This window comes from Paenibacillus sp. FSL M7-1046 (genome assembly GCF_038007405.1).
Classification (GTDB): domain Bacteria; phylum Bacillota; class Bacilli; order Paenibacillales; family Paenibacillaceae; genus Paenibacillus_AQ.
In genome coordinates, this window is the sequence record NZ_JBBOXB010000001.1 from 5,707,103 (window position 1) to 6,629,848 (window position 922,746).

General features: G+C 47.6%; 824 protein-coding genes, 20 pseudogenes, 5 riboswitches and 1 other annotated feature (1 of these 850 running past the window's edge). Of the genes and pseudogenes, 275 read left to right on the forward strand and 569 right to left on the reverse strand.

Annotation, left to right across the window (positions count from 1 at the left end):
• The first annotated feature begins 14 nt into the window (after nt 1-14).
• The 4 genes from NYE29_RS25430 to NYE29_RS25445 are packed head-to-tail and all read left to right on the forward strand — an operon-like array spanning nt 15 to nt 4,183.
• Nucleotides 15-740, forward strand: a complete 726-nt coding sequence (locus NYE29_RS25430; RefSeq protein ID WP_076109556.1) for a phosphonate ABC transporter ATP-binding protein — start codon at nt 15-17, stop codon at nt 738-740.
• A gap of 35 nt (nt 741-775) precedes the next feature.
• Nucleotides 776-2,059 (forward strand): hypothetical protein, encoded by a 1,284-nt coding sequence (locus NYE29_RS25435; protein ID WP_144024253.1) that lies wholly within the window; start codon nt 776-778, stop codon nt 2,057-2,059.
• Nucleotides 2,052-2,750, forward strand: a complete 699-nt coding sequence (locus NYE29_RS25440) for a response regulator transcription factor (RefSeq protein ID WP_038592865.1) — start codon at nt 2,052-2,054, stop codon at nt 2,748-2,750. Before NYE29_RS25435 ends, NYE29_RS25440 begins: the two co-directional genes overlap by 8 nt.
• Nucleotides 2,747-4,183, forward strand: a complete 1,437-nt coding sequence (locus tag NYE29_RS25445) for a sensor histidine kinase (RefSeq protein WP_076109558.1) — start codon at nt 2,747-2,749, stop codon at nt 4,181-4,183. The genes NYE29_RS25440 and NYE29_RS25445 overlap by 4 nt, the downstream gene beginning before the upstream one ends.
• A 121-nt stretch (nt 4,184-4,304) precedes the next feature.
• Here NYE29_RS25445 and NYE29_RS25450 read toward each other — a convergent pair whose 3' ends face one another.
• A complete protein-coding gene (locus NYE29_RS25450; protein ID WP_076109559.1) occupies nt 4,305-5,534 on the reverse strand; it encodes a glucose-1-phosphate adenylyltransferase in 1,230 nt (409 codons plus the stop codon).
• A 216-nt stretch (nt 5,535-5,750) separates the two neighbouring features.
• On the opposite strand from NYE29_RS25450, the gene glgB reads away from it, so the two are divergent.
• A complete protein-coding gene (glgB, locus tag NYE29_RS25455) occupies nt 5,751-7,676 on the forward strand; it encodes a 1,4-alpha-glucan branching protein GlgB (RefSeq protein WP_340897959.1) in 1,926 nt (641 codons plus the stop codon).
• 35 nt (nt 7,677-7,711) lie between these two features.
• Nucleotides 7,712-9,139: a glycogen synthase GlgA gene (gene glgA / locus NYE29_RS25460; RefSeq protein ID WP_076109561.1), complete on the forward strand. Its 1,428-nt coding sequence runs from the start codon at nt 7,712-7,714 to the stop codon at nt 9,137-9,139.
• A 146-nt stretch (nt 9,140-9,285) separates the two neighbouring features.
• Here the strand turns inward: glgA and NYE29_RS25465 are convergent, their stop codons facing one another.
• A complete protein-coding gene (locus tag NYE29_RS25465; protein ID WP_076109586.1) occupies nt 9,286-11,031 on the reverse strand; it encodes an alpha-glycosidase in 1,746 nt (581 codons plus the stop codon).
• Nucleotides 11,032-11,446: 415 nt separating this feature from the next.
• Between NYE29_RS25465 and NYE29_RS25470 the strand changes: the two genes are divergently transcribed.
• The 4 genes from NYE29_RS25470 to NYE29_RS25485 all read left to right on the forward strand — a co-directional run bounded on the left by NYE29_RS25470 (nt 11,447) and on the right by NYE29_RS25485 (nt 15,420).
• On the forward strand, nt 11,447-12,268 hold the full coding sequence (locus NYE29_RS25470; protein WP_076109562.1) for a transporter substrate-binding domain-containing protein: 822 nt from the start codon (nt 11,447-11,449) through the stop codon (nt 12,266-12,268).
• A 136-nt stretch (nt 12,269-12,404) separates the two neighbouring features.
• Entirely contained in the window at nt 12,405-13,064 is a 660-nt protein-coding gene (locus NYE29_RS25475) for an amino acid ABC transporter permease (protein ID WP_038592845.1), read from the forward strand.
• Nucleotides 13,051-13,773: an amino acid ABC transporter ATP-binding protein gene (locus NYE29_RS25480; protein WP_340897963.1), complete on the forward strand. Its 723-nt coding sequence runs from the start codon at nt 13,051-13,053 to the stop codon at nt 13,771-13,773. The genes NYE29_RS25475 and NYE29_RS25480 overlap by 14 nt, the downstream gene beginning before the upstream one ends.
• 117 nt (nt 13,774-13,890) lie before the next feature.
• The gene (locus NYE29_RS25485) at nt 13,891-15,420 is read left to right on the forward strand and encodes a Ppx/GppA phosphatase family protein (protein ID WP_340897964.1); all 1,530 of its coding nucleotides are present in this window, start codon (nt 13,891-13,893) and stop codon (nt 15,418-15,420) included.
• On the opposite strand, the gene ppk1 is transcribed toward NYE29_RS25485, so the two are convergent.
• Complete coding sequence (gene ppk1, locus NYE29_RS25490; RefSeq protein ID WP_340897966.1) at nt 15,368-17,482, reverse strand: polyphosphate kinase 1; 2,115 nt, start codon at nt 17,480-17,482, stop codon at nt 15,368-15,370. The two genes, NYE29_RS25485 and ppk1, sit on opposite strands and share 53 nt — an antisense overlap.
• Before the next feature lie 385 nt (nt 17,483-17,867).
• Here ppk1 and NYE29_RS25495 point away from each other — a divergent pair, with 385 nt between their 5' ends.
• Complete coding sequence (locus tag NYE29_RS25495; protein ID WP_038592833.1) at nt 17,868-18,530, forward strand: 3D domain-containing protein; 663 nt, start codon at nt 17,868-17,870, stop codon at nt 18,528-18,530.
• Nucleotides 18,531-18,676: 146 nt separating this feature from the next.
• Here NYE29_RS25495 and NYE29_RS25500 read toward each other — a convergent pair whose 3' ends face one another.
• Entirely contained in the window at nt 18,677-19,564 is an 888-nt protein-coding gene (locus NYE29_RS25500; protein WP_076109565.1) for a polysaccharide deacetylase family protein, read from the reverse strand.
• A gap of 189 nt (nt 19,565-19,753) precedes the next feature.
• On the opposite strand from NYE29_RS25500, the gene NYE29_RS25505 reads away from it, so the two are divergent.
• The 9 genes from NYE29_RS25505 to mobB all read left to right on the forward strand — a co-directional run bounded on the left by NYE29_RS25505 (nt 19,754) and on the right by mobB (nt 27,026).
• Nucleotides 19,754-20,794, forward strand: coding sequence for an NADH:flavin oxidoreductase/NADH oxidase (locus NYE29_RS25505; protein WP_340897969.1), 1,041 nt, complete (start codon nt 19,754-19,756; stop codon nt 20,792-20,794).
• An 86-nt stretch (nt 20,795-20,880) separates the two neighbouring features.
• The gene (locus NYE29_RS25510; protein ID WP_076109567.1) at nt 20,881-21,585 is read left to right on the forward strand and encodes a dihydroorotate dehydrogenase electron transfer subunit; all 705 of its coding nucleotides are present in this window, start codon (nt 20,881-20,883) and stop codon (nt 21,583-21,585) included.
• A complete protein-coding gene (locus tag NYE29_RS25515) occupies nt 21,578-22,510 on the forward strand; it encodes a dihydroorotate dehydrogenase (protein WP_038592824.1) in 933 nt (310 codons plus the stop codon). Before NYE29_RS25510 ends, NYE29_RS25515 begins: the two co-directional genes overlap by 8 nt.
• 88 nt (nt 22,511-22,598) lie before the next feature.
• Nucleotides 22,599-22,931: a prenylated flavin chaperone LpdD gene (gene lpdD, locus NYE29_RS25520; protein ID WP_340897972.1), complete on the forward strand. Its 333-nt coding sequence runs from the start codon at nt 22,599-22,601 to the stop codon at nt 22,929-22,931.
• A gap of 76 nt (nt 22,932-23,007) precedes the next feature.
• Nucleotides 23,008-23,676 carry a PspA/IM30 family protein gene (locus NYE29_RS25525; protein WP_038592818.1) on the forward strand — a complete coding sequence of 223 codons (669 nt, stop codon included), beginning with the start codon at nt 23,008-23,010 and terminating at the stop codon, nt 23,674-23,676.
• 126 nt (nt 23,677-23,802) lie between these two features.
• Nucleotides 23,803-24,213 carry a DUF350 domain-containing protein gene (locus NYE29_RS25530; protein ID WP_340897975.1) on the forward strand — a complete coding sequence of 137 codons (411 nt, stop codon included), beginning with the start codon at nt 23,803-23,805 and terminating at the stop codon, nt 24,211-24,213.
• A gap of 24 nt (nt 24,214-24,237) precedes the next feature.
• Nucleotides 24,238-24,744 carry a DUF4178 domain-containing protein gene (locus NYE29_RS25535; protein WP_076109570.1) on the forward strand — a complete coding sequence of 169 codons (507 nt, stop codon included), beginning with the start codon at nt 24,238-24,240 and terminating at the stop codon, nt 24,742-24,744.
• Between the two features lie 223 nt (nt 24,745-24,967).
• Nucleotides 24,968-26,248 (forward strand): molybdopterin molybdotransferase MoeA, encoded by a 1,281-nt coding sequence (locus NYE29_RS25540; protein WP_340897978.1) that lies wholly within the window; start codon nt 24,968-24,970, stop codon nt 26,246-26,248.
• A 64-nt stretch (nt 26,249-26,312) separates the two neighbouring features.
• Entirely contained in the window at nt 26,313-27,026 is a 714-nt protein-coding gene (gene mobB / locus NYE29_RS25545; protein WP_340899801.1) for a molybdopterin-guanine dinucleotide biosynthesis protein B, read from the forward strand.
• A 141-nt stretch (nt 27,027-27,167) separates the two neighbouring features.
• Here mobB and NYE29_RS25550 read toward each other — a convergent pair whose 3' ends face one another.
• Together NYE29_RS25550 and xerS are read right to left on the reverse strand one after the other, a co-directional pair.
• Entirely contained in the window at nt 27,168-28,040 is an 873-nt protein-coding gene (locus NYE29_RS25550; protein ID WP_340897979.1) for a pentapeptide repeat-containing protein, read from the reverse strand.
• Nucleotides 28,041-28,142: 102 nt separating this feature from the next.
• The gene (gene xerS / locus NYE29_RS25555; protein WP_340899802.1) at nt 28,143-29,225 is read right to left on the reverse strand and encodes a tyrosine recombinase XerS; all 1,083 of its coding nucleotides are present in this window, start codon (nt 29,223-29,225) and stop codon (nt 28,143-28,145) included.
• A gap of 167 nt (nt 29,226-29,392) precedes the next feature.
• Here xerS and NYE29_RS25560 point away from each other — a divergent pair, with 167 nt between their 5' ends.
• Complete coding sequence (locus NYE29_RS25560; RefSeq protein ID WP_340897980.1) at nt 29,393-29,674, forward strand: hypothetical protein; 282 nt, start codon at nt 29,393-29,395, stop codon at nt 29,672-29,674.
• Complete coding sequence (locus tag NYE29_RS25565; RefSeq protein ID WP_076114647.1) at nt 29,656-29,883, forward strand: hypothetical protein; 228 nt, start codon at nt 29,656-29,658, stop codon at nt 29,881-29,883. Before NYE29_RS25560 ends, NYE29_RS25565 begins: the two co-directional genes overlap by 19 nt.
• A 71-nt stretch (nt 29,884-29,954) precedes the next feature.
• On the opposite strand, the gene NYE29_RS25570 is transcribed toward NYE29_RS25565, so the two are convergent.
• Nucleotides 29,955-30,104, reverse strand: a complete 150-nt coding sequence (locus tag NYE29_RS25570) for a hypothetical protein (protein ID WP_179091899.1) — start codon at nt 30,102-30,104, stop codon at nt 29,955-29,957.
• 368 nt (nt 30,105-30,472) lie between these two features.
• Here NYE29_RS25570 and NYE29_RS25575 point away from each other — a divergent pair, with 368 nt between their 5' ends.
• The 3 genes from NYE29_RS25575 to NYE29_RS25585 are packed head-to-tail and all read left to right on the forward strand — an operon-like array spanning nt 30,473 to nt 32,569.
• The gene (locus NYE29_RS25575; RefSeq protein WP_076114648.1) at nt 30,473-31,177 is read left to right on the forward strand and encodes a TetR/AcrR family transcriptional regulator; all 705 of its coding nucleotides are present in this window, start codon (nt 30,473-30,475) and stop codon (nt 31,175-31,177) included.
• Complete coding sequence (locus NYE29_RS25580) at nt 31,167-32,045, forward strand: hypothetical protein (protein ID WP_083675979.1); 879 nt, start codon at nt 31,167-31,169, stop codon at nt 32,043-32,045. Before NYE29_RS25575 ends, NYE29_RS25580 begins: the two co-directional genes overlap by 11 nt.
• A 38-nt stretch (nt 32,046-32,083) precedes the next feature.
• The gene (locus NYE29_RS25585; protein WP_083675980.1) at nt 32,084-32,569 is read left to right on the forward strand and encodes a flavodoxin domain-containing protein; all 486 of its coding nucleotides are present in this window, start codon (nt 32,084-32,086) and stop codon (nt 32,567-32,569) included.
• A gap of 699 nt (nt 32,570-33,268) precedes the next feature.
• On the opposite strand, the pseudogene NYE29_RS25590 reads toward NYE29_RS25585, so the two are convergent.
• Nucleotides 33,269-33,388 (reverse strand): annotated as a pseudogene (locus NYE29_RS25590) (tyrosine recombinase XerS); the annotation flags it as partial.
• A gap of 142 nt (nt 33,389-33,530) precedes the next feature.
• Between NYE29_RS25590 and NYE29_RS25595 the strand changes: the two are divergent.
• The 12 genes from NYE29_RS25595 (at nt 33,531) to NYE29_RS25650 (ending at nt 41,931) form a co-directional block, all read left to right on the forward strand.
• Nucleotides 33,531-34,058 carry a GNAT family N-acetyltransferase gene (locus NYE29_RS25595; protein WP_340897982.1) on the forward strand — a complete coding sequence of 176 codons (528 nt, stop codon included), beginning with the start codon at nt 33,531-33,533 and terminating at the stop codon, nt 34,056-34,058.
• A 111-nt stretch (nt 34,059-34,169) separates the two neighbouring features.
• Nucleotides 34,170-34,460 carry a hypothetical protein gene (locus NYE29_RS25600; protein ID WP_144024487.1) on the forward strand — a complete coding sequence of 97 codons (291 nt, stop codon included), beginning with the start codon at nt 34,170-34,172 and terminating at the stop codon, nt 34,458-34,460.
• Nucleotides 34,461-34,520: 60 nt separating this feature from the next.
• Nucleotides 34,521-35,183 (forward strand): hypothetical protein, encoded by a 663-nt coding sequence (locus tag NYE29_RS25605; RefSeq protein ID WP_340897984.1) that lies wholly within the window; start codon nt 34,521-34,523, stop codon nt 35,181-35,183.
• Nucleotides 35,184-35,338: 155 nt separating this feature from the next.
• Nucleotides 35,339-36,451: an AbrB family transcriptional regulator gene (locus NYE29_RS25610; protein ID WP_076114100.1), complete on the forward strand. Its 1,113-nt coding sequence runs from the start codon at nt 35,339-35,341 to the stop codon at nt 36,449-36,451.
• Between the two features lie 58 nt (nt 36,452-36,509).
• Entirely contained in the window at nt 36,510-36,968 is a 459-nt protein-coding gene (locus tag NYE29_RS25615; protein WP_076114125.1) for a putative immunity protein, read from the forward strand.
• Nucleotides 36,965-37,468 carry a hypothetical protein gene (locus tag NYE29_RS25620; RefSeq protein ID WP_076114101.1) on the forward strand — a complete coding sequence of 168 codons (504 nt, stop codon included), beginning with the start codon at nt 36,965-36,967 and terminating at the stop codon, nt 37,466-37,468. Before NYE29_RS25615 ends, NYE29_RS25620 begins: the two co-directional genes overlap by 4 nt.
• Before the next feature lie 181 nt (nt 37,469-37,649).
• Complete coding sequence (locus NYE29_RS25625; protein ID WP_076114102.1) at nt 37,650-38,270, forward strand: TetR/AcrR family transcriptional regulator; 621 nt, start codon at nt 37,650-37,652, stop codon at nt 38,268-38,270.
• Nucleotides 38,271-38,304: 34 nt separating this feature from the next.
• Entirely contained in the window at nt 38,305-38,778 is a 474-nt protein-coding gene (locus NYE29_RS25630; RefSeq protein ID WP_076114103.1) for a flavodoxin domain-containing protein, read from the forward strand.
• Nucleotides 38,779-39,000: 222 nt separating this feature from the next.
• Complete coding sequence (locus NYE29_RS25635) at nt 39,001-39,804, forward strand: undecaprenyl-diphosphate phosphatase (RefSeq protein ID WP_076114104.1); 804 nt, start codon at nt 39,001-39,003, stop codon at nt 39,802-39,804.
• A gap of 79 nt (nt 39,805-39,883) precedes the next feature.
• Nucleotides 39,884-40,450 carry a MarR family winged helix-turn-helix transcriptional regulator gene (locus NYE29_RS25640; protein WP_340897987.1) on the forward strand — a complete coding sequence of 189 codons (567 nt, stop codon included), beginning with the start codon at nt 39,884-39,886 and terminating at the stop codon, nt 40,448-40,450.
• A 108-nt stretch (nt 40,451-40,558) separates the two neighbouring features.
• On the forward strand, nt 40,559-41,068 hold the full coding sequence (locus NYE29_RS25645; protein ID WP_340897990.1) for a hypothetical protein: 510 nt from the start codon (nt 40,559-40,561) through the stop codon (nt 41,066-41,068).
• Nucleotides 41,065-41,931, forward strand: a complete 867-nt coding sequence (locus NYE29_RS25650; RefSeq protein WP_340897992.1) for an SDR family oxidoreductase — start codon at nt 41,065-41,067, stop codon at nt 41,929-41,931. Before NYE29_RS25645 ends, NYE29_RS25650 begins: the two co-directional genes overlap by 4 nt.
• Nucleotides 41,932-42,274: 343 nt before the next feature.
• Here the strand turns inward: NYE29_RS25650 and NYE29_RS25655 are convergent, their stop codons facing one another.
• Nucleotides 42,275-43,222, reverse strand: coding sequence for a Gfo/Idh/MocA family protein (locus NYE29_RS25655; protein ID WP_340899804.1), 948 nt, complete (start codon nt 43,220-43,222; stop codon nt 42,275-42,277).
• Nucleotides 43,223-43,344: 122 nt separating this feature from the next.
• Here NYE29_RS25655 and NYE29_RS25660 point away from each other — a divergent pair, with 122 nt between their 5' ends.
• Nucleotides 43,345-44,301: a helix-turn-helix transcriptional regulator gene (locus NYE29_RS25660; RefSeq protein ID WP_340897994.1), complete on the forward strand. Its 957-nt coding sequence runs from the start codon at nt 43,345-43,347 to the stop codon at nt 44,299-44,301.
• 272 nt (nt 44,302-44,573) lie between these two features.
• Complete coding sequence (locus NYE29_RS25665) at nt 44,574-44,966, forward strand: hypothetical protein (protein WP_340897995.1); 393 nt, start codon at nt 44,574-44,576, stop codon at nt 44,964-44,966.
• 87 nt (nt 44,967-45,053) lie between these two features.
• On the opposite strand, the gene NYE29_RS25670 is transcribed toward NYE29_RS25665, so the two are convergent.
• Nucleotides 45,054-46,283, reverse strand: coding sequence for an MDR family MFS transporter (locus tag NYE29_RS25670; protein WP_340897996.1), 1,230 nt, complete (start codon nt 46,281-46,283; stop codon nt 45,054-45,056).
• A gap of 141 nt (nt 46,284-46,424) precedes the next feature.
• Here NYE29_RS25670 and NYE29_RS25675 point away from each other — a divergent pair, with 141 nt between their 5' ends.
• Both NYE29_RS25675 and NYE29_RS25680 read left to right on the forward strand, forming a co-directional pair.
• A complete protein-coding gene (locus tag NYE29_RS25675) occupies nt 46,425-48,212 on the forward strand; it encodes an ABC transporter substrate-binding protein (protein WP_340897997.1) in 1,788 nt (595 codons plus the stop codon).
• Nucleotides 48,213-48,350: 138 nt separating this feature from the next.
• Nucleotides 48,351-48,899, forward strand: coding sequence for a hypothetical protein (locus tag NYE29_RS25680; protein ID WP_340897998.1), 549 nt, complete (start codon nt 48,351-48,353; stop codon nt 48,897-48,899).
• 242 nt (nt 48,900-49,141) lie between these two features.
• Here NYE29_RS25680 and NYE29_RS25685 read toward each other — a convergent pair whose 3' ends face one another.
• Nucleotides 49,142-49,309, reverse strand: a complete 168-nt coding sequence (locus NYE29_RS25685; RefSeq protein ID WP_179091874.1) for a hypothetical protein — start codon at nt 49,307-49,309, stop codon at nt 49,142-49,144.
• Nucleotides 49,310-49,600: 291 nt separating this feature from the next.
• Between NYE29_RS25685 and NYE29_RS25690 the strand changes: the two genes are divergently transcribed.
• The 3 genes from NYE29_RS25690 to NYE29_RS25700 all read left to right on the forward strand — a co-directional run bounded on the left by NYE29_RS25690 (nt 49,601) and on the right by NYE29_RS25700 (nt 56,776).
• On the forward strand, nt 49,601-50,230 hold the full coding sequence (locus tag NYE29_RS25690; protein WP_340897999.1) for a hypothetical protein: 630 nt from the start codon (nt 49,601-49,603) through the stop codon (nt 50,228-50,230).
• Between the two features lie 161 nt (nt 50,231-50,391).
• Nucleotides 50,392-55,161, forward strand: coding sequence for an S-layer homology domain-containing protein (locus NYE29_RS25695; RefSeq protein WP_340898000.1), 4,770 nt, complete (start codon nt 50,392-50,394; stop codon nt 55,159-55,161).
• A 394-nt stretch (nt 55,162-55,555) separates the two neighbouring features.
• Nucleotides 55,556-56,776, forward strand: coding sequence for an aminotransferase class I/II-fold pyridoxal phosphate-dependent enzyme (locus NYE29_RS25700; RefSeq protein WP_340898002.1), 1,221 nt, complete (start codon nt 55,556-55,558; stop codon nt 56,774-56,776).
• Nucleotides 56,777-56,789: 13 nt separating this feature from the next.
• Here the strand turns inward: NYE29_RS25700 and NYE29_RS25705 are convergent, their stop codons facing one another.
• Nucleotides 56,790-58,109 (reverse strand): outer membrane protein assembly factor BamB family protein, encoded by a 1,320-nt coding sequence (locus NYE29_RS25705; RefSeq protein WP_340898003.1) that lies wholly within the window; start codon nt 58,107-58,109, stop codon nt 56,790-56,792.
• 175 nt (nt 58,110-58,284) lie between these two features.
• Between NYE29_RS25705 and NYE29_RS25710 the strand changes: the two genes are divergently transcribed.
• On the forward strand, nt 58,285-58,641 hold the full coding sequence (locus tag NYE29_RS25710) for a hypothetical protein (RefSeq protein WP_340898005.1): 357 nt from the start codon (nt 58,285-58,287) through the stop codon (nt 58,639-58,641).
• Between the two features lie 195 nt (nt 58,642-58,836).
• Here NYE29_RS25710 and NYE29_RS25715 read toward each other — a convergent pair whose 3' ends face one another.
• Nucleotides 58,837-59,787 carry an alpha/beta hydrolase gene (locus NYE29_RS25715; protein WP_340898006.1) on the reverse strand — a complete coding sequence of 317 codons (951 nt, stop codon included), beginning with the start codon at nt 59,785-59,787 and terminating at the stop codon, nt 58,837-58,839.
• Nucleotides 59,788-60,099: 312 nt separating this feature from the next.
• Nucleotides 60,100-61,395: an APC family permease gene (locus NYE29_RS25720; RefSeq protein WP_340898007.1), complete on the reverse strand. Its 1,296-nt coding sequence runs from the start codon at nt 61,393-61,395 to the stop codon at nt 60,100-60,102.
• A 142-nt stretch (nt 61,396-61,537) separates the two neighbouring features.
• Here NYE29_RS25720 and NYE29_RS25725 point away from each other — a divergent pair, with 142 nt between their 5' ends.
• The 6 genes and pseudogenes from NYE29_RS25725 to NYE29_RS25760 all read left to right on the forward strand — a co-directional run bounded on the left by NYE29_RS25725 (nt 61,538) and on the right by NYE29_RS25760 (nt 66,666).
• Nucleotides 61,538-62,473: a LysR family transcriptional regulator gene (locus NYE29_RS25725; protein WP_340898008.1), complete on the forward strand. Its 936-nt coding sequence runs from the start codon at nt 61,538-61,540 to the stop codon at nt 62,471-62,473.
• A gap of 31 nt (nt 62,474-62,504) precedes the next feature.
• A complete protein-coding gene (locus NYE29_RS25730) occupies nt 62,505-63,434 on the forward strand; it encodes a tyrosine-type recombinase/integrase (protein ID WP_340898009.1) in 930 nt (309 codons plus the stop codon).
• Nucleotides 63,419-63,808, forward strand: a pseudogene (locus tag NYE29_RS25735) (VOC family protein); the annotation flags it as partial. The gene NYE29_RS25730 and the pseudogene NYE29_RS25735, both read left to right, overlap by 16 nt.
• Before the next feature lie 408 nt (nt 63,809-64,216).
• Nucleotides 64,217-64,630 carry a hypothetical protein gene (locus NYE29_RS25740; protein WP_340898010.1) on the forward strand — a complete coding sequence of 138 codons (414 nt, stop codon included), beginning with the start codon at nt 64,217-64,219 and terminating at the stop codon, nt 64,628-64,630.
• Nucleotides 64,631-64,714: 84 nt separating this feature from the next.
• Nucleotides 64,715-65,827, forward strand: a pseudogene (locus tag NYE29_RS34645) (IS630 family transposase).
• 146 nt (nt 65,828-65,973) lie between these two features.
• Nucleotides 65,974-66,666, forward strand: coding sequence for an alpha/beta hydrolase (locus tag NYE29_RS25760; RefSeq protein ID WP_038592726.1), 693 nt, complete (start codon nt 65,974-65,976; stop codon nt 66,664-66,666).
• Nucleotides 66,667-66,746: 80 nt separating this feature from the next.
• On the opposite strand, the gene NYE29_RS25765 is transcribed toward NYE29_RS25760, so the two are convergent.
• Together NYE29_RS25765 and tnpA (NYE29_RS25770) are read right to left on the reverse strand one after the other, a co-directional pair.
• Complete coding sequence (locus NYE29_RS25765) at nt 66,747-67,109, reverse strand: DUF3852 domain-containing protein (protein ID WP_340898013.1); 363 nt, start codon at nt 67,107-67,109, stop codon at nt 66,747-66,749.
• A gap of 118 nt (nt 67,110-67,227) precedes the next feature.
• Nucleotides 67,228-67,646 (reverse strand): annotated as a pseudogene (gene tnpA, locus NYE29_RS25770) (IS200/IS605 family transposase).
• 263 nt (nt 67,647-67,909) lie between these two features.
• On the opposite strand from tnpA (NYE29_RS25770), the gene NYE29_RS25775 reads away from it, so the two are divergent.
• Together NYE29_RS25775 and NYE29_RS25780 are read left to right on the forward strand one after the other, a co-directional pair.
• Entirely contained in the window at nt 67,910-68,614 is a 705-nt protein-coding gene (locus NYE29_RS25775; RefSeq protein ID WP_340898014.1) for an IS630 family transposase, read from the forward strand.
• 648 nt (nt 68,615-69,262) lie between these two features.
• Entirely contained in the window at nt 69,263-70,234 is a 972-nt protein-coding gene (locus NYE29_RS25780; RefSeq protein ID WP_340898015.1) for a glycoside hydrolase family 113, read from the forward strand.
• Between the two features lie 231 nt (nt 70,235-70,465).
• Here the strand turns inward: NYE29_RS25780 and NYE29_RS25785 are convergent, their stop codons facing one another.
• The gene (locus tag NYE29_RS25785) at nt 70,466-71,392 is read right to left on the reverse strand and encodes an L-lactate dehydrogenase (RefSeq protein ID WP_038592719.1); all 927 of its coding nucleotides are present in this window, start codon (nt 71,390-71,392) and stop codon (nt 70,466-70,468) included.
• 147 nt (nt 71,393-71,539) lie between these two features.
• Here NYE29_RS25785 and NYE29_RS25790 point away from each other — a divergent pair, with 147 nt between their 5' ends.
• The 20 genes from NYE29_RS25790 to murB all read left to right on the forward strand — a co-directional run bounded on the left by NYE29_RS25790 (nt 71,540) and on the right by murB (nt 92,068).
• The gene (locus tag NYE29_RS25790; RefSeq protein WP_340898016.1) at nt 71,540-71,665 is read left to right on the forward strand and encodes a hypothetical protein; all 126 of its coding nucleotides are present in this window, start codon (nt 71,540-71,542) and stop codon (nt 71,663-71,665) included.
• A 112-nt stretch (nt 71,666-71,777) separates the two neighbouring features.
• On the forward strand, nt 71,778-73,160 hold the full coding sequence (locus NYE29_RS25795) for an amino acid permease (RefSeq protein WP_340898017.1): 1,383 nt from the start codon (nt 71,778-71,780) through the stop codon (nt 73,158-73,160).
• Between the two features lie 26 nt (nt 73,161-73,186).
• Nucleotides 73,187-74,479: a WD40/YVTN/BNR-like repeat-containing protein gene (locus NYE29_RS25800; RefSeq protein WP_340898018.1), complete on the forward strand. Its 1,293-nt coding sequence runs from the start codon at nt 73,187-73,189 to the stop codon at nt 74,477-74,479.
• Between the two features lie 290 nt (nt 74,480-74,769).
• Nucleotides 74,770-75,990, forward strand: a complete 1,221-nt coding sequence (locus tag NYE29_RS25805) for an IS110 family transposase (protein WP_340898019.1) — start codon at nt 74,770-74,772, stop codon at nt 75,988-75,990.
• 246 nt (nt 75,991-76,236) lie between these two features.
• Nucleotides 76,237-76,863, forward strand: coding sequence for a pyridoxamine 5'-phosphate oxidase family protein (locus NYE29_RS25810; protein ID WP_340898020.1), 627 nt, complete (start codon nt 76,237-76,239; stop codon nt 76,861-76,863).
• Nucleotides 76,864-77,020: 157 nt separating this feature from the next.
• Nucleotides 77,021-77,197, forward strand: coding sequence for a hypothetical protein (locus tag NYE29_RS25815; protein WP_179091757.1), 177 nt, complete (start codon nt 77,021-77,023; stop codon nt 77,195-77,197).
• Nucleotides 77,198-77,418: 221 nt separating this feature from the next.
• Nucleotides 77,419-77,811 carry a DUF2500 domain-containing protein gene (locus NYE29_RS25820; RefSeq protein WP_076111174.1) on the forward strand — a complete coding sequence of 131 codons (393 nt, stop codon included), beginning with the start codon at nt 77,419-77,421 and terminating at the stop codon, nt 77,809-77,811.
• Between the two features lie 147 nt (nt 77,812-77,958).
• Nucleotides 77,959-78,714, forward strand: a complete 756-nt coding sequence (locus NYE29_RS25825) for an SDR family NAD(P)-dependent oxidoreductase (protein ID WP_340899805.1) — start codon at nt 77,959-77,961, stop codon at nt 78,712-78,714.
• A 176-nt stretch (nt 78,715-78,890) separates the two neighbouring features.
• Entirely contained in the window at nt 78,891-79,313 is a 423-nt protein-coding gene (locus NYE29_RS25830; protein WP_340898021.1) for a cell wall hydrolase, read from the forward strand.
• 217 nt (nt 79,314-79,530) lie between these two features.
• Nucleotides 79,531-79,923 (forward strand): spore coat protein GerQ, encoded by a 393-nt coding sequence (gene gerQ, locus NYE29_RS25835; protein ID WP_439823169.1) that lies wholly within the window; start codon nt 79,531-79,533, stop codon nt 79,921-79,923.
• Between the two features lie 545 nt (nt 79,924-80,468).
• Nucleotides 80,469-81,785, forward strand: a complete 1,317-nt coding sequence (locus NYE29_RS25840; protein WP_076111159.1) for a hemolysin family protein — start codon at nt 80,469-80,471, stop codon at nt 81,783-81,785.
• A 385-nt stretch (nt 81,786-82,170) separates the two neighbouring features.
• Nucleotides 82,171-82,899, forward strand: coding sequence for a DsbA family protein (locus NYE29_RS25845; RefSeq protein ID WP_340898022.1), 729 nt, complete (start codon nt 82,171-82,173; stop codon nt 82,897-82,899).
• Entirely contained in the window at nt 82,899-83,330 is a 432-nt protein-coding gene (locus tag NYE29_RS25850) for a disulfide oxidoreductase (RefSeq protein WP_340899807.1), read from the forward strand. The genes NYE29_RS25845 and NYE29_RS25850 overlap by 1 nt, the downstream gene beginning before the upstream one ends.
• A 227-nt stretch (nt 83,331-83,557) precedes the next feature.
• Nucleotides 83,558-83,717: riboswitch (cyclic di-AMP (ydaO/yuaA leader) on the forward strand.
• 125 nt (nt 83,718-83,842) lie between these two features.
• Nucleotides 83,843-85,660, forward strand: a complete 1,818-nt coding sequence (locus tag NYE29_RS25855) for an APC family permease (RefSeq protein WP_038599932.1) — start codon at nt 83,843-83,845, stop codon at nt 85,658-85,660.
• Between the two features lie 174 nt (nt 85,661-85,834).
• A complete protein-coding gene (locus tag NYE29_RS25860) occupies nt 85,835-86,875 on the forward strand; it encodes an iron-hydroxamate ABC transporter substrate-binding protein (RefSeq protein WP_340898023.1) in 1,041 nt (346 codons plus the stop codon).
• A 225-nt stretch (nt 86,876-87,100) separates the two neighbouring features.
• Nucleotides 87,101-88,162 carry a FecCD family ABC transporter permease gene (locus tag NYE29_RS25865; RefSeq protein ID WP_340898024.1) on the forward strand — a complete coding sequence of 354 codons (1,062 nt, stop codon included), beginning with the start codon at nt 87,101-87,103 and terminating at the stop codon, nt 88,160-88,162.
• On the forward strand, nt 88,159-89,193 hold the full coding sequence (locus tag NYE29_RS25870) for a FecCD family ABC transporter permease (protein WP_038592692.1): 1,035 nt from the start codon (nt 88,159-88,161) through the stop codon (nt 89,191-89,193). Before NYE29_RS25865 ends, NYE29_RS25870 begins: the two co-directional genes overlap by 4 nt.
• A gap of 117 nt (nt 89,194-89,310) precedes the next feature.
• Nucleotides 89,311-90,117: an ABC transporter ATP-binding protein gene (locus NYE29_RS25875; protein WP_038592689.1), complete on the forward strand. Its 807-nt coding sequence runs from the start codon at nt 89,311-89,313 to the stop codon at nt 90,115-90,117.
• A gap of 44 nt (nt 90,118-90,161) precedes the next feature.
• Entirely contained in the window at nt 90,162-90,971 is an 810-nt protein-coding gene (locus NYE29_RS25880) for a (2Fe-2S)-binding protein (protein WP_340898025.1), read from the forward strand.
• Nucleotides 90,972-91,156: 185 nt separating this feature from the next.
• Nucleotides 91,157-92,068 (forward strand): UDP-N-acetylmuramate dehydrogenase, encoded by a 912-nt coding sequence (gene murB, locus NYE29_RS25885; RefSeq protein WP_340898026.1) that lies wholly within the window; start codon nt 91,157-91,159, stop codon nt 92,066-92,068.
• Between the two features lie 81 nt (nt 92,069-92,149).
• On the opposite strand, the gene NYE29_RS25890 is transcribed toward murB, so the two are convergent.
• The gene (locus NYE29_RS25890; protein ID WP_340898027.1) at nt 92,150-92,485 is read right to left on the reverse strand and encodes a hypothetical protein; all 336 of its coding nucleotides are present in this window, start codon (nt 92,483-92,485) and stop codon (nt 92,150-92,152) included.
• A gap of 155 nt (nt 92,486-92,640) precedes the next feature.
• Between NYE29_RS25890 and NYE29_RS25895 the strand changes: the two genes are divergently transcribed.
• From NYE29_RS25895 to NYE29_RS25945, 11 genes are all read left to right on the forward strand, one after another.
• Complete coding sequence (locus tag NYE29_RS25895; protein WP_340898028.1) at nt 92,641-93,489, forward strand: ABC transporter ATP-binding protein; 849 nt, start codon at nt 92,641-92,643, stop codon at nt 93,487-93,489.
• Between the two features lie 5 nt (nt 93,490-93,494).
• Nucleotides 93,495-94,169 (forward strand): ABC transporter permease, encoded by a 675-nt coding sequence (locus NYE29_RS25900; RefSeq protein WP_340899809.1) that lies wholly within the window; start codon nt 93,495-93,497, stop codon nt 94,167-94,169.
• Between the two features lie 114 nt (nt 94,170-94,283).
• Nucleotides 94,284-94,327, forward strand: a riboswitch (PreQ1 riboswitch).
• Nucleotides 94,328-94,499: 172 nt separating this feature from the next.
• On the forward strand, nt 94,500-95,000 hold the full coding sequence (gene queF / locus NYE29_RS25905; protein WP_038592676.1) for a preQ(1) synthase: 501 nt from the start codon (nt 94,500-94,502) through the stop codon (nt 94,998-95,000).
• A gap of 30 nt (nt 95,001-95,030) precedes the next feature.
• On the forward strand, nt 95,031-95,693 hold the full coding sequence (queC, locus tag NYE29_RS25910; RefSeq protein ID WP_340898030.1) for a 7-cyano-7-deazaguanine synthase QueC: 663 nt from the start codon (nt 95,031-95,033) through the stop codon (nt 95,691-95,693).
• A complete protein-coding gene (locus NYE29_RS25915; RefSeq protein ID WP_340898031.1) occupies nt 95,693-96,175 on the forward strand; it encodes a 6-pyruvoyl trahydropterin synthase family protein in 483 nt (160 codons plus the stop codon). Before queC ends, NYE29_RS25915 begins: the two co-directional genes overlap by 1 nt.
• The gene (gene queE / locus NYE29_RS25920) at nt 96,168-96,890 is read left to right on the forward strand and encodes a 7-carboxy-7-deazaguanine synthase QueE (RefSeq protein WP_340898032.1); all 723 of its coding nucleotides are present in this window, start codon (nt 96,168-96,170) and stop codon (nt 96,888-96,890) included. The genes NYE29_RS25915 and queE overlap by 8 nt, the downstream gene beginning before the upstream one ends.
• Before the next feature lie 179 nt (nt 96,891-97,069).
• Complete coding sequence (locus NYE29_RS25925) at nt 97,070-97,588, forward strand: cysteine hydrolase family protein (protein ID WP_340898033.1); 519 nt, start codon at nt 97,070-97,072, stop codon at nt 97,586-97,588.
• The gene (locus NYE29_RS25930; protein WP_340898035.1) at nt 97,585-98,424 is read left to right on the forward strand and encodes a VanW family protein; all 840 of its coding nucleotides are present in this window, start codon (nt 97,585-97,587) and stop codon (nt 98,422-98,424) included. Before NYE29_RS25925 ends, NYE29_RS25930 begins: the two co-directional genes overlap by 4 nt.
• Before the next feature lie 7 nt (nt 98,425-98,431).
• Nucleotides 98,432-98,617: a hypothetical protein gene (locus NYE29_RS25935; protein WP_076111145.1), complete on the forward strand. Its 186-nt coding sequence runs from the start codon at nt 98,432-98,434 to the stop codon at nt 98,615-98,617.
• Nucleotides 98,618-98,959: 342 nt separating this feature from the next.
• Nucleotides 98,960-99,874, forward strand: coding sequence for a DMT family transporter (locus NYE29_RS25940; RefSeq protein ID WP_445322183.1), 915 nt, complete (start codon nt 98,960-98,962; stop codon nt 99,872-99,874).
• 50 nt (nt 99,875-99,924) lie between these two features.
• Complete coding sequence (locus NYE29_RS25945; RefSeq protein ID WP_340898038.1) at nt 99,925-100,758, forward strand: class I SAM-dependent methyltransferase; 834 nt, start codon at nt 99,925-99,927, stop codon at nt 100,756-100,758.
• A 226-nt stretch (nt 100,759-100,984) separates the two neighbouring features.
• Here the strand turns inward: NYE29_RS25945 and NYE29_RS25950 are convergent, their stop codons facing one another.
• Nucleotides 100,985-101,881 (reverse strand): LysR family transcriptional regulator, encoded by an 897-nt coding sequence (locus NYE29_RS25950; RefSeq protein WP_340898040.1) that lies wholly within the window; start codon nt 101,879-101,881, stop codon nt 100,985-100,987.
• Between the two features lie 254 nt (nt 101,882-102,135).
• On the opposite strand from NYE29_RS25950, the gene NYE29_RS25955 reads away from it, so the two are divergent.
• The 10 genes from NYE29_RS25955 (at nt 102,136) to NYE29_RS26000 (ending at nt 109,663) form a co-directional block, all read left to right on the forward strand.
• Entirely contained in the window at nt 102,136-103,089 is a 954-nt protein-coding gene (locus tag NYE29_RS25955) for a phosphate ABC transporter substrate-binding protein PstS family protein (protein ID WP_340898041.1), read from the forward strand.
• A 101-nt stretch (nt 103,090-103,190) separates the two neighbouring features.
• The gene (gene pstC, locus NYE29_RS25960; RefSeq protein ID WP_076111141.1) at nt 103,191-104,093 is read left to right on the forward strand and encodes a phosphate ABC transporter permease subunit PstC; all 903 of its coding nucleotides are present in this window, start codon (nt 103,191-103,193) and stop codon (nt 104,091-104,093) included.
• Nucleotides 104,090-104,986 carry a phosphate ABC transporter permease PstA gene (gene pstA / locus NYE29_RS25965; protein WP_038592653.1) on the forward strand — a complete coding sequence of 299 codons (897 nt, stop codon included), beginning with the start codon at nt 104,090-104,092 and terminating at the stop codon, nt 104,984-104,986. The genes pstC and pstA overlap by 4 nt, the downstream gene beginning before the upstream one ends.
• A gap of 37 nt (nt 104,987-105,023) precedes the next feature.
• A complete protein-coding gene (gene pstB / locus NYE29_RS25970; protein ID WP_038592650.1) occupies nt 105,024-105,800 on the forward strand; it encodes a phosphate ABC transporter ATP-binding protein PstB in 777 nt (258 codons plus the stop codon).
• Nucleotides 105,801-106,091: 291 nt separating this feature from the next.
• Nucleotides 106,092-106,694, forward strand: a complete 603-nt coding sequence (locus NYE29_RS25975; RefSeq protein WP_340898043.1) for a nitroreductase family protein — start codon at nt 106,092-106,094, stop codon at nt 106,692-106,694.
• A 167-nt stretch (nt 106,695-106,861) separates the two neighbouring features.
• Entirely contained in the window at nt 106,862-107,062 is a 201-nt protein-coding gene (locus NYE29_RS25980; protein ID WP_340898044.1) for a helix-turn-helix transcriptional regulator, read from the forward strand.
• A 2-nt stretch (nt 107,063-107,064) separates the two neighbouring features.
• Nucleotides 107,065-107,529, forward strand: coding sequence for a DUF6773 family protein (locus NYE29_RS25985; protein WP_340898045.1), 465 nt, complete (start codon nt 107,065-107,067; stop codon nt 107,527-107,529).
• A gap of 92 nt (nt 107,530-107,621) precedes the next feature.
• Nucleotides 107,622-108,341, forward strand: coding sequence for an MBL fold metallo-hydrolase (locus tag NYE29_RS25990; protein WP_340898047.1), 720 nt, complete (start codon nt 107,622-107,624; stop codon nt 108,339-108,341).
• A 1-nt stretch (nt 108,342) separates the two neighbouring features.
• A complete protein-coding gene (locus NYE29_RS25995; RefSeq protein ID WP_076111136.1) occupies nt 108,343-108,915 on the forward strand; it encodes a TetR/AcrR family transcriptional regulator in 573 nt (190 codons plus the stop codon).
• Nucleotides 108,916-108,973: 58 nt separating this feature from the next.
• On the forward strand, nt 108,974-109,663 hold the full coding sequence (locus NYE29_RS26000; protein ID WP_340898048.1) for an AlkZ-related protein: 690 nt from the start codon (nt 108,974-108,976) through the stop codon (nt 109,661-109,663).
• 225 nt (nt 109,664-109,888) lie between these two features.
• Here NYE29_RS26000 and NYE29_RS26005 read toward each other — a convergent pair whose 3' ends face one another.
• The 3 genes from NYE29_RS26005 to NYE29_RS26015 all read right to left on the reverse strand — a co-directional run bounded on the left by NYE29_RS26005 (nt 109,889) and on the right by NYE29_RS26015 (nt 112,843).
• Nucleotides 109,889-110,062, reverse strand: a complete 174-nt coding sequence (locus NYE29_RS26005) for a hypothetical protein (RefSeq protein WP_179091755.1) — start codon at nt 110,060-110,062, stop codon at nt 109,889-109,891.
• Nucleotides 110,063-110,348: 286 nt separating this feature from the next.
• Nucleotides 110,349-111,578 (reverse strand): aminopeptidase, encoded by a 1,230-nt coding sequence (locus NYE29_RS26010; protein WP_340898049.1) that lies wholly within the window; start codon nt 111,576-111,578, stop codon nt 110,349-110,351.
• A 32-nt stretch (nt 111,579-111,610) separates the two neighbouring features.
• Nucleotides 111,611-112,843: an aminopeptidase gene (locus NYE29_RS26015; protein WP_076111133.1), complete on the reverse strand. Its 1,233-nt coding sequence runs from the start codon at nt 112,841-112,843 to the stop codon at nt 111,611-111,613.
• Between the two features lie 163 nt (nt 112,844-113,006).
• Between NYE29_RS26015 and NYE29_RS26020 the strand changes: the two genes are divergently transcribed.
• The gene (locus NYE29_RS26020) at nt 113,007-113,285 is read left to right on the forward strand and encodes a hypothetical protein (RefSeq protein ID WP_038592629.1); all 279 of its coding nucleotides are present in this window, start codon (nt 113,007-113,009) and stop codon (nt 113,283-113,285) included.
• A 78-nt stretch (nt 113,286-113,363) separates the two neighbouring features.
• Here NYE29_RS26020 and NYE29_RS26025 read toward each other — a convergent pair whose 3' ends face one another.
• The gene (locus NYE29_RS26025; protein ID WP_445322184.1) at nt 113,364-114,710 is read right to left on the reverse strand and encodes a TrkH family potassium uptake protein; all 1,347 of its coding nucleotides are present in this window, start codon (nt 114,708-114,710) and stop codon (nt 113,364-113,366) included.
• 151 nt (nt 114,711-114,861) lie between these two features.
• On the opposite strand from NYE29_RS26025, the gene NYE29_RS26030 reads away from it, so the two are divergent.
• Genes NYE29_RS26030 through NYE29_RS26040 form a run of 3 tightly spaced genes read left to right on the forward strand, consistent with a single transcriptional unit; the run spans nt 114,862 to nt 116,240 of the window.
• Nucleotides 114,862-115,215 (forward strand): VOC family protein, encoded by a 354-nt coding sequence (locus NYE29_RS26030; RefSeq protein WP_076111130.1) that lies wholly within the window; start codon nt 114,862-114,864, stop codon nt 115,213-115,215.
• A gap of 46 nt (nt 115,216-115,261) precedes the next feature.
• A complete protein-coding gene (locus NYE29_RS26035) occupies nt 115,262-115,696 on the forward strand; it encodes a GNAT family N-acetyltransferase (RefSeq protein WP_340898051.1) in 435 nt (144 codons plus the stop codon).
• Between the two features lie 4 nt (nt 115,697-115,700).
• Complete coding sequence (locus NYE29_RS26040) at nt 115,701-116,240, forward strand: GNAT family N-acetyltransferase (RefSeq protein WP_340898052.1); 540 nt, start codon at nt 115,701-115,703, stop codon at nt 116,238-116,240.
• Between the two features lie 60 nt (nt 116,241-116,300).
• Here the strand turns inward: NYE29_RS26040 and NYE29_RS26045 are convergent, their stop codons facing one another.
• Nucleotides 116,301-117,623, reverse strand: a complete 1,323-nt coding sequence (locus NYE29_RS26045; RefSeq protein ID WP_076111129.1) for a hemolysin family protein — start codon at nt 117,621-117,623, stop codon at nt 116,301-116,303.
• A 115-nt stretch (nt 117,624-117,738) separates the two neighbouring features.
• Here NYE29_RS26045 and NYE29_RS26050 point away from each other — a divergent pair, with 115 nt between their 5' ends.
• The 10 genes from NYE29_RS26050 to NYE29_RS26095 all read left to right on the forward strand — a co-directional run bounded on the left by NYE29_RS26050 (nt 117,739) and on the right by NYE29_RS26095 (nt 131,639).
• Nucleotides 117,739-118,506: a DUF1836 domain-containing protein gene (locus NYE29_RS26050; protein WP_076111128.1), complete on the forward strand. Its 768-nt coding sequence runs from the start codon at nt 117,739-117,741 to the stop codon at nt 118,504-118,506.
• 90 nt (nt 118,507-118,596) lie between these two features.
• Complete coding sequence (locus NYE29_RS26055) at nt 118,597-119,799, forward strand: MFS transporter (protein WP_445322220.1); 1,203 nt, start codon at nt 118,597-118,599, stop codon at nt 119,797-119,799.
• Nucleotides 119,800-119,993: 194 nt separating this feature from the next.
• Entirely contained in the window at nt 119,994-121,583 is a 1,590-nt protein-coding gene (locus NYE29_RS26060; RefSeq protein ID WP_340898054.1) for a TerB N-terminal domain-containing protein, read from the forward strand.
• Nucleotides 121,584-121,591: 8 nt separating this feature from the next.
• A complete protein-coding gene (locus tag NYE29_RS26065) occupies nt 121,592-122,911 on the forward strand; it encodes an ATP-binding protein (RefSeq protein ID WP_340898055.1) in 1,320 nt (439 codons plus the stop codon).
• Nucleotides 122,908-125,106 (forward strand): DEAD/DEAH box helicase, encoded by a 2,199-nt coding sequence (locus tag NYE29_RS26070; RefSeq protein ID WP_340898056.1) that lies wholly within the window; start codon nt 122,908-122,910, stop codon nt 125,104-125,106. The genes NYE29_RS26065 and NYE29_RS26070 overlap by 4 nt, the downstream gene beginning before the upstream one ends.
• 264 nt (nt 125,107-125,370) lie before the next feature.
• Entirely contained in the window at nt 125,371-126,741 is a 1,371-nt protein-coding gene (locus NYE29_RS26075) for an extracellular solute-binding protein (RefSeq protein WP_076111124.1), read from the forward strand.
• Between the two features lie 116 nt (nt 126,742-126,857).
• Entirely contained in the window at nt 126,858-127,748 is an 891-nt protein-coding gene (locus NYE29_RS26080) for a carbohydrate ABC transporter permease (RefSeq protein ID WP_038592609.1), read from the forward strand.
• Nucleotides 127,749-127,765: 17 nt separating this feature from the next.
• Nucleotides 127,766-128,590, forward strand: a complete 825-nt coding sequence (locus NYE29_RS26085; RefSeq protein ID WP_340898057.1) for a carbohydrate ABC transporter permease — start codon at nt 127,766-127,768, stop codon at nt 128,588-128,590.
• Nucleotides 128,591-128,667: 77 nt separating this feature from the next.
• On the forward strand, nt 128,668-130,434 hold the full coding sequence (locus tag NYE29_RS26090; protein ID WP_038592604.1) for a cache domain-containing sensor histidine kinase: 1,767 nt from the start codon (nt 128,668-128,670) through the stop codon (nt 130,432-130,434).
• Nucleotides 130,431-131,639 carry a response regulator gene (locus NYE29_RS26095; RefSeq protein WP_340898058.1) on the forward strand — a complete coding sequence of 403 codons (1,209 nt, stop codon included), beginning with the start codon at nt 130,431-130,433 and terminating at the stop codon, nt 131,637-131,639. The genes NYE29_RS26090 and NYE29_RS26095 overlap by 4 nt, the downstream gene beginning before the upstream one ends.
• A gap of 86 nt (nt 131,640-131,725) precedes the next feature.
• Here NYE29_RS26095 and NYE29_RS26100 read toward each other — a convergent pair whose 3' ends face one another.
• The 5 genes from NYE29_RS26100 to NYE29_RS26120 all read right to left on the reverse strand — a co-directional run bounded on the left by NYE29_RS26100 (nt 131,726) and on the right by NYE29_RS26120 (nt 135,546).
• On the reverse strand, nt 131,726-132,070 hold the full coding sequence (locus NYE29_RS26100) for a DUF4190 domain-containing protein (RefSeq protein WP_076111121.1): 345 nt from the start codon (nt 132,068-132,070) through the stop codon (nt 131,726-131,728).
• Nucleotides 132,071-132,157: 87 nt separating this feature from the next.
• Nucleotides 132,158-132,943: a GNAT family N-acetyltransferase gene (locus NYE29_RS26105; protein ID WP_076111120.1), complete on the reverse strand. Its 786-nt coding sequence runs from the start codon at nt 132,941-132,943 to the stop codon at nt 132,158-132,160.
• An 18-nt stretch (nt 132,944-132,961) separates the two neighbouring features.
• On the reverse strand, nt 132,962-134,224 hold the full coding sequence (locus NYE29_RS26110; RefSeq protein ID WP_340898059.1) for an MFS transporter: 1,263 nt from the start codon (nt 134,222-134,224) through the stop codon (nt 132,962-132,964).
• A gap of 55 nt (nt 134,225-134,279) precedes the next feature.
• A complete protein-coding gene (locus NYE29_RS26115) occupies nt 134,280-135,215 on the reverse strand; it encodes a LacI family DNA-binding transcriptional regulator (protein WP_340898060.1) in 936 nt (311 codons plus the stop codon).
• Between the two features lie 160 nt (nt 135,216-135,375).
• Nucleotides 135,376-135,546 carry a hypothetical protein gene (locus NYE29_RS26120; protein WP_179091754.1) on the reverse strand — a complete coding sequence of 57 codons (171 nt, stop codon included), beginning with the start codon at nt 135,544-135,546 and terminating at the stop codon, nt 135,376-135,378.
• 203 nt (nt 135,547-135,749) lie between these two features.
• Between NYE29_RS26120 and NYE29_RS26125 the strand changes: the two genes are divergently transcribed.
• On the forward strand, nt 135,750-136,241 hold the full coding sequence (locus NYE29_RS26125; protein ID WP_340898061.1) for a GrpB family protein: 492 nt from the start codon (nt 135,750-135,752) through the stop codon (nt 136,239-136,241).
• A gap of 87 nt (nt 136,242-136,328) precedes the next feature.
• Here NYE29_RS26125 and NYE29_RS26130 read toward each other — a convergent pair whose 3' ends face one another.
• A complete protein-coding gene (locus NYE29_RS26130; protein ID WP_076111118.1) occupies nt 136,329-137,459 on the reverse strand; it encodes a C45 family autoproteolytic acyltransferase/hydolase in 1,131 nt (376 codons plus the stop codon).
• 312 nt (nt 137,460-137,771) lie between these two features.
• Nucleotides 137,772-137,963 carry a hypothetical protein gene (locus NYE29_RS26135; protein ID WP_076111117.1) on the reverse strand — a complete coding sequence of 64 codons (192 nt, stop codon included), beginning with the start codon at nt 137,961-137,963 and terminating at the stop codon, nt 137,772-137,774.
• Between the two features lie 233 nt (nt 137,964-138,196).
• Between NYE29_RS26135 and NYE29_RS26140 the strand changes: the two genes are divergently transcribed.
• Together NYE29_RS26140 and NYE29_RS26145 are read left to right on the forward strand one after the other, a co-directional pair.
• Nucleotides 138,197-138,595 (forward strand): hypothetical protein, encoded by a 399-nt coding sequence (locus NYE29_RS26140; protein ID WP_144024334.1) that lies wholly within the window; start codon nt 138,197-138,199, stop codon nt 138,593-138,595.
• Between the two features lie 188 nt (nt 138,596-138,783).
• The gene (locus tag NYE29_RS26145) at nt 138,784-139,107 is read left to right on the forward strand and encodes a YolD-like family protein (RefSeq protein ID WP_340898062.1); all 324 of its coding nucleotides are present in this window, start codon (nt 138,784-138,786) and stop codon (nt 139,105-139,107) included.
• A gap of 78 nt (nt 139,108-139,185) precedes the next feature.
• On the opposite strand, the gene NYE29_RS26150 is transcribed toward NYE29_RS26145, so the two are convergent.
• Nucleotides 139,186-139,407, reverse strand: a complete 222-nt coding sequence (locus tag NYE29_RS26150; RefSeq protein ID WP_076111114.1) for a hypothetical protein — start codon at nt 139,405-139,407, stop codon at nt 139,186-139,188.
• 368 nt (nt 139,408-139,775) lie between these two features.
• On the opposite strand from NYE29_RS26150, the gene NYE29_RS26155 reads away from it, so the two are divergent.
• A complete protein-coding gene (locus tag NYE29_RS26155; protein ID WP_340898063.1) occupies nt 139,776-140,036 on the forward strand; it encodes a hypothetical protein in 261 nt (86 codons plus the stop codon).
• A 113-nt stretch (nt 140,037-140,149) separates the two neighbouring features.
• Here the strand turns inward: NYE29_RS26155 and NYE29_RS26160 are convergent, their stop codons facing one another.
• On the reverse strand, nt 140,150-141,010 hold the full coding sequence (locus NYE29_RS26160; RefSeq protein ID WP_340898064.1) for an AraC family transcriptional regulator: 861 nt from the start codon (nt 141,008-141,010) through the stop codon (nt 140,150-140,152).
• 273 nt (nt 141,011-141,283) lie between these two features.
• Here NYE29_RS26160 and NYE29_RS26165 point away from each other — a divergent pair, with 273 nt between their 5' ends.
• From NYE29_RS26165 to NYE29_RS26185, 5 genes are all read left to right on the forward strand, one after another.
• Complete coding sequence (locus NYE29_RS26165; protein ID WP_340898065.1) at nt 141,284-142,582, forward strand: alpha-glucosidase/alpha-galactosidase; 1,299 nt, start codon at nt 141,284-141,286, stop codon at nt 142,580-142,582.
• 172 nt (nt 142,583-142,754) lie between these two features.
• A complete protein-coding gene (locus NYE29_RS26170) occupies nt 142,755-143,441 on the forward strand; it encodes a succinylglutamate desuccinylase/aspartoacylase domain-containing protein (protein WP_340898066.1) in 687 nt (228 codons plus the stop codon).
• 159 nt (nt 143,442-143,600) lie between these two features.
• Nucleotides 143,601-143,981, forward strand: coding sequence for a GntR family transcriptional regulator (locus tag NYE29_RS26175; protein WP_340898067.1), 381 nt, complete (start codon nt 143,601-143,603; stop codon nt 143,979-143,981).
• The gene (locus tag NYE29_RS26180) at nt 143,978-144,847 is read left to right on the forward strand and encodes an ABC transporter ATP-binding protein (protein ID WP_340898068.1); all 870 of its coding nucleotides are present in this window, start codon (nt 143,978-143,980) and stop codon (nt 144,845-144,847) included. Before NYE29_RS26175 ends, NYE29_RS26180 begins: the two co-directional genes overlap by 4 nt.
• Entirely contained in the window at nt 144,840-145,478 is a 639-nt protein-coding gene (locus tag NYE29_RS26185) for an ABC-2 transporter permease (protein ID WP_340898069.1), read from the forward strand. Before NYE29_RS26180 ends, NYE29_RS26185 begins: the two co-directional genes overlap by 8 nt.
• Nucleotides 145,479-145,563: 85 nt before the next feature.
• On the opposite strand, the gene NYE29_RS26190 is transcribed toward NYE29_RS26185, so the two are convergent.
• A complete protein-coding gene (locus tag NYE29_RS26190; protein ID WP_340898070.1) occupies nt 145,564-145,905 on the reverse strand; it encodes a ribosomal protein L7/L12 in 342 nt (113 codons plus the stop codon).
• A gap of 183 nt (nt 145,906-146,088) precedes the next feature.
• Here NYE29_RS26190 and NYE29_RS26195 point away from each other — a divergent pair, with 183 nt between their 5' ends.
• The gene (locus NYE29_RS26195) at nt 146,089-146,433 is read left to right on the forward strand and encodes a hypothetical protein (RefSeq protein ID WP_076111106.1); all 345 of its coding nucleotides are present in this window, start codon (nt 146,089-146,091) and stop codon (nt 146,431-146,433) included.
• Nucleotides 146,434-146,452: 19 nt separating this feature from the next.
• Here NYE29_RS26195 and NYE29_RS26200 read toward each other — a convergent pair.
• Nucleotides 146,453-146,646, reverse strand: a pseudogene (locus NYE29_RS26200) (AraC family transcriptional regulator); the annotation flags it as partial.
• Nucleotides 146,647-146,762: 116 nt separating this feature from the next.
• Nucleotides 146,763-146,978, reverse strand: a complete 216-nt coding sequence (locus NYE29_RS26205) for a hypothetical protein (protein ID WP_340898071.1) — start codon at nt 146,976-146,978, stop codon at nt 146,763-146,765.
• Between the two features lie 329 nt (nt 146,979-147,307).
• On the opposite strand from NYE29_RS26205, the gene NYE29_RS26210 reads away from it, so the two are divergent.
• The 4 genes from NYE29_RS26210 (at nt 147,308) to NYE29_RS26225 (ending at nt 151,874) form a co-directional block, all read left to right on the forward strand.
• The gene (locus NYE29_RS26210) at nt 147,308-148,048 is read left to right on the forward strand and encodes a response regulator transcription factor (protein WP_340898073.1); all 741 of its coding nucleotides are present in this window, start codon (nt 147,308-147,310) and stop codon (nt 148,046-148,048) included.
• Nucleotides 148,038-149,081 carry a sensor histidine kinase gene (locus NYE29_RS26215; RefSeq protein ID WP_340898074.1) on the forward strand — a complete coding sequence of 348 codons (1,044 nt, stop codon included), beginning with the start codon at nt 148,038-148,040 and terminating at the stop codon, nt 149,079-149,081. The genes NYE29_RS26210 and NYE29_RS26215 overlap by 11 nt, the downstream gene beginning before the upstream one ends.
• An 80-nt stretch (nt 149,082-149,161) precedes the next feature.
• On the forward strand, nt 149,162-149,926 hold the full coding sequence (locus NYE29_RS26220) for an ABC transporter ATP-binding protein (protein WP_076111103.1): 765 nt from the start codon (nt 149,162-149,164) through the stop codon (nt 149,924-149,926).
• Nucleotides 149,916-151,874, forward strand: coding sequence for an ABC transporter permease (locus NYE29_RS26225; RefSeq protein WP_340898076.1), 1,959 nt, complete (start codon nt 149,916-149,918; stop codon nt 151,872-151,874). Before NYE29_RS26220 ends, NYE29_RS26225 begins: the two co-directional genes overlap by 11 nt.
• Before the next feature lie 154 nt (nt 151,875-152,028).
• Here NYE29_RS26225 and NYE29_RS26230 read toward each other — a convergent pair whose 3' ends face one another.
• Together NYE29_RS26230 and NYE29_RS26235 are read right to left on the reverse strand one after the other, a co-directional pair.
• On the reverse strand, nt 152,029-152,781 hold the full coding sequence (locus tag NYE29_RS26230; RefSeq protein ID WP_340898077.1) for an SDR family NAD(P)-dependent oxidoreductase: 753 nt from the start codon (nt 152,779-152,781) through the stop codon (nt 152,029-152,031).
• 3 nt (nt 152,782-152,784) lie between these two features.
• Nucleotides 152,785-153,198: a MarR family winged helix-turn-helix transcriptional regulator gene (locus tag NYE29_RS26235; protein WP_076111100.1), complete on the reverse strand. Its 414-nt coding sequence runs from the start codon at nt 153,196-153,198 to the stop codon at nt 152,785-152,787.
• A gap of 630 nt (nt 153,199-153,828) precedes the next feature.
• Between NYE29_RS26235 and NYE29_RS26240 the strand changes: the two genes are divergently transcribed.
• The 3 genes from NYE29_RS26240 to NYE29_RS26250 all read left to right on the forward strand — a co-directional run bounded on the left by NYE29_RS26240 (nt 153,829) and on the right by NYE29_RS26250 (nt 155,724).
• Nucleotides 153,829-154,476: a FusB/FusC family EF-G-binding protein gene (locus NYE29_RS26240; protein WP_076111098.1), complete on the forward strand. Its 648-nt coding sequence runs from the start codon at nt 153,829-153,831 to the stop codon at nt 154,474-154,476.
• Between the two features lie 254 nt (nt 154,477-154,730).
• Nucleotides 154,731-155,222 carry a DinB family protein gene (locus NYE29_RS26245; RefSeq protein ID WP_083675667.1) on the forward strand — a complete coding sequence of 164 codons (492 nt, stop codon included), beginning with the start codon at nt 154,731-154,733 and terminating at the stop codon, nt 155,220-155,222.
• A 52-nt stretch (nt 155,223-155,274) separates the two neighbouring features.
• A complete protein-coding gene (locus NYE29_RS26250) occupies nt 155,275-155,724 on the forward strand; it encodes a YdeI/OmpD-associated family protein (RefSeq protein WP_340898078.1) in 450 nt (149 codons plus the stop codon).
• A gap of 967 nt (nt 155,725-156,691) precedes the next feature.
• On the opposite strand, the gene NYE29_RS26255 is transcribed toward NYE29_RS26250, so the two are convergent.
• On the reverse strand, nt 156,692-156,994 hold the full coding sequence (locus NYE29_RS26255) for a MazG-like family protein (protein WP_340898080.1): 303 nt from the start codon (nt 156,992-156,994) through the stop codon (nt 156,692-156,694).
• A gap of 252 nt (nt 156,995-157,246) precedes the next feature.
• On the opposite strand from NYE29_RS26255, the gene NYE29_RS26260 reads away from it, so the two are divergent.
• Nucleotides 157,247-157,396 (forward strand): hypothetical protein, encoded by a 150-nt coding sequence (locus tag NYE29_RS26260; protein WP_439823166.1) that lies wholly within the window; start codon nt 157,247-157,249, stop codon nt 157,394-157,396.
• A gap of 861 nt (nt 157,397-158,257) precedes the next feature.
• On the opposite strand, the gene NYE29_RS26265 is transcribed toward NYE29_RS26260, so the two are convergent.
• Complete coding sequence (locus NYE29_RS26265) at nt 158,258-159,244, reverse strand: zinc-binding dehydrogenase (protein ID WP_340898081.1); 987 nt, start codon at nt 159,242-159,244, stop codon at nt 158,258-158,260.
• Between the two features lie 135 nt (nt 159,245-159,379).
• On the opposite strand from NYE29_RS26265, the gene NYE29_RS26270 reads away from it, so the two are divergent.
• The gene (locus NYE29_RS26270) at nt 159,380-159,955 is read left to right on the forward strand and encodes a TetR/AcrR family transcriptional regulator (protein ID WP_340898082.1); all 576 of its coding nucleotides are present in this window, start codon (nt 159,380-159,382) and stop codon (nt 159,953-159,955) included.
• A 113-nt stretch (nt 159,956-160,068) separates the two neighbouring features.
• Nucleotides 160,069-160,626: a sugar O-acetyltransferase gene (locus NYE29_RS26275; protein ID WP_340898084.1), complete on the forward strand. Its 558-nt coding sequence runs from the start codon at nt 160,069-160,071 to the stop codon at nt 160,624-160,626.
• Between the two features lie 230 nt (nt 160,627-160,856).
• On the opposite strand, the gene NYE29_RS26280 is transcribed toward NYE29_RS26275, so the two are convergent.
• The 7 genes from NYE29_RS26280 to NYE29_RS26310 all read right to left on the reverse strand — a co-directional run bounded on the left by NYE29_RS26280 (nt 160,857) and on the right by NYE29_RS26310 (nt 167,213).
• Complete coding sequence (locus NYE29_RS26280) at nt 160,857-161,849, reverse strand: alpha/beta fold hydrolase (RefSeq protein ID WP_340898085.1); 993 nt, start codon at nt 161,847-161,849, stop codon at nt 160,857-160,859.
• A gap of 22 nt (nt 161,850-161,871) precedes the next feature.
• Complete coding sequence (locus tag NYE29_RS26285; protein ID WP_340898086.1) at nt 161,872-162,855, reverse strand: alpha/beta fold hydrolase; 984 nt, start codon at nt 162,853-162,855, stop codon at nt 161,872-161,874.
• 369 nt (nt 162,856-163,224) lie between these two features.
• Nucleotides 163,225-163,983, reverse strand: coding sequence for an ABC transporter permease (locus tag NYE29_RS26290; protein WP_340898087.1), 759 nt, complete (start codon nt 163,981-163,983; stop codon nt 163,225-163,227).
• On the reverse strand, nt 163,980-164,729 hold the full coding sequence (locus tag NYE29_RS26295) for an ABC transporter permease (protein ID WP_076110827.1): 750 nt from the start codon (nt 164,727-164,729) through the stop codon (nt 163,980-163,982). The genes NYE29_RS26290 and NYE29_RS26295 overlap by 4 nt, the downstream gene beginning before the upstream one ends.
• On the reverse strand, nt 164,726-165,439 hold the full coding sequence (locus NYE29_RS26300) for an ABC transporter ATP-binding protein (protein WP_076110828.1): 714 nt from the start codon (nt 165,437-165,439) through the stop codon (nt 164,726-164,728). The genes NYE29_RS26295 and NYE29_RS26300 overlap by 4 nt, the downstream gene beginning before the upstream one ends.
• A gap of 92 nt (nt 165,440-165,531) precedes the next feature.
• On the reverse strand, nt 165,532-166,539 hold the full coding sequence (locus NYE29_RS26305; protein WP_340898090.1) for a sensor histidine kinase: 1,008 nt from the start codon (nt 166,537-166,539) through the stop codon (nt 165,532-165,534).
• Complete coding sequence (locus NYE29_RS26310; RefSeq protein ID WP_340898091.1) at nt 166,536-167,213, reverse strand: response regulator transcription factor; 678 nt, start codon at nt 167,211-167,213, stop codon at nt 166,536-166,538. Before NYE29_RS26310 ends, NYE29_RS26305 begins: the two co-directional genes overlap by 4 nt.
• 253 nt (nt 167,214-167,466) lie before the next feature.
• Here NYE29_RS26310 and NYE29_RS26315 point away from each other — a divergent pair, with 253 nt between their 5' ends.
• Nucleotides 167,467-168,432 (forward strand): NAD(P)H-dependent flavin oxidoreductase, encoded by a 966-nt coding sequence (locus NYE29_RS26315; RefSeq protein ID WP_076110831.1) that lies wholly within the window; start codon nt 167,467-167,469, stop codon nt 168,430-168,432.
• Nucleotides 168,433-168,776: 344 nt separating this feature from the next.
• Here NYE29_RS26315 and NYE29_RS26320 read toward each other — a convergent pair whose 3' ends face one another.
• From NYE29_RS26320 to NYE29_RS26360, 9 genes are all read right to left on the reverse strand, one after another.
• Nucleotides 168,777-169,208, reverse strand: coding sequence for a hypothetical protein (locus NYE29_RS26320; RefSeq protein WP_076110832.1), 432 nt, complete (start codon nt 169,206-169,208; stop codon nt 168,777-168,779).
• 391 nt (nt 169,209-169,599) lie between these two features.
• Complete coding sequence (locus NYE29_RS26325) at nt 169,600-170,127, reverse strand: hypothetical protein (protein ID WP_340898093.1); 528 nt, start codon at nt 170,125-170,127, stop codon at nt 169,600-169,602.
• Nucleotide 170,128: 1 nt separating this feature from the next.
• Nucleotides 170,129-170,464 carry a CdiA C-terminal domain-containing protein gene (locus NYE29_RS26330; protein WP_340898094.1) on the reverse strand — a complete coding sequence of 112 codons (336 nt, stop codon included), beginning with the start codon at nt 170,462-170,464 and terminating at the stop codon, nt 170,129-170,131.
• 1,209 nt (nt 170,465-171,673) lie between these two features.
• Nucleotides 171,674-172,021, reverse strand: coding sequence for a hypothetical protein (locus tag NYE29_RS26335; protein WP_340898095.1), 348 nt, complete (start codon nt 172,019-172,021; stop codon nt 171,674-171,676).
• A 17-nt stretch (nt 172,022-172,038) separates the two neighbouring features.
• Nucleotides 172,039-175,398, reverse strand: coding sequence for a deaminase domain-containing protein (locus tag NYE29_RS26340; RefSeq protein ID WP_340898096.1), 3,360 nt, complete (start codon nt 175,396-175,398; stop codon nt 172,039-172,041).
• Between the two features lie 23 nt (nt 175,399-175,421).
• Nucleotides 175,422-176,114 (reverse strand): PAAR-like protein, encoded by a 693-nt coding sequence (locus NYE29_RS26345; protein WP_340898097.1) that lies wholly within the window; start codon nt 176,112-176,114, stop codon nt 175,422-175,424.
• Between the two features lies 1 nt (nt 176,115).
• Nucleotides 176,116-176,643: a hypothetical protein gene (locus tag NYE29_RS26350; protein WP_340898098.1), complete on the reverse strand. Its 528-nt coding sequence runs from the start codon at nt 176,641-176,643 to the stop codon at nt 176,116-176,118.
• Nucleotides 176,636-177,787 carry a pentapeptide repeat-containing protein gene (locus tag NYE29_RS26355; RefSeq protein WP_340898099.1) on the reverse strand — a complete coding sequence of 384 codons (1,152 nt, stop codon included), beginning with the start codon at nt 177,785-177,787 and terminating at the stop codon, nt 176,636-176,638. Before NYE29_RS26355 ends, NYE29_RS26350 begins: the two co-directional genes overlap by 8 nt.
• 27 nt (nt 177,788-177,814) lie before the next feature.
• Nucleotides 177,815-179,371, reverse strand: a complete 1,557-nt coding sequence (locus tag NYE29_RS26360) for a contractile injection system protein, VgrG/Pvc8 family (protein ID WP_076110845.1) — start codon at nt 179,369-179,371, stop codon at nt 177,815-177,817.
• A gap of 577 nt (nt 179,372-179,948) precedes the next feature.
• Between NYE29_RS26360 and NYE29_RS26365 the strand changes: the two genes are divergently transcribed.
• Both NYE29_RS26365 and NYE29_RS26370 read left to right on the forward strand, forming a co-directional pair.
• Nucleotides 179,949-180,608: a TetR family transcriptional regulator gene (locus NYE29_RS26365; RefSeq protein WP_076110846.1), complete on the forward strand. Its 660-nt coding sequence runs from the start codon at nt 179,949-179,951 to the stop codon at nt 180,606-180,608.
• A complete protein-coding gene (locus tag NYE29_RS26370) occupies nt 180,608-181,888 on the forward strand; it encodes an MFS transporter (RefSeq protein ID WP_340898100.1) in 1,281 nt (426 codons plus the stop codon). The genes NYE29_RS26365 and NYE29_RS26370 overlap by 1 nt, the downstream gene beginning before the upstream one ends.
• 177 nt (nt 181,889-182,065) lie before the next feature.
• On the opposite strand, the gene NYE29_RS26375 is transcribed toward NYE29_RS26370, so the two are convergent.
• The 19 genes from NYE29_RS26375 to NYE29_RS26465 all read right to left on the reverse strand — a co-directional run bounded on the left by NYE29_RS26375 (nt 182,066) and on the right by NYE29_RS26465 (nt 234,885).
• Nucleotides 182,066-183,538, reverse strand: a complete 1,473-nt coding sequence (locus tag NYE29_RS26375; protein WP_340898101.1) for an amidase family protein — start codon at nt 183,536-183,538, stop codon at nt 182,066-182,068.
• 23 nt (nt 183,539-183,561) lie between these two features.
• Nucleotides 183,562-184,317 (reverse strand): GNAT family N-acetyltransferase, encoded by a 756-nt coding sequence (locus NYE29_RS26380; RefSeq protein ID WP_340898102.1) that lies wholly within the window; start codon nt 184,315-184,317, stop codon nt 183,562-183,564.
• Between the two features lie 81 nt (nt 184,318-184,398).
• Nucleotides 184,399-185,157 carry a VOC family protein gene (locus tag NYE29_RS26385; protein ID WP_340898103.1) on the reverse strand — a complete coding sequence of 253 codons (759 nt, stop codon included), beginning with the start codon at nt 185,155-185,157 and terminating at the stop codon, nt 184,399-184,401.
• Nucleotides 185,154-186,038 (reverse strand): stalk domain-containing protein, encoded by an 885-nt coding sequence (locus NYE29_RS26390; RefSeq protein ID WP_076110851.1) that lies wholly within the window; start codon nt 186,036-186,038, stop codon nt 185,154-185,156. Before NYE29_RS26390 ends, NYE29_RS26385 begins: the two co-directional genes overlap by 4 nt.
• Nucleotides 186,039-186,066: 28 nt before the next feature.
• Nucleotides 186,067-192,687, reverse strand: coding sequence for an amino acid adenylation domain-containing protein (locus NYE29_RS26395; protein WP_340898104.1), 6,621 nt, complete (start codon nt 192,685-192,687; stop codon nt 186,067-186,069).
• Between the two features lie 25 nt (nt 192,688-192,712).
• Entirely contained in the window at nt 192,713-199,288 is a 6,576-nt protein-coding gene (locus NYE29_RS26400) for an amino acid adenylation domain-containing protein (RefSeq protein ID WP_340898106.1), read from the reverse strand.
• On the reverse strand, nt 199,288-202,443 hold the full coding sequence (locus NYE29_RS26405) for a type I polyketide synthase (RefSeq protein WP_340898108.1): 3,156 nt from the start codon (nt 202,441-202,443) through the stop codon (nt 199,288-199,290). Before NYE29_RS26405 ends, NYE29_RS26400 begins: the two co-directional genes overlap by 1 nt.
• A gap of 5 nt (nt 202,444-202,448) precedes the next feature.
• Nucleotides 202,449-205,784, reverse strand: coding sequence for a non-ribosomal peptide synthetase (locus NYE29_RS26410; protein ID WP_340898109.1), 3,336 nt, complete (start codon nt 205,782-205,784; stop codon nt 202,449-202,451).
• 16 nt (nt 205,785-205,800) lie between these two features.
• Nucleotides 205,801-207,432, reverse strand: coding sequence for a non-ribosomal peptide synthetase (locus tag NYE29_RS26415; protein WP_340898110.1), 1,632 nt, complete (start codon nt 207,430-207,432; stop codon nt 205,801-205,803).
• Nucleotides 207,429-208,751: an ACP S-malonyltransferase gene (locus tag NYE29_RS26420; protein ID WP_340898111.1), complete on the reverse strand. Its 1,323-nt coding sequence runs from the start codon at nt 208,749-208,751 to the stop codon at nt 207,429-207,431. Before NYE29_RS26420 ends, NYE29_RS26415 begins: the two co-directional genes overlap by 4 nt.
• Before the next feature lie 37 nt (nt 208,752-208,788).
• Nucleotides 208,789-209,916, reverse strand: coding sequence for an acyl-CoA dehydrogenase family protein (locus NYE29_RS26425; protein ID WP_340898112.1), 1,128 nt, complete (start codon nt 209,914-209,916; stop codon nt 208,789-208,791).
• Nucleotides 209,916-210,173, reverse strand: a complete 258-nt coding sequence (locus NYE29_RS26430; protein WP_340898113.1) for an acyl carrier protein — start codon at nt 210,171-210,173, stop codon at nt 209,916-209,918. The genes NYE29_RS26425 and NYE29_RS26430 overlap by 1 nt, the downstream gene beginning before the upstream one ends.
• 19 nt (nt 210,174-210,192) lie before the next feature.
• Complete coding sequence (locus NYE29_RS26435; protein WP_340898114.1) at nt 210,193-211,044, reverse strand: 3-hydroxyacyl-CoA dehydrogenase family protein; 852 nt, start codon at nt 211,042-211,044, stop codon at nt 210,193-210,195.
• A gap of 26 nt (nt 211,045-211,070) precedes the next feature.
• Nucleotides 211,071-215,522, reverse strand: a complete 4,452-nt coding sequence (locus NYE29_RS26440; protein WP_340898115.1) for a type I polyketide synthase — start codon at nt 215,520-215,522, stop codon at nt 211,071-211,073.
• A 4-nt stretch (nt 215,523-215,526) separates the two neighbouring features.
• Nucleotides 215,527-225,444 carry a non-ribosomal peptide synthetase/type I polyketide synthase gene (locus tag NYE29_RS26445; RefSeq protein ID WP_340898116.1) on the reverse strand — a complete coding sequence of 3,306 codons (9,918 nt, stop codon included), beginning with the start codon at nt 225,442-225,444 and terminating at the stop codon, nt 215,527-215,529.
• Nucleotides 225,445-225,455: 11 nt separating this feature from the next.
• Nucleotides 225,456-226,163 carry a thioesterase II family protein gene (locus NYE29_RS26450; protein WP_340898117.1) on the reverse strand — a complete coding sequence of 236 codons (708 nt, stop codon included), beginning with the start codon at nt 226,161-226,163 and terminating at the stop codon, nt 225,456-225,458.
• Nucleotides 226,160-227,725 carry a serine hydrolase domain-containing protein gene (locus tag NYE29_RS26455; protein WP_340898118.1) on the reverse strand — a complete coding sequence of 522 codons (1,566 nt, stop codon included), beginning with the start codon at nt 227,723-227,725 and terminating at the stop codon, nt 226,160-226,162. The genes NYE29_RS26450 and NYE29_RS26455 overlap by 4 nt, the downstream gene beginning before the upstream one ends.
• A 13-nt stretch (nt 227,726-227,738) precedes the next feature.
• Complete coding sequence (locus tag NYE29_RS26460; RefSeq protein ID WP_340898119.1) at nt 227,739-232,211, reverse strand: amino acid adenylation domain-containing protein; 4,473 nt, start codon at nt 232,209-232,211, stop codon at nt 227,739-227,741.
• Between the two features lies 1 nt (nt 232,212).
• The gene (locus tag NYE29_RS26465) at nt 232,213-234,885 is read right to left on the reverse strand and encodes a type I polyketide synthase (RefSeq protein ID WP_340898120.1); all 2,673 of its coding nucleotides are present in this window, start codon (nt 234,883-234,885) and stop codon (nt 232,213-232,215) included.
• 397 nt (nt 234,886-235,282) lie between these two features.
• Here NYE29_RS26465 and NYE29_RS26470 point away from each other — a divergent pair, with 397 nt between their 5' ends.
• Nucleotides 235,283-235,966, forward strand: coding sequence for a 4'-phosphopantetheinyl transferase family protein (locus NYE29_RS26470; RefSeq protein ID WP_340898121.1), 684 nt, complete (start codon nt 235,283-235,285; stop codon nt 235,964-235,966).
• A gap of 533 nt (nt 235,967-236,499) precedes the next feature.
• On the opposite strand, the gene NYE29_RS26475 is transcribed toward NYE29_RS26470, so the two are convergent.
• The 17 genes from NYE29_RS26475 to NYE29_RS26555 form a co-directional block, all read right to left on the reverse strand.
• A complete protein-coding gene (locus tag NYE29_RS26475) occupies nt 236,500-236,844 on the reverse strand; it encodes a hypothetical protein (RefSeq protein ID WP_340898122.1) in 345 nt (114 codons plus the stop codon).
• 140 nt (nt 236,845-236,984) lie between these two features.
• Nucleotides 236,985-237,602, reverse strand: coding sequence for a GerAB/ArcD/ProY family transporter (locus NYE29_RS26480; RefSeq protein ID WP_340898123.1), 618 nt, complete (start codon nt 237,600-237,602; stop codon nt 236,985-236,987).
• Nucleotides 237,599-237,916 carry a GerAB/ArcD/ProY family transporter gene (locus tag NYE29_RS26485; protein WP_340898124.1) on the reverse strand — a complete coding sequence of 106 codons (318 nt, stop codon included), beginning with the start codon at nt 237,914-237,916 and terminating at the stop codon, nt 237,599-237,601. The genes NYE29_RS26480 and NYE29_RS26485 overlap by 4 nt, the downstream gene beginning before the upstream one ends.
• Nucleotides 237,913-239,109 carry a Ger(x)C family spore germination protein gene (locus NYE29_RS26490; RefSeq protein WP_340898125.1) on the reverse strand — a complete coding sequence of 399 codons (1,197 nt, stop codon included), beginning with the start codon at nt 239,107-239,109 and terminating at the stop codon, nt 237,913-237,915. The genes NYE29_RS26485 and NYE29_RS26490 overlap by 4 nt, the downstream gene beginning before the upstream one ends.
• A 38-nt stretch (nt 239,110-239,147) precedes the next feature.
• Nucleotides 239,148-240,623 carry a spore germination protein gene (locus NYE29_RS26495; protein ID WP_076110869.1) on the reverse strand — a complete coding sequence of 492 codons (1,476 nt, stop codon included), beginning with the start codon at nt 240,621-240,623 and terminating at the stop codon, nt 239,148-239,150.
• Between the two features lie 224 nt (nt 240,624-240,847).
• A complete protein-coding gene (locus tag NYE29_RS26500; RefSeq protein ID WP_076110870.1) occupies nt 240,848-241,567 on the reverse strand; it encodes a hypothetical protein in 720 nt (239 codons plus the stop codon).
• A 284-nt stretch (nt 241,568-241,851) separates the two neighbouring features.
• Nucleotides 241,852-242,661, reverse strand: coding sequence for an AAA family ATPase (locus NYE29_RS26505; RefSeq protein WP_076110871.1), 810 nt, complete (start codon nt 242,659-242,661; stop codon nt 241,852-241,854).
• Between the two features lie 542 nt (nt 242,662-243,203).
• On the reverse strand, nt 243,204-243,452 hold the full coding sequence (locus NYE29_RS26510) for a cysteine-rich KTR domain-containing protein (RefSeq protein ID WP_439823165.1): 249 nt from the start codon (nt 243,450-243,452) through the stop codon (nt 243,204-243,206).
• Nucleotides 243,452-244,222, reverse strand: coding sequence for an ABC transporter permease (locus tag NYE29_RS26515; RefSeq protein ID WP_076110872.1), 771 nt, complete (start codon nt 244,220-244,222; stop codon nt 243,452-243,454). Before NYE29_RS26515 ends, NYE29_RS26510 begins: the two co-directional genes overlap by 1 nt.
• A complete protein-coding gene (locus tag NYE29_RS26520; protein WP_076110873.1) occupies nt 244,223-244,984 on the reverse strand; it encodes an ABC transporter ATP-binding protein in 762 nt (253 codons plus the stop codon).
• Nucleotides 244,981-245,334: a DUF1048 domain-containing protein gene (locus tag NYE29_RS26525; protein WP_076110874.1), complete on the reverse strand. Its 354-nt coding sequence runs from the start codon at nt 245,332-245,334 to the stop codon at nt 244,981-244,983. Before NYE29_RS26525 ends, NYE29_RS26520 begins: the two co-directional genes overlap by 4 nt.
• A 2-nt stretch (nt 245,335-245,336) precedes the next feature.
• On the reverse strand, nt 245,337-245,708 hold the full coding sequence (locus NYE29_RS26530) for a DUF1048 domain-containing protein (protein WP_076110875.1): 372 nt from the start codon (nt 245,706-245,708) through the stop codon (nt 245,337-245,339).
• Nucleotides 245,709-245,713: 5 nt separating this feature from the next.
• On the reverse strand, nt 245,714-246,016 hold the full coding sequence (locus NYE29_RS26535; RefSeq protein ID WP_269322569.1) for a PadR family transcriptional regulator: 303 nt from the start codon (nt 246,014-246,016) through the stop codon (nt 245,714-245,716).
• Nucleotides 246,017-246,521: 505 nt separating this feature from the next.
• Nucleotides 246,522-248,105, reverse strand: coding sequence for an alkaline phosphatase family protein (locus tag NYE29_RS26540; RefSeq protein ID WP_076110876.1), 1,584 nt, complete (start codon nt 248,103-248,105; stop codon nt 246,522-246,524).
• A 283-nt stretch (nt 248,106-248,388) separates the two neighbouring features.
• Nucleotides 248,389-248,577 carry a hypothetical protein gene (locus NYE29_RS26545; RefSeq protein WP_076110877.1) on the reverse strand — a complete coding sequence of 63 codons (189 nt, stop codon included), beginning with the start codon at nt 248,575-248,577 and terminating at the stop codon, nt 248,389-248,391.
• Nucleotides 248,578-248,706: 129 nt separating this feature from the next.
• Nucleotides 248,707-250,128: a flotillin family protein gene (locus NYE29_RS26550; RefSeq protein WP_340898126.1), complete on the reverse strand. Its 1,422-nt coding sequence runs from the start codon at nt 250,126-250,128 to the stop codon at nt 248,707-248,709.
• Nucleotides 250,129-250,150: 22 nt separating this feature from the next.
• Complete coding sequence (locus NYE29_RS26555; protein WP_340898127.1) at nt 250,151-250,669, reverse strand: hypothetical protein; 519 nt, start codon at nt 250,667-250,669, stop codon at nt 250,151-250,153.
• 185 nt (nt 250,670-250,854) lie between these two features.
• Nucleotides 250,855-251,042: riboswitch (cyclic di-AMP (ydaO/yuaA leader) on the reverse strand.
• Nucleotides 251,043-251,360: 318 nt separating this feature from the next.
• On the opposite strand from NYE29_RS26555, the gene NYE29_RS26560 reads away from it, so the two are divergent.
• The 3 genes from NYE29_RS26560 to NYE29_RS26570 are packed head-to-tail and all read left to right on the forward strand — an operon-like array spanning nt 251,361 to nt 255,038.
• Nucleotides 251,361-252,785 carry a spore germination protein gene (locus NYE29_RS26560; protein ID WP_340898128.1) on the forward strand — a complete coding sequence of 475 codons (1,425 nt, stop codon included), beginning with the start codon at nt 251,361-251,363 and terminating at the stop codon, nt 252,783-252,785.
• Nucleotides 252,786-252,807: 22 nt separating this feature from the next.
• Nucleotides 252,808-253,902, forward strand: a complete 1,095-nt coding sequence (locus NYE29_RS26565) for a GerAB/ArcD/ProY family transporter (RefSeq protein ID WP_340898129.1) — start codon at nt 252,808-252,810, stop codon at nt 253,900-253,902.
• On the forward strand, nt 253,899-255,038 hold the full coding sequence (locus NYE29_RS26570; protein ID WP_340898130.1) for a Ger(x)C family spore germination protein: 1,140 nt from the start codon (nt 253,899-253,901) through the stop codon (nt 255,036-255,038). Before NYE29_RS26565 ends, NYE29_RS26570 begins: the two co-directional genes overlap by 4 nt.
• Nucleotides 255,039-255,083: 45 nt before the next feature.
• Here the strand turns inward: NYE29_RS26570 and NYE29_RS26575 are convergent, their stop codons facing one another.
• The 6 genes from NYE29_RS26575 to NYE29_RS26600 form a co-directional block, all read right to left on the reverse strand.
• Nucleotides 255,084-255,848: an ABC transporter permease gene (locus NYE29_RS26575; protein WP_340898131.1), complete on the reverse strand. Its 765-nt coding sequence runs from the start codon at nt 255,846-255,848 to the stop codon at nt 255,084-255,086.
• Nucleotides 255,845-256,594: an ABC transporter ATP-binding protein gene (locus NYE29_RS26580; RefSeq protein ID WP_340898132.1), complete on the reverse strand. Its 750-nt coding sequence runs from the start codon at nt 256,592-256,594 to the stop codon at nt 255,845-255,847. The genes NYE29_RS26575 and NYE29_RS26580 overlap by 4 nt, the downstream gene beginning before the upstream one ends.
• 58 nt (nt 256,595-256,652) lie before the next feature.
• Nucleotides 256,653-257,390 carry a hypothetical protein gene (locus NYE29_RS26585; protein ID WP_340898133.1) on the reverse strand — a complete coding sequence of 246 codons (738 nt, stop codon included), beginning with the start codon at nt 257,388-257,390 and terminating at the stop codon, nt 256,653-256,655.
• 11 nt (nt 257,391-257,401) lie between these two features.
• Complete coding sequence (locus NYE29_RS26590) at nt 257,402-258,193, reverse strand: SPL family radical SAM protein (protein ID WP_076110884.1); 792 nt, start codon at nt 258,191-258,193, stop codon at nt 257,402-257,404.
• A 190-nt stretch (nt 258,194-258,383) separates the two neighbouring features.
• A complete protein-coding gene (locus tag NYE29_RS26595) occupies nt 258,384-258,839 on the reverse strand; it encodes an oxidoreductase (RefSeq protein ID WP_340898136.1) in 456 nt (151 codons plus the stop codon).
• Between the two features lie 182 nt (nt 258,840-259,021).
• Nucleotides 259,022-259,933 carry a helix-turn-helix transcriptional regulator gene (locus tag NYE29_RS26600; protein WP_340898137.1) on the reverse strand — a complete coding sequence of 304 codons (912 nt, stop codon included), beginning with the start codon at nt 259,931-259,933 and terminating at the stop codon, nt 259,022-259,024.
• Between the two features lie 121 nt (nt 259,934-260,054).
• Here NYE29_RS26600 and NYE29_RS26605 point away from each other — a divergent pair, with 121 nt between their 5' ends.
• Nucleotides 260,055-260,510 carry a VOC family protein gene (locus NYE29_RS26605; protein WP_340898139.1) on the forward strand — a complete coding sequence of 152 codons (456 nt, stop codon included), beginning with the start codon at nt 260,055-260,057 and terminating at the stop codon, nt 260,508-260,510.
• Here NYE29_RS26605 and NYE29_RS26610 read toward each other — a convergent pair.
• Nucleotides 260,467-260,757 carry a hypothetical protein gene (locus NYE29_RS26610; RefSeq protein ID WP_340898141.1) on the reverse strand — a complete coding sequence of 97 codons (291 nt, stop codon included), beginning with the start codon at nt 260,755-260,757 and terminating at the stop codon, nt 260,467-260,469. The genes NYE29_RS26605 and NYE29_RS26610 overlap by 44 nt on opposite strands.
• Nucleotides 260,758-260,813: 56 nt before the next feature.
• On the reverse strand, nt 260,814-262,607 hold the full coding sequence (locus NYE29_RS26615) for a hypothetical protein (protein WP_340898144.1): 1,794 nt from the start codon (nt 262,605-262,607) through the stop codon (nt 260,814-260,816).
• A 331-nt stretch (nt 262,608-262,938) separates the two neighbouring features.
• Between NYE29_RS26615 and NYE29_RS26620 the strand changes: the two genes are divergently transcribed.
• Nucleotides 262,939-263,796, forward strand: a complete 858-nt coding sequence (locus NYE29_RS26620; RefSeq protein WP_076110889.1) for a helix-turn-helix domain-containing protein — start codon at nt 262,939-262,941, stop codon at nt 263,794-263,796.
• A 93-nt stretch (nt 263,797-263,889) separates the two neighbouring features.
• Here the strand turns inward: NYE29_RS26620 and NYE29_RS26625 are convergent, their stop codons facing one another.
• The 6 genes from NYE29_RS26625 to NYE29_RS26650 all read right to left on the reverse strand — a co-directional run bounded on the left by NYE29_RS26625 (nt 263,890) and on the right by NYE29_RS26650 (nt 273,058).
• On the reverse strand, nt 263,890-265,509 hold the full coding sequence (locus NYE29_RS26625) for a response regulator transcription factor (RefSeq protein WP_340898147.1): 1,620 nt from the start codon (nt 265,507-265,509) through the stop codon (nt 263,890-263,892).
• 118 nt (nt 265,510-265,627) lie between these two features.
• Nucleotides 265,628-267,364 (reverse strand): sensor histidine kinase, encoded by a 1,737-nt coding sequence (locus NYE29_RS26630; protein WP_340898148.1) that lies wholly within the window; start codon nt 267,362-267,364, stop codon nt 265,628-265,630.
• Between the two features lie 200 nt (nt 267,365-267,564).
• Entirely contained in the window at nt 267,565-268,410 is an 846-nt protein-coding gene (locus tag NYE29_RS26635) for a carbohydrate ABC transporter permease (protein ID WP_340898149.1), read from the reverse strand.
• Nucleotides 268,407-269,369, reverse strand: coding sequence for a carbohydrate ABC transporter permease (locus tag NYE29_RS26640; RefSeq protein ID WP_340898150.1), 963 nt, complete (start codon nt 269,367-269,369; stop codon nt 268,407-268,409). Before NYE29_RS26640 ends, NYE29_RS26635 begins: the two co-directional genes overlap by 4 nt.
• A gap of 145 nt (nt 269,370-269,514) precedes the next feature.
• Nucleotides 269,515-271,587: an alpha-glucuronidase family glycosyl hydrolase gene (locus tag NYE29_RS26645; RefSeq protein ID WP_340898152.1), complete on the reverse strand. Its 2,073-nt coding sequence runs from the start codon at nt 271,585-271,587 to the stop codon at nt 269,515-269,517.
• 145 nt (nt 271,588-271,732) lie between these two features.
• The gene (locus NYE29_RS26650) at nt 271,733-273,058 is read right to left on the reverse strand and encodes an ABC transporter substrate-binding protein (RefSeq protein ID WP_340898155.1); all 1,326 of its coding nucleotides are present in this window, start codon (nt 273,056-273,058) and stop codon (nt 271,733-271,735) included.
• A 465-nt stretch (nt 273,059-273,523) separates the two neighbouring features.
• Between NYE29_RS26650 and NYE29_RS26655 the strand changes: the two genes are divergently transcribed.
• Both NYE29_RS26655 and NYE29_RS26660 read left to right on the forward strand, forming a co-directional pair.
• Nucleotides 273,524-274,375 (forward strand): aldo/keto reductase, encoded by an 852-nt coding sequence (locus NYE29_RS26655; protein WP_340898157.1) that lies wholly within the window; start codon nt 273,524-273,526, stop codon nt 274,373-274,375.
• Nucleotides 274,376-274,472: 97 nt separating this feature from the next.
• Nucleotides 274,473-275,405, forward strand: a complete 933-nt coding sequence (locus tag NYE29_RS26660; protein ID WP_340898158.1) for an AraC family transcriptional regulator — start codon at nt 274,473-274,475, stop codon at nt 275,403-275,405.
• Between the two features lie 13 nt (nt 275,406-275,418).
• Here NYE29_RS26660 and NYE29_RS26665 read toward each other — a convergent pair whose 3' ends face one another.
• The 3 genes from NYE29_RS26665 to NYE29_RS26675 form a co-directional block, all read right to left on the reverse strand.
• The gene (locus NYE29_RS26665; protein ID WP_340898159.1) at nt 275,419-276,489 is read right to left on the reverse strand and encodes an SGNH/GDSL hydrolase family protein; all 1,071 of its coding nucleotides are present in this window, start codon (nt 276,487-276,489) and stop codon (nt 275,419-275,421) included.
• A 159-nt stretch (nt 276,490-276,648) separates the two neighbouring features.
• Nucleotides 276,649-277,467 (reverse strand): alpha/beta fold hydrolase, encoded by an 819-nt coding sequence (locus NYE29_RS26670; RefSeq protein WP_340898161.1) that lies wholly within the window; start codon nt 277,465-277,467, stop codon nt 276,649-276,651.
• A gap of 51 nt (nt 277,468-277,518) precedes the next feature.
• A complete protein-coding gene (locus NYE29_RS26675; RefSeq protein WP_340898163.1) occupies nt 277,519-278,277 on the reverse strand; it encodes an AIR synthase related protein in 759 nt (252 codons plus the stop codon).
• Nucleotides 278,278-278,531: 254 nt separating this feature from the next.
• Here NYE29_RS26675 and NYE29_RS26680 point away from each other — a divergent pair, with 254 nt between their 5' ends.
• On the forward strand, nt 278,532-279,284 hold the full coding sequence (locus tag NYE29_RS26680; protein WP_340898165.1) for an EcsC family protein: 753 nt from the start codon (nt 278,532-278,534) through the stop codon (nt 279,282-279,284).
• 32 nt (nt 279,285-279,316) lie between these two features.
• Here NYE29_RS26680 and ppsA read toward each other — a convergent pair whose 3' ends face one another.
• The 5 genes from ppsA to NYE29_RS26705 form a co-directional block, all read right to left on the reverse strand.
• Nucleotides 279,317-281,932, reverse strand: a complete 2,616-nt coding sequence (gene ppsA, locus NYE29_RS26685; protein WP_340898166.1) for a phosphoenolpyruvate synthase — start codon at nt 281,930-281,932, stop codon at nt 279,317-279,319.
• 311 nt (nt 281,933-282,243) lie between these two features.
• Nucleotides 282,244-288,639: a rhamnogalacturonan lyase family protein gene (locus NYE29_RS26690; RefSeq protein WP_340898168.1), complete on the reverse strand. Its 6,396-nt coding sequence runs from the start codon at nt 288,637-288,639 to the stop codon at nt 282,244-282,246.
• 416 nt (nt 288,640-289,055) lie between these two features.
• Nucleotides 289,056-290,060: a phosphotransferase enzyme family protein gene (locus NYE29_RS26695; protein WP_445322185.1), complete on the reverse strand. Its 1,005-nt coding sequence runs from the start codon at nt 290,058-290,060 to the stop codon at nt 289,056-289,058.
• A 268-nt stretch (nt 290,061-290,328) separates the two neighbouring features.
• Nucleotides 290,329-290,793, reverse strand: coding sequence for a phage tail protein (locus tag NYE29_RS26700; RefSeq protein WP_340898170.1), 465 nt, complete (start codon nt 290,791-290,793; stop codon nt 290,329-290,331).
• Between the two features lie 23 nt (nt 290,794-290,816).
• Complete coding sequence (locus NYE29_RS26705) at nt 290,817-291,296, reverse strand: GyrI-like domain-containing protein (RefSeq protein WP_340899811.1); 480 nt, start codon at nt 291,294-291,296, stop codon at nt 290,817-290,819.
• Between the two features lie 109 nt (nt 291,297-291,405).
• On the opposite strand from NYE29_RS26705, the gene NYE29_RS26710 reads away from it, so the two are divergent.
• Nucleotides 291,406-292,368, forward strand: coding sequence for a helix-turn-helix transcriptional regulator (locus NYE29_RS26710; RefSeq protein WP_340898173.1), 963 nt, complete (start codon nt 291,406-291,408; stop codon nt 292,366-292,368).
• A gap of 62 nt (nt 292,369-292,430) precedes the next feature.
• Here NYE29_RS26710 and arsC read toward each other — a convergent pair whose 3' ends face one another.
• The gene (gene arsC / locus NYE29_RS26715) at nt 292,431-292,850 is read right to left on the reverse strand and encodes an arsenate reductase (thioredoxin) (RefSeq protein ID WP_340898175.1); all 420 of its coding nucleotides are present in this window, start codon (nt 292,848-292,850) and stop codon (nt 292,431-292,433) included.
• Between the two features lie 21 nt (nt 292,851-292,871).
• Complete coding sequence (locus NYE29_RS26720) at nt 292,872-294,161, reverse strand: arsenic transporter (RefSeq protein WP_340898176.1); 1,290 nt, start codon at nt 294,159-294,161, stop codon at nt 292,872-292,874.
• Nucleotides 294,162-294,422: 261 nt separating this feature from the next.
• On the opposite strand from NYE29_RS26720, the gene NYE29_RS26725 reads away from it, so the two are divergent.
• The 3 genes from NYE29_RS26725 to NYE29_RS26735 all read left to right on the forward strand — a co-directional run bounded on the left by NYE29_RS26725 (nt 294,423) and on the right by NYE29_RS26735 (nt 296,015).
• Nucleotides 294,423-294,872 carry a MarR family winged helix-turn-helix transcriptional regulator gene (locus NYE29_RS26725; RefSeq protein ID WP_076110909.1) on the forward strand — a complete coding sequence of 150 codons (450 nt, stop codon included), beginning with the start codon at nt 294,423-294,425 and terminating at the stop codon, nt 294,870-294,872.
• 86 nt (nt 294,873-294,958) lie between these two features.
• Nucleotides 294,959-295,765 (forward strand): arsenite methyltransferase, encoded by an 807-nt coding sequence (locus NYE29_RS26730; protein ID WP_340898179.1) that lies wholly within the window; start codon nt 294,959-294,961, stop codon nt 295,763-295,765.
• Nucleotides 295,766-295,787: 22 nt separating this feature from the next.
• Nucleotides 295,788-296,015, forward strand: coding sequence for a GNAT family N-acetyltransferase (locus NYE29_RS26735; protein ID WP_340898181.1), 228 nt, complete (start codon nt 295,788-295,790; stop codon nt 296,013-296,015).
• A gap of 123 nt (nt 296,016-296,138) precedes the next feature.
• On the opposite strand, the gene NYE29_RS26740 is transcribed toward NYE29_RS26735, so the two are convergent.
• From NYE29_RS26740 to NYE29_RS26755, 4 genes are all read right to left on the reverse strand, one after another.
• Entirely contained in the window at nt 296,139-296,570 is a 432-nt protein-coding gene (locus NYE29_RS26740; RefSeq protein WP_340898182.1) for an N-acetyltransferase, read from the reverse strand.
• A 98-nt stretch (nt 296,571-296,668) separates the two neighbouring features.
• Nucleotides 296,669-297,667: an NADP-dependent oxidoreductase gene (locus tag NYE29_RS26745; RefSeq protein WP_340898184.1), complete on the reverse strand. Its 999-nt coding sequence runs from the start codon at nt 297,665-297,667 to the stop codon at nt 296,669-296,671.
• Nucleotides 297,668-297,781: 114 nt separating this feature from the next.
• Complete coding sequence (locus tag NYE29_RS26750; RefSeq protein WP_076110914.1) at nt 297,782-298,534, reverse strand: SDR family NAD(P)-dependent oxidoreductase; 753 nt, start codon at nt 298,532-298,534, stop codon at nt 297,782-297,784.
• Nucleotides 298,535-299,012: 478 nt separating this feature from the next.
• Nucleotides 299,013-299,591: a hypothetical protein gene (locus NYE29_RS26755; RefSeq protein WP_144024475.1), complete on the reverse strand. Its 579-nt coding sequence runs from the start codon at nt 299,589-299,591 to the stop codon at nt 299,013-299,015.
• A 373-nt stretch (nt 299,592-299,964) separates the two neighbouring features.
• Between NYE29_RS26755 and NYE29_RS34650 the strand changes: the two genes are divergently transcribed.
• Nucleotides 299,965-300,276: an IS3 family transposase gene (locus NYE29_RS34650; RefSeq protein ID WP_445322221.1), complete on the forward strand. Its 312-nt coding sequence runs from the start codon at nt 299,965-299,967 to the stop codon at nt 300,274-300,276.
• Nucleotides 300,277-300,580: 304 nt separating this feature from the next.
• Here NYE29_RS34650 and NYE29_RS26760 read toward each other — a convergent pair whose 3' ends face one another.
• Together NYE29_RS26760 and NYE29_RS26765 are read right to left on the reverse strand one after the other, a co-directional pair.
• A complete protein-coding gene (locus NYE29_RS26760; protein WP_340898189.1) occupies nt 300,581-301,168 on the reverse strand; it encodes a sugar O-acetyltransferase in 588 nt (195 codons plus the stop codon).
• 79 nt (nt 301,169-301,247) lie between these two features.
• Nucleotides 301,248-301,790 carry a TetR/AcrR family transcriptional regulator gene (locus tag NYE29_RS26765; RefSeq protein WP_340898190.1) on the reverse strand — a complete coding sequence of 181 codons (543 nt, stop codon included), beginning with the start codon at nt 301,788-301,790 and terminating at the stop codon, nt 301,248-301,250.
• A gap of 159 nt (nt 301,791-301,949) precedes the next feature.
• Between NYE29_RS26765 and NYE29_RS26770 the strand changes: the two genes are divergently transcribed.
• Complete coding sequence (locus NYE29_RS26770) at nt 301,950-303,056, forward strand: hypothetical protein (RefSeq protein WP_076113916.1); 1,107 nt, start codon at nt 301,950-301,952, stop codon at nt 303,054-303,056.
• A gap of 164 nt (nt 303,057-303,220) precedes the next feature.
• On the opposite strand, the gene NYE29_RS26775 is transcribed toward NYE29_RS26770, so the two are convergent.
• The 3 genes from NYE29_RS26775 to NYE29_RS26785 all read right to left on the reverse strand — a co-directional run bounded on the left by NYE29_RS26775 (nt 303,221) and on the right by NYE29_RS26785 (nt 304,718).
• Nucleotides 303,221-303,571, reverse strand: coding sequence for a VOC family protein (locus NYE29_RS26775; RefSeq protein ID WP_340898191.1), 351 nt, complete (start codon nt 303,569-303,571; stop codon nt 303,221-303,223).
• A gap of 73 nt (nt 303,572-303,644) precedes the next feature.
• Nucleotides 303,645-304,166, reverse strand: coding sequence for an SMI1/KNR4 family protein (locus tag NYE29_RS26780; RefSeq protein ID WP_340898192.1), 522 nt, complete (start codon nt 304,164-304,166; stop codon nt 303,645-303,647).
• A gap of 15 nt (nt 304,167-304,181) precedes the next feature.
• Nucleotides 304,182-304,718, reverse strand: coding sequence for a DUF2262 domain-containing protein (locus tag NYE29_RS26785; RefSeq protein ID WP_340898194.1), 537 nt, complete (start codon nt 304,716-304,718; stop codon nt 304,182-304,184).
• Nucleotides 304,719-304,962: 244 nt separating this feature from the next.
• On the opposite strand from NYE29_RS26785, the gene NYE29_RS26790 reads away from it, so the two are divergent.
• Nucleotides 304,963-306,138, forward strand: a complete 1,176-nt coding sequence (locus NYE29_RS26790; RefSeq protein WP_340898195.1) for a serine hydrolase domain-containing protein — start codon at nt 304,963-304,965, stop codon at nt 306,136-306,138.
• 39 nt (nt 306,139-306,177) lie between these two features.
• On the opposite strand, the gene NYE29_RS26795 is transcribed toward NYE29_RS26790, so the two are convergent.
• The 6 genes from NYE29_RS26795 to zwf all read right to left on the reverse strand — a co-directional run bounded on the left by NYE29_RS26795 (nt 306,178) and on the right by zwf (nt 312,768).
• A complete protein-coding gene (locus NYE29_RS26795; protein ID WP_076113921.1) occupies nt 306,178-306,696 on the reverse strand; it encodes a GNAT family N-acetyltransferase in 519 nt (172 codons plus the stop codon).
• Between the two features lie 23 nt (nt 306,697-306,719).
• The gene (locus NYE29_RS26800; protein ID WP_076113922.1) at nt 306,720-307,172 is read right to left on the reverse strand and encodes a MarR family winged helix-turn-helix transcriptional regulator; all 453 of its coding nucleotides are present in this window, start codon (nt 307,170-307,172) and stop codon (nt 306,720-306,722) included.
• Between the two features lie 160 nt (nt 307,173-307,332).
• Entirely contained in the window at nt 307,333-308,928 is a 1,596-nt protein-coding gene (locus NYE29_RS26805) for a peptide ABC transporter substrate-binding protein (protein WP_340898196.1), read from the reverse strand.
• Nucleotides 308,929-309,094: 166 nt separating this feature from the next.
• Nucleotides 309,095-310,513: an NADP-dependent phosphogluconate dehydrogenase gene (gndA, locus tag NYE29_RS26810; protein ID WP_340898197.1), complete on the reverse strand. Its 1,419-nt coding sequence runs from the start codon at nt 310,511-310,513 to the stop codon at nt 309,095-309,097.
• Between the two features lie 35 nt (nt 310,514-310,548).
• The gene (fsa, locus tag NYE29_RS26815; RefSeq protein ID WP_020428805.1) at nt 310,549-311,217 is read right to left on the reverse strand and encodes a fructose-6-phosphate aldolase; all 669 of its coding nucleotides are present in this window, start codon (nt 311,215-311,217) and stop codon (nt 310,549-310,551) included.
• Nucleotides 311,218-311,256: 39 nt separating this feature from the next.
• On the reverse strand, nt 311,257-312,768 hold the full coding sequence (zwf, locus tag NYE29_RS26820; protein WP_340898198.1) for a glucose-6-phosphate dehydrogenase: 1,512 nt from the start codon (nt 312,766-312,768) through the stop codon (nt 311,257-311,259).
• 99 nt (nt 312,769-312,867) lie between these two features.
• On the opposite strand from zwf, the gene NYE29_RS26825 reads away from it, so the two are divergent.
• The gene (locus NYE29_RS26825) at nt 312,868-313,755 is read left to right on the forward strand and encodes a LysR family transcriptional regulator (protein ID WP_076113926.1); all 888 of its coding nucleotides are present in this window, start codon (nt 312,868-312,870) and stop codon (nt 313,753-313,755) included.
• A 142-nt stretch (nt 313,756-313,897) separates the two neighbouring features.
• On the forward strand, nt 313,898-314,263 hold the full coding sequence (locus NYE29_RS26830; RefSeq protein WP_076113927.1) for a winged helix-turn-helix transcriptional regulator: 366 nt from the start codon (nt 313,898-313,900) through the stop codon (nt 314,261-314,263).
• 119 nt (nt 314,264-314,382) lie between these two features.
• Here the strand turns inward: NYE29_RS26830 and NYE29_RS26835 are convergent, their stop codons facing one another.
• From NYE29_RS26835 to NYE29_RS26860, 6 genes are all read right to left on the reverse strand, one after another.
• Nucleotides 314,383-315,348, reverse strand: a complete 966-nt coding sequence (locus tag NYE29_RS26835; RefSeq protein WP_340898199.1) for a zinc-binding alcohol dehydrogenase family protein — start codon at nt 315,346-315,348, stop codon at nt 314,383-314,385.
• A gap of 14 nt (nt 315,349-315,362) precedes the next feature.
• Entirely contained in the window at nt 315,363-315,971 is a 609-nt protein-coding gene (locus NYE29_RS26840) for an ABC transporter permease (RefSeq protein ID WP_340898200.1), read from the reverse strand.
• Nucleotides 315,968-316,738 (reverse strand): ABC transporter ATP-binding protein, encoded by a 771-nt coding sequence (locus tag NYE29_RS26845; RefSeq protein ID WP_340898201.1) that lies wholly within the window; start codon nt 316,736-316,738, stop codon nt 315,968-315,970. Before NYE29_RS26845 ends, NYE29_RS26840 begins: the two co-directional genes overlap by 4 nt.
• Before the next feature lie 21 nt (nt 316,739-316,759).
• Entirely contained in the window at nt 316,760-317,665 is a 906-nt protein-coding gene (locus NYE29_RS26850; RefSeq protein WP_340898202.1) for a glycine betaine ABC transporter substrate-binding protein, read from the reverse strand.
• 9 nt (nt 317,666-317,674) lie between these two features.
• Complete coding sequence (locus NYE29_RS26855) at nt 317,675-318,358, reverse strand: ABC transporter permease subunit (protein ID WP_144024476.1); 684 nt, start codon at nt 318,356-318,358, stop codon at nt 317,675-317,677.
• Between the two features lie 279 nt (nt 318,359-318,637).
• On the reverse strand, nt 318,638-319,810 hold the full coding sequence (locus tag NYE29_RS26860; RefSeq protein ID WP_340898203.1) for an MFS transporter: 1,173 nt from the start codon (nt 319,808-319,810) through the stop codon (nt 318,638-318,640).
• Nucleotides 319,811-320,247: 437 nt separating this feature from the next.
• Here NYE29_RS26860 and nrdI point away from each other — a divergent pair, with 437 nt between their 5' ends.
• From nrdI to nrdF, 3 genes are read left to right on the forward strand one after another with little or no spacing between them, the layout of a single operon-like run.
• Nucleotides 320,248-320,607: a class Ib ribonucleoside-diphosphate reductase assembly flavoprotein NrdI gene (nrdI, locus tag NYE29_RS26865; protein ID WP_038592234.1), complete on the forward strand. Its 360-nt coding sequence runs from the start codon at nt 320,248-320,250 to the stop codon at nt 320,605-320,607.
• Nucleotides 320,594-322,678: a class 1b ribonucleoside-diphosphate reductase subunit alpha gene (gene nrdE / locus NYE29_RS26870; protein ID WP_340898204.1), complete on the forward strand. Its 2,085-nt coding sequence runs from the start codon at nt 320,594-320,596 to the stop codon at nt 322,676-322,678. Before nrdI ends, nrdE begins: the two co-directional genes overlap by 14 nt.
• A 40-nt stretch (nt 322,679-322,718) precedes the next feature.
• The gene (nrdF, locus tag NYE29_RS26875) at nt 322,719-323,678 is read left to right on the forward strand and encodes a class 1b ribonucleoside-diphosphate reductase subunit beta (RefSeq protein ID WP_076113935.1); all 960 of its coding nucleotides are present in this window, start codon (nt 322,719-322,721) and stop codon (nt 323,676-323,678) included.
• Between the two features lie 93 nt (nt 323,679-323,771).
• On the opposite strand, the gene NYE29_RS26880 is transcribed toward nrdF, so the two are convergent.
• The 6 genes from NYE29_RS26880 to NYE29_RS26905 form a co-directional block, all read right to left on the reverse strand.
• Nucleotides 323,772-326,027: an excinuclease ABC subunit UvrA gene (locus NYE29_RS26880; protein ID WP_340898205.1), complete on the reverse strand. Its 2,256-nt coding sequence runs from the start codon at nt 326,025-326,027 to the stop codon at nt 323,772-323,774.
• 215 nt (nt 326,028-326,242) lie between these two features.
• On the reverse strand, nt 326,243-327,283 hold the full coding sequence (locus NYE29_RS26885; RefSeq protein WP_340898206.1) for an NADH:flavin oxidoreductase: 1,041 nt from the start codon (nt 327,281-327,283) through the stop codon (nt 326,243-326,245).
• Between the two features lie 57 nt (nt 327,284-327,340).
• Entirely contained in the window at nt 327,341-328,363 is a 1,023-nt protein-coding gene (locus NYE29_RS26890) for an NADH:flavin oxidoreductase/NADH oxidase (protein WP_340898207.1), read from the reverse strand.
• 120 nt (nt 328,364-328,483) lie between these two features.
• The gene (locus NYE29_RS26895; RefSeq protein ID WP_340898208.1) at nt 328,484-329,128 is read right to left on the reverse strand and encodes an SDR family oxidoreductase; all 645 of its coding nucleotides are present in this window, start codon (nt 329,126-329,128) and stop codon (nt 328,484-328,486) included.
• 149 nt (nt 329,129-329,277) lie between these two features.
• Nucleotides 329,278-329,706, reverse strand: coding sequence for a MarR family winged helix-turn-helix transcriptional regulator (locus NYE29_RS26900; protein ID WP_340898210.1), 429 nt, complete (start codon nt 329,704-329,706; stop codon nt 329,278-329,280).
• Between the two features lie 158 nt (nt 329,707-329,864).
• Nucleotides 329,865-331,361 (reverse strand): glycoside hydrolase family 43 protein, encoded by a 1,497-nt coding sequence (locus NYE29_RS26905; protein ID WP_340898211.1) that lies wholly within the window; start codon nt 331,359-331,361, stop codon nt 329,865-329,867.
• A 395-nt stretch (nt 331,362-331,756) separates the two neighbouring features.
• Between NYE29_RS26905 and NYE29_RS26910 the strand changes: the two genes are divergently transcribed.
• Nucleotides 331,757-332,530 carry a helix-turn-helix transcriptional regulator gene (locus tag NYE29_RS26910; RefSeq protein ID WP_340898212.1) on the forward strand — a complete coding sequence of 258 codons (774 nt, stop codon included), beginning with the start codon at nt 331,757-331,759 and terminating at the stop codon, nt 332,528-332,530.
• Between the two features lie 56 nt (nt 332,531-332,586).
• Here the strand turns inward: NYE29_RS26910 and NYE29_RS26915 are convergent, their stop codons facing one another.
• The 15 genes from NYE29_RS26915 to NYE29_RS26985 all read right to left on the reverse strand — a co-directional run bounded on the left by NYE29_RS26915 (nt 332,587) and on the right by NYE29_RS26985 (nt 354,555).
• Nucleotides 332,587-333,732, reverse strand: coding sequence for a hypothetical protein (locus NYE29_RS26915; RefSeq protein WP_340898214.1), 1,146 nt, complete (start codon nt 333,730-333,732; stop codon nt 332,587-332,589).
• Nucleotides 333,733-333,750: 18 nt separating this feature from the next.
• Nucleotides 333,751-334,959: an ABC transporter permease gene (locus NYE29_RS26920; RefSeq protein WP_076113943.1), complete on the reverse strand. Its 1,209-nt coding sequence runs from the start codon at nt 334,957-334,959 to the stop codon at nt 333,751-333,753.
• Nucleotides 334,952-335,815 carry an ABC transporter ATP-binding protein gene (locus NYE29_RS26925; protein ID WP_340898215.1) on the reverse strand — a complete coding sequence of 288 codons (864 nt, stop codon included), beginning with the start codon at nt 335,813-335,815 and terminating at the stop codon, nt 334,952-334,954. The genes NYE29_RS26920 and NYE29_RS26925 overlap by 8 nt, the downstream gene beginning before the upstream one ends.
• On the reverse strand, nt 335,805-336,485 hold the full coding sequence (locus NYE29_RS26930; RefSeq protein ID WP_340898216.1) for a hypothetical protein: 681 nt from the start codon (nt 336,483-336,485) through the stop codon (nt 335,805-335,807). The genes NYE29_RS26925 and NYE29_RS26930 overlap by 11 nt, the downstream gene beginning before the upstream one ends.
• A 16-nt stretch (nt 336,486-336,501) precedes the next feature.
• The gene (locus NYE29_RS26935) at nt 336,502-336,639 is read right to left on the reverse strand and encodes a hypothetical protein (RefSeq protein ID WP_340898217.1); all 138 of its coding nucleotides are present in this window, start codon (nt 336,637-336,639) and stop codon (nt 336,502-336,504) included.
• Nucleotides 336,640-336,925: 286 nt separating this feature from the next.
• On the reverse strand, nt 336,926-339,292 hold the full coding sequence (locus tag NYE29_RS26940) for an ABC transporter permease (RefSeq protein WP_340898218.1): 2,367 nt from the start codon (nt 339,290-339,292) through the stop codon (nt 336,926-336,928).
• A gap of 2 nt (nt 339,293-339,294) precedes the next feature.
• A complete protein-coding gene (locus NYE29_RS26945; RefSeq protein WP_340898220.1) occupies nt 339,295-340,053 on the reverse strand; it encodes an ABC transporter ATP-binding protein in 759 nt (252 codons plus the stop codon).
• Between the two features lie 135 nt (nt 340,054-340,188).
• A complete protein-coding gene (locus NYE29_RS26950; protein WP_340898221.1) occupies nt 340,189-341,454 on the reverse strand; it encodes a HAMP domain-containing sensor histidine kinase in 1,266 nt (421 codons plus the stop codon).
• A gap of 9 nt (nt 341,455-341,463) precedes the next feature.
• A complete protein-coding gene (locus NYE29_RS26955; RefSeq protein WP_340898222.1) occupies nt 341,464-342,138 on the reverse strand; it encodes a response regulator transcription factor in 675 nt (224 codons plus the stop codon).
• A gap of 327 nt (nt 342,139-342,465) precedes the next feature.
• Complete coding sequence (locus NYE29_RS26960; protein WP_340898223.1) at nt 342,466-343,341, reverse strand: DMT family transporter; 876 nt, start codon at nt 343,339-343,341, stop codon at nt 342,466-342,468.
• A gap of 305 nt (nt 343,342-343,646) precedes the next feature.
• Nucleotides 343,647-344,879, reverse strand: a complete 1,233-nt coding sequence (locus NYE29_RS26965) for a hypothetical protein (RefSeq protein WP_340898224.1) — start codon at nt 344,877-344,879, stop codon at nt 343,647-343,649.
• Between the two features lie 374 nt (nt 344,880-345,253).
• Nucleotides 345,254-350,962 carry a HAMP domain-containing protein gene (locus NYE29_RS26970; RefSeq protein ID WP_340898225.1) on the reverse strand — a complete coding sequence of 1,903 codons (5,709 nt, stop codon included), beginning with the start codon at nt 350,960-350,962 and terminating at the stop codon, nt 345,254-345,256.
• Nucleotides 350,963-350,966: 4 nt separating this feature from the next.
• The gene (locus NYE29_RS26975; RefSeq protein WP_340898226.1) at nt 350,967-352,610 is read right to left on the reverse strand and encodes a response regulator; all 1,644 of its coding nucleotides are present in this window, start codon (nt 352,608-352,610) and stop codon (nt 350,967-350,969) included.
• A gap of 208 nt (nt 352,611-352,818) precedes the next feature.
• Nucleotides 352,819-354,129 carry a YheC/YheD family endospore coat-associated protein gene (locus NYE29_RS26980; protein WP_340898227.1) on the reverse strand — a complete coding sequence of 437 codons (1,311 nt, stop codon included), beginning with the start codon at nt 354,127-354,129 and terminating at the stop codon, nt 352,819-352,821.
• 159 nt (nt 354,130-354,288) lie between these two features.
• Nucleotides 354,289-354,555 (reverse strand): hypothetical protein, encoded by a 267-nt coding sequence (locus tag NYE29_RS26985; protein WP_340898229.1) that lies wholly within the window; start codon nt 354,553-354,555, stop codon nt 354,289-354,291.
• A gap of 194 nt (nt 354,556-354,749) precedes the next feature.
• On the opposite strand from NYE29_RS26985, the gene NYE29_RS26990 reads away from it, so the two are divergent.
• The 4 genes from NYE29_RS26990 (at nt 354,750) to NYE29_RS27005 (ending at nt 359,646) form a co-directional block, all read left to right on the forward strand.
• Nucleotides 354,750-355,169 (forward strand): hypothetical protein, encoded by a 420-nt coding sequence (locus NYE29_RS26990; RefSeq protein WP_340898230.1) that lies wholly within the window; start codon nt 354,750-354,752, stop codon nt 355,167-355,169.
• A 249-nt stretch (nt 355,170-355,418) separates the two neighbouring features.
• The gene (locus NYE29_RS26995) at nt 355,419-356,159 is read left to right on the forward strand and encodes a LytR/AlgR family response regulator transcription factor (protein ID WP_340898232.1); all 741 of its coding nucleotides are present in this window, start codon (nt 355,419-355,421) and stop codon (nt 356,157-356,159) included.
• 1 nt (nt 356,160) lies between these two features.
• Entirely contained in the window at nt 356,161-357,444 is a 1,284-nt protein-coding gene (locus NYE29_RS27000; protein ID WP_076112868.1) for an ATP-binding protein, read from the forward strand.
• Nucleotides 357,445-357,594: 150 nt separating this feature from the next.
• On the forward strand, nt 357,595-359,646 hold the full coding sequence (locus tag NYE29_RS27005) for a serine hydrolase domain-containing protein (RefSeq protein WP_340898233.1): 2,052 nt from the start codon (nt 357,595-357,597) through the stop codon (nt 359,644-359,646).
• Nucleotides 359,647-359,796: 150 nt separating this feature from the next.
• Here the strand turns inward: NYE29_RS27005 and NYE29_RS27010 are convergent, their stop codons facing one another.
• Together NYE29_RS27010 and NYE29_RS27015 are read right to left on the reverse strand one after the other, a co-directional pair.
• On the reverse strand, nt 359,797-361,047 hold the full coding sequence (locus NYE29_RS27010) for an MFS transporter (RefSeq protein ID WP_076112870.1): 1,251 nt from the start codon (nt 361,045-361,047) through the stop codon (nt 359,797-359,799).
• A 146-nt stretch (nt 361,048-361,193) separates the two neighbouring features.
• The gene (locus tag NYE29_RS27015; protein ID WP_340898234.1) at nt 361,194-362,585 is read right to left on the reverse strand and encodes a DHA2 family efflux MFS transporter permease subunit; all 1,392 of its coding nucleotides are present in this window, start codon (nt 362,583-362,585) and stop codon (nt 361,194-361,196) included.
• Nucleotides 362,586-363,118: 533 nt separating this feature from the next.
• Here NYE29_RS27015 and NYE29_RS27020 point away from each other — a divergent pair.
• Nucleotides 363,119-363,391, forward strand: a complete 273-nt coding sequence (locus NYE29_RS27020; protein WP_340898236.1) for a hypothetical protein — start codon at nt 363,119-363,121, stop codon at nt 363,389-363,391.
• Between the two features lie 44 nt (nt 363,392-363,435).
• On the opposite strand, the gene NYE29_RS27025 is transcribed toward NYE29_RS27020, so the two are convergent.
• The 4 genes from NYE29_RS27025 to NYE29_RS27040 all read right to left on the reverse strand — a co-directional run bounded on the left by NYE29_RS27025 (nt 363,436) and on the right by NYE29_RS27040 (nt 367,771).
• A complete protein-coding gene (locus NYE29_RS27025) occupies nt 363,436-365,091 on the reverse strand; it encodes a DUF6138 family protein (protein WP_340898238.1) in 1,656 nt (551 codons plus the stop codon).
• 265 nt (nt 365,092-365,356) lie between these two features.
• Nucleotides 365,357-365,779, reverse strand: coding sequence for a chemotaxis protein CheW (locus NYE29_RS27030; RefSeq protein ID WP_076112872.1), 423 nt, complete (start codon nt 365,777-365,779; stop codon nt 365,357-365,359).
• A 225-nt stretch (nt 365,780-366,004) separates the two neighbouring features.
• Entirely contained in the window at nt 366,005-366,547 is a 543-nt protein-coding gene (locus NYE29_RS27035; RefSeq protein ID WP_340898241.1) for a GNAT family N-acetyltransferase, read from the reverse strand.
• 135 nt (nt 366,548-366,682) lie between these two features.
• Complete coding sequence (locus tag NYE29_RS27040; RefSeq protein ID WP_340898243.1) at nt 366,683-367,771, reverse strand: hypothetical protein; 1,089 nt, start codon at nt 367,769-367,771, stop codon at nt 366,683-366,685.
• Nucleotides 367,772-367,914: 143 nt separating this feature from the next.
• On the opposite strand from NYE29_RS27040, the gene NYE29_RS27045 reads away from it, so the two are divergent.
• Nucleotides 367,915-368,736, forward strand: coding sequence for a DUF2785 domain-containing protein (locus NYE29_RS27045; RefSeq protein WP_340898245.1), 822 nt, complete (start codon nt 367,915-367,917; stop codon nt 368,734-368,736).
• Nucleotides 368,737-369,295: 559 nt separating this feature from the next.
• Here NYE29_RS27045 and NYE29_RS27050 read toward each other — a convergent pair.
• From NYE29_RS27050 to NYE29_RS27075, 6 genes are all read right to left on the reverse strand, one after another.
• On the reverse strand, nt 369,296-371,887 hold the full coding sequence (locus NYE29_RS27050) for an endo-beta-N-acetylglucosaminidase (protein ID WP_340898246.1): 2,592 nt from the start codon (nt 371,885-371,887) through the stop codon (nt 369,296-369,298).
• Nucleotides 371,888-371,942: 55 nt separating this feature from the next.
• Nucleotides 371,943-373,475 carry an ABC transporter substrate-binding protein gene (locus tag NYE29_RS27055; protein ID WP_340898247.1) on the reverse strand — a complete coding sequence of 511 codons (1,533 nt, stop codon included), beginning with the start codon at nt 373,473-373,475 and terminating at the stop codon, nt 371,943-371,945.
• 70 nt (nt 373,476-373,545) lie between these two features.
• Entirely contained in the window at nt 373,546-374,496 is a 951-nt protein-coding gene (locus NYE29_RS27060; RefSeq protein ID WP_038592089.1) for a carbohydrate ABC transporter permease, read from the reverse strand.
• A gap of 25 nt (nt 374,497-374,521) precedes the next feature.
• Nucleotides 374,522-375,451 carry an ABC transporter permease gene (locus NYE29_RS27065; protein WP_038592086.1) on the reverse strand — a complete coding sequence of 310 codons (930 nt, stop codon included), beginning with the start codon at nt 375,449-375,451 and terminating at the stop codon, nt 374,522-374,524.
• Between the two features lie 253 nt (nt 375,452-375,704).
• A complete protein-coding gene (locus tag NYE29_RS27070; RefSeq protein ID WP_076112879.1) occupies nt 375,705-377,267 on the reverse strand; it encodes a response regulator transcription factor in 1,563 nt (520 codons plus the stop codon).
• 4 nt (nt 377,268-377,271) lie between these two features.
• Entirely contained in the window at nt 377,272-379,098 is a 1,827-nt protein-coding gene (locus NYE29_RS27075; RefSeq protein ID WP_340898251.1) for a cache domain-containing sensor histidine kinase, read from the reverse strand.
• A 231-nt stretch (nt 379,099-379,329) separates the two neighbouring features.
• On the opposite strand from NYE29_RS27075, the gene NYE29_RS27080 reads away from it, so the two are divergent.
• Nucleotides 379,330-382,473: an alpha-mannosidase gene (locus NYE29_RS27080; RefSeq protein ID WP_340898254.1), complete on the forward strand. Its 3,144-nt coding sequence runs from the start codon at nt 379,330-379,332 to the stop codon at nt 382,471-382,473.
• Nucleotides 382,474-382,547: 74 nt separating this feature from the next.
• On the opposite strand, the gene NYE29_RS27085 is transcribed toward NYE29_RS27080, so the two are convergent.
• The 7 genes from NYE29_RS27085 to NYE29_RS27115 all read right to left on the reverse strand — a co-directional run bounded on the left by NYE29_RS27085 (nt 382,548) and on the right by NYE29_RS27115 (nt 390,531).
• The gene (locus NYE29_RS27085; RefSeq protein WP_340898256.1) at nt 382,548-384,017 is read right to left on the reverse strand and encodes a glycoside hydrolase family 32 protein; all 1,470 of its coding nucleotides are present in this window, start codon (nt 384,015-384,017) and stop codon (nt 382,548-382,550) included.
• Between the two features lie 110 nt (nt 384,018-384,127).
• Entirely contained in the window at nt 384,128-385,873 is a 1,746-nt protein-coding gene (locus NYE29_RS27090; RefSeq protein ID WP_179091817.1) for an extracellular solute-binding protein, read from the reverse strand.
• Nucleotides 385,874-385,943: 70 nt separating this feature from the next.
• Complete coding sequence (locus tag NYE29_RS27095) at nt 385,944-386,837, reverse strand: carbohydrate ABC transporter permease (RefSeq protein ID WP_340898258.1); 894 nt, start codon at nt 386,835-386,837, stop codon at nt 385,944-385,946.
• A 16-nt stretch (nt 386,838-386,853) separates the two neighbouring features.
• Nucleotides 386,854-387,756 carry an ABC transporter permease gene (locus tag NYE29_RS27100; RefSeq protein WP_340899813.1) on the reverse strand — a complete coding sequence of 301 codons (903 nt, stop codon included), beginning with the start codon at nt 387,754-387,756 and terminating at the stop codon, nt 386,854-386,856.
• A gap of 120 nt (nt 387,757-387,876) precedes the next feature.
• A complete protein-coding gene (locus NYE29_RS27105; RefSeq protein WP_340898259.1) occupies nt 387,877-388,857 on the reverse strand; it encodes a LacI family DNA-binding transcriptional regulator in 981 nt (326 codons plus the stop codon).
• A 291-nt stretch (nt 388,858-389,148) separates the two neighbouring features.
• Complete coding sequence (locus NYE29_RS27110; protein WP_340898260.1) at nt 389,149-390,126, reverse strand: alpha/beta hydrolase; 978 nt, start codon at nt 390,124-390,126, stop codon at nt 389,149-389,151.
• Between the two features lie 57 nt (nt 390,127-390,183).
• Nucleotides 390,184-390,531, reverse strand: a complete 348-nt coding sequence (locus tag NYE29_RS27115; protein ID WP_340898261.1) for a hypothetical protein — start codon at nt 390,529-390,531, stop codon at nt 390,184-390,186.
• 158 nt (nt 390,532-390,689) lie between these two features.
• Between NYE29_RS27115 and NYE29_RS27120 the strand changes: the two genes are divergently transcribed.
• On the forward strand, nt 390,690-391,031 hold the full coding sequence (locus NYE29_RS27120) for a nitrous oxide-stimulated promoter family protein (RefSeq protein WP_340898262.1): 342 nt from the start codon (nt 390,690-390,692) through the stop codon (nt 391,029-391,031).
• Between the two features lie 98 nt (nt 391,032-391,129).
• On the opposite strand, the gene NYE29_RS27125 is transcribed toward NYE29_RS27120, so the two are convergent.
• From NYE29_RS27125 to NYE29_RS27145, 5 genes are all read right to left on the reverse strand, one after another.
• A complete protein-coding gene (locus NYE29_RS27125) occupies nt 391,130-391,258 on the reverse strand; it encodes a DUF6254 family protein (RefSeq protein ID WP_231578275.1) in 129 nt (42 codons plus the stop codon).
• A gap of 106 nt (nt 391,259-391,364) precedes the next feature.
• Nucleotides 391,365-392,108, reverse strand: coding sequence for an amino acid ABC transporter ATP-binding protein (locus tag NYE29_RS27130; protein ID WP_038592061.1), 744 nt, complete (start codon nt 392,106-392,108; stop codon nt 391,365-391,367).
• A gap of 15 nt (nt 392,109-392,123) precedes the next feature.
• The gene (locus tag NYE29_RS27135) at nt 392,124-392,783 is read right to left on the reverse strand and encodes an amino acid ABC transporter permease (protein ID WP_038592058.1); all 660 of its coding nucleotides are present in this window, start codon (nt 392,781-392,783) and stop codon (nt 392,124-392,126) included.
• Between the two features lie 29 nt (nt 392,784-392,812).
• Nucleotides 392,813-393,583 carry an amino acid ABC transporter substrate-binding protein gene (locus tag NYE29_RS27140; protein ID WP_340898263.1) on the reverse strand — a complete coding sequence of 257 codons (771 nt, stop codon included), beginning with the start codon at nt 393,581-393,583 and terminating at the stop codon, nt 392,813-392,815.
• Between the two features lie 250 nt (nt 393,584-393,833).
• Entirely contained in the window at nt 393,834-394,709 is an 876-nt protein-coding gene (locus NYE29_RS27145) for a LysR family transcriptional regulator (protein WP_340898264.1), read from the reverse strand.
• A gap of 108 nt (nt 394,710-394,817) precedes the next feature.
• On the opposite strand from NYE29_RS27145, the gene NYE29_RS27150 reads away from it, so the two are divergent.
• Nucleotides 394,818-396,203: an MFS transporter gene (locus NYE29_RS27150; RefSeq protein ID WP_340898266.1), complete on the forward strand. Its 1,386-nt coding sequence runs from the start codon at nt 394,818-394,820 to the stop codon at nt 396,201-396,203.
• A 79-nt stretch (nt 396,204-396,282) separates the two neighbouring features.
• Here the strand turns inward: NYE29_RS27150 and NYE29_RS27155 are convergent, their stop codons facing one another.
• On the reverse strand, nt 396,283-397,635 hold the full coding sequence (locus tag NYE29_RS27155) for a sodium-dependent transporter (RefSeq protein ID WP_340898267.1): 1,353 nt from the start codon (nt 397,633-397,635) through the stop codon (nt 396,283-396,285).
• 203 nt (nt 397,636-397,838) lie between these two features.
• On the opposite strand from NYE29_RS27155, the gene NYE29_RS27160 reads away from it, so the two are divergent.
• Together NYE29_RS27160 and NYE29_RS27165 are read left to right on the forward strand one after the other, a co-directional pair.
• On the forward strand, nt 397,839-399,041 hold the full coding sequence (locus NYE29_RS27160) for an MFS transporter (RefSeq protein WP_340898268.1): 1,203 nt from the start codon (nt 397,839-397,841) through the stop codon (nt 399,039-399,041).
• The gene (locus tag NYE29_RS27165) at nt 399,034-399,672 is read left to right on the forward strand and encodes a TetR/AcrR family transcriptional regulator (protein WP_340898269.1); all 639 of its coding nucleotides are present in this window, start codon (nt 399,034-399,036) and stop codon (nt 399,670-399,672) included. Before NYE29_RS27160 ends, NYE29_RS27165 begins: the two co-directional genes overlap by 8 nt.
• A gap of 51 nt (nt 399,673-399,723) precedes the next feature.
• On the opposite strand, the gene bshB2 is transcribed toward NYE29_RS27165, so the two are convergent.
• Genes bshB2 through NYE29_RS27180 form a run of 3 tightly spaced genes read right to left on the reverse strand, consistent with a single transcriptional unit; the run spans nt 399,724 to nt 401,106 of the window.
• Nucleotides 399,724-400,407: a bacillithiol biosynthesis deacetylase BshB2 gene (gene bshB2 / locus NYE29_RS27170; protein ID WP_340898270.1), complete on the reverse strand. Its 684-nt coding sequence runs from the start codon at nt 400,405-400,407 to the stop codon at nt 399,724-399,726.
• 23 nt (nt 400,408-400,430) lie between these two features.
• Nucleotides 400,431-400,775 carry a YojF family protein gene (locus tag NYE29_RS27175; RefSeq protein ID WP_076112895.1) on the reverse strand — a complete coding sequence of 115 codons (345 nt, stop codon included), beginning with the start codon at nt 400,773-400,775 and terminating at the stop codon, nt 400,431-400,433.
• 22 nt (nt 400,776-400,797) lie between these two features.
• A complete protein-coding gene (locus tag NYE29_RS27180) occupies nt 400,798-401,106 on the reverse strand; it encodes a hypothetical protein (RefSeq protein WP_340898272.1) in 309 nt (102 codons plus the stop codon).
• 159 nt (nt 401,107-401,265) lie between these two features.
• On the opposite strand from NYE29_RS27180, the gene NYE29_RS27185 reads away from it, so the two are divergent.
• Both NYE29_RS27185 and NYE29_RS27190 read left to right on the forward strand, forming a co-directional pair.
• The gene (locus NYE29_RS27185; RefSeq protein ID WP_340898273.1) at nt 401,266-401,787 is read left to right on the forward strand and encodes an RNA polymerase sigma factor; all 522 of its coding nucleotides are present in this window, start codon (nt 401,266-401,268) and stop codon (nt 401,785-401,787) included.
• Nucleotides 401,771-403,384, forward strand: a complete 1,614-nt coding sequence (locus NYE29_RS27190; protein WP_340898274.1) for a DUF4179 domain-containing protein — start codon at nt 401,771-401,773, stop codon at nt 403,382-403,384. Before NYE29_RS27185 ends, NYE29_RS27190 begins: the two co-directional genes overlap by 17 nt.
• A gap of 172 nt (nt 403,385-403,556) precedes the next feature.
• Here the strand turns inward: NYE29_RS27190 and NYE29_RS27195 are convergent, their stop codons facing one another.
• The 17 genes from NYE29_RS27195 to NYE29_RS27275 form a co-directional block, all read right to left on the reverse strand.
• The gene (locus NYE29_RS27195; RefSeq protein WP_340898275.1) at nt 403,557-404,627 is read right to left on the reverse strand and encodes a glycoside hydrolase family 76 protein; all 1,071 of its coding nucleotides are present in this window, start codon (nt 404,625-404,627) and stop codon (nt 403,557-403,559) included.
• Between the two features lie 24 nt (nt 404,628-404,651).
• Nucleotides 404,652-405,716 (reverse strand): glycoside hydrolase family 76 protein, encoded by a 1,065-nt coding sequence (locus tag NYE29_RS27200; protein WP_340898277.1) that lies wholly within the window; start codon nt 405,714-405,716, stop codon nt 404,652-404,654.
• A gap of 42 nt (nt 405,717-405,758) precedes the next feature.
• Nucleotides 405,759-406,646 carry a carbohydrate ABC transporter permease gene (locus NYE29_RS27205; RefSeq protein ID WP_038592017.1) on the reverse strand — a complete coding sequence of 296 codons (888 nt, stop codon included), beginning with the start codon at nt 406,644-406,646 and terminating at the stop codon, nt 405,759-405,761.
• Nucleotides 406,647-406,681: 35 nt separating this feature from the next.
• Nucleotides 406,682-407,569, reverse strand: coding sequence for a carbohydrate ABC transporter permease (locus NYE29_RS27210; RefSeq protein WP_038592014.1), 888 nt, complete (start codon nt 407,567-407,569; stop codon nt 406,682-406,684).
• Between the two features lie 73 nt (nt 407,570-407,642).
• The gene (locus NYE29_RS27215; protein WP_340898279.1) at nt 407,643-408,953 is read right to left on the reverse strand and encodes an ABC transporter substrate-binding protein; all 1,311 of its coding nucleotides are present in this window, start codon (nt 408,951-408,953) and stop codon (nt 407,643-407,645) included.
• A 55-nt stretch (nt 408,954-409,008) separates the two neighbouring features.
• A complete protein-coding gene (locus NYE29_RS27220; RefSeq protein ID WP_340898280.1) occupies nt 409,009-410,346 on the reverse strand; it encodes a glycoside hydrolase family 125 protein in 1,338 nt (445 codons plus the stop codon).
• Between the two features lie 125 nt (nt 410,347-410,471).
• Nucleotides 410,472-411,632 carry a GntR family transcriptional regulator gene (locus tag NYE29_RS27225; protein ID WP_038592008.1) on the reverse strand — a complete coding sequence of 387 codons (1,161 nt, stop codon included), beginning with the start codon at nt 411,630-411,632 and terminating at the stop codon, nt 410,472-410,474.
• 201 nt (nt 411,633-411,833) lie between these two features.
• Nucleotides 411,834-413,924, reverse strand: coding sequence for a beta-galactosidase (locus NYE29_RS27230; RefSeq protein WP_340898283.1), 2,091 nt, complete (start codon nt 413,922-413,924; stop codon nt 411,834-411,836).
• Between the two features lie 59 nt (nt 413,925-413,983).
• Nucleotides 413,984-414,862: a carbohydrate ABC transporter permease gene (locus NYE29_RS27235; protein WP_340898284.1), complete on the reverse strand. Its 879-nt coding sequence runs from the start codon at nt 414,860-414,862 to the stop codon at nt 413,984-413,986.
• Nucleotides 414,863-414,877: 15 nt separating this feature from the next.
• A complete protein-coding gene (locus NYE29_RS27240; protein WP_076112903.1) occupies nt 414,878-415,759 on the reverse strand; it encodes a carbohydrate ABC transporter permease in 882 nt (293 codons plus the stop codon).
• A 33-nt stretch (nt 415,760-415,792) separates the two neighbouring features.
• Nucleotides 415,793-417,127, reverse strand: coding sequence for an ABC transporter substrate-binding protein (locus NYE29_RS27245; RefSeq protein ID WP_340898285.1), 1,335 nt, complete (start codon nt 417,125-417,127; stop codon nt 415,793-415,795).
• Between the two features lie 133 nt (nt 417,128-417,260).
• Nucleotides 417,261-418,544 carry a response regulator transcription factor gene (locus NYE29_RS27250; RefSeq protein WP_340898286.1) on the reverse strand — a complete coding sequence of 428 codons (1,284 nt, stop codon included), beginning with the start codon at nt 418,542-418,544 and terminating at the stop codon, nt 417,261-417,263.
• Nucleotides 418,511-420,232, reverse strand: a complete 1,722-nt coding sequence (locus NYE29_RS27255; RefSeq protein ID WP_076112906.1) for a cache domain-containing sensor histidine kinase — start codon at nt 420,230-420,232, stop codon at nt 418,511-418,513. The genes NYE29_RS27250 and NYE29_RS27255 overlap by 34 nt, the downstream gene beginning before the upstream one ends.
• A 109-nt stretch (nt 420,233-420,341) precedes the next feature.
• The gene (locus tag NYE29_RS27260; protein ID WP_076112907.1) at nt 420,342-423,344 is read right to left on the reverse strand and encodes a glycoside hydrolase family 2; all 3,003 of its coding nucleotides are present in this window, start codon (nt 423,342-423,344) and stop codon (nt 420,342-420,344) included.
• A gap of 29 nt (nt 423,345-423,373) precedes the next feature.
• The gene (gene dgoD / locus NYE29_RS27265; RefSeq protein WP_076112908.1) at nt 423,374-424,522 is read right to left on the reverse strand and encodes a galactonate dehydratase; all 1,149 of its coding nucleotides are present in this window, start codon (nt 424,520-424,522) and stop codon (nt 423,374-423,376) included.
• Nucleotides 424,523-424,525: 3 nt separating this feature from the next.
• The gene (locus tag NYE29_RS27270) at nt 424,526-425,191 is read right to left on the reverse strand and encodes a bifunctional 4-hydroxy-2-oxoglutarate aldolase/2-dehydro-3-deoxy-phosphogluconate aldolase (RefSeq protein WP_076112909.1); all 666 of its coding nucleotides are present in this window, start codon (nt 425,189-425,191) and stop codon (nt 424,526-424,528) included.
• A gap of 31 nt (nt 425,192-425,222) precedes the next feature.
• Nucleotides 425,223-426,179: a sugar kinase gene (locus NYE29_RS27275; protein WP_340898287.1), complete on the reverse strand. Its 957-nt coding sequence runs from the start codon at nt 426,177-426,179 to the stop codon at nt 425,223-425,225.
• Nucleotides 426,180-426,478: 299 nt separating this feature from the next.
• On the opposite strand from NYE29_RS27275, the gene NYE29_RS27280 reads away from it, so the two are divergent.
• Nucleotides 426,479-427,153, forward strand: a complete 675-nt coding sequence (locus tag NYE29_RS27280; RefSeq protein ID WP_038591987.1) for a FadR/GntR family transcriptional regulator — start codon at nt 426,479-426,481, stop codon at nt 427,151-427,153.
• A 186-nt stretch (nt 427,154-427,339) separates the two neighbouring features.
• On the opposite strand, the gene NYE29_RS27285 is transcribed toward NYE29_RS27280, so the two are convergent.
• The 4 genes from NYE29_RS27285 to NYE29_RS27300 are packed head-to-tail and all read right to left on the reverse strand — an operon-like array spanning nt 427,340 to nt 430,779.
• Entirely contained in the window at nt 427,340-428,050 is a 711-nt protein-coding gene (locus NYE29_RS27285) for a Crp/Fnr family transcriptional regulator (protein ID WP_340898289.1), read from the reverse strand.
• A gap of 48 nt (nt 428,051-428,098) precedes the next feature.
• Nucleotides 428,099-428,281, reverse strand: coding sequence for a rubredoxin (rd, locus tag NYE29_RS27290; protein WP_038591984.1), 183 nt, complete (start codon nt 428,279-428,281; stop codon nt 428,099-428,101).
• A 28-nt stretch (nt 428,282-428,309) separates the two neighbouring features.
• Nucleotides 428,310-429,524 carry an NAD(P)/FAD-dependent oxidoreductase gene (locus tag NYE29_RS27295; protein WP_340898290.1) on the reverse strand — a complete coding sequence of 405 codons (1,215 nt, stop codon included), beginning with the start codon at nt 429,522-429,524 and terminating at the stop codon, nt 428,310-428,312.
• Between the two features lie 16 nt (nt 429,525-429,540).
• Nucleotides 429,541-430,779 carry an FprA family A-type flavoprotein gene (locus NYE29_RS27300; RefSeq protein WP_038591980.1) on the reverse strand — a complete coding sequence of 413 codons (1,239 nt, stop codon included), beginning with the start codon at nt 430,777-430,779 and terminating at the stop codon, nt 429,541-429,543.
• Between the two features lie 305 nt (nt 430,780-431,084).
• Between NYE29_RS27300 and NYE29_RS27305 the strand changes: the two genes are divergently transcribed.
• On the forward strand, nt 431,085-432,101 hold the full coding sequence (locus tag NYE29_RS27305; RefSeq protein ID WP_340898292.1) for a CapA family protein: 1,017 nt from the start codon (nt 431,085-431,087) through the stop codon (nt 432,099-432,101).
• Between the two features lie 263 nt (nt 432,102-432,364).
• On the forward strand, nt 432,365-433,558 hold the full coding sequence (locus NYE29_RS27310) for a transposase (protein WP_076114670.1): 1,194 nt from the start codon (nt 432,365-432,367) through the stop codon (nt 433,556-433,558).
• Nucleotides 433,559-433,699: 141 nt separating this feature from the next.
• On the opposite strand, the gene NYE29_RS27315 is transcribed toward NYE29_RS27310, so the two are convergent.
• The gene (locus NYE29_RS27315; protein ID WP_340898293.1) at nt 433,700-434,239 is read right to left on the reverse strand and encodes a GNAT family N-acetyltransferase; all 540 of its coding nucleotides are present in this window, start codon (nt 434,237-434,239) and stop codon (nt 433,700-433,702) included.
• A gap of 181 nt (nt 434,240-434,420) precedes the next feature.
• Between NYE29_RS27315 and NYE29_RS27320 the strand changes: the two genes are divergently transcribed.
• The 5 genes from NYE29_RS27320 (at nt 434,421) to NYE29_RS27340 (ending at nt 441,134) form a co-directional block, all read left to right on the forward strand.
• Nucleotides 434,421-436,310 carry a PAS domain S-box protein gene (locus NYE29_RS27320; protein ID WP_340898294.1) on the forward strand — a complete coding sequence of 630 codons (1,890 nt, stop codon included), beginning with the start codon at nt 434,421-434,423 and terminating at the stop codon, nt 436,308-436,310.
• Nucleotides 436,311-436,478: 168 nt separating this feature from the next.
• Nucleotides 436,479-437,150, forward strand: coding sequence for a response regulator transcription factor (locus NYE29_RS27325; RefSeq protein ID WP_076112916.1), 672 nt, complete (start codon nt 436,479-436,481; stop codon nt 437,148-437,150).
• Nucleotides 437,147-438,214 (forward strand): HAMP domain-containing sensor histidine kinase, encoded by a 1,068-nt coding sequence (locus NYE29_RS27330; RefSeq protein ID WP_340898297.1) that lies wholly within the window; start codon nt 437,147-437,149, stop codon nt 438,212-438,214. The genes NYE29_RS27325 and NYE29_RS27330 overlap by 4 nt, the downstream gene beginning before the upstream one ends.
• Nucleotides 438,215-438,450: 236 nt before the next feature.
• The gene (locus tag NYE29_RS27335) at nt 438,451-438,984 is read left to right on the forward strand and encodes a hypothetical protein (RefSeq protein WP_340898298.1); all 534 of its coding nucleotides are present in this window, start codon (nt 438,451-438,453) and stop codon (nt 438,982-438,984) included.
• A gap of 713 nt (nt 438,985-439,697) precedes the next feature.
• Nucleotides 439,698-441,134, forward strand: a complete 1,437-nt coding sequence (locus tag NYE29_RS27340) for a DHA2 family efflux MFS transporter permease subunit (protein WP_340899814.1) — start codon at nt 439,698-439,700, stop codon at nt 441,132-441,134.
• Nucleotides 441,135-441,248: 114 nt separating this feature from the next.
• On the opposite strand, the gene NYE29_RS27345 is transcribed toward NYE29_RS27340, so the two are convergent.
• The 13 genes from NYE29_RS27345 to NYE29_RS27405 all read right to left on the reverse strand — a co-directional run bounded on the left by NYE29_RS27345 (nt 441,249) and on the right by NYE29_RS27405 (nt 460,775).
• Nucleotides 441,249-442,142 (reverse strand): hypothetical protein, encoded by an 894-nt coding sequence (locus tag NYE29_RS27345; protein ID WP_340898299.1) that lies wholly within the window; start codon nt 442,140-442,142, stop codon nt 441,249-441,251.
• A gap of 187 nt (nt 442,143-442,329) precedes the next feature.
• Entirely contained in the window at nt 442,330-443,526 is a 1,197-nt protein-coding gene (locus NYE29_RS27350; RefSeq protein ID WP_340898300.1) for an MFS transporter, read from the reverse strand.
• Nucleotides 443,527-443,596: 70 nt separating this feature from the next.
• The gene (locus NYE29_RS27355; protein WP_038591955.1) at nt 443,597-444,811 is read right to left on the reverse strand and encodes a M24 family metallopeptidase; all 1,215 of its coding nucleotides are present in this window, start codon (nt 444,809-444,811) and stop codon (nt 443,597-443,599) included.
• 5 nt (nt 444,812-444,816) lie between these two features.
• A complete protein-coding gene (locus NYE29_RS27360) occupies nt 444,817-445,650 on the reverse strand; it encodes an ABC transporter permease (RefSeq protein ID WP_340898303.1) in 834 nt (277 codons plus the stop codon).
• Nucleotides 445,643-446,560 (reverse strand): ABC transporter permease, encoded by a 918-nt coding sequence (locus NYE29_RS27365; protein ID WP_340898305.1) that lies wholly within the window; start codon nt 446,558-446,560, stop codon nt 445,643-445,645. The genes NYE29_RS27360 and NYE29_RS27365 overlap by 8 nt, the downstream gene beginning before the upstream one ends.
• Complete coding sequence (locus NYE29_RS27370) at nt 446,557-447,684, reverse strand: ABC transporter ATP-binding protein (RefSeq protein ID WP_340898307.1); 1,128 nt, start codon at nt 447,682-447,684, stop codon at nt 446,557-446,559. The genes NYE29_RS27365 and NYE29_RS27370 overlap by 4 nt, the downstream gene beginning before the upstream one ends.
• A gap of 42 nt (nt 447,685-447,726) precedes the next feature.
• Nucleotides 447,727-448,896 (reverse strand): ABC transporter substrate-binding protein, encoded by a 1,170-nt coding sequence (locus NYE29_RS27375; protein ID WP_340898309.1) that lies wholly within the window; start codon nt 448,894-448,896, stop codon nt 447,727-447,729.
• 72 nt (nt 448,897-448,968) lie between these two features.
• The gene (locus NYE29_RS27380) at nt 448,969-450,948 is read right to left on the reverse strand and encodes a hydantoinase B/oxoprolinase family protein (RefSeq protein ID WP_340898311.1); all 1,980 of its coding nucleotides are present in this window, start codon (nt 450,946-450,948) and stop codon (nt 448,969-448,971) included.
• Nucleotides 450,945-453,011, reverse strand: a complete 2,067-nt coding sequence (locus tag NYE29_RS27385; RefSeq protein WP_340898312.1) for a hydantoinase/oxoprolinase family protein — start codon at nt 453,009-453,011, stop codon at nt 450,945-450,947. The genes NYE29_RS27380 and NYE29_RS27385 overlap by 4 nt, the downstream gene beginning before the upstream one ends.
• Before the next feature lie 5 nt (nt 453,012-453,016).
• Entirely contained in the window at nt 453,017-453,760 is a 744-nt protein-coding gene (locus tag NYE29_RS27390) for an FCD domain-containing protein (protein WP_340898315.1), read from the reverse strand.
• A gap of 364 nt (nt 453,761-454,124) precedes the next feature.
• Nucleotides 454,125-455,447, reverse strand: coding sequence for a group II intron reverse transcriptase/maturase (gene ltrA / locus NYE29_RS27395; protein WP_076108941.1), 1,323 nt, complete (start codon nt 455,445-455,447; stop codon nt 454,125-454,127).
• Between the two features lie 608 nt (nt 455,448-456,055).
• On the reverse strand, nt 456,056-457,348 hold the full coding sequence (gene ltrA, locus NYE29_RS27400; protein ID WP_076108940.1) for a group II intron reverse transcriptase/maturase: 1,293 nt from the start codon (nt 457,346-457,348) through the stop codon (nt 456,056-456,058).
• A 616-nt stretch (nt 457,349-457,964) separates the two neighbouring features.
• Nucleotides 457,965-460,775: a sugar-binding domain-containing protein gene (locus NYE29_RS27405; protein ID WP_445322186.1), complete on the reverse strand. Its 2,811-nt coding sequence runs from the start codon at nt 460,773-460,775 to the stop codon at nt 457,965-457,967.
• Nucleotides 460,776-461,293: 518 nt separating this feature from the next.
• Between NYE29_RS27405 and NYE29_RS27410 the strand changes: the two genes are divergently transcribed.
• The 7 genes from NYE29_RS27410 (at nt 461,294) to NYE29_RS27440 (ending at nt 469,202) form a co-directional block, all read left to right on the forward strand.
• Complete coding sequence (locus NYE29_RS27410; RefSeq protein WP_340898318.1) at nt 461,294-463,063, forward strand: cache domain-containing sensor histidine kinase; 1,770 nt, start codon at nt 461,294-461,296, stop codon at nt 463,061-463,063.
• The gene (locus tag NYE29_RS27415; protein ID WP_340898319.1) at nt 463,056-464,615 is read left to right on the forward strand and encodes a response regulator transcription factor; all 1,560 of its coding nucleotides are present in this window, start codon (nt 463,056-463,058) and stop codon (nt 464,613-464,615) included. Before NYE29_RS27410 ends, NYE29_RS27415 begins: the two co-directional genes overlap by 8 nt.
• Nucleotides 464,616-464,739: 124 nt before the next feature.
• Nucleotides 464,740-465,696, forward strand: a complete 957-nt coding sequence (locus NYE29_RS27420; protein WP_340898320.1) for an ABC transporter permease — start codon at nt 464,740-464,742, stop codon at nt 465,694-465,696.
• Between the two features lie 10 nt (nt 465,697-465,706).
• Nucleotides 465,707-466,609, forward strand: coding sequence for a carbohydrate ABC transporter permease (locus tag NYE29_RS27425; RefSeq protein WP_076111892.1), 903 nt, complete (start codon nt 465,707-465,709; stop codon nt 466,607-466,609).
• A 75-nt stretch (nt 466,610-466,684) separates the two neighbouring features.
• Nucleotides 466,685-468,430 carry an ABC transporter substrate-binding protein gene (locus NYE29_RS27430; protein ID WP_076111894.1) on the forward strand — a complete coding sequence of 582 codons (1,746 nt, stop codon included), beginning with the start codon at nt 466,685-466,687 and terminating at the stop codon, nt 468,428-468,430.
• A 182-nt stretch (nt 468,431-468,612) separates the two neighbouring features.
• Nucleotides 468,613-468,828 (forward strand): hypothetical protein, encoded by a 216-nt coding sequence (locus tag NYE29_RS27435; RefSeq protein WP_340898321.1) that lies wholly within the window; start codon nt 468,613-468,615, stop codon nt 468,826-468,828.
• Between the two features lie 23 nt (nt 468,829-468,851).
• Nucleotides 468,852-469,202 carry a hypothetical protein gene (locus NYE29_RS27440; RefSeq protein WP_340898323.1) on the forward strand — a complete coding sequence of 117 codons (351 nt, stop codon included), beginning with the start codon at nt 468,852-468,854 and terminating at the stop codon, nt 469,200-469,202.
• 45 nt (nt 469,203-469,247) lie between these two features.
• Here NYE29_RS27440 and NYE29_RS27445 read toward each other — a convergent pair whose 3' ends face one another.
• Together NYE29_RS27445 and NYE29_RS27450 are read right to left on the reverse strand one after the other, a co-directional pair.
• Nucleotides 469,248-470,243 (reverse strand): Gfo/Idh/MocA family protein, encoded by a 996-nt coding sequence (locus tag NYE29_RS27445; protein ID WP_340898324.1) that lies wholly within the window; start codon nt 470,241-470,243, stop codon nt 469,248-469,250.
• 1 nt (nt 470,244) lies between these two features.
• A complete protein-coding gene (locus NYE29_RS27450) occupies nt 470,245-471,264 on the reverse strand; it encodes a Gfo/Idh/MocA family oxidoreductase (protein ID WP_340898325.1) in 1,020 nt (339 codons plus the stop codon).
• A 144-nt stretch (nt 471,265-471,408) separates the two neighbouring features.
• Between NYE29_RS27450 and NYE29_RS27455 the strand changes: the two genes are divergently transcribed.
• Nucleotides 471,409-472,275, forward strand: a complete 867-nt coding sequence (locus NYE29_RS27455; RefSeq protein ID WP_340899815.1) for a MurR/RpiR family transcriptional regulator — start codon at nt 471,409-471,411, stop codon at nt 472,273-472,275.
• On the opposite strand, the gene NYE29_RS27460 is transcribed toward NYE29_RS27455, so the two are convergent.
• Entirely contained in the window at nt 472,270-472,677 is a 408-nt protein-coding gene (locus tag NYE29_RS27460) for a MerR family transcriptional regulator (protein WP_076111903.1), read from the reverse strand. The genes NYE29_RS27455 and NYE29_RS27460 overlap by 6 nt on opposite strands.
• 130 nt (nt 472,678-472,807) lie before the next feature.
• Between NYE29_RS27460 and NYE29_RS27465 the strand changes: the two genes are divergently transcribed.
• Nucleotides 472,808-473,659: an aldo/keto reductase gene (locus NYE29_RS27465; RefSeq protein WP_076111904.1), complete on the forward strand. Its 852-nt coding sequence runs from the start codon at nt 472,808-472,810 to the stop codon at nt 473,657-473,659.
• A gap of 103 nt (nt 473,660-473,762) precedes the next feature.
• On the opposite strand, the gene NYE29_RS27470 is transcribed toward NYE29_RS27465, so the two are convergent.
• The 3 genes and pseudogenes from NYE29_RS27470 to NYE29_RS34660 all read right to left on the reverse strand — a co-directional run.
• On the reverse strand, nt 473,763-474,179 hold the full coding sequence (locus NYE29_RS27470; RefSeq protein WP_218642528.1) for a MerR family transcriptional regulator: 417 nt from the start codon (nt 474,177-474,179) through the stop codon (nt 473,763-473,765).
• Nucleotides 474,180-474,284: 105 nt separating this feature from the next.
• A pseudogene (locus tag NYE29_RS34655) lies at nt 474,285-474,443 on the reverse strand (alcohol dehydrogenase); the annotation flags it as partial.
• Between the two features lie 39 nt (nt 474,444-474,482).
• Nucleotides 474,483-474,689: pseudogene (locus NYE29_RS34660) on the reverse strand (alcohol dehydrogenase catalytic domain-containing protein); the annotation flags it as partial.
• A gap of 468 nt (nt 474,690-475,157) precedes the next feature.
• On the opposite strand from NYE29_RS34660, the gene NYE29_RS27480 reads away from it, so the two are divergent.
• Entirely contained in the window at nt 475,158-475,706 is a 549-nt protein-coding gene (locus tag NYE29_RS27480; protein WP_340898326.1) for a TetR/AcrR family transcriptional regulator, read from the forward strand.
• Nucleotides 475,707-475,907: 201 nt separating this feature from the next.
• Complete coding sequence (locus NYE29_RS27485) at nt 475,908-476,114, forward strand: hypothetical protein (protein WP_340898327.1); 207 nt, start codon at nt 475,908-475,910, stop codon at nt 476,112-476,114.
• 146 nt (nt 476,115-476,260) lie between these two features.
• On the opposite strand, the gene NYE29_RS27490 is transcribed toward NYE29_RS27485, so the two are convergent.
• Genes NYE29_RS27490 through NYE29_RS27500 form a run of 3 tightly spaced genes read right to left on the reverse strand, consistent with a single transcriptional unit; the run spans nt 476,261 to nt 479,122 of the window.
• Nucleotides 476,261-477,136: a sugar phosphate isomerase/epimerase family protein gene (locus NYE29_RS27490; RefSeq protein WP_076111909.1), complete on the reverse strand. Its 876-nt coding sequence runs from the start codon at nt 477,134-477,136 to the stop codon at nt 476,261-476,263.
• A gap of 41 nt (nt 477,137-477,177) precedes the next feature.
• Nucleotides 477,178-478,035 carry a sugar phosphate isomerase/epimerase family protein gene (locus NYE29_RS27495; RefSeq protein WP_340899816.1) on the reverse strand — a complete coding sequence of 286 codons (858 nt, stop codon included), beginning with the start codon at nt 478,033-478,035 and terminating at the stop codon, nt 477,178-477,180.
• Nucleotides 478,036-478,063: 28 nt separating this feature from the next.
• Entirely contained in the window at nt 478,064-479,122 is a 1,059-nt protein-coding gene (locus NYE29_RS27500; protein WP_340898329.1) for a Gfo/Idh/MocA family protein, read from the reverse strand.
• An 83-nt stretch (nt 479,123-479,205) separates the two neighbouring features.
• On the opposite strand from NYE29_RS27500, the gene NYE29_RS27505 reads away from it, so the two are divergent.
• A complete protein-coding gene (locus tag NYE29_RS27505) occupies nt 479,206-480,054 on the forward strand; it encodes an AraC family transcriptional regulator (RefSeq protein WP_038591894.1) in 849 nt (282 codons plus the stop codon).
• Between the two features lie 19 nt (nt 480,055-480,073).
• Here the strand turns inward: NYE29_RS27505 and NYE29_RS27510 are convergent, their stop codons facing one another.
• Nucleotides 480,074-480,706, reverse strand: coding sequence for a type 1 glutamine amidotransferase family protein (locus NYE29_RS27510; protein ID WP_340898330.1), 633 nt, complete (start codon nt 480,704-480,706; stop codon nt 480,074-480,076).
• Between the two features lie 127 nt (nt 480,707-480,833).
• Nucleotides 480,834-481,046 (reverse strand): hypothetical protein, encoded by a 213-nt coding sequence (locus NYE29_RS27515; protein WP_256718158.1) that lies wholly within the window; start codon nt 481,044-481,046, stop codon nt 480,834-480,836.
• Nucleotides 481,047-481,213: 167 nt separating this feature from the next.
• Here NYE29_RS27515 and NYE29_RS27520 point away from each other — a divergent pair, with 167 nt between their 5' ends.
• Nucleotides 481,214-481,927 (forward strand): YwiC-like family protein, encoded by a 714-nt coding sequence (locus NYE29_RS27520; protein WP_340898331.1) that lies wholly within the window; start codon nt 481,214-481,216, stop codon nt 481,925-481,927.
• Between the two features lie 75 nt (nt 481,928-482,002).
• Here NYE29_RS27520 and ilvB read toward each other — a convergent pair whose 3' ends face one another.
• The 12 genes from ilvB to NYE29_RS27580 form a co-directional block, all read right to left on the reverse strand.
• Nucleotides 482,003-483,679: a biosynthetic-type acetolactate synthase large subunit gene (gene ilvB / locus NYE29_RS27525; RefSeq protein ID WP_340898332.1), complete on the reverse strand. Its 1,677-nt coding sequence runs from the start codon at nt 483,677-483,679 to the stop codon at nt 482,003-482,005.
• Between the two features lie 33 nt (nt 483,680-483,712).
• Nucleotides 483,713-484,729 carry a GTP 3',8-cyclase MoaA gene (gene moaA / locus NYE29_RS27530; protein ID WP_340898333.1) on the reverse strand — a complete coding sequence of 339 codons (1,017 nt, stop codon included), beginning with the start codon at nt 484,727-484,729 and terminating at the stop codon, nt 483,713-483,715.
• A gap of 24 nt (nt 484,730-484,753) precedes the next feature.
• Nucleotides 484,754-485,998 carry a molybdopterin molybdotransferase MoeA gene (locus NYE29_RS27535; protein WP_340898334.1) on the reverse strand — a complete coding sequence of 415 codons (1,245 nt, stop codon included), beginning with the start codon at nt 485,996-485,998 and terminating at the stop codon, nt 484,754-484,756.
• 47 nt (nt 485,999-486,045) lie between these two features.
• Nucleotides 486,046-487,536, reverse strand: coding sequence for an MFS transporter (locus tag NYE29_RS27540; protein WP_076111922.1), 1,491 nt, complete (start codon nt 487,534-487,536; stop codon nt 486,046-486,048).
• Between the two features lie 453 nt (nt 487,537-487,989).
• Nucleotides 487,990-488,517 (reverse strand): hemerythrin domain-containing protein, encoded by a 528-nt coding sequence (locus tag NYE29_RS27545; RefSeq protein ID WP_340898336.1) that lies wholly within the window; start codon nt 488,515-488,517, stop codon nt 487,990-487,992.
• Nucleotides 488,518-488,541: 24 nt separating this feature from the next.
• Complete coding sequence (locus NYE29_RS27550) at nt 488,542-489,189, reverse strand: response regulator (RefSeq protein WP_038591872.1); 648 nt, start codon at nt 489,187-489,189, stop codon at nt 488,542-488,544.
• A 7-nt stretch (nt 489,190-489,196) separates the two neighbouring features.
• Nucleotides 489,197-490,249, reverse strand: a complete 1,053-nt coding sequence (locus tag NYE29_RS27555; RefSeq protein WP_340898338.1) for a sensor histidine kinase — start codon at nt 490,247-490,249, stop codon at nt 489,197-489,199.
• Between the two features lie 11 nt (nt 490,250-490,260).
• The gene (locus tag NYE29_RS27560) at nt 490,261-490,719 is read right to left on the reverse strand and encodes a GAF domain-containing protein (protein ID WP_076111926.1); all 459 of its coding nucleotides are present in this window, start codon (nt 490,717-490,719) and stop codon (nt 490,261-490,263) included.
• A 48-nt stretch (nt 490,720-490,767) separates the two neighbouring features.
• A complete protein-coding gene (gene narI / locus NYE29_RS27565) occupies nt 490,768-491,454 on the reverse strand; it encodes a respiratory nitrate reductase subunit gamma (protein ID WP_038591863.1) in 687 nt (228 codons plus the stop codon).
• Nucleotides 491,451-492,017 carry a nitrate reductase molybdenum cofactor assembly chaperone gene (gene narJ / locus NYE29_RS27570; RefSeq protein WP_340898339.1) on the reverse strand — a complete coding sequence of 189 codons (567 nt, stop codon included), beginning with the start codon at nt 492,015-492,017 and terminating at the stop codon, nt 491,451-491,453. The genes narI and narJ overlap by 4 nt, the downstream gene beginning before the upstream one ends.
• Nucleotides 492,010-493,581, reverse strand: a complete 1,572-nt coding sequence (gene narH / locus NYE29_RS27575; RefSeq protein ID WP_340898340.1) for a nitrate reductase subunit beta — start codon at nt 493,579-493,581, stop codon at nt 492,010-492,012. Before narH ends, narJ begins: the two co-directional genes overlap by 8 nt.
• Nucleotides 493,571-497,245: a nitrate reductase subunit alpha gene (locus NYE29_RS27580; RefSeq protein WP_340898341.1), complete on the reverse strand. Its 3,675-nt coding sequence runs from the start codon at nt 497,243-497,245 to the stop codon at nt 493,571-493,573. The genes narH and NYE29_RS27580 overlap by 11 nt, the downstream gene beginning before the upstream one ends.
• 315 nt (nt 497,246-497,560) lie before the next feature.
• On the opposite strand from NYE29_RS27580, the gene NYE29_RS27585 reads away from it, so the two are divergent.
• A complete protein-coding gene (locus NYE29_RS27585) occupies nt 497,561-497,980 on the forward strand; it encodes a hypothetical protein (protein ID WP_076111933.1) in 420 nt (139 codons plus the stop codon).
• 16 nt (nt 497,981-497,996) lie between these two features.
• Here NYE29_RS27585 and NYE29_RS27590 read toward each other — a convergent pair.
• Nucleotides 497,997-498,422: pseudogene (locus NYE29_RS27590) on the reverse strand (RrF2 family transcriptional regulator); the annotation flags it as partial.
• Between the two features lie 151 nt (nt 498,423-498,573).
• Between NYE29_RS27590 and hmpA the strand changes: the two are divergent.
• A complete protein-coding gene (gene hmpA / locus NYE29_RS27595; protein ID WP_340899817.1) occupies nt 498,574-499,755 on the forward strand; it encodes an NO-inducible flavohemoprotein in 1,182 nt (393 codons plus the stop codon).
• A gap of 100 nt (nt 499,756-499,855) precedes the next feature.
• Nucleotides 499,856-500,392: a flavin reductase family protein gene (locus tag NYE29_RS27600; protein ID WP_076111936.1), complete on the forward strand. Its 537-nt coding sequence runs from the start codon at nt 499,856-499,858 to the stop codon at nt 500,390-500,392.
• Nucleotides 500,393-500,479: 87 nt separating this feature from the next.
• Here the strand turns inward: NYE29_RS27600 and NYE29_RS27605 are convergent, their stop codons facing one another.
• The 9 genes and pseudogenes from NYE29_RS27605 to ltrA (NYE29_RS27645) form a co-directional block, all read right to left on the reverse strand.
• Complete coding sequence (locus NYE29_RS27605; RefSeq protein ID WP_076111937.1) at nt 500,480-500,860, reverse strand: DUF488 domain-containing protein; 381 nt, start codon at nt 500,858-500,860, stop codon at nt 500,480-500,482.
• A gap of 189 nt (nt 500,861-501,049) precedes the next feature.
• Nucleotides 501,050-501,184, reverse strand: a pseudogene (locus tag NYE29_RS27610) (alpha-amylase family glycosyl hydrolase); the annotation flags it as partial.
• A gap of 55 nt (nt 501,185-501,239) precedes the next feature.
• A complete protein-coding gene (locus NYE29_RS27615; RefSeq protein WP_076111939.1) occupies nt 501,240-502,868 on the reverse strand; it encodes a glycoside hydrolase family 13 protein in 1,629 nt (542 codons plus the stop codon).
• A gap of 62 nt (nt 502,869-502,930) precedes the next feature.
• Complete coding sequence (locus NYE29_RS27620; RefSeq protein WP_038591843.1) at nt 502,931-503,824, reverse strand: carbohydrate ABC transporter permease; 894 nt, start codon at nt 503,822-503,824, stop codon at nt 502,931-502,933.
• Between the two features lie 13 nt (nt 503,825-503,837).
• Nucleotides 503,838-504,752: an ABC transporter permease gene (locus NYE29_RS27625; RefSeq protein ID WP_076111940.1), complete on the reverse strand. Its 915-nt coding sequence runs from the start codon at nt 504,750-504,752 to the stop codon at nt 503,838-503,840.
• A gap of 59 nt (nt 504,753-504,811) precedes the next feature.
• The gene (locus NYE29_RS27630; protein ID WP_340898342.1) at nt 504,812-506,548 is read right to left on the reverse strand and encodes a sugar ABC transporter substrate-binding protein; all 1,737 of its coding nucleotides are present in this window, start codon (nt 506,546-506,548) and stop codon (nt 504,812-504,814) included.
• A 371-nt stretch (nt 506,549-506,919) separates the two neighbouring features.
• Nucleotides 506,920-508,326 (reverse strand): response regulator transcription factor, encoded by a 1,407-nt coding sequence (locus NYE29_RS27635; RefSeq protein ID WP_076111944.1) that lies wholly within the window; start codon nt 508,324-508,326, stop codon nt 506,920-506,922.
• A complete protein-coding gene (locus NYE29_RS27640; RefSeq protein WP_076111945.1) occupies nt 508,323-510,035 on the reverse strand; it encodes a sensor histidine kinase in 1,713 nt (570 codons plus the stop codon). The genes NYE29_RS27635 and NYE29_RS27640 overlap by 4 nt, the downstream gene beginning before the upstream one ends.
• A gap of 919 nt (nt 510,036-510,954) precedes the next feature.
• Nucleotides 510,955-512,787 carry a group II intron reverse transcriptase/maturase gene (gene ltrA, locus NYE29_RS27645; RefSeq protein ID WP_340893965.1) on the reverse strand — a complete coding sequence of 611 codons (1,833 nt, stop codon included), beginning with the start codon at nt 512,785-512,787 and terminating at the stop codon, nt 510,955-510,957.
• Between the two features lie 1,179 nt (nt 512,788-513,966).
• Here ltrA (NYE29_RS27645) and fabV point away from each other — a divergent pair.
• A complete protein-coding gene (fabV, locus tag NYE29_RS27650; protein ID WP_076111949.1) occupies nt 513,967-515,160 on the forward strand; it encodes an enoyl-ACP reductase FabV in 1,194 nt (397 codons plus the stop codon).
• Between the two features lie 191 nt (nt 515,161-515,351).
• Nucleotides 515,352-515,711, forward strand: coding sequence for a substrate-binding domain-containing protein (locus NYE29_RS27655; protein WP_256718164.1), 360 nt, complete (start codon nt 515,352-515,354; stop codon nt 515,709-515,711).
• An 8-nt stretch (nt 515,712-515,719) separates the two neighbouring features.
• Here NYE29_RS27655 and NYE29_RS27660 read toward each other — a convergent pair whose 3' ends face one another.
• Complete coding sequence (locus tag NYE29_RS27660; protein ID WP_076111953.1) at nt 515,720-516,445, reverse strand: SDR family oxidoreductase; 726 nt, start codon at nt 516,443-516,445, stop codon at nt 515,720-515,722.
• 195 nt (nt 516,446-516,640) lie between these two features.
• Between NYE29_RS27660 and NYE29_RS27665 the strand changes: the two genes are divergently transcribed.
• The gene (locus NYE29_RS27665) at nt 516,641-517,000 is read left to right on the forward strand and encodes a winged helix-turn-helix transcriptional regulator (protein ID WP_076111954.1); all 360 of its coding nucleotides are present in this window, start codon (nt 516,641-516,643) and stop codon (nt 516,998-517,000) included.
• Nucleotides 517,001-517,240: 240 nt separating this feature from the next.
• Here NYE29_RS27665 and NYE29_RS27670 read toward each other — a convergent pair whose 3' ends face one another.
• The 12 genes and pseudogenes from NYE29_RS27670 to NYE29_RS27720 all read right to left on the reverse strand — a co-directional run bounded on the left by NYE29_RS27670 (nt 517,241) and on the right by NYE29_RS27720 (nt 534,021).
• On the reverse strand, nt 517,241-518,257 hold the full coding sequence (locus NYE29_RS27670; protein WP_076111956.1) for a LacI family DNA-binding transcriptional regulator: 1,017 nt from the start codon (nt 518,255-518,257) through the stop codon (nt 517,241-517,243).
• A 75-nt stretch (nt 518,258-518,332) separates the two neighbouring features.
• Nucleotides 518,333-519,115, reverse strand: coding sequence for an MgtC/SapB family protein (locus NYE29_RS27675; RefSeq protein ID WP_076111957.1), 783 nt, complete (start codon nt 519,113-519,115; stop codon nt 518,333-518,335).
• Between the two features lie 22 nt (nt 519,116-519,137).
• On the reverse strand, nt 519,138-521,219 hold the full coding sequence (locus NYE29_RS27680) for a methyl-accepting chemotaxis protein (protein ID WP_083675726.1): 2,082 nt from the start codon (nt 521,217-521,219) through the stop codon (nt 519,138-519,140).
• A 16-nt stretch (nt 521,220-521,235) separates the two neighbouring features.
• The gene (locus NYE29_RS27685; protein ID WP_076111959.1) at nt 521,236-522,045 is read right to left on the reverse strand and encodes a histidinol-phosphatase; all 810 of its coding nucleotides are present in this window, start codon (nt 522,043-522,045) and stop codon (nt 521,236-521,238) included.
• 37 nt (nt 522,046-522,082) lie between these two features.
• The gene (locus NYE29_RS27690; protein WP_083675727.1) at nt 522,083-522,922 is read right to left on the reverse strand and encodes a sugar ABC transporter permease; all 840 of its coding nucleotides are present in this window, start codon (nt 522,920-522,922) and stop codon (nt 522,083-522,085) included.
• The gene (locus tag NYE29_RS27695; RefSeq protein ID WP_340898343.1) at nt 522,922-524,187 is read right to left on the reverse strand and encodes a carbohydrate ABC transporter permease; all 1,266 of its coding nucleotides are present in this window, start codon (nt 524,185-524,187) and stop codon (nt 522,922-522,924) included. The genes NYE29_RS27690 and NYE29_RS27695 overlap by 1 nt, the downstream gene beginning before the upstream one ends.
• Before the next feature lie 229 nt (nt 524,188-524,416).
• Entirely contained in the window at nt 524,417-525,736 is a 1,320-nt protein-coding gene (locus NYE29_RS27700; protein WP_340898344.1) for a sugar ABC transporter substrate-binding protein, read from the reverse strand.
• Between the two features lie 43 nt (nt 525,737-525,779).
• Nucleotides 525,780-526,367: a histidine phosphatase family protein gene (locus tag NYE29_RS27705; RefSeq protein WP_340898345.1), complete on the reverse strand. Its 588-nt coding sequence runs from the start codon at nt 526,365-526,367 to the stop codon at nt 525,780-525,782.
• Nucleotides 526,368-526,900: 533 nt separating this feature from the next.
• Nucleotides 526,901-527,263, reverse strand: coding sequence for a hypothetical protein (locus NYE29_RS27710; RefSeq protein WP_340898346.1), 363 nt, complete (start codon nt 527,261-527,263; stop codon nt 526,901-526,903).
• The gene (locus NYE29_RS27715; RefSeq protein WP_445322222.1) at nt 527,229-531,485 is read right to left on the reverse strand and encodes a carbohydrate binding domain-containing protein; all 4,257 of its coding nucleotides are present in this window, start codon (nt 531,483-531,485) and stop codon (nt 527,229-527,231) included. Before NYE29_RS27715 ends, NYE29_RS27710 begins: the two co-directional genes overlap by 35 nt.
• Nucleotides 531,486-533,054, reverse strand: a pseudogene (locus NYE29_RS34665) (alpha-amylase); the annotation flags it as partial.
• A gap of 244 nt (nt 533,055-533,298) precedes the next feature.
• The gene (locus tag NYE29_RS27720) at nt 533,299-534,021 is read right to left on the reverse strand and encodes a response regulator transcription factor (RefSeq protein ID WP_340898348.1); all 723 of its coding nucleotides are present in this window, start codon (nt 534,019-534,021) and stop codon (nt 533,299-533,301) included.
• A gap of 446 nt (nt 534,022-534,467) precedes the next feature.
• Between NYE29_RS27720 and NYE29_RS27725 the strand changes: the two genes are divergently transcribed.
• The gene (locus NYE29_RS27725) at nt 534,468-535,268 is read left to right on the forward strand and encodes a CPBP family intramembrane glutamic endopeptidase (RefSeq protein WP_340898349.1); all 801 of its coding nucleotides are present in this window, start codon (nt 534,468-534,470) and stop codon (nt 535,266-535,268) included.
• Between the two features lie 139 nt (nt 535,269-535,407).
• Here the strand turns inward: NYE29_RS27725 and NYE29_RS27730 are convergent, their stop codons facing one another.
• Nucleotides 535,408-535,893 (reverse strand): GNAT family N-acetyltransferase, encoded by a 486-nt coding sequence (locus NYE29_RS27730; protein WP_340898350.1) that lies wholly within the window; start codon nt 535,891-535,893, stop codon nt 535,408-535,410.
• Between the two features lie 172 nt (nt 535,894-536,065).
• On the opposite strand from NYE29_RS27730, the gene NYE29_RS27735 reads away from it, so the two are divergent.
• Nucleotides 536,066-536,425 (forward strand): MarR family winged helix-turn-helix transcriptional regulator, encoded by a 360-nt coding sequence (locus tag NYE29_RS27735; protein ID WP_340898351.1) that lies wholly within the window; start codon nt 536,066-536,068, stop codon nt 536,423-536,425.
• Nucleotides 536,426-536,473: 48 nt separating this feature from the next.
• Nucleotides 536,474-537,697, forward strand: coding sequence for an epoxide hydrolase family protein (locus NYE29_RS27740; RefSeq protein WP_340898352.1), 1,224 nt, complete (start codon nt 536,474-536,476; stop codon nt 537,695-537,697).
• On the opposite strand, the gene NYE29_RS27745 is transcribed toward NYE29_RS27740, so the two are convergent.
• From NYE29_RS27745 to NYE29_RS27870, 27 genes and pseudogenes are all read right to left on the reverse strand, one after another.
• A complete protein-coding gene (locus tag NYE29_RS27745; protein ID WP_340898353.1) occupies nt 537,694-538,653 on the reverse strand; it encodes an NAD(P)H-dependent flavin oxidoreductase in 960 nt (319 codons plus the stop codon). The genes NYE29_RS27740 and NYE29_RS27745 overlap by 4 nt on opposite strands.
• A 22-nt stretch (nt 538,654-538,675) precedes the next feature.
• Nucleotides 538,676-539,479, reverse strand: a complete 804-nt coding sequence (locus tag NYE29_RS27750) for an energy-coupling factor transporter transmembrane component T family protein (RefSeq protein WP_076111974.1) — start codon at nt 539,477-539,479, stop codon at nt 538,676-538,678.
• Nucleotides 539,480-540,352 carry an ATP-binding cassette domain-containing protein gene (locus NYE29_RS27755; protein WP_340898354.1) on the reverse strand — a complete coding sequence of 291 codons (873 nt, stop codon included), beginning with the start codon at nt 540,350-540,352 and terminating at the stop codon, nt 539,480-539,482.
• Nucleotides 540,313-541,113 (reverse strand): energy-coupling factor transporter ATPase, encoded by an 801-nt coding sequence (locus NYE29_RS27760; protein ID WP_340898355.1) that lies wholly within the window; start codon nt 541,111-541,113, stop codon nt 540,313-540,315. Before NYE29_RS27760 ends, NYE29_RS27755 begins: the two co-directional genes overlap by 40 nt.
• Nucleotides 541,114-541,935, reverse strand: a complete 822-nt coding sequence (locus NYE29_RS27765) for an SDR family NAD(P)-dependent oxidoreductase (protein WP_076111978.1) — start codon at nt 541,933-541,935, stop codon at nt 541,114-541,116.
• The gene (locus NYE29_RS27770; RefSeq protein WP_340898356.1) at nt 541,935-542,285 is read right to left on the reverse strand and encodes a MaoC family dehydratase; all 351 of its coding nucleotides are present in this window, start codon (nt 542,283-542,285) and stop codon (nt 541,935-541,937) included. The genes NYE29_RS27765 and NYE29_RS27770 overlap by 1 nt, the downstream gene beginning before the upstream one ends.
• On the reverse strand, nt 542,278-542,652 hold the full coding sequence (locus NYE29_RS27775) for an FAS1-like dehydratase domain-containing protein (RefSeq protein ID WP_340898357.1): 375 nt from the start codon (nt 542,650-542,652) through the stop codon (nt 542,278-542,280). The genes NYE29_RS27770 and NYE29_RS27775 overlap by 8 nt, the downstream gene beginning before the upstream one ends.
• Complete coding sequence (locus tag NYE29_RS27780; protein ID WP_340899819.1) at nt 542,649-543,800, reverse strand: thiolase family protein; 1,152 nt, start codon at nt 543,798-543,800, stop codon at nt 542,649-542,651. Before NYE29_RS27780 ends, NYE29_RS27775 begins: the two co-directional genes overlap by 4 nt.
• Nucleotides 543,797-545,287, reverse strand: coding sequence for an AMP-binding protein (locus tag NYE29_RS27785; protein WP_340898358.1), 1,491 nt, complete (start codon nt 545,285-545,287; stop codon nt 543,797-543,799). Before NYE29_RS27785 ends, NYE29_RS27780 begins: the two co-directional genes overlap by 4 nt.
• A gap of 6 nt (nt 545,288-545,293) precedes the next feature.
• Nucleotides 545,294-545,836 (reverse strand): biotin transporter BioY, encoded by a 543-nt coding sequence (locus NYE29_RS27790; RefSeq protein WP_340898359.1) that lies wholly within the window; start codon nt 545,834-545,836, stop codon nt 545,294-545,296.
• Nucleotides 545,837-546,072: 236 nt separating this feature from the next.
• Nucleotides 546,073-546,675 (reverse strand): ABC transporter ATP-binding protein, encoded by a 603-nt coding sequence (locus NYE29_RS27795; protein WP_340898360.1) that lies wholly within the window; start codon nt 546,673-546,675, stop codon nt 546,073-546,075.
• The gene (locus NYE29_RS27800; protein ID WP_340898361.1) at nt 546,666-547,493 is read right to left on the reverse strand and encodes an ABC transporter ATP-binding protein; all 828 of its coding nucleotides are present in this window, start codon (nt 547,491-547,493) and stop codon (nt 546,666-546,668) included. The genes NYE29_RS27795 and NYE29_RS27800 overlap by 10 nt, the downstream gene beginning before the upstream one ends.
• A gap of 11 nt (nt 547,494-547,504) precedes the next feature.
• Entirely contained in the window at nt 547,505-548,341 is an 837-nt protein-coding gene (locus NYE29_RS27805; protein ID WP_340898362.1) for an ABC transporter permease, read from the reverse strand.
• A 1-nt stretch (nt 548,342) separates the two neighbouring features.
• Entirely contained in the window at nt 548,343-549,311 is a 969-nt protein-coding gene (locus NYE29_RS27810) for an ABC transporter permease (protein WP_076111995.1), read from the reverse strand.
• A gap of 14 nt (nt 549,312-549,325) precedes the next feature.
• The gene (locus tag NYE29_RS27815) at nt 549,326-550,978 is read right to left on the reverse strand and encodes an ABC transporter substrate-binding protein (RefSeq protein WP_340898363.1); all 1,653 of its coding nucleotides are present in this window, start codon (nt 550,976-550,978) and stop codon (nt 549,326-549,328) included.
• Between the two features lie 567 nt (nt 550,979-551,545).
• Nucleotides 551,546-552,001 carry a transposase gene (locus NYE29_RS27820; protein WP_340898365.1) on the reverse strand — a complete coding sequence of 152 codons (456 nt, stop codon included), beginning with the start codon at nt 551,999-552,001 and terminating at the stop codon, nt 551,546-551,548.
• A 69-nt stretch (nt 552,002-552,070) separates the two neighbouring features.
• Nucleotides 552,071-554,459, reverse strand: a pseudogene (locus NYE29_RS27825) (polyprenyl synthetase family protein).
• A gap of 161 nt (nt 554,460-554,620) precedes the next feature.
• On the reverse strand, nt 554,621-556,099 hold the full coding sequence (locus NYE29_RS27830) for an Lsa family ABC-F type ribosomal protection protein (protein ID WP_340898366.1): 1,479 nt from the start codon (nt 556,097-556,099) through the stop codon (nt 554,621-554,623).
• Between the two features lie 313 nt (nt 556,100-556,412).
• Nucleotides 556,413-557,750, reverse strand: a complete 1,338-nt coding sequence (locus NYE29_RS27835) for a voltage-gated chloride channel family protein (protein ID WP_340899820.1) — start codon at nt 557,748-557,750, stop codon at nt 556,413-556,415.
• A 39-nt stretch (nt 557,751-557,789) separates the two neighbouring features.
• Nucleotides 557,790-558,656 (reverse strand): DegV family protein, encoded by an 867-nt coding sequence (locus NYE29_RS27840; RefSeq protein WP_076112004.1) that lies wholly within the window; start codon nt 558,654-558,656, stop codon nt 557,790-557,792.
• Nucleotides 558,657-558,682: 26 nt separating this feature from the next.
• Complete coding sequence (locus tag NYE29_RS27845) at nt 558,683-559,225, reverse strand: TetR/AcrR family transcriptional regulator (RefSeq protein ID WP_076112006.1); 543 nt, start codon at nt 559,223-559,225, stop codon at nt 558,683-558,685.
• A 182-nt stretch (nt 559,226-559,407) separates the two neighbouring features.
• The gene (locus NYE29_RS27850; protein ID WP_340898367.1) at nt 559,408-561,714 is read right to left on the reverse strand and encodes a histidine kinase; all 2,307 of its coding nucleotides are present in this window, start codon (nt 561,712-561,714) and stop codon (nt 559,408-559,410) included.
• 70 nt (nt 561,715-561,784) lie between these two features.
• Nucleotides 561,785-562,405, reverse strand: coding sequence for a potassium-transporting ATPase subunit KdpC (kdpC, locus tag NYE29_RS27855; RefSeq protein ID WP_076112010.1), 621 nt, complete (start codon nt 562,403-562,405; stop codon nt 561,785-561,787).
• Between the two features lie 38 nt (nt 562,406-562,443).
• The gene (kdpB, locus tag NYE29_RS27860; RefSeq protein WP_038591721.1) at nt 562,444-564,477 is read right to left on the reverse strand and encodes a potassium-transporting ATPase subunit KdpB; all 2,034 of its coding nucleotides are present in this window, start codon (nt 564,475-564,477) and stop codon (nt 562,444-562,446) included.
• Nucleotides 564,478-564,496: 19 nt separating this feature from the next.
• Nucleotides 564,497-566,173, reverse strand: coding sequence for a potassium-transporting ATPase subunit KdpA (gene kdpA / locus NYE29_RS27865; protein WP_340898368.1), 1,677 nt, complete (start codon nt 566,171-566,173; stop codon nt 564,497-564,499).
• Nucleotides 566,174-566,244: 71 nt separating this feature from the next.
• Nucleotides 566,245-566,322, reverse strand: a complete 78-nt coding sequence (gene kdpF, locus NYE29_RS34670; protein ID WP_076112028.1) for a K(+)-transporting ATPase subunit F — start codon at nt 566,320-566,322, stop codon at nt 566,245-566,247.
• A 230-nt stretch (nt 566,323-566,552) separates the two neighbouring features.
• On the reverse strand, nt 566,553-566,678 hold the full coding sequence (locus NYE29_RS27870) for a hypothetical protein (RefSeq protein ID WP_340898369.1): 126 nt from the start codon (nt 566,676-566,678) through the stop codon (nt 566,553-566,555).
• 455 nt (nt 566,679-567,133) lie between these two features.
• Between NYE29_RS27870 and NYE29_RS27875 the strand changes: the two genes are divergently transcribed.
• A complete protein-coding gene (locus NYE29_RS27875; RefSeq protein ID WP_340899821.1) occupies nt 567,134-567,892 on the forward strand; it encodes a hypothetical protein in 759 nt (252 codons plus the stop codon).
• Between the two features lie 494 nt (nt 567,893-568,386).
• On the opposite strand, the gene NYE29_RS27880 is transcribed toward NYE29_RS27875, so the two are convergent.
• The 7 genes from NYE29_RS27880 to NYE29_RS27910 form a co-directional block, all read right to left on the reverse strand.
• Nucleotides 568,387-569,007 carry a hypothetical protein gene (locus NYE29_RS27880; protein WP_340898370.1) on the reverse strand — a complete coding sequence of 207 codons (621 nt, stop codon included), beginning with the start codon at nt 569,005-569,007 and terminating at the stop codon, nt 568,387-568,389.
• Between the two features lie 418 nt (nt 569,008-569,425).
• Nucleotides 569,426-570,136, reverse strand: coding sequence for a response regulator (locus NYE29_RS27885; RefSeq protein WP_038591707.1), 711 nt, complete (start codon nt 570,134-570,136; stop codon nt 569,426-569,428).
• A complete protein-coding gene (locus NYE29_RS27890; RefSeq protein ID WP_340898371.1) occupies nt 570,129-572,828 on the reverse strand; it encodes a sensor histidine kinase KdpD in 2,700 nt (899 codons plus the stop codon). The genes NYE29_RS27885 and NYE29_RS27890 overlap by 8 nt, the downstream gene beginning before the upstream one ends.
• A gap of 113 nt (nt 572,829-572,941) precedes the next feature.
• On the reverse strand, nt 572,942-573,499 hold the full coding sequence (locus tag NYE29_RS27895) for a 5' nucleotidase, NT5C type (RefSeq protein WP_340898372.1): 558 nt from the start codon (nt 573,497-573,499) through the stop codon (nt 572,942-572,944).
• 181 nt (nt 573,500-573,680) lie between these two features.
• A complete protein-coding gene (locus tag NYE29_RS27900; RefSeq protein ID WP_340898373.1) occupies nt 573,681-574,667 on the reverse strand; it encodes an alpha/beta fold hydrolase in 987 nt (328 codons plus the stop codon).
• Nucleotides 574,668-574,818: 151 nt separating this feature from the next.
• Complete coding sequence (locus NYE29_RS27905) at nt 574,819-576,261, reverse strand: hypothetical protein (RefSeq protein WP_340898374.1); 1,443 nt, start codon at nt 576,259-576,261, stop codon at nt 574,819-574,821.
• A 21-nt stretch (nt 576,262-576,282) separates the two neighbouring features.
• The gene (locus NYE29_RS27910; protein ID WP_340898375.1) at nt 576,283-576,792 is read right to left on the reverse strand and encodes a sigma-70 family RNA polymerase sigma factor; all 510 of its coding nucleotides are present in this window, start codon (nt 576,790-576,792) and stop codon (nt 576,283-576,285) included.
• Between the two features lie 198 nt (nt 576,793-576,990).
• Here NYE29_RS27910 and NYE29_RS27915 point away from each other — a divergent pair, with 198 nt between their 5' ends.
• Entirely contained in the window at nt 576,991-577,176 is a 186-nt protein-coding gene (locus NYE29_RS27915; protein ID WP_340898376.1) for a hypothetical protein, read from the forward strand.
• 49 nt (nt 577,177-577,225) lie between these two features.
• Here the strand turns inward: NYE29_RS27915 and NYE29_RS27920 are convergent, their stop codons facing one another.
• Nucleotides 577,226-577,816 (reverse strand): TetR/AcrR family transcriptional regulator, encoded by a 591-nt coding sequence (locus NYE29_RS27920; protein ID WP_340898377.1) that lies wholly within the window; start codon nt 577,814-577,816, stop codon nt 577,226-577,228.
• Between the two features lie 206 nt (nt 577,817-578,022).
• Here NYE29_RS27920 and NYE29_RS27925 point away from each other — a divergent pair, with 206 nt between their 5' ends.
• Both NYE29_RS27925 and NYE29_RS27930 read left to right on the forward strand, forming a co-directional pair.
• Nucleotides 578,023-579,228, forward strand: coding sequence for an MFS transporter (locus tag NYE29_RS27925; protein WP_340898379.1), 1,206 nt, complete (start codon nt 578,023-578,025; stop codon nt 579,226-579,228).
• A gap of 194 nt (nt 579,229-579,422) precedes the next feature.
• Complete coding sequence (locus NYE29_RS27930; RefSeq protein WP_340898381.1) at nt 579,423-580,226, forward strand: polysaccharide deacetylase family protein; 804 nt, start codon at nt 579,423-579,425, stop codon at nt 580,224-580,226.
• A 57-nt stretch (nt 580,227-580,283) separates the two neighbouring features.
• Here NYE29_RS27930 and NYE29_RS27935 read toward each other — a convergent pair whose 3' ends face one another.
• The 5 genes from NYE29_RS27935 to NYE29_RS27955 all read right to left on the reverse strand — a co-directional run bounded on the left by NYE29_RS27935 (nt 580,284) and on the right by NYE29_RS27955 (nt 589,124).
• On the reverse strand, nt 580,284-580,877 hold the full coding sequence (locus tag NYE29_RS27935; RefSeq protein WP_076109389.1) for a TetR/AcrR family transcriptional regulator: 594 nt from the start codon (nt 580,875-580,877) through the stop codon (nt 580,284-580,286).
• 39 nt (nt 580,878-580,916) lie between these two features.
• Complete coding sequence (locus NYE29_RS27940) at nt 580,917-581,687, reverse strand: flavodoxin family protein (RefSeq protein ID WP_340898384.1); 771 nt, start codon at nt 581,685-581,687, stop codon at nt 580,917-580,919.
• Nucleotides 581,688-581,871: 184 nt separating this feature from the next.
• The gene (locus NYE29_RS27945; RefSeq protein ID WP_340898385.1) at nt 581,872-585,330 is read right to left on the reverse strand and encodes a discoidin domain-containing protein; all 3,459 of its coding nucleotides are present in this window, start codon (nt 585,328-585,330) and stop codon (nt 581,872-581,874) included.
• Between the two features lie 165 nt (nt 585,331-585,495).
• On the reverse strand, nt 585,496-586,173 hold the full coding sequence (locus NYE29_RS27950) for a DUF6273 domain-containing protein (RefSeq protein WP_340898386.1): 678 nt from the start codon (nt 586,171-586,173) through the stop codon (nt 585,496-585,498).
• Between the two features lie 278 nt (nt 586,174-586,451).
• A complete protein-coding gene (locus tag NYE29_RS27955; protein WP_340898388.1) occupies nt 586,452-589,124 on the reverse strand; it encodes a family 78 glycoside hydrolase catalytic domain in 2,673 nt (890 codons plus the stop codon).
• A 134-nt stretch (nt 589,125-589,258) separates the two neighbouring features.
• On the opposite strand from NYE29_RS27955, the gene NYE29_RS27960 reads away from it, so the two are divergent.
• Complete coding sequence (locus tag NYE29_RS27960; protein WP_076109384.1) at nt 589,259-590,131, forward strand: AraC family transcriptional regulator; 873 nt, start codon at nt 589,259-589,261, stop codon at nt 590,129-590,131.
• A 653-nt stretch (nt 590,132-590,784) separates the two neighbouring features.
• On the opposite strand, the gene NYE29_RS27965 is transcribed toward NYE29_RS27960, so the two are convergent.
• From NYE29_RS27965 to NYE29_RS27990, 6 genes are all read right to left on the reverse strand, one after another.
• A complete protein-coding gene (locus tag NYE29_RS27965) occupies nt 590,785-593,046 on the reverse strand; it encodes an amylo-alpha-1,6-glucosidase (protein WP_340898389.1) in 2,262 nt (753 codons plus the stop codon).
• 33 nt (nt 593,047-593,079) lie between these two features.
• Nucleotides 593,080-594,927, reverse strand: coding sequence for a glycoside hydrolase family 13 protein (locus tag NYE29_RS27970; RefSeq protein ID WP_340898391.1), 1,848 nt, complete (start codon nt 594,925-594,927; stop codon nt 593,080-593,082).
• 83 nt (nt 594,928-595,010) lie between these two features.
• Nucleotides 595,011-596,165: an MFS transporter gene (locus NYE29_RS27975; protein WP_340898393.1), complete on the reverse strand. Its 1,155-nt coding sequence runs from the start codon at nt 596,163-596,165 to the stop codon at nt 595,011-595,013.
• A 150-nt stretch (nt 596,166-596,315) separates the two neighbouring features.
• On the reverse strand, nt 596,316-596,618 hold the full coding sequence (locus NYE29_RS27980) for an ArsR/SmtB family transcription factor (RefSeq protein WP_038591660.1): 303 nt from the start codon (nt 596,616-596,618) through the stop codon (nt 596,316-596,318).
• Between the two features lie 31 nt (nt 596,619-596,649).
• Nucleotides 596,650-597,720 carry a PdaC/SigV domain-containing protein gene (locus NYE29_RS27985; RefSeq protein ID WP_340898396.1) on the reverse strand — a complete coding sequence of 357 codons (1,071 nt, stop codon included), beginning with the start codon at nt 597,718-597,720 and terminating at the stop codon, nt 596,650-596,652.
• Between the two features lie 209 nt (nt 597,721-597,929).
• Nucleotides 597,930-598,832, reverse strand: a complete 903-nt coding sequence (locus NYE29_RS27990; RefSeq protein ID WP_340898398.1) for an NAD(P)/FAD-dependent oxidoreductase — start codon at nt 598,830-598,832, stop codon at nt 597,930-597,932.
• Between the two features lie 236 nt (nt 598,833-599,068).
• Here NYE29_RS27990 and NYE29_RS27995 point away from each other — a divergent pair, with 236 nt between their 5' ends.
• A complete protein-coding gene (locus NYE29_RS27995) occupies nt 599,069-600,118 on the forward strand; it encodes an ArsR/SmtB family transcription factor (protein WP_340898400.1) in 1,050 nt (349 codons plus the stop codon).
• A 149-nt stretch (nt 600,119-600,267) separates the two neighbouring features.
• Nucleotides 600,268-601,980 (forward strand): ABC transporter ATP-binding protein, encoded by a 1,713-nt coding sequence (locus NYE29_RS28000; protein ID WP_340898401.1) that lies wholly within the window; start codon nt 600,268-600,270, stop codon nt 601,978-601,980.
• A 136-nt stretch (nt 601,981-602,116) separates the two neighbouring features.
• Here NYE29_RS28000 and NYE29_RS28005 read toward each other — a convergent pair whose 3' ends face one another.
• Nucleotides 602,117-602,932, reverse strand: coding sequence for a GNAT family N-acetyltransferase (locus NYE29_RS28005; RefSeq protein ID WP_340898402.1), 816 nt, complete (start codon nt 602,930-602,932; stop codon nt 602,117-602,119).
• Nucleotides 602,933-603,279: 347 nt separating this feature from the next.
• On the opposite strand from NYE29_RS28005, the gene NYE29_RS28010 reads away from it, so the two are divergent.
• Complete coding sequence (locus tag NYE29_RS28010) at nt 603,280-604,077, forward strand: YheC/YheD family protein (protein ID WP_340898403.1); 798 nt, start codon at nt 603,280-603,282, stop codon at nt 604,075-604,077.
• A 139-nt stretch (nt 604,078-604,216) separates the two neighbouring features.
• Nucleotides 604,217-604,807, forward strand: a complete 591-nt coding sequence (locus NYE29_RS28015) for an AAA family ATPase (protein WP_076109372.1) — start codon at nt 604,217-604,219, stop codon at nt 604,805-604,807.
• Between the two features lie 83 nt (nt 604,808-604,890).
• Here the strand turns inward: NYE29_RS28015 and NYE29_RS28020 are convergent, their stop codons facing one another.
• Nucleotides 604,891-605,712 (reverse strand): AraC family transcriptional regulator, encoded by an 822-nt coding sequence (locus tag NYE29_RS28020; RefSeq protein ID WP_340898405.1) that lies wholly within the window; start codon nt 605,710-605,712, stop codon nt 604,891-604,893.
• A 165-nt stretch (nt 605,713-605,877) separates the two neighbouring features.
• On the opposite strand from NYE29_RS28020, the gene NYE29_RS28025 reads away from it, so the two are divergent.
• Complete coding sequence (locus tag NYE29_RS28025; RefSeq protein ID WP_340898406.1) at nt 605,878-608,991, forward strand: glycoside hydrolase family 2 TIM barrel-domain containing protein; 3,114 nt, start codon at nt 605,878-605,880, stop codon at nt 608,989-608,991.
• Between the two features lie 218 nt (nt 608,992-609,209).
• Entirely contained in the window at nt 609,210-609,785 is a 576-nt protein-coding gene (locus tag NYE29_RS28030) for an acetylglutamate kinase (RefSeq protein WP_340899823.1), read from the forward strand.
• Between the two features lie 76 nt (nt 609,786-609,861).
• On the opposite strand, the gene NYE29_RS28035 is transcribed toward NYE29_RS28030, so the two are convergent.
• The 7 genes from NYE29_RS28035 to NYE29_RS28065 form a co-directional block, all read right to left on the reverse strand.
• Nucleotides 609,862-610,023: a hypothetical protein gene (locus NYE29_RS28035; RefSeq protein ID WP_179091682.1), complete on the reverse strand. Its 162-nt coding sequence runs from the start codon at nt 610,021-610,023 to the stop codon at nt 609,862-609,864.
• A gap of 241 nt (nt 610,024-610,264) precedes the next feature.
• Nucleotides 610,265-611,143, reverse strand: coding sequence for a metal ABC transporter permease (locus NYE29_RS28040; RefSeq protein WP_340898408.1), 879 nt, complete (start codon nt 611,141-611,143; stop codon nt 610,265-610,267).
• Nucleotides 611,140-612,063 carry a metal ABC transporter permease gene (locus tag NYE29_RS28045; protein ID WP_340898410.1) on the reverse strand — a complete coding sequence of 308 codons (924 nt, stop codon included), beginning with the start codon at nt 612,061-612,063 and terminating at the stop codon, nt 611,140-611,142. The genes NYE29_RS28040 and NYE29_RS28045 overlap by 4 nt, the downstream gene beginning before the upstream one ends.
• A complete protein-coding gene (locus tag NYE29_RS28050; protein ID WP_340898412.1) occupies nt 612,063-612,791 on the reverse strand; it encodes a metal ABC transporter ATP-binding protein in 729 nt (242 codons plus the stop codon). The genes NYE29_RS28045 and NYE29_RS28050 overlap by 1 nt, the downstream gene beginning before the upstream one ends.
• Before the next feature lies 1 nt (nt 612,792).
• Entirely contained in the window at nt 612,793-613,758 is a 966-nt protein-coding gene (locus NYE29_RS28055) for a metal ABC transporter solute-binding protein, Zn/Mn family (protein ID WP_340898414.1), read from the reverse strand.
• A 289-nt stretch (nt 613,759-614,047) separates the two neighbouring features.
• Nucleotides 614,048-614,821, reverse strand: coding sequence for a DUF817 domain-containing protein (locus NYE29_RS28060; RefSeq protein ID WP_340898415.1), 774 nt, complete (start codon nt 614,819-614,821; stop codon nt 614,048-614,050).
• 146 nt (nt 614,822-614,967) lie between these two features.
• Nucleotides 614,968-616,752, reverse strand: coding sequence for an SgrR family transcriptional regulator (locus tag NYE29_RS28065; protein ID WP_340898416.1), 1,785 nt, complete (start codon nt 616,750-616,752; stop codon nt 614,968-614,970).
• 115 nt (nt 616,753-616,867) lie between these two features.
• On the opposite strand from NYE29_RS28065, the gene NYE29_RS28070 reads away from it, so the two are divergent.
• Nucleotides 616,868-618,112 carry an MFS transporter gene (locus tag NYE29_RS28070; protein WP_340898417.1) on the forward strand — a complete coding sequence of 415 codons (1,245 nt, stop codon included), beginning with the start codon at nt 616,868-616,870 and terminating at the stop codon, nt 618,110-618,112.
• A 7-nt stretch (nt 618,113-618,119) separates the two neighbouring features.
• On the opposite strand, the gene NYE29_RS28075 is transcribed toward NYE29_RS28070, so the two are convergent.
• Together NYE29_RS28075 and NYE29_RS28080 are read right to left on the reverse strand one after the other, a co-directional pair.
• Nucleotides 618,120-618,728 (reverse strand): hypothetical protein, encoded by a 609-nt coding sequence (locus tag NYE29_RS28075; protein ID WP_340898418.1) that lies wholly within the window; start codon nt 618,726-618,728, stop codon nt 618,120-618,122.
• Nucleotides 618,709-620,721 (reverse strand): sedoheptulokinase, encoded by a 2,013-nt coding sequence (locus NYE29_RS28080; protein ID WP_340898419.1) that lies wholly within the window; start codon nt 620,719-620,721, stop codon nt 618,709-618,711. The genes NYE29_RS28075 and NYE29_RS28080 overlap by 20 nt, the downstream gene beginning before the upstream one ends.
• Nucleotides 620,722-620,900: 179 nt before the next feature.
• Here NYE29_RS28080 and NYE29_RS28085 point away from each other — a divergent pair, with 179 nt between their 5' ends.
• Nucleotides 620,901-621,659 (forward strand): SDR family oxidoreductase, encoded by a 759-nt coding sequence (locus NYE29_RS28085; protein WP_340898420.1) that lies wholly within the window; start codon nt 620,901-620,903, stop codon nt 621,657-621,659.
• 134 nt (nt 621,660-621,793) lie between these two features.
• On the opposite strand, the pseudogene NYE29_RS28090 reads toward NYE29_RS28085, so the two are convergent.
• Nucleotides 621,794-621,982: pseudogene (locus tag NYE29_RS28090) on the reverse strand (antibiotic biosynthesis monooxygenase family protein); the annotation flags it as partial.
• 28 nt (nt 621,983-622,010) lie between these two features.
• Entirely contained in the window at nt 622,011-622,793 is a 783-nt protein-coding gene (locus NYE29_RS28095) for a SagB/ThcOx family dehydrogenase (RefSeq protein WP_340898422.1), read from the reverse strand.
• 128 nt (nt 622,794-622,921) lie between these two features.
• Between NYE29_RS28095 and NYE29_RS28100 the strand changes: the two genes are divergently transcribed.
• Nucleotides 622,922-623,797, forward strand: coding sequence for a LysR family transcriptional regulator (locus tag NYE29_RS28100; protein WP_340898424.1), 876 nt, complete (start codon nt 622,922-622,924; stop codon nt 623,795-623,797).
• A 98-nt stretch (nt 623,798-623,895) separates the two neighbouring features.
• Here the strand turns inward: NYE29_RS28100 and NYE29_RS28105 are convergent, their stop codons facing one another.
• The 5 genes from NYE29_RS28105 to nirB form a co-directional block, all read right to left on the reverse strand.
• On the reverse strand, nt 623,896-624,216 hold the full coding sequence (locus NYE29_RS28105; protein WP_340898426.1) for an iron-sulfur cluster biosynthesis family protein: 321 nt from the start codon (nt 624,214-624,216) through the stop codon (nt 623,896-623,898).
• A gap of 132 nt (nt 624,217-624,348) precedes the next feature.
• Nucleotides 624,349-625,116: a uroporphyrinogen-III C-methyltransferase gene (gene cobA / locus NYE29_RS28110; RefSeq protein WP_076109356.1), complete on the reverse strand. Its 768-nt coding sequence runs from the start codon at nt 625,114-625,116 to the stop codon at nt 624,349-624,351.
• Nucleotides 625,113-625,985 carry a formate/nitrite transporter family protein gene (locus NYE29_RS28115; RefSeq protein ID WP_076109355.1) on the reverse strand — a complete coding sequence of 291 codons (873 nt, stop codon included), beginning with the start codon at nt 625,983-625,985 and terminating at the stop codon, nt 625,113-625,115. The genes cobA and NYE29_RS28115 overlap by 4 nt, the downstream gene beginning before the upstream one ends.
• 29 nt (nt 625,986-626,014) lie before the next feature.
• Nucleotides 626,015-626,326, reverse strand: coding sequence for a nitrite reductase small subunit NirD (nirD, locus tag NYE29_RS28120; protein ID WP_076109413.1), 312 nt, complete (start codon nt 626,324-626,326; stop codon nt 626,015-626,017).
• A gap of 19 nt (nt 626,327-626,345) precedes the next feature.
• Nucleotides 626,346-628,775 (reverse strand): nitrite reductase large subunit NirB, encoded by a 2,430-nt coding sequence (nirB, locus tag NYE29_RS28125; RefSeq protein ID WP_076109354.1) that lies wholly within the window; start codon nt 628,773-628,775, stop codon nt 626,346-626,348.
• A 332-nt stretch (nt 628,776-629,107) separates the two neighbouring features.
• On the opposite strand from nirB, the gene NYE29_RS28130 reads away from it, so the two are divergent.
• Both NYE29_RS28130 and NYE29_RS28135 read left to right on the forward strand, forming a co-directional pair.
• Nucleotides 629,108-629,704 carry an ANTAR domain-containing response regulator gene (locus tag NYE29_RS28130; RefSeq protein WP_076109353.1) on the forward strand — a complete coding sequence of 199 codons (597 nt, stop codon included), beginning with the start codon at nt 629,108-629,110 and terminating at the stop codon, nt 629,702-629,704.
• A gap of 12 nt (nt 629,705-629,716) precedes the next feature.
• Nucleotides 629,717-630,751, forward strand: coding sequence for an anthranilate phosphoribosyltransferase (locus NYE29_RS28135; protein ID WP_340898428.1), 1,035 nt, complete (start codon nt 629,717-629,719; stop codon nt 630,749-630,751).
• An 87-nt stretch (nt 630,752-630,838) separates the two neighbouring features.
• Here NYE29_RS28135 and NYE29_RS28140 read toward each other — a convergent pair whose 3' ends face one another.
• The 13 genes from NYE29_RS28140 to NYE29_RS28200 form a co-directional block, all read right to left on the reverse strand.
• Nucleotides 630,839-631,333, reverse strand: a complete 495-nt coding sequence (locus NYE29_RS28140; protein ID WP_340898429.1) for a DMT family transporter — start codon at nt 631,331-631,333, stop codon at nt 630,839-630,841.
• A gap of 50 nt (nt 631,334-631,383) precedes the next feature.
• Nucleotides 631,384-632,082: a Crp/Fnr family transcriptional regulator gene (locus NYE29_RS28145; RefSeq protein WP_340898431.1), complete on the reverse strand. Its 699-nt coding sequence runs from the start codon at nt 632,080-632,082 to the stop codon at nt 631,384-631,386.
• Between the two features lie 20 nt (nt 632,083-632,102).
• Nucleotides 632,103-632,528 carry a DMT family transporter gene (locus NYE29_RS28150; RefSeq protein ID WP_340898432.1) on the reverse strand — a complete coding sequence of 142 codons (426 nt, stop codon included), beginning with the start codon at nt 632,526-632,528 and terminating at the stop codon, nt 632,103-632,105.
• Nucleotides 632,529-632,700: 172 nt separating this feature from the next.
• Nucleotides 632,701-633,102 (reverse strand): NUDIX hydrolase, encoded by a 402-nt coding sequence (locus NYE29_RS28155; RefSeq protein ID WP_340898433.1) that lies wholly within the window; start codon nt 633,100-633,102, stop codon nt 632,701-632,703.
• A 102-nt stretch (nt 633,103-633,204) separates the two neighbouring features.
• The gene (locus NYE29_RS28160; RefSeq protein ID WP_340898434.1) at nt 633,205-635,169 is read right to left on the reverse strand and encodes a translation factor GTPase family protein; all 1,965 of its coding nucleotides are present in this window, start codon (nt 635,167-635,169) and stop codon (nt 633,205-633,207) included.
• Nucleotides 635,170-635,178: 9 nt separating this feature from the next.
• Nucleotides 635,179-636,162 carry an aldo/keto reductase gene (locus NYE29_RS28165; RefSeq protein ID WP_340898435.1) on the reverse strand — a complete coding sequence of 328 codons (984 nt, stop codon included), beginning with the start codon at nt 636,160-636,162 and terminating at the stop codon, nt 635,179-635,181.
• Nucleotides 636,163-636,271: 109 nt separating this feature from the next.
• A complete protein-coding gene (locus NYE29_RS28170; protein ID WP_340898436.1) occupies nt 636,272-637,090 on the reverse strand; it encodes a GNAT family N-acetyltransferase in 819 nt (272 codons plus the stop codon).
• Nucleotides 637,091-637,335: 245 nt separating this feature from the next.
• Nucleotides 637,336-638,511, reverse strand: a complete 1,176-nt coding sequence (locus NYE29_RS28175) for an alanyl-tRNA editing protein (RefSeq protein WP_340898437.1) — start codon at nt 638,509-638,511, stop codon at nt 637,336-637,338.
• Nucleotides 638,512-638,576: 65 nt separating this feature from the next.
• A complete protein-coding gene (locus NYE29_RS28180) occupies nt 638,577-639,341 on the reverse strand; it encodes a TSUP family transporter (protein WP_076109344.1) in 765 nt (254 codons plus the stop codon).
• Nucleotides 639,342-639,425: 84 nt separating this feature from the next.
• Complete coding sequence (locus NYE29_RS28185; protein ID WP_340898438.1) at nt 639,426-639,608, reverse strand: hypothetical protein; 183 nt, start codon at nt 639,606-639,608, stop codon at nt 639,426-639,428.
• Nucleotides 639,609-639,625: 17 nt separating this feature from the next.
• Entirely contained in the window at nt 639,626-640,591 is a 966-nt protein-coding gene (locus tag NYE29_RS28190) for a metallophosphoesterase family protein (protein WP_340898439.1), read from the reverse strand.
• Between the two features lie 21 nt (nt 640,592-640,612).
• The gene (locus NYE29_RS28195) at nt 640,613-641,047 is read right to left on the reverse strand and encodes an NUDIX hydrolase (RefSeq protein ID WP_340898440.1); all 435 of its coding nucleotides are present in this window, start codon (nt 641,045-641,047) and stop codon (nt 640,613-640,615) included.
• A 219-nt stretch (nt 641,048-641,266) separates the two neighbouring features.
• The gene (locus NYE29_RS28200) at nt 641,267-641,818 is read right to left on the reverse strand and encodes an FMN-binding protein (RefSeq protein WP_076109341.1); all 552 of its coding nucleotides are present in this window, start codon (nt 641,816-641,818) and stop codon (nt 641,267-641,269) included.
• Between the two features lie 312 nt (nt 641,819-642,130).
• Here NYE29_RS28200 and NYE29_RS28205 point away from each other — a divergent pair, with 312 nt between their 5' ends.
• Nucleotides 642,131-642,700 (forward strand): YdeI/OmpD-associated family protein, encoded by a 570-nt coding sequence (locus NYE29_RS28205; protein WP_340899824.1) that lies wholly within the window; start codon nt 642,131-642,133, stop codon nt 642,698-642,700.
• 88 nt (nt 642,701-642,788) lie between these two features.
• Here the strand turns inward: NYE29_RS28205 and NYE29_RS28210 are convergent, their stop codons facing one another.
• From NYE29_RS28210 to lysS, 3 genes are all read right to left on the reverse strand, one after another.
• Nucleotides 642,789-642,968, reverse strand: coding sequence for a hypothetical protein (locus NYE29_RS28210; RefSeq protein ID WP_340898442.1), 180 nt, complete (start codon nt 642,966-642,968; stop codon nt 642,789-642,791).
• 185 nt (nt 642,969-643,153) lie between these two features.
• Nucleotides 643,154-643,873, reverse strand: a complete 720-nt coding sequence (locus tag NYE29_RS28215; RefSeq protein WP_076109339.1) for a YebC/PmpR family DNA-binding transcriptional regulator — start codon at nt 643,871-643,873, stop codon at nt 643,154-643,156.
• A gap of 91 nt (nt 643,874-643,964) precedes the next feature.
• Complete coding sequence (gene lysS / locus NYE29_RS28220; RefSeq protein ID WP_340898443.1) at nt 643,965-645,521, reverse strand: lysine--tRNA ligase; 1,557 nt, start codon at nt 645,519-645,521, stop codon at nt 643,965-643,967.
• Nucleotides 645,522-645,585: 64 nt separating this feature from the next.
• Nucleotides 645,586-645,849: a binding site (T-box leader), on the reverse strand.
• Nucleotides 645,850-646,033: 184 nt separating this feature from the next.
• Between lysS and NYE29_RS28225 the strand changes: the two genes are divergently transcribed.
• Complete coding sequence (locus NYE29_RS28225; RefSeq protein ID WP_144024240.1) at nt 646,034-646,603, forward strand: ABC transporter permease; 570 nt, start codon at nt 646,034-646,036, stop codon at nt 646,601-646,603.
• A gap of 71 nt (nt 646,604-646,674) precedes the next feature.
• Here the strand turns inward: NYE29_RS28225 and NYE29_RS28230 are convergent, their stop codons facing one another.
• The 10 genes from NYE29_RS28230 to NYE29_RS28275 all read right to left on the reverse strand — a co-directional run bounded on the left by NYE29_RS28230 (nt 646,675) and on the right by NYE29_RS28275 (nt 662,533).
• Nucleotides 646,675-647,790, reverse strand: a complete 1,116-nt coding sequence (locus tag NYE29_RS28230) for a 5-methyltetrahydropteroyltriglutamate--homocysteine S-methyltransferase (RefSeq protein WP_340898444.1) — start codon at nt 647,788-647,790, stop codon at nt 646,675-646,677.
• A 15-nt stretch (nt 647,791-647,805) separates the two neighbouring features.
• A complete protein-coding gene (locus tag NYE29_RS28235; RefSeq protein WP_038591530.1) occupies nt 647,806-648,738 on the reverse strand; it encodes a LysR family transcriptional regulator in 933 nt (310 codons plus the stop codon).
• Nucleotides 648,739-648,843: 105 nt separating this feature from the next.
• Entirely contained in the window at nt 648,844-649,962 is a 1,119-nt protein-coding gene (locus NYE29_RS28240) for a phosphodiester glycosidase family protein (protein ID WP_076109334.1), read from the reverse strand.
• A gap of 464 nt (nt 649,963-650,426) precedes the next feature.
• Nucleotides 650,427-651,581: a TPM domain-containing protein gene (locus NYE29_RS28245; protein WP_340898445.1), complete on the reverse strand. Its 1,155-nt coding sequence runs from the start codon at nt 651,579-651,581 to the stop codon at nt 650,427-650,429.
• A 140-nt stretch (nt 651,582-651,721) separates the two neighbouring features.
• Nucleotides 651,722-656,206, reverse strand: a complete 4,485-nt coding sequence (locus NYE29_RS28250) for a hypothetical protein (protein WP_340898446.1) — start codon at nt 656,204-656,206, stop codon at nt 651,722-651,724.
• Nucleotides 656,193-656,951 carry a DUF6063 family protein gene (locus NYE29_RS28255; protein WP_340898447.1) on the reverse strand — a complete coding sequence of 253 codons (759 nt, stop codon included), beginning with the start codon at nt 656,949-656,951 and terminating at the stop codon, nt 656,193-656,195. Before NYE29_RS28255 ends, NYE29_RS28250 begins: the two co-directional genes overlap by 14 nt.
• Before the next feature lie 11 nt (nt 656,952-656,962).
• Entirely contained in the window at nt 656,963-658,471 is a 1,509-nt protein-coding gene (locus tag NYE29_RS28260) for a hypothetical protein (protein WP_340898449.1), read from the reverse strand.
• Between the two features lie 176 nt (nt 658,472-658,647).
• The gene (locus NYE29_RS28265) at nt 658,648-659,244 is read right to left on the reverse strand and encodes a GNAT family N-acetyltransferase (protein WP_231578440.1); all 597 of its coding nucleotides are present in this window, start codon (nt 659,242-659,244) and stop codon (nt 658,648-658,650) included.
• Between the two features lie 147 nt (nt 659,245-659,391).
• Complete coding sequence (gene thrS / locus NYE29_RS28270) at nt 659,392-661,305, reverse strand: threonine--tRNA ligase (protein WP_340898451.1); 1,914 nt, start codon at nt 661,303-661,305, stop codon at nt 659,392-659,394.
• A 472-nt stretch (nt 661,306-661,777) separates the two neighbouring features.
• The gene (locus tag NYE29_RS28275) at nt 661,778-662,533 is read right to left on the reverse strand and encodes an HAD family hydrolase (protein WP_340898453.1); all 756 of its coding nucleotides are present in this window, start codon (nt 662,531-662,533) and stop codon (nt 661,778-661,780) included.
• Between the two features lie 80 nt (nt 662,534-662,613).
• Between NYE29_RS28275 and NYE29_RS28280 the strand changes: the two genes are divergently transcribed.
• Nucleotides 662,614-663,099, forward strand: coding sequence for a DUF6803 family protein (locus NYE29_RS28280; RefSeq protein ID WP_340898454.1), 486 nt, complete (start codon nt 662,614-662,616; stop codon nt 663,097-663,099).
• Nucleotides 663,100-663,138: 39 nt separating this feature from the next.
• Here NYE29_RS28280 and NYE29_RS28285 read toward each other — a convergent pair whose 3' ends face one another.
• Entirely contained in the window at nt 663,139-663,735 is a 597-nt protein-coding gene (locus NYE29_RS28285) for a TetR/AcrR family transcriptional regulator (RefSeq protein ID WP_340898455.1), read from the reverse strand.
• Nucleotides 663,736-663,836: 101 nt separating this feature from the next.
• Here NYE29_RS28285 and NYE29_RS28290 point away from each other — a divergent pair, with 101 nt between their 5' ends.
• Entirely contained in the window at nt 663,837-664,874 is a 1,038-nt protein-coding gene (locus NYE29_RS28290; protein ID WP_340898456.1) for an alpha/beta fold hydrolase, read from the forward strand.
• 90 nt (nt 664,875-664,964) lie between these two features.
• Here NYE29_RS28290 and NYE29_RS28295 read toward each other — a convergent pair whose 3' ends face one another.
• From NYE29_RS28295 to NYE29_RS28330, 8 genes are all read right to left on the reverse strand, one after another.
• A complete protein-coding gene (locus NYE29_RS28295; protein ID WP_340898458.1) occupies nt 664,965-666,347 on the reverse strand; it encodes a sensor histidine kinase in 1,383 nt (460 codons plus the stop codon).
• Nucleotides 666,344-667,051, reverse strand: a complete 708-nt coding sequence (locus tag NYE29_RS28300) for a response regulator transcription factor (protein ID WP_340898460.1) — start codon at nt 667,049-667,051, stop codon at nt 666,344-666,346. Before NYE29_RS28300 ends, NYE29_RS28295 begins: the two co-directional genes overlap by 4 nt.
• Nucleotides 667,052-667,284: 233 nt before the next feature.
• On the reverse strand, nt 667,285-668,475 hold the full coding sequence (locus NYE29_RS28305; RefSeq protein WP_340898462.1) for a cell wall-binding repeat-containing protein: 1,191 nt from the start codon (nt 668,473-668,475) through the stop codon (nt 667,285-667,287).
• Between the two features lie 190 nt (nt 668,476-668,665).
• Nucleotides 668,666-669,178: a peptide-methionine (S)-S-oxide reductase MsrA gene (msrA, locus tag NYE29_RS28310; RefSeq protein ID WP_076109321.1), complete on the reverse strand. Its 513-nt coding sequence runs from the start codon at nt 669,176-669,178 to the stop codon at nt 668,666-668,668.
• A gap of 89 nt (nt 669,179-669,267) precedes the next feature.
• On the reverse strand, nt 669,268-670,302 hold the full coding sequence (locus NYE29_RS28315; RefSeq protein WP_340898464.1) for a Gfo/Idh/MocA family protein: 1,035 nt from the start codon (nt 670,300-670,302) through the stop codon (nt 669,268-669,270).
• A gap of 33 nt (nt 670,303-670,335) precedes the next feature.
• On the reverse strand, nt 670,336-671,430 hold the full coding sequence (locus NYE29_RS28320) for a Gfo/Idh/MocA family protein (protein ID WP_340898465.1): 1,095 nt from the start codon (nt 671,428-671,430) through the stop codon (nt 670,336-670,338).
• A gap of 15 nt (nt 671,431-671,445) precedes the next feature.
• The gene (locus NYE29_RS28325) at nt 671,446-672,210 is read right to left on the reverse strand and encodes a sugar phosphate isomerase/epimerase family protein (protein WP_340898467.1); all 765 of its coding nucleotides are present in this window, start codon (nt 672,208-672,210) and stop codon (nt 671,446-671,448) included.
• A 45-nt stretch (nt 672,211-672,255) separates the two neighbouring features.
• Nucleotides 672,256-673,419 carry a Gfo/Idh/MocA family protein gene (locus tag NYE29_RS28330; protein ID WP_340898469.1) on the reverse strand — a complete coding sequence of 388 codons (1,164 nt, stop codon included), beginning with the start codon at nt 673,417-673,419 and terminating at the stop codon, nt 672,256-672,258.
• 156 nt (nt 673,420-673,575) lie between these two features.
• On the opposite strand from NYE29_RS28330, the gene NYE29_RS28335 reads away from it, so the two are divergent.
• Nucleotides 673,576-674,403: a helix-turn-helix domain-containing protein gene (locus tag NYE29_RS28335; RefSeq protein WP_076109316.1), complete on the forward strand. Its 828-nt coding sequence runs from the start codon at nt 673,576-673,578 to the stop codon at nt 674,401-674,403.
• A gap of 14 nt (nt 674,404-674,417) precedes the next feature.
• On the opposite strand, the gene NYE29_RS28340 is transcribed toward NYE29_RS28335, so the two are convergent.
• Nucleotides 674,418-675,491: a YeiH family protein gene (locus tag NYE29_RS28340; RefSeq protein WP_340898470.1), complete on the reverse strand. Its 1,074-nt coding sequence runs from the start codon at nt 675,489-675,491 to the stop codon at nt 674,418-674,420.
• A gap of 197 nt (nt 675,492-675,688) precedes the next feature.
• Between NYE29_RS28340 and NYE29_RS28345 the strand changes: the two genes are divergently transcribed.
• Nucleotides 675,689-676,594: a LysR family transcriptional regulator gene (locus tag NYE29_RS28345; RefSeq protein WP_340898471.1), complete on the forward strand. Its 906-nt coding sequence runs from the start codon at nt 675,689-675,691 to the stop codon at nt 676,592-676,594.
• 163 nt (nt 676,595-676,757) lie between these two features.
• On the opposite strand, the gene NYE29_RS28350 is transcribed toward NYE29_RS28345, so the two are convergent.
• The 5 genes from NYE29_RS28350 to NYE29_RS28370 all read right to left on the reverse strand — a co-directional run bounded on the left by NYE29_RS28350 (nt 676,758) and on the right by NYE29_RS28370 (nt 681,671).
• Entirely contained in the window at nt 676,758-677,333 is a 576-nt protein-coding gene (locus tag NYE29_RS28350; RefSeq protein ID WP_340898472.1) for a hypothetical protein, read from the reverse strand.
• Between the two features lie 425 nt (nt 677,334-677,758).
• Nucleotides 677,759-678,436: an ABC transporter ATP-binding protein gene (locus NYE29_RS28355; RefSeq protein ID WP_340898473.1), complete on the reverse strand. Its 678-nt coding sequence runs from the start codon at nt 678,434-678,436 to the stop codon at nt 677,759-677,761.
• Nucleotides 678,433-679,497: an ABC transporter permease gene (locus NYE29_RS28360; protein ID WP_340898474.1), complete on the reverse strand. Its 1,065-nt coding sequence runs from the start codon at nt 679,495-679,497 to the stop codon at nt 678,433-678,435. The genes NYE29_RS28355 and NYE29_RS28360 overlap by 4 nt, the downstream gene beginning before the upstream one ends.
• Before the next feature lie 123 nt (nt 679,498-679,620).
• Nucleotides 679,621-680,997 (reverse strand): sensor histidine kinase, encoded by a 1,377-nt coding sequence (locus NYE29_RS28365; RefSeq protein ID WP_076109311.1) that lies wholly within the window; start codon nt 680,995-680,997, stop codon nt 679,621-679,623.
• A complete protein-coding gene (locus tag NYE29_RS28370; protein ID WP_076109310.1) occupies nt 680,994-681,671 on the reverse strand; it encodes a response regulator transcription factor in 678 nt (225 codons plus the stop codon). Before NYE29_RS28370 ends, NYE29_RS28365 begins: the two co-directional genes overlap by 4 nt.
• A gap of 202 nt (nt 681,672-681,873) precedes the next feature.
• Here NYE29_RS28370 and NYE29_RS28375 point away from each other — a divergent pair, with 202 nt between their 5' ends.
• Nucleotides 681,874-682,305, forward strand: a complete 432-nt coding sequence (locus tag NYE29_RS28375; protein WP_340898476.1) for a hypothetical protein — start codon at nt 681,874-681,876, stop codon at nt 682,303-682,305.
• 6 nt (nt 682,306-682,311) lie between these two features.
• Here NYE29_RS28375 and NYE29_RS28380 read toward each other — a convergent pair whose 3' ends face one another.
• The 5 genes from NYE29_RS28380 to NYE29_RS28400 form a co-directional block, all read right to left on the reverse strand.
• Nucleotides 682,312-683,121 (reverse strand): NAD(P)H-binding protein, encoded by an 810-nt coding sequence (locus tag NYE29_RS28380; RefSeq protein ID WP_076109308.1) that lies wholly within the window; start codon nt 683,119-683,121, stop codon nt 682,312-682,314.
• A 133-nt stretch (nt 683,122-683,254) separates the two neighbouring features.
• A complete protein-coding gene (locus NYE29_RS28385; RefSeq protein WP_076109307.1) occupies nt 683,255-683,707 on the reverse strand; it encodes a MarR family winged helix-turn-helix transcriptional regulator in 453 nt (150 codons plus the stop codon).
• Nucleotides 683,708-683,791: 84 nt separating this feature from the next.
• Complete coding sequence (locus tag NYE29_RS28390; protein ID WP_340898481.1) at nt 683,792-684,028, reverse strand: DUF3977 family protein; 237 nt, start codon at nt 684,026-684,028, stop codon at nt 683,792-683,794.
• Nucleotides 684,029-684,174: 146 nt separating this feature from the next.
• Nucleotides 684,175-685,368: a metallophosphoesterase gene (locus NYE29_RS28395; RefSeq protein WP_076109305.1), complete on the reverse strand. Its 1,194-nt coding sequence runs from the start codon at nt 685,366-685,368 to the stop codon at nt 684,175-684,177.
• 182 nt (nt 685,369-685,550) lie between these two features.
• A complete protein-coding gene (locus NYE29_RS28400; protein WP_083675487.1) occupies nt 685,551-685,964 on the reverse strand; it encodes a bacteriohemerythrin in 414 nt (137 codons plus the stop codon).
• 496 nt (nt 685,965-686,460) lie between these two features.
• Between NYE29_RS28400 and NYE29_RS28405 the strand changes: the two genes are divergently transcribed.
• Nucleotides 686,461-686,604 carry a DUF5808 domain-containing protein gene (locus NYE29_RS28405; RefSeq protein WP_179091680.1) on the forward strand — a complete coding sequence of 48 codons (144 nt, stop codon included), beginning with the start codon at nt 686,461-686,463 and terminating at the stop codon, nt 686,602-686,604.
• Here NYE29_RS28405 and NYE29_RS28410 read toward each other — a convergent pair.
• From NYE29_RS28410 to NYE29_RS28425, 4 genes are all read right to left on the reverse strand, one after another.
• Nucleotides 686,597-687,079, reverse strand: a complete 483-nt coding sequence (locus NYE29_RS28410; protein WP_340898485.1) for an NADAR family protein — start codon at nt 687,077-687,079, stop codon at nt 686,597-686,599. The genes NYE29_RS28405 and NYE29_RS28410 overlap by 8 nt on opposite strands.
• A gap of 17 nt (nt 687,080-687,096) precedes the next feature.
• Nucleotides 687,097-688,005 carry an NUDIX hydrolase gene (locus NYE29_RS28415; RefSeq protein WP_340898486.1) on the reverse strand — a complete coding sequence of 303 codons (909 nt, stop codon included), beginning with the start codon at nt 688,003-688,005 and terminating at the stop codon, nt 687,097-687,099.
• A gap of 221 nt (nt 688,006-688,226) precedes the next feature.
• Complete coding sequence (locus NYE29_RS28420; RefSeq protein WP_038591441.1) at nt 688,227-689,090, reverse strand: cation diffusion facilitator family transporter; 864 nt, start codon at nt 689,088-689,090, stop codon at nt 688,227-688,229.
• 327 nt (nt 689,091-689,417) lie between these two features.
• The gene (locus NYE29_RS28425) at nt 689,418-689,921 is read right to left on the reverse strand and encodes a ferritin (protein WP_038591439.1); all 504 of its coding nucleotides are present in this window, start codon (nt 689,919-689,921) and stop codon (nt 689,418-689,420) included.
• A 115-nt stretch (nt 689,922-690,036) separates the two neighbouring features.
• Between NYE29_RS28425 and nagZ the strand changes: the two genes are divergently transcribed.
• The gene (nagZ, locus tag NYE29_RS28430; protein WP_340898488.1) at nt 690,037-691,368 is read left to right on the forward strand and encodes a beta-N-acetylhexosaminidase; all 1,332 of its coding nucleotides are present in this window, start codon (nt 690,037-690,039) and stop codon (nt 691,366-691,368) included.
• Between the two features lie 89 nt (nt 691,369-691,457).
• On the opposite strand, the gene NYE29_RS28435 is transcribed toward nagZ, so the two are convergent.
• From NYE29_RS28435 to NYE29_RS28455, 5 genes are all read right to left on the reverse strand, one after another.
• On the reverse strand, nt 691,458-692,558 hold the full coding sequence (locus NYE29_RS28435; RefSeq protein WP_340898489.1) for an efflux RND transporter periplasmic adaptor subunit: 1,101 nt from the start codon (nt 692,556-692,558) through the stop codon (nt 691,458-691,460).
• 29 nt (nt 692,559-692,587) lie between these two features.
• Entirely contained in the window at nt 692,588-693,970 is a 1,383-nt protein-coding gene (locus NYE29_RS28440; RefSeq protein ID WP_076109301.1) for an ABC transporter permease, read from the reverse strand.
• Nucleotides 693,967-694,680: an ABC transporter ATP-binding protein gene (locus NYE29_RS28445; RefSeq protein ID WP_076109300.1), complete on the reverse strand. Its 714-nt coding sequence runs from the start codon at nt 694,678-694,680 to the stop codon at nt 693,967-693,969. Before NYE29_RS28445 ends, NYE29_RS28440 begins: the two co-directional genes overlap by 4 nt.
• Nucleotides 694,681-694,703: 23 nt before the next feature.
• Nucleotides 694,704-697,283: a hypothetical protein gene (locus NYE29_RS28450; protein ID WP_340898490.1), complete on the reverse strand. Its 2,580-nt coding sequence runs from the start codon at nt 697,281-697,283 to the stop codon at nt 694,704-694,706.
• A gap of 185 nt (nt 697,284-697,468) precedes the next feature.
• Nucleotides 697,469-698,302: a helix-turn-helix transcriptional regulator gene (locus NYE29_RS28455; RefSeq protein ID WP_340898491.1), complete on the reverse strand. Its 834-nt coding sequence runs from the start codon at nt 698,300-698,302 to the stop codon at nt 697,469-697,471.
• A gap of 146 nt (nt 698,303-698,448) precedes the next feature.
• Between NYE29_RS28455 and NYE29_RS28460 the strand changes: the two genes are divergently transcribed.
• From NYE29_RS28460 to NYE29_RS28470, 3 genes are all read left to right on the forward strand, one after another.
• Entirely contained in the window at nt 698,449-700,503 is a 2,055-nt protein-coding gene (locus NYE29_RS28460) for a beta-galactosidase (protein WP_340898492.1), read from the forward strand.
• A 285-nt stretch (nt 700,504-700,788) separates the two neighbouring features.
• Nucleotides 700,789-701,526, forward strand: coding sequence for an AzlC family ABC transporter permease (locus tag NYE29_RS28465; RefSeq protein WP_038591428.1), 738 nt, complete (start codon nt 700,789-700,791; stop codon nt 701,524-701,526).
• Nucleotides 701,517-701,843 (forward strand): AzlD domain-containing protein, encoded by a 327-nt coding sequence (locus tag NYE29_RS28470; RefSeq protein ID WP_076109297.1) that lies wholly within the window; start codon nt 701,517-701,519, stop codon nt 701,841-701,843. Before NYE29_RS28465 ends, NYE29_RS28470 begins: the two co-directional genes overlap by 10 nt.
• Here the strand turns inward: NYE29_RS28470 and NYE29_RS28475 are convergent.
• The 13 genes and pseudogenes from NYE29_RS28475 to NYE29_RS28530 all read right to left on the reverse strand — a co-directional run bounded on the left by NYE29_RS28475 (nt 701,818) and on the right by NYE29_RS28530 (nt 717,099).
• Nucleotides 701,818-702,795: an alpha/beta hydrolase gene (locus NYE29_RS28475; protein ID WP_340898493.1), complete on the reverse strand. Its 978-nt coding sequence runs from the start codon at nt 702,793-702,795 to the stop codon at nt 701,818-701,820. The genes NYE29_RS28470 and NYE29_RS28475 overlap by 26 nt on opposite strands.
• An 88-nt stretch (nt 702,796-702,883) precedes the next feature.
• Nucleotides 702,884-703,291, reverse strand: a complete 408-nt coding sequence (locus tag NYE29_RS28480; RefSeq protein WP_340898494.1) for a MerR family transcriptional regulator — start codon at nt 703,289-703,291, stop codon at nt 702,884-702,886.
• 25 nt (nt 703,292-703,316) lie between these two features.
• Nucleotides 703,317-704,651, reverse strand: coding sequence for a hypothetical protein (locus NYE29_RS28485; RefSeq protein ID WP_340898495.1), 1,335 nt, complete (start codon nt 704,649-704,651; stop codon nt 703,317-703,319).
• A complete protein-coding gene (locus tag NYE29_RS28490) occupies nt 704,648-705,736 on the reverse strand; it encodes a DUF58 domain-containing protein (protein WP_076109293.1) in 1,089 nt (362 codons plus the stop codon). Before NYE29_RS28490 ends, NYE29_RS28485 begins: the two co-directional genes overlap by 4 nt.
• Nucleotides 705,737-705,739: 3 nt before the next feature.
• The gene (locus tag NYE29_RS28495; protein ID WP_076109292.1) at nt 705,740-706,717 is read right to left on the reverse strand and encodes an AAA family ATPase; all 978 of its coding nucleotides are present in this window, start codon (nt 706,715-706,717) and stop codon (nt 705,740-705,742) included.
• Between the two features lie 94 nt (nt 706,718-706,811).
• Nucleotides 706,812-707,924, reverse strand: coding sequence for a GerAB/ArcD/ProY family transporter (locus NYE29_RS28500; RefSeq protein WP_083675470.1), 1,113 nt, complete (start codon nt 707,922-707,924; stop codon nt 706,812-706,814).
• On the reverse strand, nt 707,925-709,088 hold the full coding sequence (locus NYE29_RS28505) for a Ger(x)C family spore germination protein (RefSeq protein WP_076109291.1): 1,164 nt from the start codon (nt 709,086-709,088) through the stop codon (nt 707,925-707,927).
• Nucleotides 709,085-710,533, reverse strand: a complete 1,449-nt coding sequence (locus NYE29_RS28510) for a spore germination protein (protein ID WP_340898496.1) — start codon at nt 710,531-710,533, stop codon at nt 709,085-709,087. The genes NYE29_RS28505 and NYE29_RS28510 overlap by 4 nt, the downstream gene beginning before the upstream one ends.
• A gap of 144 nt (nt 710,534-710,677) precedes the next feature.
• Entirely contained in the window at nt 710,678-711,661 is a 984-nt protein-coding gene (locus NYE29_RS28515) for an aldo/keto reductase (protein WP_340898497.1), read from the reverse strand.
• Between the two features lie 100 nt (nt 711,662-711,761).
• Nucleotides 711,762-713,261, reverse strand: coding sequence for a pectate lyase family protein (locus NYE29_RS28520; protein ID WP_445322223.1), 1,500 nt, complete (start codon nt 713,259-713,261; stop codon nt 711,762-711,764).
• Nucleotides 713,259-713,858, reverse strand: a pseudogene (locus NYE29_RS34675) (family 16 glycoside hydrolase); the annotation flags it as partial. The pseudogene NYE29_RS34675 and the gene NYE29_RS28520, both read right to left, overlap by 3 nt.
• 49 nt (nt 713,859-713,907) lie before the next feature.
• Nucleotides 713,908-715,107, reverse strand: coding sequence for a right-handed parallel beta-helix repeat-containing protein (locus NYE29_RS28525; RefSeq protein WP_083675483.1), 1,200 nt, complete (start codon nt 715,105-715,107; stop codon nt 713,908-713,910).
• A 1,131-nt stretch (nt 715,108-716,238) separates the two neighbouring features.
• Nucleotides 716,239-717,099, reverse strand: coding sequence for a DUF421 domain-containing protein (locus NYE29_RS28530; protein ID WP_340898499.1), 861 nt, complete (start codon nt 717,097-717,099; stop codon nt 716,239-716,241).
• Nucleotides 717,100-717,306: 207 nt separating this feature from the next.
• On the opposite strand from NYE29_RS28530, the gene NYE29_RS28535 reads away from it, so the two are divergent.
• Nucleotides 717,307-717,513: a DUF1657 domain-containing protein gene (locus NYE29_RS28535; RefSeq protein ID WP_038591399.1), complete on the forward strand. Its 207-nt coding sequence runs from the start codon at nt 717,307-717,309 to the stop codon at nt 717,511-717,513.
• A 134-nt stretch (nt 717,514-717,647) separates the two neighbouring features.
• Here NYE29_RS28535 and NYE29_RS28540 read toward each other — a convergent pair whose 3' ends face one another.
• On the reverse strand, nt 717,648-718,712 hold the full coding sequence (locus tag NYE29_RS28540; RefSeq protein ID WP_340898501.1) for a Gfo/Idh/MocA family protein: 1,065 nt from the start codon (nt 718,710-718,712) through the stop codon (nt 717,648-717,650).
• A 21-nt stretch (nt 718,713-718,733) separates the two neighbouring features.
• Nucleotides 718,734-719,621 carry a sugar phosphate isomerase/epimerase family protein gene (locus tag NYE29_RS28545; protein WP_340898502.1) on the reverse strand — a complete coding sequence of 296 codons (888 nt, stop codon included), beginning with the start codon at nt 719,619-719,621 and terminating at the stop codon, nt 718,734-718,736.
• A gap of 125 nt (nt 719,622-719,746) precedes the next feature.
• Between NYE29_RS28545 and NYE29_RS28550 the strand changes: the two genes are divergently transcribed.
• On the forward strand, nt 719,747-720,634 hold the full coding sequence (locus NYE29_RS28550) for a helix-turn-helix transcriptional regulator (RefSeq protein WP_340898503.1): 888 nt from the start codon (nt 719,747-719,749) through the stop codon (nt 720,632-720,634).
• A gap of 119 nt (nt 720,635-720,753) precedes the next feature.
• On the opposite strand, the gene NYE29_RS28555 is transcribed toward NYE29_RS28550, so the two are convergent.
• The 3 genes from NYE29_RS28555 to NYE29_RS28565 form a co-directional block, all read right to left on the reverse strand.
• The gene (locus tag NYE29_RS28555; protein ID WP_340898504.1) at nt 720,754-721,914 is read right to left on the reverse strand and encodes a Gfo/Idh/MocA family protein; all 1,161 of its coding nucleotides are present in this window, start codon (nt 721,912-721,914) and stop codon (nt 720,754-720,756) included.
• Between the two features lie 140 nt (nt 721,915-722,054).
• Nucleotides 722,055-723,605: a YcdB/YcdC domain-containing protein gene (locus NYE29_RS28560; protein WP_340898505.1), complete on the reverse strand. Its 1,551-nt coding sequence runs from the start codon at nt 723,603-723,605 to the stop codon at nt 722,055-722,057.
• Nucleotides 723,606-723,626: 21 nt separating this feature from the next.
• Nucleotides 723,627-724,505: a LysR family transcriptional regulator gene (locus NYE29_RS28565; protein WP_340898506.1), complete on the reverse strand. Its 879-nt coding sequence runs from the start codon at nt 724,503-724,505 to the stop codon at nt 723,627-723,629.
• Nucleotides 724,506-724,631: 126 nt separating this feature from the next.
• Between NYE29_RS28565 and NYE29_RS28570 the strand changes: the two genes are divergently transcribed.
• A complete protein-coding gene (locus NYE29_RS28570) occupies nt 724,632-725,534 on the forward strand; it encodes a DMT family transporter (RefSeq protein ID WP_340898507.1) in 903 nt (300 codons plus the stop codon).
• 290 nt (nt 725,535-725,824) lie between these two features.
• Here the strand turns inward: NYE29_RS28570 and NYE29_RS28575 are convergent, their stop codons facing one another.
• The 16 genes from NYE29_RS28575 to NYE29_RS28645 all read right to left on the reverse strand — a co-directional run bounded on the left by NYE29_RS28575 (nt 725,825) and on the right by NYE29_RS28645 (nt 738,999).
• Nucleotides 725,825-726,595 (reverse strand): M15 family metallopeptidase, encoded by a 771-nt coding sequence (locus tag NYE29_RS28575; protein WP_340898508.1) that lies wholly within the window; start codon nt 726,593-726,595, stop codon nt 725,825-725,827.
• Between the two features lie 26 nt (nt 726,596-726,621).
• Nucleotides 726,622-727,563 (reverse strand): hypothetical protein, encoded by a 942-nt coding sequence (locus NYE29_RS28580; RefSeq protein ID WP_340898510.1) that lies wholly within the window; start codon nt 727,561-727,563, stop codon nt 726,622-726,624.
• Nucleotides 727,560-728,894 carry an FtsW/RodA/SpoVE family cell cycle protein gene (locus NYE29_RS28585; protein ID WP_340898511.1) on the reverse strand — a complete coding sequence of 445 codons (1,335 nt, stop codon included), beginning with the start codon at nt 728,892-728,894 and terminating at the stop codon, nt 727,560-727,562. Before NYE29_RS28585 ends, NYE29_RS28580 begins: the two co-directional genes overlap by 4 nt.
• A complete protein-coding gene (locus NYE29_RS28590; protein ID WP_076109277.1) occupies nt 728,894-729,226 on the reverse strand; it encodes a PadR family transcriptional regulator in 333 nt (110 codons plus the stop codon). The genes NYE29_RS28585 and NYE29_RS28590 overlap by 1 nt, the downstream gene beginning before the upstream one ends.
• 165 nt (nt 729,227-729,391) lie before the next feature.
• Nucleotides 729,392-730,846 carry a DHA2 family efflux MFS transporter permease subunit gene (locus tag NYE29_RS28595; RefSeq protein ID WP_038599661.1) on the reverse strand — a complete coding sequence of 485 codons (1,455 nt, stop codon included), beginning with the start codon at nt 730,844-730,846 and terminating at the stop codon, nt 729,392-729,394.
• A 61-nt stretch (nt 730,847-730,907) separates the two neighbouring features.
• Nucleotides 730,908-731,477, reverse strand: coding sequence for a TetR/AcrR family transcriptional regulator (locus NYE29_RS28600; protein WP_340898513.1), 570 nt, complete (start codon nt 731,475-731,477; stop codon nt 730,908-730,910).
• Nucleotides 731,478-731,738: 261 nt separating this feature from the next.
• On the reverse strand, nt 731,739-732,158 hold the full coding sequence (locus tag NYE29_RS28605) for a response regulator transcription factor (RefSeq protein ID WP_340898514.1): 420 nt from the start codon (nt 732,156-732,158) through the stop codon (nt 731,739-731,741).
• The gene (locus NYE29_RS34680) at nt 732,158-732,367 is read right to left on the reverse strand and encodes an ATP-binding protein (RefSeq protein ID WP_445322224.1); all 210 of its coding nucleotides are present in this window, start codon (nt 732,365-732,367) and stop codon (nt 732,158-732,160) included. The genes NYE29_RS28605 and NYE29_RS34680 overlap by 1 nt, the downstream gene beginning before the upstream one ends.
• Before the next feature lie 98 nt (nt 732,368-732,465).
• Entirely contained in the window at nt 732,466-733,110 is a 645-nt protein-coding gene (locus NYE29_RS28610) for a uridine kinase family protein (protein WP_340898515.1), read from the reverse strand.
• Between the two features lie 324 nt (nt 733,111-733,434).
• On the reverse strand, nt 733,435-733,890 hold the full coding sequence (locus NYE29_RS28615) for a GNAT family N-acetyltransferase (protein WP_076109275.1): 456 nt from the start codon (nt 733,888-733,890) through the stop codon (nt 733,435-733,437).
• Between the two features lie 138 nt (nt 733,891-734,028).
• Nucleotides 734,029-734,853, reverse strand: coding sequence for a nucleotidyltransferase domain-containing protein (locus tag NYE29_RS28620; RefSeq protein WP_340898516.1), 825 nt, complete (start codon nt 734,851-734,853; stop codon nt 734,029-734,031).
• Nucleotides 734,854-735,088: 235 nt separating this feature from the next.
• On the reverse strand, nt 735,089-735,241 hold the full coding sequence (locus tag NYE29_RS28625) for a hypothetical protein (protein WP_340898517.1): 153 nt from the start codon (nt 735,239-735,241) through the stop codon (nt 735,089-735,091).
• Between the two features lie 93 nt (nt 735,242-735,334).
• Nucleotides 735,335-735,607 (reverse strand): hypothetical protein, encoded by a 273-nt coding sequence (locus NYE29_RS28630; RefSeq protein WP_340898519.1) that lies wholly within the window; start codon nt 735,605-735,607, stop codon nt 735,335-735,337.
• A 216-nt stretch (nt 735,608-735,823) separates the two neighbouring features.
• The gene (locus NYE29_RS28635; RefSeq protein WP_340898520.1) at nt 735,824-736,906 is read right to left on the reverse strand and encodes a hypothetical protein; all 1,083 of its coding nucleotides are present in this window, start codon (nt 736,904-736,906) and stop codon (nt 735,824-735,826) included.
• 60 nt (nt 736,907-736,966) lie between these two features.
• The gene (locus NYE29_RS28640; RefSeq protein WP_340898522.1) at nt 736,967-738,337 is read right to left on the reverse strand and encodes a HAMP domain-containing sensor histidine kinase; all 1,371 of its coding nucleotides are present in this window, start codon (nt 738,335-738,337) and stop codon (nt 736,967-736,969) included.
• Between the two features lie 2 nt (nt 738,338-738,339).
• Nucleotides 738,340-738,999, reverse strand: a complete 660-nt coding sequence (locus NYE29_RS28645; protein ID WP_340898524.1) for a response regulator transcription factor — start codon at nt 738,997-738,999, stop codon at nt 738,340-738,342.
• Between the two features lie 503 nt (nt 739,000-739,502).
• On the opposite strand from NYE29_RS28645, the gene NYE29_RS28650 reads away from it, so the two are divergent.
• Entirely contained in the window at nt 739,503-739,943 is a 441-nt protein-coding gene (locus tag NYE29_RS28650; RefSeq protein WP_340898525.1) for a DUF4395 domain-containing protein, read from the forward strand.
• A gap of 135 nt (nt 739,944-740,078) precedes the next feature.
• Here the strand turns inward: NYE29_RS28650 and NYE29_RS28655 are convergent, their stop codons facing one another.
• The 10 genes from NYE29_RS28655 to NYE29_RS28700 all read right to left on the reverse strand — a co-directional run bounded on the left by NYE29_RS28655 (nt 740,079) and on the right by NYE29_RS28700 (nt 748,776).
• On the reverse strand, nt 740,079-740,615 hold the full coding sequence (locus NYE29_RS28655) for a hypothetical protein (protein WP_340898526.1): 537 nt from the start codon (nt 740,613-740,615) through the stop codon (nt 740,079-740,081).
• A 71-nt stretch (nt 740,616-740,686) separates the two neighbouring features.
• Complete coding sequence (locus tag NYE29_RS28660) at nt 740,687-741,124, reverse strand: GNAT family N-acetyltransferase (RefSeq protein ID WP_340899825.1); 438 nt, start codon at nt 741,122-741,124, stop codon at nt 740,687-740,689.
• A gap of 103 nt (nt 741,125-741,227) precedes the next feature.
• On the reverse strand, nt 741,228-742,232 hold the full coding sequence (locus NYE29_RS28665; RefSeq protein WP_340898527.1) for an ROK family protein: 1,005 nt from the start codon (nt 742,230-742,232) through the stop codon (nt 741,228-741,230).
• Between the two features lie 79 nt (nt 742,233-742,311).
• Complete coding sequence (pdxR, locus tag NYE29_RS28670; protein WP_340898528.1) at nt 742,312-743,841, reverse strand: MocR-like pyridoxine biosynthesis transcription factor PdxR; 1,530 nt, start codon at nt 743,839-743,841, stop codon at nt 742,312-742,314.
• A 28-nt stretch (nt 743,842-743,869) separates the two neighbouring features.
• Nucleotides 743,870-744,184 carry an AzlD domain-containing protein gene (locus NYE29_RS28675; protein WP_340898529.1) on the reverse strand — a complete coding sequence of 105 codons (315 nt, stop codon included), beginning with the start codon at nt 744,182-744,184 and terminating at the stop codon, nt 743,870-743,872.
• Nucleotides 744,181-744,924 (reverse strand): AzlC family ABC transporter permease, encoded by a 744-nt coding sequence (locus tag NYE29_RS28680; RefSeq protein ID WP_340898531.1) that lies wholly within the window; start codon nt 744,922-744,924, stop codon nt 744,181-744,183. Before NYE29_RS28680 ends, NYE29_RS28675 begins: the two co-directional genes overlap by 4 nt.
• 181 nt (nt 744,925-745,105) lie before the next feature.
• Complete coding sequence (locus tag NYE29_RS28685) at nt 745,106-745,849, reverse strand: ABC transporter permease (protein ID WP_179091683.1); 744 nt, start codon at nt 745,847-745,849, stop codon at nt 745,106-745,108.
• 49 nt (nt 745,850-745,898) lie between these two features.
• Nucleotides 745,899-746,693 carry an ABC transporter permease gene (locus NYE29_RS28690; RefSeq protein WP_340899828.1) on the reverse strand — a complete coding sequence of 265 codons (795 nt, stop codon included), beginning with the start codon at nt 746,691-746,693 and terminating at the stop codon, nt 745,899-745,901.
• A gap of 70 nt (nt 746,694-746,763) precedes the next feature.
• Nucleotides 746,764-747,828 (reverse strand): ABC transporter ATP-binding protein, encoded by a 1,065-nt coding sequence (locus NYE29_RS28695; RefSeq protein WP_340898532.1) that lies wholly within the window; start codon nt 747,826-747,828, stop codon nt 746,764-746,766.
• Between the two features lie 165 nt (nt 747,829-747,993).
• A complete protein-coding gene (locus tag NYE29_RS28700; protein WP_076109261.1) occupies nt 747,994-748,776 on the reverse strand; it encodes a GTP cyclohydrolase II in 783 nt (260 codons plus the stop codon).
• Nucleotides 748,777-748,942: 166 nt separating this feature from the next.
• On the opposite strand from NYE29_RS28700, the gene NYE29_RS28705 reads away from it, so the two are divergent.
• On the forward strand, nt 748,943-749,269 hold the full coding sequence (locus NYE29_RS28705; RefSeq protein ID WP_038591312.1) for a winged helix-turn-helix transcriptional regulator: 327 nt from the start codon (nt 748,943-748,945) through the stop codon (nt 749,267-749,269).
• Between the two features lie 95 nt (nt 749,270-749,364).
• On the opposite strand, the gene NYE29_RS28710 is transcribed toward NYE29_RS28705, so the two are convergent.
• The 4 genes from NYE29_RS28710 to NYE29_RS28725 are packed head-to-tail and all read right to left on the reverse strand — an operon-like array spanning nt 749,365 to nt 752,932.
• Complete coding sequence (locus NYE29_RS28710) at nt 749,365-750,252, reverse strand: ABC transporter permease (RefSeq protein ID WP_038591310.1); 888 nt, start codon at nt 750,250-750,252, stop codon at nt 749,365-749,367.
• The gene (locus tag NYE29_RS28715; protein WP_340898533.1) at nt 750,249-751,238 is read right to left on the reverse strand and encodes an ABC transporter ATP-binding protein; all 990 of its coding nucleotides are present in this window, start codon (nt 751,236-751,238) and stop codon (nt 750,249-750,251) included. Before NYE29_RS28715 ends, NYE29_RS28710 begins: the two co-directional genes overlap by 4 nt.
• Complete coding sequence (locus NYE29_RS28720) at nt 751,235-752,353, reverse strand: hypothetical protein (RefSeq protein WP_340898534.1); 1,119 nt, start codon at nt 752,351-752,353, stop codon at nt 751,235-751,237. Before NYE29_RS28720 ends, NYE29_RS28715 begins: the two co-directional genes overlap by 4 nt.
• Nucleotides 752,354-752,407: 54 nt before the next feature.
• Entirely contained in the window at nt 752,408-752,932 is a 525-nt protein-coding gene (locus tag NYE29_RS28725) for a sigma-70 family RNA polymerase sigma factor (RefSeq protein ID WP_076109256.1), read from the reverse strand.
• Nucleotides 752,933-753,414: 482 nt separating this feature from the next.
• On the opposite strand from NYE29_RS28725, the pseudogene NYE29_RS28730 reads away from it, so the two are divergent.
• Nucleotides 753,415-754,597: pseudogene (locus tag NYE29_RS28730) on the forward strand (IS256 family transposase).
• Between the two features lie 605 nt (nt 754,598-755,202).
• Here the strand turns inward: NYE29_RS28730 and NYE29_RS28735 are convergent.
• From NYE29_RS28735 to NYE29_RS28885, 28 genes and pseudogenes are all read right to left on the reverse strand, one after another.
• The gene (locus NYE29_RS28735; RefSeq protein WP_340898537.1) at nt 755,203-755,694 is read right to left on the reverse strand and encodes a transcriptional regulator; all 492 of its coding nucleotides are present in this window, start codon (nt 755,692-755,694) and stop codon (nt 755,203-755,205) included.
• A gap of 181 nt (nt 755,695-755,875) precedes the next feature.
• On the reverse strand, nt 755,876-756,598 hold the full coding sequence (gene mauJ / locus NYE29_RS28740; protein WP_340898538.1) for a methylamine utilization protein MauJ: 723 nt from the start codon (nt 756,596-756,598) through the stop codon (nt 755,876-755,878).
• 47 nt (nt 756,599-756,645) lie between these two features.
• A complete protein-coding gene (locus tag NYE29_RS28745; RefSeq protein WP_340898539.1) occupies nt 756,646-756,816 on the reverse strand; it encodes a hypothetical protein in 171 nt (56 codons plus the stop codon).
• A gap of 159 nt (nt 756,817-756,975) precedes the next feature.
• Nucleotides 756,976-757,332, reverse strand: a complete 357-nt coding sequence (locus NYE29_RS28750; protein ID WP_340898540.1) for a hypothetical protein — start codon at nt 757,330-757,332, stop codon at nt 756,976-756,978.
• A gap of 308 nt (nt 757,333-757,640) precedes the next feature.
• Nucleotides 757,641-757,925: a restriction endonuclease gene (locus NYE29_RS28755; protein ID WP_340899830.1), complete on the reverse strand. Its 285-nt coding sequence runs from the start codon at nt 757,923-757,925 to the stop codon at nt 757,641-757,643.
• Nucleotides 757,856-758,251 carry a hypothetical protein gene (locus tag NYE29_RS28760; protein ID WP_340898541.1) on the reverse strand — a complete coding sequence of 132 codons (396 nt, stop codon included), beginning with the start codon at nt 758,249-758,251 and terminating at the stop codon, nt 757,856-757,858. Before NYE29_RS28760 ends, NYE29_RS28755 begins: the two co-directional genes overlap by 70 nt.
• A gap of 12 nt (nt 758,252-758,263) precedes the next feature.
• Nucleotides 758,264-759,007: an NPCBM/NEW2 domain-containing protein gene (locus tag NYE29_RS28765; protein ID WP_340898542.1), complete on the reverse strand. Its 744-nt coding sequence runs from the start codon at nt 759,005-759,007 to the stop codon at nt 758,264-758,266.
• A gap of 266 nt (nt 759,008-759,273) precedes the next feature.
• Nucleotides 759,274-760,281, reverse strand: coding sequence for an AlbA family DNA-binding domain-containing protein (locus NYE29_RS28770; RefSeq protein ID WP_340898543.1), 1,008 nt, complete (start codon nt 760,279-760,281; stop codon nt 759,274-759,276).
• Between the two features lie 186 nt (nt 760,282-760,467).
• Nucleotides 760,468-760,818, reverse strand: a pseudogene (gene tnpA / locus NYE29_RS28775) (IS200/IS605 family transposase); the annotation flags it as partial.
• Nucleotides 760,819-760,925: 107 nt separating this feature from the next.
• Nucleotides 760,926-762,119, reverse strand: a complete 1,194-nt coding sequence (locus NYE29_RS28780; RefSeq protein WP_076114670.1) for a transposase — start codon at nt 762,117-762,119, stop codon at nt 760,926-760,928.
• A 130-nt stretch (nt 762,120-762,249) separates the two neighbouring features.
• Nucleotides 762,250-762,385: pseudogene (locus tag NYE29_RS28785) on the reverse strand (transposase); the annotation flags it as partial.
• Nucleotides 762,386-762,577: 192 nt separating this feature from the next.
• Nucleotides 762,578-763,060: a hypothetical protein gene (locus NYE29_RS28790; protein ID WP_340898545.1), complete on the reverse strand. Its 483-nt coding sequence runs from the start codon at nt 763,058-763,060 to the stop codon at nt 762,578-762,580.
• Nucleotides 763,061-763,180: 120 nt separating this feature from the next.
• Nucleotides 763,181-763,384 (reverse strand): hypothetical protein, encoded by a 204-nt coding sequence (locus NYE29_RS28795; RefSeq protein ID WP_340899833.1) that lies wholly within the window; start codon nt 763,382-763,384, stop codon nt 763,181-763,183.
• A 188-nt stretch (nt 763,385-763,572) separates the two neighbouring features.
• Complete coding sequence (locus NYE29_RS28800; RefSeq protein WP_340898548.1) at nt 763,573-764,436, reverse strand: DUF5677 domain-containing protein; 864 nt, start codon at nt 764,434-764,436, stop codon at nt 763,573-763,575.
• A gap of 78 nt (nt 764,437-764,514) precedes the next feature.
• Nucleotides 764,515-765,752 (reverse strand): annotated as a pseudogene (locus NYE29_RS34685) (site-specific DNA-methyltransferase).
• Between the two features lie 69 nt (nt 765,753-765,821).
• Nucleotides 765,822-766,401: pseudogene (locus NYE29_RS28825) on the reverse strand (superinfection exclusion B family protein).
• Between the two features lie 208 nt (nt 766,402-766,609).
• On the reverse strand, nt 766,610-766,981 hold the full coding sequence (locus NYE29_RS28830) for a hypothetical protein (protein ID WP_340898556.1): 372 nt from the start codon (nt 766,979-766,981) through the stop codon (nt 766,610-766,612).
• Nucleotides 766,982-767,057: 76 nt separating this feature from the next.
• On the reverse strand, nt 767,058-767,690 hold the full coding sequence (locus NYE29_RS28835) for a hypothetical protein (protein WP_340898558.1): 633 nt from the start codon (nt 767,688-767,690) through the stop codon (nt 767,058-767,060).
• 186 nt (nt 767,691-767,876) lie between these two features.
• Entirely contained in the window at nt 767,877-768,092 is a 216-nt protein-coding gene (locus NYE29_RS28840) for a hypothetical protein (protein ID WP_340898560.1), read from the reverse strand.
• A 759-nt stretch (nt 768,093-768,851) separates the two neighbouring features.
• A complete protein-coding gene (locus tag NYE29_RS28845) occupies nt 768,852-769,301 on the reverse strand; it encodes a hypothetical protein (protein ID WP_340898562.1) in 450 nt (149 codons plus the stop codon).
• A 352-nt stretch (nt 769,302-769,653) separates the two neighbouring features.
• A complete protein-coding gene (locus NYE29_RS28850) occupies nt 769,654-770,016 on the reverse strand; it encodes a hypothetical protein (protein WP_340898564.1) in 363 nt (120 codons plus the stop codon).
• A gap of 205 nt (nt 770,017-770,221) precedes the next feature.
• Nucleotides 770,222-770,662, reverse strand: coding sequence for an ArpU family phage packaging/lysis transcriptional regulator (locus NYE29_RS28855; RefSeq protein WP_340898566.1), 441 nt, complete (start codon nt 770,660-770,662; stop codon nt 770,222-770,224).
• 79 nt (nt 770,663-770,741) lie between these two features.
• On the reverse strand, nt 770,742-771,074 hold the full coding sequence (locus NYE29_RS28860) for a LexA family protein (protein WP_340898568.1): 333 nt from the start codon (nt 771,072-771,074) through the stop codon (nt 770,742-770,744).
• Entirely contained in the window at nt 771,074-771,439 is a 366-nt protein-coding gene (locus tag NYE29_RS28865; protein ID WP_340898570.1) for a hypothetical protein, read from the reverse strand. Before NYE29_RS28865 ends, NYE29_RS28860 begins: the two co-directional genes overlap by 1 nt.
• Nucleotides 771,440-771,476: 37 nt before the next feature.
• Complete coding sequence (locus NYE29_RS28870; protein WP_340898572.1) at nt 771,477-771,704, reverse strand: hypothetical protein; 228 nt, start codon at nt 771,702-771,704, stop codon at nt 771,477-771,479.
• Nucleotides 771,705-772,183: 479 nt separating this feature from the next.
• The gene (locus tag NYE29_RS28875) at nt 772,184-772,348 is read right to left on the reverse strand and encodes a hypothetical protein (RefSeq protein ID WP_340898574.1); all 165 of its coding nucleotides are present in this window, start codon (nt 772,346-772,348) and stop codon (nt 772,184-772,186) included.
• Between the two features lie 335 nt (nt 772,349-772,683).
• Complete coding sequence (locus NYE29_RS28880; RefSeq protein WP_340898576.1) at nt 772,684-772,815, reverse strand: hypothetical protein; 132 nt, start codon at nt 772,813-772,815, stop codon at nt 772,684-772,686.
• On the reverse strand, nt 772,812-773,042 hold the full coding sequence (locus NYE29_RS28885; protein ID WP_340898577.1) for a helix-turn-helix transcriptional regulator: 231 nt from the start codon (nt 773,040-773,042) through the stop codon (nt 772,812-772,814). The genes NYE29_RS28880 and NYE29_RS28885 overlap by 4 nt, the downstream gene beginning before the upstream one ends.
• A gap of 163 nt (nt 773,043-773,205) precedes the next feature.
• Between NYE29_RS28885 and NYE29_RS28890 the strand changes: the two genes are divergently transcribed.
• From NYE29_RS28890 to NYE29_RS28910, 5 genes are all read left to right on the forward strand, one after another.
• Nucleotides 773,206-773,562, forward strand: a complete 357-nt coding sequence (locus tag NYE29_RS28890; protein WP_340898579.1) for a helix-turn-helix domain-containing protein — start codon at nt 773,206-773,208, stop codon at nt 773,560-773,562.
• A 46-nt stretch (nt 773,563-773,608) separates the two neighbouring features.
• On the forward strand, nt 773,609-774,241 hold the full coding sequence (locus NYE29_RS28895; RefSeq protein ID WP_340898580.1) for a hypothetical protein: 633 nt from the start codon (nt 773,609-773,611) through the stop codon (nt 774,239-774,241).
• A gap of 21 nt (nt 774,242-774,262) precedes the next feature.
• A complete protein-coding gene (locus NYE29_RS28900; RefSeq protein WP_340898581.1) occupies nt 774,263-774,877 on the forward strand; it encodes an ImmA/IrrE family metallo-endopeptidase in 615 nt (204 codons plus the stop codon).
• 341 nt (nt 774,878-775,218) lie between these two features.
• Nucleotides 775,219-775,539 (forward strand): hypothetical protein, encoded by a 321-nt coding sequence (locus NYE29_RS28905; RefSeq protein ID WP_340898582.1) that lies wholly within the window; start codon nt 775,219-775,221, stop codon nt 775,537-775,539.
• A 40-nt stretch (nt 775,540-775,579) separates the two neighbouring features.
• A complete protein-coding gene (locus NYE29_RS28910) occupies nt 775,580-776,377 on the forward strand; it encodes a tyrosine-type recombinase/integrase (protein WP_340898583.1) in 798 nt (265 codons plus the stop codon).
• Here NYE29_RS28910 and NYE29_RS28915 read toward each other — a convergent pair.
• The 6 genes from NYE29_RS28915 to NYE29_RS28940 all read right to left on the reverse strand — a co-directional run bounded on the left by NYE29_RS28915 (nt 776,370) and on the right by NYE29_RS28940 (nt 783,162).
• Nucleotides 776,370-776,684, reverse strand: coding sequence for a hypothetical protein (locus NYE29_RS28915; protein WP_076109255.1), 315 nt, complete (start codon nt 776,682-776,684; stop codon nt 776,370-776,372). The two genes, NYE29_RS28910 and NYE29_RS28915, sit on opposite strands and share 8 nt — an antisense overlap.
• 114 nt (nt 776,685-776,798) lie before the next feature.
• Entirely contained in the window at nt 776,799-778,253 is a 1,455-nt protein-coding gene (gene nagE, locus NYE29_RS28920; protein WP_340898584.1) for an N-acetylglucosamine-specific PTS transporter subunit IIBC, read from the reverse strand.
• A gap of 43 nt (nt 778,254-778,296) precedes the next feature.
• Entirely contained in the window at nt 778,297-778,806 is a 510-nt protein-coding gene (locus NYE29_RS28925) for a PTS sugar transporter subunit IIA (RefSeq protein WP_076109253.1), read from the reverse strand.
• 22 nt (nt 778,807-778,828) lie between these two features.
• Complete coding sequence (locus tag NYE29_RS28930) at nt 778,829-779,695, reverse strand: PRD domain-containing protein (protein ID WP_038591286.1); 867 nt, start codon at nt 779,693-779,695, stop codon at nt 778,829-778,831.
• Between the two features lie 211 nt (nt 779,696-779,906).
• The gene (locus NYE29_RS28935; protein ID WP_340898585.1) at nt 779,907-782,654 is read right to left on the reverse strand and encodes a CHASE3 domain-containing protein; all 2,748 of its coding nucleotides are present in this window, start codon (nt 782,652-782,654) and stop codon (nt 779,907-779,909) included.
• A 124-nt stretch (nt 782,655-782,778) separates the two neighbouring features.
• On the reverse strand, nt 782,779-783,162 hold the full coding sequence (locus NYE29_RS28940) for a DivIVA domain-containing protein (RefSeq protein WP_076109250.1): 384 nt from the start codon (nt 783,160-783,162) through the stop codon (nt 782,779-782,781).
• Nucleotides 783,163-783,271: 109 nt separating this feature from the next.
• On the opposite strand from NYE29_RS28940, the gene NYE29_RS28945 reads away from it, so the two are divergent.
• Nucleotides 783,272-783,709: a conjugal transfer protein TraR gene (locus NYE29_RS28945; RefSeq protein ID WP_340899836.1), complete on the forward strand. Its 438-nt coding sequence runs from the start codon at nt 783,272-783,274 to the stop codon at nt 783,707-783,709.
• A gap of 2 nt (nt 783,710-783,711) precedes the next feature.
• On the opposite strand, the gene NYE29_RS28950 is transcribed toward NYE29_RS28945, so the two are convergent.
• The 13 genes from NYE29_RS28950 to smc form a co-directional block, all read right to left on the reverse strand.
• Nucleotides 783,712-784,071, reverse strand: coding sequence for a helix-turn-helix transcriptional regulator (locus NYE29_RS28950; protein WP_020432045.1), 360 nt, complete (start codon nt 784,069-784,071; stop codon nt 783,712-783,714).
• Between the two features lie 734 nt (nt 784,072-784,805).
• Nucleotides 784,806-785,381 carry a general stress protein gene (locus tag NYE29_RS28955; RefSeq protein ID WP_340898587.1) on the reverse strand — a complete coding sequence of 192 codons (576 nt, stop codon included), beginning with the start codon at nt 785,379-785,381 and terminating at the stop codon, nt 784,806-784,808.
• Between the two features lie 175 nt (nt 785,382-785,556).
• A complete protein-coding gene (hrpB, locus tag NYE29_RS28960; protein WP_340898588.1) occupies nt 785,557-788,046 on the reverse strand; it encodes an ATP-dependent helicase HrpB in 2,490 nt (829 codons plus the stop codon).
• A gap of 189 nt (nt 788,047-788,235) precedes the next feature.
• Nucleotides 788,236-788,628, reverse strand: a complete 393-nt coding sequence (locus NYE29_RS28965; RefSeq protein ID WP_445322225.1) for a DnaJ family domain-containing protein — start codon at nt 788,626-788,628, stop codon at nt 788,236-788,238.
• A 71-nt stretch (nt 788,629-788,699) separates the two neighbouring features.
• Nucleotides 788,700-789,083: a GIY-YIG nuclease family protein gene (locus NYE29_RS28970; protein ID WP_038591260.1), complete on the reverse strand. Its 384-nt coding sequence runs from the start codon at nt 789,081-789,083 to the stop codon at nt 788,700-788,702.
• Nucleotides 789,084-789,132: 49 nt separating this feature from the next.
• Nucleotides 789,133-789,957 carry a DUF2087 domain-containing protein gene (locus tag NYE29_RS28975; protein ID WP_340898591.1) on the reverse strand — a complete coding sequence of 275 codons (825 nt, stop codon included), beginning with the start codon at nt 789,955-789,957 and terminating at the stop codon, nt 789,133-789,135.
• Nucleotides 789,958-790,095: 138 nt separating this feature from the next.
• Nucleotides 790,096-790,440: a DUF1801 domain-containing protein gene (locus NYE29_RS28980; RefSeq protein WP_340898592.1), complete on the reverse strand. Its 345-nt coding sequence runs from the start codon at nt 790,438-790,440 to the stop codon at nt 790,096-790,098.
• 290 nt (nt 790,441-790,730) lie between these two features.
• Complete coding sequence (locus NYE29_RS28985; RefSeq protein ID WP_340898593.1) at nt 790,731-791,540, reverse strand: SDR family oxidoreductase; 810 nt, start codon at nt 791,538-791,540, stop codon at nt 790,731-790,733.
• A gap of 207 nt (nt 791,541-791,747) precedes the next feature.
• Nucleotides 791,748-792,614, reverse strand: a complete 867-nt coding sequence (locus NYE29_RS28990; RefSeq protein WP_340898595.1) for a transglutaminase family protein — start codon at nt 792,612-792,614, stop codon at nt 791,748-791,750.
• The gene (locus tag NYE29_RS28995) at nt 792,611-793,564 is read right to left on the reverse strand and encodes an alpha-E domain-containing protein (protein WP_076109245.1); all 954 of its coding nucleotides are present in this window, start codon (nt 793,562-793,564) and stop codon (nt 792,611-792,613) included. The genes NYE29_RS28990 and NYE29_RS28995 overlap by 4 nt, the downstream gene beginning before the upstream one ends.
• A gap of 67 nt (nt 793,565-793,631) precedes the next feature.
• Nucleotides 793,632-795,095, reverse strand: a complete 1,464-nt coding sequence (locus tag NYE29_RS29000) for a circularly permuted type 2 ATP-grasp protein (RefSeq protein ID WP_340898597.1) — start codon at nt 795,093-795,095, stop codon at nt 793,632-793,634.
• Nucleotides 795,096-795,580: 485 nt separating this feature from the next.
• Entirely contained in the window at nt 795,581-796,579 is a 999-nt protein-coding gene (ftsY, locus tag NYE29_RS29005) for a signal recognition particle-docking protein FtsY (RefSeq protein ID WP_076109243.1), read from the reverse strand.
• A gap of 67 nt (nt 796,580-796,646) precedes the next feature.
• Nucleotides 796,647-800,216 carry a chromosome segregation protein SMC gene (smc, locus tag NYE29_RS29010; RefSeq protein ID WP_340898599.1) on the reverse strand — a complete coding sequence of 1,190 codons (3,570 nt, stop codon included), beginning with the start codon at nt 800,214-800,216 and terminating at the stop codon, nt 796,647-796,649.
• A gap of 269 nt (nt 800,217-800,485) precedes the next feature.
• On the opposite strand from smc, the gene fdhD reads away from it, so the two are divergent.
• The 3 genes from fdhD (at nt 800,486) to hydG (ending at nt 803,955) form a co-directional block, all read left to right on the forward strand.
• Complete coding sequence (fdhD, locus tag NYE29_RS29015) at nt 800,486-801,241, forward strand: formate dehydrogenase accessory sulfurtransferase FdhD (protein ID WP_340899838.1); 756 nt, start codon at nt 800,486-800,488, stop codon at nt 801,239-801,241.
• A gap of 121 nt (nt 801,242-801,362) precedes the next feature.
• A complete protein-coding gene (gene hydE, locus NYE29_RS29020) occupies nt 801,363-802,439 on the forward strand; it encodes a [FeFe] hydrogenase H-cluster radical SAM maturase HydE (protein WP_340898601.1) in 1,077 nt (358 codons plus the stop codon).
• 100 nt (nt 802,440-802,539) lie between these two features.
• Complete coding sequence (gene hydG / locus NYE29_RS29025) at nt 802,540-803,955, forward strand: [FeFe] hydrogenase H-cluster radical SAM maturase HydG (protein ID WP_445322187.1); 1,416 nt, start codon at nt 802,540-802,542, stop codon at nt 803,953-803,955.
• Between the two features lie 88 nt (nt 803,956-804,043).
• Here hydG and hydF read toward each other — a convergent pair whose 3' ends face one another.
• The 18 genes from hydF to NYE29_RS29115 form a co-directional block, all read right to left on the reverse strand.
• On the reverse strand, nt 804,044-805,306 hold the full coding sequence (gene hydF / locus NYE29_RS29030; protein WP_340898604.1) for a [FeFe] hydrogenase H-cluster maturation GTPase HydF: 1,263 nt from the start codon (nt 805,304-805,306) through the stop codon (nt 804,044-804,046).
• 29 nt (nt 805,307-805,335) lie between these two features.
• Nucleotides 805,336-806,742, reverse strand: a complete 1,407-nt coding sequence (locus NYE29_RS29035) for an aspartate ammonia-lyase (protein ID WP_340899840.1) — start codon at nt 806,740-806,742, stop codon at nt 805,336-805,338.
• A gap of 22 nt (nt 806,743-806,764) precedes the next feature.
• Nucleotides 806,765-807,796, reverse strand: a complete 1,032-nt coding sequence (gene moaA, locus NYE29_RS29040) for a GTP 3',8-cyclase MoaA (RefSeq protein WP_340898605.1) — start codon at nt 807,794-807,796, stop codon at nt 806,765-806,767.
• 36 nt (nt 807,797-807,832) lie between these two features.
• Nucleotides 807,833-808,417, reverse strand: a complete 585-nt coding sequence (locus NYE29_RS29045) for a 4Fe-4S dicluster domain-containing protein (RefSeq protein ID WP_340898606.1) — start codon at nt 808,415-808,417, stop codon at nt 807,833-807,835.
• Nucleotides 808,414-809,811: a [FeFe] hydrogenase, group A gene (locus NYE29_RS29050; protein WP_340898607.1), complete on the reverse strand. Its 1,398-nt coding sequence runs from the start codon at nt 809,809-809,811 to the stop codon at nt 808,414-808,416. Before NYE29_RS29050 ends, NYE29_RS29045 begins: the two co-directional genes overlap by 4 nt.
• 32 nt (nt 809,812-809,843) lie before the next feature.
• A complete protein-coding gene (locus NYE29_RS29055; protein WP_340898609.1) occupies nt 809,844-810,434 on the reverse strand; it encodes a 4Fe-4S dicluster domain-containing protein in 591 nt (196 codons plus the stop codon).
• Complete coding sequence (fdhF, locus tag NYE29_RS29060) at nt 810,431-812,575, reverse strand: formate dehydrogenase subunit alpha (RefSeq protein WP_076109233.1); 2,145 nt, start codon at nt 812,573-812,575, stop codon at nt 810,431-810,433. Before fdhF ends, NYE29_RS29055 begins: the two co-directional genes overlap by 4 nt.
• A gap of 133 nt (nt 812,576-812,708) precedes the next feature.
• Nucleotides 812,709-813,059, reverse strand: coding sequence for a Na-translocating system protein MpsC family protein (locus NYE29_RS29065; protein WP_076109232.1), 351 nt, complete (start codon nt 813,057-813,059; stop codon nt 812,709-812,711).
• A 278-nt stretch (nt 813,060-813,337) separates the two neighbouring features.
• On the reverse strand, nt 813,338-814,042 hold the full coding sequence (gene rnc / locus NYE29_RS29070; protein WP_038591210.1) for a ribonuclease III: 705 nt from the start codon (nt 814,040-814,042) through the stop codon (nt 813,338-813,340).
• A 12-nt stretch (nt 814,043-814,054) separates the two neighbouring features.
• Nucleotides 814,055-815,293, reverse strand: coding sequence for a beta-ketoacyl-ACP synthase II (gene fabF, locus NYE29_RS29075; protein WP_076109231.1), 1,239 nt, complete (start codon nt 815,291-815,293; stop codon nt 814,055-814,057).
• Between the two features lie 221 nt (nt 815,294-815,514).
• The gene (locus NYE29_RS29080; RefSeq protein WP_019911228.1) at nt 815,515-815,748 is read right to left on the reverse strand and encodes an acyl carrier protein; all 234 of its coding nucleotides are present in this window, start codon (nt 815,746-815,748) and stop codon (nt 815,515-815,517) included.
• A gap of 121 nt (nt 815,749-815,869) precedes the next feature.
• Complete coding sequence (gene fabG, locus NYE29_RS29085; protein WP_076109230.1) at nt 815,870-816,619, reverse strand: 3-oxoacyl-ACP reductase FabG; 750 nt, start codon at nt 816,617-816,619, stop codon at nt 815,870-815,872.
• Between the two features lie 33 nt (nt 816,620-816,652).
• The gene (gene fabD / locus NYE29_RS29090; RefSeq protein ID WP_340898613.1) at nt 816,653-817,585 is read right to left on the reverse strand and encodes an ACP S-malonyltransferase; all 933 of its coding nucleotides are present in this window, start codon (nt 817,583-817,585) and stop codon (nt 816,653-816,655) included.
• Between the two features lie 97 nt (nt 817,586-817,682).
• Entirely contained in the window at nt 817,683-818,672 is a 990-nt protein-coding gene (locus NYE29_RS29095; protein ID WP_144024237.1) for a beta-ketoacyl-ACP synthase III, read from the reverse strand.
• Nucleotides 818,673-818,680: 8 nt separating this feature from the next.
• Nucleotides 818,681-819,670 (reverse strand): phosphate acyltransferase PlsX, encoded by a 990-nt coding sequence (plsX, locus tag NYE29_RS29100; protein ID WP_038591196.1) that lies wholly within the window; start codon nt 819,668-819,670, stop codon nt 818,681-818,683.
• On the reverse strand, nt 819,654-820,250 hold the full coding sequence (gene fapR / locus NYE29_RS29105; RefSeq protein WP_340898615.1) for a transcription factor FapR: 597 nt from the start codon (nt 820,248-820,250) through the stop codon (nt 819,654-819,656). The genes plsX and fapR overlap by 17 nt, the downstream gene beginning before the upstream one ends.
• Before the next feature lie 269 nt (nt 820,251-820,519).
• Nucleotides 820,520-820,693 (reverse strand): 50S ribosomal protein L32, encoded by a 174-nt coding sequence (gene rpmF / locus NYE29_RS29110; RefSeq protein WP_019911234.1) that lies wholly within the window; start codon nt 820,691-820,693, stop codon nt 820,520-820,522.
• Nucleotides 820,694-820,755: 62 nt separating this feature from the next.
• Nucleotides 820,756-821,265 carry a YceD family protein gene (locus NYE29_RS29115; protein ID WP_038591190.1) on the reverse strand — a complete coding sequence of 170 codons (510 nt, stop codon included), beginning with the start codon at nt 821,263-821,265 and terminating at the stop codon, nt 820,756-820,758.
• Nucleotides 821,266-821,414: 149 nt separating this feature from the next.
• Here NYE29_RS29115 and NYE29_RS29120 point away from each other — a divergent pair, with 149 nt between their 5' ends.
• The gene (locus tag NYE29_RS29120; RefSeq protein WP_076109227.1) at nt 821,415-822,653 is read left to right on the forward strand and encodes a nucleotidyltransferase; all 1,239 of its coding nucleotides are present in this window, start codon (nt 821,415-821,417) and stop codon (nt 822,651-822,653) included.
• Here NYE29_RS29120 and NYE29_RS29125 read toward each other — a convergent pair.
• Nucleotides 822,643-823,680: a SepM family pheromone-processing serine protease gene (locus NYE29_RS29125; RefSeq protein ID WP_340898616.1), complete on the reverse strand. Its 1,038-nt coding sequence runs from the start codon at nt 823,678-823,680 to the stop codon at nt 822,643-822,645. The two genes, NYE29_RS29120 and NYE29_RS29125, sit on opposite strands and share 11 nt — an antisense overlap.
• A gap of 154 nt (nt 823,681-823,834) precedes the next feature.
• Here NYE29_RS29125 and NYE29_RS29130 point away from each other — a divergent pair, with 154 nt between their 5' ends.
• On the forward strand, nt 823,835-825,064 hold the full coding sequence (locus NYE29_RS29130) for a nucleoside recognition domain-containing protein (protein ID WP_340898617.1): 1,230 nt from the start codon (nt 823,835-823,837) through the stop codon (nt 825,062-825,064).
• On the opposite strand, the gene coaD is transcribed toward NYE29_RS29130, so the two are convergent.
• The 12 genes from coaD to NYE29_RS29190 all read right to left on the reverse strand — a co-directional run bounded on the left by coaD (nt 825,036) and on the right by NYE29_RS29190 (nt 834,741).
• Nucleotides 825,036-825,554, reverse strand: a complete 519-nt coding sequence (gene coaD / locus NYE29_RS29135) for a pantetheine-phosphate adenylyltransferase (RefSeq protein WP_144024236.1) — start codon at nt 825,552-825,554, stop codon at nt 825,036-825,038. The genes NYE29_RS29130 and coaD overlap by 29 nt on opposite strands.
• Nucleotides 825,538-826,146, reverse strand: coding sequence for a 16S rRNA (guanine(966)-N(2))-methyltransferase RsmD (gene rsmD / locus NYE29_RS29140; protein WP_038599635.1), 609 nt, complete (start codon nt 826,144-826,146; stop codon nt 825,538-825,540). Before rsmD ends, coaD begins: the two co-directional genes overlap by 17 nt.
• 839 nt (nt 826,147-826,985) lie before the next feature.
• Complete coding sequence (locus NYE29_RS29145) at nt 826,986-827,324, reverse strand: hypothetical protein (protein ID WP_340898619.1); 339 nt, start codon at nt 827,322-827,324, stop codon at nt 826,986-826,988.
• A 345-nt stretch (nt 827,325-827,669) separates the two neighbouring features.
• The gene (locus tag NYE29_RS29150; RefSeq protein ID WP_340898620.1) at nt 827,670-827,966 is read right to left on the reverse strand and encodes a hypothetical protein; all 297 of its coding nucleotides are present in this window, start codon (nt 827,964-827,966) and stop codon (nt 827,670-827,672) included.
• A gap of 363 nt (nt 827,967-828,329) precedes the next feature.
• Complete coding sequence (cysK, locus tag NYE29_RS29155; RefSeq protein WP_340898621.1) at nt 828,330-829,268, reverse strand: cysteine synthase A; 939 nt, start codon at nt 829,266-829,268, stop codon at nt 828,330-828,332.
• Nucleotides 829,269-829,302: 34 nt separating this feature from the next.
• Nucleotides 829,303-829,755, reverse strand: coding sequence for a GNAT family N-acetyltransferase (locus NYE29_RS29160; protein ID WP_340898622.1), 453 nt, complete (start codon nt 829,753-829,755; stop codon nt 829,303-829,305).
• Nucleotides 829,756-829,883: 128 nt separating this feature from the next.
• Entirely contained in the window at nt 829,884-830,018 is a 135-nt protein-coding gene (locus NYE29_RS29165; protein ID WP_218642515.1) for a YjcZ family sporulation protein, read from the reverse strand.
• A gap of 159 nt (nt 830,019-830,177) precedes the next feature.
• Nucleotides 830,178-830,600, reverse strand: coding sequence for a hypothetical protein (locus NYE29_RS29170; RefSeq protein WP_038591168.1), 423 nt, complete (start codon nt 830,598-830,600; stop codon nt 830,178-830,180).
• 137 nt (nt 830,601-830,737) lie between these two features.
• Entirely contained in the window at nt 830,738-831,016 is a 279-nt protein-coding gene (locus tag NYE29_RS29175; protein ID WP_038591166.1) for a holin, read from the reverse strand.
• Nucleotides 831,017-831,021: 5 nt separating this feature from the next.
• Nucleotides 831,022-831,825: a glycoside hydrolase family 73 protein gene (locus NYE29_RS29180; protein ID WP_340898624.1), complete on the reverse strand. Its 804-nt coding sequence runs from the start codon at nt 831,823-831,825 to the stop codon at nt 831,022-831,024.
• 521 nt (nt 831,826-832,346) lie between these two features.
• Complete coding sequence (locus tag NYE29_RS29185) at nt 832,347-833,978, reverse strand: sensor domain-containing diguanylate cyclase (protein ID WP_340898625.1); 1,632 nt, start codon at nt 833,976-833,978, stop codon at nt 832,347-832,349.
• 157 nt (nt 833,979-834,135) lie between these two features.
• Complete coding sequence (locus NYE29_RS29190) at nt 834,136-834,741, reverse strand: pentapeptide repeat-containing protein (RefSeq protein ID WP_218642514.1); 606 nt, start codon at nt 834,739-834,741, stop codon at nt 834,136-834,138.
• A 127-nt stretch (nt 834,742-834,868) separates the two neighbouring features.
• On the opposite strand from NYE29_RS29190, the gene NYE29_RS29195 reads away from it, so the two are divergent.
• A complete protein-coding gene (locus NYE29_RS29195) occupies nt 834,869-835,243 on the forward strand; it encodes a PilZ domain-containing protein (protein ID WP_038591155.1) in 375 nt (124 codons plus the stop codon).
• Between the two features lie 154 nt (nt 835,244-835,397).
• Here the strand turns inward: NYE29_RS29195 and NYE29_RS29200 are convergent, their stop codons facing one another.
• The 5 genes from NYE29_RS29200 to NYE29_RS29220 are packed head-to-tail and all read right to left on the reverse strand — an operon-like array spanning nt 835,398 to nt 838,922.
• On the reverse strand, nt 835,398-836,129 hold the full coding sequence (locus NYE29_RS29200; protein ID WP_076109218.1) for a hypothetical protein: 732 nt from the start codon (nt 836,127-836,129) through the stop codon (nt 835,398-835,400).
• A complete protein-coding gene (locus tag NYE29_RS29205) occupies nt 836,123-836,824 on the reverse strand; it encodes an ABC transporter ATP-binding protein (RefSeq protein ID WP_076109217.1) in 702 nt (233 codons plus the stop codon). The genes NYE29_RS29200 and NYE29_RS29205 overlap by 7 nt, the downstream gene beginning before the upstream one ends.
• Before the next feature lie 13 nt (nt 836,825-836,837).
• Nucleotides 836,838-837,212, reverse strand: coding sequence for a GntR family transcriptional regulator (locus tag NYE29_RS29210; RefSeq protein WP_038591147.1), 375 nt, complete (start codon nt 837,210-837,212; stop codon nt 836,838-836,840).
• Nucleotides 837,212-837,958 (reverse strand): ABC transporter permease, encoded by a 747-nt coding sequence (locus NYE29_RS29215; RefSeq protein WP_340898626.1) that lies wholly within the window; start codon nt 837,956-837,958, stop codon nt 837,212-837,214. Before NYE29_RS29215 ends, NYE29_RS29210 begins: the two co-directional genes overlap by 1 nt.
• A complete protein-coding gene (locus NYE29_RS29220) occupies nt 837,951-838,922 on the reverse strand; it encodes an ABC transporter ATP-binding protein (protein ID WP_340898627.1) in 972 nt (323 codons plus the stop codon). The genes NYE29_RS29215 and NYE29_RS29220 overlap by 8 nt, the downstream gene beginning before the upstream one ends.
• Nucleotides 838,923-839,284: 362 nt before the next feature.
• On the opposite strand from NYE29_RS29220, the gene NYE29_RS29225 reads away from it, so the two are divergent.
• Nucleotides 839,285-839,656: a hypothetical protein gene (locus tag NYE29_RS29225; protein WP_076109215.1), complete on the forward strand. Its 372-nt coding sequence runs from the start codon at nt 839,285-839,287 to the stop codon at nt 839,654-839,656.
• A gap of 76 nt (nt 839,657-839,732) precedes the next feature.
• Here NYE29_RS29225 and NYE29_RS29230 read toward each other — a convergent pair whose 3' ends face one another.
• The 3 genes from NYE29_RS29230 to NYE29_RS29240 all read right to left on the reverse strand — a co-directional run bounded on the left by NYE29_RS29230 (nt 839,733) and on the right by NYE29_RS29240 (nt 842,649).
• Nucleotides 839,733-840,704, reverse strand: coding sequence for an alpha/beta fold hydrolase (locus NYE29_RS29230; RefSeq protein WP_340898628.1), 972 nt, complete (start codon nt 840,702-840,704; stop codon nt 839,733-839,735).
• Between the two features lie 68 nt (nt 840,705-840,772).
• Nucleotides 840,773-841,333, reverse strand: a complete 561-nt coding sequence (locus NYE29_RS29235) for an AAA family ATPase (protein WP_340898629.1) — start codon at nt 841,331-841,333, stop codon at nt 840,773-840,775.
• Nucleotides 841,334-841,689: 356 nt separating this feature from the next.
• Entirely contained in the window at nt 841,690-842,649 is a 960-nt protein-coding gene (locus tag NYE29_RS29240; protein WP_340898630.1) for a phosphotransferase, read from the reverse strand.
• Between the two features lie 120 nt (nt 842,650-842,769).
• Here NYE29_RS29240 and NYE29_RS29245 point away from each other — a divergent pair, with 120 nt between their 5' ends.
• The 3 genes from NYE29_RS29245 (at nt 842,770) to NYE29_RS29255 (ending at nt 844,925) form a co-directional block, all read left to right on the forward strand.
• Nucleotides 842,770-843,258, forward strand: a complete 489-nt coding sequence (locus NYE29_RS29245) for an RNA polymerase sigma factor (RefSeq protein WP_076109212.1) — start codon at nt 842,770-842,772, stop codon at nt 843,256-843,258.
• Nucleotides 843,258-843,959 carry a zf-HC2 domain-containing protein gene (locus tag NYE29_RS29250; RefSeq protein ID WP_076109211.1) on the forward strand — a complete coding sequence of 234 codons (702 nt, stop codon included), beginning with the start codon at nt 843,258-843,260 and terminating at the stop codon, nt 843,957-843,959. The genes NYE29_RS29245 and NYE29_RS29250 overlap by 1 nt, the downstream gene beginning before the upstream one ends.
• 84 nt (nt 843,960-844,043) lie before the next feature.
• A complete protein-coding gene (locus NYE29_RS29255; protein WP_340898631.1) occupies nt 844,044-844,925 on the forward strand; it encodes a sulfurtransferase in 882 nt (293 codons plus the stop codon).
• 278 nt (nt 844,926-845,203) lie between these two features.
• Here the strand turns inward: NYE29_RS29255 and NYE29_RS29260 are convergent, their stop codons facing one another.
• Nucleotides 845,204-845,407: a hypothetical protein gene (locus NYE29_RS29260; protein ID WP_340898632.1), complete on the reverse strand. Its 204-nt coding sequence runs from the start codon at nt 845,405-845,407 to the stop codon at nt 845,204-845,206.
• Between the two features lie 141 nt (nt 845,408-845,548).
• On the opposite strand from NYE29_RS29260, the pseudogene NYE29_RS29265 reads away from it, so the two are divergent.
• Nucleotides 845,549-845,730: pseudogene (locus tag NYE29_RS29265) on the forward strand (helix-turn-helix transcriptional regulator); the annotation flags it as partial.
• Between the two features lie 120 nt (nt 845,731-845,850).
• Entirely contained in the window at nt 845,851-848,127 is a 2,277-nt protein-coding gene (locus NYE29_RS29270) for a preprotein translocase subunit SecA (RefSeq protein ID WP_340899841.1), read from the forward strand.
• A 58-nt stretch (nt 848,128-848,185) separates the two neighbouring features.
• Here NYE29_RS29270 and NYE29_RS29275 read toward each other — a convergent pair whose 3' ends face one another.
• From NYE29_RS29275 to NYE29_RS29305, 7 genes are all read right to left on the reverse strand, one after another.
• The gene (locus tag NYE29_RS29275) at nt 848,186-849,046 is read right to left on the reverse strand and encodes a metallophosphoesterase family protein (RefSeq protein WP_340898633.1); all 861 of its coding nucleotides are present in this window, start codon (nt 849,044-849,046) and stop codon (nt 848,186-848,188) included.
• Nucleotides 849,043-849,705: a DUF2625 family protein gene (locus tag NYE29_RS29280; RefSeq protein WP_340898634.1), complete on the reverse strand. Its 663-nt coding sequence runs from the start codon at nt 849,703-849,705 to the stop codon at nt 849,043-849,045. The genes NYE29_RS29275 and NYE29_RS29280 overlap by 4 nt, the downstream gene beginning before the upstream one ends.
• Before the next feature lie 131 nt (nt 849,706-849,836).
• Entirely contained in the window at nt 849,837-850,889 is a 1,053-nt protein-coding gene (locus NYE29_RS29285; RefSeq protein ID WP_340898635.1) for a hypothetical protein, read from the reverse strand.
• Between the two features lie 219 nt (nt 850,890-851,108).
• Complete coding sequence (locus tag NYE29_RS29290) at nt 851,109-852,080, reverse strand: copper amine oxidase N-terminal domain-containing protein (protein ID WP_340898636.1); 972 nt, start codon at nt 852,078-852,080, stop codon at nt 851,109-851,111.
• Between the two features lie 32 nt (nt 852,081-852,112).
• Complete coding sequence (locus tag NYE29_RS29295; RefSeq protein ID WP_340898637.1) at nt 852,113-852,868, reverse strand: N-acetylmuramoyl-L-alanine amidase; 756 nt, start codon at nt 852,866-852,868, stop codon at nt 852,113-852,115.
• A gap of 275 nt (nt 852,869-853,143) precedes the next feature.
• Nucleotides 853,144-854,742: an AraC family transcriptional regulator gene (locus NYE29_RS29300; protein ID WP_340898638.1), complete on the reverse strand. Its 1,599-nt coding sequence runs from the start codon at nt 854,740-854,742 to the stop codon at nt 853,144-853,146.
• Complete coding sequence (locus NYE29_RS29305) at nt 854,730-855,119, reverse strand: hypothetical protein (protein WP_340898639.1); 390 nt, start codon at nt 855,117-855,119, stop codon at nt 854,730-854,732. The genes NYE29_RS29300 and NYE29_RS29305 overlap by 13 nt, the downstream gene beginning before the upstream one ends.
• Before the next feature lie 394 nt (nt 855,120-855,513).
• Between NYE29_RS29305 and NYE29_RS29310 the strand changes: the two genes are divergently transcribed.
• Together NYE29_RS29310 and NYE29_RS29315 are read left to right on the forward strand one after the other, a co-directional pair.
• Nucleotides 855,514-856,530, forward strand: coding sequence for a YiiG family protein (locus tag NYE29_RS29310; protein ID WP_340898640.1), 1,017 nt, complete (start codon nt 855,514-855,516; stop codon nt 856,528-856,530).
• 234 nt (nt 856,531-856,764) lie between these two features.
• Complete coding sequence (locus NYE29_RS29315) at nt 856,765-857,229, forward strand: hypothetical protein (protein ID WP_340898641.1); 465 nt, start codon at nt 856,765-856,767, stop codon at nt 857,227-857,229.
• A gap of 336 nt (nt 857,230-857,565) precedes the next feature.
• On the opposite strand, the gene NYE29_RS29320 is transcribed toward NYE29_RS29315, so the two are convergent.
• Entirely contained in the window at nt 857,566-857,925 is a 360-nt protein-coding gene (locus NYE29_RS29320; protein ID WP_340898642.1) for a hypothetical protein, read from the reverse strand.
• Nucleotides 857,926-858,182: 257 nt separating this feature from the next.
• On the opposite strand from NYE29_RS29320, the gene NYE29_RS29325 reads away from it, so the two are divergent.
• Genes NYE29_RS29325 through NYE29_RS29335 form a run of 3 tightly spaced genes read left to right on the forward strand, consistent with a single transcriptional unit; the run spans nt 858,183 to nt 860,065 of the window.
• On the forward strand, nt 858,183-858,569 hold the full coding sequence (locus tag NYE29_RS29325; RefSeq protein WP_340898643.1) for a GntR family transcriptional regulator: 387 nt from the start codon (nt 858,183-858,185) through the stop codon (nt 858,567-858,569).
• Nucleotides 858,559-859,422, forward strand: coding sequence for an ABC transporter ATP-binding protein (locus tag NYE29_RS29330; RefSeq protein ID WP_076109203.1), 864 nt, complete (start codon nt 858,559-858,561; stop codon nt 859,420-859,422). Before NYE29_RS29325 ends, NYE29_RS29330 begins: the two co-directional genes overlap by 11 nt.
• Nucleotide 859,423: 1 nt before the next feature.
• Complete coding sequence (locus tag NYE29_RS29335) at nt 859,424-860,065, forward strand: ABC-2 transporter permease (protein ID WP_340898644.1); 642 nt, start codon at nt 859,424-859,426, stop codon at nt 860,063-860,065.
• 152 nt (nt 860,066-860,217) lie between these two features.
• On the opposite strand, the gene NYE29_RS29340 is transcribed toward NYE29_RS29335, so the two are convergent.
• The 7 genes from NYE29_RS29340 to NYE29_RS29370 all read right to left on the reverse strand — a co-directional run bounded on the left by NYE29_RS29340 (nt 860,218) and on the right by NYE29_RS29370 (nt 865,716).
• The gene (locus tag NYE29_RS29340) at nt 860,218-860,799 is read right to left on the reverse strand and encodes a hypothetical protein (RefSeq protein WP_340898645.1); all 582 of its coding nucleotides are present in this window, start codon (nt 860,797-860,799) and stop codon (nt 860,218-860,220) included.
• 98 nt (nt 860,800-860,897) lie between these two features.
• Nucleotides 860,898-861,479: a hypothetical protein gene (locus NYE29_RS29345; protein WP_340898646.1), complete on the reverse strand. Its 582-nt coding sequence runs from the start codon at nt 861,477-861,479 to the stop codon at nt 860,898-860,900.
• Nucleotides 861,480-861,573: 94 nt separating this feature from the next.
• Entirely contained in the window at nt 861,574-862,155 is a 582-nt protein-coding gene (locus tag NYE29_RS29350; RefSeq protein WP_340898647.1) for a hypothetical protein, read from the reverse strand.
• A 92-nt stretch (nt 862,156-862,247) separates the two neighbouring features.
• Complete coding sequence (locus NYE29_RS29355; RefSeq protein WP_076112771.1) at nt 862,248-862,829, reverse strand: hypothetical protein; 582 nt, start codon at nt 862,827-862,829, stop codon at nt 862,248-862,250.
• 93 nt (nt 862,830-862,922) lie between these two features.
• Complete coding sequence (locus NYE29_RS29360; protein WP_076112770.1) at nt 862,923-863,558, reverse strand: hypothetical protein; 636 nt, start codon at nt 863,556-863,558, stop codon at nt 862,923-862,925.
• The gene (locus NYE29_RS29365; protein ID WP_340898648.1) at nt 863,551-864,921 is read right to left on the reverse strand and encodes a hypothetical protein; all 1,371 of its coding nucleotides are present in this window, start codon (nt 864,919-864,921) and stop codon (nt 863,551-863,553) included. The genes NYE29_RS29360 and NYE29_RS29365 overlap by 8 nt, the downstream gene beginning before the upstream one ends.
• Before the next feature lie 291 nt (nt 864,922-865,212).
• Entirely contained in the window at nt 865,213-865,716 is a 504-nt protein-coding gene (locus tag NYE29_RS29370) for a hypothetical protein (protein ID WP_340898649.1), read from the reverse strand.
• A gap of 111 nt (nt 865,717-865,827) precedes the next feature.
• On the opposite strand from NYE29_RS29370, the gene NYE29_RS29375 reads away from it, so the two are divergent.
• Nucleotides 865,828-866,295, forward strand: a complete 468-nt coding sequence (locus NYE29_RS29375) for a hypothetical protein (protein WP_340898650.1) — start codon at nt 865,828-865,830, stop codon at nt 866,293-866,295.
• A gap of 1 nt (nt 866,296) precedes the next feature.
• Here the strand turns inward: NYE29_RS29375 and NYE29_RS29380 are convergent, their stop codons facing one another.
• The 6 genes from NYE29_RS29380 to NYE29_RS29405 form a co-directional block, all read right to left on the reverse strand.
• The gene (locus NYE29_RS29380) at nt 866,297-867,223 is read right to left on the reverse strand and encodes a hypothetical protein (protein ID WP_340898652.1); all 927 of its coding nucleotides are present in this window, start codon (nt 867,221-867,223) and stop codon (nt 866,297-866,299) included.
• A 52-nt stretch (nt 867,224-867,275) separates the two neighbouring features.
• A complete protein-coding gene (locus NYE29_RS29385) occupies nt 867,276-868,538 on the reverse strand; it encodes an AAA family ATPase (protein WP_340898653.1) in 1,263 nt (420 codons plus the stop codon).
• 24 nt (nt 868,539-868,562) lie between these two features.
• Nucleotides 868,563-870,107 (reverse strand): hypothetical protein, encoded by a 1,545-nt coding sequence (locus NYE29_RS29390; RefSeq protein WP_340898654.1) that lies wholly within the window; start codon nt 870,105-870,107, stop codon nt 868,563-868,565.
• A gap of 5 nt (nt 870,108-870,112) precedes the next feature.
• On the reverse strand, nt 870,113-871,342 hold the full coding sequence (locus NYE29_RS29395; protein WP_340898655.1) for a tetratricopeptide repeat protein: 1,230 nt from the start codon (nt 871,340-871,342) through the stop codon (nt 870,113-870,115).
• A gap of 216 nt (nt 871,343-871,558) precedes the next feature.
• Complete coding sequence (locus NYE29_RS29400; RefSeq protein WP_340898656.1) at nt 871,559-872,203, reverse strand: hypothetical protein; 645 nt, start codon at nt 872,201-872,203, stop codon at nt 871,559-871,561.
• Nucleotides 872,204-872,295: 92 nt separating this feature from the next.
• Nucleotides 872,296-873,030, reverse strand: a complete 735-nt coding sequence (locus tag NYE29_RS29405; protein ID WP_340898657.1) for a LuxR C-terminal-related transcriptional regulator — start codon at nt 873,028-873,030, stop codon at nt 872,296-872,298.
• A 345-nt stretch (nt 873,031-873,375) separates the two neighbouring features.
• Between NYE29_RS29405 and NYE29_RS29410 the strand changes: the two genes are divergently transcribed.
• Nucleotides 873,376-873,573 carry a hypothetical protein gene (locus NYE29_RS29410; RefSeq protein WP_340898658.1) on the forward strand — a complete coding sequence of 66 codons (198 nt, stop codon included), beginning with the start codon at nt 873,376-873,378 and terminating at the stop codon, nt 873,571-873,573.
• A gap of 12 nt (nt 873,574-873,585) precedes the next feature.
• Here the strand turns inward: NYE29_RS29410 and NYE29_RS29415 are convergent, their stop codons facing one another.
• Nucleotides 873,586-875,850 carry a M56 family metallopeptidase gene (locus NYE29_RS29415; RefSeq protein ID WP_340898659.1) on the reverse strand — a complete coding sequence of 755 codons (2,265 nt, stop codon included), beginning with the start codon at nt 875,848-875,850 and terminating at the stop codon, nt 873,586-873,588.
• A gap of 5 nt (nt 875,851-875,855) precedes the next feature.
• Complete coding sequence (locus NYE29_RS29420; RefSeq protein WP_379141909.1) at nt 875,856-876,233, reverse strand: BlaI/MecI/CopY family transcriptional regulator; 378 nt, start codon at nt 876,231-876,233, stop codon at nt 875,856-875,858.
• A 223-nt stretch (nt 876,234-876,456) separates the two neighbouring features.
• On the opposite strand from NYE29_RS29420, the gene NYE29_RS29425 reads away from it, so the two are divergent.
• The 3 genes from NYE29_RS29425 (at nt 876,457) to NYE29_RS29435 (ending at nt 880,284) form a co-directional block, all read left to right on the forward strand.
• Complete coding sequence (locus NYE29_RS29425; RefSeq protein WP_038591068.1) at nt 876,457-877,029, forward strand: PadR family transcriptional regulator; 573 nt, start codon at nt 876,457-876,459, stop codon at nt 877,027-877,029.
• Complete coding sequence (locus NYE29_RS29430; protein ID WP_340898660.1) at nt 877,019-877,999, forward strand: BtrH N-terminal domain-containing protein; 981 nt, start codon at nt 877,019-877,021, stop codon at nt 877,997-877,999. The genes NYE29_RS29425 and NYE29_RS29430 overlap by 11 nt, the downstream gene beginning before the upstream one ends.
• Before the next feature lie 221 nt (nt 878,000-878,220).
• Nucleotides 878,221-880,284 carry a methyl-accepting chemotaxis protein gene (locus tag NYE29_RS29435; RefSeq protein WP_340898661.1) on the forward strand — a complete coding sequence of 688 codons (2,064 nt, stop codon included), beginning with the start codon at nt 878,221-878,223 and terminating at the stop codon, nt 880,282-880,284.
• Nucleotides 880,285-880,406: 122 nt separating this feature from the next.
• Here NYE29_RS29435 and NYE29_RS29440 read toward each other — a convergent pair whose 3' ends face one another.
• The 3 genes from NYE29_RS29440 to NYE29_RS29450 all read right to left on the reverse strand — a co-directional run bounded on the left by NYE29_RS29440 (nt 880,407) and on the right by NYE29_RS29450 (nt 883,962).
• The gene (locus NYE29_RS29440; protein WP_340898663.1) at nt 880,407-882,605 is read right to left on the reverse strand and encodes an FtsX-like permease family protein; all 2,199 of its coding nucleotides are present in this window, start codon (nt 882,603-882,605) and stop codon (nt 880,407-880,409) included.
• Nucleotides 882,606-882,674: 69 nt separating this feature from the next.
• Nucleotides 882,675-883,373: an ABC transporter ATP-binding protein gene (locus NYE29_RS29445; RefSeq protein WP_340898664.1), complete on the reverse strand. Its 699-nt coding sequence runs from the start codon at nt 883,371-883,373 to the stop codon at nt 882,675-882,677.
• Complete coding sequence (locus tag NYE29_RS29450; RefSeq protein ID WP_340898665.1) at nt 883,351-883,962, reverse strand: TetR/AcrR family transcriptional regulator; 612 nt, start codon at nt 883,960-883,962, stop codon at nt 883,351-883,353. The genes NYE29_RS29445 and NYE29_RS29450 overlap by 23 nt, the downstream gene beginning before the upstream one ends.
• Nucleotides 883,963-884,647: 685 nt before the next feature.
• Here NYE29_RS29450 and NYE29_RS29455 point away from each other — a divergent pair.
• Nucleotides 884,648-885,160: a MepB family protein gene (locus tag NYE29_RS29455; protein ID WP_340898666.1), complete on the forward strand. Its 513-nt coding sequence runs from the start codon at nt 884,648-884,650 to the stop codon at nt 885,158-885,160.
• Here the strand turns inward: NYE29_RS29455 and NYE29_RS29460 are convergent.
• Both NYE29_RS29460 and NYE29_RS29465 read right to left on the reverse strand, forming a co-directional pair.
• On the reverse strand, nt 885,146-885,958 hold the full coding sequence (locus tag NYE29_RS29460; RefSeq protein WP_076112751.1) for a hypothetical protein: 813 nt from the start codon (nt 885,956-885,958) through the stop codon (nt 885,146-885,148). The genes NYE29_RS29455 and NYE29_RS29460 overlap by 15 nt on opposite strands.
• A gap of 108 nt (nt 885,959-886,066) precedes the next feature.
• A complete protein-coding gene (locus NYE29_RS29465) occupies nt 886,067-886,693 on the reverse strand; it encodes a nitroreductase family protein (protein ID WP_340898667.1) in 627 nt (208 codons plus the stop codon).
• 123 nt (nt 886,694-886,816) lie between these two features.
• Between NYE29_RS29465 and NYE29_RS29470 the strand changes: the two genes are divergently transcribed.
• Nucleotides 886,817-887,179 carry a winged helix-turn-helix transcriptional regulator gene (locus NYE29_RS29470; protein WP_076112749.1) on the forward strand — a complete coding sequence of 121 codons (363 nt, stop codon included), beginning with the start codon at nt 886,817-886,819 and terminating at the stop codon, nt 887,177-887,179.
• 97 nt (nt 887,180-887,276) lie between these two features.
• On the opposite strand, the gene NYE29_RS29475 is transcribed toward NYE29_RS29470, so the two are convergent.
• On the reverse strand, nt 887,277-887,831 hold the full coding sequence (locus NYE29_RS29475; RefSeq protein ID WP_076112748.1) for a CueP family metal-binding protein: 555 nt from the start codon (nt 887,829-887,831) through the stop codon (nt 887,277-887,279).
• 160 nt (nt 887,832-887,991) lie between these two features.
• Complete coding sequence (locus tag NYE29_RS29480; protein ID WP_340898668.1) at nt 887,992-888,948, reverse strand: EamA family transporter; 957 nt, start codon at nt 888,946-888,948, stop codon at nt 887,992-887,994.
• Between the two features lie 75 nt (nt 888,949-889,023).
• Nucleotides 889,024-889,134, reverse strand: a riboswitch (purine riboswitch).
• A 185-nt stretch (nt 889,135-889,319) separates the two neighbouring features.
• Between NYE29_RS29480 and NYE29_RS29485 the strand changes: the two genes are divergently transcribed.
• Nucleotides 889,320-889,697, forward strand: a complete 378-nt coding sequence (locus tag NYE29_RS29485) for a PilZ domain-containing protein (RefSeq protein ID WP_076112747.1) — start codon at nt 889,320-889,322, stop codon at nt 889,695-889,697.
• Nucleotides 889,698-889,709: 12 nt separating this feature from the next.
• Here the strand turns inward: NYE29_RS29485 and NYE29_RS29490 are convergent, their stop codons facing one another.
• On the reverse strand, nt 889,710-890,636 hold the full coding sequence (locus NYE29_RS29490) for an AraC family transcriptional regulator (RefSeq protein ID WP_076112746.1): 927 nt from the start codon (nt 890,634-890,636) through the stop codon (nt 889,710-889,712).
• Between the two features lie 142 nt (nt 890,637-890,778).
• Between NYE29_RS29490 and NYE29_RS29495 the strand changes: the two genes are divergently transcribed.
• Complete coding sequence (locus NYE29_RS29495; protein WP_340898669.1) at nt 890,779-891,507, forward strand: SDR family oxidoreductase; 729 nt, start codon at nt 890,779-890,781, stop codon at nt 891,505-891,507.
• A gap of 189 nt (nt 891,508-891,696) precedes the next feature.
• Here NYE29_RS29495 and NYE29_RS29500 read toward each other — a convergent pair whose 3' ends face one another.
• Complete coding sequence (locus NYE29_RS29500) at nt 891,697-892,650, reverse strand: NADP-dependent oxidoreductase (RefSeq protein WP_340898670.1); 954 nt, start codon at nt 892,648-892,650, stop codon at nt 891,697-891,699.
• Between the two features lie 228 nt (nt 892,651-892,878).
• Here NYE29_RS29500 and NYE29_RS29505 point away from each other — a divergent pair, with 228 nt between their 5' ends.
• From NYE29_RS29505 to gdhA, 3 genes are all read left to right on the forward strand, one after another.
• Nucleotides 892,879-893,799, forward strand: a complete 921-nt coding sequence (locus NYE29_RS29505) for a phosphotransferase (RefSeq protein ID WP_340898671.1) — start codon at nt 892,879-892,881, stop codon at nt 893,797-893,799.
• Nucleotides 893,800-893,818: 19 nt separating this feature from the next.
• Nucleotides 893,819-894,871 (forward strand): suppressor of fused domain protein, encoded by a 1,053-nt coding sequence (locus NYE29_RS29510; RefSeq protein WP_076112743.1) that lies wholly within the window; start codon nt 893,819-893,821, stop codon nt 894,869-894,871.
• Between the two features lie 414 nt (nt 894,872-895,285).
• Entirely contained in the window at nt 895,286-896,659 is a 1,374-nt protein-coding gene (gdhA, locus tag NYE29_RS29515) for an NADP-specific glutamate dehydrogenase (RefSeq protein ID WP_256718200.1), read from the forward strand.
• 145 nt (nt 896,660-896,804) lie between these two features.
• Here the strand turns inward: gdhA and NYE29_RS29520 are convergent, their stop codons facing one another.
• Nucleotides 896,805-897,788, reverse strand: coding sequence for a diaminopimelate dehydrogenase (locus tag NYE29_RS29520; protein ID WP_076112741.1), 984 nt, complete (start codon nt 897,786-897,788; stop codon nt 896,805-896,807).
• Between the two features lie 195 nt (nt 897,789-897,983).
• On the opposite strand from NYE29_RS29520, the gene NYE29_RS29525 reads away from it, so the two are divergent.
• Nucleotides 897,984-899,228, forward strand: a complete 1,245-nt coding sequence (locus NYE29_RS29525) for an MFS transporter (protein ID WP_076112740.1) — start codon at nt 897,984-897,986, stop codon at nt 899,226-899,228.
• Between the two features lie 116 nt (nt 899,229-899,344).
• Here the strand turns inward: NYE29_RS29525 and NYE29_RS29530 are convergent, their stop codons facing one another.
• The 6 genes from NYE29_RS29530 to NYE29_RS29555 form a co-directional block, all read right to left on the reverse strand.
• Nucleotides 899,345-900,412, reverse strand: coding sequence for a GNAT family N-acetyltransferase (locus NYE29_RS29530; protein WP_076112739.1), 1,068 nt, complete (start codon nt 900,410-900,412; stop codon nt 899,345-899,347).
• A gap of 125 nt (nt 900,413-900,537) precedes the next feature.
• On the reverse strand, nt 900,538-901,551 hold the full coding sequence (locus tag NYE29_RS29535) for an alpha/beta hydrolase family protein (protein ID WP_076112738.1): 1,014 nt from the start codon (nt 901,549-901,551) through the stop codon (nt 900,538-900,540).
• A gap of 7 nt (nt 901,552-901,558) precedes the next feature.
• Nucleotides 901,559-902,203 carry a GNAT family N-acetyltransferase gene (locus NYE29_RS29540; protein ID WP_076112737.1) on the reverse strand — a complete coding sequence of 215 codons (645 nt, stop codon included), beginning with the start codon at nt 902,201-902,203 and terminating at the stop codon, nt 901,559-901,561.
• Nucleotides 902,178-902,981 carry a MerR family transcriptional regulator gene (locus NYE29_RS29545; protein ID WP_076112736.1) on the reverse strand — a complete coding sequence of 268 codons (804 nt, stop codon included), beginning with the start codon at nt 902,979-902,981 and terminating at the stop codon, nt 902,178-902,180. The genes NYE29_RS29540 and NYE29_RS29545 overlap by 26 nt, the downstream gene beginning before the upstream one ends.
• Before the next feature lie 181 nt (nt 902,982-903,162).
• Nucleotides 903,163-905,229, reverse strand: a complete 2,067-nt coding sequence (locus NYE29_RS29550) for a M56 family metallopeptidase (protein ID WP_076112735.1) — start codon at nt 905,227-905,229, stop codon at nt 903,163-903,165.
• Nucleotides 905,230-905,231: 2 nt separating this feature from the next.
• Complete coding sequence (locus NYE29_RS29555; RefSeq protein ID WP_076112734.1) at nt 905,232-905,594, reverse strand: BlaI/MecI/CopY family transcriptional regulator; 363 nt, start codon at nt 905,592-905,594, stop codon at nt 905,232-905,234.
• 213 nt (nt 905,595-905,807) lie between these two features.
• Here NYE29_RS29555 and NYE29_RS29560 point away from each other — a divergent pair, with 213 nt between their 5' ends.
• Together NYE29_RS29560 and NYE29_RS29565 are read left to right on the forward strand one after the other, a co-directional pair.
• Nucleotides 905,808-906,776: a phosphotransferase gene (locus NYE29_RS29560; RefSeq protein ID WP_340899844.1), complete on the forward strand. Its 969-nt coding sequence runs from the start codon at nt 905,808-905,810 to the stop codon at nt 906,774-906,776.
• An 88-nt stretch (nt 906,777-906,864) separates the two neighbouring features.
• On the forward strand, nt 906,865-907,725 hold the full coding sequence (locus NYE29_RS29565; protein ID WP_340898676.1) for an alpha/beta fold hydrolase: 861 nt from the start codon (nt 906,865-906,867) through the stop codon (nt 907,723-907,725).
• 130 nt (nt 907,726-907,855) lie between these two features.
• On the opposite strand, the gene NYE29_RS29570 is transcribed toward NYE29_RS29565, so the two are convergent.
• Complete coding sequence (locus tag NYE29_RS29570; RefSeq protein ID WP_340898677.1) at nt 907,856-908,704, reverse strand: alpha/beta fold hydrolase; 849 nt, start codon at nt 908,702-908,704, stop codon at nt 907,856-907,858.
• A gap of 238 nt (nt 908,705-908,942) precedes the next feature.
• On the opposite strand from NYE29_RS29570, the gene NYE29_RS29575 reads away from it, so the two are divergent.
• From NYE29_RS29575 to NYE29_RS29585, 3 genes are all read left to right on the forward strand, one after another.
• Complete coding sequence (locus NYE29_RS29575) at nt 908,943-909,830, forward strand: alpha/beta fold hydrolase (RefSeq protein WP_340898679.1); 888 nt, start codon at nt 908,943-908,945, stop codon at nt 909,828-909,830.
• Between the two features lie 490 nt (nt 909,831-910,320).
• Nucleotides 910,321-910,866 (forward strand): PadR family transcriptional regulator, encoded by a 546-nt coding sequence (locus NYE29_RS29580; RefSeq protein ID WP_076112730.1) that lies wholly within the window; start codon nt 910,321-910,323, stop codon nt 910,864-910,866.
• A gap of 16 nt (nt 910,867-910,882) precedes the next feature.
• Complete coding sequence (locus NYE29_RS29585) at nt 910,883-911,680, forward strand: alpha/beta fold hydrolase (protein ID WP_179091813.1); 798 nt, start codon at nt 910,883-910,885, stop codon at nt 911,678-911,680.
• A gap of 94 nt (nt 911,681-911,774) precedes the next feature.
• On the opposite strand, the gene NYE29_RS29590 is transcribed toward NYE29_RS29585, so the two are convergent.
• The 4 genes from NYE29_RS29590 to NYE29_RS29605 form a co-directional block, all read right to left on the reverse strand.
• Nucleotides 911,775-912,773: a ketoacyl-ACP synthase III gene (locus tag NYE29_RS29590; RefSeq protein ID WP_076112729.1), complete on the reverse strand. Its 999-nt coding sequence runs from the start codon at nt 912,771-912,773 to the stop codon at nt 911,775-911,777.
• Between the two features lie 52 nt (nt 912,774-912,825).
• Nucleotides 912,826-913,185, reverse strand: coding sequence for a hypothetical protein (locus NYE29_RS29595; RefSeq protein ID WP_038590982.1), 360 nt, complete (start codon nt 913,183-913,185; stop codon nt 912,826-912,828).
• Between the two features lie 139 nt (nt 913,186-913,324).
• Nucleotides 913,325-914,356, reverse strand: coding sequence for a hypothetical protein (locus NYE29_RS29600; protein WP_340898681.1), 1,032 nt, complete (start codon nt 914,354-914,356; stop codon nt 913,325-913,327).
• A 75-nt stretch (nt 914,357-914,431) separates the two neighbouring features.
• A riboswitch (cyclic di-GMP riboswitch) is annotated at nt 914,432-914,523 on the reverse strand.
• A gap of 126 nt (nt 914,524-914,649) precedes the next feature.
• Nucleotides 914,650-915,417, reverse strand: coding sequence for a nucleotidyltransferase domain-containing protein (locus NYE29_RS29605; protein WP_076112727.1), 768 nt, complete (start codon nt 915,415-915,417; stop codon nt 914,650-914,652).
• Nucleotides 915,418-915,537: 120 nt separating this feature from the next.
• Between NYE29_RS29605 and NYE29_RS29610 the strand changes: the two genes are divergently transcribed.
• Together NYE29_RS29610 and NYE29_RS29615 are read left to right on the forward strand one after the other, a co-directional pair.
• The gene (locus tag NYE29_RS29610; protein ID WP_076112726.1) at nt 915,538-916,119 is read left to right on the forward strand and encodes an RNA polymerase sigma factor; all 582 of its coding nucleotides are present in this window, start codon (nt 915,538-915,540) and stop codon (nt 916,117-916,119) included.
• A complete protein-coding gene (locus tag NYE29_RS29615) occupies nt 916,088-917,689 on the forward strand; it encodes a DUF4179 domain-containing protein (RefSeq protein WP_076112725.1) in 1,602 nt (533 codons plus the stop codon). Before NYE29_RS29610 ends, NYE29_RS29615 begins: the two co-directional genes overlap by 32 nt.
• A 13-nt stretch (nt 917,690-917,702) precedes the next feature.
• Here the strand turns inward: NYE29_RS29615 and NYE29_RS29620 are convergent.
• Together NYE29_RS29620 and tnpB are read right to left on the reverse strand one after the other, a co-directional pair.
• Nucleotides 917,703-918,080, reverse strand: a pseudogene (locus tag NYE29_RS29620) (GNAT family N-acetyltransferase); the annotation flags it as partial.
• Between the two features lie 171 nt (nt 918,081-918,251).
• Nucleotides 918,252-919,340, reverse strand: coding sequence for an IS200/IS605 family element RNA-guided endonuclease TnpB (tnpB, locus tag NYE29_RS29625; protein ID WP_340898682.1), 1,089 nt, complete (start codon nt 919,338-919,340; stop codon nt 918,252-918,254).
• 302 nt (nt 919,341-919,642) lie between these two features.
• Here tnpB and NYE29_RS29630 point away from each other — a divergent pair, with 302 nt between their 5' ends.
• Both NYE29_RS29630 and trpS read left to right on the forward strand, forming a co-directional pair.
• Nucleotides 919,643-919,819 (forward strand): hypothetical protein, encoded by a 177-nt coding sequence (locus NYE29_RS29630; protein ID WP_179091812.1) that lies wholly within the window; start codon nt 919,643-919,645, stop codon nt 919,817-919,819.
• Between the two features lie 137 nt (nt 919,820-919,956).
• On the forward strand, nt 919,957-920,946 hold the full coding sequence (gene trpS, locus NYE29_RS29635) for a tryptophan--tRNA ligase (protein ID WP_340898683.1): 990 nt from the start codon (nt 919,957-919,959) through the stop codon (nt 920,944-920,946).
• A gap of 100 nt (nt 920,947-921,046) precedes the next feature.
• Here the strand turns inward: trpS and NYE29_RS29640 are convergent, their stop codons facing one another.
• Nucleotides 921,047-922,746 carry the 3' portion of a GH36-type glycosyl hydrolase domain-containing protein gene (locus NYE29_RS29640; protein ID WP_340898685.1) on the reverse strand. The gene runs 1,690 nt beyond the window's last position, so 1,700 of the gene's 3,390 nt are visible here — the last part of the coding sequence; its start codon lies beyond the right edge, outside the window; its stop codon occupies nt 921,047-921,049.

The window sequence follows — 922,746 nt, forward strand, 5'->3', positions numbered from 1 at the left end:
GGAGAGGCTGAACTATGATCACAGTTGAACATTTAGCCAAAGCAGTCGGGGAAGAAAAGATGCCTGTTCTGCAGGACATTGGCTTTCAATTAGAACCAGGTGAGCTTGTTGTACTGCTGGGAGCCAGCGGGAGCGGTAAGTCAACGCTGCTGCGCTGCCTTGCGCTGAAAGAGAAATGGGACAGAGGGAACTTCAGGGTGGATGGAGTCAATATTCTCGGAAATGTATTTACCGGCAAACGGAAGATCCGCCGGGAGTGGGCTTATCTGGAACAAAATGCAGAGCTCAATCCGAACCGGACTGCGCTTAAGAATGTGCTGATAGGCCAGTCCTCGCAAACACCGCTCTGGCGGATGGTGACAGGAATGGTCCGTTCAGACGACTACATGGGCGCGATGGACGAGCTGGATTTATTGGGTCTGCTGGATAAGGCCAAGATGAAGACAAACCAGCTAAGCGGCGGAGAACGTCAGCGGGTGGCGATTGCCCGGGCACTGGTTCACGGAGCCAAGGTGATTCTGGCGGATGAACCGGTTACCGGTCTTGATCCGCGTACAGCGGAGGGAGTGCTGGAAACCCTGCGCAAGCTCTGCAAAGAGACAGGGCTGACGGTAGTGACGGTGTTGCCCCTAGAACTGGCGGAACGTTATGCTACACGGCTGTGGGTGCTTGAAGACGGCCGGATCAAACATGATGTAAAGGGCCGCCGTCTGACATCACAAGAACGCCTGCATCTGTAATCATTACACCACGAAACAAGGAAAGAGTGATGAAGTTGAATAATCGAGTTCTGAGACGTCTGGCGGCGGTATCTCTTTCTCTGTCCATACTGTCGGGCTGCACCTTCATCAGCGATCCTGTTTTGCGGATGAAGGCGCCGGAGCTGTCTGCCGACAAGGCTTCGCTGATGACGGCAATCACGTCCCACATGCCAGCCGGAGCTTCGCTGATCCGTCCGGTTAGTGATGATGACAGCTCTATTTTCACTGAGGATCTGGACAAGGACGGAACGATGGAGACACTCGTCTTCTATTCGACGAAGAACGAGGCCGTACTGATTCACGGCATGATCCTGGAGAAGCGGGACGATGTCTGGGAGAAGAAGCTGGTATTTGACGGTGGCGGAACGGAATTGGATTCCGTTGATTTAAGGGATGTAACCGGTGAGGGGAAGCTGAATATCATTGCCGGTTATTCACGAGGTGTAGAGAAAGGGATGGTGGTCTACTCCTATTCCGGCGGGGAACTGGAGGAAGTGCTCTCCCAGCCCTACACGAAATATATGGTCGATGATCTCAATGAGGATGGGATTGAAGACATCACGGTTGTGTATTTTAAACGCAATGAGTTTGCGACAATTACTACCTATCAGTACAACGACGGCTTTAAGGTTTTGGATGAGCTTGACGATCTGGATCCTTATTTCAGTAATTATTACAATATTGTCTCAGGAAAAGTGGCAGAGAATAAAGAAGGTATAATTCTGGATTCAGCAGTGGATTCACGCTCAGCATACACGACGGTGGTAGTGATGGAGAATAATAAGCTGCGTGTGGTGATCCCCGGAGATGCCCGGACCTTTAAGGACAGAAAGATTGTCAGCGAGGATATCGACGGCGACGGCGTTATCGAAATCGGATTGCTGGAGCCGCCGAAGGGCTGGGAATATTTTGATCCTGAGACGATTCCCTATTTCAATTCTTATTACAAATGGGACGGCAAAAACGGCTTAACCTTTTCCGCGCTGCAATACCGTGATCCTTCGGACCGCTTCAGGATTGATCTTTTACCGGAATGGCATGAGAATGTTACAGTGGATACCAAGTCGGTCCAGGACAAATCACTTAAGTTTATTTTATCGAATACCGGTGAGACGGTAGCAGAAATCTCATTCTTTTCTCCGGCAGAATGGGAGCGCGTAAAGAGTAGCGGATGGAAAATATTAGGGTTTGATCTTGATAAGTTTATCGGCTATCGGGGAGAAGTTGAGCAGAACACAAGCGGGGGCGACAACAATAAAATTACCTCGCCTATAGAAAGGAAGGGAATCGATGAGTAAGGTATTAATCCTGGAGGATGAAGAATCCATCCGCAGTTTTATAGTTATTAATCTCAAGCGCAACGGATTTGAGGTACTGGAAGCCGCTGACGGCAATGAAGCACTGCACAAGCTGACTACGGTTCCTGATATTGATATTGCACTCCTGGACGTAATGGTTCCCGGCATCGACGGATTTGAGGTATGCAGACGCATCCGGGAAACGAATGAACGGCTCGGGATTATCTTTCTTACCGCAAAAGTCCAGGAGCAGGATAAGGTATACGCCCTTTCGGTCGGTGCGGATGACCATGTCAGCAAACCATTCAGTCCTACGGAGCTGATCGCCCGTATACAATCACTGCTGCGCCGTGTCAATGTTCACCGGGAGCAGTCTGCAAAGGTCTCATTTCATTCGGGGCCGTTTACGCTCGATCTGATTTCCAAACAGTTTAAGCGCAGCGGGGAAGGCATCGAACTGACGCCAACCGAGTTTTCATTGGTACAATTTTTCCTGGAAAAAGAAAACACACCGCTCAGCCGCGACTCGCTCTTGGATCATGTCTGGGGCAAGGAGTACATGGGCGACCCGAAAATTGTTGATGTGAATATCCGCCGGCTGCGCCAAAAGATTGAGAATAATCCCTCAGAACCCGAATACCTACAGACCGTATGGGGACACGGCTATAAATGGAAGGGTCAAGGACAATGATCAAGAAGGGGATGCGCAGACAGATTGTACTGCACTATATTCTTGTAGTCTTCGTGGCGCTCCTCCTCGTTGAGGTTATTTTTCTGCTGGCCATCCGGACGTATTATTACGATAGTGTTTATAATAAAATTACGACCCAGATCGGAATATCGGAAAACTTCTATAAATTTACATTTTCCAACGAGGGTTCGCCCGTTCATTTTCAGAAGCTGCTTGAATACTTCGATATGGATAATACAGAATTGGAAATACTGACCCTTAACGGTGATATCCTTACCGGATCTACGCCATTTCAGCCTGACCGTACGATTACTACCAGCGATGTTTCAGAAGCGGTTGGCGGAAGTATCGGACGCTGGGTAGGCAGACAAGCAGGGACGAATGAGAGCGTTATGGCTGTATCCAAAATGCTGCACATTAACGGCCGCGATTCTTTTATTGTAAGATACCTTACGTCCATGGAGAGAATCAACTCAGATTTGCTGAACCTTACCTTGGTATCCATCGGTATCGGTGCAGCAGTAATGGCTATTGTTATGCTCTTCAGCTTCGGTCTCGCCAATTCCATTGTAAAGCCGCTCAATAATATTACGGCAGTGTCCGCGCAGATGGCCAAAGGCAGATTTACGACCCGGATCAAAGGTGACTACAAATATGAGATTGGTGATTTGGCAACCACACTCAACTATATGGCAGATGAAATTATCCGCAGCAATCAGATTAAGGATGATTTCATTTCCTCGATTTCCCATGAGTTGCGGACGCCGCTGACCAGCATCAAGGGCTGGAGCGAAACACTGATTTCAGGTGGCTACGATCCGGAGGAAACCAAGCTGGGTATGGGGATTATATCCAAGGAAAGCGACCGGCTGATCGGGCTGGTGGAGGAAATCCTCGACTTCTCCAAGCTGCAGCAGAATGAGATGAAGCTATCCATCGCTCTTATCGATATCAAAGTGGTGCTTCAGGAGACGATACTGAATGTATGGGCCAAAGCGGAGAAGAAACGTATACATCTGCTGCTGGAATGTGAAGGGACGATCTATATCAAGGGAGACGCCAACCGGCTGAAACAGGTATTCCTGAATTTGGTGGACAACGCCGTGAAGTTCTCCCCTGAAGATTCCAGCATTGTCTTGTCCACCCACCGTCTCTCCAAGGAGGAGATGGCTGTCATTGTCAGGGACAGCGGAATTGGCATCAGCGAAGCCCACCTCTCCAGAGTCCGCGATCGTTTCTTCCAGGTCGACGCGCTGAACGGAGGAACCGGACTGGGGCTTGCCATTTCCCAGCAAATTGTGGAGCTTCATCACGGAAAGCTGGAATTGGATAGTGAGCTGGGCAAAGGAACGCAGGTTACTGTTATTTTGCCGCTGACCGAGGAACAGCCTCCGGTTGCAGCAGAGGGTGGAAACGGACCCGAATTACTGTAACAGGCTCTTTATGAGAGTAAAGCGACAGAAAGTAAATATACAAGAAAAAGCAGCAGCTCCGGTTATCAGAGACTGCTGCTTTTTTCTTGTATAGATTGGAGACTGACGGGAAGCTGATATCTTAAGAAGGAAGTCCTTCGGCCCGCAGACGTCCGGTTTTTTCGTACACTTCCTGCAGTAGGCGGGAAGGCTGAGTACGAATGACAGGTTTGGCGGCCACAATTTCATTAGGACCGACAACGACAATGTTGTCAACACTGCCCTTAATTACAGCACCGTCTTTGATAACAGCTCCTTCACCGATAATTGCATTTTCAATTACTACGCCCCGGCCGATACGTGCACCCGGCATAATAACGCTTTGCTTAATCATGGTCATTTTGCCGATTTCCACACCGCCGAACACTACAGAGCGCTGCAGGCTGCCTTCCAGCAGGCAAGTTTCATTTACGAGGCAATCTGCTGTTTTGATCTGCAACTGCATACGTGGTTTAACTGCAGCGGGTTTGGTCCGGCGGGCCCGGCTATACATTGGCCACTTCGAGTTGTCGAGCTTGAAGCCGTTATCGGCTTGCAGAAGATCCATATGCGCTTCCCAGAGGCTGCCCACTGTACCTACATCTCTCCAGTAGCCTTCAAAACGGAAGGCAAACAATTCATCATTAGCCTCCAGCATCGTCGGGATCACATCTTTGCCGAAGTCATGGCTGGAAGCCTGATTTGCGGCATCACGGAGAAGATGTTCTTTCAGGTATTTCCACTCGAATAGATAAATCCCCATCGAAGCGAGGTTGCTTTTAGGTACTTTTGGTTTTTCGGCAAATTCTGAAATTTGGAGTTCCTCATTTACGTTCATCACACCGAAGCGGCTTGCTTCATCCCAAGGCACTTCCATTACCGAGATGGTGGCTTTGGCGGATTTGCCGATATGGTAATCCAGCATTTTTCGATAGTCCATATGGTAAATATGATCTGCCGAGAGGATCAGTACATGCTCAGGATTTTGACTGTCAATAAACTCAATGTTCTTATAAATGGCATCGGCTGTTCCAGAATAACTTTCACGGCCTTCAACTCCCGAAGGTAGCAGTCTGACACCCTGATCAGTTGTGCTGTGAAGCCCCCAGGGCTCCCCTTCACCAATGTGTTGATGCAAGGAATTAGCTTCGTACTGCGTCAGTACGCCTACAGTGTCGATATTGGAATTCACACAATTGCTGAGGGGAAAGTCAATGATTCTATACTGTCCTCCGAAAGGGACTGCAGGCTTTGCCATTGTGCTGGTCAGGGGGGCCAATCTGCGGCCTTCACCACCCGCCAGGAGCATGGCGATACATTCTTTTTTACTCATTTGTTATCCCTCCCATTTTTTTGTCAATGCTTGTAATATAAACTCCCCACAAGCGCTTGAAACGACATAGGTGAAATATATTGCGTTACCGCAAGAAAAATTACATGAATATTTTCTTTATTCTGTGAAAGCTTATTTTGCTTGTAAAATCATTTTCAAACGCCCAACATTCGGGTAATGTTATAGGTGCATCCTATATAATAAGGTGGTGATGATTTGCCTGACATACAAGAAGCAGAAAACCTCCCGTCATTTGAAGATATTTACCTGTTCCATGAGGGCACGAATTATCGCAGCTATACGATGCTGGGCGCGCACATTGCCGCTGAAGAAGGAATGACCGGCGTACGCTTTACCGTGTGGGCTCCTCATGCGACATATGTAGGACTGGCTGGTAATCATAACGGCTGGGATGGAACGCAGGACGTGGACTCGTTATATAAGATACCCGATTCAGGATTTTGGAGTCGTTTTTTTCCGGGCATAGAGCCGGGAACTTTTTACAAATACAGGATTGCCGCAGCGAATGGCGACAGCTTCCTTAAAGCTGATCCCTATGCATTCAAGGCTGAAGTGCGTCCGGCGACGGCATCAGTGGTGGCGGATCTTAGCGGCTACAGCTGGGGAGACGCTTCCTGGAGGCGGCGGAATAAAGCACCGTACAACGCGCCGATGAACATTTATGAAATGCATTTCGGCACATGGCGTCAGAAGGAAGACGGAGAATTCTACACGTACCGGGAAATAAGCGATCTGCTGATCCCTTATCTGCTGGAGATGAGTTATACCCATGTCGAGTTTATGCCGCTGGCTGAACATCCTTATGATTTATCCTGGGGTTATCAGGGAACCGGATATTTTGCCGCAACGAGCCGTTACGGAGAGCCGCATGAGCTGATGTATTTAATTGACCAGCTGCATCAGGCAGGCATTGGGGTCATTCTTGACTGGGTTCCGGCCCATTTTGCCAAAGATGCGCATGGCCTGAGAATGTTTGACGGTTCACCGCTGTATGAGTATGCGGATCCCATGCTGGCCGAGAAGCCGGGCTGGGGCACGCTTTCCTTTGATTTCAGCAAGCCGGAAATATCCTCCTTTCTGATTTCAAATGCCTTGTTCTGGTTCGAGCAGTATCATATAGATGGCATGAGAGTTGATGCGGTTACAAGCATGCTGCGGCTCGATTTTGAGAAGCAAGGCCATCAGTTCAGACGCAATCAAAACGGCGGTCTTGAGAATCTTGAAGCCATCCGTTTCATACAGCAGCTGAATAAAGCAATCTTCCAGTATTATCCGAAAGCACTGATGATGGCGGAGGAATCCAGCGCCTGGCCTGGCGTTACGTCTCCAGCTCATCAAGGGGGACTCGGTTTCAACTACAAATGGAATATGGGCTGGATGAATGACACACTGGGCTACATAGAACATGATTTCGGGGCACGGCCCTATCATCATAATTTGTTGACCTTCCCAATTTGTTATGCCTATGCCGAGAACTACACACTGCCGCTCTCTCATGATGAAGTGGTGCACGGCAAGAAATCACTGCTGGACAAGATGCCAGGCTCTTATGAACAGAAATTTGCCGGTCTCCGGTTGCTGCTGGGCTACCAGATTACCCATCCCGGCAAAAAGCTGCTGTTCATGGGTGGAGAATTTGGACAATTTATCGAGTGGAAGGACCAGGAGCAGCTCGATTGGCTGCTGCTGGATTATGAAAGCCACCGCGGAATACTGGCCTATACCGCTGCGCTGAACAAGCTGTATTTGGCGGAAAAAGCATTGTGGGAGCTTGATCATGAAATGGAAGGCTATCAGTGGATTGATGCCGACGATAATGGCCAAAGTATTGTGTCCTATATCCGCAGAGGCAAGAGGCCCGTAGATACCTTGCTTGTAATTATCAATTTTCAGCCGGTGGAACGGCGTCAGTACCGGATTGGCGTACCCCGCCCGGGAACTTATGAAGAGATATTCAGCTCTGAGGACATTCGGTTTGGCGGCTCGGGTGCCAGCAATGAGCCTATGAAGAGCAGCAAGAAAGAATGGCATAACCAGTTGAACAGCATAGAGCTGACCATTCCTGCACTTGGATTTCTGGTGCTCAAGAAATCCGGCCGCAAGGTGGTCAAACAAGCTTGAAATAGAGGAATTCGTACATTTAAGGGGGAATCTGAATGAAAGTTTTATTTGCTGCAGCCGAAGCCCATCCTTTTGTTAAGACAGGTGGTTTGGCTGATGTCATTGGAGCTCTACCCAAGGCGCTAAAGGGCGCAGGAGTGGATGTACGGGTGATTTTGCCCAAATACCGGGGAATTCCGGAGAAGTTCACTTCGCAAATGGAGCATGTAGCCGTAGTGGATGTTCCTGTTGGCTGGCGCAATCAGTATTGCGGCATAGAACAGATTATTTACGATGGTATTCCGGTCTATTTTATCGACAATGAATATTATTTTGGCCGTGACGGCATTTATGGATATCTGGATGATGGTGAACGGTTTGCGTTCTATAACCGGGCGGTTCTGGAATGCCTGCCGGCCATTAACTTTCAGCCGGATGTGCTGCATTGCCATGATTGGCATGCTGCTGTCATTCCGATGCTGCTTCAGGGCCATTACCGGCATGATCCGTTCTACAGCGACATGCGCACTGTCCTTACCATTCACAATCTGCTATATCAAGGCGTGTTTCCTTATTCCGTGCTGGGTGAGCTGCTTGGCCTGGATAACAGCTACTTCAGCGGTGTAGAGTATTACGGCAACGTGAACTATATGAAGGGCGGGATCGTCCATAGTGATCATGTGACTACGGTCAGTCCTACTTATGCGGAAGAAATTCGTACGGCCTATTATGGATATGGTCTGGATGGCTTGCTCTCTTCCCGGGCGGACAGTCTCAGCGGGATTGTTAACGGCATTGATACCAAGAGCTACAATCCCAACAGCGATCCGCAAATCTTTACACGTTACCGTTCAAATCTGGCGAAGAAGGCTGAGAATAAGCTGGGCCTGCAGCAGGAGTTAGGGTTGCCCGTAGCCCCGTATATTCCGATGGTCGCAATGGTTACGCGGCTGGTTGATTCCAAGGGTCTTGATCTCCTGACACGCGTGCTGGATGAGCTGCTGTATTACGATGATATTCAATTTGTACTGCTTGGCACAGGGGACGAATCCTATGAACGCTGGTTCCGTGAAGCGGCATGGCGGTACCCGACCAAGCTGTCTTCGCAGATTCTGTTCAATGACGCTTTGTCGCGCAAAATTTATGCGGCCAGCGATCTGTTCCTGATGCCATCAAAGTTCGAGCCTTGCGGAATCAGCCAACTGCTGGCGCTGCGTTATGGAAGTATTCCTGTAGTCCGTGAGACAGGCGGGCTTAATGATACCGTTCATGCCTATAACGAGGAAACTGGCGAAGGCAACGGCTTCACATTTAAGGATTACAACGCGCATGACATGATGCATACTCTGCGCCGGGCTGTATCGTTCTACCGCAAGCCGGAACACTGGAAAAAAATCACGAAAAACGCTTTTGCCGGTGACTACAGCTGGAACGTTTCCGCGCAGCAGTATATCGACATCTACAACAAAATCACACATAAATAAAGCACAAAGAGGCATTCCTACAAGTCTTTAAGACTTTAGGAGTGCCTTTTTTTGATATAAGGATATTCGAGAGGGTATAGCATTATAAACCAGTCAGACACTTTATCGTGTTTGACTGGTTTCAATAGGTCACAAACTTGTTGCCTTCAGCTTAAATTACGGCACAGAATCCGGTAACCATAAGGATCAAGCGAAATATGCATAATCCCCTCTTTCGGGGCAACCGGTTCGCCGGTAAGCGCATCCTGCCAGTCATCGGTTTCCATCGGATGTCTAAGCGTGCGAGGCTCCGGGGAATTGTTCATCCAGACAGTGAAATGAATGATTTCATCCGCACGTTCGTACACGATGCAGGGGTCATTTTCACAGGCCACCAGAATGCGGAATCTGCCTTCTCGAAGGGCTTTGTGCCCTTTGCGCAGGAAGATCATCATCTGGTAAAAATCATACAGCTCGCGGTCCTGCTTCTTTTCATCCCACTCCATGCATTTACGGCAGTCGGGATCTTCTGTGCCGGTCAGGCCGATCTCATCCCCGTAATAAATACAGGGTGTCCCCATAAAGGTGAAGAGGAAAACAACCGCCAGCTTGAGGCGCCGTTTATCTTCTCCGACCACCGTCAGCAAACGGGGAGTGTCATGGCTGCCGAGCAAATTGAAGACCACCTCGTTTGTCTGCTGCGGATATCTCATTAACAGAGCGCCGATCCGTTGTCCGAAGGTGATGCCATCCATACCGCCATTAAAGAATTCCAGCACCGTACCTGAGAACGGGTAGTTCATCACCGAGTCGAACTGATCGCCCAGCAGCCATGTAAGGGAGTCACTCCACACCTCACCAACGATATAGGCCTCCGGGTTGGCGGATTTCACCACTTTGCGGAAGTCGCGCCAGAAATGATGATCCACCTCATTGGCAACGTCCAGCCGCCATCCGTCTACTTTGATCTCCTTGATCCAATATTCGGCGACTTCCAGCAGGTAGGCTCTGACCTCGTAGTTTGCTGTGTTGAATTTGGGCATATTGCCAAAAAAGCCGAAAGTGTCATACGTAGGAATACCGTCGGCCACCTCAGCCGGGAAGGAGTTGATATGGAACCAATCTTTATAAACCGAATATTCACCCTTCTCCAGCACGTCCTGAAAAGGCGGGAACTTGTCGCTGCAATGATTGAAGACGGCGTCCAGCATCACCCGTATTCCTCTTAGGTGGCATTCCTCGACTACATGTTTCAGCAGCTCATTATCTCCAAAATGGGGGTCGATTTTTTTATAGTCCACGATGTCATATTTATTGTTGGAAGGGGAGAGGAATAGCGGAGTGAAATATACAGCATTGATACCCAGTTCATGCAGATCATCAAGATGATCCAGCACTCCCTGCAAGTCTCCGCCGAAAAAATTGTCCAGCTTCGGAGTTCCGCCCCAGGCTTCGGTTCCTTCCGGGTCATTGGCGGGATCGCCATTAGCGAAACGTTCGGTCATAATTTGATAAAACACCGCATCCTTGGCCCAGTTGGGAACCTTGAACAGATCAATTTGATGTATATAGGGAAACTCGTAGAAGTGGTTAGGCGGCTGAGGGCATTCCGAACGGATGCCGTTATCAAGCAAATATACATTTTCCTGTCCTTTGCTGACGCGAAAAGTATAGCTGAGCCGTTTATATTTAGGCCGGACCGCAGCCTCCCAATAATCGAATCTGTCGTCGGAGGCGGCTTTTTCCATTATGATTTCATAAAAGGTATGCTTCCAATCATATTTATCACCTGTAAGGGCTGCTACACAGTCCACATCGTCACGTTTGGTGCGAACACGCAGATGTATAGTTTTTGTATCGTAGGCATAAGCCCACTTGTCACGGGGAACATGGTACATCGCTTCCAGCAGCATGGCCTGCACCTCCTTAATGTTTGTGAGCATTCTCATCACTGAAACCACTTCGAACAAACTGACTTCGAAAGCATAGCCTATGTTTGTGAGCATTCTCATCATTGCAACCACTTCGAACAACTGACCTCGCAGGCATCCTTTTCATACAGTTTGCATGTTATTACCACTCTAGAGGTCATTGTGAACCAATTCCGTTTATTCCAGGAAGCAGCTGGAGATAGTAAATAGTATATACTTCAAGTCAGGGCGTGTGCAAAATGAGGGAACGTAATGCAAGCTTACACCATATTTTTCTAACGTTGATTTAACGGGCTTTGTCACAAATTTGTCTTTGCATATTCATGCGGAGTGATTTATAATAAATCGGTCAAAGGCACAACTTAGAGTACTAAAACAGGATAGGGGAGATATACAGATGAAAAAATGGGGTAAACTTTCTTTAGGCATGCTGATAGCGGTAGGACTTATGACCGGCTGTGGTACCAATAACAATGATGATAATAAAAATGCAGCATCGAATGGCAACGCGGGCAGCGAAACTGCAGCCAAAACACTGACGCTGGGAACCAGCGCAGAATTTCCGCCCTACGAATTCCATAAAATGATAGATGGCAAGGATACGATCGTAGGCTTTGACATCGAGATTGCCAAGGATATCGCTGCTGATATGGGTGCTGAGCTGGTTATCAGGGATCTTCCTTTTGATTCCCTGCTGAACGAGCTATCGAGCGGAAGAGTGGATATTGTTATCTCCGGACTGAGCTATACACCGAAACGTGCAGAAGCAGTCGGCCTCTCCGATGTTTACTTTAAAGCAGAGCAAGCGGTTGTCGTTCGTGAAGCTGATAAAGATAAATTTGCTACTATGGATGCCCTGAAGAACACCAAGATCGGCATTCAGACAGGTTCGATTCAGGAAGAAATCGCCAAAGAAATTGAAGGGGCGAAGCTGACCTCGCTGACCAAAATGACTGAGATTGTTATGCAGCTGCAATCTAACCGTGTAGATGCTTCTATTATGGAAGGGCCTGTTGCCGAATCGTTCGTGAAGAATGTGAAGGGCCTCGTCATTACTGACGCCAAACCTGTGGTAGAGGATGACGGATACGTTATCGGAGTGAAGAAAGGCAATAAAGAATTGCTGGATCAAGTGAATACAACCTTGAAACGTTTGACGGCAGACGGCAAGATTGAAGAGTACGTATCGGCTGCAAGCGACCTTTCCATAAGCAAATAAAGGAAGCCCAGATTCCGGCACTTTCAGAAGTAAGGACAGTTATGCAGAGTACAGTTACACTATTCAGAAAATGGCGGTGATCCGCTGTTTTCTATTTTTTTGAAATCCTACAAGAAGACAGGAGGTTAGGCCTGCAATGAATCTATTCGATATGGCATATGAATACCGCAATCTTTTTTTCTCCGGCTTAAAATACACCTTGCTGCTGGCATTGATTGGGGTACTCTGCGGCTTTGTACTGGGAATTATAGTTTCTCTGCTGCGCATGTCCAAGTGGAGCGTACTGCGGTTTATCGCTACCGCGTGGGTTGAATTTCTGCGCGGTACGCCAATGCTGGTACAGCTCTTTCTCATCCATTACGGCTTAGTAGAATTAGGTCTGGAATTTTCGGCGATTCAGTCGGGTGCGATTACACTCACGATTAACAGTTCGGCTTATCTGGCCGAGATCTTCCGTGCCGGTATTCAAGGCGTGGACCGCGGCCAAATGGAAGCAGCCCGTTCTCTCGGGATGAAGCAAGGGATGACCATGCGCTACATCGTGCTTCCCCAGGCGCTGAAGAATGTGCTGCCGGCTATCGGCAATGAGTTCATTACGATCATTAAGGAGTCGTCCATTGTGTCGATGATCGGGGTGGCGGATCTTCTTTTCCAGGCCAGAAATATTACAGCCATTACTTATGAGGGGCTTACACCGCTGATCATCATTTCCATTATGTATTTTATCCTTACATTCACTTTATCTAAGCTGCTTGGCATTCTCGAAAGGAGGCTGAATACGGATGATCGCCGTTAACAACCTGCAAAAATATTTTGGCAAGCTGGAAATCCTGAAGGGCATTGACCTCGAAATTCAAAAAGGCGAAGTTGTGGTGGTCATCGGACCCAGCGGCTCCGGCAAAAGTACCTTTTTGCGCTGTCTGAATCTGCTGGAGCAGCCCACTGGGGGAGAAATCACCTTTGAAGGCGAATCCATCACAGCGAAGAAACATGATATTAATGTGACCCGTGAAAAAATGGGCATGGTGTTCCAGCAGTTTAACCTGTTCCCGCATAAATCGGTGCTGCAGAATATCATGCTGGCTCCGCTCAAAGTAAAAAAGCAGCAGCCGGCGGAAGCTGAAAAAATTGCTATGGAGCTGCTGCGGACGGTAGGGCTAGAAGATAAACGCGATGCTTACCCGGCTCAACTCTCCGGCGGGCAGAAACAACGGATCGCCATCGCCCGTGCATTGGCCATGCAGCCGCATGTGATGCTCTTCGATGAGCCGACATCGGCGCTTGACCCTGAGATGGTCGGCGAGGTGCTGGAAGTGATGAAGAAGCTGGCCGAAGACGGGATGACGATGGTTATTGTCACTCATGAAATGGGTTTTGCCCGTGAAGTGGGCGACCGGATTCTTTTTATGGACGGCGGCTATATCGTAGAGCAGGGGACACCCGCGGAAGTCTTCGGCCATCCGAAGCATGACCGGACCCGCGATTTCCTCAGCAAAGTCTTATAGAAACGCACTAAACGGCCCTTGGAAATAACTCCGGCGGCCGTTTTGTTTTTGGTTAAGACCTAAATGGGTGATATAGTATATAAATATGCTCGATCAACTTGAAGGGGGTACATACAGATGAGCGATGATCTATGCCGGATAGGCATCATTGATATTGGTTCCAACTCCATTCGTCTTGTGATTTATGATACAACGCGGCAAGGAGGTTACAAAATCATCAAGGAGTGCAAATACTCTGCCCGGCTAAGTGAGAAGATTACAAAAGAGGGCAGGCTTGAGCGGAAAGATATGGACACCATTATTCCTGTCTTGCGCCAGTTCAAGGAGATTTGCAGTGCCTTTGAGGTGGAGAGGATCCGTGCAGGAGCGACAGCGGCCATCCGCAACGCCGCAAATTCTTTCGAGATTATTACATATCTTTCAGAGACTTCCTCTATTCCAATTGAGGTGATCAGCGGTTATCAGGAAGCTTACTTTGGATTTCTTGGTGTCATTAATGCCTTTGATGTGCAGGACGGATTCGTGATTGATATCGGCGGCGGCAGTACGGAGGTTACCCTGTTCCGCGGACGGCGCTATCAGCACAGCATCTCCTTTCCATTCGGTGCGGTCAACACCAACCTCATGTTCAGCCACCACGGCAACTGGAACGGCGAACAAGTGAAGAAGCTCCAGGCTTATGTGACCGGCAGGCTGGTCGAGCATGAGTGGCTAAGCACCGGTGCGGGTCTTCCATTATACGGCCTCGGGGGAACGCTCCGTTCATTAGGCAAGCTGGACCAGAAGATGCGGGAGTATTCCTTGCCGAATTCTCATGGTTATGTACTCTCCAGTGAAACGATAGACCGGTTTATGGAGATACTGCCTGATACGCCTTATGAGAAACGGAAAGATATGGAAGGGTTGTCCAAGAGCCGGGCGGACATCATTGTGTCGGGGCTGGTCATTTTCCATACAGTTTACAACTATATCCGAGCCAGTCAGGCACTCATCAGCGGGGAAGGTTTGCGGGAAGGCATGCTGCATGACCTCTTAAATCCTGAGCAGCCGGTGTGTGACAGTGCGCTGGAGTTCAGTCTGGATACGATTATCCGCTTCGATATCCGCACTTCTAAAGGGCATCTGGAACATATCTGCAAGCTTGCGATGAGTCTGTTTGGCGCTTTGGGACATGAAGGTGACCGCGAAGAGCAGAAGATGCTGATCTATGTCTCCATCATGCTGCACCGTACAGGGTCGAATATTAACTACTACCAGTCGAAACGGCATACACGCTACTGGCTGATGAATTCACCGATCCGCGGTCTTACTCACCGGCAATTGATTCTCAGTGCGCTTATTGCTTCCTACAGCACAAAAAGCCGGAAGCAGAAATTGTCCCAGACCCATAAGGACATTTTACTGGCTTCCGACGAGGAGTGGATTCATAAGCTGGGTACGCTCGTACAGCTTAGCATTGCTCTGGACAGCACCGAGATCGGTGTAATCCGTGGATTGAATGCTGAGCTGCACGGCAATACTCTTCATCTGGAGCTTGAGGGTGTAGGTGAGGTGCATATCGGACAGGAAGACATTGAGAACGCCCTAAAAGCATTTAAGAATGCTTGGTCGGTGAAGGTAAAGCTCGGCTCCCTTTCCAATGACTGACCTCCAAAGCGGCTAATTGGCTCCGGAAGGGAGCCTTTTTGTCGTCCGGCCGTTCGTAATATCCATTCGGCTGAAGGAAGCTGGCTTTCACATTATCCTTCAGCGACAGATCAAGGATCTTGACGATCTGCTTGCGGATGCCGCTGTCCAGCACCGGACACATCAGTTCTATCCGCCGGGTCAAATTGCGTGTCATCCAGTCGGCGCTGGATAAATACACTTCCGGCTTGCCGCCATTCTCGAAATAATAAATGCGTGAATGCTCAAGAAAACGGTCAACGATGCTGCGGACTGTGATCCGCTCACTCAGGCCTTCAATGCCCGGGCGCAGGCAGCAGACGCCGCGTACAATCAAATCGATGGATACACCGGCCTGGGCTGCGCTGTACAGGCTGTCGATGACCTCCTGATTGGATAAAGAGTTCATCTTGGCTATAATTCGTGCCGGTCTGCCGGCTGCTGCGTGCTCGGCTTCGCGGAGAATCAGCTTTTGCAGCGACAGGCTCATGTTAGTCGGAGCGACGATGAAGGCATTCCAGTCATAATTGGCGGAATAACCGGTCATTTGGTTGAACAGCTCTGAGGCATCCAGCCCAATTTCATTATTGGCAGTGAACAGGCTGAGGTCGGTGTAGGCTTTGGCTGTGCTGTCATTGTAGTTCCCGGTACCGACATGTACATAGCGGCGCAGCTCGTTCCCTTCCTGGCGGACGATCAGTGTTACTTTAGCATGCGTTTTGAGCCCGACCAGGCCATAGACGACATGGCAGCCGGATTGTTCCAGCTTGCGTGCCCAGGCAATGTTCCGCTCTTCGTCAAACCGGGCTTTCAGCTCTACTACCACGGTAACCTGTTTGCCCGATTCTGCGGCATTGGCCAGGGCGGTAATCAACGGCGAGTTGCCGCTGACCCGGTACAGGGTCATCTTGATGGCCATGACATGCTCATCCTCGGAAGCCTGAATAATAAAGTCGCTCATCGCATCAAAGGATTCGTATGGATGGTACACTAGCACATCTCGCTCGCGAAGCACTTCGAAGAAATCCTCATTCTCCTCAAATTCCGCCGGATATTGCGGCACTATCGGAGCATCAAACAGGTAACTGAAGCCCTTCAGGCTGCCTGCGAATCCCCGCAGGAACCCTAGGTCAAGGGGTCCGTCAATTTCAAAGACAAAATCCTCAAGCTCGAATTCGGCCTGCAGCTGTTCAAGGGCATACGGATGAATCCCTTTTTGCACCTCAAGCCGGGCGGGAACACCCCGGCGGCGTTTGCGCAGCTCCTTTTCAATCTCCTCGAGCAAATCCTCTGCGCCTTCCTCATCAATCGTCAGATCAGAGTTGCGGGTTAGACGGAACTCGCTGACTGCTACCGGCTCATAGCCGCTGAATAACGTTTGAATATGATGGCGGATAACATCCTCAATAAAGACGAACTGCCGTTTTTTGCTGTTGGAACGGTGAGGGAGCGGAATGCATCGCGGCAGGTTGGAAGGGATCTGCAGGATGGCGAAATAAGGCTCTTCTTCCTGGCTGTTCTTACGGGTCAGCACCACGGCCAGATAGATGAACTGGCTATGCACAAGCGGAAACGGACGGCTCTGGTCAACGGCCATCGGAGTCAGAACAGGGAAAATAATGTCGCGGTAATACTGCTCAATTGACAACTCCTGAGCCTGGGTCAGATCCTCATAGTTAACAAAGACAATCCCTTCTTTATGCAAATGCCGGGAAATATCGCGGAAGGTGCGGTATTGGTCGGCAATAATTTTGGTGACCCGCTTGATCAGACGTTTATACAATCCGGAGGGGGTATAGCCGGTGAAATCCTTTTTCGTATAGCCGGCTCTAATCTGATCCTGAATTCCGGCTACACGCACACTGATGAACTCATCCAGGTTGCTGGATACGATCGCTAGAAATTTAGCCCGTTCCATCAGCGGATTATCCAGATCCTGCGCTTCAAGCAGTACGCGGCGGTTAAATTCGATCCAGCTTAAGTCCCGGTTGAGGTAAGCAGTAGCTGGACTGCTATGGTTGTTTTTTTTCTCTTCTGCGTTCATAGACCCTCCAAGTGTGCTTCAATGTCTTAATAACTTTATCGTATTCTACCATTCTACTATTTGCCGAAGGGGGAATTGTTAAATCTGTGTAAAATTTTCGCGGATAATATCCGAATATCTTAAAAAATCTCTTAATATATTGGGAATATATAATTACTATGTAATAGTATTCCTTTCGTGGTGTGGAGAAAAAGTAAATTCTATCAGAATGGTAACAATTTCTTAGGCATTGGTTACAAAATTGTGATATATTCAATACTGTTAGTTTACAAACTACTGCACTGGATATGCCGGTAAAGAAGAAGGTACATACGTCCAGAGTTATCTTGGCGCGAGATATTCCCTCACGGGAATCCTCTTGCACCCACTAATGAAGGAGGCAAATATGAAGATCAGATTCAGAGCCATTACAGCCCTTGCTGCTGCCGTTGGCATCAGTACACTGCTGCATGCAGTCCCCGCCAAGGCGGACAGCGTACACATTGCAGGAGAAACTACCACCTATTATACACTATCGAACTATTACGGTATCGGTGTCGATGAACTCATGAATGCCAACAAGTCGGTTGCGAGCGTGAATATTTATCCGGGGCTTAAGCTCACCATACCACGTGAGAATAAACTTATTGCCGCTGCAGACACCTCGTCCCCAGCTTCCGTCATTTCGACCAGCCTGAACGTGGAGAAGGAATCCAATACAGTTCAAGCCTGGGGTAAAGAATTCAACTATGCCAAAATTATTCAGGCCAAAGCTACAGCCTACTCCTCGGCAGCCAGTGAGAACGGCAAATGGGGGGCGGTCGATTATTTCGGCGATGCGCTTAAGCTGGGCACGATTGCTGTAGATCCGAATGTGATTCCGCTCGGCACGAAGGTGCTGGTGACCGGACATTCGCATCCCGGGCTCCCGAAGCAGGCATTTCTGGCCACGGCCACGGATATGGGAAGTGCGATCAAAGGCAACCGTATAGATATTTTTATTCCCGGAAGCCAAAGCTTCGTATCGGATTTTGGATTTCAGTACGTGAATTTGTACATTATTGAATAGTCAGCTTTAACGGCTCCATGCCGCTATTAAGCCACACTCAAAAGGAAACGATGAATGCCGGAGATCATGGCAGCTCGTTTCCTTTTTTAATTTCAATAAACGGACACCGGTTCTAGAGGGAAGGCGAAGCTGGTTTGCGCTATAAGTCATTTATTTTTATCAACCTGAAGCATTTGGGGGACAGTTACAAAAGTATAGCCCCGCTTGCGCAAGATATTGATAACTTCCGGGAGCGCCTGGATTGTCCCCCGAAGATTGCTTCCCTGGCCGCCGCCGCCGTGCTGCAGCACAATCGCCCCCTTGCCCGCATGGGACAAAATGTTGTTTCTTACCTGCGATTTAGACAACCCCCGCCAGTCCAAAGAATCAACATTCCAATTGATCAGCTTGTAGCCGTGACTTTTTGCCCATTTGAGCTGTTGCTCACTGACATCCCCATACGGCGGGCGAATTAATCGTGGCTTGTACCCGGCAAGGGCAGCAATAATATTTTCGGTGCGCATAATTTGTGTCCGGAATTCATTTACACTTAGCTTCCCGAATTCCGGATGATTATAAGAGTGGTTGCCGACAACATGGCCTTCCCTGATCATCCGCTGCACCAGCGCAGGATGTTTCTCCGCCCGGCTTCCGACGACAAAAAAGGTCGCTTTCACATGATATTTGCGGAGAACATCCAGCAGCTGCGGTGTGAAACGCGGATCAGGAACATCATCAAACGTCAGGGCGATCATCCTGTTCCGGGGGCCCTGGGTCATGATCGTCTCCGGATATTTGCGCATCAGCTGGCTTAGAGACAGAGTTCTGCTGCGTTTTTGCCGCCGGGCAGCCGCTGCGGAAGAAGAAGAACCGGGTGCGATAGCCTCTACTTCGTCTTCGGCAGCATTCTGTGGCGGAGGGGTTCCGTTCTCTTCCGGTTGCTGCAGAAGGGGAGGAGAGGCTGAAACAAGCTCTGCAGAGGTCACGGGGCTAAACAGAACCATTGTAATCGCTAAGAGAATGAGCAGTTTCCGCCCTTTTAGCAGCTTATCCATTCATCCACACCTCCTATATAACTTCGCTCACTGCGGTTTCTCCCTTGTTATCCCCAAGTGAAGGCTAATTTATGCTGAACTTCCATCCTCGCAGGTTGAGATTTATTGCCGTGAAATTTACGTGTATACTAATGAAATGGGAGAATCGCTTCCACTATAAATCGGATAACCGGAAAGGTTGGAATCGAAATGACTGATTTATTCAAGCCTTATGAATTGAAGGCCTTGGTTCTAAAGAATCGGATAGTTATGCCCCCGATGTGCCAGTATGCGGTGCACAAGCAGGACGGAATCCCAAATGATTGGCATTTCGTGCATTATGTCAGCCGCGCCGTTGGCGGAACCGGCTTTATTATTGTAGAGATGAGCGGTGTGCATCTGGACGGGCGCATCACTAACCACGACACCGGGATCTGGAGCGATGACCAGATAGCGGCCTACCGCAAGATTACGGATGGGGTCCATACGTACGGCGCAAAAATTGCTATTCAGTTAGGTCATGCAGGCCGCAAGGCGCTGGATGCGGAGCCGCCGGTTGCTCCCTCGGCAATTCCGTTCGATGAGAAGTCCAAAATACCTCAGGCACTCTCCAAAGAAGAGATCGCAGAGCTTGTCTTGGCTTACCGTGAGGGCGCGCGCAGAGCAGTGGAAGCCGGTTTTGACACGGTAGAGATTCACGGTGCCCATGGATACCTGATTCATCAGTTCCATTCCCCGCTCACTAACGTCAGAGAGGATGAGTACGGAGCTGATTTGGCACTGTTCGGTGAACAAGTGGTCCAAGCAGTTAGAGAAGTATTGCCCGCAGAGATGCCGCTGCTGATGAGAGTATCGGCCAAAGAATATGTCGAAGGCGGCTATGATGAAGCCTACGCTCTGGACATTTGCCGCCGGTATAAAGACGCTGGCGTAGATATGTTCCATGTATCTTCTGGCGGAGAAGGACCGGTCGGCTCTAATGGCGGACCTAACGCAGGTCCGGCGTATCAGGTGGATCTCGCTGAATATATCAGAAGCGGCCTGCAGGTTCCGGTTATAGCGGTAGGACGTCTCGAGAACTACGCAGAAGCCCAGTCCGTAGTTGCCGAAGAGAAGGCGGAACTCGTGGCTATTGGCCGGGCAATGCTCAGTGACCCTTACTGGGCGCTGCATGCTGAGGAAGCACTTGGCGGGGTAGACCAAGCGAATGTGCCGAAACCCTATGAGCGCGGGGTATGGAACAGAAAATAGCATTCTACAAATGTGAAATATGTCACAGATTTTAAACTCCTTCTAGGGCATGGTTAATAAGATTAAATTTGAAGGAGCTTGATAACGTGGCGACAGTTATAACTAACGAGCGGCTGGCTGATGGAGTGTACCACCTTCGGGTTGAAGGGAATTACGGCGGTGAAATGGGTCAATTCTACATGTTGCGGGCATGGGGAGCCTATCCGCTGTTGTCCAGACCGCTTAGCATACATCAAGTAAACGATGACGGTGTCGAATTTCTCTATCATGTGGTCGGGGAAGGAACTGAAATCTTTGCCGGTCTGACACCCGGAGATAACATTGATCTTGAAGGGCCGTTTGGCAATGGCTTTCCCGAAGTTAAGGGGAAGGTTGCTCTGGTAGGCGGGGGGATTGGCATTGCTCCGCTTTATTACTGTGCCCAGAAGCTTCCGGGCAGTGACATTTATTTGGGATTCAGCCGGGAAGCCTTCCGTACGGAAGCATTTCGTCCCTTGGCGGCGGAGCTGACGGTCAATGTCGGCGGCCTGATTCTCGACAGTGTTGATTTTACCAGCTATGATCATATTTTTGTCTGTGGACCGCATCCCATGCTGAAAGCAGCGCAATTAAAAGGCTTCGCAGCCGACACAGCAGGCAAAAAAACCGGCGTGTATCTTTCACTGGAGAACCGGATGGCCTGCGGGATAGGCGCATGTCTCGTATGCAGTGTGTCCTGCCGTGACGGGCAGCGCAAGGCATGTGCGGACGGGCCGGTCTTTTTGGCGGAGGAGGTGCTCTTCCATGATTAATTTAACTGCAAATATAGCAGGCGTACATTTCAAGAATCCAATCGTCATGGCCTCCGGCACTTTCGGCTTCGGCCGCGAGTATGGCAAGCTTTATGATGTATCCATGCTGGGAGGAATCTCCGGCAAAGGTCTTACTCTTAACGCCAAGGCCGGAAACCCCGGTGTTCGCGTCTATGAGACGGCTTCCGGCATGCTGAACAGTGTCGGTCTGGAGAACCCTGGAGTGGAAGGGTTTCTGGCCAAGGAACTTCCATATTGGGAGACACTGGACACTGCACGGATCGTGAATCTTGGCGGCAATACATTGCATGATTATGTGCTTGGCGCCGAGCTGATCCAGCGGGATGCCGAAGCCCGGAGTCTAGCCGGCACAACTGCGGTGGACATGATAGAGCTTAATATTTCCTGCCCCAACGTAAAAGAAGGAGGCATCGCATTCGGTGTCAAGACTCCTGCTGCACAGGAGGTCGTGCGTGCGGTCAGAGCAGCAACGAAACTTCCGCTCGCCGTGAAGCTGTCACCGAACGCCGAGGATATCGCCGAAATGGCTGAGATGTGCCAGGAAGAGGGGGCAGATGCGGTTTCGCTGATTAACACGATCTCAGGGATGAAGATCGATGTCCGCCGCCGCCGCAGCGTGTTCAATAATCTGTATGCCGGACTATCCGGTCCGGCGATCAAGCCGGTGGCGCTGCGTATGGTGCATCAGGTAGCCAAACGGGTGTCTATTCCGGTAATCGGTATGGGCGGGATTACCTCGGCAACGGATATTATAGAATTCATTATGGCCGGAGCAACGGTTATCCAGGTTGGAACCTATAATTTCATGAACCTGCGGGCAGGCAGTACGCTAGTGGAGGAACTGCAGCAGTTCATGCTAGCAGAGAACATCTCTTCCCTGGACGAGATCCGCGGTATTGTGTGAGCTCTCCCAAGTTTTGCACGTACTGTTTTTCGCTGACCTGAGATATCTTCATGCTTCAAGGTTAATATAATGGGAAGGGGAGATCGGGTTGGTTGCTTATGAGTTCCATCCAGAGGACATTGAACTGTCTGCAATAGCTGTAGGCCGTGATTTACTGCTGCTCATTACCGGAGGGGTCCGCCATATCGGTGCGGCAAGCACCGCATATGTTGATGGTGATAACATCAGCGTCTCCACCTCTGCCGTCCCCCATCACAAAGAGCATACAATCAGTGAAGCCATCGCGCTCAAGGTATCGGCTGCACTGGGCAAGACGGTCACGGTGGTTATGGGCATTCATTATGATGATTTGAGCAAAGAGGGCATCACTAAAGTTGTAGAAATCGTAAACAGCAAGGTGGATCAATATTTAACGCAATAAATTTGAAACGATTCTCGACACTCTGCGTAAAAGATACCAAATGAGCAATTAACTTTTATTTTGGAGGAATGAACCGATGTCTATATTTAAAAGATTGCGTGATTTGACCATGTCCAATGTGAATGCGATTATTGACAAGGCGGAAGACCCGGTCAAAATGACGGACCAATATATCCGTGACATGACCGAGGATTTGGAGGATGCCGAGAAAGCGGTAGCTGCCCAGATCGCCATCGAGAAGAAATTCAAACAGCTGTATGAAGAGCAGGAAGCACTTGTAGCCAAGCGCAACCAGCAGGCGCATACGGCAGCCCAAGCCGGCAATGCCGATCTGGCCCGCCGCGCGCTGGAAGAGAAGAAATCTGCTGAAGTCAAGCTGGTGGAGTACAAAACAAGCTTCGATCAGAATAAAGCTTCGGCCGACAACCTGCGTGCCAAACTGGAGGAAATGCGCAAACAGCTCACCGAGATGAAGAACAAACGTGAGACTTTGGTAGCCCGCTTCAATGCCGCCAAGGCGCAAACTGAAATCAATAAGGCAATGAGCGGTTTCAGCTCTGACTCGGCTTCCGCCGGACTGAAGCGCATGGAAGAAAAGATGCTGCAAGCTGAAGCTCAGGCAGAAGCCAGCAATGAGATGAGCTCGGGCAATAAATCACTTGACGATGAATTCGAGAAGCTGGGCAAGGACCAAGCTGTAGAAGATGAGCTGGCTGCGCTGATGAAGCAATACGACAAACAATAGGATATGGACTTACCGGTCCTAAAGCCGGTGTTCACAGGCGAAGGGGAGACGGAACTAGCGGTTTCTCCTTCGCCTTCTCTATGTGGTCGGATAGAGCAGCAATCTGAATAAGCGGGGGCTAAAGCAATGGATTTCCAAACTCTGGTGTCCATGGTTGTATGGACGGTGAGCGGCGCAGTGCTTCTATGTGTACTGATGTTCGTGGATTCGCTGTTTACCCGTTATAATGATTTGGAGGAACTGAAGGCAGGCAATATGGCGGTCACAACGCGTTTCGTACTGAAACTGCTGGCACAAGCCTACATATTATCGGCTTCCATTTCCACTTCAAAGGGTCTGGGAGATGCGCTTATTGTCTCCGTAGTTTCCTTTGTTCTTTTGTTTTTCCTTGAAAAGGCAGTCCGTCTGCTGCTGAGCCGCTGGGGTAAGCTTAATCTTGATTATGGCACCCAGCTGGGCAAAATCGGTTATGGATTATTAGCTGGTTCGCTGCATGTAACAGGGGCATTAATTATTGCGGCTTTCATAAGAGGTTAAATATAACAGGAGGAATGATGGAGTTTGAGTATATGGAAACGTATTGGTAATCTTTTTTCCAAAACAGAAGCACCGGCTGCCCCAAAAAGTATGCTGAATCTCTCCCCGGGGGATATTTGCGAAGTGTCACTGGTTACTTATGAAGTAACGGGACGGACGAAAACCAGCGGCCGCAATGCAGTTGTCTTGACACTCCGTGACGGAAGCAAGATCTCCTATCTGTATATCGAAGAGCGTGAACAGCTGCAATACAGTCTGTATCAACCGATTGACGGGCGGCTGGATGATCCTGCCGAGGTACCTTCTACGCTGGAGCTGGATGGTTACACGTTCCACCTGGAGGAAGAATACGAAGGGTTCGCAGCGGTAACAGGACAGACGCCGTATACCAATGGCGGAGAGCAGCATGTCTGGCAGTACCAGTCTGATGATTACCGGCTGCTGCGTGTGGAATGGCAGAATGGGCGGTTTATGCTTTATGAAGGCGAAAAAGTCATTCCGGGAGATGTCAAAGTGATCCGGGCTTCGTAATTCAACACCTGTTTTCTGCATCCCAAATGGGGATTAGAGGATACCTGCGCTTCTATAGCGGGTATCCTTTTTGCTTTGTCTCACAAAGCTATGCGGAACGTACCGTGAGCAGACACTCATATCCAAATATCACTTTCCCGGGTCTCATGTTAAAATAGTTCTGTGCCGGAGCAGCAAACAGTAGGCACATGATGCCACATGAGACAATGGACGGAGGGTTCTTATGAATAGCAGACAGGATACGCCGGATCATAAATTTCATCGAAAAGCACTCCAGGTTAAAGAAGCGCAAGCCCGGGTGATTGAATATGCAAAATTGCTGGATGGTGAGGAAGTGCCGCTGAATCAGAGCTGCGGGCGTTTTTTGGCCGAGCCGGTGATTGCGCCGCATCCTTTTCCGGCATTTAACCGGTCAGGGATGGACGGGTATGCGCTGATCGCCGGGGATACCAAGGATTGCGGGCAGGACCGCGTGGTCTGGCTGGAAGTCGTGGATGATATTCCTTGCGGAGCTGTACCCGCTGTAAGTATAACGTCCGGAACAGCCGCGCGAATTATGACAGGGGCGCAGGTGCCCGAAGGTGCGGATACGGTTGTGATGCTGGAGATCACGGAAACCCGGGAAGAGGGTGGCAAAAGTTTTGTCGGACTCCGCAAGCCGCAGCAGGCTGGCCGCAATATCACTCAGGAGGGTTTTGAACTGAAGGAAGGAGAGCTTGTACTTTCTGCAGGAGGGAAGATTGCTGCAGGTGAGATCGCTGCGCTGGCAGCGCTTGGAGTTCATACCGTCAAAGTACTTAGACGGCCTAAGATCGGGATTTTTGCTACGGGTACTGAGCTTTTGGAGGTAGATGAGCCACTTCAACCCGGCAAAATCCGCAATAGCAACTCACCGATGCTGGAAGCGCTGGTGCGGGAGACCGGGGGGGAGCCTGTCATGCTGGGTGCGATCATAGATGATTTGGAGCTGGCCCGGAGCAAAGTGCAAATGGCTCTGGATAGTTATGACATGGTAATCACTACGGGCGGGGTATCGGTGGGGGATTACGATATTATGGGTGATCTGGTCCGGGAGAACAGCGGCGACATGCTTTTTAATAAAGTTACGATGCGCCCGGGCAGCGTCACAACAGCCGCTGTTCGCGGAGGCAAGCTGCTGCTGGCACTATCCGGCAATCCCGGAGCCTGCTTCGTGGGTTTTCAGCTGTTTGCGAGGCCGGTCATTTCTCTGATGCAGGGGGCTACGCTGCCTTTTTTGCCGGAATGGACGGCTGTGCTTGGCGCAGATTATTCGAAGGTGAACAATTATACACGTTATGTGCGTGCAAGGCTGGAATTCCGTGACGGCTGCTTGTATGCCTATCCGGCAGCAATCGACGAATCTTCGGTCATGGTAACGATCAAGGACAGCGACTGTCTGATTGTCGTTCCGCCGGAAGAGCGCAGCTTAAGCACCGGCGCCAAGGTAAGAGTGCTAAAGCTGCCGGGAGAACTTCAGGGCTGAATGGACTCTGACAGCAATGCGGGAGCGTGCGGGAATTAGAGATCAGGGGTGAAGCAGAAACGTGATGAAACGGGGCAAGAAAAGAAGTCAAACGGATCTTGACTTTGCACGGCTGAATATTGGCAACTCATGGCTAGAACGAGGCAGGAATGGAAAGGGCAAGAACAGCCATACCTGCAGCAGAAATTCAGGCAGGACAAGCCGTTATCGCGCGGGAAGTCCTCAAACGGAAGAGGAATCGACTGGTGGAGGCAGCAAGAGTCAACCTGCCGTATGCCAGATTGTCGGCTATAAAAACAGCGGCAAAACTACGCTGATCTGTGACTTGATTCCGCTGCTGCAGCGGCACGGCTGCACAGTGGCGGTGATTAAACATGATGCCCATGACTATGATATGGATCATCCGGGGACAGATACCTGGCAGCAACGGCAGGCCGGAGCATCCGCAATTGCCATCACCAGCGGCAGAAAGACATCGGTGATCGAAGAACGCAGCAGCAGTTTGGCAGAGCTGATTTTAGCTTTTTCCAGCTATGATTATGTGCTCGTTGAGGGCTTCAAACATGAAGCTTATCCTAAAATAGTACTGGTTCATAACGAAGAAGACCTGAGCCTGCTGAAAAATGCGCAGAATAAGGTCGCTGCCGCATTATGGGAGGAAATGAAGGACAAAATGCGGATTGAGCCGGGAATCCGGCAATTCAGCATCAACGACAGTGCGGCAATTGCTGATTTTTTGTGGCAGCAACGAACTTATTTTCAAAATTTCAACATATGAAAAATTCACAATAGAAAACCCAAAAAATTCAGTCCGCGCTTCATTGAACCGTCTCTTCAAAATCAGGTCACAAGGAGCAGCAGCCCCAGTTCTCCATGGTAATGGAAGACTGGGGCTGCTGCATTGCTTATGCTGTTGATTCTATGTCCAGTGACCAGGTCGGACAAGCGCTGGAGGCAGCTTGGTTAAGGTATTGCCCTTGGCTGCATTAAGCTGTGCCTGTGTAAGAAACAAGCTGCCGGTCAGATCAGCTCCGCTTAGGTTAGTATCCCGGAAATCTGCGCCAATGAGGTCAGCAGCCTGCAGATTTGCACCGCTGAGATCAGCAGCAATGAGATAGGCCCCCCGCAGGCTTACGCACCGCAGATCCGCACCCCTCAGTTTGGCGCCGATCAGATCCGCGCCGCGGCCATATTTTGCTTGTCGTTTGGGAACCGACTTCAGCTCCCGGCGGGCCGCATCACGCACAATTTCACTGGTACGCAGGAGCAGCTCGTTGACTTCCCCACGGTGTGCAGCAACATCCAACTCCAGCAGCGCCTCGGCCTTCAGGTTCGTGAGCTGTTCGGTCTTCTCCAGAGCGGTTGACAGTGCACTATGAAGCGGGGCGGCCGACTGGAAATGGAGTGCTTCGGTGAGATACCACAGCAGTTCATGTAGCTGACGCATTACCGGGAATACCTCGAACATCTGTGATGATGTTTTGGGTGCCTGCCGCCAGTCCTTGCCGCCATAGGTGATTTGGGATACCTTTTGGCCTGCTCCAAAGCAGTCATACACCGTGCAGCCCCGAAAACCCTTGTCTCTCAGAGCGGTATGAATACCGCAACGGAAGTCCGTCTGCAGATTGGGACAGGGCTGTCCAGCGTTCTTGTTCATCGCGAAGTCTACCGAAACTGCAAAGGGCAGCGCCGCACAGCATAAGCCAAAACAATTCTCGCAGTCTGATTGCAAAACGAGAGAAGCTCCGGCCGGGCCGGATGGTGAATAATTGTAATTGTAATTCTCTGACATGGGTATGCTCCTTACAGTACTAAAAATTAAATTCTCATCAACATTAGATCAAAACTCTGCTGAATGCAGCTTAACTGGTTCCTTCCGACCACAGTGATGCCATCAGCTTTCCACACGCCGCTCAATCGCTTCGGACATGGTTTTGTCGGTAAGATGGGCATAGACTTCGGTAGTTTCGGTCGAAGCGTGTCCAAGCTGCTCCTTGGTTTTGTAGATATCATTTTGCAGATAATAGTCCGTGGCGAAAGAGTGCCTCAACTTGTGCACAGTCAAATACGGCTTTCCGAAACGTTTGGCGTATTTGATAATCATCTCTTGAATCGCCCGTTTTGTCATCCGTTTCCCTTCCTGGCTGCCATTGGGCAATGCAATGAACAACGCCTTTTCCCTCTTTGGCGTCTTGTAGCGGGCCTGGCGGAGACTTAGATACAGCGAGAGATCATCCTTGGCCTGCTCGCGGAAATACACAGGTGTCTTGAAGGTCTCGTCATTGTTGCCCTTGCGGTATACATAGAGCAGCTTGTTGTTCACATCCAGATCATCCACGTTGAGATTAACCACCTCGGATACACGCAGGCCGGAGTTCAAGATCAGACTGGCGATGCAGGCATCCCGTTCCCGGTTCAACTGAAAGGAGTAATATGCCTGCTTGTTAGCCTCAACATCTCTGCCATAACCTTCATAAATGTAACCTACGAATTCCAGCAGTTCCTCGTCTTCGAGAATTTTCCCCTTTAGCTTGGCTGCGGTATCTTTCGGTTTATGAATACGTTTGATTTCCACCTTGGCCATAATATTACGCTTCAGCAGCGGGTAGAAATTCTCATCTTCGGCAATCTGGCTCAGGTAATGGAAGAGGGAGCGCAGAGCGGACAGCTTGCGGGATACCGTCACCCGGGTGTTCGTTCCTTCGGCGCGGGTAGTTAAATGCAGCCGGTAGCCGACAATACTGTCCATATGGAGTGTTTCCAGATCAAGCAGAGTGATTTCAGCATTACTGCCGGCCGTAGACAGTCCTTCCACACGCAGCCACCCAAAAAAAGATTCATAATCGCGGATATACTCCAGTAGGGTTGAAGGCGACAGATCCGGCCGTTTATAGTCAATGAATTGCTGTACAAACCATGGCATAAGATGCAGCCTCTGGTCGAGATTTTTCCGGTCGCTGTTTTTTTGAATGCTGATAACAATCACCTTTTTCATAGTTTGCTTAGGTTTGGAGTGTTGCGGTCTAATCTATCTTATCATGTTTTGTGCTGCACCGGGAATGACAGGCAGGCGGCTTGCTCCAGAAGTGACAAAGTTATATGATGTGAAGTAAACGTGAATGGCAGAGGTGAGGGCAGTACTACATGACTGAATTTTTTGTGATGCAGAAATACCGCCGCAGCGGTGTAGGCACATGGGCAGCCCACCGGTTGTTTGATATGTTTCCGGGTGACTGGAAGGTGTCGCAGATCCGCGCCAATACACCTGCCCGTAACTTCTGGCACCGGGTGATCGGGTCCTATACAGGAGGCGAGTTCCAGGAGCGCTTCAACTCCTGGCAAGGTAATCCCAGTCAATATTTCAGCAAGCCTGGGCGGCAGGGGATAAGGAGAAGTTCGCCACAACTATGTATTCACCGCTGCTAAATGAAGATCTCCAGTTTGTCCTGGATGAGAAGAATGTTTATCATTTCTATGAATTGACTCTGACAGCCATCCCCGTGGAAGGGACCAAGCGGGCCAGCTTCTGGGTCAGCTATTATCGGATGACCTCCGAGGGCTACATTGTTGACGAAGGGAATGTTATTTCTCTGCTCAAGAAGCAGGGTGAGTGGAAAATTGCCAGTATTGATTAGCCGGACCCGATGTGCTTAGGGTGCCTGTTGTTTGAAAAGAAGCAACTCAAATGAGCTGCTTCTCAGTACCGTTATTGTTTATATTTTTCTAATACACTTTTCTTCAGTTCATTATATTGATCATTTGTAGCTTGCATTGTTTTTTCTGCTATATCCGTTCCGGATACCTCATGCTTACCTTGTTCCAGAGCATTAACCCAATATCCGCCAAGCTTCTTCATGTTTTCCACCCCCATTTTGGCCGTATGATGCAACAGATGAATCAACCCAACAGGATTGCTTGCCCCACCTGATGTACTATGATTAGACGTTTCGAATGAGCAAAATTTTTCCAAATTTTATTCAATAATTATGTTAACTTAATTCGGCAACTGAATGATAAATCTAAAGCTTGGGATGCCCGCCGGGGCTATCTCAGGCTTTATTTCTGTTAGGAAATTATACAGTTTGGAAATGAGATTCCTTAAGAATGTCAAAATAATCACATCCCGCAGCAGTATAGTGCCATATAATGTATATTGAACACTGTTTAAAAACATTGCAGTGTTAAATTCGCTGATCTAAACGCAAATGGAGGAATTTTGAAATCATGAGCAAAGAACAAAGGCAAGAGCAGGAACGCGAAGCGATGCGTCATTTGATTCTGACAACAGCCGGTGAGCTGGTGGCCGAGAAGGGGATCAAGCAGTTATCTATCCGCAAGATTGCTAAACGGATGGACTATTCCGCCGGAATCATTTATCACTATTTTCAGGGAAAGGAGGCTATTGTGGAGCAGCTTCTACAGCAGGGGTACAGGGAGTTGATTGATGGACTAACAGCCCGATTACACACTTCGCAGAATGAAGAATCGGCTGAGGAAAAGCTAAGCCAGTCGCTGTCGCAGTTCATTCGGGTGACAACAGCGGAGGAATCCCAGTACCGGAATGTGATGCTGAATGATTCACCAGCTGTGCTTAACCACACGGCAGTGCTGCATAAAGGGGCTGCACTGGAGCACAATGCGATCAGCATGCTCTGTAGTATTCTTCGCCAATTCAAAGGGATGGATGCCTGTAAAGAGGAGGAAATGGAGCTTACCGCCCAGGTGATCTGGAGCGCGGCATTTGGACTGATCATGAGGCTGACCGTCGAGAAAGAGCTGCCGGAGGAGCAGAAGGAGACCCTGATCGCGCGGCATGTTGAGGCCATGCTTCTAATTGCGGGGGGGCTGGAACGGTTCCGTCCTTTAAAAGGACGGCAAAGCCGTTTCTGCTTGACTATTCGACCAGGGGGAGACGCCGATGGAATATAGACGGTCAGTTGGCATTTTAACGGGTTTAATTATTCTCCTTGCGATAATTGCGTCGGGGTACGGATTGCTGTCAGGTCACGGCCCGGAGGCGGCAAGAAGGTCTGAATCTTTTACCTCTATCTGGGGTGACAAGGTCGAATTATATGGTAGTGGGATATATAAACACGATTCAGTTTCCGCTGCTGCTCAGGCTATAGCCCAGGATGGAGTTACGCTGGTATTGGGGGTTCCTTTGCTGGTTGTGTCACTGGTTATGAGCTTCAAAGGGAGGGTCAGAGGACGTTTGCTGTTAGCTGGAGCTTTGGGATATTTTACATATACTTATGCGTCTTACAGCTTCCTGTCTATGTACAATCATCTGTTTCTAATCTATGTCATGTTGTTCTCAGCCAGCTTATTTGCTTTTATTCTGACACTGTTGTCCCTAGAGCGGGAGAAGGTAGAACGTTATTTTAAACACAGTTTACCGGCCACAAGCATAGGCGTTTTCCTGCTGTTTACCGCGTTTATGATTATGATGTTATGGCTGGGCAGGCTTGCTAGTTCTTTACGGCAAGGGACAGCCCCTGTAGGGTTGGAGCATTACAGCACATTAGTGATTCAGGCACTCGATTTAGCTATTGTTGTTCCGCTCACGGCAATTACCGGGGTACTGCTCATTCGCAGGCGGCCTTATGGTTATCTGCTTGCTTCTGTAGTCATAGTGAAAGCCGCTGCTCTCCTAACCTCCATCACAGCCATGATCATTGGGATGCTGAGGGCGGGAGTAAGTGTATCTACAGTAGAGTTGGTAGCGTTCCCTGCGTTTCATTTGGGTGTTATTGTTTGTTTGTACCTTGTATTGAGCAATGTACAGGAACCGGGATAGTCTTCAAACTCATTACCCATAGAATAGGGGCGGATATTATGAGGAATAGGACATTGATTATGTATGCCAGTAAATATGGATGTACAGAGAAGGCCGCAATGCTTTTGAAATCCAGGCTTGGAGAGGCTGAGGTTATGAATCTAAAATATGCCGAAGTGCCGGCTCTGGCTTCATATGACACGGTAATTCTGGGCAGCTCCATCTACTTTGGCAAAATCCGCAAGGAAATGGCGTTGTTTACGTCCAAATATCAGCAGGAGCTGTTAAACAAGAGGCTGGGGTTGTTCGTCTGTGCAGGAATGACAGGGGAGAAGGCGGAGGAGGAACTGAAGCAAGCTTATTCTGAGGTTTTGTACAACAAGGCACTCGCCAAGGAGATCCTGGGTGATGAGATTGATCCGGAGAAAATATCAACATTGGACAGATGGATTCTGCGCATGGTCAAGGGGAAGGGGCACGAAGCTGGAGCTGGATTATCGGTGGATAAGCTAGACAAATTCGTGCTTACAATGTCCCGGAGTTGAGGGGAAGCAAGCCAATGGCAAGGAGTATCATACGGATGCGATGAAAGAGCAAAAGAGCGGCAGCAAGAACAGATGATTCTGTTCAAATATAAGGATGTATAGGTTTCTGCTTGAAGTGCTGACGCTGTATTGATTTTGGGAAGGTAACGAATTCCATTCTTCTAAATAGCCCTCATAAGTCAACATAATAATAATTATGGTAACAACCTTCCGGTTTTGTCTAAAAGAAATAAATCACGAGCCGTCGGCATCAACGAATAAGTCCTCTTTCTCCACCTAACTATAAAAATTCATTATATGAAAAATGCATAATAGAAAAATCAAAACCTAATGCTCCATCTAGCCCATTCGCCCACCTACAACACATATCTTTACCTAATCACAATCACCAGGAAAAAGGATGAAATCACATAACGGGCGGCAAAAGTCAACGGATTCAATCGCGATGTACTTCCATTCAAGTATGCATGAGAGCTGTAAGCTGATCCGTCAGCATGGACGCCATCTCCAAGGATTTCAGCGCATGTTGTAAGGAAAGAGTTGAATCTGTTCCATTCTGCAGACACTGGAGAGCATGACGCAAGCTTTTTTCATAGGGATTGTTCGGGATTAGCGGAATATCCACTTGGCCCTCGGAAGTATAGCTGGTTAGGCTGGCCTCGATATTACCATCCGCAGTTCATAATCACGGATATACTACAGTAGCGTAGAAGGGGACAGGTCCGGACGCTTATAGTCAATGAATTGCTGTACAAACCATGGCATAAGATGCAGCCTCTGGTCGAGATTTTTCCGGTCGCTGTTTTTTTGGATGCTGATAACAATCACCTTTTTCATAGTTTGCTTAGGTTTGAAGTGTTGCGGTCTAATCTTTCTTATCATGTTTTGTGCTGCACCGGGAATGACAGGCAGGCGGCTTGCTCCAGAAGTGACAAAGTTATATGATGTGAAGTAAACGTGAATGGCAGAGGTGAACCTAATGGAGCTTGGAATCGAACTGGTTCCCAAGGAGCAAAAGCAGACAATCAGCAGACTCATGCAATTCTATCTGTATGACTTTACCCGTTACCTGGATCTTGAGGTAGACCGTGATGGCGGCTTTCCGGAGTATCCCGGACTTGAAGCCTACTGGAACAGCGGCAACAATAAGTTCGCTTATTTGTTTACGGTGGATGGGCATATTGCCGGATTCGCACTGGTGGACCGTCTGCTTCGCAACCCGGAAGGGCAGTACTACATGACTGAATTTTTTGTGATGCAGAAATACCGCCGCAGCGGTGTAGGCACATGGGCAGCCCACCGGTTGTTTGATATGTTTCAGGGTGACTGGAAGGTGTCGCAGATCCGCGCCAATACACCTGCCCGTAACTTCTGGCATCGTGTGATCGGCAGCTATACGCATGGGGAATTTAAAGAGCGCTTTAATCCAAAGCAAGGCAATCCCAGTCAGTATTTCAGTACATTAAGTATTAATGGGATTAAAAAATAAATTGTGCTTCACTCTAAGTGGCTTTCATTCACAACGTTTCTCTCATACTGTTTGAAACCGCAACTTTCGCTGTTTTCCAGCGTCTGGTAATTGAGGTGGATTTAGATGGCCATGACGAAACAAAAATTGTGGATCGCCTGTATTGCGCTATCGTCCGCGTTATTTACGGGTTGTAACAATGATGATGACAAGCTTGCGAATGTGCCTCCTGATGCAGCACAAGGAGCGGTTCAGACCGGTGTATCCTCAACTTCTGAACCCTTGCCAACTGCATCTGCGAAGGGCAGAAGGGCTATTGTACAAGCCACAGATCAGCCTGCTGACAGGTCCATCGCGCTAATGCAGGCTGACGTTCCGGAATATAGTGGCGGTGGAAGGTCTTACATCATTGAAGGGGAATAAGTTTCTGCTGATTTTTCCGCCCATCGGACCTTGCCGCTTGGAGTGTTGATGCCGGAAACGATGAAACGTTTTGAAGCCGGTGGGGTAACGGCCTGGGGGACTGCGGATGAGCAGAACTTTATATCTCTCTTTGCCGAAGAAGCCAAGCTGAGTCTAACAAACAGTGACGCGGGGTTGCTTAGGTACAAGGAATATATGGGCAATTACAGGACTGGGAATGCGACGGTTGATGTATTTTCCGTTGAGGCGAAGGGGAAGCGCTACATCGCTGAGATCCATACTATGGCAGAACAGCGTGAGCATCTGCTTCCGGTATTTGTTAACATGCTTAAAGATCTGCAGCATATGGAGAAAAAAGCTCCAATTGTACCCGGCGTCTTTGTACAGATACCGGATGTAGGCAATAGTGCTGAACATAAGCAGGTTCTTCAGGAGGTAATGGACTGTCTGGAGGCGATAGCAAGTAAGAATAAGGAACAGTTCAGCGCTACCATGTCTTCGTCGACAACTGCCGAGCGTCTGCTATCCTTTGTTGAAAACTCTTCAACATACCATTTTTATGAATTGACTTTGATGGGGATTCCCTTTAAAGACGAGAAATGGGCCGGCTTTCAAGTGGATTATTACCTGATGGATGATGAAGGATATATTGCCGACCGGGGGTTCACGATTGTTTTGCTGCCTAACAAGCAGGGAGAATGGAAGATCGAAGACATCGACTAGCACAGGAAGCAAAAGGGGTAAACCTAACTGACTCATGCCAGCATAAGATGACGGCTCCATGATAGAGTATATGTAGACGTGCCGTCAGCATCCGGCGCGTCTTTTTTCTCGGAATATAATGTGGATTTGATAGAATTATGAAATGAGGATTCAAAATGGAACTAAGTAATCTAAGTAATAGTACACGCAGAACAGCCCATTTTCTCATTACGCTGCTGACTGCCTTAGCCGGCGGAGAATTGTTTATGCTGTTAAATCTGCCGATCCCCTGGCTGCTTGGGCCGATGCTTGCCACATTAATCGGAGCAAATCTAGCAAAACAGTACTACCAGTGGCCTGGACAAGTAAGGAATACCGGGATGATCATTGTCGGCTATACTATCGGGTTGTCTTTGACCGGTTCAGCGATGGGGGAGATGGCCCGTCAGCTCCCTTCCATGCTGCTGATGACGGTTCTGCTGCTGTTGTTCTGTGCCGGTATTGCCTTAATTGTCTCCAAAGTATCGGGTAATAACTATAAAACCATTCTGTTGGGCAGCATTCCCGGCGGGTTGACGCAAATGCTGGTGCTGGCGGAAGAATCAGAGGATATTAATCTCACTGTAGTGACCGTTATCCAGGTTATTCGTCTCATGATGATCATCCTATGTGTGCCTTTGCTGATCTTTAGTCCGCTGTTTGGCAACAGCTCCACTGCTGGTGATGCCATTTCCCTGACTACAGCTAACCCAGCTACGTGGAATGGTCTGTTTCCGAACATCCTATACTTTGCTGTTGCCTGCACATTCTGCGGAATTCTGGGTCAAAAGATCAAGTTCCCCACTGCCTATCTGCTCGGACCGGCAATCATTACCTCGATGTTGCAAATCAGCGGGCTGCACGGTCCCCGGCTTCCTTCCCTTTTGCTGAATGCCGCTCAGCTGATGATCGGAGTTTATGTCGGGCTGCTGCTCGACCCGCGAAAACTTAATAATAAGGTGTTGACCTTAACGCTGGCTGTAGGAAGCAGCATCGTGCTTATCGGGGGCTCATACGGACTCAGTTCTATTTTTGCTTATCTGGAGTCGGTGTCAGGTGCTACAGCAATGTTGAGCTTGGCGCCCGGCGGAATGGACCAGATGAGTCTGATTGCCCATGAAGTGGGAGCAGACTTGCCGACCGTAGCGGGTTACCAATTATTCAGGACGTTTTTTATGTTTTTCGCTATACCGCCATTATTTAAACTTATCTTTAGGGAGAGGAAAACACAGTCCTCAACTGCTGGTTGACATAAACCATATTATGTTAACCTAATATCCATTCAGGGAGGTTCCATAATTGAGGAACGTGAAATTTATTGATACCGACAAGGGGAAAACGATTGGTGAACTTCAAAGTGTATTTGAGCACAAAACACTTGTCTTATGGGCTGTTGATTGCGCTGAGCGGGTACTCCCGTTTTTTGAAGAGAGGCACCCGGATGATAAACGTCTTCGGGAAGCTATTGAGGCCGGGCGTGCCTGGGTGCGCGGTGAGTTAACGATGAGTGAAGCACGTAAAGCCGCTTTTGCCACCCATGCAGCGGCCCGTGAGGCCGAGGGGGATGCTGCATGCGCCGCAGCCCGTTCTGCAGGCCAGGCCGCAGCCTCCGCTCATGTAGCCGGACATGCCATTCACGCAGCTACCTATGCTGCCAAAGCTATAACCTACGGATCTTACCCCGCAGATAGAAATAGCAACACGGCCAAAGAACGTGAGTGGCAACTCCAGCACCTGCTTGATCTGAAGAATGGAGGGGAGAAATGAGAACACGCAGATATTTTGGCATATGGATCGGCTTTATGGTACTGATTCTAGTGGGCTGCAGTAAAGAACTTGCAAGGGATGAACAAACTGCACATGACTATGTTAAGGCGCAAGGCTATAAGATCATCTCTACAGAAGACGAGACTTTTGAATATACGTTGACCAAAAAGCTGCTGTATGGAAGTCCGGAATCGACCCCTTATCAGCAGATGTGGGGTGTTCAAGCCGTTTCCCCGGATGATTATCTAGGCAAAAAAATAACCATTTATAAGTTCACCGTATCTAATCATCCGCTTGAAAAAATATATCTGACGGATACCACCAATGTTAACATTCTGATGGCCGATGGAGAAGTGATTGGCGGGACTTCGTTCCCGCTTAAAGAAGGCGAGTTGCTGATGGGCAGCGCCTATTCGTTGGACGGAAGGACGCTTGAAGAAGTGACAGGTCTAACCTTTAAGGAATGGTCTGAGGATTGGAAAAAGAGATACGGTAATTAAACATCTATTTCATAGATAGCCTATTTCATTATATGCACCGCTGCTGATCCATTCAAAAGCTTCATACATGTTGACAATACGAGTTGTACAGATATATAGTTGAGTTACATGTTGAACATCGTTCAATAACATTACATTGTTTAATGAATTGGATTATTGTAGTAGTTTGAAGGGAGTCACTATGAGCAAAGAAAGCCGGCAAGAGCGTGAGCGGGAAGCCATGCGGACACTGATTCTGGAAACGGCAGGCCAATTAGTGGCCGAGAATGGAATACAGAAGCTGTCGATCCGCAAAATAGCTGAACGTATGGAGTATTCACCGGGGATCATTTATCACTATTTTGAGGGGAAAGAGGATATCGTCGGGCAATTGCTGGAGCAAGGGTACCGCAATCTGCTTCAGAACCTGAACGCTGCCACGGCACATAACAGTGAAGAATTATTACCGGAGCAGGCGTTGAGCCGCTCGTTGTCGCAATTTATTCGCATGGCTATAAAGGAGGGGACACAATACCGCAATGTAATGTTTAATGATTCTGCGGCAGTCCTCAGGCATACTGCGGTGCTGCATATGGGGGCTTCACAGGAACGGAAAGCAATCGGCATGTTGTGTGCAACACTCCGCAGGTTCAAAGGCTTGGAGTCACAAAGTGAGCGCGAACTGGAGCTGACTGCCCAAGTTATCTGGAGCGCAGCCTTCGGGTTGATTATCAGACTGACTGTAGAGAATCCCCCGGAGGAACAGAAGGCAGCCCTCATTTCACGTCATTTGCAGGCGATGCTAACGATAGCATCAGGATAATTCCCATTCTGAAAGCTGACAAGGAGCGGGTATAATGAAGACATTGATTTTGTATGCCACTAAATACGGGTGTACAGAGAAGGCAGCCTATCTCTTGAAATCCAAGCTGCGGGGCGAAGTGGAAGCGATCAATCTTAAGTACGTCAAAGTTCCACCGCTTACTGCGTATGACAATATCATTTTAGGCGGCTCCGTCTATTATGGGAAAATCCGCAAGGAAATGGCCCAATTCTCCCAAGATAATAAGGAGATGTTAAAGAGCAAACGTCTCGGGCTGTTCATTTGCGCAGGCTTGAAGGGAGAGCAGGCGGAGAAAGAGCTCCGACTTGCTTTTCCTGAAGAATTGTACAGCAAAGCCCTTGTGAAGGAAGTATTCGGAGATGAGATTTATACCGATAAAATGTCTGCAACGGACAAATTAATCCTCCGGATCGCCAAAGGAAAGGAAAAAGGCAATACAGGGTTGGCTTTGGACAGGATAACGAGCTTTGCTCATTCGATGAATTAACTAATAAAAGAAGAGGAAGACGACTAGTTAACATAATAATTACTATGTTAACTAGTCGTCTTTGTTTAATGATCACTTATTCAATAGAGAATATGAGCAATGTGACAATTATGTCATACTAAATTGAATATTGTTATGTTAAGCGATGGGAATATAGATATGCTCCCCCTTATACTGGAAATTGTTATATGAGCTTATTTTCGAAAGGGGGGCTATCCACTGATGAGTGATGTAATTAAAGCAATCATACTCGGCATAATTGAGGGCTTAACTGAATTTTTACCGGTATCGTCTACTGGACATCTTATTTTAGCAGGCAATTTGCTTAGCTTTGAGGGAGACGCGGCAATCACATTTAAAATTGTTATACAGTTGGGTGCAGTGATGGCAGTTCTAATTCTTTATTGGAGGAGGTATTTGAAGATTGGGGCTAATATGATTAGAATGGATTTTTCCAAAAGTAAAGGATTAAATGTCATTCATATGATTTTGGCTATGTTACCAGCATTAATCCTATATCTTCTCTTCAAGGACACAATAAAAAGCAAATTATTCGGCCCAACCCCTGTCTTGATCGGTCTAGTTGTGGGTGGAGTGTTGATGATCATTGCAGCAAGGAGTAGGAGAACTGAAACCGCTGATACGATTGATGGGATTAATTATAAACAGGCTTTCGGTATTGGCCTGTTCCAGTGTTTGGCTTTGTGGCCGGGATTTTCGAGATCAGGTTCGACGATTTCAGGTGGTCTTTTGCTTGGCACTAGCCAAAAAGCCGCTGCAGATTTCACGTTCCTTATTTCCGTGCCTGTTATGTTTGGTGCAAGCTTGTTGGATTTGTACGATAGTCGTGATTTGCTGAATTCTGACGATTTTTTTCTAATGTTAATTGGCTTTACGACATCCTTTATTGTGGCAATGATTGCAGTAGTGACGTTTATCAAACTGATTAAACGACTTCGCTTGGAATGGTTTGCGCTATACCGTTTTGTCTTAGCAGCTCTTTTCTATTTTATCGTTATATTGTAAACAGTGTTGTATTGGATTAACGGTTGATGTGTTATTAAAATGTGTTGACACAAAAGTAATTAGGGACCATACTACATATATGAACAACAATAATAAAATAACAAATGACATTGACGCTATTCCCTCGCTTGTACAATCCAAGCGTCAGATTGACCGCTATAACCTAGACATAGACGCACAGGCTATACTCGTCGCGTCTAGGCTAATGGCAGCGGGAGCCAAGCTTGGGCATGCCTCGGAGATTCATTTCTCTAGATTCGGTTTATCAACAGGACGATATCGTTTATTGGCAGATCTTGAAGACAACGAAGGAGAAGAGTTGCCTTCGCAATTAGCGGAGCATCTAGGCGTTACACGTGCTACAGTGACTGGTCTTATCGACATTCTTGAACGGGATGGCCTAGTAACTCGGCGATTAAGCTCAGACGATGGCCGTCAGAGATCGGTCATTTTGACGGAAGAAGGAGCGAAGAAGCTCCGCGAAATGGCTCCTGAGCATTTCGCGTGGCTGGAAGCAATGGTGGGCTTACTCAATATCGATGAGCGCAGCGTTTTTCTCGACTTGCTAGGCCGAGTTACACAAGGGATCTCAGCACTTACGGGTGAACTAGGCTCGAAACCAAAAGGAAACATCAGTAATGAGTAGAATGGGCTAGTGATACTAGCCCATTTTCACTCTTATATAGTTAGGCACCTAATTATATCTCACTGAAAGCAAACGTTGAACTATTTCAAAGAAGAAAGGAGCAACTAAATGAACCAGATGAAATACCCGACTCAGACAGATGATGTTTACGGTATCAAGGCTGTTGGTTCCAAGAAAAAGACTTTTGTACTATGGCGTGAAGTTGTAATGGCCTATGCTGCTCCTGCCATCATGGCAGGTATCGGGGGATTGGTTACTGCCGATAGGGGACTTCAAATAGGGGCATTGACCACAATCGGCGGTGCATCGGCCTTGATGGCCTTGATGATTGGCCTTTTGTTGCACAGCCGGGTGGGGCATATGCGATGGGTTATCGCTGCACCTCACTTGGTTGTGGTAGGAGTGTTCGCATTGGCCGGGTCCTCGTTTGGCCTATACGCCGCATGGGTGACATCTGTTTCACTAGAAATTATGATTCCAAACAATCACTTGGCCTGGGCCGATCGTGTCTGGATCGATTTCCCGTTGTCTGGATTCATAGCAAGCACGATAGTGACATGGCGGTGGCGTCTCGCCGTCACAACTAATTTTTCATCCAAAAGGAGAAGAAAAAAATGATAGTTATTATGGGAGCAACAGGTACAATTGGCAGTGCGCTTTTGGAACGTTTGGTTGATCTTGGCGTACCTGTCAGGGCGCTGAGCAGAGAGCCAGAGAAGTTGCGTGATCAGATCGGAGAAAAAGGCCGATCGACTATCGAGGTCGCATTGGTGGATGCTTCTGACCCCGAATCGCTGCGCCGCGCGTTTACAGGTGCTAGCCAGCTCTTCCTTGCCATGTCCAACAGTCCAAAACAAATCGAATTGGAAACTTCAATCATTCAGATTGCCGCCGAATCTGGAATCAAACACATCGTAAAAATATCCAGCCCTGCCTTTGAGCAGAGCTCTCCAGTCGCAGTGGCGGGCTGGCATCAAGAAATCGAGAAAACGCTGAGTGAATCGGGTCTTTCCCACACCGTGTTGCGCCCTTATGCTTTCATGCAAAACTTATTGCGCCTTGCACCAACGATCACAACCCAAAATGTATTTTTCGGCTCCATGGGTGATTCACCGTGTAACTTTATTGACTGTCGCGATATCGCAGATGTTGCCGCAGAAGTTCTAACCAACCGCGAGGTAACAGGCCGAATATATACGCTTACTGGTTCGGAGATTTTCAGTTATCCCCAGATCGCGAGTCAACTATCCACCCTGCTTAATCGGCCGATAAGTTACATCAACATGGAACCCCAAGTATTACTCCGTAATCTTATCGAGCACGGGCATATGCCTCCTTGGCTTGCGAACCACGTTGTGGAAATTCAAACTATGTCTACGGTGGTGCCAGAAAGTCCAAATGACACTGTGAAGTGCTTGCTTGGCAGAGAACCACGCACGCTTGACGCCTTTCTGCATGAGCGTGTAGAAAATTTCCGGTAGAGGCGGAGTCCACCTATTTTGAAATTTGTGTCGTTGGCAGCATTTTATTCCGATCTCAGACAGGTCATTAAGCTAAAGGGATTCGTTAGCGCAAAAAAACTGCGGCAGACTAGGACTTTATTTCGTCCATGGCTGCCGCAGTTTCTTTTATTTAGCCCAGTCTGATACTTGAATTTATAGATAATATTTCAACATATGAAAAATTCACAATAGAAAACCCTTAACTACACCATTCCCTTGATACTCCAGAGCAAACCTTACACACAGCGAACTTGCATACTAAACCCAGGAAAAAGACCGGGGCACAGCCCCGATCATAAAAATTAATTCACTGATTTCGTGCTTAGTCTGTAGAGCCGGTTAACCGCTGCTTCAGATTAAGCGCTATTTCCATGGACTGGAGCGCTTGATTCAGCGAAAGGACGGACTCCGAGCAGTCTTGTAAACAGTGAATCGCATGCTGGAGACTTTGCTTGTATGGATCTTGTTTCTCCAGAACGATCTCTTGCTTGCCGGCCTTGCTGTATTCATACAATGCAGTATCGATGTTTCCCTGCATGTCATCACTTTCATGAAAGACCAGCTTCGCCTGCTCAAAGTAAGCCTCATATCCAACTGTAAAAGGGTAAGAATCAGGCATAAGCGAAGAAACGGTAACTTCCGCTGAGACCCCGGATTCCTCAAAGGATACACGGACCAGCGCTTGTTCCTCCTTGCCGCCATTTGTTCCCCATGCGGAGGAGGGAGCAGTTGAACCCAGCAGCCAGGTGATGAAATCCAGCTCATGGATCATCAGATTTGTAGGGAGGGTGCCAAGCCCCAGATTCCCCCAAAGTGGTGGGGTTTCTCTTTTGACAGACACATGCAGCAGCTTGCCATACTTCTCCAGTCGTGCGGATTCATACAGATATTGATAGGCCGGATCAAATTTGATGAACTGATTGACGAGAATTCGTTTCCCATATTGAAGCTCAGCCTCTCTCATTGCCGTCGCATCTTCTAAGCTTAGCACAACCGGAGTTTCACAAAATACATGTTTGCCGGCTTTCAGTGCCTCAAGAGTGTATTTCTTATGTAGTGGAGAAGGTAGACAGATATCAATAATATCCAGTCCGGAATCTTGCATAATGTCTTCTATAGACGATGTGATCTCAACCCCAAGCTCTTCCTTCAGCTTATGCAGCTTGTCTTCGTTCCTCCCGAAGATGACAACCCGGTCAACGCTATCCAGTTTCTTTAATATGGCGGCATGATATGCTCCGAAACCTGTTCCTAATATGCCAATATTCATTTGCAGCAGCTCCTTCTCTCTGATATATTTCATAGTACACTGCTATTGTTGACAACAGAGTGGCAAGAATTCGAGAAGCTTCAAAACCCTATTAATTTCGTGGGTAGGATAGGAGGGAATATATGCGATTGCATCGCTTGATTGGGATATTGTTACTGGTAGAATCCAGGGGGAAAATGAAAGCAAGTGACTTGGCGGCCGCACTAGAAACCTCGGTACGATCCATTTATAGAGACATAGACGTTCTGGCGGAGGCTGGAATTCCCATGATATCTGCACCTGGACCGAATGGCGGGATTTCGTTAATGGAGGGCTACACGGTCAACCTGCGGCAGCTGCACGGGGACGAGATGGTTCAGCTCTATTTAACGGGAATGGGCTTTCAATCAGGAAGGAACAGCGAATCGGGCCTCAAGTTGAGGAACGCGTTATTAAAGCTGGAAAAGTCCTTGCCAGCCGCTTATCAGGAGGATATCCGCAAAGCCCAAAATGTCTTTTATTTCGATGATACCCCTTGGTGGACGGAACAGAATGCGGTGCCGTGTCTGGAGACTCTGCGTGCTGCACTGTGGAAATCACAAAAGATTAGCGTTCAATACCGAAAGGTCAATAACGAAATTTCTTCCCGGTTATTGCTGCCCTACGGCCTCGTAGTCAAACAAGGGGCTTGGTATCTGGTCGCTTATTGCGAGGAGGCAGAGGGGATGCGCACCTTTAAATGCGAGCGGTTCGAAGCGGTACAATTACTGGAAGAAGTATATGGAATCCCGGCGGAGTTTTCTTTGGAGAAGTATTGGAGCAGCGGGGAGGAGAGCTTTAAACAAAGCCGGAGGACTGAAGAACACTATCCGGTAGTCCTTCGCATAGAAAAGGGTAAGCAGGAACTTGTGAACAGGCTTGAAGTCATACACAGGGGTGAAGAGGAGGGATTTCTTGTGTTGACTGTAAATATGTACAGCTATGAAAATGCCTGTCTGAAGGCGCTGGCGCTGCTCACCGATACCGAAATTCTTGAGCCGCCCTTACTTAGAGAGTACATTAAGGAGAAAGTAACTGCTTTGCAGCATAAGTATCTATGATGAAGCTTAGCAATCAATGAAAGTGATGCAGGTATATGGTTGATCAACTGGTTGTACGGAACATTGTCAGATACTTCATTCAGAATCATGTACTTATGGCTGAACTGTCTATCCAGATTGCCCCCGGAATGTTCATTGGAAATGTGTTGATAAGATATGCTTACGTGAACGGAACTCTTGAACCGGCTGACATTAGATACCAGAAAGAAAGTTTATAAGAGTAAGATTACATAAATAATATTATGTAAACTACAACTAAATGGGGTGAGATTTTGTTCAGAGATATTCAACATGCGTGGAACCCGACTCAAGAGGAAATTAAGATATGGGCATATAGTGATGAGCAGATTCCAAGCCAAGACTGGGAGTTAGCGGTTAATAATGTTGAAAATATACCCATGATATGTAGTTTTATTGATGATGATAAATGCCAGAAAAAAACCTTTTTTCTAAGTAGTCTTTACGTTTTTACAGGTGACATTGCTGCATCAGAGATAGAAAGTGATATAGCTGATCTAACTTCATTATTGGACAAAGTTGAAAAAGGTGCAAAAACAGAGGAGCTTAAAACTTGGATTTATCGTTCAAAACATTTGATAAGCTATCCGCAAGAATATGATTACGATTACTGGGGGCTATTTTCAAAGTATGTCTTTAATGTGTGATTAAACGAACAAATTCCACTCTGCGTGTGCAATGTTCACCATTAGTAAACCCGGACAAGCTTCTAAGCTTATCCGGGTTTTTGGTTTCTACACGTTTACATCACCAGCACCCGTTTCTCTGATCTTAAGTCGTTTGTGGGCGGTAATGAGGAAAGGCAGCCCCAAGGCGGTGGTTAAGGCCAAGGGCACAAAGACAGCCGGTCCATTCGCGGCGCCGAATTGATCCAGCAACAGTCCACCTAGAATAGGAGCCATTACATTGCCGAGATTATTAAAGCCTATGGTTCCGAAATACGTACCTTTCCATTCCGGTTTGGCAATCCGGTCAATGAGCATGTCCATCATCGTAAAGAGCAGTACCTCGCCAATGGTGAACAATACGACACTGAACATCAGCAATGCTACTCCACCGGCAATTCCGAACAGCAGCAGGCTCAGCGCTACGCAAAGATTCCCGAGAATCAAAGGGACAATCGGTGAGAATCGGCTTGCCGTGCGGACAATCGGGTACTGGACCACCAGTACAGTTATGGCATTTAGGGACAGCATATAGGAGAATACCTGTCCTCCGTTGGTGAAATGGGCATTCATTGCTAAATACTGGGCCAGTGTGGAGCTGAAATGCCCATATCCCAGCACACAGAAGATTGTACCCAGCAGTACGGGCAGGAATACCCGATCCCGGGTGGTCGTTGCCAGCGCTTCGCGCAGCTTCGGAGCACGGACTTCGGAACGCTGCGGAAGAGTGGAATGATGGATGCGGAACTGCATAAACAGCACAAGCCCATAAGCGATATACACAATTCCGGCGATCAGAAACGGGAAGGTAGATTTTGCAGAGCCCAGCTGCAGGCCAATAATCGGACCAAAAACAACACCCAGATTGACGGCGGCGTATCTTAAATTGAACACGAGCAGTTTATGGTCCGGTGGGGTAATATCCGACAGCAAGGCGCGAGAAGTAGGTTCAAATACGGCACGACATAGGCCGTTTAGCGTATTAACCAGGAAGAATACCCATAAATGCTGGGCGGCAGAGAAGCCGAAGAATACACAGGCCCAGCCGAAGACCGAGACCAGCATTACGATTTTACGCCCGATAACATCAGAGATATAACCTCCATAGAAACTGACCAGGACGCCAGCCAGTGAGCTGACAGCTACCGTAAAACCAGTCTGTGTCGCGGAAGCGCCAAGCACCTGGGTGAGGTAGATGGATAAGAAGGGGATGCTCATGGAGGTAACCAGGCGTCCAAACATTGTCCCGATAATAATGGTCCAGGCTAAGGGATGGATGTGCTGCAAATGTTGTTTCATATAATGTGAATCTCCTACTCTGGTTGCTGAATTTTTAAACCTGCTAATCGAAGCTGCTTTATGTATAATTGTAATGATAAAAGGGGGAAGTGAAAGTGTAAGGTTTGCGTTCCCCGTTTCACCTTTAAAGGAGCATGGATCATGGACAATAACGTCACACATTATTTACGGGTTGCCTCGGAGATTAATAATCCCTTTAATATTCATATGCCTATTCCGGTGACAATTGAGCTGCTGGCATCTGTGCTGTGCTGCACGCCACGCAACGTGAAATTTATTTTGCGCAAGCTCGAGGAGAAGGGGTTCATTCAGTGGCAGGCAGGACGGGGGAGAGGCCACACCTCGGTGATGACTTTTTTACGCACTGTGGAAGAGATATTGGAGAATTACCTTTTGGAGCTGATTAGCAGCGGGGAAATAAAGCAGGCCATCGAGTTAATTGGGCTGCCTGAGGTCAAAGGTCCGTTAAAGGAAAGGTTATTAACCTTGTTAAATAAAGAGATGGGCTATCAGAGTGAGACAGAATCGACCACAGGACTTGATATCCTGCGGATTACCCGCAACCGCAGCATGGAGAAGCTTGACCCCGCTTTTGTGTACACAGCTTTTGAAGCCTATCTGATCGGACAAATCTGCAGTACTTTAGTTACATATGATGCCGTCAGCGATTCCTTTCATCCGGCTCTGGCCCATATGTGGGAAGCGAATGAGGACCATACCAGTTATATCTTCTATTTGCGCAAAGGTGTTCGTTTCCATCACGGCAGAGTGATGACCTCGCGGGATGTGAAAAGTACACTGCAGCGGCTGGTGGAGCTGGACAGTTCGGCATTATGGCATTTTCGGGGGATTGAAGAAGTAGAGCTTGAGGGGGATCACCGGATCCGCTTCAAGCTGTCATCGCCCAATCTCTTTTTTCTTCATCTCTTAAGCTCTATTCACATGTCGATTCTGCCCTTTGATGCTGATAATGACCAAGAACCCCTTGGAACAGGTCCCTACCGGCTGATGAATTTGAATGAAGATGTGCTTGTGCTTGCAGCCTTTGATGATTACTACAGCATTCGTCCGCTCTTGGACCGGGTCGAGATCTGGTATTTGCCGGATCAGGGCTCTGGTGCACGCCAATACCAGCTACCGGATGCTGCAGTTTCAGGCTCTTATTCGGATGGTTGCTCTGGCAACAGTATTGATTACCCGGCACTGGGTTGCAGATATATTATCGTGAATTTTCGCAAAGAGGGCATTCAGCACAATCCGCTTTTTCGCCAGGCGATGCGTCTTCTTTATGATCCATCTGCGCTGATCAAGGAACTGGGCGGTAACCGGATTACACCGGCAGACAGCTTCCTGCCTTGGTACAGCCGCCGCATTATCTGGAAAGAGCATTCGCTTGAAGAGGCGGCGAAGCTGCTGGAATCCAGCGGGTACAGCGGAGAAGAGATTACGCTTGCTTATGTTCCCAGAAAGGATGAGCTTGAAGAAGCTGGGTGGCTGCAGCAGCGTGCGGAGCAAATCGGCCTGCATATTTGCCTGATGTCCTACAAGGAATACAACATGGAGGAAGTCAAGCAGCAGGCGGATTTCCTGTTTGCGGAAGAGGTGCTCGAAGATGATTGGCAGTGGGGAATGATTAATTACTTTGTGAACAAGTCCAACCATCTGCACGCGTTGCTTCAGGACAGTCAGCGGGACCAATTACAGCGGGAACTGGAGCATTTTGCAGAACAACCTGCAGAAGGCAGAGGCGAACTTCTGGAGCGGACGGAAGCGATTCTGCGCGAGAATTGTTGGGTCCTCTATGGCTGTCATATGAACAAAAGAGCCCAGCTGAATCAGAGTCTGTTCGGCTTGCATACGGGATCCTTTGGTTTTCTGGACATCTCCAGGCTGTGGATCAAACCGGGTTTCCCGGAGACCCGTATGTGAAGCATGACTAACCTGGCAATTAAACCTGCCTGATTCACAATAAAACAGGAAAGAAAAACCTGGTAATTTCTCTTTATTCTATGTGCTCCCGCTTATATCATTAGGCATATGTCTGATTGGAAAAGGGAGGGCCTTATGTTGTCCAAGCTGACTGCCCGCAAAAAAATAGCATTTCTTTTACTTGGAATCTTACTTTCTTCCGATGTACTACTTGTCCTACTTGGGCTGTTGGATTATTCGCCTGGACCGCGGCTTCACCCATCGGGGGGATATATTGTCCTCTATCATGTAATCCTGCTAAGTGTGTCACTGGTTCTGCTCCAAAAACAGCTGCTCCTGATCCTGACGGTTTCCTTAATCCTGTTGCTGTTCGGGGTGAAATACTTTTGTTCGTCGTTTATGGGCTGGCAATATGAATATTTGCAATCCCCCCGGAATCAAGAGCTGCTGGTTGTGAAATACCGGATCGCTACACTAGGGGAAAGCCAATATTTCGCTGAATTTTACCGGAGCCGGTATTTTGGATTATTCATGCATAAGCTGGAAAATCAGGACTACTGGTTTATGATTCGCGGTGAGGATCGGGATCCGGATAAGGTGCTTGGGCTGAGCAGTCCTACCTGGAAGCATGAGCGGGAAGTGATTCTGGATACGGCAAGCGGGGAGCATACCATCAGATTGTATTGAAATGAGCATGTAGCAGAAGAGAGCTGGTTAATTCAATGCCTCCCCTGCCAGTGATAGAATTTGGCCGCATCTCGGATGTTACTCTGGGAATTCTTGAAGATAACGGTGTCCGCAATTGGGTGCCGCAGCATGAATTGAATTAATTAGAAGAACAAAGGGGAGTGCCGCATCACCGGCACTCCCCTTTGTTCTTCCTGTCTTGTGGATTCAGAGAGAAGATTACTTTCCCCGGCTTAATCTTCTCAACCTGCTTGTTTGCCCTCGCATTTCTTGCAGACTTCAAGCTTCTCGCCGGCAACACCTTTGCCGATATAGAGCAGCTTGATTCGCGTGCTGCCACAGATCGGGCAGGTTCCTCTGCCGCGGGACGGCATCCGCCAGAGCGCTTTGCCGCGTTTATTCTTGGACATGAATTTCGCCCACCTTCGCCATTGATATCCTATCTTATGCCTAGAGTGAACTAACGGTTCTGCCTGAACAGGATTCATTTTTAAACCTGTTGAGCACAATCCTATATTATGTTTTAGTTTGATTTAGAAAATTATTTACTAGAGTGTAACAAATATTACGTTATATATAGATATAAATAGATATAATCAGACATAATTAGATTTGACATAGCAAATATCCATAGTGATTCAAGAAGAGGCTGCGCAGCGGAATTTTCCGTCTGTACAAATATAATCTAGGAGGAGTGGAAGATGATTAGTTTATCACGCACCCACATATTCGGCAGAAGATTAGGTCTCATGATTCTTGGTCTCTTATTTACGGTGTCGGTCTCTGCGGCAAGTTTACTCGTGCCGGAAGAGGTCTTCGCAGCACCTACCAGCTCTATTGATCTGTATTTAGACAACACTTTTGTAGGGACAATAACTTCTACAGATATTAATGCCAATGCAGATTATTTTGACTATACAGGCAATCGCAACAATCTCACGAATGCAGCGTATACTGCCTACGGCAGTCCGGTTCTCGAACTGTTCCAGAGTCTAATAGACAACGAAGCGTTAAGTGTCGATGTAGACTCCGATGTAATTAGTGTAACGTTCTCCTCGCTGGTTGGACCTAACTACACCAGAACCTTCAACAATCCGGGGACTCAGCTGTTCTCCAGCCGTTATACCTTCCCGAATCCGGACATTGCTACCTCCGGAACATTGGTGCCGGCAATTTTGGCTACTGATATCAACGGCAGTGGTGAGGATGTTATTCGATTGCTGTTTGGAACTTTAGCAGCGCAAGAGACGAATATTCCTTATTTTCTCTCTAACATTAACCGCATTGACTTGTATACCTCTGGTACCTTTACCGGCGGATATGCTTACTGAGTTGTCATGATCTAGGGAATTGCCGCTGTTGCAGCCTGCATTAGTGAGCGTTCCAAGGAACGGCCTTCTTTGCTTAATACTGCAGGGAAGGCCGATTTTTTATAGGTGCAAGCAATTCAATGTAACGTATACAAAAAACAAGGGGAGATGGAAAAGTGAGAGTGAAGGGAAATAGATGGTGCAGGAGCCTGCTGATAGTTCTGCTCTCTGCGGCAATGCTGGTGCAGGGCTTCGGGAGGAGCCAGAGCAGCGCGGCAGGATTGGAAGCGGAGGGAACCTGGGTATATGAAGGCGATAGGGAAATTGCTGCAAAAGCTGCCCTTCCGGAAATAGCCTATAACAGCAAGGGTGAACTGTACATTAAATATCTCGCTGCTTATAAAAGCGGAAACGGCATTCCTTCCATTCAAAAGTATGACGGAGTGAAATGGATGACGCTTCCTACTCCGCCGGAGGCAATCCCGATGCCGGCGGCTTCGGTGACCACCTCCTTCGTAATCGACAATGATATACTTTATTTGGCATATAGGGGAGATAAGAATGAACTGCATGTGAGCAAGTTGGAGGAAGAGGGATGGGAGAGTCTCGGAGGGCCTGTCTTTGTCAGTGAAAGCACCACGCTTGACCATATTTCCTTAACGATAGTAGATGGAACCCCATATGTGGCGTATTCGGGAGTCGTTAAGGGTGAAAAAGTGTGGCAGATCAAAAAATACATTGCAGGAGCATGGACGTTGATACCCAGTCCTGAGGGAAGTCATCCGAGCGGTGATGCCCCTTTTGCAATAGACGACGACGGTATTTTATATGTAGGCTATATTTCAAGCAACAGTGCACAGAGAGCAACTGTGAAGAAATACAATCCGGACCGCAAGGAATGGGAACGGATCGGCAACCAGAATTTCACTGGTGGAGCGCTTAGCCTGCCTAAGTTAATCGTTGAAGGCGGGATATTATATTTCGGATATGTAGACAGTTCCGCCAACGGCAACAGGCTGACAGTTATGGAGCATTCAGCGGGTGAAATATTGGGAGATTGGACGAAGGCTGGAAATGAGGTTTCCGAGAATAGAGTAAGCTCATATACCTTATCTGCGGATGCCGGAAAGGTGTATGCCGTGTATCGGGATTATACTGAACCCTACACCGTATCTGCCAAAAGCTTAAGCAAGCTCCTAGATGGGAGCTACACCTGGGATAAGCTTGGAGAATCATTATCCGTAACAGTTCAGAGTCTATCCGATATGACAGTCAGGGATGGAGTACCATATGTCAGCTATGTAGAAGACGGCAAGACCGGGTCCATATCCATCATCAAATACAGCGATGCCGATTTCAAACTCTGGGGTCAAGTGCGGGATTCGGCAGTTCAACTGGAGTGGGACGCAGCAGAAAAGGCTACCGGATACATTATTTTTAAAGACGGGGTACAATTCAGCTCTGTCGGCAGAGAAGGACGAAGTGATGTGATTCCGAAGCTTGAAAATAATACATCCTACCGGTTTATGATCCGTACAGTGGATGGACGTTATTCCAATGAAATCAAGATAACACCGTTGGCATTGCCGCCAACTGCTCCACTGCATGTGCAGGTTACTTCGGTCAATAATGCACAAGTGAACATTAGCTGGGATCCGGTTACTGCCGCTACTGGAGCAGATGCAACGGGTTACTACATTTACCAGCGTGATGCGGAAGTCAGCAGTTATCCGGATACACCGGCTGCTGTAGTTACCGGGAATAGCTCCACCGCCTATACATTGACCGAAGGATTGAGCAGTGGCAAGACAGTCTACTTCAAGGTGAGAGCTTTTAATGAGAATGGGGTTAGCGATGAAGCCGAATCTGCAGAGGTCAACGCTACGCCGGGTCTCAACGTATGGGAATCTCTGGGGACCGTTTCCAGCTCTGCCACTATGGACAACTCTTTGATCGTAAATGACGGCACACCTTTTTTGGCCATCGTAGAGAATGGAAAAGTGTCCGTCAAAAAACATACACCCACCGGATGGGAGTATGTTGGAAGCCCAGGATTTCTGGAAGGCGGCGTTGGATATACTTCGCTGGCTTTCTTTAATAACGTGCCGTATGTCGCATCTACGGATATCCATAACAGTGTTACGGTCATGAAGTATACAGGGAAGGGTGCAACCAAATGGGAGTCTGTCGGAGGGAGAAGCATCATCGACAAGCTGGTTGATAATGTAGCTTTGGCTATTGATAAGAACGGTATACCTTTTGTTGCTTTTAACGTCCAGCCTGCCAGTGGCCAAGAGCCGGGTGCAATGGTAATGAGATATAGCGGTAAAGGCAACACTGGCTGGGAGCTTGTCGGGGACGGAATCATATCCGTAGGTGCGGCAGGGACCTATGTATCATTATTTGTAGACGGAATCACGCCCTATGTCGCTTTCCGTGATAATAACGCCAACCGGGGAACTGTCATGATGTATGATGGCGGCCAGTGGGTAGCTTTAGGCGGACGCGGGTTTACCAAGAACATGACAACTGCGAAAGCCGTCAAGTGGACATCGGTATTTGTGTACGAGGGAACGCCTTATCTGGCTTTTCGGGATGTGGGGCCGAATCTGGTCAAATTTAACGGGCAGAACTGGGATTATGTCGGCAGCAAAAATTTTGAAGGGAATCCTGATAACGACCTGAATTATACCCGTCTTTTTATAGATCAGGGCATACCCTATATCTTGTTCAGGTCAGCGGAAAATGGCGGAAAAGCCATTGTAATGAAATATACCGGCAAAGGAGATACCGGCTGGGAATTTGTCGGGAACAAAAGTTTTTCCAAAGGAGCGGTGGATCATACCTCACTATACGTGGAGAATGGCATTATCTATGCTGCATTCACGGATATGGCACAGTCAGGAGGAGATTACAGGACGGTTGTGATGCGGTTTGATGACAGGGGTTCGGCTCCGGCAGTACCGCTGAATGTTACAGCAAGCGCGCGGGATCGCGGGGTTGAACTGAACTGGTCTGCCTCTCCCAAGGCGGATCATTATAATGTTTATTTGCGTACCGCAGGGGAGGGCTACGGTGCACCGGTAGGCGTTGCAAGAAGCAACTATTTATCAGTGAAGGAGCTTGCCAACGACACCACTTATTATTTAACAGTGACCTCGGCTAGCGAAACGGCTGGAGAGAGCGGGAAATCAATGGAGGTTGCGGTGACACCGTTTGACACTGCGGCTCCTCCACTTACGGCTCCGATTGAAGTTAGTCCGGGAAGTGCACCCGGCAGAGCTCTGGTCAAAACTGCAGTTTATGATGAAGTCTATCATGAGTTAAAGCGAATCGTTTCTGTGAAGCCTTTGGATACCCCGGACATTGTGCTTGACCGTGTACCTGCTGAAGCGGTTCCGGTTTCCGCCCTGCCTTTCGAGCTAGCCGATGTGGAAGCTGGAATGTATATCACAATTTATGAGACGGACGAAAAGGGGACAATCTTCCGTTTCAGCTCAAAACTGCTGCAGCGGGGAGAGGTAGCACCATATCCCGTCAGGATGCTCGAAATAGATATTGTACCCGGCAAAACGCAGGGCACGGCCACGGTACAAACGGCGACCTATGATCCGCTCAACAGTATAGCTGTGCAAGTATCAGCCGATGCTATAGCAGTTCCGGTTAAAGGAGATTTCCTACCTGCCGGAGTACTCAGCTACAAGCCGGGGGAAGATATCGCTGTTACAGCGGGTTCGTATATTGCAGTCTATGAAATCAATAAAAGCCGGCAAATTAACGGTTTTGCCCAGGCTAAGGTTTCGGCTGGGCAGATTTATACAGCCCCACTTGCTGGTAACAATCCCGAGTTCCAGAGTGCTGTTGTCCCGCCAGCCGCAAAGCCGGATCTGCTTAAAGTAGATGAGGCATGGGCACTCAAGGAATTGAACAATGCTGAAGCCGCTGTATTAAGTATAAATCTTAAAGATTTTGATAGTTCTGCAACTGGTGCTAAATCTGTATGGTTTCCGCAATCTGTCATCCGCTTGGCGGTTCAGCTCGGTAAACCACTGCAAATTCTTGACCGGGGTTCGAAATGGACGATAGCCGCGCAGCGGTTATTGTCGGCCGAAACGGAAGAGGTCACGCTGACATTTACCCAAAAGACAGCGGTAGATCAGCCTGCAAATACAGAAGGGCGTATTTTGTATACTATTACTTCGTCGGTTAAAAATCTTGATCCGTTGGATAAGAATTCCTTTGCTCTGAACGCACAAATACCGGTTTCTGGTGGAGAAAGTGATCCGGACAAGCTCGTGATTTACGTGCAGGATGAACAGGGGAACTGGCGGTATCTTAACAGCAAGATTACGGGTGGAAGCATAGAATTCGAGCCGGCTCAATGGGGAGCTTATCTGCTGGCGAAATCCACCAAGACCTTTGGAGATCTGAACTCTCACTGGGCCCGGCATGCCATTGAAGTGATGGCTGCCCGAAATATCGCGACTGGAACAGACGAAGGTTTATTTGCTCCGAATCAAACGCTGACCCGTGCAGAGTTCGCGGTGATGCTGGCCCGACTGCTGAATCTTAAAATGGAAGCAGCCGTGTTCACAGATGTCCCTGAAGACGCATGGTACGCGGTGGGAGTAAACGCCGCCGCCGCAGCTGGAATTTTAGGAGGAGCCGGCGGGGAGTACCGGCCGCAGAATTCCCTTTCGCGGCAGGAAATGGCTGTGATGATTATGCGCGCATATCATTTGAGCAACGCAGGCGCGGCAGTAACTGGCGCGACCCCGGCATTTCATGACGCCGGGCGAATGGGAGCCTGGGCACAGCAAGCCGTGAATGAAGCGGCAGCACTCGGCATCATTGAAGGCCAACCCGGGGGGATGTTTAAACCGGATGGGAAGACAACACGTGCCGAAGGGATGACGGTATTATACCGGTTATTGAAACTGCCAGCGAAGTAAAGCTGATTTTCAATAAACAGGAGAGTACAAGTTAAATACGTAATCACACGCAGCCGCCAATCTTTCTGGCGGCTGTTTATCCCATTAGCCAAGATTCTAAGCTATGGAGAAAGAGCTTATTGACTGGATAGTGAAAATCACAGTAGAATGGCCCAATTTCGCCCTAAAAAAACAGCGTATAACATAAATTATACGCTGTTTAATCTGAGATCCATTTTAATAGGTTCATCTAACCATGTGGTTGTGCCGATTTGAGGGCTTATATTGGATTAATAAGGTAATAAAACTATAATATGGTTTTAATTATTTACGCCCTTCTGATGTGAGCTTTGTGTAAAACCGGGTGAAAGAAATCATGCTATACTAATTGGAAAAACAGCTGGGGGTTTTGATTTTGACATACAGCAGTTCCAAACGGGGATGGCGATCGGATAAACTATCGCATTTGGGTTCTTCCATATTCTCGGAAGTATCCGTATGGAAAGCAGAATCACGGAGGTCGGGCATCGAGGTCATCGACCTTGGGATCGGCAGTCCGGATCAGGCACCTGCTCTTGAGATTCGCCAAGCGTTAAGTGATGCAGTTCTCAGGGAGAACAGTTATTCCTATCCCGCTTCCAAGGGAAGCGGCTTGTTCCGCAAGCAAGCGGCAGCCTGGATGAAATGGCGGTTTGATGTTGAAGTGGATGATGAGGAAGAGCTGGTGGCGCTGATGGGTTCACAGGACGGGCTGGCCCATCTTGCTTTGTCCATTTGCAATCCCGGAGATTTGGCGATTGTCCCTGATCCGGGTTATCCGATTTATTCCGGTTCACTGGCGATTGCAGGGGTCAAGGCCTGGCATCTCCCTTTGCTGGAGCAAAATGAGTTTCTGCCTGATCTGGACAGCATTCCTGATGAGATATGGCAGCAGGCGGTTTTTATCCTGCTCAGCTTTCCCGGCAATCCGATTGCGGTTACGGCCGATTTGGCTTACATGGAGAAACTGATTGCTTTAGCCGGGAAATGGGAGGTGCTGGTTATTCATGATTTGGCATATTCGGAGATGGGGTTTGACGGCTACCGTCCGTTAAGTATCCTGCAAGTACCAGGAGCACTAGAGACGGCGGTTGAATTTCATTCGTTCTCCAAGAGCTTTAATATGGCCGGATGCCGCGTTGGTTTTATGACCGGCAACCGCCAAGCTGTCGGCGCACTCCGTGAACTGAAGAGCAATGTAGACTATGGGGTATTTAATCCGGTACAGGAGGCTGCGGCATTTGCGCTGGAGCTGGCGATGGCTGGAGGGGATAAACTGGAGGTGGCCCCGCTTTATGAGCATCGGCGCGATGTGTTTATTGAAGCTTTGTCCTTGGAAGGCTGGTCTGTTGCTAAGCCTAAAGCGACAATGTTTGTTTGGGCACGGCTTCCGGAGGCTTGGGGAACTCCAGGTGAAGTTGGCCGATCACGCAGGTTCGCTCAAGAGCTGCTGCTAAAGACTGGTGTTGCTGTAATCCCGGGGGATGCTTTTGGTTCACAGGGAGAAGGGTTCGTCAGAATCGCGCTGGTTGAAGAAGAAAAGCGGCTCCTGGAAGCTGCCCGGAGAATCGGGGAGTTTCTTCGCAGGAACCGCTAAACGTAAAGATCATTTACTGCAATTCTTTAGGCAGGGCTACGGCCAGCAATTTATGTTCTGTCGGGATCAACGCGATTCCCTTTTCGATCGTAACATTGCCAAAATAATGGTAGCCGGCTCCGGTTTTGATAATCCCGAACAAGGCTCCGGTATCTGCATGATTAATGGAGAGGTACCCGTTCTCGTAAATAGTGAATACAGCCTTGCCAACCCGCTGCAGCAGTTCAACCTTGCTTGCCGGATTGTCGAACGTCACAACACGGTCATTCTCAAGATTGACTCCGGTGATTTGGGTTCCTTTTTGAAAGAATGCCATTCCGTTTGTAGGACCGGCCAGCCATCTGCCATAACTTTCGTAGCTTTTTGTTGCTGTTTCTTTGCTCTGGCCGCGTGTAAACCGTGTTAGCGTATATTCATCCTTATCAAGATTCCCAGCCGCCGTATAGATATAAGAATTCTGAATGGAAGTGTAGTAATTGCTCATTCTGTCGATGTCATTCAGAGGCTGGTAGTCTTCTTGGCCTGATATTTTGCCTGTTGCCGGGTCCAATTGGACCAGTGTTAATAGATGACCCGGAACGGGAGTGGCTTCAGTATCATATTGTTCTTTGACTTGTTTCTGCAGAACCAAATGTCCCTCCTGAACACCTACATAACCATATAAGCCCTCAGTTCTCCATAACTTCTTGCCAGTTGCAAGATCTAGTCCGTAAAATTGTGTGCGTGTATTATCGACGGTGCTGGAGACGACGAGTACGCCTTTATATTCTCCGTAAATGGTGCCTACATACATGGGGATATTCGTATTCTCCCATATTTTCTTGCCTGTCACCGGATGATAGGCAGCTACGCCGCCGCTTTCATTGGAGAAATATACTTTTCCGTTAATCAGGCGAGCCTGTGCTCCGACTTCTATCGGTCGCTTTGACACTTTAACCTTCCACAGCAGCTTCCCCGTGTCAGCGGATACTTTTACGAGCTGTTCGTGATTATCGATAAAGAAGATGGAACTGTTCGTAAGGATCTGCGGCTCCCCGCCGTTTTTGTAGGACCATTTCACTTGGCCGGTAGCTATATTTTTGGCGTACAGTGTATTATTGGCGGTATAAAAGAGGATTCCATTTAAGATGGGCAGCTTGTCATACATGCCAATGCCATCTGTTGCGACAGACCACTTCAAAGGGAGAGAGGTGTCCTTGGCGGCTTTCACAGAAGTGGCGCTGGATGCTGCATAGGCGGTGTCTGTAGCCATTCCTTGCAACGTTAGGGTGGTACCGGATGATAATAGGGAAACAGCGAGAAGTGATGTGAGAATTGTTTTTACTTGTGGCAAAAGAGTCATCTCCTTGTGAATGTTCATATTAGTTAGACGTATAAATGCTTAATAAGTTTCTAAAATAAGGAAGTTGATTATTAGTTAACATAATAATTAATATGTAAACTAATATTTCAACCGGTCCAGATTGGGGTAATAAGGAGCAACTAAAGATTTAATAGGAGGGCTCGTTATGGGATTCAATTTCGGAGGGTTGGGTGGGAAAATACAAGGTCTGATGGATACGGTTAAAGAAGGCGGAGTGGGCGAACTGCTGCAAAAGCTGCCACTAGATCAGCTGCCGCTGGATCAATTGATGGAGAAACTCCCTTTGGATCAGTTGTTATCGGGATCGTTTCTGCAACAGTTTACGCCATTTGAGTCACTGCAGGAGCTGCTGCAAAGCGGAGGTTTCTCTGCATCTTCGGCGGAGGATTTGAAATCCCTGCCACAGGATCAGTTGAATGAGCATGTCAGTCATACGACTTCCTTCAGTTCGTTGAAGGACATGCTGGTCAAAGCGGCGGAATTTTACAGTCAGCGTAAATAACAAGCGGAACTAACCCAGGCTACAGCTTCAGCGGATTTGTGCGGGAAGGCGGTTAAATATTTTATGTGTAAAAATAACTGCTGAGCAGCTGCACACTTTACTGTAATTAAGCCGTTTTTAAGGCATCAGGCCAGCTTCGGAATACACCCGAAGCTGGCCTGATTTCACGTTACATATATCTTGTTTCTTTCAGTATTATTGCCGCAGCCACGCTGTTGCCAAGAGCAGTGCTCCCTTGTTGGCATTCGTGTCTGCGAGCGCATTCAGCATGACAAAGTCATGGATGATGCCTTGAAACCGGGCCGCTGTTACCGTGACACCCGCTTCACGCAGTTTGGCGGCATAGGCTTCGCCTTCGTCCCGCAGCACATCGGCTTCTCCCGTAATAATTAGGGCTTCCGGCAAACCGCTGAGCTGCTCCAGGCTGGCCCGCAGCGGGGAAGCGGTAATCTGAGCCCGTTCCTGCGGATCTGTTGTATATTGATCCCAGAACCATTTCATCCCTTCACGCTGAAGGAAATAACCTTCGGCGAACTGGTGATACGATTCCGTATCGAATGAAGCATCGGTTACCGGATAGAACAGCAGCTGCTTGCTGATTGCCGGGCCTTTGCGTTCTTTGGCCATCAGCGTTATGGCCGCAGTCATATTGCCTCCGACACTGTCACCGGCTACAGTCAATCGCCCCCCGTCAAGACCATGTTCAGATCCATGCTTGGAGATCCATTCCAGCACCGTATAAATTTCCTCAATCGCTGTAGGATACTTGGCTTCCGGGGACAGGTTGTATTCCGGGAAAACAACGGCCGCATCCGCGCCGGCCGCCAGTTCACGAATGAGCCGGTCATGAGTATGGCTGTTACCGAATACCCAGCCGGCCCCGTGAATGTATAAGATAACAGGAAGTGTTGAAGCAGAAGTGTTAACCGGACGAACAATTCGGATCGGAACCTCACCTTTGGGTCCGCCGGGAACAGAGAGATCCTGGATATCGGCCTCCGGTTTTTTTATTTCACCGGACTGAACGGTATCCACCGTTTCTCGGCCCTTTTCAGGACCGAGGTCTGGAAGGAAAGGGGGCTTTGCATTGTCATCGGCAAATTTCTGCGCTGCCGGTTCGAGAACGATCTTTTTATTTTCGGGCATGTTTATCGTCTCCTTTAATGAAATATGGGTTCTATCTCTCTTCAATCCATAACCGTATGCGACCTTCCTGAAACGAAACGCGTTGCAGCCCCCGTTAACCTCCCTAAAAACTTTTAACCACCCTTCATTATTATGCCTCACTACCACTGCCGGAAACCGCCTCAGTATTAGGCTTACAATTGAGAATAAAGAAGGGGAAAGTAGCTCTTCCAGAAGGCAGTAAAAAATGTTCCTTCAAAAGAAAACAGGCCGCATCCTCCTTGCCCGGCAAAGAGGGTGCGGCCTGCTCTATTCAAGGGCCTTGCGCGCCGACTAACGATGTTCCAGTGTCTGAGAGTAACCGCTGCCGGAGCTGCGTTTATTGCGCAAAACGGTGACGACGATAAAGACGATCGTAATCAGCAGCGGATACAGTATTGCCCACCCGGTAAACGGAAACACCGCCAGTGTAGCGATAAAAGATATCCAGCTGATCGTTACTCCAAGCCTGTTGCCTTTGAGCAGCCGGATTCCGGCAGCACAGCCTCCAATGTACGTCAGGATGAAAGTGGCATTGGGGAACTGGATCAGCGTGGTGATGGAGAGCAGGCCACTGCCGTAAAGGAGCAGTACTGCAGCAAAACAAAGCAACAAGAAACCAATAGCCCCAGTGGGCGTCTTGTACCGGCTGGACAGGCGTCCCATCCACTTGGGAGCATAGCCCTGACGGGACAAGGCAAAGGCCACCCGTGATGCAGCACTGGAATAGGCGATAATCGTCGCGGTGCAGATGAACAGGCCGGTAAGTCCAGCGATGAAGCCGCCCCATGCGCCAAGCGGCTGGCTGATGATCCAGACGAGCGAGGAATCAGCGCCTCCACGGAGGTAGCTTTGGGTTCCAACCGTAGCCAGCGCGGATAAGAAATAGAGCACACCTACGATAATAGCGGCGATGGTGACCCCTTTAACAGCTGCACGCTGCGGGTCCTTGAACTCTTCTGAAAGATGGGAGACTGCCTCCCAGCCGATGAAACACCAGAAGAGAATAGCTGCCGCTTGCCCGATGCTCATCCAGCCATGGGGAACAAATGGCGAGAAATGCGTTCTTTCCATGCGGGGGAGTGCGGTGGCAAACGAGAACACCAGCACAGCAATGATTGCAATAACCACGGCAATTTGTACTTTGCCTGCGACCTGCATGCCCATCCAGTTCGTGATCAGGCCAATGGCCAGCATCACGGCGGCGATAACAATTCGGGCTCCGTCCCCCCAGCCCATGGCGGCCGTCATATACCCGGCTCCCGTCAGCGCAGCCACAGGTCCGCCAATGGGCACTGACATCAGGAAGAACCAGCCTACCAATGCTCCAGCCTTGGGGCCGAAGGCCAAAGTGACGAAATGGGACACACCTCCGGCGTTTGGGAATTTAGCGGAGAGGAGCCCCATCGACAAAGCCAGAGGCAGAATCAGCAGGGTCATGAATCCCCAGGCCAGCAGGGAAGCCGGACCGGCCATTTCAGCGGCCAGTCCGGGTACGATTAAAATACCTGAACCAAGCACGGCTCCGATGTATAGAGCAATGGCTTGCGGCATACCGATGTTTCGTTGCAATGTATGAGTGTCCTTCATAAATAAGATCCCGCTTTCCTTTTACCTTGTATTTAGTTATAGAGTATCAGATAATGTATCCATAGGAAAAACGGAAAGTTTGAATGTTATCCATTCGAAAAACCGATGATACATTCCTCCTGGGAAGGTTGGTGAGAGTCATATGGAATCGCGGCATTTATTTACGTTTCTAGTAGTCGTGGAGGTAGGCAGTTTTACCCGTGCTGCTCAAAAGCTGGACTATGCCCAGTCCAGTATTACTGCGCAGATTCAAGCGCTGGAGGCAGAGCTTGGCCAGCCTTTGTTTGACCGCATCAGCAAAAAAATTATTCTGACCGATGCCGGCCGCCGCCTGCTGCCTTATGCGCAGGAAATTCACAGGATGCACTCTTTGGCCCAGAATGCCCTGCGTGCAGAGAATGAGGTATCGGGAGTCCTGCGGATTGGTGCGCCAGAATCGCTGGCCGCCTTCCGTCTGCCTGGCATCATTAAGGAATTTCGCGGACAATATCCGCAGGTTCAAATCACACTGAAACCAGGCGTCTGCTGGGAGCTGGCAGAGTCCGTCCGCTCCGGTGAGCTGGATTTGGCTTTTCTGCTGCAGCCGGAGGCGGAATATAAAGACTTGTGCAGTGAAACATTGATTCATGAAGAGATGACGCTCATTGCACCGCCGGATCATCCTTTGCTGCAGCAGGAGAGTGTCGAACCGCAGCACCTTAAGAATGAAACTATCCTGTTTACAGAAACTGGCTGTACCTACCGGATCTTATTTGAGCGTCATTTGAACAGCCAAGGGGTGTTTCCCGATCCCAAGCTGGAATTCTGGAGTATCGAGGCGATCAAGCAGTGTGTCATGTCCGGCCTCGGCATCTCATTCCTGCCGCTGATTTCGGTAAGAAGCGAGCTGGCCGCCGGTAAGCTGGCCCGGCTCAACTGGAATGATGAATCGCAGCGGGTTGCTACACAAACTGTTTACCATCAAAAGAAATGGAAATCGCCGGCACTTCAGGAATTTTTGCTGACGGTAGAGAAACATGCGGCAATGTGGAGAAGTACAAATACAAATGAAGGTGTATTAAATTCTGTGGTACAATAGGTTGTTGAAATCATGGGGGAGGAGGACATACATGAACGAATTGGGGCCTGACTATGAAGAAGAGCTTGAGGCTTTTCTGATCTGGATGAAGGATGCCGGATTTACGGCGTACACACAGAAATCCTATCTTGCCGATGTGCGGGAGTTTCTTGGGAGCCTGAATGGCAGAAGTCTGGAATCCGTTAAAAAGCTTCAAGTAGTGTCCTATCTGACCTCGGTCCGTGAACGCGGGGTAAGCGATGCGACGCGTAACCGCAAGCATGCCTCGGTAAATTGCTTGTTTAAGGCACTCATTGAGCTGGAATTACTGACATCCAATCCGGCGGCCGGGATCAAGAAATCCAAAACCGAAAAAAACCGTGAGCCGGTCTATCTGGATGAAGTGGATCTGCAGCGGTTTTTGTCTGCTGTAGAAGGCAAATACCGGAGCCGCAATTTGGCTGTTTTCTTACTGATGTCCTATATGGGGCTGCGGGTGGGGGAAGTCCATACGTTGAATTTGAGTGATTATAATGCAGAACGGCGTACACTGCGTGTATTTGGCAAAGGACGCAAATGGCGCAATGTGCCGGTGCCGGAGGATGTCGCCCCTTTTCTGCAGCAAGCCTTGAACGAACGTCTCACCCCTTGGCTTAGCAAAGAGGAGGCGATGTTTATCTCTCAGAAAGGACGCAGACTCTCAATACGGGGAATACAGGGCATAGCTGCAGACACCTTTAGCCGTTTTCAGCAGGAAGTGCCGATGGTTCACCGCCGGCCGTACTCCAGCCACAAGCTGCGTCACTCCTTTGCCACGATGCTGCTGCGCAAGGGGGCCGATTTGCGTACCGTGCAGGAGCTGCTGGGCCATTCGTCCATCCAGACTACAACGGTGTATACGCATATTACAAGCCGGGAGAAGGAAGAAGCCATGTCCAGACTGCAGGTTCAGCTTGAGCCGTATTACATACAGAAAAACTGAATTTTACAGTCAATGAGGATACCTATAAGCCTGAACAAGACAAACGGTGGGTTGTTATTTCTCCGCCTGGTTCAACCGGGACAACGATATTGCTCGCGAGAGCATCCAAATCTGAACAAGAACCGTTTATCGGCAACCAGGCTGGAGGCAGGGTGTTTCTGTTTTTGAACACGGATGATTTTTGGAGAGATTATCAGGAAATGAATGCAAAGGGGATTGAATTTGTAAGGGAGCCGCAAGAACAATCGTACGGGACAGTTGCTGTCTTTAAGGATTTATACGGGAATCTTTGGGATCTGTTGGAGCTGAAGGAGGACCATCCGATTTCTAAAAGAATGATTGTTAGGGAGAGCGCATGCAAGTACGGTACATAGCTGGAATTTTAGTCGAATGCAATCGGCATCGCTTATCTGCTTGAAAAAATCAACACTGATCTTTAGATTGTGCCGAAACTATATACCTATAATTGGTGTAATATGGAATCATTACATAGAATGAGGTGTTTTTAACTTGAAGAAAATTGCAACTGTATTTTTGGCGACCTCTCTACTATGCTCTTCTGTGGTGTTTGCTGAGCCAACCTCTAGTTCTAAAAAAGACAGAGGTTACAACAACTCAAAGGTTGTCTAGCAAAACAATAAAAGGGAATATTTTCAACCTATCCGACCAACAGATGAAAAATGCAATAAAAATTGGATTAGGGGGTAAAGAGACATACTTTAAGTATTCTAAGAGTCAATCCTTCCCTATTCTATGATGATAAAATGAAATTCTTGCAACCAGTGACAACACTTGTCACTCCGTATTCTTTGATTGCGAGTGAGGCCTATTTTGCTGCTGATGAATACAAAGAATTTACTTTAGCAGATGCAAAAGATATTACAAAGATGTTTGCACAGATTGATGTGCTATCATTTAGAGTTATAGCATTTGGTGATGACATTGATTTTGCAAACTCCCTCAACATTGTTTTAAAACAGGGTTCAAAAATTTATCAGCCTCTAGAAATTGTTGGATTAAACGAATCGGCAGATCATACCTCTTCTTGGCCTGATTCACCAGCTTATAAAAAATTATTAATTGCAGATTTTGATATCAACAAAATTGATTTCAGTAAGCCAGCAGAATTAATTTATCTTTATACTGGTAAAGAGTTTTCAGTAACTTATAAAGTTGATTTTTCGAAAATCAAATAAATATACTAGTGCTCCATCCGGCGGAAAAATGTAGTGAGAGTTCTGCGTGTTGGTGGTATAATTATCCAAACATAAGCGGAGGTTATACCGATGCCGCGATATATCGTTACACTGACAGAGGAAGAGCGCGATGACTTGCAGAAACTCGTACAGAAAGGTGGAAAAGGCTACCGCATCAAGCATGCACAAATTTTGCTGAAGCTGGACCAACGCCCGGAAAACACAGAGTGGACGTATAATCGCATTCAAAGTGCATACAGCGAGACACATACCACGTATAGCGAAACGCTTTGTATTTGAGGGACTGGAAGCTGAGTTAGGCAGAAAGAAACAAGAAAACCATCATCGCAAGGTAACGGGTGAGATCGAAGCGAGAATTTGTGCCATCGCCTGCTCCGCGCCACCGGATGGGCGTTCGCGCTGGACGATACAAGCCATCGCGGATGAACTCATTCGGCTGGAGGTGGTCGAATATATAACCGACAGCACCGTTTGCGAATTTATGAAAAAAACGAGATTAAACCGTGGCTCGTCAAGGAATGGTGCATTCCAGAAGCCAGTGCAGAATTTGTAGCCAAAATGGAGGATGTACTGGACGTCTATCAGCGTCCCTATGATCCCAAGCGTCCGGTTGTTTGCATCGATGAAACCAATAAGCAACTGATCAAAGAAACCCGAATTTCCTGTGCGTCGGGTCAGCCTGAAAAGTGGATTCGGAGTATGAGCGTAACGGCGTTGCCGATGTCTTTATGATCTTTGAACCGCTTGCGGGCAAACGTGAAACCATCGTCACCACAACCCGGACAGCTGTAGATTTCGCCCAGGTGCTCAAGTATACATCGGATGTCCTATACCCGCATGCCAAGAAAGTGGTCCTGATCACCGACAATCTCAATACGCATTCGACTGCCTCGCTCTATAAGGCATTTTCACCGGAGGAAGCTCACCGTATTGCGAATCGGTTTGAATGGCATCATACGCCAAAACATGGGAGCTGGCTGGATATGGCGGAAATTGAAATTGGCAATTATGTCGCGGCAGGCCCTGGAAAAACCACTTCCTGATATGGAAAGTTTCAAAAAACAAGTAAGTACTTGGACACAGCAACGCAACGCAGCAGGCTCGAAAGTAAACTGGCAGTTCACCACTCAAGACGCGAGAATCAAGTTGAAACGCTTATATCCAACTATTCTTTAATTACTAGCCGGATAGAGCACTAGTCTGTTTATATTTTGCGGCTTATTTCTTTTAAATAAAAGGTCGAGAAAGGAGAATTAAAAAGATCATGCAACTTAACAATCAGAAATCTATGGAGGGTAATGCCTCAACAGTCGGAGGTATCTATGAAAATTCAAAATATAAAAATTGGCAACATCCCATCCATTATTTGGGGTGATAGATCAGACAAGGTATATGTCCATGTTCATGGCAAAATGTCATGCAAAGAACATGCTAGAGATTTTGCTGAAATCGCTGTGAAAAAAGGATATCAAACGCTAAGTTTCGATTTGCCTGAACACGGGGAACGAAAGGACAGTAGTTATCGTTGTGACATTTGGAATGGCATTAATGACCTTACTCTAATTGGAGACTATGCCTTTTCAAATTGGGATCATGTTTCTTTGTTTGGGTGCAGTTTGGGAGCGTATTTCAGTTTGAATGCTTACACAAATAGTAATTTTGTCAATTGTCTGTTCCAATCACCTGTATTAAACATGGAATATCTAATTAAACAGATGTTTAATTGGTTTGATGTGACAGAAGAACAACTACGCATACAAAAAGAGATTGTAACCTCTGTTGATTTGCTGCGTTGGGATTATTATAAGTTTGTAAAGGAACATCCGGTTAAAAAATGGAATATTCCAACTTCAATCCTTTACGGCAGAAAAGACAGTATGCAATCTCTGGAAATTGTTAAGGACTTTGCGAAATCACATGATTGCAAGTTGGAAATCTCTCAAAATAGTGATCATCCTTTTATGCAAAAAGAGGATGTAAAGATAGTTCATGCATGGCTTGAAGAAAACATATGAGACTATGAGCATAATACGGATTTGAAATCCTAATTAAAACAGACCGAATCCTTGACTATAAGAATTCGATCTATTTTTTGCTACATCCCCAAAATCCCCCAAATGTACAGAGGCGCCGTCAGCATAAACACGAGGCAGGCGAACAGGATAGCGGGCGCCGCCCACTCAAACTGTCCGTGCTTCCGGTAATCAAAATAGTCCGTCCCCAGCTTGACGAAGAAAAACACCGCCAGGATCAGGTCGATGGCCGGAAACTCCACTTTATTGACGACGGATTTGATCTGGGCCGAGGCATCGTTCCAGGTGCTTTCAATGGCTCCGGACACATCTCCGGACGGAGCAGCATACGCTGCCACGCAGAAGCACAGCAAACCCAGCAGCACCAGCGTTCCAGCAATACCAGCCATTTTCGTTTTGCTTTCATCGGGATTTCCTCCCTCCAAGTCACAGAACCACCCGTTCAACGGGTGGCTTGATATCGCCCCTATAAGGGGCATTGTACTGGCTGCGCCTAAAGGCGCGGTTTCGCCAGCCATGATTACGGGCTACCCCTGGAAGGGGTTACTTTCGTGCTTTGTCTTCGATGATATCTGCTTCTTCCTGCTTTTGGATATACTCTCGAATCACATCTTTATTAATGCCGACGGTACTCACAAAATATCCTCTTGCCCACAGGTGTCTGCCGCTCCCTTGCTTCATTTCTGGAAAGCGATCAAACACCATCAGTGCGCTTTGCCTTTGAGATATCCCATAAATTCGGATACGCTCAATTTCGGTGGTATCTTCACGTACATATGCACATGATCCGCACTGATGCTCCCTTTTACCAGTTCTACGTTCTTGTACTCACATAACGTCCTTAGAATTTCCCCAACTTCTTTCCTGATCTCCTTGAAGAAGACTTTTCGACGAAATTTTGGGATGAATATGATAGGACAACTACAATCCCACCGGGTGTGGGCTAGACTGCTACCACCCATGGGTAGCGTCCCCCTTTGCTTGAGAATTTGGCTGGCGAAACCATTTCTCAGTATAGCAAACGGGGACTTTCTTTCATCATGCCTCACGGTACTTCCTGTTCAGTTCTCCCAGGCATAGCCTGGGGCTTAATATTTGAGTTAGGCAGAAAGAAACAAGAAAACCATCATCGTAAGGTAACGGGTGAGATCGAAGCGAGAATTTGTGCCATCGCGGATGAACTCATTCGGCTGGAGGTGGTCGAATATATAACCGACAGCACCGTTTGCGAAATTATGAAAAAAACGAGATTAAACCGTGGCTCGTCAAGGAATGGTGCATTCCAGAAGCCAGTGCAGAATTTGTAGCCAAAATGGAGGATGTACTGGATGTCTATCAGCGTCCCTATGATCCCAAGCGTCCGGTTGTTTGCATCGATGAAACCAATAAGCAACTGATCAAAGAAACCCGAATTTCCTGTGCGTCGGGTCAGCCTGAAAAAGTGGATTCGGAGTATGAGCGTAACGGCGTTGCCGATGTCTTTAAGATCTTTGAACCGCTTGCGGGCAAACGTGAAACCATCGTCACCACAACCCGGACAGCTGTAGATTTCGCCCAGGTGCTCAAGTATACATCGGATGTCCTATACCCGCATGCCAAGAAAGTGGTCCTGATCACCGACAATCTCAATACACATTCGACTGCCTCGCTCTATAAGGCATTTTCACCGGAGGAAGCTCACCGTATTGCGAATCGGTTTGAATGGCATCATACGCCAAAACATGAGAGCTGGCTGGACATGGCGGAAATTGAAATTGGCATTATGTCGCGGCAGGCCCTGGAAAAACCACTTCCTGATATGGAAAGTTTCAAAAAACAAGTAAGTACTTGGACACAGCAACGCAACGCAGCAGGCTCGAAAGTAAACTGGCAGTTCACCACTCAAGACGCGAGAATCAAATTGAAACGCTTATATCCAACTATTCTTTAATTACTAGCCGGATAGAGCACTAGCTTATTTTAAAGCGCCTGAGTTTGGGTGCTTTTTCCATGTTACTTGCAAAGCCTGCACTCTTCTCTCCTCCTTTCTCCTGTTAAACCACATGAAAGTCATGTTGTATCAACATCTTAAACCCTTATAAATAAAGGGTTTCTATTATGCAATTTATTAGAAGGTGAGTAAAATAACAAACGTCGCAACAAGTGGATCAAAGATATCCGAATCAATAAAGTACAACCCAGGACTTTATCGTCCACAGCTGCCGCTGTTTTTAGTGGGGGCTTGTCTAATGCTTAATTTTCTTTCTACATCAGAAGCACTGGTAAAAGGCATAAATCCAGAATAATAGTTAACATAACTAATGTTAAGTTAACTATGTCTCTTTTTGCACAATTGCTAACTTGAAAAGGGGGGCAGCCCGTAAAGTTCAGTGTACAATTCTTTTCCTCTGCTGTTATCCAGATGCCGCTAAATGACTCATGTGGTTAAGGCTTCTCTTCAATAACAAAAACAACTTGTTATTATTTTGTTTTTGATTTATTCTAACTGTTATTGAGGCTTTAATATAGCTGGTAATTATTTAAGGTTATCGGTACACGAAATAACATGTTATTACTAAATTAGTAGGAGGACGTGGGGATGAAGGAAGTTTTTTATAAAGGAATGACTTATGGCTGGGAAACAAAAAGAGGAGAGTACCGGAAAGATTATGCGGCGGATTCGATGAAAAAGCTGGCTGATACCGGAAGTGAGTGGATCGCTTTGTCCTTCTGGACCTGGCAGGATACAGTGTTCTCAACAGATATTCATTTTGATTACGGTTACACACCGACAGATCGGGATATCGAACATGCGGTGCGGAATGCGAAGGATCTGGGCCTGAAAGTCTGCCTGAAGCCTGTAGTCAACTCCAGAGACGGGATTTGGAGAGCTCGGATCGGATTTCCTGAGGATGGAGACGCCTATTGGGCAGCCTGGTTCGAGTCCTACACGAATTTCTTGAAGCATTATGCGGAGCTTGCAGAGGAGCTGGGCTGCGAAATGTTCTGTATCGGCTGTGAAATGGTAGCTACAGAATATAGGGAAGCAGAATGGCGGGAAGTTATCCGTGAGGTGAAGAGCCTGTATACCGGCCCCATCGTTTACAATGCCAATCATGGCAAAGAAGAAGGGATTCAGTGGCTGGATGCGGTCGATCTCATCGGAACCAGCGCATATTATCCTGTAGCCTCTGTGCCAGGGGATTCCTATGAGAATATGCTCACCGCCTGGGAGAAGCAGAAACCCCGGCTTAAGGCTTTAGCCGAAAGATTCAACAAGCCGCTTGTTTTTATCGAAATTGGCTGCCGCAGCGCACTCGGCTGTGCCACTATGCCGTGGGACTTTACGCATAAGGATCTGCCTCATTCGGAAAGTGAGCAGGCTAACTTTTATCGTTCGGCACTTGAAACCTTTTGGAATGAGCCTTGGTTCGCCGGTTTCTTCTGGTGGGATTGGAGCACAAAGCTCTACGCTCTGGAAGAGGCTTCGTCCAACAATGGTTTTGATATTTATGGTAAGGAAGCGGAGCAAGTGCTGAAAGAGTATTACAAATTGCCAGTCACAAAATAACTCTGTCTCAAGGGTCCAGAACGCTCTTGGAAATTTTAAGCATTAAATTAATGTCATTGTCAGGCAAAAAAGATTCATGTTATAGTACTTAAGGAAAATCCGTCCTTCTATTCGCGGGGTTAATATTCCATCCGCTTGAAGGGCGGTTTCTTTTGCGTGCCGGAAGCATAAAATAAGGCTGTCCCGGTCATCGAAATGACCAGGACAGCCCCGTGCTAACCAGTAAAATGGTTACAATTCAAGCTTGGAAATTTCCGCTTTGAGCTTCTCTGCAGATTTCTGGAACATTGCCTTTTCGTCTTCACTCAGCGGCAGATCCAGCACTTCGCGAACGCCGGAGCGGTCAACGACACATGGAGCACCGAGGAACACATCCGAAACTCCGTTATAGTTGTTCAACAGCGTGGAGACATTCAGCACAGCGCCTTCATTGTGCAGAATCGAAACCACGATTCGGTCCAGGGCAAGAGCAATCGCATATGAGGTAGAACCTTTGGCGTCGATAATTTCATAGGCGGCGTTCTTGGTGTCTTCAAAGATCTCCTTGCGTTCCGCTTCATCAAAGCCCAAATCGATGCCGGCCACGTTGGCAAGGCTCCATACCGGAAGCTCGGAGTCACCGTGTTCACCGATAATTTGACCATGAATGCTGCGGGGATCTATTTCTTTATGAAGACCGATCAAATAGCGGAACCGCGCACTGTCGAGCACTGTACCGGAACCGATGACCCGTCTGCGGTCGAAGCCGCTGATCTTAAGAGTGGCATAAGCCAGGATATCTACCGGATTCGTAGCAATCAGCAGAATGGCATGCTGATTGTATTTCGTAATCTTTTGGATGATATCTTTAAAAATCGCGATGTTCTTTCGCAGAAGATCAATCCGGGTCTCACCCGGCTTCTGGGAGGCGCCGGCGGTTACGATAATAATATCCGCTTCCCGGCAATCTTCATAGGTTCCTGCCCACAGCTTTACACCGCCGACAAACGGCATGCCGTGGTTCATGTCCAGCGCTTCACCCAGCGCTTTCTGATGATTAACATCGATTAGTACCAATTCAGGCATCCGTCTGCGCAGAAGCAGCGTATATGCGGTTGTTGTACCGACTGCACCGGTACCGATAACTACGACACGATTGGGCTTAAATGGGGGGGCCATTGTTCCATCTCCTCCGAATTTCGATTTTTTTGTGTCCAATCTTATCCATCATAAGCTCTGGAGTTAGTGTTTTCAAGCAGCTTGTTTTTAATCCATTACCCGAAAACGGGCAAGCTAACAACGCGCTTTCGCAGAGAGGAGGTAGCTATGTTTAGTATTGCTGCACTATTTATGTATCTTGGGGCTGCCATTCTGCTGAAAACTTATTCCGGGTCCGGCACTGGGATTGTCAATCATTGTGAAGACATCATCGTAGCTGTTCACCCTGTTTAAGATTGCCGGTGCACTCCCAAAGTGGCCAATTTTTATCGGACTGGCATGAAGCTGCTAACCACGGCACCATAGGAGTTCTACACTCATTTCATCGACAGGAGCGAATTTAAGAATGGATTTATTCCGCAAAAAACCGCTGACCGCGCCTCAAAGCGCCGATGGCGCTAAACTAAGCAAGACACTGGGTGCGCTGGATCTTACAACACTTGGTGTAGGGGCCATTATCGGCACCGGGATATTTGTTATGACAGGAGTCGCAGCCGCGGAGCATGCCGGGCCGGGCCTTGTGCTCTCCTTCATTCTCGCCGGGTTTGCCTGTGTGCTGTCCGCACTGTGTTATTCAGAATTTGCTTCAACGCTCCCGGTGTCCGGCAGCGCTTATGCCTATAGCTATGTCGCTTTCGGCGAATTGCTGGCCTGGATTCTGGGCTGGGATCTGGTGCTGGAATATGGGGTTGCGGCAGCGGCAGTAAGCAGTGGATGGTCCGGTTACTTCCAGGGCCTGCTGGATGGTTTCGGCCTGCATTTGCCCACAGCACTCTCCGGGGCTTATAATGCGGACAAAGGCACTTATGTAAATCTGCCCGCCATGATCATTATTTTGCTGATCTCCTATTTGTTGACCCGCGGAGTCAAGGAAACGGCCCGCTTTAATGCAATTATGGTTGTGATTAAGCTGTCTGTAGTGCTTCTCTTCATAGTTACGGGATTTTTCTATGTGAAACCGGAGAACTGGACGCCATTTTTGCCGTTTGGCTTCCATGGGGTGGTGAATGGGGCGGCTACCGTCTTTTTCGCCTATATCGGCTTTGATGCCATATCGACTGCAGCGGAAGAGGTGAAGCGCCCGCAGCGTGATTTGCCTATCGGAATCATTTCATCCCTTGCAATCTGTACCGTGCTGTACATTACTGTCTCACTGGTTCTGACAGGGATCGTGCCTTATCAAAGCCTGAATGTCAGTGATCCCGTTTCCTACGCCCTGCGATTCGTGGACCAGAATATGATTGCCGGTCTAATCTCTGTAGGCGCTATCGCCGGGATGACCACAGTTCTGCTTGTTATGCTCTTCGGCCAGACCCGTCTCTTGTTCGCGATCTCACGGGACGGGCTGCTGCCGAAAAGCTGGTCCAAGGTAAGCGCCAAGACGCATACCCCCGTGCGCAGCACCTGGATGGTCGGCGGATTGATCGCTGTGCTCACCGGGTTTGTTCCACTGGACCGGCTGGCTAACCTGACCAGCATTGGGACACTGTTCGCTTTTCTCGTGGTATCCTTGGGTGTAATTGTCCTGCGCCGTACCCATCCGAATCTGAAGAGAGGGTTCACGGTGCCTTGGGTGCCATACATCCCGCTGCTTAGTGCGGCAACCTGTGCTTATTTAATGTATAATCTGGGGAGAGAGACTTGGATCGGCTTTGTCATCTGGCTGGCTGTCGGACTACTGATCTATTTTCTATACGGATACAAAAACAGCAAACTGAATCAAAAATAAACGATAACAGAAGAGGAGAGAGAGCTTTGTCATCCCAAACAGCAGATTTCAAGGTTCTGAGAACGCTACTGGCGGTTCTCCTGAGCCTACTCATACTCTCGGCTTGCTCTTCTTCTCCTGCTCCTGAGCCCACTCAGCCACCTCAGCCGACGGAAGCGCCGGAAGAAGGGCAGACGATTACCCTGATTACACCCGATGCCAAAAACTTAGTCAATAAAGATACTCCCAAATATCAAATACAGACCCGGCTTACGGATTTCAGATTGTTAACCGCTTCTGCAGGACTGGCCTGGGGTGTTACCAAAAATGAGCTTCGGATCTATATGACCAAAGATAACGGGGAAACCTGGGCGAATATTTCACCTTCTGCGAATGTGCAGTTTCTGTCTAATCCGGTGTACAGCCAAGAGATTTTCTTTACCGATCTTGAGAACGGCTGGATTATAAGAAGTGCTTTTGGAACAACGGAAACCGTTGTGCTGCGTACAACCGATGGCGGACTGAGCTGGAAAATCTCTTCTTTTCCGGATGCGAATACGATCTCTTCCATCTATTTCAGCTCTCCGAGCCATGGATGGCTGATGACCTCCTGGGATATCAATGCCACTAAAGCAAGCAAAGCGCTGTATGCAACGGCAGACGGGGGGGCCACATGGAATATGGTTATGCAGAACGAGCAATATAATCCGAAGCTGCCAAATCATGCAATTCCGATGGCGGGCGTGACGACCGGGATGATCTTTAAGGATACAGACCGTGGATTCGTGACCCTCCAGACCGGAGCGCTGCCCAAGATTTACACGACTAAGGACGGTGGAGCAACCTGGAGTCAGGGACCGGAGTTTCTAGTGAATGAACAGTGGAGAGGCTGCGACAAAGTGATCACCGGAGAACCGGAATTCTTCGGCAATAACAGCACATCCGGGTGGTTGCCGGTGGCCTGCCAGAAAGATAAGGAAGCTTCCATCACATATAATGGATATTTTACCGCCAATAGCGGAGAAAGCTGGACATTCACTTCGTTCGGTCTGGGTATCCAGACAGGGATCAACCGCCACCTGGCTCCTGCCTTTTTAAATTCTCAACTCGGCTGGGCCTTGAAAGGAAATCTGATGTATAAGACGATTAATGCGGGAGCAACCTGGACAACACTTCCGGCCAGCAGCGTTTTGCAATCCAAGCTTTTGGAATATCCGGAGATTGTAAAGCTGCAGTTTATTTCAAAGGATGTCGGCTGGCTCTTAATTGAGAAAAAAGAAAATCGACGATCTATCCTGCTGCAGACGACAAATGGGGGCGTAAGCTGGCGGGTAATGTGAGTTGATTTAGCGGGGAGGCTGCAGATGGCAGTCTCTTTTTTTTCAAAATATAAGACCCCCATGCCGCTGCGCGGCACCACTGAGGAATGAAAATATGGGCGATACTGGGTAGTGGGCTGGCGAAGGTAGGTCGGAAATTCTTGGTGATACGAACCCGCATATAAGACGGACCCCAACGACCCGGTGCATCACAGATTGTTGCTCCCATTGGGAAGCACGCAGGGCAGAATAACCTTAGCATTGGTCTTTGCACCAGCCTTAATCACGGCCAGCAGGTAGGAGAAGCAAAGATGGAAGTACTCATTGAACGTTGCTGTGGACTGGATGTACACAAGAAAAGCATCACAGCATGTATCATTACGCCGAAAGGAAAGGAGATTCGAAGTTTTGAAACACTGACTCGTCGGCTGGTCGATCTGGTGGATTGGATCAAAAGCGAGCGGTGCAGCCATGTCGCGATGGAGAGCACGGGGGATTACTGGAAACCGATTTATAACCTGCTTGAACTGGAAGACGTCAAGCCGGTCGTGGTAAACGCGCAGCATATCAAAGCAGTACCCGGGCGGAAAACGGATGTGAAGGATGCGGAGTGGATTGCAAAGTTGCTCCGGCATGGACTGGTGCAGGGGAGCTATATTCCGGGTCGGGAGCAACGTGAGCTTCGGGAAATCATTCGCTACCGGCGAAGTATAATTGAAGAACGGAGCCGGGAAGTGAATCGTCTGCAGAAGGTGCTGGAGGGTGGGAATATCAAGCTCTCATCGGTGGCGTCCAATGTGCTGGGGGTGTCTGGACGGAGCATGCTGGAAGCCATGATTCAGGGCGAAACGGATCCATCGACTTTGGCGAATTTTGCACAAAAGAAGCTGAAGGCGAAAAAAGAGCAATTGAAGCTTGCCCTTGAGGGTAGCCTGGGTCCACATCAACTGCTCATGCTGGAAAAACAGTTGTCGCATATCGACCACCTGAATGAGCTCATCACAGAACTGGATGAAGAAGTGGAACGCCGGATGTCTCCTTTTGCGGAGGACCTGAAGTTATTGGATACCATTCCCGGTGTTGGTAAACGAACTGCGGAGCAGATTCTGGCAGAAATCGGAACGGACATGACACGGTTTCCAAGCGCGGGGCACTTGTGCTCATGGGCAGGAATGACTCCAGGTCACGATGAAAGTGCGGGAAAGAAGCGATCGGCGAGGACGCGAAAAGGAAATAAAAAGCTGCGAAGCGCACTCGTAGAATCCGCGCGCGCGGCAGGACGAAAAAAGAATACCTACCTGTCGGCCCAATATCACCGGATCGCAGGCAGGCGAGGGAAAAACAGAGCGGCCGTAGCCGTCGGTCACAGCATTTTAGCGATAGTCTATGTCTTGTTAACGCGAAGACAGGCATATAAAGAATTAGGGTTTGACTACTTCGACCAACGAAACCACGAGATGGTGATGAACCGATCCATAAAACGCTTGGAATCGTTGGGATATCAAGTAAACCTGAGTGAACAATTGGCCTGACAGCCGATTTCAAAAAAATAAAAAACATGGGGTTTGTTTTGGTATGTGTACTTTTGGTGTTCTGAAGAAACTTTATTTTCAGGGCAGAATTTATATGCTTCACGGTATAAATTATCCTTCTATTTCTCGCTGAAACGGATACCGTCCTTTTGAGGACGGCGAAGCCGTTTCCACTTGTCAATTCATCCCTGTGTTACAATAAGTAGCAGGTGAATCTATGAAATTCATACATATGGAGTGAAGAAGATGCAAGATTTTAATACAATCAAGTCAGTAGAGGAATTGCGTGCTATACTCGGCTATCCAAGCGAACTGGTGAAGAACAAAGCGATTGATGCTCTGGATGAGCATTGCCGCCAGTTTATCTCTAAGTCACCATTGTTGATCATGGCCACTTCCGATGCGGAGGGGTTATGTGATGTCTCACCCAGAGGGGATTTGCCGGGTTTTGTACTTGTTCTGGATGACAACCATCTTGTCATACCTGAACGGCCCGGTAACCGACGAATGGATTCGTTAAGGAATATTCTGTCCAATCCAAACGCGGGCCTTATCTTCCTCATTCCGGGTCTGGAAGAAACGCTCAGAGTGAATGGTCATGCTTATATTGTCCGTGATGAAGAGCTGCTTGTCCGAATGGAATCTCATGGGCGGATTCCGCTGGTAGGCATAGTCATTGAAGTGGAAGAATGTTATATGCATTGTGCAAAATCGTTAAAGCGCTCCAGTTTGTGGAATCCTGACTCTTGGATTGCAAAGGCTGAATTGCCGAATGTTGCTCAAATGATATCCGACCATGCCAAACTTCCTGGTATGAACGCAGAAAAAGTAAAAGCTTCACTGCAAGACAGCTATACCAACCGAATGTATTGATGTTCTGGACGTAGAATGAAGCAAAAAAACGTATTTAAAATTTTCTTTAAAAATGTGAAAAAAATCACATGACAAAGCGCTGAGCGTGTGATATATTTAACACATAGAAAGCAAGTTCATTTTTTCACAAACTTTCATCCGAATAGGAGAGATTACATTGACAACTTTTGAAACGGATTATATGACTAGAAACCTTCTGCAATTATGCTATAACTGTGATGATGCACACCTCTGTGAAACTGAAGAACAATGCAGAGCCTGCTGGGCGGACAACGGAATGCTTCCGGAAGAAGAGAACGAAACCAAGCAACTCTTAGATCTTGTACATGCTTAATATTGATAGGCAGAATGAACGTTTTTAAAGACCACTTGAGTTCTCAAAGCTGAGAGCCGGGTGGTCTTTTTGGTAGGCAGCCAGTCGTCTGCTGACGGCGAATATGGTTTTCATCTTTTTGTGATGCTGTATGAACCGGAACAGGCATATACATGTACAGAAGCGACTGCAGTCATGCGGATAGCTGAAAAATGGGGATTAAGGAGGAATAAGTCATGGGGATAGGCCCGGATTCTTCTTGGATGTTTGATCTTACCGGGACGGTAATACCGATTTTTCTCGCCCTGATGATTGGCATTGTCGCTGTATCTGCTGGCAGGGGGCTGCTTCAATGGAGCCGGAATAACAGCTCACCCCTGTTGACCGTTCCTGCCCGGATCGTCAGCAAGCGCAGTGAAGTCCGCCAGCAGCAGCTTCAGGATGAGAATCAGAGCAGCCGCACCAGTACAACCTACTATTTGACCTATGAGACGGACGAAGGCGCCAGGATGGAATTTAAAGTGGATGGAAATGAGTTCGGCATGAGCGCAGAAGGAGACAGAGGTGTGTTGACTTACCAAGGTACAAGATATCACGGGTTTCAGCGCAGCCTGCATTACTCCACAGCTGATTGATTTAACTGTCTGTGATACGAATTTGGTTCGGTTTACAATAGAGCTAAGATTACTGTACAATCCCCTTGTTTCCGGTCTGTGGAGCAAGGGGATATTTATATTGTCTGGATCTATACCTAATAATAACTAACAAGGAGCTATGAAATGATGAATTATTTGCATAAAACTGTAATTGTCACTGGAGCCGGCCACGGTATTGGCAGAGCGATCGCCGAAGCTTATGCATCCAAGGGAGCCAGCGTAATTATCGCAGAGCTCGATGAAAGCACAGGAGGCATGGCGGCAGCCGAAATCTGCAATCAAGGCGGAACTGCTGAATTTGTCGCTTGCGACGTAAGCAAGGAGGAGGACATTACTGCACTGGTTGCCCACACAGCAGCTAAGTACGGGACCATTGATATTCTGATCAATAATGCAGGCATTGCGAATCCGCATACCTCTACGCTGTACGAGCTGTCTGTGGAGGAATGGGATAAAGTACTCAATACGAATGCACGCAGTGTATTTCTGGCAACCCGGGAAGCGGCCAAAGTTATGCGCAATAATCCGCAAGGCGGAGCCGTCGTAAATCTGTCATCAACCCGTTCATTGATGTCAGAACCGAATACGGAAGCCTATGCGGCGTCCAAGGGAGCCATCGCTGCTCTGACCCATGCCATGGCAGTTACGCTGGGGAAAGATGGCATCACGGTAAACTGTATCAGTCCGGGCTGGATTGAGACGGGAGATTATGCGGAGCTGCGTGAGATTGACCATAGCCAGCATCCTTCGGGACGGGTAGGCAGACCGGAGGACATCGCCAGAGCCTGTCTCTATTTAACGGCACCGGATAATAATTTCGTTACAGGAGCACAGCTTATCATTGACGGTGGCATGACCCGCAAAATGATTTATGAGCCATAACTATGCAATCCAAGTAGCGGGAAGAAAATAGGCGTGAACTGTCACCTCTTAGGCGAATGCACATACAATACAGCGAGCAGTCAAGAGATGTGGAAGCTTGCGAAGCAGGTTTTGCAAGAAGTCCGGCAAGAAGCGGATGCCTTCAGAACTGCTACGAAGCAAAAGGAGGAGAATGTGTGGCCGTCATCAAAGCGAACTCGGAAGATGTGAAGGTGCTTGCGCGGCTGATGCGGGCGGAAGCCGAAGAGGACGGAGAAGCTGGCATGCTTATGGTCGGGAATGTCGGGGTCAACCGGATTCTCGGCAATTGCCTGGACTTCAACAATATCCGCAATATGAACGATATGGTGTTTCAAAGTCCAGGTGGCTTTGAAGCGCCCCAGAAGGGGTACTTCTATCAGCGTGCCCGGGAATCCGACATTCGCCTGGCCAAAAGAGTCATCGCCGGAGAACGACGCTGGCCGGCCTCTAATGCCTTATGGTTCTTCCGTCCTGTAGGCGAATGTCCCGCCACCTGGTATAACCAGCAGAACACCGGCCGCTTCAAAGCTCATTGCTTCTTTACTCCAACCAGCGCGGATTGCCCGGCTGTATATTAGTACATCCGGCCCAGCGGGGAGAGACAGTATGCTTCCGTAGTCTGTCTCCCCCCGCTGAAACTGGTAAGCGAAAATTGTGATGTCGCAACATGTTCTAAACGAAGTGTATTCAAGGAAGCAAATGCTGACAAAACTTTTAGGAGGTTTTACACAAATGATAGGTCAACCTTACCGTCCCGTTACTTATATGATTGGCAGTACTTCTTCTTCCACTGGCATGAACGGAGGCGGAATGCCTGCCAGCGGCTACATGGGCAGCATGCCGCCTCAAGTCACCAGCGGGAGCCCCATGACGCCTACAGGAAGCGTGATGCCGACCACAGCCCCGGCCTTTGAACAATCCTACATTGAGAACATTTTCCGCCTCAACCTGGGCAAGATCGGGACCTTTTATTTCACATATGAGAACAACAAGGATTGGAATGCCAAGGTTTACAAAGGCGTGCTGGAAGCAGCCGGACGGGATCATATCATTATCAGTGATCCAGCTACCGGACAGAGAACTGTGCTGCTGATGATTTATTTCGATTATGCCACCTTCGATGAGCCGCTTGCTTACCAGTATCCGGGAGTCATCGGAAATCCGCCGGTCGCCCGCAACTTCCGTTAATCCCCTGAACAACTATCCATAGAAGACATTTTGTAAACGGCAGTCCGCCTGTAAATGGGGGCTGCCGTTTTTTTGAGTGAAATTGGAGGATTGGATAATCGCGCTGAACCGATTGTAAATAGGCCGCAAAAGCAAAAAAACCTGATAGCGCTCCTACCGCAGTTATATAGTCAGTTCACCTCTTTTGGAGGCAAAGCTAAACGCGTCAAGTTTGACGGAGGGGGTGCAGAAGATTTAACATATATAAAAGCGCATCGACAATGTTTTTTTGCATTCGTTAACCTTGTTTTATACCTTTTATACGGAGTATGTCCATAAGAAGGAAAACTAGATCATATTTTTACTCCGGTTTACACCTGTTTTTATGGAGTGAGTAATAATATAATAATGTATATATTTATAATCCGTGATTCTAGTCAGGAGTTGAAGGCATTGGGAAATTGATACTGAAAGGAACGTTTGGCGTTTCACTAGCTAACATTTTGAAAAATCGAAGGAGGTGGGCCTATCCACCCGATACGAAGAACGGTGGATAGGAGTATAAATTGAGCGACCCTTTACCCGGTATATTACATGTAGGTCTTATTCTTTTGCTTGTGCTGTTTAATGGCTTTTTTGTTTCGGTTGAATATGCGATGGTCAAGGTACGAAGCGGCCGCATTGAAGCACTGATTGAGGAGGGCAGTAAAAGAGCACCCGCAGCAAGAAATATTGTCCACAATCTAGATGCTTATCTGTCCGCCTGCCAGCTTGGCATCACGCTTGCCTCGCTCGCACTCGGCTGGCTGGGTGAACCGGCCATAGCTACGATTGTGGGACCGCTTGTAACAAGCCTAGGCTTCGGTGAAACAACCGTATACGTGATCTCCCTAATTATTGCCTTTATGTTCATCACGGTGCTGCATATTGTACTAGGCGAACTGGCACCCAAGACAATTGCCGTGAACAAAGCGGAGAAGGTGCTTCTGCTAACGGCAGGTGCGATGAACGTCTTCTACCGGATCATGTATCCATTTATCTGGATCGTCAATGGGTTAGCAGGCGGACTGCTGCGTTTCTTCCGCCTGGCACCGGCTTCAGAGCTGGCCACGGCACATACAGAGGAAGAAATCCGCATCCTCATGCAGGAGAGCAACAAGAGCGGGCTGATCGACAATACAGAAATGACTCTGGTGGACAATATCTTTGAATTTGCCGATACGATGGCCAGAGAGATTATGATCCCCCGAACCGAAATGATCTGTCTTAACAGTCATCTGACGGCAGAAGAGAACCTTGAGATTGCCTTTGACGGAATGAGAACGCGTTATCCGGTTTGTGATGGCGATAAGGACCATATTCTTGGCTTTATCCATATTAAGGATCTAATCCGGGATCAGGCGCCGAAGTACAACGAATTGATTCGTCCGATTCTTACCGTTCCAGAGTCCATTCAGATCAGTGCACTCCTGAAGGTGATGCAGCGGGCGAAGACTCAAATCGCCATTCTGATTGACGAATACGGCGGTACGTCAGGCATGGTTACGCTTGAGGATATTATGGAGGAGATTGTCGGAGAAATTCAGGATGAGTTCGATGAGGAGCGTCCCGGTGTTGAGCAACTAGGTGAGGATGAGTTTTCCATAGACGGCCTCATGCTGATCGAAGAGATCAACGACACGCTGGGGCTTCATATGGAGACGGAAGACTATGATACTATAGGCGGCTGGCTATACTCCAAGTTAGAAGTCAATCCGCCGCAAAAAGGGCAAACCGTTGAATTCGACGGCCATCTGTTCGTGGTAGAGGAAACTGAGAACAAGCGGATTTCCCGGATTAAGCTATTGAAGCTGCAGTTTTTGACGGAGGAAGCTGGAGCATAAACTTATTTAGCATTACACAAAAAAGGCACTAGCGCAGAATTAGCGCATTGCCTTTTTTGTGTGTGATCCAATACCACAATTTAGCATTGGGAGACCGATTCGAGTCGTTTCTTGTCGGGTAAGAAAGTGTAATTAGCATCTTTGTACTCAGAATCATTTGATGATTGTCTCGCTGCTCATTCCAAACGTGGCTTCCTTTGTGCTGTTTCAACTGTTTAATAACCCGCGTACACACAGCAGAGTCTATCTTGGCTTAGTTGAAAACAAAGGCGGTGTGAGCTGAAGTTTGCTATGGAAGTTTGCCAAAGAGAGAACTTTAATTATATAATTTTAAATTATATGACTTTCATTACCCGGGTCCTGAGTGGACGGAAAGGAACTCTCTTTGAGCAAAAACAAACGAAACAGTGCCGCGGCTCCCCAACAGAGCAAGCAGGAAAAGCGCAGGGCAGAACAGGAAAAGCAGAAGCAAAAAACGAGAATTCTGATCTTCAGCACGGTAGCAGCAGTTATCATTATCTTTGTCGCTCTAATCATGCTGATTCCAAAAGGGAACTCTGACTTTAATTACAGCGAGATGCACAGACTTGGAAAAGAGGATGCTCCAGTCAAAATTGTTGAATTCGGGGATTATAAATGTCCGGCGTGTTCAGACTTTACCGGTACCATCAAACCTCAGCTTGTTGAAAAATACGTAACTCCGGGCAAAGCGGCCTTTTACTTCGTAAATATGGCCTTTATCGGACCGGATTCCGAAACAGCGTCATTAGCAGCTTTATCTGTCTATCATCAGAACAGTGAAGCTTTCTGGACCTATTATGACGCAATCTATGCTAATCAGGGCGATGAGAGCGAAGAGTGGGCGACCGCTGATTACCTGGTAAGCCTGGCGCAGAAAGAGAACCTGCCGATAGATTTTGACCTCTTGCGTAAAGACATTGAGGAACGCACCTATGAAAGTGAACTGCAGAGAGATATGAAGCTGGCCGAAGACAGCAAAGTGACCTCTACTCCTACTGTATTTGTTAATGGAGTCAAGGTAGACAAGGCCTTTGATATTGAAGCCATCGACTCGCAGGTGCAAATCGCCCTTGATTCGGCGGATGCCAAATGATGAAATTCTCTACCTTCTGCAGACGCCACTGCCTGTATCTGGCCTGGTTTGTTTCCGTAATTGCAGTAGCAGGAAGCTTGTATCTTAGTGAAGTGCTGCATTATGAACCCTGCAGGCTATGCTGGTTCCAGCGTATCTTTATGTATCCTCAGCTGATTCTGCTCGGAATTGCCACGTACCGGGGAGATAAACGCATCATTCCTTATGTGCTGCCTTTATGTCTGATAGGCGGGAGCATCTCCCTGTACCATTACGCAGAGCAGAAAATTCCTGCACTCAGTAAAATTTTGCCATGCAAAATTGGTGTACCCTGCAATGAGGATTATTTGAACTTTTTAGGGTTCATTACGGTACCTCTGCTTGCGTTGATTGCTTTTGCTCTAATCGCAATTTTGCTCTGGACCGGGCGCCAAGAAGAGCCAGCAGAATAAGAAAAGGCTAAGCAGAATTTAGAGCAAAAATATTTCCTTAATTTCTGTCACAATTAACATCCAAAACACTCAAAAATCACGGAACGCTGGGATAATGAAAGAGAATGAAAGATCCACTTATCCCCGATCTTGGATTTGAGCTTTTTGGATGTTTTTTCATTCTTTTTTCATTTTTTTCACCGCTTTACTGAAAAGCTATTGTAGACTATTATTAGTCCTTGTGAGAAGTTGAATATGCGCTGAATTTTCCGCAAGGAAAAACGGGGGAACCAAACTTGACGGCAACGTCAATGGGGTGAATCGGAGGCAGGTCAGTATGACCGGAACCGTAGGGCTACCACAGCCCGAATCCGCCAGCTAACCTCGTAAGCAAGGGTGGGATAATGAGCATGCGTAAGCATGCGGATCATTTCCGTATGCTTATTTTTGTGCCTGCATTTATGAAACCTGCCAATGAAAACGGCGCGCGGTATTACCGTTTCAACTCAACAAAGAGAGGAACTGTTACTACAATGGTAAGCAAGGTAAAACGACTATTGATCGGGCGTCCGATGAAGTCGAACGAACTCGATCATGAAAAGTTATCCAAGGTGAAAGCACTGGCTGTTCTGTCTTCCGATGCACTCTCGTCTGTGGCCTACGGAACGGAGCAAATTCTGATTGTACTGGTGGCCGCGGGCTTCACCGCCATCTGGTATTCATTGCCGATTGCATTAGCCGTATTGGGCCTGCTGGCCATCCTTATTTTTTCCTATCGCCAGACCATCTTTGCCTATCCGCAAGGCGGCGGAGCGTATATCGTGGCAAAAAGCAATCTGGGCGTTCCTACCGGCCTCTTGGCTGGCGGCTCTTTATTGGTAGATTACATTCTTACGGTTGCAGTTAGTGCTTCAGCGGGAACGGATGCGATCACATCGGCCTTTCCGAGTCTTCATAATCATACTGTCCTTATTGCAGTCTCCGTCATTCTGATCTTGACGATTATCAATCTCCGCGGGGTGACGGAGTCCGCTTCATTTATTGCCATCCCGGTGTATCTGTTCGTGGTCTCTATCTTTGTACTCATCATTGCCGGGGTGTACAAATATATTACAGGCGGCGCTCATGCCGAAATCCCGGAAATCGGTTCCGCCGTTTCCAATGTCAGCCTGTTCCTATTACTCAAAGCCTTCAGTTCCGGTTGTTCGGCACTGACCGGGGTAGAAGCGGTATCGAATGCCATTCCGAACTTCAAAGCTCCAGCGGAAAAAAACGCCGCCAAAACCTTGATGCTGATGGGAGGCATCCTCGGATTGATGTTCACCGGCATTACGCTGCTGGCATACTGGTATGGTATTACTCCTAATGAGAAATCCACCGTCGTGTCGCAAATTGCCGAATCTACGTTTGGCCGGGGCGGTTTGTACTTTTTCATCCAAGGGATAACGGCTGTCATCTTGTTCCTGGCGGCGAATACAGCTTACTCGGCGTTTCCGCTGCTCGCGTTCATGTTCGCCAAAGATAAATATTTGCCTCATGCCTTCATGGTCCGGGGAGACCGTCTGGGCTTCTCTAATGGTATTATCTTTCTCGGAGTATTATCGGCTGTGCTTGTAGCTGCTTTCCACGGAAATACAGAAGGGCTGATTCCGCTGTATGCAGTCGGGGTATTTATCCCTTTTACGCTGTCGCAGCTTGGCATGATGGTGCACTGGTTCAAAACGAAGCCGAAAGGCTGGCAGAATAAATTTGTAGTCAATACAATCGGTATGCTGACTACCCTGACGATTACGCTTATCTTTATCATTACCAAGTTTTCCAGCGTGTGGATGGCCTTCATCTTCCTGCCGGTTGTCATGTTCGTATTCCACCGCATTCACCGTCATTATATGAATATAGCTGATCAGCTTCGCATATGTCCTGCTACGGATAAACCGTTGATTAAAGGAAGTACCGTTGTTGTTCCTGTTGCGGGTGTGACACGCGCTGTGCTGCATTCGATCAGTTATGCGAAGTCGTTAACAGATAATGTGGTGGCAGTCTACGTTGGTTTTGATGAAGAGGAAATTCACAAGATGGAGCAGAAATGGGAGGAATGGAACCCGGGTGTACGCCTGATCGTGCTTCGTTCCCGTTACCGCAGCATTATCCGCCCACTGGTGAAATTTATCGATACCGTAGAGTGGAAGACCGCTACTACAGATCATATTACCGTATTGATTCCACAGTTCATTACCAAACATTGGTGGCAGGCGATCCTGCATAATCAGACCAGCCTGTTCATTCGTTCTTATCTAATGAATCAAAAAGATATAGTTGTAGCAACAGTGCCCTATCATTTGCACAAATAGGCAGATAAATATGGTTAGCAGAGGTTGTTTCCGTAGCTTGCGGAGGCAACCTTTTTTTATAGAACGAATAATTTTGTTGACAGAGATAATGAGAATCAATATCATTTAAAAAGTAAGGCGAAGGCCTCGGACACCTTTGACCATTAATGCTTGTAAATACAGGAGGGGTATTTAATGTTTTCGAACAATAAGAGATCAGGCAGCATGAAGCTGGCATTGATCGGATGTATGGCTATGACTTTGTTCTTGTCCGCTTGCGGCAATGGCAATAATGAGAATGCTGCAAATTCTGGAGCGGAAGCTACCGCTGCACCTGCACCTACGGCTACGGCTACTGCTGAAGCAACGGCAGCGCCAACGGAAACAACTGCGCCGGCTACAGAGAAAACGGTGACAGACGCCATGGGACATGAAGTCACGGTACCGGCTAATCCGCAGCGCGTACTTGCTTCTTATATGGAAGACTACCTGGTAACACTGGGCGTTACCCCGGTAGCGCAGTGGTCCGTGACAAACGGAACCCAGGAATATCTGATTGCTGATCTTAAAGATGTGCCAACCATCAGCTATGATCTTCCGCTGGAGGCTGTGACCAGCTTTGCCCCGGATTTCCACATTGTGCAGTCTGAGTCTAGTGTGCAGAACGGTCTGTATGACCAGTTGAACAAAATTGCACCTACTTATGTCCTTGGTGACAAGATTAGCAAAGACTGGCGCAAATCGCTGCTCAAAATCGGTGAGCTCCTGAACAAGAGCACTGAAGCTGAACAAGCCATTGCGGATTACGATCAAAAAGCAGCAGATGCAAAAGCCAAAATCAGCAGCTCCATTGGTGATGATTCGGTCGCCATTCTGTGGCTGGTGTCGAAGAACTTCTTTATAGTAGATGAAACACGCAGCAGTGGTGCTGTATTGTACGGGGATCTGGGTTTGAAGCAACCAAACCTGGTTACAGAAATCCCTGCGGCATCCAGAGCAACCTGGAATCCGATCACGCTGGAGAAATTGGCTGAACTGACCGCAGATCATATCTTCCTGGTGAACAGTGACAAGACCGAAGCCTCTGACATTCTTAACGGAGCAATCTGGAAGGGTATCCCTGCGGTTAAGGCTGGAAATGTTCATGAACTTAGCGAGGCAAGCAGCTGGCTGTACAGCGGAGCCATTGCCAACTCCAAAACCATTGATGATGTCTTGAGTTTTCTCGTGAAATAATCAGCCTTAACTGTGTGTAGAGAGAACTCTTCAGCGGTGGAGGGATGTGCAGGTTCTTGTATCTTGAGATACAAAGACCTGCACCTTTTTTTAGGACATTGACTTAATCGTTCACAGTGAAAGTGCGAGCTGTGAAAGCTTGTACATAATTCAGATATTTGCGATAATGAGAATGATAGTTGTTCTCATTACAACATTGAACTCATCCTATTAAGGGGAAGACTTATGGTGTCATCCACACGTTCTATAGCTAACAATACAAATCCGTCAGGAGATCAACCGCTGAAGACAAGGCCGGTTGCTGCGGTAGTTATTTTGATTTTCGGCCTTGCCGCTGTCGTCTTTGGTCTGGCACTTTCCGTTTCGGTGGGTGCCGCGGATATTAGACTGGTGACGGTATGGGAGGCAGTCTTCCGGTTTAATCCGGATCTGCAGCAGCATCAGATTATTCGGGAACTGCGGATTCCCCGTGCTTTGGCGGGAGCGCTGGTTGGTACTTGTTTCGCCGTCGCAGGAGCAATTATGCAGGGCATGACCCGCAATCCGCTGGCAGATTCCGGCTTGCTGGGTCTGAATGCCGGTGCCGGCGCAGGATTGGCGTTAGCTTTTGCTTTTGCGTCATCTGCTTCTTTTCTCTACATCATGCTGTACTGCTTCATCGGCGCTGCAGCGGCGGCCATTCTTGTGTTCGGGATTGGCTCGCTCTCCCATAGCGGCTTAACCCCGCTGCGTCTGACCCTTGCCGGCGCCGCTGTAAGTGCTATGCTGCTGGCGGTAAGCCAGGGAATCGCGATTCTGTTTCATCTGTCCCAGGATATTGCCTTCTGGATGGCAGGCGGGATCGGCGGGACGAATTGGACACAGCTTCGTATTTTGTTTCCCTGGATTGCGGCAGCTCTGATAGGATCTCTGCTGATCTCCCGATCCATTACACTCCTTAGTCTCGGACGCGATGTAGCGGCGGGGCTTGGACAGCGGACCAGGCTAGTGCAAACAGCCGGGATTATTATTGTAGTGATTCTCGCCGGCTCCGCGGTTTCGACGGTTGGACCGATTGCTTTTGTGGGGCTGATTATCCCCCATATTACCCGTTATCTGGTTGGTGTCGATTACCGCTGGATTATTCCCTGCTCTGCAGTACTCGGCAGCTTACTAATTGTATTTGCTGATATTGCGGCTAGAATGATTAACGCGCCTTATGAAACACCGCTAGGCGCTTTAATCGCAGTGATCGGCGTGCCGTTCTTTATTTACTTGGCGAGTAAACGGAAGGGGGAGCTGTCATGAGCAAAGCTCTGCGCTCACCCACCGGGAAACAACGCCGTACCCGGGAAGCAGCTATATTGACTTCACTTGCGGTTCTTATCGTGGTCATCTTTATTGTCAGTATGAACACCGGGTTAATGCGATTATCACCGCTGGATGTTTTACACACAGTCCTTGGAGAGGGAACGCAGCAGCAAAAGCTGATTCTTTTTGATTTCCGGCTACCGCGCATAGTGATCTCGCTGCTTGTCGGCGCAGGGTTTGCGGTTTCCGGCTGCATTCTGCAAAGCTTATCGCGCAATGCGCTGGCAGAGCCTTCTACACTGGGGATTAATGCCGGTGCCGGGTTTGCGGTGATTATCTTTATCTCATTTGTTCCGGCAACCTCGGCAGCTCCAATCTTTGTTCTTCCGCTGCTGGCGCTGGCCGGAGCAAGTCTTACAGCTGCACTTATTTATTTCCTGTCTTTCCGGCGTGAGGATGGCCTCTCGCCGACAAGAATGATACTTATCGGGATCGCTGTAGGTGCAGGCATCTATGCTTTCCAATTGATCCTGTCGTTAAGGCTGGATCCGCAGAATTATCAGTTTGTGGCGATCTGGATGGCAGGTAAAATCTGGGGCGGCGACTGGAGATTTGTGCTTGCGCTGACACCTTGGATAGCTATTTTGCTGCCATTTGCGTTCTACAAAGCCCGGGTGCTGAATGTACTTAACCTCGGGGACCAAACATCGGCCGGGCTGGGCATGCCGGTGGAGAAGGAACGCATTCTGCTGCTGGCCGCCGCAGTCGCGCTGTCCGGCTCCTGTGTCGCCGTAAGCGGCGGCATAGGCTTTGTGGGGCTGATTGCGCCCCATCTCGCCCGCAGGCTCGTTGGACCGAAGCATCAGGTGCTGCTGCCTGCCTGTGCCTTAATCGGCGCGCTGCTGCTGCTTACTGCGGATACTATCGGCCGCTGGATTCTGCAGCCGGCTGAAATACCGACAGGTATTGTAGTTGCGCTGATCGGCGCTCCCTATTTCCTATATTTACTGGCCAAATCAAAGGCCTGATTAACTAAAGGAGCAAAATGCTCCATAAAACTAAGCGAATGCTTACGAAGTCAGTTTTATTGCGTCGTTAATCTTAAAGGAGCGCATGCTCCATAAAACTTTCAAGGAGTGAAGATCATGTCGGAACGTTTGAATACAGAACAGCTGAGTATTGGTTATGCGGAGGCTACGATTGTTAAAGGGTTGAACCTGTCTCTCCCAACAGGGAAGATCACAGCGCTGGTAGGAGCGAACGGCTCCGGGAAATCCACGATTCTCAAGACGATGGCGCGGATTATGAAACCTAAGAGCGGCAATGTCATGCTCGACGGCAAATCAATTCATACCCTATCTACTAAAGAAGTGGCTCGCCAACTGGCCATCCTGCCGCAAAACCCGACGGCTCCGGACGGACTGACTGTATCCGAACTGGTTGGATACGGGCGTTACCCGCATCAGAAGGGCTTCGGCACCATGACTCCTGAAGACCGTGCGATTATCGCCAATGCGATTTCCGTTACCGGGATGGAAGAGTTCCATGATCGTCCAATCGACCGCCTCTCCGGTGGACAGCGCCAGCGTGCCTGGATTGCCATGGCTCTAGCACAACAGACAGATATCCTGTTCCTTGACGAGCCGACCACGTTCCTTGACATGGCTCACCAGCTGGAAGTACTGCAGCTGCTGCAGAAGCTGAACCAGGAAGAGGGCCGCACGATCATTATGGTGGTGCATGATTTGAACCATGCCTCCCGCTACGCGCAGCATATGGTAGCGATCAAGTCAGGCACCGTCATCAGCGAAGGGAACCCGATGGAGGTTATGACACCAGATGTGCTTCGCAAAGTATTCGGAATCGAATGTGATATCGTTCCCGATCCACGCACAGGTGTACCTTTATGCCTTCCTTACGAGCTTGCTGCTTATAAAGCTGTCGGCATGTAATTGACAAGTGAAGGATTAGCTAGGGGAATTAAGGAGGAAACGGAATGAATGAGGCACAGATAAAAGACATAGGCAGCAAATTTGATCTTTATCCATCTCCCCCAGAGGAGGCGAGGTATTCATTTACAGCGCAGGATCTGATTAATGTAGAGGGTATGAGAGCATTTGTGGACTGCTACAGACCGCTGATGAAGGCACTGGACGATAAGGCTGTGGCTGCATACTTTGGCGGCTGGTTCTCCAGCTTGGCGCTAGCAGTACAATATTCGGTCTCGTTATATTCCAATGTGCCGGTGATCAGCTTATCTAATTTGCGCATTCATCTCATTCCGGCGAGCGGGTATTGCCGCGTTGCCTTCTCTTTGAATTCCTGGGTGATAGAGCCAGCGCCTGCTGACGAACAGGGTCGGGTTACTTGGCGTAATAAAGTGTTCACTGAGTTCTACAGGAACACAGCAAGCCCGCTGCTGTGTACAATGTCTGCCGCCAGCGGATTGAGACTGGGGGAGATCTGGGGACAGCTCCCGTCTAAGTTCAACTACTACATTGAAATGCTTGCAGCAGGCGACAGCAATAAGGAATTTCTGATTCACGTGCAGGACGACTACAGTTATCTGAGGAAAGGCCTGGCTGCGGAAGTGTTCCAGCTTCCCAGAAATCCATTTGATGTTGAGGTGCGCAAGATCGAATCGCTTGCTGATCCAGAGCAGAGGGTACACATGCGTAACCGCTGCTGTCTGTATTATCGGACTGAAGGCGGAAGTGTCTGCTATACCTGCCCCCGTCTGAAAGAAGAGGAACGGGCCACACGTAGAGCCGAATACCGCATTCAAGCTGCATCGCCGCAGGTTTAGGGTATAACTGTAAAAATTGTTTCATACTAAAAATAGCAGGCATACCGCAGCAGGCTCCCGTCATTGACAAGGGAGCCTGTTCGTTGTTAAAGTTGTGGTTGCCATAGTTCAAAGTAAAGCTGGATCAACATAACAGTATAGAAGGTAAGATTTATTATTTTCATAGCGTAAAAGGAGCATGAAGGATGAATATCAGCAAAATTCAAGAGGATCTGCAGCAACTGGCTCCAGCCGGTACGGTAAAAAGCCATGAAGTGCTTAAGGATTATGTATTCACCCAAATGGGCGGCCGTGCAGATATACTGGCTGAACCTGCCACTTATGAGGAAATTCAAAATATTGTTACATATGCCCGGAAGAATGATATTCCTCTCACAGTACTGGGAAATGGTTCAAATGTAATTATCCGTGACGGTGGGATCCGCGGGATCGTCCTGCAGACCTCAGGCCTTAACAGTATGGGGATTCAAGGAGATCTTCTGTACGCCCAGTGCGGTGCTAAGATCATTGATGTATCCAGGTATGCCCTGGAGCAGGAACTGGCAGGTCTTGAGTTTGCCTGCGGTATCCCCGGAACAGTTGGCGGTGCTCTCTACATGAATGCTGGCGCTTATGGAGGCGAAGTTAAGGATGTGCTGCAAAGTGCACTTGCGATCAATAAGGCGGGGCAGCTGGTCACCCTGCAAGGGGATGAGTTTCAATGGGGATATAGACAAAGTGTTTTTGCTAGCGGTGAATATATCGTGCTGGAAGCCAGATTCGCGCTAAATCCGGGAAATCCTGCTTTAATTAAAGCTTCCATGGATGAATTGACCTATCTGCGTGAATCCAAGCAACCGTTGGAATACCCGTCATGCGGCAGTGTCTTTAAGCGGCCGCCGGGCCGTTATGCCGGACAGCTGATTCAGGAAAGCGGGCTTCAAGGGACCCGGATTGGCGGTGCGGAAGTCTCGCGTAAACATGCCGGATTTATTGTCAACGCAGATAATGCCACTGCGAGCGATTATATCGGACTTATTCAGCATGTGCGGGCTGCAGTGAAGGATAAATTCGGAGTCGAGCTGGAGACTGAAGTGGAAATTATCGGAGAAGAATAACTTTATATCGTTGGCCGCGGGAGTAAATACCGCGGCCTTTCTTTGCATAGAGACATGTGCAGTGGGCTCTTAGTATTCCGATTAGCTTATGGAGAGAGCATACTTGGCTCTATCTGTCTGGAGTTCCGCGTTATCTTCACCAAGATTATCCAAACGTAGTCCGCTGACGGCAATTTCATAACTATGCTGTGGAAGCGGCACAAGTTCACCATCCGCATTCAGGGTATTGCCTGAACCTCTTAAGATAAGCGCATCATCCAGATAATCATCGACCGTATCCTCAGCTGTGCGGTACTCTACGGTTTCCAATTGAAAGTGGACTGTATCGAGATCTTCAAGCTCCTGCTTTTTGATTACAATGGTTGTGGTTGCGTGAGCATCGAGCCAATCTATAAGCTTCTGTACCGTTTGATCCATAAGTTGATCCCATCCTTATTTAAGAGATTATAAATTCTAAGTTACCCCTTTCGTTGAAATTGAATCCATATTTCTGAAACAGTTCCTTGGGATATTCTCAATTTCTACGAATAAGCTTGAAGGAAAGCAAACTTTAGGCAAAGGCGGGTAGGCCATTGATTCAGCTTACGGAGGTATCGAAATCGTTTCAGGAGAAGCGGGCGGTAGACAGGCTGTCTTTTTCAGTGGGGGAAGGGGAAGTGTTTGGCTTTCTAGGTCCCAACGGGGCGGGGAAAACAACAACTATTCGCATGATGACCGGCCTGCTTCAGCCCAGTGAAGGACAAATAATGATTAATGGCATGAATGTTTCACAACATAAAAAGAAGGTTCACGCTCAGATCGGGGTTGTCTTTGAGCTGCCAAATCTATATGTACGCAGTTCGATCCGCGATAACCTTGAACTTTTTGCCGATTTGTACGGTGTGGCCAAGGGGCGGGTGGATGAAGTGATTGGCAGCCTGCAACTGGAGGAACGACAGAAATCCAAGGTTGGCAGCTTGTCCAAAGGCTGGAAGCAGCGAGTGTTAATCGCCAGAAGCCTGCTGCACAGGCCCAAAGTACTGTTTATGGATGAACCGACAAGCGGATTGGATCCCAACTCGGCGGCGCTTATCAGGAAATACATAATGAGGATTAAGGCTGAAGGAACTACGATTGTCATCACCACCCATGATATGCATGAGGCGGAGGAGTTAAGCGACCGTGTAGGCATTATGCATGCTGGACGATTGGTCGCACTGGATAACCCGCTGAGCTTGAAAAAGGCTTATGGAAAGGCAGAGATTGAAACCGAATACTGGCAAGAGAATCAAGTGATGAGCACATCCTGGCCATTGGCGGACGAGATGACGAAAGACCACATTTATCAGCTTATGGCGAGCGGGAAGCTTATCAGCCTGCATAGCAAAGAAGCTTCTTTGGCAGACGTATTCGCCGCCCTGACGGGAAGTGAGCTGAGTTGAGTCAAGTGACGAAGCTGATCCGTCATGAATGCAAGGATTTGCTAAGCAACCCTTCTATAATTATTCTCGTGATGCTGCCGATTTTTATGTCCAAAATCATCATCTCGGTCATGGACAAAAACGGGATTAACTTTATGCTGCTGTCAACGTGGATTTTGTTCGCCCAGGTTATGATAGGGATTATGATGACCGGTCCGGGTCTCATTGAAGAACGGGAAAGTAAAACCTTTGATGCGCTGCTTATATCACCGCTTGGCAGAGGACAGATTCTCGTGGCCAAAGGTTTAACAGTTCTGCTGTTTTCTGTCTTCTCACAAACGGTAGTATTTCTGCTCAATCAGGGGTTTGCCTCAGAATTGCTGTCGGTCTTTCCGTATATGCTGGCTGGAGGGATCCTTTTTGTGGAGATTGGAATGATCATCGGATTGAAGCTTGACTCTTCTAAGAATGGTTCTGCTGTCAGCTCTGCGGTCATGGTTGTCTTTTTCCTGCTTGCTTCCGTATATCAGGCACTGCCGGACTGGACTTATCCGTTCTTCGCCGCTTTGCCAAGCATTGAAATCGTGGAAAATTTAAATCGTATTCTAAATGGCGACGGCCCGCTACTTTTCGAGAGTCTGCTGCTCCCGCTGTGGATGACCGTTCTGGCACTGTGGATCTGGAGAACCGGCAAAGAGTAGTGATGGCAATAAGTCTGTTAGCAGGCAAATTCTTTATGGTTGTCAATCTTCTGCCAATCATGTTATAGTTCAAGACGTTAATAATAAGTTTAAGAAGAAGTCTGCGTGTACATCGCAGGAGAGGTTCGCAAACTCCCTCTATAAAAAACTAAGACATCTTGATGCATAGGTAAAGTCTCCGGTTGAAGGGGGCTTAAGGGAGTATAGGGAGATGCCTATACTTATTTCCTGCTATGCTGCGTAATTTCTTAGTAGGGCCATGTTTTCGAAATCTCGTTCTTCTTTCCAGTTCCGGCAGTAAGCCGCGGGAAAAGAGAGGGGTTTTTTGTCATGTCAGAAGGCAGATTGAAAGAGGAAATGCAAGAGGTCACCCTGCTGGGCAATCAAGGGACGCAGTACAAATTCGGCTATGATCCGGAAATTCTCGAGGTGTTTGACAACAAACATCCCGGCCGCGATTATTTTGTGAAGTTTAATTGCCCCGAGTTCACCAGCCTGTGCCCCGTAACCGGACAGCCGGATTTCGGCGTGATGTACATTTCGTACGTTCCGGAGCAAAAGATGGTCGAGTCCAAGTCCCTGAAGCTCTATCTGTTCAGCTTCCGCAATCACGGTGACTTTCATGAAGACTGTGTCAACATTATTATGAATGACTTGATCTCGCTCATGGAGCCGCGTTACATCGAAGTATGGGGCAAATTCACCCCGCGCGGCGGAATATCCATTGATCCTTACTGCAACTGGGGGCGTCCGGGAACCAAGTATGAGGCGATGGCCGAACACCGGCTGATTAATCATGACCTATATCCAGAAAAAGTGGATAACCGATGATCCCAGATCGTGGAGAGGAGAGAGTGTGAAATGAATAAAAAAGCGCTCGTCGTATTCAGCGGCGGACAAGACAGTACAACCTGCCTCGTGTGGGCTATTCAGCACTTTGAGGAAGTTCAGGTCGTTACTTTTAACTATAACCAGCGCCATGCCGCTGAAATTGAGGTTGCCAAGGAAATTGCCGCCAAGTTCAATGTGAAGCAGCATATTCTTGATTTGGGATTGCTGAATCAGCTGGCACCCAATGCTTTGACCCGTGATGATATAGAAATTGTATCCGGTGAAGGGGATGAATTGCCCAGCACCTTTGTAGATGGCCGGAACCTGCTGTTCCTGTCCTTTGCGGCAATTCTGGCGAAGCAGCTAGGATATGCCAATATCGTCACCGGCGTATGCCAGACCGATTTCAGCGGGTATCCAGACTGCCGCGATGTGTTTGTGAAATCATTGAATGTAACCCTCAATCTGTCCATGGATTATGAGTTTGTCATTCATACACCACTAATGTGGCTGGATAAAAAAGAAACCTGGAAGATGGCCGACGAGCTGGACCAGTTTGATTACATCCGTCAGCACACTCTGACTTGCTACAACGGTATCATTGGCAGCGGCTGCGGCACCTGCCCGGCATGTTTGCTTCGCAAGCGTGGCCTTGAGCAATATGTGGCTGAGAGAAAGAAGGTCGGCTTATAATGCTAGGCGAAGTATCGGTTTGTAAAATATTCACTTTTGACGCTGCACATCAGCTGATTGGACATAAGGGAAAATGCAGCAATCTCCACGGCCACACCTACAAGCTTGAAGTGGTCCTGAAGGGCAAACCTTCCGTGGAGGAGGGGCATTCGGACGAAGGCTTCGTGATTGATTTCAGCGATATTAAAAACACGGTACAGCAGAGTCTGGTCGACCGGCTGGATCACGCTTTTCTGGCGATGGGCAACGAGCCTGTGCTGGATACATTGATAAATACGGGATCGAAGGTAGCGCTGCTCTCCTTCCGCACGACGGTGGAGAACATGGCGTGTTATATAGCCTACAAGCTGAAGCAAGCGGCGTTGCCGCTATATTCCGTTAAGCTGTGGGAGACGCCCACTTCCTGGGCGGAGGTGCTGGCTGAGGACATTCCGGAGGATGGACCCTCCTACCGTATGCATGGAGGTTGTGACTGTGAGTAAGATTCCGGTCATAGAAATGTTCGGCCCAACCATCCAGGGGGAAGGCGCAGTTATCGGAGTGAAAACCATGTTCGTCCGTACCTATGGCTGTGACTATCGCTGCAGCTGGTGCGATTCCGCATTCACATGGGATGGTTCGGCCAAGGAGAAGGTGCGGATGCTTACACCAGAGGAGATTATGGCCGAGCTGCTCTCACTAGCCGGAAATAATTTTGACTGTGTAACCATCTCCGGTGGCAACCCTGCACTAATTGGCGAGGCGATGGGCACCTTCATCATGGGGTTGCACGAGCGGGGCATTCAAGCAGCAATCGAAACGCAGGGCAGCCGCTGGCAGGAATGGTTCAACGATGTGGATGTGCTGACAATCAGCCCCAAACCGCCAAGCTCAGGTATGACGACGGATTGGGAGATCCTTGATGGCATTATGGGGAAGCTGCATGATAAAGGCAAAGCTGCCCATAGTCTGAAGGTTGTTGTCTTTAACGAAAGCGATTATGAATATGCCAAAGCAGTGCATAAACGATACCCTGGGGTGCCACTGTTCCTGCAGCCGGGCAATGAGGATGTCACGGAGGAAGGTGACATTTCCGTACGTCTGCTGGGTAGACTGGAATGGCTGTTTAATCAGGTGATCGTCGATCCGGAGATGAACCGGGCACGGGTGCTCCCTCAGCTTCATGCACTCATCTGGCATAATAAACGAGGGAAATAACCAAGATTCGAACCGGACTTCTGCCATGCAGAGGCCCGGTTTTTTGGTGTACAAGAAATTATCTAAAGGGATGACAATTTTATAATGTTTGCAGATGAATTTGTAAAATACCAAGGGTATTCTTCACGTATTCTTCTGGTATAATTATTGAAAAACCAGGGAATAGCGAGGGATCATACATGACAACGGCCTTATTAATTATCGATGTCCAAGAAGCCATGTTCTCTTATGATGTGAAGCTGCATGATGAAGGAGGCGTGATGGACCGGATTATATCGCTATTGAATAAAGCCCGCTCCGCAGGGGCTCCGGTTGTTTATATCCAGCATACCGAGGATGAGGAATATACGAAGGGTTTGCCCACCTGGCAGATCAGCAGCCGAATTACGCCGAAGGAGGAAGACTCCATCGTGGAGAAGCCGACTTGGGATGCTTTTCACCGTACCCGGCTGCATGAGGAGCTGCAGCGTTTGGGTGTGACCGATCTTGTCATCTGCGGGATGCAAAGCGAATTCTGTGTCGATACAACCACTAGACGGGCCTACAGCATGGGGTATTCCAGCGTACTGGTCCAGGATGCGCATAGCACTTTCGGCAACGCCGATTTTAGCGGTGAAGAGATTGTCAGGCATCATAATTCAGTGCTGGGCGGGAGATTCGCTGTGCTTCGGCCGGAGCGTGAGGTAGAATTCCAATGAATGCAGGGAAATCTGCGATGAAGCCAGTGCGCCGGTCCAGATTGAGATTGTTCGCCGGCAAGCGATATTTCACTTGGAAAAGATACTGGACATGGTTTATTCAGCGCCGGAACAAGGCAACAAAACATCGGTCTGAGGCACTGCCCTATAAGGCAGCTGGGCATTCAACCCCGCTCCTGCGCAGACTGCGAAATGTGGACATGCAGCTACAGTACAATAAGATTGCAAATCTGCGTCTGGCCGTCGCCAGGCTGGATGGTCTGGTGATCTCGCCGGGAGAGACCTTCTCGTATTGGCAAACGATCGGCAAGCCAACCCGGCGCAAAGGTTACTTGGACGGAATGGTTCTATATTACGGTGGTTTTCGTTCCGGCACAGGAGGCGGATTATGCCAGCTGTCCAATCTGATCTACTGGATGACGCTGCACACCCCGCTGACCGTGACCGAGCGGCACCGCCACAGCTATGATGTATTTCCCGACGAACAGCGGACACAACCTTTCGGCAGCGGGGCTACTTGTGCATATAATTATTTGGATCTGCAGCTTCAGAACAATACAGACCGGACTTATCAGTTGAAGCTGCACCTGGATGATACTCATCTGTACGGCGAATGGCGATGCGATGACAAGCAGCTTTATCATTATGAGGTATATGAGGCTGATCATGTTATCCGTCTGGAACCATGGGGCGGTTATGTCCGCAGCAACAGCATCCGCCGCAGAGTATTTACGCGGAGCGGCGAGCTTGCAGGGGATGAAGCGGTAGCCGAAAATCATGCCTTGATGATGTACTCTCCGCTGCTGCATCCGCCCACTGAATTAGCGGAAGGGTGATGAACTGATGAATCTTGACGGTGATTGGTACTGGAAGTCAGATGATGAAGTGGGAATGGGACGCTCAAGCAGACTGAAACGCAATATTAGGGTATGGGCTGTGTTACTTGCTGCTCTATTGGCAGCGGCTGCGCTTGCAGGCTGGCTGGTACTACAAGGAATATTCGATTTCTTTGAATATTTAGGCATCTAGGAAAGAGACTTCGGGGGATAACGGATAAACACCGCGACTTTGGGGTTATAACATAGTATGTTGCTAGCCGATCAGCAGAGCGGAGCATGGCTATAAGGTGTTCGGAGACAAGGAAGAGGATTGTATCTAAGGTTGTGCTTAAGCCTTAATGTTACGGGAGTTCATCGGTTACCGGATCAACGAAGGCATGGGTTTCCGCCGCAGGCCGGGAGGCCATGCCTTTGATGTTTTTCAGGAAGCTGCAGCCTTTGTTGCGAATTTTCATGAAAAAAGCTGCATTTTTCCGGATTCTGCGGTAAATTTACATAAGTGACTTTTATCTGAGCCGAAAGGATGCCTGCTGTGACTTCAAAAAAACCGCCTGTTCCCATTCCGCTATTGATGCTGATTGGAATTGTGGCTATTTCTTTTTCTTCTATTTTTATAAAATGGTCATCCGCTCCGGTATCGGTTCAGGGGATGTACCGGCTGCTGTTCACCTCGCTATTGATGCTGCCCTTTGCCCGGCCTTACAGCGGAGCCGCTTTTGCCCTGCGCCGCAAAGACTGGCTGCTGCTGCTTGTGTCCGGGGCGATGCTGGCCCTGCATTTTTTACTGTGGATGGGTTCACTGAAATTCACCTCTGTAGCCAGCTCGACGATGATTATGGCACTGGAGCCGGTGTTTATTATGCTGGGAGCCTATTTGCTGTATAAAGAAAAAAGCAGCAAGTCCGCCATAGCGGGGCTTGCCATTGCGATCTTTGGTGTTGTATTTATTGGCTGGGGAGATATCGGCCTGTCCTCCGACAATTTAAAAGGTGATTTGCTGTCCATTGGCGGAACAGCAGCAGTTGCCGCTCATTTGCTGATCGGACAGAAGCTGGTTGCCCGCATGCCATCGTATTTGTATAGCCTGATTGTATTTATCGCAGCGGCTATTGTTTTTGCGGTATATAATCTGCTGGCGGGCATTCCGTTCTTTGATTATCCGCCAAGGGAGTGGGGAATCTTCGTATTGCTGGCAATTGTCCCGACCGTATTTGGTCACATTTTGTTTAACTGGCTGCTGCAGTACGCTTCGGCGACTACCGTTTCGATGAATATTCTGGGAGAGCCGGTTGGTGCAAGTATTCTGGCCTTCCTGCTGCTTGGCGAACAGTTGACAATCCTCCAATGGGCCGGCGGTGTATTGGTAATGGGAGGGCTTGCAGTCTATTTGTATGCAGGACGCAGGAAAGCTGCAAAGAGAAGTGAGGCTCTGCCCAGCATCTCCTAAAGCACACATTCTAACAGACAACTTATCAACATAAAGGGGTATTTCACAGTATGAATGATCAAGACTTAGAACAAGAACCGCAAGACAATCCGGGAGCTGTGCCTTCCAGTGAAGAACTGTGGAATGAGGATACCTATGCTGCATGGACAAGCAGATTCGGCACTCCGTCAGAGGCAGCAGCAAAGTTGTCTAAAGATCCAGTGTCCCGGCTGTTCCCGTTAAACGCTTATTTCGGAGAGGTCCGCGGGAAGAAGATGATGAATCTGATGGGCTCGAACGGCATGAAGGCGGTAGCCCTTGGGCTGCTGGGAGCCGAAGTGACTGTTGCCGATTTCTCGGAAGCCAACGCCCGGTACGCGGCGGAATTGGCGCAGGAAGCCGGAGTCGGGCTGTCCTATATCGTTTCGGATGTGCTGAAGCTGCCGGACGAAGTGCTGGACAGCACGTATGATATTGTTTTCGCTGAAATGGGGATTGTCCATTATTTCACCGACCTGACCCCGTTTATGGATACTGTCTGCCGTCTGCTGGCTCCGGGGGGAACCTTCGTGCTGCGCGACTTTCATCCGGTAACGACCAAGCTGATTTCTTCCAAAGGATCAACCGCTAAAGTACGGAAGCACAAGGTAAGCGGCGATTATTTCGATACGGCTATGGAAGAGAAAAAGGTGTCTTACTCGAAGTATTTGCCTGCTTCAGGCGGTCAGACAGGTGAGAAGCATAGTGTTGTTTATTGGCGGCGCTGGACTTTGGGGGAGATCGTTACGGCAGCCGCTGGTAGTGGTCTACTCATCCGAGAACTGGTGGAGGAGCCCAACCTGTCTTCTGAGGTTTACGACAAAGGAATTCCCAAGACGTTTACGCTGGTAGCAGAGAAACGTTGACTTTACGATGGAGTAGCTTTGGTGTCCTTTTAAGGACGGTGGGCGTTTCTGCGGAAAATCGAAAGATAGTTAATGGCATGAATAAATGAGAAAATGTACCTCACATAGAACCGGTGGTCTGCTTTGAGCTGAATCAATCAGCTTGAGTGGAGCACCGGTTTATTTAATTCACATCATTAATTAATTCACATAGTTAATGACATTAAATAAATACAATTAACTGTTATCATACCAACACGCTCTCAGCAGCAGCCATTTCCACAAACGCCTGCTGCAAGGGAGTTAAGGTATAATCCTTTCGCCAAGCCAGTACATAAGTCGCAAGTCCGGGCGAAATCCCCGGGAGCGGAGCATAACTTAAACGGCCCAAGGCCGCCTCGTCTGCAACCCCTGCTTTGGAGAATAGTCCCACATTTCCGCCTTCACTAATCATCCTTTTAAAGGCCTCCGGCGAATTAACAACAGTATTATTCCATATCCGCACATTGTTCAGCTGTGCCCATTGGTCGGCTGTTCCTCTCAGGCTGGAAGCGGGATCATGCTGAATCCATGGCTCTTGCGCCAACAGCTCCGGGGACAGCACTTTAATTTGAGCAAACGAATGACCGGGTGCAAATATAAGAACAACCTCATCCCGGGCAACCACCTGTGTATGAAAGGAGTCATCTCCGCCATCACTGTCTTGCAGTATCCCCAGTTGGATCTCCCGCCCCCTCAGCCGTTCGCGCACAAGGTGGTCCGATTGTATCGTAAGCGACACATCTATCCCCGGATGAAGATTGATAAATTGCGACATTATATTAGGAACAAAGTAAGTACCAGGCATATACCCGGCCTCAAGTGTAAGGCTTCCTGATGTGAGGGAGGAGAACTGTTTGACGCTCCGCTCCGCTTCTGCAGCGAGTGAAACTATACGAACTGCGTATTGAAAAAGCGCCCGTCCGGCATCGGTTAACAGCACACGCCCGCTGCGGTATTGAAAGAGGGAGGCTCCAAGCTCATTCTCAAGGCTTTTCATATGAAAGGAAACGGTAGGCTGCTTTAGGCCCATTTCGGCAGCGACATCCGTTACTTTTTTATATTTTTCAATCAGGACTACAATTTGCAGCTTCACAATATTCATGGATTTCCTCCGGTCTGGATGGCAATAAGTTAATAAAACATCTTCTTAATATAGATTATATCTATACTGTTATACATTTTCTATTAGAATTTTTATCTTTCGTTTTACAAACATAAGCTTTTTCTCTAACGAACGAGCTCTAGAATAGGAAGAGTCATAAGAGATACACACAGAGGAATGCTTCCAAAGTGAGTTTTGTAAGAAGCAGATTCAATGGGTCACACACACAAAACCTTTAGGAGGAACAAACAACAATGCAATTCAGAAAATCGTGGATCATGGCTTTGGCTTTAACCAGCGTAGTAGCACTTTCGGCATGCGGTAACGGAGGAAATAATGCGGCAACTAATAATGGGGGAACTAATGCAGCTGCGACAAATACACCTACAGAAAGCAGCGGCGCAGAATTAAGCGGATCGATTCTGGCTTCGGGCTCCACAGCACTTCAGCCACTTGTTGAAATGGCAGCTGAAGGCTTTATGGATGCAAACGCAGGCGTTGATATTCAAGTACAAGGCGGAGGAAGCGGCACGGGCTTGACTCAGGTTGCTGAGAAGCAAGTAGATATCGGTAACTCCGATGTGTTCGCAGAAGAGAAGCTGAAGGATGCAGATGCAGAAAAAGCAAAATCACTCGTTGACCATCAAGTTGCGGTTGTAGCGATTGCAGCAGTAAGCAACCCGAAAGCTGGAGTAGACAGCCTGACTAAACAGCAGCTGGTTGACATTTTCACAGGAAAAATTAAGAACTGGAGTGAAGTTGGCGGAGCGGATCAAGCGATTCAAATTATCAACCGTCCAGCAAGCTCGGGTACACGCGCAACCTTTGAAAGCTTCGCACTTGGAACTAAAACAGAAGACCAAGAAGGATCGATTCAAGAAGACTCTTCCGGTACTGTTAAGAAAATGATCGGCGAAACTCCAGGGGCTATCGGATATCTGGCATTGTCTTACCTTGATGAAACTGTAAAAACGCTGAACTATGAAGGTGTTGAGCCTTCTGTAGACAATGTTATCTCCGGTAAATATCCGGTGTGGGCTTACGAGCACATGTACACAAATGGTGAGCCTGCTGAACATGTCAAAGCATTCCTTGACTACATCATGACAGATGAAGTGCAGAACGGCGATGTAGTAGAGCTTGGATATATCCCGGCTTCGAAAATGCAGGTTTCCCGTGATGTAGAAGGCAAAGTATCAACCAAGTAATTCCTGGCTGACAAGCTTTACAGACTTCATCCATTAGAACTTCATGTGATTAGAGGCGGAATCCTTCTGCCTCTCTTTTCACTTTAGAAAGAGGGAGCAGCTTGAGTGTAAAACCTAAGAAATCCAAAATTGAAAAACATCATATCGAAGATTTTATCGGGCGTTCTTATATGTCCTTCTGTGTACTCCTATTGATAGTAATCATTGTATCGATGGTGTATTTTGTGGCGTCCAAAGGGATTGCTAACTTTACCAGCGGTGAAATTAAGCTTTCTGATTTCTTGTTCGGCAAAAAATGGTCCCCGGAAGGCGACAATCCCTCTTACGGAGCATTGCCTTTTATTACCGGCTCATTTCTGGTTACGCTGCTTGCGGCGCTTATCGCAAGTCCGCTCAGTATCTGCGCAGCCCTGTTCATGACTGAAATTGTGCCAGGCTGGGGGAAAAGGCTGCTGCAGCCGGTTATCGAACTGCTGTCAGGTATCCCATCAGTCGTTTATGGCTTTGTGGGTTTGAGCGTCATTGTGCCGTTTCTGCGTAATACCTTGCCAGGTCAGGGCATCGGGGTTGCTGCAGGCGCGCTTGTCCTATCGGTAATGATTTTGCCGACGATTACAAGCGTGGCTGCAGACGCGCTGGCTTCTTTGCCGCAAAACTTAAAAGAATCCTCCTTTGCGCTCGGTGCTACACGGTGGCAAACGATCTCCCGGGTGATTCTTCCGACTACATTCCCTGCAATTATGACGGGGGTAGTGCTGGGGATGGCCCGTGCTTTCGGTGAAGCCCTTGCTGTACAGATGGTAATCGGGAATGCACCTTTCGTGCCGCGGTCGCTTTTCGAATCGGCTTCAACCTTGACCAGCGTAATTACGCTTGGCATGGGGAACACAACGATGGGTTCAACGCACAATAATGCGCTGTGGAGTATGGCGCTGGTTCTTATGCTGATGACTTTTGCTTTTGTCCTCATCGTAAGAATGCTTGAAAGGAGAAATAAAATTTGAAGCCGAGAACAGCAGACAAGGTTGCCACTACCGTTATCGTCTTTTTCGCATTACTTATTGTAGCCATTCTGGTTGGATTGCTTGGATATATTCTGATCCGTGGCTTAAACCATATCAGTTGGGATTTCCTGACTTCCGCACCGCAAAAAATCCGCGCAGGCGGAGGTGTGGGTCCACAGTTGTTCAACTCACTGTTCCTGCTGGTGCTGACGCTGATCATAACTGTACCGCTGGGTCTTGGAGCGGGGATCTTTATGGCAGAGTATGCACGTCCAGGTAAACTTACGAACTTTATCCGCCTGATCGTAGAAGTCCTGTCTTCCTTCCCTTCCATTGTCGTAGGTTTGTTCGGTCTGTTATTGATCGTAAACACCTTCAATCTGGGGTTCTCCTTAATATCCGGTGCTCTCGCACTTACCGTATTTAATCTGCCGCTGATGGTGCGTATTACGGAGCAGGCGTTCCGTACAGTGCCCAAGCAGCAGAAAGAGGCAGGATTTGCCCTTGGATTATCCAAGTGGAAGATTGTTACCTCTGTACTGTTACCCGTGGCGCTGCCGACGATTATCACCGGTACGATCCTCTCCGCTGGCCGTGTCTTCGGTGAAGCGGCCGCTCTGATGTTCACGGCGGGCATGAGCAGCCCGCGTCTGGATTTCACCAACTGGAATCCGCTTAGTCAAACTTCACCGCTTAATCCTTTCCGTCCGGCTGAAACCCTGGCCGTTCACATCTGGAAAGTCAACAGCGAAGGGCTGGCGCCTGATGCCGTACAAATCGCAGCCGGAGCTTCGGCCGTGCTCGTTATTACAGTATTGATCTTCAATCTGGCCGCAAGATATTTCGGCAGATATATTTACCGCAAGCTGACTGCTTCCAAAAGAATGAACTAAAACTTTGATTATAGAAACATTTTAGGAGGAGTAAGAGATGGGAATAGCGGAACCTGTGGTGCGTGAATCATTTCAAACAGAGGACCTGAGCATATTTTACGGCACATATGAAGCAGTAAAGGGAATCAGTCTTCCATTTGGCCAGAATACTGTTACTGCACTTATTGGCCCGTCGGGCTGTGGTAAATCAACTTTCCTTCGTTCACTTAACCGTATGAATGATGACATCTCCGGTTCGACAACGAAAGGGAGCATCTGGATTGACGGCGTGGACATCAACGCTCACGGTACGGATGTGATCAAGCTGCGGCAAAAGATCGGCATGGTCTGGCAGAAACCGAATCCGTTCTATAAGTCGATTTATGACAATATTGCTTTTGGTCCAAAATACCACGGCATTAAAGGTAAGCAGGCACTGGACGAAATTGTGGAAAGCAGTCTGCGGCGTGCTGCATTATGGGACGAGGTTAAGGACCGCCTGAAGGATTCAGCGTTGGCGTTGTCCGGCGGACAGCAGCAGCGGTTATGTATCGCCCGTGCATTGTCGGTTAATCCGCAGATCCTGCTGCTGGATGAACCGGCATCGGCACTCGACCCTGTATCGACCGGTAAAGTGGAAGAGCTGATCAAGGAACTCAAGGAAGAGCTTCGCATCGTTATTGTTACGCATAATATGCAGCAAGCGGCGCGGATTTCGGATTTTACCGCATACTTTTACCTCGGTTCACTTGTGGAATACGACAAGACAGAGAAAGTCTTCAGCAATCCGGAGAATCAAATGACCCAGGAATATATCATGGGCCGTTTCGGCTGATCGAAAAGAGCTACAGGCACTGCCCGTTCGGGCGGTGCTTTTTTTGAAATATAAGGGTTATATGCTTCACGCTATAAATTATCCTTCTATTTCTCGCTGAAACGGATACCGTCCTTTTTAGGACGGCGAGGCCGTTTCCACTTGGCTGTACAGCAAACAAGCGCATTCACTCCAAGATACAGGATAGGCTTGACGAGTATGATCAGGACATTCCCCAGTTTGAAAAAGCATTTGGAATCATGTACAATCACTGAGAATGGTTATCATAACTTACTGCTGGAGGGAATCCTTATGAATCAGAACCAGTCTGCAGCTTACGGCAGCATTGCCGAAGTGATCAAGGAGCGCCGCTCCATTAAACAGTTTAAGCCTGAACCCCTGCCTGAAGGCCTGCTCGAGGAACTGCTGGATATCGCGGTGTGGGCGCCCAATCACGGACTGCGGCAGCCGTGGAGATTTATTGCTTTTCAGGGGGAAGGGGCGGAATTCCTTGGGGATGCTGCTTATTCATTCTTGAAGCGCGGGGCAGCTGATCCGGAATTTGCAGCCAAACGCAAAGGATATCTTTCATCGATTCCTTTAACCGTAATCGTCGTGATCCCTGAGGACCCGCGTCAAAGAGAGTGGGATGAGGATTTTGCCGCTGCATCCGCACTTGTGCAGAACTTCCAGCTGGCGGCATGGGAACGGGGAGTAGGTACGATTTGGAAGACGGATCCTTATATTTACGCTCCGGAGTTCCGCAGCAAGATTGGCGTGAAGCCGGGGGAGAAAGTGATTGCGATGATCCATGCCGGTTATCCGGAGATCATTCCCGCCAGCCGTCCACGCAAGGAAGCTGCTCAGCTGCTTACAGTTGTAGACAGCTATCCGGAGAGTGGAATTGTGGAATAAACAACCAAGCCGCTGTTAGGAACAAAAACTGGGCCAACTCTTATTGAAGCATCCTGTGGGATGCTTTTTTTCATGGGATTGAAAGGAATATGCAATATATATTGTACATAATGACGGTTATAGATTACAATTGAGCGGTAAGTGAATTTATTCCCGGGAGGGCTCTGGTGAGTGAGAAGAACATCAAGCTGAAACTGGCGCGGATTCAGAAGGACCTGTCCCAGGAACAGCTGGCGGAAGCGGTGGGCGTGACGAGACAGACGATAGGACTGATTGAAGCGGGAAATTACAACCCGACGATCCGGTTATGCATTGCCATCTGCAAGGAACTGGGAACAACTTTAAACGATATATTTTGGGAGGAGTAGTAATGAAAGGTAAGGGTATCAAGGATGAGCGGATTCAAGGTGAAGTACATAAGTTGATGTCGCACGGCTTTACGATTGTGTTTGTGGGCATAGCGGCCAGTGTTTTTGTTAAAGTATTTGTTCTGCACTTGGATCTGAAGTATTGGCTGGACAGCTTCCTCATCCTGATGGCAGCTTGTTTCTATGTTACGCTCCGGAGCATGCGTGGTGGGCTATTCCTCCTGCCGAGCAAGGCCGGGGAAGTGAAGCGGCTCAAAAAAACCAATCTGATCAGTGGAGCTGCAGGTGCTCTGATATGGGCAATATTAATGATCAGCTATGACCTGCTGGGTAAGGACGAAGTTGATGTAGTTGCGAGTGTAATGAGCACATTGGTTGGCTCCGTGGTCTTTTTCTTCGGGATTACCTGGATACAATGGTTCATGATTAAACGCTCCAATCAAAATGCAGATAAATATCTGGAATAGACGGATGTAGTGCTTTGGAAAGGGCCTCTTGCAAAACTAATGTCATTAGTTTATATTATAACTAATATCATTAGTTTTTAAGGGGTGTATCTATGAGAATTACTCAAGAAGGAAAATTGCTGCAGCTTACGTGGATGCCCGGATGGTTTCCGGTCAATTGCTATCTTGTTGTAGAAGATCAGGAATTAACTTTGGTTGATGCGGCAATGTCTTTTAGTGTCCAAGGGATCCTCCGTACAGCGGCTAAAATGAACCTGCCTATTACCCGAATCGTGCTGACCCATGCTCATGGAGATCATGTTGGAGCACTGGATGAACTGAAGAAACGGTTTCCTGAGGCTGTTGTATATATCTCTGAGCGTGATGCAGCTTTGCTGCGCGGAGACCGTTCGCTTAGACAAGGTGAACCGCAGACTCCGATTAAAGGGAGCGTACCTACCAAAATTTCCACCAAACCGGACATTCTGCTCCATGACGGAGATACTGTCGGTTCTTTAAGCGCAATCAGTACTCCCGGCCATACCCCGGGCTCGATGTCTTTTCTGGATCAACGAAGCGGAGCTTTGATAGCGGGGGATGCTTTTCAGACATTTAGGAGAACTGCGGTGGCCGGGACGGTCGTACCATGGTTTCCATTTCCGGCACTGGCTACCTGGAATAAGGAGCAGGCTGTGGCCAGCGCAATTAAGCTTGCAGGAACGTCTGCAGCGGTGCTTGCTGTTGGACACGGCAACCTGCTGAAGGCACCTGGAGAAACCATGAAACAGGCTGTGAGCAAAGCTCAAATGCAGCTAGGAAAGGAAGGAAGATAAGATGTCACCTAGGGTTGGACTGGATACACGTACGCTGGTATTGGCTGCAGCAGAATTAGCGGATGAGCAGGGAATGGGAGAAGTCACGCTGGCTTCACTCGCGGCCAAGCTGGGCGTACGCTCTCCGTCGTTGTATAATCATGTTAACGGACTAGCCGGGCTGCGGACTCTGCTGGCTGTACACGGCCTGGAACAGCTCCACACTGCGATGACAAAGGCTTCTGAGGGGATAGCTGGTGATGCAGCCGTTCATGCTATGGGGCAGGCTTACGTGAACTTTGCAAGGCAGCATCCGGGTCTATACGAAACAACACTGCAAGCACCTGATCAAGGGAACACAGCGCTGGAAGAGGCAGGTGAGCAGATTTTATCCTTTATCCTGCATGTGCTGTCAGGCTACGGGCTTGGAGAAGAAGGAGAACTGCATGCTGTTCGGGGACTGCGGAGTATTCTGCACGGATTTGCTGCACTGGAGAACAAGGGAGGCTTCGGCCTGCCGCTCGATTTGGGAATCTCCTTATCCCGGCTGATTGATACATTTATTGCAGGAATCAGCTGCATGAAGACAGTGTAAGCAGTCCAGAACAACCATCATTAAGTAATTTTACCATTCCGTTAAGGGGGAAAGTGAGATGGAAAACGTGGAAGTGCAGGGCGGTGTAACAACTTATAAGGAGATGGCTGAGGTCATTGCCAAGCTGGGGATTGTACCCCTTGCTTCACTGATTCCGGAGCATCCGTCATTAAATGGGCTGACCAAAGCCGAGAACTGGCATACCGGTTCAGAGCTGGATCCATGGGGATGGCGTGCACAGTTTCCCGGTGAGGGACTGGCCGGGTACGGTAAGTTTATTAAGAAAAAGGCAATTCTCGTCTCGCGGGACTGGTTTCCGGCATTTGTAAAAGCCGTGGGCAGCTCTAAGGAACTGGAAGAACGGTACAATAACGGCCTTGCCAGCAGAGAAGCATTGACATTGCTGCAGGTGATCCGTGCCAACGAGGGCATTGATACCCGCCAGCTGCGTTCTTTGGGTGATATGAAAGCAAAGGAAAAGAAAACTGCCTTTGACAATGCCGTCACAGAGCTGCAAGGCACCCTTGATACTGTAATCTCCGGAGTTCAGGCACGCCAAAATGACTTGGGAGAAGTAAATGGTTGGAGCAGCACTTCGTTTGAGACAGTAGGGCATTGGATGGGGATTCATGGCCTTACACCTTATGAAGGTTCCCGGGAGGAAGCTATAGCTTGGCTGCGCTCCAGAATGGATGCTACCTGGTCGCCTGCTGCCATAGCCTGGATCAGCAAGGCATTGTCCTGGTAATCACTAAATAACGGTTTCAAAGTTCTGGCAAGTACGGTGAAGCTGTTATTTGCAGAAAGAAAGGTTCTGCCGTCCGTTGAGGAAGGCAAAACCTTTTTTTGCGTGCTCCCATTTGTGGATAACCCTAAGAAGGAACAATGCAAGAAAATAAAAACGGCTATTGGACTCCATCAGGAGCTCAATAGCCGTAAGCGCTTTCTATTAAAGCTATATAATGAAGCAACCTCATAGCATAGGAGCCAGGTATGCAATCAGAAAGTATAAGAAACCGAATAGTAGCATGATGTAAGCTGTGTATTTGATTGCATTGGATGCGATAATGCTTGAGTCTGTAGGGGCTTGAACACTTGGACGTTCATGCTCCGGCCGTTCCAGCTCTGGGGATATCGACTCTTTCATCAGGATGACCTCCTAAAAGTTTTGTGAGTATCGTTCAGCACTGATTGGCTTCATCCAACACCTAAACTGGATTGGAAATACAATCCTTAATTGTATTGTGACATATTTGTGAATTAATTTCAACAATATTGTGAATATTCTTTGAACATAATTTTAAATTTGGGTTAATCATGCCTTTAACTATCTTCTGGCAAACCAAAAACACCCCGTTACCCTCTATTCAGAGAGCAACGGGGTGCGGCTATAAGGGATTAATCGAACGGACACAACAGCTCAGAAACTTTGCTTAAGCCCAGTTCCCTGCTCGGAAGATGGGTTCAGCAGTTCCATCGTCGGTAATTCCGTCGATATTCATTTCCGGGGAACCCATCATGAAGTCCACATGGGTCAGACTTTGATTCATCCCTTTGTCAGCAAGCTGCTCCTTGGTCATAGAGATGCCCTCCTGCAAGGTAAATGCATAAGCGGCACCAAGTGCCAGATGGCATGAAGCATTCTCATCATACAGTGTAGTGTAATAGAGAATACCGCTTTCCGAGATTGGAGAGTGGTAAGGGACCAGCGCTACTTCACCGAAGTAAGCGGCTCCTTCATCCATAGCCAGCAGGGAAGCCAATGCTTCCTGGCCGACTTCTGCCGTAAAGTCTGTGACCTTGCCATTCTCCAGGGTAAGCGTAAACCGGTCGATGATGTTGCCCCCATAGCTGAGCGGCTTCGTGCTGCTGACTTTGCCGTTAGCGCCAGTCTTCAGCGGGGCAGTGAATACTTCTTCTGTCGGAATATTGGCGAGGAAAGAGACTCCGCGTCCATTCACGGCTCCGGCCTGACACCAGATATGCCCTTCGGGCAATTCGATGGTCAAATCCGTTCCGGGAGCGGTATAATGCAGCTTGCGGTATTTTCTGGCGTTCAGAAGGTCACAGCGCTGCTTTAAGCCGCCCAGATGCAGGCTCCAAGCTTCAACGGGGTTCTCTTGGTCTGCACGTACCGCCTTGAAGATAGCATCCCAGAGCAGGCCAACCTGTTCTTCCGGCGGTGCATCGGGAAATACCTTGGCCGCCCAGGATGGCGACGGAAAAGCGATACCGCTCCAGCTGATGTAATTGTTCATCATCATTTCACGGTACGGGGCCATAGCCTGGCCTGCGGTGCGCTGATGATCGGATATCCGGCTGGCTTCTACACCGTTCAGGAGATCCGGGTTGGCGGAGATCACCGTCAGGATGGCCGCACCGTTGCGTGCCAGATCCTCCAGCTCATCCGCCTGCCATTTCGGCGGTTCAAGGAAGCTGGCCGACGGGGCCAGATCGTAGCGGGTCCGTGTGACGAACTCGTCGGTATAATTGACCTTGACCAGCTTAGCACCGGCCTCATAAGCTTTCCGCACAATCAGGCGGACAAGCTCTGCAGCAACGATGTCTGCATTGAGTACGAGCGTCTGTCCGGGCTGTATATTGACTCCGATCTTTACAGCCAGCAGTGCGTAATTCTCCAGCTTTTGCTTGAAACTCAACATGATTTTGCTCCTCCGCTATCTGTAGTCTGTGTTTAAAACGCCCAGTTTCCGCTTTTGAATACCGGTTCCCGTGTACCATCAGCTGTAATTCCGTAAATATCCATGTCAGGTGAGCCGATCATAAAATCGACATGGGTGACACTGGTATTCAGGCCATGGGCAATCAGCTCATCCTGGGTCATCTCTTTACCGCCCTCAAGGCAGAAGGCATAAGCTGTGCCGATGGCCAGGTGGTTGGAAGCATTTTCGTCAAACAAGGTATTGAAATACAATATATTCGATTCGGAGATCGGGGACTGGTGAGGCACAAGCGCAACCTCGCCGAGATATTTGGCGCCTTCATCCAGACTGATCAGATACTCCAGTGAATCCTGTCCTTTACCGGCGCTTACACTGATGATGCGGCCGTTCTCGAAGGTGATGGAGAAATCATCAATAATGTTGCCGCCGTAGCTGAGCGGCTTGGTGCTTCTGACCGTGCCGTTTACACCAGTCTTAAGCGGTGCAGTGAATACTTCCTCTGTTGGCATATTGGCGACAAAGGTGTGACCTTTGGAATTGATGCTGTCTCCTTGCGCCCAAATGTGACCCTCTGGCAGTTCGATAGTCAGGTCTGTGCCGGGTGCTATGTAATGCAGGCTTTTATACTTCTTGGCATTAAGCACATCAGCCTTCTGTTCTAGTGTATCAAGATGCTCCTGCCAGGCGGCAACCGGATCTTCGCGGTCAAGACGGACAGTGTGGAAGATAGCTTCCCATAGTTTATCCACACGTTCTTCGGCCGGAACATCAGGGAACACTTTGTCGGCCCAAGCTTGTGTAGGGATGGCGACAATACTCCAGCTGATTTTATCGGACATTTGGAAATCACGGTATTTCGTAAGCGCAGCACCGCGTGTCTTTTGATAATTGGCGATACGTTCCGGATCAATACCTTTCAGTGCGTCGGGATCTTCGGCGATTACAGTCAGAATAGCGGCTCCATTCTCGGCGAATTCGGTCATTTCTCCCGCGTACCACGTTGGAGCCTTCGTGAAGACTTCCGGTGCGGCATGTTCAAACTGCTGGCGGGTAATGCTCTCGTCACTCCAGTTTACTTTGACCAGACTTGCCCCTATGGCATAAGCTTTGGCTGTAATAAGCCGTACGAATTCTACTGCTGAAACGGGGGCGTTCACGACCAGTATTTGACCCGGTTGAACGTTAACGCCGATTTCGACTGCCAGATCTGCATATTTGCTAAGCTTCGCTTCTAAATTGAGCATTGGGTTTCCTCCATTTACTATATTTTAGTGCTGTATGAGCATTGTATTAAATTATTAACCGCCGGATGAAAAAAGTCAATTGCAGCGGAAAGAGAGGGATTTGCTTTCATTTCAATGCTATACTGGGAGAGTGTGGACGATCAGATGAAAGGAAGGAAAGCGCATGAACGTACAAATTATAAAGGCGGAATTGAAACGCGAAGAAGATAAGAGCTATGTCGGGAGGACGGTGTTCACGCTCGACAATCATAAGTCTCCGTATGAAATTACGTTCTTCAGCAAACGGGGAAGCGAATGGGATTACAGTTTCAGCTTTGCCGGCGAACCGGGGAGCGAAGAGCAGTTCCTTGAGATTGACACGCTGCTGGAGAATGATGACGATCTGTTTAATCAGCTGCTGGATGCCGCACTGGATACCCAGGACATTCAGGAAGAAGAATAGCATCGCAAAAATGCGACCGATGAAGGCATTCACTGCCGGCGAACGGTCGCATTTTATATAGGTATAGGTTCGAAAGCTCTACCCGATCGTAATATTGCCTTCAGGATAACGGTAGAGCTCCTTGCTGTTCTTCGGTTTAAGCGCATATGCAAGTGTCAGCGGTCCGGTACGTCCGACAAACATCAGAATGATCACCATAACCTTCCCGATGGTCGTCAGCTCCGTAGTCAGCCCCATTGTAATGCCCGAGGTCCCAAAAGCGGACACCGCCTCAAACAATACGGTCAGGAAATCTGCACTCTCCGTCACGGACAACAGCATGGTGGCAATGACTACAAGCATCAGTGAGAGTAGTGTCATCGTGATGGCCCGGTAGACGTTTTCTTTGGAGATCCGGTGGCGGAACATGACGATGTCTTCCTTTCCGCGCAGTTTGGCATATGCTGTACTTACCAGTATGGCAAAGGTAGTAATCTTAATCCCACCGCCGGTAGATCCAGGCGCCGCACCAATGAACATCAGCAGAATCATCAGAAATTGAGTGGATTCTCGCAAGAGCGGAATCTCAATGGTTGTCACCCCTCCGGAGCGGGGGGTAATCGCCTGCAGGAAGGAGGCCATTATTTTGCCGCCGGCATGCAGCGGTTTCAGCGTGGTATTCAGTTCAAGCCAGAAAAAAATTGCCGCCCCGACCAGAATCAAGATGGCTGAAGTGGAGAGTACCACCTTGGAATGCAAGGTCAGACGTTTGCGTTTGGGGAAGTCGATTACGTCGGACAACACGATAAACCCAATTCCGCCAAGGAAAATGAGCAGCATGGAAGTGATGTTTATAATTGGATCTTCCACGTAGCGGGTAAGAGCGCTGAATGGCCCGTGCACATCTCCAAAGAGATCAAATCCGGCGTTGTTAAAGATAGAAATGCTATGAAACAAACCGTAATATATCGCTTTTCCGAAAGGCATGTCCAGCATGAATCTTACGGCAAGCAGGGCTGCTCCGCTAAGCTGTATGACCAGGGAATAGATCAGTACCCGGCGGATCAGCTTGACGATGCCCTGCATGGAGTTCTGATTCATGGATTCCTGCAGCAGCAGCCTTTCTTTGAGTGATATCCGTTTGTTAAGTACAAGTGTAATCAGCGTGGCCATGGTCACAAATCCGAGACCGCCGAACTGGAACAGCACCAGTAGGACAATTTGTCCAAACACCGTCAGTTGTGTTCCGGTGTCGATGACAGCGAGCCCGGTGACACAGGTCGCTGAAGTCGCCATAAAGAGGGCGTCGATAAAGGAGATTCGGTCTCCTGTCGAGGCTGCCGGGAGGCATAAGAGTACTGTTCCTGCCGCAATCAGCAGCATGAATCCGAGCGATAGTATTTTGGGTGGCGTCAGCCTTAGGTGCCCGAGGGATAGATTAGCCAAATTCATTCTCCTGACGTCTTGATATCATCTGTCCAGATTATATCATAAGTTCCAATCGATCAACTTGCGGGGGAAGGAAATTGGCATATTTTATCGAATTACTAAAAAGTAATACCTATTCTGAGAAAGCATAGAGGAGGCTGTACTTGCTGTGACAAGTCCGATTCTGAATCAGATTGGCGCCGTATTCATTCCGGTCAGTGATATTGAAAGATCAAAGAACTGGTATTGCAGCTTGCTGGGGCTTCCGCTTGACGGTGAGGTATTGTTCGGCCATCTGTATGTGGTGCCGATGCAAGGGCCGGGTATTGTGCTGGACAGCAGAATTTTCACAGCCGAGTCGGTTCTGAATGTGCCGTCCTTTCATTTAAATACGGAGGACATCGATGCTGCTTATGATTTTGTCAAAGCCAGCGGTGCGGAGATCCTGACTGACATTGAGAATGATCACTGGTTTAACTTCAAGGATCCTGACGGAAATGTATTGATGATTTGCCGTTGTTAAAGGAGATTAACATCTATATAAGATGGATGATAAGGAGAACTCCGACATGATTAGAGAGGCATTGCCCCAGGATGCTGCCGCGCTAGATACGCTATACCGCATTCTTTTGCCGGAGCATCCGGGTGTTAATGTATCCCCGCGGAGGATAGAACAGATTGGCGGCAATCCGGACAGTTATCTGTATGTGTATGAAGATAATGGGCAGGTTGTTGGTACAGTCCATCTGCATTTTTGCATGGATGCACTTAGTGGTGACCTTCCATTTGCAGTCATCGAGCGGGTGATCATCGCCCCCCAGTTGAGAGGTAAGGGTTACGGCGCCGCGCTTATGAGATTTGCCGAAGAAGCTGCGGCTGCCAGAGGTGCACTTAAAGTGATGCTCTCCAGCAATTCAAGCAGAGAAGCCGCGCACCGATTCTATGAGGCGCTTGGGTATGACGGGAGCGGGAGTATGCTGTTCAAGAAGTACATCGGCAATTAGTGATATGCCGAGCAAGATCAAGCAGGGGGAAATGATGAATATAACGCTGAAAGAGCTGGTACCCGGGGATGCTGCTGAACTCCTGAGTCTGCAGCACCGGCTGGATGAGGAATCTTCATTTATGCTGCTGGAGCCGGATGAGAGGCAGACCGGACTGCAGCAAGTAACAGAGATGATTGAGAGCTTTGCTAAGGCCGAAACTTCGATTCTGATCGGCGCTGTGGCAGATGGCAGGCTGGCGGGTTACTTATCCGTCAGTGGAGGAAGCCTAAGACGAAATAAACATAGCGCGTATATTGTCATAGGCATCTTGGCGGATTATCAGGGAATGGGTATCGGCAGCGGCTTATTCCGGGAGATGGAGAGCTGGGCAACCGGCGTCGGCATTGTGCGCCTGGAGCTGACCGTTATGACGCATAATGATCGAGCGGTGTCATTATACACTAAGCGCGGTTTTGAAATTGAAGGCATCAAGAAGAAATCGCTGAAGGTCAGCGGGAATTGGGTGGACGAATATTATATGAGCAAGATTTTGTCTAACTAAGTTCCGCTACAACAAAAGGCGCTCCGTCAAGGAGCGCCTTTATTCATATATATTCAGCTATTATTCCGTTTGTTGCCCAGATTCCAGGGAGTCCTTTTCCCCAATAAGCACCTCAACCTTGCGGATGCGGTTTTTGTTCATCTCACGGACTGTAAGCGTAACATGTTCGTAATTCATGCTTTTGCCGATAGTGGGCTCGCTCAGGTGACTGTATAACCAGCCGCCAATGGTCGTTACTTCATCATCGTGGAAGTCAAGACCTGTCAGCTGCTTGATCTCCAGGAGAGAAACCTTGCCGTCGAACAAGTAATTGACGTCGCTGAGCTTCTCGATGTTTTTGCGTTCATCCCCGTCAAATTCGTCACGGATCTCCCCGACAATCTCCTCGAGAATATCTTCAATCGTAATCAGACCGGAAGTTCCGCCGTATTCATCAAGCAGAAGGGCGATATGCACACGTTCTACCTGCATACGGGTTAACAAGTTCTTCACCGGGGTTACCTCAGACACAGTCAGAAGCGGCAATATCAGGCTTTTAAAATCGAAATCCGGGTTGTTGTCATACTGCAGGTACAACTGTTTGGTATTGATCATCCCGATAATATTATCTTTGCTGCCGTCAGCTACAGGGAATCGGGTGTACTGCTCTTTACGGATGATGTTGAAATTCTCCGCCAGCGAGTGGTCGGTGAATAAGCACACCATATCTGTCCGCGGCACCATGATTTCTTTGGCCAGCATCTCGTCAAAATTGAAGATCCGGTTCACGTAGCCATATTCGGCTTTGTTGATTTTGCCGCTTTCATAGCTTTCGGATAGAATCAGACGAATCTCATCTTCACTGTGCGCATCGCCGTGCTCGCTGGCCGGCTTCATACCGAACAAGCTGACAAGCAAATTGGCGGAACCGTTCATGAGCCAGATCAGAGGGTACAATATTTTGTAGAACCAAATAATCAGCGGGGCTGTAATTTGACCGATTTTCTCCGGAATGTTGATAGCGGCCGTCTTCGGTGCAAGTTCTCCGACTACGACATGCAGGAATGTGGCAATAATAAATGCCAATGCAAAAGCAATAGGTTCGCTCACACTGTGACTGATATCAGCCAAATCGAATAAAGGAATCAGCAACTGCTCAAATGCAGGTTCTGCCAACGCCCCGATACCGAGGGCAGTGATTGTGATCCCAAGTTGACAAGCAGACAAGTAACCGTCAAGGTTCGCTGCAACTCTTTGTACAGCTAAAGCGTTTTTCTTTCCCTCGAGAACCATTTGACTTACTTGGCTGCCTCTCAATCTCACTACTGCAAATTCCGTGGCTACAAAAAAAGCGGTTAAAATAATCAAAATGGCCACCAACGTCAAACTAAGTCCTATACCCATAAAATCTTTACCATCCCTCTCGTTATTAAAATAGGTTATACTCATATTATGAGTTCACTTGAACCTATTGTACGAACTTTTCATTAAAATATCAAATGGCGAAGGGGTGCCATCTATGGAAGCTTTTACTTTAAGCCGAAAAGAAATGTCTGGATTGCTGCTCTCGCTGACCGGAAACTCAGAGCAAAAACCGCTGCATATTCTTCAGGAGGTCTGGACGAAATTTCATCACGAAGAGGTGAAACAGGGGATGTCCCTGCCTGCGTTCCTCTCTACGGAAATCCCGCCCATCCTGCAAAAGATCATAAAAAGAGGGAACGTCAAAGGGTTCTCGCTCTCGGACATTGCTGCTCTTGGACATCTCATAGAGTATTCCACACTGAGTGCCACCGCTATGCAAAATTGGGTGAAGCGCGACTTCAAGGAATATCTCGGCTCACCGAGGGAAGGAAAAAAGTATTCGGTTAATCAGGCTGCGCTGCTATTTATCATTGATGACCTTAAAGCAGCGCTTGATTTCGAAAGTATACGTCAGCTCTTCCGCCTGCTTTTCCTGAAACCGGAACGGGATGATGATGATTTGGTTGAACCGGCGCAGCTGTATCACGGGTATGCGGAACTGTTCGAAGAGATTAAGCGCAGCCCTGCGCTGCAGGCGCAAGGGATGGCTGAACGAAGCGCAAACAGAGATTATTCCTGGAAAACAGACAGCTCACTCAGAAGTGCAATGGATAAATTGATGAACCGGCTGAACCATCTGACAAGACCGCAAAGGGATGCTGTGCAAAATATGCTGATGATCTCGGCGATTTCTGTACAAACCTGTTATTTTCAAGCGCTGGCCCGGCAATACTTTAATGCTGCTTTATTCCTTGATTTTTAGAAGCGGCACTCTTAGAATGTGTAAGAGAAACTAGCAATATCAGGGTAGAATAGTCGGAGTAAGGGAAGAGGGTGCTTGAACTTGAATCAAATGACGCTGCTGCGAAATCCGAAGCAAAGGAAACTGCTGTTCAGTGCAGGATTAAGCTGGATGTTTGACGCGATGGATGTCGGAATGATTTCTTTTGTGGTTGCAGCGCTCGCCAAGGAGTGGTCGCTTGAACCGGAGCAGATTGGGTTTTTGACCAGTATTAATTCGGTGGGCATGGCAGCAGGGGCGGCAGCGGCGGGGATTTTGGCCGACCGTTTCGGACGCAAGTCAGTATTGCTGTGGACTTTGTTGATTTTCTCTGCGGCGAGCGGGTTGTCGGCTTTTGCTACAGGCTTCGGGATATTATGTGTGCTGCGTTTTGTAGCAGGGTTCGGGCTGGGCGGAGAGCTGCCTGTTGCTTCAACACTGGTGTCGGAGAGCATGCCTGCAAAAGAGAGAGGCCGGGCGGTTGTGCTGCTGGAGAGCTTTTGGGCGGTAGGCTGGATCTTGTCCGCTTTGATTGCCTATTTTGTTATTCCGGATTACGGCTGGCGTATCGCCTTCGGCATAGGTGCCGTACCGGCACTTTATGCGCTGTATTTGCGGCGTGCCATCGATGATTCCCCGCGGTTTGCGGAAATTAAGAAGGCCCCGGTTTCGCTGAGTAAACGCGTTGCTATCGTCTGGTCGCCGGAGTACCGCAAATCGACGATCATGCTGTGGATTCTATGGTTCACGGTGGTGTTCTCCTATTACGGCATGTTCCTGTGGCTGCCTACGGTAATGGTGATTAAGGGCTTCAGCCTTGTTAAGAGTTTTGAGTATGTACTGATTATGACGCTGGCCCAACTGCCCGGGTACTTCACCGCTGCTTATTTCATTGAAAAGTTCGGGCGCAAGTTTGTACTGGTAATCTACCTGCTGCTCACAGCAGTCAGCGCTGCCTGGTTCGGAAATGCGACAACGGAGGGCATGCTGATGGCTGCCGGAATCTGCCTCTCGTTCTTTAATCTTGGCGCATGGGGCGGTATGTATGCTTATACCCCTGAATTGTATCCGACTGCAATCCGCTCGACGGGAGCAGGGCTGGCCACCTCCTTTGGCCGGATTGGCGGTGTGATCGCACCGCTGCTGGTAGGCTTTCTGGTAGGCGATAAGGTCGGCATCAGCTCAATCTTTATGCTGTTCTTCGTAACCATTATTATCGGTGCGCTGGCGGTCTTGTTTCTGGGGAAGGAAACGAAAGGAACTGAGCTGCTCTAAGAGAGTATTCCTTGCGGATCTACTTGATGTTAATCCTGCAACAATGCTAATATTAGATGTGAAATGTACAGCGGGTTCGGATAATTCGAGAAGAACAAAACGGTTCCTTCACACCATGTGAACAGGACCGTTTTTTCATAAGAGCAGGAGCAGGGTCTTCTCGGATTACGTTTCAGGATTGGAGCGATGGAAGAATGAATAATGAAGGGAAGCTGCCGCACTTTACAGAGCTGGTCTGGGAAAGCACGGAGAGTAATGTGCCGATTCCGCCAAGGGAAGCTGCCGGGAATGTGCAGCCGAAGTCAGCCGCCGCCAAGGTGAAGAAGAAAGAGCCTTCGAAGGAGACGGTACAGCTTCAGCTCTGGGATATGGAAGAGAAGCAGGAACCGGTAACTACTACGGAAAGCCAATTTGTGCACCGGGCACGTGAGCTGGTGGAACAAAGGGAAGCCGCAACACTGTTTGTTCCATTCAAGAGTTATTGGCCTACATACGGGCATATGACGGGAGCGCAATACAGATGGTATTTCTTCTGGCGGGATGAAGTCAGACATGGCAGATATCCGAAGACTGATCTCTCCTATATCTTTCTGCATGTCTATGAGCTGATTAACGGAGTAGGCTGGGAAGAGCCGCAGGAAGGGTACAGACAGCTGTCCTTGCTATGGGAAGCTTACCGGGATCAATACAAGCGGCTCGATCAATATCTTGGCGGCTGGATTGCCGATTTTGCCTTCGTGCATAAACTGGACGTACCGCTGTCAGGCATCGTTGCCCGTTCACGCGGACTTGCCGGAGATCTGGCGGAGCTGGAGCTGATGAGGTGCCTGACTGCTGCGCCGGAACAGCTGACTTTTGCCGTGCTGACGGTCATGTCGGATTACGACATCAGCAAATCCAAGTTCTACACCGGTGAAGGCAAAGCGGCGGCTGAGCGTTATATTCCTCAAGTGGTTGCATTAATAGACGCCTATGTAGCCCGCAAACAGGGCTCCAAGCTGGTGGAGATGTTCCCGCCCGGCCCGCCGGTACTGCGGGAGCGTTACCTGTTCCGCAGCGCAGTTTATGATATATCGCTCTACGGCTACTCCGTACTGGTGCCTGTCGTAAGGATCAGTAAATCTCCGCCTCTGCGCAGCCTGATTACGCGGCTTTTCCGGCTCACCGAGAACAAGCTGCGGGAGCTGATGGGCTTCCGCGGACGGCTGAAAGACGTTAAGGTTGATGCGGATATGGACGACCTGGTGACCCGTTTTCTGAAACGGGAATTCCGCAAGGCAGAGCAAGCCGGGAAAGGTCCGGCGGTTGTTATTGACAAGAGGAAGCTTGAACGGCTGGAGAGCGATTCTGAGATTGTCCGTACGCTGCTCACCATAGAGGAATCTGAGGATTCAGTGGAGTTGGAGGGTTCAGAGAATTCCGGGGGTTCGGAGCCTGATTGCGCTGTCCCTTCCTTTATGGAAGAGAATCCTATAGAAGAAGTTTATGCTGTTCCCGAGACCATAAGTGTTCCAGCATCGCCCGCTGCTGCGGGCAGCGCAGACAATGAGTGGGAGGCATTCGCTTCCGTACTGTCACCTCTGCAGCGGCAAGCAGTGTCCGCACTCGCTGATGAGGATGGAATGAAGGCTGTGCAGAAGCTGGCCGCTGCCGGGGGGACGATGCCGGAGCTGCTGTTTGACGAAATTAACGAACTTGCCATGGACATGCTCGGCGATCTGCTGATCGACGGTGAGGAATTGACTGAGGAATTTATGCCCGTGCTGCAATATTTGAAGAGGTGAATCCCTAGATGAATGAACTGAAAATACCGAAACGGATGACAACCGCACTCGTAAACTCGCTCACGGCGGGTGTAGTGCCGCGAATCGGACTGGAACATATTGCTGTCGGCCGGCGGCCGGAGGTGGAAGCCATCCTCAGGGATATGGACAATATTGCTGAGGGCGGAGCGGCTTTCAAGCTGATTACCGGTAAATTCGGCAGCGGCAAAAGCTTTCTGCTGCAAATTATCCGCAACTACGCCATGGACCGGGACTTTGTGGTCGCGGATGCCGATCTTTCGCCGGAACGGCGGCTGGTAGGAACGAAGGGACAAGGCCTGGCAACCTACCGGGAGCTGATGAGCCACCTCTCGACCCGGACCCGTCCAGACGGTGGAGCACTCGAAATCATGCTGCAGAAGTGGATTATGACGCTTCAGCAGGCGGTGATGCAGGAGAAGGGGTGTGGACCTGACTCCCTGCAGCTTGGCGAAGAGGTGGAGCAGCGAATTTATACAGTAGCCTCTGAGATGCGCGGTCTTGTGCATGGCTTTGACTTTGCCAAGGTGCTGGCTGCTTACTGGAACGGTCATAAGCTTGCCGATGATGAGCTGAAGCAAGATGCGCTGCGCTGGCTCCGCGGTGAATTCGCCACCCGCACCGAAGCGCGCAAAGCACTTGGCGTAGGCGTCATAATTGATGATGACAACTGGTACGATTATATGAAGCTATGGGCGGAATTCACAGGGGCTATCGGCTATAAAGGTCTGCTGCTCTTTATAGATGAGGGAGTTAACCTCTACAAGATTACCAACAGCATCTCCCGCCAGAGCAACTACGAGAAGCTGCTGACAATGTTCAACGATACGATGCAAGGCAAAGCGGAACGGCTGGGCATCTTTATTGGAGGTACCCCGCAGTTCGTTGAAGACGGGCGGCGCGGATTGTTCAGCTACGAGGCTTTGCGTTCACGGCTGGTGGCGGGCCGCTACGGTTCAGCCGAGCTGAATAATTTCACCGGACCGATTATTGCGCTGGACATGCTGTCCCATGAGGAAATTCTGGTGCTGCTACAGAAGCTGCGGGATATCCACGCTCTGCATTACGGCTATGATGCGAGACTTACCCAAGAGCAGCTGGTGCATGTCATGGAAGAAGCCGTGGGCAGACTGGGTGCTGATGAACTGCTGACCCCGCGCGAGGTCGTGCGTGATTTCATGGATCTGCTACACACTCTTCACCAGCATCCGGAGATTTCCTTCGAGAAGCTGGTGGGCGAGCGCACCGTAAAACCGGCGGAGACTGAGCAAAACGAACTGGACGGTTTTCTTGCGGAGTTTGACCTATGAGCGACAATCCGTTCTACAGGCTGGCCCCTTTCATCAAGGAGTTTATTTACAAAAACCGGTGGGAGACGCTTCGCGAGGCTCAGGTAGATGCTTGCCGCGTGTTGTTTGATACCCCGCATCACCTGCTGATTGCCTCCGGTACGGCCTCGGGCAAGACGGAGGCAGCATTCTTTCCCGCATTAACTGAGCTCTATGAGCGCCCGTCCGATTCGGTGGGGATTCTCTATATTGCGCCGCTCAAAGCGCTGATCAATGATCAATTCACACGGTTAAATGATTTGCTGCGGGAAGGCAATATCCCGGTCTGGCATTGGCATGGCGATGTGCCGCAAGCGGATAAGACGAAGCTGATGGAGAATCCTTCCGGAGTGCTGCAGATTACCCCTGAATCGCTGGAGGGGCTGCTCATGAACCGCCCGAATGCGATCCCCGCCTTGTTCCATGATCTGCGCTTCATTATTGTTGATGAAGTGCATGCCTTTATGGGGGCAGACCGCGGCATCCAGGTGCTCAGCCAATTGGCCCGGATCTCGCGGATGGCCGGCTGCCATCCCCGGCGGATCGGCCTTTCGGCCACACTGAGCGATTATGCTTCCGTGACCGAGTGGCTGGCCGCCGGTACGCGGGAGAGCGTGGAGGTATCCGCTCCGCAAGGGGGGCGCAAGCTCCGGCTGAGTGTGGAGCATTTCTCCTTCCCGGATGCGCGGGATGAGGTGCAGGCTGAACACCTGGAGCGGGCCCGCCAGGCCTATTACGGGTTCATTTACGATCACACGCATCTGAAGAAGGCGTTGATCTTCACCAACAGCCGTACGGACGCCGAGGAGGCGATTCTGGAGATGCGGCGCATGGCAGCCAAACGCGGCGAGCGGGATGTGTTCCATGTGCATCATGGAAGCATCTCCGCGATGCTGCGCGAAGAGACGGAAGCCGCGCTCCGGCAAGGTCCCGGCGCCGCGGTAGCCGCAGCTACGCTTACCCTGGAGCTGGGGATAGATCTTGGCGAGCTGGAGCGGGTGCTGCAGCTCGGCGCACCATACAGCTGCGCCAGCTTCGTCCAGCGGCTGGGACGCTCCGGCAGACGCGGTGACTCCGCTTCGGAGATGATCTTCGTCACCCCGGAGGAAGAGGACGAGGAGGCGCAGCTGCCCGCGCGGATGCCATGGACGCTGCTGCGGGCGATTGCAGTCATTGAGCTGTATGTGCGGGAGAAATGGGTAGAGCCGCTGAATGTGCGCCAGCTGCCGGTTGGGCTCCTGTACCATCAGACGATGAGCATTCTTAAGAGCATGGGGGAAGCCGAACCGGAGGATTTGAAGGCAGCTGTTCTGAGCCTGCCTTCCTTCCGGGGAATTGACCCGGCAGATTACGATACCTTCATGGAGTACATGGTAGGTATGGGCCATATTGAGACACTGGAGGAAGGCGGACTGCTGATCGGGCTGGCCGGTGAGAAGATCGTCAACAATTTCCGTTTTCTTGCTGTATTCAAAGACGATGAGGAGCATGTCGTCTACAATGGCACCGAGGAAATTGGCTCCATTACTACCGTACCCCCACCGGGCTACTGCTTTACGCTGGCGGGCAAGCTGTGGAAGGTGGAGGAGGTAGACAACCGCCATAAGGCCGTCTATGTCAAAGGCTCGCGTGGTAAGGTTGATACCCTCTGGCTTGGTGCTGGCGGTGATGTGCATACCCGGATCATGGCCAAAATCCGTGAGGTATTGGGAGCGACGGTGCTGTATCCGTATCTGGCGCCAAGCGCAGCGGCCCGGTTGGAACGGGCCCGCCGCCTGGCCAAGGAGAGCGGTCTGCTCACGCGCTCGGTCCTGCCGGCAGGCGGCGATTCCATGTTCATTCTGCCGTGGGCGGGAAGCCGGCAGTTCCGGACTTTGGAACGGCTGCTGAAGAATAACCTGAAGGGCCGGCTGGGACTTCGTTCCATCACACCAATGGAGCCTTATTATATGGTAGTCGCCGGCAGTGTGGATGCGGATACGCTGGAGGAAGAGATCATGGCTGAAACAACCGCTGCGACGGACCCGCTTTCCTTGCTCAGCAAGGATGAAGCGCCATATCTCGGAAAGTATGATGAATTCATCCCCCATGACCTGCTGCGCAAAGCCTTTTCACTGGATGGGCTGGATGTGCCAGGGCTGCTGAATGTGATTAAGCAATGGCGGCTGGAGAACTAGGCGTCAACTACAATCTGTAATACGGAAACACTATGAAATCTAAACTTCATAGCCTTAATGATGCGGCAGCAGCCACGGATGAGCATATCCCTGGCTGCTGCTATTTTTCTTAAGGGCAAGCAAATATCGGAAAGAGATATCGCAATATGCTTGCTTTATTTTATATATAGAAAAAACAAACCTTTATTCTGCAGTTCCCACCTTGTTGGAAGCGCTTAATCGAAAGATAATGAACATATCACGAAGACAGGGGGCAACAAACAAATGGTCAACAGAAAAATGCAAAAGACATTCTCCATCGGTCTGACTGCAGCTATGGCATTAACCTTGGCGGCATGCGGCAACTCCAACAACAACAGTAACAATAACAGCGGGGGGGACAACGCAGCTCCGAAGAGCACCAACAGCGCTGCGGAAGCTACCAAAGACAGCGGCAAAAAAGTAACGATTACTTTTCAGAACATCTATCCTGACCCTGCAACACCCGCCTACAAAATGATCCGCGAATTGGTGGGGGAATATGAAAAAGAAAATCCAAACATTCATATTGAACTGGATACTTTGAACACTGACCAGCAAAAAGTAAAGCTCAAAACACAAGCGGCCTCCAAAGAAGTGCCAGACATCACCATCGTTAACCCTGCTGCACAAATGAAGCCGTTTGTAGATGCCGGACTATTCGCTCCACTGAACGACATGCTGGAGCAGAACGGATTGAAGGATACGTATCAAACCGGACTGCTCGATTACTACAGCTTCAATAATAATGTGTACGCACTGCCTGACGGCAACAATATCGAGGTTGTGTACTACAATAAGGAGCTGTTTGAGCAAGCCGGCATTGCGAACCCGCCAACCACATTCGAAGAAATGCTTAAGGATGTAAAGATCCTCAAAGAGAAAGGCATCACACCCCTTGCGATCGGTGAAAAGGACTCCTGGACAGGCTCATTCCTGTTCATGAACATTCTGCTCCGTACCAACGGTGGCCCGGGTTTCCTGCAAGAGGTGCTTGACGGCAAGAAAACGTTCGAAGATCCAGCATTCGTAGAAGCAGTAGACGCCTTCCAGCAGCTGGTCCAAGCCGGCGCATTCCCTGATGGTGCAACATCCATTGATGCCAATGCAGGCGGCAATATCTTCAAAACCGGTAAAGCGGCAATGTGGTCTATCGGTTCATGGGAAACCGGAGCCATTGATGCTTCATCTGTAGCCGGCAAAGTAGGAGCTTTCCAATTCCCTACAGTTAACGGCAAGGGCGACCCTAACGAATTCATGCTTGCTCCAGGCAGTGCATTTGCTATTTCCGCGAACAGCGAGCATTTGCAGGAAACCAAGGATTTCCTCAACTTCTTCGCATCCAACTATCCTAAGAAGCAATTTGAACTGAAAAATGCCGTAGGTCTGGGACAAAAAGTGGATGGCGATTTGAAAGCTGCCGGTTACTCCGATCTTGCGATTAACATTGCAGGCCTGTTCAATGAAGTCAAAGGCGGCGACCTGGCGTTTGACAATACGATGAACCCGGCAACGGCGCAAGTTCACTTGAGCAGCATTCAAAACCTGTTTGTACAAAAAGTGGATTCCGCCGCAGTGGGCAAGGAACATCAAACCGCATTCGAAGCTAATAAATAAGAAGCAATAGAAACATTCCCATTATCTATCGATGCGAAGCGAGCTTACCAGAGCTTCTTCGCATCGATCTATGATGGACATAGAAAAAGAATCTGCTTGTTTAGGAGGCGGGAAAGATGAAAGTACTAAAGGTGCCAGGACGAACAATAGCCGTCTTCGTATTGCCAGGTCTGCTCTTGTATGTGTGCCTTGTGTTTGTTCCCATACTGGTTTCATTGTATACAGGCTTATTGAAGTGGGACGGTCTCACTTCTGCAGAGTTTATCGGTTTCGGCAATTTCAAAGATATGTTTTTTAATGATCCTGTCTTTTGGCCATCAGTAAGAAGAACACTGCTGTATGCGGTGGCTTCCATGCTGGAAATTCCACTGTGCCTGTTTATGGCTATTCTACTTAACCGTTATTTGAAAAGAGCTAATACTCTGGTTTCGATCTATTTCACACCGGTTATTCTCTCCGTCGTCATTATCGGCCAATTGTGGAAAACGGTCTACAATCCGGCTTCCGCAGGAGGGATGCTGAACGGGGTTCTGATCTCCCTGGGACTGGACAGCTGGACACATAACTGGCTCACTGAACCCAAGATTGCCATGTTCGCACTCTATTTCGTATCGCTTTGGCAGTTCTTCGGCTACCATCTGCTGATTCAGTATACCGGGGTGTCCAATATTCCGGATGAGCTTTATGAAGCGGCTAAAATTGACGGAGCAGATGGATTTAAGGCGGACCGCTACATCACCCTGCCGCTGATCGTTCCGATCTTTAAAATATCAATTGTACTGGCGTTTATTGGTTCACTGCAGGCCTTCGATCTGGTCATGGTCATGACAGCGGGGGGCCCGGCACATGCTACCGATGTAATCTCTACCCATATGTATAACAGTTCCTTTATGTCCTTCAAGTATGGATACGGCAGTGCGATTGCCACCTTCCTGGTTGTGGTCTGTCTGGTCTTTACCGGATTCATCAATACCGTATTCAATAAAATCGAGCGGAAATTCAATTAGAAAAGGAGTGCGCGATCATGCGAAAATTCAAAAAAGGAATCGTGTATCTTCTTTTCGCAATTCCTGTAGTGACCCAGCTGTATCCCTTGTTATGGCTGTTGCTGTATTCCCTGAAGACCAACGAAGAAATTATGGATGGCAGCTTCTTTTCCTTCCCTAAATCGTTTCAATGGCATAACTACAGCGAAGCCTATACTTCAGGAAGTTATCTGAAATACTTATCCAACAGTGTGTTTGTTACGGCTGTTACGATGATTTTCGTCATTGTGCTGGCCTCCATGGTTGCCTATGCGATTTCTCGGTTCCGCTGGAAATATGGAAACATTGTAATGATGGTCTTTCTGATGGGAATGATGATCCCTATGCAGGCGACTCTGCTGCCGCTGATGATCATTTTCAAAAATATGCATATCCTGAACACACATTTATCACTGATTCTGCCTTACATTGCATTCTCCACGCCAATTGCCGTATTTATCCTCTCCGGGTTCATGAGAGACATTCCGCATGAAATTGAGGAATCTGCATTTATTGATGGAGCCAGTGTATACCGCATCTTCCGCAGCATTATTCTTCCGGTTTCGATTCCGCCGGTAATGACGGTGTGTATCCTGACCTTCATCAACATTTGGAACGAATATATTCTGGCGGCAACCTTCATTTCTTCCGAGAAACTGAAGACCTTGCCATTCGGGGTCTACACTTTTGTCAGCCAGTATTCAGTCAACTATGGAAATATCGGCGCATTCCTCGTCATGGGCGCGCTGCCGGTCATCCTGATCTACTTCTTCCTGTCCAACCGGATTACAAAAGGCATGGTGGCAGGAGCCGTTAAGGGTTAATGGGCGTTGCAATTAAATTTGCATTGGATTTATAATAGGGAACGGCAGACACAGGATGTTGAAAGGAGGAGAGTCCTATGCGAAATGGCTTTCATTCCATCCACCATCGGTTGTTTCTGCTGTTTCTTTTTTGCATGTCCAGTATTCTGCTGATTGTCAGCCTGCTGTACTATAACCGGACTACTGTTCAGCTGCATGAAAAGATAAGTGATCTGTCGCAGAAGAACGTCGCTCAAACGGCCGGGCTGTTTACCCTGCTCTATAAGGGGTATGATTCCCTGTCCAAATCACTCAGCAATAACTTTGAGATGGTTCGCCTGCTCAATGAAACAACCGATGAACCGGCAGTGGCTTTTATCAATGAACAGACCATCACGAATATCATTGGCTCGATTTTTTATTCGCGGGATGATCTGGTAGGCATCCATGTCATCATGGACAAAGGCAAAATTTATAATTACGGCAACTACATGAACGTGGTAGATCCGGAGTATCACACCGAGGACTGGTACCATGAGCTTAAGGCTTCTACGGGGAAAATGGTCTGGCTCGGCGTGTACGAACATTCGCTCATTGATGAGGTCGAGGACAGTCCTGTATTCGCTTTCGGGCGGCAAATTTATGATCTCAATGAACACAAACCGATAGGCATCGTTCTGTACGAAACAAACCCGCAGCCTGTTCTTGATGCGCTGGATAATCTGAAGCTGGGAGCGCACAGCCAGGTTTATCTGATGTCTCAGGATGGGCGTTTTGTATCCTCGGCTACGGACCCGTCACCAGTCGTGGAGAACTTGCCGTCCCTGCAGGGGGATAAGGATGTCATTGTGCAGCAGGAAAGCGACCGCTTAATAGTGGCCTCCAAGCTGTCTTTCTCCGGCTGGTGGGTAATGAGCATCACGCCGGACGAAGATCTCAATGTGGAATTGAACGAAATGAAGCGATACCTGCTGATTGTAATTTCCATTTTGATTTTCGTATCCACCCTGATTGCTTCCATTGTGTCGCAGACCATATCCTCACCGCTCAAGAAAGTGATCCGGGAGATGAAGCAGGTGGAAATCGGAAACTTCCGGGGCGTGGTTAATGTGTCTTCCTATCAGGAAATCAATATTCTCGTCGCTTCTTTCAACCGGATGGTCCGGCGGATTGAGGAATTGATCGAACGGGTCAAGCTCTCTTCCGTCAGTGAGAAGAACGCCGAGCTGCATGCGCTGCAGTCCCAGGTGAACCCGCATTTTCTCTACAACACCCTGGATATGATTTACTGGATGCTTGATGAGGAAGGGAATGAGCAGCTGGGCGAGCTTGTACTCTCGTTATCATCCATGTTCCGTTACAGCAGCCAGTGGGAAGACGGCGCGGAAGTTACCCTTGAGGAAGAGATGGAGCAGATCGGCCATTATCTAAAGATCATTTCCATCCGTCTTGAAGGCAGGCTGCATATTGTCGCCGAAGTCGATGAGCGCTGGCTGAACATCCGCGTTCCGAAGATGACGGTGCAGCCGGTGATCGAGAATGCTGTCAAGCATGGATTGGAATCGCTCAACCGTCAGGGCATCCTGAAGGTATACACCCGTGAAGAAGGGAATGTTCTGAAATTATTCGTTGAAGATAACGGTAATGGCATGAATGCGGAACAGCTGGAGCGGCTGCAGGATTCGCTAAACGGCGACAGTCCGAAAGAAGGCGGCAAAGGCGGCATCGGCTTGCAGAATCTCCACCGCAGGCTGCAATATATGTTCGGGGATGGTTACGGTCTGCAGATTCAAAGTTTACCCGGAGAAGGGACACAGGTTGCCATCATGCTTCCGATTAGAGTGGAGGGAGACACATACAAGTGAACATTCTCATAGCCGATGATGAACGGGTTATCCGCGAAGGCATCAAACGCACGATTAAGCATCTGTACCCGGAGTATCAGGTTTTTGTGGCTACAAGGGCCGAGGAAGCCGTCAAGGTGCTGGAAGAACAGCGTATCCACATCGTGTTGACTGACATCCTAATGCCGGGTATGAATGGCCTTGAGTTTATGAAAATTTCCAAACGCAGATATCCCTATGTGAAATGGGTCGTGATCTCCGCTCATAGTGAGTTCTCCTACGCACAGGAGGCGATCCGTCTTGGAGCGAGGGATTATCTGCTCAAGCCGATCGGCAAAAACAAGCTGGAGGAGATCATCAATAATCTGACGCTGGAGATCCAGAAGGACAACGACATTTCACGGCAGGGGGAAAGGCTGAAGGCAAGCCTCAGATTTCTGCGTGAAGGTGTATTCCAGCGGCTGGCCTCTGGCCTTGATATCGGCAATTTGGATATTGGTCCATTCATCGAAGATTATCACAACTTTTACTTGGTGATGGTACAGCTGGACCCGGGGGAAAAAAGCGCGCGCCTGGAGCATTTTATCGTGGAGAATGTACTTTCCGAGCTGATCGAGCTGCATGGGAACGGTTTTGTCGTTAATTTCGACCGGCAGAGTTTACTCGGCCTGGTTACCTTGAGGGAGAACGAGCGGATTGAACCGTTTCAGGAGGAGCTCCGTGCCCATCTCAACCATTATCTGAAGATGCCTTTTCAAATCCTGCATTCCGGCTTGAGTTACGATTTCAATACCGTGCCGCAGGTCGTGAAACGGATGAGGGAAGCATCCGCTTCACAAGCGTTTGAGGCGGAACCGCTGAAGGGAAGCGGAGAGAAGGCCATTGACGTCGCACTGCATTTTATCAGGGAGCATTACAACGAGGATCTATCGCTGGAGAAGATGGCCTCTGTCGTGTTCCTGAACCCGGCGTACTTCAGCCAGTTGTTCAAGCAAAAGACAGGGCAGGGGTACAAAGAATACGTCACCTCACTGCGGCTGGAGCAATCAAAGCTGCTGCTGCTGAACCCCAAGCTGAAGCTGGCTGAAATCGCAGAACGTGTGGGGTATCAGGACATGCGCCATTTCACTCAGATGTTCCGCAAAAAGTTCCAACTGACTCCGACTGAATACCGCCAGCAGCAGAACATCAACATTCTTCTGACCAAAGGCAGCCCGCCGCAATAAAAAAGGAAGCTGACGCCGATTATCGAAACCGGTTCAGCTTCCTTTTTTGTCCATTTACTCGAAAATCCTGCATTTCTTATAGCCTATCAGATGTTGCTGGTGCCGTAAAAAGTGTTAACCGTGTCCATTTCATTGAAAGCAAAAATAAACAATATAAAAAGCAGAATAAGTATGGTGTAAATAATCGTCCCGACAATCCCGCAGACGAGACCGGCGATGGCAAGACCTCTACCCTCTTCATAACGGGTACGAATCTCTTTCAGGGAAATCGCGGAAAGTATAATCGCAATAATCCCGAACACCAGCCCGATATAAGGTGCCACAATGGACAGAATCCCAAGCACCAATGAGGCAATGGATTTGCCGTTTGTCTGTGCCGGCGGGCGTGGCGGCGTATAATACTCCTGATGCCCAAACGGTTGATAGCTCATGAACGAACTCCTTCATATAACAAATTGTTATTGCTGCTCCTTGCATTATATAACAATTTCCAGAATATTACGGTGAGAGATTTTTGATCATTTCGGCTGCTCTATATAATTTAGCCAATGCTCCAGCTTCACCGCTAGCGTAAGGCCGACGGATTCGGCCAGACGAATGGAGGCGATATTAGTATCCTCCACCTGGTATCTTGGAATATAACCTCTCTGCAGCGTATGGAATACCGCAGTGCGGACGACCCGCTGTGCAAGTCCGCTTCTTCTGCCGGCTTCGGCCGTACGCACGGCCCCGATTTCCCAGATTTGTTCCTCGTTGCGGAAGACGAGGCAGGTGCTGAGTGGCGCGTCTCCCCGGAATATGGAAATGGAAAAAGCGCCGTCTGCAAAATAATGCTCAATTTCTTCCTTGCTGTAATCATTCGCCCGCCATAATGGAAGCAGCCGGTCATCCATCTGTTCGTTCAGCACGGCTTCGGCGTCCGGAGCGAAACGTTGTCCTGCTGTAGAACTATAGGAATAAAAGCATCGTACTTTGTGCAGCGGAAATTGACCGGCAATTGAAATCCGTGTCTGCTCCTGAATTTTGAATACCAGATTGATTTCTCCGGGTAATCGCTTTAGCAGCTCGGGCAGCACCTCAGGGCTGCTGTAATCCATCAGCACTATTTTCTCGGCATTTGGGTATATCCTTTGATCAAAGGAATAAGCGTCCGCAGGCAGAAGCAACAGAATGCCCCAGTGTTCTTGCTGGTGGACCAGATAGCTGTCAATAACTTGATGATAAGCGGTCATCATCTTTAACGGGGTTACATTTTTCAGCGGATTCTCACGCAAATACTTCATAATCAATTCAGTCTGGCCCAATGAACTTCACTCCTGTTCTTATTTATATTCACGAATTACTTTAAGTCCGACTGCAGCTCCGGTGCCAAACAGAAAAAGGATAAGACCGGCAGCAAGCATCGTTCCAGAGGCTCCAAAATGGTCGGCGGACGCAGAAAAGACAGCAAGTCCCAACGGGGGCCCCACACTCATTAAGGACCCCAGTACACCGAACATCCGCCCTTGCAGGTCCTCAGGAACCTCGAGTCTCAGGATGATATTAATCAGTAAAGTGCTGAACGAGAAGGTGAAGCCGATTAGCAGAATGAGCGGGATGGCCAGCATCATTGAGGTAGTAACCGACAGCAGGGCGTACAGCGGACCCAACAGCAGGAGACTGACAGCGACCAGCAGACCACGGTGCCTGATCCTGTTCCCGGCAGTCAATATCAAGCCCGATCCAAGCATGTACCCGAGCGGGATGCAGCTCTCCATCAGACCGAACTGAAACGGACTTGCCTTCCATACCTGCACGGCCATGACTTGTGTCAGCATGAGGCAGGAGAGGAAAAATAGTGTGAGTACGGGAAGCAGTAAGGTAACAGCTCTAGCAAATGGATTACTCCAAATATAACGGAAACCGCTGAAAATATCTTGCTTGAACGTTTTTTTTGATCCACGTACGGCTTTAACACCAGTGAATGAGCCTGAGGCTAGCACCAGCACGAAGGCCAACAGAAAGGTCATCCCATCTACAAAGATTGCCCAAGCGCCACCGAAGGCAGCGACAAAGATTCCGCCGAGAGCGTAACCAACAGTACGGGAGATGTTCTCTGACAAGGTCATCCAGCCTGCTGCCTGCTGGATATGCTCTTTGCCGACGACAGTCAGCAGGGAAGCCTGGAAGGCAGGAGACTGAAATTGTCCGGCAGAGGTTACAATTCCGGTAAGACAAACAATCAGGACGAAGGAGAGATTAGGGCTGGTAAGGGCGTAAGCGATTCCCAGTACGGTGATGCTCTGTACCAGATAGGCACATACAATCAGCGTTCTGCGGTTGACGCGATCGGCGAGTGTACCCGCTATGCTGCCTAGCAATGAACAGATGACAAGGTTGCTGACAGTCATGATGCTCATCATTTTAGCACTGCCAGTCTCTTGCAGCACCCATAGACTAAGAGCGAGACTGTGAAAGGCATTTCCCAGTATCGTAAGCGTACTGGCTGTGAACAACAGCAGGAAAACTTTGTTTTTGCGTAAAACCGGATAGTTCACTTGGGATACAGGTGGGGCATTCACCATCTCAACGCTGGGAATATTCATCAATAAAACCTCCTCATCATTACTTAACTTAAACGTTTAAGTTATTATAGAGAATTTATTGGAGAACTTCAACCAAAAATTGATTGCTGCCTGTCAGGCTGGTATCGTACTGTTCGCGGAAAACAGATGTCATTAATTCATAGGCGGTCAGTGCTCTATCGTTCTGAAACTGTATGATTGTCGTGCTGTCCAGCAGGATTTCCGGTACCCCGCAGGTGCAAATCGCTGTAACAGAAGAGGCCAAGGCAGTTTTTTCAACAGCTTTTGCCAAAAATTCATTGATGACGATAACATGCTTATCCCGGTTGAAGGTCAAAAAGCTCACGAGTTCACTTTGTACCTCTTGCGAATTGTTGACGATATGAATATGCTCCTGCGGCAAGCCGGATTCAGCAATGACCCACTCCGATAACGCATTGTTATGATAGCTCTCCATGACCAGACAGGAGGGAGCTGCGGAGGAGGATACAGCGGCCTGCAGCGCTTGCGGATAGTTATAATTAACCTGGTTAAATAGACGGTCATCAATGATGCTGTCGATCAGAATCAGCGGCACGCCTTCCACAAAATTGGCGGATATCCGGTAGAACATCTCATCCATAACATCCAGCACAAAGACAGCATCCAGTTTACGTTCACGGATTACATCCATCGCAGGATTAAGGGGATTCAAACGGACAAGCAGTGTATGATAGCCGGCTTCTGTTAGCATCGCTTCCAGACTTTCCACCAGCGACATGTAATTTTGGCGTTTCCAATAGGGCAATGCAGATGTCCGGTTAATCAGAATGCCGACCAGTCCGGTCCGCTGTTTGACCAGGGAACGCGCTGCGAGATTGGGGACATAGTTCAGTTCCCGGGCAATTTGCAGTATACTCTGCCGGGTCGGGTCAGGGATCGTCTGGTTCTTGACATTGTTCAGCACATAGCTGACCGTGGCTACTGAAACGTTTGCCTGGCGGGCAATATCCTTCATTGTCGCTTTTTTCATCGGGCATTCTCCTTAACAAGGCTTAGAAGAAAAGCCTATCATTCAGCCACGGGACAAGTCAACTGAAGGGAAAACTAAATTATTTACTTGGAGACAAGAATAGGCTGCTCCCCGTCATTCAGCGACGGGGAGCAGCCTGTTTGCTGTACAATTTTACAGCTTAAGTTTCATTTTTGGTGACGCCATTCAAACTGGGAACATAATCTTCAGCCTTATTGGCGTTCAACATCTGGGGTTCTTCAGTAAGATGTGCATGGTTTTGCTGGTTGTTTTTCTTATCTGCTTTATTATTTGCACGGTCGTGTTTGGGATCGGCACTATTTTTGGGCATGATTTCACCTCCATCTGTTAACAGATAGTATGAGAAACTGGTTTGCATTTTATCCCAGCCATCTGAAATCGGGGGCGTGCAGCCACTTTGGAGTGTGTACCGGATCATTTACAAAGAGCGAAGGCTTAGAGTAAGCTGACTTTAAAATAACTAACCCAGCAAAGAAGGTGACGGACATCGCTGTAAGGCCTGTTCCTATTGAAGTGGTTCCTTATAATCCCGCCTGGAAGGCCGAATTCAGCAGAATCAAAGAGCGGATGCTTGAGATCCTCGGAGATCTTGTCATTGCTGTCGAGCATGTGGGCAGCACCTCTATTGAAGGTTTGGCGGCCAAGCCGATTATAGACCTGGATGTTGTGATGGAGAGCTATGAGGCACTGCCTGATATTATCGAGAGGTTCCGGGAATTCGGTTATGTGCATCTTGGAAATCTCGGGATCGAGGGCAGAGAGGTATTCGAGTGCGAGAAGGATGACGGTTTGATGCATTATCATCTTTATGTATGTCCTAAGGACGGTAAAGGTTATCTGGAGCATATCGCTTTCCGGGACTATCTGCGGAGTCATCCCGCTGCGGTTCAGGCGTACGAGGAAGTAAAGCTGGCCCTGGCAGAACAATACCGCAATGACAGAGAAGCCTATACGGAGGGCAAGACAGCTTTTGTGCATTCCATCCTAAACAAAGCCATGCAGTGAGCGGAGAAAAGAGCATGAATAGAGCGGCAACCGGACCCTGAATGAACAGGTCAGCCGGTTGCCGCTCTTTTTCAACATGAAAGGTTCTTAAAGTATATTGCTCCAAAACTGTGCGTCGGACTGTTCGTTAGGCAAAGTAGCGGTATATTCGTTTATGCCCGGCGGATCACTGAACCCAAAGCTTCTCCAAGGGTTACTCATGGGTGAACCGAAGCATATATGCGCCTCCCGTAAGGCATTGTCACAAACGATTGACCATAACGTCCCGAAGCCTTCATCGTAGTGATGGCAGCAGACGCCTTCCGGCAGGTGCTGACCTGCCAGTTGTTTCATTGCATCCAGCGGATTGTAGTCCGTTCCTGTGTTCCAGAGAGTCGAGTACATCGCCTCTTGCCTCGCTTGCGAGTTATGCATCAGCTGTAGGTTATGTTGCTGCATGGCTGGCAGCGTATAGTGATTGGTGGAAACGATAAGCTGGGGAAGACTTACCGCGCTGGCATCATAAACCTCAATTTCCTTATGGGCTCCAGCTGCTTCGATCAATGCCATTGAACCGTGCCTGTCGGACACCAGAAAGTTCCGGTAATCGGAGATCGGCATGCTGCGCAGCAGGGTAACAGCTTCTTTGGTTGTTGTGCAGCCATCGAGCAGGGCCCGAACCACTCCCGGGAACACAAAGCCCTCACCTGTCATTTCTGGCCGGATTCTGCCGGAGGTCGTGGTCACGCTGAGACCTTCGTCATTCATGCCGTCATACCGGCCGAAGAGCTGAAGTGAAAATCCGATGTGGGCAGGCTTGCCCGTCACACGGGTGGTGCTCAGCAAAAGCTGATTATAGGGAGCATCCTCCCAGCCAAAATCATACGTCCGCATGTGATATGTACGGCTTTTGTCTGTAGGACCGGTTCGCAAGGCTGCCTGGCTGCAATGGCCGGCTGACTGGAAATAAGAGAAGTAAAAAACGACCGCTTCTTCCCGGATGCCGGTTTCATCGGCGAAACCTTTGATTTCCTGATTGACCCCGGGACAATATTTCTCGAACATATTCATTGCCTTATCAGCGGCAGCCGGATGGAGCGGCGGACTGCCCATAAACGGCGAGGACATAAAGGACATAAAAGCAGTGTCGTGTTTATAAAATGCCCCTAGTGCGCGCCCGACTTCATAATGTGTTCCTTCCGTAACAATATGCTGGTAAATGGATGATTTGAGGTCCATGTGAAGCTCCTTCTACGTTTACTCTCTGCGCAGAGTAGCTCTATTATAAAACTGTTACCGCTACGGCGGCAAAGCCGTGACAATACTGAATCGAACGCTGTGATTCCAAGGTGAAGTTATTTCCCGGCCTTTATGTGCTATATGCTTGGCTACAGTTGAATTTTCTTGTATTCATGGCATTTCGATGGTAAATTATAGATATAAGTTTGGGATTCAAATTTAGCTGAAATTGTATGAAATGCGTACATTAATCAACCCGCCAGTCCGTATGTTGGCGGGTTGATTTTTTTGAAAAAATCCAGGCTGGTTTGTCTATGTTCTGCTGTGAACAAAACGTTTTATGGTCCAAAAAGGTACCGTATGGATACCATTATTTGTTGAAATGCTTAAGGAATCCGAAGGATGATCAATTTCACAAAGGCCGGTAAAAGTTTCACCGCTCACAAGATGAACACGCTGCTTCATACTTTGCTCCAAGGCCGACTGGATTTCTATTTTTCTCATTCATTTCACTTCCTTTGAAACTGTGGCATTATGATCTCTACTTATCATTAAACAGGATTAGAACAATTTAACAGACTTATTGGTTACAATATTGTATTATTATTATATACATTGGCTTGAAACGGGGTTATTCTTTAAGTAACTGTTTACAGTGAATCTAGACCCAAGCACCCTCCAGGTTAGGACGGCAGGTTGATTTTCTCAGAAAAATGGAGTTGGAGAGGTGAATGGTTGTGGATACAAGGAAAGTTATCAAAGGAATTTATCAGGAGATCCTTGAACGGATCGAATTGCTGTTATTGAACTCAAGTCTTGAGTATGTGGAGCACTCTTCTGAAGTAATAGAGGGGGGCGTGTATGCTTGGGGACAAGTTGACGTATTGAAAGATGCGTACCGGATGGCTTTGATTGAAGAATATTTAATTCTTGTTACCCGAATGCGCTTGGATTTGGAAGAGAAAGACAGCAAAGCTCTGGCCAGTTTTGACCATAGCTGCAATATTGTATTAACGTATTTAAAGCAGGAAACGTTTGTGTACGAGAATACGACAGACGATGTATTGAAGACGATTGAAAAAGAATTGGCTATTCAGTACTTCCTAATGAACATGCCGGTGGAGAATTTGAAGTAATTGTCCCCATAACCTGGTCGTCGCGGTGAATCGGGCATATCTTTATTGGTGAAATATTCAATCTAATAGCGTTTAGCTCTCAGTCCGCCAGTGTTCAACTGGCGGATTTTTCCGTTGCTTTAAATTCTCATAGATGGTTATAATACAAACAAGTGTTCTTATTTGTGGGGCTGAGGAGGTCAGACAACATGAAGAAATTTGACAGCATATTTGACTGCAGCCGGATGATGACTCCGGAGCACAAACGCCGAATCATCCAGGATGAAGAAAAACAGTGTCTGCGAAGCAAACCCGTGCTCGATGCTCAGGAATGGGAGCTGATAGATCAAGTACTTGCTTATTCCAAGCGTTATAACGAACAGATCACAATTACGCTGTTCGATCCAGAACAAGACCATAAGATCAGGGGCGTTGTCATGTCGGTGGACCTGCAACTGAGACAGGTCAAATTACAGATTGAGTATGAATATGATTGCATTAAGATTGACGATGTTATTCAAGCGACTACATAAATAAGGGTCCCAATCCTGGGACCCTTTCTTTAAAATTTATATGTTCATGTCATAAAAGATTTTGCATTCTGCTTGTTACTACAATGTTGATGCGTATGGTTTGAACTCGTCCGGTATAGCCGTTACCCCTATTATAGCCTCGACAGCTTTCCAGGCCGCTTCAAAACTTGTTCCGCTGTAGCTTGTTCTATCCCGCGCGGGGCCAGACAATGACATGTCAAACACTATAAATTCTCCGGACTCTTCAATGAGTCTGAAGCTTACGGCGCGGTCTTTTGATTGCATTCGAATCTCCTTCAATTTGACAACCTCCTTAATCATTTCTGCACTAGTATAAAGTCTACACAGCAGTATACCGCATCACCCCAATTGCATCAATTAACTAATACGCTGCAAGGAGTAACATTGACGGGAAGGTATTGAAACACTACAATTAGCACGAGTAGTCTTTGGAATAATTTAGGATTTCATTTCTTCCATCGGATAAATAAGAAACCCATTAGGCGGGCTAACAGGAGGTGAAGCAAACAATGAAAAGGTCGGTTAACCTGTTTAAAGTTTTGCTTGTGATGATCATTGTCTACTTGCTGGTTAGTCTTGTCGCAGGTGTAATCGGAATGAATTTCAACAAACTATAATGTGTCTGTTCTGCAGATAGGAGGAAGTCAATGAAAGGCGAACATTTAAAATATTTAGGCGGCGGTATAATTGTTCTTGGACTGATTGCTTCGATTCCTGTAGCCATGAACATGGGCACATTATCTGCCGGTATCTATCTGTTCATCTGGTCCTGCCTGATTGGTGTGTTTTTTATCGGTTTCGGGGAGCTGCTGTATTCGGTGCAACGGATTGAGCTTAAGATCGCCGGAGAACGTCCTCACTATGATCCATTGACAGGACAATATGTTGACAAGGCGGACAGGAAATAAAGCTGCGCTTAGACGGGCCTTTTAGATTAAAGGTACGCAAGAACATATATAGTGACTAATAGGTTTAAAACAACCCTGCCGGTGAACTCCGGCAGGGTTGTTCAGCATTCCCCCTAGCCTTCCCGGAGAACGGCGCGATACTCGCTCGGCGGCATGCCGGTGTATTTGCGGAACTGCTTGGAGAAGTAGAGGGCATCGTTGAATCCGACGGATGAGGCCACCTGATCAATGGTGAGTGTTCCCCCCAATAGTTCCCTGGCTTTGTCCATCCGCATCTTCAGCAGATACTGCTTGGGAGACAAACCGGTCTTCTGTTTGAATGCCTTGGACAGATGCACCCGGTGATAGCCCAACGTCGCCGCCATGTGGTCGATGCTGATCTGCTGGTGGAACTGTAGCGAGATCCAACGGATCGCCTGGTCGATCTGGCGGTCAATGACCTCGGGCATTTCTTTGGGACGGGCTGGAAGGACACTGAGGTTGGCCAGCCCGAACTGGTGGAGCAGCAGCCGGGTCCAGCCGGAGGCCTCCAGGCTTTCCAGCCGGGGATAGGGGGATTGCTGGAAGGCCAAGCGAATATGTTCGTATAGGCTGTGCAGCTCGCTGGTGTTCCCGGAATGCAGCAACGGACGTTCCTTGGTAATCCCGGCATCGGAGAGCAGTGCTGTAACAGCTTCACCCTGTAAGGCTACCCATACGTAGTGCCAGGGGCTGTCCTTGTCAGCCTGGTAACTGAATAGGGACCCCGGATAAATAACAAACGTGTCTCCGGTCCGGCAGTGCCGCGAGACATTCCCGCTTTGAAAGAAGCCCTCACCATCCAGCACGGTATGGATCAAAAAGTAATCATGCACGGAGGGGCCGATCTTGTGTCCGGGTACGGGTCTGCCTTCACCACTGAATAATACGGCCATGTCCTGCTCTTCTGGTACGAGATTAAAGCTGGCAGTGAAGTACGAATGTTCGAGATTCATTGAAGGGCCTCCCATACATGAATGACTGAGTCATATTGATATTGTATTTAATCTCAGGCTACTACATCATGATTCCAAATGCAACAAAGATCCATATCTCACTTGTATTTCTCCATACTCATTTCCGGCATTCTATTTTATAGTGAATATAGCAAAAAAACAGCGGATAATGACTGTCGTTACTGCAATCATCTGCCCTATTCATCCTTGCTTAAACTCCTTATTTGCTTAAGGCAGGCATTCTTACCGCGACCAACGGGAGGCGTATTGTTCATGTCTAAAATTACATTTATCGGTGCGGGAAGCACTGTTTTTGCCAAAAACGTTCTGGGTGACTGCATAGCGACAGCGGCGCTGCAGGGTTTCGAGCTTGCCTTGTTCGACATTGATCATCAGCGGCTAAAGGACTCAGAGAACATGCTTAACTCCATTAAGAATAGCAGCGGCAGCACATGCAGGGTTAACGCTTACTCCGACCGCAAAGAAGCGCTGCGCGGCGCTAAGTATGTCATTAACGCGATTCAAGTCGGGGGTTACGATCCCTGCACCATAACCGATTTTGAAATTCCGAAGAAATACGGTTTGCGGCAGACGATTGCGGATACGGTGGGCATCGGCGGCATTTTCCGCAATCTGCGCACCATCCCGGTGATGTTGGATTTTGCTGCGGATGTGCGCGAGGTCTGCCCGGATGCGCTGTTCCTGAACTATACCAATCCAATGGCCGTTCTGACGAATGTAATGAACACCTATGGCGGTGTGCAGACAGTAGGACTGTGTCATAGTGTGCAGCAGTGTATCCCCGGATTATTTGACCACCTTGGAATCGACCAGACGGGAGTGCAGGCGAAGATCGCCGGAATCAACCATATGGCCTGGCTGCTGGAGGTCACGAAGGACGGGAAGGATCTTTATCCGGAGATTAAGCGCCGGGCGGCAGAGAAACAGCTGGAGCCTCACACAGATATGGTACGCTATGAAATGATGCTGAAGTTCGGCTACTACATTACAGAATCGTCTGAGCATAACGCGGAGTACCATCCTTATTTTATAAAAAGGAACTACCCGGAGCTGATCGAACGCTTCCAGATTCCGCTTGACGAATATCCGCGCCGCTGTGTGGAGCAGATTGGCCGCTGGCAGCAGCTGCGCGAGGAACTCGTCGGCAACCACGAGCTTCAGCATGAACGCTCGCATGAATATGCCTCTTATATTCTGGAAGCGATCGAGACGAATGTCCCGTTCAAGATCGGCGGCAACGTGATGAATACAGGGCTGATCACCAACTTGCCACGGGAGGCCTGTGTCGAAGTTCCGTGTCTCGTGGACAGCAGCGGGGTTACACCTACCTTTGTGGGGGATCTGCCTCCGCAATGTGCCGCTCTGAACCGCTCGAACATAGGCACACAGCTGCTGACCATCGAGGCGGCAATCACGGGCAAAAAAGAGCATATCTATCATGCGGCCCTGCTAGACCCGCATACGGCGGCAGAGCTGTCGATGGATGATATTGTGAACATGTGTGATGAATTGATAGCTGCCCACGGCGACTGGCTGCCGCAGTATCAATAGCATATAAGTATGACTAACAGAGCCCGGGAAACCGGGCTTTTTGTCTGTCTAAACAGGGAGCCTGCTGAGGCTAATGGACGATGTTTTTCCCGGAGTGTCCAAACCGTAAGCAGCAGTACGAATACTTATATATAGATATTCCTTTACGGAACCGCTCCGGAGGTGAGATTCGGTGTTCGTCGAGAAAAGTATGCTTGCGCCAGATACGTCTTACGCAACTCCCTATTATGTCGTTAGCAGCCCACGTCCCGGCCCGGTCTTTATGGTGGTATCCGGAATACACGGGAATGAACCGGCCAGCATCCGTGCAGCGCAAAATCTGGCTGGAATGTTCACCCGCAGAGAGCTGATCCTCCTAAAAGGCAGACTTATTATAGTCCCTCTGGTGAATAAAAAGGCTTATCGTAAGAAGATCAGAGGCAAGCCGGATTTAAACCGGACCTTTCCTTACCGTGGTAAATCGAAGGCCAGCCATTCACTGGCTGGAGCCTTATTTCAGCTGGCGCAGCACCATAGCCCTTCGTGGTATCTGGATCTGCATGAAGCGAACGGACTTTCACAAAAAAATTCCAAACGGGTTGGCCAGACTTTAATTATTAGTCCAGGAAGCCGTACAGCTAGAGTGGCCAAGCAAATCGTTAAACGAATGAACCGGTCCATAACTCAGTCCTCCTATCATTTCAATATCCGGCGGCGTGAGCGAAAGGGAACCTCGCGGAAGGCGGTTCAGGAAATTCTCGGTACGAAGGCGGTCACCGTTGAGACCTGCTGGAGCCTGGACTTCTCTTTACGGGTACAGTACCAGCTGGACATCGTGCACCATTTCTTAAGAACAACCGGATTTATTGGTTTAAGATGATGAGAAGAGACAGTTCACTTCAGGCTGCGCTCGCAAGCAATTGAGGGTTCAGCCTGTTTTGCGTTCTATAAAAGGATATTATTGACATGCCTATATATAATGTATATATTACATATATACACTAACTACATTGTTACAAAAGGATGATGGTGCAGCAACATGAACATTTTGATTTCGAGTACCTCGGGTGAGCCGATATACGCCCAAATTGTGGGGCAGATCCGCCAACTGATTCTACAGGGTGAATTGGTATCCGGGACACCGCTGCCGTCTATCCGCCTGCTGGCCAAAGAGCTGCAGATCAGTGTCATCACGACGAAGCGGGCATACGAGGAACTGGAGAGAGAAGGGTTGATCAATTCCATTGTCGGTAAGGGTTCCTTTGTATCCGGGGCTGATCAGGAATTTATCAAGGAGCAGCGGCTGCGGATTATGGAGCTTAAGCTGAAGGATGTCATTGATGAGAGCAGGGCGCTTGGACTCCAATACACTGAGATTGTGGACATGCTGAAACTGCTATATGAGGAGGAGAAGGGATGAGTAACTGTATAGAGCTGAATCACCTGCACAAGCGTTATGACCGTTTTGCGCTGCAGGATATTTCACTGGCGATGAAGGAAGGGTATATTACCGGTCTGATCGGCCCGAACGGAGCAGGCAAAACAACGCTGATTAAAATGATCATGGGCATGGTTCATCCGGATCAGGGAGAGATCAGCCTATTCGGACTTGATAACCAGGAGCATCAACCGGCCATCAAGAGCAGAATCGGTTATGTGTCGGATGAGAATATTTACTACGAGCAGCTTACCGTCAAGCAGATGAAGAAGATTATTGCTCCTTTCTACAGCCGCTGGGATGAGAATACATACTTGAAATACCAGGAGCTGTTCAAGCTTCCGCCAGGCAAGAAGATTAAGGATTTGTCTAAGGGGATGAAGATTAAATTCTCGCTGGCGATTGCCTTGTCACATGGAGCTGATTTACTCATTATGGATGAACCTACATCGGGTCTAGATCCTGTGTTCCGCAGAGAAATGCTGGATCTGCTCACTGAACATATTCAGGATGAGAAGAAGTCGATTCTGTTCTCCACGCATAACACAACAGATCTTGACCGGATTGCCGATTATATCGTCTTTATCAATGACGGGAAGATGGTCTTTAATGAGATGAAGGAAGCGCTGACGGAGAAATATCTGCTGGTCAAAGGCGGCAAGGAGCTGCTTGACCGCGATGTCCGCCGCTTGTTCCTTGGGATTCGGGAAAGTGCGCTTGGCTTCGAGGGTCTGGTCGGTAACCGGGCAGAGGGGGAACGCTTCTTCAAGGACAATGCAATTTGCGAGACGCCAACGCTGGAGGAGATCATGTATTTTACTGTAAAAGGATGTGATGTGCATGTATAACTCGCTGTATCTAATCCGTAAAGACTTCGTGCTGGTGCAAAAGTTCGTGCTGCTGCTTGTTCCGTACTACATCATTATGGGCTACACCAACTTTGATGGCTACACCATGTTCGCCTTGTTTCCGGCCATGCTGCTCCTGATCAATTCCTGTACACTGGATGTGCAGCAGCACAATCAGAAATTCCTGATCAGTCTCCCTTTGCCGAGGCAGCAGATTGTAATGGCCAAATATTTGGCGCTGATTCCTTCTTGCCTGCTCAGTTTGGTTTGCACCCTGCTGCTGTATGGAATTGCCTTCCTTACCGGGCGGGCCACAGAGCCCATTGCCTGGAGAGAGCTTGCCCTGTGCATTGCGAGCTTCCCATTGCTAGCCGCAGTGTACCTGCCGCTGCATTACTGGCTGGGCCAAAAAGGGACTCAGGTGGTCAATTTTATTTTTATCATGTTAATTATGCTTAATTTCGCCGCTTTGACCAAGCTCATGACATGGTTACCTGATCTGGCGAACTGGGTCAGCACGGGCAAGACCGAGAGCATTCTGATCCCGGTTATCAGCGGTCTGGCCTATATTATAATCCTATTTGGCTCTTATCTGATTTCGTTGCGTATCTTCACGAGTAAGGATATATAGGATTATCAATACTCGCAAAGAAACGGCTGCGCCATTCCTTTAAGGAGGGCGCAGCCGTTTCTGATTCAAGCGGGTACAGCTTTCCTTATTTCCCCCGCTCCATATCATCAATATAATTTTTGGCATCCTTCAGGGATAAGTCCCGCGCTTCACGCAGTACTTTTATGGCTTGGATTTTCTTGCCTTCGGCCAGCAGCAGGCGCAGCCTGTTCTCCAAATCCGGCATTAAATCCATATTCTGCACAAATTGCGGCGTCGGGGCAGCAATTCCCGTCTTGATAAAACCTCCATCCATCGCTGACCGGCTGTCGATCCGTTCCAGCTGTGACTGCAAATCGTTGACTCGCTTATTGAGACTGATTACCCTGAGCATAAGCAGCAACGTGAGTACCAGTGCCGCGAGTGAGATCCAATCCGTATTTTCCAAAGATATAGCCTCCCTATTATAAATGGTGTGGTGTATTCTCTACATCTCAATACCCGTCATGTACAGTCGTGAACAATCAGCCGGTAATTGTTGTTGCCAGAGAATGAAGAATATCATATCCCTCCGCTGAAGAACATGATATTTTTGGAAAAAGTTTTTAGTGAAGCATAAGGGGGCTTTGATATGATTACTCCACAAACGCTTGATGAATATTATGTAAGGATCGGCAGGCTGAAGCAACGTTATTTGTCGGAGCGGTTTGAACAGGATCTCCCTGTATTCAGCTCACATACGGAAGCGGTTGAGTGGTTCAAGGCACTTTTTCAAGGCAGCTTCATCTTTGTGGAAGAGATGGAAGGTGCTCATTCCGAGAGCTACTATTTATATGACATTATTCATGACAGAGAAATCTGGGAACGCAGAGAGAGGGACTTAAGAGAAAAAGGTCAAGCTAATGGGCTGGGCATGCTGCTCTGCGCGCAAAGAGTAGATATTTACAAAGACGGTGCAGTACATTTGGCGGTTTAGCGGTGTTCACTCCATGATTTTTAATCAAGTAGTCATATGGGGTCATGTGAATTGTTTTCTTGAAACTACGGTTGCACTCCGAAACACTTAAATGTGCTACATCAGAAATTTCTTGCAGCGTTATATTAGTGGAGTAGATATCAAGATTAACCATAGTTGTACGGTTCTGATAGAAACCTCATATTCCCATCCCCATTTTTTTGTCATCTCAAATCAACATCTCCCTTGATTACTAGAGACACATTGGATGATCAATCGTTAGTTTATTTTCTTGAACAGCAGTGTAAAAGTGGCCTCCCGGGAGGCCACTTTGCTATGTGGCTGGACAATTAGAGACTGGGCAACGTATTGATCTGCTCAATGTCATCCCTTCTCCGTACAGATTTCTCCGCCATTTTGGGGAGAGGGACATCCGACGGTGTGAGCACGATTCTCTCATCGGCCAGTTCAAGCTTCACCTTATTGGCGTCCTTGGCGCCGATCGACTCCAGGTAAGCTGCCGGAACCTGCAGCCGTCCCGCTTTATCGAGGATGGCATACTCCACATGAGAGTTCTGCCCGCTGCAGCGGTGGCTTCCATACCGCGTTCCAGTTCTTCATGCTCTTCTGTGTAAGAAACGCGGCGGAGCATTTCCGAGGAGGTTTTGCCGTCACGGATGGAGACTACACGATCGACCTTGCGGACCAGCTCCTCTCTGGTGCTGACTATATGGGTGAGATTAAGCTTCGCAGATTCAATCCCTTGATATAACTCCACAGTCGGAGTATCCGGATTCAGCTTCAGCCAGACCTCATAAGGCTCTAGAGCAAGATTGCTGTTTCAACGGTGATGCATATTATCATATCTATTTCGAAGGAAATATGAGATTTTTTGATGACAGAGGTAGATGAAAGAGGTGGCGCTTTGTTCAAGATCATGATTGTTGAAGATGATACCCGGATCCGGACGTTACTTACGGATATCCTGCGTAAATATGGTTATGAAGTAGTGGCAGTTGAAGATTTTCTGCACGTAGAGGCTCTGTTTGAGCAGGAGGCACCGCAGCTGGTGCTGCTCGACCTAAATCTCCCGTACTATGACGGGTTTTATTATTGCCGTGTCTTCAGAAGGAAGACAACTGTACCGATCCTGATCATATCCGCCAGAGATGAAGAAGCCAGCCAGGTGCTCTGTATGGAGCTCGGTGCGGATGATTATATCGTAAAGCCGCTGAATGTTCAGGTGCTGCTGGCCAAGATCATGGCAATTCTGCGCAGAGGGTATGGAGAGTATGCGCATAAGCCGGAAGCGGTGCAAGCTGCACTGCCCTTTCTTTTGGATGACCGCAATTTCAGTATTTCCCGGAGTGGTAAAGTGGAGGAGCTGAGCAAGAACGAATACAAGCTGCTGAAGAAGCTGCTGGAGAAACGGGATACGATTGTTACCCGCGAAGAACTGCTGGAGGAGCTGTGGGATGATGTTCACTTTGTGGTGGACAACACTTTGACCGTCAACGTAACAAGGGTCAAGAACAAGCTGCTCAGCCTCGGGTTCCAGGATGTGATCAAGGTGAAGCGAGGGGTGGGCTACATCTTTGATTCCTCTTCGATGGGAGGCTCGTCTGATGAACGTTAGATTGTTCAAGGATTTTATGCGGGATCATCTAGGGATTACTTTGTTCTACTTTATCAGCCACCTCCTGGTAAGCCTTTACTGCAAGCATTACATTAACGGAAGCATCCAGCTTATGTATATGTTCAGCATTTATCTGTATCTCTATCTCGTATTTATGATCTTCCGGTTTATTAAATACAGCTCAACCCGCAAAGAAATCATGATGCTGACTGAGAATGTTGATATTGAAGATAAAAGCTACTCCTGCGAGCAGTTGGCCATTATCACATTAATCCAGCGCATTCATCATACCTATCAGGAACAACTCCACGAGGTGCAGACGCAGGCAGCGAACACGCATGCCTTTCTATCCCAATGGATACATAATATGAAGACGCCCCTGTCAGTCATAGATTTGATCCTGCAGAATCATAAGCTGAACGGAACCGGTGAAGAGGTAGCCCTAAAGCACATTGAAGAAGAAAAAGAACGTATGTTCTCTATGCTGAATCAGATGCTGAAGTTCTTCCGGCTGGAGCAGTTTACCCGTGATTATAACCCGGAGAATATCAATCTGCTAGAGTCGCTGAGAAGTATCATTAACAGCAAGCGCAATCAATACATCTACAACAACGTATATCCTGTGGTGGAATGCCCGTACGAGAATATAATGGTCACGACAGACAGCAAATGGAACAGTGCTATGCTGGAGCAGATTATTTCTAACAGCATTAAATATTCGGATGCCAAGGAAAGGTCCAAGCCAATTGTTTTCCATATTGAACAGGCTGGTGCGCTTACGGTGCTTTCCATCCGTGATGAAGGCATCGGTATAGACAAGATGGATCTGCAGCGGGTCTTTCAGCCGTTCTTCACCGGTAAAAATGGGCGGTCACAGCATCAGGCGACTGGCATCGGCCTATACGTCTGCTCTGAAATTGCCAGGAAGCTGGGACATCCGCTGGAGATTGAGTCAAAGGTAGGGCGGGGTACTGAGGTGAGGATTACCTACCTTTCAAAAATGAAAGACAACGTAACGCAAATGAATGGATAACCCTTATACGCTTCAATACAATGGAGATAACAACTGAGATGAATGGCAGAGTCTATTCCGGTCAAGGGGGGGAACGCAGCATGAGTGTATTGGAGGTAAGAAGCGTTAGGAAAGTGTATGGTGTTCAAAATGGGGAGAATGCTACAGTCGCGCTGGATTCCGTCAGTTTTAATATGGAAGCAGGGGAATTTATCGGCATTATGGGGCCTTCCGGCAGCGGCAAGACGACACTGCTGAATATACTAAGTGGAATCGGCAAACCAAGCCACGGAGAGGTATATATCGGCGGAAAGAACATCACTGCTTTTGATAAAAATGAAATGGCGCTGTTTCGCCGCAATCATCTCGGCTTTGTGTTTCAGGAATTCAATTTAATGGACAGTCTCACCTTGAAGGAAAATGTCATGCTGCCGATGATCCTCGACAAACAGGATAAGGCGCATATGGAGGCAAAAAGCGAAGAAATTATGCGGCTGTTCGGCATTGACGGCATTGCCGGGAAGTACCCGTACAACATCTCCGGAGGCCAGCAGCAGCGGGTTGCGGTCAGCCGGGCGCTCGTCAATGATCCGGACATTATTTTCGCCGATGAGCCTACAGGCAATCTCGATTCCAAGTCTTCGAACGCTGTCATGAAATGTATGGAGACCATGAACCGGGAACGCAGCAGCACCATTCTGATGGTTACCCATGATGCCTTCGCCGCGAGCTTCTGCCAAAAGATTATCTTCATCAAGGATGGAGCTATCTGCATGGAGATTGTCAGTAATGGTGTCCGCAAAGAGTTCTTTGATCAGATTCTTGATTGCCTGGCAATTATCGGAGGGGAACGAAATGACGTTTAGAGATATCGCGATCAAAAATTTTAAACGGAACTTCAGGAATTTCTTCTCTTATTTCATCTGCAGCGCTTTTGCGATTATGATTTTTTTCCTGTATGCAGCGCTATTCTTTAACGAAAGCATCCGTAAGGAGTCCGCAGATGATTTGATCTGGATTGTGTTTCTAATGAGCCTGGCCGCGCTGACGTTGTTCTCGGTATTTTTCATCCATTACGCCCATTCCTCATTCATCAAGGCCAGGAGCAAGGAGTTTGCCATCCTCATGTCACTAGGTATGCATAAGAACGATCTGAAGAAAATCACCGCACTGGAAAATCTGATGATCAACCTGTTCTCACTGTTACTAGGCATTATTACCGGCACGATCTTCTCCAGACTGTTTCAGAATTCGGCGATTGACCTGCTTGAACTGAAAGGGGTTGCGTATTCCCTGAGCCCGGCAAGCTTTATTACAACTGTAGGGGTCTTTACCTGCATATTCGCCGTGTCGCAGACACTGTCGAGTGTGAAGCTCAGCCGGCTGGAGCTTTCTGACCTGATGAAGAATTCTCGTATGCTTGATAATTCCATGAACCGTAATGCCGTTAAGCTCGGAATCGCAGGAGTCCTGCTGGTTCTTTTGTCCACAATATTTCTCGTCATTGTTGCCAATCAGGAGAATCTCAATTCGAACCCTTTCCTAATTCTTGCTTATATCCTTATGTGTTTTACAGGGATATACATGGTGATCGCGCATTTGGGAAATACACTGATCGGCCTCTTAAAGAACAAAAGCTTTTATTACCATCATATTCTGCCTATCACGGAGATTCATCATAAATTCAACCAGAACAAACGGATCATGTTCATTCTCAGCATTCTCAGCGGCATGAGCATCTTTCTGGTAGCGTCCCCCTTTTCACTGCTTCAGCTGTCGGGAAGTATCGCCGAGAGGAATCCCTACGATATTGAGTTTGTGTCGGTAGGCGGTATTCACGCTATAGGGAAAGAACAGCTGCAAGAGCTGCTGAATGGGTCTTCGGAACCGTTCAAGACGATGGAGACGACCACCTTTTTAAGTCTCGCTATGAACCGGGAGGGCAGCAAATACGATGTTCTGCATAGCAAGCCGGTGATCTCGCAACAAATGTATAATCTGTTGACTGGGGAAAGCGTAGAAGTTCCAGTTGGGGAAGCTGTAAACATTATTACGGCCTGGGAGCCCGGGATGCATGGTGTAGAGCCAGGAACAGCGTTAGTGCTGAGTGACGGCAGTCAAGCGTTCAGCTATACAGTGAAGGCTTCCTATCATGGCGGCTGGTTCGCTACAGCAAGTACGTATCCGTCCAGCTCGGGGATTATCGTCAATGACCATGATTACAAAGAAATGCTGTCTAAGGTCGGTTCTGGAGCAATCGGCACACATTACGGAGTGGATTTTGCTTCGTGGAGAGGAACAGAGAAGTTTCTGCAGCAGCTTAAGCATACGCTGGATGCAGGAGACCTGGATGGAAGCGGGACACTGTTCCCTGTCGCTTCGAAGCTGGATGCTTACAAAGAATTGAAAAAGAACTATTCGCTGTTTGTGTTCGTAACCTCGCTGATCGGCATTCTGTTCTTTACGGCCGGCGGGATGGTGCTGTATTTCAAGCAATACACGGAGATGGGCAATGCTATAGTCTTTTTTAGAAAGTTATATAAAATCGGAATCAGCGAAAAGGAGGTTAGAAGTGTTGTATCTGCCGAACTGCTGATTACTTTCTTTGTACCGCTGGTGCTTGGTAGTATCTTCGGATACTCATTTATCTATCTGATTACACATGTGATGAGCGGATCGGATATTTTACCGGAGTTTATGAAGAATACAACGCTTGTAGTGGCAGTTTACTTTGTCTTTCAGCTCAGCTTCTATACCATGACCAAGAGAAAGTACAGCCAGGAGGTTGTGCGCAAGCTTAGCAGTGCAGCATGAGGGTGAGGCGGATGAACGAACAAAGGTAATAAAGGATAGAGGTAAACAGATTTCAAACGAGAAAAGACCCGGGAAGCGGAGGATAGTCCGTCAACCTGGGTCTTTGGTATGCAATGCAGCTTGCTGTAAATGCAGAATCGCGCCCTATAATTATTTATTTGGCGTAGTATCCGCCGTCAATTGGCAGCTCAACGCCTGTAATGTAGGAGGAATCATCCGAAGCCAGGAACAGGACGCCTTTGGCGATGTCCTGAGCTGTGCCCAGGCGCATAAGCGGGGTCTGTGCGAAGAACCACTGCTTCATTTTTTCATCCTTGAGCAGATCCTCGGTCATTGGGGTTTCAATATAGCCTGGATGTATGGAGTTGGCGCGGATGTTATGCTTGGCATAATCTACAGCAGTGGCCTTGGTCAGCATACGTACGGCACCTTTACTGGCAGTGTATGGACCTGCGCCGCTTCCGCCGGTCAACCCGGCGATCGAAGAGATGTTGACAATTGAGCCGCCGCCGGCTGCGATCATGTGCGGAATGACTGCTTTTTGTCCGAGGAAAATACTGGTTACATTGATGCCCATCGTTCTCTCCCAGCGTTCCACGGTTTGTTCCATAAATGGAGTCGGATCAGAAACACCGGCGTTGTTGACCAGAATGTCGATGTGGCCGTACGCCTTCAAGGTTTCATCAACGACCCGTGCCCAATCTTCTTCGGAGACAACGTTTTGCTTTATTCCTATGGCTTCGCCGCCGTTTTCCCGGATCTCTTGGACAACCTCCTGCAGCTTCTCTTCCTGTAAGTCAGTAATTACAACTTTGGCACCTTCTTTGGCGAACAGCAGGGCGTCTGCTTTACCCATCCCGCCGGCTGCTCCAGTAATTACCGCTACTTTATGATCTAATCTTCCCATGTGTTATTCCTCCTGTGACTTTGTATTGGTTATGTTCATATTCAGCTCTAAATGATCGATCATTTTCTGATAAGAATGGATGAGAAGGTCCAGCTCTGTGCCGGAAAATTCACTCCATAATCCGTCTGTCAGTTGTTTGTACCGTTCCAGCATCCGTTGTTCGACTTCACGCCCTTGGTCTGTGATCTTCAAGTGCACCTGGCGCCTGTCAGTTTCAGATACCACGCGTTCAATATATCCCTTCTGAACGAGCTTACTGCTTAAATTGGTGATGGCAGAGAGCGTTACACCCAGCACATTGGCAAAATAGGAGCTGGTCTGCTTGTCATGCTTCGCCAGGGTCTGCAAAATAAAATATTGGGGCGCCGTTAAATTGTTGTCCAGTAATTTGGTGTAGCTCGCTACCAGTGTCAACATATGGCGGCTGATTAAATAAGATAGCTGATCCTGCTTGTCCAGTAGTCATCACCTCAAAAATATACTTTAAATATTTAAATAGTTAATATGGTTTAACTATTTAAATGTAAACCTTTTTAGGATGTCAGTCAACTGACCTGGAGCATGGAGGGGATGGTAAAATTTAGCTTGATTGATGCACTCATTGACTACTACTGATACCATGCCTAAAAAACCACATAATTTATGCGGTCCCTTTATTGTAAAGAGCTTATATCCATTTGAGTTGAAGTATGAGCATGCAGAGCGGAGCGGAATTGAGCTTACAGGTACATTTTCAAGAGCGGGGAGTTTTTTTGTCTTAATATCGCTTACATGTATTGGTAATAAAATAGATGAGAGGGAAACAGAAAAATTGCACCTCCTGGGATATCTTGATATACTTTTCACATGTGAATTTGATTGGGGGTTGTACTGATGGCAAAGCAGAATTGCTCATTAGCTAGGAAGTCCTCATGCAAAGCCTAATCTGGGGCGATACTTTGCGTGGGGGCGGTAGGATGGATACGATCGCCCAACCTTGACTTTATCGTTTCTAATAATAGGCTTTGCACCTTATGTTTTATATAAAAAATAAGGGGCTGAAGAGCTATGAATACACCATTTATTAGAAACCATCAGTATAACGTCATTAAGAAACAAACGGATTTTCTGCAGAAAACGCTGCGAACCGTCGCGGATCGAAACGTCTTGAAGACTGTAAGATATCGTGCAGCTGCGAATATTATTGAAGCCATTCCTAACCTTACAAATGATCAGCAGCAAATGCTGGAACAAATATCGGCCTTCGAAAGTGCATATGATTTCCAGAGATTTCTGGGCGCATTAGAACCCTATCTGGAGCCATTTCCACCAATTACGTTGAAGCAGATTCAGAAACTATTCCCTAAGAATAAGAAGCTGAAGGTGCCTGACTTAGGATCTATCGACTTCCGATATGTAACGTATCTGAGTTGGGTAGACATAGCTACGAACAAATTATTCATTGTCTATCCGTTCGAAGGACAATTCATTGGTATCGAGGGAAGAATCACGCCCACTAACAAGAAAGGGTACTGCTTGTTCTGTAATCGCCATCAAGAGCTTGCATTCCTCACGGTTAAGACCAAGCCAGCGAACGCCTCGCCGGATAATATTTCTTCTATTGGCCAGTACGTATGTCTGGAGAGCGATGCTTGTAATCAGAGCATTACCGATATAGGATCATTGGAGAAGTTCATTTTTTCGGTTCGAAAATAACATTAACTACGACAGGCTGCCCTAGAGGCAGTCTGTTTTACTTTATTCTATGTATAAGAGTGCTTATTAGATCGCGTAAACTGAATGTTGAAAGGCGATACAGCCTGAGCGACGAACGCCGAAGTGATCAGGAAACTATTTGAAATACGTATCGGGTGGAACTAGCTTGGGGGTTCACAAATTTGCCAATAGCACTGCTGAGAATGAGAAGGTTTTGTTTGTTGAAATCAAGAATATAGTCACAATACTAAATTATGAGAATTGAGTTGATGAGCATGAGTGACCAGATGGTAGCTGTCTTAAGAAGACAGTTTGAACCGACGTTAGAAATGTTGAAGCAACTTATCGAAGTATGTCCTGATGATTTTTGGATGGATGCCAAGCAAAAATACTGGAAGCAGATATTTCATGCTACAACCAGTATGAAATTTTGGTTTAGGCAGCAGAAGGATGAAGAATTCAAAATACCTGACTTCGGCAAGGATATAACAGAAGCCCTAGATAAGGAGTGCGCTGACTACCCTACTAAACAGGAAATGACGGAGTATGTTGAGGAGATATTGAGCGTGGCCCGTAGGTTTTTGGATGAACTTACTGACGACAAATTATTGGAACCATGTGTACTATTCGAAGAAATAACTAAAACTGATGTAATCCTAATGCAGATCCGACATGTTCAACATCATATAGGTTATTGCAACAACATACTGAATTCAAATCACCTAGAAGCAGTAAAGTGGTTATGATAACGTGAGTGATAGAAATCAGCTTCTTTCACAATGAGGAGTGTTATTCAATATGGTTTATGAATTTGATAGTGAGATAAAGATGCTGGAAGGTAAAATGAAATGGAAAGTGGTTTATTTTCCATATTCAGTAAGGGAAGTATTCAATACTAATGGTAAAGTATCTGTTCAAATCACCGTTGACGGGCACGAGTTTGACCATACGTTGTTGCCGTCAAAAAATGGGCATTATTTTGTTTATAATGAATTTATTCGAAGAGCAGTACATAAAGAGCTCGGTGACAAACTCCATGTAGTTCTTAAAAAATGTGAGGAAAACCGTAATATTGTTTTGCCGGATTACATTTCAAAAAGCCTTGAAGATCACCACATACTGAATACATTCCTAACTCAGCCTGATTACATTAAACGAGAGCAGATAAATTATATTGAAATTGCTAAAAAGGAAGAAACAAAAACTAACCGAGTAATAGCTTTAATTAATAAACTTCAAGATAAATAAATCCTGTAGTATAAAAATTACACAAAAGTCCCACAATCTATGAAAGAAAGTTGATTGCGGGACTTTTGTGTCTGAAAAATCAAATGAGGGTTATAATTGCTTCAACATTACAAATGTTATAGAAGTTCAGATTTAGATGTTACTGGACATTCTGCGCGTGTAGTTCCTTGTAAACTGACTATATAAGTGAAGGACTTCATGATGAAATCAAAATGATTCAGGAATGGATCATGTTTTAAAATGTTATTATATGGTAAATATTTGATGATAAAATAGGGAGGTGACATGAGTTAAAAAATAGGATCAACTTATCTGAGGAAATGTAATATATAAACCTAATAATGAGGCAGTTAACAGTGTAAATGAAATTTTATTGCCAAATTAATTTACAGGACTAATTGGATCCATAAGTAAAGGAATAAATGAATTAACGGCAAATCCTGCAGTTGGGACTGCAGGATCAGAATTAAGTAAGATCCGGAGAAATTCATTTGATAATTCAGACGATTCGAGTTACATAACCAAGTACAGTCTAATTACAGAATATCGTATTGAATGAACGCATTAAATAAATGAAAAGTATCATGCAGGAAAAAGAAATTAATATTCTAAAAAAATGATAAAGAGTAGTAAAATTTCATTTATATTATTACAAGCATAATAAGCCGGATCAGATGCAAAAACGGCTTGAATTAGGCTGGTCCGGTTTATTTACTCAATACTTATTCACAAAACCCGTATTTTGTACATATGTCTATGAGATGCCTTATACTTAGGATATCCATTAACAAGCCAATTATAAACAAACACAACTCCAGTGAGTTGTGTTCAATAAACTACTACTCTCATCATTTTGTCCATTAAGCGTAAAACTTCTTTGGTTGGAATGATGTAGTCCCCTGCTTCAATTGGATCTGTCCCTATCTTTACATGAGGTGTCATACCGTGTGCCGAGTGAGGAATAGTTTTATTCTTTTACTTTTGTAAGTACACCATTTTTATTTTCGTATATTCTTTTTTCATTTTTTTCCATTTTACACACTATCTCTTCTTCCAAGTTAATTCCTAGAAGTTCCGAAAGCCCTATTAAGTAGAGTGCAACATCAGCCAATTCTTCACCCAAATCGTCTTTTTTTTTCAGATAAGCTTCGCAAGCTTCTGATAATTCGCCATATATAAAACAAAATTCTTTATAAATATCAGTAACATTAAATCCTTTCGCAATTTTATTCTGATAAACTCTTTTTTGTAACTGTAATAAATCAATCATTTTATTCACCTATCCTATATATAATTTTTATTTGCAATAGATAAGTCTTGGTAGAAAGCTTTTTTATATGTCGGGATTATGATTGATATTTCCGGCAATTCATATTCTCCTTTCATAAAATGAAATATAATACTTTTTATTGCAAATTAAATTCTTTGATGTAATTATATGGCTTTTATGAAAAACATTATATACTATAAAATCTCTGTTATATATGGCTCGAATTTCGGATAGGGGTTCAATATTTCGGAGATATCGGTTTATAATGCTGAGAGAACCTATGACTATTATCTCCAGCATTTTGGCAGCAACAGTCTGGACAACAACGGGCTACAGATCCGTTCCACGGTCCATTACTACACTTCATATAACATCGCCTTCTGGAATGGAGCTTTTAGATAATCATCAAATCGGCAATAGTGCCATGTTCTTGTACATTTGCCGAATACCCCCTTTCTAATGCATCTAATGCAAAAAAACAACCGATTATTTAGGGTTGTTTACAGTCGTTTAATTATGTTATTTACTGCAATTTGATTGGCGTTTAGTCATGTTTTTTACAAATGAATCTACGTAATCCTTTAAGGCATTGTTTTCTGGCCAATTCAATGCGATTCGCATTGGTGTATACGGTCTCATTTTTGATACTTATGTTCAGCTAAACCGAGCAATTAGAATAATACCAGCACCTCGAATTGCTAAAGCTACACTAAAGAACCCACGCCTAGTGTGGGTTCTTTAAGGACACCATATTTGTGGTCTAGAAAACTTACACATTATTACATTATAAAGCGTTGGTTTCACCCATAGCTGTACTAGTACAATGACCAAGACAAATGTAAGGTTACTAGCGAGCATGTTGCTTAAAGTGATGCTGTCCGGTCTATTGAACTGTACATAAAATTTGATACGGTCAGGGTACTAGTATCATGATTCTTTATTACTGATGATCATATTGAATAATTCTTCTGCTACTGCATTTGGACCTTGTTGTCCATCAGGATTTTGCTCTGACCGTACATATCCAGGATCGAACAATTCCACTGTTATATCATGTTCTTTTTCCTCAACAGCTAAAGTTTTCTCCCGAAACGGCTTAACACTTGATCGCGCAGTTTATTCATATCTTCTAGTCATGTAACAGCTGCTGGTATTATACAGGGTTGGCCGTTTGATTGATATTATCGCCGAAACTCCCTCCAGTTTCCCCTTCCGTCCACCTACCAGAACGACCATTGATCCCTCTTTTGCAAACAGTCGCTCCTAAATGACTCTGGCTGCAACCTTGCCGGTGACCTTGCCTTCTTTTAATTTTTTCAAATAGGATGGAATTTCTTCCATGGTTATCGTTGTGATTTGTGGAGGTACAATCTTTCCTTCTGCAAGCAATTTACCAAAATGATCGCCAATCCTTGCCAGATTGGATTGTGCATTAAAATCACCTTGTGTATGAGCAGCACCAAGTGCTATCTCGTGTAAAGACATCCCTTTGTCATAAAAACGGATTCGGCTAAAATCAGGGAATCCAGCCGTTACAACCATTTCGCCGCCGAAGGCAAGAATCTCAAGGTCTTTAGTCGCACTATCGGGACTTATCGTATTTAAAACGTAATCAACACCCCGGCCATTAGTCAGATTCAAGATTTCTTCATTTACACTTCCTTTAGTAAAATCAATTGCCTCATCCGCCCCTAGAACGCGTACATAGTCGATATCCTTTCCTAAGCAAGTAGTAATCACTTTCAATCCACACATTTTTGCTAATTGAATCGCATATCCCCCTACACCCCCTGCACCGCCATGAATCAATATGGTGCCACCGGATTGCGGTTTAAGTTTCTGCATTATCGCTTGATACGCCGTATATCCTGCTGCCGGAACTACCGCTGCCAGTTCGAAAGGTACTTCATCCGGCAGTTTGCTTGCAGTGTGAGCTGTAGTCACAGAGTATTCCGCAAATCCGCCATCGAGATTATTAATGCTGCGAAGATAGTACACGCGGTCTCCAATTTTAAAATTGTTCACGCTGCTGCCAACGGCATCTACAATTCCTGCAATTTCTAATCCCAGAACGCGTTTCTTCTCGGACTCCAGACCATCGTACTCAGCCACTTGGTAATCCGAAGGGTTCAATCCTGCTGCATAGACCTTCACTCTGATCTCATTATCTTTGGGTTCTGGTATTTCCCTATTTGTAACAACAGTAAGGCTGTCCAGTTCCCCTGGTTTTTCAAGAATTAGTGCTTTCATAAGATTTCCCCTCTCAAATTCAATTGACAAAATTCATTAAATAACATACATTCGAACTGACATTACAATTGTAACATCATATCAAACAGGGTCAATGCATGATAGAACGGGCTTAACAAAGAAGGGGGGATTGTAATGTCTGAGAAAGAAGTTACGGAGTTACAACGTATGGAAGGCCTCAGGTTATCAAATGAGGAATCTAATCGAATCACTAGATCAAGTATTGAAGCTGCTTTGGTACTGCTTATGAAGGATCAGGCTTTTGAGGATATAACGATTACAGGTATCGTTAAACGGGCCGGGGTGTCCCGCACTGCTTACTACCGGAATTACAACTCCAAAGAAGATATTCTACAGAGTACGATGAAGGAAATTGTAGATAAAATCGTTGCTGCGATGAATCTGCATCATCCAATTAGAAACTCTTATGATTATTGGCTTGCTTTATTTCAAACTTTAGAACAACATATCGACTGCTTACAAATTATCCTGAAAGTTAACATGGCAGATACTATACTTAGCGAAATGCAAGACGCACAATTGATTAGATCAAAAGAAGTATCCTTACTTACGAACTACGCTGCTTACTTTTGGAGCGGTGCCATTTACAGTGTAGCTGCAAGTTGGATTAGAAGCGGTGCGAAGCAATCCGCTGAAGAAATGGCAATGCTCTGCTATAAAATAATAGAAGCGGTAAATGGTGATTGTTGACAACGTAAATCTTATTACAGATTGTAATTTCAATCCAAGATCATATCAGAATAGTTTTTATGTGAACGCCCTATCGTATATACTTAGTAAAACGTTGGAATAAGGGGATATTTATGAGCGAACCTAAGAAAGGAAAGTTCTACTACGAACGTGGAACGGATGAACTACGGGAGAAAGGCTTGCGTGTCCAGAAGCTTATTAAGGCTTTCAATGACTGCGACCCTGAGGATGGGAAAGAGAAAGAAAGATTGATTCGAGAGTTGTTTGGAAGCGCTGGTGAAGGAATAAGCATCGAGCATAATTTTCATTGTGACATAGGTTATAACATTCATGTGGGACGCAACTTCTATGCTGGCTATAACTGCACCATATTGGATATGGCTGAAGTTCACATTGGCGACGATTGCATGTTTGCACCGAACGTCGGAATCTATACAGCTGGTCATTCAATTGAACCGAAGGACCGAAATAAAAGTGGGTACGGCATACCGATTACGATTGGCAACAATGTCTGGATTGGTGGGCACTGCGCCATTTTGCCAGGAGTGAAAATTGGTGACAATTCTATTGTTGCGGCGGGCTCAGTAGTAACAAAAGATGTACCTGCAAATACGATTGTTGCAGGTAATCCAGCCAAGTTATTGAAGCATATTGCAGAGGAAGAAAATTAGTTCACTTCCACGTGGCTTTGAACTAACAGAAACGTTATTTCAACAAACAGCGGCAGTCTATAACTTTATTTTCTAGTTCAAGGCTGCCGCCGTTGGAAATATTGGGGGCGAGATCCGTTCCGCAGATTCCTGTCATTTCAAATTTTTTCGTCTCCTTTTGTTCGTAAAAGAGTGTAACTGCAACGCAAAAAAAAATCGCGCAGCGCGCGATTTATGATGGTATCAGACTGTTAATCTGTTGAGTTTATTCCTCCAGTAAAATCCCTTATTTTTTCAGAGATTTCTTTTGGATGGGAACGATACAGATAATGTCCCGCGTCCAATAAGACCATTTCTCCATGTACAGAGTTCTGGATCTGCTTCTCATGTTCCGGAATCCATCGGTCCGTCGCAGGGTGATTCGCCTGAAGAAAGAAAAGGACAGGTAAATTGGCAGGAAAAGTAAGCTTTTCTGCTGCTTTAAAGTTGGAATACATGCTCACTGCCTCATTTAATTGAGTTGTATTATACATGTTTTTGCGTATCAAGATGTCCAATTGTTCTTTAGCCGCTTTATCATAAGGCAGTCCTTCATAAGGGTCAGCACTCAGTTTCAATTGTAACCGGGCAAAGCCCAGGTTGCGGAACCATTTAACCGGTTCTGTATCAGACGAATCAATTTTCTGTTCGCTTAGTGATGGAACACTGCTGTCCAGCCCGATAAAGGCTTTCACTTCATTTGGATATTGGTTCACATAATCCAGACTATAGAGCCCGGAAATGGAGTGAGCAATAAGGGTGTAACGATCGATCCGGAGACTTTGTAACGCTTCATGAATTTCACTTACTATGTTGGCTGAACTGCGCTCCTTCCGGGATTGATCGCTCAATCCGTAACCAAAAGGTTCGATCACGACGACTTTATAATAAGGGCTTAACTCCGATAGGAGTGGCTTAAAATCAAGTGCAGGCGCCGCTGTTCCATAACCGGGAAGAAGCACTACGGTTTCTTCGCCTTCGCCTTGGATGAAAACATTCATATGCTTACCATCTACAGACACAAGCTGACCATACTGTTCCATTCTTTTTTGTTCTGAATGACTGCTGATTTTGTTTACGGTAAACACGATGGCGATAAAAAGTAGTATAGCTATAACCACTGCGGCGATTACTTTTAATGAAATATGCAGCACTCTTTTTACTATTGAACGCTTCCTTACTTCCTCTCCTGCTGGTTGTGTCAAACTCTCTCTCTCCCTACTCTTATTATTTGAAAGGTTGTATTTGCTTCATGTAAGCTTTGAATGCCCCGGCGATTTCTTTGAATTTCGTATGATGCAGGTAATGTGAGCCTTCCATCGGGATCATTTTTCCCTGTGCCGATTGTTTGACTTGTGCCTCATGCAGCGGAACCCACTGCTCATTGTTCTCGTTATTCGACTGGACGAAGAGAAGCACCGGCAAATCGTTAGGGTAGGTAAGTTGTTCTCCATTTTTGAAATTGGTACCGAGATGTCTGAGCTCATTCATCATTGTTGGATTGGTCGCGACTTGATTCGAAATGAGACGCATTTGTTCTTTAGTATACTCATCGAAGGCAAGTGACTCATATGGATCTTCGCTCACCTTTTGGAGCAATCTCATCAGACCTGATTTTTGCAGAAACTGCATGGATTTCAGAGGCAATTTGACATCCATGCCGGTCTGATTCGGAACACTGCTGTCGATGCCGACAAAAGCAAGAACCTCATCCGGGTAGCTGTTCACGTAGGACACTCCGTATAGTCCAGTGATGGAATGTCCCATAAGAACGTAACGGTCAATACCCAACTGCTGCACAGCTTCGTGAACTTCACTGACGATATTCTCTGTTGTTCTTACCTTCTCAGTTTCGTCGCTCAACCCGTATCCGAACGGCTCAATCGCTACGACTTTGTATTCGGGAGACAATTCATCGATCAGCAATTTGAAATCAAGCACTGGCGACGGAGTTCCTTGTCCAGGAAGAAGGACGATTGTCTGTTCGCCGCTGCCTTGAATAAACACATTCATTTTTTTACCATCCACATTGACATACTGGCCGTACGGTTCGATTTTCTTTTTCTCGACCCCGTTACTGATCACATTAACGATAAACAAGATGCCCATGAACAGCACAAGCGCCCCGAGAAGACCTCCTATTATTTTCAACCATAGTTTCTGTTTTTTGCGGATTCTGTTCCCTGTCTTGATTTCCACCATTCCTGTCACGTTCATCTTCTCCTGTCTTTATATCTGTAGAGCCGCGCTAGCGACATATTCAAAGTGTAATCAACCAAGATGTCCCCTTCGTGACGGCAATATGAACGGAGTATGAACAGGCACAGAAAGAACGTTATCATGACAGCCAAAACTGTGAAACCCTTCTCATGTCCTGCATAGCAATGAACCGAAATATATAACTAATACTAGCTTTGGAATTACAAATTAAATACTTCGAGTACTACTTTACTCACCCAATATAATAAATACTCTCTTCTATTTGCTATACAAGCAGTTAAAAGAGAGTATTTTTGTTCCTAAGCTATTCCCACTCAATTTTCTCAAGAACATCCCGTGGGATTCATCGATGGAATAAACTTACGCATCTCGTTTACGGTAAAATACAATAGCTGCTGCAAAAAAGATCAGTGTCCATAACATTGAAATACCTGTCCCTTGCATGGGTGTAAGGACATTTATCTCATCAGAGGAAGGCGGCATATACATATAATATCCTGCCGTATCCGGAAAATAATTTTTAATACTAGGTAGAAAATCTCTCGACAATGGACTGACAATGAAATAATAACCAAGCAATACCACTAAGGCAGGAGTAGTTCGTCTTAATAAAGCACCTATAGCTGCACTGAGAAGTGTGGTTAATGTTAGATAGCCTGTTGCACCTGCTAATGTTTGTATCATTGTGTCTATTTCTATCACTACTGCTATGTCTCTCATCATAATAAAAGTATATAGTACACCTGATGCAGCAATAATAAACGCAGCAGGAATAGTTATAATTGCCAATGCCAAATGCTTCGTGGATAATTGGAACTCACGCCAAGGTATCGTAGTTAAAGTAGTTCGAATTTGTCCACCCGTATACTCCGAACAAGTAGCGAAGATACCAAGAATAATGAAGCCTGCTTGAAGATATCCCATAGAAGAAAGTCCTATATTCAGTATACTCTGCGTTCCTGCAGCTCCTTGTAGACCAGCAGAAGTAAAAGCTGCGGCTAAACCTAAATTAAGAATGAAGGTACCCATAAGAGTGCGCCATATCAATGGTAATGTAACTAATTTATCCAGTTCAGCACCAAGGATTTGTGTTATCTTTCTACTAGATGAGACACTCATGATGCAACGTCCCTCCTATGGAATACAATAGCTGCAACAATGAAAATAACGGCTACCCAGGCAAACATGACTACACCGCCTGTGAACGGGGTGTGAAATCTGTCGCTCATAAATATAAACATTTCAGCGCCGGCCCTATCTGGTAAGTAAAACGCCAACTTTGTAACCTTAGAAAGCAGGACACTAAATGATACAACGGATGAATTTATCATGAGCACAGCAAGCGGGATAATACCATTCTTTGTTAGAACAGTAATCCCAAAGGCTAAAAGAGCAGTGAATGTCCAGTAACAAACTGCACCGATAAGTTTAGACCATTCAAATGCAGGAGCATATTCACCAAGAATAAGATGCGTTGCTGATACAGTTGTCATAATAGCAACAATACATAACAGTATGCTGATCACTGTCACAGCGCCTGCTTTTGCCAGCAAAAAAAGAAATCGGGATGAAACAACAGTTAAACTTGTTGTAATCTGTTGTCCTCCACCAGATTCACTGCTCTCTGTCAAATACTCACTGCTGACAGCAAGCACACCAAGAATAATGACACCTTGCACACCAAGAGCTAAGCCAATATATCCAACTTCCGATAGCCGTGTGCTAACTCCAGCTATAATCGCATCTTTTTCTGCTATACTGTCCAAGGCAGCAATGACCGCTGGGGCAAATGCTCCAAGAAGAAAGGCAAGCCAAATGCCCGGCAGGGAGAACAATTTAGATAGTTCCGCGTTGAATGCTCTCATACAACCTCACCTGCATTTTCAGATGTCAGGGCAAAAAAGGCTTCCTCCAGCGTGGAATGGTTACCTATTACTTCTTCCAATGTTCCATCTGCAACGATTTTTCCATGCTTAATAATCACCACATCATCAACAGTCTCTGCAAGTTCTCCCATTAGATGACTGGACAGTAACACCGTGTTTCCAGACTCAGCACGTTCACGTAAAAATGTCCGAATCCAACGAATTCCTTCTGGGTCGAGCCCGTTTACGGGTTCATCTAAAATCAATATTTGTGGATCACCAAGTAATGCAGCAGCCATTCCAAGTCTTCTTCCCATACCAAGGGAATAACTTCCAACTCTTTTGCCAGCCGCATTAGTAAGACCCACTATTTCCAGAACTTCCTCGACACGTGAGCGGGACAATCCTGCGGCACGGGCAATCCAACGCAAATGTGCCCGTCCTGTTCGCATACGATGAGCTCCAAATCCATCAAGTGCGGCACCTACGGTTGCTAGAGGATTATGTAATTCTGCGAATGGCTTTCCATTAATTAGCGCACTCCCTGAGGTGGCACGGTCTAATCCAAGCAGGATGCGAAGTGTAGAGCTTTTACCTGCCCCATTTGGACCTAAAAAACCAGTTACTCTGCCTGGTCTAGCTTTAAAACTAATACCTGATAAGATTTCCCCAGTTCCGCGATGTTTGACTAAGTTATCAACTGTAAGCAACCATAACACTTCCTTTCTGTTATGGTTCTAATTATAAAGAAGCAAAGTTACATCCCGGTGATCATGCTGTTTAATTCTGGGTTACCTTTAGGTTAAGCTCTACCTATAACCACTCTTGTGCCATTTTCATTTGATGTAAAGTCAGCTTTCAGCTTCATTTTTTTCAACATATAATTTGAAGCCGATAAACCAATTCCCGCCCCACGCCCATAGGAAGAGTTATCCATACCTGGACCTCTGTCTGCAACAAGGATCTGTTCTTTTTCTACATCTACCATAATGTGTACATATTTCCCCTCTGCTGCGTGGCGAAGAATATTCTGAAATAAATTGTCCAGAACCCGTGTCATCCATTTAGGATCTGCTTTCCAATAAAAAGTCTCCTCTGCCGGTAAATCAACATCAACCTGAATTTCTTTTTCTTCAAATACAGGATACCACGCAGCAACAGATGCTCTTACTAAACGTCCAATATCTGTTGAAATGGGCCCAAAAGGATGTTTCCCTGATGTAAGCAATGTATAGGAAAGTAAATCATCCATTAGATCTCCGACTCTTGTAATCGTATAGTTCATCTCTGTTAATGAGTTTTGTCCTTCTAAACTTATTGCTTCTTTATTTAATCTGGTGATATGTCCTCTCAAAATAGTAAGTGGCGTTCGTAAGTCGTGAGATAAATTCGCAATGAGCCGATGTCGTAATAATTCCTCTTCATATTCTCGCTTGCGGCTGTCTTCAAGCTGCTGAATCATCCAATTAAAAGAACTTCCTAACTGGTCTATTTCATCCATACGATCTCTTTGAACAGATATTGGTTTAGGAAATGAATTATTATTAGCTGAAAATGACATGACTTCCTGTAAGCGGGTGAGACGTTTACGAAGCCTCAAGAAGAAAATCCAAGATATTACAACAAATGCTACAATAATAAAACCAAACAATAGCAGTACAACGTAAAAATAATTTAACTTATTCAGCTCTTCTTCATTAAAAGGAGACTCAATAAACGCAGATAAGAAAATAAGTACAATCGGAGGAAAAAAGATAAATAGAAAATGTCCTTTTAGAAAACGACGAAATAATGATTTAGTCTGTTTCATAGTTTCACCCGATAACCTATTCCCTTCAACGTTTCAATAATCTCTGGGGAATCCGGATGACGTTCCAACTTTTGGCGCAGTCGATGGATATGTACCATTAATGTTTTATCACCTGTTATAAAAGCTTCTTCCCAAACGGCTTCATAGATTTGTTCTTTTGGTAAAACTTGATTAGGGTGGCGTAAGAAGTACATTAAAATTTGATGTTGTTTCCCTGTCAATATAATTTCTTCTCCTGTGTGTTTGTCAAATACCATTTGAACTTCTGGATCTAATTCAATATCATTTCCTAATGAAATACGTTCGGAATGTGTTACGCCACTTCGACGGATTAATACTTCTAATCTTGCAACTAATTCCTCCGTATGGAATGGTTTCGTTAAATAGTCATCAGCAAATTGTAAACCTTCTACCTTATCATCTATCGATGTTCGGGCAGTTAACAGCAAAATAGGAACAGCAGGAGCTGCCTTTTTTAATCGTTTTCCCACTGTAAATCCGTCTAAACCGGGTAACATGATATCCAAAATAACGATTTCATGCTGATTTACTTCTTTTTCGGCTCCATCACCAGAAAGCAGCCACTGAACTGAAAATCCTCGCTGCTCCAATTCTTCTTTTACCCAACTGCCTATTTTCTCATTATCTTCAATATATAATATGTTTTTTTTCAAGTAACATCCCGCTCTCTAAATTGAGTTCACTATTAGACAGAATAACACAATCTAAAAAATGGTTTCCAGTTAAGACAATTTTATCGTTCGTTAATAGAGTGTCATAAAAAGAGGCATACTTGAAAGACATGATATTTAACATAGTTTGAGCATGCTCACAGTCACATCGGGAAAGACTTAACTGTGTTAAGTTATAGCTAATTACTCCAGAGGAGTTTTTATAATGTTTACAACTTGTGAAAGAGGTGTGTAATTGAAACTTCCAACAATCCAATTCGGACATATTAAATCCAGAGTTCCTGTTATTCAAGGTGGAATGGGCGTAGGCATATCCTTAAGTGGACTAGCCGCTGCTGTAGCCAATGCAGGCGGGATCGGCACCATCTCTGGTACAGGGATCACTACTGAAGAGCTGAGAATGCATATTCGCAAAACAAGAGAACTCTCTAAAGGGATTGGCTATATCGGTGTGAATGTACTATTCGCAGTAAAGGATTTTGCCGAAAAAATGAAGGTTGCTTTGGAAGAAAAGGTTGACTTTATTATTTCTGGAGCCGGAATTTCTAGAGATATTTATGCTTGGGGTAAAGAATATGGTACTCCTGTGGTAACTATTGTTTCATCCGCCAAATTAGCCAGAATTTCCGAAAGACTTGGTGCCTCCGCAGTCGTTGTGGAAGGGTTCGAAGCTGGGGGCCATTTAGGTACAGACAGATCCATGTTTGATATCCTTCCTGAAGTCTTAGAGGCCGTTTCGATTCCGGTTATTGCTGCGGGTGGGATTCTGACAGGCGATGATATCGCAAAAGCCCTTCGGATTGGCGCATCTGGTGTTCAAATGGGTACCCGCTTTGTGGCTAGCCATGAGTGTGATGCTCCCTTAGCCTTCAAGCAAAAGTATGTAGATGCTCAGCAAGGAGATACTGTCCTCATCAAGTCTACAGTGGGTCTAGAAGGTAGAGCAATTCGGAATGAATTTACAGACCGGATCAGTGATAATGCCAAAATAAAGATAGTCAAATGCTATGATTGTCTAAAGGTTTGTTCACATCGCTTCTGTACAATGGAATCTCTGCTTACTTCCCTTAGAGGAGATGTTAAGAACGGTTTGGTTTTTGCTGGGTCCAGAGTCCATGAGATTAAAGAGATTTTGTCCGTCCAGCAGATTATCGACAATTTAATGAATGAGTATCAAGGGGCATTGAATCCGACAACTTAAAGTTGTTATAAGATATAAAAGCACGATTAACCACTTAAGCTTGGGATTTCCGAGCCTAAGTGGTTTTTTATTTCGCTTGATAACCGTGCCTGGCTCTAATGGGACTATGTTCATGTCTTCTGACATCGGAGGATAAGAACTTAGTTCCTTAGCCGATACCTGCTAATTTTCTGCCATAAAAAAGCCCTTTTCAGAAATCGTTCTAATTACGTATATGCCCATGAAAAAAAGGACAGTTAAACCAGATCGGTTCAACTGTCCAATGCTTTTCACAGGGGCGTGGTTAACTACTTCAGCGAATGTTGCTTTTGTTACCTGGTTGGACGCAAATCTTAGTGCAGAACTTAAATTACGCCATCTCCTCCAATAGCTGTCGCAGTAAATACTACTGGTCCAACTATAGTGATGAAGGTAGTGCCCGGATTCGAATTTTCAATACCCAATTGATAGTTTATAACGCCCAAAGGGGCACCATCAACCCATAGAACATTTATTTGCTTAATTTCAGGATTTGCTGTACCCACAAGTCGAATATGAGAGCGATATATTACTGTCCCAGCTCTGAGAATTACAACATTGAAATTATCAGGAGTTACAATCTGGTCAATGTTAATACTTCCTTTTAACTCAACTCTATTTGAGAAAGAAGCAGGATTTTCCGGAGGAATAACTACTGAGGTATCAAGTATCCCAATATTTTGCCCCGGTGGAATTGTTAATGCAACAGCTCCTAATGGATTTAACGCCTTTGAACCATAACTTATAATTGTTGCCATCTATCATTTCCCCTTCCAAGTTTTATACGTTATTATACGTAGAACCGAAATGAACGCTTGGACTTCATTCCTGGTAGTTATACACATTTTCAATGATAAAGATAGAGATCTGAAGAATGTGGGGTTCTTTTCATTAAGGACAGCTCTTGAAAGTTTTCAGTTATCGGCTGACAAAAATATTACATGGGTTATGTCTAATTGGAATCAGCTGCTCGATTCATTCGGCACTGGGTGGGGTATTTTTGAATAGCCGCCACTTGTATGACTATATTTTTTAGCATGAAGCGGCAGATAAAAAAGAAACCACAACACGGACGGCAAGCTCGCATTGTGGCGTGGTTAATATGGTTACACAGAATTATTGATAGACACCAAAAATCTGGACAAACCTCTACTCTTCTACTTCACTTGTTTTTAAGAAATCTACTTCTTCATAAGGATAATTCAGTAGTTCTAGATTTTCTTTAGTCATATACCAGATTCGGTGTTCATCTAAATTATTATTGATGAACAAACTCCCTTTAATTCTTTTCAATAGTGGATTTGAGGAATCATCTTCAACAACCAAATCCTGTTCGTTCAATCGCAATAATTTTCCAATAAATTCAAGGAATTTTAACCATCCGATATCAAATGTACGCGATATAAATTGAATACTAATATTAACGTTTGTGTTCACACCATACGTTTCGAGATTCAGCTTGCGATAACGTTCTGTATATTCTTCCTCGTCATCTAAATTAATGCTTATAGAAAAATAAGTGCAACCAATACTCAAATGTTGAGTATCAGACCAATCCTTTACTTCTGCTTCATAAATATTTAATTCCAAAACTAATACCTCACATATCATATTGTAAAGCAATTTTCTAAAAACTTCTCTAGGTAAATCAGAACCAATAGATAGCCAAAAATCCATTTTACTCAAACCTCCAATACGCTCTAGTTACTTGACGGCCTTCAATGATTAGTAGTTCATCTAAATGTTTTAAATCTTTTTGTGTTTGACTTTTTATAAATTCAATAAGTTCAGCCCTTTTTCCAACAGGGTAATCATTTAAATTTAAAACTATTCTTCTTGCTTGTTTTGTAGTTTTCTCTCTGAGAGTTCTAAGAACGTTGTCTAGCTTCGTACCTAAATCAGGAGCGTAACAATCAAAAACTTGCCTATCAATTATGAAGTCTGGACTTTTAGAGGGATCAATACCATAGCCGTTTCCATCAAATGCATTTCCACTGGGGACTTCGTCAAGCATTGTCGTACGATATCCATTTTCCGCTAACACATTCGCGGCTTCATTTTATCTATCTATTCCTCGAGTATCTTTACCCGTAGCTTCAGCGTAATTTCCTTCTGGTTTCCCACTCTTAAGTGATGAAGGTTTAGTAATTATAGCATTTGGTCTGATTTTAGGTGTAGGACTATACTTGTCACCATATCCTTTTCAATTTTGTCAGAAGCGTTGCTCCTTCAATTTTTCTATACAATAGGGTAATGTGACAGTTAAGCCCTGTACAAAAGAAGAAAATCCCTCGCAAACGGCGGGGGATAGGTTAGCCAAACAACGGCAAGTATTTACGATAGTAATCTATGTGATCGTCGGATAGCCGCCAATCATACTGATTTAGGAATCGAGCAGCTTTGGCTAAGACTTGATTTCGAAGAACGAGATCATTGTGTTTAGACTTAGTAAGGTAATGTGCAAAGCTTAGCTCGACTTGCTCCTGTGACATCAGTTCTTTGACATTCTTGACGAAGATGCCATTCAGTTCATCAAGATCAAAGCCATGTCCGAGCCCGTTCTCCCATCGCATCAGGGTTAAGGCGTATCTAACGGTAGTCGTTTCATGAATTCGCCCTCCCTGCTGTGGTGGCGGGGGTGTGAAGCTCTTGCTCAACTTTCCATTTCCTACACATTAGATACTGCCGCTGTGCTTCTTGCTCATCATAGCCATTTTGTACCATGACATTCAGGATGGCGCGCGGGGGATGGAATCGGTATAGCCATACAGGCAACTACGGAACCTCTCCTATGAGATGTCATTCAGGACAACAAACGCCCGATGTGTCAACCCTAGTTTCTGAATGCATTCTTTAACTGGATAATTTATGTATGATTTCTCCCTTCAAGTTGTCTTCCCTAATAGGTTAGACACTCTACAGGCAAAATCACGCCAGACATACAGAACATAAGGTGTTTCATCTTGAATTTGTCACATTCGAATAATCCATGAATAACAAGACAGTCTAGATAGTAACGGTAAGCCCCAAGTGTATTCAATTAGATTCCGCATCTCGTCACATTATTTGGATGATTCTCAGGTTCAGTTTAATCTTCGCGCGGGCATGAAAAGCTAAATTTGCTTGGCTTCATTATCTCCCGCTCGCTTAATGGGCGGTGTATGGTGCGCATGGCTAATGATCCATTTCTTTTACTTATAACCAGTTAATTCATAGAAGTGTCTTAGACTGTTGTTAATAAATCCTTTATCCCTTCTACAAATAAAACCCTTTCTTCAAGTTCTTTATTATCAAGCCCCTCCTGTCTCCAATACTTCACCAATTTATTCGAATGTATGATATCCATTGCTTGGGATTTAATGTCGTCTCTTAAGTCGCCATGTTCAATACCTAACTTTGCTAAGACAAGGTACAAAATCCATTCAACATCTTGAAAATCGTCAGTTTGAATTTCGAATTCTACGATTGACCTTGAAGTTGCTTGATTAACAGTGAATCCCTCACTTAAATATTTTTCAAAGCCTTGTGTACCATATTTTATTACTTTATCGTATGACAACTTATTTACCATGGTAATCGCCTCCAAAACTATCTCTTTTTTAAATTACGGTTAAAGTAAATAACCAATTCTACATTAGGAAACATTTCTTTAAATTCCTGGATGATAGGTGTACAACTGGCACATGGTTCTCTATCAGTATAGAAATCAATTTTTCCAGTTACATCTTTATTCACAGCCCCTTTGCTGCCACCGAGTTGTTTTGCAACATCTTCGAGAATTTTATACTCGGTATCCCATTTCCTACTATAAGCCCCCTCTCTATCTACCTCATTCCACGGATTAACATCTTTAGGCTCGAATATTCGTTCTTCGATCTTTTCGGGTGGTAAAGGAGAGTAACCTTCTGACCATTTCTGATCTGCATCCTGAATTTGACTATGCGCTTTAAATTCTTTCTTTAATCCAGGAATCTCAACACGGGCTAGTCCATAGTTACCTAAATCTCTTATTTCTTCAGGCAACAAATCTCGAAGTTCTTGACTACGTCGATAGAGTTCTCCTCCAATTCCTGGTGTATTTTTCTTTACTTTATTAAGACTAAGTTCATCCGTCCCCTTGTTCAACTTCTCAAGAAGTTTCTTTTCTTCTTGTAAATACTTATCGAAATTGGAGGCTTCACGAGCTTTTTTACTTTCTTCAATGTTTCTTAATATTCTCTCTCTATCATAAGGTGGTGGATCAATCTTTTCCTTTTTTGTTTTCGTTACTTTAGCCGTCCCCTCAACTGACCGCGACGAACCCTCCGCTTTTGGTTTTCCCACTGTCCTGGCATCATCTGCCCCTGCAAGACTCTTGCTCCTTGCTAGGTCATCCATCAAACCGCCATCTTTAACCACCATTTCATGGGGCAGGTTTGTTTTAAGTTTAGCAGCGGTGTCCGCTTCGTTCGTCAACGCCTTCAAAGCATCATCCAGCGCCGCAATATTCTTGCGGTTCGCTATTTTATCCGCTGCCTTATACAAGCCGTGCTTGAGCAGACTGGCCAGGCTCACAAAGGCGATGCCAATCCCCAGTCCATCCAGCAGTGACTGGTCCATGCCGAGGAAGGTCGGATTCGTATAGGCGTTTCCGTTCTTGAGATCGTTCAATTTCTCCACGTTGACCACGATCACACCTACGCTAAAGGCGATGTCTGCAGCCGCCAAGAGATATAACGATCCTCCGGCTGTCGGAATCGCCGAGATGATCGCCACCACGCCGAATAAGAGGTTGAACTCCGCGATCAGCATTTGGGGGTCTAGGATTAATACCTGGAACGTATATCGAGATAAGTATACTGTTTTCTCCATTTTTTTGCTCAGATAATCCGGTTTCTGCGGCACGACATTCTGCAGCAGCCAGTCATCCAGCGCGGGCTCCAGGACAGGCGTCATCTGGTCCACCAGATGACGGATTCCCGTTGCAGCCAGTAGTCGCTCCATAACTCCCGGCTGCTTGCTTTGCTGAGGTGCGCTTGCGGCCAGTTCTGGCTGTGCTGGTATCATCGCCTCGATCTCCGCTTGCGATTTACCTTCCTTTCTGCCTTGCTCTATGATCCTCTCCGCACTTTGATTCCAGGCATGAACCGCTGTCCGGTTCCGGTCCTCCACCTCATAGAGCTGCTGGTTCTTCTCCAGCTCCGCTTGTTTTTCTTCCTCGCCCTGCTTCTCCGGCTCGCTGGCGGGCGGCTGGCCATACCTCTTCTTATAGGCGCTCTGCTGCTCTTCCGCCGACTTCCCGCCCATCCAGCTTCGTGCCGCTTCTTGGGTACCCGGATTGCCGCTCGCTTCAGCCGCCACTTTGGAGCGGATATCCGCTCTTTGCCCTTCTGTTAATTGCGTGGCCGCACCTAATTTAAGGCTTAAATCTATTTCTTGCATCATGATTTCACCTTTGGCCAGTTCGTCAATATACAGCTCCTTCAGCTCGGCATCCGTCAGCAGCTCCATGTAATCTACTTCGACTTTCTGGAAGTCGATCTTGCTGCTATGGATCCCCACCCGCTTCTCGCTGACGACCATATAATGGGCGGCGTTCGTTTGCAGCGTAATCTGCTGCGAAGCCCGCATCCGGATGGATTCCAGTATTCCCTTTCCGCCCCCGCTTCCCAGCTCCATCCGGTTGCTCGCCACCAGCAATAGATCCTCGCTGGCCTTAACGGTAATGTTCCCGCCATCCAGATGCAGGCTGACCGTCCCTTTCTGGAACAGGACGCCGTCGTCTCCCAGCTGCATTTTCGCTTCGCCCGGCATCTCGAACACCTTCGTCGTCGGCTTCTGGAACACTGTCCGGCTCTTCATCTCCTCGCTTCCGCCGCGAACTGAGTTAATCGCCATCGCCTTCTTCTCTACCCCGCTTGGAAAATACACCTTGATCCGCGCACCTTCCTCCGGCAGACAGTGAAAGATATTGTTCCCTTCCCCAGAGTACGGAAACCACCAGTTCCCTTGTGCGTCATGCCCGGCATCGATGTCCAGGTGCACCTTCACCATATTGTTAGCCCGTTTCACGACCCGGCCTTCAAGGGATGCCCCTTGAATCGCCTCATTGCGCCGCGACTTCCTTCGCAGTGTCTGGCGTTTCACCAGCACATATTCATACTGCAGCAGCCCGGATTCAAAGCTGATCACCGATTCGGAGACGACCCACATCTGATTCTTAAAAAGAACATCGTCTCCGACCTGGAAATATTGACCGCTGACAACCCGATAACGGACAAAATCCCCCTCATGGAGCTGATCCGCTTCCGTTCCTTCCGCATGCGCCTTCAGCTCTTCATAGGCGGCCCGGTCCTTTAAGACCGTATAATGCTTGGACTTCAGCTCCTCTCCCCAGGACAGGTCCGGCACGCCGAAATAGACGCGCGGTGCATCCAGTGTGACATCCGGCAAGATCACTGTCCCTACCCGGGAAGCCAGCCGTTTCATAAACTGCCAGTCAGTTTCACCGTATTGAACCATTAAGGTGCCCAGGGCGTCCTGCTTGCCCGTCGCCATATTGTGCGCATCCCCTCCGGGATAGTTCGCAGTAAGCTTCGCGATGGCTTCCGAATAAGTCAGATGTTTATTCTGGTACGACCGGTTCTTCGGCTCCATATCCATCGCATAGCTGCGTGAGAGCGCCTCGATTTGCACATGAGGAATCCCGTCTTCCATTTGGATATCTACATTCGTAATACCGCCGGCGAACCAGCTCTCCACCCGCGGCTTGGCCGGTTTGCGGAAGACAAGGCTGTCTTCGAAGCTGCTTCTCAGCAAGCAGGCTTCCGCTTCTTCTTCAGTCATGACCGCCGTAAACGTGCACCGCGCATGTGTATTAAATTTCCGTTCAATCCGGAAACTGCGGATCGCTTTTAGCTCATAAGGCCACTGCAGCTCGTAGCCATCCCCTTGATACTCTGCTCCCATGCCCTCACCATCACCTCTCTTCTTTATCTCGCGGAGAACTCAGGCGGCGCCGGGTCCATTCCATTCGTGAGCAACCGGATCTGACCTCCATACTGGCAAAATAAGCAGGACTTGCTGGTCAGCGCCTGTACCCCTTGAATAGAAACATTCGGACTGCCGTTGGTCCACTCTGTCTGAGCGCCTGCTAAGCGCTCCAGCAATGTGGTCAGCGCAGATACTGCACCTGACAGCTTGAATTGCGGCTCAGTGGATGGGCCTCCTGCAGATGAAGGTCCCAGCACCGTTGGCATCAGCTTTGGCGCACAAGGATAAATAAACTGGCCTGCGGTGGGTTCCTCCGGATCGGGGTCGACCATATACGAAGGATCTGTAAAACCCAAGGTTTTCTCAGCCGCCTTCAGCGGATTCATATCACTCCGGCAATAGCCGAACGAATAGAAGTTTCCATCGAGCTCCTGTCCCATTCGGTCAAAGGGAATAGCGCCCTGAATCGTTCCCGGTTCCGAGGTGGATGTCACACAATCCTTCACCGTCAACATCGGCCTGCCATTTATGTACATACCGTTCGGGTCCTGCTTGTTCAGCACTTCCTCATGTGTGCCTCGCGAGCAATGCATATAAGCCCCGGCTGTCACATACGTATCCTCGCTTCGCCACGGGGATTCCAGGAGCTTGTTAAGCGTGCTTTTCGTCAAGAGGGTATCCATAATTCCCATTTCAAGTTTTTTCTCCTCTCGCCAACCGGATAGGTCTGACACTTAAGCCATACAGACTTTTTCTTAGCAAGCTCTCAGCGATGTCCACACGTGCAACCAGTACACGACTCCGGTAATATGGTATTTGAAAAATTGCCGTTTCCTTTAATGCTTCTGTGTCTACCCAAAGGGTGTGAATCCGTCCGTTTTCCGTCTCTGTGCGGTTAGGTGCAAGACAAGGAATTTCCGGAAAGTCCATCCAGGCATAATAAAATTGCCCCTGCTGTTCCAAGTCCATTACGACCACACTTTTATAAGGAATGTCCGGTAACTGCTTGGTTACAGTTGCCTGCAGCTCCTCGCTGACCAGCAGTATCGGATGTTCGATCAGACTGCTGGCAGAGAGGAGATTTCCCGGCTTGGTATAGACGATTTCCTGCGGCCCGGCACACCCATAACCTTTCAGCATACGTTCCGGGAACGCCAGATTCACTCCATTTGCCGGCAAGCGCCGGTCATGCTCCAGCACGAAGTATTTCATGCTACTCATGCTGGGCCTCCCCCACCCAGATCATCGTGTCACGCTGTTCCTTGGTCAGTGTTACTGAAGCAGCATCCCGCTCCAGCATTCGGCTTCCTGTCAAGTCTGCGCCTGTGAAATCCGTCCCTTCCAGCTGCGCACCTGTGAAATCTCCGGCAATTCTCGCGCCCTGAAAGCTGGCTAGTGTCAGATTGGCCTGTTGAAACAACACGCCATTCATGCCGAATACCAAGCCATGTGCTTCTGCCGCCATGTCCCGAATTCCCAGCATATGGTCGAACCTTGCAGAAGTCAGGTCACAATCGCGAAAGTCCGCATCCACCAGAAGACTCTTGCGAAAATCGGCCTGATCGCACACACAGCGCTCGAAGCGGGTACCGAGCATTCGGCTGCCCCCGAAATGACTTCCTGTCAGCGTCACCTCTTCAAACCTTGCATAACTCAGATCAACACCTTCGTAATGGCCACGGGACAAGTTGACCTTGGCAATATGTTCATAGATGTATTCCTGATCCGACCTATTTTCCAGCCACCCTTTGCAAGTAATGGAGGAACGTTGCCTTTCATTGATGCGATACACAGATTCACTGACCTCAGGGTCCCGAAATTGACCGACACGCACTTCAAAAGCACTGTCTTTCTCCAGGCTTTGAAAAGAAACAAGCTGCCGGACGGTATCCATGGCATAACGAACAGCATGTACCATATAGATGTGGAACGGATACAGCTGTCTGGCCTTCCAGACTTCGAACGAATGGCGGTGAATACGGCTTAAATAACGTCTGCGCTTCTCCTCACATGCTTGATCCCAAGCGTCCGCGAATCTATAGATCCAGCTTGCATCATAATGAAAAGGTGTCAGCTGCACCTTGCTTTCCGTGTCCCTGTCGCTGGCCTCCAGCATATAGACGGGTTTCCCTTCGTTCAGGCTCGTCCGCAGCAGGGAGAGATGAAGGTAGGCGCATTTCATTAATTGCCCCTCTTGCTGCTGGAGTCGTACCTTTTCGCAGAACTGGTCAAACAACGGGACGAGTTGGGCAATGATCTGTTTTTTATGCTGAACGTAATAGGTATGTAAGGATTTAATCTGCTCATTTCGCTGAGGCAGGACATCTTCTGCTATAAAATGGTTCCATATCTCCAGATCGTGCATCCCGTGCGCTCCTCTCTTCGGTGTGTTCTATTGATTCATCAGCACTTCGATGCCTTTAATCACTACCTGCCCCTGATCCATCGTAAAGCCGCCGTTTCCGTCCTTGGTGGACATTTCAATCTGGTTGGCAACCATCATAATGGATTCCGAGACCATTTCAATTTGCTTGCTGGCCTGCAGTGTAATCTTATTCTCACAATTCAGAATAATCGTGCCCGCACTCGTTAAAGTAAGAGTTGCGCCCCCGGTCGCACCGGTAATGACGATTTTATCTTCCTCGAACGTGATCTTCTGGCCGGTTGGTGTCAACAAGAACTTCGTGTTCGGGTTGGCCATTAAATCTTCCTTTACATCCTTGTCGTAATGAATAACAGGCTGCAGCTGTTCTTGCTGGATTACGGTCGTCGTCACATTTTGGCTGTGTCTGCCTGCAGCAGCAGATGTACTGCCCGGCTTGGATGCGGGAGCCATTGCTTCTTCCGGCACCTTTTTCCGCACAGAACTGAGTGCAATGCCTTCTGCTTCCTTCGCATTGGGGAAATAGATCCGGACAGCGTCGCCTTTTTCCGGCATACAGTACCATCCCGTCTGATCGTCCGAGGCATACATCGTGGAGTACGGAAAGGGGCTAGCGATCGCGAGGCTCCAGTCCTGATCGTAATCGAGCTGCACCTTGACCTCATCCCGGACCACTTCCATGACTTTTCCTGAGAGGGAAGAGCCTATCAGCTTGGAATTAGACCTCATGCGCCGGTAAGCTGCCCGTTTCAGACAGAGGGTGTAGTGATGTGTAAGCAGACCCTGCTTCATTTCGGTCCGTACCTCGAACACGTGAAGCTGCTGGCCTTTGAAGGTGACCTGATCTCCAAGTTCAAGCACCTGATTGTTCAGCATCACTTCATAACAAATATAATCCCGTTCACTAAGCCCGCTCTCTCCGTTTCCCGCCTCTTTTTTGAAGGCTAATATATCCTTGTACATCCGGTAATGTGTAGCTTCGATCCTGCCTGCGTCCCGATGATCTGGAATGCCCAAATACACGCGAACGCTGTCTTCCGTGGATACAGGAACCAGCACCGTGTGATAACGGGAGGCCAGCCGCTTCAGAAACTGCCAGTCTGTCTCCTGGTATTGAAGGGTATACGCATCCAGTCTTTTATCTTCCTCAAACGTATTAAAGCTTTGCCCATTGGGGTAGTACCCGCTGATCTTCTGCATTAAATCGGGAATGAGCGTAGAATTGTTCTGGTAGGAACGCGTCTGCGGTTTGAGATCCATTGCGTGGGTATGAGAGATGGCTTCCGCTTCCAGCCAGTAGGCTTCCTTATCGACCTTGACACGGAGTTTGAGGATCGTGCCATGAAACAATCGCTTGCTATTTCCATTCTCGTCGGTATACAGAAGCTCTACCGGGGTATTCTCATCCGCCATCCGTACATAATGCTCTTCCCTATCTTCCGAGATCATGCCCGTAAACGTTAATTTGGCGTGGTCATTGATTTTCTTGACCAACGTCACATGATGCAGTCTCATCTCAAAAGGAAGTATATGCAAATGTTCATAGCTAACCGCTGACATTGCCATTGTGTCATCTCCTTCATGCAATTCCTTTAATTTACTGTATATCGACTTTTTCCCATGGAATTTTAATATATCACCCTTAATTTCTAAATTAAGTATGTGAAAGAATTTTTTATCAGCCAATAGTTTAGACTCAACTCAATTGGAAGTAGAAATAAATAATGTGGCGGATGATGCCCCCAAAGAATGAATCCGTGAGTCAGTTTCAAAGGACAGTGGACTGGGGGAAAGCACGTTATAAAAGTGGCAAAAGGAAGCGCGAGCAAAGGGATACGTATCTGGAGCTTTCATTACTCAGCGGACATTAATGGGCTGTGAAAGGCGGCACCGGCCGGAATTAATGCTGCTCTGGCTCCAATTGCGTGTATCCTTTCCCTGAACCGTTCCAGCTCCGCTTTTATGCCGGAAATAACAGTCTGACCCTTGGAATTCAGATTCGATACTACGACATGGCCACGGTAGGACGGCTGACTGCCTTCCTCTTCCAGCCTCCTATTTATTTGTTGCAAAATGAACCGCGTGTCATTAAAATAATAATGACACGCGGTTCATTTTGGGTAATTAGAAAGGTGGCGGGTAAATGTCTCCCCGATTAACGGATCACCGTAAAGAACAGCGAAGCCGGCAGATATTGGATGCTGCTAAAAGCGTATTTATTAGAAAAGGCTACGGCGCGGTCTCATTGAAGGATATTATCGAGGAAGCAGGCATGAGCCGGGGCTGGATTTACCTCTATTATCAAACGAAGGAGGAAATTTTTGAAGCATTGCTGGATCGTCAGGATCTTGAGTATGAACAGTATCTTGAATACTTGAAGGCTGCTTCATCATCTATGTGGCAAGTCATTATCACACTCTATACCCAGCAGCTTCATGATTTGGAGCAAATGGAGGGCGGTGGAATGATGTCTGCTTTTTACGAGTATTTTCTAGTCGGCTGGCGTGATTCTCCACGCAGAGAGCTGCTTGAAAGACGGTACGAAAGAGGCATCGAACGCTTTGCAGATTTGCTTCGGACGGGGGTAAGCCGCGGCGAATTTACTCCAGTCATGGATCTTAGTGAGATATCCAGGGTGGTCTCCTCCTTTCAGGAAGGTATTGTTACACATTCCATCACGGTTGGCACCAGGCAAGCGGATACCGGTATGCAATTCAATGCACTACTTCACTATCTGTACAGTCTGCTTCAACCGTCAGCCGGCCAAGCAATGGATTTCTTGGGTTTAAGGGAGGAGATTTAATGAAGTCACTTTTTCGCAATCCTGTGTTCTGCAAGCTGTTTATTGCGGCTTTTTCTTCCCAACTGGGTACGGTGGTCGGCAACATGGCATTTGCCTATTATCTGGTAGACCGGTTCAGCGAGCGCCCCTCCCTGGCAACGACCGCTGAGTTGATGTATTCCTTGCCTACACTGGCTGTATTCTGGATCGTCGGTGTTGTGGCCGACCGGTTCGACCGAAAGCATATCGCCGCATACAGCGATTGGATCCGTGCCGGATTGACCCTGCTGCTGCTGGTATTCGTGCATTACGATCTAATCGTGCTATGTTTTCTGGTCCTGTTTCTGCGCAGCTCGATCTCCAAATTTTTTGGTCCGGCTGAGATGGGGCTGCTGCAGGGAAGCATCGGTCATGACCAGTATGTTCAGGCATCAGGGTTGAACCAGATCGTTATGGGAATGTTCATGTTATTCGGGATGAGTCTGGGAGCGACCGCTTATCATTTTGTTGGAATTGAAGGCGCTATCATCGTCGACGGTGCCAGTTTTCTAATCTCGGGTCTGCTGCTGGCCTGGGGGGATTTTCCCGAGAATGCCCGGATGCCTAACGGCAAGAGCCATATTCGCGAGCTTCGCTTTTCGCACCTCATTACAGATTTCTGGCAGGGTCTTCGTTATATCACCGGAAATCGGCTGCTGCTCGTACTTATCAGCGGATTTATGTTCTTTGGGATCGTAAATGGTGTGTTTGCTGTGCTTCCGATTTTTGCAATGAAATATAAGCTGAGTCCGGATAATTATGTCGTCTATTCCTCGATGATTACCGTTTTTCTGGGTATCGGCTTCCTGCTGGGCAGCATTCTCGGTCCTCGTCTTATTGCCCGCTTCACCCGGACTCCGGTGCTTATAACGGGGTTATTCGTAGCCAGCCTGCTTATTGGGGGCCTGGGTTTTGCCCGTCGGGTCGAGGTATACTTAGTCATTATTCTGCTCGCGGGTATTGCAATTGCGCCAATCAATATCGTTCTTGGCAGCTGGATGCCCGAACTGGTTCCCGCCCGTAATATGGGCCGGGTTAATGCTTTGATTGATCCGGTCATGATGCTGGGCCACTCCATGGCACTGGGCATTGTCGCCCTGGCCTTTCCCGTCTGGCTTTCGGTGACTTGGCTGCACTATATACTCGCGCTAGCTACAGTAGCCGTCAGCTTCTTCTACCTTTTTTCACTTCCCTCCCTTGTCCGTAAGCTTGAGGTACAATCGGCCGCAGAACGCGAGGCATCGCAAAGTGAAACGGCTTGAGCCGTTTACATAACAGAGCAGGCGGGGGCTATACATGCGCTGCCCGGCATAAGCGTCCGCCAAATAAAAAGCACATAGCCGCGGCCCTGTGCTTTTATTACTCATTTCTATCCGTAAACTATTGAAGATGAAAATAATATTTATCGTGATTTTGAAAATGTAAGGTGAGTAGTGCAGTTATGAATAGCCAGGAGGAATTTGAAATCCCTCTGTCAATGACTCGCATATTTCGGCAAAGTCAATGGTGATATGATCCTTGAAATGCCCACTGATAATCTGGATTCCACAAGGTAATTCATCGCTAGAGCGGTTCAGCGGCAAAATTGTGGCAGGCAGCCCAAAGACAGTCGCGAGGATATTCCAGATTAAATGCTCGTTATATCCAGCTGCCCGTCCATTCACTTCCAGAATCCTTCTAGTTACCGCCTGCTGCATGTGGGGAATTGCCAATACCGGACTGATGGGAAGCAGCAGAACATCATATTCCTGAAGTAAGGAAGTGATCACACGGTTATATTCCTGACGCAGGCGGTCCGTTTCCTCTTGTTCCCCCTCACTCTGATTCATTGCCCGGTAATAGTCCTCTAGCCCTTCAGGAAAAGCCTTCGTCACCAAACGGGATGCCCGCAGGCCAAGGGAGGCCAGACTTGCAGTCAGGCGTTGCCTTGAATTGAATGAGGTGCCGACAAGCCGTCCTGACAGCTTCATAGCCAGGTCGAACAACTTGTCCATTTGGATCTCAGGAGGCATTCCGTGGTGAACCTCCACCCCCTCCATCCTTGATAAACCTGCGGTAAAATCAGCATATCTGCGTTTAATACGTTCATCTATTTCATGCTCAGGAGCTTCAAACCAGGTCAGGACTTTAATCTTCGCTTGCTCCTTTAATGTGTTAGTGCGGAAATCAGGAGGGACAGGCACATCTACCCAGGGATCATACAGCACATCCATCATCAGCCGCAGATCCTTGGCGCTTCGGGCCAGCGGGCCAGCCGCCGACAAATCGGGTTCGCTTGGATCACCGGGAGGATTGCCGGGAACATGTCCTCTAAGCGACAGCATTCCAAGACTGCAGCGATGGGCATATACACCGGTATAATGCGCAGGAATCCGCAGGCAGCCGATCAGATCGCTACCGAATTCCACAGGCGTGCAATCAGACGCCAAAGCGGCCGCACTGCCGCCAGATGAACCCCCTGGTGTCAAGTTTGTGTTCCATGGGTTGTTGGTCGTGCCGTATAGATCATTATAAGTCTGCCAGTCTGCAGTCATCACCGGTACGTTGGTTTTCCCCATAACGATCGCTCCGGCCTGAATCAATCGTTGCACCGTGGCCGCATGCTCTGTAGCAATGTTATGTTTTAAATGCGGGGCTCCAGAGGTTGTAAGCATCCCGCTGACATTAAATGACTCCTTGACCGTAAGCGGCAGACCATGCAGTGGCCCGTACCTACGGCCTTCTTTTCTGTCCCGGTCGGCCTGATCCGCCTGGGCGTAGGCAGTTTCCCGCTGCTGCTGCACCACGGCATTGAGCCCTTCATTCACAAGGTCCATCCGGCCATAATAGTGATCCAGCAGTTGCCTGGAATTCACCTCACCCTGTTCAAGCAGCCGGATCACATCGGAAGCGGTAAGATAAGTTAAATTCAAGTTTCTTCCTCCCTGTATCCTTACTATTTGGCGCTGTCGAGCAGTTTCGCGAACTTGCCCGGACTCATAATCTCGTGAGTGATGAACGTACCATTAAGAAACAGACTGAAGGTTGTCCAGACCGAAGGGGCGGCCTGGGCTTCCTCCCGGGTAGTCAGGAGATGAGCCGTAAACGGTACACCCCTCTCCTTCGCCACTGACCGCAAATCCTCCAAAACGCCAACGGCAAAAGGACATTGTGCTGTGTAATAAATACAAATCCCGTCGCCCGTGGCTGGCGCAGACTTCACGGAATGTGCAAAAGACGGGTGCTTCCCCTCATCGTTCCATTTGAGTACTGCCAACTCGAAATAAGGATCTGCTTCATCGGTGATTTGAAATCCCATATACTCAAAAAAACGTTTATCGCTCAAATAAGGCATTTTCTTCTTGCTGACAATATGTACAATGCCATCCATGCCCAAGGCTTGGGCATCTGCCTTGCACTTATCCAGAAGCTGTTTGGAATGACCATTGTCCTTGTGTCTTCCAGATACCCACAGGCAGTTAATGTACATATAGTTAGGGGCATTAAGCGGGATCCAAGCCTTCTCGGCAGGCAAATATTCAATAAAAACCTTGGCCCGGTCATTCAGCCGGTACAAAACCAGCCCTTCCTCCATCCGTTCGCTCAGCCATTGCTTTTTGTCCCGGACCGCCTGCTCATATTGCTTCGCGCCCAGGGCGCAGCAGATATGTTCTTGTTTGATGTTTTCTTTGGTAATTTGCAAGTAGGTCATTGTGTCACTACCTCACTATTCTTTTTGAAATATCCGGGATAACCAAACGGTTGTTTAGGACTATCCCGGTAGAATTTGTGTCTAGAACCTGTGCTGGATCGAAAAGAAAGCTCCCTGCGGGTCTTGCAAAGTGGAACATGTCCCGCCACCCGGCACAGGCATTGAGGAGATTACCACAGCAGCTCCCAAGGCTACCGCTTGCTGAGAGACCTTCTCGCATCCGGAAACCTTGAAATATAATCCCCAGCCACTGCTCATGTTCGCCATGTCCTGGGGAATTGCCTTCATGCCGGCTACATAGTCTGCTCCAACTTTGAACTGGAGATAACGGCCTGACGGAGTAGGCACTTCTTCCATTGACCACCCCAGTAGTTCAGTATAAAAATGAGCGGCGGCGTTCAGATCAGTTGTATACAGCTCATGCCAGTCGATAGAGTACGGTTCGTGCTGAACGCCCGATCCCAGATGCTCTGCCGCTTCCCATAAGGCCACCATCGCTCCGGTAGGATCACGGAATGCACACATAGCGCCCTTGTCCGCTATGCGTCTTGGAGCAATGAGCATTTCCGCTCCCAGTGACTGGGCCCGTTCAGCTGAGAACTCCACGTCCTGAACAGCAATGTAACAGCCCCAGAAAGAGGCCAGCTTAGGATCACCTAAGGAATACATGGCAGCCACATCTCGTTCGTCCGATTGGAATACCGTGTAGCTTCGCCCATCTTCCATAGTTGTCGTTTGCGTACTCCAAGGAAATAATGCGGTATAAAATGCAGCAGATGCTGCCGGATCACCGCTGCCCAGCTCGGCCCAGCAAAACGTACCTTCGTTATAATGCTTCATAGGTCTTTGAACCGGAGCTGAATTTCGGTAACCTGTTTACGGTAATCCTTCAGATCCTCATGCACATATACTTCCCGCGACGGTGATGTAAGCTGGACTCCTGTATTTTTAGCATATAAGTCCATTTGCGCCCAGACGTCACCCAGCGTATCCGGCGTTCCCTGGTGAACCACAGACAGGAAATAACCGCCTTCCAGCGTTTTGGTAACTATTGGAATCTTCTGGCCCTTGTATTCTATAGACTCGCCTTCCACAGCCTTGCTGACCGGAATGCAAATCTCTGTGTCATGTCCTAGTTCATAATTCTGCTCATAATACAAACTCATGCCTTGACCATTGATTACATCTTTCACTTTGCTGTCAAGCAGGGTAAAGACCTTGGTAATTTCCTCATATTGGCCGCGGTAACGGATGCTTGCAACCTGAATTGGGAAAATGTACTTTTTAACAACGGTGAACTCTGGTTTCAGATCCACTGCGGTTTTCGCCGGATTCCAGGCTGTTACAAGCCCAATCGCCTCCAGCGCCTCCAGTGGAACGAGGATGGCGGACTGGTGCTGTCTAGGGGCTGTATGAAGAGTAATGGTCTGCTCGTTGACCTTCATTTGCTTGCTGCCGATAACCAGTATTGCCGTCCGGGCAAATGTTGACAGGGTAAGCTTCTTTTCTTTGGCAGCCCATTGCAAATCTGCGCCCAGTTCTTCGGAGACAGGCCGGATCGGTACGAGCCAGGACTTGCCCTCCTGAACCGGTGAGGCCCCTGTAAAGGTAATCGGTGTTCCATTCCACGAGATCTTGACCGCTGGAGCGGCTGCCGATAAGGCAGTGCCACTCGGACAGGCCAGCAGCGCAATAAATAATAGCAGCATAAATTTCTTCATGTTCTGTTCCCTCCTGAATTTTGGTTGTTTATCGGCCTTGCCGCTGTTTGCCGGCTAACTGGGCCAGGGAACTGCGCCGGGAATCAGCCCGTTCACGCTCCAGGGGCAAGCCATTCTGCGGCGGTAAATCTGCCGCATCTTCCAGCAGAAATTCACAGAGATCTTTAATCGTCGGATACCTGAATAGTTCGATCATGGTCAGCCTGCTTCCATAATCCTCCTGTAATTCGCGGAAGAGCGCAACCATACTGATCGAATCACCACCAAGATCGAAGAAGTTATCTTGCAGGCCAATATCCTGGCGGTTCAGAACTTTGCGCCAGGCATCCGCAATCTGCTGCAGCAACGGAGCGGATCCAGAGGGGAGTTCGCCTGTCGTCATAGCGGCCGCTTCATCGGTTTCCGGGAGCTGCGGTGCCAGAAGCGCAAGCGCTTTGCGGTCTACTTTGCCATTGGCTGTCAGCGGGAAATTCTCCAGCTCCAGTATAGCGGACGGCACCATGTATGAAGGCAATTTCTCTTTTAAATAAACGGTCAGGGCTTTGCCGATGTCCGGTTTGCTCTCCTTGGTTGTGGTTTTATTGGAAGAATAGAGGTTCATCTCTTCCACCTGTCCAGACAGAGTCATCTGCTCAGGCGTAATCCCGCCTCCAAGCAGGCAATGCAGATATACATCGTTACTACGCAGCCGGAACATTGGGCGGATGTGTTCGAAGCCCAGAGTACCCATTTGAATTAAGCCAATTCCGTGTTCAGGACCTTTATCTTCCAGGAGCTGCGAGATGATCCCGGCTTCCATCATCGAATAGCCCAGGCCATCCTTCTGTCCATACATAGGGACGATTGCATCCATGCAGCCGATCAGGAAAATCTGGAAGGCCGAAGCTTCAAAAACTTCACGGTTCCCCGGTGCATGAATAGCAGCATCCATCCTTGGATGTTCTTCGAGCAGTACAAGCTGATGCTCCTTGCGGTTGTAATAATACAGCCCGCCAGGCAGATCCTCTACCGCTCCAGGCTTCAGATGGAAGTAGACCTGGACTGGATACAGCCCGCCTGCAGAACCATATTGGAACTTGGGAAAAGGAAGACCATCGAAAGTCCTTTGTGACAAAGCGGACGTAAATGCCCCGAATTGCTGCTGGGAAATCGGTTCCTTCACAAAGCTGCGGTAGCTGCGCCGCCGCAAGAATGGATCGTTGCCTTCCGCTGCATCGCCCAGACTGTAGCTTTTACCGGATAAATTATTTCGCAATGCGGGTTCATTCAGCTTGAACAACATCCGGTCCACAGCCCCCGTAATCAATTCCTGCCCGGCCATCCCCGCGACACCGTAAGCCTGTTCACGGTCCACGGTCACATAGGCGGACAGCCGTTTGCGTTCGCCTTCCCCTTGGCTGATTACGGTAGCCTCCTTGATATACGGATGGGATTTCAGGGCAGCTTCGATCTCGCCTAGCTCAATGCGATGCCCGCGTACCTTAATCTGCAAATCCTCCCGGCCCAGGAATTCTATATTTCCGTCCTCCGCATATCTCCCGAGATCGCCGGTGCGGTAGAGCCGCTGGCCGGTCAGAGGATGACGGATGAATCGTTCCAGGGTTCGCAGTTCATCCTGCCAGTAGCCCATAGCGAGGCCTTCCCCCCCAATATACAATTCCCCGCATACGCCTATAGGGCACTCCTCCATCCGTTCATTCAGCACGTATACCCGTTGATTGGCGAGTGAACGTCCGTAAGGAATGCTGGTCCAGCCAGGCAACACCTCCTGAACCGGGTAAGCAATCGACCAGATGGCTGCTTCGGTGGCACCGCCTAATGAGACCACCTCAAGCCCTGGCTTCAACCGGCTGATTGCTTGAGGCAAGCCCAACGGTATCCAGTCACCGCTAAGCAGAGCCAGACGCAGCGAGCTGCAGACTGGCGAATTCGTATCTTTGACCAGTTCCGTAAGCATGCTGAGGAGTGCAGGAACTGTATTCCAGAGGGTTACGCCTGTCCGGTTCATCAGCTCCAGCCAATGTGCAGGGTCCCGGAGATGATCCTTGTCTGGCAGAACGAGTGTGCCTCCTGCAGAGAGCATGCCGAAGATATCAAACACGGACAGGTCAAAGTTCAGCGCAGACAAGCCGAACATGACATCATGCGGTCCAACTTTATAAGTGTGAAGAATATCTTCAGTGGTATTGAGAACAGAGCGGTGATTGACCATGACACCTTTGGGAACGCCCGTGCTCCCTGAAGTGAACATAATATACGCCAGGCGGTCCGCTGCCTCCGGGTCCTCTGCTCCGTATTTGCCGTCCGCCTTGCACTGTCCGTTAAGAACAACGGGCATAAGCTGCGGCCAATCGGAGTGATCCAAATCGGGCTGAATGACGGCATTTGCGACTTGTCCAAGCCGCAGAAGCTCAGCTATCCGGGCTTGGGGAAGCGAGGCATCCACGGGCAGATACGCGCAGCCAGCCTTGAGAATCCCAAGAACGGCAGCAATCTGCTCCCAGCCCTTGTGCATCACAACGGCCACCGGTTCGCCCGGACGGGTTCCATTTAGGATAAGCTGACCGGCAACGTAATCAGCGTAGTCATTCAATTCGGAATAACTAAGCTGCCCTCCAGAGGCGATAAGTGCCACTGCGGACGGTCGTTGCCGTACATTGTTGTGGTAACGCTCCAGCAGTGATCCAGGTGACGGATTAGGCAGTAGTGGCCGGGTATGGAATGTTGCAACCTCATGAAGACGTTCGCGGTGCGGCATCCTGCGCGAAAGCTCCATACTCAGGGGCAGTGGTTCATCCCAGACTTGTGCATCCTTAGCCAGCATGTCCAGCAGCTCGCAATACGCAACGAACATCTCGTCCAGCATGCCGGCCGGGAACAGTTCATCTACAGAGTCCCAATTGAAATGCAGTTCCCCATCCCGTTCCAGCACCTGGTGATCCAGCCACACCTGAGGAGTCTGCGAGACACTGTAGCGATCCTCCTGCAAGGCCTGTGCGGGCTGGCCTTCGGGCGCAGCTTGTTCCGTCTGATTCAGAATGCTCGTGAAGATTACGGGTACAATCGCCTTCGATGGCTCTTTGTATTTGGCCAGCAGCTCCCTTGTCACCCGCACACCGCTGAAATAGCGGTGATCCATATCCTCAAGCAGCCTGCGCTGATGGCGCTGGGCCCGGTTGATGAAGGCACCCGGTTCGCGGTTGTCAATTTCCAGCAGAGTCAGGGAGGTGAAGTCCCCAATGACTTCGCCCACTTCGGGATGGATCGGCAGACGGTTGAATAAGGTCAGATTAAGGGCGAAATGCGCCTTACGGCTCCATAACGTCAGCACCTCCGAAAAAGCAGACAGTAAAGCCACCGTTGAGGTAATGCCATAACCTTCTGCTCTCTTTTTGAGCTGCTTCCAGTGTGAGGCGGAAATGACATGCTGCCGCCGTCTGAATTCCGGCTTCAGCACTTGGGACGGTTCCTTCACCAGTTCAAACTGCGGTCCCATTGGCAGGGAGTCCAGCCGGCCCTTCCAGTACGTTTCGGAGCGGCGGAATAATTCGCTTTTTTCAATCTCTGCAGTAGCCAGCACATAATCGCGGAAGGACAAGGTCAGCGGCTCAAAGACATGGGCTGGATTCAGATAAAGTACAGAGAGCTCGCGCAGCAGCAGCTCCAGGCTCCAGGCATCAGCGATTAGCAGATCGACGCTGATATGCAGCCGGACCCGGCCTTCTGGCAGCCGCGTCGCGCGGACATCAAACAACGGCCACTGGCAGCAATCCAGCACCTGGTGCGACATCTCTTCACGAATGGACCGTACATGGGCGCTTCGCTCCTCTTCCCCAAAAGAGGTGATGTCATAGGAACGGATCACATAGCTGGGAACTTGAGGCAGAATCTGCTGCTGCCCATCCGGAAGAATCACTGAGCGAAGCATGTCATGACGGTCAATCAGCGCTTGGAACGCCTGCTGGAACGTGCTTAGATTAAGGTCAGCGACATCATTTTCAAAATACATATGGGTCGATACATTTCCAAGCTCTAGGCCCTCCGAACGGCCGATCCAGTAGGCCTTTTGCACATCGGTCAGTGGAAAGGGATCATACCGCTCCGCCAAGGCAATCTGCACCTCGGGAAGATCAGTATACGCACTGATGCCTTGCCCGGCTTGCTCCGCTGCCAATGCAGCCAGATCGTCCACAGTAGGATGATCGAAAAATTGCTGGAGCGTAATTTCCGTTCGGAAGGTCTTGTTCATCACAAACAAAATTTGGGTCGCCAGCAGGGAATGCCCGCCCAGCTCGAAGAAGGTCTCCTGTCCATCCGCGATCTCGAGCCCAAGGCTCTGCTCCCAGATTTCTTCGACTTTCTGATGATAATAGTTATTGTCTGCCGTTCTGTTCCCTTGGCGGCTGTCACTCTCAACAGCTGCTGTGACACGTCCGCTGGAAGGGCCAATCCAGAATACATCTCGTTCAAAAGGATAGGTTGGGAGCTCCAGCTTGCGTCTGCGTTCTCCTTCGTAATACAGCGCCCAATCCAGTTCAGCGCCTGCCAGCCATAATCGGGCGATTTCACTTTGCAGCCAATATAGTCCGGGTGCTTGGCCTGCCGCTGCAATCTGCCCGTCGGATTGGCTGGGCTTGCCCAGGTTCAGGACATAGACCTGCTCTACCTGCACAGGCGCATGACCTGAATTATGATCCTTGTCGTCGCTGTAGAGCTGTTGTAAAGCATCCTCCAAGGCGCATTCGCCCTTCAACACCAGTCTGACCCAGTTGCCTATACCTGTACCAACGATGGAAGAGGCTTGGATGCCCCAGCCAAGGAACAGGCGGCTAAGCGCCAATTGCAACGCAAACGACAGCATTCTCCCGGTAGCGGAAGAAGCTTCAGGTGCAAGGGCGGACCGAACATAATGTCTCAGGTCGAGTGGATACGAGCGGCGGATTTGGTCGGACAGCTCACTAATCAACTGCTGAAATGACGTATTTGATTCGTATAAATCGCGAGCCTCATCTGCAGAGAGCACACAGCTTTGGGAGAAGCTTAAACAAACTGCCAGCTTGCCCTCCGCTGCAGAGCCCTGACGTGTAGTACCCGTTACACTCGCAGCCCTTAGCTGCTCCAGCAGATCGGTGCGCCCGCGAAAAACAATAGCTTTTGAAACGGCAAATACCGCCCGTCCTGTCTTAAGGGTATAAGCCACGTCGCTTAGATTAAGCTGCGGGTGTATTTCTATATGGGCCGCCATATTGGCGCACATCCGCTCCAGCGCACTTGCTGTCTTGGCCGACAGGACCAGAAGCTCGCAGCGGTTCTCCGCATCCCCTTCCGCCTGAACCGGTGCTTCCGTAAGCACCAAATGGGCATTGATTCCACCTAGTCCAAAGGAGCTGACTCCGGCATACCGCCCATGTGCCCCGGCATCCCAGTCAGCAAGCATATCATTCACGTAGAAGGGGCTACTATACTCTTCAAGCTTGGGATTCGGTGTCTCAAAATGAAGGCTTGCCGGAATTTTCCGGTGCTTGAGCGCCAAGGCTGTTTTGATCAGACCGGCTGCCCCAGAAGCCATCTCGACATGGCCGATGTTGGTTTTGGCTGAACCAATTGCACAAAAACGGTTGGAGTGCGCCGCTGCAAACGCTCTGCTTAGCGCCTCAAGCTCAATATCATCTCCAAGCGGCGTGCCGCTGCCGTGAGCTTCAACGTAGCTGATTGCATCCGGCTGGACTTGGGCGATGCTCATGGCTTCAGCAATGACCGCCGCCTGGCCATCTACACCGGGAGCAGCGTAGCCGATCCGGTTAGCGCCGTCGCTGTTAATTGCCGAACCTTTGATTACGGCCTGGATCATATCTCCGTCCCGGAGTGCATCTTCAAGCCTTTTCAAGACGACGATTCCCAGGCCATTGCTGTATACAGTCCCAGTAGCCACTGCGTCAAAAGCGCGAATCATCCCATCTGCTGCGGTCAGCCCTCCTTGGCGATGCAGATAGCCCGGAACTTGCGGAAATTTGAGCGTCACGCCCCCTGCCAGTGCAAGGTCGCATTGTCCGCTGAGCAGACTTTCACAGGCCAGATGCGTTGCTACGAGAGAAGTCGAACAAGAAGTTTGTACGGCAACGACAGGTCCGCAAATATTTAGGCGATAAGCAATTTGGGCGGTCATATGGTCCTTGTCATTGGCGATCATAAGCTGCAAATCACTGACGGATTCGTTCCGGTCCCTGTCCGCAAGCAAGTGGTTAATCAGGTAAGTACTGGTGCTGACTCCCGCGAACAAACCAATCAGTCCGGGATAATTCAGCGGGTTATACCCTGCCTTCTCCAGTACCTCCCAGGCGCTCTCCATAAAAAGCCGATGCTGCGGATCGGTGATTTCGGCTTCCCTGCTGGTCAGCTTGAAGAAGGCAGCATCAAATTTCTCAGTTTCCTTCAATGAAGTATTCACCGGAATCAGACCTTCGCTCCCCAAGCGGTTCAGGGGTTCTATGCCTGGTCCTGCCGGTGCGGGGCTTAGCTGAAGCGCATCCGTCCCACTAGCTAGAAGCTCCCAATACTGCTCCACGGTATCCACCCCGGGGAACCGGCACACCATGCTGACGATGGCGATATCATTGCTTATATCCTGCTCCGACTGTTCCTTGCTCACTGTGTTTCCTCCCTTATGTTCAAAATCATCTGCGGCGCGTCTGTCTTGCTTGAAACCGTCTGTCCGCGCGGTCCACCGCTTTTTGCTCCATACCTGTAGGGGACTTGTCCACTGAAGCACTTCCGAAAAATTCAACCAGCGCTGCGACGGAGGTATGCCTGAACAGCTCGATGATAGGAATCTCGCGGTTCAGCATCTCCTGCAGCTTCAATTGCATTTGAACCAGCTTGAGCGAATTGCCGCCAAGGTCGAAAAAATGCTCATCCCTGCCGATATGCAGACGGTTCAGCAGTTCCTTCCAAATGGAGATAATACCTTCTTCCAGTACGGATTGCGTCGGTCCCGCTGCGGGTTCAATCGTCTCAGGCAGAATGGCCAGGAGTGCTTTGCGGTCAGTTTTGCCGTTGGGAGTCAAAGGGAAATCTTCGAGAATGCTTATGCTGTAAGGAACCATGTAGCCTGGAAGCCGGGAGCGCAGATGGGAACGCAGTGCAGCCGGGTCCGGCAAGGGTTGCCGTTCCGAACCGAGAACCACAAAGGCGCGCAGACGTCTCGCGTCCTCCTCTCCTTCAGCAAGCACAGTAGCCTCTTGAACGCCGGGACAGGTCTTCAGGGTGCTTTCGATTTCGCTTAACTCAATGCGGTAGCCGCTGATTTTGACCTGGAGGTCGTCGCGTCCAAGGAATTCAATGACCCCGTCTGATCCATAGCGGCCCCAATCCCCCGTCCGGTAGAGGCGTTCTCCGGTGATAGGCGACATGACAAAGCGTTCAGCAGAGCGGATCTCATCCCGCCAGTAGCCGCTGGCAACACCCAGACCGCCAATATATAACTCTCCCGGCACCGATACTGGACATTCTTCCATCCGTGCATTCAGCACATATACACGCTGGCCGGACATGGATAGACCATAGGGAATGTTGGTCCAAGCCGGATCGACAATGTGAACCGGGAACTGAATCGACCAGATCGCTGCTTCGGTTGCCCCGCCAAGCGCAATAATCTCGGCCTGAGCACTCAGGCGGCGAATAGCTCCCGGAAGAGTGGAAGGAATCCAATCTCCGCTCAGCAGGCACAGTCTGAGGGAATTCAGCCGTACTTCAAATGCGGCATACATCAATAGCATGTTCATGAAGGCGGGAACGCTGTTCCAGACCGTAACCCGGTGCTTCTGCATCAGCTCCAGCCAGTGTGCTGGATCGCGCAGCCGATGCGGCTCTGGCAGCACAAGTGTGCCTCCTGCCGCCAAGCAGCCGAAGATGTCGAATACGGACAAATCGAAGCTCAGCGAAGAAAGGCCAAGCACGACATCCTGCGGGTTCAGCCCCTGGCTGCGGTTAATATCGGTCAACGTATTAACCGCGGCTATATGGCTGATCATCACCCCTTTAGGCGTTCCTGTACTGCCGGAAGTGAATAAAACGTAGGCCAGTTGCTCGCCTATTCCGTCCGCATTGCCTCCATATTCCGGCGTCTCTTCGTTTCCGGTATTTTCGCTGACCTCTATGGTCTTAATACCGGTAGTGGCCCAATCACCTACAGGGACAGAGGACTGAACCAGTACTATTTGAACCTGTCCGAGCTCCAGCAGCTCTCCAATGCGGTAGGCAGGCAGACCTGCATCTACCGGCATGTAGGCCGCTCCAGCCTTTAAGATTCCTAGGACCGCCGCCACCTGCTCCCAGCCTTTTTCCATCACTACGGCAACCAATGTCTCCGGCTGTATGCCATACGCCACCAACTGATGCGCTATAGCATTGGCTTTGCGGTTCAACTCTCCGTAAGAGAACGTATATCCGCCTACAATCAGGGCCGGAGCATTGGGCTGAGTGCGGGCCATCCGCTGAAATCCATGATGCAGGGCAATGTCATGCGTCTCCTGTTTGTGTTGGTGCCGTGTGTCAATTTCCGCCAGTCTAAGGCGGTGTGCGAATCCGGCTGAACCCGAATCGGCCAGCGGCAGGGCCTGCTCCCAGGCCTCTTCTTCTTCTGCCAAACGGCGCAGCAAGCTTCCATAGATGGCAAACATCTCATCCAGCACTCCCGGCGGGAACTTGCTCAGGGCCGCGTCCCAGTTGTAATGAAGCTCGCCGTCCCGTTCAGCTACCTGGTGATCCAGCCATACCTGAGGTGTCTCCGAAAGACTGCGTGCTTCCGTCTCGGATTCATTCCTCCGCTGGAAGATCTGATCAAATCCGGCTGTCGTCCTCTCCCTGTCAGACAAATCCAGAAGGCTTGTGAACACCACCGGAACCGGTTCACTCAGAATGCTGTGGGCCATAAGCTGTTCTGTCACACGGATGCCACTGTAAAGGCGGTGATCGAGATCGGTCCACAGACGTTTCTGGAGCTGTTCAGCCCTGCTGCCAAAAGGAAGAGGGTCACGGTAATCGACCTCCAACAGGCTGATGGTTGTGAAATCGCCAACCAAATGTTCCATTTGCGGATGCAGCGGGAGACGGTTAAACAGCGTTAGATTCAATAAGAAATGCGGCTGCTTGGCATACAGCGCAAGTACTTCCGCATAACAGGTGAGCAGCAATGCGGAGGAAGTTAACCCCCGTCTGCGTGCCGCCGCTGACAGCTTCGACCAGAGACTGGCCGGCAGAACGGCCTTCCAGCGCTTAAATTCCTGCCGCTTCAAGCCTTGAGAAACCGCAACAGGCAACTGCGGACCGGCCGGGAGGCGGGGAAGTCGCTCTTGCCAATAGGTCTGCGCTATACTATAACGGTCTACAGAGGTTACGGACAGCAAGGACAGCACATAATCACGGAAAGTTGCTTCCAGTGGTGGCAATTGGGCTGTTCCGGCATACAGCGCAGCCAGTTCCTCCAGAATAATCCGAAAACTCAGCGCATCGGCGATCATAAGGTCAAAGCTAATATGCAGCCGGGTCAGTCCTTCGGGCAGCCGGGTCGCTTTAATGGCGAACATCGGCCAGCTGCCGGTATGAATGGTCTGCGACATCACTTGACGTATGTCGTCCAGCCGTGAGACTCTCTCCGCTTCGGAGCAGCCGCTTGCGTCTGCCATTCTCACTGGGTAAGGCGGGACCTCTTCCAGAATCTGCTGCATGCCGTCCGGCATGACCATTGCCCGCAGCATAGGATGCCGCTTAATGAGCGTCTGGAAGCACTGTTCGAAACGTTCAATATCAAGACCCGCAAACTCCATCTCCTGATAGACATGAGTGGCGGCACTGCCTGTTCGTCTTCCGCTCCAATAGGCCATCTGTACTTCGGTCAAAGGAAAAGGTTCAAAGGCTTCTTGCGGCGACACTGTAAATTCGGGTAAGTCCACTCTGGCTGAGCTTCCCGTCTCTGACAAAGGTGCCACCGCAGCGTCATCCAGTTCAGTTGCCATGTTGGCAATGGTGGAGGCGATAAGCAGTTGGCGGAGCGTCAGCTCCACCTGCAACCTGGAGCGGATTTCAGTCAGCAGCTTGACAGCCAACAAAGAATTACCGCCCAAATCAAAAAAATGATCATGTATTCCGACGCTGGTCAGGTTCAGCACCTCTCCCCATACCTCGGCGAGCCGGATCTCAGTTGTGCTTCGCGGCGCTGTGTAACTGCGGGTTAATACCGCCTTGTCCAGCGGCAGCCGTGAAAGGAATTGCCGGTCTACCTTGCGGTTTGGTGTCAAAGGCAGCTCAGCAAGCTTAACAAAACGTGCCGGGATCATATAACTGGGAAGTACCTCGCGGAGTGTTTCCTTCCAGTCTGCCTCGTCAGGAATGGTCTCCTTGCCAGAGGCTAAAGGGGACGGCACCCAATACGCAGCCAAAAGTTGTTCTCCCTGTCCGGCGTCGCAAGCGACCACGGCGCTTGCCGCAATCTCTGGCTGAAGGTTCAACTGCTGTTCAATCTCAGAAGGCTCGATACGGAAGCCCCGCAGCTTGAGCTGCTGGTCTTTACGGCCGAGATAGACCATTTCTCCTCCAGGCAGCAGCCGGACCCGGTCCCCCGTATTGAATAGCCGCCCTCCCGCCTGGTCCAGCGGGTTCATGATGAACTTCTGCGCGGTCAGCTCCGGCTGACGGTGATAGCCGTCCGTTACGCCGTCACCTCCGATGTACAGTGTGCCTTCGGCTCCGAATGGCACAAGAGCCAGCGCTTCATCCAGGACCAAGCAGGTTGTACGTCCGATCGGTCTGCCAATCGGGACTTTGTGCAGGAGGTCATCGGGCGTAAGCTTGTGGGCCAGAGACCATACCGCCGTTTCGGTGGGACCGTACAGGTTCCATACCGCTTTACCCCGGTGCAACAATTGTGCAGCAAGCTCCGGCTTCAGTTCCTCACCACCGCAGAGTACAGTCATGTGTTCCGAACCCTTCCAGCCCTCTGCCAGCAGCAGCCGCCACAATACCGGTGTTGCCTGCATAAAGGTCGGCTTATAACGATTCATATTCTCCATAAGCAGTCCTGGATCGCTGCTGCTTCCCTCCTGTGGGAAGATCATCGTTGCCCCTGCGGATAATGGCAAAAACAGTTCGAGCAAGAAAATATCAAATGAGCATGTCGTCACAGACAACAGCGAATCCTCGGATGTCACATGCAGCAGATCCTGCATGGCATAGAGGAAATGGACCGCATTCCGGTGAGTCACGGCTACCCCTTTGGGCTGGCCTGTACTCCCGGAGGTATAAATCATATAAGCGTGATGAGGTCTTTCAGATGCCTTGGAGTCAGACAGAGCACGATTAGTCTGCCAACATGGGCTGCCTGGGCTGATGTCGCAGCAGCGATGGTCGCCGAACCGCTCGGCTTCCGCAGGATGATCTACCAGAATGCAGTCCAGTTCAGCGTGGCCCGCGATGTATTGCAGCCGCTGCTCTGGAAAGGCCGGGTCGAGCGGAACATAAGCGCTGCCGCTGATCAGAATGCCCAGGATGCCTGCCGCCAGCTCGAACGAAGGACGGGCACAGATGCCAACGCGGTGGCCCGGCCCTGCGCCGACTGAGAACTGCAAATAGGCTGCTAACCGCTCTGCCGCCCCATATAATTCGGCATAAGTATAGGAACAAGGGCCGCATACAATAGCCACGGCCGACGGATTGGCTGCGGCTTGCCGCTCCACCAGTGAATACAGTGTCGATCGCTCCGGGTAAACAACACCCGGGCCGATGCCTGCCTTATGCAGCTCAGCTTCTTCAAACGGAGAAATCAATGGAAGCTCCGGGAGCGTCTGCTGCGCTTTCGCCGGCAAATGCCCAAGCATCCAGACATAGTTGGCGAGCAGTCCTTCTGCTATTCTTTTGTCATAGAGATCGGTGTTGTATTCCAGCATTACATCCAAATGATGGAGATGCTCGATAACTTCCAGTGTGATATCGAATTTAGCAGACGGCTGAGTCCACTTCTGCGGCGTGCAGACAGCACCGTCCAGTTGATCCAATGACATGCCGCCTTGCTGGAAGATAAAAAAGAGCTGGAATAAAGGCGAATAAGCCATGTCCCGGGGCGGATTCAATGCATCCAGTACATGCTCGAACGGGATTTCCTGAGCTTTCAGGGCTCCAAGCACTGTCTGCATGGTCAGTTGTAGGACCTCTATGAAGCTGCCTGCATCGCGGATATCCGTTCTTAACACCACATTGTTCACGAAGCAGCCCAGCATCTCTTCGGTTTCTTCCCGGCATCTTCCCGCCGTCGGAGTGCCGACCACAACATCTCCCCTGCCGGTATATCTGTACAGCAGCACGTTGAAGGCAGCCAGTACAGTCATGAAGAGCGAGGCGCCAGCAGACCTTGCGAGAACTCTGAGCGCTTCAAGCTCCTCCGCTTCGATCCGCAGCGTGCAGCTATCTCCGCCCGAGGTCAGCAAGCGCGGGCGCGGGCGTTGGGAAGGAATTGTATAGAAAGGATCTGCGCCCCGCAGCTGCTCCTTCCAGTAATGCAGACCTTCCGTCAGCATCTCTGCCTGCATCCATTCTCTCTGCCAGCAGGCATAATCGGCATAGTCGTATTCACGCTGATTATCCGGTGGGCTTTGACCTTTGCATAATACGTTATAGAGCTGCACCCATTCTTCTGTAAGCAATCTAAGCGACCAGCCATCGGCAACAATATGATGAATGACGAACACAAGCATGTGGTCATCCTCTGCCAGCTCGTACAATCCGGCGCGCAGCAATGGCGGCTTGCCGAGATCAAACGGCTGCGTAAGCAGCGGCTGAGCCGCTTGTTCGACCTGGCGCAGCCGCTCCGCTTCTGATGCCCCTGTGACCTTGACCTGCAGCAGCGGAATGGCGCTGTCAGCGGCGATGTGCTGCTGCGGCTTCCCCTCTGTGGCGGTGAATGAGGTCCGGAAGCTCTCGTGACCGGCCGCCAGCAGGCGCAGGCTGGCTTCCAAATCACCCTTCTTAAGAACACCGGTAATTCGGATTGCCTGATGCAGATGATAACTGGAGGCGGTGCCGCCGAGCTGTTCCATCAGCCATAAACGCTCCTGGCTGTAGGACAACGGTAATCCATTGCCATCGCGTGTTTGTTTTTCCAAGGGAATTTGCAGCACGGGAATGCCGCGTTCACGCATTTGCAGCCGGAACCATTGTTTTTGCTCTGGCGACAATGAGGATAAGGCTACTTGTTCGGCCATTACCCCTTCCCTCCGCTCGGTTTGAGTTTGTCCTCTGCAAGGCTGCTGGCGATCTCGCCACTGCCCATAGCAGCCATTTCCCGGAACAAACTTGCAATAGATTGCTCCTTGCGGGTCTCTCCGGAGGTGTTCTCCAGCACTTGAGCCATTCCGCTTACGGTCGGGTGCAGAAAGATGTTCTCGATGGACAGTTGCACGCCCAAAGCTTGCCGAATCCGGTCAAGTACCTGGGTGGCCAGCAGCGAATGACCTCCCAGTTCGAAAAAGTTATCATCTGCACCCACCGGTTGAATATGAAGCTCCCGTTCCAAAATCTCCACAAGCTGTTGCTCAATGCTCCCCTCCGGCGCACGGTACGCTGCCGTTACCTTTGGTCGGGCATGGCGTGATCCGGTTTGACGTTGCTCGGGAATGGAACTGAACGGTACGGATATCCCGGATGCTTGTGTCCCTGACGTAACCGTAACCGAGGCATTTGAGCCGGACGGGGCAGCTTCGGGATATACCCAGTAGCTCTGCCGGGAGAACGCATACGTTGGCAGCGGAACCCGTCGGCGCGTTTCATTTCCGAAATAAAGCCCCCAGTCCAGATCTGTACCACATACCCATAGGTTGGCTATAGCCTGTGCCAGCACCCGCGTGTCCTCGTCCTGTCCGTGGACAGAACGCAAGGCGGGCACCCACACACTGTCTTCAGCCGCCTCCGGGTTCTGCCGCCCCAGCCCACATAATGTGGAGCCTGGTCCTAATTCCACAAACAACCGGTTTCCTTCGCGCAGCAGGGCCCCAAGTCCATCCATAAAGACAACCGGTTCGAGAATATGCCGGGTCCAGTAGCCGGGATCGATAGCTTCCTCAGCCTTCAGCCAGGTACCGGTAAGACAGGACATTATTGGAACAGAGGGTTCCTTTAACTCCACCTGCATCAATAACTCACGGTAAGCGGCGGCCATCGGCTGCATCAGCGGCGAATGGAAGGCGTGAGAGGTGGATAGTTTTTTATTAAAAACCCCTTCTTCCGTCAGCCGCTGCTCCAGTCCGGCAATGGCGGCTTCTTCTCCCGACAACACGCATAGACTTGGGCTGTTGACCGCTGCCAGCGTAATTCTCTCTTGTAGATATCCGTTTACTGCCTCACGGCTGAGCCCAACTGCCAGCATCGCTCCTCTTTCGGTCCGGGACATCCACTCTGCCCTGCGGCAGACCAGCATAACGGCATCTTCGAGACGGAACACACCTGCGATTGCGGCTGCGGCGTATTCTCCCAGACTATGGCCGATCATGGCCTGTGGGCGAAGTCCCCGGCTGATCAGGAGCTGGGTCATAGCATACTCAACAGCAAATAACAGCGGCTGGGTGAGCGCGGTCTCGTTCACGTCCAGTGTTAGCGGGTGATTCTTAACGGATTGCATCAATAGCTTGATATCCATCCCCGTCAGGCTTTGGATCTGCACTGCGCAGCGGTCGTAATACTCGCGAAATACCGGTTCAGCAGCATATAGGCCTGCCGCCATCCCCATATATTGCGAGCCTTGCCCCGTGAACATAAACACCAGAGGACGGTTCCTGGAAGGACTTTCTCCCTGGTATACCGCTTGCGGGTCGGCCGCTTCCATTGCCAGGACAGCTTCTTCCTGCGTGGAGCAGACCACAGCCGCCCTGATCCCAAAAGCCTGCCGGCCAACCGACAGTGTATATGCTACATCCGCTAATTTCGTCTGCGTCTCTTCACGTAAATAGTGCTGTAGCCGGGACAGATTACCAGCCAGGGAGGTCTCGGATTTCGCTGATACTGGAAGAATATGCCACCCCGGCGCGGCTGGTGTACTGTACATACGTGGACTCTCTTCAAGGACCACGTGGGCATTGGTGCCGCCCATACCGAGCGAGTTCACTCCGGCGCGGCGCGGGTAGGCTTGCTCTGGCCAATCCGTAAGCCCTGTATTTACGTAAAAAGGACTGCCGTCAAAGTCAATCGCCGGATTAGGGCGCTCATAATTCAGCGTCGGCGGAATTTGCTTGTGGTGCAGCATGAGCGTCGCTTTGATGAATCCGGCAATGCCGGCGGCAGAATCGAGATGCCCTATGTTCGTCTTGACCGAACCGATCGGGCAATACCCGCGCTGATTCGTGCCAAGGCGGAACGCTTGGGTCAACGCCTCTATTTCAATCGGATCTCCCATTCGGGTGCCGGTGCCATGCGCTTCAACGTAACCGATCGTCTGCGGGTGAACCTCTGCCAGCGCCTGGGCCGAAGCGATGACTTCGGATTGTGCGCCTACGCTTGGCGCGGTATAGCTGATTTTATCCGCTCCGTCATTGTTGACGGCAAACCCCTTGATGACAGACCAGATATGATCCTTGTCGCGGATCGCTTCATCCAGCCGTTTCAGTACGACAAGACCGTAACCATTGCCCGGAACAAATCCGCTGCTGTTCTCGTCAAAAGCGCGGCAGTGTCCATCCGCCGACATAATTCCTCCAGGCTCAAACAGGTAGCCTGCACGTTCAGGCGGGCCAACCGTGATGCCACCAGCCAGCGCCATGTCACATTGATAGGTCAACAGGCTCTGTGCTGCCATGCAGACGGAGACCAGAGAGGTGGACGACGAGGACTGCACCGCCATAGACGGGCCTTTGAGGTTCAGGCGATAGGAGATCGTTGTAGCCATACTGTCCTTGTCATTGCCGATGGCTGCCTGCAAATTGCCGGTGGCCAGCATTTTTTGAATATGAGGATAGAGGTTCAGGAACAGATATGAGCTCATGCTTTTTCCGGCAAAAACGCCTACGGAGCCTCCGCATTCCGAGGATTGGTAGCCAGCATGCTCCAACGCTTCCCACGCACATTCGAGCATCATCCGATGTTGGGGGTCCATAAGCTCCGCATCCTTGGGATTGATCCCGAAAAAAGCGGCATCGAATGCATCGAGCTGGCCGATTTCCCCTTTGGCCCGGACATAATTTGGCTGACTCAGTATTCCGGGGTCAATGCCTGCCTCCTCCAGTTCCCGGCTGGAGTAATGGGAAATACACTCTTTTCCCTCGGTCAGATTCCGCCAGAAGGCCTCCAGGTTTTCGGACTGAGGGAACCTTCCCGCCATGCCGATGACCGCAATTTCATTTCCGTTATAAGGATACTCAGGATGACTCATAGCATCTATTCCTCCTTCTCTGTGGTGCTGCGAACCGCTACGGAAGAAGCTGTTTTCCGGTAACGGAGAAATGCGTTTTTTTGCTTCGCGGCCGTCTCGTAAATGTCAGTCCCCAGAGCATCGCGCGAGCCTTCGCTGAGATATCCGGCAAGTGAACGGACCGTCGGGTATTTGAACAAATCCACCAGCGTCAGCGGAACGGGAAATTCCCGGCTGAGCCGGTCATGCACTTTGGCGAGCAGCAGCGAATGTCCGCCTAGATCAAAAAAGTTGTCTTCCACGCCAAAGTGCCGGAGCTGAAGAATCTCCTCCCAGACCTTTGCGATGGTTTTCTCTGTGGCGGTCTGGGGCTGTTCATAGGCGGCCCCGTTACGGGCAAGGCTCTCGCCAGGCTGCGGAAGGGCAGAAACCTCCAGCTTGCCATTGGCATTGTAGGGAATACGCTCCAGTTGAATATAAGCAGCGGGCTTCATATATGAAGGAATCCGCGACTCCAGCCAATGCGCCAATTGCTGGCCGATAATGCTCGCTTGGCTGCGGACCGTATAGTACGCGATCAGCCGCAGGTTGCCTTCAAAATCGGGCTGAGGATACACGGCTGCCTCTTCGACTTCCGGAAAAGTGCACAAATGCCGCTCTACTTCACTTAGTTCAATCCGGTACCCGCGGATTTGGACCTGCCGGTCGCTGCGTCCGATAAAGGCAAGCTCGCCGCCGGGGAGCAAATATCCGGTATCCCCTGTCAGAAGCAGCCGCTCGCCTTGGCGGAATGGATGGGGTACAAATGCCGCTTCGGTCAAGTCACGGCGATTCAAATATCCACGGGCCAATCCGTGTCCAGAGATGCAGATTTGTCCCTTGACCCCAATCGGAACCGGCCGTAGATGAGAGTCCAGCACATAGACTTGCTGATTGGCTACCGGTCTGCCCAGTGAGGCGGAAACAGCTTGCTCCCCACCCTGGCCGGGCTTCAGTAACTTATACGTACTGCACACGCCGGATTCTGATAGTCCATACCCGTTGGCAATGTCCATTCCGCGCAGCCTGTCCACATGTGTGGGCAGCAGAGTCTCTCCACCACTCAGAATGAGGCGAAGCAGGGAAGAGGTTCCGCCGTCGCTATTCAAGCGCCGCACCATAGAGGGTACGGTGCTGAGGATCGTAATGTGATGCTGCTCCATGTAGGCCCGCAGCTTGCCCGGGTGCAGCACTGTTTCGGTATCCGGCAAGACGAGAGTCCCTCCGGCAGCCAGAATCGGCAGCGACTCTCCGATGAAACTGGCTGAAGCAACCGATGTAATGGGCAGCAGACGATCCAAGTCCGTCGCCTGGTACGATGAAAGAAAGGAATGGACCAGATTGTCGATGCTGCACCGCTCCAGAAGGACTCCTTTAGGAACCCCTGTCGAACCGGAAGTAAAGATGATAAAAGCGAGCGCCTGCGGCGATAATCCAGTGTCCGGTCCCTGCTCGTCCTGCTCACCGAACACGGGGATCTGTTCCTCCAGCAAGATTACTCGCTCGGGCGGGAGCGGCAGCAACGTGGAAAGGACGGCATCACTAATTGCATACACGTCGCCAAGCTCCTCCACCATCTGCCGGATACGTTCCCGGGGCATCGCAGGATCAACGGGCACCACGGCTCCTCCTGCTTTGGATATGGCAAGTGCAGCCGCTACAAAACGTCCCGAGGAGGGAAGGCAGACGATCACCGGCGTCTCCGCGTACAGACTCTTGTCCATAAGCTGTGCCGCAAGACGGTTCGCCCACTGGTTCAGGCCGCGGTAACTAAGTGCATGTTCTCCCTCAAGCACCGCGCATTTCTCTGGAGATTGGACAGCTCTGCGCTCGATCCACCTTACAAATCCATGTTCCGGTACTGGCTGCTCGGTTTCGTTCCATGTCCGTAAAATCATGTTCTCTTCTGAGGCCTCCAGCAGTTTGAGCCGTCCAAGTGTCTCCTGCGGATCGTCCAGAGCTGCCACCGCCAGCCGGATAAAATGCCCGATCATGCGTCTCATCGTTGCTCTTGTGAACAGATCGGAGCTGAATTCAAAAGTCCCCCGCAGTGCTCCGTCCTCCTCCCAGCAGGATACGGACAGATCATTCTGGGCAATCCCGATGTCCAGCGGGACGGCTGACAAGCGGAGACCTTGCGCTTCCATAACCGGCATCTCCAGATTATCGAACTGGAACATGGTCTGGAAGACGGGCTGTACACTTCGCTCGCGGTCCGGGTTCAGTCTCTCGACAAGCAGATCGAACGGCAGGTCCTGATGGTCAAAAGCCAGCAAAGCCTCTTCCTGAACGCTCCTTGCATAGTCTATAAAAGACAGGTCGTCCCGCGGCTGCGTACGGACTACCACAGTATTCACGAACATCCCTATCAGCGGCTCCAGCTCGGTTCTTGTCCGTCCGGCTACCGGCGTGCCGACAAGCAAATCATCTTCTGCACAGTACCGGAAGAGCAGCGTCTTGAAGACGGTCAGCAGGAAGTGAAACACCGATAAGCGTTCCTTCCGGCAAAAGCTGCCAATGCGCTCATACACGTCAGGCTCTATCCGAAACGACTCCATCCCTCCCAAGCCCGACATGGAGCTTGGCCGTTTAAAATCGGCGGGTATGTCCAGCATAGGAGGCGCGCCTTCCAGCTTATCCAGCCAGAATGCCAGATCCCGTACATAGGCCGTCTCTTCGCTCCGGCTCTCGAGCCACCGTACATAGTCCCGGTACTGGATCGCAAGCGGCTGCAAGTCTGGAGCTGTCCGGTCCAACTCTGCTTCATACAGACGTGTGAAGTCACGAAGGAGAATCCCCTTGGACCAGCCGTCCGCTACAATATGGTGCATGCGGATGATCCAGATATGCTCCTGCTCACCCACATGCAGCAGTGTAAAAGAAATTAGCGGATCATGCTCCAGGTCTATCGGACTGCCTGCAATGCGTGTGATTTCGGCATGCAGCCATTCGGAAGAAGTGGCTTTGCCACCGCCCTCCGCTCCCACTACTTCAAAAGCTAAGTCTCCTGCGTGAGGACAGGCGCATGGTTCGCCCTGGTGCAGTCTGTAATTTACGTTCAGCGGTTCGTGGCGCTCCAGCAGGGAGCGCAGTGCTGCCCGCATGCAGTCTGTGTCGAGGTTCCCTTCGATCTTCAGCACCGCGCTGTTATTGAAGGCGGCGCTGCCCGGATGCAGCTGCTGGAGGAACCAGATCCCGCGCTGCGCGGGGGACAAACCGAAGGAACCAGCCTCTCCTGTACGGGGAATCGCCGTGTGCTTGTGCCCCGGAACTGAAATGCCTTTGTTGCGCAATAATCTGTCATACAGCTCATTGTTTATCATCTTCCATTCCGCCCCCTTAGCTTTGTGCGGCCTTACCTCCGTGGATGGCAAGCAGGAGGCTCCGGTCTGCCTTGCCGTTTGGTTTCAGTGGAATTTCATCCATCCAGATGATCTCTGTCGGAATCGCATACGCAGGCAAATACAAAGCAAGCTCGGCGCGCAGCGCCCGCAGCTTGTCCTGTTCCGGAATGGGCTCCGCGTCTGCAGCCGCAACCACAAAGGCGGTTAGGAATTGTTCCCCGGCATCACCTATGCGCACCCCGGCAACGGCGGCTTTTACCTGGGCTGCACGGAGCAAACAGCTCTCCACTTCACCCAGCTCAATGCGTAGTCCCCGAAGTTTGATCTGATCGTCCTCCCGTCCGGCGTACATGACCTCCCCCTCCATAGTCCATGAGGCGAGATCGCCTGTACGGTACATGCGCTGTCCGGGTTCATAGGGGTTGGGCACGAATCTCTCCAGCGTTAGCTGTGGCTGGTTCAGATATCCGCGTGCCAGACCCACTCCTGAGATATATAGCTGCCCCGTCTCTCCAATGGATGCAAGCGTCAAATCATCTCTCAGAATATACAAGCGGATGTTGTCAATGGGGCGTCCGATGGGAACTGGCTGGTCCAGAGCATCCCGCTCGCAGACATGATAGGTGACATCAATCGCCGCTTCCGTAGGACCATAGAGATTGATCAACTTCACTCCTTGTCCGGGCGGGAAGGTATGATAGAACTGACTGACCAGCGGGACGGTCAACGCTTCTCCGCTGCAAAAGACATACCGCAGGCTGCGCAAGCGTTCCATTGCAAAATCGTTGCCGATATATTCAAGGAACAAACGCAATACGGAGGGAACAAAATGAATGACAGTGATCCCTGTTTTCTCGATCAGTCTCACGAACATGCGCGGGTCATTCTCTTTGCGCGGCTGCAGAAGACAGACCGCAGCACCTGTGGTTGACCACCAGACCAGTTCCCAGACCGAGACATCAAATGTATATACTGTTTTTTGGAACAGGATATCTTTGTGGGTAATGGGGAAGGTGTTTTGCATCCATTCGATCCGGTTGGTCAAGGCATCATGTTCCACAAGCACACCCTTGGGGTTGCCGGTGGAACCGGAAGTATAGATTACATAAGCCAGGTCACCTGGCTCTGGTCCGTCCGGCAGATTCGTCTCGGGCAGATCACGGTCTGCCAGACTATCTAGCGGGACCCATTCTACTGTTGCAGGCAGCACAGACGGACGGGAAACGCCTCCCTCCGTAATGACCCAGCCCGGGGCGCTGTCTGACAGCATGGTCAGCAGCCTCATAGGCGGACTCTCCAGATCCAGCGGCAAATACGCGGCTCCGGCTTTGAGTACACCGTATATGGCAACCAGCATGTCAAAAGAACGCTCGAGCATTAAGGCGACAATCGACCCGTTTCCGGCACCGCTTGACCGCAGCGCATGAGCCAGCCGGTTCGCCGCACGGTTCAATTCCCCGTAAGTGTAGATTGCCTCCTTCACGTATACAGCAGGTGCGAGCGGCTGCTCCGCCACGCGTGCTTCAAACTGCTGGACAATGGTGGTGTCCTGTGAATAAGACGCAGCGGTATCGTTAAAGCCGCGCAGCGTATGCAGCAATTCGTTCTCTACAGTAGGCAGACTCATTCCGGTTCCCTCCTTGCAATGGCAGTAATCTCTGCTTGCCGCTCCACACCGGTCTTTTCCTTGATCTGCAGCCATCGAAGCTCCCGTTCACTGTCCGGGGTACGCTTATCTTCAAACACAGCCTGCAGCATGGATATTGCCAGGGCAACATGCTCTTCTCCAAGTGCTATTTCCCCTTGATCAAGCTCATGCTTCATCCGTTTGACTTGCGTATACAGCTCCAAGGACGGCATAACCGGAACATCAGCCTGGTTGTTATTGCGGGTGGTCATGGCATGTGTGAGACACATGCTTATTGCTTTAAGCCGCAAATCTGCGGCAGGCGGGCTTGTCTCAGCCTTGTGCCTGGGCACAGGAGTGGCTGAAGAAGCGGCTATGTGATCTCTAATGGTCATCCGGTCCACCTTTTCATCATGGGCATATACACGGGTCTGCTCAGAAATTTCGGGCATCAGTGTTTTGAGGATGTTTTGCGGACCCATTTCAATGAATGTCTGAACACCGTTCCCCAGCAGATATATGATGGAGTTCTGCCACAGCACCGGTTTGTATAGCTGCTGCGCCAGCAGCCCCTGCATCTCATGGATAGATGTATAAGGCCGTCCGGTTACATTGGACAGAAGCTGACATGCCGGAAGGCTCCAGTTATACTTGAGCAGTTCCTCCGTCATTTCAGCCGCTCTCGGCTGCATTAGAGCACAATGATAAGGGGCGCTTCCGATCAAGTGGCTGATCTGTGCATAATCTGACGCTTCTGTTACCCGCTGCTCCAGCTCTGCCAGTGCAGCGTCTTGACCGGAAACTGCGATCTGGCTGCGGGAGTTCTGACAGGCAATGCTGACCTCCCGCCCTTCGGCTTGCAGTTTCAGGCACAGCAATGCGACTTGTGCAGGATCAACCGATTTCATAATACTCATGGCGCCGCCCGTGGCCTCCATAACCTCTTCCGCCAGTCGGGCACGGAAGCGGACCAGCATCAGCCCGTCCCTGAAGGACAAGGCACCGCTGCAAATTAGTGCGGAATATTCGCCCAGACTGTGTCCCGCCATGTAGGCTGGAAGCGGTCCGCCTTGCTCCCGGTATAGGCGGTAATGGGCAACACTCGCCGCACAGATAGCCGGCAGCATATGCCCGATCCGGTTCAGCTTGACCGTACTGCCCTCCATCATCAGCCGGGATAATTCAAAACCGAGAATGTCATCTGCCTCATACAAGGTGTCCTGCACCCTGCGCGAGGATTCATAGAGGCTTCGCATCATTCCTTTATATTGGGCCCCTGATCCAGGGAATAATAAAGCCAGGTCTGCTTGATTGTTCATCCGATCCTCACCCTTCTGCTAAAGATGCGGCATAGTGTCACAAACGGAAGGTGCGTGCTATTTGCAGCTCATGCATCTGTGAAGTCCCCTCAATAATCTCCATAATCTTGGCATCCCGGTAGAACCGTTCTACCGGATTGCCGCTCATACAGCCTGAAGCGCCGTGTATTTGCAGGGCATGATCTGCTGCATGGACAGCCGTTTTGGAAGCATGGTACTTGGCGACCAAGGTCTCTGTGATGGCCGCCGGATCACCTTGCTCCCGCAGTCTCCCGGCGGCGGTACACAGCTCGCGGGCGGCTTTGGACTCGGTAATCATTTCGCTGAGCATCTTCTGCACAAGCTGATGCTTGCGCAGGGGTTCACCGAACTGGAACCGCTCACCGGCATACTGGATGCTCTGCTCCAGACAGGCCTGTGCCAACCCGACGCTGCCGCAGGCGGTGGTGTAACGGCCTTCGTCCAGCGCATAGTTCGCTACATGGGTGAAGCCGAAGCCGATTTTGCCAACCAGATTTTCCACAGGCACACAGCAATGCTCGAAAGTCAGCTCGGCAACCATATTGGCCCTAAGCCCCATCAACCCCCGCAGCGGATCAATCTGCAAACCGGGAGTTCCCCGTTCCACCAGTACAGCGACCCCGCGCCCGTTCAAGCGGGCGAACACCAGGAACAAATCGGCGATTTGCCCGAGCGTGATGTACTTTTTGCGGCCATTCAGGATGATTTGGCCATCTTCCTGCACCGCTTCCGTCTCCAGCTTGGCAATATCGCTGCCCACCATCGGTTCGGTGATTGCAATCGCCGGAATTACCCCGCCAGCCGCGATGGCGGGCAGCCATTTAAGCTTCTGGGCTTCCGACCCAAACCGCGCCAGCGGTTTGCAGACCATGCCGAACACAGTACAGGCATTCTGCACCGAGGCATATCCGCGGCCCAACTCCTCATGAATGGCTCCAAGTGTGGCGTAGTCGACGGCAGTGCCCCCATATTTTTCTGGAATCGCAAGGCCTGTAAGTCCTTCGGCTGCCATCTCAGTGAACAATGCGCGCGGAATCTCCTGCTCCTGATCCATCTGCGCGGCCTGCGGCAGGATGTGCGTGTCAACAAACTGGCGGATGGCAAGGGCGGTAGGGACGGAGGTCGCTTTTAGTGGCGTAGTCATTAGATTTCAGCTCCCGTAGGTTGATGGCGTTCAATCAGGACTACCAGATCGCGGACTGTCTTGATATTGTCCATATCCAAATCCTCTTCTTCCAGCTCCAGATGAAAGGTCCTCTCGATGAACATAATCAACTGGATCATGAACAGGGAATGCACAAGGCCCAGCTCCAGGATGTTATCGTCCTCCTTAAGTTCCTTGGTACGCAGCGAGCGGGTAAGAAATGTAGTCACCTGTGCTTTGATTTCCTCATGATTCATAGGGATCAGCCTCCTGTAATCAATTGTAAGAATAAAAACCCTGACCGGATTTCATGCCGTGAAGCCCGGCATCGACCATTTTTTTGAGCAAGGGACAAGGGCGGTATTTACTGTCGTTATAACCTTCGTAAAGTACATCAAGTGACTTGAGAATGGTGTCCAGACCAATGAGGTCGGCTGTCTGCAAGGGGCCCATCTTGTGCCCGAAACACTGTTTGAACAAAATATCAATGTCCTCCGAGGAAGCCACCTGCTCCTGCACCATGAAGATGGCCTCATTGACAAAAATCATCATCGCCCGGTTCGTCACAAACCCGACCGAGTCTTCAACAACTACACTTTGCTTGCCGAGGGTTCCCAGCATTTCCTGCGTCATCTGCAGTGTCTCCGGGGTGGTATGGTATCCTTTGATGACCTCAACCATAGGTTTGAGCGGCACCGGATTCATGAAATGAATCCCGACAACCCGTTCGGGGCGTTCCACCAATGCAGCAACTCGGGTGATTGAAATCGCTGACGTGTTGACCCCCAGAATACAATCCTTCGCGCAGACCTTGTTAAGCTGTTCGTATACCGCCTGCTTGATTTCCCAGCTCTCGGTCACATTCTCAACCACGAACGAACACGCAGCGAGGTCTTCGATCTCCTGGGTGAAGTGGATGCGGTCCAGCACCACCTCGGCACGTTCCCGCGGGGCCACGCCTGTCATCATTTTCTGAAAACGAAGGCTCTCCCGGATCTTCTCCCGGGTTCGGCGCATCTGCGCTTCGGATACATCTACAACTACCGTGTCGTACCCTCCTTGAGCGAAGACCTGGGCTACGCCGCTTCCCATCACACCTGAGCCTACAACGCCAATCCTCTGTTCCATCGTTCTTCCTCCGTCCTGAATTCTGCTCACTGTACACCTTCATAGGTCAGCCGTTGATATTCCCGGTAGGCATCTGCAATGTCCGCTACGGTTCCGGCATTTCCCCACTCGATCACCAAGCTGTGGATCATCCCTTCCACTGTTGGATTCTCCATCACGGTACGAAGCGGCAGTTCGGCGCGAAACACATCCTTGATTCGTGACAGGAGTCGTGTCAGCAGCAGCGAATGTCCACCCAAATCGTAAAAATGGTCGTCCACACCCACCGGATGTACTCCAAGCAGTTCGGCAATAATCTCACAGATGATAGCCTCCTGCTCCGTCACTGGAGGTTTATATGCCCCAAGAAAAGCCGGGCGCTCACGACTGCCCGCAGCATCGTAAGGATGGGCGGAGGGATGGGATTCCGCCGGAAGTGGCTGTCCCTCTGAGGCGATCTTCAACCGGAATGTTGGAGGCTGAGCAGAGATGATAGCCCGGCTGATCTGTCCCCGGATCGGCCATAGTTGCTCATATAAGGCATATTCCTGTTCCCGGGTAATGCCCGGACCCGGGGCTGCCGTGCTGCGGATGAAATCCCGGCTCAGCGACAGCCAGGGGATATTCCCGCTGCCCGCATCTTCCGCAGCGGCATCAAGCACGCCTGCTGCCGCTGCCAGTTCGGTGAGGCCCAGTCCGCCAACTACGGAAGACAAGGAAGATAATAGCCAGCCAAAACCGATCTCAGCACCGCAGCTCTGCAACAGCTTGTTCAGTTCCTGGAAGGTGCGGGGCGCCGGAACCTTGGGGTTCGCCGCCGCAGACAACGCCGCAAGTGTCCGCCATTCCAAGGCTTGCAGCTCCGGTTCGTATACCACCCCGTCAATCCGGCCGCAGATTCCAGCCGCTGCCGCAATGGCCTGGCGAAGCTGATCTGATCCGAGACCTTCGGATGCTATGACCTCCACACCAGGCCGGGCTGCCAAAAAGCTGCGGATCAACTCCGCGCCACCAGCGGGAGAGACAACCAGATAAACCTCCCCGGGTGTTGCTGCCGCTGTTTCGGAGAAGATAGCAGGCTCGCCCAGTTGAATTGGAGCTGTAAATGGTTCAAAAGCCTGCACCAGCCGCGTCCCGCCCCGGTAAGCGGCTACTATCGAAGTACCGGGGGCCGACATGAGCTCCAGCCAAAGCTTGTCTGTCAGACGTCTTTCGCGCTCCTCAGGCTGGAAGTCAACCAGCCGGCCATTCCAGCCGGGCTGCTCCTGGCCCAAGGTCAGGATCGGCCCAAGGATGGCCCGTCGTTCCGCCTCACCTCCTCCTGCTCCGAAGATCGTAAAGATCCGGCTGGCCGCCACCGTTAGCTGGACTTGCGCTCCGCATAGTTCCTTATCCAGGGCAGGGACTAGATGAATGAGCGACAGGTATCCGCGCTCGGCTGCGGCTGCTCCCGTCATCTCTGCAACGGACGGGATTCCGGGCTGCGGCTGCTCTTCCAGCATCCAGGCATGGAGAATACGGTCGATGACAATGCCGTCCCTTCGCAGGTCACCGGCGAGCCGCTGGTAATCCCCGGCAAGGACCGGATTCAGCTCGATCAGATCCGGTGCGAGCCGTCGATACTGCGCGGCAGCCAGCACCTCGATACAGCGGTCTCCCTGTTCAACAAGCCGTTTTTTACATCGCTCGACTGCCCGGCTTTCTTCCCGCAGAATGAGCCAGGTTAGAGGATGCGAACGGGTATTACTTGGTGCGTCCGGGAGCGGCTCCTGCTTCCATGCCGGCAGATAGAGAAAGGAAATGTCCGGCTCCGCCGTTGCCGCCCGGAGCGGCCCTGGAAGCGTTGGCCGAGGCAGGTAGGTCTGCCGGTCAAAACTGTACATAGGCAGGGGCAGCCGCCGGCGGGACTGCGGCGGATAGAACTGCTCCCACTGAACGGGTACCCCGGCCAGCCATAGCTGGGACAAGGTCTGCACGAAAACGACTGCTTCACTTGTTGCTGCCGTGGTCCCCAGGCTGGACAGCACCAGCCGGTCACTTCCGGTCTGAGCTTTTGCCAGACGGCATAACGTCTGGCCTGGGCCTATTTCAAGGAAGACATTGTCCTCATTGGCTAGACAGCCGCTGATCATCGCCGAGAAGTTCACCGTCCCGCGAAGCTGCGCGGTCCAATACTCGGGATTCACTGCCATCTCGCTAGTGACAGGTTCCCCGGTCAGACAGGAATAGAACGGCAGCTCGGGTGGATTCAGGTGTTTGGAGCGGAGCACTTCGCCGAACGGCTCCAGAATGGCATCCATCCGTGCAGAGTGGAACGCGTGAGAGGTGTTCAGCCTTGCCGTGAAAATCCCCGCTTGGCTCCACTCCTCCTGTCGCTGGCGCAGCTTTTCTTCGTCGCCTGAGAATACGCATAAACCCGGCTGGTTAATAGCTGCGAGCGATACGTCTGCACTGACATACCGGCCTGCTTCAGATGCAGAAATCGCTGCGGCTAACATCATTCCACCAGGGGCGGACTGCATCAGTCGTCCGCGGGCCACAACAATATCGAGAGCATCCTCAAGGGTGAAGACCCCGGCGAGTGTTGCCGCAACATATTCCCCGATGCTGTGTCCCACCATGTGGGAAGGGCGGACACCAAGCTTCATCCAGGCACGGGCAAGCGCATATTCCAAAACGAACAATGCGGGCTGAGCGAGCCAGGTCTGGTGCAGCTCCGAATCGGAGGAAGTGCCGGCAAGATTCAGAGCTTCTGCCTCCGCCACGCCGATATAGCGGCGGATATCAAGGCCAAGCTTCGGCCGCAGCTGCTCCGACAGCCGGTCCACTTCCTGGCGATAGGACAGATGGCGCTGGTACAGCTCTGCGCCCATCCCCATGACTTGCGAGCCTTGGCCTGTGAACATGAATACCACCGGACGGTTGATACGCTCCTGAGAAGATCGAATCATTCCAACACCTTCAGAACCTCTTAGAAGGCGGACAGCCTCTTCCGTCTGCGCTGCAGTACAGGCTAGCCGGTATTTGAATTGCCCCCGTCCCATTTGCAGCGTGAACGCAACATCGGCCAGCGGTACGCTGCTTGACTTGTTCTCCAAATGATCTGCCAATTCGCCTTGCATCCGCTCCAGGGCAGCAGGGCTTTTGGCCGAGAGAAGCAGAACAGCCGGAAGCTCCGCCTGCTCACTGCGCGCCCGGATTGGCGGCTCCTCGAGAACCAGATGGACATTGGTGCCGCCAACGCCAAACGAACTGATGCCTGCGCGGCGCGGCAGCTTCCCTCTAGGCCACGCCACGGGTTCCCGGCTGAGGTAAAAGGACGACTTCTCCATCTCCAGCAGCGGATTGGGTTCAGCATAATTGGCTGTCGGCGGAATCATCTCCCGTTCCAGAGACAAAGCGGTCTTGATCAAGCCGGCAATCCCGGCTGCGGCATGAAGATGTCCGATGTTGCCCTTGACCGAGCCGATGGGCCGGTGCTGGCTTTCCTGCCCGAACACTTGCTGTAAGGCGGTAAATTCAATCGGGTCACCGACTTTGGTGCCGGTACCGTGGGTTTCGATGTAACCGACGGTATCCGGTTCAATATCTGCGAGGTTCCAGGCCGAGCGGATGACCTCCTTCTGGCCCTCCAGGCTGGGGGCAGCAAAGCCTACTTTTCGACGCCCGTCATTGTTGCTCGACGAGCCTTTAATCACAGCATAGATATGGTCGCCGTCATCTATAGCTTCCGAGAGGCGTTTGAGCACCACCGCGCCTGCGCCTTCTCCGAAGATGGTGCCATCGGCCCGGCTGTCGAAAGGGCGGCAAACACCACTTTTGGAATAAATAGTGCCCTCCTGGTAGAGATAACCCGACTTGCCCGGCTGCTCCAGCGTCACCCCTCCGGCAACGGCCAGATTGCAGTCTCCAAGCAGGAGACCCTGGCAAGCCAGATGGACTGCTGCGAGTGAGGTTGAACAGGCGGTGTACAGGGTGTAGCTGGGTCCCGTCAGATTGAGCTTGTAGGAAATCAGTTGGCTTAAGAAATCCTTGCTCGACACGATGCCCGACTCCAGCACATCTTCTCCGTCTCCGTGACGGGACAGATGATCACTCGTCCATTTCAGGTCGAGCGGGGCTCCGGCATACATGCCAATTTGGCCGTCATAGCGGTCGGGGTGATAGCCCGAATTCTCTAGCGCATGATAGACAATTTCGTGGAACAGACGGATCTGGGGGTCCATGTTCTCGGCTTCCCAGGGGGCATATCCGAATAAAGAAGCATCAAAATCGTATACGTTGCCCAGGTAAGGCTTCGCATAGACGTAATCGGGATGGCTCAAACGTTCTGGAGAAATCCCTTGTTCCCGAAGCTCTTCGAAGCTGAATTGGGTTACGGAGGATGCACCCTGCATCAGCAGATTCCAATACTCCTCGATATTATCCGCGCCCGGAAATTTACCGCTCATGCCAATGATGGCAATCTCAAGTCCGGTCTCTGCGGTCTCTTCACTCATCACGTCACCTTCTTCCCTTGATGGACTCCAGCGTTTTCAAGCGGCTTGCCTTTCTTTTGCGGTCTTCGGAATCTTTGAGAACCTCGCTCTTGTCCGCCTGGTCTTCCCTGTCCGCGAACAAATAGGCATCCAGCAGATGAATCGTCGGGTAGGAGTACATTTTGACAATCGAGGTATCTTTGACAGACAAAGCATTGATTTGGGCATTAATCTGAATCAGGTCAAGTGAGCTTGCTCCCGCTTCGAAAAAATTGTCATGCAGCCCGATCGCCTCCAGCTCCAGATAGTCCATGAACAGTTCTGCCAGCTTCTTCTGCTTCTGAGTAAGCGGTGGTGCATATTCGGTGCTGTTAGCCATCCGTTTCCGCTTGCGTCCCGCAGGAAGAGGCTTATTAGCAGGTCTTATCCCCTCCGGCGTGTTGGCCTCAAGTAAGGAATACCGGGTGTTCAGATCGGTCGTTGACAACAGCCACTGAACGGGAGACAACTCTGCACTCATGACTTTGGTTAAAATATGCTCAAGCACTTCCATTCCTTCAGCATTGGTCATTCCACTCTGGAGCTGCACCGTCTCCGGCTTTTGAGCTGCAGCATGTTCCTGGGTAATGACGATTTTGCCGATATGCTTGGCCGATGCCATATACCGGAAAGCCTCTTCCGTATCTGCGAACCGGTAGGGGATCACTGGCAGCGGTGTAAAAGTGCCGTCTTCCACATGCCGGGCAATCTCGCGGAAAAGCCTTGTGTAGCCTGGCAGTCCGCTGTCCATGCTGATGGCTGACACAGAAATACCTTTCTCGAAAATCCGCATCCCCAGATTGCTGTTCTCCATAATGTCCTTTACGCCCATTTCCAGAAATCTGCCATGCGGGGCCAATAAGGAAAGGCCTTTTTCGACAGCCTCTCCCGTCAGGGAATTCAGAACCACATCTACCGTTCCGGCAGACTCACGGATTTGGTCGGCAAAATCAAGATCCCGAGAGGAGTACACATGGGAGATACCCAGTGAACGCAGGTAGTCTCGTTTCTCTTCGGTGCCGGCCGTTGCATAAATCTCCGCTCCAGCCCACTGGGCGATTTGCACGGCTGCCAGACCCACACCGCCTGTTGCCGTATGAATCAGCACTTTCTCGCCCAAGGAGAGCTGTCCACGGATAATCAGCGCGTAGTATGCTGTCATAAAGGCAATTGGCAGGGTTGCCGCTTCAGCAAACGATATCCGGGAAGGCTTGCGCACCACCGAGCTTGCCGGCACTCGCGCGTATTTGCCCAAACTTGCTCCGGCTATCGCCATCACTTCATCTCCAGGCAGCCAACCGGTTACGCCTGCCCCCACCCTCGTTACTGTCCCGGCGCATTCCAGGCCGAAGCTGAAACCATAGGTATCCGGCAGCTTAAGCACACCGAGTGCATACAGCACTTCCTTAAAGTTCAGGCCGTTAGCCGCCACTCTTATCTCTACCTCATCCGGTCCCGGAGGCAGCCGGTATTCAGACAGGATATGCAGGCTGTTCAGTTCACCTGGTACGGCTAATCCCAGCCGATAATTGCCGACCGCAGGCAACGTTCCTTCGCGTTCCAAAGGCAACTTGTCTGACAGCGACTGGTCACGGACTTTTCTCATGACATATTCTTCAATCTCCATGAGTACACTGCCTTCCAGATCAGTAATGAGGCAGGTATACGTCCGAGCTTCTTCACTTTGTTCCCCCTCTTGCACAATGGTGCAGAGTTTAGCAGGAAACGGCCGGAGAATTCGGAGGTTCTTATACGCAAAAGGCAGATAAGCACGGCTGTCCTCCGTTTGTTCGTTGAGCAGGCTCGTTGCCCGGTCCATGAGAGCGGGATGAACTCCGTAATCAGCCGAGTCCCTTGCCAGATCCTCTGGCAGTGACAATTCGGCAACAGCTTCATTCTCGTTTCGGAAGAACCGGCGCATATTGTTCCAGTGAGGGCCATATTGCATGCGTACCTTCGTGCCCTCCTCGGATCGTTCTGCTTCTACAGGAACCGTTGCTGCCAGTAGGCAGTTATGGAGCTTATTGAGCTCTGTGTCGCTGAGTGTCCGATCAGTCTGCTCTTCCAGGCGCTCCGCGCAGCCTTTGGCATGTTGTACCCATTCTCCTGCCGCTCCTATGGAGGACATGGTGAATTCCCAGCCGCTGCTATTTTTGGACCATACGGTTCTTAGCTCACACATCTCTTCAACCACAAGCGGCTGTACAAAAAACAGTTCTACAATGTTCAGGCCCATATCGCCGGTTAACTCTTCAAACGATGCCCTCAGAATCTCTACATAACCCGTTCCCGGTAAAATGGAGGAACCGAGCATCCGGTGGCCGTCCAGTACCCAATGATGCTCTGCCGACAATCTGGACACATAAACAGTCTGCGTCTTCCCTGCCGTCTCACTTTTGGAGGTCAGCAGCGGGTGGGTAATGCGCAGCGGAAGGTCCGTACGCCCTTCTTTGTAGACTGGGGTATCCAAATTGTCTTTGCCGGAGCTGTTATATCGGTTCACAGCCTCAATAGCCATCCCCGTCTCCTTCCAAGCATCCCAATCCATGCTGACTACGCGCATTCCAGACGATTCCCCGGCATGTGCACGGGCGAATCCGTCCATAAAGGCATTAGCCGCTGCGTACCCGCTCTGCCCAAAAGCACCGAACGTGCCGCTGATCGAAGAGAACAGCAGGAGAAATTCCGGCTGCTGCTGCATATCTGCAAGCACCTCATATAAAGCTGTGGTACCTGCGATTTTGGGCCGCAGCACCGCTGCGATTTGTTCTCTTGTTGCGATGTGGATCATGCTTCCATCCGGCACTCCTGCGGCATGGAATACTCCGTCCAGCGGGCCGAAGCGCTCCACCGCTGCACAAATGACGCGTTCCATCGAAGCTCGGTCAGCGACATCGGCATATTCCACATGCACCTGCGCTCCCTTGGCACATAGCTGTTCCAGCCGATCCTGTACTAGATGCGGCTTGCGGCTAACCAGCACAAGCTTGGCCTGATATTGACTAGCCAGATAATCGGCGAGCGCAAGGCCGATTCCGCCAAGGCCGCCAGTGATCAGGTACACCGCTCCCTTGCGCAAAGCGCCGGACGGAAGGGTTCTACGGGGAAGGGGCACCCGGATGAAGCCATGTTCATATCGGTGTGAGGACCGCAGCGCCTGCCGAGTGGGAAACGGGCAAGCCTTACCCTCTGATCCTTCGAAAGGCAGTGTCAGCAGAAGTCCGGGATTCGCGGCGGCGGACTCCTTGTCGAGATCCAGCGTATGCACCCGGATATGCGGATACTCCAGCGGGATAACGCTGGCTACTCCAAGCAGGGTTGCTTTTAGCGGATCTACAATGTCGTTCGAATGGACCCGTTCCATTTGATTTGTGACCAGCGTAAGATCCAGCGTCTTCCCTTGCGCGGCTACAGCGGCCGCACGAACCAGTTCCAGTACACTGTACAGGCAGCGGTTAAGCACCTCAATGCCGGCAAGATTTTCCCCGTTTCGACCGGACGCTACTTGGGCCTGAACCAAGGTTTCGTCTTGTTCCAACCCGAGACTCCACAGATGAATGATCCGTTCGGGCGGCTGTATCCCGGCTTTGGCAAGCACATCAAACAATTGAGCATAATGGGCCGGGTTGCCGGGATCAAGGGTGTACTCAGCATCAGACTCCCTCTGAAAGCTCCCTTCGGGGTAGACCTTGATCCAGCGGTCTCCTTGCTCCTCCAGTAACTCTGCAAGCTGGTCAGCGAAAAGGCTCCGCTCAGTGAACAACAGCACCGTCTGTCCGTTGCAGGCAGGACGTTTGTCTTCCATACTGCCCTCTTGCTCACTCCAGTCCGGGGCATAAGCCCATTCTGAAACCGGACGTTTGCGGGAAAGCGAGCTGTCCGGTTGGATATTCTCTGCCTTCCCCTGCTGATATTTCCAGTAATATTGCTTCTCGAACGGGTACACCGGCAGGGAAACCCGCCGTCCTTTGCGGTTCTCAAATACTTTCTCCCAGTTGATAGCCACTCCGCTCATCCATAGGTCGCCCAAGGCCTGAAGCAGATGAACACCTGCGGCCTGTACCTCGGAAGCTTTGGGTACTATGCTAAGAATTTTACTGTTACTGCTGATACCCGGATTTCGGCGGATCAGTTGACCCAGCGTCCGGCCCGGGCCGACTTCCAGAATTACAGGCTCAAGCTGTTCCGCCAGCGTTGCCACACCTTCCGAGAACCTGACGGTTTGCCGGACATGATTCACATAGTATTCAGGATCCACCGCTTGTTCGGCTGTGATGAACTCACCCGTAACATTGGAGATATACGGAATTGCCGGAGCCGCCAATTTGATTTCTTGGAGCACTTTGCTGTAGGGGCCGAGCATCGGCTTCATCATCGCGGAATGAAAGGCATGCGATACCTGCAGACGGAACGGCTCATGGCCGTTTTGCCGCAGCTCGGCTGACAGGGCACGAATGGATGCGGGCGGTCCCGAGACCACTGTGAGTTCCGGGCTGTTGGTCGCAGCCACGGACAGATCGGGCCATTCGCCCAGCATTGGAAGCAAACATTCATGCCCCAGGCTAATACTAATCATCTCACCGTGTTCCATCTGCTGCATTAGCGAGGATCGGCGGATCACCAGCCGGATAGCCTCCTCCAGTGTCAACACGCCTGCGATGCAGGCCGCTGTGTATTCACCGAGGCTATGCCCGATCATAGCCGCCTGTGAGATGCCCCAATGCTGCAAAAGCCGGGCCAGCGCATACTCCACCATGAACAGCAGCGGCTGGGCAATTTCGGTCTGGTCGATAGCATTTAAAGTCGTTGCAGGCAGTGTTGACCCTCCCGAGTCCGGCCCCTGCTGCGGCAGCCAGATGGACCGCAAATTGGTCGCCAAGATCGGTGAGGCCAGCTCCAGACAGCGATCCATTTCACGCCGGAATAGCGGCTGCGTATCATACAGGTAACGTGCCATTCCTGCATGCTGGGTTCCTTGGCCCGGGAATGCGAATACTACATGCACAGCCTCCCGGATACGGGCAATGTTGCGTGTTCCGCTCTGGAAAGCACGCAGGGCGGCAGTAAACTCAGCTGCATCCGCGGCAATCCACGCCACCCGGCAGTTCAATTCTTGACGGCCTGTATTCAGCGTATAGGCGATATCAGCAAGCTGTTGCTCTTGACCTTCTGCCGAACTGAGATAACAGAGCAAGTCTTCTGTTTTTTGCAGCAAGGCTTCTTCTGTCGCAGCGGATAATAGGAACAATTCGGGTGATCCCTCACTCCGGTTCTGTCTGTTCCAATGATCTGCGGCGACGGAAAGCGGGGCCTCCTCCAGGACGACATGCGCGTTGGTTCCGCCGATTCCAAAGGAGCTTACGCCGGCACGGCGCGGCGAACCTTCCGGCGGCAGCCAATCCTGAAGCGTGGCATTGACATACAGTGAACTTTTGTCGAAGCCGATGGCTGGATTTGCCTGCTTATAATGCAAGCTGGGAGGCAACTGCTTGTGATGCAGTGCCAGCACTGTTTTGATGAATCCGGCAATTCCCGCAGCAGCATCGAGATGTCCGATATTGGTTTTGACAGACCCGATGGCTGTTCCAGTTCCATTGGAGGCGGGGAACAACCCGGACAAGGCCTCGATCTCGATGGGATCACCCAGTGGGGTGCCCGTACCATGCGTCTCAATGTAACTGATGGATTCCGCAGGGACAGCTGCGGCTTCCAATGCAGCCGTCACAACCTCTAGTTGTCCCTGAACGCTAGGTGCCGTGAATCCAGCTTTGCGCGTTCCATCGTTGTTAATCGCAGATCCTTTAATAACAGCGTAGATATGATCGCCATCCCGAACAGCCTGATCCAGCCTTTTTAACACCACAAGACCCGCACCGTCGCCGCTGACTGTCCCTTTGGCATCTGCATCGAAGGCTTTGCAGTGCCCGTCCGGCGATTTAATCATGCCATCCTGGTAGGTGTAGCCCGATTTCTTGGGTACTGAGATCGACACCCCTCCTGCCAGCGCCAGATCCGACTCTCCTCGCATCAGGGAATTACAGGCTAGATGTACCGCTACTAGTGACGAAGAACAGGCGGTTTCTACGGTTAACGACGGACCTTTCAGATTGAGCTTATAAGAGATGGGCATGCTCAAGGAATGTACATTTAGATTTGCCGCCCGCCAGCGTTCTGTATCGTCCTCCAGCGAATCGAACAGGCGGTTTACCCAGTTCAAATGGACCGTTGCGCCCACAAATAAGCCAATGGCATCCTGGTACCTCATGGGATCATATCCGGCATCCTCCAGGCTCGCCCAGGCGAGTTCATGCAGAATGCGAAGCTGCGGGTCCATAAGTTCGGCCTCTTGCGGACTGTAATGGAACAATTCCGCATCGAAGTATTCGATATCCTCAAGCATCCCCTTGGCCTTCACATACCTGGAGTCTCGCAGCAGTGTCTCGGCAATTCCGGCAGCGCGTAATTCTTCATCGGAAAAGAACGAAATGCTCTCCTTCCCATCCCGCAGATTGCGCCAAAAACTCGTCGGATCGGCAGCACCTGGGAACCTTCCGGCAAGTCCGATGACAGCAATATCACTGGTTGTTGCGGAAGCACCTTCCATCGGCTGTTGCTCTACTTGGGAGGGAACAGCCACATGATCAGTGTCGTTCTTCGGGCTCCCTTTGGTTTGCTTCGCGGCCATGTACGCGGCGAGCTCTCTGACCGTTGGATATCGGAATAAATCGGTTACCGACAGCTCAATACCGGTGGAGGCATTCAGTTTATCGCTGATACGGATCGTCAGGAGCGAATTCCCGCCGATATCAAAAAAGGGGTCATCAAGTCCAATCTGTTCCACCCCTAGTGCTTCCTTCCAGGCTTCCAGCACCGTGATTTCCATAAAGGCTAATGATTTTGCAGGTGTACCTCCAATGATTGAGGAAGGGAACGGCAGGTTGCGCAGCGCCTTCTTATCAATTTTTCCGTTGATCGTCAGCGGCAGCGCAGCAAGCTGCATATAACGCGTAGGCACCGCATAGGATGGCAGCCGTTCCAGCAACGCTTTTCTTAGCGAACCTGCTTGCAGTGTGTCGCCCGCTACAAAATATGCAGCCAGCTCCTTCTCCCGGTCAGATGACTGAATAATAATAACCGTACAGTCTTCTATTCCGGACAGCCGGCTTAATTCATGTTCGATTTCTTGCAGCTCAATCCGGTATCCCCGAACCTTCACCTGATTGTCGGCTCTCCCGAGAAAATCAATATTCCCATCAGGAAGCCATCGGGCCAAATCCCCTGTTCTGTACATCCTGTACTCTGGATAAAGCGGATCGGGAATAAATTTGGCTTCGGTCAGCTCAGGGTTGTTTAGATACCCTCTTGCCACGCCTTCCAGCCCGACGCATAGTTCACCAATTGCTCCCACAGGCAAAAACTGTTGATTCCGGTCCAGAATATATGCAGTGGAGTTCGAGACAGGTCTGCCGATCGGGATTCTGGTCTCATATTCCCGTTCAATCGCAAATGTGGTGGACAGCACCGAATTCTCGGAAGGACCATAGCCATTGACGAGTGCCAAAGCCGGGCAGGCCTGTCTCACTTTGTTAATCTGCGTTGGCGACAACGTATCACCACCGATAATCAGATAACGCAGGGAATGGAACAGCGAAGCATCCACACTGGCTAATTGATTGAACAGCGGTGTAGTCATCCACATCAAGCTTATTTTCTGCTGGAGCAGCGTTTCTTTTAATACCTGAGGCATCAGCAGCTTGTCCTGAGCCATCAGGTACAGTGACGCTCCATTCAGCAGTGCCCCCCAGATCTCGAAGTTGGAGACATCGAATTCAAACGGACATGTCGGCAAAATCACATCGCTGGTGCTGAAATTCACAAACTCTGTATGCTTGACCAGCCGCACGATCCCTCTATGCTCGATCATTACACCTTTGGGCCTTCCGGTAGATCCGGAAGTATAAACAATGCAGGCTAGACGGTGTCCGCCATCATGCGGAGAAGGGAAGCTGTCCAGCGGTGCTGGGTCTTCTTTCACAAGGATATCTTGGTAACACAGGGTATCTACATTCATGGAATTCATAAAAGAAAGCCGGCTATCTGTGTCTGACAGCATAAGCCGCATTCCTGAATCTTCGATCATGAACCTGATCCGCTCTTCGGGATAATCCGGGTGCAGAGGCACATAAGCCGCCCCGGATTTCAGAATCGCGAGCAGTCCCATGATCGTCTCCGGGCTCCGCCGAGACTCGATTCCAATGTATTGCTCCGGCCCGGCTCCAAGACGAATCAGTGCAGCGGCTACCCGGTCAGACATCCGATCAAGCTCAGCATAGGTCCACTTGACTTGCTCATGAATTATGGCAATGTTCTGGGGATGGCTCCGTGCCATCGTGGTGAACCACTGCGGAATAGATTGTTCACGGAACTGCTTCAAGGGTTCGGCAGAGGACAGCAGTCCGTTCATTTTTAGTGCGTCAGGTTCCGCGATCCTAATGTCTGACACCAGTACCTCTGGCTGCGCGACAAGATTGTGCAGCAGTTGCACAAAACACTGTGACATCTGATTTACCACAAAATACTCATAGCTTTCCTGATCATAGATGAAGTCCATTTCGAAACCGCTGCTCTCCCGAATGAGCAGAGTAAGCGGATAATGAGTGTGCTCCACCATTTCAAAGGAGCTGATCGACAAGGGAGCTTGCCCGGTTAGACCTTCCGGTGCGGAGCCTGCCATTGGCTGCTCCAGCAGCACCTTATCCAGCGGATAGTTCTCCATGACCAGTAAGGTATCAAATAACTCCTCCGTACCTTGAATCCCAGCGTATTCCCGGATCTCGGACAGACCAGCCATTTCATATGGACGCCTGGCCGCGATTGCTGAATGAACGCCTGCAAAATACTCCTGAACACTTTCCCTCTTTCGGCTGAAAAGACGCAGCGGCACCGTATTGATCAACAGCCCGACTATACACTCGATGCCGGTAAGACTAACGCCTCTGCCGGATAACGTCGAGCCAAATACAATATCATCGACGTGTTTGAAGCGCTGGAGCAATATGCCCCACGCACCATTCATCAAGGTGGCTACCGAGATGCTATTGTTTTGGCAAAATAGCCGCATTCCCGCCGCTGCCGTTTCCGGTATGTTCAGGGATACCTGTTTGAATCCCGAGCGCCGGGGTTTGTAGAACGGCTGTATCGTTTGCTTTATTTCATAATCCCGCAGGCAATCGGCCCAATACACCGCTTCCCGTTCCGGTTCGCGTGAGCTTTTGACAGCAGCCAGATAAGCCTTCATTCCCGGCTTTGCCGAAGGGGACACTTCCTGGTCTTCAGTGAGTGCCCGGTAGGCATGAAGCCATTCTTCCAGCACAATGCCGAGACTCCAGCCATCCAGCACAATGTGATGGTACGTAAGGAACAATCTGCATTCCCCGTCGAACTTACATAATACGATTCTTAGGGTTTCACGGGTCAAGTCGAAACGCAGCGTACGGTTCCGTTTGCCAATGATTTCTGCAGTTAGCTGTATCCGTTCTTCTTTGCTCTTCGTCTGCTTCAGAGCCTCTTGATCATCACTGGAAAAGACGGCCTTAAATTCATCAGGGATAATTCCGCCCGTGAAATCATAGATTTCCGGCAACGGTTCACGGCTCCGAAGCACCACCTGCACAGGTGACCGGAGTCCCTCCCATTTGAAAACGGACCGCAATGCGTCATTCGCACGGTAGACAGCGAGCCAGGCCTCATTGAACAGCCGGTTATCGACTTGCCCCTGCAGGCTAAGGACAAGGTGCTCCATGTATTCACTTTTGGATTCCCCCTGCAAATAATGAAACAGCATCCCTTGCTGCAGCGGCCGCAGCGGCCAAATATCTTGGACGTTGTTTTTCTCAACCTTCATCATGGGCCTCCTCACTTATGAACGGCAAGTGCATCCTGAATGGCGGCGATCACATCATCCTGCCGGTCATGAATGAAAAAGTGGCCGCCAGGCAGATTTTTGATCACCATGCTCCCGCTGATATACTGCTCCCACTCTATCCCGTTCTCCGCAGGCATCAAGGGGTCATCTGTGCCGAGCATGACCGTGCAATCCACCGGAAGCTTCACGCACCGGCCATTACCGGCATATAACTCGTAGATTCTATAGTCCGCTTTGATGATCGGCAAAAAAACTCTCATTAGCTCCGAGTGATTAACCAGTTCCTGAGCGGTACCGCCCAGCTTGATGATTTCTTGAAGGAATAGCTCGTCCGGCAGTTTATGCAGTTGGTCCTCTCCATAACGCAGGTGCGGGGGATTACAGCCAGAGAGGAAGATATGTACCGGAAGCGCCTGTCCGCACTCCAGGAGCCGCACACTCAGTTCATAAGCCGCCAGTCCTCCCAGGCTGTGTCCGTACAGCGCATATGGACTCCCCTGGAGCTGGCTGCCAATATGCTGTACAAGATCGTCAATCAATTCCTCCATACTGCCGCATAGCTTGGACCCGAACCGTTTGCCTCTGCCTGGAAATTCAAGGGGTACCACTTCGATATTTTCCGGCAGCAGGGTCCTCCATTTCAGGTAAATGGCCGCTGAGCTGCCGGAATACGGAATTGTAAAAAGCTTGATAGTCATAAGGAAGCCTCCTCTTGAATCACTTGCGGCTGTGTCCGGCGGTCCGTTTGCACCTCCGGGTGTAGCGGGAACCACATTTTTAACAGTCTTAAGGCTGAGAACATCGTTCCTGTGATTGCGATCAAAATCATAGCCGGGACTATCGTAAACGGTGCCCAGACGACAATAAATCTCCAAGGATAGCCCCAAAAAAGAATTTTGGGTATATACCAGGCTACGCCCACGATAAAAGCGGCTAGGATAACAAAACCGGATGTCTTGAGGTATAGAGCGAAAGAAGATCCCCTGCGCATCCGTCTGCCATTGCGGATCAAGCGCAGATCCTTGACCCATACGTAGATCATCCAGAGGCAAAGAGCCGCACAAATGATGATAATGATCCGTCCTGCGAGATTCGCCGTGTCCATAGTATCCATTGGTGCAGCGGCAGGTTTCAGATCTTGCTGCAAGGCATACAGTCCCTCACAGATGGCGTAAGTCGCCGTCGTATTCCGATTCCCCAGGACAGCAACTCCGAGTTGTTTTACTGGATCAAACAAGACGTAAGAAGAGAAATTGGGATTATTGCCCCCGTGTGAAAAGAGGGTATGATCTCCTTTGTTAAATACAAGCCAGCCACCGCCATAACGAAAAGGTGTCGTGTACGGAGGGGTTTCTGTTGCCCTGACCGTTTCATCGGGAATCTGCGCACGGGCAATGGCTCCCCTAAGCTCTGAAGGCGCTGCTGCAGGGTTCATCTGTAGATTCAGCCAGCGGGCCATATCCTTAGCGCTTGACAAAATGTAGCCTGCGGGTGTATTCCCGCGGTAGACGGGGGCTTGATACTCTCTGTTGCCGATAAGTCCAGGCTTGTAGCCTTGGGAGATCTCCTTGCCACCTTGCAAGATCGCTCTTCCTGCGGATGTATGCTCTAAACCCAAAGGCTGCAAGACTTCAGCGGACATATAGGATTCATAGGACATCCCGCTCACAGCTTCAATAATCGCACCAAGCACATCATAATTTCCGGTGGAGTACAGAAATTGGGACCCCGGTTTATACCAGAGCGGGTTCTCGCTTAGTCCGCGCACCGTATTATGGAGTGCAGTGTCTTCGGTAGACGGATCAATCAGCGCAACGGAATCACTGCCCAGTCCACTGGTCTGGTGGAGGAAATGCCCGACCGTTGGTTCGGCAGACTCCCCCTTCGCCTGCAGTGCTAACCATGGCAGATAGCGGGTTACTGGCGCTTCCAGGTCTACAAGCCCTCTTTCGACAAGCAGCAGCAGACCTATGCCGGTGAAGGCTTTACTGTTGGAGCCAAGTTCGAACAAGGTGTCCGGGGTTACCGGTATATTCCGGCTGGCGTCAGCTTTGCCATACCCCTTAACATAAGTCTTGTCACCGCGAAGCACAGCTACTGAGACACCGGGAAGATCCATCTGATCCATCAGCCTAAGCACATATTCGTCGACGGACTCAGCCGAAATCCCGCTGCCAGCAGTATTTGCCGAAGCTGGCGGCAGCGCAGCTATACCAAGCAGAATACAGGCACAGAGCATTTTGATTAGCAAGCGGTTCATGCCATCCCCCCTGTTACTTGAATAACGAATCCAATTCCTCCTGCGTTATATCCACCGCATCAAAATCGGCGGGTGTCCAGTTTGGCTCCCTCTGAAGCGGCGGTAGAGTGAGAAGTTCCACAAAGAGGGCTTCATACCGCACCATCCACTGCTCCATGACCTTGTCCGGCATACTGGAGGGATAACGTAACTCCAGATACAGTCTGCGCTTCAGAATATAAGCGTTGATCTCCAGTACGAATGGTGTTGCATTGTCTTCGGCCATATCCGGTCCTGTTGGCTCATTCAGAACACGCAACAGCCCGTTCCCGTATTCCTCCTGAAATTCCCCGAGATAATTGAACAAAATCCGGGGAACAGCCGCTGTAATCTGCCCCAATCCATAAGCTAAAATGCCATATCCCAGACCTTTACGGGGCACCGCCCTGAACTGTTGGAGGATGTTATCCCTCCTCTCGATTACACCTGTACCTGCCTCAACCGTAATTCTGACCGGATACAGACTGGTGAACCAGCCAGTGGTACGCGAGAGATCAATTTCAGGGAACAAGGGCTCCCGGCCATGTCCTTCCAGCCAAATGACCTGCGTCTGCCAGTCCCAGGTATCATGAAGTGCCAGGGCAAGTGCAGTCTGCAGCAGCTCATGGGGCTGCAGACCGTTAATCTGCTGGCACTGTACAAGCAATAGCCCCGTTTCAGCAGGGCCGAACGTCAGCGTACGAAGCGTCGTGCGTCCACTACCCGGTTGCCCTAAACAAAGCCAATGATCATCTGGGAGGTTGTAATTTCCGTTCCAATATTCCCGCTCCCGCTGGACCAGCGGTTCAGCGCGTTCGCTCAGCGCCAGCGCCCAGCGCTTGAACGATGATGTTTTGGGCAGCCACTGGCGTTCTCCCCGAAGCAATCGTCCCAAATCCTCCATAATAATCCGCCATGAGACACCATCTATGCAGACATGGTGAGCTGCCAGCAGCAGACGATTAGCACGTCCCGGCTCCATAATCAGACAGGCGCGGAAGGGGAAATGATCCTGCTCAGTAAGGCGTATGCCTGCCTTCAGTGCGGAGGTATATGACAGGAACTCTTGAGCCCGTTGTTTAGGATCGAATTCGGTCAAATCAAGTACATTTAGCTGGAACTCATACACAGAAAGGTCGTTGTTATAGGATAGCTGCTGCTGTACAGAATCATAATGCAAGCGCAAGGAGTCATGCTGCTGGATCAACTGCCTTAAACTGTCTTCAAGGGTATGCGTGGCAATATCTTCTCTGATCTCCAGCAGCATTGATTGCAGATAGTAGTCTTCATTCTTAAGCTCCCGGGAGAAAAACCACGAAAGGATCGGTGTCAACGGGACGATTCCCTCCGGCGGACCCTGCGGCTGAACCTCCTTATCTTCCGAGAGATGCAGCAGCATTTCGCTAATGTGGGGATGATCCAGAATGTCTGCCGCGCTGAGTTGAAGTCCTTGGTTTTTGAGCAGGCTTGAAATCTGAATCGCTTTGATGGAATCCCCGCCCAGATTGAAAAACCGGTCCTCCAGGCTGATTTCCCTACGGTCTAGAACGGTCCCTAGTGCGGATAAAAGGCGTTCAGTCTGAGTTCCTCCTTCGTACTCCTGGACCTGTGCTGCGGCGGCATTTAAATCTTGTGCAAGCTGCCTCCGATTGGTCTTCCCATTAGCAGTAAGCGGAATCTCTGTCCTAAAAATGATGCGTCCCGGAACCATGTATCCAGGCAGGATTCCTGCCAGACGGCTGCGGATATCCAATGCTGTAAGCGAGCCTCCGACAATACAGGCGACCAGTTCCATGCCGGGGCCTTCACCCTCCGTCAAGACAACTGCATTACGGATGCCCTCCATCTCCAGCAGGAAATGTTCAATCTCTTCCGTCTCGATTCGGTAGCCTCTAACCTTAAGCTGGGTATCGCAGCGGCCGATATATTCCATCACTCCGCCTTCACCCCACCGGACCAGATCCCCCGTACGATACATCCGGTTGCCCTTGTTCACTGAATCCGGCAAGAATCGTTCTGCCGTCAGCTCGGGTTGATGGACGTATCCAGCCGCAACACCGGGGCCGGAGATGTAGAGTTCTCCCCTCGCGCCTGGAGGCAGCGGCCGCAAATCCCTATCCAATATATATAGCTTCGCATTTGCAGCAGGTACTCCTATGGGAACCACCGCTCCCTTGTCTCTTATAGGATCATAACGGTAAATCATACAGCCTACGGTCGCTTCCGTTGGCCCGTATTCGTTATAAATAGCCAGATTGGGCCCGAAGGCTTGCTGAACGGCTGCTGCAAGGTTGGTCTTGAGACTCTCCCCGCCCACAATCAGTGTGCGCAAGGCAGCATCCGGCCTCCGTTCTTCCCCCATAAGCGCAAGATGGGAAGGGGTAAGCTTGATTACTGTAGCTCTGTTCTCGCTCAGAATCCGGCTCAAGGTATAGTCCTCGCCGCTGGAGGGGTATATCCTCAACTGGGTGCCGCTGACCAGCGGTACGAACAAAGATGTCAGCGTCAGATCAAAGGCGATTGAGGAATAAAAGGCGAACACTTCGTGTTCCGAGGTCAAGTATTCTTCTGCTGCCCAAGTGATATAGTTGGCCAGGTTAGAATGAAGAACTTTAACCCCTTTGGGCGCTCCTGTAGATCCCGAGGTATATAGGATATAAGCCGTTTTTTCAGGCCTCGACCTCTGCTGTTCCCCCGCAGACAACGGCCTATGCCGGAGCAGATGCCGGGGATTGCGCGTTGGAATAGGCCAGCCGAATGCCGGTTCCTCTGGCAGATCGGTCAACAGGCAGATTGCTCCCGAGTCTCGGAGTATATATTCCGCTCTGGCGGCCGGAACTCCGGGGTCCAGCGGGAGAAAAGCCGCACCGCACTGAAGAATCGCTAGAATTGCAATGACCAGTTCGGGAGAATGATGCATCCGTACGCCTATAACGCCTGACACTTGCGGAAATTCTGCGGTCAGGGCTGCCGCAAGGCAATTGACCTGCTGCGCCAATTCTGCAAAGGTCAGCTTCTCATCTGCACAGCTCACGGCAATCCGATTCGGATGGAGCCGAACCTGATCTGCGCATAGATCCATAACCGTCTTTTCAAGTGGATAGTTATGGATTGAATGCTGGTTGTAATGAATCAAAGTTTGTTCCAATTGTCTTTCGGTAGACAGCGTCAGTTCCTTCAATGGGAGGTCTGGAGTATGCGCCATCTGGTTCAACACATGCAGGAGACATTCCACCAGCGACTCTGCCTCTTCCTTGCCAATTATCTGAGTCTGGTAGTCCAGAGTGAACAATAACGTGCCATCCTCGGACCAGTCCTTGATCATCAACTGTACGGGATAAGCCTGCTCGCCGGAGTAGAACTCCTCATTGCTAATCATCATGTTGTCCACGGTTGTCAATAGGTGGGTATTATAATAATTCACAGCGGCCTGGTATAAGCTGCCATGCCCTTTTTTTCGCAACTGAAGATGCTTTGCAAGGAGATCGAACGGATACTTGTGATTGGCGAGATTACGTGAATATTCACGGCGTACCCGCTGTAAAAATGTCCGTATGGACAGGCCTTCCTTAAGATGCAGCGACAGCGGCAGATTGCCAGTGAACATGCCAACCGTTGCCTTGGTGTGTGCAGAGCGGTTGGACACGGGTATGGACAGGATTAGATCTTCTCTCTGGTAATACCTGCCTAGTACCAACCCGAATGCGGCAGATAAAAATAGGGGTAATGACACATTAAGCTCTGGCAGAATACGGGTAACCTGCTCTGTGGCCTGCTTGTCGAGCAGGCGGGTATAGCGCCTGCCGGCCGGAGTAGTGGCAGTTTTGTCGAACAGCGGTTCGGGGAGAACGTCAAATTTGTTCTCCCAGAATTGTTTGTTGCTCTGACAGCGCTGAGAGCTCAGGTATTGACTTTCGAGATCAAGATAAGTCAAATAGGAGGGTTCGGACACGGCACGGTCAGAGATGTCTTCCCTGCCCAGTGATTCATAATGTCCGAGAATTTGTCTGGTCAGCAGGTCCATTGACCAGCCGTCGCAGATGATATGATGGGCTTTCAGGAGAAAACCATTATCCTGCTCCCCCACCTTGAAGGTAGCGATGTGGTATAAAGGAGAATCGAAAAGTTCAAATCGTTTTGCCGCCTCTGCCTTCACCCACCTCTCATAAGCCGTTTGGGGATTGGCATATGAGCTGAAGTCGTAGCGGGGCAACGGCTGTAGCGAAGTAGTATCCGCTACATATTGTTGCGGTTCACCGTCTTGTGCCCGCAAACGCAGTCGCAGGCCATCATGAGACTGAATCACATTCTGGATCGAAGTTTCCAAACGGGGGAAGTCGAGCGTTCCGTGAATACGGACACAGCCACCAATATGATGTACGGCTGTCTGGGGATGAAGGCATTCGGTATACCAAATTCTCTTTTGGGGATGGCTTAAACGATGCAATGCCTTATTCACAAGATCCATGTCAGTGTCCGCCTTTCGCAGATATAGAATTCAATCTCCAGGATTCAATGGATTCGGCTAATCGGGCTATCGTCTGCTGCTCCAAAAAAACTTCAAGTTTAAGTGTCACGCAAAACTGTTCACATATATGTGCATGCAAGGAAGCTGCCAGCAGCGAGTTGCCTCCCAGTTCATAATAATTGTCGTTGATTCCGATCGGGGCCACCCCCAGATACAGCTCCCAAGCTGCAACCAGGTCACGTTCAACCTCTGTTCTTGGTGCGATGTATCCATCCAACTGCTCTGGCCGCAAGTTGACGGGTTCCGAAATGGGCTGAAGCGGCCCGGTAGTATCAAGTGCAGAATCATCACGCTCCACCCAGCAGCGTGTTCTTTCAAAAGGATAGGCAGGCAATTCAATGCGGCGGCGGCGTTCCCCTTGATAATAAGCCTTCCAATTGACGGGGCAGCCTTCCATCCAGACTTTGCCGAGAAGAAGGTAAACGCTCTTCCATTCTGTTGTTCCATGACGTTCCGAAGGTTCACCGAGATTCATATCAAGCACCAGCCGATCTATTTCATTCTTGCTGCTGGTCTGTAATGAGGCTCCGTCTTCCAGGGCATCCGTCAGATACGCTGTCCAAAAATCGCTGCTTCTCCACTCCGTAGGAGTCATCGGGTCCCTTCCCGGCGATGCTGCAAGTGGAACCTTCATCGCCCCCGTTTTCAGACTCGAGACATGTTGCCGGTACCTTCGGACAAAAGTACCCCGCGCCTCACCCGAAGTTGCGAGTGCGGCTGTAAAGGAGCTGCCAAGATACATAGCATCCGCATGAGTCAGGAGGCCACAGGCATAAGCGGCGGCAAATAAGCCGCTGCCCGTACCTTGGCAGCCCGAGGGATGGATTCCCCAGCTCTCCCAGAGTTTGAACAAGGAGATCTGCACGGTTAATGCGTATGTGGCTTGTTCCCGCAATGCCGAATCTCCCTTGCCGAACCATTCCTCTGCCAGTTTCTTACCCTGCACGATGTTGTTGTAGAATACCGTTTCCTCAGTGATCCAATCCCCAAGCTCAGGAGCCTCGAAATTGGATAGGTCCGGAAAGTGGAACAAGGGCATGCCCGCAAGATCGGGGTTATCCTTCTTTCCAGTCTCCCGTTCCATCCATTCCGTCTCACCTCCGCAGCCGTATAGCCAAATTGCCCGGTGCTCAAACAGCTTCCGTCCGGTTTGCAGTGTATAGGCTGCATCCGCTAACAGTTCTTCTGAAGCAGAGCTTAGAAATTGCTGCAAGGATTGCTTTTGCCTCTTGAGCGCCTCTGCACTTTTGGCGGAGAGGACGAACAATTTGCTGCGCCGTAAGGAAGGTTCCTTCGGCAACACCGGCGCTTCTTGCAGGATAACATGTGCATTGGTGCCTCCAAGCCCAAAGGAGCTGACCCCAGCCAGACGCCGCTGATTGGGGCTGCTCCACTCCAGCGGAACAGGATTCAGATAAAACGGGCTCTGGCCCGTCATTAACCTGTCATGTGGTGTATCTGAGTGAATAGCGGGTGGCAGTATCCTCTCTCGCAGGGCCATGACTGTCTTGATTAACCCAACAATACCTGCGGATGGCCCCGTATGACCGACGTTAGATTTAACCGAACCCAAAGCACAAAAAGCGTTTTTTTCAGTATGTCTGGCAAATACCTCATGCAGTGCCTCAAGCTCAATCGCATCTCCTAGAGGAGTGCCGGTACCATGAGCTTCTATGTAACAGATGTCCTCGGCGCTTACGTCTGCGTTCATCTGTGCGCGTTCTATAACCTGAATCTGGCCTTTGACTGCGGGAGCTGTATATCCGGCTTTGAGGGCTCCGTCATTATTGACGGCAGAACCTTTAATAACAGCATGAATGGTGTCGCCATCCTCAAGGGCATCACTATATCTTTTCAGTACGACGCAACCTGCCCCGTCGCTGTACAAGGTTCCAGTAGCCTGCTTATCGAACGCCCGGAGATGCCCATCAGCGGACAACAACCCGTTGTCTTGATAGTAATAGCCGTTGGCTTGGGGAATGCCGAGTGTTGCACCTCCACATACCATCATGTCACTGGAGTAAGTGAGCAGACTCTCGCAAGCCAGATGTACGGCAACCAGCGAGCTGGAACAAGCAGACTGGACATTCAGCACTGGCCCGGTAAGGCCTAGCTTGTAAGCGGCCATCGTCGCCGCATGGTCTTTCTCGCTTGCGATCTGCATTTGGAGTTCGGAGGCTGCTCTGTTGCCATTGAGAAGCGGCATAAGGTTGAACATTTGATAATAGTTCGCGTACACGCCCGCATACATCCCGATAAGACCGTCATAGGTTCCCGGATCATATCCCGCTGCCTCCAGCGCTTCCCAAGCCATCTCCAGAAGCAGACGATGCTGCGGGTCCATCAAGGACGCCTCTCTTATGTTGAAATTAAAGAAAGCAGCATCAAAATTCTCAATGTTCCGAATGTTGGTGTTTGTGCGAATAAAGTTTGGCCTTCCCTCCGCAGAAGCAACTTCTGCTTTATCCTGCGGGGATGTGTTAGCAACCACCTCTTCTCCACCCAGGATTGCTTCCCAAAACTGTGAAACGGTATCAATGCCAGGCAGACGGATGGAGAGGCCAATAATGGCAATATCCGCCTTATTATCTTCACATTCATTCTCCAATGACATGATATCACTCCCGTAATATTGCTTTCATTCAATATTATTGTAGTATTAAAACTGATTTTGACGATGTCTTGATAATACCAACTATACTATGAAAATATTTAAATAAATACCATTCTTTAGGACTATATAACAATAAAGATAATTAATATAATTTTAAGTAAGTTAATGGAATGGTGTATATATCTGCAGCATTCGACGTCCTATTATGTCGTAAAATGCCAGTAGTTCAATAATGTGCAAATTTCGGAAAGAGCTATTAGTACCAATTTAGATATGGAGTGAGTTCAGATAAATATGCTAGAATCGTATAGCTGTCCTGTTTAGAGAACGGACTTCATATTTCACAATATTCACAATAACGAAAACAAAATAAAATCTCCTAAGACAGGTGTTGTTTATGTCCAAAATTCTTGCTTTTAAGCTCACGGAGCAGCTAAGTCTGGAGAGCTATGCTTATTTTGCAGCACAGGTATCGGAAGCCCGGCGCGCACGTCTCGCCCGATTTTTCCATAAGGAAGATGCATATCGGTCTTTATTTGGCGAGATACTGGTGCGGTACATCCTCTGCAGCCAGCTCGGTCAACGGAATGGCAATATTCAGTTCGAGGAGAATCCATTCGGCAAACCGGGGGTGTCTGGGCTGCCTGATTTTGAGTATAATGTGTCTCATTCAGGAGATTGGGTGCTGATGATCTGGGGAACGAATGAGGGTTCACTCGGAGTAGATATTGAGCAGATACGGCCCATAGATATTCAAATAGCAGAGCGTTTTTTTTCTGTGGAGGAGCGAGTGGCGTTACAAGGCAAGTCTGCCGGGGAGCGGCAGGATTTTTTTTATGACTTGTGGACATTAAAGGAAAGCTATATCAAGGCGATTGGCACCGGGCTGTCCCGGCCGCTTGATTCATTTACGATACAACAGCGTGAAGATGGCAGCTTTAGTCTGATCACACAAGCGGAATCAATGTACTTACAGACCTATACTATCGCCCCAGACTACAAAGCCGCCGCTTGTTCAAGCTGCTGCACACTGCCGGAAGCTGCCACTTTTATTAAGCTCAGTGAGCTCTATATGTGGTGAATGTTTCATATTTCCATCACCTGTCCGGTCATTCGGTACCTCAATTCACAATTGGTTGTACGCAGGCATGGCCGGGTATCCCGGTTGTTAAGGCGACGAGTCTGCGCATCCCTGCTAAAGCACAACCTACCAGGATGCCCGTTGCCTATTCCGATTGGTCTGCACTGCAAGGTAAGCTGTCCGGACAATCTGTGAAGATTGCAGCTCAACTAGCCCCTCCCCGGAAGTAGCGGCCGCTACAGCGGACAAACTTCGTAAGCTGGCAGAGGAATCAGGCAAGGATTATGCCATGCTCCCGGTGGAGCGTCAGACCGTCTGCTTAACTTGACGAGTATCAAATGGACGAGATGAGCGGACATTATTTTAGTAAAGAAGAAATGATCCGGATGGCTGAGCCATTTTTGAAATGAATCCTAACGATGCCACCAATGAATAATTAGACTGACCCCAGAAGCCGAAACAGCGACAGTAAAAGGACGAGAAAACCTGTCCTAGACTGCCGCTGTTTTATTTAACTAACGTTTCCCGTTATCTTATCGATCCTTCATTTTAGTATTAGATAGGTTTCCGATAGGTTTCCGATTATTTTTCACAATGACAATGACAATGACAAGGACTAGCAAGAATGAGCCGGCGGTACACCATACAACTTTTCCCCAATCAAATATGGAACCGGCATATTCACCCTCATAATTAGCTTTAATGAATGACCCATCATTTATCTTTATCGCAATTGCCTCATTTTTGTCCACGTCTTTGATATTGTAATATTCAGTGCCCTTCGGATAGTGATTCGAAAAATTACCTGAGTATGTGCCTTCCTTGTCTGAAAATGATGTAACTTTGCCTATTATTGAACCGATTTGTTCCTTTTCCACTCGATTGTCAGAAATGATATAGGATTTACCGTCGTTTACAACAAAATTAATTATATGCCCAATCCGCATGAATTGGCCAAATTGCAAAAAAAGTACTTGCCAGCCAGAGCGGAATCATCAAAAACAGAAATTTTCTCAAACTATCCCCCCTTTCGTCGTTTACGAACAGTGCCAACTATCCACAGCAGGAACGGGATTCCGATCAGCTCAAACGGCATTACGTAACGAACGCCCAGATAAAGCTGAATTTGGGAATCGTACAGAACAGCTTGGGGACTCTTCCATGCTATAAGATACACTGCCGGTGCAATCAACCAGATTGAATTGGTCCAACGTTTTAATCCTAACCATTGGGACATTCCATAGCATGTTATAAATAAATATAAGCTCAGTTTGATAAACACACTGAAGAACCATAAAACCGATGAAAAAATTTCGATATTCTGTATGAACTCCATAAGGGAGACGAATCGCATCAACTCAAATGTTGGAATCAGCATCTTTGCCGCTAACGCTGAACCGAAAATTGATAGAGCAGTCAAGGTCATTATAGAGGATATGATTGAAACGGCCGCGACGCCCCAAACAGCAAATTTCGTTCCCTGACGGGGGTTCTTCATGAATTTTGTCACCATCAACAGGAAAACGGTGTCTCCCAGCACCGAGGCGGGCGCTAGACTTCCTCGCATAATCGTTCTAACGCCTGATTCCGAGAAAATAGGAAGAATTTGCTCGAATTCATAATTGTTAAAGCTCAAGAAAGTTGGCGAAGAAGCGTTCCCGAAGTGATTATCCACACTATAAAAAAGGGAATAACTATTATTTTCCCAAGCCAGCGGCCTAAAATTTTCTCACTGAATTCGCCGAGTGTCTGCTCGGGGTACATAAGGGACAAGGCCCTGGACAGGAGAGTGATCCCGCATGCGATAACACCCCCGATTAGGAAAGAAATCCAAGCATCCTGCTTCGTCATCTGAATGACAAGCGATTGGGTCAAGAATAATGTTATTGCACTCTCCATCGAAAACGTTATCCAAAACACTTGAATGTTAGAAATTTTAGTCGTGTTCATGGTAGCGTTTCCTCCTCCTGTAAATGCAGGGCAGGTCCCGTCAGCCCTATTTGGGTTACCGTCAAATCAGCTTTCACATCGAATTCTGCCTCTGTAAAATAAAAATTCCAGTTATTTTTTAATTTCCTCCAATACGACGGACTTCTTTGGTGAAGTACCTCACCAAACCCGAAGATATCCTCATGGAAAGTCTTCTGAATTTTAAAGATGGTTTCTTTAACTCTCTTTGCTGCTTCAATTTCTAGAGCTTGCTTGACCAATTTGACATTGGCAGGATTACGAAGATCCAACCGGCCTTGGTTCTCCCTAATTAATCCTTTGCCGATCAACTTGACATGAATGACAAGCTTATCTCTTTCGTATTCTGACCAAATTTTTCGACTCATCCGGGATAGGTGTAGGCTGACTCTCCCTTGATTTTTAGGCACGAGCGTTGTTACTGTTGTGCTGTTTAGCACACCTGTAATCCAATTCACATTCAATGCTTCCATTTGGCTGATATAACCTTTTAATTTCAACTTTTCTTTATCAAAAATGGCTATGCCATTCATCCGAAAAATTTGTTGCTGTGTCACTTCCTGATTCTCGTCACCATTCCGATCTAAAGAAATTACGGGTAATGTCGGGCTAACACCATCACTGCTAGCTGCTCTTAAGAATCTCATTAATGTCGCCTGTTTCAGGCCACTTGTATATTCGAGTTCTTTGTAAGCGCCAATCGCGGGTATCTTCTCTAAGGGGTACGAAGATTTGAGCAGTTCAAGGGCGGTACCACCTTTCACGATAAAGATATCGGACCGCAACCTGACCTTCGGATTCCGGGAATGTTCATCCAGGATGTCGGCGATCCCGTCCTTCGCGAAGTGTTCTCCTACAAAAACTACCCTGCGGTGGCTGGGAAATACTTCTCGGGAAAGACTTCCTTGTAAATCGGCTGCTGCCTGACTGACACTCTCCCCCTTTCCCGAAACAACGAAATTACCTATGCCCTTGCCAGAGGAACCTCCTTTTCCTCCGGTTTCACCCTGTTGACCCGGTATCAAAACTTGGCCACTCAAGACGATATCCCCTCTCTCGTTCCTGTCGAACCCAGAGGCGATCCAGAGGGACCGGTTGCTAAGCTCCTTCTGGTCCCAGCATGCAGTTGTGAGCGATAGAATCAGTACCAGGATAATCCCCGATTTTAGGTACATGAGCTGTCACCTTCCTTTGAAATAAAGACAGGAGCTTATCATGAAATTCGTTTACCGTTACTCCCTGTCGTGTTTTTAGGACGATAACGTAAGCTCCATCTAGGAGCGCGAAAGATGAGGTCTTTAACATAGCCTGCCGTTTCGGATGATACGGGTGTGAGGTAAGGAACACCGAATGAACGCAAGCATGACAGATGGATAAGGATCGCCGTAATGCCGATCAAGATACCGTAAATTCCTATAAATCCAGCTAGCAACAACATGGGGAAACGTAGAACACGCAAAGCAGTGCCGAGATTGTAGCGGGGTATTCCGAAGGAAGCGACCCCCGTCGTTGCCACGACGATGACCATGGGAGCTGAGATGATGCCAGCTTCTACAGCTGATTGTCCGATAACCAGTGCTCCCACAATACTAACGGCTGAACCGATTGTCTTCGGGAGCCGGACGCCCGCTTCGCGAAGTGCCTCGAACATAAATTCCATCAGGAAGGCTTCCATGACGGCAGGAAAGGGGACACCTTCTCTTGCTGCTGCGATGCTGATTAGAAGGACTGTCGGAAGAATCTGCGGATGAAAAGTAGTTAAAGCCACATAAACTGACGGAAGCAGCAGGGCAATCAGGAACATGAAGTACCTAACCCACCTTACAAGTGTTGTGAAAATGGCTCTTTCGTAATAATCTTCTGATGCTTGAAGGCCGGACCAGAATGTCATGGGAACGATAAGCACAAAAGGAGTATTTGCCGTGACAATTGCCACTTTGCCTTCCAACAATGCAGCACAAACAACATCAGGACGCTCTGTATTCTGAATTTGAGGAAAGGGTGAGTATGGAGCATCTTCGATCATTTCCTCAATATATCCCGATTCTAATATTCCGTCTATTCGGATTTCACCGATGCGTCGAGTTACTTCTTCCACGATGGAAGCTTTAGCGACCCCTTCTAAGTAGAGCATTTCTACTTTTGTTCCGGTTTTTTCTCCGAGCTGGAACGATTTGTTGACCAATTCGTGGGTGCAGAGCCGCCTACGGATCAAACTCGTATTTACTCGAAGAGACTCAGTAAAGCCATCTCTAGGACCCCTAACGACGGGTTCGGTCGAGGGCTCTTCAACATTACGCTGCTGATAGTGCTGGAAGTCCGCTATCTGGGCCTCGGATTCTCCTTCGGCAAGGAGAGCCACGTATCCTGCCAAAACGCCCTCGACAACTTCTCCAGCTTTCGTTGCCGAGGATTTATTCAGCACCGGAAGCATCAGTTGTCTAAGCGTGTGTGTAAACGGAGGCCCTTCACAGTTATCACCCGGAAGTCCTCGGTACAAAAATGGTTTAAGAATGATTTGTTCCACTAAATTAGTATCACATAATCCTTCCACGTAAATGAACAGAAGGGTTTGACCATCTGTATGCAGCTTCCGAAACATTACATCAGATGAATTATGGAGAAGCTCCCGCAGAATTGCCTCACTATCCTCAAGATCCGTTGTAAGAACCTTCTCCATCAATGTCATGAGCACCCCTCCTAAGTTCATCTTTTATTTTGCCTTTGGAAGGTTTTTTTATTCAATACTTAGAGAGTAACAAGGTTCCTGAAATATAATAAAACCCTGATATTATCAAGGTTTATCGTACGGTGTATCTTGTTGTTTAGATATTGATCAAATTCCATACTTACAAATATGGGAATGACAACATGGTATTCAGCACCATAACCGTTCAAAAGGAAAAATTGCAGCTATTTGTGTACGGTCAGTGCATTCACGTTGACCTGCTGCCATAGCTTGTGCAGACCTTCTGCAATCGGCGTTATGACTTTGCTGCTTGTGAGGTAGCGATTGTGGCATAAGGGATTCCAGCTGTCGATCAGCGTTCCGACGTTGACGTCACGGTCTTCACTAACAGCCTTGTCGTATTCAGGGTGAACGCTTTTCAGCGGATAGCCCAGAACATCGTCTTTATCATAAAAGTTGATCCATTCGCCTGGGATATCGGGATATTTGGCGGAGAAGCCCTCGCTAGGCACTTGAATTGGCTTGTCAAACGTGGTGTAGCGCAGACTATGCGAAATAACGCAGAGCGGAGCATCCGTTCCGGCTTCAGTACATAACTGGTTCAATTGCTTGCTAATCGTCCGATGAACCGCTTCATAGTTCTGGTCGCCGCCTTCCACGGGCTGGTATGCGACAGCATCCGTCAGATAGTGAATCATGAATTCTCTTAGTTCTGTATATCGCAGATTGTACGGAGCGCCTACCAGCTTCTGTTTCAATTTTTCTTCCCGATCAGCGAAGACAGAGGCCCACCACACCGGCTTGATCACTATTCGCGCCTCCGGGTTTTTCTCACCGCTGAGCCGGGAGAAGGTCTTGTGCAGATCCTTAATGAAAGCTGATGCAAAGTCCTTATGCTGCTTGCCTAATCCGTGAATAACGATGACCGCCAGTTTTTGTGTCATGTGATCTCCTCGCCTTCTTAATTTGTTATATCAAAAAAGGAGCCAACCCATAAAGTTGGCTCCTTTTAGTTTGCCTTAATGAACAGGCGTTAATTCGGCCACGAGTTGAACCGCCCGATTGGCATCAATGCGGCCAAAGCCGTAGCGATCAAGTATGCGGCCCGAGTCCGTCGGCGGCCGTTGTCTCCGATGACAAAGAGGCCGCCCGCTGCGCCGCCGGCGCCGCTTGCCGTTGTGCCCACCCCTGCTCAGATGAAAAGCTGCAATTTTCGCCTGTCCTACTCTCATTCAAACAATTGCTTATGCTTATTGAAAAATCGATAAAAAAATTGTACATTGTCTAGTTCAAACCATTCAGCTGTTTGAAGAGGCTTGGCATCCAGATTATAAATTTTTGTATGTAACGTGCCTAAAACAAAGGGAGAATGCGTGGCAATAATAAATTGACAATCAAAATATCGTGCCAGCTCATTTATTTGTTCGGCCATCCGTATTTGATTGGCAGGAGAAAGTGACGTTTCCGGTTCATCCAATAAATACAATTGCCCAGGTAGCAGATATTCCTCAAAAAACTGCATGGACGTTTCTCCATTAGAATATTTTTCTTGAGAGAATTGAATGTTCTCCAGCTTCTTCTTAAACGCATACGTAGCTTCATATTGTGATGCCTGAGCCTTGCTCATCCCATTGTTAATCTGCTCATTTATTATTCCCTCACGCAGCACGGAAGATTGCTGTATCTTCTTGATCTCATATAAAATATCCTCTGATTTCAGATATCGGCTTTCTTTTGGAAGTTGCCTGATTTCATGCTCGTGCTCATCATGCCCAAGCTGATAGCTACTCAAATCAAGGAATCTCTGAGCATAAATACTATGCCCATAGCTTGTCATTCTTTCAGCCCCCGAGATTCCTAGCTTGTTGGAAATTACATTGAGTAAACTGGATTTTCCGCTACCGTTATTGCCATACAACACAGTAATTCGATCAAACAAAAGCACCTCTCCAGCCAAGTGCTTAAATACATTATCAGGATATATGTTGGGATTTCGATCCGTATAATCAGAAAGCTTAAAGCTTCTTAAATAAATCATTGCCGCACTCCTTCTACCTGGCTTAAAAATATATATTCTATATTACCAGAAAAAAGATAATGTATTCTTAGGGTTGCAGCCGATTTCTCCCACCGTCCCACTACTAATAATCTATTCCGTTCCCCCTGCCTGTTTACATTCATCGGGAAGAGGGTCTTCTCACCACGCAGCCTGGATAGCTGATGCAGCTGCCTTCCCTGGTTCTAGAGTCAAGTCAACATTTAATTCAACAAAAAAGAGGAGTTCGCCGCTCCTCTTTGCTATTTCCGTCAACAACTCAGATTTATTTATCCTTCCTTACTAACAGTGAACAGCACCGCGGCTTGGGCGTGATGGAAATGTAGCCTGTTTCGGGATAATTCATGCCCACGGAAATCTCCCGAGCTAATACCCACTCTGTACACGAAAGTACTGATCACATCGGAGTATTCCCTCCTGCATATCATTGTCCATGGGTCACTTAATGGAAATAAATAAACGTCAATCATATAGCTTGGGAGTTATCATAAATAAAGAGCCGACAACTGTGATTTCACTCACGGTTATCGGCTCTGCGTCTTAGCGTCGGGCTCTTTGATAACTGACATATTCAGTTCCTTTACATTGATTATCGTTTCCTGTTTACACTTGGGGCAAAATAGCGGAAAGTTTTCAAGTACCGTATCATTACGTACCTTGACCCGTGTTTTGTTGGCACAGACCGGGCATAATATCCATTCGTCTTTACACACTCTACCATCCCTTTTACTTGAAGTTTTGTTAACCACTCTCATTTTAATGTCTGCAAACATTAAGCTGCTTTCCGTTTGTATACGCGCATTGCAAAAAGATATGCGACGATCAATATCCCTAAGCACCACGCGAGTGCAACCCAAATGTCATTCCCGACAGGTTGCCCCGACAGGAGCGCGCGGATGGCTTCCACTATTGAAGTTACTGGCTGGTTTTCGGCAAAAGCGCGGACAGCTGACGGCATCGTTTCGGTAGGCACAAACGCCGAACTAATAAACGGAAGGAAGATAAGCGGGTAGGAAAAGGCGCCTGCGCCGTCCACCGATTTTGCGGACAGTCCGGCAATCGCCGCGATCCATGTCAAGGCCAGCGTAAACAGCGCAAGTATACCGGCCACGGCAAGCCATGACAATACTCCTGCCGGCGAGCGGAAGCCCATAATGAGCGCTACGAGAATGATGACAGCAACCGAAATCGCATTGGACACCAATGAGGTCAGCACATGCCCCCACAGCGCGGCCGAACGCGCAATCGGCATGGAGTGGAACCTTTCGAAGATGCCGCTTTGCATATCTATAAACAGACGGTAAGCCGTATAGGCAATGCCGCTTGCAATCGCAATCAGCAGGATGCCGGGCAACAGGTAATTCACATAGTTATCCGTGCCGGTTTGAATCGCGCCGCCGAACACATAAACGAACAGCAGCAGCATCGCGATCGGAGTGATGGTGACAGTAATGATAGTATCCATGCTGCGGAAAATATGGCGCATGGAACGCCCAAGCATAACGCCCATATCGCTGAAAAAGTGTTTCTTAATCGTTTCCATTTACTTTTCCTCCTTTTTGCCGATGATTGCGAGGAATATTTCCTCCAATGTGGGTTGTTTTTCAACATACTCCACCTTTTCGGGCGGAAACAGCTTTTTCAGCTCCGCGACTGTGCCGCTCGCGATAATCCTGCCCTCATGCAGAATGGCAATTTGATCTGCAAGCTGCTCGGCTTCTTCCAAATACTGCGTGGTCAGGAATACCGTCGTGCCATTATTCGCAAGCTCTTTGACTGTCTTCCAAACCTCGTTGCGTCCTTCGGGGTCAAGCCCGGTGGTCGGCTCATCGAGAAAAATAAGCTGCGGTTTTCCCACAAGGCTCATGGCAATGTCGAGCCTGCGGCGCATACCACCCGAGTAAGTAGACACCTTGCGGTTGGCGGCTTCGGTCAGGCCGAAGCGGTTCAGTAAATCATCCGCGATCTGAATCGGATTTGTCAGGTGCCGGAGCCTGGCGATCATGATCAGGTTTTCCCGCCCGGTCAATATCTCGTCCACGGCAGCAAACTGTCCTGTCAAGCTAATCGACTGACGTACATGGTCGGGCTTTGACGCGACGTCAAAGCCGTTTACGAAGGCGGTGCCTCCATCCTGTTTAAGCAGCGTGGTGAGGGTTTTAACAATCGTCGTCTTGCCCGCGCCGTTGGAGCCGAGCAGGGCAAAAATTTCACCGCGCCGCGCCTCGAAATTCACTCCCTTTAGGACTTCCGTGGTCTTGTAGGATTTTTTTAAATCCTTTACTTGAATTGCGATGTCATTCATTTAGATTCGTCCCCCCTTCCGAGTTTGTTCATCATGTCGCGGTTTAATTTTTTGCGAAAGTTATCGGTCCACATTTTCGTGCCGCGCAGAAGCTCGTCGCAAAACCCGACAACATCTTCGCCCGTCACGTCGAGAACGTGTTTGCTGTCAGCCGCGCTCGCTTCAAACAACTCGATCAATTCGTGCTGAATTTTCAACATATCAGAGCCGTCTCCTACTGCGAAACTCCACATGTATCCATGAATTTTTTCAAATACGAACCGATAGTCTTCAGGTAGCGCTTCTACCCTTGCCATTTGCTGCTTATACTCTTTTTTATCCCCGATCATTTTTTTGATAAGCTCCAGCATAGTTATTGCTCCTCCTTATTAAATTTTTCCATAATCTCTTTGTTTAGTTTTTCCCGCACTGTTTCGGTATTGGTAACCGACGCGCGCATAAACTCATCAGAAAACTTGCCGACGTCACTGCCTATGACATCAAGAACCTGCCTGCCCTCTGCCGCACTTGCTTCAAATAAATCCACTAAGTCCTTAAACATCGTCAAGTCCGTAAATATCGTCATGTCACCGCCAAGGGGGCCAACACTAAACATATAATGTTGAATTTTGCGAAATGCAAACCGATAATCTTTCGGCAAGACGTCAACCCTCTTCATCATTTGTTTATAGGCCCGTTTTTCTTCCATGTCACCTATTATCAATTTTATGATTGAATCAAGCATTGTTACTACTCCTCCTTTAATTGGTTGATTTTCGACGCAACAAACCCCCATTTTTCCCAGAACCTCCGCAGCTCCTCACGCCCCGCATCGTTGAGCGCAAAAAACTTTCGCGGAGGACCCATGTCGGAGGGCTTTTTGGTGGTATCCACCAGCTTGCTTTTTTCAAGCCGGATCAGGATGGTGTACACCGTTCCCTCCACAACATCTGTGAAGCCGAGGGCGTTTAGCCGCCGCGTGATTTCGTAGCCATAGGTTTCTTTGCGGCTTATTATTTCAAGGACACAGCCCTCAAGCACGCCTTTGAGCATTTCCGTCAGATTTTCCAGCACAATCACCCCTTGCTATTCTGTATGACTGGTATTAAGTATTACTTACTACCACTATATAGTAACACAAAGTAGTGGTTTGTCAATAGCGGTTGTTCTGATAATGCCGCTTTATATTTATAGTTGAATCTATAACCTTGGTCCCTTAAAACAAAAAAAACCGCGTGGGGCGCGGGTTCTCAAAGGATTATGTTCTTGTCCTGTGACATCCATTGAGCTGCCGCGGCAAGCTGCTCCATGAAATAGTTTTGTTTTTACTCCATGCGTTATTTAACAAAAACTAGGGTTTTATTTGCCCCTGCCCCATTCATCCGTTACAAAAGTAACAAAGTATCCAACGTCAATTGAGATTCCGTCAACCGTTTCAAACATTTCAGCATAGTCAGCAGCAGCAGTCTTATAGTTTGAATTCTATTTTATCTTCGCCGCCCTCTTTGCTATTGCCGCCAATACATCTCCGATTTAATAAAATGGAAAGCATTAATCGCTACTTTGTTAGAAGCTTAAGCAGGAATGATTTTAAATCTATGATCCGCAAGTATTGCGGCTTTTGATCTGTTCCACTAAGGATAAGGGGAACCAGCGATTCCGCTTGTCCAAAAGAGCCGTGACCTCCACCTCCTTTGTGCGTCGGTGAGCTTATGTCTGCCAATTCATAACCTGGCTTTGCGGTGACAATCAAAAATTCTCCAGGGTGAGAATGTAAAGCTCCAGATAACCTCCTGAGCACATCAGGATACTCACCATATTGTAATGAATGATGTTGAGTATCTATTTTCAAATCTAACACCTCTACATCTTGCTCGACCGCCCATTTTTGTTGATAATCATCGATCAGTTTGCCATTGGCTTTAAATCTGAGCTTTTTGGAGGTTGCACCTTGAATTGCGTAGATCCACTCCTTTTCTTTCCATGAAATTACATCAATGCGAGGATCAGCTTTTAATAAATAGGCAATGTCTTTTAGCTTGTCCGCTTTAAGAGTATAGACATAGGCCATAGTTTCATTGACAGCGAGAATGATTTCAGTATCATCCGTTACTGACTCTTCCTGACGCAACACTTTATAGTCGTTGAAAAAGGTAGCCAAATCGATAACCGGGTTATCTTGGACAGGCAAGATTTTGGTCATCCCACTATCTCCAACAATAATAAAAACCGCCTTGTCCAAAGCTTCCTCCGGCGAACCAAAGCTTTGCAATAATGATTCGAGCTGTCTATCTACTTCCTTGACTCCTTTTAACTCTGAAGGACCCTTTTTATGAATTTTTTGATCCAAATCAGGTAGATAAACATACAAAAAATCCGGTAATTTATTTGCCTTTATTAGATATTGGGCGGTTTCAACGGAATGTTGATTGTTAAAACCGATGCGACGGGTTAAACCGTCAGGCAGTTTTTGAATGCCTTCAAGCGGATCTGACAATGAACCCAGCGTTAAAAAATCGGGGCCCTTTACAGGAATTGTTTTAGGTAATGAAGTAGGACCTTGAATCCAGAGAGGAATGGATAAAGTATGATCAACGGTGCCCCGGTATATCAAACCGTTAATACTGCCGGATTTCATCCCGCTTCGGGCCAAGTCTTCGTAAATGGTGGGCATGTTTCGGTTTAAGTGACGGTCGTTCAAGTTGACTAACGCATCAACCAATACACTGTCAGCACCAAGTTTGATGATCTCCATCGGTCCGGTACCATAATTGATAAGTTTTTTTTCCTTCGCCGAATACCATGTCAAACCAGGCACATGATGTACATCCGGATATGTTCCTGTAATCAGAGAACTGTCAATCGTCACTGACATGGTAGGAAAAGAACTGACAAGGTTTTTAAAATATTGGCCGTGTTTGATCAGAAATTGTATAGTGGGTAGTTGCTCTATGCCTTTATCAATTGCTTGAGCCATTAATGAATCGATCACCAGTAAAACGACTTTCTTTGTGTTTTCACCGTTTATGGATTTCACTCGGACTAAATCTTGTTCTTTATGTCTCAATTCCTGACTTTTGCATCCCGAAGTTACAATTAATATAAAGATCATCAGCAGAAATAGACTCTTTTTTTGTCGCATGAATGAAGATCACCAACCTATCCATAATGTGCGTATTATGTGTATGTTGTTCCATAAACAATCTTTTATACATAAGAAATTCCAGTTATATAGAATAAGAATGATTTATGATTAGACATCCATTAATGCGGAATAGTACCAAGTTTTGTCCTTTGCTCGGGACAAGAACTTGATACCTTAAAAAAACAAAAAAAGCCGCCAAGTTAGCGACTTTGAATGGTACTATGTTCTTGTCCTTCGACACGGACATTTTTACATTTCTCGGAGAAGATTTTTCTTCAGATCAATCACGTTTGTTCTCAACAGATTTCATACGGTTCTGATCGTCAGGCACCCGGTCAATACTGAATTCCTGGCCTGCTTCTAACTCACCATGGCCGCAAACACTTCGGGAGAAATTTGTGAACTGCCTTTTTTGCTCATCCATCTCGTGTTTTCGCTTAAGCAGCTCCTGCGGATCCTGATTTGTCATAATCTTAACCTCCTAGGAAATCAAAATAAGTCTCCAAACATGGAATCATGCTGTTTATTCGCACTACAGAAGTTTTCCATAATAGAGCGTTGCTTATGCAAGGAATTCAATATCCCAGCTTGTATAGAACTATTGCTCTTTATCCCGGCCGAGCAGCCCGCTGAGAGCCTCTGTCACGTTCATACCGGTAAGCGACTGCGTCAATTCAGGAATCTGGGCCATGATTTTGGCGATATCGCCGGTAATTTTGTTCACGCCGGAGGATGCTCCATCCTGGGAAATCACTGTAATCTTATCGACCTTGGCCAGCGGGGAAGCGATTTTGTCAGCCAGCTCTGGCAGAACCTTCAAGAATTCCACTATAAGTGCGGCTTGCGTGAACTGTTTGTACGCTTCAGCTTTCTTCTCCAGTGCCCCCGCTTCCGCCGCTCCGGCCAGTTGAACAATTTCTGCGTTGGCTTTCCCCTTCGCCAGCTCTGCTTCCGCTGTTGCCAGCCCCCGTTTGGTCATTGTGGCCGCCTCTGCTTCCGCCTCAAGAATTTTCCGCTGCTTGGCTGCTTCCGCTCTCATGATCGTAGCCTGGTTCTCCGCCTCAGCAGGCTTAATCACCGTTGCCTCCAGCTCCTTCTGTTTCAGCTCAACTTCGATTTCCCGGACGGTCCGGTTGGCCTCCGCTTCCATCTGCGTGATCTTGACCTGTTCGGTAACCAGCGACTGCTTGATTTTGTTCTGCTGCAACTCGTACGCAAGATCCGCTTGTGCTTTTTTCACTTCAGTCTCCAGTTTAAAGTCCGCCTGCTTAATGTTCAAATCCTTCTCGAACAGAGATTCCTTGGCGCGGGCGGCGGTTCCCGCTTCAATGGTGGCCTGATGCGCATTGGCTTTGGCAATGGAGGATTCTTTCTCTGCTTCGGCTTGCTTGATCTGAATGTCGCGTTCCGCTTCCGCCTTGGCGATGCTGGCATCGCGGCGGATGCGCTCAATTTCCGGAACTCCCATGTTGTCGATATACCCTTTGTCGTCAGTAATTTTCTTAATGGTGAAGCTGACCACCTCAAGCCCCATCTTGTCGAGGTCTTCCGAGCAGGTTTCCCGCATCTTGCTGTTGATTTCGTCAGGTGTCTTTAGAATGGATTCCACCGTTAATTGTCCGATCAAGCCGCGCAGATGGCCTTCCACCGAATGCAGGATAATCGTCTCGCGGTCTTCTTCCGGCCTGTCGATAAACTGCTCACTGGCAGTCAGAATAGCGGTAGGATCGCTTTTAATCTTAATTTGGGCAACCGCCTCTAGGTTGAGCTTGATGCCCTGCCGGGAGAACATCGCCTGCGCCGGGATGACATCGAAGCTCATCAGCATCATGGAGATGGTCTTATTGTTTTGGAAGCCGGGAATGACGAACGTCCCGCCACCCTGAACCACTCTTTTTCCGCCGAGGCCGAATACAATCATCGCCTGATTGGGCGGTACCTTTTTATAAGCGTTCACGATACTGAACAAAGCCAGCAGGATAACAACAACAATTGCCGAGATTAAATAAAGAATAACCATTCGGTTCGACACTCCCCGTTATTTATAATTGTTCGTTTTCCCTCTCGAAGAGGGTGACTACCGCCATTCCTTTATCCACCTTCAAAATAATCACCCTGTCACCCTTGACGAGCTGCTGGCCGGTTTCTGCCCGCACACCAATAGAACGCATCGTTCCATGCAGCACATATTTCATTTCTCCAACTGCTCCATCCACAGCTGAAATACTGATGTACCCGAGTTGTCCCGCCTGCTCATAATCCATTTTATTCATGCTACTGTCATACCGAGTCATCACCCGGGCCAACACCGCATACATCAGACAGCCCAGCAGCAAGGCAAGCACGGTGCAGATCAGCACCACTGCTAGCATATTCATTCCGCTGAACCGGGTAAGCACATAACCACTGCCGCCCCAAACCGTGACAAACACCATCAGAGGGAGTATGGGCATAAAGCCCGGACCACCAGCTTCGCCACCTCCCACATGAAGATGACCGGCCAGGCCATGCCCATGAAATCCGCCGCTGAGGAGAAGCAGCAATCCAACCCAGAAGCACACGATAAATACAGTAACGATAACAATCCCCCCTTGAAAGCAATTTAGATAGTGCCCAATGACTCTTATTATCGTTGTTATAGGATTTCTAAACACTTATACAGATCATCTTTCCTTTCTGCATGCGCAGCAAAAAGACCACAGAAGCGTCAGGGCTCTCCGTGGTCGGTTAATCGATCATGGCGCTCATCCTCTCTCTTCGAGGCTTACGGGGTTAGCTGACGGATTCGGGCAGCGAGATTGCCCTACCTTGTAAGAAGCGGCTTTTCAGCACGCAGCAAGGATTCACCCCAAGTGAGCGGCAGCTATCTGAGCAAAAGCCGCATTCACCATTGGTTCCCCCGTTCCCATTATCGGAATTCAGCCATTTGAGAACAGTTAAAATATATTCGGTTGTTGATTTGAATCTTACGCCTGTGACCATTTAATGTAAAACGTTGCGGATGGCAAAAGAAGCTTAAAATGCCACCACTTCACGAATGAAGGCGCATTCTTTGGTGTTGCTCTTAAGCGGTCGATGATTTGCTCATTTTTGCTCCGCTTCATGTCCTAGGAAAACAAAACAGAAACGTATGCTGCTCAACATCATCTGCCGTACTCATCTGTATCACACATTAAAGTTCCTGTCAGGAATATTCTGCAAATCATTCGGGAACGTTAAAAGCAAAATTAATCGAAAGTTGAGCGCCTTATTATGACTAACCAAACTCAGACCTCATTTCCTTCTGTAAATCAAAATTCCGATTACATCGAAGCCGCACTGTTCCATACAAGTGACCTCAAAAAAAGAAGCTTATCCTTTCAGGGAAAGGAAGGAATGGTCTTTTATCTGGACTCTCTCACTGATACGGAATTGATTGAACGAAACGTGATTGTTCCTTTTAGCCGTAATCAGGACAAAGACCTCTCTGAGCTTTTCACGACCCTTAGTTTCAATTTGGAAACACAACTAAACCAAGGCATTCAGGGACTTCTTGAAGGAAGCTGTCTTTATTTTTTAGAAGGAATGTCTGAATTTTATGTCCTCTTCACTCCTGCCAAATACGAACGAAGCATTAGCGAGCCTGAGAATGAAGGGGTTATTCGGGGAGCTCATAACGGTTTTATTGAACAAATGAAGGTTAACTTATACCTGATCCGGAAACAAATAGCATCCCCAAACCTTATTGTCCGCTACTTCACACTTGGGAAATTCGCCCCCAAACAGGTAGGCTTAGTATATATGGAGAACATCGCCAACCCAGAATTGATAAAAATTGTAGAATCAAGAATAAAGAAGATTTCGATCGATTGGGTAATCTCCACTGGCTTTATTCAGGAATTAACGGAGGATAACTCCTTCTCCATATTTCCACAACTAATAAATACGGAGCGTCCGGACCATACCTCATCCTATTTACTGGACGGATATGTCGCCATACTGCTGGATGGGGACCCTACAGCTCTGATTTTGCCGGCGAGCTTTTTCAGCTTTTATCAGACACCGGATGACTATAACAATCGATGGATGATCGCTTCTTTTGTCCGGTTTATCCGTCTGATCGGCTTTGTAACAGCATTTCAGTTGCCTGCGCTCTACATTGCCACCGTTTCTTTCCACTCCAATGTCCTTCCCTTGCAATTGTTCTTTTCGATTCAAGGTTTATTGACCCGGGTCCCTTTTCCTCCGCTAATTGAAGCGATGCTGCTTGAACTTATATTCGAATTGCTGCGGGAAGCAGGACTTCGTCTGCCCAGCCGTGTAGGTCAAACTATTGGGATTGTTGGGGGGTTGGTTATCGGGGATGCAATTGTTAAGGCAGGATTGGTTTCTTATTCGATGATCATTGTTGTAGCGTTGACTGCCATTGCATCTTTTCTTATCCCTTCCAACGAAATGAGCTCTGCTATCCGGTTTATGCGGTTTCCATTGATGATTGCTGCCTCATTATTCGGATATATTGGGATATCATTTGGGTTAACACTCATTTTCATACATTTATGCAAGCTAGAATCTTTTGGGCAACCCTACCTTAGACCCTTAAGTCCGTTAAATTTTCAAGGCCTGAAAGATACCTTCGTACGCTTTCCAATTTGGTCCATCCGAAAGAGTACAAGCAACCCAAAAACGGATAAATGATATACTTACAGGAGTTGATACGGTGGCTCAAAAAGAAAAAATGATAACGAGGGGACAACTCTTCCTTTTTATTATTCAAGCCCAAATTGGTGTTGGTATTCTGTCTCTTCCTAACAAACTTAACGAAACTGCCAAAGGTGGAGGTGGACTTTCTGTTTTAGTTGCAGGGGTTATTACCCAGCTTGTCATCATTCTTCTGTGGGTCCTGCTGAAGAAATTCCCCGGACTTAACCTATTCGGGATTTGCATAAAACTTGCAGGCCCGATTATTGGCAGTCTATTGATTATTCTGTACATCGGTTACTTTATTCTGCTGGGCTCCAATATTATGCTTAGTGCCGTTGAGGTGCTCCGGAGATGGATGCTGCAAACTACGCCAAGATGGGCTGTACTAGCTCTTTTTTCTATCATGACTATCTACCTCGCAAGAGAAAAGCTGACAGTATTGGCAAGATTCTATACGCTGGCTTCCGTGCTTTTTATTCCACTATTTTTATTTATCATCTATGGATTAACTCAAGCCCATCTGGATAATATGTTACCACTATTGGAAAAAGGCTTATGGAATATCGTAAAAGGAGCAAAGGAAACAACCATATCTATGTATGGTTTCGAATTAATGCTGATCATCTATCCGCTGTCTGAAGGTACAGATAAACAAAAATTGATATCGGTCAGTCTCTCCAACTTGTTTGTGACCCTGTTCTATTTCTTCGTGGTTTCTACCTGTCTGATGTTCTTTAACTCCGAGCAAATTAAAATGATTCCCGAACCGGTCATTTACTTAATGAAATCTCTAAGCTTTTTCATTGTAGACCGTGCAGATATCTTGTTTTTGCCGATCTGGACCATAACCCTTGTATGTTCTATCGTAAGCTATTGCTATGCAGCGTCCATTGGGCTCAGTGTTTTATTTAGACGAAAAAGCCATCGGAAATTCACTCCGTTTGTGAAGATCATTACATTTATGATCGCGCTTGCGCCAGTAACTTCTGTTGGTATTCATCTACTGGATACAGCCTCTACATATGCTGCCTATCTCTTTATTGGTGGGCTCCCGCTGGTAATGTTAATCATTTCTCTATTTGTAAAGAGAAAAGGAAGTGGCCTTGCGTGAGATGGCGCGTGAAATTAGGAACGGTTGCCCTGTCGGTACTGCTTATTCTTTTCCCCCTCAGCCTCACCGGATGCTGGGACCGGGAATATTTGAAAGACTTGCATCTGGCCTACAGTGTGGGGTTTGATCTAAGTGAAAATGGAATGATAAAAGAAACTGTGGAATTAATCATTCCACCTGATATTGAGCAAAAAGCCACTACGAACGAAATTCATACGAGTTATGGACATAACCTACGTAGTGCCAGCAATGAGATGCGTAATCGAGTGAGGGGAAACATAAGATTTCTTAAAAATGGTTTTCAATTACTCGGAAAGTCAGTGGCAGAGCAAGGCCTGTATTCTAAATTGGATGTGAACTTCAGGGACCCAACCAACCCGACATCCAACGTTAGGGTAATTATTGCGGAAGGAAATGCCTCTGACATTCTTGAACAAAAAATGGTTGGGGAATTAAAGATTGGCGATTTCGTTACACAAAAGATTGAAAGTCTTGAGGAAATGAGTGTATTCCCAAAAGAAACGTTAGATACCGTGTTCCGATTCCTGAAGGATCCTGGGCAGGACTTTGCACTTCCCTATATAGCTATAGAAGGCAATGAGATTATTACGAAAGGATTGGCCCTTTTTAATGATCAGTATTATAGTGGGATGCTGAACCCGGATCAGTCAATATTACTAGTCCTACTGAAGGGCCAAAAGGGGAAAAATGCGCGATTCACAAAGAAAATTGTTCTGGACTATCCGGATAATATACAAGAGTACATTACCATTAATGTAGGTTTAAAAAAAGTGAAACGGAAATTCAAGGTATCGGTTTCTGCCGACGAAAGTGTTGTTGTCAATTTGGAGTTAAAACTTCAAGCCATCGTAGAAGAGTTTCCCGGAGAGCATTCGCTAAAAGAGAAAGATCTTCAAAAAATAAATCAAGCGCTTTCGGAAATTCTCACAAAGGAAGCCGAATCGGTTGTGGAAGAAGTCCAAAAGGCTAACTGTGATATCTTTGGTGTGGGGAGAAAGCTTATTGCTTATCATCACAATGTCTGGAAGGAGAAAAATTGGTCTGAGGATTATCGCAAAGTGCAATTCCACCCTAAAGTGGAGGTTAAAATTGTAGATACCGGGATACTTGAGTAGAGATGTTCCCAACCTTCTAAGGTGAATATCCGCTAAGCTCATGAGCTAATATTTGCCGGCCCCCGGCAGCTGCAGACGTAGTCCGGCAGTGAAGAACAGCCGGTAAATAAGTACGCTAAGCAGTATGCTCGTAATGGCAGCAGATGATGTGAAAGAGAAGACGATGAGTATCTGATATCGCACGGCTATGACCGGATTGGCTCCAGCAATAATCATCCCGGTCATCATCCCGGGCAGTTGTACAAGCCCTACAGTCTTCATGCCGTCAATCGTAGGAATCATACTGAATTTCACTGCCCTGGCTCTGACGGTCTGCATTGCCTGCTGAGCGGTTGCACCCAGGGACAGCAGTGTTTCAATTTCCCCTTTATTCTGTTGAACCTCATGCTTAAACTGGTTAATGAATAGGCCGGAGACGACCATAGCACTTCCGATTGTCATTCCACTGATCGGAATAATATATTGCGGTGTAGCATCAATAATATTCAATCCGAGCAGTATTCCCATCATCATCAGCTCCGAGGCGGAAATAGCCACCGCAATCCTCCATACCAGCCCCGGCAGCCCTTTGCCTCGCTTGGCGGCATTAAATGAAGCAACACCAATCATAAAAAAAATGATTAAAATGACAAAGGCCATATGCTCCGCCTGAAAAATAAACTGCAGCACATAGCCTACAGCCAGTAGCTGAACGGCAGAACGGATCGTGCCTATGGCTATGTCCTTTTCCAACCCAAGCTTCTGCCAGATGGAGATCAGCATCGTTCCGATGACAAACAGCAGTGTAAAGCTAAGCGCGGTCAAGCTCATGAGTGCACTCCCCCTTCCGTACTCTGGATATATTTCCGGGCCAGTTCCGCTACCGGTTCCTTAAATAAGCAATCACTGCTATGATCCTGCAGGCTACCTTGACTCAAAATCCATGTTCTGCTGCTGATTCTGCGGGCCTGTTCCAGATCATGCGTTACCCATACGAAGGAGGTTCCTTCCTCCTGATGCCAATTTAGCAGCAGTGCTTCAACCTTCTGGGAGCTGTTCATATCCAGTGAAGCTGTGATTTCATCCAACAACAGTATCCGGGGACGGAGCAGCAATGAACGGAGCAGCGATATCCGCTGCTTCTCTCCGCCTGAGCAGTCTGCCGCTTTCTTCCCGAGATCCAGATAATCGAGACCGAGCTGCTCTATGAGCTGTGCGGCAAGAATCGAATCATAAGGAGTACCATGCAGCCGGCTGACCAGCCGTAAATTGTCCTCCACACTGCCTGGCAGCATTACCGCTTGCTGCGCTACATAAGTTACTGCCATGCGCCATTGCCGGGGATTTATATCCTTGAACGAGACACCTTCCACGATCAAATCGCCTTCATCGGGAGAGTCCAGCAGCGCCAGAATCCGCAGCAGCGTGCTTTTCCCTTGGCCTGAAGCACCTATGAGGGCAATCCGGTCCGGCTCCGGGAGTTGAGCAGAGATGTGTGAGAACAGATATCTAGATGCATGATTTCCAGTGTCCCAATGGTATTTGGACAGATTAGATATTTCGAATAATCCACTCAACGCGAATCCTCCCTTCCGCCAAAAAGCTTGGCCATAAGCAATTCATCTATTCTGTCATTTACATGTTCTCAATATTGAAATCTTTGAGTTTTATTAATTGTTTCTTCCCTCTATTTCCCCGCTCCGTCGTCATCTTCCCATCTTCATTTGTTTTCTTGATAATATAATCTCCAGTTAGTAAGTTATAATCTTGTTCATCTGCTTCTTCTTGAGTTGCATTTCCAGAAAAGTATTCTCCCATCGTCGCCCCGATCAAATACCATTCATTATCTTGAAATCTAAATCTATATTTGTTGTACCATCTCCAGTTACTTCCTCCATAATCACTAACGACAACAGATCCTCTATCAATTGAAAGAGATTCAAAAGGGTCTCCCCAAATGCCTCCTTCATCCGATTTTAAAATGACTTTGTCTGCAATTATTGATAACAAGTAGGAATCATTTGTTCCAAACGCTATTAGTAAGGACCGTTCAGGAGCCTCTTCTGTATTAGGTTGTAGTTGCTCAATTATCATTGCAACATCCGTAATTCCATCTTTATTTAAATCACCTTCTGTTGTAACAGGTTCATCATCTTGAATTAGTACTCTCCATCCAGATGGTATTAATGTATTAATATCCTTCGATGGTTTTTCTTCTACCTTCACTTCTTCTGAAAGTGGCTCATTGGTGTGGTTTGCTACCACATCGGATTTGGAAGAAGGAGGGTCACTGGAATTAACATTGCTACTATTACAAGCAGATAAAAGGGAAATATAAAAAAGTATTATTAGTACATAACCAATCGTTCTCATAAAGACTCCCCTTAGTCGGTTGAATTACTTGACTCGAATACAAACTTTACTCTCTCAGTTTTACCCCACTTTTCTTTAATATCTTCATAGTAAACATCCTTATTATTATAGATTATATCTTTGTAAGTCTTAATTAAATGAGGGTAATGATTGCCGATGAAACTTTCCAACCTTAGTGCTGGTCTAGTGTTTCGTTTTAATCTAACCTTATCTAAAAATACAGGAATGTCTTGATCTATTGCGCTAATCATTGAATCTATATCTGTAATACCAGGTAAAATCGGAGTAATAAATACCCATACAGTAATTCCCATTCGGTGTAACTGATTTGCTGTCTGTATATTACTCATAAGAGTATAATCATCGATTTCACTCAACTGTTGCAGGTTAGATAATCCTAAAAGTAAAGTGAATTTGTTCCCCATAGGTTTTATTACATCAATATCTCTAAAGATAAGTTTTGATCCGGCTTTAGTTGTAACCATACATTTCAAGTTTAACTTACTTAATTCAAGTAAACATTTTCTTGTTAATTGGTATTTCCGTTCTATCTCCATATAAGGATCACACTTACTACCCAAGTACACAGTATCTTCTTTGTTCCATTGAATAAGTTCTTTTTGCAAAACATCTGAAATATTAACTTTAACATTCAAGTCAGTATTCCAAGTCTCATCTTCTAATTGGAAACAATAGGGACATCCAATTGTACATCCATCATACGGGTCTATAATCGGTACTGTCCCCCCATCCGGGGGATATTCATAAGTCATTGCACTCTTAACAAATATTTCTTTAAGCATTTTTACCATCTCCATTCATCATCTTATAACAAGATGGTAAAGTAATTCCCAAAAAAAATATAGACTTATAATTGCTGATTTGCTATGATGTTGAATAAGGTCTTGAAAAAAAATGACATACGAATCCATGGGTCATATCTGATCTATGGTTTTTTTATGTTTTCGTTGATTTCAGCTATCGTACCTGCGTTCACGAATCCTTTTGAACCCCTGCAGTTCCGTATGTATTATTTATTGCACTTTCGTATTCAACCCACTTAAAATAAAAAGGTCCTATATGGATAGGTTTATTGTCAGGTTCCAGTTTGAAGTCCTGCCATATAACAAGATCTCCTTCTCTCTCGATAAAAACTGAAATAAAACCACACTCTTCATCACCGCACCAAGGACATACTAGAATTGGATATCTGTAGTATAAATATGGATGTGTTTGTTTTAGCAAAAAATAATCGATCATTTGTCTTTGATAACCTTCACTGCCCCAACCAAGAGACGGAACCATATCATACTTTTTAAGCATTTGATAAAGCGAACTACCATCAATTATTAGATCAGCAAATTTTGTGTTTTTATTTCCATCTTGTTCCGGATCAGAGTCATTGTATCGGCTTGAAGGATTTGTTTGTAAGTGGTTGATGTTTTTCATTTCTCCTCCTATAGTTCTTATAGAGATTTCACTCCCCCGAACTATCTTCTGGCAGACCAAGGGCCGTTGGCTATCGCTTCTTCGAGTCTTCTCCCCGACATGTCCTAAAACCATTTCTCCGCGTCTTGTTCACCCAAGTTATAATTGAGCACTACGGCCAGCTGATATGCAATGGGGATTCTTTAGGCATATTTCTTTATCATGGCACTTAGAAACTCTCGAAAATCTTCAACATATGTTTGAGGCTCTATGATTTCCAATTCAGATCCAAAACTAGCTAAAAACCGGAATCCGATATGGTTTTGCGGCACATCTATTGTGGCTTTTAAAAATTCAGAATTATAGGCTTCAATCCTTTTCTGCCCGTATCTTTCAATAAAGTGATGTTTTATGCTATGCGAGATCAATACTTTAATTGTAATTAATTCCGGTTGATAATGTTGTTCGGTTTTTTGCTCAGTCAAAAAATCTCTAGGAACAAATGTTTTGATATCGATATTAAGATTATCTGTTCTGGACAATTTAAAAGTCCGATACTCCATTCGATTTAAACAAAACCCCTTCAAATACCAACTCATTTCACTAAAATGAAGCTGGTATGGCTCGATCATTCTATTCGTCTTCCCTCCACTTCCATCTATATAGTCGAAGCTAAGTAATCTTCCTTGTACTATTGCTTCTTGACAAGTCTTTAGTATTTGAAGAATTTCAGAACGACCGTCCCAGTCATAAAATGACAGTTGAATTGAACCTTTCCAGGTTGCTGAGCCAATCATTGATTCGATTTTTTTAAGAGTTAGCTCAACTTCGTCACTAAATAGAATTTGTCCCAATCCGCCTAATGCGGTTAGGATATTCTCTAAGTCTTTACTGCTTAAAAGTCGTTTGTCTAATTTGTATTCATCCATAATCCCGTATCCGCCCTTAACTCCATTTATAGAATAAATAGGTATATTAGACAAACTGAGAGTTTCCATATCACGTAGAATTGTTCTTTTGGACACGTTAAATAATTGTGCAAATCCGGTTGCGGAAACAACATTCTTTTGCAGCAAGATCATTACTATAGATATTAGTCTTTCAATTTTATTCATATTGTCCCTCCCTGATAATCCTTTTAAGGTAAAAAAATTATCTCAAAGCTATAATAGGTGACAAAATAGCTGTCACCTATTATAGCTTATACTTCATGTATTACAAGGAGGAGGTTTTTTCATGTCAGTTATTGCATATTTAAACTTTGATGGGAATACAGAGCAAGTCATTGAGTTTTATTCAGAAGCTCTGAATTCAAGTAAAGTAAAAAAAGTGAAATTCAAGGATTTTCCACAAGATCCAAACTACCCTATGCCAGAAAATGAGTTGAACATGATTATGGAGTCATCGTTAGAATTCGCTGGTGGAAAAATAATGATGTCGGATATTCTGCCTTCGATGAAGAAAGTAACAGGCGAGTTGGTTAAAGGCAACAATATACTGATTAGTATCGTTATTGATGATAAACAAACACTGGAAAATCACTTTTCCAATTTGTCTGTAGGAGGCTATATTATTATGCCGTTATCAGAAATGCCTTGGTCTTCCTGCTTCGGAATGTTGGTTGATAAATTTGGTGTTGTTTGGAAGTTTAATAGTGACGCTTATAAGTTCCTTGATCGTTTAGCTGTGTAGCTTTCGCTTGCCCGCAATCTGCTGAAAAAGCACAAAGTGGATGAAAAAAATAACCGGACCGGATAGGGATAATCCCCTGCCCGGTCCGGTTTTCACTTTTTTTACGCAAAAGATTGTCTAATGGTCGAAGAAAATCTACTTTAAGGACATCCTGCTCCTTTTGAGTCTTGCAAAAGGCTATTAATTCAGTTTCATATTGTTGTTGCTTTTCCAATTGAACTTCGTTTTCTTCCCACCATGCTTTCATGGCTTTTGGGTCTTTTCCATCCTCATTGTGCGCGTGTCACTTATAATCACCAACGGCTACTTGATGTTCGCTTCCCAGTAGTCGCCGACCAAGCCTTCTATAACACTTCCGCTGGCCCAAGGCATCAAACAGAACCAGGTACTTGCCGGAGAACCGTCGCTGTAGCTCTCCGTTACCAGCCCTTCAGAATGACAAAATCTCTCGGACATCCAGCCCGTTTTGCCATGGTCGAATTCCTTATCAAAGCGGTTGTAGGTCTGGCACCCCCAGCCGACCGTATCCAGCATCCGCTGCCGGACGTATGAATCATCTCGCTGCTGTACGAAGTAGTACAACTCATCCACAATATTACTGGACATCGGATGAATATGCGGATTGGCGACAGAGGTAACACTTCCCCCGCAGCTGGACCAGCCGATCTTGCTTAGCGGAGGTACCTTAACCGGTGAGTTGTAAGCAAATTTAAAGGTGAATTCGTAATCAATTGAATCCCTCATATGATCGAGATACAGATCATCGCCAGTGAGGGCGTGCAGATATCTGACAGCCTTGATGTATGCCAGAATTCCTTCGGAATCTACTGCCTTATCCGCATCTAGCGGAGCCCCATAACATTCCATCCGTTTCACATAGGTTTCATAATAATGTTTTTCGCTGCGCTTCAGGCTGTCCAGATGCGTTCTGTCCCCGGTTAGCCAGCTGTAGTATGCCATAGCCGCCATGCACCATGTTCCGCTGAAGGAATCATATTCCAGTCCGGCACCGGTTCTCTCGGATAGAATGGTCGGGTATTCTTCATCCGAATTTTTGCTTTTCTCCAATACGAGGAGAACCTCTCGTACAAAGATCATCCAGTCCTCATGAAGGCAATCTTTAATCCTTTTTTCAAATTCATACGCCTTCATAATATGATACATAGCCTGCGCGCACAGATAGGCAGAATGCCCTGGAGTACGCATCCCGTCAAACCACCAGCCGCTTATACTCCATTTCCCATCCTGATATGCCTCATAAGGGAGCCCGGAAGCAGGATTTAAGGAATTCTCGATGATATTCTCGATACAGGAAAGCGCCTGCTCGCGCATGGACTCATCCCCAAGCCTCAGCGCGGCTATCAGAACCGGGGTGGCTACAGACAAACCGTCTGTCCAACTGATCGAGATTATTTTATTGTAGTGGTAACCACCTGTTTCCTTGTCTTCATAAACAAATGTGGAATAACTCCGGTCCTCAGGCAACCACGCATATTGATAAATAGCCTTTGACAGGTCAGCAGCAGCCGTCCGGATATCACTGCCCTGTCTTGGATGCTGATGATAGCGGTAATAGATGTCTTCTAGCGCAGCATTGATGCCCAGCTCAGACTCGGTTTCGTACTCATACAAATCCATTGTGAACTCCACCGACTCAGCAGCAGCCAGTTCAAAGCAATTCTTATCAAGAGGAGCCCGTTCCTTGACCAGACGAGATTTAATGAATAAAAGCGGTGCATTCTCATAACCAAGCGTATACCCGACTGTTCCTTTGGCAAGCGAGCACGTATAGCCTCCATACTGGTAGAACTCACCCGGCAGGTCCGGTTTCCACTGGGTTTTGACCCCATTCTTGTTTATAAAATAAGGGCTGGCACAAAGTCCATATATTTTGCCCGTGTCATATACAAGAGCCGCTGGATGTGACAATCGGTCGCTTCGCACCATCCACCAAGGAGAAGAAGGTCGTGAAGGATTTCCTTCTCTCAACCTGGGGAACTCATTCGGAACATTCTGCGGAGCTTCACCGCGGTTTCGGCCGTACATAAATGCCGGCAGGAAGAACCGCGGATTTACTTTTGCAAACGGCAGCTCCATATGAATGACTCCTGACCACGTTGAACTGCTTAGATTTCTTATCCGTACCACTGCCTGAAATGGCTGTTTGGCGCTACCGCTACCGCCTGTTATCTCTACAGATGAACTTAGTCCGTGCCTGTCTAATCCGGAATATTCAGTATCTTCTTGAAATTTACTTCTTGCAGTTATAATAAGTTCCATGATAATACCCTCCAGTCTGTTGTATACAAAAAAACGCTTGTCATATTCACCCTAACGTGCTAGGATAATGACATTTTAAAGTAGTTCCAGAGAATAATCATTGCAAATTCCGCTATAATTATTGCGCGAATAGATCAGGAGGTAGCAGATGAACGAGCCTTTTGAGCTTCGTTATGATCCCATCCAGAAAGATTTCCTCTACCTGCACAGGATTACTACTTATAACCTGGGGACCTTCTATCACCGACACGAAGCCTACGAGCTGTACTTGTTTCTGCGCGGTAACGTCAACTTTTACATTGAGAACAGCTGTTACCATTTGGAACCTGGTGATTTGCTTGTAATAAATCCGGAGGAAATGCACCGTTCCTTTAGCCTCGATGAATCTGAATATGAACGGATTACGATTAACCTCCAGAAATCTTATTTGCATCGCCTCTCTACTCCGGCAACCCATTTATCCGGGTGCTTCGACTACCGCCCTAAGGGGAAAGGAAATATTGTGCATTTAGAGGAAGCGCAGTTGAAGCGATTTTTGCAATTAACAGGCGATCTGGAGGAAGCACTAGCTTCTGATGCGTATGGAACAGATATTCAGGCCAATTGCTGTATCGCTCAATTATTAGTCCTGACCAATACTGTTTTTCACAATGCAAGCTTTATTCCTACCGATATCATGCCGGAGCTAGTTCGTAAAACTATGGATTATATTGAAGTACATCTTGCGCAGGACATCACACTTGAACAGCTTGCCGGCATTTTTCATTTGAATAGCACTTATATCAGCCGCCAGTTCAAAAAACATACGGGGTTAACGCTCCGTTCGTATATCGTAGACCGCCGCATCGCACTCGCCAAATCCTATCTCTATGAGGGGCTCAGCATTACCGAAGCATGCTATCAATCCGGTTTCAGCGACTACGCGAACTTTATCCGCAGTTTTACCAAGATCGTAGGAATATCACCCGGCAGGTTCGCCAAAAAAAACGCAAGCCTTCCAGAGTAGAAGGCTTGCGTTATAAAAGATGGGAATCACCCTGTATCCATCGGACCAGCACCGTTCCATTCCTCGTATAGAGGATGCTGTCCTTCGGGAGCGTTAGCTTTTTATAAGTTCTGTAGGGTTCATACCGGTTATTTTTTTGAACAATGTGCTGAAGTAGGGAATGTTCTTATAACCGACCCTTTCTGCCACTTCATACACCAGCATATTCCGCTCCATGAGCAACTCCCGAGCTTTCTCGATCCGAACCCGGGTCAGGTAGTTATTGAAGGTTTCTCCAGTAATATTTTTAAAAATAATAGACAAGTGGTTCCGCGAAATGAATACCTTATCCGAAAGCTCGGCGAGTGTCAGCTCTTCCGCATAGTGCTCATGAATGTAACTGGTCATGAAATCGACAACCTGCCGATGCTTGCTGCTTCCTTTCCATTGCCTGTTGCTGCAGATCTTGGTGATTTTGTCTATAAGCCAGCTTGCCAGCTGGTCCGGTACGATCAGGCTGCTGATCTCCTTGGCAATCTGGTCATTAGTGAACAGTTCATCCAGTACAAAGCCGGATTCATACAACGAATAGGTTATAATTCCCCATAGCTCGCTTCCAAGCATTTGTACGTATCCCTGTGATATCCCCTCTTGCTTTTTCATTTCAGTTATATATTCCAGCACAAGCTGATGGGCTTCCGCTTCCTGAGATGCCTTCATTGCTGTTGCCAGCTTATACGAGAACTTGACCGGAAAAAGGGCGACACTTCCCGGTTCGCTGCTGCTGTTCTCCCGGTACATATACACTTCATGTGCGGAAGCGACCCGTAATGCTCTTTGATCCATCGCGCGGAAAGCTTCCTCGGTCGAGTCGGAAAGCTTGGTCCATGTATCCTTCACTCCCCCGATTCCTATACGTGTAACCAGCTTGAGATAGCTGCCGATGCTGTCAATCAGCCTGATTCCCAGCTCTTCAAGCTTGTCTTCTAACTGTTCGAGCTGTCCTGCATCCGGATGAATAATCAGTAATGTTCTGGTACTGTGCAGCTCTGTGTATTCCAGATCCGGGAACAGCTTACGCGCTACTTCACAAGCAATATTGCTGACCGCAAACCGGAAAAGGTTCCAATCGGAGACGGATAGACATCTGGCTCGTTCATCACGGATCAGCTCGATGCCGACAGTGACATGCTTGCGCTCCTGCCAAAAAAGATATGACGGGGGAAGAGGTGTGCTGTCTCTGTATGCATGGCCCAGGGTACCAACAGCTGCGGAGCGAACCCACTCCAGTTCAACAAAAGGCTCATACATCGTCATTTTAAACTCAAGCTCCCACTGCCTGATTCGCTTCTCTTCCGCTTCCTCAAGTTCCTGTACGACATTGCTTAGAATCGATTTTAACGTCGGCAGACTGATTGGCTTAGAGACATAGTCGGTCACATGAAACCTTAGAGCCTGTCTCGCATGCTCAAAATCTGAATATCCGCTCAGAATAATGATTTTACCTTGGAATCCTTCCTTTCTAAGCTGCTCCATCATATCCAGACCGCTCATCACGGGCATATAAAGATCAGTGATCACAATGTCCGGTAGGGTACGGCGGATTACCTCCAGTCCGTCCTCTCCGTTCATAGCCTCTCCAACCCACTCAGCTCCCAGCTCATCCCAGGGAATCGCCCGTTTCATCCCCTTTAGGACTTGGCGCTCATCATCAATGATTGCGATTTTCCACATTACGTTTACCTCCTTAACTCCTTAAGTACGAAAGCACGGCTGCTTCTCATGTCAACGGAAGCGCTTACCGAAATAATATGTGCTTTTGTATATTGACCATGGAGCTATCTATTAGGGATCAGTCCTTTTTGGTTAGAGGATCTGTCAGCAGCGGGAGCGTTATTTCCACTCTTGTTCCACCTTCTTCACGTTCTCCAAGTGCAATTCCATAACTCTCCCCGAAGTAACCGGAAATTCTCTCTCTCACATTGCGTATACCGTAGCCTCCTGTATGACGGTTATGGGACCTGTCTTCAGGCTGCTTGAGTCCGGCACCATTATCCTCGATTACAATATGCAGAGTATCTCCCATTTTCTCCATTACGATAGACACATAGCCGCTTTTCTGTTTGTTGAATCCATGAACGATAGAATTCTCCACGAACGGCTGTAGTGTAAGCTTCGGAATGTATAACTCCTGTAGCTCAGACGCTGCCTCAATCCTGTATTCAAGCCCTTCTCCCCAGCGTAGCTGCTGGATTTCCAGATAACACTTTATATGCAGCAGTTCATCTGCTATTGTGATAAAGCTGTTGCCGTTGGACAGGCCGATCCGAAACATACGGCCCATCAGCTCCAAAATGCGGCTAAGTTCGTTTTGTCCGGCCTCAATCGCCATCCAGTTGAGTTGATCCAGCATATTATATAGGAAGTGTGGATTGATATTAGCCTGAAGCGCCTCAATTTCAGCTTTCCGTTGCTGATCATAACGGCGCTCCAGAGAGAGATACAGTTCTTCAATCCGTTCGTTCTGCTTCCGGTAACCGGAAAATAAATAACCGAATTCATTCTCATAATCCACCGGAAGTTCTACATTGTCGCCTCCTACGGAATACAGTCGCATCGCAGTTACGAGCTTTTTGATCGGCTTGGTAAATTGCTTGCTTAAAAAGTGGGTCAAGAGCAGTACCAACAGCACTGCAGCAATACCAATTAAACCGATCCATTCTGCCAGCTTCAGGCTGCTTGCCGTGATCTGTTTCCAAGACGTAAATTCAATTAGTGTCCAGATGGAATTATCCATTCTGGAGTAGACGAGCAGTGTATCACGCGATTCATCATTTGCCGGAATATGGACATACCCGGATTTGTTACTTTTCAGATCAATCCACTGGGACCAGTCGTTCTGGTCCAGCGCATCGCCTATTTTCATAATTTGCTGGCCTTCGCTGCTTGCCATGATCCGGTTTGATCCGTCGGAATTGCCTTTTAATAGTTTTCGTATTTCGTTGGCTTTGATGTGGACCTTAAGGACTCCGAGATAGTCATTCTCGTAGACTATTTTTCTGAAAAAGCTAAGAACAGGGATATCGCCTTGCGCACTGGGGTAATTATACTCTTTGGACCAGCAGAAATCGCTCTTCGCCAGACATTCGGCCCCTTCCTGCTTGTTAAGATCCGCAAGGTTCCGGAACTGAATGTAGTTTTGCCGCTCACTCAGGATAGGATTATCCATATACAGGTCAATTCCTTGAATCAAAGGAATGGCATAGGTCAAATTCGCGAGTGCGCTTTCAACACCCGCACGCCTGCGATACCTCTCAAATTCATCCTGCCTGTTCAGAAGAAAGTTGATCAGCTCGCTGTCACGGGAGCTGGACAGTGAAATCTGTTCGATCATGACCAACCTGGTCGTAATTTCATTATTCAGCTCATCAAGCAGCTGTTGCTGGTAATGCGAGGTGGTCTGTACCAATGCCTTTGAAGAATTGCTGTAGCTTGTCCATGCGGTAACACCAATTACCACAATAAGCACTATGGCAAAGCTATGAAAGAACAGACGGTCAATTCTATATTTTTTATAAGGATTGATCAAACGCTCTACCTTCCTTCAACTCCGGTTCAGACACAATAAACGGTAAAGCTGCGAAGGGTATTCGAAGCTTTACCGTTAACGGACTGATGTTTTTTAAAAAGATAAGAATTTATATGTTTCACGCTATAAATTATCCTTCTATTTCTCGCTGAAACAGATACCGTCCTTTTGAGGACGGCAAAGCCGTTTCCACTTGCATCTTATCCTTTTATTCCCGTTGTTGCAATCCCTTCAATGAAATACTTCTGAAGGAACATGAAGACAATAGTTGCTGGAAGAATTGACACTAGTGACATGGCAAGCAGTTGACCCCACTCCGCCGCTGATTGCGAGTCATTGATCATACGCAGTGCGAGTCCAACAGTATACTTGTCCACGCTGTTGATGTACAGGAGATGACCCAGGAAATCGTCCCAATTCCACAGGAAGCAGAAAATTGTCACCGTAACAATTGCAGGAAAGGCGAGAGGCATAACAACCCTCCAAAAGATACCGAACCAGGAACACCCGTCAATTTTGGCCGATTCATCAAGTTCTCTTGGAACACCGCGTATAAATTGAATCAGAAGGAAGACGAAGAAACTTCCGCCTGCCCCACCGGCAAGCAAATGGGGGACAATAAACGGGAGATACGTATTCACCCAGCCAAGCTGGTAGAACAATGCGTATTGAGGGATGATCAGCACTTGTCCAGGCATCATTAAGGTCAGCATCAGGATGGAGAACCAGAAATTCTTCAACGGAAAATCCAATCTCGCAAAACCGAAGGCAACCAGTGTGCAGGATAACAGCGTTGCGACGATTACGGCAAATTCAAGTCCGAAGGTATTAAGATAGAAATCCGTAAACGTGTGTCCGGGAACCGAACTCCAGCCTTTTGTGAAGTTGCTCCATTGCGGGACAGCTGGGAAAATCGACGGCGAGCCAAGCTCTGTACTGTGTTTCAGTGAAGCACCGATCCACCAGAGAACCGGGTAAACCATAATGAAACTGAAGAGTATCATGAACAGATGGCGAAACGCAGGCTTCAATTTTAGTGTTGTCATTTACGTTTTTTCCCTCCAGTGTCTGTTTCATAGAATACCCAATACTTCGAGGTGTAAGAGATCAGTACAGTGGCTGCAATAATTCCGACCAGCATAATCCAGGCAAGTGCTGAAGCATACCCCAGCTCGTAACGGCTGAATGCCCGTTCATACAAGTACATCGCATACACATAAGTGGAGTTCATCGGCCCGCCGTTCGTAATCACAAATGCGGAAGTGAACATTTGGAAGGCTCCAATAACTGCCATAATCAGGTTGAAGTAAAGAATCGGTGAAAGCATCGGCAGTGTGATTTTGAAGAATTGAGTTACTTTATTGGCCCCATCCACAGAAGACGCCTCGTACAGATCATTAGGAATTTGCTTCAGGCCGGCCAGAAAAATAACCATGGTGGAGCCGAATTGCCAGACCGTCAGCAGAATCAGCGTGCCAAGTGCCGTATCGGGACTTGTAATCCAGCCCTTTCCTTCAAAACCGAAGACGCCAATCAGTTTGTTAAAGACCCCGTCTACACCAAAAATGTTGCGCCAGAGCAGCGATACCCCGATACTCCCTCCGATAAGTGACGGGAAATAGATCGCCGTGCGGTAGAAGCTTATTCCTTTTACCGCCTTGCTGAGTATCATAGCGACAAAGAGAGCCGCTATAAGCTTCAAAGGTACGGAAGCCAGCACATAAGTGAAGGTTACCTTAGCGGATTGAATGAATTTGGGATCCGCTGTAAAGATACGCTCATAATTGCGGGTACCGATCCACTTCATCGGCTGCATCAAAGTGTAGTCGGTGAACGAATAGTACAGTGACAAGAATAACGGATACGCCGTAAGCGTTAGAAACCCAATCAGCCAGGGCGAAATAAACAAATAGCCTGCAAGCGGGGCGTTCCATCTGCTTCGAAAGTATGAGCTTTTTTTCGTCTTCGCAGCAGAGTGGGCTATAGTGGCTGTGGAACGGTTCATCTGTGGTCACCTCTTGTGGTTAATTTTTATACTTTAAGTATATAATCCGCTTATCATCCGCTAAAGGAGGGGAATGCTCGAATTCTTTCAAAATATAACGATAAAAAAAGAAGCGGTATTCACCGCTCCCCATTTACATGAATCATTAATATATGGTTCTTCCCCATTGGTCAGCAATGCCGCTCTTCCGGAGGAAGTACGTATTGATTCTATCCCGCCACTCCTTAGCATGCTCAGCCTGCTCCGCAAGACGGTCTGCTACATGCTGGTACGCCTGTTCATCCACTTGTCCCTTCACTAGCTTCCAGGCATTTAACAATCCAGCTGCCCGCTCCGCGCCTTCAAAATGTGTGTCATAAATATGCTGAATCACAGTTTTGCCAGAATGAAGCACATGGGTATATGGGACATGGTGGAAGAAAAGCAGCAGTTCATCCGGGCAGCTCTCGGGCGACTCGTACAGTTCCATGTTAATACGGGCATATTGGGAGGTATACCCGGTTCCTGTTGCTGTAGTGCGGTCCACACCCATACCATAACAGTCTGCGAAGTGATAAGTACCCCACATTGAATATTCATATCCATCCACATTAGGGCCGTAGTGATGGTCAGGATTGACCATAAACCCAACGCCCAGCGGCGCTGTATACGATTCATAAATCTCCCAGGAGTTCATAAGGATGTCTAGTATAGTCTGAACCAGCAGCTCATTGGTGCCAAAGGTGAGCGTAATCCATTCCATAGCAATTTCCTCGGCAGACATCTCCGGATTCCAGGCCAGACGGCCGTAACCATACAAATTAGCCTGTGCCAGCAGATGGCCCGTCCAATTGGTGTCATTACCAATGTTGGAGACGGCTGCAAAGCCGCTGTAAGGATTGCCGTGAACATCTCCTTCCACAATGCGCTGGATAGTAGTTCCTTCTCCTTGGAGCTGCGTATCGAAGTCCATTATCTTTTTCCACTGGGGTATCAGGTAGCATACATGACGCTGCTGGCCGGTATACTCCTGGGCAATCTGAAATTCAATTACCTGATTCGTCTTCGGCATAGCACCTAGCAGCGGTGAGACTGGCTCTCTCACCTGAAAGTCAATCGGTCCATTCTTCACCTGCAAAATGACATTGTCCATGAATCGTCCATCCAGCAGCTGGAAATGATCATAGGCTGCCCGCGCCCGATCCGTGGTACGGTCGCGCCAATCCTGCTTGCAGTTATATACAAAGCATCGCCAGATTACAATTCCGCCATGCGGCTTCAGCGCTTCAGCCAGCATATTGGCCCCGTCGGCGTGATCTCTTCCATAGGTGAACGGTCCCGGCCGGTTCTCCGAATCAGCCTTTACCAGAAATCCTCCAAAATCAGGAATTTCTTCATATATTTCCGACGCTGCGGTCCTCCACCATTCTCGGACGTCTGAATCCAGCGGATCTGCCGATGAGAGACCGCCGTTCTCTATGGTACTAGCATAATTGATACTCAGAAACAGCTTGATGGCATAACTGCGGAAAATAGCTGCCAGCTTCGCCACATCCGGCAGGAATTCTGTTAGCAGTCTGCTCTCCACCCGGTGGACATTCACATTATTGATGGCGATCGCATTGATTCCGCTGGAGGCTAGCAGGCGGGCATAATCCTGGATACGCTGAAGATTGCTTGTTACCCGGTTAGCTTCATAAAAAATTGATTCCCCGGCATACCCCCGTTCCACACTCCCGTCCATATTATCCCACTGGTTGATCATGCGCAGCTGATTGACAGGGTTCTCTAGAATATTCAAATTCTGCACAGAGCCCCCTGTACCCATGATTCGCAGCAGATGGAACACTCCATATAATACACCTGCGGGAGTAGCTGCTCCGATGGCAATATTACCGGTAATGCTGTCCGTTTGAAGCGCATAACCCTCTGCTTTAACTGCATCGCTTACACCGGTGCTGAATGATTTATCTATCGCTAAGCCAGTTCCGAAGGTTCCTATAATGATACTGGGAGTTGTCTCTGTTATCCCGGAGATGGAAACTTTTCTCCCTGTGATTCCCTCCATGCCTTGAGTCAGCTCGTTCACTGCAGAACGAATAACAACATCATCCTGCTCAGTCACAACAAGATGATTGTATGCCGCATATTGATCAATATTTGCCCCCGCAGTGATCCGGCGGTACTGCAGCCAGGCCAGATACCCGTCTCCGGGGTGATACAACACAGAATTACTCATGTATACTCCTCCCTATGCCTCAAACTCCACTTGATCTTTTTGAATGTTCAACCACCAGTATAGTCGTAAATGTTCGGGGTAGCCGTCTGCAGCGAAATTAAAATCAAGGCCCGGAACAAGGCTTGTTCCGGGCTTCGCCCTTGAATTATTTCTCGTAAGATTGTGCTGCTTCTTTCAACTGTTCAAAGGCTTTCTCCGGTGTGACTTTTCCAAAACTAAGCTGATCCCGGACAAGCACCCAGTCTTTGTCAATAAAATTCGTCCAGCCTCCTGCTCCAGCCGACCAGGTCTGACCATCCTTTTCAGTAGCACGGAGGAGCTCTAGTCCAACCTTATCCAGATCGCTCATGTTTGCTTCCAGGGAAGTGGAAATATCCTTGTTAGCCGGCAGACCGCGGAATGTTTGCAGAATCTTACCTGCCTCCTGATCATTCACAAACCAATTGATGAATTTTTTAGCTTCTTCAGCATGCTTGGAGTTTTTGGAGACGGACAGGTACATGGATGGTTTCAGCCATCCGCCTGCTTCTTCTGCACGCGGCATGGTTACAAGTGCGTAAGCACCTGGTTTGATGCTGTCCCAAGTCCCCAGGTTATTAGAAAAGCTATACCGGAATAAAACTTTGCCAGCTGCCATCAAGTCCATTTGCGGATCATTTTCCTTGTCGGATGCGTTTACATCCGCCGGAGGAACCAATCCTTCCTTCCGCAGCTCTTCAAATTTCTTGGTCCATTCCAAGTAGGCAGCTTGATCTACGTTGAAGTGACCATCATCAGTGATAACCTGACCTTTACCTTTGGCGTATTGGTAGGCCGAATACATAAAGTAGTTACCGGCATAGTCCAAGGTAAAATATTGTCCGCTTGGCAGTTTGGATTTGGATTCCTTGGCTAAAGCGAAGAAATCATCCCAAGTCCAGCCATTAGTCGGATTCGCAATCCCGAGCTTATCTATAGCGGCTTTGTCATAAACCATACCGAACGCTACCGAACCCAGAGGAACAGCATATTGCTTACCGTCAAGTTGACCTCCGGCCAGCAATTTCTCATCAAATTTACTTACATCGACCTCAGGAGCCAGCTCAGCCAATTGGTTACGTGACATCCAGTCCGGCGTCCAGCCCGGATCAAGCTGAATGATATCTGGTGCGTTACTAGCCGCAGCTTGAGTCGATAATTTGTCCAAATATCCATCCATACCGGAATACTCCGGCTCAAACGTAACATTGGGGTTGTTCTTTGTGTACAAGTCCAGCGCAGCCAGGGTTGCCTCGTGGCGTGGCTGGGAACCCCACCACATAATTCGTAGCTTAACAGGTTCATTGCTTGGTGCACCCTTTTCGGCAGTATTTGTGCTAGCAGGCTCTGCAGAAGTTTCTGCATTGTTTTTTGCCCCGCCGCCGCATGCCGCCATCGTTCCCAGCAAGGCTGCCATGGCCAAGACTGTAAGAGAACGCTTCCATTTCAACATCTTTAACCCTCCTAATTTAATCTGTATTGTCTTGCTACACCGTTATAGTAACAATTATGAATGGAAGTTCATATGAGGGTGATGCACGATTTATTTTAAAATCTCACGGAAATACCACATCTATTGATATGTTATAACGGAAGTCCCTCTATATTAAATTGCAAAAATCGGGATGGAATTTCTCCATCCCGATTTATATAATACAATATTAGATCACCGGAATCACAAGTATACAAAGGGTTCCCTTGTATCAACGAACGAAACCGGCAGGCCGCTCACCAGCGGCTTCCTCATAGACTATTGCTTGGCTGTACGGAGCTATTAAATGAGATGATTAAGAGGATTAGGCAATGATATGGCATGAATGATATAACGATTTCTTTATCATCTGGAGCATAATAAGTATGTAACGGATAAGCGTTGCCGATTGAGAAACTACAATTCTAAACTTCTGGAGGATATTTTATGCAAAAAGTAATTTTGAACAATGGGGTAGAAATGCCAGTGCTCGGTTTCGGTGTGTATCAGATTGCTGATCAAAGCCAGTGTGAACAAAGCGTTTATGACGCTATCACAAGTGGTTACCGGCTGATTGATACCGCTGCCTCCTATCTGAATGAAGAAGCCGTTGGCAGAGCGATCAAACGGAGCGGCATTGCAAGAGATGAGTTATTTATCACTACGAAGCTTTGGGTCCAGGATACTGGTTATGAGCGCACGAAGAAAGCGTTTGAGAATTCACTGAATAGATTACAACTGGATTATTTGGATTTGTATTTGATTCATCAGCCGTTTGGTGATGTGTATGGCTCCTGGCGCGCGATGGAGGAATTGTACCGTGAAGGAAAGGTCCGTGCAATTGGCGTAAGTAACTTTCATATGGACCGCCTAATTGATCTAATTATTCATAATGAAGTCGTTCCTGCCGTTAATCAGGTTGAAACGCATCCTTTCAATCAGCAAATCGAAAGTGAAGAATTTATGAAGGAGAACAAGGTACAAATCGAGTCATGGGCGCCTTTTGCTGAAGGAAGGAATAACCTGTTCCAGAATGAGCTATTGGTATCCATCGCTGAAAAGTATAATAAATCTGTTGCTCAGGTCGTTTTACGCTGGTTAACCCAAAGAGAGGTTGTAGTCATTCCGAAATCGGTTCGCAAAGAAAGAATGGTCGAAAATTTCAGTATCTTTGACTTCCAATTAAGCGAAGAAGATATGAATGCGATTATGGCGTTAGACACGAAAGAGAGCTTATTCTTCTCCCACCGCGATCCTGAAATGGTCAAATGGATTGGTAACCGTAAATTAGATATCTGACAATCTAAAGATACTAAAACAAGAGCTGATTGCGTAATTGCATCTGCTCTTGTTTCGTTTGGTTTATAATCGAGAAAAGAAAATTGGAGGAATCATCATGTCGGACGAAATCCTTAATCAACAAAAAAAACTGGCAAAGCTCATCGAGCAATTTTCACCGAAAGATGGAGTGTTTGAGACAGCTATACCCAATCTGTCTATAATCCGATACTCCGAAGTATCTGAACCTGCATACAGGGTGTATAAACCTTCTTATTGCGTTATTGCTCAAGGGTTAAAAGAGGTGCTCTTGGCTCAAGAACGATTTGAATACGGATCAGCAGATTATTTGATTGCTTCCATGAATTTGCCTGTAGTCGGCCAGATCATTAGAGCTTCCTCTGAAACACCTTATCTGAGCATTAAATTAGAATTTACACATGACCAGATTTTAGAGGTTATCAACGAGGCTAACGTTCGCACGGTGCCAAATGACAATGCAAAGCGTGCCCTGTTTGTAGGTCAGATGGAGCATTCCTTAATGGATGCGACGCTAAGACTCATTGAATTGCTGAACCGGCCAGAGGACATCCCGTACCTAGCTCCACTATTTACAAAGGAAATTCTTTATACCCTTCTGAAGGGGCCTTACGGTGTTACACTAGGTCAAATAGCAATGGAAGGCAGCAATACCTATCGAATCAGAGAAGTAATTGATCACATCACTACAAATTTCAATCAATCTATGACTGTTGAAGAGCTTGCCGAAACGGCGAGTATGAGCCTCTCTTCTTTCCATCGTAACTTTAAGGAAGTGACAGGTATGAGTCCCATTCAATTTCAGAAGCAATTAAGATTACAGGAGGCGCGGCGAGTATTGCTCTCTGAATCTGCAGAAGCTGCTGAAGTTGCTTTCCGGGTCGGTTATGAGAGTTCTTCCCAATTCAGCCGTGAATATTCCCGTATGTTTGGTTCACCTCCAAGATCCGACGTAAAACAATTAAAGGAAATATACGACCCCGCTAAAAGTATCGTTTTCTTAGGGGACTAATGTTTTACATATTTCACCACTTCATAAGCTCTTTGATTTGAGCAGTCAGTTTATTCGCCGCTTTACTATGAGTAGCTTGAGACGGATGGAAGTCGGCGGCGTAACCGTCAGCTGCCAGCTGCTCGTCAAATTTCATTGCGGTAATATTATTGTCGCCAGTTTCCCTGCTATACCCGCTAACAGCTTGTTCGACATAGGGATATAGTCTATCCCCCATAATCCCCAGCGTACACAGAATTTGGGCATAAGGATTGTTTCGTCTGACCATTTTTAGAAATTCAATATACTCCCGGGCGTATTCAGCTTGCTTACTGGCTTCCTCTTTGGTAAAGGAATCATCGTTTGTTCCGAGGTTAATGACAATCAGATCAGGCACAAACTTGTTGAAATCCCAGAATACCTCTTGCGGCAACAGTGTACCATTAAATTCCCCTTCAGATTTGCCCACTTTTTCATAGTAATCCGGGATAAGATGAGAGGTAAGTTTTTGATCATTTTCCGTGTAGCCTGTAATGATGCCGTATCCGCTGTATGAAACCATGCTGTAGTCAGCCTGAAGCTGCTGAGCTGTCAGGTAGGCATAGGTTTTTGTGACATCTTCCGTAGCCGTGGAAAAAGAATGCAGCTCGTGTTCATCATCAACGCCGTAGCCGCAGGTAATGGAATCGCCGATGAATTCAATTGTATGTAATTTTGGCGGGGTTGGCTTAATGCCATCCGCAGCATCGACAGCGATCTCTTGAATCCCAACTGTTGACATCGCAGCCTCTGATAGTTTAATAATCGTTACCGTTATATCCTGCACAGTGTCGCTTTCAAATACAGTATACGTTTTAATCGGTGTGTCCAGTTGATCGTCAATTACCCGTTTCCCGTTTACGCTAATGCCAATTCGAGCTAAGTTATTACCGGTTGAGGCGACAGCATCACCTTTTAAAGTAATCTCCGCTTTTCTGCCATGGAATGAAAATTCCACACCGACGCCTGAGAGAGCCAGCCACAGTACTTCGTTATAGTAGTGGGTCCGCCCGATGATCTTCACATGAGGCTCTGTTGCTTTAAACACTTGAGTTGTTGATGACATAATGTACCTTCCTTCCCAGCTTGTATATCAGTAACAGTAACAAAGCTACTTTCTGTTTTCAATAAGCCGCTCTAATTTAGATGGGGAGTAATCGCAGGGGAAAGGAGATTTATTTCTTCCATTGACAAGCTAATGTTAGTTCAGCGGATTAATATACAACTAAAATCCAAACTCTGTTACTCTTTCAAGCCATTCACGCATAAGCGACTCAAATAATAGAGCCTGTTCAATCTGAAGATTATGGCCTGCTCGGTCTAGAACGGCAAAGGTTGCTCTAGGATAATTGTCTAAAATTCTAAAGGCATCTATGTAACCAACGACTGCATCTTGCCGCCCAAGAGTAAATACTGTTGGTTTATCGAAAACTAATTCATCGATATTGGTGGAAAATCCATAGTTTCTTTGAATCTTGCTAAGAAAATCGTAGTCAGCGATTCTACAACCTGCCACTATCTCTTCAGAATACCTTTTCCAATTATATTCATTGAGAACGACTTGATTTGCGCTAAAATCACTTATTTGCTCTTCACTTAAGGTGTCCATAAACTCGCGATCAGAATGAACAACAAAATGCTCGGGAAGTATTCTTCTTTTGTGTTCAGGAATAATTAATGGACAAATCAGTGCAGCTCCACCAATACGATCTTTATGTCTATTAATTATTCCTCTTGTAATATATCCACCGTATGATTCGCCTGCTATGAGATAATCTTGGTTTGGGACAAGAGTTTCAATAAAATTTATAACTGCTTCCAGCATATCATCTGAATTACATATTTGATCGTAATCCTTCGTTTGTCCCATTCCGGGCAGGTCAAGATAGATACGACGCCAATCGGAATTATCTTGAAATATCGGTTCCATGCACCCACTCATTAAACGGTGGTCTGGTGTAAAACCATGGATCATTATAATCGGTTTGCCTTTACCAATTTCCTCGTAATATATATGGGCATTCTTGACTTTACAATATGGCATACAGACTCCTCCAATTGAGCTATTTATAATGTGCTTGTACTAAAGAAAAATCTACATTGCTTTATCGAGCAAACGACCGATAATATCCATCTCGCCGCCAATTTCGGATTGGAGGTGTTCAAGCTTTTCCTCTGCCGCTGAAAAAATCACCGCCGTCGACGGGCCTCCTGAGGCATTCAGCTTTTCTGTGATCCCTGGAACTGCCTGAAAAATGCAGCCGTTCAGCTCTGCCAGAAGTCCTGCTTCATACCCGGCCCCCTTAGAGCCGACCGGATGAATCTCATGCACCTCAGGCGAGGCTACAAGTGACTGCAGCTGCCGGATACTGCATACTCTTGCCTCTTGTTCCAATACTGCGCTCCCGATCAGCGGTTCTCCCAGCATAACCACACAGTCTCCGGCAACCGACCTCATCAGCTTCAGCCGTTCCTCATCGGTTTCCCCGATTACGGTAATCCCTACGCCGGTCTGGCACGATTTGAAATTTTCTTCCGTGCTGCCGTTCAAATGAGCCTCCGTGAGTCCAGCTTCGTCCAGCAGCCTTTGTACCCCGCGGATAATTTCGCTCCCTGTCGGATACTTTTCCACAGCTAGGGTATCCACTACGGTAAGAATGTCCGCGCCCACTGACAGAACTTCCATAACCGCAACTCTGGCTGTATAATAGCCGACTACATCCGGTGGAGTCTGCACAGCATCCATTGGCTTGTTCCCGATACTTGCGCTGGAGTCACAGCCTATGACCAATAAGCGGCTCCCCGCTCTTCGTACTAAAGTTAAATCGCGAATTTTTTGTATTGATGGTTTCATTTATTGTAATCCCCCTGACAACTTTGTAAGCATTGAAGTTCGGATTTTTCAATCCAGCTGTATTTGTGATTATGAAAATGTTCGATACTATGGCCAAAGAAACCTTTAATGGCCTTTGAGTTGAACAGTTCCTTCTTATCTATCCTGTATGTGATGCTGGACTTTAGTCGAGGTCTGCTACCTACCGCGGTCTGTTCCGAATCACGGAGATATTCGTTACAATATGGCTATGTCTTTTGGAGGAGCGATTGATCATGAATTACGAACATAAAGTACAAAGGGAAGTTGCCAACTGGGAACAAAAAATGTTCAAACCGCCGGGATGGCTGGAGAAAACATCGAAAACAATCGGCAATCGAATAAATCATTTAATTCCCCCGAAGGTGCATAACATCATTACGACCACCATACGATCAATCGTGCGTACGGCATTGTTCGGTGCGGAATATACGCCCCGCCGTCCGGTGCAGAGCACTCTGGGTCTGGAGTCTGCCGATAAGGAAGCGAAAGAGTTGTTTGCCTTATACCAAAAAATAGCGGTTGCCGAAGGCGCTGGAACGGGAGCTGGCGGCATTATGCTTAGTATGGTAGACTTTCCAGCTTTAATTGCGATCAAAATGAAATTTTTGTTCGAGCTAGCGCATGTTTACGGTTATGACACCAATCACTTCTCCGAGCGGGTATTCATTCTCAAGGTATTTCAAATGACGTTTTCGGGGCCGGAAAACCGCGCCAGGTTGCTCTATTCCATCATGCATTGGCATATTGAAAAGGAACAGTGGGTCTCCGATGCCGAATACTCCCGGAATATGAACTGGGAGACATTTCAGATCGAGTATCGTGACGCCATTGACTTCCGGAAAATGCTGCAGATGGTGCCTGGAATCGGTGCTGTCGCAGGCGCATGGGCGAATTACACCATTCTTGAGGAGCTGCGTGAATTCGCCATGAACGCTTACCGCCTGCGCAGATTGCACGATGATTTCGATTTCGAGGTTCTGGGTTGATCCTCTCTCTGTCGCCATATACATTCAAGCCATTACAATATTTCGATATACCCTTCTGTTCCATGCACGCGAATTTGTTGCCCATCTTTTATCAGTTTGGTAGCCTTCTCCACTCCGACAACTGCCGGCAAGCCATATTCACGTGCAATAACAGCTCCATGGGTCATCAGTCCGCCTACTTCGGTGACTAGACCTTTTATGGATACAAATAATGGTGTCCAGCTAGGGTCAGTAAATGCGGTGACTAATATATCTCCATCTTCCAGATCAGCTTCTTCCATGTTTAAGATGACACGTGCCCGCCCCTCTATAACTCCGGAAGAAACAGCTAAACCTGCAATAGCTTCGGCTGGCAGATTTTCTCGTTTGTACTCACCCGAAATGATTTCCCCGTCCGACGTGATCACACGTGGTGGAGTTAGTTTTTCATAAAATTTGTATTCGTCTTTTCGTTTGCTAATGATCTGATATTCCAGTTTGTTTGTGCGTACGACTTCGCGAAGTTCTTCAAAAGTGAGATAGAATATATCTTCCTTTTCATGAATGACGCCCGCTTGTACGAGTTGTCCCGCTTCTTTCAGTAAAGCCTGCTTATAAACAAGGTAGCGGTTAACCATGCCGTATTTTGGATATTCCCGGTATCCAATGAAATTTCGGATCAGGTCGATCATTCGTTTGGTTTCTTTGGCTTTTTGTTCACCATCCGGTAATTGCTTCAATCTTTCTAATAACTCTTGTTCTTTAGCCCGAGCTTCCTGTTGCCCTTGCTCAAATTTTCGATGGCTAGCATTAAGCTCAAAGTTTTTGATATTACCAAGAATCATGGGGACGAGTGTAATTGGTTTTTCACTCCAACGAGTTCTCGAAATATCGATTTCACCGGCACATCGCATTCCGTATTTGCCCAGATAAGTATAGATAGCGTTTTGAGTTTCCTGTCCACCATCAAACTTAACCAGTTCATCCAAAAAATTATCATCTTTTACATGTTGTAAATAATCAATGACTTCCGGGTAAGGACGAATCACATCTGCGACATCCAATAGCGCTAGACCCATTTCCGAAGTAATGTTGTTTGGTACAGATTGGGAAAGCGTATCTGCTGCGTTTTTTTCACCTAACCACTCGTACATTTTTTCATTGATCCATGCTGAAGCATCCATAGCAGTCATAAACACAGCCGTACTTTGTGGGTCAAATAAGATCTTCTTTAATTGCGGGATATCTTCCAGGATAAAATCAAACAAATCCGATCCTGATTTTGTTCGGATGTTTTGTTTCAACTCTTCTATCGATGTCTGACTACGCTTAATCAAATCTGAAACGATGGTCGGGTCGTTTTCGATTGGTGCTTGAAACCCCGCAGACGACATACCTTTATTGCTTTTACCAATACTCTGTTCTTTTTTATCATTTGGTAACGATTTTATAAAATCTCCTCGCTCTACTATGGTCATAACTGCGTCTTTTATGAGCGGATCGTGTTGTCCCATGGCATTTAATAAATTTTCTCTGCTATCAGGTGAAGCCAGATTAGGTGTGATATCAACAAACAACCTTCCACCAGCTTTTCGCATAGGTGCAGGAGTAATTAACAGATGAAAAGACAGTCCCAATGGTTTCATGGGATCAGTCATCATTTGTTGATGGCCGACAGATACGTAAACGTGATTCTCTTGATCATTTGCTTCAGGAATCGGGAATAAAGTAGTGATTGGCCGGCTCTGGACGATATAAAAGGTATCATGGTCCAGACACCATTCGATGTCTTGTGGACAGCCAAAATAAGCTTCGATTTGTCTTCCGATCCGTGCCAGCTGTAAAATTTGTTGTTCAGTAAGTGTTTGAGCCTTTTGCTGATCGGGATCGAGCTGCCGGGTTTCAGTGCCGCCTTCTGGTAGTCCATAGATAGCCAATTGTTTGGTTGATATGATCTTATCGACGATTTCCTCTTCCTGTACTTTATAACAATCGGGAGAGACCAGACCAGAAACCAGTGCTTCTCCGAGTCCAAAACTGGCATCGATGGATAGCAGCTTCCTGTTATTGCTAATCGGATCAGCGGTGAACAATATCCCTGAAGCCTGCGGGAATACCATCCTTTGAACGATCACGGATAAATAAACTTGACTGTGATCAAATCCATTCTGCATACGGTAGATTACCGCGCGTTCAGTAAATAGCGAAGCCCAACATTTGCTGATATGCTGCAGGATGGCTTTTTTGCCGATTATATTTAAATAGGTGTCTTGTTGACCCGCAAAAGAGGCATGCGGCAAATCTTCGGCAGTCGCGCTAGAACGCACTGCATAGCCAAGCTTATCACCAAGCTGGGAGAGATATTGAGTTACTGCTTTCACAACATCGGAAGGAATTTCTGCTTCCATAATGAGTTGTCGAATCTTCCGGCTGATTTCACCAATTTGATCCCGATCTTCTACTTTTAGCATAGTTAACTGATTGAGCAAAGCATGATACGTTTCATTTTGTGCGATGGTTTTTTGATATCCCGCTGTTGTAACACAAAATCCTTCAGGCACTTGTATTCCTTCTATTTTTGATAATTCCCCTAAATGGAGCCCTTTTCCGCCAACGAGCAAAAGCTGCGTATTGTCCACTTCCTGAAATCCGAGAACCAAAGAACTCATTTAACATCTCTCCTAACCATTAAATTGAGAAAAAAACATTTGACAAGAGTTCACCGGCATGGTACATTTAAAATGTAAGATACGATATTTATGTCTATACATTTTAAAAAAAGACGCAGACTGATTATATCATCGTGTCTGTTTATATGCAATATAGAAGAACCTGATAAATTACTCAGGTTCTTTTTTGATTTCCCGCTACCATTAGTCTCATCATTAAGTGATCACTCTTTTACTTATATCAACACAAAAAAACGGCTGCCGATCATTTAGCAGCCGTTTTTTGTGTGCATTTGTCGAGCCTGATCCAGTTACTTTTGGACCGTTACGATCATCTTCGCCGTTCTGGTTTCACCCGCCATGTTGCGTAACACAGCCTCGTATTCATAGGTTCCCGGAACCTTTCCGGAGATTACTGTTACTGCTGATTGGGCGCCGGGGGTATGAGCCTGCAGAGTTTGCGTGTCTACCAGACCTCCATTCTCATAGAGCTCATATTCGGTAGCATTTGTCCCCCACCACAGATTCATACTGACGTTAAAACTACCGTCTCCATCCCAGTTGTCGTTCGATAATACCGCTTGCCCCGGGGATGCATCGGTGACGGTCACAGTCAGCGGCGAACCTTTCGTCGTACCCAGTGAATTGATTAGTTCACCGGTATAGACATACGTACCGTTCCGCTTGCCGGTAACATCAATCTGCACGGACTGGGCGGATGGAGAGTGGTCAGCCAGAGGCACTTCTTTGATCAGCTTGCCATCCTCGTACAGCTTGAAAAGGGTCCCGTTATTGCCCCACCAGAGATTCATCGTAATAATGTAATCTCCGTCTCTCAGACCCGTATCGTGCCCGTTATTATCGGACAACACTGGAGTACCTGGAGCGCTGCTCGCCAGCGGCGTCGCCTGGCTGAGCCATGCGGCCCACTTACGCAGCGCGTCTGCCTGTTCAGCCGTAAATACCGTATCTCTGCTGGCATCAACCTCATTGCCGTATGCCGCGAGCAGCTGGCGCGCCTTCTTACCATCACGAGCATTCGCCGATTGTTCAGCCTGCTGCAGCTTACCGGCGAGCTGTTCAACAACCGCTCCTGCACCCTGGTCTTCCGATTCGGCTGCAAAGGTGCGTGTCAGCTCTGCCAGGCTTACGAAGGTAGCAGTAACTCCGAAGTTGAAGTCAACGCTGCTCTCCCGGCCCGCACGGTCATAGACCGCTGCAGTTACTGAATTCAAGCCTGGCTCCAGCGTATAAGCCGGGGCATTCAACATTACGCCATTCGGCTCGGCCACGCCGGAGGCCGTATCGGCGGACGTGTAAGTGATGTCTACGTGTTGATCAATAGTGTATTCCGTTTGACCCTGAATCGCGATGGACGGAGGTGCGAGATCAATCGGCACCGAAAGCGACTGTTTGGTCTCCTTGTTGCCGTCCAGATCAACGCTCCAGTAGGTCACAGTGTGATTGCCCTCATCGCTCAGAATTAGATGCGTGCCGCTCTCAATTTCGCCGCCATCGACTTGGTAATAGGTCGTGTCAACTCCCGGGTCTTCATCCGTCGCGGTAAAAGTTACTTTTACCGCTGAAGTATACCACCCGTTCTGCGACTCTCCTTCTACTGCCGCGGTCGTATGCGGTGCTGTCGTATCCGATGGTTCCTCTTCCAGTATGACAAGGTCAGACAGCGGAATATCCAGCTCTTGCACAAGCCGTGCCACCATCTCGGATACCTTGACCGCACCGTTCATCTGAAGATGGGTATTATCTTCAGTTGTACCTACCCACATGAAAATAGATTTGGTGCCCTCAGGACCAAGCTCCTGGAAATATTTCCAGCTGGCCTGATTCAGATCGATCAGTAATGCTCCGGTTTCTTGCGCCGTCTCTTTCATTGCCTGCACATATTCCGGAAAGCTCTTGTTCAATACTTCTCCGGTAAAATCGCGTCGGTTGACCGGCGTAACCAGAACCGGAATTCCGCCTCTCTGTACAGTGCCGTTAATGTAATCTTTCAGATACACCTTGAACTGCTCAGGTGTAAGGTAACGCTCAGGGCGGGATGGTGTGGAATCATTATGGGACCACTGCATGAACAGATAATCCCCTTCGTGAATGCCCAGCAGAATGTTGTTGAGATATCCGCCTACGAGGAAGGTTTTACTGCTTAGGCCGCTTACAGCCCGGTTATCGATACTGATCTGATCCAGATCGAAGTACCCTTTAAGCGTTTCGCCCCATCCGGCCTGCGGACGATAGCTTTCCGCATAATTGGCCACCGTGGAATCACTTGCCAGATAAATAACCGGCTGATCACCCGCACTGTTGCCCGGCAGACGCTCAATCTTCAGCGCGTTGATCTTTGGTGTGCTGCCTGAGAACTCAAAGTTAAAGACGCCGTCAATCAGGGCGATGTCATATGAAATTTCCTTGAATTCACCCTTCGGTACAGTTGTAACCGGCAATTTTGGCATTTGTTCTACAATAACCCCTGCGTTGGTGGATTCTTGCGAATCGCCAATAGTCATTGTTACCCGGTAATTGGCCGGTTCCATTTCTACCAGGAAAGAGGTGCCGTTCACGCGGGTGAAATCCTCCTTCAGGTCATCCCCGGTTTCCCGGTTCTCGTCCTGGACTAGCGCGGTATTGGCAAAGCCATAGCCGTTTCCTTCCAGGTAAGCTCTTTTGGCGTCTACCTTCGTGTATCCTTCAGCAGCGATTCCAGAGCCAAAATCAAACTTGTACTCGCTTATCTCGCCTGCCAGTTCACTTGTCAACGAATCCCTTGCGACCGTCAGCATGTTCATTGCATGGTCGACCTGGGCCTGCGTCGCTTCCGTACCGATGATCGCTTCCACAGCCGCCAAAGCTTTATTCAGCACCGCTTTGGATGCTTCTGTATAAGCCGACAGATCCAATGCTTTCACCTTGTCATGAAGCGCAATCAATGCCTTCTGATCGCCGGCAACCGGCGGCAGCTTCGTCCCTTCAATCTTCACGTTATCGATCTGAGTGGTCCAGTTCAGTGTGCCTCCCCCGCCCTTTCTCGTTCCCAGGAAGCGGAGAGCCCTTGCGTTATTGGCGTAGACGCCGGGATTCATCGGAATATCCTCGATCGTCTGTGTGACACTGGGGTCCGCCAGGCTAGTCAACGTCAAATCTATCGTCTTCTTGGCAAAATTTATATTGACATCCACATTGACCCACTGGTTTTTCAGGATGTTTGTGGCTGTGCCGCCTTCCGGTACAGCTGAGGTGCCGGTACCATAGTCTGCTGTATATGGGCCTGCAAAATAATGGATTTTTGTATCTGGACTTGTGAAGCCGGTCTTTGTTAACAGAGTGAAAATAATGTTCTCGTTCGTATCCTGGAGCGACAGATGTCCTTCCGACGGGGATGCGCCCACATTGCCGGAATGCCAGTCAAAATTGACATTGACGATGTCGCCATTCACTGCATCGAACAGGCGGAACACTTTCGCCCGGTGTCCGGAGCCGGAACCGCTAAGGGACAACAGCTTGTTCCCGTTCTGCTCTGCGACCGTTCCCGTCATCTGCCCTCCGATACCTGTGGCATTGACCAGCGCATATTTGGAGGCGGCAGGATCGCCCTCAAAGTTTTCCTTATAGACCTGGATCTCCGGTTCCGGCTCGGGTTCCAAAATGTCCGGGTCAATGACATACGGCGAAATGCTTAAATCCATGTCTTTCACCGCTCCCGCAACTAATGCGGCAATGACCTGCGCACCGTAGCTGCTGAAATGCGTATTATCGCCCACGCCGTTCGGATACTTCGGATATTCGCCCGGATTGGCGTACAGGAAGATTTTCTCCGTAGCATTCAGGCCGATCTTATCGTAATACGTAACGCTTAACTGGCTCAAATCAACCAGCGGCGCGCCCAGCTCTTCCGCTACTTCTTTGGCAGCGTTAACGTATTCCGGGAAGCTTACGTTAAATTCTTGAGTAACTGTATTAAAATCTCTACGCCCTACCGGAGTAAGCAGCACCGGTGTTGCACCGCGCTGTCTGGCGCCGTTCACATAACGGGCCAAATATGTTTTGTAATCCGCCGGAGATGCATACCGGTCCGGAATGCCTGCGCTGGCGTCGTTATGGCCGAAGGAAATAAAGAAGAAATCTCCCGGCTTGATCCGCTCTAATATCGTATCCAGACGGCCGTCAACCATAAACGATTTGCTGCTTCTGCCGCCGATCGCATCATTCTGGACCACTACTCCATTTGCAAAATAGCGTCCGAATTGCTGACCCCAGCCTTCCTGCGGAGCCTGCATGCTACTATAAGATTGCATCGTCGAATCACCGGCCAAATAGATCGTCGTCGCGGCTCCCGGTGATTTCTCCGGGTATTTCTCGATGATGATTTCCTGCACGTCAATGGCCGTGCCGGAGAAGATGAACTCCAGCTGGCCGTCTACCAGCGCAACGTCATAAGAATAGACCCGGGGTTCTCCCGTATTCACGCTGGTCACGGCCAGCTTCTGAACGAATTCGGATTTGACGCCTACGTTCGAGTCGCGTGCATCATCCCCCAGTTTGAGCGTTACCTTGTAATTGGCATTGGGCAGGTCTACGGCGAATTTGGTGTTCTCCGGTAGAGATACATGGTTTGCATCTACCGTAATTCCGCTTGTCTTCTCGAATCCGTAACCCGTAGCTTGTGCATAGAGTGTATCCTGCACGGCGGTTGTACCAGCGGCAGGGTCTGTACCGAAATCAAAGTGATAGACCTGCTCCGGCACTTCTTTTTCGCCGGTAAGAGCCAAATTCGCTTTAGGGAATTCCGTCGCTTCCGCCCCGAGATAAAATCCCGTGTGAGGCGGCTGGTTGTAACTTACATTCTGCCAGGCTACACCCAGCCGGTATACCGGATCTTGCATCAGCGCGGGAATCCGGTAGCCCGTCGGAATTGTCGTCGTATAAAGTCTATATTCCGTGCTGTCTTCACTGCGCAGCAGAAGCTCCTCGCGCCAATCGCCCAATATATCCGCCTGAAGGGCCGGATTTCCTTTGGTGTGGTTATTGGTCAAGCTCCCTGCTGCCCGGAAGATTTCCTTCAGCTGCTTATTTCCGTAATCCCACTTGTAAATGAGCGGAATACCTTTCGCTGTACTGTTGTTCCATTCGTGGTCGAACAGCTCCCGCTGGAGATCGCCATCCCACCAGATCGCAAAGTTTGCACTTCGCGGCACTTCATTCTGTTCATAAATGACTTCTCCGTTCGCCGCATATCCGCGGGATAAGGGGTCCATCTGTCCGTTGACAATTGTGGATGCCCAGGATTCGTAACCAGGATAATTCGGATCAATATCCGCCGACATTCCGCGGCCGGTATCTTTCCCTGTATACTGGCCCCAGATAATTTCTCCTGTAGCAGCATCACGCATCTCCAGCCCGTATTCGGCATTCGTATGTTCATGCACGCTGACGATCTGGTAGCCGTCCCGGTTCGGATCGAGCTTGCCGGCATGCATCGCATCGCCATGGCCGAGTCCGGTGCTGTACAGCAAGCTTCCATCGTCGTCAATCGCAAGCGCGCCGTACATGATTTCATCTTTGCCGTCAGCGTCGGCATCCAGCACACTTAAATTGTGATTGCCTTGTCCCTGATATTGAGCCCCGGCCTCGTTGGTGTCAAAGGTCCAACGCTGCACCAATTTGCCGCCAACATAGTCATAAGCCGCCAGCACGGTGCGCGTATAGTAGCCGCGGGCCATGACTACGCTTGGCTTCACGCCGTCCAAGTAGGCAATACCGGCCAGGAACCGGTCTACACGGTTGCCGTATCCGTCTCCCCATGCGCTTACATCGCCTCTTGGAGGCTCATATTCTACGGTGGACACGGCTGCTCCGGTCTGTCCGTCGAACAGCGTAAGATATTCCGGGCCCGTCAGGATATACCCGCCGTCGTTACGGTAATCCTTCGTTCCGTCTCCGATCACGGTGCCTTGACCGTCCTTCGTTCCATCCGCTGTTTTGACGACGACCTCGGCTTTGCCGTTGCCGTCCAGATCATATACCATCAGTTGGGTATAATGAGCTCCGGCACGGATATTGACACCCAGGTCGATCCGCCAGAGCTTGGTGCCATCAAGTTTAACGGCATCAATATAGACATTGCCGGTATAGCCTGCCTGGGAATTGTCCTTCGAGTTGCTTGGACTCCACAGGAAAACGATTTCAAATTCGCCGTCGCCATCCAAATCCGCCACGGAAGCATCACCGGCATAATAGGAATACGTGCCCCCGTCTTTGGTTCGGCCGTCGGCCGGTTTATCCAGCGGAATGGGTAAATAATCATTATGCCACACCGATACCGTCTCCGGCTGCATTTCTTCCTTGCCGGCAATGACGGCGGAAATCTGATACTGTGAGCTGTCTGCGCCTGTTGTGTCCACATAATTCGTGGCATCGCTGATGGGCGCCGTATTGACTTTATATCCGTTTTTATACACATTGAAAGCGATTGCATTTGGATCCGTATTTAAATACCGCCAGCTCAAGAACACGCCGTTGTCGGCCAGAAGCGCAACCAGACCGCGGTCAAGATACTCCGCCTGACGGGCGGTCTGACTGCCCGCTGACTCTGCATATCCCGGAGAAGGGGGAATCGCAAGCGAATATACCATTAGAAATGACATGAAAAATGCAAGCACCGGTTTCTTGATGGAAATAGCTTTTATACTCATGTACTTAACTCCTCCTATTTATCTAAAATTCATTTTAGAAATCAGGGGAAAATCCGAACATGAAACCGCCATAACAGCGAATCTTCAATCTTCTTATCTTCAATATGTTCTCATTGCTCAGTCTTGTGATGATCCCCCCTTTCTTGACCGTATCTGAATTGTGCAACTTTGACTTCATCCTGACACTGCATCTCCGGTCATGTCTTTCATATTGAGCGGGTCAAACCCCGCATCCAAATATGCACAAAGTGTATCAAATAATGGAATGATGTTCTTCGCAATAAAACGCATTTTAGACCTACATTCGACTTTTTTGCATTTATCTTGGTTCTGAACTATAGGTATTTTGGAAAAGAACTTATAACATAAAAACAAAAAAAAGCCGTCAATATGGCGGCTTCTGATGCACAAAATGACTAAATATCTCGCTCCTCATACTGAAAAGGTTCTTCACACGAATAAATCTCATGGAAAAATCCGAAATACGGGATATCGTCTTCCATGCATTTTATACGATACGACAGTTCCTCATCACACTCCGGCTCTTCGCCGTTGTTTCGCATTACCTCGAACGCATCTATAATATTCTCCAAGAAGTTTGCTTGAATAAACAGGGGCAATGTATCCAACATCGAATTTTCGATCTTGGTCTCAGATCTGTATCCTGCGAGGACTGTTTCAAAATAATCCTTCATAAACTTTTTACGTTTACCGGCGTCTGGTTCAGATTGTATCCAGCCCATTCCGTTTCCCCAGATACTGGCCAAGTCAAACATATACCAACAGTAACAAGAATTATCAAAATCATATACGGTTATTTGCCCGGTATCAAAATCTATCGAATAATTCCCATCGTTGTAATCAAAATGGTTCAACCCAAAAGACTCTTTGTTCCTGTCTACCCCTTCTAAGGTATTAAGGAGCTCTACCAACTTCTCCTTAAGCGGAGATAAGGAATCCGGTATCAGTTTATCAATATATTCGGCATTGTATTTGTCAAAAAAACTATAACGGCGATGGATAGGAGTATACTCTTTCGATATTTGATGCAGTTTCCCCAGGACTTTACCGCAATTATAATAATATTCGGTAATTGGAGCGCCTTCCCGGTACTGATAATTATTTTCTACAAGCATTTTCCCCTTGGCCTTTTTAAACAGGCTGATAAAAAAGATATGATGATTGTGGGTGATCTCTTCCAGCAGATTCCCCTTCCTGGAGCTGACTACATCCGAGACACTTCCTCCATGCTCGAATAAATACCTGATATACTCAAGTTCTCCCAGAAAATCTTCCTTGCTCCTGTCCGGTAAGAAAGCGATTCTGAGTATTTTTGCGTCGGCGCCCTCTTTCTCACAGGTGTATACGACATTCCGCCCTCCGTCATGTGCCTTAACCAGACCGGTTTCATAGCCTTCCAACCCGTATAACTCTGATATTAATGGTAGTAAATATGCATCAACGCTTTTAACAACCTCGTTATAAGTGATAACATCTCTCCTTTGGCTATAACGTATTTATAATAACTTTTGTCCAAACTCCTTCAATATATGTACAGTTTACCAGTTCCTGCCGATAACAGGATGGTGAAAAACAACTATAATTGAAATATCCTTCTTCCGTAGTAGGCCGATAAAACAACTTTTTTTAAAATACAAAACCCGCGCGGGGCGCGGGTTATTAATTACTTTAATATTCTCCTTTAATTACAAAAAACGAACCCCGAATTGTTCCAGCTAGTTTAGACTTCTGCCTGGCAAACTTAAACTTTGCTTCTAACTCCTTTGGGACCTCCATCCCCTCAGAAAGCTTAAAACCAACTGCCCGTTTCTTAGGGTCATCCACCGTATACATGACATTGACCGCAAGACCATCCTCATAAAAGACATAGGCAAATTGGATATTTTCCACTTGAAAACGCGATGTTTCTAAAGGTTTGGCCGCAAACTCAATATCACGTTCTTCTTTCAAAATCCGGTTCACATAAGCAAGGGTTTCCTGGCTTTCGCTGGCTGGGACAACCGTAAATTCATGCTTGTACTTATTCATAAAGTAACGGGCTTCATTCGCACGTAAGCCGGCAAGCGTTTCTACTACAGGTGAAGATTCTAAACCAATCGTAGACACATTTTTAAAATCAACGATATAGGACATGCCTATGCCTCCTTCTATACTCTTTATTTCCTTATAACAGGAATCCACATTTCACCAAAAACTAATCCGTTTCGCTGCCCCATCTCAACCGTTGTATTTGGCCCGCCAACATAGGCTACATTCTTTGCTTCCGGCAAGGCTTGACCAAAGGCAAGGCCGGCAAGGTTATTATTCAGTTCAGCAGCCGTCTTCGCTTCCCCTTTAACAACCAGGTACTCCCCCTTAGGGAATTGAATAACTCTGGCTTCTTCTGGTGCAGCGGCCTCTGTCATGACGCCAGCATAATGCATCATCTTGCTATTCACCGCTTCGTTCACGGCAAAAATGTAGTCATTTATGGCTATACCTCTTAAATAATCAAGCCTTCCATCTTGGGTGACGGCCTGCCAAAAATCAGACTTTTCCTTGTTTATGCCAGCATAGTCTGTGTAATCACTTGTAAGCTCCGTTCCTAAACCTATAACGGTAAAGCTGTCTTTTTCTTCTAAGGTATACTGTGCCATATTCAAAACCTTCCTTCTTGTTAAATTAATCAAATGATTTGTCTTCTTCACTTGATAAGTATATGATAGCCTTAAATCATGTCAAAAAATGATACTGTTTAGGAGTCTGATGAAAAAAGTTGAACGGATTAATATCATCATGCGGTATATCAACAACCGTGCCCACTTTACAATTTCAGAAATCATGCAGGAATTTAACATCTCCCGTTCGACAGCTATTAGAGACATCAGAGAAATTGAGGCCTTGGGGATGCCGCTTGTCGCTGAAGTTGGACGGGATGGGGGTTATTTTGTCATGCGAAACTCAGTACTTCCCGTCGTTCGCTTTACCAATAATGAGGTCAAAGCCCTTTTTATTGCCTTTATGGCCACTAGAAATCAACAACTTCCCTATCTAAAGAGTCGTCAGTCTTTATCTGAAAAATTACTGGGCCTCATCTCAGAAAACCAGCAAGAAGAGCTTTTTCTTCTAAATCAAAGCTTGCTTTTTGAAGGGACCAACCCCAACAATCCCGACCTGCTTGATCTTTCAGACCTCCCCCATCCGATGTTAGATAAACTGATCCAAATCCTTCTTTCGGACAGCTATTTATTGATTACTATCAAAGTAGAGAAGGTAATAAAGTCTTATCCAATTTATCTCTTGCACCTTTATCGTGAAAAAAGCCTTTGGCTGATCGAAGGTTTTGACTTGAAAGAAGAAAAAAAGCAGATTTTTCCTGTCGACCATCTCACTAGTGTCATACCCTACCCGACGAAAAAAAGATTAAGTAAGAAAAAGATTTTAGAAAAGCTAAGTAAGCAGGAAGAAGTAATCAACCTGGTCCTTGAGCTTGGTCCAAAAGCGATTGCCCAGTTCAAAAAATACCATCCTTTAAAGGTTTCAATCTCCTATACGAATCCTTACCAGACCACAGCCGTTCTAAAGACTTTTATCAATGTTAACAAGCCCGAAGAATTGAACGAAATAACAAATTGGCTACTTTTTCTCGGTGGGGATATAAAGGTTAGGGAATTGCCGGAAGAAGTCTTACAAGGTTTGCAAGAGAGATTATACTTATTCTGCCCATAATTAGTATCCAGTTATCCCCTTTTCTGCACACCCGCGCCTGGCGCGGGTTTTTAAAGGAATGATTATTTACCAGTTTCAGCAAACTGTTTGATTCGCTCGCCCACCTGGTCACGCACCCGCTGGAAGACAGCCCATTTTTCTTCATCTGTTCCTTGCGCTTTCGCTGGATCATCAAATCCCCAGTGCTCACGTTTCACTTTGGGAGGGGTAATTGGACATTTATCTGCGGCATCTCCACATAAAGTAATCACGAGATCGGAGTTGTTCAGCAGCTGCGGATCAATAATATCCGAGGTTTGACTCGAAATATTAATACCCACTTCGTTCATGGCTTGTACAGCCTTTGGATTTAAACCGTGAGCTTCAATGCCAGCACTGTATACATTCCACTCGTCACTCAGGTATTTTTTTGCCCAACCTTCGGCCATCTGGCTCCGGCAGGAATTTCCTGTACACAAAAAGTAAATGGTTTTCTTATCCATGATTGATAATCTCCTTTAGTTTTAAAATAGGATCAATGTTATATATAAGCCCAGCAGTGTGATGAAAAGCGTGGGAAGCGTCAGAATTATACCTGTTTTGAAATACGTTCCCCAGGATATCTTCACACCTTTGGTCGAAAGCACATGAAGCCACAGCAAGGTAGCCAGTGAACCAATCGGTGTAATCTTCGGTCCTAAGTCAGAACCGATGACATTCGCATAAATCAGGGCTTCCTTTATTAGTCCCGAGGTATGCGTGGCCTCAATGGCCAGGGCATCAATCATAACGGTAGGCATGTTATTCATTACTGAGGAGATGATTGCGGCAATAAAGCCCATCCCCATCGTAGCTGCAAACAACCCTTGTTCCGATACAGCCTGAATGGTATTAGCCAATACATCCGTAAGGCCCGCATTTCGCAGCCCATACACGACGACATACATGCCGATGGAAAAGAATACGATCGCCCAAGGTGCGCCCTTCACCACTTCCATTGTCGGTACAGCTGGACTTCTTCTTGCCATGATCAGGAAAAATATGGCGACGATCCCGGCCACCGCAGAAACAGGAATGTTCAGGAATTCACTAACAAAGTATCCCGCCAGCAGAACAGCAAGAACGACCCAGGACAGCTTGAACATCTGTTTGTCCTTAATGGCCTCTTCAGGGCTTTTCAGCTGTGAGCTGTCAAAGTTCCTTGGAATACTTTTACGGAAAAAGAGATAGAGCACGATAATGCTTGCCCCTAAGGAAAATAAGGTTGGCATTAACATCCGCCCGGCATACTCCATAAAGGTTAGTCCAAAAAAATCAGCCGATACGATATTCACCAAATTGCTAACAACCAGCGGCAATGATGTAGTATCGGCAATGAACCCGCTGGCAATGATGAACGGAAATACTTTTTTCTCGTCAAAATGGAGTGCACGGACCATCGCCAGCACAATTGGAGTTAAGATGAGCGCCGCACCATCATTGGCAAAAAATGCGGCTACTATTGCTCCAAGAATGGTGACATAGATGAACATCCGGGTTCCGTTCCCACGGGCGGCTCTTGCCATATGTAAGGCAGCCCATTCAAAAAAACCAATTTTATCGAGAATTAACGAGATCAGAATGATCGCCACAAATGCTAAGGTAGCATTCCAGACAATCAGAGTAACATCAAGAACATCGTTAAAGCTGACTACCCCGAAAAGCAAAGCGAGTATCGCCCCGCTGCAGGCAGACCATCCTATCGAGAGATTTTTAGGCTGCCAAATGACAAAAATCAATGTGACTATAAAGATAAGGCTTGCAAGAGCTACCAAGTCTTTACCCTCCAGTAGTGTCTATACCGCACGCATCTCAGCTCTCCCTTCAAACAAATTTGATCGGCCTCGAACATCATTATATAATTATAAGCTTATATAATCAATAACCTAAATGTCGTTCGCAGCAAACAACAGTTGGCACCTTTTTCATAGTAGAGAGGACTGTTTGGAATCAGGAGTAAATTGTATACCCCGAATTCACATACACTTGCATTTTACAAGTAATTACGATATAACTAAAGTCAAGAGGTGATAACAATGGAAACCCCACGAGAATTATTCCAAATCATGACCCGGCGTTTAGGATTACTGAATAAAGATTGCTGCAGCGTAGGCGGATGTAATCTCTCCGCAGCCCAAAGCCATCTGCTGTATGAAATTGATCGGAGCCATAGTCCCTCCATGCAACAGGTTGCTGAAACACTCGGGACCGATATTACAACCTTTAGCAGACAAGTCCAATCTTTGGTGAAAATGAAACTGGTTACAAAAACAGCTGACAAGGCAGATCGAAGAGTCTATACCCTGGCGCTTACTCCCGAAGGGAAAATGGTGGCAACAACGATTGATCATCAAATGAACGCCTACCTGGATGAAGCTTTTTCGAATATGAGTGAGTTTGAAGTAGAAACTTTACTGCGTTCGATTAAGCTGTTCAACGAAGCTATGGGGAAATCCAGCAATTGCTGTGCACCAGTAAAAGGGTGATTTCTCTTGACTTATACTTGCATTTTGCAAGTTGATTCAACATATAACGTGTAAACTAATCCAAACCTTTAAAGGAGTGTTCAATCATGACCCAAATGACAAACGACCAGATCCGCCAGAATGTACGGGGCCGCTACCAAAAAATCGCCGTAAAAAAGGTCGAAGCTGCCTCTTCCTGCTGCACCCCAGCCGAAAGCTGCTGTGACTCCCCTTCTGATTTTGATGCCATTTCCGCTAAAATGGGCTACTCCAGTGAAGAGCTGGCTGCAGCCCCCGAAGGTGCCAATTTAGGCCTTGGATGCGGCAATCCTCAAGCTATTGCTGAACTGCAGGCTGGTGAACATGTTCTGGACCTCGGGAGCGGTGGCGGATTCGATTGTTTCCTGGCCTCCCGGCAGGTAGGTGACCAAGGCCATGTAATCGGTGTGGATATGACACCTGAGATGATCAGCCGCGCAAGGGAGAACTCTATTAATGGAAAATTTATGAACACTGAGTTTCGTTTGGGTGAGATTGAGCATCTTCCCGTCTCCGACAATTCGGTAAATGTGATTATCTCCAATTGCGTTATTAATCTTTCGCCAGATAAACAACAGGTGTTCCGTGAAGCCTACCGTGTCCTTCAGCCGGGCGGTCGTCTGGCCATCTCGGACATCGTAACTACGGCGGAGCTTCCACCTGAAATTAAAAATGATCTTGATGAACTCTACTCCGGTTGCATCTCCGGTGCTTCTTCCATTGCAGTTGTTGAAGGGATGCTTCGGGAAAGCGGCTTTACCGAGATCAGGATTGAGCCTAAAGACGAGTCCAGAACATTTATTAAAGACTGGGTTCCCGGTGCCAATGTTGATCAATACATTGTTTCAGCCGTTATCAAAGCAGTAAAATCTTAAACTGATTTGGAGGTTATGGGATATGCGGAACAGTACCGTTCGGAGGGCAACGTATGCAGATGTAGAGGATATTCTTCACATTTACAATCAAGGCATCGAAGATCGAATTGCTGCTCTTGAAGAAGAAACGAAAGATCGTCCCTTCATAAATAACTGGTTTGATGAACATCAAGGAAGATTTGCGATTCTGGTCGCTGAAAATGATGGAAAGCCGACTGACGTGATGATTATGGAGAAGCTGCTTGTTTGACTTGATACGCCAAGAAGAATGAGTCCGAATTCTGGATGAGTTCAATCCATGGTACTAGACATTGATCTATTCGCCAATGAGACCAAGTTCTTGTCCTGCGCAAAGGACAAGAACTTGTATCCTTTATGACTCCTTCCATTCCATTAGGTATTCCTCCTGATTGGTGTTTTCATCTAAAAGAGTTTCTTTAATAGTAAAGCCGTTCTTCTCATAGAAGCGTGTTGCTGAAGTATTTTCTTTATATACTTTTAATGTAATTTTTGATTTTTGAATTTTGATGAAATTAATTAGTTCTTTTCCATAACCATTTTTTTGATAAGATGTATCAATAAAAAGTGCCGCTAAATAGTCCTCAACCATAGAAACGAACCCGACAATTTCTGCTTGATTGTAAATTACATAGGTGTCCGACATTGGAATGTATTTATCTCTCATCTCCGTTTTTTGAGAAAGCCAATATTCTTGATCGATAAAATCATGTGCTTGAATTGAGCCTTTATACCAAATATCTGTTAAAGTATCAATATCACTTTGCTTATGTAACTCTATTTTCATATTTGTTTCCTCTTTTCGAATTCTTTGCTTCTGGCCGATGGATACAATTTGTTTTTAACTCAGTATACGTGAGCAACGTCGCTTAGTTTGCTTGTTGTTTAGAAGGTCACAATCACTTTGCCCTGGGAATGGCCCGTCGACACTTTAAGCAACGCCTTGTTAATGTCACCAAACGTATAAGTTGAATCTATAGAGGGCTTGATATTTTCTTTTTCAACAAGTTTGGTGATTTCTTGTAATTGACTTCCGTTGTCTTGCACAAATAAAAAACGATATTCATTTTGTTTCTTACGCGCTAAAGAATCTAAACGAGCACCCACTAGGCCAAACAATGCTTTTTTCCACAATGGAAAATGATTGTCAACCGCAAAGCGATAATTAGGTCCTGCTTTCAATGATACCAGTTTCCCTTGTGGTTTTAAAATGCCCAGTTCAGCTTTGATCTCTTTAGTACCCAAGGTGTCGATCACATAATCGATATCTGATAGTATGTTAGCATAATTCTCTGCCTTGTAATTTATAAATTGATCAGCCCCGATCGACAGTATACGTGATTTGCCTCTTTCACTGCCACTTGTAATAACATTTAATCCCATTGATTTGGCAATGGGGATTGCCATAGCTCCAAATCCTCCGGTTCCTCCAGGAATGAATAGCTTTTTATTCGGCTGGGCACGGAGTACATCATGCAATGCTTGATAAGCAGTCAAGGCAGTAAGGGGTACTGCAGCAGCTTCAATAAAAGATAGATTTTCAGGCATGATGGATAAAGCATCTTCATTTACGGCTGCATATTCAGCAAAAGCACCGATTTTATTAAGCGGCAACCTCGTATAAACAGGGTCACCAACCTTAAAATTCAAAACATCATCACCGACGGCTTCAATCATTCCAGATAGTTCATTCCCTAAAGTTAATGGTAACTTATAGTCGGCAATCATGCGAACACTGCCATTCAGATTAAGGATGTCCAGTGGATTTACACCTGCAGCTTTTACTTTGACAAGTACCTCATGACTATTGATCTGTGGTATGTTAACATCATTAATTTCCACTTGTATTACTTTTGAATATTTCTGTATTTGTGCTGCTCTCATATTCATCCTCTTCCTTTGCTAATTTGGGGATAGCGTCGAACAGCTTTAGACTAAAACCATGGCGCACAATCTTCAGTTGTACGCCATGGTTCACCTTTATTCGGTTCACTGAACTTAAAATTCTGAAATTATTGGATAGATTCGGCCCCTCAGATTGAAATCATAGTTCTGGTCTACAATCCCTACCCCTTCGTTGTTATCATAAAGATCCACCATGAAGCCCGCCATTTGTTTGGCAGTGTGGTACTTAGGCATGTTTGCTTTGTAATCAAATTTTTCAGCATCTAATGATTTCTTTACGAATTCTGTTTCCGTTATAGCTGGTGCTAAAACTTTTGCTGTTAGTTTTGCGCCTTTCATTTCTAGTTCTTTTGCAAGCCCTTCTGTGAAGGCACTAACGTAATATTTAGATGCAGAATAAGCAACACTCCCAACAGCAATGGTATATCCGAGTGCGGATGAGACGTTAATTAACTGAGCTCCTTCTACATCAGCATAATCTCGAACATATAGTGTAGAAAGGATCGTCAAGGATTCGATGTTAACACGTAACATAGTTTCAACTTTATCTAAATTCTGCTCTACTACAAAAGAAGCTTCACCGAGCCCCGCATTGTTAATCCAAGTCTCAATTTGGTATTCCTTTAGATTGCTATACAGTGTGTAGGCCTGATCTGTAACAGACAGGTCACTTGTATGAACAATAACATTTACAGTAGGATCAATATCCTGAATTGCTGATTTGAGTTCTTCTAATTTGTCCAATCTTCTAGCTACCAAAATTAAGTTTTTGCCACGTGCAGCAAACGCCAATGCCGTCTCATATCCAATCCCTGAACTTGCTCCTGTAATAACTGTATACTTCATAATATTTTCTCCTCCATAACATGCAGATTAGTGTAAATGAGTTTTAAGTACATTTTAGAACGATCGTTCTTATTTAGGCAAAAAAAACAGTATGTCTAGACGGCCATATTTATTTTCAATGAAACGTGGCTTTTTATCTGTGTATTCCTCCCATGCCAATAATATAACATATCTAGAATGATCGGTAAAGAATGATTTTATGACCGTAATTAAGATTAGGTCTTTTTCGGAGTGAAATCCGACCTGTCCTCGGACACCTCTTTACTCGCCCAGACAAATATCCCATGCCTAGGGGATATCTTTTTTTAGAATCAGAAACTAAGGTTAAGAAGCTGAAATTAATTTCCCAAGAGATCGATAAATAGCCCTGCGTAGCTAATAAAAAAAAGACCCTTTATCCCTAAAAATGGGGTTACGGGTCTTTTTTTTATACGTGTTCATAGAGAGTGATCCGAAAACAACAAGCTCTTCAGTTAGTTCAACGCGCTCTAATATGGTGATGGAAAATTTCAGAAACGCCCCACCCAACAAGACCACCAAGCACAAGAGCCCCTACCAATACCCATGCTCTAGAAGAAGGATTTGAATTATCGTAACCATTGATTTTTTCTATAATGCGTTTTCCTTCTTCAGAATTGAGTATTTTGGGAATAATCTCATTTAGAGTCGAAGCGTAAGACGATACTATTTCATTTTGTCCATCAGGTATAGACCGACCTTCCATTTCCTTTTCAATCATAGAAAAAATTTGATCTACTTCTTCTGGATATTGAGTAAATAAGTAATCAAGATACGGCCAAGTCAAAGAATAATTTCTAGGTATCCGCGGTTCATTCGGTGAAAAAGGTGGAGGTGTACCCCATGGCGGAGTCCAAGGAACTAGAAGCGATCCCATTAACGGAATAGCGACTGGCCAGATATAATGGCTAGGTGGCTGAGCCGGCTGAGTTCCCCCACTTTTAGGTGAACACCACGGTGGAGTCCCCCACGGGCTTGATTTCGCCCAAGGTGGTGGACATGATAAACGCATACCTTCCGTGTTTGGCTGAATGTACATCGTTATTAACTCCTCCTTTTGTTTTATGAGCATCACTATTCTGTGTTATTAATTTTTTTTTATGTAGAAAAAAAATTCCAAAGAGGAATTGTTGGGCCTCGTTCGCTCTGTCAAAAATAAGTGCCGAAGCTACGCTTCGGTCAGTGTTATCTCTCCGCGGTTTTGTATGGTTACGTTACTGACAGATGGTTATCGAGGAGGCGAACTGTATCGTCTAGAGCAGCCAGTGGGCAAGCAATCCAGCTATGGGAGAGGCTTGGAACACGCTTCGGAACTTTGAAAAGGTCAAGGACGAGAACCGATTCTTGAAGCAGCAAATGGAACTACTATTAAAGAACAAGGTGTTGGAAAGGAGGAGGACCAATCATATGACCTGGATCGAGTCCATTCGAAAAGAAGTAAGTATTATGAGGCCTGTGTATGGCTCGGGGTTGCAAGAGCTTCCTATTACCATTGGAAGTCTGCTGCTGACAAAAGGCGTTCAGATCCGACAGCGGAAAAGACAAGGCAGCTTTGCATGCAGCATGAATTTTCGTATAGATACCGAAAATTCACCGCACTCCTTCGCGCAGAAGAGTTCATAAACCACAAACGGGTTCAGCGAATTATGCAGCGTGAGGGACCACAACCGCGTGAGGAGGAAGAAACGAAAGATCACGGGACAACCTGCCCATCCCGCAGATAACGTACTCAAGTGTCATTCCAAGCGGAAGGACCTCTTCAAAAGCTGGTTACGGATATTTCCTATTTACCATTTTGGAAGCAAAATATTGTAACTCTCAAGCATTCTGAATCATAAAAAGGAGAAATTGTCGCTTACAAAACAACGAAGGATGGAGGGATATAACGTCAGGCTTCGCGGCAATTGGACAAGAACAGGGTTCCTTAGCCGCTTCCCTCCATCTCGGACAAAAAAAAATCAACCCATTTAAATGAGTTGATCAATAACCATGTCTTCAAGATCGTCTGGAAAATCAATGGCTAATTATTTATCTTCTCCAAGGACGATCGGAAAATTTAATCGGTCTAATAACCTTGCACGGATTTCCTGCAGCAATGACATTAGGAGGGATATCTTTGGTCACTACGCTTCCAGCACCAACAATGCTATTTTCGCCTATAGTTACACCTTGAGTAACTTTAACATCTCCCCCCAGCCATACCCGATCCCCTATAGTAATTGGTTTCGAATAGACTCCTTTATCCGCCCGTTCAAAGGGATCTTCCGCATGATTTGCTGCATATAACCCCACTCGTGGCCCAATAAAGACATCATTTCCGATTTTCACTTCGTTACAATCAAGAATAATCATGTCGTGATTAATATACACATCGTGGCCCATAGAGATATTGAATCCAAACTCACAACGAAAGTTAGATTCAATATATACATTCTCACCCACGTCTGAAAACAATTCTTTCAATATAGACATATCGTAGCCTTCATTTGTATTTACTTTTTGATTATATTCCCGGCACATGGTTAAAGCGCGTGACCTAACTGCTGCTACATCATCACCTGCGTCATCATACATCTCTCCAGAATTTATAATCTGTTTGATTTTTTCGATGTCCATAACCTACTCCCTTTCGAGTTGTTTTTTGTGAATTCTGCATCCGGTATCCCGATCTCACTATTTTTATGCTTCCCAACTGTCAAATATCCATCTTCATTAATACCTCATGAAGACACTTGGATATCAACTGACGCGGCTTGTTCATACCTTCACTGATCCACACCTCCAATACACCTACTACCCCAGCGACAAGGAAAATAGCCTCCGTCTGTTTGTATTCATCAAACGGGCGCCTGTCCTCCAGGATCAACTTTTTCACAAAAAACTGTTTGATCTTCTGAAATGTCGCTGCTTCTTGTTCCCTGCGTGCCAGCAGAATAAACACCTCACGGTTAGACTCCATGTATTCCGTCAGCGTTTCCGTAAGCTTTATTAAATTCTCCATCGTATCGCAGGGAAGAGAAGCATCATATAGTTCTTCGAGTTCACGCAATAATTCATTTTCTAATTGATCCGATAAATCGCGGATATCCTTATAATGTAAGTAGAATGTGCCTCTGCCCAAATCAGCTTCCCTCGATATTTCTGCCACTGTAATCTGATTTAAGGGTTTATGTTCTAACAGCTGTAAAAAAGCTGAACGAATAGCCCGCTTCGTTTTGCTTGTCCTTCTATCCTTCATTCAATATCTCCTCAACAATTTTTTATAATATGTTCATATTTGAACACTTTCTGCGATATTGAAGATTGAAATGTTACAACTCCATCTTTACAATAAACACATGTTCAAATAAATACAAGTGTTTATTATTATTTAGCGAAAATAAATGAGGTGCATCAGATGACAACAGATGTTCAGGAAAACACATTAAGTAAGCATATTTTCAAGAAAAGTAATACATCTATTCTTATCGTTGGTGGATATGGCACGGTAGGAACAGTATTAAGCGAGTTGATTTCGATTCATTATCCCGAGGTACATATTATTATTGGGGGACGACGGCTTCATAAAGCACAGTCAGCAGCACGTCTTCTACCCAAAGCTGATGGAGTACGGATCGACATCCTTGATGCCGATCCGCTGGCAGGTATGACATATATGCCCGATGCCATGATCGTGTCAGTCAATGATCAGGAAGATCGATTGCTGCGAGCAGCCGTGAAACGGGGGATTCCACTCATTGATATTACCCGCTGGATCGAACGAATTGATGATGCCCACGCTGTGGTATCCGAAGAAAAAGGCCATTCTCCCGTTGTACTTGCATCTGGCTGGATGGCAAGTGCCGCAACGATTGCCGCTTCATCCATACTTATGGGTAAGGAACCGGCGGAGAACATCGATATCGATATTCTCCTTTCTTTAAAAGACAAAAGCGGCCTAGATTCTTTCACTCATTTCGTTGACGCTCATTTGCCTTTTGAAATATGGGAGCAAAGCAATGCACGCACCGTTCCCGGCTTCTCTGATCCCAAGACTGTCTCCTTCAGCAGAGAACAAGTCTTCCAGTGCCGACGTATAAGCAGTCCTGAGAGTATGACCTTGGTCAGTAACGGACTTGCCAAAGGGGTGTCCATACGTCTGGCCTTCGACAGCCGTTTCACAAACCGTGCATTCGCTGCATTGGTGAGATGTGGTATTTGGGCGCGCCTGTCCCTAAAGAGACGTACGTCCATACTTCATAGTAGCTTCAATACTTCAACCGCACCGCAGGAATTTATTCTGTCTATAAAAACTAATTCAAAGATACATAGAATCCGTGTTACGGACCCTCTAGGTCAAGCACATCTTACGGCAGCCAGTACATTGACTCAACTTGAGCGAATTTTCGAATTAAATGGAAGAACCTCACCTAAACCGGGAGTCAGCTTCCCAGAAGAAGCAACTGACACCGCGTTAGATATTGCCACCATGACACTAATGGGTGTTCAATTTACAGAAATTTAAGTGTCTGTTAAATGGCCCGGCACAAAAACCGGGTAGTTCCCAAGGAAGAGCTGTTCGCCAAGGTATGTGGCGACTCGTTCACTGGGGACTGAGCCCAATAATAGAAACAGCGCCAGTCTTGGACGAGAAAATAAAGTTTTAGACTGCCGCTACTTTAACGACTCTTAATCGAACGATTCAGCGATTTCATGCACGTTACCAAACAGATCAACGAAAGCAGCATATCGCCCTTGAGTAGGTTTATCATGCAAAAATCGAATACCCTTTTCCTTCATTTCCTTATAAGTTTGCTCAACGGACACGACCTCAAACACCAAAACTGTTCTAGCCTCGTTTGAATAATCTCCAATTTCTTTGGTCTTTTCACACTTAAAAGCTATAAGCTGACAGCCGTCAAGGTCAAAAACAAGCTTATTTTCTTGCTCTAACAGTGTTTGCAAACCCAGTAATTCAGAATAAAACCATCTCGCCTTTGTCATGTCATTGACGAAAATCATTATATGTCCTAGTTTCATAAGGCTATGCTGCCCCTTCACTTTTTTGAGGATACCATTTTTTATGGTTCATGCAGAATATACCTCTATCTTTTCAAGCCTCTTCATTCAAGCATTGTTCAATAAAGTCAAACAAGCCTGCCGCCTCAACAGACCGGTTTCCCCAGTCATGATAAAAATAGAGCAATTGCCCAAAGGTCCCTTCTTCTGAAGGGTCTGTGTCTACACAGAGATGATCGCCACCCCCGTTGCTGGCAATAGGGATCCACCGTGGATTCCACAGGAACGGCTTGATCTGTGAGGCAATCTCCGGTTCCATGTCATCCGGATCAAACTCTTCATTTAGAAATTCCCAATCCTCGATAATCTGTTCAAGCGGCGACAGCGTTAGATTTCGGACAAAACACTCCGAGCCTGCTTCCCAATCCTGACCATTATATATGCTGTAGAAGTCCCTCATCTCTTGGGGAAGTATAACCCCCAGCGTACTGGCAAGCCCATCAAGTTCTTCCCCGCTAGCGCCAGGCTGTAAATTCAAACTCGCTTCGTACCCCGGAGTATTCCGGTTGCCTTTTGAAATAATGCGCTGCCACAGTGTCTCTGCCTTCTCTGTCATATGCCCTCATCCTCCTTATAAACCTTGGCTTACAAAATTTTTCTGTTTATCTATGTCCATATGTATCCGATGTCCGGCAAAATAATCCGGTTTGTTCCCAAGCTCAATTGACATCTTAAACGAACCGGCACCATCTACCTGCTCAAAAACAACACTCCATAGAAACAAGCTGTTTAAAAAAGCTTCATCCGAAATAGGGACGCACACAGTTTCCCCATCCAGCTCCACATAGCCTTCATTGTCCGATAGCTCAACAAAATCCGGGTCATCACAAATCCATTCCTCGGCCCGCTCTTTAGCCCACTCCATCGCCTTACTGAGTTCTCCCTTGTTCATCTGAAGCCAGGCAAGCTCCTCCTCCAGCAAAGGAACGGCACTTATAGCTGCATCTTTTGCCATTTCCTTTGTTCCGATTGCCGTGGGCAGGAATATTTCAACCTCAACATCGTCTCCCCAAATCTGTACAGGCTGGAAACAGCAGCAATATGTCTCCTTCGTCAATTCCGTTATTGACCACGATTCAACGGGTATCCGGACCACTACATCTGACATTTGTTTTTCTCCTCCATAATTTACTCCTTCCAATATACCCCAAATAATGCCGTGGAGACACCATATCTTATACAAACTATTCGGTGGCATAAGAGTTATATTGTATTCGTTTTGCAGGTTAACCGGATTGCGTTCCGCCGTGGCACTATACAATCTGTCCGAAAGCGCTTAATATTTTCTATGACGAATGGTTAACATCTGCTTTAGTTAAAGTGAAGTTATTCGAGAAGGAGACATAAGTGACATGCTGGAGTCAAACATAACCAACCAATTGAAAAAAATGCTGAAAGCAAGTATCGACAACAAGGAAATCGCAGGAGCGAACTTTATGCTGATCAAAAACGGCAACGAAGTTTTTTACCATGAAGACGGCTTGGCTGACCTCGAGTCGGGACGTCCTATTACAAGGGATTCGATTTTTCGTTTATATTCGATGACGAAGCCGATTACCGCCACTTCCGTCATGATGCTGCTCGAGCGTGGGGATATCGATTTATTCGATCCTGTCAGCCGCTATATTCCGGGCTTCCAAAACCAACAGGTCGAGATAAACGGCGAACTGGTGCCTGTCAGCCGCGAAGTCAACATTCACGATTTGCTGAACATGACATCGGGATTGGTATACGGCGGAACGGACAAAGCCGGACAGCAAACAGATGCTTTGTTCCAAGAACTGGGCAGCCGTTTGTACAGTGAAAACGCGATGAGCACAATGGAATTTGCAAATTGCCTAGGTAAAGGCCCCCTTTCGTTCGAGCCGGGAACGTACTGGCAATACGGAACATCGGCAGACGTCCTTGGCGCGATTGTGGAAGCGGTTAGCGGCATGCGGTATGGGCAATTTTTGAAAAAGGAAATCTTTGAGCCGCTGGAAATGAAAGATACCGGTTTCTGGCTGCCTGAAGGAAAAAGAGAACGCCTTGTGAAAACCTATCAGGATGATGGTGAAGGCGGTTTGAAGCTGTATGCGGAAAGCCACCTGGGCATTGGCCATCAGATGGACCTTGATCCGGCATTTGAGTCGGGCGGAGCGGGACTTGTCTCTACGATTGACGATTCCGCCAAATTCACAACAATGCTAATGAATCAAGGCAGCTTAAAAGGTGTTCAACTATTGAAGCCTAGAACAGTTAAATATTTAACCTCTGCAGCTTTAACCGATTGGCAGCAAAAAGGCTTCGATACGTGGCATACATTGCGTGGACATAGCTACGGCAATCAGATGCGCATCATGACCGACAGCGGAAAAGCCGGATTCATCGGCGGCCAAGGTGAATACGGCTGGGACGGCTGGCTGGGGGCGTACTTCAGCAACAGTCCTCAAGAAGGTCTGACTATACTATTTATGATCCAAAAAAAAGATGCCGGCACGATGACAATTACGCGCAAGCTGCGTAATATCGTGTTCAGCACCTTGTAAGGGGCAAAATGAAGGGAATCGCACAGTTAGGAATAACTTTCAGGCGAGTGTTTTGGTCATTATAAAATCAATTTGTTCTTCATCACCCATGAAAAAAGAGTGAGCTCCCGTTTGAACAAAACCGATTTTCTTATAAAAATCAATGGCCTTCTCATTCTTTTCCCAAACTCCTAACCAGATCATCTTTTTGTTTTGTATCATGGCTACGTCCGTTGCTTTGTCTATTAGATACTTTCCAAGCCCTTTTCTTTGAAATTTGATTCTTATATAGATCCTCTCAATTTCGAGTGAATCATCACCTGTTTTTTCGGATTGGGAATCATTGATGTTTACCTTTAAATATCCGGCAAGTTCTTCATTAAAAGAGATGAAAAAGAATTCTGAATAAATATTGCTCAATTCCTTTTCCAACTGTTTATAGTTAAATGCTTTTTCTAAATAGGTTTTCATATTTTCAGGTGAATTCTGATATTTAAAAGTATCATTGAATGTTTCAACGCTAATTTGCTGTAGTATTTGTAAATCTTCACGGCTGCACTTCTTTATTATTACTGACATTCTAGGAGCTCCTTTATTTAAGTTTAATATATTCTTTTGTTGCCCTTTTTTACAAATTCCCAGTCTACTTCAATATTTTTTCTAACTCTTTGAAGAAGTTCAAAAATGGTTTCTGCTTCTCTTTCGGAAAATCCCGCTAACGCTACACTATTTGAATGGTCATTTTCTCTTTTTATAAAAGGCAGAACATTTTCCCCTTTTTCGGTTGGAAAGAGTCTATTTATCTTTTTGTTAATTTGATCGTCTCTCTTTTCAACAAAACCATGGATTTCAAGTTTTTTTATTGCCCGAGCTGCGGTTGTTCTGTCTACTTTAATCATTTCGGCTAATTTTTCTTGAATTATTCCTGGGTTTTCACAGATTCGGACAAGGTATAAATACTGCCCTTTGGTAAGTTCATATTCTTTAAATTCAATATTGCTTATAGAATCTAATGCTCTTGCAATCATTCCAATTTCACGTAGGATTTCTTTCATCAAAACAACTCCATAAATTTTTTTACTTGCCGATACGTTTAATAGTTTATAATAATATTGTTGCATTTGCAACATGTTGCTAAATGAGAGTGTAGTTCTTCATAAATACAGCCAGCAATCACCAACTCATTAAAAGTGGTGGATTTGCTGGCTGTTTACTTTATTTTATATATCCCCTCGTGAAGGCAATGTTTCCATCATAGTCTAGGTATACATTATGAATATTGGGTTTTTGCAGAACATCTGCAACATAATAATACAGCGGAATGATAGCCATCTGGTCGATAAGCAGCTTTTCGGCTTTGGCATAAAGCTTGATGCGTTCTTTCGGATCAAAAGTATGTTTTGCTTGAGTTACATAGCTGTCATACAACGGATCACTCCAGCCTGAATCGTTGTTCTCATTCGTGGAAGACAGTATCTCCATCATAGCCGCAGGATCATTATAGTCTGCTCCCCAGCCAGCTCTTACCACGGCAAAATTCCGGCTGACCTTGTTGCTGATCAGCTCTTCCCAGGACTGGACCTCGAGACTTGCTTTGATACCCAGATTGTTGTACCAGTCGTTAATGACGGATTCTGCGATAGTATAATGTCCAGGTCCTTCGTTAACGATGACCGAAAAGCTTGGAAACTCGTTAAGCCCTTCTTCGTTTAAGCCTTTCTGCAGCAATTCCCTGGCCAGCTTCACATTTTCTTTAAAATAAGACGTATCTGCAACTGCGGTACGAAAATTGAGATCAGTGCTACGGATAGCCGGAGGTATAAATCCGAATGCAGGTGATCCATACCGGAGAGCTTCCCGGTCGATTGCCATAGCTAAGGCTTTTCGTATATTCACGTTATTAAAGGGAGCTTGCTGCAGATTGAACTGATAATAATAAGTTGAGCCAAGAGGCATCTCTACGGTACGGATAGAAGATGCCTTAGCACGAGTAGAATTATCCAGCATATCGAATTCCGCAACAGCCCAGTCTACTTCATTATTTATGTAAGCAGCAGTAGTGTTAGCTGTTCCCGGCTTTGGCAGAAGAAATTGGACTTCTGAGAAATGAATATCAGCAGCTGCATGATATTTCGGGTTGCTAACGAGTGTCATTTTATTTTTTTCCCAGGACTGTAGTGTGAAGGGACCGTTCGTGATTATAGTATTTGCAGAGTAAGCCCATTTTTTGTTCGCCTTCACATTCCCCGCATTTACCGGCATATAAACATTCTCTGCCAGCGACTGAATGAAATAGGCTGTTTTTTCGTTCAGCGTCACCTGTAGAGTATTGCTGTTCAGTGCTTTCACTCCCACTTTTGAAGAGTCCTTTAGCCTGCCTTGATTGTAATCCTTCGCATTGGAAATTGTATACATATTGAATGCTGAGTTGCTGCCGGTTTCAGGCGCTAACGCCCTTTTCCATGCGTACTCAAAATCCGCGGCTGTAATCCGCTCCTTATTGCTCCACTTCGCGTCGGACCGTAGTGTAAACGTATAGGTTTTACCGTCAGAAGAGATTTTCCATGCTTTAGCGATGCCCGGTACAGCCTGACCTGTTTTATCCAGCCGAACCAATCCTTCGAACAATCCATTGACGATTGTCGATGTAATGACGTCTGAGGATATGGCAGGATCGAGTGATGCCGGTAATTTCTCGAGACCGATCCGGAGGATCTGCTTTGTTCCTGCTGGTGATGCGGCAGTCCACGAAGCCGTATTTAATCCTATAAGTAAGCTGAAAATCAATAATACACCTATTAATCTTTTCAACCATGCCCCTCCTCTTATTGCCCAAATATTTACATCGGTTATAGAATATCATAATCATTGAAATCGAGCTACTAAATGAAGAACTCCGCAATCACTCAGATGCTAAAAAAGCCCGGGCTTATCCACCCGGACTTCTGCAAAGAAATTTATATCTAATAATAGCTTATTATTCGTTGTTGTTCATCCATTGAAAATGGAAGCTTCCCGGCTGATCCACCCGTTCAAAGGTATGCGCTCCAAAGTAGTCTCTTTGTGCCTGCAGCAGGTTGGCCGGGAGACGTTCGGAACGGTAGCTGTCATAGTAGGCCAGTCCGGAAGCGAAGGCCGGAACCGGAATTCCTCTTTTGACGGCAATCGCAACTACATCTCTCCACGCTTCCTGGTAGTTATGAACCACACTGCTGAAATACCCATCCAGGAACAGGTTTTTGAGCTCAGGGTCGCGGGCGTAGGCGTCCTTGATATTTTGCAGGAAGCCTGCGCGGATAATGCAGCCTCCGCGGAAAATCATCGCAATGCTTCCGTAGTTCAGGTTCCAGTTATATTCATCCGAAGCCACTCTCATCTGGGCAAAGCCTTGGGCGTACGAGGCGATTTTGCTGGCATAGAGCGCTTTGCGGACCGCTTCGATGAATGCCTTGGCGTCTCCGTCATAGCTCTTGACCTCAGGTCCCTTCAGGCGCTTGCTTGCAGCCACACGCTCTTCCTTCATGGCCGAGATGAAACGTGCAAAGACGGATTCAGTAATGATGGACAACGGAACGCCCAGATCGAGTGCATTTTGACTCGTCCATTTGCCCGTCCCCTTTTGTCCGGCGGAATCCAGGATCACATCGACCATCGGCTTGCCTGTGTCCGGGTCTGCTTTGGCGAAGATGTCGGCTGTAATCTCAATGAGATAGCTGCTTAGCTCGCCGCGGTTCCATTCCGAGAAAATCTGATGCAGCTCATCAGTATCCAGTCCCAGAACATCCTTCAACAACTGATACGCTTCTCCAATAAGCTGCATATCGCCGTATTCGATGCCGTTATGGACCATTTTGACATAGTGCCCGGCACCATCTTCTCCGATGTAAGTGGAGCACGGATCGCCGTCTACTTTGGCTGAAATGGCGGTCAGGATTGGCTCCACCAGCTCGTAAGCATCCTTTTGTCCGCCCGGCATAATGGCGGGTCCCTTCAGCGCCCCTTCTTCACCGCCCGATACCCCTGCACCGATGAAGCGGAAGCCTTGAGCCTGAAGCTCTTTGTTCCGTCTTTGCGTATCCGGGAAAAAGGCGTTCCCGCCGTCAATCAGGATATCCCCTGGTGACAAATGCGGTACCAGCTGCTGAATCGTATCATCGGTCGGCTTGCCGGCCTTGACCATAATCATGATTTTACGCGGCAGCTCCAGAGACTGAACGAACTCTTCAATGCTGTAGGCACCTGCGAAATTTTTGCCCGCTGCTTCTGCAAGCAGCTCATCGGTTTTCTCCCGGGAACGGTTGTACAAGGCCACCGAGAACCCTTTGCTCTCCATATTCAAGGCCAGATTCTTACCCATGACGGCTAAGCCGACCACACCAATTTGCTGTTTACCCATCGTCAATAAACCTCCCTATGATATGTGCTGGACAATTAGACCTGTGGCGCTTTCTTCCAGTCGGCAGCGAACTTCTCCAGCCCCTGATCGGTGAGCGGATGTTTGGAGATCTGCTCAATCACGCTGAACGGAATGGTGGCAATATGCGCACCGGCCATGGCAACGCGGGTCACATGGTCCGGATGACGGACCGAAGCGGCGATTATCTGCGCATCCAGGTTATGAATGCGGAATAGCTCGGCGACTTTTACGATCAATTGCACTCCATCCTCCGAAATATCATCCAGACGGCCCAGGAATGGCGATACATAAGTAGCTCCTGCACGGGCAGCGAGCAGCGCTTGGTTCACGGTGAAGATCAGCGTCACATTTGTTTTCACGCCTTTTTGAGTCAGATACCGGCAGGCTTCCAGACCTGCGAGTGTCATCGGGAGCTTGATCGTAATGTTTTTATCATAGTTATTGATCTTAATCAGCTCGTTCGCCTGTGCGATCATTTCTTCCGCAGTAACGGCATCCGGTGTTACTTCAGCGGATACGGACTCTACCTCAGGCACAGTGCGCAGAATTTCTGCAATGCGGTCTTCAAATTTCACGCCTTCTTTGGCTACCAGAGATGGATTCGTTGTGACTCCGGACAGTACACCGATTTGGTATGCTTTTTTGATATCTTCCACATTTGCAGTATCGATAAAAAATTTCATATTCGTAAACCTCCATTTTTAGTTGAACTAATATTAGAATTAAAAATTTGAAGCATCACGTAAAGAAAGCTCGCTTACTTCTTCAATGGCAGAGTCGAGCCACCAGTGATTTCCATCCTTCGCCAGCAGCTGATTCGATTCTGCAGGTCCGAACGTACCCGCAGCGTAGGAATGAAGGGGAACCGTATTCTTGTCAAAAGCATTCAGGATTGGCTGCACCCACTTCCAGGACAGCTCCACCTCATTCCAATGCGCAAAGAATGACGGATCTCCGTGCAAAGCATCATAGATCAGGTTCTCATAAGCCTCCGGGACCTCAATAGATCTGGTATGGAAGTCAATATGGATAGCCTTGAACTTCCCCTTGTGCTGGGGATCTCTTGCCTTGAGCTGTAGCGTAATCCCCTCGTTCGGGCTGATTTCGAACACCAGAAGATTGGGGATATCATCCTCGGCGGCTGACGAATTCTGTTTGAGCGGCTCTTTGAATTCAATCACAATCCGTGTCGATTTCTCTTTCATTCTCTTCCCGGTTCGGATATAGAACGGCACACCTTTCCAGAATGGATCATCGATCGTAAGTCTGGCCGCAATAAATGTATCGTTCATCGAACCTGCCGGAATTCCCGGTTCGGAGAGATAGCCTGGAACCGGCTTGCCCTTGATGGTGCCTGCAGTGTACTGCCCACGGATTACTTTAAACTGGATATCCGCTTCTTCCAACGGTTCCAGGGCCTCCATAACTTCTTTTTTCTTGTAGCGCACCTCGTCTGCAGAGCTGTCTTTCGGCAAGCGGATCGCAAGCATCATCAGCAGCTGCAGCATATGATTCTGGAACATGTCTCTCAGTGCACCCACATGATCATAATAACCCGCTCTTTCTTCCACACCCACCGTTTCCCCCGCAGTAATCTGCACGTTGGCAATGTAGCGGTTGTTCCAGAGTGCGTGAAGCACCGGATTCGTCTGCTGGAATACATCCAGCTCCTGCACCATTGGCTTGCCCAGATAATGGTCGATCCGGAAAATTTCATCCTCACTAAACGCTTCGCTCAGCTTCAGATTCAGCGCCTGCGCAGACTGCAGATCATGTCCGAAGGGCTTCTCAATCACCAGACGTTTCCAGCCTTTGGCGGCACCCAGACCACTTTCCTTAATGTTCAAGGCAATCGGCTCAAAAAACTCAGGACCGACAGATAAATAGAACATCCGGTTCGGGGAACTGCCCATGCTCTCTTCCTGCTGCTCAACCCGCTGCAGCAGTTTTAGGTAATCCTCTGTATGCCCTACATCCAGCACATTATATCGGAAGGACTTCAGGAAGCGGCGCACGGACGCAGAATCGTTCACTTCCCGCCGGGAGAAATCCCGGATGGACCGCTCCACCATAGCCTGAAAGGCTTCATCAGCAAGTTCTCTTCTGCCAAGACCAATCACAGAGAATGAATGGTGCAGCTTGTGGTCGAGAAACAGATTATACAGCGCGGGGTAGATTTTTCTTCGGGCCAAATCCCCTGTCGCTCCAAATAAAACAAATGTGGTTGCCTCCATCTCCATTCTCCTTCTGCTCTGGTTTATCTTTCCTGGTTACACTATAATACAAATACGAACCATACAAGTAATTAATATATTTCACAGGAGCTATAGGCCATGTCTATGAACAATTTCGAGCTATACAAGGTTTTTTACTGGGCAGCCAAGACAGGAAGCCTGACCCAAGCCGCCAAATCCCTGTACATTACCCAGCCAAGCGTCAGTCATGCGATTAAGCAACTGGAAGACAGCTTCGGCCTTACCCTCTTCACCCGGAATTCCAAGGGCGTCATGCTGACACCTGAGGGAGCCACTTTGTACTCCTATATTGAACAATCCCATATCCTTATCACCCAAGCCGAGAAGAAAATGGCCGAGCTCAAAAACCTTGACAACGGCGAACTGCGGATTGGCGGCAGTGATTCACTGTTCAAGCATTATCTGCTGCCTTTTATCGAAATCTTTCACCAGCGCTACCCTGGCATTCGGCTTCATCTGATCCACGGAACGACGCCGGAGGTCATTTCATATTTAAAAGAAGGCCTCGTAGATCTGGGCGTAGTGCGCATGCCGATCACCGATCCCCAGCTTGAGGTGCGGCAGGGACTTCAACTGCAGGACTGCTTCATCGCGGGCAGCCACTATGCTGAGCTGAACCAGAAGGTGCTCTCTATTGAGGAGCTGCTACAGTACCCCATTATCCTCTTCTCCCGCAGCAGCCGCGCACGTATGGCGATTACGGACTTGTTCCAAGGCTACGGATATGAGCTGAAGCCTGAATTCGAGGTTGGCAGCGTTGGCCTGCTGATCGAGTTTGCCCGCAAAGGACTCGGCATCTCGTTCGTGACCCGGGAATTTGTGTCCAAGGAGCTGGAGGAAGGTTCTCTCTTCGAGATTCAACTGGATGTTCAGCTTCCCCCTGCCCGGGTGGGCATGATGACTATGCGCAACATGCCGCTAACGACAGCGGCCAGCAAGTTCATTGAGATTACTAAGGGAGACTGAAATATATAAACTGAGGGGGCTGTGAGGCTGCAGCTTGCTTTATTTAGCTTCCAACACTATGATAATGATGCAATATCACTTTTTGAACTAGCATTCCTTTGATGCTATAACATTCTTTTTGAAACTATTGGAGGATCAGAACATGCTGACTAAAGATGAACTTCCCTTTTGCCCGGTTGCCGTTACTGTGGGATTGATAGGTAATAAGTGGAAGCTGCTCATTATGAGAAACCTTTTGGCTAGACCGAATCGTTTTACTGAACTGCGAAATACAATCCCCGGAATCAGCCAGAAAGTGCTGACGGACAATCTTCGTTCTATGGAACAAGACGGGATTATCGTGAGAAAGGTATTCGCCGAAGTTCCGCCACGGGTGGAATATTCCTTAAGCGATATAGGGCACACGATGCGTCCGATCATCTCCGCTATGGAGCAATGGGGTAATGGTTATCAAGAGACATACAAGGACAATCAGACAGCAGTTGAAAGTAGAGTGTCGGCCGATTAATCCAGTCTACTCATCTATCGCAATCAAGCGCTTCTAAGAGTCGAACATTATTGAATCCTCAATAAATGTGTCCGGCTCTTTCAAGCGCTTTTTTTGTCTGTACCAAACGTTTCTTGTAACTATTTATTTACGATTACAATTTTACCGTTAGCTGAGTTGCTCTCCATTAAGAGATGTGCCTCATGGATGTGTTCGAGCGGCAGCACTTTGGCGATAGGTACTTTGATCTCATGCCGTTCGATATGCTGGAACAGCTCTACGAGCAAGTGTCTCTTGACATGCGTGCTTGTGAACGATGTCAGATACACGTTAGTCGGAACGTCAACCATCGGTTCGAACCCGTCCAATACCCACTCGCCGGCCAAAATCCCCGTGACACACACGATGCCATATTCGGCGGCAAGTCCAAGTGAATGCTTAAGCGTAACGGTTCCTACAAGCTCCAATACTTTATTTACGCCGCCTGGGGCAATAGCAAAAAGCTTCTCGGACAAGCTGTTGTCATCAAGCAAGATATGATCTGCGCCAAACTGCTTAAGAAGCTCCATCTTGTCCGGATTTCTTGTTGTTGAGATCACCGTTGCTCCAATACTTTTGGCAAGCTGTAAAGCTGCGAGTCCTACGGAACTGGTGCCTCCGCGAATCAGTAGTGCCTCTCCCCCAGTCAGCTTCAGGGTGTCAAATAACGAAGCATAAGCCGTGTAGTACATTTCCGGAATCGCAGCCAGCTCAGCCCAGTCCAGCTGAATATCAATAGGGTACACCTGGTCTGACGGAATTAGTGTATACTCCGCATAGCTGCCGTCAAAATCGCGTCCAAGCCCGCCCATTAACGACACAATCCGTTGTCCTTTGACTAGACCGCTATCCGACGGATCTTCAACTTTACCCACACATTCAATCCCGATAATACGCGGAAGTTGAACGGAAGGCGAATGCCCCTGTCTGGTGAAAATCTCCGAACGATTAATGCCAAAAGCCTGAATTTTAACCAGGACCCAGCCTGGCTTCACTTCAGGTAATGGTACCTCCCTCACCTGCAGCTCCTGCGGCTCACACGGATGCTCCAATACTACTGCTTTCATTTTGCAGCTCTCCTTTATATGCTTTTTTCTATCCTAACGAGCAGCGCATTGACACCAACCGCCATTCCGGCGGATAGTACACTGCCCCAGACGATTTTATATACGTTCATTGTCCGAAGTCCGTCAAACAAGATATCACCCAATCCTCCTGCGTTGATGAACGCAGCGATCGTAGCCATGCCTATCGTAGATACTACCGCAAGCCGTATTCCGGTAAAAAAGGCTCTTATGGATAACGGCAGTCTGATCTTGTACAGCACCTGCAGGTTACTCATGCCAATGCCTGTAGCCGCTTCGATGATGGCGGGATCAACCCCATTCAGACCTGCAAAGAAATTTCGCAGGAGCAGATATTGATTGTACACTACAAGCACTGTAATAGCCGTGGTCTTGCCCAGTCCCGTTACAGGAATCATCATCGCGAACAGAGCCACACTGGGTATCGAATAGATGATTGAGAACAAATGAACCAAGAACCTGGACAGCATTTTAGATGTCATGGAGATTAGGGTCAGAATCGAGGCGAGTAAAAGCGATGCCAGTAGTGTCATGCCCACAATCTCCAAATGTTCCACCAGCGCCTTTGCCCATTTATCGGGGTGGTTCATGATATAATCGATCAAGTTAACCCCTCCCAGAACTTCTCCTGCCCGCGGGATGAAGCGATTAAGGAGGATACGAAGCCATCTGCAGGGAAGGACGCAATATTCTTTGGCGTATCGAATTGACAGACCCGTCCTTTGTCCATAACAATAACCCGGTGCCCTAATTTAAATGCTTCATTGATATCATGGGTCACGAACAGAAAGGTTTTCTTCAGTCCTCCGTGAATGCGCAGTAGTTCATCCTGCAAATTCATCCGGGTGATGGCATCTAGTGCACCAAAAGGTTCGTCAATCAGCATGATCTTGGGGTCTGACGCCAGCGCTCTTGCCAATCCGATCCGTTGTTGTTGGCCGCCTGACAGCTGGGAAGGATAGCGGTTCTTAAACTCACCCGGCTCTAGACCAACGAGTGTTAATAATTCATCTACTCTAGCTTCAATCTTTGCTTTGCTCCACTTTAAGAGCTTAGGTACGGCGGCGACATTCTGTCTGATGGTCATATGCGGGAATAAACCTACCTGTTGAATGACATAACCGATGCGTCTTCTTACTGTAACCGGATCCAGGGCTATGATATCTTCTCCAAAGAGCGTAATGCTCCCTTCGTCCGGCTCGTACAGACGGTTAATCATTTTCATCAATGTAGTTTTGCCGGAACCCGAGGAGCCCAGAATGGTAATGAACTCCCCTTCTTCAATGGACAGACTTACATGATCCACCGCGAAATAGCCGGCCTGATTATATTTCTTGCTCACATTGCTGAGTTCGATCGCAGTCTGTGCCATATTCTCCTCCAGAAATCCCGTTTATTTAATGGAGTCGTAAAACTCCTTGGCCACATCTTCATATTCTTCTTTGTCCACATCCACCTTTGCGTTCAAGGCTGTAATGGATGCGGTGTCCAGCGCAGCGCTTACCTTATTAATCATCTCTGAAATGTCCGGGTTGGCATTCAATACCTCGTTACGGACAACCGGAGCCAAATTATAAGGCGGCCATACCTGTTTGTCATCTTCTAGCAGTGTGAATTCATCCGTATTTACCAGCATGCCTTCCGTTGTATAACCCGGTGCGACATCCGCTTCGTCATTAGAGAGAACCTCATACTTCAAACTGTTATCATAGACCTTTGACGACTTCCATTTCAGCGGACCATAGGCCTTCTCAAGCGCCGGGATGCCGTCTTCACGCTGATCCACTTCACCTTGCGATGCAAACCGCAGCCTACTTGCATGTTTCTGCAGATCGGAAATCGTTGTAATCCCCAGCTCCTTAGATACAGCTGTGCGGACAACCAGCCCTGCTCCATCATTGGCTTTGGAGTAATCCAGCCAAGTGACTTGGAACTGTTGTTCATATTCATTTTTCACCGTATTGTAAACTTCCTCAGGGTCGGTCATCAGCGGCTTCTTGAGGATGGTTAACAAGCCTGTCCCTGTGTATTCCGGATATAGATCAATCTCATCATTAATAAGCGAGGTATGAATGACGGACCCTGCAATGTTGAAGACTCTCTCGACCTTGTATCCTGCATCCTCCAGCGCCAGAGCATACAATTCACCTACGAGCAAATTTTCTGTAAAATCTTTGCTCCCGACACGTACTGTCGGTTGGCCGCTTCCTTCCTCGTTCTTGCTGCCGCAAGCGGCCAGTGTAAACATCAATAGTAGTACAATTGCAATTGCTGTGAATGACTTTGTTGTATTCTTCATATCCAATCCCTACTTTCCGGTGAATTTATATTTAAACAAATATCTTTCTGCCCCATCAAGGATGAGCGTGGAGGCGATGGACAGCACCGCAACCGATATACCTCCAATCAGGAGCAAGTCGATCCGGTTTAGACCAAGGCCTGTGAAAATAATGCTCCCGAGACCTCCGGCGCCGATCTTTGCGGCTAATGTCGCGCTTGCCACGATCTCAATGGCAGCCGTCTTGATTCCGGTTAGAATGAGCGGCGCGGCTAACGGAAGCTTCACCTTCCATAGCACCTGCCAGTCCGACATTCCCATCGCGTAAGCCGTTTCCAGCATAAACGCAGGCACTTCTTCAAGTCCGGCAACAGTGTTCATCAGAATCGGCGGAATGGCTAGTAATATCAGTGCTGTCATAGCCGGCTGGAACCCTGTCCCCATCAGCGGGATCAACAGAAAGAGGATCGCCAGGCTTGGGATGATCCGTAAAACCTGAAAGATGGTGACGATCCATTTTTCGTATTTCTTGCGTTCCGCGCACAAATATCCCAGGATGATTCCAAACAAAGCTGAGCCCCCTAAAGCCAAGACGCTGATGGCGATGTGCTCTTTTACGGAGAACAAGTAAGCACCTATGTCGGTTGTGAAATAATTCGTAATCTGCTCCCATAAGCTGCTGCCCAAGCTGAATCCCGCCTTTACTGATTGCATTTTCTAGCGCTAAAATAATCATAAGTTATATAGTTACTTACCGGAAGTAGGCACCTTTTTATAATAGAGTTACCTTTAGGTGACTATTGGAGATATGTGCGGAAAATCCCTATAGCATAATGCTCTTCTATGTGCCAAACTGTGCACATTCCCTAAAACGAATGAATAATAGTAAACATTCTCCCAATCAAGTTCACAAAACAAAAAAGCCGCCATCTTGGCGACTTTCTATTGATCTTCATAAAAGGATCGCTCCTGCAGTTCCAAAATGCTCTTGTCCTATCGAACCTTACGTTTGTAAGCTATGTTAACCATTTCAGAAGATACCAGCATGATGCTAAAAAGAATGAGCAGTATTACAGGAACCATAATCATTCCCAATTGACTTGCAAATATCCCCATCAATGATGGTATTAGTGTTGAACCCGTATAAGCACTAGCCATTGCAAGTCCAATGACACTTGGGGAAGCTATTTTGCCAAAACGTTCCGGTGTTGAATGAACAATGCTTGGATAGATTGGTGCTCCGCCCAACCCCACAATAAATAGGGCACCTGCAGAAATCCAATAATGGACTGGCATAACAAGAATCAAAAGTCCAAAACAGCCCACGATCCCACCATATCTTATCAGGTTTTTACTGGATACGTTAGTAGACAGAAATCCTGATATGATTCGTCCAATGATGATTCCAATATAGAATAAGGAAGATAAAGCTGCTGCTGTGCCAGGAGAAACCCCTTTATTCCCTATAAAAAAAGATGCCATCCATAGACCTGCAGCAGCTTCCGATCCATTGTAACAGAGCATGGTAACCATGGATATTTTCACCCCTGGGATTCGTAAAGCCTCTCTGTTGCTGATCAGTTTCTCTTCGTCGCTTCCTTCTTCTATACTCTCCTTCTCAAAAATCTTCCATAAAGACAAAGACGCCAGTAATATCATCGCTATAGTAAGCAGAAGTAAGCCTACTGTAACGTATCCTGCACGCCAGTTGTTATCACGGTTCAGCCAAAACGACATTATAATTGGACCCGTAAATGCTCCAATTCCCCAAAAACAATGCAACCAGTTCATATGCTTGGCTTTGAAATGCACTGCTACATAGTTGCTCAATGCAGCGTCCACGGAACCTGCTCCTAAGCCCAAAGGAATAGCAAGTAGAATTAGAAATATGAAATCTGATGAAATAGAGAATCCAAGCAAAGCGATTGCCGTAGAGAGTATACTGACCAAGGTTACCTTACCCGTACCGTATCTGTGCAACAATCTGCTGGCAAATAAACTCGATATTACCGTACAGAATGAGACTATTAACGATATATAACCTGCCATTTCCGTTGTGGCACCAATATCGTGTTGCATAATGGGCCAAGCGCTGCCTAGTAAAGCATCTGGCAATCCCAGACCCATAAATGCGAGATAAATAATTATTAGTAATAACGTAACCATCTTAGGGTTCTCCTCTATTTGGGTATTTGTCATCTGATTCAACTTCGAATCGAAACACAAATATAATAATATTGATATTCTTTCATCGGATCTTGCTATATTTTGACTGATTATAGCAATATTCAGTCAACTGACCGTATAAAGACAGATAATAAGGTAATGGGTAGCCCCCCTACAAATGTGTCAGCTTCTTCAGAAGTGGAAAAGTGCTTGCACCGCCTGAAGTTATGGGATTCCGATACTCTAGCAAAGCGCTTACTAGACAGATTTATAACGAATAAGGTGGTTTGTCAATATTGACTTTCCAACATATAGTGATTAAAATAAACAACGCACACTAAATATAGTGTTAATATGATTTTTCAGTATTTAAAACTAAGCAATTCAATCTTTACAATTTTAAGAGGAGTTTCAATATTTACAGGGGGACTGACACCATGCTAGTCGCGTATGATTCAAAAACAGGAAACGTCAAACGCTTCATCGGCAAGCTGAAGCTGCCGGCTGTGCAGATTGAGGAGCATATGACGATTGACGAGCCCTATGTGCTAATTACATATACCACCGGCTTTGGACAGATTCCAGAGAAGGTGTCAGCTTTCTTGGGGAACAATTATGCCAATCTGAAAGGCATCGCTGCCAGCGGCAACAAGAACTGGGGCAAGCTGTTTGCAAACAGTGCAGACTTGATTGCAGACCAGTACAATGTGCCAGTTATCGGTAAATTTGAGTTATCGGGTACATTTGGCGATGTGGAACGAATTAAACAGGAGGTGAGCCGGGTTGCGGCATATTGAACTGAACAACATGTTAATGAAGCGGGACGAGAGCGGCTTCTTTCAACTGGACAAAGACCTTGAGGCAGTAGCCGAATTTATGCGGGATGTAGAGCGGCGGAGCCTGGTTTTTGCAAATACAAAAGCTAAGGTCGATTACATGATTGAACAGGATTTCTACGAGAACTTTTACGGGCAGTACAGCGTAGAGGAAATTGAGCAAGTCTACCAGATTGCCCATAGCTACAACTTCAGCTTCCCATCCTATATGGCAGCTTCGAAATTCTACATGGACTACGCTGTAAAAAGTAATGACCGCAAGCAATATCTGGAGCACTACCCGGACCGTGTGGCGGCAGTCGCCCTCCACCTGGGACGCGGCAACGCCGATACTGCCGGAGTGCTTGCCCGTTCAATGATGGAGCAGCGTCTGCAGCCTGCGACTCCAACCTTCCTGAATGCCGGTAAAAGCCGGCGCGGTGAGCTCGTCTCCTGTTTCCTTATCGAAATGGACGACTCGCTCAATTCCATCAACTACGTGCTTAATACCTGCATGCAGCTGTCGAAGATCGGCGGCGGTGTGGCAGTTAACCTGTCCAAGCTGCGCTCGCGCGGGGAGACGATCAAGGGTGTCGAGGATGCAGCCAAAGGCATTATGCCTGTGCTCAAGCTTATGGAGGACGGCTTCTCCTATGCTGATCAGATGGGCCAACGCAAAGGCTCCGGAGCAGCCTACTACAACATTTTTGGCTGGGATGTTCTGGAATTCCTCGACAGCAAGAAGATTAACGCCGACGAGAAAACAAGGCTCAAAACCCTGTCCATTGGGCTGATCATTCCGAACCGCTTCTATAAGCTGGCGAAGGACAATGAACCGCTGCATGTATTTGCCCCATACACTGTGTACAAGGCCTATGGCACGCATCTCGACGATATGGATCTGGATGACATGTACGATAAGCTGCTGGCCGATCCGCGTGTCAAGAAGAAGAAGGCCATGAGCGCACGGGATATGCTGACCAAAATTGCCATGATCCAGCTGGAATCCGGCTACCCTTATATCATGAACAAGAGCAACGCCAATGCGGCCCATGCCCTGAAAAATGTCGGACAGATCAAAATGTCCAACCTCTGTACCGAAATCTTCCAGCTCCAGGAGACCACCGAGATTGCTGACTACGGGCAGGAGGATACCATCCGCCGCGATGTAAGCTGTAATCTGGCTTCCCTGAATATTGTCAACGTGATGGAGCACGGCAAGATCCGTGAATCCGTGCATGAAGGCATGATCGCCCTGACTGCTGTCAGCGATATGACCAGTATCTCCAATGCACCTGGCGTAGCTAAAGCGAACAAAGAGATGCACTCTGTCGGTCTAGGCGTCATGAATCTTCACGGCTATCTCGCGAAGAACAACATCGCTTATGAAAGCGAGCAAGCCCGCGACTTTGCCCGGACCTTCTTCATGACAATGAACTTCCACTCCCTGGAGAAGAGCATGGAGATCGCTGCTGCAACCGGCCGCTCTTTCCATGGCTTCGAGGCATCAGACTATGCCACCGGAGTTTATTTTGAGCGTTACCTGACAACGGATTACCGTCCGGCTACACCAAGAGTGCAGGAGCTGTTCGGGGATATGTATATCCCGTCACCTGCAGACTGGGAACAATTGCGGGATGCAGTAATGGCCAACGGTCTGTACCATGCTTACCGCCTGGCGATTGCGCCAACAGCCAGTATCTCCTATATCCAGAATGCCACTTCGAGCGTTATGCCGATTGTGGAGCAGATTGAGACCCGGACTTATGCCAATTCAACCACATACTATCCGATGCCGTACCTGCGGCCGGACAATGTGTTCTTCTATAAATCGGCTTACCAGATGGATCAGTTCAAGGTCATTGATCTGATCGCAGAAATTCAGCCTCATATCGACCAGGGCATCTCGACCGTGCTGCATGTCAACAGCGATGTATCCACCAGGGAACTGGCCCGCTCCTACCTGTATGCAGCGCATAAAGGACTGAAGTCGCTGTATTACACCCGGACCAAAAAGCTGTCCGTCGAGGAATGCCTCACCTGCTCGATCTAAATGGAAGGCTATTGCCGCAAAAAAAGGAGATTGCACGATTATGAGCGCTATTCAAGCCGTGAACTGGAACCGTCCCGACGACGATTTCTCATTGATGTTCTGGAATCAGAACATTATGCAATTCTGGACAGATGATGAAATTCCATTGTCCGATGATAAAATGTCCTGGCTCACGCTCAGTGAGCAGGAAAAGGACTCTTATATGAAGGTGCTGGGCGGCCTGACACTGCTGGATACGATTCAAGGCGGAGTCGGTATGCCCCAGATTATGGAGCATGTTGAAGGCCTTCAGCGCAAGGCGGTGCTGGGCTTCATGGGCATGATGGAACAGATCCACGCCAAGTCGTACAGCAGCATCTTTACTACATTAGCCTCCACAGAGGAGATAGACAGTGTATTCCGCTGGGTGGAAGAGAACCCGTACCTGCAGTTCAAGGCGGAGACCATATCACAATATTACAAAAATATAGACTCGCCTAAAGACCTGTATCTCGCTATGGCGGCCTCCGTGCTGCTGGAGAGCTACTTGTTCTACAGCGGCTTCTTCTACCCGCTGTATCTGGCCGGCCAGGGTAAAATGACCTGCAGTGGTGAGATTATCGACCTTATTTTGCGGGATGAGAGCATTCACGGGGTATATGTCGGGGTGCTGGCGCAGGAGATCTTTGACGGTCTCGCGGAAGACGAGCAACGCGACCTGCACCAGACGCTGGTGGGACTGCTCCGCCTGCTGCATGAGAATGAAGAACGTTATACGGAGCAGATCTATGCTCCCATCGGACTGGTGGACGAGGTCAAGACCTTCCTCAGATACAACGCTAACAAAGCGATGATGAATCTGGGCCATGATCCTCTGTTCGACGAGGAAGAGATTAATCCGATTGTCCAGAACGGCATTAGTACCCACACCAAGCAGCATGACTTCTTCTCGAAGAAAGGCAACGGATATATCCGGGCGCTTAACGTGGAACCGCTGAAGGATGAAGACTTTCAATTCTAACCTTATATGGTTCTAAAAATACCGCCCTTTTCGAGGGCGGTATTTTTAGTTACCATCATCTTAAATTAATTGGTTAACACTTCCGGCCATTAATTACATCAGGTATCTTCCCGTAATCGACTGCTCAGCATGGATGATCTGCGGAGGTGTACCTTCGAACACAACCTGGCCGCCTTTGCTGCCTCCGTCCGGTCCCATATCAATGATCCAGTCCGCTTGGCTGATCACATCGAGATTGTGCTCGATAACAATCACCGTATTGCCGGTATCCACGAGACGGTTTATGATCTCCAGAAGGTGGCCGATATCTGACATGTGGAGGCCGGTCGTCGGCTCGTCCATCACATAGATGCTGCCCTTCTTATGCAGCTCGCTGGCCAGCTTGATGCGCTGGCATTCCCCGCCTGAAAGCGTGCTGAGCGGCTGGCCGAGTGTAATATAATTCAGCCCCACATCACTCATCGCCTGGAGCTTGCGCACAACCTCTTTTAGCTGAAAAAACGCCAATGCCTGCTCCACATTCATCTCCAGCACTTCTGCTATTGACTTGCCGTTCAGCTTGTACGCGAGCACCTCTTCTTTGAATCGTCTGCCTCCGCATACTTCGCAGGGCAGCTTCACGCTGTCGAGGAAGGCAAGGTCTGTGTACACAACACCCAGTCCCTGGCAGTTCTCACAAGCTCCCTTGGAGTTGAAGCTGAACAAGCCTTGACTCACCTTGTTCGCAGATGCAAACGCCTTGCGCACATCATCCATAATGCCTGTGTAAGTTGCGGGATTCGAACGTGTTGACACTCCTATTGCCGATTGGTCGATGACGATGGCGTCCGGATGCTGACTGAGGAATACTTCGTTAATCATCGTGCTCTTACCGGAGCCGGCGACACCCGTAACTACCGTCAGTACTCCGGTTGGAATATCTGTACTCACGTTCCGCAGGTTGTGAAGTGTGGCCTCCTTGATGGACAGCTTACCGGACGGCTGCCTGCACTCTTGCTTCAACTGGAGCGGACGTTTCAGATGTGTGCCTGTCAGCGTACCGGCTTCCAGCAGGCCTTGGAAGCTTCCTTCATACACAATGCTGCCGCCGTGGCTCCCGGCGTGAGGCCCGACATCGACGATATGATCCGCCACCTTGATCACATCGGGATCATGCTCGACGACAATCACAGTATTGCCCTTGTCACGCAGCTTCTGCAGAAGTTCATTTAACAGGTGAACATCACGGGGGTGCAGACCCACGCTGGGTTCATCGAAGATGTAGGTGACATCCACCAGACTGCCGCTCAGGTGCTTAACCATCTTGACACGCTGCGACTCGCCGCCGGACAAAGTATCTGTTTCACGGTCCAGGGTTAAGTAATCAAGTCCGATATCCACCAGATGCTGCAACCGCTCCGTCAGTGATTTGACGACCGGCACGGTGACAGGATCATTAATCTCACGAATGACGCGGATGAGCTGTCCGGCCTCCATGGAGGATAGCTCCGCAATGTTGAGACCATTGATCCTGCAGCTGAGCGTGGCCTGGCTGAGTCTCGCACCGTGGCAGCTGGAGCAAGGCCCCTCGGAAATATACGGCGCAACAGCTTTCTGTGTGCGCTCGGACTTCATCTTCACATCCTGCTTGATGTATTTATTGGTGAACTTCTCAATGACGCCTTCCACTGTAATATTTGTTGCCTTGCCGGCGAAATCCATCTTAACTTTTCTTGCCTTGGCGTACAGCAGCTGCTCCAGTTCCTCTTCCGAATAATCGCTCAGCTTCTTGTCGAGATCGAAGTCTCCTGACTGCACGATCATGTTCCATTCCCAGCCGTTCACTGAATAGTCCGGCAGCATAATAGCCCCTTCATGGAGCGACTTTGACTTGTCCAGCGCCTTGCTCATGTCGACGCCAAGCCGCCGGCCAAGCCCGTTACACTCGGGACACATGCCTTGCGGATCGTTAAACGAAAACATGTGCGCTTGTCCAACATAGGGCTGGCCTACCCGGGAGAAAAGAAGACGGAGAATGGGAGAAATATCAGTAATCGTGCCTAACGTGGAATGGGATCCCCCACCCAGCCGCTTCTGATCCACAATAACAGCCATGCTCAGGTTCTCAATCGCATCCGTATCCGGCTGCGGAACACGGGGCAGAAAATTTCGCACGAACATGCTGAAGTTCTCGTTCAGCAATCGCGTGGATTCTGCGGCGATCGTATCGAAGACGATCGATGACTTGCCGGATCCGGATACCCCGGTGAAGATCGTGATCTTCCGCTTCGGAATGCGCAAGGATACGTTCTTGAGATTGTTTTCCCTCGCACCCGAAATTACGATATACTCCTGATTTGATTCGCTCATGCCAAACATCCCTCCGGGTAGTGTTAATTTCTGTGTATATTCACATTGTACCATTCAACGTGTATAGATAGTCGGGCAGCCCGAACTTCCACTCGTGTACCTGTTAATATATCATTGGGGGGCTGCATATTCTGTTACATGGATTGACGTACAAAAAAATAAACAAAAGACCGGTATAATACCAGTCTTTTGTTTTCTAGAGGTTTATTTACCGATCAATAAAGTGTTTTGAGTGCTTCAGGAGTAAATGGAATCAATTCATCCAATTTCCCATCCCGAATTTTACTGACCCATGCAGGGTCTACAAGCAATGCTCTACCGATAGCAACCAGATCGAATTCTTGATTTTCGAGCTTTTGAACCAATCTCTCGATACTTGCATTCTCTGCACCTTTTCCTTCAGTGAAAAGAGTCATGAAATCACCATCAAGGCCAATCGAACCCACAGTAATGGTTGGTTTGCCTGTAAGCTTCTTAACCCAACCAGCAAGATTCAAGTCAGAGCCTTCAAATTCCGGTTCCCAGAAACGCCGTGTCGAGCAATGGAAAATATCCACTCCAGCGTTAACCAAAGGTTGCAGAAATTGTTGAAGCTCGTCGGGTGTTTTCGCTAATTTGGCTGTATATTCCGTTCCTTTCCACTGTGAGATGCGCAGCACGATGGTAAAGTCAGGACCTACGGCTTGGCGGCAAGCTTGGATGACTTCTTCCGCAAAGCGGGTGCGTGCAATCATGCTGCCTCCGTAACGATCAGTACGCTCATTAGTTTTCTCCCAAAAGAACTGGTCAATCAAATAGCCGTGAGCTCCATGGATTTCAATTCCATCAAATCCAATGCGCTTGGCTTCAGCTGCCGATTGTGCAAAAGCATCAACGATGCCACTGATTTCGGACTCGGAATAATCATTGACGTTGCCCCGTGCACCCATGTGCCAGATTTGAGGAATAATTTTGCCGCCGGCTTCATGAACCTCAGACACAACATTTGCCCAGCCATTCAATGCTTCTTCACCATAAAAGTAAGGGACATTCTCCTGATTGGATGCATCTGCATGATCAACAACCGTGCCTTCCGTTACGATCAGACCCACATTATTTTCGGCTCTCCGGCGATAGTATGCAGCTACATCTGCTCCAGGAACCCCATTGGGAGACAGATTCCGGGTCATTGGCGCCATTACTGTCCGATTAGACAGATTAAGATTTCCTAAGGTAAAAGGATGGAGTAATGGTTGTACTGATTCGGTATTAAACATCGTAAACCTCCTAAGTTTTTTTCGTATTATACTCATTAATTTCTCGACAAATCGAGCTTAGAATCCACTAGTATACTGTTTAGGAACTGCTGTTTCTTTTCTCAGCTTTGATGCAGCTTCTAAGGCCCAATATGGATTTCTCAGCATTTCTCTTCCGACAGCAATCAAATCTGCCTCTTCATTTCCTATGACTGCATTCGCCAAAATTGGATCATCCAATCTTCCAACAGCGATCACTGGAATATCGAGTGCTTGTTTGATATCTCTAGCGAGCGGTACCTGATAAGCTGCGTGAGTTCCTGGTCTGCCCCATGCAGCAATAGCTCCCTCGCCACCTGATGAAATATCAAACATGTCTACTCCAGCAACTTGATATTCCTTGGCAAAAGCAATGCTTTCCTGAATCCCATAACCACCTTCAACGTATTCTTTAGCTGAAATACGCATGATTAGTGGCATGTCCTCCGGCATCTCGGCCTTTGCAGCCTGAATGATCTCCCGACCAAATAACGTAAGATCTTTCCCATATTCATCATCCCGTTTGTTCGTTAGTGGAGAATGAAATTGATGGATCAAATAGCCATGCGCACCATGAAGTTCAATAGTATCGAATCCAGCCTGGACAGCGCGAGCTACAGCAGTGCGGAATTTCTCAACCATTTCTTTTACTTCTGCGGTGGTAAGTGCCCGGGGCTGTTTAGAATTTTCATCAAAAGCGATTGCTGACGGGGCTACCGGAACTTCAGCATCTTCCGCCTTGCGTCCAGCGTGCGCGATTTGGATTCCCACTTTGGCACCGTGACTATGACAAGCATCTACAATCCGTTTCAGAGCCGGAATCTGATCATCTGACCAAAGACCAAGATCGAAATCGGAAATACGCCCATCGGGCTCTACATCAGTCATTTCAATTATGATTAAACCAGTTCCGCCTACAGCACGGCTAACATAGTGCATGTAATGCCAATCTGTGGCAATACCATCTTTATTGTCGACGGAGTATTGACACATTGGAGGCATCACAACACGGTTTTTCAATTTTAAACTTTTAAAAGAATATGGGCTAAACAAATCTTTCATGGATAAACGCTCCCCTTTTGCTCTTATAAGATACAGTTATCATGCATGCGCAAGCATGTATGTACTTTTAGTTTATTCTAATCTTTACTTTGCAGCGCCTAAGTTTATATACTGGTTTTTTCAGAACTTTTGCAATGCATCAGAAATCGGGTCGTAACCGGCAATCAGATCAAAGGCCCGCTTATAGGTGTGCTTCTCTTCCAAAGCAGCCACAATGGTACGCGCTACATCTTCACGAGGGATACTGCCAACAGTGATATTCTCCGCAGCGGACACTTTTCCCGTTCCTGGTTCATTCGACAAAATTCCTGGACGTATAATCGTGTATGTCAGACTGCTGCTTTCGAGCACTCTGTCTGCATAATGCTTTGCTGCGTAATACGGTAGAATATTATGGTGCCAGTTGTCCCGGTTATTCGCCTGAATTGCACTGACCATGATGAATCTGTCAATGCCTGCTTTTTCGGCAGCTTCAATAGTTTTTCCTGCACCATCCAAATCAATCAAAAGTGTTTTATCATCACCCGTTTTTCCACCTGAACCAGCCGTAAACACAATAGCGTCACAACCCTTGGCGGCCGTTGCAATGGAGTCTACTGTCCCTTCCAAATCCGCGAGAACAGTTTCGACTCCCTGTTGTACAAATGTATCGGCTTGTTCTTTATTCCGTACCATCGCCCGGACGGTGTGATCGTTGCTTGCTTTCAACAGTTGAATAAGGTGCTGTCCGATTTGTCCATTCGATCCGACTACTAACACCTTCATAGCTATCCACTCCTTATCAGCTGAATTGAATTACAGTAACAATAAAAGCATGCGCATGCATTTAATTTACCGGAGAAAATTAATTATGTCAAGTCGTAATCCTAAACTTAACAATCCTCTCAACTCTACTCACAGGATCTCTACACTGGTCACAAAAACAATTTTTTCGTGAGATTCTCTACTTCTGAATTAAATCCCTCTTTTTTTAGTTCTGTTTGTAAGACCTCATTAAAGGTCTGAAGTGCCCGCTGGTATTTATTCTCGCCTAACTCTGTAATTCGAGTATAAATACCACGCCGGTCATCCTCGCATATATGTCTTTCTAAAGCACCACAGTTTTTAGCTTCCATTCTAACGACGAGTCTCGATGTAGCACTTTGACTTAGTCCCACAAGTTCTTGAAGTTGCTGTAGCCGTAATTTCTTTTCCCCGGAATTGGATATGAAATTTAAAACATAGAACTCCTTCAAAGATAAATTATAATTGTTCAGCAGAGCTTGTTCTAACTTTTCACTTAAATTTGAATTGATGCGAGACCAAGACAACCATACATCCAAAAGTTTGTATTCATGTTGCAAGCTTAGATCACCACCTGATTATAAAGTCATTCGACATAGTTTGCCTTATTGTATCAATCCAAATTGAAATGGTCAAAACCCATACATTATTCTTCCCACACAACATTGAAAAAACCCTCGTCAGCAATAATGAGGGTTTTTCGCCAAAATGCATGTTGTTAATTAAAATACGTACATTTAAAGTCGCTAAAGTCATTGAATTCCGAACAGCTTCCATCTTGGGAATATAACCCGATTACAATGCCGGTAAAACCTCCGGCAACCTCTGAGGAGAGGTATCTGGTTTGCGCAGAGCCCAAATCAATTGTTATGCCATCGCTTATTACCTGAAAAGAGTAAGTGTCATGATTTGAAATAATTTTTAAAATGGCTACATTTGAATTTAGGTCTGATTGATCGTGTATGGTCTTAATGTCTCCGATGTTCAGACGCTTAACGGCTTCAATTCGCTCCCCTATTCTTCTCAAAGCGAAATCATAATGATGATGCTCATCCATATATAACGTTATTCCCGCTTCACCATCATTCACTCTAATCTCACAGGAGATTTCCACATGGAAATCCTTTTGACGCAAACCGATAAAGGTCGGAGAATCCGCCATATCTAATGAAATCTGTGAACCTCTTAACTTCAATTCCCCATCGCCCAGCAAATAATTCTGTTTATCGGGATAACGCAAGTAACACCAATCTATATCCCAGCTTGTGTTATGAAAAGTATACTGCGTCTGTTCTATCTGTTTAGCCGAAATGGGAATGTAGTTTGTTTCAACTTCCCCCTGAGTCGTACCATCGTCTCCCACCGTAAACCAATGATCTTCATGGAAAGTAACTGGCATCAAAAACACTTCCCGCCCCAGATGGTGATGCATAACCCATCTGCCGATTTGCCGAAATCCCAAATGAACGATCCACCATTTTCCATCGTGATCTTGAATTAAATCTCCGTGACCTACACCCTGTATCTCATATCCCCCCAGATTCCTGTTTGTTAAAACGGGGTTATTGGGATACGCTTCAAAAGGTCCGTAAGGGGAATTGCCTCTTGCATATACAATCATGTGTCCATATTCGGTTCCGCCTTCTGCTGCCATTAAGTAGTAGAGATCATTGATTTTATACAGGTGAGGGCTTTCCAGATAACGTCCCCCTGCTCCATGCCAAATCACGCGGCTTGGTGTAAGCTTTTCACCAGTTTCGATATCTATCTCACATTGAAAGATGCTGTTCCTTCCAGTGTCATCAGTGCCGTTGCTCATAAAGTAGGTTAAATTACCTTCAAAGTAAAAGGAGGGATCTATCCCCCCTTGGTCCACAAAGATGGGCTCGGACCATTCGCCGTAGATATCATCAGTCCAAACGTAGAAATTTTGCCCGGTAGAATTATTAGTGGTGGTCATGTAAAAACGACCGTTATGATATCTGATAGTGCATGCGAAAACTCCTCCAGAACTGTCTATCTTCTCAAGATGAACTTGTGATTGTCTTGTTAAGCAATGTCCAATTTGTCTCCAGTTCACTAAATCATCGCTTTCGAACAAAGGTACACCAGGATAATATTGAAAGGAACTGCTGACGAGATAATACTTATTATTTACTTTACAAACACTTGGATCGGGATAGAAACCTTTAATTACGGGATTGCTGTACTTCATGATTTCACCTCATAATTGAATGTTATTGATTGATTGATTGATTATTTCTCATATGGATAGAAACAGATTGAACTTGAGAATTACATTTAGGGAAAAGTGGCGGAGGGGAATTTTGGAATTGGAGGAGCGATAGCGTCCGCCTGAAAGCTTTCCGTAGGAAAGCTCTCTTCGGAAGCATGGGCAAGGTTTGGATTTCTACCGCGATTCGCGGTTAAATTCAGGAAATCCAAACCTAACAGCGGCCGGAAGTCCAAACATTCTCTGTAGTCACGGCCAATCCCGAAATAGAAGAATTTCAGTTCAATTATCTACATGAAATTATAAGTCAATGACACGGCTCTATTGAATGATGTATACTGTCGTATATTTGATCTATTCTAAGAAAGGCTAATGATATGATAACAATATACTATGCCGGATATGATGCCATCCATACCGCAGATTTTGTTTATGACGTCCCTGAAGGACATAATACATGGTTGCTCCTTCTCACCAGAACACCCGCCCAATTCTGGGTTGAGGGCGAGATGAAGGAATATCCTGCTAACTGCGCGGTAGTCTTCCAACCACATCAAAAGATACTCTACCGGGCCTGTGCAGATAGCTATGGGAATGACTGGATTCATTTCGATTCAGACGAAATTCATTTGAAGGAATCAAAGCTATTACATGGAGTTCCCTTTCCCATGCCCGACCCGGAATATTTCCACCAATTGTTTCAGTTGCTTACGGCTGAACATTTCTTTTCCTGCGCTTACCGGGAGCTTTCTATGGATTACTTATTCCGAATTATCATCAATAAGCTTATTGAAGCTTCGCACAGCACGAATAATACTCCTCACTATCAAAATCTGTTGAATCTGCGCAAAGCGATATACAACAACCCGGGTCATTCTTGGGCCGTTCCGGCTATGGCCGAACATGTGCATCTCAGTTCTGGCTATTTACAGGCCATCTATAAGCCAACCTTTGGCATTTCGTGCATGGACGACGTCATTCAATGCCGAATCCGTCTTGCCAAGGAAAAGCTGCTTCATAGTCCGCATCGGATCTCCGAAATAGCCGCAATTTGCGGATACATGAATATTGAGCATTTTAGTCGGCAGTTCCGCCAAATCACAGGCTATGCACCTCGTGAATACCAAAAATTGATGGCATCAGATTCATGAAATCTTCTCGGATGGAATCGATCAAGTTGTTTTTAACTTTATGTATAATGCTCAATTTAAGAAGTAAACCTCATTTTATTAATCCATCTTGGAAAAAATAGTAAGAGCACAAATAAAACTGCAACAGTAATGGAAGGAACGGCAATGATTGTAGAAATACCTCCATAGGGTTCAAAACTTGTGTAATAGCTGTTGAACTCGGCTATCTGCATGGGCAGAAAATTGCCCACGTAATGTTTCACAAAGAATACCTCGCTCATCTGAATGGCGTAAGATATGGCTATGGTGAATAATAACAGGGCGTAGCCAGTATAAACCTGTGTGACTAATACGCTGATCAATAAGGTAATCCCTGTCATCAGTGAGATTGCCACATATCCAATGACCAGGTTGATCAAAAACTGCTCGAAATAATTCACCTCAACCATTGATAAAAAAAATTGTGGACTACTTTGTATAGGCAAATCCGCTCCTTGTAAACCGTACATAAAGAATATAGGCGTAATGTAAATCGCCACCGCCGCCAGATAAAGCAGTGAAGAGAGTTGGAAGGCGTTGATGATCCGTACCCTACTCAGCTTACGTTTCCCAAACCTCGTGGATTTCACCAGTCCGTCCACACCCAAGGTCTCATCTTCGTTAAAAATGGGGATCAGCAGAATGGAAATGAGAATCAGGACAATAAAAACACACTGGTTCATCCCTGAGTTAACGTTCTTCCAGCCTTCGGCATAACCCATCCGGATAGGTTCGGAGAGAGAAGCCGCTGCAAAAGTCCCGTTGCTGTTTCCTTTCCTAGAACTCCCCGCTTCCTCCTGTGCACTTCTGATGATGTCTGCCCTGTCCTGATAGAATTGTTCTGCTGAAACATCCCGTATTCCAGTCCAGTCCGAGCCATACACTTGGACGATCATATCCAAGGCTGGCAAATCTGCAACATCCGCTGTATTCCTGTCTTCTGGCAGGCTAAGTTCTCTGTATTTTTCCAAAATTTTATTAATCTCAACTTCATCCAATACCTCCGGCTGATAGAAATACCGGTATTCCGTCCCATCTGTTACCTCATATCTTGCCTGATTTAAATAACCTGTTTTGATGGTGTCTAAGTTGTAAAAGGTAAGTATCAGAAACAATGCCAACAAAAAACCGAATACGTTTATGTTTAGGATTTTACTTCTGTTTAATTTTGATAAATAGCACATGATTTCACCTACCTTCCTCTACTGTAAATAATATCTTCTCATCCATATAGAGATACCGATTCGAGATAAGAGAATGTACACAGTACCCAGAAACAGGGCGACAAAAACATAGGGAAACACGGTATTACCCACAAAATATAATTTCTCTATGCCTATAAGATTATTGATAAAGTTCTGGGGCATGAAGACCATCACTTTTTCAATCAGCGCCCCCCTCCCCATCTGATAAGTATTGACGAGATAAAAATAAATCAGTGAAATTGCTAATACCAGTTTCCCTCTTTTAAAAATCACGGACAAAAACAGGATAAGATGAGTCACGACGAGGGTGGAAAAGTATCCCATGGCAATATAGAGTAACGCTTCTTGAAGCTGATTCATCGAATAAAATGTAGTCGTTCCGATTTGAACCGAAGAGTCCCAGCCGTGCAGCGTATAGACTACAGCAACAAACAGCAGTACGATCGTAATATACGCAAAATAGGCTATTGTAGAAAACACACTGGCGGCGCCAAGCTTATAGCTGATCAGCTTCCTCCGGCTCTCTTTGGTGGATAAGGTCACCTTGTCAATTCCTTTGCTGCCGTTTCTGGAGAATCCCTCGCATAGGATGAAGGCCAAGAACATAAAGAAAAGGTAGATTGTATCTAATAAACTTATTTTCAGGTACTCCCAGCCGCTATCGTATTTGAATACAAATGGGGTGGATACTTTTTGCATTTTCTCTGATATGATTTCTATTTGTTCCTCTGTATAAGGAAATAGATTTTGTTCATTGGATAAATATTCGGTAAAGCTGCCCTTCCAATCCTCATAAAAACTGGCGAGCTGCTCATTGGTTAAATTCAAGCTGTTATCGAGCACACGGTACTTTTCATATGGAAAATTCAGTTCCCAGTTCAGCATATCGTGAGGAAACATCAATTTTTTGCCCAGCTTGCGGTCTGTATCCACTTCCCCCTCAATATAAGGTTTGTCCACACTGTTTTCGTAGTTCTGTTTCATTTGTAATAAATAATCTGTAGTCATCGTGCCCTCAACCGTTCGCTCCCTTAAAATATCCCAGCCCCCAATGCCGCTATGTATGGTTCCCTCATCATCCAAAACATCGATACTCCGGGCGGTTTGAAACAAAGGGATCAGAATAATTGTGAGAAAGAGTAGGCCGATAATCGCCGTACTTTTATTTCGTATTTTTTTCAGTTCCAGTGAAATGAAATTACGCATGGCTCCCACTCCCCAAGTAGATGTAGTAATCTTCCAGCGTGGGCTCGCATACGATTGCGCCTGATTCCTTTTCTCCCAAGTAACGTACATTGACAGCGTTTTCTTCCTGCCGGACCCGTACGATCAGGTGCTCTTTTTTAAAGGAGGCAAGTCGCTCTCTGTCCATCTCCTCGGTGAACACTTTTCCTTTAATCCCGGATAACATCTTTTGCACATTACCTTGCTCTTTAATTTTGCCCTGATTTAGGATGATCACATTAGTGGTGATTGCTTCAATATCCGAAATAATGTGGGTAGAAAACAAGATGATCTTATCCTGTCCCATTTCGCTTATGATGTTTGAAAAACGGATTCGCTCATGGGGGTCAAGCCCAGCGGTGGGCTCGTCAAAAATTAATATCTTCGGGTCGTTGATGATGGCTTGGGCAATGCCCACCCGCCTTTTCATCCCACCGGAAAAGGTTTTGACCTTTTTATTAGCAACTTTCTCCAGGTTGACAAACTGTAATACCTCTGGGACTTTGTGCTTTAGTTCCTTTTTTGACAAACCCTTCAGTGCTCCCATATATTCCAGATATTCCGTTGCCGTAAACGCGGGATACACCTCGAAATCCTGGGGAATATATCCCACAAGATTCCGGTAGTCGTCGTTCATATGGAAGATATCCTTGCCGTTAAAGGTAACCTTGCCACTAGTTTGATGGTCGATTGCCACAAGAATTCGCATCAAGGTGCTTTTCCCTGCCCCATTATCTCCCAAAAGCCCGTACACACCTTCAGGCAAAATAAAATTCAGTTCATCAATGGCCCGTTTCGTTCCAAATGTTCTTGTTACATTTTCCGCTTTAATTTCCATCGCTAATTTCCTTTCTCAACTGATATACGTCTCCTTCTGAGAGAACTTGCCAGTCCTCTCCCGCAGACGTTCTCCCTAGCAAGAGGTTGGTATATGCTCCGTCCAGCTTTTTCACTGCCCATGCCACCAGGTTTTCATCTTCAAATCCTGCTATGATACCTGATTTTTCTTCTGCATATAGAATATTTTGGATTCTCGGATCAGAAGTGCTTCCTCTGGTGCCATTGTCTGCCGGCTCGGGAAACCGATCCGAATTTTCTCTCATGTATGCATCAACAGTTTTGTAGATACCTATATAATCATCGATAGACAAAGTCGGAATTTCTATCGTTGGCCTAATTGATGACCCTGTCCTTCCTTCCTCCCGATAAGTTCTTTCATTACTTTTTCTATCTGCATCAAGTCGTTTGTCCAAGGCGATATCCTCAGGAGTTCTCTCAACATCTGGCGTAACATCCAAAGAAATCTCCTCTGGGGGCTCCTCATTGCCCAGCTTCTCATTCTCTGTCTTGACATTCTTCGGATTGTTATCTACGGCATTTAATTCCTCTGAGATGGTTTTGTCAGCCTGCATGCTTACATATTCTGAGTAGCTACTTTGATTTTGGAAGTAGAGGCTTCCTCCAATTAAAATGGTTATAGTTAATGCAATCATGAAGATTTTTTTCACTAAGACACCTCCGTTTTTAATATGTAACCTCCTCATCTTCGCGAAATCCGGCCATAGAAGAGTTGCTTGCAAGAAGCTCGCCGAACGTTCTCCGGTCTACCGGAGCGATTGCAGATAAGTCATCAACATGCTCAAGGGTGACAAATGCGGTCATAATTTTTGTCAGTGAAGCAGGATAAACCTTGGCTTCCTCACTGTCTTCGTAAATGGCTGGATGTTCCTCCTATTTCTTCTTGGTACAAAGTATAGACTGAACAACTTAAAATCCAGGTGTGTAGATCTTAAATTTTTCTTAAATAAATGGTTTGTGGACTTCAAATGTGGTCTGTAGGATATTATATTTTCACAATAGTATCGCACCGAGCGCTATATATAAAATATTTCAAATAAATTAAAGCTAAAAAAGGGACGTGATTATCCACGTCCCCACCCTATCGAATTTACTCACTTACTAAAGCATATGCGGATATTTTACGGATGCGATATGTGATCAGCATCGAAGTAAAGTAAGAAACAATGACAAGTGCCACACCAAACAAAGTAATCCACGACGTCATGATAATAAAATTCGCCTTCATAATCCCCATAGCACTCATAGCCACTGACATGAATGGATTGGTTAGGGTAATTCCAGCTGCGCTTCCGAGCAATACGCCTATCATGATAGGCGGCAGAAATCCAAGCGAGAGCTGATTCATTAGCTGGAAGGTTGTAAAACCAATTGCTTTTTGTATACCCAGTTCACGTTTCTTACGAATAACCGATGAATTAATTACAAAATACAGAACCAGAATCACGACAACTAAGGTTATAACCATCATGCCAATCCCAAGCTTCGAGACAATTGATAAGTAGGTGCCCATACCCTGTTCCAGGGTTTTATCCATGTCTACTGTTGCCGAGATTGAATCTCCATAGTCGCTTTTAAGCTTGTTTATAAATACATCAGATTTACTATTTTTGTTCAAATAGATTTGCAGATTCTGCTGTTTAAAGTCCGGGTTAAGCTTAAGGAAGCCGTCCCGTCGTATCGACGCATTCATTCCGCCCATATTTGAACCTTGAGATAAGCCAGTGATCAGATACTCAGCCTGCTTAGCGCCGACTTTTATCGTGACACGGTCTCCGACCTTTTTATCCAGTTTGTCGGCTAAGATACCGGCAAGGACAACTTCGTTGCTATGCAGCGGATATCTGCCCTTATAGACAATATCTGTTTCTTTTGCAGAATAATCCTCCATCACATAAGCAGTTACATCATAGCTCTCTATCTTTATCTTAGCCTCATCAAGATACAGCACTTTTCTTACATTCTTCAAGTTTTTAATGTTTTCAACAAGCTTTGGTTGATCCTTATCCGAATTCAAAACAGCCATCGCATTTGAAAGTTCGACTCCGGGAGTCTCTGCAAATGCCTTAGTATCAATAACGGTGTTATAAAACATCACAAAGCCAAAGGTACTGGCAAAAGATACAGCGGCAAGGATCACTGCCATCATGAAGGTGTGCTTCCTGCTTTGCAGCATGGATTTGAACCCGAGAACGACCGGCAGACTGCCTATTGACTTATGAAGCGGTAAATGGTTTTTTCTGAAGTTATGGGTTGTGATTCCGCCTCTTAAGGCTACAATCGGATTAAGCTTACGAATTCGTCCCGAGGAAATGAAAGAAACAATGATAACAATGAATAAAATTGTACATAGAATAACACTGCTGATTGCTCCATCGAAGCCTTGCACCCACATAAGTCCGGATTGATGGGCAAACATATTAGAAAGTACTGGCGTAGCTAAATAGGACAACGATATGCCTGCTATACTGCCAACCAAGGCAATAAGCATGTACTCCATTACAATAGACCCTATAATTTGTCTGCTGGTATACCCGATCGCCTTTAAAGACCCGATTTTGGTCATGTCTTCTTCAATACTGTTACCAATTCTAAACCGCACTACGATAAAGCATACAACTGCGATAATAATAGCGAAAGCCATGGACATTACCGATACTATATTTGCCATAGTAACACGGGTTGATTTCAACGTATCTAAATCAATGGTGGATAATGTATCCGTACTGGTTTCCGCAGCTAAAGCAGAAACAGCAAATTTTTGATTCTTTTGTATTAATTGTCCTATCCCTGTTTCAACTTCATTATTTATTTTATCAAGATCAGCAAAAACAAGTGTTGAACTATATTTGTTACCCAGCTTCTGTACAAGCTTTTCATAGGTTTCATGAGGAAGATAAGCCCCTAAAGTTCCGGTATCAAAAGAACTGAAAAAGGCATCTTCTGTAAACCCTTTTACTGTAAATGTAAGAACTTCATCTTCCAAGGTAACTTCAATTTTGTCATTCAGCTTGTAACCACCGTCAATATTCAATATATACGGCACATATATCGACATGGAATCAGGCGGTAAATGCTTTTCAACAAATCTCCATTTAGAGAAATCACGTTTTTTATCCATATCATTGAGAATAAAACTGGTCTTACGTGTTTCACCAATATAGGGGATGGATGCCGAAGCCCATAACACATCCTCTTTGTGCATGTTTGATACATTTTTATTATTTCTGATGTACTCATCTACCTCTCCGGTATATAACTGATTTGGCAAGAGGTAGTACACATCGTTTGTCTTAAGCTCTTTGGTGACTTTTTCAAAATAACTGCCAAAATTCACAAACACTAGCGAGCCCGCATTTAGCAGCAATCCGGCAATGAGGAACAATAGCAACAGTGAAACCGTGTGTCCTTTGGTTTTTCGTATATTTGCAAAGCTGAGCATAGCTAATTTCCGCAACTTTACCACCCCATTTCAGTGAGGAAGGCCTGGAGCTTGCCGTGCCGCTCCTTGTCGCCGCTTACGTATTTGCCTAAGTTGCATATGCCATGAATAACACCGTCACGCATATATAAAATCCGGTTTCCTCTTCTTGCAGATTTCAGATCATGGGTAACCATGATGATGCTTTGCCCCTTGCTGTTAAGATCGGTCAACACATCAAGTACCACTTTACCTGCCGCGGAGTTAAGAGCGCCTGTGGGTTCGTCGGCAAAAACAACCTTTGGCTGGTTTATTAATGCACGCACAATTGCAGCACGCTGAGCTTCCCCACCGGACAATTGGGAAGGGAATTTCCGCCAAATCATTTCAGTTAATCCTACCTGCGCAAACAGATCTTTTGCTCGTGCAGCGATGGCTTTTCTGTCATTACTGACAAGCAGGCCTGCGGCAATAACATTATCCAATATACTCATATTATCGAGCAGGAACATTTGCTGAAATACAAATCCGCAATTTAATCTGCGAAAAACCGCCAGCTTATCATTGGACAGCTTTGCGATTTCCTGATCAAAGTATGTAACGGAGCCTAGCGTCGGCTTATCCATACCTGATAGGGCATACATGAGCGTAGATTTTCCCGCACCGGAAGAACCCATGATTACAGTGAAATCCCCGGATAATATCTCCAGATCAAGATTTTTAAGAATGTGCTGCTGCACGCCCCCAGTAGAAAACGATTTACTAAGCTTATCGGTTGTGATAATTACTTGACTCATTACGTGGCCCCCTATTAAAAAAGACTGTTAAAACTTACTGCCTGGAAAGCAGTTAAAGTTTTATTTACAGTCTTATCTTAGCTTATTAATTCTTAGCGGGTCTTTAGACAGTTCTTAACCAATCCTAAAATCTTTTTACGCGATATGTAATCTTAAGATCACCACAAAACCGCCATCTATATTCCTGCAATTGATATCACCGGACATTTTGTCCATCAGATATTGGGAAATATACAATCCCAGTCCTGTTCCGCTTTTGCCGGCTGAATTTCGGGCACGATAGAATTTATTGAATAAAAGTGGGATTTCCTCCGGAGAGACCCCGCGTCCATAGTCTTTGAATTCGATCTCCAGATATTGTCCTTTGATGTTTGCTAATACACCAATGGATGTACCCGCGTATTTATAAGAGTTGCTTATGATATTGTCAATTACCTGCAGAAGCCGAAGCATATCTACTAGCACAATGCATTCGGGGATAGGCGATATAGTAGCTCTATTATTATAGTCAACATTTTTGATTAGATCCCCCAGTAATACACTCGACTCTTCCGTTACTGTGACAGTTAGCTCCTGTAACTCTTCTAATGTTGCACTAAACATATTCGTGATCAATGTATTTATCTGGTCAGCTTTTGCATTAATTACTTCCAGCTGGCTTATGTCCTCCTCAATAACAGAATTCAAAATCATAACTTCGGAGACAGCCTTAATGGAGGCGACAGGCGTTTTTATATCATGGCTAAGTGAGGCTACCAGCTCCTTTTTGCTCTGATTTGCCAATCTTTCGTTCTCGCGCGCTTTCGCGAGTTCCTCTCTCATTAAGTCAAAGCTTTCTGCAAATGCACCGAACCCGTTGCCCTTTTCCATTTCGAGCGGCATATCCAGCTTGCCCTCTGCCACATGACGGGCAAATGCCTGCAGCTTACGAAAAGGGCGAAAAATAGATCTGTCGATATATACTGCATAGATTAAACAAAACAAAATGATAAAAATGATATTAACTCCAAAAATAACAAGCAGCTTATCCCTGTGATGCTTCCATCGTTCAGTTGTATTATTATAAAAAATTACTTTCCCCAATACCGTGTCATTGCGCGTAATATCCACAATCGTATCCCGATTATAGATAGCAGAGTCTATATTCTCACTTAATCCACGTCTTGTGGCCCCAACCAGCTCCCCGTGGCTATCCAGTACAGTATATTCCAAGCTGTATTGACGACCCGGCATGGCAGACTGATCCAGAGTGTCCCAATGTTCAACAATCGTTTGTGTAATATCATTTACAGCAACAACATCCGTTCCTGTTTCAGTTAAGCTTCGAAAAACAAAAAGAATTACACTAATGCCAAAGAATAGAATGGCTGCCGCCAAGAATGTTACCTTCTTGATGCTCATCTTCCACCCCTAATCGGTCTCAAATACATAACCGGTCCCCCAAATCGTCTTAATATAACGCGGCTCATTAGGGTTTTCTTCAATTTTTTCACGCAGTTTGCGGATATGGACATTTAAGGTTCCGTCACTGGTGATTGCGTCATTCCAGACGTTAGAGAACAACTCCTCTTTAGCGAGAGGGCGATTTTTGTTCTGGATTAAGTAGGACAGCAGCTTATATTCCATAGCCTTCAATTTAATCTCGCAGCCATCATTCATCAACTTTTCTGAGATCAGATCCATTGTAAAGCTGCCAAAGCTTAAAACATCAACATCGCCTCCATATCTTTTCAATACCGTTTTTACTTTAGCCAAAATAATACTGAGTGCATACGGTTTTTGGATATAGTCGTCTCCACCGATATTTAGTGCAAGCAGTACATCATCATCACTGGTCCGTGCACTTATAAACAATATAGGGATGTTGGTGGTTTTTCTCAGTTTTTTGCATATTTCAAATCCGGAGGATTGCTGCCCTAAATTAATATCCAGCAGGATCAAATCGGCCTTGTTTTGAGAGAAAAAATCAAAGCATGCCTGTTCATCAGCTACCCAATAGGTCTTCACGCCAAGCATATTAAAGTATTTACAGGTGCTTGTTGACAGCGCTTCTTCATCATCAACAATTAAACAATCGTATTTCATGATCCATTTTCCTCCATAAATATAACTTGAATAACAGAAACTATTATACTGTTGAATGTAGCATCTTTCTATGAAAAAACCGAGCAATTTCAGGAATATCTCCTGAATTCACTCGGCGATGGGATAAGTGTATTCAACTTCCACAAAATGATGAAGCAGGAATTAAAACTTGAGGGCATACCGGCAATTGTATGGGGAGAGAAATCAACAGTGGCTGCGAGTACATATCAGCGAATAATCTTCTCACTTCATTGGTTAACCAGGGGGTTATTCCAATGTCTATTCTCAAGAGTGCACTTCATACATTCGAATGGAGTTTCCTAAATACTATTTTTTCTCGTTGATAACGAAAAGAACACCTGTGAGAATTAGGATAGAGCCGATCCAAAACGCTACACCTATGTTCTCTCCTAGAACAAGCCATCCAAGTAATGTTCCAACCAGGGGTTGAAAGAAGAAAAATATTCCTCCACTTGAGGCGTTAAGCATTTGTAATCCGCGATTCCAAAGTAGAAATCCGCCCGCTGTTGAAACAATACCCAAATATAAAAGTCCTCCCCAAATAGTCGGGTGAGTCAGTTGAGAGATATTTATTTCGTGTAACCGTGGCAAAACGAAAGGAGTCAACACGATTAGGGCTACTAAGATGGAATAGGTGGTTACCACAATTTGTGAATAATCACTTGGCAAACGTTTTACAAGTACAGACATGAGGGCCCATGTTAATGCGGCAATAAGCAGTGCAATACCTCCAAGTGTACTGGATAAATTCATATCCCCAATTCCAACAATGAAAAGCACCCCAATTGTCGCTAATAAAACAGAGATTCCCTTTTTTAAGGTCAACTGTTCTTTAAGGATAAGACGAGCAAAAACAACCATGAATGCTGGTGTTGAAGAAGTTATAATGGCTCCCATTTGTGCTGTGGATAACATGGTGCCAGTTTCCTGAGCGACAATTGAAATGGTATTACCGATGAGCCCAATAGCAACGATTAAGAAAAAATAACGTTTCTCAATTCGCCAGTTTTGTCGTGTGAAGAAGCCGATTACGAGAAGTGCAACAATGGCTACTAAATATCTCATCCATACAAGTTCTAATGGAGGTATGACCGATACTACAATTTTAACAACAACGTACATACCGCCCCAGATCATGGAAGCTAAAGTTAAATATAAAGAACCTAATAAGGTGTTTTTCATCTTTTATACCCTCCGTTTATTAATTAGGTCGAAAATGCCCCTAACGGAGAGATGTAATCACACTCACTCCACTAAGAGCAGAAGTGTGCTACTGGTACGTCGTTTTCAAATAATGGAGTCCAAAACATCAAATTCACCCCTAGTCCAATTCTTTTTTAACTTCAATTATGTGTATTTCATTATAGCAAAGAATATTAAGCTGTGTGATAAGGCTTAATAGAAATTTATGCGATCCACTCATTCGTCTGGTTGATCCAGATTTTATTTTGATTTCACTCAATATTTAAATCGTTTACTGAAGATATTTAATCTCTTCGAAATATATCTTCAAGTGCACAATCTGAGTTCGGATCTTCTGACCATATTTGAGTGCCTAAATATTTTCTAATAGTAGTGCCTAACCTAGGGAAATATGTGTCGGTCATATGGGCTTCCAAAACACAAAGAGTTACATCATGATTAATATAATGTGCATATTGATCAATCATATGTGCACCAGTCTGTCCCATAGCGAAATGATCGTTTGCGATGAAATACAGAGTTGATAACAAAGAGTCTGATGCGGAAAACCAGACTGTAGTGCCAGGTTTCTCTAATGGATAATTCATTGCAATCCTTGGGGCTGATGGGTATAATCCCGTGTTCGAGAAAGCATCGGAGGGTAATGCAGCAGCCATGCACCACCATCTGATGAAGGCAGGTTCGAGATCCGGATCATTTTCTATTAGTCGATGACCTGCATTTGCCATAACCTCGCAACCTAATGAATGGGTAACAGCTAAACCTCTATAATTGTGAGGTAAATATTTCATTTTGTTCAAAAAGGGCATGATTTTATCACTTGTTAATCGAGCGCGACGTACCCATTCTTTCCACATGACAGCTGCGAACATACCAGGAGCGTCACCATCTACGATGACCCCTGCAGATTCAAATGCTGACTTAATAATTTGTTGATTTTCGTTTGAAATTTTGGCATCGTAACTCACAATGTATATATCAACAGATGAGTAATCAACTCCCGGAACATTATGGTTATACATCCAAACTGACTTCTCGAATTTCTTATAAAATTCAAAAGCATCCGTCTCCCCTTGATTTTCTACTCCATGGATGAAGACAAACGGAACCCGATCCTGAGGTAAAGAAATTGTATCTGGATCAATTACTTGCATGTCACGTGGTTGACTTTCCCAAACGGCCGGCCCAGGATTAATTAGATGGTATAACCGTATTTCAACTTCTGAGTCGGGAATCTTAAGTAAATCAGCAATACTATTGTAAATTCGCTCGATAAGTTCAACTGGATACACTTCTGTTTCTTTTAATATTCTAGCCACCGAAGTATGATACTGAATAGCCCTATGTGTTGCCCGAAGTCTAATATTATCTATTGCAGAGGCACAATCACCGAGGTTTGAAAGAATATTTCGGATATCACTAACAGTATTATTTATTATTGTATTAGTAGCATTACCTAGATCAGATCCTGCTTTTTTTACTGTTTGTTCCATTTTCTTAATACTCAAATTTCCCATACTTTTGCTCCTCTTTATTACTAATATAGTTTGCGCGGAACTACACGCTATGATATATACGAGCGAGTGGTTTGTGCTATTTGTCGGTCCTTCTCAAAAAACGCATTAAGGGGTAGTATCGACATTAATCTCAAGAATTAATCTTCCCTGTAACTGAACGGTATTCTTCATTTTTATTGAACTATAAATCCCCGAAAGACGGCGATATAGCCTCTGATCGTCTGATGCGTATACATATTATCCCTGCTTCCTGTCATGTGCGGCACAGATCGGGCCGTAGGTGATCTGCTGCGATAAAAAGACTGTTTGATACTATTTTGGCAGTCTAAAAGCCCCCGTCTTTAGGACGAGGGCTTTCTTATCGAACGTATGGGTTATTGGTCTAGCCATGTGCGCATCATAGATAATAACTGCGCGCTGTTAACCGGTTTGGTGATGTAATCCGAGCAGCCGGCTTCGAGGCACAGCTCCCGGTCTCCCTTCATGGCTTTCGCTGTGAGTGCAAGAATGGGCAGGTTCTTGAATTGCTCTTTCTGCCGGATAGCGCGGGTTGTTTCGTAACCGTCCATTCCCGGCATCATGATATCCATCAGCACGATTTCGATGTCCGGACTCTGTTCCAGAAGGTTAATGGCATCCTGGCCGTTCTCCGCAGGAATGACTTTCATTTGATGACGTTCCAAAATTGACGTGAGTGCAAAAATGTTACGGATATCATCATCCACAACAAGCACTTTCTTATACTCGATCATTTCATCCGAATTATGCAGCTTGACCAGCTTTTCCCTTGAGCCGGACGGAAGGTTCTCCGCCTTACTGTGCAGGAAGAGAGTCGTTTCATCGATCAATTGGAGATTCGACTTCACCTCTTTGAGAACCACCATTTTGACTAACTCATCCCACTCGTTCTCCTCCGCCGGTGTCAACTTCTTGCTTAGGCGGGCTACGACGGGAACTCTTTTGTTTTTGGCATTTTTGTACATATCTCGGGCGAACCGGATAAGATTCATATCCGGCAAGCTGTTGTCCAGCACGACACAATCATAATCTTTTGTGTTGATCTGGTTCAACGCTTTGCGCCCCGTATCCACTGCCGTGATCTTGAGATCCTGATTGCTTAGCAGGTCGACAATTTGCTTGCGCTCCTGCTCATCATGGACGATCACCAACAGATTTTGAGTCTTCTTGTCCGCAAATTGGTTCAGACGATCCAAAGCATTCTCCAGCTCTTCGTTAGTCACCGGTTTCCGGAAATAATCGTGAGCACCCTTCTGCAGCAGAAGCACCTCGTCCTCGTCAACGGTCATGACGCAAATCGGAATATGCCGCACATGGATGTCGTTTTTCAGCTGATCGAGCACCAGCCAACCGTTTGTATCCCCACCAAGATGCAGATCCAACGTTATGGCGATCGGATGGTACCTTTGAACGAGTTCCAGGACATCCCAACCGCTGGCCGTAATGACGGCTTTGATTCCTTTTTTATGGAGGAGATCGAGAATAATTCCATTGAACTTCTGATCATCCTCCACAATCAGGAATACACGGTCACCCGGCTCAATGTTATCCCGGTCGTCAATCAAAGTGTCTTCCGCCGCTCTGCCTAGGTTGCTTCTGCGTTTGGGCGGGGTGATATCAATCACCTCTGGTACATGTGTCCTCTTGATCTCCGGTTCCGTGAATTCCGCTTCAGTTGGCAGGTACAAATTAAATACGCTTCCCTTGGTCACTTCACTGTACAGAGTGATTTCTCCACCCAGCATCTCGGCAATTTCCCGGGATATTGCAAGTCCCAAGCCCGTTCCGCCATATTCCCGGTTCGTGCTGCCGTCCGCCTGCTGGAAGGCTTCGAAAATGATCTGCTGTTTCTCATGAGGAATGCCGATTCCCGTGTCGCTGACGGAGAAGCAAATGACCGTTTTAGCACGATTCAGTGATTCATTTTCTTGGTGCCAGCCCTCGCTCGCTTTCCGTATCTGAAGCATAATCTGCCCTTGTTCTGTGAACTTAAAGGCGTTCGAAAGCAAGTTTTTTAAAATTTGTTGAAGCCGCTTGAAGTCCGTCACTAAGCTTGCCGGAACACCGGGATCAATTTTGATACGGTAGTCAAGTTTTTTAGCGTCCACCATGTGGCGGAAAGTACGGTCGAGCCCGTCTGTCAGTTCGGCCAAAGATACATCGCTGTAATCTGGCGTGATTGTGCCTGATTCGATTTTGGACAGATCGAGAATATCGTTAATAAGATTAAGTAATTCGAGTCCAGAGTCCTGAATGGTTTTCGCGAACTTCACCTGAATCTCATGAAGATTGTCCTCCGGGTTCTCGGCAAGCTGTTCAGCCAAGAGCAGCAAGGAGTTCAGCGGGGTACGAAGTTCATGCGACATGTTGGCTAGAAATTCGGATTTGTACTTGGACGTGAGGGCAAGCTGCTCCGCTTTCTCTTCCAGATATCGTTTGGCGACCTCTACCTCATGATTCTTGCTTTCCACTTCCGCCTTTTGCAGCACAAGCAACTTTGCTTTATCCTCGAGTTCGTCGTTCGTATTCCGCAGCTCCATCTGCTGTTTTTGGAGCTCTTCAGTGAGTGACTGCGATTGAATCAGCAGCTCCTCCGTACGTTGGTTCGCCTGCATTGTATTAATCACGATTCCGATGGATTCCGTAAGCTGATCCAAGAAGGCGATGTCGATATCACTATATGGGCGGAAAGAAGCAAGTTCCAGAATCGCGAGCACTTGATCTTCGAATATGATCGGGAGCAAAATGATGTTGAGAGGTGCAGCTTCTCCCAAAGCGGACGATATCACGACATAGTCACCTGGCACGTTAGTGAGCAGGATCCGCTGTTTCTCGATCAGGCACTGGCCGACCAACCCTTGCCCGGCCCGGAATTCGTTCGCCAAATGTTTGCGGCTTTGGTAAGCATAGCTGGCAAACAGCTTCAGCACCGGCTCGCCGTTAAACGGTTCATTAATGTAGAAGACACCATGCTGCATGGACACGAGCGGAGCCAGCTCAGACAGGATCATACGGCTGACCGCATACAAGTCTCTTTGTCCTTGAAGCAGCCGTGAGAATTTGGCGAGGTTGGTTTTGAGCCAGTCCTGCTCCGTATTGATCCGGGTTGTTTCCTTCAGGTTCCGTATCATTTCGTTAATGTTGTCTTTCAGCGTTGCGACTTCTCCGGATGCGGATACGTCGATGGCACGTGACAGATCACCGTTCGTCACCGCTGTTGCGACATTGGTGATCGCACGTACCTGAGTGGTAAGCGTACTCGCCATGTAGTTAACATTGTCGGTGAGATCGCGCCAAGTACCGGCGGCGCCAGGCACGTTCGCTTGTCCGCCCAGTTTCCCTTCGGCACCTACCTCCCGCGCCACGGTAGTCACCTGGTCGGCGAAGGTAGCCAGCGTCTCGATCATATTGTTGATGGTATCCGTGAGTTCGGCAATTTCGCCTTTGGCTTCAACAGTCAGTTTCTGCTTCAGGTTGCCGTTTGCAACTGCGGTCACGACCTTGGCAATCCCGCGCACCTGATCCGTCAGATTGGTCGCCATGATGTTAACGTTGTCGGTGAGGTCTTTCCAGATCCCGCCGACGCCGCGCACTTGGGCTTGTCCGCCCAGCTTGCCGTCCGTACCGACCTCCCGCGCCACCCGCGTAACCTCGGATGCGAACGAATTTAGTTGATCCACCATCGTGTTTATCGTGTTCTTCAGTTCCAATAGTTCGCCTTTTACGTCGACGGTGATCTTCTTGGATAGGTCCCCGTTCGCAACTGCCGTCGTAACGCCGGCAATATTGCGCATCTGAATGGTCAAGTTACTGGCCATGTAGTTAACCGTATCGGTCAAATCTTTCCACGTACCGGAAACATCTTTTACTTCCGCTTGCGCGCCAAGTTTTCCATCTGTGCCAACCTCGCGCGCTACGCGTGTAACCTCGGAGGCGAAGGTCGAGAGCTGGTCCACCATTGTGTTAATCGTATTTTTGAGTTCAAGGATTTCGCCTTTGACATCTACGGTGATTTTCTTGGACAAGTCACCCTTTGCTACCGCCGTCGTAACGTCCGCGATATTCCGCACCTGGTCCGTCAGATTCCGGGCCATGTTATTAACGCTTTCGGTCAAATCCTTCCAGGTCCCTCCAACCCCTTTAACCTGTGCTTGTCCGCCCAGTTTCCCGTCCGTACCTACCTCACGTGCCACCCGCGTAACCTCGGAGGAGAACATCGAGAGTTGGTCCACCATCGTATTGATGGTATTTTTGAGCTCGAGGATTTCACCTTGGACATCCGCCGTGATTTTCTTAGACAGGTCTCCGTTTGCGACGGCCGTCGTCACGACGGCGATGTTGCGCACTTGGTTGGTCAAATTCGAAGCCATATAGTTTACACTCTCGGTCAAATCTCGCCATGTCCCTGCAACACCTTTAACTTGGGCTTGTCCTCCCAGCATGCCCTCGGTACCAACCTCGCGCGCCACACGGGTAACCTCGGAAGCGAAGGTGGAAAGCTGCTCCACCATAGTGTTAATTGTGTTCTTAAGCTCAAGGATTTCGCCTTTCGCATTAACCGTGATCTGTTTGGATAGATCCCCTTTCGCAACCGCAGTCGTCACTTCAGCGATATTGCGCACCTGATCGGTCAGCGTACCAGCCATAAAGTTAACGCTGTCAGTTAAATCCTTCCAAGTGCCGGATACCCCTTTAACATCCGCTTGCCCGCCGAGGATTCCTTCTGTTGAAACCTCCCGCGCCACACGGGTAACCTCGGAGGCAAAGTTGCTGAGCTGGTCCACCATGATGTTGATTGTGCTTTTCAATTCGAGGATTTCGCCTTTCGCATCAACGGTAATTGTCTTCGACAAATCGCCCTTGGCAACGGCGGTGGTCACTTCCGCAATGTTACGCACCTGGTTGGTTAAGTTAGACGCCATGTAGTTAACGCTTTCCGTTAAATCCCGCCAAGTGCCGGATACGCCTTTAACATCCGCCTGCCCGCCGAGTATCCCTTCCGTACCGACCTCGCGCGCCATCCGGGTAACCTCGGAAGCAAAGGTGGACAATTGATCCACCATCGTGTTGATGGTGTTCTTAAGCTCCAGAATTTCGCCTTGCACATCAGCGGTAATCTTCTTCGACAGGTCGCCATTTGCGACCGCAGTCGTAACAACTGCGATGTTGCGCACTTGGTTGGTCAGATTGGACGCCATGTAGTTAACGCTTTCGGTTAGATCTCTCCAAGTACCGGATACGCCTTTAACGTCTGCCTGCCCGCCGAGTTTGCCCTCTGTGCCAACCTCCCGCGCCACACGAGTAACCTCGGAGGAGAACATGGACAACTGGTCCACCATCGTGTTAATCGTATTCTTGAGTTCGAGAATCTCTCCGCGGGCATTAACCGTGATTTGCTTCGACAGATCACCGTTGGCGACGGCAGTGGTTACCGCCGCGATATTACGCACTTGATCCGTGAGGTTTGTCGCCATATAATTCACGCTGTCCGTAAGATCTTTCCAGGTGCCCGACACCCCTTTGACGTCTGCCTGGCCGCCCAAGATCCCTTCCGTACCAACCTCGCGCGCCACACGAGTAACCTCGGAGGCAAAGGTGCTGAGCTGATTCACCATCATATTAATGTTGCTTGCCGTTCTCTGGAATTCACCGGTAAGAGCTCGTCCTTCGATTTCAAGTTCCACCTTCTGGGACAGATCGCCTTTGGCTACGGCGTTAATAACCCGGACCATCTCACTCGTCGGTTGAATCAAGTCGATGACCAGACCATTTAACGAATCAGTAATTGTTTCCCATGATCCACCCAGATTCTTCTGCACAAACCTTCTCGAAAGATTCCCTTCTTTTCCGACAACCTTGGCTACTGTCTGGACTTCAGACACCAGAGCTTCCTGAATATCCATGATCTCGTTAAACGTATCCGCTACCTTTCCAGCCATACCCGTACGGTCATAGGGCATCCTGTAGGAGAAGTTGCCTTTCTTCATCGCCATTAAGGCGTTGAGCAGTTCGCCGACGCCAATTTGATCGTCGCTCGTTTCGTTGATTTGGTCTTGATTGCTCATAAACTCAACACTGCTCCTTTTTCATCACATATTTTTGAATGACCTGTTTTATATCTTCTGATCGAACAGGCTTGGCGATAAAATCGTCCATGCCCGAGGACAAACACCGCTGCATCGTTTCCTTAGAAACGTTAGCCGTCATGGCAATGATCACAGTTTGCTTGTCTATAACTTTCGTTTTGATTTCTTGTACAGTCTCCCAGCCCTCTTTAAAGGGAATTCGGAGATCGAGGAAAAGCAGATCGTAAGGCGTTTGTTCCAAAGCTGCCAGTACCTCTGTGCCGTTCTCCGCCAAATCGGCAAAGAAGCCGAGTGCTTCCAGTATTTGTTTCATTAGCCTCCGGCTTACGTTGTCGTCTTCTCCCACCAAGACACGAATCGGAGCCGGCGTATGGCTGTGGGTTGTAGCATCCGTATGCAGCAGCTTCCGATCTGACTCGTCTGGAGGTTGAACTGGGCTCATGAGCGTCTTGACTGCAATTGTAAAAATGAACGTTGCGCCGGGTTCATTCGACGGTTCTACCCGGATCGTGCCGCCCATTAGTTCAACCAAGGATTTGCTGATCGATAATCCGAGCCCCGTGCCTCCGAACTTACGTGTAGTTGAGGCATCCAACTGGGAGAAGGGCTGAAACAGTTCGTTTATCTTATCTGAAGGGATTCCGATCCCGGAATCTTTAATCATAAACTCAAGCGTTAGCGAATTCTCCGTCTCCGCGAGCTTGTTTACCATTATGTATACACTGCCTTCATGCGTAAACTTTACGGCATTACCCACCAGATTATTCAACACCTGACGGAGGCGATGCATGTCCCCTTTTATACATGGCGGCAGCGAAGGGTCAACCAGCACCACCACTTCCAGATTTCGTTCCCTGATTTTGGCTGTAAACAAATCAATCGTTTCAATCAGGCAGTGTTGAAGAGAGAACGGTTCCTCCTCCAATTCCATTTTTCCGGATTCGATTTTTGAAAAGTCGAGGACATGGTTAATGACAGAAAGCAGAGCATTGCTGCTTGTATGAATGATCCCTGCCATCTCTGAATATTCTTCCGGCAAATCGGAGGCAAAAAGCAGATCAGACATGCCTATGATCCCATTTAGCGGAGTCCGGATTTCATGGCTCATCATGGCCAGAAATTCTGATTTCACACGGGAAGCGATCTCCGCCGTTTCCTTGGCTTGGACCAGCTCCTGATTGGTTTTCTCTAACTGCCTCGTTTGTTTCTTCAACATTTCACTTTGGATCTGAAGGGTTTTGTTAGCTTCATACATACTGACGTAACCCTCGATTTTGGATTTTAAAATTTGCGGAACGAAGGGTTTCGTCATATAATCCATAGCACCAACGGAATAGCCTGCGAAGATATGCTCCATTTTATTGCTGGTGGCTGTCATAAAGATGATGGGGACGAATTTGGTCTTCTCCCGGGTCCGGATGATGCTGGCTGTCTCTAACCCGTCCATTTCCGGCATTTGCACATCCATGACAATGACGGCAAACTCCTCTTCCAATAAACAGCGCAAAGCCTCAATACCGGAATATGCCCGAACCAGACGATAAGGTTCTCCGCTGAGAACGGCCTCAATGGCAACCAAGTTTTCCGGGTGATCGTCTACGAGCAGGATGTTGACTGCTGAATCCATGACGCCTCTCACTTCCCAACTTGTGGCTTGCTTGCGGTTATATTTCGAAAATATAGCTTATATACCCATATCTTTAAAGAATGAAACTCAAACTCGGGTATCATCGTTAGTTCTTACTGTACGTAAAAAAACCGGTTAGAATAAACCGGTAAACTAAAGATAGATTAAGTTGATAAAGCTAAAAAACGTTGTCCGAAATAAACTGTGTTTATGGAGTGCTGTATCCAGCAAATGCTTTTGCAAATTCTAACGGGCGTGTTATTACCTTACTATACATACTACTCTGTTGGCCAACTAGTGCAGCAATGTTATGCATATGCCTAAAATTGATCTCAAGTAACCACACCTTATAATTAGTGTCAATTGCCACATCTAAACCTAAATCCGCATAGGGTCCATGTAACTCATCAAGGTTCTCGCAAACCAAAGTACATAAAGACAGAATTTCCTGAGTCTTGAGTTTAGTCTGTAGATCATTTAAATGTAATGCATTTTTTAAACCATCCACTCCTAATTTCAGCGCACTTACATCATTGGTGTAATGCTTTCCTTTCATACCATATCTAGCAATAATGCCAGTACAGTTCCAGGTTTGTGTATTGTTTTTCTGCATTATCACTCGAAAGTCGACGTGTTTATTATGGACTTTCAAACTTACTGACTGCTGAAATAAGTAAGCCCGCCGCCTCTTTTGGTAACACAATAACTTTATTAATTTTTTTTGACTCAACTTTTTTTTTGTATTCTTATGCTTCCAAAGGTAACCCTTGTTGGTTAATTCGATCTTTACTATACCTCTTCCGAAGGAACCACTCACCGGTTTAAGGTAAACTGAACCATAATCTTTTAACATGCAAATAACTTCTTTTGCATTTCTCAATAGTGCCGTTTTAGGTAAATGGGGATTTATCTTAGGATTATCCTGAAGAGCCTTCCACACTGCCCATTTATCTAAAAAGCTTGGATTAAAGATCTTATGGCCAACAGTAATCAGCAAGTGGTCGTATTTATCATTTCTGTTTACTACAATCCTGCGATAGACAACATCAGGGTATGGAAATATCCCTTTCTTCCAAATTCCTGCGCTTCCTAATTTATCTGGTTGGTAGTAGTAACCTTCTATTCCTGTTTTCGCAGGATTAACCCCCTCTAGGGGACAAAGGTAAATTAATCCTTTTAAATTCTTATAATCCCACAGGTATTCAAGGTACTTAGTTCTAATGCCTGGGGAAACATTTACTCTCGAAGTTAAAATAGCAATTACCGGGCCAAGATGCAGACCATTCTCATCTATTCTTAAATCATAAGGAAGTGTATCAGGAATCATAAAATTGAGTTTAATTGATACAGGTAAAACGATTGTATCCTTTGTTAATAAGGTACTTAGTGTCAATTCTCTTTCTGTTTCAAACGAACCAAAGTGAAATTTTATTTTTGGAGGAATCTGCGCACCAAATTGTAAACTATATTTATTAGATAAAACAATATGTTCTGAATCATAAGACCATTTTATCCACATCAGAATGCCCCCAATTAAGGTGATATCCCACAATATGATTAATTACGGTAAATAAACCTCACATTTATAAAATCAGTTATTAGCCCAATTATAAATATGCCCAGACAAATGAACTTCTGGGTATATATACTAACGGCATATCGATCAGAGAGGATGATATTATGGGTGTGAAAAACCGAATAGCAGGTCCTCAAGGTCCACAAGGACCTCAGGGACCCCAAGGACCTCAAGGATTACCGGGACCCCAAGGAGTACCAGGGCCTCAGGGTCCCGAGGGACTTCAAGGATTATCAGGAGCTCATGGGCCAGCGGGACCTCAAGGACCAGCGGGACCTCAAGGACCAACGGGACCTCAAGGACCAGCGGGACCTCAAGGACCAGCGGGATCTCAAGGATCAACGGGACCTCAAGGACCAACAGGACCAACAGGATTATCAGGCTCAGCCGGACCTAAAGGACTACTAGGCTCAACAGGGCCTCAGGGAGTACCAGGCCCAGTAGGACCTCAAGGATTACCTGGCCCGGCAGGCCCAACAGGGCCTCAAGGATTACCTGGCTCAACAGGCCCAACAGGATCTACTGGTCCTCAAGGAACCTTATCCAGCGCTTTTGCAGATCTGGTGTTACTATCTACAGCTCCAACAGTTATACCTCCAAATGTTTCCATACCATTATCCTCACTAATATCAGATCCGAAAAGAGGATTTACTTTCGATGCTGGTGCAAGAGCGGCAATAGCAGAGCAATCAGGCTTTTATTATGTTAACTACATTTTGTACATTCAAGGGGATGCTGTACTACCAGGTGCTGCTTTTGTAGTCACAGTGAATAATTTTGAACAATCCATAACCATTTCTGGAAATAACACAAGCACGGCAAATGATGTACATCTGGTTGGGCAAGGGATTATTCCAGTTAATGTCGGTGATGCAATACGTCTCACAAATACAGGTACTACGAATGCAGTATTATTACCATTTGCCGGAAATCAACAGGTAAATATGAGTAGCTTTGTCATATTCAAAATAGCCGATTTGTAAACTATGCAAAGACACAAATCACTTTTCGTTAAATTCTGTTGAAATATTTAAAGCGTTCTGCAATTGCTGGCAGTGCGCTTTTTAAACTGCAGTTTTGCTACATAGGAAATTGAGAGGTTTCGTTTCGCATGCACTTGAGGGATTTAAATCTGCAGTTCATCCAAAAGTGATTTATTCAAGCCTAAAAGCTTGTATGATAGTTAGATCAAGCTCTAGAGTAACGGCATTAGAAAAGAGAGGTGATCCACTATGTATCGAGTGGCTATTTGCGATGATGAGGACAAACAAAGAGAGATTGTCAAAGGCTTGCTGATTGCGTTGTCGATCAAGGTGAATATTGATTTTGAAATTGAGGGATTCAGCTCAGGGGAGCAGCTTGTCTCTCATTATGAGCGTAATGCCCCCCCCTTTCACATTTTAATATTGGATGTTGAAATGGGTGGTATAAACGGGATTCAGACTGCCCGCCAAATACGGAATTTAAAACACCTGGATGAACAAATTGTGTTTCTGACAAGCTACCCGGAATATATGGTGGAAAGCTTTGACGTAATGACCTTCCAGTATTTAATCAAACCCATTACTCCCCAGGTGTTAGAGGAGAAAATGATCAAGCTATGCCAATACTTCCAAGCCCTTGATAAAAAGTTTATGATCATCAAGTCAGCCTTTGAAGAAGTTGTGCTGAAGCATGATGATATCATTGCGATCGAAGCGGCTAAAAGCCTAACCATAAAAAGTAAGCTGAATTTTATAACCCTCAATCAAACCTATGAAGGTAAAGGCATCCTTGCCGATTATGCTCTGGCACTCAAGGACAACAACTTCCTGCAAATCCACCGTTCCGTCATTATTAATCTGCTTCATGTGCGGAAGTTCGCCAGCGGAGTTGTGCTTATGTCAGGTGGGATTGAGCTGCCGATCGGCCGCTCTAAACTGAAAGAGGTTAAAGATTGCTACACCAAATTTATGATAATGAAGGTCCATTGAGATGATTACAAACAACTGGATGTTTGGGTTGTGTGTTGAGGTTGTGATGTGCCTTCAGATCATTTATTTCTTTAACTCAGTGTTCGACAAATCTGCCCAAAAGCAAAAGCGGTGGATTTACTTTATTATTTTCGGGGTGCTTGGTTACGTTTATATTTCCGTCCCGGTATCCTTTGTGATTTCTTCGATCCTGGCCTTAGTGGTCATATTTAGTTTGGCGCTAGCCTATACTGTGGAACTGAAAACAAAGATCATTTTTACTGTGCTGTATGGTGTGTTAATGTCTATTGTTAATTTTATTTCGATCTATTTTTTTTATCTGTTGGATTCGGTTGACCTTACCAGTCTTGATCCAGTAAATGAACAGAATCAGATCTTATTATTCAAGGCCACCCTGCTCAGCTTCACGATTATGTTTGCAGTTATTCAGATTATCCGGCTGATTGCCAAACGCAGAAGCTTCTCTTTGCATTATCGTTACTATATATTATTTATACTTGTCCCTATCATCAGCATCTACCAGCTGAATGTGCTCACGAATTACAATGAGATGAACATCCATTATTTCCTTTCTGCTATTGGATTTCTTTTTATAAACGTGATGATCATCTACATTTTTGATACGATTATTGATAAATTCCAGTTCAAGCATGAGAATGCCCAGTTACAGCATCAGATGGACTACCAGGATGCAAATTATGAAAAGACTGTACACAGCTTTAAATCGATCAAAAGAATAATTCACGACACGAACCAGCAGTTTCTCTATATCGAGGAGTGTATTAAACGAAATGAGCCAGCGGCAGCATTAGAGCATATCCGAACGACGTTAAATAAAGTCGAAGGCGCTTATCAGCGGGTAAATACAGGCCATTTGGTGATAGACGCCCTCGTTACTAACACGCTTAACATTGGACAAGCGAATGGCATTCGGATAGATACGAAGCTGAACTTGTATTCTCCTGAGATATTGATAGATCGCTATGACTTATGTGTCGTACTCGGAAATATGCTGGATAATGCAATTGAAGCTTCCAAGCATGTGAAAATCGCAGAGGACCGGTACGTGGTGATTAAGATATTTTCCCATGAGTCCGCTCTGTTCATACACATTCTTAACCAAATGGATAATGAAGTCGTTCCTTTGCGCAGCCAAAAGCCTAACCCGGAGAATCATGGCATCGGGCTCACGAATATCGCCAGACTTTGCGATAAATACGGCGGACATATGACAATTGAAACCAAGCAAAAAACCTTTCACAATATGGTCATGCTGCCCTTTTGAACGAACAATCCCTAAACAAGCTGTTGTTTAGGGATTGTTTTTTGGCGTTTCGGGGTGTTTTTGCATATACCAGCCTCCTCTCTTGTATGCTGAATACAGACCATTAAATCCCGGTAAATTCCGGTAAAGGAACCTAAGGAGGAAGTTAGCATGAAGAGAATCATTGCTGCAGTAATGACAGCTATGCTTGTGGTCATACCCATGAGTTCGGCATCAGCACAAATCAGCAAGGAAACCGTACAGGAGAAGGCTCAAAAGCTGGCTGCAAAAATCGTGTCCGACTATGGAGTAACCGGCTTGCAGTACGCCATTATGGATTCGGGCTCGATTGTATTATCGGACAGCGCGGGTGTCCATAATAAAGCCACCAACGCTCCAATTACGAAGGAAACGATGTTCGGGATCGGCTCCGTCAGCAAAATGCATGTAACAGCTGCAGCGATGATGCTGGCTGATGTGGGCAAACTCGATATCGATCAACCGCTTGTCACGTATATCAAGGATTTTACCATGGCCGATGAAAGATATAAAAAAATTACACCACGCATGCTTATGAATCATTCGTCAGGGCTTTACGGAACTCATTATGCAAATAGCATGCTGTTCGATGACAATGATACCCGCAGTCATGATGAGTTATTGCTGAGGCTTCAATCTGAGCGCTTAAAATCCAACCCGGGCGAATATTCGGTGTATTGTAACGATGGATTTCAGCTGCTGGAAATCCTCGTGGAACGAGTAAGCGGCTTAAGCTATACCGAATTTCTGGATCAAAAGGTTATCCAGCCGCTGAAATTAATCTCCACCAAAACGCCGCTTAGTGCTTTTGACAGAGAGAAACTGGCGAAAACCTATTACCCTACAATGGAACAGGCTTTGCCAGTTGAGAATGCCAATGTCATTGGTGCAGGCGGGCTCTACTCCACTGCTGAAGAGCTTACAGTTTTCGGAGATTTATTGATTGGTAATCGGACGAATATTTTATCAGAGAAGTCATCCACCGCGATGCAAAATCCTGAATATAAAAATGGCGTGTGGGTACCTGAGGAGACAAACATCTATAACTATGGTTTAGGCTGGGATGCAGTCAGCTTGGCTCCGTTTGATGATTACGGTATCAAGGCCTTATCCAAAGGCGGGGATACCATTATGTATCACGCTGCCTTGACTTCATTGCCTGAGCATAATATTTCAATCGCTGTCCTGTCATCGGGAGGGAGTTCGATCTACAATAGTATTTTTGCAACTAACGTTCTACTCGAATATTTGCAGGACAAAGGCAAGATCAAAGAAGTTTTGCCGGATCGAACCTTTGAATCATCCGTGAAGGTCAACATGCCGGAAGAGCAGCTCGCTTATTCTGGATTATACGGCGCAGTTGGCACAACGATCGATGTGGAGATTAAAAACGGAGAGATGAAGCTGCCCGCTCTGGTCGGGGGGATTATCCCGCCACAAACCTATGTGTATACGGGCAAAGGACAATTCAAAAACAACGATGGCAATGTGACGATAAGCTTTGACAAACAATCGAATGGAAATACTTATATTAAGCTTAATTCTTATGTGGATATCCCTGGAATCGGGCAAACGATTATGGTTACCTATGAATATCAGAAGCTTGATGCCAATCCTCTGCAGCCGGCAACCAAAGCCGCATGGGAAAAAAGAAACGGTAAAAATTACTATGAGTTGGGAGAAAAGATCAATTCTCTGTTCTATCTCTCCCCTGCCATCTTAGTCAAAAATATAGCTGTGGATAGTGAAAACGGCTATGCATCAGGCACTAAAATTGTGGATGAGCATACTGCTGTAAATGCCGTTGAAATTCCGGTTATGAGCGGAAGGGATGCCTTCAATTTGAGCTTCCATACCGTGAACAACAAAGAGTATTTGACAATAGATGGGCAGTCTTATCTAAGTGAGGATGCTGTAAATCCGATCTACGGCGGAAAAACGTCGGTCTGCACGATTGAGGATAACGGTCATGCCGTATGGTTCAAAATCGGTGACAATTCGGCTGCTAAAATGATGAGCGTTAATGCTCCGGCAACCGGAGGATTCGTCGTTTACGATGAGAAAGGAATGCTTGTGTACTCCTCTATCTTTAATAAAGATAAGCCAGTCGCCCTCCCAAAAGGCGGGATGATTGTTTTCGGCGGCGAGGCAGGAGATGTTTTTCAGATTAGTATGAAGAAATAGAGGTTATCAATAAGAAGCCGCAATTCTTTGATTTTGAAACGCTATTCCCGTAAGATTCCCCTGCTTCTTAGGTCCATCCATAATGAAGAAGAACCGGCCACTTTTTGATGGCCGGTTCTTCTTCATTTAAACCTTATAGAGGTTTCGATATTATGTCTCTTGTGCAGTATGTGCGTGATCCGGTGCTTTTTGGTTCATGATCGGCAACATGACCAGTGCGCCCAGAAGAAATAATAATCCTGCTCCGCTATAGATCGTACCCAGCGAGAAGGCATCTTTTAACACACCAGCGAAAGACATGGAAACGACCATCATGCCAACGAACATCGGATTCAGAACCCCATTCACCCGGCCGACAATGGAAGCATGTGACCATTTCAGAATCATTGTGCTGATCCCAATATGAATACAAGGGAAAACAAGCCCATTCAGAAATTGAACAGTCAGCGTGACCGGAACGCTCGTCGAATACCCGACAATCACTGTACAAACCGCGCCTGCCAGCATCCCTATCGCAAGAAGAAGCTGCGGCGGAACCCGCTTCGCGAATACGGCTACGATCCCGCCCCCGATCAGCATGGCTGCACCATTCACCATCAGCAGATATTGCAGGAATTCCTCACTTTTGCCTAGCCGCTCCGTTACAATAAACAGGTTGAGAGCTTGGGCTATGCCAACAGCGAGTCCCGCGAGAATAAACGCAAGTCCAAGCATACGCAGCACTTGGCTTTGCCAGACATAACGAAAGCCTTCTATGAAATCTTTACGGAACTGCCCTTTTACAGCAGCTGTCTGAGGTTCCATATTATCCTCGGGCAGCCGAATAAGGACGAGTGCAGAAAGCAGAAATACCACGCCCATTACAGCGATCGAAGTTTCAAGGCCAAACTTGCTGTAAACGAAGGTGCCAAGCATAGGGCCAAGCACCATGAAGATAGCCATCAGCGATTGGAACAAAGCCATCCCTTGCTGCAGCTGTTCTTCCCGCACATGATACTTAAACAATCTCATGCTTGAAGGCTGCGAGAACTGCGAAAGAATAGCTGAGATGAAGGCGACAAGGTAGACGGAGTGCCAGGAACCGTAATGGATGGTCAGAAGTACTACGAATACCGATACCGCGGATAATAAATCGCACCAAATCATCGTTCGCTTCGGCCTCCAACGGTCGGCAAAAGTACCTCCGATGAAAGAAAAAACAAAAATAGGCGCGAATTCAGCTACGCTGATTAGCGAAATGGCATAGGGGTCATTGTTTGTTCTATCCGCAACGTATAGGAGAATAGCGAAATTACGTACCCAGATGCCGATCTGCAGGAGCACACTTGATAATAAAATCGTCTGCAGGAACCGATTGCGAAACAGGCTTGGTGCATTGGAGCTATTTTCGTGCCTACTCAATCTTTTCAACCCCCAATTTGTCTAAAATACTTATCTTAATGCATCGAATGACTCTCCTTTCAATTCCTAATTATACTGACCTCATCATCGTGCACATCCTTCTAAAGTCTGAAATTATAGAATGCATATCCTAATAGATTAAGAAATCAAATATTAGCAGGTTTGAGCTTTCTCGCTTCTTGCAGATGAAAAGACAAGTATAATCCTAATCCGGCAAAAGCCGTCAATGTCCAGAATGCAATGTGGACGCCTTGGAGCATATCCAGCGGAAAGGCTAAGGAACTGGCACTCGCAGTTGAAGTCATTATCGTTACAAGCAAGGCACCTCCTATTGAACTGCTGAGCGAACGCAGCGTAATCGTCATTGGAGAAGCATGAGCAACCATAGTGTTTGGGATACTTGCCATGGCATAGGCCGTAATTGGAGACATTACTGCCCCTACTCCAAACATAAGCAGGGCATACATTATAACCAGTAGATTAAAGGACGTCTCTGTTGATAACGTGAGGGCAAGAGCCAATGCCATGATCAGAATGAGCAGAAATCCTCCCTGGGTTACGCGGCTAACCCCAAACCGGTCATATAGCCTGCCTGAGATCAGACCGGAGACACCAATCAGCAATGCACCCGGCAACAGCATAAGCCCGGACTCCCGAGGTGTTAAGCCTCTTATCGTCTGTGCATACAGAGGAAGAAGGAGTTCAACCCCCACCATCACCGCAAACAAGATCACTCCCACAATGGAAGATCGGGTAAAGGAGCGGTGCCGAAACAGCTTGAGATCAAGCAAAGGTGCCGTGAGCTTGAGCTGTCTTTTAATAAACACCGCCACGATCAGGAATCCGGCCAGAAGGATGCTCCCAGCGACAACGGGATTTCCCTTTTCTACCCCGACAATGCTAAATCCATACAATATACCAGCGAATCCGAGTGAAGAATAGATAATGGACCTGGTGTCGAGCTTGGTCTGATGAGTCTCTCCTACATTCCGCAGCGTGAAATGCGCTAAGAATAAATTGGCGGCTGCAAGCGGCGCCACAGCGTAAAACAACAGTCTCCATGAATGGTTCTGAACCATGAACCCAGACAGAGTGGGCCCAAGCGCAGGAGCCAGCCCCAGGACCAAACCGACTACCCCCATCGCTGCACCGATTTTCTCCTTCGGAAAGACTCTGAGTATTGTCGTCTGAAACAGCGGAAACAGCAGGCCCGCACCGATGCCTTGAACCAAACGCCCCGTCAGGACTAGCGGGAAACTCCAGGCGATCCCGGCAATCAGTGTTCCTGCTGTGAACGCTCCGACAGAGGCCATGAACAAGGCCCTCGTAGTAAACTTTCCAATCAAAAATCCGGCAACAGGAACAGTTATACCTATCATTAAGTAATACACTGTAATCAGCCACTGCGCTTGATTCTCATGAATTGCAAGATCCTGCATGACACGCGGCAACGCCGTATTTAACATCGTTTGCATCAATTGGGCTAGAAAATTGGCAACCACCAGTGAGGCAACAATAATGCTGGGTTTATTAGACAAGCTATCTTCACCGCTTTCAGAGGTACTATTCGGATGCAGCGAGCTGCTGCAATGCATGTATGGATAGCATCCCCACCTCTTGTTGCCGAGGTTGTCCATCCTTGACTATAAGGGTGGCCGGAATGCTCATCACGCGGTATTTCCCAGCCGTCTTCGGGCTGTCATCCACATTGAATGAGAGTTGTGCAAAAGTAGCATCTTCTGTATGGAGAACTGCGATTATAAATCATCCTTTCTCGATTAATAAAATACATTATAGATACAATATATCTATAATTGAGATAAATAATAGACTTCACATATCCACAATATATCTAATCAATTATTTTGTCAACCTGATTTTCACTTATTCCTGTGCTTGTACTTATAAAACAAAATGATCCGTTAACTCTTCAAGAGCAGTTAACGGATCTTTGATTGCAAATGATGCGGTCGAGAGGACTCTGACCTCTACGATATTGCTACGATCCTCACCCACTTTAATGTAGAATATAGTTAAAGCTTCAAATTAATCGTTTGCGGAGGTAGGAATGATGAAATTACGTATCAAGTATATAGGTTTGAGTGCCCTACTATTTTCTACTGTCTTCGTCTTTGGAAAGTCGGATACGCTCAATGAACAATTTGTAGAATCACCAATAGTAGACAACGTTAGCTCGGAACTAGTTTCAGATTCCCACCTTCCAACTTCAGATCGGAATCTGAATGTAGTTCCGGTGGTTGACGAAGACAAAGGTCTCGTTCAGCTCATTCCGATTTATAAGAATGAAGATGCTCCCCAAATTAAACTTTTGCCATCCAGATAAGCTAACGCTCAATTAGAAAACACTTCGCAGGATGATCGCCAAGGCTAACTGCGGCCGGTGGCTTGTGCCAGCTCAGAAAGCCATTTTCCCCGATCCCCTTCGGCTTTGGCGGCTATCTTCTTCAGTTTGTCCGTTCCGCCCCAGATCAAATAAACGATATGCTCCACCTCATAGTTCTGCAGACCGCGTACTTGATCGAGCAGCAGCCGGAGATGAGCCTCATCTTCCATATCGGTTTGGATCTTCAGCTTCATCGAATCCGTGCTATGCAGCATACATTTCACCAGCGTAGGAATTGTCTCCAAGTGAATGCCCTGCCGCTCGGCCAACGCGACAGTGAAGTGATTCTGAACGGACTGGTGTTCTTCGTCAACCATCCCCATGTATTGTTCTACTAATGGAAAATAAACCTGATCTGTGAGTCCAAGGCCGAAGACCGCATAACTGCCCGGCATGCAATTTTTTTCGCCTTCTGTATCCGCATACCATTCGAATGGTTCCATCGCCACCCGGGCGTACTCCTCCAGCAAGGAGTGCAAATTCGGATATTCCAGGGCGTTGGCAAAGAATCGGTGCGTGCTCGACTTGGCCAATCCTTTCATCGGCAGCCATTGCTTGACGCTTGATTTCAGTTTGATTTGATAGCTTTTCGGGAAGCCCAGGCTTAGCAAGTGAGTCAGAAACCGGAGTGCCCGCGCGTAGCTCTCCTCCGTTTCTTGCTTAATGGCTATGGTCACCTCGGCAAACACATCGTTGGCCGTGCACTCCGCCAGTTCATCGCGCAAGCTGATGTCCTCCTTGGAGAACGTTCCACTGCCTTCCTTTGTCAGACGTTTTGCCTGGGCGCTTCCCAATTCGATAGCGCAATTCAAAATGGCCAGCCCCACACTTCTACTATAGGAAGGTTCGTATTTAAGAATCAGGATTGCAGCATAGAGGGCCAGCTCGATCGGACCTTGCTCCGTATTTTCCAGCCGGGCATCGCTTCTTTTCTTATATTCTTTCTGCCATTGTGTCCCTATATTATCGAAATAACAGGGCAACCAATGACTCTCTACCCAATTCCTCAAAGCCCCGGTAACATTATTCCGATGCTCGGCAAGATGCTTGTTCCCTTTATTCACTTGTTGAATGTTCTCGAAAACAGAAATGATTACACCAGGATCTGTGTCAGGGAACAGCCCCTCGTCCAACAGGTGCCTGGAGAGGAAAAACGTCTCCAAGGGCTTGGTCGGATATTTTCCCGCTTCGAGCTTATCCGCAATATAGATGGAGATTCGTTCCAGCAATTGTTGCTTCTTCGTCTCGTCAACGAATTCGAGAATACGAATGTTGACTCCGCCCTCCCGCGTCCGGAACTTGCCGTCAAAAGTAAATTGATAATCGAGTAACGCCGGAGGCAGCGCATTCAATTTATGCTGCATATATGAAGCAAGCTCAGGAACGAACTTCTCTCGCACTTGTTCCTCGCTCAGCAACTCGCCGGGGATGGCTGTAGCTCCAGGCAAAGTGAGATTGAGCTCATCATCCGTCACGTCAACCCTACCCTTGGCATATTCGAGCAGAGCATGACCGTGAATTCCCACCTGCAGCTTGGTACGTTTCACAATTTTTTCTGCGTCCTTATTGCTAATATAGGCTATCCAATTGTCAATCTCCTGTTTCATTTCGTCCAGAATCGTTTCTAACGTGTGATCCATATCCATAAAGTGCTCCTTAATATAGTGCTGTATGAGTTACTTTCTATCATATCTTGTCCTCCAAGGCAGAACAATTAGGCGCGAGACCCAGTTATATGGTGGGTTCCTATAAATTGACCGGCAACAGGTTTTGAAGCCATCGTGGTTGGAGGTCCCGTATACGAAGAAAAGACGTCCCTTAACTGCTTAGGACGTCCAAAATGAAATAAATAGTCTACTTAATTTGATCTTTCCCTTACTTCAGCAGAAAATTGTATGAATATCGTTACTCACTTGCCTTAAGAAGTGTTGAATCAATGAGTGCTTGGACATTCAAGACAGAAATCATACGATTCTTGGATTCATACCTGCACTCGATCACTTGTTTATTGGGATTATCAGGTGGTTCATGAACGACAGAATCAGCAGCGGAGGCAATGTCTTCAACAGAATCAACAACAAAAGCTAATTTATGTGTATGCAAGATGATGAACTTGTCTTGTTCACGGCGTTCCTGACGAGAAATATTCAGTTTTATTCTCAGGTTAATGACAGTGTAGAGTTCTCCGTAAATAGTTGCGAATCCTTCATGCCAAGGTTCGGCAAATAGAAGCGGTGTGGATTTTTTAGAATCTTGGATTTCCCCGATAGTATTGATATCGAGTCCAAAGTCTTCATTTCCGAGTTTGAATACAATGATTTGATCCATAAATTAGCCAGCTCCTTCTGATGTCAAATAAGCTCTTTGTTGTTTATAATAGTCAAACAAATGTATCACACTTTGAATAAAGTCTATCTATTTACTTTCGGAAGGAAGTGACGAAGATATGATACGATAATTTTTTTATTTATAATGGATTGTTGAAAAAAACCTCGAAAGGCACAAAGCCAATCAAGGTCGATTATATAATCGTTCAAGTTAGCTGCGTAATGTCTAACTGCGCTCTGAGGGATTGATAATGGCCAGAACCTGATGATCCTCCCATACCCCATTGATCTTTACATTGCTTTGAGAGATGCCTTCTTTGTGGAACCCGGCATTCTCAAGCACGCGCATGGATCCGGGATTCCGGGGAGAGGCTTCCCCTGTGATCCGGTGAAACTTCAGCTCCTCGAAGGCATAGCGCACCACCTGCTTCACAGCCTCCGTCATATAGCCCTTGCCATTATAATCCTGGTCCAGGCAGTATCCGATCATGCAGCACTGAAGCGGGCCCCGCACTACAAAGGACAACCCTACGTTACCAATAATCCGGTCGTCCTGCTTGTGGCACACTATGAAGTCATATTTCCGGTCCTCCGCTCTGTCGGCCTTGCTCTTTTTAATTATTTGGAGCTGCTGCTCCTCTGTATAGAACTCATCCGGGTTGGTTGGTGAGAACTTCTCAAAAAACTCCCGATTGCGCTTGAACATTGCTGTCAATTGTTCGGCGTCCGCTTCCTCCGGGAACCGGACGTACACTCGCTGATCTAACATTTGCACCATCCCCTACTAACAAATATATTTAAATAATCATATCACAGGAAGAAAGGTTGGGATATTAGCATTTTGCCACTTTCGGCTTATATCGTTACTACAAAAAAGTCGCCAATATGGCGACTTCTAATGAAATCATAATTCCTTCATAATCGTAAATGTGCCGTCGTTACGGTTCTTGAACACAAGATTCCGCTTAATGCTTCCTAAGTAGTCGGATAGTAAAAATTCATTGTTACCGATTTGACGCAGTCCTGAACCGTCCAGCCGAATGGCGAAAGTCCCTCCCGCTTCCAAGTTTTCAGCCTTTGCGGTGAAATACGCCCATCCGTGCAAGATGTCCAAAGGCTCAAGTTCCCAACCGATTATTTTACGAACAATTTGATTACCTTTTTTAAACAGATGAAGGTAAGTCGTGTCTGCCTCCTCATCATGCTCTACAAAAACGAACGAATCGGAATCTGCATCACCCTTGTAATCTGTCATATAGAAAAAATAAGTAGAGAGTTGCTCCTCATTGTTCTTCGCGGTTTTCCAGTTATATTCGATTTCATCGTCTTTCTGCACGATATACTTCTCGCCAGTAGACGGCAAGGGCTGTCGCATAAGCGGAAAATAGACGTCCAACCCATCAGTTTGTATTCCTGAGCCAATGTAATAGCGATACCTTTTATCCTGCGCATCCAATAGGGTTGAACTAACTCTGACCTTCGACTTTCCATCCAGCGCCATCCGGTACACGCCAGGTTCGATAGTCATGCTATTGGTGACATAATAGATGCTCTTGTTCTTGAGGAAAAATTGATCGATTCCCCCTAAGCTGGTCAGGCGCGTCAATCTTTTGGAGGACACTTCTAGCTTGTAGATATCGCTTGTCTGGTTAACCCCATGCTTCAGAAAATATAATGTCTCGTAATCTTCATACAAGATATTGCTGTAAATACCGGTCATGACCATAGTAGTTTTCGTCTTGCCCGGACCGAAAATCGTCTTATACAGCCCCTCATTATCTTTTGCCCAAAAGAATGTCAACGGTTCCAAGGGTTTAGGGTAATCGATTTTTTGGACTCTAATTTTTAATTCGGGTGCTTGTTCAAGATTTGGAGCGATTCTAGTTGCCCCGGTTAGCATTATGGATGTCAATACGGCAACAATTAGAACAGTCCTCTTACGTTTAATCATGTCTGTCCACTTCTCCCCAGAAAATAATTCAAGCTCTCTCATCATACATATATTCGACAAAAGGGATTATTTCCCTCTGCCTTTCTATACCTTATAGTAAGGGAAGCAGGGGGACGTAAGAAACTGAATAGTCAGTAGAAACCCTTAAAAAGTAGTTCGGAAAATTTCTAGTAGGAGCGTGTAAAATGAATTTAAAAGAAAAGTTGATATTAATAAAAGAAAATGGCTACCAAGCATCTCCCGATACATTCCAATTGATACAAGAAATGATAAATAACATCGGTTCTTTGGATGCTGAACTACGTGATGAGCTAATTTATACAACCTTATCACATTGGATCCCTGGTAATTCTCTAACTGCAAACGAATTAGAACAACTTCTACCAGTTATTTTGGATAAAAACCATTTGCTTTTTAAGCTTGGTGAAACAAATACAGACTCTGTCTTCACTCGATCTTTCTCTATGCTAGTCATACCGCTCCTCTTAATGAGGCATAGAGAATCAGCATTTCTCTCAAGAGAGAAAATTCATCAGATAAAAGAGAGAGTATTTTTACACGTACAAGAAGAGCGAGATTACCGTGGATATGACGAAGAAAAAGGCTGGGCTCATGCCATAGCCCATGCAGCAGATGCTTTAGATGACTTGGCTCAATGCTCCGAATTAGATAAAAATGACCTCTTAACCATCCTCAATTTGGTTTACAAAAAGTTGACCATAACAGATCGAATTTACTCCGACGGGGAAGATGAGAGAATGGTAAATTCCATAATTAGTGTCTTAAATAGAAAAATACTTAGTCAGACTTATGTAGAGCAATGGATTCAAAGTTTTGGTAATGTGGAGAAAAATTCAGAATTTCTTCCTGCCTTTAAGCAAAAAAATAATATAAAGAACTTTTTGAAAAGTTTGTACTTCCGAGTTAAATTTTACAAAGTAGATGCCGATCTCTGCCCAACTATTGAGCATACATTATATAAAGTAGAAAAAGTATACTACTCCTAATTAAGAAAAAAGTGAGGGAATAAGCACCTCTCTTGTCGGCGTCGTTCATGAATTCTTTTAGTAGTTCACGTTTAGGGTTGCATGCTTTTGCAGTTTCGTAGTCAAATACATAATCCAGTCAGGGTCGTTTGGGTTACATAATTTGTTTATCAACAGGCCTAATAAAAGAGCAAGGAATGCGGTCCTCCCCGTCTCTCCTTGCTCTTGTTCGTTGCAGGCTCAAGCGTCTAGCAAAAATAATGAAATTTAGAAAATCGTCGGCACCATTCCCCCATTCATTCGAATTAGACCCCTTAAATGTGGAGGCATCAGGACTGCATACAAATGCGGCTAGTCTTCTTGTGCAGGAAGGCATTGATATAAATCAGGGCGATTATATGGGGAGAACGCCGCTTCTCTTCGGAATGAAGTGATCCAATAGACAAAGCAAATAAACCGTACGCCTTATGAAGGGCTGCGGTTTATTTGCTTCATTATAAGGATGATATTTTAAGTAATATTACAGTCCCTTAGCTTCAAACTCATAGATTCGCGCGGCTGTATCGGCACCCTGCGAGGGTTAAGTAATGATTAATTTTACATAGCGGGCTTTAACTAGCGCAATCGCGTCAGTCGTCTCGGCTGCTGTGTTCCCTTGGATTTTGACGGCATCGGCCCAGTTCGTACCGTCGCTGCTCACCTGAATAGTATAATCGCTGGTATTAAACCCGGACCACTCTCCTCCGCTCTCAGCATGCTTGATGACAAAGGTGCTGATTTGATGCTCAGCGCCCAGATCGACTTGAAGCCAGTGAGGCAGATTGCCAAGTGCGCACCATTTGCTGTTGTCCGTCACTTTACCGTCTACGGCATTAGGCGCTCCTTCCTTTTCCCCACAGGCATGATCGGCTGTTGCAGTTTTGCCAAGTGCCAGATTCTTCACCGCACCGGCTTCCTTGCTCACTGTGATGAGCGCCTTTTTCGTCATTGTGTCTTGGCCCGAGCTGTTGGTTGCAGTCAGTGTCACGCTGTACACGCCTTCCTGCTTGAACGTTACCACCGGGTTCTTCGAGGTACTGACAGCCGGACTTCCACTTTCGAAGGTCCATGTCCATCCTTCTGTCACTTCGGTCGACAGGTCTGTGAAGTTTACGCTCTCACCTGGCGCAACCAGCGTCCGATCTGCCTTGAACTCCGCAGCCGGCTTCGGGTAAGCCGGCCAGCTGATCTGCACGCTGGAGGCCTGACCTTGCTCGTATCTTCCATTGACCGCAACGACCTTCAATACCGTGACTGCTTCTTTGTCTATTCGTCTCATCTCAGGGACGTAAAACACATGATTCGGCGTTGCACCCATTAGCACCTCATTGCCATCCGGCAGTACACGATAGATTTCGTACTGCTTCACCTGCTGATCAAGCGGTTTCCACTGCAATCTGGCATCTCCATAGATTCCATTGCGGAAATCGGATTGAGTGTCTTTAAGCTCGCGAACCGCCGGGAGCTGCTGAATCGGGTCGTTGGCATTTTGGATGGAGAGCTGGCCAATTTGTATGGCATAATCACTTATCGTATCCTTGGTGTCAAAATACAGCGACAACGCCACGATCCGTTTTCCTTTATAAGGGGTCAAGTTCAATGTTTCTGTAGTCCAGCCTGGTGATGTCTTATCCTTCACGTTAAGGAAGACAAATTGGTCGGGATGGTCTGCGAAAGCAAGGCCAACCTTCAGGCTCGGCTTGCTCTGCGTTTTGTAAGTAACCGACAGCTTCGTACTTGCTTCGATCTTCAGATCTGTCTTGTAGAGCTTCAGATGTGTCGCATTGTCATGGCTCAGCACTCCTGATACCTTCAGCGAGCTGCCGCCGTAATACGCATCGGACCAATCGAGTACCGGTGTAAGCGGTGTTCCTTTGCTGTCTGCGATCCAGCGCCATGTCGGCAGGACATCCTGCAGGCTCCGGTTGTTCCATCCCTTATCCCGCACCTGCTTCCCTCGAACATAATATTTCTGTCCGCTTCCAGTGTTGAAGCTGGTGATGAAGGGCAGCTCATTTAGCGGGGATGCTTCGACCACATTGTTCGCGATTCCTTTCCAGGCCTGGCTGCTCGCGGTATTACCCGGATTTCCGTTTGGACCCACCCAGAATTTGTTCTCGCGGATGAAGAAATCCTCCATACTCTCTGCGCTGTTAAAAGCCCAGTCAGGGCGGTAAATACCCAGAGAAGTGACTGCAGGCACTCCTTCCGGGAATAGCAGATTCCAGTTCACCTTTGTATCGTAACCCTTGGCTTCAACATCAATGCCTGCATACAGGTCAAACGGACTTCTGCCCAAGCTTTTGGCCTTCTCTGCCGAGCTTTTAAGATCCTTCCACCAGAAGTTCAGGAACATGCTGTCTGTTATTTGCTTCCCATTGTCCTGCAGGAACATCGCATTCTTGTCATTTAGTGCATTCTGCCAACTGATACTGCCTTCTTTGGTCATGGAATCGTACCATACGATGTGCATAGATGTAGACTTGTGCGATTCAAAATAACTCAGGAAAGCTTTCATTAGCTGTGCGTCAGCCGGCGTTCCACCCTCAGTCTCCTGGTTAATGAACCAGCCGTCAAATCCGTAATGCTTCGCAACCTGGATCAGCTTGTCAGCGGCAGGAAAGGAGCCGTCGCTGTTCTGCTGAAGCATCTGCTTTACCCATTCATATTTCCCGCCATACACCGTTGGCGGGAAAAACACCGTTCCGATGATCGGCACGCCATTCTTATGAGCTGCGTCGATCGTATCGGCGCTTGGAGGCACGATGATCCCTTCGCCGGCCGAGCCGCCCCAATAGACCAGTTTGTCAACATATTGCCAATAGGTAAACGTGTTTGCCCCGAATTTGTCCGAGCCCTGTGAGGGTACTCCACTTGTTCCCGAATTGAGTGCCGATAAAGCCATAACCTTCGGCGCTTTAGTCGCATGCGAGTTGACTCCTGCTCCCACAAAGCGGTCCTGCAGCGGGACAGTACTGCGGTTGAATGCTGCATCCAGGTCGGATGCCGGACTCCACTGAAGCAATTGCTCTGGAAACCAATAGGATGAATAAGGCTGTTTTGCTAACGCAGAAGTGGATAATGCAGCGCACATCATAACTAAGAAGATAAAACCTGCACCTATCTTTTTCATGCCATCCTCCTCCAATTGATCAATCTGTGTTGTACATAGTAGATTAATGCCAGATTTATTTATTGGCTGCTTTCCACTCGTCGTATTGCTTCTGTGCTTCTGCTATGACTTTATCCAGACCGGCAGCCTTCATCTTGGAGATTGCCTTCGGCAGGTGTTCATCCGGGTCGACCGCACCTGTCATGATAGGTGGATAGAATTCTTTTACGATCGCCGAGATGGATGCTACTTCTGTCTTTACTGGATCAGGGTTGAAGTTGAAGCCAAAGCTTGGAGCAACCTTGGCGGAATTGTTGAACTCCTTGAACGCTTCCCATTTATCCGCAGGGTCTTCCTTGTGGCTGTAGGTCAGGAAAAGATTGCCTAGTGCGAATCCCGGCATCTGGTACCCGTCTTTCATGGCCGGCAGATCTTCAATGACGTCTTCAGAGATCTTCTTATAGTGCGTACCTTCGATACCATAGTTGATCAGATTGCGCAAATATTTGTCCGTATTGAGCAGGTTCAAGAACATCATCGCACGCTCCGGATTTTTGGAATTCGCCGAGATTGCGTGCATAGAACCGGTAGCGGAGCCCGTGAAGATAACCGGGTCCTGCATCGGTGAGCTGACGATGTCATAGCCCGCACTTCTCGACCAGCCCAATTCTGCATAAGGCTGTGTTTGCTCGCGGTCAGCGAACCATTTACCTGTCTTGATGTTATCAATGCCTTCCAGAGTTGCAACATCTTTGCGCAGATATCCGGCTTGATAGTATTTGCGAATGGTGTTGAGCGAGCTTTTCAGTTCGTCGGATTCAAGAATATTTACGTATTTGCCATCCGTTGAATTCATATTCATACCCACCGGGAACTCGTCGCCCAGGAGGAAGTCGAACGGCATATAAGGCTTGAAGCCTTTCGGTACGGCCAGTGGTGTAATGTCAGCCGGCTCGCCTTCCTTGATTTGTTTCAAATAAGGTTCGAGATCCTCTAGGGTGCGGATTTTTGTAATATCCATCTTGTACTTGTCGACATACTGTTTGTTAAAACGCCATACCCATTGCGAAGCCAGTTCCTTGTTCACCGGCACGGCATAATTTTTGCCATTCACCTGCGATCCAGTCAGGAAACGCGGGTCGAGCTCTTTTATGATATCCTGACCGTATTTTTCCAGTAAATCATTGATTGGCAAAAATGCACCCCGAGTCGCGTTGGGCAGGTAGTCAAAAGCCCAGGATGAGGTGAAAGCGATATCGTAATTCTCCCCGGAAGCTGTGATAACCGGTAACCGTTTCGAGTAGTCGCCCCAGTCAATCATTGTGATGTCGACGGTTGCGTTGATTTTGTCCGTCAAATATTTATTCATTTCCTCTTGAATCTTTGGCAGGTCACGCTGTGGACCACCGATCAGGTATACCTTGAGCTTTACAGGGTCCAGCTTATCCCCGGTCTGGTCGCCAGATTCCGTTGGACTAGCCGCTTGGGTCTCGGACGGCGTATTCCCATTACTGTTCTCCTTCGTGTTGTTGCCGCCACAGCCAGCCAACGTGGAAGCAAGTGCAAACAGAAACACAACCATCAGCAATACAATTTTCTTGGACTTCATATGTCTCCCCCTAATCAATATAAATATCTATTGTTACTGCCCTGGATCGGGCAGCTACAACTTATCCAACTTATTCTTTAACCGAACCAATCGTAAGTCCTTGGATAAAATACTTTTGGAAAAACGGATACGCCAGCGCGATTGGCAGCGTAGCCAGCACAACCATCGCCATACGGACCGTTTCTGTCGGCAAGGTCGCAGCAATGTCGTAAGATACTACCTGGCTGCTGTTCTGTACGATGAAGTCCATATTGTTCTGAATCCGGATTAACAGTGTTTGCAGTGGAATTAAATTTGGATTATCAATATACAGAAGCGCATTGAACCAGTCATTCCAGAAGCCAAGTGTACTGAAAAGCCCGATAGTCGCAATACCCGGCAGCGAGATGGGCAGCACAATACGTGTGTAGATGCCAAATTCGGTTGCTCCGTCGATCTTGGCCGATTCGATGATCGCATCCGGTACAGTCGTCGTAAAGAAGGTGCGCATGACGATAATATAGAATGCGTTCAGAATGGATGGGAATATCAGCGCCCAGATGGAATCCCGCAAATGAAGTACTTGCGTAACGACGATATATCCCGGGACCAGTCCCCCGGAGAACAGCATGGTGAAGAAGGCGAGAAAGCTGAAGAACCGGCGCTGGTCAAAGTTCTTGCGTGAAATTGCGTACGCATATGTAGAAACGAGATACAGCGTCAGAACTGTTCCAATGACCGTTACGGCCAGAGTCACGCCCAAGGATTGGACCATTTGCTCACCGGACCGCATCAGAAACCGGTAGGCGTCCAAACTGAGCACTTTGGGCAGGATACTGAATCCGTCGATGGCCAACGTCTTCTCGTCCGTAAAGGAAATGATAATGATAAAAATAAACGGGAAGATACAGGATAGGGCGAATAAGCACACCCCCACATTAAATATAAAATTCCATAATGGACTAATCGCATTGATGTCCCTGGTCTTCTTCCTGGGAGCATAGAGCAACGTTCTCTCCATAGATTCGCTTAAGTCATTCATTGCAGGCCCCCCCTTGCCGATTTTTTTAGAATACGGCATAATCCTTTTCAATTTTGCGTACAGCGTAATTCGCGAGCAGAACGAGAATCAAACCGACAACGGATTGATAAAGGCCTGTAGCCGTACTCATACCTGTATCGCCCATGATCGTCAGCCCCCGATACACGAATGTGTCGATAACGTTGGTGACCGGATACAGTGCGCCGGAATCCCGCGGAACCTGGTAGAATAAGCCGAAATCCGAGCGGAAGATGCCGCCGAGTGCCAGAACTGTCAAAATGATCATAAGCGGCCTCAGCATCGGCAGTGTAATAAATTTGATCTGATTCCATTTGGTAGCGCCGTCGATCATTGCTGCCTCATAATAAGAGCGGTCGATGCCGGCAATTGCTGCAAGATAGACGACGCTCCCGTATCCGGCATTTTTCCAGAGACCCAGAAAGATAAGAAAATACGGCCAAAATTTCGTCTCGCTGTACCAACTGACCGGATCTTCGCCAAAGAAGACAAGAAGCTGATTGAACACGCCCTTTTCGACATTGAGGAACGAGAATACAAAATAGCTAATAATAACCCATGAGAGGAAATACGGCATAAACATTGCGGTTTGGTAAAATTTCGCCAGCCGTTTATTCAACAGCTCATTCATAATGATGGCAAGCGTAACCGCGAGAACCAGTCCAAGCATGATCAAACCGACGTTATAAAGAATCGTATTGCGCGTTATGATATAAGCGTCATCTGTCGAGAACAGAAACTCGAAGTTTTTGAAGCCGACCCACTCGCTTTTTAAAACGCTTTCAAGAAAACCTCCCGGATGAATCCGGAAATCCTTAAAGGCAATAATCGTCCCAAACATCGGCAAATAAGCAAAAATAATAAACCACGCTGCTCCCGGCAATACCAGCAGAAGAAACGCCCTATTCTTCATCAGTTTCTTCAAGATGCCTAGCACGGCTGTCCCTCCTTTGATTCACTTGTAGCTGAGTTCATCCACTGTTCATCCCCTATAATCAACAATGGTAAACTTCAGCTCACTTGGTGTTTTGGAATTTCCCGTTCACCCCTGTCTTTATTATGAAAGCCGGGCAGCCGCCGAGATAGTTGAAAAATACAATAAAATGATGGATTAATTAAAGATAGCGCATTCATTTCACTAAAAAACACACCTCTGCAAGGTGTGTTTTTTAGAACCGGCAGGTCACGGACTACTTTTTCATATACATCGAACGCAGTTCTGTCGGGGAAACGCCGGCATATTTTTTGAACTGCCTGTAAAAGTAAGATGTATCCCAATAGCCTACCTCCGTTGCCACCTCCGCCGTCTTTTTGTCCGAGTACAGCAGCAGATGGGTGGCACGTTCGATCCGGTACTGGTTCACATAATCGGAAAAGCTGGTGCCTGCCTCCTGTTGAAACAACTGCCCCAGATAGTTGGGATGAAGGTCCAGTTTCTGGCTGAGCGTCTTCAGCGAAAGCTCCTCTTTGTAAGTGTTTTTCACGAAATCCAGTACAGCCATCACATGCGGGCTATAGTCCCTTTCAGTCGCATGGTATGTATCAAGTGTTTGTTGGATCACCCTTTTCACCAGCCGCTTCAGCCCGCTGCGAGTATGAATTCTGGATAAGGGAGCGAATACGCCTCCGTAATCCGGAGTCTTTTCCAAAGTCTTGGCCGCCAGCATTAGCTGAATTGCGGAGTTGAAGAACGGCGTTCTTGCCGAGTGCCCATCCTCTGCCTGAACATCAAAGAAGTCGTCGATAAACCGGTCAACCTCAAGACTTTTCCCGTCCCGGAGCAACTTATGGAATTGATCCATAGCGGGCTCCCTTTGCTCATATGCAGGATCGGCTTCTCTTTCGTAGTCCGATGTCACTATGAAAGTCTCTGACTCGCCCAACAAATGATTCTCAAGCCACAGCTTCACTTGTTTGCAGCTTTGCGGAAACCCCAGATAGGATTGCTCGGACTGCCCTTTCACGCTCCATACACAGGCGCCTGTATCAGACGTGATCCACTGCTTCATCCCGCGAAGCGCATGAAATTTCCATTCTTCTTCTTCCATGCCGGTTGAAGCGAACAGCACGATGATATCCCCTTCCTGATCAGGGAAGCAGATGATCTCACAGCCGTGTGGTAATTGGTTTCTACCTATGATTTCACACTGCTCGGCAATTACGGGTCTGTATAACTGCGGATCATCCATCTCGTGATCATGATCAGTTACGATTCGCAGCGCAGCAGCGCTGTAATTTGACTTGGTCAAGGGGATTTCCAGCAGCTGCGCGCGCTCCCGGAACTCTTTGGCATCAATGGTTTCATTAGCCCACCGCTGCAATATATTATTCCTCAGAATCCTCCAGCTCTGATCCATTTGGATTTGTCTGATTTCCTCGCACTCCCAATCATGCTGCATATGCTTAATCGTCGCTTCCAATTCGTCGATATTGACCGGCTTGAGCAAATAGTTCTCGACACCCAGCGTAATGCCTTCCCGCACGTAATTGAATTCCTCGTAACCGCTCAGAATGATGAACTTAGTGAGGGGACTACGTACTTTGATCTCACGGATCAGCTCAAGTCCTGTCATCTGAGGCATCATGATGTCCGTGATAACCAGATCTACGGATAAGCCGTCCAGTTTTGCTAGCGCTTCCACACCATTGCGCGCTGTATCTGCAATTTGCATATGATTCGCATTCCAATCGATGATGGACTGCATTCCTTCGACAATGAGTGGCTCGTCATCCACCAGCAATACGTTCCTCATTCGGTTAGTCCTCCCTTGTGAATGGAATTTCGATGATAACCTCACAGCCTTTATCCTGCTCACTGATCACACGTATTCCAAACTCGCTGCCATAATTCAAACGAATGCGTTCATGTACATTTTTTAGACCCAGGGAATCACTTGATCGCGAAGGTGCTTCCCCCTCACTTTGCAGCGCCTTGCGTAGCTCTATTAATTTCTCTTGCGCAATGCCTTTCCCGTTATCTTTCACTCGAATAATGATGTGTCTCTCCTGTTTTGCAGCCATTATGGAAATCCGGTTATCGTCGTCATTCGCCCGAAAGCCGTGAACGATGTAATTTTCAATAATCGGCTGAATCAGCAGTTTAACCACGATACTTCCGGCGACCGGCATCTCGATGTTCGTTTCCACCTGTAGCTTGTTCTCATACCGGTATTGGATTAAGGCCAAATACATCCCGCACAGCTCGATTTCTTCGGCCAGAGTGACATGTGTTTGTTTTTTGATCAAATGCCTGAACATTGTTGCGAGAATATAAATCATTTGACCGACATCCCTGGCCCCTGAACTGATAGCCTTCATGCGTATACTCTCGAGCGTATTGTACAGGAAATGCGGATTGATCTGCGCCTGCAGAGCCACGAGCTGTGCGTTCTTCTGCTTGATCTCCGAGATATAGACGGTCTGGATATAGGACTCCAGCCGGTCACACATATAGTTAAAGCTTTGCGAGATCTGCTGCAGTTCATCCTCCCCTTCCATTTTGATCCGCTTGCTCAAATCGCCATCCTGCCAGCGCCGCATGTAGACGATAATTCTGTGGATTTTTTTGGAGTAGCGGCGGATAACAGTGAACGTCACTGAGATGCTGATAATGATGCATAAGATCACGATCCCTGTGAGACTAAAACGTAAGGTTTGAAGGCTCTGTACGATTTGAGACTCCGGAATGATGGCAGCAGCGACCATCCCTGTATTCCCGATATTCAGCAGTTGTACTTTGGAGCGTTCCTCCAGATTCACCCAATCCCCCGGCTTAGTCATCTGCTTCCAATACGGATAGACGGTATTATCGTAACGCCCCTGCGAGTCAAAAATCACTTGCCCCTGCGACGTGATCAGCATTATCCGACTGCTCGTATTGTTTAATTTTTCCCGCAGCAGCTCTTTAATCCGGCTTGTATTGAGTTCGAACAGGATGGCACCATATTTCTTCAGCGTCACAGGGTCCTTGAGCACATTCACGTAGCTGTAAGGTGTGGATTCCCCGGCGGCTTTCCCCTCGAACAGCGGCTCGTTGCCCATATACTGCCAAGGCTGATTGCGGAACCCTTCATACCAGTCCTGATGTGCAGCGGATAACGTAGGTTGATCGTAAAAATGCTGCGTTTCCCGGTTTAGAAGGTAATAAAAGTCCTGGTCTGAGCTGTACAGCACAATGTTCGAGATGGATGCTTCCTCCTTCAGCAGCAGGCGTAAATGATAATCAAAGCTGTTGCGCTCCGTCCGGTAGCTGTTTGCATATTGATTCAGACGCCACTTGAGGAAGTTCTCATATTCATGAGTCAAGAAATACTTCAAATCATCTCCAATCATCGCATCCGTATAAATCTGCTGCACCGCGCCATACATCCGTTCGTTCTGCTGATTCAGACTGATGCTGATGATGTCTAGTTCCTGAAGACTCGCATCCATCTGCTCCCGTACGAGCCGCTGCTCATAATAGCGGTAAGCGAGAATAGAGACACTAATAAACAAGAGAACCATGACCATGGAGTAGAACAGGAGGATCTTGTTAAACATTTTTTTCTTCAGATGATTTTGATAAAAGGTCCGGATCTTGGACATTCGCGCCTGACCGCCTCCTTCGGAGCCAATTTTCAACTCAGTGTATCACCGTTCGTTAAATTTGCGCAATAAATAGAACATGCAGTGCCTTCCCCTCAACTTTCAATTGTCAAAAGAAAAAGAAAGCGCTATAATGAGCGCATTCCCCTATGCTATTCACTTTTTATCCCAATTTGGATCTTTCCCTATAAATCATTCACCCTCCGATAATATGAACTGGGGGTCCACACGATGTTTCTTACCGAAAACAAATTACAGGCACGTATTCATGAATTATCCGCACTCCGTTACCGGGACCGGAAGACCCTGAGCGTATTTCTTGCTTGTGAAGACCGCCGGGAAGATATTAATCCTACGGTTCCAGGTGCCGAAGCCAATTGGCAACCAATGCATATTAACGAGACCTGGACTGGCCGGGATCTCTATTTGTGGCTGCGTACAGATGCTGAAATCCCTTTATCCTGGGAAAATAAACGAATCGTCGGCTTGTTTGATTTCGGCGATACCGGGGGCGGCAATAACTCCGGCTTTGAATCCCTTTTCTACTGGGAAGGCAAGCCTTTTCAAGGCGTCGATTCCAATCATAAGGAAGTATTCCTTCCTGCTTCGGCGGCAGGCAATTCAGCTGAGCTGCTCTTCCGCTTATGGTCCGGTCTTGAAGGAGGCGGACAACCGCGTAATCAGACGCATACCTTCAAACAGGCGGAGCTGTGCTGGCTGGATGAGAAAATGGACGATCTTGTGTTCACCGGGACGGCCATTCTCGAAACCGTAAAAATCCTGGATCCAAATGCACCGGAGCGGACGAAGCTGCTGCAGGCGCTTCAGCAATCCTTACGTATGATCGACTGGGCAGACTCCGAATCAGAGGCGTTTTTCATCTCTGTCTACGAAGCCAGAGACAATCTTAGCGCCTGCCTGGAAGCCATGGACAAACTATCCGATGTGACCATCACCTGTATTGGCCATACCCATATTGACGTTGCCTGGTTGTGGCGGCTTAAGCATACACGCGAGAAATGTGCGCGGTCCTTCTCTACGGTGATGCGGCTGATGGAGATGTTCCCGGAGTATGTTTTCCTGCAGACACAGCCCCAGCTATACGAATATGTGAAAGAAGACTACCCGGAGCTGTATGAATCCATCAAGGAGCGCATTGCAGAAGGACGCTGGGAAGCCGGCGGTGGCATGTGGCTTGAAGCGGACTGCAATCTGACCTCAGGCGAATCGCTGGTTCGGCAATTGCTGATCGGTACACGCTTCCTGAAGGAGGAGTTCGGATCGGAGTGCAGGTACTTATGGTTGCCGGATGTGTTCGGGTACAGCTGGTCCCTGCCGCAAATTTTGAAAAAATCGGGCATTCATACGTTCATGACCACGAAAATAAGCTGGAACCAGTATAACCGGATGCCATTCGATACGTTCCATTGGCGCGGCATTGACGGCTCCGAGGTATTGACCCATTTCATCACCACTCCTGAACCGTGGTCTGAGCCGGGTTCATGGTTCTACACCTATAACGGGAAGATCATCCCCAAGACGGTCAAAGGAATATGGGATGCCTACCGCGACAAGGAGATGAATCAGGATCTGTTGCTGTCCTATGGTTATGGTGACGGCGGTGGCGGCGTGAACCGCGAAATGCTCGAGATGCGGCGGCGGCTGGATCTGTTGCCCGGGCTACCCAAGGTAACTACCGGACGTGCAGATGCCTATTTCGAAAAGCTGCAGCAGACGGTAGCGGATACCGGTTCATACATCCATACCTGGGACGGCGAATTGTATCTGGAGTATCACCGCGGGACGTATACCAGCCAAGCTTACAACAAACAGATGAACCGCAAACTCGAACTGGCCTATCGTGAAGCCGAGTGGCTGAATGCCCTGCAGAGCATTTTGCAGGAGGACTGGAATCTGTATCAAGCCAAACCGCTGACCTCAGGATGGAAAATCATTCTGCGCAACCAGTTCCATGACATCATTCCAGGCTCCTCCATCCGTGAGGTGTACGAAGACAGTACAGTTGAATACGAGGAAGCGTGGCAGATCGGCAGTCAAGTCGACACACAAGCCCGGACTGCGATCGCAGCAGGGAAAACGGCAGGCAGTTTCTCGGTGTGGAATTCCTCACCATGGAGTATTACGGAGATAGTCGCTATTCCCGCTTCTGCGGGGATGGAGCAGGGATATTGGTTAAGCGATGCAGGGCTACGCTTGAATGCACAGCTGGATACAGGCATTTGGTATATTGAGGTGCAAGATATTCCTTCGCTCGGGTATACAACCATACATTTCCATGGCGAAGCTGAATCTATCAATTCGGAGTTGTCTCCATTCAGCCATACAGAACTTGGAATCGAAACCCCTTTTTATCAATTGGCATGGAACGAAGCCGGGCAGTTGACCCGCATTTACGATAAAGCAGCACGACGGGAAGTACTGGCCAAGGGTGCTAACGGCAATCTATTGCAGGTGTTTGAGGATAAACCTCTGGCACATGAAGCTTGGGATATTGATATCTTCTATCAGGAAAAAATGACTGAGATTCGAGATTGCACAGCAATCGAAGTGATTGAGACCGGTCCGCTTCGGGCCGTCATCCGCTTCAATTGGCAGTACCGTAATTCTACAATTACGCAGAACCTGATCGTCTATGCCGGGAAACGGCGCATCGACTATGTGACCGAAGTGGATTGGCACGAGAAGCAGCAATTGCTGAAGGTGGCTTTCCCCGTCGGTATTCGCTCAACTGAGGCAACCTATGACATTCAGTTCGGCAACGTCAAACGGCCGACACATTGGAATACGAGCTGGGATTGGGCGCGCTTCGAGTCTGTCGGGCATCAATGGGCAGATTTGTCCGACAAGGGTTATGGTGTCAGCCTGTTGAACGACTCCAAATACGGTTATGATATTAAAAACAATGTCCTGCGGCTCACGTTGATCAAAAGCGCTACACATCCTGATCCGCATGCCGATCAGGGGCTGCATCGCTTCACCTATGCCCTTCTACCGCATCAAGGGGATTGGCTGACCGGTCAGACCGTGAAGCAAGCCTGGTTCCTGAATGCCCCGATTCGCTATACGAAGGGACATGCAGAGCAGCCAAGCCGCTCGATGTTCGCCTTGTCCGGCGATACGGCTATGATCTCTGCTGTCAAAAAAGCAGAGGATTCGGACTGCCTCATCGTGCGTATTCACGATTACTCCGGAAGCTCCAACATGCTGGAGCTGACGAGCAGCCTGCAGATTCATGGATGGAGAGAAACGAACTTGATGGAACAACCATATGGCGAAATGCATAACAATGCTGGCATCTGCTTCGTCCTTGAACCTTATGAGATTAAAACCTTTGAAATCGACCTGCGATGCTAACTGTCATGTAACGATGGCTTTCCTCTAGGATATAGAACAAGGCGAACTCCTGTGAGTTCGCCTTGTTCTAATTTTCAGCCTAATTTATGGATTGCAATTTTATAGGACAGTAACTCCCCGCCATCACAAAAGAACGATAAACCCAATGAGCCGGAGGAAGGATAGATCAGATCCGTCATCGCCAGGATTCCATCGTTGGCAAAGACTTCGACGGATGACCGGTCCACTATAAGTTGAAATTTCACGCACTGCTGGCTGGACTGTAGTTTTGCTTGATGTCTACCCGAAAAATCATCATGAAAATCAATATTTCCGGAACGGGTACGATCGATAAATAAGCTTTCATCTTTAACGGAGTAACCGACGAGCGTTGCCTCCTGGTCCGAGGCTCTGATCTTGAAGCCTATAGAATCCACGGTCTCTGTCCATTTGAATTCGGCAACAAGCTCATACGTTTCTAATTCCATACCTTCGCAAATTGAATCGAGCTTAGCAGAGGAATTCCCCTCCGCTTCAATCTGAGGCACTCGGATGGATTCCAATTCATTGACGGGATGCTGAATCAAAGCAATGTCGCCGTTTCTCGTTTCCAAAGTCAGTACCCTTGGAAATGTCATGGCCCCCCTCCATCCTTCAGTTGGAGTTTCGCCTGCATATTTCCAATTGTTCATCCAGCCGATATAAATCCGGCGTCCATCTTTAGCAGAGACGTCAGACCAGCTCACGCCAGCGTAATTGTCCTTTCCATAATCGATCCAACGAGTCGTTTGAGAGGATTGATCCGGTATGAAAGCTAAACCGTCAAAGTGTCCGGTGAAATACTGGGTTCTAGACCCTTCCGGAACATGTGGCTCATTTCCAATACTCACGAACATGACCCATTTCAATGCCGTCTCCTCTCCGTCAACAGGTAATGCAAATAAATCCGGGCACTCCCAAACGCCGTCATGCGACCCCATCCCTTGCCCAAACTCGCTGCTGAAGCTCCATTCTTTCAGGTTCGGAGAACGGTATAAACAAACGGTTTGACCACTGGCAACAATCATCACCCACTGCTCAGTTTCTTTGTGCCAGAACACCTTAGGATCCCGGAAATCAGTATGCTTATCCGAAGTAAGGACGGGATTCCCTTCATACTTAATCCAAGTTCTTCCCTCATCTCTACTGAAGGCAATACTTTGTTTCTCTATTGAAATCTCTCCAGGAGAATGGGCGTGATGCGTGAAAATAGCGACAAGACCGGGTTCCCCGTCGAAAAAACCGGTTGAATCGTTCCAGTCCACCACTGCACTACCCGAAAAAATCATTCCCAGCCCGTCGGAAGCAAGTGCAATAGGGAGATGCTCCCAAGTGACCAGGTCTTTACTCACTGCATGTCCCCAGTGCATCGGTCCCCAGCTGGTTCCATGAGGGTGATGCTGATAGAAGAGGTGGTATTCCCCCTTAAAATAAACCAAGCCATTCGGATCATTCATCCAATTCGCTGGCGGACTAAAATGGAATTTGGGTCTGTATTTCTCTGCTTGTATAACTTCAGATGACATCTCTTCTCTCCTCACAACTTAGTTTTATCTCTATAGTGTATTGGGTCTTATCGAAACAATGAGTTCTGTTTTTGACAGAACTCATTGTTGTTCAATATTCTCTTAATGTGTTACTTATCTAACGATTGTTGGATCTCTTTCGTGACTTGATCGCCGCCTTGAGATTTCCACTTGCTTACGAACTCATCAAATGCGCTGATTGGAGCTTGGCCTACGATAATTTTGGAAAAGGTTTCATACTCCAGCTTGCTTAGATTCGACCAACGTTTTTCCATTGTTTTGGTTTGCTCATAGGTCAAGGTGTTTACGAACTGGAATTTACCTTCCACGTACGGCTTCAAGCCTACGCCAAATGCCCAAACCGTACCGAAATCGTCCGCTTTTGTTCCGGAGAAATCCCAGCCCAAGATACTCATATTATCAAAAGGTTCCGTTTTGGAAGCGATGATCTTACTGAATGCATCATCTGTGTAAGCATCGAAGTCTTGGAAATACGTATGAATCTCATCCGCCGTCTTTTTGCCTTCGAGATAATTGGTTGTCTCTTTCAAGACCATGGCAGGACCATCAGCCATAGAGAAGGTTTGGTACATCGGGAATGAAGCATCTCCTAGTACCTTTTGCTCTGCCGGATCAACATGTTTGTAGAGACCATCTTTATAAATGTTAAGCATTTTGATGACGGCTTCAGGGTTTTTGTTATCCTTGCTGATGACCGTGAAGGTTCGGGCTGCGTTGCCTCCCTTCGCCAAGTAGATCCCATCAGTGCCGGAAGCCAGTGAATAAGGCTGCCAGTTCGCGGTTTTGTCATTCTTCCAGCTGTTTCCAAGATCCCCAAACGGGAACCACCAAGGACCAAAGAACAGCCCTGCCTTATTGTTCGACACCAATTCTTCCGTCTTCGAAGTGAGCATGCCTTGTGAAATCAACCCTGCCTTGTACATATCGGCTAATTTCTGCAGCGCTGTTTTAGTTTCAGGCACGATGGATCCATAGACGGCCTTACCTTCACTGTCTTTGACCCAGATGCCTGGGAAGGAATTGAACGCAGCGAAAATTTGATCAAAGTGATAAGCGAAGTTGGAATTCGTCATGTCTTGATATAATTTACCGTCAATCGAAGGTCCTGCAAGTCCAACCGAATCTGCCTTTCCGTTTCCGTCTGGATCTTGCTCAACGAAAGCTTTTGCAACGGCTTCGAGCTCTTGCAAATTCGTAGGCGCTTTCAATTTCAATTTATCCAACCAGTCTTGGCGAACCCACATCACGGACAGGAAATCCGGCATTGGATTCGAGGAAGGAATGGCATACATTTTACCATCTTCTTTTACTAAGCTATCAAAGAGTTCTTGGTTAGACTTGTACACTTCTTTTGTTTTCGTGCTCGCATATTTTTCCCAGACTTCGGAAATGTCCATTGCCAAGCCTGCTTTAACAATCGCTTTGTATTCTGTATAAGTCAGCTCAGTCAAGTAATCCGGAATTTCTCCGGTAGCGATCCCAAGATCAACCTTTTGGTGATAATCCGTGCCTGAATTGGATGCGGTAAAAGCATTTTTAATTTCAATGTTGAATTTTGTCTTCAGCATTCTTGTATACGCATTGTCATCTACGTCTTGGCCATCAGGGTACTTCTGGTTCGGATCGAGCGGGACTCCTCTTGTAAGCGTGGTTAACTGAGGTTGTTTTCCAAGCGGATCTGCCGGTACTTCTGCAGCGCTATTGTTGGAAGCAGGATTAGAACTGTTTTCCGAAGAAGACTTGCCATTGTCAGCATTTCCAGTACACGCCGTGAGTGACCCCATGAGTAGCAAAGCGAACGACAAAGTTGCAGCATAAACCTTTTTGTTTTTCATCTGCATATAACTCCCCTTTTGTTTTTTATGTTCAAGGATTCCTCCTCGGACAACATCCTTAGACTACAAGTTAACCTTTTACGGAACCAAGCGTGATACCTTTCACGAAATATCTCTGCAAGAACGGGTAGATAATCAGTACCGGAATCATCGCTACGAAAATTTTGGCTGCATTCAACGAGTCGTTATTCAATTTGGACAAACGATTCATTTGCTCAAGAGACATGGAAGCCATTTGCTGCAGATTAGTGGAAACTACGAGTTGCTGGATATAGGTTTGTAACGGATAACTTTCCTCACGGGTGGAGAGAACCATGCCCTGGAAGAAGTCATTCCAGTATCCCACTATGGTAAACAAAACAACGGTAGCCAGTACGGGTTTTAAGAGAGGTAATAATATGCTGAACAGGTATCTCCAAGGACCAGCCCCGTCTATCTTAGCTGCTTCTTCCAGCTCCTCCGGCAAATTCTTAACGAAGTTCATAATCAAGATCAAGTTGAATATCGGGACTCCCCCACATAACACTAATCCCCAGATGTTATCGATCAGATTATATGTTTTCAGAGTAATGAACCAAGGAATCAACCCGCCGTTAAAGAGCATGCAGAATACGAATAGCCACATTAGTAGATTGCGTCCCGGAAAAAGCTTGCCCGGCTTTGATAAAGGATAGGCAGCAAGTACTAATGCCAGCATCGTGAAAGCGGAACCCAAAATAACGCGTTCAAACGATACAAATATCGCTCTAAAAAACTTAGCTTCGGACAGAATCACTTGAAATGAATACAAGTTGAATCCGATAGGATAAAAAAACACATTGCTCACCTGGACCGCCGCCTTGTCACTTAGAGCGATCATTAAGCAATACCATATGGGAACCAGGCAAAGCAGTGTCATTAACAAAAGGAATACTAGATTGAAAATGTCGAACGCCCTCGACCCCAGTGATCTGTTCTCTACCAACTTTCTCCCTCCTAAATTAGAATATTCGATACCCTAAAAGCTTCTTGGCTAACAAGTAACCGTTAACAATAAGAATAAAGCTGACGACCGATTTCAATAATCCGACCGCTGTACCCAAGCTGAAGTCCAAATCTTGTAAACCAGCGCGATATACATAAGTGTCGATAATGTCACCCGTACTGTATACTAGCGGATTATATAAGTTGAACACTTGGTCGAAACCAGCATCGAGAACGCTGCCGAGTGACAAAATGGCTAATAGAACAACGGTTGTGCGGATTCCCGGCAAAGTAATATGCCATAATTTTCTCCAGCGGCTTGCCCCATCAATACCTGCCGCTTCATAGAGAGTACCGTCAATGCCCGCTAAGGCAGCCAAATAAATGATGGAGTTGTAGCCGAAGTTTTTCCACACATCCGAACCGATAATAAATCCTCTGAACAAACCAGCCTGTTGGAAAAATTGAACCGGTTCAAATCCGAACATTTCCAATACCCGGTTGAACGGGCCGTTGAAGCCAAAGATTTGAATCATAATCCCTGACAAAATAACCCATGATAAGAAGTGCGGCAAATAGACGCTAGTTTGAACGAACTTAACCATGTATTTTTGGCGAAGTTCATTAAGCATAAGAGCGAAAATGAGAGGAATGAGCAAATTCCCTGAAATTTTCCCCAGTGCTATGATAAGCGTATTGATTAGGGCCTGACGCACATCGTCTAACTCAAGCATGTACCGAAAATTCTCTAATCCAACAAATTCTGAATGAAGAAAGCCGGCACCCGGATTATAATCCTGGAAAGCCATTACAACACCGAACATAGGAACGATTTGAAACATGATCAACCAAACCAAAGCCGGAATGAGCATGAACCAATAATGCTTGATTTCTGAATTTTTCTTTAGCCTTAATGGCATATTTTTCAGTTTAGACCCCACCACTAAGTTTCCTCCTTTATGCATATTTAACATATAAAGCACTTACAAATATTGTTACATCCGCTATAAGAACAAAGTTCTATAGCGAATGTTGTAACCTTAAGTGGTCCCGCCTTGTCTGAATGTTACCGGTAGGCGGTAGAGATCTTTATGAAGCTCCACGCCCTCTACTTTTTGGATTAGCAGACGTACTGCCGTCCGGGCCATTTCTTCAACAGGTTGTACAATAGTGGATAAGAAAGGATAAAACAAATCATCTTTCTGAATTCCGTCATAACCTACTACCTTCACGTCTTCCGGAACCTGGATTCCATGTTCTCGTGCCCGCTTAATATATCGAGCTGCCAGCATGTCACCATTCACAAACACCCCGTCAACTTCTTTATACTGTGCAGCCGTTAAGATCTGATCAAGATGGGGGTTCAATAAATCCTCGTCGAGATCAGGAATTTCATAATCGGCTTGGGGCAGTCCCAACTCCTTGGCAGCATCCATAAAACCGACTTTTCTCAAGTCCACTTCGCCCCGGATCGATGTCGCGATATAACCTAGGTAGGCCGGATACCGTACCCCTGCCTTGTGCAACTCTTGTAACGCGATACGCCCGCCGTTATAGTTATCCGAGGTGACGCAGGAAATCTCATCTTTGAAATGGCGGTCTATTGAAACCAGCGGGATGTCTTTCACAACACTATGTTCGATATCGTTGTAAGTAATGGCTATGATCCCTGCGACCTTATTCTGGTTCAGGATATCAAAATAATATAGTTCTTTTTCGGGTTTGCCCTTGCTGTTACACAAGATCAATTTGTAGTCATGACGATCCAATTCATCTTCAATATAGTAGGCAAGCTCGGAAAAGAAGGGATGCCTTATTGTAGGAAGCAAAAGTGCAATCATCATAGACTTCTGCATCTTAAAATTTCTTGCCACCTCATTCGGTACATAATTTATTTCTTTGATCGCAGCTAGTACTTTCTCGCGAGTCTCCTGTTTGACTGAAGGGTGGTTGTTAATGACTCTGGAAACGGTCCCAACTGCAACGCCGGCAATATCAGCAACCTCCTTAATACTAGCCATGTTGCACCTGCCTTTCTATTTGGAAACGTTTCATTTATTGAATGAAACGTTTCATTCACTTGTTGGATTTATTCTATCACCATTTTGGAAACGTTTCAATAGGATATTTTATTTTTTTTATACACCAAATATCTGCTCATTTGCCCAGGAAGTTTTATCGGGATTACCTAGGTTAGCTGATGGGCAAATTAAAAAGCTTCCCGTCTTGCGGCGGGAAGCTTTACTTAAGACCGCTATTATTTTGTGATCTAGGTTTGCAGCTACGCTAAATGTCCGCTCCCCCTACTTGTCTCAGCTTGCTTGCTCCATGAACTCCCTGAAGTCTTCAACGATTTCTTTGGATTTGGTGTGGTGTAAATAATGATCTGCTTCAAGTTTTATGACTTTTCCACGTACAGAGTCTTTGGCCTGCGCTTCATGCAGTGGTATCCAGCCTTCAACAGATTTATTATCCGCTTGGATAAACAATAGAACAGGAAGATTTTTTGGGAATTTCAACTGTTGAGCCGCTTTGAAATTAGAAGAAATATTCTTCATTTCATTTAAGGTAGTGTCATTATTATTATTTTTATTTGCAATCATTTTCGATTGCTCTACGGTGTGAGCATCAAATGCTAACGAAGCATAGGGGTCCTCCCCTACTTTTTTGATCAATCTTAAGAGACCTGATTTATTGAGGAATTTAAACGTTTTTAATGGGAATCCAGCATCCATTCCGCCTTGGGTTGGCACACTGCTGTCGATTCCGATAAATGCATTTACTTCGTTTGGATATTTGTTAACATAATTCAATCCGTAAATACCTGCAATGGAATGGCCCATTAGCGTGAAGCGGTCAATATTGAGCTGCTGCAAAGCTTCATGGACTTCAGTTACCATATTGTCAGCGGTCCGCTCCTTATCGGTTTCATCACTTAATCCATAGCCGAACGGCTCAACCACGACAACTTTGTAGAACGGAGATAGTTCATCTACCAGCATCTTAAAATCAAGTGCTGGGGATGCAGTTCCAAAACCCGGCAGGAGCACGACTGTTTCTTTGCCTTCCCCTTGGATCAGCACATTCATATGTTTTCCGTCTACAGATACTAACTGGCCATAGGGTTCTATTTTACCCTGCTCCACCTTGTTGCAAACCAGATTAACAATAAAAACAATGGCTAGAAAAAGTACCATTAATCCTGCTAAAGCTCCTATAGATTTAAGGATTATGCGAAGTGGTTTGCGCATCCTTTTTTTTGTACCCTCTTCTTGTCGTTTCACACTCATCTTCTCCTGTCCTTATCTGTGTATTGGACTGCCTTAAGCGGGCCGTTATTGCAAAGTTTACATGACAAACATGTACTCCTTGTAACGGCAATATGAACGGAGTATGAACAAACAAAATAAATGCAATTGGAGCTCTGGATTTAAATGCTCGATAACGGTGCTGTCTTGCGTCGTTCCCGGCTTTACCGGCACATAAAGGCTCAAATACTTGCTGATTTTATCATCCTTTTCATAAATACGGAACCCCCTTACCTGTTCCTTGCTGGTGAAAGGCGTTTTCCAGGTTAATCTAGCCTTGGTCCCTTGAAGTTTCACCTTGAACTCCTCTGCGGGAGCCGGTTTGGTGTCCGTTAGTTTGATGCCGTAATGATCATATACCTTTAGCCCGTTTTTTCCATAGCCCACTCACGTTCTCTCTAACTTCCTGCTTGAGCACCTGTCCTGAGTAAGACAAATGCATGTTGGCCTTCGCAAAATGCCTTGAAAATGTAAAGAGTAATACCCATTTTCTTTATTAAATAGAGTTAATGTATTCTTATAACACTGAAAGGAACCTTTCGCACATGACAAGAGAAGTGAAAAGGCAATTAAATGAGGGGCCTAGAATTCGAAGAGAACAAGAATTGGTATCAAAAATGATTCGTATCTATTGCAGGAAAAAACATCATCAAACAGCCTTCTGCGACGAATGTCAGGAGTTAAATGTATACGCGAGGAACAAACTATCGCTCTGTCGATTCGGTGAGGAGAAAACGGCTTGCGCAAAATGCCCTATTCATTGTTACAAACAGGATTACCGTCAAAAAATCAAGGACGTAATGCGTTACTCAAGTCCATGGATGCTGCTGTACCACCCCATTGAGTCCATTAGGCATATTCCAATCCCAAGCAAAGGAAGAAAATAACCCAGTCTGGAACTATGTATTCTGGCAAATGTTCCAGATCAGCGGGCGGTCCGAATAGGCTGCCGAAGGGAATCAGCAGCCTACCGCCTAGTGCTAGGTTATGACGTAGTATGTTCCGCATCATACTCGCTGGAAAGCTCTTTCAGCGACTTGATTTTACCATGGGGGTGCTGGTCCTGCTTTCGGGATTTCCACCCAGCTTCTTTTCTTTGCTTCTGCTGGCTCATCTCGGGTAGCCTCCTCTGGAAATGCATCATGTATACTACAGTAATAGGATGCTGAATATTGCGTTTATTCATACGTGTTAGTTTGCTTTCATGTTTGATACTCTTGTTAATCCTGATTCAAAAACGTCCGGGTCCGCTCCAGCTGCGGGCTGCCAAAGATCTGCTCCGGTGTTCCCGATTCGGCAATTTCCCCGTTATCCATGAAGAATACACGATCCGCCACATCGCGGGCAAAGTTCATCTCATGCGTGACGATAATCATCGTCATGTTCTCGTCCGCAAGCTGGCGGATGACACGCAGCACCTCGCCGGTCAGCTCGGGATCAAGTGCCGAAGTCGGCTCGTCAAACAACAGGATGTCCGGGTTCAGCATCAGCGCTCTGGCGATAGCTACCCGCTGCTTCTGTCCACCTGACAGCATGGAAGGGTACACCTCCGCTTTATCGGCAAGACCCACTTTGGAGAGTAATTCCTTACTTTTGGCGGCAATATCCTGAGTGCCCTCCCGCTTCAGCGTTCGTGGAGCAAGCTCCAGATTCCCCCGTACGCTAAGGTGAGGGAACAGATTAAAGTGCTGAAACACCATGCCCATGGTCGCGGTAATTTCCCTTATATCTGCATTGCTGGCGTATTTGCCGTTCTCTACCAACGGTTTGCCATGGATAAGGATACTTCCGCCGGTAACCTCCTCCAGATGAACAAGACTGCGCAGCATCGTACTTTTTCCGGAACCGGAAGGACCGATCACTGCCACGACTTCTCCCGGTTTCACATCAAAGGTAATCTTCTTCAGCACATCGAGGCTGCCGAAAGATTTCTGCAATTGCTTAACTTCAATCATACTACTCATAATTGGACAGCCCTTCTACTCAAATTTGAAACGTTTCTCCAGTGCCTTGAAGAACAGCGTTAGTATTAATGTCATCAGCAAATAAATAACGCCGGCAACTACAAATGGGGTCACTGTAAAATCGCGGTTCACCGCCGTCTTCGCGTAATTCAGCAGCTCTGGTACAGCTACGGCATAGAGCAACGCAGTGTCCTTGACCAGAGTAATGGACTCATTGGCTACCGCAGGCAATGCAACCCGGAACATCTGGGCAAGAATTACCTTGCGCAGGGTTTGCCATTTGCTGAGCCCGAGAACCTTAGCCGCCTCATGTTGTCCTTTATCAATCGAGAGCATCCCGCCACGGAAGATCTCGGCAAAATAAGCACCATAATTAAGGATGAAGCCAAGACTGGCCGCAACGAAGCGGTCCATGACCAGATATTCCCCAATGACCGGAATCTGCGGCAAGCCGAAGCAGAAGAATAGCAGCTGCAGCAGTAGCGGAGTTCCGCGCATGACGTAAATATAAGTGTGCGCAAGCCAAGCCAGCGGCTTGATTGAGCTCTTGGCCATCAGTGTGACCAGCATCCCTAGCGGAATGGACAGCACGATAACAATCAGAAACAGCAAGGCGGTCGTCCGTGCACCTTCAAGCATCGGCCCGGCAATTTTTATAATGTAATCTATATTCATATCTTCAACCGACTCCTAAAGGAAACAATCTAGTTCAGTACTTTGTTCTCGCCAAACCACTTCGTTGAAATTTCGGCAGCCGTTCCATCACTGCTTAGTTCATCCAGAGCCTTTTGCAGCTCAGTAAGCAGTGCTTCATTGCCTTTCTTAATCCCGATACCGTATTGCTCAGGAGCCAGTGATTCATCCAGAAGCTTGTAAGTACCGGTCTCCTTAGACATGTAATATCTTGCCACCACTTCGTCAATAACCACTCCATCCAGGCGTTTCGACTTCAGGTCCGTCAGGGCAAGCACATTGTCCGGAAATTCGGATACCTTGTCAATCTCTGCTTTGATTGGACTGGCATTCAAGGCATCGGCAGCCGACGAAAGACTTTGCAGTCCGACTTCTTTTCCAGCCAGATCATTCAGCTTCGACAGCGCCGAATCCGCCAGCACGACTACAACCTGGCTGTTCTCCAGATAAGGCTTGGTAAACAACACCTTCTCTTTACGCTCGTCTGTTATGGTGTACCCGTTCCATATCATATCAATGCGTCCGCTGTTCAGCTCCGATTCCTTGGCCGACCAGTCAATTGGCTGGAAGGTGATCTCTTTGCCCATTTTCTCGGCTGCTGCTTTCGCATAGTCAATATCAAAACCGACAATTTCATTGTTGTCATCTCTGAAGCCCATCGGAGCAAACTTATCATCTATACCGATCACCAGTTTGCCGTCATCACCTTTTGAACCGGAGCAGCCTGCGATCACTGCAATTGCCATAGCTACAAATAAAATTAATAATCCTTTTCTCTTCATCTCTCTAATCCCCCTAGTAAATGACACACTGTATGCTACGCTTTAGCTCATTAACACGTTATCAGTTTATCATGATAACATATCATCTGAGCGGCGTCGATAGAGAAGAGAAACACTTCTGTGTCAAACAAGTGAAACGGCTTCGCCGTCCTTAAAAGGATGGTAGCCGTTTCAGCGAGAAATAGAAGGATAATTTATACCGTGAAGCATATGAATTCTTAACATTTAAAAAAAGCCATCGCCTGTATGTTCAGGTCAATGGCTTAAAATAGTTTACTACGACCTCACGGAATTCCAGAGCAGCCGGCGAAATGTAGCGGCTTTTGTGCCACAATAATGCGATCTCACGCGCCAAGTCATGATTTTCCACTTGGAGATAGTGAATCTGTTCCCTAGAATTCCTTGCCGTGCTTGGTATAAAAGCGATGCCGATTTCTGCCTCCACAAGGGCACTTAGCCTTGCTGGTTCATCCCCCTCATACACATATCTAGGTTCAAAGCCAACAGATTTGCATACATTGTCCACTAAATCGCGGGTACCATAACCTCTCTTTACACCGATAAACTCTTCATCCTTCAATTCTGTCAAGGAAATGCTGCTTCGGTCTGCCAGCCGATGCCTTTTGGGAACCGCTACAAGAATGGGGTCAATGAAGACTATTTGGCATTCAATATCCTCCTCCTCTATGGCAGGTGAGGACAAGCAGAAATCGACTTCTCCGCTGTGAAGAAGCTTAACCATTTCATGCGTGGTCAGCATTTGCACATGAAATTGGACATTTGGCCGCTTTTTCCGAAACTCCCGAAGGATATTTGGCAACGTGCTCGCGGCAGTCACCGCAAGTTCAAGTGTGCCTTGTTCCGGGGAAGATAAATCACGCAGCTCCTGCTTTCCCTGTTCCAGTTCAAACAAAGCCCTTTCCGCCCTGCGGAGGAATTGGCTTCCGAACTCATTCAAGCGTAGCTTCCTTCCTATCCGGTCGAATAACGGGACTCCCAGATCTTCTTCCAGACGTTGAATCGTTTTGCTTAATGAGGATTGGGTAACGTGCAGGGTCCGTGCTGCTTCGGTCACATGCTCCAGCCGGGCTACTACGAGAAAATACTGCAGTTGAAGAAGTTCCATTTCACACCACTCATTCCTTCTAGTCCATGAAATCATAACATAAAAGGCGTTGGAATAAATAATAAATCTCAAGTACGATAATATCAATACACTTGGGGAGGACCAAAAATGAATGCTCGCAGCAGGTGGCTGATGATCTCCGTGGGTCTGGGGATCCTTTTGAACCCATTAAATTCTTCGATGATTTCCGTGGCTATAGCAAGGCTGCAAAAGGTGTATCAGCTTGATTTTACAGAGGTATCCTGGATCATTTTCTCATTCTATATTGCGAGTGCTATCGCTCAACCTGTCATGGGGAAGGCCAGTGATCTATTCGGGCGCAGAAAGATCTTTCTAACCGGTCTTGTTGTAGCCTTCGTTGCATCATTATTAGCTCCGCTATCCCCTACCTTTGGGTGGCTCATTGTGTTCCGCATTGTGCAATCCATCGGAACAAGCATGATGGTTGCAGTTGGAATGGCCATTGTGCGAATTCATATTACGGAGAAACAGGCGGCTGCGCTGTCCGTGATGTCCATTTTCCTATCCGGTGCGGCAGCTATCGGGCCCTTTATCGGAGGGGTCTTGATTCAATGGTGGGATTGGTCTGCGATCTTTCTCGTCAATATTCCGTTCGTGGTTACGAGCTTTGTGTTAGCCTGGAGGATGATTCCTAAGGACGAACCGCCAACATCCGTTACATCCCAGATGTCGTTCCGTAAATGGTGTGATTTGATTGATGCGACAGGGATTCTGCTCTTTATCGTGGGTCTGGTCGCCTTGCTGTTGGGATTACTGTCAGCAAAATCATCTGGCCATGTCTCGTTGGGTCCTGTCATTATCGGACTGATTGGCCTTTTTGCACTGGGGGTTTTCGTACGCCATGAGTTAAAAGCGGCATCACCCTTTATTCCTTTGCGCACATTCGCCAAATATCCTGAGATGACTTGGGTTAATATCGAATTCATGCTCGTTAACGTACTTTATTACTCACTCTTTTTCGGGCTTCCGTCCTACTTGCAAATGGTACGTCATGTCAGCGAATCCCATACAGGGATTCTGATGTTAAGCTTAGGCTTGTGCTCGCTCATTGTTTCTCCACTAGCCGGACGATGGATAGATAAATCAGGACCAGGGCCGGCGTTGCTGACATCCGGAATACTAATGACACTAGGAGCGGTATGGATGGTGACCATGAATCCAACTTCACCGGTTATCAGTGTATGTGTGTCGTTGGCTGCATTCGGTGTTGGGAACGGGTTAAATAATGTCGGTATGCAAGTGGCCTTGTTCAAAAGCTCACCAAAAGAAATGATCGGTGTAGCGTCCGGCGTATTTATGACATCGAGATATCTGGGAACCATTCTCTCTTCTTTATTGCTGGGCATCATAATGGGAGGTAAGTTCAGCGCTGGGGGATTTCGACTGCTTGGTGTGATCCTCTCGGTCATTGCATTGTCCCTGGTATGCTTGAGTTGGCGGCATAGAAACTCGCGACAACTGGAAGAGTCTTAGGTGATGCTCTAAACAAACAAACTCTACAACCACATGGGTTGTAGAGATCTTTTGTTCATTCTGCAATGAGGTTGTTGAATTAGAATTTAAGGATTCCCGAGGTATGCAGCAACACCAGGAATACCAGAATAGGCGCAATATACCGGAGCATGAACAACCAGATGCGGAACCAGCGCGCCTGTAGTCCAGCCGCTTCTGCTGCCCCCTTCCAGAAATAACCGGCAAAAATGGTGATCAGCAGACCGCCAAGCGGCAGCATAATGTTGGAGGTGATGAAATCCATCCAGTCGAACAGGGCTTTGCCGCCAAACGTAAGTTCAGGGAACATTCCCAGCGACATTGCTGAAGGAATACCGAGCAGAAAACAGACCAGAGACAATACCCAAACCGAACGTTGACGGCTCCAGTTCCAGCGCTCCATCGCGAAGGATACAGGCACTTCAAGCAGGGATACAGCTGAGGTCAAGGCGGCAATCGCCAGCAGGATGAAGAACAGACCGCCGAAGAACGAACCTAACGGCATAGCCGAGAAAGCCGCCGGCAGAGCGATGAATATCAGCGAAGGTCCTTGGTCAGGCGCAATGCCAAACGAGAACGTAGTCGGGAAAATAATCAATCCGGCGATAAACGCATAGATCAAATCTCCGGCTCCTATCGCAAGTGTAGCGGTGCCCAGCGACTGATTTTTATCCACATATGAACCGTAAGTTAAAAGAATCCCCATTCCGAGTGATAACGAGAAGAAGGCATGTCCCAAGGCGACCAGTGCGGATTCTGCCGTTAGTACCGAGAAGTCCGGTTTGAGGAAGAAAGAAACCCCTTTATCTGCACCCGGCAGGGTTAGCGCACGAATCATCAATACAATAAGGAGTACAACCAGGCCGGGAATCAATACTTTATTAAATTTCTCAATCCCGCCCGATACCCCCAGGATAACTACTCCCGCAGTAATCAGGATGGCTACACCCTGCCAGACAATCGGCAAGTACCCTGAGATAAATGAACCAAATTCACCTGTATAATCAGTCGTGCTGAACAGTTGTCCATTGAAGGCAATCATTGCATAGTGCAGCGTCCAACCTGCAACAATAATATAAAAGGAGAGGATTAGAAAAGGCGCAATCACTTGCAGTATTCCAGCTGCCTTCCACCCTTTTCCGCCTCCGGCACGGATGAACGACGTTGCCGCGCTTCCGCGGCCACTGCGTCCGATGGCGAGTTCGGCCAATAGCACAGGCAAGCCGATCAGCACCAGACAGACGATGAAGAGCAGGAAGAAAGCCGCTCCGCCATTTTCTCCTGTAATATAAGGAAATTTCCACATATTTCCCAGACCCACCGAGCTGCCGATAGCCGCGAAAATAAAGCCGCTGGAGGAGAAACGTTCCTTTTTCTCCGAGAGCAGGCTTTTTTCACCTTTAAACTGATTCATTTCATAACGCCCCATTTTCTATTTTTTAAGAACTCATTATAGCTTAAGTACCCATCAGAGTCATATGGTAATTTCTAATTTCTTAATATTCAATCCGTTAAAAGAGTTGTATTTATCATTTACAAGGATCTCTTTTTCAATTAGAATGATTTACATTGTGTTAATTTTTACTTTGTGTAAACCATTCGCAGGAGGGCTTTGATATGAGCAGCTTACCTAAGTCTGCCAGATTTCCACTTTTCATTCTGATGCTGAATCTGTTTATCGCTTTATTGGGACAAGGTATGGTCATCCCCATTCTTCCTGAATATTTAAAACAATTTAATGCCTCAGGGGCTGCAGCCGGGTATCTTATTGCTGCTTTTGGAGCCGCACAGTTTATTTTTTCACCTATAGGCGGGCAGCTTTCGGATCGGTGGGGCCGAAAATCAATGATCATATCCGGTCTGTTTTTAACGGTCATTGCGGATCTGCTGTTTGCAGTATCTGCGACTTTGCCGCTTCTGTATATTGCCCGATTTATCGGGGGAATAGGTATTGGATTAATGGTTCCTTCCAATATGGCCTATGTCGCTGATATTACCACTCAGGAAACCCGCGCTAAAGGAATGGGATTATTGGGGGCTTCCATGAATTTGGGTATGGTACTTGGTCCAGGGTTAGGGGGCATTATCGCTGAATTCGGCATACGTGTCCCCTATTTTTTCGCGGGTGGGCTTGGACTTGCAGCTACGCTGCTTAGTATATTTATGCCAGAGACACTTCCCAAGGAAAGACGGAAATCCGTTAGTAAACGGGTACGCCGGGAGCCCCTTCGCAACCTGATCCTAAATTCATTCCGGACTTCGTATTTCCGCTATCTCCTACTCATTCTGATCATGACATTTGGTTTGATGAATTATGAAACGGTGTATGCCTTATTTGTGGAACAAAAGTACGGTTTTGATGCCGCTAAAATCTCAATTATCATTACGGTAGGTGCAGTTATAGGCATCATTGTGCAGATCTGGCTGCTCGATTATCTTATTAAGCAGCTAGGCGAGATGAAACTTATACGTCTATCTTTGGTGATCACGGCAATAAGCTTGCTCTTGATGATCATCAAGTTTAATTTAGGTTATCTGATCGTAGTATCTGCCCTGTTTTTTGCCTTTAATGCATTCTTAAGACCAACGGTAAGTACGCTGATTGCCAACTCAGCTGGTGATCGGCAAGGATATGCTGCCGGATTGAATACAACGTATACCAGCATAGGAAATATACTTGGGCCGATTTTAGCGGGGCAGTTGTTTGACAAACACATGAATATACCCTATATTTTTGGTGCACTTATCCTTACATCTGCTCTTTTCTTAACCTTGCGAAAGCCAAAAAATGATAAAGAACGGGTTGCTGCCTATGACTGAGAACTGGCATCAGAATTTGAGAAACAAAAACCGGGAAGAACTAATTGCTGCGGCTAAGGAACTTTTTATGAAGCAAAGCTTTCTCAAAGTTAATATTAAAGATGTATGCCTCGTGGCAGGTGTAAGCCGGGTTACATTCTATAAGCATTTTCAATCCATGGACGAACTGATCTTTGAGGTTCAGATGGAAATCCTCCAGAGTATGACCCAATTTGTTGGAGGAGCAGCTTCAGCCGAAATGAATGGTAAGCAGATGCTTACTTCGATGCTGGAGGCTTGGATTGATTATGCTTCGCAACATCCAGAGTACATCAAGTTTATTCTTCTCTTCGACCTGCATTATGAAGCCTATGACTCAATTGTTGAACTCAAAGAACAGTACAATAATTTTGTTAACCGGGAAAAAGAACGCCATTTCCTATTGGATGCACTGGACATTGGATTTAAAGATGGATCGTTAAAGTCAGATACTGAGCCTTTGAAGACCGCTCATTTTATCTTCATGTCTATGATGGGTTTACTTCAGAAAATGAGCTTGATTCCCAAGGGCGGTTGGAGCAGCGAACTTCAGGATAAACAAATGGCTAACCGGTTTGTTGGCATGTTGGTTCAGCATTTAAGTGGAAAATGACAAATCCCCCTGCCTAAAGGCAGGGGGATTTGTCCATAAACTGTTCCTCTATCATAGAGATGAATCGAACCGGTAGGTCCAGAACTGTTCTGTGCCGAACCGGTCGCGGATTTCTTCATCACTCAGCTCCCGGTTCCCGACGAGTTCCGCCGCTTGGAATTGCGAACGGTGCGCCGTAATCGAGGCCATTTTCTTAACAAGGAATGGTGTCACGTCTACGGTCACATCTGCTTTCCCGATTACCATCTCATGATTGCTGGCGAAGGCGCTGCAGTACACAAGCGGCCGTTCTGCCGCGGGGAGCCGGCTGATGGTTCGGATGACGGCGGCCCCGGTGGCATCATGATCGGGATGCACACTGTACCCTGGATAGAAGGTGATGACCAGCGACGGGGTCAATTCCTGGAGCAGTGACAGGATGCGGGAGTCCAGCAGCTGCTGGTCTTCGAACTCAATCATTTTATCATGGAAGCCGAGCATCCTTAAGTCTTGGATGCCAATCGCATGGCAAGACGCTGTCAGTTCCTCCTTGCGGATTGCTGGCAAGCTGACACGGCTCGCGAACGGCGGGATGCCCATATTGCGGCCCATCTCCCCGAGTGTCAGACAAGCATAGGTGACTTGAGCGCCGCCTTCTATGTACATAGCCAATGTCCCTGATGCAACGAATGCTTCGTCATCGGGATGGGGAAATACCACTAAGATGCGCTCATGTTTGGCTTGTTTAGTATTCATGGCTGCTTGATCCTCCGCTTTCATTAGAACTTTTCCCGGCTTAATTGCAATGACACAATTAGCTTTCCTTGACTGTCGTGCCCGGCCATGATAAGGCGTTCATGCTCATTCTCATCAACATGCGTAAGGCCCTCAGCATAGATCCAGCCGTTTGCTGTCTTTAATCCGACCCGGTAAGGACCTGTGCCGGAGATGGAGCCGTGCGTATATGAGACGGCCGCATTGGTGATGAACGCCGAAGCGGTTGGCCGGCTGCTGTCCAAATGACTGGCATAGGCGCCTGTCGTGAGTTCAAGGTGCAGGTAAAGTTCCTGACCGGTGAGGCGGTCGATCACGGTTTGGATGTCTTGAGGATGTATCGGCTGCATAATGGCCTCCTTGATTGGTGTTTTACCCTTCAACTATATCAGCTTGCAGTTCCGTTGCAATTTCAATCATTTTGGGAACTACAGCTTCGTTGGAAATAGCTACATACAAATCACCCATGTAAAGCCGGAAAGGAATTTCCACATCCCCCTGCTTCCACATAAAAAAGTCTCCATCAATGGACATGTTGCTTTCCGGGCCTTTTATGGTAAAAACCTGTGAGTACGCAAAGTCGGGTTTGGCCGCAAAGTAATCTTTGCATTCATCCAAAGAGATGGATGGCTCCGCATTGTTTTCCTGCATTGATCGTGTGATACGAAAACGCTGATTCATTGATAGGCCTCCAAAATTTTTTTGAAATCTATAGCTTCTACAAAACTATATTCTCTCATTCTCGGAGTCTACTGTCAAAACTATAGTGTACATAAAATGAACGATTGCCAGCCTCTATCTGTCTTATTGATGAGAACAAGAAAAAGGGGGTGCTGCAGAATGACTGACCGGGAAATTTTCGAGCTCTATAAAGAAGATGTTTATTATTTTTGCTACTATTTGATGAAAAATCAGGCAGATGCTGAGGATATTAGCCAAGAGGTATTTGTCAAAGTGATTTTGGCAGATAGATCAAAGGTAAGGAACTTAAAATCGTGGATTTTGCGAATTGCTTCGAATGAGTGTAACAGCCTGATCAGAAGGCGTAAAACAGGAGTGATGAAAGAATTACGTAATTATTTACTATCCAGGTCTCAGGATTCCAACCCTGTCGAAGAGCATTTAAATCGCCGGGAAACTAGAAAAGAAATTCAAGGCTTATATAGTAAGCTTCCCGACAAAATCAGAATGGTAGTAGTCCTACGTTTTATTAACGAATTGACTGTACCCGAGATCTCTAAAGTGATGGACATACCCGAAGGAACTGCAAAATCCAGACTAAATAAGGGGCTTAAGCTGTTAAAGGGCAAGATGGTTGGAACTCAACTAAAGGAGATGAGCAGCAATGAATCAGTATATTGAAAAGGATAAGAACATTCCCCTGCCGGATTATGATTTAATGTGGACAGCCATAGAAAAAGAAGCATATCAACGCCAACTAAATCTGCAGCCTTCGCAGAATATTCCTAGACATCGTGCGAAGGTTGTTCCCATCAGTATCGTTTTCTCATGTATCTTGCTTGTCGCCATTCCTGTATACGCTAGTGTGACGATGAATTGGGATGAAATTGGCGGCCGTAGTGTGACCAATGCATTAAAAAACGGTATCGGCCAGCAGTATGATCTCCAAGCTTCCAGTTCTGGAGTTACAATGAACTTGAACGGTGTGGTAACGGATGGAGAAAAAATGAAAATGCTCATATCTCTGGATACTAAAACCGACCTAAGCCAATATATTGGAATTGCTACAGAGAAAAATACCATGACAAGTGAATCCGGTAGTGAGGCAAAAGTATACGGCAATTTAGAATACGACCCGGTAAGCAAGAAACTCCTTGGTGTATACGAAACCCCTGATACCTTAAAGGATGATAAAAAAGACTACAAATTTGAAGCGCAAAATCTTGTTTTTCTCCGTAATAGGGATATTCCCTTAAATTCTAACCCTCAAGCTGGAGATACGATTGTTACCGGATCTGTACAGTATCCAACCCTCCATATTGAATCCGTTCGACAAGCTTCAAATCAAACCATTATCCGCTATAGGGTCGCTGCTTCACCATCTGACTTGGGACGCGGCACCCCGCAACTGGTAGTTAATGCTGGTGGTCAAGTGAAAGAAGCAGTTCCCACCATCATGCCTAGCGAAGGTTCGGATTTGTTTATTGAACAGGTATTCGATATGACTGAACCCGATTGGAAAGATGCCAGTCTTCATTTTAGTTACATTGAAGAAGCAAAACGGATTTCGGGCAGTTGGAAGTTTGATTTTAAAGCAGATGGAAAAAAGGCAAGTGAAGCTATGTACACTAAGAAATTGAACACCAGTCCTGAAGTCCAAAAAAAGACAGGCATAACGTTCGATCAGCTGGTGATCACCCCTTTAGTTATCCAGATCCTAATCAATGAAGAAGAATCGCTTAAAAAAGGAATTGTCCACTACAAAACTGCTCAACTGGTTATAGGGGATAAAACAATCGCCGGGGATCGGGTTTTAAAAGGTGATCATCCCGGAAGCTATCAGCATTTATTTGAATTTGAATCTTCGGAGTGGTATAAGGACTGGTCTGATGTTCCAATGAAACTTAAATTAAAAGATGCTGTCATTGAAAAACGGGATACCTCTAAGAATTGGATCACGCTAAATAAACCTAAGAAAGAAAAGCAGTTCGCCAAACTTAATGTGGATGGATTTGATATTCAATTCACGTATTATATTGAGGGCGAAAATTTGATAGTCGAGTCCCATTCCGAATCCCCTGGCTTCAAGGGTGTTAACCAGACTACGGTACGGATTAATGGCAAAGAAATAGTACCTAGAATTACACCTAAGGGTATGGTATCTACAGGGGTTAATATCGATAGCTACAAAGGTATTCCCTTTGATGAAAAGATTGAACTGAACCCTGGTATCTATAAATACAGCGATCCAAGCCGGAACGAAGAAGTTAAACTCTAACTGAATTCAATAATAAACCAGCGGCAGTCTTGGATTGGAAAATATAGTCCTAGACTGCCGCTGGTTTATTGAACTAACGTTCTCCGTTAATGCTGTTCCCGATCTGAATTTTCAGTCTTTAGAGCAGATGTTAGATTAGAAATATATCTTAGATAACCTGAGATTCTCTGCCTCACTCATTCCGCTGATTCTCCAAAGCGGCAATACCTTCAAGCAGCATCAATCCGCTAAGTTGCACGCTGAGCTGAACCGGCAGTACAGGCTTATGCTCCCAAGAAGGGCCGCAGAGTCCCAGCTCGTGGTCCAGTCCTTTCGTACATAAAGCATGGGCATTCGCCAGGATAACTTTACGGATGGGAAGTGTTCCAGGAAACTGCTTCTCCAGCTGAACCCAGTAGCGGATCAGAATTCCTTTGAACAATCCGGTGTCATCAATACCTTCATCAGGCAGCATGAGTGTAACCGGGTGGCTCAGGCGGCGTATGCTTGTGTCGGCTGTCCGCAGGGCATCGTCTGCATATTGCTGCTCTCCCATAACACGGTACAGTTCCAGCGCCGCTCCAAGAAACACTCCCTGGCAGTAAGTGAATTCCCAGTCATAATCAATCTGGCCGTCTCCCAGCCTGTTAATTCCGTCCCATACAAAGCCGGAGCCGGGATCCACCAGATAGGCTTTGTTCCATTCGTAAATGCGGACCGCCCATTCCAGATCCTCCGGATCCCGGAACAATCCGTACAAACGGGCAGCCAGAATGGCGGCGGGTGCATTAGCCGGGGTGTTCTTATAATCCAGCTGATCCTTCTTCCAGGCCATTCCTCCCCCGAAATGGCTGTTCCACGCGGTTTGAATATCAGACCACAGCTCCAGCACAGCATTCTTGTATTCTTCTTCCCCGGTAGCCTGGTACGCCCGCAGCAGCGCAAGTGCCGTCCACTCCATATCATCATAATAATTATGGGAAAAGGTACCGCCATTATAAGCACGCAGACAGCGGCTGAATTCGCGGATACGCAGGGGAGCTGCGGGATCTCCCGTACGTTCATAAGCATCGACAAGCACATCCATCACATGGGCCTGCCACCAATAATAGAAGTTGTCGTCCGGACGGATATGCGCTTTGGGAAACCACTGATTCATAATACCGGTCTCTTCATTGTAATAATGCTGCTGAAGGCAGCGCTGGAACCAGTCCGCACGTGTCTTCCAATCAGCCTGTGCTGAAGCTTCAGCAAAAATGTCCATAGGATCATCCCCATCTGGCGTTAATTATTCACCGATAATAGTGCCAAGCTCAGCCATCCGCTCCAGCAGCTTTATGCCGCTGAGCTGGGAGCTTAGCTGTACAATGCCGCCGGGCGGGTGGCACCAGTCCGTTCCAAACAACGCACTTTCCGCCGCCTTCCCTCTCTCCCAAAGCAGTTCCGCATTTCTTTGAAGAAAGGATGCAGCTTCTCTGGCCTCAGGATCGGACTTTACAAGTTCGGCTGTATAGCGGACCAGTATGCCCTTGAACAGACCGCCATCTCCGCCTCCTTCATCCGACAACACCCTGAGCTGCGGACCGGTTAGCTCTTCAACGGCTGCGGCGAAGGTCTGCCGGGCATCTTCAAGGTAGCCGGCTTGATCCGTAATCCGGTACAGTTCAATTGCGGCGCCTATATACACTCCTTGATTGTAGGTGTATTTCCAGTCTTTATCGACTGTACCATCCCCCTCACGGTTCAACCCATCCCAGACAAAACCGGTCTCCGGGTCGACGAGATGTTTCTTTTGCCAGCTTAAAATCCGTTCTGCCCATTCTAGATCCTGCGGATCACCAAAGGCCTGATACAGCCGGGCAGCCAGGATGGCGGCAGGCGCGTTGGCCGGGGTGTTTTTATAATCAAGCTGCGATTTCTGCCAGGCGATGCCGCCGCCCATATGCTCGTTCCAGCCCGTCTTGATGTCCTGCCACAGAATTAATGAGGTCTGCTTGTAGCTCTCCTTCCCCGTTGCCTGATGCGCACGCAGCCATGATATTGCCATCCATTCCATATCATCATAGAGCTCATTCGGCCAACTCCCGCCATTGCGGCGGAGAAGACCTTCATGCAGCGAGACGAGACGTTCTTCGTACCGTCTGTCTCTTGTCCGCAGCAGACCGTCCACCAGCGTATCCACCGCATGAGCCATCCACCAATAGTGAAATATAGTGTTGCATTCCCCATTCGGGCAAGGCGTCTCAATGTTGTACATGCCCAAGTCTTCGTTCCAGAAATAATGATCCAGCGCTTCCTGCGCCTTGTCCGCCCGTTCCTCCCACAGTCGTGGCTCAATTTTCAATTGCTTCATAAGGCTCTCTCTCCTCATATCTGATCTGGTTTCAGTAGCTGCTTACCCTTTAATACCGCTGAACGCAATGCCCTGAACAAAATAACGCTGCAGGGCCAAAAAGAGCACCAATATCGGCAGAATCGCGACCAGCGCACCCGCCATCATCGGCCCGTAATCGGTCTGAAAGTTATAGGAAAAGGCCTGCAGCCCCATTTGAATGGTCGCTTTATCCGGATCATTTAAGACGATCATCGGCCAAAGAAAACTGTTCCACCCTGCCTGAAAGGTAAAGATGCTTAAGGTAGCCAGTGCAGGTTTGGTGAGCGGCAGATAAATGCGCCAAAAGATCTTAAATTCACCGCAGCCCTCAATCCGGGCCATTTCCAGCATATCGCTGGGCAGGGTGAGGAAAAATTGCCGCATGAAGAACACCGCGAACGTCCCGGATGCGCCCGGCAGAATAATGCCCCAGAAGGAGTTCATCAGTCCGTTGCCGCCACTGCCGAAAAGATCATTGCCTCCGGCGAATGGAATATGGCGCATCACATAAACGGTCGGAATCATGGTTACGATGCCGGGGATCATCATCGCAGCCAGGAGCACCCGGAATACCGGCTTATTGAGCCTGAATTTCAGCTTCGCAAAAGCGTAGCCGCTGAGTGAGCCAAAGAATAAATTGGCCAGTACACCGGATACGGCAAGAACAAGCGAATTCCAGAAAAATAAAGCAAATGGCACGGTCGAGAATGCTTTGCGGTAATGATCAAAGGTCAAATGCTTCGGAAACCATTGGATCGGCATCGCAAAGATCTCCTCATCCGGTTTCAGGGACGTTAGTACGCTCCAATAGAATGGCAGGAACATGGCAACAGCAATAACGATACATACGATATAATAAATGGATTTGTTAATGCCCCGCTTCAGGGCGGAGCCGCCGGTAACACCCATAGCTGTAAGCCTCCTTTTTTCCTGGGCAGCCCTGTTTAAATGACTGACTCTTCCGCTTTGGATATCCGCATATTGATCAGTGAAAAGACCAGGATGGCCATCGCCAGCACAAATGCCTGCGCAGAAGCATAGCCCATTTGCAGCTGGTTAAAGCCTTGCTGGTAGATCAGATAGACCGGTGTCTTCGTGACATTGGCCGGCCCTCCCTGCGTCAGAACAAAAGCCTGGTCAAACAGCTGCAGTGCACCGATGATCGCCATGGTACTGACCAGGAAAGTTGTCGGCCGTAACTGCGGCCAAGTGATATACCGGAAGCAATCCATTTTGTTGGCACCATCCAGGCGGGCCGATTCATACAGATAATCCGGAACGCCTTGCAGACCTGCCAGATAAATAATCATATTAGAGCCGACGGACTGCCAGAGTGTCAGCAGGACTATTGAGAGCATGGCCGTTCTTGTCTCGGACAGCCAGGCCGGACCTGTAATCCCAACGTAGGAGAGCAAACCGTTAATCAGCCCAAATTCCGGGTGCAGCAGCCAGATCCATACCGTTGCTGCCGCGACAGCTGAAGTCAGCGTAGGCAGATAATAAAAGGTGCGGAACAGCTTCACCCCGCGCCACGCCCGGCTGAGCAGCAGTCCCAATAGCAGTGAAATTAGAATATTGAGCGGCACAAAAATCAGCGAATACAGAAACACATTGCGGAAGGTTTTCCACAGCAGATCATCATGAGCCAGCCGCCGGTAGTTATCAAGCCCGATCCAGTCATTTCGGCTAAGCACATCATAATTGGTAAAGCTGAGATATAAGGCCATTACTACTGGAATAATTGTAAAGACCACGAACAGCAGCACTGTAGGCGTGATGAACAAATAAGCAGTCCGCGCCTGATGTCTTTCCACTTTTCTCATGGAAGCCATACAACTCCCCCCTTCATTATGCGGCAAGGTTCCATAGTGGCAGGGAGGCACCGCCTCCCTGCTGCTACAACTGCTACTTCACAACTTCGTTATCCTTAAGCATTTGGTCTCCCTGCTCCTGAGACTTCTTAAGTGTGTCCTCAATACTCAGTTTGTTCTGCTGGTTAAGCTGAAGATTCGGCGCCAAGGCATCCGTCTCCATTACGGAATAGCCGGGATGTGACGGGCGGACCTTAGCAAATTCCAGGGTTTCCATAAAAGGTTTCCACAGTGGATCATCCTTGAAGAACGGGTCCTCCATCGAAGGCTTGAAGCCAGGCAGGTTCAAGCTGGTCTTAGCCCACAGCAGAGCGTTGTCTTTGTTAGCCGTCCACCATTTGATAAATTCCCAGGCCTCATCGTGATGCTTGGAGCCCTCAGGAATAACCAGGCCGAAGCCGCCCATCACACTGCCTTTGTCACCGTTAGGGCCTGCTGGCGGAGGAACAACGCCGTATTCCAGGTCTTTGCCGTATTTATTGTAAGTGCTGAGCATCCATGGGCCTGAATAGAGCATAGCGACTTTTCCGGTAACAAAAGCATCCTGGCCTTCTCCGAGCCCCAGCTCAAAGCCCACTTTGTACACTTTATCTTTGTTCATCATCCGGTCCCAGAATTCGAGCACCTGCTTACCCTGCTCATTGTTGAAGTTGGTCTTCCCGTCTTCGGTCAGCATGGTGCCGCCCGCCTGCTGGAGATACATGTTGAACAATCCCAGGTCTGCCATGGAGAAGCCTGCTACTTCAAGCTTGTCTCCGTTCCATTTCGTCAGCTTCGCAGCCGCCGCTTCAAGCTCATCCCAAGTCGTCGGCGGCTGAAGCCCGGCTTCGGCCAGCAGCTTCTTATTGTAGAATAGTGCACGAGCGTCTACTGTAAGCGGCAGACCGTATAATTTATTGTCGTAAGAAAGTTCGTTCAGCGATTCGCTGTAAAAATCATCTTTGGAGATCCCATCACGAGTTAAATAGTCATCCACCGGATGCAGCACATTTTTGGGCGCATAAAGTGAAGTCCGCCAGCGGTCCCAGAAAAGTACGTCAGGAGCACCGCCGTTCGTGGCCGCAGTAAGAAATTTAGTGATCATATCCTGCTGCAGCACGTATTTCACGTGAATCTTATCCTGCGATTTGTTAAAAGCATCGACCATCGTTTCGAACTGCTTCTGGCCTTCTCCGCCCCAGTCCCCCCAGAAAGTAAGCTCTGTCTTCTTTGCACTCTTGCCGCCTTGCTCTGTTCCGCTGTTCCCTGCATTGGCATCCCCGGAATTGCCTGAATTACCGCCACACCCGGCGGCCAGGCCAGAGACCGTCACCAGAGTAAGTGCTGTAATCAACCATTTCTTCATTGTTTTCATCCCCCTCAGACTATTTGGTATGTCATTGTTGCCGTTCATTTAGCTGCTAGCTGCGCTTTACTTCGATTCCGCAGCGCATGAGCACCAGCTCGCAGAACATCATATTGGCCCAAGAGAACCAGGGACGGGTGTACGCGCCGGGATCATCTGCATGAAAAGCTTCATGCATAAACCCGGTACCGTTATCACACTGCGCCAGCCGGTCAAGAATGGATTGCTGTTCCTCTGTATCTCCTGAAGTCATTCCTTGTACCGCTAAGGCGATTGGCCAGATATAACGGTTTGGGGTATGGGGACTGCCTATGCCTGCTGCGGCTATGCCTGAATAGAAATAGGGATTACTCTTGCTCAAAATGAAGCTGCGGGTATTCATATATACAGGATCATCAACTGGAGAGTAGCCGAGATAAGGAATGGAGAGCAGGCTGGGAACATTGGCATCATCCATCAAATTCACACTACCAAGCCCATCTGTCTCATAGGCATACACAGTCCCAAACTCAGGGTGGTCCACAGTACCGTGTTGCCGGATACCTCTTTCGATCTGCTCCAGCAGGTGTTGCGCGGAAGCTGCAAGCTCAGAGCTTTTCAGCACCTCAGCGGCAATTTCACACACATACCGGAGAACAACGACAGCGAACATATTGGCCGGGATGAGATAGCCATATTCGCAGGCATCGTCGCTTGGTCGAAACCCGGACCAGGTCATTCCTGTATAGGCCGTCAGGCTGCCTTTGCCTTCACGGACCAATGTATCCGTTGGCGCTCCATGTAGGCGTTGAAACGTATAGAGGGAATCGCGCTCATGGTTCTGTTCGGTGGTCCACAGTTCAATAATCCGCCGGACCCCTTTTTCAAAAGCAGCATCAAATTGGCTGGTCCGTCCGGTATTCTTCCACAGTAAATAGCTGAGCTGGATCGGATAACATAAGGAATCTACTTCGTATTTCCTCTCCCAGATCCAGGGGTTCATTGCCGTGAGATCATCCTGATGCCCCCGTCCATCCGCCTCTTGATTAAAAGCGTTTGCATAAGGATCAATCTCGATAAAAGCAAATTGCTGCTTAATCAATCCTTCGATCATGTCTGCTATTTCCTCATCTTCAGCAGCAAGGATCAGAAAAGGCCTGACCTGTGCGGCAGAATCCCTCAGCCACATGGCAGGAATATCACCAGTAATGATAAAGGTCTTTCCGTCTTTATTGCGTTTTATTGTTGTATTCCAGGTGTTCGATAAACATTGTTCGAACATGTCCGCCAGTTTTGGGCGGTCCTGCAATATTGTCCGAACCTGTGCAGCCAGCCGTTGTATGGATTGGGGTAGTTCATTTGAAGAGTACAGTTGAAATAACCTCCCTTTTGTATTTTTATTAAGCGCTTTCATTAAATAGTATATTGGTATACAAATAATATGTCAATCAATATTTTAGACTTAATGATATATCATTTCAAGAATCTGGATATAAAAAAACCCATCCGATTGAATGGGTTCGTCGCTATCTGTTGCCGTTACTTTCGAACTGCAGGTCCGGTCGAGCTGCCGGGGATCAGCTTCGCCTCCAGCATTACCTTATTCGGTACAGAATGCCCGTTCATAATTGTCAGCACATTCTCTACCGCAAGCCGCCCCATCTCTTCTTCATTCTGGCGCATATGGGTGAAGGCATAACCTCCTCCAAGTTGTGTCGGCGGACTGTCGAAGCAAATAATGGAGATATCCTCGGGGATGCGCAGTCCCAGGCGTTCCACCGCTGTCTTTGCGAGCAAGGCAATATTGTACTCAATGGCAAACAGCGCAGTAATGTCTGGGTGACTCTTCAGATGGGATTCCAGGCGCGCGAGATCATGTTCAATATTATCCGGGTTAAAAAACTTCGGCAATGTCGAGGTTAAGTCACTGACCCACAGCTCCTTATCCACCATGATTCCCCGCTGGGCGTGTGCCTGTATGAAGCCTTCAATCCGGTCTTCGACGGCAGTGGTATCGACCGGCGGAGGCGAAAGAAATGATATATGGGTATGTCCCAAATCAAACAAATACTCTGTAGCTTCAAGCGCTGCCTGAAGATTATCCGTGCTGATCGATGCGGCGGCTACCCCTTTTAAATGTCTGTCCACCAGCACCAGAGGGAAACGGCCAATGACCAGCTTGAGGATTTCCGCGTTGAAATATTCGCCCTGCGCCGGGAAGATAATCAGCCCATCCACACCCAGGTTGAGCAGCTTCTGGATGGATTGCTCTTCATTCTCGGGAATACCGAAGGTTCTCCGCAAGACCAGAAAACAGTCATTATCGCGTGAAGCCTGCTCCATGCCATAGATCAGCCCCGTACCGTAGCTGTTTCCAAAATCGGTGATGATCAGCCCGATGGTCTTCTCTTCTACATTGATTGCAGGGATTCCGGTACTTGTTCCTGGAGGCAGCTCCTGAAGTTCAGCGACCGGATCGGCCACAAACGAGCCCCTGCCCGGCTTACGGACGATCAAATGCTCGGCGGCCAGCAGCTCAAGCGCTTTTTTACTGGTAATACGGCTTACATTATAGCTATCAGCCAGTTCTTTCTCGGAAGGAACACGCTCTCCAAGCTTATAGGCTTGAGTCAATATGCTCTCCTTCACTTCATCAAAGATCTTCTCATACATCGGCTTAGAAGACGTCGGTTCGTTCATGACCTTCACTATCTCCTGACTCTTATTATTCATGATTTACATAATAATATATCATGATATATTATGATTGTCGATGTATACCTAGTCTTTCTGTCTTCATTATAGATCTGACTGCAAAAAAACCTAACTGACGGACGCAGAATAGCTGTGTCCGTCAGTTAGGTAGATTTTATGAACTGCCGCTGATGTAGTTCAAGTTAATCAGGTGATCTCAAGAAACAATGCACAGTCAAAAGGCTGAAGCAGGATGGGATTGGATTCATGCCATTCCTTGGAGGATTCAGACTTCAATTTCGGGTTGCAACGCTTGTTCATTCCACTTACTTCCGAAACCAGACTCCATCCCTTTGGAACATCCAATTCGCATACCGTCCGGTTATGATTCATGACAAAGAAATAAGTACCGTCCTTTCCCCGTCTCCGGGTAATCTCGACGCCTTCCGGTGCGGCTGCGATTCCACAGACCCCAGCGTCGCCAATCATCTCCATGACCAGCTTTTCCATCGTCTCCGGCCCCAATTCCGTGCCGGCATAATAGGCTCGTCCCCTGCCGTATGCATGGCGGGTAACCGCCGGTGTCCCGGCATAAAAATCTCTGGTGTATACAGCTAGTACCTCTGCGCCTTCCACTGTGATCACATCGCACCACAGCTCCGCTTCCTCTTCTGACTTCCCGCCTTCATCTTCCGTTTGGGCTGCCCTGGAAATCCCCTCATCATTCAGCCATCTCACACTTTGCCCGAATTGGCGCAGACAGTCATAATCGTAGATGCTTAGACCCAGCAGCTGTGAATATTGTCCCGGCAGCGTCAGTGAAATAACGGCATTATTCCGGTCCTTGACTGCGGTCCGCATATCGAGCAGGACATGCCCGCCCGATTCTGTATATTCATATAGTCTTCGGCATAGCTCTGAATCGGTGACGAACAGAAGCGGAAAAATCAGCACTTTGTACTTTGAGAAATCGTCATTTTCGGAAATCAGATCTACAGGGATATTGTGATCAAATAATGCTTTATAATAACGGTGCAGATGTGCGACGTAGTTCAGGCCGGGATGATGCGGCTGGATTTGCAGCGCCCATTCCTGGTCGTAGCTGAACACAATCCCAACCTCGGCTTCGGGAAGTCCCCCGCGGAAAGCCTCCATATGAGGAGCCAGTTCGGCTATGCTGTCGCGGATTTCATCGTATCGGCGACCCGGAATACGGCTGTGCGGCAGAATGCCGTGCCAGTACTGCTCGCTGCCGAACAGGCAGGTATCCCACCGGAAATAGACAATGGTATCCGCACCATGGGCAACGGATTGAAAGGTCCAGAGCCGTATCTGCCCCGGCCGTGGCGTTGAGCCGAGAATTTCCGTACCTGTCGGTCCGGCGAGCTGCTCCATCACCCAGAACGGCTTCCCTTTGGTTCCCCTCATAAGATCGAGCGCCATGCCGAGGTGGGAGGGCGAGCTGCGCTTGATCCGCTCCTCCAGAAACAGCATCGGGTATTGATCGTGGGAGATGAAATCCAGATCCTTCGCCAGCTCGAAATAATCAGTCTTGTCAAAGAAGCCCATAAAGTTATGCGTAATACGATGGCCGGGACATACCTCCCGCAGTATATCCGCCTGCCACTTTTGGAACTCGACGACCAGACTGGAGCAGAATCGTTTCCAATCTAGCAGAAGCGATGGATTATGGCTGTTAGGTGTAGCAAGTGGAACGGGAATCTGCGAGAAAGAGGTATAGGTCTGGCTCCAGAACACCGTTCCCCACGCCTCGTTCAGGCCTTCGATCGTCCCATGCCGTTCCTCCAGCCATCGGTGGAACCTTGCCCGGCAGTGATCGCAATAGCACAAATTACGGTGACTGTTACCCAGCTCATTGTCAATTTGCCAGCCGGCAACATAGGGGTTGTCCCGGTAGCGCAGAGCCATGGTCCGCACAAATTCTTTAATATGCTTCCGGTAGTGTGGATGCGACTGGCAGTCATGATGCCGGCCGCCAAAGCCAACCCTCTGTCCCTCCGCATTCAGGGGGTACAGATCTGGATGAAGCTCCATCATCCACACCGGCGGAGCCGCTGTCGGCGTGCCCAGCATGGTTGTAATCCCCTGCTCTCCCAGCAGTTCAATGGCTTCGTCCAGCCAGCCGAAATCATAGATGCCGGGACTCGGCTCCATCTTCGCCCATGAGAACTCCGCCATCCGTACAACCTCGATGCCCATCTCCTTCATCATTACTGCATCCCGCTGCCACAAGTCGGGCGGACAATGCTCGGGATAATAATCAACACCAAATTTCATGGCTTGCGTAACTCCTTCCCATTCACGAGGTAATGTCCAGCTCTTTAATCTATTCGTGTTTATCCTTTAATCGCGCCGTCAATCATGCCGGAAATAAGCTGTCTCTGAAAAATCAGAACGATAATAAGCAGCGGCAGCACGCTTACAACCGAGCCGGCCATGATGAGATGATAAGGTGTATTGTTGCTGTCCTCCAGCGCCTTGAGCGCCACGGACAACGTCATATGCTCCTGCGAGCGCAGAATAACGGACGGCCACAGAAAGTTGTTCCACTGCTTGACGAACAGGATAATCCCCAGGGCGGCGAACGCCGATTTCAGGTTGGGAAGAATGATCCGGCGGAACATGCCAATCTCGCTGCAACCGTCGATTCGTGCCGCTTCCATCATTTCATCGGGAATGGAACTGCAGTACTGCCGCATGAAGAAGATGCCAAAAGCATTGGCCAGATCGGGTAAGATCACTCCCCAGATGTTGTCGATGAGATGCAGGTTCTTATAAATGACAAACAGTGGAACCATCGTTGCTTCATGGGGGATCATTAGCGAAGCGAGCACGAAGACGAACAAAATGTCCTTGCCGCGAAACCGATATTTGGCAAAGGCGAACCCGGCCAGGCTGCAGAACAGCAGCGCAGTAATCGTCATGGTCGTGGACAGCAGCAGACTGTTCCAGGTGATAATGCCAAATTTACGGTTCACGAACAATTCAGTGAAGTTCTCCCAATGCAGCGTTGTCGGCAGCCAGATCGGCGGATTAACGAAGATTTGGCTGATATCTTTCAGCGATGAGCTGAATAACCAGAACAGCGGAAACAACGTGATGAGGGAGACCACGGCCATCAGGACAAATGCTGCACCAGCGGTCAGACCCTTCTCACCTGAACGGCTGGCCCTTTTCGCCGCAGACTTCTTTTTCGTTTGAGTCAAAAGCGTCATTCGGTTCTCCCCCCCTTATTTCTCATCGAATAGACGCATCTGGATCAGCGATATGCTCATCATCAAGATGAAGAAGCAGACAGCGATTGACGAGGCGTAGCCGAAGTTGAAATTCTGAAAGCTTTCGTTATACAGCATCAGCACCGGCGTCAGCGTCGAATTTAGCGGACCGCCTTTGGTGAGAATGTACGGCTCGGTAAAGAGCGAGAAGGTGCCGATTGTGGACAGCACAGTGCAGAATAGCAGCATTTTTTTGACCAAAGGAATGGTAATGAAGAAGAAGCTTTTTACTTTCGTCGCTCCGTCGACATAAGCAGCTTCGTACAAATCCTTTGGAATACTTTGCAAACCGGTCAGCAACAGCAGCATATTGTAGCCGAGCCAACGATACAGTACCATTAACGCCACAGAAAAGCGCGCCCACCACGGGGAATCAAGCCAAGGAAGCGGAGACTTGATCCAACTGAGGTTAAGCAGGAACGTGTTGATCAGCCCGTCTTGGGTATTGAATAGCAGCACGAATACGAATGATACGGCGACCACCGACACAAAATTCGGTACAAACAGAGCCATCCGGAAAAATCCTTTGCCCACCATCCATTTGGAGTTGAGCATACTGGCAAAGATTAAGCCAAGAAAGAGCATTAGCGGCACATACATCAGGAAGATGACTAAGCTGTTCCACAGCGACAGCCAAAAGTAATGATCCTTCAGCAGCGCCGTATAGTTGTCCAGCCCGATGAATAGCTTGTCACTTGCACCGTTCCATTCCGTGAGACTGAGATAAAACGAATAAATAATCGGATACAGTGAAAAGATGCCAAATAAAATAAAGTATGGGGAAATGTACAGATACGGAGCGTAACGGATCTGTCTGTTCCATCTTGTCTTGCCCATAGATATTCTCACCTCCTTGATCCTTGCTGCTGTCTACTCTCTTTTGGTCTTCTGCCGGAGTTCATCGGCCATTGTCTTTAACGCATCTCCAGAGGAGGCGTCATTCAGGAACACCTTTGCCCACACATCCGTCATCAGCTTGTTGGCCATCGGGAAATCGGAGGTGTAAGCAAGCGGATAGGTGCTCTCCAGTGATTGGGCATACACTTTTAAGATAGGCTGGCCCTTGAAGTAATCAAATTGCTTGTCCATTGCCGAGTCGGAATATACCGTCTTCAACGAGGGGAATAGCCCCGCTTCCAGCATCATTTTGGTCTGAGACTCCTTATCGCCGAGCATGAATTCGATGAATTTCCAGGCTTCTTCCGGGTGTTTCGAGTTTTTATTTATCGCCATGTTGGACCCGCCTTGGTTAGCCCCGCCATATTTATCGTCTGCTGACCATTTCGGCATCGTCGTAACTGACCATTTGCCCGAATCCTGCGGCGAGTACTGCTTTTCGATGATCGCGTCATGCCAGGAACCGCCGACTACGCTGGCTATTTTACCCTCACCGATGGCATTGCCCCAAGGGTCGGAGTTGGCGCGGGCGTCATAGACAAGCTCTTCCTGCTGCATCTTGATCAAGTAATCTGTGATCTCCTTCACTTCCGGGCTATCGACCGTGACCTTGCCGTTCTCGTCAAAATACCAGTATCCGCGCTGCCACATCATAGATTCGAACACGCGGTTGCTGGAATTGGTCTTCGAATCGCCGTACATGAACGCTCCTGTCTTCTCCTTCACCAGCTTGGCGGCTTGATAATAATCGTCCCAAGTCTTAAGTTTGGCAGCGACCTCATCGGGATCGGTCGGCAGACCGGCCTTAGCAAACAGGTCATTCCTGTAGAACATCACCACCGGGCCGCTGTCCCATGGCATGGCATAGATTTTGTCGTCCATGGTGGCGTCCTTCCATTTGTAGGGCACGATATTATCTTTATATGGAGCCACACGTTCGGTAATGTCGAGCAGCGAATTGATCTCCACCATCTGTGATAGATTCGTCGATTCCAGCGCCAGCACATCCGGCACTGTGTCGTCTGTATTGGAGGACACCAAATACTTCTGATAGAGGTCGGTGGATTTCATGGTTTGGAACTCAACTTCGATATTGGGATAAGCTTCCTTGAACCGGTCCATATTTAGATCAATCCCGGCTTTGGCCTGCTCCCAAATCCAGACGACAAGCTTCACCTTCTCCTCTCCCCCTTGATCCGTTCCAGCCGATCCGGAATTACTCTGTGTGTTGGAACCAGAACAGGCGCTTAACAGCATGGAAGCTGTAAAAAGCATGGAAAGCAGCATTTTCCCTCTTTTGTTATGCATTGTTTGACCTCCTTGAGTGGGTTGATACCATCATAAGAGAAATGTAAGGGTTTTCAAATCCGACTGCCGTTCGAAAAAGGTTCACTTTTATTGGAATGTAATAAAAAAGCCCGTTTTCTACACGGGCGAAAGGTCAATTCATTGGATTTTGGTGTCTTTTTGTTTGTTGGCGGTATTGTCCCGGAGCGAATCCGACACTTTTCTTAAACCATTTGGCGAAGTATTTGACGTCTCCAATCCCGATCTTCTCCGCAACTTCCTCCATACGGTAGTCTGTCATTGCCAGCAGATTCTGTGCCCGTTCCAGCTTTTTCTGGGAAAGAAAATCAATCAGGCTGCTGCCTGTTGCTTCTTTGAATACGGTGCTGAAGTAACTGCGGCTTATACCGATCCGGTCGGCGATTTCGCCGACTCGGGGATCGAGATGCAGATGGTGGTTGATATAGTCAATGGCGCTGAGAATATCCTCCTTATGCTGGCGGCTAACCAGACGGGTCTCGCGCTCGATTGCCCGCAGGCGCAACAGACGCAGCACGCCCTCTATCCATCGTACCCCGCCCTCAACCGGCCCCTCCAGTCTCCATCCCAATCCGGGATTACGTGAACTCTTCAGATGCAGCAGTTCATGCTCCGCCGTATCCCGTTCCGCCCAGTGGCAGGCCAGTAACACAGTACCGTCTGGACACGGTAAGAACGCACGTCCTGGTGACCCGGATGCAAATGCCTCACCAATCTTTAGAAAAGCTTTTGGCTCCGGTTCCGGGCCAATTGGGGAGGGGACTTCATTGCGGTATTCCTTCCGTTTGTCATCAGACATCGAAAAACTGGAATTGTTAGCGCTTCCATTTTCATACAAATGAAAGATGCAGCCGCCTCGGGTCATCCAGCTCCAATCTCCATTCAGCTTGGCTACCAGCCTCTCGTCTGCAGAGATATCCTGTACCCGAAGCCACTCCATCACAATTTGCATCTCGTCCTCAGATGCTGCCATGGAGGACTGATTCTGCAGATGAAGCTCGCATTCACGCCGGATTTTATCGAGGCATCGCTCCATTTCCTCGTCGCCCATGCTGGTTTTTACAATATAGTCGGAGATACCGAGCTGGATCCCCTGCTGTGCGTAAGCAAAGTCGCGGTGACAGCTCAGAAACAGGATTTTGACATGGGGATATCTGTGTCTAATTTTATGAGCCAGCTCGATTCCGTCCATCTCGGGCATCACGATATCAGTAATGACAATGTCGGGTTCATGATTGACCACCTTCTCCCAGCCAAGGATGCCGTTAGGTGCATCGCCGACGACTGCCATGCCATGTCTGCCCCAGTCCACTGTCATCCTCAGCCCTTTTCTCACAAGCTGTTCATCATCAACGATAAGCACCTTCAGGGGTAAATCTCTCCGTAAGTCTTTGGCCATCGTATGATCACCTTACTTCCGTGGTTTCGTTCGGACTCTATCGTAAAATCGCAGTTTTCGCCAAAATGCATGTTAAAGCGCTCTCTGACATTCCGCATGCCAAGTCCTCCTTTCTTGCCCGGAATGACTTGGCCGTTCCTCACATAGAGCAAATGCTCCGGCTTGATACCGATCCCGTTGTCAGTTAACTCCGCCTTAATTTCGCCTGATCCGGAGACGAGTGACAGCCTAATTTCACCTGCTCCGTCTGTAAAGCCGTGAAAAAAGATGTTCTCCAGTAGCGGCTGGAACACCATCCGCGGCACCAGGCAGGACATCAGCTCCGGCTCGGCCTCCAGCTTGAAACTAAAGGCATCATCGTACCGGAGCCGCTGGATTTCGATAAAATGAAGCACTAAAGCCAGTTCCTCCTCAAGCGGTACCAGTGTTTTAGTCACTGCAAAAGTGCTCTCCAGGACGGCAACCAGATGCTCAATCATTTTCTGAATATCGCGGCGCCCGGCCAGCCTCGCCTTCCACTGAATGCTGTTCAGAGTGTTAAATAGCAGGTGGGGGTTGATCTGGTAGTGAAGCGCCCGCAGTTCTGCTTCGCTCTTCAGCTTTTCGCTCCGGCTGATCTCACGCACCAGATCCTGGATTTGTCCGGTCATCCGGTTGAAGGATTGGCTTAAATAGCCCAGCTCATCGCTGGTGAGCACCGGGGTCTGGATGAACAGCTCCCCTTGTCCGAATCTTCGCATCGAATGGGTCAGCTTTTGAATGGGCCGCGTAAGCCGAAGCGAGAAGAAATGGGCCATCGCGATGGCGAAGAGCAGCGTGCAGCCCGCAACGATCAGCGTATAGTTCAGGATCACGCCCGAGGAGCGATAGAACTCAGCATGCGGCATTCTGGCCTCGACAGTCCAGCCCTCCCGCTCCATAACGCCGGACCAGACAATATCGTCCTCCGGACTACTGTATTTCTCTGAGCTTTGCAGCAGCACGCTTCCGTCCGCTGCCCGTATTTGCAGGTGAGCATTCATATTATGCTGAAACGCCCGAAGCAGATTCACCACGGAATCCGCCTTCGTATCGATTAGAATCCGGCTGCCTGGCGGGAGTCCGAAGTGATCCTTGACCGGCACAACCAGGCTGATGACCATGTTGTCATTTACAAAGCTGTAATAGTAATCCGGCCGGTGGATGATAACTTGTCTTCTGCCATTCCCGGAAACTTGGCGCCAGAAGGAGGAGTCCGTAAGCCTTGCCTGATCAAGTCCGCCGCTTCCGATAAATTTGCCCGAAGGCATCACAACCGAAACACTTACAATATTGACCGTTTCAAAAGATATAAGATAGCGCTGGAGCGCCTGTTCCTCCTTATACCGGCTATAGTTCAGCGTTCCGCCATCTTCGATGACCATGGGTGTAGAGATCAAATAATTCAGTAGATTGCCCGTAATATTGTCCATCTGCGCGATGCTGGTATCCAAATGGAGCTTAAGCTCCTCAATGGCGTTCATTCCGTAGCTCCCGAACTGTGAATTCACGATCTGCGACGATTTATGATTGGAGAAATAACCCATTACGGCCAACGGAAGCAGCGCAATGACTGTGAAGAACATCAGCAGCTTGGCGTACATGCTTCGGCCTATTGATAATGCCTGCGGTTTGCCTTTGTTCCGGGGGTGTGAAGCTTTCGTTTTCATTCCGTTCCCTCCACAGCATCGACTGGCCTTACCAAAGCGTAAAAAGGGCAACCGGATCTACGTGATCCGGTCCCCCTTGCCTATTTCCGCAAATCCGGTTAATCCCGGTTTATTCGTCTTCTTTGAACACCGGTGCAATATTCAGCTCAAACTGGAACTCCTTCTCATCCAGCCTGTAGGGAGCCAGCAGCGCGGGACCGCAGGAATTGGAGCCTACGCCGCTCATCTGATAATCCAGATGAACAATTGTCTCCGGCCTGCGGGTCAGATCGTATTGATGCAAGGTTTGGGTCAGATCCTCCGGCGTATAATGCGAAGCATTGAAGGAGAATGGACGGTCACTCCGGAATCTCAGTCCCATGCCGAGCTCATTCGAGACAATAACCCATTCCGTTTCATTGTGGGAACCGTTCTCCTGCGGCATGATATAATCCACAAACTGCTCATCGACGGTAGTCAGGTATTTTCCTATTTTAGTGCTATGTCCCTTGTCGATGTAGCTTTCATGGGGACCCCTGCCGAAATATTCGATCTCCTCATTCCCTTCCGGCATCACGGCGCACAGCCCGAACCGGGGCAAGAATGGAATACCGTCTCTGGTCGTTACGTTAGTACGGAGATAAAGCTCTCCTGTTGCGTCCACCTTCCAGCGGAACGTTCCCCGTAAGAACGGCGGACGTAAATAGCCTCCCATCGAGAAGAACGCTTCCAGCTCTACGGCTTCACCGTCCTGCCGGATCGTGTCCACGCGGTAAATATGGGTTACAGCCCGTTCGTACCCCTCCTGCATCCATTCGTGCTTCACGAACCGGTCATTATCCGCCGGGGCGCGCCATACCGCAAAAGAAAGCGGCGCAAGCAGCATCTCCACTCCGTTCTTGACCAGGCTGTCAAACATACCGGCGCCAAGATTAAAGCCATATTCAAAATCGAAGCCCGTGATGACAAGCCGGTCGTCCCGGCGCTCCACCTGGAGAGGTGACCGGGCCTCGGGTTGGAACAGCTCAAGCTGCGGAGCCGGCAGTTCAAACTGGCCGAAGGAAATTTCATGGCCGGGTGATGCCCACCAGGTTTCTTTCGCAATCCTGCACGACAGAGTAACAAAATACCTTCCTGGCTCCTCCGGAATCCCGAAACCAGCTTCGACTGTCTGCGAGCCGTGAGGGCCGGCCGACAAACCGCTGATTTCACCTTGACTTACCGTTTCACCGTCCTTTTCCAATTTCCACAGAACTCTCACATGAGATAGATCCCTGAAATCATAGCGGTTGTGAATTTCTATAAGCCCCGATCCGATTTCTTTGGCTTCAAATACAACGGGTGCAATCACCTGCTTGAGTTCCAGCAGTCCGGAATGCGGCTTCCGGTCGGGGGCAACCAGACCGTCAATGCAGAAGTTGCCGTCATTAGGCTGATCGCCGAAATCTCCCCCATAAGCATAATAAGGCCGTCCGTGTTTCATAATCTTGATGCCATGATCCACCCATTCCCAGACACATCCACCCATCAGCTTCGGATACCGGTTGATCACATCCCAGTAATCCTGCAAATCACCGGGCCCGTTGCCCATGGCATGGCTGTATTCACACAGAAACATCGGTTTGGTCGTATCCGGATCGGATGCGTACGCTGCAATCGCCCCGCTGGAGGCATACATCCGGCTCTCCATGTCGAGCACCTCCGTATCCGGGCTGCCGCCGTGACGGGGATCCGAACCCTCGTAGTGAATAGGACGCGAAGCGTCCCTTGCTTTGGTCCAGCGGGCCATTGCCATATGGTTCTCTCCATAACCGGATTCGTTGCCCATGGACCAAATGATGATACATGGGTGGTTCTTATCCCGCTCCACCATCCGGGTTGCCCGCTCGACAAAAGTTTTCTCCCACTCGGGGTTGCGCGTGAACCAGTTGAAGTCTCCTGCAGGAAGCGCGCCATGACATTCCAGATCGGCTTCTCCGATCACATAGAAGCCGTATTCGTCGCAGAGCTCCAGAAAACGGGAGTCGTTCGGGTAATGCGAGGTTCGAATGGTATTGATATTATGCTGTTTCATCAGCCGCAAATCTTTGATCATATGATTGACCGGAATCGTTTGTCCAAGCTCCGGGTGGGAGTCATGACGATTGACACCCTTAAGCTTTACCGCTTGACCGTTGATCGTGAACACGCCATCCTGAATGGATATTTCGCGTAAGCCTACGGGAAAATGCAGCACTTCATCACCTGCGAACAAGTATAAATGGTATAAATGCGGGTTCTCTGCATTCCACAGCACGGGATTCTGCACATGCAGCTTCAACGTACCTTGGCCTTCGATCATGGCCTGCGCCCGTTCTATCTCCGCACCGTCTGCATCCTGCAGAACAGCTTCAACTTCAAGCCTGCCTGTTGTCTCCACCTCGCAGTTTAGCTCCGCACTATCGAAGCTTGCGGACAGAGACGTGCGGTTGAATACATCGGAGATATGAGCGGACTCCCTGGCAAGCAGGTAGACGTCCCGGAAAATACCAGAGAATCTCCAAAGATCCTGATCCTCCACATAACTTCCGTCACACCATTTCAGCACCATGACAGCCATCCGGTTCACACCAGGACGGATATAAGGCGATACATCAAATTCGGCCGGCATCCGGCTTCCTTGGCTGTAGCCAACAAATTGTCCGTTCACCCACAGGTAGAAGCAAGAATTGACTCCTTCAAATACCGCAACCTTCTCCTTGCCGTTCCAATTATCCGGCAGTGTGAACTCCCTGACATAAAGTCCAGCAGGATTATCATTGGGCACGAAGGGCGGGTCAAACGGAAAGGGATAGTTGATGTTCGTGTAATGCAGTTGATCATAACCGTTTACTTGCCAGCAGGACGGAACCACCAGATCATCCCATCGGCTAATGTCATGGTCAGGGGCTACACAATCTTCCTTGACCGCTCTGACGCTGGTGTGATATTTGAACTTCCAGCGGCCGTTCAGCGTCTGATAATACGGGGAACGCCCCCGCTTTCTGCGGCGCGCGTCTGCAGCTGACGCGTATGGGATATAGTAAGCTCTAGCTGCTTTCCTGTTAATCTGCAGCGTCTCGGTATCTTCCCAGTAATTCGGAATAAATGACATGACCATCCTCCTGATTATTGTAATAGGGCTTACCACTCAGCAATGCTGCCGTCCCGATGCCGCCATACCGGATTTCTCCAACGGTGGCCCGACTCCGCCATCTTCCGCACATACTCCTCGTTCACCGTAATGCCAAGACCCGGTCCGGAAGGAATATTGACATGACCGTCACTGTAGGCAAAAACTGTAGGATCGGTGATATAATCCAGCAGGTCATTTCCTTGATTATAATGGATGCCGAGGCTTTGTTCCTGAATGACCGCATTATAAGACGTCGCATCTACCTGAAGACAGGCGGCAAGAGCAATCGGCCCAAGCGGACAGTGCGGAGCGACCGCGACATCGAACGCTTCGGCCATGGCGAATATTTTCTTGCATTCCGTGATGCCTCCCGCATGGGACAGGTCGGGCTGAATAATATCGACCACCCCATCCTTCAGCAGATTTTTAAAATCCCAGCGTGAGAACATGCGCTCACCCGTCGCGATCGGAGTGCTGGTATGATGTGCGATTTCCCGCAGTACTTCGTTGTTTTCCGGCAGCACCGGCTCTTCAATGAACATCAGACGGTACGGATCCAGCTCTCTAGCCAGTCCCCTTGCCATCGGTTTGTGAAGCCGCCCGTGAAAATCGACAGCGATCCCGAATTCCGGTCCACAGGACTCCCGAATGGCGGCGACCCGCTCAACGATTGCATACACCTTGTCATGTGTATCAATGAACTGCATCTCTTCCGAGGCGTTCATCTTAATCGCCGTGAAACCGGCGGCCTTCTTCTCCAGAGCAGATTTGACGACATCGATGGGGCGGTCTCCGCCTATCCAGGAGTAAACCCGCATTGAATTGCGGCAAGCTCCGCCGAGCAGCTGGTACACGGGCGCATTGTAGATTTTCCCTTTAATATCCCACAACGCCTGATCGATCCCGGCTATCGCGCTCATTAAAATAGCCCCGCCACGATAAAATCCTCCCCGGTACATCAACTGCCATAGGTCTTCAATCCGTTGAGGATCCTGTCCGATCAAAAGATCCATCATCTCTTCCACTGCGGTCTGAACAGTATGAGCCTTGCCTTCGACCACCGGCTCTCCCCAGCCGGATATGCCCTCATCGGTTTCAATCTTCAGAAACAGCCAGCGGGGAGGAACGATAAAGGTCTCAAATCCGGTTATTTTCATCGATTATTTAGCTCCTTTTGTGTTGTTCAATCTGGCCTTGCTGACTTCTTTCGCAAATTGGCGGGCTGTCTCTGTTATCTTCCCATAGTCGCCCTTCTCCACCGCTTTCCGGTCTACGAGAGCGCTTCCTAAACCGACGGCAACAGATCCGGCGGCAATGAAGGATCCGACATTCGCAAGTGTCACGCCTCCTGTCGGCATCATCCGAATGTGACCAAGGGGCCCCTGCAGTTCCTTTATGTAGGAGGCGCCCAGCGAACCGCCGGGGAACACCTTTAGCAGGTCAGCACCAGCTTCGTGCCCTCTGACAGCTTCGGTTGGCGTCATTACGCCTGGGATGGAGATTCGCCCGTACTTTAAGGTCAGATCCACAATTGCCTCATTCAAATTTGGCGAAAAAATAAAATCGGCTCCCGCCGCGATAGCCTGCTCGGCCTGCGTCAACTTCAGCACCGTACCTGCTCCCACCAGCAGGCGATCTCCATATTTCGCCTTCATGTCCGCGATCAACCTGTTCACTTCCGGCGTATCGGCTGTAATCTCCAGCGCCCCGACACCGCCATCTGCCAGTGCCGCGGCAATTTTATCCACCCTTTCAGGCTCTGGTCTGCGAATAACGGCGACCAGTCCGGAAGTTATCAACCGCTCAATCTGAAGATTTTTGTCCATTTCTTTCCTCCTCCTTTGGAATGCCCCTCATTTACCGGATAATATCCTCCAAGTCGGATCCCCCTGCCAGGAGAAGATCTACATCCTGCCGTGTCGGAAGACCTTCCACATCGCCGCTTACCCTGACAACAATGGAACCTACCGCGTTGCCGCGTCGCACCGCTGAGGGCAGGTCCTCCCCTTGCAGCAATCCGCTTATAAATCCGGCGGCAAAACCGTCTCCGGCACCCATCGGATCAATGAGCCATTTCACCGGAAACCCTGGCTCATTTCCCGCGATTCGTCCGTTACTGTAATAAGCCCCGTTGGCGCCGAGCTTGATTACGACAGCACCGGCGCCGGATTTCAGCAGACGATCTGCGATGTCTGCAGGCGTACAGCATCCTGTCAGAAACTGTCCCTCCTCAATACCGGGCAGCACGTAGTCGGCAAGTGCCGCTATTTCGTTAAGCACAACGCAGGCTTCTTCTCTGTTCCAAAGCTTCCAGCGGATATTGGGATCAAACACAATGGCCGCACCGTGTTTTTTTGCCGCTTCGAGGGCTCGAAAGGTTAATTTCCTGCACTCCGGGCTAAGCGCCGGAGTAATGCCGGTAACATGCAGGATGCGGGCTTTTCCAACATAAGCCTCATTAAGCTCATCCTCGTGCATCAGGCTGGCAGCCGATTGTTTGCGGTAGTAGTACACCTGTATTTTGTCCGGGGATATTTGTTCTTTGAAAAACACTCCCGTCGGCGCTTCGTCTGTAATCCTGACTTCGGAAGTATCAACGCCATGTCCTCTTACGACCTGCCTAATATATCGTCCAAATGGATCATTTCCGAGCTTGCTGAACCAGCCCACGGTATGCCCCATACGGGCAAGCCCAACTGCCACATTGGTCTCGGCTCCTGCAACATGCTTGTGAAAGCCGTTCACATACTCCAGGGGAACCATCCGGTCCGGTGCCAGAAGTACCATAGTTTCCCCAAAGGTTACTACCTCCATTGCCCCTCCTCCTTCTGCTTCATCACTGATAGAGTTTCTGCATAAAGATCATATCTTTATTCTTGAATAAAATTAAATCTCTTACTTTTTTGCCTTATTACACAAAAAAACCGTGCGATCCATTGTTTTTTAACGTTAAATGTAATTACCTTTACGATATTGATACGATCTTTATGCTACAATCATATTATCTTGTTGTTTACTAGTCAATACTAAATCAATACTTAGACATATCTACTTATCCTCAAGAAGCTCCTATGCTAAAATGAATTCATTCCAAGTGATAAGGACGGCTAAACATGAAACAGATCAAACAGACCGCGTTTCAGGCTACAATAGAGCTTATGAAACAGAAAATCCTCGATGGGGAATGGGCTCCGGGGGATCGGCTTCCTACTCTGCAGCAGCTTGCTGCTGATTTTTCCGTTAGCGTCACTACAGTACGCGAGGCGCTGCGGATATTAGAGAGTCAGGGGAATGTCAGCATTGAGCACGGACGTGGGATGTATGTACGAAACGATCCGCTGCTGTTGGATGATCCGGCGGTAGCCTTAGAGGAATTGGAAAACATTTCGATAGTGGATCTGCTGGAAGCAAGACTGCTCATTGAGCCTGAACTTGCCGCTCTGGCCGCGCAGCGGGCCGATGACGATCAGATCCGCAGGCTGCGGGTACTGGCAGAGCGAATGGTGCGGCAAATGGAGGAAGGTGGCCCATTCTTCGAGACAGACCTTGCCTTTCATCAGTTAATCGCCGAAGGGGCAGCAAATCCGGTAGTGGCGCGGATGCTGAATTCGATTCTTCCATTGCTGGCCGAAGGGCGCAAGCAGACTAATACGCTGCCCAATATGCGGACGAAAGCTTCCAATTATCATGTTCTGATCGCCATTGCCATCGAGGAACGACAAAGCGAAACAGCACGGCAGCTAATGGAGAGTCATATCCAGAGTATGCTGACAACCCTGAAGAAGTAGATTCACCCTGTGACGCTGCAAAAAAAGCTGCCGAGAATAATCTCGACAGCTTGTTTAACACGCCTATAAGCTCCCTGTAGTAATGGATACTCCATGCGGAGACAAGTATCGGAGTTTGCTCCCCGCAATAACCCAAGGGCAGAAATGCAGCTTAATCATATTGAATTTTTTTGATCCGTTACTATCTTAATACCCCATATAATTCTCCAAACCGGCCGAATCAATAATCACCATCTGCTTGTTTCCAATCAGCTCAATAAGACCCGAATCTTCGAACCTTGAGAATTTTCTGCTAATAGTTTCGCGGGTGACCCCGACATAACTGGCCAGTTCTTCACGAGACAGCGGAAGGTCAATATGAATATGATCACCACGTTGCTTGCCATATTTGTCGCTGAGTTCCATGATCATGTAAGCAATCCGTATTTCCGGATCTTTGGTTGCCAGGCTTTGCGCCAGATTTTCTGTATGGGCTAGTCTTTTGGTAACACTCTTCAACAGCCTAAGCGAAATATCCGGATTATCAGTCATCAGCTGCTCCATATCGGTTCGGGTCAGCATGCAAATGTTGGTGTCTTTCAGCGCATAAGCACTGAAGTTGCTCAGCTCATCGCTGTTAAAAATGCTCAGTTCACCGAAAAAATCCCCGTTCGTCAGGATGTGCAAAATTTGTTCCTTGCCTTCAGGAGTTGTTTTGGATAATTTCACATGCCCCCGCTGAATGATGTACAGCGTATCCGACGGCGCTCCTTCCAGAATTAACGGTTGACCTTTAGAGAACTTACGGTGCTTGATCATGGCGCTGATCCGGGAGAGATCGTCATCGCTCAACGCAGCGAAAATAGGCACCTTGCGGGTACAAGGTTCTGCAGCGTGTTGGCAAGAATGCTCATTCATAGCTGTCCCCCCTTTTGTTCGTTTTTTTTGTACAACTCCTGCTTCTCTTTAGGAAGCAGAAGACTTTTTGTCCTCAACCGGCGCAAAGTGACTTGTATCCTCACCACATACCGGACAAACCCAATCTTCAGGCAAGTCTTCAAACGCTGTACCTGCAGCCACATCCTCATCGGGATCGCCTATTGCCGGATCATAGATATAGCCGCAGGGTTGGCAGATGTATTTTTTCATCATTATCATCTCCTAAAAAGTTGGTGGTTTAGTTCAATCTGGTTTGTACTTCAGCCATAATTTCCACGATATTGCTCCCGTTGAGATCAATCCCCGTAAGCGTGATGCCTTGCTCGACAGCGGCTTTATATACCAGGGAAGCAGCTGCACCTTGCCAGGATATCGCCCCGGTAATTGTGTTATCTTTCACATAGATGAGCGTATATGCTCCATTTTCTTCTCCGCACACCGCCATGTCGCATTGCCGTTCATCAACGTTGCCTATTGAAAATAGTGAGAGGCCAAAGGCATTAAACAAGGTCACTGGAACAGCTCTACGATAAACAGTGAGATTGGCGGCCATATTATTGCCGGCAATCCGGCCCTGCTCGATCGCTCCGCCCCACAATCCTTCCACATGCCCGTTAATTTCAGCAACATCTCCGGCTGCGTACACATGCGGATCACTTGTTTGCATTTGTTCATTTACGAGAATGCCCTGCCGGACTAGAATATTCGAGCCATTTACCAGCGCCGTATTCGGCACGATTCCAATAGAGTAAACTACATGGTCACAGGAGAAGTGAGACTGATCGTCCAGCGTGATTCCGGTAACAAACTCTGTCCCTGTAATAGACGCCACCCCTGATTGCAGAATAACCTTAACACCTGATCGTTCGAGGGTGTCCTTAAGCAGCTGTGAGGATTTCTCATCAAGCTGTCTGCCCATCAGGCGGTGAAATGCTTCGATCACCGTTACCTGATATCCTGCTTCATGCAGCGCCCAAGCGGTTTCGATTCCCTGTACTCCCCCGCCGATTACGGCTACACGGCTGCCATCCTGCAGGCTGTCTTTCAGCCGGTCCGCGTCGTTCATATCCCGGAGGGTATGAACATTGTTCAGGCCTGCCCCCTCAATCGGTAGCGCGCGGTTCCTTGCTCCCATACACAACAGGAGCTTATGATACGATACACTTTGCCCGTCTTCTGTCTCCACCAGCTGCCGGTCCGGGTGGACAGAACTGATTCGGGTAGAGGTCTTTACGGATATCCGATTATCGCGATACCATTTTTCCTTCTTGATCAGCACCTTCTCACTGTGCAGGTCGGTAAACAGGCCTTTTGTCAGCTTAATCCGGTTGTAGGGCAGTTGGTCTTCCTCTCCGAGGATCGAGATTTCCGATTCTGCGTCTTGATCACGGATCGCTTTGGCGGCATGGACGGCGGCTACTCCGCCGCCGACAATAACGTAATGTTTTGTCATCCTATAATCCTCCTCCCTAAAATGAACTCAGCAGCAAATCCGATACAAATTCAGCCGCATTTTTAATTTTTTGTACTTTCTCAGGCTCTTTAGGGGAAAATCTGATTCTTAAAGGGAACTCCACATGTGTCATCCCTGTGGATTTAATAACATCAGAAGTACTTTGCACCGTCATGTTGGTTCCGTTCAGATAATCCTGAATGACTTCAATGGCTTCACCGCTCCAGCCGTATGAGCCAAAGGCTGCAGCAAGCTTGCCTTCCAGATTCATGTTTTGCATTTCTTTCAGAATGTTCTCCAGGTTCCCGATCATGTCCGCGTATTTAGTGGAGCTGCCGATAAAGACTGCGTCGGCTGACGCAATGCTGTTCAGAATATCGGCGGCGCTGCTTTTGTCCGCATCCCAGACCTCTGTCGCAATATTATTTTCCTGCAAGCAGTCTTGTATAATTTTGGCCATCTTCTTGGTACTGTTTTTGATGGTGGTATATACAATGACTGCCTTTTTTCCTTGAGTGGTTTCGCGGCTCAACGTGGCGTACATTTCGATATATTTGCGGATGTCCTCCCGGATCACAAATCCGTGGGAAGGAGCGATCATCCGGATTTCAAGATCCTTGACTGCCTCCAGCAGTGTTCTTACATATCTTCTGTGAGGATGAATAATGGCGGCGTAATAACCCTGGAAATCTTCCGTGATATCAAAACCGGCTTCATCGCTGAACAGATTCTCCACCGCAACATGCGTGCTGAAGATATCGCAAGGAAATAAGATTTGATCTTCGATACAATAGGTTATCATCGTTTCAGCGGTATGAAGGTAAGGTGTTTCTTTAAACAGAAGTGTTTTTCCTCCGATATCCAGCTTATCTCCGTCTTTAACCACCAGGAAGTTCCGGCTATGAAGCTTGTACATTTCCTGCAATTCCGGTACGGCAATCTCGGTGCATACGATTGTAGCATTTGCAGCCTTGCCAGCAAGAGCTGCCAGTCCACCGGAGTGATCAGGTTCTGTATGGTTAATCACGATGTAATGAATATCCAGAAGATCAATCATTTCACCCAGACACTCGGCATATTCACGTCCGAATTCCATATCTACGGTATCAATGACAGTCGGCTTTCCTGTTTTTAACAGGTATGAGTTATAGGTTGTTCCTTTTGCCAGAACCAGGCGGTGAAAGGGAACCTGACGGTTATCGATTTTGCCTATCCAGAAAGTGTCCTCGGCGATTTTTTTGAACTGTGTACTCATTTTGTTAACCTCCAATGTTTGGTTGATAATGTTTATCAATAACCATATTCTAATATGGCCGCCAAACAAAAAAGAGGATTTGAATCAAATTATGAAAGTTTGAGATAAAATTCGTATACCTTAAATTTAGACGATTTAAACGATGTGATTATGCGTAGGGTCACATTTCGTATAAAAAAGAAAAAATAAAGCCTCTTTCCGAGCTTTCGATGTCCCGGAAACTGCCCTTGTTCTGATGTGAATATTAATAACCCATATCCCCCTTCCGCCATATCCTAATCAAAACAATAAAAAGGTGGATAACGATGACGGAAATACAAATAAATGCTGTAGGAGACCTTATGGTCAAACGTCATATTATTTCAGATGCTAAACAAGCTGACGGTACCTATTCGTTCGGCCCCCTGTTCGCAAAAGTAGCTCCTTATCTGAAACAGGCTGATTTGACGATTGGCAATCTCGAAACCACCTTTGCCGGAAACGGGCGGGATAGCCGGAAAAGTCTGCGTTCAAGCGGTCCGATATTCAAGTGCCCAGACGAATTGGCCCCGGCACTTAAGGAAGCCGGATTCGATGTATTAGTAACTGCGAACAATCACTGCATGGATTATGGTACCCAGGGTCTGATTCGCACGTTAAAAGTTCTGGACCATACTGGAATTGACCATACCGGAACGTCTAAGTCATTAGAAGAATCCAAGAAAACTCTTATCAAAAACGTAAAAGGGATTACGATCGGAATTCTCTCTTACACGGCAGGAACCAACAGGATTCCTGTACCGGCGAGTCAGCCATGGCTGGTCAATCGGATAGAAACCGATAAAATCATCCGAGAAATTCGAAATTTAAAAAAGAAAGCCGACCTGGTCTTGCTTTATCTGCATTTCGGAAACGAATATAAGTACACTCCAAACAAGCGGCAAAAGCAGCTGGTCAACCTCTTCTTTAAAAATGGCGCTGACATCATCCTGGGGTCTCACCCACATGTTCTTCAACCGTTAGCGGTTCGGGGAAAGAAACAATTCGTTATCTATTCGCTGGGTAATTTTGTTTCGACTAAGCTCATGAATATTCCTTATACCCAAAGCAGTATCATTCTTACTCTTAAAATCAAAAAGGATCAAAAAGGAAACACAAGTATCACTAACGTCGATTACATCCCGACCTGCGTAGTTCGTAAAGTGAAAAGCGGCAGAAAAATGACAGAGGTCATCCCCATCCGCGATGCGTTAAAGCGGAATGCCTCTGATTTAAACACGGGGAAGCGAAATGCCTTAACTGGTATGTTGAAGCATACGGAGACTATCTTAAAGCGGGGGTAGAGCCGTTTTTATAATGAACAGTTTCGTCTGTAACCTTCCGGATATGCTGATAGCCATCGTTATAATCTAAACAGCGGTAGTCCAGGACTGTATCTCTCGTCCATGGCTGCCGCTGTTTCAATTGGTCATTTGTATATGAGCATTTTGCATTAATCTAAGCCCTTGGTACACAAAGAGATTTTGAGCATAAAAAAGGACTTCACCCCAACTTGGAGAAGTTTTTTGGTAACGACACCAAAACACTCAAGAGGAGGAAGTCCCCTTTGTATATTCTCCAAGAAAGTCTATTTTCCTTTGAGGAGCTTCAAAAAATCGAATCAAAAGAGCGATTGCCCATCTTTTTCAGCGCACTGGACCTGCGACCTTACGCGAGACAATTGAGAAATCCTTCACCCCGAGGAGCGGACGGGCACTGCCGTCAAGGCATTCTTCGCGCATTACTCGCGGCTCCCTTAGAGAACATCGATACGTTCACCGGCCTAGCGCGCAGACTGGAGTTTGACCTTCGTTTCCGTTACCAATGTGGACTTCGGCTGGACATCCCCGCCCCTTCAATTTCCACGTTAAGCCGGGTTTTTGCCGAGTTGACTCGCAAAAGCCTTGCCAAGCAGTTGTTTGAGGATCTTGTGGCTCAGTGCCAAGAAGCTGGAATCATCGACGGCACTCATGTCGCCATCGACAGCGCAGCCATTCACGCCTACGAGAAAAAAGAACCCAAGCGAAAAAGCGAGCTCACTGGCCATGCCAACTGGGGTGCAAAGTTCGACACCTTCGGCAACAAAGTCAAGTGGTTTGGCTATAAGCTGCATCTGGCCGTCGATGCCAAGAGTGAACTTCCTATGGTGCTCCAGGTGACTCCTGCCCATGTGAACGACGGAGACGAAGGGCCTGCACTCATGACGATTGTCGCTGCAAAATCCAAAGTGAAATTCTTCATGCTGGATGCGGGCTACGACCAAATGAAAAACTACGAGGCGGCCCGGAACGTCAAGGCGCAAGCCATTATTCCGCTGAATCCACGAAATGAAAAGGAACCGCCAGCGGGGATCACCCGCAAAGGCACGCCTTGTTGTTCGATGGGATTTCCTATGACGTATTGGGGACAGGAAAAGGTACATTTGAAATTTCGTTGTCCACATGCGACAGGTCAAGTGGATTGTCCTTTGGGTATGGTCACTTGTTCGTCGTCCAATTATGGAATGGTGGTTAAAATCAACAGTCAAACGGATCTCCGGCGTTACGCGTTGCCGCATCGGGAAAGCCGAGGCTGGAAGGAACTTTACAATAAACGAACCAGTGTAGAACGCTGCAACTCTCGAATGAAGACCTATTTAACTGCAGACCAGCTTCACGTCTGGGGGATTCAAAAAGTGACAACACACCAATATTTGAATGCGATTGTGTTACTTGCCTCTGCACTTGCCATCGTCAAGCAACGAGTCCAAAACGCCGCTTGAAATTTCAAATTCATTGAAATTCTGCCCGTCTGTCCATTTATCGCTCCGCTCTCACAACACTGAGATTTCGCTGTGGCCTAACCATGGACTCTCAATCGAAATATGAATTATGCAAAATGCTCATATAAAAAAAGCTCACCCTCAAGTGTCAATAATTCCATAATGAATAAGGTCTACAAACTTATTTTCTTTATAGACATGCTGCAATAAAACACCTTCCTTCACCATGCCCGATTTCTGCATAACCCGTCCAGAGCCTGGATTTGAAGCAAAAAATCTCGCGTACACTTTATGGTAATGCTTTTCTGTGAAGGCAAACTCAAGGATAGCTTTTGTTGCTTCTGTCGCATATCCTTTACCCCAGTACTCCTCACCTATCCAATACCCGAGTTCGCCATTTTTGTGTGTTTGGTTATTGGACAGTCCGATAGCTCCATAGAGCTCATATGTATTTTTATCAGTAATGGCGAACTCATAGGATTTATTATTGTTAAAATTAACCTCTTGTGTTTGAATCCATGATAATGCACAATCAACGGAGTATGGATAAGGCAGAGTTAATGTACTTTTATAGATATTGTAATTATTGCAGTACTCACTGACACGTTGTGCATCAGATTCTTTAAAGGGTCTTAGAATCAATCGTCCGGTAGTAAGCGTTCTTTGGGCTTGATTGTACATTGTTCTAATCATCTCCTAGCTTGAAATTATATGACTGGTATTTTCATTTTTCTTCCTGTTTCAATAAAAAATCAATCGGGTAATTCAATTTCGGAGTTATATTCATTTCATTAGATTCAGGCCTTCCAAATAGGAGGTCTATTTTTGACGCACACATTAACCTAACCCTATGGAGGCTGCCATGCATCGCGTAAACCTGAACCAGGAACGATACAACCAACAGGTCATTGATCACGCTTCCTTTGGCATCGCCCTTGTTGGGCCAGAAGGTGTGATTTTAACCGTTAACCCCGCCTTTGAACAAATATTTGGCTATTCCAAAGCAGAATTGGACGGCATGAGGTTGGAAAACCTTTCCCATCCAGATGATGATTTTAGAACTATACACGAACTAAAGACGCTCATGGGTGACCAAACCAAAGTGCAACTCGAAAAGCGGTTTGTTTCAAAAAATGGGGATAACATGTGGGGGTTGCTTTCTCTTAAGCTTTTCAGCGATGAGGCGGACCAGGCATTGTATTACATTTGCCAAATCATTGACATCACCAAGCAAAAAGAATCCGAGCAGCGCCTTCAGGAATCAGTTGAGCGGTATACGTCACTCAAAAAATACAACCATGACACCGTGATTTCCTTTGGCCTAGACGGCCGAATTATTAACGCCAACAGTATGGCGGAAAAGATCACAGGCTACTCCATAGAGGCCGATCTGATCGGGATGGAGCTTTCGAGTCTAATTGGCCACGAGAATGTCCAGAAGATTCTGAAAAGAGCGCTCTACGATGATTCGGTTGAACAGCACATTAATGCGCTTAGAACCAAGAGTGGTCAGATTGTTGAAGTGCTTACCAGTATTGCACCGATTTATGTGAGTAATCAAAATATCGGATTCTACCTCATCTGTAAGGACATCTCTGAACAGCGACAGTTGTTGCTTGCAAAGGAGGCTGCCGAGTCTACGAACAGAGCGAAAAGTGAGTTTCTTGCGATGATGAGCCACGAAATCCGCACCCCTATGAATGGGGTAGTCGGCATGACGGATATTCTGCTTGAGACTACTAACCTTGATGAAGAGCAACGGGGCTATGTAGAGATCATCCGCAAAAGCGGGGAAACGCTGCTCAATATCATCAATGATATTCTTGATCTTTCAAAAATCGAGGCAGGCCGGACAGAACTGCAAGAGGATTCGTTCGATCTTCGCAAATGCATCAAGGACAGCTTCGCCGTCATTTCCATGAAAGCCGATCAAAAGCAAATTGAGCTCTCCAGTACTATAAATCATGATGTTCCGGACTATATCTACGGAGATCGCGACCGTTTGAAACAGGTTCTCCTGAACCTGCTCGGCAATTCCGTGAAGTTCACCTCCAAGGGCAGCATATCGGTAAAAGTGAAGCTGCTAAAGGAAGATCCGACAAAGTTGGCCTTTACGGTAACCGATACGGGCATTGGGATTGATCCTATGCGGCTGAATGACATTTTTGAACCGTTTGCGCAGATTGACAGCTTTATGACGCGCAATCACGAAGGCACTGGTCTGGGCCTTGCGATCAGCCGCAGAATCATCGATATGATGGGCGGCGAGATATACGCGGAGAGTGACGGCAAGAGTGGCTCGTCTTTCTCCTTCACCATCAAGCCCAAGAAAACAGCGGCAGTACCCGCTCAAGAGTCTTCCTTGTACAAGCACCCTAATACACGGGAAATTAACATTTTGCTTGCTGAAGACAATTACATCAACCAACTGGTGTTAACCAAAACACTTGAAAAAATAGGTCATAGAATTACACCTGTCACAAACGGAATAGATGCAGTTGAAGCAGCACGCAAAGAAAAGTTTGATCTTATTTTAATGGATCTGCACATGCCGATTATGAACGGCTTCGATGCGGTGAAGTTGATAAGAGAAGAACACAAGGAGAACTGTCCCCCGATTATCGCAGTCACAGCCAATGCTTTGAAAGGTGATCGTGAAAAATGTCTTGCTGCCGGGATGGACGAGTATGTCAGCAAGCCTATTAAGCGGGAAGTCATCCTGAAGCTAATTAACCAGCTTGTGAACAGATAATGATAAGCATTATTTCTGAGTGATATTATCCCCTTTAGGTAGACAGTAAAAAGCATCACATTACTGTTATACTTGGAGGGGATTTTTCGTTCATCCCTCCATCCAAACATTTTTTTAACATTTGACTCTTATACTAATTTTAGTTTCCTTAGAAAGGATGGTTTTTTCATGGTCAATATCCTTGTTGTGGAGGATGATATAAAGCTCAATCAAATTATTTGCACCTATCTGTGTGATAACGGATACGATGCTAAAGGGTGTTTAAACCCACGCGAGGCATATGATTTGATGTATAACAGTCTGTACGACCTTATCATCTCAGACGTAATGATGCCGGAGATTGATGGCTTTGAATTTGTGGAAACGGTCAGGGCTATTAACAAGACTATCCCTATTCTCTTTGTTACCGCCCGTGACGATATTTCCTCGAAACAAAAAGGGTTTCGTGCAGGGATTGACGATTACATGGTCAAACCGGTCAATATGGACGAACTGGTAATGCGTGTGGGTGCTCTGCTTCGACGGGCGAATATTGCTCATGAAAAGAAACTGGCTGTAGGAAGTCTTATGATGGACGCAGATGAGATGACCGCAACGGTAAACGGTGAGGAAATTTCGGTGACGGTACGGGAATTCAACATACTCTACAAGATGCTTTCCTATCCCAAACATACCTTTTCCCGTGCCCAGCTTATGGACGAATTTTGGGGCATTGGCAGCGAAACAAGCCTGCGTGCCGTGGATGTATATATTGTTAAACTTCGGGACAAGTTCTCCTGCTGTGAGGATTTCAAGATCATGACGGTTCATGGACTTGGTTACAAGGCAGTGCTGCAATGAGGAAGATAAAGAAAGAGAAGCTCCGGCTCAAATCGCAGCATTTTTCATGGAAAGAGTTTTTCTGGACCTTTATTGTGCTGTCCACGCTGACCGCAGGGCAAGCGCTGATCTACGATGCCTATCTTTCCGTAGAAAACGTTCCACCGCAATACATCTTCGGGATCACGGGATATTGGATCATCGTTGCCTTCATCTTCTGTCTTTTCACCGCAAGGCAGAAGTACAAAACCTTTGATAAGCCCATGAGAAAACTCAGCGAGGCGGCAAAACAGGTAGCGGAAGGCGATTTTTCCGTCTATCTGGAACCACTCCATATAGCGGACAAGAAGGATTATGTGGACGTAATGTTCGGGGATTTTAACAAGATGGTTGAAGAACTCGGCAGCATCGAAACGCTCAAAAATGATTTCATATCCAATGTGTCCCATGAAATTAAAACCCCCCTATCCGTCATTCATAGTTACGCTATGGCGCTGCAAAAGGTTGATCTGTCGCCGACACTTCGTACAGAATATACTGATACTATTATTTCGGCCTCCCAAAAACTAACGACGCTGGTGATCAATATTCTGAAGCTGAACAAATTGGATAATCAGGAGATTAATCACGTTCCCGAACCCTATGATCTGTGCAGACAGCTATGCGATTGCGCCCTTACTTTTGAAAATTCCTGGGAAGAGAAGAATATCGAATTTGTGGCGGATATAGAGGACCGTGCCATTATTCGCGCAGATGAAAGTATGCTTGAGATCGTATGGCTTAATCTTCTCTCCAATGCACTGAAATTCACAGCCCCCGGCGGAACGATCACCCTATCGCAGACTTCGGATAAAGATACGATTACGGTCACGGTAGCAGACACTGGCTGCGGCATGGACGAGGAAACGATGAAGCATATTTTCGATAAATTCTATCAGGGAGATACTTCCCACTCCGGGGAGGGAAACGGCCTTGGACTTGCTCTTTCGCTGCGGGTCATTGAACTGGTGGGCGGTGCCATAACGGTTAGGAGTGAGCCCGACCAGGGTACAACATTCACAGTCAAATTGAAAGTGGAGAAGTAAGCTCTTCCCCATGCGATTGAATAAGATCGAATAAAGCAGCCTGAATTCGGAACACGAATTCAGGCTGCTTTTTATATTAGACAACATATCTCCCAATTCCGGTTCATAACGATTGTTCAATTAATATTTTTTAAACATTTTATAAGCAATTCATAAATATCTCGGCAGTAAGATGATCAAGTCAAGTGAAACAGGAAAGCTTCAACATCAACTTAATTAATAAAGGAGAAATTATTATGAGTGAGATCACAAGAAACGAATCTAATTTCGTCGGTTATGAGTACAAGGACGTTACGGTAAAACGTAAAATGGAGTCGGTGTATGTAGACGGGTATAACAACTTCGGCTGGGCGCTGGAGGGTACTTCAACCTCAGTTCAGAATGTGGGTTCTGTAACCATGAAGTTCAAGCGGGACCGGAAGATCCGTAATAAAGCCGAGCTGACCCGGCTGCAACGCCAGTTCGATGCCTCCGTTAACGAAATTGAAACGCTGGAAAGTTCCAAGATCATCGGTGCTTCTGTCGTCGCCTATGTTATCGGTGTTATCGGAACAGCGTTCATGGCTGGCTCTGTGTTTGCTAATCAAGCTGACATGCTGCCTCTTACAATAATACTGGCAGTCCCCGGTTTCGTAGGCTGGATCATCCCGTATTTTCTCTTCAGCGGTATCAGCAAGAAAAAAACGAACAAGGTAACGCCTCTGATCGATCAGAAGTATGACGAGATTTACGAGGTGTGCGAAAAGGCTAATACCCTGCTTGGGAAGTGATTAAGGGTTTACTTGACCGCTACCCGGTCGATTATCAAGACCGAACCGCCCTAACAAACGTTGCATCACTTACAATCAATGCTTTAATCGGCATCGGCAAGTTGATCCTCGGTGTGTATCTCCTATCTGGATGGTTCATGATTAACGCGGTGTATTACATAATCCTTTTTGCCGCAAGAGGTCAGGCACTTTATAAATATAGAGTGGCCAAGAGTATCGAAGACCCTGTACAAAGATATAATATGGAATTTATTGTTTATCAACGAAGTGGCACTTTCCTTTGTCTTCTAGGGGTCTCCTATCTGTTGGTCTGCCTGCGGATGTATGTTGCCGGAGATGCCATCATGTTCAGAGGTTACATTGTTTATCTGGTAGCAGCAGTTGCTTTCACCAAGCTTGGTATTGCCATTTACGGTACCTTGGCTAACCGGCATCTGAAGGGCCCTATTGTTTCTTCACTGAAAATGATTAGCTTTGTAGACGCAATGGTCTCCATTGTGGTGACTCAATACACTCTGCTTATGATGGAGAAATCCCCCAATGCCATCAGCTCCAGCGCTTTATTTGGAATGGGGTGCAGTGTTTTATTTTTTCTATTAGGGATATGCATGCTGTTCAAAAAGAAAAAGGTACCATTGAAAGGATGGAGTGAAGTGAGTAAACAGAGAGAAGTAAACATCAGTGTCCTAAAAAGAGGCCCCATTTTGTTCATTATGATTTTTGGAGCCTTTCTTGCGACGTTGAATCAGACGGTGATGGGCGTTGCCATGCCGGAATTAATGAATGATTTCAACATCTCAGCGGCAACCGCCCAGTGGCTGACAACAGGCTATATGCTGGTGAACGGTGTACTGATTCCGATTACGGCTTATTTAATGCAGCGTTTTACTACCCGGCAGCTTTTCCAGACTTCCATGTTTATTTTCCTGGCTGGAACGGTCGTAGCAGCCATCGCGGCAAGCTTCCCCGTTCTGCTTACCGGACGTTTGATTCAGGCAACTGGCGCAGGAATTATCATGCCGCTGCTCATCAATGTTATTTTAACGCTTTTCCCTCCGGAAAAAAGAGGCGCTGCCATGGGCATGGTCGGATTGGCGATTATATTTGCCCCTGCGATTGGACCTACTTTGGCAGGATATATCCTGGAACATTACAGTTGGGAAACCATGTTCTATGGGATCATTCCCCCCACTGTCCTGGTTATTGTCTGCGGATTTATTTATTTGAAGAATGTATCGAAACGCTCCTATCCCAAGATTGATATGATAAGTGTGGCCCTATCCACCCTCGGCTTTGGCGCTTTGCTGTATGGCTTCAGCCGGGCCGGCAGCGCAGGCTGGTCGAGTGCGGAGGTGCTCTTGTCTCTTGGTGCGGGTATCCTTTCCCTTGCCCTGTTTACTTGGCGGCAGCTGGCTTCCATAAATCCGCTTCTCGATCTCCGGGCCTTCAAATATAAGATGTTCTCCTTAACCACCGTCATCAGTATCGCAGTTACAATCGTGATGTATGCGGATATGATTCTGCTTCCCCTGTACCTGCAGAGCGCCCGCGGCTATACGGCCATGGAGTCCGGCCTACTGCTGCTTCCCGGCTCGCTTGTGATGGGACTGCTTATGCCGGTCACCGGAAAGCTGTTCGACCGGTTCGGAGCAAAATGGCTTGCCATCATCGGTCTGCTTATAACGATCACCACGACCCTAAGTTTTGTTAATTTAACGGACTCTACCAGTTACATCTATCTGGTGTTCATGTCGACAGGCCGGCAGATCGGAATGGCGATGTTCCTGATGCCTATACAAACCGCAGGATTAAATCAATTGCCGGCGAAGCTTCATGCGCATGGCACCGCAATCTCCAATACCGTTAAACAAGTCGCGGGTGCCATAGGTACTTCTTTGCTGGTAACCATCATGACGAGCCGTACCACAACTCATTTGCAGAATCTTATGGGTGCAAGTGGCGCAAAAAGCGCAACCCAGGAACACATGATGATGGAAGCGTCCATCCAGGGCATAAATGATGCCTACCTCGTTATTGTAGGTATCGGTATTCTCGCCTTGCTGCTTTCCTTCTTCATCCAACAAGTGGGACAGTCAACCGGGAAAGAGTCCGAAATCAAATTAAAAAAGATGATTGCCGAAAAATCTTGAATTTAAATTGTGGAGAACTCTATAAAAGTAAAATAAATAACAGGCGCCCTCCTCTATGAGAGACGCCTGTTATTTATTTTTGCTTCGTTTAACGGGTCATGTCCTGGAAATTCTCTATAAACTCAACTTCTGCTGGAGTAGTACTGCCAGCTCCTCGGCTGTATCCCAAACCATCGGACGGATATCTTGTATTTGTACAAAAAGGTTATCGGCATCGCTGCCGTTTACGGTCCAGATCACCGGGATGTTTAAACCGAGCGCATATCCCGCTGCAAAATACACCTCGGGGGATTGACCGGATAAGTCCGCAATCATCAGTTTACTGTCCGCGATAAGCTCCAAGGAATACTGTTCACGGCTCTGCGTTTTTGTATGTGTAAGCAATCGTGGCAGATAACCGCATTGCTCGATTTTCGGCAACAGTAGTTCCAGCCACTCCGTGCGTAAATCCCCCTCATCCGAAATGAGAACGACGCAAGGCTTTAGTTTTTTTCCTCCTGCGTTCGCAGCGGCTTCGCTCCATCCTTTGCCGGTAAGCTTAAAAGACATACCTTCCCTGATGAGCAGCTGCTCATTGATCAGCTTATCAATGATATAGACCAGCTCTTGCAGATTGGGTGAATAGGTCAAATTATAGCTGCTGGAGAGTGGTTGAATGACCACGGGTTCCTCCGGCCCTTCGGAATGTCTGTACAAATATTGCAGTAGACGGTTTCCTTTATCTTCAATAGTAACAGGTATTTTCGGAGAATTTGCAATCGGCTCTAAGTCGTTGGCCGCTAGTGTGACCTTTTCATCGCAATCGGTCAGCTCCCGGATATAAGCTGATATTAAATGAAGCATATCGCGTTTTTTGGGGTGCGGCAACGAATTAATAGGTTCGTAGCTGTCTCTCCGCAGGCTATAGAAACCGCCGGGAGAACAGGCACAGCCAATATATCTATCGTAATCACCTTCCGGTTTAATGGGAACTATCTCATCGCAGAACAAACAGTGTTTCTTATTCATGACAACTTTTCACCTCTTATTAATTGCTAACCTCTACCTTACCAAGTTTTTTAAGGAAAGTAGACAAGCAGATATTTCCTTCACTGCTGAAAACGGACGTCAATTGATGAACTTATAGTCTATCTACAGCTGGCGATCATACAAAAAAGACAGCCGTTCGGCGGCTGCCTCTTCATTGTTTATGGAATTATAGTTTCTGAGTCCCTCCCCCGCTCTTGTGCACTAGGAAGCCGCATAACATCAGGCTAATTGCCACATAGGCTGCGATCATGCCGATGATGCCGAACCAGCCAAAATGGCTGTACAGCACCCCGCCGCCTGTACCGCTCACACTAGAGCCTATGTAGTAGAAAAAGAGGTACAGTGCATTGGCCTGCGACTTATGTTCATCGGCCACCAGGCCCACCCAGCTGCTGGCAATGGAATGGCCACCGAAGAAACCAAAGGCGAACAGCGCAAGGCCGATGATTTTGACCCATAAGAAGGGATGCAGCGTGCAAAGTGCTCCCGTTAAAATGATGGCAAGGGCTAACCTAATAACACCGGTACGGCCATACCGGTCAGCCAGCCGTCCCATCCAGGTGGAACTGAAGGTTCCCATCAGATACACGACGAAAATGCTGCCGGCCAGTGACTGGCTAAGATTGTACGGTTCACCGGTCAACTCGAAGCCAATATAATTAAACAAGGTGACAAAGCTGCCCATTAGCAGGAAGCCTAACCCATACAGACAAAGGAGCCGCGGATTACGGCATTGCGACCAGAGCAGAGGAATCACCTGGCCCAGCTTGCCTGTCTGCTTCACGAAATGGCGTGAAGGCGGAATCACCATCCAGAATATCATAGCCGCAGCCAGACCCAACACGCCAATGACACCGACAGCTGCGCGCCAGTCAAACCAGTCGGTCAACAACCCGCTGATGATCCGGCCCCCCATCCCTCCAATGGAGTTGCCGCTAATATAAAGTCCCATTGCATAGCCCAGACTGAGGGGGTCGATTTCTTCCACAAGATAAGTCATTGCTATAGCGGGCAATCCGGCGAGCGCAATACCTTGCAATATACGCAACAGCAGCAATACGGGGAAAAGCGGGCTAAAAGCGGAAATGACGGCGATCACGGAAGTTGCAACCAGAGAGGCCGTCATGATGGCTCTGCGGCCAACCGCATCGGATATGGAACCGATGAACAGCATGGTCAATGCCATGGATAGAGTGGTGACCGACAAGGTTAAACTGGCTTCCGTCGGCGTGATTCCAAACGCTTCGGTAATTTCCGGCATCAAAGGCTGCAGGGTATAAAGAAGCGCAAATGTGACAAAACCTCCGGCAAACAGTGCAAGACTAATATTTCGGAACGATTTTGAACCCTGCTGAATTTTCATTGCTCCCTACTTTCTTTTCTGGAGAAACTCCGATTGTCAGAACAGGACAGGGTGACCGGAACCCTCCTTGTTATTTGCGGAACAGCTTTCGTTCCATCTGTGTTAAGAACTCGTAGCCGTCTGCTGTCACCACGATCGTATCTTCAATCTGAAATCCGCCTGCGCCCAGTTCATAATAAGGAACTTCCACACACAGCACCATCCCCTGTTCCAGAATGCGGTGATCTCCGGGCGACAGAGTTATATCATCGTACAATTCCAGGCCGATGGCATGCCCCACATGCTGGCGCCGGTAATGCGGAATGCCTTCCTTCTGAACTCTGGCTACGGCTGCCTGGAAAACATCAGATGCTTTTACGCCGGGGCGGATCATTTCAAGCGCCTGCTCCCAGCCGCTGCGCACCGCATGAAAGTGCTGTTCCATCCAAGGTGTGGCTTCTCCAAGCACTACAGTCCGTCCTGTATCTCCCCAGTATCCGTCCAACTGAAGACAGAGATCAAAACGGATCTGATCCCCCTGCTCGATGACGCGGAAATAATTCTCAATCAGCGGCAGTGCGCTGCGCGGACCCGCACCCACTGCCGTCATCGCGGGGGTGCCCCCTGCTTTCATCACGGCAAGCCGGTAATGGTCGGCCAAATCCTTCTCGTGCACACCCGCGGCGATCAGATCGATTAGTTGCTGCTCAATCGTCTCGTTCAGAGCTGCAGACTTCCGCAGACGTTCGATTTCAAATGGGGTCTTAATCTGCCGGATCTGGCGGAACAGCTGGTAGGCTGCTACAGCCTGTCCGCCGGGAAGTCCTGCGGCAAATTTGGCAAGCAGATCCGGAGCGATCCTCATTTCGTCCACTCCTACTGCTTGTCCTTTAAGCCCAAGATCTTCAAGAGCCGCCTCCAACGCCTCAATCGGACCCACATAGGTTGTCGTATTCTGCAGCAAAGCGTAAAAAAGATCGATATCCGGAGTGGATGGCTTGCCTTCGACAGACCCCTCCACAAAAAAATCACTATACACATATAAATCCGCTCCGGTAATCCCCAGCTGCGCGATTACACCCAGCCGGTTGGTAGGGATAATGACACAGGGACGGGTTTCCGGTTCACGCGGCAGTACAGCATAAATTTGCATCGTCCAGTTGCTGGCCCGCAGCTGCGAGCCAAGAATATAGTTGATGTTTTCCGGCGTGGTCGCCACAAGAGCGGCCAGACCTCTGGTTGCCATAAGTTCAGCGGCACGCGGCCGGTTGGCTCCGGAAACAGGATTCGAGATTTGCTTGTCCATCAGGTTCAAGACCTCCTTTTCTTCGTTCGGCTGCCGAGCAGTTTTTCCAGACCCGGTGCGGAGCGGATGAGCAGTTTGATTGCAAAAAACAGAACAAGTGCAAAAACGATAAGCACCATGGACACGACAGCGACCGTAGGATCCTGCCATTTTTCCATGTACAAGAAGAGCTGTATAGGCAAGGTGTAACTTCCCTGACGTAAGATAAGCAGTGCTGTCTCGACCTGATCAAAGGTAAAGACAAAGGCAATCGAGCCGGCTAAAACAAGCGAAAGCCGCAGCTGCGGCAATGTGATCGTAAAGAAAATGCGAAACGGTCCGGCCCCCAAATCGGCGGCAGCTTCGCGGTGTGCCGGATTGAGATTGGCGAGAGCGCTGCCAACAATGGACAGGACAAATGGCAGGACGATGACCGCCTCTCCCAGAATCAGGGCAAATAATCCGCCTGCGATGTGCATTTTTGAGAACAGGATCAGATACGCCACACCTAATGTTATCTTGGGCATTACCATTGGCGACATGAAAAAGGCGCGCAAAAGTCCCCTGCCCGGAAAAGGATAATGGACAATCGCCAGCGCAGCCATTGTGCCAGTAACCAGCGCCAGCAGAACTGCGCCCGCAGAAGACAGCATACTATTCCGGAAGGCTTCCAGAAACTGCTTCTGATCACCCAGACGGCTATACCATTCCAGCGTCAGCCCGTCAGGCGGAAACTTGCTGGAGGCTCCGCTGCTCACTGAGGTCACCAGGATCATCAACAACGGCAGCAGCAGATATAAGCCAACCGCGCCGGCACATACGTAGAGAATCCATTTGTAATCCCGCGGTTTTTTAATCATGGGCCTGCCCTCCCGTCCGTGTACGCCGGAACATCAGCCGGTCAGCTCCCTTGTTAACAATCAATGATACAAGGATTGATGAAGCAAACAAAAAGAGGCTCGCCACAGCCGCCATCGGCCAGTTCGTATCCAATGTCCGCTGATAGATCAGCACCGGAAGCGTCATGACGCGCCCGCCTCCGATCAGCTGAGGCGTTGTAAATGCGGTCAGGCAGAGTGTGAAGACAATCTGCACCCCGCTCGCAATGCCCCTCGCGGACAAGGGCAGTGTAATGGTTAGAAACGTGCGCCATTTGCCTGCGCCCAGATCATGGGCTGCCGCTTTCAGTGAATCATCGGTTTGGGTAAGCACATTCAAGATCGGGAACACCATAAACGGCAGAAAGATATGTACAAGCGCAACGGTAACCCCGGTCTCGTTATACATCATCTCAAATCCGCTATCCGTCAGTCCCATCTTTATGAACAGCCAGTTCATAAAGCCCTGCTTAGACAATAGCAGCTGCCATCCATACGATCTGACAACAGCACTGACGAGAAGCGGAAGAAACGTTAGCAGCAAGAAGAACTGTTGTATGCCTGGCCGTTTCAGGCCGGCAATACAATAGGCTAGCGGATAGGCAAGCAGCAGACTCCAAAAAGTTACCTTGGCTGCGACTCGAAAGGTGGTGCCTATCAAGGTCCAATAATAGGGGTCTCCCAGGAAGGAACGGTAGGAATCGAGATTCCAGTCCCGGATCAGCCTCCCGTTCTCGTAGAGATCAAAACTGTACCGGCCGAAGATCAGCAGTCCACCGAGATACACGATGCCCATCAAGGCAAGCACCGGCAACAGCAGCAGCAGCTGTGCCGCCCAGGTTCGGTTCCCCGGAGAGAACAGCCCTATGAGCTTGCCGGTGGCCTTCATCATAAGGAACCCACTCTTAGAGGAGGTCCATCAACGGGCAGGAGCAGACCGTCTTCGGGATTGAACCCGATTAGCAGCGAGTCGCCCGGAGCATACCGGGCATCTCCCCGCTGATACAGTGTGCTGGCATGCAGCTGGACATGGCCACCCATATCCAGCGTGTACCGGATGCTTGCACCGCCATATGCACATTCGGTCACTCTTCCTTCCAGCCGGTTGTCGCAGCCACTTGCTGCTTCTCCGATCCGGAGATACTCGTAACGGACGGAGAGTGAACCCGTACTCCCCGCAGCGAGCGGGGGCTGCCCTTCCTGCGGGCGCACGGCAAGCTTCAAGCCGCCGGCTTGCACCCAGACCCGGCCTTCTTCCGCACCAAGTACCTTCACCCGAAGCAGGTTGGTGTCACCGATAAATTTGGCAACAAAGCTGTCCACGGGCCGTTCGTAGATTTCATCAGGTGTTGCATATTGAAGCAGCTTGCCGCCCCGCATGACACCGATGCGGTCAGACATGTTCATCGCCTCATGCTGATCATGGGTAACGAAGATAAACGTGCCCCCAAATTCACGTTGTATCCTTTTCAGTTCACGCTGCATATCCAGCCGCAGCTGCAAATCCAGTGCTGACAGCGGTTCGTCCAGCAGCAGCACCTCCGGCTTGTTGATTAAGGCGCGGGCAATGGCAACGCGCTGCGCCTGTCCGCCGGATAGCTGGGAGACGGCGCGTTGGCTGTAGTCGCCAAGCTGCACCAGTTCCAGCATCTCCTGTACTCGCTGTTTGATTTCGTGCTTCGGGGTATTTCTGACTTTCAAGCCGTAAGCGATGTTATTGTAGACATCCATATGGGGGAACAGCGCCAGTTGCTGAAAAATCATGTTCGTATTCCGTCCATAGGCCGGGATCCCCGAGACATCTTGTCCCGACAGCAGCACAGTCCCCTCATCAGGCTGCTCCAGGCCGCCGAGAAGCCGGAGCAGCGTGGTTTTCCCACAGCCGCTGGGCCCGAGCAGAGAGACGAATTCTCCCCGTTTCACCTGTAGCGACACCTGATTAACGGCCGTATTTCCCGCATAAGACTTGCTCACATTTCGCGTCTCGATTGCAATCGGCCCCACTCCGTCACTCATTGTCCCCAACTCCCATCTCTTCGGTTGCTGCCAGCAGCCGGTTTATAATTTTGTTTTGACCAGACGGTCCCACAGTTCCTTCCAGGCCGAGCTGTTCTTGGCCAGCGTATCCCAGTCGGGATTCATTCCCTTACTCTGCTCCTCAACGGTGAAGGATGGATCATCCTTATATTTATCAGGGATGACTGCTGCCGTGCTCGTCACTGGAGTTCCGGTCGCCTCAGCATAACGGGACAGCGCATCTGCGCTAAGCAGCTCGTTAATGATCTCGTTGGCCACTTTTGCCTGCTCCGGCGTAGAACCTTTGACAACCTGCAGCGAATAAGGGAAGGAAATCGCACCTTCCTTAGGATAAGCTACGGCCAGCGGCGAGCCGCCGTCGATCCAAGTCTGTGCTACTTGTGAGCTGAACGGAGCAATCAGGGCGTCGCCCGAATCGAGCAGACCCTTTAGCTGGTCGTTTGAGGTAACCAGTGTGCCGATCTGATCGCTGTTATCCGCCCAGAACTGGAAGGCCGGCTCTGGATTCTCGTAGGATGCGCCGAGTTCTTCCCCTTTTACAGCCAGAAGCGGGGACAGATAAGAATAGAACATGTAATCCCACAATGCGGTTTTTCCTTTGAACTCCTCGCTTCCCCACAGGTCGTTCCAGCTTGTTGGCGGTGTTTTTACCAGATCTTTGTTGTAAACCAGCGCAAAGCTCGACACGCCCCAGACGATGCCCTTGTTGTCAGCGGTATGGAAAGCTTCGGGAATGTCCTTCATATGGGTGACAATGGCCGGATCAAGCGGCTCCCACATATCGTCATTGAGGCCTTTGGCTGAAGCATCTGCGTTGAAATAACCGAAGTTTACAATTGGATTGTTCGGGTCAGCCTGCTTGCCTGCCAGCATTTTCGGATACATTACAGCATTGGAGGATTCTTCGAAGGTCACCTCAACGTTGGGATGGTTCTTCACATACTCTGCTACGACTTCCTTAGGAACCACATCCTGATTGGAGCCGGCCCAGATAAACATCGTCAGCTTGACCTTTTCACCACTGCCGGCTGCTGGCGAATCTTCCGATTTCCCGGCAGCATTGTTTTCAGCAGCATTGTTTCCGGTAGCGTTATTCGCGTCGTTTCCCCCTCCACAAGCTGATAGTGCCACAATCATGGCAAGCGACATTGCCGGTAAGATATAAGAGCGTTTAGGTTTTTGAGTACTCATTCGGTTCTCTCCTTCAGGTTATTTAATATAATTCCTAATTTTGTCGCCTTCCGGTCATAGCCGCTGTTGTCATTAGCGCAGCCCTATTCCCCTGCGCAATTCTTCCATGATCTCTGGTACTGCTGAAGCCGAAACTGGATGGCCCGCAGCAACTCTGGACTCAGCTTCTGCCATCGTCTGTCTCTTCAAATAATCCCGGAGTGCCAGCGGATAGCTGCTTAGGGCAGCATTCACGGCGAGCTGCATTTTATCCGTCCACACCGTTTCAAACGCAGTCCGGGCTTCCCCGAAGCTGAAAGCTTCCCCATTCTTACTGCGGCCATTACGCAGCAGCTTAGTGGATGCTTCATCAATGGTTTTGCCATTTGAATTTAGCACTACGCCGTATTGTTCACGCGCCTGATCTTCCGACAAAAGTCCTTTCTGCACATCATTCCGTACGAATGCAGGGTCCCGTTCATAAGGATCTCCATATCCGCCGCCGCCCTGGGACAGAAAAGTCACGGTATCTCCCGGTTGTAGCAAAAGCTCATCAATCCGGCCAAGGTTACGTTCATCTGGCCGGCCTTCATTAAATATCGCTTCTCCATGATTACCTACACCACCTCCCAAGCGGCCCCAGGGCTGGAATTCCATCCGTTCCATATTTCTTGCGGTCATCACGGTATCCGGACTGAGAATCCTGACGCGCAGGTCAATGCCGCTGCCGCCTCTGAATTTGCCGGCTCCGGCTGAATCCGCCCTTAAGCCGTAACGTTCAATCAGTACAGGCATCTCCGCCTCAACCGTTTCAGCCGGGATATTCCGCAAATGGCCTACGGCGAAATCCATCCCGTCAATCCCGTCCTTCATCGGTCTTGCCCCCGATCCGCCGCAGATCGGCTGAATTACACCGACTTTGCTCTTGCCGTCGGAAGCATCGGTCATTGCCATCATCACAATACAGGCTTGACCTGCTCCAGCAGCCGGCACCTTGCTGCTCTGCGCCTGGCTGAGCGCCCCCGTAATGACATCCATCACCCGGATAAAGGTCGCCGCTCTCGCTCCTACCGCCGCCATCGGCTCCGGATTGAGCACCGATGCCGGAGGCGCGTAGTTGCGCACCATCCGCACCATCCCGGAATTCCATGGAATGGCCGGATCAAGTGTCCGGAAGTAGCGGATCAACGCCGGCACAAGCATATAGTGCCCTTGCTGGTTATGCGTCGGAATATTAAACGAAGCTCTAACCTGCGGGTCGGTTCCGCTAAAATCCAGATAGATATCCGTACCGGTAATTGTCATGCGGCAGCGTAGCCGGATCGGATAGCCGCCGGGACCCTTCTCCAGATAGTCCCAGAAGTCATAGGAGCCGTCGGGAATATCCTGAATGATCGTCCGGGCTTTAAGCTCCGCATACTCCAGCAGATTCTCAATGCCTTGCTCCACCTGCTCCGCACCATATCTGCCGATGAGTTCCTTCAGCCGCTGCTCCCCTCTGTTCAGCGCAGCCATAAGCGCCTTGAGATCGCCAAGATTCTGCTCAGGGATCCGGCTGTTGTCCAGCAGCAGCCGGAGCACCTGCTCATTCATACAGCCTGCCTCATACAGCTTGACCGGCGCAATCCGGATGCCTTCCATATGTATGTCATAAGCGCTTGGCGATACGCTGCCCGGAACCTTTCCGCCGACATCCGAAGAATGTACGAAGCAAAGCCCAAAAGCAATGATCCTGCCGTCATGGAAATAAGGCTTAATCAGGTGAATATCCGGCAGATGGGTAACCATCCCCCCAGTTGTATAGGGGTCGTTGCAGATGACTATGTCACCTTCCTTCCAATGGTGTATTGCCTGGATGGCGGTAGCCGCAGGAATTCCCAGGGAGAGGTTGTATCCCGTATCCAGCGGAGAGCCGAACGTCTCGCCTTCCGGCGATAACAGGTAGGTTCCGAAATCACCCGTCTCTTTGACAAAAGCGGTAAAACCGGTGCGCAGCACGACATTGGCCATTTCCTCTACTGCAGCCTGAATCCGGTTGTTGAAAATTTCGAGGAAGACTTTATCCGTAATCATAGATCTGCCTCCCCGATAATATTTCCGTTAGCATCTCCGTGTATCGTGTAGCCGGGAGGTATAAAGACCGTCGTATCATATTCCTCAAGGATAGCCGGACCGGAGATTCGTGTAGCTGTGTTCAGATGCTCCCGGTTAAGCACCTTAGCCTGGTAATCCAATCCGTCAAACGTGATTCCCCGGGTCTCCACAGGTTTTCCACTGCTTGCTACCTGCGGAGAAGCTGCCCTAATCTTGCTCGGCAGAAGCCCTACGATGCTTGCCCGCAGATTGACGAACATGACTTCCGCCTCCGGCTGGCTGATTCCGAACACGGATTCATACTTGCGGTGGAATCTAATCTCCGCTTCTTTCGGGTCAGAAATATCAGAATCTGAGAGGGTAACCTCCAGATCAAATGCCTGTCCTTCATATCGCATATCCGCGCTGTATATGACGTATGTACCTCCCAGGTTTACTCCACCCTTGGCCTCATCCTCGATCCAGCGGCGTCCTTGCTGCTCAAGCGAAAAGAAATGTGTCTGAAGTTCTCCGGCATCCAGTCCACGGCTGTGCTTGTGGAGTGTGAAGACAAAGTCGTTGCGCAAATTGGCAACCGTGCAGCCCAGAGCACAAAGCGTTCCAGGAGAAGGTGGAATCAGCACCCGGCGGATGCCAACTTCACGCGCCATCAGAAAAGCATGCATCGGGCCCGCCCCGCCATAGGCAAGCAGAGTGAAGTCACGGGGATCGACTCCTTTTCGCGCCATCAGCGGTGAGAATTGGGCATACATATTCGCGGTGGCTACATCCAGAATGGCCTGCGCCGTCTGCTTGGCAGTCAGCCCGAGCTGGTCACCCAAAATCGTAAGCGCCTGTTCAGCCAGTTCAGGGAACAGCTGCATCTGGCCGCCGAGAAAGCGGTCAGCCTGCAGAATACCCAAATGCAAATAGGCATCAGTGGTTGTTGCCTGCCCGCCGCCACGGTTGTAGCACGCCGGTCCCGGCTTGGCGCCTGCACTGCGCGGCCCTACCTTCAATACCCCGACCGAATCAACCCAGGCGATCGAGCCTCCGCCCGCTCCAATGGCGGTCACATCTACCGCCGGAATAATGACCGGGAAATCCCCCACACGGTTCTCTGTGGAGTAGGCGGGCTCCTTGTCGATTAAGGCGACATCTACGCTTGTCCCGCCCATGTCGAAGGTTACCACCTGGCTAATCCCTGCCTGCTCCGCGATAAAGGTTGCGCCAATCACACCCGAAGCAGGACCGGACAGGAGCGTCCTTACTGGCTCGGCTGCAGCGCGGGCAGCGGTCATCATACCACCGTTTGACATGGTGGACAGCAGCGTCGCCGATACGCCGTAGGGTCCGATTCCATCTTGCAGACGCTTGAAATAAGACCCCATCCGTTCGCCTACATAAGCATTCATCACTGTGGCCAGCGTCCGCTCGAACTCTCGCTGCTGCGGCCAGATTGCACTGCTTCTACAGATGAACAGCTGCGGATAACGCTCACGGATCAACTGTTCGGCCAGCTGCTCATGACCGGCATTGGCATAAGAATGCAGGAAGCTGATGGCCAGCGCCGTAACCCCTTCCAGCACCAATTCATCCACTGCCTGGAGCAGTTGTTGCGGGTCCAGTGGGGTGAGCACTCTGCTGTCTGCGAGCTGACGTTCATCGATTTCTTTTACAAGCTGGCGCGGGACAAGCGGCAGCGTTTTATCCCCATAGAGGTTGGTTGTATTCTCAAGCCGCAAGCGGCGTATTTCGAGTACATCCCGGAAACCTTTGGTCACGAGCAGCCCGGTAACTGCACCACTGCGTTCGATCAGCGTGTTTACGCCAAGCGTAGTACCATGCACGAAGAGTTCAATTTTACGGGTGTCCACTCCCTTCGACTGCAGCTGGTCTAATGCCTGGAATATCGCCTGTTCGGGAGCATCGGCTATCGAGGGTATTTTGAGCGCCGCGACAATCTGACCCTGCCCGTCTGTAACAATGGCATCCGTAAAGGTTCCGCCGATATCTATGCCTAAGCGGTAATGGATCTCCACAATTTCCACTCCTTTATTCAAAGCATTTACGAATTGCGCTGTTCCTGATTTTGGATAGCGTAATAACGTTTGACATCCTCTATCATTTGATTGATATGCATAACCATTGCCGCTTCCGCCTGCTCAGGTGATCCCGCAGCAACGGCATCCAGAATTTTACGGTGATCAACCACAAGCTCGCTGCCCACCGTGCGGCGAATATAGGCGGTCTCCAGGAAGTCCCTGCCGGTTTGCCATACCAGCTGAGCCGCATGGAGCAATACCTGATTACGCGCCGTAAGCGCTAGTAAAGTATGAAATTCACGGTCTTCTTCATAGGGAATGATATTTTGTGATAACAGCTCGTTCTGACTGGCAATAGAAGCCTCTAGCAGACTAATTTCTTCCTTTGTAGCCCGCTGTGCAGCCAGTGCGGCAATTTCCCGCTCAAGCGCCCGTCTGGCCACAAGCACATCCACGAGTGCAGACTCTCCTGAATTATTCAATAGCTGCAGAAATTGGTGATTTACATTTTTCTGGTGCAGCTCTTTCTCCAAATATGCAATGCGCCTTGTTCCTTTTTCCGTCAGAATACGCCCTTTGCGGCCTTCCAGAACGGTATAGCCCTCGAAATCAAATTCCATCAGCTTGCGTCCGATGGTTGCCTGGCTGAGTTCATATTTCTTCCCAAGCGTATGAACCAGAGTGCTGGCTCCAAGCGGAACTTCAGCATTCCTCAGAGCCTTTAAGAATTCATACTCGAGCTGCAGATGATGCGATTCCAGTGCCACTCTGTTCATCCTTTCATGTTGCTAGATTGACGTCGTTACTCATTGATGATTAATAGAATTATAACTAAATAATGACAAATCTACAACAAAATACTCCCAAATAAAGCATGATTTTGACAATTTATTTTTATGAGCACTAACAGGCAAGAAAAGCCTGCTCTGCGAGGTTGTTATTCGACATCTATTTTTCAATATGCTTGAGTAATCTCCCTATCAAAGTCTCTCCTTTTTCTATTTCTGTTCTAGAGTAAAGGGCTGGGTTCAAAACCAGCCCCTCCGGGTAGAAGGGCCACCCAACTGGTGACCCGAACCCCCACAGAACCCGGCGTGCGGATTTCCCGCACCGGGCTCTTCAGAACTGGTTTTACAGCATCGCGTATGTCTTCAACCGTTGATATGGGATGAAGATTTTCGGTCGCATCAGTGGAAACAATGAACGTAGTCGCTGGTATTCCTTCCAAGTCACGTAGCTCTTCCGGCTTCGTCTACTGAGTACCTTCCGCCAATAGGTGACGGCTGTGGCGTACACTTTACTCAGACACCTCATGTTGCCTGCCATTCCATAGTAAGCGTAATGTCCTTGCAACATTTGGTTAATCTTCTTTGCCTGTACCTCCAGCGGTTCATGCTGCATTCTTCTCATGGTTTCCTGCACGTTTCCCATACTTCGCTTCAGTCGCTTCTTCTCTGTCTTTCTGCCCACCATGAAATTCCCTTGCCGGTTTCGCGTACAGTAATGCGTAAACCCTAGAAAGTAGAGCGTATCCGGCTTCTTCTTCCCTTTTCTTTGGCTATGTTTGCTCGCAAATCTCCCAAACTCGATTAATCTGGTTTTGCTCGGTTCCAACTCCAGCTTGAACTTATGAAGCCGATTTACCAGCGCTTCCTGAAAACGGATGGCGTCGCTTCGGTATTGAAAACATACGATAAAGTCGTCGATATACCGAATTAGATAGGCTTCGCCTCTAAGCCGCGGCTTAACTGCCTTCTCAAACCATAAGTCCAGCACATAGTGCAGGTACACATTGCTTAAAAGCACACTAATGGAGCCGCCCTGCGGCGTACCTTCTTCACTGGCGTGGACTTTCCCGTCTTCCAATACGCCAACTTTGAGCCAGCGCTGGATCAGCCGGAGGATTCGCGGATCACCCATGCGATGTTCCACAAATTTCATCATCCACTCATGATCCAGGCTGCCGAAGAAATTCTTTAAATCGGCTTCGAATACCCAACCCACCTTTTCTCCGGCTATGATCTCATTCAGTGTTGCTAACGCGTTGTGCTGCCCTCTGCCCGGTCTGCCTCCAAATGAACAATTTAGAAAATCTTGCTCATAGATAGCGGTTAGTATCTCTGCTGTGCACCGTTGTAAAGCTCGGTCTGCCACGGCCGGGACACCTAACGGACGTTTCTCCTTCTTTCCAGGCTTCGGTATCCAGACTCTTCTTACGGCTGGCGGTTGGTAGCCTTTCCGGTGTATGGACGTGAGCATTTCTTCTGCCCACACCTCGAAGCTTTTCACAGCCTCGTCTCGGGTAACCCCATCCACACCGGGAGCCGTTCGTCTGGGAATATGCTGCAGACAGTCTTGTAGCCGTTCTTTAGAGATGTGGTGGGTAAGCGAAGTGAACTGAAGTTTCGTATCTTCTCGTGCTTTTGCTGCTATTCTTTCCAATCCTGTTGTCATGGCTAGGTTCTTCCTTCCGTTGTATGAAGGCCTGTGTCCTCCCGTTGTATGGAGCCCATGTTGCCTTAGAAAGATTCCATTTCTGCTGACCGCTTCCCCATGTAGCAGGCTCTCCCTGCCTCGGAGTACTATCCGTCAGTAAGACTTCCGGCAAGTCTTTGAGCCTCCCTTGCTTTGTAGGCTTGTTCGGCTCTACCAAAAAAAAAAAAAATTGGAACTGCCGGATCTCCCTTGTTCCCAAGAAACCCTTGGACAGCATGCTGTAGGTACGAACCCCGGAAGCCCCGGTCACCCTCTTGCCCTATCGATGATGCCGGTTCTGCCTTCTCCACAGAGAAATAGGATCGGCTGCTTCAACCACGTTTGATTTCGGGGCTAATTATCCTCTTCACTTGATTCCGGCCTACTGTCTCCCTGTCTACGCTTCGCCGTACATGTTACCATGCACCACGCAAGACTCGGTACAGGACTGCTGGCTAGGCTTTGTCCTGATCACCATTTCAGGCGATACGTGTTTCTTGAACTTGCAAGGCGCAATCCTCATCAAACCGTACGTGAGGTTTTCCCTCATACGGCTTTCCGATGTTCGTCATTCATGGGCATGCAGGTTACAACAGCGTTTTTAGTCCATATTGCATGGCTAAGTATTTGACCTCCGACCGTGATCCCCTCCATCTTCTGCGTTGTCTTTTCTTGGCGTACCACCGGTTTAATCGCTGCAAAGTATACCAATCCAACTTGGCTAACCTCTTTTGACTGTAGTTCGTGTAGTAATAGTTTCTCCATCCTTGAATCTTTGGATTGAGCCATTCTACATGTTCCGCGAACGATCTCGAACGCATGCTGGGTGGTGACAGTCTTTCCTTGACTACCCCTCGAATACGCTCCTCCGCCTTTTTCGTTAGCCACTGCTGCGTGGTGGTGTACACCTTGCCTTGGGAGGTTTCTGCTTTGGTTTTCCGGTGATGCATCCCTAAGAAGTCGAATCCTTCGTCTCCTGTCCACAGTCCTACAATGCGGGTTTTGGTCGGGTGTAGGGTCAACTCCAGACGCTCCATAATTTTACGTATAAGTTCATACGCATGGTCGGCGTCCTTCTTGGTTTTGCAGACCACCACAAGATCATCTGCATACCTCGTGAGTTCACCTATTCCGCTCCCGTGTTTCTCCCACAGTCGGTCGAAATAGTTCAGATAGATATTCGCCAAAAGCGGTGAAATGACTCCACCCTGCGGTGTTCCTAAATCGGAACGCCTTACGGTTCCTTCTTCCATGACTCCCGCCTGAAGCCACTTCCGTATTAACTTCAGGGTCCGCCTGTCATTGATACGCATCTGTACTAATTTCATAAGCTTCTCTTGATTAATATTGTCGAAATAGCCTTGGATATCCACATCGACTACCCAATTTCCTTTGCGGTTGCAGGCTTTCCGGATTCGTTCCAGCGCTCCTTTTGCACTTCGCTTCGGGCGAAATCCGAAGGATACTTCCTCAAAATCCGCTTCAAAGATGGGTTCAATCACGAGTTTCGTTGCCATCTGTAGGACTCGGTCGCGCACGGTGGGTATGCCCAGCGGCCTTGGCTTCCCATCCTTCTTCGGGATATAGTGTCGCCGTACGGGCTGCGGGTGGTAGGTGCCTTCTTTCAATTCTCGCTCACAGTCCTTGAGGAATCTCGTTTCTCCTTGTTCCTCGATATCTGCTAGCGTCACGGCATCTACTCCTGCGGCTCCCTTGTTGGCTTTTACTCGTTTCCACGCTTCACACAGGATGTCCCACCGGTAGACTTTGTCATATAGTGCATGGAATTTACGCTTGTTGTTCTCCTTGGCCGCATGACCTAGCTTTTCTTGGAGTTCTTGAACTTTTTCCTTGGGTGTCGTTAGCCGTTTGGCATTCACTCACTCGTACCTCCTCCAAAAGCATAAACAAAGCAGGGCTCCTTCCCTCCCTAAGGTTATGTTGTCCTTAGGTTCTTCGGTACTATGAGCCCCTCGGACTCCCTTCCTGCAGACGATTCACTTCGTCTTTTGGACTTATAGAATGCCTCTTTACGGTTTCCTAAAAAAAAATCCCGTGCAGGGGAGGGTCTCCCCAGTTCACTGCACGATCTTTCAGCCCATGCCGTTCCCTATACGCCGGAGGGTTCTTCGCTGCTGCTCCAAGTTCTGTACAGCTTCCTTGGCCTTCGTCCAAAGACACGAGACTCGGCTCCCTCTCTTCCCCTTTGCAGGGCCTTTTTGACGACGCGGCAGGATTCACTTGATGTTGCGGCCTGGGGTGTTGCTCGCCCTGCCTCTGACCGGACTTTTGTCGATGCGCTTTTACACACAGATTTCGCCATATGCAAGCATCCTAGCTACCAAGGTGGCTTGGTCCCTCCTTGGGTTGGACTTTCACCAACTAGATCATGCGTGCTTCTGGGCACGCTATCTAAAAAAAACAGGAAGCCGATATTACTTCGGCTCCCTGCAAAATTGAACTTAAGATCTATTTAAATCAAACTGGCCCTGATGCTTATTGAATAAGCTTGTGCAGCTCTGAAACGCTAGCTGTGTACTGCGGTTTGAATTCGCTGGATGCCATATAACCGGCTACGCTGGACAGGAATTGTCTTCCTTCCGGCGTTTCCCCTGCTTTACTGGCGTCGAGGGCGCAGACCAACAGATTGCCCGCCCCCACTCGGCACTCAAAGAGGAACCCCAGCTTATGATTACGCTCAAAGTTGTCGATTGTCTGCACAATTGGGCTCCACTCCCGGTCGGTTCCATCCAGGATAATTGATTTTGAGTTCTCGATGATACTCCACCAAGGGTACGTGGAATATTGTTCGCACGGGAAATCAAGGAACACAGGATGGCTGTTGTCGATCAGAAGCCCCATGGTACCAACAGGTACCGGGCGGTTCATGCTCTCAGAGATGGAGCGGAACATAGGGTAACACCAGAAATCCGTACAATAGAAGCCTTCAACAGCGTTATGAAGAGACTCAGGTTTCGGTATAAGCAGCACGTTGTCACCTTGCTCCAGCAGCGCAAGCGCCTCATCGGAAAGCTCTTCGAAAATGCGGATGTTATCCAGCCCGGAACCGCTTTTCTCTGGATATACCCACAGGTCGTAGGATTTACGGATATCTGATCCTGTGATTCTCAGAGTAAGTACAGCTTTGGTCATCTTCTGGACGGCAGGAAGATCAATGGCCAGCTGGCAAATATCGATGTAATTCGAACCCGCCGGGATGTTAACTTCACTTGAGCCTTCGGCCAGCGTTCCGCCGTCTGCGGTCAACTCCCATTTCAGTACAAGAGATTCTGGTGTTCCGGACCGGAACCAGCTCAGCTCGACGCTGGCACTAAAGACTTCTCCGGAGACGTAATTGTATTTCGGGAATCTTGCCAACAGGACTGCATCGCTGCAGAAGGTGCGCCATTCCTCTGGTGTAATCATTCCTTTGGAGTCCATAAATGCATCGAGGATACCGACCAAGGCGGTTCCCTGTCCGCTGAAATCCTGCAGATCCAGCAGCTGGAATCCGGCAAGTCTCCGGGTGCGGAAAGCGGCCTCAAGCTCTTCTTTGTAACAAGCAGCCGCCAGCTGCCCAGAAGCCTCGAAAAATTTGCCCGCGAGATGCCCCAGACCATTGCTTTCCAGCCGTTCTTGGAATATTTTGAAATTTCCAGCTTTGAGCGGTCCTGTATATTTGCCGATTTCTTCATAATTTGGATAGGTCGCGTATTGCCCGATCTCATGCGAGATAACAGGAAAATGCGGAATCCATTCCCCGGACGTGTCTCCGACCTGCACCGTTTTGGCTTCGGTACCATACTGAATTTGGACAGTACCTCCCGCTTTTGCTACCTCCCCGCTCTGCAGGGACGGAGGAACGAACTGGTCGTCATAATCCTTCATCGTACCCGGCAGCGCGGTCTGGACATGACCGAGTGGTGCGTCGCACATCGCATAAGAGCCTCTGAACAGACGATCCTTCGAGAAACGCACTCCGCAGAAGAAATCTTCATGCTCCAGAATTTCCGGTACCCATTGGTGGTTGTTCGAGCCTTGAGTATACAGGGGTCTGTCGTCGAATGCTTTATAGTCTTTGAGAATGGAATCGATCTTGGTTCTGCTGCCCCACAGCTCGTTGCCGAGCGACATCATCACGAAGGACGGATGATTGCCGAACGCTTTCAGAATTTCATATCCTTCGCTGACCAGATAGTCTTGTTCCGCCTGGTTATGACCCTCGTCGGTTGGTTCCGTAATCGTTCCCCAGAACGGCAGCTCCGGCTCCATATAGATCCCGAGCATATCGGCAGCGGTAAAAGCCGCTTCCGGCGGACAACAGGTGTGGAACCGGTAATGGTTGATACCATAAGATTTGGAAATTCCCAGAATTCTAAGCCATTCCTCTACGTCAGTCGGGGCATATCCGGTCAATGGGAAGATCAGCCCGTCATGTTTGCCGCGGAGAAAGGTCTTCTCCCCGTTAATCGTGAATTTATCGCCGTCCGCCTTGAACTCCCTCAAGCCGAAGAACGACTCATGCAATTCGTCGGTTTTGCCTTCTCCATCCTTCAGGAGGATGTTAAGGTTATAGAGATTAGGTGCGTTTTCACTCCAAGGAAGCGCATCCAAACCTAACATGTAGTCGATCGTAAAGTTCCCCGGTGAGATTGTGAATTCCTGCTCAGCCACCGAATGGGCTGTCTGGCTATTAAAACTGGAAGCTGATACGGCAATCGTTATTACAGCCGTTCCTTCCAGTGTTCCTGTGATTCGGACAGAACGTTCGGACAGATTCGGATCGAGCCGAATTCCGCTCAAATAGGACTTGCCGTAGAACTGAAGCTCGATGCGTCCGGTGATCCCGTTCCAGTTGGTCTGAGTGTCCGGTGAAGTCATATGTCCGCCTTTGGTCGGATATCCAGTATTGTCGACCCGGACGGTGAGTGTCTGACTGCCAGACTGAAGCTTCCCTGTCAAATCATATACATGCGAGGTGTTCAGGCTATCACGGCTGCCAATCTCTTGACCGTTCAGCCAGAGCGTTGTAAGCCGGGTGCGTTCCAAATATAGGAAACAAGTCTTTCCTGCGAGTTCTTCCGGAATGACTACTTCCTTCGAATACCAAGCCGACCCTTCGAACAAATATTCATCTGTCAGGGCGCTGACCAGAACCTCTTCGTTCTTCGGTCCCTTGCGGGCATGTGATGTCGTTCCCGGCAATGTAATGACATCGGAAAAAGGCAGCTGTAGTCCCTGTTTCTCCTTATCTAACTGCAATTTCCACTCGCCTTCAAGGCTAATCTTTGTCTGCAAATCTTTCACTCCTAATCATGGTAATCTATGCAACCCTATGTTGTTGCTCCTGATCTTTGGTTCTCCATTACTTTCTCTTTGAACATAGCTGTTTCCTGCTTCACCCACCTTACTTCTCAGCTTCTTCTTTAGCTATTTATATTGAACTTATAATTCTTCTGTTTTGGGATTTGCCGTGACTACAGAGAATGTTTGGACTTCCGGCCGCTGTTAGGTTTGGATTTCCTGAATTTAGCCGCGAATCGCGGTAGAAATCCAAACCTTGCCCATGCTTCCGAAGCTAGCTTTCCTGCGGAAAGCTTTCAGGCGGACGCTATCGCTCCTACAGTTCCAAAATTCCCCTCCGCACTTTTCCCTAAATGTATATTCTAAAGTTCAATCTATCTAGTGGTTCTTTCACGAGACAATAAATGCATATTATATTGCATTTAATGGATGGTAGTTTAACGATACTCTTAATAATTGTAAGCGTTATTACTATTTCTATGGAGGTGTTTGTTTCTGTGTATGCCCGAATCATCACCCTAATGAACAATCTGCGGCTCAGGACGAAGCTGTTCTTGTCTTTTGGCTGTGTTGCCTTAATTCCGGTGTTGATTGTTGGGGTATTTCTGACGAGTGAACTGCGGAATATGGCGATGGACAATGCTCTGGAGCAAATTACTGCCAATGTGGACCGGGTGAAAAAACGGACCGGCGAATTGCTGGGTGTCCCGCTCGACATTGCTTACCGGCTGTCCAATGACAGCCGGCTGGAGGAAGCTGCCAACCACCGGTACGAGTCGGTCTATGATGTTGTGAAGGCTTATTGGGACTATCCTGACTTTCGTGATTTTATCCGTCTATACAAAGAGATCTCCAGCATCCGCCTGTATATCAATAACCCCACGATTCTTGACAACTGGGAGTTTCTGCAGGCGGATGAGACGGTCACACAAGAGCAGTGGTATCAAACCGCTATCGCCAAGAAAGGCCTGGTCTGCTGGAATTATATCCGTGACAACCGCAACGGCCAGTATTATCTCAGTCTGATCCGCAAAGTAGATTTTCTGAAGCAGCGTACCGCCGGAGTTTTAGTTGTAAATGTGAATACAGACGAACTTAATGCCATCCTGAATCAGGAGACTTTTGAAACCATAATAGTAGATGAGAACGGCAATATAGTAGCCTCCAACCGTGCAGATACGATGGGCAAATCGCTGGATGATATTAACTTCAGCCCTGTATCTGCCGCCACCGCTGGACAAGGTCCCTATGATATAACGATTGATGGCAACCCTTTTAAAATGCTGATTGATGATTGGCATCCAGGGGGAAGTCTGAACAGTCTGCGCATCATCTCCATCTTTTCCGTTGAAAGTATCGTGAGCGAACCCAACCGGATTATCTCACTGGCTTCCTCTGTCATTATTTCTGCATTACTGATGGCTATTCTGCTTATCTATTATTTCTCCCGGCTGCTCACCGGACGGATGCTGCACTTAAGCAAGCATATTTCCAAGGTCGCTTCCGGTAATCTGGGTGCTACGCTGGTAATTGACGGTAAAGATGAAATCGGCCAGCTGGCGAGACAGTTCAATCATATGGTGCGGAATATTAACGACCTCATGAGCGAGGTACAGGAATCCAACCGGCAAAAAAATGCAATCGAGCTGAAGCAGAATGAGATTAAATTCAAAATGATGGCCAGCCAGATCAACCCCCATTTTCTGTTCAATGCTCTGGAATCTATCCGCATGAAAGCTCTAGTCAGAGGCCAGTCTGATATATCCCAGGTCGTGCGGTTGCTCGGTAAAATGATGCGCAAAAACCTGGAGGTCGGCAATGGGATGATCAGTCTGCACAGTGAGCTGGAGACCGTAAACTGCTACCTGGTCATTCAGAAATTCCGCTATGATGATAGGCTAGCCTATGAGCTTCAAGTAGACCCCAAGGCTCACAGTATTCAGATTCCGCCGCTGATCATTCAGCCCCTGGTGGAGAATTGTGTGATCCACGGGCTGGAGAACCGGATTGACGGCGGTATGGTCCGGGTGGATATCCGCATAGAAGACAAACAGCTCAAGGTGCAGGTATCCGACAATGGCATAGGTATTTCCAAAGAACGGATGCAAGAAATCCGGCAGATGCTGGAGAACAAGGATGACTATGAAACCAATAATATCGGGATGCGCAATATTCATTTGCGGCTTCAGTTAACCTACGGTCCGGAATGCGGACTTACCCTGTCCAGTCAAACCGGATTCGGAACGCAGATCAGCTTTGCCATCCCCCTGAGGAGCGATTCTTATGTATAGTGTGTTGATTGTGGATGATGAGCTGGCAATCCGTGAGGGACTTACTGCTCTGCTGGACTGGGAGAGCTGTGGATATCAGATTATAGATACAGCGGCGAACGCCATAGAAGCCAAGTATAAATATGAACTCTATAGTCCTGATCTAATGATTGTAGATATCCGGATGCCCGGTAGAGACGGTCTGGAGCTTATTAAAGAGCTGCGGGAAAACGATCCGGAGATGCACATCATTATCCTCAGCGGTTATGCCGATTTCGACTATGCTAAGCGTGCGCTGGCTTTTGGCATTGATAACTATTTACTTAAGCCGGTAGATGAATTGGAATTGCAGTTATATCTGGCAAAACTGTCCGCAGAGCTGGATGCGCGGAGCGCCCATCGCAAGAATCATGCCGCCGCAAAGGTGTGGAGCCGCGAAATGCTTGTTCAGTCCCTGCTGATGGAGAACAGCCCGCAGATGCTGCCTTCAATGGAGGAATCCATCCATGAAGCAGGACTGCTATGGGATTCCTATCAGGTAGTCCTGATCCGGCTGCTGCTCCAGGATAATGCGGACAACGGGCCTTCAACGGCCGTTAAAGCCAAACTTGCAGCAAGCTTTGATGAACGGGCGTGGGGGATTGTCTTCTCGCTGGACTCCTATTTGGGGGTTCTGCTGCAGCCCTCTTATCAGAAGGAGCTTGTACGCAAATTAATGGTCCAGAATATACTGCAAGCCGTAACTGCTCATGGGCTTGAATGCATCATCACCGCGGGTGATATGGTGGATACCCTGGAGGAGCTTCCCGTCTCCCGCCAATCCGCACTGGTACGGATGAAGGAGCATTTTTTCTACGACGAGTCAGGTATGATTGGACCGGATTCCCTGAAGCTGAAGAAAGTACTCAAGGTCAGATCAGAGGAAGTGGAATGCAGGCTTGATTCTGTGGTGGAGCGCCTGTATTTCGCCATGGAAATCGGCAGCTTCGATGCACTCCCTTCCTTAATCCAGGAAACCGGTGAACTGATGATCGCCGCCAGTTACTCCGAGATGGCTGTGAAATCACGCTATGTACGAATGGTCACGCATTTGATCAACAAACTCTCGCTCCAATACAGTGAGCTGGCTTTGCAGCACAACCGGATGGATGAGCTAATCCAGCAAATCTATAAACATACCTCCCTGCCCCAGCTGTATCGCTACATCACTACTATGCTGGAGCAGCATGCAGGCGGAATTACCCGAGACGATATGGACGTCTTAATGAAGCGAATGCTAGACCTTATTCACCGCCATTACAATGAGAACTTAAAACTCGAAACGCTGGCGGATGTGTTTACTTACAGCAGCGCGTACCTGGGCAAGCTTTTCAAAAACAGTACAGGCCTTTCCTTCAATAGCTACCTGGACAAGGTCCGCATTGAGAAAGCCAAGGAGCTGCTGGATCAGGGCTGGAAAATCCATCAGGCCGCAAGCGAAGTCGGCTTCAGCGATGTGGATTATTTTCGGGAAAAGTTCAAAAAAGTTGAAGGCATTTCCCCTTCCGTTTACCGAAGAGGAAGCTCTGTGTGAGCACGCAGTTTCAGAAAACGCTTACGAAAAGAGCTGATTTCTCCCTGTTTTTTATAGAAAATGTTCGGGTGTTTCCCTGATTTCCTGTAGTTTATGATAATGCCATATCGAAGGAGGGACATAAATGAAAGCGATTACCACCAAAGTGAAGCCGGAGCCGAAGAAGCCTGCCTCACGCTTTTGGCTAACGTTCCTACAGCAGAAATATCTCTATATGATGGCCATCCCGTTTGTGCTCTGGGCATTTGTATTTAACTATCTGCCGTTATGGGGATGGACTATGGCCTTTCAAAAATACAAACCCGGCAAATCCTTTTTCGAGCAAAAATGGGTGGGTCTGCAGTACTTTAGAGAGCTTTTCCAGGATGAGCAATTCTTCAATGCGCTGCGCAATACGCTCGCTATGAGTGTCATGGGCCTGCTTGCCGGATTCATCATTCCCATCATATTCGCCATCCTTCTGAATGAGTTGCGGCTGCAAATTCTGAAACGCTTCGTACAGACGGTCTCTTATCTTCCCCACTTCGTATCCTGGGTAGTTGCCGCCGGGATTATCACCAAGATGCTCTCTACCGACAACGGTGCGGTGAACGATCTGCTGATGGGCCTTCATCTTATCAGTGAACCTATTCAATTTATGGCCAAAGGCCATTTCTTCTGGGGGATTGTCACGGCTTCGGATGTCTGGAAGGAAACGGGCTGGAACACGATTATCTATCTAGCAGCCATTTCAGGCATAGGCCCGGAGCTGTATGAAGCTGCAAGGGTAGATGGTGCGAGCCGGTTGCAGCAGGTGCGAAACATTACACTGCCCGGCATCCGGACTACAATCGTTATACTGCTTATTATTTCAATCGGGCATCTAATCAGTATAGGCTTCGAGAAGCAGTTCCTGCTAGGAAATAATCTGGTGCGCGACTTCTCGCAGACATTGGATCTATATGCACTGAACTATGGGCTGGGCATGGGACGTTTCTCCTTCGGCACTTCTATTAACATCTTCAACTCTGTGGTGAGTGTGATTCTGCTATTTGTCGCCAATGGAATTTTCAAAAAAATAACGAAGGAAAGCATCATATAGGAGGCCCTTTATGCTGATTAAAAAACTGGCCGCCGCTTCTTGGTCGGACCGCATCTTTGATTTGGTAGTCTATGTTGCGATTACTGTGGTGACTATAGCCACGTTATATCCTTTTTTGAATGTGCTGGCGATTTCCTTCAATGACTCCACAGACAGCATCAAAGGCGGGATTACGGTTTTCCCCCGTGTGTTCACCTTCAAGAACTATGAGACGATCTTTGCATATTCCGGGCTGATGACCGGACTCAAAATTTCTATCCTGCGCACGGTCATCGGCACGATCCTCGGGCTGGTCAGTGCCTCCATGCTGGCCTTCACCCTGAGCCGGGTGGACTTTCAGGCCCGCAAATTCGTCTCCACATTTCTGGCGCTTACTATGTACGTCTCGGGCGGACTGATCCCCGTCTACATCCTGATCAAAAATCTGCATATGATGGGCACCTTCGGTGTTTATGTCCTCCCCAGTCTCGTAAGTGCATTTAATGTCTTCGTCATCCGTTCCTTCATCGATGGCCTCCCTTACGCCCTGCAGGAATCCGCTAAGCTGGACGGGGCCAACGACTTCACGATTTACTGGCGGGTTATTCTCCCGCTAACCAAACCGGCGCTGGCAACCATCGCCCTGTTCCTGGCTGTCGGCCAGTGGAATTCCTGGTTAGATACCTACCTCTATAACGGTTCCAAGGATGAGCTGACCACCCTGCAGTTTGAGCTGATGAAGGTCATCCAGAGCACGACGACCAATGCGGATAATTTCCGCGGCCGCAATATGACAGAGGTTATGGCGCAAATCTCCCCGGAATCGGTCAAAATGGCGATCACGATCGTCGTCACTGTACCTATTCTGGTCGTCTATCCGTTTCTGCAGCGCTATTTCGTCAAAGGCATGACTTTGGGTTCGGTAAAAAGCTAGTCCGTCTCGGTATCGGCAGGCTTAGCCTGTGTATACAATACATTTTGTGACCAGAAAAAGGGAGGGTTTCTATTCATGACAAGAAAGACAGCGAAACCGTACGTCGTTCTGATGGTCTTGACCTTGCTCCTCAGTGTGCTGGCAGGCTGCGGCGGCTCGAACAATACCAAGAATACGGCAGAGAATGCCGGAGGCACTAAGGCTACAAATGGCGGCAGCGAAACCGCAGAGGCTACGGCAAAGGCTGAAGATTTAAGTCCGCTTACCCTCTCCTTCTTCGCGGAGGACCCGAATCCGAACTGGAACAATATGAAAGACGAAGTCAGTAAAGTACTTACAGAGAAAACAGGCGTCACCCTCGATGCGGAATTTGCTGTCGGTGACCCGCAGCAAAAAATCGCATTGATCGCAGCCGGCGGCGAATATCCGGATATTATTTCCGCCAAAGCGGATATCGGCAAGCTTGTCGATGCCGGAGCGGTGATCGATCTGACCGAATTAATTGATAAATATGCGCCTAACATCAAACGTGTGCTCGGCGACAACCTCGCCCGGGCCAAGTATACCAATGAAGACCAGTCCATCTATGCCATTCCGACCTGGGCAGCAGTAGATGAGAAGAAATTCGTGGCCGGGGGCGGGTTCGAACTGCAGCACCGTGTGGTGAAGGAAGCCGGATATCCGGAAATCAGAACGGTTGCCGATTATGAAAATGTGATCAAAGCCTATCTGGAGAAGCATCCCACCGATGAGAACGGCAACAAAAACATTGGGGTTTCCCTGAACGCAGATGACTGGCATATGTACATTTCCGTCACCAACCCTGCGGTTGCCACGACAGGCGGCTCGGATGACGGGGAATATTACGTCGATCAGGAGACACATGAGGCCATCTACCACTTCCGCCGTCCAGAGGAGAAAGAATATTTCCGCTGGCTGAACCATATGAATGATATCGGCCTGCTCGATAAGGAAAGCTTCGTCCAGAAGTATGACCAATACAAAGCTAAAGTAGCCACCGGACGGGTGCTCGGCCTGATTGACCAGGATTGGGACTACAACGACGCCCAGCAGGCACTCAAGACGGCAGGCAAATTCGATCAGACCTATGGCCATTATCCGGTAACGCTGACGAAAGAATATAAGGAAACCAGCTTCTGGCCTACCGGCTTTATGGGTGGTTACGGCATCTCGATCTCCAGCACGAATCCAGATCCGGTCCGTACGATTAAATTCCTGGATTACCTCGCTTCCGACGAAGGGCAAATCCTGAACAACTGGGGAATTGAAGGCAAGCATTATGTAGTGGAAAACGGCAAACGTGTCATTCCTGCAGAAGTTCAGGACCGGATTAACAACGACAATACGGCGTTCACTAAAGAATCCGGACTTGGCTTCTACTGGAATATGATGGTCCACTACGGTGATGGCGCCAAGGACTCAACCGGCAACTATTACACTAGAAATTTCCCGGAACAGCTTGTATTGGGTTACAGCGATGTTGAAAAAGAAACCTTGGCCGCTTACAAGGCTGCCACCTGGAAGGATTTGTTCCCGAAAGAAGAAGAATTCACGGAAAAAGCTTATGGAGCGGCATGGAATATCGCGATTCCGGGCGAAGATGAAGTCTCCATTCTGGGTAACAAAATGAGGGATATTACGTGGAAACGCATTCCCCAGGCCATCCTGGCGAAACCGGCCGAATTCGATAAAATCTGGGATGCCTACATGGCTGAACTGGATAAAGCCGGCGTTGAGAAAATGGAAAAAGGCTATACCAAATACGTTCAGGACCGTGTAGCCTTATGGAGCAGTAAATAAGGGTATTATGTGTAGATAACGACAGGGGTGTCCCAAGCAGTCATTTATGGCTGAGGGTCACCCCTATTCGATTAAAGAAGGTGAATGGGTTCCTCACTTCGTTTACATCCACCAAAATAATATTAATAATATTAAGTCGTGTGCATCAAAGTGTGTTTTAGTACGAGATTAAGGAGATATTTATGGAAACGAAATGGCGGAAGTTCATCTCTGCAGGAACCATTCTATACACCATTTTAATTTTGTATTTTATATTCTTTGCTTTTAACAGATTAGAGAATGCAACGGGTCAATCTGGATACACATTTATACTTGTTCCAGAAACCATTCCGCTTCGTTTTCCAAAACTGACTTTTTCATGGGTATATGAGGCCCTATCCGAGCTCTACATGAACTGAAGGAAGTTACAGGTAATATTCCTATGACCGGGAACCTTCCAACTTTCACTGTAGCAGGCAAGAGAATTGAACCTGAATTTAACTTGTATAGCAGTGATGGCGACAAAGATAAAAAGTACACCTATATCCTGGGGAACAAAATAGATGTAAAGTTCTATTCCTATTATGGCATTCAGGACAATGGGGATTCCAAAGGTGAGGTCACTGTAATGGCAGACGGGAACAGGGTGGCTCAATACAATGATGAATATAGTAAAGAAGCCGAACCTCTGGAGATACCCTTTGATAAAATCAACGAAATTACGATTATAGTTTCCGGCAATGCTAAACTGTGGGATGTTGGAATTACAGAAATGAAGCATTGGTGGGAGTGAACATAGAGAAGGACCACTGAATATGTCAGTGGCCCTTTTTTATATTTATTGCTTCGATCTGTCCGGACCAAACACAAGATTGGCAGACAGCTTGGCAAGCTCAATCACACGCATGACTCTCTCGCTATGTTCGAGCCTATCCGTAACCTTTTCCATATCCATTTCATTTATCATACGGTCAAAGGCGATGAATTCATCATACATCCGGTGGGGATGATCTTTACGATCTACCCGGATGGGTTGCTCCTTATTGGGAACATAATCAAAGCAATCTATACTGTTAGTCGAGCCTGTCAGGCGGATATATCCTTTATTGCCTTGTATGTTAACCGCACTAGGGGCTGTGCTGTCTTTTGAACCTATGCAGACACATTTGAATTTACCGTAATCAAGCATCAGAATGCCTGAAGTATCAATCCCACGCTCCATGTTCGCAAAGTACTCCACCTTCTCCGGGCTTCCGAAGAGGCCTATCGCCAAATGAATATTATAAATATTGATATCCATCAACGCTCCACCGGACAGTTCCGGGTTAAAGGCAGGCAGCACCTCTCCTGCTTTGAAGGCATCATAGCGGGAGGAATATTGGGAATAGTTGCATTCCACGATTTTGAGCTCTCCAAGCTTGGGCAGAAATTCCTTCATGCTTAGATAGTTTTTTAAATATTGATTCGTGATAGCTTCTACCAGTATTAATCCACTCTGAAGTGCAATCTCTTTCAACTCCAGAAATTCACCCAAATTGGATGTGAACGGCTTCTCACAAATGACATGCTTGCCTCTCAGTAAAGCTTCTTTCGCATAGGAATAATGCAGATGATTGGGCAGCCCGATATAGACCGTATCCACTTCATCACTCTCAAGCATCTCAGCATAATTGTAGAAGATCTGAGAGATTCCATATTGGCTTTGCAGGGTCAGCAATTTTTCCTGATGGTCAGGTTTTGAAGAGATGGCCTGTAATGAGATAGTAGGAATATCACGAACAAAACTTAATAACTCCATTACTATGTTGCCGGCTCCCACGATTCCTAATTTCATTCTAGCTGCACCCCTCTATCCCATTCTCGATGATCTCCATAACGGCAATCGTTTCTTCATCCTTTATTGTCTTATCTTTGCCCTGCATGATAGCTTGATATATATCGTCATATACCCGGGCATAGTCGCCCTTCTCAGAGACGACTTTTTCTTCATGATATTGGCCTGCATCATCCAGATAAGTCAGGGTACCATAATGCTCCGGCAAATCAATGCCAAAATCAGCATGTCCCTTGGGCAAATAAAATAATTTCAGGTGCTCCTCCTGGCGGTCCTGCGTTTGTTTGACGAATACGCCCTTTTTTCCGTATACAACAAAACTGGGCCGCGCCTTCAAGCGGAAGAAACTCGATTTAACCGATACCTTGAGTGTAGAATAATAGAAATCCAGATCAAAGTAATCATTCATCCTGCCGGTTCCCAGCAGTTGACGAACATCGTAATGTATATATTCCGGTTCCCCAAAGTAGGCTAAGACCTGATCAATGGTGTGAACTCCATGTCCGTATAAGTAACTGTTATTTTTGGAGTAATGCGTAACTGAATTCGGGGTCTCCGGGCGATAATAATCGTAATGCATCTCCACCTCCAGCAAATCACCCAGTTTGCCTGATTCGATAACCTTCTTGGTCGTGAGGAAGTCCGAGTCGTAACGTCTATTCTGATAACATTGGAGTACCAGATTTTTCTCTTTAGCGTATTGGAAGATGGACACTGCTTCTTCTTTGGTTGGCATAAATGGTTTTTCGACAAGCACATTCTTCCCGTGGTCAAGCGCCATTTTGGCATAAGCATAATGCGAATCAATATGTGTACAGATCACAATCAACTGAATCTCTTCATCGTTCATTAACATTTCAAGTTCATCGGTGTAAAGGATGCCATGCGCCTTCTCCCAATCTCCTTTATCCGGGTTACGGGCGTAGATCGTCTTCACCTTCAAATTTTCCCGGTTTAATGAAAAAGGCAGATGATAACGGTTCGTGCTTTTGCCATTCCCGATATATCCGATCGTAAGCATATAAATTCCCCCTCAGGTCTTTTTCATTTATTATAGAAGAACTCAGTCTAGCGTAAAGGATCAGCCGGCAAAACGGTACATTCCACCAATTCCTTGGTTAGATCCCGGTTTTTTTTGAACAAAATGTTTATAGGAGTGAATCTGTTGAAAATATTGACCCAATTATCGGAAATGCATAACTTTACACCAAACGAAAAAAGTATCGCTGCCTATATTCTGATGCATAAAGAAAGCATACTGCATTTAAATATTCAGGAGCTTGCAAAGGCTACCTATACGTCGCATTCAGCGGTCAATCGCTTAACCCATAAACTTGGGCTGTCCGGATTTAAAGAGTTCATCATTAAACTTGCCCGGGAATTCCAGCAATATACCCAGAACATTTCCAGCGTCGACCCTAATTATCCGTTTAGTGATGAGGAATCTCCACTTCAAGTGGCGAAAGAAATCGCTGAATTGATGAAGGAAACGATCGACAAAACCTTTGCCTACATGGATGATGATTTGCTGTCCCAAACAGCCATGATGCTGGACCAAGCCAAAAGGATCTTTATCTATGCCTTGGGCGATTCTCAAATCCGCGCGAAGAGTTTTCAGAATAAAATGATTAAAATCAACAAATATGTAGTGATCGCTACTGAGCTGTACGAATGGGCGTATCATACTGTTAATTTGACGGAAGCGGATTGCGCGATTTTCTTGACTTACCACGGAAAGTCACCGATTTATGTAAGGGCTGCTCAGCACTTCAGACGTGAACAGATCCCTTTTATCACCATCACAGCTACCACTCAAAGTGAACTGGCAAAACTCAGTACGCTCTGTATTCAAGTGCCTAATGACGAAGTAAAACATGCCAAGATCGGAACCTTTTCCTCGCAAATAGCATTTGAATACGTCCTTAACGTGATATACTCCTGTATCTATAAAATTTCTTATTCAATAAACAGGGAATCCACAGTCCAATCGTTGAAAAGCACCTACGTTAATGAAATGATGAATGACTTATAATGCCACCGTCTTCCATTTCCCGGGATTCGTGTCATCCGGTATCAAATGCTTAATAATGTCATGATAGTGGTTTGCTTTGTCTTCCATATATTTGGCTCTTCGTTTCGCTTCTTCCAGCTGTTCCATTGCAGCGGCTTTATATTTCACAATGATCTGATAACGTTCTTGAATGGTAGAATCCCCTACCAGGCACAGATCTACATAGGTCTTGATGTCTCCTAATGACATCCCGGATTGTTTAAGATATTTTATACCAGTTAACCAATTTAAGGACTCTTCATCAAAAAGACGGTTGTTGTTTTTATCACGCTGCACATTTGGAACTAATCCCTTATCTGAATAGTAACGGACGGTATGTTCGGTCAGATCCAGCAGCACCGCTACTTCTTTCACTGTATACATTTATAATCTCTCCCCGGAAAAAATAGTTTAAATCTTCGAAAACGATTGACTTCGTGTTACTCGAAGGGGGTAGGCTTATATTAGCCAGTCGTCGTGCTGGAGTTATAAATTGATAATTTGGAGGACTCATATGCAAACAGTAATGTTGAACAATGGTGTGGAGATGCCGATACTCGGCTTTGGCGTGTATCAAATCCAGGATGCTAATGAATGTGAACAAAGTGTTTATGACGCGCTTATGGCAGGCTATCGCCTGATAGATACCGCTGCCGCCTATCAGAATGAGCAAGCTGTTGGCAAAGCCATCAAACGCAGCGGAGTGCCTAGAGAAGAAATCTTTATTACAACAAAACTCTGGATTCAGGATGCCGGTTACGAAAGCACTAAGAAGGCATTTGCTAAATCACTGGAAAGATTGCAGTTAGATGTTCTGGATCTTTATTTAATCCATCAGCCGTTTGGTGACGTATATGGTTCTTGGCGTGCTATGGAAGAATTGTATCGTGAAGGTAAGATCAAAGCAATCGGAGTCAGCAACTTCCAAATGGACCGCCTGACTGATTTGATGGTTCATCATGAAGTAACTCCTGCCGTAAACCAGATTGAAACGCATCCCTTCTGCCAGCAAATCGAAAGCGGCAGCTTTATGAAAGATAACAATGTTCAGATCGAATCCTGGGGGCCTTTCGCTGAAGGCAGAAATAACATGTTCCAGAATGAAGTATTAGTATCACTGGCTGAAAAGTATAATAAATCCGTTGCTCAGGTAATTTTACGCTGGTTGACACAAAGAGACGTTGTTGTGATTCCAAAGTCTGTCCATAAAGAAAGAATCGTCGAAAACTTCAACATCTTTGACTTTGAAATAAGTCCAGAAGATATGGAGTCCATTGCTTCGTTAGATACGAAGAAGAGCGTGTTCTTTTCTCATAACGACCCTGAAATCGTGAAAGGTCTCGCTAACGTTAAACTTGATATATAATGCTCATTGCAGCAGCGAAAAGTTAATCAACAAAAGCGAACCAGCAGCTCTGTAGCTGCCGGTTCGCTTTTTATTACGCCTTAAAGGGATCGTACATAGGTGTTTAATCCGAGATTTCGTTATCAGACTGCTCAGCAGATCTTCTTAGTGTTTTTTCTCTTTTTCCTATAGTTTGCTCATACCTTGAAATCTTAGAATCCAGGCGTTCCAGCGTTTTTTTCATGACTTCCATTCTTATGGCGAGCTGCTTGCGTTCCTCGATTAATAGATCTTTTCTGGCTTCGGCGGATTCATCACCCCGGTTAAACAAATCGACATATTCAATCAATACTTCAATCGAGAGACCGGCATGTCGCATACAGATGATAAACTCAACCCATTTGCAGTCTTCTTCCGTATAATCTCTGTTACCGCTTTTGTTACGATTCACATGAGGAATCAGCCCAATCCGTTCATAATAACGGAGTGTATCCTGAGAAACATCAAATTTCTCTGCAACCTGTTTAATGGCCAACGCCATATTCCCTTCACCTCCCGTTTCGCATCAACTATTGAATTGCATGAAACTTCGTCCATTTCCCACTTATATAGCGTCGCAAGGATGCCGGTACGCCATCCTAAGCAGTTACAGGGTAGACATGTCGATGACAAAACGATAACGCACATCACTGCGGACAACACGTTCAAAGGCTTCGTCTACTTGGTCAGCAGAAATGATCTCGATTTTTGGAGCAATGCCATGCTCTGCAGAGAAATCGAGCATTTCTTGCGACCTCCCATACCCACAATAGCAACCTTTTTGCCTAGGCCGGCGTTCCACTTGTACGACTCCAGCCATTTCATGACCAGGAACCATCGGGAAGATTCCGCCGCCCCATTCATCGAAAGCATTGTGAATATCGGAATGGCAAATGCCGCAAAATTGAATATCGATTAAGATGTCATTGGCCTGCAATTCTCTTCGCTCAATCGTTGTTTTTTCAAAAGGTGCTTTTGCACTTGGACACTTAGTACATTGGGTTCTACACATGTTTTCTTCACTCCTTAGTATCTGATATATGCTCTATAAAGAATGAATTTCAACACAATAATGTATCGCCGTTTATTATTATACAAGGCGTTATGTTACTTACAATTGTTAATTGAACGCAATTTGTATATTAGTAGACATACGGATCAAAATTGTTAATTAATCCGGCATAGAGCGCAACTGCGGTGAATGTTTGGACTTCCGGCCGCTGCTTTTGCCTCTAGGTAGTTCTTGTGTTCAACTTTTATAGTTAAATGCCCGCTCCGGTATACCTATACTGGTCGATAATGCCTCCTCTATGTAGCTATAGCTACATGGAGGAGTTTACCCTCTGGAGTTAACTCCAAGTCAACACCCATTTTTCACGAGTATAATAACCCTGGATATATTAATGTACAATTGTCTATAATTATACTAGGTTCAAGTGTTGTGTTAGTTATTACCTTAAGAAAGTCTGGTGACCATAAGATGCCTAAAATAGATAGGAGAATACTCAAGACACAAGAAGCTTTAAAGAAAGCCATTATTGAACTAATGTCTGAAAAAAATTTTGATGACATCACCTTACAGGATTTATCCGACAGAGCAGATATCAGCCGGGGAACGTTCTATCTTCATTACATGGATAAATACGATTTACTGGACAAACTCATAGAGACCCATATTAACGAGCTGCGGGAGCGGTGTAAAGCAGCCGCTGATCTGGATTTTGTAAGCGGTTCGTTGATCTGGACGGAATACCTAGAAGACAATTACTCCTTTTTTTCAATGATGCTGGCAAGTAAAGGAGCCCCATATTTTCGCAACCGGTTCGTAGACTTTCTGGTTGAAGAGTTTCGTAATGAGGTGGATGTGACGAAAGGTAAAAACCAGGGGTTAAATGCAGACCTTACCGTTACATTTGTGGCCTCGGCTTATGTAGGCGTAGTGGAATGGTGGTTTTCGAATGAAATGCCGATCTCACATCAAGCATTAGCTGAACAATTGGGAGCATTGCTGGAGCGAATCTGCGAATAGTTCCTATTGCTATATAGATTGAACTTATAATTTTTCTGTTTTGGGATTGGCCGTGACTACAGAGAATGTTTGGACTTCCGCGAATCGCGGTAGAAATCCAAACCAAAAGGCGGACGCTATCGCTCCTACAGTTCCAAACTTCCCCTCCGTCACTTTTCCCTAAATGTATATTCTCAAGTTCAATCAAAGGGGATTTTGTTAATGAAAAAGCTTGTCACAATATTGGTTGCCTCCATGGTCTACTTTTGTTCTATCAGTATCACTGTAGATGCTCAAGGTCAAGGACCCAAAGAAATATTTGCAAAGAAATATCCAAACGAAACCATCAGAATCATCAAAACAGCAGATCTTAATAATGAAAAAAAAATGAAAGCTTCATCATCACAAAATCAGGAAATTTCTTTCTAATCAACTCCAAGGGTGTTATATACTCAGTTGTATGAGCGATTCATTTACTAGGTTGCCTAAGCTAAACGCGGAACAACCAAAAAAGGCAAGTCTCCACTATTCAGAGACTCGCCTTTTTTGGTTGTATTCATCACTGCCCTATTTCTTTAACGATATCGCCGGATAAAATCAATCGCTTTGGCAATATCAGCTTCCGGCTGATCGCCCACTTCACGTTCAATGGTCAAATACCCGGTGTAGCCAATATCCTGGAGCGCTTTGAAATAGTTATCAAAATCCACATGGCCTTCCCCTAAAGCCAGTTCCCGATAGCTTGCGCCAGATGCAGCATCTTCGGCAATACGGTCGTGACTCATCGGCTCATAACCTAACGCTCCATAGACTTCACGGGGATCTACCTCCCGCAGGCGGATGCCATCCTTCACATGCGTATGAACAATGTAATCTTTCAGATTGTGCACTCCTTGAACTGGATCGTCACCCGTTACCATGACCATGTTGGCAGGGTCAAAATTGACAGAAACGCCATTCGTGCTCAGCGAATTGAGAAATTGCTTTAAATGTGCAGATTTTTCCGGTCCAGTCTCAATTGCAAAATAGGCATCCAAGCTCTTGGCATAGACACCAAGCTCTTCACACGCACGCTGCATCGTATCATAGACTGGATCATTCACCTGATTCGGAACAATACCAATATGTGTGGTAACAATCTGTGTTCCCAGATCAACGGCTAAATCAAGAATGCGCTTCGATTTCTCAATTTTCGCCGAATTTACCTTCGCATCTTGAAAGCCATGGCCTGCCAGATCACCACACAATGCTGAAATTCGCAGACCTAGGGATTCGATATAACTCTTCAATTCCTTTCGGTCTCGCGGGGACAGATTCTCAGGGTCCATCTCACCTTCAACTGCATAAATTTGTACACCATCTGCCCCCAGCTCTTTAGCTTTCGCCAGTCCATCCCGCAAGTTAAGACGCAGACTATCGACCATTATACCAATCGGGTTTGCCAAATTCATTATTAAGCCTCCTCTTTATTGGGTTCTGATCTCATCGCAGATTAACTTTCGTTCCAAAGCCTTCTCACATTATCAAGACCTATCCGGGTTCCCCGTTTACATTCCTCAAGCCCTTCAAATTCCAGTGAAATATATCCGTCATATCCTGACGCTTTAACCACACGAAGCACTTCACGCATATCAATATCTCCATGGCCTGCGATTGCACCTCTTAAAAAATTACCGCTTGCCGTTTGGAACCAGCCCTCCCCGGGATTCTGATACGAAGGTCTCCAATAGAAATCCTTTACATGCACCACAGAAGCATATGCAATATTGTTCTTCACGGCAACCACAGAGTTCTCGTCCACGCACATGAAATTGCCCACATCCAGCGTTGTACGGAAATTTGTCCGATTCACCCGCTGAATTAATGCTTGTACCCGGTCACTGGCTTGTATAAAATAGCCATGATTCTCCACGCTGGTTACTATACCGTACTGTGCTGCATAATCGGCAATACGCCCGCAGGCTTCTGCCAGGCGGTCCAATTGACGATGAAAGTTGCCGATCGAAGTATCGCTGCTGCTGGCAACATCATGGCGCATACGAGTTACACCCAGTCTTGCGGCAACGTCGACTTCACCCATTACCCGCTTAATTTCCAGCTCAAAGGCTTCTTGGGAATCCGTTTCAAAATTGGCGCTGATGGCATAGTTGGACACATCTATGTTCCGCGACTTTGCCTTTTCTCGAATAGCGTCCGCTAAGTCAGGATTACCAGTCAATTCGAATCCAATGGGTACAATCTCAATATGCTCGCCGCCTTGGTCGGCAATCCAATCAATTACACCCAAAATATCCATTTCACCCGATTCCAATTCATTTACCAAGCTGTATGAACTGATTCCCAGCTTCATGGTTTCACCCTCTTTTCCTGCAATTGTATTAGAGTTGAACTTCTTGTCCGTTGTTCGCAGACTCATAGATACCGCACAATATCTTCATGATTTGCAAGCCATCTTCTACCGGACTGATCGGTGTTTCTCCAGATTGCAGGCAGTCCAGAAAGTGATTCACTTCATTACAAAATGCTTCCGGCACATTTATGGATTTGCTGTCTGTTTGCGGAGCTACATTCAGAATGGTGTCATATTTTTCAGTAATCATGGTCAATTCAGGTTCAATTTCCACTCCGCCCTTATCACCGTATAAACGAATAGCAAGCTCATCCGACTTCGCATGAAGGGTAAAGCTGACATCAACCATAAGCGATGCCCCATTCTCGAAACGGATTAATGCATTTGCCATATCTTCCACTCCATTGGTGCTTGGATCATAATCGGCCGCCTGATAAAAGGATAAGTTCTTCACATTCGCGCGGTTGCCTAATTTGTGATACGTGTTGCCGCTAACCGAAACGGGCTTTGGACGCCCCATCATATACCAGCACAAATCGATAACATGGACTCCGAGATCAATTAATGGGCCGCCCCCGGAACGTTCAACATCTGCAAACCAGCCACCCGGATTACCAAGTCTACGGATACAAGTAGCTTTAGCATAATAGATTTCACCCAGTTCATCTTTCTCAATGAAGTTCTTTACAAGCTGCGCATTGGCGTCGTAACGGCGTACAAATCCGACCTGCAACAACTTGCCAGTCTCACGTACAGCATCCTGGATGGCATTCGCTTCTTCAACGCTGCGGCATAAAGGTTTCTCCACTAACACATGCTTACCGGCACGCAGGGCTGCAATACTGATCTCCGCATGACTGTTGTTCCACGTACAAATGCTGACCGCTTCCACTTCGGGATTAGCTAATAAATCATGATAATCTTTATACACGTTCGGAATATTGTACTGCTTCGCTTTATCTTCTGCCCGTTGCTGATTCAAGTCACATATAGCATATAGTTCTGCATGTTCATTCCCCTGATAGGCTTGCAAGTGCAAGCCGGAGATGGACCCCGCTCCGATCAGTCCAATTTTCTTTTTACTCATGCCGCATGAACCCTCCTATATATTGGTCATATTTTATTATACAATTAAGATAACATGACTCTTCTGGAGGTAGAATAACCATCATGACCACCTACATGGACTATACAATCAGTTCTAAGCCTATTCGCATTATTGATCGCACGACAGATGAAAGTAAGCTGCAGCTAAAATCATTATCGATCGTCAATGTCGGGCACCTCCCCAACCGGTCGCTGTATCGAACCCAAGCCCAATTCCAATATTATGCTTTCGTTTACATTGCAGGCGGTAAGGGCACATATCAGGTTAACAACAAGGAGAAGCAGCCTGTTCATAAAGGTTCTTTTTTTGTCTTTTTTCCAGACGCCACCTTTGACTATGGACCCGACCCGCAAGAGACTTGGGATGAATTCTATTTCACAGTAGAAGGATCACGAACTGCGGAGTGGCTCTCTACCTGGTTAACCGAACCTTACCGTGTTCGCCAGACAGGACTCGATGATGCACAGCAGAGCAAAATTGATCGAATCTTCATGTTGATGGAAAGCGGCATTCCAAGCAATCTGGACCGGGCTTCCTTACTCCTTGAATCCCTTTTGTACGAATTTGTACAAAGCAGCCAGCCTAATACCGATTCGACAGACTACATCACCAAGCTCATGGATGATATTGCGGCATCCCTGCATCAAAGTTTTGATGCTGATGCATTTTGCGAACGCTACCACATTTCGATATCCACGCTCCGGCGTATCATTCAGAAACATACCGGGTACTCACTTAATAAGTACATTCACCGTCTCAAAATTTCCGAAGCCAAAAATATACTGCTGAATACAGATCGATCGATTAAAGATACTGCCGTTTCCCTTGGATACAATGATGTTTTTTACTTTTCGCGGCTATTCAAAAAATATGTAGGTGTTTCCCCCCAACATTTTCGCAATAATGTATAATCACATGTTGATTGCACGCTTACAAGGATATTGAATTCATTAACTGGAAAAAGTATTCAGGTTGTTGCGTCTTATTGAGGTTGTACCATGAATGCAACGTATCTGGTGTAAATACATCTAATTGCTTCAGTACCTCCATCGCAAATTCCAGAGGAGCTACCCCTGAGGCTGTAACCAAATTCTCACCAGATACGGCAGGTCCTATCTCATAGAATTTTTCTCCTTTATAATTGGGACAGACCATTTTAAGATACTCTAAGTTATTACTTGTGTGCGTTCTAGAATCTAGGTATCCATTGTTCGCCAGCCCCTCAGTTGCCCCACAAATTGCAGCAACAATAGTCCCTATCTGTAAAGCTTGGCCAACTTTTTTCAAGACAGGCAGGTGAATATCTTCTCTCCAAGTATTCCCTCCGGGTAAAACTAAAAGATCTTTACTCTGAATTGTACACTCATCAATGGAAATATCCGGTTTTATGCTCAGTCCTCCCATCGTAGTAACCATTTCTTTATTAGCACCTACCGTAACTACTTTTAAAGGTGCTAAATCTTTTTTGAAATATCTGCCTGTGTTTAGTTCAGCAATTAAATATCCGTATTCCCAGTCTGACATTGTATTAAATACATAAAGATAAGCTTTTTTGGTTTGCATTCTATAACACTCCAATCACATTTGATAAGCCTATTATAATTAAACTTCCCTGACAGCTATCGTCAGGGAAGTTTATCAAACCATATAAAAAAGCGCGTATCAGGTTAACCTGCACGCGCTTGATTCATTAATTATTGTCTTCCAGCTCATCCGGCACATCATATTTATTGATATGTGAGGTCATAGCTACAACGGCTTCGTCAATCCCCTTTGGGGCAGACACACTACGGACTACATCGTCTGTTTGGTCGTGAAAGTTCAACTGGTCCGCTTCAATAGCGTTCTGTTTAATTTCTTTTTCTTTCATGCTCCACAGCACTCCCTTCTTCTTCCACTTCATGAGCAGCGTTCTTCTTTACTATGTACAAGGTAAATAACTGTTATTCATACATTATTATCGATACTTAGTGTCTCAAGTCACTATAACAACATAGGTAAGGACGTATAGTTAAGTAGTGTGGCAACCTAGGGTTGCCGTTTATTTTCAGGGAAGGAGGTTTTGTTCTCATGAGGAAGTACATACCCAACCAGCACGGGGCTTGGGCGATGCTTATCCTTCCATTTCTGTTCGGAGTCGCTTCATCCAAAGGACAATTTATACATATTCCCCTGTTTGTTTGCTGGCTTCTGATCTATTTGTTCAGCTTCCCATTGCTGCAATGGGTAAAGACAGGGAAATTGGAGCGTTACCTCCAGCCCATGCGGGTTTACGGGATTCTGCTTCTGCCCTTTATCCTATATCTGGTGTTTGCTGAACCTAAGCTGTTAGGATTTGTTCTGCCGCTTGTTCCCCTGTTCGCTGTTAATCTCTACTATGCAAAAACCAAAAATGAACGTGCCTTGCTTAATGATATTTGCGCCATTTTGGCATTTTGCCTGATCATTTATCCTGTCTTTTATGTCGGCAAAGGAGAAGGCTGGGGAGCCGTGACAGAGCTGTTCCTGCTCAGCGTGCTCTATTTTATCGGGACCGCCTTGTATGTCAAAACGGTTATTCGTGAACGAAACAACATCCGCTTCTATTATGGATCTGTTCTGTATCATTTGCTGTTTGCAGTGGCTGGTCTGCTGCTATTCCCTACATTGCTTGCTCCACTTGTTATCCTGCTGCTGCGGGCAGCCATTCTCCCCAAGACAGGGATCACCGCCAAGCGTACCGGAATGATTGAAATAGGTTTTTCCCTCATGTTATATTTGTCTGTGCTTGTGCTGTACTTCTAGTGGTTAGCAGCAAAAAAAAGGATGTTCCTCTACCGGTGATTCGATAGGGAAACATCCTTTTTGAATTGTCTGAGGTTATTCAACAATCATGTCCTGATTGCTGGACCCCGGAGGTACGATGGGATATACATTCGTTTCCTCGGTAATATCGAACTCCATGACGACAAGTCCGTCCGTATGGAGAGCAAGATCAATAATATGCTCGGCATCGGCAAGATTATCGGCCCGGAGCCCCTGAGCGCCAAAGGATTTGGCCAAAGCTACGAAATCGGGTGAACTGATACGTACGGAAGAATAACGGCGGCCAAGAAACAGCTGCTGCCACTGCCTCACCATACCCAGGTAGCCATTTTTGAAGATAGCGACTTTGACGTTCAGGCCCAGATCGACCGCCGTCATCATTTCCTGCATATTCATCTGGATGCTTCCGTCTCCCGTGATACACACCACTTGACGGTCAGGAAAAGCTACTGCAGCACCAATTGCAGCCGGCAGGCCATAGCCCATTGTCCCAAGCCCACCGGAGGTCAGGAAAGAGCGGGCTTCTGAGAAATTATAATGTGTGGCGGTCCAAATTTGATGCTGTCCTACGTCCGTAGAGATGATGGCATCGCCATCTGTTGCATTTTGTATGCACCTTATCACCTCAACCGGAGTCAGCTTGGTATCCTGCACCCGCGGTGATTTTGTGGAACGCTTGGACCAGATTCGGATTTGCTGATTCCAAACAGCAGGTTCTTGCATATGTATTTTTTCCAACAGTCCGGCAAGCAGATCTGCGCATTCTCCTGTGATAGCAAGATCGACTGCAACGTTCTTATTTAATTCGGAAGTATCAATATCGACTTGGATTTTATAAGAACCCGGCGAGAATGCCTTACGGTTGCCTGTAACACGGTCACTGAAACGAACCCCGAGACATAACACAACGTCCGCACCCTGCAGCGCACGATTGGCTGCGACTGTTCCGTGCATCCCGACCATACCCAGATGCAGGGAATGCCCGGATGGAAAGGCACCCAAACCCATTAGCGTACTGGCTACAGGAAGGTTGAATTGCTCGGCGAACTCTTTTAACAATGCCGGTGTATTACCTGTCATACAGCCTCCACCAATAAGAATAAGCGGGCGTTCAGAACGGTTCAACTGATCAGCTGCGAGTTGGATGTCCAGAGGATCAATAGAATGCTGTGGCTGATAACCCCGGATATATGGCTGGGAATCCTGATTGCCAGATTGTTCCTCCATGTTAAATTCTGCTGCCATTACATTCTTCGGCAAATCAATGAGGACTGGGCCGGGTCGTCCCGTTGTTGCGACATGGAATGCCTCGTTCACAATCTTCGGAAGATCGGCGACCTCCCTGACAATATAGTTGTGCTTGGTGATGGGCATCGTCATGCCATAAATATCTACTTCCTGAAAGCTGTCCAGACCTATGAGATCGGTGGAAACCTGGCCCGTCAGGACGATTAACGGAATCGAGTCCATAAAGGCTGTAGCAATACCGGTAACCGCATTTGTTGCACCCGGCCCGCTGGTAACAAGCGCTACTCCCGGGCGTCCCGTTACTCTGGCATATCCATCAGCAGCATGTACCGCTGCCTGCTCATGTCTAACGAGAACATGCTGTATGCTGTCGCAATCATACAACGCATCATACAAAGGTAATACCGCACCGCCGGGGTATCCGAATAGGGTGTCAATTTTCTTCTCTATCAACATCTGTATTAGCAGCTGTGCTCCGTTCATTGGCACAATTCATCTCCCATCGTACTATCAGTCTTAACCTCCAATATAGGACATCCCTATCTTTGATCTATTCCTTACGGTTTGTTCCGTCCGGTCATCAGAATAGCGGTCTGTACGCTGCTCCCAGACGTTCCTAATAGCTTCGAGCAAGCTTTGATCATCCGCCCCGCTGCGAATCATCTTCCTGAGATCAAAACCGCTTGATGCGAACAGGCAGGTATAAAATTTGCCGTCAGAGGACAGCCGGGCGCGCGTGCAGGAAGAACAAAACGACTCGGATACCGAAGTAATAAAACCAACCTCTGCCTTGCTGCCCTTATAGCGGTAGCGTTGGGCAACTTCACCGAAATAATTGTTGTCGAGTGCTTCCAGCTCGAATGTACTCTGGAGGCGCTCCATGATGTCTTTTTTCGTTACGACTTTTTCAAAGCTCCAGCCATTGTCGTTGCCGACATCCATGAACTCGATGAACCGCAACGTTATATTTCTTTCTTTGAAATAGCGGGCCATCGGCAGAATCTCCGATTCGTTCAGACCTCTTTGCACCACCATGTTCACTTTGACCTCAAAACCGGCCTCTATGGCATGATCAATCTGTTTTAAAATAAAACCAGGTTTGATGCCACGACCGTTCATTCTCCCAAAAAGCTCAGGACTCAGTGCATCCAGGCTAACATTCAATCTGCGTAGTCCCACCTCGTATAGAGGCTCCGCCTGTTGTCCTAGGAGTACCCCATTGGTCGTCAATCCGATATCTTCTACACCGTCCAAAAAGCCAATCTTGGCAACAAGCTCGGGCAGACCCCGCCGCATCAACGGTTCACCGCCGGTCAGCCTGATTTTACTTACTCCAAGCGAAACAAACAACCTCGTCAAGCGGTGAATTTCTTCAAATGTCAGCAGTTCACTTGTCGGAAGGAAGGTATAATCTTCACCGTACACTTCTTTTGGCATGCAGTAGGAACACCGGAAATTGCACCGGTCGGTTACAGATATCCGCAAATCGTGGATGGGCCGCCGCAGTTGATCTAGTGGTGGATGTGCATTCATCTGGCATCGTCCCTTTCGATTAGCTTACAGAACCCATTCATCTGTTCCTTCTTCTACGCCTAATAACAATACCTCCACAGGATCACCTGCAGCGTAACCTCTTGTCCCGCCCGGCAGCACAATCAGCGAGTTTCCGCGTGCAATCGAAGAAACTGCATTCGATTTATTAAATCCGGCAGGACGCACCGATGTCCGGTCATGAACCGCGCGGATAAACCGGGTAAACGGATTAGCTATCGGGTAATCCTCTGCCAGCAGAGCGGTTGTCCGCGGCAGGTAGGTCTTGTCTGCACCCATCATTTTTAACAGCGCCGGTCTTACAAAGAGCTCGAAGCCCGTGAAGCACGCAGACGGATTGCCTGATAGTCCGAACAAGAAAGCTCCCTCCGAAACCGCCACCGTTGTCACACTGCCGGGACGCATCGCTACCTTATTGAAGAGCACATCCGCACCAATCTGCTCATAAATTTCCGGAAGGTAATCATAGTCTCCGACCGATACGCCCCCCGTTGTGATTAGACAGTCCGTTTCCACTAAAGCTTCCCGCACCGTCAGCAAACATTCTTCAAGTTGATCCGCTGCCGTATCGTACATTTTGTAGGGGATGCCCATCCGTGCGAGCTGCGCTGCAATCATCGGTCCGTTACTGTTGCGGATTTTGCCGGGTTCCAGCGGAGAATGAACGTCCAGCAGTTCTGTTCCCGTTGACAGTATGCCTACCACTGGCCGCCTTGCTACCTGAACTTGCCCATAACCGAATGTGGCTAGCAGCGCTACAGTTCCGGGGTGTATGAAGCTGCCGGCTGGCACAACCGTCTCTCCTGCTCTCATATCTTCACCCTGCAGTGACAGATTTTCCTGAGGGGCAAAAGCTTTCCGGATTGTAAAGGAGTGCTCTGTCACAATCGCTTGTTCAAACATCACAACCGCATCCGCACCAGATGGCAGTGCCGCCCCAGTCATAATACGGACGGCTTGGAAATCGCCTATCGTTACTTTGGATACGTCCCCCGCACCAATATGATCTATTACTTTGAATTTGATCCGACGGTCACGGGATGCACCAGCCGAATCCGCTGACCGAATTGCAAATCCATCGTAGGGGGAACGGTCGAAATGCGGAACATCATGGGTGGCCGCCAGCGGTTCCACCAGTATTCGCCCATAACTTTCGGCTAGCGGCACAGTTTCTGTGCCTGTGCGGCGTGCTCTTTCGACTACCCGGAACACGGCTTCTGCAACCGAAATCGGATTTCTATTGTTTTTCAACTTCATCTGCTCCTAACTTCATGCTGGACTGAACCCGGTTTATCCGGTTACTTCTGTGTGATATCGCTAAACGTGCCCACATAGCGGACATCTTCGCCTGTCTCGTCTTTGACAGCGCTGATATTTAGCCACTGCAAATATTCTTCACCATTTTTGCGTCGGTTCCAGATTTCGCCTTGCCACATCCCCTTCGCCCTGATTTCACTCCACATGCCGTTGTAGAAATCCTTGGATTGGCGGCCTGACTTCAGGATGCTGGGCTGTTTGCCGAGTACTTCTTCTTCGGTGAAGCCCGTGAGCTTCGTAAATGCCGGATTCACGGTTTTTATAAGTCCTGATACATCAGTTACCAGAATCCCCTGTCCGGTCGAGTTGAACACTTCAGAGGTAAGCGCAAGCCGATCCTGATAATACAGCCATACCACCAGCACCAGACTGGCTAGGGCCACCTGCGAGAGCAGCATGAATCCAATGGAATATTGACCTGTGACCGAATAAATCAACGACAGCATAATTGGCGGAAAAAAGCCGCCAAGACCACCCATCATTGACACAATCCCGTTGGCAATTCCTGCCTGCTTATTGAAGTACAAAGGCATCAATTTGAAAATAACACCGTTTCCGATTCCCGCACTTACCGCAATCGCAAGGCAGCCCGCTGTATACAGACCCATGGAAGGCATAAACGCAAGAATGATCGCTGCAACCGTATAGATACTGAATGTGCCAATCAGCAGGAACAAAGGCTGGAATTTGTCGCCGAGCCAGCCACCTACCGGCCGGAAAAAGGTAGCAACTGCAATGAAGCCGGCTGTACGCATGCCTGCATCCACCTTCTCCAGTCCAAAATTGGAGACCAGGAAGTTCGGCAAATAAATCGTGAACGCTACAAAAGACCCGAAGGTAATAAAGTAGAACAGCGAGAACAGCCAGAGCTTCTCATTTTTGGCAACACCTTTGATTTGCTCGATGATTGGTGTTTTCATCTTGGGTTCGTGCCGGTCCCCGAAAAAGAAATTCAACGCAATAAAGATAAGTAAAAGGATTAAGTACATCTTCACTGTCGGTGACCAGCCGATTTGTGCGGCTACGAACGGGGCCGAGAAGGTTGTGACGGCAGTTCCGATATTGCCTATTCCGTAAACCCCGTTTACCAAACCATGTTTTTCTTTAGGAAAATACTTAGGCAGTGAAGTAACCCCTACTGAGAATACAGCCCCGCCGACTCCAAGAAAAGTTCCTCCAATAATTAAATGAGTCATTGTAGAAGCTTCACTAATAAAGTAGACCGGAAACAAGAGCAGAATAAAGCTGGTCATAAAGATAATCCGTGCTCCTAAAATATTTGCATAATAGCCAAGTGGAATTCTTAGAATCGAACCCAGGACAACCGGAATTGCGGTGACCATCGCCAATTTTCCGGGTGGAATGCTGATGTCTTCGGAAATAAAAGGCATCAGGGAGGAAATAATAACCCATACCATAAATCCGAGAATCAAGTTTAATGTTTGTAGCGGCAACTGCATTTTTTTAATCATTCAACTCACCTTTTCGCCATTTATTCTCCTGATTGTCTATCTAGATACGTATTTCCTGATCTCATTGTATCCGCCGATCCCCCTGTTCAGATATAGGGGAGAACCCTTTCCCTGACAGGGTAAACCCTGAAAATAGGCTGGAACGGCTTCGCCCTGTATGAAGACACTGGAATCACCTTCTTAAGTTCTATATAACTTGAACTGAAAAGTTTAGAGTAAAGGTTCAGTCGCAACTGCGGAGAATATTTGGACTTCCGGCCGCTGTTGTCGTAAGAATTTCTTGATTATGACCGCTGTTTGCGGTTGAAATCCGAAGACAAAGGCGGTCGCTATCGCTCCTACAGTTCCAAAATCCCCCTCCGTCACTCCGCTCCCTTTCCTCAAGTTTCAAGTTCAATCTATATAGCTACAAAGCATAAAAAAGCCGCTTCAAGAAGAAGCAGCTCCTGTGTTTCAGGTGATGAGCGTATTTAGTTTCTGGCTTAACCGCTCTTTGTCCAAGGTATTCATCTGATTTTCGGCCATCGAGAATATGACAGCCTCTTCTTTCACAAAGTGCACAGTCAATACTTCAAAAGCTTCACCGGCGTATTTCACAGCATCACGGAGCTCTTCAAGTGACAACAGATCTATCCCGCCACCCGTGTGATGCAGGAAATGGCCGATATATCCGTCAATTTCGCTGTGTTCCTCCTGGATACCAACAAGCGGCCCTTGCTCAAAACCGATATAAGTGCCCAGCAGCGGAAAAAAGTGTGTTTCTTCCTTCGCCGTATGCTTCTTCAGCGGACCAGTAAAATCGAGGACCCCTTTACGCAGCTCTTGAAGCCGTGTCCTGCCTTCTTCCACACTTATCGTTTCCTGTTCGAACCAAAGCACGATGGCATGCCATTCTTCCATAAGAAAAGACAGATAACGGTGTTCGTTCTCAAGAATGCGTATGGCGGGTGTTGTAAACTGCAATTCTGCAAAATCCGGCACGCAAGCATAACCTCCATTCACCGGTTAGAAATCCAGCATTTTTTTCCTTAATGCATATTCAACCAGCTCAGGCCGGCTTTTAAGATTTAATTTCTCCATGATTTTAGCTTTGTGGGCTTCAACTGTTTTGACGGAGATGAACAGCTTCTCAGCAATTTCCTTGTTGCCGTATCCCTTGGCGATGAGCGGTAGAATCTCAAGTTCCCGTTTCGACAACAGTTCGAACAGGTCTTCTGTGCTGACGGTCTTATCCTTTTTGATGAACTCACGGACTAAAGAAGTCGCCATCTTGGGATGGATGTAGGTGCCGCCTTCATAAATGGTCCGAATGGCCAGCAATAGCTCCTCGTCCGGTGCGCTTTTGAGGACATATCCGGAAGCTCCGTTCTTGAGTACATGGAATAAGTATTCCTCATCATCATGCATCGTCAGAATCAGGATTTTGGTATCCGGGTAATCCTCTTTAATCTTGCCTGTCGCAATCAGTCCGCTTTCTCCCGGCGGCATGCTCAGATCCATAATCAGAATATCCGGCCGGAATTTGGCTACCATGGCATAAGCTTCTCTTCCGTCTGCCGCCGCTCCGATCACTTCAATATCATCCTGAAAATTCAGGATCATGGAGAATCCGCTGCGTACTATCGCATGGTCGTCTGCAATGACGATCTTCATCAGAATCTCATCCCTTCCCTTGAGCAAATCCTACAGGAACCTGTAAAAGGATTCTTGTACCTCTGCCAATACCTGAATCTACATTGAAAGTACCGCCTACCAATTCCGCCCGTTCCTGCATGCCAAAGAGGCCAAGTCCGGTTCCGCTAGGTTCGTCCCCCAATTTGAAGCCGGTCCCTTCATCTTCGACCAGGAGCCGCAGGACATCGTCTTTCTCTGTAAGAGAAACTTTGACCGTGTCTACTTGGGCATACTTTAGCGCGTTCAAAACGGCTTCCTGGCAAACCCGGTACATGACGGTCTCGATTTCACTCTCATAGCGCTTCTCTGAAAGCTGAGATTTATATTCTATTACAAGGCCATAGCTTTGTTCCATCCGTTTGAAGTGGGACCGGAATGCAGCTTCCAATCCGAAATCATCGAGTGCCGCAGGTCTAAGCTCTACTGAGAGGTTGCGGATATCATTCAGCAGCCGGGTCATTGATACCTCAGTCTGCTTGACTTTCCTCAGCAGCTGCTCGTCAGATGTCATATACTTGAGCACGCGAAGATCAATGACTGCGCTCATCAACTCCTGGGCAACACTGTCATGCAGCTCGCGGGATATCCGTTTGCGTTCATTCTCCTGCGCTTCTATCACATGTTTCATCATTTTGTTCTGATAAAACTTCTCTTGCGTTTTGAACTGTCTAGTTAAATCCCTCAGCATAAATACCCGGATGCCTTGCTCGTAATCAATGGTATGAAACGTAGCGGCATAAGGAACAATCCCTTTGTCTTTGGTTTCCAGGTAAACTTGATAGGATGTAAAATCCTCGGAGTCCGGTGTATTGAAATAACAGTTAAGGCAGGTGCGCAGTTCCGTTTCACTGGTATACCCCCGGCAAGTTCCACAAAGAGCCTGGGGATTTCCCTGATAAAGCTGCTTCAAGATATCCTTGTCTACGATATTCTCTGCAGCCGGATTCATTGCCAGGGCTTTCCCTTCCCGGTCAAAAAAGAACATGGCCTCCATGCTGTTCTCAAACAGCTTCGTCATTAACAGATTCGGCAGATCCATTCCGGGTACCCTCAACTCAGCAACAATTCCTTCCCGTTCAAATCTCCAATACCTTTACGCGCAACTGTCTCCAAGGCGTGCAGCATTTCTTCGGTTACCTGCTCTTCTCCCCTGAATCCTCCAAGCAGTACACCTGCGACGCGGGCATCGTTCCATATGGGTACAGCGCCAATGCTGTTCAAATTCTCCATCTTGGTAATGGGATAGTTAAACAATGTATCAGGCTGCACATGTTTCTGTACTGAAGAGAGTGAAAACGGTTTTCCGGTCTTGAACACGATTCCCGCAATTCCTCTTCCCGATTGCAGCACAATCCGTTTGAAACGGTCATTCGTATTACCGGAGGCGTATTTCCATCGGATCACATAGTCATATTCTGCTGGTTCAGCAAGGGCCATTGACATGAAATCATAACCTAAAGCCTTGCGGATCTGATCTAGCTCCTTTTGGTAATTCACCGTATTTGTCATCGTTCTCTCTCCTATTGAACAGGGAAAGAAGTTTTCGCTTGCTTTCCTTTAATTCGATTTATTTCTTCTGTATAGAATATAACTTCTGCCTACATAATTCAATGGAACACTCCATACATGGACTAAGCGGGTGAACGGCCAAAAGGCAAAGATGGCAAAGCCGGACAGGATGTGCAGCTTGAAGGAAAACGGCACACTTTCCATAAGTGACGGGTCCGGTCTGAACATGAAGAGGCCCCGGAACCAGACGGAAATCGTCTCACGGTAATCAAACTCGGGCTGTACGGCATTGGTTACGATTGTGGAGTACATTCCCATAAAGACGATAAAGAGCAGCAGTGAATTGACAATCAAATCGGAGGCACTGCTGAGCCGGCGGACATTCTTGATCGTAAAGCGGCGGGAGGTCAGAATGATCATCCCCAGCAACGTGGCTACTCCGAAAAATCCGCCAATATACACCGCGCCTATGTGGTAAAGATGTTCATTGACACCGATTGCCTCCATCCATGACTTCGGTATGGCGAGACCCCCGACATGGCCAAAAATGACCGGAATAATCCCAAGATGGAATAAGATACTCCCATATTTCAACTGTTTCTTTTCAATGAATTCGCTGGATTTCGCCGTCCAGTTAAACTGATCCTTGCGGTAGCGGAAGATATGTCCGCCGATAAAGACCACCATACAAATGTAAGGGAAAATAACCCATAGAAACTGAGCAAACATATTCATTGACTGGGGGCCTCCTGTCGGGCACAAGCTTTAAATGTTTCACGCAATCCCTTCACCAGGTGGAAATAGGGACTTTTATTCTTATCAAGCGCCTTGAGCAGATGATAGGTGCCATCCTCAAGAATCGCAATCAGCATCCCAAAATTCTCAGGCGCTGACGGATCTTCAAGCCATTCTGCAGCATACAGAAACTCACACATCAGCGGAAGATAATCGGGCAGCTCACCTTCCGGCATTTGCAGCCCGAACATTTCGTATAATAGCTTCAGTTTGGCCAGCATCTGTCCGCGTTCTTTGGCATCTTCAAATTTAAAATAGGTCATGTACAGGGCGCAGTCTTTCTGGAAATCAAAAGTGGCCGCATAACTCTCCTGAATCTCTTCCAGGCTGAAGTTTTGCATCAGTAACCAGTAGGTATGCACATGGGTGTAACCCGGGTGGCCGCTGCTGAACGCCTCTTCCAGAAAAGCCGGATGAAAATCCAGCTTCTCCGGGTACATAAGCTGCAGGGCGAAATATCCGAAGGATTGCTTGAAATCGTACAATTTGATCAGATCAATCACGCCAAATCCCTCCGTAGAAGTTCTCTTCATACATTTCCTTGCCGTTCTTCATCGTGGTTCCTGCAGCACTGGCCGGGCCGCAGCCGTCACAGCCGGAGCCGGAGCCCATATCTCCCATGCTATTGCCATAGCCGGTCGAACCTTGGGCACGATAAGGGTTCATATGCTGTTCTCTATGGGAAGTCGGAATCACAAAGCGGTCTTCATATTTGGCGATGGCGAGCAGCCGGTACATCTGTTCCGTCTGATGCGCAGTCATGCCTACACGTTCCAGACGGCTTAGGTCGAATTCCTGACCTGTGGATTTGGCGCGCATATATGAGCGCATCATTGCCATCCGCTGCAAGGCTTCTTTGACCGTCTGCGTGTCACCTGCAGTCAGCATGTTGGCCAAATACTGGATCGGAGTGCGCATTTCTTCGATAGCCGGGAAGATCTGATCCGGATTCTTAAGCGAATCTTTTCCTTCAAAATAATTCATGATCGGGCTAAGCGGCGGCACATACCAAACCATTGGCAGCGTCCGGTATTCCGGATGAAGCGGGAATGCCAGCTTGTGCTCGATAGCAAGCTTGTAGACCGGGGAGTTCTGGGCTGCCTCCAGCCAGTCTTCCGAAATGCCGTCTTTTCTTGCCTGGGCGATCACTTCCGAATCATGCGGATTCATAAACAGATCGCATTGTGCTTTGTACAGGTCCTTCTCGTCCGGTGTCGAAGCGGCATCAAGGACTTTGTCGGCGTCATACAGCAGAACGCCCAAATAACGAATCCGGCCGGTACAAGTCTCGGAGCAGACCGTCGGCAAGCCTGCTTCCACACGCGGGAAGCAGAAGGTACATTTCTCCGCCTTGTTGGTCTGCCAGTTGAAGTACACCTTCTTATACGGGCAGCCCGTCATGCAGTATCTCCAGCCGCGGCAGGCTTCCTGGTCGACGAGTACAATTCCGTCTTCATCCCGTTTGTACATCGCACCGGAAGGACAGGACGCAACACAACTCGGATTAAGGCAGTGTTCACATAGGCGGGGCAGATAGATCATAAAGGATTTTTCGAAGTTGAATTTGATCTCTTCCTCAATTTTCTGGATGTTCGGATCCAGCGGTCCGGTTACATGCGCTCCCGCGAGATCATCTTCCCAGTTCGGTCCCCATTCCAGATCCATCTTCTCACCTGTTACCGCCGAATGTGCCCGTGCGACCGGGGAATGTTTTTGTTCACCTGCATTCGTCAAATGTTCGTAATTGTAAGTCCACGGCTCATAGTAATCCTTCATTTCCGGCATGTCTGGATTGTAGAAGATTTTGCCGAGAGCGATCTTGGACAGTTTGTTGCCTGACTTCAGCTCCAGCTTTCCTTTACGCAGCTTCCAGCCGCCTTTATAGAGCTCCTGGTCTTCCCAACGTTTCGGATAACCGATCCCCGGCTTCGTTTCAACGTTGTTGAACCACATATATTCCGCGCCTTTACGGTTAGTCCAGGTTGTTTTGCAGGTGACACTGCATGTGTGGCAGCCGATGCATTTATCCAGATTCATTACCATTGCTACTTGCGCTTTAATTTTCAAGCCAGTTAACCTCCTTCATTTTGCGTACGGCTACGTAGACATCCCGCTGGTTGCCGATTGGACCATAGTAGTTGAAACCGTAGCTGAGCTGTGCGTATCCGCCCACCATTTGAGTAGGCTTCAAATGAATTCGTGTAGGAGCATTGTGGCTTCCGCCGCGAGTATCCGTGATCTGAGAGCCTGGTACTTGAATATGCTTGTCCTGGGCGTGGTACATAAACATGGTGCCTCTCGGCATCCGGTGGCTGACGACCGCGCGTGCGGTTACGACACCGTTGCGGTTGTAGACTTCCAGCCAGTCATTATCGGAAATCTGATGCGCTTCGGCATCCTCATTGTTGATCCATACGGTTGGACCCCCGCGGAACAAGGTCAGCATGTGCTGGTTATCCTGGTAGGTAGAGTGGATGTTCCACTTGCCATGCGGTGTTAAATACCGTAGAACAAGCGAATCCTGTCCGCCTTTCACTGCCTTGTCACGCGGTCCAAAGACCATCGGCGGCAAGGTGGGCTTATAGACTGGCAGCGATTCTCCAAACTGCAGGAAGATCTCATGGTCAATATAGAAATGCTGTCTTCCGGTCAAGGTACGGAAAGGAACAAGACGTTCGATATTGGTTGTGAACGGCGAATACCGGCGGCCCTGCTTGTTCGAGCCGCTGAATACCGGTGTGGGAATGACTTCCCTCGGCTGAGCGGTAATACTTTGGAACGTAATCTTCTCTGCTGCCCGGTCAGCCGAGATATCTCTGAGCTCAACGCCCGAATCTTTCTCCGCTTGCGCGTAAGCCTTCTGGGATACACGGCCATTGGTAGCCGATGACAGATGAAGGATCGTATCTGCCGCCTGGCGGGCAGTTTGAAGTTTTGGCAGTCCGTTTTTGATTGAATCGTCGAAATGAACCCCGCTTATCTGCTTTAATTCCTCGTATTCTTCGGCAACAGAGAAGCTGATGCCATGTGCCCCTGCTTTGCCGGTTGCGAGGTTGGGTCCGAGCGAGATGTATTTATCATGTATTTGGGTATAGTCCCGTTCAACAATGCTTAGGTTTGGCATTGTTTTACCCGGGATCGCTTCAATCTCGCCTTTGGCCCAGTCTTTGACAAGACCCATAGGCTGTGAAATCTCGCTTACCGAGTCATGGCCGAGAGGTGTTGAGACAAGGTCTTTGTAGACGCCAGGCAGATGTGATTTCGCCATTTCGGAGAAAACCTCCGCAAGCTGGCGGTAAATATCCCAGTCCGAACGCGATTCCCAGAGCGGGTTCACAGCCGGATTGAACGGGTGAACAAAGGGATGCATGTCTGTTGATGACAGATCTGTTTTCTCATACCAGGTGGCCGCAGGCAAAACAATGTCCGCATACAGCGGCGTTGTGGTCATCCGGAAATCCAGGGCAACCATCAGATCCAGCTTGCCTTCCACATCTTCCCGCCAGATGATTTCCTCCGGCTTCTGCTCTTCATTCGGCTCGGCGAGCAGCCCGTCGGAAGCTCCCAGCAAATGCTTCATGAAATACTCCTGCCCTTTCGCAGAGCTTGAGATCAGGTTCGAGCGCCAGATAAACAGTGAACGCGGGAAGTTCTCGGGAGCGCCTGGATCTTCCACCGCAAAGCGGGTTTTGCGCGATTTGATTTCTTCCAGAGTGTGGCTAATTATTTCGGCATTGGACTTCTTGCCTTGCTGCGCAGCTTCTTCCGCAAACAAAAGACTGTTCTTATTGAACTGCGGAAAGGACGGCAGCCAGCCGAGACGTGCAGCCAGCACGTTATAGTCAGCCGGATGCTGATAGGCTACCTCTCCGCCAGTCGGCGATTTCAGCGAATCCGTGCCGCTCTCCTCATAACGCCATTGCTCAGTTGCAAAGTAGAAAAACGATGTAGCATTTTGCTGTCGGGACGCACCCTGCCAGTCTTTGGCAAAGGCAATAGTTGACCATCCTTCAATCGGGCGGCATTTCTCTTGACCGACATAATGCGCCCAGCCCCCGCCATTGACACCTTGTGAAGCGGTGAGCATCACCAGATTCAAGATGGAACGGTAGATGGTGTCACTGTTGAACCAGTGATTAATCCCAGCCCCCATGATAATCATTGAGCGTCCACCCGTATCAATCGCGTTCTGGGCAAATTCACGGGCGATTTGAACGACAACACTTGATTTCACACTCGTAATTTTCTCCTGCCAGGCAGGCGTATAAAGTGAGGATTCATCCGTGTAGTCCTTGGCGTTCAGCGGGCTGGCTGTACGAGCGATGCCGTATTGGCTCATCATCAAATCATACACAGTGGCAACAACCCGTTCTGTACCGTCTGCCAGCTGGATTGTTTTGACCGGGATCATCCGTCTGAACGTACCGTTACCGGCATTGTCAAAGTAAGGGAATACAATTTCTGCCCACTGCTCTCCATGACCTTCAATACTTAGTGCCGGCTCCACTTTGCTTCCATCTTCACGTTCAAGGATCAGGTTCCATTGCTTGCCTTCTTCCCAGCGCTGGCCCATGGTCCCATTGGGAACGATGAACTCACTGGCCGACTCGTCAAAGATGACCGGTTTCCAGTCTGAATGCTGCGATGTCTCACCGAGGTCGCTCGCCCGGAGAAAACGTCCGCCTTTCAAGGCATCTTCATGCGTGTCCAGCAAAATCAGAAAAGGCATGTCTGTGTATTGCTTGGCATAATTCAGGAACATCGGTTCCTGGCGCTCATTGTAGAACTCATTCAGAATTACATGCGTCATGGCCTGGGCAAGCGCGGCATCCGTACCGGGATTCGGCGCCAGCCAGTTGTCGGCGAATTTGACGTTTTCCGCGAGATCCGGTGCCACCGATACTACCTTGGTTCCCTTATATCGCACTTCCGTCATGAAATGTGCATCCGGTGTCCGGGTAAGCGGCACATTGGACCCCCACATCATTAAATAGCCCGCGTTGTACCAGTCGGAGGATTCCGGCACATCCGTCTGTTCGCCCCAAATTTGCGGAGATGCCGGAGGAAGATCGGCGTACCAGTCATAGAAGCTCAGCATTTGACCGCCCAGGAGCGAGATGAAGCGTGCACCCGAAGCGTAGCTGACCATCGACATGGCCGGAATAGGTGTGAAGCCGGCAATCCGGTCGGGACCGTATTTTCTAATGGTATAAATCAGTTGTGCTGAAATCAGGTGGAGTACATCGTTCCATCCCACTCGGATATGGCCGCCTTTGCCGCGGGCCTTCTTATAAAGGCCAGCCTTTGCTGGATCTTCTACAATGCTGGCCCACGCGTCGACGTAATTGTCATGCTCGGACAGTGCCGTTTGCCACAGACGCCACAGCTTCCCTCTAACATAGGGATACTTCACGCGAAGAGGACTGTATTCGTACCACGAAAATGTAGCTCCACGGGGACAGCCGCGCGGTTCAAATTCCGGCATATCCGGCCCGCAGGAAGGATAATCAATCTGCTGGTTCTCCCAGGTAATAATTCCGTTCTTCACAAATACCTTCCAGCTGCAGGAACCTGTACAATTGACTCCGTGAGTGGTGCGGACTACTTTATCATGAGACCAGCGCTGACGGTACATATTCTCCCAATCCCGGTTTTTCTCCTCAAGAATGGACCAGTTCCCGGAATAGCTTTCAATTGGCTTGAAAAAGTTGAGACCATATTTTTTCTTCATCGATTACGAACACTCCTTTGCAGAATGAAGGACAGGGTTGCGTAAAAATATACATTCATTCAATTAATCTCATTATGGATCCCCCTGGCGATACTTCCCATTAGGGAATCGCCTATTGAGCCGCGGGAATTCCCTTGATCTGAATAAAAAGCAAAAAAAGCCTTCCTCGTTGAGAGAAAAGCTGTGCGGTACTAGATAATTAAGGATATTGGCTCCTATTAGGGAGTTCCCTGTTTGTGATCCGGGGAATTCCTTAGCGGGAATTCCACTGCTTTCTGGTGTGCTATACTGAAAAAAAACGAGAGGATGAGCCACATGACAGGTCCTTCATTGCGCCAGTTGCACGCCCATCATGCCATTCATCAAGGCGGGCTGTCCGGTGCTATAGCTAAAACTGAAGAAGTGGAAGAGCTTCTGGAAGCAAAAGAATACGAGGTGGCGCGCCAAGCAGCCGATCATTTGATTGAGTACTGGGAGACGCGAATCATTAGTCACGCCGATGCGGAAGAAGACGGATTCTATCAGGAAGTAGCCGATAAGAATCCTCACTTGCAAGACGCAGTTAAGCAGCTGACACGTGATCATGAACTGCTGCGAATTATAGTAAAAGATGTGAAAGCAATGCTTGCTGAAGACGGACTCATTCCTGAGGTGATTCATCAGTTCCATGCCCTGTTGGTTGTGAACTCCATTCATAGCCGGGATGAGGAACGGCTGTTGTTAGCGGAGGCGTGACCTTCTCCTGCTGTTGAAGAATAGCACGCAAGTCATCTTTGTTGATTAATAAATCCTGCAGCGTATATTCATTTAGCACCTGCAGATAGGCTTGAAGTGCTCTGGCAAGTGCTCCTTTAAGTCCACAAACCGGGGAGATCGGACAGCTGCCGCCTGAAGGATTGAAGCACTCGACAAGATAGAAGTCGTCTTCCATCCGGCGTACGACCTCCCCAATGTTTATCTCTTCAGGTGTCCGGGCAAGCCGTATACCTCCCCCCCGCCCTCTTACAGTTTCAATATATCCCGCCTTTCCTAATTCGTGTGAGACCTTCATCAAATGATTTTTGGAGATATGATAAGCGTTCGATATATCTTGTATGGTTGAAAGCTCACTTCGCTGCTTTGATCCAAGATAGAGGAGGATTCGCAAAGAATAATCTGTATACAAAGTAAGTCTCATATTTCCCTCCATTTGTAGGTATAGTAAGTGATATTTATTACAAATAATATCATATATATTGTCCATTTTGTTAAAGTGGTATTTTAAATATATCTTTTAACTTAAAATGAGTATATATTAAATTTGTAACAATTGAGAGGAGCTGATCGTTATTTTATCACAGGAAACCCGGGATATTGTCAAATCCACAGCACCCGTATTAGCCGAACATGGTACAACCATTACATCAGTGTTTTACCGGAATTTGTTCGAAGCCCATCCAGAACTTCTTAATGTATTTAACCATGCCAACCAGGCGCAAGGCCGCCAGCAGGCTGCACTTGCCAATGCGGTGTACGCAGCAGCCGTCCACATTGACAACCTTGAGAATATCCTGCCTGCGGTTGTCCAGATTGCACACAAGCATGTCAGTCTTGGCATTAAACCGGAGCATTACCCGATTGTCGGCGAATTTTTACTGAAAGCCATCAAGGAAGTGCTGGGTGATGCCGCCACCGATGAAATTCTCAAAGCATGGGAAGAAGCCTACGGCGTCATCGCAGGTGCTTTTATCGGCGTTGAAGACAGCATGTATAAAGAAGCGCGTGAACAGGAAAATGGCTGGAACTTCTTCAAACCGTTTACTGTTGCGCACAAAGTACAAGAAAGCACCAACATTACCTCGTTCTACCTCAAACCGGCAGACGGTTCCAATGTACCGGATTATAAGCCAGGACAGTATATCTCTGTGCGTGTCTTAATACCTGGCGAGAAGTACACCATGATCCGCCAATACAGCCTTTCGCAAGCGCCAAAAGCGGATGAATTCCGCATTTCCGTGAAACGCGAAGCCGATAATGATCCGAATGGCGTCGTCTCGCTTTATCTTCATGAGCAGGTTGCAGAAGGAGATACCGTCGAAGTAAGCGCTCCGGCGGGTGAGTTTTTACTGGATGCCACCAAAACAACGCCTGTGGCCTTTATCTCTGGTGGTGTAGGCATCACGCCGATGATAAGCATGTTCGAAACCGTTGCGGCAACAACGCCGGACCGGCCGACTGTATTCCTGCATTCTGCGCGGAATGAAGCACTGGCCGCTTTCCGTAAAGATGTCGAGAAACATGCATCTGCGATGAGCAATGTTAAGACCAAAACCTTCTATTCCGGTGGTCCGGATGGCGTAATTACAGGTGAAGTCCTAAAGACATATGTGGACATTACAGGTGATGCCTATGTTTGCGGTCCGGTACCTTTTATGGAAGCGATGATTCGTGAACTGCATGCCCTCGGAATGAAAGAAGAACAAATTCATTATGAATTTTTCGGCCCCGCCCTGCAATTGGACAACAACTAGGCATGTGAGTGAGATCACTCAGGCTCTTTACCCTCTGCGATATGCTTTCTGTAATGGAACTGCCACTCAGTGGTAAGTTAGAATTCAGGAGGATTGCATGATGGATAAAGTAGCTGTGAATTATGAGAAAATGTATTACGGATTTCCGGTCATTCTAGTGAGCTTCTACGATGTCAACGGACTTCCGAACGTGACCACAATCTCTTCCTCGTACACGCTGAAGGATATGGTGGTCCTTGGCTTCAGCAGTAAGGGATATGCCATCAATCAAATCAAAGAAGTGCATGATTTTGTAATTAATGTGCCGGATCGTTCTATGATGGACGCAATCAGCTATTGCGGAGCGAATTCCGGCCATGAGCTGAGCAAATTTGACAACTTAAATTTAACGCATGTTAAATCGCAATCAGTCAATGCTCCTATAATCCGGGAATGCCCAATCGCCATTGAATGCACGTTGACAGATGTAATCGAACGAGACCAGTTCAAGGGCATTACCAATATACTGGCTCAGATCAAGGGCAGATACGTTGCACAGGATTACCTGAACGATGAAGGTGGTTTACAGTCCTCGGAATTCGATAATGTTCTCTATATCGGGGACGGCCGGAAAAAGAGCTTCAGATATTTACAGTAGGCCGCTCCATTGTTCATGGACAATAGAAATGAATACACATAGGCCGCTTCCCGGATCTTAGTCGATCCAGGAGCGGCCTGTACTTTTTTATCGGGAAATAAGCCATTCAAGCAGGACGTTCGCATGATTGTGAACGGGATCTTTTGCTCCATAGACCAAAGTAACCTCTTGTTCCAGCACCAGTTCATCAAGCTTCGCGGCAAGTCTGCCACGCTCCGGGTCTTCCTCCAGCTCCTTGATATAGCTGCTTGCGAATCCCGCAAACCGCCCTGGCTCATGGCCGAACCATTTCCGCAGCTCTGGGCTGGGGGCAATCTCCTTCATCCATTCGTCAATTGCAGCTTCTTGTTTGGAAATGCCACGGGGCCACAGCCTGTCTACCAGTATCCGGTACCCATCCTCTGGCTCAGCTTCCTCATAAATCCGCTTCAGCCTGAGATGATTATTTTGTTTTTTATGCAGCACCATGATTAACGTTCCTCCTTTCTTATGCTCATGGCTGTTGCTTCTATATCTCTGTTTTGTTTGTCATATTATAAACAATCAAGGCTTATTAAGGATATAAATAAAAGCTTCGATTTGTGGTGCTAGATTCCGGAATTGACCTTTTCACCTAACATATTGAGCTTGCCGGAGGTTAGCCTTGAGCATCGCCAAGAGCATCGGTTGTTTTTTGGAGAACAGATGGAGATAGCACTGTCCGGAAACTTCATCATATTCCCAAGCAGAACCGCCAAAGACGCTCTCCCAGTTATTCGGTTCGTCTCCGTTCTTCCCATCTCTCCAGATGTACTAATCTCAGAATCCTACTTTCTTAAGGACTAAACTTTATTTAACGTATTATGCCCTAATCATGGCTAAGGTACATTCTTGCTTCGTATGGACGCAATTCGCTTTCCGTCATATCACCTGTATAATTGCATATCAACAGCTGATTCGTCTGTGCCAATTGTCCCTGAAGCGGGAGTTCGGTCGTATATCCTTTGAAATTGCATACGACAAAAATTTTGGTACCATTCAATGTTCGGGTATATGCAAACACGTCTTGATTCTCTGGAAAGATCAGCTCATATTCACCATATACGATTACTTCATGATCTTTCCTTAATTGAATTAACTTCCGGTAATAATGGAATATGGATTCGGGGTTATTCAAACTTTGTTCGGCATGGATGTGCTTATAATTCGGATTCACCTTAATCCATGGTTCCCCTCGTGTAAAACCAGCGTTATCGGAAGTATCCCATTGCATAGGTGTTCGTGCGTTATCGCGTCCTTTGGCGTAGATCGACTCCATAACGTTGCGTTCAGGATAACCTTTCCCCATTCTTTCCTTATAAAAATTGAGCAATTCTATATCCCGATAATCTTCAATAGCATATTGAACATTCGTCATGCCCAATTCTTCACCCTGATAAATGTAAGGCGTACCTTGCATGCCATGAAGAAGGGTGGCCAACATTTTAGCTGATTCGATCCTGAATTCTCCATCATTTCCCCAACGTGAAACGATTCGAGGCAAGTCGTGGTTATTCCAGAACAAACTGTTCCAGGCGTCACCCTTGAGCTCCGTCTGCCATTTGGACAGCACTTTTTTTAATGACATAACATCTAAAGGCTTTAGATCCCACTTTCCTTTGCCTTCTTGTTCATCCAAACCGATGTGTTCAAATTGAAATACCATTGAAAACTCACTGCCGTCCGGGTTGCTGTACAGTTTGGCGATTTCCGGAGTGGCGCCCCATGTTTCTCCAACGGTTAGCAGGTCTTCCGCTTTTTGAAACGTCGCTTTGCTCAGTTCCCTGATATATTTATGCAGATTAGGCCCGTTTCCCGTAATCTTCAAATCCGGTTCTTTACCGATTAAGTCGATCACATCAAGTCGAAAACCACCAACACCCTTGTCGATCCACCAATAGATCATGTTGTATATCTCCTGCCGGACTTTGGGGTTTTCCCAGTTAAGATCCGGCTGTTTCACAGAAAATAGATGTAAATAATATTGCCCGATCTCAGGCACCCATTCCCAGGCTGAGCCACCGAAAGTGGACCCCAAGTCGTTCGGAGGCGTTCCTTCAACGCCATCTCTCCAGACGTAGTAGTCATGGTACGGATTGTCTTTGCTTTTTTTGGCTTCTTGAAACCAAGGGTGTTCATCCGATGTATGGTTCAACACCAAATCCATAATGATCCGAATGTCTCGTTTCCCGGCTTCATGAATTAACGTTTCCATATCTTCCAAAGACCCAAACATCGGATCGATATCCTGATAATCTGAAATATCATACCCATAATCATCTTGAGGGGACTTGCAAACGGGTGATAACCAAATCGCACCGATGCCGAGTTCCTGCAAATAATCCAATCGGGACACAATGCCCTCCAAGTCGCCGATTCCATCTCCGTTACTATCTTGAAAGCTCCGTGGATATATTTGATATACAACGGTTTCTTTCCACCATTTTTTATTTTTCATGTTCCATTCAACCTCTCTTTCACACGAAACGTGGTTTATTTTCATCAACTCACAGCATCTAGTTATTCTTTGACGGATCCTACGACAATGCCAGTCACAAAGTATTTTTGCAGCAGCGGATAAATCAGCAATAGCGGGATGACAGCGACTACGATTTTGGCCGCATTCAGGTTCTTTTTCGAAATTTCAGTTAGGTTGCTGAGCTCACTGGAATTCGTGCCGGCTTGAAGCAAATCGGCAATATTCACGTTAAGGGACTGAATATAGGTCATTAGCGGATAATTGCTGACTTTGGTCATATAGATCAAACCGCTGAAGAAGTCATTCCATGTACCCACGATACTGAATAGAGCGACTGTTGCCAGCGCAGGAATGGACACAGGAACATACACTTTGAACAAGACCTGGAGCGGATTCGCCCCATCGATGAACGCTGCTTCTTCAAGCGCTTTAGGTACAGCGGAGAAGAAGTTCATCACGAGGATGACACTGAATATCGGGACAGCGCCTGGCAGAACAAGTGCCCAAATCGTATTCAACATATCCAGGTTTTTGATCAGCAGGTAACTCGGAATCATGCCTCCACTGAACAACATGGCAAAAATCATAATATTCATATAAATGTTTCTGCCTTTAAAATCCCTTTTCGATTTGGATAACGGATAAGCCATCAAAATAATCAGAGTCATGTTAAGCACAAGGGTAAGCGCGACACGTAGAACAGATATGCCAAAGGAACGCCAGAACTGTGGATCATCAATAATTTTGGTATACGCTGCAGTTGTAAAATTGACCGGAACGAGACCTACAGCATTCGCTGATACCGCCTCGCTGCTACTGAATGAAATGGCAACGATATTCCATAACGGAAGAAGGCAGGCCAATGCCAGCATGATGACAATGGCATAGATGACAAACCGGCCAATTCGATCTTTTAAGTTTGCAGAATAGGACACAGGTTTTGCCTCCTTAGAATATTTTTCGGTCCGTATATTTTTTGGCCAACTGGTTGGCAGACAAGAGTAAAACAATGCCGATCACGGACTTGAACAAGCCAACAGCCGTACCGAAGCTATACTGTCGCCCAACGAGACCGATCCGGTAGACATAGGTATCCAGAATATCGCCCGACTCATAGACAACCGGGTTATACAGATTATAGATTTGATCGAAACCGGCGCTCAAAATATTGGTCAGGCTCATTACACCCATGAGCAGAATAATAGGGAGCATGCCCGGCAACGTAATATGCCATATTTTTCTCCACCAACTGGCTCCATCCATTCCTGCCGCTTCATACAGACCGGGATCAATCGACGTAATAGCAGCCAAATAGACGATGGAACTGTAACCAAACTCCTTCCACACGTCTGTTCCGATAATCAGTGGCTGGAACCAGGTGTTGCTGCCAAGGAAATTAATATTTTCCAAGCCAAAGAACGCCAACATTTGATTCACAATTCCGTCCAAACTGAACATGTTGACAACGACGGATGCCAGTACAACCCAAGACAGAAAGTGTGGCAGATAAACAATCGTCTGCACGGATTTTTTTACGTATTTAATACGAATTTCATTTAACAAAACGGAAAAAATGATGGCCATCATCGTTCCGAGCAGAATCTTGCCAATAGCAATCACCAACGTATTGCTGACGACCTGCGCGATATCCGGCAGCTTAAACATATAAATAAAATGCTTCAGCCCTACAAATTCGGAGCCGAACATGCCCTTGGCGGGTATATAGTCCTGAAAAGCCGTAATGATGCCGACCATTGGAACATAGCTGAATACAAGCAAAAACAAAATGCCTGGCAGCATCATCATATGGTACATGGCACCTGCGCCAAGCCGGCCCCTTGCTTTCAAATTCCCCTGTTTCATGATGAACCCCTTTCTTGAAGAAAGGCTGCGTATCGCAGCCCTGCCACTGTTCATGGTGTTTATTGTTTTGATGCGACCTCGTCTTCAATTTCCTGAATGATTTGATCACCACCTTGTTTCTTCCAATTGCTGACGAATGTATCGAAGTAATCGAGCGGTTCTGAACCGGTCACTATTTTGATAAACGATTCCTGCTCCAACTTCGTCAGATTGGCCCACGTCTGTTTCATGCTTGATGTAGTTCCAGAGAAAGTAGGTGTCATCCAGACGAATTTGTTTTCCTTTGTCAGTTTGTCGATCAGTCCAACTCCGTTGATCCGCGAATGATATTTCGACCAAGCAGTCGCGTCATCCGTATCCATGTCGCTTAAATAGGTTTTGATGCTTCCGATATTGTTCTTCGATTCGGTTGTACGAACCTCACCCAGGCCAATCTCTCCTTTAATCCCACGAACGACGTCAGAGTAATCATCCAGCAGCGATGTAGCAGAGTTGACTTCGATATTAAAAGGTCTCGTAGAACCGTCTACCCCGGTCTCTTGATACTTGGCAGCTTCCGGCATGGTTGCTGCAGCATCTTTATCATTAGCCAGTTTATCGTAGAACAGGTTTACAATCTTAACGGCCAGCTCAGGGTGTTCATATCCTTTTCTCACCACGATAAACTGATTGGATGGATTGGCATGTGCCACGTTGACATTGCCGTCTGCATCCTCCAACGTATACGCCGAAAATTTTGCATTTTTATCCATCTGCTTCACGCTGATCAGTCCCCAGTCAGGGATATGCCACGGTCCAAAAGCGATACCGCTTTGGCCATTGGTGTAGAGTGCAGTAATGTCATCAAACGTGCGGGTCCCAAATTGCAGGTCAATGATGCCATCCTTGAACCAATCCGCCATGATGCCCAGCATTTGCTTGGTTTCTTCTGTCGTGGAACCATACACGATTTTGCCCTCTTCACCATTCATCCAATATTGCGGGAACGCTCCCTCGGTTGAGGCAACACCCAGCATGGTATAAGCAGAGCCATTATAATCTGTTGTATTCAGCGTGTTCACAAATGGAATACCTACCGGGTTCCCGGATTGGCCAGGATCTCTTTTCAGGAATTCCAGCGCTGTCTTCTCCACTTCATCCAGCGAGATGGTCCCGTCTCCGTCTACATCAAGTTGAATTCCCAGCAGATCCAGCCAATCTTGACGGACCCAAACCATCGTTGGTGCGGAATCCAGGGAAGTCGCCGGAAGGCCCATCAAACGTCCATCGATCGTCGCATTGTCTAATGCACGGCCATCATAGGAATCGTACATCTGCTTGATGTTATCCGTAGCATATTGATCATAAATGGCTGTCAGATCCTCAATCAGATCATTATCCACCAGTTCTTTAAGTTCATCTTTGGAATCGACGCGCATCATGTCAGGCAATTCCCCGGAGGCGATGGCGAGCGAAACTTGCCGGCTATAATCTTCACCATTGGCTTCAAATTGATCTGTAATCTGAGCGTTAAACGTGTCTTTGACCAGCCGAGTATACGCGTTGTTCTCATAGGTATCTCCAGCCGGCAGTTTCGGGTTGGCTGTGGTCACCCGTCCCATAGTTACGGTGATTTCGTCTTTATAGGCACTGAACGGATCTCCCGGCGTTACCTCATATTTGCCTGCTTCCTCTGCTGTAGGAGGATTGGAAGAGTCTCCACATGCCGCGAGGGTTGCAACCATCAAGGCAGACATGGACAGCACGGCCAGACACTTCGTCAAACTTTTGCTTTTCATGGACCATTTTGTTTTCATCTAGTTCGATTCCCCTTTATTCTGATTATCAATTTTGTTTACGCTTTCATTATAAAATGGAGTGAAGACCAATCGAGATAGGGATTGCACGTCCGTTTGGATAGAGAAATGGTTACAGTTTTCAATCGGTATTATAATACATTGGTTAGCTTGTGAGCATATACCCTACTTACTGACCTACAGTCGTCTATCTATCCTTATTCTTGATCAAAAACAAAGACCGGCAGCTCCTAAAACAGGAAACTGTCGGCCTTCATTTATCAAAAATCGATAAAATGTCTTTCGTATCATTTACATGACAGCCTACAACGATCATGGAATACGGTCACTTTTCTCATTAAATGGATGTTCGGTCATAGGGAAGGTGTCCGCTATTTATTTCCTCTGCCTAGCTGCCGATACTCGCTTGGCAGAAGACCTGTCAGCTCACGGAAAATCCGGCTGAAATATTTTTCATCCGTATAACCCACTCGCTCCGCAATCCAGAAAATCGTGTTGTTCGTATTGAGCAAATACTCTTTGGACTTCTCTACCCGGATGAACCGGGAGTACTCATTAAAGGTTTTCCCCATCAGATCTTTGAAACATTGACTGAAATAGCTTCGGCTGATGTTGAGTTGTTGGGAGAGACCTGAAGCTGTGTATGCCTGCTCCAAATCATGTTGCACGATCATCACCGCTTTTTTCACGGCATCGATGATTTCCGGTGAATATGAAGTCTGTTCATCGGTCTTTCGAATGCCTGCAGCAGTCTGCTTGATCCACTCTTCGACCTCGAACCAGGACTCGAAAGAATGGATCATGGAGATTCTTCCAAGCGTAGTTTGGGCAAAAAGGTGGTTCCACTCCATAACGATCGAGTACAGCAATCCCATCAACTGACCTTTATGTAATCGTAATGATTTAAACTGGTCAATAAGTTGGTTGTAGTAACTGTCATGATGGGTCCATAGTGTTTGGAACCAACTTTGCTTAATCCGGTCAATGTCCTCATCCTGCGGTTCTTTTGAAAATATGTCTCCCTCTTTCATCGAAACGGGAATGACTTGGTCACTGGGGTTGTACGCATAGAATAAAGACGTCTCTGTATAATTCAGAATCCAGTTTTTGATTTGCGACCACGTTCGCTCTTGTACATCAGACAAAACCAACAACGTACTTTGGGGGACTTGATTCAGGGATTCCTTTAATTGATGAAAAAGTTGATCCTCTTCGTACTGGGGTACTGCCCACATCCAGCTATTCCGCTCAACCTCCCACCTTATCTCATCTTCATGCGCAGTTAGCTCCATTGTCCACGTATGTTCTGATTTGCGATCCAGTGAAACAAGTGCATACACATTTCGATAATGGACATTAATTGCATTCTGTGAAGGCATCTTTATTTTCGTGTTCGTCAACCCGTTAATTCGGGTATGTATCCGATGCAGAACATGTTCGAATTGCTCTTTCTCCAGCTGGACTTTGGCTATATAGTCGATGGCTCCCAGCCTGAGCGCTTCCTGGATATAATCGAAATCCTGGTGCAGTGTTAACACAACGATATGAAGTTCCGGATAGAGCTGCCTCGCAGCATGCATCAGTTCAATCCCTGACATTACCGGCATGGCAAGATCCGTCAACATTAGATCGACCGGTTGGGATTTCAGAAAATCCAGTGCTTTCGCCCCGTTACTTGCTTCTCCTACAACTTCCATGTTGAACTCGTTCCATGGCATCGCAGAGCTAATGCCTTTGCGTACGAGCTTATCGTCATCCACAATCAATACCTTAATCATGCCGAGATATCTTCTCCTTTAATAGGCAATATGAGCAGTATGCTTGTCCCCGTTCCCACTTCACTCTCGATCACCAGTTGTGCTTGATCCCCGTACTGTGCCTTCAACATACGGTGAACGTAATTGAGTCCTATACCCATCCCTACTTTTTGTTGTTCAGCTACACGATTGTTCAGCAGTTTATGAATGGCTTCCTCGGTCATGCCTGCACCATTATCTTGAATCATAATGTTCAACGTTTCAGTGCGTGTAACTTCAATTTGAATAAAACCTTCGTCACTCAATCCATGATATAGCGAATTTTCAACCAGCGGTTGCAAAATAAAGCGAGGCACAGGAATTTGAAGCACTTGTTCATCTGCAGTAATGCGGACGTCAAATTCAAAGTCATATCGAATTTGCTGCAAAATCAGATACTGCCTTAACGCATCAATTTCCTCTTCCATCGTGGATACTTGCCCTAATTTGCCCAAATTGTAATACAACAGCTTGTTCAAGGACTGCACCAGCTTGTCGATCTCCCCTTGTCCGTTCATGACGGCCAGCCAGTGCACCGTATCCAGCGTATTCATCAGAAAGTGCGGGTTGATCTGATAGAGCAGTTTTTCCACTTCCAGGTCTGCACGAATCTTCTCTTTCTGCTGCACTTCCTTGAAGAGGTCACCGATTTGATGCTGCATATTGGAAAATTCACCCAGCAGAAAATCAAATTCGGGAATCTGAGTTCGAGCTCGGCTCCCTGTCGATTGTGGATTCTTGGACATCCCATTGATTTCGGAATGGAAGAGTCCGAGTGGTTTGTAGACCATCTTCCACAGAAGCCAAGCAAGAAATACGGTAAAGCCAAGGAAAAATAAAGCGACCAGCAATATTTGAAGCAGCCACTGGTTTTTCTCCTGTTGATATTGAGCCTGTGAAATGACCGATACGACACTCCATTTCTGTGAGGAATCCTCTTTAAACCAGTGGTACCCGCGGGATATTCCGTCCTTCACAGAGTCGACTGTTAAGCTGGAGAAATTCTCCCCGACCTTCATGGCTTCCGGTATTTCACTGTACACAATGTTGCCTTCTCCATCCAGGATCAAATGAGATAAAGCGCCGTTGTATTGATTGTAACCCAAGATATCCTCTGTAAGACGAAAGCCGGATTCTACGTAAATGTGCGCATCGTCCCTTTTGGGAAGTTGTACTCTTCGCATAGCAGACAGAACGAGTTTGTCATCGAATCGATTCATGCTGATATGGGGACCATAGTACTTAATTCCATAGGTTTGGAAGAGCAAAGGCAAAGACTCAGGAGAAAAATGATCCTTGATCGGAAAGTTACCGAACTGCGTAGTGCCTTCTTTCTGGAAGTAATATAAGGTCAAACCGATATTTGGATTGGTAAACGTGACAACGCTTAACTCGCTCTTTAATTCGTCCCTGGCCTCGATCAATTCGAAGATATCGGAGGACGGATTCAAAAATTCATCCATCCTTTTGCCTACAGTGCCACTGTAAGACAATTGCTGCGTAACGTGATTCAGATTGGTGATTGAATTCTCCAATGAGGATGTCACCTGCTGTAAATTGCTACGGATGCCATCATCGATCTTATTTGCGAAAATGGAGTCAATGGTATAGTAAGAAATTGCAAATATGCTGATAAAGGGGATAAACGCACTGAGAAAGAACAATAAAAAGATTCTTTTTTTAAGTGTCATTTTGACCTGTTCTCCTTCTAAAAATGAAACAACAAGCTCCTACTTATGGAAGCTTGCTGTGAATATACATACAGCTATACCGATTATCGTTTTCCTCATAGCCCTCGGCCATTTTGAAGCATGGCGGCATTTCAATCCATTCAGGAGGGCACAAATCAGGACAATCTGTCTGTGTCCTGTCCAAGTCCAATTTCCTTTCATAATTATAGATTGATATTCAAATTAGTCAAACACTTTCATACTGAACGGTGCCACTATCATGCCCGCTACTACAAATAATAACGACTGCCGAAGCAACCGCTATTCCACTATAGTTTTCATTCAGTTTTGTATAAATGATCCATGAACTTATCGTGTAATTGTATTCCATCTCGTAAAGACTGCTTAGTCTCTTGATCGATCAAATCTACTTCAAAGTTCAACCCACCATAACCATCAATCATTTCCATAATGCGATAAATCACTTGCTCAACGAGCTCATTCTGAATTACAGCAAGTGCTTTTAGATCTTCTTCGGAGTTCAGCTTATTTCGAAGAAATTGATATGCCTCATCGGAATCGGTCCATCGAATGTTTGATTAAGGGTGGAAGCTTGCAACTGATAATTCAACATTAGTATCTTTAATTCCTTTTAAGTTTTCGAAAAGTAATCTCTGCTTCTCAGTCAACATATCATAGAACCCCTCCGTCAATAACTAATCTTTGTTCTATTATATACCTGTGTATTATTCAACTCTCCTGCCGTTAGTTCAATCAAAAGCAGCCGTTCCTTTTGGACGGCTGCCGAGTTGGTTTGGTTTTTTTCAACTATCGGTTGCAATAGGTAAGCGTTTGATATAATCTCCGGCTTTTCCCCTGCGCCACACCGGACGTGCCAGTTTCCCGGCATCCGGCGTTCCATCTAATGAAAGCTACTTGATCATTGGTTCCCCGTTACTCTAGGTTCTGGAAAAAAAAAACTGATCGGTTCCAATCCGCATTTAGTGCGGTATTGGTTGATCAGGCTCTGCATGGATTCAGTTATTCCAAGCTTAGCCATGAGCCCGTCAATTGTCTGCTTGCATGTAGAATGGATTAACCGATGAACCTCCTTTTGGAGGATACGAAGATTAGAGAATTTATCGTTGCCGCCCAGATGAAGCGGTACAAAATGATGGCAGTGAACATCTGCCGCAGAAAGATACATGCCTGTAACTTCGCATTTCCCCATTTTCATACTGTAGCGACTGATTCGGTTATCCATGTACTCTACACTTCGACTTGGGATATGGGATTTCATTAATGAAGCAATTTCGTGTTGCAAATCTGACCGTAGCTTTTGGTGGATTTGCTCTCTTCCTTCTGCTGTATAAAGGGTCAGCTGTTGACTGAAGCTCATGGTATTTCTTGTCTTCACATCAGCAAGAGGATATAAATACACGTTTGCCAATTTAAATGTCCTGAAGCCGCGACTGTAGAATTTCTTGTACGTTGGCGGCGGGTTTTCAGGGTGTTCGTATTTCCCAATCTGTTTGAGACGATTGAACATGAAGGCACGTAGATCGTAGGCAAGACGTGAGAACTCGGGGTTGACGTGGGTTGCCCATTTGAAATAGTTATGAATCCCTAGAACAAAGCTATTGAACAGCAGTGCATTCTGTGCGGTTGGGGAAGCTCTAAGTTTCTTGATGCGCGCTTTGGCTTCTTCTTTGATCTTCCGCTTGTTTTTGGCTTTAATGCCGGTATGCGCCACTCGTTTGTTGCCCTTTTTAGTCGCACGGATGGTGAAACCGAGGAATTCGGACTCCCGTTTGCGCAGATTCACAATCTGCGATTTCTCCGGGGAGATGTCCAGTTTCAGGCGTTCCTTCAGGTACAGTTTAACAGCATGATACCACTTGTGGGCAGTTCTCCAGTCTCGGCAGAGAACTTTGAAGTCGTCCGCATAGCGGACAATGTATCCTTCTTTCAGAGTAGATCGCTTTTTCGCGTACAATTCTCCTGTTCTCGTCTTGTATGACTCGTTCATGGGAAACAGTTCCCACTGCCCAGCAATCCATTGATCCAGATCGTTCAAGACAATATTGGATAGAAGAGGAGAGAGGATTCCGCCTTGTGGAACTCCTTTGAAAGGTACACCTTCTCCATCAATTTCTGCCTTTAGCATCTTCGAGATGCATGCTAATGTTCGCCTGTCCTGAATGCCAAGGTTCCATAGCTGCTTGATCAGCAATCCGTGATTTACATTGTCAAAGAAGCCTTGAATATCGATGTCGACAACATAGTGGAGTTGCGAATGATTCACTAGAAATTGCACTCTAGCCATAGCATGGTGAGTTGACCGCAACGGTCTGAAACCATAGCTATGGTTATAAAAGTGAGCTTCCGCGATTGGCTCAAGCACCTGCTTAAAGCACTGCTGAATGATACGGTCCAAAATACACGGAATTCCGAGAGGTCTCCATTTGCCGTTATCCTTTTCAATGCGCTTCCGTCTGACTTTGTTGGGGCGGTAGTTCTTTAACTTGTATTGGATATCAAGGACTAGTTCGTCTTCGGATAGCTTTTGGATATCCGTAATGGTTTTCCCATCGGTTCCAGGTGTCCGCGATCCTTTATTCGATTTCATCATTCGATAGGCGAGGAGGATGTTTTTTCTGGATGTGATGATGTCGTAGAGTTGCGGGAAAACTTCCTTTTTCGAGGCACTATCGTATAACGCTGTGAATGTGTCCGTCATGCCGTAGTAATCCCAGTATCGAAGAGCTTGCACTGTGGCATCCCTCCTTGTAGAGGTGATGTTCCCACGTTCCTACCCGATCGGTGCAATTCACGTTGGAGAATGATCGTTCTTTCCATTAGACTTGGGGCTGTTCCTCCACTCCCATTACAGAAGATTCATCAGTCGTGCCCCTGCCCTCACAAGGCTTAATGCATTTCGGCATGTGCCTTATTGCAACCGTCTTGGGTAACAGCCCTTGTTGCGACGTGCCTTGCTTTCCAAGTCCCTTACAACCTAGCTATCCATTCAGGACGTAGGTGCTTCCTCTAAGCCTGTGAGCTGGAAGCTGCCATTGTTCAGCATAGCGTATTTCATAGGGAAAATTATTACTTTACGCCACTCACACCATCGCTTGATGGCCCGCATGTTTCCATACGTTCTAACTTTAGACCCGTACATTCGGAAGTTCGTCAGTTCAAAAAAAAAAGAATGAACATTCTCACCATATCCAGTTTTTCAGCCGCGCGGCATATCCATTGGCATACCTTTCCGTGAGGAGGCTTCAGCCTCTGTTCTGCCGACTCCACCTGTACTTCACACCCCATGCTCTGTCAGGCATGATGCATGCAGGAGTATTGGCGGGATGGTTTCGGGAAACATGGTTCCGTCATTCCCATCCTCGGTTATAAAGTTGAGATTCCTAATTTTGAATCTCCTGCTTTTCACACCGCCGGGTGCTTATAGCAGAACTTGTCGTACTTTCCCGTTAGCCATACATGCAGCGCAAACGACGCACCACAGATGATGAAAATATATGTATCTGTTATACTGCTACTATGGATGGAAGAAGAAGGTGGATAAGCTATGGTGCCTACGAGCCCATCCGTTAGTCTGACTCCAACGATCACGGTGCATCACAGATGCTCCTTGTTTGATTCAACTATCCTTCATCATTCACTCAATGATTTATTTTGTCTCGGACGAATCGGATTGTTCACTACGGAGGACTTCATGCGTTATTTTCAATTGGTCCTGTATTCCAAAAAGCCATAACCCTCCCCCTTTTTTAAACCATTCAAAATTTAGGAATAGCTTCCTTTTGTGCATTTGAAATAAAAAGGGAGTATATTGTATTTTTGTCGAATTTGCAGTAATAAACATATGAGAAGTATTGAATACAAACAAGTGTTTCCTGTCACGTCAATATACATAAAGTGAGGAGCATATACCATGATAATCAAACCAAGAACACGCGGCTTCATATGCACAACTGCACATCCAGAGGGATGCGCCAGCCAAGTTCAGCAGCAAATACAAGCGATAACAAATCGGCCGAAGATTCTGGGTCCCCGTAATGTCCTGGTAATTGGAGCCTCAACCGGATATGGTCTTGCTTCCCGAATTACTTCTGCTTTCGGTGCGGGCGCAAGCACAGTTGGCGTATATCGTCAGAGCAGTCCAAATGGAAAACGGACAGCATCCGCTGGCTGGTATAATTCAGCGGCGTTTGAACGGCTTGCCGAAGAAGCAGGCCTGCAGTCATACAGTGTCGCCGGTGACGCTTTCTCGCAAGAAACCAAAGAGCGAACTATTGAGCTGATTCGCCAGAAGCTGGGACAGGTCGATCTTGTGGTCTACAGTGTTTCTACTGGACGACGGAGTGATCCGCAGACCGGTGAGGTGTATCAATCTGCGCTTAAGCCTATCGGGCGCACCTACACGAATAAAACGGTGGACTTCCATACCGGTGAAGTAAGCACCGTATCTATTGAGCCTGCCACAGAAGAGGAAATCCGCGGCACGGTCAAAGTGATGGGCGGTGAAGATTGGCTGCTGTGGATTAATGCTCTCCGGGAAGCGGGTGTGCTGGCAGACGATGCGACAACGATAGCCTACTCCTATATCGGGCCGGAGCTTACGGATGCGGTCTACCGCTCCGGAACCATTGGCCGGGCTAAGGATCATCTGGAAGCCACCGCCAGAGAGCTTAACGCGCAGATGAAGGTTCATGGCGGCCGCGCATTCGTCGTGGTTAGTAAAGGGCTGGTGACCCAATCGAGTTCCGCCTTGCCGGTTGTTCCTTTATACATCTCAGTCCTGTACAAAGTCATGAAGGAACTAGAACTGCACGAAGGCTGTATTGAACAGACGTACCGCCTGTTTGCAGATCGTCTCTATACAGGTGGTGAAGTTCCGCTGGATGAGGAAGGACGCATTCGTATTGATGACTGGGAAATGTCGCCTGCCGTTCAAGCTGAGGTAACCCGCATCTGGAACCTTTTGTCCACAGAGCATATGAATGAACTTACCGACCTGCAAGGCTACCGCAGAGAGTTCTTCCAGTTGTTTGGCTTTGAGAACGCAGAGATCAACTATGATGCGGATACGAACCCGGAAGTTGCTATACCAAACTTGTATCAATAAGTCTGAGATGCATCACATAGAAGTGATGTTACCGGTCAGGAGCTTTCATACTAGGCGGCAGAGCCTGCACGAGAACCTCTTTGTCCAGTCCGACTATAGCGTAATATCAGGGTGTTCCAATGCCGTTGCCTTTAAAACTGGCTGGGACACCCTGATATTACTCCCCCTTAGATGACTTCCATATCTTTGAGCTGGATGGGCCTCAGGAGGATTGGACAGGCAAATGGCAGGAAAAGATCATCCGTTATGCCCCCACTGCCTTTGTGTGTGCTTCACAGGACGCTCTGACCCGTACCTATCTGGCCTGTCAAATCACAGGCCATACCATTCCAGGCGACTTCTCCCTGATTGGACTAGAACCTGAAGCAGTATTGCCTGGCATCCTGCCCGATATCGCCCGGCCCACGTTGCCTGTGACGGAAACCGGGCATCGCGCTGTCGACCGGATGTTGTGGCGGATCGCTAACCCGCCCCTCCCCTATGAGCAGATCATGCTTCAGGGCGGTCTTCATGAAGGGACCACCGTCCGCAAAGCGCTCCCTCTCGCTTGAGGATGATCCTACTGCAAAAGATAACCCCCATCCGGGAACAAGGTGCTGCCTGTAGTGAAGGGATTCGTCATCAGGTAAAGTACTGTATGCGCAACCTCCTCATCAAAGCCCACACGTCCCAGAAGCGACAGCTTCTCGTATTCTTTAAAATGTTCTCCACGCGCACTGCCCTCCTGTCCCTCTCTCCAGATCGTGCCGGGTGAGACGACATTAACACGAGCGGGGGCTAGCTCCACTGCCAACGCTTTCCCTAAGCTCTCGATCGCCCCGTTGCACGCGGCGTAAGAAGCCCCTCCATCCAGCGGCCGCTGACTGAATGCTCCGGACATCAGCACTATTGAGCCGGTTGCTGACAAATAAGGCGCAGCATATTTAGCTGCAAAGTACTGCGGCCAGAACTTGCCCTCAAAACAGCTGACCGCAACATCGCGCTCTGCCGTGAGCGGACCGCGAACATATGCAGCTCCAGGCGTAAATAAGTGGTCAATCGTTCCGATTTGCGCAAAAAACTGCTTCAGCTGACTTTCATTCCGGTTATCCAGCACATGGAATTCAATAACGTTTCCTGCCTGCTGTTTAACATGCTCCGCCGCCTGAAGCAGCTTGTCCTGCGACCGTCCTGCGATGATGACCTGCGCCCCTAGCTTGGCGGCAGCCACAGCCGTAGCTAAACCGATACCCGAGCTCCCTCCAATAATGACCACTTTCTTATCTTTTAAATTCCAATAGTCCATATCTGCTTCTCCTCCGAGGTTCTGTACATTTTTGTTCATTATGAAATGAAAGAGTGTCGTCGTCCAGTACGCACTTTATTCGTACCTGGTACGAATTTTCGTACCTTCAGGCGGTGTGCAGACTGCGGAGGATGCAGAAAAAAATATATTCCGGTATGATAAAAGTACATCTACAAGAAGAGGAGGAAATGATTCGTGAATCTGCAAGAGCCCAGACTGGACGGGGTGCTGGCAACGCTCGAAGCGATCGAGGGGAAATGGAAGCCGCTGATTTTGTTCATTTTATTAATCGACGGTACGAAGCGCTTCGGTGAACTGCGGCGCCTCATTCCGGATGTCTCGCAGGGGACCCTGTCCAAACAGCTCCGCGAGCTGGAAGAGGCCATGTTAATTGAACGGAAAGTGTTCCCCAGTATCCCAGCAAAAGTTGAATACAGCCTCTCCGCTCACGGTAAAACGCTGAGCACCCTTTTGGACAATATGTGTGGCTGGGGGCGGGAGCATCTAAAGGTGCTGGAAGGATATAAGGAGACTGGCTGCTGCCAATCAAAATAACATGGATTCCGGTAACGGCAAAGAGAATCCGGGTTCTTGCCATACTTTCAAGCCGGGCCAAGTGGAAACGGCTTCGCCGTCCTCAAAAGGACGGTATCCGTTTCAGTGAGAAATAGAAGGATAATTTATAGCGTGAAGCATATAAATTCTTATATTTGAACTAAAGAAGCACCCTGCTCACAGAATATAAAAATCCTGCAAGCAAGGTGCTTCTTTTTTTGTAGTGATAGAACAGCGTGTCTAAACAACAATACGATTCGTGGACTCCCGTTCGATAATTTCCGAGGGAATTGTTACACTCTTGTGTACTAAGGCTGGCGAATTAGTATAGATCAACTCATATACGAGCTGGAACGCTTCGGCTCCTAGCACTGATGGATTGAGGTTCAAGCCGGTAATTGATGGCGACACTTTATCCAAATAGGCTGCATCATTGAAGGTAAGCATTCCGACGTCTTCCGGCACTCTCATCTGCTTGCGTTGACAATATTTCGTCGCGATTAGAGACACAATAGGTTCCATCGTCAGGATCGCATCGAAGCTGGTTCCTTCTCCGAGAACTTTGTCCAGAGCATTCGTTATATCTGCTTCTTCGTTACTGGAGTAAACGATATTCGTAGAAGCCTCTTCCGCACTCTCTTCAATAGCCCTCTGATAGCCGTGAATACGATCATAGGTGAAATCCTGCTTCACGTTCGCCGTCAGGAACAAAATATTGCGGTATCCTTTATCAAGCAAGTATCGGGTCGCCATATAACTGTCACGGATATTGTCGTTGTGTACGGAAAATACATTGTGGTTCAGACTGCTCCCGATCATGACAAAAGGAATATTGTTCTCCTGCATGCTATTCAACAATAGATCCTTATCCGAAGACCTCACGCTTGTAAAGATAAATCCCTTTACCTGGTTCTTCTTAAACAATTGAATCGACTTCTCGATTTGTTCTTCAACATTATAGTAAAGCGAGAATTGTACGTTATAATCCAGCTTCTTCGCCGCATTCGAAATTCCGCACAGCACATCGCTAAAAAATAGATTCTCGAGCATGTCCTTAGGATCTCTTGCAATCGAGAAGCCGATCGTTCCGGATTTATTCTGTAATTGAGATTGTACCGGCACATAATTTATTTGCTCCATAGCAGAGAAAACCTTAGCCCTGGTCTCGCTAGCGATATTGCCCTTTTGGGTAATCACTCTGGAAACAGTCGCGGGCGATACACCCGCTAGGAGAGCTACGTCTTTTATAGTAGTGATTTAAACCACCCCCGAAAAATGAGAGAACTTTTTTCTATAACAACATTCCCTATCTGTTTATTCTACTATGAATATTCAGTTTAAATCCAGTTTTCTCTTTGTTGATTCACCCCAATCAACGGTTTCTTTTGAAAGATTGGTAAAATTAGGTATTTCAATCGACAGTACATCTTCAAATGTGAAGATTCTATTAACCGCACTCATAATTTTATCCCCGCGGGTCAGTTTGACATTTAAGCGAACAAGGACTGCCTGCTGCTGATTTTCTTCCTTCTTTTGGTTGGATTGAACCAGCATTTCAGAAATTTGTATCTCTTGGGTCCCTAATTCGGCCACAATTTGTGCTAATATGTCTTGTCTATTATACATTTTGATGTTCATTTCGTATTTTCGATATTTACGCAACATGTATTTCTCCCACTTATTGAATACAAACAAGCTGACGAGTACAAGAAATGCAGCCAGAACAGCTCCGAAATAAAACCCTGCACCGGCACAGAGGCCGATGCCTGCCACAACCCAGATGGATGCCGCTGTAGTCAAACCGGAAACATACGAACCCGTGCGAATAATTGCTCCTGCACCTAGAAATCCGATACCTGTAATGACCTGAGCCGCTAACCTTGCAGGGTCCATTCTGACATAGGGCTGATCTGCGAAATCACTGAATCCATAGATAGACAACAACATAATTGTTGCAGAACCGACGCAAACAAGAATGTGGGTCCGGAATCCGGCCGCATGGTTATTGACTTCCCGTTCAAATCCGATCAATCCGCCCAGTAATAAGGCCATCAGAATTCGCAGCGTCATATCCCAATAGCTGATGTGCCATATAGCTGAGCTTGCGCTACCCATTCACTTCCACTTCCCTTCGTATTCACTCTCCCCTATTCGTATGGAATTGAACCAGGGATTCTTTAAGCGTCTCTGACAAATTCTCCAATTTGTCGGAAAGGAACACCAGCTTCTCACTAATTTTTAATTGCTCGGTCGCTATAGAAGCTACTTCTTCCGAGGCTGCGGATGATTGCTCTGCCACCGCGCTTACGTTGCTTATCGATTCGGATAATATGAACTGTGATTGATTCAGCTCCCTGATGGAAGCCGTTGATGAAGCACTTTCCTGGATAAACAAGCCCATCTCCTCGCGAACGCTGTCAAAGATAGTTGAGGCTTCCTTGACCGAGCGAATTTGCTCGGTTAACAACGGAGAAGCCGTAAGCAATAAATCAACCGTTTCCTCAACTTCCTTTTGAATATCGTTTGTAATGTCCTGAACAACGCTTATCGATACTTTGGATTGATCCGAAAGTTTTCGTATCTCATCCGCGATGACCATAAATCCTTTCCCTGCCGCACCAGCTCTGACCGCCTCTATTGACGCATTCAAGGACAGAATATTCGTCTGCTGGGCCATTGTTGTGAGCACTTCCAGAATTTTTCGAATCGAGCTTGTGCTGTCTTTGAGCTTATCCACTTTACCTATCATGGATCTGGTCAATTCTTCAGTCGAATTCGTTTTTGTGATGAGATCACCCATATACCCGGTTCCCTCATTACTGATTTGATACACCCGATCAGCCGAGCCTTCCATCTTTGAATTGATATCAATCACTTTATTCATATTCATCCCGATGTTGTCAGCGTAATTCATCCCGTTCTCTGCTTCCATCGAAAGCCCCATTGCCCCTTGTGCAATTTCCTCAACCGCCACAGCGACCTCTTTCGCCATTGTGGAAGTGTTCTGGGAAACTTCAGACAACTCAAATGCGGTTTGCAATACATGTTGCGCGGAATCATTGGTTTTCCCCACCAGCAGGGAAATTTGTCCCATCATTTGGTTAAAGCTTTGTCCCAGTCGGCCAATTTCGTCCTGTCCCTTAAAATTCGTACGTACAGACAGGTTTCCTTTTTCCCCTTCTTCCATCAAAGAAGAGAGTTTCACCAGCGGTTTAGCTACCATGCGTATCATAATCATTCCAATACCAATGCTTAAAAGTGCAGAGAGTATGGCGATAATCATCGTGATTTGGATAATGTTTTTGGTTTCTTTGACCAGTTCACTAACTGGAGCAGAGCCTACCATCTTCCATTTAGACAATACAGTCTGTTTGTATACCACAAGCTGACTGTTGCCCTGCTCATCTTTGGTAAAGAAAGAGCCTTCTTCGGCAGTTTCGCTATCGGGAATTTTGAGGGATGACTCACTTTCCAGCAGCTCTGCAGCTTCAGCATGAACCACATGATTATCGTAATTAAGGATCATAATTTGTCCCGATTCTGCGATATTAACATTGGACAGCACATCGGTTAACGCTTGATCTTTAACTTCCAGCAAGAGAATGTATTCCGCATCTTTATTGTTCAAATTTTTAAGCAATCTTCCGATCATCATGGTGGGCTCTGTATTCAGCTCAAACAGGCCCTTCTTATGCACAGGAATATAAACGACCTGTCCATTGCCTTCGACCACTTTATCTAGCCATACCTTATTATTGGCTGTTATGTTGAGCGAACTCGCGCCTTTGGAATAAAAAATCTTGGTTTTATCCATATTCTTGGGTACAAGCCTTACGGAAAACAACTTTTGGTCAGAAGCCACGATGCTGTTAAGGTTCGCGACTACCGCATTCGACAGCTCTGTTTTCTCAGCCGTATTAATATGCGGTTTATTAAAGGAGACCAGTTGACCGGCCAAATCTTGATCGACCAGCAGTTGTCTTGAAAGGCCTTCATATACCCCGAACAAAAAATCCAGCTTGTCTGACGCCTGTACAACCGTTTGCAACGAGGCTGCAGCAACCTTTTTCTTAATAACATTCTTTGAGACAGTGTAGGAAGCTACTCCAAGTATGGATACCAGTACAACTATAGTGCAAAAAAACATGAAAAAGAGTTTTATTCCGACCGATCTTTTAAGGCTGCCGAGCAATCTCGCACCTGACATTCTGTTTTTCATGGACTCCTCCAGATTTCTAGGATTTGAGATCTAAATAATACGGCTTCCGTTGTTTAAAAATAACCCATCTTTTATAGCCTATATGTTCCAGTGTGTCACGAACCTGCTCCCATTCATTGCCGACCCGCTCAGGCTTATGAGCATCCGAACCAAATGTAATTTCCACCCCATAATAGTGGGCTTGCTCAATCACATCCATCGCTGGATACCAGTCCTCTAAAGCCGTCCGGAAGCCGCCTGTGTTCACTTCCATAGCCACGCCCCGTTCTGCCATCATTTTAAGCGTAGGAGCGATATGTGGCTTGTACAAATCAGTAAATGACTGATATCCCCGGTTGAACCTGTCCATATGTCCGATAATGTTAACCCACTCGCTTTGAACAGTGAGCTGTATGAGTTCAATAAACCGCCTGAACTCTGCTTCACGTTCTTCCTCGGAAGCGATACTCCAGTCCAGCCCTCTCATAATACAAGATGGGGATGTAAAGTGGATCGATCCGATTACAAAGTCAAGAGGAAATCGGCTGTAGATTTGGCCATATAAATCGATGTGCTCTTTAAAAACATCCGATTCCACGCCAATCAGCAGCTCAATGCGATCCTCGTATTTCTTCTTCAACCTGATAATTTCTTCTACGTATTTGAAAAATTCACTTTTGGCCATTGCCAGTCCCGGAAAAGGTCTGTCCTCCTCCGAGAAAAAATAAGGTGAATGATCCGAAATTCCAAGAATCTTTATTTCTTTTGAAATTGCGTTCTCTATATATCGCTCCAGCAAACCTACAGCATGGCCGCATCGTTCGTGATGTGTATGCAAATCAAACAACTGCTTCTCCTCCAATCTTCCTTAAACAATTTAACGGTTATCCTTTTTCGGCTCCTGCAGTCAGCCCCTCCACCAAGAAGCGCTGGAAGCACATAAATACGATTGTAATTGGCAATGCAACCAATACGCATCCTGCGGCAAAAATGGTAAACTGCGTAGAAAACTGAGTATTTACCATGTTATACAATCCCACTGCGAGTGTTTGCTGCTCCTTGGTACGCAGTACCATTTGGGCGAAGATAAAGTCGTTAAATGCCGCTGCAAACGAGGTAACAGCCAAGTACACAACTAAAGGTTTGGATAATGGCATAAATATTTTAAAGAATACGATCCAATGGTTGGCCCCGTCTATTCTTGCCGCTTCTTCCAAACTCCTTGGAATGGTGTCGAAAAAACCCTTAACAAGCAAATATCCCATAGCTGCCCCTGCGGAATATACAAATATCAGTGCAGAGTGAGTATTCAGCAAGTTCATGTTCAGGAGCAAAATATAGACCGCAATCATACTCATAAAGGATGGGAACATATTCAGAACGAACAACCCCGACATTAAGGTTTTCCGCCCCTTAAAACGGAACCGTGAAAACGCGTAGCCCGTCAGCAATACAAAAAAAGTACTGCAAATCATTGAAACAACAGCAATCTTCAGTGTGTTCACATACCACTGTGAAAAGGGGAAAGATTTAAACAGTTCCTTGTAATGCTCTATTGTAAATCGATCAGGAAGCAGGTGCTCACTGTACAGCGCAGTCCCTGGCCGAAAGGAGGCTAACACAACCCATATTGCCGGGTAGATGGTTATAATGGCGATAACTGCCAGCAGAATATGGTGGACTACAGTGCTGAACATATTCTTGAGTTTCAGTTTACTAACCATCAGTTAATCTCCTCCTCTGTAAACGAACGTGTCCGGCGCACATTCCAAATGGACAAGGTCGCCAGAATGACAAATATAATGATTCCAATTACGGAAGCGAAATTGTAATTTCCTTGGTTCATCGTCAAGTTATACAACCATGTGATCAGAATGTCCGTGCTTCCTGCAAATTGATATTCACTATTGGCCGGATTACCGTTAGTCAACAGGAATATAGCGCTGAAGCTGTTCACGTTGCCAGCGAACATACCAATAAGAATCGGAGATAACGAGAACATGACACTTGGGAAGGTGATCATTTTGAACTGCTGAAATGCCGATGCTCCATCAACATCCGCAGCCTGATACAGCTCTTTGGAGATGGTGGTCAGAATCCCGATAATGAGCAGCATGGATATAGGATAACCATGCCATAGATTAACCAGCAGAACCGTTGCCTTGGCCCAAGTTGGATCCGAGAGCCACGACGGGCCCTGTATACCAAACCACTTCAGATACTGGTTAATAGGACCAAACTGGGAGTTAAACATGTTGCGCATAACCAAATAGGAGACAAAGCTCGGAATTGCAAATGGCAGGATATAGATTGTGCGCCATAAAGGCTTCATGCGGGTACGCGAATTCTGTACAAGCAGCGCTACCGCAAAGCCCCCGAAAAATGTGGATAGCGTTGCAAGTATTGCCCAGATGACATTCCAAGTGAATACTCCATAAAATGTCTTGGCCCATTTGCTTAACGTAAACAGTTCTTTAAAGGCATCGAAGCCAATCCAGTCTATCAAATTGGCTGGAGGCAGATGCTTTGGCGAAGAGTAATTCGTAAAAGCAATCATTACCGAGAATACTAGAGGCAATACAGTGAAGAACAATACAAATACAAGCGGGAGAGCAATTATGAACTGTGGAAATTTATGCTGATTAACATAATGTACCGTTTCTATGAATGTATGGGGTGTAATCCCTTGTTCGCGGGACTTCCCTGTTGTATATGCATCTTTAATGTTCGCAATGTACATATAAACAAAGACAATAAGTCCGAATAGGACAATCAAGGCCTGAACAATAAGGAAAATCGAATGATCTCCGGGAACCATCTTATATATTTTACCGACAAGCTCTAAGTGCTGCGCATTCTCGCCAAGGGTAAAGATCCCCCATAATGCTTCTTTCAGGTTAAAGATAATGTAATATAACCCACAACCATATAATAGGAGCATCAGAATTCCCTTTATGTATTGGCGATTATAGATTTGCCCTAAACCCATTGCTAGAACGGAGAGAATTGTAGCCATCTTCCTATTCTGGTTCATCTTCAGTGACACATCTCCTTTAAATGAAGCAATTATTGAACGTGAACTTGAGAATCTTACGTTTTAAAATGGCTGATTACCCGGTACATAGGGCTTCCCAGCCATTTCGCCGCCTCATTCTCAAGTTCATCTTATACCCACTTATTCAGCGGACAATTGCCAATTTTGTATTCTGCTTCGAAATCTATTTCTTTCCTTGTTGTTCGATACCGGTCTTAATATCAGCAACAGACTTGTCTAAAGTCTCCTTCACATCTGCACCATCCCAAATTAATTCCAGTGAAGCAGTCGATGGTCCCCAAATTTGAGTTGCAGGCAAAATGTTCGGCATTGGCTGGGAGTTTTTAATTTGTTCGGTGAAGGCTTTTGCAACTTCATTGTTTGCAACAGCCGGGTCCGAATCCATACCGTTGCGTGAAGGAATGAGACCCGTCAATTCAAAGTTTTTCTTCGCAGCAGCTTCAGTAGTGGCAAAATGAATGAAGAGTTTCGCAGCGTTAGGGTATTGGCTGAAAGAGCTTACATAATAAGCTTTAACGCCTGAGAAGCTGATCGGTGCTTTACCATTTGGCATAGGAGGAAGCGGAACAGCTCCTACTTCAAATCCAAGTTTTTCAGTTGTAAAGTTGCTCAATTGGGAAACGCCATCCATATTGATTGGCAGCTTACCGGTTTGGAACAGGTTCGTTTTTACGTCTGCGGTAGCATCTACACCTTTAATCGGCAGCGCCTCACGCAGGCTTTGGAAAAACTTCATACCTTCAACAGCTCCATCATTGTTCAAACCAATATCGGTTGGATCTGTGCCGTTAGCACCAAAAACATACCCGCCGCTTCCGGCAATCCATGAATAGTTATAGTAGAAATCGGTCACTTGCCACATAAAGCCGAACTTGTTATTCGCTACGTCATTATAGCCCTTGGCAAATTTGATAATGTTGTCCCATGATGCGAGATCTTCCTCTTTCACGAGGCTCTTATTGTAGTACAATAGGTACGTTTCTACGTTACGAGGGTAACCATAGATCATACCGTCCAGTGATACGGCATCAACTAATTTTTCAGGATAATTAGCCACTGTATCTTCTGAGTAGAAATCGTTAGGAAGGACGATCCCGGAAGCGACTGCATCACCAAGCGTATTATGAGGCATAACCAGAACGTCAGCGCCCAGTCCTGCAGGGCCGTCAGTTTTCAATTTTTTACGTTGCTCCGTTGACGGTACTTCCTGGAATTCAACCGGGATATTGTATTTAGCTGTAAACTCTTTTGCAATCGCATCAAGGAAAGGTTTCTCATCTTTAGCTTCCCAGACTACTAACTTCGCGCCGGCTTCAGGAGCAAGCCCCTCTTCCCCTACGTTTTCTGCAGCTCCTTGAGTATTGTTTGCAGCAGCAGGACTTGCGCTTGACGTCGGCGTATTGTCTTTATTAGATGAACATGCACTAACAGAAAAAGCTGTAATAAGTGCTGTCAACAGTAATGTTGCCTTTTTGAATTCCATTGTGTGAAACCCCTTTCAATCTATTGTGTTTGTTGTTGCAGTTTTAATCAGACACATGAACCCCAAGATGCTCTGTATGGACTACGGCAGACTCGCATTTACCAGCAGCATTCATAACGAACTGTACAATTCCCGCATTGTAGACAGGGATGAGGTCGCCAGGGTTAGCGATTTGTTTCAAGTCCGCTGTGGACTGCCCGTGCCCAAATACGACAATATGTTCATCCGTCCCGAGTTCCGGAGCAATATGAGCATCGTAGAAGGACTGAACTCTTACTCTAACTGAGCTCGGTACTTCCGGCCATACCGGCCACCATCGCTTGCTTTCATCATGTGTATGTATGAATCGCACATTTTGGTAACCGCTTTCAATTTGAGCGCAACTCTGCCACTCGTAATCCCGATAATACGTCCAAGGCTCCAGGAACATCTCTGACATTTCAGGAACAAGAATTACCGGCAAATTACAGAACCGCGCAAGAGGCAATGCTGATAAAATCGCTCTTCGAAGTGGACTACAATAAATGACCCTAACTTTAATGTTCCGGAAGAAGGATGGGATTTGTTCGGCTTGCCAATAACCTATAGCGGACAGCTCACAATCCGCACCTCCCCCTTTCCCGATATTCATTGTCGACTGTCCATGTCGAATGACATACAGATGCAATAGTTGTATTCACCCCCTTTCCGTATTATAAAAGCTATGAACGCTTATCACCGTGATGCAATCATAGTGAAATACGTTTCATAAATATTTACTATCGTTTCATAATCATTTAATCATAGATATTAAGATTTGTGAAGTGTTTTCACCTTAATTCAGCAAAATATTATAAATTTCCGCCTATATTGACCTTATTATCGACATGAACTCAGAATATAGTAATGCTTTTAGTGAAATATATACTAAAATAACTTTGTTTATTTCATTGTTATTCATCGTTTGTTTCATGATAACAAATCATTATGATTCACATATTATTAGAATTCCAATGATTTTCCATTACTGAAACTTATACGGATGGAAATATCAATGTGCAAAAGAATGCTATATGTTTTTGTTGTTCATTGACGGTGGTTCATTGAAAAGAGGTCAGCCAGAAAACTGGCCGACCTCTTTGTGTTGTTGCGGGGAATTTGTAATTCAATAATAGCCTTCCGCTATTATCTGCCGATACGTGCGAATGGTGCAGTCAATAAATCGATGTCGCCCCACTCTTTAGGAGAGTTGGAATCCGAAACCCCTGGCGTGTTCGAAGTCCCTGAATCATTTGGAAGGGTGTCCATTGGCGAGTACTCGCCTTGGTGCAGCATTACGCCGATACCTGCATTTTCAATATCCGGATTCCCGAGTGCGCTGAGAGGAATTTTCGCTTCATAGAGCGTGTCACGATTTGGATCGTGGCCAAGTGCCATGAGGTTTACAAGCTTGCTTGGATCATTAACATCATCAGCATCTTTCACGCCCCACAGGGATGTATAACCTTTGCCTTTAGCAAATTGCTGCTGAGAAGTTATTTGCAGCATCGAAAGCTTTTATGGTGTAGGTATACGATGTTTCTTCAGCCAAACCGGTGTCCGTGAATGCAGGTGTTGTTGATGTTCCTGCTTTTACTGTACCACGATAGATGTCGTAACCTGCTACAGCCACATTATCTGTTGAAGCTGCCCAGGACAGACTCACCGTTGAAGTTGTCTTACCGGTCGATATAAGACTGGCTGGAACGCTTGGCGCCTCTGTATCGGTTCCGGCTGAAGTTTCAACGGTTACTTCGTTGCTGGCAGCGGAGAAATTATTTGCAGCATCTCGAGCACGGACTTGGTACTTGTAAGTCGTACCTTCCGTTACCGTGCTGTCGATAAAAGTTGTTGCATTCACCGTAAATGTCTCCGTGCTTGTACCAGCCTTACGGGTAATTTGATAATCTGCTACGCCAACATTGTCAGTAGAGGCACCCCAAGTCAAGGTGATCGTCTTAGGAGTTCCACTGCTGAGATTGCCAGCCAGGTTAGCTGGAACTGAAGGAGCAATCGTATCTACTCCCACCGGTTTCTCCCCAAGCTTCACTTGTCCTGCAGCATTATTGTTGCCAGGAATGTAAATATTGTCGCCTGCGTTGAAGAAGTAGTTCTTCTGATTGTTGGTGTCCCAAACATTGCTTCCGTTATTGAAACAAGCTTCCAGACGGCTAGCGGTTCCAATATCAACAGTTATTTTTTTGTAGCCGGGGTTCAACGAATCATTCTCCATCTTCACACCTGGAACGGATGTCCAGGTACCACCCTCGGCGCGATAATGAATGTTTACATTTGTCCAGCCCTCTTTGTAGTAGACGGTAACCTTATTTCCTGGCTTTGGACCTTCCGGTTTACCAGCGGTCACTTTACCTGTGTCATAGGTATTGTCGCCTATATTGAAGAAATAGTTCTTTTGATTGTTGCTGTCCCATTGACCGCTGCCATTGTTGAATGCTACCTCTGCTCGTGTTGCCGATGAGGTTCCCAGGTCAATCGTGTGCACAGCATATCCCGGAATTACAGAATCCTCCATCTTCACACCAGGACTGGCTGTCCAGTTGCCACCTTCAGCGCGGTAGTGAATGTAGGGAGTTGCGTATCCCTTTTTGTAGTAAACCGTAACGGTGTTGTCTGTGCCTTGTTCAGGCGGGTTAGTCTTAACGCTGAGCTCGTTACTTGGATCGGAGGTTCCGCCGGATTGGCTTCTGGCAATAACTTTATAGGTATACGTTGTTTCTGCAGTCAAGCCTGTGTCCTTATAAGTTACTGCTGTAGCCGATCCAACCTTTACATTGTTGCGGTATACGTCGTATCCGGCAATTCCGGAGCTGTCAGTGGACGCATTCCAAGTCAATGTTACTGTCTTGTCTGTCTTTACAGAACTAACCAGGTTCGACGGTGCCGTCGGTTTAGTCACGACACGTGGATCTGTATCAGACCAAGCGTTTCCGTCATACCAGCCTGTTGCTGTTCTGGTGAATCCAGCTTGGTTCTGAGCAGGCACTTGTTTGCCTGTGCTGTCTTTAAAGATAATTGTAGCTTGTTCAGCTTTGTCGAAGCTGTAGACATACCAGTCTCCGCCAGCGCTTATCATAGCTGGAGCTGTAGCCCAGGTTGGGTCATTGTCCTTAGGTGCTGTGTCGTAGAAGTAAATGGAAGGTGTTCCCCATCCAGCCGGTTTCTTGAGGTAAACTTCCAGCTTGGCGTTAGGATCACCCTTAGTAAAATCGTGCGACGCCGTACCTTCGCCATTTTCATTCGTGGCGTACATCTTCAGTGTTTTCGTGTCATTAATGGCCATATCTGCGCCAATTGTGATTGTTGTTCCATTGGTAAATGCAGTTCCGTTAACCGGATCACTGCCATCCAGCGTGTACTTGCCACTGTCTGCATTCTTGATCGAAAGCGTTACAGAGGTAGTTTCGGTTTTGAATTTACCGCCTGCTGGTGAAGCCGTCAGAACCGGGAACTTTTTGTTTACGCCAACATTTTCAATCAGAATAACACCATTGGTTCCAGCGGTAAATTTGGCCTTACCTCCGCTTACAACTACTTCGTTCTGCGTGTAAGTATCGCGTACCTTAGTGCCATCCGGGAAGATGCCGGATACATTCACATCCACAGTTCCGGAAGCTCCTGTAGCCACGACTACTTTATCCAGAACATCATCCTTCTCATAGGTGCGTGAGAACGTATAAGGACTGTCTGCAATTTTCTTATGAGTTCCTGCACCTACTGCAATGTGATTGTTTCTAAATTGCCCAATCTTCTGCCAGTGTGATAGAACTCCTTGGTTAATGCCGCTCCAGTTCATGGATGAACGCGAACCCTGATCCGGGTCAGAGCCGGTAGCCCCGAACGGTCTTGCCGTCTCATCTCCATAGAATGTTTGCACTCCGCCCGGAAGAAGGAGCAGCGCGGTACCTGCTTGAATCAGGTTTCCACGGTTGTACAACCCTTTATCGTGGGAAGAAAGGTAGCTGAGCATATTGTAGTTAGGCAGATCTCCGTTTAATTCACTTGCATACCGGGAGAATAGCCCTTCCAGGTCGCTCATATTTGCGCTTTGGAAGGAGAAGTTGATTAAGGAATCAAACCCGTTATCGAAATAAGTGCCGGTTCTTCCGAGGCCATGACCCCACACTTCCCCGGTCATCCAGAAGTTATCTGTCCAATCTGCTCCCGGTTTCGTTGGGTTGTTCTGCCTCCATTTCGCAAGGGAACTGCTTGCGCTTGTTTTGAGTTCTTTCCATCTATCGGCTTGAACATGCTTCGCAGTATCGATACGGAAACCATCAATTCCGAACTCTTCGACCCATGAGGACAGCCATTTAATCATGTAATCCTTAGGAGCGGCGTTCAAATCTTTGCGGTACTGCTTGGCAGCCGGAACGATCCAGTTGTCGTAACCGCTTGTTTCTTTGTTGAACTTCGTCTTCATTACCGGTGGCAGACCGGTGCCACTAGTGGATTCGGTCTTGATATCAGGCAGGAACCCTACACACAGCGTCTGATCGTTGCCACCGCATTGATCGTAACCTGCAATATTGTTGGCACGAATCCAGCTACTTCCCCACCAGGAAGCCCATGCACTGGAATTATTCGTATTCATAATGTTATTGTGCGTGTGCCAGTTCTGGCCTTGGCCTTTGTCCGGAATCCAGCTGCTGGCGAGTCCGCCGCGGTCACCGTATCCGTATTCCGCCATATCCACAAGTGTCGGATAAGCGACATGGTTTATAACCACGTCCAGGACAACGCGAATTCCCTTGGTGTGAGCGAGGTCAACGAACTCGCGCATTTCGTCAATGGTACCCATGCTCTTGTCCATTTCAGTAAAGTCAAGTCCATAGTAGCCATGGTAGCCATAGTGAGCAAAGTCACCATCTTTACCGCCTACCCAGCCGTGCATTTGTTCCCAAGGAGCTGTAATCCAAATCGCATTTGTACCCAGATCTGTGAAGTAGCCTTCCTCCAGTTTCTTGGTCAAACCTTTAATATCTCCACCGTGGAATGTACCCACATTCGAGCCCCATGCATCAGTCTTAGGTCTGCCATAAGCGCCGTCATTGCTAGTATTACCGTTATTGAAACGGTCTGTCATGACGAAGTAAACGTTTGCATTGTCCCAACTGAATGGGTTTACTTCTTGCTGCTGTCCACCGTTGCCGATTTTCACGACAGCAGGGACACTGTATGCTGATTTCTGCCCAATCGTATCTACAGCTCTGACTGTATAGGAGTAGGTTTTGTCATTCGCTATAGTGTTGTCTGAATATGCTGTTCCCGTGGCTTCGCCTTTTAGCGTACCGTCACGGTAAATCTCATATTTCACAACACCCTTGTCATCCGTGGAAGGACTCCATGTCAGGTTGACAGATGTTGTGCCTATTGCTGTTCCCTTCACATTCGTTGGCGCAGTTGGAAGCTGATCTTGCGTTCCTCCGCCGCCGACGGTAACAGTAGCCTCAACGCTGAAGCCTGATTTCTGTCCGATTGTATCTACAGCCTTGACTGTATAGGAGTAGGTCTTGTTGGCTGCTACTGTTGAATCGTTGTAAGTAGTGCTGGTGGATTCACCGATGAGAGCGCTGTCACGATAAACCTCGTATTTAGCTACTCCCTTGTCGTCAGTAGATGCTGTCCAACTCAGATTTACAGATGTAGTGCCTACTGCTGTTCCTTGTACATTTGTTGGTACTGTAGGGGCTTGATCGGTTGGAGTTGCCACATCTGGTACCCATACCGATACAGAACCGTCTTTAACCTTGAATGTACCATTACCGTTGGGGCCGATAGTTACCTTATCAGAGAAGTTGCCTGTGATATCTTTCCATTGTTCACCAGCGTGGCTTGTTCCCACATACATCGTTTTCGATCCGCCGGCACGGTCTGTCATGACCGTTGCCAATCCGGAGTTTGGTTTGGAAGCCAAACCTTCACGAGTCCAGCCGATCATGTCATCGCTATCAAGATAGTCGTTTTGTTTACCGTAAGCGTAATCCTTGCGTGCTTTCAGAAGCGGATCAAGCTTGCTCTTCAGCGATTTGATTTTTCCAGTTCCAGGACCTGCAGTGTTGCTGCTTCTGGTTCCATAGTAGTCACCATAGAATACTGAAGGATAACCTTCCTGTCGTGTCAGAGTGTACGCATAAGCGAGCGGTTTAAACCAATCAAGAACCTGTGCGCCATGAGCATCTGAACGGTCAGGCTGCGTATCATGATTCTCAATGAAAGTAACGGATTTATCCGAATTTGTTCCCGTCAATGTTCCGCTGGCCAGGTTGCGCATGCTATAACCTCCGTTGGAACTGGAAGCTGTCGCAAAGTTGTTGCGGAGCGGGAAATCAAATAAGGACATACTTTGATTCACTTTGCCCAGGTAGGAGTTCAATTCAGCTGTACCACCGATAAATTCACCGACAGTGAACAACTCTTTGCCTGTTTTGGCACGGGCATTTTCTACAAATTCCTCCATGAAGCCGTATTTGATATGTTTAACAGCATCTAGCCTGTAACCGTCCAGACCCATTTCATTGACATACCATACGCCCCATTTTTTTATTTCATCTGCAACTGCAGTGTTGTCAAAGTCAATGTCGGTACCCATCAGGTAGTCATAGTTACCGTTCTCGGTACTAACTTCCCAGTCCCATGCTTTGCCTGGATAGCGGTAAATTTTATCGTAGTCACCTGAACCGTCAAAGTGCGTCCAATTCCATTTGAAATTGGAATAGGCATTATTGCGGCCATCAAAATTGTATTTTGTCCAAACGTTTGTATTGAACTCGCCAATCGTCTGGTTGCGGTTGTTGCCCTGTACTTGTGTCACTTTAATGTTCTCGCTTTGATCGCCGCCCATCATATGGTTGACAACGATATCGCCGTAGACTTGAACATTGTTGTTGTGAAGCGAGTTGATCGCCGATTTCAGTTCAGCTTTTGTACCATATTTGGTACGTACGGTTCCTTTCTGGTTGAATTCACCCAGATCGTAGAAATCGTAAACGCCATAACCAACATCGTCGGTTCCCACATGGCCTTTATAAGCAGGCGGTATCCAGATTGCCGTGATCCCCACATCGCTCAGATTAGCTGCTTCGGCAGCAAGATGGTTCCAATGTCCACCATCCTTAGGTGTATTCCATTCGAAAAACTGCATCATCGTGTTATTAACCGGCGCGCTGCTGATTGTTGCAGACGCTGCTGTGGACGGTGCTGTCGGGGTCACTGTGGCCGCTGTTGCTTGGCCCGCTGGCAATACTGCAACGCTCCACAGCATTGAGCAGAGCAGCATCATGCTTAGTAAAACTTTGCAACTCTTTTTCACCATTAGCTTTTTTCTCCTCCTGTACCCTTTGGTATGAAACGAGTACGTAATCCGTAAACCAGCAAGCGATATACTGCTTAAAAGCTGGTTTTTCGCGGACTGCAATCGTTTGCATCCAAGTCCATCTTACCAACGTATGTTAAAGTCTAGTTAAAGTAATGAAATAAGTTTTTTTAGCAAAGTCTTAGATTATTCGATAAGCGGTGTTTTAATACTACGCATCCATGGATTCCATCAATAGTGAAACCGATCCGTTAAATTTATAGCCGGCACCTCTAACAGTATGGATATATAGCGGTTCACTCGGGTTTTTTTCAATTTTTTGCCGCAAGTTATAAATATGAACCATGACGGTTCGTATGTCCCCATGCTTAATGTCTTTCCAAATAAGATCATATAAGGTTTCGGTGTGGAATACGCGATTCGGGTTCTTTGCCAGAACAACAAGGAGTCGGAATTCTTTAGAGGATAAAGAGACTTCCTTGCCATAGACCATTACTGTGTGGGTAGTAGGATCGATCTGCAGGCCTGGATAAACAATTAAATGACGTTGATTAACAGGGAAAGCCCGTTTATACCTGCGGAGGTGTGCTCTGATTCGGGCGAGCAATACTTCAAAGCTGGAGGGTTTGGCAATAAATTCATCTGCCCCCCGGTTCAAGGCTTCAATTCTGAGATAATCTTCGGTATGATGACTTGTAAAAAGGACTGGTTTATCGCTGAATTTGCGCAATTCCGTGCATAAGTTCAAGCCGCCCGATCCTGGCATTGACAGGTCAATAATAATTAAATCAGGATCGTGAGAATGAATGAAGCTTACCAATGCTTGTCCGCTGTGAGGATATCCAACAGCTTCATATCCATGCTCTAGTAAGGATTGAACCAATATTTTGCGAGTTTCAGTATCATCATCAATGATTATGATTTTTTCCCGCATTCATTTTTCTCCTTTCACAAGATGTGTAAGCGCTTTCTTAATAATGTTAGAGAAACAGCCTAACTTCATTTCCAGGGTGGTCGTTTGCTGGCCTATCCCTAATTTAAACAATAGTTAAAAACAATCTTAACCTCTTGTAGATATTAACATTACAAGGTGAACTTTAGAGCGTGTACAAAGTCCTGTTATTTTCATACAAAAATATCATATGCTGTGGTATATCGCAACTATATAGACCACAATTAAGATTCTGGACAGTGAAAAGTTCTAAATTAAGAGCCCAAAAAAACTCAGGAAACTGGTATTCGTTATCGGAAGATTTGAATCTTTCCACTTTATGTGCAGCTTATAGTTGGAGGGAAAAACGGTTCTCTCCGCTTGAATTACCCGAAAAATCGGCAATCGCCGGAAAATTTAATGTATACTAAACCTGAGGTGAAGATATTTTGACAGACAAAAAAATCTTAGTCCAATTTACCCTACTGACCTTTAGCATAGCCTATCTAGTGTCAGGCATTTTGATTGCTCTTGGGCCGTTCGGTTATCGGGTTCACAATTGGGTGAACACATTGCCGCAATTTGCAATGAATATTCCGTTTGCCCTTTATATTTTGTCTCCCCCTATTGCTTGTTATATTGTTCTGAAGAGAAACAAGAAAATAACCGGTTTTAAGGAATGGTTGAAGACAGTTTTTTACGTCAAAAACAACATTTCTCTCTATCTGTTCGTTGTTGCAGGGCTTGCCCTGTATTTTTTGATTCATCTTGCCGTTACAGGCCAGACGGAATTGGCGCTCCCCTTCTATATGATCTTCTTTTCCCTGCCGGGTAATCTCATTATCGGTGGCTTGGAGGAAGCGGGCTGGATGTACATCCTGCAACCGGGGCTCGACAAAAAATATGGCTATCTGATCTCTTCTCTTGCCTTTGGATTCATTTGGGCTTTATGGCATATCCCGCTTTTTTTCATTCCGGGGACGAATCACGGAGAGGGACTGACTAATTTCTGGATGTTTACCGTGCAACTCTTTGCGTTTCGCTTTTTCCACGGGGCCCTCTATCGGATATCCGGCAAAGGCTGGGTGTTTATGAGCGTATTCTTCCACACGCTGTTCAATGCGGCGTCTCCGCTCTTGGGCACGATGACTATGACTTGGGCGGGAACGATTGCCGCCAATGCTGCAGTTGTTCTGGTTTCCATTGGAACCGTTATGCTATACAACCATAGAACCGGGCGAATGGCGTAAGAGGCATTCAAAAGAATACAAGTTGAACAGCTTTTTAACAAGCCAAATCCCGGTTCCGCCCTTGACTTTGACGTCGCGTCAACCTGTATCGGCCTTCTTCTCTTCCCGGTGATGCACCGTGGTCCATTCTCAGCTCAACTCATCTATTATATTTACATAATGAAAGCACGTCACAAGGCAAGCCTGATAGAGTTGTTGAACTTATGCAGGTATACCCGTGTTCAACATAAAACCTCCTTAAATTTTGATAGCTGGCAACTAAGGAAATATGTATTTCTGTACAATCGTTGTTAAATAATTCATTTTCTGAATGCTCTAATAATAACCTTCCGTAATCTTCACCTCTGTAGGATGGGAGGATAGCCAGTCTATCAATCATTCCAATCTCTCCTTCCTGCCGGGTGCCTATGGTCCCTATTGGTTCATTATTCACAAATAAAATCTTAACCGTTGAATTGTTAATTCTGGTTATTGCCATCGTTTCCGTTTCGAACGCAACATAATTGGGATATTCTGTTTCTGATACCTGAAGTAATTCGGTTCGTCTTTTAAATGATTCAGTAATAATCTTTGATACGGTTATGCCATCTTTGACGGCGGCTTTTCTTATCTCTGGCTGCTTCATGGATCTTCACCTCAATAGTGGATATTAGGAAGCTAATTCATTCATATTTACATTAGTAACTTATATTAATTAGTGATATAATTTCATCATGAAACCTAAAAACCATCTTACTGACCTTAATGTCGCCGATTTAACCCTGGTGCTCGAAAATTTGACGAGGATACTGATTCGGATGCCGTCCATTGAAAAACTAAGCTTCACAACATTATCTGTCCTGCACACCTTGTCGCGCAAAAGCCCCATACGGCTGACTGAGCTGACAGCCACTGAGCAGGTTACACAGTCCGCGATTACACAGCTCGTAACCCGGCTTGAACGGGACGGACTCGTTGAGCGCCGCCCGGATCCGAATGATGGCCGGGTCGTTCAAGTGCACATAACCGGACTTGGCGCAAATGTGATCGATTCGCGTCGCTTGGACCGCATGGCACAGCTCTCAAAGTTCATCCAAGGACTCAGCCTGGAGGAACAACAGGCCATTGCATCCGCAATACCCGCTTTGCAGCATCTGGCCGAACTGGGGAACGATTAGCACTCACCTTCGGGGAATAATATTTCATACGTACAGGGAGGAACTTTAATGACAAAGGCTCCATTTTCGCTTGAACCGACACCGATCTACGTTTCGGATGAATTGCTTGCTGATCTTCAAACTCGTCTGAAGTCTACGAGATGGCCTTTAGACGCCGGTAATGATGACTGGTTTTACGGGGTAAACCGGAACTATCTTGAGGGACTCGTTGATTACTGGATTCACGAGTTTGACTGGCGCAAAGCCGAGAAAGCGATCAACGTCTATGAACATTATAAAGTAGACATTGAGGGAGTTTCTGTGCATTTTATGCGTAAACCAGGCGTAGGACCAAACCCTACACCCTTAATTCTGTCCCATGGCTGGCCCTGGACATTCTGGCACTGGTCCAAGGTTATTGATCAGCTTGCGGATCCTGGCGCCTTCGGAGGCGATCCAGCCGAAGCCTTTGACGTAATCGTCCCCTCACTTCCCGGTTTCGGATTTTCGACGCCACTGCCGGACAACCCGGATATGAACTTTTGGAAAATTGCCGATCTCTGGCATACACTCATGACAGAGATCCTCGGCTATACTAAATACGCTGCAGGAGGATGCGATGTAGGCGCTCTCGTGACAGGTCAACTGGGACATAAATATCCGGATGAGCTCTATGCGATACACATTGGGTCAGCGCTGAAACTTAATTTCTTCAACGGGGAGCGCGCTTGGGATTTCGCAGGAGGCCGCCCTATACCCGGCAATATCCCTGAAGACATCCGGAAGGGGATTCTAAATCTGGATCGCCGTTTCGCCTCACATCTCGCCGTACATGTTCTTGATCCCGCCACCCTCGCCTTTGGACTAAGCGATTCGCCCGCAGGCATGCTCGCATGGATCTTGGAGCGCTGGGCAAGATGGAGTGATAATAAAGGCAACGTCGAGAATGTTTTTTCCAAGGACGACATCCTTACACACGCAACAATCTACTGGGTTAACAACGCCATCGAAACCTCAATACGCGTCTACGCCAACGCCAACCGCTATCCGTGGACACCCGCTCATGATCGCTGGCCTGTCATTGAGGCACCCACCGGTATTAGCTTCGTGGGCTACGAAAATCCGCCAGGGATCACAACCGAAAACCGCGTACAGAACTTCCTGGACAGCGATCGCGCTCCCTGGTATAACCATGTCAATATCACAGCCCATGCAGAAGGTGGACATTTTATCCCCTGGGAAATCCCGGACAAATGGACCGAGGACTTGCGCCGGACTTTCCGTGGACGCTAGCTTCCCCATTTTCCGCGAACCTTCTCCGCCTCTTGGACCATTCTATTGATCAATTCGGCGACGGTTGGGATATCATGGATCATGCCGGTCACTTGACCTGCCCAACCGAACCCCTCTTCTTCACAATCCTCATAAATCCAGCGTTTGTTGGCTTCACCGCTAATATATTCTTTTAATGCTTCATAGGTAGGGGTTACGCGCTCGATTTCGAGAATTTTCTCCGTGTAGGCACTTCGCAGTACCCTGGCCGGTGAATGGATGGAACGTTTGATCACTGTTGTATCCGCCTCCGAACTCTCAATCAAGGCTTTTTTGTAAGAGGCGGAGGCGTCCACACATTCCTGAGTGGCGATAAAGCGTGTCCCCATTTCAATACCTTCAGCACCAAGGGCATAGGCAGCCATCCAGCCCCGGCCATCCCCAATTCCACCTGAGGCAACGACGGGAATTTGAACAGCATCAACCACTTGCGGGACAAGCACCAGGGTTCCAACATCATCACGCCCTAAGTGCCCGCCGCCTTCCTGCCCGACAACAATCACCGCAGATGCGCCTAGCTGTTCCGCTTTTTGTGCTTGTCTTCGTGAGGAAACGAGTACCAGTGTTTTAATAGCCGTGGGTTTCATCATCTCTAGTATCGCTGAAGGATCTCCACCAGTGATCGTCACAGCGTGGACCTGCTCATCAATAGCAACCTGGACCCGATCCCTATAATTTAAATTATGGTTGCCAATAGCAAAATTGACACCAAAGGGTTGGCTCGTCAGGGTGCGCGCACGCTCAATTTCCGAGCGTAAGGCATCTGCATCCGGGAGACTCATAGCAGTAATTTGGCCTAATCCTCCTGCATTTGAAACCGCAGCCGCAAGATCTGCATAGGCTAAATAGGCAAGTCCCCCTTGAATAATAGGATACTTTATTTGTAACAATTCAGTTACCCGTGTAGCCCATTTCATCGTTATCTCTCCTTCTATCCACTTAAAATCCCCAAATTTTCAACAGCAGCAGGATCACGGTCATTAGAATAACTGCTCCCCCTGCTTGATAATCGACACGCTGGAATGTCAATTGCTTATAGGAGGTTCTCCCTTTCCCATTCCCATAAGCACGCGCATCAATGGCGTGAGTCAATTGTTCGGCACGTTGAATCACCGTTAGAAGCAAAGGCACGAGAATCGGAATATAGGCAAATATACGTTTTGGCAGCTTTAAGGTGGTAATATCATAATCTCTGGCCTTCTGGGCCAGGAGAATCCGATCAAGCTCTTGCATAATCGTTGGGATAAACCGGATCGCAATCACAATCATTAGTGAAAACTGCTCTACAGGCACATTGAGTTTGGATAAAGGGGCCAGTAATTTCTCCAGCCCATGGGTTAAGGTCAGCGGTTTTGTAGTTAACGTTAAAATAGAAGCCAGCAAGATGATTAAGACAATACGCCAAACGAAACGTAACCCTTTCAGCAGTCCCTCATCTGTCACCTCTATAACGGACCAGGACCAAATGATATTCCCCTTCGTGGATAAGGCATTATAGAGAAAAGTAAACATCAAAATAAACAAGACCGGCTTCATGCCTCTCCAAAAGACCTGTAACGGGATTTTGGATAACCACATAATGCCGGCCAAAAAAAGGGTTGCGACAACGTAGCTGACGAACGTGTCCAGCATTAGGAAGCTCAGCATGATAATAATCATGCTCACAAGCTTTGTCCGCGGGTCCAGACGGTGAAATATGGAGTGCGTCTCCCAATATTGTCCCATTAACAGGGTATTAGACATTTAGAGTCTCCTTGCCTGCCAGATGGGCAGCACTTTTGCGAAAATATCCTGCTCTCGGCAGCTCGCCACCTCAATTATCTCCCCGGACATTTCCTCAACTATCTTTAACAGTTGTACAGGCTCCGGCAGTGATAAACCGAGTTGCTCCAGCAATGCTGCTTGTTCCAGAAATAAAGTACCGGTCTCATAATGCCCTATGAGTTGCCCCTCGTGAAATACCATGACTTCATCCGAGTATTCGGCAACATCGTTCATTTGGTGGGATACGAAGAGAACGGTGCGATTACCTTGCTGCTGCCATTTACTCAGCAGCTGAAGCAATGCGGCATGGCTTACTGGATCGAGACCTGCTGTCGGTTCATCCAGAATAAGCAGCTTCGGATCCATCATCAATACGGAAGCGATCGCCACACGGCGCTTTTGCCCTCCGCTTAGCTGAAACGGAACCAATGGGAGGATATCATCTGTCAGACCTACTTGCGAAAGAACGGTTTCTATCGACTTCTTTATCTGCTGAGGCGTATCCCCACGCAGCTTAGGAGCAAAGGCAAGCTCCTTGTACACCGTCGATTCAAATAATTGATGCTCGGGATATTGAAATACGAAGCCTATATCAGGTAGGGCTTTTAGTTGTCCTTTACGGTCCTTGGGAATGGGATGATCATTAATCAAATACTCTCCGGCAATGTCCGGTATCAGCCCCTTCAGCACTTTGACAAATGTAGACTTGCCGGCGCCTGTATGGCCAATGACAGAGATCCACTTGCCTCCTTGAATCGTGCAGCTGACATTTTGCAGAGCCACCCGATTGGCATAGCTAACGCTTAGATTGCTTAGCTGGTAGACCATTGTGAGCGGATCATCTCCTTCCAATCTGCCATTAGCGGCATGTCCGGATGCAGCATTCGATATACTCGAACCGCAAAAGGAAGCTCTAATTGGTAGTCTTCAACGGGCACCGTTTCAAAAAAGGAAACCGGATCTCCATCAAATACAAGCCGCCCCTTATCCATGAGTAAAATGCGCCGCGCCGCCAGCACTTCCTCCATATGATGGGTGATGTGGATAATGGTCATGCCTTGGCGGTGCAGCTCCTGCATGATCGAAAGCACCTGCTCCCTCCCCTGCGGATCAAGCATGGAAGTAGCTTCGTCAAAAATAATAATCCGGGGCCGCATAGCCAGGATGGCGGCAATAGCTACCCGTTGCTTTTGACCGCCTGAGAGCTGATGGGGCATCGACTCCAAATAATTCTCCATTTGCACAGCCTTTAGGGCTTGATCCAACCGGCTGCGTATTTCTCCCCTTGGCACACGAATGTTTTCCAATCCAAATATCACTTCATCCATCACCGTTGTAGTAATGAATTGGTCCTCCGGATTCTGGAATACAAACCCTATTTGCTCATGGATCATCCTAAGGTCTGCGGGTCTGGAGGTGTTTAGATCCTGAAAGGTTACATCCCCTTGTTTTGGAAGCAGCAACCCATCCATTAGCTTGGCAATTGTAGACTTGCCGCAGCCATTCGCCCCGACAATTGCCACGAACTCCCCCGTCTCAATCGTAAAGCTTATATCCTCTATGACGGGCTGCCCTTTTTTATAATAAAAATGAACGTGATCGAATGTCAGCATTTAATGACTACCCTTCTGTTGCCGCCATGTTGTGAAAAATGCCTCGATGCCGGTTTCGGTAAAGGCAGGCTCCGGCTTTTGCCACTTCGTTACCTTCGAACCATTCACACCAAAGATTTCACCTGTTAACTCAATATCAGGCTGTTCCAGCAATGCTGCTGCGAACCGGGCAATATCGTCTGTTTCCCCCACCTGCCAGAACTCCGGGAACGGCTCATTGCGGCTGGCGTACTTTTCCTTCATATGCTGGATGACAGGCCGAGTCATATCCGTTAAGGCAGCAGGTGCAATGGCATTTACTCTAATACCGTTACGCTTTAGTTCGGCTGCGAGCGTCCACAACATACCAAGCATTCCAGCTTTGGCCGCACTATAATTCACCTGCTTGATCGAACCTGTTAATCCGGCAGTGGAGGTCATCAGAAGAATGTCTCCGCCATGATTTTGCATATGAGGCAGTGCCCGGCGAATGCTATAAAAAGCTCCATTCAGATGCACATCCAGCACTGAGTTCCATTCTTCATCCGTCATATGCAGACATTGCTGGTCATGCAAATTACCGGCGTTATGTATCAATACATCTATACGGCCATACTCAGCGATGACAGCATCCACCATCGCAGTGACCTCAAGCGGATCTGCGACATTGGCACAAATTCCCCGCGCCTCGCCGCCTGTCCGGTGAATCTCCTGCACAACCTCGTCGATTAGCGCCTGCTTTGTCCCGTTGACAATCACTTGATAACCGGATTGGCCAAGCTTTAAGGCGATGCTGCGCCCAATCCCTCTAGTGGCTCCTGTAATTACGGCTACTTTATCCATCACTTCATCTCTTTCACTGAAAAGGTACCTGAAGCAATCACATCACCAGCTTCTAATGTGACTTTCACTTCGATATGACCGTCGCGAGGCTCAAAGTGAAACACCACATCCGTATCTACTACAAGCGGCTTTTGAAATTTCATGCTATACGATGTAATCCACCCTGCTGGATGATCAGTTAAATATAATGATTGTGCCAGTCCCATAATATACATACCATGCGCTATAGGCCGCTTATAGCCAGCCTTAACAGCAGCTTCGGCATTCAGATGAATGGCAGCCGTATCTTTAGAGACAGCACCATATTGCCGGACAGCTTCGGCAGTTATACGTTTCTTAATCTTAATCACCTGCCCGGATTAATATGGTATCTGCCGTCCCTATGAGATTACCGCTACATGTATAAACAAGCGTGTGGTAATAGAAGGTCATCCATTCCTGTCTAACTTCTTTCTTATCCATCCTCGTTAAGGATAATTCACAATCCAGGATCATCCCTGCGGTAATTGGTTCCTGGTAGGTAAAATGCTGTGTGCCGTGAATTAAGGGGACATCCGTCTGCAACCAGGGAATATCGAAGAACTGCCAGAAAATAGTCGGCATTGTGGCAGGTGCGATCAGATCACCTTTTATCATTTGCAAGGGAGCTCCGATACTTTGAGCATAGTCAGAAATCCACTCCGCAGTGATTTGAACCTGATGCCGGACTGTATTCATTGGACCGCCTCCACCAGCGTGGCCAGACCTATCCCGCCACCAATGCCTAGTGTGGCCAGCCCCCGTTTATAAGGTTTATATAACATCTCCGTGCATAACCGTGTAATCAAGATGCCGCCGGAAGCACCGTAAGGATGGCCAATGGCCAGTGCTCCGCCTCCACGATTCACCTTTTCCTGCGGAATCTGAAGCTCCTGTAGTGAAGCTAATACTTGTGAGGCAAAAGCTTCGTTAAACTCCACGATATCCAAATCGGCAACACTCAGGTGCTGGCGGTTAAGCACCTTTTGAACAGCTGGAACAGGCCCCATACCTAAATAATTGGGATCAACGCCTGCCGCTTGGGCATCAACGACACGCAAAATAGGCTTTAGTTGAAGCTCCCGGCATTTCTCGCGGGACATCATCAGAACCAGAGCCGCTCCATCATTCAGAGGACATGCATTGCCAGCCGTTACCGTACCCTGTTCCAGAAAGATTGGCGGCAGCTCCTGCAGCTTTTCCAGGCTAGTATTGGCTCTGGGGCATTCATCTAGGGTAACCCATCCGCCATTCGCTTGTACAGGAACGATCTCTTGCAGAAATCGGCCGGTTTGCTGCGAATGAATGGCTTTTTGATGGCTTTTCAAAGCATAACGGTCCTGTGCTTCCCGGGAAATCGCGTATTTACGGGCGACATTCTCGGCTGCGATGCCCATATCCGGGTCGCCGTAGGCACTGGGAGTAAAACGGGCCCGTGTATATAGCTGCGGTGCACCCGTTAGCGTTTGAGGTTTGGTCATTTTCCAAGGGGCACGGCTCGTACTCTCAACTCCACCAGCCAAATAAATCTCGCCAGCACCACTTTGAATCAGCCTTGCCGCAAGATTGACTGCCTCCAGACCAGAACCACACTGCCGGTCAACCGTGACACCCGGGACCGTCACTGGCAGTCCTGCTTCCAGAGCAGAAAGCCGTGCGATGTTGCCGCCTGGACCTACTACATTGCCAATGATGACATCATCAATTAATTCCTTCGGCACATTCGTTTCTGCGACAATATGCTGAATAAGCGGTGCTAATAATGCTTCCGGCTCAAGAGCACTTAACACTCCGCCGATCCTGCCAATGGGCGTCCGTTTAGCGATCACAATTACAGCCTCTATCATAACATCCATCTTTTCGCGTAGTCTTTCATTGCCAGCCGGGCAATTTTTCCGCTACTTGTATAAATGAACTGCTCTACCGTGATGAGCTGTTTTGGGGCCTTGTAGTTCGCGATTTGGCGGCAGCAGTAATCCTTGATTTGTTCTACAGATAGACGCGTTTGTCCGCTCCACTTCACAAGTGCTGTCACCTGTTCACCCCAATAGGCATCCTGTACTCCTAGTACCATCACTTCTTGAATTTCCGGCATCTGCTGCAGCACAGACTCTACTTCTTCCGGGAAAACATTAAGACCACCGGAGACCATCATGTTTTTTGAGCGGCCAGCCAAATACAAATATCCATCCTCATCCATATACATAAAGTCTCCGATGATCAGCCATCCGTCACGAAAAACCGCTGAAGTCTCTTCCGGCAAATGATAATACCCTGTAAACATCATATCACTCCGAATGTAAAGCTGCCCGATGCTCCCTTGGGATACCTCTTGGAGATGCTCATCACGAATTGATATCTGTACACCGGAAAAGGGTTTACCTACTGAATCCGGCTTGTTGTCAGCATGAACATCCAGGTAACTGATATAACTAGCTTCAGATGAGCCATAAAATTCATATAGCTTCGCTGCGCCGAATATCTCCCTGCATCTATTCTTAGACAACTCTGACCATTTCCCGCCTGAGCTGATCAATGCCTGAATTTGCGTCTGACCAAATTTATCCTTCTGCTGGAGGAGTGCTTCAATCATCGTCGGCACAACGAACAAAATAACATCGGGATTCTGTTTACACAACTGTAGAACCTTGCCGGCATCGAACTCTTTTACGATATGAAAGGTTGCACCGCTATATAGACTCTGCATTACCGCGAATAAAGACAAGGAATGAACAAAGGGGCCTGGAGCTAACATATGCTCTATGCGGTTTAGCTGAAAAGCCTCTTTGGTCGCCTCGAAGCTCTGAATCCACGACAAGTGGGTGCGCATATAACCCTTAGGTGTTCCTGTTGTGCCTGAAGTGAAGCCGATAAACAATAATTCATTCGATTCATCCATTTCAGCTTCCGGCTTGAGAGTGAGCAACCAGCTGTCATAGGAACCTGAACCCATGTCCTGATCAGAAAAAGTTAGAAGTTGAATTTCTGTGTCCTGCAAGTCTAGAATCTTTGCCAAATGGGTCTCTGCAAAAATCATTTTCGGCTGACATTGCTGTAGAACAGCGTTCACTTGATTTATACTCCATTTGGGATCCAAAGGGATGGGAACACACCCGGCATAAATAGCTCCTAAAAACACCTCTACAAATTCAATGCGGTTCGCAGATAAAATGGCAACCTTATCGTGGTGAAGGCCATTTTGCCGTATACCCTGTGCAATTGTAGTCATTCGCTGTACCAATGACCAATAAGTACGGCTCTCTTCGCCATCGGTTAAGGCGATATGGTCGGGCTGCTGGACTGCATGACGCAGTAAGGGTTCAATCAGATTCATCTTTTATCACTTCTCTTCGATTGGACTGACGGCTTTTAATTGTAGCGCTATAATAGCAGCTATGACCGCTTTAATACAATCCCCCGGCAAAAATGCGGTTGCTCCCACAAGTCCGGCCCAAATAGAGGTATGTGTAATCAAAGCCATAACCGGCGCACCGATCAAACTAACAAGTATCACACCAAAAACTAAGTTGATGACGATGATTTTCCATGTTTTTACATTTGACCAGACTTCTTCTGTCGCATATCCGATACAAAATGCAGCTACGGGCCAGCTTAGAATGTAACCGGCTGACGGACCGACTAATGCAGAGAAACCTCCACGGCCGCCGGATAATAAAGGTAAACCCAGAGCGACTAACACGATAAATAAAATCAGGCTAAGACTTCCTGTCTTCTTACCTAAAAAACTTCCCGCCAGCATGACACCAAGTGTTTGTGCGGTAATGGGCACCGGGATAAACCCTAGCGGAATCGGTGGAATCATACCTAATACCCCTATTAGTGCAGCAAATAATGCGGCAAATACCATCTCTTTTGTTTTCAACTTGCGACCTCCGTTAGTGTGATGGAAATATTAATTCCTATGAGATTTGTCATCTATATTTAAGCTAAATCATAGTTTGATATGTTAGGATTGTAAACCTTATTCATATAATTTTTGGCTGGTATTTGAATCGAATAATACAATAACAACGGATTATCCGCATTATTCTCATTATAAAACTATGCAGCCTAAAAAGAACATCCGTAGGGCCAATGGCCTTACAGATGTTCCTTTCTTCAACTCTTCCCCACCTTATAGATCGTATCGCATAACCGGTTCAGAAGGCTGGTCTCATGGCTGACCACAATAACTCCAATGTTCCTGCTTTTACAAATGCGGAGAAAGGCGTTCCAGATTTGTGCCTGCGTAATAGCGTCCAGCATCGTGGTCATCTCGTCGGCAATAATATATTTTGTGGCAGGATTCAGGGAACGCACGATGCAGAATCGCTGCTTCTCCCCCCCTGAGAGTTCAACCGGCCAACGGTCCATCCATTCCTTGCGGATTTCGAAAGCATCCAGAATGTCCTGAGAAGGAGTATAGGACTCCGTCACAACATCCCGCATACGCCACTTGGGGTTAATCGCTTTCTCCGGATGCTGGTAGATTAACTGGACAGGCCGAAAACCCGGACCCTTCATGTCTTTCTGATCTGACGTAACCTGCCCTTCACGCGGGGAGATATACCCGGCCAATATTCGGGACAGTGTAGTTTTTCCGCATCCGCTGTAACCTGATAACCCAAGAACCTCGCCCGGGGCTACTGACAGGTTGATATCTTTAAAAATCCAGCGGTCTCTTTGATAATAATGACCTAAGCTTTCTCCGATCAGAGACATGCATCCTTCTCCTCTCGCTTAAATTCCAAATCAAAATCATTCTGGGGCAAGGCCCGCCATAACCTTCGGGTGTAATCGGTTTTTAATCGTTCCCCTTTGCCTTCAAAAGCCGAAACGTCGGAAATTTCCACCGTTGTTCCATCCTTGATCACGGCTACCCTATCTGCAATTTCCAGCGCCGACATGATATCGTGAGTAATCAGCATTACTCCGGCCCCCTCTTTAGCGAATTGCTTAAGTTGCCGCAAGATTTCGGAGAGTGCCTGCGGATGAATTCCGGGGGTCGGCTCATCGGCTATGACCAGCTTCACCCCTTCTCTGACACTTGTCGCGAACAACACCCTGCGCAGCATCCCGCCCGATAATTCAAACGGAAACAGTCGGCCATCACTTTTTTTCAGGTCATATCTTGCGAATAGCTCTTCTTGTTTGGCCTGTGCGGTTGCCTGATTCAGCCCGATCTGTACCTGCTTCCCGACTCGCATAAGCGGATCAAGATAATTGACGGATTGTGGAATGAAGGAAATCTCCCGGCCCCGGAGCTGTTCCTTTCTCTTTTGTGTCAATTCTTCTCCTTGGTATAAGATGCTTCCGCTGCTGATCGCATTGCCTGGCAAGATACCCAGCACAGCATGTGCCAACAGGCTTTTCCCTGAACCGCTCGCTCCTACCACGGCAACAATTTCACCTTCATCAATGTCCACATGCATATCCGCTATCGGTTGGATCATCCGTTTTTGCGTACCTTTCACATATTGTGAAAAGCCAATGGACAGGTTCTCAACCTGCAACAGCGTTTTATTCTTTACATTAGTCAATATCCATCCCTCTATTCGTTGGAGCTGGCAGGCTCCATCAGAATGCGAAGCTGTTCGCCGATACTGTCAAAGCTCTTAACCACTAAGACCAGAAGCAGTCCCGGAAACACCACCAGCCACCATTTGCCGGTTGAAATATGGTTCATCGCTTCAGATAATATGATCCCAATAGCCGGGGTTTGAGGAGAAAGCCCGAACCCCAGGAATGTTAATGCGGCTTCATGCAAAATCACATGCGGAAACATCAGCAGAAAACCAATCATAATTTGGGGGAAAATAGAAGGCAGTATATGTTTCGTTGCGATATACCAAGCTGATTTCCCATAGCTTTTAGAGATTTGAATGTATTCGGCACCTTTAATTTGCAGCACTTCGGAACGAACTACCCTTGCCAGCCCTGTCCAATGCGTAAGCGAAACACCGAGTACGATACCTTGTATTCCACCACCTGCAATGAAGCAGATCAAAACCATAAACACGAGATGAGGCATACCGATAAACAAATCTATTAACCAGGAAATGACCGCATCTACTGTCTTGCCAAAGGTCGCGGCACAAATCCCCATTACAGTTGCGATGATGACACTGAGGATGGAGGCGAACGCTCCTACCGCCAGTGAGAGGCGCAGTCCTTTAATGGTACGTGTGAACATATCTCTGCCCAGCCAGTCTGTACCGAATATATATTGAAGATTTGGGGCGAGATTCTTGCTTGCCGCACTCAATCGGAGATTGTCATTGCTCAGCCAAAAGCTGAGAATCAATATGGCCAGCAGAAAGCCGGAAGACAACGCAAGCAGCAGAATCATTTTCTTGCGTACATTCATTCCCTCAGGTATGGTCAGCATCTCAGGCCTCCCCCTTCATGCGCGGATCTACAACCTTATTCAAAATATCGGCGACCAGATTCCCTGCAAAAACAAACAAGGAGCTAATCAGAATAATGCCCACCATTAATGGGAGATCCCCTTTTAAACCTGCAGTGGTCAAGGTACTGCCCAGCCCGGGATAAGCAAATACCTGCTCTGCCAACATAGAGCCCCCAAAAAGTTCGCCAAAATAGGCAAATTGCAGGGAAATCGCGGGAATGATCGAATTTCGAACACCATGATTTTTAAAGATCTGCCACTTGCTTTCCCCTCTTGCTCTGGCAAAAATGACATACTCTGTGTTTAGAATATCAATCATTTTCTCACGGGTGTGCATCGCTACATTGGCGACTCCCAGAATACTTAATGTCAGAGCAGGCAGCACAAAGTGATGAATCCGGTCGATGAACCGCACATCACTCTCCATCACCCCGGCCGGCATGGCCAAGCCCACAGGAAACCATTTGAGCCAGACAGCAAATACGATTAATAGAATGAGGCCCATCCAGAAGATTGGAGTGGATACCAGCGTATAGCTGTACCATTTAATGAGCTTGTCCGTCCATTTACCCCGGTTCATCGCGGCAGTCATTCCTAGTACATATCCGATGACTCCCGATAAAATCCATGCTGTCCCCATTAAAGCAAGTGAGGTTAAAAACCGGCTTTGGATAATGTCGATGACCGGGCTGCGATACAGCTTTGAAATCCCAAAGTTGCCTTGCAGCAATGCTTTTGCCCAGGCAAGGTATTGTTCCACCGGGCTTTTGTCTACACCCCAATATTGTTTGATTTTTTCAATTTGCTCTGGCGACGCTGAGCTGTCCCCACCGATATAGGCATTGACCGGGTCCATTGGAGACAGATGAATAAGTGAAAAGGTCAGAATGGATAATCCGATCAGCAGGGTTACAACGCGAATCAGGCGAATAACGATGCTTTTGGCCACAATAATTCCCCTTCCTACTTACCCCATGTCCATTCGGTTACATTGCCGAATAATGCCCACTCATGACCGTGCGAGTGAATCGGCTGTTTGCCAAGATCCAGCTTCTCATTGGCCAAGTACAAGTGGTCAACGCGCACCAGCCAAACGATCGGAGCATCTCCGATGCCGCTGAAGCCCGTTTCTCCATCCCATTGGGCAAGCTTCCAGTATTTATTGGCCTCTTCGAGTGAGGAAGACGTGAGCGCCTGATGCAGGTACTCATCCACCTTGGGATTGTGGTAATTAGACATATTGCCGATACCCTTGTCGATCTGCTCCGAGGCATTCATCGTATACAGCTGGTAAGGGTGATGCCTTCCGCCTCCCCATGCCACTGCTGCTGTCTTGCCTTTAAGATAAATCTCATCCCATGTAACCCCGATGAGGTTGATCTTGATGCCGAAAGCACTCGCTTGATCAGCAGCAGCTAGGGAAAGGTCACTGCGCAACTGGTCACTGGAGCTGAAATACATGTCAAACTCAGCCTTGCGGCCGTCTTTTTCCACAATGCCGTCCTTGTTCGTATCTACCCAGCCGCCATCGGCGAGGATTTTGGTTGCCGCTTCGATGTTCCCGTCCTCGATCACGGTTTTTTCGTTGAACCATGGTAAACCATCGGCGAGAGAAAATGCTTTTTTACCATGTCCATCAAGTGCCACATCCAGCAGCTTCTGGCGATCCAGTCCAACATTAAGGGCCTGACGGATAGCGAGATCTGACGTCACATCATTACCTGTTTCCACTTCCTTGCCATTGGTCAAGCCTTTACCGCCGCTAGGGACTGCAGGCAGCATGATCCCGCGGGAATCAATACTCTCATAGCTGCGTAGGGTCATTCCCTCTACCTTTTGCTCTGAGAAAGTCGGCGGAACGTAGACAATGTCAGCTTCTCCAGCTTTTGCGGCGGCAAGGGCGGCATCTTCTTCGAGAAGCAGGAAGGTCATTTTTTTGAACTGCGGCTCTTTGCCGTACCAATACGGATTGTATTCCATGATGACTTGCTGTCCTTCATTGTATTGAACCACCTTATAGGGGCCGGAACCGACCGGGTTCTCGGAATAATGTTCATCATAGTGGGCCTTAGGCACGATTCCGATCTCTGTAAGCTGGCTTACAAAGGTGGAGCGCGGTTCATTAAGCGTAATAGCGATCGTGTTGTTCTCTAATACATCAATCGACTTGACGAAAGACAAATCGAATTTAATGCCGTCCTCCTTGAGCATTTCGTATGTATACTTGACATCATCCGGTGTAACCTGCTCCCCGTTGGAGAATTTGGCTTCCTCGCGAAGCGGGAAGGTCCATGTTAGTGCATCCTCGCTGATCGTATAGGATTTTGCAAGATCCCCAATAAAGTTGAGATCAGAGTCGATAGCCAGCAGTGAGCTATGGGTCAGACGGATTTGAGTCATTCCCCAGCCTTTCTTGGGATCAAACTGTCCGCCATCCATGATACCAACGGCCAGTACTAAATCGTCTTTTACTTTACCGGTGTTTTGTGCGCCGGAGGAAGGGTCAGATTGCTTGGAACCCGTTGAACAGCCTGCCAGCAATAAGAGCACTGACAACACTAAGGCTACATAAGAAAAAGTTCGCTTGTTTGTGAGTTTCTTTTGATTTTCTTTCATTTGATACCTCCATAGAATGATAATTCGCAATGATAAGATTTCTGGCAGAACCCCTGTGCCGAAAGTTTTATATACTCCTTTCCAAGCAGTTAGAATTGGATTGCGGTTTTTAAAAAAACAACTATATAGATTGAACTTAAGGTTTTAGAGTACAAGATCAGTCGCAACTACGGTGAATATTTGGACTTCCGGCCGCTGTTGTCGTAAGAATTTCTTGATTTTAACCGCTATTAGCGGTAGAAGTCCGAAGACAAAGGCGGACACTACCGCTCCTCCAGTTCCAAAATCCCCCTCCGCTGCTCCTTTTCTTTATCTCAAGTTTTCAAGTTCAAATTATATATAAAATCAATGTTAATAGTAATTATTACTATTAACATTGATTTTAATTGTAATAATTACTATTAAGTCTGTCAATCTTTACTTTTTTTTCATAATGAACGGAATATCAGCTGATCTACTATGTGAGCCGAAAAAAAGGGGCTGTCCCATAAGTGGAGTTTCCGACGAATGAGACAGTCTTGTGATTAATAATGACCGTAAAAAAGCAACAGAGCAGCGATCCTCCCGTTACTGGAGAGTCGCTGCTCTATGTTTTTGGTCATTTGCTGCTTGCTTGAGCAGATTATGCGCAAGGGAAAGCCAGCCGCAGAAAGGCCAGAATCCCCGGTTGTTTTTTAGTTGTCCAAATACGCTTTCCGGCTCGGTCATTCGTTGAACGGACAGAGCATAGCTCTCTTCACTTCGCAGAGTTTGTCGAGCCTGTTCCTGGTACCGCAGCCGCTCCAAACTGACGACCACTTCCCGATTTCCTGCAGCCTTCGTACATCGTTCCTTCAGGGGACAGCCTTCGGCTGTGTAGTAACTCCATTTTACCAAAGGGTGGTTTCTTTTTATGTGTTTTTTAAGAATGTTGAAACGTTTTCCGCTTAAACAGCGATTGGAACAACGGTCCGTTCGCGGAGCGTCCACCCATGTGCTCACGTTGATCCTGCTCAAAAAACGAGGGGTGCCCCAAGCAGCCATTTCATGGCTTATGGGACACCCCCTAATACTTGATCCTATTTGCCCGTTCCGGGCAGGTTCAGCCGCAGTTCAGCGGTTCCTGTTAACCATATAATTCAATAAATGCTTAAGGAAAGCAATATTCCGGGGCAGCTCGCTCAATGCTTCCGAGGCCAGACAGTAGTGTTCCCATAGCTCTTTCCGGGCGTTCTCCAGCCCAAGAATGGATACGAAAGTCGAAGTGTTGTTTCCGGCATCCTGACCAACGGGTTTGCCGAGCAATAGCCGGTCTCCCTCCTGGTCGAGTAAATCATCTTTAATCTGGAAGGCGATCCCCGCATGATAAGCAAATTTCTTCAGCCGCAATTTCTGCCTCCTTCACCTGAGCCAGCATAGCTGGCATGACCAGCGCCGCCTCGAAGGCAATCCCGGTCTTGTAAAAGCAAACCTCATTCAGTTGCTCCAGAGTCAAATCTTCTCCTTTGGAATGCAGATCCATCGCCTGCCCCATGCACATATCCCCCGTCTTTTGTGCTGAATACTGCATCAGGGCAAGCACGGTTTTCGGATCGAAATGACGGAGAGATGCTTGTTCCTCCGTAGCCTTCTGGATCAGGAACAGGCCGGTTAATTCGGCAGTCGCAGCATCATATACCTGATGCAGGGTTTCACGTCCTCTGCGGGTTGACGCATTATCCTGGGATGGCAGATCATCGAAGATCAAGGAAGCGGTATGCATATATTCCAAGGACCTGAGCAACGGCACAATCTCCGCTGACTCCAGTCCATATTCTCTTACGCCCATAACCCACGTTAAGACTGGACGTATTCGTTTCCCATCTCCTTCGAGACTGTAATTAGCAGCATCTATAAGCAGTTCCTTCATCGGTGGCATTCCCTCAGGCTTGGGGATTAGGAGCTGGCTATTGATCACTCCGCGTACCGTTTTGATCATATCGTGAAACTCTTCCTTTTCCTTCCGGTTGTTACGCAGTGTATTAAGCAGCTGGTCCCGAAGCAATTTGTCGAAGAAATCTACATCCTCTGCTTTGTGAACCATCCGGTCTACCAGGCGTTTGAACTCCGGGCTGCCAGCAGCAAATATTCCCATAATTTCGTTGTATTTATCCCTGCCTAAACGTTCTCTAGTGCGTTTCAGACCGTTAATGACCCGGTCCAGAATTACCTCGCAAGTTTTGGGATCAGAATGAAACACATTATGGAGCAGATGGGAAATGACAGTCCAATACATTTCAAAGGGATTGATCAAATCGTTGCGCTGCTGGCGATATTTTAAATAATAGGTATACGGGGTAACCGCGCCTTCCAGCATATCGCCGGACATATCGGCAAAATCATCCGCCAGCTGATTGTATAAGCCATAATAGAAAGTTCGATGATCAAAACCGTCATCTAGCGGCGCACTGATTACAGAGCGGACAATCAAGCGGGAGGAAGATGATTTCAGGATCACAGGAATATAGAGCTCCTCATTGGTATAACCATCATGGGACAGATTTTTTGCCCGGTCTATTTCCTGAGAGTGAAAAAACACATAGGAACGCTCAAAAAACGATTTCTGCGTCTCCATCCGCTGATGGTTCTTAATGTACTCAAAGGCTTCCCGCAGCTCCGAATGTACGTACTCCATCAGCGGAATCTTTTCCCCGTCCCACTCACCCAGCTCCGGGACAATTCCGCTGAGAAGCGCTTGACGGATCAACCGGGAATACTGTTCTTTCTCAGGAACGGTTAGGACCGCGGAATCTAAAAGATCGTCAATGAAAGGATAGGTAAGTCCATAGGAATACCCCAGCCGGATGGCTTCTTCAAGTCTTAAGGCACGTTCTGCAGGGACAAGGTTTTCTTCCATCTCTTCCATCACATGCATGACAACCCCGATAATAATCTTAATCAGCTTACGCTGGGCTTGCTCGGGATTCATTTCCTCCGGCAGATTGGCGGAGACGGTTTTGAGTTTAGTAATCACCCAGATCGTGGCTGTTTCTACCCCTTCTTTCTGGGCCCAGCGGTACAGCTTTGCCAAATTCAGCATGTCCGGCTGTGTTTCCCCGCCTGCTGCGGCTGAGGGTATCAACTGATCTTTGATATCGGTAACCATCCGTTGGATTCTGGTTTGAGTGTCCGGAGAATCCAGCGCTTTGCCCAGATCCCTCATGTAGATATAGGAAATGCTCCGGTCAAGATAATCATTTAATTTCCCTGTATAATTCAGCCATTGAATATACCGGTGGTAATCCGCAGGTCCGGGGTTCCTTTGGTTTCGCGAAAAAAAGGACAGCCATGAATGATGATGAATATGGCTCTTCTTCCACAAATGGAAGTCTGCAGTTAAGGCAGGCACATAACTCCTATTCTTGACCTGTGTAAAAAGTGATGCAAAATATTGAGCAGCTTTCTGCTCAGCCAGCTTATACGCTGTATCGGCATGCAGTGTAAATTCATTCATAAGATGGATTACCTCAACTTCTTTTAGTTTGGACCTTCAATCCCTGCAGCTTCGTCGGATCATAGTTATATCATATACGCGAAAGAAATCATTGGGTTACGAGTAACGGGTTATTTCGGGTGAGCCGAAAAAGTCTGCAGTGACCGGTCCTAAGAAATTCAGGTAATGGATTACAGTTGAATGATTTTTGTAGCAATATTGTTGCAAAATTCACTGTCATGCTCGACAAAAAGAATAGTTGGTGTGTATTCCAGCAGCAGCTCTTCAATCTGCATCCGGGAAATAATATCAATAAAATTAAGCGGCTCATCCCAAATATGCAAATGGACCTTCTCACTAAGGCTTTTCGCAATAAGCACTTTCTTCTTTTGCCCGCCGCTAAACGCAGATATATCCTTTTCAAACTGTACTCTGGAGAAATCAAGTTTTCTTAAAATCGATTTAAACAGGCTTTCATCAATCCCGCTGCTTCTGGCGTAGTCCGTCAAATTGCCCTGTAAATGCGAGGTGTCCTGTGATACGTAAGATACCGTAAGCTGACTGTCCTTCCTGAGTGTGCCTGTGTAGTCTAGCTCCTCGCCGCAAATCAGCTTGATAATGCTCGATTTACCGGAGCCGTTTATACCGGAAAGCGCAATTCGCTCACCCTGCTCAATCGAAAAGCTGATATCTGCGCAGACGATCTTCTCCCCGTATTGAATCGAGACATGTTCAAGCTCAACCAGCTCGTTTTTATGATAATCAAGCTGTGAAATCTCCAGGCTGTCGGAATTTTCAATATTTTTCAGCAGTTTAGACTTTTCAGCAATGGCAGATTGCTGTCTTTGCTCAATGGCTTTAGAGCGTTTCATCATTTTAGCAGCCTTGTGGCCAACATAACCTTTATCCAACTTGGAACCGGAATTCCGTGTTCCATTTTTGCTTTTCTCCACCTCATGCGACCAGTTACCCGTTCGTTTAGAAGAATCCGACAAGCGCTTGATGTCTCTTCTTAGTTTTTCATTCTCTGCCAGTTCAAAATGATCTTGCCGCCTTTTATTTTCCCACCAAGCGGAGAAATCCCCCTTTTGAATTTCTATGTTGGTTTTATTGATTGACAGGATGTGGTCTACACAATTATCCAGAAAGGATCTGTCGTGGGAGACCAGGATAAAACCGCTTTTGGTATTCAGATAAGCACTGACCAGTTTTCTTGCATTCAGATCCAAATGATTGGTAGGCTCGTCAATGAGCAAAAAGCTGTTTTCCTTAATAAATAATGCAGCAAGCAGCACCTTCGTCTGCTCACCGTTGGACAAAGAATCAAAGGGCCGGTATAGAACATCCTCGGACACTTTTAGTAAAGAAAGCTCCCGCATCAGCTTCCAGTGAATATAATCCGGGTAGATGTCGCTGATTACATCAAGGGTATTATTTTCCTTATTCTCGACAGGGAACGGGAAATAGTCGAAATCGACCTTAGCCGAAATCGTTCCGCTGTATTCATATTTACCAAGCAACAAGCTTAAGAAGGTCGTTTTCCCTCTCCCGTTTCTTCCCGTACATCCTAATTTCCAATCGGTATCAATTTGAAAACTTACGTTCTCAAATATATTATCGTAGCTGCCTTCATAGGCAAACGTCAGGTTCGCAACATTGATTAATGACATAAATATTCCTCCTGTATATAAAAAAATAAGAGCTACAAGAAAGTTACTTTCTTGTAGCTCAAATAAATACAGCAAATCCAGCCCCAAAACGGAGTTAGACAAGGATATTCGTCTGAGTGAAAAGAAATGCGTAACTTTCTTGCGTATAAAGAATAAAACACATGCGAAATAAAATCGCATTTGTCGTTTTATTGTTTAAAAGATTCGCAAGAAAATTCCTACATTATCCTTTTCAACTCCAGTCATTAAAGTAACAGAATTTTACCATACCTTTTTTTAAATTTCAACCCAAGCATGGTTTTGATCAGCAAATCTACTGATTGGTATAATTTTCTCCGCTGGCTTTTGTTTTTCGTTTGCGCAAACCCTTGACGGAGGCTAGGGTGGTTCCTTCAGGAATAGAGATCAGAGAACTTTTCGATACGCCGATCTGCTGGGATGTATAAATTCCGGTATGTCCTGAGAATAAAAAACTGACAACACAAGCGATAAACATATAAACCGCCCCGGTGGAACCAAATAATTCAATTCCCATTATGAAACAGGCAATTGGTGTATTGGTGGCTCCGCAGAATACCGCAATAAAGCCCAGGGAGGCCAGGAAAGGAGCATATAAATGAAGTACACCAGCCAGGCTGTTTCCGAGTGTCGCCCCTATAGCAAATAATGGAGTAACTTCGCCGCCCTGGTAGCCTGTACCTAAAGTAAGTGCAGTGAAAATGAGCTTCCACAGGAATGCAAAAGGCGGCATTTCGGTCTCAAAGGACCCGCTGATGAGTGGAATACCAAGTCCCAAGTAATCCCTGGAACCTACGGCATAAACTAAGGCAATAATAATGAGCCCGCCTACCGCACTCTTTAGCATCGGGTTTTTAAAGATGTAGGTGAACGTTCGCTTTAAAAAGTGGGTCAGCTCGCTGAACAACATACTGACTAAACCAAACACTATTGCAGCAGCGATCACTTTTAACAGGACGACAAGATCCAAAGCCGGAAAAACATCCACCTGATAATGGGTATGATGCACCTTCCATAAGCGGGTAGTCACCAGATCGCCCACAAAACTGGCTGTGAAACAGGGCAGCAGCGCTTTATGGCTGATGAGTCCAATCGCAATCACCTCTAACCCAAAAATGGTGCCGGCCAAAGGTGTCCCGAAGATTGAACCAAAGCCACCACTTATCCCGCACATCAGCAATATTTTCCGGTCCAGCGCATTGATCTTAATAAGTCTCCCGAACCCTTCGGCCAAGCTGCCCCCCATTTGTACTGCAGTTCCTTCCCGCCCGGCTGATCCACCGAAGAGATGAGTGATGAGCGTGCCAAACAGCACCAAAGGAGCCATCCGCAACGGAATCGTTTCATTACCCTCCCGGATTTGCTCCAAAATCAGATTATTTCCCTTGGCACTGTTTTTGCCGTAGCGCATGTATAGAAAGCTTACCAGCGCGCCTCCCGCCGGAAGCAGAAAGAGCAGCCATCCATGATTCAGCCGAACCTCAGTTACATAATCCAGACTCTTGAGGAAAAAAGCCGAGGCCGTTCCGGACAATACGCCTACTACGCCGCCCAGGACAATCCATTTCAGAAAAGTGCTCCACAGCGCCAGCTGGCTGCTTTTTTCCGTAAGCGCCGCCCATTTCGCATACATGTTCTTCATTTGCTGTATTCCCCGCTTTTCCGTAATATATCAGTCCTGATCAGCTCTGCGGTAGTAGCTTACACCCAAACTTCGTGGTGAGGTGCGGGAGAGAAAGCCGCTGATGCTCGAAGTCACAAGCACTTCGTCGCATCCCACTTTTTTAATCAACGCTTCCCTTAAATATTCAGCTGGCTGCTCTGCCATCGTCTGTGAGATAAGCACAAGTTTCTGGTCAATCTCGTCTTTGTTGTCAAATGCATTGTGCAGCATCTTATCCAGTGCTTTTGTAGCGCCGCCTTGTGGCTCATTCATGGAGAAATGCATGCGCCCTGACCTGACCGTTGCCGGACTTTTTAAATTCAAAGGACTTTTTATCCGATTATGCAAACCATAAACATTTCCACCCTGATTTACAAAGTTAAGCTTATCAAGCAGCATTTCTTCTTCCAGGTTTGTCCGGGAGTGATGCAGCTCTTTGGTTATAGTTGCGGGATGCCTTCTCTTCCTCGCCGCTGCGACTGCCCGCAGGACCATCATTGCCGTCCCTGAGGAAATGCTTGAGGAATCAATGACAGTGACTCTTCCTTCCGGAAATTGTTGGGCGGCAGCCACTGCATTCTTGTAGGTTGGGGATAACCCCGAGGCCATGCTGATGAATAACACATTGTCTCCGGCAGCAATACAAGGAGCAAAGAGAGTACTTAAGTCATGAGATGTTGGAGCAGCAATACCGGGAATCGTCCCCTTCTCTCTTACGTAGGTGTAGATCTCCTCAGTAGTTATATCGACCGTATGCCGAAATATCAGCTCATTACTAAAAACAACATATACAGGAGCTATGCCAATCTCATATTGTTCAATCACGGTGGGCGGCAGATCTGAAAGACTATCTGTAAATATCTTTACTTTTGTCATTTGGCAGTCTCCTTAAAACACTAGAATCATAGGATTCTAATGGCATTCCAACAGCTTTCTTCGACCCCTTCTAGCAGATCGGGGGTTTCGGTTAACACTCCAGACTTAATCAGTTTGAACAGCAGCACGAACGAACCATATACAATGGCAATCAGCGCATCTGTATTGAACTCTTTGATGACCCCAACTTTTTTACCATTCTCCAAAACTTGGCGAAACGTTCCAAGCAGCTCATCAAACACCTGCTTGCTTCGGTCATCCAGATAATAAGCGCTATTATGGGATTCGATAAAGAGCAGCGCATTTACATTATTATCGGCAAACTTCACTAAACGCTGAAAAATATAATGAAACTGTTCCCGAATATCCGGCGTGGAATGAATGGCCTCATATTTTAACGTGTCCGAGAACACTTGCACGCAATGCTGAAACAATCCGTTAACAAGCGATTCTTTATTGGCAAAATAGCGATATATCGTACCTGCCCCTACCTTCGCACTTTCAGCAATCATCGGAACGGTTGTGCCGTCATATCCTCTCTCGGCAAACAGCACCAAGGCCGCTTTCATGATATCTTCCCGTTTGTTAGTAGCCAGTGTAATCACCCTTACCTTAGACTGGAATGGTTCCGGATCAAACCGGTATAGATTAGAGCGGAATGAATATTCATTCTCTCATTATAAGACTTTAAAAGAAGAATGTAAAAGGAACCCATCCACAGGATCGGTTCCTTCTGTCTTCCTCACTCTTCTCATTGATCAGCCACCACCAGCATATCCATATGCCGGGCATGACGGAGCAGATAGTGGACGAAGCTTTTTTTGATGAGCGTGCGCCAGAGCGGCTTCCGCACCTGCCCGATGATCAGCTGTGTCGTCTTCACTTCATTGATCCTGATTAATAAATGCTCATGCAGGTTCTTACGGCTTTCTGCCATAGTCACCTCTAAATTCCCTCCAAGCTGTTCTGTTAGTCGACGCAGCGTCTCCAGCCGTTTCTGCTCCTCGGGTGTTTCTTTCGAACTGCAGTGCACATAATGAACATACCACTCGGCTTTCAAGCGATGCGCGATGCGGAATCCGCGGCGAATCAGCCGCTCTGCCCTCGGTCCCAGATCCACACAGACGAAGATCACCTCTTTCCTGCTCCATGGGCCCCGCAAGGAATTGTCCCGGTCCCAGGCCTCCAGGCGTTCATCTACATCATCCGCAATTTCGCGGAGGGCCAGTTCACGCAGTGCAATGAGATTGCCGATCTTGAAAAACGATTCCAGCGCCTGGTTCACTTTCTCTGAGGCGTATATCTTCCCTTCCCGCATCCGCTCCTGCAGCATTTGTGGCGTTACATCGATCAGTTCGACCTCACTGGCCATTTTGAGAATCGCATCCGGCACAGTCTCCCTGACACGTACGCCGGTTAATTGGGCTACCGCGTCGTTCAAGCTTTCCAGATGCTGCACATTTACAGTTGTAATGACGGAAATGCCGTTTTCGAGCAGACGGATCACATCTTCATACCGCTTTCTGGTTATACTGCCGGGCACATTGGTATGTGCCAGCTCATCCACCAGGACGACCTCCGGGCGGCGGGCAATAATTGCGTCCGTGTCCATTTCTTCCAAATTCGTATTTTGATATAGAATTTTGGCCCGGGGTACCGTCATTAATTCACCTATCTGCTCCTGGGTTTCCTTCCTGCCATGGGTTTCCAGCAGCCCGATGATAACATCGATGCCTCTGCTTTGAAGTATATTCCCCTCCTGAAGCATCTTGTAGGTTTTGCCGACACCGGGAGCCGCACCGATATATACCTTAAAGGTTCCACGGCGGATCACTTCAATCTTCTTCTCCATCTCTTGACTGGTCAACCGGTGGAAAGGCTCCTTCTTCCCTTGCGGATTACGTTTGATCGGCAGAATCCGTTCTCCTTCCTGCTCGGCCCGGTCGGCCATCAGAAACACATCAATATTGCGGGTCTGACGCAGTACACGGTCAGCGATCGAGCCCTGCCACCGCTCCTGCCACCGGCTTTTTTGGGAGTGGCCCATGACGATCCGCGTCACATTGTTATGAATGGCATAACGCACCAGTTCGGAAGGAAGCTGGCGTTGAAGGGTGAGAGGAAGCTCTTCAAACCTGGCGCCCACCCGCTCTACCAGCTTTACAATCGAACGCTTAAAGGTCTGCTGGTTCTTCGTCAGCGGCCGGTTGGGAATAGCAAATGTCACCACAATCAGATCACCGCCCAACCGCTTGGCGATTTGCTGGCCTCTTCTCACATAAAGCGACCCGTTCCAATGGTACTGCGCGGATACCAGTATCCGCTCCATCGCGCCGGAAGGACCAATGAGTCCATGTTCCTCGCGATGTTTCTCTAGCGAATCATTGACACCTTCGGCCACCAGACGCAGAGACAGCTCACGAAGCACGCCGAGATTGCCGGGCCGGGAGAGTGCAGGATGCGTCTCATGGCCTAAAACACCTTCCTCGATCCGCTTCAGAATAGTTTCAGGTGAGACATCGATCAAGCGGACCTCATCCGCAAGCTCCAGGGTATGCAGCGGTACGGTTTCATCTGCGCGGATTCCCGTCATTTGAAAGATGGTCTCACCCACTCCAGCCAATTCATACACATTGATGGTCGTAATTACGCTAATGCCGTTGTCCATCAAATAACGGATATCTTCCAGCCGCGTTTGAAAACGGGCTTCTTTGCGGTTGCGGTGCGCCAAGCCATCTACAAGCAGCACCTCGGGATTGCGCTCCAGCAAAGTCTCCAAAGGAAGATCCTTCTGCTCCTTGCCGTCTTTCAGCCAATGAACGCTGGGTACACGCTCCAGATCGGCAAGCTGCTGCATGGTTTCCGCTCTCTGCATCGTCGATACGGCACTGATTACAACATCAATGCCCTGCTTTTTCAATAACTTGCCTTCCTCCAGCATATGATAGGTTTTGCCTGATCCGCTGACGGAGCCGATGATAATCTTCAGCCTGCCCCGGTGCAAACGGTAAATGGAATACAGAATTTCTTCCGGGGTTTTGCGTTTGTATGGTGCCACTCGTTAACCTCCTATCCTTAAGCGGAAACTACCCCTGTCCGCTGGAAGCGCAGGCAGGGGTGAGCCGGTTCTAATTCGCCGGTGTTTCCATTAAAGCGAGATTCAGCTTCAGCACATTGACACGTTCCTCACCAAACACCCCAAGATCGCGGCCTTCAGTATATTTTGCCACCAATGCTTCTAGCTTATCTGCTGAAATACCGGTCAGATTGCTGATTCTGGGGATCTGTACCGTAGCCGCAGCGGGAGATATATGCGGATCCAGGCCGGAACCGGAGTTCGTGACCAAATCTATAGGCAGCTCACTAACCGGAACGTCAGGGTTATTCGCTTTCCACTCAGCTATAGTATTGCTGGTGCGTTCTAGCAAATCCGGATTGGACGGTCCATAGTTGTTCGATCCCGAGGCTTCAGCCTTGTATTCAATACTGGACACACGGCCTTGGAATAACGCCGGATTCTTAAAGTTCTGGCCAATTAGCTCAGAGCCAATCACCTGGCCTTCTCCATTCTTCAGCAGGCTCCCGTTCGCCTGGGAAGGCATAAGAACCTGGGCAAGCGCGGTAGAAGCCAGCGGATAGATGATCCCGCATAATACAACAAACACTAGGCTAAGTCTTATCACACTAAATATATATGAACCTTTAGAAACAGGCTTTTGCTCTATTGCGCCTGAATTGACGATTTGCATAATTTATTCATCCTTTCTTCTAGCCAAGTGCAGTGATCTTAAATCCATATGCTTACAACCAGGTCAATCAACTTTATGCCGAGGAAGGGAACCAGGATCCCGCCAAGCCCATAGATAAATATATTCCGGCTCAGCAGCTTGGTGGAGCTCATCGGCTTATACGATACGCCTCTCATCGCCAAAGGGATAAGCAATGGAATGATAATTGCATTAAAGATCAGTGCTGAGATAATCGCGGAGCTTGGAGAACCTAGTCCCATTACGTTCAGCACTTCCATCTCTGGAATGGCCAGCGTAAACATGGCGGGAATAATCGCAAAATACTTGGCGATATCATTCGCGATACTGAAGGTTGTTAATGCTCCGCGTGTCATCAGCAGCTGCTTGCCGATCGCCACAACCTCAATGATCTTGGACGGGTCGGAGTCCAGATCAACCATATTGGCCGCTTCCTTCGCCGCTGTGGTTCCGCTGTTCATCGCAAGTCCCACGTCCGCCTGTGCCAATGCAGGCGCATCATTCGTACCGTCCCCAGTCATTGCCACCAGCTTGCCTTCACTTTGCTCCCGGCGGATCACCTCGATCTTATTCTCCGGTGTACTTTCGGCAATGAATCCGTCGACTCCAGCCTCGAAGGCGATAGTAGCGGCAGTCAGCGGATTGTCCCCTGTGCACATAATCGTCTTGATTCCCATTTTGCGCAGTTCATCAAATCGTTCCTTCATCCCCGGCTTAACCGTGTCTTTCAGATAGATGAGTCCATATATCCGGTTATCAACTGCAACAGCCAGCGGTGTTCCTCCTTTGCCGGCAATGGCATTCGTTTGCTGATCCAAATGATCTGGAATCTGCCCTCCTTGAGAAGACACCCAGCGCTTAATGGAATCCACAGCCCCTTTGCGAACCATCCGGCCGTCCTGAAGATCCATTCCGCTCATCCGCGTTTCGGCGCGAAATTCTATAAACTCGCCTCCAGCCATAAGGCTGTTGTCGTAACTGTATCCTTGTTTCTTGGCCAGCTCAATGACGGAGCGCCCTTCCGGCGTCTCATCTTTCAGCGAGCTGACAGCGGCCCACCCGGCCAGATCCTCTACCGTCTCATTGCCCACAGGTACAAATTCACTGGCCATACGGTTGCCAAAGGTAATTGTGCCGGTCTTATCAAGAATCATCGTGTTGATGTCTCCGGCAGCTTCGACCGCTTTACCGGACATGGCGAGTACATTGAACTGGGTAACCCGATCCATGCCCGCAATTCCGATTGCTGACAGTAATCCCCCGATGGTAGTGGGGATCAGACAGACCAGCAGTGCAATCAAGACCGGAATTTCCAGGTTGACCTCCAGATAAGCGGCAATAGGCTGCAGGGTCACAACCACGATCAGGAAGATAATCGTCAAACTGATCAATAGCGTGTTCAGCGCAATTTCATTCGGTGTTTTCTGCCGTTTGGCTCCTTCCACCAGTGAGATCATCCGGTCAAGGAAAGACTCGCCGGGTTCACTTGTTATCTGTACCTTGATCTGATCACTTACGACTCTCGTACCACCTGTCACGGAGCCAAAATCTCCGCCGGCTTCTTTAATAACGGGAGCCGATTCACCTGTTATAGCCGATTCATCCACGGATGCCAGCCCTTCAATGACCTCGCCGTCGCCGGGAATAAGTTCTCCTTGACTGACAACAACGACATCGCCTTTACGCAGTTCGGAGGAAGCAACTATCTTAATGACGCCTCCCACCAGTCTATTCGCGGAAATATCCTGCTTGGTCTTCTTCAGTGTATCCGCCTGTGCTTTCCCGCGGCCTTCCGCCAGAGCTTCCGCAAAATTGGCAAACAATACGGTAACCAGCAGTATGAAGAAGACCGCTATATTGAAGCCTCTAGCCTCCTCAGCGTCGAAATAACCAGGGGCGAGAATCATTAGCAGAACAATAATTGTTCCAATTTCAACCACAAACATGACCGGATTCTTCATTAGTGTCATCGGATTCAGCTTGATAAAGCTGTCCTTGACTGCACTTCGTATAATAGGCCCACTCAGCAGCTTCTTTTTTTGTACAGTACTCATCTCTATTTCTCCCTCTTTCCTACCGTAGAGTCAAATGTTCAGCAATCGGCCCCAGGACCACGACCGGCAGAAATGTCAGTGCACCAATGATCAGCACCGTACCGATCAAGATGCCGGTGAACAGACCGTTGTCTGTACGGAATGTGCCGATTGTCTCGGGTACGGGTTGCTTGCGGATCAGGGAACCTGCAACGGCGAGCATTGCAATGATTGAGATATAGCGTCCTAGCAGCATTACAATACCAGTCATCACATTCCAGAATGTGCTGTTGTCCGCAAGTCCTTCGAAACCTGAACCGTTGTTGGCAGCAGAGGAAGTGTATTCATATAACACTTGCGTCAGACCGTGGTACCCGCTATTGCTAATAGCCCCTTGCCCCAGATCCGTCAGGAATGAGGCTGCTGTCGGTGCCAGAATGATCAGCGGATGAATCAGTATCGCCACCGCGATCAGCTTCATCTCCCTCGCTTCAATCTTTCGACCGAGGAATTCCGGCGTCCTCCCCACCATCAGCCCGCACAGGAAGACCGCAAGCACGGCGTACATCAGCATATTGATAAGGCCCACGCCTTTGCCACCGAAGACGTTATTCAGCATCATTAATGCAAGCGGCGTAATACTTCCCAGCGGGGTTTGGGTATCATGCATATTATTGACGCTACCTGTCGTCGCTGCAGTTGTTACTGCCGTAAACAAGGCGGATTGCGGTACACCGAAGCGGACTTCTTTTCCCTCCATGCTGCCTTGAGAAGTCTCAATCCCCAGGTCTGCCATTGCCGGATTTCCTTTGATCTCCGCAGCATAATTGAGCGACAACAGCAATACGAACAAAGTCATCATGGCCGCAAAGATGCCCCAGCCCTGCCGTTTATTCTTAGCGAACAGTCCGTACATGTAAGGCAAGGATGCGGGCAGCATCCACATGGACAGGATTTCAATGACATTGGTAAGCGGTGACGGATTCTCAAATGGATGTGCGGAATTCGCCCCGAAGAATCCTCCGCCATTCGTTCCCAGATGCTTGATGGATTCCAGTGAGGCAACCGGCCCGATCGCAATCTGTTGAGCAGCACCCTCCAGCGTAGTTACCTCCAGTGTAGGTTTCAATGTCTGCGGAACATGCAGTGCTACTAAAGCCATTGTTACAAGCAGTGCAAGCGGCAGGAACACCCGAATAATCGCCTTGACGAAGTCTTCGAAGAAATTCCCCAGTGAATTTTTACCGGTAATCCCTCTCACAAAAGCTGCTGCAACGGAAAAACCGCTGGCTGCCGATGTGAACATCATCATGGTGATAACCGCCATCTGCGAGAAATAGGAAAGACCGGTCTCCCCGCTGTAATGCTGCAGATTAGTGTTGGTCATGAAGCTGATTACCGTGTTAAACGTAAGGGTCTGTTCCAGCTCAGTAATTCCATTCGGATTTACAGGCAGTCCGCCCTGCAGGCGGAGAACCAGATAACCGAACACAACCAGCACAATGTTGGTAGAAAGAAAGCTGAGTGCATAGGTCTTCCAGGACATCCCTTCACGGTTTTTCAGGCCGCTCACCTTGTATATGCCTCGCTCGAATCCCCCAAAGATCCGGTCCAACCGGTTTGGTTCATTTGAGAACACATGAAATAAATAAGTTCCTACCGGTTTAACCAGCAGCAGCAGTATGGCAATGACTACGACGATTTGTATAATACCCACGAATGCCCCTCCTTCTTATAATGAGCTTCAGCTCAATGCTCTATATGTCTTGCTGTTTTTTACCGCACTGCCTAAAATTTCTCCGGATGAATCAGGGCGTAGACCAAATAGAGAAACAACAGCAGCGTTGCGATCAGGACCACTGTCATTGCTCTTTCCCCCCTTTATCGTCGATGACGTGCCCACACCACTGTGCAAACGCATAGAACATACCGAAAAACACAGCGAGTGCCACCACCATATACATGTCCATCATACCCTTCGCACTCCTCTCCAACATTCTCTCATATCTGCTTTTAACTACTGATTCAGCGTAACATCTATGCCATTAGTTCAGGGTTAGGGTTTGCATGAGAGAATAAAGATTGCATTAAGATTGTCAGAATTCATCATCTTCGTAGTCGCCTGCCCTCTTTAAATCAATGTAGTCGTAAATCTTCTTAATGGTATAAAGCAGCACGATCATGATTGCGATCAACCCGGCATTTTTTAAAAATTCATCCATCATAAAGATCCTTTCCTGAATGTCATATTTAGCTACCGGTTTAGAATAGCACTCACGGCATTAATTCAGGGTCAGGGTTTGTATGAGCGGATAAAGATTGCATTAAGTTGATCGTATAGACGGCGAGTCCTTCCTTTTCTGAAACCAAAAAAAACCGCCTTCACCCAAGACGGTTAATTCCGTACTACAGTATCCAGTTAGTCTGTACATTCTTCCAGGTGCGAAAGTACCCTTACTTAATATATAAAATATGTTACTAATTTACTATTTACATCAAGCCCAATTAAGATTATTGTATTAGCAGGAAATGATTTCCTTTCCGTAAATTGCAATTTGGTTTCAAAGTGTTAAGGGAGGGATGAAAGAACAATAACGCGTATAAATGTATGTCTTCCTTGTCGGCTCAGACTCAGGTGTAAAAATTTTAAATTAGAGGAGCGAGAACTGTGAAAGCAATGAAAAAACTTTTTGCTGGATTGATGATGTTTACTCTGATTTTTGGTGTATCCTTTGCCGGATCGGCATTTGCCAGCGGTAATGAGGTCAAGCTTATTGACTCGGATGTCGGCGTTATTTATAAACCTGGATATGTCGGATTCAGCGGCAATATTGAAGTTGCTAATCTGGGACCCGTGAAGAATGTGACTGTCCACTACACGACAGATAACACAAATTGGTATGATACGAGTGCATCTTATGTTGGGGCGGCGGATGTAAACCATGAGAAATGGCATTTTGGCATTTCCAGAACTGATTCTTCAACAGATCATTTGGAGTTAAAAAATCTGGACTTCATAAAATTCGCAATCAAATACGAAGTGAATAACCAGACCTATTGGGATAACAACGGGGGAGCGAATTATTACAATCAAGTGAATCATACAGTTCCCCTAAGTTCAGTGATTTTGGGATCACCAAATGTGCTTAACGCCAATAGCACTCTGAGCAATGGTGATTTTAGCGGCAATATCTATGTGAAAAACCTGAATCCGGCGAAAACAGTAAAGATACTGTACACAACGGACGACTGGGCAACAACTCATGAGGGCTACGCCACTTTTAATGGCTCCGTGAATAATTTCAATAGTGTTGAAAGATGGAGCTATAGTTTCAATGTTCCGGGTGCTACAAATGTTAAATATTCGATTGAATATACAACTGGCGGGCAAACGTATTGGGATAATAACTATGGCGATAATTACGAGGTATTCTAATTCATTTTACATTTAATAGCAGGATCACAGGCGGCTTATTATTCCGCTCTGTGATCCTTTTCTCTGTGGAGACCAAGTATCTCCACTATTTATAACGCTGCTTAGTGTTCCTATTGATTTTACACTTTTCTTTATTGAATCATTTTGTACCTATAGATTGAACTTATAATTCTTCTATTTTGGGATTGGTCGTGACTACAGAGAATGTTTGGACTTCCGGCCGCTGTTAGGTTTGGATTTCCTGAATTTAACCGCGAATCGCGGTAGAAATCCAAACCTAAAGGCGGACGCTGTCGCTCCTACAGTTCCAAAATCCCCCTCCGCCACTTTTCCCTACATGTAATTCTCAAGTTCAATCTATATAATGCATAATTATAGTCATTTACTTGAATACAAATCTTTTGACCTTCATTATTTTCAATAAAAAACTTTCACAAAGTGAATTAAAAAAATGCCCATCAGCCGAAGCCGTTGGGCAGATATATAACATTTTATTAGTGAAAAACTGTAAGCGATCCATCTATTGGGCTATCCATATCATTCAAAATACCAAAGTAATACGTCTTATTTTGATTGAGATTATAGAACATCGCATTTGCAGTTATGCCAACAGTCCCCTTATAGGTTGCAGCAACATTTCCAGTTGTAAGTTCATAAGCAACAATTCTATATTTTCCAGTTGCCCCATGATTCACTGGGGTAGTAGTAACATTGATATATATTATTTTCTCACCATTAACAGGGAAATAATAATTCGTAAATACATAGTCCTCTACATAAGAGAAGGAGCCTGAATAAGAGTTATTTGCCAAGTTCCAAAAGTTAGTTGGAGCATTACTTCCTCTTGCAGCAACGTTTTTCTCAGTCAGAACTTGCACAGGCTCTGTGGATAGAGGGACAGTGATATTAGGGACATCAGTAACTTGAACAGTAGAATTTGTCTCAATCTGTGTTGTATTTAAATTATCTACGAAATTGCTACTTGGAACAACCTGAGCAATTCTGGCAGGTGCATCCGAAGCATTTGGTGTAGAACTTGCCGCCGATACAGAAATAGAGATGGAAGTTAACAAAAATGCTGTAGCTAAAACTGTAAACACTTTTTTATTTTTCACCATTCAACCTTCTTTATAAATTATTATTATTGAAAGTAGGGTCCCTAAAAGCCCGCAGCGGGTTCATTTACTCGTAAAGGACTCAGGAGACGCTATGGAGAGTAAAATCCCTGTTTAATCTCTTTTGCGGACCCAGACGACCTTATCAGCTCTGTATTCTATCTAAAAGCGGCCATCAGGGAGAAATAACTGCGCTGGAGTCCGTTGTCCTACTGTAACAGGCTAAAAGCTCCAAATAAGTGCAACTCAGTCCGTTCATGCTTAGGAGCCAGGAATAGACTTTCCGGAAGCACACACACACCTTGCGGTTGAAGCGGTTTGAAGACACGCCCTAGTAAAAATGGGTGCTTTGAAATTTCTCGTTAAATTCTCCCATGTTTACGCTGACATTTTCATGAATTCTAAGCGTTAACTCAGGTCACTTTGTATCGTCGCCAACCTGCAACATACGGTAACCAACTCCGATATGGGTTTGAATGTACTTTGGCTGAGAAGGCAGCTTCTCTATTTTTTTTCTCAGAGTCGCCATAAATACGCGCAAGGCAGGGATGTCATAGGTATGACTGCCCCAGACTTCATGCAGGATGTAATTATGGGTCAATACTTTTCCCACATTTTTGGCCAGCAGGCAGATTAGCTTGTATTCAATGGGAGTGAGGTGGATTTCTTCTTCGTCCAACAATACAATGCCTGCCGAATAATCGATTCTGAGACTTCCGTTAGTAAAAATGGATGCATCCTTCAGCAGCTTGTCACTATCGTACCGGATGCGCCGCAGGCTGACCCGGAGCCTTGCCAGCAGTTCCTCCACGCTGAAGGGTTTGGTCAGATAATCGTCAGCGCCTGCATCCAGCGCGTCGATTTTGTCCCGGTCTTCACTGCGGGCGCTGACCACAATAATCGGGATATTCGACCATGCCCGAACCTTCTTTATAATATCTACGCCATCCATATCGGGAAGTCCGAGGTCCAGTATCATAATATCCGGCTGCTTGGAGACCGCCTCCAGAATCGAGGCCTGGCCTGTTTCAGCTGTATGGTACTTATAGCCCTGCGTCTCCAGTGTTGTAGTAATCAATTTGCGGATGGGCTTGTCATCCTCGACGACAAGAATTAAAGGCTTATTCATGAACAACCACCTCCACGGCCTGCAGGGTAAAGCGGAACACTGTACCTTGCGGAACATTATCTTTCACACTTATTGTGCCTCCATGAGCAGTTACAATAGATTTACACAATGAAAGCCCGAGTCCCAGTCCGCGGCGGCCATCTCCGCGGATATTATCCGCCGTATAGAACATGTCAAACAGCTTAGCCTTCGCTTCCTCCGGGATACCGGGACCGTCATCGGAAATCTCTACACTGACCATTTCTTTATCGCGTCTCGCCGAGACTGTAATATGCGACCCGGTCCCGGTATATTTAATTGCGTTGTCGACAATATTGATCAGGACCTGAATAATCAGCCGGGAATCCATTTTAGCCATAAGCAGCTCTTCATCAAGTACGGTGCTGATCATATGATCTATGCTGCTTCGATGAATATGAAGCAAAGCTTCCGCAATAACTTCCTCCAGAAGCTCTCCCTGCATATTCAGATTTAATGACCCATTATCAATCCGGGTAATGGACAGCAGGTTCTCCACCAGATTAATAAGCCACATGGAATCATCATAAATATCGGTGTACAGCCCCTTCTTCTGTTCCTCGCTCAGCACCTTGGAGTTTCCGATGAGGATTCCCGCATTGCCGGATATACTGGTCAGGGGGGTACGCAAATCGTGGGAGATTCCCCGCAGCAGGTTCGCCCGCAGCTGCTCCTGCTGGATTTGGATCGAGATTTCTTTTTGTTTTTCGTTTAGCATTTCTTTCTCCAGCGCCAGCGCACATTCTCCCAGCATGGCAATCATCAGACTTTTCTCAAAAACCTCCAGCGGGTCTTCCTTATCCATGGCGATGGCTGCCACTGCAAATACGCAATCGCCTCCCCGCACCGCATGATACAGGCAACTGGCGGCCGAGAAGGTATCTGTGGTAGCCCCGGCCCGTTTGTTATTCTTATAGACCCAGTCCGCAACCGCTTGTTCATTTCCGCCCGAAAACTCTTGAGGATCCACAGCCGACTCTTCCTTTAAAAAAACGAGCGGCTCAGATAAGCTGTCTTGCTGCACCGGATAAAAGATAATCGTTCTGTCCAGCAGCTTCACCATTTGCTGTGCCGTCTCATGAATGATTGCCGTGGTGTCTTTCGCCTGCTGCAGTTTACGGCTTGTCTCCAGAAGCACCTCTGTCCGATAAGCCTTTTGCGCGGATTGCCGTGCCTGCTCTTTTACCCGCATAGTCAGAGTGCTCGTGATAAAGGAAGCCGACAGCATCACCAGGAAGGTAACCGGATAACCCGAACCATACGCCTGTAAAGAAAAATAAGGTTTGGTAAAAAAGTAATTAAACACAAGCACACTGACAACCGAAGACACAGCGCTGTACAGCCGGCCTCCGGTAACCATCGCATTGAGCAGCACACCCAGAATATAGACCGTAATAATATTTGCTTCCCTGAAACCGAGATAATTAAACCACAGTCCGATTAAGGTGCAGACAACCAGAATTCCAGTCGTCTTGGCTGTGTCAGCCAGTGACAGCTCGGGATAGCTCACATATTGCGGAAATCTTTTATAGAACGTAGGCTGGGTGTCCGGAATAATATAAATGTCGATATTGGGTGCAGATGAGGTCAGCTTATCAGCCAAATTCGCTTTTGCAAACCACTTCTTTTTGTTATGGGAGCGCCCCACCACGATCTTCGAAACCCGGCTTGCTTTGGCATACTCCGCAATTTGTCCAGGGATATCTTCTCCATAGACTGTGGCAATTTGTGCGCCAAGCTGCTCTGCAAGCCTAAAGTTCGCCCTAAGTTCCGCCTTGTTTTTTTGGGTTAGCTTTTGCGTCTTCGGTGTCTCCACGAACAATGCGGTGAATTCCCCGTGAAAAGCCTCCGCCATTCTCGCCGCCGTGCGGATCACCTTTTTATTGGTAGCCGCCGAAGAAAGGCAGACCAGGACATGGTCTTTGGCATAATATTCGTTGGTTTTTACCTGAGTGCCGATGTGTGAAGCAATTCTGTTCAACTGGTTTGCCGTGTACCGCAGTGCAATCTCACGCAAGGCAGTCAGTTTTTCTTTGATATACAAATGGGCATTTGTCCTTTGTGCATCTTCATCCGGATAGATATTCCCCTTGTTCAGGCGGTCGATCAAATCATCGGGTTCAATATCAACCAGTTCAACCTGATCGGCACTATCGAATACACTATCAGGAATACGCTCCTCTACAGAAATACCGGTTATTGAAGCGACTACATCCTGCAGGCTTTCAATATGCTGCACATTAATGGTGGTATAGACATGGATTCCTGCGCGAAGCAGCTCGCTTATGTCCTGATATCTTTTTTTATGCCGGCTGCCAGCTGCATTGATATGAGCCAGATCATCTAACAGGATAAGATCAGGTCTTCTCCGGATCGCACGGTCCAGATCAAACTCCTCTGTAAGGATACCGTTATAGGTGACTTCCAGTGGCGGCATCAGTTCCAGACCCTTGAGCAGAATCAGCGTCTCCGGCCTGTAATGAGACTCAATATAGCCTGCAGCAACATCAATTCCGGCTTTTTGTTCCTCATGGGCGGCACTCAGCATGGCACAAGTCTTGCCGACACCTGCCGCGTAACCGAAGAATATTTTCAGTCTTCCAAGTCTTTTCTCTTCCGGTATGTCTGGAATCTGCTCAAATACGGAAGCTGAGCCGGTGCGGTTTGTTGCCATTTGGCTACCCCTTTTACAATATCTTCGCTTTTAGCGCTAGTATATCATGAGCAAAATCTGCATAGTGTTACAACTTTGGCTGTGGTATTAAGATTGTATTAAGATGAAACGGGCTAACCCCCGAGGATTAGATCAACCTGCTCTTTGGCACCTTTCCAGGTGGTAAGCAGCGGAAACGCATATTGCTCCCGGGCCTTCAGGTTCCAAGGATGTGGAATGCAGAGTACTTTCCTTCCCTCCTGCAATGCTGGCACCAAATTATGTACCCCGTCATCAATGAGCAGATCGTAGTTAATCAGCGTCTTCCGCTTGCAAGGAAAGAAGTTCTCGATTGGAATAAAGGGCATATGCTTCTGAAGCCAGTTCCACTTCTCGACGACTGTCTTCGGCTGTGCAGCCGTAACGATAATTACATCATAAGCGTTATGCAGCTTCTCCATTTCCCCGACAACATGCTCGTCGAACAGTTCAAGCTCCTCAAACAGACCGGGCCGCCCGTAGAAGATTTCCTGAGTGCAATCCGGATGACGCAGATGATCGGTATCCCAATCAAGCATATCTTCATACCGCAGCAGATGCGTAGGAAAATCATTGTTGTTATGATAAATTGCCCGCTTGACCAGATGACAGATCGTATCATCCATATCCACGGCAATAATTGGCTTTCTCATATATGTACCCCCATAGTTGTTTCTAGGTTATAGTATTGCTTTATTTATATTCGCTTATATTGCTGTTTTAGTCGAGAGCAACTTTATCACAAGAAATAATTCAAGGCAGGAATTGCAAAAGCCAAGCCCCTCTCGTAAGAGGTGCTTGACTTATTTGTTGAAGCGGCTCATTTGTGTACTATTAGTTCCCTGGATATGCAGTGAGGAATTCATTAACTTCCTCTGAAATCTTCTTGGAATGGGTCCAATGCAGATAATGATGCCCTTCCAATACGACGAGCTTGTTAGAAGCTACATTCTTAAGCTGGTTTTCGTAAAAGGTAATGTTAGATTTGCCTTCTTCATTCACTTTGTCCGGTTTTGTAGTAAAAATCATTACAGGTACGTTTGAAGGGAATGACAGGTTCTTTGTTTTTTTGATATTGTTGTTAATTTCGCTTGCTTCATTTACTACATTCTTATTATAGGCATTCCATGCAGTGAGGATCTTAGTCAGCTTTAAATTCTCATCAGAATAAGGTCCATCAGCAGATATCGGCAGAACATTCTTAGGGCTGACGTAGGTTGCCAATCTTGCAAGTCCGGTTGGTGCCGCCAAGCTCATATATTTAGGCATCGCGGGCGCAGACTCTTTGAAATACTCCATCGCCTGCGGCAAGGTAGGATCAATGCCTATAACCGCTTTTACCTCAGCAGGATATTTATTGGCATAATACATGCTATAAATTCCGGATATAGAGTGGGGCATTAGGATATAAGGGCCTTTTACATTTGCCTTTTGCAAAGCGGTCCGCCATTCCTCGACGATGTTTTCCACCGTTCGTTGTTTTGAGGTCTGCTCACTCCAGCCAGATCCGAAAGGCTCCACGACGACCACTCTATTGTTTTGAGCCAACTCATTCATCAAAGGTTCGAAATCCAAGACAGGCGCTGCTGTCCCCAGGCCGCTTAAAAGAACAATAGTGTTTCCCGTCTCGCCTTTGGTGTACACATGCATTTTCTTGCCGGAGACTTCCACCAGTTGGCCCCATGCAGGGTATTTCTTTTGTTCGTATTTGGTCACCAACATATTGCCCACCACGCCGAGAGTCAAAACTACGATTAATAGCAATGCAATACTTCTGGCAATTCTCCAAAATTTAAACTTCTTTTTCTTTTTCTCTTCCATCGGTTTCACTGCTCCCTGTAACAAGTCTTTGAACGTAAACGGATAATTGTCGCTCCCCTACTCTTCTAGTGTAAAAGACTTAGTTTAAAAGCAGGGTTGGCGAAAGGTTAAATTCCGTTTAAATAAAAACTCCATTTGCAGGAAACATTACCTATTTTTGAGATGAGAACTCAACAGTTTGCGTGTCCATAATCGGATTCCAATACCGCTCAATAGTTAAGGTTAGCGGTTGCGGGTATTCAACGGCTTCCTTTCCAAAATTGTAGAGGTATTGATCCACGGCAGTACTCTCCTTGTTCGAAGAACTTCTACTGATCTGGCCGTTCTCACCAGCCGTTTTGTGTGATTGACCATTGGCATCGGTAAAGGTATCGGACAGCCGCATACTAATGATACTGTTCAACGGGACTTTGTTAAACGTTTGCCGGAACAGGATCTTTCCAGTTTCCGCCCCCTCTTCAGACTTAATAATGGAAAGGTCTGTGCCCGGAGCTTCGATCATCTGCTTTTTGCTTAGATCGACTTTGATTTTCATTTGATCTTTATCAAGAGCGGCAATTCCGAAGGTCTTCAATGTGGCAGCATCCGGCTGGCCGTCCTGGGTGTTCTTGAAGTAAAGCGTGGACTTGGAGCGGTCAGAATAAACCTCGGAATTATCAGCTGTGATGATGCCGGGGTAGTAGGATTTCACCGTCTTTCCTCCACTTTTAACAATCAGCACAGGCTCAATCAGGCGGAAGATTTGTTTATCATTATTCTTATCAAATTCCAAATCCACATAGGTGTTCAGCGGAGTATAGAGCACCTGATTCACTTTAATAGTCTGACCATCAACAATCAGATTGCTTTCGGGATGTAGCGTTCGTGTCTGTTCCTTGAACATGTCCGGATCAAGCTCGAAAGGAATTGACAGGTTAGTCTGGAGTCCCTTGCCTGAAGTTTGGTACAGCATCACATTCCATGTCACTTCCTTGGGATAGTCAACCGTGGGTGACAGGTTATTCGTATAGATGAAATAGGAGGTTTGGCCCGCATTGATTTGACTACTATGAGCAGTTATCTCTAAACTCGCTCCGATAGACGCTGCTTCAAAAGCTCCAAAATCCAATGAGAAATCAGCATGAGATACCGTTTGGTCCGTATTGTTGTGTACACTATACAAAATAAACAACTTTCGGGTGTCTGCGACAGCGCCCATGACTTCGACCCGCAGACCGTTTTTCTCCACGCTCTGGTAGACAGGCTTTATGAGATTCCGGTCTAGTATGCTTTGAAAAGACCTATCGCTTATGGAGGCTCCGCTAAATTTTGCGGAATCGGTCCATGGTTTAGTGGTAGCTGTGTAGCTCTGCGGCGATTGTTCGGCAACTTCCGTTCCTGGAGCATCATTGATATTAAAAAGAAACAGTGCTGCTGCAGCGGCTGCGATTACTACACCCATTCCGTAGAAATAGCTGCGCCGCTTTTCGCGTTTTTTCCCCTGCATGATTCCACCTCGCATTGCATTATAGAGTTTCATTTCCTCAAGGGCTTCAGCATTATGCTTTACTTCATCCACATTCTGGCGCAGAACGCGTTCTTCTTTGTCAATCATATTCTTTCACCTCCCGTATCTCTACAGATAATCCCGCAGCTGCTTAAGTCCCTCGCGAAGCCAGGTTTTAACCGTACCCTCCGGTTTTTGCAGCACATTGGCAATTTGGGCAGTTGTCATGTCCTGGTAGTATTTTAGAATCACCACATGCCGGTATTTCGGCTTCAACCGGTCCATCGCCCGTTCCAGGTCAATCCGTTCATTGCTTTTCATTTCCTGCGCCGCTTCTTCTATCAGTGTCTCCGCCGGAAACACACGTTTTTTGCGCCGGAGTTCATCCATGCAGCAGTTGATGGTAATTCGTATCACCCAGGGTGTAAAGGCTTGCTCGTCTTTGAGCTTTTTGCGCTTGATCCATGCCCGGCAAGACGCTTCCTGCACCACTTCCAGCGCGTCAGCTTCACTTCTCAGGTAGCTGAACGCGATCGAGTACAACTTGCGGTGCTCCACATACAGCCGCTGAAAAAAAGCTTCTTCATCCATCTCGGCAACATCCACCATTCTGACCTCATTCATCGTATTTTCTACCATCGCCACTCCCCCTCTCTTTCTATAGTGTTGGCATGTAGAAGAGGCCCTCTGAAAGAGTTCATGTAAGTAAGACGCCTTTCAACGGGAAAACGATTGATTTATTTTTACCGCGCTCACATGTTATACCACAGATCAACCTTCCTTTAATGTTCTCAAAAGGTTATAATTAACTAATAATGAAGCAAGGAGCTGATTTATATGTTTGATGGCAATAACTCTCCTCCGCCCCGTACAACGGACCATGTAGGCCATAAAGCCAACTTTGATGTAAACGAACAGAAGCTTCACTCCCGGGGCATTCCCAGTCTGTGGGATGAAGTATCCAGCTGGCTGATCATCGCCGGAATCATCGCTGTAATATATCTGCTTTTCAAAATATTTTAGATCAATAAAATGACCGTATCCAGATAATTCACCTGGACACGGCCATTTTTTATTTATACGTTGCAATGGGAGCAACTCCCTGAAAACCAAGCTTTACAAGTTTCTGAATATAGACATCGTCAAGTGTTTCACCGGTTAATAATAATCTGTAGAAAATAGGACCGTAAATGAGATCCGTACATATCCCGATATCGAGTTCTGCATTTAACTCCCCCCGCTTGACGCCTTGCTCCAATAGTTGTCTGGCCTCCAGCCTGCGCGGCTGAAAATACCGTGTCCGGTACGCCTCTGCCAGACCCTCATCGAGTTGTCCTTCACCGATAATCTCGGTAATCATTTTGCCTTCCCGGCTAATCAGGAAACGGGCCAGATTCGTGGCGTGGATAAGGATGTCCTCGTACACCGAACCTGTATCCGGCAACGGCAGCCTTTCTGTAGTCGCTGAAAGGAAGCCATCCATTATAACTGCCGCTTTATTGGGCCACCACTTATAGATCGTAGCTTTGCTAACCCCGGCACGCTCTGCAATTTTCTCTACGGTTACTGCCGCAAAACCATGCTCAAGAAGCAGTTCATAGGACGATTTCAAAATCGAACTCTGAGTCTCCATGTTGCGTGGACGCCCTCGTTTGGTATTCACACTATCAGTCCCCTTCGCAAAATAACTTCACAATCCCACATTTATAAATACTATACGTTCATTATACTTAATTGCCAATAAAAAAGAAAATCGAAATCGCCTATTTACAAAACGATACGTTCAGTATATTATTTGATTATGAATTAGTGAACTGAACGTTCAGTATATTATTTAAACCATTCTTTTATGAAATGAGGAGGATTACAATGCAAAATGAACAAGAAGTGAAGGGTCAGCCTATTCCGGGATGGATTACCTTTCTACTCGCGGCCTCTTGCGGTATCATCGTTGCCAATCTTTATTACGCACAAACGTTAGTGGGTCCGATCAGTGCTGCAACAGGGCTGTCTTCAGCAGCAGCTGGATTAATAGTTACCATTACTCAAATCGGTTATGTTCTGGGTCTGCTGTTCATTGTACCGCTTAGTGATATTTTCGAAAACCGGCGTCTTGCCGTGGTTTCGCTGATCGTCGTCGTAATTGCTCTAGTGGCGGCGACTTTCGTACATCACGCAGCACTGTTCCTGACGGCTTCCTTTTTTATTGGATTAGGTTCTGTAGTCGCTCAAATTCTGGTCCCTTATGCTACTTATCTGGCTTCTGAAGAACAACGTGGACGTGTGGTGGGAAATGTGATGAGCGGACTTCTGCTCGGTATTATGTTCTCCCGTCCATTAGCCAGCTTTACTGCAAGCTTCTGGGGATGGCGGTCTGTATTTGCAATCTCCGCGGTTCTGATTGCTGTACTGTCGGTCTTGCTGTCGCGGATTCTTCCGAAACGTATGCCCTCGCGGGCAATGAACTATGGAGAGTTAACCCTGTCGCTGGTTACTTTATTCAAGCAAACGCCGGTATTGCGGCGCCGCGCCTTTTATCAAGCTTCTCTTTTTGGAGCCTACAGCCTTTTCTGGACTGCGGTCCCTTTACATTTGGCAGATGAGTTTGGATTGTCCCAGCAAGGGATTGCATGGTTTGCTTTAGCCGGTGTGGGAGGAGCCGTAGCGGCTCCAATCGCCGGACGTCTGGCGGACAAAGGCTGGACCCGCCGTTTAACCGGACTGGCGATGGTTTTGGCTACACTTTCCTTTTTATTGGCTTTCCTGCTTCAAGGCCATTCTAGAGCAGTTCTTCTCCTGCTTGTACTCGCCGCTATTACCCTGGATATGGCTGTGTCGGGAAATCTCGTGCTTGGACAGCGTGCAATTTATTCACTCGGGAATGAGGCCAGAGGCCGGCTGAACGGTCTGTTCATGTCCATATTCTTTATGGGCGGGGCTATTGGATCCTCCTTGGGAGGCTGGTCCTATGCTCATGGCGGCTGGAGCTTCACCTCTTTGATCGGAACGGTCTTGCCGCTGCTGGCGTTGCTTTACTTTTTTACGGAGAAAAAAAGCGGAGTGAACAACATTTAACCTTTTACTGAGACGCGGATGATATTTAGTGCTTTTCTGAAACAGCCCATAATGGTAAAAAAGGCGTCCCATCTGCAGAAACTCAGCTGAAGGGACGCCTTAAGTGTAAAAAACCTCCCAATTTTTCGGGGAGTTACACTATAATAAAGCTTAACAGGCTTGTTTACATAAATGAACATTAATGGAGTGTGGTAATGATGAAGCTGCAATTTAATTTATTTCCCGGCGGGATGTCCAAAGCACTCACCATGAGCTATGATGACGGGCAAAAACACGATATTCGTCTGGCCGGAATATTTGATCAATACGGGATCAGAGGAACCTTTCATCTCAATAGCGCAATGCTGAACGCTCCCGGATTTCTTACGACTGATGATGTACGGGCCATAGCCCGCAATCATGAAATATCGGCGCATTCTGTAACACACCCGCATTTGGACCGACTGCCATTCCCCATGGTGGTGGAGGAGCTATTGGAAGACCGCAGACGACTGGAGCAGCTAGTAGACTATCCGATTCGGGGAATGTCTTATCCCTATGGTTCGTATTCGGCAGCTATCATCCCTCCGCTACAAGCAGCAGGTATTGAATATAGCCGTACTGTTGTTTCCACCAGGCAGTTTGATGTCCCTCTTGATTTTATGGAATGGCATCCCACTTGTCATCACAAGGATGAGCTTGAGGGGATTTGGGAGCGCTTTACTACCGAAGGACCTTCGCAGAAGTTCAGGCTCTGCTATGTTTGGGGGCACAGCTTTGAGTTCGAGCGCCAGAACAATTGGGAACTGATCGAAGCCTTTTGCCGGAAAGCCGGCGGTCACTCCGATGTATGGTATGCAACAAATGTCGAAATCATGGATTATATTCAAGCTGTCCGTTCCTTGAAGTTTAGTGTCGACCGCAAGATTATCCGCAATCTTTCCTCCGTGGACGTTTGGCTATCCATTAATGACGAGCCAGTTTGCATTAAAGGCGGCGGTACCTATATCTCAAAGTAATCCAGTGAACAAGCTGCCGGTTCTCCCGGCAGCTTGTTGCGGCTGCTTAACTTCAATCTACATGGGTTTTGCCTGCGGATGATCAGTCAGCCCCTTCATTACAAACTCCGCCATGTAATCCATAATCTGCGGAAAATGCTGAATCCCGATTTCATCTTTATGGGTGTCAATAATGATAATTCCTGTGAAAAAAGCCATGATCAGCTCAACATCCAGGTCATTTCTTATCTTCCCTTCAGCCTGCCAGCTTCTGAACAGTTCTGCAAAACTGTCATATAAGAAATCAACCTGTTCGACTCCATTCTCTTCACGGTATTGTTGCTCAATCTTGAAGAAAACATCTTTATTAAACCATTCTTTAAGGATTGGGTTTGAATTCATTCCATTAATGTTTAATGCTATTAATTTTTTGATCAGCGGCAGAGGTTCCTCATTTAAGTCGATGGATTTCATAATGCTCTTTTTCAGCTTCACATTTTCTTCCAGGAAGATCTCCAGGAACAGCTTCTCCTTAGAAGAGAAGTAATTATAAAATGTGCCTACTGCAATCCCGGCCGCTTTTGTAATGTCGGAGACATTGGTTTGTTTAAAACCTTTCGTACTGAAGATAGCTTTACCATTGTTAAAAATCTCTGTTTTCTTATCCTCCACTCTATTGCCCTCCGATAGATAATTAGTCACTGTAACTTGCTATGAGCGTTTAACCATTCTTTTTCCCATTCCATCGAAAATGCGACCAGCCATTTTTTTGACAAGCCCTAAGGAAACCGGGTAATAGTATCCCGATTCAAACCAGCCGTTTTCCTTGTAATACCGGTAATCCTTAGACTTATCGTCGAGCATTAGCTGAATGCTGGTACGGGACATACGGAACGTCATCAGCCTGAAAAAAGAAGGAACTGGTGGTGCTGCACGCATAAGGTCCTTGTAAAATCTCGCAGATGCTTTTTTGATTTCCCGGGTTATTTTATTCTGCGCAGCTTCACTTCGGGGCTCAAGCGTCGTCAGGACACAGCCTTTGGAGACTCGAAATCCGAAGTTCCCCCCCATACTGCTAAGATACTTAACGATAGCGTTGCCTCCAAAGATTCCCTGATTAACAATAGCCGTAAAGGTCTTCCCAAAAAACCGCGGTCTATGGAATGTAAAAGCAAGCCGGTCCAGCAGGTTCTTCATTGGTGCGGATACATGAAATGCGTAATTGGGGGTAGCGAAAATAACTCCGTCTGATTGGATCATCTTTTCCATCAGAATGTCACGATCATCATGCAAAGGGCAATATTCCTCCCCTTTATCAAAACATACCTTACAACCCCGGCAATATTCAAGCTGATAATCTTTAAGAAATACGATTTCGAACTCAATATTACCATAAGCTTTGAGATTACGCTCAAATTCACATACTGCCTTGTAAGTCGAATGCTTCTGATGATTTCCGATAAATGCAGTAACTTTTTTCATTGAAGCCCCTCCAGTATCTTCTGTGTTTAAGTCGAATTTGTTGGTGAATGAATTATTTATTATTCATTCACATCATAACATGGATATTCTACTCTGTCAGGATTGATATCCAGGTTTATACAAAAAGGCCTGCCCGAGATATCCCTTCATGGAATCACTCTCAGGCAGGAGCCTTTAGTTAATCTTATTGAATGGTCAACTTAAACCCATTTTGGATGAAGTATAAAGCTGGATAAGCGATATTGCTTGTCGTCAGGTTCTTGAATGTTGCGGAACCATTGCCGGTATAAGTGTAGATCGCCGCACCCGGATGGGGCCCCGCGAACCGCGAGGTGGTAATCCCGTCAAGTCCAGTACCGTTAATATTGATGTTGTTAAACACAATATTCTCGAATCCGCTTCCGTAGCCGAACTGAACTGCATCCCGCTGAGTGTTGATGATATCAATATTGGTGAATGTTACGTTCTTGATCGGATCATTGGAAGCCTCCAGATCTATCGCTCCGCGTTCTCCATCGTACAAGTCTTTACTGGTTCCGCTGTTGATTATGGTTGTATCCGAGAATACAATGCCGGTATTGTTCTGGAAATGATATCCCGGGAACACCGTGTTCATTCGGATTCCGGAACCTCCAACGGTGTCAATGATGTAGTTGTGATCAGCCTTATGCCCGCTTCCGCCGAAGAAGGCAATAGCCGCTGCACGCCAGTTATTCTCGATTGTATTATAGGAGAAGACATTGTTTACACCCGCAGGTGCACCATTGGTATTGCTGGTCCACACCGCAAGACCGTCATCTCCGTTATTCCGTACGCTGCTGTTACGTACGGTGGAGTTGCTTGTTCCTTGGGCGAAGTTGATTCCGTCGGCGAGGTTGTTGCGGATGCGGCTGTTCTCGACCACCAACCCGCTGGCATAGATTGCCGGAGTATGCCCATAGTCCCCTACCCACATGCCGCATTCAAAATGCTCTACCCAGACGTCATGGATGATGGAATTGGTTCCGAAATTGTCCATGAAACCCTTGTAAATCGCATTTTGCCCATATCTGGAACGCAGATTTGAATTAAGATACACATTGCTGAAATCAAGCTTGCCTGTTATTCGGAGCGAAATGCCTCCACCAGCCGCATTTGGATTGGTAAACTGGAGATTTGTATGCCAGTAACCCGCTCCAGTAATTGTTATGTTGCTTATCATTTTACTGATCGAGCCAATCTGCCAAATGCTGCTGAGGTTGAAGGTTCCTGCCGGAATGTAAAGTGTTTTCCCGCCTGCAACTGCTGCAGTAACAGCAGAATTGAAAGCAGCAAGATCATCCTTATTGTCATTTGCCACTGCCCCGTAATCCGTTACAGAGACTGCACCTGCCGGACGTGAGACAGCCGCTGGAACGGGCTCAATTTCAATGAAATCCACACCATATTCCAGGCTGTCCCCGTTATTCTTCTGAATGCGTATCGTATCTCCCGGTTGCAGCGCTGCGTCCATTTTCCAATGCACTTCATCAAACCTGAACAGCGGGCGTCCTGCACTAGGCGCATCTCCCGGCATATCGCCCGAGAAATACTGCCAGCTGTAATAGGAGGTCAGCGGAATGGTCTTGGCCTTGACTCCATTTACATATACATCCAGCGAACCGTTGAGTCCCATACCGTCTGCCGAATCTGGCATGGTGAATCTCATGGTTACACCCGCACCGCCTTCACCCGGTCTTACTGTCCACTGCGCATAAGAACCGTTCGAGGGCAGTGCCACATAACGCTGGCCGGAAGCTTCCGAAGCAATCAATGCCTGATTGAACGTAGGTGCACTCTTCAGGGCTGCAGCTCCACCTCGGGCAGCGTCATCGGTGTCGTACCGTGTGTAGGGTACACTTGCCCCACGAAGAGAAGATACAACCAGATTTGTTGTATTTACATTGTTAGCCTGCTTTGCCGTCACTTCGTTGGCGTCTGCGGCAACGGTAGTAGTTACGGTATAGTTGCCATTAAGCGCTGCCCAAGTCCCCGGAATTGCAACATGAACAGATGCTCCGGCAGCGAGGGTACCACTGTAGGAGCCATTAAAGGTTTGAATGGTGGAACCGGCAGAATTCTTAAGAACTACAGTGACTCCATGAGCACCATTTGCTGAATCCATGGTTCCCTGATTTTTAAGATTCACAGTAAAGTTGACAGCGTTATTGGCAACCGGGTTGCTTGGTGTCCACGTTACTGTACCCACCAGATCTGAGCTAGTCACAGGAGCGACAACGAGCGATGCTGCGTTCGTATAGCTGTTGTTGGTGTCGTTCTGCTCGATAATAAGGTTGCTCTCATCAACTTTGGCGGTTAAGGCATAGGATGCAGCGGCTTTTGTTCCTATATTCAGCGAAACGTTCGCCGACCCGCCTGCCGCTAATGCGCCTACCGGGGAAGTTCCGGCAAGTTCACGGTTCAGGTAAAAATTCACCGTAGAGGCTGCGGAACTTGCATTGCCATTGTTCTTAACCGTTGCATTCAACGTGATCACACTGCTCTCAACAGGAGCGGCAGGTGTCCAAGATATGCCGCTAATCAGGAGATCCGGGTTCGGTGCAGGTGTGCCGAATACTTGAAATTCAGCAATTTGTCCGGCGGGTGCGCCGGAATTTGCTGTGATGTTAAGCTGTATACGTTTGACCGTTGCGGTCACCGGAATAGTGACCGTATTGCCGGAGGCCGGATTAAATGTATACGATTGTGCGGATACCAGACTGCCGAAAGTCGTCGTGTCCTGGTTATGGCCGAGCACATGAATGGTTTGTGTGCGCGTACCCCATTCAGTGGACGGATTGAGCTTGAGCACGACCGATGTAACGTTGTAATTTGCGCCGAGATCAAGCGTTAATGTACTTGGATTGCCGCTGCCTTCCCAGTATGTGTTCGTATTATTATCGTTTGCATTAGCAGCCACGAACGACTGAGTACTTGAGGATGCGTTGATTGGTTTGCCGAAGGCAATGTTGCTGCCCGGAGAAGCCGTTGGAGTTGCTGTCGGGTTGACTGTTGGTGCCGGTGTAACCGTTGGTGAAGCTGTTGGTGTAATTGTTGCTGTAGGAGTAGGAGTCGCTGTTGGTGCTGGTGTTGGTGTTGGCGTAATGCTGCCGGTACCATAAATTTCGATTTCAGAGAGTTGTGCAGCTGGCCAGCCGGTATTGGCTGTTACGTTCAGACGGACGTAACGTGTACTGACAGCGGTGAAATGAATGGTAACTGAATTGCCAGCCACCGCCGGATTAAATACGTATTCCTTGGAACCGACAATATCTGTAAACGTTGTGCCGTTCGTGCTGCCTTGGATGGCCAGCGTTTGCGTACGGGTTTCCCAGCCTGCAGGAACTTTGAGCACTATTTGATCCATGCTCGTACTTGTTCCAAGATCGACACTAATCCATTGGGGGAATGTACTGTTCGTGCTTTCCCAGTAGGTTTCCTGGTTGCTGTCTTTGATGTGGTCCGGGCTGTACGTTTGAGATTGTCCACTCGACGTTACGTTCTTTCCCAGCGTCAGGTTCGTTCCGCCAGCCGCAGATACGGGTGCGAAAGGCCCAACGGCCAGGAACCAGCTTGAGATCAGCAGAATGACTACAAGTGAGCCTGCAAGATACTTGCTGCGCATGATACTCCTCCTCCAAAATGTGTAGGTGCTTGATCGTAGCTGTAGCCGATGCTCCTCCTTTCTATGCAATACAGCTTCATTATAGAGATTACGCAGTATAACCTATGAGAGGTAATTCTACGGAAAAGATGGCCGATTCCATGAATAATCCAGCGCCGATCGTTATCATTGAAGATGTATTATTAAAGCGGGACGCACACCGTAACAAGCTAAGTTGACACGTCCATAACTGCGAATACTGCTGCGAGGGCCAATAAAAAACGCGCGTGAAGAACTGCCAAGCTGAGTTCTCAGCCACCACCAGGAGCAGCCCAATTCTTCACCCTCCTCGGTGATATAGTCATTTTTCACTTTTTTATTATACACGTACAAGTGGCATCCATCGTTCTTTTTTATTCTGGCAAATTCTGTTGCTATTGCCCGACGTTTCGCACTTAAAGAGACTTCATCAAGTTTATAGGTCAGCTCTTTCACATCCGAAACACTGGGCAAAAAAACCTTGTCCTCCGTGTCTGAACTACCCTCTCCATTGTCAGCGCAATGTGTAGTCTTGATGAACCTCTTCTCGGAGTCATTGAACGCGGCATTATAAAACTCATCGTTCAGCCACCTTCGCAAATCAGAATCATGCCATGTAATTTCGGCATGCTCCCCATGATATCGCCTGCAATCCAAAATGTACTCGCTCAAAATGAACAGCTCACTACCCGAATTTTGCAGCACCCGCCACTTAATCGGTGTTCTGTCCTCGCCGCCAAGCGTCTGCGGGTAAGTGCCAAAAGTAAAGATTTCGCCGGGCTTTGCGCTCAAGTGCAGCGTGAAAGCAACGTTATCTTTTTCCAAGTAAGATCTCCTCCTTTCGTTTCTAATGTAATCGTACAACATTTATGCAAGTGCTAAGCTAAAGCCGCCAGACCCTTGATTAGCCGCAATATTAATTCAAAAAAGTTTAGCTATGTACTTTAATGTTTTCCTCTAAGTTTTGTCTGCAGTTAAAACGTTTGCCAGAGCCTAAGTGCAAAGATCATAATGCATAATTAAGCGAAAAAAAACAGCGTCAGGCTCTCACTGTAGAGTAAGAACCTGACGCCGCCGAGTCTGAACAGCAGCAATTACAGCATTTACGAAGGATACCCGTAAGTAAATTGGTAGCTGCCCGATCCCATTTCTATTTGCACACCAGTTTCTGCAGGCAATGTGCTGTAAATGCCTTCAGCCTGCTCCACCGGAATGCGGCTCTCAAGCAATCCCTGCAGCGTTGCTCCCGGAAGTATAACTACCGCACTTGTATTTGCGGGGACCGTAATCTGAACTTCCATGCCGCCATCCTCCAGCCGCCGCCATGACGAAGCCACTGTGCCATACATAGTTTCTAGACTGGCTTTAGCGAAATCCATGCCTTGGCCCGGTCTCGGACGGATATGAACCTTCTTAAATCCCGGCTCGGCTTCGTCCGGCCCCATTCCGGCAACATAACGGTACAGCCATTCTCCAATGGCTCCGTATGCGTAGTGATTAAAGGAGTTCATGTCTGCACTCCAGAAGCTGCCGTCCTCCCTGATCCCGTCCCAATGCTCCCAAATCGTTGTTGCCCCTTTAGTCACTTGATAGAGCCAGGATGGATAATCCTTCTGAAAGAGCAGTTTGTAGGCAAGATCGTTGTGTCCACTGTCACTAAGTACAGGATTCAGATAAGGCGTGCCGACAAAGCCTGTTGTCAGATGATCTCCGGCTTCGGCGAGCAGTTCTGCCAGTTTCAGGATGGCCTGCTCCTTTGCTGCCCCGTCTATAAGATCAAAGCGCAGCGCCAACACCTGAGCCGTTTGGGTAGGGACGGATATCTGCCCGTCTGGATTCACATATTCTTCGTGGAAGGTTTCAAGGATTCTACGATGTAATTCGCGGTAATTATCTGCATCCTTTGTATTTCCCAGTGCGGCAGCAGCTTTAATTGTCAGTGAAACCGAATAGGCATAAAATGCGGTAGCTACGTAATTGGGATCTGTGGCTCCAACATAGCTGTCCGGCTTTGAATCCAGCGCCAGCCAGTCCCCGAAATGAAATCCGGTATTCCACAAATAAGGATTGTCTCCCTGGGCGCGAATATATCCCACCCAGCTTTTCATACTCTCATACTGTTCTGCCAGAAGCCGCTTGTCGCCGTACATTTCATAGATCGTCCATGGACAGACTGCAGCTGCATCACCCCAAGCTGCCGACGAGTTGCTTGTCTCTCCCCAGCCGTCAGAGAAAGCTTCCGTCAGGTTGGGAACATAAAACGGAATGCCTCCTTCAGGGGTCTGATCCGCCTTCAAATCCCGCAGCCACTTGGTGAAAAACGGGGCAGTGTTCATCAGATACGAAGCTGTACGGACAAACATCTGCGCATCACCGGTCCAGCCGAGCCGTTCATCCCGCTGCGGGCAGTCGGTTGGCACATCCAGAAAGTTCCCCTTCTGCCCCCAAAGAATATTATGATGCAGCTGGTTCACCAAGGGATCCGAACACTGGAAGTCCCCGGTACGCTCCATATCTGAATGCACCACCACACCTGTGAAATCCTCAAGTTGAACGGTTTCCGGGAAGCCTGTAAGCTTCACATAACGAAACCCATGGAAGGTGAAATGAGGCTCATAGCCCTCTATTTCATCACCCTTCAGCGTATAGCGGATGAGCTGCGTCGCACTACGGATATTTTCCCGGTAGAAATTGCCGTCCCGGTCCAATATTTCGGCATGCTGAAGTTCAACGGTCTCGCCGGCCTTCCCCTGTACCGAAAATTTGAGCCAACCGACCATGTTCTGCCCCATGTCCAGAACTTTATCGCCTTGGGGAGTTGTCAGCACTGCAATAGGCTGCAGACTCTCATTCCGGGTTACAGGAACATTTTCCTGTGCCACAATAATATCTTTGGAATGCCCGATGACAGCAACGGGATGCCATCCTGCTTCCGATGTACTCATAAGATTACGCTCCAGCCGCGCATCGTAAGTCTCACCCATATAGATATCCGACATGCGGATCGCGCTTTCTGCCGCCTCCCAGCCTTGCCCGGTATGGATGCGCTGCGTACTGCCATCCGTATATTTTATATGAAGTTCCAGTAAAAGCGCTGTTGTAGATCCATAGATTTTTTTCTCCTTTTTCCATCCCAGATGTCCCTTGTACCAGCCATTCCCCAGCAGTGCGCCTAGCACATTTGTCCCCCCGGACAGGAGAGTGGTTACATCATACGTTTGATATTGTAAGCGTTTGCCGTAACTCGTCCAGCCGGGAGTGAAATAGTGATTTCCTACACGCCGGCCGTTCAACTGCAGCTCGTATAGACCCAGTGCGGTAACATAAATTCTTGCACTTGCAACCGTCCCTTTAAGCTCAACGAATGTACGAAGCTGCGGGCAAACCTCGGAATCTTCAGTGAAATACTCGGTTGGAGCACTGATCCACTCTCCCTCCCATTGCTCACCCATTAGCCCGGTTTCAAAAAATGCAGTCTCCGACCAGCGGGAGCACACTCCGCTTTGATCCCATGCCCTAACTTGGTAATAGTAACGTGTGCGTGCGTCCGGCTTCACCTGATCCAGCTCGACATGAATGGACTGCGATGACTCCACTCTGCCGGAATCCCAGCTCATTTCACGGTAGCCGCTATCCACAGCAACCTGAATCTGGTAAGCAGCCTGTTTGCAATCTCTGCGATCCGTTACCAGCTGCCAGCTGATTCGGGGTGCAGCGAGATCGATGCCGAGCGGGTTTTGTTTGTACTCACAGCGAAGTTTTACAATTGAGAACATATCGGTGTGATCCTCCCTCTATAGCTATAATTTAATCATTGCTCTATAATTATAGCTTCGGCACCGCTTTCATTACCCGGTAATACGGTCAATATATCCCTGAAATCATGCCATTTTTTATAGGAGGAGACTACATGCAACGATCCGCACAATTGTTCAAAAGCGAGAGTTTACTGCAGAACAATCTGCACTTGCTGGTCAACCGCTACGCGGAAAACTTCTTCGCTCCTTATCACTCCCATGACTTTATTGAATATTGCTACGTCGCTGAAGGGCGGGGTTTTCATCACATTGATCAAGCTGTTATTCCGGTCCGCAAAGGCATGCTGTTCGTGATTCCAGTGGGCGTATCCCACGTGTTCCGGCCGGCCACATCTCATCCAGAACAGGACCTTTTGATTGTCTACAACTGTCTTTTTGATGATCATATGGTGGACCGTTTGTCCGCCCTGCTCCAAGAAGAATCACCAATTATAGAACATCTGCAGTCGCTCGGCAGCAGCGGCTCAGCTTATTTTTCCGTCTCGGATTGGGACGGCTCGATAGAGAAACTAATGCTGAATCTACACCGCGAAATGTCTGTGCCTGGCATCGGCTCCGTAACTATGCTGCAAACACTGCTGAGCCAGCTGATAGTCACCGTATACAGACAACTATATGCGGATCAAGACAGGTCCACAATCGAGGCTTCCGATTTCGCCCAGGTCATTCTATTTATGGAGCAGAAGCTTTCCGAGGGAATCACTCTTGCCCATCTGGCCCAAATGTCCCGCTGGAGCAGCCGGCATCTCCAACGTATGTTCCTCAAACATACCAGCCAGTCCTTTGGCTCCTATCTGCAGCACCTGCGGATTCAAAAAAGCTGCGAACGGCTGCGCACCTCTGATCTCAAGATCAGTATGATTGCCGGGTCGGTAGGATACCGGGATATTGACACTTTCAACTCCGTATTCAAGAAAATTGTCGGTGAGCCGCCAATGGCGTATCGAAAGCGACATCGAACGTAACTTTTCCTCTGTCACAAGCGGAGCGGCTTCGCCGTCCTCAAATAAATTATATTTTAAAAAACCGCCCAAAGGGCGGCTGCAACATTCTTTTATTCTAAGGCGTATCTTCAAACCGCTTCCCCGCCAAAACCAGCTGCTGTATGCCCTAAGGAATCATGGGTGCTCTGAGCACGAACGGACCGAGTTGTACTTATTTGGGGCTTTTAGCCTGTTACAGTAGGAAAACGGACTCCAGCGCAGTTATTTCTCCCTGCTGGCCGTTTTTAGATAGAATGCATAGCTGATAAGGAGTACGTACCGGAAAGTGCACCATAAAAGTATCGGAGTACGTAACCCGAAAAAACACCGGTATACGCACTTAGCAGATCATCCCCGCAAGCTGCGGACTGTATAGCCTCTATTTATACTGGTTAGCTCTTTTTACTAGGTTCGCGGACCGTATAGCCTTTATTCGCATTCAGTTACTTATAAATAGGAGAGATTAGAGCAAATAGCTGCATCTGGGTCCGCCAAAGAGAATAAACAGGTGTTTTACTCTCCATAGCGCCTCCTGAGTCCGTCCGAGTAAACGAACCCGCCGTGGTTTTTTAGGGCCCCTACTTTCAATACTAAATCTCTGCTTCCCCAAAGCTCTTCCAGTTTGAAGACATCCTCTAGTCACTCGGGCTTTCTGTTGAAACATTGTACCGCCGCATCACCGGATGCGCATTCAGAGGCAATGGCTCTGCAAATTTGACATCCTTAAAGATCTGATCGCTTCGCGACTGCCACCGGGTTCTTTCTTTTGATTGTGGTATAACAGTGCCTGTAATGATCTTACCCTCCGCATCACGCTGAGTAATCTTTAATGTATGCTCAGCCCGGTTAATCTCCAGCATGGTATTGGATTCAACCTCTATACTCGCGACCTCAAAAGGCAAAATATCAATAATTACAGTCAGCCCAATTCCATTAAAGCTGTATTGATAGGTCTGTCCGGAAGCTTCCGCAGAATATCCTGCATTAATGCTGCCGCCACCTACTTTGACCTGATAGTGCAACTCTTTGATCTCTTCAGGGATTCTAGGTGCAAGCGTAAGCGTGCGGCGGATCATATCCGGCCGGATGCCAAGAAAATATTGGTACCAGACCCGCAGCTGCTCCGCATTGGACCAGGCCTGCAAATAAGCTCCAGTTAGCTTCGCCCAGTCCTCACCCACCTGAGGGTAAGCATCCAGATTCTCACTCAGTCCTCCGACTACACCGAGATTCAGCGCTTGCCAGTTCATATTTCGGAACAGCTTGTATGCCGTTTCTGGCTGGCCTGCTTCAATCATCCGCTGCATGGCGATGCCGTTTAACCAGGTCCATACCGCGCCGTTGTGATAAGCTTCATCTTTGTGATATAGCTCCGTTAGGTGAAAGGGATGAAACAACGGATGATGACGGTCGAGTGAGGCAACTCCCCAAGGATAAGCCAGTTCCTCCCATGCTGTGCGGATAACTTTGCTCTTATATTCACTGTCTTCGAGCATATCCAGAGCAAACAGCTGGTTCGGACGCAAGGAGAATTCCGCTTCGCCCTCCGCAGTCAACCGGTCTGCCAGATAAGGATGTGTCTGATCACGGAAGTCCAGCTCGAAATTCCCCTTTAACTTCTCAGCAATGGCATCCCATTTGGCTGCATTTTCTTGATCGTTCATAACCTCCGCAAAATATACTCCCGCCCGAAGCTGATTGTACCAAAGTGCTTGTATATCATTGGCCCGGGTATCCCTTGGCGAATAAGAGTTCAGATCCGCATCGCGGGCATCCATCCACGTTTCATTATCTTTATGTGTAAGATATCCTTTATCATCCACCCAGTTGCGGATCGATCCTTCTATACTGTTCTGCACCGCCGGGTACAACTGCGTGATGATTGCAGTGTCGCCGGAGTATTTTACATAATCCTGCAGCTGGATAATAAAACGTGGTGTACCGTCAGTGGTATGGTAATCAATGTTCTGGGGAGCGAGAATATTCGGCACCCTGCCGAAAGTTCTGGATGACTCCTCCGTATCCTGAAATTCCGCAAAAGATAACAGGATGTGCTTGGCCGTCTCGAATTGTCCGCTTACGAGCGCTGCACCCGGAAGAGCAATAAATTGATCGCGCCCCCAGTACTCATTGAACCAGGGCAGACCGGCGTAAATCCCCTCTCCCTGCTGCCTTGTCACCAATTGATCCATCGTGAGATTCAGCCAATTCAGCGCAAGGGTGAGCAACTCCGAGCTGGAGTCCACATGTACATTATGGTTCAAAAAATCTTCCATCCGCTTCACACGTTCAGCTTTCCAGCGGACAGCATGTTTCTGGGCATCCTGAATCAAGGCAGTTGCCTCAGCGGCCGATTTGCCAACCGCTATGTAAAAGCCGTCTGAGTTGCCAGAGCTGGTTATAATCCCGTCGTCCATAGACAGCGGCTGGATGTTCTTGGAGCTTACGGCAATAATCCAGTCTCCCTCCATGGAGGCAAACAGAGCAATCTGATGATTTAGTGCTATACATTCAACATTCTCACCGTTTATGACAATTCCGGCAGCCTGCCCGGAGCCGCCTTCCAGACTTACTTCTATTACATTTTTATAATCAAACATCCAGAGCTCTTCGGTCAGTTCCCCGTGTTTGCGAAGCATTTTATAGGGATACACCCAGACATCCGACTTTTGATTATCGAGCTTTTGCTTATCTACATATAGAGAATATCCGCCGAAAATTCTATTCTTGGCCACATTGAAACCTTCAAAATAAGCATGCTCCGGATGATTTGTCACGTGTGATTGAGTGAAGTAAAAGGCCGCTTCCTTATTAGTAAAAGAAATGCCGCGATTGGCGTCCGGTGGTACAAACATCGACATCGATTCCAGAATAGCTGGGTTTTCCTGTGCATTCATCAACATTAACCTCCAAAGTTATTACGTTTTACTTTAATGAACCAGCAGCCTGAAGGAGTAAGGTTCCATACTGATTTCATCTGACAGGCGGACGGATTCTCCGGCGAAAATATCCTGCAGCACCTGATTCTTCAGTTCAACGGGCAGGTTGAGGCTTGCCGCAGCCGGTGAATTATGAATCAGCACATACAGTGTGCTGTCTTGCGACTCTTTTGAGTAAATCAAGCTTCCAGTCTCATCCTCAACGGACAGCCATCGGATATCCGTTTCCTTGAGCACGTTGTATTGCTTTCTTAATTCAATCAACCGGTGAATGGTCTGATAGAGATTCAGGTTTTGCTTCGCAGCATCCCATGGCATACATTGCCGGTTGTGGTGTTCATCCCCGCCCAGACCCACTTCGCCACCATAATAAATGCTGGGGGAACCGCCGTACGTAAGCTGGAAGACATAAGCCAGCTTCACCAATTCTGGATTGTCTCCGCAGCAGTGGAGAATTCGTGCAGTATCATGGCTGTCCAGCAGGTTGAACATATTTTGCATCACTGGTTTGGGATAGCTGACGAGCAGCCCGTTAATCGCATATACAAAATCTGCTGCTGTAAAACGTTCCTGATTCTGAAGATGGACCCCAAAGAAGCGGGTAACAGCCGCCGTGAACTCATAGTTCATGACCGCATCAAACTGGTCGCCCTGTAGCCAGGGGTTGGAGTAAAACCAGTTTTCACCGAGAATATAGATCTCTTTGTTGATGCCTTTGATTTTTTTGCGGAATTCCCGCCAGAAATCATGGGGCACTTCATTGGCTACATCCAGCCGCCAGCCGTCTATGTTATACCGCTCTGTCCAATAGACAGCTACACTCAGCAGATACTCCCTTGCTGCTGCATTTTCTGTATTCCATTTTGGCATAATTTCGGCAAATCCGAAAGTCCTGAAGTTCAGATGTGCTCCCAAATCATTGCTATCCGCCGGAGCCGCCATAGAATTTGATACCACAGGTTTGTCCGGATCCATAATATAAAAGTAATCAAAGTAGACCGAGTCTCTTCCATTCTTCAATACATCCTGCCAGAAGGGATGCTCCTGCCCGCAGTGGTTGAACACGGCATCCAGCATCACTTTAATACCCCGCTTGTGCGCTTCTTCCACCAGCAGTCCAAAGCTCTCATTGTCGCCAAACTGCGGGTCGATCCGGAAATAATCTTTGGTGTCGTATTTATGCGAGCTTGGTGACTCAAAGATAGGCGTAAAGTAAATCCCCTCACAACCAAGATCCCGGATATAATCCAGCTTCTCTGTCACACCCTGCAGGTCCCCGCCGAATTTCTTCTCAGGACCGTCCAGTTCATCGCTGCCCCAAGCGAGCAGATTGTCCTGTTGCCCGGTAGCTCCCCTGTTGAACCGGTCCGGGAAAATCTGATACCACACGGTATCCCTCACCCAAGCGGGCGCTTTATAAAGATCATCTTCGAGGATATAGGGGTAGTTGAAATAATTCGTATGGTCGGCAGGCGGTGTCCAGTCTTTCTGAAGCGGGATGAAGCTGTGGGACCCGGCAAAACACAGCTCCTGGCCGTCATCTAATACAAATCCATAGCGGATTCTGCTCCATTTAAACCCCGGCACCTCTGCAAACCAGCAATCATGCAGCCGGGTGACATATTCCTTCTTCATTTCCACAGGCTGTATGTTATTCACTGCAAATTCATACACATGTGATCCTTTGCTTACAGGCCTCCAGTCGAACGGGTCAATGGGAAGAAGCTTAACAGCTTGTATATCATCTCTTTTGGTCTTGATACGGATATGCAGTGTTTCCTGATTAACCCCATAGGAAAATGCCCCCTTGGGTTCGTGGATAAATGCTGCCAGTTCCATAATAAACACTCCTTATAAATTGATATTAACAAATCACTTATACGTTTAAGTAAATTTATTATATTCTTCTTATCAGCAGGCTGTCAATCGTGCGAGGAATCCAGACGGTAAAGCGTAAAAGCAGCAATAACCGCCAGGGCAACGCCGGCTGCACCGAACCATGCAATGGAAGACAAAGAAACTTGGTTGACGGCTATTCCGCCGAGTCCCGCTCCGGCAGCCATCGCGAGCTGCATCATGGACTGATTCAGGCCTAGCATAACCCCGGATGCTTCAGGCTCAATCGTCGTTAAATAATACTGCTGTGTCGGTCCAGTCGACCAGGCAGCAAATGACCAAAATACCAATACGGCCATTACTCCGGCCAAAGAGTCCTTAACCACAGCTAACAAGAGCAGCATTACGATATGAAGCGCCATTCCGCTGAATAAGGTACGGTGAATTCCCCAGCGGTCTGTACTGTAGCCGCCAGCCTTTGAGCCAATCATACTGGCGATCCCAAAAGCCAGCAAAACCCCGCTGATGTAACCGCTGCTTATACCCGATACTTTGAGCAGGAATGGTGACAGATACGTATAAGCGATAGAATAACCGCCAAGCCAGAAGAAAGAAATGGACAATCCCAGCGCTACTTTTGGCTTTTTCAGCAATTCTAGTTGCTTACGCAGCGGTACAGGTGTATCCCCCTTTATATTGGGTAAGGTGAACGAGAGAATGATCATTGCCAAAATGCCCAGCAAAGCAATTCCGCCAAACACAAACTTCCAACCCAGAATATCCGCTGTCATCCGCCCCAGAGGGACTCCAATAATAAGCGATGCCGTAAATCCCATGACGACCGTTGCGATGGAGTTGGCCTGTTTGCCTTCAGGAGCGATTTTTGCAGCAATATTTAAGGCCGTAACCACGACTACTCCGGCTCCAAGCGCCATCAGGATACGTGCAGCCACGAATAGTCCATAACCTGGCAGCACGAAGGCAAGAATGTTGGATACAACAAATACACCCAGTGCAGAGACGATTAATTTGCGGCGGTCCATGCTTGCCGTCAAAGCCATTAGCACAGGTGTGCAAAGCGCATATACCAGTGAGAAAATCGTAATCAATTGACCTGCAGACGATAGCGATACACCAAACGAAAGTGAAACCTTATCTAAAATCCCGGATAAAATGTATTCCGAGGTTCCGACCAAAAAACTGATGATGGCGAGTGTGTATATCTTCCAGCTCGTAGACATATGTAATGTTCAGCTCCTAAGTTGTAGTTATATAAAGATATATCGCGAATTATAGATATTATTAATCAAATAAAATCTACATATTACGAATTATCGAATTGTTAACTTAAAACAAAACTGAATTCTTAGAACAAGAACTCAGTTTGTGCCTTACATTTCTTGCTTCATGTATTCAGCCATATTTAGAATCGCTTCTTCATCCCTCTGGTAATACGTAAATTTGCCAATACGTTTGGTAGTAATAAGCCCTGCTCTCTGCAGTATCGAAAGATACTGGGAGGCAGTAGATTGGGTCATATTCAGCTTATCGGTAATTTGACTGACACATACCCCGGTTTCCGTCATATCAATCCCTTCATGGGGTGTAAAATGAACATCAGGCTCCTTGAGCCACTGCAGGATTTGAATCCGCGATTCATTGGACAACGCTTTAAAAACATCTATAGGTTTCATGAAATTTATTATATCGATAATTTGCGATATGTCAATTCTCTATTTCGGAAATTCGGGAGAGCGGAATCCGTATTTCAAAAATTCCATCGTGGATGAACTTGGCGGCGTCTTGCTGAACATATACAACAACCCGTCCATCCAGCAGATACCAGCCTGTACTGGAGTTTTCGATTCCCGGAAACTGAAGTGGTGCGAAAGGGCCTGCTTCCCCTGAAGCAATCCTCAGGTTAACATACTGATTTATCCGTGTTTGGTAATTCGGATTATTCCCGGCAACCTGCTGTAGTGACAGCTCCTCTCCTGTTGCGAGATCGAAGGTCCAGCTGTACCGGATGCTTTTGTCCTGCTTGGATTCGCCCATATACTGATAAGTATCCGCATATAGACTGAGCAAACCTTTTTCATTGTAAGCGATCGTCCACTCCACTTGGAGCCCGTAGGGTAAGATATGAGCGTAGTCAATAATTTTGTCCTTGCTCGGATGTGCTGCCCAAGCTTGCGCAAGCTCTTGCTCGGCCTGTGTTTTCCAGCCTTCTGCCTTATTCTGGAGGAAGTGATTGATTTTATCGATCCCCTCTTTGTTCGCAGAACCGGAAAGAACAGGATAACGGATAGAAAATGAATAAGGCTCTGTAGTTACCGCCAGCTCACCGGAAGCGGAAATCGTCAGCTCATTTTCAGGACGTGAGTTGAGGAGATAACTGTTTTTGCCCTTCAGCACAATATCATAACCAGACATTGTCGCCAGCTGGCGGAGCGGCACATAGGTGGAACCCTCTCTGACAAACGGTGTTTTGGCTGAAGAAGTTAAGCCGTTGACACTATAAGAACTGTTGTAAAGAGTTAGCTTGATTACGCGCCGTGGTTTGCTGAGCGTTAGATCACCGGTGCTGGCATGATTATCCACCGTGTATCCCATGGCCCGAGCAATCGGCATCAGCTGGACCAACAAGGTTCCATCCGCACTGTACGCCAGTGCTTTCAGCTGTTTACCCTCAATGTTGAATGTTGTGAGAACCGGTGCATAAGGTGAGACGGCAGCGGCAACCTGAGGTTTGATTGCAGAAGCTGAAATTGCCTTAGCTGCTTGCCCGCCACTCATTCGGGAAAATGCTCCGACGTCGGCAGATACCCGGGCAGGTGTGGCAAGACACATACTCAATAACACGCATACAGCGGTAAATCTGAAAATACGGACTTGCATTTGTGACTTTTGAATAGGCAGTGACATGGTAAACCCTCCGTTTCCATTACTTACCTATAGACGAAGAATTGCTTGTTTTGTTTCGGTAACTGACCGGAAAGAGGATTTCAATTGAAATCTTCCTCTGTCAGATCCATATTTACGTTCATGCCAATTCGGCTGCCGTCGGCTGCGGCAAAAATCAATTGGGAAGGCGCGAAATACGAAGCATCACCTGCGGCATATATACCGGAGACAGAAGCTTGTCCTTTGTCATCTGTCCGAATTCCTCCAAGCTCCGTTATTTCACAGCCTAATTGCTCTCCTAACGTTGAGCTTTGCACAAGTTTCGGAGCTACAAAGCCGCCGGTTCTGGCCACAATAGTTCCATCTGCAAAACGAATGTGCTCAAGCCGCCCGTTCTGGCCGAGGAAAGCCGCAACCGGTTGTTCAATCACGACGATTCCTTTAGATTCAAGCTGCTGTCTTTGCTCTTCTGTCAAGGACGCCTGGCCATGTGTACACACAAGCAAATCCTTGCTCCAATTGAGGAGCAGCTTAGCCATATGGAATACGGTCGGATATTCAGAGACAATGGCCAATGGTTGATCCCTCAGCTCCCATCCGTCACAATAAGGGCAGTTAAACAGGCTTTTACCGTATAAAGGACGTAGGCCTTCGATCTCCGGAAAGATCTCCTTTAGACCCGTCGCCAGGATAAGCCTCCGTGCTTGAACACGGACTCCTCCCAAATCCTCTATCTCAAATCCACCTTGCTCTTGAGAGACCGAAACCACTTCGAAGGGCAAATGGTCTACAGACGGATAATGCTGCAGTTCCTCATGTGCCACGCGCCTGAACTCAGCCGGAGTTACTCCATCCCTTGTAATAAAACCGTGAGACGCATGCGTGACAGCATTTCTGGGACGGTTGTTGTCGATCAGAGCCACACTCCTCCTTGCTCTGCCAAGCACTAGGGCTGCATTCAGCCCGGCAGGTCCCCCACCAATAATCGCGCAATCGTAAATCATAAATCTCATCCTCCTTGATGGCTATTAAAGACTCTTTATATCCGTAAATAGAACAAAATTTTTTTCTTGAACTGCTGACCTGAAATTCCAGATCGCAATTCATCATATTCAAGGACTTAATATATCTATAATGACTTTATATTTGCAGCTGCGTCAAGTTGAAACTTGATAATCCTATTTAATGAAAATATAATGAATTAGATAAGCACCAAACTAAAAAAAATTATGGAGGACCTATGAACCTCAACATTCATGAACGGCTGGAACCCGTCTTTGAAATCTTGGGTTTGCTCTACGTCAGTTGCCATGTGGAGAATCACAAGAAAGGGACGATTGAAGACCTGAACAAATTCGGGCTTGACGGAGAAGCCTTTTACAGCAAGCATTTGAAAATAGTAGACAAGTACATCCATACCTTTCTTAAATATCGTGTACTTGGTAAGGAAGCGGACTTCTTTTTCGGGGATGAAAATGACTCCTTCTTCTCCATTCTCCATCTGCTGCTCAGTGAAAATACGGCTTGGTTAAACTCACTTGCAGAAGTGCCGGATGAGGTGCTTCATGAAGAAATATGGAAGATCCTGCTCGACATGGAAGTCATGCAAAATTACCAACTGCAGAAAACCTCACCTTCCGGAATTCTATCTTTGGTTGATATTATCACCTTCCTGAGCGACAGTCCTCTTGAAGAAGGGATGAAATGGAAAATGTTGAGGCTGCTGCAGCAGCCGCGCACACAAATCCAGGCGCTTTCCCGGATCATCAACAATAACTTGGCTGCATTTGAGCAGGTGTGCCAGGAAGTGGAGAAGCCGCTGAACAAGCTGATTTCCAAGTATGTTCAATCCGTGCAACGGCAGGACGATGTACAATTTATTAAGCTGGTGGAAATGTTCAGCGATGCACCCTCTGTCCATCCATCCTTAATTGTTCCGCTTGGACAGGTGATGTTCGCCAAGCATTGCTACTATGGCCTGTTCGTCGATCTGCTTCCGGTAGCCAGTAAGGGCCATGCCGATTCTAAAGATTTTCTGCTGCTTCGGATGAAGGCACTCGGGGACAACAGCAAACTGCAAATTCTGGCGTCGCTCAAGGTTAGTCCGAAATACAATCTGGAAATTGCAGATCAGATGGGCTTAACAGCTGCCACCATGTCTCATCATATGAATGTGCTGCTCGCATGCGGTATGGTCGGAATTGAGAAAAAAAACGGCAAGGTGTATTATCATCTGGACTCAGACAACTTGCGGCAGTTAATTACTGACCTTGAACATTTTCTGCTATAGCATTGACAGACTTCCCAAGAGTTTTTAGCGGGAAGTTTTTTTGCGAACGAATAAGATTATCATCTAATATGTTTGACATAATTATAATTAATATGATACTGTCATCTTATCAATTTAATGATAATCTAATTTTAGGAGTTGGCTATTTGATGAAACAGTCCATCCGTCAAAACAAAATGCTGCTTGCGGTTACCCTGCTGTTCAGCATCATTACCTCGGCAGCAGGCGTACTGATTGCGATCATTCTGCAAAAGGTAATCGATGCCGCTATGCAGGGTGACATGTTGCTTTTCAAAAAAATCGTAATCCTGTCGGTTGCATATTTGCTGCTGCTAAGCTTGTTCGGCTTCATGTATGCCATTTGCAGCAAAGCCTTGATCCGCAATCTGACCCTGTCACTGAGGGAGCGGGTATTCCGTGGGGTATTCCGCAGAAATGCAGAAGAGTTCACTTCGTCCAATACGGCTGATTATTTGTCGGCACTCACCAATGACATCAAACTGCTGGAGGATAACTATATTCAACCTCTGCTGCTTACCCTGCAGAATGTTGTGGTTTTTGCAGCCTCCCTCATTATACTCCTCTACCTGAGCCCGCTGATTACCTTAATCTTGGTGGTATGCATGATCCTGATGTTCACCGTCCCTTCCCTCTTCGGCAAAGCTCTACAGGACAAACAAAGTGCCGTATCTGCCCGGATGTCCATTTTCACGACGAGCGTTAAGGATCTGTTGTCGGGTTATGAAGTGATCAAATCCTATGCGATGGGCAAACACACGGAGCAGAAGTTCCAGCAGGAGAACACCGCGGCAGCAAACACCCGTTTTGCCGCTGACCGGCTGTTTGCCGCCAATGAGAGCCTCTCCGAAACTCTTGCCATTCTCACCCAGTTTTCAGTAGTCTTTATTGCCGCTTATCTGATTATTTCCGGAGATTTCTCAGCGGGGAGCCTGGTTGCCCTTGTCCAGCTGAGCGGCGGTTTTGTGGGACCTGTACTGGTCGTGATGCAGAATCTGCCCAAAATTCAAGGTGTCAAACCTGTTGTGCAACGGATCAATGATCTGGCAAGCGAAGAGGCACAGCCGAAGTCAGGTTTGCTCGAACCTGTGTTCAACGAGAATCTGGAGATCAGCCGCTTACACTTTGCCTATCAGCAAGGAAATCAGGTGCTTTCGGACATCAATCTTTCCCTGCAAAAAGGAAAAAAATATGCACTGGTCGGACGAAGCGGCTGCGGTAAATCTACACTTGTTAAACTGCTTAGCGGGTATTATGACAGGTATGAAGGCTCCATCACCCTTGATGGGATTAACATCAAACAGCTTGACCCAGAGCGGCTGCAGCAAATGACGGCGACCATCCATCAGAATGTCTATATGTTCGATACGGATATTAAGCAGAATATTTGCTTGCATGAGGAATTCTCCGAGGAAGTTATGGAAACTGCCCTTCATACCAGCGGAGTCCATAAGTTTGTGGAGAAGATGCCCAGTGGACTGCTGACCACCGTCGGTGAGAACGGCTCACAGCTCTCCGGCGGCCAGCGGCAGCGGATTGCCGTTGCCCGGGCGCTGATCCGCAGCAAGCCGATCCTGATTCTGGATGAAGGAACTTCCGCGATTGATATGCAGACCGCTTATGAAATCGAAAGCAGACTGCTCACGCTTAAAGAGCTGACCTTAATTACGATAACCCATAATATGAATGAGGAATTGTTGGGATTATATGATGAAATTATCTATATGGAGAACGGACGAATCGCTGAGGTTGGCTGCTTCCAGGAGCTTCGCGTGCGTGGTGGCGGATTTGCAGCCTTTTGCTCATTGCACAAGGAGGATGTTGTGGGGGCGCTTCAAGCATAATCATGTGAGATCATGGGAACAGCCAGCTCCCTATAAACCGGAGACTGGCTGTTTTTCCCTGCTAAGAAACGCTGTTAATAATAACATGCTGAACCCTGAACGTCTTCACGACGGTTAATCAATTTGATTCTACAAATTAAAGCCGGGCTGTCCAAACCGCTCTTGTCCAAGCCAGTTGAAATCCGGCCCGTTCCATATTGTTCTGGCTTGTAGAACCAAAACCCGCCTGAGCCGTTATGAGCCGACAACCTGCCAAGTGAGCCTCGTGCATCCTCTTGTGCAATAATGCAGTCTGGATCCCCCGGTTTCTGTATTCAGGAATTGTTGCGGCGAGTGTGCAAGAGGCGATATCGCCGTTTATATGCATCGCAGCCACTCCTGCCGGAATCCCCTCCCAATAACCTGCGAAAAGCTTCCACCCCGGCCTATTCAGCAATCCTATGTTATTATTCACGAAATGAATCTTATCGGACAATGCCATGCCGGAAGCTAGGCAATGGATTTCTGCATATGTGTCAAAGGAATTTACGTTATTAATTTCGACAATTGTTATCTTGGATGGAAGTTCAGACGGCGCTTGACGCGGCAGCCCATACAGTACAGCATGAAAACCACTCTGGTAAAGTCCGTGATCGGCTAACCCTTTAAAAAGCTTGGAGCTGCAATGAACAGGATCCACATCGATCTGGAAAGCTCTGTCTTTGGCCGTGTAAAATCGGATGATCTCCTCCAGCTTGTCTACGTCCTGATCAGAGATTCCTTTAACAGAATTAAACAGGCTCCATGGCATGGTCCTGATATAGAAACCAGTGGTGTGGCCGAAACGGACAATCTCAACACCCTCCGGGTTACCTTCGCGTTCGCGGATGGAGTTAATTCTTGAGGTTAAATAGTCAATTTCTGACTGCTGGATTTGTTCAGCAAGACCTTGGTTCAAGACTGGCAGCTTCATGAAAGATCACTCCTTATTCAAGTTCCCTAATATAGCAGGCATCACAGGCAAAATGCTCCGAACCGGCCAGCGGTGCTTCCAGTAACGTAAATCCATACTTCTTTTGTAAAAATGAAATAAATCACGGAGACAGTCATCTGCACATTGCCTCCAAACCCTTCTACATATTCTCTTAATTATACATGAAACTTCCGCGCATCCCCCCGTCTTTTTGCCTGTGGTTGATGACCGATGACTTACATACGATATCCTATGTGCTGAAGGCTGCCGAATGATCCATTCCCGTAAGACAGGCAATATAAGTGTGTAAAGCTATACTTCCACTATTAGAACGAGGTGACCTGCTGATGCTGTCCAAGAAAGCCGCGACCACCAAAAAAACAATTACCATTGCAAGCAAATGGTCCAAAACAAAAATGCTGCTTAATCATTCACGGCTCCGCCAATTCGTGCCCGATAGCCGGATCTATTCGTATGAAGCCCTGCAGTCCATGCTTAACAAGCATAAGATGGTATATGTAAAGCCTGTCAAAGGAACCGGAGGAAATGGTGTCATCAAAGTTATTAAGTATAGTGAACATAAATATGCCTATCACGTAGGCGAGAGTCCCCGTTATTTTAAAACTTACGGCGCTCTGTTCACTTCGCTCGGCAGCAGTAAATTAAAGCGTGAATATTTGGTTCAGCAAGGGATAAATCTGCTAACTTATCAGAATCGTATCTTTGATGTGCGCATTATGACGCAAATGAACAGCACGAACCATTGGGAATGTACCGGATATATCGGGCGAATGGCACACCCCAAGAAAATCGTTACGAATTTCCACAACAGCGGAAAACCGCTTCCTCTGGAAACGCTGCTTAGTCCTTACCTGCAAGGAGACAAGAAAAAAGACTATATCAAAGAATTAAAAGCTTTAGGGGATCAGGTGGCAAAAGAATTCCATAAGAACCACAGCGGATTTAAGGAAATAGGCCTGGATATTGGATTGGATTCTGCTTTGAAGCCATGGATTATTGAGGTAAATACGCGGCCGGATGCTTATATCTTTAATCAACTGAAGGATAAAACGATGTTCCGCAGAGTGATCTACCTTAAGAAGTGGCATAAATTATTGAATTCCGGCAAGAAAGTTGTCAAATAAGGTGAACATTACCGGGTATAAAAGAGGTTGAACTTGAGCGCACTCTTTGGCTCTGTTCAACCTTTTTTTGGATTGCAAAAAATGATAGGATATACTGGTTGAGGTGTGAAATGAATCGGGATTTGAGGAGAGCAGATGGATGAATAAACTGGTGTTTTTTCTGGGACCGGCAGGTGCGGGCAAAACGACGCTGGCCAAAGCGGTAGCCTCGCGCCGCAAAGCCGCCTTCCTCGATATGGATATTCTGCTGCGGCCGGCGGCAGACGCCATTATGACCATGCATGGTCTGGACCCGACAGACAGAGATTCCGCAGAATATAAAAGACTTTGCCGCGACCTTGGTTACCGCATTACGATGGACGCCGCGCTTGATAATATCGGCCTGAATAGCGATGTATTCGTGGTTGGACCCTTTACCAAGGAAGCCGCCGACCCAGACTGGATTAGCAGTGAGCTGTCCCGGATTGGTCTTACGCTGCCCGAGGTTGAGGTCAAGGTTGTTCTGGTCGGACTGGCCAACGAGGATTTGTACCGGGAACGGATTCAAGGCAGGCACTCATCTTTGGATGACTGGAAATTTCAGCATTGGCAGGAATTCCGGTCTTCGCTTGGCAGCCGCACTGTCGCGTGGCCGCTGCCCGCGTCGAATGTCGCAATGATCGACAACTCAAATCCGGAGATCGAAGATACAGTAAGGACAGTTGAGCATTTTATTTATGCAGCACAATGAGCAGACGAAAGGCAGCCGTGGGCTGCCTTTTTTTGTTATGTAGAATTCATGAAAGGTCCTATTATTTTCATCTGTATTCACCTTTAATCCAAACCATGCAATCGTTTAAACTCCTCAGGCTTCATCCCTGTCACCCGTTTAAACACCGCACAAAAGTAGCTGGCATTCTCAAAACCGACATCCCGGGCAATTTCGTAGATTTTTTTACCGCGAACGTTAAACATTAATTGCTTGCTCCGGTTAATCCGCTGTTTATTAATGTACGTTACCGGCCGCTCATGAACCGTGTGCTGAAACAGCCGGCACAAGTACTGCGGCGATACCGCTGCTACTTCTGCCAGTTCTTTTAACTGCAGCGGCCGGTGCAAATGGAGTTCTATATGCCGCAGGACAGGCTTAATCCGTTCCATTTCATCTTCCTCATTGGAAGAAGGCAGCAGTTTGCGTTTCAGATCCAGCAGCAATGCGTAGAGCAGCTTGGAGCATTCCAGATCATCTTCAAGCGGATGTTCATTAGACAAAAGAAGCATCTCCCGCAAAGGCTCCAAAAGTGCTTCGTCTCTTAATCTCCCGGGTCCAGACTCGCGTATTCCCGCGTACATCAGCATCTGGGCAGCTTCCCTGCCGCTAAATGAAATCCACGCCAGCCTCCACTCCCTGCTAACCGGAGTATAGAAATGCGGAATTTCAGGATATAGAAAAAACACATCCCCGGGGCCAACGATGTAACTTTTGTCATTAATATTCAGTTCACCTTTGCCTTCAAGCACCTGATGCATCTGATAATCCGGAAAACCGGCCGGACGCAAAGTTTCAGCCTGATGCTCCCAATATCCGATGGTTGTGGCATATAAAGGCAGCAGCATCGTCTCATCAGTTTGGCAAAAAATCATTTTGCTTTTCACAAGGATTCTCCGTTTCTAATTGTTGCTTCTATTTTAGCCTTCATTTCTAGCGAAAGAAAGCCCTATTTAGTTTCATATTGTGTTATTTGATAAGAATATCATTATATATACCTTGAGCCTTTCTCATTCTATAATATGAATATAACAATATAAGGAGATGTTAAAGTGCGTAAGAAGCTAGTCTATCAGCCACCTGCCAACGGATATCCCGAATGGAATAACAATCCGGAGATTTTTCAATTGAACCGAATGGAAGCGCATGCTTCCATGATGTCTTTCCCGACTGCTGAGCAAGCACTCCAAGGAAATAAACAATCCTCCTCTCGTTATCAATCGTTGAACGGCACTTGGAAATTCGCCTTTGCCGAAACTCCTGAGAAACGCAGCAAGGATTTCTATAAATCAGATTATGACAACAGCAACTGGGCGGATATTCCTGTTCCTTCCCATTGGCAATTCCAGGGCTATGATTACCCTCAATATACCAATGTGCGGTATCCCTGGGCAGAGTCAGAACCGGATTTGAAGCCCCCTTTTGCCCCTACTTTATATAATCCTGTAGGTTCCTATGTACGTACATTTGATGTACCGCAAGCTTGGGACGGCCAGCCTGTATTCCTCAGCTTCCAGGGTGTGGAGTCTGCTTTTTATGTATGGGTGAACGGAGAACTAGTCGGCTATGGTGAAGATACCTTTACCCCGTCGGACTTCGATATTACAGCTTATCTGCAAGCAGGAGAGAATAAGCTGGCCGTTGAGGTGTACCGCTGGTGTGATGCCAGTTGGCTGGAAGATCAGGATTTCTGGCGGCTTAGCGGCATTTTCCGCGACGTTTATTTGTATACCGCACCTCCCGTACGTGTTGCCGACTTTTGGGCCCGGACCGATCTGGACAACGAGTTTGTGCATGCGGAGCTGAACGTGGACATCAAAGTGGAAGATTACTTTAGCCGCAAAGCTGGAGATTACTCGCTGCAAATGCAGCTTCATGACAACAATGGCCAGGGGATCTGGGCTGCTCCGGTTGCTGCTGCAGTATCTTTTCAGGAAGGAGATTTGCAGCAGCTTAAACTGTCGGCACCTGTAGCTCAGCCTCATAAATGGAGTGCGGAGAAACCATACCTTTACACCCTGGTGATCTCGCTAGTGGATGGTCAGGAGGCCGTTCAAGAGGCGGTCAGCACAAAGGTTGGCTTCCGTTCCTTCGAGATTAAAGACGGCTTAATGAAGATTAACGGGAAACGGATCGTACTGAAAGGCACTAACCGGCATGAGTTCTCTTGTGACACTGGACGCGCATTGTCCGTAGAGGATATGATCCGCGATATTCATCTGATGAAATCCCATAATATTAATGCGGTACGGACCTCTCATTATCCCAATCAGTCAGTTTGGTATGAGTTGTGTGACGAATACGGTCTCTATGTAATCGACGAAACCAATCTGGAGACACACGGCAGCTGGCAATATGGACAACAAGAGCTGCATGAGGGGAATGTTCCCGCCAGCAAGCCGGAATGGCGCGCCAATGTCATCGACCGCTGTAATTCCATGATGCAACGGGACAAAAATCATCCATCCGTTATCATCTGGTCACTCGGCAATGAGTCCTTTGGCGGCGATAATTTTATTGCCATGCATGACTATCTGCGGGCAGCCGATCCTACCCGTCCTGTTCATTATGAAGGTGTTTTTCATTACAGACCTTCAGAAGCGGCGAGCGATATCGAGTCTACGATGTACATTAAGCCTGCCGGCGTTGAACAATATGCTACAAACAATCCGCAGAAGCCTTATATCCTCTGTGAATACAGCCATGCTATGGGCAATTCTTGCGGCGGACTGCATCTCTACACCGATATGTTCGACAAATATGATGTGTTCCAAGGCGCATTCATCTGGGACTGGGTGGATCAGGCCATCCGCACTACAACTCCAGAGGGGATTGAATATCTGGCGTACGGCGGCGATTTCGGTGAATCCCCACATGACGGGAACTTTAGCGGCAACGGCCTGCTGTTTGCGGACCGGACTGTAACTCCTAAGCTGCTTGAGGTCAAAAAATGCTATCAGAATATAAAAGTCACCGCCCAGGATCTTCAGAAAGGTCTTTATCAAATCCGCAATAACTTCTTATTTACGAATATCGAAGAATATGATTTACATTGGAAGATTGAATTGGAAGGAGTAACTTCGCAAGAGGGCTCTCTGCGGATTGCCGCTGCACCGGGAGAGACTGTCGATTGTGTCATTCCGTATGAGCTTAGTTCTATAGCCAATGATAAAGAAGCAGTTCTGACCTTGTCCTTCATTCAACCCGCAGCAGCAGCATGGGCAGATGCCAACTATGAGATTGCATGGGAGCAGTTCATTCTAGTTCCAAGAGTTGCAGGAAATCTTCCCGTTTCAGCAGGAGATCCCCTTCACATCACTGAGCAACAGGAAGCATTGATCATTGCAGGAGCTGACTTTTCACTTTCTTTCAATACGGCAACCGGAGATTTGTTCTCTTATCAAGTCCTGGGCAAAGAACGCCTGATTGAGCCTGCAAGACCGAATTTCTGGAGAGCCGTCACCGATAATGATCTTGGCAACCATCTGCAGGAACGTTCCGCAGTCTGGAGAAAGGCTTCCTATGAACGCAGTCTTGTACAATTCACTACCCGGACTCAAGAGAATCTTTGTTTCGTATCGGCAACCTACTTGCTGCCCACAAATCCCGTGTCCACTCTACTGGTCACCTATGAAATCCGTCCTGACGGATCTGTGGAGATTTCGCAGGAACTGAACCCGGGCAGCAGCTCGCTGCCGGAAATTCCCGAGTTCGGAATGCTGTTCGTGCTGGATGGAAGCCTGGACACTGTGTCATGGTATGGACGCGGACCACATGAGAACTATTGGGACCGGCAAACCGGAGCCCGTCTGGGACGCTTTAGCGGCAAAGTCAGTGAACAGTTCACTCCTTACCTCAAGCCACAGGAATGCGGGAACAAGACAGATGTCAGATATGCTTCAGTTACAGAAAGCCACGATGGATCAGGGATCCATATTGACAATGCAACATCGCTGGAAATCAACGTACTCCCTTGGAAACCAGAAGAACTGGAAGCCAGCGATCACGTCTATAAATTGCCGGCTTCGGATAAAACCGTGCTGAGGGTCAATTACAAGCAAATGGGTGTCGGCGGGGACGACAGCTGGGGTGCACCGACGCATGAACAGTTCACTCTGCCTGCAAACCGGCCGTATAGCTTCCGCTTCACGCTCGCTCGAATTTAATCTGCCATTGCAACAAAAAGCGAGATTCCGCTCAGCGGATATCTCGTTTTTTTGTTTAGGGAAAATGTAAAAACCACCTTCTTTTGAAGCCGTTGGTGAACACATAGGCGGAATCCCCATACTATGGGGATATAAGTATTCAGGGGAGGTTAGATTGTATGTATTCTTATGGGGGCTTTGGCCCCTCCGGAAATAGAACGTCTTACGCATGGCCCAATATGGCTCCTGCAAATGCAGGTCCACAGGTGATCTGCCTGACCAAAACTCAGATTGAATTCAAAAACCATATGCGCTTATTATGGGAGCAGCATGTGGCGTGGACACGAATGGCCATCACCAGTCTCGTTTTCGGATTGCCCGATACCGATGCGGTACTGGCGCGCCTCCTGCAGAATGCGCCGGATATGGGCAACGCTCTTAAGCCCTTTTACGGGGAGAGTATAGCTAATGCTTATAGCAATCTTATCAAAGAACACTTGGTAATTGCTGCTGATCTTGTCAAAGCTGCGAAAGCAGGTGATACCAATGCAGTTGCCGCCGCAGAGAAAAAATGGTACGCCAATGCTGATCAAATTGTTGAATTTCTAGCCCGCATTAACCCCTTTTTCCCCAAAGATGAGTTCAGGAAAATGTTCTACGATCATCTGGCACTAACTAAAGCAGAAGCAGTAGCGATGTTGAACAAGGACTACAACACCAGTATTCAGCTGTATGACCGTATCGAGCGTGAGGCGTTGATGATGGCGGATATGATAAGAAATGCCATACTCATCCAATTCCCTCAGAGGGTATAAACCGGATTATTGCTTCTTAAGCTTAACAAAAGCCCTCAATGCTCCGCTTCAAGGCGGAAACCTGAGGGCTTCTTGGTTATACAGACTCCTGCATATTATGCTGAAAAAGTGTCCGATACAGCACGTTGCGGCTCCATAATTCGCTGTGGCTTCCACGGTCCGCAATACATCCGTCTTCAAGCAGAATAATCTGGTCTGCCCGCATCACAGAGGAAAGGCGGTGTGCAACGATAATCATCGTCCGCTCGCCAGATAGATTATCAAGCGTGCGGTTTGATTTAATGAGAAAAATGTGGCCTAAATCCATATATTAGTGTAATGCTTGACAATCATTTTTGATAGTTATAATTCTGTGATAGCCTTGTGGACTCGGTAGATTCGGTGTTGCTTCAACCTAAAAATCCCCGTTCTATCGCCCTTGAGCAATAAAATGGGGATCTTCATATTCGTATGACACAAGCTCGCAACGCTGGCTTATGTTATTCCTCGATCACTGCTGGAGCCCGGAAAAACCTGGACAACACGCCGCTTGACGGAGAACCAAGGAAGCTTGCTATAAATACAAGTCCGGTAGCAAAGGCCATGGAGCCTGAAATTGAGGTGTCCAGCCACACTGCAATATAGTAACCCGCGACTGCAGAGAGGACGCCAAAACCGGCGCTGAGCATCAGCATGACTGAAAGACGGTCTGTCCACAGATAAGCGGACGCAGCCGGGGTAATCAGCATGGCTACGACCATAATTGCCCCGACGGCATCAAATGAGGCCACCGTTGTTACCGATACAAGCGTCATGAACAGATAATGCATCAATACGACTGGAAGTCCAAGACTGGCCGCAAGCGCCGGGTCAAACGATGTAATCTTCCATTCTTTATACAATGCAAGAATAACGGCAAGAACAATAATGAGTACAATGAACAGCATTAGCGTTGCTTGAGGAACGGCACCTATCCAAGGCAGCTCCACTGTATTCCACGGAACAAATGTAATTTCACCCATCAATGCGTGTTTTACATCCAGATGTGCATTCCCTACCTTTGTTGCAATCAGAACTACACCGACTGCGAACAATGTGGTGAAGACTACACCAATGGAAGCATCCTGGGCTACGCCGCGGGAGTGCAGGAATTGGACCAGCATGGCTGTCAGCAGACCGGCGATGATGGAGCCGATCAGCATATGTCCGCCGCTCAGCTGCTTGGTGATCAGGAAGGCAACGACGATCCCCAGCAGCACACTATGGCTGATGGCATCCGCCATCATTGCCATTCCTCTAAGGATGAGGAATGTTCCAATTATCCCGCAGGTTAGGCCCACAAGTGAAGCTGTAAGTAAGATCCAGGCTGTGTAGCTCATACCGCTTTCCCCTCCTCAGGCGTATGCAGATGTGCTGATTCCGCCGATTTTTTCTTTTGCGCCCGCAGGTGAAGAAGCTTCGCCAGCCAGCCTTTCTGAAAGCCAAAGACAAGCGACACAAGGAACAGCGAAGACGAGAACAGAACGATAAAGGGTCCTGTCGGCCAGCCTTTTCCCAGTGTGCTGACCCATGTTCCTGCGGCCCCGGCACCCCCGCCGAATACAGCGGAAATGATAAGCATCCGCTTGAAGGACTGGGTCCAGTATCGCGCACTTACCGGGGGAATAATCAGGAGAGCCGACATCAGGATGACACCTACCGCCTGAATCCCGATGACAATAACAAGAATCAGCATACTCATATACATCCCGTTCATCACCCGCCCGGACAAGCCCAGCCCCTTGGCAAAATCCGCATCGAACAGAAACAGCTTCCACTCCTTGAAACCGATCCATATGAACGCGATCACAATCAATGCCAGCACCAGCATGATCTTAACATCTTTACCGGTCATGGAAGCTGCCTGGCCAAATATGAAGGAATCCAGACCGCTCTGGCCTCCGCCTGCCGTCCGGTTTACAATGGACAACAGCATGATTCCAAGTCCGAAAAAGATCGACAGCACGATTCCCATCGCCGTATCCTCTTTAATTTTGGTGGACGATTGAATCCACTGGATAAAGAGAAAACCGAGCACTGCGCTTAGCGCCGCTCCGGCGATCATTGCCGGAACGCTTTTGACACCAACGATCGTAAAAGCAATCACAATTCCCGGCAAAGCCGCATGGGAAAGGGCGTCGCTCATCAGACTTTGCCGTTTCCAGTACGCCAGACAACCGATCAACCCTGAGGCGATCCCAAGAATTAAAGTACTAAATAATACCCAGAGTGTGTTGGGTGAGATGCCGGTTATATCCATTAGGTTCCTCCGATCCAGCGAAGCGAACCTCCATAGGCACGGTACACTTGCTCTTGGGTAAACGCCTCACGGGTACTTCCGTGGGCTACAATCGTACGGTTCAACAGCAGCACGTGGTCGAAATACTCCTCTACCGTATGCAGATCATGATGTACGACCATCACTGTTTTGCCCTGCTCCTTCAATAGCTGGAGTGTCGTCATAATCGCCTTCTCCGTCGCGGCATCTACCCCGGCCAAGGGCTCATCCAGAAAATAAAGGTCAGAATCCTGTACCAGCGCCCTGGCCAGAAACACCCGCTGCTGCTGCCCGCCGGACAGCTGGCTGATCTGGCGGTGCGCGTAATCAGTCATCCCCATCTGGTCCAGGGCGTGTAATGCCTGCTGCCGGTGACTGGCTTTGGGCCATTTCAGCCACCCAACTTTGCCATACAGTCCCATCATGACTACATCCAGCGCATCCGTCGGGAAATCCCAATCCACGGAGCCCCGCTGCGGCACATAACCGATACGTGATTTCACCTTGGAGAAGGCGGAGCCGTAAAAGGATACGGTGCCCGACAGCTTGGGATGCAGGCCCAGCATCACTTTGAGCAGGGTCGATTTCCCGGCACCGTTCGGGCCGATGATCGCCGTAAGCGTGCCGGGCTGTACCTTGAAGGAAACATCGTGCAGTACTTTATTTTGCCGGTAAGAGGCATTTAAGCCTTCTACTAGAACATCGCTCATCTTATTTCCCTCCCCCGCTGAGTGCAGTATAGATCGTCTCCACATTATGTTTATACATTCCCAGATAAGTACCCTCAACGGTATCTGCATTGCCCATGGCATCGGAGAACAGCTCACCGCCGAGCTTGACCTCCAGCCCCTTGCTCTTGGCTCCTTCAATCACGGCCTCTATGGATTTCGGGTTAATACTGCTTTCTACGAATACGGCAGGAATTTTGTTCTGAATCAGCAAGTCAATGGTATCGTTAATGTCAGAGACGCCAAATTCATCCTCTGTACTCAGTCCCTGCAAGCCTATTACCTCAATACCATTTGCCCGGCCAAAATAGCTGAATGCATCATGCGCGGTAACCAGAGTCCGCTGGGCTTCAGGAATCTGTGCCAATTTGGCTTTTGAATCCGTGTTCAGCATGTCTAGCTCTGCGAAGTATTTCGCTTTATTACTCTCAAAATATTCTTTATGCTCCGGGGCCAGCTTCTTCAGCTCCTCTGCTGCATTGCCGAGGGCCTGCTTCCAGAGGTCAATATCAAACCATACATGGGGGTCCGTGTCTCCCAGTTCATTTTTGAGCAGCTGGTCTTCCGGGATACTCTCAGATATCGCTACCGTCGGCCTCGTTTTGCCGATCTCTTGGAACACCTCATGCATTTGGCCCTCCAGATGCAAGCCGCTGTACAGGACCAGATCTGCACCTCCCAGCTTGGCTATATCTCCTTGAGTGGCATTATACAGATGGGGATCCACACCAGGTCCCATAAGACTCTGTACCTGTACTTTATCTCCGCCAATAATCGTTATAGGCTCTGCAATCTGTGAAATGGTCGTAACCACAGCAATGGTGTCTTTGCCTGTCCCTTCTGCTGCGTTCCCGCTCTCCTTTTCACCACAGGCCGTGATTACAAGTGCCAAAGACAGCAATGCACCCACACCTAATTTTCTCGTTCTCTCCACCCATAGGTTCCTCATTTGTTTCTCCTCCTGGTTCATAGAATAGATAAGATTCAATAATGTGCATTAAGGAAAATATGTTTCCCTGATGAAACTTATTTATATATATAAAAATAAAGGCATTTGTTTCTAATGTCAAACTAATTTTCACTAGGGAAAGAATTATGTAATAATAATCCAGTCCGGCCTCATGCGCTGCGTTTCCTGAACACAACAAAAAACAGCGGCAGCCAGGACGAGAATATTGTCCTGGACTGCCACTGTTTTATTGTACAATCGTGTCCCGTTTACTTAATCTTGCTGGCCCCTACCCTTTTGTAATACGGTTCGCTTTAACATGTTTTAGTTGGGCCACAATAATAACGCTGATGATGACCAGCAGGAACCATGAGCTGATCTTACTGAAGCTAACCACTTGCCAGGCTTGGTACTGGTCAGGATATTTCCAGGCATTAAAGAATGTAGCTATATTTTCGGCTAACCAGATAAAAAAACCTACGATGAAAAAAGCCAGTGTCAAGGGCATTCGATATGTGACGGTCCGTACCCGGTAGATGATCCAAGTTTTCCAAAAAACAATGAGCACAAGCGCCGTCAGCCACCAGCGAAAATCAGGAATGAAATGATGTGTGAAAAAGTTCAGATAGATGGCTCCTCCCAGTAATCCCGCAGAAGTAAGCCCCGGCCAGCCGGTCATGTCCATCTTCAGTCTACGCCATATCTGGCACATAAAACTTGCAACACTTGCATACATAAAACCGCTATAGAGCGGTACACCAAATACCTTCGTAAGCCCGGGCTCCGGGTATGACCATGATCCCATACTCACCTTATATATTTCCAGCAACAGTCCAATACAGTGAAATATACAGATCACTTTAATCTCATCCCATGTCTCTAATCCACTGCGGTACATGAGGTACTGCACAGTAAGCAATACGAAAAGAATGGCATCATAACGGTAAACGAAAGGCACATCTATTACACCGGAAAGAGCTAAGGTCCCAAAGATCGCAATCGGAAAAATGCAGCTCATCGCCTGATGATAGCCAAAATGCAGAAGTTGTGTTATTGGTTTCAATGATGTTATCTCCTCCCCGGGCAGCTTTTAGCCTTCCTTTTTCAATGAAGCATTACCGTTTTGAATTTAACATATAATTTATCGTTTTACAATATATTTTGATCGTTTTGGAATATAATAAACCTTCTTGAAGCTATTATATGTTCTTACTTAATCCATATTTCCTTGTAGTTGATTTTGCCCCAGGCATTCATCTCGATCCCGTGCAGCGACTTCTCATGCCCGACAGTCTGCACACTATGATACATAAAAAGCACACTGAACTCCCGCTTCAGCTCCGCCTCGATCCCGCGCAAAATCTGCATTCTCTGCTCCGGATCGGCAGTTCCCAGAGCTTCCTGGATTCGTCCATCGGCTTTTGCCAACGTGGCAGCATCTAAATGGTTGCGGATATAACCGTTAGGAGACCGGTACATCTCAATTAAAGCAATCGAGGGCTGCCCGCCCAGCACTTCGCCAACGAAGACCATATCTGCCTGCACGATCACCCCGGCTTGCGAAAGTTCCAGAATAGGCAGCACATTTATTTCCACCTTAACGCCCAGCTTGCCGCACTCCTGCCGGATCCAGCGCACATCCTCTTCATTGCTGAAGTACTCATAGGTGTACAGCTGCAAGACTTCACCGGCATAAGTAGATGATCGCAGCAGTTCTTTGGCTGCATCCAAATCAGTGCTATTCCCATATGCGGGGTCATTCCACCCGGGATCAAAGCCTGAAGAAGTCACGGCTCTTTTCCCCTGCAGCTCCCGAATCATTTGCTTCCGGTCCAGTGCAAGATGTATCGCCTCCCGTAATCGCCTGTCTTGCACTACTCCGTCTTTGGACAAATTGAACGTTAGCAATGTACTGCCCAGCTCATATTGGTTCAATGTCCGGTCAGAATCCCCCTTGCTAAGCGCTTCAAAATACAACAGCTGTGTTTGATCCGAAGACCGCTCCCTGCTCCGCAGCTGTTCTTCGTAATTAGGCCACACCCACATTTCAATCCGGTCCAAGAAAGGCCGTCCATTAAAATAACGTTCATTGGCCTCCAGCACCAGGATGGATTCATTATTCTCCGTCATTTGAAATGGGCCGGTGCCCACTGGCAGCCTGGCGAAGTCATGTCTCGCAGCTATCTGTTCCAAATCATTCGGGATGATCGAAAATCTTTCGGTGGCTATAAAATGCGCAAACAGCGCATTCGGCTCAGCCAGCTGGAAACAAACACTATACGTACTCTTCATCTCCACCTGCAGCACACTTTGTGCCAGAAAATCGCCGGCACTCCAGTTCCTGATACGCTCGAAAGTAAAGCGCACATCCTCCGCCGTCAGCCTTTTACCATGATGGAACATCACGCCCTTGCGCAAATAAAAGGTCCAGCGGCTTTTCGTTTCGTCACACTCCCAGTGATGGGCAAGTCCAGGCTTCAGCGTCTGCTGCTGCGGATCGTATTCCACCAATGTATCAAACAACTGGCGGATCATATGTGCTTCTGTTCTCCGGACAACTGTCAGCGGATTAAGATCAGGCACGGGCCTGTAAAAGGGAAACCGCAGCACATCTTCATCCCTCCGCTGTTTATGCATGCCAAACTGGTCACCAAGCCAGCTGTGGAACTGCGTGTGCAGAGATTCGCCACCGCTGTCCTGCAGACATTCGAAGGCTTCACGAATCCGGCCTTGCAGTGCCCGTCTGCGCGCTTTTTCCAGAATCAGCTCTTCTTTGTCCCGGAGAAGTACAAGCTGTGAAGTATTCCCCCTGCCCAGTCCCGATTTCCAGTCAATATAACCATGCTCCTTCAGCTTCTGGACGAGAAATTGCGTATTGCGGCGCGTGCAGTCAAAGATAACCGACAGCTCATCCATCGACACGGGAAACCAGGTTTTATCCGGTTTTGACTCATATTGTTTATGCAGCGTTAAGTAATGATCTTCAATATCCATCATCGTCACTCCTCTAAAAGGCGAAATCAATAAATTAACTTTTCTATTTTACTACCACTTTTCTAAAAGTATAATTTGAGTCATTCCATCCGTAAAGAGGAGCGTGTATGAACTAATGTCATCCAACATAACGCAAGCACAGCCGGTGATATCCATTTGGCGCAGTCCGGCTTTTATGATTTTACTTGGGACAGGTGCGATCATGGCGCTGGGGAACAAGATCTATGAGCTGGCCCTACCGCTCATCTTGTATGATCTCACGAAGTCCTCCGTGGTTATGTCTACGATGCGAGGCATTGAATACCTGCCAAATTTGCTGCTCGCGATGTTCATTGGCGTGCTGGTAGACAGGGTACATAAGAAAAGGTGGTCTTTAACAGCTATTCTGCTGCAGATCGTAATTCTTGCGGGGTTGTATGCGGCTATCGAAATGGGGATTCATTCTCTTTGGCTGTTGTACATTGCGGGTTTTCTGCTGATGACCTTTGGGTATGCCTATTCTAACGCCCGGGTTGCCATGGTGAAGCAGTCGCTTCCCGAGTCCATGCTCACACCGGCAAATGCTTCCTACAATTTCGTGACGACCTTTGTCGGGATCGCCGGACCCGTATTAAGCGGCTTCTTGCTCATTCTACCCAATCTCCATGTATCTCTGCTGATTACAGCGATTGCTTTCACCTTGGCCTTCATTACACTTTCCTGTATTAGAACCCATGAAGAGACCGCCTCGCCTTCTTCGAAGCGTGACGGTTTCTGGAAAGAGCTGCATGCAGGCTGGATTGAATTACGCACGAACCGGTTGTTATGGACGATGACGATCGCCGTTATTTTTCTGAACAGCACTTCCGGGATGGTGGATACGACAATTATCTTTTTTGCAAAAGATGAACTGAAGCTCGGAAATGCGCTACTTGGCCTCGTTTTCTCGGCTGCTGGAATCGGAGGACTGGCAGGAAGCCTGCTGATCGGTAAGTTACGGGGTTATTTCACTGTTGGACAGTTGATTACGTTATCCAGTTTATGCGTCGGATTGACGAGTATCATCTTTTATTGGTCGCACTCTGCTTATGTACTTGCCTTCGGTCTGTTTCTATACGGTTTGTTTGAGACAATAAGCACAGTGAGCATCTGGACGTTCCGCCAGGAGACGACACCTTATCAGCTAATTGGCCGGGTCAGCGGAATTACGGGATCAATCTTCAAGCTGGGAATGCCCTTCGCCATTATAGCGTCGGGCTGGATCTCCGAGCTGTCGGGACCGCGCACGGTGTTCCTGATTACGATAGGTATAAATATGCTTATATTCGCAGGTTGTCTGTTAAGTCCATTATGGAAACATCGCGGGGCGATAAAGAGATAACTCAGCATCATTTCACGCTAAAAACAATTTCAGTTCCTGTTTCGTTGTTCTTGAAGGGTTTGCTGTATTCCTTAAACTTTAGTTCCACACCCGAAATATTGTCGGGTAATGGCGGGGAGATCACATAATTATAAGCGGCATGCCCCGTTGAACTACCGCCATCTGACATTCGGCAGTCATAAGCTTCACCCAGATCAAGTTCAAAATGTTTGTGATGCTTATAGGAATGTCTGATCAGATCATCTACTGTAACATCCCAATCTATATTGAATGTAATTACGCTGGCATTGCTGTATTGCCGCATGGAAGTCAGTGTGTAGAAATAATCACCCTGCTCAATGGACTGAAGTACGGGAATATGTTGTCTGAATCCGGAAGGCTCAATCAAGGGTTTAAAATGCTCTTCACTTAACAAGGTTCCAAATACTGATTTTAACAAATCCTCGTAGAGTTCGAAATCCGCCGCCCAGTTAGAGATTTGCTCTAAGGGCGGAAACCCCGGATTATTGCCGGAGATATCTTTCCGTTGCTTGATTAGCGCACAGATTTTCTCATCAATATCAGTGATCCGCGTATCATAATGTTCGGTTGGACGTTCAAAAGGCATCCGTTTCATCGTTATCCTCCTTTAATAGAACAAACACTGACACCGATTCAAAATACAGCAGCCGTTTCTCATCCTCATAAATATCGGGAGGAAGCGACAAATACTCTTCAGTAAGCAGATCTGCTTCGCTAAGGCCATCGGACCGCCATAACGTCAGACCAAGCTGCGGAAAAGTGTAGGTGCATCCGGTTTCCGCAGGATTCCGGTCATAGGGAGATAATTGATCCAGAATAACTACCAGCTTCTCAGCCATGGTAGCAAATAGATCACTTCCGCCAAAACTGCAGGTCCACTCTTCTCCAGGATTGGCTATTTCGATGAATATAGCCGCTCCGGCGCCGTTATATTCTACTTTATAAAATATCGGGAAGTCCGCCGAGGCTTTCGCGATCTCCGCTTCGGTCATTCCCAATCGCAGCGGGCCAATGGATTGCCCGGGTAGTACAGGGATTAGCCGGGGAGCAGATTCCATTGAATCTGCACTCTGCGTGTAAGGAAGTTCTGCACGCTCTGCTTCTTCAGCATCACTAATTAACGGTATAACAGATTCCCGTGGCTCTGGAGCAGACAATCCGTATTTGTCCATCAGACGAAGTTTATCCTTGCTGCTTATCTCTACCTCGCAGGTTTGATTGCTTTGTTCCAGCGTTATGTATTCTCCGGCTTCTCTGAAGCTGCTCAGGTAACCTGATCCTACCGCTGCGCATAATGCCGCACCCACTGCCGCTTCTTCCTGTGAGCTACTCAGACTAAAAGGAAGCCTGAACGCCGACCGGACTTTGGCACATAATACTGTGTTGGCACGCAGTGCGTTACCAGAGCCGACTATATAATCGTAGGTTCTGCCGGTTTTCATCCCAAGAGCCGTATAGAATACGTGCAACTCATCAACCATCCCCTCCAGAAAGGCATGGGCAAGTTTGCCGGGAGTGAAATTGTCCAGCGAAATGCCTTCCATGCTTCCGCGTGTACTAGGGTTTGAACGGGTTCCAAGGAACTGTGAGTGTACCGTTAACCCCTGGCTACCCGCCGGATTATCCTTTAACAGCCGATCCATTATACCGTATACTTCTTCCGCTGCTTCTCCGGTATATGCTTCGATGATTTGCCGGAAAAAATGCTCCAAAAGAGCGTAGGATTTGCCTCCGCTGAGTGCAGCACCTACCATGAGCACACCACCGCCGGGATAAGGCCGCATTTCCATTCCGTCTACTTGCTCCATACCCTCCGGCAGCAGCACCGACAACTGGCTACCTGTTCCAATGTTCAGCAGCAGCGATCGGTCGGGAGCCGGAACACTTCCCAGAAAGCTTGCCTGATTATCTCCGAGTGAGGTGTATACAGGAATTCCGTGAGACGTGAGTCCTACTACCGTTCCTGAGGGTACAACCGGTGGCAGCACCTTAGGATCAATTCCTGCCTCAGCAAGGGCTGTCCGGTCAAAATCATTTAGAAGGAAGCTGTAGCAGCCAATCGCAGCAGCTTGTGTTGCGTCGATTCTTGGCACATCGCACCCTGCTAACCTTAATGCCACATAATCGGCAATCGTACAGAAGCTGGAGGCATCATTCGGAACAAGATCATGCAGCAGGTTATAATAGTGTGTTGCCAGCCCGTAGCCAGGAGCGACCGGGTAGCTGGTCGATTCACTCAGTTTCTGTGCATAGGAAAGCGAAGCATCACAAGGAAGCCCACCTCTGCCATCTTGCCAAGTATAAAGCGGACTGACATGTTGCCCATTTCTATTTACATATAAGATACCGTGCATTTGTCCAGTCAGGCCTATCCCGGACACATCCGGTTCCCATGATACCAGTTGCTCCAGAATATCTTCCACTTGCAGGATAATTATTTCAGGGTCCTGCAGCCTTTCCCACTCTGCCGAGCCAGTAGGGGTATTTCCTCCCTCATCCGAAAGGGTATGAAGCACTGTTCGCTGCTCCAGATCATACACCAATCCGGAAATTGAAGTCGTTCCGATATCCAGTCCGATAAACTTCACAATTGCTCTCTTCCTTCCCTGTAAACTCCATAATTATTTCCAGAATAACATAAAGCAGATAACATGCAAATAAACCTGAGGAAGTGATCCACAGGTACAGCACAGTGATTCTGCATAAACTGGATACCTTTAAAAGATACTAGCGTTTGGAAGATATTCGCGACATTGGAGGAAATCAGATGAGACTTCAGGACAAGGTAGCTGTGGTTACGGGTGCGGCTTCAGGAATGGGTAAGGCAATCGCCATTCTTTATGCAAAAGAAGGTGCCAAGGTAGTAGTCTCAGATATTCATGAAGAAGCTGCCCAAGGAACTGTGGACGAAATCAAGTCAGCCGGAGGCCAGGCTATTGCAGTAAAGGCGAATGTAGCGTCCGAAGCAGAGATTCAGAATTTGATAGATACTACAGTGAATACCTATGGCACATTGGATATTCTGGTGAACAATGCCGGAATTATGGATAATTTCGAACCGGCCGGAGATATTGAAGATGACAAATGGGACCGTGTCTTCGCAATCAATACGAACTCCGTGATGCTCTCAACGCGCAAAGCTCTCCCTATCTTTCTTGACAAACAAAAAGGGGTAATCATCAACGTCGCCTCAGCCGGCGGATTAAACGGTGCCCGGGCCGGTGCTACCTATACCGCTTCTAAACATGCCGTTGTGGGTTTCACCAAGAATACCGGCTTCATGTATGCCCAGCAGGGAATCCGCTGCAATGCTATTGCACCAGGCGCAGTTGAGACTAATATTGGCTCTACAATGACAAACATTAGTCAATTTGGTATGGGGCGTACCCAGCCAGGACTGGCCCTGAACCCCCGGGTCGGCAAACCGGAAGAAATTGCTCAAGTAGCGCTGTTCCTTGCTTCCGATGAATCCAGTTTCGTGAACGGAACCGTCATCGTAGCAGATGGCGGCTGGACGGCTTATTAAACATCGCGAATGAACATGCCAAAAACCCACCTCTGCTGAAATGCTGAGACAGGTGGTTTTTTGGCATACAGATGATATTTTACTCCATCTCACTCAGCATTCGCTCGACGATTTAGATTTAGGAAAAGATCTTTTCACAATTCATTTAGGGAGTATTCTCTTTCTACTTTACAAATTCTTGTGATGTAATTTTCGTACCAATCCGTTTTCCCTTTTTCCTGTGCTAACCCATGCGTTTCGTTTGCTTTCCAATTTTTAATGGCCTCCAAGGATTCCCAGTAAGAGATCGTTACCCCGAAACCAAGCGAATCCCTGACACTTTCCGCTCTTCATCTCCTTCTCTTACGCTACTTAAGTAGGCCGTCTATCATGCTTCCAGCCTTTTCCCGTTATTTTGCCGACGGATGCCATCAGAACAGAGAGATGACTGCTCCCGTCGATGCCCAGATACTCGTTCATGTTTTTGTCGAACCAGTGACCTATGGTGGCTACCCCCAACCCCAACCCGTTCCCGACAATATGAAGATTCTGTGAGACATGGCCTGCATCCCACCATATGTACCGATATGCCCGTTCGTTGTACTTGTCTTCCGTGCGTCCAACCATAGCGGTCCAAACAAAGTTAACAGCCGCCCGGCGGGTCATCTCCTGCTCCTCTGTAAACAGATAGGCAACCTGTGCTACGTCCTCCAGTTTTAACCCTTCCAAGGTCCATCGCTCCACATCCAGGTGATACAGTCCTTTTTCCAATCCTACCACGTTATTCACCAGCAGATAAGTTTCAATCGGATAAAGTGCTCCTGCGGAAGGCGTTGTCCGAAGTTTATACCCCTCCATATTTGCAGTGATTCCCTGTGTTCCCCAGAGCAATAGGTTTAATTCGTTCAATGAAAGTGGCTCATTGGTGAAATTACGCTTGGTACGGCGGTTGTTCAGCAGCTCCCACAGGGCTGGAGCTTCCGGAAAGTCCGGATTTCCCAATGGGATATGCACAATAGCCTCTTCATACCGCAAATACGTAGGCGGAGCTTTCGAAAAGTCGTACTTTGCCGCCCATCCTTTTTCCAAATCGCCGACAGCGTAAGAGGTTGCCTGGATAAAATCATTACAGATGCTCTTCCACTCAGGATGCATAAAATATTCCTCCCTTTTTACAGTTGATTCACTGCTCACAAGGTAGAGTATACGACGCAGTATACCATTAGTGAAATTATGCTTTATTATATAGTTAATAAGTATTTACTAATGTCAAAGGAGGAAACATGACACTTACGCAGCTACAAGTTCTAATTGCAGTATCGGAGCACAAAAATTTCACCAGAGCGGCTGATGCATTGGGGTTTACGCAGTCGGCGGTATCGCAAATGATCAACAGCCTGGAGAAGGAATTGGGAATCTTGTTGTTTCACCGCAACCGGCGCGGCATCTCCACGAGTTACATCGGTGAACGGATGATTCAGCATGCCCGGGAAATTTTGCGTATTACATCATGCATGAGAGAGGAATCCTCTGCTTCCTTGGGATTGGAAGCAGGAACACTTCGCATCGGAGTCATTCCCAGTGTATCCGCTAAGGTGCTTCCCGGCTTAATCGGTTCGTTCCGGGAGCAGTTTCCTCAGATTGATATTGTCTTGTTTGAGGGGAGCTACGAAGAGATTCACAGCTGGATCTCCGGCTCCGTAATAGATGTCGGCTTTACCACCACGCCTGACAAAGAGCTTCATACGTTTCCATTGCTTCAGGATCAAATGAAGGTGTTTGTTTCAAGCGATAGTCCGCTGAAAGATGAACCGTTTCTCACTTTCGACCAACTGAGGGGCAAATGCTTTATTATGGTTAAAGACTACGGCATCCAAAAACTGTTACAGGCGCATGGTAATGTACCGAATGTCACCTTCGAGGTGAGGGATCCGGCCACAATCCTCTCCATGGTGCAGGAAAGGGTCGGAGTCACTATCCTGCCCGAACTGTTCATGCCGGAGGTATTGCCAAAAGTGACGGCTGTCCCCCTTCGACCAGCCATAACTCGCGAGGTCGTACTTGCCGTACGTGACTTTCAGTACGTTTCTCCAGTGGCCGCAGAGTTTATTGTACACAGTCAAAATTATATGAAGAAAGTGGAAACAGCTGGACTCTGAGAGATTGAGCCTGCCTGGCTTAATTAGGAATGCACTTTACAGAAATCCCAGGAGTACATCGCTGGAAAAGGGACCCCGTTCTTGTCCCGAGGAAAGGATCATACCCGGGCATCTCTCACTCTGATATTGCTTCCGAATAAAGTGGAATCACTTGTCAGCTTGTAGGATGGATAATGTTCGTCGGCTTTCAGAGTCATCACTTCATCAAATAATGATTCCTGCTGGCGGTCGCAGAGAAAGACGAACGGTTGCTGCTGGAAGACGATATCCGTTGTATTAGGTTCATTTACGATCAACAAAACCAAAACACCGTTGCAGCCGCAATCTTCCGTGTCATAGAACAATTTGAAGGATCCGGGTTTATCATTAAGACTTTCTTCAAGTCGTCCGGAAGTTAAGGGATCCAGTTGAATTTGCATATCCTCCACTCTCCTTTAGAGCAGGTTGCTCCTAAATAGATTATGGAATAAGTATAGATTTTATATTCAACCGGGGCCTGTGACTGCACTCACTTACATATTGACAGTTCCTAAAAATTATATTTCGTGTGATTATCCAATTTGCGAACGTGCGGCATTCTCCAGAGCCAGCAGCTGTTCTCTTACTTTCACCGCTTCACCGATGATAATAAGTGCCGGATTGCTGATCTTCATAGCTGTGGCCAGCTTGTCGATGTTGCCAAGCGTACCGGTCACTGTCCGCTCACGGGCTGTAGTCCCATTCTCGATCAGCGCTACAGGAGTTGCAGCATCCTTCCCATGCTTCAGCAGCTGTTCGCGGATCCCGCCCAAATGGCTTACCCCCATGTAAATGACAAGGGTGTCCACGCTGTGAGCAAGTGCATCCCAGCGGACAGGAGCAGCATGATCGTGACAGCGGCTGCCGGTTACGATGGCAAATGAAGCGGCCAGACCGCGATGAGTCAATGGAATTCCAGCGGAAGCCGCTGCGCCGATGGCCGAAGTAATGCCGGGAATGACCTCGTAGGGAATTCCCGCAGCAGCAGAGGCAAGCGCTTCTTCCCCGCCCCGTCCGAAGACGAAGGGATCACCGCCCTTTAAGCGGACAACATGGCTGCCGGCGGAAGCATGTTTTATCATCAGCCTTTCGATACCTTCCTGCGGCATGGAATGCTGGCCCGGCGCTTTGCCGCAATAGATGCGCAGTGCCTCCTTCCTGCCATAAGCGAGCAATTCTTCATTCACCAGCCGGTCATAGAGAATAACATCCGCAGTCTGAATGCGCCGCAGCGCTTTAACTGTAATCAGCTCCGGATCCCCCGGTCCTGCTCCAACAATACTTATACTCCCCTGTTTCATAGGCTTTTCTCCAATACCGCTGTGCTTGAGATAACGACATTTCTCCGTCCGGACTGCTGCTCCGCTGTGGAAGAAGCTCCGGGCTTAAAGCTTTTTTGCGAAAGATAGAACAACAGGCCCGTAAACAGCACCCCGCCGAGAAAATTTCCGAGCAGAACGGGGATGCCGTTCCAGATCCACCAGTCTCCAAAGCTGACTTTTGCCCCTAGCAGCATTCCGGCAGGAATCACGAACATATTGACCACCGTGTGCTCAAAGCCTTGACCGAAGAACGTTAGGATCGGCAACCACATCGCCAGTATTTTTCCGGCTGTGGAGTTGGAGGTCATTGCCATCACTGCCCCGAGCGTAACCATCCAGTTGCAGAGCATCGCCTTGATAAAGGCAAGCGTCATCCCCTCTGCCCCCATACTCTTATAGGCCGTTGTTTTGCCTTCACTCGTTGTTATCAACGTCTGAATTAGCGGATTTGACATATCGGTCCCCATTTTTGTAATGGTGAGGCCATATAATGCTGCATATACTGCACAGCCGATTAAGTGCCCGATAATTACCCAGAAGAAATTGTTCAGCATCCGGCCTGTTGACGTCTTTTTCTCCAGCACCGCCAGCGGAATCAAAGCAAAGCTGCCGGTAACGAGCTCCAGTCCAAGCAGAATAATCATTACAAAGCCTACAGGGAATAAAAGTGCTCCGATCATAGGTATCTTAGTTTGGGCTGTTGCTGTAAAAGCTAAGGTAGTCGCACACGCCAGTATCGCTCCGCCGAGGCTGCCGCGTACAATAAGCTGCGTGATGCTCAGCTCCGCTTTGGCCTTGCCGGCTTCGATCATTGAGGACAACACTTCGCTAGGCTTCACATAATCCATGATTATCCCCCCTGTAATTTTTATCTGTACTAGATGGTCAGATAGATATGCCCGCTGCCGGGATCTATCTCGACCTCATAGGTTGTCACATGACCAGAATCGGGTGCCTGTACCGCACCGCTATGAAGGTCAATCCGCCAGTCGTGGAGCGGACAATGCACCTTTGAACCGCAAACCATTCCTTCCGATAAGACTCCGCCTTTGTGCGGACATTTATTCTCAACAGCCAGCACCTCACCACCGGAGAGACGGAACAAGGCTATCTCCTTGTCTCCCACCTTGAACTTGCGCGAGCCTCTGATGTCGATATCCGTCAAATTACCAACAAGCATTTTGGTCATAGTCATAGCAGTGGCCTCCTTATACCGTCTCGGGTTGTGAGAGTTCTTCGAAATTTTTGCGCAGCTCCGGCTCATTAACAATTTGTTTCCACGGATCGGTGGTGAGACTGAGCGTCTTCTGAATTCTTTCCTGTAGCGCCAGCCGTTCTTCCTTAAGCTCTAAGGCCTGCTTAATGCTGTCTAGACCCACACGTTCGACCCACTGGGCTGTCCGTTCGTTCCAGCCTGCATTCTCCCGGTAATATTGCAGAAATGCACTGGCCCACTCCAGCACTTCATCATCGGTCTTCACTACGCAGAGGAGATCTGTTGCCCGTACATGTACACCGCCGTTGCCCCCGATATGCAGCTCCCAGCCGCCATCAATGGCGACAACGCCGAAATCCTTAATCGTCGCTTCCGCACAGTTTCGCGGACAGCCGGAGACCGCAAGCTTCACCTTACCCGGCGTATTCAGCCGTTCGAAAGCTTTCTCTAAGCGAATGCCCATACCAAGAGCATCTTGCGTACCGAACCGGCAATAGGTGGAGCCGACACAGGTTTTGACCGTCCGGAGTGTCTTGCCGTAGGCATGCCCGGAAGCCATATCCAGCTCTTCCCACATCTTCGGCAGATCCTCCTTCTTGACGCCGAGCAAATCAAGTCTTTGCCCGCCGGTGAACTTCACCAGTGGAACCTCGAACTTCGCGGCAACCTCTGCAATCTTGATCAGCTCAGCCGGTGAGGTCACACCTCCGTAAATTCGCGGTACCACCGAGTAAGTGCCATCTTTCTGGATATTGGCGTGGTAGCGTTCATTCGTGTACCGGGATTCCTTCTCATCCACATATTCTTCAGGCCAGAGCATCCCCAAATAGTAATTCAATGAAGGACGGCATTTGGCACAGCCCTCTTCATTACTCCAATCCAGTACATTGATGACTTCCTTGACTGTCTTCAGTTCCATCCGCTTGATCTCGGCGACAATTTCGTCGCGTCCAAGCGTAGTGCAGCCGCAGATGCCTTCCTTGACTGTGACCACATGATCACCGGCATAGAGCTGCAGCAGCCCCTCTACCAGCGGTTTGCAGCCGCCGCAAGAGGCGGAAGCTTTCGTGCAGGCTTTGATCTGGCCTACGCTGGTGCAGCCCCCGGATTGAATAGCCTCGGCTATCGCCCCTTTGGACACACCGTTGCAGCCGCAGATGATCTCGTCATCAGCCATGCCTTCCAGCCGGTTTCCTTTGGGCGAGGCAAGGGCATCGCCGGAAATCCCAAGCAGCAGTTCTTTTTCCTTCCCCTTAATATTCTCGCTTTTCTTAATCATGGAGAATAGCTGTGCCCCGTCATTCGTATCGCCGAACAAGACGGCACCGATCAGCTTGTCGTCCTGAATGACCAGCTTTTTATAGACTCCGTCGATCTCATCCTGATAGCGTAAAGCTCTTGACCCCGGCTGCTCCGTGAACTGGCCTGCGGAGAATACATCGACCCCGGATACTTTCAGCTTGGTCGAGGTAATAGAGCCTGTGTAGCCTTCAGTCGGAACACCCGCCAGTCTCTTGGCGAGCACAGCCCCCTGCTCATATAACGGAGCTACGAGTCCGTAAGCAATACCCCGGTGCTCTGCACATTCTCCGACCGCATAGATTCCGGGAATGTTGGTTTCCAGATAATCATTCACAATGATGCCGCGGTTAATCTTAATAGAGCTCTTGCGTGCCAGCTCAATATTCGGCTTGATGCCGACTGCCATCACGATCAGATCGGTTTCGGCCACTTCACCATCAGTGAACAGCAGACCTTTAACTCTTTTTTTACCGAGAATCGCCTCTGACTGCTTCTTCAGCAGGAACTTCATGCCCTGTTCTTCCAGCTCTTTGCGGAGCATCACCGAAGCCGCTTCATCCAGTTGGCGTTCCATAATATAATCATGGATGTGTACAACCGAAACCTCCATCCCCAGGTGCAGCAGTCCTCTTGCCGCCTCCAGACCAAGCAGTCCGCCGCCGATGACCAGCGCTTTTTTATACTTTTGCGAAGTTTCCTGCATAATCCGGGTGTCCTTAATATCGCGGAATGCGATGACCCCTTCCTTCTCTGCTCCGGGCAGCGGCAACATGAACGGGTTAGAGCCGGTGGCCAGAATCAGCTCATCATAGCGGGCTTCGATCCCTTTATCCGTATATACTTTACGCTCCACAGTATCTATGGAAGTGACAGTGTGGCCCGTATACAGCGTAATATTGAAACTGCGGTACCATTCAAGGTCATTGATAATAATCTCATCCATGCTGGCTCCGCCTGCGAGGACAGAAGATAACATAATCCGGTTATAGTTCGGATGCGGCTCGGAACCAAAAATCGTAATCTCGTAAGCCTCAGGAGCCAATTTGAGCAAATGTTCGATCGCCCGTACCCCCGCCATCCCGTTTCCGACCAGTATCAGTTTTTTGCGTATTGCTGACATATGTCTCTCTCCTCTCCATGTAGACAACAGAAATAGCCCGCTTCACTCCGGCCGGAAACTTACGTTTCCAGGTAACAGATGTGAGAGCAGGCGCCATTGCCGCTTCGACCGAATACAACGTTGTATTCGTAGATTTGATGAATTTGTTAAAATGACTATACTACATGAATTCGTAATACGTCAACAATTATGACATATAAATTTTTATATATTTAATTTATCGACAACATCGCTAAATATGTGTTATATAATATAACATTATAACTTATATAAGTACGTTCAAGAGTAGATCTATGACGTCGATCATTACGATGTAAAAGGAGCGTCAAACTATGCATTCCCTGCTCGTCATTCATAATGGTACAACAGAGAACGATACAGAAACGCTCTCGTCCCGGAGCCCGGACGTCATTCTTCGCTCCTGCGGTTATGTGGTCGAGGTAGCTGATACTCCGGAACAGGCCTTGGCCCTGATCAGCGATGCCGATGCCTCCATTCTTCATCTGCCTATCACCGAAATCAATGAATGGAGCACCCCGCTGATCCAGCACAAAATTGCGCCAATGGTCTGGTGGTGCACCTCCCTGACCGCGACATTATCTGTCTCGGCCTGTGAAGACAATATTAGGGTCGACGGGATATTATCCCCCTTTATGCACCCGCAGGAGATTCACTGGATTCTTCATTTCAGCGCCAAGCAGTGCTTCGAACGCCATCAATGGCTGAAGGAGCGGGAGCAGTTGCTGTCCCGGATCGAAGAGCGCAAATGGATTGATATGGCTAAAGGCATTCTCTCCAAAGCGAAGAACATCAGTGAATCCGAAGCCTATGACCTTCTTCGCAAGCAGGCGATGAATGAACGCAAGCGTATGGTTGATGTCGCCACGTCGATTGTTAAAGTATATCAGCTGCTGCAGGATCAAACTTAAGGAGAATCCCATATGATCAATATTCTAAAAGAAGTTGCCAGAGGCAAACGGGGTGCCCGGGATTTAAGCTATGATGAAGCTTATTATGCTGCGGAATCCATTCTGGGCCAGACGGCCTCTCCCGTGCAGATTGGCGCCTTTCTAATTGCGGAGCGCATCAAGCTGGAAAGCATCGAGGAGCTGGAAGCCTTCGTAACGGTCTGCCGCAAGGCTGCCCACCGGGAGCCGGTTCAGCAGGGCCTCGATTGTGCCGGGCCTTATGACGGCAGAACGAATTCTTTTGTCGCCACCTTCCCTACCGCCTTCTTGCTGTCTGCTGCGGGAGTGCCGGTGACACTGCATGGTTCCCCTTCCTTGCCGCCCAAGTGGGGGGTTACGCTGCAGGACATTATTCAAGCCTCCGGTATTGAGATTGCCAGGCTGTCCCGGACAGACGCGATCGAAGCTGCAGAAGAAAGCGGCGTCCTCTTCGCCAAGGCTGAGCAGTGGTGCCCTCCGATTGGAGCTATTCGCGGCCTCCGGGAAGACATTGGCATGAGAACGATCCTGAATACTGCCGAGAAATTGATCGACTATTCTTGTTCTCCTTACATCGTATTCGGGATCTATCATAATACTGTGTTCGACCGGATTTCCAGGCTGATTGTGAAGCTCGGCTATCAAAAAGGGCTGGTTGTTCAAGGAGTGGAAGGCTCCGAGGATCTCTATATCGACCGCCCGAACCGTGTATACTCCATAGCGAACGGCACAGCGCAGCTGGATATCATTGATCCTGATGCCCTGGGACTTGAAACCGTAGTGCCTGAAATGGACTGGACTCCCCAGCGGCAGCTGCTGACGGCTGAAGCAGTGCTTCAGGGAGGCGGGCATATGGCCTTCTACAATCAGACGCTGTTGAACGGTGCTGCCCGGCTTCACGTGGCCGGAAAGGTCAATTCTATAGAAGAAGGCGTGTATACTTGCAAGCATTTACTGGACAATGGAGACGCCTGGATGGTCTACAGCAAGTGGAAAAATGCACTGCTCGGCAGTAAAGCACTCCACTAGAGCTGTTACAAAAAAAAGCGCGTAACCGTAACCATACGGTGCGCGCTTTTTGCTGCAAAAAAGACCTAAGCCTAAGAATAACCGCTATTAATCAGTATGCAGTGCTTGCCGCTGCTTGCGGGGTTCGGCAGACTTTTGCGGATCGCGGCCCCCTCCTAATTTGAAGACCAGAATTCCGCCTACAATCACCAGAACACCTATGAGCTGATTCAACGTGAACGGAACCTTGGCCAGACCGAGCCAGCCCAGTGAATCCCACAGCAGGGCGAAGCCGAGCTGAGACGTTAGTACAATCGAAATCGCATATGTTGCTCCAAGCAGCCTGGTGGCCTGCACCAGACAGATGACCACACCGACACCGATCATTCCGCTGATCCAGTACCAGGGCTGCATATGCTGAAGAGTGAACATATTTTTGCCTTCCACGATCAGCCCCATTACCAGTGAAGCAATAAAACCCATCCCCAGTACCAATGTTGTTGTGGACCATGATCCCGTATGTTCATTTACTTTGCTGTTGAATATGTTCTGCAGGCTCACAAGCGCCCCGGCAAACATGGCCAGTAGTAGTCCCAGTATCATTATCTATTACTCCTTTTTTATCTTCTTTATGTTCATCAGTATGGTGTGGTTTACTCATAAATATTACGGTGCGCCAGCCTGCTAAGGCCTTCCCGGTCCTTCACCAGAATGTAGCCTTTGCTGCGCTCGGTCAGCCCCTGCTGGCAGAACTTCTGGATTACCCTGTTCAAATGCCTATAGCTGGTGCTAATAAAATTCGCCGTATCCACCAGATTAATCGTGCTTAATTGCCCCGTAAATTGAGGATCGGATTCATCATAGGTAATGGATAAAAGATAACTCGCCAGCCGTACCTCAACGGGGTGCATCAGGTTCAAGCTGAGGAAATCGGATTTTCTGTAGAATTTCTGAGTAATAATCTCCAGCAAAAATTGCAGCAAGGGCGGATGGTTCTGCCCGTATTTTTTCAGCCATCTGTACGGTATGCAAATCATATGAACCGGCGATACGGCTTCAACCGTGTTCAGCAATTCTGTTCCCTGAATGTATTCAACATCCCCGATTAGCTCAAGCGGTGTCTTGAAGGAAATAATCAGCGTCTTGCCCTCGGCCGTCGTCGTATAAATCTTGAGTTTACCTTTAACCAGCACGTACAGCGACTCGGAAGGATCTCCTTTGAAGCAAATCGTTTCCCCCTGCGCAAAGCTGTACAGCGACAGATGCGCCCTCAGCGGTTCAATGAGAATCTGCTCCAGCTGATGTTTCTGCAAATAGGTCTGCAGCAGACCTTGGTCTTGAATTTCCTTCATGGCCGGCTTTCCCTCCAAGGCTAGAACTTAAGAATGACCACACCCAAGATCATCATTCCGATTCCGATAAATTGCGGCAGCCGCATCTTCTGCTTCGCCACACCGAACCATCCGTTACTATCTATCAAAAATGTAAGGAGCAGCTGCGCGATCAGTAGTGCCGATATGGTAAAGGTAACACCGATATTCTGAATTGCGGTCACTTCGCTAAAAATAATAAAAGCGGCGAATGCACCTCCTGTTAAATACAAGGGTTTGACCAGCTTGAAGCCTTGTTTCTTCCCGTCTCTAACGAACAGCAGGATGATAAAGGCCATAATAAAGCCCGTTAATTGGGTGATCGTTGCTGCCTGCCACGTGCCTATATCCTGGCTGATGCGGGCGTTGGCTACCCCTTGCAGCGTAATGCAGGCCCCGGCCAAGAATGCAAAAATAATTCCTCTCATTGCTTCTCTCTCCTCTATGTGATCTCTGCTTTAATTAAATGACATCTTGCGTTATCCGTGAAGGACATATGTCCTAAGTGGAGCAAAGAGTTGATTTGGAAGCGACAGGACAATAAATCGAAAGCCCGTTTCAAGCCATGGTATTGGCTGAAACGGGCCTGGAAAAGCAATATTAGGAGAGCAGCTTCATTTCATGCAATTGGTCAAAAATGATCATACTGACAGCGGAAACATGTTCCCTGTCTTTATAGCTAAGCCATGCCAATTCTGCAATTTCCGCTGCCGGAGCAAGCTGCCCTGAGTAATCTGCGGTGAGACAGGTCATCTGGACAAGCACGCCTTCCTCTTTGCCATGGGCCGCTGCTTCATAAGTGCCAAAAGGCCGGATACTGTCCGGCACAAGCCGGACCGTTAATTCCTCTTCGATCTCCCGGATTAACGTCTCATTGTCGGTTTCACCCGGTTCCCGTTTCCCGCCGGGAAAATAATAGGTATCCTTTCCGTGGGAACGGGCAGCCAATATTTTACCTTCCACGATGTGAATCCAAGCGATCTTGTCTATCGTTACTGTCATGTAAATCCCCCTCAAAATCTTGGCCTTTGCTCTTTTAATTAAAAGCGAAATTTCTTGCTACGGAAAGGACATATGTCCTCGTTGCAATCTGCCAGCGGGTGCTTACCATTGCCGTTTCACATGCATATGTTTCTCCGCTTCATCCCAAGGTACGGAGAAAGCTTGCCCTTTCGCGCAAAAAATCGAAATGGAGGTGTAAGCCGGGTCGGCATTTTTATTGTATTGTTTATTTAGGATAACGGTTTCCGGTTCATGGCAATCCTGATAACCGGCAACCCTTAGCGACAATGAGCCTTTGCCCTGCGTCATTGAGGCCAGTCTGACGGAATAGTTCATAAAGGTAGCGACAGGCACTGTACCCGTGACGACTGCCACTTGATCCGTCATCTCGGGTGCGGCAAAACTCCCGCTAGCCTGCTGGATATCCGCCATTACTTTGCCCACATGATCGATATTTATCCTGATCTTGAGCGCATACACCGGCTCCAGCAAAATATTCTCCGCCTGCTCCAGTCCTTGACGCAAAGCCCGGAATGCGGCTTCCCGGAAATCCCCGCCGTGGGTGTGCTTATTATGCGCTCTTCCACTTAGCAAGGTGATACGCAGATCCGTCAGCGGTGAGCCGGTAAGCAGGCCACGATGCCGGCTTTCCAGCAAATATTGTTTAATCTGGTGCTGGTAGCCGGCAGCTAAATCGTCGGGGTGGCACTCATTCTGAACAGAGATACCGCTGCCGCGCGCGCCGGGCTCAAGCTTCAGATGCACCTCGGCGTAATGGCCGAGCGGTTCAAAATGGCCGCAACCGCACACTGTGTTCTGGATCGTCTCCATATACAGAATCTCCGGATCGCCAAATGTCACCGGGATACTGAAGCGTTCGCGCATAATCTGCTCCAGAATCTCCAACTGAATTTGCCCCATCACCTGAATATGCAGTTCCTGCAATTCCTCATCCCAGCTCACATTCAGCGACGGGTCTTCCGCACCCAGCTGCTGGAAGGCAGTATGCACTTCCTTAAGATGCACAGGCGGTTCAAACCGCACCTTTGATTTCAATGTCGGGACAAGCCCGCTGCTGAGGTGAGCCTGCAGCAACCCGACGCCTTCTCCAGGCTTAGCGGCTGTTAATCCCGTGACCGCAAACAGCTCTCCCGCAGCGCCCCATTCTGCTGCTGTTGTCTTAGCCCCGTAAATTTTGCGGATACCGGTAATCCGTTCCGCTATCCGTTCCTGAGCAGGACCGTAAGCCAGCTCCTCTCTTGATTTAAGCACGCCTTGCAGTGCTTTAATGTAAGTGATCCGTGTTCCCTTATCATCATGGCGTATCTTATATACTCTTCCTGAAAAAGGCTGCTGGTAATCATATTCAGTATGTACCAAAGCATCCAGGTTGCGGAGAAAGCTGTCGATGCCCTCATCCAGCAAGGCAGAACCAGACATACACGGAAAGATTTTGCCGTGAAGGACTAAAGCGACGAGCGCTTCGAGCCAGTCAGAATCGTTTAGACTTCCGTCCAGATAAGCCTCAAACAGCCGCTCATCGCGTTCGGCCATAAATGACTTGAGTTCTTCGTCTACTCCGGTTTCCTGAAGTTCCGGCAGCATGAAGGCATCCCTGCTGAGCTGTAAGCGGATTTCATTCAATACACGCTGCGGGTCAGCGCCGGCCCGGTCGGTTTTATTGATGAAGAAAAAGGTCGGAATTCCATGCCGGCACAGCAGCTGCCATACGGTCTCTGTATGGCCTTCCACACCTTCAACAGCACTTACAATGACTACCGCGTAGTCGAGAATCTGCAGAGCTCGCTCCATCTCCGGCGAGAAATCGACATGCCCGGGCGTGTCCAGTAGAAAGTAGCGCGAATCCCCAATACTGAATTCCGCCTGGTCGGCAAATACCGTGATTCCACGCGCTTTTTCAATCTCATGCGTATCTAAAAACGTATCTTTATGATCCACTCTGCCCCGGCTGCGGATGGCCTCCGTATGATAGAGCAGCTGCTCGGCGAAGGTCGTTTTCCCGGCATCAACATGGGCAAGCAGACCGATGGTTGTGTTCCTTGTCATAGAGTCGGCTTATACACCCCCACGGATGTGCGGAACGACATCGTTGCTGTAAAACTGGCTTAACCGCTGCATCTCTTCTGCCGTAAAGGAAGGAACTTCGCGTGACGCGAGGTTATCGGCTACCTGCGCTTCATTTTTAAATCCTGGAATGATGCAGCTGACGGCAGGATGATCCAGAATCCAGCGCATCGCTGCTCTTGCCATGTTCCCCCGGCCTTCGCTAATCCAATCCAGCTTACGGGCCAGCTCTACACCTTTGACAAAAGGCAGACCGGCAAAGGTCTCCCCCACATTAAACTGCTCGCCATTGGCATTGAAGCTGCGGTGATCGTCAGGCTGGAAGATGCTGTCCTCCTTGAACTTCCCTGTGAGCAGGCCGCTGGCAAGCGGCAGCCGCACCAGGATTCCCGCACCTTGCGCTTCGGCACGCGGCAGCAGTTCCAGTGCGGGCTGCTGGCGGAACAGATTGAAGATAATCTGAAGCGCTTGCACGCCAGGATACTCGAGACATAGAAGTCCCTCTTCAATCGTTTCCACGCTGACTCCGTAATGACGGATTTTACCCTCGGCTTTTAATTGATCCAGAACGGCAAATACACTACCGTCACGTAAAATCTCAATTGGCGGACAATGAATCTGATACAGGTCAATGGCTTCACGCTGTAGGCGGCGCAGGCTTTGTTCCGCGTATTCGCTTACTCTCCGTGCTGAATAATTCTCAGGATCATGAATGTCACCGGCACGGCAAAATTTCGTGGCAATATGTATTTGATCTTCTTTGCCTTTGGTGGCTTTGGCAAGCAGCTCTTCGGCATGACCGGAACCGTATACATCAGCGGTGTCGAAGAAATTCACGCCTTGCTCAATAGCCAGCGCCAGACCCTTCAGTCCGTCCTCATCCCGGCTTGTTCCCCAGTCGCCGCCAATGGCCCAAGTGCCAAAGCTGACTTCGCTGATTGACAGTCCTGTATTTCCAAGCTTACGGTAATTCATATGATATCCTCCCGGAATATTAGATTGTTAACGCCACTTAACGACACTTGCACAGCAAACCATCCATTTCTATTATGAACGGTTCGCTGTGCAAGACACAAGTATCACCTTACTCCCTCACAAAAGAAAATACCGGGTATTGCTCAACAGGGGCAAACCCCAGTTTACAAGCTAGTCTGTGAGAAGGGTGGTTGTCATGCGTGGTTTCCCAAAGTGGAATCATCCCCCTTGTCAGATAATAGTCGATTAAAGCAGTTGCAGCTTGTTCAGCATAGCCCTTGTTCCGCTCGGCTGCTTCGAAAGTATCTACATCAATAAAATATTCTCGTCCGGCTGTGAACCCGTTATTTTTGCAGATCGAAAGGGTACGTTCTCCAAGCTTTACCGCCGCACCGCAGGTTCTCTGCTCCGCAAACTTTGTATGTACATAAGGCAGGTGATGATAAGCATCAGGCAAAATAGGATACTCAGAGAGTTCGATCCGCAGGTTACTAGTTATATCCGGTTTCGCGTATTGTTGTCTCCGATTAAATTGCTCAGGATGGAACACATACACTGATTCGAGATGTTTATCCACATTCCATTTGTTCAATTTGTCCATTCCGCCCAGAAACAACGTCTCCCACTCCCTGGAATCGTCCGTATAAATTTCAAACCAGCTGCGGTTATGAGCTTTGCAATCGGGAAGTACCACATCCTGCAAAAACAGCTTCACTGCCTCTTTATTCTGCTCCGGGTTGATGTCGCCTGCGGCATACATCCATCTGCCGGTCGCCCACACTATTGCAAGAGTCGGCCTCTCCGTCGCATCTGTAAATACCCGCCCCGGATAACTTCCCCGCAGCACAGATAGTGCCGGAATATGCTGCTTTTTCTGGTTAAACAAAGATTCGAGTATTTCATACTCTTCATAGTTCAGCTCTTTCATCCCAGTTCTCCTGAAGTCCGACATGGAAATATAATCAGATATACATTTTAGATTATACAAGCTCTATTGCGATTATAAAGGGGCAGTTATTATATAACCCTTAAGCAACCCTCAACTCCAAATGGCCGTTTTCGCTTTTTAGCGATACGGCCATTTTTTATAAAGATGCTTTATTTTTGAGAAATACTTCTGTTTCAGTGATCCGAAGTACGGCTTCGTGAATCTATGGCATCAGGGGATCTCGTCTAGATAAATTCTTTTTTGGCAAATTCATAAAAAGCAAGTGCATTCTCCCATGCCGGAAAACCGGCCTGAGCCATCTTATCACTGCCCCCGCCTTTACCCTGGAATTCTGCCAGGCTGGCTTTGAAGAAGGCTCCACAGGAAATTTCGGAGCTGCCGCTGTGGGCGAGTACCACTTTATTCTCTTCTGCTGAGAGCAGCAAGACCGGAAGCTCCGTCTGTGCAGTCAGCTTAAGTGCCAGACTCTGCAAATCCTTGAGTGATCTGCGCTCAAACACTTGCGAAACCAGATGACATTCCGGTTCCAGAGCTGATAACAGCTCCCGGGCGGTGAAGCTGTCATTCTGGTCCTTCAATGCCGTGAGCTCCAGCTGCAGATCCTTATGCTCCTGCTCCCACTTCTCAATCCGGTCAATGATTTCATCCTTGCCCGTATTGTATTTGGCGGACAGTATGCTGAGAATTTGCAGACTCTCATTAAATTCCTCCAGTGCGCGGGTTCCGCATTTGAAAGTAATTCGGATATTGCCCTTCTGCTTCTCTGCTTTCAGCAGCTTGATCATGCCGATAGCTCCTGTAGAAGAGACATGTGTCCCTCCGCAGGCGTTATATTCTACACTATCAATTTCGACAATCCGGATGTTCTCCGTCACTTTGGGCTGCTTCACAAGAGGCAGATGCGCCAATTCCGCTTCATTTACGAAATAGCTTGTAATGCTGTGATTCAGGTATATGTGCCGGTTGACCTCCCGTTCCACAAGCGCCAGCTGAGCGGGAGCCAGCTCCGGCAGTTCAATGTCGATCGTGGCATATTCACTGCCAAGGTGAAAGCTTAATGTCAGGGCCTTGCAGAGATCGAGGAATACGGCTGAGAGCAGGTGTTGGCCACTGTGCTGCTGCATATGGTCGAACCGCTTGTCCCAATCAATCCGGCAGCTGAGCTGGTTGTCTGCGGGCAAACGTTCTACCTTGTGCAGTACTTCATCATCCTCCAGAATAACATCAAGGACTGGAAGTTCATTGATAAACCCCGTATCACAGGGCTGCCCTCCACCGTGAGGATAAAAGGCCGTTTCTTCCAAAATTAAATACAAGCCATCATCTTTTTCAACCGCACGGCTGATTTTGGTTTGCCATTCCTTCAAATAGGCAGATTCGTAGTAAAGCTTATTAGTCATAACTGTGTCCCACTCCATTTCCGTCTCCGATTGTGTTGAAAAACTGTCTCCGCCATTTCTTCTTGTTAATGCATCGTATCCCAGATTTGCTTGCTGATCAAGATGACCGTCACCGCAATAAATAACGGACGGATATATGCGGCACCTTTGCGGATGGCAATTCTGGACCCGACAATAGCCCCGATCACCATCGGGATTCCCATAATCAGTCCGTAGGAATAACTGACCGAGCCTAACGCTACAAAGGTCAATAAGCTTGAAATATTGCTGGCGAAATTGAGCACTTTAGCATTTCCTGCGGCTGTCACGAACTCGAACCCCATCATCAAGAAGGCAAAGATCAGAAAAGAACCGGTTCCCGGACCAAAAAATCCGTCATAGAAACCAATAAGCAGAGCGACTGCAATACCGATTAGACGTGATTTTTTGCTGCTGCCGGCGAATGTGGATACATCTCCCCAAGCTTTTTTGAACAAAGTATAAATTGTGATCACGACCAGCATGACAATAACCAGCGGCTTCAGAAACTCCGAGGGCACCTGCCTGACTGTAAGTGAACCTGCCACTGCACCGATGATGGAAAAAGGAATGAGTACTTTGACCAGTTGAAAGTTGATCTTCCCCGAACGCATAAAGGAGGCGGTACTTGTGAAGGAGCACAACGTCCCGGCTAATTTGTTGCTCCCGAGCAGTAAGGGTAATGGAATCCCTGCAGACAGCAGCGCCGGAATTGCAATCAGCCCGCCGCCTCCAACTACAGAATCAATCAGTCCGGCCAGAAATCCGCAAATGACCAGAATAGCTATCATACTTATGCTTGCATGCTCCATACTGCGCAAATCCTCCTGCTATGTATTTCAGCTACCTAATGAGTCAACCGCTTATTTCCTTAGCTCCGCATACCTTTGTCAGCCTCAGATATACTTCTTCGCTCCATCCATATCCTTGAAAATACTAAATTTATCGAATAGCACTCCTTGATGATCGATCGCGCGAATTTCCAATTGTTGTGGAGTTACTGCTACTTGCAGAAAATGCGGCACTGCCAGCGATTGTGAAGTGAACCATTCCCGCTTGGGCAGCAGCCACTCTGGCATTGCACCGGCTCCCCCAGCTATGACATATACGATCCCGTCCTTGAAATCCAGCCTGCCGGAGCGCAGCGGATAACTTCGTTCATACACAATCGTATGGGAACTGAGTACAAGATCCACACTATGCTGCTCCAGCAATGGACAAAGCGCCCGCAGTGCTTCAACCTGATAACCGCGGATACATAAGGAGAATAGTGAAAGTAGACAATTTTCCATTTGGCCGAAGTGTTTTGCAGATCTTGAACCAGAAAATCATATTGCGCATTTCCTGCCTGAAATTTTCCCGAGCTGGCAGGATAAGTATCATTGTTTATGAAATCCGTGCTGTCCAGAGCAATAAAATGAGCATCTCCATAATCAAAGGAGTAATAATTCTTCGGAGCGGTAAAAGCAAAAAAATCATAATACCATGAGCCTCCGTTCTCATGATTGCCCAAGCAGCTAAAGCTGGGGGTGTCTTGCAGCAGCTCTTTTCCGGGACTGAAAAAATACTGATCCCAATCGGCATAATTTGTTCCATCGTTAACAATGTCACCGATAAACAGGCTGAAGTCCGGACGGTACTTTTTCATCTGTGCAAAGATGCTGTTGTTGATCTCACCGCCTGTGATATCAAAACCGCTGTAGCCGCCGGTTTCACTGGTTACTGTAAATGAAAACGGCTCTCCTGGCAACATAGCTGTCTTAAAGGGAAATGGCCCTGCTTCTGCCGCCTCCTGCTCATTCTGAGAATACACCTTGTAGAAATAAATCGTTCCTGGCTCCAGTCCGCTAACCGTAAGCTGATGGATTAGGGAATATCCTGAATTCTCAGCACTGGCAAGGATCTGTTCCGGCTGCTTGTAGTTTCCTTGATAACCGCTATGTATACGTTCCGCCCTCATCACTTCCACTCTGGATGTTGCAGACTTAGAGGTTTCCCACATGAAGGTCATAGACTCTTCGGTCGGCCACTGCAAATAAGGCCCCTTTATCATAGTCAGCATTAATTCACTCCTCTCTCATCTCTACCTCCACCCATGTTCCGAAAACCATACTCCCTGCCTGTATTGGTCCAGCGCCTGACCGGCAACTGGCAGAAGATTAGCTGGCAGCCGGTCTAATGGAAACCAGCGAAGATCATCACATTTGTGGGGTTCAGCGTTGCTAATTTCACCTGACCACTGCTTGGCGATAAAGAAAAAATCAACCCGTTCGTCATGGGAGGTTTTAATATGCATTACTCCGGTCATTTCTAAATCCCCGTGAGCAATTACAGCGCCGCATTCTTCCTGAACCTCACGAATTGCGGCGGTCATTACCCCTTCACCACGTTCCAGACGTCCCGCCGGGAGCGCGTAATATCCATCATCATGTCCCGTATTGAAGCGCCTGAGGAGCAGCAGCTGCTGGTTTCTAATCATAAAAACATGTACAACACTTAAGAGTCGGAATTCAGACATTCTAAGGTGCACCTTCTCTCTTTAGTTATATTATAGGAACATACGTTTGTTAAAAGCCATGTGAAAAATATAGCATAAATAATCCCACTTATCTACTTCATCTATAACTTAGATACGGCTTGGCAGTTGATAAGGGCTGTGTTCTTTACCTAGAATTAAAAACTCCTTCACAGCAGCAGCCGTGAAGGAGTCTAGTATTCATCTATCGAAGCGAATGTGTTATTTGGCAGCTTTGGCTGCGTTCAAAATAGCCGTTAAGTAACCCTTGGTATCCACCAGCGTAGCCCCGCTGACGGCATCCACCATTTCTTCTTTGCTCTTCTTGGCGAGCGTGGCTTCAAGCGATTTAATCGTCTTACCTGTCGCAAATTTCTCAACAGCAGCTAAGTTTTTGTCATAAGCAACTGTGGATTTGGCTTCTTCTTTCATATGATCACTGTAATATTTGTTATTGGCCTTCTTGGAGGCCAGAACCATTGCAGGATCTTTATAATTTTGTCCGAAATCGGCATCGGAGTTAGGAACTCCCTTGGCCACATCTGTGCTAAGGAATTGATAATCATCCAGCGAGGCAGCCACGATTACACCGTTTTGAACAACGGCAACAGCTACGGTGAAGCATTTCGTGCCATGTGCTGCCGCTTCTACCCGGCCTACCTTGAGCGGTGCACTGGCGGCTGAAGATACATCATTCAGCACGTTGCTGTTGCCTACTCCTACAACTGCTAATGAAATACCAGCTACCAGCAATAACTTTGTTACCTTTTTCACAACCATTCCCCCAGTCATGTTATAAAAACGCTTACAATCTATATTTATCAATTTTCGCCCATCAAGTCAGTTACAAATGTTACTAATAAAATGTAAATACATGGAATGATGTACGTCTTTAACCGAAGCCCGGAAGACTGTAAGATTGTTTAGATGATCACTGTAAGGTCGCTATTTCTGAGAACAGAAAAATCCACCTTTCTACTGCTTGTAAATTTTTTTGTAGCATGACCGCAAACTAATACGAAAAATAAGCCGCCTTTGCTATGATGGAGAGGTATGAATACTAGGAAAGGAGAATATTTTTCATCTATGGAAATTAAAAATCTAATTACAGCAATATCGAGAGAAGCGTTAAGGGTTTGGCTACAGGAAAATGGTAAGACTGAAAAACATTGTTGGGTCGTAGTGAGTATGTCGCCAACCCCAGATAGGCTGCTATACTTGGACGCGGTCGAAGAATCTTTATGTTTTGGATGGATTGATGGAGTCAAAAAGAAAATTTCTGAAACTGAGCTGGTGCAGAGACTGTCTCCTAGAAGCAAAAGAAGTTCTTGGACTGAATTGAATAAAGAACGTGTCCGCCGCCTCGAAAAATTGGGGTTAATGACTGATGAAGGAAGAAAGGTACTTCCTGATATGGACCACGATTCTTTTAAAATAGATAGGGTTATTGAGCAAAGGCTTAAAGAGGAAAGGCAAGTGTATGAGAATTTTTTGGCACTTCCAGCTCTTTATCAACGAGTTCGGATCGACACGATACAATGTAATATTAAGCAGCCTGAATTATTTAAGAGTAGATTAGACAAATTTATATTAAACACTAAAGAAAATAAAATGTACGGTCAATGGCATGATAATGGACGCCTTCTGGATTATTAAGAGGCGCTAGATCAAATGGTGTATAAATGACAAAAAAAGCGGCAGAATATCTTCTGCCACTTTTCTTGGTGCTACTCAAGTGGAAGGATCACTTATACGTGTTTTGTTCATTTTTCTTATAAGTCGTCCTATCATCCCGGAGCGACTCTTTGCGGTTGTCGAGTTTTTTCTGCTCTCTTTGCTGGGCTTCCTGGCTGTTGACGGGTGCATTCTCCAATTCTCCCACCGTATTGATCAGGTTTTTATCCGGCGTTGTTTCATGCGGCACTGTGTTGCCTCCTTTAAGTTGGATACTTATTAGTGTTCCAGCTTATTTTGGCATTTCCACAGCCAGATTATTCTTTCCAGCGCCCCCTAACAAAATAACCCCACATAAAGATTGCTGTCTCATATAAAAAAACGGCCAGAGCAGACAAAACATCTGCTGGCCGTCTTCGGATGAAATCAGTGCTGCTATTCTTCGGAATCTACATTATGATATACCTGCTGTACATCATCCAGTTCTTCCAGAGCATCAATCAGCTTCTCAAATTGAGCCTCGGCATCTTCGTCAAGCGCGACATAATTCTGTGGAAGCATGGTTAGTTCTGCCACGGTGAAATCGGTTATGCCTGCATTGCGGAACACTTCCTGTACCGCATGGAACTGGTCCGGTGCGGCATATACAATGACAGCCTCGTCCTCTTCCAGAACATCGCGAACATCCAGGTCAGCTTCGATCAGCATTTCCATCACTTCATCGGCAGATTTGCCTTCCAGACCGATAACGGCTGTTTGATCGAACATATACGTTACCGAACCACTGACACCCATGTTGCCGTTATTCTTACTGAACGCGGAACGCACCAGAGGGGCTGTACGGTTAACATTATTCGTGAGCGCATCAATAATGATCATTGAGCCGCTTGGTCCGAAGCCTTCATAACGAAGTTCAACATAATTCTCATCACCGCTGCCTTTGGCTTTTTCCAAAGCACGGTCGATAATGGCTTTCGGCACATTGTACGTTTTGGCGCGTTCCAGAACAACCTTCAACGCCCGGTTTGATTCCGGATCAGGTTCGCCCTTCTTCGCGGCTACATAAATCTCTACCCCAAACTTGGCGTAGACCTTACTTGTATTGGCATCCTTCGATGCTTTCTTTTCTTTAATATTATTCCATTTACGACCCATATAGTTTCCGCTCACTTTCCAACATTAATTATAAACAGTCGACTTCTATTATACCTCTGATCGAACGATCACGTAAAGGGCAGCCCATTTGCTAGGAAAAGTCTAACAAATCCAGTAATTGTCCCGCTCCCAGCACCTGAATTAACACGGGAATCCGCGGTCCCTCCTGTTGATTGAGAGTGAATTGATAGATGATTTTAAACAAACGTTTTTGATTGTTTTTCATTATTTTTTTGTCCTTATCGTGACAAATTGCGTAAATTTCCGTCATCAGCTCTTGTTCATTCATTCCTTCTCTTCGCAGTAAGCTGCAAAAATCTTTAATCCATTCCTGTTCGCCGGGCTCTAAAGTCTGATAATAGGCGATGTCAGGTTCAGTATTCACTGTAATCATACGCTGCGGAACCCATTGTCTGATCCAAAACTCCGCACGGTTTGCGGTTTGTTGGAGCAGCTCCTCGTTATGCCCTCCACCGTTACGTGCCATTATCTCCTTTAGCAGTTCGAAATCGAAGTCCACAAGCGGCAAAATACCGGAGACCTGACTGAAGCTTGGGGCCTTGGCCTCTGTAACATGGTGCATGGACAGCTCCAAAGCAGCTTTGATCTCTTCAGGGAGCGCTGGAGACGGGTAGGCTTCACGAAAACGCTCAAATTCCGCATAATTTCGGAGCACATCTTCATCCATCCCAATATGAAAAGCGGCATTCGGCTGATATTTTGCGAACAGAAACAATAAATTCTCCGGGGTATACACTTTCAGAAGATCCGCAGGCGTGTAATGATTTCCCGACGAGCTGGACATTTTGGCGTGGCTGCCTTTGATGCTGATGAATTCGTAAGGCACGTAATATGGCGGTTTATTCTCAAAGATTTGTGCGGAAATCACACTGGCTACGTTGAAGCTGCCTGTTTCAGAGGAATGATCGCGTCCACCGGGCTCGCAAGCTACCCCTTCCATTCCCCAGCGCATCGGCCAGTCTATTTTCCAATGCAATTTGATTATAGCAGCCTCCGGGACAGAGACAGCGTTATGCTGACCACATGTACATGTATAGGTTAGTGTTTCTGCCTGATCGTCAAAATCCACAACCGTAGTGCTATCCTTTCCGCATTGCTCACAATATACATGAACTGGATAAAAAGCGGCTCTGTCTTCTGCACTGGCTTCCCCTGTTTTAAATGACATGAAAATATCGTAAATCTCCCCTCTGCGGCACAGCGCTTGAAGGATGGCCGGATTGTAGCGGCGCGACTGATACTCCCTGCTCTGATAGATGAACTCGGGTGTAATCCCAAATGCCATCAGCGCTTGTTCAAATTCTTGCTCGAAATGCTCCGCATAGGAGGAATGGCAGCCAAAAGGACACGGAACCTTGGAATAAGGCAATCCAATATATCGTTCAAAGCCTGGATCTACATGATTAGGAACCTTCCGGAAACGGTCGAAGTCATCCCATGAAAAAATAAACCTCACTTCTTTGCCCGCTTTTTCGAGCGCTTTGCTTACAAAATAAGTCGTCGCGATCTCCCGGAAATTCCCGATATGTACCGAACCCGACGGGCTGATCCCCGAAGCACACACAAAGGCTTGCTGCTCAGGATGCATTTCAATTAACTGACTCGCTATTTTTTCTGCCCAATGCATAACCAATCACCTCTAATTTTTTAGTTGGAAAAAGCAAAAAAGCTCTCGTCCGCAAGATTGTCATCTTGAGGACGAGAGCTATAATTAGCGTCGTGGTACCACCTCTGTTTGCGAACAGGTTACCCTGCTCACCTCTTCGGGTACGGCCATTACGCTTATACCCTATCTCTGTAACGGGAGATCCCGTCATACCATCCTTGAGCAACCGGCTCAATTCTGTATGAAGCTCGGAGACTTTATTCGTTGGAATCATCGCTGCTCCATTTCACCAGGCTGGAGCTCTCTGTGAACAATACGTTCCAATTACTCTTCTCTTCATTGCTGTTGTTGATGTAAGTTATTGTAAGCCATAGTAACCCGGTTCGTGTACATCTGTCAATAACATCCGTTTGATGAATAGGTATATCACCATAAATGTGCTGATATCCCCTGTTATTTACCCATTTCAATCAACTGCAAGTGCCATATATATAAGTTGAATGAGGTAAACACCTACACTTAGGAGGGATATCATGTATAAACCGATACGCAAAAAAAATTTCAGAAGAAGACCTTTGGTCATAAAAATCCAAAAACATAAAAGAGTTGAACCGAAAAGAATAAGACCTCTGGATATCTGGAGCACGATCCGTCCATCGGCTTTTAGGGCAATCGGTGCCCCTAACAGCGTTGTCAGCATAACTAAAGCAGATCAGCTTACCAAAATTCCTTTTCCTGTGGTTCAATTCGATTTATGCGGTGAATATGATCCTCTCCACTCCGTGTTTATTCCAAAAACTTCAGGCGTTTATTCCATCAGTTCATTGATTGCCGTCAATCCGGTAAACCCTACTGTCAATTATGTCATTGCACTTGTGATCCTGGTGAATGGTATTCAATCTCCTAATACACCGGTAGACAACGATTTTTTCGGCACCAATGTAAACAGAAGCAACGCTACAAGTGTTTCTACGATCTTGAAACTGAACGGCGGCGATCGGGTTGAAATCTTTGCCACCACCACAACTCCAGGCTTTATAGATCAATTTTCATTTGTTGTCACGACTTCTTTCGAAGCTGCCAGATTCCCGTCTCCTTGCTGACTCGCAAATCTGCACTAAGAGACCGCTCCTAATTTCAGGAGCGGTCTCTTAGTGGGTAACTCGTATTCTGTTCAGATCCAGACTTCATTAGCGGTTTCAATAACCAGGCGCAGCTTATCCCACTGCTCTTCCTCAGTCAGCATATTGCCTTCCTCCGTGGAAGCAAATCCGCATTGCGGACTCAGACACAGCTGCTCAATATTCACATATTGGGCGGCTTCTTCAATTCGGAGCTTAAGCTGCTCTTTACTCTCAAGGCCTCCATGTTTGGTAGTCACCAGCCCCAGTACTACAAATTGATCACGGATAAACCGCAGCGGCGCGAAATCACCGGACCGTTCATTATCGTATTCAAGGAAAAAAGCATCGACCTCTGCCTGAGCAAACAGCACTTCGGCAATCGGCTCATATCCCCCAGCGGCGAACCAGGTGGAGCGGAAGTTGCCCCGGCATACATGCAGGGCAATCGTCATATCCGCCGGACGTAGAGAGATGCTCTCGTTAATCAGCCGCACATAGTCCTGCGCCAGCTGGTCCGGATCAATTCCCCGGCTGCGCAGATGCGCACGGTGTTTGCCGCTACATAGAGTTCCCCAAGTCGTATCGTCCAGCTGCAGATAGCGGCAGCCTGCATCATAGAAAGCCTGAATCGCTGCCCGGTACACTGCTATAATATCTGCGTACAGCATTTCACGCTCCGGATAAATTTCATTCCCGTTATAATCCTGCACGAAATGAAACAAGGCAGGAGAAGGAATCGTCATTTTTACCGGCGTATCTCCGGCTAACTGCTGCGTCTTGATAAATTGTCCGATCATGGGATGGTCCGTAAAGGCGATTTTACCGACAATCTTGAAGCTCTCCGCCCGCTGGGCAGTTTCTTTTGAGCAACCGCCTTGGTTCAGGCTGATTTTCTGTGTGCCTTGGATTCCGAAGAAGAAATCAAGATGCCACCAGGAACGCCGGAACTCACCATCTGTGACCGCCTTAAGTCCCAGCGCCTTTTCCTGCTCCAGCAGCTTGGAAATCTCTTGATTCTCTATCTCATAAAGCTGCTCTGCCGTGATTTCACCCTGTTCAAACAAATTGCGGCCGGTCTTAATCTCATCTGTACGCAGGAAGCTGCCGACGATGTCGTAACGAAAGGGAGGAGCATTTCTTTTGGAGCCGATAACTGGACTGATCATACGTCCCTCCTGCTGTTATAGTAAGGATTGATTGAAGTCGAAATATTGTTCAGACACCAGATCATTCAGAATTTCAATGAACCCGGACATGATTTCGCTTGGCTTGCGGTCCTTGTGGGCAATCCAGCCAACCGTGAACACTTCATTGCTGTCAAAAGGAACCGTTACGAGCCCTTCGCCGTTCAGCTCAGAGGCCATAATGCCCGTGCCTATCGTATAGGAATCACTCCCCAGCAACAAATGGGTCAGCGTGGCCCGGTCTGTCACTTTAACATTTTTCTGAATCTGCGTGAAGCTCAGCATCTCTTCAGAAAAATGCAGCGAATTGTTATCCCCTTGCTCAAAGGTAATATAGGGATACGGAAGAATCTCGTCCTGTGTAACCCTTTCTTTGGCGGCCAGTGCGTGGCCCGTTCTGACATAAACATGCGGGTTCGTATTGAACAGCGGGGTGAATTTCAGGTTCCCGTCGCTGAACAGCTTGTTCATCACTTTATAGTTACTCTCGTTGATATACAGAATACCGAGATCGCTGCGCAATGTGCGGACATCTTCAATAATTTCATAAGTCTGCGTTTCTCTCAGGCTGAAATTATATTCCGCCACATTGCGCTCGTTCATCAACCTGACAAACGCATCAACGACAAAAGCATAATGCTGGGTCGATACGGAAAAATAAATCGGGCTGCGTTTCTTGCCGGTATACCGGTTCTCCATAAACTCGGTTTGTTCAATGATCTGCCGGGCATAGCCCAGAAATTCCATCCCTTCAGCAGAGATGCTGATCCCTCTGTTGTTTCGTTCAAATATAGTTATTCCCAGTTCGCTCTCCAGTTCCTTAATGGCGTTGGAGAGACTGGGCTGCGACACAAAAAGCCTTTTGGCCGCTTCATTCATTGAGCCGCTGTTGGCAATTTCAATTGCGTAGCGGAGCTGCTGCAATGTCAACCCTGTTCCCCCTCCGGTCCTTAAGCGATAATTCAGCATCACAGAAGATATCGTAGCATAGAACCTTCTGAGGTTCCACGTCTGTTCTGTCTAGCCTACCGGCAGTTAATGTGTCCGCTTCTTTCCAGCATCAATTTTCGCAGGGTCCAGGCCTTCCCAGATGTTCGCAATATCCGCCTGCTCCGGGTGCTCAAACACCAGAAAAGCCGTAGGCAAATAACGTTCTCCGTATTGCGAAGAAGGTTTGTTAACGATCTCGTTGTCCTTAACAAGTACGGTGGATGAACCTCCGTCCAGATTGGCAGCGATCACCGCTCCGTGCTTCAGCATGATTTGCTGCACATCATATAGATTGGCGCCGATGCTGTATCCGGGCTGCCGTCCGTCGATCACCACAAATAGAAGGGCACCGTCATCACGTTGACCCATCGCCGTTCTTGGGGCAATCCCCCAGCCTTCGGCCGCATTCTTAATAAGACCCTTGCCGTTGACGATCAATCTCGGTTGAAAGGACACTGCCTCCTGTACACCAAGATCACTGAGCTCATTCAGCGAATAATTGCCGGCGATCATTTTGCCTTGCTTATCGAGGCCGACGATTTGTGTTGATTTTTTTCCGCCCAAACCATTGTAAAACAATTTCCCTTGCGAAATCACGAGTCCTATCGGCTTAAATCCGTTGCCTTTCCAGTTCGGGTCGGCGAAGCCGCCACCGTTCACACCGGCAATCGCGCCGGTTCGTGACACCATGCTGGACACTTTCTCGCCCGATCCAATTTTGCCGGGAACACCCAGCCGTACCTTTGTCGGATCATTAACGGTCATGACATAACCGGAATAACCCGTGCCGGACACTTCCTCAATCTCGACCAGAGGTTTTTCTACCTCCACCGGCGGCTGTACAATGGTATGGGTGTCCTTCTCATCTCCCATATGCACAAAGCGTTCATTGTACTCCTTAACCCGGTCTTTCAGTTCATCTTCACCAATGATATATTTCGCCATATAGCGGTGTTGAGTGGTAATCAGCGTATCTGCGATCAAGTAGCGAAGATTATGCGCGGAAGGCGCAAAATACAGCCAGCTCCCGCCGGCGATTAGTAATAGGATCAAGATTAAAAAAAGTCTGGAGAGTGTGCGTAAAAAGCTTTTTTTCTTGCGCTTGCGGACCGGTTTTTTCTTCTTGCTTACAGCATTGCGCTGAGGTAATGATGATGAGCTCACTTCGTAAAGCCTCCCTAATACTTCTATTAATGGTAATAAGCATGAGAACATATACTTTCATCATAGACGATAATGAAAGATTAAAAGTTTCATTTTTTTCAATTCTGCTGCTGAAGGTTAGGAGACCCGTGCACTATAATGAGGTTAAATGTCGCTTGGAGGGGGATTTCCAATGAATTTTAAAGATTTTGAGAATTGATAAATGTACTTGAAGCCGAGGCCAGAAGCTTGGGACTGGTCTAAGTAACTGCCGATGCAAGCATCACGGCAAAGCCATTTTTTGAACATCACGGCTATAGGTCCGTTCAGATGCAGGCGGTGGAGCGGAAAGACGTTATCCTGCATAATTTCAAGATGATCAAAGAGTTAGACTAACAAAGTAATGTTAAACTTCACAAAAAAAATAATGCCCGTTGACCTTGTAGGGTCAATCGGGCATTGGATATCGCTTTTCCGCCATCATTTCATCCGTGTCTTTGCTTGCGGCTGCCATAACCGTATAGTGCGATTTTTCTGTTCCGCCATACTATCGCAAGGCTAAACAACAGGATAAACACAAGAAACAGACCGCTGACTATTATACCTTTGGATATAGAAACAGGCTGGTTTTCCACCACCATTGCTTTGTCAGCCTGTAATGCAGCCGTACTGGAAACGGCAATAGTCTCTGAACTTGCCAGTGTGGAACTCTGGGAAATATCTGCTCTGGCCAACAAGAATTTGTGCAAAGCATTGACTGTTGCTACCGCACCACTTGCGTAATTTTTTCGGGCAAATTCCGGTTCAAGCACCTTATCCAGAATATCTTGCATCGCCTCATTGGTCAGCATTCCGTCGATGTCCTTGCCTTGCAGTATATGGTAATTGTCCCCGCCGATGTCCAGCACCAGCATTACATCCTTGGAACCCGCCCCAATGGAGGCGAATTTCGAATACGTATATTCCTGCAGGTTTTTGTCTGCGGAATTTTTAACCGTAACCACATAAATGCCGCTTCCGGTCGTTGTCTTGAAACGGTTGCTGGATTGGTTGAGATAAAGCTTGCTGACCTTTTTGAGAACTCCGGCATTATCGGACACGTAGGTTTTGGAACCGACCTGCTCCTTCCAGACTCCGCCCAGCTTTTGGATCAGTGACCCGTAAGTTTTGCGTGCCCCGAAGCTGTACTCCTTCCTGGCAAAGTCCGGCGCAAGCGACTGGGAAAGAATTTGCGATAAAACAGCGTCATTAAGCTCGTCCTCCAGGCCTCTGCCCCTAACCACCCAGTACTCGTTATCTTTGATCGAAAAGAGCAGCAGCACACCCTTATTGTTGTCAGCTGAGCCTACTTCCCAGGCGTTGAACAGCGAGGTTGCATACTCCTCTATCGCAGCTCCATTTGTAGAGTCCACTGTCACCAGCACAACTTGTGAACCGCTCTGCTGATGCAAACGAATACCATAGTTGACGATGTAATTTTCGGTTTTCTCATCAATCACATTGGCGAAATCATTTACGTAAAAAGAGTCCGTGTGCTCAGGCACGGCAGTTCGGGCCAAGCTAAAAGCGGGCAGCAGCATACTCAGCAGCAGTACAATTAAAGCTATGATAAACGTCTTTTGTCTCATCCGAATTTCCATGATCTTCATCTCTCCTTCCATACGAAAATAGTATATTCAAAACATAGCGTGGTAGAACAAAAAGAGACTCAGCGTGATGCCGGGTCTCTTACTTTATTTCTATAGTTGCCATTAGAAAGCGCGATTGACTTATGATACGGTCAGAACAAGGAGGCAGGGATCAGCTTTCGGCCACCCTTAATGAGCGTGGATTCCAGCATTTCTCCTTTATCTCCCCCAAAATACAGCTGCCAGTACACGCCGAAACGGATGCTGACATCATTCTTCACCAGCTCGGGCGGCGTAACGATCAGCCACTGGAATTTGAGTGCTTTGGATATTTCAAATACCGGATCAAGTACGTTGTTCGAAACCATCTCACCAAATGGATTATCGTACAGGAAAACCGTCCAGCCCTTGTTCTCGCGGTTAACCCGCTTATGGGTCATGATCATCATAGCAACCAGCAGCTGCACAGACTGGCGTTGCCCGCCGCTGCCGACAGCCTCATCCAGTGCTCCCCGGTTAATAACTTCCCAGTCGGAATAATGGTACTCTTCAGGAGACGCATACAGGAAATAGTTCTCGGTCACCGGCTTGTAGACCTGAAGCACCGGAAAACGGTTCTGCATCGCGGCGTATACGATTTTCCCGTCATTGATCATCTCTTTGACAGCGGCTGCCGGCACCTGCTCAATCTTGGCATATTTCTCCAATAGCCCGCTAATGCAGCGGTTGAAATAATCACTGACCAGCGGCTCGATATCATCGCTCGTCTTCGGCACCGTAATGTTCTTGTAATTCAGGCGGACCAATGGAAAAGCATGTCCATTCTCATTAAGAATGATCATCCGGCGTTCCATACGCTTCAGGATATCGACAATCTGCACGACACGTTTGGCGGCGCGGCCAACCCAAAGCTTGCGGGACAGCTCCATCCCTTCCTTGTCGCTGCGGATGCTCTCAATCTGATCGCGCGAGCTTTGGAGCATGGAATCAAGCACCTGCCGGGCTATCGAAAAGTCATCCCAATGTACAGTATTCAGCCTTTCCTGGATTTTGGTCTCCAGCTCGGCATTCCAGCCGCTTTTCGCCAATTTACTGCTTAAAGACGTCTTCTCTTCCTTCACCTTACGGGAGATTTCCGACCGCTCACTGCGGCTTTCCTTGCTGCGCAGCAGCCAGTCAGCTACCAGCGGCTCACAATTTTCTTTTACCCGCTGCTGCAGCTCTTCAGGAACATCCCGCATTTGGACCCGTCCCTCTACATGGGTATCCATGATTTTGCTTTGGCTTACCAATGTTTGAATCCATTGATCCATAACACTCAAGGCTTGTTTGCAGCTGTTAAGCAGCTGTTCATTCTCCCGGAAACGCCTGCTGATCTCTTCTTCCTTCTGATCCAGCGGATCATGCCATATTTCTACAGCACGTTCATGTTTCTCCTTAATCGCTTTTTCGGATTTCCGTAGATCCTTCTGCAGATTCTCAAGGATGGTCTGGGCGCGGATAAACGAATCGTGGACAAGCTGATAGTCCTCATCCAAGTATACCGTCTCGTTCTTCTGTCTCGCTCTGGCCGTCAAAATCACCTCGGCTGTATCCGTTGGAAGAGGGGCATTCCGCCAATCTTGATCCACCTGGACCACCGCAGCTTCGATCTCCGCCAGCTGTTCACCGGCCCGTTTGATATTCCCCGCTCTCGTACGGATCTCCAGTTCATTCTGCGTTAAGGACTGCTGGAGGCTTTCCACCGTGCTGAGCAGCTGCATTAGCGTATCTTGAGCAGCAGGATCAAGTACGGGCTCTTCTTCCAGAGCAAGAGCAGCCAGATCTTCGGCGGGGAAAGCAATTTCGGGAAACCAGTTCTGCAGCCTTGGAAAAAGCGAATAGCGGGTATCTCCAATCCACTTCTCCCGCTGCTGCGCGGTACTGCCCAGCTCGGCTTTTACCTGAACCAGCCCCTGATCCTTGCTGGCGATTTCTTTGCTTAATTCTTTTTTGCGCTCTACCGCTTTTTGCTTATCCTTATAATCCTGTTCCTGCTTCTTTGTCCGTACATCCCACTGGCGCAGCGCCTGTGCTCTTTCCTCATGCTCGGTCCGATCGGCTTCAGATTGTACCAGCTCTCTCTGAATAACCGCAAGGCTGTCTTCATTCCTGCTGATCTCCGTGTTCAAATCCCCGAGCTTTAGATTCAGCTCATTCTGCAGTAATTCAAGTGTATTCAGTTTGGCTTTCAGGGCCAAGGTATGTTCACTCTGGAACAAGCGCTCGAATTCCTGCCGCGCCGATTTCAACTTGGACAGATAGGCTTCCGCATCCTTAAGCTCTTCCTCCTGTTGCTTAAGACTAGAGGATATTCCGCGTTTCCATTCCTGGAAATGATCCGGCTGCAGAACCATCTGCGGACCTTGATTGGCTAGCAGCAGGAAAGGACCGGATGCGGCTTCCGCCATCTCTTCCCGGATGAAAACCGGCACCGCTGACTTGAGCAGGACTTCTTTCAGCGTATCCGGCTGGAGCTTGGCAGCTTCGCGCTGCGTCACAATAATTCCGTAAGGAAGAAGCGGATGCCGTTCCATTTCCTCTTCACGGCTCAGGTAAGGCAGGTCATTCAGGTAGGAGCTGCCGATCATGGAACTGATTTTGAGTGAATCCAGTGTGTCCTTCACTCTCAGGATATCCGCATTCGGCAACCAGAAGGACTCCTGCTGCAACTCTACATCGATCAGCTGGTTGTAATAATCCCTTCTCAGCCGTTTCGTCTGCTGCTCAGCTTCATCCAGCCTGCGGATAAACCGCTCCTGAATGGCCGGTTTCGCTTCAAATAGCGCCGTAACTCCCAGTTGGTGATGCTCTTCATACATTTCCAGCAGCACGACCAGCTGTGACCAGAGTTGTGACTCCCTGTTCATCTGTGACTCCAGCAGATTGTGAAGCTCATCGCTTTGGCTTTGCCCGGCATTCAGCTTCACCTTCAGCTCAGTCTGCGTTTGGTGCAGACTGAGCTTACGCTCTTCAGCAGTTTTGCGCTGCTCGTTTAAGCCGCTGATATTGTCTGCGATACTCTTAGCTGCTATTAACGTGCGCTGCAGCGCCGCTCCTGGCGCCCCGGCTGCTTCATGCCCATGGCGTGAAGCAAAAACACCCAATTCCTCGGTATATTGGCGGATGGCCCCTGTAAGTTCATTGACCCGGTTATCCAGACCGCCCAGTTCCAGCAGCAAGCTTTCCCTTTCTTTGCGTAAGCCATTTTCTTCAGCAGTCAGAGAATACTGGCGGGTTACGAACGACGAGACCTGTCCCTGCCAGAGCTGAAAGACTTTGTCCCACTGCAGCCGCAGCTCTTCCTTCGCTCCCTGAATAACCTCTTGGCGTTCCTTCATTTCCAGCGAGCCTTCGATAGCTTCAATTTCTTTCTGCCATTGCTCGATCTGGCGGAGCTGCGCGCTGCGTTTGGCCAGATAATAAGCTACTTCAAGCTTTTTCTCTTTCAGCTTCGACTCATCCAGCCGCAACTTGGCCCGTGTCTGGTTGTCTGAAATCCTCGTGAATTCATCCTGCTTAAGATCCTGTTCCTCTTTGCTGCGCAGATATTTCAGATTATCGCCCTCAAAACGCAGTTGGCGCGCCTCCTGGTGATGCTGAACCAATGCATCGGCAGTTTTGCTGCGTTCCGCCTCTGCGTTCTTAAGCTCCTCGTGAATGACCGTGGACATCTGCCGACCCAGCAGTTCAGTCTCTCTGAAGCTCCGCTCGGCTTCCGTCCCCTGTTCGACCAGCTCATACAGCGGTGCAGCCAGCGTAGTGAATTCGGCAAAAGCCTTTTCCCTCTGCTCCAGCATCGGAAGTCTCTGGGCAATGGTTGCGGTATCAATAAACATCCGCTGAAGCGAACCATCCTCTTCTTTGACACCCTCGTTCAGACTGGAGCCAATCTCCGGAATAATCAGCTTTTCGAACAGATTGTGGTTGGTAAAGGCCTCATTTTTTTGAAAATAGCCCTTGATCCCGCCCTCTTCACCATTGATCCGTTTCATGTTACGCCATTCACCAATATGAATATCCCGTTCAGCAAGGAAGCTGTAGTACTTCTTCAGATCGGAGCTGTGGCTGCCGAAGGCAACAATTTCATTCCGCCGTTCCCGTACAAATTGCTGAATCGTCTCAAAACTTACAGGACCGCCTTCCGCATGATCATACAGCGGCAGCGTTGACAGGGTCAGCTCAGCCTGCTCTTCATAATCCATCAGCGCGTAGAGCAGATAGTCAACCTTAATCTCCAGCTGATCTATCGAGCTGTGGGCAGTCATGGCAATGCCGGTCGTCATGTATTCATTACGCTCACTGTTGTCCAGCCGCCACTCAATCGCTACGTGAAAGGTATAGGGCTTAAGCTGTTTTTTATGATTATGGAAAAAAGCCTCGACCTGGTTCTCGTTGTCTTTCCCCCAAGCCGCCTTAGGCAGGAGCAGTTGGAAGATGGACTGCAGCAGCACCCCTTTCCCGCCGCCGTTCATCAGGGTAATCAGGGTATTGGCCGGGCCTTCCTCATTGCAAAGATCAAGAATCATATCATCATACTTCTTAAGCATCTTCTCGTATTTCAGTCCGGCAATACGGATTCGTTCAATGCGAGGCATAGCCTTCCCCCTCCTTCTCCGTCAAGGTCCGGCCGATCAGAGCTTTCAATTCCTTGTAACGGTCTACATCGTGGTACAGATACCGCATTCTTTCATATAACTCTTCCCGGGGGAAAATCCGCTTCTCGTTCTCGGAAATAAACACCAGATGTTCCTCCTCCAGCAGCTTCATCCCTTCATGAATCAGTCCGATCCGTGAACCGGAGCCTCTCGACAGGGAATCGCCTTCCTCCTGGCTTTTGGTCTGCATATAAAGGCTTGCCCATACTTTATGCATTGCCTGAATATCCAGACGCCACTGCTTGCTGAAGCTGCCTTCCTCATCCAGCTCGATCCATGCTTGTAGAAGCGAGGACACCTGATCAGAGATTTGGATATAGGACATGCTGTCCTGACCGGGCTTAAAGTGCTGCTCATCCTGATCCATTTCCGCCAGAAAAACCAGGATAATGACGTTGATAATATGTAAATGGGTTTTACGTTCAATCCGTGAGTATTTATTCCGCAGCTGTGTGAAGTTGGACGCGAACCCCGATCCCAGCGGATTGACCAGCAGGTGAAGGCGGTGCCCGGAATTCATAATCCGGCAGCCTCCCTCTTTGGCCATATACTGCAAGGCGTCATAGGCCCCCGTATCCTGCAGGCATTCCACTGCGGCTGGATCATCCAGGGATATGACTTTCCGCCGTAGCAGATCAAAAAACAGCCGCGAAGCCTGCTGCAATTGTTCCAATGAATAGCTCATGCTGTATTCTCTCACCTCTCTACTATAGTAATGGTATAAGGGCTCATTTCCAGACCGGGCCAAATCACGCTTGTCCCCTGATCCGGTTCAAGTATGGTTGTCCGCAGCACTTTGCCCCGCAGCATCTCCAGCTCGGGACAATCCGTAAGCAGCCGCTGAATCAGCTTCTGGCACTCGTCACTTCCGCCAGGGTTGTCTTCGTTTCGCTCCTGTACGATAACCTCGGTATGAAAGAATTGTACCCACAGGTCAATGGCATCCGGGAGCCGCGCCCATCGGGACTGTTCCTCAGGAGAGAATGCATCCGCTTTGAACGTAAAACGTCCTTTGCCGGCAAGCTCGGTAAAAATCGGTTTCCACAGCTCAGCAACTTCAGTCCAAGGTATAGACTTAGGCGTATAAGTTGCAAGTTGCTCCTCCCCTTCTTCATCGGGCTCATCCAGATATTCTTCCGGCAGAAAACCGACATCCTGTTCTTCCCAAGCCCAGGCGAGGGGGTAGATAAAGTCCTGGCTCGGTGTGAACAGTCCGCTAATCAAGGTTTCCAGACTGTCCCCGCTCGGCAAGCCTTCAGCTTTCACCCATTCCTCCCATACATTCGTGCGAAAATTAAAACCGGCAGCTCCCCAGAACAGCTCTGGAAAGTTCAGTCTTAAATTGGTTTCGGCTTCAAAAATGCTAAGTACAACCTCCGCGAGCTCGTCATGCACTTTCCTTGACAGCTCCACCCGTTCGGATAGCAGGCGCAGCTCGTTAAAGTCGATAACATCCTTCTCGTCATTCGCCAACCGGGCCAGGGAACGGTGGATATTATCAAAATGCTTGCGTTCTTCATCAAACTGCTGGTGAATTTCCTCCAGCCGCTGATGCCGCATAACCCCATATTCGCTGAACATATGCTTCGGGTTGCGCCGCAGCGCATTGCGGTATTCCTGCTGTTGCTGAGTCATTTTCCGAACCCGCGAGATCAGTTCACCCACATCCTGCATCGCCCGGGTGACGCGTCCATGCTTAATATGCATTTGGATCTCCAGCAGTTTAATACTAATCTGGAACTCTTCTATAATCTCATGGCTCATGAAGATAAGCTCCATCGCATATTCGGAAAGGCGGTAAACTGTCTTGCCGCTCTCTTCCCAGCTGGTGCGGGTCGCATCCTCGTCTACCGTAAAGTATTTGTACTTTTGCAGAGTCATCTGCCGGGTTTGATCATCATAATAATAGGCTTCGAAATCCCCGCCGCCCCCGCTCCACAGCAGCCCGTCTACCAGCCGTTCCACAGATTCGATGGTTCCAAACCTTGCAATATTAAACCGCTCCAGTGAACTCCAGGCCAGCTCAATAATATCCTCTTTGGCTCTTCGTTCATTGGATTCCAGCTCGAGATAATAGACCTGCAGCAACACACTCAGCGCAATCATTTCCTTATAAGGCTGTAGTTCTCCAAGATTCATGCCCGCCCCCAGCGTCCACAGTGGGTTAAGGCGTTTGTTCCGTTCACCAAAATCAGACCAGTTCATCCTTGCGCCAACCTCGCCATCACTTCGTAGTTTAGGAGCATTTTTGCATAGCCCTCACAAAATAACATAAACCCATATCTGCCCCATGAAGGGAGAAATATGGGCTGGGTACCACTGATAACTTACGTTTATTGGGGAATATATGTTTCTATTATACCAATGAATTGAGGATAGTTCTACGAATATTTAACATTCAGCAGGTATTGCAGATTCTCTTTGACCGCAGGCCACTCCTCGTCAATAATGCTATAGAGTACATTATCAAGAACGGTGCCCTCCGACGTAATTCTGTGCTTGCGCAGAACGCCTTCTTTTACAGCGCCAATACGTTCAATGGCTTTCTGTGATCTCAGATTGTATCCGACTATCGTAAAATTGACCCGGATCAGCCCCAGTTCTTCGAAGCAGTAATGCAGCAAAAGCGACTTGGATTCGGTATTGACAGGCGTTCTCCAATACTCCGGTGAAATCCACGTACAACCAATCTCCGCATTGCGGTGGATCCGGTCCAGATGCATAATCCGCGAGGTGCCGACGACTTTTCCAGAAGCTTGTTCAATCATGACATAAGGAAGGTCCGCCCCATTCTCCTTATTGCGCAGCGCAGTTTCTATTAGTTGTTCCACTTGTTGGATTGTTGTTATTTTCCGCCAGGTGTATTCCCAGATTTGCGGATTGTGCAGGAGCTTGAGCAGCTCCGCCCTATGATCGGCTTCCATAGGAATAAGCTTGATAAACTTGCCGTTTAGTTGTTTGATGTTGTTTGTAATCACAAAGGACGCCTCCAGTATTGTCTATTCATCAAGCCCGAGATTATTATAAAATACCCGAAACATCCTTGTCTGCCTATTTACGTAAAATGACTGCCCCGTCTATGAAAACGGAGCAGTCACTGGAGTTACATTATAATGTAGAAACACTTATTGCCGGGCGGAAATCTCGCTAACGATACGCTGAATGATCTCCTGAATACTTACAGTGCCGAGATCGCCTACTGCGCGTTGTCTTACGGAGACAGTAGCGGAATTCTGCTCATTTTCTCCAAGGACGAGCATGTATGGCACCTTTTCCAGCTGAGCTTCGCGGATCTTCAGGCCCAGCTTCTCCTTGCGGTGATCAAGCTCGACCCGGATTCCTGCCGCTTCCAGCGCTTGCTTCACCTCATAAGCGTAATCGGCAAAATGCTCGGACACGGGCAGCAGTTTGGCCTGTACAGGGGCCAGCCATACCGGAAATGCCCCGCTATAATGCTCAATGAGAATACCCATGAACCGGTCGATCGAGCCATAAACCGCACGGTGAATAACGACAGGCCGGTGCTTCTGGCCATCTTCTCCGATATAAGACAGGTCGAACTTCTCCGGCATCTGGAAATCCAGCTGGATTGTTCCGCATTGCCAGCTTCTTTTGAGCGCATCCAGAATATGAAAGTCGATCTTCGGCCCGTAAAAAGCTCCGTCTCCCGCATTCACCCGATAAGGGATGCCGCGTTTCTCCAGCACCTTCTGCAGCGCCGACTCGGCCTGATCCCACAGTGACTCCGCCCCCATATAATCTGCCGGCCGTGTGGACAGCTCTACCTTGTACTCAAAGCCGAATACTTTATAGATATGATCGATCAAGGCGAGTACCCGGCCGATCTCTTCCTCAATTTGTTCTGGCAGAACGAACAAGTGGGCATCATCCTGGCAAAAGGTACGGACCCTCATCATTCCGTTCAGCGCGCCGGAAAATTCATGGCGGTGAACCTGGCCGTATTCCGCAATGCGGATCGGCAGCTCCCGGTAGGAATGCAGGCTGTTTTTATAAATCAGCATATGCCCCGGGCAATTCATCGGCTTAAGTGCGAACTTGTTCTCATCGACATCTGTGAAGTACATTTCATCTTTGTAATGATCATAATGTCCGGATTGCTCCCACAGCCGGTTGTTCATCATCAGCGGTGTACGGACTTCACTGTACTCCCTTTCCCGCTGAATCCCCCGGGAGAATTCCTCCAACGCTGTACGAACGATCATTCCCTTTGGCAGATAGAATGGCATTCCCGGCGCTTCCTCGGAGAACATAAACAGCTCCAGTTCCTTGCCCAGCTTGCGGTGGTCGCGTTTCTTCGCTTCCTCCAGCATATACAAATGGTCTTCCAGCTGAGCTTTCTTCGGAAAAGAAGTCCCGTAAATCCGCTGCAGCATCTTATTACTGGAATCTCCACGCCAATATGCACCTGCTACACTCAGCAGCTTGAAGGCTTTGATCGCACCTGTTGAGGCCAGATGCGGCCCCCGGCACAAATCCGAAAATTCGCCTTGATCATAAATGCTGATTACTGCCTCCTCCGGCAGATCCCGGATCAGTTCCAGCTTCAGCGGCTCTTCAAATGCCTCAAAAGTTTTCAGCGCCTCGCTGCGGCTGATCTCCCGGCGGACTATGGGCAGGTTCTCTTTGATAATGTTGTCCATTTCCGCCTCTATCGCAGCCAGATCTTCTGTAGACAAAGGCTTCTCGATATCCACATCGTAATAGAATCCGTCTTCGATGACCGGGCCGATGCCCAGCTTGACGTTCTTATCACCGTATATACGTTTAATGGCTTGAGCCAACAGATGCGCTGTGCTATGTCTGTGGATCATCAGGCCATCTTCACTGTCCAGCACTACGATTTCAACGAGGCTGTCCTGTGTAATCGGTTGATGAAAGTCAACGAGTCTGCCGTCAAGTTTACCGGCTACTGCATTTTTCTTCAGTGTAGGACTTATGGATTCTGCGACTTGCGCAATCGTGGTGTTACGCGAATACCTCCTAATTGTTCCATCCGGCAGTGTTGCTTTGATCTCCATGATTCAGCCTCCATTTCTTCAAGTTTTTTTGTATGTTTGAACGCAAAAAAACGCATCTCATCCCAGAAAGGGACGAGTGCGTTTAGCTCGTGGTTCCACCCTAATTTGATCTGCGCGATAGCAACCCCCTGCTGTTCGGCGGAAGTAAAGCTGCAAGATCCTTATTGGTATCCGATATCGGGGATAAGACGGTGACATTTACAGCCTTCCTAACAGCAGGAGGGGTTCAGTGCCACGGCTGCAAAGGGGTAAATTCCGGCCGGTTCTGTAAGAAGCTCTCACCTTGCACTTCTCTCTCTGGTCAGTCCGTGAAGGAACTCATGTCTTTGGTCATTGCCTTGGTTATGGTGTTTATGGTGTTGCTGGTTACATAATACGCAATCAAACACGGAAAAGTCAATACACAGTTGAGAAATAGTTTTTTTGTCCTTGTAAGATAACCAAACGGGTAAATGGCGCTTTGAGCGACAGATTAACGTCTGCTGCTCATTGTATTGAGCTTGAGATGTGAGATAATCTCACCAACCTCTTTTACATGATGTGCGATATAATCGGCCCCTGCGTTCACAAGCTCCTCCTCCGACCCATAGCCAAAGGTTACCCCAAGCGAGGCCACGCCGCAGCCTTTTGCCCCAATAATATCATGCTCCCGGTCTCCAATCATCAGTGCCTGCTCCGCGGCAATCTCGTTCTGCTCCAGCACATACCGGATTACCTCCTGCTTCTTGGAACGTGTACCGTCCAAATTGCTGCCAACAGTGTGCATAAAGTAGCCATCCAAGCCGTAATGCCGGAGGATTTCCTCAGCAAATACTGTCGGTTTGGAGGTGGCTACATAAAGCTTGTATCCTTGCAGCCGGAGCTCTTCCAGCAATTGCGGAATACCGGAAATCACACTGTTTTCAAACATCCCCAATGTACGGTAACGTTCCCGGTAAAATTCAACAGCCTTCAAGGCATTATCCGCGGTAAAACCCTGGATCTGGATAAAAGAATCATATAATGGCGGCCCTATGTAAGGAATAAGCAAATCGAGATGCTCTACCTCTATTCCGAACTTGTTCAGCGCGTACTCCACGCTTTTGGTAATCCCCTCTTTGGGGTCGGTTAAGGTACCGTCCAAATCAAATAAAATACTTTTCAGTTCTCCCATGACGTATGCCTTGCTCCCTCCAAATTCAATTGCCGCAGTTTCTTTTCCCTCATCAGCTGCAGCTTTTTCAATCATACCTGCGTTTCTCCATACTTTCCACATACTTATCTTTTAACATTACAGGTGAAGTGATTTTATTTCCTGGAGGACTTAACATGAATATGACGCATTACATGTCCCTGCTTGCGGACAACCAGCCGTGGAACTTAATTCTTTTCATGGCGATTCCGGTCATTTTTGCAGAGACGATCACCGTTACAGAATTTATCATCCTGTTTACGAAGAAGCTGGATGGACCGCTCCGAGCATTTAACCGGATCTGCAGCATTCTTGCCGGACTTTACTTTACCGGCGTTTTTCTCTATTTGTTCCCTACCGCGTTTGTCCCGCTCACCGTAAATGGCGAGTGGCATACATGGGTGGACGTAGTAGCGGTAGGCTTCTATCTGAGCGGCGTGTTCTTCCTGCTGCCGCTGGCCTTGCTTGACCTCGGCCTGATTGGACGCAAATATCCGGAAGAGAGCAAGTTGAAGCTGCATTTCCTGCTGATCAGCGGCTTCCTGGTGGTGGCGCATATCGCCATGATCTTTGGCATGATTAACCCGGAAATTATGGGCGGCATGGCCGGGATGAATCATTAATCAATCTTCGAAGGGGCCTCTCCGATTTTGGATTGGCCCCTATTTAAGATCACACAGTATAAGTAAATGCTGCTCAAGCATTTGCTCAAGTCGCTCATCGGACAACCGCCCGGGCTGCATCAGCTGATGCATGGCCAACCCGTCAATCAGCGCATACAATTTCTCCGCTTCCAGATCAATATCGAGCTCCGGCTTCGCCGCCTTCTGTTCCACTAATGTTGTAATAACAAACATCGAAACCTTGTACACCTCTTCCTGCATCCGGTCGTTCAGTTTCGATAACTCCGGGTAGATCAACACTTTGGCATTAAATGAAAACCAAACCTCGCTTTCCATAATTCTCTCTTCATCCAGCGGAATCAATTGCAGCAGCAGACGTTTCATATCCTTCAGCAAGTTCCCCTCCGGCTGGAATCCCTCCACCCGCTGTTCAATTCTCGCAAGAAAAAGATTCATGCAAAATGCAAACAATTCTGCCTGCGTAGAGAAATAATGACGCATCGATCCTACCGATAAACCGGATTCCTTTGCGATATTACGGACAGTGGCTTGTTCAAGACCCGAGTTATGTATAATTCTCAGAGCGGCGTCGGCAAGCCGTTTTCTTTGTTTCTCATGATCAACTTTTTTTGGCATATCTCTATTATACCTGCTTATCTTTTTATAATACAATGTGCTATAATGTTTTATATAATACGTTTGTATTAAATAAAACATCGAAAGAGGAGCATTATTTTATGACTATTCAACCACAACAGCCGAAGAAACGATCCCAAAAAAAGATCTGGAAAAGAGTAACTCTCTCCCTGCTCACCTTCATAATTTTACTGCTCGGGTCCGGATTTGCTTATGAATGGCTGGCATCCAGAAATGCAGAACAGAAATACCAGCCTCCCGGCAAGCTGGTTGATGCAGGCGGATACAAGCTGCACATTAACAAATTGGGGCAGGGCTCCCCAACCATTATTCTTGAATCCGGAAGCGGTGAAACCAGTTTGTCCTGGAGAGATATTCCTGAGAAGCTGTCCGAATTCGCAACTGTTGTGAGCTACGACCGAGCCGGATATGCTTGGAGTGAAAAAGCGCCTACAGCACGCACGGGAGAAAATATCGTTCGTGAGCTGCATACGGCATTAGAACGGGAGGGAATCGACGGGCCTTACCTGCTAGTTGGGCATTCTTTGGGTGGGATGTATGCCCGCTTATTCGCTGATACTTACCGGGATGAGGTTGCTGGAATGGTACTGATTGATGCCAGACCGGAAGATGACGAGCGTGAGACCAAACCTATTCTGACTGCTGAAAAATTCGCGGGCAATCCCCCAGCATCAGTCTTGCAAGTGTTGAAATTATCAGGCGCTATGCGTATATTCCAGGATGTGCTGCTGGATGGTCTGGTTGCGAAAGAAGATAGAGGGCAGTTCATAAATGTCATTTCAAAGCCTAGTTACTTCAAAGCTAAAGAACAAGAAGGAAATCTGGCACATACCACAGAGGACGCTATTCGGGGTCAAGACCTCGGTTCTCTTCCGGTAAGAATCCTGTCACGAGGAATTCCTCAGGATTATGCAGGCTTTGGCTTCTCCGAAGCTGCCGGCAAAAAGCTGGAAGATATCTGGCAAAAGGGGCAGCGCAAAATGTTGAACCTTTCCACAGACAGCAAGCAGACTGTCGCAACCCATAGCGGACATATGATTATTCACGACGAACCTGATCTCGTCATTCAGACGATCCGCAGCTTGCTGACACATCTACAGTCACCATCCCCTCAATAATTCACATTATGCTCACGGGCCCGGACCCGGTCTTGTTTATGGACCGGGTCCAGGTCCGTGACCATATGTTGAGACGGCCATGAAATCCGGCTATTTATAAAAAACAACCCTACACCGTGTTCCGGCTCCGGCCCTGCTAGTAATCTCAATCTCGCCCCCGAGCAATTCCACCAATTTGTTCACAATGGACAACCCCAGACCGGTGCCTCCGTACTGCCGTGAACGTGATTTCTCTACTCTGTAGAACCGGTCAAAGATATACGGAAGCTCCTCCTCAGGAATGCCAATCCCCGTGTCCTCGACGATAAATACAGCTGAGTCTACGCGAAAATCCAGCTGGACGCTGACCTCTCCTGCATCGGTATAACGGATTGCGTTTTCCAGCAGATTCATTACAATTTGCTCCATCCGTTTGCCATCCCCTTGCAAACCGAACGGTTCACCGGTACAGCTGGAATTTAGCTGCAATCCTTTTTCTTTAGCAGTGAGTTCGACTTTGCGGACCGCCTGATCGACGAGCAGCGCCAAATCGACCTCTTCCAGATTCAGCGGTATTTTCCCCTCCTCCATTTTGGCCAATTCGAACAAATCGTCTACCAGATGTTGAATCCGGTGCGCCTCTTGGTCGATGATGTCCAAGTAGAGTTTTTTTTCTTCTTCCGTCTCATACAGCCCTCCCTTAACCACCTTGGCATACCCCTGCAGATAGGTGATCGGTGTCCGCAGCTCATGGGAAATATTAGCAAGGAACTCCTGACGTGTATCCCTGTAGTGCTGCAGATCCATAGCCAAATCGTTGATGGCACCAGCAAGAAAGCCAATCTCATCGTTGCTGCTAATCGTGAGCCGCGTTTCCAGTTCACCAGCCGCAATCTTGCGCGTAGCCTTCTGCATTTGGACAAGCGGACGCGATAATATGCGGGCGATGAACCAAGTGATGCCCAAAGCAAGCACAAAGGCACCCAGACCAGACAGCAGCAGTATATCTCTCACAGTAGACAAGGAATGTTCCATATTCTCCGTGGAAGACATCACATAAAGTGCCGAGGTAATAATGTCGCCGCTTGAGATGGGTTGTCCCGTAACAAAATAACGGTAGCCGGACGGGTCTTTATACAAGAAACTCACCCTTTGTCCGGTAAAAATAGCTTGCATATCCTGATCCCGGATAAAGGAGCGATCTGTAGAATCATGAACACCGGAGTGCAGCATCACTTTGCCATCCAAGGAGATATTAAAGATGCTGACATTGGAAAATTCCGCAAAGGACATCATCATTTGACCGTTCGTGGTATCTTTGGATTCGGCCATCGCTGTGAAATGGGAGGCCAGCTCCTCCGCTTCCGTCTGCATTTCCTGGTAATAAAAGCTTGTAAACATCCGGTCTATCACTATCCCGAGTGAGAGCAGAACAATCAGAAACACCGACATAATCACGACACCCAGCTTAAAGCCGATGATGTTGTTTTTCATTCGACATTACCGGGAATCTGGAATTTATAGCCGAGCCCCCACACGGTTTGCACCGGTACATAAGAAAGACCTGCCTTCAGCAGTTTCTCGCGGATATTCTTAACATGCGTATCAATAACCCGCGTCTCACCGCCGTAGTCATTGCCCCAGAGCTGTTCCACCAATTCTTCCCGCGTAAACACGCGCTGCCCGCTGCGCGCCAGCAAATGCAGCAGATCAAATTCCTTCTGTGTAAAAAGGATCCTCTCACCTTGAACCTGTACCTCTCGTGCCTGCGGATAAATCCTTAACTCCGGGTACTCCAGCACCTGCTCCTGTGACGCGGAAACCCGGAACATATTCGAACGCCGCAAGAGGGAATGGATTCGCGCAAGCAATTCTTCCGGTTCAAACGGTTTGGTTAAATAATCATCCGCACCGATGCCCAGCCCATGTACTTTATCTTTCGTTTCAGACCGTGCGGTAAGCATCAGAATGGGCGTCTGACTGCTCTCCCTTACCGCCCGGCAGACCTGCCAGCCATCCATATCAGGCATCATTACATCCAGCAGGATCAGGTCGAAGTTATGTTTCTCTATCATGGACAGGGCTTCGCGCCCGGTGGAGGCTTCCTTAGTAGAAAAACCCTCCTGCAGCAAATAAATGCGCAGCAAATTCCGCATGTTCCATTCATCGTCAACGATGAGAACCTGTGCTTTGGACAAGCTGTTCACCCTTTTCGTGGCCTATATATATTGAACTTATAATTCTTCTATTTTGGGATCGACCGTGACTACAGAGAATGTTTGGACTCCTACAGTTCCAAAATTCCCTTCCGCCACTTTTCCCTAATTGTAATTCTCAAGTTCAATCTATACAGTTTCTTTATTCTTTTTTCAATTATACCTAAAAACAAAGAACAAGCCGACCACGGATGTCCGCAGCCAGCCAGCTTGCTTTAGTGCCCCGAATGGGGATTGTCTCCAGAGGCGGAGGTGATTTCGAGCATGTCATCTATTTCGCTCTGTGTACTGCTGGTTATTGTGCCGGTATCGCCGGTTAGCCAGGCATGGTTATAGGGACCTTCTGCCGGTGAATCCTTGAACTTGGGCTGAAGCTCCATCATATAATTCATGACCGAATCCGGTAGTCCGTCTTGTTCCGTAAAGATTAACGGTGCATGTTTTCCCAAATGGGAGAATGGCGCAGCGGCGATGGCCAGCATGGTGGAATCCTTCGTCAATAAGGATAGGTTATGGCCCGGAGTCGTGATACCCCAGCCGAAGCCGCTAACCTCATCCTTGAATTTGGCAAAAGCAATCGCATTCGCATAAGGATCATCACCGGAGATGCGAGTTACCGTACCATATGCTCCCAGCTGCTCCTCGACTTTTGCCGAGACAACAGAAGCTGGGCCTAGAAGGTAAATGGCAGCATCGCCTCCGCGCCTTTTGAGCGCCTCTGCCGTGGAGGCCGGGATATCATCCTTCGCTACGTATAACAAAGGCTCAGGCATATGCGCAATCCAGTTGACTGCAGGCAGCGTATATTCGGGGCTGTTCATTGAGCCGATAATTACACTCTGCGGCAGCTCGCCGGATACTTTGGCATAATAAGCATCAATCGCCTGAGCTACAGCAGCAGGATCTTCGCCTTCTATCTTGTCTACCTCCAAATCCAGTGCCTTAAGCTGCTCTTCCACACCGTCCGCGACGGGTCCGACCAGTACGACCTGGATGCCCGCATTGCTCTCGGCACCCAGCGGATTCAGCCGTTTAAGCTCTTCCAAGGTAACCTCCGGAACGCCGTCTTTGCTCAAGAACAAGACCGGCCCGTTACTCGGATGGTGGATTAAGTCAGTACTCACTGCAGCAATTTGCCAGTTATCCGCATTGGTTAGGACTACGCTTGCAGGCCGGTTGGCTTTGGTTTCTGCCGTCCATAAAGACCGGGACACCAGTACCGCTGCCTGAACCGGGTCCGAGGTATTGATCCGGGTCGTGTTTTTGGTCGCAATCCAGGGCATAGAAATTGCGGCAGAAGGATTCTGTTCACTTTGCGGAGCTGCTGATTCCTTATCCGATTGACAGGCGGTCAGCACCGTACCAAGCAGCAATGTCACAGCGCTTAATTGTATGATTTTCTTCATGTGTATCCCTCCATTTCATAGCTATCACGGATACTTAGAAGTTTACCCATCAAATGTGTAGAAAGAATGTGGAATTCCAACAATTTAAGAATGAGTATTAAGTTGGAATTGGTGCAGCCTAAAAGTGAATAAAAAAAAGCTGAACGGAAAGTGCTCCGTCCAGCTGATCCTGATCAAGCTTCTTCTATACTTACCAGTGCTTCGCGATAAAAGTATCACGGCCGGACTGTTCCCGGTCTTCCTTATAATGCTTCGGGTTCTTCTTGTGATAATCCTGATGATAGTCTTCTGCCGGGTAAAAGACCGGTGCGGGCAGGATTTCCGTAACGACAGGTCCCTCGAAACGCCCGCTGGCCGCTACCTGTTCTTTGGAAGCCAAAGCTGCCAGTCTTTGCTCTTCATTATAATAAAACACCGCAGTCCGGTACTGCGTTCCCCGGTCCTGGAATTGTCCTCCGTCATCAGTCGGGTCAATCTGCGGCCAGAACAATTCAAGCAGCTTATCGTATGGGAAAAGTGCCGGATCAAAGCTGATCTGCACTACCTCATAGTGTCCTGTAGTGCCTGTCTTGACCTGTTCATAGCTTGGATTCTCGACTGCCCCCCCGGCGTAGCCTGATACAATTCCGTGTATACCCGGCAATTCTTCAAAGGGTGTAACCATACACCAGAAGCAGCCTCCTGCAAACATTGCCTGTTCCATACCTGTAATCCCTCTCCCTATCTATATATCTCTACATACTATAACGTATGTAACGTATGTTAAGAAGATAAGGTTAAATCTGCCTAAAGTCAATTTGAAGGAGCGGTCTGCCAAGGATGAGTCTTTTTTTCAATCCCGGAGGAGCTGTATATACCTGCGATCAGTTCCAGTGTTTTGAGTCCTTCTGAGCCGTCAATCCAGAATGGTCTTCCTTCGCGGACATGGTCATAAAAGTCATGAATCAGTCTTTGATGCCCCGTTCCCCAATACGACTTGTCTTGAATACCTGACACCCCCGGCTCACTGAGCAGCGTTTCCCGGCCGTCCTTCCACAGATACAGGCAATCCCTCCGCAGCAGCAGCGTTCCTTGTTCGAACACTATTTCCAGCTCTACGGGTGAGTTAACAAGGTAGGCATTGCTGCCGTAAAAAAGTCCTCTGACCTTATTCCTGAAGTTGATGCAGGCATGTGCCGTATCCTCCACTTCAATAACTCCGTCCAAGACATCTGTGCTTACGCTCCCCTGCACTGATGAGATCTCACCGCCGAACCATTGCAGCAGATCCAGCGTGTGGATCGTCTGGTTGATCAACACCCCACCGCCCTCTGAGGTCCATTTCCCCCTCCAGTTGCTCTCCTTGTAGTACTCAGGTGACCTGTACCAGGTGACAACCCCCTTCATACATACAAGCGGCCCCAGCACGCCGGATTCAATGGTCTCCTTAATCTTGATAGAGGGTTCATTGTAGCGGTTCTGAAATACGATGCCGAGTTGGCCTTTGCTGTGCTCCGCAGCTTTCAGCATGCGCTGGGCAGAAGGCAGGTCAACCGCCATCGGTTTTTCTGTTAAGACATGTTTACCCGCCTGCAGCAGATCGACCGCCATCTGCGCATGCAGATCATGCGGTGTACACAGGTGGACGATATCAATATCAGATCTGTTCAAAAGCTCCTTATAATCTGTTAGCGCGCCGCAGCCATATTCTTCTCCAAATACTGCCGCTTTGGCCACATCAATATCTACGGCTGCCAGCAGTTGTCCCCCTGATTGTGCCGCGATCGCCTTGGCATGCAAGGGAGCTATTGCTCCGCAGCCGATTATGGCTGCTCCAAGTATTGTCATCTTGTGCACCTTCCAATCTTATTTCCGTTCCTATCAAGCCTTTATGAGTGTCTCGGGCGTAAGATTTACCGCTTGGGCCTGAGCTTCCAGGCATAGCTCCGCCGCTTTGAAGACATGCTGCTGTGTCATAGCAAATTCTGTCCGTTGCAAGCAATCCAGTATCAGCTCGCCAAAGAACGGAAAGCCGATTTTGCCGGAAACATGCTCATAATGCTCTCCTTGACGGTCTGCCCAATAGACATGATCCGTTGTGTTGGAGCGGGCAATATCGCTGTATTTGCGCAGCTCGATATACCCTTCCGTTCCCATAATGATCGTTCGGCCGTCACCCCAGGTGCCCAGTCCGTCCGGTGTGAACCAGTCGACACGGAAATATTGCGTCGCCCCGTTGTCGCCGACAAGTGTTGCATCGCCGAAATCCTCCAGCTCAGGGTAAGCAGAATTGTTGTAGTTGGCAACCTTGCTGTGCAGTACCTTGGCATCGCGGCAATCCGCATAATACAGGAATTGTTCAATCTGGTGACTGCCGATGTCGCAGAGGATTCCGCCATATTTGTCCCGCTGGAAGAACCACTCCGGACGGCTTGGTGCGCTCAAGCGGTGAGGGCCCATTCCGATGATCTGAAGCACACGGCCGATCACTCCCTGCCGAATCAGCTGTCCGGCATACACCGCACTCTCCACATGCAATCTTTCGCTGAAATAAGTCATGTACTTTTGCCGCGTCAATGCAGTCTGAGTCCGCGCTGCTTCCAGCTGTTCCATTGCCGTAAACGGCGTTTTGTCAGTGAAATAATCCTTCCCGTGTGCCATCACCTTGAGTCCGAGCGCCCCTCTCTCGGAAGGAACCGCGGCCGCTGCAATGAGCCGGACCTCGGGATCCTCAAGAATTTCTTCGGCGGAGCGTGCGGCTTGAACACCAGGATAAGTGCTGACAAAAGTTTTTACCTTCTCTGGATCGGGATCAAAGACCCATTTCAACCGGGCTCCTGCTTCGACCAGACCATTGCACATCCCATAGATATGACCGTGATCCAGCGCCATCGCAGCGATCATAAATTCACCCGGTTTTACAACCGGTCTAGCTTCATGAGTAGGTGCATACATCATTCCATCTTTTCTGCTCATTTTCAACCCTCCCGGTCACAGCTTCGAAATCAGGTATTTGAGGCTGATCTCCAGACTCTCGAAAGGATCGCGGCGGCAGACATCCTGCTCAACAACAAACCATTCCACACCCGTTTCACGGCCGGCCTCAATAATAGCTTCATAATTCATGTTTCCTTCACCGATCTCAGCAAAAACCTGTCCCCTGGAGATGATAGCCATATCCTTCAGATGCATGACCTGCATCCGGCCCTTTACCTTGTGAACCCAGTCCACAGGATTGGCTCCCCCGGCTTGAACCCAATACATATCCAGTTCAAAGCCGAACACCTCGGGATCGGATTCCTGCAGCAGCACTTCCATACCCGTAACCCCTTCAACCCGTTCGAACTCAAAATCATGATTGTGATAAACGAATTGCAGGCCATGCTCCTCCTTCAGGGTCCGCGCAATTCCTGAGGCAAGTTTGGCAAATGTCCGATAGCCCTCCTGGCTGCTCTGATATTCTCCCGGCAGTCCGCCGAGACCGATGTATTTGCAATTCCACAGCTTATGTTCTGCAGCCAATGCGTCCAGGTCATTCACCAGCCGGTTCCACGGCACATGGGTCGCGCAGATGGTCAGCCCAGCTTCATCCGCGTATTGTTTGACCAGCTGCGGATCAATCGGACCAATTCCGGAAATCTGCACAGCCTGATAACCCATCACTTTCAGCTTCTGAAAAGCAGCCCTTAAATCCTCTGCGGTCTTGGTAAAATCACGTAGCGTGTACATTTGTGCAGCTATTGTAGAACGTTGCATATGAGCAATTCACTCCTTATTAAGTTTGTCTGTCCTATAATTACATTAATGAGTGCCTTTTACGTCAAAAGTCCGCTGCTCTACAGCTTCCTTCCGGAAGGTAGAGCTCTCCACCCGTTCCATAAGCTTCTCATGAAACAAATCACTATCAATCGGAAGCTCAACCCAATTGTCAGTCCAAGCGGACAAGTACATTGCATTCGAAAGTGTCAGGCCGCGAATTCCCTCTTCCCCGGGAGCGAGCAGCGGTTCGTCATGCAGAATAGCATTGGTGAAGTTGCGCAAGATTCCCTTGTGCTGTTCTCCTCCGCCTTCTGGAACCGGAATCTCACATTTCCAGCATTCGGGTCTTCCGAAGCCTTCGGCAAATTCGGCATTGAACTTCGGCTCCGGGATGCGCAGACGCCAGAAGGTCAACTTGCCGTTCTCCACGACGATTTTTCCGTTATCCCCATTGATTTCAAAGCGGTTGGTTCCCGGCGCCTCCCCGGTAGTGGTGATGAACAGGCCTGTTGCTCCGTTCTCATACTCGACATAAGCGGTTACATCATCTTCTACCTCAATATTGCGGTACTTGCCAAACTGGCAGAATGCACGCACACGCTTCGGCATCATTCCGGTTGTCCATTGCCAAAGATCCAGCTGATGCGGGTCCTGGTTCAGCAGCACACCGCCGCCTTCTCCAGCCCATGTAGCCCGCCAGCCCCCGGAGTTGTAATAGCTCTGGGAACGATACCAGTCAGTAATGATCCAGTTGGTGCGGCGGATCTCACCCAGCTCACCGGACTGAATCAGCTCTCTCAGCTTTTGATAGAGCGGGTTGGTCCGCTGGTTGTACATAATGCCGAATTTTCGGCCACTTTGCGCAGCGGCTTCGTTCATCTCCTGCACGGCTTTCGTATATACACCGGCGGGTTTTTCAATTAATACATGATAGCCGTGCTTCAGCGCCTCGATCGCAAGCGGCGGATGATCATAATGCGGTGTGGAGATTAATACGGCATCAATACTTTTGGAGGCAAATAATTGAGCAGGTGTGCTGAACCTGAGCACCGTATCAGGCAAGTGCTCTGCCGCCCACTCCAGGCGTTCGGGGCTTGTATCACAGACAGCTGCCAGCTCAGCCCCTTTTACTTCATGAATCAGATCGAGCGCATGGGCCCGGCCCATATTTCCAACTCCAATAATTCCATAACGAACCTTCTTCATCCTACGAATCACTCCTATGTGAGTTATGATATGAGAATAACCCTATTTCCAGACAGTGAACATGACCGGAATTAAGGTTTTTTTGTACATAATTAAGATGTTTTAGTTAAATGAAAGCGGTATACTGGATTTATTACACATTAAAGGAGTTATATGATGAATCAATCCGGCAACCTTACAGGAGCGTTACTGCAGAACCTGACTGTCACCGTTACCCATGCCCACTTAAGCAGCAGATACCCCGGATGGAACCGCTTGAATGAGACGCCATCCTTTAACAGGCTTTATTTCATTGATGGCGGCGAGGGTAAGGTGATCCTGAACGGGCAAGCCCATTATCCGCGCCCCGGCCAATTGATGATCATGCCGGCAGGCTCGACGCAAACTACAGAAACCTCCCCTGACAATCCCTATAAGCGGTACTTTTGTCATTTTGATGCCCATATCGGAGAATGGCCCTTGTTTCATACAGGCAACAAGCTGTACATATGCGATGTTGCGGAGCCTGATGCCATACGGGAGATTTTCACGGAGATGATAATACGGTTTCCGGAAGAGAACCTGCTCTCCACCATGCGGAATCAAGCCGCACTACTACATATGCTAGCGCTCTGCCTGGAGGACGGCGGATATTCCGATTTCATGGGTGAGCTGGCTCATACCAGTGGTCAAAAACAGCTAGCGAACGTCCTGCAATACATTGAACAGCGCCTTACGCAGCCTATGGAGGTAGAAGAACTGGCCGAGCTGGTTCATCTGCATCCGAACTATTTCATCCCCTACTTCAAGAAATACATGGGGGTTCCGCCCATGCATTATGTGCAGCTCAAGCGGATGGAGCTGGCCAAACGGCAGCTTTCTTATTCCACTTCCAGCATTTCCGATATCGCCGCGCAGGTAGGCATGGAGCTGGCCCATTTCTCGAAATATTTCAAGAAATCTACCGGCGTATCTCCCTCTGCCTACCGGAACAGCACTAGGTAGATGGGAGAACCGGTCTATGCGAGTCCAAGGAGATGAACCAGCAGAAATCCAAGTCCTGAGAGCAGTAACGAGCCGATTAAGCCAGCCAGCAGCGGTTTTTTACCCATTAAGGCAAAGGTCTTGATATCCACACCAAGCCCGAGTCCTGCCATCGCCATGGCCAGCAGCATATACGCCAGGATAATCAGATCAGCCGTTACTTGTTCAGGGATTATTCCCAGTGTATTTACACCGCTCATCAGCAAAAAACCGCCGATAAACCAGGGAACCGGAAGTTTCCTCCACTGAATTTTGGAATGCGCAGGCTGTACAGCCGCCACTTGCCCCCTACACTCCCTCTCCACTTTACGCTGTCTATAGGCTTCCCAGACTCCGATAGCAAGAGCTGCCGGAACAAGCATCGCTACCCGAGTCAGCTTCACAATCACTGCGAGGTCTGCAGCCTTTTCACCGATGGGGGCGGCAGCGGCGATCACATGCGCTACTTCATGAAGAGTGGCTCCGGCAAATATCCCATACCCTTCTGGACTAAGGGACAACACCGGATAAATTAACGTATAAACCAGCGTAAATATCGTCCCCAGCACAGCTACCGTTGCCGCGCTTATTGCGGTCTCATTGTCCGAGGCCTTTAGTTGGGGAGAGATTGCCGCGACGGCTGCCGCTCCGCATATGGCAGTTCCGCAAGCGGTCAGCAGTCCAAGTGTCCTATCAATTTTCATCCATTTGCAGAGTCCATAAACGGTGAACAAAGTAAATACAATATTAATCACGGCAATCGCCAACACCTTGGGACCGGCCTGCACAAGTTGAAACAGGTTCAATCTCATCCCGAGCAGGATGATCCCTGCTCTGAGCAATCTCTTGCTGGAAAAGCTGATGCCCGGCACCGCCTGCTGCGGTACCCCTCCTGCTGTACGAAGCAGAACTCCTAACAGAATGGCAATTACCAGCTGGCCCATGATGCCAAGGTAAGGCAGCAGCGCCAAATATTTGGCTGCTATGGCCAGTAGTCCTGTAAGCAGGATTCCTAGAATAAATCCGCTGTATTTATCGTTCAAGCGCTGCAGCTGATGTGCATGATTCATCTCAAACCACTCCCTGTTTACGTTCAATTACGTTGCTAACTTGTAATCTCACTATAAGTGCAGCCAACAGGGAAGTGAAATACGTCTTTGCTATCTCTATCATTACAAATACTTATGTTTGGTGGTAATAATTATGTTAAAATAGATAATAAACGGCCATTCACAAAGAATCCCAAGGCTAATAATGAGGTATAATTATGATCGTAGATGCATTACGTGTATTTGCAACCGTTGCTGAGCAGCGCCATTTCTCCCGTGCCGGAGAACTGCTGAACCTCTCCCAGCCCGGTGTGAGTCTGCATATCCGCAACCTGGAGAATGAACTGGGAACCAAGCTGCTTCACCGTTCCCCGAAGGAGGTCCGGCTGACAGAAGCGGGAGCTATCCTCTATAAACATGTGAAGCAGATACTCTCCCATTATGAAGAAGCGGGCAGGGAAATCCAGCTGCTGCGCGATGAGGTCACGGGGAGTATTCATATCGGGGCCAGCTTTACGATTGGAGAGTACATCCTGCCTGGCAGAATTGCCGAGTTCGCCAATCAATACCCGCAGGTGAATCTGCAGGTCACCATTCACAATACCGAGGAGATCATTACTGCCATTAAGTCGAACATCCTTGACATCGGGTTCATTGAAGGTGAAACGTCCGACCCTGAGCTGTCCGTGATTCCGTATATGAAGGATGAAATGATCATTGTAGCTCCGTGTAGCCATCCCCTCTCGGCCGCAAATGCCGTTGATAAAGACATGCTACAGAATCAGGTATGGGTGCTGCGGGAGCCTGGCTCCGGCACCCGTGCCTTCAGCGATCATTTTCTGCAGCATGCCCAAATCTCCCAAAAGCGGTCGTATGTATTCAACAGCAGCCAAGGGATTAAGGAAGCCGTCTCGGCTGGATTAGGAATCGCCATGCTCTCGAGATGGATTGTGCGCAAAGAGCTCGCCCGGGGCGAAATCAGCGAGCTGCGGATCAGGCATCAGCTGCTGGAGAGAAATTTCTCAATCATCAGCCGCAAGGAGAACGCTGCTACCATGGCCATAACCGTCTTTATCGAGAAGCTGCTTGCACAGGTTAAACTAGACCGTGAACCGTCTGTCTAGCATTTATACGGGAAATCGAGCAGGAAGGAGCGGTCAGCCTAAATCGCACCCGGTGTCCCGAAAAGTTTTCAAACTCAAACATAGATAACCCGCGCAAGGCGCGGGTTAATAAAGGACTATACTCTTGTCTGATATTCATCCTTCGCTGCTGCAATTTTATTGTTTACTGTACAGTGCCACTGCCTTTTATGTCTCCATTAAGATGTTCAGTAGACCATGTTAACCGATGTTTTGTCATTTTAAAATCAATTTTGCCCTTAGGAACATTCTCCCATGTCCCTACGTAGGTACCTCCCGTTGGATATCTAACTGTCCCTAAAGAAGTAATGCCTGAATATAGCGTAATATCATAGTAATCTTTATCTGAATCTTTATATGGATTTTCTTTATCTTCCCAATCTCCTGATGCGGTGATTGTAACTCTTCCAGCTGAAGTATGTTCTATTTGAGATGAAGTTAGAGTTGAGTCAAATTCAAAATCAAAGCTGTATGGCATTTGAGCAGATGCAAATGTACTTAAGCCGGCATTATTTAATGTACTATTCACTTGAACAGCGTTTTGAATCAGCGGATTATTACCATATATTTCGTTATTGATAATGAGCGCTTCATTAAGTGAGGAAGGCTTAGACATAACCACATCTTTTTGATCAGAATCAACAGCCTCATTTGCATAGGCAGATGTCGAAAACGCTAATATCATAAACATGCACAAAATTAACTTTGAAATTCTATTCATACTTAACCTACTCCTTTGTAAATAGTAATTTTCAGTAACTTAATGCAAGACAAGTTTGCTGAGGCCTCAGCTATATTCCATTATCTTTCTTTATATAGTATTTTGATACCATAAAAAAGATATATTTTCCATATAAATACAACTTACTTTTGTCAACTTATCCTGCAGGTGTGCGAAGAAAATAAAGTTGTAGACCAAAATGTCAACCAATCTTTATACATAGTTGTTCTCCCTTTTTTTCCTATGGGAGTGTTTGTTCATCGTTTCCACAATAGAATTAAGAAGATGGCCGTAATTCGAATGGGGTCAAAACATTCGTATTCAACAGACCAACGGTAACGCGAATGACGCCCGTACTGGACGTACTAACTTAAAAAAACCTGAACCCTTGTTCGAGGGTTCAGGCCATTCAGGCATATATAAACTTAAGACTCAACCAGTACTCCATCCTCCAGATGCAGCACGCGGTCACACCATTCCAGCATCCGTTCATCGTGGGTTACCATGACTGCCGCTTTCCCCTCACTCTTCACTTCGTCGGCAATCATCCGCACCACTTCCTTGCCCCGCTCATAATCAAGGCTTGCAGTAGGCTCATCTGCGAACAAAATCGCCGGCTTGTTCATCCACGCTCTGGCAATCGCCACCCGCTGCTTCTGTCCGCCGGACAGCTGCTCGGGATAGTGGTTACGGCGCTCCCAAATGCCTAACCGTTTGAGTAAATACGCAGCCCGCACTTTGGCTTCTTTGGTGCTGAGCTTCGCCAACTTGGCTACATAGAGCAGCTGTTCCTCAACCTTTAAATAAGGCAACAGCTGTGCGCTTTGAAACATAAAGCCGATTTTTTGCAGCCGCAGTTCGGTTAGTTCGCTCTTTGCCTTATTGCCCAGTGGCTCTCCGTCAATAAGGATCTCCCCGCTTGTTGGTGTCAGTAGAGCTCCAGCCGCCGAGAGGAAGGTGCTTTTTCCTGAGCCCGAAGGACCCAGAACAGCTACAAATTCGCCGGCATTGACCGTCAGATCAAGGTTCTTCAAGACCGACATCGTGCTGTCCCCGTCTCCATAGGTTTTGGTCACTTGCTTCATGATTAATTTGGCACTCATGCTCCAGCCCTCCCTATCGCTTCCAATGCATCTACCTTAGCAACACTTGCTACAGAAATAAGTGATCCCAGCAGAGACATACCTATAAACAACACGCTGGTTAAAATAATCGTTGAGCTCTCCAACTGAAACGGCATCGAATCCGGCAGCCCCTTATTCATACCAAAGGTCAGCAGCAGGCTTATTGCCAGACTGGCTACAGACAGTATCATTACCTGCCCTACCACACTCCAGGCAAGATAAGACATTTTGGTACCCATGGCCTTCAGGATACCGAACTGGCTAGTCTTCTGGATCGTGATCACATAGAAGAATACCGCCAGTACAACGCCTGCTATGACAAACAGGAACACAATCATCATCATCAGTGAATTCTGCTCCGCCGAATATCCGGGTACACTGGAGATCGCCTGTTTTTGCGTGATGACCTCCACATTGTCCAGTTTGCCGGTAATTTCATCAGCTTGTGCAGAAGATGCGCTGAGCGCTATAACATTGTAAGGCACAGACTGTGAATCAGCCTTCTCCTGCCGTGCCCCTTGTTTCATTTCACGCCAGTCCAGATTATTGATATAGACGACCGGGGTATGACTGTAAGAACTGTCATCCACAAATCCGGATACTTTCCAGGACATCCCTGAAGCCTGATCAACGATGGTGCTTCCCAGGGTAATTCCCGACTGTGCAAGCTGGGAGTCTACAACAGCGCTGCCCCCGGCTTCATTTGATATCCCGGTTCCCTGCACCACCTTTGGAGCAAGCATACCATTCATATCGACGGCAAAAAAAGTAATGTCCGCCTTCGCATCCCCATTATCCGATGTAACCGTGCTCGTCTGGACCGCAAGAGGTGTTGCTTTATCTTCGCCCACAACTGAACGTGCCGCAATCAGCTCGGCATCACTTAATTGAGAACGTCTGAAGGCATGATCGGCGTCGCCCTGGACGACAAAATGGTTAGCCGGCATATTCTCCACCGCTGAAATATTGGCATAGGCAAGTCCTCTGGCCAGCCCGGTAACAAACAGGACGAGAAAGGACACCAGTAGCATGATGACCATGATAAGGCTGTAACGTGCTTTGGAATGCCTCATTTCCCTTAAAGCTAAAAACATAAAACCACTCCCTCTGCTCTGTATAACCACAGTGTAGAGGATGAAAATGAACGGAGTATGAATAAACAATTACAGAAGCGGCAGATTCACGGTGAAGGTGGTGCCTGTACCGACCGTGCTGGATACTTCAATAGTGCCACCGTGCGTTTCGATGATTTTCTTCGCGATAGACAGTCCCAGCCCGCTGCTGTTGCTGTCACGGGTACGCGCCTTGTCCACTTTGTAAAAGCGGTCGAAGATCATCGGCAGCTCTGCGGCTGATATTCCTTCCCCGGTATCCGCTACTGTAACTTTACAGCTGCCCCCGGCGGCTTCCGCGGATAGGGTGATGGTTCCACCTGAGGGAGTATATTTGATCGCGTTGGACAGCAGGTTCATCCACACCTGATACAGCAGATTCGTATCTCCAAGCAATATTATATCCTCCACATGCAGTCGAACCGCCAGCTCCTTCTCCGTCAGTCTCCACTCCATTATCTGCACCACCTGGCGCAGCTGCGCACGAAGATCAAAGCTCTTCTTCTGCAGCGCATTCTCGTCATAATCCAGGGAGGACAGGGTGAGCAGCTGTTTGCTGAGCGTCGAGAGGCGGCGGCTCTCCCCGTCAATAATGGAGAGGTACTCCAGTCTCTGGTTCTCCGGCAGTGCAGAATCTTTAAGCGCATGGGCAAAGCCCTGAATGGAGGTCAGCGGCGATTCGATCTCATGCGAGACATTGGCGACAAACTCCTGACGCGCCCGGTTCGTCCGCTCCAGCTCCTGGCTCATGATCATAAAATGGGAGGCCAGCTGGCCGATTTCATCCCGCCGCCGGGTATTGAGCCGGATGTCGTACCTTCCTTTGGAAATCCTTTTCGTAGCGGCAGTCAGCCTCGTAATCGGTTTAACCACATGCAGCACGGTAACGAGGACAAACCATAGACTGAACAGAATACTTACCCCAAGCAACACGGCAAAAAAGATCCGCAGCTCCCCAAACTGCACCTCGGCATCCGGACGCATAAACAAGGCATAGGTCTGACCGTTGATATGCACCGGCAATCCAATCGAGTTGCTGAGCTGATTATCAAAAAAACCGGTCACAAATACCTGGCTCGGGAACTCCGCCACTCCATGGTAGACCTCTCCGGCAAGCACGTTTTGCAGCACATCCTCGCCCAGATCATTTTTGCGGAAAGGCAAGCCATAAAACTTCTCGTCGCCCTGACCATTGGACAAGTATAATTTATACCCCAGGGATGCCGTACTTAGCAGATATTCTCCCACCGCATCGGGATGGTCCTGGACAAACTGCTGCAGACCTATCGCCATTTTCGTGAGTTTGGCATCATTCTGCGGTTTGATCTTGACCTGATAATAGAAGTTGGATGCGAAAAATCCCATAAAGCTGCTTATCAATATAATTGAGCAAAACAGCACACTCATCCGTACATAAAGCGACTTCATGCGTTCACCATCTCCACTTTATAACCGATTCCGCGCACCGTGCGGATCACAAAATCCTCTTGATAGTCAGCAAACCGCTGGCGCAGACGTTTGATATGCACATCCACCGTCCGTTCGTCGCCCTCGTAATCCGCTCCCCATACCAGCTCAATCAGCTCGCTGCGCGAGAACAGACGCCCCGGATACTGCGCTAGCTGCGCCAGCAGCTCAAATTCCTTCACCGGCAGCAGCAGCACATCGTTACCGTTACTGATTTCATAATTTTTGCGGTCGATCACGAGCGAGTTGAGACGGATCTTGTCATCGGAGGCTATCGAATAGCGGCGGAACAGCGCTTTGATGCGGAACAGCAGCTCCTCTGGCTCAAACGGCTTGGTCACATAATCATCCGTCCCCCGCAAATAGCCCTGCTCCTTATCGCTTAGCTGCTGCCGCGCCGTCAGGAGAATAATCGGAATGTCATACGTTTCGCGTATGTACTGGCACAGCTCCAGCCCGTCCATTTGCGGCATCATTACATCCACGACAGCTAGATCCACCGTGCTCTCCTTCATCAGCCCTACCGCTTCCCGGCCATCACCTGCTTCAACGACCAGATACCCTTCCCGCGTCAATACATGCCGCAGCAGTGTACGGATATTTAGATCATCATCGGCAACCAATATCTTTTTCATCTGAACACCTCTCCCATATCCCTTCTTAGCTGTCACCATAGTAGCAACATTGCTTCGTTAAGACAACCGGGAGTCCGGCAAGCTGGCTTTCTTTATGTTCTAAATTACTGAAAATCGTCACACCGCATGTTAATATTAAGGCACTATCAAGTCTTTAAGGGCTACATGAATATTTAGCTTGATCATAAGAGGAGGGCTTTTCTTGCATCCAATAACAGCAATGGAAATCACAGCCTCAGTTATTTTTGTCATTGTTATTTTTGTTATAGCAGTGCTTTTACCAGATAAGATTAGGAAGATCAGTTTAATTACTGCAGGTTCGATAACTGTACTATTGCTTGTGTTTTTTGCAGTTCGTCCCTATTGGCTTGATTATCAAGTATCAAAAAGGACAGAACAACTTAACCAATATTTAGAGGTAAAGTATCCTGGTGAAGAGTGGGAAATTAGCCGGCAAGCAGGAAGACAATACAACCCTTATCACCTGGAGGTTCGCTTCAGCAACGAAAAAGACTGGATATATATCTATTCCGTAGTAGATGCGGAGAATATCCACCAGAGTGTATGGGGAGTCCCAGGAGCCATGGCTCCCAGTGACGGGAAGCATTATGAATTATATCCATTAGAAAAATAGTATAGACTAAACAAAAGGCACTATACTGTCTTGCAGCGAAGTGATGCTCCGCCCCATTAATTGTTCCAGGTCATTCGAAGTAGAGACCGTATCAATCTTCTTCAGAAAAGAATAAATCCAGTGCTGAACGCCGGCATCCTCCCGATGTGTTATCGGCTTGCCTGCCAGCGATGTCAGCGCTGCTGCAAGATCACTGAAGCTCCACGTATGTGGTGCAGCCAGCTCATAAATCCGATTGCTGTGCCCGGAGCCGGCAAGAACGGCGGATGCAGCCAGGGCCAAATCTTCGCGTGGAATGGAGTTGAACCGAAAATCCCCCGGATGTGTAATCAGCTCACCGCTGCGGATAGCTTCTTTTAATCCAAGCACATTCACGAAATCAATATATAATGCATTGCGGAGAAAGGTGTACTCTAGGCCGGAATCCAGAATCACCCGCTCTGTAAGCGTATGGACATTGCCGGAAGCAACATTAACCTGTTGTTGCGGGAAGGCAAAGCCGGTATAGAGGATATGCGAAACGCCTGCTTTGACTGCTGCTTCAATAACCCGTTTATGCTGGGCAAGGCGAATGCCGTCATCAGTATGTGAGCTTGAAATTAGCAGCAGTTGGGATATATCATGGAATGCAGCTTCCAGCCCTTCCGGGACATCATAATCGGCATAACGTATTTCTATTCCTTGACGTTGTAGTTCTATAGCTTTGTCCGGATGGCGGGCACCTGCAACAATCTGCTCCTGTGGCATTTTTAGCAGCAGATTATCAATAATCAGGCGTCCTAATTGGCCAGTTGCTCCCGTAATCATAGTCTTCATCGGTTTGCACCCTCTCTTTGGTTCACGGAATTTAGTTAAGCTATTAACTATATAAGCAAAAAAATGTTACGTATCTCTACTATCAGATTAATGTTAAGATGAGAATTTCACCGGTCGCTTTATACCTCCAAATTTATATAGAGCGGTTCAGTTTGTGCAGCAATGACATCAGCTCCAGCAGTTCCTTTTCATCCAGCCGCTTCATGACTTCGGCAACCGCCTGACGGTTCTCCGGAAGATGCTCTTTCAGCAGTGCGCGTCCGCTACCTGTGATCGAAATGACCGATTTCCGGCCGTCCGTAGCATGGCTTGCCCGGCTGATCAATCCGTTCTTCTCCAGCGGCAAAAGCAGCAGGCTGATATTGGCTTTGGTCACGCCAATTTTCTCAGCAAGAACCGAGGGCAGCATAGTTCCGCCGTGCTTGGCGATTTCCACCAGAACACGGATACGCGCTCCGTTCAGACCCTGATTCTGCCAGTATTTCTCGGATACCGCTACGACATTCGCAGTTGCCTCAACCAATGTGAAGAATGCCTCCGTGTATAGCGGCTGCTCCATTACATATCTTTGTAGATCGTCGTCCATAAATTCCGCTCAGCTCCAATTAGTTAATAACTTAACTACTTCAATGTACGTGAATCTACCGCATCTGTCAATCCTATAACAGTTCTAATAACTGCTGATTCCGATAACTATTTTGATTTTACTTCTGCTCTTCCTTGCTTTTTTGCAGCCTTCTTTAAGATCAGCAACGAATACAGTCTTCCCTATCCATATCCTCAGGTACAGCGAATGGAAATGGATCGGCCGGATAATCCCCTGCTGCTCCGTCTCCGTTCCATCCTCCAATTCTGTTTCCGTTCTGACTATCCACCGGTTGCCGATTCCAAATTCTATGTATTTCAAGACTAACACTCCTTAGACATGATTAACCCCCGCAGCTACTCCATTGAAGCCGCAGGGGTTCTATTTTGGGATTGGTCGTGACTGCATGTAATTCTCAAGTTCAATCTATATAATGTCTAATGTTTAATGTTTAATTCAGGTACAGCTTAAATAAGCACTGTCTGTGAAGACAGCGGTTCTTCACTGTACTGTTTGCTGCCCTCCAGCAAAACTTCCAGCTTGATCAGCTCGGAGCGGCTGGCCAGACGGATCGGCGGCCCCCAGGTGCCATAGCCGGAGGAGACGATTACATGCATTTTCTCCTTAAGCAGATAGCCCCAATCCAGCTCAAAGAGGCGTTTGGTAATCCAGTGATTAGGCGCAATCTGTCCGCGGTGTGTATGTCCGGATAACAGAATATCCACCCCTGCCTTTGCTGCAAGGTCAAAACCGGTAGGCTGATGGTCCATCATGATTACAGGACGGGAGAGATCCAGACCTTCCAGCAACGAAGAGACACTAAGTCTGCCGCCTGCCTCCATAGCTTCCGCGGTTTTATCTTTCCGGCCGACAATATAGACGCCCGCAGTTTCCACCACTTCGTCCTGCAGAACTTTGATACCGATGCTATCCATCAGCTCAGTATACTCTTTGATCGAGCCGCCGTAATATTCATGATTTCCCAGTACGGCATACACGCCATAACGGGCTTTAAGCAGCTTTAACTGTTCACTCATTCCATTGCGGATAAACGGCTCGATACTGTCATCCAGCACATCTCCGGCCAGCAGGATAACATCCGGCTTCATGTTGTTGATCTCGGTGACCATTTTGCGCAAATGACGGTTGCCTACAATATTCCCCAGATGCAAATCCGAAGCAACGGCTACTGTAAGGGGTGCGCTTGTTCCAATGGATTTATCAATTTTGATCGGATGAGTGCGTACAATAGTGCTCCAGGCATTCCGTGAACCCCAGATGAGGAAGATAGCCAGTAACAGAACCAGCGTCGCTCCTGCTTCATAAGTAAATGCCGAACGGTTAACCCCCATAAGTCCCAGCACCCAATAGAGCAGATCAGTCAACGGCAGCACAATTACCGCAAACTCCATGCAGGCCAAATAGTAGGACCCGATCACTTTGAAGAATCTGGCAGCCGGTTTCACAGCCTTTGGCCAGGGCACCATTCCGATCATATAGGCAAAAGCAATAACCATAAACACCGTCCAGTAGGCACCTGCTGAAATACCCGGCAGCCAATTCTCCAGTAAAACCCAGAGATGAAGACCGATGTAGAAATTAACCAATCCCAATACAAGCAGCACTCCAGCTCCGGAAAATAGCATGCGCAGTATTTTCATTCAACCACTCCTTTAGCGTACAGCTCATATCTATACGTTCTACCTCAAATCATATCATAAAGTATTAGCCGAGTATAAACTGTGCCGGAGCATTATAATAAATGAGAGGGTCTACCTCCCAACAGTCAAGCAACATAAAAAAGAAAATGCCCTGCGGCATCTTCATGATCTATCTATGTAAGTTATACAGCCTTATTGCCTTTGGCGGCAATGCAATCACCGATCAGCCTGTCACATTTGTGGATATGGTTGATCAACCAGTCCGTCAAGGTGCGGTTCAGTTTGATTGTGGACAGTACGGATACGCCCTTGGTCTTTATGCTTTCTTCTAGTTCAAGCACGGTCTTCACGAACTCGGCATGAGTCTTCTGGTGCTCGGCAAGCTCAGGGAAATCAATCTCTGACATCAACTGCTCTTCATTGCCAAAATGCTCAAGGGTATAGTCCTTAAGGAATTTCAGTGTTTCTTCAATCTTTTCTTTGCCTTTCTGGTTCGTGCAAGCATCAAAAAATTCATTAAGCTTCACAAGCAGCTGTCTGTGCTGGCAGTCAATCTTCTCCACGCCGATATCATATGAATCCTTCCATTCAATCATGTACTCACTCACCTTACCCTTTACCATAATTTGCATATTTAGAGACATATCTAATTCTCCACATTTCCGCAAGAAAGTTCTGTTAACAACATCACACGACAATATGTAACAAATTTCTTTTGGGTTGACGCAAAAAAACGCTATATTGATTGAACTTATAATTCTTCTATTTTGGGATTGGCCGTGACTACAGAGAATGTTTGGACTTCCGGCCGCTGTTGTCGTAAGAATTTCTTGATTTAACCCGCTATTTGCGGTGGAAATCCGGTGACTGGTTATGCTTCCGAAGAGAGCTTTCCTACGGAAAGCTTTCAGGCGGTCGCTATCGCTCCTACAGTTCCAAAATTCCCCTCCGCATTTTTCCCTTAATGTATATAAGTTCATTCTATATAGCCTGAAGGCTGCGTATCAGAAGTTATTGCAATTTCTCGCTAAAAGATCAATACTTATCTCAGTATTTACAGGAAATAAATCTCAGAGGACAGAGGTGCACGATATGTTCAGCAAAAAAGCTCCAAAGCAACGTATATTTGTTCCGAAATCGTCAGGGCTCGGCTGGGGATTAAATCCTAATCACCCGCTGTCCTGGATGGCAGCTTTTGGTCTGCTTGTACTGGTAATCTATCTAACGATTAGATAGTAGAGCGAGTAAACTCCTCGCGAAGATTCGTCAGGATTTCCCCCAGCCAGTTGGTGCCGCGCCAGGTAGTTCTTCTTCGTATCCTCGGATCCTCTTCCGTTAAGCCCACACCCCAGATCCGGTCCGTCGGACTGGCCTCTACCAGCGTGGTGCCTTTCGTATCCAGCAGCGCTTGCAGCAGGTCCTCGTTCTGAATAAACTTCTCCCAGTTTCCTTGATAGACAATCTCTTTGCAGTGTTGTTCCCAAATGGTTTTGTCGAAACCTCTCACCTGACGCCCCAATGCCTTCTGCTCTCTGGGGGTTGTGGCCCGCAAGATTTTCAATCCCAGCTCTTCATCCTTAAACAATTGTGCCTTACTGTACATCATATACTGCTCAGTGCTATTAAAGTGAAGCTCTCCCACCGTGAAACGGCAGGGATACCATTGTGAGAATGGTGAGCCACTGCGGTAAAAATAGGTGAATTTCTCCATCTTACTCTCTCCTCATATCATTGATTGGAAGCCCGGTTCATGTTGTATCGGTACAGCTTAGAGGGCCGGTGTCCGGCATCCCTGGTGAAATCCTCAGTTTCCATCACACGGTCAGCAATCTTCCGGCGGAAGGCGGCGGCCAGCAGCTCTTTGCCCAGAATGATTTCATAGACACGCTGAAGCTCCGACAAAGTGAACAGGGGCGGCATCAGATTAAAAATAATATCCGTATATTCAACCTTGCCGCGCAGGCGTTCGATCGCATATTGAACCATCATCAAATGATCAAAAGCGAAGCCTTCACTCTGCACGATCTCACGTTGGATCTTGCTGACATGGCCTTGAACGGATTCGGTAATTTTGACCACTCCTGATAAAGTCACCTTATCACTTTGCAGAGTGATCTTGATGAATTGGTCCTGCTCATATCCTTGCTCCAGCTCTCTGCGGCTTGCTTCGAGGATCTCATGTGATACCTCGAACCAGGCAGCATCAGCCGCATCATCCCCCGCCTGCACATTCAGTGCGGTACGATCAACCAGAGCCATATAGGAACAGCTGATAACCCGCATCCGCGGATCGCGCTGCACCTCTCCCCAGGTATACAGCTGTTCCATATAGATATTGTCTATATTCGTTTCTGTGAACAATTCCCGGCGTGCCGCTTCATCCAGGCTTTCATGTACACCGACAAAACCGCCAGGCAACGCCCATTGTCCCAAATAAGGATGTTCGCCCCGTTGAATCAGCAGCAGCTGCAGTGATTTCTCGGAAAGCTTCCGGTAATTATCCTGTTCCCGTTCCATCACGGTAAAAATCAGCATGTCGACCGTTACGGATGGACGTTCATACATTCCAGCATCATATGTTTTTAGGAATTGTTCCTCGGTTATACCGTTGCGGTCAGTGACCGGTTGTTTTGACATAGCCAAACTCCTTTGCAGCTGCGGATTTAATTATTATCTTTTTGTTAATATCATAATGTTATTATATACATATACAAGAGGTATAAGTCAAGCATTAGAGTGTTCATGCAGGAAATTGCAATGCGCTACAATGAGGGTTCTGCACGTAGGCTATATTGCAAAAAAAGCCTGACTGCTCCGGCTTTCGCCGGGCATATCAGACTTTGGAATCCATTCTATATTTACAGCGGCTCTATATGTACAAGCACATTGGAAACCTGGTGTCGGTCCTTCAATTGGTCTTCAATTTCTTCCGTAATATCATGACTCTGCACCACGTTCAGCTTCGAGTTCACCAGCACGGTTGTATCCACCAGCACATTGTTGCCATGAATGCGTGCTTTAATATCTTTTATCGATTCTACACCATCGATTTGGGCAACGGTTTGCTTCATCAGCTCCAGTTCGCTTGCGTCAAAGCCGTCCGTTAAATCATGGCTTGCCTTGCGGAAAATATCCCAGGCTGTCTTGCAGATCAGAAGCCCAACAATCGTCGCAGTCAGCGGATCGAGCCAGGGAATTCCAAACTGTGAACCGATAATCCCTATAAAAGCGCCTATGCTTACGAGTGCATCCGAACGGTTATCCTGAGCTACCGCCTGCATGGCATTGCTTTTGAGTTCACGGGCAAGCTTGATATTGTACGCATAAACAGCCAGCATAACTAACGCACAACCCGCAGCCGTCCAGGCAGCGATAAGATCTGGCGTCTCCAGCACCGGTTGGACAAATTTGTTGACACCCTGATACAGAACCTGCAACCCTACGGCAATCATAATGAAAGAAGCAATCAATGCGGCTACCGTTTCCGCTCTGAAATGCCCGTAGCTGTGATTGGAATCAGGAGGTCTCCGGGAAATCTTAAGACCTGTCAGGATGGCGAGAGACGCAATGATGTCCGTACTATTGTTCAATCCGTCTGCAAGCAGTGCTTGGGAACCTGAGACACTTGCAATGAACAATTTGACGGCGGATAAAAGAATGTAGGCAAATAAACTGAGCCAGGCCCCTTTTTCACTTTGTTTAATGTCGCTGTAGTTTTCCAAAAAAAAGAACCTCCAAACAATAGTATTGTTCTATACTACACGCTGACATCCGGGTGGGTCTAGAGAAACAGTGTTGCCGGGCGGCGCATTAGTTAACCCTGCCAAATAGAGTTGGGAAGCAGGAAGTGTTTTGCAATGCGCAACATTGTTTGCCCTAGTTCAACATCAGACAGTGATTGGTGTCGGGAACCGGAATTATTCTCTTATACAGAAAGGCTTTGCGGGCTCTCACCCTTCACACGATAAACGCAAAAAAAGGACCTGTCCTATAAGACAGATCCCTTTTCTGCTAAACTATGGTAGGGCGGTTGCTCTTACATTAAGCAATTATTCTGCAGGCGGAGTAAATGAGCGTGCCGCAAACTCGGCGTCCAGCATGTAGAAAGCGTTGCTATCGGATTCAATCCGTTTCAGCTTGGCGATAATATTGCTGAACAGTGCCTCTTCCTCCACCTGCTCATCAATGAACCACTTGAGGAAGTAGATGGTCGCGTGCTCACGTGCATCCAGCGCCAGGTCGGCCAGATGGTAGAATTTCCGCGTATTCTGCTGTTCATGGGCATAGGCATGTTCAAAGGCATCCAGCATGGATGTATATTCGTTCTTCGGCTCCGGTAAGGCAGCGAGCGTAGCACGATAGTCACGGTCATTAAGGAATTTGTAAATTTTCATAGCATGAAACCGTTCTTCTTCGGCCTGTACCAGAAAAAAGTTGGCGAAACCGTCCAGACTTTCACCTGAACAATAAGCAGCCATCGCCAGGTAAACGTGAGCAGAATAAAATTCAAAATTCATCTGCTCATTCAATGTATTCATTAATTCTTCCTTCATGGGTCCCTCACCTCGTCCTTTAGAGTAATTTGCTTGAAACAAGCCTTATGTAAAGTCTCCTCCATCTTATCATCCATGCCAGTGAATCGGCAAACGAAAGGAAGAATATTTGCAAATGAAAATGATTTGGCTGAAATACCGGCACTTCACCCCGCGAGACTGGAGCAGACTCTTTCCTGTGACTGCCGTACTTACCGGCTTGCTTGCCATCAGCGGATGCGCAGGAAACACCAATGTGCAGACAGGAATTATTTCTCCCACGGACTACATAACCGCATCACCTTCCGCAACAGCGACAGCGACAGCAACTGCAACAGCGACACCCATGCAATCAGCGGCCAGCGGCAGCGATACATTTGAGAGCAAATTGGCAAATATGACACTGGAGGAGAAAATCGGGCAAATGCTCCTGGTCGGCATTGACGGCACCACGCTGGACGCCCAGGCAAAAAGAATGATTGCCGAAGACAAGATCGGCGGAATTATCCTGTATAAAGATAATATCAGCAACCTGAAGGGTATGGTCAGCCTGATCAATGACCTGAAGAAGAGCAACGCGGAGAATCCGGTTCCACTGTTCATGAGCGTAGATCAGGAGGGCGGAAAAGTCAGCCGCATGCCTGATGAATATGCCACAATACCGTCGAACGGGAGCGTTGGCGCAGCCGACAATTCCGGTGCTGCCGGAACGATGGGCAAGCTGCTCGCCAGAGAGCTGCTGTCAGCCGGGTTTAATATGGATTTTGCCCCTGTGCTGGATATAAACAGCAATCCCGATAATCCTGTAATCGGCGACCGTTCCTTCGGAAACACTGCCGACCTCGTCAGCAGATTAGGAATCGCTGAGATGAAAGGAATCGCCAGTGAAGGCGTTGTGCCGGTTGTTAAACATTTCCCCGGTCACGGCGACACATCCGTCGACTCCCATCTGGAACTGCCGGTCGTGAACAAAACTGCTGCCCAACTGGCCAAACTGGAATGGCAGCCGTTCGAGGCGGCCATTCAGGAGAATGCGGATGCGGTAATGGTTGCGCACATTCTTTTTCCGGAGCTTGATTCTGATAAGCCTGCTTCTTTGTCCAGGTCCATTATCGGAAAGCTGCTGCGTGAAGAGATGGGCTTTCAGGGAGTAGTCATTACCGATGACCTCACAATGGGTGCCATCACCGAGCACTACACGCTGGCTGCCGCAGCTGTCGATACCGTACAGGCGGGCAGTGATATCCTTCTTGTCGCCCATGAATACGGGAATGAGCAAGCGGTTCGGAAAGCGCTGCTGGCCAGTGTCCAAAGCGGCACCATCAAGGAGTCACGAATTGATGAGAGTGTCTACCGCATTCTTGCACTGAAGGACAAATACCGTCTGACCGACCAGCCGACAGCCGTACCCGATCTGAGAAAGCTGAACCAGGATATCACAAGCTGGCGAAGTTCGCTTACCAAGTAAACAAAGAGGCTGTTGAGACTCTCTCAACAGCCTTCGACAAGCTAAACGGGCAGCCTGTTGTTATATCAACAGACTGCCCGTTATTTTAACTACTGAATAACTACTTTATCCCCGGCCTTTAGTCCAGAGAGAACTTCTGTCTTGTCCGTAGTTTCCATTCCGACCTTGATTTCCTGCCGTACATATTGCTCATTTCCTTTATCCAGCATTACATACGCCAGATCACCTTCATGCATAACAGCGATGCTGGAGACTACCGTGGCTTTCTCTTTACGCAACGTCTCAATTTCGCCGCTAAGACTGAGGCCGCCGATTAAATGCTCATCCGGCTGGAGAGAAATAACCACCTCAAATTGCGGCACCTGATTTGCTGCCGAGTTCTGTCCGCTGGTTGTAGTGGCGAATTTCGATACCTCGGTCACTTCACCCTTAAGCGTAAGATTTTTCATTGCAGTCATCTTGACCTGAACCTTCATGCCCTTTTTGATGCGGAAGATGTCCTGTTCCCCGACCTGCGCAATAAATTCAAGCTTGCTCAGATCAACAATCTTACCGATGTACTGATTGTCCGTCACCATCTGCGGCCGTTCTTTGCTGCTGTCATACAGGAAAATGCCAGTTGCAGGCGCATGATAGATCGCCGTTTTGAGCTTATTCCTTTTGTCCGCCAGCTCCCGCTCTTGAATACCTGCGTTGACCTGATTCAATTCCTCATTCATGCGTGCCGTTTCCTGGGCCGCCAGCGCTTTGAGCCGCTCCGCTTCAGTTCCGATTGGAGCTGCAGTTTCCGCGTCCTGTTGGCTGACGAATGAATTCAGTTCCCCCTCCAGCTGCGCTTTGCGAATGGCAGCCTCCGTGGTGGCAATTTCGTTTTGCAATGTGCTTTGGTCCAGAGTGAACAGCACATCGCCCTTTTTCACCTGGCCGGCGTTCTCCACCTTCCACGCTGTAACCTTTGAAGCGTAAGGAGCATAGACCAGAGTCTCCTCTTGATACTGTGATTTCCCCTTCACCTGAACAGAACTCGTTATGGTCTCCTGAGTAACCGGAAAGCTGATTGCTTGCGTAGGCTCCATCACCATCTGGGGTTCTTCTTTTTTGATCACTTTGGTGAACAGCAGATATCCCCCGACACCCACGATGGCCGCAATAATGAGCCACTTCAGGGTCTTTTTAATTATCCTCTTCATTGTTCGGCGTCCTTTCAATTTAAAAATAGCTAGTCCCGCTTAATAGCAGTAAGCGCATCTGTTCTTGAAGCGCTGATCGCCGGATAGATCCCCGACAGCACACCTGTCATAATCGCAAATACAAGCCCGATGGGAAGGTTCGTTTCCGGAATAAAGAAATGTATACCATCACCAGCTGTACCCACAAGCTTGTTGAGACCATTTACAATCAGGTAGGAAAAGAGAACGCCCAATAATCCGCCCAAAAGCCCCAGCAGTGCAGCTTCCGTGATGAACATATTGCGGATTTGCCTCATATTCGCGCCCAGCACCTTCATAATCCCAATCTGCCGTCTGCGTTGATGGGTGGACATGGTCATGGCAACAATAATGGAAATGGAAGCAATGACTAGAATAAAAACACCTATTCCAAGCGCTGCCATTTTGATTGTATCAAATTGCTCTTTAAGCATATCCATCTGATACAGATTGTTGCTGGTCGTTAAAGACAGCTTCTGAATCATTTGTTCTACTTGCTTAATGTTCTCAACGTCGTCCACCTTAACCGTCACTGAGTTGTAGCTGCCTTCCTCAGGCACATTAATGACCGACATATTGTCAAAAGCAAGCTCTTTCCCGAGTTGAACCGCAGTATCCTGAGAGATATACATAATCTTGTCATAGGAAGCACGTTCATCGCTAGTCCCCGTCGGATTAGCCAGGATGCCCCCTACTTGCAGCGGTGAGCTGAGCTTGATGGCTCCTGACGCGCTGCTATAGTCCTGCGCCTGTATCTGTAGCTGCTGCCTATACATTTCTGAAGGGAGCAGGGTCATACTGGTGTATTGAGCATTTAATTCCTGGTTAAAAGGATCTGCCGAAAGACGCTCATAAAGCTTCGTACGGGTTTCATTGTCAATCAGGCCGAGTGTTGCCCCATAATTCAGCACAGTCATACCCGGGAGATTCGAGCCCCCTCCCTGTTTGTAGGTATGGCCGTACTTATTCAGCATCTCTAAGTCTGTTGCAATGACTCTGGCATCGCCTATTTTGTTGTCGACCGTGACAATCTGCAGGTAGCCGACATCTTGAAACGGCGCGGCTGCGACTACATGATCCAGACCACGGATAATCTCAAGCTTCTGCTCCGTCAGCTTACCTGGATTCAGGTTCTCGTTTGTTTCGGCAGGAGCCTTACTGCTGCCTCCGCCGCCACGCGAGGGGATACCGCCGCCTGGAGAGACCATAATTTCATCCATTTTAAAACTGCGATTGACCTCATCGGTCATATAGTTCTGTGCGGATTGTCCAACACTAAGCGCAACAATGATTGCTGCACAACCGATGGAAAGTCCGGTCATACACAGTCCGGTAACCACCTTGCGCCGTTTGACCTGATCCCAGGCCATACGGGTTATATCTCTGATCTTCACTGCGTCTCCTCCTCTTGAGGTTCCGCTTCTGCCGCCTTTTGCTCTTCGGTAATTAAATAACCGTCCCGCAGGGAAAAGATGCGCTGCATTTGCTCTGCTACCTCATGTTCATGCGTGACAACAATAAAAGTAGTGTTCATCGTCCGGTTGAGCTTAAGCAGGATGTCGATGATTTCATCCTCAGTCTTGGAGTCCAGATTCCCTGTCGGCTCATCCGCGAAGATGACCGATGGCTCCGTAATCAGCGAGCGGGCAATACTTACCCGCTGCTGCTGGCCACCGGACAGCTGGGAAGGAAATAAATCAGCTTTGTCCGGAATGCCGACCTGCTCCAGCAGCGCAAGCGCCTTTTGCTTACGGATCGATGGCGAGACGGACTGGAACACAAGCGGCAGCTCCACATTCTCGCGCACAGTAAGACTGGTGATCAGCTCATAGGCCTGAAAGATAAATCCGATATGCTTGCGGCGAAACACGGAAAGCTTGTTTTCTCCCATCTTAACAATATCATGATCCGCAATGAAGATATGGCCTTCAGTCGGCTTCATCAGGCCGGCCATCAGGTTCAGCATTGTAGATTTCCCGGAGCCGGAACTGCCCAGCAGGGCAACCATTTCACCCTGCTTTACATTGAAGCTGATATCGTGAAGCACGGGGGTCCATTCGTTGCCGGTCTTAAAAGAGTGCTTGATATTTTCTACTCGCAACATAGAAGCTGCTCCTTCTTCCATTGTCATTTAGCGTTGGTATCTTTCTGAGTTATCAGCTGGCGGTCGATGAACAGGTTGAAAACCTGGCCCCCAAGCTCCTGCCGCTCACCTTGGAATTCATCAAATAAAGTTAATTTGTAAGTGCCGCTCTTGAGCTTCATGTACAGATTTTTGCTGAAGGACATCGAGAAGGTATTGCTCTTTCCTTCTGTCAGATCTGTGCCTATAGTCAGCACTTTATCCTGTGTTACGCCAAAGGGATCGGTCATTCTAAGCACAAGCTTATGCTCCAAATCGCCACTGTCGATGCTGTTATCCCGGGTCAGATCATAGGTCATTACGATGTTGATGGTGTCGTTTAGTTCCAAAAGTCTGCCTTCCGAGTTGATGACCGATAAATTATAGGGGAAGAACGTGATCTTCGTTAAATTGCTTGCCGGTGCAGTGGTTTTAGGTGTGATCAGCAGGGCGCTTGCATTCATAAAGCCGGTCGCCTCTTGTCCGCTTTCACTTAACTTGTTTCCTGTCACCCCGGAGCCTAATACCAGTGAGATGTCATCGGCACTTACCGTCTTCGGCAGCTTCGCCCAGAATGAAACCAACTGCATACCGCCAGGTGTTGCAGCATTGTCCGGTTGATTAGGTTTCGCATCAAAGAACTGCCCGTCCTTCGTTCTGTAATACGCCTGCAGACGCGCCATCTTGCTTTGTCTTTTCTCCTGGCTGCTTATGAGCAGTTCCGTGTACACAATTTTGGAATTGGTCCCCTCATAAACCGTCGTACGGCTCTCCTGAACATTGGCATTTTTACCTTTGCCGCTGATTTTGTAGGTACCCCCGCGGTCAATGTTATCTATTGCATTCAGTGAATTACTCATGCTGAGGTCCAGGAACGGCACCTTTTCGGTATTCACCGTACTGAATAAATTGATTCGTACATCTTCGAAATCCTCGGTATACGGAACTTTGGACATCACTACGATCTCGGCGGACTTGCCCGGAGCCAGCGTTGCGGCCTCTTTATCGATCAGCAGATTCGTAGTCGCCGCTAAATCATTGCTATCCAGCTTAATCGCTCCCGTAAGTTCGGGAAGCGTAAGGGTTACGGACTGGGTGTTGGTGATGTTCAGCTTGGCCATGACGATATCATCATCCTTCCAAGGATACCGTTGCAAAGAGGTCAGGTTGTATGAGAAGGAGCCAAATTGATTCGTACGATTATAGACCTCCCCCCTTTGCACATCAGCACGAAGCGCATAAGGAATGGTAAAGTAGGCTACCGGAAAAATCAGTTTGGGAGCCGCCACCGCTACCGTTCCAGGTGTACCTGCGGTTTCGCCAGTGGTTGGGCCGGCCGTTTCTGTTGCACTGACAGCTTCAATCATCTGCAGCTGCAGCCCGGCTTGCTCGACCTCAAGGGGTACCTGCACCGTCAGTGGAACAACCTTTGTTTCCAACGGTTTTAGCGTGAGACCACTGAGCGCCTTAGCGTTCACCGGGAAAGCTGTCCCTTTGGTCGACTTCACGGCAAGCTCGTAGTTCGGCAGGGTCACCGCCTTGTTGCCGGCATTCTTCAGACGTAACTGAAAGGACCATACTCCATGGGCGTCCTCTGAATAAACCGAAGCATTCACCAGCTGCATTTCCACTGTATTGCTGTTAATACCGACTTTTTTGACAGCACCTGGATTCACAACAAAATTAGGAGTAGACGCAACTGGAAGCTTGAAAGACATTTTGGGAAGCTCAAGCTTCAGGGTCTCATCCTTTTGGGTAAACTGCAGCTTCATGTTGTTGGTATTCAGGGCTGCGGGAATTTCCGCCAAATAGTAAATGCTCTTTTTCTCCTGCGGCTGAATCTTGTAACCTGCCTGTGCGCTGTTCACCGTCAATTCGAAAGAGGTGCCGCTTGCCGTTTGGAGATACGGAGTGTATCCGGCTTCATTCAGAACTTTACTCCCCTTATTGGTGATGCTCAGCCCTACCTTGGCGTACACTTTACCGCTAAATTTATAGAGCTGCAGGGAATCCGCACTTGCTGTAACTGGAATGTCATTCATGGTGGTGCTCAGAATCTTACCGCGTTCAGCGGCTGTGGAATAGCCCGCCGGAATCGCCAGAGCTCCTGCATTCTTTAGATACCCCTTGGCTTTGGCGTCCCATACGTACATGGCAATCTTCATCCCCTGCAGCGAAGCCGTTTGACCGACATTCACATAGTAGGTCACACGCAGGCTGTCCTTGGCTCCGACCTTTTTCTTAAGCGCATCGGCGGTTACAGGGTTAGCGGGAATGGCTGAACCCCCCGGCGTGACTACACGCGGAAAATAATGCACCAGATTGGCACTAGAACTGCCGTTGTTAGAGAGCTTAAGCGTATAGGCCAGAATATTGCCACCGGTTTGCGGCCAAATATTAACATCCTCCAATGCGGCAGTGACTCCTTGGCCTAATTGAATCGGATTGATTTTGACGGTTGCTGTTGCTGCTGCTGGTGTTGTGCCTGCTGCTTCCGAAGAAGGTGCCGCTATCCCTCCGGCCACTTGACCGAGAACGATGGTGCTTAAGAGCAGAGCAACGTATGTATTTTTATGCTTTCTCACTTTCTTTCCCCTCCCAAGTCTATTAACTAGAATTATTATAGTTGTTGGCTGGAAGGTAAATGTAACCAAGTTGTAACTCTATGATGCGAATTTGTAACCTTTTTGTGCCAATGTTGCAAAAAAACAGCGCAACATGCGCTGTTTTCAGAATGGTGACCCTTAATAAACCCTAATCGTCTGCGTTACTAAGAGCCGAAAGTCCGGCGGTACTGGCTCGGCGGCATCCCTTCTGCCAGTTTGAACACTTTAATGAAGTAGCTGGATTGATGAAACCCTGTCTGATCTGCAATCTGCGCAACAGACAAATCGGAAGAGACCAGCAGCAGCTTGGCCCTGGCCAGACGGCAGTCACTCAAATAACGGTTCGGTGTCTTCCCCATGATGGACCGGAAGAGCCGCAAAAAGTGATAGCTGCTGTAGCCCGCAAGCCTAGACATGCTCTCCAGTGTCCAGGGACGCTGGCAATCCTTATGAATCATGTCGGCTGTGCGCCTAATGGAATGTCGGATCTCCAGGGGCACCGATCCGTGAAGCGGCTCGGAATTTTGCAACAGTGTAACCAGAATTTCATAAAGTAAAGCCGAGAAACGAGGTTCACTCCGGGTTTCATGGACTGCGCTAAGCTCGAACAGCTCATCAAAGATAGACTCCAGCCCGGCATTTGGATCGAATGTAAAGAAATAACCGCGAGACTGATCTGCTTCCTCCAGTAACGGCAAGGAAATGGCTGTATTGAAGTGAACCCAGCGCACCTCCCAGGGTCTGCGGGGATCAGAGCCATATTGCTGATATGCCCCTCTAGGGAACAGAAAGCCGCTTCCCCTTCCCATGGGAATCCGTTCTCCCTCCTGAAAAACATAACCCGTCCCCTCAAATACCAGATGGAGATTGTAGCTGTTCAGTACTCCCTCGCTTCTCCTCTCCGCATGCTGCGGAAAATGATTGTAATGCCCGAGAAATTCCGGATAGCATACGTAGTGGGCGTAAGCAGGGGCGGGCAAGACCCATTGCTTTTTCATTTCGTCCCCCTCTCTTCTACACTTGGTAAGCAAGCACGCAATATAGTCATATAATAGCAATATTATGTTATATAAGTTTTTATGTACCTGATAATACAATAGATTTGTAGAATGTTCAAAGCATATTTTTACACTTGGAGGAACCTATGAAGAAACCAGTAGCAGCAGATCGGTTCGAGCTGGGCGTATGCTATTACCCCGAGCATTGGCCGGAAGAGATGTGGGAAGATGATTACCGCCGGATGGTGGAAACAGGCTTCACGATTGTTCGAATGGGTGAGTTCGCCTGGTCCATTTTTGAACCTGAAGAAGGTGTCTATCAGTTTGAACTGTTCGACCGCGCCATTGATCTGGCTTACCGCCATGGACTCAAGGTGGTGCTGGGCACACCGACGGCTACGCCTCCTGCCTGGCTTACCGAACGATACCCGGAAGTGCTTAATGTGACTTATGAAGGTGTTACTCTTCAGCATGGCATGCGCCGGCATTACAATTACAGCAGCCCCAAATACCGCGAGTTATGCGCCCGGATTGCCGCTCAGCTTGCAGCACATTATGGCAACCACCCCGGTGTAACCGGCTGGCAGATCGACAACGAGCTGAACTGTGAGATCAGTGAATTCTATTCCGAAAGTGACCACAAGTCTTTCCGGAAGTGGCTGCAAGATAAATACGGCTCCTTGGAGAAACTGAATGAGGCATGGGGTGCAGTCTTCTGGAATCAGAGCTACACTAACTGGTCTCAGGTCTTTTTACCCCGTCCTACCCCGGTCCCGAGACAGCCGAATCCGCATCAGGCACTGGATGAGAAGCGGTTTATCTCTGATAATACGATCTCGTTTGCCAAGAATCAGGCCGACATTATCCGTGCAGCGGCGCCGGATCAATGGGTTACGACGAACGGGTTATTCGGCCATTTGGACAGTCATCAAATGAGTGATGAGCTGCTGGACTTTTTCAGCTATGATTCATATCCCCAGTTCTCTAGCATTCATACTGATCCTGGTGAACCAAATCCGCTGGGTGACCGGAGCTGGAGCCTGTCTCTCAGTGTTGTGCGCTCCATCAGTCCCAACTTTTGCATCATGGAACAGCAATCCGGTCCAGGCGGCTGGGTGAACCGTATGGACATGCCCTCACCTAAACCGGGGCAGATGCGGCTTTGGACGTACCAGTCCATCGCCCATGGCGCAGATATGGTGCTATACTTCCGCTGGAGAACGGCAACCATGGGCAATGAGATCTATTGGCATGGCCTCAATGATTACCATAACCAGCCCAACCGGAGAGTCCGGGAAGCGGCGCGGATCGGCCAGGAGCTGGCAGCATCCGGCCAAGAGATCATTGGGACACGCGCTGAGGCCACAGTAGCCATTCTGCGGGATTATGACAATGAATGGGACGGTGAATATGATGTCTGGCACGGCCCTTTCATGTGGCAGAGCAACAAGGAATGGTTCAAAGCGCTGCAGCGGCAGCACATTCCCAGTGACATTGTCTACTTGGGCGGCGCTACAACCGTAGAGGAACTGGCCCGTTATCAAGTACTGGTCTATCCGCATCCGGCCATCATGACGGATGAAACAGCAGTATTATTGGATGAATATGTGCAGCAAGGCGGGAAACTGATCTTCGGCTGCCGGACCGGATACAAGGATAAGCGTGGACATTGCTATATGCGGCCTTTTCCCGGGGCGGCAAGACAGCTCTGCGGGGTAACAGTGGAAGAATTCACTGTGGTTAAAGGTACACGGCGTCCCACCTTTATCAGTTGGACTGAAGCACCGGAAGCACTGACGGGAGCCGACGCTTTTAACGATATCCTTCACGTGGAAGAAGACAGCGTGGAAGTCATGGCGACCTACGCTTCCGATTATTATAAAGGAAAACCGGCCGTTACCCGAAATCTCCGCGGTAAAGGCGAGGTGTGGTATTACGGAGCAGTATTCAATGAAGAAGCTGCGACAAGAATCATTGGTGCTCTAAATCTACGTTCACCGGCTGAACATTGGCTGGAGCTGCCAAGTGAGGTCGAGCTGCAAATCCGTCAAGGCGAATCCGCCAGCCTCACCTTCCTTCTGAACTACAGCGAAGAGCCTGCAGTGATCTCACTCAAAGAACAGAGAACAGATTTGCTGACAGGAGAAAGCATTTCGGGAACCTACAGTATGGAAGGATTCGGTGTGCTGGTGCTCAAATAATAGGATAAATATAATTAGAAGGTCCCGCTGCATATAGTTTTGCAGCGGGACTTTTTCGTGAAGTTAGTGCACAGGTTACATTACTTGAAGCAGATGGATGATCTCTCCATCAATCACTTCTTCGCTGACTCTCTTGTTTCACAATGCCTCATACATAGCTCAGGCGGTTCATTATCGGGTATTCCAGGAACAATACCCTTGCAAACCACCGTTAATTATTAGATATTAATATAATCTGATTTTATTTCATCTTGATGATTCCATTGAGAAAAAGGAGGAGGAACCATGAAGCTGGAGCCTGTACAGGCGTCAGAAACACTTGACGCGCAGGGCAAGGAGGACAGCTTCCTGCAGGGAGTTAAGGATTGTATCCCCACTTTGCTCGGGTATTTAAGTATCGGCTTTGCCGCCGGGGTTGTCGAGAAAACGGCCGGTCTTTCCATCGCTGAAATAGCTATGATTTCCATCATTCTCTACGCCGGTTCCGCCCAGTTCATCGCGGCGGGAATGATAGCCGCAGGAAGCACGGGGGCCAGCATCATCATTACGATCCTGCTTGTGAATCTGCGCCACCTGCTGTTAAGTGCTGCGTTGTCCCCTTATTTCCGCCACCTCACACCCATGAGAAACCTGCTGATAGGCGCACTCTTAACCGACGAAACCTTTGGCGTCGCCATTCAGGAGAGTGCGAGAAAAAAGCACATCAGTGAGAAATGGATGCATGGACTTAATATCACCGCCTACCTGAATTGGTTGTTCGCGAACCTCGCAGGTGCTGTTCTGGGACAGTGGATCTCAAGCCCGGAGCAGTGGGGACTGGATTTCGCGCTTCCGGCTATGTTCATCGGACTACTGGTGCTGACCATACTGAGCAGGAACAAATATGCACTGGATCTTATAGTTGGAGCTATTGCCGTAGTGGTTACGGTCGGTGTCTCCATCCTGTGGTCTCCTAATTTCGGCGTGATCGCTGCAGCTCTAATTGCACCTACGATAGGGATGGTGATGCAAAAATGGAAATAAGACTGGATATCTTCTTGATTATCTTCGGAGCCGCATTGGTTACGTTCATTCCGCGGGTACTTCCGATGATGCTGCTAAGCCGGATCACCATTCCCGAATGGGGGATGCGCTGGTTGAGTTATGTACCCATTGCGATTATGTCGGCGCTCGTCGCCCAGGAGCTGTTCATTGAGGAAGGCAAATTCACTTCACTGTCTTCCAATGTGGAACTGATTGCCGCCTTGCCCACCTTCTGGGTGGCCATAAAGACGCGCAGTTTGCTGGGAACCGTGCTTACCGGGGTTCTCTCACTCATGCTTCTGCGCTTGTTAATGTAACTCCCCCGTGATTGCTGTCTTCAGGCAAGTTAGCTGTTTTTCTCCAAATTCCCCCTGTATAGCTGCCGATGTTCATGATCGCCTGCTGCGCTTCGGGCAGCAGTGCGGCCATGAATTGAAACACACTCCACATGTTCTCCCATACTTCCAGTGTAACCTCTACTCCATCAGCACGTGCGCGATCGGCCAAACGTTCTGCATCACTGAGCAGCACTTCTTGATCGCCAACCTGAATATACAGATGGGGCAAACCGTGCAGATAGAGCCGTAATGGAGAGAGGATCGCAGGCTCCTCCCCGGAAGAACCGCCTAAGTAATCCTCCAGAATTCTCTGATTGCCCTCCCGGCTCCCTGTTGGATCTGAATCAGCCAGACTATCATAAGAATATCCATCCAAATGTACGAGATCACTATGCGGCGAGAGCAGAAACGCCCCTGCTGGCATCTTCTCCCCTGCATCCCGCACACTGATCATTGTCATCAAGGCCAGAGTGGCCCCTACCGAATCGCCGCCAAGGATAATGTCATCCGGCGAATATCCCTCCGCCAGCATCCAGCGGTATGCATTGAGGCAATCTTCATTTGCGGCCGGATAACGATGCTCCGGGGCAAGCCTATATTCCACTGTAAATACTGGAACACTGCAGGCTGAAGATAGTCTGGCTGCCAGATCACGATAGATCTCACAGTTCCCGGAGATAAACCCTCCCCCGTGAAAATATAGGATTGCTCGATTTCTTCCTTCCGCGTTAATACAAGGAGCGATGACCCATTCAGCAGCGAACTGCTGGATCGTTACCTTCTTCAACTGTACATCACCCGGAAGCGCCGGCAATTGCTTGGCGGCTTGGGCCATTTCAGAACGAATTTGCTCTGCCGGCTTTCCCAAATTGCCGCCTGTTTGTTTTAAGAAACTTTCCATAGCTTGAAGCTGTTCGATCGGTGTCTGCATCCTGTTCATTCCTCCTACAAGGTTTTGTCTGAATTGTAAACCCTGTAGTATGGTACGCAGTCAAGAGGCAATCTGTATTCCGGGTTCTTTATGGCTCCATCTTGAGAATATGCAAGGTCTCCTGCACCCCCGGATGTCTCTCGGCAGATTCGAGGTTGCTCTTCAGATCGCCCAGCAGCGCCTTGGTCTTCTCCCGCTTTGATATTTCGAGGTCAATGCTGATGACTTTCCGCTCAATAACTGCGATAAAATCAGCGATCCCGATACTTCCGTCTGCCGACCTCACCAGTGCCTTCTTGATCTCCCTCAGCGTAAACCCGCAAGACTTGGCATTCTGGATAAAGACGATTCGATTCAATGTCTCTTGCGTATATTGCCGGTAACCGGATGCTGTCCGCTGTGGTGCCGGAAGCAGCCCGTGCTTCTCATAATATCTAAGCGTTTCAATATTCACGTTAGCCTCTTTTGCCAGCTCCCCGCGCAAATATCGGGCCATCCTCTCCACTCCTCTCCGTATCCAACTATGAGAATTTTTTCAGCCGGTCCTTCAAAGCTGAGACTTCTGCTGCCTGCGGCTCCTCCTCTCCGTATCTCGCCTGATTGTAAAGCCTAAGCAAACCTTCAGGAACTGCCGGGGTATTGCTGTCTCCATTACGGCGGCGGTTCTTCCCGCCAGTCCATTCCTCCACATCCGCTCCCGTCTCTTCTGGAGTAAGAAATCCTTTCACTTCATATCCTTCGTTCCGATTGCTGTTAAGCCAATGGCGATACATCCAGCGTACCCGCTCACGGCCTCCATTCATTCCTTCCCAGCGGTCACTGTGCCTACGCAGCTTCAACCGGCTGCTCCAGTAGTCCCGAATGCCTTGCACAGTCTTTCCCCAGGCGAAGATGCTCTCTTCTTCATCCTGAAAGGCATTATGCTCCTGCGGCGTTTCTCTCCGCAGCATGGACAGCAGAGCATCCAGCGCTCTGCGCAGCACTCCGCCTGTATTTCTGTAAAGCCAACGCAAGACATAATAAAGCAAAACAAGAATTGCCGCCGCTCCAATGGCATAAAACAAGACTTCGAAGATCATTGCCAGCAAACCCGGTTCATGAGTCTCGGCCGGAGGCAGCTCTAGTGGCTGCGCCGGAGGAGCAGCTTCAGGCGGAATCGGCTCCTCTGTTCCGTTAAACAACGCGATGATCCAGTTCAAAAACATCCGGACTGTATTCCATAGAAGCATGCCTACAGCTTTGCCCCCGCCTGCCGCAAGCAAGCCGGCCACGACAATAAACAGCAGGACAAACATCCGGTTATGCCGTCTTATCCCTGCAGGCAGGCGCGCGGATTCACCGGCAAAAGAGCTGTAGCGAAGAAAGCTGGTATTCGTATCCAACAGTACTAATACCAGACACAGACTTCCACACCAGGTTAACAAGGACAGGTTGGACTCAAGTACAGGAATCCGGGTATTGATGATTGTAGCTGTAAAATAAACGGCAATTCCGGCAATGTACATTCCATTCCGGTTATTCCGGGAAGCGGCAGTCATCCCCAGATAAGTAAACAACACGCTGCAAGCGATAAAAGGAAGTGCAAAAATGGACAACTCACCGAATAAAAATCCTGACGCCACCCCCAGTAGCAGAGCGGAAAGCAGCTGCTTCCACTTCCGGTTGCATAAATGCCGCAACAGCACCCCGGCCAGTGCCAGGAGAGGCAGAATATACATCCATGGAAGGACAGCCTGCCCGGACTGCTGGTAGCTTTGAAGGAGAACCCATACCGGAAGAAATAGAAGCCATTCTATGAGACAGGCCAACCATAAAGTCAAAGACGCTTTCATTCGGGGACCTCTAGCAGTGTTCATGCAGACTCTCTCCCCTCATCCGGAATGTCGAGCCATTCCACGCCATTTCCCAGCAGTCTTAACTGCTCAGCTGCCAGCTCAAGCTCTGGGCCTCGGTGACAGGTAATAATCAGATAATCATTATCTTTATGCCCTTCTTCAGCTACTAACTCCAGAAGTCTTGACATGGGCAGCGTCCTGTCCAGGTTCAGCCGGGCCAAGAGTCCCAGTACATCCTCCAGTTGACCCATCGGGTTTGCAGTCACCGGTTCCCGCTCACCTCCACCGTCCATTCTCCCGTTGCTAAGCAGCCCGGTGTCGATCCCGTGCCCTACTGCATATTCTGCTATCGTCGCTGCATAACGGATTCCCAGCTCAATCCGTTCCTTATCTGTAACGGTTCTCCACATGGAGTCACTAATCTCAACATTCAGACAGAGGAACAGCCGCGAATCGGCGGTGTAATCTTTTTGATGCACCTGCATATGCCCGGTTCTGGCCGTTGCCTTCCAGTTAATAGATGCAAGCGAATCCCCTGGACTGTACTCTCGGGTTCCGGCCGTCAGAAAAGGATCTTCAATAATCCATCTTTTGACCGGCAGTTCTCCCAGCCAGCTGTGTATCGGCAGCGGTAGCTCATAAAGGTCTATAATCTCCGGATAAACCAGCAGTTCCAATTGCAAGGAGAACGCTTTGCTGTTCCGGCTCATGCCAAAGAGGTCTCCGGTGGTCATCGTGACGCTTTCCAGCTTGAACAAGCCTCTTTGCTGACACCGGACCTGGTGGCGACGTTTAATATGACGGTAAGACCTCAGAAAAAACATACTTACGTGGTTCTGATAAATCTCCCCGCTGCTGACACCGAGATTCTCCTGGCTGCCGAACTCCAGACCCCGGGCTATGCTGGACTCCAGCCGCAGCCAGGGCAATGGGAGCAGCTTATTGTTGGCTATCTCCTCAACCATCTCCACCTGCTCTCCTTCATAAGCGGTTTTGGCCGAGAAATAGCGGGTGTAGCTGACTTTCTTCAGCGCATGTCGCTGATAGACAGCAGAAATCAACAGCAGCAGCAGGAGCGTGCTGAGGATGAACCAGGGCAGTGCCATCTCTTACTCCACCCTTCCGCCGCTTGTAGCCGGGAGCGGTTCTGCCGGCACCTCCACTTCGCGCAGCTTCTGGAGAACCAGTTCTACGGCTTGCCCCTCCCGGGATCCCGGGCCGCGCTGCAGCACCAGCCGGTGGGCAAGGACGGGAACTGCCACTGCCTTGATATCATCCGGAATCACATAATTCCTGCCTTGAATCAATGCGTACCCTTGGGAAGCACGCAGCAAGGCGAAGCCTGCCCGCGGACTGGCTCCCAGCTTGACCCCCGGTGCAGTGCGGGTCGCTTCGACGATCCGGATCATATAGGCCAGCAAATCGTCGCTGACATTCACTGCAGCCGTAAGCTGCTGAATCTCTTGAATCTGCCGGGCGGTTGCTACCGCAGTCGTCTGATCAAGCGGATTGTTCTGGCGGAACCGCTGTAGAATATGAACCCCTTGCTCAAAGGTTGGATAGCCGGTCATAATCCGCATCAGAAATCGGTCAAGCTGGGCTTCAGGCAGCGGGAAAGTCCCCTGACTGTCAACCGGATTCTGTGTTGCAATGACGAGGAACGGCGCTTCCAGCTCATGGGTCACACCATCGATCGTAATCTGCCGCTCCTCCATGCATTCCAGCAGGCTGGACTGGGTCCGCGGCGTGGCCCGGTTGATCTCATCGGCCAAGAGAATGCTGGCGAATACCGGGCCCGGACGGAATTGAAACTCACCGGTCTTCTGATTATAGTAATTGATTCCGCTTAAGTCAGAGGGCAATAAGTCCGGAGTGAACTGAATCCGCTTGAACGTGCAGTCCAGCGAGCGGGCCAGTGTTTTGGCGAGCAGAGTTTTACCTGTGCCGGGAACATCCTCCAGCAGCACATGTCCATTGGCGAGCAGGGCTGTCAGCAGAAGATTCACACCTTCCTCTTTGCCGACAATAACTTTAGCCAGATTGACTCTTATAGATTCTATTAATTGAGTTGCTTCTTGAAGATTCATAAATCAGGCACCATCCCATCGCTTTAGTGGTATGTATTAATTCCTAATCATACCAGAAAGCGCCTCCAATTTATAATAGATAAGTCGCCTGCGGCTATTTGGACGCCGTACTTATCTTGGAGCGGATGAAAGCAACAATGAAGTAATACACGGGGATGCACTCCACAATCAGCCAAATAATCACAGTGCCAAAGGCATTATAATTCTTGTTGTATTGAGTGAGATTGAGCGAATACAGATAGGCAATTGTAATCGAACCAATCGTCAGGAATGGGATCATCACTTTTTTTGCCTTCTGCTTGGTTAAGTACAAAGCACATTTGTGCGCTACATATATCAAAAAAGCGCTGTGTATAAACATTGAAGCAGACCATAATCCGATGAGAATCGGGTCCGAATTACCCAGCAGATCATCATGTGAAGAACTCTGGATCAATTGCAAATAAGGAAACTGCAGTTCCTTGCCGAAATGTGGGCCAAAATTCAAGATGGTTATCAGCCATGCAGCCAGTACGGTCAGCATTACGCTAATCCCCGCAACAATCAGCCGTTTCTGCATTTTGTTGTCGATTTTGAGATCCGGGGCAACGAACAAAAACACCGTCCATCCCCCAAACCAGGACATTGTCGTGATTGAATCCTTAAAAGCAATCCCGGGATCATGGTAATGGAGCAGGGCAGGAAGCATCGAATAGTCGGCATTTGGGATAAATAAATAATAACTAAGCGCAGTGGAGAAGAGAAAAACCAGAAATAACCCGTCAGTCATATAGACCATCGTCGAAAAGCCCAAGTGAGCCGTATACATAATCACCAGCCCAATAACAATCTGAACAAACAGCGGTGGCGTCTCGCGCAAATAATTAGCACCAAAAAACAATACAAAATTCTCAATATCAAAGGAGACAAAATAAACACACCAGATCAGCAGAAGAAAAACCATTGCCCCATGCAGCCACTTCCCCATAATCTCCTTGCCAAAATCGACCCACGCCTCTCCAGGCTTTATCTTGCCCACCTGAATAGTAAAAAAAAGCGGAATCATCCCCAGTGCACAGCCTGCAATGATCGCAATCCAGCCCTGATAGCCTGAAGTCGAGAGTAAACCGGGGATCAGAAACATGGAGCTCTGTGAAGCAAGATAGACAACGGTAAAGCGGAACATCTGCCATTTGGTTGTAGTCATAACGTCTCCTTGAATATTCATTTATCTCTCCGAACCAAAATCCTCTATAGTGAAGTCAGCCGTTACTTTGATCTCGGCATGCTTGGCGTAATAATCAGTCCAGCGTTCACGGAGCTTATTCCACGCCTTCGGATAATTCCATTCCACCAGCATTCCAAGCTGCAGAACGTCAACCTGCGCGTCTTGCACAATCCGGAGCGAGTCCGAAATTTCTTTTACAACCTGCTCCTGAAGCCTTCTCTTTATTAAAGGACTAAGATTGCTAGCACTGCGGCCTTCTGAATCTTTAAAAAAGGTAATACTTGCGTTCCCTTTCACTTTTATATGAAAGACAGGGCCTTCGCTTGTCATTTTCACAGAGCTTGAGGCGGAGTTTCTTTGAAAAATAGCACTGGCAGTGCCCTTACCTTCTTCATTCCAGGTTATCGTATATTCAGGCAGCTTCAATTTTCCGGCCAGATGTCCTGCCCCCCATGCCAAAGCCCTGCTCTGCTTTACATCCAGAATGCCCTTCATCTTAGCATCATGGAACAGCATAACCCCTTGCACACCTGCCCAATACTCCGTTTTCCCTTGCTCGCTCGTTTCGTCCTTCTTACCGAATGAAAGATAGTTCATCGCATACCCCATATTTGAAACTTCCGCTAATATACAATCCATAACGCTTGTATTGAACATGATATTCTCATTCGCGATATTCATCAGCACTTGGTCGGGAAGCTGTTCGAACACAGGAGTTAACTTAAAAATATCTTTGGCCTTCCCGGGAGCAGCCATGATATATGTGCCGAGGGGGAATTCTGGTTTTCTTTCGAACCATTCCAGCACCTCCCCGATGCCCTGGCGGGCATATTCGTTTCCCAACACGACAATTTTGATGTGAGAGAGCTCAATACGGCGTGAAAGATCCTTTTGAATCATGATGGCCGCATCCTGGAGGGTACGAGCTGTCTTTGAAACCAAAGTGTAGGCTTTGCCGTCTCCGGTTCCGCTCCCTGTTTGCGTACCTGACATCAGCCTATTGGGTAGTGGAGAGCTGATGGATACCTCAACCGTTCCGGGTTCTTTGCCAACATCAATGTATAATCCATATACAAAAGTCAATTCATCCAGTTCCACCTTGGACCAGCAGCCGGTCAGATTCAGCAGCATTAGGATAATGACGGCCTGCTTTAAAAGTTTCATTGCCGCTTCTGTCTCCTTTGATTCTTCCGGTCTGTAAAGGATGTGCTGCGCTTATTCATGAACGGGGACGGAACACGAAGCAGCGTATCCTTCAAATCCTGTAATACAAGCGGAGCGATCGGCTGCAAATAAGGAGTTCCAAAGGATTTAAGATTGGCCAAATGGCCGTAAATCATAAAAGTAGCCACAAATACGCCCAATAACCCCATCGTTCCACCCAGGATCAGGAGCACAAAACGCAGTAATCGGAAAGTCAAACCCAGCTCCAAATGGGGAATGATGTAGGAAGCTATACCGGTAATGGAAACAACAATAACCATCGGCGCAGAAACAATACCCGCTTGAACCGCAGCCTGCCCGATTACGATACCGCCAATGATGGATACCGTCTGCCCTACGGGCTTAGGAATCCGGGTTCCCGCTTCTCTAAGTGCTTCAAAGGTCAGCTCCATTATCAGCGCTTCGGTGAGGGCAGAGAACGGGATGTTTTCTCTTGCCGCGGCAATGGTAATCAACAGATCAGAAGGAATGATCTGCGAATGAAAGGTTGTAATCGCAACATACAACGCAGGCAGCAGCATGGATATAATAGAAAAAAAGAAGCGGACCAGGCGGATCCAGCTGCCGGCATAAAAGCTTTGGTAATAATCCTCGGAGGATTGCAGCAGCGAGAACAAAGTTACCGGTGTCAGCAGAGCGGATGGAGTCCCATCCTGCAGCAGTCCCACCCGCCCTTCCATTAAAGAGGCTGCCACTGAGTCAGGGCGTTCTGTATACTGGAACACGGGAAAAGGCGAGAAATGCCCCTGCTTCATATGCTCTGCCAAATAACTGATACCAAGCACACCGTCGATAGACATATTGCGTAACGTATCTTCAATTGAAGCCAGAAGCTCCGGCTTGTACAGGCCTTCGATATACACCACATACACGTCGGTTTTTGTATATTTGCCGATAGAGAAATGTTTGGTCTTTAGATCGGCATGTTTAATCTTGTGGCGCAGCAGCGATAAATTGGTATCAATATCCTCGATGAAGGCCTCCTGGGGGCCAATGACAACCAGCTCGTTCTGTGATTCCGATACTGAACGTTTCTGATAGTGGGCGATCTCGAAATAATATAAATAGGGCAGCCCTTCGATACAGAGTACCGGGTTGCCGCTGACTATCAGCTCTACCGCCCGATCGGGATCAAATACCTTGATATATGGAATGGCAAAAGCAGATCCCCGGTCGAGCCGTTCCAGAAAACGCGGCCAATCCGGTTCGGAATTCGCTTCGGATTTGAGCGGAGATGACACAAACTCCTGCAGGCTGAGTGTATCTACAATGGACGGAATGTAGACCAGCATGCAGGCATGACCATATACGATAATAGACTGGTATACGGCATCGCTGCATCCCGTAAGCTGCTCTTTTATATTATCCAGTATGCTGGCTGTCATCTCGCTTCACCTCCTCTGATCTATAGGGAATCTTACTTAGTTTTCCAATAGTTGATGAAGTTATGCACCTATTCCCTTCCGCTCGCAGCACAAAGAGCCTGCTCACCAGCAGGCCCTTAGGATTAATGCATCATAGGTAAAGATTCAGTTCAATCCGCCAATTACCGGATGCGGGATATACGGTTCTTCCAGTCTGCGGACTTCTTCCGGGGTCAGACGAAGGGACACTGCTGCTGCTGCATCCTCCAGATGCGCCATCTTGGTCGCTCCGACAATCGGAGCGGCCACAGGTTTCTTCTGAAGCACCCAAGCCAAGGCTACCTGAGCACGCGGGACAGCCCGTTCCTCCGCGATTTCCTTCACCCGAAGTGCGACAATCCGGTCAGCCTCTTCCATTTGTGAATAAAGCTGCTTGGCGAATTCATCGCGCTCGGAACGGGGGCTCGCTTCTTCCCAGTCCCTTGTAAGGCGGCCGCGGGCCAATGGACTCCAGGGAATCACGCCGATGCCTTCCGCTTCACAAAGCGGCAGCATTTCCCGTTCCTCCTCACGGTAAAGCAAATTCACATAATTCTGCATACTGACAAAACGGGTCCAGCCATGCTGCTCTGCAACGTGCAGCGCCTTGAGAAACTGCCAGGCATACATGGAGGAAGCTCCGATATAACGGGTTTTCCCCGCCTTCACAACATCATGCAGGGCCTCCATCGTCTCTTCGATAGGCGTCTGGTTATCCCAGCGGTGGATTTGATACAAGTCCACATAATCCGTTCCCAGCCGCTTAAGACTGTGGTCAATTTCACTCAGTATCGCTTTGCGTGACAATCCGCCGCCATTGGGTCCCGGCCGCATTCTGCCATGCACCTTGGTGGCAATGACCACTTCATCGCGGGAGGTAAAATCCTTCAGCGCCCGCCCAAGGATCTCCTCACTGGTTCCGTCCGAATATACATTGGCTGTATCAAAGAAATTAATGCCCAGCTCCAGCGCCTTTTGGATAAACGGACGACTCTCCTGCTCATTCAGTGTCCAGGCATGCGACCCGCGTTCAGGAATGCCATAACTCATGCAGCCGAGGCAAATCCGCGAGACATCCAGACCGGTAGATCCCAGTTTCACATATTCCAAGATCAACAACTTCCTCTCTATACCAAATGTAATAATAGCCATTCCACTATAGTATAGCGCCGTTAATCGAGAAATAAAAACGCTCTTCCACCCAGTCCGGTTAATACATTGTCTGTAACCAGTTGGATTTTGTCCAGTTCAGTTTACCCGCTCCCGAGCCATTGGAAGCCGTTAGTCTGGCAGCTAGCGTGGAGGGGTCATCCACCGGATAGCTGTAAGGCAAAGCCGAAATCCCAGACCATGAGAACGGAATAATAGCTGCCGGTACCGGGGCAAGCGGACTTCCGGAGGTGTCACTGTTCCCTCTGAAAGACACACCATTCAAAGAGTACATCGTGTCGAGCGCCTTGATTTTACCGGTATAGCTGGAATCTGCGGGATCGGTCTGATTATTGCGCAGCGGATACAAGATATCAACGAAGTTGGATTTCTCGACTAATACCGCCCCGCCTTCCGTAGAAATGGACCCGTTGCTGGTCACGCCGAAGTGGTAGCCCTTGCCGGCAATCGCCGTTTCCATCGCTGTTGTGATTCTTGATTTTGCTGCCCAAGCAGCGGAATTATCCGCCAGAATGTTATAGACATGGGCGTTGCCTCCCCGCAGACGCGGCAAGCGGTCCTGAATGTCGAGATAATAATTATGGTGCAGGGTAATACTTAAATTGGAATTTCCCGAATCAAAAGATGTGGCACCCACCAAATGTCCCTTTTTCTGCGAGCTTGCAACTGCAATGATATCTTCCTTGCTTAATCCGATGGCGCTGCTGCGCAGATAGGCATACATCGGATAAGCAGAGCTGTTGGCCTCCAACGCGTTGATCTGCCGGGTCACCCAGCTGTTTGAACTCCGGTCATCGCCCTTGAAGGTTGACCAGGAGATGGTCACCCCGGAAGTGCCCTTCTTCGAATCAACCAGTCCGTCATAGGACTTGTTAAAGGTACAGTGGTCAATCCATACGTTGGTGTCCTCTTCAAGCGTGATATAATCCCAGTCGTTTTTGTCGAAATCCCCCTTGCTGGCCTCATCCCATTCCCATAATTCGTCGAATTCGAGATTGCGGATGATCAGGTTGGAGCTGCGTTTAATTGTAAATGCCGCATGCTTAATCTTAGCCCCGTTAGCCGAGAAGATCGTCAGACCGTCAAAGCCGTCAAGAGTAACTTTACTTACTCCTGTCTGCAGCAGTACCGGGTGAGTCAGCGGAGAATTATGGGCCGCAAATGGTGAGGTTTGAGCAGCGGAAGGGATCTCATTCCAGCCTAGATTCAGGTCATTCATAATCTCAATGACCTTTACACCGGACCCTTTCTTGAGTGCAGCTGCCAAATCAGTCGCTGTGTACACCTTTTTGTAAAGGGCGGTATTCGATTCATTCACAATGCCTCCGCCGGAGTTGCCTTTGGAGAAGCCAGTCAAATTGTATGCACTGAATGCGTCTGCTGGTGCTGATGGTGTTGGGGTAGGAGTTACGGCAGCTGTCGGAACAGAGGTCGGTGTTGCCGCAGGCGTAGCTGTTGCTGCCGGTGTTTGTGCGGGTGTTGCCGACGGAGCAGCCGTCGCGGTTGCCGTAGGCGTGCCGGAAAGCTCGGATACAATAATGTTATCGAACTTGGCCGCTGTTTTGAAGGCTACAAGCCCGATGGCTCCACTGGTCAGGCTGCTGTCGGTCGCTGTAAGCTGGAGAGTGCCATTTACGTACATTTTCAGGGTGCTTCCATTCAGTTCAAGCTTTACGGTATACCATGTGCCCGTTGACAGCGGAACATCCGTTTTGGCCGCCAGGGTCGTTGACGAGCCGCTGAGTTTCTTGCGGATTTCCAAAGTTCCGCCATTGCTGTTCGACAAGGAAGCAGCGTAATAATTGTTTCCGTCGCCATACCGGCCGCAGATAAGGGTTCTGTTGCTGCCGTTGAAATTGTCAATTTTGACCTCGGACTGCACGCTGTAATTGGTCCATTCGCTGTTGCCGGCAGAGGTACGGCCTTCCGAGGAGCTGGATTGATAGTAAACGGAGGAACCTCCATCCTGAACGACAGACCAGGTTCCTGTTGTGCTGCTCCAGTTGTTAGCGCCTTCATTTTCAAAATCATAGCTGACTAAAGAAGCTGCGCTGGCCGGGACAATAAATATCAGTGCAAGAATTACAGCGAATCCAATTCCGCTCAGCAGCCTTAATCTCATTCGTTTGGAAGCCATTTTTCTCCTCCTCAAAGTTTATATAGCATGCATCTCCTTGTAATAACGATTACTGGAGCGTAGCTCCGATATTCGTGCCGCTTGGTGTACCCGAGCCAATGAGGTCACTGCCGCTGGCGAGTTTCAGGAAGTTGCCGAGTGTGAAGGAACCATCCGCATTTCTGACGACTGAAGGGGTCAAGCTGGCGAAATCGGCACTGCTCGCGACCAGGCCCTTGGCATTCGTACTGGCATTGCTCTTCCACCAGACATTGGTGCTGAGAACATCCGTACCGCTGGTTTTGTCACTGGATCCGCCGGCAAAGCTCAAATTATTGGTGAACTGGTGTGTCCCTGTGTCAAAAGCAAAATTGCTTTGCCCATTGCTCCACGAGGTATTGCCTGTAAGTTGAATGGAACCCGGATTGCTATTGTAGGTGAAACCATGTTTTTTATTCTGGAAGGCGATGCTGTTCTGCACAATATGATTCACAGAAATTTTCTCCCCGCCCAGCTTGAAGCCGTTGCCGTCACTGTTTGCCGTGCTGCTTCCATCCGAGGTTTGGCCATTTTTGTAGGCGATGCTGTTCTTGATCGTAACCACGCCAATCGGGCCTGTTTCCGATTTGGTATATAAATCCCAGCCGTCATCTGTATTCCATGCGGCAATACACTTGTCAAAGACATTGCCCGGTCCAATCGTCAGCTTGGCGGCAAAACCATCAGCATCCTCCCCATTGTCCGGGTCGAAATTGTCGTGGGAGTATACGCCAATGATCTGGTTATAGCTGGGCCAGTCGCTCATATTGGAGAGTGAGGAGGAATAGCGGCTGATTTGCAGCCCTGAATCCCGGTTATGGTGCGTTTCTACATTCTCAATGATATTATAATTGCCGCCAATGAAGATCCCGTTATCTCCGGCACCTTTGACCTCAAGCCCCTTTACCTTCCAGTAATGGCCATAAATCTGCAATCCGCGTTCAGTAGACCCAAAGGATTCGGCGAAGAAATCAAGCACCGGTTTTTCGTTTCCGTAAGCCACAATATTTTTGCGCAAACTGCTGCTACCGCTGTTCTCGCGTTCAATTGTCACTGGAGCGGAAAAAGTATAGGTTCCCCCGCGCAGATAGATAGTCTCTCCCGGGGCTACTCTGGTAATAGCTGAATCCAGGGTCGTAGGACTGCCGATGGTTCCGGCATTTCCGGCCGCTCCATTCGGCGAGACATACAGTGAACCCGTTGCCGGAGGGGGTGTCGTTGTCGGTGCCACGGTTGGTGTTGGTGTAACTGTTGCTGTTGCTGTGGGTGCAGCTGTCGGAGTAGCCGATGGTGCTGGAGTAGAAGTGGCTGTAGCCGTCGGTGCCACGGTTGCAGTTGCGGTTGGTGAAGGAGTTGGAGTCGTAGAATCCGTAGTAGAAACAACTACATTGTCGAACTTGGCTGCTGACTTATAAGCGACCAGTCCGATACCGCCGGAAGTCAAATTGTTATCGTGTGCATTCAATTGCAAGACATTATTCACATAAAAGTTGATCGTGCTTCCGCTTAGCTCTAGTTTAACCGTGTACACTGTACCGGCAGTGACAGGGAAGTCTGTTTTAGTGGCAAGTGTAGTGCTGGAGCCGCCGACCTTTTTCCGGATTTCCAGCGTACCCCCATTGCTGTTGGATAGCGAAGCCGCATAATAATTATTGCCATCTGTATAACGGCCGCAGAGATAAGTGCGGTTTGTGCCGTTAAAGTTGTCAATTTTCACATCTGCCTGCACGCTGTAGTCAGTCCAGCTACTGTTGCCCGCCGAGGTGCGCCCTTCCGTATTGCCTGATTGATAATAGACATGAGAGCTTCCGTCCTGCACCACTGTCCATGAGCCTGACGTGTGGGTCCAGCTGCCGGCATTGCCGGATTCAAAATCATCACTGAAGATGCTTGCCGCTTGAACGGATGGAATACTTCCACCCACCCCTGAGAGAGCCAGCATAGCCGAAAGCGCAATCATTGCAGAGAATGCAAATCGTTTTTTTATTTTCACGTTAACATTTACCTCCAATAGGTTATATTCTTTCAGTACCTGTTGCGGTATTTACGAATTCTTCCCTGTTTCTGCTTCTTCAAATCAGCACAGTACCTATCCCGGCATCGCATCCCTCACTTTACTTTAAACTTATGACTGCCGAAAAATCAAAAGCCTGCTCTTTTGCAGTGGTCAGCCTAATCTCAATCATAAGTATTTATTGAGAATTGTACAGTCATTTTCACCCCTCATTATTACATTTATGTGAAATATTGAACACTGGGATAATCACCCTCGGTGTACATTGCTGAGCATATGAAAAGCCAACAAAAAACATTCGTTTTTGTTGGCCTGCTCGTCTTGTAGGGCTATATGGACTTAAACTATTCAGCTTTGAATATAGGGTTTCAAACTTTGCAGCAGTGTCTGCAGCTTGCCGGAGCTCTCTTCGTACATCTGTTTGGCTTCCTTATTGTTGGAGGAAAGGCTGAACAGTTCCAGATCGGCTTCACATTTCTTCAGCAGCGCGTATAGCTGGGGTTTATCCTGCGGCTTTGGCACCTGCACCTTGTCCGCATATAGATCCACGGTAAGTTCGCCATAGGAATCCACCTGGCCGAGGAATACATTTTCAGCGGTTAAACCCTGCTTTTCTAGCTGGCCCTGCAGCCAGCCACGGGACAGATTCAGCGTGTCCAATGGTTCGTCCAAGATCTTGCCGTCCATAATGACGGCTTGAGATTCCTTCTCTGGGGCCACTTTAATGCCCATATCTTTTGGTGTCAGCGCCTGATTCTCCCGGGTAAGCAGGACGTTAATCGCTCCATCCGATTCCATGATCGCAAATTCGACATCTGCCAATTTGAAGACATCCTTCTTCCGCAGCTCCTCCAGCAATTCGTCAGTTGTTAAACGCTCTTTTTTCATATTTTCTTCCAGAATTTTACCGTCTTTGATCAGCACGGTTGACTTGAAGTCAATGAAATCCCTGGCCTTCTTGCTCTTGATTTGCAGAAACTCGATACCAAGAGAGAACGCCACCCAGACGATCAGCGCAATTAATCCCAAATGCCATGTTTTATCCGTATCGAGGGATATGTAAGCCGCCAAGCTACCTACTGTAATTCCAGTGATATATTCAAAAAAAGACAGCTGCGAAACTTGTCTCTTCCCCAGCAGCTTTGTCAAAAAGAAGAGCACAACCACCGCGAAAACTGTCCGCCAAATCACCTCAAGCCATTCCGGCATGATTACTACCTCCTAAGTTTAGAATCACCGCATGTCAACATGCTCATTATTTGTTAAAGGGCGCAGACCTAATCAAGAAATAATTTCTTGTTTAATCCAAAAGACCAATGCTTCGATTTAGAAATTATTTCCTGTATTTCTGCATCTTGACCTGTGGATACTATGACTCGTTCAGTTTGCTATCTAACTAGAAGGAGGCAATATCTAATGACTGTATCCTCACAAGTGAAGACTTGCCTGTCATCGCTGAAAAGCGCGCAAGCGAGTCTGGAGCAATTCGCGATGGAGACTCAAAACCAGCAGGCCAAAACCTTATTCACAAGCGCAGCGGAACAGACGCAGCAAATTGTGCAGCAGGTTGAAGGCCGTGTAACCGAACTTGAACAAGAGGAGCCACAATACAAAGGCTTCTAGGATGTAATCTTTACTCGTAAACAAAAAGCAGCCGTATCTGCAGACATGTCTGCGGATACGGCTGCTTTATTTACGTGAACACTTGTGCGACCACAGCAGGCGTATTCAGGTGCGCCCAGCTATGCCACCTGCTTCTACCCAAGCTGCATATGCTTTGCAGAATGGTTCATGACCTCAGCAATTTCAAGCTTGCGGCCGGTCTTGGCACTCTCAAGGGCGCCGAATACCATCGCCATGCTGTAGCGGTTATCCCTGCAGTCTGTTTCAGCAGGACGCTGCTCGGAGAGCGACCGGAACATCTCTTCCAGACAGCCATGATGGAAGGTCTCATCCATCGAAACGGCCTGTGCTTCTACCTGCTCATAGTCACGGATGAACTTGCCGGACTGGTCACCACCTGCGATTACTTCAGCATAAGGCATGCCTACACCATCCCAGAGAATAACCCCTTTCTCCCCCTGAATCCGCCACGACGCTTCCCAAGAGGTGGGTGCACCTTCTGCACACCAGGACCCTTGGTAGCAAAATACAGAGCCATCCGACATTTCGAAGATGCAAATAGCGGCAGCTTGGCCTTCATACCAGGAGCCGGGTGGATTAAATTCCTGGCAGTACACTGTAACCGGATCAGCTCCGCTGATAAAACGGGCCTGATCGAAGGTATGGATGGCCATATCCAGCAAGAGCGGACTGCTCATCACCTCGCGGAAACCGCCAAAATGGGGGGCGAGGAAGAAACTCGCTCCGATATAACCCGTCCGGCCGACCGTACCTGCTTCGACTAGCCCGCGCAGCGAGCGGATGCGCGGATCGTACCTGCGGTTCTGCATGACAGCATGTGTTCGTCCGGTGCGTTCCGACAACGCAACAATCTCATTGCACTCCTCCATCGTTTCAGCCAAGGGCTTCTCGCTGAACACGTCACATTCCAGTTCAAGTGATGTACTGGCGACAGAATAATGACTGGACGGAACCGTGACGTCAAACACAAGGTTGGCACCCGTTTCTATAATTGCCTGCCGTATCTCCGTAAAGGCCGGAGTGGAAAGCCCATATTTCCCGGCCATAGCCTGTGCCGACTCCAGCTTGATATCTACAAGGGCAACAATTTCGACCTCCGGGCGTTTCAACGCATAGCTGATCCATTCATTGGCCATTCCTCCGCAACCGGCAATCGCTACACGGTATTTTGCTGTCATGGTAATTCCCCGCTTTCTGTATTAGACCGGATTGGGTATAAAGCTGCCTCCGCGGCAGTGTTTCAAATAGTTCAGGGCATGAACTTGTCCGGTCATCTCCAGCTCATCACGATATACCGGGTCATGCCAGCCTTCAATGTCGATGGTACCTTTGTAACCGGCTTGGCGCAAAACCGTGATCACATCAGCCCAGTTCGTGTCTCCAAAACCCGGGGTCCGGTGCCATACATAAGGCTTCGGACCATGAATGCCGTATTCCTTGACAATGTCCCAGGCGATTGTAGCATCCTTCCCATGGACATGGAATATTTTATCCGTCCACTTGCGCAGCTGCGGGAGCGGATCAATCAGCGCGACCATCTGGTGGCAGGGCTCCCACTCCAAACCGAGGTTATCTGCCGGAACCGCGTTGAACATCTTTTCCCAGGCTGTAGGATTATGCGCAATATTCCAGTCTCCGGAGTCCCAATTGCCGCCCATCGAGCAGTTCTCAAATGCAATTCGCACCCCCCGGTCAGCCGCTCTCTTGGAAAGTTCCCCGAAGACCTGCGTGAATTTAGGTATTGATTCATCTATTGACTGTCCTGTCAGACGTCCTGTGAAACCGGATACCATATCGGTGCCGAAGAGATGGGCATGATCAATCAAACGTTCCCAGCTGGCCAGGGTATCCGCATTATCGCCGGCACCGGTAAGCGGGTTGCCGAATATGCCGACGGAGGAGATGACAAAATCATGCTCTGCAGCCAGTTCCCGCACACGCGCCGCAGTTTCTGTCAGATTCGTCTCTCCGGTGGTCTGCCAAAAGGTAAGACTAAAGGATTCAAATCCGTGTCCAATTATTTGAGGAATCACTCTTACAGCATCTCCCCCACCAACCAGTGTTCCGATTCTCATTGTATCTTCCATCTTGTGTACCACTCCAATATTGGTTTATAGTAAGTTCAGCAAATCAAGTATATAGCTCATTTGGTGTGAGTTCTCGTCTTATCTTGTGTTAATATAGCTCAATATTGGGGGAGTTGAAAGAAGTCATGACTTATCCGAAGGAGCTTAAGGAATACCCGCAGCTCGAAGAGAAAACCTATCCGTTCCGCCTTTTTTTTAATGAGTGCCGGGAGGCTAAAGTGGAACAGAATATCCTTTTCTTGCATTGGCATGAGCATTTCGAAATCATTGTGATGCAGGAAGGCCATGCGATCTTTCATGTAGACAGCAAACCTTATGAAGTCGGACCGGGTGATGTGATTATTGTTCCTTCAGGCGGTTTGCACGTCGGTTACAGTTTATACAGCGGAGATATTTCTTACGTATCCATCGTGTTCCATGCTTCCCTGTTCAAAGACAGAAACCAGGACTCCCAGCATGAGCAATTCGTAGCCCCCTATCTGAATAACCGGTTTCAGTTTCCGGTCAAGCCCGCCGATCTGAACCCGGCTTGCTCCTGTTATTATCCCCTGCTGCAAGCCATCATTGCCGAGGTGCGCAGTAAAGGCCCTGCTTTTCAACTGGTTGTGAAGAACCAATTACATTTGTTCTTCACCCTGCTGTCGCGCAGCTTTCCGCCGCAGCAATTGTCAGAGAGGCATCAGAGCGAGCGCCATTCCATTAACCGCGAACGATTTAAACCGCTGCTGGAGTATCTGGAAGCTCATTTTGATGAGAAGATCACTATTGAATGGGCTGCAAAGTTTGTCAATCTGAATCCTTATCATTTCTGCAAAACCTTCAAAAAGCTGACCGGACGCACCTTTATCGACTATGTGAACTTAAGCCGGATCCATGAAGCTAAACGTCTGCTGCTGGAGTCGGATTTGACCGTGACGGAAATTGCCGGCAAGGTGGGCTGCGACAACCCTAATTATTTCACCAAACTCTACAAGCAATACAAAGGGATTACTCCTTCCGGGGCGCGCAAATAGTTCTGTACTCCGCCATAACACGTAAAACAGCACCGTTCCCGGGAAGCGAACGGTGCTGTTTCATGGGCAGGAAGATCATATTTAGCTTTCCTTCATCTATAATTATGATTTATTGATATTTACATTTCGGATATCTCCACCCAGCGTCTCTGTTCAATGGAGCGTTCAACAGCTTCCAGAACAGCCTGACATTTTACTCCGTCATGGAAGTTTGGCTCCGGCTGGCGTCCTTCCGCAATGGCAGAAGAGAGTTCCAGCATCTCGTGGATAAACGTATGCTCGAATCCGATGGTATGGCCCGGCGGCCACCAGGCTTCGGCGTAATCATGGGCCGGATCGGTGGCAAGCACACGCCGGAAGCCCTGTACATCCTCGTCGTCCGAGCTCAGGTACACCTCCAGCTCATTCATCCGTTCGAAATCGAATTTCACACTGCCCAGACTGCCGTTAATCTCAAAAGAATTGGTCGAGCGGTGACCCGCAGCAAAACGAGTAGCTTCAAAGCTGCCCAAAGCACCACTTACAAACCGGGCCAGAAACAGTGTCGCATCGTCAACAGTCACTTCTCCTCTGGGGGCATATTTGCTTGCCTTCGCACTTAGGCCAGTCATCTCAGCGGCTAGCGGACGCTCTTTGATAAAGGTCTCGCTCATTCCGATTACTTCCTGCATATCTCCGACCAGAAAATGGGCAAGATCAATTAAGTGTGCTCCAAGATCGCCATGCGAGCCGGAACCGGCAATATCCTTCTGCAGTCTCCACACCAGCGGGAAATCCGGATCGATAATCCAGTCCTGCAGAAACCAGGCACGGAAATGATAGATCTTCCCGAGCCTTCCGCTCTCTATCAGCCGCTTCGCCAGCCTGACTGCTGGTGAGAACCGGTAATTGAAGCCGACCATATGAATGATGCCCGCATCCGTCGCAGCCTCCAGCATCTCACGGGAATCCGCAAGATTCAGCGCCAGCGGCTTTTCGCAGAAAATATGCTTGCCTGCTTTGGCTGCTGCCAGAGCAATTTCCTTATGGGCATTGCTGGGCGCGTTGATATCAATGAGGTCAATATCCTCCCGGGAGATGAGCTCTTTCCAGTCGGTCACACTATCAGACCAGCCAAGCTGTAAAGCTGCTTCTTGCACCGCAGCGGTACTCCTCCCGCATATGACAGACATCTCCGGTTTCAGTGCCTGCGGAAAAAACATAGGAAGGCTGCGGTAGGCATTGCTGTGGGCTTTACCCATAAACTTGTAGCCGATCATTCCGATGCGAAGCTGTTTCATCTTCTTCCTCCTTTGGTTCACTTTTCTTCGATGAAGCACGAACGACGAGTTCCGTGACTAATATCTTTGTAACCGCTTAATGTACACGCGTACATTCTTTCATGCCATTTCACATTCGTCAACCTGAAATTCCTTTCCCTTTAGTACTTTTCCCAAATCGGTTCGCTGCTTCGGGCATCAATGTATCGCAATTTACGGTTGACGAATTCACTAGAAGGCTCAGAACGTGAAATAGTAACAAGTTCGTAAATCAGCCGGTATACCGGCCGCTCCGCATTAGAATCCTTAATCCATCTAAGCTTGACATCCATATATCGCTTATAGATTTCTAAGGCTACCTCGGGTGTTAGAAGCGGGGCAAGCCTGTGCTCAGCCAACTGTTGGAGCATCTCGTAAGAAACGCCGGAAAAAAGGCAAGTATTCCCGGTTGCTGTGCTGATACTAATCGTTACCCGCTCTCCGTTAACCGGGATGTCCCCCATGTAGACAGGCAAAAAGAAAAACTCACGGCTGCGGGGTTCATCCTCCAGGTCATCCTTATCAACTTCCAGCTGCAGATAGGAAGCATAGTCAGGGAACACCTCACGCAGAAACCCTTCCGCTTTAACCCAGCATTGCTGCCGGTTCAGGGGAGAAAGCGGCTGCTCCTTTCCCGGGTCATTCCGTTGAAAACGGAGCAAGGTTCCTGTCGTCTTTTCGATCTGCAGCTTAAACGGAGATTCCAGATTCCTGAGCTTGTCTCCCCACCTATACTTCATATATCCGTCTACAGAGAGTGCTGCTTGCTCAGGTTCATCTTCCAGTTCATCTATATGCCTGTACTGCAACATAATACGTTCGCCATCGTCTGAAGACTTCTCAAGCTCGTATAGCTCCGGGTTTATGCCAAACAGCTGCTCCCAGTCAGCAATGCTGCGGTTTGCACCCGTTTTAGCTTCTTCCGGCCCACTTCCCGCGGTTTCTGCCGGCCCTTCATCGACTTTGAGCGAATGAATTGATGGCAAAGCGTAATGTTCAGGTCCGAAGCAGTCCCTTCCGCTTACAGCATCAATAAATCGCATAAGCGGAGCCGGATTATAAACCATCTGATACTCATCTTCTGTACCGGGCACATCGTAGATGGAAGGAGATAATGCTGTGATTTGCAGCTCCATATGGGTGTGACACAGCAATTGTTCTTTTACTGTACCCTCGTTAACGAGGCCGGCAGGCCATTCCGGTGTTGGAGCTGATTTAGGATGATGACGGTAACGGATAATGCCCAGCCCTTGATCCAGCGTCACCTCACAACCTGTGTCCGGGAGAGGCAGGCCACCGACTTCTTCTCTGTACGTAATTCGCCTTCTGCTGTCATCCGTATGAATCCAAGTCAAACCAGCCGCGTCCGGCGCATGCTTGCCCACAAAGGCATCTGCGATTCCCCTCGCTTCCTCCCCCATGCCCTTGGGATCTGCCCTGTCATTGGTTTCCTCATTAGGTTCCATATCCACATTCAAGTCCACCAGACAACCGGTAGCCAAATCCAGAGAGACTTCAAGGGTCCATTCCTTGTTCTCCGGGTCTTCCCAGATAAAAGAGCGATTGACCGCATCCCGCGTTGGCGTGCTGTCTTCCATCACCAAACGGTAATGCTGGGGAATTGCGACAATGTTCATTGCTTGCGTGCGCAGTCTATCAAAGTTTGCTTCCATTTCAACCTCCAGCCAATTGAGTTACTCCGAATAATCTTTCAGCCAAACCTGTACATGCTTCAAAAAACGCCGGGTTGCCGGTGATGCATACTTCATAGAATGAACGGCAATACCAAGCGAACGAAAACTGCGCTCCTCCAGCTCCAGCATAGCTACATTATGATTCTGGCGCGAGATGACCATTTCAGGGAGAACACTGATGCCGAGACCATTTTCCACCATTGCAATGATGGCATAATCATCTCCGGCTGTGAATTTGATATTCGGCTGGATTCCCGCCCGCTCAAATACACGCCTGGCATCATAATCTGATCCGGCCTTCTGGATAATAAAATCCTCATAGGCAATTTGCGCAAGCGGCATATATGGTGCTTTGCTCAAGGGATGGTCTTGGGAGAGGATGGCCAGCATCCGGTCCTGTTTCAGGGGAAACACCTCAAATTTATCCCGGGTGGGGAGTGAAATAAAACCGCAGTCGACGACTCCAGCTTCAATCCACTGCTCAATCTCCAGATAGCCGCCCTCCATCAGCTTGAATTCAATATAAGGGTATTCCTTGCGGAACTCCTTAATCATCCCCGGCAGCCAATGCACAGACACACTGGTAAACGTGCCAATCGTAATCGTTCCCGTTTCCAGCCCGTGAATGTCGGCAACCTGTTGCTTTAACTGCTCATTCCATTTCAGAATCTCACGGATAGGCTGCACCACCTGCTCACCGTTGACCGTTAATTTGACACCCGAGCGGTTTCTTACCAGCAGTGAAAAGCCGAATTCCATCTCCAGGCTGCTGATGGTATGACTGATTCCGGACTGGGTAAAGCCCAGAGCATCAGCGGCTTTGGTCAGGCTGCCCAGCTCCACAACCTTCAGAAACACCTCATATTTAGTGATGCTCAAGGACTCTGGCCCCCTTCTTAACTTACATGAATTTTCCTCATGCTTCCTATGATAAACATTCAGTTACCTTATGTAATATCCCATATTATACTATAATCACTTGACGTAAAGAAGGATGATGACGAGATGAAGCCGCTTAAGGCTGAGCTAATGCTCATTGTAGTAACGATGTTCTGGGGTTCCTCCTACATCTTCATGAAGATGGGACTGGATACACTGGGGGAATTTAATCTGATTGCACTGCGTTTCGGCCTTGCTTTTGTGCTGGCAGCCATTTTGTTTCACAAGCGTCTACGCAGAATAGACCTTAGAACCTTGAAATATGGAGCACTGCTCGGATTCCTGCTGCTGGGCGTATTCACCTGCATCACCTTCGGACTGAAAACGACTACAACCTCCAATGCCGGATTCCTGGTCGCTTTGACCGTTGTTTTTGTCCCACTGATCGATGTGCTTGTTTTCAGAAAAAGAGTCGCTCCCCCGCAGATTTTTGGCGCTGTGCTGGCCATTTCGGGGATCGGGCTCCTGACCTTAAATTCCTCGCTGCATGTGCAGCCGGGTGACCTGCTGTGCATCCTGTCAGCAGTATTTTATGCTGTACAAATCCTTGTCACCGGCAAAGCGGTAAAAACCTGCGACTCCTTGAATATCGGCATTTTGCAGTTGGGTTTTGCCGGTGGGTACGCCCTTGTGCTGTCTGCTATCTTCGAGACACCGTCATTGCCGTCTTCCATGCCAGGCTGGATTGCCATTCTTGCACTTGGCATTCTCTGCAGCGCCTGCGGCTTTATCTTACAGCCGGTAGCCCAGAAATACACTACCCCCACACGTACAGGCCTGATCTTCTCCCTTGAACCTGTGTTTGCTGCCTTTTTCGGCTACTGGTTTGCCGGGGAACAGTTGTCCATGCAAGGCTATACCGGGGCAGCGCTAGTGCTGCTGGGGATCGTTGCCTCCGAACTGCTGGGAAAAATGCCGCTGAACGCCAACATGAACCGAATGCCGAGAAAACGCAGGGCGGATTTGTGAAACAGTCATGGCTTTGGAGGCTTTGCGTAGCATTTTCGGATTTTTCGTGAACCATCCCGTTTTGTAGCTTGCGCCCGCCGAACTGATCGTAGTGCCCCTTGTTCTGGCCGCGTTTCATTCGGCGCTGCGGCGGAAGCTGTATGGCCGTATCTACCCGGAGCTGAAAAGCAAACTACGGATGAATGCCGTCTGACTGTGAATGTGTTCACCCGCTTGAGTATCCAAGAAGGGGCTGTCCCATGAAATGACTACTTGGGAGAGCCCCTTCTTATGGTACGTGCAACTGCTTGTTATTCTACATTAAAGGTAAAGTACTGTTTCGGAAAAGGCTCTTTAATCAGCGTAAAATGCCACCACTCTTTACTGTACGGCTTAAACCCATGCTTCGCCATAGCATCTTTCAAAAGCTTGCGGTTGGCATGCTGCTTGGCGCTGACCAGTGAAGTATTATAATAGGAGATCTCGCCGAAAAAATCATACGGGCTGCCCATATCGACCAGGGCACCCGTTTTTTTGTCGGCGAGAGACAAATCAATCGTGCTGCCTCTGGAATGTCCCGACTTTTTGGCGATAAAACCAAGCTTGAACAGATTCTGTTTGTCCAGCTTAGGATAATACTGCAGCTTCATCTTAATGTCTCCGGCATCCTGCGACCAGCGGACAAAATGATTAACTGCTTTTTGCGGGCGGTAAGCATCATATATTCTAAGAATGTATCCTTTTCGCTCCAAATCGTCACTAACCTTCTTCAATGCCGTCGCCGCCGTTTTTGAGAAGATCGCCAGAGGAGCTTTGTACCCGTCAACCCGTGTACCGGTAAAATTATTAGCGCTATAATAACGAATTTCATATTGTGCGGTTGGAATGATCTCATCCAGATAAACAAAACCATTGGGCAGGTTATTCTTCTTCTGAGTGATAACTTGCTGTGCTGATGCGCCCGCCTTCTGTCCGGGTTCACCTGCCGCTGTTGCAGAGCTTTCGGTGTTGCCTGAGGTCATCCCCAAGATCAGCAAGAGCATGATCGCCGTCAGCCTTTTGCCTGTCCTATGCTGCTTCATAATTAAGATAAAGCTCCTTCCTTCCCCTAGTTCGGGTCCAAGTACGTATTGATATACTTTTGAACATCAGGAGTAAACTCATTGTTATTGCGGTCCAGCAGTGCAAGCAGCTCCTCTAAGGCCCTGAGAAGTTCGCTGTCTCCATTGCCGGTCAGTATTGCAGCTTCATAAGCTTGCCGGAGCTCAGAGTTAATAATAACCGGAGCACCTTCCTTCATATAATCATACGCTGGTGTATTGCCGGAGCCAATGAACAGATTTACTTTTTTACTCCACAGTGCAAGTTTGACCGCTTCAAGCCTGTCAGAGAGCGGATACCTGTTAACGAAATCTTCCATTGCAAGTGTCCTGGCCAAAAGCTCATTCCAGCTAATTATAATTGAAGCTTCCTTGAGACTAGGCTTGTTCGATTCTGCTGCCATCATATCTATATATGTTCCTATATCAGTTTTAATATGAGGCTTGAACGCCTTATAGCTTTCATAATTCATTACCGGATAGTACATGCCTTCACTGGTTCTGATTTTATACCCTTTATCTCGTCCTTCAATTAGTACTGTACGTATCTTGGAATCTTTAATGTTGTTTAGCAAGGAGGTATAGGTAAGTCCGTTTTTCCGAACCGCTGCGTCAATCGCCTGACGGACCGCTTCCGGATCCAATTTTTTCGTATATTTCGGCAGCTCGGCCTTCTGCGCATTTTCTAACTGCAAAGTCATTTGGGTAGCATACCAGAGCCCGGCTTCGTCAATATGATTGATGAGATAGCTGCGCGCCTTAGCGAGTGTAGATGACTGCTGTACATATGTCTGGAACTGTTTGTACACGGCTGCGGATTGCTGTGTACCAGCGGCGTAAGCAGGCTTAGCTACGAATGCTGAGTATCCTTCCGCCGTACCCAGAAGAATGGATAAGCTTAGCAGGATCTTTCTATTCCAATGTGAACCGAATTGGCTCTGCTGTGTCATAATTCCCCCCTTATAGTACGTGATTCATGTTCAGCAGGTGTGATATCCTTGCGCCGGTAGATGCCCATAAGCAGTCCAAGCGCCACATATTCAATGAGAACATGGCCGCCATAGCTCATGAACGGAAATGGAATGCTGGTCAGAATCATTTTGCCGCTTAGCACCAGCAGACCATAGAACAGTCCCATAGCAAGTATGAGTGATAGAGCCATAATAACACTCTTGCCATAATAATCTTTCACTGCCTGAATTGAAGAGAAGAGCTTGATTAAAAACCAAAGAGTTATACCCAGCAGCACCAGCCCGCCGCCCCAGCCGAAGCAGTATACCAGATAAGCAGGAAGCATCTCTGAATATGCATAGGGCAGCCTCTCGAATTCAGCACCGAAGCCATGTCCGCTCCAGCCTGCTGATGCAATAACCTCATTCAGGGTCTTATAGACAAAACCACTGGACTCCGGATTGATATTGTAATTGATTGCACCCAGAATCCGGTCTCTCATCTGTTGATTATTCCACGCATACCGGAGGCCTGCCGCTAGAAAAAAACCACCGATCAACGTCGAACGCAACCAGACCCCGGAAAGCCAGGTATACAATATCAGAGAACAGACCAAATACAGCAACAACACAGGTATGGGGCCAGCAATGATGTAGGCCGCCGCCGGTCCAAGGAGAATAAATAACTCCGGGAGCAAATTCCGCTTAGTTCCCAGCTTGCCATCCGCTTTAAATTTTGAGAAGATGCCTGCCAGCGCAACCAGCACAATATATGGACTATAGGAGACCAGGTTGATCACGATTCCCCCAAAAGCCAAAAAATAAGTCCGGCTCCCGTTCACATAGAGGCCCCATTTCAAACTCGCGACTATCCCTGCTATTGAAAAGATGTACAGCAGCCAGGACAGCTTTTGAAGCCTGCGAAAATCACAAAAGTAGAGCAAGGTCATCAACATTATCCCCAATAGCATAAAGACTGACTGTCTATACAGCAAGCTTTCATGAATTCTGGTCTCCAGCGGGTTGGCATCCACAGAACCCATCCCAAGCAATCCAATCGCAGAGAACAACAGCAGAGCTCCCAGCAAACCCCATGGAGTCCTTGGTTTATGAATATGATGCAGATCCTTTCCCACAGCTTTCGGATCACCCATTTGCGCAATCGCCAAAACTTCTGCTTCTGCTTGGGATGCACCAAGACTTTCATGCTCAATCATCAGATCCTCCAAATGGCTGCTAAGCTCGCTGCGGATCTCGGCATGCATTTTCTTGGCTTTGACTTCACCGCATACGTTGTCCAAATACTGCTCCAGCCCACTTTTCGATTCCACTATACTCCACCCTCCCCAAGTACAGTATCCACCGCTTTTTTAAATAAACGCCACTCGGACTGTTTCTCCTTCAGCTTCTCCGCGCCTTCCTTCAATATCCGGTAATATTTGCGCTTCCGCCCCTCAACCTCTACCCAGTAAGACTCTACCCAGCGCTCACTTTCCATCGCATGGAGAATGGGATACAGTGTGCCTTCTTTTAAGGAAAACACACCTTCGGAACGTTGCTCCAGCTCCTTGATCAGCTCATATCCGTACTGCGGCTTGTCCAGCAGCAGCGTTAGAATCAACGTCCCTGTGCTGCCCTTCAGCATTTCTTTACTGACTTTCATTTTGTTAACACTCCCTTCAGGATTCAATTAGGCCAAAGTCTGAACACCGCTTCTTAATACATCGTTATTCTATGTATACTATACATTATTTCACAAACACCGTCCAGTATATGGAAAAAGCACACCCGCATTGCGGATGTGCTTCTAAAACTGCAAATGTTCTTATTAGTGCATCATGCCTTGTGCTTTGTGCTGTACAATGACACGTTTCAGGAAGAAGGCGACAACCAGTCCAACAATAGCCATAATCATTCCGAAGATAAAGGCGTTCTGGACCCCATGTGTAAATGCCGGAACAATATTGATAGGATCGGCTGGATTAGTTACGGTCTTCATGAAGCTCTTCGAGCCAGCGGTCATGATGCTGACTGCCAAGGCAGTACCGATTGCACCGGCTACCTGCTGCAGTGTATTCATAATGGCAGTTCCATCGGGATAATATTGCAGCGGCAGCTGGTTAATCCCGTTCGTCTGGGCAGGCATCATAATCATCGAAATCCCGATCATCAGCGCACTATGAAGCACGATAACGAACACAACGGTGGATGTTGGAGTGATGCTGGAGAAGAACCACAGGGATACCGCTACAATGACCAACCCTGGAATCACGAGCCATTTAGGTCCATATTTATCGAACAAGCGTCCCATAATCGGCGACATCAGACCATTGATAATTCCGCCTGGAAGCAGGAGCAGACCTGCTTTAAAGGCAGTATAACCTTGGCCTTGCTGCAGATACATCGGAAGAATCAGCATGGATGAAAGGATAACCATCATACAGATGAAGACCATAAGCACGCCGACTGTAAACATAGGATATTTGAATGCACGCAGATTAATCATCGGCTGCTTCATCGTTAATTGGCGAACAGCGAACAGCACGAGTGCTACTACACCGATAGCAATGGCAATAATTACTTTCGGGCTTCCCCAGCCCGCTTCTTCACCGGCACTGCTGAATCCGTAGACAATGCCTCCAAAACCTAACGAAGACAGCAGAATGGAAAGGGCATCAATTTTCGGCTTCGTCACTTCAGAAACGTTCTGCATAAACAGAATTCCGAAAATCAGTGCAGCTACCAGGAACGGCAGCGACAGCCAGAAAATCCAGTGCCAGCTTAAGCTCTCAATCAATAGTCCGGCAATGGTTGGGCCGATTGCAGGAGCAACCATGATCACGAGTCCAATCAGTCCCATCGCGCCCCCTCTTTTCTCGGCTGGGATGATGAGCAGAATCGTATTGAACATCAGCGGCAGGAGCAGTGCAGTTCCCATCGCTTGAACGACGCGTGCCGTGAGCAGAAACTCAAAACTTGGCGAAATGGCAGCCAGGAAGGTTCCCAGAATTGAGAAACTTACTGCAGCGATAAACAGCTGTCTTGTTGTGAACCATTGCAGCAGCAGGCCTGAGATCGGAACGAGAATTCCGAGTGTCAGCAAGTAAGCTGTTGTCAGCCATTGGGCCGTTGTAGGTGTGATATTCAGAACCTGCATTAAATCCGTCAATGCCACGTTCAACGCAGTCTCACTGAACATGCCGATAAATCCGGCGAGCAATAAGGAGACGAGGATCGGAATTGTCTTGAACTTTCTTTCTGGGGTTTGCTTCTTTCCTTGCATCGTTGCTTCCACTCTTGTATCCTCCTGAAAATGTATAGTTTTCTCTCTATATTCTTTCTTGTCAATCCAGTATGGCAGGTATAGCTCTAGCAGCTGCAAGCAGCGGCTGTGTATTGCGGTACGTCAATGTCTGGAGCAGTGCCCCTTCAAACAAAGAGATTACAACGGAAGCCTTATCGGCTGCCATTTGTTGTTCTGTGCCTTCAGCAAGCAGCTGTTGCATGACAACGTCCTGCCAGTCGTTGAATACGGCTTGGCATGCCGTCCGCAGCTCCTCGCTGACGCAGGAGGTTTCTACAGACAACCAGAAGCTGAACGGAACAACGCCTTTAAAGGTTGAGTTCTCAGCATCAGCAGCCATTCCCAGAATGAAATCCTGAATCGCGATTGCCGCACTTTTGCCATTTTCCACATAATGACGCAGCTGCTTAGCGACGATCTCACTGGTCCGGTTAATGCAGGTCAAGGCCAGCTCCTCTTTCCCACGGGGAAAATAATAATATAGCGATCCCTTCGGTGATTCACTGTCTTTGATGATCTGACTTAGCCCGGTAGCATGGTAACCTTGGGTAAAAAACAACCTTGAAGCGGTGTCCACAATCGCCTCCCGTGCATTGTGCTTGTTCGACAAGCGCTACACTTCCTTTTACTTTTATAACAATCGGTCTACATAATAAAACCACGGAAGAGGCCTAAATGTCAACGTGAAATTATTTTAAAATTAAACTTTACGGTGCCTATTGAAAATCACCGCTCTAACTAGATAAGGAACTGCAGATCAAATTGAAGAAGCTTGAAAATGAAAAAAACTGACCAGGATAAAGCCACCTGGTCAGAATTTTTAACCTGTATTCAAAGCAGAGTCACTAATCCAGTTCCTAACACTACTCTCTCATGTTGATAAATATCTTTTTAATAACAGGACTGCTTTAGCCCGGTCATTGGTACCGATCTTGGAATAAATGTCACTTAAATAGTTCTTTACCGTTCCCTGAGTCAAAAATAATTTTCCGGCAATTTCCTTTGAGTTGTATCCTTCAATAAGCAGCCTTGCAAGGTCAAGTTCTTTTTGCGTTAGCTCAAGTTCCTTACCTGCTTTTTCAAACCCCCTGTTCTTATTGCGGATCGTGAGAGCAAGCTTTTTTGCCACTTTACCAGTAAGCAGCAAATTTCCGGAGAGCGCTTCTTCGCCGGTTTGGGCCGTCCCAACGATCTCTATCTCCGATCTTATCGAAAGCAAAGTTTCCAGACCTTCAAGCATAATTTTATGATCATCCACAAGCATGACGCTGATTTTGCGACCGCTATCCATTAACCGTCCCCCTTTGCAACAGGCATCCGGACATGGAGTGCAAATCCCTTCATAGGCTCACTTTGCACATTCAATTGACCTCCGATGGCCTCAATTCTTTCTTCCATCGTTTTCAGACCAAACCCATATATGAATGAATCGCTACCGATTCCATTGTCCTTTACCCTAATATGAATCGTATCTTGCTGTTCAAGGACAGAGATCTCCATTGCACGCGATTTTAACTGCAAAGCATCTACTATTGATGTTTTTCAGAACTCGTAACACCTTATAATCTCAATTTCCGATTTGTCTTTATTTCACCATTTTAATTAAAACAGCTTTTTTCAAGAATATACTCTTCATTGGAGTTTTTTAAAACTATATCAAATTTTTGATGATACGGATGCATAAATAAATCATATTGAATTCTACGCTCTTCATGAGATTTTCTTAAATAATTAGTATCTGTTCCTCTTTCAGAAACATCACGTATACTCCTTCTCATCAACTCGGTTTCTCCATCCGTATATAAGTAAACTTTCAGGTCATACAAATTCGGGTCTGTAAAGGCAACACTCATGCCTTCCACAATATTTATTTTGTTTCGTGAAGATATTAACGTGCTCTTTGTATAATCCGTGCCTATTGTATAAAAATCTAAACCATCTCTTAACATATGAATGTCTCTTTCTAAAGCGAATATATTATGAGCAGCAGGGTGACAAGCAGTCATTTTATCATGATGATGTTCATTGTTATATTCATAGTCGATAAAAGTGTATTTCCTAAGATGAGAGCTGATAATATAGGGGTCAGTATTAATATAATTCACATCATCATGTCCGAGAAGCTTTAAAAAATCATGGGCAAACGTTGTCTTTCCAGATGCACCATGACCCGAAATCCCAATAGTGACTCTTTTAACCTCACCGCTAATCAAATTGGCTATCTTATGTAATACCTTATCCATATTTGCCCCCATTTTATCTATTAATTAATGTTCATTAACTCTCCATAAACCATACATAATTAGGTAATTTGCACAAAAAAAGCGCAGAGTTGCTGGTTTCAACACTACGCTTTTATTGGTCATGCGGTCATCTTTTTTTCAACTTTTCGAGCTAGTATTAATGCACCTTGATCGATATATTTCATATAATAATGCGACAAAATAAATAAGGGCACCATGGAAACCATAAACGTAATTGCATAGGCAAGATTATAACTAAAACGATGAATCACCGTTATATGCCCTCATGTCTTTTTGAGTTATCGTTTCCCGATAGTTCAATGACTAATTACTTAGTAAAAGTTTCATACCATCATGACTAGCAACAAATCCAAGTCGTTCATAGAACCGATGGGCATCTTTACGTTTTTTGTCAGTTGTCAGTTGAATCATCCCGCAACCCATTGCTCTAGCCTCATTAATAGCATAACGAAATAAGGACTCTCCAACTCCTGTGCCACGATAATCACTGTCAATACGAACACCCTCAATTTGAGCACGTGTCGTTCCTAATCTTGCAATCCCAGGAATAATTGTAAGCTGAAGACAACCAATAACTTCGTTGTTATCCAAAGCAACGATTATGGAATTACCAATCTGCTGTTCAATCTTTGCAAAAGCATCAATGTATGCTTTTGGCAGTGGGTGTTCAAAACGCTCACGGGTAGCCCCCAATTCATCATCCGCTAATAAACGGACAATTGCAGGAAGATGGTTTACATTTGCAGTTTTGAATTCCATAATGACCTCCAATATCTCATTGTTTTGTTAAAATACTATATTACAATGGTATACCTTCTTCAACAAGACTGCCCTTTACTTCAGTAAGCCCCCCCAACGTTGCAGCTTCTTCGCTGTAGACACCCGTCAGATGAGCAACTATTCCGATAACCCCCCCTTAGTTGTTTCGAGAGCTCTGTCCAGATCATGTGATGCTTCTATAATGGCTGGCTCCAAATTACTCAGCCATTCGGAATACTCTAGACATGTTACCATGGATGGATCCTTCCTTAGCTTCTTGCATCGCTTCAAATTCTCTTTCCATCCGCCACTAAGATGTAAAAGCCCCCAATCTGCTGCTTGGCTTTTAGACAGGATGACACCTTCCTGCCACCAAGCTATAAATTTGGAAGCTAACAGGAGCCAGTCAACGGAATGTAGGCTATTTCCCTTGCCAAACATCCGCATGCACTTGGCATATTCTTTAAAAAAGCTAATGAACTCTTCCCTCGAGTACGATGGCACATTGTCTAGATGGGACTTACCATACAACAAGATACTCTGCTCCTTGATCGTGTACAGGGTGAACAGGTCTAATTGATTTTCCGTCCAGACGGATTCACGCTTTGTTCCCCACCACAAGCCGCTGCCCTTCTCCCCACTCAGCATACTAATCGTAAGAAAGGCACCCTCAAGCATATCGGTGTAGAGGTTGGGGATCTGTCTATCGACAGATCTTCTAAGAAGGGATGATCTATAAATGGATCTTTGTTTGTTTAAAAGTTCGATTTCATTTTGGCTAAGGTCCTCTCCGATTACGACGAGAAAATCCAAATCCCCGTATCCCGGGGATAAATCATTATGGATGGCCGAACCGTAAAGGTAAATGCTTCGCAACTTTCTATTAAGAATGGCTCGGATATCATCGACAAATATGGACAAGGTTCGCTCAAGTGTTTCGTCTTCAAATGATTGGATCAACATTAAGATCGCTCCATTTTGAATTTCTATTTTTAGTTTTTGCCAATACTATAATACCACCATATTGGAACCCTATCTTCTGTTCAATAGTTAGCAAAGGCTGCCGTATGGATCCGCGGCAGCCTGTTCTTGGAATTATGATGGTATAATTTCTACGTTAGTTCAACGATCAAATCATCAATGAGCCGATCGGTTACGTCGCTGCTCGTAGTTCACTGAACTATCGTTCGCGGCTAACTCAACCAGTCATACCCATAGATACCTTTATTGCTACTCCAGCCATTTCTTTTAGTTTAACAGTAGCTAATCCTTTAATCCCAAAATTTGTAGCTATCCTTTCAAAGTAAGACCAATCGTTATTTTCTTTAATTAACTGTATTTCCTTTATCAATTCTAAAAACGTGTCAAAGCCCTCTATATCTATGTATAACCTTGCTAATTTTTCAAATCCAGCTTCATCTGGCGTTTGAACTATAATTTCTAGTTAGAATAAAAATAGTAAGTGTTTGTTTTCTTTCATCTTCTTTATAAATTTAACGATTCCTCGAATAATAAATATTGATAAAATGATAATAATGACTGGAGAAATTTCTAAAATAAAAACAGGAAATAATGCTGATAATGAAACAAAAATCTCGTAAATAAAAAAATAATCAACTATTCCAACAACTACAAAAGACATTACAATCAATTGAAATTTCTGATAATAATAACTAAGCCTGTAATAGGCTCTTCTTAAGTAATCAAAAGCTTTCATACTTCACCTCAATGCAATTTATTTACACTATGCTACGATTAGGTTTAGAAATAGTTTCATGTATTACTTTAGTTCAATCTATATAAAACTCTATTTTCTTCTGACACCCGGAACGAATAATGCCCTTCCGGCTTCCTGCAGGGAAGCGAAAGGGCTGAAAAGTTTGCTTTCTTGTTATTTGGAACTTTGTACTCGATTTTTTGAAACGTTTTCTGCTTAATCGGCCTTGTCGGCAGCCTCATAGATAAGGCAGCGCAGGGCCTGATTCGGATAGCGGAATTCCGCTGTATAGCTGCTTCCGTCTTCCAACAACAGTTTCACTGCCACCATCCCGCGTTTGTTGTTAACCTCGGTATCGGTCAGATAAGCTTTGACAATGGTTCTTGTTTCTCCCTGCTTGTCCGTAACGACCTGGGTAGCTTTGTGAATCCAGCTGGCATCCTTTTGAATGGCGCTAGCGGCGGCTTTGTCGATGGGTGTTCTTTTCAGCGCCACATTAATTGCTGTCGTATCCAGCACGACCCCGGTTTTCGCATCAATTATTACGAGATATTCCCAAAATTCCTTGCCTTGTCCTCGCAGGGTTTGCGACTTATAAGGAGACCAATGAACCCTCCAGGTTGGATGTTTGTCCAGTCTTAGTTCATCTAGAATAACTGTCGTCTGCAGCTTGGAAATATCGGCATCGAACAGCTTGCGCACACTTTCAGCCGCCAGCGCCTGCGCTTCAGCCTTACTGAATTCCTGCGGCAGGGGGGGCGCAGTCACATTCCGTTTGGACAAGATGTAATTGAGCCGGTAGGACCAGTCAATCAGCTGCAGCAGCTCTTCATCGGTCAAACTCCGCTCCGGGTATGTGTACGTATTGGTCTCCAAATCCAGATACACTTCTGCTTGCCCCGGCTTTAACGGCAGCTGCTGTTTGGGGCGGAGCCCATCATACACATACTGGTCATCCAGAACCAGTCTGCGGTTCACTTCTGAATCGGTCATTTCCCGGCCTGAATTATGAGGATCGCCCGGCTTGTCTATGAAGTCATAGATCTGCTGGATTTGCGCCTCAGTCATCTGCTTAAGCAGGTCTTCTTTCACAGTGGACACCGGCGCCGGTGCCTCCACTTTCAGCACAGGGACGGTGCTTCCGGTTAAAGCCAGCTTGGCACTACCCTGAATTTCCGGGCTGTTCTTGGCGACGACTGCTGAGTTCACAAAGCTGGGGACGAGAGTCGCGCTGACAGTGAGCACGGCTCCTGAAAATAGGATAACAGCTAACGTAGCGGGCAGTTTGTTCTTGCTCAATTGTATTACCTCCATTGGGATCAAAGATGTTGAATCTGTCTATACCTTAATCCCAAGATGTTATGGAGTAGGAGGACAGTTGTTATGGAGTTGTAAAAAGATGCGGATGCTTGTCCCTTCACCAAGAACAGATTGCAGCTCAACTCTGGCTTGATGCGCCTCGGCAATTTGCCGGCACAAGGAGAGACCGAGACCGGCATTGCCATAGGTCCGTGAACGTGCAGGGTCCGCCCGATAGAACGGCTCGAAGGCACGCTTGCTCTGTTCCGCCGTCATCCCGCTTCCGCTGTCACGCACTTCCAGCACAGCCTCCCCGTTCTGATTATAGGCTAGCAAGCGTATCTGGCAGCCTGGCTTTGAAGCATGAATGGCATTTTCGATTAAATTCACCAGAAAGGATGCCAGCAGATCGGCATCTCCCCACACGGCGGGGATGGAGCTGTCAATCTGCAACAGTATTCCGTTCTCAGTTAATTTTTGCTGTTCCGTCTGCACTACCGCCTCGAACAGTCCGGAAACATCCACCTCTGACTGCACCAGAGGCTGGTGCCGGAGGACGGACAAATCGAGCAGCTTAAAGGCAAGATTCTTCAGCCTGATCGTTTCACTCCAAATATAGCGACCTGCCTTTATCTGTTCTTCCTGGCCAATGTTCGCCGAAGTGAGAAATTCAGCGAATCCCTGCATACTGGTCAGCGGTGTACGCAGTTCATGGGCAAGATTATCGACCATCCGCTGTTTATCCTCTGCCATGTCGGAGAGATCAGTCATCCGCTGCTCCACCACCGAAGCCATCCGGTTGAAATTGAAGGCCAACTCCCCGAACTCGTCCTTACTGTGCAGCTCCACACGGTTCGAATAATTGCCCTCAGCGATTGTCTTGGTCGTCTCCGACAGCTGCTTGAGCGGCTTAGTCAGTTGGCGGATGAGGAGATAGAGCAGCAGCGCCAGCACCGGACCTACAATCCAGTTAATCATTACAAAGAAGCGGTTCAGCTCCTGCTGCTGGGCATACAGCCCGCTGATGTCGCGCTTATAGGCCAGCTCCATATGCTGGTAAGGAGCAGGAAGCGGCATGGATAACCGGATGGTATGTTGATCCTGCATACCGTCCTTTCCGCCCGTATTCGGGTAGATTAGCCGACCGTTCTCCCGCAGCTCCAAGCCAATTCCTTGTGTGCGGTAGTGTTCACCATATGACTCAGCCACACTGAGCAGCAAGACAGGGGTGAGGGTGATGCCCCGTGCCAGGATAGAATCAAGATTCTCGTATATATTATTGGCAATCAGCAGCTGCTCGCTGGCCGCCCGCTTGGTCTCGCTGTCCATGTTCAGCTGCCAGCTTTTTTTCATCACCATAATTACACTTACATCGAGGGCTGCAATGAAGAGCACGAGGACGGAGAGGAGAATCTTATGCCAGAACCGCATAGCTAGACCTGAACTTCCAGGCGGTAGCCCAGCTTGAATACGGTTTTGATTCGTTCTTCCCAGCCTAGTTTTTTGCGCAGCTGACGGATATGGACATCCACGGTGCGGGTGTCGCCGGCAAAATCATAGCCCCAGGCCAATTCAAGCAGCTTTTCCCTCGAGAGGGCTATATTCCGGTTGCGGATCAGCACTTCGAGCAGCTCAAATTCCCGGGTAGTCAAATCCACCGGCAACTGATTTACCCGGACCTGACGTTCCGGAAACCGGACTTCCACCTCATCGCAAATAAAAGCAGAGGCAGTTTGTTCGTTCCTGCGCAGCACGACATTGATACGGGCCAGCAGCTCAAGGATTTCAAAGGGTTTTATAATATAATCATCCGCACCTAACTCGAACCCTTTGATGCGGTCTGCCAATGCATTTTTGGCCGTAATCAGAATTACCGGAATCCGCAAGTGGGCAATCTGCTGCATCACTTCAAACCCGTCCATACCGGGAAGCATCACATCAAGCAGAATAAGATCCGTTCGCTCTTGTTCTAGAATTCCAGAAACCTCTGAACCGGTATAAACTTTGGAATACGTGTGTCCGACCAGCTTAAGGTTCATGGTAATCAAATCGCTGATCGGCTGTTCATCTTCAACCACTAGTATATGGGCCATCCACTGAATATCCTCCTGATTCCTATAGTAGCGAAAATTTCTGTTCGCATAGACTTCATCCGCTAGCATCAGCTTACAAATTTAGTGCCTATTCTTTATAATCCGGACCGTCACGTACCGGTAAAGCCTCGGTCGTCCAGCACAACATAGATCATATTCAGCCCTTCTTTCTTGTGTTGTTAACTATTTACACTTTAACATACCAGATTTCAGAATTCTTCATGACTCTTTCGGTTTGGTGCTGTAAATCACTTTTTTAAGTCTCTTTTTTTGGCAGAAGGAAACTGGCAGTCAAAAAATAGCTTAACTTTCAACGCTGAAGGAGTCAAAGAATAATTCATCTGAGCTGAACTGTTGAACCGACTGAGCCATGAGGACTATGGACATTCCCTACACGAACGTAAAGGATGGAAATTTTGAGATTATATAAGTCTTTTCTGATTGCTAGTGGCAGAGGGATCCGCTATAATTTAATTAATTCCAATGCGAAAGGTGTGAATTAGATGGGCAAAGATATCAAAGCCAAAGGAATCCCCAGACCACTTGTCAAAACCAACCAGGCAGTTATCGTGATCTCCGTTCTATTAACCTGGCTTACAGGACAACATTGGATACTTGCGATTCCCCTAGCCGCCGGCTTGTCCGGTTTACTGTTCGGATACAATCCCGTGATGAAGGCTGGGGTGAATTTTCTCAAAAAAGAACGCTCTGCTTATGTGCAAGAAGATTGGGAGCAGCAGCAATTCAACCAAAGCATAGCCGTCTTCTGTCTTGCCGCTGGTCTGATCAGCTTTCTGGCAGGCTGGAATATTGCCGCTTATATCTTCACCGCATTGGTAGCGGTCGCAGCAACTGTCGCTATTCTTGGATTCTGCATTGGCTGCTTTATCCATTACCAGTGGAGAATGTACAACTATAGACGCAAACAGGGAAGCACTCAGTAACGCTTACAGCGTGTAAGGACAGCAGCCGCAGCGGACATTGTGACCGGCAACAACAAAACAAGCAGCAATGATGACCTGGGTCTTCACTGCTGCTTGAGACTGGCATTGAATGTGCTGGCCAACTCCTGCCACGGGTTATTTCCTCTCTCCGTCGCCCGCAACATCCCAGCGATGGGGGAATTTCTCCAGCCTCGGATGAACAGTAGATGGAGTTTCGCTCAGAATAAGCCGAAGCTTCACGATCCACTCCTCAAAGGAGGAATAAGAAGCAAACAAATTAGCCATCTCCGGTGTCAGGTACAGGAAATACGGCGAAGGATACACTTCGCTAATATGACGGAGCGCAGAATCGAGCGGCGTATATTTCTTCCGCTTTCCCTCCAGAGTTTCCACAGTAATAAATGAAAGTCCCTGTTCTCTTCTCCACTCATGCAAACGGTCTTCCCGCTTATAATACGCCTGTACAGGCTCTTTCGTCATCCGCCTTACCGTTTCTTCATGCAACGGATACAGCACCAGCTTGGTGAATTTGCGTTCCGTAGCCGTCCGGGCTGCCTCAGCCAGCTCCTGATCACTTATATGCTCAAAGGAATCATAGAAAACTAGCGTTCCTTTGCGTTCGCTGGCCGGTGGTTCATAGCCATAGGGTACATGCTGGATCTCTCGTTTCATTTTCGCCCTCCTGCTTGATCTGTCCGCTCTATGTAGCATAGCATGTGCTATTTTGTCCGGAATTAAATGTTTTATGATTTAGTTTTGATTAAAAAGAGCGTCAGATCATCGTCCACACAAACTTGGCTTCCTGGTACTACGGGCATATCGTTATACATTATCCCTCTGCCATCGGGGACAAAGCCGCGCTTGATGTACATTCTTTGTGCAGTGCCATAGTCAGCATACAACCCGAAGCCTATACCTATCGTGTCCGACTGCATAAATGCCTCTTTTTCCAGCGCCTCAATAAGCAGACTTCCTATGCCCAGCTTGCGGAGCGGGGGGATAATGTCAAAGTTCTGGATTTCAGGGATTCCGTGCTCTTTAAAGTATGGGTACTGCGGGTGAAGCACCACATGGCCCCAGCCTGCAAGCTTACTCTCAAGGGACACCAGGAGCGTCACTCTTTCTTTACTCCGGTTTTCTTCCCAGCAGCTTTTAATATACTCTAGGACGGATCTGTACAGGTAAACTCATGGCATGTCTTCCTCCATTCAAGTAGAATGCTGCTTTTTTTCAGTGTTTGCTATTCACTCGGCACCTTAATTTCTATCGCCAAAAAAACAGGGGTCACCGGATTATATTGCTTTTCCCTTCATCTCCCAGCTTAACACAATCCTTCTTATACGCGTAGTATGCAGCCCCCAGCGTTCCGGCCCTGCTGCCAAGCTGAGCCTGAACAATCCTGCATTTGCCGCCCGCCAGTTTCAGTGCATGCGCATTTACCGTTTCCCGGACACTGTGCAGCAGCCTGTCCCCTGCCGCCGCCATTCCCCCGCCGATAATGACTACGTCCGGGTTCAGCAGATTAATGACATTGGCCAGTCCAAACCCAAGCAAAACCCCTGTCTCATGCATCACCTCGACAGCCAGGCTGTCCTCAAGATCATACGCCTCAGAGATCATCAAAGCGGTTATGGCATCATTATTACCGGTTGTCCAAGTCTGAATGATGCTGGTTCTGCCTTCACCCAGCTTTTCCTTAAAAGTGTTGACCATGCCTACAGCGGACACGTACCTCCCAAGACAGCCGGAGCTTCCGCAGCGGCAAGGGCGACCGTTCCTGTACATGTTCATATGCCCGATTTCCCCGGCACTGAAAGTAGTACCGTAAAGCACCCTGTCCTGAGTGATGATTCCTGAACCTAGTCCCGTTCCTAGCGTAAGCAGCACCTGATTTCTATACCCTCTGCCTGCGCCAAACTGCCACTCACCGTACATGTTGACTCGCACATCGTTATCGATAAATACAGGAAAGCTGTAGAACTTTTTCATTTCATTTACAATATGTATGTTTTCCCACTCCGGAAAATTGGGAGAGAAAATGGACAGTCCCTCTTCCGGATCAAGCAAACCGGGGATACCCAGTCCCATGCATTGGATCTGCTCCAAAGCAACTCCATGCTCCTCCGTCAGCAGCTGAACCGCATTTCGGATTCGTTCGAGCACAAATGCCGGTCCTTTCGCGGCTTCAGTAGCCGTTGACAATTCCCCGATTGCTGTAAAACCGGTATCAAACAGCCCTGCTTTGATATTCGTTCCACCCAAATCTACCCCAAGGATATATGATTTCATCCAGTACCTCCTCATTTCCGCCAATTTCATTTTTATAGTGATGATCTTTCAACTTTTTCAAAACCCTATTAGTGCCATATTAATTCAAGCTCATTGTCTTCGCATCGGCTTCCGCCCTGCGGATCGCCTTCACCCCGCTCTTCAGCTGGCTTTCCGTAAGATTGGAGTAACCCAGCAGAAATACGGGCTTCTGCGGCTTGGAGCCCACGAAGTAAGAAGAGGCTGGATAGATACGAACGCCATACCGAAGCGCAGCTGCCGCTATATCATTTTCATTTGCGGGTGAATCCAGCTCAACCAGTACATGCAGGCCTGCCTCTTCACCAAACGTACGCACCCGCGGGCCAAACTCCTTCCGCAGACTGTGAAGCAGACAACTTCTGCGCCCGGCGTAGAGCTTATTCATTCGGGCAACATGACGGGCATATTGTCCAGACTTCAAAAACTCAGCCAGCGCTTCCTGATCCAGAGCAGGAGACATCCGGTCGGCAAGCCATTTGACCGCCAGAAATCCCGGGATCATGGATGGGGGCAGGATAATATAGCCTATGCGGAGCGCCGGAAACAGGATTTTGCTGAAGCTGCCGATGTAGGCCACCCTGCTGCTGGAATCCAGACCGGCAAGTGCAGACAGCTTCGGACCATCGTATCTATATTCACTGTCGTAATCATCTTCAATAATTAACGCGTCATGCGCCTTTGCCCATTTCAGAAGCTGAATCCTGCGGCTTAATGACATCGTTGTCCCGAGCGGGAACTGATGGGATGGCGTGACATAAATCAGCTTCGGAATCTTGCCGTGCCCTGTTTCTGCCGCTTGAAGAACACGTTTGTCGAAGTCTTCAACGGTTATGCCTTCCTCATCCACCGTTACCGGTATAATCTCAGCGCCGGAGAACCTGAATATTTCACGTACCGTATGGTGGGTGGGATCTTCCATAATTACACCGTCGCCTTTGCTCAAACATAACCTCGCCAAAATATCCAAGGCCTGCGTTGCCCCCGCTGTAATCACAATTTGCTCGGCAGTCACGGGAATGGAACGTGTTGAACGCAGCAGCCGGGCAATTTCCTGGCGCAAGGAATATGAGCCCTCCGCAGCCCCATATCCCAGTGTCTGCGGCGTGGCGCTGCGGCAGGCATTCATGAGCGCTTTCTGCCAGCTATCCATGGGAAAGGCATCCCAGGCAGGCACACCATGGCGGAAATCACAAAACACGGCACCAGGTCCGACATTATCCATGATAGCATCAGGTGTAAGCAAAGAGAGGGCCAGTTCATTCTTCAAGTGAAGTTGCCGGTCCTCCTGTGCAATCTTTTCCATGTCAGGGTCATCGCCTGATAGTCCGTGCTCTGACTGCAGACCCGTAACGAACGTTCCAGCACCTTTGCGCATTTCCAGATATCCTTCTGCTTGAAGCAGCTCATATGCCTGCAGAACCACGCTTCGCGAGAGGGATAACTGCTTGGCCAGCATTCTCGTTGGCGGCAACGGATCGCCTCCACTTAAAGCTCCAGAATGGATAGCTGTCCGAATCTGCTCATAGATCTGCCGGTTTAAAGGCACTGCCCTATCTCTGTCAAGCGTGATTAGCAGTTCATGCTTCATCGGGCACCTCTCCACATTTCATCATATATCAGAAATTTAATGATATTACCTTTACTATAACTGCCGCTGTTACCGCACCCAGAACAACAAGCAGCAGCGGTATTTTACGGACTAAGACCAGTATAACAGCAGCAGCGCCGGAAGCGATACCGATCAGCGGAGCTTTGGGATCTACCTGAAAGATCCCCGGTACCGTTAAGGCACTCAGTACAGCCAGCGGCAGATGATCCAGCATCATCTTGATTTTACCGGTTTTCGGAAGGAAATCACGGGTAAGCAGCAGCGGCGCGAATCGCAGCAAAAAGGTGATCAGCGCCATACCAACGATCACTGCAATGTTCATGCGGCCTCCTCCACAGCCCTGTTAACCCGAACTGGAATGAGAAGGCCGGCAGTCATTCCTGCCAGCATGGCGGCAAGCACAGCGGAACTCCCGAGGTAAGGTTGCAGAACCCAGGAGAACAACGCCGAGCACAGGCAAATTACCAGATTGCGCCTGCTGCCCCGCAGCTGAGGGACAATTAATGCAATCAATAAAGCATATAGCGAGGTGTTCAGCGCGGGTAAAAAAGCGGCCGGGATATAGGCTGCAAGAGATATACCGGCCGCTGTGGACACAAGATTGGCAGCATAAGGAGGAATTTGCAGGCCAAGAAGATAATGCAGCGGCAACTCCGGTGTTTTCCCGTCCGCTGCTTCCTGCCCTAAACTCTGCTTATGGCTTAGCATACTTACCGCATAGACCTCTTCTGTTAAACTGAAGCCGATCCACGCCTTCACCACAGTACTGAGGTTTCGTCTGACCGACCCTGAAAAGGACAAACTGATCATCAGGTATCTTAAATTAATAACCAAGGTCAGCAGCAATATAAGAGGCGCCGCCGTCCCTGCCGCAAGCAGCTTGACGCCGGCAAATTGGCTTGTGCCCGCATACATCAGTGCCGACATCAGAAAAACCTCCAGACTTCCAAGTCCAAGTCCCTTGCCGACCAGCCCAAAAGTAAAACAGGCAGGAATAAAACCGGCGACAATCGGCAAAGAGTCCAAACACCCTTTTTTAAACTCGGCTCCTAAGACCCCCATGTTCGATCACTCCCTTAGCACATTTAAACCACACAGTCAGCTTACCTGTTCGGTCTGTACCGGGAAATAACCACTTTGCACTTTATCCGCCATACCAATTCTACAGAGACAGAAAAAAGGCAGACAGGGTGTCTTTCTCCTGTCTGCCTTGCTGATACTATTTTATAGCTGATAAGCTGCTTTAGGAGCCTGCTCCCTTATACCGTTTAACCCCGTAGTTCCAAGAAACAAGGCCAAGGCAAAGGAATACCGCACCGACTACAGGAGTCAGCAGCGCCATTCCTCGCATCTCATCCCGTTCCAGAAACAGCGCCGCCGGGTAAATACCGACGAAGGCAAACGGAATAACCCAGGTGAGCAGTACCTGAATAGCCCGGTTGTAGATCGTGACCGGATAACGGCCATAGCTCTGAATATTGTACATCAGCGGCAAAATGCCGGTCGGGGCATCGGAGTAGAATGACAATGAAGTCAGCGTGGTGTAAATCCCCGTATAGATGGCTACCGCACTGAGCGTAAGGAGGATCAGTGCCGGTATCGTCCACCACTCGAACGGCAGTCCGAGGTTAGCGCCGCTGATTGCCATAATAATCAATCCAATGATCGAACCAAACAGGGCTGGCGGGTCTACATTTTCCAGAAAGATCTGAAAAAGGTTATGCGCAGGCCGGGTCAGAATCCGGTCCATTTCGCCTTTGACAATATAGCGCTCACTGAAGCCCCACATGTTCACAAAGCAGCTGAAGACGCCGTACGGGACCATAAAGAAGCCGTATACGAACACCACTTCATTTTGATTCCAGCCGCCCAGGCTGTCGGTATGCATAAAGATCACAAGGATAAAAATAAAATTAGTCGCTTGAAACAGCAGATCCGAAATGACCTCCACCCAGAAATCGGCGCGGTAGGTCAGCCGGGTCTTCATATAATTTTTCAAATATTCGATTAACAATCCCAGATAATACAAACCTTCCTCACCCTCCCTGCACGAACAGCCGCTGACTCGCCGCGTGGTATAGCCAGACAATTGGAATCAGCAGCACCAGGAACCAGAACACCTGGACACCGAGCACATTCCATATGCCCACACCCTGTACCCGGCCCGTAAACACGGAGCCCGGAAGGTAGGTGATGGCTTGAAAGGGCAAAACCTTCAGCACACCGGACAGCCAGTCCGGGAACAAGCTGATCGGGATAATCAGGCCGGAGAACAGGTCTACAATGACCCGCTTCATGCGCATCATGCCTTCATTGTTCTCCACGAAGAAGGCGGACAGCCCTGTGATAACGTTAATCTGTGAACTGATCAGGAAGCTGAAGAAGAGCATGACCAGAAATCCGGCCCAGGCCGAAAGCTCTGTCGGCAATTGCACCGGAAATAACAGAATGGCGATGACCATCCCCGGAATCATCAGCATCATGAAGCGGAATAACCCTTCGCCGAGTCCCTGCATCATTTTGACCAATACGTAGTTATAAGGACGAATGAACTGAATGGCGATGCTGCCGTCCCGGATATCCGTGGAGATCTCCCGGTCCAGGTTGTTGAAATAAAAGGCGCGCGCCATCCATGAGACGGCCACATAGGTGGTCATCTGCGCTCCAGTAAACCCGCCAAGCGACTCCCCGTTCCCATAAATGGCCTTCCAGGTGAAATAGTTCACCCCGATATTAAGCGTATAGATTAGAATGCCTGAATAATAGTTCACACGGTAAGCGAGCATAGTCAGAAAGCGGATGCGGATAAAATCAAAATAAGCGCCCAGCAAAAGTCTGCGTCCATTTTCCGGCTGTCCTCCAGAGGAAGAGGCGCCACCCGCGGAGCTGGAAACAGCGGCGTTAAGCTTGTCCGACATGGATGACCTCTTTCTCTTCCTGCAAAGCCGCGATCATCTCTTCCGGTTTCTCCGCCGATCCGGATTGATAAATACTGCGGACAATATCGTCTGTGTTGGTTTCGATAATCTTGATGTCTGTTATATCCGCCTGGCCTACCACGCGTCCCAGCACATCCGATACATTCAGCTCCAGCGGAATCCAGACTTTGGCGGCGAGGTCGTTCTCGGCCGTCCAGGTCACCGGCATACCTTCCGTCCATTGCATAATCCGGCTGAGCTTCGTAGCTGTGCCGAATTGGAATACCACCTCACGCCCGGTTCCCCAGCGCTGTTTTAAGTCCTCCAGACCGCCGTCATAAATAATCCGCCCATCATCGAGCATAATGACCCGTGAACAGAGCGCTTCAATGTCCTGCAGATCATGGGTAGTCAGCAGAATGGTTGTGCCATGCTCCCTGTTCATGTCCTTCAGAAACTCGCGGATCTCCGATTTCACGACAATGTCAAGACCAATGGTCGGTTCATCCAGGAACAGAATCGAGGGGTTATGGAGCAGTGCGGCCACAAGCTCGCAGCGCATCCGCTGGCCGAGACTAAGCTTGCGGACCGGCCGGTTCAACAGATCCTGCAGCTCCAGACGTTCCACTAGCTCATCGAGCCGCTTTTTGAAATCTTGTTCGGAGACCCGGTATACCTTGCGCAGCAGCTGAAAAGACTCGATCACGCCGATATCCCACCACAGCTGGCTGCGCTGCCCGAAGACTACGCCGATGTTCTGCACAAATTTCTCACGTTCGGCATACGGAACAAACCCGCCTACAGTCAGGCTGCCAGCAGTTGGAACGAGAATGCCGGTGAGCATTTTAATCGTGGTCGATTTGCCTGCACCGTTCTCACCGATATATCCGCATATTTCACCTTGGGGAATCGTGAACGAAATGTCCTTCACTGCCGTCACTTCGGAGTATTCCCTCTTAAACAAATCAGCGAAGGCCCCTTTGAGGCCCTCGCGGTTCTTTTGGACTTTAAACGTTTTGCGTAAGTCCTGCACTTGAATGGCGTTCATATTGTACCTCGCTAAGCTAAAGATTGGGTTCAGTACCCCATTATAATGCAAGGATTACAAAAGCACTACCCGTTTATCGTAAAATAAGCAGAAACGGTTATACCGTCCATTTACAAACGGCATCCGTTTCTGCGGGGAAATCAGGAATGTAGCTGGATGACAGCATTATTTGGCGACTCTGCCTTCAAAGAAATCGTTACTTTTCACAGCTTCCAAGTGGCCGGACCGCGTTACCTTTGTGCGCAGGTACTTCTCATTGAATACGGAAACGTCACCCCATAGCGGAATTCTTTTCACTGTGTTCATGCCGGCAGCCTTCAAGGCGTCCATCTTCTTAGGGTTGTTCGTAATCAGTGTCACCGGTTTGCTGCGCAGATGCTGCAGTACGCTGATGGCATCCTTATAGTCTCTGGAATCATCGGCAAAGCCAAGCTCCAGATTAGCTTCCACAGTATCATAACCTTCTTCCTGCAGAATATAGGCCATTGCCTTGCTGAAGAGACCAATGCCTCGTCCTTCATGATTTGCCAGATAGAACAACGCACCAGAGCCGTGCTGGGCAATCATCTTCATCGACTGGCGCAGCTGGAAGCCGCAATCACAGCGTTTGCTGCCGAAAATATCGCCGGTATGGCAGATGCTGTGCATCCGGATCAAAGCTTCGTCCGAGTCTTCGAAATCACCGTAAACGAGTACACTGGACTGCTGACTGTCAGCAAGATTCATGGAAGACAGACGTGAGATCAATAATTCAGTTGCTTCTATAGAATCCCCGCCCTGCAGTTCAACGTCATCTGATTTCAACCAGCTGTACCATTTAAAAGTGACTGTTTCTCCATCGAGATTCACCGGCAGCGTAATCGGTCCGACCAGTATATTAGTGGAATCATCCATCGTTATCCGTTTGATCTTATTCTGCAATATAGAAAGGATATCAGGTTTAATCATAAGTGCACCGTCCTAAAGTTTTAAATATTTTTAATTTTAACTTCAAGTAACTATTTGTAAGTTAGTTTATCATTGTAATATAACTTCGTCAAGTTATAATATATATTTAAATAATTATAATTACTTATTGTAAGTTTATGATATAATGAATGCAGAGGTGATCTTAATGAATGACTTCGAGATGTGTCCACGCTTTGAAAAAGCTGTAGATGTGCTTAGCAAACGTTGGGTTGCACTGATCGTATTTGTATTAATGAATGGCCCTCGCCGGTTTGGTGAAATCGAGAGCTGCTTGTCCAATCTCAGCGGAAAGGTTTTGTCTGACCGCTTGAAGGAAATGGAAAATGAGGGCATTATCACGCGTACAGTTTATCCTGAAATGCCTGTACGCATTGAATATTCGCTGACGGACAAAGGCACTGCCCTGGCTCCTATTCTTGGAGAAATCAGCAACTGGTCTACAGAGTGGATCGAGATCGGCGCAACCAAATGATACGGGGTCCGCAGCATCAATAGCGCCCTTTTTTGTTCCGGCAGCCGGAATAAAAAGGGCGCTTATTGTTGTTCATATTTTCTGAAACTCCGTATTTATAAATCTTTCCGCTGAAACCGCAGCAAGCCGATTATGAAAAGAGCAGCAGTATAAACCGCAGCGTAGACCACAAATGAATTCGAGGGAACTGAGTTCAAATTAAGAAGTGAAAATGCGCCGCCACTGAACGAGACCATACCGCCTAGATCGTCCAGACTGAACAGCACAGCTGTCATTTTGCGCTGCAAACCATCAACCGGCATGAGCATTGACATGAAGCCTGTCATATTGTTTAGCATATGAAGTGCATTGCCTTCCAGGCTCAGCGCTGAGCTCACCTTATCAATCATACCTCCCAGCCAGCCCGCTCCGTAAAGCATCGTCATAAATACCCCGTTCCCGAGCGCCGAAAAAAATCCTGAGCCCAGCATCGACAATGTGATCAACAGCGGAACACTTGAAGCAAAAATCAGGAAAGCTTTAACTAAGGCTGCCATATCTCTAGGTATTGCGGCATGGGCATTCGTAATGAATAGAATAGCCGCGAAAAGTATCAGTGCGTAGAGTAACCCCAGCGTGACATAGCCAAGCCAGCGGCCGAGATACCATTTCCAGCGTGGAATCGGTCTGGGCAGCATCGCCTGCATCACTCCCTGCTCCGCTTCCCCGGCAATGGCCGAGAAGGAGCTGAAGATCGCCAGAAAAGCGATGACAAACGATCCGAAGAAAAACCCTAACGTCAGTATAAATGCCCCATTCGTAAACCGCTCAATAAGAATACTGCCATTCACGATTCCGGACCCGCCGCCAAAACGTCGATCTCCGCCGATAGTGCCGGCCACAAACCAGAAAGCAAGCAGGAAGATCACTGTCATCACCAGGGTCAGCATCATCACCCTTTTGCGGAGCATTTCCTTCCAGGTCATCCCGAGTATAATTCTCATTCCCGCTCCCCCCTATGGCTCAGTCCGGATACCGCATCCATAAACCATTCCTCCAGACGCTCTTTTTTACGCTTCACTTCATATAAAGTCAAACCCTGTTCTATAAAAACCGCATTCAGCCAGCCCACCTGCTCTTCACTTTCCAGCTCTGCTTCCAGCCATACAATTCCACTATTAGGATCCGTTCCCTGCAAGGAGTCCCGTTCCTGCTTATCTTCACCAGAAGAGATGTTGATTGACAGTCCGGTAAAATCATTCAGCCAGAACAGCAAAAAAGGCGAAAAGCCACCCACTTTAAAATGCCAGCTCGTTCGCTTATTTAATATTTCTGATACTGTGCCGTGCCGCAGGATAAGACCGTTATTCAGCAGTGCCATCCGGTCGCACAGCACCTCAACATCCTCAAGCAGATGAGAGTTGAGAAAAATAGTGATTCCGCGCTCCTTCAAGCGCTGCAGAATACCCCTGACTTCCATGCGTCCAATCGGGTCGAGCGCAGATGAAGGTTCATCCAGGAAAACGATCTCCGGCTCGTTCACCAGCGCGCAAGCCAGTCCCAGCCGCTGCTGCATGCCCTTGGAGTAATGCTTGACCCTGTCCCGTCCGCGTTGTCCAATACCCACCTCATTAAGCAGCTGAGGAATTCTTTGATCGGCCACGGTTTTATCGATCCGGCATAATCTGGCATGCAGCCGCACAACCTCTTCCCCGGTTAGCCATTCCTGATAGCGGTACAGCTCCGGCAGATAACCGATCTTCATCTTGGCTTCCAACGTACCAATTTTATGTCCTAACAAAGAGGCGCTTCCGCCTGTAGGATGGATAAGTCCAACCAGCATCTTCACAAAGGTGCTTTTCCCGGCACCGTTGGGGCCGAGGAAGCCAAAGGCTTCCCCTTTCCCCACAGTAATCGTTACATCCCGGCAACCGCGCCCGTTGCTGTATTCTTTGGTCAACGAGTTGGCTTCTATTGCGGGAATGCTCATGATGTGATCAGCTCCTGCAGTTTCGTCATAAACTTAGCTTTGTCCGAATACACTTCTCCTCCGGAGAAATCGAACAACTGGCCGTTCTTCACCCAAGTCGCACTATATTGCGTTCCTCTGCCATGTTCGTTTTTATTAAAAATAACCGGTGTCCCGTCAATAGTGATTTCTTCTGAGAACTGACCCTTAATCAGCGGCAATGGAATGTCGCCGGATAGAATCCGGCTTTGCTGCAAACTGGATTTCAGATGATCCGGGAGAAGCGGAAAGTCAAGGACAGCCTTAACGGCTTCTTCTACGTCTATAGACGGATCTACCGTCACTATTGGCGTATTCATCTGAGTAAAGCTCGCCCAATGCTGATTGTCCGTGGATAAATCGTAGCGGACGATCTCAGGAATAGCCAGAGTTATCGGCTTGCCATCTATAGATTCCGGTAGCAATTGATCTGATCCCAGGCGCAGCAACGCTTCGTTAACTGCGTCGACGTTCAGCGTAAGGGTCATCTCCTGGGAAGGACTAATCCAAGCAGACTTGACTTGGTCAAAGCCTTCCCCGCTGACTGCGCTGTACCCCAGCGTTTTCTGCAAATCATTTATAGGCACCGCTCCATCGATGGTTCCGGACGAACTCGAGACCGCTCCGAATTTACTGACAGCTTCGCCGACAGTTCCCCCCTCGGTAATCTGATTGAAGATATTCCGCAGATCGCTTTCATTCACAACTGTTGGTTCCTGCATCCGGAATTGGTTCAGGATTGCTGCCATAGCCGTGCTTCCTACTGGAGTGGCGAGAATAGCAGCGAAGATAGCTACACTGGCTGCTGTTGCCGCCCACTTCCGCCGTCGGTTCATCTGAGGCCGCCGAGTCCGTCTTCCCGTTTTCTTGCCTTCCGTAGTAGAATCAGCCAGCCCTGTTATCTGCGTCATTGCAGTCCTACCACCGGCTGTACCAGCTGTAGAAGCAGCATCTATTAAGGGATCGTTTGTCGTTGATTGCTGGCCCCAAGCTGCCCATACCGGATTTACCGGTTCCTGCGCAATGCTGTCTTGCAGCCTGGCCCAAGCTTCATCCATATTCAGCTGATCTGATTCATGTTTTATAGGATTGGTCATTGATCGTTCCTCCTAAGTAATATATAGAAGCAAAATTTCCAAACGCCGCTGTCCTCACGGTCTAGTCGTCTGCGGGAGCGTCTCTACCGCATGCTGCCTTAGCTTCGTTGTGGCCCTGCTTAGCAGTGTCCCGACAACCGGCGGCTTTACACCGAGCTCTCCGGCGATCTCTGCGTAGCTGTAACCCGAATACCTCAGCAACAGCGCCTGTCTGTCTCTGTCCGGCAGGCTGTCCAGCCAGATCCTGACATCCTCCTGGTCCAGCTTGGCGAGCACCACCTCTTCACCTGTAGGCGGCGAGGCCCCAATATCGAAGAGGAGCTCCTGCTTATTTTGCAGCCGCCGTTCTCTGGCTACTTTATTCAAATAATCATATCCGACCCGGGTAAGCACTCTATGCAGCCAGGCACCGAGCGCTCCGGGGTCATCCGGCGGATTGCGGTAAAGTCTTAAAAATACATCCTGGGCTAAATCATCCGCCGCCGTCTCATCCCGTACCAAAGCAGCAAGTTTGCGCCGTACCACAGGATAGTGTTCATAAAATAAAGCTTTGAATATATCAGATTCCGGAATATCCATTGTTTAAATCCTCCTTATCAGCTGCAGCTATAAGTAAGACGAAGCCTGGAGCTTTTTTGTATCAGAGAACGTCAAAAACATCTTACCACAACAAGTGGAAACGGCTTTGTCGTCCTTTTTAAGGACGGTACCGTTTCAGCGGGAAATAGAAGGATAATTTATAGCGTGAAGCATATAAAATCTTATATTTACAAAAAAAGCAGCCCCTTTTTATGAAAAAAGGAACTGCCGGTATCTTCTAATTAATTTGAGAGGTGACGTTAACAATGGAAAAGATGTGTATGGAAATAATGATGAATATGTACATGGAAGACATGATCCTCTAGGCTTCCCCACGCTTTCCACACCTCTTTCTACCCCTCTTTTTTAAAGTCATGATGGCGTAAAATAAGTTGTGTACCAAGATTTGGAGCCTAGTCAGGCAACAAAAAAGTAGGGTATTCTCGGGATTGCGAAGTCCACCAAGAAAGGAACCCTACTCGATGACTATTTTACCCGAAAACCAGCTGAATAATCTATTTGAAAATCTTGTCACTCAGTTTGTCAAAGACAACATGGAATCCATCATACGTGCCGAAATCCAGGCGTTCATGTCCAGTGAGGAAGCAGGTACACGCAATAGCCGCAACGGATACTACACGCGAGATCTGCATACGAAATACGGGTCTGGAGGTCCCTCGCGACCGCCAAGCCCTCTTCCAAACTCAGCTGTTTGAGCCGTACCAGCGGCGGGACGGTTGGCTCGAGGAGGCGGTGATCCAGATGTACAAATCGGGCATGGGAACCCGGGATGTAGCCCGTTTTATTGAAAGCATGTTCGGGAGCCATTACTCTCCAACAACCGTTAGCAATATTACCGCTACCGTCCTTGACGATATCCACCAATGGCAGAAACGACCGTTAAGCAAGCGCTACTCCGTGATCTATCTGGATGGGCTGTACGTGAAGCTCAAACGGGGCACTGTCCGTGGGGAGGTGGTCTATTTTGCGATGGGTATCGACGAAGATGGACAACGTCAAATCCTGGGGTTCTACGTTGGCGGTCAAGAGAGTTCGAATGGCTGGCGGGAGGTCCTTAAAGACCTGTACACCCGCGGAGCGCAGGAAGTGTTGCTGGGTGTATTTGACGGACTTCCAGGGCTCGATGCTGCCTTTAAAGAGACGTACCCGCAGGCGGATGTGCAGCATTGTGTCGTGCACAAAGTGCGAGCCACGTTCCCCAAAATCCGAATCGAGCACAAAACGGATGTCTTTGAAGCCCTGAAGACCGTGCATACCGCACCGGATGAGGAAGTGGCCCGGGCTACCTTTGATACGGTCAAGGCCAAGTGGAACAAGCTGTATCCGAAGGAAATGAAGTCTTGGGAGGAACAGTTGTCCACACTCCTAACGTTCTACAAGTATCCGGAATCCATCCGCAAAGCGATCTACACGTCGAACCCCATTGAGCGAATGAACAAGGAAATCCGCAAGCGCCTCAAACCGATGAACAGTTTGACGAATATGGATGCGGCCGAGAAAATCGTGTATCTAGAAATGCTAGACTACAATGAGCGTCATGCAGAACGGGTCGTCCCTGGCTTTGGTATGGATACCGTCAAAAAGAAGCTAAATGAGCTATTTGAAGCGCGCTACCCTTCCTTGCCCACACCCGGAGAGGAGTAACTGATAAATCCTGTTTCTGGGGGTCGGGGTTCCCCCTTCCCCCAGAAACACCTACACCCCCAACCCGTACCCGGGGAGGTACTTCTACTCTTTACACAAACTTCTTGACGCTACCAAAGTCTCGTCATGGATGTGATTATGTGATTTCCCTTTTCCAAACTTCCCGGGACTTAGGGGATTTCGTGATTTTTTTGTGTTTTTATCCCCTTTTAGAAGTAGCTTGATTGTGATTTCTGTGATTTCTATGATTTCATTCATTTTAGATTATGAAAGACCACGATATTGGCTTCAACCAGCGTGTTAACACTGAGATCTCAATAAGTACATACAAGACGAAGAAGCCCCACTACCTTGTCTTATAGTGCGGCTTCTGTTAGTAGTTATATATCCATAATTACCCACTTCTGTTAAGCTATCAACATGTCTATAGAAAAGAGGTAAGCGTTAGATGTTCAAATCAAAAAAGTTTCTGATTTTCATTGGTATCATTGCTTTAATAGAAATCCTTATTTTTCAAAGTGCTCCTCTGCGAGACGCTTTAACGATCAACTTTTTCCTTATTTCCATTGCTGCAATTCCAGTTTGGATCATTGGTTTAATTAAACCTACAATTTGATCTCGTCAATAGCTTCCTGGACGTCAAAGTCATCTTCAACTACTAACTGATTAAGCTCAATATCCGGTATATCTACAAATTCTGCAAGCAGCTCCCCGATCTCATCCGGATCAAAGCCGGACAAAGCCAGATCAACTTCGCCTTCCTGCAGCTCACTCAGCAACTGCGCCAAGGCTTCATCATCCCAGCGGCCTGATACCTTATTCAGCGCTAGATTCAGCAGATGCTCCCGCTCCGGGTCAAGGTTAACTACCGATACGGCAAGCTCCGTACAGCTCTGCTCATTCACCATCACCTTATAGCGCTGATGGCCACCAACCATATTTCCGGTCTGCTCGTTCCAGACGATGGGGTCAATATAGCCGAATTCATCCAAGCTGCGGCGAAGCTTCTCATACTCAGGATCTCCTGGCTGAAGGTCGACGCGGGGATAATAGATGGCTGCATTAAGCTGCTCAACCGGTATAATTCTGATGTCCATATGGACCCTCCTTTAAGTTGAGTTGGTTTCTCATCTTGGGACTGGCGCAGATTTCGACACAGGCCAACAGAACCTGCCCGCCCTGCTCTTTTCCTGCCATCATTGAAAAACGCACGTTCCTAAATTAAATGCCTCAGAACGGCTCATAGAAGACTATTTATAGGTATGAAAAAAGCACCCATTAAAAGGTGCTTAAATCTCGACTTTTCTCAATTATTGCGTTCTTTACTATTCTTTGAAATGACGGGAGTTTCTTTTGGATTTCTGATCTGACATTGTCAATATCTGTTCTTCTCTTTACATGTCCTACCTGGTTGCGTAACCAAGTATAAATAGTTTCCTTACTTGTTCGACGAGGATTTCCACTATCCTTATCCTCCATAGGCTCATATTGAGGCCTAGTTTGTATAAAACTATCGACGTTTTCTTGATTATAGTACAACATGTTTATTATTCCGTACAGGAACATAAATTGTTCGACAGCATTGTCATTTTTCAAAGCATATCTGTACATTCTAAGCAATGTTGTATCAATAATTTTTTCTTCCAAATTTCGTTTCAACTGAAGTATTTGGTCATCTGTTAAGGGAGGACTGACTATAGAAAATTTTCCGATCGCCCTATTCGAAAACTCTACCTTATTTGCGATGGACTTTAAGATAATAATAGGGTCTCCAAATTTTACTGAGTAAGTAAATGTAATTTTATCTAGTAGTTTCTCTAATTCCACTGCTACCTGATCTACGAATTCAGATTCATCTACCTCTTCATAGCACTCAAATTTAACCAAGAGGATTTTTAAACTAGATATAAGAATAACCCTTAGGTTTCCTATATTGAATTCAATAGGTTTATCAAACAAAAAGCTGCATGGAATAGAATACTCGATGTGATTACTTGACATTTTTCTTCCCTCCTTCGACATCACATTTCGACGTTCCGGAAGCTCTACTAAGACTTTAGGTATCTCGTTGCGTCTTCTATCATTCGCTTGACATTGGCTTCGATTTCCGCATTATTTTTATCGATTATATTTGCAAAAACCTTAATAATTGCTTCGTCTTGGATGCCTGCACTTCTAAGAGAGGCTTCAACTCTCGTTTTCGATATCCCCAGTGTCATTCTATCCCTCCTTCAAAGTCAGAATTCGACATTCAGGAAGGTTTTTCCTTCTGGCAAATAGGCCTGCCACAAAACTGTGCAGTTCCTTCCCAGCGCCCCCATATGCACCGTGTACACTTCTTTGGCTGCTTAGGGGGCTCTTTCAGTGGAAGACGGATGTTATTCTGTTTTATCCTCATGATCGTCATCCATTCGTGAATATAAATAAATCCATTGGCTCACATCACGCTTCGATACTGAACTGGATTTAAGTGCTGACTCCAAATCACGCTTCCAAGCTTCGGAACCAACGGCTTCAATCTTCCGCTCCAGTTCGGGCTTAGTCTTACTGAGCAAGGTCCATGCGGTGGTCTTAAGCGCTCTGCAGATTTCACCGATATTCTTGCTTTTGCTATCATCCAGCAGATAAGCAAGCAAGCGCTGCTCCTTAATATTGAGCCTATACGGTTTTGCGAGTGTTGCTGCAACCTCTTCGCAGGTCATTTCCAGATCCTCAAGCTCTGCTGCTATCTCCACAAGAATCATCCTTTCGGCATAATAAAAAAGCCGCCCAATAATGAGCGACTTCGGATATGATATGTACGATTTTATGCGAAAAAATAACGATTTTAGCGAAATTCGAACGTTTTAAAAGAACGGCGTCCGCTCCGCATCTGCAGCAAATGTGCTACGCTCTTTGCTTAAAATCTTTACGGACTTTGTAACAAAGGAGGACAAGACCATTTTACAGAGCCAGTGAAATAAGAGTCAAAACCGCCAAAGGTGAATATAAGGCTTGAGCACATCTGTTCACATATCATGCTGTTTATTGCTCACTTTTTCGCTTAAGCGCTCGTCTTAGCATTATTGGCTTTTTTAGCAGCTACCATCTTCTCTCTCATTTGCAGAAGCATTTCGATAAGCTCTTCACGGCCGATGAGACGCACATTATTTGACTTTGCTAGCTTATAAGCCTGCTCAGTATAGTCTCTGTTCGTTACAACCCAAGCAGCTGAAGCACCGTAATGTGAAACTGCCCCACGAACCTCTTGCACTGCCTTCAGTCCAACATTCTTGCTGTACCGCTTAGCCTGGACAACAATTCGCTTCCCGTCTTTGGATAGGACCAGATCAGCGCCGTAATCACCTGCTGCTTGTGTAACTTCAGCTTTGTAGCCTTGGACCGGAATAGGTGACCAAGATATTGTTCAAACTGAACACCTTCCATTTTATCGATCTCTGCAATACCAGACCTCTTCAATCTTTCTTCATGCTTCAATTTCCGCGATATCAGTGCCGCAATAACGACGGCTACGACAAGGATGCAAACAATAATTGAGACCTGTATTGATTTGGTCAAAGTATATGTTATGGCAAGTGATCCGAATAACGAAAGTACCATCACTCCGTTTATAAATTCCTCTTCCTGCTTCGCCTTACTCTTTCTTCTTGCCATTTGGAACCTCCGCTATTGAAAAAGCTTAGCTTCAACAAAGTCTATCATAGTTGAACTTCTATAATCTTCTCCTGTAGTTGTGAACTCAATTCTTAATTTAAGTACACCAGATGTATCCAATTTAATTTCTTTTGGTAAATCTCCACCTAACATTTCAGATGAATAGTATATTTCCTTCCCATCCGCGATAAATTTAACCATTCCTGGATTTGCACTATCTTTTGAATGGTCATCAATACCAACAAGTCCAGTGAGCTTTTTGTACTTACCATTCAAATTATATTCTATAGATCCTTTACCTGTATTAGATTGAAAAAACATGTTTTCTATAGCGATACCATGTATATATTCATTTTCAGCAATTATAAATTTCCCATTATAAGGGCTTAAAATATAGTCGCCAGCATTTACCCACTTGTTAAAGTGGAACTTCACTCCCTCTATATCTGTCCTGGCATAAGATAAATCCGACAAATATTTAAAATCCCCCTCTTTTTTACCAACCCATGCTGTTTTATTCTTCCCATCATAAGTAAAATCTTGACCGGAATTTTTAGCAAAAGAACTTGCTGAGACGTACAATTGCCCGTTATAGATAATTGATTGTGACGATTGTTTCTCAACACCATTGAACATGAACTTTACGTTTTCTAGTACAGCATTTAATTTTACATTAGTTCCGGCAAACACAGTAGAACCTACTACCAATGAACCTATTGTAAGTCCAACAATTAATCCTTTAAGCTTATCCTTCATTATGTTTCTCTCCCATGAATCAGTATGTATTTCCTAAAACATGGATTCGACAAATAACACCTATTTCCTTCCAATACTGCAGGGGATTTTTGAATATCCGTCAAAAACGAAAAAGCGAGAGGAGGTACGCCCCGGTTGATACTGCATTGCTGCAGCAGTGCGTGTCACTCTCGCTTGATTTCCACAGTACAAATATATCATGTCGAAAGCCTAATGAGCGGTCATTATGCCGTCAAATGTCGGTCAAATAGCGGTCATAATAAGTTTTAGTAAGGAATACCCAATGTATCCCATATTTCCTCTGCAGTAATTGCAACTTTTCCTTTAATGGAAGTGCACCCCTCAGCATATAAGTCATATTCAAAAGAGAGATATGCTTTTTCCGAATCAAGTGATCTTTTTAAATAATTTACTTCCCTCCATTTTGGTGATGGTACTAAAAGTGCTATTTCCAAATAGGTTTTTGGGTGGATTGCATCGTTAATGCCACCGGCGAATATTGTTCCTTGTTCTCTTTGGTCCTCGCTCGTTTGAAGTAATCTTTTTAGGTTCCAATTCCCGTTTCCATCAACACCACTCCTTTCTACATTCAGATGTTCACATGTTTTAATTCTAATTGATGGGTAAGTGGCAATGTACTTACCTTCATTTCTGATACAAATTTTTATGAAATATTCCACTTTAGTGTTATCGATACCAATTGGCATGAAAGAATAAAACATCTCAAGCTTAGGCTTTTGTCTTCTGCCAAAACTATCTTCTAACATATAGTGCTCCATCAACACAAAATTATCTGCTGCTCTTGTGTAATATTTGTTATCTTTCAATAATGCACGGTGCGGGGTAAGGTCGCTTACTGGAATATATGTAATAATAAACCCTTCGTCAATTTCTATTTCATCATTCACATATATTGGCTTATTAATAATCCCATTATTCATCGGTGTAATTGCATCACTAACTAGACTGTTCAAATCGGTCATGAACTTTCGCAAGTGCTTTATTGGACGTTCTTCAATAGCAATATCTGGTGACTCTCTGTTTAGTTCTTTTGCTTTTACTCCCCATATCAAAACTCCTCCTGATGCATTAGAGAAACCAGAGAGAGCTTTTGCGTACAAACGTTTATCATCATTCTGAATTCCCATAAAATAAGCATCGGACTTTTCTTTAAAATCAAGAAATAAATTTTCTTCTTGAACGTTAATCATAGACTTAATACCAGCGTATTCTTCTTCTATAATCTTTTCGTATATAAGTAAAGCGTTATCCATTATAGTATTTCACTCCATTCAAAATGAATATATATCTTTCTTTACAATCAGGACCACCCGTCCAACGGGTGGTTTGCTCTAGGGGTATAACCCCTCGTTGCCAAACTGCGCCTAAAGACGCTAGCCTGACCAACATTTGTTCAGGCTCAGTGTAATTTGTCATCTTCACTTACCCGTTAAACGGGCTTATTTCTTTTTGTTCCTTTTGTCACTGAATGGCTCTTCGTATTCTTTTACACTCAATTTGTCTATGGCTTGGTCATGTGCTTCTTGTTCACGGATGTATTTGGTTACCGTGGCTTCATTTAAACCCACGGTGCTCACGTAGTATCCTTCCGCCCAAAATTTTCGATTCCCATACTTCTACTTTAGTCCAGCATGCTTCTCAAAGATCATGAGCGAACTTTTTCCCTTCAGATATCCCATGAACGTGGACACAGCGATCTTCGGCGGTATCGCGACCAACATGTGCACGTGATCTGGCATCATGTGTCCCTCTATGATCTCGACTCCTTTGTATTTGAGCATTTTGCATAATTCATATTTCGATTGAGAGTCCATGGTTAGGCCACAGCGAAATCTCAGTGTTGTGAGAGCGGAGCGATAAATGGACAGACGGGCAGAATTTCAATGAATTTGAAATTTCAAGCGGCGTTTTGGACTCGTTGCTTGACGATGGCAAGTGCAGAGGCAAGTAACACAATCGCATTCAAATATTGGTGTGTTGTCACTTTTTGAATCCCCCAGACGTGAAGCTGGTCTGCAGTTAAATAGGTCTTCATTCGAGAGTTGCAGCGTTCTACACTGGTTCGTTTATTGTAAAGTTCCTTCCAGCCTCGGCTTTCCCGATGCGGCAACGCGTAACGCCGGAGATCCGTTTGACTGTTGATTTTAACCACCATTCCATAATTGGACGACGAACAAGTGACCATACCCAAAGGACAATCCACTTGACCTGTCGCATGTGGACAACGAAATTTCAAATGTACCTTTTCCTGTCCCCAATACGTCATAGGAAATCCCATCGAACAACAAGGCGTGCCTTTGCGGGTGATCCCCGCTGGCGGTTCCTTTTCATTTCGTGGATTCAGCGGAATAATGGCTTGCGCCTTGACGTTCCGGGCCGCCTCGTAGTTTTTCATTTGGTCGTAGCCCGCATCCAGCATGAAGAATTTCACTTTGGATTTTGCAGCGACAATCGTCATGAGTGCAGGCCCTTCGTCTCCGTCGTTCACATGGGCAGGAGTCACCTGGAGCACCATAGGAAGTTCACTCTTGGCATCGACGGCCAGATGCAGCTTATAGCCAAACCACTTGACTTTGTTGCCGAAGGTGTCGAACTTTGCACCCCAGTTGGCATGGCCAGTGAGCTCGCTTTTTCGCTTGGGTTCTTTTTTCTCGTAGGCGTGAATGGCTGCGCTGTCGATGGCGACATGAGTGCCGTCGATGATTCCAGCTTCTTGGCACTGAGCCACAAGATCCTCAAACAACTGCTTGGCAAGGCTTTTGCGAGTCAACTCGGCAAAAACCCGGCTTAACGTGGAAATTGAAGGGGCGGGGATGTCCAGCCGAAGTCCACATTGGTAACGGAAACGAAGGTCAAACTCCAGTCTGCGCGCTAGGCCGGTGAACGTATCGATGTTCTCTAAGGGAGCCGCGAGTAATGCGCGAAGAATGCCTTGACGGCAGTGCCCGTCCGCTCCTCGGGGTGAAGGATTTCTCAATTGTCTCGCGTAAGGTCGCAGGTCCAGTGCGCTGAAAAAGATGGGCAATCGCTCTTTTGATTCGATTTTTTGAAGCTCCTCAAAGGAAAATAGACTTTCTTGGAGAATATACAAAGGGGACTTCCTCCTCTTGAGTGTTTTGGTGTCGTTACCAAAAAACTTCTCCAAGTTGGGGTGAAGTCCTTTTTTATGCTCAAAATCTCTTTGTGTACCAAGGGCTTAGATTAATGCAAAATGCTCATTTACATAAACGCTTGAAGATTTCGATTAAATCTTTCCTTACTTGATTATATATTTCTTTCCGTCTATACTTCGGGTGAACACGATATGGTATTTGCACATCCACTTGTGTGAGCTAGACTATAGCTCTTGTTTGCCATCTTTGACCATTCCTTTCCATTGAGTCTGAACATCTCAATTCTATCGGAATGGTCTTGGTGGTCAAACCCTCGTTCCCTCCACCCGCATAGCGGGTGGTTTTTTGTTTCGTGCGTTTCACGCACTCAACTGGCTAAAGCCATAATAAAGAACGAGCCTAGTCGGCTCGTCCATTCATGTTACCCCGCAAAAGTTTAGGATAGAAATATCTTCTTTTGCTCTTTTTGATGTTTTTGATATTCAATAATTGCTTCGTTATGCTGCTGCTCAAGGAATTCCCGTTGATTAATGGCAAGATCGAGTATTTTCTGGAATTGTGATAGATTAAACGCTTTTTTAGCAAAGTTCTTTAACAGAAATAAAATTCCGATCAGTAAAAAACCTGAATATAAAATCAAAATGATCGTCGTAAATCCATATATGTTAGCATCATCAGGTTGCACCACTTTTGGAAGATCTCTTAAAATCCCTATTAAGAGTGTGAAAATTGCAATCATAGCAGTAATCATACTTGAAAACAGCGCGATCTGCTTGTAATCTTCAGTCAAAGTATCAACTTCAACCTTCATCACTTTTAATTCTTTAATAGGCCTAAGTAAAATATTAGATCTTAGCATCTCCAACTTTAAGAGCCCACTGTCAAAATCTTTTATTTTATTTATTCCTAACTCATCCACTATCTCAATGTAGATCTGCGCTCGATAAAACTTCTTCCTTCTCCAAAAAATGATCATTCACCACTTTTCAACTTAATCCCTCACTCCCTTTATATCGGTTTCCTCAAAATATCTTTGCATCTATATTTCATCTTTTTGTAACTCTATATCTATTTCAATCAGCTTCTTCAAATCGTCCACTGTCTTGATTTCAATCCGCCCGTCCTTGACCAACTTGGCTATGCCGGCCTTAACAATTTTGCGGTACTGAGCCTTGCTTTCCAGGATGCCGGATATAACTTCAAGCTCATACTGTTGCAATAAATCTTCATCTTTTGTTCCCATTGCGTTCCCCTCGGCTTCCGTGTATATTTGGAAACGAGACAGCGGATGTCTGGAAATGCCACGCGTGGCGCGCCGCTGTCTCAGCCGGGGGATACCCTGGGTGATCGGGGGGACGTTGACGCGTCCTCCTTTTAATTTGGGCAAAAGAAAAACCGCCCAACCATAGGCGGCCGAACAACTCTAAAGTATTAATCAGCATCAGGTACAAAATGCTTTGTTATTTCATCAAAAAAAATATTAAAGTCCTCCAATTGATCTTTTAAATAAGTTTTTAATAAGTATGCTGTGCACATCGAGAAGAGCCTCGTACCTAAATATATTTGCATTTGCAATGTTTCCATTGATCTAAGAGGTTGGAACATCACCCCTCCTTCATCCGTTCTCCTGATCCCATCCAAAGAAACGAATCCGTGTGCTTCTAATGAAAAGTTAGAATAAATCAAATCATAAACGTCTTTCAAATTGACTTTCGCAGATAGCTGCTTAAGTGAACGTGGTCCTTTGAAAACGGAATACCAATTAGGATGGAACTCCGGATTCTTCCTTTGAGCTACAAGACTAACCTTTAATCTCATCCACTCTTTATAGTTGCTGCTCTGATAACCGTTCAAAATAATATAATGATCATCGATTTTTTTTTGTAGTTTTTCTGCTGAGAGGCTCCCTTTTATATCAAGTGAAAGGGCCCTTTCACAAGCTTTTATCTCTTCCATTGCAAAGCCGACATAATAATAATTCGCCCGTTCTTCAATCTTTTTATAATCAATTAGCAAATAAGAAAAGTTAGCACTCGCTTCAAATAAGGATCTAAGAACCACTACAGAACTACTTTTAGAATTGTGATCTACTAATAAGAATAATCCATCAAGTAGTTCCAATACATTTCTGTAGAGAGATAGGACAATTATTTCAGTATTTCTGAACTTTTCGTTATCTCGTATTATTCTTTTCATCACTAGATCGCCATAACTTATACATTTGCTTAAATGTACTTTTTTCAGTTCATCCTCAGAATAATCACTATACAACCTATCTATCTCGGTTTTTAACATTATTCAAACCTCCATATGGAAATACCTTAATGTAGCATAACACAAAGGAGATTTTTCTAGCACATACAGCAATACTTTTTAAGTATCACGATGAAGTAAAACAGGCTCAATATCAGTTGCGATCTGATACCGCAATTTGATCACATCACAAAATACCGGATCAAGCTCCGTTGTTCTACAGGAGCGGTCAAGCTGCTCACAGGTCATTAGGGTAGAGCCACTGCCACCGAATAGGTCGACCACAGTGCCTCCACGCTGGCTACTGTTCTGGATTGGAATAGCCAACAGCTCCAGTGGTTTCTGATTCGGGTGAAAGTACTTCGAAACATCACCTCGAGAGACATCCCAAATAATAGTTTGAGTCCGATCTCCATACCAACTAGGTGACTTCCCTTTGATATGAGCATAAAATACTGGCTCATGCTGAAATCTATATTGCGATCATCCAAAACTTGCAGAATTTTTGACCCAAATACACTGCTTTCTACGCACAATACCAGCTGCGTTCATCGCATTCTCGAAATCCCTCTGATACCATGTCGGGTGGAAGATATATATGGCCGCTGTAGGCAGCATCACTGTCACATAGTTCTGGAAAATAGCATACAAAAAGCCCGCAAACTCATCTGCGGGCATGTCGTCGTTCAGGTACCTGCTTCAGCCATACGGGCCGAGTCGCTTTTTACCGCTACATTATATGGTGGGTCCGTCACTACCAGATCCGCCTTGACTCCGTCCATTAGCCTGGAAACATCCTCTACATTCGTAGTGTCACCACATAGGATATGCCGGCCAAGCTGCCACACATCACCACGGCGTGTCTCAGGCTCTTTAATCTCGTCAAGAGCTTTCTGGACGTCGAAGTCATCTTCAACTAATGACTGATTGATCTCAATATCCGGTATATCAACAAACTCTGCAAGCAGCTCCCCGATCTCCTCGGGATCAAAGCCGGAAAGCGTCAGATCCGCCCCGCCTTCCTGTAGCTCACTAAGCAGTTGCGCCAAGGCTTCATCATCCCAGCGTCCTGACACCTTGTTCAGCGCCAGATTCAGTAGCCGCTCCCGCTCTGGGTCCATGTTGACCACCGATACGGCCAGCTCTGTGCAGCCTTGCTCATTCACCATCACCTTGTATCGCTGATGGCCGCCCACCATGTTGCCGCTCTGCTCGTTCCAGACGATGGGGTCAATATAGCCGAATTCGTCCAGGCTGCAGCGAAGCTTCTCATACTCCGGATCTCCCGGTTGAAGGTCGACGCGGGGGGTATAGACAGCTGTATTGAGCTGGTCGATCGTTATGATTCTGATGTCCATAGTAATGCCCCTTTCCAAAAGAAAAAGCACCGCAAATGGTGCTTTTTATAAATTCATAGATTTTCAATCTTACCATCCATTCCATTCCGAATCTAATTCGGCAAATTCCGCCTCACTATCGCTTATCTTTATTAACTCAGGGTGTTTTTTTAAATATTCACTTGCCCAAGGTTGGATATTATATGAAAAATAAACACCACCTTGACTAAGGCTCGCTGATCTAGTAATAATTTGATACGTCTCAAGTTCGTTTACCACACCATCATTCATTGGGCACTTGGCTTGTTGTGTGATTGATAAAATATCTTGATAGGATAAGTTTTTCTTGTGGAGTCAGCCTATGCAATTTCTGATTTCTGAACTTGATTAAACCTTTTCTTTTTTTCGCCTGGGATAAACCCGTAAAGAATTTTTGAGTAATATTTATTAACGAAATAACACCGGACACGAGAAATACCGCACCGATCCATGATTTATAATCGTCAATTACTGTAGTTAGCTTAATGAAATCAGTAAACTCTGATGGTAAGAACAAAGCTAATCCTGTGATTAAAAATATAATCAAAAGATGCTTGGTGCTAAGCATTAAAAATTCTACAGCCTTTGTCAAAAACTCCAAAATAATCGCCCCTTTTGATTTAGAAAGCATCTAAGGTAATTAGATCCTAATCGGCTTTTTTGTGTTGTGTTGGTTTTCACCTTCAATCAAGTAAAAAATCAGCATCAGACGAAGGGAATCCATCCCCCCTGCTCTTTACCGCTCGTCATGACACAAAAAACACGTTCTTGCATCCAACGCCTGAGAACGGCTCACAGAAGGCCATTTAAGACTTAAAAAAACCAAGGTTGTAATGCATTCACTTTTCAGATAGATACCTAGAAAAATAGTATCTACCATAATCCATTACATCATAAAGATTGCTGTTCAATGTATCGTATGAGTTCGGTGAATTCTGCTTAGCAAAAGCATCGTCTATAAATGAACGATAAGTGTTATACAAGTGATTTTCTATGATAAACGGTTCAACTTTGGATCGATAGTAGTACTTGTATTCTTCAGCCATCGTAGACCTAATCTCTTTTAAGCATGCAAGCGCAGCTGATTTGTTTGATTCAAGCAATTTCATACCCTTCTCAGCCAAGTCAACATAGTGCTTAACGCGTTCTATAACTTGTTCTACTGAAATTTCATTTTTATCAAAGAGTAATACCGACTCAGTCAGTGCCATTGTCCACTCACTCTCCTATTATATTTTGATAATGAGGTTTCTTTTATAAAGAAAGAGAAAAGCACCCGAAGGTGCATTAATTAAGACCATAGTTTTTTGCAAGTAAATCAAGTCGCTCCAGAATAAATTCTAACTTTTCGTCGTCATTAATATTTTTTTTATAATCATCAGCAAGACTCAAAATGTACTGAACCACTTTAGAATCATCTTTAAGCTTTACCAATACGGGATTCAGAAATTCTTTTAGAACATCTGCGCAAACACCCGCGTCAAGTTGTCTGGGATTCATTCCCATAAGCAATGAATCTGTGTTTTCTCCTAAATACTCTAAGAATACTCTACTGATTTGAAAGAACCGTTCTATTTGACTTTGGCTCATATTAGTATCTTTATCAATATACTCTTCAAGGCCAAAACCTTCACCAACATAAAAGAGTAAATCACTGGCTCTTAATCGTTTGGAGTAATCTTTCGTAAGAACATCAATCGTTATAGTGTCATTAACCATTTTAGTTTTTCTTTCTATAATGAATGAGCCAAGAGAGGGGCTAGGTTTTACAATTATTTCTTCCTCGCCTCTTCTAAAACTCCAATAAAAATTAGTCGAATCCATTTCTATGCCCTCTTTACTGAGAACAATCTTACAAACTTGAAAACCCTCGTCAATTAAAGCCAAATACTTAGCGTGCTGTAATGCAATCTCTGACATCTTATTAGCCCCTTCCGACACTATTCATTCTTCTAGAGATAAATTCTTCCTTTTAGGAAGGTTTTTCCTTCTGACATTTCACTTTAGAACAAAACCGTGCGATTTCTTCCCAATGGCCCCATATGCAGCCCTTACACTTAGCCGGCTGCTGAGGTGGATCTTTTAAGCGCCGCTGTTGCTTCTTCTTCAAATTAATTCCCCAAAAATAAAAAAGCCGCCCAATAATGAGCGACTTTGGCTTTGATATGTACGATTTTCAGCGATAAAACTACGTTTTGGGCAAAATTCACACGCTTTTAAGAATGGCGTCCGCTCTGCATCCGCAGCAAATGCGCTGCGCTCTTTGCCTAAAATCTTTACGGACTTTGTAACAAAGGAGGACAAGACCATTTTACTTACCAAAGGAAATGAGAGTCAAAAGGACCAAAACCGATTTCCGACCATTCCTGGTACACGGACTCTCGAATCCTTAAAATCTCTAACTCTTTCATATCTACATGCCTGCCGATGGATTATACTGTAAAAAATAAAACTAAGTAGGCCATATGTTTCGAGAACCTTTAAAAAAGCATTGATCCGGATAGCAATTGTCATTCCTCTTGGATTAATACTGGGACTCATTGTAGATCACTATTCGAAATAGAAGAAGCGAGAGGAGGTGCGCCCCGGTTAAGTGCCGCAGGTGCGGCCGTACGTGTCACTCTCGCCTAATTTCCACAGTACAAATATAACATGGTGATGTTCTAATGAACGGCCATTGTGCGGTCAAAAAACGGTCTGCTTTCGGTCATTTTTTTTGCAAGCTTTATAAATAAGAGAATTAGATAAAAACTCTGTGGCACAAGACATACCAAACGCCGTTATTGCTAAAAAGTCCGAAAGCTTAACACTAATAAGATTATTATAACTAAAATAAACAATTGAACTTATTCCAACAACAACAACAACAAGTATTGATATAAATATTCTGCCTAAATATTTTTTTTTAATAGAAGTTTTCAAATTTCTTTTATTTAGTTTCAAATAAGAACTATAAAGAATTAAAGATAATGCCAAAACTATAGTCAGACTATTAATAAAAATAAGTAATGAGAAATCATTATTTTGTAATCTTAATATCCCAGTATTAAAAAAACTATAAGCAGGGTTAATTGAATGAGGTTATAAACTAAATTCTTCATAAAGATTTTTCTCAACAATCTCTTCAGTTATTTTAGGAAGTATGTAAGAAATAAAACTGAAATATTCTCTAAACTCTTCTTCACTAATTGAACATTTATTACCTCGTTCTAAACTGATAGTTAAATTATATGTTAGTGAGTATTCCTCATTACTTTCATCATGGAACACTCCTAAACTCCCATAAGCCAGTCCCTCATTCTCCATCAAGATCTTTAAAGCTAATTTATTGGCTTCTTCAAAATTAATAACCTTTATTAGAGAGTACAGATGTAATGCATTTATAGCCTTTCTATACCAAATAGCAATTCTATGACTATCTGTTTCTGTTTTCATTGAAATAATAAACATCTCTTCTTCCTCTTTAAATAAATACGGAATATTTAGTTTGTTTAAAATTTCAGATAAATTTTTTATTGTTTTTTTATCCATTTTCCGATCTCCTCTATGACCCTTTACCTAAACTCCACCATCTTCACATTATGTGGAGAAATTATAAGACTATCCATAGGATTACTGCATTTAAAACCAACGAGTTGATGTTGAAAATTATCATTTAAGTAAGATTCAACTTCAGTAATAAATTCTGTGAAGTTTGATTGGTCGGGTAACATAAAACTTAACTTTGAAGGTGTGGCACTAACAATTATTTTTGTTTCATCATTAAAAGCATCGGCATAGTAATTCGAATATTTATAAAAACTAATATTGAAATGCTTTTCTGTGGAGTTTAGGAGAGACTTATAATTATTTTTATTACTAACTAATAAATCTAGCGTTAGCACTAAGCATCCCCCCCCCAACTAAAGAAATCAAGGCATCTTTGTGAAATGGATTCTTTTTCCTTTACATAATCAATATTTCTAGATTCCATGCTAGCAAAAAGAAGAACTACAGCCTTGGTGATATTTTCCTTTGATTCTTCCCAGTTAGTGTGCGATAACCTGAGCTCATTAATACGCCATTCAGGCAACTGTTTGTCTATGCAAGATTGAATAATTAATTCACGTTTTTCTCTGGTGAAATAATCCTCAGCCCAGTTAAAAAACTCAGTATTTAGTTCTTCCTCCATTTGCATCACTTTATATTTCTGAACATCAACTCCTTCAAATCGTTCTTGAAATTGTAGATAAACACTTAAGCTCATTTTTCAATTTCCCCGCCCTCAATTCTTTCATGATAAAATTTGTTTCGTAATTGACCTATATCCATATTTTAACTCTTGGTCTTTAAACAATTCGACATTATAAACAATAATCCTTCTCACGTTTTTATTAATTAGAATAAATATATAATACAATCAAAAAAAAATGATACTTAATCATAAATTTCCCCTACTCATTGAATTACCTCTAGTCCAAGTGTACAAGCCAATAAATAAATTGCCTTGACTTCACCCGCCGATATTTCCGCTCACTCATTCCCAATTCCCCGCACAGAATGGAATCATACTCATCCTCATGCTTCATATAACGCAGCTGTATGATTTCCCTTCCGGCCTTTTTGAGTCTTCCCATTGCAAGATCCAGCAGCATTGACTGTCGCTCCAGTTCCGCCTCCCTGTCTGTGTTCCATACTGCTATATTTTCCGTAGTCCGGCTAATTGTATTTGTTGATCCATGATACCGCGGCTCTGGACTGGCCGTGAGGGCCGCCTGGCGCCGCACGAATCCAATCTGCCGGTACATACGAACCGTCTCCAGATACTCCTCCACCCTCCGACGGGTCTCTGTTTCGTCGATCGGGAAGATGTCAAAAGCCAATTGGATTGCTAATTTGTCGCTTTTCCTCATGATAATCCCCTCACTCGTGGTATAATTCGAATGAAGGTAAGACATTGAACCCCCGCCCCGACCAAGGATATGGGGGTCTTTACATATTATCGTTTTTCAAAGCCCGCAAGCTTTTTCCGCAGCTCCACATTCTCCTGTAGTAACCGCACGTTTTCTTCACGTATGGCTTCATATGGCTTAGTGCATTACTATCCTCCTGCCCTACAACCCGTAGTGTCCGGACCTCAAAATCTGTCTTCTCCAGATAACCTTTGTTCACTAATTGCTTAACCAGTGAATGCGCTGTGGAACGAGACTTCAGCTTCAGGAGATCCGCAACCTCCGTAACAGATGGAGCATAACCTTTCTGATCGATGAAACCTTTTATGAGCTGCAGCGTCTCGGCTTGACGATTCGTAAGAGGCTTCTTCATTACTTTATACTCTCCTCCCGCAACTGCCGGCGTTTAAAATCAAATCCCATTCTCTCCAGCTTCCCGCGTACTCCTAAAGCACTCTTTCCAAGAGCCTGAGCAATCGTTTCATAGCTATAGCCTTCTTTTGCCATTCGCAGCAGCGTCTGCACGTCCTCTGCGGTGTATTTGATATGATTCTCAAGGCGAACCGGACGTACCTTAACTCGGAGATCATGGAGCCGACGCTTCACTGCGGCCTCGGAACGATCAAATAGCTTGGCCACATCCGGATAAGTCATTCCTTTAGTTCCGAGCACCTGCACCAGTCGCTGATCCTCCTCAGGCGTCCAGTCTACAGCCTGATATGTCTTCTGGGACCGCATCTGGTCCGCTCTACGCTTTACTTTCGACCAAGCCGGCTCAGCGCCAAGTAGAAACCCGAGGATGACCAAAGTCTCTAATAACAGGGAAATCAGGGCGGTTGAACAGTTCGGCTGTTTTCGATTCACCGATGCCGAGTAAATCCATGAATTCTTCCCTACGTAGGGATGGTGGAAGGTCTTGAGTAGTTGCAGTTTGTACTGATGCTGCTACCGTTTCTCTGATCCAACGTTCTAGGTCATCGGTTTCTATGACAACTACTGACATTTAGATCACCGCCTATTTGAATTTAATGAGCACATACCGGGAATAGCCTTGGCCGTGCTCTCGGTAATCGAGTACCCAGCCTTCATTTATCAGTCGAGTTGCTTCCTCCGCTTTACGCGTTTCTTTAATTTCTCTGATATCTTGAGCTTCCAGTTAGATCACCTCCTTCACTGATTTAGTTTCCTCTTTCTGCTAAAATGGTTGTTGTCCAGACTGACCAAATTTTTCAGGAAAGGAGGTGAATGTAGTGCCACCTTTTGAAATCCAATCTCTGTGTAAAATCAAAGAATTGCGAACATCTCATTTTCAAATAGGCGATAGTAGCGACTCTATAATTAAAGAACTGAACGACATGCTATCTAAGGGATGGGTGCTTCTCAAAATTTACACTACTGTCTCTAGTCACCCAGTAGATGAAAACAATGTTCGTGTCACAGGAGAAACCTTGAGCTATGTCCTGGGCTTCCCTCACAGCGGATTCAGTTATGTTGCAGACCAACATCGTTCGGAATTTGACCTATGACATACCTGCTGGATGTTTGATGCAGAAGCATCCAGCCTCTTTCCTTGTAATAATCGACTTCACGGAGACTGGTTACTTCCTTGATCTCCTTTACTTTCGAGAGATATTGATGTTCATCCATCTCATCACCTCCTTGGTATATTTTTTCCAATCAGATCACCTACTTCACTGAATAAATCCCCTCTTTCTGCTAAAATAGTTGGTGTCCAGACCACTATTCTTATGAAAAGAGTTTATGAAACGTTAATTGAAAGAGACATTAGTGAAGTCAAGCGTGTTGATAGTATTGATGAAGCAAATACATTATTTCAGCAGGTTGGGTCCTTTTAGAAACAGGAACTAAAGTTCTTGAAAATGAAACCACGTTTTTCTTCCTTCTCAGCAAGACTGGCCTTATGGAGCTTGATGAGATGATCGCTGAGATCGAAAAAGAAAAACAGAAAAAGGTTATTCCCTTCAAATCTGAATCATAAGAAATTTGTAATTATCCTGGTGGCTTGCAACTTTGATAAGCAGCCACCCTTCTTTTAATAGCTTTAAGACTTCAAACACATCGGCTGTTTCTCTGAGCTCTTTTACAATCCTCACCTAACCCACCTCCTTATCTGAATTTCTTCTGTACACTGAACTTGTACTTTTAGTCCAGAAAAAAGTGTGTTTATGTCTTCTTCAAGAATTTCAGATACCTTGAACGCATCCGAAAGTGAAGGATTTGAATAACCGTTCTCCCAGTTACTTACGCTTGCTTTTGAATAACCCATCAATTCTGTAAGTCCCTCCTGAGTGAAACCCTTCTTCTTTCGAGCCTGTGTCAAGGATTCATTTTCATGTCCTCAACTCATTTGTACACCACCCTTGTACTTATGGGAAGATTATAAAGTACAAGTATAGTGTATTTTAACATATAAATACAAGTTTCATGTACTTAATTTATTTTCAAATAATATAAATGTACAATATACTTGTACTTTTATATTTATGGGAGGGCTAATATTGTTCCGAGGACATCGACTTACCAAATGGAGGAAGATAAGAAAACTAACTCAAGAGGAACTTGCCTCAAAAATAAAAATGACAAAATCCGCAATAAGCAACTATGAAAATGGACATAGTACCCCATCTGATGAGACTCTTGTTGCGTTAGCTGACACCCTTGATGTTGACACAGATTATTTATTAGGTAGAAGAGATACGCCGAAATTTGAAACAAACATGTCCTTCTTCGGTGGCCCTGACAAATACACTCCAGATGAGCTTGACGAAATGGAGGCAGCTCTCCTGCGTTACCGTGAAATGAAGGAGCGGGCTGCAGAACAAGCTAAAAAAACAGAATAATTAAGCAACTCCCTCAGCCGATGGGGATAATTTAAGGAAGAATTTTATGGAAGAACTCAACGAACCCGTTTTATTACAGAAACAACAACCACGCCAAGTTACTTATGGAACAAAGATTTTTCTCATTTCAACGCTTCTTCTAATAACTGTAGCTTCTGTCACCTTTTCGATTTTCTCTTTTATGAAAAGTCGTTCTATAGAAGAAAAATTTACTGAACTATCAAACAAGTTTGAATTAGCCAATAGTGAATTTAAGACCCAAAATCAAGCTTTTCAATCACAAGATATAGCAAATAAACAATTTATTAATGCGCTAGTTTTTAACGCTCTCCAACATGATATGGAAGATGGTGTCGTTACTGATAATTTTGTAATCAATAAAATAACTTTCCGGAAGACTCTTTCAGCTATGGGTACCAGCGGATCTGATATTGACTTATCAACCCAACCATTAATTGATGCGAAATATGAGGGGCAAGGGCATTTTGATTTAACGGATAGAGAATTAAAAGTAATGATTGAGGATTTATTGAAGGATACAGAAACTTATTTTGAATCAATTCGTGAAATTTATATAGATTACCTACCTGAATGGAAAAGCCTTTCCCATACCGTCAGCATACAAAATTACGAATTAGGTACATATTCAGATGGTGTATTCAAACTAAAGGGCGAATGAAAAATATTAAAAAAGCCAGCAATGGCTTTTCTTTTCACTCAAAAACAGAACATACGTACCCATATTGGAGGAAGACTCATAAATTTTTCCATCTACTTCAAAACTCCGTTTGAACAGTTGATTGAAGATGAGTATCGATCAAAAGGTGTATTAACAGCTGCTGATCTTGATATTCAGGTTATTGCTCTACTATTTCACGTAGAAATTGTTTACTACAATGGCGTTTCGTGCAGCGACAACGACATGCGTGTCATATTCTTAAATCGTTATGACGATTTATTCAAGCAGACAATGATATTTTTTCACGAGCTTTGCCATGTTCTTCGGCATGCTGGCGATCAGCGCCGAATGCCGCAATTATTTAAGCAACTTCAGGAGAATGAAGCGGAGATGTTCAGCCTTTACTCTACGATGCCCTTTTTCATGATAGAAAAAATAAACTTCTCTCAATTTGAGGCGGAATCAATCGGCATGATCGCAAAGGAATTCCAGTTCCCCTCGCAATTCGCTCAACTGCGCTTAAAACAGATTACGGAGCGTATTGCCGAAGCTGAATTTATGTCTGCATTCGTTTACACAGCAACGACAATGGATGAAAACATGTATATTAGCTCATCTACCTTGAATATCCAATGAGTCTATGGATATGAAGATCTCTCAAGACCCCATACATTGGTAATCGAAAATCTAAACGGTTTCGATTGGAGTGACGAACTACATGTAGAGATCGATGGTAACATCAAAAGTTGCGATCCAAAACCTCTCATTATACGAGATGGGGCATTTGTGACAACGGGTAATCTCTCTGTTACCCATAATCGGACCGGTTATATATCCATCAATATGTCCCGCGTCGCCTGGCGCCACGGTCAGACTGCTACAAGGTTGTTTCTGCCCATGGAAGCCATAGATGATGCTATCAATTATTAAATTAATCGAAGATCAGCAATTACAAATAATCTGGGGGAGTGACTATCATGGCGAGCTTTACAAAAATACCGGCTAACAATAAACAAGGATACAAGTGGCGCTGTGTCATGGAGGGTCCTCCCGATCCTGTAACTGGACAGCGGCAACAAGTGGCCAGAATAAGGGAGAAGAAGACAGATGCCATGAACGCAGCTCAAGTGGTAATAGATAAGCTTAATGATGGCCTGAACACCAAGAAGGCTAAGAAAATGACCTTCAGGGAAGCTGCTGAGGAATGGCTGCATACCTATTCCAAGAGTGGTGTGAAGGACGCCACTATCCGTATTCATAAATCCGAGATAAAGATTTTAAATAAATTACCAGTCTGAAACGCCTATCGATAGACCTACAAAGAGCAGCCATCAAAAGATGCTGAACAAGCTTGATGATGATGGTTACGAATTCAATACAATATCCGGGGTACATGTTACCGCCAATATGATTTATAAGTGGGCAATCGATGAAAAACTGCGGACAGATAATCCTTGTTCTGGGACAAAAATTCCAGTTCGGCAGCTGACCGTTGAACAAATGCAGGCTAACGCTCTAAGTGAAAAGTATTTAGTACGATCTGAAATTGAAGAGTTTTTAGCTGCAACTGAGAAATTTGGCAAAGGGGATGACTTGGAGGTTTTCTACCTTCTTGTATTTAGTGGGCTACGTCCCGGTGAATTATGCGCATTACAGTGGGCTGATATTTATTTTGAGACATACGATCTGGACGTAAACAAAACGATCTATTACCCGCGCGGAGTTAAAGGCGAGTTCATGTTGACCCCGCCAAAGAATGAGGGTTCAGTCCGAAGATTTGACATTGACAAATTCATAATTGATAAGCTATTAATAATGAAGGAACGTCAGGAGAAACGGCATGAGCGATACAAAGAAAATCACAGTGATTTTTATGAAGGGAACTTTGTGTTGACCGATGATGACGGTTTACCCTTCACCCTTAATAAACTCAATGATCGGATGCAGCGAATTATCAAGAGAACGAAAATCACCAAGAATGCTACTGCTCATATTTGGCGTCACACACATATCAGTATGCTAGCTGAAGCCGGTGTGGATGTTAAAACAATCATGAAGTGGGTGGGTCATACTAACTGCATGCCATTTTTTTATTTTGTATTATCAACTAAGGGTATCAATTCATCTATTATCTGATCTTGATATATCTCTCCTGAATTTGCTTAGCCACTGTAATCCGCTCCATCTTCAGCTCCCAAATCTTCTCTTTCCACCGGTAACTGTCCTCAGCATCCTCATGTTCTCTCAACTTGTTGAACAATTCCAGCAGCATCAGGTTTATATGATCAAACCGGTTCCAGAGTTCCCGGACATTCTCCACTCTTTCCCGCTCTTCGGAAGATTCCTTGAAGTTCTTTAAATTCTCAATGATGTCAGCCTGCCACTGTCCATCGTTAATTGCTTTGGCGTAGTTTAAAAGATCCAGATAATCATCGACTGACATGTGTACCGACTCCTTAATTCCGTTATACCAAGTATTATACTCGGTATTGTATATATTGCAAGAGGTCAATCATAAAAAAATGCGGACATCAGAGATGCCCGCACATGATATTTATTACATAAGCTTCTTTATATCATCCTTAATCTGTTCCGATTTTGGACCAAATACGATTTGCACCGCACCATGACCAAGTCTCATAACCCCGGAAGCGCCCAGTTGTTTAAGCGCAGCATCTTTTACCGCCTTATCGTCGTTTACGATCAACCGCAGCCGTGTAATGCAGGCATCAATATTCCGGATGTTGGACGGTCCGCCGATGTTTTCCAGAATTTTTGCGGCTTGGGAAGAAACACCTGCCGAAGCCCCGCCGATGGACTTTTCTTCGATTTCATCCTCGGTCTCATCTTCCCGCCCAGGCGTCTTTAGCTTAAATTTCACTATAATGAAGCGGAAGAGCACATAATAGAGGACGAAGAACGCAAGTCCTATCGGGATAAGCATCCATGCATTAGTAGTAAGCTTCAGGTACAGCAAGGAATCAATCAAACCTGCAGAGAATCCGAAGCCCATCTTAACATCAAGGACGTACATCAGGGCCAATGATAACCCTGTCAAAATGGCATGCACCAGATATAAGAGCGGAGCAACGAACATAAAGGAAAACTCAAGCGGTTCAGTAATACCTGTTAAAAAGGAAGCAATCGATGAACCAATAAAGATAGAGGCAACCAGTTTGCGTTTCTCCGGTTTTGCAGTATGGATAAAAGCAAAGGCTGCGCCAGGCAGAGCGAACATCATAATCGGGAAGAACCCGGTCATGAACATCCCTGCGGTTTTGTCTCCGGCGAAGAAACGTGTCAAGTCCCCGTGTACCAGTTCACCGGCTGCATTGGTAAAGTCACCAATTTGAAACCAAGCAATGGTGTTGAGTACGTGATGTAATCCGATAGGGATCAGCAAACGGTTGGCTGTACCGAAGATAAATGCGCCCACCGCGCCGAGACCCACAACCCAGTTCCCGAAATCACTGATTACATCCTGTATAGGGCTCCAGATCATACCTACGAATATGGCAAGCACCATCATGGAACCGGCAGTCACGATCGGAACAAAACGTTTGCCTGCGAAGAATCCCAGCCAATCCGGCATCTTGATATTGTGGTATTTTTTATAGAGGGAGGCCGCCCATGCACCGGCGAAGATACCCCCGAGTACCCCCATATTCAGAACAACGTCATCATTGATAAATGAGAACTGCAAGGGTACGATAGCCAGAACTTTGGTGAGTACCAGGTATGAAATCAACGCAGACAATGCCGCTACAGCATCTCCGGCGAATCCTATGGCCACACCGATAGCAAATATTAAAGCGAGATTGCCGAATATGGCGCCCGCGCCAGCATTCAGGAATGGAGCAACATACTGATTCAGGAATCCGCCTACATTAGCCCCCAGATGCCAATCTTTTTCGTAATTAATCAAAGCTAATCCTTGCAGAATCCCTGCTGCCGGCAATGTCGCGACCGGAAGCATCAGAGACTTACCTAACTTTTGTAAAAAAGCCAACATAATATCATCCCCTTGGTTTCATGATTGGTTCTGCTCAAGTATGCTAGTGCTTTGAAGTCACCCGTAGAACGATATTCGTACCCGCTGTGACTGCACCATAGAGACTCTCTACTTCCGGTAAATGTTCCTCCATACTCGTTACGATTACCGGCGAGATTGTTGCAAGTCCTGCCGCCTGTATAGCCTCAAGATCAAACTCAATCAAGGTCTGCCCTGCCTTTACGCTGTCTCCGGTAGCAACATGGCTGACAAATCCGTTGCCTTTCAGGCTGACCGTGTCGATTCCGATATGTAGCAGCAGCTGTAATCCGGACGGATGCTCAAGAATCAATGCGTGATTGGATTTCACGATATGGGCAATCTTGCCGTCAAACGGAGCCTTAAGCCTCCCCTCAGCAGGTTCAATTGCAATTCCGCTGCCCATGTGTCCGCCGGCAAAGGTATCATCAGGGACCTGGTTCAAAGGAACCGCTTGCCCGCTGATAGGAGCTGTAATTTCTATGATCTGTTCAGTATGCTGCTCTTCTTTTTTGGATTTCCATTTGGAAAACATCCGCGCCACTCCTCGCAAGCTGCTATTTGTTCTTCTCTAAAGTTTGGAATAGCCGGTGCAAGTGCATCGCGAGGAAACATAATTCTTCATCAGGAACTTCCACTTCCAGTGAACTTTGCATTACCTTCCCGAGTTTCTGCGCCAGCTTATATTCCGCTTTATACTCCTTCTTAATGTGCTTCACGAAGGGATTATCTATTAAGGATCCCTGCAGTATCCGTTCCAGCGAAAATCGCAGATGAATCATCAACCGGACATGGTTCATACTGCCATGCTCAAAGGTAATCTTCCGCTCTTCCCGGATCATCTCAATCAATTCATTCACGATATTGGAGGCTTTCACCAGCTGTCCAACCGGAACATTGCTCACAGCGGAGTATACATGATAGGTGAGGAATCCTACTTCGTCCTCAGGAATCTGTATTTTAAACTCGTCACTGATTTTTTCTGCCGCTTTGAAAGCGATCTCAAATTCCTTCGGGAACGTCATTTTGGTTTCCTGTAAAAAAGGATTAATTATATCCATCCCGCCCCTCAGACGGTAGATGGTAAACTGGATATGACTCGGGAGCGCCAAATAAATCTTGTCGTTTAACTTGCCGGGAAACTGACAGGTGATATCTCCGATAATCTCATCGGTGATTTTCATTATTTTAGGATCAATGTCCTCCAGCAGTATTTGATACTGGCTCCATTCTTCCCGGTCTTCCAGGCGAAACAACTTTTCGATCCGGTGATCGTTGCTTTCAATCACACCGGCATCTTTCACCGCAAAGCCGATGCCTTTGCCAATAATGACATATTCCTTGCCGTTCTTTTCTCCCTGGACCATTACAACGTTATTCCCAATTACACGCTGAACTTGAAATTGTTCGATTTCCCGTGACAAGTTCTCCCCTCCTTCCCCTAATCTTCAGGCTACAGGCAACAAAAAAAGCCAAGAACCGTCTCAAATGAATGAAGACAATCCTTGGCTCATGCCCTTTTACGGTAACACGCCAACTACATATAAATGATCATTTATGAGCCTATCATAAATCATAGTTCATATCGCCGTCAATGGTAATTTTCAAAAGTCAAGCAAACTCATAAGCCTAAGCTTATTCAACCGCAATCCATCGGCACATTCGGGTAATCACGTCTTTCATAACTACAGGTTTGCTTATGAAATCAGTTGCGCCCGCCGCCAGGCATTTCTCACGGTCCTCTTTCATGGTTTTGGCTGAAATCGCGATAATCGGCAGATCCGGAAGCAGGAGTTCTTCACGGATGATTGACAGAGTATCATAACCATCCAGATTCGGCATCATAATATCTAGCAGCACGATATCTACATTTGCCTGTTCCCTGACAATCTGTAGACACTCAAAGCCTGACTGTGCCGTCAGGATATTCATCTGATAAGGCTCCAGCCCTTGCTTAAGGGCATAAATATTACGAAGATCATCATCAACAATCAGCACAGTCCTGCCTTGAAGCATCTCATATTGTTTCTCAAACAAACTTGTGTCCACAGTTATAGTGGCCTTCTCAGGCTTTTGAGTGACTTCCCGCTCCCGTGCCGCCGCAACGGATGACCAGGAACCCGGTGGCTGAAGTCCATCCTCCATGTCAGCTTCAAGACAACGGCAAGGAAGAAATAGTGTAAAGGTGCTGCCTTGGCCCAGCTCGCTTTGCAGTGAAATATACCCACCCAGTAATCTGGCCAGCTGCAGGGAGATTGACAGACCCAATCCGGTTCCCCCAAATTTGCGTACAGTTGAACCGTCTGCCTGCATGAAAGCTTCAAAAATCAGCTCACGATGCTCTTCCGAAATCCCGATTCCCGTATCCTTGACGGAGAAAGCCAAAACTGGCTCAGTTGGGTTATACTGCGGGTCAGAATAAGCTTCGATCCGGGTAATGTCAACTTGCACGGAACCTTCCTCCGTAAACTTAAAGGCATTGGACAGCAGATTGCGCAGAATTTGATGCAGCCGCATTTCGTCGGTATAAAATAGATCCGGTACCTCTGCACCGACGTTCACAGAAAACTCCAATTTCTGTTGTTCGGCGGTTTTACCAAAATAACCCCTGAGCAATGTAGGCAGCTCCGTAAGGTTGACCGCATCCATTTCCACCATCATTTTGCCGGCCTCCACCTTGGACAGATCGAGAATATCGTTGATCATAACCAGCAAATCACTGCCGGAATTGTGAATGACCGAAGCATAGCCTTGTTCTTCCTCGTTTAAGTTGTTATTGCGGTTCTCGGCCAGCAGTTGGGATAAGATAAGCATACTGTTCAGCGGAGTACGCAGCTCATGCGACATATTCGCCAGAAATTCCGATTTATAGCGGGAGCTTAACTCAAGCTGCTCATTATATCTTTCCAGTTCCACTGCGGCATTCTCTGCAACGGCCTTTTGATTCTCCAGTTCCCGGTTGACCGTGAGCAATTCATTCGTTTGATTTTGCAATTCTTCGGTCTGCACCTGCAATTCCTCAGATTGCACCTGCAGTTCTTCCGATTGAACTTGCAGCTCTTCATTCATGACCTGGGAATCATGATACAGTTTCTGGATTTCCATACGGGTCATCACTGAATTCACGGAAACCGCCATCATGTCCAGAAGCTTAGACAAAAGCTCATGGTGATACGATGCCCATTGAGTCAAAGAGGCTACTTCCAATACAGCCACTGTTCTATTCTCAAATATAATCGGTGCAATGACTGCAAAGCGGGGAGCCGTTCTGCCCAGGGCAGAATTAATGCTGATATAATTCTCCGGCAAATCTTCAACTATAATTATACGTTTATCTACTGCACATTGTCCCACAAGACCCTCACCGGGTAAGATCGAATCTTCTGCAAACGGGAATTCTTTTTTCTCAACACCGGCATAGGAATACATACATTTATAGCGTTCCTTATGATTCATAACATAAATGGCACCGTATTGCATCTCAAGGGTTGTTGCCAGTTTATTCATAAAAGTCTTACATAACAAATAAATATCTGTAGCTTCCTGCAGAATTACGGACATGGCAGTCTGCTGCTCACTGCTCCACTGTTCCAGCTGCACTGTATCCAGCAGACTATTGGTAGCTTCACCAAGATCATAGATTTCATCCATGGTCTTTACCTTTATCCGCTCAGACATATTGCCGCCTCCAGCGATCCCATTAATTGCCCGGATCACATGCTGCAGCGGATTAACAATACTTGCAGAGATTAAATACGTAATCAAGAGCGTGAGCAGTGCAACCAGTGTCCATAGAATATACATGGTTATCAGAAGTCTGCTATTGCTTACCTTCAAATTAGAAATCCGTTCATTGGTTAGCTTCCGCTCGTTATCCCGGAAATAGTCGGACTGCGAGCGGATCGAATCAATAACCGATTTGCCGGTATCATTGCGGAAAAACTCAGCTATGGCTTCATCCTCACCATTCCGCTTTAGATCAACGACTTGCTGTCCTGCCAGATCAATCCATAATTGAATGTTCTCTTTAATAATGCCCAAATTCCGCATCTGGTCCGGATTGTCAGCAATCAGACCCTTTAGCTTTGCGAGATTAATCTGCCAATCTCTAAGGCCATTATTAAATGGATCCAGGTAGGAATTGTCACCGGTAAGCGCATATCCTCTTTGTCCGGTCTCCATATCCAAGACATTTTTTTCAATTTGATATGTAAGCTCGTGCACTTCTATATCATGATCACTCAGGAAAACTGTTTCCTTCTCAAGATCGGTAATTCTACTGGATACGATCAGCAGAAAAAGGCCTAACATTAATAAAATCAAGACATAGCCTACCGCAATTTTGCCACGGATCTTTAAGCTCCAAGCTTGCTTCTTGGGCAAAGGTTTCAACCTCCATCTTGCATCCCGATATATACTCCCATTTTATTGTAAGTATTGGTAATGTAGTGAACAAGTCGCTCGATTGCAAAATGTAAGAATATATTTCATATTCATCCTTTTATTATCACAAGTAGCTTTCACTTTGTGGCAGTCTATCTTTTAATTGACGGATATTGTTTTCAAGTTTGATAATAACATCCTCCAACTCTCTCGGATCAATTCCTCTAACGATCGGAGGAGCGACTGGAATCGCCTTGGTCTCAGCTTTCATTTCGCGCAGTTCAATCTGCTGTTCCTGCCACTTATCCATCAAATCGGCAATCGTCGCATAAAATCGTTCGTAATCCTTGATTACGCTGTCCAGAAAAGTGTCTACTTCCTCCGCGTCATAACCACGAAGCTTCATACCAAATTCCTTCTCATGAATCGTCAGTGCATCAAGTGTAATGCCGAGCTGGCTGAACAGCTTTCTTTGCTTGTCCAATCGGCGTTTCATATGTTCATCCATTTAAGTGACCTCCAAGTTATCTGTGTTCTCCGGCAGTAACCATTATAACAGGCTGAGTGCAACCTGAAAATATCACTAAAGTTGCAGTTCTGTCGGTGATTCGCTCAAAATCTCAACCGGTGAACTCTCCTCCGTCGACAACCACCCGGCTGATACAGGCACAGAGACCTTCGAAAGAAGCAGAGATTTGGGTATTAACAAAGCTCTTACAGAAGAATTAGAAGAGATAGAAGCAGCGCTGCAGCGAATGAAGGATGGAACCTACGGTGTCTGCATCGCCAGCAAACAAAACATCCCTTATGAACGTTTAGAGGCCATTCCTTACACAGCCTATGCCGTAGAATACTCTCCCGGCAGAGAGCTCTCAAGCGACCGTCCCGTAGAAGAACAGGTAATGTCACTTCCTCCTGCCGGGACAGGCGAGGGACGGCAGGAGCATAGCGGAAGATTTGATGATGCCGGGGCCTGGAATTCCGTTGAGGACTACGGCAGCGCCAGCTCTCCGGTCACACCTCCCGGGCAGGATGTAGAAAAAGAGAATTCCTGACTTTAGAAATTATCCGCTACCGCCTTGTTTAATATACCGAGGCAGCGGTCAAGGTCTGTCTTCACCTGCTTTTTATAGAGCCTGGCTTTTTCCTCCCCATCGGCCGTGAAATGATATAAGACGATTTCCTGAAAATCGACCTTAGGATCATTTCCCTTCAACTGCTTAGTGCGGTAAAGTATTCCTTGCTGCACCAGTTCATGGAGCGCACGGTAGATTTCACTTTGGGGAGGAGAATAGCCATGAGCTTTGAAATCTCTCCGCAAATCCTCCAGCATTTGATAACCGTATCCCTTGTGCTGTTCTACCATCGTAATCAGATATACTTTAATAAAAGCCCGCTGGGCAATCATAAATGCCATCGGCAACCCCTCCTTGTAGTGGAATGACTTTACCTGCATTTTTTCTAACCTCTTCAGTAAACTCTATTGAATACTCTATTGCATAACTCTAGTAAAACACTATTTACCAATTTTCACAACCTGAAGCTCCCGCTTGCTTAGGGGCCACTTTTTCCTTGTTTGCATGATATAAGTGAAGATAATATGGTGGTCATTCTCGCTGAATTTTGGCTGAGTGATTTTTATGGTTTTTCTATTGTGAATTTTTCATATGTTGAAATTAGGGTTATAGTGGTTGTTATGATGGATGGTACGCTGCCGCCTTGTTCAGAAACCCTTCGATGACGAAAAGGTGAAGACAGCTTGGGAATAGAGTTGCGACAAGTTTGAACAGATTGGGAAGTTGGTGGACTAGATAGAACTATATTGTTGTGTAACTTCTGGATTCCGCCATTTAGCCGTGTGCGACAAATTCAGATGCATATATGCCTCTCATACCATCCAGATGACTGTCCGCGCCGATTTCTAATGTGCTTCTGTGCAGCATACTGACACAGTTTCTGCCACTTTTATGCGATCAGAAGTAGCCGCGCCTGTACCTCATCAAATTTTCGAGTGATCCACAATTTTCACAATGCATAATCTTCTATACAATAAAAAAACTGTTCTTCCGGCTTGTTAGCGGAAGAACAGTTTTTGTTAGTTCAAATATGGGGTCAAGGAGACTGATAAAGCCCCTTGCAATCAAACTATTTTTACAATCTGTTGCGGTTATAAGTATCGGTTGTATCCCTGTTGATCAAGGTGCCATCCAAAGTAGTATCGCTGTAGAGGTTATTGTAACGACTGGAATTCAGTGATTGGCTGCCGCTGAACACATCGTGGATATCCCGGCCCCTGCCGTTGTCATCTACGAGAACAAGGATTTTGCCGCTGTCGACATATCCCTCATATTCCTTGGCTTCATCCTCAGGGATACCAAGACCAATCAATCCGCCTACCAGTCCACCGGCACCTGCACCGATAGCTGCTCCAGTGAGTGTTGCCACAATAGGTCCGGCCGCCAGAATGGGACCGATCCCCGGAATGGCCAATGCCCCGATTCCTGCGAGCAACCCGGTAATTCCGCCTACCACACCACCTGTAGCCGCACCTGTCGCTACCCCTTCGGGAGCCATCGTACCTGTATCGTCAGAAATGCTTTTTAATTCATCGCGGTCTCTTGTGATTACTGAGATTTCGTCATTGCTGACTCCTCGACTTTGAAGCCCTTCAATTGCTCTGGTCGCTTCTTGTTCCGTATCGAAAACTCCTACAATTTTGTTAGTCACTTGAAGCCCTCCTTCGTAATTGTGGTTCGCTACATTATTACCCTTTAGCGGCTGAACCAAACAGTTTACAGGAACAAGACTTCACAATTCCCTGAAAATTCATAGTTTTGTTATTCTGCGTACGATCGTCGTCCCTGTTTAACAAGATGTATCCGTACGGGACGATTCATCGTCCCTATTTAACCGGGCGGGTCCGGTTTGTAGGCGCCGCCTGCAGCGGATCATCCGGCCAATAATGTTTGGGATATCTGCCTTTGAGATCCTTCTTAACTTCGAAATAGGTACTGCGCCAAAAGCTCGCCAGATCGGAGGTGACCTGCATCGGCCGTCTCGCCGGTGACAGCAGATGCAGCAGTACAGGAACTTGCCCCATGCCGATTCTCGGTGTATCTACCTGCCCGAACATCTCCTGGAGTCTTACTGCCAGCACAGGCGCACCCGGATTGCTGTAATCCAGCGGTATCCGAGATCCGCTGGGCACCGCGATATGTGTCGGAGCTTCCTTGTCCAGCTTCTGTCGGCTGTTCCAGTCCAGCATTCCTTCAAACGCCCGGCTTAAGGGAAGACGCTGAAGATCACGCAGGTTGCGCATGCCCTGGATGAAGGGCCTCAGCCATTCATCCAGCGAGCCAAGCAATGCTTCATCCGCCACATCAGGCCAATCCGTCCGCAGTCCATGCATGAATGCCATCCGCTGCCGTAACTGCACTGTTCCTTTATCCCAAGGTAATAGCTCCAGACCTTCTGCGGATATCACCCCCAGCAGGACATCCTCCGTCTCTTCTGCCGTAGGCCGCTCATGCGAGGTTTCTTTCAATACCAGAGCTCCGAGCAGCGTGCGCCGGCGTGCCTTGACGCTTCCGCTCTCTTTGTCCCAGTAGACCTCCCGTTCCTCTGTAAAACTGCCCGCATGATGACGGAGCAGTTCTTCTTCAGGCAGATCTGCGGCCAGCATGATCCGCCCCTGCCCGGCGCGGTCGTCCACGCCGGCGGCAACAATATAGGGCGAACGCGACAGCGGCTGCCCTTCCCGCATCGCCGCCCCCCGGCCGCCGGCCAGCAGAAACGCGCCATCACCGCGTTTCTGCCCGACCCGGTCGGGATAGGCGAACGACAGCAGCAGCCCTGTGCCGCTGCTGTCTCGGGGCACTTCCGGCGCGGCCTGCAGCTGCGCCAGGAGATTCCGGCTCTCGCGCTGCACCGCGCGCAAGATCGCCGGGTCTGCTCCGCCCGTCTCGGCGGAGCGCTCGAACCTCAACAGCGCCTCCACGCGCAGCGTGAGGTCGCTGTCCGCAGCGGCGGGACCCTTGAAGAGGTCCCGCTCCTGCAGCAGTGCCGCCAGCCGGCAGGCGAGCGGCGCGGCGCCAAGCTCTGCCGCGCGCAGCAGCATATGCGCGGCACGCGGGTGCGCGCCAAGCGCGGCCATGCTGCGGCCGTGCGGCGTGATGGCGCCGCCGGCATCCAGCGCGCCGAGCTGGCGCAGCAGCGCAGCGCCCTGCGCGTAAGGCGCGGCGGGCGGCGCATCCAGCCAGGGCAGCGCGGCAGGATCGCGCACGCCCCATAGCGCCAGCTCCAGCGCGAGCTGCGCCAGGTCGGTTTCCATGATTTCCGGCACGTTGTCGTCCGGAAGACGTTGATGCTCCTCGCTGCTCCACAGCCGGTAGCAGACTCCCGGCGCAGTCCGCCCGGCACGGCCACGGCGTTGGTCAGCCGATGCCTTCGATACCGGCACTGTTGTCAGCCGCGGCATGCCGGTGCGCGGAGAGAATACCTGCGTACGGCGCTGCCCGGTGTCAATCACCGTGCGCACCCCTTCAATGGTCAAGCTTGTTTCGGCGATGGAAGTCGCCAATACAACCTTACGCTCACCCGGCACGGCTGGAGCCACTGCCGCATCCTGCATGGCCTGCGGGAGCTGGCCATACAGCGGCCGCAGCACCGTCCCTTGGGGAAGCGTCCCGCTCTGCAGCTCACGTTCGGTACGGCGGATCTCCCGTTCGCCGGGCAGGAACACCAGTACATCACCGGGCTGCTCATCCAGGGCCCGGCGGACTGCAATGGCCGCTGCTTGCTCCAGTTGCGCTGTACCTGATCCCGGAACATAAATCGTCTCCACCGGATAGGTGCGGCCGGGACAATCCACTACCGGCGCTCCGCCAAGCAGCGCCGACACCCGTTCTCCATCCAGTGTAGCCGACATTATGAGAATACGCAGATCTTCACGCAGCACAGACTGCACCTCCAGCGTCAGTGCCAGCCCGAGATCAGCATGAAGACTGCGCTCATGAAATTCATCAAAAATAATTAGTCCAACATCGCCAAGCGAAGGATCGCTTTGCAGCATTCTCGTCAGCACACCTTCGGTCACAACAACAATCCGTGTATTTTTGCCAACCTTGCTGTCCATACGCATCCGGTAGCCTACCGTCTGTCCCACACTCTCTCCAAGGCAGGCCGCCATATAGACAGCCGCTGAACGGGCTGCAAGTCTTCTGGGCTCCAGCATAAGAATACTCTTGCCAGACATCCACGGCTCGTCCAAAAAAGCCGGAGGGGTTCCGGTCGTCTTCCCCGCACCGGGTTCGGCAATAAGTACAGCTGCTTTATTCTTATTCAGTATCAATTTCAGGTCAGGAAGCACCTGCATAATAGGAAGCTGTTTCATCTTTTCTCTCCATAATCTGTGATTAACTTGGTATTATTGGCAGCGTGTACTGCATCTACCCTGCCTAATCATCATGGGCGAAACGATCCTAAATTTCAAGACGCTTCATAAAGTTGCATTCGAACACTCACAGCCGGATACACATATACCGAAAGACAAAAAAAGCCTGCCGCCCCTCCGGGCGCAGACTTATTCTTCTTCACTCAGCAGCTTCTGACGAATTTTATCGCCGTACTCCAGGATGGAGCTGCTGCTCTCCAGCCCACGCTGCCTCAGCAGTTCCTGCAGCCGAAGTCTCTTCATGGAGAGCTTGTTCTCCAGCGTTTTCTGTTCACCAGAACCAGTATCCCCGCTGTTGCGGCATGCTGCCAGCAGTTCCTCAAGAGTTACACATTCCTTACGAAGTGTGATCTCTTCCGGCAGCAGCCCGGCATTTTTCATAATCTTGAATGACATCCGCAGTTCCTCAGGAACCCCCGACAAGTCCTCCAGCTCCAGCGGCTTTCCAGACCCGGGAAGATCCTTGAATTCCCCGCTCCGCATCGCTTCCTGAATCCGCTGCTCCGCCAGCCATGACAGCATGCCCATATCGTACCACTCCTTGTGTTCAGAACCCGTTTTGCTTCTTATTTTAACACAGCCGCTATGTCATTTCATTTCTGCTTGGGTTTATGATAACCGCGGTCTCCGTAGGGAGACAGCTGATCCATCCATTTGCTCTCCAGCTCGGGAAGCTGCTTTCTGTATTTGGCCAGCTCGGACACGGATGCCACAAAATCCTCCTCCGGTTTGATTTGTTCCAGAATCTCAAAACGGAAGGCCTCTTCCCCGTACTCTACCCAGTCGGCCATCAGTGATTTATTGTCATGGCTATTAATATCGAGCATAAATTTATGCTTGTTCCATACGCCTTCCAGGTTAAGGCTGCTGCCTACAAAAGACTTATCGTTCTTCGTATTCACAATCCGGTATACACCCATCGGCCGATGAGAGTGGGCATAATCATAGGCCAGTTCTTTGCGTCTTGCTTTTTCCATTATTCCTGATCTCTCCTTCAATATTAAGCTCTGTCCCGGGGCACAGGCTCTATAATTTAACCCAGTAGCTGCTGCCGTCATCCTCGCGGTCCAGCAGGCCATAATCAATCAGATAACGCCGCAGTGTGACATGATCAGGGAAGGCTTCACCCAGAATGGCGTTAACCTCTTTCTCACTGTATTTGCGGCCGGCGGCAAACCTCTTAATCAGCTGGCGAAGAATGGCGGCTTTCCGCTTCTGCTTCTTGGGAAATTCGGATAACGGGCCATCCAGTCCCTCCTTAAAATAAGTCCCAAGGATCTCGGCATTCTCTTCTTCCGTAATAGCAAAACGTTCATCGACCATGGAAGTGGAGCGCGGGATACTTACAAATGGTGAAGAAACACCCGGTTTCTCCTCAGCCAGCTCCATGACGGCAAGAAACAATTTGGCTTGCTTGACCTTCTCACGCAGTGTGAACCGGTGATTCCGCACTGTGGAAGTACTGCCGATTCCTAGCTCCTTAGCAACCTCCCCGTCACTGAGGCTCTGATGAAATGCAAGCAGCAGCCCTTTCTGCAGATCCGTCAGCCCTATAAGTTTCTTATCCATTCCGAGCAGCCAATTAAACATGGTGCCATGAACATTGGCCACATGAAGCGCAGCATATTTCTCTGCCTCATAGTAATGGTTGTCATTCTTATAGATAATACCCTTCTCATATTCTTCACCGCATACCAGACAGGTATAGATTCCTGAACGGTCCCGCGTCTCAAAAATATAACCTTGCTTTAACTCCTCAATCGAGGCATTCCAGAATTTTTCCGAAATACTGACTGAACCCTTTCCTTCCGGCAACTCAATCACCCAATCCACTTTATTTAATATAGACATATTATCATTTTGTTTGTTATTTTACAACTATCTAATTAGATTGTTTAGTTTTTGTTCTTGTGAAAAAAAATAAAAAACACCACCTTTCGGCAGTGTTTCATTCCTTTTATTGTTCAGCATCCGATTCTATGAACTACTCTAGAGTGTAGCCGAGGCTTGTTTCAGCAATGCACCCAGCAGCTCATAATCAACCGGTTTGCCTTCAAGCAGCTTAGCTGTTCTTCTTTCCGGTTTTCCGGCTTCGAACAATCCGTCAGGAGCTTCCAGTTCTGCTGCATTGAAGATGGAAAAGGTCACCCAACCCTTAGCGGTGGTAATAACTGCAGCATATTTGCCGTTTTTAAGAAAATGCGGTTTGCCGTATTGAATACGCTCCTGTACCTCCGGAATGGAATCATGAACCAGCTGGCGGAGTTGATTACACAGCTCAATTTGCCATGGCTGTTGGACACTTTTAATGAAATCTGTCACCTCTTGATTCATAGGATCACCTTTTTCTGTGATAGATTATTTAATGCTTAACCTACTGCTCTCTTTTAGTGAAACCGTATATTTAGGGAAAAGCGCCCGCACCACAGGGTAGAGCCATTGTATAGCATAATAATACTTATGAGTCCGGGTCAGCCCAGGCCCGTTAGCTGAAATGTTACCATAACCTGTATGTTTGTAACAAGAAAAACACAGCAAACAGCCTCAACCCTGATCATTGATCTGATCACCGGTTAAGGCTGTTTGCTGGGAAGCAGATGATTTATCACCCGCTGCGTTATGGGTTAGGACAACAGCGATTCTGCGCCGTCGATCACAATCTGCGCACCCGTTATATGAATGGATTCATCCGAGGCTAGGAAAGCAACCAGATCCGCTACATTTTCCGGCTTGCCCGGTCCATCCGCGAGTGGCTGTGCCCCTTCCGGAAATTCAATCGGAATCACGATAGCTTCCATATCCTCATTAAATTCCGTGCTCTCATCAATATTGGTGGAGATCGCACCCGGACAGATTACATTGACCCGGATTTTAAACTTGGCCAGCTCCAGTGCCGCCATCTTGGCAAAGGCTACCTGACCGGCTTTAGTTGTGCTGTATGGGGACCAGCCGAAGCTGGCGAATCTGCTGTTGCCGTTAATCGAGCTGGTGATAATGATGCTGCCTTTCCCTTTTTCCTTCAGATGGGGAATGCTGTACTTCAGTGTCAGGAAGGTACCGGTCAGATTGACCGATATAGTACGTTCCCAATCACTAAGGCTGAGTTCCTCAATCGGTCCCACAGCACCGTTAATGCCAGCATTGGCGAACACAACATCAAGACCTCCGAAATGCTCGACGGTTCTGCGCACTGCTTCTTTCATCCGTTCCTCATCCGAGGTGTCTACATCAATGGCCAGTGCACAATCCTTACGGAGCTTGTTCAGCTTCTGCTCCAGGATTGAAGTACGCTCGTTCACCAGATCAAACAAAGCTACATTTGCACCTTCGCGCGCCATTTGAATCGCCGTCGCTCTGCCGATTCCCGAGCCCGCACCTGTGATTATGGCTGTTTTTCCAAGAAAACGCTGCTTTTTAGCTATATTTGGGCTCATATGTACACTCTCCTTCCGATTCGTCCATCCAAGTGGCTCTGTTTCAAGATTACCCAAATCGGCCTTGATTATAATCAGGTTATGCAAAATTTGTGCAAACCAGGCAGCAAGTTGCACTAAAGATGCATAAAACAAGAGGATATGACCCGGTTGTCTCATTCAGATACAAAACTAAGCCCCACAATGTGGGGCTTAAGTTTTGTACATTTAGTTTCCCAGCTGACGGACATCCACCTTCACGGTGAGCGTGCCCGATACTCCGCGGTAGACACCTTTGACCGGTACAATATCCTTGTAATCCCGGCCATGCCCAAGTTTGATATAACGCCAGCTTACTTCCACATTATTGGTGGGATCAAAACCAAGCCAGCCCGTACCGGGAATATGCGTCTCCACCCAGGCATGCGAAGCCTGCTCGAAATTGGCATTAGCTCCCTGCAAATCACCGACAAAATGATACCCGCTAACATATCTGGAAGGCAGACCCACACTGCGGCAGACCGCAATCATCAAGTGTGCGTAATCCTGGCAGACGCCGCGCTTCAGCTTTAACGCTTTTTTCACAGTCGTGTTCACACTGGTAGCCTCGGGATCATACGTAAATTGCTCGTAGATGGTCGAAGACAGCTTTTTGGTCCACTCGTACATATCTTCGGCTTCGTCAAAGGGATGCTGTGAAGCAAATTCAACCAGCTCAGGAGTCACTTCCGTATAACGTGTCGGCAAGATGAACTCAACATACCGGTTCTGGAACTTCTCATCATTGAGCAGTCTCACCTGCTCTTCCAGCGGAAGATGCGGCAGATCGTTACCCTGTGCTTTATCTAAGGTCACTACGGTCGCCTTGGTATGGATGACCATCTCCGTATGCGGCTTATTCACGGAATAAGCATGAACCCGGTTGCCGAAGAAATCCTCGTAAGTCAGCAAATTGGCTGGGGGAAACACCTCAACCTCATGATGGTAGCAGGACTGGCGGTAATTCGTGCGCGGCGTCAGCCGGATTTCATTGACACTGTCCGTAACCGGCTCGGGATAGCTGTAGGTGGTCGTATGATGGATCTGAATTTTCATACCCGCACTCCTTCGCGGCGAAAAAAGGCGCCTTCCATCGTTTTGCCCAGTCTCTGGCATGATAACATCAGCGAATGCAGCACATCCTCGACGAGATCGCCGGACATTTCTTCTTTCTCCATATAATCCAGCTCTGCTTTGATCTTTCCGGCCTGGCGAATGACCTTCTCATGCCCGGAGCCCTTCTCAGAAGTATCCAGCTCGAGCTTGGCTAAATGCTCCTCCAATTTATGGAATGAAAAGCGGATCGAACGCGGAAAAGAGGCATTCACAATGAGGAACTCCAGAATACTCTCCGGTGACATAGCATCTGCATAATACCTTCGGAAGGATTGATATCCGCTCACGGATTTCAGCACCGCCTGAAGCTGGGTATAAATCGCGTTAATATCCTTAGACTTGCACTGTACAGTGACCGCCTGCAGAATCCGTGTCGTGTTCTCTGCCCGTTCCAGAAAGCGGCCGCTCTCAATAAAATGCCATTCATTTCCCCTCAGCATGACAGACTGCTCTGCCCCAAGGAACATCGCCGCCCGTTCTTTAACCTGCTGATAGAAATGATGCGGCCCCCGCATAATATCCGCTACCGACTGCTCTGCGAGCCACAGATTAAAACCGTTGGCAATATCCCACAGCTCGCTTGGCAAATGCTGACGCAGAGTGCGCAGATTGTTGCGCGCTTGATGAACACAGGAGAATAACGAATTGGAATTTCCCAGATCCAGCGTAATGAAGGACAATACATCCTGTTCCGAAAAGCTGTCAAATTGCCGCAGGTATTCATTTCTGACCCCGAGCGCATCAATCAGCCTCGACCATTTATGTCCTTCCTCCTGGAAGTCCTCTTCCTGTTGAATATGATAATGCACATCGATAAGCCGCGCATGATTCTCTGCCCGTTCAATATACCGGCCGATCCAAAACAAAGCCTCCGCATTACGATTCAGCATCCTCGCCACTCCCTCATCTAACATAGTGATTCGGCATTTTATGATCCAGAAGCAATATGCATTTCCCTCAGGCCATTACCCAGGTATCCTTGACCCCACCGCCTTGTGAAGAATTCACGACCAGCGACCCTTCCTTCATGGCAACCCGGGTTAACCCTCCGGGAATCACATGCGGCTTGCGGTCCGCACCCATGAGCACGAATGCACGGAGATCAATATGACGCGGAGCCATTGTCCCTCCTGACAATACCGGCGCTCTCGACAGCGACATAATCGGCTGGGCGATGTAACGGGCAGGGTCAGCGAGGATCTTGAGCCGGAAATCAACCAGTTCCTCCTTGCTAGCTTCACTTCCAATCAGCATGCCATAGCCGCCGGAGAGTGAGGTCTCTTTCACGACCATCTCCGCAAGATTATCGAGCACATACTGGCGTTCCTGCGGACGTGATAACAGGTAGGTGGGGACATTGCCCAGAATTGGCTCTTCATTGAGGTAATACCGGATCATATCTGGAACATAGACATACATGGCTTTGTCATCGGCTACTCCGGTTCCCGGTGCATTGGCAATGGCAATGTTGCCTGCCCTGTAAGCATTCATCAGTCCGGCGACACCAAGCAGGGAGCTGGGCTGGAACGCCAGCGGATCGATATAGTCATCATCCAAACGGCGGTATAACACATCTACACGGCGCAGCCCATTCATTTCTTTCAGATAAATTTTGTGGTCCTGGGCCACCAGATCACGGCCTTCTACAAGATGAATGCCCATCTGTTGTGCCAGGAAAGCATGTTCATAATAAGCGGAGTTATATTCTCCCGGGGTCAAAAGCGCAATAACCGGATCTTTGGTCCTCGACGGAGATAAACTCCGCAGTACAGACAGAAAACGGTTTAAGCTATGATCCACATCCCGGATGGAGCTGGCAAAAGACAATTCGGGGAAAAGCTGATTCATGAGTGATCTGCCTTTAAACAGGTAGGAAAAGCCGGAAGGAGTACGCAGGTTGTCTTCGAGCACATAATACTCTCCGTCATGATGGCGGATCAGGTCAATGCCGGAGGTAGTGACATAAGCACCGCCGGGGACTCGCAGTCCCGCCATCTCCGGCCGGAAATAACAGTTGGAGATAATCATGCGGCGCGGGACAATCCCGTCTTTTACAATGTATTGCTCGTGGTAAATATCATGGATGAACAGGTTCAAAGCCGTGATCCGCTGGACAATGCCAGCCTCAAGCCTCTCCCATTCCCCCTTGGGGATAATCCGCGGAACCATATCGAAAGGAATCGTTCGTTCCATCGGATGATCCTGTGCCGGGTTGTACAGCGTAAAGGTTATACCTTCTTCCATCATCCGGCGCTGCAGCAGCTTCTGCTTACCTTGCAGCTCTTCAGGGCTCATCCCGGAAAACATGCGGTTCACATGTCTGTAATGAGGACGGATGCTCCGTTCATCGGCATACATTTCATCATAGAAATGCTGCAGCGGATACGGAGACAGACCGGGCAAAGGATCAAGTTTGGACATGAGCCCGACTCCTTTCGGATCAATATAATGTGTGAAGTTTGTTGACAAACAGGCTTGCATTTCAAAAATTAAGTATGAAAATATTAAATACTACTTTCATAATACGTAAATAATATTGTTCATGTCAATATATATAACAACAAAATGGAGTTTATACTCCATACATAATCAGTGGAATCGCTTCCTTTCTCATGAGTTTAGTTTTTCGGGAGCACAAATGTGATTTATACATTGAATTGTATGCAGGTGAGTTGACAAGCAGTACTATTATGAATTTTTCATATAATGTTTTTTTAATATAAACATCCAAATGTAAAAGCACCCGTTCCTTCTATTTAAAGAGGGACAGCTTTTTCACAAAAAAACCTGTTGGCAGTTGTTTTTTCACGCAATCGGTCATGACAAAAGCCCTGCAGAACGTGAACCGTTCTGCAGGGCTTTTATGGTAATCACAGCTCATCCTCGTTTGAAGCGCCTGCGGCGAGTTACTCCTGCGGCTCCTTTTGTTCTTCATCAGAGATCATCCCGGCGAACAGCGCATGGACGAACTGTCCGGAATCAAATGGCTGCAAATCCTCCATTTTCTCACCTAGTCCAACCAGCTTCACCGGCAGATTCATTTCCTGGCGAATCGCCACAACAATACCGCCTTTGGCGGTCCCGTCCAGCTTGGTCAGCACCAGGCCGGTAACGCCACTTTTTTCACCAAAAAGTTTCGCTTGCGTCAAGGCATTCTGGCCGGTAGTCGCATCCAGCACCATCAGCACCTCATGCGGAGCGCTGGGAATTTCACGCTGAATGACCCGGAAGATTTTGTTCAGCTCTTCCATCAGGTTGCTCTTGTTCTGCAGTCTTCCCGCCGTGTCGCAAATCAGCACATCCACATTCCGCTGCTTGGCTGCCTGCACCGCATCGAACATCACAGCAGCCGGGTCAGAGCCCGCCTGCTGCTTAATGACGTCAACACCGGCCCGTTGGCCCCAGACCTCAAGCTGCTCAATCGCTCCGGCCCGGAAGGTATCGCCTGCGGCGAGAAGAACCTTTTTCCCCTCCTGTTTGTAGCGGTGTGCCAGCTTGCCGATTGTTGTTGTCTTGCCGACACCGTTTACGCCGACGAACAGAATAACGGTGATTCCGTCCGGATTCTCTTTCAGACTGTTGTCGTCATCACCGCGCAGCAGCTCCATCAGTTTGCGGGAGAGGATCGGCTGCAGCTCCGAGGCATCCTCAATCCGTTTCTGCTTCACTTCAGCCCGAAGCTCTTCAACAAGCGACATTACCGTATTTACCCCAACATCGGCACCGATCAAAATCTCTTCCAGTTCCTCATAAAACTCTTCATCTATTTTTTTACGGCGGATGATGAGGTCGGATACCTTCTCAACGAAGCCCTTACGGGTCTTCTCCAGACCGTCGCGGAATTGTTTGGTAACCGTTTCGGTTTTACCGGAAATACTTTCTTTCAGTTTCTTAAAAAAACTCATGCTCTTCCTCCTCTTATCGTTAAGACACCAGATTCCCTGGTTCATTTCCGAAATGCAATGCTTTCATTTAGGCAATCTCTGCTTCCTCATCCTCCAGCTTCACCGAGACAAGCTTCGATACACCGCCTTCTTCCATCGTTACACCATAGAGCACATCCGCTTCCTCCATGGTTCCTTTGCGGTGGGTAACCACGATAAACTGTGTCTGCTCCGAGAACTCGCGCAGATACTGGGCAAAACGGACTACGTTCGCTTCATCCAGTGCCGCTTCCACCTCATCCAGCACACAGAAAGGCACCGGTTTGACCTGCAGGATGGCGAACAGCAGTGCCATAGCGGTCAATGCGCGTTCACCACCTGACAACAGCTGCAGATTTTGCAGTTTTTTGCCGGGAGGCTGGGCGACAATATCTATGCCTGTGTCGAGCATATGCTCGGGATCAAGCAGCATCAGGTCCGCCCGTCCGCCGCCGAACAGCTTCGAGAAAACCGTGCCGAACTCACGGCGGATGGCATCGAAGGTCTGCTTGAAGCGTTTGGACATCTCTTCTTCCATCTCATGAATGACATGGTAAAGTGTTGTCTTAGCCTCCACCAGATCATCCTTCTGGCCGCTGAGGAAAGTATAACGTTCATGCACGCGCTGATACTCCTCAATGGCCCCCAGGTTCACTTCGCCAAGCGCAGATATACTGCGCTTCAGACGCTGCACCTCCAGCTGTGCGGCCGGCACATCCTCGGGAACCGGATAACGCTGCTTCGCCAGTTCATAACTCAGCTCGTAATCATCGCTCAGTTTACGGAGAATGTTGTCCAGCTCAACATCAAGCCGTCCTACAGCTACCTCTGTGGAACGCAGCTTGTCCTCCACGGCCTTTAAAGCCTGCCGCTGGTCTTTGGTTTCACCTTCGGCGAGCTCCAGCTTGCGGGTTAACGCCGCCCGTTCAGCACGCGCTAAATCAAGCGTACCCGCCGTCTCTTCTTTCTTCAGGCGGTAGTTGTTCAGATCTTCCTTCTGTTTGACCGCTTCGCGTGAATTCTCTTCGAGATCCTTCTCGATGGTCATAAGCAGACTGCGGCTCTGGCGCAGCTCTTTATCCTGCGATCCGGCGTCTTGTCTCATGCGTCTTAGCTGTTCCTCCAGTGAGAAAATCTCCTGGTCCAGCTTACCCTCACTTACCTTCATGCCGGTCAGCTTACCCTGCAGCTCTTCCTTAGCCGTTTCACTCGCTTTACGCTCCGATTCGGCATTGCGGATCGCCTCATGGGAATCCTTCTCTTCTTTCTCCAGCCTTGCAAGCTCGGCAACCGCCTGATTGCGGCTCTCGTCCAGACTGCGGACTTCACTCTCAAAGCCGCTGCGTTCGGCACCCGCACCATCCACCTGCTCCTGAACATGGCGCAGTTCCTGTTCGAGCTGCTTCAAATCACCGGAGACCCGTTGCTCCTCCAGACGTTTCTCGTCACCGTCATGGCGCAGCTGCTCCAGCTTCTTCGCAGCATTCTCCTGCTCCTCGCGAAGTTTGGCAATGCCTTGCTTCAGCTTGGCAATCTGGCGTTCGCTTTCTTCAATCTCACCGAACAGCTGGTCGAGCTGGCGTTTACGGCTCAGCAGGCTGTTGTTCTTCTTATGCTGACTGCCCCCGGTCATCGAACCGCCGGCATTGACAACATCGCCTTCCAGCGTAACTACCCGGTAGCGGTATTGGCATTTGGCGGCGATCCGGTTAGCCTGTTCCAGACTTTCTGCAATAACGACATTTCCGAGCAAGCTGCCGACAATGCTTGCGTATTTGTCCTCATAACCGACCAGATCACAGCCGATGCCCACAAACCCTTCCGCACCTTCCACCATACTGCGGTCGCTGCCGGTAATCTGCCGGGGCCGGATGACATCCAGCGGCAGAAATGTAGCCCGTCCCAGCTGGCGCTGCTTCAGGAAGGTAATCGCTTGACGGGAGACGGCCTCATTATCCATAACCACATGCTGAAGCGATGCGCCTAGCGCTGTTTCCACAGCCAGCTCCAGCCGTTCCGGCACGGAGATCAGCTCCGCTACTGCACCGTGCACACCGCTTAGCTGGCCTTTGCGTGCTCCCTTAAGGACCTCTTTGACTCCAAGCATGAATCCGTCAAAATCATCCTGCATTTCCTTCATCGTCTCATGCCGGGAAACCTGGGCTTCGCGCTTCTGTTCCCATTTACGGAGTCCGCTCTGCGTTTCCTCCAGCAGCTTCTGGCGTTTGCTGGTCTGCTCGCTCTCCGTGATGTAGGCGCCGCGCAGCGTTCCAATCTCTTTGCCGAGTGTGGCAATGGTATCCTTCAGACCCTTCTGCGAAGCAGACAGCTCCGCGAGCCGCGCGACCCATTTGCCGCTTTCCTCAACGCTGCGGCTCATCCGCCGCTCCAAGGCTTCCTTCTGCTGATCCGCGTAACGAATTTCGTTGCGGGCCTGGGCCATCAGGTTCATTAGCTCAAGCAAGGCGCTTTTCAGCTTCTCTTCCTTGCTTTGGCTAATCCCGCCAGCCACTCCTTCCAGCCGGACTTCCTCATCTGCCAGTTGAGCGCGCAGCTCCTCCAGAGCCTGTCTTGACTGCTGCAGCTTATGCTCCAGCTCTGCCAGCTCGCGCTGTCTACCCTCTGAGCGCTCTCCTACCGAGCCCAGTGTAAGCATCAATTGCTCGCGGTTGTTCTCCAGGTTGCGCTTGCGCTCCTTCAGCACTTCGCCGTAACCTTCACTTTTCTCATTCGCTTCACTGTAACGAAGCAGCTGTTCCTGCAGTTGTTCAACCTGCGCCTCCAGTGCTCGAAGCTCAGAACGCCCGCTCTCCAGCTTGGCGTCATGGGCCGAAACGACAGTGGACAGCTCAAGCTGTTCGACCTGCAGCGTTTCAAGCCGGGCATTGCCTTCCTTCCAGGCGGTATGAATGCCTTCTATCTGGTGCACGTACACGGAGATTTCCAGCTGTTTCAGCTGCTCGCGCAGCTCCTTATAGCGGATGGCCTTCTCCGATTGATCCTTGAGCGGGCCTACCTGATCCTCCAGCTCGCTGATCAAATCATGAATCCGGAGCAGATTCTGCTCGGTTTCGTCCAGCTTACGGCCCGCATCTTTTTTGCGTGATTTATACTTAACAATACCTGAGGCCTCTTCAAAAATACCGCGGCGATCCTCGGAACGCGTACTCAGAATTTCTTCAATCCGGCCTTGTCCGATAATCGAATAAGCCTCGCGTCCGATGCCGGTATCCATAAACAGCTCTGTGATATCCTTCAGCCTGCAGGCCTGCTTATTGATTAAATATTCGCTTTCACCGCTGCGGTGCACACGGCGCGTTACTGTAACTTCGCTGAAATCGAGCGGCAGGACATGATCCTCATTATCCAGCGTGAGCGACACCTCACCGTAATTCACGGCTTTGCGTGCGTCACTTCCGGCAAAGATAATATCCTCCATCTTGCCGCCGCGCAGCGATTTGGCGCTCTGTTCACCGAGCACCCAGCGGATGCCGTCGGAAATATTGCTTTTGCCGCTGCCGTTCGGGCCAACGACGGCCGTTATGCCGCGTACAAATTCCATTTCCGTTTTGTCGGCAAATGATTTAAAGCCCGCTAATTCAATCCGTTTCAAAAACATAACTCGCCTATCACCTCTGACCCATTATACCATAGCGTTCAACTCCTAAAATAGCTCTGATTCATGAAGAACGCAAAGGCTGTATGTGAGATATTAAATTGACACTTTTTAGAAAAAGTGATGTAGTAAGGGTGTGTTTACGATGGTATTATTTATCATTTAAAGGAATTATTGAGATATTTAATTTCTAACGAAAAAGGGTGATTGCATTGGAACTCGGATCCGAGCGGCATGGGGAAATTATTCGTTACCACAGTGGCCATATCACGATGGAGGAAGATCTTATCGTTACGGAACATCCGGTCACAATCAAAATAAACGGTGATGAATTCGTCACTCTGGTATGCACGCCTGAATATATCGAGGACATGGTTATCGGTTATTTGGCATCCGAAGGAATCATTAGAGGGTTCCAGGATATCAAGGCGATTTGGAGTCAGGAAGAAGAAGGTTTCGTCCACGTAACTATTGATCACTTAAGCCCATTACACCGTCAGCTGTTCGCCAAGCGATATGTAACTTCCTGCTGCGGGTCAAGCCGGCATGGGTTCGTCTACGTTAATGATGCCAGAACGGCCAAAATTGCAGACGGGGTACATGTGTCACTTTCTTTCGACGATTGTTTCCGCTTAATGGAAGAAGTGCAAACCGGATCAGAGCTGTTCCACCGCACCGGTGGCGTCCATTCTGCTGCAATTTGCGATGCCGGCGGGGTGCTGCTGGCCCGCAGCGACATTGGGCGTCATAATGCACTGGACAAAATCTACGGCTACTGCCTGAAGCAACATTTGAATCTCAATGACAAAATTGTTGTTTTCAGCGGACGGATCTCTTCGGAAATCTTATTGAAAGTAGCCAAAATAGGCTGTGAAATGATTTTGTCCAAATCAGCCCCCACCGGACTAGCACTTGAGCTGGCGGAACAGTTGGGAATCACCACCGTTGGTTTCATTCGTCAGAATTCATGTAATGTGTATACCCGTCCGGATCGTATCTCCGGTTGTCCCGCTTTCCCCCCTCCGTGAACCTCAAATTTCAAGCACAAAACTCACTGTTCTCTATTTTTACTTTTGTTACAATTTTTTCTAGCACTTCGCAATTGTTATTTTTTGGTTATATGTTTAATCCCCTCCAGGATAGGGAGTGATGTCAACGGAACAATTGCTGGATCAATTATATAAAGAAGAATCACTGAAAGCTCAAGAGATCATTGCTGTGCTGAGGAATCCGGACCAGAATCTAAAAAAGCGGCTTCATCACCTGGCCCATCTGAAAAGAATGGAACGTTATGGCGACCGTGTATTTTTGCGTGGGCTGATCGAATTCTCCAATATTTGCAAACAGAACTGCCTGTATTGCGGCATACGTTCCGGCAATAAGACAGTCAGCCGCTATCGGCTCCAACCTGAAGAAATCTTGGAATGCTGCCGGGAAGGGTATGAACTGGGCTATCGTACCTTTGTTCTGCAGAGCGGAGAAGACGACTGGTATACCACTGAGAAGCTGGCTGAGCTCATTATGCACATCAAAACACTCTATCCGGATACCGCGGTAACACTGTCGATTGGTGAACGGGATGATGAGACGTACGCTGCACTGCTCGCGGCCGGGGCTGACCGTTACTTGCTGCGCCATGAGACGGCTTCCCGCAAGCTGTACCAGGCCCTGCACCCGACCATGACCTTTGACAGCCGCCTGAATCGGTTGAAGGCACTAAAGTCCCTCGGCTATCAGGTGGGTGCAGGCTTCATGGTTGGTTTACCAGGCCAAACGCCCGGGGATTTAGCTGAAGACCTGCTGTATCTTAAGGCGCTCGAACCGGATATGATCGGCATTGGCCCTTTTTTGCCGCATCAGGCCACACCCTTAAAGGACGAGCCGGCCGGAACAATAATAGATACACTGGATATGATTGCTCTTGCCCGGCTCTTCGTGCCGAATGCCCTAATCCCTGCTACAACAGCCATGGGAACCGCTCACCCGAACGGGCGGGAGCTGGCGTTGCAAGCAGGCGCTAATGTGGTCATGCCTAATCTCTCTCCTTTGACTGTACGAGCCCAATATACGCTCTACAACAACAAAATCTGTCTGGGTGATGAATCCGCCCAATGCAGATTCTGCCTGGAACAGCGGATTGAAGCTGCCGGATTCCATGTGGATATGGGCCGGGGAGATAGTCTGAATCATCTATCACGCTCTTCTGTACAGCAGGTTCCATTGTAAGGAAGCCACCGAATCAGCCTGTTATCATCTCGCAATCGAGTTATAAGAGTCCAAGTCTGCTTGTCAATCTAATAATGAACCCAGAAAGAAGTGGATGTTCGTGAGCCGAGTAAATGAAAGTCGTCCGGCGGATTTCATTCAGGACGAAGAGATCAAAGAAGCGCTGCAATTTGGAGAAAATGCCGGATCGGATCGGGCCAAGGTGTCCGCAATTCTTGAGAAAGCCAGACAATGTAAAGGACTGACCTCACAAGAAGCAGCTGTGCTCTTAAATGTGGAAGATCAGGAAACACTAAATGAGATTTATCAGGTATCCAGAGATATCAAGGAACGGATCTACGGCAACCGGATTGTATTGTTCGCACCGCTCTATGTCAGCAACTACTGTGTCAATAATTGCGTGTACTGCGGTTACAAACATTCCAATTCTGAATTCACACGCAGCCGCTTAACCTCAGATGAAATTGCCCAGGAAGTTACCGTTCTACAGTCTCTGGGACACAAACGGCTTGTGCTGGAAGCGGGTGAGGATCCCCGCAATTGTTCCATCGATTATATTCTCGACTGCATAAAGACTATTTACGATACGAAGCTGGACAATGGCAGTATCCGCCGGATCAATGTCAATATCGCTGCAACCACATTCGACGACTACATCAAGCTGGCTGAGGCGGGAATTGGAACTTATATTTTATTTCAGGAGACTTATCATAGACCTAGTTACAAGCAATACCATCCGCAAGGACCCAAAAGTGATTATGATTGGCATACGACCGCCATGGACAGGGCCATGAAAGCCGGTATCGAGGATGTTGGTATTGGTGTTCTGTATGGGCTCTATGATTATAAATATGAAACGATAGCCATGTTAAAACATGCCGAGCATCTGGAACAGGCCTATGGCTGCGGACCGCATACGATTTCCGTCCCCCGCCTGCGCGAAGCGGAGAATGTGAACCTGGACAGTTACCCTTATTTGGTCAGCGATCCGGATTTCGCCAAAATCGTCGCCGTTCTGCGAATAGCCGTTCCCTATACAGGAATGATACTCTCTACACGCGAAGACGCTGAATTTCGTGATCAGATAATCAAACTCGGCATTTCCCAGATCAGCGCAGGCTCCGCCACAGGTGTTGGCGCATACAGTGTGAACAAAGATAAAGATGACAAACCGCAATTCATGGTCGGCGATCACCGCTCCCCTATGGAAATCATCAAAAATCTCTGCCAGGACGGGTATGTGCCGAGTTACTGCACCGCCTGTTACCGGGAAGGCCGCACGGGAGACCGTTTCATGCAGCTGGCCAAATCCGGCCAAATCCATAATGTCTGTCAGCCGAACTCCCTGATGACGTTTCAGGAATACCTGCTGGATTACGCCGATGAGGAGATGCGGGCCATTGGAGAGCAGACGATTCATGACAATCTGGAGCGTATTCCCAAGGAATCGGTCAAAAAAGCGACCCTAAAGCAACTTCAGCGTATCCATAACGGCGAACGAGATCTACGGTTTTAGGCCGCACCCAATGTACGCTGTCACAAAAAGGGGGTGTTCCAGCAGCCATTCAGATGGCTTTTGGAACACCCCCGCTTTAATATACGCATTAATGGTTATATGCCCCCTCCTCCCAGGCCAGCATTGCAGACGGAAACATTTCGATGGCTCTTGGGAACACCCCCTGCACGTAGGCAATAAATACACCATAATTCACAATTGGAACACCCTCATGTTCCGCCTCTTCAAGCCTCCCCAGCATCGCCCTGCGGTTCAACATACACGCTCCGCAGTGAATGATCAGTGAATAACCGCCGAGTCCTGCGGGGAAATCACTGCCTGCGGCATGTTCAATGTGAAGCTGCCTGCCTGTCAGTCCCCGTAGCCAGCGGGGAATCTTCACGGAAGCAATATCATCGGATTGCCGGTGATGCGTGCAGGCTTCCGCAATGAGCACCCGGTCTCCGTCCTGTAAACGACCAATAGCGCGAACCCCGCGCACAAGCTGAGGAAGATCCCCCTTGTACCTGGCAAACAATATGGAAAAGGACGTGAGCGGGATATCCTTTGGGGTATCTGCCTGAACCTTAAGAAATGCCTGTGAATCCGTGATGACCACATTTGGCTTGCGCCCCAGCGTCTTGAGTGTGTGTCCAAGCTCCTGTTCCTTGGTGACAACAGCAACCGCATCACATTCCATGATGTCACGAATGGTCTGCTGCTGGGGCAGAATCAATCTTCCTTTGGGTGCTGCCTTATCAATCGGCACTACCAGAACAGCCAAGTCTCCGGGATTCAGCAGGTCTCCCACTAGCCGGAACCGGTCTTCGTCCCTCGGCAGCTCCCGGACGATTGCAGCTTTTAGATCCGTGATCCCAGTATTCCTGAGAGCACTGAATAGCATTGGCTTCAAATGAAGCTGCTCTTCTACCTTTGCCGCCACTACAGTGTGTTCCTCACCGTTGCCATGTTCTTCGAGCAAGTCTACTTTGTTCAATAGTAGAATGACCGGAATCTTCTTGACAGACAGGTTCTGTAAAAGGTTGTGCTCAAATTCGCCTACTCCTTGGACAGCGTCTATCACCAGCAACGCCAGATCGGTTTTGCTCAGAACCTGATTTGTTTTGCGAATCCGCTGTTCGCCCAAACTTCCGCTATCATCCAATCCGGCGGTATCAATGAGCACTACCGGTCCCACCGGCAGCAGCTCCATCGGTTGATAAACCGGATCTGTCGTTGTCCCGCTTACCGGAGAAACAATGGACGTCTCCTGACCGCCTAAAGCGTTAATCACACTGGATTTCCCGGCATTACGCCGTCCAAAGACTGCAATGTGCATTCGTTCTCCACGCGGGGTATCATTTAAGCTCATAACATGCGCTCCTTCTTATCCTAGAACCTTTATAAATCTCTTAATCTTCCAGGGATGCCTGGTTTGGTAACCTCCAGCGGGTGCAGAATGGCATCGATCTGCTTTTTCGTCATCAGTCCTTGTTCCAGCAAAATCTCTTTTAACGGCCGGCCCGAGGCCGCCGCAGACGTAGCCAGTTCTGCTGCGGCGTCATAACCCAGATACGTCACCGCTGCGGCAGCCATGACGCCGGAGCGTTCCAAATGCTCGAGACAATGCGCAGTATCGACTTTCAACCCACGCACGCATCGCTCATGAAAGAGCCGTACAGCCTGGGTAAGAATTTCAAGAGATTCAAGCAGAGATTCTGCGATTAAAGGAGCAAAGGCATTCAGCTCCAGCTGTCCGCTGGCCGCCGCCAAAGTGACTGCTGTATCATTGGAGATCACCTTCATAGCGACTGACCCGGCCATCTCTGCGATGACCGGATTCATTTTACCGGGCAGGATCGAAGAACCTACCTGCATAGGCGGCAGGATGTATTCTGCAATTCCGCCGGAGGGCCCGGCATTAAGCAGCCGGAAATCGCCGGATATCTTCAGCAAGTTCACCGCAGCGGCTTTGAGCAAACCTGAAACCTCCACAAACACATCCATATTCTGTGTGCCATCCATCGGAAAATCGCTGCGGCACAGCCCCATTCCGGTTAGTTCCCGCAGCTCTTCTGCAATGGCATAAATATAAGCAAGGGGGGCATTCATTCCTGTGCCCACTGCCGTTCCTCCAAGGTTAATCTCCCGCAGCCGTTCCTCCGCCTTGTACAGCCGCCACCGGTCCCGTGCAACCGCTTTGGCATAAGCACCAAAGCTTTGTCCAGCCATAATAGGCAGTGCGTCCATGAGTTGCGTCCGTCCTAACCTTAACACATCGGCGTATTCCCGCTCCTTCTCCTGCAGGGCCTCCTGAAGAGAGGCGAACTCTTCACTAAGTGAGCGAAGCAGCGGAATCATCGCAATTCGCATGGCAGTGGGATACACGTCATTGGTAGATTGATAGAGATTCACATGATCTATCGGATGGATCAGCCGGTAATCCCCCTTATGTCCACCAAGTTTCTCGATGGCCAGATTGGCTATCACCTCGTTAACGTTCATGTTCGTACTCGTTCCCGCTCCGCCCTGATACGCATCCACAATAAAGTGATTATCCATCTGGCCTTGCAGAATTTCATCGCAAGCGGATAGAATACCCGCAGCCACCTGTTCGGAAATATCCCCTTGCCTGCCATTTACTTTGGCTGCCGCTTTCTTCACCATTACTATGGCCCGCGTGATCCGCGGATTCACGGGCCGGCCGCTGACCGCAAAATTATCCCGCGCCCTTACCGCGTGAATTCCATAATAAGCCCCACTGGGAACCGCTTCACTCCCTAGAGCATCCGATTCCACCCGAAACATTGGATCGTCGTTCAATTGTTTTTCACCCCCCAATTTGCGACATCAGGCGCATTGTAGCCTTCAGGGGTGGCTTGGTGCCCGGTTGGTCCATCATTATATGCTGGCCAGGTTTGGCTTCCAAGGCGCGCAGGAATAATTGCTTCAGCAGCTCTGATTGAGCGATGTAAGGCCGGATATACAGCTCTTCGTTCCAGAAAAGGCACGGCTTAACGTGACCATTTGCTGTAATACGCAGCCGGTTACATGTATTACAGAAATGCTGGCTGACCGGATGAATCAAGCCAAATTGCCCTGCCGCACCTTGGATGCGAAAATAACGGGCCGGGCCGGAATCTGCTGCTTTTTCAGCCGGCTCATCAGTTGTCCTGCCCGAGTCCGGATCTGCTTCAAGACTAAAACCAGCCTTGGCACAACGCTCCAGTATTCCATCCAAAGGCATATATCCCGCTTCCCATCCCTTCATATCATGACCCATGGGCATATATTCAATAAAGCGGACGTGCAGCGGATATTTCTGAGTCAGCTGCAGAAAGGATTCAATTTCATCATCGTTTACACCTTTCATCAAGACCATATTCAGCTTCAGTACCTCGAAGCCAGCCTTAAAACCAGCTGCTAAAGCATGCAACACCTTGCTGACATCACCGCCCCCAGTGATTCTGGAATAGCGTTCTGGAATTAGAGAATCCAGGCTGATGTTGAGATCGGTAAGCCCGGCATCACGCAGCTTCTGCACTTTGGGGGCGAGCAGCAGTCCATTCGTGGTCAGACCGACACGTTCGATCCCGGAGATGGCCCTTAACCTGGCCACCAGTTCTTCCAGGTTTGGACGCATCAACGGTTCTCCTCCGGTAAGACGCACCTTGGTTACCCCCATCTCAGCGAGTACCCTTACGATTCGTTCAATTTCGTCAAAGGTAAGCGGGTTACCCTCCACAGCCTTTTCTACTCTGCCCGGATTGCAATACTGACAGCCCAAGTTGCAGCTCTCAGTGACGGAGATACGTACATAATTATGTAAACGACCAAAGTGATCGACCAAGATATCGGACAAACGCTCCACCTTGCTTTCTGCGTTATAGTGACTGAATTAGTGACGCGAAAAACCGCCAAACTGCTGTAATGACTGCGCACTGGCCATTCTTTTCCGGGAAATGGAATCTTCAATCTGGCTTGGAACGATGAATTGGAGCGCATTGGTGGGGCATACCCGCACACATTCCGGGCCCTTGCCGCTGTCTTCACACAAATCACATTTGTTCGCAACCATTCTCTCCTTGCGGCTCCATGCACCCGATGTATTGGAACGAAGCCCGGATTGAAGTTGCTTTTGACCACTCTTATGTGCCGTAACCATTGTAATCGCCCCATAAGGGCATACCAGCATACATGTTTTGCAACCAATGCAGCTATCCTGATTGATGAATATGCTGTTGTTTTTGCTCGTAATGGAGCCATTCGGGCACACATTGGCACAAGGAGCATCCTCACAATGTCTGCACTGCACCGGTGCGGTAACTTCATCGGTCTCGACGACAGTCAACCGTGGATAGAAGTCAGCCCCGCTCTCTTCCTGAAGGAACATATTATTCCCGGCATGTGCAACTACGCAGGCCACTTCACAAGTATGGCAACCTATACATTTATCGGGATCGGCAATGACAAACCGGTTCATGACATCTCCTCCTTAAGACTTCTGTCAACAAATTTGGTATGCAGCAAATGATGTGAAGTATGGCCTAACGGTTCCCCTAAGAAGTCCTTATATAATTTGATAATATCTGGATTCTCATGGGATTTGCGGACCTTCTGATGAGAGTCGTGGCGGTAGACGGCGCTCTTTCTGGCCTGATAAGCAATTTTCCGCTGCGTTTCCAACAGCAGCTTAGGCTGTCCCCCGCCGCTGACACAGCCTTCGGGACAAGCCATCACTTCAATGAAATGATACGGGCAGGTGCCCTCTGCAACTTTTGCCAGAACAGCATCCACATATTTCAGTCCAGCAACAACTGCCACTTTGAGCTCCAAATCGCCAATCTGAACTTCTGCGGTCCGGATGCCTTCCTCTCCCCTGACAAAATCCAATTGCAGATTGGGAATCTGCTCATGGGTGATCAGTTCATACCCCGTTCGTATCGCAGCTTCCATCACACCGCCTGTGACGCCGAAGATCGAGCCTGCTCCAGAGTATTTGCCCAGCGGTGAATCAAACGGCTCGTCGGGAAGATGAATGAAATCGATGCCTTGATCCTTGATTAAGCACGCCAGTTCCCTTGTAGTAATGACGAGATCCACTTCACGGCACCCATCCACACTCATTTCTTCTCTGCTGCATTCAAATTTTTTACAGGTACAGGGCATAACCGCGACGCTGAAAATATCCGAAGGTGCAATTCCATCCAGCTCCGCTCCGTAGGTCTTGAACAAGGCTCCACCCATTTGCATCGGGGACTTGCAGCTGGACAAATGCTCCAGCAGCTCCGGTGCTGCCGTCTCCGCATGCTTCACCCAGGCCGGGCAGCAGGAGGTGAACATTGGCAGCCGCTCTCCAGACATCACTCTGCCAATCAGCTCTGAGCCCTCTTCCATAATCGTCACGTCCGCAGCAAAATTCGTATCATAAATCCGGTCAAACTTCAGCCTTCTCAGCGCTGCCGCCATTTTCCCCGGGGTTAAAGTGCCAAAGGGCAGCCCAAACTCCTCCGCCAGAGATACCCGGATCGCAGGAGCGCACTGCACCACCTTGAACCGTTTCGGATCAGCCAGAACAGCTTTAACCTTCTGGATATCCCCTGACGAATAAGCAGCGAACAAAGGCTCACGCACGTTGGGAAGCTGCCCTCTTTCCTGTAACTTTACCGCTCGTAAGGCTGTCGTCGACTCGTTGTCTGCAGCATAAGCGGTACAGATCTGCACACACTGTCCACAAACGACGCAGCGATGAGCATCAATAGTCTGCGGGTAGCCCGGTTCGCCGATAATGGCGTCCACAGGACATACAGCCGCGCAACGTCTGCAGCCGGTACATAATTGTTCGTCAATATGAATGATTGGATCCTTATACGACATAGTGCAACCTTCTTTTCTGAATTGAAGTGGTATTACAGTCGCATGGCCGCTGCTGTGCGCGACCTGGATACACTGGTATCCGGATGAACCAGTGACAGTGCCTCTACCGGACAGACCTCTACACAAGCCGGAACGTTTCCCATAGCTCCGTCCTTATGGTCCCTGGTCCGGCATAAATCACATTTATAGGCGATCACTTTGGCCTTACGTTCCATCGCACTGTCCTGCCGCTCCTTCAGTTGAATCTGCGGGACTACCTTGCCGTTGCTGTATGCTTTATACAAACTGATGGCACCAAACGGACAAGCCATCGCACATCCTTTGCAGCCTATGCAGCTCTCTTCATGAATAACTATCGTCCCCTCCTCCTGCCGGATCGCCTGAACCGGACAGGCTTCCGCACAGGGCGCATTCTCACACTGGCGGCATTGAACCGGCAGTGTGAAGCTCTCTGTTCGAATGACATGTAGGCGGGGAATAACCGGTACCGTTACTGTACCCACAGCCGCCCCAACCCCATTGTGATCGTTATGAACTGCGAAACATGCCAGTTCACACGCCTTGCAGCCAATACATTTGCCCGCTTCGGCAATGACAAACGGATTCGGCTGTACATTATTCATACCGGTCTCGCCTCCACATGCATCTGCGCTCTGAGCGCCTCATATTCCTGCTGAACCTGTTGTTCCGCGCGTAGTTGATCTGCAATTTTCTCGATGCGGACCGCACAATACTTGTATTCCGGGGTTTTGGAGACCGGGTCCAGATAGTCACCCGTCAGTTCATTGCAGGCTCCAATCCAGAAATGGTAAGTCATATAGGTGGCCCCGGTTTTGACACGGTTGCTGATCTGTGCCCGGGCTAACACTCTGCCTCGGCGGGATACAACATGTACAAGCTGGCCGTCTTCAATCCCTAAGCTTGATCCGTCCGCCGGGCTCATCTGGATGAAACCAGGCTCATCCGACAGTTGACTGAGGGCACGGCAGTTGCCGGTCATCGTCCGAACCGAATAATGCCCTACCTCACGCACTGTGGACAAGGACAACGGATATTCCTGATCTGGCTGCTCCAGCGGAGCCCTCCATTCACAGGCAAATAGCTGTCCTTTGCCGCTGGAAGTGGTAAACCGGTTCCCTTCATATAAATACGGTGTGCCCGGATGATCTTCAGACGGGCATGGCCACTGAACACTGCCCTGTTCTTCCATCTTCCGATAACTGGCTCCGGCAAACGATGGGGAGAGCCCCCTCATTTCATCCCATATTTCTTCCGTGTTCCGGTAGGACATCGGGTAACCCATCGCCGTGGCAAGCTCGCTGATAATTTGCCAATCGGGCTTTACTTCACCCGGAGGCTCGATGGCCTTTCTGATCCGTTGGAATCCTCGGTCGGCTGAGGAGTAGACCCCGTCATGCTCACCCCAGGAGGTGGCCGGCAAAATCACATCCGCATGCAGGGCCGTCTTGTTCATGAAGATGTCCTGGACAATTACAAATTCTAATTTATCCAGCGTCTCCCTCACTTCTGAAGCATTCGGATCGCTCTGAACCGGATCTTCGCCAAAAATATAATAGGCCTTCACCTTGTCTTCCTTTAGAACGAGATGAGGAATTTCGGTAATCCGATACCCGATTTTGCGAGGCAAAGCCACTCCCCAGGCCTTTTCGAATTTTTTACGGATCTTGTCATCCGTAACAGACTGGTATCCCGGATAGACATTCGGCAATGCCCCCATATCGCAGGAACCCTGTACATTATTTTGGCCGCGGACCGGACCAATCCCGACGCCAGGTCTGCCAAAGTTGCCGGTAAGAAGCGCCAGTGAAGCCAGACCCTTTACAACGTCCACGGCTTGGGCAAATTGACATACCCCCATACCGTACAGGATCATCGCCTTGTTCGCACTCGCATATTGCCGCATTACTTTGCGGATCTCAGCCGCTTGCACACCTGTAATGCTCTCCGCATATTCAGGTGTATATTTCTGTACACTGGCTTTATATTCCGCAAAACCTTCCACATATTTCTCAACATACTGCTTGTCGTATAACTCCTCAGCAATTAACACATGACCAAAGGCATTGACAAGCGCCATGTTCGTGCCGCCCTTAAGGGGCAGCCATGTATCTGCAATGCGGGCCGACTCCGTCTTGCGGGGATCGGTTACGATGATCGTTGCGCCCTTCTGCTTTGCACTAACAATTCTTCTTGCCACAATGGGATGGGTAACCGCTGCATTGTATCCAAAAATAAACAACAGATCCGTGTCCTCAATTTCAGGAATTGAGTTAGACATTGCGCCATCCCCTAGCGAATAGGTAAGCCCAGCTACGGACGGCCCGTGACATACCCTAGCGCAATGGTCAACATTATTGGTTCCGATAACAGCGCGCATAAATTTTTGCATGACATAATTGGCTTCATTTCCCGGGCCACGGGCTGAACCGGTTCCCATGATTGCATCCGGTCCATACTTTTCCTTGATTGCTGTTAGTTTCTCGGCTGTATACTGAATGGCTTCTTCCCAGGGTACCTCTGCCAGTGTCCCTGCCTTACGAATCATCGGCTTGCGGATACGGGCGGTAAGAATCTGCGGATCATTCAGAAAATCCCATCCATAATGACCCTTCAGGCACAGGTTCCCTTCGTTTGTTCTTCCATACGCTGGTTCAGCGCCTACGATTTTCCCCTCCTCAACAAGTAAATTCATCTGACAACCACTTCCGCAATACGGACATACAGTCAGCACTTTATTCTCCATAGTTCCTCACCTCTGTTTGTGATTTTTTGCACAATTATAGCAACAAAAAAATAAGCCAATACAAGGTATAATCAGAAATACACAATGTACTGGCTTATTAAAAAGCTAAGGCGCAAAAGTCCATTCTCTCTAATCAAACCGATTTATTCAATTGAATAATAATTGCCTTATCCCCTGGATTCGGGTCTTCAATCTTCCATGTATATGTAAAGGGGCTGCCAAGCGTTTCTGCGATCTCTGCCATAAACTCTCTCTCCAAATAAGGCTTCAGCACTTTCCAGTATTCTGTAACTAAATGTACCGCACCTTCTTTGAGCAAAATTTCAGATAAACTGGAGAGAATTCCACGGATCTCTATAATGATTAAGGACTCATACTCCATCCTAACCTTTACATTCTCCGGACCCTTGCCGCGATAATGCTTCACAATCTTGACTGCAAGTCTTCGCATCTTCTCCTGGCATTCAAATACAGTCTCAGACATCACTACATCCCAGCCTTAACATCCCTATTATGGTAATTTATTTAATTAATTACATGTTAAACCTACCCAATAAAGATTGTCAAACCACAAAAAAGGGCAAATCCCTTCATTTCAACGTGAATTCATCCACTTCTTACACGATATCCATAAATTTCTAAAAAGCTTGTTCAATCTAACTACATTTAAAAAAGAGCAGCAAAGGTCTAAATTCCGCTTTTCCTGCCGGATTCAGACCTTTACCGCTCTTTGCTAACTACCATATCTAAGTTCCAATTCACTCAGGCGCCGTCTTCCTTCAGACGCAAAAGCGCTGCAGCCGCAGCCTGTTGTTCCGCTTCCTTCTTGGAACGGCCGCTGCCCTTGCCAAGAGACTGGCTGGACATATACACTTCAGAGACGAATTCGCGCTCATGCGCCGGTCCCCGTTCTTCAATAATCCGATATTCCAGCGTACCCAATCCGTGATGCTGTATCAGCTCCTGAAGCTCCGTCTTGAAATCGCTCATCTGCATTTGCAGCTTGCCGTCCGTCTCCACCAGCGGAAATACATGATGATCAAGAAACCGCCGTGCCGTTTCCAGCCCTTGGTCGAGATAAAGCGCTCCCACGAAGGATTCGAACACATCGGCCAGCAAGGCCGGACGAGTACGTCCGCCCGTAAGTTCTTCCCCTTTGCCCAGCAATACATATTTGCCGAAACCCAAGCTCTCAGCGAACTTGACCAGTGAAGGCTCGCATACAATAGCGGCCCGCAGCTTGGTCAATTCACCCTCCGGTCTGTCCGGCAGCAACTTGTACAAATATTCAGAAACCGTAAGCTCCAGAACCGCGTCTCCGAGAAACTCCAGACGCTCATTGTCCTGATGCTGATTGAAACGGTGTTCATTCACATAAGAGGCATGGGTAAAGGCCTGCTTCAGAAGTACAGCATCGTGAAATTGGATTTGAAGTTGACTTTGTAACTGCTTCAGGTCTCCTTTCACTGCACTGTCCCCTTACTGATTATATTTTTTGAGAATTACGGTTGCGTTATGTCCTCCGAATCCGAACGAATTCGACATTACAATATTCAGATCAGCTTTGCGCGGTTCATTCGGAACATAGTCCAGATCACATTCCGGATCAGGATTGTCCAAATTAATGGTTGGTGCAATGATGTTATTTTGCAGGGAAAGACCACAAATGATCGCTTCCACACCGCCGGCAGCACCAAGCAAATGGCCTGTCATTGATTTCGTGGAGCTGATTGCAACCTTGTAAGCATGATCTCCAAGCGCCTTCTTCACGGCAGCCGTTTCCGATCTGTCGCCTACTGGCGTGGAAGTGCCATGCGCATTGATGTAATCAATCTCTTCCGGTGCGATACCGGCATCCCGGATCGCCATCTTCATACAGCGTGCTGCACCGTCAGGATCCGGTTCCGTCATATGATGGGCATCCGCACTCAGACCGTAGCCGATCACTTCGGCATAGATCTTCGCCCCGCGTTTCTCGGCATGCTCCAGCGATTCCAGAATCAGAATCCCGGCACCCTCACCCATTACAAAACCGTCACGGCCGCTGTCAAATGGACGGCTGGCCTTCTCCGGCTCGTCGTTGCGGGTGGACATCGCCCGCATGGCACAGAACCCTGCCATCCCTGTCGGGCGGATGGTAGCTTCGGAACCGCCGCAGATCATCGCATCCGCGTCACCGCGCTGGATCAGGCGGAAGGATTCCCCTATGGAGTGGCTTCCTGTTGCACAGGCTGTCACAGTTGTTGTATTAGGACCTTTTGCACCAAGATTGATCGACAGCTGGCCGGAGCCCATATTGGCAATCATCATGGGAATAAAGAACGGGCTGACCCGTTTCGGTCCCTTTTCCAGCAGGAGATTATGATTGTCTTCCCAAGTACCCAGACCTCCGATACCTGATCCGACGGACACACCAATTCTCTCCGCATCAATATCTTCACCGATCTTAAGTCCGCTGTCCTTCAGCGCATCTTCTCCGGCTGCTACTGCGAACTGAACGAAACGGTCCATCTTGCGGGCTTCCTTGCGGCCAAAACGCTCTTCCGCATCAAAGTCTTTAACCGAAGCTGCTATTTGCGTAGTGTATTCACTGACATCAAAGGCTTCAACCTTGGAAACACCGGATTTCCCGCTCATGAGGCTATCCCAGAACGTATCCAAATCTTTACCCAGTGACGTCATCACGCCCATACCGGTAATTACCACTCTATGACTCAAACGCAATCACCCCATCTGTAGGCTGTATACTTCAACATAATTGAACATACATGCTCTCTGAATAGTCTATATAAACTGCAGTCGCCGCAAAAATTAACCCCTCTGCGGTTCTGTTATTTTCCCCGTAAAGGTGCAAATATGCATCCTTTTGTATTTCATTTGTGCTGTAAAATGAGGAGAAGTCCCGCCCTGGCAGGAACGGGACCCTCAATCATATGACTCTAGGTATGAGATTGTATGTACTTCACAACTTCACCCACGGTCGTAATCTTCTCTGCATCTTCATCAGAGATTTCCATATCGAATTCATCTTCCAATTCCATAACCAATTCTACTACATCAAGAGAATCAGCACCTAAATCATCTTTGAAAGACGCTTCTAATGTTACCTCAGCTTCATCGGCACCTAAGCGGTCGATGACAATGCGTTTTACACGCTCCAATACATCGGACATCCGGTTCACCTCCTCTTTTGGTATTATACGAGATATGAAGTCAAAATACCATAGAGCGTAAAAAACGCTTTCCGGGCGCTTCTTCCCGCTTCTCCCTTAATCCCTATACGCTGGTTTGATCTTACATGTACATACCGCCGTCCACATGAAGTGTCTGACCGGTCATGTAAGCTGCCCCTTCCGAGGCCAAAAATACCGCCGCCATAGCAATGTCCTCCGGCCGCCCAAGCTGAGCAAGGGGAATTCCCTTAATCAGCTCACTGCGGACTTCATCGGACAACTCACGGGTCATATCGGTGTCTATAAAACCGGGAGCGATGCAGTTCACGGTAATTCCCCGTGAAGACAGCTCGCGGGCCGCAGCCTTCGTCATGCCGATTACCCCTGCCTTTGCAGCAGTATAGTTAATCTGCCCAGGATTCCCCGTCACACCCACTACCGAAGAAATATTGATGATCCGCCCGTAACGCTGCTTCATCATCGGACGTGTGACTGCTTTTAGACAGTTGAACACGCCTTTGAGATTCGTTTCGATGACCTGATCAAATTCCTCTTCCTTCATGCGCATAATCAGGTTGTCCCTGGTGATGCCGGCATTATTAACGAGGATGTCAATCTTGCCCCAAGTGTTCAAGACCTCTTTAACGAGATTCTCCGCCTCATCGCTTTTGCCTACATTCGCCTTCAGGGCAATCCCCTCGGAGCCTAGCTCTGCTATCCGGGCTACTGTTTCCTGCGCTGCAGCTTCACTTCCGGAATAGTTCACGGCCACTTTCACGCCATGCTCTGCGAGTAGAAGCGCTATGCTGCGGCCGATGCCGCGGGAACCGCCGGTTACAAGGGCCGTCTGGCCTCTTAATGCTGAGAACATTCTGTATTCCCCTCCCTTTATCCTGCGCTGTGGTTAAGCCAAGCCATTGACTGTCTGGATGCTTTCCAGACTGTTGATATTGATCACCTTGACATTCTTGTCAATTTTGCGGATCAGTCCTGCCAGCACACTGCCGGAGCCAATCTCAACAAAGGTGTCCACACCGGCCGCAATCAGCCACTCCACACTGTCCTGCCAGAGTACTGGCGAGAACACCTGGCGTACCAGCAGCCCGCGGATTTCCTCGGGATCGGTAACCGGCGAGGCAGTAACATTGGCAATTACAGGAACTGAAGGCGCATTAAAGGTTACACCTTTCAGTTCAGCTGCCAGACGCTCGGCAGCTTCCTTCATCAAAGAAGAGTGGAACGGTCCGCTGACTTCGAGCGGAATCGCCCGCTTGCCTCCGGCTTCTTTTACACGCTGAACGACAGCATTCACACCTTCGAGCGATCCGGACACTACAATCTGACCCGGACAGTTGACGTTTGCCAATTCAACCGGGTTTCCCTCTGCGGAAATATTGTTGCACAGCTCAGCCAAAGCTTCGCGTTCTGCACCCAATACAGCTGCCATAGCGCCCTGTCCGCCAGGAACCGCTTCTTCCATGAAACGTCCACGGAGACGTACGAGGCGGACTGCATCCTCATAAGACAGTACGCCGGAAGCCACAAGAGCGCTGTATTCACCCAGACTGTGACCCGCAACGTAGTCTGGCTTCAGTCCATGCTTATTCAGCGCTTCCAGATAAGCTACACTGGTTGTTACAAGCGCAGGCTGTGTGTTTACCGTCTGCTTGAGTTCGCTGTCGGGACCTTCAAATACAAGTTTACTCAGCGGAAACCCAAGCACTTCATCGCCCTTCTCGAACACCGCACGGCTATCCGGCAGAGCGTCATATACATCCTTACCCATCCCAACTGCCTGTGCACCCTGGCCGGGAAAGACAAATGCGATTTTACCCATAAGTTCGAACTCCTTCCCGTAAACGGTGCAGCTGCCGGGCTTGCAAATCAAGCGGCAGGCACACCGAGTTCTTTGAATTCATTGCTCGTTTATATGCTTACCATTTCAGTACCGAGGCACCCCAAGTAAGGCCGCCGCCGAAGCCAACCATCAGCACGGTGTCGCCTTCCTTCATCCGGCCCTCTTCCGCTGCTTCAACCAGCGCGAGCGGAATCGAAGCTGCAGACGTGTTGGCGTATCTGTCGACGTTGATTACGCATTTCTCTTCCGGCAGATCCAAACGCTGCATAGCCGATTGAATGATGCGGATATTCGCCTGGTGCGGCACGAACAGATCAATATCTTCTTTAGTCAGACCTGCTTTGGTAAGCACACGCTCGGTAGCCGTACCCATCACCCGAACGGCGAACTTGAACACCTCACGGCCGTTCATGTAGATGAAATGCTTCTTGTCGTCTATCGTCTGCTGGGAAGCCGGCATACGCGAGCCGCCCGCTTCCATCTTCAGCAGGCTGCCGCCGGAGCCTTCGGCACCGAGATCAAAGGATTGGAAACCTCTGCCTTCCGGAACTTCGCCGAGAATAACCGCTCCCGCACCGTCCCCGAACAACACACAAGTGTTGCGGTCCGTGTAATCTGTAATCCGCGACAAGGTATCCGCTCCGATGATCAAAGCATTGTTATACATCCCGTTCTGGATAAATCCGGTTGCTGTTGCCAGACTGTAGACGAAGCCGGAACAGGCTGCGGACAAGTCAAAAGCCGCGGCTCCTTTGGCCCCCAGTTTGTCCTGCAGAATGCAGGCTGTGGACGGAAAAGAGCTGTCAGGTGTAACTGTTGCAATAATAATGAGATCCAGATCCTCCGCCTTCATGCCTGCTGATTCCAGCGCCTTCAGCGCAGCTTCATAAGCAAGATCCGAGGTCGCCTCATGCGGAGCGGCAATATGCCGTTCACGGATCCCTGTCCGGCTGACAATCCATTCATCATTCGTTTCGACTATCTTTTCCAAATCGCTGTTGGTTAATATTTTTTCGGGCACATATTTTCCTGTACCAATTATTCCTACCGGACGCAACTGTTTCATATCGTCACTCACTTCCCGCTAATTTCCTTGGATATGCTGGACACGAGACCCGCCTGCAGCGCAATCCGCGCTTGTCTGACTGCATTCTTAACCGCGTTACCGTCAGATGAGCCGTGCCCCTTCACTACCAGACCGCTAAGACCGAGCAGCGGCGCTCCGCCGTGCTCCTTGTAATCCATCTTCCCCTTGAGGCTTCTGAGCTCCGGCATCAGTATAGCCGCACCCAGCTTGGTTTTGAGCGAACGGCTGAACTGTTCCTTCAGTAGAGAGAACATAGCGCCCGCCGTACCTTCAAGTGTCTTCAGAAGAATGTTGCCCGCAAACCCGTCACAAACAAGCACATCACAATTACCCGTCAGCACATCACGTGCTTCAACATTACCAACAAAGTGAATTCCAGGCAATGCGGCTAGCAGAGGATACGCTTCTTTGGTCAATTCATTCCCTTTGCCCGGCTCAGTGCCCACATTCAGGAGCCCTACACGCGGCTTGGCAATTCCGTGCACTTTGCTGCGGTAGATGCTGCCCATCAGCGCGTATTGTGCGAGGTGCTGTGGCTTGGCATCCATGTTGGCCCCCAGATCAAGGGCGAGTACGCCGACATCATCGAGCGTCGGAATCATCGGAGCAAGTGCCGGGCGCTCTATCCCATCCATTCTCCCCACCACAAGCAGCCCCGTGGTCATCAGCGCGCCTGTGTTCCCGGAAGAGATCATAGCATCGGCTTCCCCTTCACGCACCATACGTCCAGCCACAACCATGGATGAATCCTTCTTGCGGCGGACTGCTTTGACCGGCTCTTCATCGGAGCCAATCACTTCCCCCGCATGACGCACCGTCACATTGGACGGCTTATTCTTCAGCAGCGGCTCAAGTCTGGCTTCGTCGCCGACGAGCACAATCTGCGTATCGCTCCATTCCGCGGCCGCGGACAATGCCCCTTCCACATTGCATTCAGGAGCATTATCGCCTCCCATGGCATCAATGGCGATCAGCACTGCGGTTTCCCCCTTCGCTGTATTCTTCAATTGCGGATCGGTACACTACAAAATGGCCCTGAAACACGAGTTCTTCTCCGACATACGTAAATACGTCCACCTCAGCTTTGCCGTTCCGGCCAGCGAGCGAACGCACCTGCGCTTTGGCAATACATTTCTCACCTAACCGGACCATGCACACAAACCGGATGTCGGCTGAAGCGGTCAGGGCAATTTCGTCATTGATCACGGCAACCGCCAGCGAATTGGCCTGTCCGAACACGTAGTGGCCACGAGCGATCCCGTTTCTGGAGAAGACATGCTCCTCACGAATTTCAAATATGGAAATGCCGCTCTTGTCCAGCTGCAGATCGACAATATCGCCGACCACTTCATCGGCAGGCAAGGAGCGCACCTGATCATAAGAATGTTCAGCCATTTGCTTCATCCGTTCACGCAGCTCCGGAATCCCCAGCTCCAGCCGGTCCAGACGGATGGTCTGAATGCTCACCTTGAGCTGCCGGGTTAACTCCCTGTCGGTCACAAATGGATTGCCATCAATAATACCCAGCAGCTGCTGCTGGCGCTCTTTCTTGGACATCCGCTCTATGGCGGCTCACCTCCTGGCACATGCTGAACTTAGCATCCGGCCGCGAGAAGGCCGCTAGCGTCATCAATATAAAGGTCATAAACTTCATTTAGAACCTGGTACTAATATGTAGTATAAAGCATGCTGCGGCAAAAATAAAGCTTTGCCTGAAAAGCGGCATAACCACACGGCTTCAGCCACACAATAACAGAGGGAAATCTTTACCCATCCCCAAAAAAATAGCACCCCACCATTAGATGAAGTGCTACTCTTATTAGAAACTATTGTTTGATGATCTCTCTTGCTTTGTAAGTTCCGCAAACTTTGCATACGTGGTGAGCCAGTTTCAGCTCTCCGCATTGTTCGCATTTCACCATGCCCGGCACAACCAGTTTGAAGTGGGTGCGGCGTTTGTCACGGCGTGTTTTGGACGTTCTCCGTTGAGGTACTGCCATTGTGTTACACCTCCTAATTCGGTTTTAACCCGCCTATCGCGGGATTTGTTCTTAGTCATACTTCATTTGAAAAAGTCTTTCAACCCAGCGAGTCGAGGATCGATCACTGTGTTGTCGCAACTGCAGGTGCCTTCGTTCAAGTTTTGTCCGCATTTCTGACAAAGACCAAGACAGTCTGCCTTGCACAATACCGAATCCGGCAAGTGCAGTACGAAGTTTTCTTCCACGAACGGGACAAGCTCCACAGTCTCATCTTTGATGTAAATGAGTTCATCATCTTCATCTTCGGGAAGAATTGGCTCCTTAAGCCACTTGAAAGTCTCCGCAAAAGGAATGTTCAGCTTACTGTTGACCTCGGTGAGACAACGTGAACATAACATGTCCACCTCTCCACTCAGTCTTCCCACCACGTTCACACAATCGGTATCCGCGGGCAGCGCTTTAAGGTCCACCAAGAGCGGTGCAACAGCAAGTATATCCTTTCGCCCTTTGACAAGCTCGCTGACATCCATAGTTTCATGAATATTCAGAGGCTCATCGACATTTGCCATTTTGCGAAAGTGAATCTTCATAATCATCACTCCAAACAAACAAAATTTATTATACCTATTATTACCGAACTTTGTCAACCATTTTCCCTTTATATTGTTTCAGTAAGAGGGACAATTTATGATATAACTATTAAATCACCATATTTCTCAGAATACGGAGTGAAGCAGCTGTGACAACCGTCGGCATAATAGCAGAATACAACCCTTTACATAACGGGCATGTCCACCATTTCAATGAAGCCAAAAAAATCTCCGGCGCGGACAGTGTGATCGTCATCATGAGCGGCCCGTTCACCCAGCGCGGCGAGCCGGCTGCGGTCAGTAAACGGGCCCGCACGGAGATGGCGCTGCATATGGGCGCCGATCTCGTGATTGAACTGCCGGTCGCTTATGCCCTTCAACCGGCAGAGTGGTTCGCCTTCGGAGCTGTATCCCTGCTGGAAGCGACCGGGGTCGTGGACAGCCTGTGCTTCGGCTCCGAAGCCGGCACTTTGGGTGAGCTGCTGCCGCTGGCCGGATTCCTGGCCGAAGAAAGCAGCGAGCTTCAGAGCGAGATCCGCCGCCGCATGGCGCTAGGCACGAGCTTCCCCGCCGCATACAGCGCCGCGGCAGCGTCCGTCTGGGAAGGGTCTCTCCCGTTAGAGGAAAAACCCTTCGATGCCGAAGAACTGCTGCGGCAGCCGAACAACAGTCTCGGCCTGCATTACCTGATCGCCCTGCGGCGGCTCGGCAGTGTCATCAGACCTCTTACCGTGCCGCGCACTGGCGCAGGCTTCCATGACCCGCTGCAGGCGGGGTCTTCGATTGCCAGCGCAACAGCAATCCGCCGGCTTCTTAATGAAGGCGGCTCGCCTGCAGAATTCATGCCAGAATATAGCGTGTCCATCCTAGAAAGAGAGCATGCAGCCGGCAGAGGCCCTTTGAGCCTGGAGGACTTCCGCACCCAGCTCCGTCATGTGCTGACTACGCATACTGCCGCGGAGCTGAGGTCCCTGCAGGATATGAATGAAGGGCTTGAGAACCGGCTGCTGAGAGTCATGCCGCAGCTTGAACAATTTTCGGTCAGCGAATTGCTGCAAGTATTAAAGAGCAGACGCTACACGCACACACGGCTGCAGAGATTGCTGCTGCATGCCCTGCTGAACCACAGCAAGGAGGAAATGACACCTTCCCGGCTGGCTCAAGGCCCCGGTTACATTCGGGTTCTAGGGTTCAGTGAAAGCGGCAGAAAGCTGCTCAAGAACATGAAGGGAAGTGCCTCACTTCCCGTTGTCCTGAGTCCTGCCCATTTCTCACATCCCATGCTTGAACGCGATCTCCAAGCCTCCGCCGCGTATGCCGGAGCTTTCGCCTATCCTCTGCGGACTGATCTGTACAGCGATTTCTTGCAGCCGCCGGTTAGGGTTTGACCGGCAGCTCTTCCATATATTTCAGCGCCTCATCCAGAGTGGATACAGGCACCAGCTTCATTGAGGTGCCTATTTTATCCGCTCTGGCTTTGGCTTCATCATAATTCTTAACCGGCACGAAAAAAATCTCCGCATCCTCCCGGTCTGCAGCAACAATCTTATGCTTCACTCCGCCAATGGCCCCTACCTTGCCTTCAGCGTCAATAGTTCCAGTTCCCGCTACCCGGTGACCTTTGGTTAAATCGCCTTTAGTAAGCTGGTTATAAATTTCCATCGTAAACATTAGGCCTGCCGAGGGTCCTCCGACACTGGTATCCACAAACCTGACCGCTTTTCCTGCTTCCTTCGGCTGTACCTTCTGCACCGCGCCAATCACAACCCCAAATCCTGGGCGGCCCGCCGCAGTCTCCTTGTCTTTAACCTCCACCAGTGTTACCTGTTCCTTGACTTCCTTACCGCTCCGCTGCAGTACGACTTCTACCTGATCGCCAACCTTGCTTGAGGAAAGCAGTTTGGAGAGCGCAGTGGGGTCAGGCACAGTTTGCCCTTGAACACGGATGATTTTGTCGCCTATATGAAATTGGTCCTGGCTGCTTTCCTCCGGAACCGAGAAGACATACAGATAGTCTACAACATCCTCATAAGGAACGCCCGCAGCATGATAGGCTGCCTGAACGGAAGAAGACTGGGAGCTGCTCATATAATACACCTGCTCAGCCGCATATTCCTGCTCACTCTTATCCCCTAGCCTGGTCTCTTTCAATACGACTTCCGCATTGGAATTAAACGCAGAAGCCACTAATAGGGCAACATTGGCGTAGCTCGCGGATACGGTCGTCATCATGAATGTGCCCTGCTCCTGCGGATCGGCATTCTCCACCTTGATCATCGGCGCCACCTCTGAAGCACTGCCCGGCTGATACACGAGATATGGAGTATTCATAAATACTGCAACATAGAGTATAACCACAAAAGTAAACAAGTAGGCTATGGCGCGAACGCCTACCCGGCGTTTCAGTTGCCTCAATGCAATTCCCTTCTTTCCCCGCGGCTCTATGCTTAAGTCTCCAAATAAACTTCGGAGCTGTATCCTCTCCGCTGTGGCATGATGGTTGTCTGCCGTGCATAAATTGATAACAGTCTCAGCCCATGTCCTAAGTTATGAAGAGGTGATGCTCATAATGAATAACTTTAAAATACGCCGGTTCACTTCAGCCTCGGTTCCCTTTCTGTCCGGGGCCGTTGCCATTGTGCTCGCCATTGCGATTATCTTATCGCCGGAGTCCTCCTTCCAGGCTTCCCTTCAGGGTCTGAAGCTCTGGTGGACGCTTGTCTTCCCGGCGCTTCTGCCCTTTCTGATGTTATCAGAAATGCTCACAGCCACGGGATTCGTGCATGGACTCGGAGTACTACTGGAGCCATTAATGACCAGAATTTTCCGCCTTCCGGGGGCCGGAGGCTGGACACTCGCACTCGGAATGACCGCCGGTTTCCCGGCTGGTGCAGGCGGAGTGCAATTACTGCATAAGCAGGGCAGCATTACGGACAAGGAGGCTGGACGTTTGGCTTCCATCGCCCACTTCGCCAGTCCGGTTACGCTGCTCATTGTAGTCGGCGTTGCTTTTCTGCACAGTCCTGCCGCCGGATATACCCTGCTGGCCATCCACTGGATTTCGGGACTTGCCGCAGGCGTAACCGCGACCCTGCTCACAGGTCGGCCGAAAACCGAAGCTCCGGTGGTAATTCCATCACAGCGCAAAACGGCTTCATTGCCCAGACGGATGCATCAGGCTGTATCAGAAGCCCGGGCAAGAGATGGCCGCGGATTCGGCAAGCTGCTCGGCGAATCCGTCTCAACTGCCGTTCAGAGCCTGATGGTCATCGGCGGCTACATGATTATGTTCGCTGTTGTCATAAATATTGCTACTTCTCTAGTTCCGCAGTTGCCTCCTGCTTTGGCGGCAAGTTTTCTGGAGATTCATCTCGGAGCAAATGCACTGACCTCAGAACTGACAGCACCTCACGACTTTAGTTCCATGGGGATCACAGGCCTGGCCCTGCTATCAGCTGCTCTCGGCTGGAGCGGAATTTGCGGCCAGCTCCAAGCACTTACCTTGCTTAAAAGGGCGAAAATCTCTTTCCTGCCTTATGCCGCCGTCCGCTTGCTGCATGGAGTATTTGCCTTTGCTTTTACCCTATTATTATGGACCCCGCTGATGAATCTCCGTGAAACCGTACTGCCGGCGGTGGCGGGTCCCGAGGTTGCCGAATCGACCGCAACACTGGGAGCATTGAACGTATGGAACGTAGTCCCCCAGTTGCTTGGCCTGCAATCACTGCTGCTGCTGGTGATCATCGCTCTGTCTGCCGCTGTATCTGCTGTTACTTGGCTCCGCCGTCTAAACGGCTGAATTTAAGCTTCATTGCCTGTTCTACCTCAGGGGTCACAAAATCCGACACATTCCCGCCAAAGTGGGCGATTTCCTTGACCACACTTGAGCTAAGGTAGGAATATTTCGGATTGGTCATCATAAAGATCGTTTCCGCTTCAGGGTCCAAATTATGATTAATGGATGCATTCTGCAATTCGTATTCGAAGTCGGTGACCGTGCGGATCCCGCGGACAATGACTTGAGCATCCTTTTGGCGAAGATAATTAACCAGCAGATCGCGGAAACTGTCAACCTCCACATTCGGAATATCCGCAGTAGCCTGCCGCAGCAGCTCTGTACGCTCTTCTACCGAAAACATCGGATTCTTGCTTAGGTTGTTAAGCACGGTAACAATCAGTCTGTCGAATTGTTTGGCTGCACGCCGGATAATATCCATATGTCCCATCGTTACCGGATCAAAGCTCCCGGGATAAATGGCAACACGTTCTTTTCTAATTTGCAGACTCATCATTACCCTCCTTACCACTCACAGCCTCTTCACGGAGAGCGGATTCATACTGATAAATTGAAATTGTCGTCTCGCCGTATACGGCCTGTCTGGTTCTATAGAACCCCGGAATATCCTCCGGATAGGCATAGCCTGATTCATGCTCCAGCACGATGACCGCGTCTGATCTAAGCAGACCTTTTTGCGCCATTGCCATCATCAGCTCATCCCCATGCTTTAGCCTGTACGGCGGGTCCAGGAACACAAGATCAAACGAACGTCCCCGCTTCTCCAGCGCGCTAAGGGCTCTGCCGGCATCATTGCGGTAAACCTCAGCTTGCGCTTCCAGCTTAGCTGCCTTCAGATTCGCACGCACCGTGTCGATGCTTTTCTGCTCCATATCCACAAATACCGCACTGTCCATCCCTCTGCTCAAGGCTTCAATGCCAAGACCGCCAGTACCTGCGAACAAATCAAGCGCTGCCCCGCCCTCGAAATAAGGACCGATCATACTGAACACCGCTTCTTTTACCTTGTCGGTTGTAGGCCGCGTTCCGCTGCCCGGAACACTCTTCAGGGGCCTCCCCTTTGCACTTCCCGATACAACTCTCAACGATTATTCACCTGCTCTATGTCTCTGTTTATTATGCCGCTTAAGGCACAAGTCCAAGCCTATAGTACCACAATTGTCTATTGAAATAAAAAGATTGTCTACCGTTGTCACATTGAGGCCGGCAGATTTTTTTTAACGTCCACAGGTATAAGACTGGAGCAACCGGGACATCATGTAACTATCGACATCACAAAATGTCGTAGACAACCGCGGAGCAGGCTTACGTTTCCCCATAAGCTCTTCGTCCGGTTTCTCCTCTCCCATGAAAGAGGCCCTAGAAATAGGGCCTCGATTTTTGTGTATAATAGCCTTATTATCAAGGGATTATTCAGAACAAGACACATAGTTAGTCCATCAACTATCGGCAATTGGGTGCCGATTAGGTGCCAACTCCCTCCCTCTATTCCTCCCCACCTGTTCCAGAAATCCAACCGCAGCACACTAGCATAGCAAAGATCGAGGAGTTTCTGCCGCCGGTACTCATACCTGCGGATATTCAAGACTTCCTGGGAATCGGCAGAGATCAGGTTTCTAAATTCCCCTTTTACGGTCGCCGGGCGACTATATTAATTTTCTACCGAGCTTCGCTGAAAAGTCATTCCGGCTCCTGATGTTTTTGCCGAAGCTCAGCAGAAAGTATTGTGTTACCTTCACCGAGTGAAGAAAAAGAACTTCGCACAACTGAATAGATATTCAATAGTACCCAGCGCAAAAAACCACTTTTATGCAAAACTCATATATAACATAATTTTGTGTACCTCAAACGGTCCTGAGAAGCGCCATAGAGCGAAAACGATGCAAACAAAAATCCGATGCCTGGGAGCACCGGATCAAAGTAACTATTTAATTCGCTTAAGCTGGGCTTCCTGGTCAATGGACCGAACTGAGAGTAGTTCAATAATCCGGTGCTGATTCTCCAGTAAAGACTCAACGTTAATTAAACGTTCGTTCGTTTCCAGCACCGCACGTTTAATTAACTCTTGGTCTTGTTTAGTACTCTGCTGCTCTATCTCCATTCGATCCAAGCGCTCATTGACGGTTACTATTTCCTTCTTAACAGAGGACACGTCTTCTTTAAGAGAGGATACGTCTTCTTTAAGAGAAGAAACCTCATCCTTAACGGGAACTAACTCTTCACGAATAACAGACCGTAATAACTGCACCAAATCATTATCCATGTGCTCCGCTCCTTCAAACTTAATATATAGATTGTACCAGAATCGGATTTTTTATTCTACTTGAGAAATTAGGGAGGTCACATATGCATGGCGAAAAGCAGCATAGAAAAACGCGGCAATAAGTCCTGGCGACTAACCGTTGAGCTAGGGTATGACGCCCATGGAGAACGAGAATTCGAGCACAAGAAAATCGTGTGGAATTTTGTTCTATAAACCCTTATGTATCAAGGGTCCAGCCAACTAATTTAGCAATACAATTCTAGCCGCTCACAAAGGGCAGAATTCGTATTAACATAAGGATAAAATAAAAAAAGTCCGACACCTAACCGCGCCGGACTGAGCAATCTATTTAATTCGCTTAAGCTGGGCTTCCTGTTCAATAGACCGTGCCGAGAGCAGTTCAATAATCCGGTGCTGATTCTCCAGAATGGATTCTATTTTGATTACCCGTTCGTTAGTGTCCAGTACAGCACTTTTGATCAAATGCTGGTCTTCCTCAATGCGTACCAGACGCTGGTCCATTTGTTCCAGATGCTGCCCTACACCATCCAGCCGTTCATCTATCCGATCCAAACGTTCATTTACAGGTACTATCTCTTCCCGAATAACGGATCTCAATAACTGCACCAAATCAGTATCCATGTGCTCCGCTCCTTCAAACTTAATATATAGATTGTACCAGAATCAAAATTTTTATTCTACTTTGGAAATTAGGGAGGTCCCATTAGAGACTTGATACAAATTAAACTTTTATCAACCGATAAGTACTGTTCTAGGTTTGACCTCTTCTATTCCAATTATTGAACCACTGTTGCTTAATGCCTCACTTAATTGTTTGTACAGCCATAATATTCTAATAGCTTCCCATTAAGTAAACGAATAAGTAAACGAAAATCAGATGGTATAGATTGATGATGTTTTATCTTGCAATTCTGCTTATTATATCGGGTTGCCCTTGGATAATCAGATTCTTGTTATCGTCGGAGTTACGTCCTGCAGAAGAATTTATTCCTCGTCATCAAAAAGTGGTGTAGACAAGTAGCGCTCTCCTGTATCCGGCAGGATAATAACGATGTTCTTCCCTTGATTCCCGGGGCGTTTGGCTATTTGCGATGCGGCATAAACAGCAGCTCCGGAGGAAATCCCTACAAGAAGGCCTTCTGTTCTGGCCAGACTGCGCGCCGTTTCGTATGCTTCTTCGTTCTTAACCTGAAAAATTTCGTCCACCACGTCTTGGTCAAAATTATCGGGCACAAAATTGGCTCCAATGCCCTGGATCTGATGCCCTTTTGGCTTGCCACCGGAAAGAACCGGCGAATCTGCCGGCTCGACAGCAATTACTTGCACGCCCGGTTTTCTCGCTTTCAATACTGCTCCGACACCGGAAATGGTTCCCCCAGTACCTACCCCAGCCACAAAAATGTCCACTTCCCCGCCGGTATCCTTCCAAATTTCTTCTGCAGTTGTGTCGCGGTGAATTTGTGGATTGGCCGGATTGCTGAACTGCTGCGGAATGAAAGAATTCGGGATTGCTGCAGCCAGCTCTTCCGCCTTGGTAACCGCGCCTAACATCCCTTCAGCCGCCGGGGTCAAAATAAGCTCAGCTCCAAGCGCCTTCAGCAGTTTGCGGCGTTCCACGCTGAACGATTCAGGCAGCACGATCATCAGCCTGTAACCAAGTGCAGCAGCCGCAAAAGCCAGTCCAATCCCGGTGTTTCCGCTGGTAGGTTCAATCAATACTGAATCTTTTTGGATCAGCCCTCTGGTTTCAGCATCTTTGATCATCGCAAAGCCGATACGGTCCTTTACACTACCAGCAGGGTTAAAGTACTCCAGTTTCCCGATAAGCTTAGCTTCAACCTGATGAGAATTGCTGTAATATGCCAGCTCCAGCAGCGGTGTATTGCCAATCAGATCGGTTAGATTCTTATAAATAGTTGTCACAACAATTCCTCCAATAAATTAATAATACAGCTAGTCATATATCTAGGGATAACCGTAGCATATCTCTGCATTGTATGCCATTCTCATAGATCTCTTCAGGATAATGTTTTGTAAAAAAATCTATATCCACGGCCACTATTCTGAAGCCGCATTTCTGGTACAGCGCAAGCTGCCCTACACTTGAATTACCGGTGCCCACTTCCATCACGCTGTACCCTTCTTGTCTGGCAATCTGTATGGCGTGCATCACCATTTGTTTACCTATTCCTCTGCCCTGCTGCTCTTCAGCAACCGCAATATTTACCAGTTCAACCGTAACAGGCCTTGTCGGCAGCAGCACATATACTCCCACAACATCCTCTTTGTCAACTGCGAGATAACAATCACCTCTTTTTGCATAATCCTCCACTTTCGGCAGAGAAGGATCAGCTGACAACAGCAGCTCAAGCGGCAGACTTTCACCTTTTTTTATTTTCCTGAAATCCATAACGATCTCCTTGTTTAGGCATTATCCTCAAATATAAATGTTTTGGTGCATTATGTAAATCGGACTAGACACAGAAAAAAGCGCGTCCCCGGCAAAAAGCCCGGGAACACGCCGATGTGCTATTCAGCTTAGATGAAACAGGCACTCAAAATAATGACCAACAGGATATAAAGAACCAGAATTGCACCTGTTGATGTAAAAGGACTTACCGGACAATTATGAACGCCACCAACATTACCGCCGTATCCGCAATCTGCACCCATGAGATTACCTCCTTCATAATGATTACTACAAGGTAGAATATGTATTGGCTGGCTTAACAGATTGGGCGAAACGGTCAAAATTTAGGCCACGGCAAATGTATATGTAGAGGTCTTGTCATGCCCAACATTTCAGGCATGACAAGACACAGTAACCTTAAATTAATCGGAGACCAGAATGCCGTCAAAACTCTCCGGACCGACACGAACCGTGCCGAGCAGGTTGGAACTAACGAAAGCAGTGTACGTCAATTGAGGAGTTATCGGCGGGTTAAAGTCTGCAGCTGAAAACGTGATGACTTGTGGCGCCAAGACGCTAAGGCTAAACGTAGAGGTAGCAGAATATACAACCGGATCGGTACTAAGCGTTCCTCTCACTATTGTAATTGTAATACCAGCCAGCGCCAGCGGAAGCGTCAAAGAGATTGTTCCTTTTAACAATACTCGCGGATTCGTCGTAGCACCTGCGGTGACCAAGCCAATTTGTCCGAACAGCTGCGGAGCATTCAGCAGCAGAATCGGAATGGCAATAGAGTTCGCTATGCTCGCGTTCTGCGAGGTTCGAGCATCAAGATAAGTTCCCATGATGAGCACCCCCTTTCCTTTCTTGCATTTTTTATTGTATTAAGAGAGATTACTTATTGCTTGTACATAACACCATTAGGTTCAATGATTTATAGTAAATCTTTAATAGATTCGGAAGAATCGGCAATCACAGGATATTAATCTTTAGTCGTTCCATCTCTTTTGTTAAAAGCCAGTTCAAACAGACCCGTGGCGGACAATCCTGCCAGTCCGCCTGCCCACAGACGCAGCACCAGATTCATATCTGTAAAAGGATAGGCAACGGCCCCGACTAATAATCCTATGGCCAGACCAACCGCCGGAACAAGGTTGCGCGGAAGCTTCACGCTATTCTTCACAAGCTGCACTAATGCCATTACAAACACGGCTAACACCGATGCGAAAGCAAGCACATTGTTAAGCGCATCGTTATACATGACGTTCACCCCTCCTTCCGGGATGACAGCAATCCCGCCCGATGCAATACTGTCAGAACCCGGTAGAAATCCAAGCTGCCGCCGATGGGCGTATCCAGCAGTCCCGCCGTCACTGCAGCACTGACAGCCGACTCCGCCCATGCCGGGACATTCATCACCATCCGGCCTTCGATTAGGGAAAGGCGCTCAGTCGCACTAGTGATCGCCCGCCCCTGCTCCTGTACACCTGTCTTCAGCGTATCCCTGCTGACTGCAAGATCGGACAACAACATCCGCAGCTCTTTCAGCTCTTTTTCCAGACTTGCAAGCTTTTGCTTATCTTCCGCTGACATCTCGTCCTCCTCCTTAATTTCATCATATGCGTACAAGTTATAGGTATTCATTATCTTAATCAGCTTTGCCGCATACTTGGGATCAGTTGCATATCCCGCTGCCGCAATTTCCCGTGCGGCCGTTTTTCCATCCGCACCAAACACCTTGCTGTATAGGCTGTGATTCCATGAGACCCCGCCGATGAGCAACGCAGAATGGTCGGCCACCGATTCACCCCAGTTATTGTAAGCACGGAAGGCCGCAGTCACCTGCACCGCTTTGCCGTCTCTGTACTCTGTTGTCCGTACCGCCACACTTCCGGCAGGTCCGCTGCCTTTAATCCCAAAAAGGTTATTGGCTTTAACCGTTAGACTGCTGTTCCCCCAGCTGGATTCCAGCGCTGCCTGCGCAATGGTCAGTGAGGCCGCAATATGACTGCGCTCCATATCTTCGATTGCGTAGGGTGTAATTCTGGAAATAAATTCGGTCTCCGTCATCTCATCACATCCTCTCCCTATATTAAATGCGCATTCTGCCAAAAAGCTTGTGCTTATCCCTATGAATTCAGGATAGCTGTTTAGCTAAATGAATAAAGGGGTAATGAATTATCAATTGTTCATCCAACACCGTACATAGAGCAACCAGCTTAAAGATAAACGGCCCTGATTTTACCAAAACTTTACCTGAATTTGATAGAAAAGCTATTGTTAGTTGCTAAATTTTGGGGTAGTATATAGTGAAAATTAACTATTTAGGAGGGTCTATTGGACTATGCCATCATATTATTTTAAAGAGTTGTGGACACCCCTTAGATGGTTTGGCATTAAATTATTTCATGATGACGAAGGGAGCCTCTGGATCAAATGGTGGGCTTCCCCCCGAAAAAAATTGCGCTAAGGGTTTCACTTACAACTAAGAATCTCATTAGAATAGCAACACAAAAAAACCTTTCTTAAGATACAGCGGCAGGTTAACCGCTATTTCTACACAGAAAGGTTTTTTGGCTGCACAGTACCTATTAGCAAGCGGCTTCAAATGTAATCCGATTTTTGCCGCTGCGTTTAGAAATATATAATGCCTCGTCCGCCAGCCGCAGAGTTTCGGCCGTATCCAAGCAGTCTGGAGTCCATACGGCTGCTCCGACACTGCATCCGACCTGTATGGTATCGCCTCCAATGACGACCGGCAGATTAACTTTGCTGATGATGCGCGCTGCAACAACCTCCGACTCCTGCATGGGTTTGCTTGCAGAAGTATTTAGAATGATCACAAATTCATCTCCGCCCAGACGGGCAACAATTTCATTGTCACGGGTGCACTCCCGCAGTCGCACAGCCACCTGCTGGAGCAAAACATCTCCGGTTGCGTGGCCGAAAGTATCATTCACTTTTTTAAATCCATCCAGATCCATGTACAGAAAACTGAGGGTTGTCCGGTTCAATTTGGCCTTGTTCACCGCGTGAACCAAAAATTCGTTCAATCCGGCCCGGTTCGGCAGCCCTGTTAGCACATCGTGCAGAGCCATATCTGACATATAGCTCAGCTTATTCTCTGTTTTGGTCAGATTGCTGACCAGATTCCGCAGTGAAGTTGACAAGATGGCCACATCCTTAAAGCGGGACAAGGCGGGGATTTCCACATTGGCACCGGAACTGAGCAAATCTGCCGTTTTGGCGATTTGATTCAGCGGGCGGGCAATCCATCCGGCAAGCAGCCAGCCCAGAATTCCGAAAATTACGGCAGCTGCCAATCCACTTAATATGATAAATCTTTCGAGCTGATGAACAGTTGCGAAAGCAACATCTGTGGGCTGACGAACTAGAACTGACCAGCCCAAACCCGGATAATTCAAATAACCGTCCCCGTAAGCGTATCCGGTCAGATAAGCATCTTTTCCGCTACCGCTGTCCACGATCCATGAATTTCCGCCCTCCCGGGCTTTCTGCAGCGTTTCATTCGCCATTTTCTTCCCTACCAGCCCAGAGGGTCCAAGCAGTATAGTATCATCCTTCTGGCTGACTACGAAGATTTCCACATCTTTCATCCGTTCTTTGAGCGGGTCCAGAATAGATTTCTCTACCTCACGCGACCACTCCCAGCTCAAATGCGCTGCCAGTACACCATTAAGCATTCCCACCTTGTCGTAGACCGGGACACTCACGTCCACGAATTGCAAGGCTTCTCCGGATGGATTAGGCAAGAGCTTTGCCAATAACACGGCATCATGCACATCACCCGTGAACAAACCCTTCCGGCCTTCCTGAAATACGGGTCTTTGGCTGATATCCTTTCCAAGGAGAATGTTGTCCGTTGCGGAAAGCACAGTACCCTTCGGGTCAAGATAACCGACCCAGGTGAACACCGGCAGGCTGCTCTTCAATTGATTCAGCAATCCGCTGATTTCTTGAGTGTCCAGCGGCTTCTGGAAAGCGTTAAGCTTGCTCAGCACTTCCACTTCACCGGAACGCGACCACATGAAATGATCCAGTTTCTCCGACATTTGATATGCCTCTGCAGCAAGCGAGCCCCCGATACTTACCTCCACAGATTTCGTGGCTTGATTCCCGATTACATAAATAAGCAGTGCAGTCAGCAAGATAATAATTACCGCAAAGGCACTGGCAAAAAAAGTCCGCAGGTTAAACGTCATGCACATTCTCCCCATATCTTTCGCAGAATAGTGTCGATAATTTTTTTATCGGATAAAGCCGCAGGAATTATAAATCTGCAATCTTAAAGTCAGCCTTGTAGACAGAAAAACAGCTCCGCCCTTATCTTACAGAGCGGAGCTGTTCGCGTATCCAATATCAGCCGACTTTAGCCCCCAGCGAACGTGCCAGCAGCACCGCCTGTTCCACATCGAGCCTAACTCCCTTTAAGTCCAGACTTTTCAGGTCAATCCCTTCTAGCTTAGCATCTCTTAGATCCGCTCCCGCAAGCTTGCACTGGGCGAGCTGTACCCGGCTTAAATCCGCACCGCGCAGATCGCATTTTTGCAAATTGCAGCCTAGCATGTCTGCCTCAGCGAACTTGATACCCCGCAGGTCCTGCCTGCTGAGGTTAATATGCCGCAAATTGGTGTAAGACCAATCCCCGCTGATCAGCGTAATACCGTCCATATATGCATTGGAGAAATCGGAGCCGACCATTTTGCAATCCTCGAATTTAGACACAAACAGATTTGCCCCGGAGAACTTGCAATTGGTAAACGCCGCTCCTTTATGTAGCGAGGCATTCAGCAATGCTCCGGTAAAATCACAATCCACAAAACGGCAGCCGCTGGAAGTCATTTCTTCCATAGAAGCTCCCTTAAAAGAACACCTATCAAACGTACAGCTGTTCAGTTCTCCATCACGCAATTCGGCGTAATCAAAATTATGCCCGGTAAAATTTTCATTGTCATATTGATACACGGGGTATCTGCTCCTCTCTCGTTTCAACAAATAAGTAAAACTTTTCTTTTTAAAAAATAGCACTTTAGGAGATTGTTCAAATGAAACCATTTCGTTATAATAGCAAATAAACTAGCGGAGGTGAACAATGGACGACTCCAGCAGAAAAGAACCGTTCCGATATGTAATGAACCAGCCCATCGAATGCTGGCTTGAACTTCCTGCTGGTAACAACGGTCCCGGGGCAGGCAAGCTTACGGAAGGCGTACTGCTTGACCTTAGCCGTTCAGGGTGCAAAATCCGAACTTCGCTGAATCTCCGCTTCACTGCAGGCGATACGAAGATAATTATCCACTTTCAGCTGGCAGAAGACAAACTTCAGTTTGTGGGAAGTGTACGCTGGGGCTGGATGTTCGGACTTGGCCAATATCAATATGGGGTAAGACTGGATTTGCAGGAGGATGAAGAAGAGCAACTCCTGCGGGAGCTGGAAAGCTGGACTAACACGCGCAGCGCCCAGTAAGTTGGTTAATAGGGCACAGCCAGAAGTCCTCCTCAGAGGACTTCTTTTGCTGTGCAAACACGAAAAGCAGGGCAATTAGCCCTGCTTTTGTTCAGCAGCAAACGCCGCATGAGTAGTGAGTATCCCCAACCCCCCTCCCAAATGGAGCGGCGGTTTAAGCCTCTACCCTTCTCTTCAGCAGCACGTTCATCACATAGATTAGAATAACTGCAACTGCCGCTTCAAATAACATAGGCCAGTAATTAAGATCTGGATAGGAGAATGTAATCCCGCTGCGAACCGAGTCCACATCAAGAACATCAAACTCGAACATGCTCTCCACACCCGCGAGAGAACTTTTAAACATCAGCTGTTCAAGATAAGACAGCCCGTTCTGGAATACCACCAATACAGCGATGATGATCCATATCTTTCCTCTGACCCGCAGACTATTAGCCACCGTGATGGCAAACATAATGGAGATCAGCGTTAAACCGGAGAACCATATAAGCTGCAGCATGCAGTTTAGGGCAACCGGCCAGAAGTTTCCCGGGAGGAAATCCGCCGAATATACGAGAATATAGATCCCAAGATGCAGGGTTGCGATGATAACAACGGAAAATAGCAGCGCCCAGCAGAGCAGCAGCGGTGACAAGATGGTATACAGAGAACTCAATGGCAGAAGCCGGCGGTGATAGGATTTCAAATTGCGGCCATAGGTAATCGCGCTAGTCAGCAGGAGACTGATCCCCACTACGACATACGTGGTCAGATTGATTGCGACCAATTGAACCCCCATGTTTCTGTTCCAATACCATGTGGCGGCATGCACCAGAATTGCGATTACAAAGTACGCAAGAATCCGGTCACGGCTCCGTCTAAAATCGTATTTTATCAGCTTCAGCATTCTGCATACACCTCTCTGAACAGCTCGTCAATGCTTTTTCCCCGTTGCAGCCTTAACTCCTCCACATCACTTTGCAGGACGATTTCTCCTTCTTTTATAAAAATAACTTCGTCAAAGATCCGTTCGATGTCTGTTACCAGATGCGTCGAGAGCAAAATGCTGCTGTCTTCCTCGTAAAATTCCATCAGCGCATTGAGGATTTTGGTCCGTGCCACAGGGTCCACTCCGCCAATAGGTTCATCCAGCATGTATAAACTCGCCCGCCGCGAGAGGACCATGGTCAGCTGCAGCCGTTCGTTCATCCCTTTGGAGAGCGTCTGCACCCTATCCCGTTCACTAAGCTTCATAAACTCCAGCATACGTTTGGCTTTGACCGGGTCAAAATCCGGATAGAAGTCACGCTGAAATTTCATCGCATCTCCCACACTCATCCAAGGGTCTGTCAGGGGCCGGTCCGGCATAAACGAAACCAATGCTTTGCTTTGTTTCCCTACCGGAACACCGAGCACAGACACACTGCCTGACGTTGGCTGTGCCAGCCCGGCAATCAGCTTCATGAGTGTACTTTTCCCGCTGCCGTTGCTGCCGAGCAGTCCGGTGATTCTGCCTGCACCGAGTTCAAAAGAAACCCCGCGCAGCGCCTGTTTTGAGCCGTATTTTTTAGTAACCTGTTGTACTTGAAGTATACTGTCCACCCTGGCAATCCCCCTATTTACTATTCCTTTGTGCAATATTCTCCGCCACGACCGTCAAGATCTCTTCTCCCTGGAAACCCAGCTCCTCCATGCCGCGGATAAACCGGTCCAAGACATCCTGGGCCATCTCTTTTTTAATGGTCATAATGGTCTCTTCCCTCCCCGTAACATATCTGCCCATACCCCGCCGTGTTTCCACAATCTCTTCACGCTCCAATTCTTGAAAGGTTCTTTGCACCGTGTTTGGATTTATCTGCAATTCTGCGGCCAGTTCCCGCACCGAGAGGATTTTATCGCCGGGTTTCAGCTTGCCTGTGATAATCTCGCCTTTGATATAATTCATGATCTGAATATATATGGGCTGGTTGTTGTCAAATTCAATGGTCATCAAGCAACGTCCCTTCGTCTGAACACCACAAACCCCGCCAGCAGAAACGCAATCAGATAGACCGCCAGCATAACAATGGAAAAGCCAAGAGTCATTCCCGGCAACGGCGCTGCGTTGTTGTGGTAGACACTAAGATTTATATTCGGAAACAGAAAGTATTTGTAAAAATCACGGTAAATAACTACTTTATCCAAGGTCAGCGCAAACATCGTAATCCCGATGGTCACTCCTGTGGAGGTCGTCAGCACCCCGATCATAAACGCCAGCGTTACATATACGAACGTGTACACGCAGCCGTACAGCAGCGAAAGTAGTATATCTCTTATTCCCGCTTCTCCCCCGCCAACGTCAAACCAAATGGCACCCGAGAGATAGACAGCCACGGCGGCAACTGCGGTCAGACTCAGCGCGAACAGCAGTACCGTTACATACTTGGAGGCTAGAATAGCCATACGGCTGCGTGCGCGGATAAGCAGAAACTTGATCGTTCCTTGACTATACTCCTTGGATACGATCCCCGCTGTTCCAATGATGGCGAGTATAGCGATGACCTGGCCTATTCCGGTTGGCTGCAGCATCACCGCCGTAAACTCGGAAGCAGAGGCGAATGACTCTTCGGAAAAAGCTTTGATCATATAGCCTAACAGAAGCGGCAGCAGAATCAGCAGTACATGCGGCACGAAAAAAGAACGTTTCTTCGACAGCTTCAGCCATTCATTCAGCACCAGATAATTAAATTTACGCAATGCGGTTGCCCCCCGTCCATTTCAAGAAATCTTCCTCAAGGCTTTGTTTGTTCTCCGTAATCCGGTATACGCCGACATTGGCTCTTCCCAATGCCTCAACGAGTTCAGGCACTCTAATGTCCTGCAGCCGTATGTTTAGTTCAGAACGGGCCTCATCCACGCTGCCCAGCCCCACTCCCTGCATCTCTTGTATAACTCGTTGTGCGGCTTCCATCCCGCCTACCCGGACAGTGAGTGACACTTCTCCTTCCGTCTCTTCCCCGGCACCCAGCTTGGTTACCGTCACCAGCTTTCCGTTCTGAATGACAACGGCCCGATGGCAAATTTGTTCAATCTCCGCCAGCATGTGGCTGGAAATGAGAATGGATATCCCTTCAACTTCAGCGATTGTCCGCATATAATCACGCATTTCGCGTATTCCCGCAGGGTCCAGACCATTCGTCGGCTCATCCAGAATCAGCAGCTTCGGTGAATGGAGCAGCGCCTGGGCGATACCGAGCCGCTGCCGCATCCCAAGTGAATAAGCCTTTACCTTCTTGCTCATCGCTTCCTGCAGCCCAACCAATTGCACAACCTCTTCAATCCGCGATTCCGGAACATCATCACTCATCCGTACATATTGCTTCAGATTATCCAGCCCGGTCATATGCGGATAAAACTCAGGGTTCTCAATAATCGCTCCGATATGGGCTATTGCCCTATTAAAATCATTGCGGATGCTATGTCCTTGAACCAGCACATCCCCTTCGCTCATCTTGATCAAGCCGGTCATCATGCGGATCGTTGTTGTCTTTCCGGCACCGTTCGGTCCGAGCAGCCCGACAATTTCTCCTTTGCGGATGTCAAAAGACAACTGATCTACTATCGCCTTTCCTTTGATAACCTTACTGACCTGATTCATCTGCAGCACAATGGTATCTTTCCCTTGTGTTGCAAGCCTCTGTGTACTCATTGACTGTTTCATAGCAACCTCCCTGAAAAAGTGAAAATATTGGAGAAACAAATACTGTATCTGTGTGTTAGTTACATAGTACACTAGTATCAATGTGATGTAAAGCCATTTTTTAGGAATTGGGTACCATTAAAAGGCGGTCCCATAGTTCCTCGTCCAAGACTTCCTCTTAAGCAAACATAGAATAGTAGTGGAATAAGCTTCACGCATGCAGGCTGATTTCACAAAACTTAAGCCAAAGCTTCCGAAGTCAGTTTTGTACGCTGAAGATTATGGAAGCGATGCTCACAAAACTTAGAGTATGCTTTCGAAGTAGTTTTGTACGAGGCTATTCAATGGAGTTGATGCTCACAAAACTTTTAGGAGGAATAAAAATGAAACGAGAAGTTCATATTTCCCAAACTTACCCGCGGCTCACCGTATACTCAGAAGAGAACTACAGGGGACGGAGCAGAATTTATACCGGCAATCTCGGGATCCGTAATACAGACAACATTCTCGACGGGATCGAAAGTCTGCGCTTCTTCTCCACCAGCAGCAATGCTACGCTTGTATTGTTCAGCAGAACCCGCTTCAGAGGCATTTTCCGTGTACTGCGTGGAAATCACAGCATCCGTGATCTGGATGATTACATCAACGGCAATGACGTGGAATCAATCATCTCCACCAATCAAAGGCTGACGTTAGCGCAAATCCGCAATATCCGCGATAGCGGAGAGCTGCCTGCCGGATATCGTCTGATCTAGAGTTTATGGGCAGCCGCTATAAAAGAGGGAACACCTTGCCTCCCGGCAAGGTGTTCCCTCTTTTACTCGAATCTGCTTATTCCCCTTCAATTAACTGCAGCAGCTCTTCAACAACCCGCTCAGGCTGGTAGCTGTGAATGTAATGGGAGCTGTCAGGCACGATGATTTGTTTGCCTTTGACGGACCATGCAGGAAGAACTGCTTGGCTGTCCATCCATGAGGCATCGTCGTCAAGCTTGCCGAAATAGTCTGCAGTCAAGACAGTGACAGGAATCGGAAGCGGTTTGCTGCCAGCCAGCACAACGCGGGCATTCTCTTGACTCTGGCGAATTTCATCGGTCATATTCCGGTTGCCCGCCAGCAGCAGTACCGCTTTGCGGTTTATTTCCTTCAGCTTCTCAGGCAGCAGCTTATCCCCATTGCTGTCACTCGCTACCCATTCTGCGAATCCGTTCACATGATATAATGCACGCAATATACCGGTCGCCCGAAGCCCCTTGTAAATTCCGGACACTAGTTTAAGCTCCGGACTGGACTCATAGTATTCAGGACTTCCACCGTCAATCAGCAGAATCCCTTTCACCTCTTCAGGGTACCGCTGGGCATAACGGATGGTTTCCAGTGCGCCTAGCGAATGGCCGACAAATAGATAAGGCGGCTGCTGGCCGGAAACTTGCAGCAGTTCGTGAACTTCGCCGGTGATGGAGTCAATATCCCGCTTTCTGCCGGTTAAGTCACTATATCCGTAACCAAAGCGGTCATAGACCGCAATTTTCGCATGCTGCCTCAGCCCCTCGTACAATGGATAAAAATCGGCGTAAGGATTTGCCGTTCCCCACCCGGCTGCAAACACCACAGTGGTTGATCCCGCACCCTCAGTATATAGGTGCATCTTACCTCCTTTTACCTGATATAGACCTCCGGCGGGTGAATAATTCTTCCTGTCCTGTGTAGAACCATACCATTGGTATGCGGCTCCCAACCCAGCCAATACAATCAGTGCAGCCAGCAGGCAGAGTGTAATTTTCACACCTCTTCTTTTTAACATACACTCCTCCAATTCCTTGTTTGAAGCTGCTCTTCACCTCGACAACGTTATATTCAGACGATTCTCACTCATAAGCCTTGAGCGATATTCGTAATTTTTTGAATGACGGACTGAACTTCATCGCTATCCTTAATTACAAATAGATGATCTGCTTCGCCTGCTGCTGGTGCCACCACATCGCTATGATGAGACTCTGCTTGCTGCCGGCTAAGCACTTCTTCAAAATTAGACGCGCTTCTGAAAATAGTTGTACTACGCTGACTATTGCTAATACGTGAATGAAGAATATCATCGGGGATTTCAAAATGAACAAGTATGCTGACAAAACCTTTGTGATGAAAACGTTCGAGCATCTCCAAACGGCCTTTGCGACCACGATTGGCGTGACATAAAATAAGATGCGAATTTGATTCATTAACAGCATAATCTACAATTGTTCGAGAGATAGCGTTTTTGAAGGTGTTGGCTCCTTGTTTAGGCAGCAAGCTTTTGTAATGGGTGTTGATAAATTCAGCATGGTCATCCCGGTCAATCACAACTGAGTTGTGTAAGTGCTGTTCTAATTTTTTCGCAAATGTAGTTTTCCCGCTATGTGTTTTACCGACGGTAATGATCACTAACCTTTTCATCCATGCAACTCCAATTCTCCAAAATATTCAATAAGCTTCAATAAGCAAATACAGCGAACCCATTCATAGATTTAACTATGCTTACGAACAAAAAGAGTGACTGGTTACATCCTTAGTAAAAAAGAGTACACATACTAGAAACCAACTGCGAAGGAGAAAAGCATGGCATCCCACAAGTCAAAAGTCCAACTACATACAGGAGATGATTACCGCAATATTCCACACTATAAATTTTGGCTGTCCGTTTATTACGGAGTTCGATACTTACAGTTGAAGCTGGACGATTAAGATAATGCGCTTAACCGGGGGGCTGGCTGTCGAGCTCAGACCCATGATCATACCGGGAGACAGCTGCATCAAGCTCCGCCTTGCTCTTCCAGCAGAATCCCTTGAATTTGTGCAGCTCCAACTGACAACTGGGTTACCTCTGCGGATAACTGATTCACTTGTTCATGAAGCACATGTGCTTCATCGGTGCCCTCCAGATAGCGGGTGACAAAGTGTAGGAACACATCAACTTTTCTAAGCAACATCAGCACAGGAAGGGCCTTGATTTCGGCTTCGGTAAGACGGACCCTGGTGCTGAAACCCCGGCAAAAATTCCGGACCGCCGCTCTTTCCTCGGCATGACCCAATAGCCCCGACAGAATTACCGCAGGCTCCATCGCCCTCACATCAAAGGTGCAAAATTCAAAATCAAGCAGTGCGGTCACTTGCCGGTGATCGCTTGTCTCCACCAGCAGATTGGAAGCATTCAAATCTCCATGCACCAGCTGATGCGGCAACCCCTTAAGTTCAGCCAGCGAATCCGCGATATTTTCATAAGCGTTGTAAAGGATCTCCAATCCCTTAGCAAGTTCAGTAAAGGGTACTGGCGGTTGCAGACACAACTCCCGGATTACTTCTCCGGTACATAGCGGATAAGCCTGCCGCAGCTCATAATATGGCCGGTAGACCGGAGCAAGTCCGGGACTTATCTCTGCCAAGACTACGGACAACGTACCTGCCGCTACACCGAAGGATTCGAAATAGCCAGACTCCTGCTCAGTGGGCGAATCTCCGTCTATGTATTCGAACAAGCAGCTAAATTTACCATCTCTGTCCTCCAGCTGAACCAAAGTTTCTCTGGCCGGTGTCGCGATGGGAACAGGCACTTTGAAGGGTAAAGACAACATCCCCAGCTTTTGCAGCACAGCATGCTCGAATTCGATTTTCTCTCTATCTTTATGTGTATCATAGATTCGCAGCACGGCGCGGCGAGTGCTATTTTCTACAAAATAGGTTGTATTATTCCAGCCCCCGCTCCGCTTCCTCAACGTTCCACTCCACTCCGGCCAAACTTGGCTTACAATAGTATCCGTAGGCTTATGCCCCTTTCTTAATTGTTTTGTAACGAATCTCCAGTGAGCGGGTCTTATATGTAAGGTGGTGAACATGTGACCGATGTAGAACAAATCTACGAGCAATATTTTCAGGACGTGTACTTGTTTGCGCTGTCCTTAAGCAGGAGTAAGCAGATTGCTGAGGAGATTACGCAAGAAACGTTTGTAAAAGCAGTGAAAAACATTAACCAGTTCAAGGGCAATTGTAAAATTAGTGTCTGGCTATGTCAAATCGCCAAAAACACCTATTTCACTTATATGGACAAACAAAAGCGTTACGAACCGGGCGATCCGCAGGAAAAAATACACAAGAACAGTTTCACGATTGAACAAAAGCTGATCGACAAGACTGAAGCCCTGCGAATCCATAAGCTACTGCACAGTCTGAAAGAACCTTATAAGGAAGTCTTTACACTGAGGGTGTTTGGAGAGTTATCCTTTGACCATATCAGTGAGGTTTTTGGCAGAACGGAAAGCTGGGCCAGGGTTACATTTCACCGCGCAAGAAACATCATACAAGACTTATTAATGGAGGAAAATTGATGAACAAACTATCCTGCGAAGTCGTCGGGGATTTGTTGCCGCTCTACTATGATGAGGTGTGCAGCGCTGATACCAGGGAATCCATCGAGGCCCACTTAGCTACCTGCGAGCAATGTACCACCGCGTTGCACAAGCTGCAACAGAGTAGCAATCTGCCTTTTGAGGTCATAGTGAAGAACAAACAGGAAAGCACTGGTCTGGTCAGCTTCAAAGGCTACTGGCACCGCTCCAAAGCTGCGGCATTTCTCAAAGGTCTGCTCCTGGCCACAGCCGTGTGCGGCGTTATCATTCTAGGGTATGTTGGCTTATTCCGCTGGAATATTGCAGAGGTCCCCTCCAATGTCATCGAGATCACTGATGTAAGCCGGCTCAAAGACGGAAAAATCGCTTATCATGTGAGAATGACCGATGGCTACCTGGTAAATCAGGTTATGGGCTTTTCGGAGGGGGATGGGATCTATTATATAACTCCAATGCGGCCTGTCATCAAAACCAAAAAGTCTGCTGCGATTGGTCTTGGCAACGGGTACGAGTTTGTAAATTTCGAACAATTAAACGCTAACCGTACAGACCCTTCCACTCAGTTTAAAGCCATCTATTATGGCCCCAAGGATGACAATCCCATTCTGATCTGGAAGCAAGGAATACAGCTACCGCCAGCAACGGATACCGTTGAAGCGCAGTTTATGGACCGGGATTAGAATATTTCGAGCATATCTTGAGGGGACTCCGATTTTTCCGCTATAATAAATTTCATATTGATATACGCAAAGGATGGGATACTTATGGACGCAACTGTTTCCAAACGATGGCTGCTGGCAAGGCTCTATGAGCCGGAGCAGACCATAGTAGACTGCCGGTTTACGCTCGGTAAACCTCAGGCTGGCCGGGAAAGCTATGAGCAAGAGCATATTCCGGGTGCGGTCTATCTCGATTTGGAGTTGGATCTGTCAGGCCCTGTGGGAGAACATGGCGGACGCCACCCCCTCCCCGACCCGCAGGTACTTGCTGCACGCCTCTCGAAGCTGGGAATCGGAAATGATTCACGCATTGTCGCCTATGATGACGAAAGTGGCATGAATGCTGCGCGCCTCTGGTGGCTGCTGCGTTACCTGGGGCATGAACAGGTATTCATTCTGGAAGGCGGCTTCAGCGCATGGAAGGCAGAGAAATTCCCTGTAACGGATCATCAGCCGGTGCGGGTGCCAAGCTCGTTTGTACCGCAGTTGCAGTCGCAAATGGTTGCGGGGGTTGATAAGGTTCGTCAGGTGTCAGAACAGACAGTTGATGCTGAGGCTGGGAAGGGCGAGACTGCTTCACACCCTGCCCTTCCTCTTCTGATCGATTCCCGCGCGAATGACCGCTATCGTGGCCAGAATGAAACACTGGACAAGAAGGCCGGACATATCCCTGGCGCACTGAATTACTTCTGGAAAGACACGCAGAACGCGGATGGCAGCTTCAAGAGTGCGGAGCAGCTTGCGGAGCATTTCGCCGGGCTGGACAAGGACCGGGAGATCATCGTCTACTGCGGCTCTGGCGTTACCGCCTGCCCGAACGTACTCGCCTTGGAGAAGGCCGGATTTAAGAAGGTGCGGCTGTACGCGGGAAGCTGGAGTGACTGGATTTCGTATAGCGAGAATCCGGTGGCGACGGGGGAAAAATAAGAACCGAAAGGCCGCGTTGGACGCGGGCTTGGGGCTGTGACAGGTTGCCGGGAGGCAGGCTGTTTCAGCCCTCTTTGGGCTTTTCTGTCAACAACCTGCAAACTAGAACAAAGCGAAAGCAGTTGCAAGCGGCCCGTAACCAGCCATGGCTGGGCTGTCAGGTCAAGTTGATTGAACGCTTGGGGGCTTTGTTGGGCCATCCACAAGCTGGCTAATCGGGAGCTTGACCGCCTTTGGGAACACTTCCTTCGTTTTCCTCGGCGTTGGTTTAAAGAAGCTTACGCAGTCTTACGTTCCGAAGCTTTCAAGCGTAAGGCTAAGCGAGCCCGCAGGGCAGTCAGCATGTGTCCGACAGACTGCCGAACGTGGTCGGCGGTCTGTTGCTCCAGCTGAAGTGTCGGGTACTGTTTGGCCAGCCAGCGTTGCAGATAGCGGTAGTGGCTTTTGTAGTCGTTCAGCGTTGCAAAAAGCTGCCTGATCATTATAACGTCGGCTTTAACGTGTTGCCGTCTTCTTTTTGCTTTCAATGACTAAGATGGCTTCCAAAATGCAATATAGTGTTTACATTTTACAATACATAAGTTACAATCACTCCCAACCAATAACTGGAAAGGAACTCTCGTGTGCTGGTTAACAACGTTCGCGAACTGAGGGCGCGCTTCAGATGGTCGCAGCAAGACCTAGCGGATGCCACCGGAGCACGCACCAGACAGTAGGGTTAATCGAGAACAGAGATTACTCCCTTTCAATTACGCTCGCGCTTAAAATTGCCGTAGCTTTCAAGTTACCCGTCGAGGAAGTTTTTATAAAAGATGTTAAAACGGATTATGCGTTCGCCATTACTTTCAACCTCATTGTTTCCCGGCAGCATCACAAATATTGTTCAAAACTAAGCGTATTTCTACCGAGGGGAGATCAAATTAATATGAATATAGCCGTCAAGTTGATGCAAAAATTCAAAGACCTCGATAACCAGAACAAGCTGAAAGTTTATCAGGGGAAAGCGGAGCTCATCAGGAAACGGAATTTGGAAGCATGGGACGATGGGCAGTTTCAAGCGGAATCCCTCCGGCTGCAAGAAGAAGCAAAATCGGGTACGCCTTTGGACGAGCTGCTTGTCGATGCCTATGCGCTAGTCTGCGAGGCAGCGAAGAGAACGCTCGGGTTACAGCCTTACGATGTCCAGATCATGGCTGCCATAGCTCTACATGAGAGATTTCTGATCGAGCAGCATACCGGTGAAGGAAAAACACTCTCTGCTGTTATGCCTGCATATCTAAATGCACTGACTGGCGAAGGCGTTCATGTGCTGACTTTCAACGATTATTTGGCCAAGCGGGATGCGGAGTGGATGGGCCCGATCTATCGTTTCCTCGGGTTAACGGTAAACTCGGTTCAAGCCGGCATGAGCCTGTCCGAGAAACGGGAAGCATACGCCAAGGATATAACCTATGTTACGGCCAAAGAAGCGGGATTCGATTACTTGCGCGACACAATCGCACTAAGCGAAGCCGATACCGTGCATCGTCCATTCCACTACGTCATCGTCGACGAAGCGGATTCGCTGCTTCTCGACGAAGCGCGGGTGCCGCTAGTCATCAGCGGCGATTCGGCCTCTTCCAGGAGCGACGGCTTTCGTTTCGCAGAAGTGGCTCGGCAGCTCAAGCAAGCAGAGCATTACGACTTCGACGAGTTCCAGCGGAACGTTTACTTAAATGAAGCAGGCGCTGCAAAAGCGGAATCGCTGCTGGGATGCGGCAATTTGTACGATAGCCATAACAGTCACTTGTTGACGTCATTAAATTGCGCGCTGCATGTGGAATCGTTATTAAAGAAAGACGTCGATTACATTGTCAGGGACAGCAAAATCGAGCTGATCGAAGAATATACCGGCCGCGTGGCGGAGAACCGGTATTTGCCGGACGGGCTGCAAGCCGCGCTTACGGCCAAAGAAGGGCTGTACTCCATAGCCGGCGGGAAAATTCTCGGGACGATCACCATTCAACACTTCATCAGCCTGTATCCGCAGATTTGCGGAATGACGGCTACCGCGCATGCTTCCGCAATGGACTTCGAAGATATTTATTCGCTGCAGGTCGTGCAAATCCCGCCGAACCAGCCAAACATCCGAATCGACCATCGGCACCGGATTTATACCCATAAAGAAGCCAAGCTTAAGGCACTCGTACAAGAAATCTCATCCGTCCATAGGACGGGACGTCCAATTCTCATTGGTACGTCAAGCGTCGAAGAGTCTGCCATGCTGGCAGAGGCGCTAGCGGCTGTCGATGTACCATGTCATGTTCTGAATGCGAAAAACGACGCGGAAGAAGCCGACATCATCGCCAAAGCGGGAGAACCCGGCGCAGTTACGGTGTCTACAAATATGGCGGGACGCGGCGTCGACATCCGTCTCGGCGGTGGCAGCCCCACACAAGCAGAGGTAGTCGCCAAGCTTGGCGGGTTGTACGTGATTGGCACCCATGTGAACGAAAGCGTGCGGATCGACGACCAGTTACGCGGGCGTTCCGGCCGCCAAGGCGACCCGGGAGCTTCCGTTTTTTATGTAAGCTTGGAGGACGAGTTGCTGCTTCGCTTCGGCATCCATAAAACGGTTCGCGCTCCCAGGCAAGATGAGGCTCTTGAAGCGCCGGTGCTCAGCAGCAAGATCACAAGTATTCAGCGTATTGTTATGGGTCAAAACTTCGATATCCACAAGGAACTGAACTGTTATTCGGATATGGTGGAGGATCAGAGGCGAATTCTATATGCGGAGCGGCTCCGAATTTTGAAAGGTGAGCAGCTGTTGAGCCCAGCCGAGCAGAGGGTACGGCTTTTTTATATCGACGAGTTCTGGGCTGACCATCTTGCATACGTTTCTTACCTTCGCGAAGGCATTCACTTAGAGAGCCTTGCCAGCCGCAATCCGATCGACGAATTTCATGCGCAAATCACCGAAGCCTACGAGCAAATTCCTTCTAAAATAAATAACGCGTCGGAGAATATGCTTGAAAGGCTCGGAGGTTCGAATGACCCGGCAGAGTGGGAAAAGTTCGGTCTGAAGAGCCCTGCTTCCACCCGGACTTATATTATCAACGATCAATACAGCCAGAATAAGCGCAACTCATGGACCGGAACGACCGTATTTGCTTATTGGCTTCGCACGATTGCGAGGCCGATATTCAAGCTGTCAAAATATTGATGCAGCATAACTTTCAAGGATAATCGCAGCAACCGGCATTGTCTCAGCAGTTATCCATTCATTGCAGACTCGCAGCGGTGAACAGCAGCACCCTTCCGTCCGTGTTTAGAATCTGGGTGCCATTATCAAGCTCCGCCAGGGGCTGGTCCCAATGGACATGCCCGCAAAATAATAAGAGTTCGGGCCCGGCTTCCAGTTGTTCACGGATGCCTGAATGGCCCGGAAGCCGGGCTTCGGGAACCTCGGGGCCTTGGTGCAGCAGAAGCACATCAGGGCCACGATGCAGCAGGTTCCGCAGCGCTTCCAGATATTCACCTTCAGGCTTCCGGTTCGGTTTATCCCCTCTTCCGGTCACACCTCCAAGACCTGCTATATGTAGCCCCTTCTGCCACATAATATCAGGTTCAGAGAACAGATGAATTCCGGTATGAGACGCAAGCTCGGCTTGCCCTTCCCGGGACAGCAAATCATGATTGCCGTTAACGCCCAGCACCGTGCCGAACTTGTTGCGGAATGCCTTCCATACTGGAAGCGGGTCACCGCTTGAACCTCTTTTGGCGGGATCACCGTATAAATCACCGCATAAACAGACTAGCACCTTCTCGGGATCTACGGCCGGCATGTGGATTTGGAGCAAAACTTCCAGCGATTCAGGAAGTACCTCACCCAGCAGTGAGTCGCCATATTCACCGGTTGTGCTATGAATGGTCATACCTTGAAGATCCGATGCCACTATCAGCGCATCCACATCCTGAGGGAGTCCCAGAATTTCTCCCCAATATACAGGAAGCCATTCATATGAGATCCCTTGGCCGCCCGCTGCAGCACTGACATAAGGAATTTGCTCAAGCGGTTCTTCGGCAATACTTACGATCTTAAGCACTGCTCTGCCTGATTTTCCTGCCTTTCTCTTGCTCACGCTTTGCCTTCACTCCTCACCTCTTGCCAAGCCTCCAGTATAGGAATTGGCGCTTTGCGGCTAAATTGACCGCTGCCTTCTTTAACCCACAGCGGCGGATAATAGCCAAAGACCTGACCAGGCTGAAGCTCCATGGCCGCCTCTTCCCATCCTTCCCAGCGGAATGTCTCATAGAACAGATCAAGATCCCCTTCCGCCAGCCAGCCGATGAACCCGGAATAGGCCAATTGTGTCGACTCCCATTCCAGCGTATCCGGGGCAAAGTAATGTACATGCCCGCTCTGCCCGAACCGTCCCACATCAAGTCCAAAAAAACCGCCTGCAGCATCATAAGCCACAATCAGCAGGCCGGGCAATGCAGGAATATCTTGTGAGGCAGCAAGACCATTCCAGGAAGTAAGACTCCCATAGATGCCTTCGCCGCCAGCGCCAAGAAGTGTAATCCAGCCATGCTCAAAAACGATCCCTCCGGTCTCGTAAGCAATCGCTCCCAGATAAGACTTGGTGCTCACCTGTAAACTTACGAGCACCTGTGCTGCCGTTTCCGGTTCCGCTGCTGTCAGCCGATAAGTGTGAGTACCTTGACTCAGCAGCTCTCTGACTTCTTCCCAAGCATGATTCTCCAAATCCACCAATTCTGCTACAGATAATGAGTGCATATTCTTCCGCCTCTCTCATTTATAACGTATCTCGTGATCGCGCCAAAAAATGCGGCTATATGTACTTCTACCAATATATACCCAAATCAAACACACCAATAATCACTAATGGATTTGTCCCCGATATGAGCCTACGAGGTTGATACGGCTTTACTTACATATTGAATCACATCATAAAGCGTCCGGTTGTGCCCTTTTCCGATGATCGCAATGTCAGTGTATCCATCCAGATTCACATCCTTGAAAGATACTCCCTTGATCGCCTCCAGCGTTCCTCTGCTGTTTCCATTAAATACAGGAAACGAATACAAAATATGCTCTTCACTATCCAGCAGGAAAAAATATGCCTGATCCAGACCATTTGTGTTCCTTACAGTGGATACAAACTTCACTTCCCCCCAGCCTTTTAGGTTGGTAGTAAAGGATTGGTCGTTGTCTATAGCGTATTGATTGATGTCTATTTTTTGCTGTTCTGCCCCATCAACATTAAATGATTTCAGTGCTTGCCGTACCTCAACACCTTTTCCAGAAAATTGTACGGTTACACTTGCATCTTTATCACTTGTAATTATAAATCCATTTGTATCCTCTGAGATCTCTATATTCATTTCTATATACTGCTGGTTTTCAACAATAAGTGTGTTATCTACAATACTCAGGTCCCAAAAATCATTAGAGCTAATTGTGTTAGTGAAACTATGTTTCTTCTCAGTCCATTTCTGATTGTCCAGCTCCCACAACGATACAAATACGGGCTTAGGTGAATACAAAGAAAGGTAACCTCCTACTAAAAGCTCTATCTTATCGTTATAAGTACGAATCACAAAATCTCTAACAATCTCTGCATCTTCATTCACAACTAATTGGGCATGTACATACTGCTCATCATTCCACCACTGAATAACTGTATATTTATCCTCCAGCGTACCCTTTAGACCAAGAGGCGCCTGGAAATTAACAACTCTAATATTAAATTTTCCGCCTTCAAGTACTACCTCTTTAGTCGATGAAAAAACTACTTCATCAAACTTGTTACTAAGTTCACTATCCTTTATTTGAATACTGTCCTGCATGTTCAATAGAGCAACTAACCCCGATGTAAACTGATCCAGATTACTTTCTCTTATCTCATTCTCTAAATTTTCATTTTTACTGTTACTTAGTTTAATTTTCAAATGTTCCAATTCACGTTGATAGGAACCGCTTGAATCCGATTCGTTAATACGGGGCAAACCTATATCCGGTTTTGATTGGAAGTTAGTACATCCGTTCAACGTAATACACAATAGTAACAGTAGTAAAACATGTAGTGTTCTCATTTAATCTATAGCCCCATTTTCACATAAAATGTTCATTTGTCAGATCGAAAAAGCCGGCCCCTTTACGGGAGCCGGCCCTTATTTTCACTCAGGGTATCTTGTGATAATATAATCGCCTACAGCTTTTATATGTTCCAAAGTAAACATACGTCCCCAGTGAATAGATGAATTATAGTTCCCTTCAGCAAGGGTAACATTTGTGTCATCTGTGCTGAGAATAATCACTGAATGGGTATCATTATTTATCCTCACAATATCTCCAACTTGAATATTGTTAAAATCCGTATGCTTGCGAGCGGGTAAGTTGCCAAATGCCGCATCACTTAATATAAAAGCAAATCCCACACAGCCATAACCTCTACTATAAATGCCACCATTCCACGCGTAAACATTACCGTTTGTCCATGCCATTCCCTCAGGATATTGTTCCTTTAGAGCAATCATTTTTTCATAAGCAGCCTCTTCTGTAGGTACAGGTGTTGTTGTGTTAATTGAAGTATTTATTGAAGTATTTATTGATGTGTCTTCTATTAGGTTGTCTTCTTTTGATGTGTCAACAGGTTCAATAATAACCGTCCGCGAATCTGATCTATAACTTACGGCTCTGCCTAATGACTCTGCGATAACACGAACGGGCACTAATGTACGCCCATTTATCGATACTGGCGGGGAATCGATAGTCACTTTTCTATCATTTTTATAAATATATTCATTTCCTATTGAGAGCTTAACCACATCACCGTTTTTAGATAAAGCTGTAATCGATAGTGTAGCATCATCCCATTTAACAGTAGCATTCAATGCTTCAAAAATAACTCGCATCGGTATCATAACACGATTATTTATTACTTGGGGCGGAACATCAAATTGCAAATTCGTACCATCGAGCCTCACAGTAACTTCGTTACTTGCAGCATTTACACTTGTTACACTTACAAAACACATGAACATCATTAAAAGAATTGATAATTTAATTGTAATTGTCTTAAATATGTTGGTATTCCCCTTTATATATATTCTATGTAAACCGCAAAAGACAGAAAGAAATCCGTTCATCAAATATGGACGGGGGGATTCATATATAGAGTTTAATTCTTCGCCGCAACTTTATAATACGAATCCAGACCTTTTTTAATTCCTTGAACAATCTTGTCCTGATATTCATCCTCACTTAACTTCATGTCTTCTTTACGATTCGTCATGAATCCCATTTCGATAAGCACAACCGGTACGGTTGACCAGTTGAACCCGGTAAGATCACTCCTAGGAATTAATCCGCGCGATGCCGCCTGCGTTTCTTTCAGCACCGCTTTAGACAGAACCTTGGTGATCTCCAAACTTTGCGATGCAATCTTCTTCGTAGATGGGATGTCAGTAGAAGGATAGAGAAAGGACATGCCTTGAATCTCGCGATTAACGCTCCCATCTGCGTGTAGTCTAAGGGTCATATCGGCACCTGCCTGATTACATCTAATGGCACGCTCGCTGTTTGATATGTCCACATTATTAGTGCGGCGAATCATTACCACCTTGTAATCTTTCTGAAGTGCTTGCTCCAGTTTCAACGCCACTTCCAGTGTAAGTTTGTATTCGGTTTTACCAGTAGCTATGCCCTGCGTACCGCTTGACACCTTTGGTTTAACCGTCCTGCTTCCTGGCGCTACGGGCTCTTTAGAGTTATTACCTTTACTCTGGTGTCCCGCATCTATGCAGATAACCGTCTTTCCCATTGTACTGGCTAATGATGTTACATCTGCTGTTTTCGCCTCTACTGTATTTGGAAGGCTGCCTGACGTTAATAAAATCATAATAGCTAAGAGGATTGCATTCAATTTCGCGCGCATGTTTAACTCCTATCAGTTAGGCCAAGGATCACCACTATATAATTTGTTGACTCCGTAATGGAACATCTGCAACAGATGGGACTTAGTACCTCCTTTCCTTATTCTCCCATTCTAATCTAAACTTAGTGGTATTATTATTTAATAGTTATACCGTAATACATAATTCGACATCATACAAAATATCCCTTCATATTCTGCACAATGGAAAACCCGTTTAAAAACATCAGTCTTTTTCCAGACACTGGCGAACAATCAAATCATGTGCTATTGAATATTTAATGAGCCATCATTTGGGGGAGCTCGTCCAACAGCTTGCTGCTGGTCAACATATCGTCATAATTCCATTTAGACTCTACAAAAGTAACTTTCCCGCTCTTAACTGCCGGAAGCGTGCTCCACAGCGCAGTTTTCAGCAGCTCATTAAAGGATTTTTCTGCATCGGCATCGGCCGGATACATGACGAATAAGTGGTCACCAATAAGCATCTCATGCATCAGCTCTGGCGAGACCTCAATATAGGGTGCGCCTTCTGCCGGCTCGATTGCCTGCACTGCATCGGACATCTTGTAGCCTAGCGGATGATACAGCAGATTAGGAACTCCACCATCTTTCATCAAATACATCGTCTTGTCCCAATAATAAATTAGCACTACCGCCGTTTCTCCCTCGGCAATCCTGCCTTCCTGACGCAGTCCATTCCACATGGCCTCAGCCTTGCTGTTATAGTCGGCCAGCAGCTGCTCTGCTTCTGCCTTTTTACCGACAATCTCACCTATGAGAGGCAAACGCTCAGACAGTGGTGCATTCTGATCAAAAACAACAGTGGGTGATATCTTCGATATTTCTTCATACTGCTTGTCCATCGCATAACCGAGCATGGTCAAATCCGGTTCCAGAGACACGACCGTTTCCAGATTGGTAGGAAATCCGATATCCTGCGCCGGAGTTTTCTCCTGGTCCAGATAGACTGATTCTTCAATGAAGCGGCGGTCGATACCGACCGGCTCAATACCGAGTGCGAGCAAATCTCCAATCGAATTACCCTGCAGCACAATCCGCTGAGGACTCTCTGGAATCTCAATCTCATGTCCTTGACTATCTTTATATACCCTTGTTGATAGTGAGTTGGGGTCTGCATCTGGTGAGCTTGTCTGTGTCTGCACAGTAGCCGCCGGACTTGTGCTTGCACTGGCTGAATTAACAGAGCTGTTCCCTGAAGAGCAGGCACTAAGCATTAAAACCAGACACAGCAGCATCGCTGCACCCATTGACATTCTAGTGTTTCTGTACATTGGTGAATCTCCTTCTCTGTTATATTGATAATGATTATCATATTCATTAACAATATAACTTCGCTCAGTCCATCCTGCATTAGACAATCTTAGTCTTATTTTAGGACGATCTGATTCTTTCACGCGTGCCTGGGCCAATGTCTTAAAATTCCCCGGTGTTACACCAGTTGTTTTTTTGAAAATACGGATGAAATAGGACAGGTCCGCGTAGCCCACACCAGCGGCAATCTCCTGCAGTGAGGCTTCGGTATACAGCAGCAGCTCTTGAGCCTTATCTATTCGCGTCCGAATTAGAAAATCAATCAGACTGTTACCCGTCTTGTTTTTGAACTGCTTCGCCACATAGGCCACGCTATAATTAAACTGCTCTGCAATAGATGACAAGGTAATGGGCTGACTGTAGCTTTCTTGTATGTAACGAACCACTTGCTCCACCAGGTCCGGCTTGACGTAATCTTTGCCATTCGCCTGCCTCTGCCGCTCAACCTCATATACAAACTGATATAGCATTGCTTTGACCTGAATCCGTTCGAGTAAACTTGACTCCAGCCACTTCCGGTGCATCTTTTTTACTTGAAACAACAAATCCAGCGGAGCATTCGGGGCAAATTCATACTGTCGTTGAAAGGGCTGTTTTTTTCAAAAAGTCTGCGTACTCCCAATCCGGACGTTAAGGTAAGCGAGGCCTTGTAGAAAATAAAGTAAAACTCCAATTCCTCCCTGACCCAATCAATATCCAGTTGCCCGCCTTTTCCGCTATGCAGAATATGAAAGCGTTCTGCCGTATGTTTATTTCCATTAAGCCGAAAAACCGCGCTGCCGCGCACCAGGTATAAAAAACCTGCGGCCGGGAACCTATAAGAGTTCGGCTTGTCGCCAGCCTTAAACAGCACATGGCGAATATCGATCAGCCGGATATGTGCATAATCCCACAGCATTAGATTATCATCAGCATTCAAAATCTTTACTCGCCTCCTTCCTGTCGGAAATATTATAGATAATCCGTGCGTTTCATCTTGCTTGAAAATCAATTCCTTCTTGGTAAATCTTTGATCATGCGTAAGTGAGAACTATTCTCACCCTGAATCTCATTATATCAAACGGCAAGAATCATACAATACGACCCATCAGATTACAAACCGCGAGCTTGGCCGTCTTTGACTCTATCACCGGGAACACTAAAGCAGATTTCTTTCAAATATTCACTTTCAGGGATTAGCAGCCGAAGAATATATTATGTTTAATACATAATATTAACTGTTTTGAGAGATTTGGAGGATAATAATCGTGAAGTCCCATGTTACACTGATTGCATCTTTAGTACTTATTAGCACCCTAATGACTTCCTGTTCAATGAGCAAGTCCGAACATGAAACAGGTGCGAATGGCAACAACTCCAAGGCAGCCGTGGAAACCGCGCAAGCTTCAAGCTCAACGCCTGCCCCCACTGAAGCCATCGACGAGAAAGCTGCCAAGTTAGAACTCGAGGCCCAGGAATTGGCCAAATATAATGCCTATGTAGACCTGAACAACGCTATGACAGGACGGCTCCAGGATGTGCTGAATGATTATTTTGAAGAGTTCGGTTATGAGGCTAAGCCGGTGATTGACAAGTATTTCAGCGCCACAATGCTCTCTCTAAGCGAATCCGGTGAGAAGACCATGCAGACCGCGTTCGCCGCCGCTGCCGACAAGCCAAGCTTCGGGAAACTGGATGCCCAGGTCAGCCTGCTGGAGCCACTTCTGACAGAACTGCTTGCCGCACTGGCTGAAGCGCATGAGTATTACGAGATCAAAGGCTATGTCGATGACCAGTTTGCCGGAAGCAAGACGATGCATACCCGAATTGTCAAGGCCGCTGCTGCCTATGAAGAAGCTTCTGGCGAGTTTTTCTCACTGCTTGGCAAGATGGGCGATGAACGTACAAGAAACAGTCTTCAAGAATACAAGGATAACGGTCAGGATCTGAATTACACCGTGATGCTCTTTTTACTGGATGCGGAAGGCCTGGCAACGGAGATGGATGACCAGGGAATTCTGGCGGACAACATTCTGGAGCTGGATATGGCGAAATTCAAAGCGAAATACGCTGTTCTGACGGAAGATCTCAAGCTGCTGATGGAATATGCGGCAGATGAGACAAGAGTCGTATCGGAAGGATTCTCCAGCCACTCGCTCGAAAGATATGTTGATGCAGCCAAGAAAGTCAAAGTTTCAGGTGCTGAAATTATCGAACGTGTCAACAAGAAGCAGCGTGTAGAAGATTTTTATTTGAAAAGCTCCTTCTTCCGCGAAAATCAGTCAGGCACACCCGAGAATTTCAGCAAGTCTTTAAGTGAATTAATCGCAGAATACAACCAATTGCAGTAAGCTGCTCTATGCAGGGGCTGGCCCAAATGCCATGAAATGGCTACTTGGATCAGCCCTTCTGTTAGTAGGGTCAACGTTAAACCTTGGTGAAGACACTCCGTGAACGGACAGTTGTTCCATTTGCTGTGCTTTCGCTCTCTCTGTTTCATTCACCCTTTAATTCCCCTGTCTGTTTGGTGTTATAATGATCTCCAAGTAATTTATCCCTTGAGTTCGAGTACGGAGGTATACAGAATGAATATTGAATTTTGGATTACAGCTTCGATCAGCGATTTGGTGTTTTATCCCGATGAGTGGGATGATAAATATGTGACACACCCGAATTTCCAGGCGGTCTTGAATGAACTTGGCATAGCCGTGCCTGTGGAGGAGATTCATGAACACTACTTCAGCAATCCTGTACATACTGGCGATATGCTGGTATTCCGCAATCAGGAACAACCCTCAGAATGCATTGTCCTTAATACCTATCGAGACCCGTTGGACCAACTTGATATGATACAGTTTGGCTGGAGCACCGTGAACAGAGGGGAGACTATACGGCAGTTGTCCAGGCACTTCTACGATGAATGTGAATATGCCGTTCGCTACGAGGAAGGTCAGAGTGTACTCTACCATATACTAAGAAAAGGTCCATATTCGCGAATTTTCCACTATAATACCGTCTTTGAACAGCAACTCAAGTCCTACGACCTGTGACACTGGCTACCGGTGTTCTTTAGCCATATTCAGCCAGAAGACACTCCACGCCGCACCCTGATATTGCGCACGGCAGAGCCGTTCAGGCTCTGCGTCACAGCGCAGCTTACACGAGTTGATTGAGACTGATCGGATTCACTCGCCACCAAAACCCACAAGGCCCCCTCCCTGCCTTAGCTTCGTTATCCTGCAAGCATCAACCCGGTATAGCCAAACAGGTCGGCCATAAATCAGTAAATTTGGCCAGCAGCCGTCCTCATATTGTTTTTTTAATTTCACTTTTACATAAAAAGAGAAGGCCCGAAGACCTTCTCTAAAAACAATCAATTATTTACCTTAGTTCGACAGGCTTTGCAGATAAGCATCCGCTTCTTCAAAGGTTGGATAATGTACGGCAAATTGCCCGAACAGTCTCTTCATCTGCATTTTCCAAACCGGAGAATTGGCCACATACACCCATCCGCCTACGCCATTTGCAACAGCGATATCACCTGTGGGGGCAAGCTTGGCGGCAACCTCAGGAGAAAGAACAGAAGCTGAGCCTGATACATCAGTCACTCCAGTGAAACCTGGTTTTAGTTGCTTCATTGCTTTTTCAAAATCGGAAATGTAGGACGGAACATCCTCTTCTGTAAGACCAAATGCTTTTACTACCACTTGATTTTTTTGCACATTTACTTCCATCGTGTAAGGCATGCTGATTCCTCCAAGTATGTATAGGTTGATTCATCAGAATCTAAAACCTTTTATCGGTTAATCCCCTTAATTAATTGAGATTTTCAAGGAAAATAGTTTAATTATTTAATCAGCTACAGCTTTTGGAAAGCAAGGGGACTTACTTCGGGGCCTCTAAAACTTGCACCTTCCTACACAGGAATTATTTACAAAAGCAAGAAGATCAGTTATATTGTACTGGTACATTAAGTACACTGTTCGCGGAAAGGAGGACTTTTTTGGAAATTATTATTAGCAGTAATAGGAATAAGCCCATTTATGAACAGATAACCTCGCAAATAAAAACAATGATTATGAGTGGAGAACTGCAAGCGGGAGACCCTATTCCCTCCATGCGGTCATTAGCAAAATCTATTCAAGTCAGTGTCATTACTGTCCAAAAGGCGTATGAAGATTTGCAGCGGGATGGATTCATTGAAACAACTGTTGGACGTGGAAGTTTCGTATCTGCCCCCAATAAAGATGTCTTTCAAGAAGAGCAACAGAAGAAAATTGAAGAGCACTTAACTATTGCAGCTGAAATTGCCCGAACGAGCGGAATTAAATTGGAAAAGATGGTAGAAATGCTGACTGTCTTTTATGCGGAGGATAAAAATGAATCATAGTCTAGAAATAGCAGGACTAACTAAAAACTATTCTAATTCTGATTTTCATTTAGATAATGTTTCGTTCTCGATTCCTTGTGGAACAATTATGGGGTTTGTTGGTGAAAATGGAGCTGGAAAAACAACGACCATTAAATCCATATTGAACACAGTTAAAAAAGATAGTGGAACGATTAAAATTTTGGGTCAGGTTATGACAGACAAAGACATAGGAATTCGTGAAGACATAGGAGTTGTCTTTGATGCTGCGAGTTTTTCAGGTGTTGTGACACCCAATAAACTTGCAAAGGTTATGGGCGGAATTTACAAACAATGGAATCAGGGTTTCTTTTTAAATATCACGAGCAAGTTTGACCTTCCTATGGATAGAAAGATCAAGGAATTTTCACGAGGAATGACAATGAAGCTTGCTATTGCAGTCGCATTATCACATCATCCCAAGTTACTTATTTTAGATGAGGCAACTTCCGGTTTAGACCCCATTACCAGAGAAGAAATTTTGGAGGTTTTTCTGGAGTTCGTGGAGGATGAAAGCCATTCAATCCTTATGTCTTCCCATATCACAAGTGACTTGGAAAAAATCGCTGATTTTATAACCTTTATTCATCAAGGAAAAATTATCCTTACTGCGAAGAAAGATGATTTGATTTATGGATACGGAGTGGCCCGCTGCAAAATAGATCAGTTCAATCGTATTGATAAAGCCGATAGACTTGCGTACAGAGTAAAGAATTTTCAAACAGACGTTCTTGTAAAAGATAAAAAAGAGTTTGAGCGAAAATATGACGGTATTATTGTTGACAATGTATCTATTGATGAAATTATGCTGCTCCTGGTAAAGGGGGAGGAATAACGTGCAAGGGTTACTGTTGAACAATTTTTATTCCATGCAGAACAACATAAAGACATCCTTTGGAATAGCTTTATGTTTGTTGTTTGTTTCTTTTGTGGCAGGCGATACGTCTGTACTTAATGCGGTCATTGCTGCACAGATTATGGTTTTCCCTGTGAATGTAGGTGCTTCTCTGCAGATCGATGAAGCATCTAAATGGAGTAGGATAGAAATTACGTTGCCAATAAAAAGGAAAACTATTATCGATGCCAAATACATTTCATTTATCATGTTGATATTAATGGGTACTGCAATCAGCTTATTTACTCCGGTTCTTTTCTATTTAAAAGATTTAGATACTACCAGTTATTTGAATTTGTCATCTGGGTATACTATGGGCCTGTCACTCTCTATTTCAACAATTTCCATTTTATATCCGGTTATTTTAAGATTCGGAGTTGAGAAAAGTGAGATGATGATTTTTGTGTCGTCAGGCTTGTCAGTGGTTATCCGAATTGTGGTGTGGGTTCTTCTAAGAATGGTATGGGATAATGTAAATTTTAATGGCAGCGAGGTAGGAATTGCCTCTTTAATTGTTGCGGTTGTAATGTTTGTGGCATCTTATCTCCTATCGGTACAGATACATAGGAATAAGGAATTTTAGTTCTTTGGATAAGCTTGTTTGCTGGAATTTTTATAAGTTTTTTAACCATTATATTTATCGGCATAACGAGCTCGCGTAGGACGCGGGCCGTTGTGCTGGAAATAAAACCGCACTTCAACTAAAATCACGGAAATACGGTCTTATCCTGCTTTTTAGTACCGATAATACTCTGGCAGCAGATCCCTGCCTTCTTTCACACTTCTATTCACTATATCGATTAACTCTTCCATCGTTCCGGAGATCACCTCGGTAGGAATAGCATCACCAAAATGTTCATTGTATAGAGTGTTTAAATACCGAAACTCTTTTGTATCTATATTATTCAAAGCTTCGGTCCAGCCATAATATTTGGGTAACAAATTATAGCCATAATTACTACTTTCCTTAACCTTATAACGCAGACCTTCTATTGTCTCTGTCTTAGGGATTTTATATTCACTTAAGACACCATAATGCTCACTATACTCTTTCAAAATATTCTTGTATTCCTCTGATTCCAACATATCCCATACCAATTGATCTTCCGATGTCTGTATCAATTCATTCACTTTATGAAAATAAAAATCTATCTGTTTTTCCTTCGCTCTTAGCGATTCCTCCAGTTCCTTACGTTCAGCCACTTCCCCAGATAAACGAACTTCCTGCCTGGAGTGGCTATACCATAACCAACCGCTGGTTGTTATTAAGACGATGAACACAATTATTTCACAATACTTCCATTTCCTCTTGGTCATGAGCTCCCTCCAGTAACTCTTTGAATCTCTAATAGAAGAATAAAAATAAAACCACACTTCCAGAAAAATCCACGAAAATATGGTCTTACGCTGTTTTTTTAGTACCGATAATACTCTGGCAGCAGATTTCGGTCTTCTTTCACACTTTTGTTCACTATATCGATTAACTCTTCTGTCGTTCCGTAGATTTCCTCTGTAGGGATAGCATCATTAAAATTTTCTCTAAAGAGAGCATCCGTTTCCTCAAAATCTTTTGTTTGCAAACTCATTAAAACATTGGTCCATCCATAGTACTCGGGTAACAAATCATAATCCTCAGTTATACTCTCATCGACCTTGTACCTAAATCCACCCAACGTCTCAGTCTTGGGAATATCATATTCATCAATGATTCCATAATGCTTTATGTACTTCGCAAGAACAGCTTTGTATTCTTCCGATTCTAATACATCCCACACCAATTGATCTTCCGATGTCTGTATCAATTTATTCACTTTACGAAAATAAAAATCTATCTGTTTATCCTTCGCTCTTAATGATTCCTCCAGTTCCTTACGTTCAGCCGCTTCCCCAGATAAACGAACCTCCTGCCTGGAGTGGCTATACCATAACCAACCGCTAATTGTTATTAAGACGATGAACACAATTATTCCACAATACTTCCATTTCCTCTTACTCATGCACGCCTCCAGTAACTCTTCGGATCTCTAATAGAAGAATAAAAATAAAACCACACTTCCAGAAAAAACCACGGAAATATGGTCTTACGCTGCTTTAATATCGATAATACTCTGGCAGCAAATCCCTGCCTTCTTTTACACTTCTATTCACTATATCGATTAACTCTTCCATCGTTCCGTAGATCACCTCGGTAGGAATATCCTCACCAAAATGTTCATCATATAAAGTGTTCAGATCTCGAAACTCTTTCGTAGCCATATTCATCAAAGCTTCGGTCCAGCCATAATACTTGGGCAACAAATCATACCCCTCAGCTATACTCTCCTCGACTTTGTACCTGAACCCGCCCAAAGTCTCAGTCTTGGGAATAATATACTCATCAATGATACCGTATTGCTTTATGTACTTTTCAAGAACAGCTTTGTATTCTTCCGATTCTAATACATCCCACACCAATTGATCTTCCGATGTCTGTATCAATTCATTCACTTTACGAAAATAAAAATCTATCTGTTTGTCCTTCGCTCTTAGCGATTGCTCCAGTTCCTTACGTTCAGCCGCTTCCCCAGATAAACGAACTTCCTGCCTGGAGTGGCTATACCATAACCAACCGCTGGTTGTTATTAAGACGATGAACACAATTACTCCACAATACTTCCATTTCCTCTTGGTCATGCACGCCCTCCAGTAACTCTTTCAATCTCTTATAGAATAAAATAAAACCGTATTTCCAGCTAAAGTTACGGAAATACGGTCTTACCTGCTTTTTAGAGTCCATAATACTCCGGCAGTAAATTCCGGCCTTCTTTTACACTTTTATTCACTATATCGATTAACTCTTCCATAGTTCCGTATATCTGCTCGGTAGGTATACCCTCACCAAAATGTTCATTGTATAGGGTGGTCAGATCTCGAAACTCTTTCGTATCCAAACTCATCAAGACGTTGGTCCATCCATAATATTTAGGTAACAGATTATAACCCTCAGCAATGCTTTCTCGTACCTTGTATCGGTATCCTCCAAGAGTTTCAGTTTTGGGTATGCCGTCCTCGTCCATGTAGCCGTACTGTTTATTATATTCTTCTAGAATCTCCTTGTATTCTTCCGTATCCAGCATATCCCACACCAATTGATCTTTCGACGTATGTATCAATTCATTCACTTTACGAAAATAAAAATCGATCTGTTTATCCTTCGCTCTTAATGATTCCTCCAGTTCCTTACGTTCAGCCACTTCCCCAGATAAACGAACTTCCGGCCTGGAGTGGCTATACCATAACCAACCGCTGGTTGTTATTAAGACGATGAACACAATTACTCCACAACACTTCCATTTCCTCTTAGTCATGTACGCCCTCCAGCAACTCTTTCAATCTCTAATAGAATAAAATAAAACCGTATTTCCAGCTAAAGTTACGGAAATACGGACTTATGCTACCGTTTAGTATCGATAATACTCTGGCAGCAGATCCCTGCCTTCTTTCACACTTCTATTCACTATATCGATTAACTCTTCCATCGTTCCGGAGATCACCGCTGTAGGAATAACATCACCAAAATGTTCATTGTATAGGGTGTTCAAATCTCGAAACTCTTTCGTATCTATATTCATCAACGCTTTGGTCCAGCCATAATACTTGGGTAACAAATCATAACCCTCAGTGATACTCTCCTTGACCTTGTACCTGAATCCTCCTAACGTCTCAGTCTTAGGAATAAAGTATTCACTAATGACACCATAATGCTTATTGTACTCCTCAAGAACAGCTTTGTATTCTTCCGATTCCAATACATCCCATACCAATTGATCTTCCATATGTAGATCCTTCTCTCCTTTTATTGGATTATCATTTAATTCACTTTGATTCAATTCGTGTATCAATTCATTCACTTCATGAAAATAAAAATCCACCTGCTTCTCTTTCGCTCTTAGCGATTCCGCTAGTTTCTTACGTTCAGCCGCTTCCCCAGATAAACGAACTTCCGGCCTGGAGTGGCTATACCATAACCAACCGCTGCTTGTAATTAAGACGATGAACACAATTATTCCACAATATATCCATTTCCTCTTAGACATGAACTCCCTCCAGTAACTCTTCAAATCTCTTATAGGCAGTTGGGAAATACTTTCTAAAATTAGCACGCCTATTTGGGTCAAATTGAGCTTCATAACAATGAGCGAAAGCTTCTATGTATATTTTGTCAGGATTCTCTGTCCAATATTTCTCAGGATGTTGCCAATTACCTATAATTCGCTCCGTGCTTTTATTTACTTTTACTATGCTTAATCCACTATATAGATCAGATACCGCAGAAAGATTATTTGACATTAATTCCTTACTTATTATCTTGTATAATTCCTTGTAATCAATCAATGGTTTTTCCTTCCCATTCCAATAATTTGGATTCATAATATCTTCCAGCCTTATTTTGATGTTACCTAGCATCGGTATAAGTTTAGGATCTAGCTCACTTAAGTACATAGCATTTGCACGGGATTCCATTATATTCTTAAAATCAGCTCTTAGATTTTCCCGGAAGGTCTTATCATCAGATAAATCGCCTGCAGCATGATCAATGTAATGTCCATACTCATGAAAGAAAATTACACCTATACCTTGTTTAGAGAAGTCATCATCAATATTCAGAAAAACGGTCTTTTTAGAATCACGATAATAGGAACCATCATCATCCCCAGTGAGTTCTTTCAATGAGTCATCTTCCACATATTTCAATAACAATTCCTGCGCAATAGGTGTGCCCTTCATATATCGTTTAATCACTTCTTTAAGATATGTATCATGATCTGCCATCCCGGAAAAAGTCCCCATCTTCTTAATGAACAGGGCTTCAATAAGCTCTTTTCTCGTAGGTGCGGCTCCCGAGGTTGCATCCACAGGTTCGGGTATCCTTATCTTCAGGAGATCATAATACGCCGGGGGCTTCGGAGGAAATGCGTTAGGTAATAGTGGAGTAAACACTTTTGCAGCGTCTGCCTGTTCTTGCTCACCAAAATTGATCTTGCCCTGTTCACCCCGTTTTTGGCCTAAGGTTAAGTGAAAGCTGCCTGTACCGCTGTAGTTGTCATAATTCTCTTCATAATTAAGTACATAGGCTTTGGTAAAGTTCAATTCACGTACAATCTGTTCTCCTTTCTCATAGACAATAGACACCTTCCGGTAAAAATCCGCTTCGGGAGCATAGGGTAAATACGCCCACTTGGTGAGTTCCAAAATACTTTTTTGAGTAGTCCGCTGTTCACTCCTAAGGGAAGGTTCTATTCTTCCGACTATTCTCAGGACATACCCCGTATCCCCTGTTCTTGCCATCGCATTCCCAATAGTATTGTGTAGATATTCGGTAGATACTAACGATTCTTCATACAATTCAATGATGTTGTCTTCTGTATCCAGCCCTTCAATTCTCATGGAAAGTCCCATCAATCCACCTCGATTCGCCAGTTTTTCACTTATCTCCTCAAGACAAAAGAACCATTTTTTCCTTTATTATGTATATCGGTTACAAAATATTTTTTCATTATATTCCATATAAACAATAAAATTCTTCCGCAGCAATGGGAAGCCCCCGTTTGTGAGACTGGGATCAAAACACCTTACAAGTCAAAGAAGCCAGTCGCCGGAAGTGGCGACTGGCTATTTAGTTTCGCTTGAATCCGATTGAGTTATTAGGGCGGGGACATTAACAGCGAGCAGCTTGATAAACTCTGCCTCTCACTCGAAAAACCCCAAAAACTCTTCAATCGAATCCGCTAGAACACCGTTTGGATTTTCGTCATAAGTGTCAAAATAACCGTAACCGCAATCAATCCACTCAACCTTGCCTGTGTCATTATTAAGGAGGATACAAATATCTCCGATGTTGACAAACAAGGAACCGATCATCATCCGTTTGCCAAAATCATTGCCGCCGGTCCATTCACGAAACCCATATGCAATAAAATCGGCAAGCTCTTTTTCCGAGCCGGGCATACTCAACATGACCTCGCAGTTTCCTTCACAATTGTTGAACGAAAACCAAGTATCCCAGCGAGTTCCTTGCGGTTTGATATGGACTTTCTCTCTGAGATTCAAAACACCGCTGGCCCCCTTCCCAAATGAACGTGTATAAAAGCTTTTTATGCCCTCGCATAGTGGAAATCCAACCTTCTGCTCGGCCTCCGTAAAATCAATCGCCAGGCTCCCGCGTTCTTTTTTTGACAAATTAGTTAGTTTCATCATATTTCCTCCCATGAGTAATTAATGCCTCTGCAGTATGGACCCTCCCTTTACAAGCAAACCTTGTTCTCTTACACTTGAAGGTACTGTGAAATAAAAGGAGGAAGCAGATTGGAGCAACAATTTTTAATAATGGCACCTTTATCTGAACTGGCTTATTGGCCGGATGAAAATGCGGAAGAATATTTGGTACATCCTAACTTTCAGAACATCATGGACGCTCTGGACATTACAATCCCTTTCCATGACATTTATGAATATGCTCTGGAACAGCCTGTCCATACTGGTCATGTGCTTAAATATGTCCATAAGGATCAACCTGGAACTTACATTATCCTGGACACCTATCAAGATCCGATTGACCAGTTGGGCATGGTACAGTTCGGATGGCGCACTACCAGTAATCACAAGCTGATTCAGCAGTTGTCCCGAAAACTTTATGATGAGTGCGAACACAAAGTCTTTTACCATGAAGGCCAATCTGTACTCTATAAGCTGACAAGACCTGAGCAATATCCCCTTACCCTCCGTTATGGAGACAGAATATTTCAACAGGAGCTTAAAATCTACCAGGTATAGACTACAGCCTCACAATCCGCCGGTAATGCAGCTGATCGAGCCAATCCAACCATTCCTGTTCGTCTTCATGATGGTCATGGTAATATACAGCCGTTGTCAAATAACTGAAAAACTCGCCCTGACCGCCGCTCTGAATAACCATTCCGTCGCCTCCTTTGCCAATCGACCCGCCGTCTGCAGTCCTCGTCAGCTCCTTCTGATATGGATCTCCCAGAAAGTAAAGCCCGAAAGCGTTCGGCGGCTCAAGATGCATGGAATCGTTCATTCCGTTCCCCCATGGGAACAAGGTCCGGCAGCCAGCGCCATACAAATACTCCCACTCGTCTTCAGTCGGAATATCGAAGCCCCGATTCAATGTGTAATCGGCCCATTCCTCGAAATCCTCACTTTCATTGAACAGATAAATGCGGATCTGTTCACCATCACGATCCAGACGATAGGAAGGATAGTATTCGCGGTTTCCGTTAGAGTTGTTCTTGAACGTATCCAACCGCTCGAACAGCTCGGCGTGTCTCTCTGCATCCAGTTCCCGGGCAGCCACTTCAGTCCAGCCAACAGACTGGGTATTACGTTCTACCAATATCGGCTGGATGACAGCGTTTCTGACTGGAGTCATTATTCCGCGCAGCCTCTCCTCCACCTTCTTGGACGCCACCCCGATTAGCGAAAAACTTTCTTCCATTATCCTGGAGGCTGTACTGTCCGGCTCCCCGGACCATCCGTCCCAGCCCAAGGTTACCTCGTTGCCGGGAACAAATACAAATTCGACCCCTTCATAGGCGCACACTCCCGTTTCCAAACTCTGCCCATAACGTTCAAAGCGCTCCAGCCGACAGAACGAAAAGCCTTTCGGCAGCCGTTCCTGCAGCATTTGTTGTTTTTCAGGCCCGGATAACCGGCTCCACGCCATATGATTCAATGTAACCATCTGATTGTCCCCTCTCATAATAAATGCCAATCTGCTCTCAGGAAAACCCAGTTTATATACGTCGTCCAAATTTTTTCAAATATTCCTCCACGTCATTATAAATGCCGGATTGGTTGGAGTATTTCACATAATTCTTAGCTGTCCGCAGCCATTCCATAGTTGAAGGCCGGACTTCTTGCAGAACAGCCTCGACATCCGACATCCTGATAGGCCGTTCGACTCCTGTCTCCAGGATCTCTTCCAGCACCTGTTCGGCAGCTCTTTCGCACAGATTCTCAATATCGGCTCCGGAGAAAAATTCAGTTTTCGCTGCCAATGAAGGGATGTCAATTCCCTCCATATAGCGATCAGCAAGTTTAAGCCTGAAGATTTGCTCACGGGCTTCCTCGTCCGGCGGGGCAACAAACACCAAGCGATCGAACCGTCCGGGCCGTTTCAGTGCGCTGTCTACATCCCATGGCATATTGGTTGCACCAATCACCAGAATCTGATCTGTATTGGTATCGATTCCTTCCATTTCGGTCAGAAAAGTATCAATTACTCCCCGCATACTGGAGGAAGATTTGGACCGGTTATATCCCAGCGTATCAATCTCATCGAAAAACATAATGCTTGGCTTCCGGGAACGTGCTTTGTCAAAGAGATCCTTCAGGTTCTGCTCACTGACTCCAATATAGGGGTCGAGAATATCCGTAATGCTGACCGGAATAAAATTGGCCTGACACTCACCGGCTGTAGCTCTTGTAATAAAGGTTTTTCCACAGCCAGGGGGGCCGTACAACAAAACACCTCCACCTGCTTTTTTACGGAACTTGGAGAACAGACTTTGATTTTGAAAGGGACTGATAATCCGAAGCTGAATGGTTTTCTTAAGCTTGTGAAGTCCGGCAACATCATTAAATTTAATCGGGGCAGGCCCTCTCTGCGCTGATACTGCGTTGTCCTTGCCGCCTGAGAAGACGGTCAGCCCGGCGCGCCCGGAATGTACCTGCTGCTCCTTATTCTCAAGGGTCAGGTCTTCATTCTCGAACGTTTCAATTTCCGGTTCGGCAACAAACCCGGACGCTGCGGAAATATTATTCTCTAAACTTGCGACGGGAGAGCCTGCCTGAAGACTTGAGGTGATTGAAGATATCGCTTGAATCAATGCAAGCCGCTGAGTTTCCTGCTGACTAACTGCCAGTGCAGCACTATAAATTTGCAGCGCCTCTAGGGCTTGTCCACGCTGTTCCAATTCCTGGCCCAACCAATAATGGGCTTCTGCATCTTCAGGATGGAGAAGTACTATAGTTTGCAGCCATTTTAATTTATCCATATTCGTCCTCTTCTTTTATGTAATTTATAATAACGCTTCTTCAACCGTTTGCCATGAAGGAACGCCGTAGCTCCATAATCTGATTAAGTCTGGATCAAGCTGTCTGCTGTCTCTCGCCCATTGAAGCTCTTCAGTAGTGTGCAAGCCCTTCAGCATACCGTCCTCGACAACAATCCAACGCTTGGAATCCGCATGCGCACCTCTAACCGGCAAACTCCATGGCTCCGTATAGGTTGGATCATAGGGATACTCTATACCTTCTGGAACTGTACAAAGACAACTGATATAAAAGCGGATATCCTCAAGCAGACTGGCAAATTTCCGCGGATGGACGAAAGAATATTTATATTCGCCGATAAGCAGAAAACGTGATTTGGAATTGTCTATCGGAGCCAGTGCTAAATTGTCGTAACTGATAAAGGCATCCGGAAAGAGATGGTCAAAAGGCTCGCGAATATAGATACCAATGTCCGTGATAACCACGCCATATTCTTCTTTTTTGCCTAATGCGGTTCTAAAATGCGCGATTACTTTTTCGTTCTTACTAAGGCGGAAGGCCTCACGATTCAAAAACTTCTCATCCAGAGGATGTTTCGGATAAAACTCGGAAATGAAGAACTTATGCTTTTTACAGATATATTCTAGGAAAAGAGCATCTGCTATGAGTCCGTCATTCTCAGGTAGTTCAGCCCGCCCGATTAGATCAATAACCCATTTCTTAGGAGCGCTTGATGATCCCTGTTCTTCCGCTTTTTGGGCAGCTATACGGGACAGGCTTTGCAGTATCATTATGAGTTCCTCTACAGAAAGCTCACAATCGGTTAAATCATAAGCTGTCGTACCGATGTTCAGCGCAATTTTGTCATTTACTCTAGAGAGGTGGCTTCCCGCCACTAACTCCCATGGAATACATTCGACCGCACTCCAGAGTGCTTTCCAGTATATGCATGTCTCAGTAATCAGAATTCCGTCTTTCACTTTACCTGGCTTGGAGAAGCTTAGAAATATTATGGTTGAATGTTGTTGATAACCCGGGAATCTGTCCTGAAGATCATTTTCACTGATGCAATTGTAATCAAACGGGGCGAGATAGCTCCTATTCCCAACATATTCTGAGCAGACGGCTCTCATCTGGTCCACAATGGGCTGAGCTGAAAGCTCCCTCTGCGCCTCTGTATTAATAACCATTGAACGGCTGGATTCCAGTAATTGTACTATCTGGTCGTTGGATACATCAGAGTGCGAGAAATAAAGAATTAAGCTTCCCAAGGTGATGCTATGTTTGTTACGCCGCTTAATAGGCCCTATATCAGCCATCCTTCTCCAGGAAATACGCTTTTCACTTCGACCACTCTTATAATACATAGCCACCGGTGTCAGCAAAATTCCGTTCTTATTCGAGAATAATCCGCTATCCATATAGATTAGCAATCGCTCGTTATCTTGGATATTGAACACATCTATCAGCTGCCTTGATCGTTCCTGAAGCAGGTTGCCTTTGTATATTTTGGGCCCGGAGAACGGATCAAGCAATTCTATTAATTTCTCTTCTATATTATGTATTTGCATAGATTTCACACCAGCCTATTGAGTTGAGCATCTTGCTGCCGTCTTGCTTTAGGGATCGTGTAGAAGCTTAACGTGAACATTAGTGTTTTTAACAGCGTAATAATGACAAGCTTCACAGGGAGTATGATACATCGCTTAAGAAATGGAACCAAATTCCGTTCTGCCACGCTCATCTGCGAGAGTTCTTTCAGCCAGCCTTCGATGTAAGGATTTCCAGGCCATTTACGGTTCAGACGCTTGAAGTAATAGTACGCAGTAGGATAATGTTTGGCGTCAAAATGAGCTTTGCCATACATCAGATGAACCTCCAGTTCTTCGGGCATCAGGCGCAAATACGCCTTGAGTTGTCTAATCGGCTGCACTTTGCCCTCCTCCAGCAATATTTTAGAGAATTGCAGCTGGTGTTCCGCATGTGGTGCCACTTTTGTTTTGAGATGATAGGATCGCCTGAGGTTTTTGAAAAAGTGTTCCTTCTGTGTTTCATAGATGTGGAGTTGTTCTTTTGCCATCAAGGCAATTTCCTGGTTAGGATCAAACATAAGAGCTAATTCGCAATGTTCTCTAGCTTCCTTGACCCGATTTTCCTGGAGCAGAAAGATTGCATAGCTTCCATTTGTCTCTGCATTTTGCGGCTCTAGTTGAAGTGCATGGCGATACTGCTGTTCCGCTTCCTCAGTTCTGAATAACATAAAATATATAGCTCCAAGCTTCACATGATGCTCGGCAACATCTGGATCAAGCTGGATGGCCAGATTGATTTCCTGCACCGCTTCTTCAGCTGATTTCAACAAATGAGGATTAATGACAGGCCTGCTGAAAAAGTTGGGGCGGATAAATTGGCTCATCTTGAATTGAATAGTAAACTGGAGGGAGAATTTATTGATGATATTCCCGGCCTTGGCGAAATGAAATTCGGCTATTTCCGGATCCAGGCGAAGACATTGCTCCAGATATGCAGCCTGCTCATCCCATTGCTGTAAATCTTGATGAATCTCACTAAGCAGGAATAAGATCCATTCATCTGCCGGTGCTTGTGACAACGCCTGCAAGCCAACATCAAGAGCTTCTTCGTTCCGGTCCAGCATATACAGGGTCCGTGAGAGGTAGTACAACGCTTTTGAATCTGTTGGTTGTGTCTCCAGAATTTGATAGGCAAGCTGTTCAGCGGCTATGTATTTTCCACTATCATGCAAAACAACTAATTCGTTCATTAACGATTGATGTTCTCTCTCCACATTTAAATCCTCCTATATCTTGGATGCTATTTAATATTTCGACATTCCACTCCTATTCTATAAATAATTATTCAAGAAATAAGCCGCTAATGATCCAAAAACACAGAGCAGCGATTCTCCGGTAACAGGAGAATCGCTGCTCTGTGTTTTATTACGGTTCGGAGTATGTAGAGGGCCTGGCTCCACTCGTAGAAGATCTACTTATAGGCCAGCCTGTTATTTAAACGATACAGATTCCAAAATCTTATCCGTTTCAGCCTTCGACGCATCATCTACGTATGTAAGAATAAAGTTGAATGAATAGCCTTCAATTAGTGTGCTGTAATATTCTTGTGTGACTACTCCCAAGTCTCCGTTATCAATGGTACCTTTCAACATGTCCATATCTTTGCCACCGACTTTTACCGTCGTGATTTCTGTAAATTCATACGGCAGCTGGCTTGCCTTCGCCTGCTTTATATAAGCTTCCAGATAGTCCTTACCGTCCTTAATACCTTGGAGCATGCTTAACTTCTCGGCAACAGAGACAATGGAAGGTCCTACTTCACCTGAGTCTAACGAAAATTTGGAAGCCATCAACAGGTTAAGTGTTTTGGTCTTTGCCAGATCAAGCTTTTTCTTCTTATCTGCATTATCACCGGCAACAATTTCCATGCCAGCTTCCATAGTCTCCATCATCTCGTCTGCGCTCTGGTAAACCCATTCTTTTGGAAAATTAAGAGACACACCGAAGTAATCATTCTTATATGTACCACTCTCAGTCACACCTAAGCTAACCTCTTTTTCTTTCCCCCCGCATGCCGTAACCATCATCAGCATTAACACTATTACCATTGATAATAACCCAACTTTTTTCTTCATAATACCCTCCTGATGTTTCTCTCTTTTTTAAACACCAGATAATATTAGCATGCGGTCCCATCATTTCCCACTATATAAAACTATAGGGAGTGCTAAAACAATGACATCCGGGTCGCGACAGAAACAGCTTCTGAGCTGGATCGAACATCCAGCTTATCAAAAATAATTTTCTTGTGATGATTCACTGTACTCTCTTTAATTTTTAATTCCGAGGCAATCGCTTTTCCTGTCAGTCCCTGAGAAATCAGTTCGAGTACGTTTAATTGACGTTCACTTAGTTGTGCTGAAAGCTGTCCAGCGGCTTGATTTACAAGCTGGTCCTGGTAATTGATCAACATATCTGCCGGAATCAGCTTGGCAATCGCGATCAGTTCACTTTTCATATCAGCATTAATTGTGGAAACATCGAGATAACCAATAATTTCTTGATTAACAATTAAAGGAATCGAAAAACAATGCCAATCTTTAAAAAAAGGGTTCTCATGATCTTCAGGTGGTAAATAAACGGGACAGCCTTGGGCAATGGCCTCTGATATTGCATTTACACCACAATGATCCTCTGTAAAAAGCATCCCTAAGTGAATAGGGGACCTGCTCACTGTTCTCTCCAAGTTAGAGCTGTAATCCATCGCGAGCAGAACTCCCTCCTCATCTGTAAGAAGAAATAAAAATGTGCCGGAAAGATGTTCTTTAATATTGAAAATACAGTCTTGGAAAACTTCAATTAAAAGTTGATTCGGAGCACTTCTCCGGATAAATTGCTGCGTATTCGATAGCAAGCAGTCTTCTTTTCCAAGTCTGCCAGATGTATCGATGATATTAATCATTACTATATTTCTCCTTCCGTATATGCTCATCCAGATTGTGGATATTCCTTTAATACTTATCGGAATAACTGAAGGAGAACTTAAATTTTATGAACAACGCTTGCGGAGAATGCAAAAAAGCCGCCAAGGTTCTGGCGGCGTAAAGTTATACGTTAACGAAATAATAAAACTTGAACAATTATGTGGGGGGTAGCCCATACTGCCAAATAAAACGATATCTAAAAAAGCCATGGATACATATTAGTTTATAAAAAAATACAATATAAGTCTATTACTTTTTTTGTATAAATTGTATGTTATATAAGCGGCCGCGGCGCAAAATGAAGAATGAAGGGAGAGCACTACATGATTACGCTCAGAAAAATCACGCTGGAAAACCGGCGGTCCATCTTTAATCTGGAGGTTTCAGAAGACCAACGCCGTTATGTTGCGTCCAATCTGTCAAGTATGGCTTCCGTCGCCCAAAAGCTATATGAAAGTTTCGGCTTCCGTGACAACGGCGAAATCTGTAACAACGAATTAGTAGCCGTATTGCAAATCTGAAATGCTGCTTAACTATTTATACGGATCAGGAATTTCTTCCCACTGGCTGGTAAAGACATCGGCTTTAATCGTGAATTCCCTGCCCTCTTTCCTGACTTCACCTAACAAATATCCATCCCCGGTAAAGCCGGAAATCCAGTCCTTGCTCACCGGCTCGAAGCCTTCGGTATCCAGGATGGGCTGTAGCAGCTTATACAGCTCCTTCTGGTATTTGCTGCCGTCAGAGATCTCCCACAAATCTATCGCTTCCCTGTTTACAAGGCTTCTCAAGGGATTGCCGGAGATAGCGTCATAGACCGTTCCGGTAAACGGATTGATTTTATAGGTGTTACCTTGCTCTTCGCCGTTCGGCGGATCTGTGAAATCCACAGTGTATTGGCCGCCGTCTTTGCCAAAGGTCCAGCCGGTTGCCGGAAGCCTTTTTTCCATCATGGACTTGATCTCTTGCTCGCTGAGCGGCGGAGCAATGAACGAGCCATAGTACATCTGTACGCTGTCAAGGGTCAGGTCCTTGCCGTAAACGGCAACAACTTCGAGCGGAAATTCATTCATAGACGCAGCGCCGGCCAAGTGGGCCACAATACGGCCGCCTGTCAGCTCATACGAAACTATGGCGCCAAATCCGACCTTCTCCCCCCATGCTGCCTCCGTGTAATCATAAACTTTGCTCATATGCTTTCCATCCAGTTCAGCAGAGACATAGGTATGGTTATCGCGGTGTGTAATGGAGGATTTCAGCCTCCGATTCAGTGCTTCGACCGGATCCTCGACCACAAGCTCTTCCAGAGTAGCCGGCTGCAGCACATGAATGTCATTCATATAAACTCCTGTGCCAGTGCCGGTCGTAATACGAATGAAGATTTCTTTAGTACCATCCCCGTTCACGTCGGCTTCATCAATGATCGGAGGCCGCGTCTCGTCTTTACCTGCATCCCACAAGAACGTGCGGCTCACTTCACCCCGTACATTAACTGTGACTTCATGTAAAAGCGTATTCTCCCCTGTGGGCTTAGCGGTCACAGTGATCCCGTTTTTCTCTCCCAACAGGGTCCCTTTGACACCAGATGCAGGGGTATCTTTATCCTGTGAAGCTGCCGGGGAAGCAGCAGGAGTACTCTTCTCCGGGACCGGCGCAGAATTCAGCTTGGCCCCGGTCAGGGTACAGCCGCTTAAGAGCATAACTACGGCCAGGCCCAACAGCGTGTTCTTTGCTGTGATTTTCTTATGCCTTGTGATCATGATTATTCTTCTTTCCATTTCCTTTTTACTTCTCGAAATGCCAGCTGCTCCGGCCAGCCGGATCGGGCCAGGTAATGTTTCCAACAGTTTGAGAAGAGTCAGCGCGTAGCTTCTGTGGCACTCCGGTTCAAGATGTGTTAAGGCCAGTGCATCACACGCGACCTCCTGATCCGCTTTCATTTGGCGTACGGCATACCACAGCAGCGGGTTGAACCAATGCAGGGCCAGCAGCAAGCTTGTCAGCAGATTCAGCGGAATGTCACAGCGTTTCACATGCGCCAGTTCATGGAGAAATACATGGCGGAGCCCGCTTGCCTCCAGAATATGCATCGTGGATGCCGGCAGCAGCAGCTTGGGTCGCATAACGCCGAGCAGCGCCGGGACGGCAATCTGCCTCGTCTCGATCAGCTTCACCGGACGACGCACCTGCAGTTCGCGCAGACAGGTTTCGAACAACAGCCGGATGTCCGGAGAAATAACCTCCGGTTCCCGTCGAACCCTCGCCGTGAACCGCAGTTGCGCCCTAACCGACAGGCCCAGTACCACTGCAGCTCCACCAAGCCATACCAGTCCCAGCAAATATAGCGGCGTCCAGCCTGCATCTGCAGCCAGAGCATTGCCTGCGCCCGGCTGTATAACATTAACTGGCGAGGTCGAATTGGTCGTTACTACATCCGGTGTCGTCGCTAGCGGTGAAAGTCCGGCACCTGCTGTTCCAACGTCAGGTGCCGGGCCGGATTCTCCACCGGTCAACCCGGCCTCATGCTTAACGCCAACCATTGGCTGCGTTGACGGAATGGAGGCAGTCTGCGCCGGTTCTTTCTCCAGCGGCAACAGATTAAAAATGCTGAACGCGCTTTCCGGTGTCCAAGGTATGGCCAGCCTCACTACCAGCGGTATCCATAGTAGATACGTCCAGGCCGGTTTTAAACGATCCTTAAACAGAAACCGGGCAGCCAGGATCAGCAGAGCCAGTACGCTCGCCATCACGGACAGCGACATTACCTTGACGAACAGATTGTATGTTGCTTCCAGCAAGCAGCTCAGTCCTTTCGTTCATCCAAAATTCTCTTCAATTCATCAATATCTTCCCGGGACAACTTCTCATCCTGCAAAAAGTTGACCAACATCGGGCGCAGAGTTCCGCCGTAGACCCGTTTCAGAAACGATTGGGTCTCTGATTGAACGCATTCCTCTTCCCGTACAAGCGGGTAATATGAATACACCCTTCCTGTCTGGTTGTAGCCGATGGCCCGCTTCTCGGTCAGACGCTTAATCAGTGTCCGTACCGTCTTCGGGTTCCAGTCCCGGCTGTCTTCCAGCGCTTCAATAATCTCACCTGCGGTGCGCGGGGCCTCTGCCCACAGTACCTTCATTACTTCCCACTCGGCATCCGAGATTTTTGGAGTTTCCGTAGACAAATTCTTTCCACCCTTCTTTCCGTTTCATGACTACACTTGTAATCCAATTCCAATAATATACAATTATATCTTATCAATGTCAATCTGAACCAGTTTTTATCTGCGAAGGTTTCATGCTTGTTCAGAGTTTTCTGGCGGAACTGGCCCGTTCCCCACATTAACCACCTTGACGTTATATTCCACTAGTGTTATATTACACTCATGAAATATAAGGAGGAAGAAAATGTATAGTCTCTCCAACGTAGAATTCATCTTATTGCAAATTATTGCGGAATCCAAACAAGCGTCAGGTTACCAGATTAATAAGCTGATCGAGCAGCGGGGTTACCGGGAATGGGCGAACATAGGCACTACTTCTATTTACAACGGTTTGCAGAAATTGAAAGACAAAGGCCTGATCCGATCCGAACAATCCGGCCACAAATCTGGCAAAGGTCCTCTCCCGTCCACTTTTGTCATGCTGGAAGACGGTATGCACACTTTGAGAAATGAAGTCATCATTAGCCTAACTACCTCACGGGAACGGGATAACCGTTTCGATCTCGGGCTGGCGGCTCTCCCTTTTATCGGGATAAATGAAGCTGTAGAAGCATTGCAGACACGGCAAAATTTTCTGGAGGAGTCATTGAGGAACATCGCGCAAAAATATGAATCGCAAGGCGGCTGCCGTTTGCCGTTGCACGTCAGGGCTCTTTTTCTTCACCCGATGAGTCTCATCGAGAACGAAAAGATCTTTGTCGCCAATCTGATCAACGAACTAATAGGGGAATTGGAGGGTCAAGTTCATGAGGATTGAAAACTTTGCTCCTTATCAGGGAGAACACTGCGAGACCACAGCCATGGGTAATCTTCTTCAACATGCAGGTGTTCAATTATCGGAGCCGATGTTATTCGGAATTGGACAAGGATTGGGATTTATTTATTGGGATTCGAAGGGAATGGACTTTCCTTTTATTGGAGGCAGAGCGAAGCCAGATGAACTGTCTGCATGCCTGGCATCCCGGCTCCAGTTGAACATGAAGGTGAAAGAAACTTCCTCTGTCACAAAAGCATGGCAGAACGTGCAAAGCTGCATAGAGAAAGGTGTTCCCGTAGGCCTTAAATTAGATTCATATTATTTAGATTACTTTACGAATAAAATACACTTTGCCGCCCACTATGCCGTGATCTACGATATGGATGACGAATACGCCTACATGTCAGACACAGGCCAACAAGGCGGGCTTGTAACCACGCAGTTATCCAGTTTGGCCATGGCAAGGAACGCAAAGGGACCCATGAGTTCCAGAAACCGTTCCTTTACGCTTGAACTGGCAGGTGACCTTCCACCGCTTCTGCCTGCAATACGATCCTCTATTCTTAATAATGCGCACGACTATTTGAATCCGCCGATCCGCAATATGGGCAATAGAGGCATCGAAAAAATGAGCAATGAAATTCTGAAATGGCCTGCTCGCAGTAAGGACATGGAGAAAGATCTATGTTTGACTGCTATGTTAATGGAAAAGGCCGGAACCGGCGGTGCCTTATTTCGCAACCTATACAGAGATTTTCTCAAAGAATGCGCAGAATTGCTCAGTAATTCGAAAATAGAAAAGGCTTATCTGCTGTTCACGGAAATCGCCCTCTTGTGGAATAGTGTATCAGCGTCAATTGACAATGCTGGAAGAACCGGAAATCAGCAGGAGCTACAACGGGGATCCGAGCTTTTAAGCGATATTGCCCAGAGAGAACGCTCCGCCATGGAGCTTTTATTGACAATATAAACTCATGGTTGGACTACAGTTAGCTCACCTCCTTCCCCCGTCTGGAAACGCATCCAGAATAAGGACAGCAGCTCTCGCACTCAGCGTAGTTTTTATCCCAAATCCTTATTTTTTAAATTAAATTTCGTTCATTTAGATGAAAGCTATATTAAAATAGTTACAATCTTCCGACATATTCTTATGAGCTTTTAGCTTAGAAAAGATTCGGGGGAGATGGTAATATGTTGCAGCAAATAAAGAAATGGCGATTCGGCTCACCAAGCATAGCAAATACTTTGTCCATTGTACTTTTAGTTATTATTGTTGTCGTCTTCTCGATCTTGGGAACATATATGTTTTCCAGCACTCGAAGCATACTTGTGAAACAACAAGAATCCATGCTGCAGACCAAGACACAGGCACTCGTAAGTCAATTCGATGCTCTATTTAAGGAAAAGGGTTCACTTGTTAAACAAATGTCAACGAATGATATTTTTAAACAATACATTGAAACCACTGAATCTCCGGAAATGGCTAAAACTTCTCCGTCTGCTGATGAAGTAGTGAAGACTCTGGCTGCCATTGTAAAAACAGAGCCCTCTTTTGCAGATGCTTGGATTGCAAGTATTGACGGCAAAGGCTTTTACCTCTTGAACGATGGTAATGCATCTGATGCAACTTTTAATATCAAAGAACGGCCGTATTACAAACCGGCAGTCGCAGCAGACGGGCTGTATTATTCCGATCCTTATATTGACATCACTTCGGGCGATATGTTGATGGGTATCTTTTATCCGATTAAAGATGACAACAATGCGCTAATTGGTTTTGCGGCGGTTGATATAGCCTCTAAAGACATCCCTGCCATTATGGAAAGCTATAAGCTTGGCAGCACCGGTTATTCCATACTCGCCTCCAAAACAGGTGATATTCTGTATCACCCTGACCAGGCTAAGGTATCCAAGGAAAAGATTAATGAGTTCCCTGGAGATCTTGGAGCGATCGGCAAGAAAATGATAGCTGGCGAATCCGGAGTACAACTGATTGATGACAACGGAGAAAGCCGTTACATCGGCTATGCTATCAGTAAAGATACCGGATGGTCCGTAGGTTTGACCATTACGGAGCGTGAAGTGCTCTCAGAATTAAAAAAGTTCACCTGGGTTACGATTGGCGGATTTACTGCAGCTGCGATCCTGCTCGTTCTATTTTCTTATATCACGCTCCGTTACCTGCTCAGATCAATCCCCATACTGCTTACTAAGATCAAGCGGGTGGAAAACGGAGATTTGACAGTTCAGTTTGATGCCCATTCCAACAACGAAATTGGACAAATTTCAAACGGAATCTTCAACATGGTCCAGAAAATCCAAGGTATGCTCCAGATGGTTGGCACCTCCGCTGAGGTATTGAACCAGTCTTCCAAGGATCTGCAATCCATTTCTTCCAGAACGGCTATAACTATGAACGATACAGCGACAGCCATTAATGAGATTGCCAATGCGACCAACTATCAGTCGATCGAAACGGATACTATATTGCAAAAGACCGGATCCCTATCGGGCCAAATTGACGAAATCGCCAGTGATGCCATAGCCATAGAGACGATGGTGCAGGCTTCTGCCGACCAAAGCGAGCTGGGGTTGGGTGTATTGGATCAGTTATCCAAGTGGGCGGAAGAGAATCACAACTCCACTCAGTCGATATCGTCTGCTATTCATGATATTGATCTAAGCCGCCATGAAATTTCTAGCATCGTGGATACAGTACATCAAATAGCCACACAAACCAATCTGCTGGCGCTCAATGCTTCCATTGAAGCCGCTCGTGCGGGAGAACAAGGCCGCGGGTTTGCCGTTGTTGCCGGAGAGGTTCGCAAGCTGGCGGAGCAGACCGCACAGGCTACACAGGAGATTGGCAGAAAGGTACATGAAATCGAGGAAAAAACTGTTGCATCCGTTAAATACACAGCACAGGGTCTTGAAATTGCTGAAGAAAACGCAAAATCTGTGGAGGCTACGAAGCAGGTATTCTTTAGCATTAACAAGGATTTGGAGGCCTTGAAATTGCGCATGATTCAGATCAGCAGCAACACTTCCAAAGTCCATAAACATAAAGATGAAATTCTCCAGGCACTGGAAATCATCTCTTCCACTACAGAAGAGAATTCCGCTTCGACGGAAGAGGTTAGCGCAAGCACGCAGGAGCAGCTGGACAGCATTGAACAGGTCGCTGAACTATCCCAGCAACTCAGTCATTTGTCCAAAAAACTTCAGGACGAGTTGAACCAGTTCCAGGTCGAGTAGTGCTCAAGTTATCCACTGTTAACTCGATAACAGAATCATGCTAAGCAGGCAGCGCGCACCGATATTCCATCGGCGCGCGCTGTTTGTGTTTATTTATCTCTTTGATCCGCAGCACCAAAATTTCAATAGGTATTCGTATCAATATTATTTTCTCTGCGCAGCTTACCCTTGAATATCGGCATAACCAGCATATATTGCAACATAATGAGCGCCAGCGGAAAAATCAGCATCCATATTTTCAGGTTAAACGGCATATAATCGCCAGTCTGAAGAGATAGAATCCGCAAAATCCGTTCTGTAATAAACACCGCAAACGGAAGAGTAATAACATAGAGCAATACCAGCAGCGGTCTGTACACGTCAATCAGCAAACGGCTGATTTCGGAAGATTTGTAACCGAGCAGCCGGAGTATTCTCATATCCCGGGTACTGTCCTGAAAATTAAGCAGGAGAACCAGGTATAACAGTAAAACTCCAATTACAACGCCAATCATTTGATTAATGACAGCACTTGAACGATTTGAGACAGCGCTGCTTTCCAGCGCAGCTCTTTTATCCGCAGCAGTTACCACTTTAACGTTGGCGGAAGAATTCATTTCATTACTTAACTCGCCCGAATGCAGTGAACGCTCCACCTTCATCCAACCAGCGAGGTTATCTTTGGATGTATATATCGTATCCGTATCCCCGTTTTGGCTGATCGACTGAACGACAACCGCCACATTTTGCCGATCCAGTATAAGGTTGAGAGTAGCCCCCTTCTTGATCCCATACAACCAGCTGAATGAGCGGCTGACAATGACTCCTTTCAGGTTATCCATCCTGAGGCCCTTATTATTGGCATCGAGCAGCGTGAACAGCGTCCCCCCGCTATCGAGTCCCAGCATTTGCGCTGAGATCATACTGCCTTCCTTTTGCTTCAGTTGCACCGGTTGCTGGAGATAATACATCCGGGAGGATCTGGCATTCGCATCATCATGCTGAAATTCCGGATAGGTAATGTCATAGGTATAATCGATGCCAGCCATTTGGGCATTCATGGCTGTACCGCTGGATTGATATAAGGAATAACTTAGCAAGAACAACAAGGTAGTCAGCAGAATTGCACAAGCACTAAGGATTAAGGCATTCCATTTTCGCAGTGCAACACGGAACGGCAACCGCCACTTCTCCGGTAATAGTTTGACTAACCGGTTGGCAGCCCGCAAGACACCCTTGACCGGCCGCGGTTGCGCTGAAATGTTTAACAAAGCATGGGTTTCTTGCTTCAAAAACGGAACCGCTGCATAACACGTTATAAGAACTGCTCCCCCGGCTGGAAATAAGATGCCTTTAACGGCTGACCCGAAATGAATCCCCCGTTCAAAAAACGGGAAGGAATAAGTGCATTCCAGCATGCCCATGAGCACGTTGGATCCAAGATACCCTAACCCCATCCCCAAGAGGCAACCTATACCCGCAATTCCCAAGGTGAACCTTATCAGGACAAAAGTTATTTGCCTCCCGGTAAAGCCAAGTGCTTTTAAACAGCCTAAATCTTGCTTGTGCAGCGACATGAATCGTTTAAAAAACATATAAAAGATGAAAAAAGATATTAAACCGAGCACAATCAAAAAAGATTGCGCCAGTCCATTATTTGATTCCAGCGCCTTTTGCAGTTCTGTATCGCTGTCTATCTCAGCGGCCGATGCTAAATAAGAAAAAGCTGGTTCTGCCAGCAGGCTTTCCTTTGATAGGTGATCAACGCCCTCTCGCAAGGCTCCGGCATAATATTGACTCTCCTGCCCCTCTAGTCTGTCATAGACTTCCGGTAAGACAAGAACGAACGTAGCATCGGAATAATTTTGCTGAACCTCACCAAAGGGTATAAACGATAAGTAATCCGGCAAATACATTGAACCAGTAATCGTAAAGCTTACTTCTCCGATTCTCCATGAATCGCCAACTTGCAGGTTATTCTGTTGCAGAAATTGCGGCAAGACCGCAATTTCATCTGCTTCCTCCGGAAGCCTGCCCTTCACGATATAGGGCATATTCAGCCGCCGAGGTTCGGTAAGCAAAAAATAAGTCTTGTTCTCACTCTTCACTTTCTTAATGCTGCGTTCTTCGGTAATCAGTTGATTCTCAAACCCCTTCAATACCTTGTTCTTGTCTGCTGTGCTGGTGAACTGGAATCTAACATCTTCCTGGTTTTGATTTCTCAAGTAGTAGTCCATATTCGTTACATTCCGGTCAACTGAAAATTGCACGAAAAAATACATAAAAGAGGTTAACAAAATAATCAACAGCAGCACTGCTCCATAAGCACGGTTTTGCTTCAACAGGCTAACTATTTGTTTTTTTAAATAGTGCAATTCAATTCCGCCCCATTCCCCTTCAGTCTGCACGCGCTATACCCAGCTTATTTGTTCCACAGGAATAGGATTCTTCTGATGTATATCTTTAATCATCGATCCGTCCTTAATCGTAATCACACGATCTGCGGTTCTCGCGATTTCGTAATTGTGGGTGATGAAAAGTACAGTTACACCATATTTAACACAAATCTGATGCAGCAAAGAAATAACCTTCCTGCTGTTTGTTTCATCCAGAGCCCCGGTAGCTTCATCACAAAACAGCATACACGGCTTCTTGATCAAAGCTCTGGCAATGGCTACCCGCTGTTGCTGGCCTCCCGACAGTTCGCCTGGATATTGGTCCAAAACACCAGAGATATCCAGCATCTCCGCCAATTCTTGCACGGAATACGCTCCACCCGATGCAGGCGCACCAATTCTGATGTTCTCTTCTGCCGTGAGATGGGAGAGCAGTAAATATTGCTGAAAAATTTGACCGATATCTTGTCTGCGGAAATCAGCAAGCTCATGTTCGCTGAATTGTGTAATCTCTTTGTCTCCGAAGAATACACTTCCGCTGCTCGGCTTTTGTAATCCGGACATGATGTTGAGCAAGGTGGATTTGCCTGACCCGCTTGGCCCAATGATAACCGTGAAGCTTCCTTCCTCTATTTCCAGTGAAACCTCTTTGAGAATGAGTTCATTGTTCCTGTATTGCTTCGTTACCTCGTTAACTGTAAGGATTGTTTTCATAAGGGGGATGGCCTCCGAACAGATTATTTTGAAACCACTTGAACTGCTCCTCCAGAAATTCATCTGTAAGATCAACGGATAAACCCAGCACCCTCAGCCCCTCTAAAAAAATCAGCAGCTGATTGGCAACTGTATCCGGGGAAGCTACCTCCGTCTCTTTCCGTTCATTGCCGTACTGGATCAGCCGGCTGAGAAAAGCCGCCGATTGTATGTACTGCTGCTGCAAGAACTCCCTGTCTGAATTGCTTTTGTGTGAGAGGAAAAATTCATAGGCTGCAGTCATCATGCTGTTATTAATCTGGCGCAGCTCCGCTTTTTGCCCGGACAAAAACAGCTCCATGATTTCACGATAGGGCTCGCCTGCCCCCATCATAGATTCAAAGATTTCCTCTGTATGTATGGCATTTGCACGCAACAGTTCGCGGAAGATATCATCTGTAGAGCTGTAATAACGGTACAAACCACCGCGGCTAATCTGGCACTCCTCTACAATATCGCTCATCGTCACAGCATGAAATCCTTTGCGAACGAATAACTCTAGTGCTTTACTCAGAATCAATTGTCTCTTTTCCACTGATTTTTTGGCCATCCTCATTCCTCCAATCGCTAAAAGAACTTCCACTCATAAATGTGACACCATTGTCGTTTTTAATTTTATGACACTACTGTCGTTTTTGTCAATGTACATTTGTCTGTCCACGACTGGATGAGCGCTACTTTATGTTGAACATTACAGTATAATCAATCCGTCTATCCTCGTGGTCAAAAACTGTGCTAAAATCACTTATACTAGGCATTTGAACATCCGCATTAAATTACTAGAGGTGAAAAAAATGGGACAAGGCTACAAACTGACCTGTGATCACTGTACATACAATGTAGATATTTATATTGGAATTGGTTTCTATTATTTTAGCTTGGAGTCCATTGCCTCATTTGTAAAAGACCTTGCGCTCAAACAACAGATTGAACATTTTCAAAAAGATCCTTCCACAACCTTCGACGCTTATAAAGCTTTATATGTCTGTCCATCCTGTAATGCTGTCCGAAATGAATTATTTATGAACATGCGCTCGGGCACATCTCAGTTTGTAACGAACTATACTTGTAAAAGATGCAAGGATACCATGAGGCTTACACCCTTGGAACATTTGGTGCCTGTTCATTTGAGTTGCCCGGAGTGTGAACATGGAAAGTTGGAATCCACATTTTTTATGGACTGGGATTAGTCTTTGTGGGGGATTCTGTGAAGCATTAAAATGAGGAGTTGTAAAATGAATAGATTTTATGAGGCATTATCCTATGTAAAAGAACTTTTGTATGAACCTAATCAATTAACGATAGCATCCGTCCGGGAAGAACCCCAAAATTCAGATTATGGGGCTGGTGTATTCCAGCTGAATTCTAAATCGGTCAGATTCAGAGTTGCCAAAATAACACCAACCAAAACAGGACAATTTGTCGCAATATGGGAAAAGGATTGTCATCATAAAAACCAAGCCTTTTCCTATGAAAAGGCCACAGACTTATTGGTTATTAATACTTTTGATGCACCAAATAATCGCTTTGGACAATTCGTTTTTCCAAAAGAGGTTCTTGTGAAACATAATATCCTTACAACAACTGAGGCAAATGGAAAAATGGCCCTTAGAGTCTACCCTAGTTGGGATACCCCCACCAGCAAACAAGCTATAGCTACACAAAGCTGGCAATTGCCCTATTTTAGTATTGCTCAGAAGGGCGATTTATTACAAAACAAAAAATTAATAGGATTATACTCCAACTGATCCCATGTGCCGCTTAAATACCTGATCCGCAGCCTGCGCGAAGGAATCGGGGGTGATCGCTTGCCCCCGCATCTCCACATTTTGCAGCGTCCCGCAGAAAAGTGCGTGGCCTATAGGCAGTTCATCCTTCACCTTGTAGTGACAGCCATCCCTCACCAAAAGCCCGTCCGCTGCCAACTGCTCTACGTCAAAATAAAATCTGCCCCCTGGTGTATACTCGCAGTGGCTATCCATACAGACGAAGCCCTTTTGCTTTGAACTCACAACAATTTCCGGCGCAACTCCGCTGCCCAGCATTACAAACTCCTGAAAATCAGCGGGATCTCCAAGGGTCAGGCCAATCGGAGCCGTTTCCCTCACAACGTTAGCCGCCTGCACCTTCTGCCAGGATTTCAAGACCCCTTCCCGGCAGATCGCCGGGTAAGCGCCTGGTGTTGTGCTGTGGACCAGAACCTTAGGTTCATAAGGACGCAGGAATCTGTCAAATGGGCTATGACCTGTATACACAGCCTTTGCTTCCTCGTAATCCTTAGGCAATGCGGTAATAATCACCTTCCGCCGGTACAGATGATGATAAGCAATATAATCCATGGCCCGAAATTGCCATCCATTGCAGTGCTTGCTCAGCTTGAAGCCGAAGATCTCTGTTTTGCCCGTGAACATTTCGTATTCGGCGCATTCATCAATAGACAGCTCTACCCAGCTTTCATCGTACAATCCATCTTCCGAATATGGATTCCTCTTAGTTACTCTGTCGGCAAAATACAAACTCCCCATTTTAGCCTCACTGCCTTTCATTACAATTCCTTAATGACTTCCTTTCCATCGCTTTTAGCGGGAGCTCTCACCATAATCATAATAGATTATAGAGTATAGAGTATCTGCAAAATATCCATTCGGTCTGAGTTAAGTCAGTATATTTCTATAAATCACTTTAGATACCTCATGTCTCACCGTCCGATGCCCTGCTTTAATCCCTTTACCGATAGCAATAAGCATTACATCCAGATATCTTTCGGAAATATTCAAAGTTTCCTTTAGCTGCCTGGAATCATAACCTGACATTGTAATCGTGTCCAGTCCGGCTTCATTCACCAGCAACACTAATGACATAGCCGCAAGACTTACATCTCTGGTTAATTCCATCCGGAGGTCCTCGTCTGATTTACTGGCATAATATCCGATGGCCGCATTTGCCAGGTAGTCTCTTAAAGATTCATCGAAATAACCAGATTGAAACCCTTCCTCGTGAATCTGAATAATGTTATCGTCTTGGAACGCATTATAATCCCCCAACATCACCAATACAGCGGAAGCGTCTGCCACTTGTTGCTGATTGTAGGCGATAGGCAATAGTGACTTTTGGATTTGAGGATCATCAATGATCAGGTACCGCACAGCCTGTACATTATTTCCATTGGGTGATTTGCTTGCACTTTCAATGAATGAAGCCAGCAGTTCCGGGCTGATTTTATAATCCGGATCATAATGCCGGACTGAATTACGATGCTCTAAAATATTTTTCACACTCATGTTGTTCACTCCCACCTTTATTTATCTTGCTTTTCAAATAATAGTAGTAAAGATTACACAGGAAAATAACGCACAAAATTGTGGTTTACCCACTTTTAAGTGCCTATTGGGGAGGAACGGGATTTGGTCCAATATAATTCAGGGATAAATATATTTATGAATATTGTGGGCGGAAAGTGGAAGTGTTTAATTCTTTTCTTTCTGAGCCGAAATCCGGTTAGAACCAAGGAGTTTTATGAGTACATTCCGGGAATCACACAAAAAGTATTAACCGATCAATTGCGTCAGCTGGAAAAAGACGGACTTGTAAAAAGAGAGATCTTTCAGGAGGTTCCACCAAAAGTAGAATATAGTCTAACGGAGTTGGGCCAATCATTTGTGCCCGTGTTAAATACAATGTGTGACTGGGGCCATGAATATGCAGTGTTGAAGGAAATAGCGAGAGACGGACAATTTTACTGCACGCACCAAAATAATCCTCAATAGCAGGACATAGGGTGGTGTATCGGCGGGGGCCTTCCAGTTGTGCCGGATAGCCCCCCCGATCATTCCTAGAGCTAAATATCTTCCTTCTCAAAGGGGCTTACAAGCTCTGTTTGTCTTTTAATTGCATGGTTGCAATACAGGTGTCGTCATTCTCAAAAGTGGAGATGGCGGATTCCGCGGTTTTCCCGTCATGCTCTACTGTTATATGGTAGGTTTTGTCCCGCGGCAGCCACAGATCAATAAATCCATTGTCTTGTGATTTCATTGTGGTTTTGTCCATTACGGAGTTCCCCTCTGAATCCTCAATCGCTACACTGAACTCTTCATCCGTCATTTCGCCCTGACAGCCAGTCAGGCTATGGATTGCGCAAGGGTGTGTTTTATCTATGTAAGGCGCAATGGACAGAAAAAACTCATCCTCAGGCAGATTGTAGGTGATTTCTTTTGAATCGGCACCAGTCACGATAAGCTGCCCGGAAGTGATGGAAGCCGATTGGGCCGTTGTGTTGCCTGTACTGAAATCAAGTACCATTTGTTTAATATTTGGTGCTATGTCATGTTCAGGTTTTTGTTTTTCGGTGTTTCCCGCAAATAGGTATGTCCCCAGCGCGATAGCAACTGCTCCAGCAGCCGCCAGCGTTTTTTTGTTCATCTTGAATTCATCTCCTTGTCCGTTTATTTTATTGTAACCGAGATCGTACAATTGTGCGCGTGGCACAGATGATATTCGCAAAAGAGTAACAATACCAAAGAAGGCCGGTCGTCCAACTCATCCTGAGTGGATACCGGCCTTTGACAAAGGAACAAAAAGATTATGACGTTATTACGCGTGTGTTTTTCCAGCGCAGCTTATACAGTTCAGGAAGCACAACTCCGATCAGCACTATAATAACACCAGTCCACTGCAGCCAGCTTACATGCTCATGCAGTACAAATGAGGACAGCAGAACTGCAACCGGCAGCTCGGCGGCACCAAGAATCCCTGCCATTCCGCCTCCAATATGAGGAACACCGATTGCAAACAGCACAGGCGGTATAAAAGCGCCGAACAAACCCAGCAGGAAACCATACAGCAGTAATTGTCCCCACAGCAAACCGTTGAAGATGAAGGTTGGCGGGAATAAAATACATAATAATACAAATCCGCCAGTAATCATCCAGGCACTCCGGTAGGCCGGGTGTGCGGCAGGAACGGCTTTGCCGCTGAATATAATGAACATCGAATAGCTTACCGCAGACAGCAGGCCCAAAGTGAGCCCCAACATATTGAAATGGGCGGCACCTTGATCCAAAATCCCCGCGGCCAGCAATGTTCCTCCGAACAGCAGCAGCAAAGTCAGCAGTGTAATTTTATCGGGACGCTGGCGTTTGCTTACAGCTTGAATCAGCACGCTGATCCATGTGAACTGGAACAACAGGATGATCGCCAGCGATGCCGGAATATAACGGAGCGACTGATAATAAAGCAGACCAGTCAACACCGTCGGAGCTCCGGCGAGCATGAGCAGCAGTCTGTGCTTCCAGGTCAGTGCTGTTGACACACGCTGCGTTGCTGCGGCTGGAATGCCGCGGCTCTTTTGTTTGCGGTTTTCTTTGACTTTTGTATAGACTGCCAGCAGCCAAGCGAGTATGCAGCCGGTCAATAACTGTGTACCGACCACTTCCCCAAGCTGATATCCTTTTCCGTAAGCCAGCACAACAATTGTTGATAGGATACCATAGCTCATGGCACCCACTAAGACGGATATGAGGTATTTCAAATCTTTCATGTTTATTAATCCTCCTGAATCTTCTGAATCGGCCGCTGCACACAAAAAATCCTAACTCCGGGGACAAGGAACATATCATTTGATCCTTGTCATCGTAGTTAGGAAGAATAGGCTTCCTGTAGAAACCCTCGCCCTGTGTGTAGCAAATGGCTGCGAGGTTATACGAGAACAGTATGTAGTTTTCTGTGTTTCGACTGTTCATATGTTACACGGCAAGTGAGCAGACGTCAACACTAATTTCTTTAAATTTGTGGTTTTGTCTTAGGAACCCCTATCTAGCAATGGAACTGAAGTGTTACTCTTCATCACAGGACGTTTCCTGACGATGATAGATATATGCTGATATTGCCAGGAAAATTATGGAGGTACCGATGAAGATCAATCACAGAAAAGAACCTTTCCGATACACCTTTAAAGAGCCGGTCTCCTTCAACTTGTTTATTGTAAGCATAAATGGAATACCCGCTCCCGCCAAACCCGTACAGGCGCTCATGTATGACATCAGCCGTTCAGGTTGTGGTCTTAAGATGCCGCTTGCGCTTAGAGTAGACAGCAATCAAATCCGGATCAGCTTAAATCTCGTGCTGCATGAAGAACCATTGCAGTTGGAGGGCACGCTGCGCTGGGGCCGTGAGGAAGCAGATAATCATTATTACGGCGTTCAACTGGACATCCCCGAACATGAACGCGACCGGCTTCCGCGTGAACTCCGGCTGCTGGCCGGGCAAAGCAAAATCATTGTCAAATAGAGGATTGCGGCGTCAGCTCCTTGACAACCTATGCCGCAACTGATTGACATCCCTGATTGGCGGCTGCCCAAAGAGGCGGGCATATTCCCGGCTGAATTGCGACGGGCTTTCGTATCCCACCTGAAATGCCGCCTCTGCGGCTTCTGCGGTCTCTGACAACAGGAGTCGCCGGGCTTCCTGCAATCGAACCTGTTTCAGATACTGCAAGGGACTCATCGCAGTAACTTCTTTAAAATAATAGTGGAGCGAAGATACACTCATGTTGACCATTTTGGCCAAATCATGTACTTGAAGCCGCTGCCTGTAGTCACGGTTAATCCGGTCTATAACGGCTGCGATTCGCTGGGCATGGCTGCCGCTGATAACAAAAGACTTGATAGACGCTCCCTGTTCCCCCTGCATGACCCGATACAAAATCTCCCGAATCATCAATGGTGCCAGACCTTCAATATCCTCCGGGTTATCCAGCAACCGGATCAGCCGAATGACGGCGTCCAGCAGAGAGGAGCTGACGGAACCCACCGCCAGCCCCCGGCTGGAATGGTTCCCGGCTTCCCCGCCAGAACGCGGCATCTGCAGCATATCAACAATTTGATCCGGTTGAAAATTTAACTGTAGGCCCAGATACGGCCGAAGTGCCGTCGCCTCCAGGATTTGGCCTTTGATAGGAAGATGTACGGATGCCAGCAAATACGATCTCGGGTCATAACGGTAGCTCTCCTTGGCCAGCATTACCAATTTGCTTCCCTGGGCAATCATACAAAGAGCCGGCTCATAGATCGCGAACTGCGGTTCCTGCTCGCAGGAAGCGCGGAATAAATGCAGCGAAGGTATTGCGCTCAGGTGCTTCCCATCGGTTCTTGTATGCCGTTCAATCAAGGAAGCCAGTTCCCCCTGCCCTTCTAAGGACAGTTCTTCTTCCGGTTGTGTCTGGTTCATCTTTCCCCCTCCTCTCTCTTTACTCTAATCCAGCTTGGAGAATTAGGCAATAATCCACGACAAACGCTATACCTCCTGCACTCTGCTTCCCCGCATAATGATAAGCAGAGTCACCAGTAACCCTATGAGGAGTGTAGCGGAAATGAACAAGAATATCTCAGGAAAAACCGTAGTTATTACAGGTGCAAGCAGTGGTATAGGTGAAGCTACCGCCCGCTTGCTGGCCCGAAGCGGTGCTTATGTTGTTATGGCAGCGCGGCGGACCGGACGGCTGGAAGCAATCGCTGCCGAACTGGAAGCAGAAGGCTGCACCGCATACTTCCGTCAGGCGGATGTCACCAAGCTGGAGGATATACAGGCTGTAGTTGACTTCACCTGCCGGCAATTCGGACGGCTTGACGTGGTCGTGAACAATGCAGGCGTCATGCCTCTTTCCCTTCTGGAGAGTCTCAAGCTGGAGGAGTGGAACCAGATGATTGACGTGAACATACGCGGCGTACTCCATGGAATTGCCGCCGCCCTGCCTATTATGAAGGAGCAAGGCAGCGGCCAGTTCATCAATATCGCCTCGATCGGCGCTTATGAGGTTTCGCCCACGGCGGCCGTATATTGCGCCACCAAATTTGCGGTCCGGGCCATCACGGAAGGACTGCGGCTGGAAAACGTGAGCGGAATCCGGGCAACGTTAATCTCGCCAGGAGTTACTGAATCCGAGCTGGCCAATAGCATTTCGGAGGAGTATGCGAAAGAGCTGATGAAGGAATACCGGAAGCAGGCACTCCCTGCCGAGGCTGTTGCACGGACAATCCTTTTTGCCATCGAACAACCGGCCGATACCGCTATTAATGAACTTGTTGTCCGTCCCTCCTAATCTATCTGCAGCTGATCAGCAGCCTATTGCTGCTCTGCCTTTACACACAACGAAGCAAGAGCCCGCGACAGACGCGGGCTCTTGCTTCGTTGTTTAGACTGTCTTCGGCTTGTACGACGTACTTGCGTAGGTTCACAGCCCGCAGTTGCCATAGCTGAACACACCGCTAGGCAATACCGCAGCCTTCCCCTATTGCTCGGCACGGAGGACAATTTTACCAGCTGCATGATGCGTTTCACTTTTTTCATGCGCCTGCCTGATTCCTTCTTCGTTCAGCCAGAAGGTACTGTCAATTACCGCCCGCAGTTTGCCTTGATCGGCAAGCTCTGCAAGCTTCTCCAGTTGACTGCCGCTGGGCTCCATCATGAATTGAACGCCGGTGACTTGGTATTTCTCCTGCAGCTGCTCATCGGGTTTCTCAACAAGAGAGACCAGCCTGCCGCCGGGTTTTAAGATCTCAAAGCTTTTACGCTGAATATCCCCGCCCATCGTGTCCAGCACGAGGTCATAGTCTGAGAGGACCTTCGAAAAATCTTCTTCTTTATAATCAATAAAACGATCGACACCGAGCGATTCCAGCAGTTCCTTGTTCCTGGAACTGGCTGTTGAGGCCACTTCTGCTCCGAAATGTTTGGCCAACTGGATAGCAAACGTGCCGACCCCGCCCGAACCGGCGTGAATTAGAACCTTATCGCCTTCTTTAATCTTTCCGTGGTCAACGAGCGCCTGCCACGCTGTCATCGCTGCCAGCGGCACAGCTGCAGCTTCTTCAAAGTTGAATGCTTTGGGCATCTTGCTCACCACATCCGCATCCACGGCGATATATTCGGCATAGGTGCCGAAATCACGCGGACGTGCAAAGACACGTTCATCCGCCTTAAACCGGCTCACATTCTCGCCTACCTCAACGACCACGCCGGCGGCATCTCCGCCTAATACTAATGGAAAATCACCAGTAGCAGAGCCCATAGCGCCTTGCCGAATTTTAAAATCCACCGGATTTACAGATGTTGCCCTCAGCCGAATCAATACCTGATTGGGTTCAATCACCGGCTTGGGAATTTCTTTGCCCACCAATACTTCAGGTCCGCCAAATTGTTCAATCACAACTGCCTTCATGCTTCGGATCACGCCTCTCTTCAAGAGAATATCTTCCTGAACCAAATCCAGGTTCCTTATTGATTACCCTCCAGAGCTGATTCTGCCACAATTTGTTGTATATCCGTACAATGTATCAAAGTGTAGTTTTGGAGAAATAGGCAATAATCCGCTAACAGTGAAATATTCCTTTGGAAAATAGATACAAAATGTGTATCCTAATGAGTATAGTCTTCTATGCAACTAAAATCTGAAGGTTCGGAGGAGAATTTATTGTTATTTGAACATACTTTGAACGGGTGGGATTCCTGGAGCAGCGTTTTCCAATCGAGGGAGGCCTTTTTCCCTTTAGCCAATGCGATCTTCCGTAAAGAAGGTTTACCTTTGGCAGAATCCTTAGAGAATCTTCCTCCAGGCACCAACGCAGTCTTCCAAGCCAATGAGCTAATCATTAAAATCTACGCCCCCATACAAACTAATATGGATACGCAACAAGACTACGCTACTGAACTGGCAGTAATGGAATTTGCTATGAATCATAATATTTCCACCCCCAAGATCATCGGGCACGGTGAGTTTATGGACAAGTATTTGTTTCGTTATCTTATTATGGATTATGTACCTGCCGCATCTTCCATTCAGGAACTTTTATTAGCTTCTTCATCCGAGAAGAAAGATTTTGCAGATCACATCAAACAGATCTCTGTAAAACTCCATCAGCCGGCGCTAAACTTGCTGCCCCGTATTGACCTCAGAAATCAAGACAACCGAATGAACCGCATGGATGGGTTGAATCCGAATCTCATCAAAGAGCTGGCAAGATGCGCTGAGAACCTGGATTATGATGAAGTGGTTTTGGTACACGGTGATATCACGAGGGATAATCTGATCATTGGTACTGATCGCTCCGTTACGCTAATCGACTTTGCAGACTGCATCATGGCTCCAGCCTATTACGAGCTGCCTGCAATCATATTTGAATTGTTCTTATGCGATCAAGAGCTGGTGGCGGAATATATCGGTGAGGAAGACCGGGAATTGTTCCTGGATGCACTAATTAAAGGCCTTTCTATTCATCTTTTCTGTGGTTTCATCTTGAAGGATTATTTCGAAAGAATTGACATCCCAAGAGATAGTGTAGCAAGCATAGACGAATTAAGGCTGTTGTTGCAAAAACAGTTGTTTCCACATTAAGCAAGGAGGTTTGCAGAAAATGAGTGAAGTAGAAAACGCCTCGGGATGGGACGCTATAGACGCGGCTTTACAGAACATCTATGGAGACCAAGAGCCCAAACACTATGGAACTATAATTCCGTATATGCTGGGAGGCCCTGACCCTCTGAATGGCATCAGTGTGTATGAAGTAAAAGAGCCTGTAGCCCATTGGCATTTTGTTACCTACGGCTTCTCAGAGCTTTACGATAAAGAGAGCAGTGATCCTGATTACAGCGGTTATGGATTTGAATTGACCTTCCGGCTGTCCAAACCAGACAACGAAGATGAGCCCCCGGCCTGGGCATTGAATCTCCTTCAGAATATGGGGAGATATGTGTTTGGCAGCGGCAATATCTTCCGTTCCGGTGATTACATGGACGCGAATGGACCTATTTGTCAGGGAGCAGATACGCTTCTGACTGCCCTCTCCTTCATTGCCGATCCTCAGCTACCGGAGATCGAGACCCCTAACGGGCGGGTGGAGTTTCTACAAATGATCGGCATTACGCAAGAAGAGCTGCTGGCTATGCAGGTCTGGAATACGCTTGGCGTTCTTTCGGCAATCTCTGAGCATATACCGCTCTACACAACTAATCTGCTGAGAGATTCGCTGCTGAGCCTCCCTGCGGTTTCTGAAGCCGTTCGGATTGGCAGTGAGACGGAGGGTTCAAATACCGGAATTCTCTATGTTGATCAGTTGTCCTGGAATCCTTCACCTGCCGGGGGCATCTCCAAGACATTGACCATCGGCGCAAAGCAGGCTGAGGTTGTTGGTAAATTGCTGCGGGGAAGAATCTTGAAAAAGCGTAACTTGACCTTATCCGGCCCGGAGACCCGGATCGTCTTCGAGCCGGGTGAGGCCAGAGAAGTACAGGAACAGGAGGATTCAGTCACAATTAAGCTTGATCCTGCTGCGGCGACAGCAATTGCCCGGCTGCTTACCCCTGTAGCCGGAACTTTCGCGGTTCCAGCTTGGCCGGAACTCATTGTGAGTATCGTACCTACCCATATCAAAGACAGTGAAGGAAATATCGTCGAAAGTATCGGATAAGCCCTTTAAAGATTTGAAGCGCTAAGAGGCTTTAATGCTGTAGAAAGGCTTCAATTTCAGGAGTAAGCTTGTTTTTCTCTCAAACATCCTTCAATAGAATTACACTTGGCCCTTTGGCTCTACGGCATAGGTGGATTGCAGTGCATAATCACTACACTTTTACCCGTATTCCCCCCTCTGTAACCGTCTTCTCCCTGCCGGATCATACGTATATTTATTCTGCGGCGGGCGCAGAATAAAAGCTATCCATTGCATAAATATAACACCTTTTGTTAGTTTCATAGAAATTATTGATAGGCCATCAAAAAAGAATTGATTGGCAAAAGGATGTCAGGTTTTAGTAAAATTCTTTTAAATTCTTAGTAAATGATGGGTTTAACCATATCCACTATACAGACAAGGAGTGTTCATCAAGTGTCTACCCTCACACCGGAAGCCTCAGCTTCGGCCGAAAGTTATGTACGGCGTATCTATGAAGAGGTCAAACGCCGCGATCCTCAGGAACGCGAGTTCCATCAGGCTGTCAAAGAAATTTTGGATAGCCTAGTACCCGTTCTGGCCCGCCACCCCCATTACATGGAGCATGCGATTCTGGAACGGCTGGTTGAGCCGGAACGCAGCATTTCCTTCCGTGTTCCCTGGAGCGATGACTCCGGTCAGATCCGCGTCAACCGCGGCTACCGGATCCAGTTCAACAGTGCTATCGGACCTTATAAAGGCGGCATTCGTTTCCATCCATCCGTCTATTCGGGCATTGTCAAATTTCTGGGCTTCGAGCAGATATTCAAAAATGCTCTGACCGGCCTGCCGATCGGGGGAGGCAAAGGCGGTGCCGATTTCGATCCCAAGGGCAAGTCGGACCGGGAAATCATGGCCTTCGCCCAGAGCTTCATGACTGAGCTGTACCGCCATATCGGTCCGGATACGGATATCCCCGCAGGTGATATAGGTGTCGGCGCGCGTGAGATCGGCTATATGTTCGGGCAATATAAACGGATCCGCGGCGGCCATGAAGCAGGTGTGCTTACCGGCAAAGGTTTGTTATACGGCGGAAGCCTGGCGAGAAAAGAAGCTACAGGCTACGGTCTCGTTTATTTCGTGCAGGAAATGCTGGCCGCGCAAGGACTGGACTTCCATGGGCAATCCGTCGTCGTTTCCGGTTCAGGCAACGTTTCGATTTATGCCATGGAAAAAGCACAGCAGCTTGGTGCACTCGTTGTCGCCTGCAGCGATTCCGCCGGGTACATCTATGATCCGAAAGGCATCAATGTCGATACTGTCAAGCGATTAAAAGAGCAAGACCGGCTGCGGATCAGCGAATATGTCAAAGAGCATCCCCATGCGGTATATACGGAAGGCAGCACAGCCATCTGGACCATCCCTTGCCAGATTGCCTTGCCTTGCGCCACTCAGAACGAGTTGGATGAAGAGGCAGCGCGGACGCTTGTAGCAGGTGGGGTGAAGGCTGTCGGAGAAGGCGCCAACATGCCCTCTACACTGCCGGCCATTGATTACTTTCTGGAGCATGGAATCCTGTTCGCACCGGCCAAGGCAGCCAATGCCGGTGGTGTAGCCGTATCAGGTCTGGAAATGAGCCAGAACGGAATGCGGCTGTCCTGGGCCTTTGAAGAGGTGGATGAACGGCTGCGGCAGATTATGAAGAACATTTACCGCAGCGCTGTCCGGGCAGCAGATGAATACGAAGTGCCCGGCAACTTGGTGGCCGGTGCCAACATCGCCGGCTTCCTGAAGGTAGCCGACACTATGCTGGCCCAAGGGGTCGTCTAAGACGGACAGGCTGCCCGGCTACTGCTTAAAGAACATTCGAAAAATCAGCTTACAAAAAGACGTGCCGCAAACCGGCACGTCTTTTTTGTTATGATACTTTCAGCTCTCCTATGAGTGCATCGCGTCTGATCTGTCTGTGCTGCTGTTACAGCAATTCGCGGCGCAGGACTTCCGCAGCTTTCGGGGAAAGATAGCCCAGCGGAATATCGAATACCGTCTTCGCCCCAACTGCCCCTTCATTGCTAAGCCGGTAAGCGGCTCTGGCATAAGCTATAAGTACGCTGGCCGTAAACTCGGGATTGCTGTCGAGCTTCAGACCGAATTCAGCAATTTGTTTGCTGCCGTTGCCCGTGACCGCGCTGCGGATAACAAATCCGCCATGCGGCATGCCGGAATGTTCTGCGGCAAGCTCTTGTTCTGTAATAAACGTCACCGTCGTATCATAGTCGGCAAAATAATCAGGCATGTCTGTAATGGTACGCCGTACGGCTTCCTGATCTGCCCCCTCTTGCGCTACGACGAAGCAGTCGCGGCGGTGCTTCTCGCGGGTGGACAGCTGTGGCGTCTCTCCGGAGCGAATACGTTCAATTACTGCCTGCACCGGTACAGTGTACTGGACTCCTGCCTTGACGCCCGGCACACGGCGGATCGCATCGGAATGCCCCTGGCTGACTCCGGTACCCCAGAAGGTATAATCCTGTCCTTCCGGCAGCACAGCCTGCATCAACAGGCGGTTCATGGAGAAGAGTCCAGGGTCCCAACCAGTGGAAATCACACCGACTTTTCCGCCCTCTTGTGCAGCGGCGTTTACCTTTTCATAGAAATCCGGAATCTTGGCATGGGTATCAAAGCTATCCACCGTATTAAACAGCTTCACCAGCTGCGGCGTCTGATCCGGCAGATCCGTCGCCGATCCTCCGCATAAAATCATTACATCGATTCGGCCTATGTACTGTTCAACATCGGAAAGGCGTTCTGTCAGGACACCAGTTTCCTCCGCCAACGGGCCGGGATCCCGGCGTGTAAAGATGGCGACCAGCTCCATATCCGGATTTTGTTGAATCGCCTGCTGTACCCCTCTTCCCAGATTGCCGTATCCTACGATACCTACTCTAATGTTGCTGCTCATGATGATCCTCCCCTGCCGGATAATTCCGGGTAATTTAATAACTTTAATTACAAGTATATATACATCACATGAAATGTAAACATTTTTCAAGAATTAGGATCGGATAATACGTTTACTTCCTTCTTTTATTTTTCCGCAAATTCATATACGATTAAAGCTTGAATCCAATAATTATAACAATCCGGAGGAACCATCATGGCACGACCGTTATTCGCCCGTCTGCAGGGGAACAGCCGGGGCTGTCTCGCATTCGAGCCTTTTTTCCTGATCCCGTTCAGCATGTTCTCTACCTACGCAACCTTGTATATGTACGAGCTTGGCGTTACGGAGATGAATATCGGCTGGATCACAACAATTGGGCTTATCGTTCAAGTTTTGTCTTCTTTTATCAGCGGCTATTTAACTGACCGGCTGGGCCGCAAACGGGCGATTTTATATTTTGACCTGCTTAGCTGGAGCTTGGCGACGCTGTTGTGGGCGTTCTCGCAGAACCTGTGGTTTTTTGTGGCCGCCGCCTTCATCAACGGTTTTCAGCGTGTGCCGCATGTTGCTTTCTACTGCCTGATAGTTGAAGATACCCGGCCAGCCGACCGTACCTACGTGTTCACACTGCTGCAGATCATCAGTGTCATCGGCGGTCTGTTCGCACCGCTCGGCGGTCTGCTCGTCGCCCAGTACGGAATGGTGCAAGGAGTAAGGATTATGTACATACTCGCTTTTGTCCTGATGACGTTCCAGTTTGTCGGCCGTCATCTGACCACCCGCGAAACCGCAGCCGGGCTCCAAAAAAGACAGGAGACGCGCGAGCTTGGGTTAAAGCAGAGCCTGATTGAGTACAGTGGCGCTTTCCGCGAGCTGTGGGCTGACAGCAATCTGTTGCTGATCTTCGCTGTGTACATCCTGTTCAACTTCCAGGCCACATTGAAGACGACATTTCTGTCTCTTTATCTGGCAGACTATTTGCGGCTGGACAACGGCATTCTGTCGCTCTTTCCGGCAGTGTCCTCCGTCATTATGCTGCTGACGCTCTGGCTGATTATGCCTAAAATTCCGGAGCAGGGTGCGAACCGCTCCATGATGGCGGGGTTCGCGTTGTCCGCTTTATCAAGCGTTATGCTTGTGCTCTACCCGTCATCCCGCCTGCTCTGGATCGGCCTAAGTACCATCCTGTCGGCAGTGGGATTAATGATCAGCTCGCCTTATCTGGAAACCGCTGTCCAGAATGCCATCGACGATGATAAACGCGCCAAGGTCTTTTCCATGCTGTCCGTGCTGATTCTTCTCTTCACCTCACCTGCGGGCATTATCGGCGGATGGACTTACAAGCTGGACCCGCGGATTCCGCTGTGGCTGGTTACCGCCGCCTTTGTCCTCTCCTATACTCTGCTGCATCTATACCGCAAACGAGTTAGCAAGCTAACTGTAGGCTCGGCGTCCTAATCAAGAAACGAATTGCCGTAGCATAAGAAATACAACCAGCATCGTGTAAGAACAACCCAAAGAAGCCGCGTTCAGCCCGGCTTCTTTGGGTTTACCTATACAATTGTATGTCACATTTACTTTTTCAGCAGCATTCCTGCGGTAAACTCGGCCCACTGCGGACTGTTGAACGCCGAACATAATCCCTCTTTTTGAAACCAGGAAATATCGTCGGCCAACCGCTGCGGAGTAATTTCCACTCCACTCGCAGTGAGTTGCCGAATGAAGGTCATTGTCTTTTCAACTTCATTAGCTTTGATATAACAATACAGACAATCCATAGCCAGCTTAGGCTCCTCCTTGGACGCCCTCTCCAGATAAGTCCCCCAATCATACCAGCCCTCTTCACTTAAGTCTCTCTGGTTCTCAATTGGCGGGTAGGAGGAAAAGGAGGCGTATTCGTTCGCCTTCTTAAATCCAAGTCCCTCCGCGATGGCCCGGGAGCCGGCATTGGATGAGACGCACAACCATTCAACCCTGCTATACCCTTTGTCAAAACAAAGCTGTACGACCCCGGCAACAACCTTCTTGGCCAATCCCAGCTTTCTAAACGGACCATCTGTATGAATTCCTACAGCGATGGTATCTCCTGCGGAGCAGTCACTTAAGGACCAGCTGACAATTTGATTCTCCTTACGGATATAACAGCCGCAGCCACCTTCCTCAAACCGTTCTTCACTCCCCCAGGCTTGGGCCCACTCCAAGATCCGGTCTGCATTGCCGTAATTTTGTTGCTTCAGGTCTTTCAGGTTAACGGGCTCCATGACATAACCTTCAGGAAGCGACAATTCCGGTTGTATGAACTCCCTGCTGCTGAGACTGTATTTATACCTTGTATACTCTCTAATGAATCTATTGGGGTGAATAGCTGGGATCTTGTCTCGCCATTCGCCCGAATCGGGGGTTACGTTATCCCAAAAATCCAGCTCTTCAGTAATTTCTTTATTAAAATCGGTGTCGCCTGCATTGCCGGCAAGCAAAATAGTCTCACTCGTCGCAATAAGTACGGCATCCGGATGTTCCGCTGAATTCACTTTTACCTCGCCCGGCATTTCTCCGTTCAGCACCGAAAATACGGACAACTCGTTCCGACTTTCCACAAGATGCCTTACCTTACCATATTCCTCTTTGTTCAAAACAATCATAGGTTAATCCTCCAGATCTGCTGTCAACTGCAATAATTACATAATATTCATTTTCAGACCCCCATCCATATTTTACAAGGGATTGTTTGGTTATAACCAATAATTCCAGCCCCCGGTGAAGGCTATCAGTCTGCTTTCTGCTGAGTGACAAACCCGGAGATCGAGTTTAAATACTCGGTATTGGTCAATTTCCCGGGTGCAAAAAGAGCCGTCATCACGGTCAGCAGCTGTGAATCCGCAAGCGGTTTATTCATCATGGAGTGGTCGGCTTCCGGGATTTTGACTACTGTCAGCAGTCCGGCTGAAATCTCTTTCCGGTAGACTTGCTCTGTTTCTTCCGCATCCACGTTGATATCCTTGCCTCCCAGAACAAGCAGTACCGGTGAATTAAAATAGGTTAATTCTGCGGTAGCGTCAGACTGGACGTTTTTGCTGATAAAGGTCCATCTCTCTTCCGTGATGAGATGTTCAGGATCGGCTATGCTTAAATACTCCTTGTAAGAAGCCCCTGCCTTAAGCAGGTTCAACACTTGCTGATTGTATTTTTCTTTTTGAATGATTTCCTGAGCACTTATGCCGGCCTGCTTCATTTCCTCCTTAGTATTGAATTGACCTTGAGTGATCCAGTTTATAGCCGGTGAGACGAGAATGCTGAAAGCAATATGGCGGTTTTCTCTCACTACCTTGGGTATGACCCATCCGGCTTGACTGGCCCCCCATAAACCGATGTTATCGGCATCAACCATTGACAACGTTTGTGCCCATTCTATTGCATATTGAATCTCCTGTGCCCGGTCCTCCATACTCTGATCCAGCCAATTGCCCGGAGCACCCCCGATTCCAGGCTTGTTCAGAGACAAGGAAGCATATCCGTTAGTTGCCAACACCTCCCATAAAGGCCTGTAACCTTCTTCATGATCGGCATTAACCGGGCCGTCTCCATGGACAAAAACAACAAGCCCGACCTTTCCGGAGTACTCCTCCGGCAGCACCAAAGTTCCCGTTAAGATGCCTTGCGGCGTTTCAATCCGCACGCTCTTTTCAGTCATTTCGTAGTCATTCTGATAGAGTATAAACAGAACAACGGCAGCGATCAGACTGCCCATGATCCATAATGTCATTTTCATCGCTTTCTTCACGTGATGTTCACTCCCTGCATGTGATTACACTCGATTCCCAGGTCATTAAATGCCAGGCTGGTTCCCGGAAGATTAGATGCCTGAGCATATTGTAACGGGTCCTCCTGATGCCGAATGACAGCTTGCGATAAAGCTGGATCGCTTGGGAATTGCTGCATGAAACATGCAGTGAAAGCACTTTGCACCGGGATTGTACAGCCATATTCTTGGCATAATTCAACAGCTGTTGTCCGGCCCCCTGATTCCGCTCCCTGGAACTGACAGCAAGATGTTCAATATAGCATTCGGTTTCATGCGGAGCATAGCTCAGCGCACCCAGTCCTGTCACCAGCTTCAGAACCTTTACGGGGCCATATTGTCTGATCAACTGGACTATATTCACCTGACTCTGCGGATTATTCCGGGGTTCTGAAGGCTTCCATTTTAAACAGAGCACACCGGCGATCTTCCCGTCTTTTCGGGCAACAAATTGTTTAACAGATGCATCTCTGCAGTCAAAGGTCCAAAGCTTCATTAATAATTCTGTCATCTCTCGATCGCTCAAATGAACAAGGGCTTGAAATTTGCTCCGGAAAGAGTCAACCAGCAGCTCGCACACCTGCTCATGATCCTTCTCATGAAATGGCTCAATCTGAAACTGGGATAGATGCATAGTTTTCAGTCACCCTTTCCGATAAGCCCACTTTGGCTTGGATTTGATAATGCAGCTGCTCGTTGCTGAACATGGACAAATAGGACTTTTCAATCACCACAATTTGACCTTGGCGTGTATACCCATGTTCTTGTATATATTGTTCCAGCTGCAAAACCTCTTGTTCGATCTCTTCCTCCCGATGCACAGAAAAGTTCTTCAGCAGATAGTCACCTTCTTCAAGCACGTAATCGGCAGGTTCCATGGTCTCATAACATATCCTGATCACTCCGCCACCTGTTAAGTAATGCAGATCCTGTTCATACAAATCCGAAGGAGCGGGTCGGTGTTCATACAATGTTCCGGCAGTAAGCACTTGATGCTCATCAAGAGACAGCCAGTGTCTCAAATACCGGGGACCCAAAGAAACCATCACAACTTCCTGATCACGTCCCTCCATTTCCGCCTGTTCACTCAATACCTTATGAATGAATTGTTCCAGCTTAACCAATCTGTGGATTTCTTCCTGAACTTTGGTCAGCGACTGTTCAAAAACCTGCTTGTACTGACTGCCGGAGTATGAAGTGAGACATTGCTCGATCTGACTAACCGGAATATTCAGTTTGCGCAGCAGCAAAACATGGGATAGCTGATAAATCTCATCGATCCCATACATCCGGTATTGATTGTCTTCCGTAAATGCCGGGTATAGCACGCCCTTTTCTTCAAAATAACGCAGCTGATGAACAGAAACATTCATTAATTGTGATAATTGGCTAATCGTAAGGGTATCTCTCATATGCGGGGCTCCTCTGTCTCTTTTGGATATCTCTACTATAAACCTTAGGTCTGACCTAAGGTCAACCGAAACATACAAAGATATCACCCAACTCTGCGCATAACGCACATTCAACAGCAAACAGACCCCCTCCCAAAATGGAAGACGGCCTGTTTTTGAATCTAATATTCAAAGGTTTAGATTATGGCAGATACACCTCAGAAATGCCGGTAACAAAATCATCCTTGTAAGTAACTTTGCATAAGGGCGAATTGTCAGAGTATTGATTGAGAAATTCAATAAATTCCTGCTTGGTTACGTCTTTATAAGAGCCCCAGTTCTCCTGGTCAAGGATGCTGTACTTCGTTTCAGCTGTTACTTTCATAAGGTCTGTAATTGTATATTTGTTAAGAATATAGAATCCGCCCGGCAAGTTTTCCTCCGTAATATTCAAATCCTTAAACCGCGCAGAATCCTCAAGTGTCAGCCACTCAACATTGTCAAAATCAAAGGATTCACTGTCCAAGCTGAAGTTCAGAACATATCCTAAAGTAGTGCTTTCCGGAGTGACGGCAAAGTCTGCTGCTGTTGCATTATAATCCACCTCAAGCTTATCCTTGGCAACCGTTGGCCCGATAAAAGTTTTGATATACCGAATGGCCACCTGCTGAGGATCAAGAAGCCAGGCCTCCTCCCCCTGATCAGCTTGTGCCTGCAAACGGTCATAATATTCTGCGGGCGGGAGATCACTTTGCGGAGTATGGTAGTACTCATTGCCACGGGTATCCTTCCAGCGTTCAACGGCCCAAATCCCTTTATCCCCTGCTTGCGCGGGCTGTGATAACAACAGCTGGCTGGTCTCCCCCAGGGTCAGTGGAAATTTGACCAGAATATGCTTCCCGCTATAGGTCTCATGAGATAATAGCTGTTTGCCTTCAAGGAATACACGAAGTGCAGTCTCCTGGCCGGCAATTGTACTTATATCATATTCTGCGCTCCGGAATGAGCCCAAATAATTCGGAGTATCCTGTTCATAGGAAAAAACCATTATCGGATCGCCCATGCTGCCCTCTTCGATAAGCATTCCGTCTTTCAGATCAAATGCCCCACTTACTTTAGCCGGATCATCAGGCTTCAGGCGATACTCCAGGTGCCAGATTTGCAAAGAAGCAGGCATCAGATTATCAAACTCTGCCAGCTTTTCAAACTTTGTGATGCTGCTGTCCACAATTTTGAACTTATTCGCCTCATTGCTGGCAAAACCCGCAATCTCCTCTTCGATGAACTGCTCGGCATAATCCCGTTCAGTTAATGTGGTTTGTCTCGGATTACTCATAAGACCCACACTGACAGCAGCAATGGCAATAATAACAAGGATCACTACCCAGAACGCGGGTTTCCTGTAGTTCAGGATATTGAGAATACGTCCTTTCGTATTATTCTCACCAAAGGCAAGCGGTGAACCGCCTATGAACCGTCTGCCCGCCGAAAGTGTTAAAAGTGAAGTGGAATAATCCTTTTTGATGCCGCTGCCCAGCTGCCGGATGACACTTTCATCGCAAGACAGCTCCATATCCTCGCTCATTAGAACAAAAGCTATCCAAACCAGCGGATTAAACCAATGTATGCATAATACAGCAAATGCTAAAGGTTTGATCAGATGGTCAAGTCTTTTGATATGCACCTGTTCATGTTTCAGAATATACCCCCGCTCATGTTCTCCAAGCTCTGCCGGAAGATAAATCTTGGGCCTGATTGCCCCGAACACAAATGGGGTTGCGAGTCCCTTCATCTCGTAGATATTTCCGCTGATCTGCTGTGCAGGTTTCAAGCTCCGAACTAACCGGACCGTTGCCCTAATGCTGTAGAGGAGCAGCACCACAATTCCAAACAGCCATACATATTGGCCCACAAGCAGCCAGATATTCGTATCGGCAGCAGTACTTGTATCCACCACAGATGCAGCGGCAGTTGCAGGTTCAGCCAGCAGGTTATTTAATGCTTGCCCGCCTCCGGCTAATCCGCTTGGAATCTGGGGCGGCTGTGTGGCGATCCGCTGAAGCGGGATCTCCTGCGCTTTGGCAGGAATCAGGCTGAATACACTTTCGAAGGAGAACGGGCATACGAGCCGGAACAACACCACTGACCACAGGGCATAAGAGAAAACCTTGGGAACTTTTCTAAGCAGCAGCCGGGCCACAATCACAAACACGATGACATAGCTGCCGGTAAGGCTCATATTCAAAAGTTGCAAAAACAGCGATTCCACCGCTATTCCTCCTTATGATCCTGAATCACTTTAAGAAACTCGTCAATCTCTGTGTCGCTCAGTTTACGGCTCCTTGTGAATGCGGCCAGAAACTTTGGCAACGATCCCTGAAAGGTCTCCTCTACAAACTGCTTGCTCTGCTGGGCATAGAAATCATCTTTGGAGATGAGCGCTGCCACCACACCCTCTTTGTTTTTAAAAATCCCTTTGCTCTCCAGACGTTTCAGCATCGTATAGGTCGTCGATTTTTTCCAGATCAATTCAGATTCGCACAGCTTCACGAGGTCGCCCGACGGGACTGGCTCATGGCTCCAGATGAGGTCCGCAAATTTAGTTTCCATCTCCGTCAGTCTAATTTTGTCCATTTTACAGAACTCCTTTGGGTCTACAAGCTGTAGACTAATGTAGTCAAAGTTTACAACTTGTAGACCGTTTTGTCCACCAGAAGTTCCACTTTTTAACACACGCTATATTTGGGACAGTTTATTTATAAGTGTTAATTCCCGGAAAAGAAGCAAAGAATCCTGTTAAAATAAGGAATTATCATACCTTTTATTGGAGGGAAGCTTTTGAACACTATGCTCGCATTGGCAGAAGCAGCTTTACAGCAGTATCGCATAGAAGTAGCGTCTATTCATTTTGTCGGACAAAGTGCAAGCCAGGTTTTTAAAATTGTGGATACCCGCAACAACAGCTATAGCCTGCGAATTCATGCAGCAAAAAGTGAAACCATGGACAGTGATTGGACCTCACCGGAAACGCTCCGCTCGGAAATGATATGGCTAGAGGCCCTGTCGGCGGGGACAGACTTAACTGCACCTGTACCCTGCCGGAATCATCATAGCGAATTGGTGACGGATGTAGACGGAATGAAGTGTACACTTATTAAATGGCTGGAAGGGGAACAACAACAATTCATTACTACTGTGGAAGACGCCGGACGGATAGGTGAAATGATAGGAAAGTTGCATCAGCGGGCTTTCTCATGGACTGTACCTGAACAGTTCACAAGACCGGTCTATGATGGAAAGCGGATCGGGCAAGCACTTGATAAGCTTCACCATTGGGGTAAGGCAGGGATAATCGAAAGAGAAAATGCAGAGCTGCTTACGGTGGCAGGCCAACTTGTGATGAACATGATGAATACCCTCGATACCACGCCAAATTATTGGGGAATCATTCATGCTGACCTGATCCCCAGCAATTTTATTTTTTATAACCAAGAATGCCGCCCTATTGATTTTGGTGCCTGTGGGTTCGGGTATTTCCTGTTTGATCTGGGGTGGACCTTCTCCTATATTCATCCGGCATACAGGGAACAATTATTGAAATCCTACTCCGGTCATTTTATGCTGCCGCCTAATCACATTGAGCTGTTGGAGGGTTTTTATGTAGCCGCACAGCTTGAAACCATGAATTTTTGGATAGGGCTGCCTGATGCCAAGGATTGGCTGCCGGAGCATATTCAAAGACTGGCCTCCAGAGAGTTTAAGCATTATGTTAACAAAGAACAATTTCTGTTCACATGCACACCCTACTGGGAGTAATCGCATAATAAAAGAAACATATGTTCCCTTTATTTAGTTCATATGGTATAATTCATCCAAATACATTAGATTCGCTTGGAGGTTAATTATGCGGGATTCAATCTTAGAGGAAAAGCTGGAGCATCCAAAAATCTACAGAAACCTGGCTAAGCTGAACAGTCTGGAAATGTTTTATCTGGATACACGAACGGAAGGTCCGGTAATCCTTTGTCTCCACGGCAGATGGGGCAGAGCAGAAACGTGGGTTGATTTCATGCAGCATTACGGCAAACAATACAGAATTATCGCCCCCGATCAAAGAGGGCATGGACTAAGCAGCAAACCTGTATCCAAATATACGGGTGAAGAAATGGCCGGGGACATTGTTGAACTATTGGATCATCTGAAGATCGATTCGATCATTCTGGTAGGCCATTCTATGGGCGGGAGGGTAGCCGGATATCTGACAGCCATGTACCCAAATTACATACAAGCCTTAGCGATATTGGATAAATCCCCATCCGGGCCTGCCACGCCAAGCCTGCTGCCACTGGATCAGCTACCATGTGTTGAGCCTGTAACCAAGGATTGGCCGCTGCCCTTCTCCAGCCTAAACGAAGCGATGGACTATATCCGGCAGGCCATGGAATCGGAGCTTAGCTATCAATATTTCATGAACAGTCTGATCGAAACCGTCGATGGATACCAGATGATGTTCAGTCCCCAGGCGATGGCTGCCAACATACAATATAAAGTAAATTGGTATCACCTGCTGCCGGAGATCAAGTGTCCCGTTTTACTGATTAGAGCTAAGAACAGTGAGGGCGTACCGGACGAGGATTATAACAAAATGCAGTCCCTGCTAGCGAATGGTCATGCCTATGAAATGTCCCATCCCGACCATAATGTGCATCTCAGCAACAAGGAAGAGTTTTATGCCTATATGGATGGATTTTTAGGTCAACTTTAAGCAGCCGGAAACGCAAAGAGGATCAGGAAAGTTCGCCATCGGCGATCTTCTCTGATCCTTTTTTCAGTAGTTGTGAATGAATATATAAGTTGAACTTTAGTTCAACTCATATAGCGTAGCTAAACAAACCTTACTCCTGTGTCATCCACTCTATCAATGTTTGATTAAACAGCTCCGATTGTTCAAACATCGGATTATGTCCGCTGTGCTCAAAGATTACCTTCTTCACATGGGGGTATGTCTCGTCGATAGCCTCCCATAAGGAAACAGGCCCAACCAGATAATCATATCTTCCCAGCCCGATAAAAACCGGCATACTGACATCCTTCAGCATCTGCAGCAGATTCATCCCGGCAAAAACCTCGCCCCACAAATAATCCATAACCGGCATATTTGTTTGTACCTGTTCCCACATATAGGCTGCATCAAAGGAATAGTCGTAGAAGCTCTGTGCACCCATTCGAATACACATGTGAACGAACCGGCGTTCCGGGTCTAGCCTGATGTCGCCTTCTAGCAGAGCCATGTCCTGTTCGAATCCTGTCTTTCTCTCCAGACTTGCAGTCTCATTGAAAAATGCAGCGCTCTGACTTTGCCTTTCCCGGCTATTGCTTGGCGCTGAATTCAGCAGAATTACTTTGTGAACCTGCTCCGGATATTTTCTGGCATACGCCAGCGCCATGAAAGCATGCCCTGAATGCCCCATTATGACCACATCACTCAGCCCAAGCTGCTGCCTTGCGAGCTCGAGGTCATCCAGCACCCGGTCCAGCCGGTACTGCTCCGGCTTCAAGGCTGCAGACGGACTGGCAAAACCTCTATGATCAAGGAATATAAACTGAAATTGTGCAAATAAATCTGCTGAGAAGAGCTGCGGATAATAGACGCTGCTGCCTACAACCAATATCTTTTGCCCGGTTCCTTGTACAACATAATTCAGTTTAACACCGTCATTGCTTATCACTTGTCCTCTGTTCATCTCAAAATCATCCTCATTTCATTTGTTTATTTTGCGCATCCCTCCTTTCCCTTCCTGAACCCATGATATTTTCCATTGAGCGTTCCAGCACTCTGCTCCCCCCTTTTCCAAAAGATTATATCATTCTCCTGTTGTTTACAGATGGGAGAATTTAAGTGTTTAATATTATGGAAGCTGAGAACTTTCCGGATTAAGATGAAATGAATGAGGATGTGGATTGATCACAGGGGGGAAAGTGATGGTAAAGTACATCTATAAGAACAAAGAAAGTGAAGCTAAAATGCATGATTTTTACGATACAGCACTTGCTGCTCTAGATGTGATGTACGAAGAGCAGATCATTAACACCAGTTATGGAAGCACACATTTGCTTATCGTTGGAGATAAGTTAAAGCCGCCTTTATTTACCCTGCACGGTGGAAACGGTATTAACCCGTTGAATCTAAAGCTTTTTTTGCCACTGCTTGATAACTATTGCATTTATGCACCGGATGTTATTGGCATGCCCGGAAAAAGCACCCCTTATCGAAACCTATCCCCCTCGAAAGATGATTACGGTTGGTGGATCAGTGAGCTGCTGGAAGCCTTAAAATTTAACAGTATGAAGTTCGTAGTCAGTTCATACAGCTCGGCTATGATGTTATCATTGGCCAAAGTTGATCCTGGTAAAATAACCAAGGCCGTGCTGCTTGCTCCTTCCGGTATTGCTCATGGTTCACTCCTGCCCATCTTTACAAAAATGATGATTCCTATGATGACGTATATGCTTCGTCCTTCGAAAGAGCGGCTGGTAAAGATCTTCGATCCGATGCTGACGGAAAAGGATGTGGTATGGTACCAATTCTTTAATCTGCTCTTGACCTGCTACAAGATGGAAATGCGTGCTCCGAGAGAGTTCAAACGAAAAGAACTGAATGGTTACTCTTCGCCATTACTAATTATTTGTGCAGCAGATGATATCTTTTTCCCTCCCCACAAGGTCTTCCCAAAAGCCCGGACAGTCCTTGGAGGCTGCGATATCAAGGAGATGATCATCAAGGGGAAACATTTGCCCACAGCAGAAATCATGTGTAATGTATGTAAGGAAATTGATCAGTTATTTAAAGAAGTACACGAACATCAATAAAACAGTCAAAACTCATGTCAGCAATCTGCGCAGCAAGCTAAAAAAAGCAAACCCGGCTTAGAATACATAGAAACGGTATGGGACCTCGGCTACCGCCTGTACAAGGAGTAAACGCTGTTCCCTGTAGTTTTCCGGCAGTTTTTCGACTGTTTGTATCCGCTTAACCTTTTCTAAACCTGCCGCCTTTACACTATAGCCAGAAAGGATTGGTGGGCATGATGAACAAATATGTGCTGCGAACAAAAGGTTTGATAAAAAAGCTACAAAGGTGCAAATGCCCTTAAGGATCTGTCCCTAACGATAGAAGCCGGCCGGATCTACGGTATAATCGGGTAATAGCACTACAGAGCACGGCAGGCACAACCTCCGCTGCTCTGTTTTTTTGTGCCGATGAGATGGTTTGCAAGGGTTGAAATTATAAGGTCAACGCTGTATGATATATCTAATAGTTACATATCTAATAGATACATTATAGTCAGGAGCGAGGGTTATGGCCAAATCGGGAAATACAATGTTCGCAGTTCTGGGTGTTTTAACGAAAGGAGTCTATTCCGGATATGACATCAAGAAGCATTTCAGCGGCTCGCTTCATCATTTCTGGAGTGAAAGTTACGGGCAGATTTATCCTGCTTTGAAGGAGCTTGTTGCCCAAGGATATGCGGTGGAAGCCAGCACACCCATTCAAACACGCGGCCAGAAAAAGTATCAGATTACACCTGAAGGCATGGAGCATTTCCGGAAATGGCTGTCCGCCCCCATTGGCGCCCTTAACTACCGGGATGAATTGCTGCTTAAGGTTTTTTTTGCAACCCCTCAGGATAAAGAAGTCATTAGAGGTTTGTTCGAACATGAGCTGGGTGAGCTCACAAATGCCATGGAGGTTTACCGCGAACAACAGCGTGCATTAATAACACAGAAGCAACCGCCGGAAGATTTACCGATGTGGATGTTAACCCTGAATTATGGGATCCTGTCAACCGAAGCTAGACTGCAGTGGTGCAAAGAATCAATTGAATGGTTAAATCAACAGCGTTAATGAGGGAGTGAAAAAAGTGAATCAGAGTAAACTGCATAACATCCAGGGTGTAAACTTTAACATCGAAGTACAAGGAGCAGGTGAACCGCTTGTGCTGCTGCATGGCGGCTACTCCAACCTCAAGGTGTGGGATCTCCATGTGGAAAGATTGGCTCAAGCCTATCAGGTGATCCGGTATGATCAGAGAGGATATGGACAAAGCGATGCTATCACCACTCCCTTCTCCTATTATCAGGATCTGAAATCCGTTCTGGATCATCTTGGGATTACCCGTGCCAGTCTTGTCGCCTCTTCTTTTGGAGGGAGTGCTGCGATTGACTTCGCTCTGGCCTATCCGGATCGTGTCAGCAAGCTAATCCTTGTTGCCCCTTCCGTTAACGGTGCCAAGTATCCCTTGCGGCTGTCCTGGGAAGGCATGAAGGATTTCCTGAGAGTCCGCCGGGTTGGAATCAACAAGGCTGCGGAGCATTTTATGAAGAACAGCTTCTGGCACTACCTCGTTCCACAAGATCAGACGCTTCGTGCCCAATTCAAAGAGCTTTATGTCAGTAATGAAGTCTTTTATCAAGGTAAACCCAATTTGCATCGTCCTTTAATGCCTCCGGCCTACAGTCGCTTAAATGAAATCAGTCATCCAACCCTTGTTATGGAAGCCGGGCTGGATTCACCCTTCAACAAGCAGATCTGTAGTTACGTACATAAGAACATCCCAGCTTCAGAATTCGTCCAGCTGCGTCAATGCGGCCATTATCCGCATCTTGAGCAGCCTGCTGAATTTATAGAGTTAATTATTGAATTCTTAAATAAAGACTAGATGGCTCGCCCCGGGAAAAGCACACAAAAAAGCCTGCGCCAAGGCGCAGGCTTTCGTTGTTTTTCTATCGCGTTTCATTACTGCAGTAGTGATGCTAGAGTCTCCACAAGGTAGCACAACTCGTAATACCCGCGCCTACCGACCACATAAAGAACAAGTCGCCGCGTACCAGCGTTCCGTCCTTAATCGCATGGTGAAGGGTGATAAACGGACTGCTTGTGCCTGTGTAGCCATAAATATCCCCAATGTAAGGGAATTTAACGAGTTCCTCGTCCAGCTTGCCCGCGATATCTTTAATGACGCTCAAGTTTAACTGACTAAGGATATAGTGCTTCACATCACTTTTGGTATATCCATGTTCCTGAAGCAGCTGCTCAATATTGGATACCGCTGTCGGGAAAGCCACATTGACGTTATACTCCGGATGAAGATAAATTTTCTTCTCTTCAAGCGACAGATGTTCTCCGTACATTTGCGTCATGCCTCCGGCAGGGAACTGCATATCCTCCGCCTTCTGCGTATTGGTGTAGTAAGCCGAATCTATCAGGCCGGAATCCGTGTCCTCCACTCTCTCCAACAGAACCGCACAGGCCGCATCTCCGCAAAGGCCCTTGGACGCCAGGTCCCCCTCTTTGTAGAAACGGGCAATCTGCTCCGACCCTACAATGAGTGCGTATCTCACTCTGGGAGTGGATATCATGGATCGGGCTGCTTGGTCAGCAGCGACAACCATACCTACACAGTTGGCATTGCTGTCATAGATAATGCAGGAATCTTTACCCTCCAGCGCCTGATGCACAAATGCAGCATCTGTCGGAGCGCTGAAATCATGTGTTCCTGAGGAGAATACGATCATATCCAAATCGCTTCCGCTAAGCCCACAGTTCTTCAATAGCTTTTTGGATGCTTCAATAGCCATATAAAGTGTGCTCTCTTCATAGTCCGCCGCGTAATAACGATCCTTACGGCCAAAGAACTCCCAAATGCCGATAAGCTTGTCCGCTGAAGCTCCGGCCTGCAGAGCCAATTCCTCATTGCTGATCTTATAGGCAGGATGGTACACTTCGGTGCTTACTATTTTGACACTAGCCATGGTTGACCACCCTCTGCTTTAGATTTAGGATATACGATTTAGGATTTAGGATTTAGGATTTAACGATTGCCCAAGCCTCTTCCACCGTATCCACAAAATGTCCTTTAAATCCGGCACTTGGAGCTACTCTCTGTAATTGAGATTTGGCTACTACTTTCTTCGGATTCACCAGAACCGCATGTTTAAATCCGTTATACAGCACATAGCAGCGTTCCAGAACCGGGAGTATCTCCGGCTTGAACGGCGCCATATCATTGCAGTCAATAATCAGAGACATCTCGTGGATTGGCAAAGTCGGCATGGACGCCTCGAATATTTCCACTTCTTTTACCGTTTCAGCCAATTCGGCAAATCCATGCAAGCTGATGAAGATGGTGTTGAATTCCGGGTACATTTTAGTTTCTGCGATCATTTTTTAATGACACTCCTCTAGTTGTTTTTTTTCAATTTGCGATTGCGGGATTCATTGGAAATAGGTTCATACCCAATATTTACCGCTTTACTACTATCGTCAAATTGCACTGTTTTTTTGATAGTTTCTGAAAATTCATTTATGGCGTTCTGACTATTGTACGAAGCACAATATAGTCATTCGCGTCGCGTGAGATCAAAGTGTCTTTATTAAAATACACAAAATTGTCCGCACTGCGGTTTCGTTCCCCAAGTAAAAAGAGTTCCCCATTTCGGAGGTTCACTCCGCGGGCTACCAGTTTATTATTCATCATTTCCGAGAACACCGCATAATTGTCACCCACGATTAAGAGATCATTCCGGTCGCCAATTACCCATTCACGTTTGAGCAATACTTTAACCGGGGCTCCGGCTTTACTGCGGTCCATCGTCATATAGATGAAGTAATTTTTGGTCTTGCCGGCAGCATCCACTTCTTTGGAGTCAATCATCCAGACAATATCTTTACCATTCGAAGCTACGAGGTTGAAGGATTCATTTTCTTTCAGCTTGTAGAGCTCAATTGTTTTTGAACTTGGCAGATCATACAGATACAACGTCCCGGTGTCCCATTTGCTATAGATGAACTTGTCATCTACAAACTGGTGGACCTGATCAAAACCAAGATCATTGATGGTCTGAGTTTCCAGCGTCGTTTTGTTAGTGAAGTAAAAATCTGAGCCACTGCTGTGTGCATAATATTTGTCACCCACACCCAGTAATTCCGGAGTTTTCACTTCCAGCGGAAGCTCGCTTGTTTTTTTGGTTTTCAAATTGTACTGTACCAGCTTCTTCGGGTAGATATTAATTCGTTTAGTCACTTCAATTGTAGACTCATAATAATAAACACTGTCTCCCATAAGCTGCAAGTTCGTTTTGAACGTGTTAGTAGAAGTGACCTTCTCCGTCGTCTTCTTCTTCCAGTTATGTAAGTACAGCTGATGAGCCCCTTTGCTATCCTTCTCCAGTGAAGCGATTGTGTCACCTGTGAACTTGTAGTTGTAGTCAATCGGCATGTTATATGCAGTTTTGACATCCGTAAAAGTGTACTTCGCAGCTGCGTGGACCGGGGTGGCAATCAGGGGCCCAGCGGCCAAGACTGTAGCCAGAATAAACGCTAAGCCAGGCCTCAATTTGTGGCGAATCTTCAAAAACATGATTTTTTCAAGCTCCTTTTGTTGTATTTAGACAACAAAAAACCAAACTACATGAGCGTCCCCGCTGTCATGCCGCTTTCGTGAGCGGTTTAGACCGGTGGCTTTGCGTCTTCCGCCTTTCGGCGGAGTTGCCTTTGTTCATCAGCTGGCGCTTCCGAATCACAAACATATTTTGGTATTTATTATCTATCTAAATTTATAATTCGACAAGAGTAGTCATTATCCTCCTTTTTTCTCACATTCAAATATTGTTCGCTGTATCTGTTTTGTTACGATAGTGCGTAGATCCGTTTGACCATAAAATCGAAAAAACGCTGATTCCAGTTCTCTGACAGCCGTTCGGTCAAGTCTGCAATCAACACCACAGCGAGGTCCACCAGCTTCTGGACACCTGAAGGGAGTGCGTCCGGTCCAAGAGCATTTAACGCTCCTGTTAACTCATCCAGTTGCTGTGGACTGAGTTTGTGATGCAGTCTCTTAATGCCGAGCTGCGCTGTAGAAGGATCTGCTACATGCCGCAGAACTATCATTAGATCTGCCGCCAGATGACTGCCAAGCCGGTGTGCCCAGAGCAAATCGCCGCGGAGATACGCGGTTTCAAATTCCAGAAGACTGAAAGTGAAACCGGAAAGGATCCTCGTAATCTCTACATCCGACATGGGGAAGCTCTCTGCCTTGTAGTTGGCAAGACAACCCTCGGGATCATGCAGGACAAGGATTTGTTCGGTTTGTTTCAGACTCTCCGCAGTCACTGTATAAAGATCGAAATGCAGACCGTCTTCAAACACGCCAACAATTTGTGGTCCTACGAAGTTAGCTTCCGACCAGAATATCAGCGGTTTATAGCTCTCCATATAGGATATTCTGCGCGCTAAAAAATCCGTCAATCCCTCGCTGTGGACCAAGCAGTACAAATCAACATCCGAGTAAGCATCCTGCTCTCCTCTGGCATGTGCGCCTTTCAGAAATACCGCCCTGACTGCCGGATCATCCTTTACGGCCAAGCCTACCTGACGGATTGCTACGTCTTGTTTCATTCTCTCTTCCCCCTGCAATGTGTAGTATGATCTGAACATAATCTTTCTTTTTTATAAAAAGTGAGAAATATTGTGGCGCTGGTGCGTCTTATATACAAATAAATTAATGGGAGGCACTGGATGAAGGCACAGGACAACGACGAACAAATCATTGCCGAAGTGCTGCAGGGCAACCGGGAGGCCTTTGCGGTACTCGTAGACAAATACAAGTCGAGCTTGTATGGTCTGCTGCTCGGTATGGGCGCCAGTCACCAGGATGCACAGGATTTGGCCCAGGAAACATTTATCAAAGCATACCAGAAACTCCGCGAGCATCATGGCCAATCAAGCTTTGCCGCTTGGCTGTACGCCATTGCGATCAACCACTTCAGGTCACTGAAAAGACGGAAATCCCCAGGCCTAATAAGCAGCACCTTGCTGCAGGAGAAGGATCGCGGGCCAACCCCTGAAGAGCAATATATGCGCAAGGAAGACGAGCTTGAAATGCACCGGAAATTGTCCAAGCTTCCAGAACGTTACCGGATTGTACTGCTGCTTCGCTATACCAATGAATTATCCTATGAGGAGATCTCAGCGATAACGGGAATGCCGATGCATCAGGTCAAAAATTGTCTCCACCGCGCCCGTCAAAAGCTGAAGAAACAATGGCCGAAATCCAGGGAGGGTTCCAATGAAAAAATGGGCTTACACCAATCACAATGACTTGTCCGGCACTGATAACGATCTACTGACGGATTCACAATTGTATACAAGCTCTAATCTAGCTGATGATTTCACAGAGCGCGTTATGGAACAAGTTCGCAATACAGAGATACAGCCCGCCTCCGGGCAAAAATTATCCGAGATATCCGGAATGCAAACGGGCCGCACCCTAAAAAGAGGTTTAAAGTGGGGCAGCTCTGTTGCTGCAGTGATAGGAATTGCTTCATTACTGTTTTTCATTGGCAAATCAGGTACAGTGTCAGAGACGTTGTCCACCCCTCCACAGAAACCGTTCCTCCTTGCCAACCAGTGGGCAAAGCTTGGTCTGCTGGACGCCAAAATACTCGGAGTGGTGCAGCACCCTGGCATAGAGAAAACCGATAAAGGCTATACCTTTGTCCTGCAGGACGTAGTGGCTGATCCTACCCGTTTGGTGCTTAACATTAGCATTACGGATAAAACCGGACATGCTGCCAACGACGCAATGTCCAAATTTAATACCAGCCAATTGGAAATCCATGATGAACAAGGACACAACATCGGAGAACTTAAAGAGATCATGCCCTTGGCCAGTGACATTTATGGAAACTCTGGTCAAGCCTCTCTGCTGTTGACTTACGTATTCCCTGATGAAGGCCCAGGAAGCACCGTAGTTATTCAAGGCAATATTCATGAACTGGCTTCAAACAGCAAAACAGAAAAGGTAGTCACCGGAGACTGGAGCTTTAGCTATGAAGCAGATATGACCGCAGCACAGGCATTATCGGTAACCACAGATTTGAAGGACCATGTCTATAAAACACCGGATGGGATGAAGCTGGAGATGGATCAAGTGATGCATACACCTGCAGGTGTCACACTGAAATTCAACACCTCGCTTACTGGAGAGGCAGCCAGCCTTATTTCTGCCAATTCCACTAATTTTAGCCACGATTTTGGGGTCATGTTCCATTTTGAGGGAGAGAATGGTGAAGAACTTTCAAGAATCAACAGTTACATCTCCGGAGGTATTATCGACACTTCCTTCGGCTACACTGTCAGATCAACAGAACAAGCCGGCAAGCAGCACTGGACCTACTATTTCAAGAGCCTTCCATATGACAGCCGGCAAGTACGGTTCATCCTGGATGGTTACAATAGTCCTGTCAAATCTAACGATTCAATGACGTTCCATCCTCATGAGCTTAATGAGAAACCCGCAGTATTTAGTGCTCAAGGTGATGTGCTGAAGGTGAACAAGATGGAGATCAAGGAAACCAAGGATGAACCGGGAATATCCGGCTGGATGTCGGTCAGCGGCGAATTCACCAACAGATTTTCCAAAGACAAGTGGGTCGCCCTCGATGGTCAAGGAAAAGAATACAAGGTTATTTTTAGAGGTGCTTACACTATGGATGAGAAAGTCATATTCGGTGAGACGGGCAATCATGCAAATGAAGCCTATCTTATAGCCAAAGGCATGACTGAACTGCCCGAGGAGCTGACGCTCCGCCGGGTCATAACGGATAAAAGATTTACCGATGTGAACTGGAGCTTTGATCTGCCAAAAATCGAAGTGAAAAAACCTTGAGTTTGCTTCTATTCTATTGTGGATCTGGAACTTCTGATCGGATATGCCATTTGATGTAGTCATCTTTCAGGATGCTGTACACCTCAAGATCGACGATTCCTTTGCCTGACCATACACTGGCTTGTCTCAAAGTTCCTTCTTTCATGAAGCCGTTTTTCAGCAGCACCTTTTTGGAAGCCCTATTGGGGGGCATTACTTCAGCTTGAATCCTATTGATATCCGCATCATTAAACAAGTAACTTATCAATAGGGATAACGCTTCTGAAGCAATGCCTTTCCCCCAATGGGCTTGCTCCAAAAAATAGCCGACCGATACCATATTTACTTTCTGATTAAAATCAAATGCCTCGATAATACCAAGCAATTTGTCATTATCATTACAGCTGAATATTTATGTAATTGCATCCCTCTTCATTTATTGTCTTTGAACACTCCCGCCACCTGTAGAGGTGGGGGATTCTTGGGTCATTGCTTCCTTGAAGCAAAATGTATCGATTTTCTCAAATGTGAAAAATCGTACACCAAGCGATCCCTGTGGTTCCCACAGTTCTTTGCAAGACGGTTAAACCGCCATCATTATAATATTCTGTGCGGCATTTTCATCACGATCATGCGTTGTATCACAACCTGGGCAGACCCATTGCCGCACTGAAAGATTTTTCACTTCGGGGTTGATGAAGCCACATACAGAACATGTTTGGCTGGTCGGGGCAAAGGTATCCGAAATCTTAACCGTGCGTCCGTACCATTTCGCCTTGTAGGAGATTTGGCGTTCGAACTCACTCCATGACGCATCGGCGATAGACTTTGCCAGTTTGTGATTTTTGAGCATATTCGCCACGCGAAGGTTTTCTATACTGATCGTTTGGTTTTCACGAATCAGTTTGATTGTGAGCTGATGCAGAAAATCATGGCGGCAATTGGCGATCTTCTCATGAATGGAAGCGACCTTTTGCTTGGCTTTGTGCCAATTAGAGCCGCCTTTGCTACGGCGAGCCATACGGCGTTGCCAATAGGCTAACTTCTTTTCGAAATGGCGATACCACTTGGGATTTTGAACCCGAAATCCATCGGAGCAGACGGCAAACTCTTTAAGCCCAAGGTCAACACCAATCTCTTTGCTGGCTTGAGGCAGGGGCTTAACGTCAACTTCACAGACGATGGATACGAAATATTTCCCAGACGCATTCCGGCGAACGGCTGCAGACAGGATGCGTCCCTCTAAGGCTCTGGAATTGGCAAAGGGCATCCATCCCAGCTTGGGAAGCTTGAGTAGACGTTCTTCCACAGCAATGTTGCCGTTGGTATATTTCGTTGTGTAGCTTTGGACAGGGTGTTTACGGTTTTTGAAACGTGGAGCTTGATTCTGTTTTTTGAAGAACCGATCAAAACTATCTGCCACGTTTCGAACCGATGATTGCAAAGCAATGCTATCCACGGTTTTCAACCATTCGAACTGTTGTTTGAGTGCAGGAAGTTGTGTGGCACAACGATTGTAGGATAAGCCTTTGCCTTTCGCCTTATAGGTATCATTCCATAAGCCTAAAAAATGATTGAACACAAAACGGCAACACCCGAACATCTGATGAATGAGTTGCTGTTGTTCATTTGTAGGAAAGATACGATACTTATAGGCTTTATGAATGAGCATGCCAACACAACCTCTTTCGATGAAGTATATAGGGTTATTATAGCACATGCGTTCGTTTTCTTTGCAAAAAACACCGATTCATCCCCAACCTATAGAAGGTGGGGTGTTCTCGGCTTTCTTTGATAAATAACTTATCACACTTGATACTTTTTCCTGCCCCAATCTAATAAAGCATTGACCGATCTCCAGGGATCAGGTAATAATATACATATATAACATCAATAACGCAGAAGAAGAGTAAGTAGACATATGTGAGAGGACTTGCAGAGAGCCGGTGGTAGCTGCGAACCGGTGTCCGGCATATGATCGAATGGACTTTGGAGTTGCTTTCCCGAACCGTCGGCTACGATGTTGTAGGGAAATGCCGGGCATCCCGCCGTTATCAAGGGAGCGGTCTCGAGATTATGTATTCAGCGATCTCCGCACCGTATAGCGAAGACTGGAACGCTTGCAATTCATGCAGCGGGACGGTCATTTAAGGTGGTACAACGACAACTTCGTCCTTATGGGACGGAGTTTTTTTGCATGGATAAGGGGGTGATGGCCATGGAGGATGGCTGGTGGTGGCGATTTATAATTTCTACACAACAACATTATATCAGGAGGTTTTTTAACGATGAAAGAACGTGTACTCACAGGAGATCGGGTTACCGGCAAACTTCACCTTGGCCATTACGCCGGCAGCCTGCAGAACCGGGTTATTTTACAAGATCAATATGAATCCTATGTATTTCTGGCGGATGTTCAGGCACTGACGACCCATTTCGATAGACCCGAATTGATCCGCAGCCATATCCGCGAGATTATGCTCGATTATTTGTCTGTAGGCATTGACCCCGGCAAGACAACCCTTTATGTACAGTCCATGATTCCGGAAATCGCCGAGCTGACAATCTTCTTCTCTATGTTTGTTACGGTGAATAACCTGCGGCACAATCCAACGGTAAAAGCAGAATCGAAAAACAGCAGTCTGGATGAAATGTATTATGGTTTCCTCGGTTATCCGGTAAGCCAGGCGGCCGATATTGCCTTTTGCAAAGCCACCATCATTCCTGTTGGTGAGGATCAGCTGCCGCATCTGGAGCTGGCCCGTAAAATTGTGCGCCGGTTTAACGAGCTGTATAAGCCTATATTTGTGGAACCTCAGGCGTTGATCAGTGAAACACCCCGGCTGATTGGCACAGACGGCAACGCGAAAATGAGCAAAAGCCTCGGCAACGCCATAACGCTCGATGCTTCAACGGAAGACCTTGCCCACAAAATAAAAAGAGCAGTGACAGATCCAGCCCGCGTTCATAAAAATGATCCCGGGCATCCGGGTATCTGTCCAATTTATGCTTATCACCGGGCCTTTCTTCCGCAAGACGCCGCTGAAATCCGCGAAGGCTGCGAACGCGGGTCCATCGGTTGTTCGGCCTGCAAAGAACGGATCACCTCCGCGCTGGAAATGCTTCTGGCACCGATGCGGGAATGCCGGGCCTATTATGCGGCCAGACCAAGGCTTGTCGATGATATACTAATGGCCGGCACCCGCCATACCCGGTCTCTGGCCCAGGAAACGATGAACGAAGTCCGCGAGGCGATGAGCCTTGATTATTTTAAATAAACTCGAGATGCTTTCAACGAAGGATCTGGAATAGATGACTTAACAGCTGAATAATTGTGAATAGCAAAGAGGCCGCTTCAGCAGCGGCCTCTTCTTGTTATTACATATAAATATCAACTACAGTACCTTCTGCTGTGCGCAGATTTTCAAAGTCTGCCTGTTTGATCCGCAATCCTCCAAGACGATAAGGGTTGGCAAGCCGTTCGGCCTGAACCTCCTTGCCGCCTACGGTTACAGAGCGGAGATTGCCTTCTGCACAGTGGTAGATGAACGATACCGGTGAACCGCCATATTCGAAGTCAAAACGGGTTCCATCGAGTTCATCCGGCAGTACAGGATCAATGATGAGATCACCGCCGTCCTCACGGATACCGAGCACGTTGGAGATCAGCTGATTCATGTAGATTCCGGGACCGCTGGAATAAATTCTCCAGCCGCCTTTAACGGCTACCGAACCATTCCGCAGCTCATTGAACCGCTCCTGCGCTTCGTAACGGTTAGCAAATTTCCCGTCCGAGCTGCTGAAGTAGGCATTGCTCTGACGCAATTCAGCATTCGGCACGGCATCGCGGATCCCAATCGGATTAATGACCGCCAGTCCGTTCCATACCTGATCCCGCTTGCCGATCTTCGCCATAGCTTCTACGAACCGGATATGCGCATGCACATATTGAAGTCCGATTTCGCGTCCGAAATTAGCCGCCTGCTCCGCCCGTTTAAAATGCGTGCTGACTCCGCCGGCATATTGCGCCGGATGGTTCATCAGCCGCACACCATCCGGGCAGAGGAATTGCTCCAGGATCAGCTTGTAATGCGACTCCATTTGCTCTGGTGTGAGCAGCTCACCGATCATGCTGCGGGTCATCGGCAGCAGCCGGTATTGAATACCGGTCTCCTGATCGTCTGGATGAAGCATTGGCTTGGCATCCTGCGGATCTTCGAAATACAGGAAGCCTGGAATCACTTCCGTTCCCAGCATGTAACGGTTGAAATCACTTTTGATCCCTTCCGCCATCTGCTTCAGCTCATTTGACCAAACTTCATCATTGCTCTGCAGCACTCCGGATAAACCGAGCACAGTCTGATAGGTAAGTGCAACTGTCCAGCTGCTGACCATATACTGCTTCAGCTGTGCGTTCGCCGGCTGGAGCGTATCATCCCAATCCCCGTCGCCGTAAGAAGACAGGAACGTATCATGCAGGAAGTGAGATTTAATGTAATCCAGCTCTTTGTTGGCATGTTCCCGCAGCGAAGCTGTCGTTTCCGTAAAGTCAAAGCTGTGCTTGCGTGTATATGGAATCTGTTCATCCAGTACAGCAAAATCAAGGGTTGCCCGCAAGTAATCCCCCAGCACTTTAAGCGGCCAGACAATAATATCGCCGTGGCTTTCTTCCTGCTGAATGGATGTGTATTTGTCGAACATGAACCACTGTGGCCAGCTGCCGTCATCTTCATACTGATGGGCAAACACGGTCAGCAGAATCTCGCGCACCTGCTCATATTTGTGTGTGGCGAGGAAATATTCCACCGGTCCCTGGCACACATCACGCGTCCCCCATGCTGCGCCCCCATACTGCTCCAGACCATGAGGCACTGAGTAATGGACCAGCATATTGTGAGTATACCACCAGGCCAACGCATTCACTTTGAACAGTCCGCCTTCGACTCCGCTTTCCTGTGTCAGCTTGAAACCATTCATGACACCGGAGAAAAACTCACGGTAACGGGTGATTTCTTCTGTGACGGGTTTACTGGAGAGCGGACGTTCTTTGCCATCCAGCAAGCCCTGTAATGTCAGCG

Excerpts from the sequence above, each read along its gene's own strand:
- NYE29_RS25430 (WP_076109556.1), top strand. The coding sequence starts at position 15 with ATGATCACAGTTGAACATTTAGCCAAAGCAGTCGGGGAAGAAAAGATG.
- NYE29_RS25440 (WP_038592865.1), top strand. The coding sequence starts at position 2,052 with ATGAGTAAGGTATTAATCCTGGAGGATGAAGAATCCATCCGCAGTTTT.
- NYE29_RS25445 (WP_076109558.1), top strand. The coding sequence starts at position 2,747 with ATGATCAAGAAGGGGATGCGCAGACAGATTGTACTGCACTATATTCTT.
- NYE29_RS25450 (WP_076109559.1), bottom strand. The coding sequence starts at position 5,534 with ATGAGTAAAAAAGAATGTATCGCCATGCTCCTGGCGGGTGGTGAAGGC.
- glgA (WP_076109561.1), top strand. The coding sequence starts at position 7,712 with ATGAAAGTTTTATTTGCTGCAGCCGAAGCCCATCCTTTTGTTAAGACA.
- NYE29_RS25465 (WP_076109586.1), bottom strand. The coding sequence starts at position 11,031 with ATGCTGCTGGAAGCGATGTACCATGTTCCCCGTGACAAGTGGGCTTAT.
- NYE29_RS25470 (WP_076109562.1), top strand. The coding sequence starts at position 11,447 with ATGAAAAAATGGGGTAAACTTTCTTTAGGCATGCTGATAGCGGTAGGA.
- NYE29_RS25475 (WP_038592845.1), top strand. The coding sequence starts at position 12,405 with ATGAATCTATTCGATATGGCATATGAATACCGCAATCTTTTTTTCTCC.
- NYE29_RS25480 (WP_340897963.1), top strand. The coding sequence starts at position 13,051 with ATGATCGCCGTTAACAACCTGCAAAAATATTTTGGCAAGCTGGAAATC.
- NYE29_RS25485 (WP_340897964.1), top strand. The coding sequence starts at position 13,891 with ATGAGCGATGATCTATGCCGGATAGGCATCATTGATATTGGTTCCAAC.
- ppk1 (WP_340897966.1), bottom strand. The coding sequence starts at position 17,482 with ATGAACGCAGAAGAGAAAAAAAACAACCATAGCAGTCCAGCTACTGCT.
- NYE29_RS25495 (WP_038592833.1), top strand. The coding sequence starts at position 17,868 with ATGAAGATCAGATTCAGAGCCATTACAGCCCTTGCTGCTGCCGTTGGC.
- NYE29_RS25500 (WP_076109565.1), bottom strand. The coding sequence starts at position 19,564 with ATGGATAAGCTGCTAAAAGGGCGGAAACTGCTCATTCTCTTAGCGATT.
- NYE29_RS25505 (WP_340897969.1), top strand. The coding sequence starts at position 19,754 with ATGACTGATTTATTCAAGCCTTATGAATTGAAGGCCTTGGTTCTAAAG.
- NYE29_RS25515 (WP_038592824.1), top strand. The coding sequence starts at position 21,578 with ATGATTAATTTAACTGCAAATATAGCAGGCGTACATTTCAAGAATCCA.
- NYE29_RS25525 (WP_038592818.1), top strand. The coding sequence starts at position 23,008 with ATGTCTATATTTAAAAGATTGCGTGATTTGACCATGTCCAATGTGAAT.
- NYE29_RS25530 (WP_340897975.1), top strand. The coding sequence starts at position 23,803 with ATGGATTTCCAAACTCTGGTGTCCATGGTTGTATGGACGGTGAGCGGC.
- NYE29_RS25540 (WP_340897978.1), top strand. The coding sequence starts at position 24,968 with ATGAATAGCAGACAGGATACGCCGGATCATAAATTTCATCGAAAAGCA.
- mobB (WP_340899801.1), top strand. The coding sequence starts at position 26,313 with ATGAAACGGGGCAAGAAAAGAAGTCAAACGGATCTTGACTTTGCACGG.
- NYE29_RS25550 (WP_340897979.1), bottom strand. The coding sequence starts at position 28,040 with ATGTCAGAGAATTACAATTACAATTATTCACCATCCGGCCCGGCCGGA.
- NYE29_RS25560 (WP_340897980.1), top strand. The coding sequence starts at position 29,393 with ATGACTGAATTTTTTGTGATGCAGAAATACCGCCGCAGCGGTGTAGGC.
- NYE29_RS25565 (WP_076114647.1), top strand. The coding sequence starts at position 29,656 with ATGTATTCACCGCTGCTAAATGAAGATCTCCAGTTTGTCCTGGATGAG.
- NYE29_RS25570 (WP_179091899.1), bottom strand. The coding sequence starts at position 30,104 with ATGAAGAAGCTTGGCGGATATTGGGTTAATGCTCTGGAACAAGGTAAG.
- NYE29_RS25575 (WP_076114648.1), top strand. The coding sequence starts at position 30,473 with ATGAGCAAAGAACAAAGGCAAGAGCAGGAACGCGAAGCGATGCGTCAT.
- NYE29_RS25580 (WP_083675979.1), top strand. The coding sequence starts at position 31,167 with ATGGAATATAGACGGTCAGTTGGCATTTTAACGGGTTTAATTATTCTC.
- NYE29_RS25585 (WP_083675980.1), top strand. The coding sequence starts at position 32,084 with ATGAGGAATAGGACATTGATTATGTATGCCAGTAAATATGGATGTACA.
- NYE29_RS25595 (WP_340897982.1), top strand. The coding sequence starts at position 33,531 with ATGGCAGAGGTGAACCTAATGGAGCTTGGAATCGAACTGGTTCCCAAG.
- NYE29_RS25600 (WP_144024487.1), top strand. The coding sequence starts at position 34,170 with ATGACGAAACAAAAATTGTGGATCGCCTGTATTGCGCTATCGTCCGCG.
- NYE29_RS25605 (WP_340897984.1), top strand. The coding sequence starts at position 34,521 with ATGAAACGTTTTGAAGCCGGTGGGGTAACGGCCTGGGGGACTGCGGAT.
- NYE29_RS25610 (WP_076114100.1), top strand. The coding sequence starts at position 35,339 with ATGGAACTAAGTAATCTAAGTAATAGTACACGCAGAACAGCCCATTTT.
- NYE29_RS25620 (WP_076114101.1), top strand. The coding sequence starts at position 36,965 with ATGAGAACACGCAGATATTTTGGCATATGGATCGGCTTTATGGTACTG.
- NYE29_RS25625 (WP_076114102.1), top strand. The coding sequence starts at position 37,650 with ATGAGCAAAGAAAGCCGGCAAGAGCGTGAGCGGGAAGCCATGCGGACA.
- NYE29_RS25630 (WP_076114103.1), top strand. The coding sequence starts at position 38,305 with ATGAAGACATTGATTTTGTATGCCACTAAATACGGGTGTACAGAGAAG.
- NYE29_RS25635 (WP_076114104.1), top strand. The coding sequence starts at position 39,001 with ATGAGTGATGTAATTAAAGCAATCATACTCGGCATAATTGAGGGCTTA.
- NYE29_RS25640 (WP_340897987.1), top strand. The coding sequence starts at position 39,884 with ATGAACAACAATAATAAAATAACAAATGACATTGACGCTATTCCCTCG.
- NYE29_RS25645 (WP_340897990.1), top strand. The coding sequence starts at position 40,559 with ATGAACCAGATGAAATACCCGACTCAGACAGATGATGTTTACGGTATC.
- NYE29_RS25650 (WP_340897992.1), top strand. The coding sequence starts at position 41,065 with ATGATAGTTATTATGGGAGCAACAGGTACAATTGGCAGTGCGCTTTTG.
- NYE29_RS25655 (WP_340899804.1), bottom strand. The coding sequence starts at position 43,222 with ATGAATATTGGCATATTAGGAACAGGTTTCGGAGCATATCATGCCGCC.
- NYE29_RS25660 (WP_340897994.1), top strand. The coding sequence starts at position 43,345 with ATGCGATTGCATCGCTTGATTGGGATATTGTTACTGGTAGAATCCAGG.
- NYE29_RS25670 (WP_340897996.1), bottom strand. The coding sequence starts at position 46,283 with ATGAAACAACATTTGCAGCACATCCATCCCTTAGCCTGGACCATTATT.
- NYE29_RS25675 (WP_340897997.1), top strand. The coding sequence starts at position 46,425 with ATGGACAATAACGTCACACATTATTTACGGGTTGCCTCGGAGATTAAT.
- NYE29_RS25685 (WP_179091874.1), bottom strand. The coding sequence starts at position 49,309 with ATGTCCAAGAATAAACGCGGCAAAGCGCTCTGGCGGATGCCGTCCCGC.
- NYE29_RS25690 (WP_340897999.1), top strand. The coding sequence starts at position 49,601 with ATGATTAGTTTATCACGCACCCACATATTCGGCAGAAGATTAGGTCTC.
- NYE29_RS25710 (WP_340898005.1), top strand. The coding sequence starts at position 58,285 with ATGGGATTCAATTTCGGAGGGTTGGGTGGGAAAATACAAGGTCTGATG.
- NYE29_RS25715 (WP_340898006.1), bottom strand. The coding sequence starts at position 59,787 with ATGCCCGAAAATAAAAAGATCGTTCTCGAACCGGCAGCGCAGAAATTT.
- NYE29_RS25720 (WP_340898007.1), bottom strand. The coding sequence starts at position 61,395 with ATGAAGGACACTCATACATTGCAACGAAACATCGGTATGCCGCAAGCC.
- NYE29_RS25725 (WP_340898008.1), top strand. The coding sequence starts at position 61,538 with ATGGAATCGCGGCATTTATTTACGTTTCTAGTAGTCGTGGAGGTAGGC.
- NYE29_RS25730 (WP_340898009.1), top strand. The coding sequence starts at position 62,505 with ATGAACGAATTGGGGCCTGACTATGAAGAAGAGCTTGAGGCTTTTCTG.
- NYE29_RS25760 (WP_038592726.1), top strand. The coding sequence starts at position 65,974 with ATGAAAATTCAAAATATAAAAATTGGCAACATCCCATCCATTATTTGG.
- NYE29_RS25780 (WP_340898015.1), top strand. The coding sequence starts at position 69,263 with ATGAAGGAAGTTTTTTATAAAGGAATGACTTATGGCTGGGAAACAAAA.
- NYE29_RS25785 (WP_038592719.1), bottom strand. The coding sequence starts at position 71,392 with ATGGCCCCCCCATTTAAGCCCAATCGTGTCGTAGTTATCGGTACCGGT.
- NYE29_RS25790 (WP_340898016.1), top strand. The coding sequence starts at position 71,540 with ATGTTTAGTATTGCTGCACTATTTATGTATCTTGGGGCTGCCATTCTG.
- NYE29_RS25795 (WP_340898017.1), top strand. The coding sequence starts at position 71,778 with ATGGATTTATTCCGCAAAAAACCGCTGACCGCGCCTCAAAGCGCCGAT.
- NYE29_RS25805 (WP_340898019.1), top strand. The coding sequence starts at position 74,770 with ATGGAAGTACTCATTGAACGTTGCTGTGGACTGGATGTACACAAGAAA.
- NYE29_RS25810 (WP_340898020.1), top strand. The coding sequence starts at position 76,237 with ATGCAAGATTTTAATACAATCAAGTCAGTAGAGGAATTGCGTGCTATA.
- NYE29_RS25825 (WP_340899805.1), top strand. The coding sequence starts at position 77,959 with ATGAATTATTTGCATAAAACTGTAATTGTCACTGGAGCCGGCCACGGT.
- gerQ (WP_439823169.1), top strand. The coding sequence starts at position 79,531 with ATGAACGGAGGCGGAATGCCTGCCAGCGGCTACATGGGCAGCATGCCG.
- NYE29_RS25850 (WP_340899807.1), top strand. The coding sequence starts at position 82,899 with ATGAAATTCTCTACCTTCTGCAGACGCCACTGCCTGTATCTGGCCTGG.
- NYE29_RS25855 (WP_038599932.1), top strand. The coding sequence starts at position 83,843 with ATGGTAAGCAAGGTAAAACGACTATTGATCGGGCGTCCGATGAAGTCG.
- NYE29_RS25860 (WP_340898023.1), top strand. The coding sequence starts at position 85,835 with ATGTTTTCGAACAATAAGAGATCAGGCAGCATGAAGCTGGCATTGATC.
- NYE29_RS25865 (WP_340898024.1), top strand. The coding sequence starts at position 87,101 with ATGGTGTCATCCACACGTTCTATAGCTAACAATACAAATCCGTCAGGA.
- NYE29_RS25870 (WP_038592692.1), top strand. The coding sequence starts at position 88,159 with ATGAGCAAAGCTCTGCGCTCACCCACCGGGAAACAACGCCGTACCCGG.
- NYE29_RS25875 (WP_038592689.1), top strand. The coding sequence starts at position 89,311 with ATGTCGGAACGTTTGAATACAGAACAGCTGAGTATTGGTTATGCGGAG.
- NYE29_RS25880 (WP_340898025.1), top strand. The coding sequence starts at position 90,162 with ATGAATGAGGCACAGATAAAAGACATAGGCAGCAAATTTGATCTTTAT.
- murB (WP_340898026.1), top strand. The coding sequence starts at position 91,157 with ATGAATATCAGCAAAATTCAAGAGGATCTGCAGCAACTGGCTCCAGCC.
- NYE29_RS25890 (WP_340898027.1), bottom strand. The coding sequence starts at position 92,485 with ATGGATCAAACGGTACAGAAGCTTATAGATTGGCTCGATGCTCACGCA.
- queF (WP_038592676.1), top strand. The coding sequence starts at position 94,500 with ATGTCAGAAGGCAGATTGAAAGAGGAAATGCAAGAGGTCACCCTGCTG.
- queC (WP_340898030.1), top strand. The coding sequence starts at position 95,031 with ATGAATAAAAAAGCGCTCGTCGTATTCAGCGGCGGACAAGACAGTACA.
- NYE29_RS25915 (WP_340898031.1), top strand. The coding sequence starts at position 95,693 with ATGCTAGGCGAAGTATCGGTTTGTAAAATATTCACTTTTGACGCTGCA.
- NYE29_RS25925 (WP_340898033.1), top strand. The coding sequence starts at position 97,070 with ATGACAACGGCCTTATTAATTATCGATGTCCAAGAAGCCATGTTCTCT.
- NYE29_RS25930 (WP_340898035.1), top strand. The coding sequence starts at position 97,585 with ATGAATGCAGGGAAATCTGCGATGAAGCCAGTGCGCCGGTCCAGATTG.
- NYE29_RS25935 (WP_076111145.1), top strand. The coding sequence starts at position 98,432 with ATGAATCTTGACGGTGATTGGTACTGGAAGTCAGATGATGAAGTGGGA.
- NYE29_RS25945 (WP_340898038.1), top strand. The coding sequence starts at position 99,925 with ATGAATGATCAAGACTTAGAACAAGAACCGCAAGACAATCCGGGAGCT.
- NYE29_RS25950 (WP_340898040.1), bottom strand. The coding sequence starts at position 101,881 with ATGAATATTGTGAAGCTGCAAATTGTAGTCCTGATTGAAAAATATAAA.
- NYE29_RS25955 (WP_340898041.1), top strand. The coding sequence starts at position 102,136 with ATGCAATTCAGAAAATCGTGGATCATGGCTTTGGCTTTAACCAGCGTA.
- pstB (WP_038592650.1), top strand. The coding sequence starts at position 105,024 with ATGGGAATAGCGGAACCTGTGGTGCGTGAATCATTTCAAACAGAGGAC.
- NYE29_RS25975 (WP_340898043.1), top strand. The coding sequence starts at position 106,092 with ATGAATCAGAACCAGTCTGCAGCTTACGGCAGCATTGCCGAAGTGATC.
- NYE29_RS25985 (WP_340898045.1), top strand. The coding sequence starts at position 107,065 with ATGAAAGGTAAGGGTATCAAGGATGAGCGGATTCAAGGTGAAGTACAT.
- NYE29_RS25990 (WP_340898047.1), top strand. The coding sequence starts at position 107,622 with ATGAGAATTACTCAAGAAGGAAAATTGCTGCAGCTTACGTGGATGCCC.
- NYE29_RS25995 (WP_076111136.1), top strand. The coding sequence starts at position 108,343 with ATGTCACCTAGGGTTGGACTGGATACACGTACGCTGGTATTGGCTGCA.
- NYE29_RS26000 (WP_340898048.1), top strand. The coding sequence starts at position 108,974 with ATGGAAAACGTGGAAGTGCAGGGCGGTGTAACAACTTATAAGGAGATG.
- NYE29_RS26005 (WP_179091755.1), bottom strand. The coding sequence starts at position 110,062 with ATGAAAGAGTCGATATCCCCAGAGCTGGAACGGCCGGAGCATGAACGT.
- NYE29_RS26010 (WP_340898049.1), bottom strand. The coding sequence starts at position 111,578 with ATGTTGAGTTTCAAGCAAAAGCTGGAGAATTACGCACTGCTGGCTGTA.
- NYE29_RS26015 (WP_076111133.1), bottom strand. The coding sequence starts at position 112,843 with ATGCTCAATTTAGAAGCGAAGCTTAGCAAATATGCAGATCTGGCAGTC.
- NYE29_RS26020 (WP_038592629.1), top strand. The coding sequence starts at position 113,007 with ATGAACGTACAAATTATAAAGGCGGAATTGAAACGCGAAGAAGATAAG.
- NYE29_RS26035 (WP_340898051.1), top strand. The coding sequence starts at position 115,262 with ATGATTAGAGAGGCATTGCCCCAGGATGCTGCCGCGCTAGATACGCTA.
- NYE29_RS26040 (WP_340898052.1), top strand. The coding sequence starts at position 115,701 with ATGCCGAGCAAGATCAAGCAGGGGGAAATGATGAATATAACGCTGAAA.
- NYE29_RS26045 (WP_076111129.1), bottom strand. The coding sequence starts at position 117,623 with ATGGGTATAGGACTTAGTTTGACGTTGGTGGCCATTTTGATTATTTTA.
- NYE29_RS26050 (WP_076111128.1), top strand. The coding sequence starts at position 117,739 with ATGGAAGCTTTTACTTTAAGCCGAAAAGAAATGTCTGGATTGCTGCTC.
- NYE29_RS26055 (WP_445322220.1), top strand. The coding sequence starts at position 118,597 with ATGACGCTGCTGCGAAATCCGAAGCAAAGGAAACTGCTGTTCAGTGCA.
- NYE29_RS26060 (WP_340898054.1), top strand. The coding sequence starts at position 119,994 with ATGAATAATGAAGGGAAGCTGCCGCACTTTACAGAGCTGGTCTGGGAA.
- NYE29_RS26065 (WP_340898055.1), top strand. The coding sequence starts at position 121,592 with ATGAATGAACTGAAAATACCGAAACGGATGACAACCGCACTCGTAAAC.
- NYE29_RS26070 (WP_340898056.1), top strand. The coding sequence starts at position 122,908 with ATGAGCGACAATCCGTTCTACAGGCTGGCCCCTTTCATCAAGGAGTTT.
- NYE29_RS26075 (WP_076111124.1), top strand. The coding sequence starts at position 125,371 with ATGGTCAACAGAAAAATGCAAAAGACATTCTCCATCGGTCTGACTGCA.
- NYE29_RS26080 (WP_038592609.1), top strand. The coding sequence starts at position 126,858 with ATGAAAGTACTAAAGGTGCCAGGACGAACAATAGCCGTCTTCGTATTG.
- NYE29_RS26085 (WP_340898057.1), top strand. The coding sequence starts at position 127,766 with ATGCGAAAATTCAAAAAAGGAATCGTGTATCTTCTTTTCGCAATTCCT.
- NYE29_RS26090 (WP_038592604.1), top strand. The coding sequence starts at position 128,668 with ATGCGAAATGGCTTTCATTCCATCCACCATCGGTTGTTTCTGCTGTTT.
- NYE29_RS26100 (WP_076111121.1), bottom strand. The coding sequence starts at position 132,070 with ATGAGCTATCAACCGTTTGGGCATCAGGAGTATTATACGCCGCCACGC.
- NYE29_RS26110 (WP_340898059.1), bottom strand. The coding sequence starts at position 134,224 with ATGAATATTCCCAGCGTTGAGATGGTGAATGCCCCACCTGTATCCCAA.
- NYE29_RS26115 (WP_340898060.1), bottom strand. The coding sequence starts at position 135,215 with ATGAAAAAAGCGACAATGAAGGATATTGCCCGCCAGGCAAACGTTTCA.
- NYE29_RS26120 (WP_179091754.1), bottom strand. The coding sequence starts at position 135,546 with ATGCCCAAAAATAGTGCCGATCCCAAACACGACCGTGCAAATAATAAA.
- NYE29_RS26130 (WP_076111118.1), bottom strand. The coding sequence starts at position 137,459 with ATGGACCTCAAATCATCCATTTACCAGCATATTGTTACGGAAGGAACA.
- NYE29_RS26135 (WP_076111117.1), bottom strand. The coding sequence starts at position 137,963 with ATGAGAAAAATAGAAATCCAGTCGGCCTTGGAGCAAAGTATGAAGCAG.
- NYE29_RS26145 (WP_340898062.1), top strand. The coding sequence starts at position 138,784 with ATGAAGAAATTTGACAGCATATTTGACTGCAGCCGGATGATGACTCCG.
- NYE29_RS26155 (WP_340898063.1), top strand. The coding sequence starts at position 139,776 with ATGAAAGGCGAACATTTAAAATATTTAGGCGGCGGTATAATTGTTCTT.
- NYE29_RS26160 (WP_340898064.1), bottom strand. The coding sequence starts at position 141,010 with ATGAATCTCGAACATTCGTACTTCACTGCCAGCTTTAATCTCGTACCA.
- NYE29_RS26165 (WP_340898065.1), top strand. The coding sequence starts at position 141,284 with ATGTCTAAAATTACATTTATCGGTGCGGGAAGCACTGTTTTTGCCAAA.
- NYE29_RS26175 (WP_340898067.1), top strand. The coding sequence starts at position 143,601 with ATGAACATTTTGATTTCGAGTACCTCGGGTGAGCCGATATACGCCCAA.
- NYE29_RS26180 (WP_340898068.1), top strand. The coding sequence starts at position 143,978 with ATGAGTAACTGTATAGAGCTGAATCACCTGCACAAGCGTTATGACCGT.
- NYE29_RS26185 (WP_340898069.1), top strand. The coding sequence starts at position 144,840 with ATGTATAACTCGCTGTATCTAATCCGTAAAGACTTCGTGCTGGTGCAA.
- NYE29_RS26195 (WP_076111106.1), top strand. The coding sequence starts at position 146,089 with ATGATTACTCCACAAACGCTTGATGAATATTATGTAAGGATCGGCAGG.
- NYE29_RS26210 (WP_340898073.1), top strand. The coding sequence starts at position 147,308 with ATGACAGAGGTAGATGAAAGAGGTGGCGCTTTGTTCAAGATCATGATT.
- NYE29_RS26215 (WP_340898074.1), top strand. The coding sequence starts at position 148,038 with ATGAACGTTAGATTGTTCAAGGATTTTATGCGGGATCATCTAGGGATT.
- NYE29_RS26220 (WP_076111103.1), top strand. The coding sequence starts at position 149,162 with ATGAGTGTATTGGAGGTAAGAAGCGTTAGGAAAGTGTATGGTGTTCAA.
- NYE29_RS26225 (WP_340898076.1), top strand. The coding sequence starts at position 149,916 with ATGACGTTTAGAGATATCGCGATCAAAAATTTTAAACGGAACTTCAGG.
- NYE29_RS26230 (WP_340898077.1), bottom strand. The coding sequence starts at position 152,781 with ATGGGAAGATTAGATCATAAAGTAGCGGTAATTACTGGAGCAGCCGGC.
- NYE29_RS26235 (WP_076111100.1), bottom strand. The coding sequence starts at position 153,198 with ATGTTGACACTGGTAGCGAGCTACACCAAATTACTGGACAACAATTTA.
- NYE29_RS26240 (WP_076111098.1), top strand. The coding sequence starts at position 153,829 with ATGAATACACCATTTATTAGAAACCATCAGTATAACGTCATTAAGAAA.
- NYE29_RS26245 (WP_083675667.1), top strand. The coding sequence starts at position 154,731 with ATGAGAATTGAGTTGATGAGCATGAGTGACCAGATGGTAGCTGTCTTA.
- NYE29_RS26250 (WP_340898078.1), top strand. The coding sequence starts at position 155,275 with ATGGTTTATGAATTTGATAGTGAGATAAAGATGCTGGAAGGTAAAATG.
- NYE29_RS26255 (WP_340898080.1), bottom strand. The coding sequence starts at position 156,994 with ATGATTGATTTATTACAGTTACAAAAAAGAGTTTATCAGAATAAAATT.
- NYE29_RS26265 (WP_340898081.1), bottom strand. The coding sequence starts at position 159,244 with ATGAAAGCACTAATTCTTGAAAAACCAGGGGAACTGGACAGCCTTACT.
- NYE29_RS26270 (WP_340898082.1), top strand. The coding sequence starts at position 159,380 with ATGTCTGAGAAAGAAGTTACGGAGTTACAACGTATGGAAGGCCTCAGG.
- NYE29_RS26275 (WP_340898084.1), top strand. The coding sequence starts at position 160,069 with ATGAGCGAACCTAAGAAAGGAAAGTTCTACTACGAACGTGGAACGGAT.
- NYE29_RS26290 (WP_340898087.1), bottom strand. The coding sequence starts at position 163,983 with ATGAGTGTCTCATCTAGTAGAAAGATAACACAAATCCTTGGTGCTGAA.
- NYE29_RS26295 (WP_076110827.1), bottom strand. The coding sequence starts at position 164,729 with ATGAGAGCATTCAACGCGGAACTATCTAAATTGTTCTCCCTGCCGGGC.
- NYE29_RS26305 (WP_340898090.1), bottom strand. The coding sequence starts at position 166,539 with ATGAAACAGACTAAATCATTATTTCGTCGTTTTCTAAAAGGACATTTT.
- NYE29_RS26320 (WP_076110832.1), bottom strand. The coding sequence starts at position 169,208 with ATGGCAACAATTATAAGTTATGGTTCAAAGGCGTTAAATCCATTAGGA.
- NYE29_RS26325 (WP_340898093.1), bottom strand. The coding sequence starts at position 170,127 with ATGGATTTTTGGCTATCTATTGGTTCTGATTTACCTAGAGAAGTTTTT.
- NYE29_RS26330 (WP_340898094.1), bottom strand. The coding sequence starts at position 170,464 with ATGCTTGACGAAGTCCCCAGTGGAAATGCATTTGATGGAAACGGCTAT.
- NYE29_RS26335 (WP_340898095.1), bottom strand. The coding sequence starts at position 172,021 with ATGGTAAATAAGTTGTCATACGATAAAGTAATAAAATATGGTACACAA.
- NYE29_RS26340 (WP_340898096.1), bottom strand. The coding sequence starts at position 175,398 with ATGGGAGCAGAGTATCAAGGGGATGGCTACGAGCTGCAGTGGCCTTAT.
- NYE29_RS26345 (WP_340898097.1), bottom strand. The coding sequence starts at position 176,114 with ATGGGAATTATGGATACCCTCTTGACGAAAAGCACGCTTAACAAGCTC.
- NYE29_RS26350 (WP_340898098.1), bottom strand. The coding sequence starts at position 176,643 with ATGAGTAGCATGAAATACTTCGTGCTGGAGCATGACCGGCGCTTGCCG.
- NYE29_RS26355 (WP_340898099.1), bottom strand. The coding sequence starts at position 177,787 with ATGCACGATCTGGAGATATGGAACCATTTTATAGCAGAAGATGTCCTG.
- NYE29_RS26360 (WP_076110845.1), bottom strand. The coding sequence starts at position 179,371 with ATGGCAATGTCAGCGGTTAGCTATGAACATTTGCATATACTTCCTTTT.
- NYE29_RS26365 (WP_076110846.1), top strand. The coding sequence starts at position 179,949 with ATGTCTCCCCGATTAACGGATCACCGTAAAGAACAGCGAAGCCGGCAG.
- NYE29_RS26370 (WP_340898100.1), top strand. The coding sequence starts at position 180,608 with ATGAAGTCACTTTTTCGCAATCCTGTGTTCTGCAAGCTGTTTATTGCG.
- NYE29_RS26380 (WP_340898102.1), bottom strand. The coding sequence starts at position 184,317 with ATGACCTACTTGCAAATTACCAAAGAAAACATCAAACAAGAACATATC.
- NYE29_RS26385 (WP_340898103.1), bottom strand. The coding sequence starts at position 185,157 with ATGAAGCATTATAACGAAGGTACGTTTTGCTGGGCCGAGCTGGGCAGC.
- NYE29_RS26390 (WP_076110851.1), bottom strand. The coding sequence starts at position 186,038 with ATGAAGAAATTTATGCTGCTATTATTTATTGCGCTGCTGGCCTGTCCG.
- NYE29_RS26400 (WP_340898106.1), bottom strand. The coding sequence starts at position 199,288 with ATGGCCGAACAAGTAGCCTTATCCTCATTGTCGCCAGAGCAAAAACAA.
- NYE29_RS26405 (WP_340898108.1), bottom strand. The coding sequence starts at position 202,443 with ATGAGTCATCCTGAGTATCCTTATAACGGAAATGAAATTGCGGTCATC.
- NYE29_RS26410 (WP_340898109.1), bottom strand. The coding sequence starts at position 205,784 with ATGATAAACAATGAGCTGTATGACAGATTATTGCGCAACAAAGGCATT.
- NYE29_RS26415 (WP_340898110.1), bottom strand. The coding sequence starts at position 207,432 with ATGAGTCTGCCTACTGTAGAGAACGAATTGCTGCATACGCTGCGCGGC.
- NYE29_RS26420 (WP_340898111.1), bottom strand. The coding sequence starts at position 208,751 with ATGAACAATCAAGCAGACCTGGCTTTATTATTCCCTGGATCAGGGGCC.
- NYE29_RS26425 (WP_340898112.1), bottom strand. The coding sequence starts at position 209,916 with ATGACTACGCCACTAAAAGCGACCTCCGTCCCTACCGCCCTTGCCATC.
- NYE29_RS26430 (WP_340898113.1), bottom strand. The coding sequence starts at position 210,173 with ATGAATCATGAGGAAATCAAAGCACAGGTGACTACATTTCTTACCCGC.
- NYE29_RS26435 (WP_340898114.1), bottom strand. The coding sequence starts at position 211,044 with ATGGAACAGAGGATTGGCGTTGTAGGCTCAGGTGTGATGGGAAGCGGC.
- NYE29_RS26440 (WP_340898115.1), bottom strand. The coding sequence starts at position 215,522 with ATGAGTGAAGAGACCGCAGAGACCGGACTTGAGATTGCCATCATTGGC.
- NYE29_RS26445 (WP_340898116.1), bottom strand. The coding sequence starts at position 225,444 with ATGAAGGTTGAGAAAAACAACGTCCAAGATATTTGGCCGCTGCGGCCG.
- NYE29_RS26450 (WP_340898117.1), bottom strand. The coding sequence starts at position 226,163 with ATGACTATCAAGCTTTTTACAATTCCGTATTCCGGCAGCTCAGCGGCC.
- NYE29_RS26455 (WP_340898118.1), bottom strand. The coding sequence starts at position 227,725 with ATGAACCGCTTGCTAATCAAAATGCTCTGTGCCTGTATTCTGCTTGGT.
- NYE29_RS26460 (WP_340898119.1), bottom strand. The coding sequence starts at position 232,211 with ATGGATCTTGTGAATAAGGCATTGCATCGTTTAAGCCATCCCCAAAAG.
- NYE29_RS26465 (WP_340898120.1), bottom strand. The coding sequence starts at position 234,885 with ATGTCATTGGAGAATGAATGTGAAGATAATAAGGCGGATATTGCCATT.
- NYE29_RS26470 (WP_340898121.1), top strand. The coding sequence starts at position 235,283 with ATGTCCAAAATTCTTGCTTTTAAGCTCACGGAGCAGCTAAGTCTGGAG.
- NYE29_RS26485 (WP_340898124.1), bottom strand. The coding sequence starts at position 237,916 with ATGAACACGACTAAAATTTCTAACATTCAAGTGTTTTGGATAACGTTT.
- NYE29_RS26490 (WP_340898125.1), bottom strand. The coding sequence starts at position 239,109 with ATGTACCTAAAATCGGGGATTATCCTGGTACTGATTCTATCGCTCACA.
- NYE29_RS26495 (WP_076110869.1), bottom strand. The coding sequence starts at position 240,623 with ATGACATTGATGGAGAAGGTTCTTACAACGGATCTTGAGGATAGTGAG.
- NYE29_RS26500 (WP_076110870.1), bottom strand. The coding sequence starts at position 241,567 with ATGACACAAAAACTGGCGGTCATCGTTATTCACGGATTAGGCAAGCAG.
- NYE29_RS26505 (WP_076110871.1), bottom strand. The coding sequence starts at position 242,661 with ATGATTTATTTAAGAAGCTTTAAGCTTTCTGATTATACGGATCGAAAT.
- NYE29_RS26510 (WP_439823165.1), bottom strand. The coding sequence starts at position 243,452 with ATGTTTGCAGACATTAAAATGAGAGTGGTTAACAAAACTTCAAGTAAA.
- NYE29_RS26515 (WP_076110872.1), bottom strand. The coding sequence starts at position 244,222 with ATGGAAACGATTAAGAAACACTTTTTCAGCGATATGGGCGTTATGCTT.
- NYE29_RS26520 (WP_076110873.1), bottom strand. The coding sequence starts at position 244,984 with ATGAATGACATCGCAATTCAAGTAAAGGATTTAAAAAAATCCTACAAG.
- NYE29_RS26525 (WP_076110874.1), bottom strand. The coding sequence starts at position 245,334 with ATGCTGGAGCTTATCAAAAAAATGATCGGGGATAAAAAAGAGTATAAG.
- NYE29_RS26530 (WP_076110875.1), bottom strand. The coding sequence starts at position 245,708 with ATGCTTGATTCAATCATAAAATTGATAATAGGTGACATGGAAGAAAAA.
- NYE29_RS26535 (WP_269322569.1), bottom strand. The coding sequence starts at position 246,016 with ATGCTCAAAGGCGTGCTTGAGGGCTGTGTCCTTGAAATAATAAGCCGC.
- NYE29_RS26540 (WP_076110876.1), bottom strand. The coding sequence starts at position 248,105 with ATGCGACAAAAAAAGAGTCTATTTCTGCTGATGATCTTTATATTAATT.
- NYE29_RS26545 (WP_076110877.1), bottom strand. The coding sequence starts at position 248,577 with ATGACAAATCAGGATCCGCAGGAGCTGCTTAAGCGAAAACACGAGATG.
- NYE29_RS26550 (WP_340898126.1), bottom strand. The coding sequence starts at position 250,128 with ATGGTTATTCTTTATTTAATCTCGGCAATTGTTGTTGTTATCCTGCTG.
- NYE29_RS26560 (WP_340898128.1), top strand. The coding sequence starts at position 251,361 with ATGACTAACCAAACTCAGACCTCATTTCCTTCTGTAAATCAAAATTCC.
- NYE29_RS26575 (WP_340898131.1), bottom strand. The coding sequence starts at position 255,848 with ATGAGCTTGACCGCGCTTAGCTTTACACTGCTGTTTGTCATCGGAACG.
- NYE29_RS26585 (WP_340898133.1), bottom strand. The coding sequence starts at position 257,390 with ATGAGAACGATTGGTTATGTACTAATAATACTTTTTTATATTTCCCTT.
- NYE29_RS26590 (WP_076110884.1), bottom strand. The coding sequence starts at position 258,193 with ATGCTTAAAGAAATATTTGTTAAGAGTGCAATGACTTATGAATATCCC.
- NYE29_RS26595 (WP_340898136.1), bottom strand. The coding sequence starts at position 258,839 with ATGAAAAACATCAACCACTTACAAACAAATCCTTCAAGCCGATACAAT.
- NYE29_RS26600 (WP_340898137.1), bottom strand. The coding sequence starts at position 259,933 with ATGAATAAAATTGAAAGACTAATATCTATAGTAATGATCTTGCTGCAA.
- NYE29_RS26605 (WP_340898139.1), top strand. The coding sequence starts at position 260,055 with ATGTCAGTTATTGCATATTTAAACTTTGATGGGAATACAGAGCAAGTC.
- NYE29_RS26610 (WP_340898141.1), bottom strand. The coding sequence starts at position 260,757 with ATGAAAGCATGGTGGGAAGAAAACGAAGTTCAATTGGAAAAGCAACAA.
- NYE29_RS26615 (WP_340898144.1), bottom strand. The coding sequence starts at position 262,607 with ATGGAGCTGCCGTTTGCAAAAGTAAATCCGCGGTTCTTCCTGCCGGCA.
- NYE29_RS26620 (WP_076110889.1), top strand. The coding sequence starts at position 262,939 with ATGAACGAGCCTTTTGAGCTTCGTTATGATCCCATCCAGAAAGATTTC.
- NYE29_RS26625 (WP_340898147.1), bottom strand. The coding sequence starts at position 265,509 with ATGTGGAAAATCGCAATCATTGATGATGAGCGCCAAGTCCTAAAGGGG.
- NYE29_RS26635 (WP_340898149.1), bottom strand. The coding sequence starts at position 268,410 with ATGACAACACTAAAATTGAAGCCTGCGTTTCGCCATCTGTTCATGATA.
- NYE29_RS26640 (WP_340898150.1), bottom strand. The coding sequence starts at position 269,369 with ATGAACCGTTCCACAGCCACTATAGCCCACTCTGCTGCGAAGACGAAA.
- NYE29_RS26645 (WP_340898152.1), bottom strand. The coding sequence starts at position 271,587 with ATGAGTAATTCTGTGTTGTATCACCCCGGAGACGGGTATCTGGCCTGG.
- NYE29_RS26650 (WP_340898155.1), bottom strand. The coding sequence starts at position 273,058 with ATGTTGAAATGGAAGCGTTCTCTTACAGTCTTGGCCATGGCAGCCTTG.
- NYE29_RS26655 (WP_340898157.1), top strand. The coding sequence starts at position 273,524 with ATGCAAAAAGTAATTTTGAACAATGGGGTAGAAATGCCAGTGCTCGGT.
- NYE29_RS26660 (WP_340898158.1), top strand. The coding sequence starts at position 274,473 with ATGTCGGACGAAATCCTTAATCAACAAAAAAAACTGGCAAAGCTCATC.
- NYE29_RS26665 (WP_340898159.1), bottom strand. The coding sequence starts at position 276,489 with ATGTCATCAACAACTCAAGTGTTTAAAGCAACAGAGCCTCATGTGAAG.
- NYE29_RS26670 (WP_340898161.1), bottom strand. The coding sequence starts at position 277,467 with ATGCCATATTGTAAAGTCAAGAATGCCCATATATATTACGAGGAAATT.
- NYE29_RS26675 (WP_340898163.1), bottom strand. The coding sequence starts at position 278,277 with ATGAAACCATCAATACAAAAAATTCGCGATTTAACTTTAGTACGAAGA.
- NYE29_RS26680 (WP_340898165.1), top strand. The coding sequence starts at position 278,532 with ATGAATTACGAACATAAAGTACAAAGGGAAGTTGCCAACTGGGAACAA.
- ppsA (WP_340898166.1), bottom strand. The coding sequence starts at position 281,932 with ATGAGTTCTTTGGTTCTCGGATTTCAGGAAGTGGACAATACGCAGCTT.
- NYE29_RS26690 (WP_340898168.1), bottom strand. The coding sequence starts at position 288,639 with ATGAGTATAAAAGCTATTTCCATCAAGAAACCGGTGCTTGCATTTTTC.
- NYE29_RS26700 (WP_340898170.1), bottom strand. The coding sequence starts at position 290,793 with ATGTCCTATATCGTTGATTTTAAAAATGTGTCTACGATTGGTTTAGAA.
- NYE29_RS26705 (WP_340899811.1), bottom strand. The coding sequence starts at position 291,296 with ATGGCACAGTATACCTTAGAAGAAAAAGACAGCTTTACCGTTATAGGT.
- NYE29_RS26710 (WP_340898173.1), top strand. The coding sequence starts at position 291,406 with ATGAAAAAAGTTGAACGGATTAATATCATCATGCGGTATATCAACAAC.
- arsC (WP_340898175.1), bottom strand. The coding sequence starts at position 292,850 with ATGGATAAGAAAACCATTTACTTTTTGTGTACAGGAAATTCCTGCCGG.
- NYE29_RS26725 (WP_076110909.1), top strand. The coding sequence starts at position 294,423 with ATGGAAACCCCACGAGAATTATTCCAAATCATGACCCGGCGTTTAGGA.
- NYE29_RS26730 (WP_340898179.1), top strand. The coding sequence starts at position 294,959 with ATGACCCAAATGACAAACGACCAGATCCGCCAGAATGTACGGGGCCGC.
- NYE29_RS26735 (WP_340898181.1), top strand. The coding sequence starts at position 295,788 with ATGCGGAACAGTACCGTTCGGAGGGCAACGTATGCAGATGTAGAGGAT.
- NYE29_RS26740 (WP_340898182.1), bottom strand. The coding sequence starts at position 296,570 with ATGAAAATAGAGTTACATAAGCAAAGTGATATTGATACTTTAACAGAT.
- NYE29_RS26745 (WP_340898184.1), bottom strand. The coding sequence starts at position 297,667 with ATGAGAGCAGCACAAATACAGAAATATTCAAAAGTAATACAAGTGGAA.
- NYE29_RS26750 (WP_076110914.1), bottom strand. The coding sequence starts at position 298,534 with ATGAAGTATACAGTTATTACAGGAGCAAGTTCAGGGATTGGATATGAG.
- NYE29_RS26755 (WP_144024475.1), bottom strand. The coding sequence starts at position 299,591 with ATGTACATTCAGCCAAACACGGAAGGTATGCGTTTATCATGTCCACCA.
- NYE29_RS26760 (WP_340898189.1), bottom strand. The coding sequence starts at position 301,168 with ATGGACATCGAAAAAATCAAACAGATTATAAATTCTGGAGAGATGTAT.
- NYE29_RS26765 (WP_340898190.1), bottom strand. The coding sequence starts at position 301,790 with ATGAAGGATAGAAGGACAAGCAAAACGAAGCGGGCTATTCGTTCAGCT.
- NYE29_RS26770 (WP_076113916.1), top strand. The coding sequence starts at position 301,950 with ATGACAACAGATGTTCAGGAAAACACATTAAGTAAGCATATTTTCAAG.
- NYE29_RS26775 (WP_340898191.1), bottom strand. The coding sequence starts at position 303,571 with ATGAAACTAGGACATATAATGATTTTCGTCAATGACATGACAAAGGCG.
- NYE29_RS26780 (WP_340898192.1), bottom strand. The coding sequence starts at position 304,166 with ATGACAGAGAAGGCAGAGACACTGTGGCAGCGCATTATTTCAAAAGGC.
- NYE29_RS26785 (WP_340898194.1), bottom strand. The coding sequence starts at position 304,718 with ATGTCAGATGTAGTGGTCCGGATACCCGTTGAATCGTGGTCAATAACG.
- NYE29_RS26790 (WP_340898195.1), top strand. The coding sequence starts at position 304,963 with ATGCTGGAGTCAAACATAACCAACCAATTGAAAAAAATGCTGAAAGCA.
- NYE29_RS26795 (WP_076113921.1), bottom strand. The coding sequence starts at position 306,696 with ATGTCAGTAATAATAAAGAAGTGCAGCCGTGAAGATTTACAAATACTA.
- NYE29_RS26800 (WP_076113922.1), bottom strand. The coding sequence starts at position 307,172 with ATGAAAGAAATCCTACGTGAAATTGGAATGATTGCAAGAGCATTAGAT.
- gndA (WP_340898197.1), bottom strand. The coding sequence starts at position 310,513 with ATGGGTAAACAGCAAATTGGTGTGGTCGGCTTAGCCGTCATGGGTAAG.
- fsa (WP_020428805.1), bottom strand. The coding sequence starts at position 311,217 with ATGAAATTTTTTATCGATACTGCAAATGTGGAAGATATCAAAAAAGCA.
- zwf (WP_340898198.1), bottom strand. The coding sequence starts at position 312,768 with ATGGAGGCAACCACATTTGTTTTATTTGGAGCGACAGGGGATTTGGCC.
- NYE29_RS26825 (WP_076113926.1), top strand. The coding sequence starts at position 312,868 with ATGTCTATGAACAATTTCGAGCTATACAAGGTTTTTTACTGGGCAGCC.
- NYE29_RS26830 (WP_076113927.1), top strand. The coding sequence starts at position 313,898 with ATGCTGACTAAAGATGAACTTCCCTTTTGCCCGGTTGCCGTTACTGTG.
- NYE29_RS26835 (WP_340898199.1), bottom strand. The coding sequence starts at position 315,348 with ATGAAAGCAGTAGTATTGGAGCATCCGTGTGAGCCGCAGGAGCTGCAG.
- NYE29_RS26845 (WP_340898201.1), bottom strand. The coding sequence starts at position 316,738 with ATGGCACAGACTGCGATCGAACTCAGCAATGTGAGCAAGAAATATAAT.
- NYE29_RS26850 (WP_340898202.1), bottom strand. The coding sequence starts at position 317,665 with ATGAAGAATACAACAAAGTCATTCACAGCAATTGCAATTGTACTACTA.
- NYE29_RS26855 (WP_144024476.1), bottom strand. The coding sequence starts at position 318,358 with ATGCAATCAGTAAAGGCGGGATTCAGCTTGGGCAGCAGCTTATGGGAG.
- NYE29_RS26860 (WP_340898203.1), bottom strand. The coding sequence starts at position 319,810 with ATGGTTACGTTATTACTAATAATTATTTATCTCGCATTTATGGGTCTG.
- nrdI (WP_038592234.1), top strand. The coding sequence starts at position 320,248 with ATGCTAGTCGCGTATGATTCAAAAACAGGAAACGTCAAACGCTTCATC.
- nrdF (WP_076113935.1), top strand. The coding sequence starts at position 322,719 with ATGAGCGCTATTCAAGCCGTGAACTGGAACCGTCCCGACGACGATTTC.
- NYE29_RS26880 (WP_340898205.1), bottom strand. The coding sequence starts at position 326,027 with ATGAGCGAATCAAATCAGGAGTATATCGTAATTTCGGGTGCGAGGGAA.
- NYE29_RS26885 (WP_340898206.1), bottom strand. The coding sequence starts at position 327,283 with ATGTTTAATACCGAATCAGTACAACCATTACTCCATCCTTTTACCTTA.
- NYE29_RS26890 (WP_340898207.1), bottom strand. The coding sequence starts at position 328,363 with ATGAAAGATTTGTTTAGCCCATATTCTTTTAAAAGTTTAAAATTGAAA.
- NYE29_RS26895 (WP_340898208.1), bottom strand. The coding sequence starts at position 329,128 with ATGAAGGTGTTAGTAGTCGGATCGAATGGACAAATCGGACAGCACCTT.
- NYE29_RS26905 (WP_340898211.1), bottom strand. The coding sequence starts at position 331,361 with ATGAAGTACAGCAATCCCGTAATTAAAGGTTTCTATCCCGATCCAAGT.
- NYE29_RS26910 (WP_340898212.1), top strand. The coding sequence starts at position 331,757 with ATGATAACAATATACTATGCCGGATATGATGCCATCCATACCGCAGAT.
- NYE29_RS26915 (WP_340898214.1), bottom strand. The coding sequence starts at position 333,732 with ATGTGCTATTTATCAAAATTAAACAGAAGTAAAATCCTAAACATAAAC.
- NYE29_RS26920 (WP_076113943.1), bottom strand. The coding sequence starts at position 334,959 with ATGCGTAATTTCATTTCACTGGAACTGAAAAAAATACGAAATAAAAGT.
- NYE29_RS26925 (WP_340898215.1), bottom strand. The coding sequence starts at position 335,815 with ATGGAAATTAAAGCGGAAAATGTAACAAGAACATTTGGAACGAAACGG.
- NYE29_RS26935 (WP_340898217.1), bottom strand. The coding sequence starts at position 336,639 with ATGACCGCATTTGTCACCCTTGAGCATGTTGATGACTTATCTGCAATC.
- NYE29_RS26945 (WP_340898220.1), bottom strand. The coding sequence starts at position 340,053 with ATGAGTCAAGTAATTATCACAACCGATAAGCTTAGTAAATCGTTTTCT.
- NYE29_RS26950 (WP_340898221.1), bottom strand. The coding sequence starts at position 341,454 with ATGAGCATCAAGAAGGTAACATTCTTGGCGGCAGCCATTCTATTCTTT.
- NYE29_RS26955 (WP_340898222.1), bottom strand. The coding sequence starts at position 342,138 with ATGAAATACGATTGTTTAATTGTTGATGATGAAGAAGCGCTGTCAACA.
- NYE29_RS26960 (WP_340898223.1), bottom strand. The coding sequence starts at position 343,341 with ATGAAAAACACCTTATTAGGTTCTTTATATTTAACTTTAGCTTCCATG.
- NYE29_RS26965 (WP_340898224.1), bottom strand. The coding sequence starts at position 344,879 with ATGGGAAATTTGAGTATTAAGAAAATGGAACAAACAGTAAAAAAAGCA.
- NYE29_RS26970 (WP_340898225.1), bottom strand. The coding sequence starts at position 350,962 with ATGAGCAATCAAGACCAAATCAACGAAACGAGCGACGATCAAATTGGC.
- NYE29_RS26975 (WP_340898226.1), bottom strand. The coding sequence starts at position 352,610 with ATGGATTCAGCAGTCAACATCCTGCTCGTAGACGATCACCCGGAAAAC.
- NYE29_RS26980 (WP_340898227.1), bottom strand. The coding sequence starts at position 354,129 with ATGTGGATAAAATGGTCTTATGATTCAGAACATATTGTTTTATCTAAT.
- NYE29_RS26995 (WP_340898232.1), top strand. The coding sequence starts at position 355,419 with ATGTATCGAGTGGCTATTTGCGATGATGAGGACAAACAAAGAGAGATT.
- NYE29_RS27000 (WP_076112868.1), top strand. The coding sequence starts at position 356,161 with ATGATTACAAACAACTGGATGTTTGGGTTGTGTGTTGAGGTTGTGATG.
- NYE29_RS27005 (WP_340898233.1), top strand. The coding sequence starts at position 357,595 with ATGAAGAGAATCATTGCTGCAGTAATGACAGCTATGCTTGTGGTCATA.
- NYE29_RS27020 (WP_340898236.1), top strand. The coding sequence starts at position 363,119 with ATGAAATTACGTATCAAGTATATAGGTTTGAGTGCCCTACTATTTTCT.
- NYE29_RS27025 (WP_340898238.1), bottom strand. The coding sequence starts at position 365,091 with ATGGATCACACGTTAGAAACGATTCTGGACGAAATGAAACAGGAGATT.
- NYE29_RS27030 (WP_076112872.1), bottom strand. The coding sequence starts at position 365,779 with ATGGATCAAATCATTGTATTCAAACTCGGAAATGAAGACTTTGGACTC.
- NYE29_RS27035 (WP_340898241.1), bottom strand. The coding sequence starts at position 366,547 with ATGTTAGATCAGCGAGTGTACGTCCGGTTCCCGGAGGAAGCGGACGCC.
- NYE29_RS27040 (WP_340898243.1), bottom strand. The coding sequence starts at position 367,771 with ATGAGAGAGCTTGAATTATTTTCTGGGGAGAAGTGGACAGACATGATT.
- NYE29_RS27045 (WP_340898245.1), top strand. The coding sequence starts at position 367,915 with ATGAATTTAAAAGAAAAGTTGATATTAATAAAAGAAAATGGCTACCAA.
- NYE29_RS27050 (WP_340898246.1), bottom strand. The coding sequence starts at position 371,887 with ATGAAAAAGATAGGTGCAGGTTTTATCTTCTTAGTTATGATGTGCGCT.
- NYE29_RS27055 (WP_340898247.1), bottom strand. The coding sequence starts at position 373,475 with ATGAAGTCCAAGAAAATTGTATTGCTGATGGTTGTGTTTCTGTTTGCA.
- NYE29_RS27060 (WP_038592089.1), bottom strand. The coding sequence starts at position 374,496 with ATGAATGACTTAAGCGAATCTATGGAGAGAACGTTGCTCTATGCTCCC.
- NYE29_RS27070 (WP_076112879.1), bottom strand. The coding sequence starts at position 377,267 with ATGAGGAACGTATTGCTGGTGGATGACGAGCCACTCATTGTCGAAGGA.
- NYE29_RS27075 (WP_340898251.1), bottom strand. The coding sequence starts at position 379,098 with ATGTCCAAGATCCGGACCTTTTATCAAAATCATCTGAAGAAAAAAATG.
- NYE29_RS27080 (WP_340898254.1), top strand. The coding sequence starts at position 379,330 with ATGTTTCTTACCGAAAACAAATTACAGGCACGTATTCATGAATTATCC.
- NYE29_RS27085 (WP_340898256.1), bottom strand. The coding sequence starts at position 384,017 with ATGTCATCTGAAGTTATACAAGCAGAGAAATACAGACCCAAATTCCAT.
- NYE29_RS27090 (WP_179091817.1), bottom strand. The coding sequence starts at position 385,873 with ATGAAAAACAAAAAGGTTTATGCTGCAACTTTGTCGTTCGCTTTGCTA.
- NYE29_RS27100 (WP_340899813.1), bottom strand. The coding sequence starts at position 387,756 with ATGCCATTAAGGCTAAAGAAAAATTCAGAAATCAAGCATTATTGGTTC.
- NYE29_RS27105 (WP_340898259.1), bottom strand. The coding sequence starts at position 388,857 with ATGGCTAGTATTAAGGAGGTTGCTGATATTGCCGGCGTTGCAGTTGGG.
- NYE29_RS27110 (WP_340898260.1), bottom strand. The coding sequence starts at position 390,126 with ATGAGTGTGAAACGACAAGAAGAGGGTACAAAAAAAAGGATGCGCAAA.
- NYE29_RS27120 (WP_340898262.1), top strand. The coding sequence starts at position 390,690 with ATGACAAGAGAAGTGAAAAGGCAATTAAATGAGGGGCCTAGAATTCGA.
- NYE29_RS27125 (WP_231578275.1), bottom strand. The coding sequence starts at position 391,258 with ATGAGCCAGCAGAAGCAAAGAAAAGAAGCTGGGTGGAAATCCCGAAAG.
- NYE29_RS27130 (WP_038592061.1), bottom strand. The coding sequence starts at position 392,108 with ATGAGTAGTATGATTGAAGTTAAGCAATTGCAGAAATCTTTCGGCAGC.
- NYE29_RS27135 (WP_038592058.1), bottom strand. The coding sequence starts at position 392,783 with ATGAATATAGATTACATTATAAAAATTGCCGGGCCGATGCTTGAAGGT.
- NYE29_RS27140 (WP_340898263.1), bottom strand. The coding sequence starts at position 393,583 with ATGAAGAGAAAAGGATTATTAATTTTATTTGTAGCTATGGCAATTGCA.
- NYE29_RS27145 (WP_340898264.1), bottom strand. The coding sequence starts at position 394,709 with ATGGAACTTCTTCAACTGCAGTATTTTCTCGTAGTAGCCCGGCTGGAG.
- NYE29_RS27150 (WP_340898266.1), top strand. The coding sequence starts at position 394,818 with ATGAATGCTCGCAGCAGGTGGCTGATGATCTCCGTGGGTCTGGGGATC.
- NYE29_RS27155 (WP_340898267.1), bottom strand. The coding sequence starts at position 397,635 with ATGAATCAGTTTAAAGGTGAAAAAAGCCTGCTCTCGGAGAAAAAGGAA.
- NYE29_RS27160 (WP_340898268.1), top strand. The coding sequence starts at position 397,839 with ATGAGCAGCTTACCTAAGTCTGCCAGATTTCCACTTTTCATTCTGATG.
- NYE29_RS27165 (WP_340898269.1), top strand. The coding sequence starts at position 399,034 with ATGACTGAGAACTGGCATCAGAATTTGAGAAACAAAAACCGGGAAGAA.
- bshB2 (WP_340898270.1), bottom strand. The coding sequence starts at position 400,407 with ATGAATACTAAACAAGCCAAACATGAGCGCATCTTAGTGGTATTTCCC.
- NYE29_RS27175 (WP_076112895.1), bottom strand. The coding sequence starts at position 400,775 with ATGCAGCCGATACATCCTCAAGACATCCAAACCGTGATCGACCGCCTC.
- NYE29_RS27180 (WP_340898272.1), bottom strand. The coding sequence starts at position 401,106 with ATGAATCAGCGTTTTCGTATCACACGATCAATGCAGGAAAACAATGCG.
- NYE29_RS27185 (WP_340898273.1), top strand. The coding sequence starts at position 401,266 with ATGACTGACCGGGAAATTTTCGAGCTCTATAAAGAAGATGTTTATTAT.
- NYE29_RS27190 (WP_340898274.1), top strand. The coding sequence starts at position 401,771 with ATGAATCAGTATATTGAAAAGGATAAGAACATTCCCCTGCCGGATTAT.
- NYE29_RS27195 (WP_340898275.1), bottom strand. The coding sequence starts at position 404,627 with ATGGACATTTTTGCTGAAGCTTCAGCACAGGCTGATTGGAAGACACGT.
- NYE29_RS27200 (WP_340898277.1), bottom strand. The coding sequence starts at position 405,716 with ATGAAGCAATTGAAAATTGAGCCACGACTGTGGGAGGAACGGGCGGAC.
- NYE29_RS27205 (WP_038592017.1), bottom strand. The coding sequence starts at position 406,646 with ATGGGTGTTACCGGCGGCTCCGCCCTGAAGCGGGGCATTAACAAATCC.
- NYE29_RS27210 (WP_038592014.1), bottom strand. The coding sequence starts at position 407,569 with ATGGCTTCCATGAGAAAAGTGGAAAGACATCAGGCGCGGACTGCTTAT.
- NYE29_RS27215 (WP_340898279.1), bottom strand. The coding sequence starts at position 408,953 with ATGAAGAAATGGTTGATTACAGCACTTACTCTGGTGACGGTCTCTGGC.
- NYE29_RS27220 (WP_340898280.1), bottom strand. The coding sequence starts at position 410,346 with ATGAAAGCGCTTAATAAAAATACAAAAGGGAGGTTATTTCAACTGTAC.
- NYE29_RS27225 (WP_038592008.1), bottom strand. The coding sequence starts at position 411,632 with ATGAACGAACCGACGTCTTCTAAGCCGATGTATGAGAAGATCTTTGAT.
- NYE29_RS27230 (WP_340898283.1), bottom strand. The coding sequence starts at position 413,924 with ATGAAATTTGGTGTTGATTATTATCCCGAGCATTGTCCGCCCGACTTG.
- NYE29_RS27235 (WP_340898284.1), bottom strand. The coding sequence starts at position 414,862 with ATGACGCTTTTGACTCAAACGAAAAAGAAGTCTGCGGCGAAAAGGGCC.
- NYE29_RS27240 (WP_076112903.1), bottom strand. The coding sequence starts at position 415,759 with ATGGGCAAGACAAGATGGAACAGACAGATCCGTTACGCTCCGTATCTG.
- NYE29_RS27245 (WP_340898285.1), bottom strand. The coding sequence starts at position 417,127 with ATGCATAACAAAAGAGGGAAAATGCTGCTTTCCATGCTTTTTACAGCT.
- NYE29_RS27250 (WP_340898286.1), bottom strand. The coding sequence starts at position 418,544 with ATGGCCAAAGACTTACGGAGAGATTTACCCCTGAAGGTGCTTATCGTT.
- NYE29_RS27255 (WP_076112906.1), bottom strand. The coding sequence starts at position 420,232 with ATGAAAACGAAAGCTTCACACCCCCGGAACAAAGGCAAACCGCAGGCA.
- NYE29_RS27260 (WP_076112907.1), bottom strand. The coding sequence starts at position 423,344 with ATGTCATTTATTCCGAATTACTGGGAAGATACCGAGACGCTGCAGATT.
- dgoD (WP_076112908.1), bottom strand. The coding sequence starts at position 424,522 with ATGAAAATAACCGGATTTGAGACCTTTATCGTTCCTCCCCGCTGGCTG.
- NYE29_RS27270 (WP_076112909.1), bottom strand. The coding sequence starts at position 425,191 with ATGGACAAAAATCTTCAGATTGAGCGGTTGATAACTTCCGGACTGGTC.
- NYE29_RS27275 (WP_340898287.1), bottom strand. The coding sequence starts at position 426,179 with ATGGAGGTAGTAACCTTTGGGGAAACTATGGTACTTCTGGCACCGGAC.
- NYE29_RS27280 (WP_038591987.1), top strand. The coding sequence starts at position 426,479 with ATGAAACAGATCAAACAGACCGCGTTTCAGGCTACAATAGAGCTTATG.
- NYE29_RS27285 (WP_340898289.1), bottom strand. The coding sequence starts at position 428,050 with ATGAATGAGCATTCTTGCCAACACGCTGCAGAACCTTGTACCCGCAAG.
- rd (WP_038591984.1), bottom strand. The coding sequence starts at position 428,281 with ATGAAAAAATACATCTGCCAACCCTGCGGCTATATCTATGATCCGGCA.
- NYE29_RS27295 (WP_340898290.1), bottom strand. The coding sequence starts at position 429,524 with ATGACAAAACATTACGTTATTGTCGGCGGCGGAGTAGCCGCCGTCCAT.
- NYE29_RS27300 (WP_038591980.1), bottom strand. The coding sequence starts at position 430,779 with ATGAGTACACAGTTCAAAAAAATCGCCGAGGACACTTTCTGGATAGGC.
- NYE29_RS27305 (WP_340898292.1), top strand. The coding sequence starts at position 431,085 with ATGACGGAAATACAAATAAATGCTGTAGGAGACCTTATGGTCAAACGT.
- NYE29_RS27315 (WP_340898293.1), bottom strand. The coding sequence starts at position 434,239 with ATGTACAATCAAGCCCAAAGAACGCTTACTACCGGACGATTGATTCTA.
- NYE29_RS27320 (WP_340898294.1), top strand. The coding sequence starts at position 434,421 with ATGCATCGCGTAAACCTGAACCAGGAACGATACAACCAACAGGTCATT.
- NYE29_RS27325 (WP_076112916.1), top strand. The coding sequence starts at position 436,479 with ATGGTCAATATCCTTGTTGTGGAGGATGATATAAAGCTCAATCAAATT.
- NYE29_RS27330 (WP_340898297.1), top strand. The coding sequence starts at position 437,147 with ATGAGGAAGATAAAGAAAGAGAAGCTCCGGCTCAAATCGCAGCATTTT.
- NYE29_RS27335 (WP_340898298.1), top strand. The coding sequence starts at position 438,451 with ATGAGTGAGATCACAAGAAACGAATCTAATTTCGTCGGTTATGAGTAC.
- NYE29_RS27340 (WP_340899814.1), top strand. The coding sequence starts at position 439,698 with ATGATTTTTGGAGCCTTTCTTGCGACGTTGAATCAGACGGTGATGGGC.
- NYE29_RS27345 (WP_340898299.1), bottom strand. The coding sequence starts at position 442,142 with ATGAATAAGAAACACTGTTTGTTCTGCGATGAGATAGTTCCCATTAAA.
- NYE29_RS27350 (WP_340898300.1), bottom strand. The coding sequence starts at position 443,526 with ATGAAAATTCAGCAGGGTTCAAAATCGTTCCGAAATATTAGTCTTGCA.
- NYE29_RS27355 (WP_038591955.1), bottom strand. The coding sequence starts at position 444,811 with ATGGACAAGCAAATCTCGAATCCTGTTTCCGGAGCCAACCGGCCGCGT.
- NYE29_RS27360 (WP_340898303.1), bottom strand. The coding sequence starts at position 445,650 with ATGATTAAAAAACCGCGGGATTACAAATGGATTCTCTACGTATGTGCC.
- NYE29_RS27365 (WP_340898305.1), bottom strand. The coding sequence starts at position 446,560 with ATGATGAAGGCCACCGGCAAGCTCATAGGGCTGTTCTCTCCGGGGAAC.
- NYE29_RS27370 (WP_340898307.1), bottom strand. The coding sequence starts at position 447,684 with ATGAGTGACGGAGTGGGGCCGATTGCAATCGAGACGCGAAATGTGAGC.
- NYE29_RS27375 (WP_340898309.1), bottom strand. The coding sequence starts at position 448,896 with ATGAGTACTCAAAAACCTAAACGCTCTTATATCTTACCGGCAATGTCG.
- NYE29_RS27380 (WP_340898311.1), bottom strand. The coding sequence starts at position 450,948 with ATGATTACGGATAAAGTCTTCCTCGAAATTTTCAACAACCGGATTCAG.
- ltrA (WP_076108941.1), bottom strand. The coding sequence starts at position 455,447 with ATGACAACAGGATTGGAAAGAATAGCAGCAAAAGCACGAGAAGATACG.
- NYE29_RS27410 (WP_340898318.1), top strand. The coding sequence starts at position 461,294 with ATGAACAATCTGCGGCTCAGGACGAAGCTGTTCTTGTCTTTTGGCTGT.
- NYE29_RS27415 (WP_340898319.1), top strand. The coding sequence starts at position 463,056 with ATGTATAGTGTGTTGATTGTGGATGATGAGCTGGCAATCCGTGAGGGA.
- NYE29_RS27420 (WP_340898320.1), top strand. The coding sequence starts at position 464,740 with ATGAAAGCGATTACCACCAAAGTGAAGCCGGAGCCGAAGAAGCCTGCC.
- NYE29_RS27425 (WP_076111892.1), top strand. The coding sequence starts at position 465,707 with ATGCTGATTAAAAAACTGGCCGCCGCTTCTTGGTCGGACCGCATCTTT.
- NYE29_RS27430 (WP_076111894.1), top strand. The coding sequence starts at position 466,685 with ATGACAAGAAAGACAGCGAAACCGTACGTCGTTCTGATGGTCTTGACC.
- NYE29_RS27435 (WP_340898321.1), top strand. The coding sequence starts at position 468,613 with ATGGAAACGAAATGGCGGAAGTTCATCTCTGCAGGAACCATTCTATAC.
- NYE29_RS27440 (WP_340898323.1), top strand. The coding sequence starts at position 468,852 with ATGACCGGGAACCTTCCAACTTTCACTGTAGCAGGCAAGAGAATTGAA.
- NYE29_RS27445 (WP_340898324.1), bottom strand. The coding sequence starts at position 470,243 with ATGAAATTAGGAATCGTGGGAGCCGGCAACATAGTAATGGAGTTATTA.
- NYE29_RS27450 (WP_340898325.1), bottom strand. The coding sequence starts at position 471,264 with ATGCTTACGATCGGATATATCGGGAATGGCAAAAGCACGAACCGTTAT.
- NYE29_RS27460 (WP_076111903.1), bottom strand. The coding sequence starts at position 472,677 with ATGTATACAGTGAAAGAAGTAGCGGTGCTGCTGGATCTGACCGAACAT.
- NYE29_RS27465 (WP_076111904.1), top strand. The coding sequence starts at position 472,808 with ATGCAAACAGTAATGTTGAACAATGGTGTGGAGATGCCGATACTCGGC.
- NYE29_RS27470 (WP_218642528.1), bottom strand. The coding sequence starts at position 474,179 with ATGGCGTTGGCCATTAAACAGGTTGCAGAGAAATTTGATGTTTCTCAG.
- NYE29_RS27480 (WP_340898326.1), top strand. The coding sequence starts at position 475,158 with ATGCCTAAAATAGATAGGAGAATACTCAAGACACAAGAAGCTTTAAAG.
- NYE29_RS27485 (WP_340898327.1), top strand. The coding sequence starts at position 475,908 with ATGAAAAAGCTTGTCACAATATTGGTTGCCTCCATGGTCTACTTTTGT.
- NYE29_RS27490 (WP_076111909.1), bottom strand. The coding sequence starts at position 477,136 with ATGAATTTGGCAAACCCGATTGGTATAATGGTCGATAGTCTGCGTCTT.
- NYE29_RS27495 (WP_340899816.1), bottom strand. The coding sequence starts at position 478,035 with ATGAAGCTGGGAATCAGTTCATACAGCTTGGTAAATGAATTGGAATCG.
- NYE29_RS27500 (WP_340898329.1), bottom strand. The coding sequence starts at position 479,122 with ATGAGTAAAAAGAAAATTGGACTGATCGGAGCGGGGTCCATCTCCGGC.
- NYE29_RS27505 (WP_038591894.1), top strand. The coding sequence starts at position 479,206 with ATGACCACCTACATGGACTATACAATCAGTTCTAAGCCTATTCGCATT.
- NYE29_RS27510 (WP_340898330.1), bottom strand. The coding sequence starts at position 480,706 with ATGCAAACCAAAAAAGCTTATCTTTATGTATTTAATACAATGTCAGAC.
- NYE29_RS27515 (WP_256718158.1), bottom strand. The coding sequence starts at position 481,046 with ATGAAGTGGAAGAAGAAGGGAGTGCTGTGGAGCATGAAAGAAAAAGAA.
- NYE29_RS27520 (WP_340898331.1), top strand. The coding sequence starts at position 481,214 with ATGAGGAAGTACATACCCAACCAGCACGGGGCTTGGGCGATGCTTATC.
- ilvB (WP_340898332.1), bottom strand. The coding sequence starts at position 483,679 with ATGAACGGAGCACAGCTGCTAATACAGATGTTGATAGAGAAGAAAATT.
- moaA (WP_340898333.1), bottom strand. The coding sequence starts at position 484,729 with ATGAATGCACATCCACCACTAGATCAACTGCGGCGGCCCATCCACGAT.
- NYE29_RS27540 (WP_076111922.1), bottom strand. The coding sequence starts at position 487,536 with ATGATTAAAAAAATGCAGTTGCCGCTACAAACATTAAACTTGATTCTC.
- NYE29_RS27550 (WP_038591872.1), bottom strand. The coding sequence starts at position 489,189 with ATGAAGATCGTCATTGCAGACGACCATGCGATAGTACGCAGCGGATTC.
- NYE29_RS27555 (WP_340898338.1), bottom strand. The coding sequence starts at position 490,249 with ATGGATCTGCCGAATCTGTTAATGACGAAGCTGTTTGAGAACAGCATG.
- NYE29_RS27560 (WP_076111926.1), bottom strand. The coding sequence starts at position 490,719 with ATGACAAATACGGTGAATTACCAAAAGGAGCTAGATCAGATCCGCAAG.
- narI (WP_038591863.1), bottom strand. The coding sequence starts at position 491,454 with ATGAATATGTTTGCTCAGTTTCTATGGGTTATTTTCCCTTACATTTGT.
- NYE29_RS27580 (WP_340898341.1), bottom strand. The coding sequence starts at position 497,245 with ATGAAGAAAAAATATGGTCTCAACTTTTTCAAGCCAATTGAAAGCTAT.
- NYE29_RS27585 (WP_076111933.1), top strand. The coding sequence starts at position 497,561 with ATGACAGGTCCTTCATTGCGCCAGTTGCACGCCCATCATGCCATTCAT.
- NYE29_RS27600 (WP_076111936.1), top strand. The coding sequence starts at position 499,856 with ATGGATAAAGTAGCTGTGAATTATGAGAAAATGTATTACGGATTTCCG.
- NYE29_RS27605 (WP_076111937.1), bottom strand. The coding sequence starts at position 500,860 with ATGGTGCTGCATAAAAAACAAAATAATCATCTCAGGCTGAAGCGGATT.
- NYE29_RS27615 (WP_076111939.1), bottom strand. The coding sequence starts at position 502,868 with ATGAAAAATAAAAAATGGTGGAAAGAAACCGTTGTATATCAAATATAT.
- NYE29_RS27625 (WP_076111940.1), bottom strand. The coding sequence starts at position 504,752 with ATGAAACAGGGGAATTTGAAAGCAAGGGGCCGGCTTGGCGCAGGTGCC.
- NYE29_RS27630 (WP_340898342.1), bottom strand. The coding sequence starts at position 506,548 with ATGAAAACAAAATGGTCCATGAAAAGCAAAAGTTTGACGAAGTGTCTG.
- NYE29_RS27635 (WP_076111944.1), bottom strand. The coding sequence starts at position 508,326 with ATGATTAAGGTATTGATTGTGGATGACGATAAGCTCGTACGCAAAGGC.
- NYE29_RS27640 (WP_076111945.1), bottom strand. The coding sequence starts at position 510,035 with ATGACACTTAAAAAAAGAATCTTTTTATTGTTCTTTCTCAGTGCGTTT.
- fabV (WP_076111949.1), top strand. The coding sequence starts at position 513,967 with ATGATAATCAAACCAAGAACACGCGGCTTCATATGCACAACTGCACAT.
- NYE29_RS27660 (WP_076111953.1), bottom strand. The coding sequence starts at position 516,445 with ATGGACTATTGGAATTTAAAAGATAAGAAAGTGGTCATTATTGGAGGG.
- NYE29_RS27675 (WP_076111957.1), bottom strand. The coding sequence starts at position 519,115 with ATGGGTAGCGCAAGCTCAGCTATATGGCACATCAGCTATTGGGATATG.
- NYE29_RS27680 (WP_083675726.1), bottom strand. The coding sequence starts at position 521,219 with ATGAAAAACAGAATGTCAGGTGCGAGATTGCTCGGCAGCCTTAAAAGA.
- NYE29_RS27690 (WP_083675727.1), bottom strand. The coding sequence starts at position 522,922 with ATGGTTAGTAAACTGAAACTCAAGAATATGTTCAGCACTGTAGTCCAC.
- NYE29_RS27695 (WP_340898343.1), bottom strand. The coding sequence starts at position 524,187 with ATGGGTTTAGGGCAAATCTATAATCGCCAATACATAAAGGGAATTCTG.
- NYE29_RS27700 (WP_340898344.1), bottom strand. The coding sequence starts at position 525,736 with ATGGAATTCAAAAAGGCAACATTACTGTTGACAGCACTTATTACAGCT.
- NYE29_RS27705 (WP_340898345.1), bottom strand. The coding sequence starts at position 526,367 with ATGAATATCGGGAAAGGGGGAGGTGCGGATTGTGAGCTGTCCGCTATA.
- NYE29_RS27710 (WP_340898346.1), bottom strand. The coding sequence starts at position 527,263 with ATGCTGCAAATAACTTCTCAGCAGCAATTTGCTAAAGGCAAAGGTTAT.
- NYE29_RS27720 (WP_340898348.1), bottom strand. The coding sequence starts at position 534,021 with ATGCGGGAAAAAATCATAATCATTGATGATGATACTGAAACTCGCAAA.
- NYE29_RS27730 (WP_340898350.1), bottom strand. The coding sequence starts at position 535,893 with ATGAAGCAGCCAGAGATAAGAAAAGCCGCCGTCAAAGATGGCATAACC.
- NYE29_RS27735 (WP_340898351.1), top strand. The coding sequence starts at position 536,066 with ATGCCGTCCATTGAAAAACTAAGCTTCACAACATTATCTGTCCTGCAC.
- NYE29_RS27740 (WP_340898352.1), top strand. The coding sequence starts at position 536,474 with ATGACAAAGGCTCCATTTTCGCTTGAACCGACACCGATCTACGTTTCG.
- NYE29_RS27745 (WP_340898353.1), bottom strand. The coding sequence starts at position 538,653 with ATGAAATGGGCTACACGGGTAACTGAATTGTTACAAATAAAGTATCCT.
- NYE29_RS27750 (WP_076111974.1), bottom strand. The coding sequence starts at position 539,479 with ATGTCTAATACCCTGTTAATGGGACAATATTGGGAGACGCACTCCATA.
- NYE29_RS27760 (WP_340898355.1), bottom strand. The coding sequence starts at position 541,113 with ATGCTGACATTCGATCACGTTCATTTTTATTATAAAAAAGGGCAGCCC.
- NYE29_RS27765 (WP_076111978.1), bottom strand. The coding sequence starts at position 541,935 with ATGGATAAAGTAGCCGTAATTACAGGAGCCACTAGAGGGATTGGGCGC.
- NYE29_RS27775 (WP_340898357.1), bottom strand. The coding sequence starts at position 542,652 with ATGAATACAGTCCGGCATCAGGTTCAAATCACTGCGGAGTGGATTTCT.
- NYE29_RS27780 (WP_340899819.1), bottom strand. The coding sequence starts at position 543,800 with ATGATAGAGGCTGTAATTGTGATCGCTAAACGGACGCCCATTGGCAGG.
- NYE29_RS27785 (WP_340898358.1), bottom strand. The coding sequence starts at position 545,287 with ATGAATCTGATTGAACCCTTACTGCGTCATGCAGTCCAGCAGCCCGAC.
- NYE29_RS27795 (WP_340898360.1), bottom strand. The coding sequence starts at position 546,675 with ATGTCTCTGATCGGAGAAAGCTTAGGTCATTATTATCAAAGAGACCGC.
- NYE29_RS27805 (WP_340898362.1), bottom strand. The coding sequence starts at position 548,341 with ATGCTGACCATACCTGAGGGAATGAATGTACGCAAGAAAATGATTCTG.
- NYE29_RS27815 (WP_340898363.1), bottom strand. The coding sequence starts at position 550,978 with ATGAAAGAAAATCAAAAGAAACTCACAAACAAGCGAACTTTTTCTTAT.
- NYE29_RS27820 (WP_340898365.1), bottom strand. The coding sequence starts at position 552,001 with ATGGCTGCTTGGGGCACCCCTCGTTTTTTGAGCAGGATCAACGTGAGC.
- NYE29_RS27830 (WP_340898366.1), bottom strand. The coding sequence starts at position 556,099 with ATGTCATTAATCAATGTTGCGAACCTGACGTTTGCCTATGAAGGCAGC.
- NYE29_RS27835 (WP_340899820.1), bottom strand. The coding sequence starts at position 557,750 with ATGTATGCGAAATGGGCGGCGCTTACGGAAAAAAGCAGCCAGCTGGCG.
- NYE29_RS27840 (WP_076112004.1), bottom strand. The coding sequence starts at position 558,656 with ATGACAAAAGTAAAGATATTTACAGATAGTCTTTCAGATCTGCCGCCC.
- NYE29_RS27845 (WP_076112006.1), bottom strand. The coding sequence starts at position 559,225 with ATGAAAGCGGCCTTGGTGCTGTTTGCCGAGAGAGGATATGACGGCACA.
- kdpC (WP_076112010.1), bottom strand. The coding sequence starts at position 562,405 with ATGCAAATCGTCAATTCAGGCGCAATAGAGCAAAAGCCTGTTTCTAAA.
- kdpB (WP_038591721.1), bottom strand. The coding sequence starts at position 564,477 with ATGAGTACTGTACAAAAAAAGAAGCTGCTGAGTGGGCCTATTATACGA.
- kdpF (WP_076112028.1), bottom strand. The coding sequence starts at position 566,322 with ATGACAGTGGTCCTGATCGCAACGCTGCTGTTGTTTCTCTATTTGGTC.
- NYE29_RS27870 (WP_340898369.1), bottom strand. The coding sequence starts at position 566,678 with ATGGATGAATTTTTAAAAAATGCCGGGTTGATCGCAATCATGATCGTG.
- NYE29_RS27875 (WP_340899821.1), top strand. The coding sequence starts at position 567,134 with ATGAAAAAACTTTTTGCTGGATTGATGATGTTTACTCTGATTTTTGGT.
- NYE29_RS27885 (WP_038591707.1), bottom strand. The coding sequence starts at position 570,136 with ATGAATAAGCCTTTAATTCTTGTCGTCGAGGATGACAAGCCCATCCGC.
- NYE29_RS27890 (WP_340898371.1), bottom strand. The coding sequence starts at position 572,828 with ATGGCAACAAACCGCACCGGCTCAGCTTCCGTATTTGAGCAGATTCCA.
- NYE29_RS27895 (WP_340898372.1), bottom strand. The coding sequence starts at position 573,499 with ATGAGAAAGCCAATTATTGCCGTGGATATGGATGATACGATCTGTCAT.
- NYE29_RS27900 (WP_340898373.1), bottom strand. The coding sequence starts at position 574,667 with ATGGAAGAGAAAAAGAAAAAGAAGTTTAAATTTTGGAGAATTGCCAGA.
- NYE29_RS27905 (WP_340898374.1), bottom strand. The coding sequence starts at position 576,261 with ATGATTGACAAAGAAGAACGCGTTCTGCGCCAGAATGTGGATGAAGTA.
- NYE29_RS27910 (WP_340898375.1), bottom strand. The coding sequence starts at position 576,792 with ATGGTAGAAAATACGATGAATGAGGTCAGAATGGTGGATGTTGCCGAG.
- NYE29_RS27915 (WP_340898376.1), top strand. The coding sequence starts at position 576,991 with ATGTTTGATGGCAATAACTCTCCTCCGCCCCGTACAACGGACCATGTA.
- NYE29_RS27925 (WP_340898379.1), top strand. The coding sequence starts at position 578,023 with ATGCAAAATGAACAAGAAGTGAAGGGTCAGCCTATTCCGGGATGGATT.
- NYE29_RS27930 (WP_340898381.1), top strand. The coding sequence starts at position 579,423 with ATGATGAAGCTGCAATTTAATTTATTTCCCGGCGGGATGTCCAAAGCA.
- NYE29_RS27940 (WP_340898384.1), bottom strand. The coding sequence starts at position 581,687 with ATGAAAAAAGTTACTGCATTTATCGGAAATCATCAGAAGCATTCGACT.
- NYE29_RS27945 (WP_340898385.1), bottom strand. The coding sequence starts at position 585,330 with ATGCGCAGCAAGTATCTTGCAGGCTCACTTGTAGTCATTCTGCTGATC.
- NYE29_RS27955 (WP_340898388.1), bottom strand. The coding sequence starts at position 589,124 with ATGTTCTCAATTGTAAAACTTCGCTGTGAGTACAAACAAAACCCGCTC.
- NYE29_RS27960 (WP_076109384.1), top strand. The coding sequence starts at position 589,259 with ATGCAACGATCCGCACAATTGTTCAAAAGCGAGAGTTTACTGCAGAAC.
- NYE29_RS27965 (WP_340898389.1), bottom strand. The coding sequence starts at position 593,046 with ATGAATGCACAGGAAAACCCAGCTATTCTGGAATCGATGTCGATGTTT.
- NYE29_RS27970 (WP_340898391.1), bottom strand. The coding sequence starts at position 594,927 with ATGGAACTGGCAGCATTTATCCACGAACCCAAGGGGGCATTTTCCTAT.
- NYE29_RS27975 (WP_340898393.1), bottom strand. The coding sequence starts at position 596,165 with ATGTCTACGAGCTGGAAGATATACACACTCGCCATCATCAGTTTTTTG.
- NYE29_RS27980 (WP_038591660.1), bottom strand. The coding sequence starts at position 596,618 with ATGAAACCTATAGATGTTTTTAAAGCGTTGTCCAATGAATCGCGGATT.
- NYE29_RS27985 (WP_340898396.1), bottom strand. The coding sequence starts at position 597,720 with ATGAGTGGCGGGCAAGCAGCTAAGGCAATTTCAGCTTCTGCAATCAAA.
- NYE29_RS27990 (WP_340898398.1), bottom strand. The coding sequence starts at position 598,832 with ATGATTTACGATTGCGCGATTATTGGTGGGGGACCTGCCGGGCTGAAT.
- NYE29_RS27995 (WP_340898400.1), top strand. The coding sequence starts at position 599,069 with ATGAACCTCAACATTCATGAACGGCTGGAACCCGTCTTTGAAATCTTG.
- NYE29_RS28000 (WP_340898401.1), top strand. The coding sequence starts at position 600,268 with ATGAAACAGTCCATCCGTCAAAACAAAATGCTGCTTGCGGTTACCCTG.
- NYE29_RS28005 (WP_340898402.1), bottom strand. The coding sequence starts at position 602,932 with ATGAAGCTGCCAGTCTTGAACCAAGGTCTTGCTGAACAAATCCAGCAG.
- NYE29_RS28010 (WP_340898403.1), top strand. The coding sequence starts at position 603,280 with ATGCTGTCCAAGAAAGCCGCGACCACCAAAAAAACAATTACCATTGCA.
- NYE29_RS28015 (WP_076109372.1), top strand. The coding sequence starts at position 604,217 with ATGAATAAACTGGTGTTTTTTCTGGGACCGGCAGGTGCGGGCAAAACG.
- NYE29_RS28030 (WP_340899823.1), top strand. The coding sequence starts at position 609,210 with ATGGCTCCTGCAAATGCAGGTCCACAGGTGATCTGCCTGACCAAAACT.
- NYE29_RS28035 (WP_179091682.1), bottom strand. The coding sequence starts at position 610,023 with ATGATTATCGTTGCACACCGCCTTTCCTCTGTGATGCGGGCAGACCAG.
- NYE29_RS28040 (WP_340898408.1), bottom strand. The coding sequence starts at position 611,143 with ATGAGCTACACAGCCTGGATCTTACTTACAGCTTCACTTGTGGGCCTA.
- NYE29_RS28045 (WP_340898410.1), bottom strand. The coding sequence starts at position 612,063 with ATGGATATAACCGGCATCTCACCCAACACACTCTGGGTATTATTTAGT.
- NYE29_RS28050 (WP_340898412.1), bottom strand. The coding sequence starts at position 612,791 with ATGAGCGATGTTCTAGTAGAAGGCTTAAATGCCTCTTACCGGCAAAAT.
- NYE29_RS28055 (WP_340898414.1), bottom strand. The coding sequence starts at position 613,758 with ATGAGGAACCTATGGGTGGAGAGAACGAGAAAATTAGGTGTGGGTGCA.
- NYE29_RS28065 (WP_340898416.1), bottom strand. The coding sequence starts at position 616,752 with ATGGATATTGAAGATCATTACTTAACGCTGCATAAACAATATGAGTCA.
- NYE29_RS28070 (WP_340898417.1), top strand. The coding sequence starts at position 616,868 with ATGTCATCCAACATAACGCAAGCACAGCCGGTGATATCCATTTGGCGC.
- NYE29_RS28075 (WP_340898418.1), bottom strand. The coding sequence starts at position 618,728 with ATGAAACGGATGCCTTTTGAACGTCCAACCGAACATTATGATACGCGG.
- NYE29_RS28085 (WP_340898420.1), top strand. The coding sequence starts at position 620,901 with ATGAGACTTCAGGACAAGGTAGCTGTGGTTACGGGTGCGGCTTCAGGA.
- NYE29_RS28095 (WP_340898422.1), bottom strand. The coding sequence starts at position 622,793 with ATGCATCCTGAGTGGAAGAGCATCTGTAATGATTTTATCCAGGCAACC.
- NYE29_RS28100 (WP_340898424.1), top strand. The coding sequence starts at position 622,922 with ATGACACTTACGCAGCTACAAGTTCTAATTGCAGTATCGGAGCACAAA.
- NYE29_RS28105 (WP_340898426.1), bottom strand. The coding sequence starts at position 624,216 with ATGCAAATTCAACTGGATCCCTTAACTTCCGGACGACTTGAAGAAAGT.
- cobA (WP_076109356.1), bottom strand. The coding sequence starts at position 625,116 with ATGAAACAGGGGAGTATAAGTATTGTTGGAGCAGGACCGGGGGATCCG.
- NYE29_RS28115 (WP_076109355.1), bottom strand. The coding sequence starts at position 625,985 with ATGGATTATGTGAAGCCTAGCGAAGTGTTGTCCTCAATGATCGAAGCC.
- nirD (WP_076109413.1), bottom strand. The coding sequence starts at position 626,326 with ATGACCAAAATGCTTGTTGGTAATTTGACGGATATCGACATCAGAGGC.
- nirB (WP_076109354.1), bottom strand. The coding sequence starts at position 628,775 with ATGTCAGCAATACGCAAAAAACTGATACTGGTCGGAAACGGGATGGCG.
- NYE29_RS28130 (WP_076109353.1), top strand. The coding sequence starts at position 629,108 with ATGCATTCCCTGCTCGTCATTCATAATGGTACAACAGAGAACGATACA.
- NYE29_RS28135 (WP_340898428.1), top strand. The coding sequence starts at position 629,717 with ATGATCAATATTCTAAAAGAAGTTGCCAGAGGCAAACGGGGTGCCCGG.
- NYE29_RS28140 (WP_340898429.1), bottom strand. The coding sequence starts at position 631,333 with ATGATACTGGGACTACTACTGGCCATGTTTGCCGGGGCGCTTGTGAGC.
- NYE29_RS28145 (WP_340898431.1), bottom strand. The coding sequence starts at position 632,082 with ATGAAGGAAATTCAAGACCAAGGTCTGCTGCAGACCTATTTGCAGAAA.
- NYE29_RS28150 (WP_340898432.1), bottom strand. The coding sequence starts at position 632,528 with ATGAGAGGAATTATTTTTGCATTCTTGGCCGGGGCCTGCATTACGCTG.
- NYE29_RS28155 (WP_340898433.1), bottom strand. The coding sequence starts at position 633,102 with ATGACAGTAACGATAGACAAGATCGCTTGGATTCACATCGTGGAAGGT.
- NYE29_RS28160 (WP_340898434.1), bottom strand. The coding sequence starts at position 635,169 with ATGACAAGGAACACAACCATCGGTCTGCTTGCCCATGTTGATGCCGGG.
- NYE29_RS28165 (WP_340898435.1), bottom strand. The coding sequence starts at position 636,162 with ATGAATTACCGTAAGCTTGGAAATACAGGACTGTCAATCAGCGAAGTC.
- NYE29_RS28170 (WP_340898436.1), bottom strand. The coding sequence starts at position 637,090 with ATGAAAGAGCTGAACTATGAAGAGTATGAAATACTCGAATCTTTGTTT.
- NYE29_RS28175 (WP_340898437.1), bottom strand. The coding sequence starts at position 638,511 with ATGACTAATAAGCTTTACTACGAATCTGCCTATTTGAAGGAATGGCAA.
- NYE29_RS28180 (WP_076109344.1), bottom strand. The coding sequence starts at position 639,341 with ATGGAGCATGCAAGCATAAGTATGATAGCTATTCTGGTCATTTGCGGA.
- NYE29_RS28185 (WP_340898438.1), bottom strand. The coding sequence starts at position 639,608 with ATGCCAGAGTGGCTGCTGCCCAAGCGGGAATGGTTCACTTCACAATCG.
- NYE29_RS28190 (WP_340898439.1), bottom strand. The coding sequence starts at position 640,591 with ATGCTGACTATGATAAAGGGGCCTTATTTGCAGTGGCCGACCGAAGAG.
- NYE29_RS28195 (WP_340898440.1), bottom strand. The coding sequence starts at position 641,047 with ATGTCTGAATTCCGACTCTTAAGTGTTGTACATGTTTTTATGATTAGA.
- NYE29_RS28205 (WP_340899824.1), top strand. The coding sequence starts at position 642,131 with ATGGAAATTAAAAATCTAATTACAGCAATATCGAGAGAAGCGTTAAGG.
- NYE29_RS28215 (WP_076109339.1), bottom strand. The coding sequence starts at position 643,873 with ATGGGTCGTAAATGGAATAATATTAAAGAAAAGAAAGCATCGAAGGAT.
- lysS (WP_340898443.1), bottom strand. The coding sequence starts at position 645,521 with ATGCATTGGGCAGAAAAAATAGCGAGTCAGTTAATTGAAATGCATCCT.
- NYE29_RS28225 (WP_144024240.1), top strand. The coding sequence starts at position 646,034 with ATGTATAAACCGATACGCAAAAAAAATTTCAGAAGAAGACCTTTGGTC.
- NYE29_RS28230 (WP_340898444.1), bottom strand. The coding sequence starts at position 647,790 with ATGATCAGTCCAGTTATCGGCTCCAAAAGAAATGCTCCTCCCTTTCGT.
- NYE29_RS28245 (WP_340898445.1), bottom strand. The coding sequence starts at position 651,581 with ATGGAAATTCGGATGAGACAAAAGACGTTTATCATAGCTTTAATTGTA.
- NYE29_RS28250 (WP_340898446.1), bottom strand. The coding sequence starts at position 656,206 with ATGCCTCGCATTGAACGAATCCGTATTGCCGGACTGAAATACGAGAAG.
- NYE29_RS28255 (WP_340898447.1), bottom strand. The coding sequence starts at position 656,951 with ATGAGCTATTCATTGGAACAATTGCAGCAGGCTTCGCGGCTGTTTTTT.
- NYE29_RS28260 (WP_340898449.1), bottom strand. The coding sequence starts at position 658,471 with ATGAACTGGTCTGATTTTGGTGAACGGAACAAACGCCTTAACCCACTG.
- thrS (WP_340898451.1), bottom strand. The coding sequence starts at position 661,305 with ATGGAGATCAAAGCAACACTGCCGGATGGAACAATTAGGAGGTATTCG.
- NYE29_RS28275 (WP_340898453.1), bottom strand. The coding sequence starts at position 662,533 with ATGATTGAAAAAGCTGCAGCTGATGAGGGAAAAGAAACTGCGGCAATT.
- NYE29_RS28280 (WP_340898454.1), top strand. The coding sequence starts at position 662,614 with ATGAATATGACGCATTACATGTCCCTGCTTGCGGACAACCAGCCGTGG.
- NYE29_RS28285 (WP_340898455.1), bottom strand. The coding sequence starts at position 663,735 with ATGCCAAAAAAAGTTGATCATGAGAAACAAAGAAAACGGCTTGCCGAC.
- NYE29_RS28290 (WP_340898456.1), top strand. The coding sequence starts at position 663,837 with ATGACTATTCAACCACAACAGCCGAAGAAACGATCCCAAAAAAAGATC.
- NYE29_RS28295 (WP_340898458.1), bottom strand. The coding sequence starts at position 666,347 with ATGAAAAACAACATCATCGGCTTTAAGCTGGGTGTCGTGATTATGTCG.
- NYE29_RS28305 (WP_340898462.1), bottom strand. The coding sequence starts at position 668,475 with ATGAAGAAAATCATACAATTAAGCGCTGTGACATTGCTGCTTGGTACG.
- msrA (WP_076109321.1), bottom strand. The coding sequence starts at position 669,178 with ATGGAACAGGCAATGTTTGCAGGAGGCTGCTTCTGGTGTATGGTTACA.
- NYE29_RS28315 (WP_340898464.1), bottom strand. The coding sequence starts at position 670,302 with ATGACAATACTTGGAGCAGCCATAATCGGCTGCGGAGCAATAGCTCCC.
- NYE29_RS28320 (WP_340898465.1), bottom strand. The coding sequence starts at position 671,430 with ATGAGCAGAAAAGATGGAATGATGTATGCACCTACTCATGAAGCTAGA.
- NYE29_RS28325 (WP_340898467.1), bottom strand. The coding sequence starts at position 672,210 with ATGCAACGTTCTACAATAGCTGCACAAATGTACACGCTACGTGATTTT.
- NYE29_RS28330 (WP_340898469.1), bottom strand. The coding sequence starts at position 673,419 with ATGAAGAAGGTTCGTTATGGAATTATTGGAGTTGGAAATATGGGCCGG.
- NYE29_RS28335 (WP_076109316.1), top strand. The coding sequence starts at position 673,576 with ATGAATCAATCCGGCAACCTTACAGGAGCGTTACTGCAGAACCTGACT.
- NYE29_RS28340 (WP_340898470.1), bottom strand. The coding sequence starts at position 675,491 with ATGAATCATGCACATCAGCTGCAGCGCTTGAACGATAAATACAGCGGA.
- NYE29_RS28345 (WP_340898471.1), top strand. The coding sequence starts at position 675,689 with ATGATCGTAGATGCATTACGTGTATTTGCAACCGTTGCTGAGCAGCGC.
- NYE29_RS28350 (WP_340898472.1), bottom strand. The coding sequence starts at position 677,333 with ATGAATAGAATTTCAAAGTTAATTTTGTGCATGTTTATGATATTAGCG.
- NYE29_RS28355 (WP_340898473.1), bottom strand. The coding sequence starts at position 678,436 with ATGAGTGCCAAATTAATCATGAAGCAAGTGACCAAAACCTATGGAGAC.
- NYE29_RS28360 (WP_340898474.1), bottom strand. The coding sequence starts at position 679,497 with ATGGTCATCATGCTACTGGTGTCCTTTCTCGTCCTGTTTGTTACCGGG.
- NYE29_RS28365 (WP_076109311.1), bottom strand. The coding sequence starts at position 680,997 with ATGAAGTCGCTTTATGTACGGATGAGTGTGCTGTTTTGCTCAATTATA.
- NYE29_RS28370 (WP_076109310.1), bottom strand. The coding sequence starts at position 681,671 with ATGAAAAAGATATTGGTTGCCGATGATGATCTAAATATCCGTACACTG.
- NYE29_RS28380 (WP_076109308.1), bottom strand. The coding sequence starts at position 683,121 with ATGAAGACTATGATTACGGGAGCAACTGGCCAATTAGGACGCCTGATT.
- NYE29_RS28385 (WP_076109307.1), bottom strand. The coding sequence starts at position 683,707 with ATGGACGACGATCTACAAAGATATGTAATGGAGCAGCCGCTATACACG.
- NYE29_RS28395 (WP_076109305.1), bottom strand. The coding sequence starts at position 685,368 with ATGAAAATACTGCGCATGCTATTTTCCGGAGCTGGAGTGCTGCTTGTA.
- NYE29_RS28400 (WP_083675487.1), bottom strand. The coding sequence starts at position 685,964 with ATGATTGAATGGAAGGATTCATATGATATCGGCGTGGAGAAGATTGAC.
- NYE29_RS28405 (WP_179091680.1), top strand. The coding sequence starts at position 686,461 with ATGTTCAGCAAAAAAGCTCCAAAGCAACGTATATTTGTTCCGAAATCG.
- NYE29_RS28410 (WP_340898485.1), bottom strand. The coding sequence starts at position 687,079 with ATGGAGAAATTCACCTATTTTTACCGCAGTGGCTCACCATTCTCACAA.
- NYE29_RS28415 (WP_340898486.1), bottom strand. The coding sequence starts at position 688,005 with ATGTCAAAACAACCGGTCACTGACCGCAACGGTATAACCGAGGAACAA.
- NYE29_RS28425 (WP_038591439.1), bottom strand. The coding sequence starts at position 689,921 with ATGAAGGAAGAATTAATGAATACATTGAATGAGCAGATGAATTTTGAA.
- nagZ (WP_340898488.1), top strand. The coding sequence starts at position 690,037 with ATGAAAATGATTTGGCTGAAATACCGGCACTTCACCCCGCGAGACTGG.
- NYE29_RS28435 (WP_340898489.1), bottom strand. The coding sequence starts at position 692,558 with ATGAAGAGGATAATTAAAAAGACCCTGAAGTGGCTCATTATTGCGGCC.
- NYE29_RS28445 (WP_076109300.1), bottom strand. The coding sequence starts at position 694,680 with ATGTTGCGAGTAGAAAATATCAAGCACTCTTTTAAGACCGGCAACGAA.
- NYE29_RS28455 (WP_340898491.1), bottom strand. The coding sequence starts at position 698,302 with ATGAAAAAGCAATGGGTCTTGCCCGCCCCTGCTTACGCCCACTACGTA.
- NYE29_RS28460 (WP_340898492.1), top strand. The coding sequence starts at position 698,449 with ATGAAGAAACCAGTAGCAGCAGATCGGTTCGAGCTGGGCGTATGCTAT.
- NYE29_RS28465 (WP_038591428.1), top strand. The coding sequence starts at position 700,789 with ATGAAGCTGGAGCCTGTACAGGCGTCAGAAACACTTGACGCGCAGGGC.
- NYE29_RS28470 (WP_076109297.1), top strand. The coding sequence starts at position 701,517 with ATGGAAATAAGACTGGATATCTTCTTGATTATCTTCGGAGCCGCATTG.
- NYE29_RS28475 (WP_340898493.1), bottom strand. The coding sequence starts at position 702,795 with ATGCAGACACCGATCGAACAGCTTCAAGCTATGGAAAGTTTCTTAAAA.
- NYE29_RS28480 (WP_340898494.1), bottom strand. The coding sequence starts at position 703,291 with ATGGCCCGATATTTGCGCGGGGAGCTGGCAAAAGAGGCTAACGTGAAT.
- NYE29_RS28485 (WP_340898495.1), bottom strand. The coding sequence starts at position 704,651 with ATGAACACTGCTAGAGGTCCCCGAATGAAAGCGTCTTTGACTTTATGG.
- NYE29_RS28490 (WP_076109293.1), bottom strand. The coding sequence starts at position 705,736 with ATGGCACTGCCCTGGTTCATCCTCAGCACGCTCCTGCTGCTGCTGTTG.
- NYE29_RS28495 (WP_076109292.1), bottom strand. The coding sequence starts at position 706,717 with ATGAATCTTCAAGAAGCAACTCAATTAATAGAATCTATAAGAGTCAAT.
- NYE29_RS28500 (WP_083675470.1), bottom strand. The coding sequence starts at position 707,924 with ATGAATATTCAAGGAGACGTTATGACTACAACCAAATGGCAGATGTTC.
- NYE29_RS28505 (WP_076109291.1), bottom strand. The coding sequence starts at position 709,088 with ATGAAACTTTTAAAGCAGGCCGTCATTATCCTAATGCTGCTGAATCTG.
- NYE29_RS28510 (WP_340898496.1), bottom strand. The coding sequence starts at position 710,533 with ATGACAGCCAGCATACTGGATAATATAAAAGAGCAGCTTACGGGATGC.
- NYE29_RS28530 (WP_340898499.1), bottom strand. The coding sequence starts at position 717,099 with ATGCCGGAATGGCTTGAGGTGATTTGGCGGACAGTTTTCGCGGTGGTT.
- NYE29_RS28535 (WP_038591399.1), top strand. The coding sequence starts at position 717,307 with ATGACTGTATCCTCACAAGTGAAGACTTGCCTGTCATCGCTGAAAAGC.
- NYE29_RS28540 (WP_340898501.1), bottom strand. The coding sequence starts at position 718,712 with ATGACAGCAAAATACCGTGTAGCGATTGCCGGTTGCGGAGGAATGGCC.
- NYE29_RS28545 (WP_340898502.1), bottom strand. The coding sequence starts at position 719,621 with ATGGAAGATACAATGAGAATCGGAACACTGGTTGGTGGGGGAGATGCT.
- NYE29_RS28550 (WP_340898503.1), top strand. The coding sequence starts at position 719,747 with ATGACTTATCCGAAGGAGCTTAAGGAATACCCGCAGCTCGAAGAGAAA.
- NYE29_RS28555 (WP_340898504.1), bottom strand. The coding sequence starts at position 721,914 with ATGAAACAGCTTCGCATCGGAATGATCGGCTACAAGTTTATGGGTAAA.
- NYE29_RS28560 (WP_340898505.1), bottom strand. The coding sequence starts at position 723,605 with ATGGAAGCAAACTTTGATAGACTGCGCACGCAAGCAATGAACATTGTC.
- NYE29_RS28570 (WP_340898507.1), top strand. The coding sequence starts at position 724,632 with ATGAAGCCGCTTAAGGCTGAGCTAATGCTCATTGTAGTAACGATGTTC.
- NYE29_RS28575 (WP_340898508.1), bottom strand. The coding sequence starts at position 726,595 with ATGAAGCAGCATAGGACAGGCAAAAGGCTGACGGCGATCATGCTCTTG.
- NYE29_RS28580 (WP_340898510.1), bottom strand. The coding sequence starts at position 727,563 with ATGACACAGCAGAGCCAATTCGGTTCACATTGGAATAGAAAGATCCTG.
- NYE29_RS28590 (WP_076109277.1), bottom strand. The coding sequence starts at position 729,226 with ATGAAAGTCAGTAAAGAAATGCTGAAGGGCAGCACAGGGACGTTGATT.
- NYE29_RS28595 (WP_038599661.1), bottom strand. The coding sequence starts at position 730,846 with ATGCAAGGAAAGAAGCAAACCCCAGAAAGAAAGTTCAAGACAATTCCG.
- NYE29_RS28605 (WP_340898514.1), bottom strand. The coding sequence starts at position 732,158 with ATGGATAGCGGTCGCAAAATCAGCGTCATGCTTGTGGATGATCATAAA.
- NYE29_RS34680 (WP_445322224.1), bottom strand. The coding sequence starts at position 732,367 with ATGGAGATCTCTGTCCTTGAACAGCAAGATACGATTCATATTAGGGTA.
- NYE29_RS28610 (WP_340898515.1), bottom strand. The coding sequence starts at position 733,110 with ATGGATAAGGTATTACATAAGATAGCCAATTTGATTAGCGGTGAGGTT.
- NYE29_RS28615 (WP_076109275.1), bottom strand. The coding sequence starts at position 733,890 with ATGGAATTCAAAACTGCAAATGTAAACCATCTTCCTGCAATTGTCCGT.
- NYE29_RS28620 (WP_340898516.1), bottom strand. The coding sequence starts at position 734,853 with ATGTTGATCCAATCATTTGAAGACGAAACACTTGAGCGAACCTTGTCC.
- NYE29_RS28630 (WP_340898519.1), bottom strand. The coding sequence starts at position 735,607 with ATGAAAGCTTTTGATTACTTAAGAAGAGCCTATTACAGGCTTAGTTAT.
- NYE29_RS28640 (WP_340898522.1), bottom strand. The coding sequence starts at position 738,337 with ATGCGGTTCTGGCATAAGATTCTCCTCTCCGTCCTCGTGCTCTTCATT.
- NYE29_RS28645 (WP_340898524.1), bottom strand. The coding sequence starts at position 738,999 with ATGGCCCATATACTAGTGGTTGAAGATGAACAGCCGATCAGCGATTTG.
- NYE29_RS28650 (WP_340898525.1), top strand. The coding sequence starts at position 739,503 with ATGGGCAAAGATATCAAAGCCAAAGGAATCCCCAGACCACTTGTCAAA.
- NYE29_RS28655 (WP_340898526.1), bottom strand. The coding sequence starts at position 740,615 with ATGAAACGAGAGATCCAGCATGTACCCTATGGCTATGAACCACCGGCC.
- NYE29_RS28665 (WP_340898527.1), bottom strand. The coding sequence starts at position 742,232 with ATGAAATCATATATCCTTGGGGTAGATTTGGGTGGAACGAATATCAAA.
- pdxR (WP_340898528.1), bottom strand. The coding sequence starts at position 743,841 with ATGAAGCATGAACTGCTAATCACGCTTGACAGAGATAGGGCAGTGCCT.
- NYE29_RS28675 (WP_340898529.1), bottom strand. The coding sequence starts at position 744,184 with ATGAACATTGCAGTGATCGTTGGTATGGCGCTGATCACCTTTTTGCTG.
- NYE29_RS28680 (WP_340898531.1), bottom strand. The coding sequence starts at position 744,924 with ATGGGGGTCTTAGGAGCCGAGTTTAAAAAAGGGTGTTTGGACTCTTTG.
- NYE29_RS28685 (WP_179091683.1), bottom strand. The coding sequence starts at position 745,849 with ATGAAGACCCGGCTGACCTACCGCGCCGATTTCTGGGTGGAGGTCATT.
- NYE29_RS28695 (WP_340898532.1), bottom strand. The coding sequence starts at position 747,828 with ATGAACGCCATTCAAGTGCAGGACTTACGCAAAACGTTTAAAGTCCAA.
- NYE29_RS28700 (WP_076109261.1), bottom strand. The coding sequence starts at position 748,776 with ATGATTAAACCTGATATCCTTTCTATATTGCAGAATAAGATCAAACGG.
- NYE29_RS28705 (WP_038591312.1), top strand. The coding sequence starts at position 748,943 with ATGAATGACTTCGAGATGTGTCCACGCTTTGAAAAAGCTGTAGATGTG.
- NYE29_RS28710 (WP_038591310.1), bottom strand. The coding sequence starts at position 750,252 with ATGAGAATTATACTCGGGATGACCTGGAAGGAAATGCTCCGCAAAAGG.
- NYE29_RS28715 (WP_340898533.1), bottom strand. The coding sequence starts at position 751,238 with ATGAGCATTCCCGCAATAGAAGCCAACTCGTTGACCAAAGAATACAGC.
- NYE29_RS28720 (WP_340898534.1), bottom strand. The coding sequence starts at position 752,353 with ATGACCAATCCTATAAAACATGAATCAGATCAGCTGAATATGGATGAA.
- NYE29_RS28725 (WP_076109256.1), bottom strand. The coding sequence starts at position 752,932 with ATGGATATTCCGGAATCTGATATATTCAAAGCTTTATTTTATGAACAC.
- NYE29_RS28735 (WP_340898537.1), bottom strand. The coding sequence starts at position 755,694 with ATGGACATCAGAATTATACCGGTTGAGCAGCTTAATGCAGCCATCTAT.
- mauJ (WP_340898538.1), bottom strand. The coding sequence starts at position 756,598 with ATGTCAAGTAATCACATCGAGTATTCTATTCCATGCAGCTTTTTGTTT.
- NYE29_RS28745 (WP_340898539.1), bottom strand. The coding sequence starts at position 756,816 with ATGACACTGGGGATATCGAAAACGAGAGTTGAAGCCTCTCTTAGAAGT.
- NYE29_RS28760 (WP_340898541.1), bottom strand. The coding sequence starts at position 758,251 with ATGGCAAGAAGAAAGAGTAAGGCGAAGCAGGAAGAGGAATTTATAAAC.
- NYE29_RS28765 (WP_340898542.1), bottom strand. The coding sequence starts at position 759,007 with ATGAAGGATAAGCTTAAAGGATTAATTGTTGGACTTACAATAGGTTCA.
- NYE29_RS28770 (WP_340898543.1), bottom strand. The coding sequence starts at position 760,281 with ATGGATAACGCTTTACTTATATACGAAAAGATTATAGAAGAAGAATAC.
- NYE29_RS28795 (WP_340899833.1), bottom strand. The coding sequence starts at position 763,384 with ATGGGAACAAAAGATGAAGATTTATTGCAACAGTATGAGCTTGAAGTT.
- NYE29_RS28800 (WP_340898548.1), bottom strand. The coding sequence starts at position 764,436 with ATGTTAAAAACCGAGATAGATAGGTTGTATAGTGATTATTCTGAGGAT.
- NYE29_RS28830 (WP_340898556.1), bottom strand. The coding sequence starts at position 766,981 with ATGGCACTGACTGAGTCGGTATTACTCTTTGATAAAAATGAAATTTCA.
- NYE29_RS28835 (WP_340898558.1), bottom strand. The coding sequence starts at position 767,690 with ATGTCAGAGATTGCATTACAGCACGCTAAGTATTTGGCTTTAATTGAC.
- NYE29_RS28845 (WP_340898562.1), bottom strand. The coding sequence starts at position 769,301 with ATGGATAAAAAAACAATAAAAAATTTATCTGAAATTTTAAACAAACTA.
- NYE29_RS28850 (WP_340898564.1), bottom strand. The coding sequence starts at position 770,016 with ATGAGCTTAAGTGTTTATCTACAATTTCAAGAACGATTTGAAGGAGTT.
- NYE29_RS28855 (WP_340898566.1), bottom strand. The coding sequence starts at position 770,662 with ATGAGGAAAAGCGACAAATTAGCAATCCAATTGGCTTTTGACATCTTC.
- NYE29_RS28860 (WP_340898568.1), bottom strand. The coding sequence starts at position 771,074 with ATGAAGAAGCCTCTTACGAATCGTCAAGCCGAGACGCTGCAGCTCATA.
- NYE29_RS28865 (WP_340898570.1), bottom strand. The coding sequence starts at position 771,439 with ATGCGGTCCCAGAAGACATATCAGGCTGTAGACTGGACGCCTGAGGAG.
- NYE29_RS28870 (WP_340898572.1), bottom strand. The coding sequence starts at position 771,704 with ATGTCAGTAGTTGTCATAGAAACCGATGACCTAGAACGTTGGATCAGA.
- NYE29_RS28875 (WP_340898574.1), bottom strand. The coding sequence starts at position 772,348 with ATGGATGAACATCAATATCTCTCGAAAGTAAAGGAGATCAAGGAAGTA.
- NYE29_RS28890 (WP_340898579.1), top strand. The coding sequence starts at position 773,206 with ATGGGAGGGCTAATATTGTTCCGAGGACATCGACTTACCAAATGGAGG.
- NYE29_RS28895 (WP_340898580.1), top strand. The coding sequence starts at position 773,609 with ATGGAAGAACTCAACGAACCCGTTTTATTACAGAAACAACAACCACGC.
- NYE29_RS28900 (WP_340898581.1), top strand. The coding sequence starts at position 774,263 with ATGGCTTTTCTTTTCACTCAAAAACAGAACATACGTACCCATATTGGA.
- NYE29_RS28905 (WP_340898582.1), top strand. The coding sequence starts at position 775,219 with ATGGCGAGCTTTACAAAAATACCGGCTAACAATAAACAAGGATACAAG.
- NYE29_RS28910 (WP_340898583.1), top strand. The coding sequence starts at position 775,580 with ATGCTGAACAAGCTTGATGATGATGGTTACGAATTCAATACAATATCC.
- NYE29_RS28915 (WP_076109255.1), bottom strand. The coding sequence starts at position 776,684 with ATGTCAGTCGATGATTATCTGGATCTTTTAAACTACGCCAAAGCAATT.
- nagE (WP_340898584.1), bottom strand. The coding sequence starts at position 778,253 with ATGTTGGCTTTTTTACAAAAGTTAGGTAAGTCTCTGATGCTTCCGGTC.
- NYE29_RS28925 (WP_076109253.1), bottom strand. The coding sequence starts at position 778,806 with ATGTTTTCCAAATGGAAATCCAAAAAAGAAGAGCAGCATACTGAACAG.
- NYE29_RS28940 (WP_076109250.1), bottom strand. The coding sequence starts at position 783,162 with ATGGATGAACATATGAAACGCCGATTGGACAAGCAAAGAAAGCTGTTC.
- NYE29_RS28950 (WP_020432045.1), bottom strand. The coding sequence starts at position 784,071 with ATGGCATTTATGATTGCCCAGCGGGCTTTTATTAAAGTATATCTGATT.
- hrpB (WP_340898588.1), bottom strand. The coding sequence starts at position 788,046 with ATGAAACAGCTTCCTATTATGCAGGTGCTTCCTGACCTGAAATTGATA.
- NYE29_RS28965 (WP_445322225.1), bottom strand. The coding sequence starts at position 788,628 with ATGCTGTCATGGCTGGCGGAGCAGCGGATTCAGGAAGCGATGCGGAGC.
- NYE29_RS28970 (WP_038591260.1), bottom strand. The coding sequence starts at position 789,083 with ATGGAAAAAGCAAGACGCAAAGAACTGGCCTATGATTATGCCCACTCT.
- NYE29_RS28975 (WP_340898591.1), bottom strand. The coding sequence starts at position 789,957 with ATGTCTATATTAAATAAAGTGGATTGGGTGATTGAGTTGCCGGAAGGA.
- NYE29_RS28980 (WP_340898592.1), bottom strand. The coding sequence starts at position 790,440 with ATGAATCAAGAGGTGACAGATTTCATTAAAAGTGTCCAACAGCCATGG.
- NYE29_RS28985 (WP_340898593.1), bottom strand. The coding sequence starts at position 791,540 with ATGAGCCCAAATATAGCTAAAAAGCAGCGTTTTCTTGGAAAAACAGCC.
- NYE29_RS28990 (WP_340898595.1), bottom strand. The coding sequence starts at position 792,614 with ATGAAAATTCAGATCCATCATACGACCACCTACAGCTATCCCGAGCCG.
- NYE29_RS28995 (WP_076109245.1), bottom strand. The coding sequence starts at position 793,564 with ATGCTGAATCGTAATGCGGAGGCTTTGTTTTGGATCGGCCGGTATATT.
- NYE29_RS29000 (WP_340898597.1), bottom strand. The coding sequence starts at position 795,095 with ATGTCCAAACTTGATCCTTTGCCCGGTCTGTCTCCGTATCCGCTGCAG.
- ftsY (WP_076109243.1), bottom strand. The coding sequence starts at position 796,579 with ATGAGTTTTTTTAAGAAACTGAAAGAAAGTATTTCCGGTAAAACCGAA.
- smc (WP_340898599.1), bottom strand. The coding sequence starts at position 800,216 with ATGTTTTTGAAACGGATTGAATTAGCGGGCTTTAAATCATTTGCCGAC.
- fdhD (WP_340899838.1), top strand. The coding sequence starts at position 800,486 with ATGGAGGAAGATCTTATCGTTACGGAACATCCGGTCACAATCAAAATA.
- hydE (WP_340898601.1), top strand. The coding sequence starts at position 801,363 with ATGTCAACGGAACAATTGCTGGATCAATTATATAAAGAAGAATCACTG.
- hydF (WP_340898604.1), bottom strand. The coding sequence starts at position 805,306 with ATGAGCTTAAATGATACCCCGCGTGGAGAACGAATGCACATTGCAGTC.
- NYE29_RS29035 (WP_340899840.1), bottom strand. The coding sequence starts at position 806,742 with ATGTTTCGGGTGGAATCGGATGCTCTAGGGAGTGAAGCGGTTCCCAGT.
- NYE29_RS29045 (WP_340898606.1), bottom strand. The coding sequence starts at position 808,417 with ATGAACCGGTTTGTCATTGCCGATCCCGATAAATGTATAGGTTGCCAT.
- NYE29_RS29050 (WP_340898607.1), bottom strand. The coding sequence starts at position 809,811 with ATGTCGTATAAGGATCCAATCATTCATATTGACGAACAATTATGTACC.
- NYE29_RS29055 (WP_340898609.1), bottom strand. The coding sequence starts at position 810,434 with ATGAATAATGTACAGCCGAATCCGTTTGTCATTGCCGAAGCGGGCAAA.
- fdhF (WP_076109233.1), bottom strand. The coding sequence starts at position 812,575 with ATGGAGAATAAAGTGCTGACTGTATGTCCGTATTGCGGAAGTGGTTGT.
- NYE29_RS29065 (WP_076109232.1), bottom strand. The coding sequence starts at position 813,059 with ATGTCTGAGACTGTATTTGAATGCCAGGAGAAGATGCGAAGACTTGCA.
- NYE29_RS29080 (WP_019911228.1), bottom strand. The coding sequence starts at position 815,748 with ATGTCCGATGTATTGGAGCGTGTAAAACGCATTGTCATCGACCGCTTA.
- fabG (WP_076109230.1), bottom strand. The coding sequence starts at position 816,619 with ATGTTCTCAGCATTAAGAGGCCAGACGGCCCTTGTAACCGGCGGTTCC.
- fabD (WP_340898613.1), bottom strand. The coding sequence starts at position 817,585 with ATGGGTAAAATCGCATTTGTCTTTCCCGGCCAGGGTGCACAGGCAGTT.
- NYE29_RS29095 (WP_144024237.1), bottom strand. The coding sequence starts at position 818,672 with ATGAAACAGTTGCGTCCGGTAGGAATAATTGGTACAGGAAAATATGTG.
- fapR (WP_340898615.1), bottom strand. The coding sequence starts at position 820,250 with ATGTCCAAGAAAGAGCGCCAGCAGCAGCTGCTGGGTATTATTGATGGC.
- rpmF (WP_019911234.1), bottom strand. The coding sequence starts at position 820,693 with ATGGCAGTACCTCAACGGAGAACGTCCAAAACACGCCGTGACAAACGC.
- NYE29_RS29115 (WP_038591190.1), bottom strand. The coding sequence starts at position 821,265 with ATGAAGATTCACTTTCGCAAAATGGCAAATGTCGATGAGCCTCTGAAT.
- NYE29_RS29130 (WP_340898617.1), top strand. The coding sequence starts at position 823,835 with ATGAATAACTTTAAAATACGCCGGTTCACTTCAGCCTCGGTTCCCTTT.
- coaD (WP_144024236.1), bottom strand. The coding sequence starts at position 825,554 with ATGAGTCTGCAAATTAGAAAAGAACGTGTTGCCATTTATCCCGGGAGC.
- NYE29_RS29145 (WP_340898619.1), bottom strand. The coding sequence starts at position 827,324 with ATGGATAATGATTTGGTGCAGTTATTACGGTCTGTTATTCGTGAAGAG.
- NYE29_RS29150 (WP_340898620.1), bottom strand. The coding sequence starts at position 827,966 with ATGGATACTGATTTGGTGCAGTTATTGAGATCCGTTATTCGGGAAGAG.
- NYE29_RS29160 (WP_340898622.1), bottom strand. The coding sequence starts at position 829,755 with ATGGATTTCAGGAAAATAAAAAAAGGTGAAAGTCTGCCGCTTGAGCTG.
- NYE29_RS29165 (WP_218642515.1), bottom strand. The coding sequence starts at position 830,018 with ATGGGTGCAGATTGCGGATACGGCGGTAATGTTGGTGGCGTTCATAAT.
- NYE29_RS29170 (WP_038591168.1), bottom strand. The coding sequence starts at position 830,600 with ATGGGAACTTATCTTGATGCTCGAACCTCGCAGAACGCGAGCATAGCG.
- NYE29_RS29175 (WP_038591166.1), bottom strand. The coding sequence starts at position 831,016 with ATGTATAACGATGCGCTTAACAATGTGCTTGCTTTCGCATCGGTGTTA.
- NYE29_RS29180 (WP_340898624.1), bottom strand. The coding sequence starts at position 831,825 with ATGACGGAGACCGAATTTATTTCCAGAATTACACCCTACGCAATCGAA.
- NYE29_RS29185 (WP_340898625.1), bottom strand. The coding sequence starts at position 833,978 with ATGACGTTTAACCTGCGGACTTTTTTTGCCAGTGCCTTTGCGGTAATT.
- NYE29_RS29195 (WP_038591155.1), top strand. The coding sequence starts at position 834,869 with ATGGACGACTCCAGCAGAAAAGAACCGTTCCGATATGTAATGAACCAG.
- NYE29_RS29200 (WP_076109218.1), bottom strand. The coding sequence starts at position 836,129 with ATGCTGAAGCTGATAAAATACGATTTTAGACGGAGCCGTGACCGGATT.
- NYE29_RS29210 (WP_038591147.1), bottom strand. The coding sequence starts at position 837,212 with ATGACCATTGAATTTGACAACAACCAGCCCATATATATTCAGATCATG.
- NYE29_RS29220 (WP_340898627.1), bottom strand. The coding sequence starts at position 838,922 with ATGAAACAGTCAATGAGTACACAGAGGCTTGCAACACAAGGGAAAGAT.
- NYE29_RS29225 (WP_076109215.1), top strand. The coding sequence starts at position 839,285 with ATGAAACGAGAAGTTCATATTTCCCAAACTTACCCGCGGCTCACCGTA.
- NYE29_RS29230 (WP_340898628.1), bottom strand. The coding sequence starts at position 840,704 with ATGTTAAAAAGAAGAGGTGTGAAAATTACACTCTGCCTGCTGGCTGCA.
- NYE29_RS29235 (WP_340898629.1), bottom strand. The coding sequence starts at position 841,333 with ATGAAAAGGTTAGTGATCATTACCGTCGGTAAAACACATAGCGGGAAA.
- NYE29_RS29250 (WP_076109211.1), top strand. The coding sequence starts at position 843,258 with ATGAACAAACTATCCTGCGAAGTCGTCGGGGATTTGTTGCCGCTCTAC.
- NYE29_RS29255 (WP_340898631.1), top strand. The coding sequence starts at position 844,044 with ATGGACGCAACTGTTTCCAAACGATGGCTGCTGGCAAGGCTCTATGAG.
- NYE29_RS29260 (WP_340898632.1), bottom strand. The coding sequence starts at position 845,407 with ATGATCAGGCAGCTTTTTGCAACGCTGAACGACTACAAAAGCCACTAC.
- NYE29_RS29270 (WP_340899841.1), top strand. The coding sequence starts at position 845,851 with ATGAATATAGCCGTCAAGTTGATGCAAAAATTCAAAGACCTCGATAAC.
- NYE29_RS29280 (WP_340898634.1), bottom strand. The coding sequence starts at position 849,705 with ATGCACTCATTATCTGTAGCAGAATTGGTGGATTTGGAGAATCATGCT.
- NYE29_RS29290 (WP_340898636.1), bottom strand. The coding sequence starts at position 852,080 with ATGAACGGATTTCTTTCTGTCTTTTGCGGTTTACATAGAATATATATA.
- NYE29_RS29295 (WP_340898637.1), bottom strand. The coding sequence starts at position 852,868 with ATGCGCGCGAAATTGAATGCAATCCTCTTAGCTATTATGATTTTATTA.
- NYE29_RS29310 (WP_340898640.1), top strand. The coding sequence starts at position 855,514 with ATGAGCAAGTCCGAACATGAAACAGGTGCGAATGGCAACAACTCCAAG.
- NYE29_RS29315 (WP_340898641.1), top strand. The coding sequence starts at position 856,765 with ATGAATATTGAATTTTGGATTACAGCTTCGATCAGCGATTTGGTGTTT.
- NYE29_RS29320 (WP_340898642.1), bottom strand. The coding sequence starts at position 857,925 with ATGCCTTACACGATGGAAGTAAATGTGCAAAAAAATCAAGTGGTAGTA.
- NYE29_RS29330 (WP_076109203.1), top strand. The coding sequence starts at position 858,559 with ATGAATCATAGTCTAGAAATAGCAGGACTAACTAAAAACTATTCTAAT.
- NYE29_RS29340 (WP_340898645.1), bottom strand. The coding sequence starts at position 860,799 with ATGACCAAGAGGAAATGGAAGTATTGTGAAATAATTGTGTTCATCGTC.
- NYE29_RS29345 (WP_340898646.1), bottom strand. The coding sequence starts at position 861,479 with ATGAGTAAGAGGAAATGGAAGTATTGTGGAATAATTGTGTTCATCGTC.
- NYE29_RS29350 (WP_340898647.1), bottom strand. The coding sequence starts at position 862,155 with ATGACCAAGAGGAAATGGAAGTATTGTGGAGTAATTGTGTTCATCGTC.
- NYE29_RS29355 (WP_076112771.1), bottom strand. The coding sequence starts at position 862,829 with ATGACTAAGAGGAAATGGAAGTGTTGTGGAGTAATTGTGTTCATCGTC.
- NYE29_RS29360 (WP_076112770.1), bottom strand. The coding sequence starts at position 863,558 with ATGTCTAAGAGGAAATGGATATATTGTGGAATAATTGTGTTCATCGTC.
- NYE29_RS29365 (WP_340898648.1), bottom strand. The coding sequence starts at position 864,921 with ATGGGACTTTCCATGAGAATTGAAGGGCTGGATACAGAAGACAACATC.
- NYE29_RS29370 (WP_340898649.1), bottom strand. The coding sequence starts at position 865,716 with ATGAAACTAACTAATTTGTCAAAAAAAGAACGCGGGAGCCTGGCGATT.
- NYE29_RS29380 (WP_340898652.1), bottom strand. The coding sequence starts at position 867,223 with ATGGTTACATTGAATCATATGGCGTGGAGCCGGTTATCCGGGCCTGAA.
- NYE29_RS29385 (WP_340898653.1), bottom strand. The coding sequence starts at position 868,538 with ATGGATAAATTAAAATGGCTGCAAACTATAGTACTTCTCCATCCTGAA.
- NYE29_RS29390 (WP_340898654.1), bottom strand. The coding sequence starts at position 870,107 with ATGCAAATACATAATATAGAAGAGAAATTAATAGAATTGCTTGATCCG.
- NYE29_RS29400 (WP_340898656.1), bottom strand. The coding sequence starts at position 872,203 with ATGAAGAAAAAAGTTGGGTTATTATCAATGGTAATAGTGTTAATGCTG.
- NYE29_RS29405 (WP_340898657.1), bottom strand. The coding sequence starts at position 873,030 with ATGATTAATATCATCGATACATCTGGCAGACTTGGAAAAGAAGACTGC.
- NYE29_RS29410 (WP_340898658.1), top strand. The coding sequence starts at position 873,376 with ATGATTACGCTCAGAAAAATCACGCTGGAAAACCGGCGGTCCATCTTT.
- NYE29_RS29425 (WP_038591068.1), top strand. The coding sequence starts at position 876,457 with ATGTATAGTCTCTCCAACGTAGAATTCATCTTATTGCAAATTATTGCG.
- NYE29_RS29430 (WP_340898660.1), top strand. The coding sequence starts at position 877,019 with ATGAGGATTGAAAACTTTGCTCCTTATCAGGGAGAACACTGCGAGACC.
- NYE29_RS29435 (WP_340898661.1), top strand. The coding sequence starts at position 878,221 with ATGTTGCAGCAAATAAAGAAATGGCGATTCGGCTCACCAAGCATAGCA.
- NYE29_RS29445 (WP_340898664.1), bottom strand. The coding sequence starts at position 883,373 with ATGAAAACAATCCTTACAGTTAACGAGGTAACGAAGCAATACAGGAAC.
- NYE29_RS29450 (WP_340898665.1), bottom strand. The coding sequence starts at position 883,962 with ATGGCCAAAAAATCAGTGGAAAAGAGACAATTGATTCTGAGTAAAGCA.
- NYE29_RS29455 (WP_340898666.1), top strand. The coding sequence starts at position 884,648 with ATGAATAGATTTTATGAGGCATTATCCTATGTAAAAGAACTTTTGTAT.
- NYE29_RS29460 (WP_076112751.1), bottom strand. The coding sequence starts at position 885,958 with ATGAAAGGCAGTGAGGCTAAAATGGGGAGTTTGTATTTTGCCGACAGA.
- NYE29_RS29465 (WP_340898667.1), bottom strand. The coding sequence starts at position 886,693 with ATGAGTGTGAAAAATATTTTAGAGCATCGTAATTCAGTCCGGCATTAT.
- NYE29_RS29475 (WP_076112748.1), bottom strand. The coding sequence starts at position 887,831 with ATGAACAAAAAAACGCTGGCGGCTGCTGGAGCAGTTGCTATCGCGCTG.
- NYE29_RS29480 (WP_340898668.1), bottom strand. The coding sequence starts at position 888,948 with ATGAAAGATTTGAAATACCTCATATCCGTCTTAGTGGGTGCCATGAGC.
- NYE29_RS29485 (WP_076112747.1), top strand. The coding sequence starts at position 889,320 with ATGAAGATCAATCACAGAAAAGAACCTTTCCGATACACCTTTAAAGAG.
- NYE29_RS29490 (WP_076112746.1), bottom strand. The coding sequence starts at position 890,636 with ATGAACCAGACACAACCGGAAGAAGAACTGTCCTTAGAAGGGCAGGGG.
- NYE29_RS29495 (WP_340898669.1), top strand. The coding sequence starts at position 890,779 with ATGAACAAGAATATCTCAGGAAAAACCGTAGTTATTACAGGTGCAAGC.
- NYE29_RS29510 (WP_076112743.1), top strand. The coding sequence starts at position 893,819 with ATGAGTGAAGTAGAAAACGCCTCGGGATGGGACGCTATAGACGCGGCT.
- NYE29_RS29520 (WP_076112741.1), bottom strand. The coding sequence starts at position 897,788 with ATGAGCAGCAACATTAGAGTAGGTATCGTAGGATACGGCAATCTGGGA.
- NYE29_RS29525 (WP_076112740.1), top strand. The coding sequence starts at position 897,984 with ATGGCACGACCGTTATTCGCCCGTCTGCAGGGGAACAGCCGGGGCTGT.
- NYE29_RS29530 (WP_076112739.1), bottom strand. The coding sequence starts at position 900,412 with ATGATTGTTTTGAACAAAGAGGAATATGGTAAGGTAAGGCATCTTGTG.
- NYE29_RS29540 (WP_076112737.1), bottom strand. The coding sequence starts at position 902,203 with ATGCATCTATCCCAGTTTCAGATTGAGCCATTTCATGAGAAGGATCAT.
- NYE29_RS29545 (WP_076112736.1), bottom strand. The coding sequence starts at position 902,981 with ATGAGAGATACCCTTACGATTAGCCAATTATCACAATTAATGAATGTT.
- NYE29_RS29555 (WP_076112734.1), bottom strand. The coding sequence starts at position 905,594 with ATGGACAAAATTAGACTGACGGAGATGGAAACTAAATTTGCGGACCTC.
- NYE29_RS29560 (WP_340899844.1), top strand. The coding sequence starts at position 905,808 with ATGCTCGCATTGGCAGAAGCAGCTTTACAGCAGTATCGCATAGAAGTA.
- NYE29_RS29565 (WP_340898676.1), top strand. The coding sequence starts at position 906,865 with ATGCGGGATTCAATCTTAGAGGAAAAGCTGGAGCATCCAAAAATCTAC.
- NYE29_RS29570 (WP_340898677.1), bottom strand. The coding sequence starts at position 908,704 with ATGAACAGAGGACAAGTGATAAGCAATGACGGTGTTAAACTGAATTAT.
- NYE29_RS29575 (WP_340898679.1), top strand. The coding sequence starts at position 908,943 with ATGGTAAAGTACATCTATAAGAACAAAGAAAGTGAAGCTAAAATGCAT.
- NYE29_RS29580 (WP_076112730.1), top strand. The coding sequence starts at position 910,321 with ATGGCCAAATCGGGAAATACAATGTTCGCAGTTCTGGGTGTTTTAACG.
- NYE29_RS29590 (WP_076112729.1), bottom strand. The coding sequence starts at position 912,773 with ATGGCTAGTGTCAAAATAGTAAGCACCGAAGTGTACCATCCTGCCTAT.
- NYE29_RS29595 (WP_038590982.1), bottom strand. The coding sequence starts at position 913,185 with ATGATCGCAGAAACTAAAATGTACCCGGAATTCAACACCATCTTCATC.
- NYE29_RS29605 (WP_076112727.1), bottom strand. The coding sequence starts at position 915,417 with ATGAAACAAGACGTAGCAATCCGTCAGGTAGGCTTGGCCGTAAAGGAT.
- NYE29_RS29610 (WP_076112726.1), top strand. The coding sequence starts at position 915,538 with ATGAAGGCACAGGACAACGACGAACAAATCATTGCCGAAGTGCTGCAG.
- NYE29_RS29615 (WP_076112725.1), top strand. The coding sequence starts at position 916,088 with ATGAAAAAATGGGCTTACACCAATCACAATGACTTGTCCGGCACTGAT.
- tnpB (WP_340898682.1), bottom strand. The coding sequence starts at position 919,340 with ATGCTCATTCATAAAGCCTATAAGTATCGTATCTTTCCTACAAATGAA.
- NYE29_RS29630 (WP_179091812.1), top strand. The coding sequence starts at position 919,643 with ATGATCGAATGGACTTTGGAGTTGCTTTCCCGAACCGTCGGCTACGAT.
- trpS (WP_340898683.1), top strand. The coding sequence starts at position 919,957 with ATGAAAGAACGTGTACTCACAGGAGATCGGGTTACCGGCAAACTTCAC.